We start from the raw sequence: 922,746 nt of genomic DNA on the forward strand, positions 1-922,746 counted from the left end.
TAGGCGGTAGGTGGAAGTGCAGCAATGCATGTAGCCGAGCCGTGCTAACAGACCGAGGGCTTGACCTCTACAACAAAACCATAATTCGCATTCCTGGCAGTCTTCAGGGTTTTGAAGCAGGCAAAAGGTTAAAGCCTAAAGGGTAAAGATAAGTTTTTTCCCTTTTTCCCCTTGCCCTAAAAGTTTTCCTGGTGTCTATTGCGCGGTGGAACCACACTGAACCCTTCCCGAACTCAGAGGTGAAACGCTGCTGCGGCAACGATAGTTTAGGGGTTGCCCTACGCTAAAATAGCTCGATGCCAGGTTTTATATTCACACTCAAACCCTCTTGCGATTGATCGGAGCAAGAGGGTTTTTGTTTTTCCTGTATTTAGAAATATAATTTTAATTGTCAAAATTGGAATAAGGCGATCTCCAACTTATTAGAAATGTTGGAGATCTTGTTTAATTATACCAATTTGAAAAAAGAATGCGACACATGGAACAAAGCCCTCCCCAACCCTCCCCTTGGCAAGGAGGGTGCCGTTGTTAGGCTGGTGGGGTATCTGTCAATACGGTTCGGTTAAGATCCCCCTTTTTAAGGCTACGGTGTACACATAAGTCCTGAAATCCCATCTAAAAATTGGTTTCGTTGCCTAGCCCTAAAATTAGCGGGATAAATGGAGTTTCCAGTTGCCCAAAATTTGGGTATTTATCGGCTTAGAAGGGTTGGAACCTTTGCAGCCTATACTTGTGTGTACACGGTAGCTTTTTAAGAGGGGTTGGGGGGATCTTCGAGGAATAAACCTATTTTTGAATCGGTATTACAAATGATTCAGCACTGTTGAATTATGCGAAGAACCAATTTTAATCAGATATCTAAAGTATGTTTGCAGGTTTCTACTCTGCGTTCAAAAATTCCAAATATCCATTGCTGAGTTCTTTCACCGCCAATTCATAAAATTGTTTACCGTGTTCTGGCGTTGCTAAAGCCGGATTCGATCCCATGCGTCCATCGGGATAATGCGATCGAAAGTCTACTGCACTATAAATCCTGTGTCCGCTTGCAACTTCTGGTGAAAGGTATCCTTGCTTAATCACTTCTGGATAAACGTACTGGGTAACGGCTACTTCACTTGGGGTTGCGTGAGAACCTTCTCGATCGCCATATAATTCTTTAGCTAGTTTATATACTGAACTGCACATAAACCAGTTAGCCACTTGACATTGTACTTGTGGAGCATTGGCAATGTGCAAATCTTCTAAATAAGCGTAGGTTTCGGAAAAAGCAGCTTTAAGGGTGGCGATGTTACCGCCGTGTCCGTTGATAAAGTAGAACTTGGTAAAACCAGCTTTGGCAAGACAAGTTACATAGTCTCGCACTACTTGAATTAAAGTACTGGGGCGCAGACTGATTGTGCCAGGGAAAGCAGTATGGTGCAATGCCATGCCTACATTGATTGTAGGAGCAACGATCGCTCCAGTTGTATCGCCCACACCACGAGCGATCGCTTCTGCACAAATAGCATCAGTACCAATCAATCCTGTTGGCCCGTGTTGTTCTGTGGAACCAATGGGAAAAATAATACCCTTTGATTGCTGTAAATAAGCTTCAACTTCTTGCCAAGTACTTAAATGTAGTAACATTTTTGATGATTTTCCTCTAAGAAGGCATCTTCTCCGATTTAACTTCTACTAACATAATTATGAAGTTTTTTTTTATGAGAATAAACCACAGATCCCCGACTTCTTAAAGAAATCGGGGATCTTACAGCAGATTTCAAGTTCTTGAAGTAGATAAGCTAAGTTAAGTAACCAAGCATTAAGCCTGTTTTGCATCTGAATTCTGCCGTATTTTTCAATAATTAGGATTGAATTATCAAATATTGTTTTTTTGGATTGTCAAGAAAACAAAGGGGATCAATCTCTAATCTATATCAATCAAAGTAATAATGTTTTTTTACGTTACTTTTAATTTCCCAGACGCAAGACATACCAGCAGGAAAAATTACTAAATCGCCTTCACCCATTTGCACTGGCTGTCCACCATCAGGAGTAACAATTACATCTCCTTCCAAAAAGTAGCAAGTTTCTTGAGAATCATAAGTCCAAGGGAATTTTGAAACTTCCTTTTTCCAAATTGCCCATTTGGACACACCCAATTGTTCGAGACGTTGTTGACTGGGTTGATGCTCAACTTTAATTTCCATACTATGTTTTCTCTGGTTTTATTTAGCAGTAGGATTGGATATCCTCTCCACATTGATCTACTAAATAACACAAAGCGCGAAAACGCAAGCTCACAAGTTCGTTATAAAGGGGATTGAGTTTGCACATTGGAGGAATGTGAGCTATTGTGCGGCCAAAAAGCATAATATCACGCTCAAATGGACACTGGGCAGGAATAAGCTTAGCAATAAATTTGGCGAATTTACGATTCTGAACATCAATCGCGTCCAGCCATTGACGTAATGGTTGCAGTAAATCTAATTTACCTTGAAGAATTTGTTTTTTAGTACCTGCTAGATTTTTTTCTTGTATGGGGCTAATAAAAGCAGGTAGAAAAATGCGCTGATTATTTGTTTCAAGCATAGTTTTTAGCAAGGTTTTCCTTGTTATAGATGAACTATTTGCCAATTTGGAATGCTGCTATGTAACTTATTTAGGCAATTTGCATTCTGCTTATAAACTGAAGTAAAATCCGCAGATTGCAAAGAATTTACATGCATCTTTGGGGGGAATTCGGTTGATTAATTGTTATTTAAACCCACCAAATGTTCGAGAACTGTCCCGTTAAATACAAAATAACAAAGAAAATATAAAAATTGCATTTCTTTAACTTATTGATTTCTAATCTGAAAGATTGCAATTCTATATACAAAATATAAAACTCTAGTTACAAAACTGCCTAGTACCGAGAGATGTACTTTAGGGAAGAGAAACAGAGTATTGCTGCGATCGCATATACACTCCGCTAGGATTAGCCCCCTAATATCTCTAGATAGTAGGATGCTGAATATTCGTAATCTGTACTATATAGCACACAAGATAACCTAGATATTATCTAATAAGTAGTCAAAATACTTTGATAAGTTCAAACTAATATTAGAACTGACATATCACAATACAGCACACTTGGCGAAATTAAAACGGAAATTGGCAATTGGAATAATGGTATTTCAAACCAAAATCGAAAAATTATGTGTGGACTTGAACCCCAGAATTCAGTTAGCAATTATCCACTAATTAAGCGTGTCTTTCGCAAGCTCCTTCGTTACGCCACAATTGATATAATTGCGTCGCTGGCATCGTCATATATAAAATATCGCCAGGACTGAGGTTGGTTTCTAGTAAATCCCAGCCGTGCAGGGTTTGGTGGTTCGTTTCTACGTATAAAGGTACGCAGTCAGTAGACATGGCTACATCTTTCACCCACTGCCCGCAAAAGGCGTGTAAAGGCGTAATCACTGTGGCAAAAGCTACCCAAAGACTATCTGCTGTGATGCCATTACCAAGAATTCTTCCCCCTAGCGCAGCTGCGGCAAAAGCTGGGGCTGCCAATTCAGCGGGACTGAGTACTGCCTCGAAGTCAAATAGCTGTTGCGCTATGCCAGCAAAATCGGGATCGGCATAATGGACAATTACCGGAATACTTGGTGCCAAGCTTTTGGCTTTGAGGGCTATTTCTAAATTAGTGGCATCGTTACTGGTTACGGCCAGCACTGCGGCGGCAGCATGAATATTGCTGGACTTGAGTATGGTGCGGAAGCTAGCATCACCTTGAATTACGGGAATGCCTAGCCCTCTGGTGGTGTTGACAAATCTGTTATTAGAATCGGTTTCGATCGCTACGACTTCATGGCCGCTGGTGTGGAGTTGCTCGACGATTTTGACGCCAATACCGCTTAAACCACAGACAATGTAGTGATAGCGCTGGGGTATTCGTGCTGCGTCCCAAAATTGCTTAAAGCGGCTTCCCAGGACAAAATCGGTGAGCATTGCATACCAGATACCAATCACCACTGCGCCAACCAGCATCATGATAACGGTAAACAATTTGATACTGTTGGGAGCATTTTCTACTACTTTGTCATTACCACCTGCTCCGGTAATCATGCCTACAGAAAAATATAGGGCATCGATTAGAGACAATTTTAATTCAGCAGATGTGTAGGTGAGTGTGGCAAGTAGAATTACTGCGAGTAAGACAACAGCACCCACAACTACCGATCGCCCATGTTGCTGAAACTGTCTCAGACTAGTTATTACTTTCAGCAGTTTTATAATTAGCGATCGCTTCGGAGGACGGTTGCGGGGTTGCGTACCAACAATTAAGCGATCGCCTACTTCTAACTTTTGTCCGGAGATGACAGCAGATACTAAATCTATTTCACCTTCTACAGGTAGATAATAAATCAGCATCCGCGATCGGTCTTCCCACAATTCATTCAGCTTTCGACCTTTCCACAAATGATTTTCATCAATGTATTCTTCATGAATAGGCCAAGTTTGTTGAAATAACTTGATTTGCCCGATCGCTCGACTTCCCATTGCTGCAAAGGTGAATACTGGTGCTGCCAAACCGACAACACTCATACTCAAATGATCTGGCAAAGTCCGATCTAAGCGTTCGCCCAAATTTGTATTATAAAAGCGGTTGATGATGCGAATTTGGGGATTCAGCACTCGCGCTTGCATCATAACTGACAAATTTAGTTCATCTTTAGATCCAGCAATTACTAAAGTGTGCGCTTGCTCAATTCCTGCTGCTTTTAAGGTAGCTGCTGCTTGCAGATCGCCAACAATCACATCCGATGCAGTTTCGCCTGGAATAGGTTGGTAATGAATGCCAACAACAAATGCTCCCTGCTGTCTGAGCAAACGAAAGATTTTATATCCAGTACGTCCTAAGCCACAAACAATAATTCGAGGTTTCATGAAACGGCAGCATCTTTTACAGGCGGGGCTGCATTTCTAATTAATTATCCAAATTATTGCCCGCTTTCGTTGGTTTATCTGTAACTGACAACACGATTGTTTGAATTGAAAGAGTTAAGTTGATGTGCTTTTAAATTGCATAACTCAACTTGTTAAAATGACGCAAGAATGCGGGGACGCGGGGATGCGGGGACGCAAAGATGCAATTTGAATAAGGCTACCGCGTACACATAAGTCTTTTAAAGTTGTTGTGTAAGACACAGAAGCTTAATTTTTGCTTTTCGATGCAACAAAGGTGCAAGCCGATGCAACAAAGGTGCAAGTCAAGAGACTTGTGTGTACACCTTAGCTTAAAAAGGGGGAAACTTCTTCAAGTCCCCCTTTTTAAGGGGAGCCACTGCGGTCTTGGGGGTTTCCCTCAGAGCAAGTGGCGTGGATTTAGGGGGATCTTCAAGTATTTGATACATCGCTAAGGACTGTTAGAGCTAATTCGTAAAGAAAATCTTAAGTGTACTCAACTCATTACTAGGTCTGAGTTTCAGCAAACAAGTGCTGTATTGAGTTAAATTACTGAAACCCTTATTGAACAAGTACTTTACTTGAGTTTACAAATTAGCTCTTAAAACATCCTCTTAGCAGTGGAGTTTATATTTGACTTCGATTCTTAGATAAACTGCTGTTAGATGGCACATTTATAAACTGATAAAAGTCAATCTGATTTAGATACCTGAAATTTTAAATTTTCGCCTTATGAAAAAGTTAGTACAATTAACAGATTTTGGTAGTGTTTTATGCCCCTTAATTCTAGCAGGAACGCTAGCCACTACAGCACAAGCACAGCCACAGTCAGAGCCAGGGCCTATTTCTGCACCTAATGTCACACTGAACGTACAACGTAGCAGTGGTAGATGTCCTGAAAAAATTGGGCTGTGGTGGTTTACTTTACCTTATGAAGGTGGTGCTGAACATACGGTAGTGGCAGATACTAGAGAATTTGCAGATTCAAGTAAGTTAGTTTCATCTAATAACCAGTTTGCCGAATTTGTTTCACCTTTACGCAGTGATTATGCATCGTGTGTTGGTAAAACTCGCACCCAAGAATATACTTTCTACAATGTAGAATTTAAGAATAAAAAAGCTTATTTCCGTGTGGATTTGCGAAAAATTAATGCACCAGGACGCTTAATTACCTACAAAACTGTAGCGGCTTCTCGTCCTTATGTCAGATGGGCGATCGCTGATTAATAGACTTCTTGCAGAAGTCGGGAAAAGGGGGAAAGGTTTGGTATTTTCCCTTTACCGTTTAACCTTTTCCCTTTGACCGCAAGAGGTCTAATGTCTCCAATATTTCAGCCCAATTGCTGATTGACAAATACTCTATTATGACAATCCAATTTGATTGGATGAATAACTAACATATATTTGAAAGCAATAGGCAATTAATCTTTCGCGGTTGCCTATTGCCTCCCTCTACGAGTAAGTTAATAATCAAATATTATTTGTCAATAATGCTTCTCTAGATACTCATCGTTTACTCGCAAAATTTATTAAAATTAAAGAAAGAAGAACATATTGATAAATTAATAAGTTTAGTTCATGACTGCAATCCAGTTCCAAACTTTACCCCACACACAGCAACAAAAAGCCACTGTACCCCACTTGGGGCTGGTTTGTATTACCTTTGATAAACAAGTGCGCTTTCGGACAATGACGCGCACGCGCTACTTAAAACTGACTCTTGAAGAACGTGAAACTGCTCTAAGAGAACTCTATCAGCATAATTTACAGCGTTTGCATGACGCTCTATCCTTTTGTCAGAAAAATCGGATTCAGCTGTATCGGATGTCCTGTGCTTTATTTCCTTTGTGCGATATGGAAGACGAAATCGGCGCAAATATATTAGAGGAAATGAGCGATGAATTAGCAAAAATCGGGGAACGTGCAAAAGCATTAAATATCAGAATGGTACTGCATCCAGATCAATATGTAGTGCTGAGTTCTGATTCTCCAGAAGTGGTAAAAACAAGTATCAAAATTCTCGAACGACACGCCCGCAACCTTGACTTATTAGGCTTACCCCAATCGCCTTGGTCATTGATGAATATTCATGGTGGTAAATCTCAACGCACCGAACAACTTGTAAAAGTAATTTCAGAATTACCACCAGCAATTAAAAATCGGTTGACTTTAGAAAATGATGAATACGCTTATAGTGCAAGTGAAATTTTAGTAGTGTGTCAGCAAGCAGGAATACCAATGGTATTCGACGCTCATCACCATATTTGTCACGAAAATTTAGATAGCTATGACGATCCAAGTGTCGCATCTATGTTATACGCAGCACGAGAAACTTGGGCGAATCCAGATTGGCAACTAGTCCATATTTCCAATGGCGAACAAGCTTTCAACGATCGCAAGCACAGCGATTTAATTACAGCTATGCCCAGTGTTTACCACGAAGTACCTTGGATAGAAGTCGAAGCTAAACGAAAAGAAGAAGCGATCGCTCATTTGCGTTCTTGGTGGCTGATGGAGTCAGAAGTCAGAATTTAGAATTCAGAATTCTGAATTCTGAATTTAGATGCGATCGGTTCAGAGTAGGACTCAATAGTGTATGTTAACTACTGAATCAAAAATTCAATGTGCTGTTTCACCTTTTCCTCAACAGCCAGTCAGACTCCTAACTCCTGACTCCTGAATTCTGAGTTCTGAATTCCTTCTTAGAAAATATGGCGATCGCAATCGATTTTGGTACTAGCAACACAGTCATTGCTCGTTGGAACCCTGTAACCCAGCAGCCAGAAACCCTGAATCTACCAGGTTTATCAATTAAACAAAGTCTTAATCCGCCACTGATACCCAGTTTGGTTTATGTTGAAGACGCAGCACAAAGTAAAATCTTAGTAGGTCAACAAGTACGCGATCGCGGTCTTGACCTCAAAGGCGAAACAAGATTTTTCCGCAGCTTCAAGCGCGGTATTGGTGCAAATATTCAAGGTTTCTTACCTGAGTTAGATGGGCAAATTGTCACCTTTGAGCAGGTAGGGCAATGGTTTCTCACCCAGGTAATTGAAGAACTAGCACCCTTGGAAGGTGGTTTAGATTCTTTAGTTTTAACCGTACCCGTAGATAGTTTTGAAGCCTACCGTCATTGGTTAGGAAAAGTTTGCCAATCGCTAAAAGTCGAACAAGTGCGAATGCTGGATGAACCCACAGCTGCGGCCTTGGGTTATGGCTTGGCAGATAAAGAAATGCTCTTGGTAATCGACTTTGGTGGCGGGACTTTGGATTTGTCTCTCGTCCGGTTAGATCGAGGCGTTCAAGCAACTACAAAACCTGTGGGATTTCTGCTCAAATGGGGTAATAAATCGTTAGCTGAAGATTCAAAACAAAAAGTCAAAACAGCCCGTGTCTTGGCGAAAGCAGGGCAAAATTTGGGTGGTACTGATATTGATAATTGGTTAGTAGATTACTTTGCCAAAACTCAAGGGCTGGCGGTAAGTCCTTTGACAACAAGATTGGCAGAACGGGTAAAAATTCAGCTATCAACTCAAAATCAAGCCAGTGAAGTTTATTTTGACGATGAAACATTTGAAAGTTACGAACTGGAATTAAACCGCGATACTTTTGAAAATATCCTCAAAGAACACGCCTTTTTTGAGTTATTAGATGAATCGATGACGACACTGTTGCAACAAGCAAGACGCCAAGGAATAGAAGTTGCAGATATTAATGCAGTTTTATTAGTTGGTGGAACTGTACAATTGCCAGCAGTGCAGACATGGATTAAGCAATATTTTGAGCCAGAAAAAATTCGTTGCGAACGTCCTTTTGAAGCGATCGCTCAAGGTGCGTTACAAATTGCCCAAGGCATTGAAATCAAAGACTTTCTTTACCATAGCTATGGGATTCGCTACTGGGATCGCCGCAATCAACGCCATCATTGGCATCCGATAATTAAAGCTGGACAGCCGTATCCCATGAATCAGCCAGTGGAATTAGTGTTAGGCGCTTCTGTAGAGAATCAGCCGAGCATCGAATTAATTATGGGAGAATTGGGAGCAGACACAGGTAATACCGAAGTTTATTTTGATGGCGATCGCTTGATTACTCGCCGTCTTGAAACTAGCGAAACCACCGTCAAACCCCTCAATGATAAAGAAGGTGCTAGAACAATTGCCCAACTAACACCTAACGGATTTCCTGGCAGCGATCGCATTAAAATTTTCTTTCAAGTTGACGATAAACGCTTTTTGCGAATCACCGTTGAAGATTTGTTAACAAATAACACACTTTTAGAAAATCAACTCGTAGCACAGTTGAGTTAGGGATTTAGCAACAAATAAATTATCAATTTTGTAGGGTGGACATCTTGTCCGCCCTTAGCTTTATCAAGTCTAGCTAATTGCTTATTAAAATTTCTGTGCGTCAGCTTAACTTTTTCGCTTATCTTCCAAATTTTTAACGTATTCTCCGATTTGAATGTTTAGGTACGATTCTGTATACAAATATATTTACTTGATTGCTGATAGAGACAAAAATTTAGAAATTACTATTTTTGAAAATGGGAATTGGGAGTTTAACCAAAATGACGAAGCCTGATTTTACTCAAATGACTCGCAAAGAATTAAAAAAATATATCTTGTCTCATCCCACAGATAATGAAGCGATTCGAGAATTATTGATTAATCGAAGAAACCTTAATGCTCAAACTTTCCCTTATCCTTACGATATGCCCTATGAAGAAGTAGAAACAATTTTTAAATCTAAATTGAATCTAAAGTGATATCTAAGAAAATTCTACTTAAAGCAATGCTATGAATTCGTCTACACTTAAATCAACATCTCGAATAATTGCTCTCAAGGTTCCCTTCGCCAACTCTTGATGATCCGGAACCACAACTTGAGCAAATGGTTCATCTCGTCGCATAATGATGTGACTGCTTTCTCTGCGCTTTTGGTAAAAGCCAATTTTTTCCAGAGCATTAACGCAATCTTTCCCGGAAATACTGGGTAACTTGCTCACACAACTACTAGAAATGTTTCAAAGTTCTCTTCTGGTACAGGTAGGTTATCTTCTTTTAGGGCAGCAACATAACCTGAAATAGCCTCTTTAATATTTAAAAGGGCTTCCTCTTTTGTTTTGCCTTGACTAACACAACCTTTGAGGCTTGGACATTCGACAATCCAGTAGCCATCTTCATCTCGATACATAATTACTTGTCTGATATTTTGGCTCATGCTTACAAGCTATGTGTAACCACCTTTTATTTTAGTCCTAGAGTTATATTTAAAGTGCGATCGCCACAGGTATGTCGCTACAGCTGAGAGAGCAACCTGTCATACTCTGCGTGTAAACCTAGCCAAAACCAAATAATTGTATCCGCTTCTAGCTGTCCGACTGCCAGAAATCGATTTTATACAGCAATTTCGACAACTCTATCTATCTGTTGACTCAATTGCATGACGACTGTTGGCAACATCAAGCCAACCTTCAATAGCATCCTTTAAATTAATCATCACCTCTTCCATTGTCTCCCCTTCAGTAATACAACCGGGAAGCGCAGGAACTTCTGCCCAATTTGGTGAGATGCTAAGAGTCAGATCGCATATTTCCATATCAGCAGGTACTTTTCCCAATACAACAAAATGTGTCGTTAAGTGGTAGGGGAATTTGGGAATGAAGATTTTTCTGCCGAGTATTACACCTTGAAGATTAAGCCGCCCAAAAGATGCTGGTGAAGTAGATTCTACAATGAATATATCTTTAATAATCATAAATAATAAACTAAGGGCAAATCAAGATTAATACTCACTTTAGTTTTCTTGTTTAGTCATACATGACAAATAACACATTCTCCCAAAAGTCGGTAGAGTTCTTATTACTCAGTCTGGTTTAGCTTTTTTCTAAAAATTGCTTTGTCTTGAATTTCTGGTCGTAACGAAAAATTTGAATATGCTTTTTTACAATAAAACTAAAGACGTTGAGTTTGAACTAACCTAATGCCTATACCTGAAACTAACCCAAAGATAACAATGTCTTCACCAAGTCTCTACGAAACTGATTTTTACGCTTGGACACAGGAACAAGCAACTTTACTTCAGAATCAGCAGTGGAGTCAGATCGATCTGCAAAATCTGATTGAGGAGATTCAATCTTTGGGTAAACAGCAACGTCAAGAACTGCGAAACCGTCTAAGTGTGTTGATTGGACATTTACTAAAATGGGAGTACCAGTCAGGACGCCGTAGCCGTAGTTGGTTAGCAACGCTTCGTATTCAACGCTTAGATATTGCTGAACTGCTTGAAGACAATCCTAGCCTCAAGCCCTACCTTGAAGAAGCACTTGGCAAAGCCTACCTTAAAGGTCTGGAATTAGCTGTTGGAGAAACAGATTTGCCCAAACGTACTTTTCCGGTGGAGTGTCCCTACAGTTTGCTAGAGATTTTGGGCTATGACTTCTACCCAGGCGAACCAAGCAATTTAGTAGATGAATCAGAGTAGAGACGTAGCAATGCTACCTCTCTACATTGATTTTTACCAGATGTCTTTTGATTAAGATCTTCAAACAACAGCCGCTTCTGGAATCGCACCTTGCATTTTCGCAAAAGCATCAATCAAACTTTGCAATTGTTGGTCGGCTTTAAAAACTCCTAAACCGCGCACTGTGACTTTCCCAGGAGAATAGACAAAGCGGGTTTTGAGATTGTCTGGTAAATTCGCCGCCAACAAGTTCCAAGCTGGTTCTTCCATTGGTGTTTCTAAAACGACGTGCTGCTTGTTTTCTGGTTTAATGCGGCTAAATCCGAGTTTTTTGGCTAACTGTTTGAGTTCCATAACTCGCAGCAGTTGATTAGCTGGGACTGGCAAAGTACCATAGCGATCGCTCCATTCAGCTGCAATCTGCTTTAACTCTCCTTTCGATTTTGCTGTAGCTACCGCCCGGTAAGCACTCATCTTTTGATCCAAATCGGTAATATAATCTGCGGGAATAAATGCCGTCAGGTTGAGGTCAATCTGCGTATCGTCAACCTGGGGAATTTCTTGGCCGCGAATTTCTCGAATTGCTTCTTCGAGCATTTCCATGTATAAATCAAAACCAATGGCATCCATTTGACCGGATTGTTCTGCTCCTAGCAAGTTACCCACTCCGCGAATTTCCATATCGCGCATTGCTAATTGATACCCAGAACCTAGCTGAGTAAATTCTTGAATTGCTCGTAAGCGTTGCCTTGCGGCATCAGATAGCGTCCGCTGCTTGGGATAAAAAAGCCAAGCATGAGCTTGGATACCTGCACGTCCGACACGACCGCGTAATTGATACAACTGTGCCAAGCCAAAGCGATGAGCGTCTTCAATTAAGATGGTGTTGACTCGCGGAATATCTAAGCCAGATTCGATAATTGTCGTACAAACCAGGATATCTGCTTCACCGTTGCTGAAGGTGAGCATGGTTGATTCTAACTCGCTTTCATCCATTTGCCCGTGAGCGATCGCAAATCTCGCCCCCGGTATCATTTCTCGTAAGTTGGCAGTTGTTTCTTCAATACCTTCTACTCGTGGAACTACATAAAATACTTGTCCACCTCGGTCTAATTCTTGACGTATAGCGCTACGCACGCTTTCGGGATTTAGCGGTGCGAGATGAGTTTTAATCGGGCGTCGAGTTGGAGGCGGTGTAGTAATTAAACTCATTTCCCGAATTCCCGACAAAGACATATACAGGGTACGAGGAATGGGAGTCGCGGAAAGAGTCAGCACGTCAACTTGAGTTTTCAAGCTTTTAATTTTCTCTTTTTGGTTCACCCCAAAACGCTGTTCTTCATCCACCACCAACAGTCCTAAATCTTTGAATGATACGCCTTTGCCTAAAAGTTGGTGTGTGCCCACAACTACATCTAATTCGCCCGTTGCCAATCGCTTTTGAATCTCGCGGCGTTCTTCAGCGGAACGAAAGCGGTTGAGTAAGCCGACATTCACGGGGTACGGAGCAAAACGTTCTTTGAGTGTATGGTAGTGCTGCTGAGTTAAAATAGTTGTAGGCGCAAGGAGTGCCACTTGTTTACCGGCGGTGACTGCTTTAAAAACAGCACGAATCGCCACTTCCGTTTTTCCAAAACCGACATCGCCACAAACTAAGCGATCCATTGGTCGATCGCTTTCCATGTCGCGTTTGACATCTTGTACGGCTTTTAGCTGATCTGTTGTAGGTTGGTAAGGGAAGGAGTCTTCCATTTCCTCTTGCCAAGGCATATCGCTGGGGAAACTATAGCCTTGTTGTTGCGATCGCGCTGCATACAATTTCAGCAAGTCCACCGCCAATTTCTTAATCGCTTTGCGGACTCTATTCTTGGTATTATCCCAAGCCTTACCAGTCATCTTATTGAGTTCTGGTGCTCTATCCCCGGCGGCGCGGAAGCGAGATAAAGCACCTAATTGATCCGCTGCGACTCTCAACAAACCGTCGGCATATTGCACCACCAAGTAATCACGAGTTTCATCATTAATCGTTAAGCTTTCCAGTTTCACAAACTTGCCAACGCCATGATTTCTGTGAACCACATAATCCCCCGGACGCAGCTTATTGGGGTCAACTTGTTTAGAAGTCGCTTTGTGGCGCTTGCGAATAAAACCCGGAGTTGCTAAGGAATGCTGACCGTAAAATTCTCGGTCGGTGACGACTACTAGGCGATACGTAGGCAGAATAAAACCTTCGAGTTCCGCCAAGCCAGAATATTTGAGTGCGACTGGCGTGTGGTTGATTTGTAGCTTTTCAATCGCTTGGTAGTCGCGGGGATTGGGGATAAATTGAGCCGGACAATCGTGTTCTTGCAACAGCGACACAGAACGCGAAGGTTGAGCCGAAATCAGCCAGACAGAGAAATTGCGATCGCGTTCCTGGCGAATAGTATCAGCTAATTTGGCAAACTGGTGCGGTGTAACCGGAACGCTTCTACTGGCAAGATTAATGCCATCATTCTCCTCAGACAGTTCCGATAAATATAAAGTTTGAAACCTAGCAACATCAGCCAAACACTCATCAAACGACCGATGAATCTTCGGTAATTGGTTAGACCCTTCCCCATGCCCAATGCCCAATGCCCTATTCCCCATTCCCCATTGTTCTTCCGCATTTTCCACCCAGCGATCGCTATGAGCGTGACACTGTTCTGGTTCATCAATGGCAATTAAGGTATTTTCTGGTAAATAGTCTAGCAGGGATGCTGGTTGCTCGAACGCTAAACCCAAAAAACGACGGCTACCTTCAATCAGTCCTGAGTTTCCATTGCCCAGTCCTGAGTCAGAATTTAACTCAGAACTCATAACTCCTAACTCATCACTATCCTTCAGTGGCGCCATGATGATGGGAGCAAAGCTAGTTGGCGTGAGAATTAACTGCTCGACTTTATCGAGGGCAGAACGTTGAGTTGCTGGGTCAAATTCCCGTATTTGTTCGATTTCATCGCCAAACCATTCCAGCCTCACTGGTAACTCCGAGGAAACCGGAAACACATCAACAATATCGCCACGCCGACTCCATTGCCCTTCAGTTTCCACCAGAGGTACCCGTTCGTACCCCAAAAGAGTGACTTTTTCACTAAAAGCATTGAGATCTATCTCCATCCCCCGCTTTAGCGTCAAACAAAATTCTTGAAAAGCCTCTGGCGGTGGCAGATGCGGCTGCAACGCCCCTTGAGTCGCCACAATTGCTATATTTGTCGCTTGTCCTTTATCATTTGTCCTTTGGTTTGTTTCTGATGACAAATGACTAATGACTAATGACTCTTGACTTTTGACCAAATCCGCCAACACCTGCATTTGTCCCCAACTCATTTCAGTTTCGGGGTCAAAAGGTTCGTAAGGAGAAGCTTCAGAAGTTGGGTAAAAGTGTACTGTTTGCCATCCCATTGCCTCTAGTTGTGCGTAAACGCGTCCGGCTTCTTCCAGAGTGGCGCATACCACGAACAAATTCCTGCCTTGAGTTTGCGCCAATGCTGAAGCTACCAAACCCTTCGGTAGGCGGGGAATGCCATTTAAGCGCAATTCTTGTTGGCGATTTAACTTAGAAATAAACTCAGTAGTGAGCGGCGATCGCCCTAAGGCACGCACAATAGAAGAAAATGACATAAGTTCTACTAGCAATCGAAATCTTGGCGCTTGTTGAAAATCTTGAGGCAGGTTATGTCCACCATTTTAAAAGTGTTAACAGCCCTCTAATTCATTCTCAGGAAGAATAATGTACAACCACATCATAAAATCAACAACTCATAACTATTACTTTGTGTACAGTCAAACCATTTATCGAAGCACCTTTAATACTAGATACTAAGGATTGAGCTAAGTTCGCTCTGATAAGCGGCAATTTTAAACATGTCCTCCATCACTTTTGAAATTTTAATCATCTTGGTGCTAATTATTGCCAACGGCATATTTTCGATGTCTGAGATGGCAATTGTCTCGGCGCGGAAAGTTAGACTACAGCAGCTTGCCAATCAAGGGGATGCTAAGGCAAGGGTAGCACTCAAACTCGCGGAGTCTCCAAATAATTTCCTGTCAACTATTCAAGTAGGTATTTCTCTCATCGGTATTTTGACTGGTGCTTTTGGAGGAGCAACAATCGCTAATCGGCTGGCAGTCTATGTGCGGCTTGTTCCTGTATTGGCACCTTATAGCGAACCCGTATCTTTCGGAATCGTGGTGTTGATTATTACCTATTTGTCATTGATTATCGGCGAATTGGTGCCGAAGCGTTTGGCATTAAATAACCCAGAAGGCATTGCAGCATTTGTAGCTATTCCCATGCGTGCCTTATCGGCGATCGCTTCTCCTATGGTACATCTTTTAAGTGCTTCGACGGATATGGTACTGCGATTGTTAGGGGTTACCCAATCAACGGAACCGCAAGTCACCGAAGAAGAAATCAAAATCTTAATCGAGCAAGGTACTGAAGCGGGAACCTTTGAAGAAGCCGAACAGGATATGGTAGAGCGAGTTTTTCGTTTAGGCGATCGCCCTGTAAGCTATTTAATGACACCTCGTCCTGATATCGTCTGGCTAGACTTAGATGACACCGCTGAAGAAAATCGCCAAAAAATGGTTGATAGTGCCTACTCTCGGTATCCAGTTTGTCAAGGAGGACTTGACAATGTGCTGGGTGTGATCCCAGTTACCGACTTATTAGCTAGGAGTTTTCGAGGCGAACAGCTAGACTTAACAGTAGGATTGCGGCAACCAGTCTTTGTTCCAGAAAGCACCCGCGGTTTGAAAGTTTTAGAATTATTTAAGCAAACCGTGACTCACATGGCACTGGTAGTTGATGAATATGGCGTCATTCAAGGATTAGTCACTCTCAACGACATCATGAGCGAAATCGTCGGCGATGTTCCTTCAACAGATGGACAAGATCAACCACAAGCCGTGCAACGGGAAGATGGTTCTTGGCTTCTGGATGGAATGTTACCTGTGGAAGAGTTTTTGGAACTTTTCGAGATGGAAGAATGGGAATCTGAGGAACGTGGCAGTTATCAAACCTTAGGCGGTTTTGTCATCACTCATTTAGGTCGTATTCCCACCGCAGCAGATCATTTTGAATGGGAAGGTATGCGAATTGAAGTTATGGATATGGATGGTAACCGCGTTGATAAGGTGCTAGTTGTACCAAGCGCCAATCAAATGAAAAATATCGCATCTGATTAAATATCGACTTCTAGAACTATACAGCTTACCCATCTACAGCAGTTTTCAATTGAATGGAATACACATACTGGAAAATTAAATTATTGTCAGTTAGTTAGCACAGCTTTGCTACCCTAGTGCGGTCTATTTAACTTTGAATTGCTGTAAGTAAAATACTCTGAGAAGTTCGCATCTAAAGATTGCCCAATAAAGGCACAAAAGCTGCTACCGTGAGACAAAACCGAGGAATCCTCATAAATAAATTTAGGGGATTCCTTTTGGTCTTTTTGGTAGTTGTACAAGCATCTGCAAAATTAATAAAATATTTGACTTTGATAGAAAAGTATAGCAGTCCTAAATGAGTTATACCGTTTCACTTTAATGATGATACAAATGCTTTGGTAGGGGCACGGCATTGCCCATTGGTGTCAACTTAACGTGAAACCTTTGTGAAGACGTGATATTGAGTTCTACTCACTTACTATCAAGATCCGCGTTACCCCACCCCGGCTTTGCTGACGCAAAACCTCCCCTCCCCTTGGCAAGGGGAGGGGATTGAGGGGTGGGGTAAACGGCTGTGGAACAAAGCTTTGGGCTTAAGTTGACACGTATGGGCATTGCCGTGCCCCTACGCGAAATCTATCAGGCTTTTAGTGAAATGGTATTACAAACAAAAAGATCCCCGACTTCTTGAAGAAGTCGGGGATCTGAAGCCGACTAATGGAGAGCAAATCAAATAAGATTGCTATAGTGCATAAGACATCTTTTAATTATGGGGATTGCCTTGTTGCCCGTTCCCTTTTCCCTTTTACTGTTGAGACAATCGTTTTACTTCTTCACCAGCTAATAATTGATGTGCTTTTTGGAGAATTCGCGGGATTTTATCTGCGTGGGGGCTGGCGGCGAGACATTGGCGCAAGTCTAATTCGTTTAATCGATCGCTCTTATTTCCAGGAAACCAATGACTAGCATTACCAAGCAGGTTATAACGCATTTTGCCATAGTCTACCAAATCGTAGGCGATCGCTAAATTCCACAACCACAAAATCACCCGAATATTTATCTCTCCAGGGGTTTTGTCAACGGTGGGTAAATTATTTTGCCAGGTTTTTACCCAATCTTCTCCCAAAGTGGCGATCGCTTCTGCTTCTAAACGTGCCAAAATGGGTGGCAGAATTTCTGATGCTCTATCTACTAATTCTAAAGTCTTCAGATGTTCGTCAAAATCTTCTGGTTTTGCTGCTCCCAAACTCAAGGTATGCACTTGGGAATGGCTCAAACAAAACAGATCGTTAAACACTATTGGACTCAAAGGAGCGCAAAGATTGACTAATTTTTGCGGCGGTTGATACAACAAACCTCCTTTATTAGATGGGCTAATAATAAATACCCCCATATCGTGACGTTTAGCTGCTTCAATTGCTGCCCAATTCCACTGATTAATGTAGTACCAGTGCAGGTTTACATAATCAAACTGATTAGTATTAATTGTCTGCACAATTACATCAGTGGGGCCATGTGTGGAAAAGCCAACAAATCTGACTTTCCCCTCTGCTTGCAACTGACGTACCACATCCAAACAGCCACCGGGACGGATGCTGTAGTCCAACAACTCAGGAGTATTAATGCCATGCAACCCTAAAAGGTCAACATAATCTAGCTGGAGATATTTTAATGATTTATCAAAATTTTCCCGGAATTCTTTTGCATCTTCCTTTGGGCCGACTTTAGTTTGAACAATCAATTTTTCGCGGGGAAACTTGGGTAATATTCTCCCTAATTGCATTTCTGAAGTGCCATAACCACGGGCAGTTTCAATGTGATTAATACCAACTTCCACGGCTTTTTTAATCGTCGCTTCCAAGTTTGCTTGGTTCTTAGCAGGAATTTCCGATTCAGGAACATCATCCCATTTGAATTGATATCTCATGCCGCCGCAGGAAAACACCGGCATCTGTAATTCTGTGCGTCCAAATCTTCTGTATAGCATTAGTGGATTGTGGATTATTTAACAACTTACAGCAGAATTCAGAAGTCAGAAGCGATGTCCTGAGCGCAGCCGAAGGATCGGAATTACAGAATGAGTCTTTTCTGACTAGCCGATATAGCTTGCCTTCCTGTAGGAGTTTAAATTGGTTTAAATCCTCCACCAAATTCAAAATTTGCTAGTCTTCAATCAGCACAAAGTCAGAGCTGAGGTTTGCGACCATCTGAACTTTGTAAGAGGGTGGCGGATCTAAATTACCTGCTGATTGCATTCTGAATTCTCGATTCTGACTTCTGATTTCATGTCACAATAATTACCTCTGTTTAACCTGTGACATCAGCAAGATTTATCGCATTATGAGATTGTAAGGTCTTTTGGTTATTAGACTGCGACTTGTTCCAGTTCCACAAACAATTATGACATCCTAGTTCATACTAGCAAGGATTTTTCGATTATTTTTGTCAATTTCGATGGAAGAGGTACTGGCGGCTGAGAAACAGCTGTACGCCCCTACCTGTATAAATTAAATAGGAATGCGATCGCAAATATTAGATTTGTTGCCTAACAATATATATTAAAGCTGTCCTACAAGTATGGGGTTTGAGACCCAGGAGTTTCGATAAACTACTTGCGAATCCACGGTAGCATTAAATGGGAATGAAGTTGCCGCTAAATGCGATCGCCCTGCGTCCTTCACCCGAACAATATTCTCTGGGTTCTCTTGGAGTGCTTGCTTCTTCGTGTAAAGCGCATATTCATTATCAGTAAGTTTAATTCTCACTTGGTAACCAACATCACAACCAATGTCTAATAATTTTTCCGGCTCTGTATAAGAGTTTTATTTTTTACCTATAGGTTTATTTCAGATAACAATACTATATGTAAGCATTATTATTTCAGAGTTTCAGTATGAATTGAGGGAAATTATTCCACAAGTAAATTTATTAGCCTCGTTTTATCTGACTTATCGGCATCTGGTTTGTAATTTACCCAAAAAATATGATAAGCTTTCTTAAGAAAAGATAAAATTCAATTTACTAAACGACTACTGGATGTGGAGGAAATAGTCGAGTAAGTTTGCGGATAAATGTCTGGTAAACAAATAAGTAGCGATCGCACAGTAGTACATTTAGTGGTATGGGACAAAGACAACAGACATACGTGAAGTAGCTTTAAAATGCAAAAGGCAATAGAGAAAAATTAATTGCCTTCTGGCTCATGCCCTGTGTTTGTTGCCTGTTGCCCCTTCCCCATTCCCTTCTACTTAAATTGAGAATTCACACCAAAGACTGCTTCTATTCTGAATTCTTTTGTTCACAAATTGTTAACTATTAACACCTTTTTGGACGTTATCAATTACGAAATTATACTTTCCGCTACAACTTAGTAACAATGTAGCAGTCTGATTATGTAGATAACCCGACCGTGGGAAAATCAAGATACCGAAACCAGAAATTAGAGAGGAAAACCCTGTAATATGCATCTGAGTGAAATAACCCATCCCAATCAGTTGCACGGTTTATCCGTTCGACAGCTGCAACAAATTGCCCGTCAAATTCGAGATAAGCATCTTCAGACCGTAGCAGTTAATGGTGGACATTTGGGGCCAGGGTTGGGTGTCGTAGAATTAACACTAGGGCTTTATCAAACACTGGACTTAGATCGGGATAAAGTCGTTTGGGATGTAGGACACCAAGCCTATCCCCATAAACTACTTACAGGACGTTACGATTCCTTCCACAGCCTCAGACAAAAGGGCGGAGTTGCAGGTTATCTCAAGCGTTGTGAAAACAAATTCGATCATTTTGGTGCGGGACACGCTTCCACCAGCATCTCAGCAGCACTGGGCATGGCTTTAGCACGAGATTTAAAAGGCGAAAAATTTAAAGCTGTGGCTGTCATTGGCGATGGCGCACTTACAGGAGGTATGGCTTTAGAAGCCATTAATCATGCCGGACACTTGCCGAAAACTAATTTACTAGTTGTTCTCAATGACAACGAAATGTCCATATCTCCTAATGTGGGTGCGATTCCTCGCTATCTGAACAAAATGCGCCTCAGCCCACCAGTGCAGTTTATCAAAGATAATTTTGAGGAACAGTTTAAGCAAATTCCCTTCGTAGGTGAATCTTTGTCTCCCGAACTCGGACGCATCAAGGAAGGTATGAAGCGGTTGGCTGTTCCTAAGGTAGGTGCAGTATTTGAAGAACTCGGCTTTACCTACATCGGCCCAGTTGACGGACATAATTTAGAAGAATTAATTGCCACATTCCAACAAGCGCATCAAATACCAGGCCCGGTTTTAGTACATGTGGCAACAGTCAAGGGCAAAGGCTATGAAATCGCAGAACAAGACCAAGTAGGCTACCACGCCCAAAGCCCCTTCAATTTAGTAACTGGCAAAGCTATTCCCTCCAGCAAACCCAAACCACCAGCTTATGCCAAAGTCTTTTCTCACACTCTAGTAAAACTTGCCGAACAAAACCCAAAAATCGTTGGCATCACTGCGGCGATGGCAACGGGAACAGGCTTAGATAAACTACAAGCAAAACTGCCCAATCAATATATAGATGTCGGCATTGCCGAACAACACGCTGTCACCTTAGCAGCCGGTTTGGCAACCGAAGGAATGCGCCCCATTGCCGCTATTTATTCTACCTTCTTGCAACGCGCCTACGACCAGATCGTTCACGATGTCTGCATTCAAAACTTACCAGTGTTCTTCTGCTTAGACAGGGCAGGAATTGTTGGTGCTGACGGCCCCACTCACCAAGGTATGTATGACATCGCTTATCTGCGTTGTATTCCTAACATGGTACTGATGGCACCCAAAGACGAAGCAGAACTGCAACGGATGATGGTAACTGGGGTTAACCATACTAGCGGCCCCATCGCTATGCGTTACCCACGTGGCAATGGCTACGGCGTACCGTTGATGGAAGAAGGCTGGGAACCTTTGGAAATTGGCAAAAGCGAGATTCTGCGTACAGGGGATGACGTGTTAATTGTCGGCTATGGCACAATGGTTTATCCTGGAATGCAAGCTGCGGAAATCTTGAGCGAACATGGCATTGAAGCAACTGTAATTAATGCGCGTTTTGCTAAACCTTTGGATACCGAGTTGATTTTGCCTTTAGCTAAGAAAATCGGACGCGTTATTACCTTAGAAGAAGGCTGCGTTATGGGTGGTTTTGGTAGTGCGATCGCCGAAGCTTTATTAGACGCAGACATCCTCGTTCCTGTGAAGCGTTTTGGCGTACCAGATGTATTAGTAGACCATGCCGAACCCGATGAATCGAAGACAGAATTAGGTTTGACTAGTCATCAAATAGCAGAGAGAGTTTTGCAAGCTTTCTTTAAACAACAAGTATCTGCTGTTGTTTAGCTAATTCTTCATAATCACGAATCGCCCGCACTTGTGACTCAGGTGTGGGCGATCGCTTTATTGTCGGTTGCCAGACTTAATGAAAATTTCCTACAGAATCATCGGGCTTTTGGCTTTTATTATCGCAGACTAAGTGAAAAATTTTCCTCATATTTGCGGACTTGTTGAAAATCTTCGACATTAGGAAAAGATTAAAATCTGAAACAAAATAGGGGCAATACGAACATCGCTACCGCCACGAGTAATGTCACCTAGAAGCTTAAATTTTGGAGATTGTAACTAAACAGTTCATAATTGGACTTACTGAAAATTTCAAAATTCTTGAGATTTTCTAAAGAACCAAGAATATATTGAATTTTTAGTAGAATAATTAACCATTACTAACAGTGTAAATATTCCTATTCCCCCGCCTACCGACTATAAATGGCAGGCTTTGTAGATTTTGCAGAGGAGGTGAATAATTACTAAAAGTAAATCCATGTATTTTTTTTAAACTAACGCATAAAAAATTTATGAATTATTTGAGAACGGATATTACTTCGGTTTTTGATTTAGATTTCTTAGGAGATTCAATTTCCTCATCAACTATGTATAAACTGGAGAAAATGAATCAAAAAATAGACATTGAAACTATTTATAAATCCAGCTACCAATGGATATTTTATCAAGGTTTATTTCGACAATTTAATAGATTTTACTTTCAAGTACCAATATCTACCTCTATAAGCAGAGGTTGTTCTATTCTGGTAAATAAGGAATATGGGATTGGCATTCTTTCCATCTGGTTAACATTTAGAAATGTAGATGATCCAATAGGCTGCAAACATAAAGTTTGGAATATTGACGATAGTACATGTTCAGAAATTAATTCTGTTTTACAATTATCTTCAGATTGGGATATTGAAGAGATGGAGCGTCATTATGCTTTTACTTCTATCCAAATAAACTCAGATAATATTTCCGAATTTTGTTATGAGAATGCAGTAATGCTTGGTAGATTATTTACAGGCGGTTACGAACATGAAGAGGAGGAAATACTCAAAAAATATATAGAGCAGAATAATATTAGTAGCCGCCACTATGAGAGACTTTTTATTCGCTGGACAGATGCACTCGCTGTTTATAGTCGTTATATTGACGATCGTCAATATGAAATAGCTTTATGCCGCGCAGTCCAAATTTTTGAAACATGTATTCTTTTACGCAGACTTTTTAAAAATATTTCTGCAAAAAGTGAGAAAATTTCTTCTTCTTTATCAGTAATAAATCCTAATCCTTGGGCTGTTAATAAACTGCAAAGCTCTTTCTCTAGACTAGAGAGAAACTTTGTAGTATCTCCTCCCATTATTTCGGTAGAAGCTGAAAGACTTCTCAAGGCTGCTTATAAAAATTTTGGTATTTTTGAAATGATAGAATCTACCAGACAAGAATGTGAGTTTATGGAAAGACGCTTTCAATGGGTAAAAACTCAATTTATTATTAGTCTTGCTATACTTACATATTTTTTAGATAAAATTTGGGATATTCTAAAAGAGTTATTGATAAAAAAATAGAAAAATTTATTGAGATTACTTAACAGACAGCCCTTTCCACTTAGCCCACAAAAAGTTTCAACTAGTCTGCGAACCTACATTTATCAAATTTAGGAAAAGTTATGAAACTATTTACAATTGGTGACAGTATTTCTCAAGGCTTTATGTCTTTGGCGGCAGCCCGGACAGACCTTTGCTTTTCAACTTTGATAGCTAAATCAATGGGGCTACAAGTTGGTGCTGAATATCTTTATCCTCAATGGCCGATGGGGGGACTACCAGCCAATATTGAGAATATTTTACGGCGTTTAGAGAAAAAATATGGCTCAGATATCAACGGCTTTGATTGGGTCACCATATTGCCAACTCTTGAGAAAGTACTAGATGAAGCTGAAGATTACTACGAACGCCAAGGAGGTAGCGCTAAGCAGCCTTATCCAGGAAGAACTGAATTCTTCCACAATGTAGCAATTCAAGGCTTTGATGTTGCCGATTCTTGGATGATTACACCCCAGATTTGTAAATATCAAATTGAAATTAGTAACGAAAAAGGAGAAGGCAAACCTGATTTTTTAGGTCTGCCTAATGCTGCGTTCTACCGAACAGCACTTAAAGTTCTCAACCCATCTTTAAACCCTACTTATGATAACTATAGTCAACTGGATTGGTTGGAGCATCATACAACGAAAACTCAAGGAGTTGAGAATTTAATTCTCTGGTTAGGATCGAACAATGCCCTTGGAACTGTCATCAGTTTAGAAATTAATCAAACTCCCAATGACTCAAATAAAACTCTCACAAACCCAAGTCAAAAACCCGAATCATTCCGTGAGGTAAGAGAACAATGGAACCTGTGGCATCCCAAAGATTTTGAAGCCGAATATCAAGAATTGCTCGATCGCGTTGATACCATCATGGAGGATAACAACAATCCTAATTGGAATGTCTTCGTTGGAACAGTACCGCTGGTAACTATCGTACCTTTAGCAAAAGGTGTAGGCCCAACTACTGAAATTAACGTGCCTGGAGATGATAAGCCTTCAATTTACTACAAATACTATACTTATTTCCCTTTTGAAGAGGATACAGTTAGAAAAACTGGAACCTTATACTTAACGCTACAAGATGCCCTCTACATTGATGACTGTATTCGCAGCTACAATCAAATAATTAGAGAACTAGTGAAGAGTAAGAACAGTAAATATCAGCGATCGCGGTATCATATTGTTGAACTTGCTAATGCCTTACAAGAAATTGCCTTCAAACGAAATGCTGGAGAAGTGCAGTATGATTTTCCCAAATACTTCGATTTTGTCTATCCCCAAGTCAACACCAAATACTACCATGCAGACACAGCTGGGCGACTTCGACAAGGTGGACTATTTAGTTTAGATGGCATTCATCCATCTGCCATTGGTCAAGGTCTGATTGCTTATGAATTCCTCAAAGTAATGGCGCAGGTTGGAGTTGTTAAGAGTACCGAACTAGATTGGAAATCAATCTTTTTTAGCGATAAACTTTATTCACAACCCATTACTTTAATGCATGAGTTTTACGATAATAAAGAATTTGTTGAAACCATTATCAAGCTGTTCGGAAGAAATCCCCTTGCTAGAAACATACCTATGGCTAGAAGAGTTGGTTAAACGAATAAGTTGAATACAGGAGACAGCACTTCTCTACGAGACGCTCTTGCTAGCTTGCTCGTATTGTAGGGGTACGACTACGCTCAGTGACTAGGCAGCAGGCAGAAGGGAGAAGACTGTTTCCTGTCAAGCGGTTTGGTGTACAAAATGTATTAGTACATACCATCGCTGATGAAAACATAAAGTTTTATATGAAAAAGATAATGTTTTATTAAAGTTTAGTTAATTACCGAAAATCATCTATATTAAATAATTACTTAAATTAACTTTTATCGCTCCATTATCTGTATACTTAATCTAGTTAATTATTAGGATTAGTATAGTATCAATTTACTACCAGTATCAATTTAGGAGCAAGCGATCGCTCTATATTTTTTATGGATTTGACTAGTTATAGCAGTAGTCAGTGATATTAAAACATCAACTGATTGTTAAACATCGGCATCAAGAGACTTTGCTTTTAAGCCTGTTCCCTATTGCCTACTTCCTGCTATAACTTTAAGCCCGTATTCTGTCGTCGCTTTGTCCAAAAATCCAACTGGGGTTTGATATTCAATCCATAAAAATCATTGTCAAACTTCAAAATCTCTGCACTATCTTAAAACCCAAAAAAAAGGAAAGGATAAAATCATGGCCATTCAAGGAACAAACAATAATGATAATTTAGTCGGCACTTCTGGAAATGATACTATTCAAGGCTTAAACGGTAATGATACCCTCTCTGGACTGGGTGGAAGCGATCAATTATTAGGTGGTGCTGGAAGTGATACCTTATCTGGCGGTGCAGGTAGCGACCAATTTGTTTTCGAGTATTTTGATAATTCTATCATTGCCAAAGAGCAAGATATCGTCACTGATTTTCAAAAAGGACAAGACAAAATAGATCTTAGAACTCTAGGTATCAGTGACTTCAATAATCTGTTATTGCTGACAACTAATGATATCGATGGTAACGCCATCATTAGTGTCAGATATCGAGTGACAGATGGCGATTATTATTATCGACTCAAACTCAATGGCATTAGCAGTAGCCAATTACAAGCGAGTGATTTTATTTTCAACAGTGCAGTTGTAGATAACAACATTACAGGAACTGCTTACAATGATGATTTGTTTGGCGGTTTAGGTAACGACACCTTGCAAGGTGCTGGCGGTAATGACCGTTTATTTGGCGAACAAGGAAATGACAGATTATTAGGTGGTCTTGGAAGTGATACCTTGTATGGCGGTGCAGGAAACGATGAATTTGTTTTCGAGTACTTTGATAGTTCTATCCTTGCCAAAGTGCAAGATATCGTCACTGATTTTCAAAAAGGACAAGACAAAATAGATCTTAGAACTCTAGGCATCAGTGACTTCAATAATCTGTTATTGCTGACAACTAATGATATCGATGGTAACGCCATCATTAGCGTCAGATATCAAGTGGTAGATGGCGATTATTATTATCGACTCAAACTCAATGGCATTAGCAGTAGCCAATTACAAGCGAGTGATTTTATTTTCAACAGTGCAGTTGTAGATAACAACATTACAGGAACTGCTTACAATGATGATTTGTTTGGCGGTTTAGGTAACGACACCTTGCAAGGTGCTGGCGGTAATGACCGTTTATTTGGCGAACAAGGGAATGACAGATTATTAGGTGGTCTTGGAAGTGATACCTTGTATGGCGGTGCAGGAAACGATGAATTTGTTTTCGAGTACTTTGATAGTTCTATCCTTGCCAAAGTGCAAGATATCGTCACTGATTTTCAAAAAGGACAAGACAAAATAGATCTGAGAACTCTAGGCATCAGTGACTTCAATAATCTGTTATTGCTGACAACTAATGATATCGATGGTAACGCCATCATTAGCGTCAGATATCAAGTGGTAGATGGCGATTATTATTATCGACTCAAACTCAATGGCATTAGCAGTAGCCAATTACAAGCGAGTGATTTTATTTTCAACAGTGCAGTTGTAGATAACAACATTACAGGAACTGCTTACAATGATGATTTGTTTGGCGGTTTAGGTAACGACACCTTGCAAGGTGCTGGCGGTAATGACCGTTTATTTGGCGAACAAGGAAATGACAGATTATTAGGTGGTCTTGGAAATGATACCTTGTATGGCGGTGCAGGAAATGATGAATTTGTTTTCGAGTACTTTGATAGTTCTATCCTTGCCAAAGTGCAAGATATCGTCATAGATTTTCAAAAAGGACAAGACAAAATAGATCTTAGAACTCTAGGTATCAATGACTTCAATAATCTGTTATTGCTGACAACTAATGATATCGATGGTAACGCCATCATTAGCGTCAGATATCAAGTGGTAGATGGCGATTATTATTATCGACTCAAACTCAATGGCATTAGCAGTAGCCAATTACAAGCGAGTGATTTTATTTTCAACAGTGCAGTTGTAGATAACAACATTACAGGAACTGCTTACAATGATGATTTGTTTGGCGGTTTAGGTAACGACACCTTGCAAGGTGCTGGCGGTAATGACCGTTTATTTGGCGAACAAGGAAATGACAGATTATTAGGTGGTCTTGGAAATGATACCTTGTATGGCGGTGCAGGAAACGATGAATTTGTTTTCGAGTACTTTGATAATTCCATCGTTGCCAAAGAACAAGATATCGTCATTGATTTTCAGAAGGGACAAGACAAAATAGATCTGAGAACTCTAGGCATCAGTGACTTCAATAATCTCTTACTGCTGACAAGTAATGATACCGATGGTAACGCCATCATTAGTGTCAGATATCGAGTGTTTGATGGCGATTATTATTATCGACTCAAACTCAATGGCATTAGCAGCAGCCAATTACAAGCGAGTGATTTCATCTTCAACAGTGCAGTTGTAGATAACAACATTACAGGAACTGCTTACAATGATGATTTGTTTGCTGGCTTAGGTAACGATAGCCTCTCTGGTGGTGCCGGAAATGACCGTTTATTTGGCGAACAAGGAAATGACAGATTATCAGGGGATGCTGGAAATGATACTTTGTATGGTGGCGTAGGAAATGATACTTATTCTTTCCTAGCGAATACTGCCTTGGGAACCGACACAATTATAGAAACTACAACAGGCGGTACTGACACTATTAACTTTAGCGGTACTACAGTTGCCGTCAATCTAAATCTAGGTGTTACAACTTCGCAAACGGTTAATAGCAATCTCAAACTCATTCTTTCTGCCAACAACGTTATTGAAAATGCAACGGGTGGCACAGGCAATGACACTCTCACTGGCAATACACTTGATAATACTCTAATTGGTGGTGGCGGAAATGACCGACTCCAAGGTTTAACAGGAAATGATACTTATTCTTTTGTAGCTAATACTACCTTGGGAACCGACACAATAATAGAAACCACAACAGGCGGTACTGACACTATTAACTTTAGCGGTACTACAGTTGCCGTAAACGTAAATCTAGGTGTCACAACTTCGCAAACAGTTAATAGTAATCTTAACCTGATTCTTTCTGCCAACAACGTTATCGAAAACGCAACAGGTGGCATAGGAAATGACACTCTCACTGGTAATACACTGAATAACACTTTAATTGGTGGTGGCGGAAATGACCGACTCCAAGGGTTAACAGGAAATGATACTTATTCTTTTGTAGCGAATACTGCCTTGGGAACGGACACAATCATAGAAAGCACAACAGACGGTACTGATACTATTAACTTTAGCGGTACTACAGTTGCCGTCAATTTAAATCTAGGTGTCACAACTTCGCAAACAGTTAATAGTAATCTCAACCTGATTCTTTCTGCCAACAACGTTATCGAAAATGCAACAGGTGGCACAGGCAATGACACTCTTACTGGTAATACACTAAATAACACCCTGGTTGGTGGTGATGGAAATGACCAACTCCAAGGGCTAGCAGGAAATGATACCCTCTTGGGAGGTAATGGTAATGATACTCTTACAGGTGGAATTGGTAGTGATAAATATCTATTCCAAAGTAATAGTGTGTTTAACACAAGCTTAGGTATTGATACTATCACTGACTTTGAAGCTGGACAAGACCAAATTGTGCTGAGTAAAACGACTTTCAATGCTATTACTAATACTGTGGGACAAACATTAACTGACTTTGCAGTTGTTAGCGATAATCAATCCGTCAACGCTAGTAATGCACGTATTGTCTTTAGCCAAAGTAGTGGCAGCTTATTCTATAACCAGGATGGCAATGTTTTGGGTGCAGGAACAGTGTTTGAGTTTGCACGTTTACAAAATCCTAATATTACTTTGAGTAGTAGTAATTTCAGTCTGATTGCCTAGTAGCACTTTACCAAATTCCAAATTTCAGATGATTAGGGGCTTCCAAATATTTATTGTAGGATGGCTTCTATCAGCATTCGTGTCAACTTAAGCTCAAACACTGATCCCACAGACATTTTACCCCACCCCCAACCCCTCCCCTTGCCAAGGGGAGAGGCGGTTTTGGCTTTAGACAAAACCGGGGTGGGGTAACGCGGATCTTGATGGTAAGTGAGATAGCTGAATATTACATCTTTACAAGGGTTTGACGTTAAGTTGACACCAATGTTCTATAAGTCCACCCCACAACATTGGATAATTTATTTTTTGGAAGTCCCTTAACTACCTTCACCGATCGCAATAAAATTAAAACAGAATTCTGAATTCTTTGATTTCAATCTGTAAAAGTTTATTATTCTCTCAGCAAATTTAAAAAATATTGCCTTTTTTATGACAGGTTCTACAAACCAGGTTTATCCAGTCATTTGGCACAACGACTCAGTGTCACTAATTGACCAAACTCTTTTACCGAATGAATATACATTCATAGAAATTCATCGCAGTGAAGATATGGCGCGGGCGATTAAAACGATGATTGTCCGGGGTGCGCCTGCAATTGGTGTGGCTGCGGCATACGGAATGTATCTTGGTGCAAGGGAAATTCAGACAAGCGATCGCCACGAATTTTTGCAACACTTAGATAAAGTTGCCCAGTTATTGCGTTCTACTCGTCCCACAGCAGTAAACTTATTTTGGGCAATTAGCCGGATGCTCAAAACTGCCTACGAAACCTTAGGGACAGTAGAAGAAATCAAACAAATTCTCTTGGAAACAGCCCAAGCAATCAACACTGAAGACTTGCAAACTTGTAAAGCGATCGGTGACAATGGCTTAAATGTCTTGCCTACTACCCCTCAAAAGCTGACATTGCTTACCCACTGTAACGCTGGGGCATTAGCTACCGCAGGTTATGGTACAGCCTTGGGTGTCGTGCGTTCTGCTTGGAGACAAGGACGTTTAGGGCGTGTATTTGCCGACGAAACCCGTCCGCGTTTGCAAGGTGCAAAACTTACCACTTGGGAATGCGTGCAAGAAGGTATTCCGGTAACATTAATTACTGATAACATGGCCGCCCATTGCATGAAACAGGGTTTGATTCATGCTGTAGTTGTAGGTGCCGATCGCATTGCCGCTAACGGTGACACTGCGAATAAAATTGGTACATATAGCGTAGCGATCGCTGCTAAAGCACATAATATACCGTTCTTTGTAGCTGCACCTCTTTCCACCGTTGATTTTGAACTAGCCGATGGCAGTAAAATTCCCATCGAAGAACGCGATCCCACAGAAATCTATCAAGTCGGCGATACAATACTTACACCTCTTGGTGTAGATTTTTACAACCCAGCATTTGATGTCACCCCAGCCGAACTAATTACAGCCATCATTACAGAAAATGGAGCGATCGCACCTAGCGAATTGGCAAAATCACAGGTAGAGCAGGTAGTTTAAGGAGGCAGAGGTGCAGGGGGGCAGAGGGGCAGAGGGGCAGAGGGGCAGGGGGGCAGGGGGGCAGGAGGAATTCTACTCTCTCTGTTTATTAAAAGGATACATACATGACTCAAGAGCAATGGACTGCGGTAGACCGTTACCTCAACGACCTATTTGTGCCCCCTGACCCTGTGCTGGATGCGGCGCTTGAAGCCAGTGCTGCGGCTGGTTTGCCGCCGCACAATGTTTCACCGAATCAGGGTAAGCTACTGCTGCTGTTGGCACAACTTCAAAGGGCACGCACCATCCTAGAGATTGGGACTCTGGGGGGCTATAGCACAATCTGGTTGGCGCGGGGATTACCTAGCGATGGTTACTTAATTACGCTGGAAGCCGATGCCAAACATGCCGAAGTTGCTCAGAGGAACATTGCACGCGCCGGTCTGAGCGATGTAGTGGAAGTGCGGGTTGGGCAGGCGCTCTCTACGTTACCACAACTTGCCGCCGAGGGGCACGGCCCATTTGACCTGATTTTCATAGATGCCGACAAGCCAAACAACCCCGATTACTTAGCCTGGGCGCTCAAACTTTCCCATCGAGGCAGCCTGATTATTGCCGATAATGTTGTCCGTAACGGAGCAGTAATCGATACAGCCAGTAACGATGCCAGCGTCCAAGGAGTGCGTCGCTTCAACGAACTGCTGGCATCTGAACCGCGTGTAAGTACCACCGCACTCCAGACAGTAGGTAGCAAAGGATACGATGGCTTTGCGATCGCCCTGGTCGTGGCTGACTAGTAGTGCAAATACTTAGAGAATCGAAAGTGACAAGATGAGGACATAGCTTCGCTAAGGGAAAAGAGAGATCTTTCCTTTCCCCCTGCCCCTTATCCCCAGAGGGGACCCCACCTGCCCCTTTGCCCCTTTCCCTTTCCCCCTTCCCCCATGCCCCAGTTCTTTTGATTTTGCCAAAATGGCGAGACTAATTAGCACAGCGATCGCTACATTAGAAGATATATAAATAAATATATAAATAGAAATCGTTATTGATTTTTATTAATCCGCAGTTCAACGAAAAACATGAGTGCAAGTACCATTCTTTTTGACAACCCTTTACTCCAAGGCACTGGCTTACCTCCATTTGCAGAGATTAAACCAGAACGAGTAGTACCAGCCTTTAATCAATTGTTGGCAGAACTTGACCAACAGCTTGCGGCTTTAGAGGCTAATGTAGAGCCTACTTGGGAAGGTTTAGTGGAACCTTTAGAAAAGCTGACTGAACGGCTTACCTGGAGTTGGGGAGCAGTAAATCATTTAATGGGTGTTAAAAATAGCCCTGAACTGCGGGAAGCTCATGAAATCATACAGCCACAGGTAATACAATTTATCAACAAGCTCGGTCAAAGCCAACCCATCTACAATGCTTTTAAAGTCCTCCGTGGTAGCGATAATTGGGAAACTCTAGAACTAGCCCAACAGCGCATTATAGAAGCCGCCATTCGAGATGCAGAACTTTCTGGTGTTGGCTTAGAAGGAGAAGCGAGAGAGCGTTTCAATATCATTCAGATGGAATTAGCAGAACTTTCTACGAAGTTCTCTAACCATGTACTGGATGCTACTAAAAGTTTTAGCTTAACCCTGACAACAAAAGCTGAAATTGACGGTTTACCCCCAAGCTTAGTCAGTTTAGCAGCCCAAGCTGCTCGTGAAGCTGGCGAAATCAATGCCACACCAGAAAATGGCCCTTGGCGTATTACTTTGGATTTCCCCAGCTACGGCCCTTTCATGCAGCACAGCACGCGCCGAGATTTACGCGAAAAGCTTTACAAAGCTTATATTACCCGCGCTTCTAGTGGCGATTTAGATAACAACCCTTTAATCGAGCGAATTTTGGAATTACGGCAAGAACTCGCAGATTTACTTGGCTTTGGAAGTTATGCCGAGTTGAGTCTTGCCAGTAAAATGGCTCCTAACGTTCAAGCAGTGGAAGCATTATTAGAAGAGCTACGTCAAGCCAGTTATGATGCTGCTGTCAAAGACTTAAAAGAACTCCAAGCTTTTGCTGCATCACATGGAAAAGAACATCAAGATTTAAAACACTGGGATATTAGCTTTTGGGCAGAACGCCAACGAGAAGCAAAATTTGCCTTTACAGCCGAAGAATTACGTCCTTACTTTCCCCTTCCCCAAGTGCTGGATGGCTTATTTGGACTTGTGAAGCGATTATTTGGCGTCACCGTCACCCCTGCCGATGGTCAAGCCCCAGTATGGCATGAGGATGTCCGTTATTTCCAAATTGCTGATGAAACTGGTTCTCCCATAGCTTACTTCTACTTAGATCCTTACAGCCGTCCCGCAGAAAAACGCGGTGGTGCTTGGATGGATGTGTGCATCAATCGTGCCAAAATCACAGAAAATGGTGTAACCAGCATCCGCTTACCCGTAAGTTACTTGATATGCAACCAAACTCCGCCAGTAGATGGCAAACCTAGTTTGATGACCTTCTATGAAGTAGAGACTTTGTTTCACGAGTTTGGTCATGGATTACACCATATGCTCACCAAGATTGATTATGCGGGAGCCGCAGGCATCAACAATGTGGAATGGGATGCAGTGGAACTACCTAGTCAGTTTATGGAAAACTGGTGCTATGAGCGACTAACTTTATTCGGTATGGCGAAGCATTACAAAACCGGGGAAGCTCTACCAGAACATTATTATCAAAAACTGCTGGCAGCGCGTAATTATATGAGTGGTACCGCCATGTTACGGCAGCTTCACTTTAGCACCGTTGATTTAGAACTACACTACCGCTATCGTTCTCATGGTGATGAAACCCCGGCAGATGTGCGCCATCGCATAGCTAAGACTACTACCGTTTTACCACCACTTCCAGAAGATTCGATGCTGTGTGCTTTCGGGCACATATTCGAGGGTGGTTACGCGGCAGGATATTACAGTTACAAATGGGCTGAAGTACTCAGTGCAGACGCTTTTGCCGCTTTTGAAGAAGCTGGTTTAGAAAATGAAGAAGCGATAAAAGCTACAGGACGCCGTTATCGAGATACCGTACTAGCACTTGGTGGTGGAAAACATCCAATGCAGGTGTTTAAAACTTTCCGCGGTCGCGAACCAAGTACGATCGCCCTCCTCAGGCACAATGGTTTAGTTAGCGCTAAGTAGGGAGATGGGGAGATGGGGAGATGGGGAAGTGTGGGGAGTGTGGGGGGAAAGATTTCTTCCCTATCCTCCCACACCTCCCACACCTCCCACACTTCCTGCTTGCCCCATGCCTTATGCCCTATGCCCAAAAATCTAAGGTTTTTCTAACAAAAGCGGTTCTTTAGCAACATCATCTAAGCGGATACTGACTAGTAAATTTTGCCACTGTGCCTGGAGTGCTTCATCTTGGGGGTTTTTCTGACGCAGTTGAGCTAGTATCGCCAGTGCTTCGTGCCATATGCCTTTTTGGGCATAGATTGTATAGCGCTTTAGAGGATCTACGTTTTCTAGTTCTTTAAGTGTTGATTCACCGAGGTCAACTCGTTTTATTACCCCTTCGACGTAAGTCCAGGGGGCATTTTTTTGTTTATCGCAGTTAACGCTGAAAAACCAACGATATTGTTTGTTTAATGCTAAGGCGGGAGCAGTGCTAGGTAGAGAAACGCTGATAATTCCAGGCTTATCTTTGAGAGCGATCGGTTGTTTGTAAACTGGGTTAGAATCCCCATCTTGCAGCACAAATTCCACTGCATAAGCCACATCTTTGGTATATGGCATATAGAAAAACCAACTTGGACGTTCTAATGTCGTTTGCGACCAGACATTAACCACATCGTCAGCTTCCTCAGTAAAAGGCACTAAAGCCGTGAGGTCAGGTTTAGCAGCTGGGCATGTTGTTCCGTTTCCCCGCGTAGCCCCGCCCCGGACGCGTCCTCCAGGAGGAGGGCCTGGTGGAACTGGGGGTTGTTCAAAGCGTGGAGTTTGAGCAACAATGATTTTAGAATTAGAGCGATCGCCAATTTCACCACCAAGGCTCGAAATCTCGCTAGCTAGGAAACCAGTGCAGCTCAAAGCTAATACTAAAAATAGTTTTATTGGTTGTAAATTACACTTCATAAAAATATTACCTGATAAGATTTTGGAATTGGGCATTGGGCATGGGGTATCGGGCATGGGGCAAGGGGTAAAGGGGAAGGGGGAAGGAAAGATCTCTCTTTTCCCTTTAACCTTTACCCTTTTCCCTTAGCGAAGCCATTCCCTAAGTATTTGCACTAGGAATTATTGTCTTAAAATTATAAATTGACATCAAGCCAATGGTGGCTAGTAAGGACAAAGCTGAGGGTACAAAAGGTGCCCAAACACCCCAAATTAATAGACCAAAACAAGCTGCATACAAAACACTACAGCTAACGCCCACTGCTAGTCCTAACCAAGGTAAGGAAAGGTTTCGCCAAGCTAGGACTCCTCCCACCACAGACCAGCCCCAAATCCAAGCCACTTCCAGCCACAGCGACCAAACCCGCAGCAATGGACGCCCATCTTTGACAGCGCTAAGAATTTGGCTGACCATGTGTGCTTGTACCAAGACTCCTGGCATTTGTTCGTCGAGAGGAACTCCATAAGGTGTTGGCCAGGTATCTGGAGAATCTCCTCTTGATATGACACCAATCAAAACAATCCGGTTTTTGACAGCATTGGGGTTAACTGGACTAGATAAAAATTCCGTTAGTGTCACCTGTTCGGCAACTTCTTTTGGAGAACGGTAGTTGAGTAGGATTTGACCGCCATCGGCATTAATATTTTGATACGCACCACTACGAGATTTGAGATTTGGAAAAACAGTCTTACCCAGCTGCAAATTTCCTTCGGGGGTGAATTTGACCCGAATTCCTGAAGGTCGCAGATAGAGGGAAGCCAGTTGTAAACTGAAGGAGTATGAGGTAGAACACAATGATGTCGGCTCTTGGTTCATGAATAAAAGATGGCGACGGATAACTCCATCGCGGTCATGAATAAAGTCACTAAAACCGATATTTGCTTTCGGGATTTCTGGTGGCGGCTGAATACCTCTGATATTGGCTGTACCATCGCTTCCTTTACATACGCCAATTAAGTTTGGAGTTTTTTGGAGACGAGTAATTAAATCTGGCTGTTTGGCATTAAAATCACGGTAGATATCTAAGCCGATCGCTCTAGGTTGATATTGATTCAGTTTTTCTAAAAGTTTGTTGAGAGATTTCTCAGAAATCGAAGCTCCAATTAAAGACTCACCATTTTTTCTTTGAGTTGCCAAATCATCATCATCGATGGTGATTACCAACAGTCGGGAATCAATTCCTTCTGATGGACGCGATCGCATCATCCCATCGAAGGCTTGAATTTCTGTAGCTTCTAGGGTTCCCACCAATCTCGCCACAACTACGAAGGCTGTAACTACCAAACTGGATAACAAAGTGATGCTAAATCTGCGTTTAATCGACGGAGATAAATTCGGCATCTCTTCAACTTCTCTAGACCTTAATTCATCCCAAGTGGGAGGTGTTTGGGCTGGATTTTGGCAAATCACTGGTAGCCAAGTCGCGCAGGGAAATCGATCTTCAAGTCCTTGCAGGCGTTCCCGCGCTTGGCGCACTGATTGATATAAAGACTCTCCACTAGCAAAACCTTGGAGAAAATACTTTAAAAATTCTTGAGCAACCTGGTCTGGAACCGGTTCGCGCATGACAATTATTTGAGGAATTTGCAAATCGGCCAATTCTCGCGCCAATCCCAACCCATCGCAGGAATTGAATATGGCTAGTTGCAAACCATTTTCAATAGCTTTTCTCAGAGCATACTTTAACTCACCAATGGTGAGACTATCAGTTTTATTCAGATAAATTCGGCCGCTTTCTCCATTTCCTTGACTAGAACTATGTCCAGCAAAAAAGAGAATATCCCAATTTTTTCCCCACAGATGCTCAGTTAACTCTTTGCGTTGTGGTTCCACAATAAAACTGATTTCAGTGTTGCTACACTGTTGCAATAAAACTCGATCTGCCTGGGTGTCAATTCCTTGACTATTACCAACAATTGCCAAAATTTTGACTAAAGGATTGGGAGTGCGTGACTTTTGAACGCGATCGTAAGTTGGTGAAGAAAGGGCGATTTCAGCCTTGGGATAGCGTTCCAATAAGTCCCACAAATGCCAAGGTAATAGCTGTAATTGACTATTTTCTGTTTGTAAAATTACCCGCACTTCTTCTGTAGAGGACAATCTTTCTAACCATTTTTCTCTTACAGAGCGAAACTCCTCTGCTTTGAGCCAGGTATTAAAACGTGCCCGCAAAATATGAGAAGTGTTTTCGCAGTCTTGGATCATCGATACATTCGTCACCTGCACTTGCTCAGCATGGAGGCGATAACGATTGCCTATCTGCCGATAACTAGACTGCCAATGACTATAGTAGAGCGGCATTTCGGGAAATGGAGGTAATTTACCCGTGACTTCTGTTGTAGCACGCTGGTGTTCTTCACCAATTTGGAGGGTAACAGCAAAACCTTGCTCAAAACTACCCTCTCCGAATTTCAGAACTACTAACTTACCCATGACCGTCCGTATCCCTCTTTGTGTGCAAACTCACAAACCCCTGATATCTGGCGAACAGCTTCACCAAGTGCCTACAGAACTTTTTTGAAAGTCCCAAAAAGGTGATTTGAATTTTTAATTAATCAATAGACTACTTAATAAATTATCGATAAAGAGGGAAGATAGCTAGATGTTTTAAATCCGGAAATGTTCGGTAATACTGATACCATCCAATGCTACCCTAACGCTAAATTCTTCTCTGGATTCGCCACGAAACTGTAATTGAATGTAATTATCTGATTTTCTGGATTGAGCATCTAAAAAGATTGCTCCCGAACTATCTAGAACGGTAAGATGAACTCCTGGTGGTAAGTAAATTTGACTGCCGGTTGCGTGCAACTGAAGGTGGATACTCGTTTGCCGATTTTCTGAAGGGGTAATTTCCACAATCAACATCACCGGGTGATTGAGAATTTGGATACCCAAATCAATCAGTTTTGCACGTTTAGTAATTGATTCTGGTGAATTTAAAGTATTTAGTTCTAGAGTTTCAGTACTGCGAAAAGCATAACCCGGTCTAAGTTCTGGCAGATTCCACAAAGATTCGACAGTTTGCCAGCCCGTCTCAAATATACCAGTAAACCATTGACTTAAATTCACTAGTGGAGCAAGTGGAGATTCCCGCAGTTGGGCCATATGATCGATAAATGCTTCCAATGGTTGCAGTTGTCTCAAAGGTAGTATTTCAGTTGCCACACTAGGCACAAAACCCAGTAGCTTGGCTTCTTGGAGCGATTCATCAAATTGAACCACTAAATAACCCACTCGTTCTTCCCAGGTTTCAGGAGGAATGGAACATATCTGCTGGTGTTGATAAACGGGACGACACTCCAGACGACCAACTGATGGCACTTCTAAGTCAGCGACATCCCCGCACAGGCGCATGACGGGGTTCCAGCTGTCACTAGCTGGGAGATTAGTGGGAATATCCATCATTTGCAAATAGTCATTTACCACCCATACAGCTAGAGTATTCAGCCGGACTTGCTCTGCTTTTTGAGAATTTGGCTGCTCATGAGCAAATTGCTGGGCAGTTATGCGAGCTATTTGGGGAATTGGCAATGTTAATGTGAAATCGTCTAGCTGATAGGTGGAGTTATTCATAAGTCAGTTGGTAACGATCAACGCTGTTATGTACATATCGCCCGCATTCACTAAATTTATGCCACAAAATAGAGAATCATTCTTAAAAAAGAGAATTGGGCATGGGGCATTGGGCATTGGGCAGATGGGGAGATGGGAGGCTCTTGAGGCAGGGGAAAAGGTTAAAGGTTAAAGGGAAAAGGAATAAATTTAATCTTTCCCCTTTTCCCCGGTTGGTGAGCTTGTCGAACCATACCCCTTTCCCTTTCCCCATACCCTGTTTGGCCAATGCCCTATGCCCCATGCCCAATTCTCTTTTTGAGTTGCAGCGTCTTACTCTAGAATTTCAGTTTAAAATAACTGAGTCAATATTTAAACTCAGGATAATTTCAGTATCTAAGTTGAAAAACAGTAAAACTTGTGATATTGAAAACATCAGGCATATGGCTGCAAAAATTCCGGTGACAGTAATTACAGGCTTTTTAGGTAGTGGAAAAACTAGCCTAATTCGCCACCTGCTACAAAACAACCAAGGACGCCGCATTGCGGTTTTGGTCAATGAATTTGGCGAACTCGGTATTGATGGCGAATTGTTGAAATCTTGTCAAATTTGCCCTGAGGATGGTGAGGGTGACAGCAATATTTTTGAATTAACCAACGGCTGCTTATGCTGTACCGTCCAGGAAGAGTTTTTCCCGACGATGCAAGAGTTGATTAAGCGGCGAGATAGTATTGATTGTATTTTGATTGAAACTTCTGGTTTGGCGTTACCAAAACCACTGGTGAAAGCTTTTCGCTGGCAGGAAATTCGCAATGCAGCTACGGTGGATGCGGTGATTACTGTGGTTGATTGTGCGGCTGTAGCAGCAGGGACATTTGCCAGCGATCCCCAGGCGATCGCAGCCCAACGACAAGCTGATGATAGTATAGAACACGAAACGCCTTTGCAAGAACTGTTTGAAGACCAACTTGCTTGTGCAGACTTAGTGGTGTTGAATAAAACTGACTTGGTAGACGACGAGACGAAAGCCAGAGTCGAGGAATCGATTAAACAAGAGTTGCCCAGAGTAGTGAAGATTGTGGAAAGTGACCGCTCTCAACTCGATGCATCTATATTATTAGGATTCCAGGCCGCAGTGGAAGACGACCTAGATTCTCGCCCCAGTCATCACGACACCGAAGAAGACCACGACCACGATGAAGAAATTACCTCTGCCAATTTAATTTTAGATCGTGCCTTCGATCCAGAAAAGTTGCAACAACAGTTGCAAGCATTAGCACAAGAACAAGAAATTTATCGAATCAAAGGCTTTGTGGCAGTACCAAACAAACCCATGCGCTTAGTAATGCAAGGTGTGGGAACCAGATTTGATAAATTTTACGATCGCCTCTGGCAACCAGAGGAACCCAGACAAACCCGCTTAGTTTTTATCGGTCGCGATTTAAAATCCTCACAAATCGAATCCCAACTTGTAGCTTTATAAATTTGGGCATTGGGCAAGCTTATTAGCTGTGGGAGGTGTGGGAGGTGTGGGAAGAGAGGGAGGTGTGGGAGGTGTGGGAGGAGAGGAAAGAGGGGAAAAAGCCGGAAGTATAAATTTTCTTTCCCCCCACACTCCCCACACTCCCCACACTCCCCACACTTCCCCATCTCCCCCAGTCCCCAATCCCTAATCCCCAATCCCCATTCCCCACTTTAGAAAACTATGACGATTTCTCAAATATTTAATATTGCGAATCTTTTCGTTTTGCCTTTTTGGGCTTTGATGATTTTATTGCCGAATTGGAAAGTAACACAGCGAATCATGGCGTCATATCTGCCTTTTGTGCTGTTAGCTGGAGTATATTTGTATTTGTTCATCAACAGCGTTACGCCAGAAAACGCCCAAGATTTCTCGAATTTGGAATTAGCTAATGTTGCCCGACTTTTTGCAGACGAAAAAGTTGCAGCAACGGGTTGGGTTCATTATTTAGTGATGGATTTATTTGTTGGTCGCTGGATATACTTAGAAGGTCAAAAAGCTGGTATCTGGACAAGTCATTCCCTTGCTTTGTGTTTCTTTGCTGGGCCTCTGGGATTACTATCTCACTTTTCCACTGGCTGGATATCTAAGAAATTTTTCCCAAAATTTCAGCAAAATGAAGCGGTGACAGTAGCAGAACAATAAACATCATTAACTAACAGTTGTAAGCTCTTATGCATTGAATTGAACAGTCACTTATGCTGTTGACTGTTGATGGTTAACTTTCAACCTTCAACAGCCAACACTAAAATATCTGCAAATTTGTAAATTATCTAAAAATAAAATACTTTATCTATTTTTATTTTATATTATATACCCACAGAAATAAGCTTAGTTACTCCATTAGAAAGAAGCGATAGTCACTTCTTATTTCTAAAGTAAACCCAGAGAGAGTGAAATAAATATTTGCACAATAATAGTTAGATTTTTGCCTGCTTTAAGTTGAGAAATACACCATTTTGGAATAAAAATCCTTTAATTTCCAATCCAGAATGGTTATACATTAGGATTAGGATTTAATCATTACCTGATTGTAGAACTCGATATCTACAATTTTGAGTGGGTTTTGAAGTTCTATTTTGTAAAAATACAAGTGATTAGATAAAGGATTCGCTGCAATACACTTGATTTTGATTTAGGAATACCACTATGGCCATGCAGGAGCAACTACACCAATGGCATGAGTTAGCACAACAGTTGCGTGTAGATAGTATTCGCGCTACAACTGTTGCTGGTTCAGGTCACCCTACCTCGTCTATGTCACCAGCCGATCTGATGGCGGTTTTACTCTCTAAATATCTGCGCTACGATTTTGAGAATCCAGATAACCCCAATAACGATCGCTTCATTCTCTCTAAAGGACACGCTGCACCGTTGCTATATGCGATGTATAAAGCTGCTGGGGTAATTACTGATGAGGAGTTAATGTCACTGCGGCAATTGGGCAGCCGCTTAGAAGGCCATCCGACACCTGTTTTACCTTGGGTTGATGTGGCGACTGGCTCGTTGGGACAAGGATTGCCAATTGGTGTAGGGTTGGCTTTAGCGGGTAAATATTTAGACCAGTTGCCATACTATATCTGGGTGTTGCTGGGTGATAGTGAAACATCTGAGGGGTCTGTTTGGGAGGCTTTCGATCGCGCTTCACACTACAGTTTAGACAATCTCATCGCTATTATTGATGTCAATCGTCTAGGCCAGCGGGGTCAGACTGAATTAGGTTGGAACATACAAGCCTATAGTGCACGTGCTAAAGCTTTTGGTTGGCAAGCGATCGAAATTGATGGTCACAATTTGGAGGAGATTGACCAAGCTTTTAGCGCGGCTTTGGGTGTCAACGATCGCCCCACTGTAATTATTGCTCAGACAAAGAAAGGCAAAGGTGTAGCCTCATTGGAAGATTTAGGTGGTTGGCACGGTAAAGCACTCAAAGCCGATGCCGAAAAAGCAGCGATCGCCGAGTTGGGTGGCGATCGCCAAATCAGAATTTCAGTCAACAAACCCGAAGAACAACCCGAACCAATTGTTATAGGTAACCCTCAACCGCTGCAACTTCCCACTTATAACAAAGGTGCAAAGGTCGCAACACGTCGAGCCTACGGGGACGCTTTAGTAGCGTTGGGAGCTGCTCAACCAAATGTAGTCGTCCTTGATGCAGAGGTCAGTAATTCCACTTATGCTGAAGATTTTGCTGAAGCTTATCCTGAGCGCTACTTTGAGATGTACATTGCCGAACAACAAATGATTGCAGCGGCGGTGGGTTTGCAGGTACGAAAATACAAACCCTTTGCATCGAGTTTTGCAGCTTTCTTGAGCCGAGGTTACGATTTTGTGAGGATGGCGGCTGTTTCCCGCGCCAACATTAAATTAGTGGGTTCCCATGCTGGGGTATCCATTGGTCAAGATGGCCCTTCACAAATGGCACTGGAGGATTTAGCAGCATTCCGGGCAGTATGGAGTAGTACTGTACTGTATCCCAGCGATGCCAACCAGACTGCAAAACTAGTCGCGCAAATGAGCGATCGCAATGGCATTGTCTACCTGCGTACCACCAGAGAAAGCACACCTGTAATTTATGAATCTGATGAAGATTTTCCCATTGGTGGTAGTAAAGTAGTCCGTAGTTCAGACAGCGATGGAGCCGTTATAATTGCTGCTGGGATTACTTTACACGAAGCTCTTAAGGCTTATGACCGTCTGAAAAACGAAGGTATTACTGTGCGTGTCATTGATGCCTACTCCGTCAAACCCATCGATGCCAAGACACTTCATCAAGCTGCACGCGATACCCAGGGTAATTTAGTCGTTGTTGAAGACCATTGGTTAGAAGGCGGATTAGGTGCAGCGGTGCTAGATGTTTTTGCGGGTACTAGTAGTAGTCCTAGCTACGATGAAACCCCGGTGCGGCTAATTAAGTTGGCAGTTAGTGAGATGCCAGGTTCCGGCACCCCAGAAGAACTGCTTCATGCTGCCAAAATTGATGCCGATGCCATTGTTGAAGCGGTGAAATCGGAAGTCAAACAGACAGTAGGAGTAGCTTTGCACTCACAATGACTAACAAAGGCAGAGGTAATATTAAATCCCAAAATAGGGATAAGTTAAAATACTTAAAAAGTGGGTGACCTGAGATTCGAACTCAGAACCAGCGGATTAAGAGTCCGATGCTCTACCGTTGAGCTAGTCACCCACACAGATAACGATCGTAGCAAACTTCTTAGAAATTTGCTAGTGGAACAGCCCAAAAAACTAGTTAAACGGGAAATTTGACGGTAAAGGTGGTTTGACCTGCTGCACTTTCTACAAAAATTGAACCGCCTAAATGTCTGACCATTTTTTGCACTAATGCCAATTCCAATCCGGTGCCGCTATGTTTCCAAGGATCGTGTTTGTCAAGGTGATAAAAAGGCTCAAAAATTCGTGACAGTTCGTTGCTGGTAAGTTCGATTCCAGAATTGGTAATTTGAAGCTTTATTGCGTCGCCTGCCGGTTCAGCCGAAACTGCGATCGATTCACCTGCTGGGGTGTATTTACAGGCATGGTTGAGCAGTTCGGTGACAATCCGTTCTAGATCTGTGATATCTGTTTCTAAAAGTGGGACGGTGGGATCGATATTTAGGTTTAACTGCTGGCGCTGGCAGTTGGTAACATCTCGAAAAGTTTCAATGATGGGGTGAAGCCAGCTTTGTAAGTCAATGGCAATTAAAGTTGGGGGATTTGGTTCGGCTTCTAAAGATGTGAGTGTGAGTAGGTCGTTAATTAACTTGCTCTCTCGCCCACATTCGTTATGCAATATCTGTAAAAGCTGGGGAACGATTTCTATATCTAATATTTGTTCCGGTGCAAGCACACTTTCGAGAGTTTGAGCTGCGAGGCTGATGCTAGTTATTGGTGTTCGCAGTTCTTGGGAGAGTGTTCTGAGAAATTCATTTTTTAATCGTTCGCGTTTTTCTAATTCTTTTACTTGTGCCTGGTTTTTTTGGTAAAGTTGCCCTTGGCGAATAGCGATCGCACATTCATTTGCTATCTGCTGCACTAGCCCAACTTCAAATTCATCAAAGGCCTCTTGTGTTGGTCTTGTCAACCAAATATTTCCTAAAATTCCTTGAGTATCAAAAATTGGACAAGCCATCTGAGCAACAACTAACAATTTTGGTTGCCATCCAGGTACAATTTCTAAAAATTGCAAAGGTTGTTTTTGCAAAAGTGGTTGATAAACTTCTGGACGGTCTGTTATTTCTTTGGTCAATCCCAAACACTTGGGTAAATTAGTAGTGTACTCGTAAGTAATATGTACCTGGGTTTGACAGGCGCTATAAAGTTCGATTTGGCAACGGTCAAGGTTGAGTAAGTGTACTAATTTTTGGGTAACTGTCTGCAAAACCTGAGTTTCATCGACACTATCGCGGATTTGCTCCGTCATCTGTCGCACCAAAGCTTGAAAGTTTCTTACTTGTTGCAACTGATTGATGTGTTTTTGTTTGTGCAACTCGATTTTGACTTTGAAATCGTTGAGTTGCTGATGAAGTTCTGACTGTTGGATAGCAATAGCGATTTGAGTTGCCAGCTGTTTGAGCAAGTTAGTTTCCATTTCTTGCCATTGACGCGGCTGATGGCAATGCTGAGCAATTAATAGTCCCCATACATCTTGCTTCAAAAAAATTGGCACGACTAGATTTGCTCTCACGTGCAAAGATGCCAGGAAATCTATATGGCAAGGGTGTAGTCCTGCTGTATGAATATCTTCAATAACTTGAATGTAACCCTGGCTGTCGTATTGTTGATTTTGACTACCAAAGCAGGGATCGGCGATGTTTTTTCCTAACAGTGGCTCGCTATTAGTCACAGTTGATTCGGCAATGACTACTCCGTTACTATTGCCACCAAAGCGATATATTAGCACGCGATCGCTCTTTAAAAACTGCCGCAGTTCTTGTGTTGTCTGATGGAGAATTGTCTCTAATTCTACAGCTTGGTGAATCCTAGAGGCGATCGCTTCTATGAGTTGCTCCCGTTGTGCCTGGAGTTCAACTGCTTGTTCTGTTTCTTGAATAGAAGTGATATTACTGCTAGTACCAATTAATCGATAAATTTTGGAGTTTGCATCCCGTAATGGAGTCAGAGTCGTACTCCACCAAGTTGGAACGCCCTGGAATTGCAAACATTGTTTGTAGGAAATAGTTTTGCCAAATAATACGCAATCAGTGTAACGCTGACGCACCCTAGCAGCATCAATGGGCGAGAGAATATCCTCTGGTTTTTTGCCCCGCAGATCGTCTGAAGTTATGCCTATCCAGCGCTCATGAGTCGGATTGAGTGCTACATATCGAAAATCTCCGTCTTCTAGCACATCCACTACAAATATTGATGCCTGCACAGAATCGTACATACTCAGTAGAAACTGCTCGCTGCTACTTTTTTTATCTACTTCCGTGCCGAAGAGAACCTGAGGAGGTGGTAATTGTGTCAGTTTTATAGTTGATTCAGTCGGATTTTTATTCATGCGAGAGTCCCTGTCTGGTATTACTGACTCTTCTCGGCGCTCTCTTGTTATTGTGGTTGTAGTAGATGCAGTTAGGCGCCTCAGGCAAAGTGTTGTCAGCCGTTGCTCGTGGAAATTTGGATCTTTCTCTACTTCGCGATCGGAAATTTGGGAAAGCTAATAGGAGTCAGCTTAACAAATCATGCTTTTTCAAGGCGAAAATGCATTGGCAGGTGAGAAAAAATTGCTGATTTTGAACGGTTTTTTCAGAATTGTTGCATATACTTAGGTGCAATCATCAAGTTTTATCAATTTAATTAATAATTCTTCATATTGGAAATGGGGCATTGGGCATTGGGCATTCGGGAAGAAGAGTGGAGTTCAACGGCTCGTAGTTGAATATCAAATATTCGTCGGTGAATATAAAACATTCGTTGGCAAATATCAAAGCCTCGTCGGCGAATATAAAACATTCGTTGGCAAATATTAAAGCCTCGTCGGTGAACATAAAACATTCGTCGGCGAATATCAAAGACTCGTCGGTGAATATCAAAGACTCATCCACTATTTCCCATGCCCCATGCCCAATGCCCAATTCACGATCGCAATTTATGAGCATTGATTCCAGTCAGCATACCAACCAGCAGCCAAGTAATAGCTAATCCGATGACTTCGCCTAAGAATAAGTGAGTTAAGCGGCGTAAAACAATCCCAACAGCAGAACCGCAAGGAATGGCAATTGCCCAACTTGCCGAAGAGACAAATATCCATCGCCACGCCACAGAGGCGGGTTGAGAAATTGCTAACGATTGTGTTAAACCAATTCCTAAGCCGCCGAGTCCTCCATAAATTGCCCCATAGAGAATTCTCAAAGGCAGAAATTGAGTGCTAAATATAAACCAACCCAAGCCACCAATACCAATGGCAGTGATGATACTCCAACCCAAAATACTTGACAAAATCCACCTGATACAAACTATAGGTTGGTTGAGAAGAAAACCTTGAAAAAGTGCGATCGCAAATCCGCCGATAGCAGCTTCTACTACTCCAATATCAGGCTTTTCACCAATTTCAATTAACAACAAACTCAACAAAAAACCGCTAAAAGTAGCTAAAGTCCAGAGAAAATTAAAGTTAAATAATGGCATTGAGGAAACTGGGGACTGGGGAGATGAGGGAGATAGCAACGCTTTGGGAAAAGGGGAAAGGTTAAAGGGAAAAGGAGGGATCTTTCTTTTGCCCTTTGCCCTTTGCCCTTTGCCCTTTGCCCTTTGCCCAATGCCCAGTCCCTTTTGTTTTAATTAAACATGTCAAGAAAAGCTTTGCGTCGCTGTTGGGGTGATTCGGGTACGATGTAACCCCATAGACTCTCCCAGTAAAAAAAGGAGATGCCGTCAAAATTGCGATCGCGTACTGCTTGCACCTGTGCTTTAATTTGGGGTATTTTTACTGGATTATGCATCGTTCCAGATAATATACCAATTCCAACTGGAATTAAAGTTTGAGCCAATTTCACAGATGGTTGTTCGAGTTGAGCGATAAAAGAGTTTTTGTCACTTCGATATACCTGCAAAATTAACTCATCAACTAAGCCTTTTTTTACCCAATTTTCCCAGTCTTGCAAATAGTATTTATAGGCAAAAGCTTGGTAGTTGGGAGACAAAGATATTTTAGCTTTCGGCTTCACTGCCTTGACAGCTTGATAGATTTCTGCCATGAAATCAGTAATTTTGTCTGCTCGCCAACGCATCCATTCTGTGTTGAAAGGATCGTTTGGGGGATTTTTGCCTTGATGTTCTTGTTGATAAAGTTCGATAGTGAAGGGATCGTAACCAAACTGTACGGGCATCCCAAAGTGATCGTCAAGCTGGATACCATCGACATCATAATTTTTGATTACTTCCACAATTAGCCCTTGAATAAATTCTTGCACTTGTGGGTGTAAAGGATTCAGCCAAGCTTGCTTATTTACTAAGCCATTGTCGATTTCTTCTGGTGGACTATCTTGAATAGAATTTATACCTTGTTGCCCAATTGTCAACCAGTCAGGATAACGCCTTGCTAATTCTGAATAATGCGGCGTCATAAATCCATATTCAAACCAGGGAATCACTCTCAAATCTTTATTTTTGGCAAGTTTGGCTATCTTTGTTAAAACATCTTGGCCGCCATGCATAAACTTGAGTAAAGGTTGAGTATCTGAGCCTGTGGTCATTTTAGCTACAGCACTCTGATAAAAAGTATGACCTCGGTTCCAAACTACGGGATAAATTGTATTAAAATTGAGAGCCGATAATTGATTGAGAGCGCGATTAATACCCCAAGGTACAAATAGTACACCACTAGCAACATTAGTCAGCCAAACACCGCGAATTTCTGTACTTAAAGGACTTGTTTTTTGAGAAGAAAGTAGACCTGAAGAGTGTGAAAAAACTGTTATGGTGATTACTAATCCCAAACACAGAAAGTAACAAAAAAAACGGCGTGCAACCTGATTCATTTGTCAGCGTTATGAAGTGCGATCGCAATATTATATAACTACGAAATTAAATTCTAATTCTCCGGAATATGTGAATAAATGATGATTAAATTCCCTAAAAGCTGCGATCGAGTAAAGTTAAATTTACTACAAAAAAAGGAGTCAATGTTGCGATCGCCAGCACTGACTCCTATCCCCTACATATTTTATTTTTTTGTCAGTTGCTTATTTGTCAATCGGCACCCTGAGCATTAGCGCACCCACCCAGTCATTTGTCGGGCCAGGTGCAAAATTGGTGTGGCAGAGCGCACACTCCGCCCTAAAATTGCTGAGAGGAATTGAGCGTCGATAGTACCAATCGCCGTTCACGCGTTCGACGGATGTGTATGCCTGTCCCCCTGCCAACGCTAGCGAATGTGCCTGACGCTCGAAGGCGTCGCGGGGGCGATCGCTTTCTTCGAGCGGTTGCAATGTGCCGACCAGCCGCATATCCTTATTTTTATCGTTAAATATCAGCGAGATGGAGTCCTTGCCCTCTTCTACATTCTGTGGCGTGGTTTCGTCGAACTCCTGCGTCAGCGCAGCGAACAATGTGGCGAGCATGAGATCGCTTGTACGTTGGGCAAACTCAACTTTCTGAGGTGGGGGTGGAATGTCAAAACCACGGGCAATTGTCGTCAGACCGCAGCTGATGACGATCGCCAGCACAAAAATGCCATAGCTGACTAGCTTTCTCAAGCGCATTCTCTTACCTTTTGCTTTGTATTGTTTATGACTTAATAATTTGCCATTACCGTTAGAACTTTTACTTAGCTTTTTTTCCAAAGCGCAGTCTATCCCATCGATCCATTCACAATGGTGTTGTGTAACAAATTAGTTATGTCAAATTACTTACGTGTAATACTATCAGTCTTAACCGGGATAATACAAGTTTTTTGTATGTTTTTTTGATACCTTAATAAAACAAAATGCGTTGGGTAGCGATCGCCACCCAACGCTATACTTTTTTGTGACCTTTTACATGCCGTGAAAACTCTGAACTTTATAAACTCTTTATCTTGCCCATCACTGTTTCTTAAAATCTTTCCACGCCTTCAAATTGCTTGATAGACGATGCATTTGCGGCTTCCCCACAAGTTCGCGGTGTCGGGAATATCTTTTCAGGATTTGCTAAACCTTGAGGATTAAAAACTTGCCTTATCCATTGCATAGTTTCTAAATCAACTTGGGTAAACATTTGGGGCATATAGCATTTTTTCTCTTCACCAATGCCATGTTCGCCAGAAATACTACCACCTACTTGGACGCAAAGTTTGAGAATTTTGCCTCCCATTTCTTCCACTTTTTCTAATGCTCCAGGCACAGAATTATCATAAAGAATTAATGGATGAAGATTGCCATCGCCAGCGTGAAAGACATTCGCAACTCGATAACCATATTGTTGACTTAACATCTCAATTTCATGCAACACATAAGGCAGCTGAGTCCGAGGAATTACACCATCTTGCACATAATAATCTGGGCTTAAATGCCCAGCAGCAGCAAAAGCAGCTTTACGTCCTTTCCATAATTTCAATCGCGTTTCTGGGTCGCTAGCAGAAGTCACATTACGCGCACCATTCTTTTTACAAATTTCTATAACTCGCTGCTTATTGCCTGCAACTTCAACTTCTAACCCGTCAATTTCTATCAGCAAAATAGCAGTCGCATCGCGAGGGTAACAATTAGTTGCTACCACATCTTCAACGGCGTTGATACTAAAGTTATCCATCATCTCCATCCCACCAGGAATAATCCCGGCGCTGATGATGTCAGAAACAGTCGCCCCAGCAGCTTCAATACTAGTAAAATCTGCTAATAATACACAAATTGATTCTGCACTTTTGAGAATTCGCAAAGTAATTTCTGTGGCAATTCCTAAAGTGCCTTCAGAACCAACAAAAACACCCGTTAGATCGTAACCAGGCATTTCTGGAATTTGTCCGCCTAAATCAACAATTTCTCCTAACGGCGTGACAATTTTTAATCCTAAAACGTGGTTAGTAGTCACGCCATATTTCAGACAATGTACCCCACCAGAATTTTCCGCAATATTTCCGCCAATAGAGCAAATAATTTGACTGGAAGGGTCGGGAGCGTAGTAAAAGCCAGCACCGCTAACCGCTTGCGTTACCCAACTATTAATGACGCCTGGTTGCACAACTGTACGTTGATTTTCCAAATCAATACTGAGGATTTGTCGCATTAAAGAAGTGACAATTAAAACCGAATCTTCCAACGGCAAAGCACCGCCAGATAAACCAGTGCCAGAACCGCGTGCTATGAAAGGAATAGAGTATTGGTTGCATATTTTCACAACTTCGGCAACTTGTTCTGTAGTTCTCGGTAGCACCACCACAGCCGGACGTTGACGATAACCGGTTAAACCATCGCATTCATAGGTAATAAGTTCTTCTCGGCGTTGCACTACACCATTTTTGCCAAGTACAGCCTCGAATGCTTTGATGATAGGTTTCCAGTTACGTTGTTTTTTATCTTGGGTAAGCATAGGTTTTTAAAGGTAGATGTTTAAGCTTGGTTGGGCTGTAATTCCCATTGTTGCAAGAATAGCAGTTCGTGAGGAGTAAGAAGCGATCGCACTCATCTTTTGCAATCAGTTAGAGTATTAAAAAGCGAGCAATTTTACTGCCTAATCTCTACTTGTAGAACGTATTCACTAAAGTGATGTAATAAACTAATAGTAGTTGTTAATTGCTACTTACAGTTCAATAAACTAATTAATAAACCTACCTGTTTTATCAATAAACCGCTCTTGCCCACCAATGTTGACTCTTGCTTGGACAAAAGCTAGCACCTCCAAAATTTCTTCTAAAAGTTGAATTACATCAGCTTCACTCCACGGTTCTCCTGAAATAATTTCGTTACTTAAGTCATGCCCTTCAATGAATTCCTGGACAAGATAAAATTCTCTATTTTCTTCAAAAAAATCATACAGTTCAGGGATTTGCGGATGTTCCTTACCCAATTTAAATAGAATTGCTGCTCCCTTCTTAAATCTTTGCTCTGTATCTAGATCTGGCGTTGAGGGTCCGATCGACCGTTTGATAACACATTTATACTTAGATATGACTGGTAGATCTTGTGGGTATTCAGCCAAATAGGTCTCTCCAAACCCACCTGCTCCCAATTTCTCTACAATTTTGTAACGCTGTCGGAGTATATATCCAATCATGACACTGATGCTAGAGACCCTTTGTGTAGATTTTGGCACAATTTATTTGATAACAGCATTCTTGTTGTTAAGTACTCTCTTATCCTGAATCAACTAACCTAGAAATAACGCTCTTAATACTGGATACAGCGATGGTTAATCAACTTTTAATCCATGATGATGATTACTATGTGCCAGATGCCAACCAGTTAGTTACTGAAGATGATACACCTGTGGACAATTTTGCTTCCGAAAAACAACAACGTCTCTTGGTTGGCTCTCTTTACAGTTCTGCACAGGAGCAGACTTTTTTAGCAGCCGCGAATGTCGGCATTTACCATACAGATGGCCAACCAGCAATTGTACCTGATGTTTTTCTTAGCTTGGATGTGCAAGTACCTGAAAATTGGTGGGAAAAACAAAATCGTTGTTATATGGTTTGGCGTTTTGGTAAACCACCGGAAGTTGTCCTCGAAGTTGTCTCTAATAAAGAAGGTGATGAACTGGGCAAAAAGCTAGAAATATATGAACAAATGCGGGCAAGTTATTACATTGTTTATGACCCAAATCAGCAATTAGGAGAAAAAGATCTGCGTGTTTATGAACTCAGGGGAAGACGCTACTTTGAAACTGAAGAAACTTGGTTAGAACAAGTTGGTTTAGGTGTAACTTTATGGGAAGGTGAATTTGAAAGTAGACAGGATACTTGGTTACGCTGGTGCTACCAAGATGGAAATGTTTTACCAACTGGGGATGAACGCGCTTCACAAGCTGAACAACGTGCTTCCCAAGCTGAACAACGCGCTTCCCAAGCTGAACAACGCGCCCAAATTTTAGCAGAAAGGCTGCGAGCTATGGGCATCAATCCTGACACTATCTAAAACAATCATGTAAAGACGCAAATAAAACTTTGCACGGCAGTTGCTTCAAGTCGGGGAACCCGCTGCTAGCGCCTGCCTCGTCTTTGCGACTTTGCACGAGCCAAAAAAACTCATCAATTCGTACAATTAATAAACTCATTTATTCGCTGCCAAACCTTCTCTAATAAATCGGGATCGTCTGCATCAAACCACTCAATTTGTGGATAAGCTCTAAACCATGTACGTTGTCGCTTGGCAAATTGTCTTGTATGCAAAACCGTTAATTCTTTCGCTTCATCTAGGGAAATATCCCCGGCTAAATATTGCTTGATTTCTTGATAGCCCAAAGTATTCAATAATGGCAAATCAGCGCCATATTTTTGACATAGATATTCCACTTCAGCGACCAAACCATTTGCTATCATTTGTTCAGTACGCTGTTGAATACGAGCCTCTAATTTTTCTACATCACAATCTAATCCAATTTGTAAAATTGGATAATTTGGTGGATTCTCCCCTTGCTGTTCGGAAATTGGATAGCCAGTTACATAATATACTTCTAACGCTCGTAAAGTTCGCACGGAATCATTAGCGTGAATTTTTTGTGCAGCAACGGGATCGACTTGTTGTAACATTGCATAGAGTTGATTTTGACCCAGAGATTCTAGTTGCGATCGCAATTCATTTTGCGGTGCCACACGAGGAATTTTCATCCCTTGGACAATAGAACGTATGTATAAACCAGTACCTCCAACTAGTAACAGTGGCACGCCAGATACTAAAGAATTGATTAAGACTTGCGCTTTTTGTTGATAGTCTGCTAGTGTCATCGTGTCTGTTGGGTCGCAGATATCTATTAAATAGTGCGGCACTAATTTTTGTTCGGCCAGACTTGGCTTTGCCGTACCAATATCAAACTCCCGATAAACCTGGCGAGAGTCAGCACTGAGAATTACAGAACCCAACCGCATTGCCAAAGCCAAAGCCAACCCTGACTTACCTGTTGCCGTCGCCCCACAAATTACAATTAATTTTGTCATTAGTCATTTGTCATTGGTTATTGGGCATTGGTCATGGGGCATTGATTGGGAAAGGGGTAAGGGGAAAAGGGGAAAGATTAAATTTATTCCTTTTCCCTTTTCGCTTTAACCTTTTCCCCTGCTTCCCCTGCTCCCCCTGCTCCTCTGCCCCCCTGCTCCCCTGCCCCCTGCCCCTCCGCCCTCTTGACAGACCTGCAACCCCTGTATAAACTTCTCTTGAAAATGCCCTAGAGACGCCAGCAAGGCTTTTGTGTTACAATTTTGGAGTGTTTTTACTTTTATTTGCCTTTCGGCGAGTTAAACCCCACGCATCAGGAGAATTTACATGACGAGCAGTTACAGTGCCGATCAGATTCAAGTTCTGGAAGGTCTGGAAGCCGTCCGCAAACGACCAGGAATGTACATCGGTACTACAGGGCCGCGAGGACTCCACCATTTAGTTTACGAGGTGGTGGACAATTCAATTGATGAGGCTTTGGCGGGTTACTGCACCCATATAGAGGTGGACATCAACGCTGATGGTTCTGTAACTGTAACAGATGATGGTCGCGGTATTCCCGTCGATACTCACTCACGTACCGGGAAATCGGCTTTGGAAACCGTGATGACGGTACTGCACGCCGGTGGTAAGTTTGGCGGCGGTGGCTACAAAGTTTCTGGAGGATTGCATGGAGTTGGTATTTCTGTTGTTAATGCCCTATCTGAGATTGTAGAAGTTACAGTTTGGCGAGACAAAAAGGTTCATACCCAACGCTATGAACGGGGTTTACCAGTTACCGATTTGCAAGTTAAGCCTTACAAAGAAGCTAGAACTGGAACTTCTGTCACCTTCAAGCCAGATATTCAAATTTTTACCACTGGTATTGAGTTTGATTACATTACTTTATCAGGTCGCCTACGAGAGTTAGCGTATCTGAATGCTGGTGTCAAAATTACCTTTAGCGACCACCGCCTGGAATTACTCAAAAGCGATACACCCAAGGTAGAAACCTACGAATATAAGGGTGGCATTAAAGAATATATCGCTTACATGAACCGCGAAAAGCAGCCACTCCATGAAGAAATTATCTATGTCCAAGGTGAACGTAACAACGTTCAAGTAGAAGTTTCTTTACAGTGGTGTACTGATGCTTATACGGATAACGTGTTAGGTTTTGCTAACAATATTCGCACGGTTGATGGAGGTACGCACTTAGAAGGGTTGAAAGCAGTTCTGACTCGCACGTTAAATGCGATCGCCCGCAAGCGAAATAAAATTAAAGAAAATGAACCCAACCTCAGTGGCGAACACGTCCGCGAAGGTTTAACAGCAGTAATTTCCGTAAAAGTCCCAGACCCAGAATTTGAAGGACAAACCAAAACCAAACTCGGTAACACCGAAGTCCGGGGAATTGTCGATTCTTTGGTGGGAGAAGTCCTCACCGAGTACCTAGAATTTCACCCCGGTGTTGCTGATGCGATTTTAGATAAAGCTATCCAAGCTTTCAAAGCCGCAGAAGCCGCGCGTCACGCACGGGAATTAGTCAGACGCAAATCAGTACTCGAATCTTCGCCATTACCTGGTAAATTGGCAGATTGTAGTTCTCGCGATCCCGGCGAATCAGAGATTTTCATCGTAGAAGGCGACTCAGCCGGTGGAAGTGCCAAACAAGGACGCGATCGCCGCACTCAAGCTATTTTGCCTCTTCGTGGTAAGATTCTCAACATTGAAAAAACCGACGACGCCAAAATTTATAAAAATAACGAAGTTCAAGCGTTAATTACAGCACTGGGTTTAGGCGTCAAAGGGGAAGAATTCGACTCCTCGCAACTGCGCTATCACCGCATAGTGATTATGACTGACGCTGACGTAGATGGAGCGCACATCCGGACTTTGTTGTTAACTTTCTTCTATCGCTATCAGCGATCGCTCATCGAACAAGGCTTTATTTATATCGCTTGTCCGCCATTATATAAGGTAGAACGCGGGCGCAATCATGAATATTGTTATAGCGATCGCGACAAAGACCAAGTAATCGCCAAATTCCCAGCCAACGCCAACTACACCATCCAACGCTTCAAAGGTTTGGGTGAAATGATGCCACAACAACTCTGGGATACGACAATGAACCCAGAAACTCGCAAACTCAAACAAGTCGAAATCGAAGACGCAGCTGAAGCCGATCGCATTTTCACTATTTTAATGGGCGATCGTGTTGCACCTCGAAGAGAATTCATTGAAACCTATGGTTCTAAACTCAATTTCACCGATCTAGATATTTAATTCAATTTTTTCTCACGACTCTGATAATTTGTGACGCTAGTAATGGGTAATGGATTAAAAAATCTATTACCCATTATTTTTTGATTACTGCTATAATCTCCATCTTCATCCAAGCGATCGTCTTAGGATTTACCCCAGGCAAAATTTAAGAAACACCAGGGTTTTAAAAGAATACAGTTCATATAAGTAGCTGGACACAATTATTTAGGACTTACGCACACTCTATGAATTCTTCTCTACGAGACGCTGCGCGTTCGCGAAGCGTTCCGCAGGAAAGGCGTTCTTCTCTACGAGACGCTGCGCGTTGGCGGAAGCCTCTCGTAGAGAAGGCGTCTTGGCGGTTCGATAAATTAGGCTTTTCAGCGATTTTTGCGTAAGTCCTATTATTTAGAAGACGCATTTCGACTTCCCTCAATGCTCGAACCCTGAGAAGACGAGGGTTGAGCGGAGTCGAAACCCGGCAACCTCTTTTTTAGTTTAATTTAGTGTTTCTAATTAGGACTGTAAAATACAAAAGTTTAAAATCCTAATAACAACTAACTTTTCCCTCCTACCCAGTCACTGAGTTTAGCCTGAGCGCAACCGTACCCCTACAATACGAGCAAGCTAGCAAGAGCATATCGTAGAGAAGTGCTGCCTCCTGCCTTCTACTTATCTCTTTTGGCTGATGGCAAACTAAAAAATTCCTCAATATCTTGCTTTAATATTTTTTGTAACTCCAAACTATACCGTTAGATAAGTGACTATAGTCCATCAATTCATTAATTATTATCAATAATTATCTATTCAACTGGATTTTAGACAAAATTATGAAAGCGAGTAAAGGCATAGTAAAAAAAATATTTTTTAATATTGTTGGTATAAGTAGCTTGGTTGCTCTGTCTGCTTGCGCTGAGCCTGTCACTCAAACTCCGACAACAACTATCCCTCCGGTTACTCAAACCCCCATAACAACTCCTCCTCCCGTCACGCAAACTCCCGCTCCCAGCCAAAATTTAGCAGAACTGGCAAAGTCAGCAGCAGCGCAGGGACAATTTCAAACTCTCATAAAAGCATTAGGAGCCGCTGGCGTAAACGAACAATTGACTACACCAGGGCCTTATACAGTTTTTGCACCTACCGATGCCGCTTTCTCTGCTTTACCTAAAGCTACTTTAGATAAACTTTTACAGCCTGCTAACAAGCAACAATTAGTCAAGCTTTTGGCTTACCACGTTATACCCGGCCGAATTACCTCTCAAGAGTTGACATCTGGACAAGTAAAAACTGTGGAGGGTACTCCCGTTAAAATCACAGTCGATCCCAGTACTAAAACTATAACCGTCAACAACGCTAAAGTGACTCAACCCGATATCCCAGCTAGCAATGGCATCGTTCACATAATTGACCAAGTAATTTTGCCACCCAATTTTCCGATAACCCTAAATACCACGCCAACACCACGTTAGTTCAACAAAGCTAATACATCTACATTGCTCAAACGCCACTTAACCTTTCATTAGGACAAGGGGAAAAAGAAAAACCTCTTGTCTTAAGGGTTTGGCAGCTAATAAATTCAAACCAGCAAAAAATATAATTCATTAATACGCGTACTACAAAAAATATCAATTTTTCAGCTTGCAACTCATCATATAATTTGAGTTAATGTAAAGATTTAAAAAAATCAATGTTAAAGTATCAGTAGCCATACCAATATTGTTGGAAATTACTCAACTAATGCCTTTTCCCCTGACTCGCTGATTAATTTTGCCCACCAGCGAGAAACACATTTGTTATGCTTGGATAACATAACTAAATATCATCTATCAACAACACTTAATAAGTATCTTGAGGATTTCTCATAATCAAATGACAAAATGACAAGATTTTACTGAATCAAAAGTAATTAAGAGCACAAATACTTTACTGAAAAAGCTTTTCAAGCAAGTCATCAGGCAAATCTTTGAGTTTTTTTGCTCAACGCAATGCCTAGTGGAAACAAACATCATCTTGCTAAAAACTTGTTAATATCTTCATATACCACCCTGAAAATAGCTATTGCATCGTATGTATTCAATGTATTTGTGCCTTAGGTAAACTTATATCAACGATCTTTCAGGGCAAATCATTTTTGAATTGATTAAAATATCGTTGTATACAATAAGAAAAGTTTGTCAAGTTTCATAGGGCTGAAATCGCCACAGTGCGCTAACGTGTGAATAAGACCAAATTAGTTAAACCTAAAGCGATCTGCTATCAGGTCGATTCTGCAACAACCTCAACTCCTTAGTTAAGGTAACGATCCGGCAGAAGGTTAACTCCTTTCAGGCAAGCACCACCACTGTTGTTGTATTTACTCATAGGAAAAACCCACTTCGATCCAAGGACTTAATGATTTATGAAGGAAATGTAAAATAGGTAGGTTAAGACTTTTCGCCTGAGTTAACATAACAATGCACTCTTTCTCAGTAATTAACGTTGTGTAAAATACATGAATTGAGCAAAACAAAGTGTACTTAACTTTTAAACGCAATCAAAGAACCACTGCAATTCTGAAAAGTCTAGAAAATATTTAAGGGTGTAATTCCCGTGTTTAATGTCTTTTTGGTAAAAGTGGCTAACACTTGTTTAATAAATTCACGATCGATACACAAAATAGAGTGCAATTTCTGTGAAACAGGCTACAATCGGAAGAGTCTTTATACGAAAATCTGCCAAAAGTCTGAATTAGTTTGTATCGAGTGGCAAGTTTTTGGTAAAGGTGAGTCTTTTTTTAAGACCAATCACTTAAAAATATGTGCGATCGCAACACATATGACATTTACTTTGATTGAGCAAGTCACCTTTTATTTGTGACTTCAACTAAAGTAAAAAACCCTCCAAAAGAGGTGCAAAAGTGCCGAAGATATCTCTGGTAAATCTGCCAAAAAGCTTATTTTCGGTTGTCAACAAGCTCGTTTTAAAGAGCATTAAACACACACATCTTGAGTAATTGATTCTGCAAGGAGCATGAGGAACGCGGCATGAACCAGGCTAACAACGTACTCGAAAGCATATATCAGCCTGACCTAGAAATAATGAATCAGCCTGAGCTCGAGTTAGAAGAACTCTTAATAGACGATGAAGAGGACTTCCCGATCGTAGATGAAGGTGACGATGAGTTTTTAGAGCCTCAGTCTGATGAGGACGACGCAAAGTCTGGAAAAGCCGCTAAATCGCGTCGTCGGACACAAAGCAAGAAAAAGCACTACACAGAAGATTCGATTCGGCTTTACTTGCAAGAGATTGGTAGAATTCGCCTATTGCGGGCAGATGAAGAAATTGAATTAGCCCGTAAAATTGCTGATTTACTCGAATTAGAAAGGGTACGGGAAAGACTTTCAGAACAGTTAGATCGCGATCCTCGCGATAGTGAATGGGCAGAAGCGGTGCAACTGCCACTACCAGCTTTTCGTTATCGCCTGCACGTTGGGCGCAGGGCGAAAGACAAGATGGTGCAATCTAACTTGCGTCTTGTAGTTTCAATTGCTAAGAAATACATGAATCGCGGTTTGTCATTCCAAGATTTAATCCAAGAAGGTAGTCTTGGTTTGATTCGCGCCGCTGAAAAGTTTGACCATGAGAAAGGTTATAAGTTTTCTACCTACGCTACATGGTGGATTCGTCAAGCAATTACCCGCGCGATCGCCGATCAATCCCGCACAATTCGTCTTCCAGTCCACCTTTACGAAACCATTTCTCGAATTAAGAAAACCACAAAATTATTATCTCAAGAAATGGGTCGCAAACCCACGGAAGAAGAAATCGCCACTCGTATGGAAATGACCATTGAGAAGTTGCGGTTTATTGCTAAATCAGCTCAATTACCTATTTCATTAGAAACGCCCATTGGGAAAGAAGAAGACTCTCGGTTGGGCGATTTTATTGAGTCCGATGGCGAAACACCAGAAGATCAAGTTTCCAAAAATCTATTGCGCGAAGACCTAGAAAAAGTTCTCGACAGTCTCAGCCCTCGCGAACGCGATGTTCTCAGACTGCGGTACGGCTTGGATGATGGTCGCATGAAGACACTTGAAGAAATTGGGCAGATTTTCAACGTCACTCGCGAACGCATTCGTCAAATTGAAGCGAAGGCACTCCGTAAGTTACGTCACCCAAATCGCAACAGCGTTCTCAAGGAATATATTCGGTAATCAAGAGTCATTTATCAATAGTCATTGGTCATTAGTCATTAGTCATTAGTGAAGAAACAAAACCCAAAGGACAAATGACAAAATACAGATGACAAACAAATAAAAAACCTGGTAGTGGGTAATCACTCCAGGTTTTTTTATTTATGGGTCATCTTAGATATTAAAACTTATACCAATTTGAAAAATGAATTCGCAGAACCCTTTCTGGAAAAGAAATTCTCAATTCAAAATCTAAAATTCAAAATGGTATTAGAGGATGCCCCAGAAGTGCAAGAAACCTTGGCCAGAAAAAACTTCAACTAGTACTGCCGCTAAAAAACCAATCATTGCTAAGCGGCCATTCCAAATTTCTGCTTGTGGAGTAAAGCCCCAACGCCAAGCATTACGATCTTCAACTACAGGAGTAGTGACTTTTGTTGTTGTTGTTGCATTTGTCATGGTTAACACTCCAAATTCAATTTTTAATTTTTATTGCCTTACGTAAACTAATATAACAAATTTTTTAATAAAAACAAAGATTATTATATTTTTGTTGCAATCTCTTGACATTAAATGTGATACTAATCAACAAGAACTAAAACATCTATCTTGCGATACAACTCTTCAAAGCTTCTTGGAGTTACTAGAAAATTATTGAGACTATTTTTCAATTATTTTAACATTTAACCAGTTATTGATGCCTAGAACCTTTGAAAAACAAGAATTTAAATTACAAATGGATATGTGTTAACTATGATTTAATTACTATTTATTAGTATTAATTGAGAAATTTAGGATGCCGTTCATAGGTTGAAAGTAGCTTGTTTAACGTGAATTCGACGACTCATATAGTGTCCGTCTAATTAGCTCAATGAAAAGACCTCTAAGAGGTTTACTACGCAAAACCGTCTTTCTCTGACTCGGAGAGAAACTTAAACTTTAGTTCAAGACAGAGAAAGGTTCGTCGAATTTACGTTTGTTTAGCAATCTTGTAGTTGAAGAGTTAAATTATTGACTGCTTGCTATGTACACGCTGACTAAAAGTATTAATTTAGCTTTGCCATCGGGATAGTTAAGTTAGAGTTATTACAAATAAAACTAATTTATAATAGAAAGCAATTTTCATTTAATAAATTAATATCTAGACTGTTTGTTAGTAGCTCGAAAAAATTATGAACAAACAGCAAACTAATGACTTTGACAAAATTGTTCTTACTGGTTTCATGGTTAGTCTAGCTAGACAGTTCACAGATATTCCTTATGCTAAGGAATTGGCACAATTAATAGAAAAGCAAGGGTTGGTAAAGCTACCTCAACCACAAAATCAAGACAAAAGTGTTTTGCTTACCGCACGTGTAGAAGCTCGTTATAAAGCTATCAACCAGGTCATAGTTGAATATCAAATAACACAAGTTTTAGAACTGGCATCTGGTTTGTTACCTCGTGGACTTTTGATGTCTAGCAATCCGAATATTACTTTTATTGAAAGTGACCTGCCTGAGATGATTCGTTGCAAACAACAACTAATTCAGCAACTAGTGGGGGAACGTCCTAACCTGCATTTTATCGAAATTGATGCTACTAGCCGTCCTAGCGGGTTTTCTAAAAGTACTTCTTTACTCAAAGCCGGACAACCAGTGATGATTTTGTGTGAAGGATTGCTGACACATTTAACTTTGGCAGAAAAACAACTTGTGTGTGCCAATATTCACGACATGCTTCACTCTTATGGTGGTGTTTGGATTACTCCTGATTTCATTGATACAGGTAGTTTGGTGCGATCGCAACAAGATGACTCAGATTTACAAAAGCTATTACAAACAGGCACTAATCTCACAGGCAGATCTTTAGTAAATAATAATTTTGGCACACTCGATCTTGCACGGCAGTTTGTTTGCGAACAAGGTTTTCGTGTAACAGAACATAGTATGTTGAACGTCACAGACGAGTTAAGCTGCTTAGAAATTTTGGGTATCGAGAAAGAAGTAGTGAGGAGAATGCTTGCTACTCAATCTGTGTTCGCGCTCACTGTTGATGTTGCTTGATTTTTACTTAGTGCCAAACAATTTCCATTTCTTTTGTAGTTGAGATAAAACCAAGCTTTTCGTAGAGAATTTTGCCATCCTTGGTAGTGTGGAGCCAGATGCGTTTTGCCTCAGTCTCTTTGACAAAGCTAATAGTTTCCTTTAAAAGTGCTGTAGCAATCCCCTGGCTTCGCCATTGTGGAATTGTATAAACGTTCATAATATAAGCTTCTAAGCCCGACAAATTACCGTCATAGGGAGGCCGTGTAAAAAGTACCAAGCCGCTAGTACCCACAATTTGATTTTCCACCTCAGCAACCCAAACCAGAAACTCACCTTGCAGCATTTTATCTGCCAAATAGTTTCTAGTCGCTGCTGCGATCGCTTCTATTTCAGTATTATCTTTAATATCGCCAGCCTCACGCAGGAGTTCAAGGCGTAGTCTAACTAGCGCCTCTAAATCTCCTAAGTTTGCTCGCCGTAGGTTTAACATCATTTTTACTATGAGCGGACTTCAGCCACCGTGATAATTTTTTCATCGCGGTTGAGTTGGATGATGCTTTCGCCTTTGACATCTCTGCTTAAGATAGGTACTTTTTCTACAGGTATCCGCAATACCCGGTCTTTGTTTGTCACTAGGGCTACTTCACTAGAAGCGTTGGCGTTGCCCGCCGAAGGCATCGCCTTGACCATAGCAGCTAAATTATCAGTTTTGCTGGTAAATTTCAGCGCCTGGGTGCCTAAATCCCCGCGATTAGCTGCTCTTAATTGACTCGCAATCATGCGCTTAGCATATCCTTCTTGAGTCACAAGCAACAGCTGGTCATCTTTGCTGACATTGACACAACCAACCATTTGCTGATTTCTCAATAATCGAAATGCCTGTAAACCCATCGCTGTGCGACCCATGATTGGTAGTTGTTCGTCATTAACCGCAAATCGCAATACACGCCCGCCAGAACTAGCTAAAATTAAATGCTCCCCTGGAATTGTGAACTGAGTAAATGACAATTCATCGTCGTCTTTGAGCTTGAGAATTGTAATTCCGCGACGAGTCAAATTAGTGAATTCTTCCAAAGACAAACGCTTAATTCGTCCCTGTTTTGTCAGCAGAACCATTTGGCTAGTTTCAGGATTTTCCGGTAGTAAAAAGCGGCTAACCACACCTTCTTGAGCGCCTTGAGCAGTATTGCTGAGCATGGTAATCAGTGGCGTTCCCCGTGGAGAACGTCCAGTGGTTTGGGGAATTTCTCCCACCTTCACAGGGTAGACTTTTCCGCCACTCGTTAATATCAGCAAATCTTTGTCTGTATCGGTCAATACACTTTGGATAATAAAATCATTCTCGTGCAGACCATTTTCAACTTTTGACTTTTTCCCAGATGTATTAATACGACGTACATAACCGCGTTGAGTAAATTCTAAAACTGCTTCCTGGGCTGGTTCAGAAGGTTTGAGGCTTTCTTCATCCTCCTCTGCCCCCCTACCCCTCTGCCCCTCTGCCCCTCTGCCCTTTTGTTCGGGCGCTACTGTGTTCTTTTGTTCCTCTACTATTTTTGTGCGTCGAGCATCGTTGTACTTGCGTTTGAGCGATCGCAAATCTTTTTTCAGCGCCTTGAGTAATTCGTGGCGATCGTTGAGTAATCTTTGTAATAAATCAATTTGCTCGCTGAGTTCTTCAAATTCGCGCTGTAAGTTTTGCTGCTCTAAACTGGTGAGGCGGCGCAACGGCATAGCTAGAATTGCATCTGCTTGTCCCTCACTCAAATCGAGTCGGCTGCAAAGGTTGATTTTTGCGGTACTACCATCAGCAGCTTGGCGCAAAATTTCAATCACTGCATCTAAATTAGACAAAGCTTTCAGCAAACCTTCCACCAAATGCGATCGACTTTGAGCTTTCTCCAACTCATAACTGTAGCGACGGTTAAGAGTTTGTTCTCTAAAACTCAAAAATTCCTGTAAAAGTTGTCGCAAACTTAACTGGCGGGGTTGTCCATCGACTATTGCTAACAGAATTGCGCCAAAGTTACTTTGTAAAGCAGTTTGGTGATATAAATTTTGCAGAACTTCTTGGGGATTTGTATCGCGTTTGAGTTCGATGACTACGCGCATACCTTCGCGATCGCTTTCATCCCGCAGATCGGAAATTCCCTGCAAGCGGCCTTGATTTACTAAGTCCGCGACCTTTTCAATCCAGCCAGCTTTATTTACTTGATACGGCAATTCTGTGACAATAATTGCCGTTCGTCGCTTACTTCCCCTGGTCGCTGGAATTTCCTCCAACGTTGCCAGTCCCCGCAGCACAATTCCACCCTTACCTGTGGTGTAAGCCTCACGAATTCCCACTTCACCAACTATTTCCCCACCAGTGGGAAAATCCGGCCCTGGAATTAACTCGAATAACTTTTGATCTGACAAATCTGGGGTGTCGATTAAAGCAATCAACCCATCAACTACTTCCCCCAAATTGTGCGGCGGAATATTCGTCGCCATCCCTACCGCAATACCAGAACAGCCATTGAGCAATAGAAATGGTAATTGAGCGGGTAAAACCGTCGGTTCTTGCTGGGAATTATCGAAGTTACCGACAAATTCCACCGTTTCTTCGCCAATTTCTGCCAGCATTCCCTCATGGCTGATGGGTGCAAGGCGGGTTTCAGTGTAGCGCATCGCCGCCGGAGGGTCATTGTCAACGCTGCCAAAGTTACCGTGTCCTGCCAGTAAAGGATAGCGGCTAGAAAATTCCTGCACCAGCCTGACTAAAGCATCGTAAACCGCTTGATCCCCGTGGGGGTGGTATTTACCCAGGACATCACCCACTACACGGGCACATTTGCGGTAAGGCCTATCTGGTATCAAACCGAGTTCGTGCATTGCGTAAAGAATGCGGCGATGCACCGGTTTTAAGCCATCACGCACGTCTGGTAGCGCTCGCCCGACAATTACGCTCATGGCATATTCTAAGTAAGACCGTTGCATCTCGGTGTGCAGGGCTGTTGTAATTACCTGTCCCGTTGAGAGAAGGTTTAACTGTTTTGCCATGAGTTTTTTCCCTGAAATTTAACTACACAAAAACCGATGAAACTCAATACTCCAGCTACCACAGCATAACGGATGAAATGGGATTCCTGACAAAATCTTGATAGTCAAATAAGAAAAAGCAGTAGTATCATCCTTGATGACCAGCCTCTTGATTGACTATTAAAAAGAAGGCAGACGAATATAATCTACATACATTTAGTAGCCAGGATATTTACCATGATTGCATTTCTTAATTTGAAATTTTGGTCAAAGTCTGAACAAGTTTGGGTGATAGCTGTGCCAATCCCAAAGACAAACAGACGCCAGTTAAATCTTTTGGAAACGCCAAAGCCAAACAAGCCAGGATACTCATACAATAAAGTGGCTCAAATTTCCCACAGGAATTTTGAATTTTCTCAAAATTTTGTAACTGGCTGAGTTCAAAACTTCTCCTCTGGTCGCCGCTAGATGTAGCAATATCCCAAAGGGTATGGTTAGCGCTCAAAACTGTCCAACACCGATTTTTTAATCCCCTCACCTCCATAACTAAAATTCTCATGAAAACCGTTTTAATTGTCGAAGACGATCTAATTAATGCTCGTGTTTTTTCCAAGATTTTGTCCAAGCGCGGCGGCTTGGGTGTAAAACACACTGAAAATGTAGAAGAAGTAATAAAAATTGCCCAATCAGGAGAAGCAGACTTGATTTTGATGGACGTTTCTCTATCAAGAAGTGTTTATCAAGGCAAGTCAGTTGATGGCATCAAGATTACACAAATGTTGAAATCAGACCCAAAAACCGCAAACTTACCCGTTATTCTGGTGACAGCGCACGCTATGGAAGGCGATCGCGAGAACTTTCTCAAGCAAAGCGGTGCTGATGGCTACATTTCTAAACCAGTTGTTGACCATCAACAGTTTGTTGAACAAATCATCACCCTTCTACCCACAGATAACGACTAAAAAATCGCGACTCATTTTCAAAATACTCGCCCAATAATCTTTTTCACCGACTAGTTCCTATGTTTAATTAAGTATATATGTACTATAAGCGGGTACTTTTCGGCAAGTAGGTAATAGGATTTGGATATGGGGCATGGGGCAAGCAGAAAGTGTGGGAGGTGTGGGAGGTGTGGGAGGTGTGGGAGGTGTGGGAGGTGTGGGAGGATGGTGAAAAAATCTTTCCCCCCTCTCTCCCCACACTCCCCCATCCCCCCTCCCCACTCCTATTGCGTAGGCCGTTGTTGGGGGACTGATGAGCTTCCCCCTTGTTGTAGAGCTGCTTGAATACGAGGTAATTCTAGGAATTTTTTCGTATCAGATAGTAAGCGATCGCCCCAGAGATTTTCTTTGAGAAAATTCAAACTACCATAGCGCGGATCGATGCGGAGTGCGGCTTCTCCGAGGCTGAGTCCTTGTTGGGTATCGCCTTTGGTATACAGTGCCACTCCCAAAGCTAGTAAAGGTTCTGCGGCTTGTTTATCAATGTTTACAGCCGATTGCCATTGCTTAATCGCTCCTGAGGTATCACCTTGTTCGTAGTTGATTAAGCCTATATTGTTGATCGCCGGCCAGAATTTTTTATCATAAGTCACAGCTTGATTGTACTGAGTAATGGCATCTGGAAACCGACCCAACTGATAGTAAGCATTACCCAAATTAAACAAGCCTTCTGGGTCATTAGGTTTTAACTTCAAACCGTCTTGATAATTAACAACAGCCTCCTGGTACTTTTGCTGTTGAAAATTAGCCGATCCTATAGCGAACACAATATCAGCATTTTTGGGATTGAGAGATTGAGCTTTTTTTAACGCGGCGATCGCTGCGTCAAACTCTTTAGTTTGTAACTGCAATCCACCTAAGAGCAACCATACTTTATCATTGTTGGGAGCCAGTTGAGCAGCCAACCGCGCTCGTGGCAAAGCTAAGTCAACCTGTTGAAACTGAGCTAGTTGAGCCGCCTCTTGCGCCAGAGTCAACCCCTGCTTTTCTAACTTTGCTGCATCTAGTTGCAGTGTATGGGGTATTAATGCCTGCCCGTTAGCGGCTTTTGGAACACTCCACAAACTACAGACAACCACAAGAAATATCAAATAAAAATGTTTAGGCACACTACCGCCTCTAAGCCACTAATCAAAGAATCTTTCAGCTAGCTTAAACGATCTCCGCTAATGACGGCAGTAAAATCTTGTATTGGGCAGGGGGTAGGGGGCAGGGGGCAGGGGGAAAGGGGTAAGGGGAAAAGGGGGAAAGATTAAATTTATTCCTTTTCCCTTTTCCCTTTAACCTTTTCCCCATCTCCCCATCTCCCCATCTCCCCACACTCCCCACACTTCCCCATCTCCCCATCTCCCCACCTCCCCACCTCCCCACCTCCCCGCTCCCACTCCCCATTACAAAAACTGATGACTTTGGTCATACACCAGTCTGGAATTACTTATGACTTTAGTCCTACATCAGTTTGGACGTTTCGATCGATAATTATTATGTATGAATTTATACGAGGAGGTAAAAATTATACATTTTACAGCGGATTTTAATTTAAGGAGTCAATATTATGTTGAAAAACTGTGCGTTTATAGTCTTAGCGGCAGCAGCGATCGCTTTTCCTAGTGTTTTGAGTGCGCCTGCAAATGCTCAAACTGAAGTTTACACGATCGGTGAGAGCGATCGAGATTGGAACCGCGATCGTAGATCCGATGCTGTAGAAGTCAGAACTATCCCAAGCCAGGACAACTGGAACCGCGACGGTAGGCCCGATCCTAGAGAAGTTAGAAATCGCTCAAACTGGGACAATTGGAACCGTGACGGTAGACCGAATCCTAGAGAAGTTAGAAATCGCTCAAACTGGGACAATTGGAACCGCGACGGTAGACCGAATCCTAGAGAAGTTAGAAATCGCTCAAACTGGGACAATTGGAACCGCGACAACCAATCTTATACCAGAGTAGTCAGACTTGGTAATGGTGACATTAGATATCCTAACGGACAAATTATTCCTGCTAGGAGCATAGTTAGACTACGCGATCGAGGTTACTTTAGACTTCCCAACGGCGATATTCTGCTTCCCAGTCAGGAAATTGTTCCTGCTGGAAGATTAGTTAGAGTGCGTGATGGTTATTTCAGACTTCCTGATGGACTGATACTGCAAATTAACCTTTAAAACACTAAAAACTCAAAATAATTGTCAGTATGGAGCTACCAGGCTATAGTTTTAGCCGTGAAGAACAGCTCGGTAGCCGTTCCTTCTAGACTTAAATGAATATGCAATTTAATACACAAGACTCTGTAAATCCACCAGTTTTGGTTCCAGAGGTAAAGAAAAAAAGGGGCAATAAAAATTGGCTCTCTTGGCTACTCGTACTTGCTCTGTTCGGTGGTATTGGCTATGCAGTTTATTACCAAGTAACCGTCGTTCCCCGTCAAGAAGCTAGACGGCGCGTCCTAACAAGGCCTGTACAAAGGCAGAATTTAGTAATCAAAGTATCAGCAAACGGAGAGGTGAAGCCCGAACGGTCAATCAACCTCAGCCCGAAAAATTCAGGCGTACTCAAAACCCTACTGGTGAAGGAAGGAGATATCGTCAGACAAGGGCAAATTTTGGCTTACATGGATGATTCCAACCTGCGCGGGCAGCTCACTTCTGCTCAAGGGCAATTGGCACAAGCCCAAGCGAACCTGCAAAAAGCACAGGCAGGCAATCGCCCCCAAGATATCGCCCAAGCACAGGCACAACTCGACGAAGCCGTAGCGAATCTGCAAAAGGTACAAGCAGGCAATCGCTCTCAAGATATTGCCCAAGCACAGGCACGTTTACAAAGCGCTCAAGCAAGTTTAAGTAAAGCTGAAGATGATTTTCGGCGCAATCAAGAACTCTACAATGCACGGGCTATTTCTCTTCAAAGTCTAAATCAAACCCGTGCTGACAGGGATAGTGCCCAAGCTGCTGTCAATGAAGCACAGCAAGCACTGGGTCTGCAAAAAGCTGGGTCGCGTCCAGAAGACATCGAACAAGCACGCGCTGTGGTCAACCAAAGACAACAAGCTTTGGCGCTCCTCAAAGCCGGAACCCGCCAAGAAGATATAGACGCAGCCCGCGCCCAGGTAACATCTGCTCGTGGTTCGCTGCAAAATATCCAAGCCGAAATCAATGACACGATCATTCGCGCTCCTTTTGATGGCGTGGTGACGAAAAAGTATGCCGACCCAGGCGCTTTCGTAACTCCTACAACTGCCAGTAGTGAGATATCTTCTGCTACTTCTTCTTCAATCTTGGCTCTGGCTTCCACCAATGAAGTTGTTGCCAATTTAGCCGAAACCAATATTTCTAAAATTAGCATTGGTCAAAAAGTTACCATTCAAGCGGATGCCTACCCAGGAAAAATATTTGAAGGGAAAGTCAGGCAAATTGCTGCCCAATCTGTAGTGGAACAAAACGTTACCAGTTTTGAAGTCAGAGTGTCACTTTCAGACCCTGAAAGAGTACTACGGTCTGGGATGAATGTAGAAGCAGATTTTCAAGTTGGTGAAGTGAAAAATGTCTTGGTTGTGCCCACAGCCTCGGTGGTGCGTCAAGAAAGTGCTACAGGTGTGTTTGTACCAGGAAACAATGGCAGACCCGTCTTTACTCCCATTGAGACGGGTGTGACTGCTAATAACTTTACTGAAGTTAAGTCTGGATTGACAGGAAATGAAAGGGTACTGCTGAGTTTCCCACCAGGAGCGCGTCCCCAATCAACACCACGAGGAGGAGTTTTTCCAGGCCTCGGAGGAGGCGGTGGTGGCGGCGGTGGTGGTGGCGGTGGAAGAGGAGGTCGTTCGGGCGGCGGTTCTCCTTAAAGTTAGTTTGAAATACAACCTTATGTTTAAGATATTTAAGGGTTTTTACAAGGCTAAGAATAGCCGTACAGTGCCGCTGTCAGAAATATTGTCAATGGCGGTAGAAACACTGTGGAGTAATAAATTACGCACAGGATTAACTATGTTGGGCGTGGTTATTGGCATTTCCTCAGTGATTGCGATTACTTCTGTTGGTCAAGGAGTGCAAAAGGGAGTCGAACAACAGATCCAAGCATTGGGTACAGATGTGCTGCAAATCTTGGCTGGTGCAGCCAGAAGTGGGAATGTCCGACAAGGAATAGGTTCTAGCAGCACTTTGACGTGGGAAGATGCTAAAGCGATCGCCACAGAAGCACCATCAGTTCAGCTTGTTTCCGCCTACCTCCAGCGAACTGCTCAAGTTGTTTATTCAGGACAAAACACCTCAACAACAATTTATGGTACAGATTTAAACTATCCAGAAGTGAGAAATACTCACCCCCAACAGGGGAGATATTTTACTGAAGAAGAACTAAATAGCGCCGTCCAAGTTGCCGTTCTTGGCCCTACAGTGCAACGCACGCTCTTTGGACAGGGTGGCAATGTTATTGGCCAGAGAATTCGGATTCAGGGAGAAGCTTACGAAGTCATTGGGGTGATGGAACCGAAAGGTTCTCAAGGGCCGATGGATCGAGACGACCAAATTTTCATTCCTCTAACTAGTATGTCAGCAAGACTAGTTGGGAATAATGCTTTGGTCGGCGTTTCTGTAACCGGAATTTTAGTCAAATCCGCCAATCAAGAAGATTTAGAAGCCGCTCAGTTTCAAGTCACCAATTTATTACGTTTGCGACATAATATTTATCCGCCCCAAGCTGATGATTTTCGACTAACCAACCAAGCTGATATTGTTAGTACCTTCACGAATGTTGTGGGTTTATTTACAGTCATGGTAGTGGCGATCGCCGGAATTTCTTTAGTAGTTGGTGGCATTGGGATTGCCAACATCATGTTAGTTTCCGTAGTCGAACGCACGCGGGAAATCGGCATTCGTAAAGCCGTAGGTGCTACCAATTCAGCAATCCTCAATCAATTTTTAGCGGAAGCGATCGTCATTTCCATTGTTGGCGGATGCATTGGTATGGTAGGTGGTATCGCGATCGCTTATGCAGCCGCAAATGTTTTTAAGTTTCCATTCGTAATTTCTTTATTATCAATTATTGCTGGATTTGGGCTTTCGATAACCGTTGGCTTAATTGCTGGAGTTGTTCCCGCACGTAACGCTTCAAAATTAGATCCAATTACTGCTTTACGCAGCGACTAAATAATTCAAGCTGGAAATTTTCAAAATTAAAAGCTTTCTGAAAACAGGTGTATATATGCAACTCGAACTAGACCATATCTTTGTGTGTGTTGAACCAGAAGCGCCACCCGCAGATTTGCTCGCTGCTTTTGGACTCACAGAAGGTACTCATAGAATTCATCAAGGCCAAGGAAGTGCCAACGTTTGCTTCTTCTTTGAAAATGCTTATCTAGAGTTACTTTGGCTTGTTGACATTAACGAGGCTCAATCTGCTCTTGTTCGTCCTACAGGTTTGTGGGAACGTTGCCGTTGGCAAGAAACCGAGGCTTGCCCTTTTGGCATTTCATTCCGGCGAACAGCATCAGATTCACAAGAAATTCCATTTCCTACTTGGGATTACTATGCAAAATATTTGCCACCACATGCTTCTATTCCCATTGCAACCAATAGCGATAATTTATCAGAACCATTGATTTTCATTTCACCGACAACTAAAAAACCTACAGATTACGCTCTAGAACGGCAACTTCCTTTAGTTCATAAAGCTGGATTCAAAGAAATTACAGCATTACAAGTCATATTACCCAGTACTCAAAAGTTTTCTGGTGAAGTTAGAACTTTAATTGACCTTGGATTAGTGCAATTTTCACAAGGCGATTTTTACCAGCTACAAATAGAGTTTGATAATGCCAAGGAAGGTAAGTCGCAAGATTTTAGTTCTCAATTACCAATTTTATTTAGATGGTGATTATGAGAGCATTTGTGAAAAATTAAACAACATTTTTTTATGAAAGCAGTAATTTTATTTTAAAATAGTACCAATTTAGGGTTAAAATTGAAAATTATTTTTAATTTAAACTTATATATTAAAATTAAAAATTAGCAAAAAATTGTCAATTATACAAACAGTGCGATCGCTTGAAAATTAGCAACCAAAAACTAACTATTTATTAAGCTAAAATCAATATGCCAACCATGATATGGATGGAATCCATTACTAAGACCTACCATTTAGGAGAAATCAATGTTCCCATACTTAAAGGTATTCAACTCTCTATTGAAGAAGGTGAATACGTCTCGATTATGGGTGCGTCAGGTTCGGGTAAATCGACGCTGATGAATATTTTGGGATGTCTGGATCGACCCACAACTGGAGACTATATTTTTGAGGGCAGAAACCTCACAACTTTTGATGATGATGAATTAGCTTATATTCGCAATCAAAGGATAGGTTTTGTTTTCCAACAATTTAATTTATTAGCGCGGGCGACAGCATTGGAAAATGTGATGTTGCCAATGGTTTATGCTAACTTACCCAAAACAAAACGCCGCGAAAGGGCATTAGAAGCTTTGGAAAAGGTAGGATTAGGAGGACGTATTTCTAACCGTCCTAGTCAACTCTCTGGCGGACAACAACAACGAGTAGCTATTGCTCGTGCTTTAGTCAACCGGCCTGCATTAGTTTTGGCAGACGAACCAACAGGCGCTTTAGATACTGAGACTTCTTATGAAGTGATGAATTTATTGACAGAACTTAATCAGCAAGGCATCACAATTGTAATTGTCACTCATGAACCAGATATCGCTGCTCAAACTAAAAGAATTATCCGAGTTCAAGATGGTTTGATTGTGGGTTAGGGAATGGGGCATTGAGAAGAGGCAGGGGGGCAGGGGGTGTGGGAGGTGTGGGAGGTGTGGGAGGTGTGGGAACAGAGGGAGGTGTGGGAACAGAGGGGGGCATAAATTCTCTTTCTCCCCACACTCCCCCATCTCCCCACACTCCCCACACTCCCCACACTTCCTCGATCCCTGCTCCCTTACCTTTCCACTTCCCACTCTCCACTCTCACTTTCCATTTCCATTACAAATATGAATTTGATTTTTTGGCGTGTAAATTCTACCTGGGTTATTTTGGCGTTGGCGGTAGCCTTGCCGTCAGGCATTGGTATTTTTTCTTCAACTTTCGCAAGTGCAACGACTCCCCCAAAAACCGAAAATTCCTCAAGTTCTTCACAGGTTCCTGATTACCTCAATCCCAATCCCAATCCTCTGCAATTTCCTACTAAGCCGGAGGAAGTGAGGATTCAGCAAACTGTACCAATCAGTTTGACACAAGCTTTAGAATTAGCTCGACGCAATAATCGAGATTTACAAATAGCCATTTTAGGACTAGAACGCAGTCGTTCAGCACTGCGGGAATCTCAAGCAGCTTTATTTCCTACTCTTGGACTCAACGGAAATTTGACTAACAGTGGTAATGGTTTTAGGAGTACTTCATCTCAAGCCAGTACTTCTTTTAATGGTTCAGCACAACTGAATTATGATTTGTATACCTCTGGTAACCGACAAGCTACTATCCGAGCAGCTGAGGAACAGTTACGGCTAGATGAATTAAATGTTGAAAGTACGTCTTTGGAAATTCAGCTGAATGTTACGACTGAATATTATGATTTGCAACAGGCAGACGAAGAAGTACGAATTAATCAGTCTGCTGTGAATAATGCCGAGGCGAGTTTGCGGGATACTCAAGCTAGGGAAAACGCTGGAGTGGGTACGGGGTTTGATGTCCTGCAAGCTCAGGTAAATTTAGCAAATGCTCAACAAGAACTGACTAATGCTATTTCCCAACAGCAAATTGCCCGTCGCCAACTTGTAACGGTGTTAAGTTTAGCCCAATCAGTTAATATCACTGCCTCAGATCCCGTACAAATAGCAGGGCTTTGGCAGCCAACGCTGGAAGAAACTATTATCCAAGCTTTTCAAAATCGTCCAGAATTGCAACAACAATTAGCACAACGTAATATTTACGAGCAACAGCGACGACAAGCACTTTCGCAACTGGGGCCGCAACTTAGTTTAGCTGGTAGCTACAACCTACTAGATCGGTATAATGATGGTGTCAGCATTACTGATGGCTATTCAGTGGGACTGCAAGCAAGTTTAAATTTGTTCGATGGGGGAGCAGCAAAAGCACGTGCGGATCAATCGAAAGCTAATATAGCGATCGCAGAGAATCAATTTGCTAGCCAACGCGACCAAATCCGCTTTGATGTAGAACAGTACTATTCTCAATTACAATCCAATTTGAATAATGTGCAGACTTCTAGCGTGGCTTTAAATCAAGCTACCCAGGCTTTGGATTTAGCCAGGTTGAGATTCCAAGCTGGTGTAGGAACTCAAACAGAGGTAATTGCTGCGGAAAACGACCTGACAAGAGCACAGGGAAATCGAGTTACAGCTATCTTGGATTACAATCGCGCTCTAGCTAATTTACAAAGATCCGTCACTTCCAGGGTTTCGCGCTAAGGAACTTCCAAAAAATAAATTATCCCAAATTATTTGTACATTTGTAGGGGCTTTACAGCTGTAAAGCCCCTACCATTGGATGTTTTTTTCATTGGAAGTTCCTAAAGTGGAATTATTACAGAAAATCTCCTTAGCTATAGATCTAAGTTTTCTTAGTATATATTTCCAAAGATAGAGGTTGTTAGGCAGATTTCTCTGTTGGCGATCGCTAACATTATCAACAAAAACCTGATAAATTAACGTGAATTTGATGTATAGGATTTTGACCTCACCTCCGGCCCCTCTCTTTCAAGGAGAGGGGAGTAAAAAGGCTAATTTTTCGTTACTCCTCCCTCTATTTAATTGGTGTTAATAGTTTTGATGAAGCTGTATCCCCATGTTTATCTGATAATCCTTATTATTTTTCTTGCGTCTTGTCAATCAACAGAAATTCCGCCAGAATCAAAACCGAATACTGCTCAAACAAGCACATCTCAAAAGATAGTGACTCTCGATAAAAATTTCCAGATTGCAATGGGTCAAACTATCTATGTTCCTGTCTATTCCCATATTTATCATCACAATCGACAGGAAATTTTTGAGTTAGCAGTTACCCTGAGTATTCGGAATACAGATTTGAATAATTCGATGGTCGTGACTTCTGTGCGTTACTATAACTCAGAAGGTAAATTAGTGAAGCAATATTTAGAGCGTCCGATTCAACTTGATGCCCTCGCTTCCACAGACTTTTTTATTAATAGAAATGACACTACTGGAGGTTTAGGAGCAAACTTTATTGTTGAGTGGGTAGCGCAAACACAAATATCCGAACCTATAGTAGAAGCAGTGATGATTGGTACTGATTTTCAGCAAGGAATTTCTTTTACTAGTAGTGGTAGAGTTATTAAAAGCCAAAATAACGATAAGCGATCGCTCTCAAAATAAGGGAAAATATAGTATTTGGCGATCCCTTGAATGCTTTTACCATCTATGCCATACCATTCTGGTTCTTCTAAAATAACGTACTGTTGCACCCACTGGTTAAATATGGCTACCAATTCTCTATAAATTTATTACTAAAACTCCTAGATATCTTTCTACATCAAAGGTTTTTTTGTATAGATTACAGAGAATTGATACGGCTATGTTATAAATTTTCTAAGTACAACTTAGCGGTATATAAGGATAAGGAGGTGAAAAGTAGTCTACACCGACTAAATAGCTTCGATCTTGCTCATTTTTCTTATAAAAAGGAAAGTCTCCATCCTCATCTTGAGCCTGAGACCATTTGGCAATATTCTCAGGAGATAGATTAATTTCGGAAGGTATGGGAGGATAAGGAATAATAGCTTCATAAGCAATAGAAGACTTTCCTGGATCTACTTGTAGCTCTTTGATTTCACCTTGAAACTTATCCCAAGTAACTTCTAAGCCATATTTGATAACTATTTCACCAGTACTGAGAATTGGCTGAGAAATTTGATGATAGTATGTTTTTTCACCTTGCTTGATTTCATAATATGCCTGCCCTGCTATCAAGAGGCTCAAAGTAATTCCCTGCCAAGCTTTACTACTAGGTAAAATCAAAAACCTTGCTTTTTCATCAAATTGTTCGCTATTTAGTGGATAATAAATATCAAGGTTATTTGGTAGTAAGCGATCGGGTGAAGATTGTCGGTCGAAAAAGAAAATTTCTCTGGCTATGAGACCATCCAAAATATCAGAGTCAATCTCATCCCATTTACCACGAGCAAAGTCATACCACACATCAGTTGCTTTCGCTTCTAAGTAGCAATGCCAGGTTTTAGCAATTAGTTGGGATATTTTGCGGGTATGCAGTAGAGTTCGGATTGGATCGTAAAAATTATTGCTTTCAATTGATTGATGTTTGGAAGACTCATCTGAAAACAAAGCATTCAGAAAACCTTTGGGAAAAACTACTCCGGGAGAAGGGAGATAAGAGGCTATAGTTTTATCAATATCCTCCAGATCTGGTATATAATCTTTGAGATTTTGTTGTGTTTTTTCGTCAAGAGGGTATTTTTTAAATTGTCCTCTTTTTTGAGTTAAGATTGTTGTTTCTATGTATTGTCCTTCAGATTTATTTTGGCGAGGAGCGACTAAGAGAATTTGGTAATAAGTATCATCGTCATACCACTGTCCTGGTTTTAATGGATCTGTAACTGTGAAGTTTTTTGGCATAAAGATATGTTCTTTAATTTAGGGTTAACAAACTTGGAAATTTTTCAAGCCAAACTGTAAAACTTGTGAGGATTATCCCAAACAATTTTTTGTACTATTTCTTGAGATAATTGTGCCTCAAGCTCTAGAACTGTTTTCACAATGTTCGGCTGATGATCCATATGAGGGTAATCAGAGCCGAAGATTAAGTTATCAGCACCAATATATTCGATAATTTGAGGTAAGTAAGGCTCATTAGGTGCGATCGCAATAAAGCACTGACGCTGAAAATACTCTGAGGGCTTCATTTTGACATTATCTTTAACCTCCCAATATAAGTTTTCGTACTCTTCATCTAGTCGCCATAGCCAGTAAGGTAACCAACCACAACCAGACTCTAAAAAACCCACTTTCAAGCGGGGATGACGCTCTAAAACACCCCCTTCAATGAGGGCTAAAAGTGCCATCATTTGTTCCATCGGATGAGAGCAAGCATGAAGAGCAAAACGAGTATTAAATCGCTTTGCTCCTGTAGTTGGTAATCGACTATGAGTTCCTTCATGAATTCCCACTGCTATGTTCATTTCTTCGCATTTTGTCCAAAATGCTTCATAAGTGGGGTGACTCAATATTCTTCCTTTAACTGGGTTGGGGCGTAATAATACAGCCTTCCAGCCAAACTCAGCTATGCGATGTAATTCTGTCACCATCTGTTCGGGTGCATGAAAATTAATCGCTCCTACTCCTTTTAACCTATCTGGAGCATAACTACAAAATTCTTGATACAACCAGGTGTTGTAAGCACGAGTAAAAGCTCCCGCTACTTCCGGCGCCATATCGTCAATTCCCCAAAGCCATAACCCGTATGTTGGATAAATGAATGCAATATCAATCCCCATCTGCAACATTGCTTGGATATGAGATTCAGCATCGTAACCCTTGAAATAAGCATTGGGGTGAGCCTCCATCATTTGCTGATTTCCTTGGTAGCGAACTTGCTGTGAAATCTTCTCAACAATTTCTTCTCCTTGAATTTTCATATCTGCGGAAGGAGCAAAGTGCTTAAATTTTGGTTCCAAATATTTAGCCCACAATGATGGAGGCTCAATAACGTGGGAATCAGCATCAATAATTTGATATTCATTAAGCATATAAAAATCTATTAAAACAAGGAATTTTAGATTTTAGATTAAATAATACCAATTCAAATAATATTTGCGACACATCAATTATCCGTAAGGGCACAACATTGTTGTGCCCCTACCCGTCTGTCGCATTCTTTTTTCAAATCGGTATAATTTAAAATTATCAACCTAGCATAATATTAAGCACTTAGCTGCAAGTATAAAATTTTATGTTGAATAAAATCAAAAGTTTCTGTACTCAGAATCAATACTTAAAAAAATATAAATAGTTGCACCAAAAAACATGATTTTAATCTAGGATGGAAAACTCCAAATATTTGAGTATGACACTCACATCCACATGGGAAAAGGATTAAGTTGATTTTCTGTTAATGGCTGTTTCAACCATCCCATTTTTACAGGAATGTCATACAATCTTCCCGAACCTAAACGCTTCCACATGTGGCGCATTCCTGGAATTATCACTTTAGCCACTCTCAGTCCAACATCAGGACGAGTCTGATCTAAAACGAGCATTTCTAGACCATTTTTTTCAACGATTTGTTGACAAAGTTTGATATCTTCTAGCAAATCATCGCTGGCGAGTTGGGGATAATCTGTATAGATTTTGGCAGGTTTTTCTCTATCGGGAATCAGGTAAGGTTGATTGGCTAAAGTTGCGGTTTTCCACCAATCTATTGCTAGGCGATCGCCAGATATAGGATATTGAGTACTACCATCGTCTTTTGCAGATAAAAGATTAGGCAAAATTTGATTAACTTCAGTCAAAGCTCGACCCAGAGCGATTTTTGCATCAAAATGAGTTCCATAACCTAATATAATATCTTCTACTTCTCGATTAATTCTGCGAGTAATCGCAGCAAAAGTAGGAATATTAAAATCGCTGGTTATATCCAACACCCATAGTTCTCGCTCGATACTTTGGTAATACTGTTTAAGGGTGAGAAAATACGGTTCATTGAAACTCTCTAAATCCACATGGGATTTTTGCAGGCGGTTATACCACCATAAAGCCACGCAATCCCGTTCCACTAATTCCATAAACCCTTGAATAATAGCTTCTTCAAGAGTATTACCCGCTGCACATCCATTGGAATCTGCCCAACAATCAGGTTCCTCAGATAAAGGATACCCATAATAACAATAAGCGGTTGGTAAATATTTAAATTCTTCGTGAGTTAATGACCAAACTGGCGTCCAGTCAATTTCTTTTTCTATATCAAAAGGTTTTGGAACTTTTTGAAACCAGCCCTGACATTCAACATTCCATTGTTCTCGATTTTCGTATTGTTGTTGGCTGAAGTTCATACAAACATTGGGATGAATTCCTTTCTCTTGCAGTTGTTGAAAACTGGCTTTTTTTCTGATTTCATCACCTTGAAAAACCCCAGAATATCGTTCAATGGCTTCACAAAAACCACTTGCTTGAGCTTGGATATCAGTTCTACCTTTTCCGGAACTTCTACCTCCAATATTTTGACATAGGCTAGTTATATCGTCAAAAACACTCAAAAAATGATGCTTGGCAACATAAGTATGGGTTAATGGATTTCCTGGTATTTTGTTCAATTCTCGAACAATACCTGTAATCGGATTAATTAGATGTTGATATTTTCTTAGGGTTTCTTCAGGCGGACAATAACGGTGTCCTCCATCTGCAATAAATGTTTTTTTGCGGTGTTCTAAAACAACGGGTAAGGGTTTACTTATCAACCCATTAGTCATTTCTCCACAGCTAGGACATTGAGGGCGCTTAACGAAGACACAATCTTGGGTTTTTAAAGTGAGAGTATCATAGGTAACTATAGTTTCTACTAAACGTTTATTTTCTCCTTGAATAATCCATTTAAATACTTCTGTGGCTGCTATTCCTAAGCCAGTTTGTAGTGTAGATGCTAAAAACCCTGAAGGAGGAAATAAGGGAGTAGAAATGTTTTTATGTCTTTGAATAAATGCTTGAATTGGTCTATTATCTCGCAAGCGACGTGCTAGACATTCCCAACAAGCGGTTTTGTTACCATTAAATATAGGCCCTATCCATAGCATTGTTCCCAAGGGGTTGACTAGCATCCAAGGAGATTGGGATTTTAACGCTTGTTGATTGAATCGATCTAAATTTGGATGGAGATAGTCGTCAGTTAAAACTATTGTGAAATCTCCTTCGTCAGCTATTTGAATTTCCAGGGATTTGAGAATGGCAATAAAATCATCAGCATCAAGCGAACCAAAAGTTTTTACTGCTACTTTAGTCGATCGCAATTTTTGATGAGCTTTGCTAGGACTGATATTCAGATGATTGCAGAAAATAGCGAATTGCGATCGCACTTTATCATCTTGTTCTACAATATAGCCCTGTCTTTCCATTTGAAATAGAGCAGACTGGGCTTTAATACTAATATCAAGAACATTTTGAAAAAAGGAATTATAGTCTGAAAACGATTTTCGATCTGGCAGTAATTCTAATTGAATTAGTTCGATAATTTCGTCAACATGACGATGCCCATCAATTAAACATGCTAATAAATAATAAATGCGATCGCTCAATAAAACCGTATCTCTCTCGGATAATAAAAATACTTTATCTGGCGGAATTTTTTCAATAACGTAACAATCCTTGAAAAGAGGCTTGTTGAGCATTTTTTTAGCTTTTTATTTTAATTAATCTAATAAATCAAACTTGGAGATTTCCTCAAAAACTACAATAACTAAAATTATTTCAACTGCTAGTTAGTAAATATTACCTGTCTTTTTTCATCAACAGAGAGTGATTGAAAATATTGCCGATATAGTTGAGAACTAGGTATTGCTTTATTATTATCTAACTTAATCAGCCCCATACTATTTAACTTGTAAGCAGTAATCGGTTCTAATGGTATAGGTTCGCTAGAATTGATTGTATTATACAGAGCGATCGCTAATTCTGGTTGCTCTTGCAATACTGTCAAATGTCGCTGCAAAAAATGAGCATAAATTCCACTGGACGTAGGAGCAGTTTCTAGTAATTGTGCTAGAGATATTTTTTGAGAACTTAAATAATATAATGCAATATGTATTAGCGCTGGATGCCCCCCAACTATTTTCATTAATTGCTTTGCTTCCTTACCATCAGACCACTTCAAACCATAACGTTGAGCTAAGTCCCCCACCTGGCCTAAATTAAAGTCTGGTAACTGAATTGGCAACCCAATATTGAAAGGCGACTGCTGAAGTTGTAAAGGAACATAAATTTCTGTTGAATGCACCACAACTAAGCGTAGCTTTTGCCAGATTTTACATCTTTTGGCTTCTTCAAACCACGAACGCAACAGAGGAAAAAAATCTTTTGCTACTTCCGGATGCTCAAAAATATAGTTGACTTCATCTAAGACTAAAACCAAAGAAGTATTAATTTGATTTAGTACATAATTCCGCAAATAAAAAGTAGAACTCAGTTTACTACCAAAATCTTTATTCCAATATTCATCTAGTTTTTGCTCCATCTGAAGCTGTTGGGTAATATTGGCACATAGCCACCGCAAAAATAGATTGGCATCGCTGAGAATTGTCCGATCGACTTGTTCGAGGCTTAAGCTAACTGTACGGTAGCCTATGCGTTCTGCGTAATCTAAAATCCTCAGCGTTAATGAAGTTTTACCCATTTCCCTTGGAGCTTTAATCCGTACTAATGCTCCTAGCTTTGTAATCTCTGCATACGCTGATTTCTGAATATTAGGATGTTCTATATAAAATGGTGAGTTAAGAGGAACTGAACCACTCGGATAACAAGGAAGTACATCTTCCCTCAAATCCAATTCTAGAGAATTTAATTTAATTGAGTTTGTTATCGGTGTAGTTTGTTCTGTTATGTAAGATTCCAGTATGACTCGACAATTTTTTTTGTTAACACGCCTGCCGAAAAGTAAAGAAACTTTGCGGTACAATCGTGGAGCAACAACATTGGTAATATAGCCGCAGCTATATCTTTGTTCTTGAGCTATTTCTTCATAGGTTTTGTTCTCACATACACCCTGTAAAACTAAAATTTCTGTGGAATGGAGAGGATCTTCTTGAATTTCTACTAGCTTGCGGTTAAGAATATCAAGGATAAAATCTATTGTCATAAAAGTTCAAACATAACTGCTAGGTGTTGACGCTCATTAGAGATAGAAGAAACTATTTTGTTAATTTAGAAGTAGCTGAGGAAAGGCGATCGCCCAAAATTATATATTGTCAAATCATAAATCAGAGCAAGTGATTTTGGTCATTGACAAGATGCAACTTAATATTGCATGTCAGCTACCCACCACCCGCTATAAATGAAACATTTTCTTTTTCGACTTTCCATTAAAAGTGTTTCTTGACAGCAGATCCACTCATAGTTCGCCATCCGTTAGCAATTACACAAACACCTTCTTTGCTTGCACCTCATTCGCTACTGAGAGGGTTTCTTTAGCGGTTAAGCAAAAGTATATGAAATCTATATGAGATTTATAGGTTCCATTTTTGAATACAAACAACTACATTGAAATATAGTTAATCCCTGGTTGGGAAAGTAACTTTTACTGTACTCAACACTTCTTGCCAGAGACTCACCACAGTTTAAGTGAGCGCGGTCAATATCGAACAGAATTATCTTGAGATTACATAATATCAGGTTAATTAACCTATGAAAAATAGTTTTCAAAGCCTCCAACAGTTACATAAAGTAACCGCTATATGTATAGAAACCTTACCACACTCTTGGTATTCTCCCAATTCTCTGCGGTAAAGATGAATGCTTGCCTACTCTTAGATGAAAAACCAATTAAACAAGATCCCAAACTCAAAACATTAAGTAAGTACATGCAACAGTATCCCCAAGGATGGAAAAAACGCTTGGAATTAGCTAAGTTGTTTTATGCGATGGGACGATGGGAGCAAGCTATTGACGAATATCGCCAAATAATTGAGCTACAGCCCCAATTGCTTGACGCGCGGCTACAACTGGCAAAAATCTTGCACCTCATGGGACGACAGACAGAGGCAATAGAGATTTATGAGAATGCTTTGCCCTTGTCCAGTAATGAAGCAAATCGGCAGCACATACATGGATTAATTGAAGCTTGCAAAGGTGATAATCAAAAGGCAATTAAAGCTCTTGAATCTGCTGCTTGCTTAGAACCTGACAAAGTAGTTCACTGGCTTGCTTTGGGACAGGTGCATATGGCAATAGAGAATACTGTTGCAGCTTTGCAAGCCTTTGATACAGTTTTGTCACTCAACCCAGATGATATTGTTGCTTTGATTCTCAGCTATGACGCCCTGATAGCGATGGGGAACTTTCAGGCAGCTAAGGAAAAATTGAGCAAAGTTGTAAAATTAGCCCCCGACGATTTCCAAGTACTTCAACGACAGTTAGATGAGCGTTGCCGGATGAGATTGGTATTAGGCGAACAAGGCAAACAGACAAAAAATGCGATCGCATCTGCTCTGCAACAAGCGCCAAATGCAGCCCAATTCCACAAATCCCTAGCATACTATCACATTTTCCGAGGAGATTGGGCGCAAGGGGTAGCAATTTTAGCACATTTTACCGAGAAATACCCCAATAATCCTACTGGTTGGTATTATTATGGGCGGTCTTTATCCGAAACAGGAGAAAACGAAAAAGCGGCCGAGGCAATTTTGAAAGCTTATCATTTGTATCCCAATGATTGTGAAATCTATCGAGCATTGTGCGATATTTTGCCTGCTGCGGGAAGATTAAATGAACTGTATCCCTTGGCACAAGAAATGCTTCGCCGTTTTCCCGAACGCTGGAGTGCTTGGGCTACGGCGGGGCGAACGCTGGTAGAAAGCTTCAAAGAAATTGAGTGGGGGTGTAGTGTCTCTGCTCGTTCGACGCAACTTCAACCCCAATTAGCTGATGCTTGGTTTTGTCACGGACGGGTTTTGGCATTGGCCGGAAAACACCGAGAAGCGGTAGAGACGTTAGTGCAAGGATGGCAGTTTTTAGCAGAAAAAGGAGGTTATTTACAATCTTTACCTGGGCTAGTTTGGCTTGGGGAGAGTTATCGAGCCTTAGGAAATAATGCCGCGAGTCGGCGGTATTGGCAAGAAGCTTGCCTGCAAGCCGAAAAATTGATGGAATTTGACCCAGCCGCAGCTCATTACTGGCAAGGGAGAGCCTTAGAACAATTGGGGGATGAGTTAGGAGCTATCGAAGCTTATCGAAACGCCATGAGTCAGCAATTGCTTTACCCTGCTCATGGGGAGGTTAAAGACGCTCTGAAATGGTTGCAAACTATGTTAAGAAATGGTTTTCGTGCTTGAGGCTCGTTTGATAGATTGACTCGAATTTAACAAAAAAAGCTTCTAACTCTAAAATTTCAGAAATTGATTTTGGTAATTATCTCACATACAAAATCAAAAAATAACGCCAAAGGATTTGAAGACTTAAGGTAGTTCAATTAACTTGATAAACACTGAATTTCTGCAATTCGGTAAGATAGGCATAGACTAATCCCAAATACCATCATTATGGTAAAAACACCTCCACAACATCAAACAATTCCCTTGTTGGAAAATGGCGACAAACTCACCCGTTATGAATTTGAGCGGCGGTATAACGCCATGCCTAACTTGAAAAAAGCCGAATTAATTGAGGGAATTGTCTATATCATGCCTGCTGCTTTGCGTTTTAGAAGTCACGGTCAACCGCACGGTTGGATTCTGACATGGCTAGGTACTTATGAAGTCGCTACACCAGGTGTAGCTTTGGGTGTTGAACCCACAGTGCGCCTAGACTTAGATAACGAACCTCAACCAGATGCGGTTCTCCTCATCAACCCAGAAGCGGGCGGTCAAGCAAGGCTCAGTGAAGATGATTATATTGAAGGCGCACCAGAGTTAATTGTCGAAATTGCCGCCAGTAGCGTTGCCATCGACCTCCATGCCAAGAAACAAGCCTATCGTCGCAATGGAGTCAAAGAATATATCGTTTGGCAAGTACTAGATGAAAAATTGAGTTGGTTTTATTTAGAACAAGGTGAATATCTAGAGTTACCTACTGATAGCAGTGGAATCCTGCGAAGTCGGGTTTTTCCAGGGTTGTGGTTAGCGGGTGCAGAGTTATTAGCTGGGAATATGCAGTCCGTGTTAACTGTTTTACAAGCGGGCTTGCAATCTCCCGAACACGCAGCATTTGTAGAGAAATTAACAGATTTGGGCTGAAGCGATCGCCTTTGCTCGATCATTTGGCATACAAGGCTACCAAAGCGTTTAGCTTTAAGGTACCTGAGTGCACAGCACTATACGGCATACTATTTATAGTAACTTTAGCTTAAACTTTTTCAACATAAGCACACAACACTAGTTATAATTTCCTATAAGTTGAAAAAACTCTTAAGATTTAGCGTGATTATTACGCTTCTCTCACACCGACTAGCTGACAACCACATTAGGAGGACTATCTATGGCGCTTGTACCACTGCGGCTGCTGTTGGATCACGCGGCTGAAAACGGTTACGGCATCCCAGCTTTCAACGTTAACAATTTGGAGCAGATTCAAGCAATCCTGAAGGCTGCTGTAGAGACAGATAGCCCCGTAATTTTACAAGCTTCTCGTGGCGCTCGTGCTTATGCTGGAGAAAACTTCCTGCGCCACCTGATTTTAGCAGCGGTAGAAACCTATCCTCAGATTCCCATTGTCATGCACCAAGATCATGGCAATGCTCCTGCTACCTGCTATTCAGCAATTAAGAACAACTTCACCAGCGTGATGATGGATGGTTCTTTGGAAGCTGATGCTAAAACTCCCGCTAGCTTCGAGTACAACGTCAGTGTTACCCGCGAAGTCGTAAATGTAGCTCATGCTTTGGGCGTCAGCGTTGAAGGTGAACTCGGTTGTTTGGGTTCTCTAGAAACTGGTGCTGGTGAAGCTGAAGATGGTCACGGTTTTGAAGGAACACTCGACCACTCCCAACTATTGACTGACCCCGACCAAGCAGTTGATTTCGTAGAGCAAACCCAAGTAGACGCTTTGGCAGTCGCCATTGGCACTAGCCACGGTGCTTACAAGTTTACCCGCAAGCCGACTGGGGAAATTTTAGCCATCAGCCGCATTGAAGAAATTCACCGCCGTCTACCTAACACCCACTTGGTAATGCACGGTTCCTCCTCTGTACCAGAAGATTTACTGGCGCTGATTAACCAATATGGTGGTGCAATTCCTGAAACCTACGGCGTACCTGTAGAAGAAATCCAAAAAGGCATCAAGAGCGGTGTACGTAAGGTAAATATTGACACTGATAACCGTCTAGCAATTACCGCAGCGGTACGTGAAGCTTTAGCTAAAAATCCCAAGGAATTTGACCCCCGTCACTTCCTCAAGCCTTCTATTACATATATGCAGAAGGTTTGTGCTGAACGCTATCAGCAGTTTGGTACAGCTGGCAACGCAAGCAAGATTAAACAAATTTCTTTGGAAGATTTTGCTGCTAAGTATGCTAAAGGCGAACTCAACGTTGTTACCAAATCAGCTGCCAAAGTTTAATCAATAAAAGGGGCTGGGGATTGGGAACTAGAGACTGGGTAAAAAACCGTTTACTAGAATCTTCCTAATTCCTAATTCCTTTCATTTACAAATAAGGGCAAAATTAGTTCTATCTCAAACAAAAGTGAGAATTTTAATATTGAGATAAATAAACTGGGTGGCATTGAGGTCACCCAGTTTTTGTTTTATTCATCAGAATTGGGCATGGGGCATCGGGAATGGGGCATGGGGAAGGGGTAAGGGGAAAGGGGAAAAGGGGAAAGATTAAATTTATTCCTTTTCCCTTTAACCTTTAACCTTTTCCCCTGCCTCCCCTGCTCCCCTGCCCCCCTGCCCCTCATTAAAATACCCGATGCTGTAAAGAGGGCATTTGACGGCGGACTTGTTCGAGTCTGGTGGGTTTGATTTCTGCGATCGCAATTCCCGGTTTTTCTCCAGCATCCGCTAAAATGACTCCCCAAGGGTCGATAATCACAGCGTGTCCGTGGGTTTGACGGCGGCCGTAGTTGTTGCCTGTTTGGGCGGGAGCAATGACGTAAGCGGTATTTTCTATGGCTCTTGCTTGTAATAATACTTGCCAGTGGTCTTTGCCTGTAAAGGCGGTAAAGGCAGCGGGAACAAATAACACATCGGCACCCTTATCTGCTAAATGGCGATACAGTTCTGGAAAGCGCACATCATAACAAATAGAAAGCCCTAAATTACCGAGTTTTTCTGAAAAATGGACGGGGGGTAGTTGCGTACCAGCTACAACAGTATTGGATTCGCGATAGGTGTTACCATCAGGGACATCAACATCAAATAAGTGTACTTTGTAGTAACGGGAAAGTTCTTGACCGCTTGGATCGATGAGTAGAGTCGTGTTATAAACTTTGCCTGTATTATCTACTGGAAGTGGAAAGCTGCCGCCCAAAATGGTAATTTGAAAGCGTTGAGCCATTTTTTTGAGGAATTTTTCACTTTCAATAGCGATGGTATCCCCTTGGGCGAGTCTGTCTTTTTCTTCTCCCATAAAAGAAAAGTTTTCTGGCAAACCTACCAATTCAGCACCTTGACGCACGGCAAGATCTATTAATTCTTCTGCGTGTGCCAAATTTTTTTGCAGATCGGACACACTGGTTAATTGAATAGCGGCGGCTAAATAAGACTTCATAGATTCAACAACGAATAGTTGATTTATGGGAAATAGATTATCAAAATATATCGCTACTTCAGCATCTGTGAAACTTAATTAGAAATCCATGACTTGTTGCTTTTCTTGAACAAACTTATTATTCACATTCTTTATTTTAATCTTCCTCTAGGTTCTAGCAAACCGAGCAAGATTGAGATTAAGTTGTGAGCAAACCCTTCCTAAAGCTAGCAGCTAGTGGATATCTCTATTCTGATTCAGACATTTATCGCTGTGTTTGTCTTGGCAGATGCTGTGGGCAATATACCGATTGTTTTAGTTTTGACTAAGGGCATGATGCCAGAAGAAAGAAACAAGGTCATAGATAAAGCAATTATCGTCGCGATCGCAGTTCTTTTGCTGTTTGCCTTTGCTGGACAAATAATTTTGAATTATCTCGAAATCAGTATTGGATCTTTGCGAGTAGCAGGAGGATTATTGTTACTGCTAATTGCTTTGCAAATGCTCCGGGGAGAATTAGATAGGCCAATTATTGAGGAAGGACGCGATGTGGCAATTACTCCACTAGCTTTACCTCTGCTAGCAGGGCCGGGGACTTTGACGACGGTAATGTTGTTGATGTCGAAATCACACAGTCCCCATCTGAGTATCGTCGTAGGTATCTTAGCTGCGATGTTTGTTACTTGGTTGATTTTGCGTTTGGCAAATTTGATTGACCAATGGATTGGTGCAGAAGGTGGAGTGATTGTAACTCAGCTTTTGGGTTTTCTGTTAGCAGCTCTAGCGGTGGAAATTGGTAGTACAGGCATTAAGGAGTTGTTTTTGGGCTAGAAAACTCCTACAAATATTAAAACATTCTTAAATTACGTACAAATGTAAACAAGTTTGAAAGACGGGGAATTTAAGCCTTTCAAACTTGTTTGCAAAAATTAACTTAAAGTGACAACAGTATATATAACTCAAGAGGATTTTGTTGCCAATTGAGTTTCAAAGATACTTTTCCAGAGTGCTAGATAATGTAGTTTTGGGCACGGCGCCGACTACCATATCCACTTTTTGTCCACCCTTAAAAATCATTAATGTGGGAATACTGCGGATGCCGTACTGACTGGCAACATTAGGATTTTCATCTGTGTTGACCTTTACGACTTTTATTTGACCTTTGTACTGTTCGGAGATTTCATCGACAACAGGAGCTACCATACGGCATGGTCCGCACCAGGGTGCCCAAAAGTCAACTAAAACGGGTACTTCGCTGTCGAGTACTTCTTGCTTAAAAGTAGAATCCGTAACTTGTGCGGCTGCTGACATGCCTAAAACCTTCGCCAAATATATCTGAGCTTCGTGAAAATTCTACCATAGCAAAAACATCTGCTTCGGAGTAAAGGATGTACATTTGCAAAGAAGCTTTAGATTTTATTCATAAACATAAGGAACCGCCCGAACAGTAGTCCGGGCGGAGTGTGGTGTGAGGAGTGAACGGAAACATGCGTCTCCGCTATTTCTATTGTAGGCGACATATAGGATTTTTCCAGGAATTGTTTAGGGGCCTGGAAAATTTTTTTAATAATTTGATGTTGCAAATAGGGCATTGGGCATTGGGCATTGGGCATTGAGCAATGGGAAAGGTTAAATTTATGCCTTTACCCTTTACCCTTTAACCTTTTCCCTATCTCCCTCATCTGCCCCTCTCCCCCTGCCCCATTCCCTAATTTTATTTCCCCATTCCTAATTGCTGAGCTTTTTGGTAAACTTTGCCCTCGGTTAATAGGGAAGGAGCAATCACAACTTCTACCTGTTGCATTTCTTTAATATTTTTCGCTCCTAAGGTGCCCATACTGGTCTTTAAGGCACCTAAAAGATTGTGAGTGCCATCATCTAGTCCTGCTGGGCCAACGAGTATTTGCTCTAGGCTGCCAGTGGTGGCAACGCGAATGCGGGTGCCACGGGGCAAGACTGGGCTGGGAGTTGCCATGCCCCAATGATAACCTCGTCCTGGGGCTTCGGCGGCTCTGGCAAAGGGGGAACCAATCATCACACCATCAGCACCACAAGCAATACATTTACAAATGTCGCCACCAGTGATTAAACCACCATCAGCGATGACGGGTATATAATTACCAGTTTCCTTGAAATAATCATCTCGTGCCGCAGCACAATCAGCGATCGCAGTTGCTTGTGGCACGCCCACACCCAACACCCCACGAGATGTACAAGCAGCACCAGGGCCAATTCCCACCAGTACCCCAGCTGCCCCAGCTTTTAACAAATTCAAAGTGACTTCGTAAGTTACACAATTCCCCAACACCACGGGAATAGGCATTGAACGACAAAATTCTGCTAAATCAAGCGGCACTAAAGACTCTGGTGACAAGTGCGCTGTAGAAACCACCGTAGCCTGCACAAAAAATAAATCTGCCCCGGCTTTTGCTACTGCCTCGCCATATTTGCTGGCTCCTGCTGGAGTCGCACTCACCGCCGCAATGCCACCTTGTTGTTTAATTTCCTGAATACGTTTTTCTATTAATTCCGGTTTTATTGGTTCGGCATAGAGTTCTTGCATCAGGGCAACGAATTCATCTTTCCCCACGGAGGCAATGCGATCTAATATTGGGTCTGGGTCAGCATAGCGAGTTTGAATCCCCTCTAAGTTGAGGACACCTAATGCTCCTAACTGCGACAAACGTACAGCCATGCGAACATCTACTACGCCATCCATTGCACTAGCAATTATCGGGATTTCTCGCTCAATATTGCCAATACGCCATCTAGTATCTGCCAAACTGGGGTCTAGTGTTCTGTTACCGGGGACTAGAGCAATTTCATCTATTCCGTAAGCTCTGCGAGCTGTTTTTCCCCGCCCAAGTTGAATTTCCACGCTTTAACTTTTCTCAAATCTGTTTAAGCTAGGGTATCAAATTGTGGGTGAAGTTGGGGCGTTTTTTTCTCGAACTATATCTCGAACTATATTAGGTTGGTTATTAGTCATTAGTCATTAGTCATTAGTCATTAGTCATTAGTCATTGCCCAATGCCCGATGCTCAATGCCCAATGCCCAATATTTACTGTTTAGTTTTAGCTGCATCGACACCAGTGTAACCAGTTACTAACCAAAGTATGGCTCTAGCACCATCTCGAACAGATTTTTCAATAGATTCAGGAGGAGTTTCTGAAGGAACTGGCACTGGTTTTAAATAAATACCCCGACTACCTAAAATAATTTCGCCGATGACGCAAGCCCGACGCATGTGAAAGTCAGAAGTAACCAAATAAACACTCTTGATCCCACGAGCTTGCAAATCATCTACCAAAGTTGTAAAATTAGTAACTGTATCAACTGCTTCATAGTCCAAGTGTAAGCGTTTAGGATCGACACCAGCTTTACTAAATACCCGTTGTGTATACTTTGCTGGACTGCCCCCTGTAATCCAAATTGGTATATTTGGATGCTTACGCACAAATTCTGCGGTAAACTTCTCTCGCTCTAAACGTCTCGTCGAACCACCCAACACTATAACGGCTTGCGGCTGTACAAATAGGTTTTGTACTTCTTTGTATCCCCACCACATGACTAGCGGTAGGAAAAAAGCCATAAATTTCCAAGATTTACCTGTAAAGAGTAGCTTATTCAAGGCTCGATAACTTAATTTACTGAGTCGAAATTTTCTGTAGCTAAAAACAAAAATAGTAGAGTGGCAACCTCCCCAAATAACCCACCCAAACTTGATATTTGGGCAATTTTTGTCTTGCAACGCGCTTAAGTGCGCTTTGCTTTGAGATATTCCTCTAATTGATGGATTATCCTAACCTGTATCTGCCGATCCATCAAAGGGTTTCAACCACTTTATATATCAGGCAACAGCAATAGGCAAAGAAAGTCTTCGGGTGTAGGGGTTTTAGGAGCAGTTTATGTCCTAAACTATGCTTCGATTGTTGAAGGAGTGGGAGCATCTCATACCGAGTTGCGTTCAAAAATATTAGTTTGGGCAAGCAGGGGGAGCAGGGGGAGCAGGGGAGGCAGGGGGAGCAGGGGAAGCAGGGGGGCAATACTACATTTGATTGCAGCTTGGTATCAATTTTATTAAAGTACGCAAAATAACGTCACCCAGTACAGACTGATGCTAATTAAAATTAGCAATGGCGAAATCGTCCATTAGCTGCACTTGGATGGCGTAGTTGAAGAACTATTTAATGTGGTAGTGCTTGCCTGGGGTGCGAAAATCCCAATAAGACTAAAAACGAAACCTGGGGTAGGTTTGGTTGAGGAAGGATGAAACCCAACATTAACGAAATATTGTTGGGTAACGCTTAGGCAACGACGAATTTAGACATTTACTGGCTGTTTATTAGTCTCTGATGTGTAATAAGTGTTGCGATCGCTAATTTCTAAGTGCGTGACTGATTCTTGACCTGTAATTAATCTAGCTCCACGATTGCGGGTGAAATAGTTCCACGCCCACTGAATCATTACTACTAATTTGTTGTCAAATTCAATTAAGAAATAAATGTGAATTAATAGCCAAAATGCCCACGCAAAGAAGCCTTTGAGCTTGAGAAAACCTAAATCCACCACAGCCGAATTTTGCCCAATCATCGCTAAACTACCGCGATCGACATAAGCAAAGGCTGGCAAAGTTTGACCTACAAGCCGTTTTTGAATTAGTTCTGCGACGTATTCTCCTTCTTGCTTGGCTACAGGCGCAACACCGGGTAGTGGCTTGCCGTTTTGGTGGGAAAAATTCGCCAAGTCGCCAATTACAAAAATATTCGGATATCCCTTAATACTCAAGTCAGGTTCGACGATGACACGTCCCGCGCGATCGCATTCGGCACCTGTGCGTTCTGTTAGCACTTTTCCCATTGCCGAAGCTTTCACACCTGCTGCCCATAATACCGTTTTTGAGGCAATCTTTTTGACTTCATCCCCTTGTTTGAGGGTGACAATATCATTTTCAATATTAGTTACTAATGTTTTTGTTTGGACAACCACTCCCAAGCGCGTCAGAGATGCTTCGGCTTCTTGTGATAATTCTGGTGCAAATGGCGGCAGAATTCGATCCAGTCCTTCTAACAGCAAAATCTGGGCTTCTGAAGTGTCGATGTTGCGGAAATCTTCTTTGAGAGTTTGATTTGCCAACTCGGCGATCGCTCCCGCTAATTCTACACCAGTAGGGCCACCACCAACAATTACAAAAGTTAACCAGGCACGGCGTTTTACTGGGTCGGTTTCTTTTTCTGCGGCTTCAAATGCCATAAAAATCCGGCGACGCATTTCTATAGCATCTTCTACAGTTTTCAAGCCAGGGGCAAATTCTTCCCAGTTGTCTTTGCCAAAATACGAATGCTTCGCACCCGTGGCAACAATCAATGTATCGTAAGGTATTGCTTCGTTACCGACAATTACTTTTTGTGCTTCTGGATCGATATTATTCACCTCTCCCAAAAGCACTTTTGTATTCTTGCTCTTACTCAGTACAGAACGCAAAGGCGAGGAAATATCAGCGGGAGATAAAGCGCCTGTAGCAACTTGGTACAGCAGGGGTTGAAATAGATGAAAGTTACGTTTATCGATTAAAGTAACATTTACTGCTGTCTTAGCGAGTGTTTTTGCTGCATAAAGTCCACCAAAACCACCGCCAACAATGACAACTTGATGGATTGGGTTCTTGTCAAGTGAGTTTACCATAAGAAATATTTCTCTGTGCGACGACTGCTGTAACTATTCTTAACAAATTTATCTCAAACTTGTCATCATAAATTTGTATTTTTTTTTACATTTATAATAATAGGGACTGGGGACTGGGGATTAAGGACTAGGAATTGGGAAAGAAATATTTTGATTAGTAAAGTAACTTTTATCTCCTAAATATACTGAAAATATTTATTGTGTAGATTTATCGGCGATTGATAACGTATTTATGCAAATTTAAAAATCAAGGGACATGAGGACTAGAAAAAACTTCCCCAGTCCCCAGTCCCTAGTCCCCATTCCCCATTCCGTAGTTTTTCACTACACAATTTGAGGTACAATCAAAAGCCTGCCAATTTAATGATGCTTGCTGACAGGAGATGCTTCTATGGCCCGGATGTATTATGACGAAGATGCCAATTTAGACCTTTTGAGCGGAAAAACTATTGCTATTATCGGCTATGGTTCCCAAGGTCATGCCCACGCTCTCAACTTAAAAGATAGTGGTTTGAATGTAATTGTGGGACTATATCCGGGCAGTAAGTCAGTGGCGAAAGCCGAAGCAGCTGGGTTAACTGTGAAAAATGTTGCCGATGCGGCTAATGCTGCTGACTTCATTATGATTTTGTTACCTGATGAAGTCCAAAAAACGATTTATAAAAACGAGATTGAACCGAATTTAGAAGAAGGGAATGTGTTAGCCTTTGCCCACGGTTTCAATATTCATTTTGGGCAAGTTGTACCGCCAGCGAATGTAGATGTGGTGATGGTGGCACCAAAAGGGCCCGGGCATTTGGTACGGCGGACTTATGAAAGTGGGGAAGGTGTACCAGCGCTGTTTGCAGTTTATCAAGATGCTAGCGGTCAGGCACGCGATCGCGCAATGGCATACGCTAAAGGTATCGGTGGTTCTCGTGCGGGTATTCTCGAAACTACTTTCCGTGAAGAAACTGAAACTGATTTATTTGGCGAACAAGCAGTATTGTGCGGTGGTTTAAGTGCTTTAATCAAAGCCGGATTTGAAACTTTGGTAGAAGCTGGTTATCAACCAGAATTGGCTTATTTTGAATGTCTCCATGAAGTCAAGTTGATTGTTGACTTGGTTGTGGAAGGCGGCTTAGCGAAAATGCGCGACAGCATTTCTAACACAGCTGAATATGGTGATTATACCCGCGGCCCGCGAATTGTCACCGAACAAACCAAAGCTGAAATGCAGAAGATTCTCAGCGAAATTCAATCTGGGCAATTTGCGCGAGAATTTGTGTTAGAAAACCAATCTGGTAAACCAGGATTTACTGCCTTGCGTCGCAAAGAAGCCGAACACAAAATTGAGGAAGTTGGTAAAGATTTACGCGCGATGTTTAGCTGGTTGAAAAAAGCTTAAAAATAAGAATTCAGAATCAATCTTTTGTAGAGACGCGATTTATCGCGTCTTTTGATTTATCCCTCAACCATATCAGGAGATAACTGTGTTTTTCAGCCAATATTTCCTAGAAATTATCCTCCGCACTGGAGAACATTTAATATTAGTTGTAATTGCAATGGTGGTGGCGGTTTCTATTGGCATTCCTTTAGGCATATTTATCACTCGCCAACCGCAACTCGCCCAACCTATTATAGGTTTAACTAATGCTATTCAAACCACTCCTAGTTTAGCTATCTTTGGGTTTTTGATTTCTGTACCATTTCTTGGCGGAATTGGCAAAGTTCCTGCGATTGTCGCCTTGATTCTTTATGCTTTGCTCCCAGTAATTCGGAATACTTATATCGGTATTAATAGCGTTGAGCCGGCAATTATAGAGGCGGGACGAGGGATGGGAATGACAGACCGGCAATTGCTATTTCAAGTAGAAATTCCTCTAGCTTTAGGGGTGATTTTGGCAGGAGTTAGGGTAGCAACTGTTATTTCTGTGGGAATTGCTACCATTGCGGCAGCTATTGGCGGCGGGGGTTTGGGGGTGTTTCTTTTTCGGGGGATTTCTACTCTTAATAATCAGCTGATTTTAGCAGGGGCAATACCCGCTGCTTTGATTGCGTTAGGTGCTGATTTTACCTTGGGATGGTTAGAAAAAAACCTGACGCAGCAAAGTGAAAAAAGTATAAAAATTAATCGTCAAACAGGCATTTATTTCGGTATATTAATGTTATTAATTGCCGGATTAATTACCTTTACCTATTGGCTAACACCACCAACAATTATTATTGGTTCCAAAAATTTTACCGAACAATTTATTTTAGGTGAACTACTAGCTCAACAAATTGAATCTCATACTAAATTAAGGGTTGATAGACGCTTAAATTTAGGTGGAACTTTTATTTGCCATGAAGCGTTAAAAGCAGGGCAAATTGCTGGCTATATAGAATATACAGGAACGAGTTTAACATCTGTTTTGAAACAAAAACCTATTAGCGATCGCCAAGTAGTCTATCAAAAAGTCAAACAAGACTACAACCAAAAATTTAAATTAGAAGTTATGGAGCCTTTGGGGTTTAACAACACCTTCGCTATGATTATTCGCAGTGAAGATGCTAAACGGTGGCAGATTAAAACCCTTTCAGAAGCTGCTAAATATACACCTCAAATGCGGGCAGGATTTGGTTATGAATTTCTGGGCCGACAAGATGGTTATCCAGGGTTAGCTAAAACTTATGGCTTCAAATTTACCAAACCTCCCCAACAAATGGAGTTAGGACTGATATATCAAGCTATCAAAGAAAAGAAAGTAGATTTGATAGCAGGTAATTCTACAGATGGCTTGATTGCTGTTTTGAACTTAGTCATTTTAGAAGATGATAAAAAATATTTTCCACCTTATGAAGCTGTGCCTGTTTTTAATCAGGCAATTCTAGAAAAATATCCAGAATTACGAGAAGCTATCAATCAATTAGCTGGGCTAATTTCCACTGAAGAAATGCAAAAAATGAATTACCTGGTTGATAATCAATCTCGTCCTGTTGAAGAAGTTGTGCATGAGTGGTTGAAGTCTAAGAAACTGGTCAGTTAAATGGGAATATAAAACTGATATTTGATTTTTGAGATTAAAATGGAAATGTCGATTATGTTTTAAGGTTAATAGTCAAAAAAGTTGAATGGCTAAGGATCGTTTTCACAATTCAGTTAGAACTGCTCTAGAGAAAGAAGGGTGGACGATTACGGACGACCCTTATCAAGTAAGCATTGGGGATGTTGATTTTGAAATAGACTTAGCAGCAGAAATGTTAGCTGCCGAACGAGCAGGTGAGAAAATTGCTGTCGAAATCAAAAGCTTTATTGGTGGATCGAATGTTTCCGAATTTCATACGGCTTTAGGACAATTTATTAACTACCAATTTGCTCTTGAGGAATTCGATCCCCAAAGAAAACTTTATCTGGCTGTTCCTGACTCAATTTATAAATCATTTTTTCAACGTCGTTTTACGCGCTCAGTAATAGAGAGAACTAAAATTAATTTATTAGTTTATGATGAAAAAGAGGAGATCGTTGTTCAATGGCAGTAGAACAATATCGTCAAATCATTCAAAATTTAATTGTAGAGCGATCGCAGAGCCAATTTCACCCAGAGGAAATTGAGACTCAAGCCGTTTTAGATACTGAGCGCGACCACTACCTTTTATTACATACTGGTTGGCGCAATAATTATCGGACACATGGATGCAGTATCCATATTGATATTAAAGACGGCAAAATCTGGATACAGCATGATGGTACTGAAGTTGGCATTGCTACACTATTGTTGCAACAAGGTGTACCTAAAGAAGATATAGTATTGGCCTTTCACTCTCCTTATATGCGGAAATTTACCGAATTTGCTACCCATTAAGCTTTTAGGAAGCGAAGAAGAGAGTGTTTGTTTTATTTGTAGTGAGTAGTTAAGAAAAAGGAGCGATCGCTCCTGCTAAAATTAAATCAACAAAAGCGATCGCTGCTGCAATTATCCTCAATCTTGGCAGCAAAAATGCTACTCTATTTCGTCTTTCAACTTAAGATTTACTGGAAGTGCTATAAAATATATGCAAAAACCCCTTGATTTTAGTCAGGGGGTAAAGAATAAATAGCCTCTAATTTTGTATTAGAATTACCACCACATTGTTCCCGGACTACCTTTAAATGGCCCGACAATATCAGTAGTAATCCATCCTCCGTAAAAATCGCCAGGTTGAGGTGTTACTAACTCGTCATTGACATAACAAGCATCCATTAAATTGGGCATAAAAGCATAGTATTTTTCAAGGGAAACAAAATTAGGGGTGGGGTCAAAATATGCCCAAGCTGCATGTTGTAGATATTTATCGCCAACTTTGACATCATAATATTGATATCGCCCTTTCCATTCACACAAGCCTTTTTTGGGCGTTTGAATCAGGTGTTCTACTTTAACGTCCTCAGGGGGAAAGTAATAGACTGGAGGATGGCTTGTTTCTAAAACTCTTTTACCTTTATTAGTTTCTGCCAAAACAATACCATTACAAATTACCCGCAGTTGTTTATTAGTATCTTCTAAACGAGCCGGACGCGGATAATCCCAAACTGATTCTTGACCGGGTTGTGGTGGTATTGGATTTGCTCTCATGGTTAATAAGCTCCTGTTTTTAAGTTGTGATGAAAACAGAATTCAGAATTCAGAATTCAGAATCAATAAACATCTCCAAAAATTAAATATGCATTGTCATCAGTAGGGGATACCATCTGTAAACTTCAAGGGTACGGCCATTCGTTGTTATAGCAGTTGAAGCATAGTTTAGGAAATAAACTGATGGTAAAACCGCAGCACCAAAAAACTTTCTTTGCTTATTGCTTGTTGCTTGCTATATTTCGGACAATCCTAAAACCTGCGTGTTGATAAAAACTAGGGCGGAACCAATTGCGATAATATTTTAAAGCTTCTGTACCGTTAGTTATCCAACATCCTCCCAACATCATGTGATGTTTGGTGTCAAAAAAGATAGCAGAATTATCTTCGTAGAGATAATGAGGTTTATATCCGGAAAGAGGATTTAAATTATCGCTCAACCATTCCCAAACATTGCCTCGCAAATCGTATAAACCAGAGTGGCTTTTAGCTGTTTCTAAGGTTCCAACTGGACTTGGCGAACCAAATTTAAAATTGAGATTGTAATTGTCTATATCTTCTGAGAAATTATTGCCGTAAGTTGCTAAATGATATTCTGATTCACTCATTAAGCGAGTATCTTCACCTTGCCAACGGCAATAAGCCATCGCTTCATAGTGATTGACTTCCACTGGCCAATCTAAGGGTAATTCCATTTCATCAAACATAGCTCGATATTTATAACTACCATTTTCAGGTAGCCAAAATTTCGGATGTTTGATGTTATTTTGAGTTTTCCAATTCCAAGATTCCTTATCCCAATATTCTGGATGTTCGTAGCCACCAGCCTTGACAAAATAAATAAATTCGGCGTTGGTAATTAGATATTTACTGGCGAAAAAAGATTGAACTTCAACAGTGCGATCGCCATAATCAATATCCCATCCATAAGTCGGATCGTCAAAGGCTTTACCAAGTTTTACCATCCCACCAGGAACTTCTATCATTTCATTGTGAGGGGTGTAACCATTAAAAGCAGCATATTTCCAATTTGCAGGACGTTTTACTCTTTCAATTGGTAGTTGGCGAATTAACATCGAAGAAGTTTCAATGTGAATGCGTTGGTGTTCAATTGCCATCATTAATGCCCAAAGGGGACAATCGGGATGAATTGGCAAAGTAATTGGAGTTGTTTTAATTACTTCTGAGATGATGGAATATGCTTGTTTTCGATACTCCCAAGTTTGGGCTAAAGAGGGCCAATTGAAATGAGCGATCGCTTCATTCAATTCCTCTGGTTTCTCTGGATCGACTCCAATTTCAAACAAAATTTCATACTCTGGATTTAGGCGTTTTTCTAATAACCCAACGCGAATTAATTTATTGATGTAAAAAACAGCCGAATGTCCCAGATAAAAAATTAGAGGGTTTCTCAAAGGGTCGGGATTGATATAAAATGTATCCTCCCCAACTAGACTTTTCATTAAAACATCTTCTAGTTGCCAAGCATTCTCAAAGTAATCGAAAATAACTTGAGAATTACAGCTATCCAGTTTTGGAGGTTTAGTAGATTGTAGACTACTCATGCTGTCAAACAATTTTGGATTTTAGATTTTGCGTTTGCGTAGCGTGTCAAAGACAAAAGTTTGAGCCAGTACTTCTGGGAATAATTCGGCTCGTGAAAACGCAATTGTTCGCGTCTTTACATGAGGATTTTTGGCTGATGTAAGCTGTATTGAAATTTACCCTATTCCCTTTTTCTTAAGCTTGACAAAGAATTAACCCGAACCATTCTTGCGGATCTGTCCAAGTCTTCAGTGTCTTAAGTCCGTGTATCTTTAGTTGTTCTTGCATAATTGCTAAATCAAACTTGCGCGAAATTTCGGTAAGAATGCTTTCTCCCTCTGTAAATGAAACTTCTAAATTTAATGCTTTTAAAGATACTTGATGATTCTTTTGGCAATGCAGATACATCTCAATTTGAGCATCAGTTTGGTTATAAATAGCTTGATGAGCGAATAAATTGAGATCAAAATTGCCTTGAAAACGCCAATTCAAATGAGACAGCATATTCAAGTTAAAAGCAGCCGTTATTCCCTGGCTATCGTTATAAGCTGGCTCTAAAATTTCCTTGGGCTTTTGTAAATCAATGCCCAAAAGAAAGTAATCCCCTGGTTGTAAAGTCTTAGCAATTTGCCCTAAAAAACGATCGCATTCTTGCGGGTTAAAATTTCCCAGAGAACTGCCTAAGAAAAAAATCATCCGCGATGCTGCAAAAGTTGATTCTAGTTTTGCTAAGGCTTGTTCGTAGGTTCCGATTAAACCCTCAATAAAGAAATTTGGATATTTTTGTTGCAGCTTTAATACGCTAGATTGAACGATACCACGACTCACATCAATGGGTATATATCTACAGTAACTGGCGATTTTTTGGTAAGCATCTAACAAAAATAAAGTTTTGGTAGAACTACCACTACCTAATTCTACAAGTTCGCAAGCACCTGTTATTTGAGCAATTTCATCAGCATATTGCTGTAAAATCAATGCTTCTGTTCGTGTTGGATAATATTCTGGTAATTCACATATTTGTTCAAATAATTCTGAACCGCGATCGTCGTAGAAATATTTTGGGGGTATACTTTTCGGCGTTCGACTTAATCCTTGAATGACATCTTGTCCCTCGTTAGATAGAGCTTGATAATGGTCATTCAAAATTTTTAGAGATTTTGTTAACATTATGTGAATGTGTTGATTTCTTGATTTAATTCTTCAATATTACAGATTTAAAATTTAATAGCAAGCGTGATTTTTAAATAAATTCATAATTTATTTTTATCTACTAAAAACCAATCGGAATACTGTGGTATATTTCTCATTTGAATAATTTAGTTATCAGCTAATAGCCCTCTTTCTTCAGTCTGAATTAGAGAAGAATTTCATCCATCGCAAGTATTAATTTTAAGTGAAAGGCTTATTTCACTATAATGTTATAAAATAAAGTCTAAGAAATTTTTTAATGTTTCAAAATCGACTTCGATTTTCTTTACCGAGACTGATTAAAGAACGGTAAGTTAGTGGGTGAGAATAAACAGCACTATATTATTCAAGGTAAGCCCTTTTCTAGACTTTACTAATGAAATATAGCAAATTACAAATGATAATTCTCAGAAGTTAGCTTTATTTATGCCGTTTTACTTACAGTTAAGTTGATTAAAAAAATTGTACCTTGGGTGGCGATCGCCAAATCAAAACTACTGGCGTGACCGGGCTAGAATAGTGCAATAAATTTTCTTGTGGGGCGGGTATCTTACCCGCCACAGACGGGCGGGCAGGATGCCATTGGTGTCAACTTAAGGTAAAGTTGGCCCTGGTGGCTTCTACAGACTTTTTTTCTCTGCGTTGTGTCAAAGATGGAGTGATAACGAACCGCAAAGGACGCTAAGGACACAAAGTAAGAAAGGAAAGAAATGATAGAAGTTAATTAGAGCAAGAGTTTCACGTTAAGTTGACACCAATGGCAGGATGCCCACCCCACAAGATTTTCCTAATGCACTATTTTAAGCTTGCCACGCTATTACTTTTTGCTTTCGATATATGGCTAAAGTATATTGAATTATGAGTAGTATTAAAATACAAAAATTCTCTTAAGTAGATAGGCATAATTAAACATTATATAAAATCCTAGTCTATAGCGATCGATTCATCGCTGATTCAGGATTATCAAGACTTTAAGGTCTAAATCTCCCACTAAATTGATTGCTGAATTCTGAATTCTGAATTCTGTTTTAAATTTATTTACGCCTAGCTACTTTGTGTCTGCAATAAATTTTGTCTAATTAATTGAGAGAAGCATACGGCGATGCCTTCACAGTAGGCATCGCGGATTTTAGATTGCTCGAATCTAAAATCCCAAATCGATTTAACGATTTAGCGCCGCAGCTTCCCTTGCTGCTGCTGCTTGATCTGGGTGGATACCCAAGCGTGTAAGATTAATCCGGCCTTTGTTATCAATTTCGCGCACTTTGATAATCACTTCATCGCCTACTGCGACTTCATCTTCAACTTTGCCAACGCGGTAGTCAGCAAGTTGAGAAATGTGAATCATGCCTTCTTTTCCAGGCAGAAATTCCACAAATGCACCTATTGGTATAATCCGAGTTACGCGCCCTACGTAGACATCCCCTTCGTGCAGCTTGCGGGTCATGCCTTGAATAATACTACGTGCTCTCTTGGCTTTGCCCTCATCTACAGCGGAAATTGTCACTGTGCCATCGTCTTCAATGTCAATTTTTGCACCAGTTTCTTCAGTAATTCCCTTGATAGTCTTGCCTCCGGGGCCAATGACTAGACCAATCATGTCTGAATCAATCTTGATTGTTAACAGACGTGGGGCATAGGGTGAAGTTTCGGTGCGCGGTTGAGCAATGCAAGCGAGCATTTTTTCTAAGATGTGCAAGCGGGCTGATTTCGCTTGGTGGATGGCTTGGGCAATAACGTCTAAAGACAGACCGGAGATTTTCATATCCATTTGCAGGGCTGTAATCCCGCTATCCGTCCCAGCAACTTTAAAGTCCATGTCGCCCAAAAAGTCTTCAATGCCTTGAATATCAGTCAAGACACGGACTTCATCTCCTTCTTTTATCAAACCCATTGCCGCGCCACTGACGGGTTTGATAATTGGCACGCCAGCATCCATTAAGGCCAGGGTGGAACCGCACACAGAACCCATTGAGGTGGAACCGTTGGAAGAAAGAACTTCCGATACGACGCGAATCACGTAGGGAAATTGTTCTTTTGGTGGTAGCACAGGCAACAGCGATCGCTCTGCTAAGGCACCGTGACCGATTTCACGTCTTCCCGGCGCACGTAAGGGTTTGGTTTCCCCCACAGAGAACGGCGGGAAGTTGTAATGGTGGATGTAGCGTTTGGATTGGTCGATTTGCAAATCGTCGTTAAGGTTTTGGGCATCTCCTGGTGTACCCAAGGTACAAGCAGATAATACCTGAGTTAAACCCCGATTAAATAAACCGCTACCGTGGACTCGCTTTGGCAAAAGGTCTATTTGGCAGGAAACGGGACGTACTTCATCGAGCTTGCGACCATCAACGCGGACGTTATCTTCGATGATTTGACGGCGCATGAAGTATTTAGTAATGTCTTTAAATGTATTACCAAGTGCCTTAGAGTTTGCAGTTGCGGCAACTTTGATTGGGTCTTCGTCTGGCAGTTCGGCGATCGCAGTTTCAATTTTTTCCTTGACGACATCTAAAGCGGCATCACGTTCGGTTTTACCCAACTCAAATTGAGACAGAATTTTTTTAATTTCGTCGTTGGCGCGATCGCGGATATAATTTTCCAGCGTTGCGTCTACTTCTGGTGGTGCTTCTTGCACTAGTTGTAAACCGAGTTCTGCGACTAAATCTTCCTGGGCTTTGATTAAATCCCGTACCGCTTCATAACCAAAGTCAATTGCCTCGATAATATCTCGCTCTGGCAATTGATTGGCTCCCGCCTCGACCATAATCACACCATGCGGCGAACCTGCTACTATCAGATCCAAATCTCCGGCTTCAATTTCTGCATAGGTAGGATTAATGATAAAATCATCTCCCACTAACCCAACCCGCACGGCTGCCATTGGCCCGTTAAAAGGAATCTGAGCAATGAGGGTAGCAATTGAAGCACCTGTAACTGCTAACACATCGGGTGGCACTAACTCGTCCATCGACAGTGTTAAAGCCACAATTTGTAAGTCGTCGCGTAACCATGAAGGAAACAAAGGACGCAGAGGACGATCTATCAGACGGCTGGTAAGAATTGTTTTTTCTGGTGGGCGACCTTCGCGCCGCATAATTCCGCCGGGAATTCTACCAGCGGCATATAGCCTTTCTTCGTAATCTACTGTGAGGGGAAGAAAATCAATGCCTTCTCTGGCTTGCGATCGCGTAGCCGTCACCAAAACAGCTGTATCCCCTGATTCTATCAAAACCGACCCACCAGCTTGGGGAGCTAGTAGGCCTACTTTCAGTCGAATATCCCGTCCATCGAAGGATATTGACTTATCAACTTCAGCCATTCAGTTTTTTTTCCTTCTCTTTCGCTATTCTCTTTCTGTGGCAATCCTAACATTTATGCACTATGGCTGACTTCTGGTACATACAAAGTTAACTGATGACAGTTGACGGTTTAGACTCATTAGTCAACAGTTAAGGACATCGATTGCCATCTTTCAAGGCAAAGTGCGATACAACATTAGTGCGTCTACCACTTGCTCATTTTCTAGTTTGGCAGCACGGGGAATCCGCCCAACGATCTCAAATCCCAAAGACTGCCACAGTCTAATTGAAGCTATATTAGTTTCAAAGACTAAATTGAACATTACTGCCTCGTAGCCCAAGTGTGCTGCGATCTTGAGCATCGACTCTCCCATGAACCGCCCTATACCCTGACCCCGCAAAGAAGCTTGTACAATAAAACCAGCATTGCAAATATGGCTACACCGACCAGGAAAGTTTGGCTTTAAATAAAATGCTCCCAATATTTCTTTTGGTTTTTGTGTATCATTTACAGGTGATGCCCTGACAACAAAGGCGTCCTTGCTTAACCAGTAACTGAAAAATTCTGCTTGGGATAGAGGTTGCTTTTGAGGATAAGTTTTACCTTCAACAATTACACTATTTAATAATGCTCTTACAGCCTCCTCTTCTTGAGGATGCATATAATCTATTTCGTATTTTATACCAAATTTTAAAACTTTAACAATCGGAAAATCCATTATTAATAATGTCTCAATTGAGTGACAAATTACCAGTATATAATTGTATTACAGTGTATAAGTAATTGATAATAAATGTACTGAAGTAGCAAGTAAAATCCTGGTAATTGGAATTATTTAATTTTACGAGAATTTGAGTAGTTAAAAATGGCGATTTTACACGGAAACTGGTTACTAAAAAATCAAAATGGTAGTTTATTTATTTGGGGAGAAACTTGGCGATCGCCGCGAGTAAATTTGGCGTCGAATGAATCTGAAGAAATACCATTACATCCATTGGCAATGACATCGGTTGAGTTAAGCGAGTGGTTGCGTTCCCAAAACATGCCGATTGCCAACTTCATCCAGCAACCCCAAGTAGCTACAACTAATCGGGCACGCAAAGCAACTAGTACCACTGAGATTGCTTTACCAACCCACTCCCAAATCATTGCTTTACCAACTTACATACCAGAAAACACTGATAAAGAAAAAGCAGGGATTTTCCCCGTTCATTCTGCTAGTTTCGAGATAGAAGCAGACTCACCACAATATTTACAACCCTGGCGAGTCGAAGGTTTTTGTCTCACCCCCGCCCAAGCAGTAAAATTTCTGGCTGCTGTTCCCCTAAATGCTACTAAAGGGGAAGATACCTTTTTGGGCACAGATTTACGCTTTTGGTCGCAGGTTGCCCGTTGGAGTCTGGATTTAATTTCTCGGTGTAAGTTTTTACCAACTATCAAACGGCAATCCAATAGTTCTACACTTGCTAAGTGGCAAGTACTCCTAGACAGTGCTGTAGACGGCACCCGCCTAGAAAAATTTTCTGCCAAGATGCCCTTGGTTTGTCGCACCTATCAGGAGGGGATGGGGAGATGGGGGGATGGGGGGATGGGGGGACAAGGGGACAAGGGGACAAGGGGACAAGAGAATATTCTTAACTCCTCACTCCTCACTCCTCACTCCTCACTCCCAATGCCCAATGCCCAATGCCCAATATATGTAGACTTTCCTACAGAACCTCAAGAATTGTTACTGGGATTTCTCAATAGTACGATAGATGCCCAAATACGAGAGATGCTGGGTTTCCAGTCAGCGATGGAAAGCAAGGCGATTGTGTCTTTACCAGCTGCGGTGCGAGAGTGGTTGCCAGCTTTAACTAGTGCATCTGGTACAGTCAATGCAGAAGCCATTGAAGTGGAACGACTAGAAGCGGCACTTAAAGCTTGGACTATGCCGCTACAATATCAGCTAACTCTGAAAACTCTGTTTCGTACTTGTTTTCAACTGCGTTCTCCAGAGTCTGGCGAAACAGATTGGACATTGGCGTATTTCCTGCAAGCGGCCGACAATCCAGATTTTTTGGTGGATGCGGCAACTATTTGGAACAATCCAGTTGAACGATTGGTGTATGAAAATCGCACAATTGACCAACCCCAAGAAACATTTTTGCGGGGTTTGGGATTAGCTTCCCGATTGTATCCAGTCCTTGCACCGAGTTTAGAAACAGAATATCCGCAATCTTTTTCTCTCAACCCCATTCAAGCATACGAGTTTATCAAGTCCGTGGCTTGGAGGTTTGAAGATAGCGGTTTGGGAGTGATTCTCCCTCCTAGTTTGACGAACCGTGAAGGATGGGCGAACCGTTTGGGTTTGAAAATTACTGCCGAAACCCCAAAGACAAAGCAGGGACGTTTGGGGTTGCAAAGTCTATTAAATTTCCAATGGCAATTGGCAATTGGCGGACAGAATATTTCCAAAGCCGAGTTTGATAAACTTGTGACTTTAAATAGCCCCTTGGTAGAAATTAATGGCGAGTGGGTGGAATTGCGACCCCAAGACATCAAGACAGCCCAAACCTTTTTCGCTTCCCGCAAAGACCAAATGGCGCTATCTTTGGAAGATGCTTTGCGTTTGAGTACAGGGGATACCCAGGTAATCGAAAAATTACCAGTGGTTAGCTTTGAGGCGTCTGGCGCATTACAAGAGTTGATTGGGGCCTTAACCAATAATCAAACCATTGAACCTTTGCCCGCGCCAGCGAGCTTTCAAGGACAGTTGCGACCTTATCAAGAACGCGGTGCTGCTTGGCTGTCCTTTTTAGAACGTTGGGGCTTGGGTGCATGTCTGGCGGACGATATGGGACTTGGGAAAACGATTCAGTTCATTGCTTTTCTTCTACATCTCAAAGAACAAGATGCACTAGAAAATCCAACTTTACTAGTTTGTCCAACTTCGGTTTTAGGTAACTGGGAAAGGGAAGTTAAGAAATTTGCGCCAAGTCTGAAAGTTTTGCAATATCACGGTGATAAACGTCCTAAGGGAAAAGCGTTTATAGAAGCAGTTAAAAAGCACGATCTAGTCATCACTAGTTACTCACTGATTCATCGTGATATTAAATCATTAGAGACTGTGAATTGGCAAATAATTGTTTTAGATGAAGCCCAAAATGTGAAAAATTCAGAGGCGAAGCAATCAAAAGCAGTGCGGCAATTAGCAGCGACATTTCGGATTGCATTGACAGGTACGCCAGTAGAAAATAGGCTGCAAGAATTGTGGTCGATTTTGGATTTTTTGAATCCTGGATATTTAGGCAATCGGCAATTTTTTCAGCGGCGATTTGCGATGCCAATTGAAAAGTATGGGGATACGGCTTCTTTGAGTCAATTACGTTCGTTGGTTCAACCATTTATACTGCGGCGATTAAAAAGCGATCGCGAAATTATTCAAGACTTGCCAGAGAAGCAAGAAATGACAGTATTTTGCGGTTTGACTGCCGACCAGGCCGCACTTTATCAACAAGTAGTAGAAGCATCTTTAGCAGAAATTGAATCTGCTGAAGGTTTGCAACGTCGAGGCATGATTTTGGCTTTATTAATCAAACTCAAACAAATCTGCAATCACCCAGCGCAATATTTGAAACAAACCACATTAGGACAACATCATTCAGCCAAACTGCTGCGGCTAGAAGAAATGTTAGAAGAACTTTTAGCAGAAGAGGATCGCGCTTTAATCTTCACCCAATTTGCTGAGTGGGGTAAATTGCTTAAACCCCATTTAGAAAAACAGCTAGGGCGAGAAATATTCTTTTTATATGGCAGCACCAATAAAAAACAACGTGAGGAAATGATCGACCGTTTCCAACACGATCCCCAAGGGCCGCCGATTATGATTCTTTCTCTAAAAGCAGGTGGTGTAGGATTGAATTTAACACGAGCAAATCACGTATTCCATTTTGATAGATGGTGGAATCCAGCCGTAGAAAATCAAGCTACAGACCGAGTATTTCGCATTGGTCAAACGCGCAATGTGCAAGTACATAAATTTGTTTGTACTGGCACTTTAGAAGAGAAAATTCACGACATGATTGAAAGTAAAAAACAACTAGCCGAACAAGTTGTAGGCGCAGGCGAAGAATGGTTGACTGAACTAGATACAGACCAACTTCGCAACTTAGTAATCCTCGATCGCAATGCAGTCATTGACGAGGATGAAAGTTAATGCAGACGAGTTAAATTACTTAATTTGAATATTTTTCAATAATTCAAAAGGTAAAAACATGACGAATTATACTCTTCAAGCAAGCCGAGAATGGTGGTCGCAGCAATGGCTAGATTTACTAGATTCTTATCGCTTTAAAAAGCGTTTGGAACGTGCTAGAAACTATGCACGCCAAGGAAATGTTTTAAATATTGAGTTTCAAGGTGCAAAAGTATTAGCTAAGGTACAAGGTAGTGAAGTGGAACCTTATCAAGTTTCCCTTTCTCTTGAACCTTTTAGCGATGAACAATGGGGTTATGTCATTGAAACTATGTCGCAAAAAGCAATTTTCGCTGCCAAATTGTTGGCGGGGGAAATGCCGCAAAACATAGCAGAAGTTTTCACAGCTAACGGTCTTTCTTTATTTCCTTTTACCCTTTCTGATGTCCATAGTAAATGCTCTTGCCCTGATAAAGCAAATCCCTGTAAACATATTGGTGCGGTATACTATCAATTAGGCGATCGCTTTAGTGAAGACCCTTTTGTACTCTTTCAATTACGCGGACGCACCAAAGAGCAAATTCTCAGCGATTTACGACAGCTACGTAGTGGCAAGATAGAAGCTGTAACCTCAGAAACGCCTGATGTTCAACAATCAATTACTCACAACAAATACTCGGTAAAAATAGACTCTTTCTGGCAATACAATGAACCACTAGAGTCATCTTTAGTAGTAATTGCACCTTCAGCTAGCGAGACAATATTAGATGTATTAGGAGCAATTCCTCTAGCAAAAGAAGAGGAAAATTTAGTAAATTTAACTTCCACTGATGTAGTCATGAAGTATTTGAACATAGTTTACACAGATGTCAGCCAGAAAGCTGTTTTAGCAGCGATGAATGTGGGAGGAAGCTGAATGAATTTTAGATTTTGGATTTGAGATTTTTGATTCAATTAAATCAAAGTTTTCAATTGCTTAAATTGATTGATGGATAAAAAAGAAGATTTTCCAGATCTCAAAACTATCTACATTGATGTATAAAAAAGTTAATCTAAAGCCCAAAATCCAAAATTGAAAAATCTTTTATTGTCCAAACTCAAGCCTAGCCTGTTCTACCAAATCCCCTGTCACGACCTCTTGCTGAGCTTGACGAGCCAATGCCTCAATTCGAGCTTTTGCTTGAGGACGGACAAAAAAGGGAATATTTTGCAACTTTTCTTTTGCTTCGGCTGTCCAGCGCAAAGCGTCGATAAAATTTGATTCGCTCATAATATTAATTACCTCGGTAAACTATGTAATTTTGCATTGATAATTTATTTTTGATAAAGGGTTCGTTAATCTGTTTGCCCTCTTCATTTTTATAATAGATTCCAAGTTAGTGAAGTATACCATCTAGGCCTGTTATGTTAGCTAAAACGAGAGTCTATTCTAATTCTGACTCCTGAATTTTGCTATTTTTTATAAAAAAAACTCTTGCTTTTATGCAAGAGTCTGTAAGCTAATTGATTGTCAGTGATGAAAGAAACTTTCCAACCTAGTCGAGGAAGTCCATCGACATTACTGGTTCATTATCACGGTCGATACCTTTTTCAAAACCACCAGCAGCTGCACGAGCGCGACCAGCGTGCCATAAGTGGCCAACTAGGAAGAAGAATCCTAGTACGAAGTGGGAACATGCCAACCAAGCGCGAGGAGACACGTAGTTGAAGGAGTTGATTTCGGTAGCCACACCACCCACAGAGTTCAGAGAACCCAGAGGAGCATGGGTCATGTATTCAGCAGCACGACGAGCTTGCCAAGGCTGAATATCGTTCTTGATTTTTTCTAGGTCAAGACCGTTGGGGCCGCGCAGAGGCTCCAACCAAGGGCCGCGGAAATCCCAGAAGCGCATGGTTTCACCACCGAAGATAATTTCACCAGTAGGAGAGCGCATCAAGTATTTACCCAGACCTGTGGGGCCTTGGGCAGAGCCAACGTTAGCACCTAAGCGTTGGTCGCGAATCAAGAAAGTCAGAGCTTGAGCTTGAGAAGCTTCAGGGCCAGTAGGGCCAAAGAATTCGCTGGGGTAAACGGTGTTGTTGTACCAAACCATGATGGAAGCAATGAAGCCCATCAAGGAAAGCGCACCCAAGCTGTAGGATAGGTAAGCTTCACCAGACCAGATGAAGGCACGACGCGCCCAACCAAAAGGCTTGGTGAGAATGTGGAAAATACCACCAGAAATACAGATAAAGGCAATCCAAATATGACCGCCGATAACATCTTCCAAGTTATCAACGCTCACAATCCAGCCTTCGCCACCGAAGGGAGATTTAATCAGATAACCAAAGATAACAGCTGGATTGAGTGTGGGGTTTGTAATGATCCGCACATCACCACCACCTGGTGCCCAGGTATCATAGATACCACCGAAGAACATTGCCTTCAGCACCAACAACAGCGCACCGCTTCCCAAAATAATTAGGTGGAAACCGATGATGTTGGTCATCTTGTTCTTGTCTTTCCAGTCGTAACCAAAGAATGAGGAGTATTCTTCTAAGGTTTCTGGGCCGCGAACGGCGTGATAGATACCGCCAAAGCCAAGGACTGCTGAGGAAATTAGGTGCAGTACACCAACAACAAAGTAGGGGAATGTGTCGATGACTTCACCGCCAGCACCAACGCCCCAGCCCAAAGTGGCAAGGTGAGGCAGCAGGATCAACCCCTGCTCGTACATGGGCTTTTCAGGAATGAAGTGAGCGACTTCAAACAAAGTCATTGCTCCAGCCCAGAATACAATCAAACCAGCGTGAGCAACGTGAGCGCCCAGCAGTTTGCCAGAAAGGTTGATTAAACGGGCGTTACCAGACCACCAGGCAAAGCCGGTAGATTCTTGGTCGCGTCCAGCGCCGCCTAAAATATTTGGTCTATTAGAGAGCGTTACCACGTGGTAATACCTCCTCAGGGAATACAAATTGTTCGTGGATCTGATCTTGAGGAGCCATCCAAGCGCGGATACCCTCGTTGAGCAAAATGTTTTTGGTATAGAAAGTTTCAAACTCTGGGTCTTCTGCCGCCCGCAATTCTTGGGAGACGAAATCATAAGCCCGCAGGTTGAGTGCCAAACCGACAATACCAACCGCTGCCATCCACAAGCCTGTGACTGGCACAAACAACATAAAGAAGTGCAGCCAGCGCTTGTTGGAGAAGGCAATACCGAAAATCTGCGACCAGAAACGGTTTGCGGTCACCATTGAATAGGTTTCTTCTGATTGGGTAGGATTGAACGCCCGGAAGGTGTTAGCTCCATCTCCGTCTTCAAACAAGGTGTTTTCTACGGTGGCTCCGTGAATCGCACACAATAGCGCACCACCTAACACACCTGCTACTCCCATCATGTGGAAGGGGTTGAGGGTGAAGTTATGGAAACCTTGGACAAATAGAATGAAACGGAAAATTCCGGCTACACCAAAGCTGGGAGCAAAGAACCAAGATGATTGTCCCAAGGGGTACATCAAAAATACACTGACGAATACCGCGATGGGAGCTGAAAATGCTAACGCGTTGTAAGGACGAATTCCTACTAGCCGCGCAATTTCAAATTGGCGCAACATGAAGCCAATCAAACCGAAGGCTCCGTGTAGGGCTACGAATGTCCACAATCCACCCAATTGGAACCAACGGGTGAGGTCGCCTTGGGCTTCTGGTCCCCACAACAGCAATAGCGAATGTCCTAAACTGTCTGCTGGGGTGGATACTGCCACTGTCAAGAAGTTACAGCCTTCCAAGTACGAGGAGGCTAAACCGTGGGTGTACCAAGAGGTGACGAAGGTTGTGCCTGTCAGCCAACCGCCTAATGCTAGGTATGCACAGGGAAATAGTAGTAATCCCGACCAACCTACGAATACAAAGCGATCGCGCTTGAGCCAGTCGTCTACTACGTCAAACCACCCTCTTGTACTTGGGGCGCGTCCAACTGCGATGGTCATCGGACTAAAATCCTCTTTTTTTACTAAAATTGCAACGTTTTTGAACCAGCGCCACTTTAAAGCTTTGCTTTCTTAGCGGCTACCGTGAGGAATTAACGTTTTTTTGACAATTTCAATAGCCCATAAAGCTACTGAATTTCTGAGAGCTTGCTGTCTAGTGAAGTCAGCATTTCTCAGACCTATGCCATTACACGTACCACTGGCTAGTAACTTAGCTTGTGGTAACTTAATGATTCTTAACTTATCATATTAGTTCGTTTTTGGCCAGACACACGCAAGCGGATCGGGTATTTAACACGAACGTATATTTATATATGAATATCAGAATTTTTACAATTTGACACAAGTTTTCTCAGAAATCTAAACAATTGGATTGGAAAATTGGGCATTGGGCATTAGGCATTGGGCATTGGGAATTGGGGAATGGGAAATGGGAAAGGGGTAAGGGGGAAAGGTTAAATTTATCCCTTTACCCTTTACCCTTTAACCTTTTCCCTTTCCTGACTTATCTCCCTCATCCCCATGCGCCATGCCCTATGCCCCATGCCCCATTCCCTAATCCAGTTGCAATATATCCCGATTCAATGGCAGACTTTTAAAGAGAGTATCTCACAGGCAATGGTAGTTCAATGACGGCATCAACAACGATTAACAAAGGCGATCGCCTGCTGCATCAAAACGTTCTCGGTTCTCGTCGGTTTAGTAACTACTGGTGGGCAACTATCGTTACTTTGGGAGCAACAGGCTTTCTACTGGCTGGCATATCCAGTTACCTAAAAATTAATTTACTCATAGTTACCGATCCAACTCAACTGGTATTCGTCCCTCAAGGATTGGTGATGGGATTATATGGCACCGCTGGCTTGCTACTAGCCACGTACTTATGGTTAGTGATTTTATGGGATGTGGGAGGCGGTTACAACGAATTCGATCGCGAAACCAGCACATTTAAAATATTTCGTTGGGGATTTCCTGGCAAAAACCGTCGCATTGAAATTGATGGTCGCATAGAAGATGTACAATCTGTGCGGATAGCCGTCAAAGAAGGCATTAATCCCCTTCGTGCGCTTTATCTGCGCGTTAAAAATCGGCGAGATATACCCTTAACAAGGGTTGGACAACCATTATCTTTAACAGAGTTAGAAACAGAAGGCGCAAAGCTAGCTCGGTTTTTGGGAGTATCGTTAGAAGGGCTTTGAGGAACTGGGAGATGGGGAGATGGGGAGATGGGGAAGTGTGGGGAGTGTGGGGAGTGTGGGGGAAGAGAATTTGTGCCCCCCTCTCTTCCCACACCTCCCACACCTCCCACACCTCCTGCTTGCCCAATGCCCAATGCCCAATTCGCTTTAAAACGATAAGATACTTAAGTTGAATCAGTAACTAGCAATGCGGTTAAAAATTTCACAATTTTTGCTTTCTGTTGCGATCGCCAGTGCCTTGATCTTGGGAGCATGTTCAACACAGCAAGTCGCTTCTAATACTTCTTCTCCAACATCGACAGCTACCTCAAGCGCAGGTGAGGCAACTACTAAGACCACTACTGAAGCAACGCCTGTATCTCAAAGTACTAATGAGAGTGTTTCTGGATTCGCCAATTTACCAAGGCTCGAAGGCAAGGCTACTGTAGTACTTACAGTTAAAGGCTCACCGATTACTATCGAAGTAGACGGTACTAACGCCCCAATTACAGCTGGTAACTTTGTAGATTTAGTTCAAAGGGGCGTCTACAATGGCTTAGCTTTCCATAGAGTCGAACGCGGAACCCCAGAACAACCCCAGCCGTTTGTAGTTCAAGGCGGCGATCCCCAAAGCAAAGACCCAAATTTTCCCGTAGATCGATTGGGAACGGGTAGTTATATTGACCCAAAAACGGGAAATGCTCGCTATATACCCTTAGAAATTAAGCCAAAAGGCTCAAATACACCGATTTATAATCAAACATTTGATGCTACTGCTCAACCTGTTGTATTGCCTCATAAGCAAGGTGCGGTAGCAATGGCGCGATCGCAACAGCCAGATTCTGCTTCTTCACAGTTTTATTTTGGTCTAGCAGATATAGGATTTCTGGATGGTAAATACGCCGTATTTGGCAATGTTACTCAAGGTTTTGATGTAGTTAACAAAATTCAGCAAGGCGATCGCATCGACTCAGCTAAAGTTACCCAAGGTGCTGAAAATTTGAAAACACCAGCGCAGTAAGAGGGACAAGGGGACAAGGGAGACAAGGAGAATAATAATTTATAACTTTTAAACTCCTAAGTTCAAACTCCCAATTCTCAAATTTGTGAAAGTAGTTGTTACTGGTATTGGTCTAGTTTCTGCTTTGGGTGGAAGTTTAGAAGAAAGTTGGCAAAATTTGCTAGCAGGTAAATCTGGAATTAGATTACTTCAACCATTTCCAGAACTTAGACCATTTCCTATGGGTTTGATTGGTCAAAAGCCAACTGACTTGGCAATGCTAACTCAGTTGGTTGTTACTTCTGCTTTGCAAGATGCTGGCTTAGTTCCACCTTTGGCGGATTGTGCTGTAGTTATTGGCTCAAGTCGCTCTAATCAAGCATCTTGGGAAGTCTTGGCGCGGCAGATGTATGAGGACGCAGCCACTGAAAAAGATACAAAGAATTTCTCCTCATCGCCGCGTCCTTCCTTCCCCGCGTCATGTTTAGAAAATTGGCTCGATACATTGCCTCACATGAGGGCGATCGCCACTGCGCGACAAATTGGCGCGTCCGGCATAGTTTTGGCGCCAATGGTAGCTTGTGCTACTGGAATTTTATCTATTGCCCAAGCAGCTTTACTTATACAAACTGGGCAATGTCAAAGAGCGATCGCAGGCGCAGTGGAAGCACCAATTACACCTTTGACTTTGGCAGGCTTTCAGCAAATGGGTGCTTTGGCAAAAACTGGCGCTTATCCTTTTGATGTGCATCGGGAAGGCTTAGTTTTGGGCGAAGGCGCAGCTGTGTTTGTCTTGGAATCAGCAGAGTTGGCAAAACAGCGTCAAGCAAAAGTGTATGGTGAAATTCTCGGTTTCGGCTTAACCAACGACGCATATCATACTAATTCTCCGGAACCTGAGGGAAAAAGTGCGATCGCTGCTATCAAACAATGTCTAGAACGTAGTTGTTTATCGCCAGATAATATTGATTACATTCATGCTCATGGCACTGCTACCCAGCTAAATGACCAAATGGAGAGCATGGTAATCCAACATTTGTTTCCCCAAGGCGTAGCAGTTAGCTCCACCAAGGGAAGTTCAGGTCATACACTGGGAGCATCCGGAGCCTTAGGCGTGGCTTTTTCGCTGATGGCTTTAAAGCATCAAATTTTACCTCCTTGTGTTGGATTGCAGCAACCAGAGTTCGATTTAAACTTAATTACAGCAGCACATCTCAGTAATATTAGCCATGTATTATGTTTGAGTTTTGGCTTTGGCGGACAGAATGCAGCGATCGTCATTGGTCATTAGTCATTAGTCATTGGTCATTGGTCATTGGTCATGAATTTTTCTCCTTGTCCCCTTGTCCCCTTGTCTACCCATCTCCCCATGAGTTATTCATAATGCACATTCTTTTTGATAAAACTGTAACAAAAACTACAAAATTCCTATTTTTCAAAAAAAGAGGATAAGCTAGGCAATATATAAGATCCGGTTCGCGCAAAGGGCGCGATTGGGAGAAAATTTTATGAGTTTAGCATCTGTGTTGCCGTTGGAAGCTGCTTCTCCAGCGCATATTTGTCCATTCGATCAAGCCTGTAGTTACTTAGAAGCTGCGGCTAAGGAATTAAGGTTAGATCCGGGATTGCTAGAAATTCTCAGCCATCCACGCAAAGTGGTAACAGTTTCGGTTCCTGTGAAACTAGATAATGGAGAAATACGAGTTTTCGCTGGACATCGGGTGCAGCACTCTGATGTTTTAGGCCCCTACAAAGGTGGAATACGTTATCATCCGGCTGTGACATTGCGGGAAGTTTCAGCCCTAGCAATGCTAATGACATGGAAATGTGCCCTATTGGGTATTCCCTACGGTGGTGGTAAGGGCGGTATTGCGATCGATCCAAAACGTTATAGTGTCGGGGAACTAGAAAGGATCAGCCGTCGTTATATCAGCGAGTTGATTAAAGATATCGGGCCTTCCGTGGATATTCCTGCCCCAGATATGGGTACTTCTGCCCGTGAAATGGCTTGGATGATGGATACTTACTCCGTGAATGTCGGTCATGCTGTACCGGGTGTTGTGACTGGGAAGCCAATTTCTGTTGGTGGTTCCAAGGGACGCGAAATGGCAACCGGACGCGGCGCGATGATTGCTGTACGTGAAGCGCTAGCAGATCAAGGTAAATCTTTGGCGGGAGTGCGAGTAGTCATCCAAGGTTTTGGTAATGTTGGCGGCGCCGCAGCTGATTTACTATATGAAGCCGGAGCGAAAATTATCGCTGTTTCCACGAGTGCTGGGGGACTATTTTCCGAAGATGGTCTTGATATTCCCAAGTTGAAAGTCTACGCTGCGGAAAATCACAAGAATATCGTAGGTTTTCCGGAAGCTGTAGCAATTAGCAATGCAGATTTATTAACTTTGCCTTGCGATGTCCTGATACCAGCAGCTTTGGAAAACCAAATCACTGAAGAAAATGCCGATCGGGTGCAAGCGCAGATTGTTGCGGAAGCAGCTAACGGGCCGGTAACTCTTGAGGCTAGTTTGTCCTTAGAGGCGCGGGGTGTGACAGTGCTACCAGATATTTTGGCCAATGCTGGTGGTGTAGTGGTGAGTTATTTGGAGTGGGTGCAAGGTCTTTCTTACGTATTTTGGGATGAGGAACGCGTCAACCGCGAAATGGAACATTTGATGGTGCAGGCTTACCGCCAAGTGATTGAACAGTCGAAGAAACGGCAAGTTTCTTTGAGGTTAGCAGCTTATACACTGGGAGTAGGTAGAGTAGCTCAAGCCCTCACTGATAGGGGTCTTTATCCTTAAGTTTTACGGGTATGCGGCGGTTTTCAATTAAATAGACAAAATGGTAGGGGCACAATATTATATTGTGCCCCTACAATAGCTTTTGATTTGTGTGTGTCAAAGATACTTAAGCTTGATGACTAACCTGAAGGTGTAGCGGCATGAATTAAGTCTGGGCTTTCCTCAGCAGGAGGATGCTTAATACTTTGATCTGATGTGGGGCGTTGATGGCGATCGCGAGTCTCTATCTTTACGGGTTGACCAATCTTAATTGACTCGTAAAGCGCCTGAATGATACTAACATCAATCAATCCTTCAATCCCAGATGGTTCTGGATCTTTATCTTCAAGAATACAATTAGAGAAGTAAGTAAATTCAGCTGCTAATTGATCGCGATCTTCAAAGGTACGCTCTTGAGTTTCACCATTAATTGTTAAGTAATGCTTGATTTCTCCCTGCCACGGATACGCAGGTTGTACTCGCAAATCTCCTTTAGTACCTACAATCTGATAAGTTGAAACGCTAGCTGCCCCAAAGCTACAGGTAAAGGTTGCCAATCGTTCATTGGGAAAACGTAAGATAACACTAGTCATTTCTTCAACTTCGCTGAAGCGTTGTTCTCCCTTATTAGCAGCAACAGCAAATACTTCAATTGGTTCATCTTGAAATAGATAACGCGCAGCATTAATACAGTAAATGCCGATATCGTCGAGCGTTCCACCACCTGTTACATTTCGTAGACGAATATTCCCTTCTTGTACTTGTTGAGTAAAAACAGAATTGAAAATTCTTGGTTCACCAATTTGCTTTGAACGAACAATTTCCACCGCTTGTAAATTTGCTTCTTCCAAATGTAAGCGGTAGGCAATCATCAGTTTCACGCCGTTATCATTGGCAGCTTTAATCATTTCCTCACATTCTTGTTCAGTGATAGCCATTGGCTTTTCACACAACACATGAATTGCCTGATTAGCAGCCCGTACAGCGTATTCACGATGCAAGTGATTGGGCAATGCGATATAAACTGCATCAACTTCACCACTTGTTAGACAGTCCTCATATTCTTCATACGAGTAAGTCAGCTTTATGCCGTACTTTTTGCTCAGTTCTTCTCTTTTAGTGGGGTCATCAGAGACCAGTGCAACTAATTCTGAGTTTTCCGCGTGGGCAAAGGAAGGTAAAGCAGCATCTTGAGCAAACCAACCTAAACCAACAACGGCATATCGAATTTTACGCTTACCATTTGTAGCAGTCATTCTTGTACCTATTGATGAACAAATTTTGTGAATTTTAATGGACTAGCTCTCAAAAAATCTCGAATAAATAGCAGTCGGAGTGGAAGACGAATAAATGTAAAGACACCAGATTGAGATTTACTGGTGCTTCAAAGTTGAGGTTTTAATTGTTTACAAGACTGATTTTGATGTTGAATTTGAATGATTATTCAGTTATATTATCTGGTTAAGGCGGCTTCAATTTCTGGTTCTAATTGAGCTTTAGTTTTCTGAAATTCTTGACCTAATTCAGTTAGCTCTTGCTCATCCATACACTCGCGCACAGCACCAAAAATTTCGCTTTCTTCCTCTTCCACATGGTACTGAACTGCTTCCTTTAATTCACTCATTTTTTCTTTAAACTCAGGAGCAGTAGGTTTAAGAGCCTTAATTTCTTCCAAAATTAAAGAAACTTCTTCATGTTCTTCTTCAGCTTCTTCAACATATTGTTCAGTTTCATCGTATTCTCGCAAAGCTGGGTAGAAGACTAATTCTTCAGTTCTAGCATGTAAATTCAGTGCTTTATATAGTTGATTGAAGTGTTCCTGTAATTTACTTCCCTTAGCTTTTTCAGCTTGTGCAAAAAGTTGTTCTACTTGACGATGCTCTGCTTCAATTAGTGAGAGAATGTCTGTTGCTTTAGTTTTAGCCATTTTACCCCTCAGTAATAATCGATTTATAGGGCTGAAAATGTAGAGGTCGAACTATGGGTTCTCATAACATTCTCAATAATTTAAAAAATTAAAACCTCATTCTTTTAGTAAGCTTTTGTTTAGACTTAAGGAATATTTATGGCATTGCAGTATGACTGAAATTCATAACCTCAGCATGAGGGATAATGAATATGTAGTATTAGCAGCCACAACTACTACTAGGAGCTAAACAAGTGTATGGTGATACAAATACAACCAACAACTCAGACTTTGTACGACCAAGATTATTACCTTTGGCTGAGAACAACAATCAATCAACTTCGCGCAGGACAGTTTTCTGCTGTGGATTTAGATAATTTGTTGGAAGAATTAGAAACTATGGGTAGAAGCGAAAAGCGAGGGATAAAAAGTTTGTTGATTCGACTTTTTGAACATCTGCTTAAGCTTACATACTGGGATAGAGAACGGGAGCGAAATGAAGGGCATTGGAAGGGTGAAATTAGGACATTTCGTAGAGAAATTAAGGAGCGACTTAAAGAGAGTCCTAGTCTTAAACCTTACATTTTAGAAATATTTGATGAATGTTATCAAGATGCAAGGACAGAAGCAAGCGATCGCTCTCAACTTGCTATTGACATATTTCCCGCGATCCCCATTGGCTCTTTAGAACAAATTTTAGATGAAAATTGGTTCCCTGAGTGATGCCATTTGGCAAATATCGCAATAATTAAACACCAGACTCACTCAATCCCCGACTCAACGATGCATGGCTAAATTTAAATGTTCTGCCTATTCTCTAACACTAGATTTAGTTTAAACATAAGTAACCACTTATTGCTTCTCTACCAAACCCGATTAAAATAAATACGCAACTTGGGTTTCCATAGGAGTTATCCAGCCGTGCAGCCGGACTTAATAGGCTTGGAAATTAGTAAAGGGGAACTGAGACGCTTGACTGGGTTCGATCCAGAAGACGTTTTTCGGCCCTCTGTTTTGCGAGATCGCAAGAAGCGATTGGGGTTTTTGATCAATGAAATGCTGGTGACGCTGGCGCTAACGCCAATTATTGTTGGCTTTGTTTATGCGTTTATTATTTTGCCAACAATTGGGTCTTCAATTAAATTTGGAATTCTTTTACTAATTCTAGTGCCAATCCCGATCTTAGTGGGGCGATCGCTCTGGCGACAGTTGACCTTTCCTGAAGGATTGACAATACTTTTAGATGAAGTTGATAAATATCATGACCTGATTAGCGCCATCGATATCAATGACCAATTGGCAGCATCCGGAAACGTAGAAAGCAATATCCATGACCGAGATCGAGTCACCGCCGCCTTGCAACTAATTCGAGAAGATTTAGTCCGCGCTCTGAAAACGGAACGAATTTTGCGAGATAATAAAAATTTGCTTGCTAGTAATCAAGAGTTATTTGTCAATAATTTAGCTAGTCTCCAAGCTTTACAAGTTAGCACTCAAGCAGGTGAATACGCTCAACTTTTAAATCAATCATTGCAGATTGCGATCGATGTGCAAGCAGAAATTAGAAAATTGCAGAAAGGCTAAGAAAATGTTTCTAAAGCTTGGGCGACTAGAAGTCACGGCTACACAGACAAAACCTGCCTCCGCAGGTTAGAAAACCCTTGATTTTATATTAGTGTAGCTTGGGCGACTAGAAGTCACGGCTACACAGACAAAACCTGCCTCCGCAGGTTAGAAAACCCTTGATTTTGTATTAGTCCGCGGAGGTGGACTTTGCTTGTATAGTAGCGACTTATAGTCGCCCAATACTTTCCCACAAAACAATCGCCCTTCATTTAAATGAGCAACAAACCCAAAATAATTGTCCTAGATGACGATCCTACAGGTTCTCAAACAGTCCACAGCTGCTTGCTACTAATGCACTGGGATGTGGACACTTTACGCAGTGGGTTACAGGATGATTCACCGATTTTCTTTGTGTTGACTAACACGAGATCCCTAACTCCAGAGTCAGCTGCATCTGTAACTAAAGAAGTTTGCCAAAATCTGAAAATTGCTTTGCAAGCTGAAGAAATTGACGATTTTTTGATTGTCAGTCGTTCTGATTCTACCTTGCGCGGACATTATCCCATTGAAACAGATGCGATCGCTCAAGAACTCGGCCCTTTTGATGCCCATTTTCTCGTACCTGCATTCTTTGAAGGTGGACGCATCACCCGTGATAGCGTGCATTATTTAATCATTGACGGGATACCCACCCCAGTCCATGAAACAGAATTTGCCCGCGATTCGGTTTTCAGCTACCATCATAGTTACTTACCAAAGTACGTCGAAGAAAAGACCCAAGGACAAATTCAGGCCGAAGCAGTAGAACGGTTTCTGTTAGCTGATATTCGCGCTGGTAGTCTGGAACGCTTGCTAAAACTGAGTAATAATCAGTGTGCTGTGGTCGATGGTGAAACTCAAGCCGACCTCGATCGCTTTGCACTAGATATATTAACAGCAGCAAGTCAAGGTAAACGCTTTTTATTTCGCAGTGCTGCCAGCATTTTAACAGCTTTAGCTGCTTTACCTCCCCAACCCATCGCAGCTGAAAACATGGCACAGTACGTGCGCCAAGGCAAACCAGGTGCGGTGATTGTTGGCTCCCATGTGAAAAAAACTACTCAGCAGTTAGAGGCATTGTTGCAAGTAGAGGGAACTGTGGGAATTGAAGTCGATGTAGCGCGACTGCTTGATAATCAAAAAAATCAATCGGCTGTACTCCTGGGCGAAATTCAGGAAAGTACGCGGTTAATACATGAGGCTGGTAAAACACCAGTGGTTTATACCAGCCGTCAGGAACTGAGTTTTCAGGATGTGAAGACACGATTGGACTTTGGGGCCAAGGTTTCAGCCTTATTGATGGATATTGTCCGCAGTTTACCATCCGATCTCGGATTCTTGATTAGTAAGGGTGGCATTACCTCAAACGATGTCTTGAGTACTGGACTAGCTTTAACTTCAGCCCGCTTACTCGGTCAAATTTTACCTGGTTGTTCAATGGTGCTAACGCCATCTAATCATCCCCAATTTCCCGATTTGCCTGTAGTGCTGTTTCCTGGTAATGTCGGTGATGCTGATGCTTTGGGAACAATTTTTCAACGGTTGACAAAAACAGCTTTAAGTGCTGAGTCAAGATAATAATCGTTTTGAACCACTCAGGTCTTTTTTGTCTAATAAATAATTAGGCAGAATCGATCGCACACATTATTTTTGATCCCCCAACCCTTTTCCCTGTCTCCACGAATGAACTTATTTTTGTCCAACTATTGACTAATTAGAAGAATGATTGCGATATACAAAGCGCCCAAAATCTTATCCAATCGAGTTTTTTTGCCCAGACGCTACGCCTAGCTTGGTTCAACCTAGTACTGCACCATCGTAAATCTCAAATCCAAAGTGTTATAAGAATGTTGTCGGATTTTGCAAACGATCTAATATTGGTAATTATTCGGTGTGTCCCTTGTCTTTTGGCTAGTATTGCATGACTTCTGATTCCACATTACCCAATCTAAAGTCAAATTCTGCACTTCCTAATGCAGAACCAAACACTATTCATTCCCAGGTAGAGAAAAGTGCTACTGTTTCCGACTTAGAATCGGATTCTATCCTCCCGGATGCTGAGTTAAATTCTGTGCTGCTGTATTTAAAATCAAATACTGAGCTTGCACAAGTAGAGTCAACTCCTGCGAAGCCGGATGTAGAGTTAAATTCCACAAATATCTTGACCGATTTAAATAGCAGTGACTCACCATTAATAGGACAGCGGGTAAATCAGAACATTCAAGTCCAGCTGAAAAGTGAAGGGGGACGGCTGTTATTAATTTTACCGTCGGAATCTCAAGTCCCTGCATCCGAAGTCAGTTGGTCTGATATTTGGCAGCAAATCAGACAGCGCCTAAACGCTGGCGATCGCTTCCGCATATCTAACACGCCCGTGCATCTAATGGCACAAGACCGCCTAGTAGATGCCAGACAACTGCAAGAACTCGCCGAAGCTTTAAGCGATGTCCAGCTGCGATTAGTATCGGTTTCTACTAGTCGTCGGCAAACTGCGATCGCTGCTGTCACCTCTGGTTACTCAGTAGAGCAACTACAACCCGTAACTTCTCTGAATACAGAGCCAAAAGCTACAGCCATACCCCAGGCAGATGCCCTTTATTTGGAAATGACTGTACGCTCTGGAGTAGAAATACGTCATCCTGGTACGGTAATTATCTTGGGAGATGTCAATCCCGGTGGTATTGTAGTTGCAGATGGAGATATTATCATCTGGGGTCGTCTACGTGGAATCGCTCATGCTGGTGCTGGAGGTAATCGCGAGTGTCTGATTATGGCTTTGCAAATGGAACCAACCCAATTGCGGATCGCAGATGCTGTGGCTAGGGCACCAGAAAAATCGCCGATGCAGTTTTCTCCAGAAGTGGCACATATTACGCCCCAAGGAATTCGCATCGCGAGGGCTACTGATTTTTCCAGAAACCAATCGATCAAGACCGATAAGTAACCCTGAATATTTACTTAAAAGATTTAAGGATATCAGGATAAAACATAGCGATTTTCATATAGATAGAATACACTACTCTAATCCATAGCCCTTTTCCTGTGGCAAAGTGTATTGTACATAACCGAAAAACGCTATAAAAAAGCACTCATAGCTGATTCTCGCCTTAGAGATTCAGACATTTCTTCATACTTGATACGATACTTCATACTTTATACTGCATTTACAGTTTTATATTTCCTGAACCCTCATTGACCGCATTTCTATCATGACTCGCATTATTGTGATTACCTCCGGTAAAGGAGGAGTGGGTAAAACCACCGTTTCAGCAAATCTGGGCATGGCTTTAGCCAAAATGGGCCGTCAAGTTGCCTTGGTTGATGCGGATTTTGGTCTGAGAAATTTAGATTTGCTGCTAGGGCTGGAAAACCGCATAGTCTATACTGCGGTGGAAGTCCTAGCAAGAGAGTGTCGTTTAGAGCAAGCCTTAGTTAAGGATAAGCGACAACCCAATCTCGTACTTTTGCCAGCAGCCCAAAATCGTTCTAAAGATGCAGTCACACCAGAACAGATGAAGTTATTGGTGAATGCATTAGCGCAAAAGTATCAATATGTAATTATTGATAGCCCCGCCGGCATTGAAAATGGATTTAAAAATGCGATCGGCCCGGCAAAAGAAGCGCTAGTCGTCAGTACGCCAGAAATTTCCTCAGTTCGTGATGCAGACCGAGTAGTTGGATTACTAGAAGCACAAGGGGTTAAGCGTGTTCATTTAATAATTAACCGCATCAGACCCGCAATGGTGCAGGCAAATGATATGATGTCAGTGCAAGATGTTCAGGAACTTCTCGCCATCCCCTTGATCGGGGTAATCCCTGACGACGAGCGTGTTATTGTATCTACCAATCGCGGCGAACCTTTGGTTTTAGGGGAAACTCACTCTCTAGCTGGCACAGCCTTTGAGAACATTGCTCGGAGATTGGAAGGGGAAAACGTCGAATTTCTTGATATCGACTCGTCCCAAGACAACTTCTTCGTGCGTCTTAGAAAGTTGTTCTCGACAAAGATTGTTTAACCTAATTTCCCAGTCTCGGCCCTAGACCTATTCGTAATGATTGAACTTCTAGAAAAACTTTTTTCTCGTGGTCCTGATAGCAGTCGAACTCAAGTGAAACGTCGCCTGCAATTGGTGATTGCTCACGATCGCGCTGACATCGACCCCCAAACGTTGGAAAAAATGCGGCAAGAAATCCTAGATGTCGTCTGTCGCTATGTCGAAGTTGAGACAGACGGCTTAGAGTTCTCTTTAGAAAGCAACCAACGAACCACAGCTTTAATTGCAAATTTACCCATCCGCCGGGTCAAAGGCGGCATACCTGAATGGGAAAGAGATGATAAGTAGCCGTAATTTTAATCTTAGTATTTGTAAAATTAAAATCGCGTTATAGTTTGGTGCAAATAAAGTGCGTTCGCCTTAGTTTTAAGCATCACCAATTGCTTTAACTAGCTCGTATTTGTTAATTTTGCTACGAGCTTTAATATTCACCGCTTTCCCTGGTTAAAGAATAAAAAACCATGCCTTTTGTGGGCATGGTTTTTAAACTAGTAGCCAGATATGAATGCTGTTTTACTCCTGAATTCTGAATTCTCTTGCATCAATAGACCTCTTGCAATCAATTGCTTTTTGCACTTTTGTGGGAAAAGGGACTTATCTTTATTGGGGAAAGTGAAAATACCAAACCTTTCCCCCTTTCCCTTTCCCCTTTTCCCGACTACTGCAATAGGTCTAATAAATGGATGCCAACACTTTATCTGCTGCTGCGCGAAATGCTGTTGCTGCTTTAGCACTCATATCTCGCGGCGCACAGATGCGATTTCTCACATAAGCAAGAGTAATGGCGCCAACAGCAGCTAAAGTTGGATCGACAGTTTCTTTTCCACCAATTCTACCCCAAGGTAATTGGACATTATCTCCATTAATTAGATAGTCTGCCAGCAATTTGAGGTGAAAATCAACTGCTTCGGCGATCGCTGAGATATCCCCATTTGCTGCTAAAGCTTGCACTCCAGAGTTTTTCAAAATATCTTTGATTGCGACTTCGCGGTTATCACTCAGTCGTTCAGCGGCTTCTGCCCGATATTGGATTTCCTGGCTAGCTGCTGCATCCAGCGGTAATGGATTTCCCACCGGTGATGCACCCCATCTACGGCGCAGAAGTAAATTATTTGTGGTGTCATCAGACTTCACCCTGTGATATGCAGGGCGCTGATTCAGTGCCTCAAACCAAGCATTGATATGGGGGAAACGAGGATTTCCTTTGATGTGATAGCCTCGGTATACAGGCAAGTTAGCCGCCAATCTATCTAGATGAGGGCTATACATAATGTCTACCAAGCTAAAACTTGAAACAAAGAAGGGGCCGGCATATTTACCCAAAGCTTCCTCAAGCTCATCTAATTTAGCTTCAAATGCTGCTTGGAAACTTGCTAACTCATCAGCATCTGTAGGCGTTTGTCTTAAGAATTTAAAGGCAATCTCTCTAAATCCATTGGTTTCGGCATCTTCAACCCACTGTCTGGCGATGGCGTTTTCCTGTGGATCTTCAGGAAGTAGGGGGGGAGTGCTAAATCGCTCTTCTAAAGCCAAGAGAATATCTTTAGATTCGTAGACTAACTTGCCCTCAATTTTTGCACCAGGGACAAGGGTTGTGGGAACCAAGTCTACATACCACTGGGGCTTATTACTCAAATCGATAAATTCCGTCGCAAATGGAATTTCCTTTTCTTCCAGTGCAAACCAAACTCGCTCGCAGAAAGGACACCAGGAATTAGTATCTCGATAAAGCAGAACTGGTGGTTCTGTATTTGGGGAAAGTTTATCTAAACCACTGGGGATTGGTGCAGTAGAAGGAGATTGTCCTGGTCTTTTGACCCTACGAGCAGAAGTATTTTTCCTAGCAGTCTCTAAAAGGTCTTCCCAGCTGGATATCGTATTTTGAATAGACATATATTATCTCGCTTTATTAGCAACGCCAGAAAAGACAAATAACTGTTGTTCTTTGGGTACAGCCGAATTTTTGCCAAGGTAACGATGAATACCTACGCCCATGTCTCCTGTAGCTGTGAGTTTGAATTTCACTTCCTCAAATTCAGATGCTCCAAAAGCTTTTCGCACATTATCGGAGTAAGGAATACCATTAGAATGCCCGCGAGTCCAGATAACAAAAGCACCTTCTTTACTTAGAAAACTCAGGTTGTCTAACAAGCGATTCAGTTCAGCTTCTTCAGGGAGATTGCCAAAAACACCACACACAAGCACAATATCCGCTGGAACTGCTCCTACGTAATTGGCAGCGATGGTTGCATCACCGTTGATAAACTCAATTTGCTTGTCTAAACCCAAAAATTCTATAGTTGCTCGTCCACGTTCAACTAAATTTGGATTTATTTCCACAAGTCGTGCGTAAACATCCTGCTTGCGAGGGTGATTTTTTAAAGTTCCTAGTAAATCTCGCCCATCACCAGCACAAGCACTCACTATACGGATAGCACCATCAGGAGATGCATTTAAACTATAAGCAATATATTCCCGGACGATTTCTAGACGCTGTTGCAATTTCGGCTCAGTGTTGTAGAGATCGTGCCATTCAAACCAGTCTCTTGGCATAAGCGGCGATTCCTATTTTATGCAAATTACCGTAAAATAAAAACTACGATAAATCGATAGACAATTAGTAGTTAATGAATGAACGCAGACTACCATAGAAGTCAATATAAAATCAAGTCTGATTCAGGTAGGTAAATTTTGAAGATCCCGCCCCAAATACCTACTGGCTTCAATAGATCGAAGACAAGTTAGCAATAGGTTATGAAGTTAATTTACTGTTTATCGCTCGAATTACCGTATTATCTATAATTATTGTGCAAAAAAGGTTTGAAAACTTTTCTGAATATACCAATTCAGTATTGCAAGCATAAAAATTTTACACCTGCTAATCCATACACGTATCAAAGAGGAAATCCGCTAATATGACAGAGAAACTAGCACTCAACGAATATCCTGTACACGACTTGATTCGCCATCGCTGGAGTCCTAGAGCTTTTGCCGATCGCCCTGTTGAAGGCGATAAAATACTTTCGTTGCTAGAAGCAGCTCGTTGGGCACCTTCTTCTTATAATTATCAACCTTGGAATTTTATAGTTGCCACCAAAGAAGACGAAACTGAATATAATCGATTACTCAGTACTTTGGTTGAGTTCAATCAAGGTTGGGCGAAAAATGCTCCTGTGCTGATACTTGCTGTTGCTAGAGTGCAGTCTGATGAAGGGAAGACATTGCGACACGCATTTCACGATGTGGGATTAGCGATCGAAAACCTGACAATTCAGGCAACAGCTTTTGATTTAGCTGTGCATCAGATGGCAGGATTTGATGCGGATAGCGCCAGAAAACAATACCAGATTCCAAAGGACTATGAGCCTGTGACTGCGCTTGCAATCGGCTATCCCGGCGATCCGCAAAGCCTTGGTGATGGATTGCGCGATCGCGAATTAGCACCCCGTACCCGCAAACCCTTGCAGGAATTTGTATTTAGCGGACAGTGGGGAAACACTTCACCTTTGTTGATAAACAATAAATTGTAGGGCTGTTTGACTAATGTCTGTGTGCGTCATAATCATGTTTATATGAACCTAAAACCGCACACAACGAAGAGGATAACAACATGAAAATCTTACCAGTTGTGAATGATGGATTTTCGCAGATTCCCATCGTTGATGTTAGCGCCTTGGTTTCTGGAACAGATGAACGTCACACAGTCGCTTCTCAAATTAAACAAGCATGTTGCGAGTGTGGATTTTTCTATATTGTTGGACACGGTGTAAACGAGGATTTACAACAACGCTTAGAACTACTTAGCAGACAATTTTTTGCCCAGGATTTAGAAACTAAATTAAAAATCCGCATGGCTTTGGGTGGTAAAGCATGGCGGGGATATTTCCCGGTGGGAAACGAACTCACATCTGGTAAACCCGATCGAAAGGAGGGTATTTACTTTGGTGCAGAACTGGGAGAAGAACATCCACTAGTGCAAAATGGTACTCCCATGCATGGTTCTAACCTCTTCCCAGCTAATATTCCACTGTTCCGTGAGACAGTACTTGAATATATGGAGGTAATGACCCAACTTGGACACACGCTGATGGCTGGTATTGCTCTAAGTTTGGGGCTGGAAGAATCTTATTTTGCCGATCGCTACACAACAGATCCACTAATACTATTTCGTATTTTTAACTACCCCGCCTATTCATCACCGTCAGATTCTGAAGATAAATGGGGAGTTGGCGAACATACTGACTACGGTATCCTAACTATCCTCAAGCAGGATGATTTAGGTGGCTTGCAGGTGAAATCAAAATCAGGCTGGGTTGCTGCGTCTCCTATTCCTAATTCCTTTGTGTGCAATATTGGCGATATGCTAGACCGGATGACGGGAGGTTTATATCGTTCTACACCTCATCGGGTTCAGAATTTGTCAGGACGCGATCGCCTTTCGTTCCCGTTCTTCTTCGATCCAAATTTTAATGCTGAGGTGAAGCGGATTGAATTAGACGGGTTATTGATAAATGACGACAAAAAACAACGCTGGGATGGCGCTAGCGTTCACGATTTTCAAGGAACTTACGGCGATTATCTGTTGAATAAGGTATCTAAGGTTTTTCCAGAGTTGCGACGGACGTTGGTATTGACAGCTGACAGTTATAGCAGGGAACAGGCAATAGACAATAGGCAACAGGGTTGAAAGTCGTATAGCGTCAAGGTTTTACCATCAGTTTATGTCTTAAACTATGCTTCAACTGGTATAAACGAAAAAAATTCCCGTTATCAGTTGTGATGACAACGGGAGTCCATCAAATTTTTTATCGGCTATCTATCGATAAGCAACTTGTGGGCCTGCCCAAATTTCTGTAACCTGTTTCCCGAAGGTAATAGGTTGATCGTCATCTGTTGTAGTGACAGTCTTGCCATCATTAGCAACTTTGACCAAAGGCCAGTTTTCCTCACCTAGTTCGCCTGCACGAAATAGGACATGATCGGGTTGGCTTTTACTCCAACCTAACAATACTGCAATCTTCTCATCATCTTGTTGTTCATTAGCGGGAGCCACAGTGTTAGCGTGATTTTTTTGCCGATCCCAAATCACGGCGCTATCTGTAGAATCACCTGTGTTAAATACGCCTTCAAATTTGCGTGCTAAAAAGCGATCGCCTTTTTCCGACCAACTAACAGGAACTAATACTCCAATCTGACCGCTGGTATCGGTTTCTTCTGCTGACACCGCCTTGAAAGCTTTGGCTTTTAATAGGGGATCGCTAACAGGAGTAGTTGAAGCCATCACCCACAATTTCTTAGTATGCATATCTTGTACAAACAGAACGCTGGTAACACGGCTGTTGTACATTTCGGGTTTTACTTCTAGTTGCACTCGGCTATAAACAGCATATTTACCATCTGGAGAAATCACAGGTACGCTGCGGTAGTGGCGCACTCCAGAACCACCGTTAGAACTAATAGCTTCTTGAGTAGTTGTAATCCATTTCCAAGGAATAGGATGAGGACTGCCGATGGGATCTATTTGTTCTGCTTGGGACTCATCTACTGGTTCGGTATTAGGTATTTCCGTTGTTATATTTGGTTGTGGCTCTCTTATAATTGGTGGTACTTGAGTTGCTACCAACGATCCGGTAAAAGATTTTTCTCTAGGTAAAGAAATTTTTTCTTCTTTCAGAGATTTGATATTAGCAGCTTTGAGTTTTTGCACTAATTTAATTTGACCAACACGAACATCTGTTAAAGGTACAAGTTCAACTTCTGCCAGAGGATCGGGAACATTTAAATCGCTGCTTGAGAGAGAACTATCTGCTTGTGCAAAAGACTCAACTTTATACTCTTTATCCTCTGGTAATACTTGCGGCTCCTGAATAGTAGTGTTTTGTGTTGGCACAGAATCGAGTTCTTCTGCTGATGAGTTAACTCGATTTACTGTTAATGTGTCAGCTATCTCAGGTTCCCCAACTAAAGCTATTTCCTTTGATACAGGCTCAGACTCTTCAGTAATTGAAGTTGGTTTAACTACTTCGGATTTTACTGAAGCCGAGTGACCGGATGCCCCTAACAAAGGTGCGATCAATATCACAACGACAGCGTAATTGAGAAATGGTTGGGCGCGGAACCATCCTGACAGCAAAAGGGGTTTAAGCATTTGTAGACTCTCTAGAGGGGCGGTTGCTTATGTGAGGAGCAATACCTATGCAGCAATGTAGCAGGCGATAATTATATGTATAACAAGAAACTAAAAGCTTTTACTAAATAATTTCTTAATTTCCACAAATTTACAAAAAATCTGTATCATTCGGTACACCTTTTCTTTTTAAGTTACTGAATATTTTTTTCCGAAAATATGCGAGTATAGTAACTATGTTGATAACTCAGTAGTTACTACATATCTATATTTATGGTGTAGGCAGAGTTAACCACACCATAAGAGCCTGTGTTTAAGGGGTATCTAGCTTAAATTTCGAGCTAATTTATAGAGCAAAGTTAGAGTAGCTAAACTGCACTGTTGAAGTTCCTCTTAGCGATCGCTAGCAAACATCAACTAAAGCAGCTTACACACTATATTCAGTGCAAACCCCGGTAATGGTAAACGTGAGGCGTTACGTGAAAAGCTGGGAAAGCAGACACATAATACATAATACTCAGAAAATATTGCTGCCAGCAACCCTAAGTTAGAATTTGCAACCTAAAGTATAGAAACATTTGGAACGCAATGCTTTTTTACAAAAGCAACTGCGCTGAATGCTGAAATTTATGAAAATACCAGCACAACAGCAATATATACCCGATAGATACTCTAGCAACTCGCAAGCACGCAGACCCTTGAGGCTAACTAGAGGAAGATGCAGTTGATATGAACTTTTATTGTTGCTAACTTAATGTAGTTAAGTTAATCAAACAGTCTATAGTTTCAACAAATACGATAATATCTTACCACCAAAGAACCAAACTATAAATATCTAACTTAAAAGTTGTCAGTTATCAGGGGCGCACTTACCATTAACTAGTGACTAGTGACTAATCATTAATGGCTAATGAAAATCGTATTTTTTGGTACTCCCCAGTTTGCTGTCCCAACTTTAGAAAAATTATTAAATAATTCTAAATTTGAGGTGTTGGCAGTTGTTACCCAACCAGATAAACGTCGAGAACGTGGAAACAAACTGACTCCTTCACCTGTAAAAGCGATCGCCACTGCTCACAATTTACCAGTATGGCAACCAGAGCGAGTAAAGAAAGACACCGAAACTTTGAATTTACTCAAACAATCAGATGCAGATGCGTTTGTTGTTGTTGCCTATGGACAGATTTTGTCCTCAAAAATCCTCAATATGCCAAAATTGGGCTGCATTAATGTCCACGGCTCGATTTTACCAAAATATCGAGGTGCAGCACCGATTCAATGGTGTTTGTATAACGGTGAAACGGAAACGGGGATTACCACCATGTTAATGGATGCGGGCATGGATACTGGCGCAATGCTACAAATAGCTACTACAACCATTGAATTACTGGATAATGCTCAAGATTTAGCTCAAAGGCTGGCTGGAATTGGTGGGGATTTGTTGGTGCAAACTTTGTTGAAGTTGGAAAGTAAAGAAATTCAACCAATACCGCAAAATAATTTAGAAGCTACTTATGCACCTTTGATTCAAAAACAAGATTATGGTTTGGATTGGTCAAAAAGCGCTATCCAATTACACAATCAAATTAGAGGCTTTTATCCTAATTGCACAGCTACCTTTCGTGACAACCCGCTAAAAATTACTGCTTCTGTTCCCCTGAGAACAAAGGGCGATCGCCAGCTACCACCAGAGTTCCAAGAACTATTACATAAATTGTCTGATTTGTCAAATATATCAGATAGACCGGGAGTTGTAGTGAGTATTGTTAAAGGAATTGGGGCAATTGTCCAAACTGGGGAAGGTTTGTTGCTGTTGCGAGAGATTCAGCTAGCTGGTAAACGTCCCCAGTCCGGATGGGACTTTGTTAATGGTAGTCGGTTAACAGTGGGGGAAGTGTTTGGTGTTGGGAGTTGAGGGGGATGAGTGAAGTGGGGAGATGGGGAGACGCAAGGACGCGGGGACGCGGGGAAAAACTAATGCCCAATGCCCTGTTTGTCCAATGCCCAACTCCTAACTCATCACGCACTCTTAACTTCTAATTTTTCATAAAAGCGGCAAGATTCGCAAGGGCCATCTGGGTTGACTGCACAGCGAATGATTTCTGAGTGAGCATTGTAGCAACAAGTTGCGTCACCAATGACCCAACGTCCTTCTACCAAACTTTTCTCAGATGGTCGTTTTGCAGACTGGACGTAAATGGCAATATTATGCAAACGGTAGCGTCCTGCCTTAAGTTGGTAGCGATGACGGCGTTCTAGAACCGCGTAGGTTTTACCTTCAAAATCTAGATAGTTTCCAGGTTGGGGTGTCCAATCAAGTTGCACTCTACCAAGGGACTCACGCGGATGCGTGAGAATCACCTCGGTTTGTAAAGAGTCTGGCTCCATAAGCTTATGTGATTTGATTTACATTATAAGGATGTTATCGCAATAACTTTCTTTAGCTTACCGAATTTAGATTACAATTAATGATTCACGATATCGCAGAATTCAGAATTCAGGAGTCAGAAGTCAGGAGTCAGAATTCAGGAGTCAGAATAAGAAAAGGGACTCTACCTAGCTATCAGTTCGAATGGCGTGCTTCACTTTCGTTGAAATCTGGTGTATTTGGAAGAAGTAGGGATGTACATCTGTACATCCCTAAAAGTTACGGCAACCAAAATTCAGGCAGGATAGATTTGGTAAAATCACGTATTGTTTGGTTGAGCGATCGCGCCACTTGGATATGGGCTTCATCGGCTTCCACAGGTAAAATCTCAGATGTCTGACCTTCTCCTAAATAAGATACTGCCAAATTCGCCGCCTCTAAACCAGTAACGTAAGCCTTTTCTTGAGACCAGGAACCATGACGGCTAACAATCCAATCTCCACTCATAAACACATTCTTAAAACTGGTCTTAGCTTGCAACATATAACGGTAGCTGCCAGGTGCAAAGTGAGTCACCGCTTGAGGTAGGCGAATTACACTGCTATCAATTAGCTTTGCCTTGCGAAATTCTGGTATGCAAGTTGCTAAATAACGCTGAACTATTGCTAAAATCTCTTCATCGCTCAAACTCAGAAATTGATTTGCGTGATAGAAATCAGCTTCAATTACTGTTCCTGCTTCGTGGCGATATTCATCATGGAGGGCATTTAAATCGAAAAATGTCCAACCTGTAGTTGCGTCAAATCCAAAGCAAGCATTGGAAGGACGAGGAATATCAATTTTGCGATCGAACCATAAGCGAGTTGCTAAAACATCAATTGCCCCTAAATTGCTCAGATTCCGAAATTCTTCACGACTTTGTAAACTCGGACTAGTTGAAACAATTTTCTTCATACCTGTGATGCCAACTGCGAAAATCACAGCATCAGCATCAAAAACTTCATCACTGCAAACCACAGCTTTTACTCGATGATTGCTATCAACAATTAAGTCTGTTACTCGACGCTTGGGTAATACCCGCGCACCAGCTTTTTCAATACGTTCCACCCAAGGACGAAATATTTTTTCTCCTACAGTTCCCCGACACCAAACCACATCAAAATCTGGTTGATGAGCCAAAATAAAATAGTAAAGCATCCCTAAAGTTGCAGCGGCTGAACATTGTTCGCCAGGGGCAAACAAACCTACCAATAACATTGGTTCAAAAGCGTCGCGGTAAAGTCGTGCAGAAACATTGAAATCTTTGAACAGTTCGCGAGCAGTGACAAAATCATAACGCCGCCAAGCTGCATCAGAATTATCGAAATCAATAACAGCAGAAAGTAAAGGTAAGGCGCTAAGACGGTCAATTAATGGCAACCGTTTAAACTGAGTGTAGAGAAAAGTTCCCAGAGGTGCGGGGAGTCGTGGTAAATCTTGAAAAATTGGTGATTCAACTTCCAACCCCGCAGGCGAATATTGGGAAGAACGAGTCCAAGTAGTAAAAGGATTAATTCCTAATTCATTAATGAGGGAAAAAATATTTCTGTAAGGATACCAGAAGCCATGAATGCCAGCTTCTACAGATTTTCCTGCGGGTGTTTGCCAACCTGCCACCAATCCACCGGGATAAGAACCTGCTTCTAGAAGTGTCACATCATAGCCTTGTTTTGCCAAATGGTAGGTTGCTCCTAAACCTGCCCAACCTGCACCAACAACTACTACCCGTTTTTGCTGTGACCCTTCTACCATCATAACCTCCGATTCTTCCAGTCCAAGAACTTATGATAGCGTAGCTTCTCCGTAGGACTACAGAATTAGAAATGGCGATTGGCGATTGGGGAGGGATATTGTTGTGCGATCGCTGTGTAATTTATCCTATCACCGTCTATTTTGGAAAGTGAGGCTTTCTTTTTTACAAACTTCAGTGCCTAGTGGTTAAGTAAAAACTCCTTGCGGTTAATGCTGAGTTGAGAGTATAACAGAAAACAGATTTATTATTTATGGGGAATAATCCTTATGGCTCAATTAGCAGATGTAAAATACAGTTTAGATAACTATGAATTACGGGATGGAATTTATTTTCCTAGCGACTACAAAGATTTGAACAGTACTCAACACAAAAAAACCTGGGATAAAATTGGTAAAACATACTATGGTTCCCAAAAAATTGAAGCAGTGGCAGAGCGATCGCCCATCAAACAAGATTACACTCTGCTAACTGGTACTCCTGGAGGTACTTGGAATAAATTCCCATTGAATAAATCTGTCGATTCAGTTCTGGAGATTGGTTGCGGTTATGGTCGCGCACCTTTACATCTCTCTAAAGCTAAAAATTTGAGATGTGAAAAATATTATGGCATTGATATTTCTGAAACTTTATTACGGCGATTAATTAAAGTTAAACAAGAGTACGATTTTTTTCCAGAAGCTGAGTTTAATATAATTTGTAATTCTGCTGAAACATTACCTTTGGCAGATAATTCTATAGATTTGGTTATTTCTAATTGTGTATTTATGCATATTCCAGATGCACAATTAAGAAATTTATTGGCGGACATATCTCGCGTACTCAAACCGGGTGGAATTTTTGTTTTTAATCATTCCTTTCATAATAAATCTTGCCCTTCTCATATCATCCATAATTTTGTGAGAAAGTTGAACCCATTTGCGAGAAATCCAGTTTATCTCAAGCAATATTCAGGTGCTGAAATAGAAGAAATGTTGGCAGATGCTGGAATGAAAACGAAGTGTCCAGACTATATTGTCGAACCAACAGAAGAATATGCAATCTTGCCAGAAACTATTAAAGGAATTCCGGTACCATTTGCGAAAGCTATCAATCAAAGTCTCAGACCGCCAGCTAATTTAAAAGCAACTTTGGCTTATGGTTTTAGTGCCTACAGTACTAAACTGGACTAATTCAAAAACTGTTGTGTGGCTGTATCGCAATCGTATCTGATGTGTGAAAATTAGCGATCGCCAAGATCCCCGATTTCTTACTAGAAGTCGGGGATCTAACTTTTGATGAATGATTTAGAACTGCCTAGCCAGATCCCATAGGGTACTAAAACCAACAATAATTAAGCAACAAAGTCTAAAGCAGTAGACACGTTTGTAGTATCTTGCACGACAGCAATTAAATCGCCATTTCTGTAGATGAGGGTATCTAAAGCTGCGCTACCACTAAAATTGGATGTTTTTTGGAGAGTGTAGCTATTGAGAGTACCGCCAATTCTAATTTTGTCACCTTCTGACCGCTTGAAGTCTGTGATAATTGCATATCCGCTGCCTAAATAGTCAATGGTGGTAAAAGAACCGTTGTAACCAAGGCTGAATGTATCCGCCCCAGTACCGCCAGTATACCTGTCGATTTCGCCACTACTGCCACCGTAGCCACTGAGGAAATCATTGTTTGCCCCACCAATCATTGTGTCATTTCCCCGTCCCCCGTAGAGCAAATCGTTACCATTGCCACCACTGAGATAGTCATTACCGGCGGGAGTACCGCTACCATTGGTGATTTCATCACCAAAAAGTACATCACTACCATTTCCACCATAAAGTGAGTCATTACCAGCCCCACCGATGAGGTTGTCAATCCCATCATCACCATAGATAGAATCGTTTCCGCCCTTGCCTTCTATGTAATCATTTCCTGCGAAACCATTGAGGTAGTTTGAGTAATCATTTCCTGTAATGTTATTGTTGAGGCTGTTGCCACCACCATAGAAAGCAGTATTCGCGTACAGTAATGTCAAATTCTCTAGGTTTGCCCCTAGAGTGTAGCTGACATAGGATAGAACTGTGTCAGTGCCTTGGTTGCTATATTCAGTAATGGTATCAGCTGTATCTCCTGTCGATGCAGAAATAAGGTATCTATCATTACCTGTGCCTCCAAGTAAAATATCAGTGCCGGCTCCACCCCATATAAAGTCATCCCCTGCTTCACCGAAAATAACATCATTACCCCCATCTCCGTAGAGAACATCTTTACCTCCACGACCAAGGATGGTATCGCCGCCTTCGCCACCGTTAACTAAGTCATCTCCCTCTCCAGCATCGATGATATCGTCTCCGCCTTTGCCATTAATAACATCGTTGCCTCCATAGCCAAAAATCGAGATATCAGCAGATTCAGTACCGTTGAGGTTGTCCTTACCAGGAGTGCCATAAATAGCCATAAATTAATGTCCTCTTACATTTTTTTCAGGACTGACGTAAGTGTTATATTTTTTAGGTTGTCTAGACTGATACAAAGACTTTACTCTAGACCCCATAACAGAAAATATATTTTTGTCCTGACATATTCTTCAATATGAATATTCTGTTTTTCAGATTTTCTCGATTTCCTTAATTGTTTGTCATGTAATTTACCAACTGCTACCAACTTTTTGAAACTAAAGTTGGTAAATTAGGGATTAGTTGAGCTAATTTTTCCCTACGCAACTATGCCATTGGATTTATCGCCGCTTTGGATATCACTCAAAACTTCATTACTCGCGACATTTATTACTTTCTTTTTGGGCATTGCTGCTGCCTACTGGATGCTGGGATATCGTGGCAAAGGGAAATCTTTGATTGAAGGTATCTTTATTGCTCCTTTAATTTTACCGCCGACAGTTGTTGGTTTTCTGTTGCTGCTGTTTTTTGGCAAAAATGGCCCTGTAGGGAAATTGATGCAGACTTTTGATTTTACTATCGTCTTTACTTGGTATGGTGCTGCGATCGCCGCTACCGTCGTTTCTTTCCCGTTAATGTATAAAACTGCACTAGGAGCCTTTGAACAAATAGACGGCAATCTGCTGCGGGTAGCGAGAACCCTTGGTGCAACAGAAAGGACAATTTTTTGGCGTATTAGTTTACCCTTAGCACTACCTGGTATTTTAGCTGGGACGACTCTGGCTTTTGCCCGTGCGTTGGGAGAATTCGGTGCGACGTTAATGTTAGCTGGTAATATTCCCGGACAAACCCAGACAATCCCAATGGCAATTTATTTTGCTGTGGAAGCGGGAGCGATGAATGAGGCCTGGTTTTGGGCGATCGCAATTATGGTGATTTCTCTATCTGGAATTATTGGAGTTAACTTCTGGCAGGAAGTGAGGGAGAAGAGAGCAGGGGGAGCAGGGGAGGCAGGGGGAGAAATTTTTTATCGGCCGGACTTTGGTTTGGAGTCGCGTGGGTTGTTTGTAGAGATTGAAAAGATACTTCCTAGTTTTCATTTAAAAGTGGCTTTCAGTAGTAACGAGCAGCCTTTGGGATTATTGGGAGGTTCGGGGGCAGGTAAGAGCATGATTTTGCGCTGCATTGCGGGGATAGAAACGCCGACAAGAGGGCGGATAGTTTTAAATGGTAGAGTGTTGTTTGATTCGGAAAAAGGAATTAATGTACCTAGCCGCGATCGCCGCGTTGGTTTTTTAGTGCAGAATTATGCTCTGTTTCCGCACATGAGCGTGGCGCAAAACATTGCTTTTGGTTTGCCCAAAGGATTGTCCGCAGGGAGTATTAGAGTACAGATAGAAGAACTATTATTAAATATGCAGTTGCAGGGATTAGGCGATCGCTACCCACACCAACTTTCAGGAGGTCAACAACAACGGGTAGCTTTAGCAAGAGCATTGGCCAGTCAACCGGAAGCATTGCTTTTAGATGAACCTTTTTCTGCACTCGATACCCATCTGCGTAGTCAATTAGAGCAGCAAATGACACAAACTCTTGCTGACTACCAAGGAGTGGCTTTATTTGTCACCCATAATATGGAAGAAGCTTATCGACTTTGCCCGAATCTATTGGTATTAGAGCATGGTCGAGCCGTGCATCATGGCAGTAAATACGATATTTTCGAGCATCCTATGACTGTGGGTGTTGCCCAAATCACTGGCTGCAAAAACTTTTCCCGGATTATTCTTCAGTCACCGCAACAGGTAGAAGCGACTGATTGGGGTTGTACTCTCCAAGTCGTGGAAGCAACGAACAGTCTACTTTCTCACATCGGCATTCGCGCCCATCAAATTATCTTAACCAGCGACTCATCGTCTGAAAACACCTTCCCTTGTTGGCTAGCAAAGACAAGTGAAACACCTCATCGAATGACATTATTTCTGAAACTACATTCTGCTGCTAATAATTCTCACGATTACCATTTGCAAGCCGAAGTCTTTAAAGAAAAGTGGGTAACTATCAAAGACCAACCTTTTCCTTGGTATGTGCGTTTAGATCCTTTGCGTCTAATTTTAATGGAATAAACGCATAGATGTAGAGCAGGAAACAGGCAATAGCCTTGAGAGTCTGTTGTTGTCGGGATTTGGCGAACAGTTTATGTCCTAAATTACGCTTCAAGTGCCATACAATATCAAGCTCTTTACGTACCATGCTAGATATAAGATAATTATTCATGCAAAAATCCGACAACAAAACATCAAAAAGGCTTCTTTTCCTATTTCCTATAGCTAGCTAAGTCAAGCTCTTATGCTCATTTACTTTGCTGCACCTTTGTTTTCACAAGCTGAACTGCACTTTAACCACTACCTGACTGAAAAACTGGAATCGCTCGGTTATCAAGTCTTTTTACCACAGCGTGACGGTGCGGAGCGGGATAAGCCACCTTACGACAAAATGACGAAAGAGGAACGTAGATTGGCAATGTTCCAACTTGATATAGCAAAGATTATGGAGTCTGATATATTTTTATTTTTATTAGATGGGCGCGTACCTGACGAAGGAGCTAGTGTAGAGCTTGGAGTTGCATATACCCACAAAAAACTTCAGCATCCCAACAAGTTGATAATTGGCTTACACACTGATATTCGCGCAGCATTTATCGGCTCAAAACTCAATCCAATGATACGCGTACCTTTGGAGTTCATCGCAACAACAGAGAAAGAATTGCTCCAAGTGTTGAGACATTATCATGATTTTCAAGTTCTGCCCGATTTTACAAAGCAGATTCAACTGTAATTTGCTGTGATTTTTGAAGCCTATTTAAATTTTGAATTCTGAATAGTGAATTGGTTTTTACTTCAAGCGCCCAGACCCAAAGAGCCTGAGCGCTTGAATATTAGGTTGCAGAGAAACTTCTGCGAAGTCGGGGAATTATGCGGTCATCATGTGCATAGATCTGCAAGATTCTGCACATTTGCGGCAAGCAGCAGCACATTGCATCATTTTGGCATCGTCGCTCATCATTTCACAGGCCATGGCGCAGCGATCGCACATTTCTGCACACAGCATACAAGTGCGTTCCATGAACTCAGAACCGCCCATCATCATGTTCATACACATCATGCACATTTCAGCACAATCGCGCATCATGCTCATCATGCTCATCATACTTTTATCCATGTGCATACCACTCTTACTCATACAGTGAGTCATGGTTTCCATACACATTTTGTGGCAGTTCATACAAGCATCCATACAAGCTTGCATTTCTGAAGTCATGGTTTCAGCCATCATCATCATCATAGGAAATACCTCTTGATTTATTGATGCATTAACAACAACGTCCTTCTGAGGACTACTTATAACAGTAGTCGTAACTTTTTTATGAGTCAATGGGGTTTTTTCTTGAGAATTTATAAGCCTACTATCCCGATATAATTACCGGAAATTGAAATTAATTCCCCAGATATTTAGTGTTGTTTTTTCAAGGATTCATACATATTAAGGCTTACATACTCCCATTTTTAAGTAGAGTTTAATCTAGTCAACTAATTTTTCCTTGGAGATCAAAAGTAGAGTTACATTTGAAGAGCAAATAATGTAATTTTTTTTAACAAATGACTCAAAAAATATTTATTAACTTATATTAAGCTAGTATTTATTAACTTGTATTAACTTGAAGCTAGACATGCTTTCGAGTTAGACAACAACAGTATGAAAATCTCTCGATCCCTACCTACACGCTGTAGGGGTTTAGCAATGCTAAACCCTTACGGTTATTCCCCATTTCCCACTCCCTATTCCCTAATTTCAAGAAAGAGCATTTTCTAAATCAGCTTGTAAATCTTGGTGATGCTCAATTCCAACTGAAAGACGAACTAAATTATCCTTTATTCCACGCTTAAGGCGTTCTGCTTCTGGTATTGAACCGTGGGTCATTTTAGTGGGATAACAAAGCAGTGACTCAACTCCTCCCAAACTTTCAGCGAGCAAAAATAACTTGAGTCGGGAAGCAAATCTTTCAACCTCAGCAAAACCACCTTTTAATTCCAAACTAATCATCCCCCCAAAGCCAGACATTTGCTCTTTTGCTAGTTGATGTTGTTCGTGGGTAGGTAATCCTGGATAATAAATTCGCTCAACTTTAGGATGTTTTTCTAAAAATCTAGCCAAGAATAAAGCATTTTTTTCATGTTCTCGCATCCTCACAGCTAGAGTTTTAATTCCTCGCAGTACTAACCAACTATCAAAAGGACTGGGAATAGCCCCGATCGCATTTTGATAAAACTTCAGTTCAGTGTATAGTTGCTCGTTAGATGTGATAACTGCGCCACCAATAATATCACTGTGTCCCCCTAAATATTTAGTAGTGCTGTGAACCACAATATCAGCACCTAAATCTAACGGTCTTTGAAAATAAGGGCTGGCAAAGGTATTATCAACTACTAAAATGAGGTTGTGTTTGCGGGCAATATTCGCTAAGGCTGCAATATCAAGAATTTTTAACAAAGGATTGGTAGGAGTTTCAATCCAAATTAACTTAGTATTTGGTAAAATTGCAGATTCAAAATCAACGATATTATCAATATCTACATAAGTAGTTGTCACACCCCAATTTTTAACAACCTTTTCTAACAAACGATAAGTACCACCATATAAATCATCGCCAGCAACAATATGGTCGCCACTTTTGAGCAAACTTAATACAGTGGTGGTTGCAGCCAAGCCAGAGGCAAATGCTAAGCCAAATTTACCATTTTCAATAGAAGCTAAAGCTTCTTCTAAAGCAGTGCGCGTAGGGTTTCCTGTACGAGAATATTCATATCCCTTGTGCTTACCTATAGCTTCTTGTTCATAGGTGGAAGTCAAATAAATCGGGACAATCACCGCACCTGTTTGGGGGTCTGATTGCTGACCTTCATGAATTGCTTTAGTTTCAAATTCCATTATTGTTCCTTGATTATTCTTGGGTTTGACTAATCCAATATCTAATTAAATCTGCTCTGGTAATTAATCCAACAGGAACATCACCCCGCTTAATAATAATGCCTGTGGTTCCTGATAAAAGCAGCCGATAAGCTTCCGAAATATCAACTTCTTCATCAAGAATTGGCAGTGGTTTACCCATCACTGCTGAAACTTCCTGATTAGAAAAGTTAATACCATCGTGAAGAAATTTCATTAAAGAAGCTTCATTGACACTTCCGACTACATGATTATTATCAATTACTGGTAGCTGAGAAATATTTAACTTTTGCAGATAGTTTGTGGCTTGGCTCAAGGTATCACGGGGACTAACAGCAACTAGCGAAGGAAAATCTATTTTTTGAGCGAGAATTTCTCCAACTTTAGTACTTCTAACTGTTGTACCTTCCCAAAACCCATTTTCCTGCATCCAGGCATCCGAGTAAATTTTATTAATATAATTTCTTCCCGTATCTGGTAATAGCACTACAATATGCTTTGGCTCTGTTAATCTGGCTGCATACTTCAATGCTGCTGCTACTGCTGTACCACACGAACCTCCTACTAATAAACCTTCTTCCCGTGCTAAACGACGAGTCATGTTAAATGACTCTTTATCGCTAACCCGAACCATTTCATCTACTATTTGACGATTAAAAGTTTTGGGAATAAAGTCTTCCCCAATTCCTTCAACTTTGTAAGATTTGGGTGTGTCACCGGAAAGAATTGAACCTTCGGGATCTGCACCAACAATTACAATATTTGAATTTTGCTCTTTTAAATATTTGGCAACTCCAGAAATTGTACCGCCTGTTCCCATTCCCGCGACAAACACATCAACTTTACCATTACTATCTGACCAAATTTCTGGCCCCGTAGTTAAGTAATGTGCTAAAGGATTATTGGGGTTTTCAAATTGATTTGGTCTATAAGCGTTGGGTATTTCTTTAGCAAGTCTTTCTGCTACACCGTTATAACTTTCTGGTGAGTCAGGGGGTACAGATGTGGGAGTAACAACTACTTCTGCACCATAAGCTTTGAGCAAATTGATTTTATCCTGACTCATTTTATCAGGCATGACGAATATACAGCGATATTTTTTCACTGCTGCAATTAAAGCTAGTCCTACGCCAGTATTGCCTGCGGTGGCTTCAATAATAGTACCGCCAGGTTGGAGTTGACCTGTTTTTTCTGCGGCTTCAATCATGGTTAAGGCAATTCTATCTTTGGTACTGCCACCAGGATTAAGATATTCTACTTTGACATAAATAGTTGAGTGAATATCTTCGGTAATCTTGTTAAGTTTGACTAATGGAGTTCTACCAATTGCTTGCAAAATATTGTCGTAAGTAGTCATATAACAGTTGTAAAAAATTTGTAAGCCATTGTATTTATTCTCTTTGCGTACTTTGCGTTCTTGGTGGTTCGTCAAAAAATTCATTTTTACAAATGAGACATACTTTTGATAATTGCTATTTATTGTTAACAATAAATAAAATTTGACAAACGTTTAAGAAATTTAGATGTTAAAACGAACCGCAAAGGGCACATAGACAAGGCAGTGCGTTGGGCGGGTTCCCCGACTTGTAGCAACTGCCGCGCGGAGCGGCTTCCCGCAGGGTAGAGCGCAAAGATAAGAGCAAAAAAAGCTGTTAGGATATTGGTTGTAGATTGGGTTGTAGTTTGAGTAATCTGTCGCCCGCTGTTTGTAATGTCTCAGGTGTTTTGCTAAAGCAGAATCTGATTAATGAATGTCCTTTTTCAGGTTGGCTGAAAAAGCTAGAACCTGGAACTACAGCAACACCAATATTTTTAATTAAGTGGTAAGTGAATTCAATATCGGTTTTATAACCGAATTTGGAAATATCTGCAAGAACATAATATGCTCCTTTGGGACGGAAGTAGGGAATGCCTACTCGATCTAGAATTTGTAAAATGTTGTCTCGTTTGTGCTGATAGAGTTTGGCTAATTCTTCATAATATGATGGTGGTAGTTGCATGGCAGCAACTCCGGCCCGTTGCAATGGTGCAGGGGCACCTACTGTTAAGAAATCATGGACTTTACGAATGGCGGTTGTCAATTCTGGGTTTGCCAAAATATAACCGACTCGCCATCCGGTAACGCTATAGGTTTTGGATAGTCCGTTGATGGTAACTGTGCGTTCTTCCATTCCGGGAAGGGTCGCTAAAGCAATATGTTGAGCGCCATCGTAAAGAATGTGTTCATAGATTTCGTCAGTGAAGGCGAGTACATCCCACTTTTGACAAAGTTCGGCAATTAAAGTGAGTTCTTCACGGCTAAAGACTTTGCCAGTGGGGTTGTGGGGTGTATTAATAATAATGGCTTTGGTATTAGCATTGAAAGCTTGACGCAACTGTGTTTCATCAAATGTCCAATGTGGAGGATGCAGTGTCACATAGCGGGGTGTAGCACCAGCTAGAATCGCATCGGGGCCGTAGTTTTCATAGTACGGCTCGAATACAATTACTTCGTCACCGGGATCGACTGTAGCCAGCATGACAGCTGCCATTGCTTCTGTGGAACCACAAGTAACAGTGATTTGAGTTTCGGGGTTGATATCCAAGCCGAGATACCAGCGAACTTTTTTGGCGATCGCTTCCCGAAATGGGCGATCGCCCCAAGTGATAGCATATTGGTTAACATCAGCCTCTATTGCTTCATAAGCTGCCTGCTTCAACTCCTGGGGACAGGCAAAATCAGGAAATCCTTGGGCTAAATTCACCGCGCCATATTGCAGTGCCACCCTTGTCATTTCTCGAATCACCGACTCTGTAAACTGTCCTGCCTTCGCTGATATTTTTTGGCGCTGCATCTGACTCACCCCTTTACCTCTTGTACGACAATTTCTCTAAACTCGAATAAAACCATAATATCGATAGATTTATCGTAGTATACTCAAATTTCTAATTGAGAGGAAGAATTGGGCATGGGGCATTGGGCATTGGGCATGGGGAAAAGGGGAAAGATTAAATTTCAGGATTTACGCAAAAATGACCAACTTCGCTTAATTTCTCGTAGACGCTTTGCGGCTTGGCGTTCCCGAAGGTAGGCTACCGCCAAGACGCCAAAGATTTTTAGAGTGTGGGTAAATCCTAAATTTATTCCTTTTCCCTTTTCCCTTTAACCTTTTCCCGTCCCCAATGCCCAATGCCCAATGCCCTATATACTGAATTATTGAGATTAATAGTCAATTATTGAACGTACTAATCCAGAATCATCATGAAATCTTTGCATCGTCCCGATCTCTATAGCTGGTCTAGTTTCAATCCGGCAAGAAATATTGATTTCAATGGGATTGCCTGGATTCGCCCAGATGGCAACATCTTGATTGACCCAGTAGCGCTATCTAACCATGATTGGAATCATTTGCAATCTCTCGGTGGTGTGGGTTGGATTGTGTTGACGAATTCTGAACATGTCAGGGCAACTAAAGAAATTGCCGATCAAACTTATGCTAAGATAGCCGGCCCTGTGGCAGAAAAAGACAGTTTTCCCATACACTGCGATCGCTGGCTATCTGATGGTGAAGAATTTGTACCCGGACTAAAGGTAATTGAACTCCAAGGTTCTAAAACGCCCGGCGAACTGGCTCTATTATTGGAGGAAACGACTTTGATTACAGGAGATTTAGTACGGGCACGCAAGGCAGGTAGTTTGACTATATTACCTGATGACAAGCTGCTGAATCGAGAGCAGGCCGTTGCTTCTGTGCAGAGGTTGGCAGAACTTAGCCGGGTGGAAGCTGTGTTAGTGGGAGATGGTTGGCCTGTGTTCCGCGATGGACGCGATCGCTTAAAGGAACTTGTGGCGACGTTGTAAAAGTAATTTTGTAGATTTGTCTATCAAATTACAAACTGCTGATATGAACAATACGGTTTAATTTGTAAGAATTTAAAGTCATAAATTCCTGGTTTTTATTGAAAAAACCGGGAATTTTATCTTTTATAAATAATTTGATAATTGAGATACTTTGTATTAGCAAAGTGGTAAAAATCAGAAAATAAGTAACTCAATCGAAAGCATTATGACCAAAGTAATGCTGAAATAATGACTTTTTGCCAATGTGGATTCTGAATTGAATGTTTTAAACTCATAGCCATACAGCAATCCTATTTATACGTGAAACAAGTAAGACTTTTATAGCGAAAACAGATATTTTTCTGAAGGCTATTTAAGGGCTAAATGTTCGCAAATTAATGAGGAATGTTGTAGACAAGTAAACCAAACTTAACTAACGAGAGATTCGATTATGAAACGTATTCTAATTGGCACATTACTGGCTCTACCACTGGCTATTGCTTCTTTACCATCACAGGCATCGGCAGCAAAAATCATTGTCAGACCTGAGGTTCATAGACCTAATGTTGTTCGACGCCCAGTTATTCATCAAAAGTTGATTCCTGGGCATTGGGAAAAAACACGAAATGGTAGACGGTGGGTTCCCGCTCACTACGTGAGGATTTAATAAACAGCGATCGGTTTTCTACATTTTTGAGAAGTTATGATTTTCTACTTCTAAAGGTAGAAGTTTCGTTTGGAATATATATCAATTCCAGATGAAATTTGATAATCGATCTTTGTAGGGTGGGCATTATATAAAAAGGTAGTGCCTACCCTACGCTGATTAGGAATAGTTGTTTTCTCTACTTCCCCTGTCAGTTTATCTTAGTGTCATTATCATCAATGTATTGACAGTTAATAACTTGGCCGACTAGCTTAAGAAAATTAAGAGGGGAAGGATGAACAGTTGCCGCGTTGTCGTTGTTGGCGCTGGATTCGGTGGGTTGCAAGTTGCACAATCTTTAGCTGATTCTGGTTTAGATGTAGTATTAATCGATCGCAACAACTATCACACCTTTGTACCATTGTTGTATCAGGTTGCCACAGGGCAATTAGAACCTGAGTATATTGCTTATCCGATTCGGACAATTTTACGGCGATTCTCTTTGTTAGGGAATAAGGCTAAGATTGAGTTTTTAATGGCTGAGGTTAAGCAAATTGATTTTTCAAAACGAACTATTGAAACAGATACTTGTTTAATTAGCTATGACTTTCTTGTGCTAGCAACTGGAAGCCAAACTCAGTTTTTGGGAGTTCCTGGAGCTTCAGAATTTGCTTTTGCCATGAGAACTTTGGAAGAAGCGATCGCCATCCGAAATCAAATCTTATTTTGTTTTGAGCGAGCTATTCAAGAATCTGATTCATCACGACGCCAACAACTGCTGACGTTTACAATTGTCGGGGGTGGAGCAACCGGTGTTGAGGTGGCGGGTGCTTTTGCGGAAATGCTTCGAGGTCATTTGCGTCGAGACTATCTTACACTTTTCCCGGAAGTTAGGTTGATTCTCCTGCAATCTGGCGATCGCTTACTGGCCGAACTGCCAAAAAAGTTGGGAGCTTACACTCATAAACGATTACATCAACTAGGAGTAGAGGTTTATCTGCTTTCCAAAGTCACCAGAGTAACTTTTGAATCTGTGCATCTGCAAAATGATGAGGTAATTCCAACTGCAACCGTCATTTGGACTGCGGGGGTAGAGGCAAATTATCCCACAATCTCAGACGAGCTTTCTTTGGCAAATAAACGAAAGTTAATTGTTCATCCCACCCTGCAATTGCTAGAGCAACCTAATGTTTATGCCATTGGGGATTTGGCATATCTGGAAAAGAACGGCAAACCATTAGCTGGGTTTGCATCAGAGGCACTTCAGCAAGGTACTGCTGTAGCTCGAAATATTCAGCTGCAATTTCGAGGTAGATCGCCACAACCTTTTAGCTATTTCCACAAAGGAATATTAGTGATTATTGGCTGCTATTCAGGTGTGGCAAAAATTGGTACATTTGCCTTTACAGGCTGCCTACCTTGGCTGATGTGGCTAGGAGTTCATTTGGTATATCTCCCTGGCTACCGCAGTCGCTTATTAGTGTTACTTACTTGGCTTCATACTTATTTATCACGCGATCGCTCAGTTCGCTTAATTCTGTCTGTAAAAAAACGTTAGTGAGGAGTGAGGAGTTAGAAGTAGAGACGGAATTAATCGCGTCTCTAAAAGAGTTTGGAGTTTGCAGTTAAGAATTATTCTCCTCATCTCCCCATCTCCCCATCTCCTCATCTCCCCATCTCCCCTACGCCGGAACGAACTTCAGCGAAACACCGTTCATGCAGTAGCGCTGGCCTGTGGGTGCGGGGCCGTCGTCAAAAACATGACCCAGATGGCCGCCACAGCGACTACAATGCACTTCAGTTCTGGTCATTAACAATGACCTATCTACAGTAGTGGCGATCGCACCTTCAATTGGTTTATAAAAGCTAGGCCAGCCAGTACCGCTATTAAATTTGGTTTCAGATGTAAACAATGGTTGTTCGCACGCAGCACAATAATAAGTCCCTTCATCGTATTGCTTATCGAGAGGGCTAGTGTGAGCGCGTTCAGTCCCGTGTTTACGCAATACTCGAAACTGTTCTGGCGTTAAAATTTGACTCCACTCTTCTTCAGGTTTGTTAATCTCAAATCTACTGTTAGAAGTTGTCATTTCTTCTGACCCCCATTTGATATACCTTGATAATAAAGCTGTGCCAACTATTACTGCACTAGCTTGTAAAAAATACCGCTTGTCCATATATCTATTATTTTCTATTTCCTGGGTCACTGGTCAATCAACTCCAGTACGGTATTCCCTGCTTTAATTATCAGAATTAGCGATCGGTCTGAATTAAAGCTGATAATCTGATTAAAATTAGATGAGAAACAACAAATTATAAAATACTGGACGGAAATCCGATCCGCTTGACTTAATTTCGCGCTTTAATAAAAATCCACTAAATTCTGCATTCGTCTTCAATCATCATTTTCATCATCAGAACTTGTTAAATCCTGAGTACTGCCGTTTTTATCCTGACCGGTCAGAAACATAAATGAACTATTGAGCCGCTTCACACCACTCAGAGTGACTAGAGTCAGCAACCCTCCTAATAATCCCATTTGCCACAAACCGCAGCCGATGGCAGCCCCCAATCCGGCCGCTGTCCAGACACACGCAGCTGTGGTTAACCCGCGTACCTTTGGTGTCGCAGATTTTCTGGGAGACTCTTGTAAAATTAATCCAGCTCCTAGAAATCCTACTCCTGTAGCTACACCCTGTATTGTCCGACTCAACGCATTGGTAGCAGCATAGGGACTTTCACCTTCAGCTTGCAAAGGAATCATCACAAATAGTGCCGCACCCATACTCACCAGCATAAAAGTTCTCATCCCCGCGGGTCTACCTCCTTGCTGACGGTTAAATCCAATCATGCAACCAACCAGCAGCGCCAAAGACAGTCTCAAAGCTATATGCGGCCAATCATTGGCAGTAATAAACATCGGCCCCATTATCTTATTTCTCCCAGAGATAGAACAGAATTGGACGCCTATTGCTAGCTGACTGGATAATTACCCACATCTAGAGATAAAAACTTAACTACAATAAATCAATAGGTTTGGCGTACATTAAGAATAATTTAACAAAAGGTTAGCAATAAGCAAAATCATATACGCAAACCTGTAATTTCTCCATCCCTCCGAGAGGTGGAGGCAGGGGAGGCAGGGGAAAAGGTTAAAGGGTAAAGGGAAAAGGAATAAATTTAATCTTTCCCCTTTTCCCCTTGCCCCTTTCCCTTTCCCCTTGCCCAATGCCCAATGCCCAATGCCCAGTGTTTCTGAAAAAACTTCTTGCTTAGCGAAGTTGAATATGTGATACTCTAAAGCTGTAAGTAAAGTACGGTATTTTTATCAGATTACCGTAGTTTAAAAGGATAGAATTCATGCAGCTACTATGGTTCATCCCAACCCACGGAGACGGACGCTATCTTGCAACTGCTACAGGCGGAAGGGCAGTGAGTTTTGCCTATCTGCGGCAGATTGCCCAGGCGGTGGATGACCTTGGCTATACCGGGGCTTTGTTGCCAACTGGTCGCTCTTGCGAGGATGCTTGGATTGTAGCGTCAACGTTGGTATCACTGACGCGGCAGATGCGTTTTTTGGTGGCGATTCGTCCTGGCTTAGTGTCGCCTGGAGTAGCAGCGCGGATGGCGGCCACATTCGATCGCCTTTCTGGCGGACGCTTGCTGATTAATGTAGTTACAGGCGGCGATCCCGTAGAGTTAGCGGGAGATGGCTTGCATTTGGATCACGATCGCCGTTATGAATTAACGGATGAATTTTTGACGGTATGGCGAGCGATCGCTAGTGGCGAACAAGTCAATCTTCAGGGCGATTATCTCAACATTCAAGATGGCAAACTGTTGTTTCCACCAGTGCAAAAGCCATATCCACCCTTGTGGTTTGGTGGTTCTTCTCGCATTGCCCAGCAAATTGCAGCCAAGCACGTAGATGTTTATTTAACTTGGGGCGAACCACCAGCGCAAGTAGCCGATAAGATTGCATCAGTTAAGAGACTTGCCCAAGAACAAGGCCGGACATTGCGGTTTGGTATTCGCCTACATGTAATTGTGCGGGAAACCGAGAGCGAAGCTTGGGATGCAGCGAATCAATTGATTAAATATGTAGATGATGAAGCGATCGCTAAAGCCCAAAAAGCTTATGCCCGGATGGATTCAGTTGGACAACAGCGGATGACTCAACTACACCACGGTAGTCGAGAAGCACTAGAAATTAGTCCGAATCTGTGGGCTGGAGTTGGCTTAGTACGGGGTGGTGCCGGAACGGCCTTAGTCGGCGATCCGCAAACTGTAGCCGCCAGAATATTAGAATATGCAGATTTGGGTATTGAGTCCTTTATCCTCTCTGGGTATCCCCACCTAGAAGAAGCTTATCGAGTTGCAGAACTTTTATTTCCTCATTTGCCTTTAACAAATCTCCCCGCAGTAGAAAAGCAACACGTCTTGAGTCCATTTGGCGAGATCGTGGCAAACGAAGATTTTCCTCAGCAGCATAAACAGAAAGCTACATCCATATCCTAGTAAAGTTTAGGGTATTGGGGAATGGGGACTGGGGAGGTGGGGAGAAAGGGGGAAAGATTTCTTCTCTATCCTCCCACACCTCCCACACCTCCCACACTTCCTACTTGCCCCATGCCCCATGCCCATTAATTTAGGAGTTTAATTAAATGACAAAGATTTTAGCGATCGCAGGTAGTCCAACTCATCCTTCTAGAACTTACGGTGTTGTTGAATACACTGCTAAGCTTTTACAACAAGAAGGTTTGCATGTAGACATTATTTCAGCTAGGGATTTGCCTGCTGAAGATTTAGTTTTTGGAAGATATGACAGCCCTGCTTTAGAAGAACCAAAAGCTTTATTAGCAAACGCAAATGGTGTGATTATTGCCACCCCAATCTACAAAGCTGCTTACACAGGAGTACTCAAAAGTTTTCTCGATTTATTACCGCAGAAATCATTAACAGGTAAACCTGTATTACCAATTGCACTTGGTGGGACGATCGCTCATTTATTAGCAATAGAATATGCTCTAAAACCTGTGTTAGGTGAATTAGGAGCGCGGCATATTTTAGCTACTGTTTATGCAGTAGATAAACAAATTCAACGACAACCCGATAATAGCGTCGTGTTAGATGAAGATATTGACCAAAGGCTCAAAGACGTTCTCAAAGAATTTGTGAAAGCTGTAGAATACGATGCCGCAGCACCTCAAGAATTGGTTCATGCCAATTAAATAAACAAGTTTATACCTCCGTTTGTCGTAGCAGTAGGGTAATTCATACCCATCTGCTACCTTTCTCAAAAAGTTAAAAATAGCAACATCAATTTATTCTTAATAATTACATTTTTGTAGCTAGCTCAAAATCAAGAGGCTACACCTATACTTGTTTATTCTATTCAACTAATATCGCGTATCTTTAAACTTCAATAAATAACTAATCAGGCTCAGATCCAATATTTTTTGGTTAAAGGGGAAAGGTTTAATTCATCCCTTAGGCATTTACCTTTACCCTTTTCCCAAACCACCAAAAAATTTGTTGGCACTTATCCGAAAAGTATTGCGGTCACATTATACGAGGTGTAAAACATGGATATCAAATTTGCATATTGGATTCCTAACGTCAGTGGCGGTTTAGTTGTTAGCAAAATCCCCCAACGCACAGATTGGACTTATGATTACAATGCCCAACTAGCCCAAACTGCCGAACAGGTGGGATTTGATTACGCTTTGGCACAAGCTCGGTTTATTGCTAGCTATGGTGCTGAGTACCAACTGGAAGCTCTCACCACGGTAGCAGCTTTAGCGCCAGTTACCCAGAAGTTAAAATTGATTGCTGCGGTTCATCCAGGATTGTGGCATCCTGGCGTAGTTGCCAAGATGGGTTCGTCCATTGATGCAATCTCCAGTGGCCGCTTCTGTCTGAATGTTGTCAGCGGTTGGTTTAAAGATGAATTCACCATCTACGGCGAACACTGGTTAGATCATGATGAGCGCTATCGTCGTTCTGAAGAATTTATTCGCGTTCTTAAAGGAATGTGGACTGAGGAAGAGTTCCACTTTAAGGGGGACTTTTATCGCATCAATGGTGGTTGGGTGAAACCCAAACCTGTTAGTTCTCCTCACCCAGAAATTTTCCAAGGCGGTAACTCAAAAGCTGCACGACGAATGGCATCCCGCGTCTCTGACTGGTACTTCATGAATGGGAATACCTTAGAAGGAGTGCGCGAGCAAATTGAAGAAGTTTCTGCACTGGCGCGTCAAGAAGGACGAAAAATTAAGTTTGGCTTGAATGCCTTTATTTTGGTGCGGGATACCGAAGCTCAAGCTCATGCTGTTTTAGAAGAAATTATCGCTAAAGCAGATGTAGAAGCAGTTCATGGGTTTGGGGAAGCAGTCAAACAAGCCGGTGCTTCCACTAGGGAACGCCAGGGAATGTGGGCAAACTCTAACTTCTCTGATTTAGTACAGTACAACGATGGATTTAAAACCGGATTAATTGGCACTGCTGAGCAAGTTGCCGATCGCATCCGTCAATATTACGAACTCGGTGTCGATCTAATTCTCGGTGGTTTCCTGCATTATACGGATGACTTGCCAGCATTTGGTCAAACTGTAATTCCTTTAGTCAGAGAAATTGAAGCTCATCGCCGGACATCTGAAGAGTTGGTGGTTGCATAGAAACGCGATTTATCGCATCTGCGGAAAAATAAAAAGGTAGGTATTATATGACAGCAGTAATTTCTTCTGAGCAAAAAGCCCATGTAATAACTAGCGATGCCGAAGCGATCGCCATTGCTAAGGAACTAGCAGCTGAATTTGTCAAAGGAGATTCGGAACGCGATCGAGACCGGCGTCTACCATATGAAGAGGTGAAAAAGTTCTCTGCTAGTGGGTTATGGGGAATCACCGTACCTAAGGAATATGGCGGGGCGTTTGTTTCTAATGCTACCTTGGCAAAAGTCATCAAAATTATCTCCGAGGCCGATCCCAGTCTGGGACAAATTCCCCAAAATCACCTCTACATGGTGGAAGCAATCCGGCTGGACGGTACCGAGGAACAGAAACGGTTTTTCTTTGATTTGGTATTGCAAGGTAAGCGTTTCGGTAATGCCTTTTCGGAAATTGGCACCAAATCTGTAACCGACGTGCGGACACGCTTAGAAAAATCTGGCGATGGATACGTCCTCAACGGACGCAAATTTTATTCTGCTGGGGCGCTGTTAGCACATTGGATTCCAGTAATTGCAAGTAATGACGAAGGCAAAACAGTAATTGCTTTCGTAGAACGTGACGCCGAAGGGCTAACTTTACTCGATGACTGGAGTAGTTTTGGCCAGCGAACTACTGCTAGTGGCACCACGATTCTAGAAAATGTGAAGGTGAAATCAGAGCATGTGATTCCTCACTACTTAGCCTTTGAGCGTGCTACTCCTATGGGTGCGATCGCTCAAATTATCCAGGCAGCGGTAGATGTTGGCATTGCCAAAGCCGCAGTGCGAGACACAATCGACTTCGTTCGCAAGCATACCCGTCCTTGGGTTGACAGTAATTTGGAGCATGGTTACGAAGATCCCTTAACAATTTATAATCTTGGACAGGTGCAGATTCAGGTTCACGCTGCCGAAGCACTGTTAAAGCGTGCGGGTGAATTTATCGATCGCGCAAACGCTTCTGGTTTAGAAGAACCGAAAGTAGTTGCCGCTTCCATCGCCGTAGCTGAAGCCAAAGCCCTAGCCACCGAAGCATCCTTACTCGCAACCAACAAGTTGTTTGAACTAGCAGGTACAAAGTCTACCTTGCAAGAGTTCAATTACGATCGCCACTGGCGCAATGCCAGAGCGCATACTCTACACGATCCCGTGCGTTGGAAATATTACGCCGTTGGTAATTATTTCTTGAACAATGTCAATCCACCACGTCATCCGTGGTTGTAAAGTTTCCCAAAATTACAGCAGATTGCAACTTGGTGAGGTACAGATCATCGTAGGGGCGCACAGCTGTGCCCCCCTACCCATGTAACTATGTACTTCATTTACTTGAAAAACGCTGTATTAGGTTGAATTTAGGACTTACGCACTGAAGCCTGAAACCCCGATCCCCCTCTTGAAAGGCTACCGCGTACACACAAGTCTTTTAGAGTTGTTGTGTAAGACACAGAAAATTAATTTTTGCTCTTCGATGCAACAAAGGTGCAGGGCGATGCAACAAAGGTGCAAGGCAATGCAACAAAGGTGCAAGCCGATGCAACAAAGGTGCAGGGCGATGCAACAAAGGTGCAGGGCGATGCAACAAAGGTGCAGGGCAATGCAACAAAGGTGCAAGGCAATGCAACAAAGGTGCAAGCCGATGCAACAAAGGTGCAGGTCAAGAGACTTGTGTATACACCGTAGCTTTTTCAAGGGGAATTGGCGGGATCGAAAGCCTGCGGCCCAACTCTAGAAGACTTGTGCGTACACCGTAGCCCCGAAGCAGGAGAGGTTTTAACAAATTCGCTGGGTTTAAGTCCCCCGGTTCTATAACCGGTCAGTTTTGTGGTGGGGTCTAAATGCCCATTACAAAACTGTACTTCCGACTTCCAACTTCTTTAACAGGGGTTCTTTGGAATCTATAGCGATCTTTCTTCCCTTTGCGTCCTACCCTGCGGGAAGCCGCTCCGCGTCTACGCGTACTTTGCGGTAGCCTGCGGCAAGCCCTTCGGGTTCGGTAGTTGCTACCCTACGGGAACGCTAAGAGCGAACAAGTCGGGAAACCCGCCCAATGCACTACCTCACCGCTGGCGCGTCTACGTTTCCTTCTCAATATTTTTCACAAATCAAATAGGACTGCTATATCGAACTCACGTTATATTAATGGCAATGCGCTTTTTTGGTCGGGTTAGCCAGTAAATTAGATGTAGGGCGTAAAAAAATAAACTTAATGAAAGCGATGTCTAACGACAAGCCGCAAGGTGCGTGCGCTTCTGCTCTTACATCTATCGTCGGCGAAGAAAATGCTGTTTGCCTTTGGGAAAATGTCGAACTAAATCAGCAAAAACGTATTCAAAAGGCTATAGCTTCCGGAAACCTTCCCAATTGTATTGTCTATCCCCGCACCCAAGAACAGCTAGCCGCAGTCCTCGCCACAGCTGATAAAAACAACTGGCGTGTCTTGCCCTGTGGTAGTGGCAGTAAACTTTCTTGGGGTGGTTTAGCTAAGGGCATTGATATTGTAGTCAGCACAGAACGCATCAACCAACTCATCGAACATGCTGTGGGTGATTTAACTGTGACTGTAGAAGCGGGGATGAAATTCTCGAATCTGCAAGCACTTTTAGCAAACTCGCGGCAATTTCTTGCCCTTGACCCCACTGCACCAAAGTCGGCAACTATTGGCGGTATCGTCGCCACAGGTGATACAGGTTCTCTACGACAACGCTATGGTAGCGTGCGCGACCAATTACTAGGTATTACTTTTGTGCGTGCTGATGGACAAATTGCGAAAGCTGGCGGAAGAGTAGTCAAAAATGTTGCCGGATACGATCTAATGAAATTGTTTACTGGATCTTACGGCACATTAGGAGTTATTAGTCAAGTAACTTTTCGACTGTATCCGCTACAAGAAGCATCGGCAACGGTGGTACTAACTGGTGAAGCTGAGGCTGTATCTCAAGCGGCTGATACTTTGCGGGGTTCGGGGTTAACACCAGTCCAGGCTGATTTGCTATCAACTAAATTGGTATCTGGTTTAGGTTTGGGTAAAGGACTAGGATTAATTGCTCGGTTTCAAAGTATTAGTGAGAGCGTTAAAGAACAGTCAAACCGAGTTTTGGAACTAGGGCAAAAATTGGGTTTAGATGGGGCAATTTATATAGATGGCGATGAAGCTAATCTATGGGAAAGATTACAACAACGAATACATTCTCGTGTTGAAGAATCTGTAATTACCTGCAAAATAGGAGTGTTACCTACTGCTGCGGTGGAAATTTTATCTGAGGTGGAGTTAGGTTTAATTCATATCAGTAGTGGTTTGGGTTTGTTACAATTAGAGGATAAAGATCGGGTTTTGCAAGTTCGCGATGAGCTACGCCTACGCACTCAAACTCATAGTGGTTTTTTAACAATTCTGGAAGCACCAGCGGCGGTTAAAGAACAAGTAGATGTTTGGGGTTATACGGGGAATGGTTTAACATTGATGCGCCGTATTAAAGAGCAGTTTGATAGCAAAAATATTTTAAGTCCTGGTAGGTTTGTAGGTGGGATTTAGTTGGAAGAAATAACCGCCAAGGACGCCAAGGAAGAGGGGAGAAGAATTGATTATGCAAGTTTCAGAAAATTCTGTTAATAAGACGGCTAGTTTGAAAGATTTGCAGGGGTTTGATGAGAGTCATCCACCTGAGCCGAATTTGATTGATAGTTGTGTGCATTGTGGATTTTGTCTCTCGACTTGTCCGAGTTATCGGGTGTTGGGTAAGGAGATGGATTCTCCTAGAGGACGCATCTATTTAATGGATGCAATTAATGAGAGTAAGATTGCTCTTAATACGGCAACAGTAGAACATTTTGATTCTTGTTTGGGATGTCTTGCTTGCGTGAGTACTTGTCCTTCTGGCGTGCAGTATGACAAGTTAATATCTGCAACTCGTCACCAAATTGAACGCAATTATCCCCGCAGTTTGCCAGATAAATTATTTCGGCAGTTGATATTTTCTCTGTTTCCTTATCCCAATCTTTTACGAGTTTTATTAGCTCCCTTGTTTGTTTATCAAAAGTTGGGTTTGAGTAAGTTAGTTCGGACTACCAATTTACTCAATAAAATATCTCCTCGTTTGGCAGCAATGGAATCTATTCTGCCAAAAATTACTCTCAAATCTTTTCAAGATAATTTGCCTAGTGTGATTCCTGCTAAAGGTGAAAAGCGCTACCGTGTTGGGGTAATTTTGGGATGCGTGCAACGATTGTTCTTTTCTCCTGTGAATGAAGCGACGGTGCGGGTTTTGACAGCGAATGGTTGTGAAGTTGTAATTCCCAAATCTCAAAGCTGTTGTGCAGCGCTTCCCGAACACCAAGGACAAACAGAACAGGCCAAGGCTTTAGCAAGACAGATGATTGATAGTTTTGCCAAGACTGATGTAGATTTTGTAATTATCAATGCTGCTGGCTGCGGTCATACTTTAAAAGAATACGGTCATATATTAGAAGACGACCCAGAATATCGCGAAAAAGCGAAGGATTTTGCGGCTAAGGTGAAAGATGCTCAAGAGTTTTTGGCAACTGTTGGATTAACAGCCAAACTATCACCATTGACAGATCAAACTTTGACTTTAGTTTATCAAGATGCTTGCCATTTATTACACGGTCAAAAGATTAGCGTCCAACCGCGTCAGTTATTGCGGCAAATTCCAGGGGTCAAGTTAAAAGAACCTCTAGATGCGGCTTTGTGTTGTGGCAGTGCTGGTGTTTATAATATGTTGCAACCAGAAGTTTCTGAGGAATTGGGTCAGCAAAAAGTACAAAATTTATTGAATACTGGTGCTGAGTTAATTGCTTCTGCTAATCCGGGGTGTACTTTGCAAATTACTAAGCATTTAAAGTTGCAAGGTAAAAAGATTTCAGTAATTCACCCGATGGAGTTGTTAGATTATTCAATTCGGGGTGTGAAGTTGGAAGTTTGAAAAGTAAATATAAGACCTCTTGCATAAATCGAAAATAAGACCCCACCCCGCCAAAGCTACGCTTTGTCTCCCCTCCCCTTCCTTAGCAAGGGGTGGGGTATTAGGGACTTTTGCAAGAGGTCTATAGATTTAGTGCAGCGTAGCACAGCTTTGTTTATTAGTTCAAGTTAAGGTTTTTGCTGAAAATTCTAGATCCCGAAGACGCGATAAATCGCCGTTTCTACAATAATCAATCTTTCGTAGAGACGGCGATTTATTGCGTCTCTTGTCAATTTTATTTATGAATTAGATGATTTATCCTGCTTGACTTTTTTGATTAATTCTATGTAGACATTAACCTCATTTACTTCTAGATCGTGTTCGACTCTGGTTACTTTCCATTTCTCTTTTTTTAAGTAAATTTCCTCTCCTAGTCTAGGAACAAATTGTAAATCATAGAACTTTTTAACAAAATCTTTTTGATTCTCTTCCCATATGATTACTTTGGCTACTTCTTTGCTCATTGTTTGTCCTTTTTTGTTACTAAATAAAACTCAGTACTTTGATGACATTCATGAGGCAAGTTTATCTTATTAATTCAAGTCAATAACGTAGTAAAAACCACATTATTTACTCTTTATTTTCTTTACTATAAATTTCCAGTAAAAATACTCAAGTTTTTATAAAAATAATGTTTTTTCTACAGCGTTATTCTCAATATTTATAGACTAATGAGAATACCTAATGGAAAAATTAGGGCTTGAAGAAAGGCTTAAATAACCTTTTCAACATGCCATGAAAAGTCAGAATATTAGCAGGTTAAAAAACAACAATAATTTAAGCTTTTGTGAAATGTTTTCTTAAATGCCTTAACTGTCCTTGCATTTTTATTAAAAACCTGGAACCTAAACGAAAGATATTAATTTTTGACTTTTGAAATACCCTGGCAACATAGTTATCAGGTGATAAATTAACAAGAAACTACTTAGTGTTGGTACTTAATTTTGGCAACGCTGAAATTTTACAGCAGAATTTAGGAGTCAGAATTCAAAAGCTAAAAAAGAGGTAACTTATGAGCGATACTCAAATGACAATCGCCATAGCATTTTTTTCAAGATTTAGGATTGCGATCGCCTATTTGTCTGCAACTGCGTTATTGTCTCCAAAGACAAACCGCTTGTAGGAATTAGGTAAACGGAAAATATAAATATAATTATTTCCTAAAAAAGTTACGCTACAAACAATTTTTAGCCAGTTTTTTGTATATTATCAGCTATTTCATTTTATTTTTTGCTTGAAAATAAGTTATTATATTGATCTAACATAATTATGTTGCTTCCATTACCAAAAGAAGTGCTTGTTTGGCTATTATTTACATTTATAGTCTCAGTACTTCCATTAGGAATTGATTGTCTGGTTAGGCTATTTTACGGACAAGAATGGTTTGACTATCAACATTACAGAGATGGGCAGTTACTAATAATTGCTGTATCATTTGGAGCGGAATCAATAGGTAATATCCTGATTAGGTCAAGCTTAAATCAATGGTATGAAATTCTAATCATCGGTGGTTGTTTTTTGTCTACATTAGCTGCTGGGCTACTCTATCCTTACATCAAAAATCTTCCAGTAAATAGTCAAAAAACAACTAGTCAAAACATTGACAGAAGCATATTTTATGCGACGGTAGCTATATTTTTATTTTCTTTTGCTACCAGTCTTTTTTGCAAGTATTTAGCTATGTCTTAATTCGGAGGAAATTATGGAAATTCTAGCGATTGTTTCTAGCATAATGGGCGTGTCTGCTTTAGCAACTACATTTAAGCTTGTGAGAAATATGTACGATCCAAAAAAAAAGGGTGGAGTAAACAAGAGAGAAAGTAAATTACCTTCATATCAAAAAGATGTTAGATGTGTTAACTGTGTTAACAATCCTAACCAAGGATCTGTGTTAAAAGTTTTTATTGAAGGGAATTTAGATAATTTAGATTCAGAACATAAAGCAAAATTACAAGATGTTATCGAAAAATTTAGAAAAGAAGTCAGTGAAAGTATTAGACGGTGAAGGTTATCGGCTGAATCATTTTCTAGGTTTCATTTTCACTTACAACAACTTGTCTGGTGTAATTGGCAAGTCGCGAATCCGTTTACCTATAGCATGATAAACTGCATTCGATATGGCTGCGGCTACGCCAACAATGGGAAGTTCTCCCAAACTTTTAGTTCCTAGCGCATTCACATAAGGATCTTCTTCTTCAATAAATTGCACTTCCATATTTGGAATATCTTTATGAACGGGAATCAAGTAGTCTGAAAGATTGGCACCAATTATTCTGCCTTGGTTAGCATCCATTATGGTTTTTTCCATTAATGCCATGCCAATTCCCCAAGTAATACCACCGACAACTTGACTGCGTGCTGTCTTGAAGTTGAGAATTCGCCCTACACTATAAACACCTACGCAACGTCTAATTTTGATTTCTCCTAAAAGTTCATCAACGGCGACTTCTACAAAGATGGCGCCAAAAGAGTGTTTGGAATAACTTTTACTCTCTGGGTTGGGTGTAGTTTGTTCTGTGACTTCTAAACTTTCTAATCCCTGACGGCGCAAAATATCGGTGTAGCTGTCTCGCTGGGATGGGTTTTGTTTTAAAAATATTTGCCCTGATTCAACTGTAATATTTTCTGTTTCAGATCCATAAAGAGGGGAATTTGGATCTACGATCGCCATTTCAATTATTCTATCCCGTGCGGCGATCGCTGCTTTATGCACCGCCGGCGAAACGCTACCAACTGTAATTGAATTGCCTGTAATCGGTGCTTTCGGGTAATTGCTATCACCTAGTTGAAATTGCACTGGTAAGCCTAATGCTTCACTAGCCACCTGACTCATCACTGTATAAGTGCCTGTACCGATGTCTTGAGTACCAGTTTCTAGTTTTACTTCTCCAGTGGCAAAAATTTCGACTTTCACTGATGCTGAACCAGAATTGCTGGGAAATGTCGCACTCGCCATTCCCCAACCAATCAAAAAATCACCTTCTCGCATGGAACGCGGAACTGGGTTGCGCTGTGACCAGCCAAAAATCTCTGCACCTTTTTGATAACATTGTTTCAGGGATTTACTCGACCAAGGTAATCCCGTATGAGGATCGATATCTGCATGATTTCTCAGTCTGAATTCAATGGGGTCAATATTTAAGGCAGAAGCGAGTTCATCCATTGCCGACTCTAAGGCAAACATTCCTGGTGCTTCGCCGGGACCGCGCATAAAGGTTGGCGTACCAGCATTGATGCGTCCCAAGCGATATTTCACTTGCAAATTTTCACAAGCGTACATCATCGTTGTGGCTGCGCCAACGGGTTCCACAAAGTCTTCAAATTGGGATGTTAAGGATGTGCCGGTGTGAGTAATGACTGTTAGTTTGCCTTCTTTGGTTGCACCTAGCGTTAGGTGTTGTTGAGTTTCGGAACGGTAGCCGCAGCTAGTATACATTTGCGATCGCTCTAAGGCAACTTTCACCGGTCGGTTGACTCGTTTGGCGGCGATGGCACAAAGAATAGTATGAGATCTGAGTAGTGCTTTACAACCAAATCCTCCGCCTAAATATTTGGAGATGACGCGGACATTTTCTTGAGGAATATTCAGAACAGATGCGATGGCTCTTTGGGTTGCAGAAATGCCTTGGGTGGTTTCATATAATATCAAATTATCCCCCTCCCACATCGCTATGGTTGCAGAAGTTTCTAGGGGATTATGATTTTCCATCGGTGTGGAATAAACTTCCTGCACGAGAATATCTGCTTGTGCTTTACCAGATTCTATATTCCCTCTAGTGATTTTACCTGGCATGATGCCAAAATTTACTGTTTCTGGTTCAAAAATTTCTGCCTGTGCCAATGTTATTGTTGGCGCTGCTTCTTCGTAGATAACTTTAATTAAAGCAGCAGCGGTTTGGGCTTGTTCTAAAGTTTGAGCGATTACAATCCCCAGGTGTTGACCATTGTAATAGATGTTGTCATCTTTCTCGGTTGGTTGAGTTTTTGCAGGAGAAAAGAACGGTATTTTAATTAACGATGGTGTTTGCTCGTAAGTAACGATATCTATTACACCAGGCGATACTAAGGCTTTTGATGTGTCTATTTCGATAACTTTGCCATTGGCGATCGTACTTTCAAAAATTACGCCATAAGTCAAATTGTCTATGGGCACATCAGCTGTATATGGTGCTTCTCCCGTGACTTTCAGTCTACCATCAACCCGATCTACTGCTTTACCAACAATTTTACTCATACTGTTGCTTTCCCTTTGCTGGAAAATTAAATTTAGTAGAGGTCTGCATAAAATTGTGGCAAATTAAACTCTAAAATTTAAATCCATATATATGCATAAATTTGTTATACCAATTTTCTGCAAACTTGGACTTAACAGTCACTAATTTATCGAGCATTTTCTTTGTTTGTATCGTTGATGCCGACACTTGCTCATTCGCAAACTCACAATATGCCGTTACCTCTACTTTGGGTTCCTTGAATAAACATTAAGTACATGTTTATGATACTTTTGTATTATAGAGCAGTCCTAAATCAATTGTGAAACCTTTTCTACGAGACGCTGCGTCTTAGAAAAAGCGGTTAGTTAATTTTCGCAACTGAGATAGGATCGTTATATATAATAAATTATTTTTAGGAATTAATCATAGTTTGTAGAATTAATGGGTCTCTTATATCATGCTGCATATTGTAATCAATTGTGCCAAACTCCACTTGTAACATCAGGCGATCTTGAGCAATGGGAGTAGTGCCTTTGTGAAAACAAAAAGTATCTTCAGCAAAGCCAAACCCTGCTTTGCCGTAAATAGTCACTAATGATTTTTGTTGATAATAGCTAATAATATCTTCATCAGTTTCACATTTAGGTAACAATAAATGTGAAAGTTTTTTCTGCTTGTGGCTGCCTCTAACACAAACGTGGGGGCCACCTAATGCATCAACATGCGTTAAATAAAAGAAAAATTTTAAAAAGCGATAATCATCCTGATCGTAGTGAAACATTTGAAATGTTTTCATCTTTTCAAATGTTGTTGTCTCACCAGCAAAGCTCCACCATAATTGATTAGATAAATGTACGGGTTTACACTCTAAATACTTACCAGCTATTGCCAATAGTGTAGGATCGTTTTGCAGCTTTTTAATAGCAGGACAAAGCAAAGCTGTATTAAAATAGCCAGCTAGTTTAAATATTCGATCGTAATGCTTTTCTGCTAATTGCTTCTGATTATAAAAAAAACCTAAATTAGGTTTGTAATCACCATAACAAGCATGAGAATGAGCAAAATCAGCAATTTCAGTTACTATTTCTTTGGAAAGGTTAAGACCCAAATAAAATCCATTTTCCTGCAAACTATTAACAACAACATCAATATCAAGACCTGGAAATAGAGTGCAGCTTGTATTTACGAATTCTTGAGAAAAATGTTCGTTTTTATAAGGCAAAAAATCTCTTACAACTTTTCCAAAAGGGAATCTACCAACTTTACGCATCAACAACCAACGAGGGTTTTTAGTTAATCCTATATAGTTTTCATAGCAAATGTTATATTGCAATGGAAATTTTTTTTTAAGTTGTTTTAGCATTATAAATAACTTTAATTAATACTTGATATCTAATAAATATTTATAAATTCTTCTGAAGACTAATGCTAAGCTTTTACTTTCATAAAATTAATAGTTATTTAAATAACAAATCAGAGACTGACGTAACTCTAATTCAAAATTTTTGCTGCTGTGAAAAGAAGCTTATATCTTTTCGCGCAACAATTTGCTAATACTTGACACTACTCAAATAAACTTGTCTGTAATCAAGCCCTCAAATTCACTTACACAGATAATTCAGGGCTTAACAGGTAATAGCCATCACTACTCAAACATAGTCTTAACTTCTCGATCGGCTAATTGAGGAATAACGACTTTTTAAGGCTAGTATCAATTTATGAACTAGCTTTTTACCTTAGAGGCGATGAAACAAATATTATAACCTAAATCATTGCTAATTAGTGATATCGATCGCACTCCTCTTGTGACCAATATCACTATTATAATTGAATTGCCACTTATTCTTGCACTCAAACCTTCGCCTCTCTATTAGTTAAGCTGAGTGCAGTCGAGGAAATAAGCCACACGAATCTTGAGTTTTAGTAGAAGGTATCATACAACTCCTGTGTAGAGTTCAACCCCCACAAGATTTTGAAAGCCCACGAATTAAAACGCGTTTGACTAATTCAATTTTGAATTCATTGTGTGTTTGCGGTTTTGCTTCTTTAATTGCAAGTTCCCCTGCGGCTATAAATGTAGCTGTATTGATTGCTTTCCCTTTGAGGAATTCTTCAACTTTCCATGCACGCCAAGGTTTTGGGGCTACTCCTCCAAAAGCGATACGTGCTGAATTGATAACATTTTGTTCTATTTCTAAGGCAATAGCTACAGAAACAAGAGCAAACTCATAACTAGCCCGATCTCTAACTTTTAAATAATGAGATTTATATGCAAAATCTGGAATTTCAATAGCAACAATTAATTCTCCAGGTTGTAATAAATTTTCTGTTTGTGGCGTCTCTCCTGGTAAAAGATAAAAATCATGAATTGAAATTCGCCGTGTTTTTTCTGCCCCTTGAATGCAAATCACTGCATCTAATACTGTCAAAGCTACAGCTAAATCTGAAGGATGAACGGCGATACAATGTTCGCTAGCTCCAAAAATAGCGTGCATCCGATTGTAGCCTGTAATTGCCGCACAACCTCTACCTGGAGTGCGTTTATTACAAGGAAAAACTGGATCGCGAAAGTAGCTGCAACGAACTCGTTGCAATAAATTACCACCCACAGTTGCCATATTTCGCAGTTGTGGCGAAGCACTTTGTAGCAAAGCCTGGGTAATTACTGGATAACACTCTTGAATTTGGGGGTGAAAAGCTACATCGCTTAATCTACAGATTGCACCAATGCGAGTTCCATGAGTTTGAAATTCAATATCTCTTAGCGGTAAACTGTTAATATCAATTAATGTATTTACTACTTTTACGCCATCTTTGATTAATCCCAATAAATCAGTACCGCCCGCAAGAAATTCCGCAGTTTTCTGTTCTTGAATTGTGGCGATCGCCGCTGCTTGTGACAAAACTTTAGCATAACTAAATGGCTGCATCTTCCTTTTCCTCTAGGACATCTTGAATCGCTGCAATAATATTTGGATATGCACCGCATCTGCAAAGATTTCCACTCATTTTTTCTCGAATTTCTGCTTCAGATTTGGGTTTTTCTTCTAATATCATCCCTAAGGCAGAGACAATTTGACCAGATGTGCAATATCCACATTGAAAAGCATCATGGGTGATAAAAGCTGTTTGTAGAGGATGGAGTTTGCCATCTTCTGCTAATCCTTCAATAGTAGTAATTGCAGCGCCGATGTGCATTATTGCCAATGTCATACAGGAGTTAATTCGCCGATTGTTAACTAATACAGTACATGCGCCACATTCACCGCGATCGCAAGCTTTTTTTGTACCCATCAAACCCAGCTTTTCCCGTAGTGCATCGAGTAAAGTAACGCGGGGTTCTAGCTTTACTGAGTAGGATAAATTATTGACATTTAGCGAGAATTCTACTTCTTGCGAACTCAATATTCTAAATTCTTGGGTAACAGAGTTTGAAGGAATCGCTGCTAAAGAATTTTCTTCCATATTGGGTGCTAATGTGAATAAATATAATTACTTTTAACAAAACAGTACTGAGTTAAAAATGGTAATTATTACTCATTACTCAGCACTGTTCCGTTAACTGTAATGTTGCGTTAAATAGACTAAAATAGGAGATTTAGAGGTGTTTTTGATAATATTCCTCTATGCCACCTACAGCTTTTAATAATGGCGAATCTAACGGTTCAATCCAATCCGCCACTTCACGAGCTAGACCAAGAGTTGAGACTCCTCCTGATGGTTCGAGTTGACCATTGAGTGCCTTAGTTTTAATAGATTGTAAGGCATTTATGAGGTTGTTTAAACGTGGAGAAGACTCAGATTTTTTGTCTTTAAGCATCTGTTCGCTAATTTCAGAAGCTCGATCGATTAGCTCGATAAATTCTTGTGTGTTGGTTTCCATAAATTTTACGGGCAGCTAAACTTTTCTACAACGATATTTCCTGCGTCAGACCATTTGATATTCGGATCTTTTGAATCTTTAATAAATGTTTGTTGACCACCACCTGGATAGCATTCTTTAGGAGTTTGAGGGCCGACAATGCCTTGATAAGTTAAGGTTCCTGCTGGCAAAGTTACTGTTAGTATTTGAGTGGCTTGATTACCCCATTCTTGATTGAGAGCGAGATTCTTGATTACTTCTACATTCGTGTTATATTTGTCAGCCGTTAAATATCTGCCGTATTTGTTGTTACTGCTACTATAGTAGCGATAAAAAGTTTGGGGTTGCTCTAGTTTAACTTCCTTACACTCCGAATTTAGAAAGGTAATGGCGATATCAGCTGGTAGAGGGCATGAAGAACTAACTTCTTGGGCAAGGACTTGTGGTGGATTTACAACACGCGGCAATGAACTTACTGAAAAACTTAAAAAGCTTAAACCAATATATATGGAAGCTGATTTAAATTTCATACAAAATCCTGTTCGCAATCATTTTTGAATACAAAAATAATACAGCAAGCTATGTACCTGATATTAGGTTTTTTGAGCAATGAAGGTCGATTTTACAAAATTTACTGCCAAAATCGAGGTAAGGATATTGCATTTGAGTTTGTCAGATTTACAAAAATCCTATGCGTGCAGTTTTTGTTACCACCAGCAACCACAGGACAGATGACAAGTGATTAAAACGCCAATTCAGAGTTGGTTCTTCAGGAAGATTGACTAAAAAAGTATTTAGGAGTCAAAATAACGGCTGTGAATCTGCTTAAAACGAAAGGTAGGAGAGCAAGCGGATTTATCGGTGGGGATATCCTAAAATTCTGATTTCTATTATGAACAAAAATCTAACTCAGAAATTCTCTAAGCCGATACTAGAAAAAGTTGCGATCGTTGGCGCTGGGCCAGGCGGTTTGGCTACTGCCATAGCACTTCAAAACCAAGGTATTGACGTTCGAGTATACGAAAAAGCACAAGAATTTCGTCCGGCTGGAACTGGACTAGGACTGGCTCCTAATGGCTTAAATTTTCTAGATGCGATCGCACCGGGAATAGTCGAAACCCTGAAAAGCTCAGGATGCGAAGTTAACCACACGGTTTTAAAGAATATTCACAAAGAAACAATCAGGACTAGTCAAACTAAATATTTAGACCAATACGGGCAGCCATTATTGACTATTTGGTGGTATCGTTTACAGCAAGTTCTAGCATCAAGATTGCCATCTGACATCATTCACCTCAATCATCGTTGCATCGGCTTTGACCAAGATGAAAACGGTGTGAAAATTCATTTTGATGGTCAAAAATCAGTAGATGCAGATTTGCTAATTGGTGCTGATGGTGTCAACTCCGTAATTAGAGAAACTTTATTTGGCGAGGGTAAGCCTAATTATATCGGTAGTATGTGTTGGCGTGCTGTCATCAAGTACCACCACGAGTTATTTAATGAGTATGAACTCGTTTTCGTCAAAGGCAATAAACAGTTCATGTACATTCTCAATGTGGGAGGCGGCTATACCAGTTGGATTAGTCGTAAATTTTCGCCTGATTACTCTCTTTCTCAAGACGCCGATGGAGTCAAATCTCGCATTCTCCACGAATTAGCCGATTGGGATGAATCCTTTCGGGCGGTGGTAAAAGCCACACCAGCCGAGCAAATCTGGGAAGGGCCAATTTGCGATCGCCCACCCTTAACCCACTGGAGTCAAGGCAGAGTTACTCTCTTAGGTGATGCCGCTCATCCAATGGCACCAGCTATGGGACAAGGAGCCAATACCACTTTTGAAGATGCATACGAACTGGCACAGTGTTTTTCCCATTCAGCTACCCTCGAAGAAGCCCTAACTACCTACGAACAGTCTCGCATCGAGCGTACAAAAATTATTCAGGCTCGTAGTGCTATGGGCGAGATGCGCTACTACGAAGACTTTACATCTCCTAGTCAGACCCCACAGCGGCAAATGACGCTAAATGAGGATTTTCACAAATGGGTTTATAGTTACAAGCCAACAGTAGCGAGTTAAATTTTAGTTTTAATAGTATAATTGTACTATTAAGCAAATTTTTCAATAAAAAGCAAAAGAGGGAGATAAACTCCCTCAATTAACAAGGCAATGATTTAGTTACAGATAGCCAAGAATTACAGACGTGCTGTTGGTAACATAGCTATTGGGTTAACAGCACCCTTGCCTGATGGATGAATTTCAAAGTGAGTGTGCGGTCCAGTGCTGTGACCAGTGCTACCCATTAAAGCAATTGTCTCTCCCTGACTCACCTGCTGACCAGCTTGTACCAGAATCTTGCTGTTGTGAGCGTAGCGAGTCGTGCTGCCATCAGGATGGCGGATTTCAACGAGGTTACCGTAACCGCCATTGTTCCAGCCAGCTTTTTCCACGACCCCCTCAGCAGAGGAGAAAACAGGCGTGCCTGTGGAATTAGCAATATCAATTCCTTTGTGCATTCTTCCCCAGCGCCAGCCATAGCCAGAGGTGAGAGTACCCTTCGCCGGCCATTGGTAAGCTACGGATGAATTAGATGGAGGGGGTGTTGTTTCGTCAATCACTCTGGGTAAGTATTGATCCACTGCTGCCAAAGGTGGTATTGCCTGTGGAGCAACTGTGGTTCCGCGCAACTTCCCTAAGGAATCCGAAGCATTTACTCGTCTAGGAGGCGTTGCAACTCTGGTGCCAGATGGATTGCGAGGGGGAGTCCACTGACCAGCAGATCCTAGATTGGGTAAGAACTCTGGATTTATTGGCTCGTTGGCCGGTATAGTGGCACGGAATTGGGGCTTAATTGGTTGAGCGTAGTTAGCTCTGGTAGGTGTCGGAACCGCAATTGGTATTGCTACGTTATTCGGTCGAGACACAGAGATAGGTACGGGAATATTACTGGGGGTAGAAACAGGAGTGAATGTCGCAGCAGTGTTACTTTCAGCGGCAGCAGCTGGCATTGCTAAGTTCCCAGACTGTTGAGCGCGATATTTCTGCTGTAATCTCTGGATTTCTGCTTGTAAGCCCCGTAGACGGTCATTATTGTTGTTATTACCCCTTGCTACCCTATTTGTTGGTTCCTCACGCTGCTGGATTTCAACAAAGGCTTTTGGTACTGGGGTTTCACCACCCACGCCATAAGCTCTAGGAGCGATGGGAGCTGTTTGCAAGTCGTTCGCGCTATTTGTCTGAATTTGGTCGTCCGCAGTTACCGGTGTAGAGACGGTAACGCTACTGTTGTCAGCAATAATTCGCGATGGCGAACTGGGTAGATATGAGTTAGCACTACCAATGGTCACAGAGGAAGTAACTTTGGGAGTATTAATCGGCTCTACAAAACTGGGCTTAGTCGCTACAGGTACCTGAACTTGAGCAGTTGGAATAATCAGTTTTTGACTGATTCGCAGTTGATTGGGATTATTGAGGTTATTTGCCTTAACTAGTTCTGATACAGATGTATTGTATCTGCTGGCGATCGCCGCTAGCGTATCTCCAGGCTTAACTTCATAGGCTGTTCTTGTCGAGGACGCAATCAAGGTCGTCGGTGTAGTTAACGCAATTTCCTGTTGTGTCTTCTGTTTTAACCTCGATATCAGCTTGGCTTGACCAGCATTTCCAGAAGTCTCTGACTGCGCTAACACAGTTTTTTCAACTACAGTATTGCCAATAGCAGTTTGTGATAAATTTTCGGTATCCTCAGACCGCAATTGTGCCAGACTCTTTCTTAAACGGTTTGATTTTTCTTGTAAGCGATTCAGCGCAAACTCTTGTTGCGCCTTAAGTTGTGCATTTATTTCACTGCTGGCAGTCCCAGATGTTGCCACTGTTTGTGGTACGGTTTGTAATACATTTGTAGTACCAGCAATATCTTCAGCAATGGGGTTCGATAGCTTGTTGACTGTTGGAAAGCTAGTCTCAGCTAAAGTATTGTTCGACCCCTGGGGCACTTGGGATTTTGAGCCAGCGAGATTTTTATCAACTGGCGTTGTTTGGGAAAAACTTTCTGATGCAGGAACTGGCAAAGACGTTCCACTGGCTGCGACTTGCCATTTAGCTTCAAGCCCAGGCAACTGTGAGACTGCTGTTGGTTCCACGACAACAGGATTCTCCGGCACGCTCGGTAATGAGATTGCTTGGGATTCCAGCTTGGTGGAGGCGAATTTCACCTCAGTATCACGAACCGCAGGAATGGTTGAGGTTGCCTTTTGGCTGCCTACAGGCACCGCTGCTTGGGCTTGATCGCTTTGTCGAGTCACCAAAAGACTGGTTGCTCCCATAGAGATTGCCAAGCCAATCATGGCGGCTTTTGTCCGCACCCGACGGTTAACTTTTGGATTAATTGAATTTAGTTGTTCTACCGGGGCATCATCGCTGCTGGGGTTATTTTTCAACACAGCTTTCACTCTCTTTTTCAATGCTCGTTTCAAAGACGACCTCCTTACGATCACTAGCGCTTAACTGACCTCGATTTTTCAGCTGGATATCTAGTCAAGGATCTAGATCGCAACTAACGATAGATCGAGATCGCATTCACCAGAGATGCTTACGCAAGATTAACCTGCTTCTCTGATTTAGACAAGTTCACATCTGTTAGCAAAACTTAAGAATTGCTATGCTTGCTTGTCCGAACCACTCCTCACACCATTTAGGACGTTTTCTTTTTTCCGGTTTTCCGCGGCTGTCTTGCGTCAATCGCGGGGACTTGGCAAATAGTTTAGTTTTATCAAGTCCATAGTCGCTGCCGAAAATTAAATTGCTGCGACCTCTGGAAAAGCGATGCCCCCTGCTGTAGATCTTTTCAAGATATTTCTACACAATCCGTCTTCCCAACACGAGACTTTACGTTGATTATTCCCTAAAAAACAACCGTATTAACCATTGGCTAATTTTGGGGAGTAATCCTGGGAACATTAGAGCCAAAATAGCTCAAATGCGCTCTATGACTAAGTTATAGGGCATTTGTTCCCCAATATTGAATGCTGCAAATTCATCAAAATCTATCATTCAAATTTGGCATTATCGCGAATTTTATATACAAATTTCTTATAACAAGCTTACTCCTCTTGTAAGTATCTTCCACTACATTTTATTCAAAAACACAATTTTTGGTGTATTTTTTGACATTAAATCTGCCGTAACTAGCAAAGTCTTCGTCGCCACAAATCACTCATCTAATTGGTTTTTGGAAAAGAGTTAAGTAGATATACTTAATAATAAATTAGCTAGACAACTATTGTAAATAGCCTAATTGCCGCCGAGTTTCAAACAAACCGATAGCGACGCTCACCGACAGATTCAAGCTACGAACTCCAGGCTCACTCATCGGAATATACAGAGTAGCATCACAATGTGACAAAACTTCTGGTGGCAAACCAGTGGTTTCACTGCCAAATAACAACCAATCATCGGGTTGAAACTGAAAACTGACATAGTTAATATTTCCGGCGACACTATAACCCAACCATCTGCCTCCACGCTCCTGGTGTACTATTTTGAAGGCTTCTAACGATTCGTGATAGTGCAGCTTGACATAAGGCCAGTAATCTAAGCCGGCTCTTTTGAGGTAGCGATCGCTAATTTCAAACCCCAAAGGCCCAACTAAATGTAACTCAGTACCCGTAGCCGCACAAGTACGGGCAATATTACCTGTATTAGGAGGAATTTGGGGGTTAACTAAAACTACCTGAGGCATTGTCCGTATAATCTACGTATTGTATAAAATAATCTGTTGTCAATGTAAAATCTACCAAAAGGCAGAGGCTATTCATAGGTTTTGTTAATAATAATCAAGCATTCCCCATCGATTAGATTTTTAAAACGAACCGCAAACCCTCTCAGAATACTACCTGAGAGCGTATTTGAGTGAAATCGGTAAATATTAAATTTTATGTAAAGTTAAATGGTTGCTTGTATTTTTTTTACCAAGTACTGACTGCACAAAAATCTACCATTTGTTTGAGGGCAACCGTTGATTGGGCATCCGGGATTGGGATTGTTAGGACTACAAACGCTATTAACCCCTGTCAAGAGTTAGGAGTTATTCGCCTTGTCTTCGGTTCGCGTAGCGTCTTTGACAGGAGAAATTTGGATGCCTGCGGCAGGGCCTTTGAGTGAAGCAGTCCGCGTTGCTTCAGGGCAAACTAGGTTGAAAGCTTACACTCCAACTTCTGTTGTTGTCTGCCGATGTTTCCAATCCCCAGTCCCCAATCCCTAAAGCCTCCGGCTACGTCAGCAGCGAGGAACACAATTTGTCTTCTAGTTCGATTTCTCGTTCCTGGATGGTAGTAATAGCCTGGGTGATGACACACTGGCTGTCAAAGCCGACTCTGTGTAGCTGCAACCACTGTTGAGCTTCATTGCCTTCGCGGAGAATTTTGTGCAAAGGTGAAAGGAAACAGCTAAAACCTTGTTGTTTGGCGATCGCCCAAACATCCTGGTAAATTTCGCCAATCCAATCTCTAGCTGTGATGCTTCTGCCATCTTGCCAATGGGTTAGCTGAGCATCAAGACTAGTGGTTGCAGCAGCAGTTTCGTTTTCGGCAGTCAAAGTGACGAGTTCTTCAGGAGAAAAGGTACTTTGAGTTAATGGGTCGATGCTAGGATTTTCGATTATTTGTAACAGACGCGCTTCTAATAAGGCGGTAATCGCTAGTAAGGCGATGGGGTCTGTGACTAAATCACAAATCCGCAGTTCTAGCCTATTTAAATCGTAGGGACGGCGATCGCCATTTGGTCGCACTGATGCCCATAAATGCCTGACATTTTGCATTGTTCCAGCAGCGAGTTGATTTTCCACCCACTGGATATGATCGGCGTGGCTGGCAAATAATGGCACATGTTTAGGGGTTTGCGGGAACAGACCCCAACGGGTGGAATGATACCCTGTAGCTTTGCCATCCAAAAATGGAGATGAGGCACTCAGGGCTAAAAATAAAGGTGCTTCTAAACGAATCACCCGACACGCCCGCATTAATATTTCGGGGTCGCTAATGCCGACATTGATATGTACGCTAGCGGTAACTACCTTTGTGCCGTAGGTTTGCTCGATGTAGTCATGATAGGGGTTGGCTGGATCGGAACGCATAAAGCGATCGCTCCCACCTAAAGACAAAGTACTTCCCGGTATGAGGGTGTAATTGCCCAAACGATTGAGGTAGTTTCGCAACGTCCGTCTGGGATGCAGTAGCGCACACAATAACTTCTCGTAACTCGCCGATGGCTGGGTTATATATTCCACATTGCGGCTATCTGGCTCCCGAACAAATCCATCCAAAGCTGCAACAATTTTGTCGGAGAGACCAACGATTTCACCTTGAGGCGTGCCAGTATACATCTCAATCTCAAAGCCTTTTAATAAGACCACCTTGTTCTCCTTGGCTCTCTCAGCTTATAAATTGTATCGAATTAGACGAATCTCTGGATCTATCTTCGATCCAATCAAAGGTTAAGAATCATTGAATCTCCAACTCTTCCCAAATCAGGACGACAAACTTGTGAGTTTGTTATCTGATTTTTTTAAGTATTAAATATATCTTAGTTTATTTACGCACTTTATAGTTATAGATTCTCTGTGTTCGTTGAATTACCTTGTTTGAGACAATTAGCTTCTACTCAACACACTTTCATTTGTGGAGTTTTTTATTAGACATCATCTACTAATTAAAAACAAAAAGATATAGCTTTAATATAGATATCAGATTCTATAAAGCTGCGAATGAATTGCTAAAATCCGCTTACTCAATGCATTTTCTCTAACAGCATTGTCAGGTGGATTAAAAATGAGAACTTGTGTTTTTATTAGATATATATCCTCTGATTCAGAAAGCGAGCAATATCCAACTATCCAGATCTGTAACGATCCTCTGGCAAACTATGATAAGGAATACATACTGAATACTGTTGATTTTGACCGAATGTATAGCAATTCTTGTACAGCATGTAACAAAGCCATAAAAGAGGAACAACAAGAACCGCTCTAAAATGACCCAAAGTATAAACTAAATATCACGCAACAATAATATAATATGCAGTTTGCATAAAGTTGCTGATTTTCAAATTTTTAATAAGCCCGTGACGAGGATTGAACTCGTGACCTCACCCTTACCAAGGGTGTGCTCTACCACTGAGCCACACGGGCGAAAGAAAATTTTTGTTTTTCAGTTACAACGCTCGGTATTTTACCTATTACCCAGCTATTATAACTTATGAATTCGTGAGAGGTGGGCCGGGCTGGATTTGAACCAGCGTAGGCGCTAGCCAACGGATTTACAGTCCGTCTCCATTAACCACTCGGACACCGACCCATTTGTCTCACGATTTAACATCATAGCACTAGGTTTTATAAATTTCAAGTGCTGAGAAAAAATAAATTTTTGGTAGAGACGCAATAAAACCACGTCTCTACAACTTGTAAAAACTTATTCTAACTACACGCTCATCTCCAACATTCGTTGCATTGGCCGGAGTGCAGCAAGGCGGATATCTTCGGACATGCTAATTTCGGGAGTGCGATTTTTCATTGCCCAGTAGAGCTTTTCTAAGGTGTTTAACCGCATAAACGGACATTCGTTGCAAGCGCAGTTATTCATCGGTGGTGCGGGAATAAAGCGCTTTTGGGGAGCTAGTTTTTGCATTTGGTGGATGATTCCCGGCTCCGTTGCCACGATAAATTCCTCGGAGGAACTGTTTTGACAATGTTTGAGTAAAGCTGCTGTGGAACCGATAAAGCTGGCGTGGCGCAATACACTAGTTTCACATTCTGGGTGAGCGATAGCCTCTGCTTGGGGGTGGGCAATTTTTAACTCGACAATTTTCTTTTCGGAAAAGGTTTCATGGACAACACAGCTACCTTGCCATAGCACCAAATCTCGTCCAGTTTGTTCCATGACGTAGCGCCCTAAATTGCGATCGGGGGCAAAAATAATCGGCTGGTCTTTCGGTATTTGCTGTACGATTTTGACAGCATTGGAACTAGTACAAATAATATCGCTCATTGCCTTAATATCAGCAGAGCAGTTGATGTAAGACACCACCAGGTGATTTGGATGCGCTGCTTTAAAAGCGGCAAATTCCTTTGGCGGACAACTATCTGCTAAAGAGCAACCTGCATTCAAATCTGGTAAAAGTACTAATTTATCTGGATTGAGTATCTTTGCTGTTTCTGCCATAAAGTGAACGCCAGCAAAGACGATTACATCTGCACTGGTCTTTTGGGCTGCTTTGGCAAGCTGTAAGGAATCGCCAATAAAGTCTGCAATATCTTGAATATCGGGTTCTTGATAGTAGTGCGCCAGAATCACCGCGTTAAGTTCTTTTTTGAGGCTCTCAATGGCGCTAAACAAATCTAATGGTAGTTGACCCGGTTGGGTTTTTTCTCGTTGAGCTAGTGCAGTCGTAAACACAATTAGGGGTTGCCCTTGGTTGCAATTTGTAGTCTTGTTAAATTAATTATAGTAGTTTTTACCAAAAATAGTGGGCGGTTGATTTTCTAGAGATAATGTCCAAATCCGGCTGAGTTTCATATCCTGGAGATAGACGGCAAGGAAAGTGGCATGACCAGTCAGAAAACTCATTCGATAACCCTCAAAATTGCTGTAGTTGGAGATGTTCACGACCAATGGGAAGTAGAAGACAGCATTGCACTCAAGCATTTGGGTGTTGATTTAGTGCTGTTTGTGGGGGATTTTGGTAACGAGTCGGTGGAAGTGGTAAAAGCGATCGCTTCTGTTGACATTCCCAAAGCAGCAGTTATGGGCAACCACGATGCTTGGTTTACAGCTACAGAATGGGGACGCAAAAAGTGTCCCTACGACCGTTCCAAGGAAGACTGGGTACAGGAACAACTCGATTTATTAGGCCCTGCCCATGTCGGTTACGGTAAATTAGATTTTCCAGCTTGGGAATTAACTGTAGTCGGGGGTCGTCCATTTACTTGGGGCGGCCCGGAATGGAAATTTGCGGACATCTGTCGGGAACGTTATGGTGTCACAGATTTGGAAGAATCTGCCGATCGCATTGTCAAAGCAGTTAAAAGCGCTGCTTACCAGACGATTATTTTTCTCGGCCATAACGGGCCTAGTGGATTAGGCGATCGGCCAGAAGACCCCTGCGGCAAAGACTGGCATCCAATTGGTGGCGACTTTGGCGATCCAGATTTTGCTGAGGCGATTTCTCAGGCTGTTACTGCTGGTAAAACCATTCCTCTGGTAACGTTTGGTCACATGCACCGAACTTTACGGCACACGAAGAAAGAACTGCGAAAACCCGTTTTTAGAAGTCCAGAGGGAACAATTTACTTGAATGCGGCTACTGTGCCCAGGATAGTGGAAAATGACGGCGAGAAGCTGCGTAATTTTTCCTTGGTTTCTTTAGAGGCGGGTGTGGTTACCCAAGCTTCTTTAGTGTGGGTGGGGAATGACTTCCAGGTGGTGTCAGAAGAAATTTTGTATGAGCGATCGCATTCAGTAGTGCAACCTGCGTAGTGATAAGATATAGTATGATCTGTCAGCTTTGGTGCTAACTGAAAAATGCGGGTAGCCAGTAGCTCGACAGTTTATTTGGAGAGGTGGCAGAGTGGTCGATTGCGTCCGACTTGAAATCGGATGAACCGAAAGGTTCCGGGAGTTCGAATCTCCCCTTCTCCGTTGAGAGATTTGTGAATAAGGTTTTGAGTCTTATTCTCTAATGTAGAGTTTCAAGTAACAGACGGTAAGCCACATTTATTTTGTCTTTAGCTGTGAAGAAAGAGTCAGCCTTGTTATTATTCAAGGTACAGCAATGAATATATAGGACTCTTATTTGATTTTGAAAAACTCCTCACCCTCCCCCCATTTCCTAATATCTACCCCCCAGAGCCTGTCTACGTCAATAAGTCCAAAAATCAAAGCGAGCCTTATATGTAATTTAGCAACAGGTGAAATTTGCTTAACTTGTAAAGCATGATAGGTTGTTATTACCTGTATCTGTCTACTCTTAAATAATTAAAATTAAATGTGCCATGAAAGTAAAAATTTATAACTTGGGTGTTATTGCAAAAGCTGAAATTGATTTAAAACCTTTAACTGTATTTATTGGTAGAAATGCTACTGGAAAAACTTGGACTGCTTACACATTAGCATCTATCTTAGGTCAACATGGAACCGAAAAGTATTTGAAAGCATATCTAGATAAAATAACTCAGAATAGATATCCAATTATAGATAATGCTATTGAACAGTTTTTACAAGAAGGGACTATTCATTTTGACTTAGTTAAATTTGCTGAAGATTATGCTGAAACATATATTAATGAAATTTCTTGTTTAGCATCTAGTTGGATGAACAATTTTCTGGATACAGAACACAGTAATTTTGAGGAAATGAAAGTACTGTTTGATTTAACTAAAGTTAAACAAAAAATCCTTGATAAGATTAAAAATTCTTTTTTAGACCGACATTTTTCATTTGGTTATGAAAATAAGAACCTTTTACATATTTTTAAGCAAAAAGGTGAGAATAATATTTATTTTTATATAGTTTCAAATTCAGAAAGTAATATTTTTAAAAAACTACCTAGAAGAGTGTTTGAACAAATTTTATTTCAAGAAATATTTGAGATACTTCGTGTAAGTATTTACTCATATATTGATATTTTTCCTACAGAAAGAACTGCTGTTGTACCATTTTTCTCTCTAGGAATTGGATTTGAATATGATGAAGATATAGGAAATCTTTTTTTTGAAAAAAAAAGTATACAAAATGCAGCAGTAAAAAGTTTAATGAATATGTTAACTAATGTTTATTTAAAAACATTTGCCCAAAGGAAGGAAGAAAGTAAAACTAATAATATAATTCTAAATTATATAAAATTAGCGGAATTATTAGAAAATAATATTTTGGAAGGCAAAGTAGATCTTAGTGAGTCTAAAAATGGAAAAGAAATACTGTTTAAACTATCAGACAATGTGAAATTAGAAATAGCAGTTACTTCTTCAATGGTTAAAGAATTAGCTCCGTTAGTTCTATACTTACGCTATCTAGCTGAACCGGATGAATTACTAATTATTGATGAACCAGAAATGAATTTACATCCAGCAGTACAGGTAGAAATAATTGAATTTTTAGCAATGTTAGTTCAAGCAGGCTTAAATGTATTAATTACAACACATAGTCCGTATATTGTGGATCATTTAGCTAATTTAATGCAAGCAGCAAAACGTGAAGATAAAGAGGATATAAAAAAACGATTTTATTTAGAAAAAACAGAAGCTTTTATTCCTCAAGAGAAAGTTTCTGTATATCTGTTTGAAGATGGTACAGCCAAGAATATTTTAAATGAAGAAGGGCGTATAGATTGGGGTACGTTTGGTGATGTATCTGATGATATTTCCCATATATTCCCATAATCACTCTTAAGCTCAGGAGTGATTTAAAAATGCCTTTAAATAGTTTATTGTTATCAAGTTGTTTGCTACCAGGGAAAACAAGTTATACAGAAAATGGAATAGAGATTAATATCAAACCATCTAGTGGTGAAACAATTCTCTTTTTTTGTATAGATAATCAATCAAACCCTAATTGTAATTTGCGTCAACTATTAGGATTAGATCGAGAAGGAATGAAAATCTGTGATTTAATCGTATTCTATGCAAAAGAGAATATAAGAATAATCTGTTTTGTAGAATTAAAAGGTCGTGATATAAAAACAGCTACAGAGCAAGTTATAACTACATATAGATATTTCCTAAAATTATTGAAACAGTCTGGTACATCAATAAATTTTATTCCAAAAGCATATATCAAATCTAATACTTCTGCACCGCAAGAGATTGATAAATATAAACAGCAATTAAAAGAGCAGTTTTGTGACGGTAATTATGATATTACCAAGAATTCGGATTTAGGTGACTTTCTAAGAGGTATTGAGTACCAACCCAAAGGAAAGAGAAAAAAGGGTAAGTAACTTATATTAAGTTTCGTGTTAATCCGAAAAATCTTCAGTTGCGTAGGTTGGGTTGAGGAAAGAAGCCCAACACTATGCCGCATTAAAAAATTAATCTTCTGTAGCTTCTTTTGAACTTTCTAGCTTATTTAGCGCATCGGAAATTGCTTGCCTGATAAATTCAGGGTAGTTATCTAGACCTTTTAATTTTTTCAGCATTGATGGGGGAAGTCTAAGAGTTATTTTTGCAGTCAATGGTTCTTCCCTGTTAGTGGTAAATTGATGCTTTTTTAAATAAGGTTTTTCTTCGTAATTAGGCATAAAAATATTTGCTTGCATATTGATCTATCGCAAGACTTCATGCGATATTATAATTGGCAGCTAGCCAGACCTAGCAAGTAAGAGTAGCTGCCAAACCCAATTACAAAATTAGGCATTTCTATGTTTACACGTTCTGAACTTGAAAGCAAAACCCTTAAAGAATTGAAAGATTTAGCTGCGCGGTATGGAGTGAAGCCAGTAGGGAATCCAGGGTATAAAACAAGCTGGATTACTCCGTTATTGGCTTTTGCTGTGCAAGCTATTAGGCAGTTCCAAGACCATAAAACAGGTTTGAGGAATCCTAGCTGGAGAAGTACTGAAGCACTTGGCACTATGCTTTATGAAATGGGAGAAGCTACTGACGAACAAGTTGCGCTGATTCGGGCAACGCTAGAGGGTAAGTTACTTCCTCTGCCTGAACGCTACGACCAAACTAGACTGCTAAATCTTCACAAGACTAAGCAATTGATTCAAGAAGCAATTGAAATACTTAATAAATAGATGAGTGTTGACTGTTAACTGTTGACGGTTAACAGTCAACACTTCCTCTAAAGCCGCTCGCTGCTTGCATCGTGCTACCATTAGCAATAAATTCTTTTGGGAGGTCAATCAATGGCTACCCTTCATGCGCTAAATATACCTGATGAGTTATACGCACAACTGCAAGAGTTAGCTAAAGCTGAAAATAGCTCAGTTGATGCTCAAGTTATTAGAATTTTGCAGAATGCTTTGCAGGCAAAAATGCAGCCTACGGAAGACGAAAGGCGAAAAAATGTACTCCAGCTTTTAGAGGAAAGTCGCCTGCGTCGTGAGAAACTACCTAAAGATATTGAATGGCCTGATAGCACAGCTTTGCTTCGAGAAGACCGTGACAGATGATGGCTCTCAGATACGTAATAGATGTCAGTGTATGTATCAAGCACTTTATTCCAGATCCACTTTCCCCTAAAGTAGATCGATTGTTAGCTTACGCTGCTAATCCTCAAAATCAATTCTTTGTTCCTGACCTATTTTACATTGAGAGTGCTAATGTCTTATGGAAATACGTCCGTGCAGGTCTTTACCCTGCGGCGAAAGTTACAACAGATTTAGCTACTCTCAAAAATTTACAGTTACAAGTTGTCTCTACGGCTGATTTGATGGCGGATGCAGTTAGTATTGCCTTGACTTATAAAACCTCTGCCTATGATGGTTCTTATGTGGCGCTTTCACAGCAGGTAGGTGCTACTTTGCTAACTCTCGACGGTAAGCTGGTAAAAGCTTTAAGTAGTTCGCCTTACAATATTTGCTCGTTTAATGATTTTCAGGTTCCATAGTTGCGGTTAATATAGAAGCGATCGCCAAATTAACAGGCTCATTGTTTATTAATTTTCCTTTTTGAATATCAAAATTATCAAAAATGGCTTTTACTTATAACCGCACGGTTCGCTTTCAAGATACTGATGCTGCTGGGGTAGTTTATTTTGCCAATGTTCTGGGTATTTGTCATGAAGCTTATGAAGAATCTCTAGAAGCATCAAGTATTAATCTCAAGGATTTTTTTAATAACCCACCGATGGCTTTTCCTATCGTTCACGCTAATGTCGATTTTTTGCGTCCTATGTTTGTAGGGGACAAGTTATCGATTAATTTAATTCCCCAAAAATTAGGTGTTGATAAGTTTGAAATTACTTATGAAATTAATGTGGGCGAGGTGATAGTTGCTAAAGCTATTACTCGGCATGTTTGTATTAATGCGAGTAGTAGAGTTAAGCAGGAATTACCTGATGAAATAATTCAATGGTTGGAAACAAACCGCAGAGGCGCTGAGGGCGCGGAGAGAAGAAGGGCGAGAGAGGTTATTTGAGGGAGTTTTGGAGGTATGCGATCGCTATTTTTTCTAGCTGTTGGCGGTTAATTTTACCCTGTGAGTTACGGGGTAAGTTTTGCTGGGGAATCCAATATTTTGGGACTTTAAACTTGCTGAGTTTGTCTTTGAGTAGGGTTTGGATTTTTAAGGCACAGATATTTGATTTTGTGGGAATATAAATTGCTGTTAAGGCTTGCCCCCAGTCTCGATCTGGAATACCTATTACACAAATATCAGTAACGAGTTGAGTTTCTCGTATGGCTGACTCAATTTCTATTGGGTAAATATTTTCTCCGCCTGTAATAATTTTTTCGCTACTACGTCCGACAATATTTAAATACCCTTCGTCGTCTAAAAAGCCTAAATCATCTACTCGGAAATTATTCTGATTTTCTGGGATTATCGGATAGTAACCAAGGGCTAAAGATTGAGCTTCAATGATGATATTTCCTATTTGATTGGAATTTAAAATTTCGCCCTGCTCATTGCAAATAGTTACCTGGGCGTGAGGGAGAATCTGACCATTGCTAATTTTACCATTTAAAAAATCATCTGGTTTGAGGGTAGCAATTTGAGAAGCGGTTTCTGTCATACCATATGTTGGCGCTAACCGAATGCGATGAAATCTCGCTTTTTCTAATAGTTCGCTCCATGCTGGCGCACCTCCTAAAAGGACGGTGTTAAACTGGGCTAGGCATTCTGTTAATTCGGGATTTTGTAGAAGTCTTTGTAATTGAGTTGGTACTAAAGATATGAAAAATTCTGATTTTTTAATATTTAATATTTTACCAGATTCTAAGTTTTTAAACGGTTGAATGGCTAGTTTTCCACCTGTGGTAAAAGAACGTATAAATTGCATTAAACCGCTGACGTGATATAGCGGCAATACACAAAAAGAATTGATTTTGTTTAGCTGAAAGTATTCTGTAAATCCTTTTACGGATGCTATGAGAGTTTTCCAAGTGTGGATGGCAAATTTAATTTGTCCTGATGAACCACCTGTGGGAATCATGATTAGTGGGCATTGGGCATTGGGCATCCCTTCTCTGCGAGACGCTACGCGAACGGCTTCGCTCAGGGCGGGTGGGCATTGGGCATTATTCTTATTCTCCATGCGCCATGCGCCATGCGCCATTCCCCAAATAATATCTGGTTGTACTAAATCTAGGACTTGTTGCCATTCTTGGGTTCCCCAGTCGGGGTTGCAGAGAAAAACTGGGCAATTAGCTGCACAGGCGGCAAGGAAACTTGCTAAAAATTTTAGTGGTTCGCGTTCGGCTAAGATAATTTTTGGTCGTGTTTCAGATGTTGATAATTGTGTTAGTTCTAAATATAATTCTTGAGCTAGTTGATTAAATTGACGACTGTCGCAACCAATCAACCAATCATTTTCAGCCAGGTTATTAAGATAGTCTAAAGGGTTTTCCATAGACTTTGAAGCCAGGTATCATCTTCTTCAAAAAAATGGTCGATGCCAAAACCAACTGCTCTGTTATTTTGAGATAATTCTGCTGCTAGTTGGAGTGCTGCCTGTCTGCCGATCGCAGTTTCAAATACTGATGAAAATACAACATCAATTTTATTTTCTTGACAAAACTTTCTTAACCGAGATGGCGATCCAATTATCCCAGGCTTAATCGCAAAAATTTCTCGCCAACCTTGTTGATAACAATGTATAAGTTGCGCTAATGTGGCGACAGATTCATCTAAAGCGATCGCTGTTCCATAACACATACTCAATTCCAACATTCCCTGTAATTCTTCAACGGGTAGCGGTTGTTCGAGAAATTCAATTTCTGTGGTTATTTCTGGATTTGCCTGGAGATTGTCGCAAGTCCACAGCCATAAGTTAGCTTCTTCATAGCTGAGTCCACCGTTAGCATCTAATCGCAGTTTGCTGTTAGCTGGTAAAGCTTGTGTCAATGACTCAAAAATTTCAAGTTCATTAGCGATCGCATTTACACCAATTTTCCATTTAAACGTGCGATATCCCTGTTGCCATAAACTTTGCCATTGAGTTAATGCCGCTTCCCCAGCAGGTATTAAAGCGCTAAATTGGGCATTGGGCATTGGGGGTGTGGGAGGAGAGGGAGAAGCATAAATTCTGTTTCCCCCCACACTCCCCACACTCCCCACACTTCCCCATCCCCCCATCTCCTCATCCCCCCATCTCCCCACCCACTCCTGCGCTGACTCAAAGCCGAATTGACAAGCGGGTAACTCATCTGGGATGGAGAAAATGGTTTCGTCTGTGATTTCTGCTGGGAGTTGGCGACAAAAATCTAATGCCTGTTCTATAGTTTCCGAACCAAACCAGCTAATGGGGGCGATTTCTCCGTAGCCAACTCTACCTGATTCGTCAGTAAGACACAGAGTAATCCCATCCCGAATATCCCATTTACCATGACTTGTACTAACTGTTCGCACAAATCTTCGCCGATAAGGACGAAATTTAAATCTGTAAATCACTATCTTGATTTGTCATTAGTCATTAGTTATTTGTCATTAGTCATTAGTCATTTGCCCCATGCCCAATGCCCCATGCCCCATGTCCTATGCCCAATAACTAAAGCACAAATCCCACACCTAAAAGCAAGCAACTCCAAAAATGCACGGCTACGGCGATGAATTTACAGTTACTCACTTTGTCTGGTATGTGGTGATTTTCTTGGACGTGGCGGCATAATTTGACGGCAAAGGGTAAACTCAACCAACTTAGCAATGTCCAAACTGGAAAAATTCCTGACAGCACAAACAGCAAAGTCAGAGGATAAATGCTGCCAGTAAACCAGAATAGCAGTTGGGCACCTTTTTCGGTTCCGAGGCGAACGATGGGCGATCGCTTGCCTGCGGCTATGTCATCCTTAACTTGGTGAAAGTGCGAGCAAAATAAAATCAAGGTTGTGGCAATGCCGACAATAACTGAGGCTGCTAAACTCGTCATTGACCAAGTTTGAGTTTGGCTGTAGTATGCTGCCTGCACTGCTAAGGGGCCAAAGGCAAAAAAGCAAAGAATTTCCCCTAAACCCTGATATCCTAAGCGAAAGGGAGGCCCTTGGTACATATAGCCCAAACCACAGCACAGCAAAATTATACCGATAACAGTTAGGTCTTGTTGCCAAAAAGCGATCGCTACTATCCCCAGCAACCCCAAACATAAGCACAAGTTTCCTAGCCAAAATATTAATGGCTTATTACCTGTTAAATTCACTAGAGAATGGTGTTTATTTCGATCTATACCTGTTTCGGAATCAAAAACATCATTACTGATATTTTCCCAGGCAAGAATTAAAATTGCCGCAGCTACAAAAGTAGAAAATATTGCCCAATTGAAAATTTTTGTTTCGGCAAATGCTACTGCTGTTCCTACCCAAATGGGCATGATGGCAACGCTATACATCGGCGGTTTAATCGCTGCCATCCATAACTTAGTGTTCGGATATAAAATCTGCTTGGTAGTCATCAGTCGCGATCGATTAAATTCCTACAATATCACTTTCACAAAAGATTTTTACTGTCCGAATTTTCTGATTCAGGAGAGTATTTGATGAATGAATATACCAATCATAGTAAACTCCTTATAAATTCTGACTTCTAACTTTTGGGTGTCCAATTCTTACCTTTAGTCGTGGGGTTTGACTCCCGACTCTGACGCCGAAGTTGCAGCCTTGACTACAACTGGCTTCTTAGGCTCTAGGAACACCACCAAAAGGCAAATCTTACGCTGGTGAAATGGCAACTTAATATGTTACCTGTAAAAATACGACCACGATTAATTACACTTTAGGAAGTTAACTTAAAAAAAATTTACTATCAATAGATCCATGACAGTTTCACCATGTCGTAGCAACTTGTTTGTACAGCACAAAGATTTATATCAATTTCTGTTAGCAGTGCAAAAAAAGTGCATCAAAAATAATTACAAGCAAATTGTCAGTATCTCCCAAGAGATCGATTTAGTTGACCCTCTACTTGTATTGGATCGATTTACACAAGCAAATGAAATAAATTTTTACTTTGAGGATAAAGGCAAAGGAGAAGCGATCGCCGCAATTGATTCTGTAGAAAAGTTAGAAGTTGATGGTACAGGCCGTTTTACTAAAGCTGAATATTTTATCAAATCTTGCCTAAAAAATATAATTAATTTTGGTAACTCTAACCTACCTTTTTCTGGGCCTCATTTTTTTTGTTATTTCAGCTTTTTCGATCAAAATTCTCAAGCTGATTATCCATTTCCGTCTGCTACCATTTTTCTGCCCCGTTGGCAAGTAGCTGTGAAAAACCAGCGCTGTATATTAGTAACAAATTTAACGATAAATGCTGATGTTAATATTCAAAAAATATTGCACGCCCTACAAAGCAAAATTGAATTTCTCCAATCTTTAGAAAATTATTCTCCAGATATCAATTCTCCGACAAAATTTTACCAAAAATCCATCGCTAATGCCGAGCTATTTAAATATTCAGTAGCTTCTGTTTTAGAAAAAATCCAGTCTAGCTATTTAAGCAAGATTGTTCTAGCAGATATACTAGATGTAAAATCAAGCAATCATTTTGACTTAGTTAAATCTTTAAATAATCTCAGACAGATACATCCTAATTGTTATATTTTTTCTACAAGTAATGGCAAAGGACAAAACTTTATTGGTGCGAGTCCCGAACGATTAATTAGTATTAATAATCAGCAGCTAATCACTGATGCTTTGGCTGGTTCTGCGCCACGAGGTAAAACTCCTGCTGAAGATGCAGCTAAGGCTAATCGCTTACTCAATAGTGAAAAAGAAAGGCACGAACATTCGCTGGTGCTTAATTTCATAACTCAACGACTATGCCAGCTAGGTTTGTTACCCCAAATATTAGCACCTCGTCTGCGACAATTATCCAACATCCAGCATCTGTGGACCCCAATTAGCGCTGTAGTTCCTGCTAACATCCATCCATTAAAAATTGTCGCGCAATTGCATCCTACACCAGCGGTTGCGGGTGCAGCACGAGATGTTGCTTGTGCCGAAATTCGTCGTTATGAAAGCTTTGAAAGGGGTTTATATGCTGCACCTCTCGGTTGGATAGATGCTAAGGGAAATTGTGAATTTATTGTGGGAATTCGTTCGGCATTGATAGATGGCGATCGCGCCAGGTTGTATGCTGGTGCGGGTATTGTCGCTGGTTCCGATCCCGACAAAGAATTTGCAGAAGTACAACTTAAACTTCAGGCTTTGTTGAAAGCATTGGTTTAAAGGTATAGCAGAATTCAGGAGTCAGAATGGGCTACGCCCCGCTGCGCTAACAGAATTCAGAAGCAAAACAGTAAACTTGATTGTTTTAACAGGTGCAAATCAAAATACACATCAGGCAGTTTATCCTAAATCCCGATGAGTAAAGGGTTTTGCATTGGCGCCAGTGTAGTTAGCGACAATATGGCCGTCACCAGTCATTTGATATTTGTATGTCACTAATCCTTCTAAACCAACAGGGCCGCGGGGAGGCATTTGTTGAGTACTAATTCCGACTTCTGCGCCGAAACCATAACGGAAACCATCAGCAAAACGAGTAGAACAATTGTGGAATATATTGGCTGAATTCACCAGTCCAAAGAAAGTTTCTACAGCAGCAGAATCTTCAGAGATAATCGCATCGGTATGCCGGGAACCATATTCGTTGATATGAGCGATCGCATCTTCAATCGAGTCTACAATCTTAATCGACAAAATATAATCGTTGTATTCTGTTTCCCAGTCAATCTCTGTTGCAGTATTGATATGAGGTAAAATTTCTAAGGTACTTTCATCGCCTCTTAATTCTACATGGCGTTCTGCTAAAGCCTCAGCAACTTTTGGTAAAAATTCTTGAGCTATTGCTGAGTGAACGAGCAAAGTTTCGATAGCATTACAAACAGCAGCATATTGAGCTTTGGCATCCACAGTAATGGGAACGGCAAGAGAAATATCGGCAGCTTTATCTATATATAAATGACAAATTCCATCGGCGTGACCGAGTACGGGAATGCGTGTATTTTCTTGCACAAACCTGACAAAAGAATTAGAACCTCTGGGAATAATTAAATCTACATATTTATCTAACTTTAAAAGTTCCAGAGTTTCCTCTCTTGTTGTGAGCAACTGTACTGCATCAGGATTAACAGCAGTATGAGATAATCCTTGCTTAATTGCCTTAACTATCGCTTCACAAGAGCGTACAGCTTCCTTGCCACCTTTCAAGATGACGCCGTTTCCAGATTTAATTGCCAAAGAGACAATCTGAATCGCCGCTTCTGGACGCGCTTCAAAAATAATTCCTAAAACACCCAAAGGACAAGTAATGCGCTTGAGAATTAAATTAGTGTCGAGTTCGCGGTGAATCTGCACCTTACCGACAGGATCGGCTAGCTTACCAACATCTCGTACCCCAGCGATCGCATCTCTTAATTTATGTTCGTCCAACTGCAAACGCTTATAAAGCGGTTTAGCAATTCCCGCCCCAATAGCGGCTTCACAATCAGCAATATTCGCTGCCAGAATTTGATCTTTAGCTGATTCTAAAGCCTGGGCGATCGCTTCAATCGCTTGATTTTTGGCTTCAGTGGAGAGAATCGCCAGCTTACTTGCAGCTTGGCGAGTTTGTGCTGCGATCGTAATTAGGGAAGAAGCAACTTGAAAAGTAGTCATATTCAAAAAAAACCCTTCAACTTTTTCATCCTATCAGTATTGGGGATTGGGGATTGGACATTGGGCAGGGGAAAAGGTTAAAGGGAAAAGGGAAAAGGAATAAATTTAATCTCCCTTTTCCCCTTACCCCTTTCCCTTTCCCCTTGTCCTCTTCTTATGCCCCATGCCCCATGCCCTATGCCCTAAACGTTAACCGCAGTCTGAGTGATAATTTCCCGCACTTGGCTGCCAGTCAAACTCGGATTGGCACTGAGGATTAAGGCTGCTACTCCTGCTACATGAGGAGCGGCCATAGAAGTGCCATTATAAAAACCGTAGGTTTGATTTGGTAGCGTAGAGTAAACGCTAACCCCTGGCGCAGTCACATAAGCTATGCTGGCATCACTTCCGACTCGGTTAGAAAAATCAGCTAGATTGTTATTGCTGTCAACTGCTCCAACGGCTAAACCCCAGTTTGTAGCATAGTAAGCAGGATATAAAGGAGTTGAAGCTCCTGAATTACCTGCTGCCATAACTACAATTACACCTTGACTATTGGCATATTGAATGGCTGCTTCTAAGCCACTGTCAGGAACGGTTCCAGCTACACTTATGTTTATTACTTTCGCTCCCTTGTTGACGGCGTAATAAATTCCTTGGGAAATAGCAAGATAAGTGCCTTTGCCATCATCACCCAATACTTTCACAGGCATAATTTTGGCGTTATAGGCAATGCCTGTAACTCCAAAATCATTGTTAACTGCTGCGATCGTACCAGCCACATGAGTACCGTGACCGTAAACGTCTAAAGTATTGTTATTGTTAGAAATAAAGTTCCAGCCGTAGAAATCATCAGTGTATCCATTGCTATCATCATCGATACCGTTGTCAGGGATTTCTCCGCTATTTGTCCAGATGTTTGAACTTAAATCTGAATGGTTATAGTCAACGCCAGAATCTAATACCGCAACCACTACTCCCTGACCTGTATAACCTTTCGCCCAGACTTCCGGAGCTTTGATTAAATCTGCCCCCCAGTTGTTACCACCTAAATCGGGAATACCCGAAAAGGTAGGTTGACCAATAGCTTTAGCGACGGCAGCAGAAGCATTCACTAAACCATAACCATTGATAAAGCTATAATTTGGCAAACTGTTGGCGGAATAAACATCAATACTAGCTTGGTTAGCTTCATTGAAGACATTGGCTAAATCATCTTTTCCATCGCCATTAAAGTCGCTTGCTAACCATTTTTGCTCGTTCCAAAATCCACCTTGTGCAGTTGCCCATCGCTGATTTGTGAAGTTGCTCCTGCTAGAGAGATGAACATCAATACTAGCTTGATTAGTATCATTGAAGACATTAGCTAAGTCATCTTGCCCATCGCCATTAAAGTCTCCTGCTAGCCATTTTTGCTCGTTCCAAAATCCACCTTGTGCAGTTGCCCACCGAGCAATTTCCAAACTGTTGCCATTGGATAGATGAACATCAATACTGGCTTGATTGGTGTCATTAAAGACATTGGCTAAATCATCTCGCCCATCGCCATTGAAATCCCCGGCTAACCATTTTTGGTCATTGGAAAATCCACCTTGTTGAGTTGCCCAGCGAGCAATTCCCAAGCTGCTGCCATTGGAGAGATGAACATCAATACTAGCTTGATTGGAGTCATTAAAAACATTGCCAAAATCATCTAGTCCGTCGCCATTAAAATCACCAACTAGCCATTTTTGACTGTTCCAAAATCCACCTTGTCGAGTTGCCCAACGGGCAATTGTAAAGTTACTACCGCTGGAGAGATGAACATCAATATTAGCTTGATTAGCCTCATTAAAAACTTTCGCTAAATCATCTCGCCCATCGCCATTAAAATCACCAACTAGCCATTTTTGACTGTTCCAAAATCCACCTTGTCGAGTTGCCCAGCGCTCATTTGTAAAGCTACCATTGTTGGAGAGGTAAACATCAATATCGGCTCTAGTAGCGTCATTAAAAACTTTTGCTAAATCATCTCGCCCGTCGCCGTTGAAGTCACCTGTTAACCATTTTTGTTCATTCCAAAATTCACCTTGTGCAGTTGCCCATCGTCCATTGATATAACTGCTGGCAACAGTAGCAGAAATTTCTGAAGTAATAGAGGAGGAAACATCTGTACTCAAACTACTAATAGCCGAAGTACTAGCATAGTTTTCTGGAAGTCCAGTTAAATAATCAATTCCAGCTATTGTTTGGTCTGTTTCATCTGAGGTGTCTGGAAAACTCAAGGTAGTTAGTGCTTGGTCAATGGCATCAATATCAAATCCGTAATTTAAAGAAAGTTCAGGTTGTCTTGTTGCCGAAATGGATAACAACGCTAGATCTGATGTGCCAAGAATAAGGCTATGAGAATTGGCAATAGGATCGGTAGGCAACAGGCTCAAGGAGTTCGCATCTAAAACAGTAGGGTCGGGCATCTAGCGTATTCCCCCAATAAATTCTCAATTAAGTTAAGTTCGTCATTGCTGAAAAATAATAAACAACTGAAACTAGCCATTGATAGAACACAATAGATCGATAGAAAAATCTTTATTCAAAGAATTTTTCTCTATTATTTGTCATCTGAAATTTGAATTTTCAGATACGTGTATAACATTTAAATGTAAATAATATTGTAAAGCAAAACTAAAGATTTTATAAAGTAACTTAGAAAATACCTGTATAGCAACAAACATAAGAAGAAATAGATTTAAGCAAATTTTTCTAAAGCTTAAGCAGGCCTGATGGTTACAGCAACAGTACCAGGACAACAGGTCAAAGTTGGGCCAACCCAACTGCTGATTAACAATGAATGGGTAAGTAGTATCAGCGATGCCCGATTTGCAACAATTAATCTCAGTACAGGTAAAATAATCTGCGAAGTCTCACAAGCAAACGCCCCAGATATCGATTAAGCAGTACAAGCTGCCCCTAGCCTTATTTATCCCCCGAAATCGAAAAAAAAATCGATGTTTGGGGGATAGCAATGTGATATTTGCTATGGGGTGGGCATGATAAATACGACATAGCACATAACCCGAAGATAACTCCAATGATAAATGCGATCGCCACTAGATTTTGCCAAGTGATGGCTGGGAGGAAAAGCCGAATTGCCTATTTCCACGGACATAACCGCAAAAACCAAACCAGACGTTCTGTATTACTGTATACCTGCATAGGATTAGTAGGTACAATTCTGGCATTTTTGTTAATCGCATCCCCAGGATTCACCCAACAACCACAACCCCAACAAACTTTAGTAGTAGCTACACGAGTCATACCACCCTTTGTTATACAAGACAAAGATGAGCTATCGGGATTCAGTATTGACCTTTGGCGCAGCATCGCTAAAGAAATGAGTGTAGAGTCTAAATTTATTCAATATTCCACTGTGTCGGAACTGCTTGCTGCCATTCAGGAAAACAAAGCCAAACTTGGAATTGCAGCTATTTCCATTACAGCCGAACGCGAGCAGTATTTTGACTTTTCATTACCAATTTTTGCTGGGGGGCTGCAAATTCTAGTCAGAAATCCAGAAAACAACAGCAGTGGCTTTCCCAATATTTTGCAATTGTTTTTTTCCGCTAGCCTCTTTCAGGTAATAGGTATTGCCCTAGTGCTAATTGCCGTAGCAGCGCACATTATTTGGTTATCTGAGCGCAATCATAAAGAAGGGATGGTTCCCCAAGAATACTTTCCTGGCATTTTTAAAGCCTGTTGGTGGGCAGCTGCCACATTAGCAACCCAAGCTGATGAAATGCCTAAAGGAGTAGTAGGACGCTTAGTAGGTATTGTCTGGATGTTCATCGGAGTGCTTTTCGCTGCCTACTTTACAGCCACCGCAACCACCTCGTTAACAGTCCAGCAACTCCAAGGCGATATCAAGAGTATTGATGATTTGCCGGGTAAGATAGTCGCCACAACTGCGGGTAGCACAGCCGCAGCATACCTGCGAGAACATCATATTTCAGTTCTACAAGTTCCTAAAATTGAGCAAGCTTACACTGCTCTAATGACCAAAAAAGCTGATGCTGTGGTGTTTGATGCACCCGTACTTCTGTATTATGCTGCCAATGAAGGCAAAGGCAAGGTACAAGTTGTTGGCAATACTTTGCGTGAAGAAAGTTACGGTATCGTTTTGCCCAATAACAGTCCTTACCGCAAACCAATTAATAAAGCTTTGCTGAATCTCAAAGAAAATGGCACTTATGAATCTTTATATGATAAGTGGTTTGATGCTAAGGAATCTTGAATAAGGGAATTGGGAGGTGGGGAGGTGGGGAGGTGGGGGGAGATGGGCAGATGCGGTTCGCCTTTGCGGAAATTGAGCGAAGCCCAGATTCACCGACCGAGAAAAAGTAATTCTTCTTTCCCCTCATCTCCCCATCCCCCCATCTCCCCATCTCCCCATCCCCCCATCTCCCCATACCCTATGTCCAATGCCTTACTCCCCACTCCCTTCTTGGGCAAGTTGAATTTTTGCCTTTTGCCACAATTTTTCTAACTCATCCAAACTGTAATCGCTCAAAGGACGGTCAACAACTGCTTCCATTTTTTCTAAGCGTTGGACAAATCGCTGATTTGTGCCTTGCAAAGCGGCGCTGGGATCGAGGTTATGCCAACGTGCAAGTTGAATCACGGCAAATAGTAAATCACCTAATTCAGCTTGTTGTCGTGCTGGTGTTTCCTCAGCTAAAGCCTGTTGAAATTCGACTAATTCTTCATGAAATTTATCCCAGACTCCATCAATGTTTTCCCATTCAAACCCTACAGCTGCGGCTTTTTGAGAAATCTTCATCGCCGCAGTTAACGGGGGAAGGGTACGTCCATAACGACTGAGTTTAGCACTGAGTTTTTGAGTTTCTGGAGAGGATTCGCCTTTTTCCGCAGCTTTGATTTGTTCCCAATTTTGCCGCACCTCATCGACACTTTGCACCGACACATCACCAAATACATGAGGATGGCGGCGAATTAATTTTTGGGAAATGCCTTGAGCGATCTCTTTGAGGGAAAATTGCCCAGATTCGCTGGCAATTTGGGCTTGCAGTACTACTTGTAATAACAAATCGCCCAACTCTTCGGCGATCGCTTCCTTATCCCCATTTTTTATTGCATCCACTACTTCATAAGCTTCTTCGATTACATAAGGTGTCAGCGTTTCGGGAGTTTGGGCCAAATCCCACGGACAACCACCATCAGGCGATCGCAATTTCGCTACTACCTCTATTAATTCTTCTAAAGCTGCCAAAGTATCGCTATGCTTTTGATTTGATTCCATGAGTTAAATTATCAGAATTATTGTTGACATAAATAATTAAATATGCAGTTTAAATTCTCATCCCTGCAATTAGATTGTAGAACCGATTAAGATCGGCTTTTAGTATTTCTAGGTTTAGACTGACGCTTAGTGCGACTTTTAACTTGACGCTTTTTAATTTTGCCACTGGGAAGCAACCCACGAATTCCCTGTTTTTGAAAACGCTTGTATGCCGAACCGCTCCAATCGCTGAGAGAATGGCTCATGGCACCGAGTTCTAAACCCAAGAAAAGGGCGACATATTCAGTATCGTAATCCAAGAGCGATCGCCCGACAGTTCTCCCCAAATCTTGCCAGGTAAAACTAAAATTCCCCAACTTTTGACCAATTGCCAAAACAAAAATTGCCAAAACAGCTAGCAAACATCCCAGATAAAGCACCCGTAGCGTTGTACCAATAATCGGCCCGTGTGATAAAAAAGAGCGATGACGGAGACTTTTTTGATAAGGTAACCATATCCAACGCAAGAAACCCCAGCGTTGGTACTGCACAGAATAAATATCTAAATCCGGGCCAAACATCAATCCGCCGAACAAAAACCCACCCGCAACCAACAAAGTTGCATTGCTACTGCGAGTTTGCCAGAAAGTTACACTTGCCACCAAAGGCAGAGAATATAGAGTAATGCGATCGTGCGTCCGACCAGAGGGCATCCTGATTCCTGTTAGCGATAGCGGGGTGTTGAGCCAGTGCTGAATACTGAGTGATTATAAGCCAATACCATCGGCTTAAGCATTTTTTAGTTCTTTGTTGTATCCTCTCGACCTTAGCCGTTCCTCAGTCACCTTGCCACTGTTGGGCTTTCTGCTTTATTTGTTGTAAAAGAAAGATAGAGTTACTTTTTATTTTTACCTTTTACCTTTTGCCTTTGTTATGGCTGTAATTCGCTTAATTCTATTGGTGGCAATATTGGGAGGGCTAACACTGTTGTTAGTTCAGAATTGGTCACCTCCCCTATCGCTGGTATTTTTAGGTCTGCGGACTCAACCATTACCACTAGCGATGTGGGTTTTGTTCAGCACAGTCACTGGTGCTTTTACATCTATATTTATTGCGACTTTGTTTAAATTATCCAATTACTTTGCCCCAGCACAACGTCAAACTCCTGACACAACAGCAACTTCACCTCGTGCAAAGGCAAATCGTAGAGAAGAACCTACATCTGGTCGTCCTAGTCCTCCACCAGCTGGTAAAAAACAAGAACCTAACAACGATGCGTTTGATGATTGGGAGACAAATAGTAGTGGAGATGATTGGGACTTTGATGAAAAATCGGAAGAAGCGTCTACTCCCAATCCTCAAACTCAACAGCCTAGAGACTCTAAAACTTACGAACGTCAATCACAACCTAAAAGCAGTTCTGGTTCTGGTTCAGTTTACTCATACAGCTATCGCGAGCCGAAAAATACGGCTGCGGGAAAAACTGAATCAATTTACGATGCCGATTATCGAGTAATTATTCCCCCTTATCAGCCGCCAACAACGAATCAAGCAGATGATGATGATGATGATTGGGGATTTTTTGAAGATGATCCTGAAGATGACGATAAACCCCCGCGGCGGTAAGAAGTATTGAGCTACATCTTCTACTTAATACCGCACCGCTCTCTGGACTGTTGCTTGACTTTACCAGTCATGGCAGCTTCCTGCAAAGCCATGAAAGCATTAAAATCTTCCAAGTCATAACGGGTAGTCAACAGTTGTCGGAGTCGATCTTCAGCTTCGACTGTCAAATACCCAGTCGCTAAAGCTTCTTGTACAAGGTCGCGAATTCGAGCCATAGTTGACGCCTCATTCTTCCTACTATTTATTAATTCAGGCTTATTCAAGTGAAATATGCAGTAGTTTTTATGTCGAAACTTCCAATTTGCAAATATTTTTCTGCTAATTACGGGTAAAAAGTCATTATTTACACCTTGATTATTAAAAATTAATTGTTCATCGCTTTTCCTCACTAAATTTTTAAAAAAACCACTTTGTGCTGATTAGAACACGGTATTTTGTATACTTAAATTCGTCCGCCAGGTAGAAAATGCGGGTTATCTGAATAGACAGAAATTGTTTCGATAAAGTTTCAAAGAAGTTATCTTAAATTTACGTTAAACGTAAATATAGCTCAACAAAATTTGTTAAGCCACCTCACGAAACTTACTAAATTTGTGAGAGTATTAATTATTTATCTATACTGAATAATTGTTAGTTTCTCTTATTTGTTATTTCCAATACATGAATAACAGTAATAATGGCAGTTTGTTCCATTCAAATAGAAGGTGAATTTATAGAAATCGAACTTACACTTTGCGATAAAAGACCAGATATAGATGATTTGAGAACCACATCTATCTTAGGGAATATTGTTGTATGGTTACACCGCAGATTTAGTGGAGTCTGATAACTAAAACAAAAGACTTCTTGCAGAAGTCGGGAAAAGGGGAAGGGTAAAGGGGGAAGGTTTGGTATTTTCCCTTTCCCCTTTAACCTTTTTCCTTTGACCACAAGAGTGCAAAAAGCAATTGATTGCAAGAGGTCTAATATATTTTGGTTAAGGTGTGCTTTTATTGGCATTCACCTTTGGTCAAGGCTCGATCGTCTTAACTTTGGAAAAGTCTAACTTCTCAAACCCATACCCCTATCCATTGTGGTGATATTAGCAGCGCAATCGCTTGTGACTCTAATTCTCTAAAATCTCAATTCAGTACTAAAATTAAACTCTTGTCAGGCTTTATCTGAGCGTGACGAAGCAGCTAAAATAACTGACAATTGGAGCAAGGTAACTGGTGGGTAGTTTATTACAAGGAGTCAACCTGTACTTAATCGGTATGATGGGCGTTGGTAAGACGACGGTGGGGCGCTTACTAGCAAAGCAGCTGGGTTATGGGTTTGTAGATACCGATGATGTTATTGCTCAAGCAGCAGGTAAATCCATCAATCAGATCTTTGGCGAACAAGGAGAAGCCGTATTTCGCCAGTTGGAAAGCGATGTTCTATCACAGGTTTGTGCTTTTACAAAGTTAACCATCGCAACTGGTGGCGGCATTGTCTTGCGGCGAGAAAACTGGAGTTATTTACACCACGGTTTGATAGTGTGGTTAGATGCGCCTGCGGAACTAATTTATAGCCGTTTAGCTGAGGATACCACAAGACCGCTGCTGCAAGATGCCGATCCTCAAGAAAAGTTGCGATCGCTCCTCAAACAACGTCAATCATTATACGCCCAAGCCGATATCAGAATTGCGATCGCTGAGGGAGAAACACCAGAACAAATTGCTAAGCGGATACTTGAAGCAATTCCTAGCGTTCTGAAAACAGAAGTTTCTCACAATTAAAATGTGGGGGCTGATGCCTTTAATTTTAAGCAAGGTTTAAAACACTTATTTATTATTAAGAGGAACAAAATCATACCCAGTAGAAGATTTGCTACTCGGTTGCACCTTGACTAATATTGCTGTGCCGTTGCGATCGCCTGATGGTAAAAATTCAATTTTACCTGTGGCACCATAGGCTGAAAAACTGGAACTATGCAACACCTTTTGCAAATCATCGCGGTTTTTGCTTTGCTGTAAACCTTTAGCGATCGCCATAGTTGCATCATAAGCCGTAGCAGTCCGCCAATTAACAGTTCCACCCCAAAGTTTCACAGCATTTTGAGAAAAGTCATTACCTGGAATTGCATTGGGATGCCAAGTTACAGGCAATACCATACCATTTACATCAGTTTTTCCTACTTGTAGAGTTTGAAATGTATAAAGTGTAGGACTGCCAAATAATGTCAATTTTCCTTGATTTGCTGCTGCTAATTCCAAAGCTTTGTTAATTCTATCGACATGGGGCGCTAAAACTAAACTATCTGCGCCACTACTAATAAATTGAGAAATAACTGCATTGGGATTAAAATCAGCAGCAAAAAGATCGCAATTTGTGAGGTTAACTTTGCCACCTGCGGCTAATATACCTTTAACAAGCTCATCTTTAAAAGACTGATTATCAATTGCTTTGGAATCAGCACAAATACCAATATTAGTTTTGCGAACCGTTTTGATGATATGACTAGCAAGACGTTCAGCAAGAGAATTAATACTGGGAATAGTGCGGAATATGTGGCTGCCAATGCCAGAGAGATTTTGCGCGAAACTGGTGGGAGAAATCATAACTAAGCCTCCCTGTTGATAGACTGGGGCAGCGGCAATGGAAGCGTTACTAGCGTTATGTCCTACTACAGCTAGAATGCTGGAATCTTTCACAAACTGCGTTGCGACCTGTTGAGCTAAGCTGGGATCGTTGTCATCACTGGCGATCGCTACCTGCAAAAGCTTACCATTGATGCCCTCAGTCCGATTGATCCGATCTTGAGCTTGAGCCACACCCCGCAAAATCTCTTTTGCAACATCTAGATTGCCGCCAATCGGCACACTAACCGCTATTTTGAGATATTTACTATTGTCTCCTTGGGAGTTATTTAAATAAATTAACGCCTCTGGATCGTTGCGATTTTTGAGCAGGGAGGCTTTAAAATTATTGGCAGCAGTCACAAAATCGCCCTTAGCAAAAGCTTGCACTCCTGCTTCTTTCTCAGGGTTAGTATTAGCAGTAACTAAAATTTTTTCACCTAAACTGATTCGTTCTGATGTTGAGCCTGTAGTTATTTGACCTTTATTATCTGGTTGTAAAGAAATTATACTTTTTCCAAATAATTGATTCCACAACCAGAAGCCAAAGCCTAGTAAAAAGGTGGTGGACAACAAAGACAAAATAAGAACTTTAGTTTCCTTCTGAGAATTCATAGGTTAGGTAAAAACAGGGAGTAGGAAAATGGGGAGTGTGGGAAGCGTGGGAGGAGAACAACTTTCAACTCCTAACTCCTCAGCCAACAGTCATCAGTCATCAGTCATCGCTCCCAATAGCCAATACCTTATTGTTACAGGTTCCAAAGTCTTCTACACTGACTGAAATAGGTTTTAATTTTCAATGGCGGCTCCTCATGACGGTTAATGATACTGAGTACATCAGGCAAGCTGAAGCTACTCGCGTGCAAGTGCTAAGCGAAGCACTACCTTACATTCAACAGTTTACCGGTCGTACTGTTGTTGTTAAATATGGTGGCGCGGCAATGAAAGATAGCACGCTTAAAGATCAAGTCATCCGTGACATTGTATTTTTATCTTGTGTTGGCTTGCGGCCAATTCTAGTCCACGGTGGCGGGCCAGAAATTAATAGTTGGTTAGATAAATTAGGGATCGAACCGCAATTTAAGAATGGTTTACGGGTTACCGATTCCCCGACGATGGATGTCGTGGAAATGGTTTTAGTCGGTCGAGTCAATAAAGAAATTGTGGCGTTGATTAATCAGGCTGGAGGTTTAGCTGTAGGACTTTGCGGTAAAGATGGTAATTTGATCGTAGCTCGTCCCCAAGGCCAAGAAGGCATCGGTTTTGTAGGGGAAGTCAGCAATGTAAATATCAAAATTTTAGAAACTCTGGCTAGTAATGGCTATATTCCGGTTGTATCCAGCGTCGCCGCAGATGAGACAGGACAAGCCTACAATATTAATGCTGATACTGTGGCTGGAGAAATTGCCGCAGCATTAGGAGCAGAAAAGCTAATTTTATTAACTGACACCAGAGGTATTTTAAAGGATTACAAAGATCCGTCTACCTTAATTCCCAAAGTAGATATTCGTGAAGCTCGCGAACTGATTACTGCTGGTATAGTTAGCGGTGGTATGATTCCTAAGGTTAATTGTTGCGTGCGATCGCTCGCTCAAGGAGTACGTGCTGCACACATCATCGATGGTCGCATTCCCCACGCCCTACTATTAGAAATCTTTACTGACGTTGGGATCGGGACAATGATTCTCGGTTCGCAATTTATGTCATAGGAGTGTTGACTGTTAACCGAAGAGTTAGGAGTAGAGACGCGATTAATTCTTGTCTGTATAAGAGTTAAGAATTATTCTCCCTTGTCTCCCCACTCTCCAGTCCCCACTCTACCGAGGATAAGTGATGATAACCCGCGATCGCCCGCCGCTAAATGGTGTACGACGCCATGAGTTATTGATAATCACCGGATTGACTATTGTTGAGTTGCGAATTGTCGGATTAACCAAAGTTGGATTAATGAAGGTGGAATTTCTCACCCTCTGCCTACCCACAGGATAGGAATAATTGTTGTAGTAATCGTTGTAGTAATCAATGCGTTGTGGTGTTAATCCTGTTGCTGGGTTTACAGGCATTGGTGTGGGAATCGGACTACCATAAATGAAGGAACCAACAGCAGGCGCTCGCCTAATTCCAGAGCCACTGTCAATTATAATTATTTCGGCAGATGCTGGAGCGATGGCAGCACTCATCACTGCCAGAGATATGCCTGCTCCTAGCCAATACAGTGAATGCTTGGTTTTTAGCATATGTTTGATAACTTCTATTTGATACCGGACTTGTTAACGACAAAATAGCCGTAGCTACCTAATTAAAATTTTAGAAGTTTATCTAGTTTCAAGTTGTCAGCCTGTGAAAAGATTTCAAAAAGATTGCTGGCATTGGCAAAATAAAAATAGTGGTAATTTGTGAACAGAACGTGAGTGCAGAAAGTATAGAAATTGCTAAAACTCGCTATCAGACCGGGAAAATTGCCTTTGAAAATGGGCAATATCGCGAAGCTGTAGAAAATTTAGAAAAGGCCAGCGCTCTATTAGCTCGTAATTCTCGTCTTGGGGGTGAAGTCGAAATTAGTCTAGTGACTGCTTATGAAGCAGCTGGACGCACAGATGATGCGATCGCTCTTTGCGAAAGACTCAAACGCCACCCACATTTTGAAACTAGCAAACAAGCGCGGCGGATGCTTTACATTTTGAAAGCACCAAAGCTCAAAAGACCGAGCGAGTGGATGACTGAAATCCCCGATTTGGGCGCACTACCCGATAACGAACTCAAAATTTCTGTAGCTGCTAAGCCTACTAAGTCTCCTCAACAGCAAAAGCCTAAACTGACTGAGCGAGAATTCGTTGACCTGAGTCAAGTAAATACCAAAGATAATCGCTTTATCTGGGTAGCCTTAATTGCAATTGCTTTAACTATTTTGTATTTGGTTTGGTTGAGTGTTTCGGGTCTAAATTAATTCAAATTTTGCTAATTTTTATCCCTAGTGTTGAAGGTTCAATTCGAGACTTGAATTATACCAGTAGATAAAATTTCAATTTGAGAATTGGCTAATTTTTCAAATTGTTCGCTCGGCTAGAGAATAGGAAAGCTGAATTTACTTGAATTTAGACCCTAAAAGTGTCAATTTCTGATAATTTTTAAATGTTCGTAGGAGTTCTTTCTACAGTCCGCATACAATTGGGAAAGCTTATGAGCAGCTTCTCCAACAGAGCCTGTCTGTAGGCAACTTTTCCCAAGTTATAAGAACTGGCGTGGAAACCTTTAACACTAGATTGCCTGCCGTTAAGGTAAAAGTCAAGATTGGTTAAAAAATTTGACTTTTGGGGAGATTTGTAGTTATGTATTCTTCAACTTTAGGACGAATTTTCCTGTGGTTAATTAGACCATTTAGTTTTGTATTGGCGATGAAATTTATGCTGCCAAAAATCGATCGAAATCGAATCAAACGTATTTTTCCAAGCCAAAATCCTATTTTGTGGCTAGTGGTGTTAATATCACTACTACTATCTGGTTGTGTTAAGTATGACGTGGGACTTAACTTTAATAATTCAAATAGCGGTCAACTTGTACAACATATTAAATTAGGAGAGCAGCTAACAAGTTTTAGTGGCGATTATGTATATGAATGGTTAAATAGCATAGAGCGCCGCGCCAATAAACTTGAGGGGAAAGCACAGCGAATTTCTCCAGAAGAAATTATTGTGACAATTCCTTTTAGCAGTGGTGTGGAATTGCAAGAAAAATTCAACCAATTTTTTAACTCCCGTGCTAATCAACCTTCTGAGCCTGTACAAAATGGATCTGACTCAGAACTACCAAAAATTGAATCAAACGTAATTTTGGAGCAGAACAATTTTTTACTAGTAGTAAAAAATCGGTTGATTTATGATTTGGATTTGCGATCGCTGTCTCTAATTTCTAACAAAGGAAACGTCCTAGCTAACGCTGGTTCCATTCTCGATTTGGAATTCACTCTCAATACTCCTTGGGGAGCAAAAAATCTTCCACAAACTGAAACTGCAATTGAGCCGGAAAAGAATGGCAATCAACTGCTGTGGAAACTCAAAACCGGCGAACTAAATCATATTGAAGCTGTTTTTTGGCTTCCCAGTCCGCTTGGTATCGGTGCATTTTTAATTATCCTGTTTGTCTGGGGAGGATTTTATTTAAGATACAACTTTATGCCAGATCCCAGGATTCAGTTTTCTGCCAAAGCACCAGCTACTCAACAGCAGTAGAGTATTATATCGAAGATTATTAGTTTAGCCGATGAAAAATGCATCGGCTTTTTTACTTGTAAAAATTCTTTCAAAAAAGAATATACATTATCTAGAACACAGATTTAATCTGCTTTATATTTAAGTAGGCTAAAATCTGCAACAAGGCGAGAAATAAGCATTTTCAAGTTGAAGGCAAGTTTTTTTACGTCATCAGATAGAAGTTTTATAGTTACTTTTTGGTAACTACTTTACTTTAGTAAGTATTTACTTTTAGTATCTGACGCAGTGCTTGGAAATTTAGAAGCAAAAGCAGTTAAATCCTAGCCAACAAGGAGATAATTGATGCCAAACATATTACACATTGATTCCAGTCCCCGTAGCGATCGCTCGCACTCCAGAGAACTATCTAAGGAATTCATCACTGCTTGGAAAGCAGCCCATCCTGAAGATGCGATCGCCTATCGAGATTTAGGGCGTCACCCAGTTCCTCACGTCGATGAACCTTGGATTGCAGCTGCATTTTCACCGCCAGAAACCCACACCCCAGAATTAGCCGAAGCGCTCCGAATTTCCGACGAGTTAATTGATGAATTTTTAGCAGCCGATCGCTATGTCTTTGGAGTGCCGATGTATAACCTCAATATACCTTCCACTTTTAAGGCTTACATCGACCAAATCGTTCGCGTTAACAGAACTTTTACTGTGGATGCTCAAGGTGGCTATAAAGGCTTAGTCGAGGGTAAAAAGGCAGTTATCATTACCGCTCGTGGTGGTGACTTTAGCGCCACATCTCCTTTCGCGGCCTATGACTTCCAAGAACCATATCTACGTGCAATTTTCGGCTTTATTGGGCTTACAGACATTCAATTTATTAACGCTAATAGCCTGAATGAAGGTGATGCCACTCGTACTCAATCTTTAGCAGAAGCACGGACAACAATTCAAGATTTGATTGCTCAGTGGTAAGAGCGACTGGAGACTAGGGAATCGGGACTAGAAAGCTTCCCTAATACCCAGTCCCCAATCCCCAGTCGCCGCGTCTTCTTTACGGTGACAACCGCTGAATTTTCCAACTGCCATTATCTAAATGGCTGTAAAGTAAGCGATCGTGCAGACGACTAGGGCGTCCTTGCCAAAATTCGATTTCTGTGGGGATCACTCGTAAACCTCCCCAATGAGGCGGACGAGGGATCTCTTGATTTTCATATTGACTTTTAAACTCTTCCATGCGTCGCTCAAGAACTTCTCGGCTTTCTAACACTTCGCTTTGATTCGATACCCATGCACCCAAACGACTATTGACAGGACGACTGTGAAAGTATTGGTCAGACTCAGTTTCGGAAACTTTCTCTACATAGCCACAAATCCGTACTTGACGTTCCAGTTCCGCCCACCAGAAAACTAAAGCTGCCTGGGGATTTTCTGCCAGTTCTTGTCCTTTGTGACTGTTATAGTTGGTGAAGAAGGTAAAGCCCCGTTCGTCAAAATCTTTAAGCAGTACCATTCTGGCTGAAGGCTTACCATCTGGTGTAGAGGTAGCAATGGTCATAGCATTGGGTTCGGGAAGTTGGGCTGATACTGCCTGCTCGAACCACTTTTTAAACTGAATAAAAGGATTAAGGTCAACTTCGAGTTCGCTCAAGCCTTCCAAGGTGTAATCTTTGCGAAGGTCTGCTACGGTTTTGTCCATTTTAATTTGCTTCCTTGCTATCAGATAGGCTAATAGATACCTTTGTTAAAAATATCTACGATCGCGATCGGTACTAACCCCAGTTTTACAATTTATCTCAAGAAGTTCTGAAAACAGATTGCCTCAGATGCGCCGTTCTGCCTCCCTTAAACGTCTGTTAATCTATGGTCTGAGCGGTCCGCTGATCGCTCTCAATGTCTGGTTGCTATCGGTGCTTTTTCGTTATTTCCAGCATCCAATTAGCATTTTGAGCATTGCAGCAATTCTGGCTTTTTTACTAAATTATCCGGTTAAGTTCTTTGAACGCGCTCGGATTACTCGCACTCAAGCGGTGAGTATTGTTTTACTTGCCACTTTAACCATTTTGGTAATCCTGGGCGTGACGCTAGTACCAATGGTGATTGACCAAACAACCCAATTATTAAATAAGATTCCTGATTGGTTAACTGCTAGTCAAGCAAATCTAGAGCAGGTAGAGGCGCTGGCCAAGCAACGACGTTTGCGTTTGGATTTGAAGGTTTTCAGCAGTCAAATCAATGCCAACATTGAGAATGTAGTGCAACAACTAGCTTCTGGTGCAGTCGGATTTGCTGGAACGCTATTGTCAGGATTATTTGACGTAGTGCTAATAATTGTGCTGGCTTTTTATATGCTTTTGTATGGCGATCGCGTCTGGTATGGTTTGGTAAATCTTTTGCCCTCTGATATAGCAGATCCCCTCACTACATCTTTGCGGCTAAATTTCCAAAACTTCTTCCTCAGCCAGTTGTTGTTGGGACTATTCATGGTAACAACCTTGACCCCAATTTTTCTAGTCTTGAAGGTACCTTTTGCTCTGTTGTTTGCCATACTAATCGGGCTTTCAGAACTCATTCCTTTTATTGGAGCATCTCTCGGCATCGGTCTAGTGACGATTTTGGTATTGTTACAAAATTGGTGGTTAGCGGTTCAAGTTGCCGCGGTATCAATTATCATGCAGCAGGTTAAAGATAATCTATTAGCTCCCAGATTACTCGGCAATTTTATCGGACTCAATCCCATCTGGATTTTTGTTGCTATTTTGATGGGGTATGAGATTGCTGGATTGTTGGGGACACTTGTTGCTGTTCCCATTGCTGGTACTATTAAAGGCACTTTTGATGCCATCAGAAGCAGTAAATCAGGTAACTTTGTATCAACAGTCACTATTCATCACGATCCGCCCCTTGATTAGATTAGATAATTGGGCAAATATGCAATGCCGTTTAAGAATTGTGGCGTGCTGATTGTAACTCTGTACCCAAAGTATTTAATAGTCAAGCAATACCAATAATTTTTTAGGAGGATGGAAAATGCAAAAGTATATATGTACTGTTTGTGGTTATATCTACGATCCAGAAGCAGGTGATGAAGACGGCGGTATACAACCAGGAACAGCCTTTGAAAGCATCCCAGATGATTGGGTGTGTCCGACTTGCGGGGCCGCAAAACAAGATTTTGAACCTTATGAAGGGTGAAGATATGGCAACTGCCAGCTAGGTTAGGACATAAACTAATGCTAAAACCCGAATACCAATAGACTTTTAAACCTGTTCCCTGATATAACAGCTAGCCTAGATAGTAGATGCCTGAAAAGAGATATTTTTGAAATTGCTACCGTTACAAATTGTAGTTATTGGAGGTGGGGCAGCGGGGTTTTTTGGCGCGATCGCTTGTGCTAAAGTTAACCCTGATGCCCAAGTTACTTTAATCGAAGCCAGTCGCCAACCCCTAGCGAAAGTCCTAATTTCTGGTGGCGGACGCTGTAACGTCACTCACGCTTGCTTCGATCCTGGGGAATTAGTGCAAAATTACCCCAGAGGCGCCAAAGCCTTGCGGGGCGCTTTTACTCGGTTTCAAGCTCAAGATACAGTAGCTTGGTTTGCTAAACACGGAGTCCATTTAAAAACCGAAGCCGATGGTCGGATGTTTCCTGTTACCAATACTTCAGAAACAATTGTAGAGTGTTTAATTAAAGCGGCTGCGACATCTGGAGTCAAACTTCGCATCGGTACACCCGTAACTTCAGTAAAACGCACTTCCGAAGACCGCGGATTTGATATCCTGTTGAAGTCGGGAGAAACAATTAAATGCGATCGCTTACTTCTTGCTACTGGTAGTAGCTTAATAGGTTATAAAATTGCTAAGGAGTTAGGACATAAAATTGAATCGCCCGTTCCCTCTTTATTTACCTTCAACATTCTCGATCCAAAGCTGAGGGAGTTAGCAGGAATTAGTATTGACACCGTACAATTGCGGTTATCTGTAGGTGGAAAATCTCAACTACAACAAACCGGGCCGTTACTGATTACTCATTGGGGTTTGAGCGGCCCTGCTGTTTTAAAGCTTTCTGCCTGGGGTGCAAGAGTTCTAAACGAAAGCCGCTATCAAGCAAAATTATTAATTAATTGGTTGCCTCATTTGCAACAAGAACAAGTGCGACAACAAATTTTAGCAGTCAAGAATGAATGGGCAAAAAAAGCGATCGCATTGCATCGTGGTGTTGACCTGCCGCATCGTCTCTGGCAATATATAATTGCCCGCGCAGGTATTACCACAGAGGATCGTTGGGCGGGAATATCTAATAAAACGTTAAATCTGTTAGTTCAAGAACTCACTCAGGGGCAATATTTAATCAGTGGCAAAGGAGTTTTTAAAGAAGAATTTGTTACTTGTGGCGGTATCAATCTCCAAGAAGTAAACTTTCAAACAATGGAAAGTAAGTTAGTTCCTAAGCTGTATTTTGCTGGAGAAATTTTAGATATTGATGGTGTGACTGGCGGCTTTAACTTTCAAAGTGCTTGGACGACAGCATATTTAGCTGGTAATGCAATGGGAACTGAACTGTCGCGTATTTAATGCAGCAGATGTTTTTGTGTTGGCTGTTGATGTCTACAAATTATAGGGGTTTAGCAATCCTCATTGGTGTCAACTTAACGTGAAACCCTGATGAAAACGTGATGAGCAAGTTCTACTCACTTACCCTCAAGATGCGCGTTACCCCACCCCTCAATCCCCTCCCCTTGGCAAGGGGAGGGGATTGAGGGGTGGCGTAAACGGCTGTGTAACAAAGCTTTGAGCTTAAGTTGACACCAATGAGCAATCCTAAACCCCTACTACCTAGTAGCTATTTTCAAGTTAGATGTTCGTGCCGTCAATCATGCAACGAGGGCATGAAAATATTTCTTTTCCAGTCCCCAGTCCCTATTTTTAAAACAGGTATTGCCACGATGAAGAGATGTTGAATAAATGGCAAAATGACTGGAAATTGTTACTTAAAACGAGAATTTTGTTTACGACGTTGCTTATGCCTAGCAATTGCTTTGCGCTTCTCTTTTTCTATTGGAGTCTCGAAGTGACGTTTTTTTCTCATATCTTGGAAAATTCCTGCTTTAGAAACTTCCCGCTTAAATCTTCGTAAGGCTGATTCAATACCTTCATTCTCTCCTAAAACTACTTGTGTCATTCTCATTCCTCCTAAATATGGATGAATAATTGAAAATTAAATACAAAAAAAATATTCCAGCAGAGCCGAGCCTTTGCCTTTATCTGCTGGAGACTCTAGATGTGAAATTTTTAGGAATTAAGTTAGTAGTTTCTATTACGGCGAGCATTGCCGCCACCCCAGCTACCACGGGGAGAATTGCTTCTCTCTTCACGCGGTTTAGCTTTATTTACTCTCAAATCACGCCCCATCCATTCAGCACCATCAAGTGCTTCAATGGCAGCTTGTTCTTCTGCATCTGTTTGCATTTCTACAAAAGCGAACCCACGAGGCTTGCCTGTTTCTCTATCTGTAGGCAATTGAACGCGGGCTACTGTTCCGTATTCTGCAAATGCTCGCCTGAGATCGTCTTCCGTAACCTGATAGGACAGGTTACCAATGTAAATTGACATAGGAGTCTCCGAATTTAGGGAGTGTGGAGAGTTAAATTCGGAGAGACGCTTTTAAAAATCAAAACGAGTTACTCAACCGAACATAATCCTTATATGGATAAGTGTAGCACAGCCATTGAATATGCATTCACAGGGAATTTCATTTCCAAATAAAACTTTTAGGAAGGTATTCCAACCCTTCCAACGGCACGCTTTGGCTGTTTTTGCTGTGACAGTTTTAATTTCAAAAGCAAATCAGTATTAACTAGCGATCGCCGAGAAAATTAGTGTTTGGAAATTGAGATATGTACTAAGCGTTAAGGATTATTTACTAGTGGGCTTAATTATACCATAAATTACTATGTTAAAAGCGAAATTGAAAATATTTATCTCCAAATATCGCAAATAATTTTAGCTCTGGGCGAACTGGGCTAAAATCCTTTCTGCTTCTTTACACAGCACCTCGTGATATTCACCGTTACTAGCCAGCAAACCTCCCCATTGATTGATATCACCGGTGTTGTATTTTAACGGGGTACCATCGAAGTGAGTAAATTGACCTCCTGCTTCTGTTAATATCAGTTCTGGGGCTGCCATATCCCAATCTTTGGGAGCAGATTTACCAGACAGAGATATGTAAATTTCTGCTTGTTGTTCGACAATTGTGGCGATTTTACATCCGACACTGCCAACAGCTTTTTGATTTTGACAGGGTAAGTTTTGCAGTAGATAATTTAACCGTTGGTTGCGGTGAGAACGACTGACAACTAAGGTTAAATCTTCAATTCGTTTACCTGATGATACTTTTAGAGGAACAGAACCATCGCGGGTTTCTACAAATGTACCGCTTCCCTTTGTAGCATAATACAACTTTTGGGCTTCTGGAACTGCCACCACTGCTAACACTGGGCGTGTTTGTTTGACTAAAGCAATGTGAATTGCATATTCTCCAGTTTTTTCGATAAAGTCCCGCGTACCATCTAAAGGATCTATAATCCATACCCAAGGGGTAGAAGGTTGTGGAGACTTATTAAGGGATTGATAGGTTTCTTCGCTGATGTAAGTAAAATCTTCATTACCGAGACTTGCTTGTAGCTTTTCAAGAATATATTGACTGACAGCTACATCAGCAACGGTAACAGGTTCATTTTGTTTGTATTCTACTGCTAAATCAGGATCTTTAGCAGTGCCGTGGTAATAAGATCGCAGTATATCCGCGGCTTCCCAACCTATCTGACGAGCGATCGCTAACATTTCTTGTAAGTCTTGCATTAATGTAGCCTAATCTAACTTAAAAATATATAACCTCACTCCAAGGACACAGCTTGGCGTCCTTAGATAACATCCATCCAGCGGCGAGTCCCAAAAAATTGACAGGAATTAGCAGCGATATTTGCTGCTAGTGCCAGGGCATCAGTAAAACTTTCTTTTAAAATGTAGTGACAGAAGCCACCGTGAAAAATATCTCCAGATCCTAAGGTATCAGCGGCTTGAATTTGGGGCACATCTACAATACCAGTTTTATTGCAACTCAAGTATTGAATTGGTTGTTCTCCGTGAGTAATGGCGATATGAGGAATATTAAATTTGCTCAGATAAGCAAAAACTTCTTCTGAAGTTTCACAGTTAGGTGGATGAAAATTAGCCGAACAGATGGCGTAATCTACGAATGGTAGGATTTGCTCAAATCCAGGTTTCCAGCTACCACCATCGATGACTACGGGGATATTCTGGGCTTTGGCAATTTGCGCTATGGAGTAGCCAACAGCCATTTGATGTCCGTCAATTAGCACTATGGCAACATTTTCTAAAATATTTGCTGGGATGGATGCGCTACTGGCTTGAGTTTTCACAGCATTGATGGAAACCACAGCTCTTTGCCCCGTGGCTTGAGTAACAATAATTGAAGAGACTGGTGGTGCTAAATCGATGGTAGGCTCAAGATCGGCGATCGCCACTTGATAATTTGCCAAATCACCCCGAATTAACTGTGTGATTGGGTGAGAACCTAGCACACCCAAGACTGTAGCCCGATTGCCTAAATAGCTAAAAGTTACAGCCGCGTTTGTAGCTGGGCCACCTGCTGCAACACTATAGTCAATAGCAACAATTTTTTGATTATTCTCTGGGGGGGAGTCAGCGAGGTAAATCAAATCTAAGGTTACTAAGCCTACAAATAACCCATTAGTCATTAGTCATTAGTCATTTGTGTTGTTACAGACGCGATTAATCGCGTCTCTACTCTTAATTTTGTACAGAAGCGATTAATCGCGTCTCTTAACTCATGCAAACCGATCCCAAACCAAGAACACTGTACGTCGTTGGCACACCAATTGGCAACTTAGAAGATATGACTTTTCGGGCTGTGCGAATTTTGCAAACTGTGGATATTATTGCTGCGGAAGACACGCGCCACACAGGGAAATTGCTACAGCATTTTGAAATTAAAACACCCCAAGTAAGTTACCACGAGCATAATCGTACCAGTCGCATTCCAGAATTATTACAATATTTGGCGAATGATAAAGCGATCGCTCTAGTCAGCGATGCTGGAATGCCAGGAATTTCCGATCCTGGATATGAGTTAATTAAAGCTTGTATTCAAGCAGGTATTACTGTAGTTCCTATTCCTGGTGCAAGTGCAGCAATTACGGCTTTGAGCGCAGCCGGACTACCTACGGATCGGTTTGTTTTTGAAGGTTTTCTGCCAGCAAAAAGTCAACAGCGACGAGAACATCTAGAATCTTTACAAACAGAATTTCGCACATTAATTTTCTACGAATCGCCCCATCGGTTGCAAGATACTTTACAAGACTTATCAGAGATTTTGGGAAGCGATCGCCAAATCGTACTCGGACGGGAGTTAACTAAATTGTATGAGGAATTTTGGCGGGGAACAATTGCCGAAGCGATCGCCCACTACAACCAACGAGAACCCCAAGGGGAATATACTCTAATTGTTGCGGGAATTCCAGCTAGTCAACCCCAATTAACGCAAGAGGAATTAAAAGCCGAATTGAAACAATTAATCAGTCAAGGAATATCGCGATCGCAAGCTAGCCGTCAATTAGCAAAATTAACTTCACTTCCCCGTCGCCAAATCTATCAACTAGCTCTTTCTTTAGCCATTACCACTGATTCTTGAACAATTAATACTGCTTTTTTAAAGTTAAAGACTTTATATCTCTTTCTTCTTTTTTCGAGCGTCTCTGCTTGAAGTTTTCCTACTTATATGCACAATAATACCATCAAAAAAAATACCAAAAACTCGCCTTTACTTTTCTTAAGCACCTTAGCTATAGCTATCAGAATCTATAACATTAATTCGCCAATCATCGGCATTCATTCCTGGCGTCAGTCAGATACAGCAGCAATAGCTAGAAATTTTTATGAGAATGGTTTCAATTTATTTTATCCTCAAATTGACTGGGGAGGTAATTCTCCTGGTTATTGTGAAACCGAGTTTCCAATTTATTCATTTATCGTTGCTCTTCTTTACAGGTTTTTTGGAGTTAGAGAGTTTTGGGGAAGATTTTTCTCAATTATTTGTTTTTTAGTTGCTCTCTATTTTTTCTATCAGTTGATTATCAAAATTTTAGATAGCAAGACTGCATCTTGGTCTTGTTTATTTTTTGTAGTTTTACCTTTGAATGTCTATTATAGTAGAACTTTTCAACCAGAATCCATGCTGTTAATGTGTTCAGTTATCGGCTTATATTATTTTATTAATTGGCTCGACTTTGAAAAACAACAAGATTTGATTTTATCAGGTTATTTTGTCGCCTTAGCTTGTCTAATCAAATTTTTACCAATAATATATTTAGGAATACCGCTTTTTTACCTAGCATGGACTAAATATGGTATAAGAGTTTTTTCTCAAATATCATTGTGGATTTATAGCATCTTGATATTAATATGTGTTGCTATTTGGTATTACCACGCTCACCAAATATTTTTAGACTATGGCAATACTTTTGGTTTTTGGTCGGGTTCAAGCGATAGGTATAACTATAATATTGTACTTACCTTGCGTTTTTGGACAGAAATATTCTTTAGGACTGTTGTCAGGCATTTTGCTATTTTTGGCTTTCCCATATTTATATTAGGTTTATTACTTCCTAGAAAAAATAGACAAGAATATGTATTAGATATTTGGTTAATTTCAGTAATATTAACTTGGGTTTTAGTACCAACTACCAGTTTAGTTCATGAATATTATCAACTTCAATTTATGCTTCCAGCAGTGGTATTCATGGGTAAAGCTTGTAGTTACTATTTGGAACAAGCTACTGGGAAATTTAATTATAAGAAAGCTATAGTAGCGTGCTTATGTCTGACTGTAGCCGCTGGTTCTGTGATTTATACTGTTGATTACATGTTTAAAGAAAGAACAGAAAAATCGGCTGTTTTTCAATTTGCACAGCAAGTAAAACAAAAGACAGAACCGAAATCGCTAATAATTGCTACTAGTGGTAGCGACCCAACATTACTTTATTTATCGCATCGAAAAGGATGGCTAATTAACCACAATGATGTTAATGAAGAATATATTCTATCTAAAGCCAAATTAGGAGCTAAATATTTAGTAGGAAGTTTTAAATTTGTAGAAAGCTATAATTTATTTGTTGATGATAACCAAAAGCAAAAAGTTCAGAATTTTCTCGATAAATATCCCAATATTTTGAAAGATGGGATGAATTTTATTGCTAAATTACGCTGATTCCATAAAAGTAATGGCGCATCAGGCTAAAGCCTAACGCACCTAATTAAGATTTATGTCTTTCTGATTGTATTCTGAATTCTGACTGATGTTTTAATTTTTTGGAGCCTGAGCGTCGATTAAACAATTTCTCAATGTTTCAGCTAACACCTCTACGTCAGGTTCGCGGAGTAGAGAAAGGTGAGAACCGGGAATATAATGTATATCTAATCCACCGATAACTATGTCACCCCAACCAAATTGAGGATCGTATTGTATGCCTATACCTTCACCTCGGTTCTGGTCTTCAGTCCGCAACAGGATAGCTCGACCAGGGTAACTTGGATAAGTATATTGACTAATAGCTTGAGTATTCATGTCTATACTTTTTAAGTGTTTGTCGGTTTCAGGTAAATCAAGTTTGCCTTCCAAATAACGCTTATATGTATTTTGGAGACGGGATTTATTCCAATAGCTCCATCTCACAATCTTTTGCCAGAGGTAACCAACTCCTTGTTGAAGGATATTGTTTAAATGCAAGAAAATGCGTTTGAAAAATGGCGATCGCCAGCTATAACCAGGACGACAACTATCAAGGATAATTAAAATACCAATTTCTTCGCCTTGTTCGTGGAGTTGTCGAGCCATCTCGAAAGCAACTGCACCTCCAAAGGAATAACCTCCAAGAAAATAAGGGCCATGAGGTTGGAAGGTCTTAATCTCTTGAATGTAGTGCGCGGCCATATCTTCAACGCTTGTATGGAAAGGATGTTTTCCATCTAGTCCCTGTGGTTGTAGTCCGTAAAATGGTTGTTCGGAACCTAAATGTTGCGCCAATTCACGGAAACACAAGACTTCTCCACCAAGTCCGTGAACGCAGAAGAAAGGCGGCTTAGAACCATTGGGTTGAATTTCTACTAAGGATGACCAAGTAGCTTTTGATTTGTTTTTTACTGAAGTTTTATTTATTGCCAAATCTTCTTCAATGATGATTTTGGCTAAAGCTTCTACAGTACTTGACTGGAAGAGAATGGCAAGCGGCAGATTTTTATTAAATGTCTTCTCAATTTGCCAAAATAATTTCACTGCCAGTAGAGAATGCCCTCCTAATTCAAAGAAGTTATCTTGAATGCCGATGGGTTGCACGCCTAAAAGTTGTTCCCAAATTTCTGTTAGTTGGCGTTCCACTTCATTGCGGGGAGCAACAAAAGTTCCTTCTGGCTGTTGTCTTGATAAGTCCGGTGCAGGTAAAGCACGGCGGTTTACCTTGCCGTTGGGGGTTAGAGGCATGGCCTCTAGCAAAACGAAAGCTGAAGGTAGCATGTACTGTGGTAGTTTTGCCGAAAGGAAGTGCCGAATTTCACTAACCGTAGTTACCGAATCCGGATTTAGGATAATGTAAGCTACTAAACGCAGATCTCCTGGAACATCTTCACGAGCAATTACTACAGTCTGGAGTACATCTGGGTGTTGGGCTAACACTGTCTCAATTTCCCCTGGCTCAATGCGTATCCCACGGATTTTGACTTGATGATCTTTGCGACCAAGGATTTCTAGTGAACCATCGGGACGATAGCAACCGCGATCGCCCGTATAATACAGCAAATCTTCTTCGTTATTTCCAAAGGGATTTCTGACAAACCGAGAACGGTTTTCTTGCTGGGCATTGATGTAACCTAAACTCCGAAATGGAGTACGGATAACTATTTCGCCCGGTTCGCCAATGCCGCACGGTTGATGATTTGGTGTAAAAATTAGTGCTTGGGTTTCTGGTAATGACGAGCCTACTGGCTGTACTCCTTGCATACACTCAATAGGTACTCGGTAATAACATTTGGCCAGTGTTGTCTCCGTTGGCCCGTAGAGATTGACAATTTCCCCTGATTCTGGGAAAGCATCGCGCCACCGAAGTACAAGTGTTTCCTTGAGAGGTTCTCCAGCAAAAAATAACCAGCGTAAGTTACGTAGAAAAACTCCTGATGGCACATTCGCTAACCAAGATTGTGCCAGAGAAGGAACTGTGTGCAATACAGAAATTTGCTCGGCTTCCAAGTAACGCAAAATTTTAGTCGGTTCTAAGTTATCCCCTTCCTCTGGCAAACACAAAGTTGCACCGCTTGTTAGAGGTAAGAAAATATCTCTGAGGACGACATCAAAAGAAAGACCCGTCAATTGGGCAACGCGGTCTTGCTGACCAATTTTAAATGTCTGCCGCTGCCAGTTGAGAAAATGCGCCATTCCTTTGTGACACCCCAGCACGCCCTTAGGTACGCCAGTGGTACCAGAAGTAAAGAAAATATAAGCTGCATCGTCACCAGTGATTTGGGGCAAGTTTACGGTTTGAGTACTGCCTTGGGGTGAATTTATAATTTCTCCTGTATCTGGATTTACACAGATACTAATTAAAGATTCAGTTATGTCCCTGTCTTCTTGGGTTTGATTATTTATATATAATATGTATTTAGCTTTAGCTTCTCGTAGCATGAGCTGGTGGCGTTGGCTAGGCAGTTTCGCATCGAGTGTCAACAGCACACCCCCGCTTAAAAGCACACCAGTCATACTTGCAATCAGCCCAAAGCTGCGCGTCCCAAACACCGCCACCACATCTCCCCGCTGGAGTCCTTGGGATAATAAAGCCTGAGCTAAACCTTGAGCTATTTTCCCCAATTCCCCATAGTTCCAAGTCCGAGATCCTTGACGAAGTGCTGAATGTTCTGGCACAGAGTTCACCCAAGAGGTAAACATTGTTGTTACCAGTTCGTACTCTGGTTCAGGCAATACTGCTGTTGGTTCTGGCAGCAAAAATCGCGCTTGTGGTGTGACCAGAGAATACAAACTAATCTGGTTTCCTGGAGCAGTAACAATTTGATTCAATAAATGATGGAATTGATGCAGCATTTCCATCATCCGCTCTGGAGTAAACAAATCGGTATTGTAAACTAAATCAAGCTTGATTCCCTGGTTTTGTTCTGTAACATATAAAGTTAAGTCAAACTTGGAACCTGTTTCTAGCATTGGGATTGGTTCTACAGCCACCCCAGGTATTTCCAGTTGGATATCTCTCAAGTTGAGCATATTAAACCACACTTGAAACAGTGGGTTGCGGCTCGTATCCCGTTCTGGTTGCAGTTCTTCCACCAGTTTCTCGAAGGGCATATCTTGATGGGCATAAGCGCCTAAGGCCATTTGGCGGACTCGACTCAACACTGAGCGAAAACTAGGATCGCCAGAAAAATCAGTCCGTAAAACCACAGTGTTAATGAAAAATCCAATCAACCCTTCAACTTCAGAACGGTTACGTCCAGCAATGGGAGAACCAATGAGAATATCTTCTTGCCCAGTGTAGCGATGCAATATTGTGCCAAAGGCTGCCAGCAAGGTCATAAATAAGGTGACACCTTCCTGACGCGACAGTTCTGTGAGTGATACACCCAAGCTTTCGGGTAGCATTAATGACTGAGCCGCTCCTTGGTAAGTTTGCACTGGCGGCCGCGGTCGGTCAGTAGGCAATTCTAGTACAGTATTAGCGCCTGCTAACTGGGTTTTCCAGTAGTTTACTTGGTTGGAGAGGACTTCGCCCGACAACCATTGATGTTGCCAAGCAGCAAAATCGGCATATTGAATGGGTAATTTTGCTAATGGAGAAGGCTTACCATTTAAAAAAGCTTCATAAACGGCTGCTAACTGCTGCCAGAGAATACCCATTGACCAACCATCTGAGGCAATGTGGTGCATGACTAACAGAAGTATCTGCTCGCGTTCGTCTATTTGCAGCAAGCTAGCCCGCAACATCAAGTCAGATTCGAGGTTGAAGGGGGGTTGCGCTTCTTGAGTGAGGAAATATTTTGCTTCCTCCTGTGTGACTTTAATTAGCTTGAGTTCTACTGGTCGAGGGGCACTAATTACTTGTATGGGGCTACCATCGGGTGATTTAATAAAGTTTGTTCGCAGTGCTTCGTGATGAACAACGATCGCATCTAACGCCTGTTGCAATACATCCACATTTAACTCACCCGTTAAGCGCTGTGCATCTGAAATAATATATGCCCGGCTGTTGGGTTCCAACTGCTCTAAAAACCAAACTCGCTGCTGGGCAAAGGATAAGGGCGCTGCTTCTCGGTTGCCTATTTGCAAAATGGCTTGATTTTGGGAATTATTTCCTGGAATTTGGTTTTGAGCAATGGCTTCGGCTAAATTAGCGATCGTGGGATTTTCAAACAAAACTTGCAACGGTATTTCTATCCCGAAGGCTTGACGAACTCTAGACATCACTTGAGTAGCCAGCAGCGAATGGCCTCCCAATTCAAAAAAGTTATTGTGGATGCCTACTTGTTCCAAACGCAGAACTTTTGCCCAGATGTTTGCTAAGACTTCTTCTGTGGGATTCTGGGGTGGGACAAAGTTACTTAAATTAAAGTCGGATATATCAGCCGCAGGCAAAGCGCGGCGGTCTATTTTACCATTGGGGTTTAATGGCAAGCTATCTAAAAATACAAAATAAGCAGGCACCATGTATTCAGGCAGCCGACCTTGCAAAAACTGGCGTATTTCAACCTGAGTAGGAGTTTCCCCTGGTTTAGCAACAATATATGCCACCAGCCGCTTCTCGCCAGGAATATCTTCTCTGGCTATAACTAAAGTCTGCGTCAGCGCCGGATGTTGGTTGAGTACAGCTTCAATTTCTCCCAATTCAATCCGGAAACCGCGTATTTTCACTTGGTGGTCAATGCGGCCAACAAACTCGACATTACCATCGCTGTTGTAACGTGCTAAGTCGCCAGTTCTGTAAAGGCGTGCCCCTTCTTGAGAACTCAAAGGATCGATAATAAACTTTTCTTTTGTCAGTTCTGGACGATTAAGATAGCCCCGTGCCAAACCAATACCGCCAATATACAGTTCACCTGACTCACCAACAGGCACGGGTTGTAAATTTTCATCAAGGATGTAAATCTGGGCATTGGTAATGGGACGACCAATGGGAGCAATGGTGTAACTACTGCCCCGCTGGCAAGTCCAGAATGTGGTATCGATGGAAGCTTCTGTCGGGCCGTAACAATTGTGTAAAACATTGTCCAAATTCAATTGGGCAAAAAATCGGTCTATAAGTTCTACAGGTAAAGCTTCACCACCGCAGGTAACGTGTCTGAGAAGCCTGCAATTCTTAATTCCCTTTTCTTCCAATAAAACACGCAGCATTGAAGGTACCAAGGCTAGGACTGTGATTTGCTGCTCGGCGATCGCTTTTACAAGATAGCCAGCGTCTTGATGTCCGCCGGGGCGAGGTATAATTAATTGCCCCCCAAAGCACAACGGCCAGAATATCTGCCACACTGAAGGGTCAAAACTAAAAGAAATGGTCAATAAAACTTTGTCTGCGTCAGTTAATCTAAAGGTTGTTTGCCGCCAGTGCAATTGATTGCAGATTCCACGGTGAGGAATCATTACACCCTTGGGCTGTCCTGTAGAACCAGATGTGTAGATTACGTAAATTAAATTATCAAGCGTCGTCTGATTTACAGGATTTTCTTGGTTGTTTTGGATATTTTCTTGCAAAAGCAAGTCTAGACAAATTACTTGCGCCTGATGCGCTGGTAGGTTTTTGACCAATTTCTCTTGGGTTAACAACACTGGTGTTTGTGTATCTTCCAAGATGAAAGCTAAACGCTCTTTTGGATATGACGGATCTAAAGGCACATAAGCACCTCCAGCTTTGAGAATTCCCAACAGCCCTACAATCATCTCCAAGGAGCGCTCTAAACATATACCCACAAGTACTTCTGGCCCAACGCCTAATGTACGCAGATAGTGTGCTAGTTGATTTGCTCGTTGGTTTAACTGCTGATATGTAAGTTGCGTGTTTTCAAATACTACAGCAATTGCTTGGGGCGATCGCTCTACCTGGGTCTCAAACATTTGATGAATACACAGATTACCAGCAATTGTTTGGGTATCGCTGCATTCCTGCATAACTTCAGTACCAAAAATGTTAATTAAGGTATCTAACGGAATATTCTCTTTATCTTCTGAAGTATGGCTATCTATCTGCATTTTATATATAGCAACAATTTACTAAGGTCTCTGGTTATATTTGTGCTTTCGCTAAAGCCAAAGTTCGTATTAGTTTAATAATAATCGGGATATATTTATATTACTTAATTATTTGTATATTTGCGCTAAATTATATTTTGTAAGCTAGTAAAAAGCTGTATAAATAGTCAAAAAAATTTTTTAAAGCTTTTAAAATTAGCAAAATTTTCTGAGTTTTAATAGGGTTTTAATTCCAGCTTTGGCCTTGAATTATAATTTATACGTTCTGACAAAATTTGCCGTATTAAAATATATCAAATGTATCTATAATAGCTTACAAATACGTTTTTGTCTAAGTTTAGGTTTTAAAAAATAACAACTACATGACCAAATAAAAATAGATGTTTGAGTTTTATCTGAAAACTGAATTGCTGTTTTTAGTGACGTAATTTAGCAAATATGATAGTGGAATTACTTTATCCCTTTTTATCCCTTTTTATATTGACTGGTTGAGCAAAAAAATAATTATTACCGAATCTTCATTGTGTATCTGAGTATGTAAAATTACTGTAAAACCTTAGTATGAGTAGCTGCAATAATTACGGAAATTCAGTAGAATTTTTACATACGCACTTAATTGCGTAAGCCTGTAGTTTCTGACATAGAAAGCTAAATAAGTTCTAAATCTCATCTGAACCCAAAGAATAGCCAAAATAACTGACTCTACTAAAGGAGCAAAAATGCCTATAATGCAGATATAGCAAACCTTATACGTCTTAGACATACTTAATAGTGCTTCAATTTCTTAAAACTCATTTTTAGCGTTCCATATTTGCGGAACAATTTTATTGGTTTTGTAAAACCTACATCTTCTTTGTTGCACTCAGCCCAACAGGCTGCTCATTTGACAAGAGCAATTTCTTGATTGATGCAAGCCTCGGTTTTTACTGAATTTGCGTTCTCTTGTCTACTCAGAATGTTTAAGATTTGATACAAATCTAGCCAGAGTTTAAAGAAATGTAAATTTTTGTAACAAAGATCAAAATTTTTGATGCATTTCGTTATATGTTATGTCTGTATGTTTTTTTAATCAGTAATTATGCTTAAGCAAGCAATAAAGGCTTGAAGCAAAAGTGAAATAGTCTAGCTAAACATACTACATTAACTTCGTAAGGGGTATAATTTGTTCTGAAAGCCCAAATCTGTGAAAGAGCTTTGACGCCCCACTGAGTTAATGTATTAAGCAAATTACAAATGGTCTCCTGACCTGACATATCCAATTATTAATGTCAGGAACTGCATTGAACTATAGTTTAATTAAGACAAAATCCTTACCTTTAGATTAAAACCCAAAGTTTCGAGATGCTACGTTGTAAAAAATGCTGAAGGTTTGGATAAAGCTCGCACTGAGGCACTCGAATATATTTTTGCTAAATAAATTAACTTTACTCTTGAAAAGTGAGTAAATATTCAACAAAGAAGGTCAGGTTTGTTTCAAAGACATGTGAGATACTCCACTTGCATATATTTCCATCCAACTTTAACGACACCAAGTGTTACTAACTATGAGTAATCAAAGTATTGCAACAAACAATTTGAGTGAAGTGCCATTGGATCTACGTGCATCTTCAATTGTGAGAGTACGCAAAGGTTCGTGGTGGCTGAGACTAACAACACTATTTTTAGTAGATTGCACTCTTTTATCCTTAGCTTGGATTTTAGCTGGATACCAGTCTTCTTACGGTTTTACTTGGGGTAGCTCAATCCCTTATTTGCCGATATTAATGACTATTGGCATTCAAATAGGATCGCTAGCTCTCGAAGGTATTTACCGAGAGGGTCAAAAACGGTATGACTATCTGAATATTATTAAATCACTGACTTTTGCTCATGGATTAATACTGTTAGTTTGTTTGATATATCAGCCAATTATAGATATTACAAGTCCGAGTTTAATACTTTTGTCTTGGTTGCTCAGTACATTTTTTGTTTGTACTGGTAGATATAGTGTAAATCTAGTTCTGGAATATCTTCGTAAGCAAAAGAAAATAGTCCGTTCTTCTGTATTTATTATCTGCGATCCTCAAGACCACGAGCAAATAGCTAGCTTCATAAAAAAAGAGAAACATTACATTGTGTCTGGCACAGCAAATGCTAATGCCTTAGACAGATATCAACGCCAACAAACATTGAATCAACTCAATCAGCTAGGTGTAACAGAAGTCTTTATCTCTTGGGATGCTTTGAAGAATAGAATGTTTTTATGTTGGTTATTTCAAGCATCAGGTATACAAGTACACATTATACCGATGGAATTAAAACCAATTTATAGAAACGTAGAATTTAACAAAATAGGAGGAATGCCTTGTCTGAGCTTAGATTGTCCGATAATTACAGGTAAAGACTTCTGGATAAAGCGTACTTGTGATTTTTGTTTCGCCGCTTTATTCGTAATGTTAACATTTCCTATCTATATAGCTATAGCTATAGCTATAAAGTTGGATTCTTCTGGCACGGTATTTTACAAGCAAACTCGTATCGGTCTACATGGAAAACAATTCAAAGTATGGAAGTTTAGAACCATGAGATCTGATGCAGACAAATTGCAAAAGGAACTGGAAGCTTTAAATGAGACAAAAGACGGAATTATTTTCAAAATAAAAGACGATCCTCGCGTTACTCGTGTTGGAAAATTTCTGCGTCGTTACAGTTTAGACGAATTACCCCAACTCTTTAATGTGATCCTTGGAGAAATGAGTATAGTTGGGCCTCGTCCTTTGCCAACTAGGGATGTAGATAAGTTTTCCGAACACCATTTTATTCGACATGAAGTTTTACCTGGTGTTACAGGACTTTGGCAAGTTTCAGGTCGTTCAAATATTTTAGATTTTGAACAAGTCATAGCCCTGGATATGAGCTACATAGAAAATTGGTCGCTTAGTTTAGACTTTGAAATTCTCCTCAAAACAGTTATGGTGGTTTTGAAAAAAGAAGGCGCATACTAAAAGGAAATGAGTTGCTTTAGTTGAATTTAGATCGATTAATTAAAAAAATCATTATAAAAGCTCAACAAAGCATACTCTTTCTTTAACCTAAAACTATTTAGATAGTTCCTGTCTCAGTTACTTTGTTAAAGAAAGCAAAACTGACATATCAGTTGGTTCCAAGTAAAGATTTTTTTACCAAAAAATCGCAGAAAAAAGTTAATTTAAATACTTGGTATGTCTAATAGCCATAGAGTATCTGAGAAACCAGATTTTCACTTATGCCTTTTAAGATTGACAAATTATTATACAGAGATTTACGGTTTTACAGTTCTGAAATTTGATTGAAACTAACTAACTGTAACATAAGGAAATCAGTCGAGAAAAAATTCTAAAAATTAAGCTGATTACTATATGGTAAAAAACCGTAAACTAATAAGTAATTCCCTTTCAATGGTAGTTAATCGTTTAGCGCAAAGCATTACAGCCTTTGTGTTAACGGCATCTATCGCTCGCATATTAGGAGCCGAGGTCTTAGGACAATATCTACTAGCATTTACCTATTACTTTATATTTGTAAGCATTGCCTCACAGGGGTTAAAAACCTTATTTACTAGAGAAATAGCCCGCGAACCCGAAAGAACATCACTTTATTTAATAAGTGGAACCTGTTTGCAGTTAATTTTCAGTTGCTTGAGTTATGTAGTTTTGGTAATCATAGTATTTTTATTGCCCTACACTTCTGAAACTTCTACCGCTTGCTACATAATGGGTTTAACAATCATTCCGTTTTCGCTTTCCAATATTACTGAGGCAATTTTTCAAGCGAAAGAAAAAATGCATCTAATTGCCCTAGCAACAGTTCCAGTGTATGTAATACGTTTATTCATCATGCTCTGGGGGATGCAAAGGAATTACGGAGTTGATTTTTTAGCGGCAATTTTAGCGATCTCAGAATCAATTATTCTCGGTATTGAATGGATTTTGATCGCTAAACTTGTAAAACCCAAATGGGAAATTGATAGAGGCTTTATCTCGAAAACAATAAAAAATGCGCGTACATTCTTTGCTATTGAAGGACTAGCTGTAATCAACGCTCGAATTCAAATTTTGATACTTTCATTATCAGGAAGCGAGTTTTTAATGGGTGTTTATGGTGGAATTATACAATTATTTCAACCATTTTTAATCGTTGCAAATAGTATATGTATAGCAATGTTTCCAGGATTATCAAAGGCAGTGAACCAAGGGCGGGATAAACAGCGAAACATTATCGAAAAATGTATTGAAATTTTATTAACTATTGCATTACCTTTATGTGTTGGTTTGCTGTTTGTTGGTAAAGACTTACTAACTTTTATCTATAATCCTAGCTTTGTTCGAGGAAGTTTAGCTCTTAGTATTATTGCCATATCGTTAATTTTTCTTCCCTTCAATCAGTCATTATCTTTTTTACTTGTAGCAAATGGTTTTGAAATTGTAAATTTGCGCCAGGTAGCTATTAACACTATATTAGGAAGTTTATTAGGTTTGATATTAGTCTCCCAATATAACTTACTAGGTGCAGCAATAATGGCTTTGTTAATGAGTTTTATTGGTTTTAGCCAGTATTTATATTTCACTTATACTCTTGTATTTCCATTAAATTTATGGCGGATTATCCGCTCTCCTCTAATAATTAGTGTCTTAATAGCAGTTGTATTTATACTTTTAGGAACAATTCATTTGAATTTATTATTAACTATAGCGATCGCTACTTGCTGCTATATTCTATTCGTTAGCTTTTTGAGTATTCATGCTTTCGGTAAAATTCATGTTGCCTGGGAAAAACTCGTAAAAAGATGATCGATATTCTGGTCAATTTTATTGTATAACTAACTAGCAAAAAAATTAAGCATCAAATTTAATAAATATCTAAATTATTCAAACATAAAAAACAACAACTCAAAATATGCCAATGTCAAACGAAAGTAACCAACCAATAGTCAGCGTAGTTATTCCTACACGTAACAGGCCACAAATTGTTGTCAGAGGTGCCAAAAGCGCATTAAGTCAGACACTACAATCTATTGAAGTGATTGTGATAGTAGACGGCCCAGATCGGCAAACAGTCGATGCACTATCTGAGATAGGCGATCCCAGACTGAGAGTTATAGAACTACCAAAAAATATTGGGCCATCCGGTGCTAGAAACACTGGGGTGAAGGAAGCCAAAGGTACTTGGATAGCATTTTTAGATGATGACGATCAATGGCTACCACAAAAATTGGAACGTCAATTAGAACTAGCTAATAGTTCCAATTATGAGTTTCCAGTTATAGCCAGCCGTTTCATTTCTCGGACTCCAAAAGGTGACTTTATTTGCCCAAGACGGCTACCTCAAGCGTCTGAACCTTTGAGCGAATATCTTTTTGTTCGTAACTCATTTTTTAAAGGAGAAGGATGCATACAAACCTCCACTCTTTTTGTAAAAAAAGAGTTAATGGAAAAAATGCCTTTGGAAGAAAAATTTCCAAGACACGAGGATTGGGAGTGGTTACTGCGGGTCAGTGCAATGGAAAATGTACAAATTCTATTTGTACCTGAAGCTATGGCAATCTGGCATTCGGAAATGGGAATCAAACGTTTGAGTAACGTCAATGATTGGAAATATTCTTTAGATTGGATTCGTTCAACTCGTAATTTAGTAACACCAAAAGCTTATTCAGGTTTTATTGCAACAATTGTTAGCCATTTTGCGTCATCAGCAGGTGATTGGCAAGCTTTTTTCCCTCTATTGTGGGAAGCTATACGCTGGGGTAAGCCCAGACTAATAGATATATGCTTGTACTTAACAATGTGGTTAATTCCTCACGGTCTCAGACAGCGAATTCGCTCTGTTTTCAATAAAAATTCAAAAACACAACCAGCTGTTTTTAAGGAAATTTCACCCTGAAATGGGTTAGTTGGCTGATATACTGAGGTATCAAAAGGATGTGTTGCCAGTTAAACCGCTTCATCAGCGTTATTGATTGGCAACTCATATAAACTGTGTCTATAAATGGCTGTCAGCAATAATTAAAATTAGTCAAATACTTTTATGTTTATCAAAAGCCATAGAAGTGAATTTAGTTTTTAAAGTCTACCCTGGATAATGATATGAACAAAAAATTGAATTTACTACAAGTATACCGTGGTATTGCTGCTATCCTCGTAGTCTTATCTCATGGCGATCGCATACTCTCTCGTCAATTCGACCGGAACACTTTATTGCACATATTTCATTTCGGTTGGATAGGTGTTGATTTTTTTTTCGTACTAAGTGGATTTATCATATTTTATATTCATCAATATGATATAGGTAAACCAAATAAATTGAAAGCTTTCATTACCAAACGATTTATTCGCATATATCCATTGTATTGGATTGTTTTAGCTAGTAAAATTTTAGCTTCTATATTTACCAATTATAAAGATACAATTCCTCAAACAGGTGCAGGTGAAGTTTTAAAAGCTTTTTTATTATTATCACAAGATAGAGCTATCCTCAACACTAATTTTATTGGTGTCAGTTGGACGCTAAGCTATGAAATTTTTTTTTACTGCCTGTTTGCCGGATTAATTTTGTTTGACACAAAAATTTGCAGAGCTATAGTTGTTGCTTGGATAGCTGGGGTAGTTCTCAATCTCTTCGATCTTTTACCAATTGGCAATAATTTTCTCCTCAATTTTATATTTGACGAACATAATTTAGAATTTATACTTGGTTGCTTAGCTGCATATGCTATCTCTAAATCAAGATTTAAGTTAAAAAGCTCATTAATTTACACTTCTCTTTTTCTCTTAGTCTTATCAGTTATCAATACAAAATATGGAGAATTCGATGTATCAGGTATTCCCTCTTTAATAAGTTATGGGATTCCTTTTACCCTTCTGATTATTGGCTCAGTATATTTAGAAATGTCGAGTAAGATAAATATACCATTAATTTTAATTTATCTAGGAGATGCCTCTTATTCTATATATTTAACACATGGGTTTTTCTTAAGTAATATCAGTAAAATTTTGGATGCGCTACTAAGGAAAAGTGAAGTATTATACACAATTATAAATTTCAATATCATTGTGTTTCTAACCGTCTTTATAGCAGTAGCTCTAGGATCGTCGATCCATACTTATATAGAAAAACCATTAATTATAAATCTAAGGAACAAAGTATTTGCTAAAATTACCTAAAACTAACAGCCGCACGCTTACCAACTGCTTAATCTCTTGTGTATGCCCACAATGATACATACTACAAACAATGAGAAAACTTTTACTTTCTGCCGAACAAGTAATTACAGCTATTTGTTTAATAATTTATTCAGGAACTCCATTAGATCCATTCCTGTCACAAGGCTATACCTTACAAGATGGTGATAGAACCATATATAGATTTCTTTACACTCTTACATATGGAATAGCTTTTTTATTAATTATTCTACGCTGGAAGAAAGTTATCTATGTTAGTAGCAAAAATAAGCTTATTTGGACTTTTCTGGGAGTTTGTGCAATTTCTAGTTTTTGGTCTTTAGATCCAGATACAACTACGCGTAGGGTTTTTGGCCTTATAGGAACAACATTTTTTGGAGTTTATCTAGCTTCACGCTACACCTTGAAAGAACAACTGAAATTGTGTGCTTATATGCTTGGTATCTCCGCTGTAGCTTGTTTCCTGATTGTTTTTTTGATGCCACAATATGGTATTGGAGTGGATGACCACGCAAGTGCTTGGAGAGGAATATATTCACAGAAGAATACTCTTGGTAGGAGATTTGTACTTAGTGGAGCAATATTTTTCTTCCTTGCTATGACTACTCGCCAAAATCGTTGGGTTTTATGGTTTGGCTATGTAGCTTCTGCAATACTTGTGTTATTCTCAAGCTCAACAACATCTTTAGGGAATTTACTCATACTTACAGGAGCTTTCCCCGTATATCAGAGAATTTTACGCTTGAAGTATACAACCTTAATACCTGCACTGGCATTTATAAGCACCATAAGTATAGCTTTTTACGCCTTGTTCGTAACATACGCCGATCAAATTTTGGGAAGCATAGGTAAGGACACTACGCTAACTGGACGTTCAGAGATATGGCCAGCTGTGTTGGAGATGGTGCAGAAAAAACCGTTGCTTGGATATGGTTATGGAGCATTTTGGTATGGCGCTGACACTTCTGGTGCAGCTTATGTACAAGAGTCAGCAGGATGGCCTACTCCTACTGCTCACAATGGGTTTTTAGATCTCCTATTAGCCTTGGGTGTAGTAGGATTCTTAGTTTTTCTAGCGGGCTTTTTAAGTAGTTTCTTCAAAGGAATATATTTTATTAGATTAAATAGAATGTTGGAAAATAATGTATGGCTCTTGATTTATTTAACTTTTCTTGCTTTTGCAAACTTTACTGAAACTGTATTAATAGAACAAAATTCTATTGAATGGACACTTTATGTATCAGCGATACTATCAAGCCAGCTATCTCATAATTTCAAACAAAGTTATAAAAATACATTCAATTCAAACACTGGACAGTTGAAAATTTAACAATCACTAGGTAATAACCAAATTTTGTTGCCAAATTCAAGCTAAAAATGATGAGTGAAACTAATCCTCTGAAAATTATTATGTTAGGCCCAAGCTTACTTCAACAAGGTGGGATTTCTGGTTATGAAAATCTTTTTTTGAAGTATGCTCCTCCTGAAGTAAAAATATGTCACATCATTACCCATGAGGAAGGAAGTGTAGCAAAAAAAGTCACGGTATTTTTGAAAGCTATATGGAAATTTCTCTGGATATTACTCAAGCAAGAAGCTGATATTGTTCAACTTCAAATTTCACAGCGTGGCAGTATTTTGCGACAAGCGATTATGATTCTTTTAGCTTGGGTATTTCGCAAACCAATAATAATACACGCTCATGGTAGTCAATTCCATCTTTTCTACTCTGGGTTACCAAAATCTCTACAGAAACTGCTAAGTTGGATATTTGTCAAGTGTCAAAGGTTAATTGTATTATCTGAAAGTTGGAAAAGCTTTTATATAGAAAATCTTGGCCTAAAACCAGAACAAGTTGTAGTTTTCTATAATCCAGTAAAAATTCCTGTTGAAGTTCCACAGCGTTCAGTCTCTGACAAAGTTAATTTACTCTTTTTAGGACGAATTGGACAACGCAAAGGAGCATTTGACTTGATAGAAGCGATTTCTCTTTTGCCTAATGAACATCGAACTAAATTGAGTCTGATTATGGCAGGAGATGGAGAGGTAGTAGAAGCACGCAATTTAGTTACAACTTTAAATCTAGAAGATTACATAAAATTACCTGGTTGGATAGGCTCAGATGAGCGCGATATTCTCCTAACTCAAGCAAATATTTTTGTGCTGCCATCTTATAATGAAGGCCTCCCATTAGCAATGCTAGAAGCAATGGCTTGGGAGTTGCCAGTCATAGTGACACCAGTAGGAGGTATCCCTGAAATTGTGACTGATTTAGAAAATGGACTAATTGTTAATCCAGGTAATCGTGAGCAATTATCAAATTCTTTGAAATCTTTGATTGAAAATAAAAATTTGAGGTTTTCTTTAGGACTTAAGGCCAGAAAAAGCGTTTTGTCTCTTGATATTAAAAATCATTGGGTTTCTTTCCTTGATTTATATCATTCAATATTGAATCCAGATGTTAAAGTAAGCCTGAAAAGTTAGGTAAGTCTAAGCATACAAACTAAGAAAATAGAAACACGCAGGTTAATTGATCCTGTTTTTGACTAGAAAAATCAGATCTGTAATTGGCAAGTTTGTTCGTCAAATAATTAAGAATTTAAGTTATTATGGCATCAGCAAAAAGAGTACTAATTATCGTTGAAAATCTGCCAGTTCCCTTTGACCGACGGGTGTGGATGGAAGCCACTACTTTGCAAAAATCGGGATATGAAGTTGCTGTGATTTCACCCACAGGTAATGGCTTTGATAAAGACTATGAGGTTATTGAGCAGATTCACATCTATCGTCATCCTCTACCACCAGAAGAAAGTTCGGTCGTTGGGTATCTTCGAGAGTATAGCTGGGCAATTAACTGGCAATTCCGCCTAGCTCAACGCGTGTGGCGAGAGCGTGGTTTTGATGTCATCCATATTTGTAATCCGCCGGATTTGCTTTTTTTAGTAGCAGGGTGGTTTAAATTATTTCATGGTGTACGCATTATTTTCGATCATCATGACCTCAGTCCTGAAATGTATGAAGCTAAGTATCAACGTCGTGACATCTTTTATCATGGGTTACGGTTGGCTGAACGCTTGACATATGCAACAGCAGATATGGTAATTTCAACCAACGAGTCGCATCGAGAGGTAGCTATTAGCCGTGGTAAAAAGAAACCAGAGAAGGTGTTTGTAGTTCGTAGCGCACCAGACCTTTCTCGTTTTCGCCGAATGCCTCCAAATCCAAATTACCGTGCAGGTAAAGACTACTTAGTAGGTTACATGGGTGTTATGGGCGAACCAGAGGGAATTGATTATCTCCTGAGAATGGTAAATTACATTGTTCGGAAAAAAAATCGCCAAGATATCCACTTTATGCTAATTGGCAGTGGCCCTGCGGCAGAAAAGCTCAAAGCCTTATCTAAAGAACTGGAAGTAACTGATTTCGTAGAATTCACAGGATTTAAACAAGGTGAGGAACTTTTAGAGCGGCTTTCAAGTTGCGATGTGTGTGTGGAACCCTCTCCTACATCTGCTTATAACGAAAACTGCACCATGAATAAAATTCTCGAATACATGGCTATGGGTAAAGCAATTGTCCAGTTTGATTTGCGAGAAGGAAGACGTTCTGCACAAGAAGCATCTCTCTATGCCAAGCCGAATGATGAGGTGGAATTTGCTGAGAAAATTCTAGAGCTTTTAGATTCCGCTGAACGCAGAGAAAAAATAGGAGCCGAGGGACGCCGCAGAATGGAGGAGATCCTTGAGTGGCAATATCAAGTTCCGAAACTTTTAGAGGCATATGATAAGATTTTCCAAAGTCAGTAATTACTACCTTCAAATTCCGCAATCATTACTCATGGACTTGAGTAGTAGGTAAATACTTGTATTGAGGGTGCTTTAAATCTTTAAGAAGCGCTCAAATCGGCTAAAAAATATAATTTACCAAGGTTCTTTCTGACGAATGTGGCGCAATCATGCCAGAATATAAACTCAATTTGTAACTTATATAGTCTATACTGTGTGTTATGCGTAAGGTTTTATGGTACAAGTCCTGTTAATTGTAGTGCTTTTTGCTTGCTCAAAGCCATAATATCTCTAGTTTATCGCTCAAAACCCGTACTTTTGAACATTTATGTCATAAAAATTTATGGAATCTAGAGAAACTATTGATTTAGACCTTAATCGTTATTTATTGATGTTGAAACGGTGGTGGATACCTGCGGCCACCATTTTTCTAGCTACGGTCATGCTCAGTGCAGTAGCTACAAGATTTATAAAGCCATCCTATGAATCAGAAGGAAAACTATTGTTCAGAATTCCTTCTTTTAAAGTAGTAGGATCTAATCTTTTGCCGACAACCACAGAAGGAGGATCTGCAGGAGACCTCAAATCCCTGATAGCATCTCAAAATCCTATAAACACTCAGATAGAAGTTATTTCCTCTCCTGCTTTATTGCAGAAGACAATAGATAAGTTACAACTCAAAGATCCAGAAGGTCAACCCTTAACAGTAAAAGCTTTACAAAAATCGCTGGTATTGAAAATTATCGGCGGAACAGATGTATTGAGAATTACTTATTCTAGCCTTGACCCTGAAGAAGCGGCGGCAGTGGTCAACACAGTGATGAATGTTTATCTAGAAAACGATATTCTCACAAGTCGGTCAGAAGCAGCATCAACTCGTCAATTTATTGCTAGGCAGCTTCCAAAAACTCAAGAGGCTGTTGACAAAGCAGAGCGAGAGCTGCGTATATTCAGGCAGAAGAACCGCATTGCAGATCTCACAGAAGAAACAAAGTCAGCCGTCAGTATTATTGGGAATTTAAATACTGAGATTAATACTGTTCAGGCTCAATTAGATGAAATCAACGCTCAAACAAATGAACTGCGACAGAAAGTAAATTTGAGTTCCCAAAATGCGATCGCTGTGAGTGCCCTCAGTCAGTCACCAGCTGTACAGGGAATATTAACACAACTTCAAGATATTGAGCGACAGTTAGCGAGCGAACGTAGCCGTTTCCAAGATGATAACCCCGCAATCATTAATCTAGAAGCCAAAAAAGCTAATTTAAGAGCTTTACTACAGCAGCAAATTTCTCAAACCGTTGGTAGCAACGCCCAAGTTCCTCAGAATTTATTGCAAATTGGAGAACTCAGACAAAACCTGATCCGAGATTTTCTGCAATCAGAAGTGCAACGTTTTGGCTTAAGCCAAAGGCTCGCTTCTTTGTATAATTCTCGCTCTAACTACCAAAAGCGCGTGCAAGTTATACCCCAATTAATACAAAATCAGCGGGAGTTAGAGCGGAAACTTGAAGTTGCAGAATCAACATATCAAACTCTATTGAAAAAGGTTCAAGAATTACAGTTAGTTGAAAATACCAATACAGCTAGTTCCCGGATTATTGCTCAGGCTTTAGTGCCCACTGACCCAGTAGCAGGCAAAAAATTTATCGTCTTACTCTTAGGAGTAATGTTCGGTTTATTTTTGGCTACAACCACTGTTCTGTTCTTAGGTATGAGAGATAGATCTCTGAAAACACTTAAAGAAGTTAGAGATGTATTTGGATATACCTTACTGGGAATTGTTCCTTTGTCTGTGAAAAAGGTTCGCTCTCGTTTTTCAAGCGCAGAATCAATAACTCAAAAGGTTGCTGTCCGAGATATGCCTCACTCTTTAACAAGTGAAATGTATCGGATGATTCAAGCAAATCTAAAATTCTTGAGTTCAGATAAAGTACTCAAAACAATCGTAGTAACTAGCGCAGTTCCTAAAGAAGGAAAGTCTACAGTTTCAGCGAATCTGGCAGCGGCGATCGCTCAGCTAGGACGTAAAGTTTTACTAATTGATGCAGATATGCGAGTTCCTTCTCAACACCATCTGTGGGAACTAACCAATGCAGTTGGTTTAAGTGAGGTTCTTGTAGGTCAAGCTGAATTTAACACAGCTGTATCCAAAGTAATGGATAACCTTGATGTATTAACTGCTGGAGTTAGACCTCCCAACCCACTTGCTTTACTTGACTCAAAACGCATGGCATCATTAATTGACAATGTTTCATCTCAATCTAATTATGATTTCGTAATTATTGATGCTCCTCCACTTCTTTTAGCTGCTGATGCTCTAAGTTTAAGTCAAATGACTGATGGGATTTTGTTAGTATCTCGGCCTGGAGTGATTGATTCTAACAGCGCTAACGCGGCTCAAGAGATCTTAGAAAGATCTAACTATAATGTATTAGGTTTAGTTGTCAATGGAATCATTGATAAAAATGAATCTAGTACTTATTTGTATCACGGTCACGAATATTTCCAACCAAGAGAGCTAACAAAAGAGTTTAAGGGACTTGCAAAAAAATAAAAGCTCCACAGTAGTTTATGTTGGTTATACCAACCTTTATGACAGCAATGAAACGTTAATTGAAGCCAAACGCTGATAAGCAAAGCGGAGCAAAGAAAGCTCCGCTTTTGGTTAATTCTAATAATACTCCCAGGTAATTTTTGAATTTACTAAATTGTTCTGCAACTATGTAAACCCAAAAAATAAATTTGCCGTTTCTAATTTATTTCTGAGTTTTCAAAAAATCAGCGAATTATGAATTACAAAAATAGATTGTATGGCAAAATTCTGTAAAAATCAGAATTTTGCCATACAACCCCTTACTATGCTATTTAGTACTACTTAATTTAGTACTATTGAATTTCGTATGCTCCTCTATCAGGTTTTGAACCTTTCACACGGGCGCTGCCTAGAAAATCGGTTTTTAGAAAATCAAAGTTAATGCCACTATTGATTGCTGGACTCGTCGATTTCACTCTAAAATCCTTTCCACCAGCATTAACAAACTGTGGATCTGCAACAATATCGTTAGGGCCCTTACCACTTGCACTATAACCGTTATTGTTATAAAGGTTGTAGTTAAAAGTAGTGTTGATATTTTTTCCGCTCGCCGAGTTTATAGGCTTACCACTTTGAGAATAGAGGATGTTATTCAGAACTCTGACATTCCTGGTATCATTCATCGAGATTTGTCCGTATGGAATTTCTGGAGTCTGGCTATTCATATAAGAAGTGTTATGGATAACGTCGATATTGTCAGTTTTGAATGCATGAACGCCGCCACCACCATTCTCATACACAACGTTGTTAGCAATCAAAATACGACCTTGATACGGAGGTAATTTTGCTCCCGCCTGATCGTGTCTTCCACGGTCAAAAATTATTCCGTTCCCGTCTTGTTTCTTACCGTTAAAAATCCAGGGAACGTACAATCTATTTCTGTAGACCTTGTTGTTGGTCACGAGCATTCTGTAGCTGCTCTGGTTACCGTCAGAGTTCCAATTTCCCAAGAACGAAATGCCACTACAGCCAAAGGGTGCATACCAGGCATTATTGTAAACTTCGTTATTACTCACTGTCACATAGTCAATTTCAAGTCCTGAAATGCCTCCTCCTCCACAGTCATGTATCTCGCTATTGAGAATACGTATATGATGAGGACGACCGTTTCGTCGCCCATCTATAGTGATGCAGCTTCCGCTAGTTTTTGGGTTTCCAGTGTTATACTTTTGGCTCAGGGCATAGCTGAGACTTATATTACGATTGTTTCCTTCAATTTCTATGCCGTTCACCTCGATATATGAAGCTCCATCTTTAATCCAAACACCATGCCATCCATCATGCTGAATCTTGGGTGAATGTCCAGGGTAAGCTTTATATGTAATCCATGCATTTGACGACCCGGAGCGTGTAATCACTAATACTGACCCTGATGGGCTTGAATTACTGTATACTCCGTTCATTAATAATACTGTATCACCAGGTTTGGTGAGGTTTGCCGCCCTTTGAGGAGTTCTGAACGCTGATGAGGGAGTGAGTCCGCTATTCTTGTCGCTGCCGCTACCACTAACATAATATGTTGTCGAAGCAGCTGCAATAGCGCTTATTAGCTTGCGGTTGGGTAGTTTATTGACTTGAACAGTGGATGCTTCAGGAACATCTTTAACTAAAGGCTCTGTTATTTTCTGCCCTTGAACCATACCTGCTAATGCCCAGGGAAGTACAACAGATGCACTCAAACTGAGAAAACTCAAACCATGAATCATCATAGGAAAAAAAAGGTTATGTTGCAAAAACTGAACTGTCAAAGGTTACTAACTCTAGCCTTAGTAAGTAACTCAGTATTCGATACGGCCGTATAACTGCCATTTGTAAGTTTATACACGGTTTTTTAGGTTTGCACCTGCGAATTTCCGCGTAAATATTATTTCAATGCTTTTTGAGATTGTGTTCTGAAAATTAGCAAATCTGTAGTAAAAGTACTGAGAATAAATCATCAGTATGCAGAATCACCATTTTAATGAACACTAAGCATCAGTACAAATGGCGTCATTCGTAATTCGACATCATTCTACTGTGTATATGCGGGATCTGTAGTTAAAATAGTGTATCTCTCATCAATCGGTTAATTTACTTAAATAATACTTATGATAATAATAATCAGCATTTCAGTAAAAGCAAGGCAGAGACGAACACTGGTCGCCTCTGCCTCTAAAATATTCTCATTATCATAGCAATTTCAGTTAATTACAACACACCTTCAAAAAGCCTATTAATGCAGATTAAAAATTCTCAGTAATACACGTAGGACTGAATTAGGACTGAATTTAGATGTGATGGTAATAGGATTATGGGGACAGGAAAAGTTAACCAACGCCCCCAATTAAAATCTGAATTTGAAATTATAGTCCGAATACCCTCAAAATACTGAAGATAACACCTAGAGGCCCAGCTATAGTATTTGTAGTATCACCAGTCTTCGCTATCCCGGAACGACCGACTAATACAACATCGTTATTGCGGAGTATGGGATTAGTTTGCTCATTAATTCCAGCAGCGAAATCGACTTTTACTACACGTTTAGTTACAGAACCATTAGGATTGAGACGAATTAAATCAACAGCATCGTCGCTAGCTCTGGCATCGTTAAATCCGCCAGCAGCAAGTATAGCTTGATTTAAAGAGCTATTCGGCTGAACTTCTGTTAATCCCGGTCTTTTGACTTCCCCGACTACACCAACTTGAATGCGTGCAGGAGACAAAGTAGTTGTAGCTAGTTGAGTAGCTTCTGCTGGGTTGATCTCAGTTGCCGTCGGAATAACAATCGTATCTCCGTCTTGGACGATAATGTCTTGATTGGCATCGCCGCTCTGTAACAGTTGCCAAAGATTGATATCTATAGCTTGTTCTGAGCCAGTTCTTGTCAGTCGGCGTAGCTTGAGATTACGAATATCTGCTTGTGCTGTAATTCCACCAGCTAGTTGAATTACTCGCGTTACATTTGGGAGACCGGTGGGAGTAGCACTACCACTGTTAGGAGTTGCACCTCCTTGATCGTTTAGACTACCTGGGGTAACTAGATAGGAACCAGGACGGTTAACTTCACCAATAATTGTTACTGTGCGGGGTGTGGTTTGACTGGCAGCAAAGTTAGCTGCAAATAGATTGCGAGATTCTGCTATGTTGAAGTTATTTGCAGTTGGCACAACTATAGTGTCTCCATCCCGTAAGGTTATATCCTGTGATAATGTGCCTGTTTGGATCAGTTCCTTCAAATTGAGGGTAACAACTTGTTCTGAATTACGTCCGAATTTACGTCGTAATTGAACTTGAGTCACATCGGCAGCCAGCGTAACTCCTTGGGCTGTTGTCAATGCAGCTAATACAGTGGGGTATTGTACGCCTGGATTGTCTCCGGCGCCTCCACTCAAGTTTAAAGTATAAGCTCCTGGACGTGTTACCTCTCCGGCAACAAAAACATTGATCGGACGAGGCGATAATAAATTGACTGAAATTAAAGGACGTTTGAGGAAGCGAGCATATCTTCTGGCAATTTCATCAGCGGCTTGTTCAGTTGTTAGCCCAAGAACTGGAACGCTGCCAATTAAAGGTAAGTTGATTGCTCCTCCTGGAGGAACTTGGTATTCACCTGTATATTCGGGTACTTCAAATACATTTACACGGATGCGATCGCCGCCTCCCAATAAATAATTAGTATCTAATTGTGTTTGTGTATTAGGTATTGGTGTAGCTGGTGATGCTGGTTGTCCCTGAGCTAGGCTAGCAAAGGGTACAGCAACATTGACAGCAGTTAATAAAGCTGCACCCACAACTGGTTGAGTAAGCGATTTAAACAAATTTGTTTTAGGCATATTTCCTTGAGATTCTGAAATTACGATTAATAAAGTACTGTCTAAACATTTTTATTTTGACTATACCTAAGTATTCAAGTTCCCCAACACTCTTATTTTCCTTGAAAAGTGTAATTTTCCGGAGAAAATTTGTTTATTGAATTTGAATTTTCAATGAAGTTAATTTAAAGTTAACCGTGTTTGAATATGACAATTATCCTAAAATATCAGATTTAGGCAAACCAAGGTATTTTATACAATAATTTGTCTGCTTTCCAATGAGGCAATTACCAATTATTTTTTATTAATGAGTCAATTTAATGACACTGAAGTTTTAATTTAAAATATTTAACGAGTAACATTTGCTGTCAAAATAAAAATCGCCACTATATAGTGTCAAACAGAGAATTATTTAGCAATTAGATTAGTTAAGTGAGTTATTTTTTGTTTGGATTTGTTGAATAAAAAACTCTTCTAATGACTGACGAGACAAGTTCATGGTAATAATTTTACCTTCCATGAGACGAAGGCTAGCGAGAAAATCATAGTAATCGTCTTGTAGTGTACCTTGCCAGGAACCATCAGCCTCAAATCTCAAAGTAGGTAGCCATTTTTTGAGAACTTCCCAATCGCCACCTTGACCTTTGACATGATATGTGTCGTTGCCGCCTAAAAGTTCATTGAGGGAACCAGAGCAGATTAATTCGCCTTGAGCAAGTATGGCAATGCGATCGCAAATCTGTTCTACTTCACTGAGAACGTGGCTGTTGAAAAAAATCGTCTTGCCAGCGGCTTTGAGAGCCAGAATAATTTCCCGCATTTGATAGCGTCCCACGGGATCGAGACCAGACATTGGTTCATCTAGAAAAACCAATTCTGGTTCGTTAATTAGTGCCTGTGCCATACCAACACGCTGTAACATTCCTTTGGAATAGCGGCGCAGCAGCTTTTTGCGAGCATCGGCTTGGGATAAACCTACTAATTCCAGCAGTTCGGGAATGCGTCGGCGTTGTACGCTCTCAGGAATTTGGAATAGCCCAGCTGCTAACTGTAAAAACTCCCAGCCGGTCAAATAATCATACAAATAAGGATTTTCAGGTAAATAGCCGATGTATTGCTTAACATGGCGATCGCCAATTGGCTTACCTAACAATAGTCCCCGCCCGCCAGTTGGGCGAATAATGCCCAGCAATAGTTTTAAAAGGGTAGTTTTACCAGCACCGTTTGGCCCTAGCAGCCCAAAGGTTTCACCTTGATAAATTTTTAAAGAACAGCTTTTGAGAGATACGACTTTTTGATTTAGCCAAAAACCACTACGATAAACTTTTCGCAACTCAGAAGTTACGACTACTGGCAAAGTGTTTGTCGTATTCAGTTGAGAATCAGGGTCATCTGCAACAGACTTCATCTCGGTTCAACCAACAATTTAGCAGCTTGGTATTTATTACAAGTTACCCAACAGGGCGATCATAATCACCACTTAGTTGGATAATTCTTGCAAACACAATGAATGCTGTTAGCAGTAGCGCGGTGTTCAGCTAGTATTGAGTCAAGAGTCAAGAGTCATTATTTTTTCTCTACTCCCCTGTGCCATAAAGCTTGTTACAAGACGCCTTTAGAACTAGGAATCAAGCCAGCACGACGAGGGTCGATTTCTACTGCTAGGCGTGTTGCCCTCGCAAAGGCTTTAAATGTCGCCTCAATAATGTGATGAGAATTAATGCCATCCAGTTGCCGAATGTGTAGTGTCATTTGGCTGTGGTTCGCCAATGCCACGAAGAATTCGCGCACCAGCTGAGTGTCATAAGTTCCCACACGCTGGGTAGGAATTTGTAAACCGTAGCTGAGGTGAGGGCGTCCAGAAAAGTCCAGCACTACCTGAACTAAAGCTTCATCCAAGGGTGCGAGAAAATTACCAAAGCGGACAATGCCTTTCCTATCGCCTAATGCTTGGTTTAAAGCTTGTCCTAAGGTAATACCCACATCTTCGTTAGTATGGTGGTCATCAATTTCCCAGTCTCCCTTAGCTTGGATATCTAAATCAATCAACCCGTGGGAGGCGATTTGATGCAACATATGATCCAAAAAAGGAATGCCTGTTGCTGCGGTGCATTTTCCTGTTCCATCAAGGTTGATGGTGACTTGGACATCAGTTTCCCCTGTGGTGCGATGAACAGTAGCAATCCGAGGGGCTTTAGTTAACTGGTCGTAGTTTGAATTGACTTGGCGATTGGTTGTTTGCATAGGGAAGAGTTAGAAGTTAGGAGTTAGGAGTCAGGAGTTAGGAGTTATAAATTTTTAACTCATAACTCATAACTCATAACTCATAACTTTATCGCGTCACATTCCCATAATTTCATATCCTGCATCTACATACAGAACTTGTCCTGTAATGCCGCTGGACAAATCGCTGCATAAAAATGCCGCAGTGTTGCCGACTTCTAGCTGAGTGACAGTGCGCCGTAGCGGAGCTACTTGCTCTACATGATGAATCATATCTAATATTCCGCCTACTGCTGAAGATGCCAAAGTGCGGATAGGGCCTGCGGAGATGGCGTTGACGCGGATATTTTGCGGCCCTAGTTCAGAGGCTAGGTAACGCACGCTCATTTCTAAACCCGCTTTGGCAACTCCCATGACGTTATAGTTAGGAACTGCCCTGACACCGCCTAAATACGTCAGCGTGACGATACTACCTCCCTCTGTCATTAGGGGTTTAGCTGCACCGCTCAATTGCACCAGCGAATAAGTACTAATCTCTAAAGCAGTTTTGAAGCCAGAACGAGAGGTTTGGCTAAAATCTCCAGTCAAGTCCTCTTTATTGGCAAAGGCAAGACAATGAATTAGGATGTCTAACTTTCCCCACTTCTCGCGTACTGTCTCGAAGGTAGATTGAATTTGTTCGTCGTTTTGGACATTACAGGGAAGAAATAAGCTGGGGTTGAGGGGTTGCACTAATTCGGCTACTTTTGCTTCCATTTTGCCGCGTTCATCCGGAAGGTAGGTAATTCCGAGATTAGCTCCTGCTTTGTGTAGTTGTTGGGCGATGCCCCAAGCTATGGAGCGGTTATTGGCAATACCTGTAACTAAAGCATTTTTTCCAGTCAGATTCAGCATAGGAATTGTTAATGCGATCGATCATTAGGAGCATACTAGAATCTGAGGCACGTTTTGTCTTTGTTTTACACAGGATTTGCAAAAATGAATATTGGTAAGGGTGTTTGCTGTCATCAAATTCTTGATTCTTTCTAAAGATATTCTCAAGTTGTCTTTATTTGTTCTTTAAAAAACCTTTTTAATACAGCTACTTGGAACCATTTATCAACAATTTATAGCCCAAGAGATCGACAATTATGTATCATTATAAACAAAGACTTAAGAAGCAATTAGTTGGAGTATAGGAAAGTACAGAAAGATTGACGGTGCTTTATTGAATTTTCGGGTGTATTCTTAGGTAATTAGTTTTTGTTTTTCCGGCATTGGGTAGGGGAAGGGAGATGATCGTGACACAAGATAAAGCCCTAGCAAATGTTTTTCGTCAGATGGCGACCGGGGCGTTTCCGCCAGTTGTGGAAACGTTTGAACGCAATAAAACGATCTTTTTTCCTGGCGATCCTGCCGAACGAGTTTATTTTCTTTTAAAAGGTGCTGTTAAACTTTCCAGGGTGTACGAGGCAGGAGAGGAAATAACGGTAGCACTGCTGCGAGAAAATAGTGTTTTTGGTGTATTGTCATTGCTGACAGGAAATAAATCCGATCGCTTTTACCATGCGGTTGCATTTACGCCTGTGGAATTATTGTCGGCACCAATCGAACAAGTTGAGCAAGCACTCAAGGAAAATCCAGAATTATCAATGTTAATGCTGCGGGGTCTGTCTTCGCGAATTTTACAGACAGAGATGATGATTGAAACTCTTGCTCACCGAGATATGGGTTCTAGGTTGGTGAGTTTTTTATTAATTCTTTGTCGTGATTTTGGAGTTCCCTGTGCGGATGGGATCACAATTGATTTGAAATTGTCTCATCAAGCGATCGCCGAGGCAATTGGTTCGACCCGTGTTACAGTTACAAGGCTACTAGGGGATCTGCGCGAGAAAAAGATGATTTCCATCCACAAGAAGAAGATTACTGTGCATAAACCCGTTACTTTAAGTCGGCAGTTCACATAAAAACAATTGGAGTCAGCGGAGTCGGCACGTGTCGTGTTTTTCAAGATCGCACTAATAGCTAAAGGAACACCTAAAATTGAGTAATGGAAGCTATTGCCAACCTCCACTTCTCCACAGACAATGGCTAAAAGTAGTAGGCTGTATCTGGAAGGATTTCGGTAGCTAAACATGACCACCGGATACATCCTCATCGCAGCAATTTTAATTCTGGGAGGCGTAATTGCAACCGTGGGCGATCGCATCGGCACACGAGTTGGCAAAGCCCGCCTCTCACTTTTTAACCTTCGTCCGAAAAATACCGCCGTACTAGTAACGATTTTTACTGGCGGTTTGATTTCGGCATCAACCTTAGGAATTTTATTCGCTGCTGACGATAAATTGCGCCAGGGAGTCTTTGAATTAGAGGATATTCAAACAGACCTCAGGCAAAAGCGAGAACAACTAAAAACCGCAGAAAGTCAGAAAAGCCAGGTAGAGAACGAGCTAAATCAAGCAAGAATCGCCCAAGCAAAGGCACAACAAGAGTTGCAAGCAATTAATCAGTCTTTGCAGGCGGTCAATGCCAAGCAAAGGGAAACTCAAGCCCAGCTCAACCGCACTATTCAACAGCAAGCCCAAACTCAAACTCAACTCCAGCGCACTCAAGGGCAGCTAGATCGAGTTGTAACTCAGTATCAAAAAGCCATAGCTGAACTGCAAAGCGTTTACAATCAGCGAAAGGAACTACAGGCAGCAGTTGAACTATTAAAGACAGAACGTCAACGACTGTATGCTGAGGCGAAAAAAGCGATTGACGAAGCCAAAACAGCTATTGAAAAACGCGATCGCGAACTTGCCAACCGCCAAGAAGCCATCGAAGCACGCGATCGCAAAATTGCCCAACTCGACCAGTTAATTCAAAAGCGTAATTTAGAAATTACAGCTAGAGAACAAGTGATTGCCAAACGGGAATCTCGCCTCAAAGAATTAGAAGCGCAACAGGAAGAACTAGAACAGGAAGTTGCTAGGCTGGAAAAATATTATCAGTCCTACCAAGATTTGCGTTTGGGTAAACTAGCCTTAGTTCGGGGTCAAGTTCTGTCTGCTGCTGTGGTTCGCGTTACCCAAGCGGCTGCGGCTCGTCAGGCGGTAGTACAACTTTTAGAACAAGCCAATCGCAACGCTAACTTGGAATTAAGCGAACCTGGTGCAACTTCTCCAAACGTAGAGCTTGTGCGCGTGACTCAAGAGAGAGTCGAGCAATTGAGCAAACAAATTGAGGATGGTCGAGAATATGTAATCCGAATTTTCTCAGCGGGTAATTATGTCAGGGGAGAAAAGCAAATAGAAATTTTTACCGATATAGCCCGCAATGAATTGGTTTTTTCCCAAGGGACGCAGTTAGCTACAACTACTGCTGACCCTACAAACATGACATCTTATCAGTTACAGCAGCGATTAGAAATATTGATTTCTGCTTCTCAATTTCGCGCTCGTAACGCCGGAATTGTTGAAAATGTACAAGTAGACGGCACTTTTCTACGTTTTGTCACCCAATTAAGGCAGTACAATCAACCATTAGAAATTAAAGCGATCGCCGCAGAAGACACTTATACAGCCGGGCCATTGAGAGTGAAATTAGTAGCAGTAGTCAACGGACAAATCATTTTTAGTACTTAAACAAGAAGTCAGGAGTCAGAATTCAGAATTCAGAATTCAGGAGTTAGAACTCAGAATACAATTAATGGGAGATGAGCGCGGAAAGTCACGACTCGGCGGGTTACGCCGTAGACGCCAGGAGGTCAGTTCATAACTTTCCTACACAGACTCGCCACTAGCCACTAATTAATTCTGATTCCTGAATTCACCAGTTCTGAATTCTTTTTTTTTATTACTTATGACTTTCCGTGAATTTTTACCGACACAGCCAGTAATTTTGGGTTTCGATCCAGGTCGAGATAAGTGTGGTTTAGCAGTGATGGGACTGGATCGACAATTATATTATCATCAAGTCGTGTCGGCAAAAGAGGCGATCGCTACCATTGAGACACTGCGTCAGAAATACCCCATCTCCTTAATGGTAATGGGCAACCAAACAACAGCCAACCAGTGGAAACAGCAACTGTATCAAGAATTACCAGAACCGCTAAATATCATTTTAGTAGATGAGCGTTACACAACCTTAGAAGCACGCGATCGCTATTGGCAAATGTATCCGCCCACAGGGTTAATAAAACTATTACCACAGGGTATGCGGCAGCCTCCAAGACCCATAGATGACATTGTTGCCATCCTGCTAATCGAAAGATACTTAAATCGCCTCACGGAATCAGGAGTGAGGGGTGAGGAGTGAACAGTTAGGAGTGAGGAATTAATATCTTCATAACTCCTAACTCGTAACTCCTAACTCCTAACTCCTAACTCCCAATTTCCAATTCCTAACTTCTAAATTTCCGCCCGAATAGTAAAAGCATAGTCTCCTCCAGGCTCTAGTTGATAATCTTGTTTCTCCAAAAATCGACCGAGGGGTTCTTTGATTAAGGCGCGACCTTGGGAGGGCTTGACGGCAAGTTCTCCCCTGCGAAAATGCCACTGGAAATGCCACTCAAACTCACCTGCACTCACTTCACCCTCAAGGAAGCCGTGTTGCCAGGATTGGCGGGTAATTTTGACATGGGCAATGGTTTCTGGCAGACGTTTAGCACTCACAATGCTTTATGTCAAGTGTGGAATAACTAGCCAATTTATGTAGGCTACTTATTTTATTTACCAAACATAGCTTAAATAGACAAACTGACAAAATGGGTATTTGTAATTAAGAGAGTTATATTAATCAGCCGAAAGACTGAAGATAGCGAAGTTAGAGCTATAACTCGGCATATCTAAAAAGCCAACTTGGGATTTCTCAGATTTCAGCTTGAGAGTCAAGCGATCGATTGCTGACAAACAAGCAGATATTGGATAACACTAAGTTATAAATTGAGGCTAATAATATTATTATTGCTTATTTATGTATAGAAAAAAGTCATTATTTTATTGTTCTATCAAAGCGTAAGTCCTAATATCTTACGAACGACTGTATCCTAGAAACAATATATCGGACATTATTTTCATCAGTATATTGTGGATTGATGGGAATTTTCTTGTAAGTTTTTAAGACAATAACAGCGCGATACAGCTTGGAGTATTTATATTGCCTTTCTTCGATATCAAAATACAGGATACTTTCTAGTGGATATTCAATAATATGGTTACCGCGCACACCTTTACGTTCTATCACGACTTTATTGAGACTTTTGTAGAAAGTGCAGTTAGTCACAGGCGATGTTCCAAAAAAAGCAGCGATCGCCATTCCAATCAAGATAAATAAACTTAAAACAAATAGATAATCTCTTTGATTTTGCTGCACTAATAGCGAAGACTGATTAGAATTGATAAAATTATTTATTTTCCCAGCAACTTGCTGATTTTCTTGATAGCTAACCTGTGATAAAAGAGTAAAATCTCCAAATGGAGTTGTAATAACAACCTCAGAAGTGTTGTTTTTAGAAGCTCTCTTGATAATAATGCGTGCTTCTTGAGGGTCAAAAATTTTCAGCTTTTGCATACCTCCGAGCAAATTAAATCGCCTCAAATCACAGTCGATTTGGTTAATTGTAAAGCGGCGATCGCAAGTTAGTTGAATTGAAGCAGAATCAAAAAATAAGCAGTAAATCAAAAAGCTTAAACAAACAATAAAAATGCACCACCCGATGAACCAATACCTAAATGGTCTATGGTTTAGCTGCAATCTAGTACGAGTTTCTTCTATAACTTTCATCGCAGTTTGTCTAGAGTACTTAACTCTTAGATAGAGTATTCCCGTTGTAGCCCTCAAGTTTCAGTAATAAAGAGGATTTTCCATGAATTGCTAAAAAATTTTTGACTAAGTGCTTCATAATTAGGTGAGAAAACTATGACTAAAAGCATGGAAACCAAACAGCTAGGGAAAACTGGTATCTTTGTGAGTGCGATCGGTTTGGGTGGTATGCCGATGTCAATCTATAATCGCCCTCCAGAATCGGAATCAATCCAAGTGATTCATCGTGCTTTAGATTTCGGTATTACATTTATTGACACTGCCGACTCTTATTGCAAAGATGAGTCAGATAAACATCACAACGAGCAGTTAATTCACAAAGCACTTGCTAGTTATCAAGGTGATAGTAGCCAAGTGATTGTCGCAACTAAAGGCGGCTTAATGCGTCCGGATGGTAATTGGACGCGCAACGGTAACCCAGAACACTTGCGCCAAACAATTAAAGTCAGCTTTGAGGCTTTGGGCGGCGCTAAACCCATTGATGTTTGGCAATACCATTCCCCGGATAATAATTACACCATTGAAGAATCTCTTGCACCAGTCAAAGAAGCTGTAGAAGCAGGTTTAATTCGGTTTGTCGGAGTTTCTAACTTTTCCGTTGAACAAATTAAGCGGGCGCAGGATGTGGTGGATATTGTCTCAGTCCAGAATCAATACAGCCCTTGGGAACGACAGCCAGAAATTGATGGCGTGTTAGAGTATTGCCAAGACCAAGGATTGACTTTTTTACCCTGGAGTCCTTTTGGTGGTAGGCGTCGTCATCAAAACTTAGAAGATATTCCAGCGATCGCTCAGTTGGCTAAAGAAAAAGGTGTGTCAGTGTACAATATCGTTCTGGCGTGGTTGCGTTCTAAATCGCCTGCTATTTTGCCAATTCCTGGGGCTAGCAAAATTTCTAGTATTGAAGACTCAGCACAAGCTATCAATGTGAAACTATCTGATGAAGAAGTGCGAAAAATCGATCGCGCAACTTAATCATTATTTGAAAATTGAGAATTCAGGACTCAGAAGTCAGAATTTATATTGGTTTGACATGATTATCGACGAAAGGAGATAAATTCAGAGTTTGATTTTTTTGACCTTCTGACTCCTGAATTATCATCATTATTCCAGATCGAGACACTTGCTAAATACTATATCAACCCGGTTTCTTAAAAAAACTGGGTTTTTTATCAAGTAGGCTATCCCTCGAATTAAACTTGGCATGGCACTATTATCCAAGTAATTAAATTAAAACCTATGCAGCCAAGTTTCGTAATCAATAGGTTAAAGCAGATGATGAAAGTGTTTGCTGTTTTGCTAGTATTTTCGCCGTTTTACTTGCAAAATCTAGTAGACGCACAGCCACAGGAAAATACTAAACTTCTACCATTTTTTGATAATGTAAATAACCCGGTTCCTGTTGGTTTCCCCGCAGGACAACAACTAGATATCACACCACCGCCACCGCAGCTAAATTCTTTTGACCAAGCTGTATTAAAAATTTGTGGTCCTATTGGTACGAGAGTGAGTGCTAATAGTTTTAAACAATTGTTATCTTCTTATCCAGATGTTTTGCAGAAAGTTCAGCAAGCTAGCGGCGGCGAACTGCTTCCTGGACGTAGGAAGAAAGCACAATTTTTAGAAGATTTAACTAATATTTGGTTCCAGCGCCGGGGGTTTGAACATATATTTTGTGGTGAAATATATAACGCAAATGATATTGGTGGTTTACATTTTTACGGCAGGTATTTACAGCTACAAAATCAGGGCATAGGAGGACGACTATCATATAATCAACGGCGAGAAGAAGTTGTTCCTGGGGTGATTTATACAATGGGTGTAGTAATTAAGCAGAAAAATCGTACAGTCAGAGATGTTATTAAAGGTTACGGCTATCTCAGCAATGCTGAAGAAATACTTTTAGATACTACTAAAATATTTAAACTTCAAGGAAACAATGAAGGAGCGTGTATTTATAATGTACGCGATCGCGAAACTGGTAAATCCTTTCCTACTGTCTTTGTAAGAGAAGAAAAAGCGATCGTTACCTATTATACTGATGCTACTCCTTTTGGTGCAAAATGTAAAATTTGAACTGGGTATTGGGGACTAGAAACTGAGATAAACTTCGATCAATATAATAATATAGTCAAAGGCATGTTCCCCCATATTGTTAAAATCACGAAATATCCTGTATAAAGCACATATAAATAAAAGATGATAATAGAAACAAACCGCTTGCTAATGCGTGAGTTTGTAGAGACAGATTGGCAAGCGATCTTTGCTTATCAATCCAATCCTTTATACTTGCTTTACTCGGACTGGACGCATCGTATACAAAACGATGTTTATGAGTTTGTCCAGATGTTTATTAATCAGCAAAAAGAGGAACCGCGAACAGAGTTTCAGTTAGCTGTTGTTCTTAAAGAAGAAAATCGGCTGATTGGCAATTGTGGTATTCGTGTCAACGACTCTGAACTGCGAGAAGCAAACATTGGCTATGAACTAAACCCTCAGTATTGGGGACAAGGTTATGCAACAGAAGCAGCACAGACAATTTTAAAGTTTGGTTTTGAAGAATTAAAAATGCATCGTATCTGGTCATGGTGTGTTGCAGAAAATGTCGCCTCTTTTAGAGTTTTAGAAAAAATTGGTATGCGTCGTGAAGGCCATCTACGAGAAAAAGAGTTAATTAAAGGTAGATGGTATGACAATTTTATTTACGCTATTCTTGAAAACGAGTGGAAATCACAGCCTATCGATTTATATGCTAGTTTTTAATTGATTGAAACACATATTTTCACTGTTTATTTTTCGATTTATTCATCGCATATTCAGCGTAAGTTAAAATATTTAAAATGGGTTAGCAGAACGAATTCATACTGCAATTTTGCTTGAGGAACCTTTGGCGAGTAAATTGATTAGTGTTGTGCGCCCTATGAAATAATAAATTTAATGAAATTATTTTCTAAAATTTATACGTTAAAATTAATGCAACAATCAAATAGTATTATCACATTTCGCCAGAAGCGATCGCATCTAATTTTTTGGCATCAACTATTGTAATCTTCCCACCCCGACCGTAAGTAATTACTGACTTGAGGCTTTTAATTAACCGCACACATTCTTCGTAAGTAATGCCACTAGTCCGAGCCATGCGGTAATAAGGTAATCTAACTTTTAAACACTCTCCTTGTGGAGTTAAATCAGTTCCCGATTCACCAGCAAAATATTGAATTAATCTCGCAAGCCTAACAATAGCTCTCTCCGAAACTAATCCGTGGACTGTTTCATGTAATTGCTGAATCCGACTATTAAAAACCATCAGCATTCGTAATGCAATTTCGGGATTTTCCTGAATAGCTTTTAATAAAGCGTCTCGCTCTACAGTCAGAATTTCACAATCAGATTCAGCAGTTACAGTTGCCGGAGAAATGCCATTTCCTAATAAAGCAGGAGCCGCAAAAATTTCTCCAGCAGCTAGGACGCGGAAAATAGTTTCTTTTCCCGTTGTTGCTGTTTTGCTAACTTTAATTAATCCACTGACAACAGCATACAGTTTTGCAGGTAAGCGATCGCCTTCATGCAGAACAATCTCTCCTTTACCATAGCGTTGCACCTGGGTGTAAGGTTGCAAAGCTACTGTGTCTGCTGTTTCTAAACCAGCAAACACAGTAATTTTTGAAAGCTGTTCCAAGGATGCCTGCATAATTAGGCTGAGATTGCAAAGGCTGGACGATGCCCAATCCAAGGTTTAGCCGCTTCTATTTGTGCCGCTAGGCTGATAAGTGTGGCCTCAGCTGCCGGTTTGCCAATTAACTGTACGCTGATGGGTAAACCCTTACTATCAAATCCTACAGGAATGGCGATCGCTGGTTGTCCAGTTGCATTTGCAGGCGGACAAGGTGCAACCCACTGAACAATATTTTGGAATGTCTCTTCTGGACTCAGATTTGCCCATTCTCCCACACGGATGGGTGAATGCAAATAAACTGGCAGTACCAGCACATCCACATTATCGAAAAACGCCACAATTTGCCGTGCCACTACCTGCATTTGGGCAACTCCTTGCAGGTACTGAGCTACGGAACCCGTGCGGGCAAATAGCCAGCGATTTAAGGGCTGCAAAGCTTCAACAGGAAGCCCTGACGCTGCTACCCCAGCTTGCCAGACAATTTGAAATGGTTCGATTAAACCGCTGAAATCTGGAGATTTCTGTTCGACTTGATGGCCGAGTTGTTCTAACAGCTTGACTGTTTCTCGGACACCTTGCTGACAGTTAGCGTCAGCTTCTCCCAAAGGAAAAATGCTCGTGTCAAAGGCTATTCGCAAAGCGCCAGGTTTTGTTTGGCTGGCGGCGAGAAATGATGTTTCGGGATCTGGTAGCCAATAGGGATCGCCTGTGACATAGCCAGATATGGCATCTAAAAGCCCAGCAGCATCAGCCACAGTCCGTGCTATTGGCCCGTTGGTGGCAATTCCGGCGAGACGTTCGCCCACGGGTGCTTTACTCACCCTACCCCGTGATGGTTTGAGTCCTACCAAACCACAACAAGCCGCAGGCCCCCGAATCGAACCACCGCCATCAGAACCTTGGGCGACGGCACATAATCCTGCTGCTACCGCCGCCGCCGCACCACCACTAGAACCGCCAGGAGTGTATTCCAAATTCCACGGATTTCTTGCTGGGGGAAAACCCGTAGGTTCGCTGTAAGGTAATGAACCTAATTCGGAAGTAGCTGTTTTACCGAGAATAATAAAACCAGCTTGCCGAATTTTAGTTACGACTACATCGTCATAGCTAGCAATATTGTTGATTAATGCCGGATTTCCATAGGTACAAGTAACACCAGCTACAGCATTCAGGTCTTTAATGGAAATCGGCACACCAAAAAATGGCGGTAGTTCTGAGGTAGTTGTTAGTAATTCTGTTTTAGCTTTGGCATCTGCGATCGCCGTTTCTGCTGTGACTCTAAAATAACTTCCTAATTGGGGATTCAACTGTCCAATGCGTTCTAAATATATTTCTACCAACTCTAGCGGTGATACTTCCCGGCGACGGATTAATTGGGCTAACTCTAGTGCTGGGGTAAATGCTAAATCAACTTCATTCATACGTTAGTGAATAGGTAGTTTCGTCTTTATTTTGGGATTTTTAAACTGAAATTGATACTTTAGTAGGATTTCTGGGAACTATATATTCTATAAGTTCCTGAAATTTGTCATTCATTTAGGACGTTCAGAGGCAATAGACATGGTTATGTTCTTACTCCAGTCATTTTAATTGTTTCGCATATATTTTCGACAAATCCCTAAGGGGTATTTATGGCTAACCTCGAATTACTTGTTAGTGAATTGCCAAAATTGATTCAAAGTTTGAAGCTAACTATTGGCGATTCTCATGAGATCGTGGAACAAATTATCCTGATTAATAATGCTCAGGAAGAACTCAGAAATATTCAAAAAATAATTATTCAGGAATTAAAATTTGGTAATATCAATAATTCCGCGATCGCCACACTTACTCGAACTAATATAGTAGCCAGTTTGTTTATACCTCATATTGGATTAGTAGATCCAGTCCTAGCAGCAAAATTTGGTAATAGGGAAAGTAAACTTTCATTAATTGATTTAGGTAAAAAAATTGATACCTGGATTGAATGGGGCTATTTCTTGCAGGCTTTAGCCGCCGATATTCTCAGCGACGTTCAATTGGTAAACCAACTCAACTCTGACAGTCAGCATGTCAGCTTACCCTCGAAATTTAAAGCGATTGCTGAAAACTTAAAAAATAATTTAGTCTTTAATAACTCTAAAAAATTAGAGTATCAACTTCAAAAAATCAGTAATTCTCAAAAAGAATTATTACAGTTGCAACAAAAATTAAATTATATTTTTAATACTATAAAAACCAGTCATAGCTTACTAACTATTTTGTTAGGAGTATCTGCTTTTTGTGGAAAATCTGGATTTACCTTAGAGTGGTTAGATGACGATCATGAATTAATTATATCGAGTGATGGTAAAACTCAAGAGCTAACAGGTATATTGAATGATTGTGATGTTTTTCAAGAACAGATTGCTAGTTTAATTATTGAAGGTGACACTTTAAGAGAGGAGGCAGAAAAAGCTATAAAAAAGATAGAACAGCAAAGTACTAAAAAATTAATTGTTAGTAACAAATTAGAAAATACAATAAAAATTCCCACGCCAAAAATAGCAATTTCAGCTTTGTTTCTAGCTTCAGCCTTATTATTATTAGGTTTTTGTGGTCGGCAAACCCAAAACCAAAATCCCCAATTAGAAACTCAAAACTTAACTCCAGAACAAAGAGCGATCGCTAATTTTAAATCTGCTCAAAAACTCGGTATGGAAGCTGCATCTCTAGCTCAAAATCCTCCACATTCTTTGCAAGTGTGGCAACAAGCAGAAACTAAATGGGATCGAGCAATAAAGTTATTAAATAGCATTCCCCCTCAAACATCAGTTTCTGACCGAGCAAAGAATAAATTAACCCATTACCAGACTAACTATAACGCTATCAGTAAAATAGTCTTAACTGAAAAAATAGCAGTTCACAACTTAGAATCAGCGCAAAAGCTAGCAATAGAAGCTACCTTCTTTGTACAAAATTCGCCTCATTCACCGATAACTCGCCAGCAAGCAAAAGAAAAATTGAAGCAAGCTATTAATTTATTAGAAGCTATTCCAGAAAATAGTTCTGTTTCTCCACAAGCTAAAGAAACCCTGCCTATTTATAAAACGAACTATGCTGCTATTAGGTCGAGATAATCCAAAACTAATACAATTTTAGATTTTGCAGAAACTCTCTAAGTTAGAAATGGCTTAACTGTTGGCTTCCTCACCAGCCTAGAACTAAAGTTCTTTTGCTTATACCTAAAGTCTACTGAAGTAGACTAAAAACTTTTAATAAAATTGAGTCATCTTGAGATGACTTTTGCTATCAGCAAGGAACTTCAGTTCCTTGCGGAACATCGGTTTTACGTTAAGTTGACACCGATGAATAACTGTTAACTCCTCACTATACAGTCAACAGTCAGCATAATTTCCCTGTTGCCTGTTCCCTTAGCCCTGTTTCCTCTGAATACAGTGATTCTACTAAATTTAATATTTTATTTATATTCTCTAGGAGTTTCCGTAGCGATCGCCCAAATACTCACAAATCAAGCTTTTTTGATTACTAACTTACCTTTTTCGTCTAATTTTATACATTGAAAATGATCTTTATAATACTTTTCTCATCAAATAAAAACTATATATTTTGCACATCTAGCACAGTAGGAAACGCCGAGGGGGAGACTGGGTTAAAGGTACAAGGTAAAAGCTACAAAGTAATTAAGGTTAAGTACCCTTCTTCATTTTTGCCCGCTTTCTATCCTTGTGGCGCAAGCGTTTTCCCTGTTCCATCTCGGCGTTTTAATTTTTCCTTCATCCGTTGCAGCAAGCTCACAACAGCTGCGACGGATTTTTGCTTTTTTTAGTTTCTGCTATCTAATTCCCAGAAGAATCCAAGAATTTATTTCTTACTTCACAGGAAGCATGAGACCCGCTATCCTTCAGTAAACATATCGCGTTCTAGCCAAACGCGATATTTGTAATTTGTTCAACTTTGGTTTTTGTAAACCTTGTTGGTATTTAAGTAAATAACCTTGATTCAACACTTTGTCAAGACCTTTGTAACACTACTTTATTAAAAATAATAAGGGCATGAGAATTTTAGGCTATAGGGCAAACAGGGCATGGGGAAAGGGGTAAGCGGAAAGATTAAATTTATGCCTTTTCCCTTTTCCCTTTTCCCTTTAACCTTTTCCCCTGCCCCCTGCCCCCTGCCCTTATTCCTGCGCCCCAGCTTTTTGCAAACTCCGGACAATATTCTGATAACCATTAAATTCTGCAATCATCAAAGCTGTGTAACCGCCTCGATTTTTCAAATTCAAATCTGCCCCAGCTTGGATTAATAACTGCACAATCTGTCCATGGCCTGCTGAAGCAGCCCACATCAATGCTGTTGCTTTGGCTGAATCTTGAAAATTTACATCTGCGCCCTTTGCTAAGAGCATTTTTATTACCTCTATGTGCTGGCGTTCAGTTGCTTTAATCAAAGCACTTTTGCCATCATCTGCTGGAATATTGGCATCAGCGCCATACTCAAGCAATACTTTCACCGTTTGGGTGTGCCCTTGTGATGCAGCCAGCGTCAAAGGTAGTTCGCCGAGGTTTTTTCCATTAATATCTCCGCCAGAACGCAGCAGTGCTTCCACAATTTCGCTGTGTCCCTGCAAGGCTGCTACTAGCAATGGCGTATCACCAAGGTGGTTTTTAATTTGGACATCCGCACCTTTGTTAAGTAACACTTCCACCACATCAACGTAACCTTCCACAGCGGCAAGGTGTAAGGCTGTTTCACCATCTTGGTCTTGGAAATTAATTTCGGCACCTCGATCTAGTAAAGCAGATGCGATCGCACCATATCCCGCCGCCGCCGCCGCTGATAACGCAGTTCCACCATCGGCGTTTTTCGCCTTCACATCAGCCCCCGCTGCCAACAGCGCTCGGACAATCTCCAGATGTCCCAAATCTGCCGCTAACATTAACGGTGTCTCACCCTCCTCATCTGGGACATTGACATCTACATTAGTTTGGAGAATTGCTTTTATAACTTCTACCTGCCCGTGCCTAATTGCCAACTTCAAAGCCGTATCATCATCTTTATCGGCGATGTCCACCCCTGCACCAGCAGCTAACAAAACTCGTACTACATCCACATGACCTTTAACTACTGCTGCCATTAAAGCTGTGCTGCCATCTTCATTAGTGGCGTTGACATCCGCGCCTCTAGATACTAAAAGTTGCACAATGTCAAGTTGTTTGGCGCTAGCTGCTAACATTAAAGCCGTCAAACCATAAAGTTTTCTTTTGATATTGATATTTGCCCCAGCATCCAGGAGCGATCGCACAATTTCCGTGTAACCCAAATTAGCAGCAAACATTAAAGCCGTAGTGCCTTGGCGATCGCACGCATCCACCTTCGCACCAGCAGCTAGTAGCGCACGCAGCCCCTTAATATCCCCACTTTTAGCAGCTTTCAGCAGCAAAGTATCGTTGTTTTCAATCATCGATAAAATCCCACACAGGGAAGTTTGATTCATCTACCCTCAAAATTCAGCTTAAGCCAAAACAAGCCCAAGCGATTGCCTGGACTTGATGTTGAATCCTAAATTTTGAATTGTGACTTCTTATTTAATTTGTGCAACTTTAAGCACAGAAAATAGAGTTATGCTAATTTTTATGAAGATTTAATACTTGGGCGAGGGCACGATGAGTCTGGAACTTTCTCCGTCGGTGAAATATTGGCTGAACTTCTTTCATCCGCTGATGATGTGGGCGCTATTAGTAGTCTCGATTTATGCTGCCTATTTGGGGTTACAAGTACAGCGTACCAGAAATGCTCAGGGGGAAGAAAAGAAAGAACTGATTAAAGGTAGATATAACGTCAGACATTATCAAATCGGGTCTATACTCCTAGCTTTCATGGTGGCAGGTGCAATTGGAGGGATGGCTGTCACTTACATCAATAATGGCAAGTTGTTTGTAGGGCCTCACCTGTTAGCAGGTTTGGGTATGACGGGTCTGATTGCATTTTCCGCGGCTTTGTCTCCCTACATGCAAAAAGGAGCAAATTGGGCGCGTGCAACTCACATTCTCTTAAATTTCACGCTTTTAGGGCTTTTTGTTTGGCAAGCTGTTAGTGGGGTACAAATTGTCCAAAAAATTCTGACTCAAGCATAGTTAATTAGTCATTTGTCCTTTGTCATTAGTTTATGGCAAGGGACAAACAACTGTTGACTAGCAATTTTAGACTTTTTGGATTTGTTTCACACACGAGGGTTGAAACAAATCCAAAATTTAACTTGTGCTTCGAGCGCACCAAAGGTGCAACCCAAAATCCAACAATCATTTGATTCACCGCTTTTTCTTGGAATTAACAGGAAAGGGTATTTGCAAAGATTGATGAAAATCTTCTTGGACTTTGCGAGTTAAGCGGCGGGAGACTTGGCGGACGATTTGATTGAGTAAGCGATCGCCTGTAGATTGAATTAAAGACTTGGGTAATCGCTGAATAAACTTGGGAAAGTGTATGTAAACTACTAAATCCAACTCCCATTCAACTTTGGTCACCTCGGCAATATCAGTATAAACACCACTTACCGCGTTTTCTGATAACCTCAGTGATGCGCGGTAATCCACGTCATAACCAGGCGGTTGGTAATCAGGGATGGGAATTGTGCGGATGCGGTAAATACCTTCGTCTGGAGGTAATAATTCCAAACCAATTTTTGGTTCTACTTCATAACCAAAGGAACCAAAACGACCAATTACTAGAGCATAGCCATTTTCCCCCAACGGTTGCACCTTCATTGGTTCAGCGCAGCGCGAAAACCACGAACTGTGAGAATTAAGATACTCACCAACCTTGACTGCTGGAGCAAACATTTCCATACAGTCTTGATAGCGACCATAAAATTTTGTGAGGGTCGCTACATTTGTTTCTGTTAATGTCTCGTTTGCTTCTTCTTGGCTGGATGCTACTGGTAAAACTGTTTCTGTTATTTCCAAGGATTGGTATTCGCCGTCTCTTAAAAGCATAAATACATGACTGTATACTTTGGCGTTTGTCTATATTAATAATTCCCTGCCGACTTGGGTAGTTTCGCACAAATATCCTATTTTGACAAAAACCTCAATAATCTGCCATCAGCTCCATAGAATCACTAAAATAAAGAACTGAACAAGCACACAATAGTTTCCCAGGATAGCATTTCTTATGAAAGCATTTGTAGCAGGGGCAACGGGTGAAACAGGTCGCCGCATCGTGCAAGAGTTGGTAGCGCGGAATATTCCCGTCATAGCTCTAGTGCGGGATATAGAAAAAGCTAGAGGTATTCTGTCTCCAGAAGCTGAATTAGTAGTAGGCGACGTGTTACAACCAGAAACTTTGAGTGCTGCCTTGGGAGATAGCACAGTTGTGTTGGTTGCAACTGGCGCAAAACCTAGCTTTGACCCCACTGGTCCCTATAAAGTGGATTTTGAAGGTACGAAAAATTTAGTCGATGTTGCTAAAACTAAGGGAATTGAGCATTTTGTGTTGGTTTCTTCTCTGTGTACGTCTCAGTTTTTCCATCCATTGAATTTGTTTTGGTTGATTTTGGTGTGGAAAAAGCAAGCTGAAGAATACATCCAGAAAAGTGGTCTTACTTATACAATTGTGCGCCCTGGTGGCTTAAAGAATGAAGATAATACCGACTCCATTGTAATGCAGGGTGCTGATACTCTGTTTGACGGTAGTATTCCCCGGCAAAAAGTCGCCAAAGTTAGCGTCGAAGCACTCTTTGAGCCAGCTGCACGTAATAAAATTGTTGAGATTGTAGCGAAACCTGAAGCAGCGTCGAAAAGCTTCGCAGAGCTATTTCAACAGTGTTAAGTGGAAAATGGTGTTGATTGATGACTGATGACTAATGATAAGCGATCGCTTTTTGGTGTGAAGGCGATCGCTCTTTATCTTATTCTGATTAAAAAAAGAATTGCATTATATTTATTTTCTACTCTTTTTTTTGAAGAATAATTAAATAAGCAGTAGTTTAGGTAGCGATGTCTGTGCAATTACTAAGACGGAAATTCACAGTTGACCAATATCATAAAATGCTTGATTCGGAGATTCTTAAAGAAGGCGATCGGGTTGAATTGATCCGGGGTGACATTATTGAAATGTCGCCTATTAGTACAAAACACGCTGCTTGTGTCAGGCGATTTAATAATATGTTAGGGCAGCGATTGGGAAACCGCGTTATAGTTTCTGTTCAAAATCCCGTAGTTCTGGATAAGAATTCAGAACCCCAGCCAGATGTGGCATTACTCAAACCGCGTGATGATTTCTACGCCTCTGCACACCCCCAACCCCAGGATATTTTTTTATTAATTGAAGTAGCTGATTCGACTCTTTTGTATGACCGGGAAGAGAAAATTCCTTTATATGCAGAAGCAAATATTATTGAAGTTTGGTTAGTAGATATTAACGAGGAAATTGTCGAAGTTTATCGATAGTCGGCGAATGATAACTATCAAAATATTCAGAAGTTAATGCAAAATCAAATGTTATCCATAAAGGCTTTATCTGACGTGATTATCAATATCGATCAAATATTCGTGCGATAAAACTATTATTGAATCTCTTCTTATTCATATTCTCTTAATTTATCTCATGTGTAGGATTTTTGCCCCTTCGATCTCTTCAAGGTGGAGGAAATATATACGTCCTGAATCGTCTCCTACCAGAAAAGTCACTCCATCCGGTGCGGCGGCACAGCACATCAATCTATCATCTCCCGTGAAAGTAGCAACAACTTCCCAATTGTAAAAATTCCAAACTTTGAAAGTACTGTCGTTATAACCCGAAATCAACCACTTACTATCTAAGGTAAAAGCGATAGCATTTACCGTGTCACTATAATTATTAAAGGTGAAAATTTCCTTGCCTGTTTCTAAATTCCACACTTTAAAAGTTTCATCCCACGAACTAGAAATTATCTGCTTGCCATTTGAAGTCACGGCTATCGTAGTTACCGAGTCTTCATGACCAGTGAGGGTAAACACTTCTTTTCCCGATACCAGATTCCAAACCCTGAGAGTGTTGTCCGTTGAACCAGAAATTACCTGTTTGCCATCGGGAGTTACGGCTACAGCATTTACTTGTCCAGTATGTCCAGTAAGGGTAAAGAGTTCTTCTTTAGTTTCCAAATTCCAAACCCTGAGAGTATTGTCCGCTGAACCAGAAATAGCCTGCTTGCTATCTGGAGTCACGGCTACAGTAGTTACTTGTTCGGTATGACCAATAAGAGTAAACAACTCTTTTCTAGTTTCCAGGTTCCAAACTTTAATAGTTTGATCATTTGAACCAGAAATAGCCTGCTTGCCATCTGGAGTCACGGCTACAGCAGTTACTTGTTTGGTATGACCAATAAGGGTAAATAGTTCTTCTCTAGTTTCCAAGTTCCAAACTTTAATAGTTTGATCATTTGAACCAGAAATAGCCTGCTTGCCATCAAGAGTCACAGCTACATCTCTTACTGCTCTACTATGACCTGTGATGGTAAACAGTTCTTCTGTTAATTCTATATTCCATATCTTGATAGCGTTACCCCCTGAATTAGAAATCAAGTGCTTGCTATCCGGTGTCACAGCAATAGCACTCATCAAACTACTATTGTTAGAGATAGTAAATAATTCCTTTCCTGTAAGTAGGCTCCAGACTTTAAAAGTATTATCCCATGAGGCAGAAATTACTTGTTTGCTATCCGGTGTTACAGTAACAGCACTTATCCAACCACTATGGCCAGCAAGAGTAAACAGTTCCTCCCCTGTAACCAGACTCCAAACTCTGAGAGTGTTATCCCGTGAACCAGAAATTAGCTGTTTAGTATCCTGTGTTACAGCAAAAGCTTCTACAACTTCACTATGGCCAGTAAGGGTTAAGTGTTCCTCTCCAGTTTCTAAATTCCAAATTTTGATAGTGTTGTTCACTGAACTAGAAATTAACCACTTGTTATCTGGGGTCAAGCAGATATTTTGAAAATAGGAGTTATGAAAAGTCTGGGTAAACGCTTCTTCTCCTGTCTCCAAATTCCAAACTTTGAGAGTTTTATCCCATGACACAGAAATTGCCTGCTTACCATCCAAGGTTACAACTACAACCTCTATCCAATGAATATGACCAGTGAAGGTCAACACTTCTTCTGCTGTTTCTAAATTCCAAACTCTAAGAGTGTTATCCCTTGAACCAGAAACTAACTGCTTGCTATTAGGGGTGATAGCAACTGTTGATACTGAATCAGTATGACCAGTAAGAGTAAATTGTTCTTCTCCAGTTTCTATATTCCAGACTTTGATATTTTTGTCATAGGAACCAGAAATCACTTGCTTACTATCTGGAGTGACAGCAATAGTAGTTACTGGACTATTATGACCTGCAAGAATGCGTAACAAGCGTCCCCCTGGTGGCGTTAAGCTTGGGGTTAAGGGACACAGCCAAGGAGTAGTTGTCTTTTGTTTTATCTGGGTTAATAATGCCTGAATCTCCTCTGATGTTTTCTGATGTAGTAACCTTCCGTGTAATTGACTAGCTAGCTGTTGCTTATCTGTTACTAAAATATGCGCTGATAGCCTTAATGCTCCTTGAATCAATTTCAGACTTTTGACTTTTTTAGGGTTATTTAATGCTTCCGCATTATCAATCAAATCATAATCTTCAATTAGCGCCTGCACTCCAAACTCAGGATGGTTAATCTTGTCAGTGATGAAATCAAAATCAGTCAGCGTTTGGTAATATTTTTGTAAATTTCCTGAAGTTACCAAATTATAAGGATACCTGCCGAGATAAGCTTTGCGGGAGTAGGATTTTTTTACTCTTGATTTCTTTTCAGTTTTCGTCATCTTCCTCCTTCTCCCGTTTCCAGTAATCAACAATACGTTGATTCACCTCTTTAATTAGCTGGCGCTTTGTATCCAAAATCGGTTTTGATTTGAGAAAGTCTAGAAAACTAGCATGGTAGATGCTGTAACAAGTGTCTCCATCTATCGTTTGTTGCTTTAAATATTCAAACCACTTATTTAAAATTTGTTGCACCTCATATTCATCTTCTTGGGCAATATCAGCAATCATCTCACAAGGAATCGGCGTACCAATTTCTACTAAAATATATAGAATAATGACCATGATTTTATTAGGTGCAGAATCCATCTTCATCCGCACCCAATGAGTTTGATAATATTGCTGAAGACCATCTGGTAATTGCTTTAAATTAAAATCATTATATTCACCTTTAGCAATTCCCGGTAAGACATAGCGCAGGTACATAAAATTACTTTCACTTTTTGCCGCTACCTGCTCAACAAAAGCCTCACGGTTGATATCGCGGTCTTGAATCCACTTGAGCAATCCGGCTTTATAATCTACATCATCATTGAGAAAAAAGCGAATATATTCTTGAATATCATCACGATTGTCTTTGTTATATCGGCTTGCGTTTAAATCTAACTCTACCTGCTCGACACCTTCAGTATATAATCGCTTTTTACCCGGTTCATAGCGTCGCCTCGTCAGCAAAAAATAAACTTTATCTGGCAGAGTTTTAGGCAAATATAAAATATTTTCTGCCCCTGGTGCTTGCTCTACTTCATCCAACGCATCAATTACAATTACCAAGGGTTGATTATTAATAATTTTGCTACTAGCTTTAATTAACAAAGCTGATAAATCATCATTCTCGGCATTTTCTAAGTGATAGCGGTTAATTAGCTGCTGACGAACACTTTTGAGAAATAATTCTGGGCGATTGTTTCTTTCTTGCAAAACATTAAAGTAACAAATAGCTTGATTTTCATCAATATACTTTGCAGCTATAGCACTTTTCCCCATCCCAGCATCTCCGATTACCGTAAAATAACCCTTGGGATATTTATTAAGGAAATCTTTAAAAGCATCAAACACAAATTTACGTCCGCAAAACGAGCGAATCTTTTCTTGAATGAGTACTTCAAACTCTGTGGGAATTTTTGAGAATGTAACAGCGTTAGGAACTGGTATATTTTTATTTAATTGATAATAAGTTTCCTTCATATAAGTTCGCAAAATTTCAAATTTTCCTGCTCCTTGCTGCTTTGTCAGGTCAGGACAGCTAACTTGAAATTTTTTGTAAATACCCGCAAATCTGCTTTTGACGGTAGCTTCAGTTATGTTGAGGTCTGAAGCAATATTCAGTTGATTAATTTGTGCGTCTTCTCTCGGTAGTGCAGCTAATAAAGTTTCTTTCTGCTCAGGCGACAAACCGTGTCTACCTGCCTCTTGACTCAGAAAATCTTCCCAATCCATTAAAATGCTTCCAAAGTCAATTTAGCAAAAATTATAACCGATCTGTTGCTTTTATTTCATGATTTTACTTATCTATACTTTGAATAGACCTTAGTTCTACCTCGCTTGAATCTACTTTAGTTAGACCTATATTTATACCTTATTCAAACTTAAGCATTGAAAAACAATGACACGATAATAGTGTAGATAAAAACTACAAAAAAATCTTCAACAAAAATCAAGGCAGGTAATTATGACAGTTAATTTTAGGAAAACAACACAAACAAATCACAACAATAATGATATAAAACAGGAATTGATACAAGAATTATTACGCCAAGCAAAATTAACCTTTAACCTTGCCTTGAGTGTCACCGCTGCTTCTGCCATGATGACGTTAGGCGGTGTGGGATTGCTTTATTTCAACAAAGTTTCTGAAGCCAGTCTCATAGCCGGAGGCGGCGCACTGGCTACTATCACCAGCATTCAACTCGCCAAGCAAACCAAAGAAGAATTATTAGAGATTATAGAAAAATCAGACGGGTAAATTTAGGGAAGATACGGCGATTATCCCTAAAATAGCTTGAAACATGGAACAATCTCCTACCCGTTTCAACTTCTAAACTCAACAACTGACCTTGTGAAGCTCAACGTTGACCTTCTGAGGCTCGACTTTGACCTTCCGAGGCTCAATGTTGACCTTCTGAGGTTCAATGTTGACCTTCCGAGGCTCAATGTTGACCTTCTGAGGTTCAATGTTGACCTTCTGAGGCTCAACGTTGACCTTTTGAGGTTCAACTTTGACCTTCTGAGGCTCAACTTTGACCTTCTGAGGCTCAATGTTGACCTTCTGAGGCTCAACTGCGGCAATATTAATACCAATTTAATTAACGATCGCAACACATCCTTGGGTCAAGACGCGATTAATTGCATCTCTACAAATGGTCTATTTGTCGGTGTTGCATTATTGTGGGATGATTTTGGAATTTGCATCAACCATAATCCCCGCGTCTCCATGTCTCCGTGTCCCCGTGTCAGCCTCAATCATCCCGTTATTCAGCAACGCCCTTTTTTCTAATGGGTATAACGTTGCAACTATATAGATGCTTGGATATTTCAAGATGGCCGTGTATGGTATAGAAATGTATAGAATCTTGAAAAGATATAAAATATAGTTCTTAAATGCAAACATTTTCAGCATCTTCCTCAATGCAGCTGTCTGTACCACCAAAACACTTTCAGCCAAAGAAGATTGTCGCACTGGGAGACAGCTTAATATATGGATTTGGCGACCCGGAAAAAGGGGGATGGATTGAGCAACTACGGCGATGGTGGATGTTGCCGGATAGTGCGGGTCATGTTCTCTATAATTTAGGTGTCAGGGGCGATCGCACGCAACAAGTAGCTCAAAGGTTAGAAGTTGAATTTCGCCATCGCGGCGAACTGCGAAATCGCGTTCCAGACTTAATTATTTTATCAGTAGGCGTCAATGATTCAGCTCGTTTGGCGCGTCCCGATGGGCGGAGTTACACAGATTTCACTGTATTTGAAAAGGAAATCGCTTCTCTCTTAGATTTGGCACAGCAACTCTGTCCCGTATTATTTGTGGGTATGGTGCCAGTAGATGAAGCGAAGATGCCATTTTTAGATTGCTTTTACTATAATCATGCCGACCAGTACCGTTACAAAGAAGCAACGCGCATTGCTTGTCAGAAACGGCAAATTCCCTATTTAGATATTTTTGATATATGGATGGAACGCGGTGAAACTTGGCGGCTCAAACGCTTGAGTCATGACGGACTTCATCCCAATACACTAGGTTATCAAGCTTTGTTAGAAGATGTAATCAATTGGGATGCTATTGCAAATTACCATTCTCTAGATTTGATTACTACCTGAAACGATGCCAATGTTAGATTTTAGATTGCACGTCTGCTGTGCTGACAACGCAACTTGAATTTTGGATTCAAGCACAAATCTAAAATCTAACACTACTCCTATGACACCAACTTTACTTGGTCGCTGGCAAACTCGCTTATTATTATTTGCAACTGTAGGCGTACTCGTATCTTTACCCTTTGCAATGGGTTTGATTGGTTCTGGTGCTAACTCAGTTTATTTTTGGATACTTGGTTATGTCACCGTCTTTGGCTTGGGTTGGGATGTGCTTTATAACTATCTCCAGAAATTCCGCTGGGACAGAGATTGGCCAGCAGTGTATCAGCTTTTAGCTGGTATTTGGGAATTAATCTTTGTGTTCTGTGGAATCAAATTGTTTGGCTTTTTACCAATACCTCTACCAAAGGAAGAACTATCACCAACAGATTTTTTATTACACTATAGCGTCGTCTGGCTAGCAGTTTTTATTAGTTCCCAAAGCCTAATGCGAATCATCTTTCTCCGTTGGCGTTTCCGGGGTGGGGAGTGGTTGTAATTCGTAATTTGTAATTGAATTAATTGCAAATTTAGACTCTAACTAATTCAAGATCGCTAAATTGGAGATTTTCATCTGGCGTTCTATTAATAATTACGAACTACGAATTAGTAATTTTCGCAAGTTATATCAATTTAAAAAAAGAATGTGGCAAATACAAGCCTAGAAACCCAGATAACATTTAGGTTTCTTAATTTTGAATTGATATGAAATTTCATATGTTTTTGTAAATACTTGTATCTTTAGCTTTGTCTTAAAACAATTTTTACCAGAGTAGAATAAACACAGATGAGTAGGGTAGCGCAGCTGTGCTACCTGACTTTTGTCCAATGAAGACTATTTCTAGTTATAACCTGGAAAGAATATCTTTTTCTAGGCGAAACTGAGTGAGTATTTTATACTTCTTAAACGTCTTCTGAAAGTTTTCGATTTTAATTTTTGTTAAATAAAGTAAAATGTCAAATTTCGATCTGGTTATTCAGCTATTTCTGCAACTCACGGTAATTTTAGCCACTTGTCGCATAGTTACGATTTTAGGACGCCGCTATCTTGGGCAAACTGATGTTGTTTGCGAAATGATTGCAGGTGTCATGCTAGGGCCGTCACTTCTAGGTTTGATTGCACCAAATTTTCAGCAATGGTTATTTCCTAAGCTGCCGATTATCACTGCTTTGGGAGATAAGATACCCAATCCATCGATGTCGATTTTATATGCCATCAGCCAAATTGGATTGGCAATTTACATGTTTTTGGTTGGTCTAGAGTTCAATACAAAACTCTTGAAACACCATATCAAAAGTGCAGGTTTATTATCCGCTGCGGGAATTATTACTCCTTTTGTCTTAGGAGCGATCGCTTCTTTTTTGTTATACCAAAATGGCAATTTCTTTCAACCAAAAGTAGTGCCTTGGTCAGCCGCTTTATATCTAGGCGCATCGATGACAATCACCGCTTTTCCAATGTTAGCTCGCATTATTTACGAACGCGGACTTGCCCAAACTCGCTTTGGTACTTTGGCTTTAGGCGCAGCATCGGTGGATGATGGAGTTGCTTGGTGTTTGCTGGCGATCGTACTTGCTAGTGTGAAAAATTCCATCAACATCGCCATCTTAGCAATTGGTGGTGGCATTTGCTATGTGCTATTTGCAATTTTTATCGGGCAACGTCTACTTAAAGTCTTCGCAAGCATGACAAAACGCGATGCAGGTGTGAATAGGCAAACGTTGACTTTATTGTTGATAGTTTTAATGTTTTGTGCATGGTTTACTGATATTACAGGTATCTATGCAATATTTGGTGCATTTGTGTTGGGAGCAGTAACACCACGCGGAGAATTCGCCCAACAAATTCGCCAATATACAGAATTTTTCACCACTTCTTTTTTGCTACCGATATTTTTTGTTTTTTCTGGATTAAACACACAAATCGGACTAGTAAACACGCCTGCATTATGGGGAATTACGCTTTTAATTTTGGCGATCGCAATTATCGGTAAAGGTATTGCTTGTATGTTAGCAGCAAAATTAGCAGGAGAAAATTGGCGCGAATCAGCAACTATCGGCGCTCTCATGAATGCTCGCGGTTTAATGGAGTTAATCATCCTGAACATTGGGCTTGAACAAGGTATAATTACCCCTACTTTATTCACTATCATGGTTATTATGGCTGTAGTTACTACACTCATGGCATCACCCTTGATTGCCTTTTTATTGCACGGTACAAGCTATGAAAAGTTTACCGTTTAAACACATTTATATAGGAAATTAAGAATCAATTCCTGATAGAGGCTGTAGCAAAGTACTGAGTGTTGAGTGTTAAACCCCAGTTGCTAACCTTTTTTTCTCTACGAGACGCTAAGAGCTAACGGAAACGCCAAAGGGAAGCCCGCTAAGCCCTCTAATGCACTGGCTTCTGTTGACTGTTGGCTCAGAAGTTATACCGATTCAAAAAATGTTTGCCACAGATACCCCACCCGCCTAACGGCACCCTCCCCTTGCCAAGGGGAGGGTTGGGGAGGGGTTTTGTCTATGTGTCGCATTCTTTTTTCAAATTGGTATTAGGAATTTAGAGTTATTCTCTTTGTCCCCTCAGTACTTTATCTCCCTCATCTCCCACTAACAGCTACCGACATCACAAATGACTGCAAATTCATCTTGAGTGTATCTTCCAAAATTGACCTAATAATTCGTAATTCATAATTAAACGTAGAAGCTTATAAATTGATTTATACAGTTGTTAATGGCTGAATTTTGAATTTTGAATTTCTAGTTTTTGTAGCCTCTCGCCAAGAGTAGGGGTTGACATTTTCCAGTATTTTAAACAATTATCTTAGGGAAACCAGATAGTTACTTTTGAGGAAACCATGCACACAGTTATTCTCGTTCTGGTTGAGGTACTGATTGTTATTGGACTTTCACGGCTAGTAGGGCTAGGATTTCGTTCTATTAAGCAACCGCTGGTAATTGGTGAAATTGTCGCTGGGATTATGCTTGGGCCATCTTTATTTGGTTTAATAGCTCCCCATGTAGCAGTTACCTTATTTCCACCAGAAACTATTCCTTTTTTAAATGTTTTGTCTCAGGTGGGACTAATATTTTTCATGTTTCTGATTGGGTTGGAACTAAATCCAAAATACCTCAGCGGTCAGCTAGAAGTGGCAGTTTTAACTTCTCATGTCAGTATTTTGGTGCCTTTTTCCTTGGGAACATTACTAGCGGTGGTGCTTTATCCCCTGGTTTCTAACGCTAGTGTATCGTTTACTGCCTTTGCCTTATTTTTGGGCGCGGCGATGTCGATTACTGCCTTTCCAGTGTTGGCACGAATCATTACTGAGAATAATTTACAAGGAACCCGCTTAGGAACATTAGCGCTAACTTGTGCAGCAGTGGATGATGTCACAGCGTGGTGTTTATTAGCAGTAGCGATCGCTGTAGCTAGGACTGGCGATTTTGCTGGTGCAATACCGACAATTATTGAGAGCATAGTCTACATCGGCTTTATGTTAACTGTGGGACGTTGGTTTCTCCAAGGTCTTGCCAAACATTACCGACGTGCGGGACGCCTCAGCCAATTGCTCTTAGCTGGGATTTATATGGGAGTGGTTGCATCTGCATTAATCACTGAACTGATTGGCATTCACTTAATTTTCGGGGCATTTTTACTGGGAGCCGCAATGCCCAAAAATGAAGATTTAGTCCGGGAATTGGCAGTAAAAACCGAAGATTTTGTCCTGATATTCTTGCTGCCAATATTTTTTGCCTACAGTGGTTTGCGAACGCAGATTGGTTTGCTGAATCGTCCAGAATTATGGCTATTGTGTGCATTGGTTTTAGCAGTAGCGATCGCAGGTAAATATTTTGGTACTTATATCGCCGCTCGTGTTAGTGGTATTAATAAACGCGAAGCCTCGGCACTCGGTTGGTTAATGAATACTCGCGGCTTAACCGAGTTGATAGTGCTTAATATTGGTCTGGAGTTAGGAGTAATTTCACCTTTAGTATTTACCATGCTGGTAATTATGGCGCTGGTAACTACATTTATGACCTCGCCACTGTTGGAATGGACATATCCGAAAAAGCTAATCAGATTAGATGTTGTAGAAAAGGAGTCACAAGAAGAAGGCGAAATACATTTAGATACAGAAGATATAACTGCTCAACAAGGAACTTACACTCGTCCCTACCGGATTTTAGTACCAGTGGCTAATCCGAATTCCCAAAAAGGTTTAGTACAGTTAGCAGTAGCGATCGCTCTTAACTATCGACAATCGGCTGTTGTCCATCCCCTCAGCTTAATTGAATTTGAAGAAGACTATGCCTTTGAGAGTACCCCAGTTGAAGCAGACCGATTAATTGCCCAGCGCCGCCAGCAGTTAGAAGAATTAATCAATACTCTCGAACCTCCAGAAACACGCTCTTACGTGCATCCCATCGTCCGTACATCCAGCAATGTTGCACGGGAAACAGCCCAAATTGCTGCACTAGACCAAGTGGATTTAATTCTCGTGGGATGGCATCGCCCAGCTTTTAGTAGCAACCGCTTGGGGGGAAGAGTCGGTCAAATTCTCAGCACTGCACCAGTGGATGTAGCAGTATTTGTAGATCGGGGAGGCGACCGACTAGAAAGCTTGTTAGTGCCTTATTCTGCAAATATTCACGATGATTTAGCATTAATACTTGCTTTGAGATTGCTAATCAATCGTGAAACTTGTATGTTGCAGGTTTTACACGTTTTACCAGAAAATCGCCTCAAGGATGAATTGAGTTACGAACTGGACACGATGATGGAGCAATTACCAGGTAGTGTACGCGGTCGCATAGAAATCAAAGTCGTCCAAGCTCAAGATCCCATCCAAGCCGTAGTCGAAGCCTCGAAAAATGTAGATCTGACAATCGCTGGCACCAGTCGTACTTGGGGTATTGAACGTCAAACCTTGGGAAGATATACAGACCAATTAGCCATCCAATGCCGTTCTTCTCTGCTGATTACCCGTCGCTACAGTCAAGTTACCGCTCACTTGGCTTCGGTGCTTCCTGAAGTTAGTACTCAAGAGCCAACAACTGAGGAATTGAGATTATGAATCATTTCAACTTCAAATCCTTTGCTTTTTACGGAGTAGCCATCAGTTCAGTGCTACTGCTGTTTAAAACCGTAAGCGCTTATGGAGAAAACAATCTCAAAGCTCCTCCTAAGGTTAGCGATCGCTATCGTCTAACACTAGCTGAAAATTTGCCCAATTGTGAAAAATCAGACACCTTGACATTAAACATTGAGCAGTCAGGTATCTACTTAAATGCCTCTGTATTACCAGCAGATGCCAACGCCGATATTGACGAAAAGCATTCTCTCATGGGCATCTTGAAAAATCAACAGTTAAATTTATCCGGGAAAGTTAACACATCGATCCTTTGCAATATTCCTCAGTCCCAGAAAGATCCTCTCAACTCAGTCACAATTCAAATGCAACTAGTCAACACAGGTAGTATACCAGGGCAATTAACTCTCAGTGGCATTCCCCAAACTCTAAAATTTACTGCTGTGCCAGAAAAAGTTCAGGAAAAATCTCAGAAGTCCAATAGTCATTAAAAGGCATTGGGCAAGCAGGAAGTGTGGGAGAGGTGGGGGTGTGGGAGGTGTGGGAGGGGTGGGAGGTGTGGGAGGTGTGGGAGGTGTGGGAGGTGTGGGAGGTGTAGGAGGTGTGGGAGGTGTGGGAGGTGTAGGAGGTGTAGGAGGATGGTGAAAAAATCTTTCCGCCCTCTCTCCCCACACTTCCCACACTCCCCCATCCCCCCTCTCTCCCCACACTCCCCCATCCCCCCTCTCGTTCCCACTTACTTTTTGATACGTTTTAGCCTACGCAGCCGATCGTACTTACTTAAAACACAAATAAGTATATTTACTTATAGCATGGTTGAGTAATAAAAAGTAAAAAGTATAATTTAATTCTTGGCTTATACTAAAAATTCCTCAGAACTCAATATTGAAGGCATAATTAAGAATGTCTCAGAGATTAAAGGCTTGGCATTGCTACTGGAGCAAAAAGCTACTTAGCTTCAGTGTATTCGGTTTCTATGCAGCGATCGCCCTTGAAGCTTCCAGCATTGCTGTTACAGCAGTGGCAAAACTAGATAATTGGCGCTTTTCCCCAAAAACACAGCAACTCGAAATTACTCTCTCAACAGCGACAACACCTCGTTATTTCTACCTTGCCCAACCACCTCGCTTGGTTGTAGATTTACCGAATACTAAGTTAGGTTCCGTTACCACCCAACAAAGTTACTCTGGAGTCATCAAAAGTATTCGTGTTTCTCAACTCAATGAAAACGCCACACGCATTGTTCTAGATTTAGCACCAGGAACTGTTTTAAATCCCAACCAGGTAAAACTGCAACCAGTTTCTCGAAAAAACCCTACTCGCTGGGTATTACGTCCTGTTATTTCTGGTAAAAGTACTGCCGTAAAACCAGCAAACTCAGCACCTTCACCCAAAAAACCACCTCAAAAGTTACCCACAAATACTACTAACTTCCAACCACCTAATAACTTACCTATACTTACTCCTAACTCACAAGCACCCTTACTGACAATTGAGCCTGTATCGCGTCAACTGCCCTCAACAACCACTACTAACTCAAGTCAGCCCTTTGTAACCGTACCTCCCCTAACCCCCAATGCACCCCCTCAACAATCCAATTTTATTCTTCCCCCTCCTTCTTTCCCAAATCAACCCGGTACATTAAATAGCATTCCCACTTTCGGTGTGTCTGAATCTCCAGTACCAACAGCCCCCAACGTTCCTAATCCCCCAGTCATTGAGTTCGGCCAACCCCTTCCTAAAAGTAGTAGGTAGGGAGTGGTGAGATGTGGAGATAAAGAAGTATGAAAAGTGCGGGGTGAAAGATTTCTTCCCCATCCTCCCACACCTCCCACCCCTCCCACGCTTCCTGCTTGCCCCATACCCAAATCCTAAAATCTATCCGTTTCTTGGGGTGTTCCAACTGCTCCTGGTTGAGCTGTGAAGAAGTTTTGAGCAGCTTCATTCTGATATATGCATCTAATATCAGGGTTATCACTGTCCAAATTGCCTGTAAAGCCAAAGGTGTTTAAGCGATTCTTGCAATCTCTTACCTGATCGGATGTCACGAGGCGACGCTGCTCTAAAATTGCCCAGTTATTTTGTCGAATAACACATCCAGGACGCATACTCGGCTGAGAAACATAGACATTGAAAGGGTTGAGAGTCACGAACAGTCTAGCGTCCATCACCATAGCACTGGCTCCATACTGCACGCAGATCTCAGGGTTCGGTGCTTTAGTATCAATAAATTCACGGGAAGCCACATTTGATGGCGCCAATGTGGTTGTAGAACTGAAAGCAATGCCAATGCCAATTCCCAAAATCAAGACCCCTCCCATAATTGCAATAGTGAAGAGGTTAAACATCGAGGATTGGATATTAGAGGGTTTAGAAGTAGTAGCCGATCTACCAGTCGATTTACGTCTCATTGTTGCTTAATCACCTTCACGTCAATTTAGCAGGAGTAGTCTAAAATTTTCTACCTCTTTCAGTATGCCTAGTTTTAACTGTAATTGTCTGGGAGTTTGTGGCAATTTTCTTGTTAAATCACAAAAATAGCAAATTATTTAAATTTTTGAATCGAATTTCAACGTTAGTTGCTGACAGTTCCTATTTGCATTAACTAGCTAGTAATATTATCTATTTTAGAATTAATAAATTTTTTGTTAGCAATTTTCATCACAAATTTTTAGTTATAGATATTTTTGTTACCCCTAGTATTTGATGTATCAAACAATGTAAATTAACTTTGAATACAATTTCAATACCTAACTAAAAGCAAGTGAAATTTCAAAGAGCGCTATTATCGAGCAAGAGCTTCAAAACTTCGCAATTTCAAATTCTCCTAGCTGATAGTCTAACTATTTTTTGGGGAGATTGGCTGGATTTACGTGCCAGAGTTGTGCAAGTTGCTGCATCAGGCTTAATATCTCCACTGATATATATTTTAGCTTTTGGCTTAGGTTTGGGTAGTTCCATCAAACCCGGCTCAGGAATTAGTGGTAACTATGACAACTATTTAGAATTTATATTACCAGGGATGGTGGCGCTGTCGTCAATGACCATTAGCTTTGGTGGGACGACATTTTCTATTTGTGGAGACAGATTATTTAGCAAAACTTTTGAGGAATTATTGTTAACTCCCATACATCCGTTAGCATTGCACATCGGCAAAATGCTGGCGGGAGTAGTGCGGGGGTTAATGACATCCGGTTCCGTGATTTTAGTAGCGGTACTGTTGACTGGAAACTGGAATTTTCTGAATCCGCTATTTCTAGTTTTAGTTGTACTCAATTGTGCTGTATTTGCCGGGTTGGGGGTGATTGTGGGATTGAGCGTGCGATCGCTCGAATCAGTGGGACTATACAACAACTTTATAATTATCCCCATGTCTTTTTTAGGAGCGACCTTCTTTGACCCCGGTACATTAACAGCAGCGCTGAAAGTTGTAGTTTACTTGTTACCACTAACCTACGCCAGCATCGGGCTGCGTGCAGCCGCTCATTTACCTTTGTCACAGTTTCCTTGGTATAGCATACCGATTTTGTTAGTAGCCGCGATCGCTCTTTCTCTCTGGGGCGCTTATAAATTTGCTCGCCAACAGGATTAGAAACTTTAGAGATAGCAATCCTATTTAAGTTGTGAAAAATATCAGCGATGCCTATTGGCTGTTAACAGCCCAAGAAGCAAAATATCACTTTTATGACTGCTATAGATTGAGAAAATGTAGGATACCAAGCTATTGGCAATCTAAAATCTGTCTTGAAAAGTTCAGATTCCCGGAAGCCGACGCTCCGACGGCAGTTGCTTTCCGACGCAAGGCGACAGGATCGCACTGGCTCGACTTTTCGCAAAATCTAAAATCCAAAATTCCATTATGCTGATTCGCCCTGCTTCCCTAAGTGACGTACCCGCAGTTTTACCAATGGTTGCCAAAATTTGTGCTTTGCATGAGTCTTGGGATTCAGCGAAATACGGTTTTCTAACGCATCTAGAACAGCGCTATGAAAAATGGTTAACGCGGTTAGCAAATAGCGATCGCTCCGACGCTTCCAGCCTACGCAGTGTATTTTTAGTATCCGAAAATCAAGGACAACTTGTAGGGTTTTTAGTAGCGACAATTGAGCGAGAAATCCCGATTTATCGGTTACAAGAATTCGCTTTTATCCACGATCTTTGGGTTGAGCCAGAATATCGCCAAAAGGGAATTGCGCGACAAATGGTAATGCAAGCTGTAAAACGCTTTTCTCAAATAGGCGTCAAGCAAATTCGCCTAGATACAGCAAATGCAAACGAAGCTGCGCGGCGGTTGTTTGCATCCTGTGGTTTTCGGATTAGCACTATTGAAATGTTAATTGAATTAAGCCATTAGTCATTAGTTTTTTGCTAATGACTAATGACTAAGGACAAATGGCCAAAGACTAACTAGCTAACAGAGTCTTTTCTAGAGAAGTCCAACGGAAAGTGCGATCGCCACCCCTCTCGATGACTACTCTCACCCGCGGTTCTAGCTTAGGCAAATTCGCTAAATATTCAATTTCCTGATCGGAAAGAATATTTCCTTCAATAATCCACAACACCAGCCCCTTTGACTTTGGTGGTAGCTGTTCTAAATGAGTACTAATAATTGGTGGCGCATAGTATACATAACCTACTGCTGCACCGCTACCAGTACTTTTTTTGCCCAGATGAGGAGGCCTGACTCCATGAACTCTTGTGAGATACGCAGCTACGTCGCCCAGCCCCTTGGCAGTAATGTGCAGCGTAGTATAGCCAGCCGCACGAAGTCGGCGCTGATATCGGCCTTCATAACCTCCTTCCAGAGGTACATACACTCCAAGAGCGCCAAATTTTTCCAGATCCCGGATTAAAGCGTTGCCAGTGGTAATTAGTGCCATAGATTGATTGTTGTCTTATCCCACTTAGATATCTCTATTATTTACCGCGAACCGATAGATAGAGCATTTTTTTTGGGCATAGGGCAGTGGCTCTCCCATGCCCTATGCCCAATTACAAAAAATTACTGGACAATGATAAATAAATGATTTATATTATTAGATTGTGACCAAATGTGCAAATTAGCTTGCCGAACTTATGTCATTCTGAAATATTGTTAGCATCGAAGCCCGATGTGTCAATTCAAAGATGATAATTTAACGAAAGATTGTTCATAGGCTGGTAAACTAATAAAGCTTTTAGGTTAACATTGGAGCTTGTGTAGGAAGAAGCAAAGCCAATCCTCAGCTTCAAACTAAATTGACTCGTAAGCCTCTAAAAAAGGCAAAATCTTAAACTTTTGTTTAAGGTGTTTAGGAGAGCAAAAACTGATTCAGTAATACTGACTCAGTTAATGGATACTGGGTGGTAAAAGCCGCTTAAGTCCAACTGCAACAAGGCAGTCGCCAACCTCAGGGAAGCCGTCCTTTGGGCAGATACAAATCGAAAACCCAGCGGTAACGCTGCCTGCGAAAAGTGCCACAGCAATTGCTTGGACAAAAGCATTGCTGCACACAGCTTAAAGCTGTAGCGCCTTGCATTCATTCCAGAAGTTACTCCTTCCCAAAGGGAAGAGACTTGTGGCTGTTCTGGCGATCGTGTGAGTGAAACTAAACAGATTTGCCAAGCAGTACGGACACGGTTTGTTGTGTCCCAAAGTATTTGGAGCGGTTGAGACCATTCCAAATTTCCCAGGCTGTAGCCTAAACTGACGCGTACAAAGCGTGTCCTCTAGAGTCGGATTCCAAGGTCAGCAAGTAGAAAGGAGAACCAGTTACTGTGTCTGTAGGTATTCTCGGCACCAAGCTGGGCATGACCCAAATATTTGACGAGGCAGGAGTAGCCATTCCTGTCACCGTTGTCCAAGCTGGGCCATGCACTGTTACACAAGTTAAAACAAAACAAACCGATGGTTACGCCGCCATTCAAGTTGGTTATGGCGAAGTTAAACCAAAGGCGCTAAACAAACCATTGTTGGGTCACTTAGCTAAATCATCTGCCCCAGCATTGCGTCATTTAAATGAGTATCACACCGATAGCTCTAGTGATTATGCTTTAGGTCAACAGATTAAAGCAGATATTTTTAGTGCAGGTGAAATTGTAGATGTAATCGGTACAAGTATAGGTCGCGGCTTTGCGGGTAACCAGAAGCGCAACAACTTTGGTCGGGGGCCGATGTCACACGGTTCTAAAAACCATAGAGCGCCTGGTTCCATTGGTGCTGGTACTACACCCGGTCGTGTCTATCCAGGTAAGCGGATGGCAGGGCGTTTAGGCGGTAGCCGCGTCACAATTCGCAAGCTGACTGTAGTGCGAGTAGACGCAGAACGCAACTTATTGCTAATAAAAGGAGCCATTCCTGGCAAACCAGGCGCTCTAGTAAATGTTGTACCTGCAAAGAAAGTTGGTAAATAGTCGCTAGCCAAGAGTCAACGGTCAACCTTTGGACTAATGACTAATAACTAATGACTAATGACTAATGACTAAGGACTAAAAATGGTTGAAAGCGTAGTTAAAAATTGGCAAGGAGAAGAAGTCGGCCAGACGAGCTTTGAATTGCGAGTTGCCAAAGAACAAACAGCGTCTCATATTGTACACCGCGCTTTAGTACGGCAATTAAACAACGCTCGTCAAGGAACTGCCAGTACAAAGACTCGTTCGGAAGTTAGAGGTGGCGGACGCAAGCCTTGGCGGCAAAAAGGTACTGGTCGCGCTCGTGCTGGATCGATTCGTTCGCCCCTGTGGCGCGGTGGTGGTGTGATCTTTGGGCCCAAACCCAGAGACTTCAACCTGAAGATGAACCGCAAAGAGCGGCGTCTAGCACTGCGGACAGCATTCCTCGGACGCCTTGACGATTTGATTGTGGTAGAAGAATTTAGCGAACAGCTGTCACGTCCAAAAACCAAAGATTTGGTAGCAGCATTAGCTCGTTGGGGAGCAGGACCAGAAAATAAGACACTATTAATATTGTCTGAATTTCCAGAAAACGTTTATTTGTCAGCCCGCAACATCGAAAATTTGAAGATAATTGCAGCCGACCAGTTAAATGTTTACGATTTACTGCACGCTGACAAGATTGTGCTTACAACATCAGCCTTAGAAAAAATTCAGGAGGTCTACAGTGCCTAACTTTGACCCCCGTGACCTAGCTGACTTAGTGCGTCGCCCAATTGTTACCGAGAAAGCGACGATTCTAATGGAGCAGAATAAATACACCTTTGAAGTAACTCCAAAAGCGTCTAAGCCAGAAATCAAGGCCGCGATCGAAGACTTATTTCAAGTCAAGGTTGTAAAAGTCAATACCGCAGTACCACCACGTAAAAAACGTCGCGTTGGGAAATTTATTGGTTTTAAGCCCCTCTATAAACGAGCGATTGTCACAGTCGCACCAGGAGATGTAGAGAAGATTAGACAAGTTCTATTCCCAGATGTTTAGAAATTTTAGATTTGAGATTTGAGATTGACGAGTTTACTAAAAAAGTACCATCAATGGTTGTAATTAGTTAAATACTCATTAAATCCAAAATCCAAAATCCAAAATTCAGTAAATCGGTCTTGGGAAGTTCCGAACGGCAAAAGCCGCCGCTTAGACTTTCCGCAAAATCTCAAAATCCAAAATAGATTATGGGTACTCGTTCTTATCGCCCTTACACCCCAAGCACTCGGCAAGTTACGATTTCTGACTTTTCAGAAATCACCAAAACTGAGCCAGAGAAATCTCTAACCAAATCCGTACACCGGGCCAAAGGTCGGAATAATCAAGGGCGGATAACCAGTCGTCGCCGGGGTGGCGGACACAAACAGCTTTACCGGATTATTGATTTTAAAAGGGATAAGCGTAATATTCCAGCGCAAGTTATAGCGATCGAATACGATCCTAACCGCAATGCCCGGATTGCACTGTTGCAGTACGAAGATGGCGAAAAGCGCTATATTATCCAACCGAATGGCTTGAAAGTTGGGACAACAATTATTGCTGGCCCTGAATCTCCCTTTGAAGATGGTAATGCCTTACCACTATCCAATATTCCCTTGGGTACTAGCGTTCACAACGTAGAACTGACCCCCGGTAAAGGCGGTCAAATTGTACGTGCGGCTGGTGCTAGCGCTCAAGTAGTGGCAAAAGAAGGTAATTACGTAACTCTCAAGTTGCCTTCAGGAGAAGTCCGATTGATACGGCGCGAGTGCTACGCCACCATTGGGCAAGTAGGCAACACCGACGCGAGAAACCTGAGTGCGGGTAAAGCAGGACGAAATCGCTGGAAAGGGCGTCGTCCTAAGGTCAGAGGTAGCGTCATGAACCCAGTGGATCACCCACATGGTGGTGGTGAAGGTAGAGCGCCTATCGGTAGATCCGGCCCGGTAACACCTTGGGGTAAACCGACTTTGGGTGCAAAGACACGCAATCCTAAGAAACTCAGCAGCAAATATATTGTGCGTCGCCGCCGTAAATCTTCTAAACGCGGTCGCGGCGGTCGTGAATCTTAAAGAGTTAGGAGTTAGGAGTTATGAGTTATGAGTTGAATCTAACTTATTAACTCCTAACTCCTAACTCCTCACTCCTAACTTCTAATTCCAAAATCCAAAATTGAATTATGGGTCGTTCTCTAAAAAAAGGTCCTTTCGTTGCGGATCATCTCCTTAAGAAAATTGAAAAGCTCAACGACAATAACAGAAAAGAAGTTATTAAAACTTGGTCGCGAGCTTCAACAATTTTGCCTTTAATGGTTGGTCATACCATAGCTGTTCATAACGGACGCCAACACGTTCCAGTTTTTGTAAACGAACAAATGGTAGGGCATAAATTGGGTGAATTCGCCCCAACACGCACCTACAGGGGTCATGGCAAAAGTGATAAAAAATCAGGTAGGTAGTCATTAGTCATTAGTCATTGGTCATTAGTCATTAGTCATTAGTTCTCGACGAAGGACAAAGGACAAAAGACTTTTGACAAATGACAAAAGACAAATGACAAAAATGGAGAAAATTATGGCTACTGATACTACTGAAATCAAAGCGATCGCCCGTTTTATACGCATTTCTCCCTTGAAAGTGCGTCGCGTACTCGATCAAATTCGGGGGCGATCCTATAGAGAAGCGTTAATTATTCTGGAATTCATGCCCTATCGCGCCACTGAACCCATATTAAAGGTTCTCAGAAGCGCTGCTGCGAACGCCGAACACAACGCTGGCTTAGATCGGACTCAACTAATAATTACTCAGGCTTATGCCGACCAAGGGCCTGTCCTGAAACGATTCCAACCAAGGGCGCAAGGTAGAGCTTACCAAATCCGCAAGCCGACATGTCATATTACTGTCGCCGTTGGAGCCGCTCCAGAAAAATAACGATTTAGTCAGAAATTTTAGAGGAAGCATTCGTGGGACAGAAAATTCATCCAGTCGGTTTTCGCCTGGGTATTACACAAGAACATCAATCCCGTTGGTTTGCAGTTCCGGAACGTTATCCAGAACTTTTACAAGAAGACCACAAACTCCGTACATACATAGAACAAAAGCTTGGTAGACTTGCTCAAAACAACGCCGGAATTTCCGAAGTACGGATTGAGCGCAAAGCCGACCAAATCGACTTAGAAGTACGCACAGCTAGACCAGGAGTAGTAGTGGGTCGCGGTGGACAAGGGATAGAATCCTTGCGTACTGGGCTCCAAGGGTTATTGGGTAGTAATCGCCAAATTCGCATTAACGTAGTTGAAGTGCAACGAGTTGATGCTGATGCTTACCTAATTGCCGAATACATTGCTCAACAATTGGAACGCCGTGTTTCCTTCCGTCGAGTAGTGCGACAAGCGATTCAGCGTGCCCAACGCGCTGGTGTCCAAGGTATAAAAATCCAAGTCAGTGGGCGGCTCAACGGTGCTGAAATTGCCCGGACAGAGTGGACTCGTGAAGGTAGAGTACCTCTACATACCCTACGGGCTGACATTGACTACTCTTATTGCACGGCAAAAACTATTTACGGCATTTTGGGCATCAAAGTTTGGGTGTTTAAGGGAGAAATTATCCCAGGACAGGAAGAAACTGCACCACCACCCGCAGCTCGCGAACGCGATCGCTCGGATCGGGGCGATCGAGAACGCGAACCCCGTCGCCGTCAACAACAACGCCGTCGCCAACAATTTGAAGATCGTTCAAATGAAGGATAAATGGGAATGGCGCATAGGGTATGGGGCATTGATAATGCCCAATGCCCAATGCCCAATGCCCAGTACCCAGTACCCAGTAGCCAATCATGTTAAGTCCTAGAAGAACTAAATTCCGCAAACAACAACGCGGACGGATGGAGGGACTAGCCAGCCGTGGTAGTACCCTGAACTTCGGTGATTTCGCACTCCAAGCTCAAGAACCTGCTTGGATTACCTCCCGGCAAATAGAAGCTTCTCGTCGAGCAATGACTCGTTATATTCGCCGGGGCGGACAAATCTGGATTCGGATTTTCCCTGATAAGCCTGTAACCATGCGTCCTGCGGAAACCCGGATGGGTTCCGGTAAAGGTTCGCCAGAGTTTTGGGTAGCTGTAGTTAAGCCAGGGCGGATTATGTTTGAAATCGCTGGCGTTTCTGAAGAAATCGCCCGCGAAGCCATGCGCTTGGCTGCATATAAGCTGCCAATAAAAACCAAATTTATTGTGCGCTCTCAACCACAGGAGCAGGAGTAGGTCATGCCTCTTCCCAAAATTTCAGAAGCAAGAGAATTAAGCGACGATAAACTTTCTGAGGAAATTCTTGCTGTCAAAAGACAACTATTCCAGTTGCGCTTGCAAAAAGCCACAAGACAGCTAGACAAGCCCCACCAGTTCCGACATGCTAAGCACCGGCTAGCCCAATTGCTAACGGTGGAAGGAGAACGCAAACGGGCAGCAAATCAACCGCCGCAAGCAGAAAAGTAGGAGATTATGGCAGTCAAAGAACGAGTTGGCTTGGTAGTGAGCGACAAAATGCAAAAAACGGTGGTAGTCGCCGTAGAAAACCGCGCTCCTCACCCCAAGTACGGCAAGATTGTAGTCAACACCCAGCGCTATAAAGTTCACGACGAAGAAAATCAGTGTAAAGTTGGCGATCGCGTCCGCATTCAGGAGACTAGACCCCTGAGTAAAACTAAGCGCTGGAAAATTGCAGAAATCCTGAACGTCAAACCTACTTAAACCTCATAGTTGTTAGTTTTCTGACAACATAACAAGGGAGTACAACCGTGATTCAACCCCAGACTTACTTAAATGTCGCTGATAATAGCGGTGCCCGGAAATTAATGTGTATCCGGGTCTTAGGTGGAGGCAACCGCCGTTATGGTTTTATTGGCGATAAGATTATTGCTGTTGTCAAAGATGCTACACCCAATATGGCTGTAAAAAAGTCTGATGTTGTGGAAGCAGTAATTGTCCGTACTCGTAAAGCCGTAAATCGCGATAGCGGTATGAGCATTCGCTTTGACGATAACGCCGCTGTAATTATTAACAAAGACGGCAATCCTAGAGGTACACGGGTTTTCGGCCCAGTTGCACGGGAACTGCGCGATAAAAACTTCACCAAAATTGTTTCTCTGGCTCCGGAGGTGCTGTAATGGCAACCAAACAGGGTACGCCCAAAGTATTTCACAAAATGCACGTCAAAACTGGCGACACCGTACAAGTAATTGCTGGTAAAGACAAAGGAAAAGTTGGTGAAATTATCCAAGCACTTCCCCAACTGAGTAAAGTTGTCGTCAAAGGTGTCAACATTAAAACTAAGCACGTCAAACCCCAGCAAGAAGGAGAATCAGGGCGGATTGTCACCCAAGAATTCCCCATTCATAGCTCCAACGTCATGCTTTATTCCACCAAGCAAAACGTTGCCAGTCGTGTTTGTTACACTTTTACGCCAGAAGGCAAAAAAGTCAGAAAGCTCAAGAAAACTGGCGAAATTCTAGATAAATAGTTAGAAGTTAGGAATTAAGAGTTAGAAATTAAATTTAACTCATAACTCATAACTGATAACTCATAACTTTGTTCCCTGACCAAGCCCAGGGATATCAGGACAAAAAACTATGGCGACAACAAGACTCAAAAGTTTATATCAAGAGACAATCGTCCCCAAACTAACCCAGCAGTTTCAATTTACCAACATTCATCAAGTACCGAAGTTGGTAAAAATTACTGTTAACCGGGGTTTGGGCGAAGCGGCTCAAAACGCGAAGGCGCTAGAAGCATCTATTAACGAAATTGCGACGATTACCGGTCAAAAACCAGTAGTGACGCGGGCGAAAAAAGCGATCGCTGGCTTTAAAATTCGTCAAGGTATGCCTGTGGGTATTATGGTGACCCTCAGAGGCGAGAGAATGTATGCCTTTCTCGACCGACTCGTTAGCCTGTCGCTGCCCAGAATTAGAGATTTTCGCGGCGTCAGCCCTAAAAGCTTTGACGGACGCGGTAACTATACCCTGGGTGTTAGAGAACAGCTAATTTTTCCAGAGGTCGAGTACGATAGCATCGATCAAGTCCGTGGTTTGGATATTTCCATCATCACCACAGCGAAAAACGACGAAGAGGGTCGCGCCTTACTTAAAGAATTAGGAATGCCCTTTCGCGATCAATAAGTTCATCTATAGAGGGAACGATGGCGGCTAACGACACAATTGCAGATATGCTGACGCGCATCCGCAATGCCAACCTGGCACGGCATCAAACTACACAAGTGCCAGCGACAAAAATGACCCGTAGTATTGCCAGAGTGCTGCGGGAGGAAGGTTTTATTGGTGAATACGAAGAAGCAGGTGATGAAGTAAAACGCAATCTGGTGATTTCCTTGAAATACAAGGGTAAGAATCGTCAGCCTCTGATCACCGCCCTGAAGCGAGTTAGTAAACCAGGTTTGCGTGTTTACTCCAACAAAAAAGAATTACCAAGAGTATTAGGCGGCATCGGCATCGCCATTATTTCCACATCCAGTGGCATTATGACTGACCGCGAAGCGCGGCGTCAGAATTTGGGCGGCGAAGTGCTTTGCTACGTATGGTAGTCAACAAAAGTGAAGAGTTAGGAATGAGGAGTGAAAAGTTAGTCATAAAAACTCATAACTCATAACTCATAACTCATAACTCCATAAAGGACAAAAAGTCATGTCTCGTATTGGTAAACGTCCAATTACTATTCCCGCCAAAGTACAAGTGGCGATCGATGGCACTAAGGTTGTGGTGAAAGGGCCCAAGGGAGAACTTTCTCGCAATTTACCTGCTAACGTTATAGTTTCCCAAGAGGGAGAAGTATTACAAGTAACTCGTCGAGATGATACCCGGACTTCCAGGCAATTACACGGCTTGAGCCGTACTTTAGTTGCCAACATGGTTGAGGGAGTTTCCCAAGGTTTTCAACGCCGTTTGGAAATTCAAGGGGTTGGTTACCGGGCGCAAGTTCAAGGACGTAACCTAGTTTTGAACATGGGTTACAGCCATCAAGTACAAATTGAACCACCAGAAGGAGTTCAGTTTGCCGTAGAAGGTACCACTAACGTCATCGTCAGCGGCTACGACAAAGAAATTGTCGGCAACACAGCAGCTAAAATTCGTGCTGTTCGCGCACCAGAACCTTACAAAGGCAAGGGTATTCGCTATGCCGGTGAAGTGGTAAGACGTAAAGCTGGTAAGACTGGTAAGAGTGGTAAGAAGTAAAGATGAAACTTACTCGTAGAGAATCAAAACAGCGTCGCCATAGACGCGTCCGTGGCAGAGTTATTGGCTCACCAGAACGTCCGCGTTTAGCAGTGTTTCGTTCCAATGAGCATATTTATGCCCAGGTAATTGATGATACGCAGCATCACACCATAGTGGCAGCATCAACTATAGAACCAGAGTTGAAATCGAGTTTAGCTTCAGGCGCTAACCGCGATGCATCGGTGCAAGTTGGTAAGTTGATCGCAGTGCGATCGCTAGAAAAAGGCATCACCAAAGTAGTCTTCGATCGCGGTGGTAACCTATATCATGGTCGTGTCAAAGCCCTAGCTGATGCAGCCCGCGAAGCCGGTTTGGATTTCTAAAGTCATTGGTCATTAGTCATTGGTCATTTAGTCATTGGACAAATGACAAAGGACAAATGACAAAGGACAAATGACAACTGACAAATGACATTAAGAGAACATTGATTATGGCAACAGAGCGTAAAAGTAGAACCAAGCGTGCCAAAAAAGAAGAAACCACTTGGCAAGAGCGGGTAATTCAGATTCGACGCGTGAGTAAGGTCGTTAAAGGCGGTAAAAAACTCAGCTTCCGAGCGATCGTTGTTGTTGGTAACGAACGCGGTCAAGTTGGTGTCGGAGTAGGCAAAGCCTCAGATGTAATTGGAGCAGTGAAAAAAGGTGTAGCCGACGGCAAAAAACACCTCATTGATATCCCAATCACCAAATCCAATTCCATTCCTCATCCCATTGATGGTATCGGTGGCGGTGCAAAAGTAATTATGCGTCCAGCCGCACCTGGTACTGGTGTAATCGCTGGTGGTGCCGTGCGTACAGTATTGGAATTGGCAGGAGTTCGCAACGTCCTAGCTAAGCAACTTGGCTCCAACAATCCGCTTAACAATGCTAGAGCCGCAGTCAACGCTTTGTCTACACTGCGTACTCTTTCTGAAGTTGCCGAAGATCGCGGTATTCCTATTGAAAATCTCTACATCTAATTTAGTCATTAGTCATTGGTCATTTGTTATTTGCTTTGGACAAATGACAAAGGACAAATGACAACTGACTTTCGACATAGGACAAATGACAAACTACAAATGACACTTTTAGCTTATGAGACTCAACGATGTTAAGCCCCAAAAAGGCTCAAAGAAACGCCGCCGCCGTGTAGCTAGGGGTATTTCTGCCGGTCAAGGTGCTAGTGCAGGTCTAGGTATGCGGGGTCAAAAATCTCGCTCTGGTAGTGGTACCAGACCAGGTTTTGAAGGTGGTCAACAGCCATTGTACCGCCGCTTACCAAAACTCAAGGGCTTTCCGATTGTGAATCGCAAGATTTACACTACGATTAATGTAGAGAAGCTAGCCTCCCTTCCCGCTAATACAGAAGTAACTTTGACCTCCTTGGAAGCAGCAGGTATTATCACTGGTGCTAAAGGCCCATTGAAAATTTTGGGTAACGGGGAATTGAGCGTTCCGCTCAAGGTACAAGCGGCAGCTTTCACAGGTACAGCTCGGAGCAAAATTGAGGCAGCTGGTGGGAGTTGTGAAGTCTTATGAGTGAGCCGGAATAGGGCACTTAGATGCAAGCCAACTCGCAGCCAGCGCCTGGTTCACACTAAAGGTAGCACTCTATGATCAGTCGAGACAAAGCCCCAACGGCTCAAGAAACTTTTATGCAGATGGCACAAGCAGCCGGGCTGAGAGGTAGGCTGCTTGTCACCGTCGGTATTTTAATTTTGGTTCGCTTAGGCATCTTCTTGCCTGTGCCAGGGATTGATAGAGGTAGGTTTGCCGCAGCCATCTCAGGCAATAATGCCATATTTGGTTTGTTGGATATCTTTTCCGGGCGAGGACTTTCAACTTTGGGAGTCTTTGCTTTAGGAATTTTGCCCTTCATCAATGCGTCCATTATCATCCAATTGCTCACGGCCGCGATTCCATCTTTAGAAAATTTACAGAAAAATGAAGGTGAAGCAGGCCGGCGAAAAATATCGCAAATTACCCGTTATGTATCTTTGGGGTGGGCAATTATTCAAAGTACGGCTTTTTCGGCATTGTTTTTGCAGCAATTTGCCTTAAACCCAGGACCGCTGTTTGTAGCTGAAACTGCGATCGCCCTCACCGCTGGTTCTATGTTCGTCATGTGGGCATCAGAACTGATTACAGAACGTGGGATTGGCAATGGAGCATCATTGTTGATTTTTGTCAACATTGTTGCATCATTACCAAAAGCTTTAGGCGATACCATCGATTTGGTGCAAGTGGGCGGTCGGGAAACAGTCGGTCGCGTGATCGTGCTAATCTTAGTTTTCCTGGCAACAATTGTTGGTATTGTGGTTGTGCAGGAAGGAATGCGTCGCATCCCAATTATTTCGGCCCGTCGTCAAGTAGGTCGTCGAGTTTTGGCAGAGCAACGTAGCTTCCTACCTTTGCGCCTCAATCAAGGCGGCGTAATGCCAATTATTTTTGCTGCTGCAATCCTCAGTTTGCCACTGTTAATCGCCAATTTCACTAAAAATGCCGAATTGGCCAATATAGTTAACACTTATCTGAGTCCCAGCGGTTCTGGCTCTTGGCTTTATGCCCTAGTGTACATGATATCGATTATTTTCTTCAGCTACTTCTATTCTTCGTTGATTCTCAATCCAGTAGATGTAGCACAAAATCTGAAGAAAATGGGTTCGAGTATTCCTGGTATTCGTCCTGGGAAGGCAACTAGCGAGTATATCGAACGAGTATCAAACCGACTCACTTTTTTGGGTGCGATCTTTTTGGGCTTAGTTGCTATTATCCCAACCGGCGTAGAAAGTGCTTTAGGAGTCCCCACATTTAAGGGATTGGGTGCTACCTCTTTGTTAATTTTAGTTGGTGTGGCGATCGATACGGCAAGACAAATCCAAACTTACGTTATCTCTCAGCGCTATGAAGGAATGGTGAAACAATAGTGACGCGACTAATCTTCTTGGGGCCGCCTGGAGCTGGTAAAGGAACGCAAGCTAAGACATTAGCTGACCATCGGCAAGTTCCCCATGTTTCTACGGGTGACATACTACGCGAAGCATTGTCCAAGCAAACCCGTTTGGGCTTGAAAGCTCAAAGTTATATGGATAAAGGGGAACTAGTCCCAGACATTCTAGTACAGGAAATGGTACAGGAACGTTTGAGTCAGTCAGATGCTAAGCATGGTTGGATTCTCGATGGTTTTCCTCGGACTGTTAAGCAAGCAGTTTTTCTTGAAGAATTGCTCGAACAGCTAGACCAGTCTGGTGAAAAAGTAGTCAGCCTGGAAGTCCCAGATGAGGTAGTAGTAGGGCGTTTACTGGCACGAGGACGAAAAGATGATAGCGAAGAAGTTATTCGTCGTCGTTTAGAAGTTTACCGTGCTGAAACTGCACCTTTAATAAATTATTACCGCGATCGCCAAAAACTCCTAACAGTCAATGGCAACCAGTCCCAAGAAGAAGTCACTGACGAGCTCCAAAAGATAATCGCTTAAGTATGAGGGGGATGAGGGAGCAAGGGAGACAAAAAGAGAAGTCCGAGCGGAGGTTTCCTCGGATGCCTACGGCAACGCCAAGGGCGAACGGAACTTCAAACAGACAAGGAGAATAATTCTTAACTCACTCAGCACTCCCTATGCCCCATGCCCAATGCCCTATGCCCAAATTTAGCTAAAATATATTAAGAAAGTGTTGATATATTTATCAAAGTGTGTTCTGTTGCAGATGAAGTGCTGCAAAGGAACAGGAGATTGTTGAGTTGAGGAAAAAACAAATTGTCTAAGCAAGATTTGATTGAAATGGAAGGCACGGTTACCGAGTCTTTGCCCAATGCGATGTTTCGCGTTGACTTAGACAATGGTTTTAACGTGCTGGCACACATTTCTGGGAAGATTCGCCGCAACTATATTAAGATTTTGCCTGGCGATCGCGTCAAGGTAGAGTTAACCCCCTACGACTTGACTAAAGGCAGAATCACCTACCGACTGAGAAAGAAGTAGATATCATGTAGAGGATTTTACCATAAAAGCATCTTTTTGACTATTTACTAGTCAACTTAGCTGAATAATTCCCCAAGAAATGTTATAATTTAATATTTGGAGTCAAAGTAAAAAAGGCATGAAAGTTAGAGCCTCAGTCAAGAAAATCTGTGAAAAGTGTAATGTGATCAAACGCCGTGGTCGCGTTATGGTGATTTGCGTCAACCCCAAACACAAGCAACGTCAAGGATAAAACTCCGATAGACAGAGGAGTGTTGCAAAACGCATAATCTTTATTAAAACGAAAAAACGGCATTAATCGCGTTTTTTTTAACTACTAGAGAACAATAGGGAGAGTTCATTGTGGCACGTATAGCCGGAGTAGACCTTCCACGCGATAAGCGCGTCGAGATTGGTCTGACTTACATTTACGGAATAGGGTTATCGCGATCGCAAGAAATTCTAGCAACTACAGGTGTAAACCCAGACACCCGCGTTAAAGAGTTGACTGACGGCGATGTAGCCAAATTGCGAGCAGAAATAGAAACCAACTACGAAGTTGAAGGGGATTTGCGCCGCTGGGAGTCGATGAACATCAAGCGCTTAGTTGACATTGGCACCTACAGAGGGCGTCGTCATCGTATGGGCTTACCAGTCAGAGGACAGAGAACTCGCACCAATGCTAGAACCCGTCGAGGCAGAAGGCAGACAGTGGCTGGTAAGAAGAAGGCACCAGGCAAATAAATAATTTGACAACGCTTGCCAAACACAGCAAGTTTCACCTTAAATCAACAAAACAAGTATGGCGAGACAACCAACTAAAAAATCCGGGAGCAAAAAGCAGAAGCGGAATGTCCCCAATGGGATGGCCTATATTCAGTCTACTTTCAACAATAGCATTGTCACCATTACCGATCAAAATGGAGATGTTATCTCCTGGGCTAGTGCTGGTTCTAGCGGCTTTAAGGGAGCGAAAAAGGGAACTCCCTTTGCAGCGCAAACCGCCGCTGAAAGTGCAGCCCGTCGAGCCATCGATCAAGGTATGCGCCAAATTGAGGTAATGGTCAGTGGCCCAGGAGCAGGTAGAGAAACCGCTATCCGCGCACTTCAAGGAGCAGGACTGGAAATTACCTTAATTCGGGATATTACCCCCATTCCTCACAATGGTTGCCGTCCACCCAAGCGCCGTCGAGTTTAATCGTTAAAATTTGGGCGGTGAGAATTATAAGTTGCAGCCAAACTACAGTTAAGTCACTTGTAATGACCGCTTAGTTGTCTAGTGTCGAAACTGCATTGAATTCAGGCTGAAACTTTGGACGGCTTGGGCGACTAGAAGCGTGTCAGATTTTCCTATAGGCAAAGCTGTTAAACTTCGGTCAACCCAAAATATTATTAATCAATTTTGGATTTGTGATTTGCGATTTTAGATTAATCCTCAATATTAGGTGGGGACTTCGTTGATTTTAAATTGATGATAGCGTAGCTAAGCCCATCGAGAATCTTTCAGATTTGTTCCGTCTCAAAAAAGGGAAACAAATTGAAAAAGCACAATCCAAAATCAAAAATCCAAAATCGAAAATTGACACTTAATTCGGGAGGCAATAGATTTGTCTGCTAGCAGCACCTTAAAAAAGGGAGGCTAATCCGTGGCGCAGTTTCAAATTGAATGTGTAGAGTCTAATACTGAAGAAAGCCGCAACCATTACAGTAAATTTGTTTTGGAACCTCTAGAGCGCGGTCAAGGAACAACGGTTGGCAACGCGCTGCGGCGGGTTTTACTGTCCAATCTAGAGGGTACGGCAGTTACAGCAGTCCGGATTGCAGGCGTTTCACATGAGTTTGCTACAGTCCCTGGCGTGCGGGAAGATGTGCTGGAAATCCTCATGAGAATGAAGGAAGTTATCCTGAAAAACTATTCCTCGCAACCCCAAATTGGTAGGTTACTCGTTAACGGTCCAGCAACAATTACTGCGGCGCATTTTGATTTACCTAGTGAAGTAGAAGTCATCGATCCGACCCAGTATGTAGCCACCATCGCCGAAGGTGGAAAGCTGGAAATGGAATTTCGGATCGAGAGAGGTAAAGGTTATCGCACTGTAGAGCGAGGACGTGAAGAAGCTACATCGTTGGACTTTCTTCAAATCGACTCGGTGTTTATGCCAGTGCGAAAAGTAAACTATAGTGTCGAAGAAGCTCGTGGGGATGGGTCAATTACCAAAGACCGACTGTTGTTGGAAGTTTGGACAAATGGCAGTATATCACCGCAAGAAGCACTATCCTCTGCTGCTGGAATCTTGGTAGATTTATTCAACCCGTTGAAAGATATTTCCCTAGAACCAACAGATACAGGTTCGGAAATTTCAGAAGACCCAACTGCTCAGATTCCCATCGAAGAGTTGCAACTTTCTGTACGGGCATATAACTGTCTCAAACGCGCACAAGTGAATTCTGTAGCCGACTTGTTGGATTATACCCAAGAAGACCTCCTAGAAATTAAAAACTTTGGTCAAAAGTCAGCAGAAGAAGTCGTAGAAGCTTTGCAGCGTCGCTTGGGCATCACCTTGCCCCAAGAAAGAGGCTCTAAACACCCTTAAGTGATATCGAGTCAGGTTGATTACTTATCATGTAGACAGACGCTCTGACGCGAAGACGCAAAGACGCGGAGAGTTTTTTGATAAGCGATCGAATTGACATGATATGAAAATTGTTTGTAGTTCATAAGTGCTTAATTATGCGTCACCGTTGTCGCGTCAAACAACTCAGTAAACCAGCAGACCAGCGCCGCGCTTTATTGCGATCGCTCACCACCGAACTCATCCGTCATGGTAAAATTACTACCACTTTAGTTCGCGCTAAAGTTGTACGGAGTGAAGTAGATAAAATGATTACCTTAGCCAAAAACGGCTCCTTGGCTGCACGCCGGGAAGCCCTTGGCTACATCTTCGACAAAGCCCTAGTTCACGCTTTATTTGAACAAGCTCCCACTAGGTATGGAAATCGCCAAGGCGGTTATACCCGTATCGTGCATACCGTACCGCGTCGGGGCGATAATGCCGAGATGGCAATACTTGAGTTGGTTTAAGTCATTGGTCATTGGTCATTGGTCATTAGTCATTAGTCATTAGTCATTAACAAAAGACAACGGACAAATGACAAAGGACGAAAGACAAAGCGCAAAGTCTGAGCGCCGGCTTCCGGCGATCGGAACTTTGTAAGAGAGGACAAAATCTGTATGTTAGAAAGCCACCAGCCTACACAAACTCAGCGAGTAGCCTTGGTAATCCAATACCTTGGCACTCATTTTCATGGCTGGCAAAGGCAAAAGAACCAGCGTACAGTCCAAGAAGAGATCGAAAAAGCGATCGCTACTATTCTCGGACATCATGTGACACTACACGGCGCCGGACGAACCGATGCCGGAGTCCACGCTGCTGCTCAAGTAGCCCATTTTGAAGCAACAGGTTTAATTCCAGCTCGCAAGTGGGCAACAATCCTCAACAGCTATCTGCCATCAGATATATTAATCAGGGCTTCAGCTGGTGTAGATGCCCGTTGGCACGCCCGGTTTAGCGCAGCCTATCGGCGGTATCGCTACACAATATACACTGAAGATCGACTGAACTTGTTCGTGAAACCCTTCAGTTGGCATTATTATTATGCACCCCTGGATGAATCATTAATTCAAGCTGCCCTCAAACCTCTCTTGGGAAAGCATCACTTAGCTGCTTTTCATCGTGCAGGGTCAAAGCGATCGCATTCCTGGGTAGAGGTACAAGCAGCAGAATGTCATCGCAGCGGGCCATTTATCCATATTGAAATACAGGCAGATGGATTTTTGTATGGCATGGTAAGGCTGTTGGTAGGAATGTTGGTACAAGTAGGTTCTGGAGAACGTACACTTTCCAACTTCACCGAACTCTGGAAAGAGGAACGCCGCCAAGAAGTCAAACACGCCGCACCAGCTCAAGGTTTGTGCTTGTTGCGAGTCGGCTATCCAGATTTTCCCTTTCCAAAGGAGATTTGGTACGATACCCTGCCAAAGTTGGTCATTAGTCATTAGTCATTAGTCATTGGTCATTAGCAAACAGCAACTGACAAAGCGCAAAGTCAGAGCGGAGGTTTCCTCCGATCTGAACTTTGTAAGAGAGGACAAACGACAAAGGACAAATGACAAATTACAAAGGACAAAGGACAAATAACAAATGACAATAGTTAAAACTTACCTTCCTCCTCAAGCATCCCTTGAGCGTGAGTGGTACGTAGTAGATGCCACCGATAAACGGCTCGGACGCCTCGCCAGTGAAATCGCTCAAGTCCTCAGAGGCAAAAATAAACCCGAATTTACACCCCACATAGATACAGGTGACTTCGTAATCGTTGTTAATGCTGAGAAAGTAGCAGTCACAGGCAAAAAGCGCACTCAAAAAGTCTACCGTCGCCACTCTGGTCGTCCCGGTGGGATGAAAACAGAAACCTTTGCAAAGCTACAACAGCGCCTACCAGAGCGGATTTTAGAACACGCAGTCAAAGGTATGCTACCCAAAAATAGCCTGGGTAAGCAGTTATTTACCAAACTGAAAGTTTACGCCGGGCCGACTCATCCCCACGAAGCTCAAAAACCCAAAGAATTAAAAATTAGTACAATTCCTGGAGAAGAAAGTTAATGGTAGCAGTAGATACCAATAGCGGACGCGCCGTGTACTGGGGTACTGGTCGCCGTAAGTCAGCAGTAGCAAGAGTACGCCTGGTACCAGGTACTGGGAAACTGACTGTGAATGGTAAAGATGGAGACTTGTATTTCCAATTCAATGCCAATTACCTGGGAGTCATCAAAGCACCCTTAGAAACTTTGGGACTAGAAAACGAATATGACATTTTGGTAAAAGCAGAAGGCGGCGGTTTGACCGGACAGGCTGATTCTGTTCGCTTGGGAGTCGCTCGTGCTTTGTGCCAACTAGACCCAGACAACCGCCCACCTTTGAAAACCGAAGGTTACCTAACTCGCGATCCCAGGGCAAAGGAACGGAAAAAATATGGTTTACACAAAGCCCGGAAAGCGCCTCAGTACTCTAAGCGTTAGGATATGGGGCATTGGGCATTGGGTATGGGGCATGGGACAAGGGGGACAAGGGGGGACAAAGTAGCAATCTTTCTCCCTCATCTGCCTTGTCTTCCTTGTCCTCTAGTCTCCCCAGTGCCCAGTCACCAATCCCTAGCTCTAATTTCAACCAAAAAGTTATAATTTTTATAGATTCACCACAAAAGGAACAATGGCTAAATCTGATATTCATCCCAAGTGGTATCCAGATGCTAAAGTCTACTGTAACGGTCAAGTTGTGATGACCGTTGGCTCTACCAAGCCAGAACTGCACGTAGATGTTTGGTCTGGAAATCACCCATTTTACACTGGTACCCAGAAGATTATTGACACCGAGGGTCGAGTTGAGCGGTTCCTCCGGAAATACGGTATGTCCAGCGAACAAAGCTCCGGCACCAAAAAGAAAAAGTAGCTGGTTGGCTCTGCTGTTAACGACGACCCTGCATTTTTCGGGGTCGATTGTCATTTATATGCTCGAGCCAATTTGTTATTTTTTTAAGGAGCGATCGCACTCGTCATGGCTGAATCATACTTACTGGACAAACTAAAATCCGTTGAACAAACCTTTAATGAATTAACCCGTCGTCTTGGCGACCCCGATACCGCTAGCAATCCTGATGAATATCAACAAATTGCTAAGTCTCGTTCTTCTTTGGAAGAAGTAGTTAATACCTATGAAATTTGGAAAATAGCCCAAGAAGACTTGATCGGAGCGCGTCAGGTATTTAAAGAATCTGCAAGTGACCCAGAACTGCAAGAAATGGCAGCACTGGAAGTAGATGAACTTGAGGAAAAAATAGAATATTTAGAGGCTCGTTTGAAAGTTTTATTGCTGCCTCGCGACCCCAATGATGAAAAGAATATCATGTTGGAAATTCGCGCTGGTACGGGTGGCGATGAAGCCAGTATTTGGGCTGGCGATTTGATGCGGATGTACACTCGCTACGCCCAAACTCAAGGTTGGAAAGTTTCTCTGGTGAGTGAATCTTTGGGAGAAATGGGCGGTTGGAAAGAAGTGATTCTGGAAATTAAAGGTGACGACGTTTACAGTCAGCTAAAGTTTGAAGCTGGAGTGCATCGCGTACAGCGGGTGCCGCTTACAGAAGCAGGTGGACGGGTTCACACTTCCACTGCAACGGTGGCAATTATGCCAGAGGTGGATGATGTGGAAATCCACATTGACCCGAAGGATATTGAAATGACCACGGCTCGTTCTGGTGGTGCTGGCGGACAAAACGTCAACAAGGTGGAGACAGCCGTTGACTTGATGCACAAACCTACAGGAATTCGGATTTTCTGTACGGAAGAACGCAGCCAGTTGCAAAACAAAGAACGGGCGATGCAAATTTTGCGGGCGAAGTTGTATGAAATGAAGTTGCGCGAACAACAAGAAGCTGTAACTTCCATGCGGCGATCGCAAGTTGGAACGGGATCGCGATCGGAAAAAATTCGCACCTACAATTATAAAGATAACCGCGTTACCGACCACCGTTTAGGTCAAAACTATTCTCTTAATCCTGTCTTGGAAGGCGATTTAGAAACTATTATCCAATCTTGCATCTCCCAAGACCAACAGGAACGTCTAGCCGAATTGGCAACTGCTAGCGCTAATTAATTTTTATTAGTAAAAAGTTTCGTAAACCGCTTGTTGTGATGTTGCTTTTAACACATGCAAGCGGTTTTCTAATGCAGCGCAGAGTACATCTTCCATTTGACTGGGATATTGATAATAGGCAAGTTCGTGCTTCATAAGGTAATTTACTCTTGCCCATTCTTTCAGAGTTTGGCTGGTATAAATTAAATTTTCTACTTCTTGTTGCCAACGCCCAAAAATGCGGTAACTGAAAAAGCTACTACAGATGTTACCTGCCCCATCCCAGTAAGAAATACACACCTGATGCTTCAGACATTGGATTTTCTTGATTTGCTTGATGTTATAGCCTTTGGTGTTGAGAGCTTCTTTTGCTTCACGGTTTGAAATTTGCCACTGTTCTGGTTTAATTTTATTAGACGTTATGAAATTTCGACCTTTACGGCGATATTTTTTTATTTGGCGTGGCTTGGAAAACATGATGCACCTTTTGTGTATTGGCAACAATGCCAAATAACCTAGCAGCGTCTATACTCTAGGATTTAAATCAACGTTGCTTAATTACAATGTTTATTTAAAGTATCATTAACAATTAAAGTTGTCAACAATAAACTAAAATTTTAAAGTTTCTCACTAAACTAATAAATGCAGTTGACTAGCTACACAAGCAGTGAACATCGAAAGCAGAGAAAAACTGATTGAAATCATCAAACTAGCTCGCGGTTCCATGAGCCAGCGGGCTTTTGGCAAGCTTTTGGGAGTTTCTGCTACAGCTGTTCAGTTGTGGGAAAAGGGTGTAAATGTGCCAGACACAGAATATTTGGCAAAAATCGCAGCGAGAGCGGGTTACACACTCCAAGAGTTACTTAGTTGCTTGGATGGCAAGCCGATACAAGAAACCTCAGATTTAAGTTTGATTCTCAGACAAATACAGCACATGCCTCTTAGCCAAGTTGCTCAAATCGTTCAGGCTGCGGCTGATAGGTTTGCTGCTGTGGCTGAAGCGTCAGGCGACGAAGCAAAGGCCAGTTGAATATTTGTTCATAATTAAAAGAGAATTCAGAATTCAGAATTCAGCAATGCAATCAGTGTAGGATTTAGGCTGCCACTGTCTTATTGACAAACAAATTTTTAATTTCATAGGGACTTAAACCTAGTAATTCACAAGCCATTCTGAATTCTGACTCTTGAATTCTTACGATTGATTTATATGGATATGGACAAACCTGGTTTGTATGACCAAGACTTCTATGGCTGGACACAGCAGCAGGCTAAAGTGTTAGAGCAGAGGCTAGTTACGGAACTAGACTGGGAACACCTGCAAGAGGAAATTCAAGCTTTGGGCAGACAGGAGTATCGGGAACTTGTGAGCCGTCTGAGTGTATTACTCGGTCATCTCTTGAAGTGGGAATATCAACCCGAACAACGCTCTCGCAGTTGGTTTTTAACAATTCCAGAACAGCGTCGTGCCATTGGCAGGCATTTACGGCAGAACCCTAGCTTAAAGTCTCGAATAGAAGAAGCTTTGTTAGATGGCTTTGAAGCTGGAGTAGATTTAGCGCTACGAGAAACTAACTTACCATTACGAACTTTTCCAGAGAATTACCCCTATTTATTTGATGATGCGATCGCAGAAAATTTTCTGTGCGATACTCGTCAAGATTGGGAAGGATAATTACTACCATTTTTTTTAATTAATTTATTACATACAAATTGCCAAAATGCTTAAGGCATCGCCTTGGGAAAGATATAATCCAGGACAGATCCCCGACTTTTTCGAGAAGTCGGGGATTTGTATTTAAGCCTAAATATAACTACTGGCGACTCAGTATAAATAGTTTTAAAATGGGGAGCATCGAATTTGGACAGGTGCAGCTATGTCGTTACGCAATGAACCATTAGATTGGCAGATCGAAGTTAATAGCCCTTACGTACCTATTTACCACAAAGGTGATTTAGTTGGTTTTTTCAAACAAGAGTATGCTAGTGAAGTTATTAAATTCCTCAACGAAGAAGAAGTTTTAAAAAAAGCACTAAAAATGGCTTGTACTGATTTAATTAAAAAAATAGGCGGCGATACAAGTAAAGTTAATTATTTAATGGAAAAATATGTAAAAACTAGCGAACGTCCCAAATATGGAACTAGAGCGATCGCTGTGTTATTGCGCGATCGCCAAAAGGAACTCGATTTAAGTAATCAAGAGTTTGCTAAATTTTGCGATACTTTTAAACTATCACCCACTGAACTGAATAATATTTATGCTGGAGAACCATTTGATGATAGTTTGTTAGCACCACTTTCACGGATATTAGGAATAGCAAAAGAACGGTTGCTAGAAGTGCGAAATGGTTCAGAAAAAGAAAGTAATCTATAAACAGTAAACGAAAATTCCTAAATGGTAAAAAATTATCAAGGCAGACAAAGTTGCTGAAGGGTTAGATTTAACAATAAAACAAGCCCACAACCCAAAACTGTTTTTTCAGGGCTTCCAAGAAAGGGAGCGCACACCAAATTTAAATTCATACCCGTCTTATTAAAATCAGGGGTAGCTGGGGAACAAGTGCCTGCCACCTGTGATTTAAGTGTTAAAGAAGTCAAATAAGTAACAAAAAGCCAGTTTTAACAGGGATGCGATAATTTAAATGACTTAGCTCAAGCTAAATTTAATTTGCAGTTCCACAACTTTCCAGGGACGAATTTATAGTTAATTTTTGTTAATATTGGAAGCGGTGTTACTACTTCGTCCTCAATCACCCACTCCCTACCTGAGAGAAACTTAATGCTGCGACTCGAACATATTAGTAAAATTTATCCTACAGGCGAAGTTCTCAAAGATATCAACTGGGAAGTTAAACCAGGCGATCGCATTGGCTTAGTCGGTGTCAACGGTGCTGGAAAATCTACCCAACTCAAAATTATCACTGGGGAAATGGAACCCACAGCTGGGGAAATCATTCGTCCTGCCAGCTTACACATAGCTTACCTCAACCAAGAGTTTGAAGTAGACCCCACGCGCACCGTTAGAGAAGAATTTTGGACAGTTTTTAAAGAAGCCAACCAAGTACAGTTATCTCTAACGGAAGTACAACGCGAGATGGAAACCGCTACTCCAGAGGAACTCGAACGGCTAATCAACAAATTGGATCGTTTACAGCGACAATTTGAAGCTTTGGATGGCTATGGCTTAGACGCACGCATTGGGAAAATCTTACCAGAAATGGGATTTGGAGTAGAAGATGGCGATCGCCTTGTCAGTGCTTTTAGTGGCGGCTGGCAAATGCGGATGAGTTTGGGTAAAATCCTCCTACAAAAACCTGACTTATTACTGCTGGACGAACCAACTAACCATCTGGATTTGGAAACCATTGAGTGGCTGGAAAATTACCTCAAGGGACTAATTACTCCGATGGTTATAGTCTCCCATGACCGGGAATTTCTTGACCGTCTGTGCACCCAAATAGTGGAAACTGAACGCGGTGTTTCTAGTACTTACCTCGGCAATTATTCTGCATATTTGCAACAGAAAGCCGAAAATCAATCAGCACAACTGAGTGCTTACGAACGCCAGCAGAAAGAGTTAGAAAAACAACAAGTTTTTGTCGATCGATTTCGTGCCAGTGCTACCCGCAGTACCCAGGCAAAAAGCCGGGAAAAGCAACTGGAAAAAATTGAGCGTATCGAAGCACCTGTAGCTGGAGTAAGAACTCTACACTTTCGTTTTCCTCCTGCACCCCGCAGCGGACGCGAAGTGGTAAACATCAAAGATTTTACTCATATCTATGATGATAAGATTTTGTTTTTGGGAGCGAATCTCTTAATTGAAAGAGGCGATCGCATTGCTTTTCTCGGCCCCAATGGTGCTGGAAAATCTACACTTCTGCGCGTAATTATGGGTATGGAACCGCCGACAGAAGGTACTGTTCAATTAGGCGATCATAACGTGATTCCTGGTTACTTTGAACAAAATCAAGCTGAAGCTTTGGACTTGAAGAGAACTGTTATGGAAACAATCCATGATGAAGTTCCCGATTGGAAAAATGAAGAAGTCCGCACGCTATTAGGGCGATTTTTATTTAGTGGTGACACAGTATTTAAGGCAGTTGGGGCATTAAGTGGAGGAGAAAAAGCTCGTTTGGCATTGGCAAAAATGCTTTTACGTCCTGCCAACTTATTAATCTTGGATGAGCCGACAAATCACTTAGATATTCCAGCAAAAGAAATGCTGGAAGAAGCCCTGCAAAATTATGACGGTACGGCAATTGTTGTATCCCATGACCGATACTTTATCTCTCAAGTAGCCAACAAAATTGTCGAGATTAGAGATGGAGAATTCCGCGTTTATTTAGGAGATTATCATTACTATCTCCAAAAAATTGCCGAAGAAAAAGAAGAAGCTAGGTTAGCTGCAATAGAAGCCGAGAAAGCTGCTAAGAAAGCTGCTAAAGCTACCAAATCTGCCACAAAAAGAAAATGATCGACTGGAAAATTGCTTACTAGTTAAGCTCAACGCTTATCATTTGCCAGTTTTCTGTTTTAAGAACTACTTTGTCCTACAGTTATCAGTGACCAATTATCAATGTTACTGATAACTGTTAAATTTCCCTGACTTAAATATTTAAGATACAGCTAATAACTGGTAAGTTGTTTAATAATGTTAATTAAACTAACACCATCAAATATCGCATTTTTTACCAAAACTGTTATTCTTCATCATCATTGAAGTATGGGTTATTACCAACAAATGGCATACAATAGACCTCCTGCAAAAGTTACTTTTGCAAGAGGGGGGAAAGGTAAAAGGTTAAAGGGAAAAGGGTTTTTATGAGCCGCTTTCCCCTTTACCCCTTACCCTTTTCCCCAATAAAAGCAAGAAGTCTAATGAACAACCTCACAAATTGATATGCAACTTAAATCGATCGCAGGCTACTAAACGATCGCTGATTATTCAAGCTCGAAAACATCATAGAAAAATTACTAATATTTAAAAAATGTCTCAAAAAGCTGCAAGTCGTTCATAAAAGAAGTTAATAAGCAGAAATTCACTTGCGGCAGCGATTAGCAATGGTATCATTCGGGTATTACAAAAAGTAAAGGGCAATTTTACTATGACCAAAGCACCTGTTGCTCCTGTGGTGCTAGTCATTTTAGACGGATGGGGCTACTGCGAGCAGACGCGAGGAAACGCTATTGTTGCTGCGAAAACTCCCATTGTGGACAGTCTATGGGCAGCTTACCCGCATACCCTCATCCACACATCAGGAAAAGCCGTAGGGTTGCCAGATGGTCAAATGGGCAACTCAGAAGTTGGCCATTTGAACATTGGTGCTGGGCGAGTAGTACCGCAAGAACTGGTACGCATCTCTGATGCGGTCGAAGATGGTTCTATTCTCTCAAACCCAGCACTTGTCAAAATTTGCCAGGAAGTTCGCTCTCGCAATGGCAAGCTGCATCTAGTAGGGCTTTGTTCTGAGGGAGGGGTACATTCCCATATCACCCATCTGTTTGGACTACTTGACTTAGCTAAAGAGCAGCGAATTTCAGAAGTTTGTATCCATGCGATTACCGATGGCCGCGACACCGCTCCAACGGAGGGTGTAAAAGCGATCGCCATGCTAGAAGATTATATAGACCGCATAGGAATCGGGCGCATAGTCACCCTCAGCGGTCGGTACTACGCGATGGATCGCGATCGCCGCTGGGATCGGGTAAAACGAGCCTACGATGTGATGACACAAGAGGGCGTGGTTGATAACCGTAAGGCTGTAGAAATCTTGCAAGCATCTTACGCCGAAGGGGTAAAAGATGAATTTGTCAACCCCGTTAGAATTGCTCCTGGTGCGATAGAAGCAGGGGATGGAGTGATATTTTTCAACTTCCGCCCCGACCGGGCCAGACAACTAACTCAAGCCTTTGTCAGCCCTGAATTTAACGGTTTTGAAAGACAGCAAATAAAACCGCTGTCTTTTGTCACTTTTACCCAATACGACCCAGACTTAAGCGTGGCTGTGGCTTTTGAGCCGCAGAACCTGAATAATATTCTGGGGCAAGTAATAGCCGATCGCAATCTCAAGCAATTCCGCACCGCCGAAACTGAAAAATACGCCCACGTCACGTATTTTTTTAATGGCGGTTTGGAGGAACCTTTTCTTGGGGAAGACCGGGAATTAGTCAGCAGCCCAATGGTAGCGACTTACGACCACGCCCCAGCGATGTCAGCAACCGCAGTTACAGACGTAGCGATCGCTGCCATTCAAAAAGGTTTATATTCTTTAGTTGTGATTAATTATGCCAATCCAGACATGGTAGGGCATACTGGTCAGATTGAAGCCACCATTACAGCCATTGAAACAGTCGATCGCTGTTTGGGACGCTTATTAGAGAGCGTTAGCAAAGCTGGCGGCACAACACTTATTACTGCCGATCATGGCAACGCTGAGTATATGCTAGATGAAGAGGGTAACCCCTGGACAGCTCACACAACTAATCCAGTCCCCTTTATCCTCGTGGAAGGAGAAAAAGTTAAAATCCCTGGATATGGTACAAATGTCGAACTGCGAAACGATGGCAAGCTAGCCGACATCGCCCCCACCATTCTAGAGATTTTACAGCTGCCTCAACCACCAGAAATGACAGGGCGATCGCTGCTGAAAACAGCAGAATATGACTTACAACGCACTCGCACCCCCGTGCAAGTCGGCTTGTAAAAAAGTTAAGAGTGAAGAGTTAATAGTGAGGAGTTAATAGTGAAGACCGATAAATTCAGACTTTCCTAACTCCTAACTCTTAACTCCTAACTCCTAACTCCTCTTTTTTAAAACTTGTTATAAATGAGATTGCTACCATGACAGTTACTAATATCGTGCAAGGCATTTGGGCCTTTTCTGCCGTTGGTCTAATTATCTTAGTTTTGCTGCATAGCCCCAAAGGTGATGGTATTGGAGCCATTGGTGGACAAGCTCAGCTATTTAGCAGCACTAAAAGTGCAGAAAATACCTTGAACCGAGTTACCTGGGCGTTGACAGTCATTTTTCTTGGTTTAACAGTAGTTTTAAGTGCTGGCTGGCTGCCTAAATAAAGATGGGGTAAGGGCGAGATGAGGAATAAAACGCAATACTCAACACCTAAAACCCCCAAAAATTTAATTAGACAGCGATTATTAGCAGCTCTTAGCTTAACTATTGGCACAGGGCTGCTAGTTGTTTTTACTAGCTTGGGGCATGGCGCAATGAGCATTGCTTATTCGCGTTATCTCCCCGTCTCCCCCACTGTTTCATCTTCTCCTCTCTCCCTCTCCCCTTCGCCAAGACCTCATCCCTTGCCGACCACACTCGCACAGTGGCAAGATAACACCAACAGTGGCGATTACTTTTCACAAGTCACAACAACTGAAGTTGGTTATTTAATTTGGTCGAAATTTCCTATTAAAGTTTACGTAGAAACACCAAAAGCCGTTAGCGAAAAACAAGCTCAAGTATGGGTGAAAAGTATCTTAGAAGCTGTGCAGGAATGGAATACTTATTTGCCTGTGACAGTAGTCCAACAGCCAGAAGTTGCTGATATTACGATTGTGCGAAAAGCACCACCTCTACAAATTTCTCCAGGTAGTAATATACCCCGTGCCCGATCGGCACAAACCACTTACGAGTTATATACCAACAACAAAGTTCTATTTCACCGCTTCACTATCTTGCTAAGTCCCAGTCAAACAGGTGAGTATATCCAAGCAGCAGCCCGCCACGAACTCGGACACGCTTTGGGAATTTGGGGTCATAGCCCCCTACAAACGGATGCTTTATACTTTTCCCAAGTTCGTAAACCGTCGCCTATTTCCGTTAGGGATGTGAATACTTTGAAGCGGGTTTATGAACAGCCAACTAGTTTGGGATGGTCTTTAGTAGATAATTTAAATAATTAGTTAGCAGAAATTTTATGACTACGTTTCCTGCAAATAATCAAAGTTTAAGATGAGTGTAATACCATTTCTTTGTTAGGCTGCGCCAAATTCTCTGGGCTTGCTTGCTTCTTTCTTTGTGTCCTTTGCGCCCTTTGTGGTTCGTTCCTTATATAGTTTGGCGCATCTTCATACAGAATTGGTATAACCTACGAAAAATAGCTTCATCAATGGGCTTCCCTTTTGCTCGACTTCGCAATTCGCAATGGGCTAAGCTAAAGCAACTCGCAATTCGCAATTATTAATTAGCAACCAAATATTAGAACCTATCCCACTATTTTAAAAATACCTAGTTATCTTTGCGAAATATGCTTGAAAACCTTGATTTCCCGTTTTCATTTTTTAACAAACTTAAGCTTTGTCGCGCAAAAATGACTGGTGGGATAGGTTCACGTATTTCGTCACACCCCAATTAGACAGCTAGAGAATTACCCTTAAACAACCACAAAATTGTTGTTAGATAAATACAGTAACAAGCGCTTTTGTAATAGCTGAGAATCTAATACTTCTTAAGACGGATTTAAATGTTCAGTAAAATTTACACGTAAATCTGTTTCTTTGAGGACATATAAAAGACTAGTCTTTCGCCAACGGCGATTGATTTCGGTTTTTAAACGGTATAAATTTATCGGTTCGGTAAACTCGGATATGTCTGTAGGCAAGATTATATAGCAATTTGCAGTTGAATAGACTACAGTAGGGGCAAAACAGCTGTACATTGGTGTCAACTTAACGCCAAAGACTAGTCTGATAAGCATTTCAAAATTTTTCGATGCACTAGCTAGATTTTCGATCCCCCCTAATACCAATTCTGTATGAAGATGCGCCAAACTAGGTCAAACTTATAGATGGGTGCATTGAGTAACTTTGTGATGAGTCGTCCATTCCAAATTGAGATTTCAGAAAGCCAAGAAGAATTGGAGAAAGCTGTCAAACATGCCACCACGGCAAGCAGTAAAGAAAGATTACAAATGCTCTATTGGCTCAAGAGTGGTCAAGTTAGCAGCAGGCGATCGCTTGCAGAACGTTTAGGACGCTCTGGTAGCAACCATAACTCGTTGGGTAAGGAAGTATAAAGATCAAGGAACAAGGGGCTTGCTTGAAGTCAAACATGCACCCGGAAAAGCTCCGAGCATTATTGGTTCAGACTTAGAACGCTTGGAACAGCGGTTACAGGAGCCATCTGGGTTTACTAGCTATGGCCAAATTCAACAATGGCTCAAGAGCGAATTAGGGGTTTCACTTGCCTACAAAACAGTCTATGAAATTGTTCGCCAGCGTTTGGGTGCGAAGTTAAAAGTGCCTCGTCCTCAAAGTACCAAACAACACCCACAAAGTCTATCTCACTTTAAAAAAAACTGCCTTTAGCATTCAAATTCTTGCAGGAGGAATTTGGAGCGGGGAAACGATTGAGGTACTTGTGCGGAGCCGGAGACGCTCCGCCTCCGGTCAGGATGAAACACGTTTAGGATTAAAGACAATTGCAGGACGTTTGATTACAGCTAGAGGAGTTAAACCTGTAGGCTTAAGTCAATGGCAACGTGAAAATTTTTATTTATACGGAGTTGTAGAACCTCTAAGTGGATACAGCTTTTTCTATGAGTTCCCCTACCTGAATGCTGATTGTTTTCAACACTTTTTGAAGTTGCTATCTGCTGATCTTGGTGATGATATTGCGGTTATCCAGTTCGACCAAGGATCTTTCCACAAAGCTAAAGCTCTCGATATCCCAGATAACATTATCCCGATTTTTCAACCTCCTCACTCTCCTGAACTCAACCCAATTGAGCGGTTTTGGGAATTTCTCAAATCTCAACTCCAATGGGAAAATTGTAAAACTCTCACACAACTACAGCACAAGTTAACTGATGTCCTCAAAGAAATTACACCTTCGATGATTGCCTCTCTCACTTCTTACGACTTTATTCTTGAAGCCTTATTTAGCGCAGCTTCATAAAGAATTGGTATAACCCCCCTTTTTAAGGGGTGAACTAGAGTTTTTTGCCCCCAATTTATCGGGTGTTGTGGGATCTAAAACCACGGTAAATTGAGTGTTTGAGCTTAAGTTGACACCTATGACAGCTGTTTTGCCCCTACAATGATTTGATTTTCTTTCTGTGTATTCCATTCAATTGAAAATCGCTATATATTCTGGAGTCAGTCGAACAGTCACAACTTCGTTTTTGGACATGAATAACTTTCCTTTCATCAGTCATCCTAGCGTTCTGTATATTATGAATACAAGAGAATACTGTTGAAGAAAAGCTGTGTCCATACAACAGTAATAAGCCAAAAAATGTGTAGGCGCAGCCCACTTTAGGCATTGCCCTTTTTCCTTTTCTTTATGCTCTATGACTGAGCGGTAAAGGTCGCTGTGTTAAAACTTCTTTATAAAGTTCTTCTAGCAGAGTAATATTTTTACTGAGAGTATAGCGGTCTAATACACGCTGTCTAGCTTTTTGCCCTAGTAGTATTGTTAACTCTGGATGATCTTGTAACACTGGTAAGAGAGTTCTTAATTGCGATCGCACTGTTTTGGTATTAATAACTATACCCGCTCCCTTTTCTAAGACTTCTCCGTCTGCACCGACATCTGTTGCCAAACAAGCCAACCCACATGACATTGCTTCTAACAAAGATAAAGATAGTCCCTCTACCAATGAAGGCAAAATAAATACATCCGCGCCCCGTAAAATTTCAATCCGCCGATTTTCATCAGCGACAAATCCTAACCAAATAATTCCGTATTCCCAACCATAAAACGGTTCTAAAGAGGACTTTAAAGGCCCGTCGCCAACAATTAACAGCTTGCTATTAGCTTGCATTGGCGACTGTTTCCAAGCTCTCAGCAAAGGTTCAACATTTTTCTCTGGTGCTATGCGACCTTGATAAACAAATAAGCGTTCGGCTTGGAATTCTGCTTTGACTCTAGAAGCCCCTGGAGAATACTTTATGGTATCAACACCGTTAGGGATGATCGCAATATTTTTTTCCCTTACACCCATCCCTGCCAATAATTCTCGCTGAATTTGGGAAAATACAATCACGCGATCGTAGTTAACTAAAAAAGGCGCGTAGAGCTGATAAGCCAAAAGCTGCGTTCCTGATATCAGTTTTGCTCCCTTCCCAGCAAACGGTGTATGAAAAGTAGCAATTAAAGGTAGCCTCAGTTCCTCACAGATTTCTGGTAAAAAAAAGTCTAGAGGAGATAAAGTTAAGGAAGCATGGACGATATCTGGCTTAATTTCTCGCAGTGAATCGGTTAAAACTTTGGTTGCCTTGAAAGTAGGGATTGTGTAAACCTGGGACTTATAAATGAAAGGTAGGGGAACCTCTTGAAGATTTGGCCAATTTTCAGGTTCTGATTCTTCTTGTGCGAAGTGGAGAAAACTAACTTGATGTCCCCTGTCTAGCAAGGCATTTGTTATTTCTCGACTGTAGGTAACATTACCGCAAAAGGGCGATTTTTTTCCAATCCAGGCTATACGCATTCTTTATTTGGCTGTAAAAAAAGCGGGTTTGATGTATTAATTAACTTTGCGTCCTTTGTTGCTTTTATCGTGTTATACTTGCTGGTTTATACTTATTAGACAATATATGCCAAAAATTAGTTTAAAAAGCTAATTTTTTAGCTAATTAAACTGGTCAATTTATGGCTTTTTTGATTCTACTGAATAAGTTGTTAATTTGTGATATTTAAACAACTTATTCTGGCTAATGCTCAGATTGATATGCGGCAAGTATCGATAAATTTTGACTGGACTTAGTTTAGCACGAAGACAAAATTTTTAAGTAAATTAGTAATTATTTCGAGGTAATGAATAATAGCTCCTGTTAATAACTACTGATGTGAGTTATACCAGGTTAATATTCCTCCTGAAAAAGCGATCGCAGCTAGTCCGAAAAAAACAGCCTGTAAGCCCACAAAAGTTTCTGCTACACCAGCTAATGCCAAAGGTAAAGACAAAGCAATGTTAATTACATTGTTCTGTAAACCAAAAACTTTACCGCGCATTTCTGGAGGCGTTTCTGTCTGAATTGCAGTTTGCATAGGAATGCCGACTAGTGCGCCAAAAATACCTAATAAGGTAATTAGTAACAAAACTATCCACAAATGTGTTGTAAACACAGAAATTCCAATCAGCGATGCTGCCATACCAAAACAACCGCACAGGCTTAGTTGTGTGTATGAGAAGCGTTGACCAAACTGACCGAGAATTGTTGCTCCGGCTGCAATGCCAACACCGCCCGCTGCAAGTAAAAAGCCAAATTGGGAGGCTTTCATGTTGGGAATTATTTCTGCCATCCTAACAGCTAAAACAGTTAAAGCTGCGAAGATAGAAAACAAAATAATCAGCTGAAGTAAAGCATTACGGACGCGATGATTTGCTTGCAGGTAGGATAGACCATCTCGCAAGTCAGAGAACACGTGAGGAAATTCGGTTTCGGGTGCGTGAGGTTTTTCGTTAGTTTTCAGCAGGAACAAAATGATTCCAGCGATCGCATAACTGCCACCTACCAAAAGCTCTTTCCCCAAACCATTACTACCACTAAACTGCAACCAAAGTCCATCAGCGATCGCTAATAACGGTTCCCCAACGGCAAACCCAACAATTACCGATGCCATCATTGTTGTTGTATAAAGCGAATTAGCCGAGAGTAAATGCTGTTCTTCTACTACTAGAGGAATTGCTGCTTGTTCCGCCGGTGCAAAAAACTGCGTCAGTGTGGAAACTAAAAAAGTCACAGCTAGGATGATTAAAAAACCCACTGGTAATACTCCTATGGGCCTCCAATCATGAGTCAACCACAACAAAAAGGGAATTGACAAAACTAGGATACCGCGCCAAACATTCGTAGCCACCAGCACAGCCTTTTTTGACCATCGGTCTACAAACACACCTGCGACAGAACCAAACAATACTGCTGGAATAGTAAAAGCCATCATTAAAGCTGATACCCATCCACTAATACTCTGATTTCCAGCCTGAAACTGAGTATTAATCAAAGCAATCATTAACACCAAATAAACTTTATCTGCCAGTTGACAAAAAACTTGACCGCCCCAAAGAGCCAGGAAATTCAAGTTTTTTAATACCGGTACAAACCCCCGTTGTTTTGGATTTTCTGGCCCAGCCTCATCTATTTTCGGCGGTTCTGTTTCTGGAATGGTGCTTACTGGTAAATTCTTTCCATTGCGTAGATCTAACCCGTTATTGGTATCATTATTTTTATCAGCCTGACCATTGGTTGATTGGTCTTGGTTTGGTGCTTGTGATGTTTCCTCTGTCCAACTTCGATCGCTTTGAGAAACGTCTTTTGGGGACATTTCTTGGCCATTGATTTGATGAGGTGTAGACTTAGAAACGGCACTCAGATGATTAGTTACTGTATGGTCTGATGCCCTATTCTGTTTTTTAACCAGGCTTGGTGATAAAGGTGGGATTTTTGTATCCAAATCAGACGATTGCATCATGGTTGGCAGCAAAATAAGAGTCGATCAAGGTAGCAGAGCGAATAGGGCGGCTTAATTGATACTGAGCATACTGGCGTAAAATCTGCTCAACAGATAACCAGTTAATATCTCTAGCACCATCAATTTGTACGATCTCTGGTTGCGATAAATGTTGAAGCAAAGCTAGTTCCATTGCACCAGTTCGACTGGAAATCACAGGTATTTCTTGCCGATGGACAACAACTGTTTGGGCGTTGGGTATAGGGGATGGGGCATTGGTTATTTCTTCGTCATCTGTCCATCTCCCCATCTGTCCATCTGTTCGCAAACTTTTCCAAGCTTCTAAACAAACCGTTCCACCCGCAGGGCTGCTAAATCCTACCTGCCAGTTGGGGTCTGTAAAGTCTGGCCTCAGGGGTCGCCCAGACAAGCAACAAACTTGGACTTGGGGCGTCAGTCCTGCTAAGGCTAAAAGGTGAAACACCCCATGAGCCAGATGAGCTAAAACAGCAGATGTATTTCCACTAGGCAACACCTCCAATCGATGGAGATGTTCGTTGAATAACTCATAAAGTTCTTCTTGGGGTTGTTCGCTCAAAGCTTGAGACAGTACTATTTCTGCTAAATACTGACTAGCAGCTAATTTCCCCAAATCTTTAGCTAGACCTGGATAAGTTTTTAACGTCTGTGCTTGGGTAATTTTATCAAGCGATCGCCCTTTGGCAATCAATAGTTCATTCACAACGAACATACCGCTCCTACCGCCCAAGCTTGAGTTGTGCTTGCGTGCCCCTGGAGCCACTGCTCGAACTAGACCGAATTCTGGTGTCAAAATTGTCACTATTTTATCCGATTCTCCGAGCGCCTGGGTTTTAAGATTAATTCCGATTGCTTTGTAGGTTCTACTCATTAGTCATTAGTCATTGGTCATTGGTTATTAGTCATTGGTCATTAGCCACTTAGCGAACAAATAAGGACAAATGACAAAGGACAAAGGACAAATGACTATTTACCCTTTTCCAGGTTATCGCGCTGGCGGATCAAATCGATACCGCGAGATGTCCCTAATCTAGTAGCACCCGCTACGATTAAGTCTAGAGCTTGATTGATATTACGAATACCACCTGAAGCTTTAATTCCTACCCTTTCTTTTGCTAATTCCTTCAAAAGTCGTACATCTGCAACTGTAGCGCCACCATTCCAACCAGTATTGGTTTTTAAGAAACTTGCTCCCGCATCCATAGAGATTTCAGCAGCTATTTTTTTTTCTGCATCTGTCAAAAGGTTAGTTTCCAAAATTACCTTCACAGTTTTTCCAGTCTCCTCGCAAATTTCGGCAATTTCGCGATGCACTTGTTCGGTTTTGCCAGCTTTTAACCAGCCCAAGTTGATTACCACATCCAACTCAGTAGCTCCATTTTCCACCGCTTCTTGAGCCTCATATAACTTGACTGCGGAAGTCGTCGCACCAGCAGGAAAGCCAATCACCGTACAGACTTTCGGGTTCTTAGCGTGGAGGAGTTCGACTGCTTGCTTGACATAAGTAGGGTACAGGCAAACGGCCGCAAAATTGAATCTGTATGCTTCTTCACACCATTGCTCAACTTGCTCTGGAGTAGCAGTTGGCGTTAACAGGGCGTGCTCGATAAATGGCGCAATATCAATGTCTGGATAGTCTGCTGCCATCGTGTCTTCTGCCAGTGATTGATTATTAAAGTTTATAAAAAATTAAAACATTTCTTATATATATATTAAACCACATTTATTACGAGTTTATCCTGAAAATAAGTTGCTAACTTAATCTGGGATGTTAGTTATGCAGATGTCCCATAATTATTGTAAGTATTTAAGTTGACATTAAGTGCCAGTAGGGTTAAGAATATCAACAGTATTTTTCACGTCACTTACTAAGAACTGAATAATAGTTTGAGCTAATGCTTTCGACGCTAAATACGGTACACCGTTACCGATAGTTTTAAACATATTCGTCAGTGACATATTCTCTGGAAGCACAAAATTGGCAGGCAAAGATTGAATAGCTAAAGCTTCTGCTACAGAAATACGTCGGACTTTATAAGGATGTAAATGTACTTCGTTATTCCCATAGCAAGCTGTTGGAGAATAGCGCCATCTGTGAAGACGCTTGAAAGATTTTTTAGAATCATCTCCTTCATTAACAACAGCAAATTTGGCGATCGCTGCCCTTGGTTGAAAGTAATGTTCAGCATTGGGATGTTTAAGGACATTATTTTTTATAAACCAGTATTCAACTGTTAATTCTTGAGGAATATCCCCAGGACAAGGCATAAGAGAGTTTTCTTGGAATACATTGTACTTAGGCCAAGGGTAAGCAAAAACATCTTGTCGGTCGTACAGTATGAAACTTTCCCAAGGGAAAATATCTTTATTTAGTAATTTTTGTCTATTTAATTGCGTTCCCCTATCCTTGAGAAAATTATTTTGAAATCCAATCAAAATAATTCTTTCCCTATCTTGGGGTACACCATATTCAATAGAATTAATTAACCGTTCTGTTAATATATATCCCGCTTTTTGTAATCGTTGCTTCAAAGATTCAAAAAACAAACGATGTTTTTTTGTCTTCCACAAACCTTTAACATTCTCAAATAAAAAGAAATCTGGAAGATTCTCACAAATTAATTCCACATAAGAGGCTGAAAGCTTGCCATTATCTCCCAAATGTCCTCTGTTTTTTCCCCCAATTGAAAAATCAGGACAGGGGGGCCCGCCAATAAAGCCAACAATATCATTAAATTTACGGCAGTCTTTGACTAACTCGTAAATGCATTGTGCTTGTGAAGCTTGGGTAAATTTACTTACGTCTCCTGCTTCGCCGTCATGATAACCGTATTCTGGTAACTCTAGATTGAGAACGTGTCGTGAATAGCGGTATGCTGCCATGAATGGAGAAAAAATTTCATTAACATAAACAATGTTAAATCCACTGGTTTCAAAACCTAAATCGAGGAAACCTGAACCAGCAAAAAAAGAGAAAATACAAGGGCGATCGCTCATCCAGTTACTATTATTGTGAAATATTGATATTAATTTTATAAAATTTAGGGTTTCTACTTACGTACCAGTCAGAAGTAAGCATTTGAATCCTCGATTAAATAGTAAAAATTATTCTCATAACCCCTAAGAATTCAATATAAAAGTTTACTCAATCTTTAAGGAAAATCCCTGACATAAAAACACTCTGAAGCCACAATTAAATATGGGACTTTGCCAGTTCCCAGAGATATTTAAGACAAGTTTTGTCATTAAATAAAAAACCGGGGTACTTCAGACTAATTTCTATGCGAATTTTAATTTACTCATACAACTATCACCCAGAACCAATTGGTATTGCCCCGCTAATGACTGAATTAGCAGAGGGACTAGTCAAGCGGGGACACCAAGTGCGCGTAGTTACTGCCATGCCTAACTACCCTGAGCGTCAAATTTACCAAGAATATCGGGGCAAGTGGTATGTTACAGAATACAAAAATGGTGTAGAAATCCAACGTAGTTATGTTTGGATTCGTCCACAACCCAATTTACTAGATCGAGTCTTGCTAGATGCTAGCTTTGTTGTCACTAGTTTTGTACCCGCCCTCATGGGTTGGCGTCCAGATGTTATTCTTTCTACCTCACCATCCCTACCAAGCTGTGTACCAGTTGCTCTTTTAGGATGGTTACGTGCTTGCCCTGTAATCTTAAATCTACAAGATATATTACCAGAGGCAGCTGTTCACGTAGGTTTACTTAAAAATAAATTGCTCATCCAGTTGTTTGCATTATTGGAAAAATTTGCTTACCAAAGTGCAAGTAAAATTAGCGTCATCGCCGATGGGTTTGTGGAAAATTTGCGATCTAAGGGGGTAGAAGCTGACAAAATTGTACAAATTCCTAACTGGGTTGATGTCAATTTTATCCGTCCCTTACCTCAAGAAAATAACCCTTTCCGCACGACGCACAACCTAAATGGTAAATTTGTAGTGCTTTATTCTGGTAACATTGCCCTGACCCAAGGCTTAGAAAGCGTTGTCAAAGCTGCTTCTGTGTTGCGTCACATCCCAGATATTGCCTTTGTCATTGTCGGGGAGGCAAAAGGTTTACAGCGACTGCAACAGGAATGTTTAGACTGTGGTGCAGATAATGTTTTGCTACTGCCATTTCAACCCCGCAAAAATTTACCAGAAATGTTGGCAGCTGCGGATGTTGGTTTAGTGGTGCAAAAGAAAAATGTTATCTCCTTCAACATGCCGTCAAAAATTCAGGTGCTACTTGCTAGCGGACGGGCTTTAGTTGCCTCTGTCCCTGATAACGGTACGGCAGCAAGGGCTATCAGGCAAAGTGGCGGCGGAATTATCGTTCCTCCAGAAGATCCCCAAGCTTTAGCAATGGCAATTTTAGACTTGTATCAAAACCCCGAAAAAGTTAAAGCTTTGGGTTATAAAAGTCGCCAATATGCGGTTGAGCAGTATGCTTTTGAGCAAGCTTTAAATCAGTATGAGTCGTTATGTTACTCATTAATTGCAAATCGTAGAGAAATTCACTCAACAATAATCACCAAACAAGAAGTGTAATCTACGACGATGGAGTTACGTTGCATACAGCAGAATTCAGAGAGAAGTTCGAGCCGAGACTTCCTCGGCTCGAACTTGGGAGAGTAAACCAGCCTGTATCATACCTTTGGAAGTTAGGATTTGTATTTTACTAAGCTGAAATCTGCTGTATTTACAACTCCTGTAGGGTTGATGTCAAAATCTTAATTACAGAGAAGTTCACCGCATCAAATTTTACTTAGTAATTTCAATATAGAAACATTTTTTTAGCTGCATTCGTATTGAATCAAAAATCCCACGGCTTCACTTCATTCAATTCAAACCGTGGGATATAAATTTTTTATCTAATAATTAATAAAGGTGCTTGGTATCCCCAAACACAAAATAGTACATTCATGCTAATCAAACTTTTGGGAGATCGGGGATGAGTGCGTTCTCTTGTATCGTAAGTTTTAATAGACAGCATAAAGTCTAGTCTTCTGGCGGAAAGATTTTGAGAGTTGAAAGCTAAAACGAAGACACAGAAATTTTAAAGCCTGCAAAATTAATCCGATGAACGAGCTGTGCTGCAAAGCAACATTCGTAATACTCCTATGAAGGCGAGAACTAATCGCATCCTAATTTTTAATTCGGATTATCAGGCTAGACGTTCATGCAATAAATTACACAACGGGGGTAGGAAAATATTTCTTCCCAGTCGCTAGTCCCTACTTCTCATTCCCTACTACTTTTTCAAGCTAGCCTCCATAGACACCTGTTTTTTTGTTAGTATTCAAAAAAACCCATTGACACATTTTCAGATCGATTGTTTGTTACTTGTTAAGTAAATGTAAACAATTGTTTCAAAAGGAAGAAAGCACCTGAGGTTTAATGACTGATTATTTCCAAGGAAATTTCCCATTACAATCTGTCCCACTAACAAATAGTGTGCTGAAAAACCCCACCCAAATAGAAGAAGCAAGCCAAAAATTAGCTGCGATAATTGCTGAAGCTGCATCAGATCGCAAAGCTGGTGATATTTTGTTGCTCAGAGTAGCAGACGTATCTTACCTAGCAGATTATTTTGTGATGATGACTGGTTATTCTAGGGTACAGGTAAGGGCGATCGCTCAAGCAATTGAAGAAAAAGTCGAAACCGAGTTGCAGCGACGCCCCTTGAGGACAGAAGGAAAAGCCGAGGGGAGTTGGGTACTACAAGACTACGGTGAAGTCATCGTTCACATCATGATGCCAAAGGAACGGGAGTTTTATAATTTAGAAGCGTTCTGGATTCATGCAGAACGTATTTCCCTTCCAGAATCTGATGAGGGTGGGGGTAAGCCAACATGATTAGGTCTTCAGTTTCAAATTGCCCAGTTCCCGCAGACCAACAACCGCTCAATGAATACGAAGAGTTAAAAGGTTCCTGGTTGTTTCGTGATAGCACTTTACATTGGCGAGAGTATATCACGAAAATACTTTGGATCTGGAGTTTATCTTGGTTAGTCGCTGGGCCTGTAGCAGCAGCAAGTTTTCCCCCACAAAAGTATCTTGCCCATTTTATTCTCTGTGGTGCAGCAGGGGCAAGCATTGGCGTACTGCTGGCGGTGGTAAGGTTGTATTTAGGCTGGTTTTACGTGTGCGATCGCCTTTGCTCTCCCACTGTATTCTATGAAGAGTCAGGCTGGTACGACGGTCAAACCTGGACAAAACCACAAGAAGTCCTCAATCGCGATCGCTTAATTGTGGCATACGAAATTAAACCTATCTTACGACGGTTGCAATTTACCTTTGCTGGCTTGGCGGGAATGTTCGTTATTGGTACTATAGTTTGGCATTTGTTGTAAACCGTCATTGGTCAAACAGGGCATTGGGCATTGGGCATTGGTCATTGGTTATTAGTAAATAAACAAAGGACGAAGGACTAATGACTAATGACTAATGACTAGTGGCAAATAATAAAAAAGTGATAAAAATAAACCCATGACAATGGGAAAACGAACTCAAGCCACAGCACTGGAAGTCCGGTTGCTGCGTGAAGGTATCATTGAATCCAAGCATATAGTCCAGGCTGTTGTATGCGACGAACGCGGACGGGTTTTAACCGTCGCTGGGAACTCTGAAACTGCTGCCTTTATTCGTTCAGCACTCAAACCATTTCAGGCACTCGCAGTCACCACTACAGGTACACTGGAACGCTATGACCTTAGCGATCGCGATTTAGCAATTATCACCAGTTCCCATAAAGGGACAATAGAGCAAGTTAGACAGGTATTTAACATCCTTTGGCGGGCAGATCTTGACCCCACTGTACTCCAGTGTCCGATTCCTGAAGGCAAGCGCAGTCCTCTGGAATACAATTGCTCTGGTAAACATGCCGGGATGTTAGCTGTTTGTCAGCAACGCCATTGGCCTTTAAATAACTACTTGGAACGCAAACACCCAATACAGCAGTTGATTTTGGGGAAAGTCGCAGAATTGCTACGAATGCCGGCAGAAGAATTTATCAGCGCCCATGATGACTGTGGCGCACCGACTTATTTGATGCAACTCGGTCAAATGGCTTCTTTATACGCCCTGTTAGCCTCTAGTAGCAACTTGGATATGGAGCGTATTGTCCGTGCCATGACTCATCACCCGGCTATGGTAGCAGGAGATGGAGAATTTGATACGGAACTGATGCGTTTAACTCCAGGGGAACTGGTGAGCAAATCTGGGGCTGAAGGAGTGCAGTGTATTGGTAGACTCGGTGAAGGCATGGGATTAGCGATTAAAGTTATGGATGGGGCAAAACGAGCAAAACACGCTGTTGCCATTCATTTACTCCAACAAATGGGTTGGATTAGTCCCAGCGCCGCCGAAAGTCTTAGTGAAAAGTTTGTCACCTTAGGAAAATACAAGCGTTTAGAAGTAATTGGAGAATTATCGTTTTTGTAGTTGCCAAACTCTTGACTTTAAGTTAGACTAGAAAAGTCAAGAGCGACGCGGGATAGAGCAGCCTGGTAGCTCGTCGGGCTCATAACCCGAAGGTCAGTGGTTCAAATCCACTTCCCGCCACCAAATTAAAGATAAAACCCTGTTTTCTGAAAAGATTACAGGGTTTTGTTTTATGCTGATTGTCAGCTACTTCATCTTGATCTCACTAATGGACACAAAGCTTAGAGGGGGAGCATCCCAGTTTTTTGCAAAGAGGACGAAAATCAGTCAGGATAAGTAAGACGAGTGTATTTACTTACCGATGACCCCAGAACAAAAGCAAGCTCTTGAAGAACATGTTCAAGCGATCGCTAAAATACTATACGAAGATACGTCACCAGAAAGACTAACAAGCCTTGCAGGAATTGAAGAGGCAGTGCGAAGTCAAATGCAAAAGCATGTCATGCCAGAAGTCGGGGTTTTTTTATCGAAACGGTTACGGGAACAAGTGCAGGGTATCAACGACGACTAAAAAGTATTCTAGGAGAGTTGCCAATTACAAGTAAGCAGACGCAGCAATTGGGAGTCGCTTCTAGCAATCAACTAAGTCCGTATCTGGAAATTTGCTGTCTACGTGTGAGTGCCAATGTCAGCTATGAACATGCAGCAGCAGATATCGAATATTTTACAGGCATCCAGGTTTCCCGCAGCAGTCAGCAGAGATTGGTGCATCGTCAAAACTTTGGATTGCCAATGCCAGAAGAGACGGTTGAAGAATTAAGCGTCGATGGTGGAAACATTCGTGTCCGCACTACTGAAGGTGAAATATGTGCTTGGCTTGGCTATAAAGCGATTAGCTTACATCACAATGGAATGGTTGGAACGTCCTTTCAAGATAATCAGGTTGTCATTGATTGGGTTAATGACCAAACACTGGCTAGCCCACTCACTTGTATTGGTGATGGACATGACGGCATCTGGAATATAATTGACCAACTAGCACCTGATGTGCAACGTCGAGAAGTACTTGATTGGTTCCATTTGATAGAAAACCTCCACAAAGTTGGGGGTTCACAAAAACGCCTCAAACAAGCACAAGCTCTACTATGGAAAGGGCAAGTTGATGCTACTATTGCCCTATTCACTGATTGTAAGGGTAAACAAGCACAAAACTTTTGCCGTTATCTTGATAAGCATCGCGATCGCATTATTAACTACGAATATCATCAAGCTGAACAAATTTGTTCAATTGGTTCTGGTTCGGTTGAATCTGCCGTTAAACAGGTTGACCGTCGAACAAAGATTTCCGGGGCACAATGGAAACGAGAAAATGTGCCTCAAGTCCTTGCCCATCGCTGTGCCTACCTTAATGGATTATTGTCGGTTTGAGGTACTTCAAAAACTGAGATGCTCCCGCTTAGAGGAGACATAGCAGAACAGATGCTGTTCTTCATGCCTTAAAGCGTGGTTGGGGAGTTTTAAAACCTTTTGGCGATCAACTACCTTACGATCTAGCATTTTATGTAGAAGGAACTCTAATTAAAATTCAAGTCAAATATGCTTGGTTTGATGACCCTTCAGGCAATTATGTTGTAGATAACTGCCTTACTAAAACCAACTGGTGGCTGATGTTTCAAGAAATGTATAAGCCAGTAAACTTTAATTTTGCTTGAGTTTAGGGACTTACAAAGAATAAATTATTCAAAAAAATTAAGAGAACAAACTTAAATAGTAATGATAATAATTATGAGGAGTAAAAGTAACTTACCGTCGGCAAGAACCTCTTACTCCTAGTCAGTGTGGTTTGTTGAGTCAGTTTAATTTATTGGCTTTAACCCATAAGTTCTGTTTAGAAAAACAGTAACACTAGCAAGAATGAGGGCTGATGAGAAGAAGCATACAGATATCCAGGAATTTTTATCAATATGATTATTTTTAAATAGTACGCCCTCAAGAAATCTGTCTAGCTTAGATAATAAATAGCCAGAAAAGAATGTCGCTACTACTTTTGCTAATTCACTAAAAACTTGTTTTTCATCGGGGCTAACAGGTGATGCAACGTTCCCCAATACCCAGCCGATTAGACCACCTAATAAGCTGATTAGCAAATTAAGCCAAATTCTGTTCGGATCATCCTTGTCATTCTTATCAATATTAAACAAACAGACAAAAAGAATAGTCCCAAAGAATATTGCAGTTAAATTTATTGCTACAATATTTAACATATTTATATTTAGAGATAAAAGTTCAAAATATTTCACCTATAGACAGTTTCCATATATGAAATTGCTGAGTATTTGAGTGACTGGAATTTAATTTATATTATATACATAAACTTGCCGCATATTTACTTAAGGTGTTACAAATATTATATAGAAAGTTTCCGCGTAACATCTGGCACAATACTGTGAAGCTTAGAAGTTAATTTTACAAACCTCTGTAGGTGAAGAAAATTGTGTTCGATCGCCTGTTAAATTCAAAGAAGCAGGATTTTAATCTATTCTGGAATAAATAGCCATCTAAAAGGCGCGGAGAATCATGGTTGTGAAGTTGCAGCGACCAATTTTAGTGGGAGGATTGGGACTGTCCTTTTCTCTGTGGATGTTGGACACTTGGCACGATTCTATAGTGCAGGTGGGTGAGTTTGGTTTATTGAGTGCCTTAGCTGTCGGCGGTGGTTTGTGGTTATTCCAACAAAATCGCCCAAAAGCCGGTTTAGAACAGCTAGATAGTATGCTTGTAGATCGGGCGACTGTGGAAAGTGCGATTTCTATTGCTGAAGCTGTAATTAACCAACTGGCACAAGAAGCAGAAAACCATAGGGCATTAGAGACGCTGAGAGAACAAGTTGCCCAATTGTGGTGGGAATTAGACAGGCAAGAAATTAAAGTGGCTGTGACTGGTGGCAAATCTGTCGGTAAAAGCACTTTAATTCAAGTCTTAGCAAAAAATCTACAGACAGAAAATCTTTCTCTACAAGAGACAGCACCTTTGTTTCGAGAAGCAGGTGAGAATTCAGATGCAGCTGTTTTAGCAGAAGTGGCAAAATCTGATTTTGTGCTGTTCTTGACAAACGGTGATTTGACAGATACCGAATTTCAAACTTTACAGCAGCTAAAAGCAGTAAATCAGCCTGCAATGCTGGTTTTTAACAAACAAGACCAGTATTTAGCCGATGAACGTGCTAGCGTTTTTCTGTCATTAAAACAGCGGATGCCAGGAAATGTAGTTGCAACTGCGGCCTCTCCCATCCCCGTCAAAGTCCGAAAGTATGAGGCTGATGGTTCTGTGCAAGAGTGGATGGAACAACCAGCACCCGATATCCAGCAATTAACCCAGCAGTTCGGTGAAATTTTGGCACAGCAAAAACAACGGCTAGTTTGGATAACTACCATTAGGAAAGCCAGATTGTTGAAAGCTGAGGCGAAAAATTGGCTCAATGGAATCAGATGCGATCGCGCTACCCCAATTATTGAACAATATCAATGGATAGCTGCCGCTGCTGCTTTTGCTAACCCAGTACCAGCCCTTGATATTCTTGCGACTGCGGCCATTAATGCTCAGATGGTAATGGATTTGGGTAACATTTATCAGCAGAAATTTTCCCTAGAACAGGCGCAAACCGTAGCTGGAACAATGGGAAGTTTGATGCTAAAACTTGGTTTAGTTGAACTTTCTACTAAGGCTGTTAGTACTGTTCTTAAAAGTAATGCTGTTACCTTTGTTGCTGGTGGTTTGGTGCAGGGAGTAAGTGCAGCTTATCTGACCAGAGTCGCCGGATTAAGTTTAGTAGAATATTTCCAACAGCAAGAAATAGCAACAGATTCTGGAAGTAATTTGAATTTGGAAAAATTGCGAGAAACTTTGCAAAAAGTATTTGGACAAAATCAGCAAATTGCATTTTTGCAGGGGTTTGTGAAGCAAGGCGTGAAGCGTTTATTGCCAGAAGTGCAGCAGGTTGAAGTAGTTGGTATTCAGAAAGCGGTGGGATAATCTTATCCGAAGACTAAGCAAATTTTAGATTTTGGATTTTCCATTAAATGATTCAAAATCTACAAATATACATCTATAGGCAATAGGGAATTGATATTTCTCTATTGCCTATAGTCTATTGGTGAAAAATAAGTAAGTTTAAAATTTAAAGTTTCGAGAACTAGAACTCGTCTTTGGGGTCTATTTAAAATATCAAATAATACTAATTAAAATAATGTTTGCGACACATCAATTATCCGTAAAGGCACAACAATGTTATGCCCCTACCCATCTGTAGCATTCTTTTTTCAAATTGGTATAAGTAAACCTAAAAATTTACCCAAGCCCGAAATGGGCTTGGGTGTATTTTAACAATTATCGCGATCGCGAGTTAGCAAAAAATTGTAAATAAGGGTAGTTAGCTAAACAGCACCACTGTTTTTGTTAAACAGAATCGCTATAGTTTTGAAAATTAGCTTTAAATCGTACACCAAACTCCAATTTTTTTGATACTGCAAATCTAGGCGAATTACATCTTCAAAACTTCGGACTGTAGACCGTCCATTTACCTGCCATTCGCCAGTCATACCGGGTTTGACATCTAAACGTTGCCACTCAGGTACTTCGTAGCGTTCCACTTCGTCGGGTGTGGGTGGTCTGGTACCGACTAAACTCATTTCTCCTTTGAGGACGTTCCAAAACTGAGGTAATTCATCAAGACTAGTTCGCCGTAAAAAACGTCCCACTTTGGTAATTCTGGGGTCATTTTCGTTCTTGAAAAATGCACCTTGCACTTGGTTTTTGACTTCGGATTTTTTTGCTTCCGCATCCACACACATAGAGCGGAATTTCCAAATTTTAAACCGTTTTCCCATCCAACCGCAGCGGGTTTGACTAAAGAAAATGGGGCCAGGATCGTTAATTTGAATAGCGATCGCAATGGGAATACACAAAACTCCTGTAATTAATAAGCCAGCGATTGACCCTATAATATCTAAGAACCGTTTCATCCAAGATGCCACAGAAGGATGAGTCTTAGGCAACTGCTCTACTTGACGAGAAGTTGTCTTGCGATTATCTATTGGCTCTTGTCGTTCTATTAGCGACCCATTGTCTACAGGTTCTAAGGGAAAAACTTGATCCAATCCCGTGAGTTTTAAAACTGCCATCACTTGAGGTGTTACATTCCGCAATCTTAATGCAATACCTTTAGCCTGGGCGTACTTAAAATTACTGACCAAGGCACCTAAACCACTACTATCCATAAAAGTAGTTTGGTGAAAGTCAATAATAATTTGCTTGAGATATGAATTGGGTTGGATTAAGCCTTGGCAGGTTTGCTTAAAGCCTAAAGCTTCCAGCACGCTCAATCGTGTGGGAACCTGCACTATAACCGTGTCGTTTAGGGAATGAACTGGAAAATCGACCTCTGTCGGTTGGCTAGTCATGAAGCTCTGCACTTTCGTTGCCATGTATAATGTAATCTGCCAAACATTATTTTGTCCTTTGAAAATTACTTAGCCGTAATCAGGACTAATTACTATTTGCTCTTTGAGAGATTGGAAATCGCCAGCGACGATTCACAATAGAACAAGAAGCTAAAAAATATTCTTGTTGTTGTGCTGACGCAATGCGATCGCGTTGCTGAGATCAAATGATTGCTAAAACTACGGTTACACCTACCGCACGCCTGGTTGAGGTCTTCTCTGCCATTCAAGGGGAAGGACTGAATGTAGGGACTCGTCAGATTTTTATTCGCTTTGCTTTGTGTGATTTGCGCTGTCACTTTTGTGATAGTTCCCACACTTGGAATGCACCTGTTAGTTGCCGGATAGAGCGATCGCCCGGATTGCGCGACTTTGAAATATACTCTAATCCTGTCCCATTACCCATATTAATCGAATGGGTGGAAAGGCAAAATCTACCTTCCTTACACGATAGCATTAGCTTAACTGGGGGCGAACCACTTCTTCATGCTCCATTTTTAACTCAGTTTCTACCCAAAGTGCGAGACATAACTGGCCTACCTATATATTTGGAAACTGGCGGACACCGCCCAGAACAATTGGCAATGATTCTCCCCTACTTAGACTCTGTAGGAATGGATTTCAAATTGCCCAGTGTTAGCGGCGAAAGTCATTGGCAAGAACATGCAAAATCTCTCCAATTATGTCACGATTCATATTTAAATGTTTTTGTCAAGATAATTGTGTCCCAAAACACAGATCCCGCTGAATTGGAACGTTCAGCTTTATTGGTGGCAGATATTAGTCCAGATATACCGGTATTTTTACAACCTGTTACGCCTTTAACAAAGTCTGAACAATTGTCTCCAATACCTGTACTTGCTCCTACACCAGATCGAGTTTTGATGTGGCAAGCTTTGATGAAACAGTCTCTCAAACAAGTGCGGGTAATACCCCAGACACATAAAATGCTCAATCAGCTGTAAAAGTTGCTGCTAAATCTACGTATTACTAAAGATCTCGTGAAAGTAAAAATAAATTTATATGAAATTTTATTAGCTAAATAAATATATTAATTTTTATTTAATCTTTGTCCAATAATAAAGCTGCTAGCTATCAAAAAGCAGCTTGGCTAAAGCCAAAAGATTTTGGATTTAGATTTTAGATTTAGATTTGAGATTTTAAATTTATTTATTGAAATATTTTTAGGGGTGGGTATCGCCCACCCAACCTACTTTCTGGTTGCTACAGTGCGCTTTCATCCATCGTTCTGGACTTAGCTTTTGCCTTATTTGCACTGCGTTTGAGAGCAGAGAGCCTTGCTTCGTATTTCGAGCGTTGACGCTTGCTAGGAGTGTTATCAATCAGGGTTTTTAAGGCGCTACCAAGACTCTTGTAGGCGTTGGGGAGGGTATAACCAAAACGAGTTGCCAAGGCGATCGCTTTTTCATCAGCATTGAGCAGTTCTTTTAGTTGCTTTTCCCCATTGTTCTTTTGATACAATCGCCAGCCTGACACGCCGCACAGCGCTAAAGCTAACACCAAAAGCAATCCATCTTGTACCCACAATTCACCGACAGCACCACCTAAACCGATGGCTAGTGCTGCCATTTCCCAGCCATCTTTGGGAATTGTGTCGTTTTGAACGCGAGCAACTTCATGCCAGAACAGCAGATTACGCTGATCCATTGCGAGGGTGTCCCATTTCACCAAGTCAATTTGAATTTCTACCTGGTCTTTACCAATTTCTTCGCAGCGGATCAGGGGTGGATTGACCTCAGTGGTGCCTTCTACCGTGACCCAGCTCTGCAATTCTGGCGGTAGTAAGCCTTTCAACCGCCGGAGTTCACTCATTTCCGCTTTAGCAGAGGAGGTTGCATAGGATGTCATAATATCCAGCCCCAGAAAATTTCAGTATATAGTGAGGGTATCACTTTGGAGTATAGCTATTTCAGTAACGATCCGTCTCACTCGTTGGGAAAACTTCCTCGTTTTTTTCGTGCTTCCATTGCCTTTTCGAGTAAATCCAGTAAACCTGGAGCTTCTTCTTGGATACTAAGTAATAATCTTTCTCCAAGTTCTATATTTCCCGGATCGAGGCCTGTTTCCATAACTTCTTTCAGGCGAGGGATTGCTATGCCATCTACAATCTGAATTAATCCACTCAGACAACGGTGAAACTGCTTTTCTGTGAGAATTGAGTCTTCCAGAGGGAACTCAATAATGGCACGGATTTCACCATCGGATGGGTCATACTCCCATTGCAACATTTTGGTTTCCCAGGAAATGGCAAGCATTGTCTGTAGGATAGCTCCCTTGTGAGGATGGTCTTGAATTCCTGCCAGAACTTGAGGTGCAAATACCCGAAAAAATTTTCCTTCTTCATCCAACTGAACAACTATTAGAAAATCTTCTAAGTTATCAGCTTCCACACCTGTTATAATCCGGTCTTCTTCATCATCAAAACGGTAGTCCCAACCAAGGTTATCTAAGTACTTGGCAATTTGTTTGAGGTTAGCTCCCATAAAAGCCTCATAGGAATGCTGGAGCAGCTGTTACCAGACCTAGTTTAACCTGCGAGTGGTAGTAGTTTGAGTTAGTGTGGCTACTTATGGATGAATTAGGTATGGGGGATAGGGCATAGGGCATGGGGCATTGGAGATAGTAAAAATAGGTTTTCATGCTGAGATATATCTATTATTTTTTGAGGCCTTTTGTTGATTATTAAAGATGCAATAATTTATTACTCCAACTTTTACACAATAAAAAATATAAAATTGGTATCGCTAAATTTTTAATATTATCTTCCAGGTTTGATTAATAGATTGCTATTAAGTATGCTGAGAGCATTTTCAACAAAAATGCCAAATTAAAGGTAATTGAGGCAAGTTATACAAACTCTCTGAGGCTTTTAAAAAATCAGTAAAAACTTCAACCAAGGCTTTTAAGGGTGAAAAAAAATAGCCCGGAGGCTGGTAGAGTTTTATATGACAAGCAAGAAATTGTTTTTAAGAAAATGATTGTAGTGAATAATACATTTTTATTGTCTAGTAACTATGAAGTTTATGTATAAATCAGGTTTAATTGTAGCGATCGCCCCTCTAATCTTTGCCATTACTGCTTGTGGTGGAGGGCCAGGGCAAACAACAAATACAACCAGCAGCCCAGATAGTAATCCACCAGTACCAGGAACTCGAAATCGTTTGAATACTATTAAAAGCCGCAGTCAGGTAATTTGCGGTGTTAGTGGTGAAATTCCAGGCTTCAGCTTTGTGGGAAGCAACGGGAAATACAGTGGCATTGATGTAGATATTTGCAGGGCGATGGCAGCTGCTTTGTTTGACAAACCAGATGCAGTAGAATTTCGCAATCTCAATGCCAAAGAGCGTTTTACAGCTTTGCAAACTGGGGAAGTAGACGTTCTTAGCCGTAATACTACCTGGACTCTAAGTCGCGATACTTCAGTAGGTTTAGAATTTGCACCTGTAGTCTTTTACGACGGACAAAGCATCATGGTTCGCAAAAATAGCAATATTAAATCCTTGGCAGATTTAAAAGATAAAGCTATTTGCGTTCAAACCGGCACTACTACCGAACAGAATTTAGCAGACCAAATGCGGAAAAGAGGCATCGCTTACAAACCTGTTGTATTTGAAGACGTTAATGTTACTTTTGCCACCTATGCTCAAGGGCGTTGTGATGGTATCACGGCCGATCGCTCGGCGTTGGTTTCTCGGCGCACAACCCTACCCAACGCCCAAGACAATGTAATTCTTGAAGAAGTGATTTCTTCAGAACCTCTTGCGCCAGCAGTAGCTAAAGGAGACATTAGGCTGGGTGATGTCCTGAAATGGGTGGTTTATTCTTTAGTAAAAGCTGAAGAATTGGGCATTAATTCCCAGAATGTAGGTCAGTTAGCCGCTAGTAACGACCCAGACATTAAGCGCTTTTTAGGAACAGAAGGCAACCTTGGTGAAGGACTCGGCTTAACAAACGACTTTGCCGCACGAATAATTAGGCACGTCGGCAACTATGCTGAAATTTACGATCGCAACCTCGGCCCCAAAACCAAACTTAATTTAGCTCGCGGTCAAAACCAACTCTGGAATAAAGGCGGACTACTTTACTCTCCGCCGTTTCGGTAGGAGTAGGAAATGGGAACTGGGTAATGGATAAAGTTTGAATTATCAATTACCAATCCCCAATGACTAATGACTAATGACTAATAACTCATGATTAATGACTACCGTTTTTGGAGAATTATTGGGCAATTTTTTGCAGTATTTTTAACAGCAGTTGTAATATTAATGTTATGGGAAAATCTTAACCGCAATTTGCAGCAATTGGGCATTCAGTTTGGATTTGGTTTTCTCAATCAGCAAGGTTCTTTTGATATCGGTGAAACGGCGATTAGCTACAAACCAACTGATACTTACAGCCGAGCTTTATGGGTGGGTTTAATTAACTCTTTGCGGGTGGCGATCGCCGGAATATTTCTCACGACAATTGTAGGGATCGCTGCTGGAATTGCGCGATTTTCTGACAATTGGTTGGTACGGAAGATCGCTTTAGTTTATGTAGAAATTTTCCGTAATACGCCCTTATTGCTGCAATTGTTATTTTGGTACTTTGCTGTTTTTCTTAGTTTTCCCAAAACCGAAAATAAAATATCTCTTTGGGGTTTTATTAGCCTGAGCCAAAGTGGTTTAGAACTGCCTTGGTTTACTCTATCACCAGAGTTTTCAGCTTTGCTGTTGGGATTAACTTTTTACACGGGTGCGTTTATAGCAGAAATTGTCCGAGGTGGAATTCGATCGGTACCTCAGGGACAATGGGAAGCAGCGCGATCGCTAGGATTAAAACCAGGCTTAGTGATGCGACTGGTGATTTTTCCCCAAGCTTTGCGGGTAATTATTCCGCCGTTGACGAGTCAATATCTGAACTTGACGAAAAATTCTAGTTTAGCGATCGCCATCGGCTACCCTGATATTTATTTTGTCGGTTCCGCCACTTTTAACCAAACTGGCAGAGCCGTAGAAGTAATATTAATAATTATGCTCACCTATCTCATTCTAAGTTTGAGTATCTCTTTAATAATGAATTTGTTTAATCGCAGCGTGCAAATTAAAGAGAGATGAGGAAGTTAGGAAAAATGAAAAGATGCGGGGACGCAAAGAAAAACAAATGACTAATGACAAATTGACTTGGTTGCGTAAAAACCTATTCAGTACTTGGTACAACACCTTGTTAACTGTTGTCTGTTTGGTATTGTTGTTTTGGATAGCACGAGGAGTGATAACCTGGGCAAAGACTCAAGCACAATGGGCAGTAATTCCAGTTAATTTACGTTTATTTTTAGTTGGGAGGTTTCCCCAAACACTATATTGGCGAGCTTGGACTGTGCTGGCGATCGCTGCAATTTTAACCGCTATTACTGGAGGTGTATTCTTTAACAAGCAACAGTTAACAAAACGGAGAATTGCTTTTTTTACGTTTGGATTCGGTATTTTATTAGTTATTTTACCGCTAGATTTTATCTACCGCTTGCAGTTACTATTAATTGCAGTTTTAATATTGGCATTTTTTTGGTTGGCAAGAAAATTTGCTCAAGTATTAACTCCTTGGCTTTCACTATTATGGTTATTATCTTTTCCTATTATTTTGTGGCTAATTGGTGGTGGATTTGGATTGCAATCTGTACCAACAAATTTGTGGAATGGTTTGCTACTTACCCTACTAATGGCAGCAGTTAGTATCGTGCTTTCGTTTCCCATTGGGATTTTACTGGCTTTAGGGCGAACAAGTGATTTACCAACCGCTCGTTGGTTTTCTATCCTCTACATTGAAATCATTAGAGGAGTTCCATTGATTGGCATTTTGTTCCTTGCTCAGGTAATGCTTCCCTTGTTTTTACCAGCAGATGTGCGTTTAGATCGGGTGCTGCGAGGAATTGCTGGATTGGTTTTATTTAGTGCTGCTTACATGGCAGAAAATGTACGCGGTGGACTTCAATCAATTCCACGGGGACAAGTTGAAGCCGCAAAAGCATTAGGATTAAATACAGCCTTGGTGGTTTTATTAATTGTTTTACCTCAAGCTTTACGTGCGGTTATTCCTGCGATCGTTGGTCAATTTATCGGCTTATTTAAAGACACTTCACTTTTATCTTTACTGGGATTAGTAGAACTCACAGGTATTGCCCGTTCTATTTTGGCACAGCCAGAATTTCTCGATCGCTACGCAGAAGTTTATTTATTTATTGGATTGATTTATTGGATATTTTGTTACTCAATGTCAGTAGCTTCTCGGAGTTTAGAAAAAGAGTTAAATCAGTAGTTATATTATTTAATAATTTAACATCAGGAATTCCTATTTACTCTATTAACATACTAAAAAAATCAGAGGTGTATATCTGTGTCAACAGACCAAAAACCGATAATAATTGCTGAAAATGTTCACAAGTGGTATGGCAAATTCCATGCTCTCCAGGGTGTGAGTTTGACAGTAAATCGCAAAGAAGTTGTAGTTTTAATGGGGCCTTCTGGTTCTGGGAAGTCTACTTTTATTCGCACGTTCAATGCCTTAGAAGAATATCAACAAGGAAGAATTGAAATTGATGGTATTACTCTGAGCCATGACTTACGAAATATTGAAGCAATTCGTAGAGAAGTGGGAATGGTATTTCAACAGTTTAATTTATTCCCCCATTTGACGGTATTGCAAAATATTACTTTGGCACCGATTTGGGTGAGACGATCGCCAAAAATCCAAGCTCAAGAATCGGCGATGAAACTACTAGAAAGAGTAGGCATTTTAGAACAAGCGCATAAATATCCAGGACAGTTATCTGGGGGACAACAGCAACGCGTGGCGATTGCTCGTGCTTTAGCAATGCAACCTAAAATTATGTTGTTTGATGAACCCACCTCAGCCTTAGATCCCGAAATGGTACGGGAAGTATTGGATGTCATGCGAAGTCTCGCCCGTGATGGAATGACAATGGTAGTCGTCACCCACGAAGTAGGATTTGCCCGCGAAGTCGCCGACCGAGTTATCCTCATGGATAGCGGTACTCTCGTCGAATCAGCTACCCCAGACACATTTTTCAGCAACCCCAAACAAGAAAGAACGCGCAAATTTTTATCACAAATTCTCTAAAACCTCTGCGCCCCTTTGCGTTTCACTTCTAACCCTTTTGTCCCTCACACGCCTGATTGCTGTTAGCGATCGCTCAAAGCCCGTAGTCATCATATACAGGTACTTTTCAGATGTCCAATATATATTGATATAAAATTGAGACTTATAAAATATCAAAAAAATGGAATTGCGACATCTGCGCTACTTTATCGCTGTGGCTGAAGAACTCCACTTCAGTAAAGCCGCCGAACGACTGCATATTGCTCAACCGCCGTTAAGCCAGCAAATTCAGCAACTAGAGGCGCAATTAGGAGTAGAACTGTTTCACCGCAAAACCAAGCGACAGGTGCAACTAACCGAAGCCGGACAAGTATTCTTGCAAGAAGCTTATCAGCTTTTAGCCCAACTCCAAAAAGCAATCGAGCTAACTCAAAAAATTGGCAGAGGTGAAAAGGGACAATTACGAATTGGGTTTACCAGTTTGGTAACTTATAATTTGCTTCCTGGAATTTTGCGACAATTTCGAGAAAAGTTTCCCGAAGTAGACTTAATTTTGCAGGAATTAACTACAAATGAGCAAGAAAGAGCGCTTCAAGAGAACCGCATTCACGTAGGCTTTGCTCATCCACCATTAGAAGATAATACGCTCAATCAAAAGTGTATTCAACAAGAAGCTTTAATTGTCGCTTTAGCGGAAACTCATCCTTTAGCTGAACGAGAAAATATTTCAGTGCGATCGCTAATCAACGAAAATTTTATTATGTTTCCTCGCCATTTAGGCTCTGGACTTTACGACCAAATTGTAAGCCTTTGTCAGCAAGAGAATTTTAGCCCGAAAGTGACTCAAGAAGCGATTCAAATGCAGACAATTATCGGGCTGGTTTCAGCAGGAATGGGGATTGCGATCGTGCCATCTTCGTTGCAAAATCTTCAAAGAACTGGTGTAGTTTATCGTAGTTTTGAGGAGAAAACACCATTAGTAGAAACGGCTATAGTATGGCGGGAAGAAGACATGACACCTGTTCTCCAAGAGTTTTTGCAAATGCTTCAAGTACGAAACCGAAATTCATAAAATCTCAATAGAAGCAGTACGACGCGGAACTAAGTAAATTGCAAATATTTGGTTTGAGGCTTCTGCCAATTTTAAAACTTCACGTAAATTTTCACTGTGAGCGATTAAGCCATCGGCATTGTAAGCAATATATTGATTCTTATATAACTCTAATAACATTTGGCGATTCTGGTTCAGCCACTTCAGCATTTGCTTACTTTCGTGTGGAGACGGTGTTGTATTCATAGATTTCTCTCATCATAAATTTATAAGCTTGCTTTAATTGAGAGAAGATATTAAGCCACGTTCAACAGCCACTTTTAATGCTCTGGCTTTACTTATCAAGCCATGTCGGTAGACTTGCATAAGTTCATCTAGTTGACGAGCTTCTAAATCATTTATTTCTCCCTCTCGATTACGCGCTAAAAGTTCGCTTAAAACTTTTTGCTGTTCAACTTCCATTTGCATATCACACATAGCCAAAACCTCAGCATCAGGTAGTGACTCCAGAGTTAGTTTACTTTCATAATCTTTATTGTTCATAATGATATTTACAAGTCAAAATAATTAACAAATCTTCTTCAACTTTGTAAACTAATCTATGTTCATCTGTTATCCGTCTCGACCAGTAACCTTGTAGTTCATATTTTAATGGTTCTGGCTTACCTATTCCTGCGAATGGATCTCTTTGTATATCTCTAATCAGTTCCAAGATTTTTTTAAATATTTTTTTGTCTTCTGTTGCCCACTGACCTAATTGTTCAAAAGCTTCTGGTTCAAAGGCAACTTTTTTCATATTCATCTAAATCTACATAAATTAGATTTCCTGCTTTTACATTTTCCACAGCTTTGAGCAGATGATTTTTGTTAGTTTCTGATTTCAAAAGATAAGTAGTTTCATCTTCTTGAGTCGATGGTTCAACTAGAACAATTACTTCTACAACTGTTCCTTCTGGTAGCTCAGTTTTTGAGAGTTCAATCTTGCCATTTTTGCCAACAATAGCCTTTTGTTTAATTCCACTAAGCATAATTGGTATTTACTCTAATCTTTACTATCTTATTGTAACTGTGTTTGACTGAAATGAGATTTAGGCGATCGCCACATTTTTTCAGGTTTTTTAAAAGTAGCGATTGTTATTAGACAGAATAGAACTCAAATTGGGAATACTGAATAAAGTACGGGTATTAGCTGCATAGAGGCAAATGAGTTTATTGCCGGATACTATGCTACTGAGTATTTAGTAAGTGAGAGAAAACTATGGAAAATTTTACAACAACATTTATAATTCCTAACTGGATTGTTGAGGGATTGAAAAACCAAGCTTACGAACGTGTTGGCGGTGTAATTCGAGAAGTAGGGAGCAAAAAAGTTGTTACTTGGTTACGTGAAATATCACCGAATTTGATACAAAGCTCAACAATACTTTCTCAATTTGGTTCAGCCGCTAGTATTCTTAATCTCGGCGTTTCAGTAATAGGATTTGCTGTGGTAATTAAACGCTTAGGCGAAATTGAGCAACGCCTCAAAATTTTACAGCAAGATGTTAAGCAACTCAATAGTAAGTTTGACTTGACTGTTAATGCCAATTTTTGTGCAGCTCTTGATTTAGCGCGTGATGCTTTTACAATGACTAAACCGGAAAATCGTCTTAACATGATGAATTTAGCTATTAACCGATTTTTAGAAGCTCAACATATTTATACTGGTTATTTTGAAACAGCATTAGAAGAAGATATTCAAGTTGCTGATGAATATTTATCATCATTATTCTTAACTTATGTAGCTAAAACGCGTTGCTATTTAGAATTGGAAGAAATTGAAACTGCGCGTCGTTGTCTGCAAGAAGGTGCAGAATTGCTTGCTAAAAGTGTAAAAAAATTTGTTGAGAAGATATTTGCATATCTTGACCAGCAAGAACAAGATCAGTTTTACAAAAACTATTCTCTGTTAATTCCTCCTACATATATCACTATGAACGATGTCATTACTGGAGTACTTGGAGGTTGGACTACAGTCAAACCAAAAATAGAACCAATATTTTCAGGAATATCAATATCAGCACTTGCAGCACCACTCATAGCACCGGTATTTCCGCTAGCAGACCTACTAGGGGGACTCATGGGAATTAATTCATCAGAAAAACAAGACAAACCAAAATTAGCTCAACCATTGCAAAAAATTGAAGCTATGATCGAAACTTATCGTCGTTTTGAAGCTTATGAGACAGAAGTAGAAGTAATATCCAGACTAGACAGCAGTTTCCAAGACTGGCTTCAATTCAGTTCATCTACTAAAATAAAACTTGATGAAGCAGAATTTATTTATATAATCCCATCTAAACCTTTAGATTTACAGTTATGTAGTTATTCAATTTTTGAATACTAGTCATATTTTGATTCGCTCTTATGTAGTTTATAAAAAAAAGGCGAACTTTTCGGTTCGCCCTTACTCACATAGTCTTATAGTGTTACTCAATAAAAACCCAAATCTTAAATCTTCGCTTCTTCCTTCACCAACTTCTCCCAACCCAAATCTTTCAAATTATTATTCCGACGCAACGGACGAGTCACCAACTCCAACATATCCCGCGCATTTGTAAAGCCGTGAATTTGAGCAAAAGTGAACTCTACAGACCACTTAGTATTAATACCGCGTGCTTCCAACGGGTTAGCATGAGCCATACCAGTAATTACTAAATCTGGTTTCAACTCATAAATTCGCTGGAGTTGATTGTAATTATCCGGCTTCTCCACAATCTTTGGCAGAGGCGAACCCATTTCCTGGCAAGTTTTCTCCAGTAGCGCCAACTCAGCAGCTTGATAGCGCTTATCCATGTAAGGAATCCCAATTTCGTGAACTGTCATCCCACAGCGCACCAAAAACCGTGCTTGGGAGATTTCCAGCAAGTTATCACCCATGAAGAAGACAGACTTACCGCGAATCAGTTTCACGTAATCTTCCAAGCTTTCCCAAATTTGGGTTTCCCGTTCATCCAAACCCTTGGGAGTAATACCGAACACCGAGCAGATTTTCTCAATCCAAGCGCGGGTACCATCGGGGCCAATTGGGAACGGTGCGCCGATGAGTTTACACTTGCGGCGGCGCATTAAAGTTGTAGCTGTGCGGCTGAGGAAAGGGTTGACACCAGCGACATAATACCCTTCTTCCAGTACTGGCAGTTCAGTGAAGCGCTTTGCGGGTAGCCAGCCGGAAACTTTGATGCCTTGTTTCTTCAGTTCCAAGGTTAACTGAGTAACCACGGGATCGGGAAGGGAACCAAAGAGAACTAACGGCGGGTGGTCTACGTACTCAGATTCTTCTTGGACGACATCTTCTTTTTTCTTGCCGAAGTTTAGCAATTTAGCGATCGCATTGCGTTCAGTTTTCTCTGTTTCTGCCACCGGCGCCTTATCGGGACAACGATTAGCCATTGCAGCTAACACGGTGTCTTCTCCTTGGGTGAAGGCATAATCTAGACCGTTTGCACGCGCCACAACGATGGGAATACCAATCTCAGCTTCTAGTTTCGGTGCTAAACCTTCTAAATCTGTTTTGATAATTTCTGTGGTGCAAGTACCAATCCAGACAATTACACTAGGATTGCGATCGCGTTTAATTTGCAAGCACAACCGCTTCAGTTCTTCATAATCATTCAGCTGTGCCGAAATATCCCCCTCTTCCAACTCAGCCATTGCATAGCGGGGTTCAGCAAAAATCATTACCCCCATCGCATTTTGCAGGAAGTAGCCGCAAGTTTTTGTCCCAATCACCAAAAAGAAACTATCTTCAATTTTTTGGTATAACCACGCCACGCAGCTAATTGGGCAAAAGGTATGGTAATTCCCAGTTTCACACTCAAAGTTTAAAGCTTCTGGTTGTTGAGCGACAGTCATTTTGGTTTTTTCTCCCCTTGATTTTTCAAGTTAGAAGTAATTAAGTTAGGAGTTAGGAGTTAGGAGTTAGGAGTTGTGAGTTAGGAGTTAGGAGTTAGGAGTTGTGAATTAGGAGTTGTGAATTAGGAGTTTTTATTACTAACTCTTAATTCTTAACTCATAACTTCAAATTACTCCTAACTTTTCTGAACTCCTAACTCTTAACTCCTAACTCCTAACTTTTCTGAACTCATAACTTTTCTTAACTCCTAACTTAGTAATTAAGCGTTGGGGAAGAGACGGGCAATTTCGGATTCATCAAAAACGCCAGCTGGCAGTTCTTCCCCTAACAAATCGTTATTTTCTTCAGCCTTTTGCAGCGATGTTTCATCACCCCAGACATCTGATAGCACGTCACTAAACGCATTTTCGTCTAATGGACTATCTTCAAGTACCTGGTCATCCAGCTTTACTTCCATTGCAGCTGTTGTTGCATCGAAAGTAATGTCCCCAAATTCATCTGCTTCTACACTAGAGGTTTGGAGTGGCTCATCTTTTGAGCCTTCGTCGTTGGCTAAGGAAATATCACCAAAGCCATTTTCACTTTCCTCAGAATCGCTTAACGCCAGATTTTCATCATCGGAATCCACCATTGTGAACTGTTGAGCTACTGCCACTGACTCAAAGCCATTATGAGAATGTGTCAATGTTTCATCTTCAGGTCTTTCATCAACGGCAGCTACGGCATTATGCACATAATTCTCTTGTTCTGGTGTGACTTGGAAGCGATTACCGAGAGCAAAATCTGGGTCAAAATGCAAATCCAGAACTTCAATCAGGGTATCAGCATCAGGATTAAGTTTGGCAAAAGGCAACATCAATTGCGCTAACTTTGGTTCTAGCGCGTTAACTACTCCCAGGATGAGGTAAGAAGGTGGTCGCTTCCCGCCATCAGGCGTGTAGACTGATTCCACTTCCATGTGCAGCGTAATCCAGTCCCGATTTGTTTGAAAAAATTGCAACCACTTCTGCTTTAATGAATCTGTAAAGCTGTGAAAGAATGCCATGTTATTGTCCCCCATCCTGAAAACTTGGTGATTTATACAATCATCAAGTCTAGTTCCTCTTCGGCATTAGGAACCTGGGGTTTACCCGGATTTAGATAAAAATCGGACAACAAAGAGAACAATTCGCGATCTGGTGAGTCGTTAGGTACAACGCCTTCGGGACGCGCCAAAATTTGATCGGCAATGTTGAGATAGTAATCGCAAACGTAGTCCAGGGAAGGATCTTGCTCTGCCATTTCAAACAAAGTCTTACCTTTAACGCGCGAAACGCGGATATCTTCAATCAAAGGTAAAACCTCTAGAACTGGCATTGGCACAGCTTCTACATATTTTTCAATTAAGTCGCGCTTCGAGGTGCGGTTGCCAATTAACCCAGCTAAACGCAATGGATGAGTTCGTGCTTTCTCCCGGACTGAAGCAGCAATGCGATTAGCAGCAAATAACGCATCAAAGCCGTTGTCTGTAACAATCAGGCAGTAATCTGCGTAGTTGAGTGGTGCTGCAAATCCACCGCAAACTACATCGCCGAGAACGTCAAACAGAATTACATCGTACTCATCAAAAGCGTTAAGTTCTTTAAGTAATTTTACGGTTTCGCCAACGACATAACCGCCACATCCTGCACCCGCAGGTGGCCCGCCAGCCTCTACGCAATCAACACCACCGTAGCCTTTATAAATCACGTCTTCCGGCCACACATCTTCGTAGTGATAATCCTTTTCTTGGAGGGTGTCGATAATTGTGGGAATCAAAAACCCTGTCAGGGTGAAGGTGCTGTCATGTTTTGGGTCGCAGCCAATTTGCAGCACTTTCTTGCCACGTTTAGCTAGGGCGACGGATATATTACAGCTAGTTGTGGATTTGCCAATACCACCTTTTCCGTAGACTGCTAGTTTCACTGTTGTTTGCCTCTTATAGCTTCTTGTCAAACTTGTGGCTCAAACGTTTGCCTTCACCTTGCCTGAGACGGCGATGCGTGAGGTCTTGTGGTTGTCATTATTGTGCAAATTACATAGAAAAGAAAGTGGGTCTGAATCTATAAAACGTTGCTATCTGGCGCTAGATAATTTAAATAGATTTATTTAGCCTTTGATTACTTTAAAAAGCTTATATAAACCTAAAAATACTAAATAAAAGTTTTTTAATAACTATTTTTTTAAAAATAGTTACAAAATACAAAAAGCTGAAATTCCCTTTTTTAAATGGTTTTCATAGAATTAGCCGATCGACATAGGAGGCGTTTTCAGGGGATTAGGACGCAGTATCAAGGTTAGACAGAGGTATATGCAGCCATCTGTTACAAAAACGACTGAAATTAGCGATCGCAATTAAATTCCCACCTTTCCCTCGTTAGCCAACACCACTTGAGAGGAAGTTAATCTGATTTTGTAAAATATTATTAAATTGCCAAATTATTGTCTAAAATTCTTCAAATCTCTAAGCTGCATCAATATAACTAGGTAATATTTAAGAAATATTAAGATATTTATTTTCAGAAAAGTACAGTCTTGTCAAGCCTAAAAAATCAATGTTAATACTCAACATTTCTGTGTTGAGAAAAGTTATGAGTGATGCACAAAAAGACCGTAACTTTGGTTGCCTTAATGTTAATTTAATTCCTGTCTAGGGAATTATATATATAAAGCAACTTATTGCTTAACGATACAAATCGTTAAAGCTTGCTGCTAAACAAATTAATTTAAGAAAACTCGCTCAAAAATATGGAAGTTAAATTAGGATTCGGAGCTATTCCAAAACCTCAATACGTGTTTGTTAGTAGAGAAAACGATCATTGTTGGTATATGCTATCTGAAGATGAAAAACGCATCCCAATTTATGAGAGAGCTTTAACTGGGGCGATAACAGGAATAGAAGTTAATAAAAAGGTTGAAACTAAGTTTAAAGTAGTTGAAAAAAATGATTTATATATTTTGGCAGATAAACCTTATATTATTCGTTCAGGAAGTGAATCTTACTTTTCCCAAAGTTTGTTGTTATCTTTAGATATTCTTACTTGCGAACAACTGCGTAATCCACTAACGATGGCCGTTAGCCCAGGAGAGAGCAATGTAGTTTTTTGTACTATTTACGATCCAGTAACTTATCGCTCTATAGATGTTAGTTGGAATGGACACAAGGAAATTGATTGGCAAGCTTTAGGACAAAAAGTAAGTTTAAAAATTAACTCTCTGCAAAATTTCAATCAAGAACCAATACAAATATCTACTAATACAACACCCTCAGAAGCCCATACAGTTTTGATAGCTCAAAGTGATAGATATTTAGCACAATTAAATTGGACTCCAGAACAAGGGAGAGAGTATTTGCAGCAAAAATATGGAAAGCGATCGCGCTTACAACTCACTGATACAGAAATTCTCGAATTTATTGATTATCTGGAAGGAAAACTAACTCAAAACTGTCAAATTTAGCTGCTGTTGTGTGAGATTTGGATAATGGCGATCGCCTGTCTACTGTACTCAAATGTGAGCTTTGGATAATTGCGATCGCACAATTAAATAAAAGTACCAAATATTAAAACACTTCCATGAACTCAAGGGCTGATTTGTTGACTCGTATTACTCAAACCCCTGGTCAGTGTGGTGGTCATCCTTGTATTCGAGGCATGAGAATTCGTGTGAGTGACATTTTAGAAATGTTGGCTGAGAATGTCAGTATTTCTGAGATTTTAGAAGATTTTCCCGATCTCCAACTTGAAGATATCCAAGCCTGTTTATTGTTTGCAGCGATCGCTAAAATTGAAGCAGCAAAAGACTTTATGCAACAAGTAAGACGGCGGATTAATGAGTTACAGGGCGTATTTGAATGTCTGAATGAATGCGCTATTCTAGGTATTCAAGAACTTGAATCTTTACCATCATTCGACAAAAACAGGGATGCTAAGAAGTTTCAAAAAGTCGCACTTTTTGTGAAAGCACTTGCAGAAATTATGAAAACTCCTGTTTTAGACAGTGAAGGGCAGCTTAATCCCACTACTGCGACTATCCAAGCGAAGTATCGTACTTTGGGAGGCAATTAGAAATGACACTCAAAATAATCAAGGAATTTATTAATCCTGCTGAATCTCTACAGCAAGTAGTTTCAGCTTACACAGATTACCTTAAAGTTGCCGAAGAGGAACAGACAAAGAGACGTAATATTGAGGCTTGGGAAAAAGAAACAATCACCAGGATTAATGCTCAGCGAGATTTGCTGATGGCTTATTTAGATCGCTCTTTTGATGAACGTGCAAAAAACTTTCGCGCTTTATTTGCTGTTGTTGATAATGCGATCGCATCCGGTAATAATGAACAACTAGCTCTTACCTTAAACTCAATTACAGAAATCGCTAAATCCAGCCCATTTAAAGAACTTGCAAATTTAGCTTCTGTTCGCGCTGCCCTTGATGATCCAGACCACGAATGGACATTTTAATTTTATAAAAGTGGAATCACACTTTTGAAACTTTCCAAAATAGCCTGTTAACTCAGGCTTTTTTCATGTAATACCAAATTTACAGATAATAGGCACTCTGAGAAAATAGCGATCGCCATACAGAAATAATCACAATTACAGTTATCAAATATCGCTTGCTTCCGGTAGCCAGTCTTCATCTAACGCTAATTCTAAATCTCCATCGTATACGGTAATTCGCATTCCTCGAATACAAGGTTTACCACCTCGCCTCCCTGGTTCGATTGTAATAATGTTTTGGTACTGCACAGCTATTCAACCCTCAAAAATCATCATCAACAAAAAATTCGGCATCGTCTTCTAATCGAGAATTACCCTGTCCATAACCACCAAGATTCCACAATGGTTGCAGCAGTGCTGTGCCAATTAATCCTATAACTGCACTAAAAGCTAAAACTAAACCCGCTGGTATTTGTATTGATTGAAATGTTAAGAATTTTAACGATACTGGGGTGGCATTTTGAACTGAAATAATTGCGATCGCCAGTACCCAAATAGCTACAACTACGATTGTTAATAAAGGAGCTAAAGTTTTCATATCTTAATAAAAGTTAGGAGTTAGGAGTGAGGAGTGAGGAGTTTGAGCGAAGTTATAAATTAAGAGTTAAGAATTGCTAATTTACAACTCTTAACTCCTAACTCCTAACTCTTATGCTTCTAGCTTAGCAATGGCATTTTCCATCTTTTGAGAGATTTTGAAGAGTTTTTCCGGAGAGTTGGTTTCTAGGTAAACGCGCACCAAGGGTTCTGTACCGGAAGGACGCAGCAAAACCCAGCTACCTTCTTCTAAATAGAGTTTAATGCCGTCTTTACGCCCGACTTCCTTGACTTTAATTCCTGCTACCTCTGCGGGTGGATTTTTGGTAAAGGAGTCAATGACAGCGGTTTTGTGTGACTCGGTGAGGTGTAAGTCAAGGCGGGTGTTGTAAAGTGGCCCATCAGCTTCAGCGATCGCTTCCTTAACTAACTGACTTAGGGGTTTACCTTCATAAGCGATGGCTTCTGCCACTAGCATATCGGCTAAAACACCGTCTTTTTCGGGAATATGCCCAATTACACTTAATCCGCCTGATTCTTCCCCACCAATCAGTACGGCAGTTTCCCGCATTTTTTCACCGATGTATTTAAAGCCTACTGGTGTTTCATAAATTTGCAGCCCATATTTAGCTGCAAAGTTATCCAGCAGGTGGGTTGTAGCCACAGTGCGAACTATGGCGCCGCTTTTACCTTTATTTTTGATTAAATGTCGTGCTAAAACTAACAGCACAGTATTCGGAGTGAGGACAGTACCTTGTTCGTCAACAATACCAAAGCGATCGCTATCTCCATCTGTCGCCAAACCCAAATCTGCGCGATCCTTGACTACTGCTTCCACTAATTCAACTAATTGTTCTCCCTTAGGTTCTGGCATTCCGCCGCCAAATAATACATCTCTCCAAGTGTGGAAACTTTCTAATTGAGTCCCACTTTGTTGCAAAACTTCATCTAAATATCCGCGAGAAGTAGAATAGAGAGCATCGTATTTTACTTTTAAATTAGCGCTCTTAATTTTATCTATATCTAGCAGAGTGTAGATAAATTGTAGGTAATCTGGCTTGGGATCGAAAGTAGAAATTGAACGAGATGGATTGTTGCTAGGCGGTTCATCCGATGCACTTTCTATATTTGCCACAATAGTATCAGTAATCTCTGGAGTGGCAGGTCCAGCATAATCGGGGATATATTTAATTCCACAGTATGGTGCTGGATTATGGCTAGCAGTAAACATTAACGCCCCAGCGGAATTTAAGTGACGGGCGTTGTAGGCAATTACTGGTGTGGGACAATCCCGATCGGTAAGTTTCACACTCCAACCCAAATCTGCCAAGACTTGGGCTGCTGTGCGGGCAAACTGGTCAGCTAAAAACCGAGTATCGTAGGCTATAAGTACTGGTCTGTCTTTTGTATAGGCTGTTTCGAGGTAACTAGCGATCGCTCTTGTTACTTTCCTCACATTGGAAAAAGTAAAATCATCGGCAATAATGCCTCGCCAGCCATCGGTACCGAATTTTATCTTGCTGGAATTCCTGCTAGCGCTCATTTCTGCCACTTGCTCCCGTACATCATCAGTACTATTAAAAGCTTCCCGCAAAGCGTGTGTAGCAGCAAGTATCCTCCGAGGTTTATGTTCGGCGGAAACTAGCGAACATATTTCTTCCCACCGTACTTTCTCTCACCGTTTCCGAGCAATGTCAACCCCCGATCGACCTTTTGCCAGTTATCACCTTTGGTCTTTAGTTGCCCCAGCGTCAGGGCAAGAACGCTGGCATTGCCAGATGAGACGGGGGTTTATCAAAGCGCGGCAAAACGAACCACAAGTCAAAGCACTGTTAGCGAAAGCTACCGCACCCCAGCGGATTGGAATACTTGCCCAAAAAGGCGTTTATGAGTTTCATAATCACAGACACCTCTTAGAGCGATCCGATGGGGTAGAAAAAGTTGCACAGCTACTAAAATTAGCTAGTTCAAGCGAGCAAGTCCGCCAACGGGTGCTGCAAATTTTGAAAAAATATCATGATGCGCCGTTGCTGTTGGATAAAAATATTATCCAATTAACTCCTGGTGATGAAGGTTTTCCGAAACCGATTGTCATCGAACAACAAGATTATTGCTTTCGCTTATATGCGGCTATGGACTGCGTTTTCATTGAAAGCGATCGCACTTTACATATTTTAGATTTCAAAACTGGAAAATCAGCTTTTGACCGAAGACAGGCTTTAGTTTACTTGTTAGCTGCTCGTTATCTTTACCCTGGAAGACAAGCCGTTGCCTCATTTTATAATTTAGAAATTTGTAAAAAATCTGAATTAATTAGCATCAATAATAGCGAGTTAGAATCCTTAAAATTTGAGTTAGCTAATATAGCCCACAAACACCAGCGCGATTTACAAAATTATCAAGAACAAGTCAGCAATTTTAGTAAAATTTTTCCCCCAAATCCTGGCTCTCACTGCCGCTTTTGTCCATTTAACTCTATTTGCGAGTTTGCCGATTTCAAGCAGCATCAATCGTATCCATTGCCCAGTTTAAAGGTGCATAAGTAAGTACGTAGGGCTTGCTGAAAAAGTAATAAAAAAGCAAGATCGGGATTGGTTAGTTATTGAAGGTGGGTTAAGACATGTGTAACTCAGCCAACTAGCTTGTGGCGTTTCGGTACAGTGACTTGTTAGCTTGCGGCTAGAGATACAACACCATTCGCAAGCCCTCGTTTACCTCCTCCTGCAAATAGTCTGGTAGTGAAGCGATACGTTCAGTAAGAAATGCTTTATCGACTGTAAAAATCTGAGATACATTAGCGACACAATCTCTAGATAAACCTGATACTTCACAAGGCAATAACACATTACCTGGTGCTTCTGCTAACTGAGTATTCGAGGTAATGATGACAACGATAACTGTATTGATACGGCTTTGATTAAAAACATCATCTTGAATTACCAAGACAGGACGACGATATCCGGGTTCTGAACCTACTGGGTTAGGTAGATTCGCCCACCAAATTTCTCCCCGATACATTACCAATCCTCATGAGGCAGAGACATAAACTGCATCTTTGCCATTACTGGATCTAGCTCAGAAGATTCTTGAGAATAAACTTGGTTCAACTTGTGCAAAATTTGATTGCGGTTGTACTTTTTCAAATAAGCTTTTAACGCTTTTGTATAAAGCTCGCTACGCGACAACCCTAGCTCCTGGGCTAGTGCTTCTGCTTCTTCAAAAACTGAGTCAGGAAGCGAAATCGCAGTTTTCATAATGACCTTAGCTGCAAGTTTTATTTTTTGAGTTATACCTTGGTTATACCAAGACTGCAAGAGTAACCGCACTCACAGAATAGCAAATAATCTTTCTGCACGTCACAAGCCAGAATTAAAGCAGGTTAACGTCCCCAATCAGCCGCCGCAAACACCCTCAAACACTCAGCAGGTAGCTCATACGGTCGGTGTGCATTGGGCTTGTTAGACATCCCGCAGCATGGAATGGTTCAAAGCTGGCTCCAATACCTGACGACCAGAATAATACAACGCTCCCCTTCAAAGATGTATGGAGCAAACGCGCAATTGGAATCGTCATCATCATCAAGCTTGTAGGCAATAATCTCTTCCCCCAACTCTGATTTTAAGGAGCCTAGCCATGTATTCAGTAACGCTTCTTCTTCAGAATCTTCAGGTTGAAAACGATCTAACATCCAGATAGCGAAATCCATCGGCTGCATAACTTCAGCCTCATTTAGCATATCTTCCTCTGTCCACGAGTCCGGCATTGTGGAGTGAACATAGTAATCTGGATAAATCGCACGCACAAAAGCTAGCAAATCAGTAATTTCAATCTCTGTATCTTCTTCATCAGAACTGAATAGATAATATCCTTTGGGTTTTGCAAAGACTCGAATATCAGGAATGCCATAATCAAGATTTTTTCTAGGGGCTAGAAGCGCATCCAAGGATTGCTGCATCGTCGGTGAAAACTTGAAATTCTGAATAAAGTAAGCATCACCAATCTGAATAGCCTCTTTCTCAAATTCTTTTGCTGCCTTTCCGTGCTGCTTGACGAGTTGCTTCAATTCTTCAGGAGACATTTAGCTTTCTGGTTCACTCCAAGCAGACTTTGACAACTTAACATCATGATTGACTCAAGAGAATCGTAGCAAAGTGCCAAGGCGATCGCTAGAAATCATCCTTGACACGAGCGGCCCTTGAGAAAACCATACCCAAATAAATTTAAAACGGTGGCAATTCTTTAAGAATTGTGAACCGAATATGATTGATCGCCAAATCCCCAATCGGGATATCTTCTTTGGTTAACCTGGCACCTTGACTGGTTACAGTTTCAAAGGTGATACCTTTACCAATTTCAATGTGATACCAGGACAAACCCATAAAAAAGCGCGTGGGATACGGGCCGCCATGACCGACATCATCGGGATTTGATTCCATTGGCAACCAACCAAAATTCGGTACGTAGAACTCCAGCCAAACGTGATTAAAATCAGGTTGTAGGGGTACGCCTTGGTGTTCGCCATTGGGCGGACATTTATACCTGCCAACTGTACGACAGGGGATGCCATTCAAACGACATAGGGCTAGTAAGACGCCGACATATTCGCCACAGGAACCAACACCGCGTTCTAAAACTATATCTGGCGTATCAATGTAAGGCTTAATACCGTAAGATAGCTCATCGTATACATAATTACGGATGTTGTACATTTTCCGCAACAGATTGGTTTCAGAACCAATAGCATCTCTGGCGGCACGGCGGACAATGGTAGTATCCATTGCTAAGTCGTCGTCGTCCACTAGATAGCGACTTTGCAATTCTGGTGAAAGTTCGGGTATATCTTCCACATCTTTGGGTGTGATGCGATACTTAATATTGCGAACTTCTAAAAGAGCTTTCCAACCAAATATATGGCGTTCGCCTGGGGTGAGGGCTTCAAATTTAAATACTGCTACGCGTTGACCATCTATCACTTCTTCGGTAAAGGGTAGACCAATGGGTTCAACGTGTTTCACCTTTTGACGCTCGGTTTCTGATGGTAGGGCGATGCGCCATTCTACGTCGGGTAAATAAACCTCGTCTAAGGGTGCAATTTCTTCAGCATAGGACATTTCTATGAGATAGCCATTAGAGAGGGCGTAGCGTTTATCGGGTTCGTAGTGATAATACAGGGGATGAATAAAAGTGCGATCGCGGTAAGTTAGCTCGTGATTCGGGTCAGCATTTGGATTGTCCCGGATATAAGGCTCCTCAGAGGCGTAGGCGACATACAAACTTTCTTTGCCTGTATCGCCATCTTTATGTATTGCTATGCCTGTAGGCGATTCAAAGGGCGTCAGCACGCTAAATTGAACTTCTCCAGTTGCCCTGTCCATCGCATAAACTGTTTGTTCCGTGCGATCGCAAATCCACAACATTTCCTCACTGACTGCCAAATTTTCTACCCCAACTCCAGGGGCATAAAATCTGGTAATTTCTTTTCGGCTTTCGCGATCGAAAATCAGAATGTAGCCTAATCTTTGACAGCTGACATATACTGTTGTTTCCCAAACAGCAACGCCGTCAGCTGGATAAGGCAAAGTAACGAAATGCTCTAGACCCAAAGCATTCAGCTTGCATAAATAAACGCTATGGTCGCGGCTCACCCACAGTGTATCCTCCCATATCGCTAAACCAGTGACATCGGTAAATTCCTTAACTTGATGCGGATTGAGAATTTTGCTGTTGTCAGAGGCAGGATCGATCTCCAGTAGATGCCCCTTAAGACTGTCAATGGCAATCAGCCTATCCTTAATGAAAGCAATACCGCACAGGATAGCAGCAGTAAGCGGTCGAATTGTTTTTTGCCCTAACATCTGGCTAGCAGTCAAAGTGGGGAGTACAAAACTCATATTAAATATTTATTAAATGGTTTAGCACGTTTCAGCAATTCCAAATTTGTTTGGAAAAGTTTGCTACAAAGCCAAACCCGGCTGGCAACTTGACCCAAATTTAAAATCCAGAAATGCGATCGTCCCATGCATCCTGGCTAAAAACTGGATGCAAGTTCAAGCAACAGCAGCCTAAAATTTATTGTGGCATATCCTTTGTAGCCAAACTTCAGGCTTCTATTACTTACAATTATCAGTACAATGTGTTTCAAAAAACTCTTTCGTAAGAAATAACACATTTATGTCACATATATGTCAACGGAAGAGAAATTTGTAAATCAAAAGCATTGCCTCTACACTCATAAGATTTAGTATTGCTTTAATGTAACTTTAGGAGATGGTTTTCCAGTCATCATTAAATTATGATTATGATCGAATTTTGTAACCATTTCCTGTGACTTACACGATGTCTGCTAATTCTCTGCCTGAAGGTGCCGCCGTTTGGCATAGTTTAGAAGTTGATAAAGCGCTAGACCTGCTTGATAGTAACGCAGACAGTGGCTTAACACCCGACGATGTTCAACAAAGGTTGCAAAAATACGGGGCCAACGAGCTTGAAGAACAAGCCGGCCGCAGTGCTTGGGAAATTTTGCTAGATCAGTTCAAGAACATTATGTTGTTGATGCTGATTGGCGTAGCTCTGATTTCTGGGGTTTTAGACCTTATAGCTTTGCAATCTGGGACAAAATCCGGTGAAGTCCCATTTAAAGATACCATCGCTATTCTGGCAATTGTTATCCTCAATGGCATACTCGGCTACGTTCAAGAAAGCCGTGCGGAAAAAGCCCTAGCAGCCTTGAAAAAACTCACCTCTCCCTTAGTACGAGTCATGCGCGACGGTAGATTGGTGGAGGTAGCAGCGAAGGAACTAGTCCCAGGAGATGTGATGCTGCTGGAAGCTGGGATGCAGATAGCCGCAGATGGACGGTTGATCGAACAGTCGAATTTACAAGTGCGAGAGTCGGCACTGACTGGTGAAGCTGAAGCTGTCAATAAACAAGCAACAATAAATTTACCAGAAGAAACAGATTTAGGCGATCGCATTAATTTGGTATTCCAAGGAACTGAGGTTGTCCAAGGACGGGCAAAGGTTCTGGTAACTAACACTGCAATGACAACGGAACTAGGCAAAATTGCTGCCATGTTGCAGTCGGTGGAAAGCGAACCTACGCCTTTACAACAACGGATGACTCAACTGGGTAATGTCCTGGTTACAGGTTCTTTGATTCTCGTCGCAATTGTTGTGATTGGCGGTGTCATCCAAGCCAGAGGTTTTAGCAATATCCAAGAGCTTTTGGAAGTGTCCTTGAGTATGGCAGTTGCCGTCGTTCCAGAAGGTCTGCCTGCTGTAATTACCGTCACTTTGGCCTTGGGAACTCAGCGAATGGTACGCCAGAATGCTTTGATCCGCAAACTGCCAGCAGTGGAAACATTAGGTTCTGTAACCACTATCTGTTCTGATAAAACTGGCACGCTGACTCAAAACAAAATGGTGGTGCAATCGCTGTTTACTAATAACAAAACTTTTGGCGTCACTGGAGAAGGTTATGCTCCTACAGGAGATTTTCTCTTAGACGCTCGAAAAATTTCTTTAGAGGAATCGCCAGAAATCTCAGCTTTGTCAGTAGCCTGTGCTGTTTGTAATGATTCAGTATTGCAAAAAGAAAAAGGCGAATGGGCGATTTTGGGAGATCCCACAGAAGGGGCATTAGTCACCCTAGCAGGGAAAGCAGGAATCGAAAAAGAACAATGGAATAGTAAGTTACCCCGCGTTGGAGAGTTTCCTTTCTCCTCCGAACGCAAGCGGATGAGCGTAATTTCTCAGGTGCAGGAAGTCGCCACGGGTGAAGGGTCTTTGAATGCCGTTGACCCAGCCATCGCCAACTTCTTACAATCTGAATCTTACTTAATGTTTACCAAAGGTTCGCCAGAGTTAATCTTAGGACGTTCCACTCAGATTTATTTAGGCGATCGCTCAACACCTTTGAATGAAGAACAACGTCAGAAAATTCTGGCAGAAAACGACAATATGGCAAGTAAAGGTTTGCGGGTGCTAGGTTTTGCCTACAAACCCCTCGCCGAGATTCCACCAGAAGGTTCAGACGAAACATCCGAACAAGATTTAGTTTGGCTGGGATTAGTGGGAATGCTGGATGCGCCACGTCCAGAGGTGAGGGCAGCCGTGCAAGAGTGCCGAGAAGCAGGAATTCGCCCTGTCATGATTACTGGCGACCACCAATTAACAGCACGAGCCATCGCCACGGATTTGGGAATTGCCAAAGAAGATGACCGATTGCTCACAGGTCAAGAGTTGCAACGGATGAGCGACCAAGAACTAGAGCAAAACGTTGATTTGGTCAGCATCTATGCCAGGGTTGCCCCAGAACACAAACTGCGAATTGTCCAAGCACTGCAACGCCGAGGCAGATTTGTGGCCATGACTGGTGATGGCGTCAACGATGCCCCAGCCCTCAAACAAGCTGATATCGGTATTGCAATGGGCATTACTGGTACAGATGTAAGTAAAGAAGCCAGCGATATGGTGTTACTTGATGACAACTTCGCCACTATTGTCACCGCTACCAAGGAAGGTAGAGTGGTTTACACCAATATTCGCCGCTTTATTAAATACATCCTGGGCAGTAACATCGGCGAAGTTCTGACAATTGCCGCCGCCCCCTTAATCGGTTTGGGAGGCGTTCCCCTGACCCCCTTGCAAATTCTGTGGATGAACTTGGTAACAGATGGTTTGCCAGCCTTAGCATTAGCTGTGGAACCGCCAGAACCAGATGTGATGAAACGTCCGCCCTTTAGTCCCCGCGAAAGCATTTTTGCCAGAGGATTGGGTTCTTACATGATTCGCATTGGTATAATATTTGCCATTATCACCATTGCCTTGATGTGGTGGGCTTATCAACATTCCAACGCTGTTTACAGTGAGGAGTTAAGTAAAGAACGTTGGAAGACGATGGTATTTACTACCTTGTGTATCGCCCAGATGGGTCATGCGATCGCCATTCGCTCCAACAATCGGCTTACCATCGAAATGAATCCTTTTTCTAATATATTTGTACTAGGGGCTGTAGTCGTAACCACGATTTTACAGTTAATGCTAGTTTACGTCCCACCCCTGCGAGACTTCTTTGGCACTCACTACTTAAATCTGCAAGAATTGGGAGTTTGTATTGGCTTCAGTGCTTTAATGTTTGTCTGGATTGAATTGGAGAAGATATTCTTACGTGTTATGGGCAAGAAGGCTGTGTAATGGGCACTGGGCATTGGGGATTGGGCATTGGGCATTGTTTCTCGTGTCCCGACTCCCGACTCCCGACTCCCTATTTCCCATGCGCCATGCCCTATGCGCCATGCCCCATGCCCTACTATGTACCTGAAAACTCTACACCTGAGACAATTTCGGAATTATCAAGACCAGAAGGTTGAGTTTAGTGCTGCCAAAACAATTTTGGTAGGTAATAATGCTCAGGGAAAGTCGAATTTGTTGGAGGCGGTGGAGTTATTGGCGACATTGCGATCGCACCGCATGGCACGCGATCGCGATTTAGTTAAAGAAGGGGAAACCATAGCCCAAATTAATGCTCATCTTGAGCGGCAAACAGGCAGCAGCGATCTGACTTTAACTCTGCGCCGCAATGGTAGGCGTAGTGTTGCTCTCAATGGCGAATCTGTACGCCGTCAAATGGATTTTCTCGGCGTTATCAATGCAGTCCAATTTTCCAGCCTGGATTTAGAACTAGTGCGCGGCGGTCCGGAAGGTCGCCGCAATTGGTTAGATACACTTTTGATTCAACTCGAACCAGTTTATGCTTACATTTTGCAGCAGTATAACCATGTTTTACGCCAGCGCAATGCTTTTTTGAAAAACAATGAGACGTTGCATACAACGTCTCTACATTCAGAACTGGCTTTATGGGATGCACAGTTAGCTACCGCAGGCACGCGGGTAATTAGACGGCGCGATCGCGCCATACAGCGATTAGCTTGCATCGCTACTGCTTGGCACGCTAGCATTAGCGGCAGTACAGAAATTTTAGAAATCAAGTACGCACCTAATATTCCTTTAGAAGACAACCAACCAGAACAAGTCCAGCAAGCTTTTTTAGCAAAAATTCAACAGCGAACCCTAGCTGAACTGCACCAAGGCACTACCCTTGTAGGCCCCCATCGCGACGAAGTAGAATTAACCATTAACCAGACACCAGCTCGTCAATACGGTTCTCAAGGTCAACAAAGAACGCTCGTTCTAGCCTTAAAATTAGCAGAACTACAATTAATTGAAGAAGTTGTCAAAGAACCACCATTGCTATTACTTGATGATGTTCTAGCCGAACTAGATTTATCCCGTCAAAATCAATTACTTGATGCTATTCAAGACCGCTTTCAAACATTGATTACTACTACTCATTTAGGTTCTTTTGATTCACAATGGTTGAAATCTTCACAAATTCTTTTTGTGAAGGCAGGAGAATTAACAATTTAAAATTAAAAACATTTACACAAAGGATCTGTTATTTTTATATATTATCCGCTGTTTCTTCATCAACGGGTTTAACTATTACATTTGCATATCTTTGAAGAATATAAGCAGCTTGAAATAAATCTAAAATTACACCTTTAAGCTGATTTATATTAATTTGTAAGCCTTCTATATTAGAACCACGAAAATCAGCGTCTTTAAATTTAGCATCAGCAAGAATAACATTATTCATTTGGCAATTTATAAATTTTACACTTGTTAGAGAAGCTTCTACAAATGTAGAATCTTTCAGTATAGAATTTTCAAAAATTACACGTTCAAACTTACTAAAATTAAACTGTGCAAACTGGCCTTGACAGCCTTTAAAAATAACATTTTTCAATCTGGACTTGATTATTTTAAATCCTAGCAATCTACAGTTAATAAACTCGACTTTATTAAGCGAAGCCTCTTCCCATTCAGTATTAGCAAAATCACTTTTAGTAATTCTCACATCTTGTAGAGAAAGCTTTTTAAAGTAGGTATTTATAGTTTTAACGTTATCAAAGTAAGCACACTGAAAATCTACTCCTCTAGTTCCTTCAAGCTGACAATTTGATAAATATACATTTTTATAGCTCTCTAATTCATATAATTGGTTATCTGGTATTCCCCGATTAAGAATTTCAGATGAAGGTAGATTAGGAGGCTCAATGGCTCTATTTTTGCTAGGCATATTTTTAATTCAAAATACTATCTAACTAATCGCAAATCGTGTTAATCGCGTTTCTCCAACCTTTTAAAAAGCTTGAGAATTAAGAAAGTGAGGATAGCACCGATTAATCCTAACTGCCATAAACCACAGCCAGCAGCGATTCCTAAACCAGCCGAAACCCAGATAGCTGCTGCCGATGTCAGTCCTTTGATTTCAAGTTGCTCTGATGGCTGGGAAGATTGCCGCACAATTTCTCCAGCACCGAGAAATCCTACGCCAGTTGCAATTCCCTGAATCACACGGCTGAGTGCATCGGGACTAGCCTGTAGCTGACCTGTTTGCAGAGGTATGATGGCAAATAAGGCTGAACCCAAAGTTACCAGCATGTGAGTTCTTAAACCAGCGGGTTTGCGCCTAATTTGGCGTTCCCAGCCGATAATTCCTCCAATCAGCAATGCGATGCATAGCCGGAAGCTGATATTTAACCAATCATTAGTTGCAAGATAGTAAGTGTTTGGCAAGGTTAGTTCTGGTATGGATAAATATATTTACTACGTTAATTGGTAATATATCTTTTAAGAAACATGGGGAGTAGGGAGTGAGGAAAAGAAATAGTTTCTTTCATTTGTAGCGAGTAGTGCGCCTTCCGTCGGCTGCTTTTGAGAAGAATGCACATTTTCAGAATCCGATCGCGTTGAGATTCAAGCGTTATACGATTTTAGACTGTTGTGAGGATTATTTCTCAATAAAATATTATTTTGACCAATAAATATAGGTTTGCATTCTTAAATAAGGAATGGCTGTGGCTACTTTATAGATAACTGACAACTAACAAATTGAGTGGAAAAACTCTACTGGCTAGACCAAATTAAACTACAAGACCGCGCCAAAGTAGGTGACAAAGCGTTTCACTTAAGCAGAATTATCCAACGTGGCTATCCGGTGGTGCCTGGCTTTGTGGTTTCGGCAGAAGCTTTGCGGCAATTTCTAGAAAATCTCAACAGTTCAGAATCATTAGTTGCTGATTTACCTTATTCTTCATTACACCTAGACGTGAGTAATTGGCGTCAGCTTCAGCAGGTAGCTGGCCGTTTGCGCGAAGAAATTCTCACTGCAACTGTACCACAGGATTGGGTAAGTAAAATTTTTACAGCAGCTAGACAATGGCAAACTAGCTGTTTGATTTTTCGACCTAGTTTGTCAGTAGCCGATAGTACTCAAACTATGGAAAATATATCTGGGTTAGTGGAGTCAGTATTTTGCCATTGCCAAGAAGACGCGATCGCCACAGCATTAAAACGTACTTGGGGCCAAATATTTCGTGCCAGAAGTTTACTATATTGGCAGCACACAGGAATTAACCTCCAACAAATTAATCTCGGAGTTTTGGTGCAACCTGTGGAAAATGCTATGGCCAGCGGCTTGCTCAAAGCCAACTCCTCTGGATGGGAAATTGAAGCCACTTGGGGATTAGGAATTGCCATCGCTCAAGGCGAAGTATTGCCAGATGTCTACTACATTCAAAATGAAACTGGGGCTATCCTAGAGCAACAGCTCGGCAATAAAATGCTGGCTTACGATGTTAATGATGGTTCCCCGAAAATTTCCCAACCTCTGGCAGACTCAGTACTAACACCAGAGAAAACTTGTCTGATTACCTACGTGCTTCAGGAAGCCCAACAAAAACAGTACGCTCTACAACCAGAATACTTACAACAAATAATTGCCCTGGCAACTCAATTAGTAACTCAACTAGGTAAAACCTTTACACTGAAATGGACTATCGCTAGCCAAACTACATCTGGCAAGCTCTATTTAACACAAGTTACTAGCCCCCAATCCATAATCCCCGACGTATACTTCATCAGGGGACTGCCAGCCGCAGGCGGACGGACTGTGGCAAATGCTTTAGTGACCATCGATTCTCAGCAAAAACCCGAACAAATCCCAAAAGGAGTAATTTTAGTAGTTCCAACAATTACGCCTGATTGGTTACCATTATTGCAACATGTTTCTGGTATTATCACTGAACGCGGAGGATTAACTAGCCATGCTGCAATTCTAGCCAGAGAATTAGGGATTGCAGCAGTAGTAAATGCGACATCAGCGACAAGCTTAATTCAAACTGGCGAACGGCTTTTGCTTGATGGCGACAGAGGAGAAGTTTATCGGATCGAAACAGAAGCCAGAGATGGAGAGATGGGGAGACTTGTAGTGAGCGAAGCCGTTGGCGCAGCCTCTCGTAGAGAAGTATCGGGAGATGGGGAGATGAGAGAAACTACTCCTATACCCTTACCCCCCCATCACCCCACCACCTCATCACCCCATCTACCTATGATTGCTACCAAACTGCTGGTTAACTTGAGTCAGCCAAGCTTGATAGAGCAAGTAAAAAGCTTGCCTGCCGACGGAGTAGGATTGCTGCGCTCAGAATTGATGGTACTAAATATATTAGATGGGCAACATCCCAATAGTTGGATTTTAGGCGGGCGTCAAACAGAATTGTTAGAGCGTTGGTCTGTTGCGATTATGGAGTTTGCTCGCGCTTTTGCACCAAGACCAGTTTTTTATCGTTCTTTAGATTGGCGATCGCCAGATTTACCATCATTGAGTGATAGTTTACAATCCTCTCCACAATCGATGTTAGGCGAACGCGGCACCTTTAGCTATCTACGAAATTCTGCTGTGTTTGAGTTGGAACTAAAAGCTTTAGCCAACGTACAGCAATCTGGCTACAGCAATATTCATTTGCTGCTACCTTTCGTTCGGACTGTGGAAGAATTCGTGTTTTGCCGTCACAAAGTCGAGCAAGCTCAGTTAACACAGGTGGCAGAATTTGAATTGTGGATGATGGCAGAAGTGCCAAGCGTGCTGTTTTTGTTGCCAGAATATGTCAAAGCAGGCGTAGCGGGAATTTCCATTGGTACAAATGACCTGACCCAACTATTGCTAGGAGTAGATCGCGAACAAGGACAACTAGCAAAAGTATTTAACGAACGTCATCCAGCAGTTATGGGTGCGATCGCTCAATTGATCCAGATGGCTAAAAGTGCTGGTATCCCTTGTTCAATCTGCGGTCAAGCACCAGCACTCTATCCAGAAATTATCGATCGCTTAGTGGAATGGGGGATAACTTCTATTTCCGTGGAACCCGAAGCCATCGAGCGGACATATCAGGCGATCGCACGTGCTGAACAACGCCTCATTTTAGCAGCAGCACGACGCGAATTAAAATAGGAAACATCTTGATGAAAATACTCAAAAGTATTGAGGTATTTTTTTTGTTTTTATGTATTCCAACTTTTCTATTGGGAATTACATACTTTCATGAAGATGTTTTCATCAGATTATTTGGTGAATCTTTGACATCATCTTTAACCAGACCAGTTAGGGAATTCCCCACAATATATTTAATATTTTTATGTTGGAGTTTGCTATCGATTCCCATTGGTTTAGGATTAATAATTATTAAAATTTTAAAAAAATATTGGCTTTCATCAGTAATTTTGTTAATAGCAACAATTATGAACGGTATGTTAGTAATTGACTTTATAACAGCTTGGTATGGATTCAGTCGTGCCTGGTAATAAGTAGCTCAACTTAGTTTGACAGGACTTACGCAAAAGATAACAAAAGTAGCGGTAATACCCTGCGGTAAGACGCTCCGCGTCTACATGAATTACTGCTACGCTTGAATAAGGTTTTCAGTCACATATTGCGTAATACGTTTCTTTGTGAAGCTGCGCCAAATTCTCTCAAACTCTTACCTTGGCGTTCTTGGCGGTTCGTTAAAAAAATTAAACGCATCTTCATACAGAATTGGTATAAGTCCTGTTTGATAATCTTCAACGAACTATAAATTGAACATCTTCGGGAGATGTCAAAATCAAGCAGGTAACTTGCTCGTTACATCGTGGAGGCTAGATTATGTTAATAGTTTTTGGTTTCAATGGTTAAACTTAGCCATTGGTTCCATAAATCAGATTTTTATAGATTCATCTCATTAATATAAATCAATCATTTTCTATCACTAGTCGGCGGATAATTCCTGTTAACCCAAGTTGATTATGCCAATGGCAAATTAACTTTTTAATTCTCATCAAATCTTCATCAACTTGAACTGTAGTTCATTTTTTATGGGAACTTTGAGGGGAACACTAAAATCAATCAGGTTGAGCAAGGTAGTTACCAATGAGCCAAAGATGTCGTCTCTCCAAAACTTGTGCTTGTCATAATATTGTGCGCTGCGAGACTGGGGAAGCAGGTAAGTTCTTTCTTTGGTTCCCCGTTTCACATACCTTGACAAAAGTCACCTCATACTTAAAAAAGTTAAGCATTGAGTATGAACTGATGCACCAGCGACCAGGGCTGAGTTTGAACTGTAAAGCTGGACAAGCTCAAGAAATTGCTCGTAACTTGTCTCAACTCCTTGCACCAAGAGAATTAAGAGAGACGCAAGTTCTTTTCATTCAAGGTGCTATCCAACCTCAGCTGCAAGATTTTAGTGATATCGCCTCATTGCAGCGTTTTATTAAGTTCAGTCAGTCCGAGTGGTTAGTGGAAATGCTGGCAAGCGAACGATTCACCAGCCACTTTCAACCGATTGTCTCGATTCAAGATACATCCCAGATTTATGGATATGAATCCCTGTTACGAGGGATGGATGAAGAAGGCAATTTAGTACCACCGGAATCAATCTTCGAGTTAGCCAGCGAAGCCGGACTGCTGCCACAACTCGACCGAGTTGCTCGCCTCAACACAATCAAAGAGTTCAGTCGGCATCAATTGAGTGGGTGCATTTTCATCAATTTTGCACCAACGGCGCTTTATGACCCTGTTTATTGTCTACGCAGTACAGTAGAAGCAATAGATAAAGCAGGGATTGACCATCGAAGGGTTGTCTTTGAAGTCGTGGAGTCGGACAACCCTCAAGATTTAGCCCACCTGAAAGCTGTGCTTCAATACTACCGCGATAGTGGGTTTTTAGTTGCCCTTGATGACCTTGGTTCGGGTTATTCCAGCCTCAACTTGCTGCATCAATTACGTCCAGATTTTATCAAATTAGATATGCAGTTAATTCGAGATGTGCATCAAGACCTGTATAAAGCCTCGATTACTGAAAAACTTCTAGAAATTACTCAAAAGTTAAATATCCAAACCGTCGCCGAAGGAATTGAGTGCATTGAAGAACTAAACTGGCTGCGAGAACGAGGCGCAACCTTTGGTCAAGGCTATTTAATTGCCAAACCAACTGCCGTGCCGATCGCTACAACCCCTCACTTTGATGCTTTAGCGTTAACTGTAGCATCGACATCTCGTCAGCAAATTGAGCAGCGCGTCCAACATCAGAGCGAGTTCGAGCGAATTGTCGCGGCTGTTACCCAGCGCATTCGCCAATCCTTGGAGTTAGATGAAATATTGCAAACTACGGCAGATGAGGTAAGACAACTGTTTGAAGTAGACCGAGTAGTAATTTATCAGTTTAAGCCAGATTGGAGTGGGTTAGTTGCTGTAGAATCCTTAGCACAAGGGTGCATGTCCATTCTGGGATTTCATGTGATGGACACATGCTTTCAATCCACTGGTGCAATTTACTACCAACAAGGTAATAGTAGAGCAATTGAAAACATTGAAACTGCGGGACTATCGCCGTGTCATGTTGAGCTATTGCGGAGTTTGCAAATTCGGGCAAATCTTGTGGTGCCGATTTTACAGCAAAAGCGTTTGTGGGGACTATTGATTGCTCACCAATGCTCTAGTACTAGATTATGGCAGCAATCAGAGATTAACTTGTTTAATCAGCTAGCAAGTCAAGCTGCGATCGCTATTCAGCAATCAGAACTTTATCACCAATTACAACAAGCAAATCAAGAATTACAGCGCCTTGCCTCTTCCGATGGTCTGACCCAAGTGGCAAATCGTCGCTGCTTTGATGACACCTTCAACGCCGAGTGGCAAAGATTAGCACGAGAGCAAGGCTCACTATCTTTGATTTTGTGTGATGTTGATTACTTTAAACTTTATAACGATACTAATGGGCATTTGGCGGGAGATGATGCACTCAGACACGTTGCCAAGATAATCTCTCAGACAGTTAAACATCCTGCTGATTTAGTTGCTCGGTATGGTGGAGAAGAGTTTGCAGTCATCTTACCTAATACTGATTCCGAAGAGGCCATTGCAGTTGCCAAAGAAATCCAAACTAATATCAGTGGATTACAATTGCCTCATGCGAATTCTCACGTCAGTGAATTTATCACCCTCAGCCTTGGCGTCGCAACAATCACTCCTCATAGTCAATCATCTCCCGCAACCTTAATTGCTGCTGCTGACCAAGGACTCTATCAGGCAAAAGCACAAGGTAGAAATTGTGTAGTCAAGATAGACTGTTGAGGGACTGAGGACTTGGGAGGTGTGGGAGGTGTGGGAGGTGTGGGAGGTGTGGGAGGATGGTGAAGAAATTTTTCCCCCCTCTCTCCCGACACTTCCTTGTCTCCCCTGCCCCCTCTCTCCCCACACTTCCCCATCTCCCAACTCCCTATTTCCTGCTAACAACATCAAAATCGAAAAATTGCTGCTGCTGGTGCGTCATTTGGCATTTTTTCTGGCTCAACAGCAAACACTTGCCCGCCATTTAAAAGCGTATGAATGGCAGCAAAATCTAATAAATCGTAATCTTCCGGTTCTGGTTCTGGGTGTGAATCTACAGCCATTGTTTCTGGATCGAATTTACCCCAAATCTGTTGTCCCACTGGCACAAACAAATTATCAACTCTTTGGTAATAAGCTGCTGCAATAATTTCTTGAAGATTGTTAGAAGCTTTGCCAGTACCTTCACCAGCTATTTGTTGGTAAAGTTCCATTATTTGTTTTTGATTTTCATCAAACAGAGGTTCGACAATCTGCCAAGCTTGGTCTTTTAATTCTTCGGGCTTGGTAAATTGCGGATTGCCTGTAATCGGTTCCTCCACCAAATGATTATAAGTATTTGCTTCCTGATAAATTGGGAAAAGATATTCAACCCCAGCCAAAACTAAAGGTGCTTTTTGCTCGCGTAATTTTTCATGTAATGCTGTATCAACAGCGTAACAAAATTGGAGAATATCTTCCTGATGCTTATCTCTGTCGGGACTTCCTTGCCCGTGAAATGTACCGGGGTGTGAAGAAGCATTAGCAGCTCCCCTTTTAGATGTGCCGATTCGCTGCTGCACCCCTTTTTGAATTTCATCTTCTAAGAGAGTTTCATCTAAACTCTTGGGCATATTTTCGACTTCTATTTGGTTGAGGCTGTAGCGAGTTCCCTCAAAAAACCTGACATCCTTTTGGCTCAGAGCTAGGACGTAGAAGCTACCATCATTATTGAGCAAATGTAGCAGCGGTTTCAAGTGGAAGCGATCGCTCACAACCACTAATTCTGGAAACTCCATTGGCAATTGGTAGTAGCGAAACACTTGTGGCGAAATGAATATTGCTAATCCGCGGTCTTGGTGTTCCCAAAACTCACTCGTATCTAGTTCCATCGCTAGCTGGAGAAGATTTTGCCCTTGGGTATGGTCAATTTTCATCGCATCCAAGCGTTCTTCAGCTTCCCGGATTAAATTTTTGAAGCGAATAGGGTTTTGGCGAATCTCTGGCCCTGCTTTTTGCATAGGCATATACAGAGAAATACTTGGGGTTTGAGAATTTTCTGCTAATGTTTTGAGTTCATCAATAGATAATAGACTCATATTTTTCAACTCCGAATCTAAGTTAATAAAAACTAAACAACCTAGATTCATTTCAATTCCTGATGTGTAAGGCTGCATCTTTCTTTTGATACGGAATTGACTTGAGTGTATACCCTTCTTTAGGTGGAAAAAAATAGTGCTTCTGAGTTGGACGGAATACGCCAAATTATTAGAGAGTTAGAAAAAGTTACAGATATAGTGCTAGCAAATTAAGAAATTTAGGATAATCAAATACGAATTACTAATTTTTTATTACCCAGAAAATTAAACTTTTTACCCCCTTAGTCCCCACTTATAAAGGATACGGTGTACACACAAGTCTTTTAAAGTTGTGCCGCAGGCTTTTGATCCCCCCAACCCACCTTTTTAAGGGGGCAAAAAATTCTCAAACTCCCCCTTTTTAAGGCGGATTTAAGGGGATCTAAGACGATTTTGGCTTAAAGCGTTTTTTTAATTCCCTAATTTTAATTATGAAATTTGCCTATTGCTTATTACTTTTTTATTTTTTATTGTGGATAACCTACACCTACCAATTCAGCTAAGGTTGCGTTTGCGAAACGTCTCTTAAGAAAGAAAAGGCAGGTGTGAGTACTCGATCGTTAAGCGTTGGGAGTGTTGGGATTTACTGGTTGTGTTTTGATAGCATATCCATTTTTTGGTTGCACAATAAAACCCAAAGTTACTCGTTTCATAATCCAGTAAAGTCCCAGAAGTATCACAAAAGTGGTAGCGATAATTACTAATGGCTGTTTACCAAGAATTTCCTCAACGCCTTTGGTTAATACCGCATCAGGTTGAGTCACAAAATCCCAACTATTGAAACGTAAGAAACGCCCCCAATAAATACCAACAGCACACAGAGCATGAGTAATCAATTCCAGCCGCCAAATCCATTGACTCTTACCAATTCGGTGTAAGTAGTAACCCCAATTTATTAACGATATTACATAAGCTTGAAATCCAGCAAAAATTACTAACAAATACACAGGAATTAGTACTAAAGTAATCATCCACACTGATTGGATGGTGCGAATATCGTATATTAGGTGAATTACATCGGTCAACAAATATGGGGCATTGGGTAAGAATGCATAGAAAACTAAGAATCCTAGCCACCAAAGCCAAGTGCGACCACGCTTAATGCGAAATAGCCATACACTCAAAGCTAAAGGTATAAAAGCCAGAAATAAATTCCAAGTCATCCAACTCATATTAATTCGTAAGACCTGTACAATTCTGGCTATCAATTCTTCTTTCATAGGTGCTAACTCAGAAGATGTTTTAATTGCTCTAAATTTACTTTGTAGTGTTAATACGATCGAGAAAGGGGATTGGGGATTGGAAAATAGTACTTTTAATATTATTACCTAGTCTCTAGTCCCCAGTCTTCAATTTATTTTAGTCAATCGGCTGAAGTCACTAGTATAGCCAGAAAATCATGAGGGTAAAATCTACCACAGAAAGGAAGGCTGGCCTGTAAAAGGCTACAGAATAGCTTATGGTAGACTTTTGGAATTGAAATATTACCCCGTCTTGGCTATTATATTGATTTCATTGTGCTGTGTTGGAGTTCCAGAACTACCCTAAAGTTTTGCTCGAAAGGTTTATATGAGGTGGGGAATAGGAAATGGGAAGTGGTGAGTAGCAAAAGCGTTTTTGGTCATAAATTTATGTTTACAACTCCTCACTGTCCCCAAAGTGAAAGTTACAGTAAGATGTGCGAATTAGTTATCTAACGCACCAGTACTCGGCTACGCGGGCCGATCGCTTGTTTCCGTGAAGCAGGTTTTGTACAGCTATCAACAGCATCTTTTGAACAAGCAGTTTGAGCCAAGGTTCCAGGGTTCATAACTACTTGATTAACTGTTGCAGAATTACCGCTACTGAATTCCATGTTAGGTGTAGTAGACAGCGATGGAGAATTGGACTCAGATGTATAAGTTGTAGTTGTCGGCGAAGCGATCGCACTATTACTACCAACTATCGGTGCAACAGTTATTGTGTCACCACTACCAACTATCGGTGCGGCAGTTATTGTGTTGCCACTATCAACTATTGGTGCGGCAGTTATTGTGTTGCCACTATCAACTATTGGTGCGGTAGTTATTGTGTTACCACTATCAACTATCGTCGGAAGAGTGGGTGTGCTACCACCGCTAACTACTGGTGCAGGAGTGGGTGCAGGGGTGGGTGCAGGAGTGGGTGCAGGAGTGGGTGCAGGAGTAGGTGTGCTACTACCACCGCTGGGTGCGGGTGTAGGAGTGATGAGAGTTGCATTTGCAGGTACTTTGATTGTCAATTTCCCGATAGGAGAGTTAGTCATTACCAAAGATTTCACCGTTGGTAAGCCAGGTAGATCGGATTTGAAATCGAAGACTGTGGGGGTTGCACCACCATTGCGATCGCTATATCTGGGCCCATATCCACTCACTTCAAAAGTTCCCTGATATTGGTTTCCGGTTGCTGGGTCGGTAACAATACCAGTGTATAAAGCTTTTGTGAGATTAAATTCATCCTGAACTACTCCTTGAAACTTAGTCCCAGCCACTTGTCCCTGGTATTTAAAAGGTGTTAACTCGCCGCCAGAGAGAACAGGCGAATCTAGAACGCCGTTGAAGGAAATTATGGGAATCCCTTTAAAGTCAACAAAATAATGTAAAGTACCATCTTTACGTGTTTCTACTTTCACATAGTCTGACTTGTATATAGGCACGTAATTAGGATTGTTTTTAGTACCTAAATTCCGCGAGTAAGTCCCCGTGTCGTCTGTGTCAACACGAGTAATGCTTTTATTGAAATTCGGATTGTTGGTAGGAAGTTGAATCGTACCTGATAATGTTCCACTGCTTTGGATTGTGATTTGAGCTAAAGCACTTGTTCCACCTAAAGCAATGATGAGTGCGGCTAAACTACTGCTGGTAAGAACAGCACAACCCAACTGATAGAATTTTGGATTTTCGTCAAAATTTCTCGAAGTGGTATTTGTTGTTGAATTTAATTTCATGAAAAATTTGCTCCTTTAATCACCTATGAAAAAATACGCATGAGTTTTTCCTTGCTTCTATTCGGGAATAAAAGCATCTAACTACTGATTTTTTCAGTAATAAAAAAGCGTATTTGATTACATTTACATCAGTACAAAATTAAAACCGGAAAGTTGCTCTTAATGCTCCAACTACTAAAGCATCGTTAGCAGCATTATGATCGGGATTGAAAATAACGAATAAGCCTGGAGTTAGGGCAATATTGTCACTCAGTTGGGCGCGGTAAAAAAGTTCTACATGAATCGATGTGTCAGCGCGTCCTCCTGGTGTCCCTCCATCAGAAAAGTTGGGAAGGTTAAATCCCTCTGGTAAAGTACTAGAAGTAATTTTTGGTGGTTGTCCCACAAGAACGCCCCCTAAATTCCCCCGACGTAGCAAATTGGGAAAAGCTGCGAACACCATCCAGTTGGTAGTTTCTACACTTCCAGAAAGATTGGATGGTTTCGAGGAAGTGAAGCCACCCCAACCACCTACCTGTAAGTTAGGGTTAATTCGCCAAGCAACGGTGGCGCCAACTGCGTGGGTATTGAAAGCTGTAGCATCAGCAAAAGGGGAAATCAGTTGAGAATCGCCGATACCAGTTCCCAGTAAGCCATCTGGAGAGTGTGAATAAAGATAATGTATGCCGATATCAATATTATTAGTAGGTGCTAAAGTTAACTGAGCGCCAGTAGTAAATCTACCACCAAATAATCCCCCCTGGTTGATATCGCCAGGAAAACTGGGAATTTCTGCACTATAGACACCTTGCAAACTAATGCGATCGCTAATTTGCCAGTCAAAACCTATACCGCCAGTACCGTTACCAATGCCTAAAATCGGGTTACGCTGACCGAATAAAGAAATTGCACCGTCACTAGAACCTTCTAATGGGCTAATACCGCGAAAGGTGTTGATGGGGTTGACTCCCGCGGTACCGACGACAATTCCCAAGTTATCTGAGGCTAAAAATCTATAAGATAAATCACTAATAACTACATTGTTGTCTGTATTGGACTCGAAACCCAACCGCCCCATATTGGTAGATAGCAACGATGCATTAGAACTCAAATTTCCCGCAGACAGTCCTGTTAACAGCAAATCTCGCCCGTTAAATGAAGTTGCTAAGGTTAGTTGGGCGCTACTTGTGAAAGTCAGATTAGTTTTTCCCTGGCGTTCGGGTATTCCATCTCTGGGAAACAAATCTGCATTGGTGGTATTGCTTCCCTGAACGCTAAAAACGGCTTGACCAAATAATCTGGTAGTTGTGGAAAACTGATTAGCTTGTAATTCACTAGTCCGGTTTTCTAGAACTTCGACACGCTGCTGTAATTGTTGCAACTCTGCTTTGAATTCACCTTGTAACCTTTGCAGCAGGATTAAATCTTCATCATTAACAGTGTTAAGTTTATTGTTAGCTATCGCTTCGTTAATCTTCTCTAAACAAGCATTCAAACCAGCCGCAAATTCATAACGAGTAATACTACGATTTCCCAAATAAGTACCGTCAGCATATCCCGCAATGCAGCCATACCGTTCTACCAAAGACTGCAAAGCACCAAAAGCCCAATCAGAAGGTTGCACATCCTCAAGCTGTGACACCGAGTTAACTTGAGACATTGGGTCGTTTGAGTCTGGGGCTTCGGAATCGTTTTTGTCAAGTTCTTTGGTTAGAGGTTGGGTATTTTTTGATTTAGGCGAGTTAGAAGAACTTATAAATTGAATTTTTTCTCTACTTTTTTTCAGTATATTTTCGTACTTAGCTTTGGCGATTGAAGTACTTATATCTGGTTGTACAAATTCAGGCGGTGTAATTTCAGCAGGCGTGACTACTTGAGAGAAATCTTCTTTTGTTGACTCCTGCACCTGATTATCTGGCTCGATTACAGCCTGTTCTGGTAAATTGAGCGCAGATACTGGCGCTGTTGCTAGCAGACTCGCCATCAGTAGACTCATATCACTCCTGGTATTTCATTTGACTTACACCAACATTTCTTTTGACAGTCAAAGTTAGTGTGTATCAGGAATATTTCTAAAAAAAGAGTGATAAAAGTTACTATAGCTTTTGTGGAAGTGGAGAGTTAGGAGTTAGGAGTTATGAGTTAAGAATTATTCTCCTTGTCCCCCTTGTCCCCCTTGTCCCCTCTGCCTCTTACTCTGCCTGTTTACAATACTTATTCATGTCATTGACTAACTTATCTGACTGCTTACCAATAGTTTCAGCAGCTGTCAGCGATGAATCAATTTCGGTTCTGGCTTTTTGAATTCTATCCCTACCAGCAGCCGAGGCTTCTGCTATTTTAGTCGAACCTAGCGCCCTACCTGCTTTGGCGATCGCTTGACTGAGATTTTGGAAAATCTTCACAAACCCGCTTTGATATTCCTTCAGCTTGGGGTCTGCTAAATTCAATTCCTGAATTGATTTAGTAATAAACTGCAAATCTTTAGACAGCTGGATGCTGGTTATAACTTGCGTTCCTTTATTTTTATCAATCAATGACGTTCCTTCATTGACAAGTTTAATCAATCGCTGGCACTGGGAGACTTTAGTTTCGCCACAACTAGTAATGAACAAAGCAATGCTCAGACTGGCGGGAGCAAGAACAGTATATTTACGTAAAATAGACATTAACACCCCAAGAGTAATAAAACCGAGAATATAGTATCCAAATATTACGAGTAAAGATAATAACTCAAGTAGAGGGTATGGGGCAAAAGCTTAACAAATTAGTTAATCTAGTTATCTTGGAACTTTATGAACTCGAATCTTGTACCAGTTGTAAAAATCGCTATGGGTTAGAGACTTCCAAATAAAAAACATCAAGTTTTTCTAGTGGAGTGGAAATCTTGTTTGCTTCAAGCCTTGGGCGGGCGAGACGCCCACCCCACAAGATTGGATAATATAATATATTTGTTGGTAATTAGGACTTACGCAAAAACTCTCTCTTACTCTTATTTGTTTGTGTTATTCTCTGACGAGACGCTGCGCAAATGCGTGCTTTGCGGTTTGTTTTTTCATGATTTTCCGTAATTCCTGGTAATAACTGAGAATGGTTTTAAATAGCAGATATAAAACCAAATTAACGCATTGTTTTGTCATCACTAATGATGATATCTCAAATAGGTGAACCTCCTACTCTTCGGGCAAATGCAATTATAAATTTGTTAAAGAAAAATTAATTATTGGTATATTTAAAATCAGTATTCATGAACTTAAAGTACCCATGAAAAAAGGCAATTCATAAATTTAGTAGCAATACCGTAACATACAAGCTTACTGTGCTACTTTTTGGATTTTTTAGTTTATCAAACAGAATACATGCGTCAGTCGCCAGAATTCTCCAATTGAATTGGAGTCCGACACTTCGACCGGCTCAGTGCATCGCTGGTGGATAGCGCAGCGTTAGCGAGTCCGCGAGCGTCTGAATAAATGGGTTTAAGACCCCCACCAAATTTCAACAAAGGTGGTCTTCAATCAGCGCAAAGTCAGAGCGGAGGAAACCTCCGCTCTGAACTTTGTAAGAGAGTGGCGGGTCTGAATCCCCCACTGATAGCGAAGCGTTAGCGAGTCCGCGAGCATCTTGCATTCTGATTTCTGAATTCTGACTTCTGAATTCTTCAATTAAAATGTAAGGGACTAACAAAAAAAGGGCTTAAGCCCTTGATGAAACCGACAGAGGTGGGTTTTATTTGTTTAGACGCAGTTTGTAACCGCCTATTTAGCATGAAGTCAACTCCCCTCACCTAAAATCACCAATCTACCGGCAAACCCAACCGATCTAAAGTCCTGCCTTCTTGCAAAAGTGGCTGAATATCGCTGTCTATTTGAATGCGGCCGCCAGATAGCACTAAGGCACGTTGAGTAACTCTACCCAACCAATGCAGGTCGTGAGAGGCAATTAATATCACTTCCACGGGTAACTTGAACAATACTTGTGCCAAATGACGCCGCCATGCTGGATCGAGACCGTTAGTTGGCTCATCCAAAATTAGAATTGTCGGTTCTAGGGCTAAAATTGCCGCGAGGGCGGCGAGGCGTCTTTGTCCGCCGGAGAGTTCGTGTGCAGAGCGATTGGCGTAGGCTTCAAGACCAAAATCTGCTAATAACTGACGCGCTCGATCGGTAGCTTCTGCTGCTGACATACCATAGTTGCGCGGCCCGAAGGTGACATCTTCTAAAATCGTGGGCATAAATAGTTGGTCGTTGGCATCTTGGAAGCTAAAACCGATTTGACGACGTATTTGGGGTAAAGTTTTCGGTTGTACGGGAATGCCATTAATCCTAATTTCCCCAGATTGCGGTTCTTTTAAGCCGATTAAGTTCTCCAGCAAGGTGCTTTTTCCAGAACCGGTGGCACCCATCAACGCCACGCGATCGCCTCTGTTCAAACTAAAAGAAATTCCTTGCAATACTGGTTCTTGGCGAGAATATGCATACACCAGATTCTCAACCTCGACTACAGCAGCGTGGGGTTTATTCGTTGATGGTTGGGGGTTGGAAGTTAAGGATTTCAAAATATACCTATGTAAGAGAATGGGGAGTGGGTAGAGACGCGATCGATCGCGTCTGCGGAGAGGGGGTTAAATTTTGTAGGAAGTTAGAGTAACTGTGGCAGCGATCGCCCAAGCTAATAACAAGGCAAAGCGTTCTTTTGGTCTGAGATTGGAATCGATGGGCAATTGTCCGTTGTAACCGCGAGTTACCATTGCTGCGTAAACTCGTTCTGCTCTTTCTAAACTGCGGAGGTACAAGGCTCCAATCATGGCAGCACTGGCATAGCGCAGCCATGCCGCAGTTCCAGTTAGACCTCGTAATTGAGCGCTGCGTTGCATACGTGTGACTTCTGAGAGCAAAATCTCCATATATTGCCCAGCTAGCAGCAAGTTTTCTTTGATTGGTGCTGGTACGGGTAAGCTTTTGAGGGCAATGCCGAAACTGTGAGGCGGTAAGGTTAACAAAAAACTATTCATGGCAATCAAACAAACCAGGGAACGAACTAGCAAAAAACTAGCTTTTTCCCATCCCAAGGGTAATGCCAGCAATGACAAAAAAATCAATTCTGTACCGAGTAATCCTCCTAATCGGCGAATTGGTACGCGCAACAGCCAAGCCCACAAAAGTGCGATCGCGCCATACACAGCCAGACTATACCAAGCATGATGCTTTAATAAAGCTGCCCCCACCACAATCGCTAGGGACAGTTGCAAACGTAGCGGCAAAGAAAGTTTAAGCATTGTTCGGTTTCACTATCTTGGCAATGCCAAAGGCAACAGCAAAGCAAACCGCAGCCCCCACAAGTCCAGCGATACTAGTGCCAATTGCTCCCAAACCCTCAATTCCATAGTCAGCTAGCGGAGTTGGTACAATTATGCGTACTTTACTGGCTAAGTCGATAAAACCTAAGTTTTCGGCAACTTTTTCTAAACCATCGGGCCATGCTGAAGCAAACAGCGATAATACTCCTGCAATTAAAAAAATGCTGACAATGGGTATCGACCATCCGCGAAATTCGTGCTGTTCTCCTGGTAATAAATCTGGTCTAGCTGTTGCCAAGTAAGTGAGTACGCCACCGGTAATTAGCCCTTCACCAATGCCAATTAAAATATGTACGCCAGTCATGGCTGGTAAAACTATAGCTACAGGTGCAGTTCCAGACAGGGCTAACTCAATGGCTGCTGCTACGGCAGCTACCACTACACTGACGCCAGCCCCAATGCCCGCAGCTAATGGTAAACGCTTTTTAGACCCTCCAAAGAGCCGTTGCAAGGTTTGGGTTAAAATCCAGCCTACCCAAACACCAATTACTGCCATGTTCAAAATATTTGCGCCCAATGCTGTAATTCCACCATCAGCAAACAGCACGGCTTGAATAATTAAAACTGTGGCGATAGACAGCGTTCCTGCCCAAGGACTGCCTAAAACGATCGCTGCTAAAGTTCCCCCCAATAGGTGACCGCTAGTACCTCCTGCTACAGGGAAATTAATCATCTGGGCAGCGAAAATAAAGGCAGTGGTTAGCCCTAGCAAAGGAGCGCGACGCACACCAAAAGCCTCTTGCGATCGCCTTAAGGCTACAAAAAGTGCTGCCACACTCGCTAAACTAGTAGCCCCTGCTACTGGCACAGAAACAAATCCATCGGGAATATGCATAACTTACCCTGTATTTTAGATATTCACTTACTCAAAAGAAGTAATAAAGTAACAGCATATAAATTAATAACAAACAAAATTTTTCTCCTGTTTGCAATGCCCCAATGGGGGATTTTATTGTGTTACTTTCGACAGATTTACAATACTATATATACTCCTTAGTGTAGTTGTTTTTTTGTTTTTATTAATTTTTATAAATTTTGATTTTAGATATATTACTAAACTTTAATTGATTATTGCAAAAGTCAAAAAATCTCGATATTAATAGCTTTTACCAAGGTTGAAAAATAGCTATTACTAGCTCAAAAGCAATACTGCTCCGTTAAGCATTTTTAACTCGTAATTGGGTTTGGGGAAAAGGGTAAAGGTTAAAGGTTTTTTCTTTTCTCTTTTCCCCTTAACCAACAAGTATTGAGAGATTATTTATAAACTAAATCTTAAGTAGGGTGTGTTACGGCTTTAGCCTAACGCACCGTCTTATATAGTGGTGCGTTAGGCGCTAATATCATATTTTTCGTGACAAGTAATCTTAAAATACGCGCCTAACACAACGCCAGTTGCTACCCTACCCTGCGGGAACCCTCTTCGAGGGAACGGGTTCCGCTTTAGCGGTACAAGTCTCTTAACCGCAAGGGCGCACTGGCTCCCCTGCAATAATTTTATTTTTACTTTATAAATAGCCTCTGAGATTGAAAGTGTTTATCAATTAAAAATAAAATTGTTCCAGTTATCAGCTTGACTTGTCTGCTCAAAGCGCTCTTGCTCTATAAAAATTGACTTCGCATTAGTTGCATATTTTGATAGTATGTGTCATTAAAAACAAAAATATTTAGTATTTCAAGTAATAGCAATTAACATGTTTGATGACAGTTAGAACTATCAAATTAACGCGAGAGTAAATACTACTCATGCTGCCTTTGCTAGTTGAGATTTATTTATCTAAATTTTATTTATACTTGCTCAGTACCTATGAAAAAAATTGATTTTTCTCCAGAGATTTTTTTGTGGCTAAAGGATATTAAAAATAGAATATAATCTGGCGATCGACCACTTTTAAATTATTAATAAGCATATTATATGCCAAAATTATTAAATAATTTGCGGGTTTGAACATTGCAAATTTTCAGAAATTAAATATAATTACTATGTTTGGATTACTAAATAATAAAATGCTTAGGATTTCCTTAACTGAACTTTGCCAACTTTTCCAGGGTTAAGGCTTAAAATCTCGACTCTAAACCACTACAGCAGAAAGAAGTGTGTGTCGCTAAGCCAATCCATGAGCGATTAAATTTGCTTATATATGAAAATGTATTTATAAGATAAAAGAATGATATTTTATTGAACAATGATTCTGAGGTTACCCTTAGAAAAGTTAAGTTTGCTAGCACCTTTACCTCCAGAGCAGTTACTTGAAAACATAAGGCGCACAGTAGCACTAACTCAACTGTTGGCGAAATCTAAAATCAAAAATTGTTTGGCTAAGTTAAGTTAATGGTAGACTGTGTTTGTACTGATAGAGAAAGTAAATAAAGATTACTACAGCAATAGGCAGCAAAATATAAAATTTAGATGAATTTAGTAAAAATACTGGAAATTTATGTGCGGTAATTACTAAACTTTCAAAATAGCAACCTGTAACAAAAGTAATTACGACAAGTTAAACAAAGTCCATTGGATCGACAAAGCTAGCAGATGTTCGATTCTATTAATCACAACATCGTTATGTAATTTGAAATATGAAAACAAACTCATCCAATTCACTATTAACAGTTCCAACTGGTCTACTCAAGATTTCAGAATTACCTCCTAAGGAGCTGGATATCAGTAGGGAATCGATCCATCTTTCCCTAGTAATTCCAACTTACAAAGAGCGCGATAACATCAAGCGGATAGTCAGTATACTGAGTGAGATATTAGATGAATCAATTCCAGGCAAGTACGAGCTAATTGTCGTAGACGATGATAGCCCAGACAGGACTTGGGAAATTGCACAATCCTTGACAACAGAATATCCGCAGTTGCGGGTAATGCGGCGTCAAAACGAACGGGGTCTGTCTTCAGCAGTTATTCGCGGTTGGCAAGCCGGCACAGGAAGTGTGTTGGGAGTGATTGACGGAGATTTGCAGCATCCACCAGAGGTGCTGATGGAACTGCTGCGTAATGTTGAGCAGGGAGCAGATTTGGCAGTAGCTAGCCGCCATGTAGAAGGAGGCGGTGTCAGTAGTTGGAGTGTAGCCAGACGTTTCTTGTCCCGTGGCGCTCAGTTGTTAGGCTTGATTATCTTACCGGGTGTATTGGGAAGAGTTTCCGACCCCATGAGTGGTTATTTTATGGTGCGCCGGAGTGCGATCGCCAATGCAACACTCAATCCAGTAGGATACAAAATTCTTCTAGAGGTAATTGGCCGCGGAAAAGTAAATCAAGTTGCCGAAGTTGGGTATGTATTTTCCGAACGCAAAGAAGGTGAAAGTAAAGTTACGTGGAAACAATATGTAGATTACATACACCACCTATTACGGTTGCGCGTTTCTACAGGAAGAATAGGAAGATTCAAAAGAAAAGTTAATTTTCCAGTTGGCCGATTCGTTCGCTTTGGTTTGGTTGGCTTGAGTGGTGTATTTGTTGATATGGCACTACTTTTCCTACTGAGCGATCCCACGACCTTAGCTTTACCATTGACACGCAGCAAAATTATTGCTGGTGAAATTGCAATTTTAAATAATTTCTTGTGGAATGATGCTTGGACATTTGCCGATGTTAGCTCCAGACAACAAGAATGGCATCAACGAGCCAAACGGTTTTTGAAATTTAACGTCATTTGCCTTGCTGGACTTATATTAAATGTACTGGTATTAAATTTAGTCTTCAATTTTCTAATTCCTAATCGTTATATTGCCAATCTAATTGCGATCGCAGTTGCTACTATTTGGAATTTCTGGGTAAACATGAAACTCAGCTGGCGCGTCACTGATGTGAAATAATCACAACGATGGATTTGAGGTTTGGTATTTTCTTTTTAGATTTTAGAACGAATCTAAATCTAAAACGTCAAATTTACAAATCCATTAGTGTGAGGCCCGGCTATGAAAGTTTTTGGGGAGACATCCTATTTTTGCAAAAAGATTATCTTGTTGCTGCCCATTTATGCAGCTAAGATTCTACCAGCGAGAGGTAAAAAATCTGTCGCGCAACAGTTGTCTTTGCACAAATGGTATGCTCCTATTTTTCCTAGCTGGTTTCATCCCTTGATGTGGTTCATTATCGGTTTTGGCTTACGTCTAGGTAACTTGACTGCAAAGCCTCCTTGGACTGATGAATTTTCTACCTTGGTTTTTAGTTTAGGGAATAATTTCTTAGGAATACCCTTAAATAGAGCGATCGCAGCTGATACTTTATTACAACCGCTACAACCAAACCCAGCTACTAGTATTGGCGATGTAATTCATAACTTAGTTACACAAGATACCCATCCACCGCTGTATTTTGTATTAGCTTACCTGTGGATGAAATTATTTCCCAACGAAGGAGGATTAGTATCGCTATTCGCTGCGCGATCGCTACCAGCTTTCATCGGTGCTATATCCATACCTTGCGTTTACGTATTAGGTAGAATAGCATTTCGTTCGTCATTGGTGGGAAACTTTGCTGCTGCGATGATGGCAGTATCGCCCTACGCAGTTTTTTTATCACAAGAAGCACGCCACTACAGTTTAGCAGCCTTATGGGTAATTGGTTCGCTTACTTGCTTAGTAATTGCCACGCGTCATTTACAAAACCGCACGCCATTACCGATGTGGGTAGCATGTGCTTGGGTAGAAATTAATGCTTTGGGTTTTGCTACCCATTACTTCTTCACCCTCACCCTCTGCACTGAAGCTGTAGTTTTGATATTTTTGGCTTGGCATCAAAAACAAACTAGCACAAAATTTTCTTTGTTTTCTTCTTGCTGGCAGCGCATCTATGCAGTTGCCATCGGTACTTTTTTTGCAAGTTTAATTTGGCTACCAATATTTTTAGAAAATAGAAATCGCGATAATTTAACCGAGTGGATTCGAGGTTCGCGTGACGGATTAGATTGGATCGGCCCAATTTTTCAAGCTTTAGGAACATTGATTACAATGATTTCGCTCTTACCAGTCGAATCTGCACAACTATTGATTGTGATTCCTTCAGGACTGGTGATGCTGATTTTCTTTATTTGGGCAGTACCAATTTTACTACGGGGGATAAAAATTCAACTACAACAGCCAGAAAATCGGATTATGATTCAGGTGCTAGCTGTAGTTGCTATGAGTGCGATCGCTTTATTCTTTATCTTTACGTACATTTTAGGTATTGACCTAACCAGGGGCGCTCGCTATCACTTTTTTTATTTTCCCAGTATCATTGTTTTACTAGCAGCAAGTTTGGCAGTTTGTTGGCATATTCCCCAAGAATTGATTGTTAAAAGCATAGGGCAATGGAGAATAAATGGCAAAAAAGCTGCAATCTTAATTTTGTTAATGTCATTTGTCAGCGCAATTACAGTAATAACCAATCTTGGCTATCAAAAATATTATCGCCCTGACCTTTTTGTACAATTAATTCAACAAATATCATCACCACCAATATTAATTGCCACCACTCATAAAACTTATGTCCACACTGGGGAAATGATGGGAATAGCTAGGGAAATTAAACTGGAAAATTCACCTCAAAATACCCAATTTCTCCTTGCCCATCAAGACCAAGACCCCAATATTTCTAGTATTGCTCTAGAAAATACTTTAAAGACACTACCGCGACCTTTTGACCTGTGGTTAGTAAACTTTCATGCCCCCACAGCAGAAGCCGTCAAAACATGTATTATCTCTAATACTGAATCTTTACCAAACATAGACGGTTACGAGTATCAACTTTACCATTGCCAAGGGGGATGAGGAGATGGGGGGGTGTGGGGAGTGTGGGGAGTGTGGGGGGAAAGAAAATTTATACTTCCGGCTTTTTCCCCTCTTCCCTCTCCTCCCACACCTCCCACACCTCCCACACTTCCTGCTTGCCCCATATCCCATACAGATGCATCTTGTGGAAGTTCCTCAAATATGAATATCCATAGGAGACTAGAGAAAGAAGAAAATAATATATCTAACACCTTTTCAAGCAGCAAACGCTTTTTGTAGTTAAGGAGGATTTATGCGTGCAGTACTAATGGCAGGCGGTTCGGGAACGCGGCTTCGTCCGTTAACTTGCGATCTGCCTAAACCGATGGTGCCTATCCTCAATCGACCAATTGCCGAACATATTATCAATCTGCTCAGAAGGCATCAAATTACAGAAATTATTGCGACATTGCATTATTTACCCGATGTCTTGCGAGATTATTTTCAAGATGGGAGCGATTTTGGCGTTCAAATGACCTACGCTGTGGAAGAAGACCAGCCTCTGGGGACAGCCGGTTGTGTGAAAAATATTGCCGAACTGCTTGATGAAACTTTTTTAGTAATTAGCGGCGATAGTATAACAGATTTTGACCTCACAGCAGCGATCGCATTTCATAAACAAAAAAAATCAAAAGCTACTTTGATTTTGACCAGGGTTCCTAACCCCATTGAATTCGGAGTAGTGATTACCGATGAAGAACTACGAATTCGGCGATTTTTAGAAAAACCCTCTACTAGTGAAATTTTTTCCGATACCGTCAATACTGGCACTTACATTCTCGAACCAGAAGTTTTGGAATATCTGCCAGCAAATACTGAATCCGACTTTTCCAAAGACTTGTTCCCCTTACTCCTAGCAAAAGATCAGCCAATGTATGGTTACATTGCTGAAGGTTACTGGTGCGATGTCGGTCACTTGGATGCCTATCGGGAAGCTCAGTATGATGCATTAGACCAGAAAGTGCAACTTGATTATGCCTACAAAGAAGTTTCTCATCAATTGTGGGTAGGTCAAAATACTTATATCGACCAAACGGCTGTAATTGAGACTCCAGCAGTGATTGGTGACAACTGCCGCATCGGCGCAAGAGTCCAAATTGAGGCAGGAACGGTAATTGGCGATAATGTGACTATTGGCGCTGATGCTAACCTCAAACGCCCCATCGTCTGGAATGGAGCAATCATCGGCGAAGAAGCACATCTTTCTGCCTGTGTAATTTCCCGTGGCACTCGTGTAGATCGCCGCTCCCATGTATTAGAAGCTGCTGTGGTGGGTTCGCTTTCTACAGTGGGAGAAGAAGCTCAAATCAGCCCTGGCGTGCGTGTATGGCCCAGTAAAAAGATTGAGTCAGGTGCTGTTTTAAACATTAACTTGATTTGGGGAAATATTGCCCAACGCAATTTATTTGGGCAACGTGGCGTCCAAGGATTAGCGAATATTGATATCACCCCAGAATTCGCAGTGAAATTAGGAGCTGCTTACGGTTCTACGTTGAAACCTGGTTCTAAAGTAACGGTTTCCCGCGACCAGCGTAATATTTCGCGAATGGTGACGCGATCGCTGATTGCTGGTTTGATGTCTGTAGGTATTGATATTCAAAACCTCGATGCCACAGCTATTCCCATTGCCCGCACGGTTATACCCATCATGAAGGTAGCAGGTGGCATCCACGTCCGCGTACACCCCGATCGCCCCGACTACATTTTGATTGAATTCATGGATACTAAGGGCATTAATATCACCAAAGCCCTAGAAAAGAAAATTGAAGGGGCTTACTTTAAGGAAGATATGCGGCGGGCGCTAATTCATGAAATTGGCGATGTATCTTACCCCAGCCAAGTCATTGATAGTTACTGCACTGCTTTTGAAAAACTTTTGCACGTTCATACACTCCGCAATAGTCGGGCAAAAGTAGTGATTGATTATGTTTATGCCGTATCTGGGGCAGTTCTACCGCAAATGTTAGATAAATTTGGCGCTGATGCGGTGGTATTGAATGCCAGTGTCAATAAAACCGCCATGTCGGTAACTGACCGCGAAGGACTGTTGACTCAGTTAGGTCATGTGGTGGAAGCACTGAAAGCTAACTTTGGCGTCCAAGTCTCGGCTAACGGCGAACAGCTGATTTTAGTTGATGAATCCGGCTACCCAATTCGCGGGGAAATGTTAACAGCGCTGATGGTAGACATGATTTTAACTGCTAACCCTAGAGGTACAGTAGTAGTCCCAGTTCATGCTTCCAGCGCCATCGAACAAGTCGCCCGCCGTCATGATGGCAGAGTAATTCGCACCAAAGCCAACCCCACAGCTTTGATGGAAGCTTGCCAGAAAAATCCCAATGTGGTTTTAGGAGGTAGTGGAGAAACTGGTTTTATTTTCCCGCAACTGCATCCGGGATTTGATTCCATGTTCTGCATTGCTAAGATCATCGAGATGTTGACGATACAGGAGCGATCGCTTGCCACAGCGCGGTCAGAATTGCCCCGCGTAATTCACAAAACTTACACAATACGCTGCCCTTGGACAGCCAAAGGTGCTTTAATGCGCTACTTGGTGGAAACTCACCCAGCCCAAAATTTAGAACTCATCGATGGCGTGAAAATTTGCCAACCCTACGATGACAGTTGGCTGTTAGTTTTACCAGATGCCAGCGAACCACTCGTACACTTGTATGCAAATAGCAACGATCGCGATTGGGTAGATGAGACCGTAAGAAACTACCGCACCCGTGTCCAGGCTTTTGTGGAAAGACAACAAGAATATCAACCCGCTGAAGTGTAATTTTTAATGGGCTACGCCCCGCTTCGCTAACGTAATTCGTAAATTGCAACACATCGACGATCCGTAGGGGCTTTACAGCTGTCATTGGTGTTAACTTAACGTGAAACCCTGATAAAAACGTGATGAGCGAGTTCTACTTACTTACCATCAAGATCCGCGTTACCCCACCCCGATTTTGTCTAAAGCCAAAATCGCCCCTCCCCAAGGCATCGGGGAGGGGTTGGGGGTGGGGTAAAACGATTGTGGAGCAAGAGTTTTAGCTTAAGTTGACACCAATGCACAGCTGTAAAGCCCCTAGAAATGCACAAATAATTTATTATCTGTAAGTCCCTAAATACGCCGCAGCTTGTTGCTGGCGATCGCTTGCTTAAAAAACAATACGGTTGAGTTAGTGTTTTAAGATTCCCCCAACCCTTCTTAAAAAAGCTTGCTCGCAAACTCTCTTTCACTCCCTTTTTAAGGGGGTCGCCGCAGGCGGGGGAATCTTAACTGAACTGTATCGGCTTAAAAAATCTTCATAAAAATGTATCGATGACCTTGCTCATACACATATAAGCGTTTTTTAAAGAAAAAAACCCCTGGAGGTTCCAGAGGTTTCGGTTCCTGATTTAGTTTCTAGTTGTTACTACAAATTGTCCTGAGTCATTTCCAGATGGTGAAGAAAATTATTTTGTTTACAGCCTGAGTACTGGTTAGCGCGGGCTGTAACCCTGATTTTTGCGTTGTGGATAATGCCTAGCTAGATGCTATCCTCCTGTAGTGCAGTGTCAGGTTGAATTTTTTACACTCTCTTAGCATACAACGCGCCATACATTTAAGCCATTTAACTTTCTTAACAGTGTTGAGAATATTAGCAAAGACTTACTTTTGTGTAATGTTCTGCGCCAGCCTAAATTATTATCATTCTCAAGGTAGATACAGATATGCTAGATATTAATTTACATAGTTTTCTTACTATGGGCAGATGTAAACTTGCCCTATATTTATGAGAATACTGCATTTTTAGCAACAATTTTTTAACAAAGAAAGAGTTAAATATTCTATAGCATTTCTTGAGAAAAAATTTAAAGTTTTAGCTTATTTTTAAAAGAAAAAATTTAATAAAAATGCTATTAATTTTTAAGACATATTAATTATAAAATTTTTATAAATTTATTGTAAAGTTTTTACAAAAATATCATTTTTTTTGTAAAAACTCTTGACTAAAGGTAGGATTATTTTTAAATAAATAGCAGTGGATAAAAATAAAGCTTGAATAACTCTCACTTTTTTATTAAGCTTTTATTTGAGAGAGGTTCAAATCTATCACTATCTGCTGATGAGAAATTAGCTAGTTGTAGGATACTGTAAGAAATAGATTTGTACTCATACCTGACCTTGAATGTATTTAAGTTTCAATTTCCCAAACAAGATCCCAAATCTTGTAGGTACTCAAAACTATTAAGAGATTAACCTCGAAAACTGTATTGCAGAACTTAGTAAAATTATCAAAATAAGGGCTACCCGAAGGCTCGAAAGTGTTTGCCTATTACCATCAACCAGGGGCGAATGGTTTTAACCAGTACCATTATTGCACCGGGCTTTAGGAAAGTCTGTCAAATTTTAGGCGTTAACCAGTGAAGAGTTTACTGGTTATAAGTGTTATACCATTAACTGTGGCAATTTTAGATTTTTGGTGTAAATTTGGCCTTTTGTAAGGCTAGGTAATCTAAAATTCAAAATCCGGGCACGTAAAAGTTATGTCTAGGAGCATATTCGATCGAGGCTGCTTACTATTTGTAAGCTATCTTGCTTTGGCAGCTTAATAGTGCAGCTTAGAAGCAAAATTTTGCTGAATAGGCATAATAAAAACTCAGGTAATATGTCTCAGATTTTGGAGTTATTTTTTCCAAGTGAAGGCCATTAACGTCAATTTGTAAATATTAAAATCTGAGAAAAAATAGCAAACAACTCTGTAATTTTACGAATTACAGAGTTATAGATAGCGTTAGTTGGACACCAGCAAAAAATTTATCAATCTTTTAGGACTAATAGCTTTTGCAGGTTTTATTCTCTTTTCAGAGTTTAATTACAGGTGCAAAAGAAAAATTCGCCCACATTTGATAGTTGACGGCAACTGGTAGAAATTATGTCAGAATATTCCGGTCAAGAAAATGCTTTTGAAAGCTACGATCTGCACGAAAGCAAGTTTTTAACGCCTTTTCAGCGGAAAGCATTGCTGAAAAATTTGCAAAATAATTTACAAGCAGAATATCGTCGGCGGATTGAAATTATGTTGCTGGCGGATATGGGTAAATCTCAAAGCCAAATTTGTGAAGCTTTAGGTTGTTCGCAGGAAATGGCGCGTTATTGGATTGGAATTGCAGAGGCGGGTATGGCGCACAAATGGAATGAGCGTCCTATCGGCAGGCCGAAGACTGTTAACGATCGCTACATCGAACGTTTGAAAGAATTAGTCAGTAATAGTCCGCGTGAATATGGCTATGCATTTAGTTCTTGGACAGCACAATGGTTGAGCAAACATTTAGCAAATGAATTTGGTATTCAAATTACCGATCGCCATATCAATCGTTTACTAAAACAAATGGGTCTTTCCACCAAACCTAAAAATAATCAGCCACAAGAAACCGAGCAAAATAAAGATACTGGTATTACAATTTCTGATTTGCAATCTAACCCTGAAGCTAATATGCATTGGTCTTTTAATCTAATTCAATCAAATAATTAAACTGTCATTAGTCATTGGTCATTGGTCATTAGTCAGTTATCCAATGCCCAATGGCCAATACTTCGACTTCTCTACGAGACGCTACGCGAACGCTCAGTACAAGTGCCCCATACCCCATGACCAAATACAGTTTTGGAGGTTAGAAAATGTCATCAGCGTTTTCTCGGCAATATTTAGCTGAACAACTCACTCGAAGCTTAGGTGAGTCGCTGTCAGATGAACAACTTCAGAAATGTATCGGAGTGCTGGAAATTATCGAACCGCCAGTAGCAAAACAATTTTGGGAAGCAACTACAGCAGCGCCAGGAATTTATATCATTTTGAGTGGTAAAGTTAGGCTGTTAGATAGCTCTAATAACTTAATTACTACCTTTTTTTCTGGCGGATCGTTTGGCGAATTGACTTTATTTCCAGAACACCAATTCAGCCCTTATGTTGCTAGAGCTTCGGTTAATTTAAAGCTTTGCTATATCAAAGGAGAAATTTTAGAAGAAGTTATTTTGACATCGGCTAGCATTGGCGATCGCCTTTTAAAACGTGCAGAAACTTGGGATTTGCTGCTTTTATGTTGCCGCAATTCTTTAATTAATTTAAATGGAACTGTGGAGGAGATATTTAAAGCATTATCTCTATTTCATCGTCACGTTTTAGAAAGTGGTTCTCTGATGACTAACCTCATCAAAGATAAACACCTGTGGTTACTCCATCGCGGAGAAATACAAGACTCTAGCGGGCGGATATTAACACCTGGAAACATCTACCTAAATCCAAAACATGAAAGTTGGCAGGTAACTCAACCAACCATCGCTTATAGTTTGAGCAATGCTGATTGGCAAATAGCACTACAACATTGGCCGCAATTAGCAGAATTAATACATTTTCAAGAACGTCAAGTTGAAGTGGGGACTGGGGAAAGTTTTTCCCAATCACCAATACCTAGTCCCCAATACCCAATCCCCAAAGTTGAGCCGAAACCAAAGCAAAATAGACAACGACCCTACTTTCCTAGTCCAACGGTGAAGGCTGGGCATTTTTGGGGACGTTTGACTAAACGATATCCGTTCTTTGAACAACAAAGTGCTTCAGACTGTGGTGCATCTTGCTTAGTAATGATTAGCCGCTATTGGGGTAAACGCTTTAATGTCAACCGGATACGGGATTTAACTAACATCAGCCGCAGTGGTGCATCAATGCGAGGTTTGACAACCGCCGCAGAAAGTATCGGCTTTGCTAGCCGTCCGGTAAAAGCTAGCTTAGATAAATTAGCACAACAACCCCTACCAGCGATCGCTCACTGGGAAGGTAGGCATTATGTTGTTGTCTATGAAATTAATAAAAAGCGGGTGATTGTTGGCGATCCCGCCATCGGTCAACGTAACCTAACTCACAGTGAATTTAAAATCGGTTGGACTGGTTATGCTTTGTTATTACAACCCACAGATTTACTCAGAGAAACTGACGAAGCAGTTACACCATTTTGGCAGTTTTTTGATTTAGTAAAACCCCACTCCCAAGTATTGATAGAAGTGTTTATCGCTTCGGTATTAATTCAATTACTAGGACTTGTGACACCCTTATTTACGCAGTTACTTTTAGACCGAGTGATTGTCCAAGGTAGCACCTTAACTTTAAATGCCGTTGGTTTAGGATTACTAATTTTTAGTGTTTTTCGCGTTGCGATCGCTGGACTGCGGCAATATCTATTAGATCACACAGCAAATCGCTTGGGGTTAGCACTATTAGTAGGTTTTATTAAACATACTTTTCGCTTACCCTTAGCTTTTTTTGAGTCGCGTTATGTTGGGGATATTGTCTCTCGCGTCCAAGAAAATCAAAAAATACAGAGGTTTTTAACTGGAGAAGCACTTTCTATTAGCTTGGATTTATTAACAGTATTTATCTATGTGGGATTGATGTTTTGGTACAGTTGGCAATTGGCATTATTATGCTTGGCAATTGTGCCACCATTTGTATTATTGGCGCTCATAGCTACACCTTTCTTGCGCCGCATCAGCCGCGAGGTTTTTAATGCCTCAGCCAACGAAAATAGTTATTTAATTCAATCCCTCACTGGTATTCGGTCAGTTCGCTCTATGGCAATTGAGCAAACAGTACGCTGGCGTTGGGAAGAACTGCTAAATAATGTCATTAAAAAGACTTTTAGCGGACAAATAATTAGTAATCAGCTACAAGTTTTTAGTTCCGGTATCGAAGCCATAGTAACCACTGGGTTACTTTGGTTTGGTGCGTGGCAAGTAATTCAAAACCAACTCACCATCGGACAATTAGTGGCTTTTAATATGTTGTTAGGCAACATTATTAGACCTTTTCAAAGGCTCGTTGTGCTGTGGAACCAATTGCAAGAAGTGATTATTTCTACAGAACGGATTAATGATGTCTTGGAAGCAGAACCAGAGGAAGATTTACAATATCAAACCAGGCAGACATTAAGTAATTTACGCGGTAATATAATCTTTGAAAATGTAACTTTTCGCTATCATACAGAAAGCGATATTAATGTATTAGAAAATCTCAGTTTTGAAATCAAACCCGAACAAACTGTGGCAGTAGTAGGGCGTAGTGGTTCTGGTAAAACAACTCTCTCAAAATTGATTTTGGGACTATATCCACCGACAGATGGTAAAGTGTTGGTTGACGCTCAAGATGTAACTAATATTTCCCTGCGATCGCTGCGTTCTCAAATTGGTGTTGTTGACCAAGATACATTTTTATTTGGCGGTACAATCCGGGAAAACATCAGCATTGCTCACCCAGAAGCCTCACAAGAAGAAATAGTTGAAGCAGCACGTTTAGCAGGAGCAGATGAATTTATTCAGCAAATGCCAATGGGTTACGAAACTCAAATTGGCGAAAGTGGCGGTATGTTATCTGGCGGACAACGCCAACGCCTAGCGATCGCTCGTGCTTTGCTAGGAAATCCTTCTTTCTTAGTATTAGATGAAGCAACCAGTCATCTAGATGCTGAATCTGAGCGGATTATTCAGAATAACCTCAAAAAAATTCTTAAAGGACGCACAAGTTTAATCATTGCTCATCGACTTTCTACCGTGCGTCATGCCGACCAGATTTTAGTTTTAGACAGGGGAATTTTAGTCGAAAGCGGTACTCATGAGGAATTAATCGCCAAAAAAGGTCACTATTTCTATCTCAATCAGCAACAATTGGCGCAAAAAGCTTGATTAGGCATGGGGCATGGGGCATGGGGCATGGGGCATAGAATTAAGTTGCTTTCCCTATTCTCTGTTTCCTATGGATTTGAGATAAGCATTAAGCTTGGGTAACAGTCGATCGAGAATTGGTTTAAATCTGTTTACTTGTTCATTTGTCAATAAATGTCTGGCATAGGCTAATCTCAACCAGCTAATAGTTTCATACAAAGATCCTCTGGCAATCTTGACGAAACGTCGATTGTCTTGGTCGTTGTACCTGCCTCTGCCTTCTGCGATGTTTGCACAAATACTGTCAGCAGACCGAACAATTTGCTTGCCTAGCGTATCTTTAGTGAAATTGTCCCACACTTTAACAATATGCCAAATTTCATTAGCTAGTTTTTCAGCAAGTTGATAAACTTCCAAATTCTCAAAATCAGGTCTTCTCACAAAAATCCATCAATAGTACCGATCGTATAGTTCCCAATTCCCATACCCAATGCCCCATGCCCAATGCCCCATGCCCCATGCCCAATGCCCAATGCCCCCTTTCCAATTTTTATGCCAAACTCATCTAATAATTCATCATCGGCGTTCGCCATAGAAAAGGACGCTAATTTTTACCTAACTGAGGACAAAAGTACTATTGTCGATCCTCAAGCGCAGGAAACATCTCAAATAAATGATTGGTTTTACGGTACTGAGGAACTTTTAGATGCTTTACCAAGAATTTGGACGCGTTCCTTGTTGTATTTACTGATTGGCTTTGCTGCAATTGTCATACCTTGGGCGATGCTTTCTAAGGTTGATGAGACAGGAAGTGCTAGAGGACGGATGGAACCAGAAGGAGCAACGCAACAATTGGATAGTGCTGTTAGTGGTAGCGTGACGGCTGTAAATGTCAAGGAAGGCGCAACGGTAAAAGCAGGACAGGTTTTAGTTCAGCTGGAGTCTGATGTGTTGCGATCGGAACTACAACAGGTGCAGACAAAACTAGAGGGTTTATTAAATCGGCGATCGCAACTCGATCTCCTCAAAAATCAAATTCTACTGACAATTAATGTCCAAGAACAGCAAAATAAGTCTCAAGAATTGGAAAAAATCGCCCAAATTAGCCAAGCACAGCAAAACCTTGATGCTAAACAAAGTACTTATAATTTACAACGACTGGAAAAACTAGCTCTAGTAGAACAGGCTAGTCAAAATATCAGTTCTACCCAAATTGCCCAGAAATTAGCTCAGAGTCGTTTAAGCCGAGATTCCACGGAAGTCGAACGTTATCGCCAACTTTTGCAAGAGGGGGCGATTCCCCAAACCAAACTTGTGGAACTCGAAAAAATAGCAGAAGAAAGCCAACGCCTGCAAGAACAAGCAAAATCAGATATTACCCAAGCCCAGTTGCGGTTAAAAGAAGAACTCAACCGGTATCACTCGCTAATGAGTCAAGCTTATTCAGACATTCAACTTTTCAAACTTCGCCTGCAAGAACAGCAAAGTAGCTATCGCGGTTTAGTGCAAGCAGGTAAACTGGCGGTGCTGAAAAATCAGGAACAGCTAAAAGATTTACAAACCCAAATTACTAGCGTGCAATCAGAAATTGCTCAAACGAGCAGCCAGATTACATCCTTAAAACTACAATTACAACAACGAATAGTGCGATCGCCTGTTGATGGGGTAATTTTTGAATTACCTATCCAAAAACCAGGCTCAGTAGTAGAACCGGGACAATTAATTGCCCAAATTGCACCCAAGGGTACTCCCCTAATTCTCAAAGCGCAGATACCTAATCAAGAAAGTGGTTTTTTGAAGGTGGGAATGCCAGTTAAAGTCAAATTTGACGCTTATCCTTTCCAAGACTATGGAGTTGTGCAAGGGCACGTTAATTGGATTTCACCTGATTCAAAAGTTCAGAGGAGCGAGCAAGGTAACACCGAAACCTATGAGTTAGAAATCTCCCTATCTCAGCCTTATATCCAAACCGCCAACAGACGTATTCCCATAACACCAGGCCAAACGGCAACCGCAGAGGTAGTTATTCGCCAACGTCGGGTAATGGACTTTATCTTAGATCCATTTAAAAAGTTGCAACAAGGTGGTTTGGAGCTTTAGGAATTAATTTACAACAAATATAGACAAGTAAAGGTTATCGTAGGGGCGCACAGCTGTGCGCCCCTACTTGTGTATTTCATTTATCTGAGAATGCTGTCATAAACAGCATAATTTGTAATTCAAATGTAGGGTGTGTTGATGCTAAGCACTGCATTTTGAATTATTGATGGTGTGTTAATCTACAGCATAAAACACCCTACATTTAGGTTTATTAAGTAGGTGGACACAATTATTTAGAAGACGCATTTCGACTCCGCTCAATGCTCAGTAGCCTGACTAAAAGAGGGTTGAGTTTCGACTACGCGGTAATCGAGCGTTCGCGTAGCGTCTCGTAGAGAAGTCGAGATTCAACTTCCGCGCAGTCGAAACCCGGTAATTTCAAATTAGGTTTAATTTAGTCCTTCTACTTAAGATAGTTTGAAATATTAGCAATAAATTTTATTTAAAACTAAAAAGTCTTAAAAATATCAATAATTCCTGATATCTAGAATAAAGAAAATTATAGACTTTATTCCAAATAAAAGTCTAACAATATATCCAAAAAAAATAGTAAAGCTATAATTAATAGAGTTGCAATTACAATCAAAACGCCCTATTAAAGTAGGCAATAATTGGAGGAATTAGATTATGTCAAAGGTATTGACTGTTTCTCCTGAGGATATTCTTGACCATGTTAAGCTGTCTTTTCAAATACCTAGTATATTGGAGGCGATCGCCAGCCGAAAAATTGTTGAAGATGAAGCTAAACACGCAGGTATTGAAGTTGATTTAGAAGAACTACAAAACGCAGCAGATCGACTCCGTTTAGCCAACCAACTTATAAAGGCAGAAGATACCTGGGCGTGGTTAGAAAAACATTATATTTCTCTCGATGACTTTGAAAAAATAGTCGAAACTAGTTTATTATCTACCAAATTAGCAAATCATTTATTTGCCAACAAAGTCGAAGCATTTTTTTACGCCCACCAACTTGATTACATCGGAGCAGTAACTTATGAAGTCGTCCTAGATGACGAAGATTTAGCACTAGAATTGTTTTATGCTCTTCAAGAAGGCGAAATTAGTTTCCAAGAAATCGCCCGCCAATACATCGATAATATTGAAATACGACGTGCTGGAGGCTATCAAGGAATACGTCTTCGCAAGGATTTTAGACCAGAAATAGCAGCAGCGGTCTTTGCTGCTAATCCTCCACAAATTCTTAAACCAATCACCACTCCCAAAGGAGTACATATAATTGCAGTTGAGGAAATTATTAAACCTCAATTGGATGAACAGCGACGGCTACAAATCATAGGAGAGTTATTTGCTAATTGGTTAAAAACACAAATTACCACTATGGAAATAGCGGCAAACATAACCACAGTGGTTAATTCTCAAACCTCTAAAGATTTAGTAATCGAGCAGCCAGAATTCAGGAGTCAGAATTCAGAAGTAATAACTCAGAATTAAAATAACCTTTGTGCTTAACTTTGAGGCTGAGATTGTCTACTTAAGCGGCTTTATCCCTGAAGGGTTAGAGCCGTTTACTACACGAAATTTAAATTTTGTGGACAAAAAGCAAGTGGCGTGTCTAAATTTCCTAGTAATACCAATTCTCCATGAAGATGCACTTAATATGAAAAAACAAACCGCCAAGTACGCCTTTCCTGCGGAACGCTTCGCGAACGCGAAGCGTCTCGAAGAGAAGTACGCCAAGGAAGAGAGAGGTAGTTAGAAGAGTACAAGTTTATAGAGAATTGGTATAAATGACTTAGATTACTGAATTCTTTTTTTAAGCTTTAGTTCGCTCCATGTTTATCGCTACCCTGTTGAAACCAGGTTGATTCTATTTGAAAAAAACCTATATTTTGATTATCGGTTTTGCTAAATAAAAAATTGCTTTTCATTAATCGAATGTAAGTACGGTAAGGTATATATTCAAGAGGATTGAACCCACTAAAACGGAGCATTAAAAGGCAAGCCCAAGAATACTTGCCATCTCTCACAGCTTTGAGAATTTCTTCTAATTGTTGAGACGTGAAATGATTTTTAATGTTAAACGATTCATTAAATTCGGAAAAATCTTCATTCATAGAATTACCTCAAAATCAAAAATTAGCTTTACTCAGTAATTAAACTGTGTATTGAGAACTGGCAATCTTTAAATTGGGATTCAGAATCTAAAAAGTTTAAATTTTAGATTTTACATTTTCGATTAAAATGTAAAATCCAAAATTGTCTAACAAATCGAAGAGTATTTTTAAAGGTTCAAGGAAGTGTATATATCCTCAGAATTTGCATTCAGGTAAGGACGTTGTAATTCAATTTTATATAAAGAAAAATGTTTTAAAACTGCTGTCAGCCGCTCTGCGGGTGTATCGTTTCCTCCAAGCCAACAATCAAGCAAACCATTGGCAATAATTTGGCAGCGGTTTGTACCGAAGCTTTCATGAATGCTAAACTTTTGGTCTGGTTCTTCAGCGATCGCCAATCCTGGCGCGATGAATTTGGTGAACAAAGGTACTTGTTCTTGAAAATAAGATTGATTTTCTAAATACACTCTTTCTAATACTGGCTGAACAACCTCATATTTGTTTTTGTCAAAATAAAATACTGCTGAATCACAACGTCCATAGTCTGAAGGATTGTAGAGAGCTTTAAACGAAAAAGGAATATCTCTAGAGTTGAGTAAGGTAGTCAAACTATCCATAACTGCAACTGCTCCTTCTGCGGTTAAATTGAAATAAACGCGCACAATATTTTCATTACTATGAGAAGCTGCATTACCAATTGCCATGTAGAATCCGTTTTGTACTAAATTCTTGGGCATTCTAATAGCAACTAAGTCATTAACAGTAGCATTTCGCTGCGCTGGTTGCAAATGAAGATGACGCTGTATATGTAGTTTCAAACCATTTTTATATACAATCAAAATGTCATCTTCTTCTTGAATTACAAGCCAATCATTACTAAAGTAGCCTTCACCTCTGTTGCTTTCATGCAAGCGTTCATAAAAAGCTACATCTACACCCAAAAGAGTGTTATTTTCTAGATTTTGGTTGAGCGCCAAATTTGTTGTATTTGCATCAGGAGCAAGAGCAGATTTTAAAGAACCGTTATAGTAGATCCCATAGAGAAAACTACGCAATTGCAGACTTAAAAACTTGTTTTGCAAATTCAAAGGTAATTGCTGAAAGCCTGCAATTGCTGACTCTGGTAATTCCATTGGTTTGTAGTCTGGGTGCTGAATGCAATAATGAGATTGGATTTGAACTTTATGAATGATATCTTGTAACGATGTCTGCAATGGCTCTGGAACTTCTGATAGTTGAGTTTGTAGCGAATTTAATAGTTGCATAATGGCTGTTGTGTAAATTTTGCTGGCTTGTGGGTGTTCAGATCTCCGACTTCTTTAAGAAGTCGGGGATCTATAAGCTCTCAGAATTAATGGGACAGACCACTTGTTTTTATACACGAGATAAATCTGTTGGATAGAGGTCTGATGCTTGCACGCCAAAAATTGTTGGTATAGATGCTTCTGGACGGCACAATAAACTCTTGGCAACTTGCAGCATACAGATACCTGAATTACCAAATCTCTTTTCATATTGAAGTATCGCCTGAATAGATCTAATCAAGGCTAAACCAGAAAATTGGATAACTCGTTGCAAGAAATCAGGACGATGTTCTAGTACTTGAGGAAATTCAGCTAAATAACTAGCCACTAACGCCGCCATTGATGGCTGAAGAAGTTGCAAAGGAGTCGTAGCTAAACGTAATGACTGTTCGATCGCTATATCTTTACCAATGACAATACTATACAGCCATATTTGCAGATAGCTGGCTAACAAATTTCCCAAATCGTTAGCTGGATCTCCCCAATCACAACGTTCCCAGTCAATTAGCCGAATCGCACTCTCACCTGAAAGCGATTCCTGAGAAGTTGCTTGTTCCCAATTGAGAGAAATCAGAATATTATTCAGCTTGAGATCGTTATGAGTCAAACAGTACGGACTAAAAGCGCTAGCCAAATTTGCGATCGCTTGTCCTAAACTATCGTAACGTTGGTAAAGGGTGAAAAATTTCAATCCATCGCCAGGAACTCTACCGTAAATTTCTGGTGTAATTCTATCAAGTCCTTGATGTAGGTTTGGAGGTTCTTGGCTAGATACATTCTCACGATTTTGAAAGAATTCTTGATATTCTGGACGGCTAAGGCTTAGACGATGAATCGATGCCAAAACACTGCCAACTACCTTGGCAATCTCAGTGGGGTAAGAATTCTCTTTGATGTAAAAATCTGCCAAGTCGCGATAATTACTCAAATAATTAAAAACAATGATGGAATTTTCTGCATCAAAATGTAGGACTTCCGAACAATAGGAGCGAATATGGCTAATTTCTGGGAAAGTGCGAAAAAAATTATGAATTCTCCATTCGTCAAGAAACTCGCCAACAGCTTTTCCTTCTCGATTATGGCGCTCTTGTTTAACTAAAAGTTGCTGACCTTCTGGTAAGGCGATCAATAAATTAAAATTTTTTGCAGGCTTTAGCTCGATTTTGCTCAATTTTTGTTCTTCTTGAGTACATAATCCCAGAGAAATTAGGTAATCAAATACGTTTTGAGAACTTAATAAAAATGGCATATTGTCAGATATTTCCTTGGAAAATTCAAAGTTGCTATTACCCAATGAAGAAGCTGCTAAACTAGTATTCTGCTGGATGTCTCGCGGTGAATTGAGCGTTTTTTGAATTAGCGATCGCACTTTAATTAAGCTCAAATCCACACTCAATAACAACTATATAGTTCCTATTTGATTGGATGAATAAACTCGCCGTCAACTGGAACAGGATGATTCTAAACTACGGTACAGGCGGTATTCATCACCTCTGCATTCCCTACTAATGTAAATTAGTTTAAAAATCAAAGCAGATTATTATATAGCAATCCTAAATCATTTGTGAAAAAATCTATTGCCTATTAACTGTTTCCACGACTAATTTCTAAACTCAAATAGGATTGCTATAACTTAATAATCAACTACAACTTAATTATTAGGCAGCACTGCTACTGCTGTAAGACTTAGCTATAAAAGCAATATGACCAATAGCATAGGTATCAACATAAGCTTCAGCAAGTTTTGTCAAAGTTGAAAGGTCGCTAAATCCACTCCACTCGCTACCACCAGAGATAGAATCAACATCGCTGAAATCATTCAGAAAGCTTTCGGTCCCTTCAAACAATTCAGAACCAGAAACATAGAGTTCAGAAAGAGTAATATTTGCCATGACCTATTCCTCAAGCACTTGTTATAATTGGGTTTTTTTTCAATTCATGTGGGTGGCTCTTGGGGATTATTGATAATCAAGAAACCTCATACTCTCAATAGAGATGACTTTCTATTTTTTATCCCCAAAGAGCCATTTATCTTTCTCAGTAACTCCTATTCAACGATTATTAGTATGCACCGCTGCTGCTGTAGGACTTAGCTACAAAAGTGATATGGCCGATAGCATATGTGTCAACATAAGCTTCAGCAAGTTTTGTCAAAGTTGAAATATCGCTGAATCCATCATAGTTACCACCAGAGATGGAATCAGCATCGCTTAAATCATTGAGAAAGCTTTCGGTTCCTTCAAACAATTCAGAACCAGAAACGTAGAGTTCAGAAAGAGTAATATTTGCCATGACTTATTCTTCAAATCCTTGTTGTGATTAATCTCTAGTTGAATTTATTGGTTTGGCTCTTAGGGATTATTGCTAATCAAGAAACCTCAGACATGCAATAGAGGTGACTTTCTATTTTTTATCCCCAAAGAGCCATTTATCTTTCTCAGTAACTACTACTCAACGATTAGTAGTATCCTGCACCGGTGCTGCTGTAGGACTTAGCTACGAAGGCGACATGACCGATGGCATATGTATCAACATATGCTTCAGCTAGTTTTGTCAAAGTTGAAATATCGCTAAATCCATTATAGTAACCACCAGAGATGGAATCAGCATCGTTTAAATCATTGAGAAAACTTTCGGTTCCTTCAAACAATTCAGAACCAGAAACATAGAGTTCAGAAAGAGTAATATTTGCCATGATTTATTCCTCAAATTCTTGTTGTAATTAAGCTGTATTTGAGTTGACCTATTTGGCTCTTGGGGATTATTCTTAATCAAGAAATTTCAGACATACAATAGAGGTGAATTTCTACTTTTCATCCCCAAAGAGCCATTTATTTTTCTGAGTAACTACTACTCAACGATTAGTAGTATGTACCGTGGCTGTAGGACTTAGCTACGAAGGCGACATGACCGATAGCATAGGTATCAACATATGCTTCAGCTAGTTTTGTCAAGCTTGAAATGTCGCTGAAATTGGCATAGTTACCACCAGAGATGGACTCAGCATCGCCTAAATCATTGAGAAAGCTTTCGGTTCCTTCAAACAATTCAGAACCAGAAACATAGAGTTCAGAAAGAGTAATATTTGCCATTTTTTCCTCTTAGAAAACTTGCTTTAAACCAGGTTAGTTGAACGGGTAATTAAGCTCTGCTTTCCTTACCTGTTACTGCAATTTTTATTGATGGAATTAGCAAAGTCAAGCTCCAGAAAGGCTTTAGAAAGACACATGTCAATGAGTTGAGTCTTTATCAAAATAGAATTTATAACTCAGAGACCGGGAGTCCAAATTCTTCAATTGAATTAAAGTCATGCTGGTGAATGTAGCTTATTAATAGCTAGCACTACAAATAGTAAGGCTTTAAGCTTGATACAAATACCTTGGTAGGAGCTTTACAGCTGTGCATACGTGTCAACTTAAGCTCAAAAGCTTATTTATCCCATAAGCGTTTTACCCCTCCCCTTGCTAAGGGGAGGGGCGGTTTTGGTTTTAGACAAAACCGGGGTGGGGTGTTAGGGACTTTTAGTATGACTTCTGGATTCTTCAATAAAACTTTTCATAAAAAAGTGCGTTCTAATATTAGGGATAATTAGAACGCACGAATATAAGAGAAAACTTCAATAACAAAACTCTGCTCATAAATAAATTAGCAAATTGGCTCTTATACCAACTTCCTAAATACTTTATCTAGTTCTAGTCTAAAGTTATCCAAAAGCGCATTTACTTCTTGTAGCGAGTTTGCTCGTGATGACTCAGACTCAGTTGTAGTGGATGGATTATTTCCCTCAAGTGAGTTGGAAAACTGTCTGCCCATCGAATTAGATACTACACCACCTTCTACTCTTTTCATTTCTCCAGCACTAATTTCATCGATCGCTTCTTTGTCTGTACTAGGGTACAGATCGTAAATTTGGATTCTAACCATTGACTCAACTCCAGAAATACTTAATGTTAAATAACATCATTGTGAATAATTTTGAAATTAAATATCAAAACTATTCCTTATATAATTTTGCTTCTCAATTAGAGGAAATCAATATTTTTAGGCTAAATTTATAGACAAAAATCCGGTAATTTTGTCCTAACAACTAATAAATTGAACTAAATTTGTTTGATTTGTCTGTCCCTTTTATATGTGTAAGGACACGATTCATCGTGTCCCTACTATCTTTGGCTAAAATTTGTTATCGCGTTACAGACTTGAGATCGGCTTTTTTTCCAGCTTTCCCTATTTTTGGCGAAGTATTAGTGCCGATCGCACTATTATCGCATCTATGCAACTAATTCTTCGCTTGTGGTTGTAAGTCGGGAATCGTCACATCTATTGGTGTTACCTGTGCAGCTAATTGCGTCAAGGGCGGTTGAATGGCGGTTTGATTCCCCACTACTAAAGTGACGATATTCTCTGGCTTAAGGTATTCTCGTGCTACGCGTTGCACGTCATCAGCTGTGGTGGCGGCGACGGCTTTTTGATAGCGAAACAGAAAATCAGCCGGGTAGCCGTAATATTCGTACTGCATCAGCCGCGATAAGGTTTGGGCGGGGTCTTGGAAGTTGAAAACAAAGGAGTTGAGTGTGGATTCTTTAGCAAAAGTTAATTCCTTTGCTGTCACTTTTTGGGCTTGAATGCGCTTAATTTCAGCTTCTAAGGCTTTGACAAACTGCACTGTAGCATCCGATCGCGTTTGTCCGCCAGCAACGAACATCCCCGGATAATCGTAACGCGGACTCCAGAAGCCGTATACAGAATAAGCTAAACCTTGGCGCGATCGCAGTTCATTAAATAAGCGTCCGCCAAATCCATTTAACACTTCATTCAACACATTCAGTGCTGGATAATCTGGACTGTCAAACCGTCCGCCCAAATGTCCAATCAACACGCTACTTTGTGTTAGTTGCGGCTGATTCACAAAAAACACTCCGCTAGTATTGGCTGGGGAAACCTCCGGTAATTGGGGTTTAGCGATTTTGGGGTTGGGTTTCCAATCGCCCAATTTAGCTTGAATGAGCGATCGCATTTTTTTCGGGTCAAAATCCCCCACAATCCCCAAAATCATATTATTTGGGTGGAAGTATTGCTGATAAAATTTGAGCAAATCCTCACGGGTAACTCGCTCCACCGTTGCATACTCTGTGGTACGACCATAGGGGCTATCTTTGCCATAAAGTAATTTGCGAAATTCTCGATTTGCAATGCCATTTGGATCGTCATTGCGCCGCGCGATCGCACCCTTAGCTTGGGTTTTCGCCAAATCTAGCTTTTCTTGAGCAAATACAGGCGATCGCAACACCTCAGCAAACAACCCAAACACCGTTTCTAAATCTTCACTGAGGGCATCAAAACTAGCACTACCAGCAGTTTCACTAATACTAGTTTCCACCGACGCTGCTCGTTGTTCTAATATCTCATTTAATTCATCGCCCGAATGCTTGGTAGTTCCTCCAGTCCGCATCACCGCGCCTGTAAAACCAGCCAACCCGACTTTTTCCAACGGTTCCAAACGATTCCCAGTCCTTACCAACACGGTACCTTTCACCAAAGGTAATTCGCGATCCTGCATCAAATAGACAACCAAGCCATTTTGCAGTACAAACCGCTCGTACTTGGGTAACTTAACCTCAGGTAGCGGTGGCAGCTGCAACTCAGTGTAATGTTTCGCCTGTGCCGTTGCTGCAACAGAAAAATTAAAAGTAAAAAGTAAAAAGGCAAAAGCCACAACCACCGCAGAAACAATCTTCTTCCCACTAGGGATTTTCAGAGCCATCTTCCTTTTACCCTTACCCTTATACCTTTCCATATCTCTCTTCCTTTGCGTCCTTTGCGGTTCGTTTTTCATCCTTGTTTCGACAACAGCTTACCAATCGTGCGATTTTCCAGCGTAAACGTCGCTTTTGCTACCCGCTGAATATCGCCAGGAGTTACCGCCGCAATTTCATCCAACTCCTTAAACAAATTCCGCCAAGAGCCAGTTTTCACCTCGTATTCCAGCAATTGCTCAGCCATTCCGCTATTAGACTTCAAACTACGCAATAAATCCGCCCTTGCTTGGGTTTTGACTCGTTCTAACTCAGTCGGCGCTACAGGTTCAGTTTTTAATTTCTCAATTTCCTGGCGTAAAGCGATCGCCAATTCATCAACCGTATGACCGGGAGCAGTCAAAGCATAAAACAACATCAAGTTTGAGTATTTATCCCCAGGAAACCCGCTAAAACCCTGGGCGTTGAGCGCCAAACGCTGCTTTTCTACCAAAGATTTATACAGCCGGGAAGTGCGCCCATCGCTTAATAAACTGCCAATCATTTCGTAGACTACATTATCTGGATGATTAACTGAGGGACGATGATAGCCTTCCAAATACAACGGTTGAGAAGGTCGTTCTAAAGTAACTTCCCGTGTTTGTTTTTGTTGCGGTTCCACAGAAATTTTTTGAGTAGCTTTAGCTTTAGCTTGATAGCGTTCAAAATAAGTTTGTGCGAGTTTTTTCACTTGGGTGGGATTGACATCTCCGACAATGGCGATCGCTAAATTATTTGGTACATAATAAGCGTCATAAAATTTTTCTACATCTTCTGGTGTTAAGTTACGGATATCTTGGTCGTAACCAATCACCGGACGCCTGTAGGGATGAACCTTGTAGGCAGTGTCAATGAATTTCTCCAACATCGCCCCAATGGGTGAATTATCCACCCGCATCCGTCGCTCCTCTAAAATGACATCTCTCTCTTTATAAAACTCACGACGAATTACAGGGTCGAGAAATCTCTCCGACTCCAGCGACATCCAAAGTTCCAACTTATTAGCAGGAAAACTGTAAAAGTAACGTGTGGCTTCACTGGAAGTAGTGGCATTTAAACCCACACCTCCCGCTTGTTCCACAATTCGCGCCAGTTCGTTTTGCCTCACTAGCTTCCCGGCTTGGGATTCCACTTGCTTAAACTCAGCTTCCAACCGCGCCACTTCATCCTTTTTGCCATCAGCTTTCGCTGCTTTAATTTGGGCATCTAACTTGTCTAGGCGTTCTAGTAGTGGTTTTTCTGCCTTGTAATCTTCCGTACCGATGCGCGTCGTCCCTTTAAACGCCAAATGTTCTAGAAAGTGCGCTACACCTGTTTTACCATCCGGCTCATCCACACCACCGACATCAGCGTAGGTAAGAAAAGAAACTACAGGTGCTTGATGTCGTTCCAGAACAATGAACTTCAAACCATTATCTAAGCGAAACTCCGTTAACTCCTTGATGACTCGATCGAGATAAGGTTGAATCGAAGTCGCAGCTGGCGTTTGAGTTTTAGCTGGTGGAGATATTGTTTGAGTTTGAGCCAGAGCAATTTCTGGGTTTAATCCCCAGCAAAAGGCGATCGCAGCCAACAAGGCGACAAGAGACTTACAAATCAAAAAATATCCAATTAAGTTTTGTGGAGTGGGTGTCTCGCCCGCCATATCCACTGGGCGGGCAAGATGCCCACCCCACAACATTGAAGAATTTATTTGTTGGAGTTCTCTAAACAGCCGACGCGATGTCACTGATACTTTCTTCAACCAATCCAAAATCCAAGTTACGTTTCTAGCGCCCCAAAGGTGCGACTTCAAATCGAAAATCAACCGACAGAGTTTGTTCATAAGCCAAAATTAAGATAAAGTTACACTACCGAAGAAATACGCTACTTAGCAAATAGAGCGTTAATGTTGTATTAAGGTTTTTCGGCTTTTTGTACTTGATGTTAGACAATAATGCTACAAGTCCGGCACCGGATATTTCACCATAACAATTATGCGAGTTTTTAATTCTCCCCCGCCCTCAGAGGCTCAGACGCGCACCCGCATTTTACAGGCAGCACAACGTTTGTTTGCCGCTCAGGGATTTGATGGCACTACCACCCGTGATTTAGCACAGGCAGCAGGTGTAGCTGAAGGCACTCTATTTCGCCATTTTCCTAATAAAAAGGCAATTTTGGTAGAAGTAGCTACAAATGGATGGGTGGAGATTTTGACGGATCTGCTCACAGAATTAAGTGAAATGGGTAGCTATAAAGCAGTAGCTCAAGTGATGCGCCGTCGGATGTGGAATTTTCAGAAAAATGCCGATTTGATGCGTGTTTGTTTCATGGAAGTGCAATTTCATTCCGATTTGCGCGATCGCATTCAATTAGAAGTCATTACTAAAATGACGGATGTTGCTGAAGCCTTCTTTCAAACAGCAATGGATAAAGGCATTTATCGCCAAATGGACGCCAACCTAGTCGCCAAAGTTTTCTTAGGAATGTTTGCGATCGCAGGTTTTTCCAACAACACCCTCATGGAACCAGACGCCTCCCCCCAAGAAATGCAACAAATGGCAGAAGGACTGGCTGATATCTTTCTCAATGGAGTATTGGCAAAGGATTAGCGACTGGGGACTGGGGACTGGGGAGTGTGGGGAGTGTGGGGAGTGTGGGGAGAGAGGGGGGAAAAATTTCTTCACCATCCTCCCACACCTCCCACACCTCCCACACCTCCCACACCTCCCACACCTCCCACCCCTCTCGTCCCACACCTCCCACACTTTTCAATGCCCCCCTACTCCCCACTCCCCACTATTCTCGCTTCCTGACTCCACCGTTCTACTAACTCAATCGCTGGACACAAATCTCGTCGCTGCATTGTTGCTACTTGCAAGCGCAAAATCTGTTTGTGTAATCTGTGAGTAGGAGTTTGAGCTAACTGTGCCACAGAACCAATACCCGCATGGAGCAATAAACCGCAGTATTGGGTTCCAACGCTGGGAATACGTGCCAAGTCAGCCAAAGCCATCCATTTATTCACATACTGAATATGGATTTGAAGTTTATTTGCTAACATCAGCCTTGCCTGTGGAGTCTTTCCGTGCTTGACTAGCGCTGCTGTAGTATTGATTTCACAATTTCGCAGTCGGGATTGTTCTTCTTGGGTGAGTCCTGGTAATTGCTCAATCGGCCAGTCACTAGATGTGACAGGACTTCTATGGTTTTTCTGTTTAGCGGACATTTTTAAAATTAAAACATAGGCTGATTTACATATTCTGACAATTAATTTCTAGTGTCAGTTTAAGCGGTAATTAATTCGCCTCGTAAAACAGTTACTGCTTGTCCGCCAAGCAAAACGCGATCGCCCCCATCGTAATATACTTTCACCACGCCACCCCGACTCGAAGCCTGATAAGCTAAAAATCGATCTTTGTGCAAGCGATCGCGCCAAAATGCCGCAAGACAACAATGAGCCGCCCCTGTTACTGGGTCTTCATTAATACCTAATCCTGGGGCAAAGAAGCGGGAAACGAAATCATATTGGGAATCCGGCTCAGCAATACTGGTAACAATAACATCAGAAATAGGCAGTGTTTTTAGTAGCTGAAAATTGGGCTGTATTTGCCGCACTAATTCTTCAGATTCTAGTTCTACTAAATAGCCTAGTGAATTCTGCAATACAGATTTATATGGTACGCCCAAAGCTTGACTAAGTTCTGGAGGAGCGATCGTTGATTTTGAATGATTCACAGGAAAATCTAACTCAATCCACTCACCTTGTAACTTCGCAATAAGTACTCCACTTTTAGTATAGAAACGCGCAACTTCGTTTGTTGACAAATGTCCTTCTGACCAAAGTACATGGGCACTAGCTAAAGTTGCGTGACCGCAAAGCGGTACCTCCACCGTCGGCGTAAACCACCGCAAATTAAAACCATCATCTTGTTTAACCAAAAAAGCCGTCTCAGATAAATTCATTTCCTGCGCCACGTTTTGCAGCCAAATATCATCTTTAGGATTAGCCAAAACACATACAGCCGCAGAATTTCCAGCAAACAGTGTATTAGTGAAAGCGTCAACTTGAGTAATGATTTGTCCCATGAAATTACTTCCAAAGTAGAAAATTAAAAATCAAAAATCATAAAAAAGTAAATATTCTTTAAAAGAAGAATTTAGATAGATGAATTGTAATTTTTTTTAATGTGGAATAGTTGATTTATAAAAATAGATATAACCAGGGTAGCTGAAGATAAGTTTTACATAAATTTGACTAATGTATTAATTTACTCTGAACAGACAAATATAAAATATACCGTATTAAATTGTACATGTGACTAAGTTGTATAAACTAACGATCGTTTATTTTGCGGAAACAATTTGCTGTTAGTAAGAGCCTCTAGCCTTACTTTTATACAACTTAGTTAATTAGTTGATTGCAAAATAAAAAGAGGAATCAACAATAATGGCACTTAATCCAGCAGTTTTTAACCTGTCTGACTTAAACGGGAGTAATGGGTTTGTAATCCGTGGTTCTTACTTGAACTTGAGCAGATCTGTTAGCAGTACCGGAGACATCAACGACGACGGCATCGACGACCTAATAATCGGCGGGCCCTTTGCTGGTTATGGTTCAGGGAGCAGAGAGAGCTTTGTCGTATTTGGCAGCAGCAGCGGCTTTAGTTCAGTTCTAAATCTCTCTGACCTTAACGGCAGCAACGGCTTCGTCATCAATGGTATCGATCCAGTAATAGAGTATAGGTCAGCTTCCTCCGTCAGCAGTGGCACAGACATCAACGGTGACGGCATCGACGACTTAATTATCGGAGCGCCCAATGCCTCTGTTAACGATCGGTATAGTGCAGGGCAAAGCTACGTAGTGTTTGGCAGCAGTAGTGGCTTTGGAGTTAGCTTTGACCTTTCGTCCCTCGATGGCAGCAACGGCTTCGTCATTAACGGCATTGACGCTTCTGATTTCTCAGGTTTTTCCGTTAGCAATGCCAAAGACATCAACGGCGACGGCTTCAATGACCTAATTATAGGGGCACGCTATGGCGACCCCAGCGGTCAGTATAATGCAGGGCAAAGCTACGTAGTGTTTGGTAGCAGCAGTGCCTTTGCAGCTAGCCTGAATTTATCGTCCCTAGACGGCAGCAACGGCTTTGCCATCAACGGTATTGGTGCTAATGACCAATCAGGCTTCTCGGTCAATAGTGCCGGAGACTTCAACGGTGACGGCTTTGACGATGTGATTATTGGCGCAAGAGGTGCCGACCCCAACGGTGAGAGCTACATAGTCTTTGGCAGCAGCAGTGGCTTTGCAGCTAGTTTCAATCTCTCATCACTAAATGGTAGCAACGGCTTCGCCATCAACGGCATTAATGCAGATTCGTTGGGCTTCTCGGTCAGCAGTGCCGGAGACTTCAACGGTGACGGTTTCGACGACGTGATTATCGGCGCCCCTACTGCCGATGCCAACGCTCAGACATATGCTGGACAGAGCTACGTGATATTTGGCAGTAGCAGTGGCTTTGGAGCTAGTCTCAACCTCTCATCGCTAGATGGCAGTAACGGCTTTGCGATTAACGGTATTGATGAGCGTGATTTCTCAGGCTCGTCCGTCAGCAGTGCCGGAGACTTCAACGGTGACGGTTTCGATGACGTGATTATTGGCACAAAAGGTGCTAGTTATAACGGTGTGGACTTTACTGGGTCTGGGAAGAGCTACATAGTCTTTGGCAGCAGCAGTGGCTTTGGAGCTAGTCTCAATCTCTCGTCGCTGGATGGCAGCAATGGCTTTGTAATTAACGGAATTGATAATGGAGGCTTTTCTGGCTCTTTCGTCAGTAGCGCAGGAGATATTAACAGTGATGGCTTTGATGACCTGAGTATCGGAGAAACTTTCTCCTCACGCTTTATAGCAGATGGAGAGAGATACGTAATTTTTGGCTTTGCAACAACCACGGCTCCTAATCGACCTCCAGTTGCAGTTACCGACACCGCTACCACTGATGAAGAAACCATCATTAACATTCCGGTCTCAGCCAACGACAGCGACCCCGATAGCAACCCCTTAACGGTGACAAATATCAATGGTAGCCGTGTAAACGTTGCCGATTTTATTACCCTGAGTTCTGGTGCTCAGGTTTTCAATTATGGTGACGGCTTCTTCGGATACGACCCCAACGCTCAATTTGAAACTTTGGCTGTAGGCGAAACTGCCAGCGACACCTTCACCTACACAATCAGCGATGGCAGCTTTACCAGTACAGCTAGCGTCAACCTGACCATTACCGGAGTGAATGATGCACCAGTTGCAGTTCATGATACTGTTACTGCTGCCAAATATACTGCTGTGTCTATCCAAGCGAATACTCTGCTGGGTAACGATACTGACATTGATAACACCAACCTCAACATCACTGGTGTCAGTAGTGCGGCTAATGGGACTGCGGTACTGAAAAATAACGGCACTCCCAATAACACAGCAGATGACTTTATCCTATTTACCCCAACTACCGGGTTTAGTGGTGCGGCTAGCTTCAACTACACTATCGCTGATGGCGAACTTACAAGTACTGCAAAGGTAACTGTGCAAGTGGGCGATCGCCTTTTTGGTGGCAACGGCAACGACCGCCTCAACGGCACCCCTGGCAATGACTACCTCAAGGGAGGCAATGGCAAAGATTCCCTCAATGGTGGCAATGGCAATGATACCCTCACAGGTGGCAATGGTAACGATCTATTGTCCGGCGGTTTTGGTAACGATACCCTCACAGGTGGCAACGGCAAAGATAAATTTGTCTTGGCTGCTACACAAGGTACTGATACTATTACTGATTTCTGCAAAGGCACTGACTCGATCGCACTTTCTGGCGGTTTGACCTTCAATCAACTCAGTTTTTCCGGTCACAAAATTATCGTCACTGCTACTGACGAAATTTTGGCAACGCTGACTGGAATTAACACCACCACCTTGACTGCCGCTAATTTCAGTATTGTCTAAACCTAACTTTTTGCAACTTTGATGCATCAAAGTTGCACAAATTCTCCTTAACTTGAGGAATTACTTATGATTAGCTGTTCGGGGAGAAAAATGCGATTGCTTGCGTCATAATACACTTTCACGTCTCCATCGCGAATTGATAGCAGGATTATCTGCAAAGGATGTATTTATGAAAGCATCAAACGGAAACATCAGGCTAAAAATCTTCAGGGGCATTTTTGCTACTGTGAACTTAGTGTTAATTTGTGGAGGATTAGTTAGCTGTATCGCTCAAGCACCAAAGCCTTTGCCTCCAACTGAACAACAAAAACCAGTCGTGCAACCTAATCAACCAAACTCAAATGACAAGTCTGACGACGATAAACTGGATGATAGCAACGACGATGGAGACGAAGATCGTAAAAACAACGATGATAAAGACTAAATAACCTTTATCTTTTTTGAGTTTCTATATTATGCTTATTCAACAAACTTCTAGTTCCCTGGTGGAAACTCTACGCCAGCGAAGGCAGAGACTAGCCAACCTGATTGATTTTCCCGCAATTCTCTGGTCAGGTAGCAACAGTCCGCGTAACTTCCCCGCAAATTCTTTTCCTTTTCGCGCTAGCAGTCATTTCCTTTACTTTGCCGGGCTGCCGTTATCAAACGCGGCAATTCGCCTAGAAGGGGGCAAACTAGAATTATTCATGGAAGATCCATCACCCAGCAGCGCCCTTTGGCATGGAGAAATGCCAACACGGGAGGAAATCGCCGAGAAGATTGGCGTAGATGTGGCTCGACCTTTAACAGAATTAGGGTCTTGGATAGAAAATGCTGCAACGATCGCCGTACAAGATGCTGCTACTTGGACGCAGCAATCACAGCTGTTGAATAGATGGATTTTACCCCAAAGTCCTCCCCAAGGAATTGACTTGGAGTTAGCTAAGGCGATCGTTTTTCTACGTCTCACCCACGATGAAGCTGCATTAGCCGAGTTGCGAAAAGCTGCGGCTGTCACAGTGAAAGCACACAAAGCTGGGATGGCTGCAACACCTCAAGCCAAACTCGAAGCAGAAGTTCGTGCCGCAATGGAAGGTGTAATGATTGCCAACAATATGACCACCTCCTACAACAGCATTGTCACTGTTTGCGGCGAAGTTTTGCACAACGAACAGTATCACCATAATTTACAACCAGGTGACTTACTCCTTGCTGATGTCGGCGCTGAAACCGAAACTGGTTGGGCTGCGGATGTAACTCGCACTTGGCCAGTTTCTGGCAAGTTTTCATCTACCCAAAGAGATATTTATAATGTTGTGCTGGCAGCCCATGATGCTTGCATTGCGAAAATATATCCTGGCGTAGACTATGGAGATATTCATTTACTAGCTGCTACCGTCATCGCTGAAGGTTTAGTGGATTTAGGAATTCTCCAAGGAAATCCCGAATATTTAGTGGAAATCGATGCCCACGCGTTATTTTTTCCCCACGGTATTGGTCATCTATTGGGTTTAGATGTCCATGACATGGAAGATTTAGGGGATTTAGCAGGGTATGAAGAAGGAAGAACGAGGAGCGATCGCTTTGGCTTGGGATACTTGCGTTTAAATCGTCCATTACGTCCGGGAATGCTAGTTACAATTGAACCTGGTTTTTACCAAGTACCAGCAATTTTAAATGATGCTAACGTGCGTTCAAAATATCAAAATGTCATCAATTGGCAGCGATTATCAGAATTTGCTGATGTCCGCGGCATCCGCATTGAAGATGATGTTTTAGTAACCGCAGAAGGCAGCGAAGTTTTAACAGCTGCATTACCGAATGATGCCAATAGTGTAGAAAATTTAGTCAATATCTGAGTCGATTATTAACTAACGAATCCAGCAACATTACTAACATTGAAACATCATGTTCGTGGTGAGAATTAGAGTATTCTGCTGGATTTCGATTGACCTGGACTTGAGCAATTTTGACGCTTTCTCCAACTACCTCAAAACGCACTTTAAAAATGCATAAACCAGTCCAACTACGATGCAAGTATAACCAAGGAGCCTCATAGAAAATAAACCATCTATCTTCCATTTGCTGTGGAATTACTCCAGCAGTGATTCTGTCAAATTCTTCGTGTGAGTAAACTTTTTCTACCGTTATAATTGTAAACTCAGAAGGCATAGGTTCTGTTTTCCAATCATCTCGTTTGGCTATTTGCATAGTAAGAACTTCCCAAGCCAAGTATCCGCTCTGTTTTAGTTCTGAATTCTGAGTTCTGAATTCTGCTGTAATATGATACCTCGCGATCGTCTAAAATAATTGCAAATTCATGATTAAAAAACCCATACGATTACTACTGAGTGGAGTGATTGTCAGCTTCGGACTACTACCATCATTAGCTCAAGCACAAAAGCCTGTTTCTGATGCCCAAGTTGCGGCGATGGTAGAAGCGCTGCGACAAGCTGCACCGCAAACAAAAAATCCCAACGATGGACTTTATAGCGAATGGCAAGTCAAACCAGAAACCCTCAAAGGCTGGTCGAGAACTTGTCTTAAACGAGAACTAACACCGACGCAATTTGAAAACAGCCCTGTGCTTGCTCGTTCGATTGTATCCTGTATCGCCCGCCGCGAGTTAACCAATCAATTCGCCGCCACCAACAATAATGAAATTGCATCTGTGCGTGGCGCCGCTTGTTGGTGGATGACTGGTAAGTATACAGGCTGCGACAAAGGTTTCACTGCTGACTATGTGCAAAAAGTTGTCCGCGTTTATCAACAGCAACGCTCAAAGCCAGCAACTTAATCATCAAAGAGTGGCTTTAATATCAAGTTCGGATGATTAGTTATGATTGCAGTCCTTATTTGTCTGATTCAATAGTCTGTTTGTTGGAATGGCGATCGCGGGCTTGAAATGCGGCGAGTGCAGTATGCAAAGTAAAATAAATGTGCTCGGAGCCAATAAGATCCAAAAGCTGCGATCGCTTTAATTGTTTGTAAAGATCCTGTTTGACGCGTGTAATCGCAAAGGTAATGCCTTTAGCGGCTAGTTCGCTGTGCAATTGTATTAATGTGTCGATGGCAGTAATATCAACATCAACAATTGCTTCTGTATTTAGCACAAACCACTCCACTGGAGTTTTTTCTGCTTCAATTGTCGATAATGCCCTACGCTTGAAATTTTCTACATTCGCAAAGCAAAGGGGAGCATCATAACGATAAATCACTAAACCAGGGATAGTTTTGGCTCCCTCCCAGTCTTCAATGTCATGTAATCCAGGTAGATCGGGCACTTCTCCCAAAACTGCATCGTGTGGTCGTGCTACCCTGGCAAATAAATCAATCACAGATAAACCTACTGCGATACCAACACCAACCAAAATATCTGTGAGTAAAACTCCGACGATTGTGGACACAGCCAAGAATAACTCGCTGCGTCGAAATCGTGCCAATCTGAGAAATTCTGGAATTTCAATCAGTTTGGTAGCCGCATAGATGACAATCGCCCCCAATGCTGCTTTTGGAAACTGTGCCAGCAACGGCCGTAGGAATAATAACACCAAGATGACTACAACTAAAGCAACTAAAGAGAACGCCTGGCTTTTGCTTCCTAATGAGTTGGCGATCGCAGTACGACTACCGCTACTACTAATTGGAAAACCCTGCATCAATCCGTTTCCCAAATTCGACGTTCCTAGCGCCAAAAGTTCTTGATTCGCGTCAATTTTGTATTGATTGCGGCTAGCAAATGCCCTTGCTGTGAGTACATTATCTGAATAGCCAACAACCGCAATCCCAATAGCAGAAGCTATGAGTGTTGATAAATCTTGAGTCGGTAATTTCGGTAAAGTTAAATGAGGTAAGCCGGCCGGAATCTCTCCCACTACCGCCACCCCTTGTCGGTCGAGATCGAATAACGCCACGCTAGCCGTTGCTAGTAACACCGCTAGCAGAGGCCCAGGCGCAGTAGGAAAGCGCCGCTGAATGATGAATAGAAAAGCTAAAACTATAGTCCCTAAAATCAGGGTTGGTTGATGAATTCGATCTAGCTTGCTGAAGAATTCACCCACTTCCCCAAAAACAGTATTTGCGTCAATGTCAATGCCGCCAATTTTACTTAATTGCCCTGTAATCATAATTACAGCAACCCCGGCCATATAACCAACCAGAATCGGTTTGGACAGCAGATTTGCTAGAAATCCTAAGCGGGCAATGTAGCCAATTATGCATACAACTCCGACCATGAAAGCTAGCATAGAAGCCAGACTGGCATAATTACTCCCATTAGATGCAACCAAAGGACCGATCGCAGCAGCCGTCATTACTGCCGTCGTCGATTCCGGCCCTACGGAAAGTTGGGGCGAAGATCCTAACAAAGTATAAATAATTATTGGCGGTAGAATTGCCCACAATCCTACAACAGGTTGCACCCCTGCCAATTCCCCATAAGCCATGCACTGCGGGATTAAGTAAGCCGCTACTGTTACACCTGCCAGTACATCAGGAAGCAACCATGCTCGTTGGTAAGACAGCAACCGTTTTAACCCCGGTATGCTTGGTAAGGTTACTTGATGCTTTTTTAACATAAAGAACCTAGATTCGGACTTCTATTTAGTTTAAGAAGAGATTAAGTAGTTTAAGAAAAAGTTAAAATAAATACATATGTATGGCTTGCACGAGAACCACAGTGTTGGCAGGCGAGATTACATTTTAAAGTAATTTCCTAAACTGCATAACTAATTTGGCGATCGCTCATCAAAAATATCCTCTATTCAACTTAATTTCAAGAGGGACGGTTTCGCTCTTACCAAGGCATTTGTATAAAGTTTAAAGTGAAATAGTATAAGAGATATTCTCCGAATCAAATCAAATTCCTACAACAATCTAAAGTTACAATAATTGTTTTACTTTTTCAGTCAGCCAATCGACACGATCCTTACCCCAAAACTTTTCGCCTTCTACTACCCAGGTTGGTACGCCAGGACAGCCAAATCGATCGTATTCTGCTAAAGCTTCTGTTGCGGCTTGTTTAGCTGCTTCGCCTTGGGCTAATTCTAGAATGCGATCGCCATTCAACCCAACATCATCAGCAACTTTTCTAATTACAGACTCATCGTTGACATCAAGCAAGTCAACATAACTGGCTCGATAAAAAGCAGCATCCAAAAGATGCTCCTTCCCGCTTCCACGAGCAGCGTAATATGCTCTAGCGGGAAGTTCTTCCCGACTAAATTTCATTTCTTGCCAGCGTTTTACCCACCTCCGGAATTCCTCAAACTCCTTGAATCGAATTTCAATGCCGTACTTTTTCGCCCACCGCAGACAATCTTCTTTGTGATACAACGATACAGCCGCGCTTTCACTTCCTCCTTGCAGATCGGCTACCTTAATACCCCGCTCCTTGGGAATGTAAATTGGTCGTCGTTCAATATCAACAGGTAAACCCTGCAATGATTTTTCAGCAAGAATGATGCCAATGTATGAGTTTGCTGAGTGGTATATTGAGTAGGAGTAAATTTTGATTCGCTGTGACATATATTTTTTAGACTTTTTCCATAAATATTTTTTTGTTTCACGCAGAGGCGCAGAGGCGCAGAGGAGAGAACGCAAAGAAAGAGTTTTGCAAGAAGTCTTTTCTTTTATAGCTATCTAAATTAATTCGCTATTTTAATAATATTAAATTTGGCTTTTAACCCATTGGCGAAATTCTTTAACTAATTCCAAATAATCTTTTTCTCCCACCTGCTCTAAAAAATTAGAAATCTCTGTTAGTGGCAGATTAGGAAATGCTAAACTTTGTTCAACAGATATATATTTTTGATTTTGTAAAATATTAATACTAAAATCTTTACCATCATATCGCCAGATTTCAGGCACACCCATATCAGCATAGACTTGAAACCGATTTATAGAACTGCTAGTGATATCAATTTCCACTACCAAATCTGGCGGCGGATCTTGCGCTAAATCTATTCTTTTTTTGCCTTTTATAGCATTAATATTTTCAATGTAAAAACATTCATCTGGTTCTGCACCACTCAGTTCTGGGCGCTTGAAAGTAGTAGAACCAAGGCACTCAATTCTAACTTTTAGTTCTTCCGCGAGAGTTTCGACAAATCGACCCGCAATTCTTTTGTATCGTTCATGTTCAGGTGAAGGAGCCATAATTTCTAGACTACCTCGATTGTAAGTAAGCCGGAGGCGGCGATTAACACTAAGTTCAGCTAGCAAGTTCTCATAAGTTTGCCAACTGATACCTGATAAGTGGATGATTTCTGTAGGCTCAAGCAGTGTGTTGCTAACCATAGCGATATGCAATGTAGATTCTCGCTGTACAATAGCCATTCTTACTCTTACTGTACTTTAAGCTCAATCTTCTATAAATGTAGGTATCTAGTTGCTACAGTCGGGGTGAAAACTACTAAGCTGGTAGATAGCACGTTGAAACTTTACCGGAAAATCTGAATCGCATTTAGAGATGGTTCAGAATTCCTCACTGGCGAACTACCTGTAATTACATTATGTTTGATGCTTTATCTGACCGTTTAGAAGCCGCCTGGAAAAAACTGCGGGGACAGGACAAAATTTCTCAGTCCAACATTCAAGACGCTTTGCGGGAAGTACGCCGCGCTTTGTTGGAAGCAGATGTCAATCTCCAGGTAGTCAAAGATTTTATTAGCGAAGTTGAAACCAAGGCACAGGGAGCCGAGGTAATCTCCGGCGTGCGACCTGAGCAACAGTTCATCAAAATTGTTCACGATGAACTAGTGCAGGTGATGGGGGATGAAAATGTTCCTTTAGTAGAAGCTCAAGAACAGCCTACTATCGTGCTAATGGCTGGGTTGCAAGGTACTGGTAAAACCACGGCTACTGCGAAGTTGGCTTTACATCTGAGGAAATTAGACCGTAGTTGCTTGTTGGTGGCCACAGACGTGTATCGCCCAGCGGCGATCGATCAGTTGATAACGCTGGGTAAACAAATTGACGTACCAGTTTTTGAACTGGGAAGCGATGCAGATCCTGTAGAAATAGCACGGCAAGGTGTAGAACGCGGCAGGGCAGAAGGTGTAAACACAGTAATTATTGATACTGCTGGGCGTCTGCAAATTGACGAAGATATGATGGCGGAATTAGCCCGCATCAAAGAAACAGTCCAACCCGACGAAACTCTGTTGGTGGTGGACGCGATGACCGGACAAGAAGCAGCCAACTTGACCCGCACCTTCCACGAGCAAATCGGGATTACTGGGGCGATTCTCACCAAACTCGATGGTGATAGCCGAGGTGGTGCAGCCCTTTCGGTGCGACGGATTTCGGGAGCGCCAATTAAGTTTGTTGGGGTGGGTGAAAAAGTCGAGGCATTGCAACCCTTTTATCCCGATCGCATGGCATCGCGGATTTTGGGAATGGGTGATGTTCTTACTTTAGTAGAAAAAGCCCAGGAAGAAATTGATTTAGCAGATGCTGAGAAAATGCAGGAGAAAATCCTGACGGCGAAGTTCGACTTTACCGACTTTCTCAAACAACTGCGCCTATTGAAAAACATGGGTTCGCTGGGAGGAATCATGAAGTTGATTCCAGGAATGAATAAACTCTCAGACGACCAGCTAAAACATGGAGAAACCCAACTCAAGCGCTGTGAAGCGATGATTAACTCCATGACCCGCCAAGAACGCCAAGATCCCGATTTATTAGCCAGTTCTCCCAGTCGGCGACGGCGGATTGCTGCTGGTTCGGGCTACAAAGAAGCCGACGTGAGTAAACTCGTAGCTGACTTTCAAAAAATGCGATCGCTCATGCAACAAATGGGTCAAGGTGGCGGCTTACCTGGAATGCCAGGAATGTTTGGTGGCGGTATGGGCAGCCCATTTGGAGGTGGAGGTAATCGTGCCGCAGCCCCCGGATGGCGAGGTTACAATGCTGGCGCCCCAGCCACGAAAAAGAAAAAGAAAGATAAAAAGAAAAAAGGATTCGGTAATCTTTAAATTATTGGGGAGATGGGGAGATGGGGAGGTGGGGAGATGGGGAGAAATAACCAATCACCAAGACAAATGACCAATGACAAATGACAAATGACCAATGACCAATGACCAATGACTAATGACAAATAGCATCAAACACTAGACGAGTGCTAGAATTAGCATTTCGGCATACCTAATAACAGGAGAATGATTCTTCAACCATGATCAAACTGCGCTTGAAGCGATACGGTAAAAAGCGGGAAGCAAGTTACCGCATTGTCGCCATTAACAGCCTCGCTCGTCGCGATGGTCGTCCCTTAGAAGAGTTGGGATTCTACAACCCCAGAACTGATGAACTGCGACTAGATGTTCCCGGCATCGTCAAGCGACTACAACAAGGCGCTCAACCTACTGACACGGTACGTCGCATCCTAGTAAAAGCCAATGTTTTTGAACAGGTCAGTGCCACAGCCGCATCATAATTTCGGAACACAATCTCCAAAAGCTAGTCCAAATTACGTTGGGCTGGTTAAATTTTTGGTGCAGCCGTTTTTAGAATCTCCAGAAACTTTAAGCGTCGATAGTGAAATTTCCCAGACCTTAAATCGGGTTTGGATTCGCATCGCCTTTGACAGCGCAGATAAAGGAAAAGTGTTTGGTCGAGGAGGACGCAATATTCAGGCAATTCGTACAGTAATTGCCGCAGCCGCAGCCGCAGCTGGGCAATCAGTATACCTGGATATTTACGGCAGCACTACTCCAGGTCGGGAGGGTATGTCTTTTGATGAAGACTCAGAAGAGCGATCGCCGCCACCACCAAAAACAAGAGAACCACGAACAAATGGGCCTAAACCCATTGTTAAACCCCGGACTCGCTAGATTAAAACTACAGCAAAAGTCTGAGCGGAGATGACCATAACCGCTCAGAATTTTTGTGGAAATAGAAAAGTGGCAAAAAATGTATTTTTTTGACTCTTTCCATCGATTACATACTGATGAAAGTGGTTAATACGTTGTATGCAAATCTAATTATCCCTGTAAGGAGGTGAAACCAGGGAGTGGCTGAAATTCGTTTGGGTGAAAATGAGTCGATTGACTCGGCATTAAGGCGCTTTAAAAAGAAAATTCAAAAAGCCGGAATTTTATCCGAAATCAAACGTCGAGAAAGATACGAAAAACCCAGTTTGCGCCGTAAGCGAAAAGCAGAAGTCGCACGTAGAGGTGGCCGTTAATCAGGAACTGACAAATAAAAATATCTAATTAATTTTTTGGGGTAGGGTATCTTGCTCAGTACATAGCGCGTGCGACACGCCTACCCCACAATTAATAGTCATTTATTTGTTAGAGTTCCCTAAATCAAGGTGATGTTAATCAATTTTGGATTTTAGATTTGCGATCGCGTAGCTGTCTTTGATTATTGTCTGGACAAGCTACGCTTAATTTACTCAGTATTGTAAAGGTATAAGTATCTTTGAGATTTGTTCCGTCCACAAGGGTGGGTATGTAGCAAACTTTGAGAATCAAGGTACTAAAAAACAATTCCAAAATCCAAGTTGTGCTGAAAGCGCACCAAAGGTGCGACCAAAATTTAAAAATTACTTATGGTAGGTGCTTCAACAATTCAATTGCCGAATATTTCCAGTGCGATCGCTCTTGCAGGAGATGGAGAAGAAAATCTCAAATTCCTATCTCGCCAAACAGGAGCTAATTTGGTGTTGCGCGGACAGGAATTACTGATTTCTGGTACAGAGAACCAAATTGAACTGGCTACGAAATTAGTGCGATCGCTTGAAGAACTCTGGACTAAAGGCAATACGATTTCCAGTGCCGATATTTTAACAGCTCGTCAAGCCATAGATAGCGATCGGCAAGGCGAACTGCAAGATTTACAACGAGATGTCCTCGCCAGAAGTCGTCGTGGCGAAGAAATCCGCGCCAAAACCTTTCGTCAACGTCAATACATCGACGCAATACGCAAGCGAGACCTCACCTTTGGTATTGGGCCTGCTGGTACGGGTAAGACTTATCTGGCTGTAGTTGTGGCCGTCCAAGCACTCCTAGCCAACCAGTTTGAAAAAATCATTTTAACTCGCCCTGCCGTGGAAGCTGGCGAACGACTCGGCTTTTTACCTGGAGACTTGCAGCAGAAAGTCAACCCCTACCTCCGCCCACTTTACGATGCTATTTATGAATTCATCGACCCTGAAAAAGTACCCAATTTAATGGAACGGGGTGTGATTGAAGTTGCACCACTCGCCTATATGCGAGGACGTACTCTTAATAACGCCTTTGTAATTGTGGACGAAGCCCAAAATACTACACCAGGTCAGATGAAAATGGTTTTGACTCGTTTGGGCTTTCGTTCCAAAATGGTGATTACAGGTGACATTACACAAACTGACTTGCCACTCAACCAGCCATCAGGCTTAACAATAGCGCTGCAAATTTTAAAAAACGTTGAAGGCATTGCCTTTTCTGAATTTTCCCAAAAAGATGTCGTTCGCCATCCTTTAGTTCAGCGCATTGTCGCCGCTTATGAAAAACATGAAAAGTAGGGACTGGGGACTGGGGATGGAAAGATTACGAAGATGAATTAATAACCAATGACTAAGGACTAATGACTAAGGACAAATAACAAATGACCACAACATTAAAAGAATTTTTAGCAGCTTGTGAAAATCTCGGAACTTTGCGTCTAATTGTTACTAGTAGTGCTGCTGTTTTAGAAGCAAGGGGTAAGTTAGAAAAGCTATTTTATGCAGAATTGCCGAAAGGTAAATACGCGAATATGCATACCGAAGGCTTTGAATTTCATTTGAATATGGACAAAATTACACAAGTGAAATTTGAAACTGGTGAAGCGAAAAGAGGGAATTTTACAACTTATGCCATTCGTTTTTTAGATGATAAACAAGAGCCAGCTTTAAGCTTATTTTTGCAATGGGGTAAGCCAGGAGAATATGAACCAGGTCAAGTGGAAAATTGGCAAGCTTTAAAAGAAAAGTATGGGGAAATTTGGCAACCCTTACCCGCAGAAATTTAATTAGGGCTTGCTGAAATTAATTCTGCCTCATCCGAAACCTTTGTAGAGACGTAGCATTGCTACGCCTCTACACAGATAGGGGTGGAGGAAATCGAATATCTGCACTGAATTGTTCGACATTGGTACTGCGATAAATCGGTAAAACATATTCTAAATTTTCGTGGGGGCGGGGAATAATATGATGAGAAAGTACTTCACCACCGTTTACTCGCAGCGCTGCTTTTAGTCCTGCCGTTATCGCCACATGCACATCGCCCACAACCCCACGAATTAATACAGTAATTCGTCCCAAATCAGTATTTTCATAGCCAACAAGCGTAACACGGGCAGCTTTACACATAGCGTCTCCCGCTTCAACTGCTGTGGGAACGCCGTAGACTTCAATCATACCTAGTGCCAATGTCACGTCGCTTCACTCCGAATTCAAAATTCAAAATTAAATGTAAAATATAAAAGCTTAAAACCCCGATCGAAAATGGCTTTTATCTTATGCCTTCTGTATCCTGCCTTTTACTGAATAGGCAATATCTCTAAGTGCATTATTATCCCATATATAGGACTACTATTTGATTGCGTGAAAATAAATATACGTAGGGTGTGTTAGCGCAAAGAGTACAGCACTATTCGTTACGATTTGGTGCCTTACGGATTTCATCCTAACGCACCCTACATTACTAATTTTTTTCAAAAATCAAACATGATTTCTATATTCATTTTTAATCAATAAATAATGAATGTTTAATACAAAACTGCTTATGTTTATAATTAGGGGAATTTGGAGTTTTTGCTTGCTTCTGTTATTCCTACTGGGAAGTGGTGAGGCTGTTGCAGGTGAGTTGTCTGAACGCCTAGCTAATTTCCCTCAGTGGGAAAAATTAACTTCCGTGCAACCAGCATCGGGTGATTTAGTTTACCCTGAATGGATGGCTGGTACTTGGGAGGTAACAAGTACATTGGTAGATTTGGTTGCGCCTTTGGCACCAGATATCGTTACGCCAGGGTTTGAAGGTAATCGGCGACAATTAAATCAACCTGTAAGTTTTCTAGTAAGATTTATAAAAGAACAACCACATATCACTGGGTTTAAAATAGTTCCTTGGATCGATCGCAAGTCACCAATTTTAGTAGCAGATAGAGCATTTAATAGTTTGAATTTGGCACGAGCTTCTTTAGGAAATGAAGCGGTGTTAGCAGTTAAAGTAGATCCAGATTCACCTAATCGTCAAATTACACTCTTGCGTAGCAGCCGGCAATTAGTTTCTACTATTACTGCACGGGCTACAGAAACTACTCCTGATGGCAAGTTCATTACTACAGAGGTATTTCAACAACTATTTAAAGGCAGTTCTCGCCCGTATTTAAATTCTGTAGAATCTACCACGGCTTACCACAAGCTAGAGGGAGATAATCCGGCAATTGAAGCAGACCAAGTTACTGCTGTTTATCTTTCACCGCAAGATCCAAATTATTTTACCGCAGCTTCTCGCCCAGTTGCTCTTTATCGCTATCGCTTGGAATTTGTCCCCGAAGGGTTAGGGCGTTCAGATCCCCGACTTCTTGAAGAAGTCGGGGATCTTAGTCACCAGAATTAATGCAATAGATTAGTTCAAAATAGTGACTTCAATTTTTAAGTGTTGACTCTTTTGTAGTATACTTGTAATTTATAAGTTCCAAGTTAACGATCGCGCTCTTGGAAGGTGTGCATCATGGCGACATTTCGAGATATTGTCAGTTACTTTCGCGCTGACTGGAAGCTGAGTGTTTTCAGTATTGCAGCATCGAGCATTTACGAAATTATTGATTTAGTTGTACCTTATGGGATTGGGCAAATTTTAAATGTTTTGTCCAATCAACCATTGGATAAACCACTTGAAAGTGCGATCGCAACTATTTCTAACATCATCAATTACCCAGTAAATAAATTTCTATCTTTGGGAGTATTACTGGGTTTAATTTTTGTTGTCACTGTAGTGAGAGCGCCAACACAGCCCTGGTTGACTGCTTGGTTTCACTGGGATATAGCTTTTAGATCGCGTCGAAATAAAACTCAAGAAGCTATCGCCAAAATTCTTACTTTGCCACTGGAATTTTATGATGAAAATAACCCCGGACGCATTGCCGGAAGAGTAGCGAGAGGTGTTAGTAACCATACTTGGGTGTATCCAGAAATCGCCGGACAGTTGATTCCTAAAGTAATTCGTGTATTAGGAATTTTTGTGTTTATTTTAGCGATCGAGTGGCGAATTGCGATTTTATATCTAATTTCCTTTGTAATTATTCTCAGCTTAAGCTTGAAGAATTTACAGCAATTGATTCGCGACGAAAGTCGTCTGGATAAATATGCAGAGGACACCGAAAGCCGCACCTCCGAACTAATTACCAATATCAAAACGGTGAAAGCATTTGCTACAGAAGGTAGGGAACTTAAGCGACAAAAGGAACGTTTAGAGCGCGAATTCAAGGTGCTTGATTATCGCATTCACATAGGTTATGTGAAATTGGGTACTTGGCAAAGAACTGTAATTCAGTTTTGCGTATTTACTATCTTGGGATTAACTTTAGCAGCAACAGTAGATGGTAGAATTTCCCTCGGTCACTTTATCATGACCTTAACTCTTTCTAGTATGGCTTATGCCGAATTAGAACCTATTAACAATTTGGCAGAAGTTTTTGCCCGTCGCTACTCTTCTATGTTGCGGTTTCACGAATTTCTTCAAGAACCAACTGGCACTGATTCGGCTGGTCTTTTAGAAGAAACCGATCGGGCAGAATCAGCTTATAAATTTACTGGAAAACTTCAGTTGTCTCATGTGAGTTTCGGATATGATGCCAACCGTCAAGTTTTGGAAGACATTAACTTGTCGATCGAGCCATATCAAACAGTGGCATTAGTAGGGCGTTCTGGTTCTGGAAAGTCTACTTTAGTGAAATTGCTGTTGCGATATTTTGAACCTCAATCAGGTCAAATTTTGATTGATGGTGAAGATATCCGCACTTTAGATGTGGGTAAATATAGACGAAGATTAGCGATCGTTCATCAAGAAGTAGACGTTTTTAACGGTACCGTATTGGAAAATCTCACCTATGGTAGACCGGATACCAGTTTGGAGGAGGTTCAAGAAGCTTGTAGAATTGCCAGAGTCGATGAAGTAGTGCAGCACTTACCCCAAGGTTATTACACCGTTGTCGGGGAACGAGGCGTTCGCTTATCTGGAGGACAAAGACAACGTTTGGGAATTGCTAGGGCGTTGTTAGTGAAACCAGACGTGCTGGTTTTTGACGAAGCCACATCTAGCTTAGATTATGAATCAGAACGTTCAATTCAGCTAGCAATGCGATCGATTCAGGGTACTTGCACCACCATTGTCATTGCCCACCGTCTGAGTACAGTACGGGAAGCAGATAAGATTGTAGTTCTAGATCGAGGAAGGATTGTAGAAGTGGGTAGCCACGACGAACTTTTACGTCACGAGGGTATTTATCGCCGCTTGCACTCCCTCCAAGAAACTGGAGAACTTTTAAATTAGGACAGCATAGCATCTATAAATAAGGGCACAACTATTGTTGTGTCCCTAAAATTTTTTCCAATTATCCTCAAGATTATTCGACTTGCTGAATTTGCATATCAAATACATTACATTTTTTTAATCTTTCTTCTTTGCGTCTTCGCGCGGCAGTCGCTCATAGGGGAAACCCCCAAGACCGCGCTGCCTTGTCTTTGCGTGAGACTAATTAATATTTTTACTTAGCAAAGTCCAGCATTTTTTACAATACTATAAATTATTGACAAAATTTTAGTAAAAATTCCTTCATCCGACCAGAGATATTACGGTACAGATATTCAGCAAGCTGAGTTGACTATTTATCAAGGTCTGGCTCAGATTAATCAAAATCGCCTACAAGCAAATCGAAATATCAAACCGCAATCTGTAGTTTGGATTAGTGATGCACCCCTATTTACGAAATCCGGAATTACTTCTAATATTTGGATAGAAACGCCTGCTGGTAGTCCTTTTCGGCAAGCAGATTCTCCTGAAAGTCAACAGCGACAAGCTTGGATTAAGAGTTTGCCGATTAATAGGCGATCGCTATCAATTAAAACACAGAATAATCAAGAATATAAACTCACAGTAGTAGACATTGCTCCTACAGTCCAGGAATTTTGCACGCCAGCACCAGGCAATCAATAAACTTGTTTAGTTACACCTTATTTAGTGAAAAAATTATGGTTGCCTGGATTAATTTCCATATTAATATTCATCGCACTTATTTTTGCTGGATTAAAAGTATATAGGTTGCAGAAAAAGTGGGAATTAATAGTCGATTTTGAAGTTACAGCCAAGCCAGAAGACCAAAAATGCAGCTTGCCAAACAATAAAAGAATCGCAATTGGTGAATATGACTCTACTTGTATAGATTCTATTGACTGTCCAGGAGAAGAAGTTAGAGCATATTTGGAGCGCAAAGGTGAAAAACTTTATTTAGTACCAACTAATTTGGCAGCCATTTATTACAACGAGCGAGAAATTACCACGCGTACTCTTATAAATAAATCTAAATTTCGCCTCAATTGTCCACACCGCAAACGCGACTACGAAATCATTATTAAACTAAAAAAATAGTAATTACTAGGTGCATACGAATGAATCAAACAACTACAAATGAATTTCAATATCGGGGAATTAACCGCACAATTTGTATCGGCTTAGGTGGTACTGGACGCGATGTTTTAATGATAATTTGGCGGTTAATTGTTGACCGTTATGGAGATTTAAGCAACCTACCAATTGTCAGTTTTATTCACATTGATACAGATAAAGGCGCAACCCAAATAACTGGTATTCGCACAGGAACTTCGTACCTGATATAGAAAAAACCACAAAAACTTACAATATTAATACAGTTGAAATTATTGGACACACTGATGAACAACCCATTGGCATTATCAACAGCAATCTAGACAACAGTTTAGAAGTAGCAGCTAGTCAAGGGGGTTCAGTGAGTGTACTTAAGGCTGGTTCTAATGCTGATTTAGGATTGATGCGTTCTCTTGCAGTGGTCAAAGAACTATTAAAAATCCAAAAACAAAATAAAATGCCGGGCGTTCAATTTCGCGCCTATTCAGCAGCATAATTAATTTTACCAAATGGAGAATTTGCTCCTATTCCACAAGCAAAGCGCCAGTCAGAACCGAACCGCCGACGCATTGAGATTCGTTTTACGCGCTTGGGTGAAGTGAGAGAAGTAAAATGACCGGAAGTCAGGATCGGAAAAAACCGCTACGCTAACAAAATTTAGAGCAGTTTTCAAATACTCAAAAGACGCTGTAGGGGCGCAGCATTGCTGTGCCCCTACGAAAGATGTGCTTCAAATAGATGAGAAAGGCTGTAAAATAAATAACTAATTAAATTTGGCAAGACTTTGCTTCCCTTTGTATTTACTTTGCTAGCTGGAGGATTTAGCAACGTTAAAATTTGACACAAAATTCTACTAAGATTTAGTTTTTTGTGCTTCTTTTTGTGCTGACTCACTATACTTTTTATATAGTTGAGTCCGAATCTTAGCTTCTTGATAACGGTTGTGGTTTTTTGGCACCGTACTCATTAAATCTGAAGCCCGTTGCCATCTAGCAGCTATCTCTAACCACTCAGTTGAAGTTGTGGCTACTTTACCAGATGCAGAAGCTTGGTTAGCAATTCGCACAGCCGTTCCAAATGGATCGTCAGGTGATTCAGCAACAGTATTATTAGGAGTAATGAGTGGTAATCGAATTTGATTTTCTTTAGTGGTTTGTGTTGTTAAAGATTTGGAAGTGTCTGGTTGTATCAGGTTTTTAATTTTATTACCTAACTTGGCATATACAACCCAACCAAGTAATAACAAAGAACAGAGACTAACGGCTGCTAATATCTTTGTTTTGCTTTTATTTTTGTGTTTTTCTTTGTTAACTAGTACTAAAGAGCGGGAGACTGGAGTTTTAGCAAAACTTGGTTTTCCTAGTTCTGCTTGGGCTTGGGTGAAATCATTAATTAATTGCTTTACAATATTTGGCTGAGTTAATGTAATTTCCTGCGACCACAGTAATTGATTCTCGCGATCGCTCGATATTTCCTTTAACCAAAGTAATTGCTGTTCCCGAACTATTCTACTATTGATATTGACTCGGCGAATATTACGCGGTGCAATGGACTCCAGAATTTCCTGGATTTGTTCTACCAGGGGAGATTGCTCAAGTTGCTCTATGTTAGCCGCTTCACATAAAAGTTGTAAGACACCATCGGAAAAAATGGCTCTGGTTCTAACGCCTGATTTAGTCAGCTTTTCGTTCAATAGCTGAATAATCGCTGCAACGCTACCCTGGTGAGCTTGCCAAGCGATATCGTTTATTCGGTCTATCATCTGGGGTTTAGTGATAGCTCTTGCACCCTGAGTTATTGACGGATTCATTAATTTAGGAACTCTTTTCTACTTACCTTTACCTTGTCTTCGATTTTACGAGTAAAAATATTAGTTGCCAAATAAAATCACAAAATAAAGCCTCCTTTTGAGTTTGGCAAGGAGACTGTATCACCATTAGTGAGGGGAATCAAACTCTGTAACAAAATGTATTATATTTTTTCCTGTCTACACCACCGTTGGAAGCAAGGCAAAATAGGAATTTGTGGCAAGATACCCCATTTGGTAGAGGCGGATTTGCTGATAATATTATACGTACACAGAGACGTTGCAATTGCTATTCATTTGTAGAGATGTTGCATTGCAACGTCTCTACAAGGTTTTGATATCATGCACAATTGTTTTCATGCGTGAAATCAGCAACACCCGATCGACGACTGATGAGTATCTGGCTGCGTCAAATTCTCCCCTATTCATGAGGGAAAATTTTATCTCCTGTCTTGGGATCGAATATGAATAATTCATTTAAATCTAATTCCAGAGAAAGGCGATCGCCCGGACGCGGACGCACATCCCCAGTTGTCTGAATATTTAATACTGTCGTCGAACCAGGTAAACCCGCACGAATCAAAGTTTCTCTTCCCAAAGGTTCCACCACTTTCACCTCAACATCCAAGAGTGCTGACTCCTGAATCCTGACTGCTGAATTCTGACTCCTGAATTCTGAATCAGTGTTGATTTTTAGATGTTCCGGTTTAATCCCCAAATTTAAACTTTGTCCTTGACGCAACTTTAATCTTTCCTGCACAACTTTTGGAATCGGAAATAATTGCCCACTCACATCAAAACTATCATTCTGATAGATTGCAGGCAAAATGTTCATAGGCGGACTACCTAAAAAAGTTGCCACCATCTGATTAGCTGGACGCGCATAAATACTTTGGGGGTCGCCAATTTGTTGAATGCGCCCGCGATTTAGCACCACAATTTTATCAGCCAAAGTCATTGCTTCGACTCGATCGTGGGTGACGTAGATTGTGGTGATGCCCAATTCTTGATGTAGTTGTTTTAACTCTGTTCTAGTGTCATCTCGCAACTGAGCATCTAAATTAGACAAAGGTTCATCAAGTAAAAACACTTGGGGTTTGCGGGCGATTGCCCTTCCTAAAGCTACTCGTTGTTGCTGTCCTCCAGAAAGTTGTTTGGGTTTACGATCTAGGAGATTTTCGATCGCAAGCGATCGCGCTACATTCATGACTCTTTCTTGAATAATCTTCGAGTCAACCTGACGCATCTGCAACCCAAAAGCAATGTTTTGGGCTACCGTCATGTGAGGATAAAGAGCGTAGTTTTGGAACACCATCGCCACATCCCGCTGTCTGGCTGGGATATTATTCACCAAGCGATCGCCAATAAAGACTTTGCCAGAAGTCGCAGTTTCTAAACCGGCGATCGTTCGTAAAATTGTAGACTTACCACAACCAGATGGCCCGACTAAAACCCAAAATTCTCCATCGGGAATTTCAAAGGTAATGTCCTCGACAGCAATGACATTATTAAATCTACGCTTAATGTCTTCTAAACGAACGTTTGCCATTAGTTTAATTTTTCCTTTGTCATTTGTCATTGGTCATTTGTCATTTGTCCTTTGTTTTTTTACTCAGGACTAAGGACTAATGACTAATGACTATTTCCAGGCAGGATGAGATAACAAAGAAGCAAAAACTCGCACTCCCCGCAGTTGATTAGAGAGGGGTAAGTGACCTTTAGGGGCGCTCAAATTCCATGTAAATTCATGGGGGTAGCGAGTCCAATTATTACCTTGTTTCCAGCCAATTTTTGGCCAGAAATTCTCCCAGTTTTTACCCAAACTCAACCAAATTTCTCGCTGTACTGAAAAGCCAAATTTCCCCTCGGAGTGGACTAGCCATAGATTGTTAATAGTTTGTAAGTCAACAGCGGGGAAATTTTCTACCTCAGTAAAATACAACCATTTGCGTTGTACAGCCGTTGGCCCTGAGATTTCACACATTTTTTCGATGGTCATGCGATCGGCAGCTTGGAAATCTTGCTGTGCCAGTAGCTGTTGCAAAGGATTGTAATTAATCCCGCACTCTGATTTTAGAGGTACAATTCCCTCAGGAAACCACGAGAGCAGAAATTCTTTGGCTTGGGGTGCATCAGCTTTGTAAAGGACTTGGTATGCTTTGCCATCAATCCAAGTCGGTGGATTGTCACGTCGTTTGAGTAAAAATTCCATTAACACATCTAATCCCCCATCGCCCAACTGTGCTAGCTGTGAGATCGTTTGTTGTTGGACTTGAATAGACCCAGCGATTAATGCTTGTCGGAGGGAGTCGATGTCAGTAGCAGGGCCTGATAAAATCATTGGGTCTGTCATGCCATTACTCGTATTAGCTCTTGCGTAAAAAAGCGGTCAGCTATCGAGCATTTCTTAGGTGAAGCACTGATAGCGAGAAGTAGTTTACTATTTTTGATCGTACAAAATAGCGATCGCTTCACCCAATCCCACCCTCAATTCGCAAATAATGTACAAGGGAATAGGGGGAAAATCTGCGCTTCAGGTGGGGACTGGGGAGATGGGGAGCAGAGGGGCAGGGGAGAACTTAGAGTAAGTCTTTCCCCTTGTCCCCTTGTCCCCTTGTCACCTTGTCCTCTTGTCCCCTTCCCATGCCCTATGCCCAACACCAATTTTCTAGGAGTGTTTAAAGTATGTACGAAAAGATTACCCCCCCTACAACTGGAGCAAAAATCACCTTCAAAAATGGTGAACCAGTGGTACCAGACAATCCAATTATCCCTTTTATTCGGGGCGATGGTACGGGAATAGATATCTGGCCTGCTACCCAAAAAGTACTAGATGCTGCGGTAGCTAAAGCATACAAAGGTCAGCGCCAAATTAGTTGGTTTAAAGTTTACGTTGGGGATGAAGCTTGTGATTTATACGGTACTTATCAGTATTTACCTCAAGACACTCTAACGGCAATTGAAGAATATGGTGTAGCCATTAAAGGGCCTTTAACTACCCCAGTTGGTGGTGGTATTCGTTCTTTGAATGTAGCATTACGGCAAATTTTTGACTTGTATGCCTGCGTGCGTCCTTGCCGCTACTATGCAGGGACGCCCTCACCCCACAAAAATCCAGAAAAACTGGATGTAATTGTTTATCGAGAGAATACGGAAGATATTTATTTAGGTATTGAGTGGCGACAAGGCAGTGAAATTGGCGATCGCTTAATTAAAATTCTCAATGAGGAACTCATCCCCGCCACCCCAGAACACGGCAAAAAACAAATTCCCCTCGATGCTGGTATCGGTATTAAACCCATCAGTAAAACTGGTTCCCAACGCCTAGTCAGACGTGCCATCAAACACGCCTTACAATTGCCCAAACACAAGCAACAAGTGACTTTGGTGCATAAAGGCAACATCATGAAATACACCGAAGGCGCTTTCCGCGATTGGGGTTACGAACTAGCAACCACCGAGTTTCGCCAAGAAACTGTCACCGAACGGGAATCATGGATTTTGAGCAACAAAGAAAAAAATCCCAATATTTCCTTAGAAGAAAATGCCCGCCAAATCGATCCTGGGTTTGATGCTCTTACCGATGAGAAAAAAGCGCAAATTGTCAAGGAAGTTGAAACAGTTCTTAACTCAATTTGGGCTACCCACGGCGATGGCAAATGGAAAGATAAAATTTTGGTGAACGACCGGATTGCTGACAGTATTTTTCAACAAATCCAAACCAGACCGGATGAGTATTCGATTCTAGCAACGATGAACTTAAACGGCGATTACTTGTCCGATGCTGCGGCGGCCATTGTCGGTGGGTTAGGAATGGGCCCAGGGGCAAACATAGGCGATAGCAGTGCCATATTTGAAGCCACCCACGGCACCGCACCCAAACACGCCGGGTTAGATAAGATTAACCCTGGTTCAGTGATATTGTCTGGTGTGATGATGTTGGAATATCTCGGTTGGCAAGAAGCCGCAGACCTAATTAAGAAAGGTTTAGGAGATGCGATCGCCAACTCTCAAGTCACCTATGATTTAGCACGATTGCTAGAACCGCCTGTTGAACCCTTAAAATGTTCTGAATTTGCCGATGCCATAATTCAGCATTTTGATTAATTATTAATCGGGCATGGAGAAGAAGATGGGGGGATAAGGGGATAGGGAGATGGGGGGAAAGAAGAATTACTTTCTCCTCACCTCCCCACCTCCCCATCTCCCCACTCCCCACCTCCCCAATTTTTTGCAACCAGAATCTAAGAAAATAAAAACGACCAAGTAATTGACATGGATTCGCTGCAAAAACTTATATGACTGTTAATCGACGTTATTTCTTGTTTTTACTCACAGCAGGTGCAGGTGCTTTGGCGTTAGATGCTTGTGCATTGGCAGAAAATTCTCCTCAAGAAAACACTACAACTCCCAACACAACACCAAACACAACAGGGGCTATCCAACTACCACCATTACCTTACGCCTACGAAGCCCTGGAACCACACATTGATGCCAAAACAATGCAGTTTCATCACGATAAACATCACGCAACTTATGTGAAAAACCTGAATGCGGCATTAGAAAAACATCCAGAACTCAAAAGCAAAAGTGTCGAACAACTTTTGCAAAGACTTAACACAGTCCCACAAGATATTCGCAAAACAGTACAAAACAATGGTGGTGGGCATGTTAACCATTCGATGTTCTGGCAAATTATGAAGCCTAAGGGTGGTGGAGAACCAACAGGAGATATAGCCTCGGCTATTAATCAAAATTTTGGTAGTTTTGCAGCCTTCAAAAAACAGTTCAACGAAGCTGGTGCTGGTCGTTTTGGTAGTGGTTGGGTTTGGCTAGTACGTAACAAAGATGGCAAGCTAGAAGTAACATCTACAGCTAATCAAGATAGTCCCCTCAGCCAAGGTAAATATCCCATCCTGGGAAATGACGTATGGGAACACGCATATTATCTCAACTACCAAAACCGCCGTGCCGATTACTTAGAGGCGTGGTGGAACGTAGTTAACTGGGATGAGATTAACAAGCGGCTTGCAGACGCTAAAAAATTTAAATTTGCTTAGATAAAAGCGATGGGGAGACAGAATTATTCGGTATCTTCCCATCTTTTACTAATCGGGTTCGCCACTTTGCCATCAACGTAAAGCGGAGCCACTGCGTTGGACGGGTTCCCCGGCTTTAAGCAAGTGGCGTCCAAGACGGCAAGTGGACTCACCTGTTGCCTGCTATAAATGTTGCTAGAAGTAATTTAGTTGTAGCTTTTAACTAAGTTTTTCCTCTTAGAAGCTTTCCTTTGCATTAAACTACCCATTCCTAAAACCGCTGCCAAGCCAAGAATAGTTTGCGGTTCTGGAACCGAATTAACTGGTGTGGGTGTGTTGAAATTTAGGTTATTAAAAGAGTAACCAAATTCACCTGTGAAATCTACTTCGATGCGATTAATTCCCGGCAACGAGAATGAGACTGGGAAAGCTGATTCGTTGACGAAGTTTTGGGTTTGGAGTAGCGTGTTATTTATATCGAAGGCACGAATTTCAAATATGTCTAAGTCGGCACCACCGTCGCCTATGGAAAAAGAGACAAAATCGGTTTGTGCAGGTTGTAACGTATTGGGCAGAACAAAGCTGAAGAAAATGTCACCAGTAACAATATCTGGAATATTCCCAAATTGATCTAGTCCAACCACAGTGTTACCTGCGCTTGGATCTAGACCAAAACCAGGGCCGACAACTGCAACACCAGCACTTACCCCAGTTTTGCCAAATAGCACTCCATCTGATATGAAGTCGTCGGTTAGCACTGATTCTGGAACAGGTGTATTTGTCGGAAGCGTTGTGGTAGGAAGCCCTTCAAAATCAAGTAATGCTGCTTGCGCTGCGTTAATTTGTCCTAAAAATACAGTGCCTACTATTGGAAGTATACTCAAACTCAGTTTAAAAAAATGCATACTTAATCTCTCTCTTCTGATTATTTACTTGAATTAATTCGCTTTATCTTGTCTGTTTTAACAGCATAGATACTATTACTTAAGTAATAATACAGTCAGATAAAAGAAAAGTTTTTAAGCCAAGCTTTATGTTCATTTAATCTTTAAAAATTTTTGGGAATAATAAAGTTTTAAAGATTAGCTTTATCTTATCTTTTTACATCTAGCTAACCTATTTACACCATGAATATAGATTTGAAAAATAATCTCACGCACCAAACGCAGCACTTTAACAAGTTGCTTGGGCAGCTTACCCGACTTGTGCATAGACCCTTGGAGGGTGGCTTTTCATCAAGTATTGGCGTTGCATCAAAACTTTTCTAGACAGAGATGCTAGAAAAGAGTCGCAAAACCTCTTTAGCGTTCACAATCAATTTAAAATCACTGTATTAAAGCTAGGGATAGATCTTTTAATTGATTAGACGCGCACAATATGACCTGTCGAACTCACATTAATCTTGAAATTTATACTCAGATAATTATTAGATTTTATAGCTAAATTGGCATATCTTAATTAGCTTAATAAAGGTTAAAGAGGCTTTTGAGTAGGTACACCCGTAGCACGTGGAAACTGAACTGGTGTAGTTGCTACCTTACGCAAATACACACAGTGGCGAATGCTTTCACTCAATGGTGTTGTAAATTTTTCAATTAATTCAATAACGCCGCCCAATTGTTTAACAGCATTTTGCAAAGCTGTTGTTTCATCTTCTGTCCAATTACCACGATAAATTATGGCTAAACCTCCCTGTTTGAGCAGTGGTAATGTATATTCTGCACAAACAGAAGCTGTCCCCACAGCACGAATTAAGGCAATATCATAAGCTTGTCGGTGTTCGGGTTGCTGACCAATTTCTTCAGCCCTGCCGACAAGAGTTTTAGCATTTATTAGGTCAAGTTCAGTTAAGGTTTGTTCGATAAAAGTAATTTTTTTGCGGGTTGAATCCATGAGAGTAATTGTGCAATTGGGTGCAGCAATTTTCACTGGAATACCCGGAAAACCTGCACCCGTACCAATATCAATTACAGATACACTCTCTTGAAAAGATGAAAGAAATTCTCCCTTTGGCACAATTCCTCGCAGTGAATCCCAAAGATGTTTTTCCCAAAACTCTTGTGGCTCAGTGATGCGAGTTAAATTTAATTGGCGGTTACCTTCCAGAACTAACTGATAAAGCCTCTGAAATTGTTTCTGTTGTTGGGCACTTGGTTGCCAATTTAGAGTTTGCTGCCAAATTTCTGCCATTTCAGGCAATGAGTTGGTCATTTGTCATTTATCATTTGTCATTTGTTATTGGGCATAGGGCAAGCAGGTAGTGTGGGAGGTGTGGGAAGATAGGGAAGAAATCTTTCCCCCCACACTCCCCACACTCCCCCATCTCCCTATCTCCCCATCTCCCCAACCTACACCGTCGGCAGGGGTTCTTTAGCTTTGGCTTCTAGTGTTTTCGGGTCAACTGATTTTAGTTCGCCGTGGTTGAGTGTCCAGCAACGATCTGCGATCGCTAATAGATCTCCAGCATCGTGTGTCACTACTAACAGCGTCCAATCTTGTTTGAGTTTTGCTAATAAATTTACCAGCTGTCGCCGCATTGACCAATCTAAACCAGCAGTTGGTTCATCCAATAACAGTACATTTGGCTGACGAATTAATTGCACTGCCAAAGCTAAACGCCGCTGCTGACCGCCACTCAAAGCATGGGGGGCAGCGGAGAGCGATAAATGTTCTAATCCCACCTCACTCAAGGCGTGTCTGACTCGATCTGACCCTAATTCAGGATGTCCTAAACGCAATTCTTCTAAAATCGTACTTCCGCAAAAATGTCGCTCTGGAAACTGGAATACCAATCCTGCCAATTGTTGCAGCTGTTCGGGAATCAGTTCTTGTTCGCGCCAAAAGAGTCCGCCAGAGGTGGGTTCAGCTAGTCCAGATAAAATTTCTAGTAAAGTACTTTTACCCGAACCACTTGGGCCAATAATCAGACCTAGCTGCTGGGGTGCTAATTCTAAGTCGATGGATTTGAGAATCGCTGTTGGGCACGCTGTGGGGTGATAAATTAGATTTCGGAGATAGAGCATTTGTTAAGATTACCAAAAAGTCAGCGAATTACTGATTAACTACACCAAGAGCAGCTGGAAAATTCAACAAAAAAAAATTCATAAAATATTACTTGCTTTAACACCCTAATCTAGCAGCAAGAATTATCCAGTTTTCTCCATTGTGGCAGAGTTGGCCTTAAACAATGGCTACAACATGCCTGGGAACATCAAAAAATTACCCAAGTCAACCTCGATCAAAAATTTTGCCTGAAGCAGACACAAGTTCAAATTAACTATTTTTTGCATTCAAAGTAACACATACAACTATTTCAACTGCAATTATTCTGAGGGTCAAAATGGCTAAAAGGTTTTCGTGTTCTCAATCGGTGGTGTTTGCTAGACTCAACTTATTTGCTCAATTGGGTTTTAGTGCAGCGATCGCACTTAATCTTTTGATAAATCCCTCGCTAGCTGGCGATCCCTTTCGGAGGGAAAAACCCCATCCAATTGGTGACGAAACTCAAGCAGCTTTTGAAGCAATTTTCCAACAGGGCAATTATCCAGTAGCAGAGCGTCACCTCCAACAAGCACTAGTCAAAGAGCCAAATGAACCTCTAGCTTATGCGATGAAGGCGTCTTTAGCATACGGAAATAAGGATTGGGGTAAACTCAACACCTACAGTCAGAAAACCTTGGAAAGCGCACAAAAGTTGATTGATACCGATCCATTGCGTGGAAATTTATACACTGCTGTTGGTCATTTTTTAGAGGGTTCTGTAATTCTCATCCGTGAAGGTACAGTCAACGGCGTACCAGAAGCTTTTGGTCGGTTGCGGCAAGTTTATCAATATTTGGACAAAGCCGAAGCGATTTCTGCCAACGATCCAGAATTAAATTTAATCAAGGGTTATATGGATTTGTTGTTGGCGGTTAATTTACCTTTCGCTAGTCCAGATCGAGCGATTGGGCGCTTACAAGAAAATGCTGCTCCTCAGTATCTCGTGCATCGGGGTATTGCTCTTGCCTACCGCGATTTAAAACGGTATCCTCAGGCGCTAGCGTCTGTCGATCGCGCCATTGAAAGCGGAGGCGAGAATCCAGAAATTTACTATCTCAAAGCCCAAATTCTCAGACGACTGGGGGAAAAGGAAAAGAATCAGCAAGCGATTAAAGAAGCGATCGCTAATTTTGACAAAGCATTGGCTAAAAAATCTCAACTCCCAAGTAATTTAGTTAAACAAATCGAAAGCGAACGTAAAAATGCTCTTAGCCTAAATAATTTAAGGTAATTGGGCATGGGGCATCGGGAGAGGCGAGAGACAAGGGAGAAAAATTGCTACCTTGTCCCCCTTGTCTCCCTATCTCCCCATCTCCCCCACTCCCCACTCCCTACTCTGATATGCTTGTCTTCAGTCAAAATAACTGGAATATTTAACTAAAATGCAAATTCAATTCCGCGAATTTAATCCTTTTGATGTCTGGATTTGGTTAAAATTCAGCACAATTCCTTCTGAACGTGAAAAACAGTATGTAGAAGAAGCTTTTGATTCCTGGTTTTATCTAGGTAAATTAGGTGCATTTAACGCAGAAAATCTCCAGGTGCAGGAAACCGGACTCGATATCAGTTACATGAATTATGATTCCCAAGGGTATGACAAAAGCTTGCTAGCTTTGATGCATAATATGGGTGAGTTTGAATATCAAGGAGAGTGGGCGCGTTGTTGGTTTGATTTGGGAACTAGTGATGCGATCGCCATTGATATTTTAATCAACGCCCTCACACAATTAAGTGAGGAATATGTCACCATTGAAGATTTGTACATCGGCGGCGAAAACGAAGATTGGCCTGTTGAAGATAGCGAAAGCCGCCCTTATTCTATTTACGATAATTAATTACAACAATGAATAAAGCTGGCCAAATTCGAGTATTAGCTTTAGGACTAATTCGAGATGGCGAACGCATTTTCGTTTCTGAAGGCTACGACCCTGCAAAGCAAGAAACATTTTATCGCGCTTTGGGTGGTGGTGTTGACTTTGGTGAAACTAGCCGTGATGCTCTACAACGGGAGTTTCAAGAAGAAATTCAAGCAGAGTTAACCAATATTCGCTATCTTGGCTGTATAGAAAATTTGTTTATCTTCAACGGTAGACAAGGACATGAAATTATTCAACTTTATCAATGTGATTTTGCCGATTCTAGGTTTTATAGCTTAGAAAGTTTAGTTTTCTCTGAGTCAGGTAAACATAAACATCGGGCATTATGGATAGATATTTCTCGCTTTAAATCTGGGGAGCTAAGATTAGTTCCAGAGGTTTTTTTTGAATACTTATAGATTGCTGAGCCTAAGTTTTCAAATAAATCATAATGCCATATCAATGATAATAAAAAAACAAGAAGATTTTTTAGAAATTATTATTCCTCCAGCAGGAATTAGAGATTTTAAAAGTATTACTATCTTGGGAGTAATGTTTATTATGCCTAGTATAGTTCTGGTATTTCTTGTGTTTGCTATTTATTGGGTTGATTTACAAAATAAAATCTTTCTAGGTTTATTCTCTCTTCCTTGGTTGAGTATAGCTCTAGCAATGTTATGGCTACTCGTACATCTATTTGCCAACACACGACTCAAGATTGATGAGCAACAAATTTCATTAACTCATGAAATTTCCGGGTTTGTAATTAGTCAAGCAACTCCCAGTTCTAGAGAAGATATTAACAAATTAGAACGCATCAAAGGTCATATAAAATTTAGTTCTCCTAATGATGGAGGTATCATAATTGAACCTAAACTAGTTATTTGGGCAGGAAATAATCAATATAGTATTTCGGCTTCTCCTATATTGTCTGAGGTCGATCTAGACTTGTTGGCAAATGAATTAAGTGAATGGTTAAAATTAACAATTAATAAAGATTAATTTAATTATGCATTGTTTAAAAATATAATGCGAACGCTTCACCCTAATCATATTTATTATCTTTCTATTTAATCACTTCAATCGCCCTTCGGAAATCGCCTTCAAGGAACTTGTAGTAATAACTGATTATCTTTAATACCGGGGCTGATTTCTAAATAAAATTTATGCTAGTTAAACTACCGTTACCTATATTCATAGTGCTATTAGGATTAGCTATAACTCAAACCCTTGGATGCACAAGTCCTAATCATAATTCAGCGAACGCTCAAACTTCACCAAAGCCAACTTACCAAGAAATCCTACAAGCTGGGGAAGTTCGGGCTTTACCAGGCAAATTAGATACAATACCCGTCTTTAACAGCAATAGCCCAGAATGGATTAAAACTGAGGGAATTTTACTGTCTACCTTTCCTCCAAACGGGAAAAAAGTTCCAGCCGCCCACCTCAATTTCCCTTTTAAAGGACGTTTTGACTTATTCGCCCACCACTACACCCACACTCCCAAGGATTTACAAACGCTATACCTGGGTGTAATGGTGCATAACCCTGGTAAAAAGCCTGTAACAGTAGATGTATTGCAAGCCGCCAGTTATTTAATGCAGGATGCGCCCTTTGTGACCTTACCTCCTTACATTGAAAATAACGATGGTAAGGCTTATTCAGGCCCAGGTGCCCGCGCTGTTGCTGATGTACTCCGGGGTGTTCGCCAAGCTGATTTCCCCGCCCAACTGGTAATTCCTCCAGGACAAAGCCGGATGTTGCTAAATCATCCCATTCCTGTAAGAAATCTAGAAAAACCAGTCAACGGCCGGTCTAGTTTTATGCGGCTTCGTAGTAGCGATTCAGTTTATGCAGCAAGTTTAGCCATGTTTGCCAAGAAAAATGCTGATGGTAGCGATCGTCAACCCACTCTCAAGGAATGGCAAGCTTTACTAGATACTGGTAACTTTGCCGGGCCGCGAGATAAAACACCGACTCCTCCGGATGCTACCAGTGGCGCACTGATTTATGGGCGTGTAGCTGGTGTTTCCCAAGGTTCGCAATGGCAAGCAAAACTCGTGGATAATCCCCAAGCCACAAATCTGACTATTCCCCAGCGTGGTAAAGCTATTTCTTATCCTATAGTTACACTGCGGGGTGGTCGATTAGGTACCGAACAAATCCAAACAGCCAAGATGCTGGTACGCTATCCCGATACAGCATACGAAGCACATGGTAATTACGGTGTGGAATACAAGCTTACTTTACCGTTAAGTAATAACACTGCCGAAAATCAGACCATCGCTGTTACCTTAGAAACACCTTTAAAGGAAGATAAATTATCCCAAGGTGGTCTGCGTTTCCGCAAACCCTCCTTAGATTTTCCTTTCTTCCGCGGTACAGTGCGGGTACGTTATTTCGATGACCAAGGTCAACAAAAAATCCGCTACGTGCATTTATGGCACAGAACTGGGCAGGTATTAGAACCATTAGTGCAACTTTCACTCCCACCCTCTACTAAACGGATAGTAAATGTAGATGTGATTTATCCGCCTGATTCAACGCCACCCCATGTATTGAGTGTAAAAACTTTGTAAGATCGCTCTCGGTAAAATATTACAAGCGATCGCAAACGATAATTAGACACTAAAAGTGCGATGTCTTGCGACAAAAAGCGTAGCTCTCTAAGGATTTTCTACATTTAATTAATCCGCGCCTGTAACCAAGCTTGTAAATCAGCCACACTTGTAAAATCCAGCAATGCTTCGCCCAATGCTTCCAACATTGGTAATGGCAAACCTGCAACCCAAGAACGCACCTCTTGGGGAATTTCCCCCAATCGCTTTGTCAACAATCGAATAATAATGTTAGCCGTTGCTTCTCGTCCTTCTTCTCGTCCTTCTTCTTTAATTTCTCGATAAACTCTTGTTTCTTTCAGTGTGATGTCTAACATCGACTCCACCTCCCTTCGACTCAGTTGCTCAAACCGATACGTCATGATGGTTGTGATGATTTCGATTATCGCACGACTTACCGGTGAATAGGTTTCTTGACGAGTTCTCGCTAATAAATACCGAGCTTCTGCAGGGGCTTGTTCCTCTTCTATAGTAGTTAATACCATCACTGCCACCCACAAAGGCAAGGAACGGATATTTCCCAACTCATCCAAATATACTCGATGCACTTGATTGCCGTTGAGAAATGTTCTATGAGGATAAGTATCACCCTTCGGGTTCAGCAGTTACTCCACTTGGGGAGACCCCAAGACCGTACTGCTTCACTTTGTTCAATACTACGTGATGGATAGATTATCACTGCTTGCCAATCACTAAATCTGTCACGGTTGCGGTAGAAATACAGTGAAGATTCCGCAAATACCCTTTCATAAAGCTTTTCGTCTTTTTGGAACTGTACCTCACAGAAATACACAATACCCGGACTTTCATTTTCTGGTGGTAAAAATACCCCATCAATTTCAAACTTAGGTTCTTTGACAGCTACCGAGTCAAATTTATATTCAGACGCATTCGCCGGAGGATTTGTCAATAGTTCAAATAATAAAGTAGGAGATTGTTGGAATAATTTATAAAAAATTGAATCTCGACGCATGAACGATTGGCATAGGAATATATCTCAAATAATGCGTAGGCATTGCCTACGCTAAAAATTACTTACCGCCGTAATAAAAGGCAATTTCTTTTTCTTTCAAAGGTGCAAAATCAGCATCTTTAAGCAATTGATCGAGTTCAGCTTGGGGGATGTGTTTGGCACCGATGCGGACAATGCGCGATCGCATGGTATTAGATACCCCACTGCGCTGTCTATTGCCCTCTAGCCCCATGACTTTGCGATAAAGTTCTAATTTGGCAGGCGGAATGGGAGAACCATCAAAATCAATTCCCCGTGCGATCGCTTCATCAACAGCATCGGCACCTGTAGTCGTTTGATTACCTGGGTTAGTTTCAGTAGTCATGGTGATTTGCTCTTCTTCGCTATGGGTAGATTTTACCAGTCTTGCTGACACCAACACTGCTGAGGAGAAATTTATCCATTACTTAATTTTGATTTTCGCGCGTTACTAAACCGCCAACAAACGCACCTAAAACTGTACCTGTCCAGAGTCCTGTTGTGCTACCTTGCCACATTCCTCCTAGCGTCGCCCCAGTGCTGCATATTACTTTTAAACCCCAATATTGGTTTTGGCACTTCTGGTTATGCAACATGGTGGTAATTTGTGCGCTACTATAAGCACCAAAAAAACCTGATGATATTGCTAAAAATGTGCAAATTAAAATTTTGTTTTTAGTCATTTGGATAGGGTATTAAGCATCAGCTTTTGCCAATTATCAATAAAGTTAAAAGTTTTAATTAGCTTATTATTTTTAACTACTATAGCAGTCCTAAATCATTTATTAAAATTATCTATCTCTTTCTTATTTCTTACCTTTGCGTCCTTTGCGTTCTTAGCGGTAGCCTGCGGCAAGCCGCTCCGCGTCTATGTTTCCTTATCCATCTTTTTCACGACTCATTTAGGATTGCTATAACTGCAAATTCTCAACAAAATTAAAGTTTATTTGGGTCAATTCCTTGCTGTTGTAATCTCGCTAATAAATTTTCTAGTTGTTCCTCCGGGGTTTGGTATCTGTTGCCATTTTCGTCATACCAAAACAGCCATTCTCGCGTTCTTCCTTGATAAGTACCCTGTTCCCTTCCAATACCTAAACCAACTTCCGGCATCCAGATTTTATCCTCTGCCTGTAAAATATATTTCCCTTCAACTAAACGATAAACTTCTAAACGTTGACGTTTCCGGCGTAGCCGCGTTGGTGCATAAACTACATAATACAAAATGCCTAACTCGGCATAATCGATTTTTTTCTGTTCGTATTCACCGTTGTAAGTTTGAGAGATTACTTCTAAAGCTAAAATGGGTGAAATTCCATCTTCTTCCCAAAAAACATAGCTAGAACGTCCATTTTCACCAACAAAACGTTCTACACCCAAACTCAGAAATCCATCGGGGACTATGGCAGGTTTTAATGGTGTATAGTAAATACCCATATTGATACCAAAAAACCAGTCATCGCGGTTTTGCCAAATCGAAGCTAAGATGGCTAATAATAAATTGGGAATTAATATTTGCAGCTCGTTATCCACAGGGGTGTCATCAGAATCCTGCAATTCTGCTGATGAAGGTAGGCATTCCAACGGATTATAGTTATACATAATACCTGACTTGTTAATAGTTATTAGAACAAGCTCATTTATCCTGCTTCATTTAAGAGTAACTAAGTTATGATATAAGAGCTTTAGCCTCTTACTAATTAATAATTATGGATACTTGCCGACGAATCTTTAATATTCGCCGACAAGTTTTTAAACTTCACTTTTGTGCTTTTCCATCATCCTAATTTCAACTTTCGATTAACCTGTATTTCTCATACCAGCAGCAATACCATTAATGGTTAATAATGCCCCTCGCAGTAATTCACCTTTGCTATAACGAGAGTGAATTACTCCAGAAGTAGCAGTAGTATTCAAGGACTGGCGTAAACGCTTGAGCAAGGAAACTTGAATAAATCCCAAGGGGACAATTGTGCCATTGCGTAACTGTACAGATCTTTGCAATATCGGATCGCCATCTAAGAGGCGATTGTGATTGGTGATTTTTAATACCAAATCTCTTGTGAGATTAAACTCACTAGCAATTTGCTCAAAAACCTTAATAAAACGCTCTCGATCTTCAGGCTTTGATAATTCTTGAACGTAGTGCTGTGCCATTTGCATATCTACTTTTGCTAGGGTCATTTCTGCTTTGGAAATCACCATTTTGAAGAAAGGCCACTTAATGTAAAAATAGCGCAGCAATTTTAAGTGTTCTTCTGGTTCTTCGTTCAAGAATTCTTGCAAAGCGGTGCCAACACCGTACCAAGAAGGTAGTAAAAAGCGAGTTTGTGTCCAGCTGAATACCCAAGGAATCGCTCGTAAACTGCTTAAGTCTTTTTTGCCAGAGGGACGCCGCGCTGGACGAGAACTAATTTGCAGTTGGCTGATTTCTTCGATTGGAGTTACTTGGTGGAAAAAGTCGATAAAATCAGGTTGCTCGTAAATTAGGGCGCGATAATGTTGACGCGATCGCGCTGCTAGTTCTTCCATAATGTCATTCCAAGGTTCGATATCATCAAACCCTGTCCGCAGCAAACTAGCTTGAATCACTGCGGTGGTAATGGTTTCCATGTGGTACAAAGCTAAGTCCAACAAGGAATATTTGGAAGCCAAAACTTCCCCTTGTTCGGTAATCTTAATCCGCCCGTTGATGCTGTGACCCGGTTGAGCCAAAATCGCTTCGTAAGCCGGGCCCCCTCCCCGTCCCACAGAACCGCCGCGTCCGTGGAAAATCCGCAAATTCACGCCATATCCTTCTGCGATTTTTTGCAGCGATTTTTGCGCTTTATGAATTTCCCAGTTGCTACTTAAAAAACCAGAGTCTTTGTTGCTGTCAGAATACCCCAGCATCACTTCTTGTAGGTTGGAAGTGAGGGGAGGGGAAGAAGACGCAAAGACTGGGAGACGCGGTGACGCGGGGAATTCTTTCCCCGCGTCACCGTGTCCCCGCATCCCCGTGTCCTCTTCTTGCCCTGCTGCATAGCCGCCGGCTAATAAAGCGCGATACAAAGGAAGTTCAAATAATTCTTGCATGACGCTTCTAGAGCGTTGCAAGTCTTCTACTGTTTCAAATAGGGGAACAACTTGAATGGAGCCTACAGCAATAGCGGGGTCAAAAAGTCTGGCTTCTTTGGCTAAAAGCAATACTTCCAACACGTCGCTGACTTGGCGGCACATGCTGATAATGTAAGTTTGACAGATGTTGTCGCCAAATTCTTGTTGCAGCGATCGCACGACGCGAAAGGTTTCAATCACATCGTTGGTTTTTTCGGAAAATGGCAATTCTGCGGGAATTAATGGACGGCGGGTTTGCAGTTCGGAGGTTAGCCAAGCAACTCTTTCTGGCTCTGAGAGTTCGTCGTAAGGTTGGGGTAGTACTTGTAGGTATTCTAAAATTTCATTCAGGGCATCAGAGTGCCGCGATGATTCTTGGCGGATATCTAGCTGTGTCAAGTTAAAGCCAAAAATTTCTACCTGACAGATGAGATCTTCTAACGCTCTACAACTTAAACCTGTTTCTGTCAAGTTGCGCTCAATTAAACGCAGTTCTGCTAAAAACTCGGCTCCAGAACGATATAGGGGGCTGTCTTGATTTTTGGGCGTTTCCCGATTGTATAAAGCGAGATTGCGATCGCGGGTATTTTCTAGTCGTTTGAGGACATAAGCTAGTTTGAGCCGATAAGGTTCTTGGCGATAACGCAGCGCTAGGGCGTCATATACCTCGCTCAACTGGGACTGATCTAATTCTAAAGATTCCAGCAAGTCTGGTAAGACATCGCTCCAGTGCATTGACACACTCAATAATTCAATCAGTTGTTTCACTGACTGGATATATCTTTCCAGCACCATTTTGCGCTGATAGCAAGCTGTCTGCCAGGTAATTTCTGGCGTCACTGATGGGTTCCCATCTCTATCTGAACCTACCCAAGAACCAAAGGAGCAAAAATTTTTACTTGGCGGTTCTAGCCAAGGAAAGGTGTCATATAAAGTGTATTTGAAGCGTTTATAAAGTTGGGGAATGCCATCAAATAACACTTCTTGAAAGTAATGTAGAGCATAATCAACTTCATCCAGCACCGTAGGTTTGAACTGGTGAAGTTCGTCTGTGCGCCACCACAAACGAATTTCTTCGAGTAATTGTTCGCGGATATCCGCCGCTTCCCAAGGATGTCCCACTCCTGTGCTAATCGGGCTATTTTCCAAAGCGTCGAGTTTTTGCAGAAGTTGTACCACTTGTCGCTGCTTATCGCGGATGGTATGACGCACAATTTCAGTTGGGTGCGCTGTGAAGACTAAGCGTACATCCAACTGGGAAATCAGACGTTGAATTTGCTGGGGTGGAACATTCAGTTTAAATAAATGGGGAAATAAAGCCGCAAAAGTACCTTTTAGTTTGGTTTGGGCTTTTTGGACATAACTCTTTGCCAGCAACTCTGCTGCTAATCCCCCAGTAACAGGCGCGTCGTCTTCTCCTTGATTTGACGAATAATTAGCATTTGGTGGCGTTTCTGGCTCGGTTGCTTCTGTTTCGGCCTCATAGCGGCTCAATTGCTGCCGTTGCTCGTATTCCTGCTCTATGATGTTAATCAACTGAAAATACAGAGCAAAAGCACGAGCCGCGCGGATTGCTTCATTGATGTTGAGTTGTTCGATCAACTTGACAGCTGAAGAGGCTTGGTCATTTGTTGTTTGTCCTTCTGGCGAACACAAATCCCGCAATTGCCGCAACAGATCTACCATGTTTTGGCCGCATTCTTGCCTCAGAACTGACTCCCACAATTCTTCCACTACCTGTAGCCGATGACGTAAAAATAATTCCGACACCGGGTATATATCCGCAGTTTGCGATGAAGAGTATAAAAGGGAACTCATATTCTTGATGATTGTAAAGCCAACTACTGTTTACACTTGTAGGTTTTGCACTCGGCGCTCACGATGTTTTCCTGAGCAGATAATTGTTCGATGTATATTTTCTAAGTTCGTTCAGTTTCGTTATCCTCTGGGAAGTCAAGAATGGGTAAGCGATCGCCTCGAAATACTTCTTCACTAGCTTCCCCTATAGCTTCTAGTGCCTTTACTGTAGCTTTTTGTGTAACCAGCAGCAGTACCATAGACGCTGTACCTATTTGCAAGAGAAATGATTGGGGAATGCTGAAAAAATCCAGATTGGATGGCGGGTTATCTGAGGGTTTTTGGTTTGCTGCTGTCATTGCTAATTCTTTGGTTGTGGAAAAATCAGTCAAAACGAGTCAGAATTCAGGAGTCAGAATTCAGAAGGACTTCACATATCAGGAGAAGGAGTTTAAATTGGATAAGATTTGTTATTGGTTTAGCCTACAAGGAGGGTTAGCTCAATCGGAGGCGTTCAGACTCTAAAAGACAATTTATCAGCTAGTCACATAAAATTATTCTGACTTATAACTCCTGACTTCTGAGTTCTGAATTCTGACTTCTGACTTATAACTCCTGACTCCTAACTTCTGACTTCTGACTCCTTGCGAGTAAAATAAACGCAAAACTCAACATTAGCCAGACTTGCAACCGTACAAGACTATCTTTGCCGATTTTGCAAGCTACAAAGGTAACAAAATTGTTAAAAAAAAACGTCAAACTGTGATACACCTATGGTTCTAGTTTACAAGTGCAGGCACTATCCCCAACAATCGCTGACTGTTAAAGTTAATTTCCCATGAAAACAGTATTACCAGACCGCCAGCAATCCTTAGTGCAATGGATCAGTCAAGCAACAGGGATTAACACTTTCGGGGTGAAAATCCGATTACGGGGAAATGACCTTCATATTCTTTGTGAGGGGACAGAATGTCCGCAGCGTTGGCGTACCCTGTCCGATTTGCTGCAAGCACTACAGCAAACTGATTTGGATAGCCTGACAAGCAACGAACAACCCTCAATATACCAAGTATTTGTCTATGGTCGAAGAAAAGGGGAATCGCGCCCTAAATGGTGTCATCGAGTTTATTTGAATCAAATCGACAAGCATGTAGAGCAGGTAGAGCAAGCTTTACTAGCAGACTCGGAAAATTCAAAACAGCCAGGTGGGGCGCTGATTGTCTCTAATGAAACTTTGGCACGCCAAGGTAACCCAGATGCCATTGCTCGCTACCTGAGCGAAACTTTGAGTACGTTGGGCGTGTCAGTGAGCGCAAAAATTAAGCTATATAAGCCCAAGAATTCTCAGGTTGAAGAAAATCGCCTGTGGATATTTTGCCATTCTAGCTATAGTCCCGATGCATCGTTGCTAGCGGAACCAATAGCCCAAAAGTTGCGTTATCTCAGGCTTTGTGGCTATCCAGATGCGGTAATAGTTTCTCAAGTGACTGGTGAAACTGCACCTGATTGGCTGCTGCGGGTGGATTTAACGCCTCCAGAGGTGATGCTCAAGGAGTGGGCGCGTTGGGGGGATGTGCAAGCGATCGCCAGATTACTAACCGAGGTATTGTCAGGATTAAAGGTTGCTGTCCAAGCTTCTCTCAAAGAATCAACGCTACATATTTTTTGTACGCCAGCTTTTGACCCCTTAGGAACCGCCCCAATCCCAGATAAAGCAGCGTGCTTGGAGGTAATTGTACCCCAGCTAGAAGCGATCGCTCCCCAAGGTCTCCTTGGCGCCACAATATACGGCCAAAAAGCAGGCGACAGCCAACCTGCTTGGATTGATTGGCTAGCTTTACCTGCTGCGGAGCATTCCGTCTTTGCGACATCACCACTAGATTTGGCAAATACTGGCGATGAAGAAGCGATCGTTTTTTTACTAGAACGCTTACTCAATCCTGACTTAGATTGGCGTTTGCTCACAGGTGGAATTCGCGTACAGCTGCTCAACAAAGGTGATTTATTGCACATCATGTGCGATGCCCCTGTTTGTCCGGGACGGGCACAGGTAGCCAATAAAGTTACACAGTTTATCCGCCAATTAAAAATTCCTGGTATAAAAGGAGTGCGCGTCTATGGAAGGCGTGCAGGGAATAAGGAACCTTTTTGGCATCATGGCATCGATTTAGAACATCGCCAACGTTTAGTACCAGAAGCAACCCCAGAATTTGCTGCTACTTCTCAATACGTTAACGATTTGGTTACGGCTGAAACTAGCGAACCAATTTTGCGCCCAGACTTAACCACAGAAGAAGTTCAAACTTTTGTTACAGAAGTAGCCCTCGATTGGCTAGCAACGGCGAATGCAGCAGTCAAAAAATTCCTCTTGGGAAGTCAACTATTTACCGAAACTGACCAATCAGAAGACCTCAACCCTGATGCTCAAGGAATTAAGATTGCTTTGGTTTGGGGGACACTGGGATTATTGCTCACCGTTCAAAGTGATTGGGTGTTAGGTCAATTCATCGCCCGCACTACGCCAAGTTCCCCAACAGTCGCTAATGTCTCACCTGCACCATCTGAGCAAAAAGCATCGTTGACATCTGGGAAAAATCCCAACGAGAAAAAGACATTTCTTGCCAGTACAAGCAAAACCAAATCTTCTCTAAACCAAACTTCTGTATTTAATGCTTCTCAATTTACCCAAGGTGATGATACCGAAAGCGGAAATTTAGCAGCAGCACCATTGAAAGAAAAAGCAACCGCCACTGCTATTCTTTTAGCAGCGCGATCGCAAATGCCAAGTTTCAATGTTAGGCAATTAGACGAGCAACTAGCCCTGTATAAACAACGCCTCGCTAGAACTGGTAGCCCACCAGATGTATTAATTATTGGTTCCTCCCGCGCCCTTAGAGGAGTAGACCCAGCAGCACTTTCTAAAGCTTTAGCAACTCAGGGCTATCCAAATGTTGACGTGTTCAACTTTGGCATTAATGGTGCTACTGCACAAGTTGTAAACTTTGTGCTTCGCCAAGTTTTAGAACCATCAGAACTACCGAAATTAATTCTTTGGGCAGATGGCGCCCGTGCTTTCAACAGCGGACGCGAGGATATTACCTTTAAATCCATCGTTGCATCAGCTGGCTATAAACAAGCTTTAGAGAAAGCCTCGACAACTGCAACTAGCAGTGATTCCCCTGAAAATCCAAAAAAAGAAAAGCCAAAAGAAGAAAAGCCAGAAACTAACGGTTATCAAGCTGTCAATGATTGGTTAAATCAGGCTCTAGCATCTGTTTCTACTAGCTATCAAAACCGCGATCTAATTAAAAGTTTAGTCCAAAAACAACTGCTTCAATTTGGTCAAAATCAGACAGTTACATCCCAAAAGCAGCCAACAGACGGGAATTTAGAAGATACATCCCAGCAAGCAGTTGATTTTGATGGGTTTTTACCTTTGTCTATTCGCTTTAATCCTGCTAGATACTATCAAAAACATTCTAGAGTTCCAGGAAATTATGACAACGATTATAAATCTTTCCAACTAGGAGGAGAGCAAGAAACTGCATTCCAAGAAGTTCTGGAATTTACCCAATCTCAGAAAATTTCTTTAGTGTTTATCAACATGCCGCTAACAGCAGATTATTTAGATCCAGTGCGTAAAAAATATGAGCAAGAATTCCAACAACACATGTTGCATTTAGCAACTAACCCCAACTTTATTTATCGCGATTTAAGCCAACAGTGGCCGAAAGTAAATGACTATTTTTCTGACCCTAGCCACCTCAACCGCTTTGGCGCTTATGAAGTCTCGAAAAAGTTAGCAAATGACCCAATGATTCCCTGGCCAGTTAAGTAGGGAGACGCAGGGATGAGGGAGATGGAGAGACAAGGGAGGCAGGGGAGACAGGGGAGACAAGGGAGGCAGGGGAAGCAGGGGAGGCAGGGGAAGCAAAGGGAGAAATAGCCGATGCCCAATGCCCCATGACTAATGACTAATGACTAATGACTAATGACTAATGACTAATGACTAATGACTAAAAAATGAACTTTATATCAATTTTCTATGGTCTTTTCTTGTTGAGTGTACTGGGAATTTACTGGTCTTTAGGACAACAGAAATTGCGATTGTGGACGCTCTTAATTGCCAGTTTGGTTTTCTATGCGTCTTTGCATATCCAGTACATACCATTGCTATTAGCATTGACTTTTATTAATTTTCGCTTGGGAGTAGAAATTGGCAAGAATACATCTCTGGGAAAACATTCTCATGACTGGCGAATTTCTAATGAAGAATGGCTATTTATCGAAAATGACTGGAATTTACGTCGTTTAAAGCTGCTGTGGTTAGGTATAGTTATCAACGTTTTACTTTTATTGGGCTTTAAGTATACTATTCCTTTATATAACTTTGTTTTTAACATCCAAATAAATCCACAAGAAAACTCTTTTAGATTAATTGCACCCTTAGGAATTTCATTTTTTACCTTTGAGTGTATTGCTTATTTAATAGATGTTTATCGTGGTGCCCCAGCTACGGATAAGTTTCTGCAATTTGCGTCGTACAAATTATTTTTTGCCAAGCTAATTTCCGGCCCAATTACGCGCTACCACAACTTAGCAAATCAATTTAATACTCTACACTTACCTAGTACTAATAGAGTGGCAGAAGGATTGTGGTTAATTGCTAGGGGTGCAGTCAAAAAAGGTATTTTGGCAGATCATTTGGGAGTTTTTGTTGATTTATGTTTTGGCAATCTACAGCGGGCGGGTAGTACAGATCTCTGGTTAGCTACATTTGCCTACGGCTTGCAGTTATATCTAGATTTCAATGGCTATGTAGATATTGCCCGTGGTAGTGCTTTACTTTTCGGGTTGGTTCTGCCTGAGAATTTTGATTTCCCTTATTTCACCACCAGCATTGCAGAATTTTGGCGGCGCTGGCACATGACTCTAGGCGATTGGCTGCGTAACTATATTTATTTTCCTTTAGGTGGTTCTCGCCGGGGTTTGGCTCGGACTTGTGGGAATTTATTTATTGTGATGCTAATTGCTGGTATCTGGCACGGAGCTGCTTTAGGTTATGTAGTGTGGGGAATACTTCACGGATTAGCATTAGTAGTTCATCGGCTTACAGATGTAATTAGCGATCGCTTTGAAAAACTAGAACATTTCTGGCAAAATCCTCTGGGTATATTTATAGCTTGGCTGTTGACCCAACTGATGGTTTTTACGTCTTGGATTTGGTTCCGCTTACCTAACCCCCAAGACTCTTTTTTGGTAACTCGACATCTTTTAGGTTATCCAGCCGACGCCCAGTTTGCCCAAAAAGTCTATGTGGAAGCTTTAAATATGAGCCAATACCAACTCGCTTGCGTGTTGGCAACTTTAGCTACTCTCATGGCTATAGTCTACGCCTTTAACCGGATGTTGAAGTTAGAGTTCAACTGGCCTATAAAGCTTGTTTTTGTGCCTTTATGCTTCTACGCAGTTTGGTTATTAGCTCCTGAAGGTAGCTTGCCATATATATACTTTGATTTTTAATTTCTTGGCACACAGCCAACCGTAGTTAATAGCAATTTTCGAGGTAGAACATAGGGTAGCACAGCTGGCTGTGCTGCCCTATTGATTTTTCGTAATCCTATCTAATTGAAAATCCTTATAACTTCTGGATGATTGATTCTTACGAGATATTTTTTATTAAATATTTTTAATTATATTTGTAAACAAATGTAAAGCAGGATAATTACGTTAGGACTGACGCATAGCTAAAATAAAATATAAACACAGAGGGCGCAAATAACCGCAGGGATAGGAGTTAGAGAGATTTTTGCGTCAGAACTATGGGGAATAGAGTCCCGAAATTAGTTTAGTGTTTAAATTCCTTTAAACCATACAGTGAAGGGCTTTTGATGCTTTTTATGACTGCAATAAATCCGAAGAAAAACTTTACTTTTATGTGAGTTTATTCAACAAATGTGTTACAGAATATTAAGCTACATCTCGCATCAAAGTAAATTCATGTAGACTTATTTCTACAGGCGAAAAAAGAAATTAGCCTGTTCAATTTTTACAAAACATAGCACTCATAAAACAATGACCACAACCTTACAACGGCGTTCTAACGCTAACGTATGGGATCGCTTCTGCGAGTGGATTACCAGCACTGACAACCGCATCTATGTTGGTTGGTTCGGCGTGTTGATGATCCCTACCCTGCTAGCCGCTACCGTTTGCTTCACAATCGCTTTCATCGCTGCTCCTCCTGTGGACATCGATGGTATCCGCGAACCTGTTGCTGGTTCTTTGATCTACGGAAACAACATCATCTCTGGTGCAGTTGTTCCTTCTTCTAACGCGATCGGTTTGCACTTCTACCCCATCTGGGAAGCTGCTTCCTTAGATGAGTGGTTGTACAACGGCGGTCCTTACCAGTTGGTAATTTTCCACTTCTTGATCGGTTGTGCTTGCTACATGGGCCGTCAGTGGGAACTTTCTTACCGCTTAGGTATGCGTCCTTGGATCTGCGTAGCTTACAGCGCACCTCTAGCTTCTGCTACCGCAGTATTCTTGATCTACCCAATCGGTCAAGGTTCTTTCTCTGATGGTATGCCTTTGGGAATCTCCGGAACCTTCAACTTCATGATTGTGTTCCAAGCAGAGCACAACATCCTGATGCACCCCTTCCACATGTTAGGTGTGGCTGGTGTATTCGGCGGAAGCTTATTCTCCGCAATGCACGGTTCTTTGGTAACTTCTTCCTTGGTTCGTGAAACCACCGAAACCGAATCTCAAAACTACGGTTACAGATTCGGTCAAGAAGAAGAAACCTACAACATCGTTGCTGCTCACGGTTACTTCGGTCGCTTGATCTTCCAATACGCTTCCTTCAACAACAGCCGTTCCTTGCACTTCTTCCTAGCTGCTTGGCCTGTTGTTGGTATCTGGTTCACCGCTTTGGGTGTAAGCACAATGGCTTTCAACCTGAACGGTTTCAACTTCAACCAGTCCATCATTGACTCTCAAGGTCGCGTTATCAGCACTTGGGCAGACGTAATCAACCGCGCTAACTTGGGTATGGAAGTAATGCACGAGCGTAACGCTCACAACTTCCCCTTAGACTTAGCTGCTGATGAAGTTGCTCCTGTTGCTCTAACCGCTCCTGCTATCAACGGCTAATACTTAAGTAATAGCTGAATAAAAAGCGTCCTCTGAAAAGGGGGCGCTTTTTTTAATTAGAATTGTGATATTAAAAAGAAGAATTCAGATAATGGGGGATTTAGAATAAAAATCGCTGTATGCTAATTCTTCTTACTTTTTCTCAGAATCAGCTAGATTTATTCTCTAGCATGAATGTTGATACGGTACTCCAAAGAATTGATGGTTCTCAGAATATTTGGTTGCGCTGTGTTAATTTCCGCGATCGCGCTGGAACTGGCAGAATTCTCAATCACTTTCAACTCAATCCATCTCGCGTGAACATGGTTTTCAACCATACCCCTACAGGAATGGATGAAGATACACAAGATTGTTTATTTGATAATTATGAAATTTTAACTCATCAACTAAAAAATCGAGAGTTTGAAGTAGCGCGTGGCAGTATTTTGCTAGGAAGGAATTTTATCATCACTTTTGAAATTACTGAAGTCAAAATATTTACTGTACTAACTAATAATCTCCAAAAGCGAAATATAGACCCGCAAAAGTGGGGAATTGACTATCTTTTATATCTTATTTTTAAAGATATTTTAAATAATTACCATACAGTATTTGAATACATTTCTAGACAACTTGATGATTTAGAAGATGAAGTTTTAGGAAATTTTGGTGATGAATCAACGTACCATAAGATCGCTAGCATGAGACAATCTACTCGTGTTGGGCGTCGTAATTTTCAAAGCATTAAATCTCTTTTAATGATGATGGATTACGAGGATTTGCAATGGATTTCAGAGCCAGTAAAGGCTTTGTTCAATCAAGAATTTGTGCATCATATCGATAATCTCTGGCAGGAGTATCAAACTCTGAGAATCTGGATGTCAGAATTAATGGAAATTCAACGCGATAATATTGCCAGCGAAACTAGCGATCGAATTAACCGCTTAACTATCTTATCAGCGGTATTCTTACCAATCACCTTTATTGCTGGCGTTTATGGTATGAACTTCAAGTATATGCCGGAATTAGAACAACCTTGGGGTTATCCTGTGGCGATCGCCGTTATGGCTTTAATAGTCATTGGTAGTATTGTCTACGCTAAAAAACAACGTTGGTTGTAGTTTTGATTGGTCATCGACTAAAACAAAAAGTACCTCTGGGTCATTGGTAAAACTGTTGCAGGTTCGCAAATCAGCAAATTACCATCTGCCCTGACTTCGTAGGTTTCGGGGTCAACTTCAATTTCGGGTAGCGCATCATTCAGCTTCATATCCTGCTTACTCAATTGGCGCGTTCTGGAAACTGCAACTGCTGTTTTTCGTAAACCTAACTGCGTAGGAATTTCCCTTTCTAAAGCTGCTTGGGAAACAAAAGTTAATGATGTGGCGTTCTTCGCACCAGCAAAACTGCCAAACATCGGCCGCATATGCACTGGTTGGGGTGTGGGAATACTGGCGTTAGCATCGCCCATTTGCGACCATGCGATCGTTCCGCCTTTAATCACTATTTCTGGCTTGACGCCAAAAAATGCCGGACGCCATAAACACAAATCTGCTAATTTTCCCTCTTCCACTGAACCCACGTGTTCAGCAATTCCGTGAGCGATCGCTGGATTGATAGTATACTTAGCAACATATCTTTTTGCCCGAAAATTATCTGCTGGTTGCTCAGTTCCTTGTGGGTTAAGAATTCCTCGTTGCAGCTTCATTTTGTGAGATGTCTGCCAGGTGCGAATTATCACTTCGCCCACCCTTCCCATTGCCTGAGAATCAGAAGAAATCATACTAAATGCACCCAAGTCGTGCAAAATATCTTCAGCAGCAATGGTTTCTCGGCGGATGCGGGACTCAGCAAAGGCTACATCTTCCGCGATCGCCGGATCGAGGTGATGGCATACCATCAACATATCCAGGTGTTCGTCTAAAGTGTTGAGGGTGTAAGGACGCGTGGGGTTGGTGGAAGATGGCAAAACGTTGGCTTGACCGCAAACTTTGATGATATCTGGTGCGTGTCCGCCGCCTGCGCCTTCAGTGTGGTAGGTGTGTATGACACGATTCTTAAACGCAGCGATGGTATCTTCCACAAATCCGGCTTCGTTCAGGGTATCGGTATGGATAGCCACTTGAACATCGTATTCATCGGCAACGCTGAGACAAGTATCGATTGCTGCGGGGGTGGTTCCCCAGTCTTCATGCAGCTTTAACCCCATTGCACCGGCGGCTACTTGTTCTACGAGTCCTTGGGGCTGGCTGGCGTTACCTTTACCCAAAAATCCTAAGTTGACGGGAAAAGCATCAGCAGCTTGCAACATCCGATAAATATTCCAAGGGCCTGGAGTGCAGGTAGTGGCGTTTGTTCCTGTAGCGGGGCCAGTACCGCCGCCAATCATGGTGGTGATACCAGAAGCGATCGCCACTTCAATTTGTTGGGGACAAATAAAATGAATATGGGCATCAATACCGCCAGCAGTGAGAATCATACCTTCTCCTGCTAAGGCTTCAGTTCCAGGGCCAATAATAATATCTATATTATTTTGAATATAAGGATTTCCAGCTTTACCAATTTTGAAAATCTTACCATCTTTAATGCCGATATCTGCTTTAATGATACCCCACCAATCGAGGATTAAAGCATTAGTAATTACTAAATCTACAGCGCCATCAGCATTAGAAATAGGGGATTGTCCCATGCCATCTCGAATAACTTTACCGCCGCCGAATTTCACTTCATCGCCGTAAGTGGTGAAATCTTGTTCAACTTCGATGAATAATTCTGTGTCTGCAAGTCGGATGCGATCGCCTACTGTGGGGCCATAGGTTTCGGCGTAAGCGCGGCGGGACATTCTGTAATTCATAACTACTCCCTACAAACTGCGAATTTGGAAATTTTCAAACCTCATCTGAAAACCATTTCCTTCAGGAGAGGCACACATCACACCAACATTTAATGTTTCCACTGGAGTCAAATAAGCAAGTCGCAGCATTGTATACTCGGTTCCATTTAAAGAGTATTCCACCTCTATTGCTGTGCGGCGTCGAGTTACACGTATCCAAATAGCAGAAGGATTTTGCGGCACTGGAATAACAGACCAATCTGAGTAATTACGTGTCACTACTGCACTAATTTGTTGTACGCCATCCACAAATTCAATGCCACATTTTAACCAATTAAATTCATCTGAACGTACCATTAAACCGGCTTGATCGTATAAATCGTGATACTGTCCAGTCACTTGAACTTCTGCAATAAAGTCACCTTCAATTCTTTGATAAAAAAAGTGACCGTTATCTCGAATAAAACCGTAGTGAGTTTCCCGCCAGAAATCTGTTTTTGCTCCGGAAGTGACAGCGATCGCCTCATCTTTTAGTTCCCAAATAGGCGGCTCATTATACCATTCCATTTGCATAATTATAGAGAGCCGTTAATTTTACCGTTGAAACCGTAAACTTGTCGGCTACCAACCAAAGCCACTAACGTCACTTCTTTTTCATCACCTGGTTCAAAGCGAACTGCCGTACCTGCGGGGATATCAAGACGCATTCCTCGCGCTTGTTCTCTATCAAAATTTAAAGCAGCGTTAACTTCATAAAAGTGAAAATGCGAACCGATTTGTATGGGGCGATCGCCTGTATTAGACACTCGCAATTTAATAGTAGGACGACCAACATTGAGTTCAATGTCACCTTCCGGTGTAATAATTTCTCCAGGTATCATAATTAAAAAATTAACGAATTGGATTATGTACTGTAACTAACTTTGTCCCATCAGGAAAAGTTGCTTCCACTTGCACTTCATGTACCATTTCTGGTATTCCTTCTATCACATCATCTCGTGTTAACAACGTTGTGCCATAACTCATCAATTCAGCTACAGTTTGCCCATCTCTTGCACCTTCTAAAATAGCAGCAGAAATATAGGCAACTGCTTCGGGATAATTCAATTTCAAACCTCTTTGTTTACGTCTTTCTGCTAATAAAGCAGCAGTAAAAATTAATAGTTTATCTTTTTCCTGCGGCGTCAGTTGCATTCTTATCTCCCTCTTGGCGGTTAACTTGCCACACTCTTGGTATACAGTTACCACAATTTAAAAAAGAAACTCGTAGCAACTGCCAAACATCAATAAACCAGTTTCTCACCTCAGATGTAGAATCACCGCGATATCGACACAATAATCCATGTTCTAATCTGGTAACACCTGTTTCACCAATACCGTTGGCTAAAACTCGTATTTTTTCCACAATTTCTGGTGAAACTGTATCACCAAGCCAAACTAGACTACCTGTTATTGGTTTTCCCGCCAACCCGTGAAAACTGTAGAAAACTTCTTCGCTAGCTGGTAAATATTGCCGATCTATCCACAAGGGAACGCCTTGTTGCCAAATTTCAGTATGCGATCGCCATTCACCTTGCAAGAATTTCTCTCCTCTAGCACTGCGGCCAAAGCGGGTAATTTCCCAGCCTAAAAAGCTAGCCCCGGTTGCTAATTCTACCCGTAAATCTTGCCGATAAATCGCACTGTTAAATAAAATTGTTTCTTGCGGTAACCATTCTAAACAAGCACCAGCGTCAACTTGTATCTCGATGTTTTGCCTAGCTTGTAAGCCATTACTGCGATATATCTTACTAGCTGCTGCTGTAGTTATTAAAGCGTGTGTATGGGGTTGGAGGTGGATATTAGAGGATAAGCGATCGCCCCCCACAACTCCACCAGCCGTGTGTAAAATTACGCTATGACAAACTTTTTGCCCTTCTGGATAAAATGGGCGTTGCACCTTCAAGGGTGCTTGTTGGTGATTGTAGATTAATTCGGTTGTGTTGTGGCGATCGGCGTAAACTAAATTCAGTTTGCCATGCCAACCTTCTGTAATTTGTGAGTTGCAAGTCATTTAATTAATTGCTTCGCCAAGGTGTACGCTAGTGCGATAGACCAGATACACAAAACCATTTTCATCGCGAAAACGCTGATAAATTTCTTGAAAACTATCAATAAATTTGTTGTCTGCCAAGCTTTCATTAGGTAGATAAGAAACGCTTTTTGCTCGTCCAATAAGTCCAGTTAAATCTAACTGTTGTCTATAAGTAAAAGTATATTCGCGGATGTTGCAAAAATAATGAGTTGCTAAAAGTGGCTCTACTGACTGCATCCTTGATTCTGCTGGGTGATTGTTAGATGCTTCGCGGACTATTCGGCTATATTCTGAGGTGAAAGCATCTTTTTGATCGCGGTTATTCCACACCACAGCTAAACGTCCTAATGGTTTTAAAATGCGATGAAATTCTGATAAGGCTGGTTCTGGATTGAACCAATGGAAAGCTTGAAAACAAGTAACTAAATCAACAGATTTATCCGCAAGTTTGGTAAATTCTGCCGTTCCATCACGAAACTCTAGTAAAGGATGTGGTTCGGCGGCTTCTCTCATAGCTGCATTTGGTTCTATGGCAATGACATTAACTCCACGTTCAGCTAATAATCTTGAACTAATTCCTGTACCCGCACCAATATCTGCTGCTAGAATTTGTGAATTTTTATCTAATCCTTCCAAAATAATATCAATTACATCTGAGGGGTAGCTTGGTCGGTATTTTACATAATCTTCTGCTCTATCAGAAAATCGGTTGAGTGGGTTTAGGGTATGTAGGGGAGTTGTTTCAGAATGACTTTGGCTCATAGATTTTTAGACAAAAGAAAAAATTAACCTGTTACTTGAGCATATTTCCAGGGAAACATAGAACTGTAGCCCATGAAATGTGTAAGTCTACCAGAAATTATGACAGCTAAAGTGATAAGTATTTGCAACCTCAAGGGTGGAGTTGGCAAAACTACCATCGTCATGGCATTAGCGGAATATTTAGCAGGGGATACCATGTATGGTAAGCGTGTACTGGCTATCGATCTCGATCCTCAAAGTAATTTGACTAGTGCTTTAATGTCAGAAGAGGTTTGGGAAAAAGAATTTGAACGTAAAAAATTAACATTGCCTTATTTATTTAAAGATCCTGAGTATTTTTTAGAAAATGTTCAGAACGAAAATTTTATAGTTAAAGAAAAGATTTCAAATGTTAGAAACAGAAATTCTTTTGCCCACTTACATTTAATACCTAGCAGCCCAAGGCTATTTGAAATACAAGAAGAATTACCACCAGGTTATTATTCTTTTAACTTTAAACCTGTTGAGCTTATTCGTAAAATTATTAAACCATTATTGAATAAATATGACTATATTTTAATAGACTATGCCCCAAATATTAACACAGTAGTTAAAAGTGCATTTCTAGCTAGCAACGCTTGTATAATCCCTTGCGTACCAAACCGAATGTCAATTCATGGATTAGATTTATTACTTGAACACATTGAAAAGTTTAATAGAGATTATGTACATAACTTAAAAGCAGTAGGAACATTAATTTCTCGCTATAACCGAACTATAGCCCAAAGTGAAAATTTAAACTCTATTATTGTCAATCCTTTCTATCCGCCAGTTTTTGAAACTAAAATTTTAGAAAGAGCAAAAATTGCAGAAGGATTAGAATTGAATAATTATTTGACATATAAACAAAAGTATGACGATTCTCATGATTCTATGGTGAAGTTAGCTAAAGAATTTATGCAAAGAGTAGGTAGATAATGGAAGCATCACAAATTGCGAACTTATTAAGAGCGATCGCAGAAGTTATAGAATCCGATCCTAAGCTTGCCAAGGCTGTAGAAAAATGTCTAACTAACACTTTAAATGCTCAAAAAAGTAAAGATTCATCTGAGGCAACGCCAAAGGAGTCAGACGCTAGTAAAACTCTAGAAAATGGAGATATTATCCTAACTGAATGTCGGCAAGTTTTACGCGAACAGGGTGAAGAAGAGTTGAGGCTTTACTTAACTAAGCTAGGAGAACAGGTTAGAGAATTATTGAAACATGGTCAACTCGATCCAAAACGCTCTATACGTCGCCGAAAAGATTTGAATAGTATTATTGAGCATATTATTCAAAAATTACAAGCTCAAGATAAAAGTGGAAAACTACTTGCAGCCTCAATCTCGAAAAGATGATGCATCTTTAAAAGTAAATTGTTATTATTAATTCCTCTCTTGTTGCTCTTTCCAAGCTATCAAATCAGCCACTTCCGAAAAATCAAGTAGTTCTTTTCCCAAGTCCTCTAATTGTTCAGCAGATAAATTACAGACTCTTTCATTTTAATTTAGATACCTCATAATCAGTTTCAATTCATTTAAATCTCCTTAATTTCCAAACGTTTTATTGTAGAATTTTTAGAGTTAATAGAGTTTAGGTTTTCATGGAGCCAACAGAACTACAGTATCTCGTTCTCAATGCTTTAGAAACTCTAGGACTGCTTGAGGGAATGTTTTATGATGATGAGAGAGGACTTTACTATATCACCACTCCTAGTCCAGTTTTACCTACAGCACTCCTTTTGCAAAATGGCGAAATAGCTCCTATTTCATGGGCATCAGAACTATGAAAGAACCAACAGTATTGTTAAAACAAAAGTATCAAAGGCTTAGAGAAATTTTTGCACTTGCTCGACAAAGATATCTAGAAGCAGGCGGCGATCCTCGTCGTCCAACTGATAATCGTTATTTAACCAATGAAGAGAAACAAGAAGCTTTTGAAATAGGAGTCCAGGTTTTCGGGGTTCAAGAAAACCAAACTAAATAGAAATCTTAATTTTAAGTTAAGCAATTCGCTCTATGCGATAAAAAACAGCCGCCTCCACTAGGAAAGCAGCTGTTTTTATAAATAACGGACTACAGAGTATTAGTAATCGAAGTCGCCACCAGCACCAGCACCAGCAGCAGGAGCGCCATCTTTAGGCTCAGGCTTGTCAACTACAATACATTCGGTTGTCAACACCATACCAGCGATGGAAGCAGCATTTTGCAGAGCAGAACGAGTTACTTTCGCAGGGTCAACAATACCAGCACTCAACAAATCGACAAATTCGTTAGTTGCAGCATTGTAGCCAACGCTGAATTCCTTCTCTTTGACGCGCTCAGCAATTACAGCACCATTTTGACCAGCGTTTTCCGCAATTCTCTTCAAAGGTGCAGGTAAAGCACGAGCCACAATCAACGCACCAATCAACTCTTCACCTGTGAGGTTGCTGTTAGCCCAAGTTTCTAAATCAGGAGCTAAGTGAGCGAGAGTTGTACCGCCACCAGGAACGATACCTTCTTCCACAGCAGCTTTGGTAGCGTTGATAGCGTCTTCTAGGCGCAGTTTCTTGTCTTTCATTTCGGTTTCGGTGGCTGCTCCCACTTTCACCACAGCGACACCGCCGGAAAGTTTAGCAAGACGCTCTTGCAGTTTTTCTTTGTCGTAGGAAGATTCGGTTTCTTCGATTTGACGACGAATTTGTTCTACACGAGCTTTAACTCCAGCTTCGTTACCTTCGGCAACAATTGTGGTGTTGTCCTTGGTGATGGTGATACGGCGAGCTTTACCCAAGCTATCTAACTTGGTGTTATCAAGCTTCAAACCAGCATCTTCGGTGACTAATTGACCGCCAGTTAATACAGCGATATCTTCTAGCATAGCTTTGCGGCGATCGCCAAAGCCAGGAGCCTTAACAGCAGCAACATTCAGTACACCGCGCAAACGGTTTACAACCAAGGTTGCCAAAGCTTCTTTTTCGATATCTTCAGCAATAATCACCAAAGGACGACCAGCACGAGCTACTTGCTCTAATACTGGTACGAGGTCTTGCACCAAAGCAATTTTCTTATCGGTCAACAGGAGGAAAGGCTCGTCGAAAACCGCTTCCATCCGTTCTGGGTCGGTGGCAAAATAAGGAGAGATATAGCCCTTATCAAAGCGCATCCCTTCTGTAATTTCCAACTCGGTGGTCATAGATTTCCCTTCTTCTAGGGAAATTACGCCTTCCTTGCCCACCTTGTCCATAGCTTGGGCAATCATTTGGCCGACTTCTTCGTCGTTACCAGCCGAGATTGCACCAACTTGGGCAATAGCTTTGGAATCTTCCACCGGACGGGCGTGTTCAGCAATTTTATCTACGAGGTAGCTGGTAGCTTTATCAATACCGCGCTTCAACAAAATCGCATTAGCACCAGCCGCAACGTTCCGCAAGCCTTCTTTGACAATCGCATGAGCTAAAACGGTGGCAGTGGTGGTGCCATCGCCCGCAGCATCGTTGGTCTTAGAAGCAGCTTGACGAATCAGAGCTACACCAGTGTTTTCAATGTGGTCTTCTAATTCGATTTCTTTGGCGATGGTTACACCGTCGTTAACAATTTGCGGTGCGCCAAATTTCTTTTCTAGGACAACGTTCCGACCTTTGGGGCCAAGGGTAACAGCTACAGCCTCAGCCAGGATATCAATGCCTCGCTCAAGGGCGCGACGGGCGTTTTCGTTGTAGATAATGCGCTTTGCCATAAATATCTAAATCCAAGGAGTAAGTCAATTTTTTTTGAATTGGGCATTGGCCAAACAGGGCATTGGGCATCGGGAAAACTCTTTCCTATTTCCCATCCCCTATTCCCCACTCGCCTGTTAGATAACGACTGCTAAAATATCTTTTTCAGAAAGCAGTACATATTCTTCAGTACCGAGTTTGATATCAGTACCGGCGTACTTAGAGTACAGAACCTTATCACCGACTTTAATTTCCAATTCTTGACGGCTACCGTCGTCATTACGCTTGCCAGGGCCAAGGGCGACTACTTCGCCTACTTGGGGCTTTTCTTTGGCGGTATCGGGCAAATACAGACCACCTGCGGTCTTTTCTTCAGAGGCGCTCACTTTTACGAAAACGCGATCGCCCAAAGGTTTTACTGTAGAAACGGTTAGAGATATTGCTGCCATATGATTTTCTCCAGAGTTAGCACTCTCAACTCCTGAGTGCTAATCTACCCAAAAGCAGCGTCCAATGGCAAGAATTTCTTAAGTACGGGTTCCCGAACTAGAATCGCTGGGGTGTACTTAAGTATAAATGCTTAATTATTTTTATCCTTCGGGTTCTGTTCCGGAAGCTACGAATATTTTTATAGGGAATAGGGCATGGGAGATGACGAGATAGGGAGAATAATTATTAACTCCTAACTCCTAACTCCCTGTTTGCCCAATGCCCAATCCCCAATGCCCCATTCCCCATCTCAGTAAACTTTATTTGCAAAGCTTGGAAATTGTTATAGAACTGTAATCAGGGAGCCGCTCGATGAGTAACAATAAAGTGATCCAGAAAAGCCATCAAATCCCGAAAACCACCAAGCCTCTTGAACATAAAGCCCTGAGTAATTGTGTAGAAAGTTCAGGAGTGCCAAAAATTCAGCAACATATTTTTATTTGTGCTGACCAAACAAGCCCTAACTGCTGTTCAAAACCAGCCAGTTTGGAATCTTGGGAGTACTTAAAAGAGCGACTTAAAGAGCTAAAACTCGACAAGCCGCAAGCAAGTCATCCCATTTGCGTTTTTAAAACTAAAACCAATTGCTTGCAGGTTTGTGGTTCTGGACTCATAATGGTGGTCTATCCTGATGGCGTCTGGTATCGCCAAGCAAACTCGGAAGTTATTGAGCGGATCGTTCAAGAACACTTAATAGGCATAATGGTGGTTGAAGAATATGCATTTTTAACCCATCTTTTGCCAGAAACTTCCCTAGTTTCTTGTTAACATCTCATAGAGGCTTAACAGCGCAAGGATATGTTATAGCAGTAAGCTTTTAGAAAGTGCGGGTTGGTTTTGAGGTAGGGTCATCTTTAAGCCAATACTTAACTAGTGAGTCAGAAGGATTATTATTTTATCAGTGTTTTTTACCCCGCCCCTTTCAAAGCGATATATAATAGCGCATTATAGATACTACTGCTATACGTATCCTTGCTGGACTTTTGCTATCGAGCTAGTAGTCTCTTGAAAGTGCTCGGCATTTTTGAGACTTGAGACAGCAAAGGCAAGTTAAGTAGGCAAAAGGACAACATCTCACATAAACCACCATAGAGGATAAATATTCAAGACTTTGATGGACCGAAGCGCGACAAGTGCCACTGCTATGAAAGAGCCCAGCATGAAAGATCACAAACGACTTCTATTGATTGATGATGACCCTAACCTCATCTTGCTGGTGAAGGATTACTTAGAATTCCGAGGATATGAAGTCATCACCGCCGAAAATGGACGCGAAGCTCTGGAAATTTTAGAGCAAGATGTTCCAGACATGATCATCTGCGATGTGATGATGCCGGAAATGGACGGATATACTTTTGTGGAACAAGTCCGGCAAAACGAACGCACCAGTTGGATTCCAGTTCTTTTCCTTTCAGCAAAAGGACAAAGTGCAGACCGAGTTAAAGGTCTAAACAAAGGTGCTGATGTTTATATGGTCAAGCCCTTTGAACCAGAAGAACTCGTAGCCCAAGTTGAGTCCTCGCTGAAGCAAACTATCCGTTGGAAAGAACACCAAGCAAAAGGAGGCGAAAACGGTTCCCGCATCCAAGTTCCCTTTGATGTGCAGTTAACCCCAACTGAACTGAAAGTAGTCCAGTTTGTTGCTAGGGGTTTAGCTAACCGAGAAATTGCTGAAGAACTCAACGTTAGTCAGCGTACAGTTGAAAGCCATGTGTCCAACATGTTGGGCAAAACCAATCTCCACAACCGCACTGAACTAGCGCGGTGGGCGATTGAAAATCAAATGGCATAAATCCAGTTAGGAGTTAAAAGTTAAGAGTTATGAATTTTTTAACTCCTAACTCCTAACTTCTAACTAAATTTACTAGCCATCTTCCTCAGGATTGGGTTGATGCAAATTTTATAAATCCAGTTCATCTAGCAAGGTTAAAGCGCTTTTTATCTGGTAAGTTGTTCATCGTAGTTCAAAGTCGAAACAACTGTATTTTGGTATGTTTGCGCTTACCTCAGCAGAGCAATAATAATTATGAAGCAATAGTGAAAAACCAGTGTGAAATGCCTGGTTACCTCATTCAAATCTTTGGGAATGCGAACCGGAATCAGAGTTTAGGTGCATCTATTATTTAAAATATCTGTAATTGCTATTCTAGGTTCCTATTCGATACTCAATGCAAACCAGGAATCTAGATAAAGATGAAGAATTGCTCATATTATAGTAGCAACTAGTTAAATACTTCTTTTATATTTATCTTAAATCTAATTAAATATCAACAATCTTTAGGGGTACAACGAACGTTGTGCCTCTGCTTTTTTATATGGATTTGGAAACTGATAAATTCTCTTTCCAAACTTTTAGACATTAAATTAAAGCGTGTAGGCTGTTGTTCGTAAACTTAGGTTGGGTTAAGCAAGATGAAAAAGCAGTTGAAGTGATTAGCGATCGCCAGCTACAAAGAAACATAGCTGCCGCCAGTGGTATTCTAGCAGGCTTGGTGTTAAATAAAAATGTAATTAACAAGATTTTAAGGAGTGAGATGATGCGCGAATCAGTCATTTATCAACAAATCCTAGAAGAAGGCAAAGCCAAAGGTAAAACAGAAACAATAAGAAAGTTGGCTTTAAATTTGTTGCGAATTGGAATGAGCTTAGAACAAATTGCTCAAGTTACTGAATTATCTATTGAGCAAATTCAAGTTTTACAACAAGAAATTCAAAAATCTTAGTTTTCATTCATCGCTTGATAAAATACCCCTCTATACAAATAAAACCTGCATTCGCAGGTTTTAAAGTTTTTATTAGTTCATCACATTGACTTAGTTTGTATAGAAGGGATTTCTAATCACCTGGTTTTCAACTTCTGAAACTAAAACTCAGCACTTTGCGGTGTACGCGGGAAGGGAATTACATCACGAATATTTGCCATTCCGGTGATGAATTGTACGAGTCGTTCAAAACCCAAACCAAAACCAGCGTGAGGGACAGTACCATATCGACGCAAATCGAGATACCACCATAAATCTTCTGGCTTCATTCCTTGCGCTATTACCCGACGTTCTAGAACTTCTAAGCGTTCTTCCCGTTGGGAACCACCAATAATTTCGCCAATTTTCGGCGCGAGAATATCCATTGCGCGGACGGTTTTTTCATCGTCGTTCAAGCGCATATAAAAAGCTTTAATTTTCGCTGGATAATCTGTGACGATTACTGGCTTTTTAAATAATTGTTCGGCTAGGTAACGTTCGTGTTCTGATTGCAAATCTAAGCCCCAGCTGACAGGATATTCAAATTTAATATCGGCTTTTTCTAAAAGTGCGATCGCTTCAGTATAAGTTAAGCGCTCAAATTGATTATTGATAATATTATCGGCTGTTGCCAACACAGAATTATCAATGCGCTGGTTGAAAAATTCCATGTCTTCTGGGCAAGTTTCCAAAACATAATTAAAGATATGTTTGAGAAACGCCTCAGCTAAATCCATGTCGCCTTCTAAGTCACAAAAAGCCATTTCTGGCTCAACCATCCAAAATTCTGCTAAGTGACGCGAAGTATTGGAATTTTCTGCACGGAAAGTAGGGCCAAATGTGTAGACGTTACTAAACGCCATCGCCATGATTTCCGCTTCCAACTGGCCGCTAACTGTTAAATATGTAGGTTTAGCAAAAAAGTCTTGGCTATAATCTACCCCTTGATTATCTGTGCGGGGAATATTTTTTAAATCCAAAGTAGTAACGCTAAAAAGTTCGCCTGCGCCTTCACAATCGCTAGCAGTGATGATGGGTGTGTGTACCCACAAAAAACCTCTTTCTTGGAAGAATTGGTGGATTGCCGCGGAACAAGCATTCCTGACGCGGAAAACTGCACCAAAAGAATTAGTACGCGATCGCAAATGTCCAATGGTTCGCAGAAACTCAAAGGAATGACGCTTCTTTTGCAGGGGATATGTATCGGGATCGGCTTCTCCGTGCACTTTTATAGATTCTGCTTTCAACTCAATTCGCTGTCCTTTACCCAAAGAAGCTACCAACACGCCAGCGACCTCAACAGCAGCACCGGTATTCAGCTTTTTCAAAATAGCTTCATAATCTGGCAAATCCTGATTGATGACGACTTGCAAATTAGCTAGCGATGAGCCGTCATTAACTTCGATAAAAGCAAATCCTTTGGACTCGCGTTTTGTCCTCACCCAGCCTTGAACTAGGATAGACTCATCAGGTTGACCACTTCGCAATATTTCTGCAATCCGTCGATTTATCATATTTACCCAGCATAAGACTTTAATATCCAGCCTATGATAACGCCCATTCCACCAAAGCGGACGGCCTGCCAGAAAGGTTTTTTGAGACTACGCCAAGAAAACAACTGGCTTTCTAAGTTTATTTCTAGCATTTCCAACTGCTGTTTGATTTGCCGTAACTCTGCTTTAATTTCTGGTGTCTGGGATTTATGGCGCTTTAATTGCTCCTGACGCTGTTGCAATTGAGCTTTTTGCTGACGATCGCGCTTTAGTTGCTCGTAACGTTCTCTCAAGGATAAAAGCGATCGCTCTACTTCCTCGATTTCTTGTTCTAAATCTGGTTCCGGATTTTCCCCTGGCGGTTGTGATTGTTGAGACGGCTTCATTTACAAGTAGTAAACTAAGATTAAAAGTCAATTGTCATTTGTCATTTGTCATTTGTCATTAGTCATCAGTCTTTTGTTCAATGCCCAATGACGGCAGTTGCTCCACTTAGGGAGACCCCAAGACCGCACTGCCTCGCCAATGACAATTGAAAATTGACAAAGGACTTTATATTATGTCTCAATCTGCACAACTGCCGAAAACCAGTCAACTGAATGAATTTAGTACTTTAGAACTAGCCCAAGCTCTAATGCAAAGACTAAGCATCTCTCCTGAGGATTGGCATCGCCTCAAGTCCAACCGCAATTCCCGCGCCAGCGAACAAGTAGCCGCAGCTGTTGTTTATCTTTTAAACAATCAGCCACAAGAAGCCCAAGCCAGACTAGAACAAGCACTAGGCTGGCTAAATCGCTCTATTTCTGCTCCTCCCTGTCCAACTCACGGAAAAAGTTAGCAATTAGGAGTGATAAGTTATAAAGTTTTAAACTCCTAACTCCTAACTCTTAACTCCTAACTACAACTACCGTCGCAGAGATAGTCCGCGACGATTTTCCATTTGTTTACAAAGCCTTAATTCTGTACCCTTGCGATTCCACTCTACCCGATCGAAAATTTGATGTAGAAGACATAGACCACGACCACTTTCTGCTTCATCTGGTGGTAGATAGTCTGTTGGTTCTTCATCAGTAATAGGTGAGGGAGTAAAGCCGCTACCTTGGTCTGAAATTATCCACCAATATTGATTATCTATTAAGGAAAAACGTACTACAACTCTTTTACTCGGATCGAGATTATTGCCATGTTTAGCTGCGTTTACTAGGGCTTCTTGAAGTCCTAGACGCAGTTCTGATTGTAATTTTGCTGGAATTTCTGCCAACAATAAATCTAATATGGGACAAAGGTAGAGGGTTGAGGCAAAACTAATCGTGCCCCAATAACGTCCAACTGGACGGAGCGAAATAGTAATCACAAGAGAAACCCCATAGCTTTCAGTTAGCTAGACATCAGTTTGGTGTCACAGGCACCCTGATAAAAATTGAGGTGGTCATGCTGCCTTCAAACTTGCGTCTTTAAAACTAAATTTTGAAAATGCTAGGGAGCATTGACTATATGAATGAGTTGGAATTGGTCGGATATATAACGGCTGTAATAAATTTGATAAAGGAATGAGCAACTTAATAAAGTGCGATTAATTTCATTGAGTATTGAGATACTCTAGTTAATTGCCGATTTGCAATTTACACAATCCCATTCATACTTTTAGGAGTCGATGCAACTTTAATTTCTTTAAACAAAATGAATTTCTATTTTTAGCTTAATTCGATTTTAGCATTGTTAGTATGCACTAGACTACAAATTTGAAATTTCAATTTTTTTAAAGAAATCAGCATCCTTATCCAAATGTGATAGCACAAGAAAGGCAGCAGCTTCCACATGAGCAGTTTGGGGAAAAAAATCAGCAGGTTGTACCCGTGCGATCTTATATTGCCCATCTTGACAGAGTAATTTCAGGTCGCGGGCGAGGGTGGCTACTTTACAGCTGACGTAAACAATCCTATATGGTTTCAATTGCCGTAAAGTGTCTATGACACCGCGATCGCAACCTTTACGTGGGGGATCGAGAATTACGACCTCTGGTATTGTGCCCATTTTTGGCAGCAATTTCTCAACTGCGCCGACTTGGAATGTTACGTTATTAATTTCATTGCGCTCGGCATTCAAAATCGCTTGTTCCACAGCTGCTGGTTGGACTTCTAAACCTATGGCTTGACGCGCTTGTTTGGCGAGGGGCAAAGTTAAAGTACCGATACCACAGTAGGCATCAACTAGAAATTCATGCCCTTGAAGATTGAGTTCTGACTGAATTACGTCCAATAATGCCTCTGCTGTTTCTGTATAAACTTGGAAAAATGTATCTGGGCGCACTTTAAATTCCAGTCCAGCAAATTGTTCGCGCAGGTGGGGTACTCCAGCGATGCAACGGGTTTCTACTCCAAAGATAGCATTTGTGCGATCGCCATTGCGATTCAGGCATACTCCCATTAACTGCGGATAACGCTTTAACCATTCCTGGGCTTGGGTTGCAATTTCTGGTAAATTCCAGTCCTTAACCACTAAAGTCAGCAACATTTCGCCAGTATGGCGGCCGATGCGTAAACTCAAATGGCGAATTTGCCCAAGGTGGCGATGTTCGTCGTAAATTTGCCAACCCCGCTGTTGGATATCCTGCTTAACTTCAGCAAGCATTGGATTTAAACGCGAGTCTTGGACTGGACATTGATTTAAGTTGATTAATTGGTGACTACCTTTTTGGTAGTAACCAGCTTGTACTTGTCCTGTTGCCGATTTGCCTAGAGGATAAGTAGATTTATTTCGGTAACCGAAACCAGAACCGACAGCCAGTACTGGATCTACTGGTGGTTGAGTAAAACCGCCAATGCGCTCCATTGCTTGGATGACTTGATTTTGCTTAGCTACAAGCTGGTAATCATAATTAATATGCTGCCACTGGCAACCACCACATTTGTCAGCCACAATACAGCTAGGGCGGATGCGATGGGGAGATGGTTGCAATAGCTCCTGTAGCTTAGCGTGGGCATATTTGGGTTTAACATGTACTAAACGGACAATAGCGCGATCGCCTGGTACAGTATCCGGGACAAATACTACACGTTCATTAGCACGTCCCACACCATCGCCAGTATCGCTGAGATCGGCGATGGTTACTTCAATTAATTCACCTTGTTGCCAAATCATTTTAGTCATTAGTCATTAGTTATTAGTCATTAGTCAAGCAGAGCAAGCAGAACATGGATTATGAATTATTCTCCCCATCTCCCCACCTCCCCATCTCCTCATCTCCTCATCTCCCCATCTCCCCATCTCCCCACTCCCCACTCCCCCTTCACTTGTGTACCTCAGACTCGCTAAACTAGCAGATAATATTTAAGGTGATTTCAATCATCATGACTGTAATTAGCCAAGTTATTCTCAAAGCTGACGACGAACTGCGTTATCCCAGCAGTGGCGAACTTAAAAATATCAAAGACTTTTTGCAAACCGGTGTACAACGGACGCGCATTGCTGCTACGTTAGCTGAAAATGAAAAAAAGATAGTCCAGGAAGCAACCAAACAACTTTGGCAAAAGCGTCCTGACTTTATCTCTCCTGGTGGTAATGCTTACGGGGAACGTCAACGGTCTCTATGTATCCGTGATTTTGGCTGGTACTTACGCCTAATTACTTATGGTGTACTTGCCGGCGACAAAGAGCCAATTGAAAAAATCGGCTTGATTGGTGTGCGCGAAATGTACAACTCATTGGGCGTTCCCGTACCTGGAATGGTAGAAGCTATCAGTTCCCTCAAAACAGCCGCCCTTGGCTTACTGAGTGCGGAAGATGCTGCGGAAGCTGGGCCATACTTTGATTACATCATTCAAGCGATGTCTTGATACAAAGTCTGTGCCGATCTAAGAGATACTTTTGCTCTACTAGAGTGAGTGTAAAATTTTAGCACTCCATAGGCATAAGATTACCAATTCCATCTTAACTTCCCCACATTTGGTAGTGGCTATGGCTAAATCTCTGTCAAGTTACCAACCAGTTGTGGGGAAATTTTATTTGATTATGGGGCATGAGGAGACGGGGAGCAAAGGCGCAGGGGGCAGGGAAGCAGGGGGGCAGGGGAGATGGGGAAGTGTGGGGAGGGTGGGGGGAAAGATTTCTTCCTCATCCTCCCCACACTTCCCACACCTCCCACACCTCCCTCTCTTCCCACACTTCCTGCTTGCCAATGCCCAATGCCCAATGCCCAATGACTAATGACTAAAAACAAAAAACCGACAGTCTTTGATAAAGGCTGTCGGTAATTAGTGTGTTCCCTATTAATGACTCGGCTAGAGTTCAGTTGTCCTTAATTATGCCTAGCTGGCGATCGCGATGAGACGATCCTAATCATCTATAAGTGTGATTGTCGTCACTCGATTGTTACTACTAAGCTGCATATACCCAAGAAATCACTGATTTATAGTCAATCTATGCAAGTTTAGAGCTAAGAGTATATACGCTGGTAGATATTTTTTCAGCTTAAGAGAAAATAACGCCAATTAGACTAGGGGGTAAAACATCAGATAGACGAATTCACAAACTCATGCCCTCTCAAGCCAAACTGTTGTAAGACAAAGAGCTATCTGCAAAGATAAATTTATCGAAGCCAGTCGTAGATAAGCTAATCAGGTTTCCATTGTTGTTAAAACTGATGTTAGCAGGATTAAGGGTAGTGCCAGAAATAACACCAGATACAACCACTTGAGAGCGATTAAAAGCTGTCAAATCGAGGGTGTCAAAACCGTCGCCGCCATCAACAGTTCCAGCACCGAAGCCTTTGAAGTAGTCATCCCCAGCGTTCAGAGCAATCTTGATGCCACCACCGATAGTAACTTTTTGTTGAACTCCATCTAGGATACTGGTAGCGATAACTTTGTCATTGCCATTGCCAGTCTTAATGGTTCCTTTTCCGTAAATACCGTAGGCTGTACCGCCGATGGTTGCTGTAGCCTGTCCGGTAAGAATGTCAGAATCATTGCCAGTATCAATAACTCCATCGTTGACGATTCCATATACGCTGGCATTTATTCCAGAACTGTTGCCATAACCGATAATCGCGTCTTTGCCTAACCCTGTGGAAATGATGCCGTCTTTAGTGTTCTCAATACCAGTCCCAGTACCAGCGTTGCCGCTGGAAATCTCGCCCTCACCGCTGATACCGCCAGTACCTGTACCTGCGATCGTGTCTTCCCCTTCTTTGGTATTTAGTTCGCCACTGTTGGTGATGCCAGTCCCATTACCGCCGTTGCCAGTGAAAAGTCCATCCCCAGAGTTGCCGCCACTACCAGTACCTGTTATCGCGTCATTTCCGTCCTCTGTATTCAAACTGCCGCTGTTAGCGATGCCTGTCCCACTACCACCATTGCCGCTGTCGATGACATTGCCACCAGAGTTGCCGCCAGTACCAGTACCAGCGATCGTATCTTTTTTGCACCCTGTATTCAAACTGCCACTGTTGTTGATGCCAGTCCCAGTACCACCGTTACCACTACCTTCGGTGTCAGCACCGCCGCTTGTACCGCCTGTACCGATGCCTGCGATCGCGTCTTCTCCATCGTTAGTGTGCAGTTTGTAACTGTTGCTGATGCCGATCCCAACTCCACCATCCCTGCCTCGGAAGTCGTTGGTATCGCCACCCTTGCCACCAGCACCAGTACCAGCGATCGTGTCTTTTCCGTTTCCTGCATTTAGAATGCCATTGTTAGCAATGCCTGTTCCTGTTCCACCGCTTTTACCATCCTCTATCTCTGCGACATCACCGCCATTGCCGCCAGTACCAATACCACTAATCGTGTCTTCTCCATCCCCTGCATTCAAAGTACCACTATTAGTGATGCCTGTCCCAGCACCACCGTTTCCGCCCTGGTCTCCGCGGCTGGCGCCCACGCCGCCAGTGCCTTTCCCGATAATCGTGTCGCTTCCCTTGCCTGTATTAAAAGTGCTACTCTTGGCGATGTCGATCCCAGTACCACTACCACCGAAACCGTTGACGAAGCCAGTAGTACCAGCGCCACCAATACCAGTGCCAATAATGGTGTCGTTTCCGTCTCCTGCATTAAAAGTGCCACTGTTAGCGATGCCTGTTCCGGTTCCACCATTGCTGCCGTCGCCATCGAACTTGAGGCGATCGCCACCGTTACCGCCAGTACCAGTACCAGTAATTGTGTCATCTCCGTACCCGGTATCCAGTTTGCCAGTATTGCTGATGCCGATGCCAGCACCACCGACGCCGGGAATGCCCTGAATCTCCGCGGTGGCACCTTTACCGCCAGTACCGATGCCAGTAATCGTATCTTTTCCATTCCCTGCATTCAGACGACCGCGGTTGGCAATGCCAGTTCCAGTACCGCCTTTAGTAGAGCCGCCAATACTGCCAGCACCCGTACCCTTAATGGTGTCATTCCCTGAGTCTGTAGAAATTAAGCCTCCAGTTAAAATATCGATACCTATGGCCACAGATACATTTAACTGTTCGCCGATCAAACTATCGGAACCAGCAGTGCCAATAAAATTGGGTGGAAAGGTAAGTCTAGGCATAAGTAAAATCCTCTCAATTAGGTTATTAAGGCCACTTTGCTCATTTAGATGAGCAGTCTTTTAAAAAATTTCCAAATTGTTTCTCCAAAAGCCATTGATTTAGTCTGCTGCTGTTGAAGTCAATTAAGCACAATGAAATTCCAAAGATTAAACCCGTATTTGGCAGGTGCGTAGGCTTAGCCCGCCGCAGGCATCGCGACTTACAAATTCTCTATGCCTTCAATTAATGGCTCGTCTTGCAGGCTGATAGCATTTCCAGATTATGGAAATCACCTACGCAAGTTACAGGAAAATAAAATTTTATGCCTTTATAACTAACAGTATAATTACTAGTATTTCAGTATTTATTACGATGTATTTGACTTATTACAAATATTTGTTAAATAAATTTCTGTATTCAGTTAATCTTTAGTATTTAGCTATGAACTACTTTAGAACTACACCTAGAGGGCAAGTAAATCGATAGAATAATGCTCTGTACAATTGATGCATTATTTCCATGACTGCCACATCTCCTGCTCCCTTTTCCCCCGAAGAAATCGCCACTGAAGGTATAAAGCCAGAAGAATACGCAGAAATTGTGCGTCGTTTAGGGCGTCATCCCAACAAAGCCGAACTGGGAATGTTTGGGGTAATGTGGTCAGAGCATTGCTGTTATAAAAATTCTCGACCTTTACTCAAACAATTTCCTACCGAAGGTCGCCGCATTCTCGTGGGACCTGGTGAAAATGCTGGTGTTGTAGATTTAGGTGACGGACTGCAACTAGCCTTTAAGATAGAATCTCACAACCACCCCTCAGCAGTCGAACCCTTTCAAGGAGCAGCAACCGGAGTAGGAGGTATTCTCAGGGATATCTTTACAATGGGTGCGCGTCCCATTGCCATCTTAAACTCGCTACGTTTTGGTTCCCTAGAAGATGCTAAAACCCAAAGGTTATTTACTGGTGTAGTATCGGGGATTTCTCATTATGGTAATTGTGTGGGAGTACCTACCGTTGGTGGTGAAGTTTACTTTGATACTGCTTACTCTGGTAATCCCCTAGTGAATGTGATGGCGTTGGGATTAATGGAAACCCCAGAAATTGTCAAATCTGGGGCATCTGGTTTAGGAAACCCTGTGTTGTATGTTGGTTCGACCACCGGGCGCGACGGTATGGGGGGTGCGAGTTTTGCCAGTGCAGAATTGACCGAACAGTCAATGGATGACCGTCCTGCTGTGCAAGTAGGCGACCCATTTTTGGAAAAGTCGTTAATTGAAGCTTGTCTAGAAGCTTTTAAAACAGGCGCAGTTGTCGCCGCCCAGGATATGGGAGCAGCGGGAATCACCTGTTCTACATCAGAGATGGCGGCAAAAGGTGGTGTGGGAATTGAACTCGATTTAGATAAAATTCCCGTCCGGGAGCTAGGGATGGTTCCCTATGAATACTTGCTTTCAGAATCTCAAGAACGGATGCTGTTTGTTGCTCACAAGGGAAGAGAACAGGAGTTAATAGACATTTTTCACCGTTGGGGACTTCATGCTGTTGTTGCTGGTACAGTGATTGCCCAACCTATTGTGCGAATTCTCTATCAAGGTAAAGTAGCAGCAGAGATTCCCGCTGAAGCTTTGGCAGAAAATACCCCGCTTTATCAACGGGATTTATTGGCAGAACCACCAGAATATGCACGTAAGGCTTGGGAATGGACTGCTAATTCTTTGCCTGCTTGTACAATTGCAGGAATCGAACTCCAAGGACACCTGCTAAGTTGGAATGATATTCTCTTAACTTTGCTTGATACACCGACGATCGCTTCTAAAAATTGGGTATATCGTCAGTACGACCATCAAGTACAAAACAATACCGTAATTCTACCAGGTGGTGCAGATGCGGCTGTTATTCGTTTGCGTCCACTGGAAGAGGCAGGGGAGCAGGGGAGCAGGGGAGCAGGGGAGGAAAATGCCCAAAGCGCAGTTGCAGCCACCGTAGACTGCAATTCTCGTTATGTTTATCTCGATCCCTATGAAGGAGCTAAGGCAGTGGTGGCGGAAGCCGCACGCAACTTGAGTTGTGTTGGTGCCGAACCTCTGGCGGTAACAGATAACCTCAATTTTGGCTCTCCAGAAAAACCAATTGGTTATTGGCAATTAGCAGAAGCTTGTCGCGGTTTAGCAGAAGGTTGTCGAGAACTAGCAACACCAGTTACAGGTGGAAATGTCTCTTTGTATAATGAAACCCTTGATTCCCAAGGTACTCCCCAACCAATTTATCCCACTCCTGTTGTGGGTATGGTGGGCTTGATTCCTGATATCACCAAAATTTGTGGTCAAGGTTGGCAAACAGCAGGCGATGTGATTTACCTTCTGGGATTGCCTTTAACATCCCAACTCAGTTTGGGAGCATCTGAGTATTTAGCCACCATCCACGGTATTGTGGCCGGAAAACCGCCACAAATAGATTTTGACTTAGAACGTCGGGTACAGCAAGTTTGTCGTGATGGAATCCGTAATGGTTGGGTACGTTCTGCTCACGATTGTGCTGAGGGAGGAATAGCGATCGCCTTAGCAGAATGTTGCATTTCTGGCAACCTGGGCGCCCAAATCAATTTAGAAATAACACCAACTCAATTAAATCACGGCAGTTCCTCCACTTGGGGAGACCCCAAGACCACACTGCCTCGTCTAGACGAGATACTGTTTGCCGAAGGTGGGAGCCGAATTTTAGTTTCCATAACGCCAGAACACCAAGAACTTTGGGAATCATACTTACAGGAACATCTGGGTCAACAGTGGCAAAAACTCGGCATAGTCGGTAATTTCGAGACAGGTTTGGGGGTTTTAACCACTGACAATCAACCCTTAATCAAAGTTAATATTGAACATATGAGCGATCGTTATTCTCAGGCGATCGTCAGGCGTCTCGCCATCCACACCACGACTCCCAGTTGAAGCAGTTAGGAGTGAAATGAGAAAAGTTAAGAGTTGAGAGTCAGGAGTTAAGAATAAAAAGCCTAACTTTGAACTCCTAACTCCTGTACACAGGCGATTAATTGCGTCTCTACTCCTAATTTATTAATCTTTGTGAACAGAATTACGGTACTGTTTTAATGGATGGTTAAAGATTTATTAAGAACTCTGCGACTATCTATCGACATAATCTCAGTGACTCAACTACCAGATTTTAGATTTTAGATTTTGGATTGAGAGTACTTTTTCTAGTTAATGTATCATCCGTCTTCAGCAGGTTCAATAAATCTCAAATTATCTACCCGTATTCCTTCTAGGGTGCGGTCAATCCAAAAGACGCTCGCAGACTCGCTAACACTTGGCTATCGTAAATCTAAAATTCCAAATTGACTGACCCCCCACCAGGAGCAAAGCTAGCATGACTTCTATTCATTCTGTCACTTCGGATGAATACCCCGACCAGACCAACAACCCAATTAATAGTTATGAAAATCATCCCGACAAGCCAGAAGAAGCTTGCGGTGTTTTCGGTATTTACGCACCAGGAGAAAACGTTGCTAAACTAAGCTACTTTGGATTGTATGCCCTCCAACACCGGGGTCAAGAATCAGCTGGTATTGCCACCTTTGAGGGTACGAAAGTCCATCTGCACAAAGATATGGGCTTGGTGTCTCAAGTATTCAACGAATCGGTCTTAGAACAGTTACCTGGTAGTCATGCTATTGGTCACACTCGTTATTCGACTACAGGTTCTAGCCGCAAAGTTAACGCTCAACCGGCTGTCATTAAAACTCGCTTGGGTTCGTTAGCACTTGCACATAATGGGAATTTAGTCAATACAGTGCAATTGCGTCAAGAGTTGCTGGAGAACAAATGCAACTTAATTACCACAACAGACTCAGAAATGATTGCTTTTGCGATCGCTCAAGCCATCGATGCGGGTGCTGATTGGCTTGAAGGTGCAATTGAGGCGTTTCATCGCTGCCAAGGAGCTTTTAGCTTAGTTATTGGCACTCCGAGTGGCGTTATGGGCGTGCGCGACCCCAATGGCATTCGTCCGCTGGTAATTGGGACTTTAGCTGGTAATCCAGTGCGTTATGTTTTGGCTTCGGAAACCTGTGGTTTAGACATCATTGGAGCCGAATATCTGCGGGATGTAGAACCTGGTGAATTAGTTTGGATTACTGAAGAAGGTTTAGCTTCCTATCACTGGAGTCAACAGCCCCAGCGGAAATTGTGTATTTTTGAAATGATTTACTTTGCCCGCCCCGATAGCGTTATGCATAACGAGAGCTTGTACAGCTACCGGATGCGATTAGGGCGGCAACTAGCGAAAGAATCTGCTGTAGAAGCTGATATTGTCTTTGGCGTTCCTGATTCTGGCATCCCTGCTGCCATTGGATTTTCCCAAGCTTCTGGTGTCATGTACATGGAAGGACTGATTAAAAATCGCTACGTCGGGCGAACCTTTATTCAACCAACCCAAACCATGCGCGAATCGGGTATCCGCATGAAACTCAATCCCCTAAAAGATGTGTTGGTTGGCAAAAGAGTAATTATTGTAGATGATTCGATTGTGCGCGGTACCACCAGTCGGAAACTAGTCAAAACTTTGCGTGAGGCGGGTGCAATAGAAGTACATATGCGAATTTCTTCTCCACCAGTCACTCATCCTTGCTTCTATGGCATCGATACTGATTCTCAAGACCAGCTAATTGCTGCCACCAAATCAGTAGAAGAGATTGCCAAGCAACTGGAAGTAGATAGCCTCGCTTATCTCAGCTGGGAAGGAATGCTAACAGCAACAGGAGAAGACACCAATAGTTTTTGTTCTGCCTGCTTTACTGGAGATTATCCAGTAGCCATTCCTGAGCAAGTCAAGCGTTCTAAGTTGATTTTGGAAAAAGAAAAGGTAGTAGTGTAGGGACTGGGGACACTTCGGCAAGCTTCAGTGCATCGCTGGGGACTGGGGACTGGGGAGATGGCAAGAGAATTTCACCCCGCCCAATGTCCCATACCGACTCTAGGTAAAATAGTTGAATACCTTAACAGATAATGATTTATGAACCAGCCGATATCTGAAAGAGTGCGCTGGACTACCGCCGACTTAGAATTGTTTCCAGATAACGGGAACCGCTATGAGATTATTGACGGAGAATTGTTTGTGACCAGAGCGCCTCACTGGAATCATCAAAAAGCCTGTGTCAGAATTATTGCTCCTTTGGATACGTGGTCACAAGCCACTTCATTGGGACAGGTTGTACCTGCTCCAGGAGTAATTTTTGGGGAAAATGATAATGTAATTCCTGATGTAGTCTGGGTTAGTAATGAAAGATTGCCTTTACTTTTAGACGAGGCAGGACATTTGACTGGTGCGCCAGAACTAGTGGTAGAGGTACTATCTCTTGGTAGTGACAACGAAAAACGGGATAAGGAACTTAAACTGAAGCTCTATTCTTCAAGGGGAGTGAGAGAATATTGGATTGTGGATTGGCACAAGCAACAAGTGGAAGTTTATCGGCGCGAGCAAGGGAGTTTAAAGTTAGTGGCAACATTGTTCAATAGCGATGAACTAAATTCACCGATGTTGCCTAATTTTACTTGTGCGATCGCCTCTTTATTTACTTAACATATTCGTTTTTTCTGAGATTAAGCGTGCAAAGGTATTGAATAAGCTGGTTTTTCTCAAGATGGCAAAATTAGTTTTCAACTATGTTGTAAAAACTCGACTTTGGGCAATAACGGGTCACTTACAATCCCTACACCTGTAAAACCCCAGCGTTTGAGCAAACTTCCCAACTGTGTACCCGGAATCGATTCTATTGCAAAACGATTTGCCACTTCTGCTGCATGGGTGTTCAGATAACTAAGAGCATCAAAGTTTTCCCGAAACAATAATAGATAACCTGATGCATCAGCATTGGGACGAGCTGTCAGGTAACGACCATCACTTTTTGAGCGCACTAGGTAATAAACTTCGGACAACATGGAAGGAATAGGGGACAAGGGGACAAGGGGACAAGGAGAATAACTGCTCAGTCAACAGTCAACAGTTAACAGTCAACATTCCCCATGCCCAATGACTAATGACTAATGACTAATGACTAATGACTAATAACTAATTCAGATTTTCTAAACGAATACGTGGGTCGGCTACTTTAAGCATTAAGTCAGCAATTAAGTTACCGACTATTAGCAAAACTGCACTCATGACTAAACTAGCCATGACCAGATACAAATCTTGAGACATGACAGCTTGTAAAGTTAATCGTCCCAAACCAGGCCAGTTGAAGAATTGTTCGGCAATGAACGCCCCACTTAATAAACTAGCTAACTCGAAGCCTAATAGAGTAATTAAAGGGTTTACAGCGTTGCGGAGAGCGTGAACATATATTACGCGGTTTTCTGGTAATCCTTTAGCACGAGCGGTTTGGATGTAATCTTGACGCAGAACATCTAACAATTCTCCGCGAGTGATGCGTTGTAAACCAGCAAAACTAGTAATTGAGAGGGCGATTGTAGGTAAAATCATGTGCCAGCCAATATCGAGGATTTTGCCAAACCAATTCAGTTCCGAGTGATTGATGCTAGTCATACCACCCACTGGGAACAACGGCGAGGTGATTTGGGCAAAGAAAAGCAGCACTAAAACGGTGATGAAACTGGGAAATCCTTGCCCAGCGTAACTAACGACTTGTAAAACGCGGTCAGCCCAGCGATTTTGCTTGATGGCGGCGATGATGCCCAAGGGAATGGCGATCGCCCAAGTTACAATCAAAGAAGCGATCGCTAACAGTAAGGTTGCCGGGACTCGTTCCCATAACAGCGATACTACTGACCGTTTATAAGAAAAACTCGGCCCAAAATCGCCTTTCGATACAATATTCCACAACCAAAGCCAAAATTGTTCCACCCAAGACTTATTTAAGCCCCAAAATTCCCGTAAAGCCTTAATTTGGTCTCTAGATTTTTTGGGATCTGCTTCTAATTGCGTGACAAAATCTCCCGGAGCAAGTTGCATAACTAGAAAAGACAGCGCCGACGCTAAAAACAAAGTTAATAATGCCTGCAACAGCCGCTTCATGACGTATATAAAAGTTTCACTTGTGACTAGCCTAATCAGCCAATCCCAACCCGTTGCTAAAGAAATTTTTGCTGTAGATGTCATAACAATTTGTTTAGTTGTTGCTTTGGGGAGATGGGGAGACTTGTACTGAGCGAAGCCGAAGTATGAGGAGATGGGGAGACAAGGGAGACAAGAGAGACAAGAAGAATAATTCATAATCGATGCCCTGCTTGTCCTGCTTGACTAATGACAAATGACCAATGACTAATGACAAATTAGATTAATATTCAACCAAAGAAATAATCGGCACATTTGGCAAATGTCTGCGTCCTTCTAAGTCTCGTAGCTCGATAATAAACCCAAACCCTACTAGTTTGCAGCCAATCTTCTGTACCAAGTTAGCTGTTGCACTGGCAGTTCCACCGGTGGCAATCAAATCGTCTACAATCAAAACCCGGCTACCCTCGTGTAAAGCATCTTGATGTACTTCTAGGCAGTCTGTACCATACTCTAGTTGATACTCAATCGAGTGAACTGCTGATGGTAACTTACCTCTTTTGCGGACGGGAATAAAACCAGCTCCTAGTTTATAAGCCAGAGGTGAGCCAAAAATGAATCCCCTCGACTCCATACCAATGACATAATCCACCGTCATCTCAGCTTCTATACATTTTTGTGTTAAAAAGTCAATAGTATAGCGTAGTCCCTCTGGATCGCGCAGCAGGGTAGTAATATCCCGAAATAAAATTCCAGGTTTGGGGAAATCTGGGATGTCACGGATCAGAGACTTCAAATCCATAGAATGGGGAGGGGGGAATGGGGAATAGGTACGGGGGATAGGAAGAGGACAAGGGAAAGGGAAAGGGTTAAGGGGAAAAGGGGAAAGATTAAATTTATTCCTTTTCCCTTTTCCCTTTAACCTTTTCCCCTGCCCAACGCCCAATTCCAGATACGTGAAAAATCGTACACTATAATGTCATACGCTGGGCGTGGAGGCTAAAGCTTCACCCTTGATTGACGATAAGTAGAAACTAAATCAAGCTAGAAAAGGTATAGGGCTAATAAATGAGGTGAATTAAGTGATGTTTTAAAGTTTTGAATTTAATATAGGGAATCCTTTGAGTAGAAAGAGTTAAGTAATGTATATATCGGGTAGTCATGACTCCTGCCACAAGTCTAATGTTCAAGTCTTGGCTACTTATCTTAAATTTGTTTTACCTAGTCTATCAGAAGCGCACAAGGTATTTATAGAATGAATGTTTCTGCAAGTTTAACGCCGTTGAAAAGTCCAACTCAAGATTCACTGCCGATGATTCTGGACACTTTACCAGATCCTGCGATCGCCGGACAAACATGTCCTCGAAGAACTCGGTTGCAAATTGACCTGATTTTACTCGCTATTGAAGCTCTAGAGCTTGGTGGTTCTGAAGCAATCCTGGCTTTTGCTCAAGAATTAGATCTTAAAGGAATTGTCAAAGATCGGGTAAATTTATGGCGGATGCGTAGCTCTAACCCGCTACGCAGAGCGCACATCCGCCGTCCCCTAACTATTATGGAAGCTAAAGCTTTGGTAGTTATTGCTTGTTACATAGCGCGGCGTTTAACTGTTGTGATTCGGCAGTTATTAATGTTATGTCAACAGATGGAAGAAAAGCAGATTCCCCTAGAACAGAATTTGCGGCTATCTAATTACCTGGAGCGGTTTAGAGCGCATTTTAAGAGCCGGATGAATGCTCGACGTTCCGGTGTGCTGGCATTAACTTCCGATGAAAAATTAGATGAATTAGCGATAAATTTGTTAGGGCAATTACTATTTTGTACTGGTACGGCTGGAATGCAGCGGTTTTGGATTAGTCTGTTTGATGGTGAAGTGGAATGAATATTCAACGTAAGTACAGTTTGCCTAATTGTACACTGCTTTTAGAAGGGTTAAGTGATGTCACTAGGGCTGCACAGTTCCAAGAACTGCGCCCAGAATTATCTATATTGGTAAATGCCGAATGTTATTTATCTGGATATAATCAACCTTTAACTGGAGGACGGGAGTTTTTTGAAAGTTTGGTGAGGGCAGTTAGTGGCTATGCCCAAGAATTTTTAAGTAATGTACCTAATCCCCAAGCCCACAATCATGAATCAGAGTTAGTAGAGTTTCAAAAAATAGACAGCAACCGACATCGGTTAATTGTACATTCAGAAGGGGCACCAGAGGGTTTCGAGTCTCAACCAAGCCATGCTAAACGCCCGCCAATTGAAATAGACTTGAGTACGGTGCAGTTGTTTGATTTGGTAGAAGCGGTAGATCAGTTTTTTGCTGACAGCCAAACTTTACCAGAACTTTCCCTAGAACTACAGCCAGTCACCAGACGCTATGGTGGTGCTAGTCAAGCTTTAATCAGACAGGCGGTTCCAGCTGCTGTGGGAGTATCAAGTTTAGCAGTAGCAGCGATCGCTTTTAACTTGATTCCACCTCCGCAAATTCGTCCGCCACAGCCTCAGCCAGATGGGCAAACTAGCTCAACAACCAAAAACCTGACTCCTTCAGCATCAACCGATCCAACTCCTACGTCGGCTGCGACGCCGATAGCTGCTGCGACTCCCACACCAACACCTGCAACTACTACCAAGCCAGCAGTTAAAGATTTAGAAGCACTTTTAAATACAGTTTCGGAAATTACCGATCCATCCCAACTGCGAGCCTTAAATCGCCAAGTGTATAATCAAATTCATCCAGCTTGGACTAATCGATCGGGATTGCAACAGGATTTGATCTATCGCTTAGGTGTAGCTGCGGATGGAGCGATCGTTGGTTATAAAGCGGTAAATCAAGAAGCAAATCAAGGAGTAGAGCAAACTCCTCTACCTAATTTACTTTACAACCCTGCTAACCGCGCTCCCATTTCCAATGAACCCATCGCCCAATTCCGAGTAGTATTTACTACAAACGGTGTCCTACAAGTCAGTCCTTGGCGCGGATATGCTAGAACCCCAGAGGTGGTAGGCACAAGAATTACTGACTCTAATATAGTCAAAGATTTAAATCAAAAACTTTATAATACAGTTCGCCAAGCTTGGAGCGGCACGCCTACATTTACGCGAGATTTAAAATATCGGGTAGCGGTTAACAAAGATGGTGTAATTGCTGACTACGAACCGCTCAACCAAGTCGCCTTTGACTACTTCCGAGAGACACCACTTCCGCAGATGTTTAACGCTATCTACGGTTCCAATGTAGCACCCCCCAATAACAAAGAACCTCTTGCCCACTTTCAAGTGATATTCAAACCTAATGGCAAATTAGAAATCAGTCCTTGGCAGGGATATCAGTAATTGGGGACTGGGGACTGGTGACTGAGGATTGGGTATTGGGGAAAGGGCAAGGGGCAAAGGGAAAAGAAAGATCCCTTTTTTTCCTTTTCCCTTTTGCCTTGACGAAGCCATCTTCCCAGTCCCCAACTTACCTTGTAATCCGCCGCATATAATTTCCCCATAACTGAGCTGCTTGAGCGCTGCTGCCAGATGTGGGGGAATTATTGTCGTTTCCCAGCCAAACACCAGTCACAAGCCGGCGACTGGGAATAAAACCTATAAACCATAAGTCAACGTTTTTATCAGTTGTGCCTGTTTTACCAGCTTCCCCCAATCCAATGGAGGCACTACGACCAGTACCTCTGCTGATTACACCGCGCATTAAACTAGTCATTTCATCGGCGACACCATTTTGCAAAACTCTTTTGTTGGCGTCTGGATCTTGGTCGAAGGAATAGATGACACGGCAAGTTTTTAAATCGTTGCGATCGCGGCAATCACCACTATCTAAAATACGATTAATGGCGTGGGGAGGATTCCACACGCCGCGATTGCCAATAGCCCCAAAAGCACCAGTCATTTCCAAAACATTAACTACACTTTGACCCAGTACCAACCCAGGAACCGGATCGAGAGAGGACTTTACCCCCAAACGCTGGGCCATAGCCACCACTTTATCCAGCCCAACTTCTCTGGCAACTCGCAAAGCGATGGGATTTTCCGAAAGAGCCAGCCCAGTGGCAATATCTAAACTAGCGTCTGCACCAGCACGACAGGGTTTGTAAGTGAAGCCTTGCCAATTTAAAGGAGCGCAAGAATAAGTATTAGATGGTGAAATTCCCTTTTCAATAGCGGCAGTATAAGCAAAGATTTTGAAAGTGGAACCTGGTTGTCTTTTAGCTTGGGTTGCCCGATTGAACTGACTTTTTTTGTAATCAGTTCCCCCTACCATTGCCAGGATACTACCGGTACTGGAGTCAAGGGTAACCATTGCCCCTTGAGAAAAGTTAAAACTTGCACCAGCGTTATTTACTGAATTACGCAATGCCGCTTCTGCTTGGCTTTGGATGGCTGGATCGAGCTTGGTTTCGATGATATAGTTGCCTTCTCTTGCTGCTCCCTCCCCCAAGATTGATTCCAACTCAGAGAAAACGTAATTGTAAAAGTAAGGAGCAATGGTTTTGGCTTGCTGTTCGCAAACTTTTGGACTAACTTGAACAGTCGAGCGTCTCGCTCGATTAGCGTCTTCTGCTTTGATTTTGCCCATCTCCACCAGCCGCTTAATCACACGATTCCGGTATTCGGCAGTTTCTAGCTTATTTGGGCCATCCCCGCAAAAATCGAAAGCGTTGGGAGCTGGTAAAATTCCTACCAATGTTGCAGCTTCGGACAAACTTAAATCTTTAGCTGGCTTTTCAAAGTAATACTTGGCTGCATCTTCAAATCCAGAGGTATCCCCACCCAAAAAAACGCGATTTAAGTACATCAGCAAAATGTCATCTTTGCTGTAAAACGTTTCTAGCTTCAAGGCGACAATTGCCTCCCGCAATTTCCGCCCCAGGGTGTCCTGTCTGCCTACATAATCGCGGAATAAGCTGCGGGCGACTTGCTGGGTAACTGTACTGGCTCCTTGTTGGACATCTCCGCTGCGGCTGTTAATCAATACGGCTCGCAAAATTCCCAACGGATCAACCCCAAAGTGCCAATAATAACGGCTATCTTCGGAAGCAACTACAGCAGCAGGCAAATAAGGGCCAAATTCTTCTAATCGCTTCATGTCCACGTGAGAAGTAGTCCGAGGCTCTCTCAGGGGGGTACTCCCATCACGGGCATAAACAACTACTGGGGCGCGTGTAGTTGTGGGTAGGGGCCTGACTGAAAATTTTAGCCATTCCACGCCAATCACCAACGCGAACAGGGCACTGACACCGCCGATACCATAACCCGTCCAAGTTGCAGCTTTGATATACCAAGGTGGCGGATCGACGTATTGCAATCTTACAGAAGCGGCAAGTTCTGGCGGCCCCAAGGTGAGAATATCGCCATGACGCAATTCCAGGGAATTTACACGACGCTTGCCACGATAGATGCCATTGGTGGAATTTTCGTCTTTGATGACGAAAACTGGTGTGCGCTGAGTGGAATTGCGCGATAGCGATAGGTGAATTTGGCTGACAACAGGGTTACGAATGACGATATCGCAGGATTTGGAGCTACGACCGAGAACATAGCGATCGCCCAACAGTGGATATACCTCTGCTTTATCCGCCCCCGCATCCTGCACCCAGAGTTCCGGCACTTTGGCATTAGGCTTGAGCGCCAATTTGGAAAAATCAACCCTAGCTTGAATTGTATGTACTGCTTGAGTCAGTTGACCTAGTAAAGTTTGTGGCTTGTGAGGGGGTTGGGGAGAACTCATCGGCTATTTACATCACACTTTTTAGTGAAGAATCGGGCGAACTACAACTTAGATGTTAATCTTCCATCATTTTACTCATAAGCCAAAGCATAAATTGGCTAGATGATTTTTTGGATTCATTTTATACCTAAACATTTTTCCGAACTAAGCTTAGATTGTAATTTTTATTGCTTGTTTCATAACTGATAATTTTGTCTATCAAGCCTAAAAGCTTTATCCGATACTGTTTTAAATTTTAACTGACTACAATCATTTTTTATAAACTTGTATTTCTTAACACTAAATACTCATAAGCAACAAATTTTATTTTTACTAGTTTTACATATCAACATATTTTGAAACAAACCTAAATATCCTCTTTTAGGAAGATTTTCTAAATCTTATTGTCTGTTTTAATAGTGCGAGTGTTCCGTTGAGGTTAATTTCAGAATGATGGGAAAATCTCTGACCCTGATTGGTACAGCTCTATCTTTGGCACTTTCCACTAATATTGCTGTAGCTGAATCCAGTAAATCCCCCATAGCCCAATCCAGTAGCGACTCCTCCACTAGTGCACCAACGGAAATCAAAATGTCGCCAGAAGGTATGAAAATTCTGTGCGAATATTTCCCCCTTAACTCCCGCTGTAGTGGTGGTACGGCAGCTACGCCTACTGCTCCCGGTAGCACTACAGTTCCAGCAGAAACCACACCATCGGAAACCACTACTCCCGATAGCACAACCACACCAGGAAACGCCACTCCGTCCGGTTCTGGCACTCCTGATAGCACCACCACAACTCCAGCACCAGGAGCCACCCCTTCTGACTCTGGCGCTCCTAGCAATACCCCTTCTGAGTCTGGCACTCCTAGCAATATAGCTCCAATACCAGGAAGTGGTACTCCTTCTGACTCTGGTACTCCTAGCAATACAACTCCAACACCAGGAAGTACTACTCCTTCTGAGTCTGGCACTCCTAGCAATACCCCTTCTGAGTCCGGCACTCCTAGCAATATAGCTCCAATACCAGGAAGCGGTACTCCTTCTGACTCTGGCACTCCCAGAAATATAACTCCAGCACCAGGAAGTGGCACTCCTTCTGATGGAGCTTCTGAACCAACTCCTAGCTCTCCTAGTTCAGTTCCAGGTTCTAGCTCCCCCAATACTCCTGCCACAGGCAACTAAATTTAGATCTGCATATTGATTTGCCGTTAGCGATCGCTGTAGATCTTGACAACTTACACCAGTTGTAGTAATTGGTGTAAGTTACGAAATTAAATAACTCAAACCCAAAAATCAAGTTGTTCCCATATATGACTGACAAAGGGTTTGCACAATCTATAGCCTGGGATGAACCATCCCAGGCTTAATAGTTTAATCTGACCTGCCCGTTGAAGTTGGTGTTTTTTGCAACGAGGCAATTAGCAGGCAAACAATACCGATACTAATAAATGAATCTGCCACATTAAATACAGCAAAGTTAATTAGACGAAAATCTAGAAAATCAACCACATAGCCTAAAACAAAGCGATCGATGCCATTGCCCATAGCTCCGCCTAAAATCAAGCCATAGCCTAGCTGATCCCACAGATTTAACGTTGGGCCAAACAATGCCAGTCCTATTAATACTAAACTTACTCCTAAAGATAACCAGCGCAACCATTCTACTTTCCCACTTAACAGACTAAAAGCCGCACCAGTATTAGTGACGTAAGTCAAGTGAAATATCCCAGGTAAAAGTGGTACTGTTTGCTCCAAACTGAAGGTTTGCACCACCCAGTATTTTGTTATTTGGTCTAAGAAAAAAGCTATGAAGGCAGAAATCCAAAAAAGGCGATTTTTTAAACGCATGGCAAATTAGGCATGGGGCATGGGGCATGGGGCACTTGTACTGAGCGACTTGTGCCGAGCGTACCTTGAGGGGAAGCAAGGCTGGGCGTAGCATCTCGTAGAGAAGTCGAGGTAAGTCGGAGTATTGGGCATTGAAAAAAAGGACTAATGACTAATGACCAATGACTAATGACTAATAAAACATTAAGTGACGCAATACATATGCTATTACAGTGACGGCACAGACTACAGTTAGTTGGCCTGGCAGTACAAACCAAGAATATCTGAGAATTGCTTGCATTAAAGGTAGATTTTCTGTGCCTTTCCACTGAAAAAGATAGCTAATAATCAAATAACTAATACCGCAAAGGTGGAGAGTTAACAACCCACAGATGCAACTAAAAGCGAGGGTTTCTAGTCGCGGTCTAGCTTTAAATGCAAAGAAACCACAAATCCAAGCTCCAGGAATAAAGCCCAGCAAATAGCCAAACTGAGATAGCTTGACATAGCCAATACCACCACCATCGGCGAATACTGGCAATAAGGTTAACCCCATGACTAAGTAGGCAATTTGCGAGAGCGCACCAGCATTTTTACCCCCCAAACAACCCACGAGGAGTACTGCACCAACTTGAAAAGTTACACCTAATGAAAAAGTCTGAATTCCATGCTGACTCCAACTCCAAGGTGAAGTGATGCCATAAGCTTCTAGGAAGGTGCCACCCATTGTCAGGAGTAAGCCAATCATAGACCATAGTAATTGGTTGGAAGCAGCAAACATTTATCAGACAACCAAGGAAAGGCAAAAGGGAAAACCAATAGCAACCAGTATAAACATTAATATATGAACTTTCCCACTTTAGCTATGGCTATACCTCTTTGCAGAACCAAAAAAGTATGTAAGGGTTCCGATCTCTCAGTAGAATACGTAAACTTAAACCTGTATCTGATTGATATCTGATTGCTAATATATAGCCCTAAATTAATTTCAAAATGTGTAGATTCCAATAAATATTTCTAGCTTACCCAAATAATTTCTATTTAGTTTATTTACTGTAAGATAATAGTATAATTTAAATCACCTTTTAAATTATTACTGATGGATAAATGTGCCTTTGCTGACTTCAATTTTTAGTGTTTTTGAGTATGTATTAGCATTGACTTAACCGGTTGTTAACTTTTCTGTCAATCTTAAATGCTAATGTTCATACTGTTAATCCATAGCATCATCTATAAAGATCCTTATGTTCTCTTCAAAGGTGCGGTTGGTTGCTCCCCTAGTTGCTTTGGCAATTGGTGTTAGCTCTTGCGGCGGCGAAAACAATCAGGCTTCTAACAACTCTAGCCCAGGAACTCAAGGCGGCGCTACCCCAGCCACCAATACAGCAACCGGATCGAATTTATCTGGAAAAGTCAAGGTAGATGGTTCTAGTACCGTCTATCCTATTTCTGAGGCGATGGCAGAAGAGTTTCAAAAGGCGAATCCTGGTGTCCAAGTGACTGTCGCTTCTTCTGGTACAGGCGGCGGTTTCAAAAAGTTTTGCGCGGGTGAAACTGATATTTCTAATGCTTCCCGCCCCATTAAGCCAGAGGAAGTAGAACTCTGTAAAAAAGGTAATATCGAGTACATTGAACTGCCCATCGCTTACGATGGTCTCTCAGTGGTGGTTAGTCCCCAAAATAAGTTTGTTGAGTGCCTCAAAGTTGATGAACTCAAGAAAATGTGGGAGACTGCTGCTCAAGGCAAAGTCACTCAATGGAACCAGATTAATCCGAAATTCCCTGCTGAGAAAATAGGTTTGTACGGCCCTGGAACTGATTCGGGTACTTATGACTATTTCACCCAAGCAATTGTGGGTAAGCAAGGAGAAAGCCGCGGGGACTACACTGCTAGTGAAGATGACAATACCTTGGTACAAGGTGTAAGCGCTGACAAAGGCGGTTTAGCCTTCTTTGGCTTTGCCTATTACGAAAACAACAAAGACAAATTAAAGCTTGTTGGTATTGATGGTGGTAAAGGCTGCGTTCAACCTAGCCCTACAACTATCGCAGATGGTACTTATCAGCCACTTTCTCGCCCAGAATTTATCTATGTCAAGAAAACTGCGGCGACGCGTCCTGAAGTCAAGGCTTTTGTTGATTTCAATTATGCGTCAGCTAACCAAAAGCTAGTTACAGAAGTGGGCTATGTGCCTTTACCTAGCGAACTACTGACTGAAGTTCAAGCACGCTTCAGTAGTGGGAAGGTAGGCTCGATTTTTGCAGGTAAAGGTTCTCAAGTGGGTGTTACCCTTAAAGATCTTCTCAAGCAAGAAAAGTAAGAGTTAGCCAGAAGAATTTCGCTCTAAGCACAATTTTAAGACTCGCCTTGGTAGCTGGAATTAGCGATCGATCGCACTCAGAGTCAGCAAGCTTGATTTAAGCCTGACTTGTGTTGAAAGTTTAGCTAAATTTCCAGCCCAAGGCAATTTTCCCAAAAAGCAACGCACGTAAATAAAGGAAGTTTGAATTTATGAGGTTGTCTCCAAATGACTTCCAACCCGTTATCTAATCAACCAAATAATGCCAACTTATGGCAGCCTAATCGGGCTTTGAGTAAGCGGATTGAATTTGGTGTCAAAAGTTTATTTGCCTTATTTGCCTTTGTCTCGGTAGCAACCACAATTGGTATTGTTTTAACACTAATTTTTGAAACAGTATCATTTTTTTCGGAAGTTCCCATCTGGCGGTTTTTAACAGAGACACAGTGGACGCCATTGTTTGCCAATAAGCAATTTGGAGTGATGGTGCTGATTAGCGCCACATTGCTCATATCTATAATTGCGATCGCAGTAGCATTACCACTGGGGTTATTAGCAGCTATCTGCTTGAGTGAGTATGCTCCAGCTAAGCTTCGCAAATGGCTCAAGCCAGCCCTAGAAATTTTGGCAGGGGTGCCAACCGTTGTTTTTGGTTACTTTGCACTGTTAACAGTGACACCCTTCCTACAAAAATTCATCCCCGGTATGCAAGGATTCAATGCCTTGAGTGCAGGTTTAGTACTGGGAATTTCGATTATTCCTCTGGTAGCTTCTCTGAGTGAAGATGCTCTTTACGCAGTTCCCCGTAGTTTGCGAGAAGGTGCTTATGCACTTGGCTCAACGAAAAGGGAAACAATTGTTTCTGTGGTATTACCGGCAGCTTTATCTGGGATAGTAGCTTCTTTCATTTTGGCTATTTCCCGCGCCATCGGTGAAACAATGATTGTTACCATTGCAGCTGGTCAGAATCCTCAGTTGACCTTAAATCCGTTAGTGCCAATTGAGACAATGACAGCGTACATTGTCCAAGTCAGTAAAGGAGACACACCAGCAGGTTCGTTGGCCTATAAAACTATTTTTTCAGTGGGCATGACATTATTTCTCATGACCTTGGCACTGAATATTTTTAGTTACTGGTTTGTCCGCCGCTTCCGGGAGAAATACGAATGACGAAAAGTAATATTCAATCGAAAAATCGGTTTGACTCTGGTGCCAACTTCGATCTATCAATCGATAAGCGTTACAACCTCGACAAAATTTTTGCGATCGCCACTTGGGCTGCAACTTTATTTGCGTTGGTAGTATTAGCAGTTTTGCTGATTGATATTTTAACTGATGGTGTTGGGCGTTTGAATTGGTCTTTTCTCACCAGTTTTTCTTCTCGCCGTGCTTCTTCTTCTGGGATATTAGCTCCCTTAGTTGGTACTATCTGGTTGTTGGTAATAACGGCTTTAATCTCCTTTCCTTTAGGAGTAGGTGCAGGGATTTTCTTGGAAGAATATGCTAAAGATAACTGGTTTACTCAATTAATTGAAATCAACATTGCAAACTTAGCTGCTGTACCATCTATTATTTATGGCTTGCTGGGGTTGCAAATTTTTGTGCGGGTGATGGAACCAATTACTCAAGGACGCAGTGTATTAGCTGGTGCTTTAACCTTGAGCTTATTGATTTTACCAATCATCATTATTACCACTCGTGAAGCTTTGCGTTCTGTTCCTGATAGCTTGCGGCAAGCGGGTTTTGCCCTTGGTGCGAACAGGTGGGAAATCATCAGAGAACAAATTTTTCCCATTGCTTTGCCAGGTATATTGACTGGTACAATTTTGGCACTTTCCAGAGCGATCGGCGAAACAGCCCCGTTGATTGTAATTGGTGCTGTAGGGTTTATTACCTTCTTGCCTGAGCTTTCTTTAAAAGGCTTGCAAAGTTCTTTTACAGCATTACCAATTCAAATTTTTGACTGGGTTTCTCGTCCTCAAACAGATTTCCACCAGAATGCTGCTGCTGGCATTATCGTTTTGATGGTCGTGCTGCTTTTGATGAATTCAACAGCAATATATTTACGTAATAAATTCCAGCAGTCTCGCTAAACGAGCCAGTCACATTTTCAGTATTTCTCTGAAGTTTTTTATGGTATTAAACTCAACAACTGCTACATCTGAGACTATATTGCAAGCTGAACAATTATCTGTTTTCTATGGTAATTTCAAAGCAGTTCGTGATGTTAATCTAAACATTGGTAAAAACAAAATCACAGCTTTTATTGGCCCTTCTGGATGTGGTAAAAGCACTGTATTAAGATGTTTTAATCGCTTAAATGACTTGATTCCCGGCGCACGCATTGAGGGAAGAATTACCTTTGGTGAAACTGATATTTATGACAAAAGAATTGACACCGTAGAATTGCGTCGGCGCATTGGTATGGTGTTTCAAAAGCCGAACCCTTTTCCAAAATCAATTTATGAAAACATCGCCTTTGGAGCTAGGATTAATGGCTACAGAGGTAATATGGATGAATTGGTAGAGCGGAGTTTGCGCCAAGCTGCTTTGTGGGATGAAGTGAAGCACAAACTCAAACAAAGCGGTCTATCTATATCTGGCGGACAACAGCAGCGCTTGTGTATTGCTCGTGCCTTAGCAATTCAACCAGAGGTGTTGCTAATGGATGAACCATGCTCAGCCCTTGACCCAATTTCAACTTTGCGGGTTGAAGAATTACTTCAAGAACTAAAGTCTCAATATACGATTATTATCGTCACCCACAATATGCAACAGGCTGCACGGGTGTCGGATATGACAGCCTTTTTCAATGCACAGGCAACGGAAAGTGGCTCCAAAATGGGATATCTGGTGGAATATGACTTGACAGAGCAGATTTTTAACAATCCTAAGCAGGAATATACCAGAGATTACGTCAGCGGCAGATTCGGATAAATATTTTGACTCGTTGATTTAAGAAGATAGTTTAGGATACTAATTTCGAGTGCAAAATTCGACCAAGTTGTAGTTTTTGATATTCCCTACGGCTATAAGCTGGGGGATTTTTGCTTTACGGTGTAGAAAACGAATTTATCCTTGCCAAGAATTTTGGCCGCGTACCCCACGGCTAAAAACCCTAGAAGGAAAATTCGGTGCGTTATAGCAACGCCTAACGCACCCGACAATTTAAGGTTTACTTTATAAATCATCTCTTAAATGTTGAACAGCTAGCTTGCTAGTAGAAAATGGGTAATCAGCAAAGCAATTACACTCTACCTGCCAAGTTCATCAATTGTTTGAAGTTTACAAGATAAGTAATGTTGTTAGCGCTGTCAATATTAATCCACCCTTTTTCATGCAGCTTTTCCATGATTTTGGTAGTTTCTTCAATACCGATTTCTGTCACCTCTGCCAAATCTTTAAAGGGAATGTTAAAAATTTCTCTGCCCTGGTTCGCTTCCTGACCATAGCTTTCGCCTAAAGTCACTAAGGTATGAGCGAGTTTGACAGCTGGTGGTGAAGACCGCATTTGCAAGCGGAGGTTAATTTGTCGTAGTCGCCGCACCATCAATTGCAACATTCGGTGGTGTAATTGCGGGTCTTTAAACAATATTTGAATAAAACGTTCTCTGGAGATGCTAAGTAACTTCACAGGTGAGAGGGAAATAACATCAGTTGAACGGGGAGATTCATCTAAAATTGCCATTTCTCCAAAAAAATCCCCACGACCAAAAATTGCCAGAGCTACTGAATCTTCCCCGACGGTACGTCGGACTTTCACCCAACCAGAAACCACGAGATAAACGGCATTACCCCAAGCGTCTTCCATGAGAACAGCTCGCCCACCTGGGTATTCATGTTCAATTGCAACGTTGAGCAGCCATTCCAAAGTTTGTGGGTTGGCTGTACTCATTAAGGGGAAAAGTTCGCTAAAAACCTCTGTTTGCATGAAATATTTGCAATAATATGGATTTAAAAGCCGAAAATTAACTTGGTTACTATAACTTTCTTTCAACAGTAATCTTACGTAGAATACAGACGTAAGATTTATATTTATTTGTTCTAACCTTCTTAGATTGGTGGGTTCAGAGTTCGATTACAACATAACAATTATGTATTGCGATCGAAATCAGCGGTTTCACTGATAGACTTATGATTTGCTGTTTGTCGGTGGATCGCCCTCTAGCGCTAGTTTTTTGAGCTGTTGGTCTAAACTTTTCACTAGTTGATTCAGGGTAACTAAAGCCTCTAATTGCTCAGAGTCAAGGCCGCGATTGAGAAAAAGACGTTCTTGTAGTTCATGCAACTTGAAGCTTAATTGCTGAGAAATTCCTAAGGCATCGCGGCTCAAACGCGTCAACTGTTGTTGCTGATAAAACTTTAATGCTGCCCCTCGCAAAACTTGGAGTGTGGCTTCTTCGCCATAGATTCCTGGCATAACTCGCAAGCGTAAAAGCAAACGAGTTTTTTGATACAAACATTCTTTCTCTACCTGTTTTGGTTCTGCAACCTTGGTTATTGGTAGGGAAGCAAACCGCTTTAACTCATTAAGCACTCCTTGGAAAACAGAGAGCGGCAGTTTGTCTAACACAGACTGCAATACTCCATTGTCACTCCATAGTATTCTGCCTTCGTAAGGTTGCCTTTCTAGATATAACCGACCAATTCCCCCTGCCAAAATTCGCCCTAGCAATTCTTCTAGTAATCTCTTGGGTGGAAGTGTTGCCAACGCTTCCACAGGACTAAACAGTTCGGGAATTTCCACTGGCAGGATAGGTAAATTTTCTAGTAATGAGGCTTCGGATCTATCCCTTTGTTGACCTGTATTTCCCGTGGTCAAGAAGGTAGAAATTTGAGGAGGATTCTCTTGATTTGGGGGTGGCAAATCTATCGGCTGCCGAGGATGTTCGTTAGTCTGTGTCTCAGGTGGTATGAATGTTGGTAGGTGCTGGGATTCAGAGTAAGTATCACCAGTAATAAAGCTGTCAACAATGGTAACTGTTATTTCCCGATCCGCTTGTTGAGGATCTAGCTGGGATATATTTTTGTGGTTGAGGTAGGCTGACAGTATTCTACGGTGAGCGTCAGCTGCGATCGCCTCAATTATCAGCGTGCAATTCATATAAGAGGCAATACGGCTAACATAATCTAATGCCTCAGCGTCTTCTGGATGAACCATACCTAGTAATAGTTTGTTGTCTTTTAATCCAAAAGGCAAAATTTGATGGTAAAGACAAGCTTCAAACGACAAAAAACTATCCATTAGCTGGAATACTTGTTCGCGTTCGCCTTCTTGCTCCCACTTACTTTGTGTAGCGGTTAGCACCTGTCGCCGATTGGCTGTGCTATTTGTGAGTTCGCCTTCTGAAGACAACATAGATTTTATTACTTGGTATTTTCTTATATAGTATTTTCCTTTTAGTTTAGTAGGTAGTTAATAAAGATACTTTGTTTGATTGTTAAAAATTCAATTATATATTACATAAGTAGGTGTAAGTAGAAGATAAATTTTCGATTAACGATCGGGGAAAATACTGATAAATGGGGCATACATAAGGCATAAGAGACGGAGTAGTGTCGCAAGAGAGGGAGAAAGATTTCTTCACCATCCTTCCACACTCTCAATGCCCCATACCCGCTTACTCCTGAGTTCTTAAAGCTTGGGCTGCAAGATAGACTTTTGTCCATTCGCCTAGCACTTGATGGGTTTTGAGTTTTAATTGTTGGGCGATGTCTTCTATTGATTTACCTCCTCTCCGCAGATCTAAGATCTGACGCGCCAAAGGAGTGAGTTTTTCATGAAGTTGCTGCCATTGGCTTTGTGTTAGCCCTAAGTTATGTTCTTCTAAGGAAATTGAGAGCCAACTGTCTACGAGTTCTGGTTTGCCTTTGAGGGCAAAGACGCGCACAGCGTGGTAACTAATTTTTTCTCGCAGTCGGTATACTTCCCTAGTCGGCTTATTTAGTCTTTTGGCAATTTCTTCTTGGGATTTACCTTGAAGATACAACCTTAACCACTCTACTGCCTCGGTTCCGAGATTTTCTTGTAAATAATGTTCAAATTCTCTTTGTACGGACTGACGTAGCGCTTGTTGTTCTTCTAGTTGTTGTGCTTCTTGATATTCTGCGATCGCTTGACTATCGACTAAGTTAACCCGATTGTCGCTGTCGTCTGTGAGAACTTCTTCTGAAACTAATCTCACTAAATCGCGGCTTGGTACTTGGGTTAAGCCACCACGCTGAGTACGACGTAGGTAATTTACAAAACGGTAAGCCAATAGGGGTTGATTGCGTACTGGCCGCAAACAATATTCTTCTGTGCTGGCAAACAGCAAAGCATCGGCTAATCGGCGATCGCTTGTATATTTGGCGATGTCAACCATTTGCTGTTGCATGTAGGTATCGTTTTGCAATAATTCTTGTAGTACTTCTTGCAACACATCGATGACACTGCGCTGGCGATCGCGGCTAAGAGCAACCCAAGTCTGAATTTTATTCCGTAATGTTGCTAAACTCCCCAGTCGCGTTATCAAGTTACGATAAGCACGTTCTCGCCCTAACCCTAAGTAGCGTTGACGTAAAATTCTCCAGCGATATTCCATTGCTTGCTTGGCAATCTCAAGTTCTTTCGGGTTGAACATATCAAACCGTTTTGAGTCAGACCCCAACAGCCACAGAATAATACTTTTTCTAGTAGCTTCACTTTGTTCTGGACATTCTACAGCCAAGCGCTTTTGCCAATCCAAAGCCAGTTTTTCCAAATCCTTTGTCATAGCGAGATTGCGCTCCTCGAAACTCAATTTTGAAGTTTGCATCACAACCCCCATTCATCCCATCTAACCTAAATGTTTAACTGGCAGTTGCCCCGGATTTCATGAGTTTCATGAAAACATCTCAGTGATTCCACTTTTATTACGTCTAAATTCACTAACTTTATGCAGAAATTTCTCTGTTGATGTTTTCCCTCGGTATTCAAAGTGCCACAAACCAATATCTATGAGGCATTTCCGTTAATTTTGTTAATTTTAACTTTTGTTAAGTTGTGTTTTTTAACTGACAACAGAAATGTACTTAGAGTAGTGAGGATAATACATCATTACAAAAAATGGGTTGGGGAAATCTGACTTTGGGAAACCCAGCCGAGGAAAGAATATAATTTAACTCAATATCAGACGTTATTTCACCCGTATAAGTTTCAACTATCGGCAATACTTTACGTAGTTATATACTTGGTTTTACTTGAAACCATAAAATCGTTTCACTAAGTATATACATGGTAATTATCAATTAATAATAATTAGATTTTACAAATACATTTATCAAGCTAATTGATGCTTGATAAGATAGCGATCGCTAAGATTGATGCTCTGATGGAAAGAACAGGATATTTGCTAAATTTTGCCAGTCAGAATTGGGAATGAAAACAGGTTTTAGTCCATATCACAGAGTTACTTTGTGTACTTCACCTACCTGAAATCTGTTATATTTTAATACTTAAATAATTAAATAAACTTCAGATAAAACTTGATAGATTTTCGTGTTACTGAATCAAGATATGAGTGAGCTTTAGGGAATAGCTTAGCGTTAGCAAGCCTTTTGGCGTCTGATGGCAACGCCAAAAGGGAAAAAACAGGGTTTGATGTTATCGTCCGTTTGAGGATCTAACAATCGGGTTTTCTACAGATTCTCGATATTGTTGCACTTCTTGTGTGTAAGCAATTGGTAGAACAGCTTCAACGTTTTCATGGGGACGAGGAATAATCACCCAAGACTCTAGGGTTCCACCATAAACATTTTCTGCGGCTTCAACACCAGCAGCCATAGCTGTTTTAACTTCAGAAACATCACCACGAATATTAACTGTAAAGCGAGCGCTACCAACTCGGATGTAACCAACCAGAGTGACTCGACCAGCTTTTACCATAGCGTCTGCTGCTGCTAGCACAGCAGGGAAACCCTTAGTTTCCAGCGATCCGACTGCCTGTAGGGACATTACTAATCTCCTGTATGAATAAACGATATGTGGCGCGACGAATTAATTGTACGAAGCTTCGCTACAGATTTTGATGGCGAAATTGCTTAGAACATACGGAAAGGTTCTGATTTTTCAGTGAAATGGATTGGTAATATAGTTTCCACATTTTCCGGGGGATTGGGAACAATGTAGTGGGTGATTACTGTTTCAGCCTTTACTTGTTCTCCAGCATCAATACCTTGTGCAACGGCTCTTTTTACTTCAGCAACTTGTCCCCGGACGGCGACTACAAAGCGACCACTTTCAGCTAGACCATAATACACCAGCGTGACTGCGGCAGATTTTACCATTGCGTCTGCTGCGGCTAAGACACTGGGAAAACCTAAAGTTTCAATTACGCCAACCGCCATCGGCATGGCATTAGCTCCTGAGTCAATAATAAGTGATATTTATTGTACGTGGGTTTAGCTCCAATTTTGACATTTTGGAAAACTTTCTTTAATCCTTGGTTGGGGGAGTGGGGAGTAGGGAGTAGGGAGGTATACTATTTAGGATTTTGGATTGATAATTGGCTTCTGGTTTTTGGTTGTATGAATCTACATGTAGCAATCATTTTTCAAGTTGAATTATGTTTTATAGATTAAAAATGTTAATTAATAATATTAGTCTGCGTAATTTTGTGGTTTAACAAAATCAGCGATGTTTGGAAGTGACCTAGTACGATAAACTGATATTTATGTTTCCAAATTTTCTTCCTACAGTAGTTGAGCAACTAACAGAACCAGAATCCATCGCTCTGGCTCGGAGTATTCAAACAACTGCTCTCACGACGCCTTTAAGTAATCAAACAATAACCACAGCTTATGTCAAGCAAGGGAGTGGTGGAACTCCTATTTTATTAATTCACGGTTTTGATAGTTCTGTATTAGAATTTCGTCGGCTTTTGCCATTGCTTGCTGGAAACAATGAAACCTGGGCAGTAGATTTGTTAGGTTTTGGCTTTACAGATAGACTTTCAGGAATTGCCTATAGCCCAACTGCAATTAAAACCCATCTTTATTATTTTTGGAAAAGCCTGATTAACCAACCTATAATTTTGGTAGGGGCTTCAATGGGGGGTGCAACGGCGATTGATTTCACCTTGACTTACCCAGAAGTAGTTAAGAAGCTAGTGTTAATTGATAGTGCTGGTTTGGCGGGCGGTTCGCCATTAAGTAAATTAATGTTTCCGCCATTGGATTATTTAGCAACTCAGTTTTTGAGCAGTATGAAAGTGCGCGATCGCGTTGCCCGCATTGGATATAAAAATCAAAGTCTTGCCTCTTTGGATGCTTTATACTGTGCTGCATTGCACCTACAAATGCCGAATTGGCATCAAGCTTTGATTGCTTTCACTAAAAGCGGTGGTTATAATGCTTTTAGGTTTAAAAAACTCTCACAAATTGTGCAAGAAACGTTAATTTTATGGGGCGATTCCGATAAAATTTTGGGTACTAAAGATGCCATAAGATTTAAAAGAGCAATTCCACAAAGTACCTTGACCTGGATTCAAGATTGCGGACATCTTCCTCACTTAGAACAACCACAAATCACTGCTCAGCATATTTTAAAATTTTGTAGTGAATGATATTACTTAAAAAGTAAAAAGGTAATCTCCATAAATAAATTTAGGAGATTACCTTTTTATTTTTCAGCTGACACCCAAAAAATTTGGACTTTCTGTTCTGAAGTTGACGCCAATGAACTACGCGCTTTGCCCCTACGAAGTTGTGTTCTACTCAATCAAGAACTATAAAAGTGGTCTGGTTCTAGCTCTATAGTCCATCAAAGCCCCTTGGCTAACTACAGTCCGCCCATTTCTTCTAGTAGTGGGAATTTGTCCTCTTTGCAGAGCCATGTATAAAGTACTCTGGTCTACACCCAAAAATCTCGCTGCTTGTACAAGTGAAGTACCCTGTTGCAGGATACTCCCTCTTCTTCTGTTCCTAATTGATGAGGGACGTGTCATGGCGAAATGTAAAGAACAACTTAAGAAATCTCAATTTTCTACGAAAAAAATCTAAGAATTAACATTAATTCACAATTAGCTAAGATAAGGCAATGCTGTATCAGAAGAGGACAGCAGAGCTAATTTGATTTTTTTCTAATTAGATTGAGATCTAATTTGATTATAACAAATTATGGAGAAAGAACAGTTTCAGACCCTGCTGCGATTTTTCAAAGCTTTAGCAGACGAAAGCAGATTGAAGATTGTAGGTATTCTGGCGAACCAGGAGTGCAGCGTTGAAGAATTAGCTGTGTTATTGCAACTCAAGGAACCGACAGTATCTCATCATCTAGCCAAACTTAAGGAACTCAGTTTAGTGACTATGCGCCCTGAGGGGAATAGCCGCCTGTACCAGTTGGATAGCGACGCTTTGCAAAGCATCAGTAAGCAAATTTTTACACCTGAGCAAATTGCTTCTTTGATTGACGAGGTGGATACTGAAGCTTGGGAAAACAAAGTATTGAAAAACTATTTTGATGGCGATGTCTTTGACAATAACTCCGTCCAACGCCTCAAAGAAATCCCTGCTAGTCGCAAAAAGCGCTTAGTAATTCTCAAGTGGTTAGCAAATAGATTTGAAATTGGGGTTCAGTATCCAGAACGCGCGGTGAACGATGTTCTCAAGCGCTACCATCCTGACTACGCCACTCTCAGACGGGAATTGATAGGCTACCAGTTGATGCAGCGAGAGAATGGGGTTTATTGGCGTTCGGACTGATAAGCGCGTACAGACGCGGTTAACCACGTCTGTACAAAAATAGGGAGTGGTGAAAGCAATTAAAATTAGATATAGTTCTAATTAGATAGATATCTAACTAGAGGTAAGTTATGCAAGCAGAACAAATTAACATCTTGCTGCACTTTTTCAAGGCGTTAGCAGACGATAGTAGATTGAAGATAATAGGTATTTTGGCAAATCAGGAATGTAGTGTTGAAGAGTTAGCGGTACAAACCCAACTCAAAGAATCGGCGATATGCCATCATTTGGCAAAACTTAAGGAGCTAAATTTGGTGACAATGCGCTCTGATGGTAATAGCCATTTGTATCTATTAGATAACGAAGCTTTGCAAAGTATCAGCAAACAAGTTTTTATACCTAATACAATGACAAGTTTGATAGAAGACATCGATAGTGAAGCTTGGGAAAGCAAAGTCCTAAAAAACTATATCGAAGACGATGGGTGTAAGCAAAACTCCGTGCAACGGCTCAAAGAAATTCCTGCTAGCCGGAAAAAGCGCTTAGTAATTCTCAAGTGGTTAGCCAACAGATTTGAGATTGAGGTTCAGTATCCAGAACGCGCAGTTAATGATGTTCTTAAGCAGTATCATCCTGATTACGCTACCCTACGACGGGAATTGATAGGCTACCAGTTGATGCAGCGAGAAAATGGGGTTTATTGGCGTATTAATCTTAACTTTCCTGACATGAATCTTCTTGAGGAGGATGCCAACCAGAACGAACCCATAACCGACGAGATTTTTGAATAAATCTATTGCCATTACGTTCATCAACGACGAGGATTCACCCAAGCAAAGAGAAAAGCGATGAGACGACTACTAATTTCACTGGATACGATATCTGATGGGCCCATAATTGAGATTTTCCCATTTTCGAGTTCCAGTTGGTAATATAAACCTGCTTCAGAAAAAGCGGTTTGAACTCGTTCTAAATCTTTGATTGTCATCATTGACATAAAACTTGTTTTCTGATGTGCAAATTCAGTTTAATTTTAACACTACCCTAATTTTCAAAGATTTAACAAAACAATAAAGAGCAAGAATAAAAGCCTCTCTTCCTATGTGGAAGAGAAAGCCAATAGAACTTTATTTTCCTAAATAAGCTTCGAGAACTTTGGGATTGGTTTGAATTTCTGCTGGCGTACCGTCAGCTAAATTTTGTCCTTCGGCAAGTACCCAAACCCGATCGCACAATGACATAATCACATCCATATTGTGTTCAATAATCAAAAACGTCATTCCATCTTGGCGGTTCCAAGCGAGAATGCGATCGCAAATATCATCAATTAATCTCGGATTTACTCCTGCTGCTGGTTCATCCAACAAAATTAACTTGGGATTAGTCATCAGTGCGCGTCCCATTTCCAACAGCTTGCGCTGTCCGCCAGACAAACCGCCAGCGTAATCGTGGGCTTTTTTTGCTAAACCAACCGATTCTAATAAAAACATTGCTCTTTCTTGGAGTTGCTTTTCTTCCTTGGCGACGATGTGCGGTTGTAACTGTACCTGCCAAAAGTTTTCACCGGTTTGTTTTTGCGCCGCTAACAACATATTTTCTAACACCGACAACCGCGAGAGAGTGCGTGCAACTTGAAAAGTGCGTATTACTCCTTGCTGGGCAATTTGATATGGTTGCAAATTGTGAATGGGTTCGCCGTCAAAAATTACTCGCCCTTTATCTGGGCGGATGAAGTTGGAGAGTAAATTAAATAAAGTAGTTTTACCAGCACCATTGGGGCCAATTAAACCCGTAATGCTGCCTTTGGCAACTTCGATTTTTGCTTCATTAACTGCTTTAATACCACCAAAACTTTTAGAAAGTCCAGTGGCTGCTAGCAGAGGAAGTGGTGATGATTGGTTATTTACCAAGGGTGAGTTCCTCCTTTTTCCCTAAGATACCTTGAGGACGCCAAATCATCAGTAGCATTAAAATAAATCCGATTACCATGATGCGAAATGCACCCAAACGTGCTTCATCAAGGGGTACGATTCTCGGCAAAACTTCTCGCGTGATGGCATCGTAAGCAAAGAAAATTACCGCGCCTAAGATTGTGCCGATATTATTCCCAGAACCGCCTAAAATTACCATAATCCAAGTATCAAAGCTCAGCTGGGGTTGGAAATTATCAGGATAAATGGCGCTGAGTTGCCAAGCGAAGAAAGCACCGGCGATACCAGCGATCGCACCCCCAAGCATGAGAGATTGTAATTTATACCAAAACACATTTTTACCTAATGCTTTGGGAATTTCTTCATCTTCACGGATAGCTTTGAGAATTCTACCCCAAGGCGATCGCACTAAAATTTCTAATCGCCAGAATACCAATGCTAAAACCAACAGCAGCACCAGCATCAAACCTGCTTTTGGGTTGTAATTATACAATCCAATTACCCCAGAAATATAAATTGCTGCTGCCAAAACTGCTAACAAAATTCCCACTCCCAAACGCGATGCAAATTCCTGTTTGCTAGTCGTCCTTTGACCTAAATCAGTAGTGCGAGATACTTGAGTAGTGCGAATCCATCGCCACAAAGTTAAGAAAGTGACGACAGCTACCAGCGTTAACAGTCCAATCATTACTAATCTCAAAAACAAACTCGGCTGTGTCGAGAAGGGTATGGGATAACTTTGTACCCCAAACGCCCCAGAAACCCAAGAATTACCTACAGGTAATTCTTGATTATTCACCACTAAACGAATTAATTCTCCTGTACCAATGGTGACAATTGCTAGGTAATCTTCCCGCAAGCGCAGAGTCGCAAAACCAATTATCAAACCCAACAAAGCGGCTACGATTGCTCCCAGGAGCGTCGATATTAGTAAAGGAACGCCCTTTAAGCTTAACAACACAGTTGTATATGCTCCCAAGGTCATGAAAGCGACATGACCAAAGTTAATCAACCCCGTGAAACCCCATTGTAGATTCAGTCCGAGAGCGAATAGGGCAAAACTGGCTGTAGAAATTGCTAAGAAAATGAGATATTCAACCATATTAAATAGTTAAAAGTTGGGAGACGCGATTCATCGCGTCTGTACAAGAGTGAGGAGTGTGTTCAATCTATCATTAAGAAATAGATTTTACAGGTTTTTATTTTAAGTTCGCGTTTTGTAGACTGCGATCGCACCAGCCATTGATTGAGTTTAGTCCTCTTGAGAAGATTTAAGGGGTTTCCAAATAAAAAAATTGAACTTCTCTTGTGGGGTGGGCGTCTCGCCATACGTGTCAACTTAACGTGAAACCCTGGTGAAAACGTGATGAGCGAGTTCTACTCACTTACCATCAAGATCCGCGTTACCCCACCCCGGTTTTGCTGGCGCAAAACCTCCCCTCCCCTTAGCAAGGGGAGGGTTTGGGGGTGGGGTAAAATGCCTGTGGGGCAAGAGTTTGAGCTTAAGTTGACACCGATGGCGTCTCGCCCGCCCGGAAACAAGGGCGGACAAGATGTCCACCCCACAATATTGGGATTGGATAATTTATTTCAAGACTAAAATTGAGCCTCAAAAGGTCAAAGTTGAGCCTCAGAAGGTCAACGTCGAGCCTCAGAAGGTCAAAGTTGAGCCTCAGAAGGTCAAAGTTGAGCCTCAGAAGGTCAAAGTTGAGCCTCAGAAGGTCAAAGTTGAGCCTCAGAAGGTCAACGTCGAGCCTCAGAAGGTCAACGTCGAGCCTCAGAAGGTCAACGTTGAGCCTCAGAAGGTCAACGTCGAGCCTTAGAAGCTGAAATTTTATCTTCCTATACTGTCTTGTACGCTTGGTTAGGCGGATATAGCACAATGCAGTTCAGATAAGCCTGTTTTTTCTTTCCTCTGTTCCCTATTTCCTTGTCTCTACAAAAGCAATTCCCAATTCAAAACCCAAAATATTGTCGTTAAGCCTGACTAATTTTTTGGGAATACTATTTATTGTTGGTGTTTGCGTATGAGGAAAAATTAACGTATGAATTTACTGCGACTGAGAATGCATCATTTAATCGAGCAGTTAGCGGACGACGATTTGCAAAGCATTTGGAACGTTCTTGAAGCTTTACATTGTGACTTTTATATGCTTAAAGCCATACAAAAAGTGAAGCGATCGCAGCAACCGTGGGACATCTTAACCCATGACGAAGCAATACGACTGTTAATGTTTTTCTGATGCAGAAGTGCTTTTGATTTCGTAGCAGTATGCGTAGCTTGCTTGTTTGCAGGAGTACACAATTGAGAATTCCAAATCGCTCGACTGAGCGACTTGTGCCGAACGAAGTCGAGGTAAGCCGAAGTTTAAAATCCAAAATGGTATAACCCCTAGTGAGTGTGGAAGTACGCTATGCAAGGTCTTTTTTGCTAGACCTAAAAAATTTAGAACCTGCTGCTTACGAGCGGGTGTATGATTTTGTTTTTACCGAGTTTGCCCAAAAGTGGCAGCTGACTGGACTAAAAGAACTACGACAGCTTGATAGTGAAGGGATTTTTCATCGCTTCACTCTGGATAATTATTTGATTGGTATAGAAATTAGGGGTGGAATTGTGAAATTTTTGCGTGTCATCCCTATGCCAGATGTTTAAGGGAAAGAGTTAAGCGAACACTTAAAACTGTAAACTGTATAACGCTAGGCAGGGATCGCTATAACCTTCCATTAAACTGGTTTTTGAAAAACACTTTACTTGAGATTTCCCTATGGATGCTAGGGCACTTTGGCAACGATACCAAAACTGGTTATATTTCCACGAGGGATTGGGACTGTACTTAGACGTGAGTCGAATGCGGTTCGATGATGCCTTTGTGGAGTCGTTGCGGCCGAAGTTTGACAAGGCGTTTGCGGATATGGCTCAACTGGAGAAGGGTGCGATCGCAAATCCTGATGAAAACCGCATGGTTGGACACTATTGGCTGCGAAATCCCGATTTGGCGCCAACTCCAGAACTTACACAAGAAATTGTCCAAACCCTAGAACAAATCGAAGCTTTTGCGGAAAAAGTCCAAACAGGTGCTATTCATCCTCCCACAGCGAGCCGTTTCACGGATATTATTTCTATTGGTATTGGTGGTTCCGCCCTCGGCCCCGAATTCGTCGCTGAAGCTTTGGCGTCTGATTTCCCGCCGCTGAAAATTCACTTTATTGATAACACCGATCCGGCAGGTATCGATCGCATTCTCAATCATTTGGGAAACAATCTTGCCAGTACTTTAGTATTGGTAATCTCCAAATCTGGGGGAACGCCAGAACCTCGCAATGGCATGATTGAAGTTAAAAAAGCCTACGCCAGCCATAATTTGGAGTTTGCTCAATATGCGGTAGCTATTACCAGCCCTGATAGCAACCTCGATAAAGTAGCGAAAGAGGAAGGCTGGTTGGCTAGGTTTCCCATGTACGACTGGGTGGGAGGACGCACATCAGAAATGTCTGCTGTGGGACTAGTACCAGCAGCGCTGCAAGGCATTGATGTTCGCGCCATGCTGCAAGGTGCAAAAGAAATGGATGACGCTACCCGCGTCCCAGATGTGAAAAATAACCCAGCAGCCTTGCTTGCATTGTCTTGGTACTTTGCTGGCAATGGCAAGGGTGAAAAAGATATGGTTGTTCTACCTTACAAGGACAGCCTATTGTTATTCAGCCGTTATCTGCAACAGCTAGTAATGGAATCCTTGGGCAAGGAAAAAGACTTAGACGGCAACATTGTCCATCAAGGCATCGCCGTTTATGGTAACAAAGGCTCAACAGATCAACATGCTTACGTCCAGCAGTTGCGCGAAGGCGTGCCGAATTTCTTTGCTACCTTCATTGAAGTTCTGGAAGATCGTCAAGGGCCATCAGCAGAAATAGATCCGGGAGTGACATCAGGCGATTATCTTTCTGGTTTTCTCCAAGGAACCCGACAAGCACTTTATGAAAATCACCGCGATTCGATTACAGTCACTATTCCCCAAGTTAACGCCCGAACTGTAGGCGCGTTAATTGCTTTGTATGAACGTGCTGTTGGTTTGTATGCTAGCTTGGTCAACATCAACGCCTACCATCAACCAGGGGTAGAAGCTGGCAAAAAAGCCGCCGCCGGTATTCTTGACTTACAAACACGAGTAGTAGCAGTGCTACAAAAAGAAAAAGCTCCCCTTTCTTTAGAAGAACTCGCCGAAAAGGCTGGTGCATCAGAGCAAGTTGAAGCGATTTATAAGATTTTGCGTCATCTCCATACCAATCAGCGCGGTGTGGTTTTGCAAGGCGATCTTCATAAACCCAGCAATTTGACGGTTTCTGCTGGCTGATAACTCTAGTGCAGATATTACATTTTGTCGATAATTGTTGTATCTGCAACAATTTTTTATTGTGAAGCATCCTAGATAGAAGACATATCTTCAGTCTAGGATGCTTGATTGTATAATGGAAAACTCATTATTTTAATTATGAATTGCCATTAGGCGTTGGTTAAAGTAGCTCTTGGGTAAGAAACAGCGATCGGGTAAAAAAGGATTGTTGATATTTTGAGATAAGAAAGTACCTGGCTTATCGCGATGACAAAATGGCGCTACAATTCCCCAGTCTTCTGCCAGCCAAATCCAGTATCCTGTTTCAATCCTGCCGTAATTTGAGACCGTTAGAATCTCACCAACACTATTGTTAATTGATACTAATTCTGACGACGATTTGATTTCAGTTAACAGCCAAGCTAATTCATCTACAGAAAAGTAATAGTTGTTCTCCGCAGCTATGTTGACAAAATGGTGTGGACTTTTAGCAGTGAGCAATTGCTCTTTAAGAGACGGCGTTTTTTGTGCCAAATCAAAAAGATCCCAAATCTGTTTTCTGGTAATTAAAAACCATGCAAGTTCATCTGCTGTTAGCTTGTAACCATTCTCTGTTGCTAACTTCAGAAATGGCTCAAGACTATCAGTTTCTGCTAGTCGATATTTGAGTGCAAAAGTCTGCTCAACCAACGACAAAAAATCAATAATCTTTTGCCATGTAACTCTGTTAAAACTTTTGTGAACTTTTATTCTGTCTTTCCAATAATTATATTTATCTTCTTGAAGAAAAAAGTTCCAAATTTGATAATACATGACTCATTTTTCCTAAGTCTTAAACTTGCTACTGGATTGTAATTAATAAACACCAGTGTAGTAAGTATAAGAAGACTCTTCGACAGTATTTAGTTGACTATCTATTGTAAATGAAAATACACAGTAGCTAAGTATAAAATTTTTGTAAAGTTTATCACTTAAAATCAAAAACACTGAGAAAAAATTCAACATAGCGATGCTTAGATTCGCCATCCTTCGTTGTTAGTTCCCATAATATAAAGTTAAAGAAAGTTAAAGCAACGTCAACAGGTAAGGTTAAACCATGACAGAATCAACTGCAAAACAACCTGCACGTCGGGGGAGAATCTTTCCAGAACGCAGTTTATCGCCAGAAGAACTTGCTAGACGCACTGAAGTTGTTATTAGAGTGGGAAAAAGGTTATCAGCAATGGGTTGAAGAAACGCGGGAAAAAGTTGAGGTCGCTATTGAACAACTAGATAAAGGGCAAGGTATTGATGGAGAGGTTGTAGTTGAACAATTGCGAGAAAAACTGCGTCAAGTAAGAGAAGCTCAAGGATGAAGCGACATATTATTTCTATTTATACTTATTTAAAGTTTATTGATAAATCCCGCAGGAAGTAAAAGCGATCGCCCCTCCAATCACTACCTTTAATTCTTCCTAAATAGCCTGTTAATGGTGAAGAAAGTTCTATCAATAAATCGTGAACTACCTCATCATTTAATTTCGGGTTATGAGTAGCATTGAAATGAACGCGAATTTCTGTAACTGTAAAATTCTGGTGTGTAGCTTTTGAATTGTCGTCATCTTGTTCAGAAAGTTCTTTGACTGCTGTAATAATTTGCGATCGCAACTTTATAGATTGTTCAACTTTATCAATATAATTATTAAGTTTCTCTTCAGCTAAACCAAAAGGAGTTTGTTGCAAACACTCTTTTAGTTCTAATAAATTGATAGAATTTTTATAGGATGCTTGCAGTGCAACAAGTTTTTGTAGAGTTTCAGGGCTAATAACATTCATTTGATTTTCAGTTGCTGTTCTTAGAGCGTAAAAATTTAGTTCTCCAGCGGCTACAATCAATTTAATACAATTTTCATATTGAAATTTACCTAGATGGTTCATACCTATTTTTAATAACTGTGCAGGTGTCCCATCAGTAACTTTCTCAGTTTTAGTTGCCTTGCACTCTCCTACTATTGGATAAGGTTGTTCAGCATAAAAATCCATACCTCCTGCGCCACCAGTTGCATCTGCATTTAAACCTGAGCCTGTAAAGCCTAATTTTAGTAATCCTCTACGAACTAATTTTTCAAATGTATGTCCGTCGCTAGAGTTTCCAACTTCAGCAATTTTTTGAATCCAAACTAAATCTGAATCGGCTAAAGTTTCTAATTTTCTAGTATTCCAACCTAGAAAAATTTTGATGTCATCATCTAGTTGCTGTGCAGCTGAGTTTGTATGAGATAATTGTGCGATGGCACTTTGTAATTCTTCCAGTTCAGGATGCAGTGGTGGCTGTAGGTTTTCTAGTTGATGCTTGCGTTGGGCGAAAGTGCGATCGGTTAAAATTGGTAAATCAACAGATACCTTTAACGGATGAGGTAAACCCATAAACTGGCTTTGTGGATTCACAGGTATTTCAATTGGCTGAGACAACAAATAGACACGCAAATAAGCAAGAAAGATATGCTTCCTTTGTAGCAAAATTTGTTGTAATCCTTTTATTGTCCAAATATTTAATTGTGACAAAGCTTCTAATGATTCTGATTTATTTAGAATTTGGCACAGTTCACATTTACCCCAGGATTTAATCCAGACTGTTTCAGAACTTATTTGAGTAATAGCTTTTTGGGTAACCGTTAATAAATTTGATTTGTAGTATTGTCCATCGGGTAACACGTTAATTGAAGTTGCAGACGGATAGAGAGCAAAAGAACGCCCTGGATGAATAAATGTCTGTGGTAGAGCTATAATTATTCGACCCTGTAGCAATGCTTCAACGTCAGGAGCGGGTAGACATAAGGCTGTATTGAGCAAAATTAAATTACTCATAAACCAAGTTTAACCAGTAAATTATCGAGCATAGCATCTACTTCTTTAGTCATATTTTTATCTTGTATAGGCTGAGTTTCAGAAAGACATTCTTCATTTATTAATCCACTGGGAATTTGACCAGATGGATCGCTTAAAATTTCACGTATTAAGTAGTTGTCAGTTGCAATTTTATGTTGAACTATAAATTGACAAATTTCCTCCTCAAGAACTTCATAATCTTTAGAAGCTTGTTTAACAAATAAAATAGCTAAAAGAGGCTTAATATCTTCAATATTAAGTTTGATAAATTCTCCTCCTAAGTTTTTAGAAAGTAGTTGTTCTAAATATTCTTTTCCTCTAGTATTAGATTTCACATCTTTAGCCCGAATTAAGCAACCGCGAGTCATATCAAATGTTTTGTAATCTATTAATCTTTTCAAGGCAGCGCTTACAAATTTATTGCTAGATTCCTGCACAACTGCTACTACTATTTTGACCACTCTTCCCTCTTCCTTACCAATAATTTTAAAATTAAGGTAGCCTTTGTCTACATTTTTAACTATAACTTCCTCAACCTCATCAATTTTTACTCTTTCTAGAGTTTTCCCTTTTAGAGTTAATAAACAAAAACGTATAGCATCAGCTATGGTACTACTGTCTTCAAAGTAATTTTCTATTGTGTTATCAAGTGCTGTAAGTTCTTTATTAAAAGCTTTTTCAATTTTATGTAGTGGATCGACTTGTGTCCGTAAGCCACCAGGCAAATTCCAATTATTTGTACACCACTGTAAAACCTTTCTAACTATTGGTTTTTCTTTACCAAGCTCTCGTAAGTTATTTTCATCAAAAGGATAGACAGCATGAGGTGGAGTTAAATTATTTCTATCATAAAACTCTTTTAGCCAGTGCGAGACAAGAGTTACTACATCATCACTATTAAGATGCCTTAAATCAAATTTCTTTTCACCAATTCTATCAATAACCGAATCTGCTTGTGGCACAACTTTAACTTGTTGTGTCCAAGTTTCATCGAACATAGCTAGAATTAAGACTCCACGTTTAATTTTGCTATATATATCTTTTGCAAACAGAGCAATAACTTGCGATCTTGTAAAACCCTGCTCATTACAATTGACGCTTTCTAACTCATCAAAGCAGATGACTATTGTCCTATAATCACCAATTAAGTCGATAATTTGGCATACAGTTTGGAATGCTTCAGCTTCTTTATCGTCTTGACTAGTATTAGGTAATCCCATAGAATCAGCTTGTGACTGTGCCAAATCTCTGCCACTAAGCCAATTAATTGCAAATGAAGCTTTATCTAAAGAAAGTGTCCATAGAATAGCCTGAATCAAATAAGGATTTTCAATGTTTGGCTTGAGTTTCAGTACTTTAGCAGTCAAGGCATCAACTATTTTAGGATGTTGAGCTAAAACCCCAGGAAATCGCTTCATTAACTCTTGAGGAGTGTAGCTTGACTTATATACTTCATTGACTAAAGTAGTTGCCAACTCTTGCCATTGCATTACACTTTGATTACCAATCTGTTTTAGACTAGATGTCAATGTGTTTAGAAATTTAGAATGTATTTTGTTTAAGTCGCCATAGTCAACTTCGCTCATATAGACAAAAAAACTACCGCCTTCACCCTGAATATGGTGACGAATCCGACTCATTAAGTGACTTTTACCTAGCCCTTTTTCAGCTTTAATAGTTATACCAATAACTGAACGTTTTCCTGTGGATATTTGCTCTATTGCCTGAAAGACAGCATCTGATACATGAGAATTTATTGAAGAGACATCTGGAAAATTTTTGTTCCAGATATCATGATTTCTGACTACTAATGATCTATCAAATGGGTTATTATTTGTAATAGCTTTATTGATGTCCGAATATGAAGAGAAAGAATTACTCATAATTGTAGTTATCCTGAAAATAATGACTAAGAAATAAAAGCGGAAAAAACCGAGGAGCTTAGTTTAAACATTGAGGCGTTTAGCATAACAGCGTAATCCACTGACTTTAGTAGTAATGGAATCTTCAATCTTGTCGGGAGCGCTATCTTCTATGCTTCCACCCTGAAGTTGCAAAATATCTTTCTCCTGAATTTCTAGCAGCCATGTGTTGAAATCTTCACGACTAACCCGATCGCCTATTTCTCTCCTAATGCGATAAATTGGCACTAGATCGTCTAAGTTGTAGTTTTGGTTCAACTTGTCGTACACTTCCAACGCCGCTGACTTAAACTCGTCGTAAGAAGCGATCGCCCTACTCTTCCCATTAACTGCTACATTTGTACTACTTCCCGCAACATTAATCTGGCTAATCCACTTCACCAACGCATTCGCCGCCCAAGTTCCGACAATTGTCCCTTCAAACTTAAAACCATCACTCCTCAAACCCTCACCCAATGCCTCTAAACCCTTGGGAGATATCAGAGAATATCCCTTTTTGGAAATTGCGATCGCTCCTTGATTATGTAATTCCTCGAATATGCCTTGATAATCTGCTACCTTTTTAGTTTTAGATACAATTCGTTTTGTGAGTAGACCTTTACTTACTTGCTGCTGAATTCCTCCCAAATCCCACAAAGCTAAAAGCACACGAGTTCTCGTTTGGGCTGTGTTTTGTGATGTCATATTTAGTGTATTTTTTGACAAATATCATCGTATTACCTGTATCTTTCTAAGTTATTAAGCCACCTAAAAATAACCGAGAAATTGCTGAATATTTTTGCCTTTTATTTATAGGGAAGAAATAAAAAATCAACAAAATATTTCGTTGGGATGAAGTGAGTTTCTCTCAAAGGCAAGATGGAATATTCAACAAATTTGCTCATTATGTTAATGAAATGCTGTAGTTGTGCTGTTGTAAATCAGCGGTAAATGTTTTTGTAATTCCAGGTAAACTAACAGGAACTCTAACTCTGTGGCTACAACAGCAAGGCTTTTAGTAAACGTAGATGATGATGAGATCCGATGATTACAATATATAAAGAACGTAAAGTAGTTTCACGTTTGCTGGCTGTTTTGCTTTCGGCATTGCTAACAGTGCCATTGCTGAGTAGCTGCGGAGGCGGTTCCCGAAGTGCCAATGTACCACCACCAGTTGATGATAGCGTTGGTAGAACAGTGAGCGATCGCAGCAGCCAACCCGAAGTTAAAAAGGGCTTATCTGGCGGTCAAAAAGTGGCGATTTTAGCCGGTGCAGCAGCACTTTACTACCTCTACAACCAGCATAAAAATGCTCCCCAAGAAGGAGCGCAAGGTAAGTACTATCTTTCCAAGAATGGCCGTGTATACTACCGCGATGCCGAACATCGCGCTCACTGGGTAACTCCACCATCAGAAGGAATTCGAGTACCGGAATCTGAGGCGCGACAGTACCAGGATTTCCAAGGTTATAACGGACGCTCTACAGGTCGCGACCTAAGTAACTTAACTTCATCAGCAGCTCCGGCATTTTAGATCGGCAAAGGTGTTCCTAGAGGATAACGCCGATCGCTCACGTCGGAAACACGAACTTAAATCAGGAGACAAATCATGGTAGATGACTTTTTGCGAAAGGCGAAAGATTTCCTCTTGGGGTCAAACCGCGACGAAGCTGAAATAGATCGATACCGCGATCGCAATGTCCGCCCAGCTAGCGAAGATCCCTACGGCGACCCCGCAGACCCAGCATCTTACGGCAACGTCCGCCCAGCTAGCGAAGACCCCTACGGCGACCCCGCAGATATCGCATCTTACGGCAACGTCCGTCCAGCCAGCGAAGACCCCTACGGCGACCCCGCAGATATCGCATCTTACGGCGATGTCCGTCCAGCTAGCGAAGATCCCTACGGCGACCCCGCAGATATCGCATCTTACGGCGATGTCCGTCCAGCCAGCGAAGATCCCTACGGCGACCCCGCAGACCAAGATTACCGCCGTTAACAGAAAACTAATATTTTATGAAACTGCCCGCACGTTTTATGCGTGGGCAGTTTCATAGTACTTTTAGTAAAAACATTTAATCCAAAATCGTTCGGCTGAGCGACTTGCCAAAATTGCCATCATTTAATTATTAGCCAAAATTTCCTGCGATCGCTCAATATTCTTCCGTACAGATTGAGCCGAAGTATGCAAAGCTTCTCTTTCTTCATCAGTCAGATTTAATTCCAACACGCTTTCAATTCCACCGCATCCCAACCGACAGGGAACGCCAATCACAACATCTTCTAAAGCGTATTCACCTTGAAGATAAGCCGCTGCTGGTAACAATCTCGATTGATTTAATAAAATTGATTCCACCATCACACTAGTAGCCGATGCAGGAGCAAAAAAAGCACCACCTGTCTGCATTAATTCCACAATTTCAGCACCACCATTGCGAGTTCTTTCCACCAAACGTGCAATTGTAGCTGCATCCAACAATTCTGTGATGGGAATGCCGTTAACAGTAGCATAACGAGACAAAGGCACCATTAAATCGCCGTGGCTACCCAATACCATCGCTTTGACATCAGCGGGTAAAACTCCTAATTCCAGGGCAATGAAAGTTTCAAAACGCGCAGAATCCAACACACCAGCCATACCCATAATTCGACTGCGTGGTAAACCAGTTGCTTGCCAAGCTAAATAAGTCATCACATCCAAAGGATTAGTAACCACAATAAAAATGGCATTGGGAGAATAGGCGATCGCATTCTTGGCCGCTTCGACTACAATCTTGGCATTAGTTTTCAGCAAATCATCCCGACTCATACCTGTTTTTCGGGGAATACCTGCCGTAATCACCACAATTTGCGAACCAGATGTATCAGCATAATTATTTGTGCCAATAATCTGACGATTGTGTAATTCAATTCCTCTAGCCTCAACTAAATCCAGTGCTAGACCTTGGGGCATTCCTGCAATGATATCTAGCAAAACTACATCTGCTAAGTTTTTCTCCGCAATGCGTTGGGCTAAAGTACTGCCAACCCTACCCGCACCAACAATGGTGACACGGGGTAAATTACACAGAATTGGGGAGTTAGAAGAAAAAGACATAAATCAAAGAAGAATACAGAATTCAGAATACAGAATTCAGAATCAATTAGTTAGGAGTAGCACACACCACTAATTCTAGACCACCAAATTTTAAATTTGGTAAGTAACTTAAACCCCTTTATTCATCCATGAGTCACACATAATTCAGTTGTATAATTCTGGCTGCTGACTCGTGAGTTGTGTTTTATTAAAATGCAATTTTTTTTAATAAAAATTCAAAATCCAAGAGAAAGAATGAATGCTCAATTCTGCCTCTTGGATTCTGTTAGCTTAGCGGGGCGCAGCCCATTGTGAATTCTTTTTTCTTACTTAAACTCTTCGAGTTGATCTACACGTAACCAAATATTTGGTGTTGGCACTTTCCCAAACTTAACAAGTGCATAATCACCTTTCAGGTCTACAATTTCGCCCTTAGAGTCGAATAGATAGGAAGGAAAGCGAGTATCGCTAGCTTTTGCTTCCACACTGTTTTCCAGTTTTTCCCGGACAGCGCGAACTATATCACCTTTTTTGACTGCCATGAGTTCCCCTCTCAAATTTGTAACTTGTTTTATCTGCATTCTAAAAGACTTAGAACTCACAAGTCATTAATCATTAGTCATTGGTCATTGGGCATGGGGCATGGGGCATGAGAAGAGGACAAGGGGGACAAGGTAGCAATCTTCTCCCTTGTCTCCCTATCTCCCCATCTCCCCATCTCCCTAGTCCCCAGTCCCTACCCCCTTTGACACTCAGGACAAAAGTGACTCGATCGCCCAGCCAGCCTAGTCCGCATAATAGGCGTATCACAAACTCGACAGGGTTCTCCAGCGCGGTTATAAACCCAAGCTACGCCTCCGTAGTTGCCATTAACACCCTTAACATTGAGAAAATTACTAAAAGTAGTACCACCAGCCTCAATACTCGTTTCTAAGACCTGAATTATCGCTGTTCGTAAATTCTCGATTTGCTTTAGCTGCAAATCAGTACACAACGTTTCAGGTAAAATTCCGCTCTTAAATAGTGCTTCATCAGCGTAAATATTACCTAACCCAGCCACCACCGACTGATCTAATAGCGCAGTCTTAATGGGACGGCGACGCTTTTGGAGTTTACTTGCTAGATATTCAACGCTGAATTCATCTGAAAATGGGTCGGCTGCCAATTTTGCCAAACCCGTTATGACACTTTCTACAGGAACACCAGGGGGAACCCACCACATTTGCCCAAAAGTGCGTTGATCGACAAACCGTAATTCTTGCCGATCGCCAAAGAATAATCTGACTCGCGTGTGTTTGTGTAACGGTTCATCTCGATCCACCCACAGGAGTTGACCGGTCATTCGCAGATGAACCCCCAGCCAACTGGTTGAGGAGGGAGATGAGGAGGTGAGTTCAGCTAGCAAATATTTGCCGCGACGATGCCAAATAGCGATCGCACTGTTTTTAATTCCATCAATAAACTCACCGACAGAAAACGGGTAGGCGATGGTGCGATCGAGCAACACATCTCCACCCGTAATTTTTTGGTTGAGGGTCAATTGATTTAGACCCCTTCGGACTGTTTCGACTTCAGGCAATTCAGGCATTCAAGCTGATTAAGCGAGCAAATTTTAGTGTATTCGGGGACTAAGCAAACAAAGATGAGACAGTATGTAAACACCCGTAGGTGGCTTTACCATACTACTCTAAACAGAAACCGTAAATACCCGCAGGGCGGCTTCTTATAGATTAGGGTAGGCTAAGAGCAAGGATGAAAGAACTGAAAGTTTCATATTTTCAGATTTCATACTTTAGACTTCCCTTCATCATCCCATTAAGCAATCCCCTTGTGGGTTTGCTGCCTATTTTTTCGCCTTAGCCTTTGGTGCTTCAACTTCTAATAGTTCGTCTTGAGCAAAGTTGTTGGTATTAATACCAGAGTAGTTGACCTTTTCAAAACGGACAATTACTGGGTATTTAATGCCGCTTTGATCGATAGAAGCCACGGTTCCTACATCTTGAAACCAGTAGGATTCAGGGCGGAGAATACGTACTTTAGAGCCACGTTGAACCATGATTACTTTCCCTTTTAGTTATCAATTGCCAATTTAGAGGGCTAATTGATTTCACTCTACAACCTGAAGGTCGCAGCAAGAGCCTTTGTTAAGTTATTTGTCTGAATTAGGTTGTAGGGTATGGGAAATTGGGCAAATAGGGCATGGGGCATTGGGTATGGGGCATTGGGCATTGAGTATTGGGAACTAAAAAAAATTTCTCACTTAAGAATTCCTAGTCCCCAGTCCCCGATCCCCAGTCACCAGTTAAAAATAGTGTTTAAACCTCCTTGACAAAGTTCTTGTTATAACGTACCTTCGTTCGCGAACAGTATTTTTGCATAAGCTTATGTTTTACTCAATACGAACACACTTCCCTCGTTACCTCTACCGATTCGCAAATCGTTATCTATATAAGTAATATCTAACCAGCCTTGCTGTCGATCGTTGTTTATAGGAAAATCAATCGCCGGAAATTTTCTACCTGCTTCAATTTGTTGGATAAAAGTTACCGGAGAATTGTATTCTATTAAACGTTGTAAGCCGATAATAGACCGCTCAAATTTTACTTCGACGCGTCGATGTGAAACTGGCCGAAATTTGGCAGCAACACTGACTAATCCTTCTAAATAAGGTAAGCCGTAAATCTCCGCTATGTTGTAAACGCTGGTAGTTTCTACCCGGATACACTGATAGATTTGACCGAGTTTGCACAAAGGTAGATTATCTAAGTTCAAAATACCCCTGCTAGTGGTGTATAGTAATCGCCAATTGCCATCGAGCAATTCCTTTGCTTCCACCGGACGTGGTGTAGGATTAAAGTCTTCTAAGTTAGCGATCGCTGCTAAGATAGCCTGTTTCTGTGCTTGGGTCGCCAACAGACCGCGATTTGTACCAGCGATCGCATCAATAAGAGCCGTTTTTCCGAGCATAGTCTGTGACCTCAAAAATTACTCTCTTTTCATCAGCATAAACAAGTTATTCATAACCTATGTCTAAAGCCAAAAAAATTACTAATAACGACTTCCCGTAAGTCATAAGCGTATTAAATAAAAATTTCTATCTCAATGCGGATTTATCAACTCAAGGGTTGAAAGGATAACTAAATTAATCCATGTCAAGTGATAGACTCTAAATGTCAAGTTAGGTAAACCTTTCGTTGTCTTCGTCGATATGTTGAACTCTCCATTACGTGAGGAACCTCGTAATCAACGAGCTGATGTCATCCCACTAAAGCAAGAATCTTCCCTCCTAGATTGGTTACAAAGTAACGGTCGTCTCATAGCGCGTGACGTTCACGAACCGGATTTTCAAGATGACGAAGAAGAAATAGACTCCCTAATGGGCGTAGAAGATGGAATTGGCGATTACGACCTTGATGATGACGACGATATCGGAATCGCTGAAGATTAAGAATTTGTCTTTAGGAACTTGGTAAAATGCCTCGTTTCTGGTATTTACTTTTGTAAGTGTGGAGTGAAGGGAAACTTCTGTGGACGCTAAATTATCTCCTGAGCAAGGATTAAACATTTCTGGAATCGCTCTAGCCTCTTTATTAGCCGTAGGGTTAGGCACAACCGCATTTTTCTTGGATTGGATGGCAAATAGGTTACCTTGGCAAGCTATGTCGCTAACCTTGCCACTATTGCTGTCTGCGCTGGCTTCAGCTATCGCCGGTTATTTGGTAATACCTATATTACAAGCACTTAAAACCGGACAAATAATCCGCGAAGATGGGCCCCAAGCTCATCTCAAAAAGGCAGGGACTCCCACAATGGGCGGTATATTTTTTGTCCCTGTAGCTGTAGTGCTTGCCTGTGTATTGTCTAATTTTGCAAAAGAGGTGCTTGCAGTTTCGGCATTGACAATCAGCTACGGGTTGATTGGCTGGCTCGACGATTGGCAAATTCTCCGCCGTAAGTCAAATAAAGGTATATCCCCCCGGATGAAACTGGCTTTACAGGTAAGTTTTGCGGTGGTGTTTTGTTTATGGCTGATGTTTAATCAACCTTCTAATATTACAAATATAGCTTTGCCTTGGGTTAGCTTTACATTACCCTTAGGATTTCTATTCTGGCCTCTGGCAGGTTTTGTGCTAGTTGCAGAAAGTAATGCTACTAATTTAACTGATGGTATTGATGGCTTAGCAGGCGGAACAGTAGCGATCGCTCTTTTAGCCTTAGCCGCCCTAATCGCACCGACAGCACCGGGTTTGATGGTTTTCTGTGCTGCTTTAAGTGGCGGTTGCTTAGGTTTCTTAGCCCATAACCGCAACCCAGCCCGCGTTTTCATGGGAGATACCGGTTCCCTTGCACTGGGAGGAGCTTTAGCGGCTGTAGCGCTGTTAACAAATAGCTTAGTAGCCCTGTTTATTCTCAGTGGTATCTTCTTTGTAGAAACTCTGTCTGTGATGGCACAAGTAACCTACTACAAAGCCACCAAAGGCCCTGATGGCAAAGGCAAGCGTCTTTTCAAAATGGCACCCCTACACCATCATTTAGAGCTAACAGGCTGGTCAGAATTGCAAGTAGTTGGAGTGTTTTATATCATCGCTGCGATATTGGCTGCTGTTTGTTTAGCGATCGCTCCATTCTAAAAATTGTTGAAAAACTGATTTAAGAAAAAGAACCCTCAAAATTTCGAGGGTTCTTCTTTTATATAAATTTTTACAACCCACAAGTTGCCAGTACCAAACTACAAGCAAAATAACATTACTCTCTTCTTTTCACCGAAAAGCTACAGAGTCAGATAACGAAAACTAAGAAACAGCAATACTTTGCGTACAATGGCTTATTTGGTAATTTCTACATTTTCTGTAAGCCTTATATGTTACATTTTCCCAATTTGGACACAAGAGAAAAAAACCGCCGTCCCAGGTCGCGGCTTGTTTCCTCATCACTAGCACTCAAAGCACCACCCAAAGCAGCACCACCAGCACCTACAGCACCAGCAAGCGGCAAAGCAACAAGACCGAAAGTTAAAGCGGCAGTTGCCAAAAGACCACCACCCACCAAAGCACCAATCAAAACAGCATTTAAATCATTATTCATGCTGTACAAGTACTTTGCTGGAAGGTGTCCCTGAGGTGCGATTCCATCATGCTTTATACTCTCATAATTAATCAACGACGATTTGGCGGTTATCTCCCATCCAACAAGAGCATGGAAAGCATTCCACTTTTCTCCTACTTCTAGCCAGATTTTTTTCTGCACACTAAAGCCATATTTTCCATTGCTGTATTTTACCCAGAGTTGATCTATCGTGCGTAAGTCGGTGCAGGGAAATTTTTCAATTAAATCAATATATAACCAGCCATCTTTTTTTATACCAGCAGCTTTTAGCATCACTACTAGAGTTTCTTCATCCGCTTCTTTCCAATTCTGCATTTTGAGTAAGTCTCGTAACAGCGTGTAATCTACACCCTTCTCAGAACTAAGATCATCTGTTTCCTGCGTTGATTCAGTGGTTGTTTGAGTAACTTGCTGTTGTCGCCGCCTATTATATTCTTCTTGTTCGCTTTGCAGTCTTTGTCCTTCTTGTTGTCGTAGTCTCTCAGTTTCTTTTAATGGAGCCAAAATTCTTTCTTCAACTTGCTTAACATCTCCATCTATTAGCCCTAGTGACTGTTGAAACTGTTTGAGTGCATTGCGAACATATTCACTTATAGGGAATTCCCCTTGAACTGCTCTGGAAAACTCTTGCTCATAACGTTTCAGATTTTTGACATATTCTTGCTTTTTCTGGGACTCTTCAGCTTGCTTTCTGGTTAAGAGTGGTGCTTCAATTTTTTCTATATCTTCATCTGTGAGTCTTAATGACTGCTGAAACTGTTTAAGTCCATTGCGGACATATTCACTTATGGGGTATTCTGCTTCAACTGCTCTGAAAAACTCCTGCTCATAACGTTTTAGGTTGTTGACATATTCTCTAGCAGATATAATCTCTTTTTCTATCTCCTCTACATCCTTATCCCTAAGCTCTAAAATATCATGCCGATAATCCTTCAATATTTGAAAAGTACGCTCATCCAAAGGATATTTTTCCTTAACTGCTTTATCAAATTCTTGTTTGTAAAGCTCCAGGTTTGCTAACCGTCTACGAAAAATTTCTAAAACTTCGTTTTCTATTTCCTTAGCTTTTTCATCTGGAATTCCAAGTTCTTTACCTTTCGGTTTTAATATTAAATAGGCATATTCACTAAGTTCACCATTTTGGGCATATCTTTCAATAAGCTTGCGATACTCTGCCTGTGACTTCTTTGGCACATTGGCGATGATAATATTAAAGCCTTCCCTAGCAATAGTAATCATATCTGGAGTCACATTAGGCTTGACTTCTTTAACTTTTGCCTTGGCGTAATCATGCAGTTCATGTATACCAATGTTACCATCACCATTTTTATCTGCTGCGCCTGTTTCAATTCCCTCAATTAAATATTTTGTGTAGAGCGAAAGGGTTGAGCCTTCCTGTTCAAAAGATGTTTGAGTTGCACTTGAAGATGTAAGAACAACTCGCCCTTCTGCACCTAATTGCTTTTTGATATCAACATCAACACTTTTTGTCCGCCAACCTTGAGCGTAAGCACCGCTATAGCAAGCATCTAGAATCAAAACTTGCCGTCTAGAATAGCAATCGTTTGATCTTCCGTGGATATAATTTGCATCTACAGCAGTAGCTAAAAAGTTATCTTTAGCTGTAATCTTAGTTGCTAAATAGAGATGACCCTCATCATTAGTAATACCATGACCAGAGAAAAATAATAATACTAAATCATCTTTACGAGCTTCCTTAAACAGGTTGTAAATTGCTATTCTCATTGCAATCGCATCAGGATTAAGCAGTTTCTCAACCTGCTCAAAACCTCCCAAGTTTGGGTTTTGTAAAACTCGCTGCATCGCTTCTACATCATTGAGAGCAGATGACAGGGGAGGGATACCTTCACCGTACTCACTGACTCCAATCAATAGTGCTATCTTAGCCATTTCCACCACCCATTACTGTTAACAGTTCTTTTGCTAGTCTTTCAGTTTCTAGTAGCTCTTGTCGGCTTTTAGCTTCTATGTTGACTTCTTTATCTCCAAGCTTGACATTGATTTTAATGGGCTTGTCTCCCAGACGATCGCCCAAAAAGCTTAAAAACCCTTTAACATTCTTCATGCTCACCTCAGCCGTAAGCACTCCTGTCAAAGTGGCAAACCCTGGCTTGCTACCCGTTTCTGGATTTAAATCTTCGGCGCGATCGGCTTTTTCCACATCATCCAAATCCCGGATTTCCCGCAGTAACTTGTTAGCTATTTTTTGCCGTCTCTCATCATCTAACTCTGGGTCATCAACACCAAAGGTGAATTGAATCGTGGGTTCGCCTGTCATTTTAACCTCCAGTCGCTTTATCTACACGGCAATAGACTACACCGTAGAATTCTACGATTTCGTATTAAAAAAAGATAGTCTGCAAAAGTGAGCAAACTACCTCTTCTTATTTCTTGTATAATTTCATGTTACTTATGCACTTACCACACGTTAAGATCTCTACGACCCCTTTTAATCTAAAATCCAAAATTGGTATCAACCTCTATTTCCGCATTTGACTTACTAGATGAGCCAGTTCAGGTAAAATCAGCTTTTCCATACCTAACCGCACAGCATTACTGGAACCAGGGAGAGAGAAGATTAATTTATTTTGATAAATACCAGCAACGGCGCGAGAAGCGATCGCACGCGAGCCAATTTCTTGATAACTTAAAAAACGAAATAACTCACCAAATCCCGGCAAGGTTTTCTCTAGTAACTGCTCAATTGCATCATAGGTAGTATCTCTGGGTGCAATACCTGTACCACCATTAAAAATTACAGCATCCAAATTTGCAGTTTTACCCAGATTTTCTATCTGTTCTTGAATCTGTGTTGGCTCATCTTTAATAATCGCATAGGCTCCTACAGTATGGTTGGCAGCAGTGAGTAACTGCTGAATTAGCTGACCACTTTTGTCTGTTTCAGGCGTGCGTGTATCGCTGACGGTAACCACAGCACAAGTCAGCGTAATTCCAGATGAGTCTGGGTGGGGTTGTTGTGTCATAGAGAGGGAGTGGGGAGTGGGGAATAGGGAGATGAGGAGATGAGGAGATGGGGAAGTGTGGGGAGTGTGGGGAGTGTGGGGGGAAAGATTTCTTCCCTATCCTCCCACACTTCCTGCTTGCCTCATGCCCTATGCCCTATCCTGGATTTTTACTGAGTCCAAGACCGTTTTCATCACCATATCGCTGCATGAAGCGCATGAAGCGATCCCATTCTTCAGGGGATTTCATAATGTAAGTTGCTTCTAATCCTTCCGGTCTCCCATTAATAAATTTAGCCTTAACTTCACGGGTGATGATTTCGCCTTCTTCGTCAATTAGGTACATCCCAGTGATGTCGTCGGTGCCGCCTTGGTCTAAAATCTTGGGATTTTCAAAAATAAATGTTGCCGTGCCAGTTTCACCACTGCGTCCTCGCGTCAAACGCACGTCTGGAACTACTTCTTCGTCAACACCTCTAGCAAACTGTATTTTCGCCATGATAAATGAATTTAAACTTTTGCGATCGTTAGTTTAATATTCTCTCATCAATTAGAACTCTACGGTCTAGAGACGACTGTGATTCATGTTCTTAGACTGTTGACTGCTGGCTGATGACGCTTTCATGAAGACCTGATCCGTTAACTGTCATCAGCTAACAGTTAGCGTTAAGTTGCTTCTTTTTCAAGTAACAAAGTTACCGGGCCGTCGTTTTCAATTGAAACTTGCATCATTGCACCGAATTGGCCAGTTTCTACGTGCAAACCACTGGCTGTTAACTTGGTAACAAAACGATTATATAAATCTTCTGCTGATGCAGGAGCCGCTGAACGGTCAAAAGAAGGACGACGACCTTTGCGGCAATCACCGTAAAGGGTAAACTGACTAACTACCAACAACTCACCGCCAATTTCTTGCACAGATTTTTGCCAACGTTCGTCCCCTTGTTCGTCAGGAAACAGCCGCAATTCTAAGCATTTACGCACCATCCAGTCGAGTTCAGCATCAGTATCGGTATTAGCAATGCCAACAAGTAAGTTGAGTCCCCGCCCAATTTTGCCGATGATTTCGCCGTTAACGATAACTTGAGATGATTTAACTCGCTGGATAATAACGCGCATAAGAAATTAGGAGTTGAAATGAGAAAATGCGATCGCTATTCTCTCATTTTCATCATTGCAATCTTGTACGCAGGCCGAACCTGTAAATACACAATTTTAACTCCTAACTCTTGTAGACGCGATGAATCGCGTCTCTACTTTTATTTCCCAAACCCTTTACCGCGGCTGGTAGAAGGCAAGCAAATGCAGTTTTCTATCTGGCTAATTAAAGTTTCACGATCCAGATTTTGACCAATCAGCACTAGTTGGTTTTTGGGTTGACCTTGCCAATCATCATCATCCAAGGTGAAGCGTTTCCCACAAAGGTGGAAAATATGACGCTTCGGACTTTCATCAAACCACATAATCCCCTTCGCGCGGAAGATATTAGAAGGTAGCTGGTTATCTAAGAAATACTGAAACTTCCTAATAGAAAACGGTTTCTCACTCTGGAAAGATATGGAAGTGAAGCCATCATTTTCTAAATGATCGGAGTGATGGTGATGATGTTCGTGGTCATGGTCGTGATGGTCGTGACCGCATGTTGAGTGGTCGTGTTCGTGGTCGTGATGGTCGTGGTCGTGATGGTGATGCTCGTGATGGTCGTGGTCATCCACCACTGTGTCAAAATATTTATCAGACTCAAACAGACCGACGCTGAGAATTAACGGAAGTGGTACTTGCGATCGCGTGGTACGGAGAATTCTTGCTCCTTCTTTAACTTCGTTAATTTTTGTCTCTAACTCATTCAAAGTAGTTTCATCAACTAAATCTGTTTTATTCAGAACAATTACATCGCCATAGGCAATCTGGCTGTATGCTGCCTGAGAATTAAATAAATCTAGACTGTAATTGGCTGCATCTACGACGGTGATAATCGAATCCAAGCGAGTTAAATCTCGCAATTCTGTACCCAAGAATGTTAAAGCTACAGGTAACGGATCTGCCAGTCCAGTTGTTTCTACTACTAAGTAATCTAGATTTTCTTGGCGTTCTAAAACTTTGTAAACTGCATCTACTAAATCATTATTAATAGTGCAGCAGATACAACCATTATTTAGTTCCACCATGTTCTCACCAGTGGAAACAATTAGCTCATTGTCGATGCCAATTTCGCCAAACTCATTGACTAAAACAGCGGTTTTTAAACCCTGTTGGTTGTTGAGGATATGATTAAGTAAAGTCGTTTTGCCACTACCAAGGAAACCCGTAATAATTGTTACTGGCATTCCTTGTTTAGGTGTGTCCATTGCCTGAGATTCGGAAGTAGCTGCTGATTGCATAGCGCTGTTATCAAAAAATCAAAAATAGTTAATGTAGCGCAGATAGTCCAGAAAACACTAGCGCCGCTACGCGGAATTCAAAATTCAAAACTTGTACTGAGCGCAGTCGAAGTATTCAAAATTCAAAAACCTTTGGTTTTTAGGCTTTGGAGATTTTGTCGAATAATATGTTGATTTCCGCCGTTACGTACTAGCATAGGGATGCTGGATCGTCATCCCATCTGCTTTACTTTATTATTGCGTATCTCCCTATTGAGCATTACACCCCTTGAGGTGTTCGACCTTTGATTTGCATACAGTCAGCAGTCAGAATGCTTGCCAATACGAGGTTTTCCATTTTGAATTTTGAATGAGAGAATTTTGAATTGATTATGACCCTAACCCTCTACAATACCCTCACCCGTCGTCAAGAACCGTTTGAAACAGTCGAACCAGGTAAGGTTAAGATGTATTACTGCGGCGTGACGGTATATGATTATTGCCATTTGGGTCATGCCAGAGCTTGCATCGTTTGGGATGTAGTACGTCGATACCTCCAATTTATCGGCTATGAAGTACGCTACATTCAAAATTTTACTGATATTGATGACAAAATTCTCAACCGAGCCTGTGCTGAGCATTCATCAATGGAAGCCGTAGCCGATCGCTTCATCAAAGCATATTTTGAGGACATGGGACGGTTGGGAATCAAAGAAGCCGATGAATATCCCCGTGCTACTCACACGATGAATGGAATTTTGCGGTTAATTCACGATTTAGAAAATAAAGGCTTTGCTTACCCTGCTGACGGCGATGTGTATTATGCAGTACGGCAGTTTTCTGAGTATGGGAAGCTTTCGGGACGTAAGTTAGAAGATATGCAAGCCGGAGCCAGCGATCGGGTCAACATCGAAGATCCAGAATATCAGAAAAAGAAAGACCCCTTTGATTTTGCCTTGTGGAAAGCAGCAAAACCGGGAGAACCTGCTTGGAAGTCACCGTGGGGTGCAGGGCGTCCGGGGTGGCACATTGAATGCTCGGCAATGGTGCGCGATCGCTTGGGCGATACTATAGATATCCATGCCGGTGGTGCCGACTTAATTTTTCCCCACCACGAAAACGAAATTGCCCAATCCGAGGCTGTGACAGGAAAACCCCTAGCGCGTTACTGGTTGCATAACGGCATGGTGAAAGTAGATGGTGAAAAAATGTCCAAATCCTTGGGCAACTTTATCACCATTCGAGAATTGCTAGATCGAGGAGTTGACCCGATGGCGGTGCGCTTATTAGTGCTAACAGCCCAATATCGCACACCCATCGATTTTACCGACGAAGCGATCGCAGATAAAACAAACGCTTGGCACACCCTCAAAGCAGGTTTGCTCTTCGGTTACCAGCACGGGGAAAAACTCGGCTGGAACTTAGGAGCTGGAAATATCCCAATCCCCAGTACCCAATCCCCAGTACCCAATCCCTATATTGAGCGCTTCCAAGAACTTGTCAATGATGACTTTAATTTTCCTGGTGGCTTAACAGTGCTGTTTGAATTAGCGAAAGAATTGCACCGTGAAGCAAATATTCTTGTGCATCAAGGAAAAACCGAAACACCAGCCTTTGAGTTACAACGCCAATGGCAAACACTCGTCACATTAGCTGGAGTATTGGGTTTAGAAGCCAAACCAGAAGTAGAAACTTCTAAAACAGAAGGTTTAAGCGATGCGGAAATTGAGGCGAAAATTCAACAAAGGCAAGCAGCACGCCAAGCCAAGAATTTTGCCGAAAGCGATCGCATTCGTAACGAACTGCAAGCACAAGGTATTACGCTAATTGATAGCCGTGAAGGCACGCGTTGGCACCGTAATTAAGAGGGATTAGGGACTGGGGACTGAGGAGATGGGGGAGTGTGGGGGGAAAGAGAATATATGCTTCCTCCCACACCTCCCACACCTCCCACACCTCCCACACTTCCCACACCTCCCACACTCCTTGCCTGCCCAATGCCCCATTCTCCATTCCCTAAAATTATGTGGTCTGAACTGAAAAAAGCGATCGCCAGTTTCGATATTCCTGCTGATTGGATTGGTATCAGAGCCGTCAAGGAAACTTCCACTAATCGTTTAGTCCGTGACGGCTTACCCCAAGCCAACGGCAAATCCTTCACCGTAGGAGCCATGCTAGAAGTTTTGGTCAATGGCTGTTTGGGTTATGCAGCTACCAACTCCCTAGAACTGCCATCCCTACAAGCCGCCGTCCAAACAGCTTATAAACAAGCACTAGCGGCTAGTGAATGGTGGATACATCCCTTCCGCGAAAGCGAACGTCCTAAAGTTGTTGGTGAATATAAATCTCCATTTATTGAGCCATTGGACGCTTTAAGCCCTGGAGAAATCAACGATTTATTAGTTCGCATTTGCCAAACCCTAAAAGTTGACGACAAAATTGTGCAAACCATCGCCGGCGTCAACACCAGCGAGAGGGAATCTTGGTTTATCAGCAGCAATGGCTCAGAAGTCTATCAAAAATTTCTATCCATCGGCACTCATTACGGAGCCACAGCCCAAGATGGGGCAATTGTCCAGCAGCGCAGCCACAACGGCTCCCTAGCAAACTGTTATCAAGGTGGAATAGAACTTTTCAAACAAGAGAATTTATTGCATCAGGTACGGCAAATTGGCGAACAAGCAATAGAACTTTTAACAGCAGAAGAATGCCCAACCACCCGTACCAATTTAGTTTTAGCCCCAGACCAAATGATGTTGCAAATTCATGAAAGTGTCGGGCATCCGCTAGAGATTGACCGAATTTTGGGAGATGAACGTAATTATGCCGGGGGCAGTTTTGTCAACAAAAGTGATTTTGGCAAACTAGTATATGGTTCGCCATTGATGAATATTACCTTCGATCCCACCGTCCCTGGTGAATTTGCTAGCTATGGCTTTGATGATACAGGTGCTGTAGCAACACGAGAATATTTAATCAAAGAAGGTGTACTCCAACGGGGTTTGGGCAGCCTGGAGAGTCAAGCTAGAGCAGGCGTACCAGGAGTAGCCTGTGCCCGTGCTTCCTCGTGGAATCGACCAGCGATCGATCGCATGGCAAACTTGAATTTAGAGCCGGATAACGCTAGTTTTGAAGACATTATTGGTGGCATAGAACATGGCGTTTATATGGAATCTAATCGCTCTTGGTCAATTGACGATCGCCGCTATAAATTTCAATTTGGTTGCGAATACGCCAAATTAATCGAAAACGGTAAACTTACCAAAACCCTCCGCAATCCCAACTATCGCGCCACAACACCAGAGTTTTGGCATAGCTTAATTAAAGTAGGAAATGCCAATAATTGGCAAATGTACGGTACTCCATATTGTGGCAAAGGAGAACCAAATCAAGCTATTTGGGTAGGACACGGTTCGCCCGTTTGTGTATTCGCTAATGTCGAAGTTTTTGGTGGAGGAAATTGAAAGAGAAAAAATTTAATAGTGAGGAATTAGGAGTTAAAAGTTAGGAATTAGAAATCAACAAACTTTCAACTTAAATTAATAACTCCTCACTCCTCACTCCGAACTCCTAAGTTTTAAACTATCCCCTACTAATAGTTAATATCCATGAAAATTGAGGAATTATCTACTTTAGAAATCAGTTTTAATCAATTGATTGAAACTCTAATTATTAAAAAATCAGAAGATGAACAATTCACTGTGAGGCTAAGCAGCGAACGCAGTCAATTTACTCGTTTCAACCATGCAAAAGTCCGGCAAACTGGTTGCGTTGCCGATGGTTGGATCGAACTAACTTTAATGAAAGATGGGCGCAGTAGTTCTCGGCAATTCCCCTTTACTGGAAATTGGGATAGAGACTGGCAATTAGTCTATAGCGCTTTGCAAGAACTACGAGATGAACTGATTTTACTACCCATCGACCCATATTTAGTTTTACCTTCAGGAAATAATACTAGTCGAGAAATACATTCTGGAAATTTATTGTCAGAAGAAGCAGTAGTAACAACTATTCTAGAACTAGTTTCCGAACTTGATTTTACTGGAATATACGCTGGGGGAGTTGTAATTAAAGCTTATGGTGATTCTAGCGGTCAAAAACACTGGTTTGCTACTGATTCTTTTACTTTAGATTATTCTTTATTCATTAAATCTGGGCAAGCAGTTAAAGGTACATTTGCAGGTAGTGATTGGGATAAAGATGCATATATAGCCAAAATAAACGAAGCTAAAAAGCAACTAGAACTCCTTTATCGTCCAACCAAAGAATTACCAAGAGGGCAGTACAAAACTTATTTTGCCCCTGCTGCTGTTGCAGATTTATTAATGATGCTTTCTTGGGGTTCTGTAAGCGAAGCTGATATTCAACAAGGTAATAGTTCTTTAGCGGCTTTATGGCGTCAAGAAAAACAACTGTCTTTGAAATTCAGTTTAAAAGAAAACTTTCAGCGGGGGTTAGTACCTCGATTTAATGAATTAGGCGAAATAGCAGCATTAGAGTTACCTATTATAGAAAAAGGATACTTGGTAAATACTTTAGTTAATTCTCGTACTGCCAAGGAATATGGAAAAGTTGCCAATGGTGCCAATGGTTCAGAGACATTACGTGCCCCAGAAGTGAGTCCCGGTAATTTAGTATTTGACCAGATTCTTCCAAGTTTAGATACAGGATTATATGTATCGAATTTGCATTACTTGAATTGGAGCGATCGCCAAACTGGTAGAATCACAGGTATGACCCGTTATGCTTGTTTTTGGGTAGAAAATGGAGAAATTATCGCCCCCATTGAAAACTTGCGTTTTGACGAAAGCCTCTATCGCTTTTGGGGGGAAAACCTCATCGATTTAACTACTTTTCAAGAATTTATTCCCGAAGTCGGAACATACGAAAGTCGTCAACTAGGAGGTAGTCTAGTTCCCGGTATGTTGGTCGAAGATTTTACTTACACTCTGTAAGTGGGAGATGGCAACGCCTTGGGGAAAGGGATTGGGATGAGGGAGATGGGGAAGTGTGGGGAGTGTGGGGAGAAAGAGAATTTATGCCCCCCTCTCCTCCCACACCTCCCACACCTCCCACACTCCCTGCTTGACCCATGCCCCATCCTCTATCCCCCATATCTCAACTTGACATAGGCATTTGCTCTATATCTGCTAATAATAGAGGAGTAGGTTTTTTCAGGAATTGCGATGATTAGTCCGCAGCAGGTTGAGGCAATGATCGTGGCGGAACTGCCAGACGCCCAAGTTCAGGTGCAAGACTTGACTGGTGGCAACGACCACTATCAGGTCACAGTAGTTTCATCGCACTTTGCAGGTAAAGGACTAGTGCAACAACACCAATTAATTTATGGTGCGTTGCAACAAGCTATGTCAAGTCAAGCGATTCACGCTTTGTCTCTAAAAACATATACTCCTGAAGCTTGGCAAGCAACATCAGCTTCGTAATATCAAAGTTAGGAGTTATGAGTACAGATAAAGGTTAACCCTTGTCTGTACAAGAGTTAGGAGTGATAAATTTTTTACTCTTTACTCCTAATTCGTGATTGTTCAATGTAACATAGGAAACACGAATACCATGACACCAGAACTCAAAGAGAAAATCGATAAATTGGTAAAAGACAACAAGATTTTGGTTTTCATTAAGGGAACCAAGTTAATGCCCCAATGTGGTTTCTCCAACAATGTTGTGCAAATTCTGAATACTTTGGGAGTTCCTTTCGAGACAGTTGACATTCTCGCAGATAATGAAATCCGCCAAGGAATGAAGGAATACTCCAACTGGCAGACATTTCCCCAAGTGTATATCGATGGTGAATTCGTTGGTGGTTCAGACATTATGATTGAACTCTACCAACAAGGTAAATTGCAAGAAAAGGTAGAAGTAGCACTAGCTTCGTAAGCATAGGGCATAGGGAGGTGTGGAAGGTGTGGGAGGAGAGGGAGGTGTGGGAGGATGGGGAAGAAATCTTTTCCCCCTTTCTCCCCACACTGCCCACACTTCCCCATCTCCCTCATCCCAGTCCCTTTCCCCAAGGCGTTGCCATCTCCCCACTGCCCATTTCTAAAAGCCAAAAATCCCCTCAGTTGCATTGGCAAGACCAATACAGGGCTGAGGGGATAAGTTTTATCAATACAATATCTCCAAAATTCCACACCACAAGAACCCGTTGACCAATACAAATAATATGCTATAATTATCTGCGTTGATTTACGGTTACTATTAATGACCAAGCAAGCGGTATTAGTAGTAATCGGGTTGTGGCTGTGGTTGCGGCACTGCAAAGTTTGATGCATCGTACAAGTAGCGGCTGGCTTCCTCTTCTAGGCGATGAATCAGAAAGGGTTCAATGGTGTTGCCGTGTCGCAGTGCGGCTAGATATCCATCCAAATACATCCGCATATCATCCATACGATAACCGCGATTCCATAACTCGACGAAGGCGTCAGTGAGTCTTTGGTAATAGCGAATGGTTTGTGTGTCTTGGAGCATAACTGCTGTATTAATGTCTTTGGAATGAGAATTGTAAATGATTCACGTTCAAATGTGAAGTGTAATTTCACTTTGACATCGATTAAAAATAAACATATGTCTTTCGGTTAGCACTCTCCTAGTAGCTACAAACTACTTTAATCGTATTCCAGAAAACACCTATTTTACTTATTTGCTAAGGGATTTTTATGATTTTGCCTGCCAACAGAGAGATTTTATTAGTGCTATATTCATGGATATAACCACTAAATCTCTTCCTCAAGAATCACTTTTCCATGAGGCTGGAAAGCTTTTTTCTTAAGGAGTAGCTATTCGGTTTATGGTTTCTGGATCTCATAGCCATCAAGAAACAGAATATTTAAGTTAGAAGAACTTTTGATAAGTTCGACAACTCTTTTTATAAGTTTAACAAAAATTTAAGAATATTTCTAATGCCCTTTTGTCAAGGACAAATTAAAGATATTGGGACTTTTTTTATGAGGAAATGTAAAGCTAATAGCAGTTGAAGTAACAAAGGCTACAAAACCTTAGACATGGGCTTGTTACTTTGAAAGTCATCGACGCTAAGGGGTCTTGCCACCGTGGGTTCGGTTTGTATAGAAATCATTGAAGGGAATCCCCATCTAAGGTCGTTGCTAGGTTGGCACTTGCAACAACTGGAATACCGGGTGCATCAAGCTGCCAGTATTTATCAAGCAAGGGAAGTATTTTTAAGCCATCAACCAACACTCGTGGTTTTGGATGCAGATCTTCCTGACGGTGATGGCATTGAATTTTGTCGTTGGTTGCATCGTCAGCAACAGCCTTTAATCTTAATGCTATCTGCCCGCAATAGTGAAGCCGATATTGTCGCAGGTTTAAAGGCGGGTGCAGATGATTACTTGAGCAAACCTTTTGGAATGCAAGAGTTTTTAGCACGGGTAGAAGCACTGATCCGCCGTAAGCGCACACCTACTGCACCAGCATATTTGGATTATGGTACTTTGCAAATTGATTTAGTTCAGCGCCGCGTCCGCTTCCAGGGAGAGTTTATTGACTTAACACCCCAGGAGTTTAGTTTATTGTACGTTTTAGCACAAGCTGGGGGAGTGCCTCTGAGTAGGTCAGAATTGCTGCGTCGTGCTTGGCCTGATGCCATCGATAACCCTCGTACCATTGATACTCACGTTTTGTCGCTGCGGAAAAAAGTTGAACTCGATCCCCGACAACCTAGCTTGATTCAAACTATCCGCAATGTGGGATACCGTTTTAACATGGAAATTTTGAATAGCAACCTTCCACAGTCACAAACAAAGTTAACTAGAGAGAGATTTAGTAATCAACGTTCAACGCTTAGTAGTAGTCAAGTGTAAAGGGGCATGGGGCATGGGAAAGATAGGTAGAATTATTACTAATTTCTAACTCGTGTCTCCTGTTTCATTAATCCAAAAATTTAAAATTCAAAATCGTCTTGAGATTGTGCTTTTATCAAAGTTTCTCGTAATTCATGCCAGTTGATTTCAGAAACTCTTTGGTTTGTTGATAAATGACCTTGCTGTAAGTGTAATAATCGAGTGCAAAAGATCTGGGCTAAATCAAGTTGCTGATTTACCATCAAAATCGTGGTTTGACGGGTTTGACTCAATTGGATTAAGACTTGTATTAGATGGGAAGCTGCACCAGCATCTAGGGCAGAGGTTGGTTCGTCTAATAATAAAATTTTAGGCTGGATGAGTAAGGCACGAGCGATCGCTACTAATTGTCGCTGTCCCGCAGAAAGCTGCACCTCTGTTCTACCTAGCCATTCATTGGGAATGTGCAGTTGTTCTGTCCAGTAATTGACTCTTTCCTCAATTGCCTGTTTGGACAAACCACGCAAAACCAAAGGATAAGCCAAAGCTTGCCCCACTGTCATCCCCAACAGCTTTGATTCCTGCAACATAAGTGTCACCATCTGGCGTAGTTGTATGACGGGAATTTGGCGATACTCTTGATTTTCTAGATAGATTTTGCCGCTAGTGGGTTCAATGAGGCGGTTTATCAGGCGTAGTAACGAAGTTTTACCAGCGCCCACTGCGCCTACAATGGCTATGCGATCGCCCTGGAATACCTCAAAGGAAATATCCTGCAATATGGGATATCCCAGCTGATTCCCTGAAGCTTGGGTTTTCAGCTTTGTAGACAGATTCACTTGTTCTAGCCTGAGTATGGCGGCATTGGGCATGGGGCATTGTAAACAGATTAACTTGTTCTAGCCTGAGTGTGGCTTTTGCTATGACACTATTCAAGCAAAGTGGGGAGTGAGGAGATGAGGAAGAGGACAAGAAGACAACGAGACAAGAGGACAAGGAGAATAACTCCTAACTCCTAACTCATCACTCCCCATGCCCCATGCCCCATGCCCTATTTTATAGTTAAAGCTGTGGCGATCGCCCAACCATCAACGAACAGTAACAACAGGGTGAATACTAATAAAATCGCATACATCCACGGTTGTGCTAACGGACGAACATCTGTAGTGTCAATATTGGTCTTTGCCTGGACAATCTGCACCAAACGGGCAAATCCAGCTACACGCATTGGTAGTAGATAAGCTTTTCCATCTTGGCTGAGAAAATAATAAACTATACCTCCTTGACCAGTGGTGCGAGGTTTTAACTCTTTGACTTCTGACCAAGGTAAAAACCAGCCTTTACGAAAAAAGCTGGGAACCCAACGGGGGTAACTAACCTGAATTCCTTGTTCGTCTACTATTACTCGTTCAGTCAAAACTGCATACAAGCCAACAAAGCCGATACTAATCCCTACCCATAATAATGCTGGGGGTATTGGTGAGGCTGTTACCTGGGATAAAAAGGGTAAGGGAACTGTGAGTGCGATGTATAGACTCAGCAGCGTTATGCGAATCAAAGGAGAGAGATTAAAAATATAAGCTGAAGTATTGGCTGAATTTGCTGTCACGGCTCAATTACAATGCTTTTCTTCATTGTAGGATAGCTTTTCGTCCTACTTCGCCTAAGGCAAATACTTTTGGACGACACTCCAGCCAGTAACGGATACCCAAGCAAATCCTAGAAACAAAATAATATTTACGGTGATGTGTAAAGGTCTAGCCCAAGGTCGTCTGGCATTAATTTGGGTTGCACTGAAAGCAGACAGTAAAACCAAGGCTACCACAATCAATCCCGCCAGCAAGTGTGACGAGTGTCCTAGAGAACCAAAGTGACCCAAAGTGCCAACAATGCCGATCGCCAGCAATAGTAGCACTAAACTGACCATACTCATACCCATTAAATAGTGCAGCGATCGCACTCCTCTATTTCCGCCCATAAATAACGGAATAAAAGGAAATTGCTGCGAAGTTCTCGCCCGAAACATCCAAACGCCGGTGACTGCTAACATTAGGTATGCCAGCAGGGACAACCCCATCGACCAGGCGGCGATTTTCCACAACCAAAGAAATGAAGGCAGATTCATAAGAATGATTGTAGATGACAATGGCGCATGGGGCATTGGGAAGAGAATTAAGGGACTTCCATCAATCGCTATGTAGGTGGTAGGGGAGACAAGGGAGACAAGGAAGCAGGAGGAGCAGGGGAGCAGAGGAACAAATAACTAATGATTAATGACTAACGACCAATGACTAATGACTAATGACCAATGACTAATGACTGATGACTAATAAAAAAAAGGCTGCTGAATTCAGCAACCCCGAAATTGAGCCAAATTGTTTTTTTTAATCAATAGCTGCTAAACCAGCGATTTGTAAGGGTTTTATACTATCTCCGGTCTTTGTATTAAGTTGCTGCACCATTTTTGTGGTATCTATAGGTTCTTTTCCAAATGATGAGTCTGTATCCAACTCATAATTGCTAGGGTCATCGAGCATCAGGCGATCGCACGGAATCGTATCGGATAAAATTGCACTAGCCATCATACCCGTATGAATCTCAATTTGAGCTGTTCGCGGAGCTTCAAACACTAGGCGTTGCCCTGGAAAGACAACCCTTTCAAAATACCAATTGGGAATATTAGAGATGCGAGCTACCTGTATTTTGCTCGTGGCATTAATGTAGCAGCAGAGAATTTTCCCCGATTGCTCAGGTGGTAGAGGATCTAAAATTTGAGCCATAACTGCTGAGGAGCTTTACGCCACAATTTTACATTAGACTTTCCAAGCCTAGCACTGACTGATCCCCAGTTGCTGTAACTGTGAATACCAACTGAATATTTATAGATTATTTCTATCTAAAGAAATATTTATGGTTATGAAAATTTTGTAATTATTTATGCCTTTTTTGCAATTATACACTATAACTGAAATCTTTAGATATTTTTACTCACTATAAAAAGTTTAATTTTCCCAAGACAGATAAATAGAATATTAATCTGACGACGATCCCTTTGCTTTTCACTTTGCGAACAAGTGAGTTTTGGTGTTCGATCTATCCCAAGGTTAATACAACTAGATGGTCGCTTATTGAATAAACTCAATGTTATCGTAAAGCTATATGAAAAATATCTTCATAAACATCTCTCACTCACATGCATTTAGCGTGCAGGGTAACTTTATTGATTCTTAGAATCGCGAACAAAAAGTTGATAAATATCAATAATCGGCTTCAATGTCAAGCAAGATTGTGATAGATAAAAGCAACCAAAACAAAAACAACCCTTAAAACTGAAGTTTTTCTCGTTTTACCCCAACATTGGCAAGATGGCAGTCAAAACACCCATAATGGAAAATCGAATTCTTTATGTTCGCCTTCCCTGTAACCCCATCTTTCCCATTGGGGTTGTCTACCTCAGCGATAGCGTCCACAAGCAATTTCCCAACATCGAACAGCGCATCTTTGATTTGGGAACAGTACCACCTTTAGACTACAACTCGGCTTTAGATCGGTGTATCGATGAATTTAAACCCGCACTACTAGTATTTTCTTGGCGGGATATTCAAATTTATGCCCCAGTCGGCGGACGTGGTGGTAACCCGCTACAAAACGCTTTTGAATTTTACTACGCCAAGAATCCTCTATTAAAACTACGGGGAGCGCTAGGCGGTTTGCGAATCTTCATCGCTTACTATGTAGAGTTGTGGCGCAACCTGGGCTTAATCAAACGCGGTTTAAAGCGTGCCAAAAAATATAATTCTGATGCCCGTGCAGTTGTGGGTGGTGGTGCAGTCAGCGTATTTTACGAACAATTGGGTAAAACCTTACCCCAAGGGACAATTATTTCTGTGGGTGAAGGGGAAACTCTGCTGGAAAAACTTCTAAGTGGCAGAGAGTTTCGAGATGAACGCTGTTATGTTGTGGGAGAAACTCAACCACGAAAACGGCTAATTCACGAACAACCGACTCCCATAGAAAAAACAGCTTGCAACTACGACTATATCGAAAGTATTTGGCCGGAGTTTAACTATTATCTGCAAGAGCAAGACTTTTATATAGGCGTACAAACTAAGCGTGGTTGTCCTCACAACTGTTGCTATTGCGTTTATACGGTTGTCGAAGGCAAACAAGTACGCATTAATCCAGCAGATGAAGTAGTTGCCGAGATGCGCCAATTATACGATCGCGGCATTCGCAACTTCTGGTTTACCGATGCCCAATTCATCCCCGCACGCAAATTTATCGACGATGCCATAGAACTCTTGCAAACGATCGTCGATTCTGGTATGACAGATATCCATTGGGCAGCTTACATTCGAGCTGACAATTTGACACCACAACTGTGTGAGTTGATGGTGAAAACCGGGATGAACTACTTTGAAATCGGCATTACCAGCGGTTCTCAAGAACTCGTGCGGAAAATGCGGATGGGATATAACCTCCGAACCGTCTTACAAAACTGTCGTGACTTAAAAGCTGCCGGTTTCAATGACTTGGTTTCCGTCAATTACTCCTTTAACGTCATTGACGAACGTCCCGAAACCATCCGCCAAACCATCGCCTACCACCGGGAACTAGAGCGAATTTTTGGTGCTGATAAAGTCGAACCTGCCATCTTCTTTATTGGACTACAACCCCATACCCATTTAGAAGAATATGCCTTCAAAGAGGGCATCCTTAAACCAGGGTATAATCCAATGAGCTTGATGCCGTGGACAGCTAAAAAACTCCTGTGGAACCCCGAACCCCTCGGTTCCTTCTTTGGAGAAGTCTGTTTACAAGCTTGGCGGCAAAATCCCAACGACTTCGGACGCGAAGTCATGAATATTTTAGAAGAAAAACTGGGTTGTGCCGACTTAGAAGCAGCACTTTCTTCACCAATCGAGAGGAAAGAAAAACAGCTAGCGGGTGTATCCTAGAAAACATAAAAAAATATGGGGACATTCAGAATTAAAAATTTTGAATTTCTCCGCCTTCTTTTCCTCAGCATCCTTAGCGCCTGAAGCGGTTCGTTTTTATAAAATCCCAAACTCATGTTAGAAGGTTCAATTCTACAAAAGCTGCAAATAGCTCATCGCCACAGCACCAGGCCAATTCGATTCGGGGTGTACTATAAAAATACCCTAGTATCCCTGTGCCATGCCCTAGAAGACCACATCCTAGCAGACGACGATCGCCCTTTAGTCATCACAGCCTTCCAACAGGGTAAATGGTATCTGCAAGAAGCCGAACGATATGCAGACATCGCCCAACGCAGCGGCGAGATTGTGATTATGGCTGCCCCTGACGGTGGGTTTGCCGAACATCCCACAAGCCTGCTACCGAATGTAGACTTAGTAGCATTAGATTCAGCCGATCCAGTAGCACAAGAGTGGCACTTAATTATTTTGTCGCCAAACTACACAGCAATGGTAATTTGTCAAGAGTTATCAGAGGCTGATTATGGCAGCAGTGGCATACCGACATCAGACTTAGAGCGCAAATTCTATGGTTTGTGGACATTTGAACCAGAGTTAGTGCAAGAGACAGCAGAAATAGCGATCGCTCACATCCAAAAATACAACCCAGAACTGGCGAATAAACTCATTGCCCATAGAGAGGCGATCGTACCATCTAGTGCCAGATTAGAAAACTTGGGTACAGTTGTCTCCCGTGTAGTCGATTATCTCCATACTGGACAAAACAATTTATCCATCCCCACAGCCCTTGGACAACAAACCTTAGATCGGAATTTGGTTTCTAACGAAATCCAAGCATTTTTGCGGATGGCGCAATTGCTAGATATAGCAGATGTCAACAATCCAATGGCAGCTGCCGAAGTAGTAGCACTTGCCGAAGTTGTCGCTCAGCTTTTGGATCTTCCTGCATGGCAGATTAAGAGATTGCGGCTAGCAGCTTTGTTGCATCGCATAGATCCATTACAAAAAGCAGAAAGTGTTCTCACTTCTGGTAAAATACCCACACATTCCCAAGAAGATGCTCCTAGTTGTCCTTTAATACCAGGGGCACAGGTATTGCGAACCATGCCACGGCTGCGAGCAGTTGCCCAAATTATTACTCACCAAACCGAATGGTGGAATGGCACAGGGGAACCAGCAGGTTTAGCTGGAGATGAAATTCCCTTAGAGTCGAGAATTTTGGCATTATTGGCAGACTTTCAGTGGCGAGTAAATCAGCGGAAATCTTCAAATCAGAGTCGTCAAGAAATATTTACTCAAGCTTTAGATGAGTGCAGACAGCAACAATCCACCCGCTTCGATCCTAAACTTGTAGATACCTTAGCTTTATTAGTTATGGGTTTACAACAGGGACTCGACTTACCCATAATGACACCCAAAGTCAGCAGCGGCGTCTGGCTACTCGATTCCCAATGGGATAGCCACAGCAAGACAAGTGAGGAGATTAGTAGTTACCCCAAATGAATATTGAAGCTATCAAATTAGGAAAACTCAAACAACTTCCAGGGGCAAATTTAGAAGACGAGGAACTTTCTCGACTGGATTTAAACCGAATTAATCTTGCTGGTGCCACCCTTGTCGGTGTTAACTTCGCTGCTTCTAAACTCGAAGGTGGGCATTTAGAGGGAGCGAATTTAATGGGGGCGAACCTCCAAGGAACCGACTTGCGGGCGAACCTCATGGGAGCAAACCTGATGCAAGCAGATTTAACCGGCGCTGACTTGCGGGGTAGCAATCTGCGGGGTGCTAACTTGATGGGAGCCAGACTCAGCGATGTATCCTTGGCGGGTGCTTTCATCAGCGGTGCCAATTTGATGAATGTGAACTTGCAAGGTGTGGATTTGCGCGGTGCTGACTTGCGCGGTGCAAACCTAACTGGGGCAAATCTCAAAGGTGCAGACTTGAGTCGTGCTGATTTGCAAGGAGCATTATTGAGTGAAGCAAACCTTGAGGAAGCTGACTTGCGTGGGGCAAATTTGGCAGGGGCAAATTTTACAGGGGCGAATTTGCTGTGTGCAGAGTTAGAAGGTGCGAATTTGAGCGGCGTTAATTTGGATAAAGCGTGTGTGGTGGGTACAGTGGTTGAAACGCGGGGGTAAATAATGACACCCGTGGCAGCAGAACTCCCAATCACCGCCATCGTTCCCATGCTGACCGCGATCGGAAATCGGCAATGGGAACAGTTCAAACAACTGGAGGCAGATTTTGTATCTCAGTATGGGGTAGAGGTCTGGCAAGAGGTTTTTAACTTCCGTCTCAAGCCAGCACTGGATAAAGATTCTGACAGATGGCTACTTATCCAGTGGTGTAGTGAGGGAATTATTTCAGTCAAAAATGTGGGGTAGGTCTAACATTCTTAACTTCCACAACTTTCTAGAATAACTCGACCATTTTTACGATCTAGTTCGGCGATCGTTGCTTTTAAATTGTCATTAATTTTGAAAAATTGGTTTGGATGGTTAACAGATGGATGGAACATTTTTGAGGTCGGTAACAAAGCATATAAATCTCCAATATCAACGAAAACACCATAATCTTTGATGCTCCGTATAGTGCCGCTAACAACTTGACCAACCTGCAATAGTCTGAGTCTGATTGAAACAGAGCGATGGAGCACTACTAAGCGATTATACTCCTCTTTCACTTCTATAATTTTGAGCGGAAGTTCCTCCCCTACTACTAATTCCTCTCTATGCTTATCAACATGAGTAAGAATTACTCCACGCAAACCCTCTATTTTCACTAATGCACCCCTTGAAGTTTTTTTAAGGATTTTTCCATATACTGTTACGTCCTCAGTCTGTAATTGTCGTACCCGTTCCCATGCTGTTCGCATTTCTAGTTTGCGAATTGAAAAAGAAACAGTTGGAGGATGTTCTTGAGAACATAAAAACCAGGAAATCCTTACTGATAAACCATGTCTATGAATATCAAGAAGTTTAGTGTGTACGATTAGGTCTTCTCTATTTATGGAATGACCACATTTTTCAGAAGCCAAATCCAATGCAGTCTCGTACAAGCGATCGCTATCTTTAAGTGTGTCAGGCGAACAATTGGAGAAGAAAATACCGTGTTCGCCATCGTAGTCTCCCACAACTAAAAATTCTCGGATTTCATTTAGTTGCACAGCTTCTTCCGGGGTCTCAATCTCAGCGAATGATAGCTCTATTAATGGCACAAAAGCTAGTTTATCTGTATCAAAATCAACTAGAATACCTGTTGGTTCGAGCTTCGTAATTTTTCCAGCGACGATATTGCCAACTTGAAAGTCAGCTAAAGTGAAGCTCATAATATACTGCGATTAATATGCATCATTATATAAACAATATGGTAACGCTCATCTTATCAAACAAGCGATCGCCTCTGTTGCCCCCATATCAAAAACGCCAGTATACTCATTAAAAATACCCCCATCACTCCTTGTAAAGGATTATTATTGACACCAGTTACCCAATCAGGAACTTGACCAGAATATTTGACTAATTTCCCCACATTAATAATGTAGTAACCCCAGACTAAACCACCATGCAAACCAATGGGAAAACCTAAGCGTCCTCTGCGCCAGCGCTTTCCCCATACCTGCGTTAACCCCAGCAATACTAAAGCTGGAAATTGCGGTAGTGTCTGAATAATTACTGCTAACGGTTTAATAAAGTGCAAAGTTGCAAATGCGATCGCATCTGTCCATAACGCCACACGCGGACTGTAGTCTCGCTGTAATTCATCTAACAACCAACCGCGGAATAATAATTCCTCAGCAAAACCAACGCCTAAAGCGACAATTAAACCTTCTAAAATTACTTTTATCAATAAAACTTTTGGTTGCTGCCAGACTAACCAACCCAAAAAACCTTGTACCCCAAAAAGTATCAGAATATTAATTATCCCCATAGCCAAACCACGGATTAAATCCACACCGTTTTGCCGCGTGAATTCTAAGCCATAATGCCGCAGAATTTGGGGCTGCTGGTAGACATGCTTACCCCAAAGCCTCAAGAGAACAATAAATAACGCATATAACAACACCATTGTCAATATACTTACTAAATTTGAATTATTGACTAGTAGGTATATTGGTGCAGCTAAGGGCAACCATAGCAGCAATAAACTCAAAATAAAATAACCCAACCTAATAGGGGCAGGGCGTTGGGCTAAACGGACAAGCTTTTTTTTCATACAAACTAAGTCAGCGATCGCCAATGACCAATGACTAATGACTAATGACTAATGACTATTCATCAGGTTCAATCGTGCTACTTAAACCGTGACTTTTCAATGTTTCGCAATAGAACTCAGCATGTTCCTGAGCGCAAGTAATGACTAAAGCCATTCCGTTAGTATGAGCTTCCATCATGATACTAACAGCCTGTGGTTGGGTAAGGCTGGGCACAGTAGTTATTAATACCTGTACCACGTACTCCATAGGGTTGTAGTCATCGTTATGGAGCAAAACGCGATAGCGAGGTGCGAGCTTGCGGGAGGTAGAACGCTTTTCAATGGTTTCAACTGACACTGCTCTTTGCTCTTTAATCGTTAATTCACTACAACAAAGCCTCTGTTTAGCGATCGCTTAACAGTTATTTACCTATTCTATAGTATTTCTGTCGAGATACTATGCTAGGAAAACCCTTTGCTGTTAGGGATTAGTCCTATTAGTTTTGGGTAGACACTGATAAACCATATCTCTAAGACATCGTTGCCGTGAGGTGCTACCCTAATGTTACAGAAGCTTCCTTTAAAAGGAGCGCATTCTGGCTTTTAAATTCAAGAACTTACAAAACAATCTTTATCGCCGCCCAAACTGTCTAAATGATGGACATGAACCTAGATTTTCTTCAACCGGGACAAATAGTGTCTTTAAAGCATGGTGAGAGAAATCTATATGCAGAAGTCATTCAATTTGTAGTTTCTCGCCAGTTGTGCTGGGTGCGTCCTTTATTGATGGTCACCTTCATGGAAGAATCCCCCCTGATTACCGATTTACGCGATGCATCTGACCTACTTTGGCCTGCCGATTTATTTCAACCAGCTTTAGACACAGAAGTAATTACTTTATTGAGCCAAGTTTTAGCAAAACAACCAAAAGCTGAGCTTGATCCAGCCGCAAAACAGCAACTCAATCAGTTTATTCACCAACTTTGGCAAGCATCCCAAGAGGGACTGGGGATTGGGGATTAGGGATTGGGGCATGGGGTATGGGGCAAACAGGAGGTGTGGGAAGTGTTGGAGGAGACGGAGGTGTGGGAAGATGGTGAAGAAATCTTTCCCCCCTCTCTTCCCACACTCCCCACACTCCCCCATCTCCCCAGTCCCCAGTCGCCAGTCACCAGTCACCAGAGAGCCATTCACACGTAACGAATGCCAGCATCTCTCATGCGTTGAATTCCTTCTCGCAATCGTTCGTCAGAGATAGTTAAAGCTATTCGGAAAAAGCCTTCTCCACATACACCGTAACCACTGCCAGGAGGGACAACAATGCCACATTTGTCAAGTAGCAAATTCACAAATTCTATTGAGGAATATCCTTGAGGAACAGGCGTCCAGACATAAAGGGTAGCTTTAGGAGGCTGAATTGGCCAACCTAGAGATTGCAGTCCATTGATGATAATGTCACGCCGATTTTGGTAAACCGACATGATGGTTTGGAGTTCTGCCTCTGTGGTATTAGAATAAGCTGCGATCGCTGCTTGTTGAATTGCCTTAAACACCCCAGAATCTACGTTAGTTTTTACCTGGGCCAAACCTTGAATGCCAATAGGATTACCAACAACGAAACCCACTCGCCAACCCGTCATATTGTATGACTTAGACAGACTGTGAAATTCCATAGCCACATCTTTCGCACCCGCAACTTGCAGCACACTAGGCGGTTTGTAGCCATCGTATGCCATTTCTGAGTAAGCGTGATCGTGGCACAGCAATATATCATACTGCTTGCAGAAAGCTACCAATTCTTCAAAAAACTCTAGTGTTGCTAACGCCCCAGTGGGATTATTCGGATAATTAATCCACAATAGCTTTGCTTTGTGAGCTACTTCTTCGGGTATGCTACTCAAATCAGGCAAAAAACTGTTTTCTGCCTTCAAAGGCATAGTAAAAGATTCACCACCAGCAAAAATTGTCGAAGTCCGATACACAGGATAACCAGGATCTGGTATTAATGTATAGTCTCCTGCTTCCACAAATGCTAAGAAAGTATTATGAATTGCTTCTTTAGAACCAATTGAAGAAACAATTTCTGTTTCGGGATTCAACCCTGTCACGCCAAACCGATTTTCCATCCACTTAGCCGCTGTCTCCCGGAATTGCTTCGTACCTTGGTAGGGCGGATAATTGTGCATAGAAGCATCCTCAATCGCCTCATGCATTACCTGGAGAATATGAGCAGGAGTCGGTTTATCTGGATCGCCAATACCCATATTGATGATATCAACTCCCTTAGCAATGAGTTCATTCTGCTTGTGGATAATTTCAGCAAACAGATAGGGAGGGATTTTTTCTAGGCGTTTAGCGAACTGCATGGCTATTTATGAAGAATGCACAATCTAGGTGGTCATTAGCACAGTTTACGCCACCTTAGTATTTAAATAATCAATCTCATAGAAAATAAAACCAAGGTCGCCCTTATTATCAGTGTTGTGTTTCAAGAAGGTACGCTGGTAGGAGCTATCTTCATGTGTGGTGAATTCTTCTTCTTCATTAGCCATGCCGGAGCTAGCATAACTATTTTTTTACAGTTTGATTTCTCTAGTCTTTATTAAATTTACTTAATAATCTGAATCTAAAAACATCTATATCCAAAGACAGAGGATTAATATCCGAGGCTAGAAACCAACTGAATTCGACCAGCATCCATTTCTGACATTAATAATTCTAAAGCTTCATAATCAACGTCAGAAATGTAACCCAGTTGCGTTAGTTCTGAGTTAATTTCATTTTCTATCTCAGGAGTTAATTTTTTAATATCAAGAGCTTTTTCTACCAATTTACGAATAGCGTACCTAGTTCTCATAAGTAATAACCCAACTCTATATGATATTAATTATTCCAGATATATCTAAGTATAAAAAGCGATCGCACACTACTTCATTAGTGATATAGATCACAATTTAAATTAACTAGATAAATAATTTGCTGTGATTTTGCCTAATATCATCGGTAACACTGAAGTGTGACATTTAACTTTCCGTTAAAATTTAGCTAAATTAGCTTAAGTTATAGACTAGGCAAGTTTCCTCAGGAAAGTTACGGATAATTTTTCTGTTTTACTGCTGTCTATGTTGATTGTTTTTGAACTGAGATTAAAAAAAAGTATATACGAGCACATTTTCAACTGGAATTATGACAATCTTTAAACAGACATACTAAAGCAATAAAGATTCAGCAAAGAAACCTAAGACATATGGTCGATGCAACAAAAAAAAGTTTATGTTCAAATAATTCTTACCTTGACGCTTCAATAACTCTCATAGGATGTAACCATGCAAGCAGTGCTTCAGTATCCCAAAATTGCGGTTATTCAACCACAAGGCTCTTTGAATGCTGCAAACGCCTTAGAATTTGAACGAGATCTAACCACGGAGCTCGCAAAAAATGATATTTCCATCTTGGTAGTAGATTTAGGGGCAGTAGAATCTTTAGACAGCGCAGGTTTGATGGCATTGTTATCTGCACATAAACTGGCTTTGGGTTTAGAGAGGAGTTTCCGAATTTGCAATCTTGCTCCCTCAGTTAAAATTATTTTTGAACTGACGCAGCTCGATAGAGTTTTTGAAATTTTAGAAAGCGAAGCCGACTTTTTTGCAACATAAATTCATATAAAAACTACGTAAAACAAGCAAAGTTTAGGCGAGGAGCAGACTTTATGTAAAGGAGTTATAAGTTACAACGATAATTTTTGTTGAAAGGCCTGATTCGATGCTAAGGTTGGGTTTTAGTAACTGTAATTAAGGTAGCTCGAAGATAGCATAGTGGCTGTTGCAGTTGAAAAGCTAATAACACCGGATATTTTAAAACCAGGGCGTTACTTGGGTAACGAGCGCTTAGCAGTACACAAACCTTGGGAAACGACAACAATACGCTGGGTCTTAACCTACCCAGAAGTCTATGAAGTCGGTGCATCGAATTTAGGGCACATCATTTTATATAACATTTTGAATGCCCAAAAGAGCCAATTGTGCGATAGGGCCTACTTACCAGGACAAGATCTATCAGCCAAACTACGGGAAACCAATACACCCTTATTTGCGGTAGAGTCAAAGCGATCGCTAACAGAATTCGACATTTTAGGCTTTAGCCTCAGTTACGAACTGGGTGCAACCAATATCCTAGAAATGTTGGATTTGGCCGGAATACCTTTAACGTGGCGGGAGAGAAGAGACGCAAAGACAAGGGGACGCGAAGACACGGAGAATCAAGAAAATATCGCCGCGTCTCCCCATCCCCCCGTCGCCGCGTCCTCTTCTTACCCGTTGATTTTTGCTGGGGGACAGACAGCGACATCAAATCCTGAGCCTTACGCTGACTTCTTCGATTTTTTCGCTCTTGGAGACGGAGAAGAATTACTACCAGAAATTGGTTTGGTTTTAGAAGAAGGCAAAAAAGCTCTTTTGAGTCGCGAAGAATTGTTACTAGACTTGGCACAGATCCCAGGCGTATACGTCCCTCAGTTTTACGAGATGGCAGACGATGGCTCAGTTCATCCTCTGCGTCCAGATGTCCCCAAACGAATTCTGCGAAGAGTTGCAACCCCTATCCCAGCATATTCCATTGGGTTGGTTCCCTACGTAGAAACAGTACATGACCGCTTGACCATTGAAATTCGCCGTGGTTGCACTCGTGGCTGTCGCTTTTGTCAACCAGGAATGCTGACTCGACCGGCACGGGATGTAGAACCGGATAAAGTGGTAGAAGCAATTGAACAAGGGATGCGGGCAACCGGTTACAATGAGTTCTCGTTACTTTCCTTGAGTTGTTCTGATTATTTATCCCTACCAGCGGTGGGGATGGAAATTAAAAATCGCTTAAGAAATGAAAACATTTCTCTGACTCTACCCAGCCAACGAGTAGACAGATTTGATGAAAATATTGCTAATATCCTTGGAGGTACGCGGCAAAGTGGGCTGACCTTTGCTCCAGAGGCTGGAACTCAGCGGATGCGAGACATCGTGAATAAAGGTTTGACCAATGAAGAATTGTTGCGCGGAGTGAAAACCGCTTGGGAGCAAGGTTGGGATAAAATTAAGCTATATTTTATGATTGGCTTGCCAGGTGAGACAGATGCTGATGTCTTGGGCATTGTCGAAACAGTAAGTTGGCTACAGCGGGAGTGTCGGGGTAAAGGCAGAAAACCCCTAAACTTTAATTTGACAATTTCTAACTTTACCCCCAAGCCGCATACGCCATTTCAGTGGCACTCAGTTTCTACCAGTGAATTTAAGCGCAAACAAAACTTGCTGCGGCAAGAATTCCGCCGGATAAAGGGAGCAAAGGCAAATTTTACCGATGTCCGGATTTCGGCAATGGAAGATTTTATCGGGCGAGGCGATCGCACTTTGGGCAAGGTACTGCGTCGCGCCTGGGAATTGGGTGCAGGTATGGATTCCTGGTATGACAATTTAGATAAAGCTTTTACTGCTTGGGAAGATGCGATCGCCCAAGCTGGTCTAGATTGGAAATACCGCCAAATCGAAAACGGCGAATGGAATGTATTTCAAAAACAGGAGCACTCCCCACTCGGTACAGACGCGATTAATCCCGTCTGTACCCACTCCCTTGACGCTCCCCTACCCTGGGATCATATTGATACTGGCATTGACAAAAAGTGGCTCAAAGAAGACTTGGAACGCGCTCTAGCAGCAGCAATTGTACCTGATTGCTCCTTTGAAGGTTGTTCTCACTGTGGGGTGTGTGGCACTGATTTTGGCCACAATGTCGTCATTGAATCACCTGCTGTGCCGAAATTTGCTGGTGAATTTGTTCCCAACACCACTAGGACACAAAGAATACGAGTTTGGTTTGGTAAAGAAGGTAACATGGCTTTGGTGAGCCATCTTGATTTAATCCGTTTGTTTGACCGAGTTGTGCGGCGAGCAGGCTTGCCAATAGCCTTTACTGGTGGGTTTCACCCAATGCCGCGAATTTCGCTAGCCACCGCTTTGGCTTTAGGAGCTACCAGCAGTGGTGAAATCGCGGATTTTGAGCTAAGGATGCCCGTAGCAATTGATACTTTTAAAGCACAGCTAGCTAGGGAAATGCCTACAGACATACCTATATATAATGTGGCGCAAATCGATTTAAAAGCGAAAGCCGCTAGCCAACTTTTAGAGGCAGCAGAGTATTTGATGACTATAGCAGCATCAAATGAAGTGACACCTGCACAATGGCAAAATTGGATTGATACCATTAAAGCCAAAGACGAACTCTGGTACGAGCAAACAACTAAGTCAGGCAAAAGCCAGTTAATAAATCTGCGCGATCGCTTGTTTGAATTGGAATTGGTAGAAACCGACAATAATACGCCAGAATCCATATCTGTTGTTCGTTATGTAGGCAGCTACCGCCAAGATGGTTGGCTTTTGCGTCCAGAACAAATCGTGTTTATGTTAGAGGCAGTAGCTAATGTAGAATTTCAAATCCTACACATCCACCGCAATCGCCTAGTTTTAGGGGTATAATCCCTCTATGGCAACTTGCTAGTAGTTGTCATAAGATGGCACATCATAGGAATTGATTTTTAGCAAGGTTGCGTTAGAATGAGATGAAGAGAAATTTTCTGGCGCTGCATTGAATTAGCTGGTTCACTACCCTCGCATTCAGGGGGCGAAAGCAAAGATATTAGAGTGCAACTTCTAGGATTTTATCCCAGACAAACTGAGGCAGATTAAAGAACACACACTCTCTCTATAGCTAACTTGTGAATCAGTAACGAACAGCAGGCTCGGTTAGGTTCTCTAACTCCATGCTTTTTAAACAACTGCTGAATGTCTAATCCACAGTAGTGCCCAAGAGCCAGTGCGTTACTCTTGTAGAGTTGTATTCCTTTGGAGAACTCGCGATGAAAGCAACTGCCGTTGGTTATGCCGACTTCTAGAAGCCCACAGACGCGCAAAGCCAAAACGCAGTTTCCCGTAGGCTAGAGCAACTTCAGGTAGAGTAGCAACTGGTGTTGCTGAATATAACCCTAAGGATAAATCTGGGGAATGGAAAATAGAAGTAGTTTTTTTTTGTTAACGACTTCAGTAGGTTACTCTCAAATCAAATATCCTGAATTCAAAGTTGACTCAGGATTTAGTACTTTCAACTCAGAACTCTCTTTCAAAGAGGGTATTACATCAAAAATCAACCACGGACGGTTGATTTAATTGCTTAAACAATATGAATATGCAGCCGTTCTGGAATAATCAAGCGTGTGAAAGCTCTTAAGAGTATTAATAGCTATTTAACTCAGAAGCTCAGGTTGACTTCCAATTTTCAATTTTAGATTTTGCGTACTCCTAGGTCGAAGCAAGCTACGCGTAGCGTGTCGGAGACAAAAGTTGAGTCAGTCGTTTGGGTGAGTTTTTGCATTTGTACACTGGCATTTGAGCGGAGGAAACCTCCGGCCAAAGCTTTTCAAGACAGATTTTAGATTGTTTTTTTCATTCATGCCCCACCTTTGTGGGTCGAACTAATCTTAAATCATCAATCTAAAATCCTTAAGCTTTTTGCCCTGGTAGTGTGTTTCAATCAAAAATCCTAAATCTAAAATCCAAAATTGCTTGACGATTGTTATTACCAGTAGCGTCTTTTTAGGCTTACAGGAATAAAAGGTATAATATCGAACTGGAATTACACAGAAAATGAAAACTGACGCAAAGACGAGACATGTGCTAACAACGGGTTACCCGAATTGTTTGCCTTTAGCGTTTCCGTTCCCAGCAGGGTAGGGTAGCAACTGCCGTGTCAAAAGAAGTTTGAGCTAAGGCTAAAGAGTTCTTCTTGGGAGTACTAGTGATAACTGTAACATTGTCTCAAAAGACACGGGGATGCAAGGACTTTTCATTTACAAGTAATTAACCGGACTCGATCCAACAAACCTCTAGACCTGTTAGTGCTGCCAATTTTTGAGGAAATTGAATGCCAAAACAAATTATTATCGCCGAGCAGCACCAAATTGCTGCGGTTTTTTCTGAAGATCAGATACAGGAACTGGTTGTTGCTACCGGTCATCATCAAATAGGTGATATCTACTTAGGAGTAGTAGAAAACGTATTACCTGGAATAGATGCAGCTTTCGTTAATATTGGTGACCCAGAGCGCAACGGCTTTATTCACGTTACGGACTTGGGGCCATTAAAGCTAAAGCGTACTGCAGCAGCAATCACAGAACTATTAGCACCACAACAGAAGGTGTTGGTTCAAGTGATGAAAGAGCCAACGGGAACAAAAGGGCCGAGGCTTACGGGTAATATCACCTTACCCGGACGTTATGTGGTACTGATGCCCTATGGCAGAGGCGTAAATTTATCCCGACGGATTAAAAGTGAAAGCGAGCGCAACCGCTTGCGGGCGTTAGCGATTTTGATTAAACCGGCGGGAATGGGTTTGCTGGTGCGTACAGAAGCAGAAGGCAAACCAGAAGAAGCGATTATGGAAGATTTAGAGGTGCTGCAAAAGCAATGGGAGGCGATCCAACAGGAAGCCCATTCTACCCGCGCCCCAGCACTGCTCAACCGGGACGATGATTTCATTCAGCGCGTATTGCGAGATATGTACGGCGCAGATGTGAATCGGATCGTTGTGGATTCTAGCACTGGTTTGAAGCGAGTTAAGCAGTATTTACAGAACTGGAGTGGAGGGCAAACACCTCAAGGGCTGCTAATCGATCATCATCGCGATCGCTCGCCAATTTTAGAGTATTTCCGGATTAACGCCGCCATTCGAGAAGCCCTGAAACCAAGGGTAGATCTGCCTTCTGGGGGTTACATCATCATTCAGCCGACTGAGGCATTAACAGTAATTGACGTTAACTCCGGTTCCTTTACGCGATCGGCAACAGCCAGAGAAACAGTTTTGTGGACAAACTGCGAAGCTGCAACAGAAATTGCTCGGCAGTTGCGTCTGCGAAATATTGCCGGGGTGATTGTCGTTGATTTTATTGATATGGAATCGCGACGCGACCAACTGCAAGTTCTGGAACACTTTAATAAAGCACTCAAAGCAGACAAAGCTCGTCCCCAGATTGCTCAACTAACTGAACTAGGTTTAGTAGAACTGACTCGCAAGCGTCAAGGTCAAAATATTTACGAATTGTTTGGTGAAACTTGCCCCACCTGTGGCGGTTTAGGACATACTGTGCGTCTGCCGGGAGAAATCGAAAACCGATTCCCCACACCAGCAGAAATGCCAGAACGCGAGCGTTTTGTTTCTCCTCTGCCTCACAGAGAACCGCGTCAGCCATCTGCCCGCATCCCAGAACCACGAGAAACCTATGATGGATTTGGGGAACCATTCGATGGCGACTCGGAATTGAGTAATCTCAATCTGATCAATCATCCAAGTTATCAAGAACTTAACGATAATAAGCGTCGTACCCGGACTCGTCGCAGTCGTATTGGTGGTATTAACGGATTAAATGGGAAAGATGAAGCCAGGACTAGCACTAATCCACTGGCTTTTGTCAACGAGCCAGACTTAGACCTTGATGGTGAACCAGAACTAGGAGTCACACCAGAAATTCCTTCACCCACCCTTGGTAAGCCAGGTTGGAGCGAAAGAATAGAGCGCACTAAAATTACCAAAGCAGAGCCAGTCAAACCAGTGGTAGAACCACCGGAAATTAGGACTGTAGAAATGACACTCCAAGAACAGGATATGTTTGCCTTAATGGGAATCTCTCCCTTGGTCAAACTGGAGCAAGAAGTTAAAAATCCCAAGTCTGTGATTATTAACGTGATTCAGCCCGGACAACTGCCAATGACACCAACTGAATCAATTCCAGAACCAATTACTGTTCAAAGAGCAACATCTGAACTGACTCCAAGCAGAGTGCCGATACCAAAAGTTATTGAGCCAGAACAAAAATCCTCAATCCCAGAAACAATCCAAGAAATCCAAGAGACAAATGAACCATCAGGGTTTACTGACAGCCCTTCAACACCCCTGGCGAACGCAGATGAAAGTGATGTAAGTAGCACCACCACAGCCAACCGTCGCCGCCGCCGTCGTTCCTCAGCCATCGACGACAACTAATTTGCCTTATGGTAGAAACACAGCAAACTGCTGCTGATTGTTCGCCAGCACTTCTGGAAGAATCCAGTTGGCTGGAGTTTTCTACCCTGTCAGAGATTTCGGGGCTAGTTGCAGGTGTAGATGAAGTAGGCCGAGGCGCTTTATTTGGCCCTGTGGTGGCTGCGGCCGTTATCCTGCCAGATTATGCTTTGCCAAAACTAATGGCAGCTAAAATTAAAGACAGTAAAAAATTGTCTAGTCAAAGAAGAACTCAGCTAGCACAACAAATTTGTGGACTAGCTGTAGATTGCAAAATTGGGTTTGCTTCCACTGCCGAAATTGACAAGATAAATATTTTGCAAGCGACGCTGTTAGCAATGAAGCGGGCTGTACTAAAGTTAAAAATACAGCCAGCACTTTGCCTAGTTGATGGCAATCAGTCAATTAAAGACTTGCTAGTGCCGCAACAAACAATAGTCAAAGGAGACGAGCGATCGCTTGCTATTGCCTCTGCCAGTATTGTTGCCAAGGTTTGGCGTGACGAGTTGATAATGCGTCTAGCATCAAAATACCCAATGTATAACTTGGAGCGTAACAAGGGTTACGGTAGCCAGCTGCATCTGCTGGCTTTGCAACAATACGGCCCATCGCCACTACATCGCAAGTCTTTTCGTCCTTGCCAAATCAAAGTGCTTGATGGGGAGTGATGCAATAATTACTCAGGATTCAACATGGGCAGTTTACCAGTGTCGCCGCCAATTCCTTGATTTTTCGTTTGTAATATCACCCACTGGCGATAATCTGCCAAAAGTTGATGTAATAGCCTTTGCTTGACCGTTAACAGCACGCTTTTGAGCAAACCATTGCCAGTAGCCTCTAAAATTGGCTTGGGAGTCAGGGAAAATGGTGGTGGCAAATCTATCTGTACTTCTAAATCAGCTCTTCCTTGCAAGCGAGTACCTGTGCTTACCTGTTTGGGAGATAAATACCCTTTTAAATTGAGAGCAAAACGCTGATTAATATACTCGAAACCTAGAATTTCACAGCCTAGCGATCGCAAATAAATTATGTCATTTGATTCTACCCAAACTCTCATGTCTACAGTCGGTTGAATACTTAGCGACATAAAAGTCAGCGGACGCATTTTCAAGCGAAATATCTCTTCAGAAAGTTGCTGAATGCGGCTATTGTCAACCAATGCCTTAACCAGACGTTGAGGCTGACGCAAATAGTACTGAATCGGAATAGGCTCCTCTGGAACGGCTATTTCAACCGATTGGGAGGCTGTAAATCGGGTAGCCATGAGCGAATAAAAGTATATGTTTCTTAATCTTAATATTTTTTAACAAATTAGATCTGATTACAGAAAAGTAAAAACTTTATTGACCATCAAAATTATACTTGTTGATGAGCTATATACAAACAATAAAAAGTTGGTATCCTCATTACTATCTTCTCTTAAAGAAACCCAGGATTAAAAATTAAACGTTGACAAATAATTACAAATATGCATCAAAAAATTGCGTAAGCTAATAAAATTTATCTTTAATCTTTACAGAAAATTAGACTAACAAGCTGCCTAGAAATCTGATTGGTTGAGGCTGCTATGGATAATTTCTTTACTTAAATTAATAGATCAATTTTATTGTATTTGGAGAAAAATATTTAGGATACAATTCTTTTCTACAATCCTTCTCAATTCCCAATTTTAGTAAAAGTCTCAACTCAAGGTTAAAGGCATGACTATATCGATCGCACATTTAGGGCCTCCCGGTACTTACTCAGAACAAGCAGCTGTTTTTTATGCCAACTGGCTGGGCAAAAGTGTGGGAGTTGAAGCTATGTTATGCCCTTATCCCAGTATCTCCCAATCGCTGCACGCTGTTGCTAAAGGTCAAACCCAGCTGGCTGTTGTGCCAGTGGAAAACTCTATTGAAGGGAGTGTGACTATGACGCTAGATACAGTATGGCAGTTGGATGCCTTGCAAATTCAGTTGGCCTTGGTATTACCCATTGTGCATAATTTAATTTCTTGTGCTATTGGCTTAGAAAACATTCAAACTGTCTACTCTCATCCCCAAGCTTTGGCTCAATGTCAGGGATGGTTAGAACGATTCCTTCCACAAGTACAAATTATTGCCAATAATTCTACAACCGAAGCACTAGAGCGATTAGAGCAAGAGCCGACAACAGCAACTATCGCCTCTAGTAGAGCAGCACAACTCTACAATCTGCCCATACTTGCCAGCGCGATTAATGACTATCCCGGAAACTGTACTCGTTTTTGGGTAGTAAGTCACAATGAAGCAAACGCTGGGTTTGAAAAGTCGCAATCAGTTGCTAGCCACACTTCTCTAGCTTTTAGCGTACCTGCCAACGTCCCAGGAGCATTATTGAAACCTTTGCAAATCTTTGCTCAGTTGGGAATCAACCTCAGCCGGATTGAATCTCGTCCCACAAAGCGATCGCTAGGCGAATATTTGTTTTTTATTGATGTAGAAGCAGACGCCAGCGAAACACAAATGAAATCTGCTTTAGCAGAATTAAGTAGCCACACAGAGATTCTAAGAATTTTAGGCACTTACAGTGTTTTACCAGTAAGCGCTGTTTAGTCATTCCTCAGTAGTAATTTGTTCTTTGTTTATTAAGAAATAACCAATGAGTAGTGATTAATGACTAATAACTACTTAGAGCTGATTCGTAAAGAAAATTTTAAGGGTACTCAACTGATTACTAGGTCTGAGTTTCAGCGAATAAACGCTGTATTGACTTAAATTACTGAAACCCTTACTAGACAAGTACTTTACTTGAGTTGACAAATTAGCTCTTATGATTTCTCATTAAATGTGTCTTTCAGGACAGCCCTAGCTGCCAAGTGATTACGAGTAGAAATTAAAATTTCTGCTTCCCGCTCTAGACGAGTTGCAGTATCTTGCATTTCTAGCAATAACTGTTGTTCTGCGGCGACACCATAGAGGTTGCTAGCTACCCAATAAGATAGCTCTATTGGGAGGTCGGGTAAGTCTTCTGGCAACTCAATATTTTGTTCGGTTAGTTTAGCTGATAGACGTACAACATCCCGCAGTAGTTGTTCTACTTCTGAAGCCAAAGGGCGCAAATCTTTTGTTGGTGGGTGGTCTTCAATCCACTCTACTAAGCCAACACGATATGGCTTTTCACGAACGTATTCTAAGACGCGAAATCTTTGTTGCCCTAAAGTCAACATTTTCATGCGATCGTCTGGCAACCGCTGATGGTGAACGATTTCAGCACAGCAGCCAGTGTTTGCAATTGTGCCTTTAACTGGATCGAACATTAAAACACCGAACCTGCGATCGCTCTCCAAAATCGTGTTCATCATGATTCGGTAGCGAAATTCAAAGATGTGCAGGGGCAATGGTCTGGTAGGAAACAGAACTACTTCGGGTAACGGGAACAGAGGTAGTTCGCGGACTGCAATTTTAGAAGATGATGTCATTGTTACCTTGGTATAAACTTAATCTTTAAAATTTATTTTTCTCTGCTTTTCCCGTACTTTGTCTACATTCTACCATTTGTTTTGCAGCTAAATAAAAAGCCCTGAGATATATTTCTTCAGGGCAAGGTAAATATTCATACTGATATCATTATTCGTGTCTTACAAAGTCTAAGCAAAGGAAACCTCCTGCCAGACTTTGCGCTTTGTTAGTCGTCTTTTGTCTATCGATTAATGACTAATGACTAATGACTAATTAAAGTTTGACTTCGATATCTACACCGGATGGCAAATCCAATTTCATTAGGGCATCAATAGTTTTAGAAGATGGTTGGTAGATGTCAATAATCCGGCGATGAGTACGGGTTTCAAAGTGTTCCCGCGAATCTTTATCTACGTGAGGCGATCGCAGCACACAGTAGATTCGGCGTTTTGTTGGTAAAGGAATGGGGCCGATCGCTGTAGCATTGGTGCGGTTCGCGGTGTCTACAATCTTCTCGCAAGATGTATCTAATAAGCGTCGGTCAAAAGCTTGTAAGCGAATTCTAATTTTCTGCTGCTGTAGAGTTGCCATCTTTAATTGTCCAGGTTCTGCGTAATAGGGGGAGTAGTAAATGGGGAGTGGTGAGTAAGGAGTATCTTTTTTCTATTCCCTACTCTTTTGAATTCAGGGAAGAGAAAGGAGCAGAGTGGAATCATACCATCTCTGCTCCTTTGTTATGAGCAAAAAGGTGCTATTTCAGAATTTTGGAAACGACACCAGCACCGATGGTGCGACCGCCTTCGCGAATAGCGAAGCGCATTCCTTGTTCGATAGCGATCGGGTTGATCAATTCAACTGTCATTTTGATGCGATCGCCTGGCATTACCATTTCTGCATCGCTACCATCATCTGAGGTAAAAGTTTTGATTGTCCCTGTTACATCAGTTGTCCGCACGTAGAATTGAGGACGGTAACCAGCGAAGAATGGAGTCTTGCGACCACCTTCTTTTTCTGTTAAAACGTATACTTCACCTTCAAATTGAGTGTGAGGTGTAATCGAACCGGGTTTAGCAATTACCATACCCCGTTCAATATCAGCTTTTTGGATACCTCTGAGTAGTACGCCAGCGTTATCCCCAGCCATACCTTGGTCGAGACTCTTCTTGAACATCTCAATACCAGTTACGGTGGTAGCGCGAGTATCTCTGATACCCACTAATTCAACGTTATCGCCGACTTTAACTACACCCCGCTCAATCCGACCGGTGGCAACAGTACCACGACCGGTGATGGAGAACACGTCTTCTACAGCCATTAGGAAGGGCTTGTCAACATCCCGTTCGGGAGTGGGAATGTAAGAATCTACAGCATCCATCAATTCGTAGATTTTGTCTACCCACTTATTTTCTCCCCGTTGGGTCTTGGGATTCTTGGTCATTGCTTCTAAAGCTTGCAGACCAGAGCCTTTGATGATGGGGATATCATCGCCTGGGAAATCGTAGCTAGAAAGCAATTCCCGCAGTTCTAGTTCTACTAGTTCCAAAAGTTCTTCGTCATCCATTAAGTCTTCTTTGTTCAAGAAGACAACCAGACTAGGAACGCCTACCTGTTTTGCCAGCAGGATGTGTTCGCGGGTTTGGGGCATAGGGCCATCGGTAGCAGCAACCACAAGGATGCCACCATCCATTTGTGCTGCGCCAGTGATCATGTTTTTCACATAATCAGCGTGTCCGGGACAGTCTACGTGAGCATAGTGCCGCTTTTCGGTTTCATACTCTACGTGAGCGGTATTGATAGTAATACCGCGTGCTTTTTCTTCTGGCGCGTTATCAATTTGGTCGTAGCCCTTAGCTACAGCTTGGCCGAGAGCTGCCAAGGTCATTGTGATGGCTGCTGTCAAGGTAGTTTTACCGTGGTCAACGTGGCCAACTGTACCGATATTAATGTGGGGTTTAGTCCTTTCAAACTTTGCGCGTGCCATGAATCCTCGTTTCCTTTTTTAATTAAGCGTTCCCTTTGCTTTTTGCGATGATAGTTTCAGCTACGCTCTTGGGCACTTCTTCGTAGTGGCTGAATTCCATCGTGAAGATACCGCGACCTTGGGTCTTAGACCGGATATCGGTAGCGTAACCGAACATGGTCGCTAGTGGAACTTTGGATGCCACCTTAGCGAGTCCCTGTTCAATGCTTTGGCTTTCAATCTGCCCGCGGCGGGAGATGAGGTCGCCAATGACGTTCCCCATAAAGTCTTCAGGAACTTCCACTTCAACTTTCATCATAGGCTCTAATAGTACTGGTGAAGCTTTAAGCACAGCTTCTTTCATTGCCATTGAGCCAGCGATTTTGAAAGCCATTTCTGAAGAGTCTACATCGTGATATGACCCATCAATTAGCGTCGCTTTGACATCAATCAACGGATATCCAGCCAGAACACCTGATTCGCAGCTTTCTTTCATTCCTTGTTCTGCGGGGCCAATGTACTCTTTAGGTACGACACCACCAACAATTTTGGAGACGAATTCAAAGCCTGTGCCTGGTTCTCCTGGTTCTAAATCGATCACAACGTGACCGTATTGACCTTTACCACCGCTTTGGCGGATGAATTTACCTTCGACTCTGGTTACATGCTTACGAATTGTTTCGCGGTAAGCTACTTGTGGCGCACCAACATTCGCTTCCACTTTGAATTCGCGTAACATCCGGTCTACCAGAATTTCTAGGTGTAGTTCTCCCATCCCGGCAATTACGGTTTGGTTGGTTTCTGGATCGACGCTGACGCGGAAGGTTGGGTCTTCTTCTGAGAGAGATTGCAGAGCCTTGGACAGTTTGTCCATATCGTTTTTGGTTTTGGGTTCAACCGCTACCGAGATTACAGGCTCAGGAATGAATAGAGATTCCAGAATTACTGGCGAACTATCATCACAGAGCGTGTCACCTGTCAAGGTGTCTTTTAATCCCAAGGCTGCTCCGAGATCGCCCGCACGCAATTCCTCGACATCTTGCCGTTCGTCTGCCTTCATCAGAACTAAGCGGGAAATCCGTTCTTTTTTATTCTTAGTAGCGTTGAGAACGTAGCTACCTTTTTTCAGCACACCAGAATAAACACGAACAAAGGTGAGGCGACCGTAAGGGTCAGCCATAATCTTGAATGCCAGAGCAGATAGAGGCTCATTGTCATCAGCTCTGCGCTCAACAGCGTCACCATTTGGCAGTATGCCTTGAATTGGTGGAACTTCACTTGGTGCAGGTAGGTAATCTACAACTGCATCAAGCATTAACTGTACGCCTTTATTTTTAAATGCCGAGCCACAAAGTACAGGCACAATCGTACCCGCAATTGTACCAGTACGTAGAGCATTACGAATTTCTTCTTCTGTAAGTTCTTCGCCCTCGAAGTACTTAGTCATCAGATCGTCATTGGTTTCTGCTACCGCTTCGATCAGCTTGGTACGGTATTCTTCTACCTGCTTTTGCAAGTCGGCGGGGATATCCGTTTCTTGGATATCAGTTCCTTGGTCATTGTTATAGATGTAGGCACGCAACCGTACCAGGTCAATAATACCCTTCAAGTCGTTTTCGCTACCAATTGGTAATTGAATAGCGATCGCATTTGCCCGCAAGCGATCGCGCATTTGCTCGTGAACTTTATAAAAGTTCGCTCCCGTGCGATCCATCTTGTTGATAAAGGCGATCCGAGGCACTTTGTAGCGGTCTGCTTGTCGCCAAACTGTTTCTGACTGTGGTTGTACGCCACCGACGGAACAAAATACCGCGATTACACCATCCAACACGCGCATGGAACGCTCAACTTCAATTGTGAAGTCTACGTGACCTGGAGTATCGATAATGTTAATTTGATGATCTTTCCAACTGGTACTAATAGCAGCAGCAGTGATGGTAATTCCCCGCTCCCGCTCCTGCTCCATCCAGTCTGTGACGGCAGTTCCTTCATGAACTTCGCCAATTTTATGAATTATCCCAGAGTAAAACAATATTCTCTCTGTTGTTGTTGTTTTGCCCGCATCTATATGCGCCGCAATACCGATGTTGCGTACTTTCTCTAGCGGGATCGTGCGTGCCACAATTACCTCCTATATTTTTGGCCTCATGATATCTTGTATATTACTCTTTGTTAAGATTCTATACTTTTACGGAAAACCGTCTTTTTTGTAAATCTCACGATATACCGCTTGAGGAATACGATATATCGCTTTTCTACTTAGTAACGATAATGTGCAAATGCTTTGTTAGCTTCCGCCATCCTGTGCGTTTCTTCACGCTTGCGAATTGCATTTCCAGTTTCGTTAGCAGCATCCATTAATTCATTTGCCAGTTTGCTTGCCATTGTGCGTCCTGGTCGAGAGCGAGAAAATTGCACCAGCCAACGCAGTGCTAGGGTAGTACCCCGTTCCGAACGCACTTCCATTGGTACTTGGTAGGTTGCTCCGCCGACGCGCCGAGCCTTTACTTCTACTAGAGGCGTAGCATTCCGCACCGCTCTTTCAAAAGTTTCTAAAGCATTATTGCCAGTGCGTTCTTCAATGGTTTTTAATGCATCATAAACAATTCTGGCGGCAAGCGATTTCTTGCCATGACGCATGATCCGCCTGATAATCATGCTCACAAGGCGACTGTTATATACTGAGTCAGACGGAACTGGGCGCCTTTGAATAACACCACGACGAGACATACTTCACCTTTAATTCGGATTTGGCAACGAAATTATATGCTATCAGACACCGGAAACTAAAAGCGGTGGAACCCAACCCTCAGACTTCCTCAATTTTTTTCGAGCGTTACAGATGCCAATTTTGGATTTTGGATTTTTGATTAAAATTTTTCGTTAATATGTCCTTAACCTTGTGGTTGGAACAAATGAAAAATCAAGAGTCTGTAAGTCTCATTCTCTTGGAAATTCGATAAATCTAAAATCGCAAATCTAAAATCTAAAATTGCTTGACTTGCTAAGAGCAACTGAATACTCAAGGCGACAAGATTCTAAACCTTAATGTACGAATGAGAATTCTGTTATTGTTACAGGATTCTCCTCAGAAATTCTACACTTGCTCGCTGAGTGTAGGGTATAGCTTGCTTGATTGCTTCAAACAAATAAAACAGTTTTTATGACTGCTGCAAGAACACGCCTTGGCGATCGCTTTTTGTTGGTGAGCCTTTCTAGGGCAGACGATTAATCGTGTTTAGTGCGATTAATCGCCTAATCCTATTTTTTGGCTTCTTTTGGACGTTTGGTTCCATACTTGGAACGGCCTTGCTTGCGGTCTTTGACTCCGGCTGTATCTAAGGTGCCACGGATGATGTGGTATCTCACGCCTGGTAAGTCCTTAACCCGACCGCCACGAATCATAACAACTGAGTGTTCTTGTAAGTTGTGACCAATCCCTGGAATGTAAGCTGTAACTTCAAACCCAGAGGTAAGTCTTACCCTTGCTACTTTGCGGAGAGCTGAGTTAGGCTTTTTTGGTGTGGTCGTGTATACTCTGGTACAAACTCCCCGGCGTTGGGGGCATTGTTTCAGAGCTGGGGACTTTGTTTTCTGACGCGCTTGTTCGCGTTCGTTACGTATTAGCTGCTGTATTGTTGGCATGAGTTACAGCGCGTTAAGCTGCTTATGGTCTAAGTTTTAACAAATCCTGATTATATCTTTTTTTCGGACTTGATGTCAATTGTCAATTGTCCTTTGTCTTTTGTCATTTGTGAAAAACTAATGACCAATGACCAATGATTAATTACTGATGGAGAAGGAATTACCACAAGTACAGGTAGCGATCGCTTGGGGATTATGAAAACGAAAAGCACCACCCATCAAGTCTTCTGAATAATCTACTGTCAAACCGTTGAGTTGATTTAAACTTTCGGCGTCTACGATTACTTGAATCTCGTCGAAGTCAAAAATGCGATCGCCAACTTTTATTGCTTCATCGAAGGACATATCATAAACAAAACCCGAACAGCCACCTGGTTTTACCGCTAATCGAAACAAGACATTTGGCTGTTGCTTGGACTTAATTCGCACGATTTCACTCGCGGCTGCTTGACTCAGATGAACCATGAAATTCGTTTTTGCAACTGAATAACCTATGTTTATTCTACAGATTGGTTGACCAATGCTTTGCTATTATATCCTGCACCTAGCTTACTTCTATGTAGAGTTACGTTTGAATTCAAATCTCAACAGACTTAATTTATACAGCCAAATCTCAACTTCCAAGGACGAATGAATATTTTTTGGCTTTTGAGCTTTAGCTAAATACTTGGTGTTTCCAGTTAACAAACAATTTGGTTTGACAGGTAGGAGTATTGGTCTATTTGCTTTATCTTAGATGAAGATTGTGAATTTTAACTTCATATTTCCCCGGTAGAGCGATCGCTCTTACTACATATTACTACATTTATATGACTAACATAAGTCCCCACCTCAACTAGGCAGGGACTTATGTTGTGCAGTACTTACTAGAGACAATTTGCACAAAAGTGTATTCAGTTTTGGGTTTAGAGCTTTTATAGCGCTCTTTTGGTTCTAATCCTTGGTACGAGCATAATCGTCTTGGTAGCGAATAATATCGTCTTCACCCAAGTATTCACCATTTTGTACCTCAATTAACACCAAAGGAATCACACCAGGATTCTCTAAACGATGAGCTGTACATTGAGGTACATAAGTTGACTCATTGTTACTCAATAATACTTCTTGCTCACCACAAATTACCCTAGCTGTACCAGAGACGACAATCCAGTGTTCGCTGCGGTGATGATGCATTTGTAAACTCAGGCGGTGTCCGGGCTTAACTTCGATCCGCTTAATTTTGTATCCGCGTCCTTCTTCCAATACTGTAAAAGCACCCCAAGGACGTAACTCTGTTGCAGCAATACTTTTGGAACTAATAGCTGTAGGTATGTGTAGAGCCTCAGTCTGTGTGATTTCTTGATATCGAGTCATAGTAACCTCATTAGAAGACATAACAAACCGTCGGTACTCTTAAAATCTTGATGAAAAATTCTGGTGCTGTCTTGCAACCGAAAAAAACCAGAATTTTGTTGCACTTTGTTAAAGATAGCAAAATCATTCCCTATGGTGTAAACTGTCACTGACTAAAACTTTCAGACCTACACTAAGTCTTCATTAAGTAAAATGGCAGCTTGTTCTAAACTTTAAAAAACGAGCTGAGAAATAGGGAATAAAGAATATTTTTAATTAAAAAAAATTAAAAATATTATTTTTAATCCCAAATACCCAATCCCTATTTCAAATACACAATCTCCGGCGCTAATTCCTCATTTTTGCAGGAAAATACCGATGCCATTATGGACGCGAGCAGCTGTACTCGGAAAACGGTCAAGTAGTTGCCCTCCTAAGTAAAGGCTGGTGGAACTACCACCATCTAAATTTAGAGCGTTCGCACAGCCCATTTGTTGCAGTAATTGGGCGTGTTCTGCCAATGTAGGGCCATAACCACCGACACGATTATGGACAGCAGTTATCATCAGTGTCCCTGTTGGCGTTGTGCAAATACCGCTACGAATAGCTTTTTCTGCAATAAAAGCATTGCTGAATTTTTCGGCTTTGGCATCAAGGACAATTTGACCATTTTGGATTAATAGCGGCCCTGCTCCGATAATGTGGGGATAACGATCAAAATCAGCGCCAGTAGTGCTGCTGGAAATGGTGACTGTGGTGCCAACAGGTAGCTGTGAGGCATTAGCAGCAGCGTTGGCGCGTAAGGTTAGCAGGTAGCCGTCCTGGGGAATAGGAATCGCCTGTTCGCCAACTTTGCCCCCTGGTAGTTGATTAGTAATTTGGTCTTTTTGTACCACTAGGATGATTTCATTGTCTGTTAGGGGCGTGTAAGTTGCTCCCCAAGCAGGGGTGTAACGAGCAATACCACTCTGGACGTAGCCACTATTGAGAAAGAGAATTGGTAAGCGTTGGTTATTTGCAGCGATCGCAGTTTCTTCTAAGGTGAGGCGGCCGAAGTAAAATTGACCAGAATTATTCCAAGCGATCGCTCCTCGGTTGAGAATAGGGCCTGATAACCACTGACCATCTCGGCGAATTGCACCCAACGGCAATCTGTTATTGCGGTTAAAATAACCACCGTTAATTCCAGCTACTGCTAAGTAACGTTGTGCTGTTTGAATTAAAGGAGCAGTACCAATTAGTGTATTAGAACTAACCCACATCGGTTTTAACGTTACCCCAACTGTGCGGGGGTTAACTTCTAACCAAACCACCGGGAAGCGTTCTGCCCCCAAGTTAATATAATGCTGTCGCCAGCGCAATCCTGGCGCCCAAGTAATATCTCGTTCTTCTAAAGGATCGGGTCGAATGTCGATAATTAGGCGATCGGGGTTTGCTACAGTACTCACTTGAGGTGATAAACCAAAGGGAACGCTCAAGCGAATAATGGTTTGGTTCTTCACCACTTCCACTTTTTGAATTAATGGTTCTGGGGCTGGTAGTGGTGGTGCGCTTGGCGACAATTGTTTGAGTAGATCTGGCAGCGATGTTGGTGGTGCTGCTGGTGGTGGCTGGGGAGTATAGCGTTGTATTAAAACGGGATCGGCTATTGCATCCAGGGTAACCGTCCACTCCCGATTTGGTGGTGTGGTAGATTTTGGTGGTGGTGTGTCTGGATCGGGAGATGTAGTGGGAATTGTTTTAACAGTCGATCCTTGTGCAACTTGCCAGGGAGTTGGACGATCTAAATCGACAAGAATTCGAGTTGGTTGCAAAGGAGTAACAGTGGCTTGGGAAGGTTCCTGGTTTTGAAGAATGTTCGTTACTTGGGCTTTTGGGGTGGCGATCGCTAAAATATTACCATTGGCTTGGATTTGCCATCCGGCTGCTTGGGCAAAATTACTAATATCTAGATAGCGATATCCCTTTAGTAGGGTAGTGTTTAGAACTAATGGGTTGCTCGTCGAAGAGAACCACTGTACTGGTTGCCTAGCCCAATTACTACTGTTTAAAAAATTTACTCCGATTAATTGGCGGAATGCACCGTCACTGATATGGGTTGTGATTTGATTGGCTTTTCCAGGTCGCTGTAACCAAGTTCCTGACAAGGTACGCCCATTGAGGGAAATTTGATTGCCAAGGGAAGGCGATCGCACCGCTGGTAATGGAGATGTCGGCGTCTGTGAAGTTATCGGTATTTGGTTATCATTTTTTGGGGACTCCTGGGCGTTAACATAGGTAGTAGCTAAGCACACCACTGCCAAAAGTATTGGTGACAAAGTAGCTTGCATCAACCTGGTAGTCCCAATTAGCGACATCACACTTGAGTATTGTTGTTGGCAACAATTCGGCATTCTTACCATAATTTACTAGGTATTTTTCAAAACGATCGCTCAAGGTATAAACTAACTAATTATTTGCAAATATAAAAAACATCAGTTTTTTGCGAAAAAATATGATAATCTATATATTGGATTGTTATCTCTTGTAAAGAGAAAGAATAATTAAGCCGTCTAAACGACTGTAAGCAAGTGTTCTAACTGGCACTAATAGCGATCGCACTATACACGGTAGTGCTAGTTATCAAAACTGGATTAAGATATTCAATCCTCATTGTTAGTTGCGATTGCTACTTAAGTGAGGTGCAATTGCTAGTGGGACAGGTGGCAACTGGTGAAGAGAAATTTTTGGGAATTGTCAAATGGGCATATATTGTAATACGCTGATTTTATTGCTGGATCGGGATAATTTTGATTTTAAAACCTAGTGCAGCGTTAAGTGGTTGTATATGAGATGAGCCAAAGGAGGCTCTCAAAGCAAGTAGCTAGTGTGCATCTGGAAAGAGGGAATTGAGAAAATATTTAGCTTCACAATATATAGAGAGAAAATGTCAGGGCAATAAAAGTGTCTTGGCTAAAATAGCTTGTCTAAAAAAAGCATAAATACATAAAAAGTACGTAAAAATTTTAACACGGGGCAACTAAAAAGTAAAACCGAAGTTAAAATTTTTTTTCCCTAAATTTTTAGTCTTGATGTATTTCTGCATCGCTAAATTGAAAAATTTTTCTCATAAGTAGTGGCAAAATTGGTAACTCAATAGTTCAGGTACATGGTATGAATAATAAATCGATGAATCAAGACCATAAAATCACGGCGGATATTGACTCAAGGAATACCAGCCAGGGGCAAAGATGGTTAGTAGAGGAACGAGATGCCTGTGGTGTAGGTTTCATTGCTCATCGACAAAATCATGCCAGCCACGAAATTGTCGAAAAAGCTTTAGCTGCTTTAACTTGCCTAGAACATCGGGGAGGTTGTAGTGCTGACCAAGACTCTGGCGATGGTGCAGGAGTATTAACAGCAATTCCTTGGGAGTTGTTTCAACAAGAGTTTTCCCATCAAAAAGAATTTTCATCTACCAACAATACAGCTGTGGGGATGATATTCTTACCACAAGACAAAGAAGCAGCACAAAAAGCCAGAGCAGCAGTTGAGCGAGTAGCTGGTGAAGAAAAATTGATGGTGCTGGGATGGCGAGTGGTGCCAGTGCAACCTAGTTTACTAGGGGTACAAGCTAGAGAAAATCAACCCCAAATCGAACAAGTTTTATTAGCTTCTGTTGACAAAACAGGCGAAGATTTGGAACGGCAATTGTATCTGACTCGCCGCCGAATAAGTAAACTGGCAAATGATATTTCAGAAGAATTCTATATTTGCTCGTTATCAAGCCGGACAATTGTCTACAAAGGCATGGTGCGTTCTGCTGTATTGGGAGAATTTTATCAAGATTTAAAAAATCCTCTTTACCAAAGCGCCTTTGCTGTCTACCATCGTCGCTTCAGTACCAACACAATGCCCAAGTGGCCGCTAGCTCAACCAATGCGGCTTTTGGGTCACAATGGCGAAATTAATACTTTGTTAGGTAACATCAACTGGATGATGGCGCGTGAAGCCGATCTAAATCATCCAGTATGGACTATGGGTGCAGGTTCTTCCCAAGAGAATCGCATCAACGAACTTAAGCCATTAGTTCACATTGACAACAGCGACTCAGCTACTTTAGATAATGTGCTGGAATTGCTGGTGCGTTCTGGACGCAGCCCCTTGGAAGCTTTAATGATTATGGTTCCAGAGGCTTACAAAAATCAGCCTTCTTTAAATGAATATCCAGAAATTATTGATTTTTACGAATATTACAGCGGTTTGCAAGAAGCATGGGACGGCCCAGCGCTTTTAGTATTCAGTGATGGGCAAAAAGTTGGGGCGACACTAGATCGGAATGGATTAAGACCGGCTCGTTACGTAATTACCGAAGATAACTATATTGTTGTAGCTTCGGAAGCAGGAGTAGTGGAATTCCCAGAAGCCAAAATTATAGAGAAAGGTAGACTAGGGCCGGGGCAAATGATTGCTGTGGACTTAGTAAAACATGAAGTGCTGAAAAATTGGGATATAAAGGCACGCATCGCTAAGGAGCATCCCTATGGAAAATGGTTGCAACAGTACCGTCAAGAATTAGAGTCGTTGGTCATTAGTCATATATCATCAGCAAATGGAAATGGTAATGACCAAGGACAAGTGACCATTGACAAGCAAAGCTTACTTCAGCGTCAAACTGCCTTTGGTTACACCACAGAAGATGTGGAAATGGTGATTCAACCAATGGCGATCGCAGGCTCAGAACCGACTTTCTGTATGGGAGATGATATCCCCCTAGCAGTACTGTCAGAAAAGCCCCACCTGCTTTATGACTACTTCAAACAGCGCTTTGCTCAGGTAACCAACCCGGCCATCGATCCCCTACGGGAAAAGCTGGTGATGTCTTTGAAAGTCGAGTTGGGCGAACGCGGTAACTTATTAGAACCAAAGCCAGAATATGCTCGCAGATTGAGACTTGAGTCGCCAGTATTGAACGAAACAGAATTAGAGGCGATTAAGCTGTCAGGATTTGCCACAGCCGAGTTATCAACTTTATTTGCGATCGCTAACGGCCCGGAAGGATTAAAAGCTGCTGTGGAGGCTTTACAAGCACGAGCAGCCGAATCAGTGCGGGCTGGTGCAAAGATTTTAATATTAAGCGACCAGATCCCTCCAACCTCACTTAATAACGCGGGGATCGATACAGAATACACTTACATTCCTCCCCTATTAGCAGTCGGCGCCGTCCATCACCACCTGATTCGGGAAGGGTTGCGAATGAAAACATCCCTGATTGCTAATACTGCCCAATGCTGGAGTACTCATCACTTTGCTTGTCTGATTGGCTATGGTGCTGGTGCGGTTTGTCCGTATATGGCTTTGGACACAGTGCGTGATTGGTGGTCAGATCCCAAAACTCAAAAGTTGATGGGTTTGGAGAAAATTGCAAGCATCACTCTAAAGCAAGCTTTAGGAAATTATCGCAAAGCAGTGGAGTCGGGTTTATTGAAAATTCTCTCCAAAATGGGAATTTCTTTACTCTCCAGCTATCAAGCAGCGCAAATTTTTGAAGCGATCGGTATCGGTAGGGATTTAATCGACCTGGGATTTCGCGGTACGACTTCCCGCATTGGCGGTTTGAGTGTGAGCGAACTCGCCTTGGAAGTGCTTTCTTTCCACAGCAAAGCTTTCCCGGAACTGACAACCAACAAATTAGAAAACTTGGGCTTTGTGCAGTACCGTCCTAAGGGCGAGTATCACATGAATAGTCCAGAAATGGTGAAGGCACTGCATAAAGCTCTAGATGGCAAAAACTACGACCACTATGAAGTTTACAAACAGCACCTCCAAGGCAGACCGATAACGGCTTTGCGCGACTTGCTCGACTTCCAAGGCGATCGCCCCTCAATTCCGTTAGAAGAAGTAGAATCAGTAGCTGAAATTGTCCAGCGTTTCTGTACTGGAGGCATGTCTTTAGGTGCTTTGTCAAGAGAAGCACACGAAACTTTAGCCATCGCCATGAACCGCATTGGCGGTAAATCTAACTCTGGGGAAGGTGGCGAAGATCCAGTGCGCTATACAGTTTTGGATGATGTAGATGAATCTGGACACTCAGCAACTTTGCCCCATTTAAAAGGATTGCAAAATGGCGATCGCGCCTATAGTGCCATTAAGCAAGTAGCATCGGGACGCTTTGGTGTGACGCCAGAGTATTTAGTCAACGCCAAGCAAATTGAAATTAAAATTGCCCAAGGTGCCAAGCCTGGGGAAGGCGGACAACTACCAGGGCCGAAGGTAAGCCAATACATTGCCATGTTAAGGCGCTCTAAGCCTGGTGTAACGCTGATTTCACCACCACCACACCACGATATTTATTCGATTGAAGACTTAGCGCAGCTGATTTTTGACCTACACCAAATTAACCCGAAAGCAAAAGTCTCAGTCAAGCTAGTTGCTGAAGTCGGTATTGGTACGATCGCCGCGGGTGTAGCCAAAGCAAATGCTGATATTATCCAAATTTCTGGTCATGATGGCGGTACCGGTGCATCGCCGCTCAGTTCAATTAAACATGCGGGTTCGCCTTGGGAACTCGGTTTAAGTGAAGTGCATCGCGTTTTGATGGAAAATAGTTTGCGCGATCGCGTGATTTTACGGGTCGATGGCGGTCTCAAGAGTGGTTGGGACGTGGTAATAGGTGCATTGATGGGCGCTGAAGAATTCGGTTTCGGCTCCATTGCTATGATTGCCGAAGGCTGCATTATGGCGCGTATCTGCCACACAAATAACTGCCCCGTGGGAGTCGCTTCTCAAAAAGAAGAACTCCGCAAGCGGTTTACAGGAATCCCCGAACAAGTTGTCAACTTCTTCTACTTCATCGCCGAAGAAGTGCGGAGTTTGTTAGCACGACTCGGCTACCGTTCATTGTCAGAAATTATCGGACGTGCAGATTTATTGAAAGTGCGCCCAGAAGTAAAACTTACCAAAACGCGATCGCTAAATCTCAACTGTTTACTTCAACTACCAGACACCAGAGAAAATCGTCACTGGTTAGTGCATGAAGAAGTCCACAGCAACGGCGTAGTTTTGGATGACAAATTGCTTGCCGATCCCGACATTCAAGCTGCCATCAAAAACCAATCTACTGTTACCAAAACCTTCCCCATAGTCAATACTGACAGAACAGTAGGTACTAGATTAGCAGGGGCGATCGCTTCCCAGTACGGTGACAGCGGCTTTGAAGGACAAATTAATCTCAAATTCACGGGTAGTGTCGGACAAAGCTTTGGCGCTTTCAACCTCCCAGGCATTATTCTCACCCTGGAAGGAGAGGCAAACGACTACGTAGGCAAAGGAATGCATGGTGGTGAAATCATCATCAAACCGCCGTCTGATGCCACTTATAATTCATCGCAAAACGTCATAGTTGGCAATACCTGTCTTTATGGCGCTACTGGTGGCACATTATTTGCCAACGGTTTAGCAGGAGAGCGGTTTGCTGTGAGAAACTCCAAAGGTGTCGCAGTCATTGAAGGTGCTGGGGATCACTGCTGTGAGTATATGACTGGTGGTACGATTGTCGTTCTTGGTAAAGTAGGACGTAACGTTGGGGCTGGAATGACCGGTGGACTCGCATACTTTTTAGATGAAGACGGTTCATTCCTTGAGTTAGTCAACCCAGAAGTTTTCAAAAAGCAGCGAGTGATTACTCAAGCAGGTGCAAAGCAATTGCAAGAGTTAATCAAAACTCATGCAGAACGAACTGGTTCGCCAAAAGCGAAGAAAATTCTGCAAAACTGGCAAGAATTTTTGCCCAAATTCTGGCAGTTGGTTCCGCTTTCTGAAGCTGATAGTCCAGAAGCCGATCCTCAAAAAGAGACAGCTGAGTTCAGTTTAGTGAGTAGCAGTCATTAACAAACAACAAAGATCCCCGACTTCTTTAAGAGGTCGGGGATTTGCGATTTATAACTTAAATGGAATCAATTAGTATTGCCACCTAGTATTTAACCAAAAAATATAATTTTAGTTGTTACTCAATTAATATTGGCCAATAACTTAGTAATTAATAATTATTACTTTTTATTAGCAACTACCTTTATCTCTTTATCTTCTATTTCTAAAAGTTCTGGAACAGTTACAAACCGATAGCCTTGCTTTCTAAAGTTACTAATAATTTCTGGTAAAGCTTGCACAGTTCTAGAACGATTACCGCCACCATCGTGCATCAGCACAATGCCACCAGGTCTGGAATCTTTAAGTACATTATTAATTAGCTTTGGGACGGGTGGCTGTTTGTAGTCCGTGGAGTCAGCTGACCACATCACCACAGTATATTTTTGTCCTTTGGCATAACCAACTAGCCCATTGTGCATCATACCACCGGGAGGCCGGAACAGAGTTGTTTTAACTCCTGTAACTTGATAAATTAATTCTGTTGTGCGATCGATTTCAAAGGCAGCTGCCTGGTGATTAAAGAAGTGATACCAATGATGCCAAGTATGGTTGGCAATGATATGACCTTGAGCTACAATTTCTTTGCCTAATTCTGGATAATTTTTCAGGTTTTGCCCAACAACAAAAAATGTCCCTTTAATATTATTTGTTTTTAAAATATCTAGTACTTGCTTTGTACTTTCAGGCCAAGGGCCATCATCAAAGGTAAGAGCAATGACTTTCTCTGCTTGAGCCAATTTTGCCTCTTTAATTATCGTCCCTTGAAAACGCGATGGTACGGGGTAGGAGAAGCCTTTGACTTGTGCCTGTTGCTGCCAGCTCATCAGCATCGCTCCCTTGAATTTCTCAATGCGCTGCTGAGTTCCTGCGTTCGCAGATACATTATTTACATTGATATTTGGTTTAATCTGAGCTTCCGAAGTATTTGGTCTCAGAAGCATCATCAAACCAAGACTAAAAACACCACCCAAGCCAAGCAACCCAATTAATATGCCTTCTGGCCACAAAAACGGCTTATTATTTTCCACCATTTAGCTCCTTCACCAAGAAAACCATCCCACGTATATGACAGTACGTTCTAGCACAAAATTTTTTAGATATTTAAAAACCAATGGTTTGTATAATTCTGAAAATTAGAATCAAACACACAGATTTTACAGCTTTTACTGAAACTTAAATGTTTAATCTCAACCAACCCATAAACAGTAGAGTCTGCACTTACTCTGAGCATTAGCTCTTGCAAGGAGCATTATTTAGATAATTAACTACACCTCGAAATCCTCTTAATAGAAGTTTTTAATTTACTATTGTCTCTACCCAACTAATAGCTACAGCAGTACTATACTTTCAGGTAGGATACTTTCAAAAATAAATAAGTTCAGTTTAGCTGCTAAGTCTACAACTCACATCTTTTGCAAGCTCTCCTTTTGACAGGGAAGTTTTATATTGATAGCTTCGTAAATTATTTAATTAATCTACAAAACTACTCAATAAAAGGCGAGTTTTTTGAAAAAACAGTCTAATAAACTATTTAGTTATACAATTTATAAAATATATTTTACTGCCTAATGACATTGCTTCCCTTTTAAGAAAAAGTTAAATTTTTAACTGAGAGAATATTGCTTTGTAATTTCTATCAAACAGAGAGACGGAAATTAATTCAATATAGTTTCTCATTGCCAAGGGGCACTTAGTCGTTAATCTAGATACTTTTTACTTATTTAGCAAAAATAATTGTATTGGCATAACTCTATTTTTGATGTTGAGATTTTAGTCAAAATTGCTACTGACTTTTTATCTGCTATCCTTAATCTTGATAACTAAAGAGGCTCATACATTATTAATATTACAATTTAATATGCGTTGTTACCGTAGAATTACGTAACTTAATCGCACTTTTACGAACAATTTGTTAAAATATTATATAGTCTGTCGTAGAACTATTAAAACATTAAATATTGTATTTAAATTAAATGTTTCTTGACTAATTACACCAAGTTCAGTTAATTTTTTCTCGATCGCAGAAAAAACCGACTGGCTATATAGCTATTACAGTCGGCAACTAGCTTTTTTTAGTAAGAGGAAGCAAAGCTGAAAATTGTCTAGTAACTTAGCTTATAATTGCAGCAACTAGAATTAAAATTTTTAATTGTCTATCTAATAATCTTAATCTTCAGCTGATGTTCCGTGAGACAGGTCATAGTTGATTTTCAGGAGTTTTGCATAGCGTTGATAGATGCAATAACTGTATTATTTAATCTATGTATGAATTGGTGAGAAACTCAGCTTGTTTATCAGTATACCTTTGAAGTCAAAATAATCAAGGTATTTGTTCCACTTCTTTAACTGGCTAAAAATTTCTATGATTCCTCACGAAAGTGATGCAAAGCAAGAGCGTGCGTCGTCAAAAGTATGGCGTAGTTGGCAGGAAAATCTGATTTTAGTGGCGATCGCCTTATGTTTAGCACTCCTAATTCGGACTTTTATCGCCGAACCTCGTTACATACCTTCTGACTCGATGTTACCCACCTTACATACTGGCGATCGCTTGGTGGTAGAAAAAATCTCCTATCATTTTCACCCCCCCATAACTGGCGACATTATCGTTTTTCAACCACCCGCAGAACTACAACGTCGAGGATATCCCCAAGATCAAGCCTTCATCAAGCGAGTGATTGGCCAACCAGGCGAGGTAATTAGTGTTGTTCGCGGCGAAGTTTATATCAACAACCAACGCCTAGCAGAAGACTACATTGCTGAACTAGCAAATCAGCCGTTTCAACCAGTGAAAGTTCCAGAAGACCAATTTTTTGTCATGGGAGATAACCGCAACGACAGTAACGACTCTCGTTATTGGGGCTTTTTACCCAGAAAAAATATCATTGGTCGGGCAACATTTCGCTTTTGGCCTCTAAATCGCATTGGGTTTATTTAATTAGTAAATAGTCAGTTGTTTGTGTTGAACAACTGACTATTTAGAAGAGTAACTAATAAATAACCTGTTAAAAACGCAGAAAATACATTAACTGAGCGATCGCATCACCAGGTAGCTCTAATCGTCGTTGAAAATCAGCTAGGTTATGAAAAGGCCCGGCAGATTGGCGATTTTGCACTACTGCTTGTGCTAGAGACACATCGATAAAGGGAATTTTGGCTAAATTTTCAACTGTTGCCGTGTTCGGATTAACTAAATTTGTTGGAGAATCTAAAGATTCGCGATCGTAATAACTAAAATTTAATAGGGGTTTTAGTGGTTCGAGTCGCGGGGAAGGCATACCCAAAGCCGCAGCTATATCTTCAATACAATAAAATTTCACACCAGAATGTGAAAGTTCCACAAGCGATCGCGCTTGGTGAATTGACAAACCTGGTAAGCGTAACCAATCATCTACAGTTGCTTGATTAGCATCAATGCGAATGCCCAATTGTGCCGCAATCTGAATTTCTTCCCCAGATTGCAAGCGATAGTAAGGATCGTTGAGCAACTTGGCACGGAGTTTTTGCAGCTTCAAATTGAAAGGTAGCCAATTGTTCATGATTGTCGTTAATATCAAGAAATTTGGTCTAGCAGTTGGCGGCGTTTTTGCTCAAATTCATATTCTGAAATTAGTCCATCTTGGCGTAGAGCATCGAGTTCGCGCAAAGCATCAGCAACTGCTCCTACTCGATCGCTCGCGTGCTGTGAATTCCTGAGAGCTGATTTGCCGAGATTAAAATTGCGATCGAAGGCTTCTTCGTCTTGAGCTAAATACCAAACTCCCTCAATAGCACTAGCTACCTTGGGGATAGGTGTCCACGAAAGTAAGACATACAAAATACCCCACAGGTGCTGTCCCAGATAAAATTTATGCAATCCGGAAATTGTCAGCGTGCCAGAAAAAGCTAGAACAGCGGCAACACTTCGACTTTTGCGCTTAGTCAACATATTCCTAACAAATATACCAGTACTATAGTTCCTAGAATAAGACAGCCATCAGTAATTCCAAATTTAAAATCAAGAAATATAATGGTGGCAATTATCTTCAATATATTGCTAAATTTTTACTTAAATAGCGTTCAGATAATTTTATTTTAATCAACTACTCTACTTTGCTTTTGCGATCTTTGGGTGGAAAGTCCTCTCAGGATTTAGGGTTTGAGAATAAACTTGAGTAGGTGTCATATCACCGAGCATTGAGCTTTGATGCTAATTTTAAGTTTTTAAGCGATCGGATTACTTTACTACAATGTCACAAACTTTCCTACCGCCGAAATGGCTCGAACAGCTTTGCGATCCTTATGCTGTGCTAGGAATTTCCGTGACTGCTGACGATCGCCAGATTCTCAAACGCTATCACACTTTAGCAAAACTGTTACATCCCGATCGCCATACCAAAAGCAGCAATCGAGAACAAGAATTAGCAACGGCAATATTTAGCCATTTAATCAACCCAGCCTATGAGCAGTTGAAAAATCAACACAAGCGCTTGAGTGCCATAGCAATGTTGCTTTCACAAGCAAGAGTCTTGAAGGAGCAAGTTTTGTCTGAAAAAAGCGCTCTATTCCAGGAAATTCGGGAAATGACTACACCCCAAGCAGAGTTCTTTTACGAAGAAGCGATCGCCTGCTATGCAGAAGCTCAATACAAATCACTACATCAGTTTTATCAAGTAACCCAACAAATAAGGATACTAAATTTAGTTTACTTACAGTTGCATAAATCTAATCTGTTGCTACCTCAAGAACCTCTTCCCATCATTTCCAAGGTAGAAGTTAAGCCAGTTCAAGTGACATTAACTGAAGAAACTAATGTCAAACCCGTTTTGAAAAACTACGCTCAACGTCACTACGAGCGAGCTATAGAGTATATTAAACTAACCAAATGGACGCTAGCTGTCCAAGAACTACGGGATGCTATCAAGTTAGAACCTAATAACAGCGATTATCACGCCCTATTAGGTTTTGTACATCTTCGGCAAAAATTACTAGGAATGGCTAGGGTTTACATCACTCAAGCATTAAAACTTAACCCGCAAAATTCACTAGCTTTGAAATGCGCTACCAGGTTGAAAATTCAGCCCGATGAAAACCGCAATCCGAAATCAATTGCTAAAGCTTTGAGTATTGCGGCTTTATTAGGTGGGTTTAGAGACGGGAAACGTTCTCAAGTCAAGTGTTGAAATTTCGGTAATAAACCGTACTCAAACCGAAGCTTGTCCGCTAGATTACTCGCCTAGACTAGAATAAAAATATAAGTCAAACTATTAAGCTACTGAGTCTGGGCGCTCAGTTTTATATAGGCAACATGGGATTCTTCGATTCTGAAATAGTTCAGCAAGAAGCAAAGCAGTTGTTTGATGATTATCAAGCACTTATCAAGCTTGGCAACAGCTACGGTAAATTTGACCGCGAGGGCAAAAAGCTGTTTATTGAGCAAATGGAAGCCATGATGGATCGCTATCGCATCTTTATGAAGCGCTTTGAGCTATCAGAAGACTTCATGGCACAAATGACAGTAGAGCAACTAAAAACTCAGTTAGGTCAGTTTGGTGTTACCCCGCAACAAATGTTTGACCAAATGCACCTGACTTTAGAACGGATGAAAGCCGAGCTAGAAAAACAGCCCTAACATCAAGTTACGAGTTAAGAGTTAGGAGTTGGGAGTTGGGAGTTAGAAGTTAAAAATTTTATGCGAATCAGGTATTGAAAGCCTTGTTACTTCCTTAATTTATCCAAAATTATTATAATTTGGCTTAAATTTTGGATAAATTCATCTAACTACAGGTAAACCAATATCAGGTAGGAGTTGCTTAATAACTCCTAACTCTTAACTCCTAACTTCTAACTCTAATTAGACTTGGGACGGGGAAACTGGGAAGGTGACTTGAAGTTTTCTACAGGCACATTTTTGAGTGCTTTTTCCATAAAATCTTTCCAGATGGGAGCAACCATACCGCCGCCTGTAGCACGGCTAGCTAATTGTCTGTTGTCGTCTCTTCCTACCCAAACAGCAGTAGTTAACTGGGGTACAGTCCCAACAAACCAAATATCCTTTTCTGAAGAAGTTGTACCTGTCTTACCAGCGGCGGGGCGACCAATAGCAGCACCTTTACCCGTACCACTGGTAACCACCGTTCGCATCACATCAATAATGGCTGCCGAAGCCCAAGGGTCTAGAACTAGTTGGGGTTTAGGAGTATTATCTAGTAATACATTACCACTACTATCGCTGACACGGGCAATTACAGTTGGTGGAGACTGCCAGCCATAATTAGCAAAGGTAGCATAGGCACTAGCCATTTCCAAAGGTGTGACACCAATTGCTCCCAGAGGTAGCGAGGTCACAGGTTCCATTGGACTCATAATGCCCAAGGTACGGCAGGTTTCTATGACTCGATTCATCCCCACAGCCTTACCAATTTTAATCACAGGAATGTTCCGTGATTGGGCTAAAGCCGTGCGAATTGGCATCGGGCCGCTAAAACTGCCATCGTAATTTCTTGGAGAGTACCAACCACTACCATCTTGATATCTAACTGGTGCATCCACCACCGTTGTATCCGGGCCGTATTTGCCAGTAGCAAAAGCAGTATAGTATACGAAGGGTTTGAAAGAAGATCCGGGCTGTCGCTGAGCTTGAGTTGCCCGATTGAATTCACTGACTTTAGGATCTACACCACCCACCAAGGCTTTGATAAAATGCGTGCGCGGATCGATCGACACCAAAGCAATTTGATTCTTCGATAGTCCCTGCTCCAGCAGTGATTTATGCCACTTGACAACAGTTTCCTCTGCCATAATTTGAAAGTTGGCATCAACTGTAGTTTGCACCCGCATTCCACCCTTGAGTAGTGCCTCGCGGCCAAACTTCTTAGCCAACTCCTGCGCTACAGTGTTGGTTATATAAGGTAGGGCACTACCTTGAAAGGATTTGATTCTGCCAAGTTTGATTTCTTGCTTAAGGGCATCATCGTACTCTTGCTGGCTAATCCAATTTAATTCCAGCATCCGTCCCAGCACTTCTTTTTGTTTCTGTTTTGCCAGCTTCATACTCACAAACGGGCTGAATTCTTCTGGTGCTTGAATCAAACCCGCCATCATTGCTGACTCACCCAAAGTTAAATATTCTGATGACTTGTTAAAGTAACTGCGTGCCGCCGTCTGTACACCATAATTGTTATGACCCCAATAAACTTGATTGAGGTACATTTCTAAAATTTGGTCTTTGGTGAGAATTTGCTCTAAGCGAATTGCTAGCACCCCTTCTGCTAACTTCCGGGTAAAGGCACGCTTGCGAGTCAAAAATAAGTTTTTTACTAACTGCATGGTAACAGTAGAGCCGCCTTCACGCACTCCACCTGCTACAGCGTTAACTACTACAGCACGTCCGACGCCAGTGGGGTTAATGCCGTGATGACTGTAGAAGTGGCTATCTTCACTTGCCAATACTGCCCGTTTGAGATTTGGGGAAATTCTATCTAAGGGAACTACTTCCCGGTTGGCTTCCCCGTGGACGCTAGCTAAAAGTTTACCCTTAATGTCATAAATGTAAGTTGTTTCTGAGGGAAAGAAATTACGTAGCTGTCTTACATCTGGCAAATTACGGAAACTAATGGCTAAACCAACCAGTCCTCCGGCTACAATGGAACTTGCCAGCATGGTGATTGAAAGCAGAGTACCGCCAGTTACCTGACCGACTCCTTTCAAAAACTCGAAACCCGATGAAGCCTGACGTTGTGGCTGTTTCTCTTCAAAAGTCCTAGACGACGACACGGCGATTTCACTTCCTCATGTGTAAATTTAACTGTAATTAATTCGGCGAAGCAAGGCGGTTAATTTTTTGCAATTATAGTAGTTTGGCAGATGAGAAAGTGGATAAATTGCAAGTGTTTATAACCAACTTAACTTCTAGTGTACAAAGCATAGCTAACGATGGATTTTCTGGGATGACGCAAGATATGAATTGGTTGCGTCGTGGTGTAGTAGAAGTTTTCCCACAACCAGCTGATAATAACAGTGAAAGTCTAGAAAAGCGCTTATTAACTACAAACCAACCTTTGAGGATCAAATTGGGAATCGATCCTACAGGTGCTGATATTCATCTAGGTCATAGCATACCAGTACGAAAACTGCGAGGATTTCAAGATGCTGGTCATACAGCAGTTCTAATTATTGGCGATTTTACAGCACGCATTGGCGATCCGACTGGTAAATCTGAGGTGCGTCGTCAGCTTACGCAAGCAGATGTGGCCCAAAATGCCCAGACTTATCTTGACCAAGTACGTCCTATCTTGGATTTTGACACACCAGGAAGATTAGAGGTGCGCTATAACTCCGAATGGCTTTCCCAGCTTAACTTAGAGAAAATTTTGGAGTTACTCTCTACGATGACAGTCGGGCAAATGCTGGCTAAAGAGGGATTTGCTGAACGCTATAAAAAAGAGAATCCGATTTTTATCCATGAGTTCCTGTACCCATTAATGCAGGGTTTTGATTCTGTTGCGGTGAAGGCAGATGTGGAATTAGGAGGAACCGATCAAAAATTTAACATTGCTGTGGGCAGAGATTTACAACGTCATTTTGGTCAAAAGCCGCAGTTTGGAATGCTGCTGCCGATTTTAATTGGCACGGATGGCGTGCAAAAAATGTCCAAGTCTTTGGGTAATTATATTGCTTTATCAGAACACCCAGGGCAAAAGTACCAGAAGTTACAAGGGATTCCCGATCGCCTGTTGGAACAATATTTTGAACTGTTGACGGATTTACCTTTAGACAAATTGCCAGAAAATCCGCGCGATCGCCAAACACTTTTAGCATGGGAAGTTGTCAAACAGTACCACGGCGAAAAAGCAGCCCAACAAGCTCTAGAAGCTGCCCAAAGCGGTGGTAAGGAAGGTGCAGTTCCAGAATTTTCTTTAGCTGGGGTGTCGCAATTTCCTGTGAAGTTAGCTTATCTTCTTAATGTCACTGGCTTGTGTAAAAGTACAGGGGAAGGCAAGCGGAAAATTCAAGAAGGTGGAGTACGCTTAGATGGCGATCGCATTTCTGATGTCGATACCACTTTTGCTGCTGCTGCTGATTTACAGGGTAAAGTTTTACAAGTCGGCAAAAATAAATTTGTGCGTTTAGTGCTTTAGATGGGGAGTAGGCAATGGGGAGTGGCGAATTGGCTCAACAACGAGTGATTGTGGCTTTGGATGTGCCAGACCAAGAAAGTGCGATCGCCCTTGTAGATCGACTTGAGGATGTTACTTTCTTCAAAGTAGGTTTAGAGTTGTTTACCAGCACTGGGCCAAAAATTCTGGAAGTGCTAAAATCCCGGCAAAAGCAGATTTTCCTGGATTTAAAGTTTGATGACATCCCCAACACTGTCGCTGGTGCTTGCCGTAGTGCAGCTCGTTATGGTGTGGATTTATTGACAATTCATGCTACGTGTGGTAGAGAAGCTCTCAAGGCTGCAACAGAAGCGGCACAAGCAGGAGCGGCACAAGCGGGTGTAAAACCACCCAAGTTAATTGCTATTACTTTGTTGACAAGCATTTCCGCTAGACAACTGGCCTTTGACTTGAAGATTCCCTTAGAGTTGCCAGAATACGCTCTAGAAATGGCATTGATGGCGCAAGAATCGGGATTAGATGGGGTAGTTTGTTCGCCTCAAGAAGTGGCACAGCTACGACAAACTTGTGGAGATGACTTTTTGTTAGTTTGTCCTGGTGTGAGACCGACTTGGGCAGACAAAGCCGATCAAAAGCGATCGCTCACTCCAACACAAGCGATCGTTGCTGGGGCAGATTACCTAGTGATTGGGCGTCCCATCACTACTGCTGCTGAGCCTGAGCTAGCTTGGAAGAGAATTTCTGAGGATTTGAGTGCGATCGCATGAAGCCAGAAATCAGAAATCAAATTTATAGCTTGTGGCTCCTAGTTTGTGGTTTCTGGTTTTTAACACCAAATATCTTGCATAACTCAGCATTCGCAAATAATTTTACCCCTAGCGTCTCTTTCCTAGCAGAGAGGGAAAATGCTAACACTGGGGCAAAATCTTTATGTTCTGAGCAAGATTTAGAAACATTGACTACACGGTTATTGCAAGATTTACCGAGTTACACCAACCGCGCTATTCAACGCGCCCGCCGTCGCAGCCGCAGCGCTGACCTATACAGCTATATGCTGGTAGCAGGAAGGCCTGAGTTTACTCCCCTGCCCCTTAACCTTGAAGAATATAGTACAGATGCTCCTGAAAGTTCTGCATCAGGGGTAGAACAAGTTTTTTTTAGCACTTTACAGCGCCAGTATATAAATAAGAAAGCGGTAGAATTACAAGAATTTCACTGGCTATTGTTGACTAAAACTAATAATGGTTGGCGTCTAGTAATGATGTTTTCTCAAATAGGTGCTTATCCAAAACAACAACCACCATCGCCACCACGCGATAGTAGTAATGGTGCGATCGCTCAAGGAGTTCAAGCTTGGTTACGCGATTGTCAAGCGGGGACTGTGCGTCAATAAGCAAATTAGGAGAACATTAAATAATGTCTAAAATACCTACTCAAATTCTTTACGAACAAGATTATCAATTGTGGTTAGAAACTACATTGAAACAATTGCAAGAACGAGATTTAGATAGTCTTGATTGGGAGCATTTGATTGAGGAGATTGCAGCATTGGGTAACGAACAGAAACACAAGCTAGAAAGTTATCTACTGCAACTTCTCAAACATCTGCTTTTGTATCAATATTGGAGTCTGCCTGAGTGTAAAAATCATTGGGAGGTTGAAATTGATAATTTTCGGGTGGAACTTAGGAAACTAACTAAATCTAAAAACCTCTATAATTATTTGCTCGCAGTGCTTGAGGAAGTCTACATTGATGCATTACGACAAGCAAAAAAGAAAAGTAGATTAAATTGTTTCCCGCAAAATTGTCCCTATACTATTGAGCAAGTTTTAGATGTGGATTATTTGCCACCATTTACATATTTTTAACGGTCTATTGACTGGAAAAATTTGGCGTAGGCGTAGCCCGCCGCAGGCATCGCTCATTTTTAGAAAAGTTAGGTTCAAAGTCCACACACTCAGGACGTAGTAAAAATTACTTTGGACGCTTACATAAGCGTGTAAGACCAAAACTGAGTTTAGTTGGTAGAGGCAGTGTTTAGCCCAAGTGTTTCACACAGCAAAGGGCGGTGAGTGTCAATAACTCTCACTTTAGTCCCAGCTACTGCTGCCAGAGTCGCAGCTACTACTGCCAGAGTCATAGCTACTACTGCCGGAATCATAACTACTACTGCCGGAGTCATAGCTACTACTGCCGGAATCATAACTACTACTGCCGGAGTCATAGCTACTACTGCCGGAATCATAACTACTGCTGCCATCACAACTACTACTGCCGGAATCATAACTACTGCCGGAGTCATAGTTGCTATTATTGTGACTACTGTTGCCAGATTCACAGGCATTATCTTTCTCGTAGTCATAGCTACTACTAGAGTCATAGTTACTACTGGGATTATATATCCGAGCATCATCAACAGACCAACTACTGCTACTATCACTAGAAGAATTACTAAAGTTGCCTCTACTATTTTTATGAGAACTGTTTTTAGTAGGTGAAGCAGCACCTTTGATGAGAGCTATAAAACCCAGCACAATTAGTAAAAATACGAGCAAGCTCCACATAATTCCTCTCCTATGCTAATCTTCTCAAGATTAATAAGCTGACGGAAGCTTGAGTATAACTTCACTCGTGTCAACCGTTTTTCCAGATTTCATCAAGCTTGAGAGGTATAAGAAGGAACAGGCAATAGGCAAAGGGCTTGAAAGTCTCTTGGCGTAATGATTTTACCTAATCTAGCTGACGACTGCTGTAGTATCTAAATCTCTTCCCCCATATACGGAAAATTATTTGTATAAAATAGTAATACCAGGGTTTTCTCTTGAAAAGAGTCTGGTAGAAATCCAGTTTCATCACGTGGTTTTTCTAATTTCATCTAACTTGGCACGCACCGCTTGGATGTCCTGCCACATCAGCCATTTTGGGCTACCTCTTTCTTTAGAAGGGTTACGCAGCAAATAGGAAGGATGAAAAATTGGCATACACAAACGTCCTTCCCACTCTAGCCACTGTCCGCGAATTTTCGTAATTGCCCGCTTGTCGCCAGTTAAACCTTTGAGAGCAGTTGCACCTGTTAAGAGAATGATTTTGGGGTCAACTAAGCGAATTTGTTCTAATAAGTAAGGTTTGCAAGCCGTCATTTCTTCGGTAGTGGGAACTCTGTTATCTGGTGGACGGCATTTATTAATATTAGCAATGTATATATCTTCCTCAGTACTCAAATCCACAGATGCCAGAATTTTCTCCAGCAACTGCCCTGATTTGCCCACAAATGGTAAGCCTGTTTCGTCTTCATTTTGACCAGGCGCTTCTCCCACAACCATTATTGGGGCTTTGAGGTTGCCACGTCCGACAACAGCGTGGGTACGAGTGTCTCCCAGAACACAGCGATGGCAGCGATCGCAATGCTGCGCCAGCTCGGCCATTGTGGAATAGGTTCCGGCAGGGATAGAAATCTTCGCGCCTGTGGGAATCAGCTCTCGTTGGTCAAAAGTTGAGTCGTCGAAGAGGCTGAGTTGGGTTTCGCTGCTCATGAAAATTTACGATTTTGGTATAGCACCAGCAGTCTTATCTGATTCAAGCCTGTCTTTGGTTGGGGACTGATTCGGAATATAGACTTCACAAATAGACTTTTACTGAATACTTATTATTTATACAAATCTTATTCTATCAGTTAATTTGAGACAAAATTCAGTCATCATAAAGGCAGTGCCGTCCTAAGACACTAGGGGAAACCATGTCATATACCCCACTTTTTGCCGATCGCATCCATGCGGGTGAAGAATTGGCGCGAGTAATTCACGATCTTTTCACTCAGCAAACTATTGATTCTGGGCTAAAGCCTGTACCAATTGTTTATGCTTTGCCAAGGGGGGGTGTACCGGTGGCAGCACCAATAGCAAGCCTTTTGGGTTGTCCGTTAACGATAGTTGTAGCTAAAAAAATTAGCCATCCAGAAAACCCAGAGTTAGCTATTGGTGCAGTCACTAGTTCTGGAAATGTTCTTTGGACTGAGCAAAAGCTATTTCGCCCCAAACATGATGCACAGTGGCGAGAAGCGGCTTTAAATAAAGCTATTAAGCAAGCTAAGTCTTTGGAGGAGCAATTAATTTCTGCTTGTCCTCAGGTGAATACAAAGAATGCTACGGCAATCTTGGTTGATGATGGCATTGCCACAGGTATGACTATGGCAGTTGCTTCTGCTGCCATCAAAACCCTTTCCCCAGCAGCAATTTGGCTATGTACTCCGGTAGCACCACAAAAATTGCTACCTTGGTTGAATCAATGGGGCGATCGCATAATTGTTTTGAAAACACCGGAACCTTTCTGGAGTGTGAGTAATTTTTACGCACAATTTTCCCAAGTAGACATATTAGAAGTTATCGAATATCTCCAGCAACAAAAAACAATAGCCAGTACAGATTCGTGTGAGTGATTTTCAATTTTTATCTTCTTGCAAGAATTCCTGGGGCATAGGCCTCAATCACTTTGCCAGTGCGAGTGCAGCTAATCATTAAGTAATCACAACTTGGGCATTGTGTCCGAGTTAATTCATTATCAGTAATAAAATAACGCTCCGCGTTGCTACCACAATTTGGGCAGTAAATCTTTTGTACTGTCTGCATTTCAAGACCCCTGGTTCTAAATTATTTTTTATTTGCTAAAACTGCTACCTAAACCAGTAAAAAATTCTGGTTCGACCAAACTTAACAAACTACTGTGAAATTAGCTAATGATTTTAAACAAAATTTCAGGTTTGAAAAATCTTGGATATCTTTATTTTATTATCCTAAAATTTATGTTATTTTATCCTCCTACTTTAGATACATAAATTAAAGTTTTAATAAATTCTGCTTAGAGATTGAGCGATCCCTATGGTTAATGCCTTGAGAGAGACTGGTTTTTAATGATTGTAGACAAACACAAAAAAGCCATTCTAGTATTCAAAAGTTAAAACTCAAGAATTACTGTATCTTTGGTTACAAAATATCTCTCTTAAGATTTAGTTAATGTTTGCCTACAAGATTATAAGATTAAATTCTGTCCAGATAATATTTCATCGAAAGAAACATACGGAGTGGGTACAGACGGTTTAGCCAACCTGCGTAACATCATTTCACTACGTATAAATATTTTATACCTGTATCGAACGAAAAATTCCTAACGTACTTATTCCTGACGCCGTTGGTAATTTCTCCAGAAGTGCGATCGCTTTAATCTTACTCTCACTACTGATGGTGTCCTGAAATTTCTGGCTCGTACTAAAAATCCTTAATTAAACCATATTGCTTTTTAGATACTATTTAACTTAATAATTTCATTGCCAAAATATAATGATAGAACGTACCTTTCTTTTACCTGTTCTCGTTTTCATGGGAATATCATTAAGCGTTTTATTCGCATACTTTGGGTTGAATTATTCAGGATTCTGCTTCGCCAAGATGCGTTATCTAAGCGATGAAGAGAGGTTCCGAATGGTTTTTGATTATCAAAATGCTCGAACAGATTTAGGACGAAGCAGTTACAACTACATCAAATATGAAAGTTTTGATCGATATATCAAAGAAAATCCAGACTGCTGTTCTATCAATCCCGGTGGGTCTTATGAGATTCGACAGGCTTCATTTTTAAATCGGATATTTGGATATGATGCTCCTGATGTCATAGTTATTAAATTCAAAGTGCGTTATTTAGATGAAACCGGTAATAAAAGAGCATTTGCAACGCATTTTGAAAATACTTTACAAAATTGTGGGCATCCCCAATGAGGATTTTCTCTATTAAACAGCAGTAACGTGCAAGCAACAGGTATGAAGCCAATCTAAAATCCTTGCATTATTTGGCTCATATCAAGATGGATGAAAATAATCGTAAATTTCTTGAGCCAAACGCGGGCCGATTCCGGGAACTTCGGCGAGTTGTGCGGTTGTTGCTTGCCGAATATAATCAACGGAGCGAAAATGTCCTAGTAGCTGCTTTTGTCGATGATGTCCTAAACCAGGAATTTCATCTAAACGCGATCGCTTTAATTTATCACTGCGTTGCTGACGATGGAAAGTTACTGCAAACCGATGCGCTTCATCCCGCAGTCGTCGCAATAGCTGTACCCCAGGTTGTTCTGCGTCAGTGGTTAATGGTTGAGATTCTCCCGGTAAAAAAATCTCTTCTCGCTGCTTCGCTAAACTTACAACTCGCAAGTCTTCCAATAAATTCATTTCTTGCAAAACAGCAACAACTGAAGATAATTGACCTTTACCGCCATCAATCATAATTAAATCGGGCCAGTCAGGATTACCCAAACGTGTTAATTGCGGATCTTCGGCATACTTGCGAAACCGGCGTTGGATAACTTCCGCCAGACTGGCAAAATCATCAGAATGTCCGGCTGTAACTGTGGGATTTTTGATCTTGTAGTGGCGATAGTGCTGCTTGGCGGGTAACCCATCGATAAACACGACTTGCGAAGCTACAGCATTTGAGCCTTGGATGTGCGAAATGTCATAACCTTCGATGCGGTGGGGTACATCTGGTAAATCTAGAATAGCCGCTAAATCTTGCATTGCTTGGTGATTGCGATCGCCCAATTTTTGCATTCTTTGTAATTCATACTGGGCATTTCGCTCTACCATCTCTATTAATTCTGCCTTAGTTTGCCGCAAAGGAGCCAAAATCGTCACTTTTCTACCTTTACGTTCAGTTAAGACATCTGCCAATATTTCTGTATCCGGTAATTCATGCTGTACTAAAATTTCTGTAGGTATTTCCACAGAGTCAGCAGTTTGATAATGTTCTTCTAAGGCTCGTTGTAAAATTGCTCCTGGTTCTGCATGAGCATCCGCCACAAACGCCAAGCGTCCCACCAATTGTCCAGCGCGAATTTGGAATAGTTGAATGCAAGCGTGTTGTGCGTCAGCTGCTAAGGCGATGGCATCCCGTGAAACTGTATCATCTGGTAAGGACACCTTTTGGTCGGCTGTCAGTGACTTTAATCCAGAAATTTGATCGCGAATTCGCGCCGCTGACTCAAAATTCAAGTCTTCAGCAGCAGCGTTCATCTGTTGGGTCAAAATATCAATCAACTCTTGAGTTCGACCTTGGAAGACCATCGCGATTTTTTGGACAATTTTGCGATATTCTTCTGGTGAAATCATCTTTTGACACACACCCGGACAACGCCCTAGATCGTAATTCAAACAAGGACGATCTTTAAAAAGCGGTTGAGGTCGTTGTCGCTGAGGAAAGATGCGCTTACACAAACGTAAAATTTCTCGCAACAAACCAGCATCGGTATAAGGCCCATAAAATTTATCCTTTTCTTTACCTAGCTGGCGTTTTCTGGTGATAAAAATCCGTGGATAGTCTTCCGACCAAGTGATGCAGAGATACGGATATTTTTTATCATCTTTGAGCAGCACGTTAAAGTATGGCTGGTGCTGCTTAATCAAGTTGGCTTCCAGCGCCAAGGCTTCGGATTCTGTATCAGTGACGATGAATTCAATTTCCGTCACTAATTTTACCATTGTGGCGATGCGTTCGCTTTTGTTGTATCCATCCCGGAAATAGGAACGCACGCGCGCTCGCAACTTACGCGATTTACCTATATATATAATGCGATCGCTTTTGTCCCGCATGAAATAAACCCCCGGTTCCGGTGGAATTTCCGCGAGACGGTTTTCCAGTCGTTCCGGCTCTTTAACCAGTGGTAGTATTTGAGTGGATATTGTCACAACTAAAATTAAGTAATCTTTCTCTATTTTAAGAAAAATTATCTTTTCTTGCCCATTTTACGAAGCCTTATTAAGTAAATATACTTAGCTAAGCTTCTAGTCAATATTATAGAAGAGTATAAGTTTTCTTGACCAAAACCTCTGCTTGGACTTAGTTATTGTAGCTATGAGTTAACTTTTCAATATTTATTAAAATCAAAACTTTGCTTTTTGAATTTATCTTTTACATCTGATAATTATATTTTAAATAAAAAGTATTTTTAATTTTTTGACAGTGCCAATTTGAGATTTTAGATTAAAAATTATTTCGGTACTCTTCCAAATAAGCAAGCTACATACTCTGCTGCTAATAAACCAAACAAATCTTTTCATTTTAGATTTTAAATCCTCAAACTGCTACCTAGTGTAGTCTGTTTCAACGTACCACAAGCTATTGCTGCTTGCTTTTGTGTAGTAGTATGGCGAGACAGGAGGGGCTAGCTCTCAGCAATCTAAAATTAATTTAGTATGTTAGGTTTATATATTTTTTATCAAACTCACTAATTTGTTGAAGTTTTAATATTAAGCGTATTAACGGATTTAGGAAGTTAAATTTATGCTTATTATTGAAAATATAACTATCTATGATAATTACAGATAAATAAATTATGAATCTGCAAGACTTTGAAGCCCAGTATCGTGAGGCTATAGCCGAAACGCTCAATGAGCTGCAAGCAACAGTTTTATTACTAGCAGAAGTCCAAAATAAAATTTCGATTATTGGCAATTCTGTGCAAAATCTTAGTCAGCGTGTTGAAGAGTTTATCGCTGAGCAAAAAGCAGAGTAAATAATATGGGAAAAAATTTTATCTATGATGACAACTAAACTCTTTTTCAATTGTCACGATTAAATCCTTGAGTTTTAAAGGTTTCACGAAATAGTGGCGTGCGCCCAAACTTAGGGCTAGTTCTTGATCTGCTTTAAAAGCAAATGCTGAAACCACAATAACAGGTATTTTTGCTAAATCGGGTTTTTGCTGGACTTGTTTTAAGAGCGAGTAACCGTCAACATCTGGCAATTTCAAATCGAGTAACATTAAATCTGGCTGAAATTTTTCTATAGTTGAAAAAAAAGTAGAACCTTCTGATAAACTCTGGACATCGTAACCGCAATAACTTAGGTAGTCACTGAGTAACATTCTATTAAGATAGTGGTCTTCGACTAACAAAATTCGTCTAGCTTGATTTGAACGCAATTGGTGATTTATATTCAGTAATTGTGCTGTCATTGCCGTTTATCATCATTTTAAGTTACAAGCCAAATATCGCCAGATGAATTGTGAGATGACTAGAAACCTTGAGTTATCTTATGCAGCTAAAAATTATAATATACCATTTTTAGCTATACTGGTATAATTAAATCATATTGTATAAAAATGAATAATTAATAAAAAATTAAGCTTTTCTTCACAAAGCTTTTATTATTAATTGTATTAAATAATTTGCTATTACGGGAAATGCTTAATAAAGCAGTTTTGATTTATATATTATGGAAAATAATAAAGAGAATACATCATTACGATAAGTAAAAGGCACGATAGCGCAGCGTAAAGCCTTCTCTTTCAAAGACGCTAACGCGTAGCTTGCTTAATAGGGGTACGGCATAGCTTCTCTACGAGACGCTACGCGTAGCTTGCTCGTATTGCAGGGGTACGCTTAGAGCAATTCCACGAGCGTCGGCACAAGGCAAAAGCCAGTTGCTCTCAGGGTTTTAGACTTTTGGATTTTACATTTAATTATGTCTATCTACTTAGTTTGGAGAGAAATATTCATAAAAAAGGGAGCTAATAGCCCCCTAATCATTTATAGATTTACATTCAGTGTCTCAAATAGATGCTTTTTTTAGTTGGCGTCGGGTAGTAAAGACACCAGCAACACCCAGCAAACCAAGTATTACTGATGGTTCTGGGACTGAGCTTGCAGGAGGAGTGGGTGCAGTATATCCTGGCGTATTCCAAGTGTAATATGCACTGTATGAGACACCATCATCGGAGGCTGTAATTCCAGATGCAGTGGGGTTAAAGCTATAAGCGTAGTAAGTTTTACCACCAGTAACTACCTTGGCAATTTCACTAGCTCCGATTTGACCTGAGTAGCCTTTTAATGTCGCTTGCAAGCTGAGTATTTCTTTGAATGATGTTAGTTGAGTTATTAGAGCTGGTAGCGTTGCTTTTACAGAAGCAGGAGTTAGAGAGGAGGTCAGGGCTGCTTGAAGTGATGAAATCTTAGCACTAACATCGGAAACCGTTAGTAAGCTTATATCTTTATTGCCAAACTGTGATTTCACTGATGTAGTATATGCAGCATTAAGCTTCTCAGAAAGTGTTTCTGAGAGTTTAGTCTTAACATCCAAGTGACCAACCAATGTCAGTTGCACACCACCATTTTGACCGAATTGGAAGTTACCAACATTAGGATCTCCCATCCCCAATAAAGGCAGATAACTCGTTACTAATGATTTGGTATTTGCTGAAAACCCATTCCAAACTGACTGGAATGGAGTATAAGTACTTAATAAATCACCCAGCCATTGAGAACTAAAATTATTCCAGTCATCAGCAGTAACACTGGTAACGGTAGCACTGTAATTTCCTTGTGTAGCAGTGAAACCAACGTTAGAAGTAGGATTTTCAGTACTATACCAAAGTTCGACGTTAGAGGAAGCATTACCATCACTCAAGGCTTGGGAAGCAGCTACAGTATTATTTGCGATAAAGCTACCATTCGATCCACCAGTATATGTTTTAATTTCATTCGCGTTGTTGAAACTAAAAGATGTAGCGTGTGCTGGAGCAGTGGCAACGCTCACACCAATAGCCATTGATGCACCAATCACAAGTTTCTGAAAAGTCATCTTCATTTTTTTTAAGTCTCCGTCAGTTTGGAAGTTAAGGTTTAAACTACTGCTGTTTCTAGGCTTGGACTGTCTTGGCTACAGGCTTTTTGGCAATACTGCTGCTTAAAAATACAATTTGTATTGTTAGCCGTTTCTGGTAGCTGAACGTACAAACCCAGTTTAAGAAACCGGGAGACTTTATTGGGTAAAGTTCGTGTTGATTATCAATAAAATGATGACGAATATTTTTCGAGACTTATATGTATCATTACTTAATGATGATGAAAAACCGGGCTAGTTAATATACATAGAAATTGGATTGAAGTTTTAGTATATATACGTAAAAGTGGGATAGCACAGCTGTGCCACCCCATCCAAAAAATGCTTGGCATTCAGTTTGAATTTAGAAACTCAGCCATTCTTTCTACAGCTGTTTCCAACAAAGAAGGCTCATGCACCAAAGCAAAGCGGACATAGCCTTCGCCGGATTTGCCAAAACCCGCACCTGGGGAAGCAGCTACGCCAGTTTGTTTCACCATCTGAGTGCAAAATTCTATGGAGTTTTGGCTCCAAAATGAAGGCAACTTTGCCCAGATATACATTGTGGCTTGGGGAGTGGGAACATTCCAGCCAATGCGGTGTAAAGCAGCAATGAAAGCATCACGGCGCTGCTGGAAGGTAGCGACGGCAGTTTTTACCCCAATTTGAGGGCCACTCAAGGCAGCGATCGCCCCATTTAAAATTCCCCGATACTGGTTAAAATCAACAGCTGCTTTTACCTGGCGTAAAGCATTAATTAACTGGGCATTGCCGATGGCATAACCAATGCGGAAACCGCCCATATTGTAGGACTTGGAAAGGGTAAAAAATTCAATTGAAATGCTTTTCTCTGGATCGGCTTGCAAGATAGAAGGGACTGGGGATTGGGTATTGGGGACTGGGGATTGGGAAAACTCTTTCCCAGTCCCTAGTCCCCAGTCCCCAGTCGCTGTAAATACCAAATCTACGTAGGGGAAGTCGTGAACCAAGGCGAGATTGTGTTGCTGACAGAAGGCGACGGCTTCTTGGAAGAAAGATAAAGGAGCGATCGCAGCTGTGGGATTGTGGGGATAACTTAATACCATCATCCGCGACTGAGCCAGGACTGGGGCGGGAATATCAGCAAACACTGGTAAAAAACCGTTTTCTTCCTTTAATGGCATTGGGTAAATTTGCCCGCTTGCGAGGTAGACTCCTCCAGCATGAGACGGGTAACCAGGATCGAGCAACAGAGCAAAATCTCCGGGGTTGAGCAATGCTAAGGGTAAATGAGCAGTACCTTCTTGAGAACCAATCAGGGGTAGCACCTCAGTTTGCGGATCGACTTTGATACCAAATTTTTTTTCGTACCAGTTGGCTGCGGCTTCGCGAAAGCCTTGGGTACCGTTAAATAATAGATAGCCGTGGGTAGTGCGATCGTGAAGAGATTGGGCGATCGCCTCAATAATATGTGCCTCGGCTGGTAAATCAGAAGACCCCAAAGACAAATCAATTAGCTGTTGTCCAGCAGCCAAGGCAAGTGCTTTGGCTCTATCCATATCAGCAAATACATTAGATTGTAGGGGTTGTAAACGTTTTGCAAACTGTATATTAATCATTGGTCATTAGTCATTAGTCGTTAGTCCTCTGTTACAAAGTTACGATGGTCGGAAACCTCCGCTCATACTTTGCGCTTAGTCACTAGTCACTAGTCATTAGTTATGAAGTTCTATATCCTTCTATGTATGGAGACGCTTTTGCTGGCTTGCTTCTCCGTAGGAATACGGTATAGCAAAGCCAGACGTTCGCGCACACAGCGAATCGCTACTCTATCACAGGAAATCCGATAAGAAACTTTGCGCTTTGTCATTTGTCATTGACAAATGACCAATGACTATTGACTAATGACTAATTAGTATCTAAATGCTTGGCTAAAAGGCTGAGTAATTTATCTTTGCCGATGACTCCCTCAGTAGATTCTAGTAGTTTTTCTCCTTGAATTAGCCTGAGGGCGGGGACTCCTTCCACTTGGTACTGTTTAACCGTAAGTGGGTTGGGGTCAATTTCCATTTTAACGACTTTGAGGCGATCGCTATAAGCACTGGCAGCTGAGTTAATCATGGGCGACATTAATTGACATGGCCCGCACCAGGAAGCCCAAAAATAAACTAATACAGGCTGCTCGGCTTTTAACACTTCGGTTTCAAAATCGGCATCAGTTATGGTGATTACAGCCTTACTCATTGCAGTCTCCATCAGGTGGCGATCGAAGTTGGCACACACAATACTCTATCCCAAACTGAGTCCTGAGTCACCGAACTTGTGACTTGGGCAACCGTGAAGTTCTAAAGTTATTGCCCAGTGCTGAGAAAATAGTACAAATCCTTGTAGGGGCACAATACTTATGTACTTCATTCAAATGAGAATTAGTTATAGATTCAAGCTAGAGTGAAATGTAAATATTACAGGCTGATGCAAGTTAAAACAGCTAAATAATAGCGCCTGGATATCACTCTGTTTAATTATCAGGAGCAAAGCGCGATTCTCTTGCCAAGAGGCTGCGCCCATGTGTGCAGAATACTTACAGTGTTGCCTAAAATTATGGATAATTTCCCAGTGGTCGCTCAAGCGGATGCATCCCTACCCAATTACCCTCAAGAAAATACATTTCTCATGCGGTCTAATACCGATTCGGGTTCACCGCCGAAAGAAAAAGTAGGAACTGACCTTGACTCTCGCATGATGCTGCGGTGTTTGGAACTTGCTCGCCGCGCCTTAGGGCGTACTTCACCAAATCCACTAGTGGGAGCGGTAATTGTCAAGGATGGCGAGATTGTCGGGGAAGGATTTCATCCTCGTGCAGGTGAGCCTCATGCAGAAGTGTTTGCCTTGAAAGCAGCAGGAGTTCGGGCCCGAGGTGCAACAATCTACGTCAGCCTGGAACCTTGCAATCACTACGGACGCACTCCCCCTTGTTCGGAAGCCTTGGTTAAAGCAGGGGTGGCAAAGGTGGTAGTGGGTATGGTCGATCCTAATCCACTGGTGGCTGGAGGAGGTATTGCTCGCTTACGTGCGGCGGGGATTGAGGTGTTGGTAGGAGTAGAAGAAGAGGCTTGTCGTCAGCTAAATGAAGGTTTTGTTCATCGCATTCTCTACAAACGACCTTTGGGTATTTTAAAATATGCCATGACTTTAGATGGCAAAATTGCTACTACGTCTGGTCACAGTGCTTGGGTAACAAGCCAAGATTCCCGCACTGAAGTACATCAGTTGCGCGCGGCTTGTGATGCTGTCATTGTCGGCGGTAATACAGTACGACTGGATAATCCTTATTTAACTAGCCATCAGGTGGGGGCACATAATCCCCTGCGGGTGGTAATGAGTCGCCGTCTTAACTTACCGGAAAATGCCCACCTATGGCAAACTGTGGATGCTCCAACTTTGGTGTTGACAGAGGAGGGTGCTAACCCTGATTTTCAAGAGGTGTTGCGGAAACTTGGGGTGGAGGTAGTGGAACTGACATCACTGACACCAGATCGAGCAATGGCGTACTTGTATGAACGGGGTTTTTGTAGTGTGTTGTGGGAGTGTGGTAGTACTTTAGCTGCTAGTGCGATCGCTCAAGGAGCAGTGCAAAAAGTCTTAGCGTTTATTGCCCCAAAAATCATTGGAGGTAGCATTGCTCCGACGCCTGTCGGCGATTTAGGTTTTACTACTATGACTCAGGCACTGTCTTTAGAACGCGTTCGTTGGCGTGTAATAGGCTCAGACTGTTTAGTGGAAGGTTATTTTCCCCAAACTAGTCGAGCTTAAGAAAGAATTTGAATTCTGAACTGGTGAATTCTGAATTCTACAATTTAGTGATTTTGCTCTTATCCACACTGACGTTCGCGAGCAAGATCGCGTATGAGTGCTAGCCGAGATTGAATGTAGTGGCTGAGAAAATCAGTTTCGTTGGAATTTAACAAAATTTGCGTTTCTGTTTGTTTGACCAACCACTGCACCAAGCTAGCATCATCAAGTTGTAAGAGGATCTTAGCTTGGGCGGTTTCAACCACAGACCAAAGCTGACGCATAATTATAGGAGTCATCAGACCTCAAAAGAATCATTAGCTTAGCTGTTTTCAGATTACACAATTTCGATCGCACTTTACGACATGAATGTGGAAGCTGAGACAAGTATTATTAAAAACTTAATAATGGTATTTATAACTTTATGATGATTCAGAATTGAAAATGGGCATTGGGCATTGAGCACTTGTACTGAGGGCAGCCTTTGGCGCAGCCTCTCGTAGAGAAGTATTGAGCATTGGGCATGGTAAAAAGAGAGTTTTATGAGTTTATTCCCAAAATTTAGAACAGAAATTTACTAATCTTAAAAACCTAGTTTTTGTGTTTAAGAAGACTGAAATTCTGTTAATTTTTGCTCAAAAGACTGGGTTTTTAACTCTAATGTTGAATATTGTATCTGTCTTATAGGATACAAAAATTAAATTGAAAATTAACATTTTTTACCTGTAGATGGATTTACAAAATCATGTAAATCTTCATCCCAAATACTAATGTAAATAAAATTACATTCTTGGCGAATAATCTGGCCTTTAACTGAGCCATTTGTGAAACTAAAATTATCAGACTGGCCCTGCTGTACCTGTTTAAGCCCCTGCTTAATCTCTTCAGTAGCTTGGCCGTTCAAAAGTCGATTTAAAGTAGACTCCATTAGCTGTGGTTCCACCGAATCGGCAAAAGATACCTCGGTTTGGCGCAGTGCTTGAGAATTGCGATCGAATAAGTAGCCAAGGTCTATTTTGTTTGGTACAAGTTTGTAAACAACAGCGCGGGTATTACCCCACGCACCTCTTAAATCTTTCCTTGGTTTGCCGAGGGTAGCTTCTACAACATTTCTGGATGTACCTGTGGGAAATGCCGGAACGTCTTGCTTGCTAACAGTTGCAGCTAATTTACTGCGGGGCTTTTTTTGTGGTGTGGGAACCGGAACCTGATTCTCTGGTTCTGGCTGTGGTGTTGATGTTGCTACTGGTGTTGGAGTCTCTAAAATTACAGGCTCGTTTTCTGGCTGTGGCCTAGATGCAACTGGGGGATTAAAAGTTGGTATGGATTCAGGAGTTACTTGTGGCTGTGGTAGTGAGGTGGGTACAACTGGGGCTGGAGAAGTTTGGGAAGAAACTGGTGGATTGGTAAATGTAGGAGTGGGCACAGATTCTGGTGATGGAGTGGGACTTGTGGCAGTGGTTGTCTGTAGTTGTTGCTGGCGAGTCATGCCAGAAATTGCGACTGCACCAATTAAGCTGCCTATCAGCAAACTACCAAGAATCACAGCAGGTTTTTGCCAATTTCCAGGCTTAGAAGATCCATTAATAATTGGAGCTTTTTGGGGGGAAGATATCGCTTCTGTTTGTCGAGTTGATTTCGCAGGAGGGGATAAGCTGATTGTGTTAGCAGTTGTAGGTGGCTGTGGAGAGATATAACTAGCAGACTGCAATGCATATAGCATTTTACTAGCAGTACTATAGCGATCGCCTGCATGAGGTTTTATTGCCTGATTGAGTACCGCCGCCAATTGGGCAGAGACATGAGGCGTGTGCTGCTGCCAAAGGATTTCGCCAGTTTGCAAATCTGTTAGTAGTTCTTGGGGATGTTTGCCAGTCAACAGATAAATTGCTGTTAAGCCCAAGCTGTAGATATCTGTGGCGTAAACTGGACGCCCAACGGCTTGTTCGCTGGGCATATATCCAGGGGTACCAATGACGAGCGATCGCGTGGGGTGTCCTGGGGAAATCACTACGGAACGAATTGTTTCTTTGACTGCACCAAAATCAATCAAAACTGGCTTGCCATCAACAGAACGGATAATAATGTTCTCAGGCTTGATATCCCGGTGAATAATCCCTTTGCTGTGGACATAATCCAAAACTGACAGCAGACTCAAGAGGATCTCCCGCACAGCAGTCTCACTCTCAAATCCTTTGGCTTCAATGATTTTTGTCAGAGTTTGGCCGTGAATCCATTCTTGGACGAGGTAAAATTGCCCATTCTCAGAAAAATAAGCGTAGAGTTTGGGAATTTGGTTACAACTTTCACCCAAATATTCCAAGGTTGCTGCTTCTCTCTTAAACCGTTCTTGGATTATTTGGTAGGTTTGCGGGTCATTATTAGTTATCGGTTTGAGTTGCTTAATTACGCAGCAACGCCGAGAAGGCATGTGGGTGTCTTCTGCGAGTAAGGTTTCGCCAAACCCACCAGCACCGATTACCTGGATAACTTGATAGCGATTGTTTAGCAGCGTTGTTGTCATGAAAATTTACAAGCGTGCGCCCTTTCTCAATGTACCTTAGATATTTTCCTTATTTTGGGTTCAACCTGCTATATCTCATGACAAGATTCTGCTAAGAATCTATCTAAACTTTAGTCAAACATTTTGAAAGCAACTTAAGTTTATGAGTGCAGGCATAAATAGTACAAATGTAAATTCTTATTTAAAACTAGAAAATAAAGGAATAATCTTATACTTTGAACTCAAGGAGCAACAACATATATTGGGGCGCGATCGCACTTTTGCCGATCTGGTTGTGCCTATAGATTGGCAACTTGTAGGCAGATATCAAGCTCTGTTACGCAAAGATGGTGAAGACTATCGCATTTATGACGGAGATGGTGTCAAACCCAGCACCAATGGGCTTTATATAAATCAGATCCGCATAACTCCAGATGGCTATAGCCTCAAAAACGGCACAGAAATTCGCATTGGTCAGAACTCTCAAGACCAGATTGTACTGACCTACCATAATCGAACCCAACCCTCAACTAACAATACACAGCAATTACAAAGGGTTTCTCTGAAAAATCGGTCAGTTTTACTAGGCCGCGATGTCAACGCTACTTTACCTCTGGAAGCGCCTACTGTTTCTCGCCGTCACGCCACAATTGATACAGACGCTCAAGGGCGTTATATTCTGCGCGATTACAGTACCAATGGTGTTTTTGTTAATGGGCAAAAAGTCAATGGTACTGCTGTATTGTCAGCAGGAGCAACAATTCGCATCGGGCCATTTACACTCGTGCTGCGTGGCGATGAGTTACAAATACTCGATCGCGGAAATAAAATTCGCTTGGATGCTTGCAATCTAGTAATCCAAGATCGAGACAAGCGGCGATTGGATGATATTTCTATACCCATTGAACCCGGACAGTTTGTCGCCTTGGTGGGAGGAAGTGGTGCGGGGAAGTCAACTTTGATGCGGACGCTATTGGGAGTTGAGCAAACAACCCAAGGTGTAGTTTATCTAAATGGGGAAAATTTGCGGAAAAATTTCAACATGTACCGCACGCACATTGGTTACGTACCCCAAGATGACATTATTCACCAAGAACTCACCGTGTCTGAAGTTCTCACCTACGCCGCCAAGTTGCGACTACCGCCAGATATTGATGTGACTCAGGTGGTGGAAAAGACTTTACAAGATGTAGAAATGTCCCATCGTCGGGATGCTAAGGTGTCTGAACTGAGTGGAGGACAGCGGAAGCGGGTAAGTATTGGGGTGGAATTACTAGCCGATCCGAAGTTATTTTTCTTAGATGAACCAACCTCTGGACTCGATCCGGGATTGGATAAAAAGATGATGCAGCTGTTACGTAAATTAGCCGATCAGGGACGGACGGTTATTTTGGTGACTCATGCAACGACGAATATTAAATTGTGCGATCGCGTTGTGTTTCTCGGTCGAGGAGGAAAGCTATGTTATTTTGGCCCTGCTGATGAATGTTTACAGTTTTTTGGCGTTAAAGATGATTTTGCGGATATTTATAATCAGCTAGAAAAACCAGAAAACATCATCGGCCAAGCTAACAAATTTCGGCAATCGGATGATTATCGACGCTATATCGATAATCGTCTCAATTCTGGCACTCAATTACGAGAGTCAAATATAGTAAATAATCACAGTCATGGCATTTCTTTTTGGGAACAGTTTAAGATTTTAGCCAAACGTTACTTTCAAATTCAAAAGCGCGATCGCGTGAACCTTGCTTTAGCACTTTTAACAGCACCCATTAGTATTAGTTTAATGACATTCGCTATCCGAAATCAAGACCCTTTAGTGTTAGGAGAACAACCAGATCCGACTCTTGCACCTTTAGCTTTGCGTGTCTTATTCGTATTTACTTGTGCTGCGTTATGGGTAGGACTTTCTAGCTCATTACAAGAAATTGTCAAAGAGTCAGCGATTTACCTGCGAGAACGGCTGGTGAATTTGGGTTTATTTGCTTATCTTGCTTCTAAAGTCGCAATTCTTTCAGTTTTAGCAGGATTACAAACTCTGTTAATGACAGCGGTAATTTTTCTATTTTTTAAATCCCCACAACCAGAATTAATTTCTTGGCAATGGGGATTAATTATTACTACATTTTTGACACTTGTAACTAGTTTTAGTCTGGGTTTATTTGTTTCAGCATTTGTCAAAAATACTAGTCAAGCCAATAGTGCTTTACCTTTGTTGCTGCTTCCTCAATTTATCTTTTCTGGCGTTTTGTTCAAAATGGAAGGTATTGCAAGTAAAGTTTCTTGGTTAATGCTAAGTCGTTGGTCAGTGGGAGCTTACGGTACTTTGGTTAATCTCAATCAGTTAGTTCCCGAACCGATTAAACTACCTGACGGTAGTACACTTCCCCAACCATTTGAACCAACACCTGTTTATGAAGCAACATGGTCTAATTTGAGTTTGAATTGGAGTATTTTATGTTTGCACGCATTTATTTATTTAGCTATGACGTTTTATTTGCAAAAGCGAAAAGATATTTTTTGAAGAAGAATTCAGAATTCAGAAGTCAGAATTCAGAATAAAAAACTTGCTGGTTGAAATTAGGCAGTTTCCAGCCGCTTTCAATTAATTTTAGATTCTTTATCGAATGTAATTCTACTTTGCGCCAGTTATAACCCATCTACTATTTCCCTCGTCCCATAAAAGAAAGAAACGCACAGAACTAGGCGCTTCTTTGCCATTTTTCAGAAAGTATCTCAATTGAGCATTAACTGTGGCTGTTTCTGAGTTATTTTCTATTAAACTCACTTGCTGAACATCTACACTTTCTACTTGTCCTCCCCACCAATCAATATAAGAAAGATAACCTTTGGGGTGAAGGCGTTGATTATTTTGATAGCTAGGAGATAAAAGATTCCAAGCTTTTTGATATTCACCATCATTAATAGTTTGATAATAACCTTCCACTGCTTCTTCTGGTGAAGGTCGATTAATTTGTTGTGTTGAGGTAGGCTGTTGAACAGATGGTGTAGTTTGTTGCACAACTGGAGTATCAACAGGCTCTTGAACAGGAGGCGTAGTTTGCTGTGCAACTGGAGTATCAACAGGTTCTTGAACAGATGGTGTAGTTTGTTGTGCAACTGGAGTATCAACAGGCTGTGGAGAACTTACCGATGGGGGGACATTTTTGTCATTACTATTTGTTGAAAGTTCAGTTGATGAAGGCGTATCTGCTATTGGTTGATTTGATTTATTAAGAGCAAAACCAATAACAATAGAACTACCAATTAAACCACCGGCAATTAAAAAACCGAGAAGGATTCCCTTTTGTCCACTCTTGTTTCCAGTATTTTGATGGGTAGGTTGACTGCTAGAACCTGGACTGACAGCAACTGTATTTTGTAGTGTTGCAGGAGGTTGTACGTTGGCTACTGGTGGTTGATTGTAAGGTACTGTTGGCGCTACTGGCGGTTGATTGTAAGGTATCGTTGGCGCTACTGGCGGTTGATTATAAGGTACCGTTGGCGCTACTGGCCCAAATTGCAAGGCGTCTAGCATTTCTCTGGCTGTGACGAAGCGATCGCGTGGATGGTAGGCGATCGCTCGATCTATCACCCCTGCTAATGTAGGACTGATACTCAAAGCATGTCTGTGCCAAATAATTTCTCCAGTACGCGAATCTGTCTCTAATTCTTGTGGTTGTTTTCCAGTGAGAAGATAAATTGCTGTCATTCCCAAACTGTATAAATCGCTTGAATAAACTGGTCTACCTGCGGCTTGTTCGCTTGGCATATATCCCGGCGTACCAATGACAATCGAACTCGTAGGTAATCCTTGCGAATTCACCACTGTTCCCATTGATTCGCGGACAGCGCCGAAATCAATCAGCACCGCTTTATGGTCTCGATGGCGCAAAATGATGTTATCTGGCTTGATATCTCGATGGACAATGCGCTGATTGTGTACTTGTTCTAGTACTGGTAATAAATTTATTAATATTTCTCTGACGGCGCTTTCACTTAATAAGCCTTGTTCTTGGACTTTCGCTGTTAAAGTATCACCTTCTATCCACTCTTGAACCAAGTAAAATTGCCCATTTGATTGAAAATAAGCATACAGGGTGGGAATTTGGTTACTTGTACCACCTAAGTCTTCTAAAATTGCCGCTTCCCGCTGAAATCTTTCTTGTACTAACTGATAAATCTGCGGGTTGTTTTGAATTGGTCTTAGCTGTTTAATTACACAACGGCGGTTGGAAGGCATTTGGCTATCTTCCGCTAAGAAAGTCTCACCAAACCCACCGCTTCCTAAAGTCCGAATAACTCGATAGCGGTCGTTTAGCAGTGTTTCCATAAATTAGTACTAGTAACTATAAGTTTGTTTTGTGGTATTGTTTTATCTACTTTAGTTGGTATCTGATTTTTTTTTCTACCAGCAATATAAATATTACTAAATATAATACCCATGAGAGTGAGAATCAGAAAATAGCGCTGCCCACTCAATAAGTGAGAAGCGCTATGCTTTTAGTAATGAAAATATTGCTATTGTGATCTTTTTCAGACGCGATCGCCACGCCATTCTGATACCGAATTCCCTAGCAAAAGATATTTCTACTGTCGATCTTCTCCATCCTGAGGCTTGGATCTTTGCCGATGTTGTTCGACCTGTCGATCGACGGTTTCTTTGATTTTTCGTTCGGTGGCGTCCATTGCAGAATATTTAAAGCGGTTGAGTATGCTACTGAATAAGTTACTAAAGAATCTCTCAATTTCTTGCATGATTTTATACCTCAATCTTTAAAGGTAAATTATTGACTCTATATAGTAATCCGCTTTGATTTTTGAATTTATTTGTGTAGTCAGGAAGTAGGGAATCAATCTTTTTGAATTGAGGGCGAGTTTTTTCAAAAATCAAATAGGAGTCCTAGTATTTGGTTTTGCACTTTCTGGTCGAAGTTGGAAATCAAACGCTAAACTGTTTTTTTGAAGTATCTATTAGCTTCTTAGCCTCTCTAGGTGATAGATTGAAACCCGGTAGATATCCATCTATTGTAAGATGCTTAAAGTAATAAATTTTACTTGATAATAATTCGTAATTTGTAATTCGTAATTAAAAGTACAAAAAATTTACTTAATAGTATCGGGGTCTATGTTGAGCGATGGCTGCGCCAACGCCAAGGGCGAACGCAATTTTGCCTTTAATCGTTCTATTTCTAATTGCGCTTGTTCTGCGCGTTGACGTTCCTGTTCTGCGCGTTGACGTTCTTGTTCTGCGCGTTGACGTTCCTGTTCTGCGCGTTCCTCTGCTTGTTGCTTTGCTACAACTTCTTGGCGTAAAGCTTCTATCAATTCATCGCCAATGAGCAATTTTTCGCCTGTATCCTCTCGATAAAAGGCAATTATCTTTCCTTCTATAGCTAAACGCAGTTGTAGCGGTTCACTGCGTCCATCTTCTATGGGTTCGTAGATTTCTCCCCGCAGCCGATAGCCGCGCAACTGTTGTTCTACCCACTCACTTTTTGGGTCGAATAACCAGTATTCTTTAACGCCTAGCTGCTCATAGAGGGTCTTTTTGAAGATTTCATCCTGTCCTTTAGTACCAAAGGATGTCATTTCAAAAATCACTGTTGGTACTTGACCCTCTTCCCAAATTTTATAATTGTCGCGACCGCCGGGTGCAACATCAAAAATTACCATCACATCTGGGGCTACCCGTAATTTGGGAAAGCCTTGTGCATAGTAAAGAAATTGATTTGCTAATACTGTTGCCTGACGGTCTGCTAAATACTGTTTGAGTACTTCTAAAGTAGTTAATAAAGCATAAAGGTGGTCGTAGGTTTCTGCCACTGGTTGACCATCAGCACTGGGGTAAAAGATTTCTGATTCGACACTAACAGGTAGAGTAGCTGTCATAGTTATAAAATCAGTGCTACAAGATTATTTTAGAGCAAGTTCTAATTGTTCCTAATTTGGGATTTAGAAGTTTTGCAAAATGTAACTAGATAATTCACAAAATCCATCACCTTCGGCAGCAGTGGTAATATAAGCGGGCTGATGTTGTAATTTATCTGCATATTCCAGCACATTTGCCACACCTACAGAAACAGGAAAATAACGGCGATCAAATAAACTTTCATCATTGGGACTATCGCCTACAGTGACAATTTCTTCTGATGAATAATCGGGGAAGTATTCGCGCACTACCTGTAACAATCCCACAGCTTTATCTTGCCCTTGGGGTTTAATGTGACACTGGACGTTACTGTAAGTAAATCCCCAACCCATTTGTTGACACAGACGCTCTAAAATTTGTAGTTCATCTTCACTCAAAGTGGCTACATCAAAAGTCCAATCCGTGACGCGAAAGCGATTATCAACAGATTCCTGGATTTGGGGAAATTGAGTTTGTAACTTTTCAAAAGTTGTAGCCAACTGCTGGCGATGCTGAACTAAATCGGGAATGGGTGTTAAAACTACTGGTTTTTGGTTCCCAGGTGGAAAGTACAAACCGCCATTTTCTGCCATAGCACCTGCCACTGGCATCAAACTACTCAATCCACTCACCCACCCAGCAGAACGTCCTGTGACAATCAGTACCTTAATGTTAGCTGTTGCTAAATCCTCTAAAGCTTGCAGCAATGCGGGAGTAAATTTTCCTCGTTTAGTCAGGGTGCCATCCATATCTGTGGCAATGAGACGAATATTACTCAGGCAAGTAGATGAAACCTCGGACAGGGCAGTGAGGCTCAGATGTTTTGGCATGTGCGGTTTGTAAAAAGCTGTAAAAAATAATAATCATACAGCAAGATGGACTGAAAAATTTGGGAATCCTAAACATTAGAAGTCAAGTTTTTCAGTTTTCCAACCATGCCTACTTCGATGTTTCTTGCCCAATCCTCTGGGACAAAAACTAAAAAGGCATCCCAGGAAGTGCCAGCAAGTAATCCTCAAACACCACCATTCTTGGTGCTAACCTCTGGAGGACTGGCTTTAGTGGTGATTGCTTTGATTGTGTATAGTAAACTCCAGATGAGTAAACTGGAGAAAAAAATTAAGTTTGAACAATTCCGGGCGCGAGAATTAGAGAAAAAATTTAAGCTAGCTCTGGAAACGATTCGCAAAATGGAAACTAATCCCGATTTGGTGAACTCACGGGATTTCAACCTAGATTATCTACGAATGCGGATGTCAGAGGAAGTGTTTCACTTTGCGATTCTTAATCAAGTAAAGATTAAGGTCAAAGATAAAATTTCTCAAGCCCTGCGCCCAAATCAAGCCCAACATGGGTCGGTGGGAATTGCTAACAGTGCCGGTCGGCAGGTGGATGAAATTTTTGATGTCGAGTATGAAACTGGTAATCCACCGAACTCTGCTAAACGCGTACTGTTTCGGATTCAAGTCCGGTTAATGAAGTTACCGACGCAAGCAACTTCCGCAACTATTAGTCAAATTATTGATTGTATAGAAACTTATTTAAGTCCTATGGACGATGAAGATAGTTGGCAACCAACTATTCAAGGTCGGATTGCTACTATGCATTGGGATCAAAAGGCTAAGCCTACACCTTTACTGGTGTTGGAGCAATCAAATGAAGGCGTGAATGTGACCTTTCGCACTAGTCGCCAACCAGTCGCCCCAACTCCACCAAACCAACCTGGAACGAAAAAATAAGGCTTGGCTAAACAATAATTATGTTTGTCATTTGTCATTTGTCATTTGTCACTAGTCATTGGTCATTTGCCTTTTGCCAACGACAAAGAACAAATGACAAAGGACAAATTAAATTATGACTGAATAACTGTATTTGAAGAATTACGAGTTAACAGGCCATCTTCCATTTCTACGATGCGATCGGCGATGTCTAAAATGCGGTTGTCGTGCGTGACTAACAAGATAGTTGTACCTTGGTTTTTAGCTAGACTCTGCATGATTTCTACGACATCGCGTCCTGATTGTTTGTCTAATGCTGCTGTTGGTTCGTCTGCTAGGACTAGGGGAGGACGATTAACTAGGGCGCGGGCGATCGCAATTCTTTGTTTTTGTCCCCCAGAAAGATTATCTGGGTAATAATTTATTCTTTCTTCTAAACCAACAGCCCGCAGCATCATTTCTGATTTAGCGATCGCTTCTGCTTGAGAAACGCGATCGTTTAATTCTACTGCCATTTGTACGTTTTGTTTGGCAGTCAAGAACCCCAGCAAATTGTGAGCTTGAAAAATATAACCAATGTTACGCCGCATTTGCACCAGTTTGTTTTGACTGGCACCAAACACTTCTTCACCTAAAAATTTTAAACTTCCCTCTTGTACAGACCGCAAACCGCCAATCAAGCTCAGTAATGTAGTTTTACCTGAACCTGATGGCCCGGTCATAATGACAATTTCACCAGCATAAATGTCTAGGTTGATGTCAAATAAAATCTGTTTCTTCAGTGCGCCTTTGCCATAGTAATGATTCAGATTTTTAATGGAAATTACAGGTTCTTCTCTCTTCATAAATTTGTTAGTTATAATTTAGCATTTACGACGTGGAACTGTTTCTAAAAAAGTGGCAATTCAATTAATTCTGAATTCTGAGTTCTGTATTCTTCTTTAAAATATATCTGCTGGATCGGCAGAGCGTAATTTTCGGACTGCGATCGCACCGGAAACAAAGCACATGATTATGGTTAAAATCAACACAGTTGTGGCGCGATCGAAACTCATAAATACTGGCAAAAGTGTTGCTTGCCTTGCACTTTGATACATAAATAAAGAAAAAATTATTCCGGGCATATATCCTAAAACAGCTAGTAGAAAAGCCTCTTGCAGAATGACTTTTAATAAATAGTTATGTGTATAGCCTATGGCTTTGAGAGTGGCGTACTCAGCTAAGTGATCTGAAACTTCTGTATAAAGGATTTGATAAACAATTACAGTTCCGACAATAAAACCCATGATAGTTCCTAATGTAAAAATAAATCCGATAGCCGTACTACTTGCCCAGTAATTTCTCTCAAAATCAATAAATTCTTGTTTAGTTAAAACATTTATCTCTTTAGGTATATATTTCTTTAAATCCTCGGCAACAGCGTTAGCATTTGCTCCAGGTTTCAATTTAATTAACCCAATATCTATTAACCCTTTCTGACGAGTGTTGAATATTCGCAGAAAGTTAACATCACTGGTAATTAAGTTACCGTCTGCACCAAATGATGCACCTAATGTAAATATTCCTACTACTCTAATTCGCCGTCTTCGTACTTCTGCTGTGACATTTTTTCCCTGGTCATAATCAGCAGCAATCGGCCCGTATTCAACCCTGGAAGAACGGTCAAATAAAACTACATCTGGTAGTTTAAGTTTTTCTAAATTTTCTTGTACCCCAGGCAAATTTAGCAGGTTAGTTTCTGGGTTCATGCCAAATACTAAGATACTACGAGGGCGACCTGTTATAGGATTTTTCCAGGTTGTATAATCTAAATATATAGGGTGTACTGATTGTACTGTTGGTAACTCTAAAGCTTTATATAATCGCCGTTGAGAAAAGCTTCTCATAGCCAAAACAGCACTAGATTGACTATTAATTAAAACAATATCGCCCTGCAAACTGCTATGGAATCGAACGTTACTATAATATAAAGCATCCCGAAATCCGAGTTGCATAAACATCAAAATGTCAGCAAAAGCAATTCCGGCCAAAGCCACAGCTAGGCGAGTCCTTTCTCTGGTTAGTTGTAGCCACGACAGAGGGATTTTTTTAGTCATTATTTAGGATTGATTGCTGAGGAGTTAGTTATTAATTTCTACAAGAACTTTCGCATAAGTTAAACCAGAAACTTTCAGACTATCTTCTGGAGACAAAGCAATTTTCACTTCTATGACTCTGGCATCCACATCTGCTGCTGGATCTGTATTTAGTACATCTTTTTTGCCAATTTTTCTGCCAATTTCAGTGACAGTTCCTTTTAGTTCTTCGTTAAATGCTCCATTATCGCTAGCGATCGTAGCGTTTTGTCCGAGACGCACTTTGCTAATACTATCTTCAGGGACTTCAGCAACTACAAACATTTGATTAGTTTGCCCAAGTTCAGCAATGCCATTTGCACCTATAGCTTCACCCGACTTGGTGTAAATCTTTAAAATTTCTCCAGCAATTGGCGCTTGAACGTAGCTCAATTTTAGTTCTGCTTCAGCTTTTCTAACATTAGCGATCGCATTACTAACTTGCGCTAGGGCTACTTGCACATCAGTGGGACTAACCTCTAAAAGTCTGCTGAGTTTGGCTTTTTCTTCATCAATTTGTCTTTGCAAAGTTGCTACAGTCTTGTCACGGTTGACTTTGGCTTCAATCAGCTGCTGTTGCAATGTTGCTAAATTTTGTATTTGAGTAGCTCTGGCCTCGGCAAGTTGCTGTCGCAGAGTTGCCAATGTCTGCCTCAAAGTGGCTTGACTTTCAGCAACCTGCTGATTAGCTGTAACCGCACTCAAGCGTCTGCGATCGCGTTCTTGCTGCGAAATCGCACCTTCTTTGTATAAAAACTCATAACGTCCAGCATCGACTTGAGCATTACGCTGTTCGGCTTGGATACGTGCCAAGGTTGCCCTAAGAGCCTCTCTTTGTCCGCTAAGTTCAGCTTCTAGGCGATTCACGGTTGCTTGTTGGACGAGTTTTTCTCCACTTAACTGAGCTGCAATCCGAGTAATTGTCGCTTGTTGAGCATTCTTTTCGCCAACTAACTGCGCTTGTAGGCGACCAATAACCGATCTTTGAGCTTGAATATCTCGCGGAGATCCGGCTCTGACTTGCGCCAAATTCGCACGGGCTTCTTGGACTTTAGCTTTTGCCTCTTCTAGTGCGGCTATTTGAGTATCGCGGTTGTCCAAAATTGCCACAATTTGGCCTTGTCTGACCTTTTCACCCTCTCGCACTAGAAGCTGCTGAATTCGTGACGATGGTGCTAATCCTGAGGATGGCGCAGATAATTTAATAACTTCGCCTCGCGGTTCCAAACGCCCCACAGCGCTAACGGTATTGCTAGATGGCATTACCGGTGCGGACACATTGAGTTTTTTGAGCTGCTCGATTTTAGCTGTACCTAGTACCCCAGCAGCAATTACTATTGGCACCGCTACAGCAATACCCCACCAAATCTTAGGTTGTTCGGGATTAAATGTCTGCTCAGTTGGCTTTGGCTTCTCGGTCACCCTTGACATAGTATGTTGCCTGTTTATCTGAATTGTGCTGATGCGAGTAAAAAAGGGTTTTTAATCAATAGCCAGCCGCTTATACCAATTCAAAATTAAAAATTCTTGCATTAAGAAGACTAGATATCACAAGGGTTTGAGCGTGTATATCTGTCGCGTCCTTTTTTCAAATTGGTATTAGGACAAACAATGGGTATGGCTTAAAATTTATTGCGCGATCGACACTCAACACTCACACTAAAGCTTTGTAAAATGATGCCCTCTTGTAGCTGGCTATTTGAAGAAGAATTCAGAATTCAGAATTCAAATTAATTAGTGGGGCATTCAGATATAGAGACGTGAGATATCGCGTCTCTATTAAAAATCTAAAACTACTATGATGCGGTACTGTACTACTACATTTACTACCGCAAAGATAAATTAGTTCACATTAACTAATCAGTGAAGGTTACTAACTATTTACTGATAAAACAATTTTCCAATTCAGTAATCAGAATTCAGAATACTTGGAAAATCAATCTTGTATACCTGCTTGATTTTGTGCTAATTATCAAACCTGAATATCCAAGCCTTATTTATTCTTAATTCTGGATTCTTAATTCTGAATTCTGAATTCTTATGCTTAATCAGCGGAGGCTACAGTTATTGACAAAATTCAAAAACAAGATCAAAAATCATTTGTTTCAAAGACCAGATACCAATTCTCAAAAATTTTGCTACACATTATTCTCCGCGTCACTGTGTTACTGTGTCCCCGCGTCATTATCTGTAACCTATTTAAAGTTAATTGGTCTTAATTAATTTCCCTGCTCTATTTTGAAACTCCATCAAACTCTCGTTGAATGAATTCTACATTTATCAGTTACCGGAAAACGTAACAGAACCTACAGATGCGGGAATAAAGGCATGGGGCATTAGGAGTTAAGAGTGAGGAGTTAGAAGTTATTCTCGTCCCCGCGTCCCCACGTCCCCGTGTCATAGCATCCTCTCACCTTCTGGGTTGAAGATTTTTTATCTGGAAATCTCCTGAGGAAGGTCGAATAGAACTGTGGTCATGTAATGTTCTGCCCAAGCGGGGCCAAAGGCTTTTTCTAGGACGCGACGGGTTTTGTCGTTTTGCTGCTGTTTAGTGCAGTAGTTGTGTTGTCCGGCGAGATTTTGTGTGACTTGTTCTATTGGAACGGGACTAGAGGCGATCGCTTGAGTACAATGAATCTCTAAAAATTCTCCCACGCGAGACAAAAACATTGTTTCTTCTTCCGGGGAAGTGGGGCGCACAAAGATACAAAAGTCTGAAAAAATATTTCCCCAGTCAGGTAATTCGCGGGGTTGGGAAAAGTTAAGCACTGTTAACTGTGTGAGGGCAGCAGTATAAGATTCTGGTAAGGTACGTTCTACATGTATGGGAGAAAGGTCTGCGATCGCCGCACTAATTTGACCTCTACCCCCCACTAAATCACAACCAAACATCGGCAGGTTGTATTCAGGACGGGGAAACATGACGCAATGCAAAATATCGAGCATATTCCCGACTTTTGCCAGTTCCAAGTGCATTTTCCGGAACTGGGGGGTTTGATAGCAACGGTTTTCAATGGTCAGTTTTTCCCCTTCTAGTCTACCTTCCACATACCCCAACTCAGCTGGCAAATGGTAGGGCGATAGATCGAGATGCTGATGCCAAACTGCCTCAATACAATCAGCTAGCTGACGAATTAGGGGATGTTGTTGTTCGCGCAGCGAGGGCATAGAAGTAAATGACATATTCTAGTCTAGTTGGGAATTGCGGTCTAGTAGTCAGTCTACAACTTGCCGTGCCTCACAGTCATAGCTTGCAATATTAAGCAAACACTTACATCAGCGAACGTAAAGTTATAAGACAGTTGCTTTTCACAAGTATTATTTATTTTGTAGTCTAAGTTACAGAAATAATTTTAGATTAGCCCATTAGTTAAGGCTAAGGCGAAGATATGAAACTAGATTCTAAAAGACCAGATTTTGCTGTCCAAGCAAGAAGGCGGAATCTGGAAGATTTACAACAGCACTTAAGAGTTTCTAGTTGGGTAAAGCTTTTAGAACTTCCCAACCCTTGGAGTTTTGACGAAGCACTTTTATTATGTCCAGTGTCCAAAGATGAATGGCTGGCTTGGATTCCAGATCACGGAGAGGCGATACTGAATATCAGCCAAATACGTGATATCGGAAAAACTGTATGAACCATTTCCTGGATCGGAAACTCTCCAAACGCTTCCGCACTTTCGATGACGACCGCAACGGCTTTATTGAGCAAAGCGACTTCGAGATGTCAGTTGCACGTCTGGCTGAAGAATTCGGTCATCAACCTGAATCTCTTGCCAGACAACGCCTACTTGAGGTCTGCTTAGGGTTGTGGGAGCACTTGTTAGAAGTCGCCGACACAAACACCGATGGGCGCATCAGCGAGGCAGAGTACAAAGCAGCGTTCGCATTGGGACTGCTAGAAACGAGTGAAGCTTTTGACCAGGGCTACATGCCTTTTCTTTCGGCCATTATGGATATCGTTGACCAGGATCGGGATGGCAAGCTCACCGTCACTGATGAGATCCGCTGGACTGGGGCTATGATGCACCTATCCGAGCAAGATGCCCGCGAGGCATTCCGTCGTCTTGACCAGGATGCGGACGGCTTCATCACCACCTGCGACCTGCTCGAAGCCATCCGCGGCTATTACTTCGACGACTCGCCTGATTCTCCGGGGTACTGGCTGCTCGGCCCCCTCGATTCCTAATCCTTTCCTATGCAAGTCAGGTGCAGCTGGGCGAATTCAAACGCGATAATAAATCTAAAATCCCAAATCTAAAATTAGATGACAAGTCCGTGACTTTATAGCTTATGGTCAATCTAAAATCCAAAATCCAAAATAGATTGACTATTGCCAAAAATCCGTAACATCGTATCCCAATTCTGCTAACATCTGCCGCAGCAGGGGTAAACTCAGTCCAATTACATTGCTGTGACAGCCTTCAATTTTTTCGACGAACAAACTACCAAAACCTTCAAGGGCAAAGGCACCAGCACATTTAAGAGGTTCGCCTGTGGCTACATAAGCTTTAATTGCCTTGTCGCTCATGGGAGCAAAATAAACTCTTGTAACTTGAGACTTGACTAAAGTGCGGTTCTGCTTGAGGTCAATCAACGCGTGACCTGTGTATAAGTCACCAAAGCTATCTTGCATTATCCGCCAACGGGCGATCGCTTCACTAGGATCTGCTGGTTTCCCATGAATCTGATTATTTACAGACAAAACCGAATCACAACCCATAATCAAACCTGATTCAAACTGTGGGGCTACGGTTTGCGCTTTGTACTGGGCAAGAGTTTTGACCAATTGTGCAGGTTCGCTTAATTGGATTTGCGACTCATCAAAATCACTAGGTCGAACTATCGGTTCAATACCAACACTTTGCAGCAAGCGCCGTCGCGCTGGGGAAGCTGAAGCCAGTACGAAAGGTGGAATGCTCATAGAGAAGCAGGGGGGCAGGGGAGGCAGGGGAGGCAGGGGAGGCAGGGGAGGCAGGGGAGGCAGGGGAGGCAGGGGAGGCAGGGGAGGCAGGGGAGGCAGGGGAAAAGGTTAAAGGTTAAAGGGAAAAGGAATAAATTTAATCTTTCCCCTTTTCCCCTTACCCCTTTCCCTTTCCCCTTGTCCTTTTCCTATGACTAATGACTAATGACTAATAGACAGAAAAAGAATTTACAACTTCATCAATTGTTTGTTTAACTTTTGGCCAGCGTTTTTCAGAAATTGAGGCGTTGAAGGTAAAAAGCTTACCGCGGCTAACAGCGACGCTGGCAATGTTGTGTCGTTGCTGTTGATTGGCGAGTTTAACTTCATACTCCAAAAGGTAATATGTTTTACCATCGACTTCACGCTGCGCGGCATTGACTAATTCGGCTGAACGGCCGGAATCAGGAGGCGCTAGAGCGGCTTTTCCCAATTTATACCCTACTTCTGTTGGAGTTCCCAATTCTGCTAAGGTTTTATTTTCTGGAACTGGGCTAATCACTACAGAAACATTTTCAGATACCTCAATTAAATCGTGAAAAACCACATCAGGGCCGTTGGCAACTTTAACTTGCAGCCAGCCATTAGGATATAAAAACTGATAGCCATCATTGCTGTCTACAAAGCTTTTCAGTCCAGCTGCGACTGCTACGCCAGAATTACTCAGGCTGAAGCTCAACACCAATAGCAAAATTAATACAATTCGTTTCCACATTTATACAGGTTCCTTTGGGCTGGAGGCAATACCAGGCAAGCATCATTTCTCGTTTTTATTTTCCCACCAAGCGGTACGCTTCGGATGAAGACCCGCCTCGGAATAAATTCCAAGGCTAATAGTTAAACTCGGCTCAAGCCGACTAGAAGATTTTCAATAATCGAGGGAATACTAAAGGCAGGAAATTTATTCAAAAACAACACGTGCATGGCTCTGTGGCGACTTTACTATCATCTTATTTGGGCAACAAAAGAGCGACAGCCACTAATTACCCGCGAACGCGAAATTTTACTTTATGGTTACATAATTGGCAAAGCCAATTCACTTGGTAGCATAATCCATGCTGTAGGCGGGATAGAAAACCACATTCATTTAGTGACTTCTATTCCACCTAAAATTTCTATATCTGATTTTGTCCAAAATATCAAAGGCAGTAGCGCTTATCATCTTAATCATCTGTCATCCTCACAAGATTTGTTTGGCTGGCAACGTGGATATGGCGTTTTTTCACTTGGAAGCAAACAACTCCAGCAAGCTGTTGTGTATGTTCAGAATCAGAAAGCACATCATTCAAATGGGACGGCAATTTCGTTTTTGGAACGGCATAATCATGAAGATGATGGGCCAAAACTCACGCAGCTAAACCAATAAATTTAAATTTGTTCAATTATTAATCTTGGGTATTTGAGCATAGTCAGCTTTAAGCTGACTTGAGCTATGAGCCTGAGAATTCATTCTCAGGCGGACTCAGGCGGACAGGTAATGTTTAAAATCTCACACCTGAAGCCATGACTCGCCAGAGGTTAAAACCTATGGCTGATAGCGAAATTCATCTCAAAGATGACTAGAATCAGTTTAAGAAATAAGCAGCTAATCAAGAAAACAAAAAACCCCGACTTGATAGCCGAGGTAAATGGGAGAAGTCCAAATGTCAATGAGATATACCGATACCGAAGTCTATTTTTAGTTAACATCCAAGGCAACCAAAACTAGAAAGGTCATATACGACGTCCAACCTTAGCTAAGTAGCTTGCTTTGCTGCTTTGTTAACCTATGTAAATAAATTTAACAAATTTATTACAGTTAGTCAACTTAGCTTGACAAAGAAGGGTTAATAGCTTTGATAAGTAGATCTTATCAAAGCAGTGCTAATGAAAAAATTTTCACCGTCATCCATGAAAAAGCAGCTAGGAACTGGGGACTGGTATTTTTACTCGCAAAAGTCTTTACAATTCCCTTGTTGACTTAAAAAGAATTTTTCAACGTATGACGAATCAAGCTCCTATCCCGGTTATTGTCAACGGTGCTGCTGGTAAGATGGGTCGTGAAGTGGTTAAGGCGGTGGCGCAAGCACCCGATTTGAATTTAGTGGGTGCAATTGATAGCAGTCCAGAACATCAAGATAAAGATGCTGGAGAATTGGCGGGTTTAAGCGAACCTTTGGAAGTGCCAATTACCAATCAATTAGAACCGATGTTGGGTTATGTGGCTGGAGAAAGACAAGGACCTCCAGGGGTGATGGTAGATTTTACGCATCCCGACTCAGTTTATGACAATATTCGCAGTGCGATCGCCTATGGCATTCGTCCTGTAGTCGGTACCACTGGATTAAGTCCAGAACAAATTCAAGATCTCGCGGACTTTGCCGAAAAAGCTAGTACTGGTTGTTTGATTATTCCTAACTTTTCCATTGGTATGGTGCTGCTGCAACAAGCCGCAGTCGCCGCCTCTCAATATTTTGACCATGTAGAAATTATCGAACTGCATCACAACCAAAAAGCTGATGCTCCCAGCGGTACTGCCATTCAAACGGCGCAGTTATTAGGAGAATTAGGTAAAAGCTTTAATCCTGCGTTAGTGCAAGAAACTGAAAAATTACCAGGAGCTAGGGGAAGCCAAGCAGAGGAAGGCATTAGAATTCATAGCGTGCGCTTACCGGGATTAGTTGCTCATCAGGAAGTTATTTTTGGCGCACCGGGACAGATTTATACTTTACGACATGATACGAGCGATCGCGCTTGCTATATGCCAGGAGTACTATTAGCCATTCGCAAAGTCCTAGCGTTAAAGTCGTTAATATATGGATTAGAAAAAATACTTTAATCAGAAAGAATTCAGGAGTCAGAACTCAGAACTCAGAATTTACCTAAGTACGACTGGTAAGTGTAGCTTGCTTCTCATAGGAGTATAAACGGTGAAACACACGCGTGATTTTCAATTTACTAGTTTTCAATTAGTAGCAGCTCTGTAACTTCCTTAAAGCAGCGTATCCCCCACTAATTGATTCTGAATTCTGAATTCTGTATTCTTGTTCCAACTCATTACCCATTACTCAGCACTCATGTTAGTACCACTGACTCGCCAGAAATTTGAACAAATTGTCCCCTTAATTGCCACTGGTCTTCAGTACAAGTACTACTGGGGAAAGTTTGCAAATTTTTTGCAACGCCTGTTAATTTCTGTAGTTGCCATAGTTGTAATTCTACTTGTGAGAGCTTTGTTCGGGCTACAGTTTGGCCCCATAATATTTGTGCTGGGGGTAATTAGCTCTTTGTTTTGGCTGTGGTATCCAGTGTTTCAAGCAAGTATGCGAAATTTACAATGCCGCCGTTACAAATACAGCGGCTTTTTTCGCGGTCGCGTCCTAGATTGGTGGATTACAGACCACTTAATTGGGAAACAGGAAACCGTCAATAGCAAAGGTGAATTAGTAATTGTAGAAAACCGAGAAAAACGGATTAACTTAGAGGTAGGTGATGACACCGGATTTACCATTGAATTTGAGGCACCACTACGTCCTAGCCACAAAGCGATCGCTCGCGGTCAAATTGCAGAAATGGTAGTGATGTCAAATCGCCCAGATTTAAGCAGCATCGAAGAATTCACCGATATATACATTCCCAGTCGTGAGTTGTGGGTCAGCGATTATCCTTACCTGCGGCGCGATTTCTTTAGCGAAGTCGGCCGTCGCTTGCGTGAAGATCGACAAGAAAGAAAGCCGCGTCGGCGTCAGCGTAGAGTAGAGGAGTAATTCAAAATTCTTAGGATTTAGTTTCACTTTATTTCTTGTGGGGCGGACATCTTGTCCGCCCTAAACATTGGGCGGTATCGCCCACCTCACAAGTAGTAGTAATTTATTTCTTAGTAATTCCTAACGCGAACATCCCACCTTTATGAGTTTGCCATTGAGAGTATAAGTCACTGGTTCGCAAACAACACTTGCTGAATTAAGCTTGATAGAAGCTGGTGCAGAGCGATTTTGCTTAGATAATTGTGAGTTCCAATCACCAGCTATTTTTCTCAACGTGGGATGTGCCCTGATAAAATCTGCATCTGCAACAATATCGTGAGGGCCTTTAACATTTGCAGAGGAAGTATTCAGGTAGATATTGTAATCAAAAATAACGTTTTTACCTTTACTATTGCTGTTAACATTTTTGCCAGGAAAAGCATAAAGAATATTATTTAAAATTTTCACGTTAGATGACGCTTGAGTAAATATTTGTCCTAGTTTAAGTTCTGGAGTCTGATTATTTAAAAAAGCTGTGTTATTGATAATATCAATATTATCGCTATAAAATGCATGAATGCCTGAACCACCGTTATGAAATGTCAGGTTATTTTTAACTAAAGTACGTCCTTTATATGGAGGGTTTGTTGAGTTTTTCTCCTTACTGAAAGTATCAAGAATAATGCCATTACCGTCGGTGATAGTTCCGGTCTTAATCCAAGGAATATACTGTCGATTGTTGTAGACCTTATTGTTGGTTACGAACATTTTATATCCCTGGTAATTATCAAAGTCCCAATTACCCAGCAGTGAAATGCCGCTGCTAGCATAGATACCGTACCAGGCATTATCGAAGACTACGTTATTATCTATAGTCACATAGTCAGCTTCAAGGGTTCCAATACCTGAACCACCACAGCTATGTGTCTTGTTGTTAACAATACGTATATGGTGAGAATGGCCTTTTTTTCGTCCATCTACGGTAATGCAGTTTCCATTTGTTAGCTGGTTTGACTTATTACTCTTCTCACTCATGGCATAATCAAGAGTTACATTGGCATTATTTCCTATCACCTCAAACCCGTTTACTTCAATATATGAAGCTCCATTTTTAATCAAAACTCCATGCCATCCATTGTGCTGAAGTTTTGGTGAATGTCCGGGATATGCTTTAAACTTAATCCATGCATTTGCAGTTCCAGAACGAGTAATTGCTACTACCTCCCCTTTCGGACTTGCATTTGTGTAGACTCCGTTCATAACGAGTACGGTGTCTCCAGGCTTGGTAAGATTTGCTGCCTTTTGAATAGTCCTAAAACCGGATGAAGTGGAAAGTCCATTATTTTTGTCGTTCCCTTTGCCACTAACGTAGTATGTTTTTCCGGTTGTTTTAGTGCTGATTAACTGGGGGTTAGGAGCGATCGCTTGTTGTTCGACAGACTTCTGACTAACATTTTTAATTACAGATACTTTTATGTTGTCTCCCTCAAGTAAAAGACTTAAAACTACGGGGATTGCAATATAAGCACTTAAACTTAAACCCTCAGTTACCACAGTATTAGGCTCCTTACTCGGTAGTATTCAATAAAAATATCGGGATATTCACTAATTATGAATACTCTTTTGATACAGGATAGCACAGAGCCGACTTTCCTAGCTTCCTCGATTTCTATCTTGCCCGTAGGCTTGCCAAGCCAAATCTACCAATCCGTCAACGATCGCAGCTGCTATAACTGCATTACCTTTGCGGCTTTCTATTGTAATGTGGGGAACCAAAGAGTCTTGTAAACGCGCCTTGGCATCGCCATTTACAAATCCCACCGGAGTCCCAATGATTAAAGCCGGTCTAATTTCCTCAGCTTCGATTAAATCTACCAATGCTGTTAATGCGGTTTGGGCTTGACCTATCACAAAAATACCTTCTGGATAACGCTTTGCGAGGGTTTCTATTCCCCATGCAGCCCGCGTTTTTTCTTTTTGGGGGCGTGTCAAAGCTTCCATACTGCAATAGACTGGATTAGCAAAGGTATTTTGGATATCGTAGGTAATACCTACTTGTACCATCGGTACATCTACCACAATCGTGGTACGCGCAGCTAAGGCTGCTGCTCCAGCTTGCAAGGCACGCTCAGAAAAGCGAATCAAAGACTTATACTCAAAGTCAGCCGTGGCGTAGATTACCCGACGCACAATCTCATACTCTGCTGGTGAAAAGACATGATCGCCAATTTCACTATCAATGATTGCTAAACTTTGAGCATCAGTTACGTGCCATTCCATTGTTGTTGAGCTTTTCAAATGTTTAGCTTTCAGCTTATCAGTTTAAGAGAGTTAGGAGTCAGAATTCAGAATTCTGACTCCTGAATTCTGAATTCAGCACTCTTCACTCGTTAGTGGAAGAAGGCCGACTGAAAACAGGAGATAGATAAGCAACTAAGACGCCAATCAGAAACCCAGAAATATTACGAACTAGAGGTAACCAGTCGTTTGTACGTGTCACTACTGGGCCAATGCCAAAGGCAATAAATAAGATTCCCCATAAAGGAGAAAAAATTAAAGCCCATTGCCAAGCAAAAACTTGCCCTTGTTCGCGAGGTTGAGCTGCAAATCCGCAAATTATCCCACCAATCACTGAGGTAATCAAGGTGAGAATCCACTGTTCTCGCGGCAGTCCGGGGACCACATTGCAACCACCTTTGAGTAAACAGCCTTTAACAGATTCTAAGGCTTGCAAAATAGCTTGGTCTTCGCCTTGTTCGCGTACAAAGTACAAATTGCCGAACCTGGTTTGCAGTTCTATCCAAAAAGTCCGGGGTAAAAGTTCGTAAACAGCATCGCCGACACTAAAGCTCAGGATGTTACCGCCACGAGAATCAGCAACTAGCAAAATACTTTTATCATCTAAGCCCCAATAATTAATCACTGCCCGACCGGGTGTGCGGTCATACTGAGTCAACACTCGCAATTTCCAGCCAGTATCAGCTTCAAACTGCTCTAAATCTTTGACAAGTTTTTCTTCTTGTAGTTCAGGGAGAGATTTAGCTAAGTCTACAACTGGGGTAAAGGTTTTTGGGAGCAAGTCAGGATTGTCATAAGCCAGCGCTGGAGGAGAATGCATCACCCAAATTGACCCAGCTAGGAAAAATACTGCAATGGATACCAGGAGTCGTCGCCAAAAACAAGACTGCATGAACGTTTTTATAGAAATATAAAAGGTAAAAGTGAACAAGTTGTTTTAAAAGAGTACTGGAAAAATCATACTTCTTTACACTTGTTTACTTTACTCTAATCTTGTGGATCAAAGCAAAGCGTTTTTGGGGATTGAGGGATTGGGAGTGGCATTCGCAATAAGCCTATATAAGGTGCGTTTTGTCAATCGGTTAAAATACTCAAAATATTTTATGAAAATGATAATCGTAGATAGGGAAGAGGGTTAGTAGTTCATGATTTATTGTCTATTATTAGTTTTTTTATTATCATTATCATTAGAAAAAATTAACATCTCAAAATTGACTAAGCCATAGCAGAGTTCCCCATATCATAAAAAATGAATGATTAAAGGTGAGAGATGACTAACAAAGAATTATTAATCCAAGAAATAGAAAATTTACCGCCGGAGTTGCTAACACAAGCACTCGATTTGATACGTTCTATTAAGGTTAACTATACAAAAAAGGAGTTGGAAGCAGGTAAGCTCGAACCTATCCCTTTAAGCGATTCTAGAGAAACTTTTAGCGATAAAGATAAAGAGCAACTTACATACCGTCCTGCTTCCGGGCGTTCCATCCTTCGACATGCTGGCACTTGGGAAGGTGACGATTTTGAAGAATGCCTTCAAGCTGTATATGCTACCCGTGGAGAAGCTAAATTTGATGACGAAAACCTATTTGAATAATGTATTTACTCGATACCAATCATTGTAGTGCCATTATTTTAGGCGAACTAAATGTTATCCGTCGCGTGAATGAAGTTGGAGAAAATAACATTGCTACTTGCGTAATTGTCCAGGGTGAACTGACATTTATGATGGAAAAATCCCAACGCAAGGAAAATAATCTGGCTCGCTTGACAGAATTTTTAGAAGATATTCGTATTTACCATATAATAGAAGAAACAGCAACAATTTACGATCAAATTAAGGCAGCTTTATTCAATCAATTTGCACCCAAAGATAAAAATAAGCAGCGAAAAACTAAAATTGTTGAGCTGGGTTTTGATGAAAATGACATTTGGATAGCTGCTATTGCACTGCAAAATAATTTAACTGTCGTTTCTACTGATAGCGACTTTTTGCGAATTCAACAGGTGAGAAGCTTTTCGCTGTCATCTTGGGTTTGATTTGGAGCATAATAGCTATAGCTGCATAATTAACTTTACAGTACCCATCGTTTAGCTATAGTTAAAATACAGCTATCTCCAATTAAAATTTTTTCGCTCAATCTTCCTCATCAAAATTGTTTTCCCAGCTAGTGGCATCGTTATAACCGTCATTAGCGCGGTATACTTCTGCTTTGCTCCAACGATTTTCTTGCTTTAACACTTCTCGTTCTCGCAACGTTAGGGGTGGTTTTTCATTGTTGACGAGGCGATCGCTGATTCGTCTTGTTGGTTTTTGGCGCGTGAAGTTTCTCCAAGCTGCTTTGACGCCAACCACAATGCTGCGCGTACTTACTTGCAAATTTTGAGCCTGAATTCTTGCAGTATCAAGGCTTTGGTCAACTTGTTTAACAACTTGACTCGCACTTTTTACACCTTGACTGACATCATCAGTTAAGTCAGTAATTTCTAAACCAGTGACGCGGATAGCATCTAGAGTCGGTGGTAATTCTCGTGAAAGTGTGTCAAATAGCTTTTCTGCACTCCGGGCTGCGCGTGCTAACTCCTGCAAAGCCGGTATGGCCGCCACTAAAACCGCAGTCAAGCTTGTGGCGACTAAGAGTAACGAAAATCCCAACCAAAACAGGGGTTCAATCACGGTTAGATAATTTATAAGCTATAAGCGTTCTAATTGCTGGGGAAGAGAATCTGAGTCCTCGACAGATGTTCGCCGCTTCAAGACTTGGCTTTCTCGTTGACTAGCATCTACACCTGCGGCGATCGCTTCCTTTAATCTATCTAAAGTTTCATCCCAGTTTCGCAGTGCGCTAGCAGAAAGACGATCTGCCTGGATTTGCACGCTAGTTGATATATCTTCTGCCAATTCTGGGATAGCATTGGCAGATTTTTTCAGTATTTTACGCGTTTCGCGCCCTGTGCGTGGAGCGGCGAGTAAACCGGCTAAAGCGCCAATGGTAGCTCCCACCATCAAACCACCAATAAATATTCCAGAACGATTATTAGACATTTTGTTGCTTCTCTCCTTAAGACCCATTTTAGGTGGGTTTTCCCCCCTTGTAAGACTTAAACAATTTTATCTATATGTAGCACGGTGAAAATCCAGCTAGCATCTCATTCAGCAGACTGGGGGTTTAAGTCCTTTGTGAACATGAATTCGGCAGACCTCACCCACCCAGCCTCCCTTTCCTTCGAGGAGAGGGAGGAGTAATGAAAAATTAGGCTTTTTACTCCCCTTTCCTTAAAGGAGAGGGGCTGGAGGTGAGGTCAAAATCCTATACATCGAATTCACGTTACTTACTATCCTGACAAAATATCAGCCACAAATGTTGCTTTTATTCTCAGAATTCAGAAGTCATAATTTTGCTGTGAATTTTAACTTCTGGCTTAGTATTTGCTCAATTGTCAACTTTTGTTGATTAACTCATTTTATAAATTTTGTTTTGTGAGGCGTTAATTGTGGTCTACGAAAATAACGCTGCCAGATTTGCCGCCCTAGCACAATCAGACTGATAATTTGCTGCACTTGTTGAATTTGTATCTTTAATGTTTGGTTTCTCTGCCGTAAGTTATAAATATTCTGCTGATTGAGATAAATATTTTCGGGTGCTTGATGCAGTGTTGCATGGGTACAAACTTCATAGGCAGTTAAGCTATCTGCTACAGATGCTAATCGCTGCTTAAGTTGCCACACCCGCAAAGCAATATAGAGTAGTATCAACGAAATTAAGGTGTTAATTGTAACAACTAAAATTACCATCGTTTATTTTGAATAATGTCAGCTTTGAGGAGTTATTCTACAATTAATCTGCTTTGATTTTTGAAGGTATTTAGGCGTATGGGGAGTGGGGACTAGGGAATCAGTGTTTTGGACTTGAGAGGGAGTTTTTTACGCAATCAAGTAGAAGCTTTATATAAAGAACAAAAAATTTATAACTCTAATCAACTAAAAGGTAATTTGTATAAAAACCTTTTTATTTTTTTAACTACAATCTTAATATTACAATTCCAATACTGCTATCAAATAAAGGTTCGTCTGATTGCTTCTGGAGTTAGGATTCATTAAGCTGCTCTACAACAGGCTTCAGTTTTTCGCGAATATCCATATTAGTTGGCGATCGCTAGCTTTTCCTAAATATAGCTTTTTTTCAGGAAGCAACAGCAATTGATTAATGGTTAAAAATCGCCAATTTAGCAATTTTGTAACAAATACATATCCACACCCGATAAAAGCACAGCTACAATTGCCTTAGATTCACGACATGCTTTGCTTTCTTGAGCCTATACGAGCGATACGCCCCACCATCACTATGTTCCCTTCCCTAATCTATTTGCGATTTTGACGGCATATCAGCACAATGGTATAGTTGCTTGATGCAGATGGTGAGAGACTGCACTATATTTTCTACCAGAGAGACACCCTAGCATCGCCTCGTATCTTGGTGCTTTTACCTTTAGCAGTTTTGCAGCCCGTCGCGTAAAGCTACATTTTGCTTGCAAAAACCTTGTTTGCTGAATTCAGAATTCTGAATTCCTAAATAATAATGATTATCTTTTTTATGCATCCAGTAGGAGATAAGGATGTCAAAAAAATCACCAAAAAATAATTTATTACGAGCTATTCTTGTTGTATTTACAGTTGGATTTGTTGGATGTGGGAACCAAGCTGTAAGAACGACATTTACTCAGACTACCGCCGAGGTAAATGAAAATCTTCCGCGAGTCGTAGCAACTACAAGCGTACTTTGCGACTTAACCAGACAAATTGCAGAGAATACAGTTAACCTCACTTGTTTGATTTCCCCTACCGCCAATCCAAAAGTTTATAAACTAAACCCAGAAGATCGTAAAGCTATTGAGCAAGCTAATCTGATTCTCTATACTGGTTACAATTTTGAGCCAAATGCGATCGAATTAATTAAAAGGACTAAAAATTCTGCACCAAAAATAGCCGTTGCTCAAGTTGTACTGTCTAAGCCACAAAAATTTATCCAAGGTCGTAAAAGGGTCAGCGATCCTCATATTTGGCATAATACTAAGAATGCGATCGCAATGGTAGAAGTCATCAATAGTAACCTGAAGAAATTACCATCTAGTGATGCAGAGCTTTATACAAGTAATACCAAAAAAATTAGAAATGAACTCGCTCAACTAGATAACTGGATTAAATCAACAATTGCCAGTATTCCCACCAAACAACGCAAGCTAGTTACTACCTCTGATGCATTTGGTTATTATGCTAAGGCATACGGTATTTCATTGGCAGGGGGAATGGAAGGTATTCGCACTCAAGAAAAACTGACAACTCCACGGGTAAACAATTTAGCTAAAAATATTAAACAGGCTAAAGTGCCAACTATTTTTCCTGAGGTTGCAATTAATCCTAATTTAATTCAATCTGTGGCCACAGAAGCTAACGTGCAAATTTCTGAGAGGAGGCTTTATTCTGAGGGACTTGGAGAAGCTGGAAGCGAAGCAGATACTTATCAAAAAATGATGATTGCTAATACGCGTACAATTGTCGAAGGCTTAGGAGGGACGTATTTGATGTTTCAAGCGAAATGAATTGGAATATAGCAGGTAACAAGCAATAGGCTTAAAATTCTGTTCGTGTTTGGATTTTACGTCAGCTTATTGGTGTCAACTGAAGTTACAACTGACTTAACTGTTGGCTTTCTCACCCGCCTAGAACTAAAGTTCCTTGCGGGACAGCAGTTTTACGTTAAGTTAACACCAATAACGTCAGCTTCTGTCCTCTACTATAAATCTCAAGTTTTTTAACCTTTAATAATAACAGCAATAGGGACGTACATCTGTACGCCCCTACTCATCAATTCTGAATTCTGAATTCTGAATTCTGTATTTTACTACAAGTTAACGCACCTCTTTAAGAGTATCGACTTGCTTGGTAAATAACTCAGTGAAGAGACTTAAGACAGTTCGTTCTTCGCGCACTTTGATATTAGCACTGATAGACATCCCTGACTGTAATGTGACGTTTTTGCCCTTAATAACTAAGGATTGTTTATCCAAAGAAATTTTAGCTGGGAATCGATAAAACTGATGTGTTTGATCTGGCGGTAATGCATCTGAACCTATTCCGGATACTTCACCCTTAATGTCGCCAAATTCACTGTAAGGGAAGGAGTCAATTCTGACATCTACTTTCATCCCTTTTCGCACAAAACCGATATCCTTGTTGGTGATGAAAACCTCACCTATATATTTTTCATTGGGTACAATTTGCATCAGCTTTGTAGTTGGATTCGCTACAAATCCGGGGTTTTTGGCTTGCAAATCAAAAACTGTTCCGGACACCGGTGCGCGGAGTTCTTGATATTTGACGTTTAACTCTGATTGGGAGATTTTACTATTTATATCTGCTAAACGTTGCTCGTTATCTAGCACAACTTTCATGAATTGGCTATCGATTTCGGCAATACGTTTTTTGTTGTCAGCTATTTTATCCAAAACGTTTTTGTCAGTGACAGCTACTGTATTGCTTACCTCTTCTTGCCCTTTCTCAATGTCGAACTGGAGACGTTTGATTTCTTCGCCTAATTGAGCTACTTCAGCTGTACGGTTTTGTACTTCTTGTTGTTGGTTGAGATACTGAAGCTGAGAAATGCCACCTTCTTCTGATAGTATTTTTAATTTATCTAAAATTCTTTGTTGAATAGCTAAACTTGATTTACTATCTTCCAATTTAACTTGAGTTTGAGTTACTTGTTTTCTGATTTTTTCTACTTCAAACCTCGCAGCAGCTGAACGAGAATCTAATTCCTGTTTGGCAGCTAGTAGACGCTGCTGTTCATCAATTCCCAGTGCATAATCTTGACCGGAGTTTCTTAATTGAGTCCGCAATAAATCATTTTCTGCTACTAGGGCTGCCCGACTTTTCAACAAAAAAGAGGTTTCTGGTGGCAAGTTACCGCGCAAAAATAATAGTTCTGATGCAGTGGCGGTACTTGCTCCCAACAGTCGCCGATAAATTTGGTTTTCTTTTGTTAATGCTACACGAATTTTATTCAAAGAATTTAATTCAGCAACAGAGGCAATGGAATCGAAAGTTAGTAGCAAATCTCCCTGCTTAACTTCTTGTCCATCTTTGACATAAAGTGATTTGACTACTCCACTGACAGGAGCCTGAACATCTTTGACTGTTCCTTCCGGTTTTAATTGCCCTGTTGCTGGTACTACTTGCTCAATTTTGGCAAAATAAGCCCAAGCAATTCCAAAACAAGCCAAGGCCATTAAGGTCACCATAATTGTACGCGACCATAGTGGAGATTGGCGTAAAATAACGGACTGTTCAAACTCCTGGGGAGTTGACTTAATTAAGGATTCTGGAGCAGCTTTCTGTTGTTTTGTCACAACTGGCGAATCTTGTTTGGCTCCGTTTTTATAATTACCGTTGGTGTGATTTCCATTAAGTTGAGTCATGGTGATTTTGGATTTTGGATTTTGAATTTTGGATTGAAAATTAGACTTTGATTGTTGTAGGGTAGGCACTATTTATGGATGTCAGTGCCCACCCTACGGTTATTGCTGAATTCTGACTCTTGAATTCTGATTCATGCTCATAAGTTTACTTCTTGTTGATGATACAAGTAGTAATAATGACCTTTAGCAGCCATTAATTCTTGATGGCTACCTTTTTCTATAACCCTGCTGTTATCCATGACAACAATCATGTCTGCATTACTAACGGTATTCAGTCGGTGGGTAATAAAAAATACTGTATTACCTTTGAATGCTCTAGCTAAGTTGAGACAGATTTGTCGCTCTGTGGGATAATCCAAGGCGCTAGTTGCTTCATCTAAAACTAGTAATTTTGGCCGTTGTAAAACAGAACGCGCGATCGCAATTCTTTGTCGTTGTCCCCCAGAAAGTGCAGAACCCCTTTCTCCCACCCGCGTGTTGTAACCGTTGGGCAAGTTCATAATAAATTCGTGGGCGCAGGCTACCTGAGCCGCTTGAATAATTTCTTCGGTTGTCGCATCGGGATTTGTGAGGGCAATATTTTCTTGAACGGTGCCATCAAATAACAATGTTTCTTGAGGAACTACACCAATTTGTCGTCGCAGTGAATAAAGTTCTACTTTGGCAATATCGTAACCATCAATTAAAATTCTGCCGGACTCGGTTTCATAAAGTCTCAGCAATAATTTCATCATGGTACTTTTACCAGAACCACTTTGTCCGACAATGCCAACAAATTTTCCGGGAGGAAATTCGAGGTTGACGTTAGAAAGTTGTAGAGGACCAGTGGTACCAAATCGGAAAGAAACGTTCTCGTATTTGACTGCTCCGGTAATTGCCGGTAAGGGTATATTGTAACGGTCTGTTTCTGCTTCTTCTGGCGTATCAACAATATCGCTCAAACGTTCTATGGACAAGGCAGTTTCTTGGAAGCTTTGCCAAAGTTGAGCTAAACGCAATATTGGGCTGGTAACGTAACCAGAGATAATTCTAAAGGCGATTAATTCACCTAAAGTTAATTGTTGTTGCAGTACTAAATAAGCTCCTACCCATAAAACTAGTAAGCTGCTGAGTTTGTTGAGAAAGTTACTTGTGGAGTTGGCGAGGGTAGAAGTGACAACTGTTTTAAAACCAGCGGCGACATAACGAGCATAACGCTCTTGCCAGGAAAAGCGCGATCGCAATTCAATATTCTGCGCTTTTACTGTTTGAATTCCTGACATCACCTCCACTAAATAAGATTGAGTTTCGGAGTTGCGTTCGGCTTTAGAGCGTAATTGTCTGCTAATAGTAGGAGAAGCCACTAAGGTAATAATCACAAACACGGGAATTGTGCTTAAACCTACCAAGGTGAGTTGCCAACTATAAATCAGCATCACACCGATATAAACGAGGGAAAATAGAGCATCTAACCCTACTGTTAAAGCAGTACCGGTGAGAAACTGGCGAATATTTTCTAGCTCGTTAATCCGAGTAGAAAGTTCGCCCACCGGTCGCCGTTCAAAATAGCGCAGCGGTAGACGTAATAAGTGGTCGATAATTTGCGACCCTAAACCCATATCGATACGATTTGTAGTATCGACAAATAAGTAGGTTCGCAAGGTAGTTAACACCGCCTCAAATAGCCCGACTACTAATAGTAAAAGCCCTAAAATATGTAAGGTACCAATACTATTTTGGGTAATTACTTTGTCGATAATTAACTGCACTACCAAGGGATTTGCCAACGCTGCTAACTGCACGAAAAAGGAAGCGATAAATACTTCTATCAATACTCGGCGATAGCGTGACAAATAAGGTAAAAACCACCGCAAACCAAAACGTTCTTGTGGTGTTTCTTTGGTAGCCGAGAGCAGTAATACTCTCACTTGTGGCGGGAAGTTATTCGGATCGGTATCTAATTGTTCGACAAATTGGGCGGGTTTGCAGCGCACAATTCCTTCGGATGGTACGCCCACAACCATCGTATTGGCATCGGCTTCATACAAAACTGCAAAATTATCACCGTAGCGAATTAATGCAGGTGTGGGAATTCGGGTGACTGAGGCTACTGGCAGATCTACAAGTTGCGCTTTGAGTCCGATTAATTCTGATAGGTAAGCAAGAGCTGGAAAGGAAATATTACCCTGGCGTTTGATTTGCTCGTTTAAAATACGGCGAATTACTTCCCGACGAAACGGCATTTCTAAGTGTTTCGCCAGCATTTGGAAGCAGGCGAAGGTTGAATTTAATTCTCCTTTGCCGCCAAAAAACGGGTATTTTATGCGTTTTCCCGAATTCTTCGAGGCCTGACCGGTTGTTTGCGATAGAACTATTTCGTCTGATGCGTAGGGAATATCTAGTTCTTCTTGGCTAGGCGGTTGGGTGTCGCTGACTGCAATTTCTAGCTGACGAGTATCTTGCAATATCAAAGTTGAAGGATTTAGACCGAGTAAGCGTGCGGGAGTTTGGCCGGTAACGTGGATCTTGTCTCGATCGTCTTCTGGTTCTAACCGATCGCCAGCAGCAAAATTGGTGACGGTACCCCCACCACTAAAAAACCAAACGCGTCCGCTATCGAGTTGGGTGAATGAAGTTTTCCCAGGATTTACGTACTGAATTGCCGCATCTTGCAAAGCTGTTTGTGTGAGTTCTTTCAGGTTTAATGTGGCGATCGCTTGCTTTTGCCAATAAGCACCGAGAATATCGAATACTTCTACTAAGTTACTGCGGTTTTTACGAGCTTCGGCAAATGCTGGGTATGACTCTAATAGCTGAAAATATACTGCCGCACTCAAGGTTAAACCCACTACTTCGGTGGAGGCGATGGCTGTTTCACAAGGAATATCGCGCAATAAACCAATTTCGCCGATGATTTCCCCTGGTTGCAGTAATTTCAAGGTGGTTGGGATTTGCGTCTGGGGTTCGTATCCCAACAGCCGCACCTGTCCTTCATAAATGATTGTTATCTGTTGCGGCGGACTTTCTTTACCGATGATTTTTTGACCCAACCGATACCGCCAAGCTTGCAGCTGTTGGGATACGTTGGCGATCGCTTCATCTGGTAGGCGATCGAACCCCTCTATGGTTGTGAGAAATTCCGGAAAAGTGTTCTTAATATAAGTCATGTCAAATAAGTCAAAAGGTAAAAATGAGCGATCGAGTTATGAGTTAGGGATAAAGAATTAACACAATTTTTAACTCCTACGGGGTTCGCCATTCGCCGTTCGAGGAAACATTTAAGACTGCACTGCCTCACTTCTAACTCCTAACTTGACAATGTGGCACTCAGTGTATGTGGATACACGATCCCACAGATAACAAATTTGCTAATTACAAACTTACATTTATATCCACGGTTATTACGGTTTGTTTATTCAAAATAAGCACTGTTTGTAATAATTCTTAAACTTAGGCGATCGCCGTAAAAACCCACAACCAAGCACAAACAAAGTTTCCTCCACTACTCTGTTACAGAAGCGAGCGATCGCGTCTGTACCTACTTCCCACTCCTGATTACCAAGACAGTCAATTACGGCAAAATCCCACAAGCAAAGATAAAAAAGGAATATACCCTACTCCCTACTCCCTAGTTTTAATAATAAATTGAGAAGAGATTATTACTTGGTTAAGCTACATAGATTTATACAAACTGAAATTCAGAATTTACTATTGCAACTATGGAGAATGATTACTCACAACTAAACTGATACATCAAGACCTGTTTGTTAAATTTAGCCTGATGCATTTCAAGTTATGATAGTCAACATGAAAATATCACAAATGCTTTCCTAAGTAAATACCCTAATTAAGAATTAGTAATAAAAAAAACCTTAAATTTTGGAATTATTTTTTACAAATTCTTTCATCTAGGGAACAACAGTATCACTGATAAAGAAAGGCAGCAGTCTTTCCTCATAAAACACCACCCATACCTAACTGTCAAATAATTCCGCATCACTTTTTGTCAGTTAAGTTCAATATGGATTAACTGAAAAAGTACTGTAGAGGAATCAACTATCAAATCTATGAAGGAAAGACAATGACTGGCTTCAGTAGATTTACTAGTTTAATCTCGTTGTAGCGTGAAGTTGTGTGATTTTAATATGTAATTAACGTCTGATGTGAATTATCCAAATCAACGAAATATCAAGGATTGTCCGTCCTGTAAAGACGTTGCACTGCAACGTCTTTACAACGATAAATCAAGGGTTTTAGCGTCTAATCGACATAATGCATAATTACAGAAATTTTATCTCACAAAAAAGTACAAACCGTAATTTCTAAGTATCAATAAAAACCTTAATTCTGAGTATGTGCTGTTATTTGATTGTTAGATATTTAAAAAATTCTGCAAATTATAAGGCAGAAGCCAATAAATCTTTCTTTATCGTAACATCAAGGGTTTAAGACCCCAACCATTACACGTAGTATCAGTTGAGTTAGGGTTTAAATCCCCAACCCCAACTGTCTTTAATTTTTAATTTTTAATTTTGAATTGTTAATGCCTATAGCAGTCCTAAATTATTTGCGAACAACAAGATCCCCGACTTCTCAAAGAAGTCGGGGATCTGAAGCCCCTCGATTTTCACAAATCAAATGGAATTGCTATATATTACACAGCATTAACAGTCAAATCGATCTTTACAATGATATCGTTATAATCTTTGTCACCGCCTTTTGCTAAATCTTCAAAGCCAAAGGTGTTATTTCCCAACAACCTAATGTGATCTGTCTTATCAGTGTTAGCACCTAAGAATGCAAAATAAACCGTGGGATGATTTTTGCTATTTTTATCAACAAACGCATCGGGTTTACCATTGATAATAATAAACGGTGCAAACAGCGAACTAGCTGCAAAAGTGCCATTGTGAGAAGCTGTACCTTGGTTAGTCACTGTTAAATCAATGCCTGTAATACGCCCACGCACAGCGGCTTCGGCGTAACCAGCCTGTCCAACAAGAAGATCTGCAACACCATCATTATTGGTGTCAATACCACCACTCTCATCAGCAACTTGATAGAACCCGACACAGTTGTTGAGTGTAGCTTCTCTGTGAACTTTAAAATCAGCTTTGACTGATTGTTTAATCTCCCGCAAATCAATCAGTTCGCCTTCTTTTTTGCCTTGCAAACCTGTACCCAAAGTTACTTGTTTATCTGTTGCTTCAACGGTGACAACCAAACTCTGGAAGTTGAGAGAAAATCCTCCATTTTCTGAGCTTTCTGAGTTGCTACTCGTGCTTGAAGAAAAAATCACACTTGACAATGAGGCTTTTCCAGACAGTACATCCTGAGTAGTACTGTTGGATACCATATAAAATCGGAGTTTGGTATCAGAGTCGAATTGTAAGATGGTTGCCAAGTCAGCGGTACTAAAACCATTCGGCAAATTACCAAGGGAGCAGAAAATCACTTTTGAACGCAAAAGAGCCGCTTGTGTATAGCCTTCTGTACCAGGGGCTTTGCCGTCAATCTTACCTTCATCATCATCAACATTAAATACACACAGTTCCTCTACTTTGTTAGAGGATTTGGTTTTAATCTTGATTGAGAGTTTTCCTTTATCACCTTTAATGTTGAGCTTAGTCTTGACATTAAAGACATCGCCTTTAATTATTGTCAGTAGGGTAATCGGCACGATAGTGAGATCGGCCTTTTGCTCGACTGCTAGTTTAAATACATCACTGGCTTCATCTCCAGCAATATCGGTAGCAGTAACTTTGATGTTTAGACTACCCACATCTTTATTTGTCGGAGTACCCGTGAAGGTAAGGGTATCAGGATTAAAGTTCAACCAAGTGGGTAGTAGCTCATCATTTTCCAGAGTTGCAGTGTAAGTCAGGATATCTTCAGCATCTGCATCGCTGAAGGTATCATCTGGAATAGTGAAGTTAAAGACACTATCTTGGGTGGCTTCTACATCCTGAATTTCATTCGCCACTTCTGGAGATTGGTTAACCGAGTAACGGGCGATCGCAAAGTCATAATCAGTGCCGTTATTGCTAACTCCCGCTACCAGAATCTTGTCGTCATCTTGGACGATGATGCTGTTGCCACCCTCATCATTGCCGTTAAAGTCGCTAGTAAATTTACCAGTAGTGTTGAATGTTGTGTCGAGAGTACCATCGCTGTTATAACGGGCAATGGCAAAGTCATCATTAGTGCCGTTATTGCTATATCCGGCCACCAGAACCTTGCCGTCATCTTGGACGGTGATGCTGTTGCCAGCCTCATCATTGCCGTTAAAGTCGGTAGTAACTTTACCAGTAGTGTTGAAGGTAGTGTCGAGGGTGCCATCGCTGTTATAACGGGCAATGGCAAAGTCATCATTACTGCCATTATTGCTACTTCCTACTACTAGGATTTTGCCGTCATCTTGGACGGTGATGCTATAGCCACCTTCATTACTGGTGTTAAAGTCGGTAGTAACTTTACCAGTACTGTTGAAGGTGGTATCGAGGCTGCCATCGCTGTTATAACGGGCGATGGCAAAGTCGTTATTAGTGCCGTTATTGCTATATCCGGCCACCAGAATCTTGCCGTCAGATTGGACAGCAATGCTGTTGCCAGCTTCATTACTGGCGTTAAAGTCAGTAGTAACTATACCAGTACTGTTGAAGGTGGTATCGAGGCTGCCATCGCTGTTGTAACGGACGACGGCAAAGTCATCATCAGTGCCGTTATTGCTATATCCGGCTACCAGAATCTTGCCGTCATCTTGGATAGCGATACTGTTGCCACCCTCCTTACTGGCGTTAAAGTCGGTAGTAACTTTACCAGTAGTGTTGAAGGTGGTGTCGAGGGTGCCATCGCTGTTATAGCGGGCGATGGCAAAGTCATCATCGGTGCCGTTATTGCTATATCCGGCCACCAGAATCTTGCCGTCATCTTGGACGGCGATGCTGTAGCTGCCGTCTTTATCGGCGTTAAAGTCGGTAGTAACTTTACCAGTAGTGTTGAAGGTGGTATCGAGGGTGCCATCGCTGTTATAACGGGCGATGGCAAAGTCATCATCGGTGCCGTTATTGCTATATCCGGCCACTAGAATCTTGCCGTCATCTTGGACGGCGACGCTGTAGCTACCGTCATCACTGGCGTTAAAGTTAGTAGTAACTTTACCAGTAGTGTTGAAAGTGGTGTCGAGAACTACTTTTCCTAGTACTGAGGAGTAGGCTGACATTACTTGTTCGTGGAACGCCAAACCAGAAGCGATCGCCCCCGTAGAAATATTCAGTTCCCAGTTCCCGCCTAATGTGCGACTCCCTATTAAGCGATCTGAGGCTGCTACCACTGCACCCGTCAGTTCGCTCAATCGCCGTACAAATGCTATACCTTGCGGTGTTTGAGCAACTTCACAACCATACACTAGTAGTTGTGCATTGGCAGTCAAAGCATTTGCCCAACCTATGAGTTGTGAAGTATAGCGATCGAGGGTTTCGTGGCTAAGTTGACTGTTCCCCAAATAAAGCCGCCCTGGTGCGCCGTGAGAAACAATGTGCAGGCTGTTCACTTGCCGATGCAATGCCAATACTTGGCTAATTTGCTCAATACCATCCCGATCGCGATCTAGGACGACAACAGTTATGTTGGGCAAAACACCTGCTACCAGATTTTGGTAGTCTTCTAGCTGTGAGTCAATAAAAACTAGTTGATTAGCAGGTTGGCTATGCAAGTCTTGATAGTTATCTGCTACCAAGTCGAGTTTGCGATCGCCTTCAATATCTGCCGTAGTAACTGAATTAGCAGTTGTCTTAGCTAAGAAGTTATTCACATTTGTTAATGATGCGGTCATAATTGTTTTGAAGTAATATTTGGTTACCTCACACCTGTTTCTCTTGAGATTGCAAAATAGTTAATCAGAGTAATATTCTTTGCTAGCAAGGTGAGGAATGCACTATACAGCTTATTGTCTAAATTTGAGTAAAACCTCAGCAAATACACTGGGTTAATAGCAGTTTTGGGCTGATGTAAAGATTATACTGGTAATTGCATATACACTCATACAAGCTTTACACTGCCTTCATTCAAGTTCTAATGCAAGTATCTGCCAAGAAAATAACCCCACCTGCAATTCAGATGAGGTTAGAAAGTTGTACTAAATCAGTTAGCTTAACTGATTTTGAATGTTGAATTTAAGCTGTAATTACTTTTGGCTAAACCACACTAGCAGAGAAAACGAAATCATTGGCAGTAAGGCTAGTTGAGGTAATTCCAACTAATAAAGCCAACTCTGTATTTCCGGTTTTTACTAAAGTGTCAGTACCCAGTTGCAACAGCGTTAAGGCACTAAATTGAGTCACGCCGATACCGCTAAGCCCAATTTTATCAATGCCAATTGTAAAATCACTGACGATATTCTTGGCAGTTGGCAGACTGGCATTAGCAATCCAAAATTGATCTGCACCAGCACCACCACTGAGTTTATTACCACCTGCTTGACCGGCGAATAGCACATCATCGCCATCGCCACCAAACAAGGAATCATTGACAGCGGAGAAAAGTTTGTCATCTCCAGAACCACCATATAGACGGTTATTGCTGCCATTACTTTTGAGGGTATCTTTACCCGAACCACCGAACGATAGTTGACCCGAACCTTCAACGACTGTGAGATTATCAGCGCCTGCACCACCAAATAGGTTATTGCTACCACTGGCTTCGACTACGGTAATTTGGTCATCACCATTGCCACCATCGGCGCTAGTATTTTGAGCTGCACCATCTTGGCCGACAAAGATACTATCATCACCGTCTCCTGCCGACACTGAAGAGTTACTGCCAACTAGCACCGTATCTTCACCGCCTCCGGCCAGAATTGTGTTATTTTTAGTACCTTCTACAAAGTCTGCTCCGTCGCCTGTGAATAGGATTTGGTTCGACTTGATAGTGACATCATCACTACTTGTAGAACCAAAATCAACATCTAATGTATTTAGTCCAAGGGTGCGATCGGCGAATCCTGCTGCTGTAAAGTACTGAGTATTGCCTACACTCTGATAATTGAGAATTGTTGTTTGGCCATTAGCAGCTTCTTCTGAAGTCAAAGTTCCTTGGGTGAAGGAGACTGAATCAGGCCCTCCAACTAATGCCTCTGTAATGGCACGACCTTTCAAATCGCCATTACTGGGAATATTCAAACCGAGAATTTTAGCAAGGGTGGGTGCTACGTCAGCATTACTGACAGGTGCATAGTCAACATAACCTGATTTGAAATCGGGGCCAATAGCAATCATGTTATTGAAGGTATCACCCCGACCAAAACTGCCATGCATCCCCTGTCCTTGTTGTAAGCTGGTGTCAGCAATCTCTACCTCAGCTTGAGGGTTGTTTGGGTTATTTGGGTCGGTGCTAAAGGTTTTGAAATTGATGACGATCGCCGGAGTAGGCGTTTGAGCATCACCTTTTAACCCGATCGCACTTAGCGGTAAAGCACCTGGAATGTTTCCATAAACATCGTCTACGAAAATACCGCTAATGTAGTCTTTTTGCGAGAGCAAATCCACTACTTGTTTTGCTAGTTCAACATTGCCATTAGGCAAATAAATCAGATCCGAACCACCGTTAGCAGCGACAACGATCTTTGCACCTGAGTCGAGTTTCCCATTAATTACTTGACCGCTACCGCCAATTACGCCATTGCCGGCTGTGGGACGTTGACCTTGCGTCGCATCAACAGCAGCATACTGAATGTTATTGATGTCTAGAGGAGCGACTGTATTTTTATCGGGATCGTATAGAGGTAGATTTAGATCGTGAGCCAAATCAATTGCAATGAAACCTGGTGGTAGAAATCCCGGATTAACACCAGAGTAGGTTTGAGTCGCAGCATAACTACTAGTTGTTGTGCCTTGGTTATCAATAACTTGTCTGCTGATGGTGGAAAAACCGTGGTCAGAAGTAATAAAAACATCTGTAGTTTTGTCCAAACCCGTACTTTTGAGGTAATCAAGAAGCTGCTTTAAGTTATTATCAGCATCCTTAACCCCAGCTTTGGAAGTCTCACCATTGATGCCCGGTGTCAAGCTGTTTAAGCTATCACCTTGATTGTGTTGACTTCCATCGGGATCTCTCGACCAGTAGACCAATGCAAATGGTTTATCTTCTTCTTGAAACTTTGGGAGGACTACTTTGGTAGTGGCATCGATAAAAAATTGTTGCTGATCGACATTGGCAACTGTAGTTCCTGGAGTTGTGTTATTGCCAGAATTACCGTTTGCTCCTCTAGCTGGAGTTGTGGTAGGTAAACCAACTGCTTCTAAACGAGCTGCTATATCAGGATCGAGTGGTACAGCTTGAGGCGAACCTGTTATGGGATTAGCTGCTGCACCAGTGCGATCGTCGATAATTACAGTATCTGGGGTGGGAATAGTTCCTGCGGTGCCGCCTTCTCGGTTTACTTGGGTGACATCTTGGATGGCAACTGGCCCTAGCTTACCAATTGCAGCGGTGTTGAAGCCTTGCGCCCGTGCGTAGGATAGCAGTGACTCTTCATCTAGAAAGTTGTTACCAGGAAATTTTTCATCAATATCCCCCAAAACTGCATCATTTTCGATGAATGGTGTGACACTACCGTTAGCATTCGGGACAGGAAAACCAGTGTAAATGGTGTTGCTAAAGTCACCTGTATCGCTGAGGTAATGTCCAGTGGCGATCGCCGAAGCATTCGGTGTGGTAAATGTCGGAAATAGCGAATGGCTGTTGGTAAAATTAACTCCCTGCTGGCGGATGCTATATAAAGTCGGGGTGTCAATAGGATTTACAGAACCATTACGCAATCCATCTGCAACAAAAATAATGACATTTCTAGCGTTGCTGTTTGTATCAGCCATGCGGACTACTCCTTAAGGATTGTAAGCTACGAGCGATGCCTACGACGGGCTACGTTTACGCAGCAGTTATATATCTGTAGGCTGGGTGATTAATTGCGCTTAACCAATGCAAAAAAGATTACCTACAGAAACCTGAGTAGTATTCGGCGACAAAATGCTTGATGTCTACACAAATTAGTGCAGAAAATTTTAGTCAACGTTTCACAAGATAGTTGTTCAATGTTTAAGGAAAGTTATGAACAAGTTAAAGTTCTAGATTTTCCAAAATGTTTGGAAATAAATTCTTAAAAATTAAATTACTAACAGATATGAGACTTAGCAAAAAAGATTTAATTCTTGTTTTCGCTGAATTTCTGATGCCTTATCTTCTCTAAAAGATGCTTTCAGGAAACAATAAAACTCAAAGGTACATTGCAAAATTATTCACTTAAGCTTCTCTCTTTGGTTGTATTTTGTCTGATTTATGCTTAACTATTAAGATATAAAAACAGCAAACGAAACTTCAGGTAGGTAACAATTACTAAATACAATCAAGAGTTTGATACCCAGCAATTGGATTACCAGGTAAAAGACAGGATGGATACTACTGCTTGTCGTATTATCGTAAAATTGCGAGGGAGTGATACTCCCTCGCAATCATAAAATCACTACAGCTTACAGCGCTTTTCATTTGAATGGAATACATGCTTGAATACTAAATTATCGTAAGGGCACAACATTGTTGTGCCCCTACTGTGGTCTATTCAACTGCAAATTACTGTAATTAATTTTGATGTTGAATTTCAGCTGTAATTACTTTTGGCTAAACCACACTAGCAACAAAAACGAAATCATTGGCAGTAAGGCTAGTTGAGGTAATTCCAACTAATAAAGCCAACTCTGTATTTCCAGTTTTTACTAAAGTGTCACTACCCTGTTGCAACAGCGTTAAGGCACTAAATTGAGTCACGCCGATACCGCCAAGCCCAATTTTGTCAGTGCCAATTGTAAAATCACTGACGATGTTCTTGGCAGTTGGTAGACTGGCATTAGCAATCCAGAATTGGTCAATTCCATTGCCACCGCTGAGTTTATTACCACCTGCTTGACCGGCAAATAGCACATCATCGCCATCGCCACCAAACAGCGAGTCATTGACACCAGAGAAGAGTTTGTCATCTCCAGAACCGCCATACAGACGGTTATTGCTGCCATTACTCTTGAGGGTATCTTTACCTGAGCCACCGAAGGATAATTGACTTGAACTTTCAATTACTGTCAGGGTGTCAGCACCTGCGCCTCCAAATAGATTATTGCTACCATTAGCTTCGACTACGGTAACTTGGTCATCACCATTGCCACCATCGGCACTGGTGTTGTCAGCAGCACCATTTTGACCAATAAAGATACTATCATCACCGTCTTGTGTGGAAACTGAAGAGTCACTACCAACTAGGACTGTATCTTCACCGCTTCCTGTTTGGATTGTGTTACCTTCAGTAGCTTCTACAAAGTCTGCACCATTACCTGTGAATAAGGTTTGGTTTGGTTCAACTGTAATGGTATCGCTGTTAGGAGAGCCAAAGTTAAGTTGTTCTGCTGGAGGTTGACCTAAGCCTGGAGCTAGATTGAGAGGATTCTCCAATTTCAGCAGAATAATTTCGTTGTTGTCTATGACTGGATTTTGAGGATCGTTGCCAGGACGACCAGTTGAGAAGGGATAGTTGTTGTCATTGGCTGCCAAAATGGTGTTTTTGTCAACAACTAAAACATTTTCAATTGTGACAAATGGAAAATCGAAGGTGGTTTTGCCGTCGCCGTTGAGGTCGTTGGGGTCTTGGATGTTCAACAAGTCTGCAACTTCTTCTTTTGCTACGTAGCCATCAGAATCTGTTTTAGACAAGTCAATTTTGTAGATTTTCTTGAATTGAGCAGCAGCACCTTGACCATTATCTCGCTCAATTACAAGGTATTCATTGTCGTTAATAACTGCTAAATCCCCGATCGCATATCCAGGATTTTCCAGTTTGTAGTAGAGTTTTTTATCGGTATACTCCTTGCTAGCAATATCAAATTCGTTGATCCGCAAAGCACCAACGGGATCGCCTTGGACTGTACCCTCTAGCAGCAGATAGAGTTTGGTTTTGCTGGCGTTGATTGCTCCGCCTTCAAAACCTTTGGAGCCAGCCAAGTTAGGAAAAGCATCCCCTGAGAGGACATCTGGGTTTTGTGGCGATCGCACTAAGTTATTCTCAGGAATACTTAAGAAATCTCGGACTTTATCCCCTGTATCTGGAAAGTCTGTGAATAGTGCGTCTACGCCTAATTGGAAGAACTGCTGAAATTCTAGTTCTGGATCGCCTTTGTAGTCTGCTGCTAAATACAAGTCTTCGTTACGGAAGGTGTAGGGATGCACTTCCAAACCTGCATTGTGAGCGTCTTGAATTAAAGTCGTGGGAGGTAACAGGGTTCTGTCAGATTCATCCACTACGCCATCGTTGTTGATATCATCTGCCAAACCATCGTTATTAGCATCAGTACTTTTGACACTAACAATCATCCGCTTCCAAGGCCCAATACCATCAGCGTAAGTAGCAACTTCAGCTAAGCCTGCTGGAGTTCGTAAATCACCGTATGTGCGGGGGTCATTACTAACTTGGAAATCATAAGGCTTAGTTTCGATGAGGGTACCATCTAGCGCAATACCAGATGCATCTAGAAGTTGGATCAGTGGGATATCTACACCTGCATTCGGCATAATGCGATCGTGTAGATCCTTGAGATTACCAACTTCAAAGGATTGGATGAAAATGCGATCGGGATCGGTGAAATTCTCAGCTTTGAGTGTGTCGATGAGTATTTCACTGATGTTTCTGTTAATTTTCTCTGTGGTGCCTACATAGGTAGCTTCTTGAGCAAAATATGTGGGATGCTTGGTTTCAGGATAGATGCCAATTTTTTTACCTGTCTCGGCTTCTACTTGTTTCACCAAGTCAATAACTTCCGCCAAAGTGGGAATTTCAAATTGACCGTTAAAAGATTGGTCGCGGAAGGGTAGACGCTGGATGGCTTTTAAACTCTTGATTTCCTCAAGAGTAAAATCTTCAGCAAACCAACCTGTGATTTGATTTCCATCGAGGCTGACTGTTTTCTTGCGATCGGCAAACTGTGGATACTTGGTAATATCGTAAACGTCTGTGGTTGTATTGCTGAAATTGACAGTACCATCAGCGTTCAAAATTGCCAAAGCAGGCTCATGGCGAGCAATTAACACGCCATCTTTTGTAACAACTAAGTCAGGCTCGATAAAGTCAGCGCCGTCTTCAATTGCTTGTTTGTAGGCCTCTAAAGTATGTTCTGGAAGCTTTCCACTAGCACCTCTATGACCGATAACTAATGGTGCTTCCCCATCTAGGGTTTTGAATTTGTCAGGTGTAGCAATGGGAGCTTCTAATAAGTTACCAGCAGCATCAAAATGTAGCAGGTAAGGGCCAAATTCGTCTCCTACCCAAATGGTACCGTCTTTATCAAATACGAATGATTCTACGTCAAAGTCGGCACCAGTTAGTAATCTGTCAGAGGTTCCTTCATTGACTATTGGGAAAGGAATTTTGTTGTTAGGATCGGCAAGTTGAATATAATCTAAAACCTTAACAGTGGCATCGCTATTTTCTATTCCTTTAAAATTGGGATCTAGACGATGGATACGTAATAAAAAGTCTTCGCTATTATCTTTGCTACCGTAACCATTATCTGACAGGAAATAGAGAGAGTTATTATTCGCAAACTGTACGCCACTAAACCCTTGTATTGGCTGTCCTGGGAAAGGGCCGGTTCTACCATTACCTGAAATTTCCTCACCAGAAGCCGGCCCTTCACCATAGGTATCAGCGGGTAAAGAGGCAAAACCTACTAATTCAATTGCCATAATTAGAATGTTTTTTAGGTGTTTGGTTTGAGAGCGATCGCAACAATGAGAACGTGAAATCTTGACTGATGAATGTCAACAGCTAACATTGGTGTTTTTCACAACTCAATAGGATTGCTATAGCCTTAAAGATGTTTTCACTGAAAGATTAAGAAAAGAATAAATAAAGCGGAAGAACCGATTAAAATCAAATTATTATTTAATAATAATATTTGTCAAATTTTATCAAAAAAGGCTTCAAAAAATATATTTTAAACTAGCGTCCAATAAATTGAAGATCCCCGACTTCTTTAAGAAGTCGGGGATCTATATTGTTCAGAAATTTCGATTAGGATTATGCTAGGCGAAGCAATTAAACGGTAACACTAGCAACAAAAACGGAATCATTGGCAGTAAGGCTAGTTGAGGTAATTCCAACTAATAAAGCCAATTCTGTATTTGATGTTTTCACTAAAGTGTCACTACCTTGTTGCAATAGCGTTAAATCACTAAATTGAGTCACGCCAATACCGCCAAGCCCAATTTTATCAATGCCTGCTGTAAAATCACTGACGATATTCTTAGCAGTAGGTAAACTACTACTAGCAATCCAGAATTGGTCAATACCAGTGCCGCCACTGAGTTTATTGCCACCTGCTTGACCAGCAAATAGCACATCATCACCATCGCCACCAAACAACGAGTCATTGAGATTTGAGAAGAAAATATCATCACCAGAACCACCATACAAACGGTTCTTGTTACCTTCACTGCTGAGGGTGTCGTTACCATCTCCACCGAATAAAAATTGGCGAGAACCTTCTATGACTGTGAGAGTATCATCACCTGCGGCTCCGAATAAATTATTGCTACCATCGGCTTCCACCACGGTAATCACATCATCGCCATTGCCACCATCAACATTGGTACTTTTAGCCGCGCCATTTTGGCCAATAAATATCTGGTCGTCACCTTTTTGACCGGATACACAAGAGTCACTACCTACCAGTACAATATCGTCACCCTTTCCGGCTCGGATTGTGTTGTTTGTAACACCTTCTACAAAATCTGCGCCATCACCAGCGAAAAATGTTTGTCCTGGCTTCAGTATCACATCATCGCTGTTGCTAGAACCAAAATCAGGTAAAGTAGGCTCTAGAGTTGTCAGATTATTAGGTAATTCCAGAATACCGAGTCTTTCAGCAGGAGTATTTCCCGTAATGTTGAAGTCGTTGTCATTCAGCAAAGCTAGGGTGTTGGGTGCTACCAGCGCCAAACCTTCTAATTTTTCCACTCCGGTGTAACCCAACTGAGCAGCATTAGCAATTAAACTCTTGGTCACAGGGGTAATATTAGCAGTAGCTAGTTCCGCAGAGGTCAGTTGCTCAATGGTTTTTCCAGGCGGCAAAGTAAAATTAACAGGGTTGTTGATGTTGGTCGCCCCGGCTAAATCAATTTGGTAAATTAATTTATTGCCAGCAGATGTGCCATTGTCATCTCGCTCAACTACTGCAAATTTGCCGTTACCCAAGGAAACTGCATCGCCAATTTTATCGGTTCCTGGCAAACCTTCTAGGCGATATAAATACTCTGCTGTAACTTGCTTGGTGACAATATCAAACTCCAGAATTCGCAGGTTGAGAGAAGCTTTAGAAGTCGCATCATTAGCGACATCTGGATTATCAATTGGACTCTGGATAAAGGCATATAATTTATTGCCTTCCAAAGCCACAGCTTCAAATCCCCGGTTATTGCGGCGTTGGGCATAAACCGCTGGCAGTACCTCAATGCCAAAGGTTCCGGCTGGTTGGTCTGGGTCGGGTGCAGTGGCGGTTCCTTGAGGAATAAAGCGCTCGATCAGTTTACCATTGCGATCGAAGTGGTAAATGGCGGGACGATATTCATCTACCAACCAATAGTCGCCATTTTTGGCAACTACAATTCCCTCTAAGTCTGCACCCAAAGGATCGTTAGCTAAAACGTTGTTGTCTAAATCAACGGCAATTTCATCTGTGTAAGCTAAACCGTTTCCTACAGCTTGCAGGTTTGGTAGTCCCGTTAATGGTGTCGTTCCATCTTGGCGAAATAGCTTTGTTCTGTTGGTAATGGTGATTTCACCTGTGGTGCGGTTGAGTTCAAAGCTGACTATTTCTGGCTGGAAGTTGGGTAATAAAAATGGTCTTTTGACGCCATCAGGTTCTCCATTGGGGCCCCGGTCTGTATTGGTGACAAACTTGAGGTTGCCATTTGCGGCAATTCCTTGGAAATACAACCCAGAAAAACCACCCAAGAAAATATCTTGATTTTTAGAGGTTGTACCTAACTTGGGTAAATTTTCAAAGTCATAGATGGTCAACTTGGGTTGGGCAACAGGATTGCGGGGATCGTAGCTAGTGGTGTCGATATTTAAAGGATTGGGGAGGGCGTTAGCAATATTTTCCCAGGGTACGAGTTTGAAGTTAGAACTGATATTTTCTTCTTCACCTTCATCGCTAACTATTTTACCGGGTTCATTTGAGCCATCTTGAGTCACAAATAAACCAAATGGGAAGTTAGGCCCTAGTGGTACGTTAATGACATCTGCACCGTCTGACTCTTGTACGCTGTCAATTGACCCGCTGTTTCCAATGGCGAAGTTACCGATAAAGTCGTTGTTACCTTCACGGGTGTAGGCAACAAAGGTGTTGTCGCCTTGGCTGGATGCTAGTAAGTAGCCTGTGCCATTTTTGCCATAATAAATGGTCAAGCCTTCGACATCGTTGGTGAGGTAATTACCGCCCAAGTCTTTAACTTGATCGATTAACTTGCCAGTGGTGTCACCGTTTGGTTCTGCTTGATACTTCCAAATTCCGACATCTTCCTGGCCGATGTAAAGAAAGCCTGTTTCTTGGTCTATCACCATGCCCTCAGTTTGAGGTTCGCGATCGCCAATTGTTGGTACAGTAAATTCCCGTACTCGCTCAATGCCAATTTTACCATTACCTCGATCTATCAGTTTATACTGAGCCACGTCTCCGGTTTCCCGGCGATTGACAAAGACATAGTAATCGTTGGTGATGGGACTGCGGTACAACGCCAACCCGTAAGCACTGCGAGAAGATGAAGAATAAGGTTCTGCAAAAGGTGGCCCTTGGAAAAGAGTACCAATGCTGCTGTCGGTAATGTCTTCTAAGTATTGTCCGGGGGTGGTGGGGTTGGGGTTAATTTTGAAGATTGCTAGTTTATCATTTTGGCGATCGCTTGCCACAGCAATATCGATAGATTGACCGCCTAATTTAAAACCGTATTGCAAATCAATGTTGTTGTAGCGAATCCCACCAGGATTAACTGTTTGCAATAAATCACCAGACAAATCATAAACCCGCAGTCCGGCATTTTTGACTGAAGTTAATACTAAACTATCGGCAGCATTTGTAGCATTAACATAAATAGCAGGATCGTCAGCATCACCCTGTTGATCTACTGGCAGTGTTTCATCGTCCAACAAATCGGGGCGGGTTTCTACTGTGGGTGCAGCAGTGGGAACTAAATCTGCATCCAAAGTGAGGATTTGAGTAAATTGGCTGGTGCTGAAGTTGTTGTCACTCACCAAGACAATCGACTGGCGACCATCTGCTAATTTGGGGCCAAAAGCAAGACCTTCTATATTATCCAATCCTGTAATTGGGTGATTTGTATCAGTGGGCAGATTCAAATCCGTTAAATCCAACAGTAGGCGTTTTTGAGCAGGTTTAATAGCCGCTAGTTCCTCAGCACTCAAATTATTCAGAGAATCGTAGAAGCTAATGTCTGTTGCACCTTGCAAAGAAATTTCGTAAATTTGGATGGTGTTGCCTACACCTTGTGCAAAGGAACGTTCTAGTGCCAGTAGTGTCCCACGATTATCTATTGCTAGTAAATCTACCAAACCATTGTCAGCAGAACCTGTGCTGGGGTTTGGTGCTTCGGGGATTGCATCGGTGATGTAGAGATATTCTTTTTCTGGTTGTCCGGTAACCAGATTGTATTGCAAAATCCGGGAACGGCTACCACTGGTGAGTGAAGCCTTTAAGCCATCTTGGGATAGGGCGTTTTCAGTAGCGGTGAATAGAGTTTTTTGGTCGGGTGTGATAGTGAGGCTTTCAAATGCCAAATTATTGTAAACGCCTGATGTCTGCGTGTCACCTGCATCTACAACACCGTTGTTGTTGGTATCTGCAACTACTGGTAAGAATTTAGTAGGGATGGGTAGCGATCGCACTTGTTGACCTGTAGTCAGCGAAAACTCTTTAATAAAAGGATTAGTAACGCGCCCAGCCACCAGATTAACTTCGCCCTCCGAAGATATGAAAGCAGTATCATTGTTAGTTAAAGCAATACCTTCTGGGTCGAGGCTAAAAGCTGTAAAAAAGTTGCCAGTGCTATCTTTTAGGGGAGTGACATTAGTGAAAGTCACTTCACTACCAGCACTGAAAGTATAGAAGCGAGCCAAACCATTGGTATCAGACCGAGCATCAGAGATAGCATAGTAGCGGTTGTTAACAGCATCGTAGGTAATACCAGATAGTCCACCCACTGGAGTTGGTGTACCATTGACAGTTCCCGCCGCACCAGGAGGAATAAAGCCAGTCACGAAAGTACTTTGTGCCACAAATTCCGCGCTGGGAATGGTTTTACCTGGTTCATTTGGTCCGGTTTGCACATCCGCGAACACCAAGCGATGGTCGGAACTAGGGAAGGGAAAAGTACCTACTGGGGAGAATGTCGGGTCAGTATTTAGCGGCCAAAAGACTCCGGAATTGGCAATTGTCAAGTCAGCTGAGGGTAGCACATAATCAGACCGCAGGTTTCCAGGGCCAGGAGTATCACTAAAATCTGCGGTGTCAAAAGCCGGATTACTCTTGTGGTTAGCGTTTGCACCACCTTGTAAATCTGCTTGTTGGGAACCACCAAGACTGCTAGGGATGACATTAGTATTAATACCGGGATTTTGCAACAATTGGCGAATAGCAAAGTCAACACTATCACCATCATTCGGGTCAGCATTTTGGTCGCCCATAATCACAAAACTCGATCCAGCAGAAATACCGCCCGTTTTACCCTCATCATCATAGATGTAATCAGCTTTACCAGGAGTAATATAATCTGCCCAAAAGCGGATTTCATCATGATTGCGTTTGCCATTGCGGTCTTCTGGCCCATCAAATACTGGCGGTGTGGGATGGCTGGCGAGGACATGAATTGTCTCGCCGTTTACTTGAATGGGTATATCCCAGTGACTTTTAGAAGAAAGGCGTAGAACTGCTAGTTCCTCTGGAGAATACCAATCATTTGGCTCTGGAGTCGCAGGATCGTCAGGAAGCAAGGCATCGGGCATATCCTTCCAGAGGAACTTTTGGAATGTGCGGATATTCGCGGTATCGATAGGATATTTAGATAACAGCAACATCCCGAATTGCCCAGGAAAACTACCGAACCCCAAGGCATCATCACCGTATCCTGCTTCACCTGGGGTTGTAACTGCTGTACCGTTGTTATTTAAATCAAATCCAGAAGCAATACCCGTGTTGGAAGGAGCAATGTAGAAGTAGGGATAGTCAACAGGAGTTGCACCATTTTGACTAACCGCTAAGTAATTTTTCTTAAATAATTCAACTGCTTCCACAGAGTAATCAAACTCATTAATCAGCAGCACATCAGGATTATTACGTTGGATGATTTCTGCAACTGCTTTGGCCTGAGCATTATCAGGAGTAGAAAGATCGGTTACTAACTGACCTTCAGCATTGCGATTTAAAGAAGCATTGAACTGAGAAAAACGAATTGTGTTTGTCATAAAAATGGGGAATGGGGGGTGGGGAGTTAGGAGTTATTCTCTCCTTTGCGCCTCTGCGTCTCTGCGTGAGGGATGCGTTAAACAAAGACAAAACGAGTATCTGTTGCCAAATTTGTATTTTGGTTTAACCCAGTTTCGACAACAGCAATCAATTCTGTACCGTTGCTAGTGAAAATACTGACGGCAGATTTAATGATAGATACAGCAGACGCTGAACCTAATGAATAATTGTTGGCAGTTCCTTTGAGTTGAATGCGATCGCTCGTCTGTAAATTGAGAATATCTGCGTAGTCACTCTTACCGGAACTAGCATAGAAAACAGAAGTTTTATCGCCTAAAACGTAAGTATCTGCACCTTGGTCGCCGTTGAGAATATCGATTTCGTTTGTACCGCCTCCCCAACCAATGAGGCGATCGTTACCATCGCCTCCAGAAACAATATCTTTGCCAAGTCCACCTAAAATTGTGTCATTACCACCATCGCCAAGGAGTACGTCAGCGCCTCCTTTACCATCGAGGTAATCATTGCCTGCTCCACCGTTGATTAACTCAATGCCGTTGGTGCCGATAACGCGATCGCTACCACCTAGAGCATCAACTATGTATTTATTCAAATCAGTAAGCTGTTCGACGAAGATGATGTCGTTGCCAGATGTGGCCTTGTTATTAGCAACGGTCAATTCAAAAGTATCGCTGGCTGTCAGGCCTTGTTTATCAGTAGCTGTGACTGTGACTGCAAAAATACCAGTTGTGGGGACAGTGCCGGAGATAATACCAGTGTTAGCAGCGATACTAGCTCCACTTGGTAAACCAGTAGCACTGTAACTGAGAGCGTCGCCTGCATCAATGTCAGCAAATTTGTTACTGACATTGAAAGAAAAGGATTTATTAGTGGAAATGATTTGGTCGTCAATGGGTTGCACTACTGTGGGTGCTTCATTGATGTCGTTAACTTGGATAGTTAACACTTTTTCCACAGAAAGCCCACCATTATCGGTACTGCGTAACCGAATGCTGTAGGAGGGTTTGGTTTCAAAGTCTGGAGAAGCTTTGATTTGTAAGCTGTTGCCATCAATTGTGAAGGCAGCGTTATCAGTATCGCCAGTTCCAGTAACCAAGCTGTAGGTGAAAGTGTTACCTGTGTTAGGGTCGGTGGTGGTAAATGTACCTATGACTGTGTTTGCTGCAACATTTTCATTGACACTGGTAGCACTCAATGTTGTGTCTGTGGGCGCATCGTTTCCAGATATGTTAAACCGAGCCACACTGGGATCGTGGTCGCTATTTTGATCGGCAAATTCTGAGTTGATGTGGACTACATCATACCCATCTAGTTTGCTCAGCAAATTGTTACTGACTAAAACGTGGTCAAGAGTTTGGGCGTTGCCTTCAAAGTTATAGGTGTAGCGCTCATTTTGAGGCAGAGTTTCAATCAGAGAAGTCAGTCCAGCACTTTTTAAGGTGTTGACAGGGTTGGAAAACTCAAAGTCGTTCAAGTCACCGGCTACAACTATATTGGCATTGGGATCGATCGCTAAAATATTCTCAACAAAGTTTTTCACCAACGTAGCTTGTTGTTGGCGCTGCACTTCGCTAGTCAGGGTTGGCGGTTGATTCACACCAAATAATGGTTGGTCGCCACCTTTAGAATTAAAGTGGTTGCCAATTACATACACGGTTTCGCCGTTGAAAGTAAATTCACCCACTAACGGTTTGCGGCTGCTATTGAAAGCCGAGTTGGTGGGGTCAATCAAACCAGGACTATTAGAAATTGTGGGAACGCCAGAGTTGTTGGTGACTGTGGTGCTGGAGGTGGAAGTACCACCGGGACGATCTACAAAGGTGACGCGGTTGGGATTAAATAAGAAGCCGACGCGGATATTTCCCCCAGGTTCGCCGCCATTGGTATCATCCACTGGGTTAATTTGGCGATATTCGTAGGTCGGCCCGCCAGCAGCAGCGATCGCATTAATTAATGTTTGGAAGGTAACACTGGCATCGACTACGCTATCATTCGTCGGTCCATTATTATCCTGAATTTCTTCTATGGAAATGATATCTGGCGATTTCAAATTATTGACAATGCTGTTAGCAAGGTCGTTAAACTTCGTTGCACTGTCGCCTGGGTCAAGATTTTCGACGTTGAAGGTAGCAATTGTCAGCTGGTCAGTGGTAGCAGTTAAATTGGTGACTTCTTTTTCAAGAGTACTGTTCTGTACTACTGTGGGAGCAGCCGATACTAAAACTTCATAGTTGCTAAAGTCGTAGCTAACGACACCTACAACAGTGCTAAGTTGCGTACCAACATTAACTTCAGGTAGCACTAAGGCATTGTTGAGATCGTCGATCTGAATCCGTTCGGGATTGAAGTCTGAGGGACTAATTAGGCTACCACCACGAACTGTGCGCCCAGTGGCATTTGCTCCATTGTCTGCTAATACCCAAATTTCCTCTGATGTACCAAAGTTTCCAGTAGGTGAAGTGGCGATGGGGTTATTGACCTGTACAAGCATTCCTTCTAAGCTTTCGTAGAAGTCAATGCCATCTTGGGCAGGGTCAAAGGTGGTCGTTCCAGTTTCGATATTACCAGTAGTATCGTTATCGATTACTGTAGTTGGGATCGTTCTGCCCCCATTACCCAGAATTGTGGCAGCTGGCAAAGCATTGCCATTGGAGAGTGTGACAATTGTAGGGGTAGTAATTTGTGTTATCGTCAGGTTATTAGCATTATTACCCGGACGAAACTCGCTGACTGTTCCACTGACTAATATAGAATCGCCAACGGATACCGTTGGTGCTGATGAAGTGAAGACAAAAATGGCTTCAGAGGTGCGATCGTCGTTGTCTGGGTTGGGGTCTTGCAGGTAAAAACCGTTACTTCTAATTACCGTGACAATTCCCGCTACATTATTAACTGTCTGGCCTGCCAAAGGTGAGATGTGGGCTGCTCCCTGAATCCCACTAATCTTAATCGATGGGGCTACTTCGTTATCTGTCACCGTAATATCTGCACTGCCGTTAGTAAAACCTGTAGCTGAAGCAGTTATGGTCGCTGTCTGGGAGCCATCAAGTATCAAATCGTCTACAGCATTAATCCCAAAGGTTACAGTCGAACCATTGCCACTGAAGGTGACAGTTGTGGTTACTGTTGCCTCAGTTGTATCGTTACTGCTCAAATTGACAACTAAATCAGATGTGGAGGTGTCTGAGCGTGTCAAGGTGGCTGTAGCAGCATTAGCCCCGGCATTTTCAGCAAATGAACTAGGAGTAATACTTAAAGTTAAAGTTGGTAATGGTGGGATAGAGCGTAGATTATTGATATAAGTTGTATTGGCTCCACCATTGGGCAAACCAGGTGTAGTTGCAGCAAAGGCAATTCCTGTCGTCCAGTTGGCAGTGTTTGTTGCGCCTGCAAGGTCAGAGTTTAATGCATAGCCTGTGTTATTTGTGCTAGCACCAAAATTGACATTTGCTGCGCTTGTGAAGGCTCCTGTTGCAGTGCCAATATCTACAGCAAATCCGTCTGTGGAAATAGTAGCGCCAGTATTTGAAGTATCAACCCAAACAACATCATCACCAGCAATATCTCCGTTATTGCCGCTGTTGGCATTAGGTAGGAAGGAACCACCAGCATTGAGAGCTATATTCCAGTCATTAATTGATGGATTATAGGATGTGTTCTGAGTAATAGCTGTAGTTCCACCGACTGTAATAATAGTTCCTGCTTTAAAGGTGGAGGCTATAGAACCAAGATTTGTAAATTTATAAGCAGAAAACTTAGAGGCTTTGGTGCCTGTGGAGTCTCCCACAAAGAAAGACTCAAGCTGTGTAGCAGTCAAATCTTCAGTAAGCAAAAGCTCGATAAATTCGTCACCAGCGGTTAAGGTGCCACCACGATAAAATTCATTGATAACGATCTTGGGCATAAAAACCTCTTGCTTTAATTGTGTTAAAGAGCGATCGCAACATCAGTTTGTGTCAAGGCCAAACCAACAGCATCAGAAGTCTGAGGGCTAGTACCGGCAGCATCAATGCCACCTTCAAAGTCCGAAGTGTGGAGAATTTGGAGTGTAAGTGCCATTTTTTTGCCAGTAAAAGTACGTTAACTGCAAAGATGCACTTCGCAATTAACGCGAGAGCAATACTAAATAGAACTTTCAGACCACCATTCTTGGCAGTTAAGAGAAGTTATTTGTACAAGTTTTGAGCATTTAACTATTCAGCCACCTTAAAGTATCTGAATAAAGTTAAGAAACAGCTAGCAAAAGGTTAAAAAAACAGATAGTTGAGTTGATAAAAGGAAACAGGCAATGGGCAAGAGGCAACAGAGTTGAAACTCTGCTGGCGTCAGGGTTTAGGGGTTATACCATTTCTTTGTGAGGCTGCGCCAAACCCTTTTAACTTCTTTGTTTGTGTTCTTCTCTGACGAGACGTTGCGCGAATGCGTCCTTTGCGGTTCGTTTTTCTTTCTTGTACTTATGCTTTAGCGCATCTTAATACAGAATTGGTATTAGTTTCTGTTCTCAGCTAGGCTGCAACTGCGATAAATTACAGCCAAAAACACAAACATTTAAGAATTTTCCCCGAAAAATTTTTAAATGCATATACACTACAATTTATTGAAAAAAATCAAAAATAAATATAAATTTTTCTAAATATTATGTAAGAAGCGATACACGCTAATATTATCTCGTGTGCGATTAAAGACTTATCATTTAGACCGCAGGGGAACTGGAGAGAGGAATAGTCACCTTGAGTCTAGAAATTGCAATAATTGGCGTTGCTGATTTCATGTATGAAAACGATTGTGCATGATATCAAAATCTTTGTAGAGACGTTGTAATGCAACGTCTCTACCTGTGTATTCATACCCAATTAACGGAAATTACCAGGATTGAGGCGAACAGAGTTAGGCTGAGACTGGCGACGAATTGCTACTCCATTGCGGAGGTTTCTGGCGGTACCACCATCTCTGGCATCCAGGAAAGGCTTGAGATTAATTCCACCTTTATATGAACTAACTCGATTATTGCCGTTGCCTAGAAGTGTGCGTCCTAAATTATATATGCTGCCTGAGCGATCGCCATACGTGTTAACGGCTACGGTTTGTTGTCCGCTATCAGCAGTAGTCAAGTTTTGGAAAATGCTATTGCGGATAACAACGGCATCTTTTCCACGGGGTACTGTCAACACAATTCTACAAGTTGGGTTAGCTTCGGTTGTCACGCAGACAATGTTTTCGTTATTTTGTACGGATGTCTGGAGTTCTTGCAAACCATCTGGACGATACTGTTCCAAGCGGTTGGCAATTGCTACACAACGCTTTTCAGCATCCCAACCACCGCCCAAAGTCGCAGGCGCCGCCCAAGGAAAGTATTGTCCTGGTTGACTTTGTGGCTGATACATGACTGTGTACTGACCATTGTAAGTCTGACAACTAAAGCGAGTTGTACTATCAGATGTTGGTGATGTTGGTATGCCTGTCGATGTGTCTATTGGCACTGGTGCTGATGTGCCGCCTGATGGGACTGTTGGTACTACTACTCCATCTTCAGTAGGATAAGGATCGTATTGCGCCATTGCTGCGGAATTGCCCAGACACAAAGATAAGCCAATACTGCCCAAAGATATCAATCGCAGCAGTTTTGATGACATAGCCATCCTCCAGTATAAATATGTAGGAAATTGATAATTTAAGAACAAAGAATTCAGAGTTGGAGAGTCAGCCGTCAGAATTCAGTTGGGAATTCTGTATGACACTTCGACAGGCTCAGTGCATCGCTGGCGGATGAATAACCGGTGAAATCAAGCATTACTGAATTCTAAATTCTAAATTCTAAATTCTGAATTCTGAATTCTGAATTCTGACTTCTATGTTGAGTGACGAATAATTCTATTTTTTGATTCATTAAAAATCTATTTTTTTTCCTCTCTAGCTTTTTTATCTTGAAGTAACTTTTTCACTCGTGCTTGAATTTCTGTATGATGTCCGACTCCTTCATAAGCGTAACGATTGTAACTACTACGGGTAATAAGATTTTCTAAATTACTAACTCGTTCGCCGCCGCCAGGATGGGAAGACAACCAACTAGGAGGTGCATTTTTTTGCTGTTTATCTAATGTCACCATTAAGTTACGCAAGCCATCAGCAGCGTAACCACTGGCTACAATTAGGCGCGTGCCGAGTGTATCTGCTTGACGTTCCATGTCGCGGCTGTAACCGAGGGCAAAGAGTTGGCCGATGGTTCCACCTAAAGGAAGATATTGGGTAACGTTAGAAATTAAGTTGCCTTGGGTAATTAATTGAAAACCGTGAGATAAAACAACATGGGACAATTCATGACCAATTAATCCAGCTAATTCTGCTTCGGAATTAGTCTTGGCGATCGCACCCGCATTAATAAAGATTTTACCTCCAGGTAATGCAAAGGCGTTGAGGCTTTCTTCTGGAATCACAAAAAATTCGTATTTAAATTCTTCACGTCCAGTTACTTTCGCTAATTTCTGTCCGATTTCGTTGACGTATGTCAAAACAGTTTCGTCTGTAATCACATTCAACTGTTTTTTTGCCTCTTTAGCTACCGAATCGCCTATGGCTCTTTCACCTTGTAGCAGAATGATGGTAGAATCAACAGCCGAAAACGGCCCAAGCAAACTGCCAGTAAGAGCGTAACCTAACGCACCTGTAATAATATTACCGATGACGTTGCCTCGAATTTCTGCTCGGATATGTTTTTTGTAACGTTCGAGATTTTCTTGTGCTAAATTTGTAAACTCAGCCGCCTGGGGATCTTCGGGGTTGAGAATGGCAAACTGACGCGCCGCCAAAGATGCTTCCATCCATTTTTTCTCGCCAGCCAAGGCGTTGACTCTCGCTCTAACCAATTCTGGCTGGTCTGGATAAAGAGAAGATGCTCGTTCTAATATATCTAACGCTTCTTTGGGGCGATCGTATTGTTTTAAAATTTGAGCATATCGGATATGACCGGGAATAAATTCTGGATATTGCTCAACTAATAATTGCAAAGGTACAACCGTTCTTGTTTGTAACTTACTTGCTATGCCCGCCTCTGATTCTCGCCAGTATACCTTACCTCCTGGTGATAGTTGCGTAGGATCGAGTATGGCTGGTTTACGTTCTTGGGGTGTGCTTGTTTTGGTAAAAGGTTCTTTTACTTCGCGGTAAATTTTTTCTGCTTCGGGAATTTATTTGTCCGGCGAGATAAAGTCTATCGGCTTCAATAAATTTTAGCTGACGGCTAATTTCTTCAGGACTAAGTGTAGGTTCCTGTGGAGACTCTGGCTTTTTCGGTTGGGAAACTTCCGGCGAGGGTTCTTTTGTTGATGAAGGTTCTATCGCTTCCGGTAATTTTTGATCTTGAGTCGTTTCAACTGTAGTAGACGCAGCAGGTTCTTGTGCTGGAACTGGTGCTGTTGGCTGCGTCAAGATAATCAAAATTGATGTCCCAATCGACAGTAATACCCAGTTACAGGCTAGCAGTAGAGACTTCCAGGTTCGTTTCATGCCAGGTACGACCTATGCAAAAGGCTGTTTTTTCAATGTTACGAGGAATTGGGAATTACGTATATGGAGCGATGCCTAGGTTGGGCAGGTACGCCATCGCCGCTATTTTACAACACAAAAAACCCCGGCTAAATTAGCCGAGGTCAAGTCGAGAAGTGAGAATGACGATGAGATATAGCGATACCGAAATCTAAAAACTCTTAGCTAACGCTCAAACCAACCAAAATTAAAGTAGTGACGATTAATGTTGCAAAAGCACCTTGAATCAAGTATTTACGTTGTTCCCAAATCGCGGGGTACTCAGCGTAGTACATTTTGGGTTCGGTTGCGTAGTTATTGAGAACTCCGTCTTCATTTACAGTGGTGTACATAATTTTTTCTCTTGCTTGTTTATTAACTTATGTAAATAAATTTAACAAGTTTGTTACAAATCGTCAACTAGGCTTGACAAAAAAAGAGTGATAATTGTAATAAAATCTGCTTATCAGCGATGCCTACAGCGGACGGTTATGTATGCAGAGGAAAAAGGGCGATCGCGCAGAGCTTCAAACAAAAAAACCTCAGCTAAACTAGCTGAGGTAAAAAAATAAGTACGAATGGCAATGAGATACAGCAATACTGAAGTCAAAAAATCTTAGCTAACGCTAAAACCAACCAAAACTAAAGTAGTAACGATTAAAGTTGCAAAAGCCGCTTGTATTAAGTATTTACGTTGTTCCCAAATTGCTGGGTACTCAGCATAGTACATTTTGGGTTCGGTTGCGTAGTTATTAAGAACGCCGTCTTCATTTACAGTGGTGTACATAATTTTTTCTTTTGGTTATTTGTTAACTTATGTAAATAAATTTAACAATTCTGTTACAAATAGTCAAGTAGACTTGACAAGAAAAGAGCGATACCTCTAATAAAAGTTACTTATGAGCGATACCTACGGTGGGCGGGTACGCCATCGCGGATTGTGGCGAAAGGGGTAAAAAAAGATTGCAAGCCCCCCTTTCCAAGGGGAGCCCGCGACGGGTATGTAGGGGGTTTTCACGCCACTTGCTTGGCTGACAGTTGCTCTCCATGAGCGACTGGCGTGGATTGGGGGGATCGTAAGTCTGCGGCGCAACTTTAGAAGACTTGTGTGTGCACTGTAGCTCTTCGTGTCTCCCTCACGCGATCGCCACATCCTCTTGAATGTTAATATTTGCTTCTTTTACTAAAACTTTTAGCAAAGCTGCTATACCAATTTGCTCAGAAACTGCATTAGCATCCCATTTGCCATCAGCTACATACTTGCCTTTGCTGTAGTGGTTAGTCCCCGACCACAAGTAAGGTGTGAGAACTTCTGGGTGGTATTTCCTATAACCAACACCGTTGTATCTTTCTAGTTGCCAAAGCTGTGCTGGCAAACTCCAATCTTTTACTCGGTCAAATTCTTTCATTGTCAGAGCATCGATGGCGCTTTCTTCCCAGGTATATCCCACTTGCCAGCCGTTGATGGGGTCGGTTAGCGGTCTGCCCGATGGTTCGTTGACGGTGCGTTTTTTTAGTGAATCGCCGTTATGCAGATGTTTGTTAAAGTTCAGGGAAGATTCCATATTATGGATGACTGCAACAAAGTACCAAGGTACATTGATTTTTTGTTGTAATCCTTCGTAACGAGGGCGACTTGCACTGATTTTCGTAACTATGCTTTGAGTGCTGCTGAGTTTATCTGGCCTGATTTCGCAGCTATCCCAAAGCCTTTGATATTCTGGTTTTAAATCTAGCAGACTAAGTAGTATTTTATTTGCCATTTTGTTAAATACCTAAGAGTAACTTTGACTTTTTTGTTATGACAAAGTTACTCCACTTATATAGAAATTGGCAACTTTTTATACGAAAAATTATTTTTATACAAAAATTTTTTGATATTATATGCTTCAGAAATTAGTCTGAAGTTAAGTTTTGTATTTTTGTAAATCCAACCACCACCAAGTATAAATATTAAACGGCATTCAATTTTGACTTAAGTAAAATTATATAAATTTTTGTATGTAAATCATAAATTAATAGTAAAAAATTTAACTTTCTATTAATCACAAAAGTATAGTTTCAAACAAGACCAATCCTGAAAATGATGTTTATACTTAGAAATAAGTCAATAAAGCCAGGTGCATTATGAAACTACAAGATTTCTTAGGAAAAGATGAAAAATGGGGATTCGAGGCGATCGCTAAAGATCCAGAATTAACTCGTCAAATTCAAATACTGTTAATTGGCTTGGGTTTACTCGACCCTCCAGCCGATGATAAATTTGGGCCAGTATCAGCCGCAGCCCTGAAAAAATTTCAAGAATTAATGAAAATTGGGGAAACTGACTATTTAGGCCCAGTCACCGCCAAAGAACTAATTCAAACTAAGCCAGAGGAACTTCCTAAACCTCCTTTAAAACTTGGTAATGACATTGCCAGCAAGATTATCAAATATATGCAGGCAAAAAATTATCAGATATCTACTAATCCCAAAGAATACAACATTGTTTATTTAGAAGGAGTCAATGAAGACTGGACTCTCAACAAAGATACACCGAATCAATTCAACGATCGCCGTATTGTGATTGAAGTAGTAGATGGTGTTCCTAAAATTGTAAATCACTGGCAAGCCACCACAGAACCAGGCAGCCACTATACTTATAACCCAATGAATCCCGGAGGTGCAGCCAGAATTAAATTTGGCCAATACAAAGCTTGGTCTGTTGGCATACACGGCAATTCAGAACCTCACGAAGCATTGATCCAAGTTGCACCTATCACCGTTCACCGAGATTTTAATAAAGATTTTCAACGGACTGGTGACAAACTAGATACAGGTCTTTTCTTGGTAAATCAACACTACGGTTATGATGCTCCTGTAAATGATATCAAAAATGCTAGTGCAGGTTGTTTAGTAGGACGTAGGCGCGAGGGACATCGAGAGTTTATGTCAATAATTAAACAAGACCGTCGCTATGTAGCTAATAAAAATTATGTCTTTTACACTACAGTCATTCCTGGAGATGATTTATTGAAGTAGTTTTTATAGCAGTTGCTAGCTAGGTTAGGACATAAACCGATCTTAGAAACTGACATTAAGAGACATTTAAGCCTGTTGCCTGCAACATATTGCTTTTAAACATTTTAAATTTGGGATTTTGAACCATCAACCCAAAATCCCAAATTTAAAATCTAAAATTTGGGTAAATTAGATATCCCAGACCATTTTGTCTAACTTTGTTCTTGTGGAATTTGCCCTATCTGTGCCGTCAACTTCTCTTTATCCTGCCTACGTTTTTTGGCATAAAGTTGAATAGTAACTGCCATCAAAATAATCATGGCAAAAATACCCCAGGCAGCTATATCTGTTGGTAGATTATTTTTAAATATAGCCAGTAATACGATCGCCACCAACATAACTGTCGGTGCTTCATTTAACGCCCGTAATTGCTGACTACTCCAGGCACATTGATCCGCCGCTAACTTCTTTATCAGACGAGCGCAGTAATGATGATAGCCTATTAGAATGGCTACAAACAGCAGTTTTATATGCAACCAGCCCTCTTTTAACACTTCTGGTTCAGTGGTTATTAAACCAATGGCCATTGCGATCGTTACATACATTCCTGGGTTAGTGATGATATGGTAGAGGCGCTTTTCCATAATTTGATACTGATTTTTCAGTATGGTTCGCGCTGGTTCGGGTTCAAGGTTCGCTTCAACGTGATAAATAAAAAGACGTACTAGGTAGAATAAACCGGCGAACCAAACTACAAACCCGACAATATGAAATGCTTTAAACCATGAATAAGCCATAAATTCTAATCTCCATCAGTGTGGTTGTGATGCATTTTTAGCGGTCATAAAAAGCAGGCAAAATTCAGAATACTCCTCCTTGAAAGGGTGGAGTTTTAAAAATAAAGAAGATTTGAATTTTGCCACTCAATGTTCCATTTAGTGGAGTAAAATTAGTGGTCACTTGGAATTCTCCAGTAACTAATTCTGAATTCTTTTATATTATCGATTTTTGCCTGAGGTATATTCTCAATGAGCCTCTTTACGACGCACAAAGGGTAAAAGGTCTTCTAAAATAGTCTCATGGTAATGTTCTTGAGGATAATGTCCGACGTTATTAAGTTTTATTAACTCTGCATTGGATACCGAATTAGCAAAATTTTCTGCAATGTCTACAGGTAACCAAGGATCGATAGTACCCCATTGGATGAGAATTGGCTGTTGCCATTCTTTAAAACCTGATTCGATTTCTGTCATTGCTGAATCAAGTTGTAAATTGCGGATACTTGCTAACAAACTCCGACCGGATGCAGAAGTTGTTAAAAATGGTTTTCGATAGACATCTAAATCGCGATCTTCGATGCGATAACGGCTACCACCTTCTAGGGTTCGGTCAACTAGCAGTGGGTCTTGGGTCATGACTTCACCAGCCAAAGGTAAACCCATTTGTTTAATTTTCCAGGGTAATTTGGCAGTCGTTGAAATTGGTGTATTTAAGATAGCTAGATTAGCAATTTGTTCTGGGTGACGCAAAGCATATTGTAGTCCTACAGAACCTAAAAAACCTTGTACAACTAAAGAAAAATGTTCGAGTTCTAGTGCTTTGATAAATCCTTCTAAAGCTGTGATAAAAGCATCAGGAGTGTAAGCAAAATCTCGTTTTTCTGGTTTTCCAGAAAAGCCATAACCAATCCAATCTGGGGCGATCGCTCTCGTACCTTGATTAGCCAAAGCAGGTATAATATGACGCCAGCTGTAACTTTGTGAAACTAAGCCGTGTAGTAACAATACTGGCGTTAAGTCAGTTCTGCCGATTGGTAAAGATTCACGATAAAACCATTCAAGTGAATTTACAGTTATCTTATGTTCTGTTATTGACACGCTATTTTTCTTATAAATTGGGCATTGGGAATTGGGCATTGGGCATTGGGCACGGGGAAAGGGGTATGGTTCGACCCTTCTCTACGAGAGCCTTCGCCAACGACAAAGCTCAGGACAGGCAATCGCCAACCAGGGAAAAAGGGAAAGATTAAATTTATTCCTTTTCCCTTTAACCTTTAACCTTTTCCCCTGCCCCCTCTGCTCCCTATGCCCCATGCCCCACTCCCTGAGGAATAATCATCTCACGAATTGCATATGCTGTGGCGGGTGCCAATAAAACGCCGTTGCGATAGTGTCCAGTTGCTAACAGGACGTTACTAAATCCTGGTAACTTACCAATGACTGGGGCTGGGCGTCCTTCAGGACGAGGGCGTAATCCAGACCAAGTGCGGAGAATACTTGCTTTAGCTAATTCTGGGCAAAATGCGATCGCTTGTTCTCTCACAGATTCCAGCAGTTGCTGATTCGGCGGTATGTTATCACCGTCCATCGGAAATTCTACTGTTGCACCCAGCCAATAATCTCCACCACCCACAGGAACAATATGGACATCGTTACCTGTAATTGCTGGCTGGAAGTCAGGATTGCCTAATGGATGCCCTACACGTACTTGTAACGCCTGTCCTAAAACTGGGCGGATATCAATCTGCTGGTTTAATTTTGCCGTGAGTGGCGTTGAACCTAATCCTGCTGCGACTACAAACCAATCAGCGGCTATTTTTCCTTCTGTAGTTTCAAGGCGATCGCAACATTTGAGCGAAGATTCAGATGTTGAGGTTTGACTATCTAAAACAGCCACCCCAAATTTGAAAGTCACACCATTATGCCCAGCAGCTTCAACTAAAGCTAATGTCAGTGCAGTTGGATCGAGTTGACGGTCTTGCGGAGAATAGACAGCGCCAGTAATTTTTTCGTCATCTACCTGAGGACAGATATTTTTGAGTTTAGCAGTATCCCAAATCTCTAACCGCCAGCCTTGAGAGTGCCGACTTTCTAATAACTTTTCCCATACTGAAATTTCCTCGGTGGGATTGGACAACAGCATGAGAATTCCTTGGCGGTTAAAAGGAATTTTACGATTTGTTAAAGCTTCTAATTCTGGAATCAAAGTTTCATAGCGTTGGATGCTAGTTTGTCGCATTTGCCAAGCCTTGCCCTTGATTTTTTGACTGATTGCGCCCATCAAAACACCAAGTGCAGCACCCGTAGAAGCTTGTGCTGGTGGTTGTTGGTCGAAAACTGTGATTTTTAGCCCTTTTACTTGACTGAGTTCATAGGCGATCGCAGCCCCAACTACACCACAACCGATAATGACTACATGACTCATTGCTTGTTTGAAATGAAGGGCATAGGCATAGGGCAAGCAGGGAGCGTGGGAGAAAAGGAAAAAATGGGAAACTTTTTTCTAATCTCCCCCTGCCTCCTCTGCCTCCCCTGCTCCCCTGCCCTTCTATTGAGTGCTTTCCTCAGGAAGCAACTGGAGGAATTTGTCAATATCTGCGAAAGCAGCTTCGGAGTTACTCAATGCAAGTTGAGCGTTACTAGAGGAAGCGCCTTGATTGACTTTAACCAAGTGGTTAAATAAATCTCGCGTTATTTGACGTGCTGTATTTTGGTCTTTGGGTAGAAGGTGGGGAGTGACATAAGTCAAGTTCAACCTTGCTTCTGTTATCGGGCCGTGTATAAAGTTGCTCACGTTAATCCAATCTTGTCTTTGGATCAGGGTTTTCAACTCTTGTGAGCGATCGCGTACAGCTTGAATTTCGGGAACGTATTCCTTAATTTCCGCAATTTGGGTTGCAGTGTACGTTGGAGGTGCAACTGCGACACCGGGCCCGCCACAACTAATGAGAAATGTAGCCAACAATACTAAAATCAGTGAAAAAATAGAGCTTTGACGCTTCATACACGGAACTTATTTGCTTCTTGTTTGCCGATTCACAGTGTAATTTTAGATCGCTAGCGCACTTTATCTTCACTCTAGAAATCTAAAATCCAAAATGGCATTGGAGTTTTTGTAAAAGAAACTTTTCAAATGAAAAAAATCGACAAAAACGCCCTCTGTTTCCAGAGAGCGTTTTCGATTTAACTAGACTTGATGATTAACCGTTGATAGCAGGAGCGCTCAGAGCAACAGGAGCAACATCACTTGCAGCCAAGTCTAAGGGGAAGTTGTGAGCGTTACGCTCGTGCATTACTTCCATACCCAGGTTAGCGCGGTTGATGATGTCAGCCCAGGTGTTGATTACGCGACCTTGAGAGTCGATGATGGATTGGTTGAAGTTGAAACCATTGAGGTTGAACGCCATTGTGCTTACACCCAAAGCGGTGAACCAGATGCCGATTACAGGCCATGCAGCTAGGAAGAAGTGCAAGGAACGGCTGTTGTTGAAGGAAGCGTATTGGAAGATCAAGCGACCGAAGTAACCGTGTGCTGCAACGATGTTGTAGGTTTCTTCTTCTTGACCGAACTTGTAACCGTAGTTTTGAGATTCGCTTTCGGTTGTTTCACGAACCAAGGAAGAAGTTACCAGAGAACCGTGCATTGCGGAGAATAAACTTCCGCCGAATACACCAGCCACACCCAACATGTGGAAGGGGTGCATCAGGATGTTGTGCTCTGCTTGGAACACGATCATGAAGTTGAAGGTTCCGGAGATTCCCAAGGGCATACCGTCAGAGAAGGAACCTTGACCGATGGGGTAAATCAAGAATACTGCGGTTGCTGCTGCTACTGGCGCAGAGAACGCTAGGCAGATCCAAGGACGCATTCCCAAGCGGTAAGATAGTTCCCACTCACGACCTAAGTAGCAGAATACGCCGATTAGGAAGTGGAAGATTACCAACTGGTAAGGGCCGCCGTTGTAGAGCCATTCATCTAAAGATGCTGCTTCCCAAATTGGGTAGAAGTGCAAACCAATTGCGTTAGAAGAAGGTACTACTGCACCGGAGATGATGTTGTTTCCGTAGAGTAATGAACCTGCTACTGGTTCGCGGATACCATCGATGTCTACTGGTGGTGCTGCGATGAAGGCGATTACGAAGCAGGCGGTGGCGGCTAGCAGGGTGGGGATCATTAGGACGCCGAACCAGCCGATGTACAGGCGGTTGTTGGTGCTGGTAATCCAGTTTGCAAACCGCTCCCATACGTTGGCGCTTTCGCGACGTTGAATGGTTGCTGTCATTGTTTTATAAGTGCGGTTGTTTATGTGGAAATTAATTAGGTAGGTTTGACTACCTTGTTACATATCTTAAAACATAATATTGAGTTTTGTAAAGTATTTTGAGAAAAAATTTTTTCTTAGATAGGACTTACGCAAACTCTACGAACTCTTGGCGTTCTTCTCTACGAGACGCTACGCGAACGCGTTGGCGGAAGCCTCTCGTAGAGAAGGCGTCTTGGCGGTTCGATAAATTAAGCGAAGTTGGCTATTTTTGCGTAAGCCCTGTTAGAATTTACGCACCCCCAGCGTAGTGAAAAATTGCAGGTTTAACTCAATTCCTATGTGTACCGAAGAGCAGCCAATGAAAAACAGACTTAAAAGTCGCTTGGTATATGAGTTTGACAATTAGCTTCTGTTTTAATCTACTTGTCAACTGTTGCAATAATAGCTGCTTAAAAAGCATTTAAATGATGATTATGCTCTGATGCACGGATACGCCAGACGCATAGAAAGCCTTAAATTTGTTTACGAGTTGTTTAATTCGGGGTTGGTTGCTTAGTGGGTATAGTCTCTGCACCAACTTCTGGTAGAGGCGGACGCACACATAGGTAAATCAATGGCCCGAATAAGGGTATTAACGCTGTTAGCCAAGGTATTTGAGGATTTTCCCAACCACGACGCGCCATATCATCTCCTACTAATGTGGGAAATAATAGGCAAAGTAAACAGAAATCTAGGCTCATTATATGGATGAAGCGGCTAGTTTGCCACTGTTGGATAAAGTCTGTCCAATCTGCTCCAGTTAAACCATAGGCAACTAAAATAAAGGCAGCTACGGTGAGAACAAAACCAGTTACGCGAGAATCTAGCAGCTTGACGAAAGTAGTCTTTTGACCGATAAACTTTTGATTTGGTTCCCTAAGAGCTAGGTAGGGCAGTATGGCAAAAGCACCAACCGCAAAAGAAGGTATCGCAAATAGCCAAGCAGGTATTTTTTGCCCTCTACCATCGATAAAGACTACTGCGCTGTAAATAATAGGCCAAACGCCCATCAGATTGAATAGGGCTATTATTAATGGATTTATACCCTGCCATTGGGCAAGAGAAAGGTTTTTAATCAACTCGAATGTGCCTGGTTGTTGAGGAGGAGAAAGAAAAAATGCATAAACAATCAATCCCAACCACAGTAACCCAAAGGCAATTTTTCTGACCATAATCTGTGTAATTTAACTGAAAGCTTCTGAAAGGTAATCAGCAGCAGCAGCTACAACAGCGATCGCACTTTCATAATCTAGCCGCGTAGGCCCCAAAACTCCTACGCTTCCTACTGGTATTGAGCCTCGGCGATAGGTGGAAGAAATCAAGCTACAAGTACGTATCGGTTCTAAGGGATTTTCTGCACCAATGCGAACCGTTACCTTTGATTTCCCTAAATCTTCTGGCTCTGGTTCCTCAAATATTAATCGCCATAGCTGGTCTTGTTCTTCTTCCAGCAGGTGGATAATTGTTTGCACTTGCTGTGATTGTGAAAATTCCGGCTGACGCAAAACTTCTGCAACGCCTCTAACCATAATTTGTGTGGCAGTGGGCGCAAAAGTGCGGCGAGTTAATTCCGCAACTGAAGTTTTGAGAAATTCACCGTAGCGTTGGAATTCTCGATCTAATTGACTCCAGTCGAGAGAGGCTAATTCCAACAAACTCCGCCCTCGTAAGTGACTATTCAAAAAGTTGGAAACAATTTGCAATTCGCGATCTATTACTTCTGATTCGCGTTGTGTTTCCTCTGGTACTGGCGACAAATCCATCAATTTGGAATGTGTTTCATAACCATCAGTCACTACAATCAGCATGATTTTTCCGGCTTCAATTTGCACTAATTGTAGATGTCGCACTAACGCCGTAGTGGTTTGAGGCATGGTAATCAAGCTAATGCAGCCACTCAAGGTTGCTAAAATTTGTGCAGCTCCTTGGAGTAAAGTTTCTAAACTCCAATTTTCCCAATGTAGGCGCTTTTGCAACGCCACCTCTACTTCTTTTGCTAAAGTTTCTGTTCGCGTGGCGTCTCGAAGAAAAGGTGTAATTAGCTGGTCAACATAAATGCGATATCCGGAGTCTGAAGGTACTCGTCCGGCAGAGGTGTGCGGTTGGTAAAGTAACCCAGACTTTTCTAAAACACCCATAACGTTGCGAATTGTTGCTGAGCTAACACCCAAATCGTACTCCTCGATCAAAGCCTTTGAACCAACAGGCTCTGCCGTGGCAATGTAGTGACGTACCGTAGCCCAAAGTATATGCTGTTGCCGATTTGTCAACTGGACTTCCATAGGGTATGCTTTGCCGAGTGCAAATTTTAATCAAACTTGAAAAAAAATTTGAGGATTCGATCCTAAACAAAGATTATTAATAATTAATTAATTTAATAGATTATACAATTATATTGTGATAGATATTTTTGAGGTCTGCGTAGAACACGGTTGAAATGCTGCAAACATAACTTCATTTTTTGCTATAAAGAGCGACTATCTTAATCTACAAGTTCATAGCTTTATAACCGTATTTTTGCACAAGTATAATATTGCGAACAGTATTATCGAATACGTATTTTTTGGGTCATCGCTGCTATATTAGGGCTTAAAAAACTGACATAATGTCTACCCTATATAAAGTCCCAAATGGATTGACGACTGATTTGACAATAGCAAAAGCTAGATGGAAGAGTAAGTCCCATCTGAAGTAATCTATAAGTTCAAAAGTTAATACTGGGGAATTGAAGAGTCTACTAATTTAGAGTAGGCATCAATACCGCCTGAAATATTTTGTACGTTGGTGAATCCTTGAGCAATTAACCACTGACACATCTGAGCAGAACGGATACCGTGGTGACAAAGCACAAGTGTTTCAGCTTGCGGATTGAAGAGAGTAGGTACTCGATCTCCCCATTCGGGAAATTCACTTAAGGGTAAATTAACAAAGCCCTCAATTCTAGCGATCGCCAATTCTTGTGGTTCGCGTACATCTACTAGCTGTATGCTTGAATCGCCTGAAGCAAGACGTTGTGCTAGTTCCTCTACACTTATGTGGGCAATGGGCTGACTAAAAGAGTTCTCTGTCATGAAATTTTTGTGGACAATTGTAATTTACTTAATGTTGACAGAAAATCTCTGCCTTGGCATGAGCATTGATTCCCAAGAATACTCCTCTAGGATAGGACGCGGGGACACGAGGATAAGCTGTTAAGCACCTAATTTGCACATTTAGATAGCTCTTGAGCAGAGGGGCAGGGGAGAAGGATTGAGGCTTTTTCTCCAAAATCAACAATATGCAAGTTAAATGCGTATTAGCTTAAAAGAAGAATGCAGGAATATTGGAATATAAAAGGTACGGACAGATAGCGAAATTTGGATTCTTAGCTTTTTTGGTGATTTATGTCCCTGGGCGTCCTCTTCATCAATGGGCTAGGGTTTCTGCTTAAATGGCTGTGAACTATCTTTTTTAATAGGTTTAATGTGAATAGACAACGCCCATTCATCGGTTTTATCATAGCTGGTGCGATCGCAGTGTTAGCCATTGCGATCGCAGGCTTCTACTGGTTTTTTCCTAAAAATCCGGCTAGCCTCATTGCCCCTAACTCCCAGCCTGGTGCAACAATATTCGTATCAAAACTTTCCCCTGTAATAGTGTCATTACTGACAAATCCTGATAATTTGCAAGCGTTTGAGCGTGAAGGGGAACTATCTAAACTCAAAACTAGTTTCTTAGCTAAGAGTGGCATCGATTATCAACAAGATATTAAACCCTGGCTAGGTAACGAAATTACACTGGCTATCACGACCCTAGATATCGATCGCGACCCAGAAAATGGACAGCAGCCAGGGTATCTTTTGGCACTTGCAACCAAGGAACCGGAAAAAACTCGCGAGTTTGTCGAGTTGTTATTTTCCAAACGAGCCTTAGCTGGGGCAAACTTAAATGTTGAAGAATACAAAGGCATAAAGCTAATATCTGACAATCAGCAAGCGATCGCAGAAAATAAAATCCCAAATCCACAATCTACAATCCAAAATAATTTAGCTGGTGCGGTAGTTGGGCAAGGTTTTGTGTTGTTTGCTAACGATCCCAAAGTGCTGCGGGAGGCTATCAATAACGTCCAAGCTCCCGATTTGAATTTGACTAGCTCCTTTGAATATCAAAAAGCTACCAAAGAACTAGCCAAAGGTAGTATAGGTGTAGCTTTCTTGAATCTTCCCATCGTGGCAAAATGGCAAGGATTAGAATTAGCAGAACAAACATATGACAGTGAAATCATTTCTCTATTGTTGAAACCCAAAGGATTGGTAGCAGAAACAGCCTTTTTGAGTTCATCAGAAATTGCTTCTCCATCACCTCCACTAACTAAACCTGTAGGAGCATTGCAATATATTCCCTCATCGGCAGGTTTAGCAATTGCTGGGTCAAATTTAAGTAATTTGAGTAACAGTAATGTAGCCAAACTTTGGAAACAAACAACAGCAACTATATATGGTTCTCAAGAAGATGTGGTTTCTCAGTTATTAAAACCTTTAGGTGATGCTCAAAAACGCTGGGGAATAAATTTGCCAAAAGATGTTTTCAGTTGGGTAGAGGGAGAATATGCCATAGGATTGTTACCTCAAGAGCAAACAAACCCCCATTGGATTTTTGTAGCTGAGAAATCCGAGGGTGTAGAACAAGGCGTAGCACGTTTAGATGCGATCGCTTCATCGAATGGACTTACCATCAGTCCTCTGAACATAGACAACCAAAAAATTTATGCTTGGACAGAGTTAAGTACAGCTAGTAAAAAAGCCAATGACAAAAACCGAGCATCATTTACCATTGAAACAAAAGTGCGAGGAGCGCATACAAATTTAGGAAATTATGAAATTTTTACCTCCGATCTTGAGACAATGGATGAAATTTTCACAGCCAAGGAAAATTCCTTAATTAATAATCCTAAGTTTCAAGATAGTATTGCTGCCCTTCCTAAGTCTAGCGAAGGGTATATCTATCTTGATTGGACAAAAAGTCAGGATTTATTAGAGCGTCAAATTCCAATTCTCAAGTTAGCAGAAGTTTTAGGAAAACCGTTTTTTAACAACCTGCGATCGCTTACAGTGAGTAGTTACGGAACTAACACAGAAGCGCTCAAAGGCGGCGTCTTTTTCCAACTAAATAATTCCTGAAATTTTCACACAAATTCAAAGTGCAGAAAGTTAAAAATTATTTAATTCTCTGCACTTTCTTTAACTTTAAAAATTGTGGATGCTGTTTGGTTGAGATAATAACTAGCAACTACCTGCGTGCGTTTAAAGACATCACTTGTGGCACATTTGAATGTGGCACATCTAATAGAAAATTCACTGTAATTTATTAACTAGAATATGTATATATCACTACTATTTTCAAAGCCTGTTGGAGGGCTACTATGAAATACCGTTGCCCCCGACCTCAGTATTGTGGCGGCTGGCTCTTAGCTATAGTTGCTGCTTTAGCAGCTACTCCGGTAATAGCAGAAACAGTAAATTTTGGTACTTTTACACTGTCAAAAAATTTCGAGCCAACACAAGGAAAAGTGCAGGGATTTACAGGTGGTTCTTATTCATTGTCTGCTATTAGTAACCGCGATCGCGAACAGAAAGCCTGTATCGGTTTTGCCGATCCGAATCCAGATCACATTATGAATTTGGAAAATGACTTTTCCCAGTTGACAGTACAGATTGATAGCAACAACAACGATACGACTTTACTTATCCAAGGCCCGGATAAAGCGACTATTCGTTGCGGTGATGATACTGGTAAAAGTAAAGATGCTAGTGTTAGCGACGGCAACTGGAAAAAAGGCACCTACAAAATTTGGGTAGGCACATTTAATCCTGGAATGAAGCGTGATTATACTCTGACAGTGGAGCAGCAGTGATAAAGACCTTAGAGGCAGGGGAAAAGGTTAAAGGTTAAAGGGAATTTAATCTTTCCCCTTTTCCCTTTACCCCTTTCCCTATGCCCAATGCCCTATACCCAATGCCCCATTTTTTCTGCAACACCTGAGACGATAATATGGGATAGTAGCTTGTTGTGCTTTCCGAGGGTACTATCTCGTGCTATCTACTCTGAGTGCTGACTTTCGTATCATATTTGAACGTGACCCGGCTGCCCGTAACTGGTTAGAAGTTTTATTTTGTTACCCTGGCTTACAAGCCCTGTTATTGCATAGGCTGGCTCACTGGCTTGATAATGTTGGTCTTCCTTTTATCCCCCGCCTGATTTCTCACTTGGCCCGGTTTTTGACTGGAATTGAAATCCACCCAGGTGCAACAATTGGGTATGGTGTGTTCATCGACCACGGTATGGGTGTAGTAATTGGTGAAACTGCGATCGTGGGAGACTATGCGCTAATTTATCAAGGCGTTACCCTTGGGGGAACTGGTAAACAATGCGGTAAGCGCCATCCTACATTGGGTGAAAATGTTGTAGTCGGTGCGGGAGCGAAAGTCCTGGGAAATATCCAGATTGGCAATAACGTCCGTATCGGCGCTGGGTCAGTTGTCCTCAGGGATGTCCCTTCTGACTGCACTGTAGTAGGGGTACCCGGTCGTATTGTGTATCGTTCTGGAGTGAGAGTTGCCCCATTAGAACACAATAATTTGCCAGACTCAGAAGCGGAAGTAATTCGCGCTTTAGTAAATCGGATTGAATTGTTAGAAGAACAAATACAAAATCTTCAGAATATTCATTTTTCAAATGGAAAAACCCCTGTATTTGCAGGTTCTGTAGCTTCTAAGGAAACTGAAATATCAGAGAATGCTCCTGTGTGTAGCCTCAGAGATAAAGCAATACAGCAGTTTCTAGATGGCGCGGGTATTTAAAAAATAATCGGCGTTGCATAATTGCGGGATGATTTATCGGGCTACGCCCCGCTACGCTAACACGCAGAGGCGCAGAGAGAAGTCGGAGCGGCGGCTTCCGCCGATCTGAACTTCGGTGGGCGCAGAGAGAATAAGGAGTTTAAGATTTCAATAGTTGGGGTTTCATCCCATAATTCAGCAACGCCAAATAATCAGCACTGCGTATGTCTGTTTAGCTGGAAAAAATCTATTCCGATGAAAAAAGAGCCACCTAGTGAAATTAATTTTCTTCGTTAGAAGATAGCAGTTGTTTTTCTAGTGCGATAAGTGGCTCTTTACTCTATTTGCGGGTATAACGATGTTTCACCCCAATGGGGAAATATTCAGCATCACCCATTGCGGCTAATGTAACTTGCGGTGTTTGATATTCTGGGGGAACATAATTAGCAAACTCACTATTGAGGCGTAGCAGTTGTGAAAGAATGGAAGATGCGATCGCTTCTCTTTGAGCTTCACTACCTTCTACCCCTGGTGCTAATTCCACAACCACAGATAAAAATCGGTTTTTGTCTGCGTCTTCTTTCACTTGCAACACAAACTTACCCGTCACCCATTCTTGAATCGCTGGTTGTTCTAATCCTACCGTCACATTTTCTGGATAGATATTCGCCCCAAAGTAGGAAACTGTAAAGTTAGAACGACCAAAAACATAAACGAAAGGTAATGAGTGAATACCTCTAGCTGAATTCTGAATTCTGAATTGTGAATTCTGATTCTGTAACTCTACAACAGGATCGAATCCCCACTCTGCTAAAAATTCCAGCATGGCTTCATAACTAATTATGCCGCCAGTATCTAAAATGTCATAACGCACCAAAGGAATACCGTTGTCTCCAGAAAATAGCAATGCGCCATCTCGAACTTCAAAAAAGCGACTGCAAGGATCGTACTGCACCAATGTTGGTAAACGCGATTCGCCAAATAAAGTTCTAGATGCATCGGGATTTTCTGCCAAGAAACGGCGAATACAAATACTTAACGGCGTTTCATTGCCCAAAACTCCTGCATCCGCAGTACCGTAAAGCGATGCAAAATCATAGCAGGGATTTTGCGAACCAACTCGTTTACCAACCAAACTCCGCCATTCTTCGCTGAATACTTCTCCCGCCATCACAAATTTAATTTTATATTGCTCCCACTCCACACCACGAGCAATTCCAGTATCAATGACATCTTTTAAAAATGGCGGGTATCCCAAAAGTACTACTTGCTCGAAAGCAGAACCTAATTCTTGCACAACTCGCAATATTTCTTCTTTATTATTCCCAGGAGTAATTACAGTCAGAGGATAACCTTTACTAGCAAGATAACGACAGCAATTGGTGGTGAACATTCCACCTACCCAAGTACCTAAAGTGAAACAAATCACAGCTAGAGTACGTCTAGTGTCTGTATAAAAACTATCGTGAAAAATCTGTTCAAAACGCGTGGCGATTTGGAGTTCATCTGTAAAAAAACGAGGCCAAAATGTTGGTTTCCCACTAGAACCAGAGGAAGCGGCTATCATATCGCAGCTTTCCAATTGTCCGTTGCGGCACAAGTCAGCTAAGGGATAACGCAGTATATAATTTTCTTTAGCGATCGCTGGGAGTTTTTGAAAGTCCTCCAAGGTTTTAATATTCGCCGGATTAATTTCTCTTTCTGCTAAAAAAGCCTTGTATGCGGGTACATTAGCCGCTACATCATGAAATAAAGCTAAAAATGATGAATGGGTGGTGAGATGTCGTTGCAGCTGCGTTTCTAGGGGGGTAGAAAGAAAATTCTCAAATTCTTTAATTACTCGCTGGCTTTGTGATTTGCAATTCATGATGCTTGTTTTTATCCTAAAAATAGAACCAACACCGTTACTTGCAAGTAAAAAGCTCAAAGGCAAAAATAAAAACAAATATTAAATTTATCGTTTTTTTACTTTTAACTCGCTACTTTTTACTTTTTAAGTTATACAACTCCTATTTAATTGTTGAAAAAACTACCTACGCCTTGAAAGTGGTAATTGTTTATTTGCTACTTTTGTACAGACACGATTAATTGCGTTTATACTGACGCTGTAGGAGTTCAAAAATCAAAGCGGATTAACATATTACATAAGTATACAAAACCATATTCCTCAGGATAGCAACACCCTAACGCTAACGTTTGATAAGATATCCGAAAACAACTGTACGCACGTTGTAGTCATTAAATAAAACCTTAAATACTTGGGCATCATGCAGGTACATTGCAGCAAACAACACACGAACGATAATGGTAACCGCTTTTGTACCCATTGCGGCGAACCGTTACCTCTCGCTGTGGGACAGGTTATAGATAATCGCTATCAAATCCTACGTCAACTGGGACAAGGCGGCTTTGGACGCACTTATTTGGCGGAAGATAAGAAATCCCATCAAACCTGTGTGCTGAAAGAATTTGCACCCCAAGTACAAGAAAAACAAGATTTACAAAAAGCCAAAGAGTTATTTGAGAGAGAAGCCAATGTCCTCAAAAAACTCCAGCATTCTCAAATTCCGCGTTTTCACAGTTCGCTACAAGTAAAAATAGGTAGTAAAGATTTTTTCTTTTTAGTCCAAGATTATGTAGATGGTGACAATTTTGACCAATTATTAGAACAACGTCGCAGTCAAGGCAAAGCCTTTAGTGAAGAGGAAGTAATTACTTTACTGCAACAAATCTTACCTGTATTACACTACATCCACTCGCGAGATGTAGTTCACCGCGATATCTCTCCCGATAATTTGATTTGGCGGCGTTCCGATAATCTACCAGTATTGATTGATTTTGGTGGCGTCAAACAATTGCCAGCTTCTCAAGGTTTTTGGCGCACTCAGTTGGTTGGGAATAACACCTTGCTGGGTAAAAAAGGTTACGCTCCAGAGGAACAACTACGCCAAGGCAAAGTATTTTTAAGTAGCGATCTATACTCTCTTGCTGTAACTGCATTAGTTTTACTAACGGGGCAAGAACCGCAAAAATTATACGACAGCTATCAGGGAATTTGGTACTGGGGCAAGCAAATCCAAGTGAGTCCCAAACTGGAGTCGGTGTTAAAAAAGATGCTGGCTTATAAACCGAGCGATCGCTATCAACGAGCCGAGCAAATTCTCAAAGATTTACCATCGCCAAATGCAACTAAACCTCCAGCAAATTATGTTACCAAAATTAAGACGATGGTAGTTGCTCCGGGAAGACAACGCGCCAGCGCTATTATCAGTAGATTCCAAAATAGAACTCAAGCGATCGCTAAACCAGCATCTTTCCCGCTTTGGATTCGTCCTTTTGTGATGAGTTTAGGGGGTACAGCTTTAGTAGTTTTAACTGGTGCGGGTGCTTGGGCGGTAGTAAATGCAGTCATTCGTAGCGTATCATCAATTACTATTCCATCTATTTCCTTACCGCAAATTCCCCAATTACCCAATCCTGCGGGGAAACCAGCGAGCGATCGCGGCACAAATCGCAAACTCCAAGAAATTATCAGTCGCCGCCAACAGCTACAAATTAGCGAAGGATTTTTTACTCGCTTCGTAGATGATATTTTTTATACAAAAAACTCCCAATTAAAGGGACGCAGCCTGACATCTAAAGCTGAAGATGCTCGTTTGCGAGATGAGTGGTACAGTATTGCTGATGACTTATTGAATAAAGTAGAACAAGCTAACCTCAGTACAGCAGCGCGTCGCAAACTAGGAACTTACACTACACAAGATTATGAAAGATGGAGACGGCAAGCGCGAGCTGGAGAATTCCGAGACTATACAATCGATCGCTTGAACAAAGAAACGAATGAAAAATTCGATCGCTTGTTTCCCGACCAAGACCGTGCGAAACTCAATCAGCAAACTTTCGGTCAAATTTGGTATGCCCTCGCAGCCGATCGAATTGATAAAGTAAAATCTGGGAATTAAAGGGACTGGGGATGCGGAGAATAACTAATGACTAATGACTAATTACTAATGACTAAATTATATTGTTCTAAGGGACATGAAAATTCCCCAGGTAGTCGTTTTTGTTTCCAGTGTGGTGAAAAATTGGATACGCCTATGAGTTATGGTATACAAGCAGGATTAACTTTAGGCGATCGCTATGTGATTGTGCGTCAACTCGGTCAAGGTGGCTTTGGACGCACTTATTTAGCTGAAGATGTTAACCGTTTCCGCGAACTTTGTGTTTTAAAGGAATTTTCTCCCCAAGTCCAAACCGCCTACGTTGTCGAAAAAGCTGAAGAACTTTTTCAAAGAGAAGCAAGTGTTCTCTATCAGCTGCAACATCCCCAAATTCCCCGCTTCCGAGAACTGCTTCGCACTAATTTACAGGGCAGAGAATATCTGTTTTTGGTGCAAGATTATGTAGAAGGGGAAACTTACAACTCGTTGTTAAATGCTCGAACCAAGCAAGGTTTACGCTTTACAGAAGCTGAAGTTCGCCAATTATTACTACAAATTCTGCCAGTATTGGAGTATATCCACTCACTAGGCGTAATTCATCGAGATATTTCTCCAGATAACTTAATACTTCGCAGCGTTGACCAATTACCAGTATTAATTGATTTCGGCGGTGTTAAACAAGTAGTAGCAACTGTAGCTTCTCAATATTACCAACCTGGTGTAGCCGCTTCTTCCCCATCACCAACCCTATTAGGTAAAGTAGGATTTGCTCCCCCGGAACAGATGCAAACGGGGTTGGTATCTCCCCACAGCGACTTGTATGCTTTAGCTGCCACCATGTTGGTTTTACTGACAGGTAAACTACCGCAAGAACTAATTGATACTTATAATTTAACCTGGCAATGGCGACGAGAAGTCACCCTGAGTCCCCTTTTAGGACAAGCATTAGATAAAATGCTATCCGTCAGACCAGGCGATCGCTATCAATCAGCCCGTCAAGTACTCCAAGTCCTGAACCCGCCTCCAGTCAACTATCCGCCTACCCAATATCCTACCCCAACTCCACCAGAACCTACATCCGCCACCGTTGCTGTCTCCCCTCCACCCCCTTCATCTCCTAGCCTGCGGGAAGCTCAAGCTACATACTCTTCACCTCCCTCATCCCCTCAACCCACAAGTTTCTGGACGCCAACCAAAACCTTTCTGGCTGCACTAGTAGCAGTTACTACTGCTGGATTAATTTTCTGGGGAGTAAGTAGCAACCGCAATAAAGGGGAAGTTGAACCTAGCCCTACAGCTAGCCCAATTCCAACGAGTAACCAACCAGTCGATCCCTTAGCGCAATACTCGCCAGCCGAACGCCAGCGCAAACAACAATTAAGCGATCGCCGCCAACAGTTGGGTATTGATGAGAAGTTTTACATTAACTTAGTGAATCAAGTTTTTTGGGATAGAAATCCCAGTTTACGGGGACAAACTCTCAGCAATGGTTCCGAAGACGAGAGTTTGCGGGCACAATGGGATAAAACAGCTTCAGAATTGCTGGAAAAGCTCGCACTACTGAGTTCAAACTCGCGTCGCCAATTGGGAACTTATACGAGTGCGGAACGCGATCGCTGGAAAGTAGAAGTCAACCGCATCAACGTTGGTAGTCGTTCTTTGTACGATTTGGGAGATGCAGCTTTTTTAAGCGTATTCCCTGACCAAAGAGGTAAAAACTTTACAGGACAGCCCATTGGACAAGTTTGGTACGCATTTGTGAGTGATAAACTTAGTGCTATCCTTGCCGGTAGCGCTTTCCAAAAACTTGCCTTCGATCCAGGTGCTATTACCAAAACAGTCAGCGGTACTCTGGAAACTGGTGGCGGTAAAGTTTTTATTGCTGAACTTGCCAAAGAACAATCTTTAGAATTAAAGCTACAAGCAAATTCCCAAGTTTTATTCTCAGTATATTCACCCACTGGCAAAATTAAATTTTTAGAAGATTCTACACGGCGTACTTTATCAACTAAATTACCAGAAAACGGTTTTTATGAGTTTGTTGTTGTTTCCACAGCATCGAAACCAATAGACTATCAACTCACCATCACAGCGGAAACTCCCACGCCTACGGAAACTCCGACACCAACGCCTACGGAAACTCCTACGCCTACACCCACCCTGACACCAACCCCCACAGAAACACCGACGCCAACTCCCACAGAAACCCCTACTCCTACACCGACGCCGACACAGGAAGCAACGCCTTAGTAGAGAGTTAACCCTTTTGGGGAATTCAAAATTCAAAATTCATATAAGTAGGTCAACTTAATTAAACATAAAACAATAGTAGGGTGCGTTGCGCTTTGCGACAACGCACCTCAGTCTATCGAGATGCGTTAGCCTACGGCATAACACACCCTACATTTATTTACATCTACGTCTTACTTTTTTAGTTGAGCTACTTAATTCAAAAAATAATTAACAGAAGCCTGAAGCGATCGCTCGATTTCGATATATGCATATCTCAATTAATTTGTATAGTATGTAAATGCTATTTATATAATAATATTTTTTAATCAAAAACAATATTTTTGAATTTCTTAACATTTTAAAGATTTGCTAAGTAAGTTTATGTAACCTCATACTTCATGATAAATAAATTACTACATCTAAGTTCAAAAAAGTTGAAAAAACCGAATTATTTGACCTAATTCCTTACGATCTGGTCATTAATTAGGATTTTCAAAAAATAAATTATCTAATTTTATAGAGTAGGCATTTCCTTTGCTCGCTACTGAAAGCGAGCTATTTTGAGCAGCCAACAATAAGTAATTGGATACTTTTTTTGTTTAGAACTTCCTAAGCAAATAATTAATGTTTTCTGACTTAGCTTTAGGCAATGGTCAGTAATCTTGATTGAACTGATGAATAGTTCTTTGATTAACACTGAACTTACTTAATTCGCAATAAATTCAGGAGAGATATGGCAATTACTTTCGGTACTACAGGTTCTGAGACGAAAAATGGGACTTCGGGAAATGACACGATAGTTGGTTGGGCTAGTGGTGGTAATGCCAATACTACTTCCGGTAACGATACATTGAATGGTTTAGCTGGTAACGATTCCCTCGCAGGCGGAACATCGAACGATAGTTTAAACGGTGGAGATGGAAGTGACACTCTAAACGGCGGTACAGGGAACGACACTCTAAACGGTGGTAACGGAAACGACACTTTAATCGGCGGTGCAGGAAACGACTTCTTCCGAGGCAGCCAAGGTAACGACAGCATTGATGGAGGAGATGGCTTTGATATCGCAGACTACAGTCAACTAAATCAAACCATTACCTTATCAGGTGTCGGAACCATTCAAAAAGGGGCTTTGGGGCAAGACCAAGTTTTTAAAGTAGAAAGGGTTATTGCCAATGCTAATGTTGCCAACAACACCATAGATACATCTGCATCTTTGCCAGGAGTATCTATCACAGTTAACTTGCAAGCCCAAACTATCTCTGCCAATAACGTTCCTGGTTTGGGAACAATATCATTTAGCGTAATCAACTTTGATAATATCGTTGGTACAAATGCAAGTGACAGCATTGTTGGTGATAGCCAAAATAACCGATTATCCGGTAACAATGGCAATGACACAATTGATGGTGGCTTGGGTATTGACACCCTAATTGGTGGACTAGGCGATGACACTTACATAATTAACAGTACTACTGATACCATTACGGAAGCTGCCAATGCAGGCATAGATACTGTCCGGTCTTCTGTGAGCTACACACTCGGAGCCAATCTAGATAATCTAACGCTAACGGGAACTGGCTCCATCAATGGAACAGGTAATAGTCTCAATAACACCATAAGCGGTACCAGTCCGGGCAACAACATTCTCAACGGAAGAGGAGGTGATGACTCACTAATCGGTGGTAGTGGCAATGATACCCTCAACGGAGAGGACGGCGACGATAGACTCCGAAGCGGACTGGACAATGACAGACTCAATGGCGGGGCTGGAAATGACGTTCTGATCGGTGTTTTTGCTGGTGGTTTTCCTGGCGGTAATCCGCTTCCACCTGGATTAGGCGAAATTGATACTTTCACTGGTGGGACTGGGACAGATAGATTTATCCTGGGGGACTTTATAAATGTTTACTACGACGATAACAACAGTGCGAATCCTGGTTTTAACGACTTAGCTATTATTACTGACTTCAACTCTAGCGAAGATCGAATTCAACTCAAAGGAAATGCACTGGACTATCGTCTGGAAGTTGTTGGAAGCGACACACGAATATTCTTAAACAAACCAGGAGCAGAGCCAGATGAGATTATAGGTGTTGTGCAGGGAAGAAACAACCTCACGTTTAATGACTTCCTTTTCAACTTTGAGCGCGAACTTCCTGGAAAAGGTACAAACAATACAATAGTCTCTGCTGAAGAGTTAGGTACTTTGCCATCAGGCTCAAGCATTGATATTTCAGCCCAACTAGTAACAATTCAACCAGGGGGTAATCCCGATTTCGACTTTTATACATTCTCTTTAGCAAACGCAGCAAGTGTGAATATCGTCACTGGAGTGACATCTCCTGGAGATACAATTCTCGGTCTGTTTGACGCTTTTGGGACTTTAATCACAAGTAACGATGATGGTGCTGGTGGCACTGCGTCATTAATCAACACTTTCCTGGGTGCGGGTACGTACAGCATTTCAGTGAGTAAATATGCTCTCTTCCCTCAAGATGGCGGAACTTTCTTTGGTAGCACCACTGTTCCTGATTTTTCTTATACGCTACAAGTCAATGTTGTGTAAGAACGCTGTCAACTTGGGAAAGCATGACATTAGAAGGCAGATTTAAGGATACTTTTGCTCTAGGCTACGGTAAAACTGCAATGTGCATTGGTGCCAACTTAACGTATAAGTTAGGTTTAGCAGGGGTTTTAAGTTAGCAGGCTTTTTCATCGATTTGAGTCCACAATTAAGTTTAGAGACGCACATGTGTGCGTCCCTATCCTCTGGTTTAATTACCTGAAAATTGCTGTAACATATAGACGTTACATGTTACTTCTGTACTTAGGCATCATCTAAAGCAGCGATACCAGGTAATACCTTACCTTCAAGTAACTCCAAACTAGCGCCGCCGCCGGTGGAAATGTGGCTCATTTGTTCGGCTAAACCGACTTTTTCCACAGCCGCCACCGAGTCGCCGCCGCCAATGATGGTAGTTGTGCCAGTTTTGCCGATTTCAGCAAGAGTGCGGGCGATCGCTTCTGTACCTACTGCAAACTTATCAAACTCAAATACACCCATTGGCCCGTTCCAAATTACCGTTTTGGTATCTGCAAGGGCTTCTTGGAAAACTTTTACTGAGTCCGGGCCGATATCCAAACCCATACCATCAGCAGGGATATTCTCAATGCTGACAGTTGTCGCATTGGCATCGGGAGCAAATTTATCTGCCGATACGATATCTGTGGGTAACAGGAAGGTAACGCCACGTTCTTTTGCCTTCGCTTCCAAAGACTTCGCCAATTCTAGTTTGTCTTCTTCCACCAACGACTTACCAACATTCAAACCACGGGCTTTATAGAAGGTAAAAATCATCCCACCGCCGATGATTAGCTTGTCGCACTTCTCCAAGAGGGTTTCAATCACACCAATTTTGCTAGAAACCTTGGAACCGCCGATAATTGCAGCCAAAGGACGCTGGGGATTTTCAATGGCGTTTTGCAAATATTCCAATTCCTTCTCAACCAAATATCCAGCCACAGAAGGACTGAGGAATTTAGTCACACCTTCAGTAGAAGCGTGGGCGCGGTGTGCAGTACCAAAAGCATCATTTACATAAAAATCAGCGTTGGCTGCCAATTTTTGGGCAAATTCTGGGTTATTTTTCTCTTCTTCTGGGTAGAAGCGGACATTTTCCAGTAACAGCACTTGTCCATTTTCCAGCGCCGCCACCTTAGCTGCAACTTCATCGCCAATGGAATCATCAGTTTTGACAACTTCTTGCCCCAATAACTCAGAGAGGCGCTTAGCCACGGGTGTCAGGCGCAGTTTATCATCCACACCTTTGGGACGCCCAAAATGGCTGACGAGAATCACCTTAGCTCCCTTCTGGATCAAATCTTGGATAGTTGGCAGAGCAGCGCGAATGCGAGTATCGTCTGTGATATTGCCTCCATCGTCCACAGGCACGTTAAAATCAACCCGCACCAAAGCGCGTTTTCCAGAAATATCAGCCGCAGATAAACTTGCTAAACTTTTTTTGGACACAGCGAACTCTCCTGATTGCCTTTTTGTTATTGTTTTGAAAGTAGAACCATCCAGATTTTACCGGAGTCAGGGGTGCCCAGGTGATAGAGATGTTTAAGACAGTACTATTTCCAATCGATCAAAGCCGGGAAACGCGGGAAGCTGCCGACGTAGTTACCAACATAGTTCAAAAGTACGGCAGCCGCTTGGTGCTGCTGTCTGTGGTTGAAGAACCACCAGCAGATGCGCCTAGTGGAGATCCAATGGTGTCACCAGAGGTAGTTGCCAAACTACTGCAAAGTGCCCAATCTTTATTTTCTGGGCAAGGAATTCAATCTGAAGTTTTGGAAAGGCAAGGCAAACCAGCTTTTACCATCTGCGATGTTGCTGATGAAATCGGGGCGGATTTAATCATCATGGGTTGTCGGGGGCTAGGCTTGACTGAAGAGGGAGCAACTGATAGTGTTACCACTCGCGTGATTAACCTTTCCCCTTGCCCAGTGTTGATTGTTCCGTAAAAACCTCTAGCGTGCGTTAACACAGCGTAACGCACCGCCTAAAATTTTTTGAACTTTGTTTAGGGGTGGTGTGGAATCGATCGGTAAACCCAGAGAAGCTAATTTTATTGTTTGCCAACTAATTGAAGACACTTATATTCAACAACAATATCGGCTAAAAGAATCAATTCATTCGCCGCTTTTCCCTAGTCTTCATATTTGGCATTCCAACAACAGATGCAACAAATTGGCTTTTCGATTGGCTCCTAACAAATACCTGATATTGCATCGTTATTATCTCCAGGTTCTTTGTACTATCAATTATAGTGAGGTTTTAAACGCGATCGCCTTTAGAAAAATATGAGTATTCGCTCTCCCTTAGGCGAGCTTTTCGTAGACATCGCCTGTTTTAAACTGATTGTCTCATTCGCCGCGGTAAACGTCTTTACGATGCCCCACTCTGACAACAGTAACCAGTAATACATCATCAAAGATATTGTATAAAACTCGGTAATTACCAATTCTAATTCGATAACCATTGTCCGAATCTTCTAGCTTAACAACCCCGTTTGGACGTGGATTATCAGCTAGTTCATCAATTTTTGTTTGTATTCTTGTCCGTACTTTTACAGGTAGTTTTTTAAGTTGTTTCAATGCAGCATTAGAAAATTCAATTTTATATTTATTCACTGGCTAATTCTCGTTTAACTTGTTCCCAGGGAATAGTGCCATTTTTCTTAATATCTTCCTGTGCTTCATGTAAAGCTTGAATATCCTCTTGGTCTTCTGCTTTGCGAATGTCTAAAAGTTCTATGACATCCTCTAAAGTGTCTTCATAAGCTTGTTCTAATCGCTCATAAATAGCTTTGATTAAAGCCTGTTTTCTGGTTGTAGTTTCCATTTTTACCTCTATTAATTAGCAGGAATGGCTTCCTTTATGCCTTTGCTTAGTTGACTGTGTTATGTAGTTATTAATGTTACGTCTCTATTTTTCTTGCTAGGCTATCACTATAATTTTACTGTATCAGCCTATCCGGTAGGGTTTTAACTTAATAAATACCAACTTGGGTAGACACTCTGCTTATTGTGGTCAGACATCGCTTTGAAAAAAGTTTGCCTAAACATTTATGAGTAAAACTCCCCGTATTTATATTCCGCCGGAAGTAAAAAAATATGTCTGGCAACGTGACAAATATCAATGCCGAAGCTGCGGTAAAACTGCAACAGAAACTAACCTGACCATTGACCATATCATTCCCTTGGCTCGTGGCGGTCAAAACGATATCAGCAATCTACAAACTCTCTGCTTTACCTGCAATCAGAAAAAAACCGACAGGATCGATCCCCGGTTTAGACGCCATTTCGATTTGTAGTAATTCTTGTATGGATGCAATACGTGGTAGGGGCACACAACTAGCTGTGCCCCCCTAGATATTATGGCAACTGATTTGCAATCATACTGACATCAACCGCTAACTTTTTGCCCAACTTGAGCAGCTGTCGGCACTGATAAATATCTTCTTCGTTGCTCAGGGTGGTAAGACACAAAGGTATTATCTGACTGTGCAGACAACTGAAATATAATTCTTGGGATCGATGTAAAGAAATATCAATATTTAATCGATCCCCGATATCAATCAACCGCTCCAATTGTTGGATATCTGCATTAAAACTACCATTTGCATCATGTAACAATTGCCAGAGCGCTCGCATAATTAACTGTTCTAATATCTGCTTGCCGTCGGGAATATTCAACCGACAACGCAGATGTTTTGCTTCTGTGGCGATCGCCTCCAATTCTAATATGTGGTTCCAACGCATTTGCGGTTCGGTAATATCTTGCTCAAGCGATCGCAATGTCATCATACAGCGATGCCCCAAAGCTATCTCCGCCGCTACTTGCAATTCTTGTGGTACTGATATTTCATCTCGATGAAAGGCCATCAACACACCATAATTATCGCGATACACTTGGGTATAAAGTTGTCCTAAGCCTGTCAGTGTTTCCTGACTCAGCAACCGCATAATCCGGTGGCGTTCTTCTGCAAATAGATTTTCCAAGCTGAAAGTATCTTCGCCAAAGAATTGCGTCATTGCCAAGATGGTATGAGCCGCACTCGCTTGTTGCAGCGCTCCAAACACCTTTTCTTTTAATTGGGTGTAGTCACGCCGCCCAGTAAATTGTTGGATGCAGCAGTGGAAATCCCAACCTCCCAAATGCAGAACCGCAAACACTAAATGTTCGCTTTCCCAGGTAATTTCTGATACCAGCTTTAAATTGCCTACAGCCAAAGTCAGCGATCCCATACGTTGGAGTTGGTAATCTAGCTCATTGACGGCGTAGCAATAAACTCGCTTTGTGTGAGTACCCATTGAGTGCCCATTACCCAATGCCGATCCCTGATTGGTAAACAAGGAACTAATGGCATAATGGGCTGCTACTTGTTTAAAACCAAGTTGGGCTGTGAGTACTAATTGCCGATAAATTTCGCCGCCATGTTTGAATTGCTCGACATTACTGGGGGCGAGGCCAAGATGTCTGACGAAGCCTTTTTCCAACTGTACGCCTGCTACTTCCCCTGCCAATTCCAAAGCACGGGCGGCGTAGCGGAGAATCTGCGTACCTTCTGGACGGGAAATTTCTTCAAAAAACCAACCACAACTAGTGAACATCAATAAAGCATGACGTTGCATTTCCAACAAACGCAGGGCGTCTACTTGTTCGGCGGCTGTTAGTTTGTGGGTTTGATGGCGGGAAAGGAAACGGTTGACATTGGCGCTTGAGCGATCGCGCATCACCTGAATATATTCATCCCGCGCTTGCCAGGGATCGCGAAATAACTGCCTGCCATATTCTTCGTACACTTCAATTAGTTGATCCCGCAGCCAATTGAGAGCATCCCGCAACGGACGACGCCATTTTTGATGCCAAACACCACCTTCTCCACCGCAACCACAGTTATCTTGCCATCTGTCTACACCGTGGGCGCAACTCCAGGCTGTGATTGGCTTCAATTCCACTTCCCAAGTAGGAGAATTTAAACTCAGGTAGTGGGCAAAGTTCGTCACCGTCCAACCTTGCTGGGGAAATTCTGTTGTAAAGGCGTAGGCTAAAGTTTTTTCAGTTCCTTTCTTGTGATGTCCGAAGGTTTCCCCATCAGTGGCCACAGAAATCAACTGTGCCGGACGATGATCCCCACGCACCGCCGAACCGATACGTCCAGCAAAGTGATTGGAATTATAAACCACATCACTAAAACCCATGTCCCGCGATATCGGGCCGTCGTAGAAGAAGATATCAATATAGGGTAATCCTTCCCTACTTCCATCCTTGGAACTATCGTGGATCGTACTTAGAGGGGAAGATGAAGTGTCCAGCGTAGGCTTCAAATAACAACGATAGGGACGGGTGGGATCGATCTGACTGCCGCCGACTTCGTACCATTGAGGATTGGGATTATCTTTAGTTGGGAAGGGACGGCAGCGCTGTGCTTGAGACGGTGCAAGGATAACGAAGCGAATACCTTCCGCAACTAAAGCTTCTAGAGTGGGGTAGTCCACACCGGTTTCTGCCAACCACATACCTTCGGGATCGCGTCCAAATCGGGAACGGAAGTCTTCTTTGCCCCAGCGAATTTGGGTATATTTGTCGCGTTGATTCGCCAGAGGCATGATGATGTGATTGTATACTTGCGCGATCGCATTCCCGTGACCATGCAACCGTTGACTGCTCTTGGCATCGGCCTCCAAAATCCGCTGATAAACTTCCACATCGTAGCGTTCTAACCACGACATCAGCGTTGGGCCGATATTAAAACTAAAATACTCATAATTGTTGACGATCCCCATCACTTCGCCTCGGTCATTTAAGACTCTGGCAAAAGCATTCGGGCGATAGCATTCCCAATGAATCCGCTCGTTCCAGTCATGGAAAGGTGCAGCGCTCGGTTGGCGTTCAATCGCGTCCAGATAGGGGTTTTCCCTCGGTGGCTGGTAAAAATGACCATGCACCGCCACATAAACACCATGAGCCGTTTTCAGGGGATCGGTCTGGTGAGTGTTCGGAGAATCTGAATGGAATGTTGACGTTGAGCCATTAGCTGGCATTTGTGCAGCAGAAGTCATGTATATATATCCAAAACAAAAAACTCGCAGTTGCACCGTTAAACTTTGTGCATAAACGTTTCTACAATGGTTTGAACACAAAATCCGGTATAAACAACAACTATGAATACAACCAAATTTTTGAGAAAGCCGTTTTAGTATAGTGGGAAATCTGCGTTATCGCACAGCCCTTTCCCCGAAGGCTTCAAGTAATTAGCCATTTAACAACGCCTCATTTAGGGGTTTTCTCGTTGGCAGCGCCAATCAAAAACTTAATTGTCTTTTAATATATTAAACCCCATTTTTGGTGTAATATTCTGAATCCATTTCATACTTTTGCAACAAAAGATTACGAACTCTTCTTAAATGGCAACATTATTTTACATAACATCCACAAGAGTAAACTGAAAACAGTAAAATCTCTGAATTGGCCTACAGAGGGTTGAGAGTATCCTATGGGAGTGATGATTAGTAGATGGGAATTCCCCACTTATTGATTCGGAATTCTGAATTCGGAATTCTGTATTCTTCTTCAATTCAACACTCCAAATATAAAATTTAGGACTACCCGCTGTGCATGATACCCTCAACTCAAACCAACAAATGTCAACTAAAAACATTATTTTTCTGGTTTTGTTACTGTTTATCCCGGTTTCTCTGGCAGCCCACTTTCTAGAGTGGGGAGAATTGATAGTTTTCATTACAGCTGGATTAGCGATTTTGCCTTTAGCGGCTTGGATGGGAACGGCCACAGAAGAAATTGCTGTAGTAGTGGGGCCGTCATTAGGGGGTTTATTAAACGCCACTTTTGGCAATGCTACAGAACTGATCATAGCGCTAGTAGCTCTAAAGGCTGGTTTGATAGATGTAGTCAAAGCCAGTATCACGGGATCGATTATCGGTAACTTACTGCTGGTGATGGGTCTTTCCATGCTTTTGGGAGGACTGCGTTACAAAGAACAAACATTTCAGCCAATTGTGGCGCGGGTGAATGCAGCTTCGATGAATTTGGCTGTGATTGCCATTTTGTTGCCTACAGCGATGAACTACACCGCTACAGGAGTTAACGAAAAAACCCTGCAATATCTATCTGTTGCCGTTGCCGTAGTGTTAATCCTGGTTTACGCCCTAACGCTGCTGTTTTCCATGAGAACTCACTCTTATTTGTATGATGTGGGTGTAGCAGACGCAGAAGAAGAGGAAATTTCCCATAGCAAACCCAATGTTGCGTTGTGGGTTGGTGTGCTGCTAGTATGCACCTTGTTAGTGGCAGTTGAGTCAGAAATGCTGGTGGATTCTTTAGAAGTAGCTACATCCCAGCTAGGTTTGACATCATTGTTTACAGGGGTGATCTTAGTTCCCATCATTGGTAACGCTGCTGAACACGCCACAGCAGTCACCGTAGCTATGAAAGATAAAATGGATCTCTCGCTTTCTGTGGCTGTGGGATCGAGTATGCAGATTGCCCTATTTGTCGCGCCTGTGTTGGTGATAGCAGGATTGCTATTCGGTCAGCCGATGGATTTGGATTTTAAACCCTTTGAATTAGTGGCTGTGGTTGTGTCAGTGTTGATTGCAAACACCATTAGTTCTGATGGTAGGTCTAATTGGCTCGAAGGCACTTTATTATTAGCTGCTTATACAGTATTGGGGTTCGCCTTCTACTTCCATCCAGTCATGGGTGCTATGGGTTAGTTAATTTGCAGCGCCCAAGCCTAGCCTGTGGTATAAATTGCTCCAAGTTTAACCCAAAGCGATCGCTCTCCTTATAGGTAATTAGAGGACTAATTACCTATTTCCAAAGATATAAAATAATTAGTAAAAAATATTTACCCAAATTTTTCCAGAATTTTGTATTCTTAATGACATTTTTTCTATTAAATCGATCCACTGTGGTATTCAAGGCTTAGTATAATCAACCACAGAGAAAATTTGTTCCTAAATTTATAGAAGAGATGATTCAAATTCTGGATTCTACTTTGAGAGAAGGGGAACAAACTCCTGGAGTTTATTTTCCTCCTGATATCAAGTTAGCGATCGCTCAGTTTTTAGATTGCATCGGAGTTGATATTATTGAAGCTGGTAATCCGGCGGTAGATAGAGAAATTGCTTTAGCGATCGCTCGTATTGCCAATGCTGGTCTTAAGGCCAAAATAGGCGCTCATTCACTTTGTCGAAAAGACGATGTTAAAAAAGCCCTAGAGTGTGGTGTCAATTTTTTAGGTATCTTTTTTAGCGTCTCCGAGAAACGATTGCAACAGGATTATGATATTGGCTTAGAAAAAGCAATAGAAAAAATTGTTGAAGTTATAACTTATGCCAGAGAGCAGCAAGAAAACTTAGTAATTCGTTATACTCCAGAAGATACAGTGCGATCGCCTATGGAAAACGTGATTGCAGCGGCGATCGCAGCAGTACGAGCAGGAGCTAATATCATCAGCATAGCTGATACAACTGGATATACAACACCATTTGCTCAAAATCGCAGTATTTCTTATTATGTGAAAACCCTCAAAGGGGAATTGGCAAAACATGAATTATATCCAAAAATCGAAATTCATTGCCACAACGATCGCGGTTTAGCCTTAGCGAATGCGCTAGATGCTTACAAGGCGGGAGCGGATATTATTGATGTAACTGTCATGGGATTAGGGGAACGTTCCGGCATTGTAGATTTAGCAGAACTACTCATAAATTTAACAGATATAGTTGAAGAAAAATCATCTTGGAATTTGAGCCATTTAAAGGAATTATATGATTTTGTCAGCGACCATTCCCACATATCTATTTCTCCTCATCATCCCTTAGTGGGAAAAAATGCCTTTACCCACTATGCCGGCGTTCATGTCAATGCTGTAGCAAAAGATGAAAAGCTCTATCAAAGTTTAAATCCAGAAGTTTTAGGAATTAAAAGTAGCTTGGCATTGGGGGTACAATCAGGATATATCGCTGTTAAACTAGCTCTCAAACAAATTGGTAGAGAAGAACTTATTGAAAACCAAGATTTGGTAATTAAAATTTTTCAAGAAATAAAAGAAATTGCTAAAAGAGGAACTCCAATTGATATTGAAAAGGAATTGCCAGCAATTGTAGAGTGTTGCACTGGTAGCCAAATAATTACTAATGAGATTTGTTCGGTTTCTAGTTGAACCTATATAATTTTAGATTTTAAGCGGCTACGTTCAGCCGAACGATTTTGGATTAAGAATTGACTTCTGCACCTGGATTTTATTAATCCATCTTTTGTAATCATTTTCACATTACTTACTACGCTGATAGAAAGACGCATAGAGCTTTTTCCAATCGTCAATTAAATCGATATTATAGACCTAATACTAATTCAAAATTAAGAAATTCAGCTATTTTTTCACAAAATAGTAATATTGGCGTCATACCATTTAACAAAAATTCTGAATTCTGAGTTCTGAATTCTTCTTTAAGTAACTCTGTGTTTTATAGGAATTTCGATCCAGAACTCACAGCCTTTACCAGGTTGAGAAACACACTTGATATTACCGCCATGTTTTTCTACAACAATTTGATAGCTAATAGATAGCCCCAAACCCGTACCTTGACCGGGTTGCTTAGTAGTAAAGAAAGGTTCAAAAATGCGCGATCGCATCGTTTCTGGAATACCACAACCATTGTCTGCAATGCAAATAATAATAGTATTCCATTCTCGAACTTTTGTCCGAATTCGTATTTTTGGATTATCAACTATTTGACCAATATTTACTGCATATTCCAGAGCATCGATCGCATTATTCAGAATATTCATAAAAACCTGATTCATTTGCGCTGCATAGCAAACCACCGGAGGTAAATCGCCATATTCTTTAATTATTTCAATGGCAAAAGAATTAGTTTGTGGTTGCAATCGATGTTGTAAAATCAACAAAGTACTATCAATACCTTCATGCAAATCAACAGGTTTCATTTCGGCTTCATCGAGTCGAGAAAAACTCCGTAAAGACAATACCAATTGAGAAATTCGTTCTGCGCCCATTGTCATTGAAGTGAGAATTTTTGGTAAGTCATCGGCAATAAAATCTAAATCTATATCTGCTGCTTGCTGTTGAATTTTTGCTGTTATTTTCGGGGCTTCTCGATCGTAGAAGCGGAGTAATTTTAATAAATTTTCAGCATGTTCGCTAACATAAGTGATATTGCCGTAAATGAAACTAATTGGATTGTTAATTTCATGTGCAATTCCAGCAACTAATTGTCCTAAGCCTGCCATTTTTTCGCTTTGAATCAACTGGCTTTGAGTTTGCTGCAATTCTTTAAGAGTCTGGGCGAGTTCTTCTTTTTGACGTTGAGTCTGTTCGAGTAATTCCGCTTGTTGAAGCCCGACTCCTAACTGAGTGCCAATTTGCATCAGCAAATCTACTTCATCTTCTTGCCAATCACGGGGCTTCATATTTTGATATGCTGCTAGTAATCCCCAGAGTTTCTCGCCCTGAAAAATTGGTACAATCATATATGCCCTAGCCTTAATTAGCTCTATGGGGGCAATATCACAGACAGAATAATTAGCCTTGTAAATATCCTTAATGACAAGTATTTGACCATTAGCAAAATCTCCTCCTTGGGTATTTTGTAAGTAATCATCTGCGTAGGCGTAGTCCGTCTTAGACATCGCACTTACAAGTTCCCTGACTGGTATCCAACCTTCACCTAAAGATTCAGCAACAAATTCGCCACTCCAATCAGTGCGGAATCGATAGATTGTCACTCTATCAACTTCTAATAGCCGTCGGACTTCTTCTGTGCTTGTAGCAAAGATGGTGTCAATATCAAGAGACTGGCGAATTTTCTCTACTGTTGCGGCTAATGCTTTCTCTCTTTCAGCAGCTTTAGCCAACTTTTGGGCTTGTACTTGCACCTTTGTTAAAGATTCAGCTTGCTGTAATGCTACCCCCAATTGCACGCCAACTTGCGCCAGCAAATTAATTTCCTCATCTTGCCAATAACGGGGCTGGGAGTTTTGATAAGCTACCAACAATCCCCAAAGCTTCTCTCCTTGAGAAATAGGGACAAAAACTTCATTACGTGCATACTTACCTGCTTGGGTTCCTTGTACAAGAACGCCTTCCGTCACAGGTTGGGGTTTAACCATTGGCGTCCAGCCATCAACAATCGAATCAGCGACAAATTCGCCACTCCAATCAGGATAAAAGCGATAAATTGCTACTCGTTCTACTTCTAATAACCGTCGGACTTCTTGAGTAGTGGTTTTAAAAATGGCTTCAATTTCCAGTGACTGACGAATTTTTTCTACGGTGTTCGCTAAAGCTCTTTGCCTTTCAGCAGCTTTACTTATTTGTGCTGCTTGGAGTTGCATTTGTTGTAAGAATTCGGCTTGCTGCAAAGCTACACCTAGTTGGGTGCTAACTTGGGTGAGCAAGTAAACCTCATCTTCTTGCCAATCGCGGGTTCCGGTGTTTTGGTATACTGCTAGCAAGCCCCAGAGCTTTTGCCCGTGGTAAATAGCAATGATCGCATAAGCTCTTGCTTGATAGATCTCTAAAATTTTAATGTAGCAGTCACTAAAGCCTGCATTATAAATGTCATTACAAAGACGGTACACTTCACTTCTGGTAAAGCGGCCGCCTGCTGTTTCTTGTAGATAGGTATCAGCAACTGGGGGTTTAGCTAAATCTTTAGCACTACATTCGCTGACGTTTTCGCTCAATTCTGGTCGGTGGAATTGCTCATCTATCAGCGATATCCAATCCTCTGCCACTGATTCAAACACAAATTTACCACTCCAATCTGAATTGAAGCGATAAATCGCCACGCGATCGGCATTTAGTAGCTGTCTGAGTTCTGCGGTGCTGGTGCGGAAAATGCTTTCTAAGTCCAGGGACTGACGAATTTTCTCAATAGTTATGGCTATAGTTCTCTGCCATTCTGCTGCTTTTTCTTTTGCTTTAGCTTGCGCTAGTTGTGCCGATTGTAGTTTTACTTGTTCTAGGTAATCGGCTTGTTGCAAAGCTACTCCTAAATGTTCGGCAATCAGTTGGACAAACTCAATTTCTGAGGCTTCCCATTGCCGAGGACTATCGCACTGATGAATACACAACAATCCCCATAAATCTTTACCGTTCAATAAGGGAGCAACAATATTGGCGCGTACCTGAAATTTTTCCAGAATTTGAACGTAGCAATCACTGACGCCAACTTGATAAATATCAGCTGTTGCTTTAATTCGACCTTGCTGATAAAGATGTGCAAAATCTTCGGCAAAGCAATGATCGCGCACTTTAGCTGCTAGTGCTGAACTCAATTCACTTCGCACATCTTCGTAGATAAATTCTCCTTCCCATGCCAAATCAGGATAGAAACGAAACACACCAACTCGATCGCTTTTGAGAAGCTGGCGGACTTCAGTAACTGTGATTTTAAAAATGGCGTCTATATCCAAAGATTCACGAATTCTGGCAATAACTCTAGACAAAGCTTTTTGTTGCTCATTCTGGCGCAAGGAAAATGCCACATCTGAATGAGATTCTTGCTGTTGTGAATTTGGTTCTATGGGTTGAATAATAGAGGAGTTTTCCATTCCCTGCGGAATTTTAAATATTAAAAGTTCTCCATCTCATAATTCCCTTAACCACCGCAAAGGTAACAATCATCTGCATAAAAGGGACTGGTGACACTTCGGCAAGCTCAGTGCATCGCTGGGGATTAGGGACTGGGAATTTACAAAAAACAGAATAAATTATGGAATTTGCTTTAATTCTGGACTTTAGACTAAAGAAGAGCGAACGTCAGGTAGTAGCTGTGCAAAAAAAACACAGGACTTACGCAAAAGATAACGAAAGTAGCGGTAATACCCTACGGGTTCGCTCTTAGCGTTCTCGCAGAGTAGCCGCTGTGCATCTACATGATAGGACTTACGCAAAAACTCTCTGAAACTCTTATTTCTTTGTGTACTTTGTCTTGAAAAGTTCAGTTCGCGCTTCGCGTTGCCGTTCGCGCAGCGTCTCGTAGAGAAGGCATCGCCGGAAGCCGGCGCTCCGACTTTTCGCTGCGTCCTTTGCGGTAGCCTGCGGCAAGCCCTTCGGGTTCGGTAGTTGCTTCAAGTCGGGAAACCCGCCCAATGCACTACCTCACCGCTGTGCGTCTACGTTTTTCGTTATTTTGCGTAAGCCCTGATGAATTACCGCAACGCTTGAATAAGGTTTTCAGTCACATATTGCGTAATTTCTGAAAGAGATGCTAGTACCTGGCTGACTCCTGGACGAGTTGCACAAGCGATGCCTGGGATTTTGGTCAGAGTTTCTACTCCTGCCCAACCGCCAAAACCACCAGGTAAATCTCCGGGTTGGAAAACTGGACATCCTCTCAGAATTTATTAAAATTTTTTTCCCGCCCCCGATCTCAATTTAATTTCATACATTCCTAGCAACCCTGCTGCAAGCAGCAAAGGAAAAAAGTAGTATACTCCGCGATAAGCTAATAGGGAACCCAGAATCGTCACTGGCAAAATTTTGGATGACAAAAATAGCAATATTACAGTTTCAAAGACACCCAAACCGCCAGGAATATTACTCACTACACCTGCAAACATCGCTAGTAAATAAATTCCTAAAAAGTCTAAATAAGATAAAGATGTATTATTAGTAAGTATTACATAAAGAATTGCCGCAGCCAGAATCCAGTCAAGGCTAGAAATTACAATTTGAGCTAGGGATATTGGCAAGGAAGGAAAGCGAAATTCGTGTTGACGAATAATTAATGGTTGTTTAATTAAAATACTTCCCAACAAGTATATAGCAATTAACAACAGAAAAAATATCCCGATAGGACGTACTGTTGTAAAAGGCAAATGTAGTTGTGTAGGAATTGTTAAAGGGTTGGTAAAAAATATCAATCCAGCGGTGGCAAACATTCCCAGCCAAAAAGTGAAATTAACGAAAGCAATAACTTGAGCGATCGCCACTGCTGACACTCCCCAATTAGCATAAAATCGATAACGGATAGCGCTGCCAGTCAGCAAGGCAAAACCAATAGTATTACTAAATGTAGAGCTAATAAAGTTAGTGAAAGCTATTTTGTTCCAGCTTAGGGAACGATTAATGTAGTTAAAACCCAAAATATCGTACCCAATCATCACTAAATAGCCCAAAGCTGTCAACCAAATTGCCAAACTTAAGCGACTTTTGGGAATTGCTGCTAAAGAGTTGAGGATATCGCGATAATTATACTCCTGCAATTCACGAGCGATCGCCCACAAAGAAAGCATCAATAGCAACAAGCCAAACAAAGAACTGAAATTAATTCGCAGCTTTTTAGACATCCTCAAGAAACTTATCCTAACTTTTGATTTTTAACTGAGAACTAGTCGTACAGTTTCCATCATGTTGACACAACATTGACAAATTACTTGCGTAAACTTTTGATTGCTAGTACCAAATGTCTAATGTCCTTTAAAGATGAACTACGAAAAATCAAAAATGTTTTTGCTACTTTCAGTATTAACCTTAGTTAGTTGTAATTTATCCCAAAGTGTCGTCGCCAAACCACCCCAACAGCAAAACTTACAAACAACGCCTTCCCCTTCTCCATCCCAGCCTAATCCTAGTAACTTGGCTACTCCCCTGAGCTATAAGATTGAAACTTACGATAGTCAAGTCATGGGTACAAGTCGTACCTACGCGGTTTCTTTACCCCCTGACTACGAACAAAATCCAAAACGCAACTATCCTGTAATCTTTCTTCTCCACGGCGGACATGGTAATGCTACAGATTGGTTTGTTGAAAATAAGGGACAAGCTCTCAAAACTATCAAACAACTTTATACTACAGGTAAGTTGCCGCCCAGCATAATTATTACACCAGATGGCAACGACAAACGCGGCTCTAGCCCCTACAGAGACCCTGAATATATTGATGGCCCAAACGGTAAAGTCTCCACAGCCTTGGGAGATGAATTAGTAAAAGTTGTACAAAGCCGTTATCGTACAATAAAAAATCCAGATTTTTGGGCCATAGGTGGTTTATCTTCTGGCGGTTGGGGTGCTGTTAATGTAGGATTACACAATCTGAATCATTTCTCAATTTTATTTAGTCACAGTGGTTATTTTCAGGATAAAAGTGGCCCGAACAATAGCCCAATAATTTTTATCAAAACTATTCCACTACAAGCCCAAAAACGGTTGAGAATCTACCTCGACACTGGGAAATCGGATATTGAAGAAATTGAGGAAGGCCAAAAATTTAGTAAACTCCTCGCGCAACTGAAAATTTACCATCTATTTCGCGAGTTTCCTGGCGGCCATACTTGGCAATATTGGCGAGAACATTTAGCTGATTCTTTGACATTTGTGGGGGAACAATTCAAATTATCAGAAATAGCACATCAAGCCGATAATCAAAGTTTTAAGTTTGAAAAATAATTGAATAGTAACAGAATCTTCTCAAAAGCTTGATGTCCAAAGTTGAATAGAAAAATCTGATGAAAAATTTCATCGGGTTAAGTATATTCAATTCTAATAGAAGGAGAGGTGAATTTTTACGATAAAAATATATGAAAATTTCTAAATTGTTAATTAGCTTGATAGGAGCGATCGCACTCCTAACCGCCGTCGGTTATTATTATGTATTTATCTTAGGTGCGCCACAACTAGACCCGCCCCAAGAAGAAACAAATACTGGGCTAAAGTTTCAATTAACAAGCTTCAATTCCCAAGCGATGGGTACAGTCCGCAACTATGGCGTAATTTTACCTCCAGGCTATAACAAAAATCAGCAAAAACGCTACCCCGCGATCTTCTTACTACATGGAGGACATGATAATGCTCGCGCTTTTGCTGATAAATATGCAATTTTAGATGTGTTGCACGAACTTTATCAAACTAAAAAATTACCTCCGTCGATTATAATTACACCTGATGGTAATGATAATCGCGGTTCCAGTCCCTTGTACGATCCTGATTATTTTGATGGGCGAAATGGCAAAATCGGGACTTTAATTGGTTCGGAATTAGTACAAGTTGTCAAGTCACGCTACCGCACTTTAGAACAACCCCAATTTTGGGCGCTGGGAGGTCTATCTTCTGGGGGATGGGGAGCTTTTAATATCGGGTTACGCTATCTCAACAACTTTCATATTCTGTTTAGCCATAGCGGTTACTTTACTGATAGCAGCGGTTCCCAAAATAGTCCTCAACAAATTGTGCAACAGTTATCACCTGAAGAGAAAAAGCAATTGCGTGTTTACCTAGATGCAGGCGTCAACGATATTGATTTACTAGCTTCTACCAAAGCCTTCCATGAAACCTTAAATAAATTAGGCATTGTTCATGTATTTTATGCTTTTCCCGGAGGTCATGGTTTATCTGGTGCTAATGTTGGCTGGAACTACTTCCACAAACATCTCAAAGATTCGCTTTCCTATGTCGGAGAACAGTTTAACAAGTTAGGAGTTAAGAGTTAAAAGTTAAGAGTTAAAAGTAAAAAATTGAAAACTCCTCACTCCTAACTCCTCACTCCTAACTCCTAACTCGCAATAACTAATGACTAATAACTTAAAAACTCAGATTCTACTTTGGAGTGCAGCGTTACTTACAGGTTTAGTTGGGGTAGTCAATTTATTATCAGCAGTGACACCTAACCTGTACGGGCGAAATCACTGGTTAAAGGAATTTTTACCATTTGAAATTCGTGCTAGCGGTCATATTTTTGCCGCCCTAACTGGGTTTGTTCTACTCACGCTTGCTACTAATTTATTACGTCGTAAAAAAATAGCTTGGTTACTTACTATTAGTCTCTTAGTAATTTCTATTTTCAGCCACCTGCTCAAGGGATTAGACTATGAAGAAAGTCTACTATCTGGAGTTTTGCTAGTGCAATTAATTCTGATGCGCCATATTTTTACGGCGCAATCAGATCGTCCTTCCATTGCACAGGGAGTCCGAGTACTTATCGGTGCTTTACTGTTTACCTTGGCATACGGAACTATTGGATTTTATTTATTAGATGGCAAATTTTCAGAAAATTTTAATTGGCGTGAAGCTGTACTTCAGACTTTAGCGATGTTCTTCACTGAGGATAATTTGGGACTGCAACCAAAGAGTCGATTTGGAGAGTTTTTTGCTAATTCTATCTATATTATTGCAGCAGTTACTATTACATACGCGGTGTTTATGCTGTTGCAACCTGTATTTTGGCGTAATTTAGTAACTGCGAATGAAAGACAAAAAGCTAAAGAAATTGTCGAACAATATGGATGTTCGTCTTTAGCAGCTTTGACACTATTAAATGATAAAAGTTATTATTTTAGTCCCTCTGGTAAAAGTGTAATCGCTTATGTTCCCAAAGGACGAGGTGCGATCGCCTTAGGAGATCCCATAGGGCCGATTGAAGACCGCAAAGAGACAATTGTTGCTTTCCAGCTGTTTTGTCAACGCAATGATTGGTATCCTGGTTTTTATCAAACTTTGCCCGATGATGTTGAACTTTACAAATCGTTAGGATTTAAGGTACTTAAGATTGGAGAAGAAGCGATCGTTGATTTGAAAAATTTTACATTACAAGGTAAAGCTGGTAAAAACTTTAGACCATCAATCAATCGTTTAACAAAATTAGGATATCGAATTAACTTTTACCAACCACCAATTGATAATGATTTATTGCACTTGCTCAAACCTGTGAGTGATGAATGGCTAAATATGGTGCAAGGTTCGGAAAAACACTTTTCTTTAGGTTGGTTTGATGAAGCTTATCTGCGAGAGTGTGAGATTGCTGTGGTGTATAGTCCAGAAGGTCAGATCGGCGCTTTTGCTAATATTATCCCAGAGTCTCAACTCAACGAAGCAACTATCGATCTGATGCGACACCGCTCGTCCGTCGAACATGGGACAATGGACTTTTTATTTATTTCTCTGCTTCAGCATTTTAAAGAAAATGGTTTCGATAGCTTTAATTTTGGCCTTTCTGCTTTGGCGGGAGTTGGAGATAATCCAGAATCACGCCGTTTAGAGAAAGTATTGCATTATCTTTACGAGCATTTAAATCGCTTCTACAATTTCCAAGGACTACACGCCTACAAAGAGAAGTTCCGCCCCCGTTGGGAACCGCGCTATTTAGTTTACCCTAGTTTAGCTACCTTACCAGATGTAGTTGTAGCATTGATTCGTGCTGATTCAGGCGATCGCCTTTTTGATTATTTCAAACCTGGAGCATAAATGTTCGACAAGAATGCGTTGATTGAACGAGTTAAGGAACGATTTCATTTATGGAAATCGTCCCTTCTAGATTCTAAAAGTAAAGTATTAGTTATCTGCTTACTCGTGCGGGTTCAACCCACTCATCCCAAGAACTATCGTAGCCATCATAAGTAATTTTATAAAGATTATTACTAACATCTAAAATTCGCCCTTGATACCATTCACCCTTCCACAGAATTCTCACAGCATCCCCAACTTCAAATGATGCTCGAAAGCGCGAACTTCCAACCCACTCATCCCAAGAGCTATCATAACCATCGTAGGTAATATAGCACTGATTATCATCAACATCTAGTACTGTTACTGGATACCATTTCTCTTTCCAAAGAACCTCTGCTTTTTGTCCCACAGAACAAGTTGAAGCAGCAAAAGCACTGGGGATTAATGTTCCTACCCAAGTTGCCATGAAAATGCCAGCAAACAATAGTTTATTTTTCATTCTTTTGTCTCTATTTAATTAGTCAAGCCTAATTTTGATGATTTTTTTCAACATCATCAAACCTGCAACTTTCTATTACTATCTTTGTGCGATTCAATTGGCGATCGCCTCAGCAAAATTTATGAATTTACGCCGCACTTTGTAAAGATATTCCCGAACGATACCGTAAGTTAAATTAACAGCAGTTGCCGATTTTACTTAATTTATATCAATGCTAGACATCACGACTTGACATTTTTACAGTACAAATGTACTATATAATTATGAATATCCGGTGAGTATATAACCTAGAAATGCCCCAAGTTTGAACAGAACGTGTTTGCTGACTAGTTGGTGAATGTAATTGCGATCGCACAATATTTGTATCTTGTCTGCCAATTTTTACATATATTTGGCATCGATTTATTGTGTGTTTCCCTGGCAATTTTCTCCAGTTTCAACAACATATTCAAGCGTAGATTTCATGGAAGGTGGCAATATGAAAACTAATCAAATCTCTTTAGTAGAACTCATCCAAATTTTTACACAATACCGCAACAATATTATTGTCAACATCAAGCACCTACAAGAACACTATCAAAGAACAAGTATCAAGCGTGTTATAGGTGTGAGAGACGAAAATGGAGAATTAATCCAACCTTGGTTGCGAACAGAAAATATAGACAATGCTGAGTATGTTGGTATCGGCGATTTTCACTTTAATCGCAATACTGCTACTATTAATATGCTGATTAAACGTAAAGTGAAACTTGCCAAATCAGCAGACCAAACTCCTACTCTTGAGGTAGCAGGTTTGCTAGTCAATGACCTCAATAGTTTTAATAATTACACCATTGTTAGTGACGGCAAAATTAACGTCAAATCGTTACAAGTCAAAATTAGCAGTAAAAAAGCTTTTGACTTGCTTAAACAAAAAGGTGTGTTGGATGCCAAAGATTTTGACTTTCGTGCTGAATATACCATACAGCTAAATAACTTGCCGCTTGTCGCTCCTGATAGTAATTACAGCAGCATTGATGGACTATTTAATCAACTCGCAGAAATTAAAGTACTTACTAGTATTATTTCTGCTCATTTGAAAAAGGAGTCAGATCTATTCGTAACGGAACAGTTAGATGAGTTTAAAAAGCACTATCTATCAAAAAATATTTACATCAACTTCCCGACAACTAATGAATACACAGATATTCAGGAAGCTTTAGTTAATGGTACTGTCGAATCAAAATTGAGCTATAAAATTGATATCGGTAGTCAAGACATTCTTAACTTTAGCAAGTTGCATTCGGCTAACAAATTCCTGAATAGAATGTATCGCCTTTACGATAAAGATACTAAAGAAATGATCGCCAAGGCGAGTTTTGAAATGGCATTTAATCAAAATCTTGCTGTTAGACAGAGGCTACTTTCATCACGCACCAAAATTACAAAAGTGGACGAGTTGATGAAACCGATTTTTGATGATTTTCTTGGGCTTGAGCAAAATGGCGTAGTTGCAAGTATTCTGAAGAAAGTTGGTGCTAATAGTTTGGCACAGTTGTTGCAAGATAAACAAGCTGGCAAGCAAATCAATAAAGAAGAAATGGTTGCAGCATTAACAGCGGCAAATACCAAGCTAGAGGAATATGCAGAAAAAATCTACCAAGACAAAATTTCTCCTTTGGTATTTTACATTGGGTGTACTGGAGTATTGCCAGAAAAAATGTCAACAAAAGCCATGACTGCCCAACAAGCTGCTGCCAAATACCCAAATTTGCAATTTTCTAAAAATGAACAACAAGGTAGTTTTTTTGCAGTTGGTGATAGTATTATCAGCATTTATACAAAAACTGAATATTATACCAAAAAGCCAGCAACCCTAAATTATTTGTAAACAACAAGATCCCCGAATTTTTTGACAAGTAGGGGATCTGCGGCTAAACGTATTGGACTAAAAATTTACTGACTCTCCCCCAAACATTAACCGCATAAGTAAATCAGCAATGCCACTAAGTCCTATCCCAAATTCTGGAATTATAAATAAAAGCATCATTGCAAATATTCCAAAGTAAGTATTTTCTAATGGCTTTAACTTAGGGAAAATTTCACTGAATACATGAAAGCCATCAAGTGGTGGAATTGGCAACAGATTAAACAGAAATAACGTCAAATTTATCCGAGCCGCTAGGTAAAGAAACTCGGCACTAAAGAATGCTGAAAAACTTAAGTTAGCAATAAGTTTAAGCATTAAAACAAATATAATACCTAACGTGAGATTTGATAATGGCCCAGCTGCGGATACCAAAATATTGCCTAGCTTGGGAGAGCGAAATTTAGAAGGGTTGACGGGCATTTGTCCCCAAGCTATACCCATGAGACAGAGAAAGATAATTGATTCCTTGCCCATGTGAACTACAGGATTGAGGGTGAGATGACCAGTTTTTTGTGGAGTGTTATCTCCCTGACTCATTGCAGCCCAGCCGTGAGCAAGTTCGTGTAAACTGATGGAAAATATGACAATTATAATTATTCTGAAAAAATAAATCGGCTCTGTAAATAGTGTTTCAATAAACATATATTCCGGTTCGTGGTATGGTAGAAGCTAAAATTAGGGCTTTTTCAGGGCTAAGTTAAAAGGTGCATCTCACTTTTGTAGATCGATCTATATCTACAAATTTCGATAGATGCTTTTCGCATTGTTTCAGAGATATTTTTACCAGACGCTATGTTAAAGCCAACTTTTTCTGACTACAGTGATGAAGTTTTCATCTATGCGAACTGCAATGCATAGCAAAACTGATTCGGAGAGTTTTAGTATCATAATTTACTATGTTTTTTAGCGCCCATATGTATATCAGCAAACTCATGATATAAATATTACTCTTTGGTTACGTAATTAACTCCGGTATTTTTTGGTATTTCTTATAAAGAAAACTTCAATAAAGTAAATTATTTTAATTGATTGTATAGCTGAGAAAAAATTTCTGATGACACTCTCAAGGTTAAGAAACTACCAACAAATACGGATTAAGTTTAAATTTTTTGTATATAAAAACTCAATATTTTTTGGCATTGTTTGGCTATTTCAATAAAATAAGTGATTGCTGAGCCAATAAATAGGTAATAAATTATTAATACTTCAGCTTTATTTGTATCTAACAACAACTGTAGTTTTACGTATATGAAAACAGAGTAAATATGATATTTTCATTTTGTATATTACTTAGGAGAGTTAATTTTATTACTTAATATAACAATAGATTTACTAATAATCTTTAAGAAAATTACGCAGAAATCAACTTCAATGAGACAATCTGACCTAATCTTCTCAACCTAAAGGAAGACATGAACGATCGCACAAAGGCTCTCCAGGCTCTCGCGGCTGAACGTTGGCGGGTATCCCTGATTCTGACTGGAGCCATGATGTTTATTTACTTTGGTTTTATCCTGTTAATCGCTTTCAATAAGCCCCTGTTGGGGTCATTAGTAGTTCCAGGTCTGAGTTTGGGAATTTTACTAGGGGCGCTGGTAATTGTCTCAGCATGGGTATTAATTTTTATCTACGTGCGTTGGGCAAATAGCAGTTACGATGACCAAATCGCAAGACTCACACGCAAGTGAATTTAGTTATTAGCAATTTCTAGTCCAAAATCTAAGATATCAAACCCAATTAAGCATGAATATTGTGTTTTGGTGCGATTTGCCTTTAGCAGTAACGGATATTTCTAGGCTTGGCCACTTTAATCCGTTGGCGATCGCTTTCTTTTTTGTGTTTGTTGCAAGTTCTTTAGGCATTACCTATTGGGCGGCAAAGCTGACCAAAAGTACATCACACTTTTACACAGCTGACGGTAAAATCAGCGGTTTCCAAAATGGGCTAGCCCTCGCGGGAGACTTCATGAGTGCAGCCAGCTTTTTAGGTATCGCTGGGCTGGTAGCGCTCAACGGCTTTGACGGCTTAATTTATTCTATCGGCTTCTTGGTGGGCTGGCCGATTGTCATGTTTTTGATTGCAGAACCGCTACGTAACTTAGGCAAATACACCTTTGCTGATGTGGTAGCTTTTCGCTTGCGACAAAAACCTGTACGCATAGCATCTGCAATTGGAACTTTGGCAGTGATTTGCTTCTACCTAATTGCCCAAATGGTAGGTGCTGGTGAGCTAATCAAACTGTTGTTTGGCTTTGATTATGAATTAGCTGTGGTCATTGTCGGTTGCGTGATGATGGCCTATGTGATTTTCGGCGGCATGATTGCCACGACTTGGGTACAAATTATCAAAGCAGTTCTCTTGCTTGGCGGAACTATTTTGCTAGCTATCTTGGTACTGGCACGATTTGGCTTTAACCCCATCGCTCTTTTTGGCGCTGCGGCTGATAAATATACAGGTGTATTAGCTCCAGGGAAACAAGTTTCCGATCCCTTTGATGCTATTTCCTTGGGCATGTCGTTGATGTTCGGTACCGCTGGACTACCCCACATCCTAATGCGTTTCTACACAGTACCCGATGCTAAAGCAGCCCGGATTTCTGTTACTTACGCCACAGCTTTTATTGGCGCTTTTTATCTTTTGACCTTCATCCTGGGCTTTGGGGCAATGGTGCTAGTAGGTCAAGATGCCATCAAGCAAATTGGTACTGGTGGTAATATGGCTGCGCCGATGTTAGCAGAATTTCTTGGTGGCGATGCTTTCTTAGGCTTTATTGCCGCTGTTTCCTTTGCGACGATTTTGGCGGTTGTTGCTGGGTTAACACTCTCAGGTGCAGCTGCACTTTCTCATGATTTGTGGGTGAACGTGGTGCGCTCAGGTCATGCTGATGAGTCAGAACAGCTGAAAGTGGCTCGTGGCGCGACAATGCTTTTGGGGTTAGTAGCCATATTCTTGGGCATCTTGTTTAAAGGACAAAACGTGGCTTATATGGTAGGTTTAGCATTTGCGATCGCTGCCAGTGCTAACTTCCCAGCGTTGCTTTTATCAATGCTTTGGCGACGCTTCACCACTAACGGGGCAGTTGCGAGTACGCTAGTAGGCACCTTCTCCTCCTTACTACTGATTTATTTGTCACCTACTATTCAGGTAACAATTCTCAAGCACGCCTCTGCGCCCTTCCCCTTAAAAAATCCTGGATTAGTTACTATTCCTCTAGCATTTATTGTGGCGATCGTTGTTTCACTATTGAGTACTGAACAGCAGGCACAGGAAAAATTTGCCGAAGTTGAGGATCGCATCCACATTGGTTCTGAAATGTAATTAAGAATAGGGCATAGGGCATTGGGCATTGGACATTGGGAAAGGCAAAGGGTAAAGGTATTGATTTTTTAATTATTCTTCTCTGCTCCCCTGCTCCCCTGCTCCCCTGCTCCTCTGCCCTCCTGCTTCCCAATCCCTACTGTGCAAGTTCTTTAATATTTCTTGTCACTTGTTGGTATAAATCATTGTTACCTTGAGTTTGAAAGATATTTGCTGCTTGTTCTAAGTCCTTTAGTGCCCCTTCCTTATCTCCATTCTTGGCGCGGGCATTTCCTCGGTTATTGTAGGCAGGGGCAAAGTTAGGATTGAGGCGAATTGCTTGATTGTAATCTGCGATCGCCCCCTGTGGATCTCCATTGGCAGCACGGGCATTTCCCCGGTTATTGTAGGCAATAGTATATCTGGGGTTGAGGGCAATGGCTTGGTCAAAATCATCTAGCCCTCTGTTTTGTTCTCCTAATGACGCGCGGGAGTTACCCCGGTTGTTATAGGCTTCGGCATAGTTCGGGTTTAGGCGAATCGCTTCACTGTAATCTTTAACTGCTTCTCGATTATTTCCTTGTGAGGCACGGGCGTTACCTCGGTTATTGTAGGCTTCGGCGTTGTTGGGATTGATACGCAAGGCTTGATTGTAATCTGCGATCGCTTTTTCCTTGTCTCCCAAATCAAAATAGGCTAATCCCCGGCCGTTATAAGCAGCGACATATTCAGAATTTTCATTAATTGCATTGCTGTAAGAAGCGATGGCTGCTTGCAAATCGCCGTTGACATGTTGATTTTTTCCCTGAACATAGAATGCCTCAGCTTTAGTTCTGATAGCTGAACGGCGGGTAGGTGGATTAACTCCAACTTCTGTGATCAATACATTGTCATTCTTAGTGCAAGAAACGCTACTAATTGCTGTCAATGTAGTAAAAATAGCTATGGTAAATACTTTATTTACCCTTGTTTGCTTTTGCCTAAATGAACGCCGTATCATAGGTTAAGATCAACTGCCTTAAAGAAGAATTCAGAATTCAGAACAAGAAAATCTGGTGACTGGCGTCTTCATTATTTCTTGATAACACCTGAAATAAACTAATCCCAAACTCTAGATTTTAATTCTTTAGCAGAATAATTATTCTAACTTTTGATACAGCTTTCTAGAAATTTTGTTAATTGGTCTTGCTAATTTTAAATTTTAGATTAAAAATTATTACGGTATTTTCGCAAATAAAGATTGTCAATTTAGTTACTATAGTGACGCTGCGATCGTCGATAAAATAGCAGCAAAGGCAATGTAAACTTAAAATTGCATCAAAAATATAGCGGTTCCCAATCACATGAAGTACAGAAATTTGTAGGGGCGCATAGCTATGCATTGGTGTCAACTTAAGCTCAAAGCTTTGTTACACAGCCGTTTACCCCACCCCTCAATCCCCTCCCCGATGCCTTGGGGAGGGGAGGTTTTGCGTCAGCAAAGCCGGGGTGGGGTAACGCGCATCTTGAGGGTAAGTGAGTAGAACTTGCTCATCACGTTTTCATCAGGGTTTCACGTTAAGTTGACACCAATGAACAATGTTGTGCCCCTACCTTGTACCTCACGCTTATCGAGAAATACTATAAAAACAATTCTTAGTGTACGTTAACCAACAAAAAGAACAATTTAGCAACCCATATCTCCAAGCCATCACCACTGTTGCAGGTTATTCTCTCTACAAACCAGCCGTAGACGACAATAGCATAGATTGGGGAATCGCAGCCACAGGTCTTATGGGACGTACCTGTAGCATGTACGGGTGATTTAATTAAAAAAAATGATATTTTTATTTTAAAAAATCCACGATATTTTCAAATTGAGAATATTTAAATATCATTTTTGTAGAAACGGCGATTTATCGCGTCTCTTACTCATTATTGGTAATAATTTGGTGCGTTAGCGATAGTGTAACGCACACCACGTGTCTTTTCAAAAATCAAATAGTAGTTTTATATATGAATCATATTTGATTGGGTGAAAAAACTCCATAAATATGGGAAAGCTTCAAGATATACTACTAAATAAAGCAAAATAATTTTAATAATTATTGATTAATGAAATTATGTACATTTGCTTTTGTTAGAGAAGTTATCTGTTAACGTTAATGCTTAAAAGGTTAGGAAAGGTGGGAAAAGTAATAAAGGTAGGTAAATTTTAGTTTGCGAAAAAAAGAATAAAAATTAGTGTTAATATTTTGGTCAAACCTTAGAAGATGTTTTGAAAGTTGTAAAAGATCTTAAAAGACCTCTTAAAACCTCTCTTATCAAAGGAGAGAGGCTTTGAAAGCATCATTACGAGTGAGCTAGAGGGTTAAATCTTTAATGCTTTGATGTTAATAACAATACTTTCCAAACATCCTTTAAGCAGAGTGTAGCGAAGTTGAATAAAGCATCTATCTAAAGTATTATCTTTAAGAGATTATGCGACGCTTCACTTCATGACACTCACAACGAACGCAACTTCAAAACGCAATTAGTGAGTAGAAATAATCAAAATGGACAGAGAAAACAGAAAGTACAATAATCAAGTCGAAATTCATGATTTGCTTGATGAAGCTGTAAATAATGCGCTAGCACGGAGAAATCAACTTCAAGATACAAGTCAAGGTTTATCAAGTTTATCTGATGAAGAAGCGGCAAATATTGTAGGAGGTATTCAGCCTGCGATCGCAGGTTTTAAACCTGTTTCTTCTCCTGAAGCCGTTCCTACTAAACCTGTTTGTCCTCCAATAATCGTGGGATTGGTTGCACCCGATCCTAAAAGTTTAGATTCAATAGCTTAGATATTGAGCCAAAAATTATCTTTACCAAAGCTTTAGATCGTGGAAAATTCTGCCGAACGGACTACACTTTGTCCTAGTGCTAGACCAGAACTGGCAAACAGCGTAGTCTTTGGCTTAGTTAGTGGCAAAGTTACAGAACCCCGTGTAACTTATCTCAAACAGCCACTACCAGTTACAGATGAACTGTTAGCAAAAGCTAGCCCAGTCACACCTACTGAAATTTTTCGTACTGCTGCCCCTTGTGCATTAAAAGGTTGCCAGCATTTTGACGGTCAAGATTGTCGTTTAGCAACGCGAGTTGCAGAAAAATTACCTGCTGTAGTAGAAGAACTTCCTCCGTGTTCTATACGAAAAGATTGCCGTTGGTGGCAGCAAGCAGGCAAAGCAGCTTGTCTGCGTTGTCCGCAAATTATCACCGATAATTACAACCCATCTCAAGTAATGCATGAAGTTGCTCTACCTGAAGTAGTTACTTAAGGAGAAAATTATGTCATTTGAAAATGTTAGAGCTTTTTATGAAAAGCTCGTTAGCGATGAAGCTTTTCGCGCCCAAATGCAACAAGTTAAAAGCAAGGATGAATGTAGCAGACTAGTAAAAGCAGCTGGCTACGATTTCACTCAACAAGAGTTTGAAGAATACACAGCTCAATTATTAGAGTCAAATGCTGAGGACAGCCAAATTATAGATTTAAATGAGCAAGAACTAGAAGCTGTTTTTGGTGGCGCTGCTTCATTAATTGATAATCAGCTGATAATTCGACCATTGTATGGGGTTGTTGAGCCATCGCCTGATAAACCATATCACGAACCATATCCGAAATGGTGGTATATTCGCCCTCAACCTATGTATGGAATTCCGATTGATGAACAGGCAACTTAAAGCTATAACTTAAGATTTTTGGGACGGATAACAACAAAAACCGTCCCTCATTAAATAAGCATAATAAAGGATATTTTAATGAGCGATCGCCGAATTAGTTATGCAGTTTGGGAAATTACCTTAAAATGCAATCTTGCCTGTCAGCACTGCGGTTCTCGTGCAGGGCATACCAGAACAAAAGAACTTTCCACAGCCGAAGCCCTCGATTTAGTCAAACAAATGGCTGATGTTGGCATCACCGAAGTTACTATTATTGGTGGCGAAGCTTTTCTGCGTCCAGATTGGTTGGAAATTGCCCAAGCCATTACTCAAGCCGGAATGCTTTGTGGTATGACCACCGGTGGTTACGGCATCAGTTTAGAAACAGCACAGCGGATGAAACAAGCCGGCATAAAAGTAGTTTCTGTTTCCGTTGATGGACTAGAAGCCACTCACGACCGCCTCCGGGGTAGAAAAGGTTCGTGGCAGTGGGCATTTAAAACCATGAGTCATCTTAAACAAGCAGGCATCGCATTTGGTTGCAATACTCAAATCAATCGCCTCTCTGCACCAGAATTTCCTAGCATCTACGAACATCTCCGCGATGCTGGCATCTTCGCTTGGCAGATTCAATTAACTGTACCAATGGGAAATGCCGCAGATAACAGCGAAATTCTGCTGCAACCTTATGAATTACTAGATGTTTATCCAATGATTGCTAGGGTTGCCGAACGCGCCGAACAAGAAGGGATTAAGGTTCAGCCAGGTAATAATATTGGTTACTTCGGCCCTTACGAGCGATTTTTGCGTGGCGGGAGTGCCTGGTCGTTTTGGCAAGGATGCAATGCCGGACTTTCCACATTAGGAATTGAAGCTGATGGTGCGATTAAAGGTTGTCCTTCGCTGCCGACTTCTGCCTACACGGGTGGTAATATTCGGGATTACTCTTTGCGAACCATCATCGAAGAGACAGAAGAACTGCGCTTTAATTTAGGCGCTGGGACACCCAAAGGCACAGAACATTTGTGGGGTTTCTGCAAAACTTGTGAATTTGCAGAACTATGCCGAGGTGGTTGCAGTTGGACTGCACACGTATTTTTTGACAAACGAGGAAACAATCCTTATTGTCATTATCGCGCCCTCACACAAGCTAAACGCGGCATTCGAGAACGAGTATTTCTGAAAAATCAAGCTGAGGGCAAACCTTTTGATAATGGGGAATTTGGTTTGATTGAAGAACCGATTGATATTCCTTGGCCAGAAAACGATCCGCTACACTTTAGTGCTGACAAGATTCAATGGTCAGAAAGCTGGCAGACAAAACAGGAACCATATCAATTAGTGGTTAATAATTCGTAATTAAAAAAGTCAGATGGATAATAATTCTATTTCTAATCCCACAGATGGCAATTTCAAGTTACTGCCAGAGGAATCTCAAAACCAGATAAGTTCTGCCAAATTGCTCTTGCCCCGTTCGGCGTGGAGTAGTCAAGTAGCTTATTTAAGAGTACTTTTTAGAGCCAAAAAAGCTTTAGATCGTATAGAACAAGAAACAAAATATGAGTATAGCAATCCTAAATGACCAAGACTAAACCAAGGCAAACAAATTCAGAATTCAGGAGTCAGAATGGTTAAAAAATCAACGGTTGTATACCTAGTTAATTTTGTTTAAATTCTCAAGTTTAGGTATCCAAGCTTGATTAATTCTAAATTCTGAATTCTGAATTCTGGCTTATTATTCATTCTCTGTTTCAGTGTCTTGAGTTTTGGCACTTAACCGCCAAGCAGTAGTTTTGTCAATATCTACAGATAATTGTTCTAGATTTTGCCCTAAATCTTTTTGGAGTTTCTGAGTTAGCGTAATGGGAAAATCTAAATCAATATCTTGGGTTTGTGCTAGATTGAACAATTCTGTAAACGTCGTTTTGATTGTGGTACGCTCATAACTAGTTAGTTTGTAATCAGCAGTTTCAGATATATTTTGAGCTTGCATAGCCTTTTTTATCCGTTCTTGCAAATGCTCAAATTCTGAATTTAATAACTTGTATTGCTGCTCAAGTTGCGAGTATTTAGCACTGAGTATTCCTAAATCTTCCGTTGCTGGGTCGGGATTAGCTTGGGCTTGTAACTTTAACAAATTTGAGTGGATTTGAGCCAGATAAATACAATCTAGGTAAGCATACTCTATTTGTTCTTCAGTCAGAGGACGTTTTCCCCAATCGCTTTGTTGTTCTTGTTTGTCGATATTGTTAAAACTACACAGTGCAGTAGCTATAGTTTGGAGTTGGTAATTTGGCAATGGCAACAGATAATAAGGAATTTTCTTTGCCATTTCCAAAGTACAAGTAATATTTTTTGCTTTTTTATTACCGAGAAGTTTTAAATCGTAACTGGCATTATGAAAAACTTTTTCAATATTAGGATTGAACATGATTTTTTCAATAAATTCAGCTATAATATCATCCTGTTCTAGGACATCTAAAAGATAAACGCGATCGCCACTCATATCATCAGCATCGTCCAATACCTGAATCAGGGAGAGCTTGGGATTGCGGCTTTTATAGTCAGCCACTTCTGTATCTATCCACAGCGTTTGAGCTTCGGTATATTCAGCGACAATGGCGCGAATTTCCCGCGCAGAAGTAAGGTAGGGCATTGGCTAATATTTCCTGGTATTTTGGACATTTTAAGCAAGCCATAGTTTTTTAAACTAACATTTTTGTTGGTAATTTTGCTGGCAGCGAATTGAAAAAATGCGGAAATTTTGAGTCGTAGAGGCAAGGTTGTTGTAGATATCGCCAAACTTCTGCAAATCTGATAACATCAAATCACTACTTTAGGGTTGCATAGTCTCATTCCAAAAAAGCTATTTAGCATCTACCTGAAATTGAAATAGCTATAAAATGATGTAGAGCTATGCTACTAAGCAGTCCTAAAGAAATTGAATTGGTGCATTCTCCTAATTTAGTCATTAGTCATTGGTCATTAGTCGTTAGCAAAGTACAAATGACAGATGACAAATGGCAAACAAAAAATAATAAATTTTTAACATTTGCTCCTCACGATCGCACACAGCTTAATTAATTCGCTTCAAGTACTGAATTCGGAGATAAATAATGAAAAAGCTAATTCCATTTGTAGTTAGTGGCATTTTGGTAATTGGTGCTGTTGGCTGCCAAGAAACTGCTAAAACTAATTCCCAAACTCCTACCACTACCAATGAAGCGTCCCAACCACCAGCAACACCAGCCTCGGCAACAAATCCAAGTGTTGATAAAACTGTTAAAGTTCCAGCACTACCAACTTTGGTTCCAATACCTACTACACAGACTAAAGTTAAAATCGATTCTCCAAAAAGTGCAACAACAAAAGCTGAAAGCGATTTAAAAACTGAAGTCAGCAAAAAGTTGAATCAAGATTTACCAGGAAATAAGTTACAAGTTGAAAATAAAGAGGGTGAAATTATCCTCAAAGGTACAGCTAGTTCTGTTGATGAACTTAAAAAAGCTGAAACCTTGGCTAAGGAAGTTCAAGGTGTGAAAATGGTGAAGATAGAAGCAAAAGTTGAAGCTGTGAAAAAGCCATAGAAGAATAGTTGAACTTCTGTGTTGCTGATTTCATGCATGAAAACGATTGTGCACGATCTCAAAATTTTTGTAGGGATGTTGCATTGCAACGTCTCTACATACAGCAGATTACAGGTAGGTGAGGTACAGATAATTGTACGGGCGCACAGCTGTGCGCCCCTACCCGTGTACGTCATTTACCTGAAAAATGCTTTAAATGTACAAAAACGGTGGAGGGCGATCGCCTTTCTTATTCCCATTTAAGGTATAATTTTATATTTATTAACTACTCTCATAAAAAAATCAGGATTTATCAGCAATTTTTTGAAGAATTTTATTTAAACTTCGTGTTTTGGCTAAATTAAATAAGCAAAAGCCGCAATTACTTTCTCAAGAGCTGCAATTGCTTTCTCATTTCAGTGTTTTACGCAAGCAAAAGCTGTAATTGCTTTCTCAAAACAAGCTTTTGCTTTCTCATTTCAGTATTTTACGCAAGCAAAAGCTGTAATTGCTTTCTCAAAACAAGCTTTTGCTTTCTCATTTCAGTGTTTTACGCAAATAAAAGCTGTAATTGCTTTCTCAAAACAAGCTTTTGCTTTCTAAAAATGAATTACTGTATATCAAAAAAGTGGTAAATTAACAATTTGGTTTTGATATTCGTTCTTAAAAGACGCTTCAGCAATTAAAATTAATTGATTAATAGTCTGACCTATAGTTAATTTCTCATTCAAAATAAAAATGCCTGGTACATTACGTCCTTGCGCGATATGTTCAGCTAAATGTACAGGCGCAGATATTTAATAGTCATTATCCCGTGTTTTTGGCAGAGCTTGTTTTTCAGCTAACAGTTTTCTCAATTTGATAACAGTCGGTGAGGGATTGCGCCGCTGTTCTTCCTGCATTCTATGACTCCACTCCAACCAATTAGCTATATAGGCACTGACAGCTTCTTTATTGTGCAAATAATAAAGAATAGTCGCGTAAACTTGTTCTAGTGTTAGTGATGGATAACTTTCGGCAATTTCCTATGGAGTTCGAGCGCGGTGGATAAAATCATAAAGTATAGTTTCAATTCCTACTCTTGTACCTTTGAGCCGAATATCATCGGGACGTTGAAAGTCAAAGTAATCTTCTAGTTGCATAATTTACTGCATGGTTTGTCTATTCCTAATAAAATCTTACATACTGGCAAAATCCTATTACAAAAATTTGTGAATGAAATGCAAGCGATCGCCCCCTTTAGCAATTTTTGATTTTAGATTTTCTTCCCCTGCTCCCCCTGCCTCCCCTGTTCCCCCTGCTCCCTGCCTACCCTGCCTCCTCTGTGGTTTAATAATCCTGAATTACCCCTAGTTACCCTCTTGCGATTCTGGAATTACTTGATACACTTGTCTTTCATTAACCATTAGCCCAGTTAACCAGCGCCCTATGGTGCATATCAAGCGCGTGGAACTCACCAACTTCAAATCCTTCGGCGGTACTACCTCAGTCCCTTTGCTGCCGGGGTTTACTGTCATATCTGGGCCAAATGGTTCGGGTAAATCAAATATTTTGGATGCGTTGCTGTTTTGTTTGGGACTCGCTAGTTCTAAGGGAATGCGGGCGGATCGCTTGCCGGATTTGGTAAATAATACTCAAACGGCTAAGGGAAGGAGTGCGATTGAGGCTAGTGTGACGGTGACGTTTGATTTGTCGGATGAGGTGTCACGCAGAGGCGCAGAGGCGCAGAGGGAGGAAGAGGAGGAAGCAGGGGAAGCAGGGGAAGCAGAGGAAGCAGGAGAAGAAAATTTAAAATCTAAAATCGTTCGACTGAGCGAAGCCGAAGTCCAAAATCCAAAATTGGCGGAGTGGAGTGTCACTAGGAAGTTGCGGGTGACTCACCAGGGCACTTATACGTCGAATTACTACATTAACGGTGTCGCTTGTACGCTGACGGAGTTGCATGAGGAATTAAATAATCTGCGGATTTATCCTGAAGGCTACAACGTGGTGTTACAGGGGGATGTCACTAGTATTATTTCGATGAATGGGCGCGAGAGGCGGGAAATTATTGATGAGTTGGCTGGGGTGGCGGCGTTCGATCGCAAAATTAATCAAGCGAAATCTACTTTAGATGAGGTAAAGGAAAAGGAAGATAGCTGTCGGATTATTGAGACGGAATTAACCGCACAACGCGATCGCCTTTCTCAAGATCGTGCTAAAGCTGAGAAGTATCAAAAACTGCGGGCGGAATTCTTAGCGAAGCAATCTTGGGAAGCTGTATTATCATGGCGATCGCTGCAAGCACACCAAGAAAAGTTGGTTGGTGAAATTCAAAGTGGCGATCGTAATTCTGGCGAACTCAATACGCAACTCACAACTTTAAATTCCGAAATCGTCCAAAAAAATGCCGAACTTGAAGAACTCAATGCCCAGGTGAAAGCTTTGGGAGAAGATGAACTTTTGGCTGTACAATCTACCCTCGCTACCCAAGAAGCAGAACGCAAACAATTGTTGCGTCAGCAAACGGAATTACAAACATCTTCCCAAGAAACTGCCAAGCGTCTGGCTCAAACTCAGCAGGAGATTGAACAACACCGCCATACTTTACAAGAAGTTGCCCAAACGCAACTTGTAGAAGGGCAATCGATTGTTTATTGTCAGCAGCAAAGAAATGAGGCACAACAAACTTTAGAAACTTCTCGCCAAGCCGCCGCAGAAATCGCCTCGGCTTCGGAGGCATGGGTGCAGCAACAAACGGCATTCAACCGTCAAATTGAAACTTTGCTGCAAACTCTGGAACCCCAGCGCACGGAACAAGCACAACTGAGAGAACGCAATAACCAGTTACAGCAACTCATCCAAGAACAAACTCAGCTTATCGAACGCCTTGAACCGGAATTAGCGGCAAAACAAGCTGAATGTAGTGGTATTGAAACGGAATTTAACGCTTCTAGCGAACCCATCCAAAATTTAGCGCAAAATCTCTCAGCTACAGAACAAGAATTGCAAATTCAGCAGGAAACCCAAAAGCGGTTACTTGCTGAACAACGAGAAAAACAACGCCAGTTAGATAAATTAGAAGCGCAGACACAAGCACAGCAAGAAGTTCAAGGAACTCAAGCGAGTAAAGTGATTATACAATCGGGAATGCCTGGTGTTTGCGGTTTGGTTGTGCAGTTGGGACGAGTAGAACCCCGCTATCAGCTAGCTTTGGAAATTGCGGCTGGTGGACGTTTGGGACACATTGTGGTTGAAGATGACGGTATTGCAGCAGCAGGTATAGAATTGCTCAAACAAAAACGTGCGGGGAGGGCGACTTTTTTACCGTTAAATAAAATATCTGCTCCGAAATTTACCCAAGATGCAACGCTGCGTTTGGCTAGCGGTTTCGTCAATTATGCTGTGAATTTAGTTGATTGCGATCGCCGTTACAAAGATGTATTTAACTACGTTTTCGGTAACACCGTCGTCTTTGGCAGTCTGGAACAAGCACGAAAAAATTTAGGACTCTACCGCATCGTCACCTTAGACGGTGAATTGTTGGAAACCAGCGGTGCGATGACTGGAGGAAGCACTACTCAGCGTTCGGCATTGCGCTTTGGCACAGGTGAAGCAGCGGAATCTGATGAAGTTATTGCTTTAAAAAATCGTTTGGTAGATATTGAGCGAATTTTAGACCGTTGTACGGAAGCGATCGCCACTTTGTCAACCAGAACCAAACAATTGACGCAAGAATTAACAGAAGCCAGGCAAGCGCGGCGAGAACAGCAGTTGCAATTGGAACAGTTGCACAAAGATATTAAAAATTTAACAACGCAATTAGAAGGGACGCGATCGCAATTAGTCCAAAACAGCGAAAAATTAACCACTGCTCAATCTCGCCTGGAAGTTTTAGATCGGGAATTACCAGGACAAGAAACTCAACTGCAACAATTGCGACAAGCCTTAGCAGAGTTAGAAGCCTCGCAAACTCCGAGTGAATGGCAACAAATCCAAGCAACCATTAAAATTCAAGAGCAACAATTACAACAACGGGAATCAGCTTTAAGGGAAGCCGAACAAAGATTAAAAAATTTAGAAAATCAGCAACAGCGCCTCCAAGAAAAAATCCAAGAAGCCGAAACCCGAATCGCTGAATACGAAACCCAACAAACCTCTTGTAGAGACGCGATGAATCGCGTCTTGAACCAAATCGCAACGATAAACGACCAAATCGCCCAAACCCGTTTATCATTGAGCGAAATGGAGCAAAAATTAGGCGAACAAAAACATAAACGCGACGCCACAGAACAGGAAGTGCGATCGCAACTTTTGCGCCAACAACAACTAGAATGGGAAATTCAAAAACTCCAAGAAACGCAAGAAAAGCGGCGAGAAGAACTAGTTACACTGCAAAGTCAGTTGCGCGATGTGGCAGCAGAACTACCAGATCTGTTGCCGGAAGTTCCCGATAAAGTAGACTTGGAAGAATTGCAGAAAGAATTGCGATCGCTCTCCAAACGCCTACAAGCAATGGAACCTGTGAACATGCTGGCGTTGGAAGAATACGAACGCACTCAAAACCGCCTCCAAGAATTAACCCAAAAATTAGAAACCTTAGAAGCCGAACGCACCGAATTACTTTTGCGAATTGAAAACTTTACCACATTACGGCAACTCGCCTTTAAAGAAGCTTTCGATGCCGTCAATGAAAACTTCCAATCGATTTTCGCCGTTCTTTCCGACGGTGACGGCTATTTGCAACTGGAAAATCCCGAAGATCTATTTAGCAGCGGTTTGAATTTAGTTGCCCATCCCAAAGGCAAACCAGTACAGCGCCTAGCTTCCATGTCTGGGGGAGAAAAATCACTCACAGCCTTGAGCTTTATCTTTGCGCTGCAACGCTACCGCCCATCGCCATTTTACGCCTTTGACGAAGTAGATATGTTTTTGGATGGAGCAAACGTAGAGCGATTAGCTAGAATGATCGTGCAACAGTCACAACAAGCCCAATTTATAGTTGTTAGTTTGCGTCGTCCGATGATAGAATCAGCCGAACGCACAATTGGCGTTACTCAAGCACGAGGAGCTTATACTCAAGTTTTGGGGATTAAATTGACATCATCCAATACATCTGCTTGAGTTTTTGTTAATAATAGTGTATAGATAAACCGGATTCGAGATCAGGACTCGGTATAGAATGACCTCTGAACAAATAATTAGGCGTTCCGACATATTAAATACTCAGGTAATTACCCGCGACAACGGCAAACGACTAGGCATCGTCAGTCAAGTTTGGGTAGATATCGATCAACGAGAGGTTGTGGCTCTTGGTTTGCGAGACAGCCTGATCTCTATTTCGGGCATACCGCGCTACATGTACCTCAACAACATCAACCAAATTGGTGATGTCATCCTGGTTGATAACGAAGATGTAATAGAAGATATCGAAGTTGAAGCTCTCAGCAACCTGATTAACTGGGAAGTAATCACAGAAACAGGTGAAGTCTTAGGCAAAGTTCGCGGCTTCAAGTTCAACGGTGAAACAGGTAAACTTGATTCCATAGTCATTGCCTCATTAGGATTGCCCCAAATTCCCGATCAATTCGTCAGTACTTACGAGTTCTCAGTCGATGAAATTGTCAGCACAGGCCCCAATCGCTTGATTGTGTTTGAGGGAGCCGAAGAACGGGTGAACCAGTTGACAGTCGGTTTACTAGAGCGTTTGGGCATCGGCAAAGCACCGTGGGAGCGAGACGAAGAAACAGAATACGGTGGTTATACTCCACCACGCCAAGTAACCCCAGATAAACAGCTGCCAAGTGGAGTACCATTGCAGCCACCCAAACCGAAAGTCCGCGCCCCTGAACCCGTAGCCGAAGAGGAATGGACAGAAGACTATGTGGAAGAAGTCAGGCCACAGCGCCAAGTGATGAAGGCGCGGCAGTATGAGTCTATTCAATACGAAGAAGACGACGAAGAAGATAACTGGAGTGAAGCAACAGGTAGCGACAGGTATAAACAACCCCTAAAATCTGAACCCCAGCCTTATAACAAGTCATACGCTGATGATTACGATGATTATGACGACTTAGAAACCGATGCTTGGGAAGATGCGCCAAAGCCAGTCAATATTCCCAAGAAAGTCAAAGAAAGACAGCCAGAATACGAAGAAGAAGGCGGATATTAATTCGTAATTCCATCTCAAGGTGGCTTTAGCCCTTTCCCTACAATAAGTAAGGAAAGGGCTAATTTTTCAAATGCAGTAGTGGTATAGCAAGCTTAATAGCTTATATTCGATTGTGCCAGATGAATTTACAAAATCTAGACGCACAAGGCCATTCCCAATTTAAATTTAGGCTGTGTTACCAAGCGATGCACCTTCAACAATTTAAGGTGCGGTAGCTAGCCTACAGCATAACCACGCGACAAACAATTCATATTTCTTCATATACATTGAATTGCGATCGCTGACTTACTTAACTTATGCCGAAATACTTACCAGCACCTTGATTGAAGGCTGGACTTAGCTTACTTATTTGAAGATTTCCCTTAAAAAGCTTTACCGATGGTAACGCAATCTGAGAAGATCTGAATGTATCTTCTGTCAGCTATTAGTTAGTTATTTTTTGACAATTGTTTAATTGTATGCATCAAAAAGCTACTAGCTTTGGCAAAGTAACTAACAATAAACAACAGTCAAACACTGACAAAAAAACATCATAAATACACATAAAAGGAAACAAAAGATATGGATGAAACCTCGGAACTGACAACAAATGATGTAACCACTCAAGACATAGCAGAAGTGATTGCAGAACTTGAGCAATATCGGGAACGTTTAGTTCAAGAAACTACAGAAACAGCAAAACGCGCTAAGTTGATGAGGGTAAGCGTCATGGCAAAATTGGAACCTGAGCTTGCCAAAATTGATGCTGCCCTCCAAGAACTGCGTAATCAGCAGGCCACTCTCAGCGGTAGTAATTAGTACTACAAGGCAAAAACCAGACAATTTTGGATTTTAGATTTTGGGCTTCGACTACGCTCACTCGAACGATTTTCGATTGGCTATCGAGGATTACACATCGTCATTATAAGAGTGGTGGGAAGCTCTTTTATTATCTCCCCACACTTCCCGCACTCCCTACACTCTCCCCACACTCCCCATTCCCTAATTCACATGGTCAACTTTGAAACTCAGTCCGGGGAAAATTCAATCCAGCTATCCCACGCCGAAACTGATGCTTTACTTGCAGCAGTCAGCGAGCAATTAAATCAAAATACCTTCAACCCCGATGACCAAAAAATCCTCAAACAAATGATTGAGAGTATGGGAGACTCACGGGGGATGGTACGTTTGAGTTTTGCAGAGGCTTTGGGTAAAGTCGGTAAGCCTGTAACTCCTTTATTATTGCAAGCTGTGGCAAATCACCCAAATCCAGTTGTCAGGAGAGCTAGCACTAAAACTTTGACATTGATTGGCGATCCGATCGCAGTTCCCACCTTAGTCAACGCCCTCCTAAATGATGAGGATACCGTAGTTAAAGGTTCGTCAGTGGGAGCGCTGGCTAAGATTGGTGAGGCTGCTGTACCAGCATTGTTGGAAATTTTAGCTTCATCCGAATATCCAGAAAGCGCCAAAGGATATGCAGTATGGGCGTTAGCATTTATTGGAGCAGAGGCAAAGGAATATCTATATCGGGAAATTAACTCTGACTCGCCAGAAGTTCGGGCCGCAGTGGTGGGAGCGATCGCTAAAATCGCTGAAGAACGCACAGAGGCTGAAGCATTTCAAATCTTGATTAACGCCCTCACCGATGCATCCCCAATCGTGCGGTGTGAAGCCGCGGTAGCTTTGGGTAGCTTAGCTCATCAACCAGCAATTCCCAACCTCGTTGAATTATTGCATCATCCCGATTGGGAAACTCGAAAAGCAGCCGCTTTGGCATTGATGAAAATTGGTGATGGTATTGCTTTAGAGCCTCTACAAACCGCATTGACCGAAGAACAGGAAGCAGGAGTTCAAGCGGTGATTAAATTAGCAATTTCTCAACTTGAATAAAGATTAAGAATAAACACAATCATGCGTTACGGGCTTCGTATTCATGCGATCGCCGCTGATTGTCTCGTCAAAATTTTCCTACCGACTCTCGAAAGGTCTAAAGCAATTTAGTCGCTTGTCTGTACAGCCAAGAGGTAAACGTGCTGCGATCGTTGTTGCTCATTGAATTTTAATTATTACCTACAAAAAGGCAATATACCGCCCAGGTGTAGGTTTTTTAGGCTTTCCTTTAAAAATACGAGTTTTAGAGGGTGAGGGTTGATAAAACCATGATGATTACCTTGGTTTTACATTTATTACTCATTGCTTTATTAAAAACCTATACGTGTCAGCCATTGCCTACTCCCTTTTTCAAGCTAGGTCTATTGGAAATTAGTCAAGTTTTGAAAAATTTATCTTCCGTATATATACTGTTTATTTTTAAGTAAAAAACTTTATCATAACATTAAGTACCAAAGTCAGACTTACCAGTAAAACATCATAAAATCAACCAAAATCAAAATGTCTGCAAAGTTATATACAGTGCGGCTTGATGGCAGTATAACCTGTTATCAGCGGGCGATTCCTTTGGGTATTGTTCCTGGTACAGGTTTGTTTATTGGTGACCAATTTACTTGAGACAAAAGTGACCGGTACTACCTCTGGATTTAGTTTTGTGCAATCTTTTTTATGCAACTAAGTCTAAAACATGACATTATCTTGCTCAAAAAATTTGAAATTTGATTTATGCTAGCCACCTCCAGCACTACTGCCCCACAAGAGAACAACTTAATTGAGTGTAACGCTGACCAAGGATTTATTTCTTGGCTGAGTCAAGCAGGAGGTTCGGTTGCCATCACCACCTACCAAGCCGGGAAACTAGCACTAGTGGGTTGGAATGGACAACAGATTACCATGCTATTACGCCAATTTTCCAAACCAATGGGGTTAGCAGTTCATGGTTCGCGTTTGGCACTGGCTACCCATCACGAAGTCTATTTATTAGCCAATGCCCCCACATTAGCTTATGAGTATTTAGAAGACCAGCCCGGACGGTACGACGCCCTTTACCTGCCACGGATGACATACTTCACAGGCGACCTGAACATTCACGACCTGGAATTTGGTAGGGAAGGGCTGTGGATTGTCAACACCCGTTTTTCCTGCCTTTCTGCCTTGAGTCCAGACTTTAGTTTTGTACCGCGCTGGCATCCCAAATTTATTTCTGAAGTAGTACCAGAAGACCGATGCCACCTCAATGGCTTAGCAATGGTGGATGGCAAACCTAAATACGTGACTGCCCTCGGTGCGACAGATACCGTCGGGGGATGGCGGCCGGGTAAAGCCAACGGTGGGGTCGTAGTGGAAGTGGAGAGCAATGAAATTATTTTAGATGGATTATCAATGCCCCATTCCCCAATTTGGCATGACGGGTTTTTGTGGCTGCTCAACTCTGGTGCAGGGGAAGTATGGCGCATTCATCCAGAATCAGGAGATAAACAGGTAGTCTGCGTACTCCCCGGATTTCTGCGGGGTTTATGCTGCGTCGGGTATTACGCCCTAGTGGGACTATGCCAGATTCGGGAACGGCATATTTTTGGGGGGTTGCCCATTACTCAAAGGTTTGAGCAGTTGCTCTGTGGCGTAGCAGTCGTAGATTTGCGAAATGGGCAGCACCTGGGGATGCTGAAGTTCAGCACAGGATGTCAAGAACTTTATGATGTCCAGTTCCTTGCTGGTGTAGGGCGTCCGATGGTTTTGAATCAGGAACGAAAAGAAATCCGCCAAGCATTTACAGCACCAGAGTTGAACTACTGGCTGCGACCCAGTGCGGTGATTCCTAATGACTAAAGAGTCTGTCTAGTCACAGCGTAATTGTTGAAATCAAATTTTTAGTTTTTAAAAGAGGTTTTTCCATGACAGAATTCAAAGTTAATACTTACATCAACAATAATCAATCCAACTCCACAGTGGCGATGGATAACACTGGAGATTTTGTGATTGTCTGGACTAGCGAAGGTCAAGACGGGTCTGGTACTGGCATATATGCCCAACGCTACAACAGTGCTGGAGTGGCACAAGGGGGCGAATTTAAAGTTAATACCACCACTGCCAACAGCCAAACTAACCCCACAGTAGCGATGGATGCAGATGGGGACTTTGTGATTTCCTGGGCTAGCTATGGTCAGGACGGGTCTTATGAGGGAATATATGCTCAACGCTACAACAGTGCCGGAGTAGCACAAGGCGGCGAATTTAGAGTTAATACCACCACTGCCAACAGCGAAAATAACCCCACAGTAGCGATGGATGCAGATGGGGACTTCGTGATTTCTTGGGCTAGCGTAGATCAAAACTCGTCTATCAATGCGATATATGCCCAACGCTACAACAGTGCTGGAGTGGCACAAGGGGGCGAATTTAAGGTCACTACCACCAACAAAAGCCAAAATAACCCCACAGTAGCGATGGATGCAGATGGGGACTTTGTGATTTCTTGGCAAAGCTCTGGTCAAGACGGGTCTGGTAGTGGAATATATTTCCAACGCTACAACAGTGCCGGAGTGGCACAATCAAGCGAATTCCAGGTCAACACCTACTTCACTGACGAGCAAATTAATCCCACAGTGGCGATGGATGCCAATGGAAACTTCGTAATTTCCTGGCAAAGCTTTGGTCAAGACGGGTCTGACAATGGGATATATGCTCAACGCTACAACAGTATTGGGGTGAAACAAGGGAGCGAATTTAGGGTCAATACCTACACCGATGGCGGTCAAAGTAATCCCACGATAGCGATGGATGCAAGTGGAAGCTTTATTATTTCCTGGCAAAGTTTTGGTCAGGACGGCTCTGACAATGGAATATATGCTCGACGCTACAACAGTTCTGGTGTGGCACAAGGGAACGAATTTAAGGTCAATACCTACACCACCAATAACCAACTTAACCCCACGATCGCGCTGGATGACAATGGGAACTTTTTAATTGCTTGGAATAGCTCTGGTCAGGACGGGTCTGGTGATGGAATATATGCAGAACACTACAAAAACAGTGGTGCTCCCCCAACAATTACCTCTGGTTCTAGCTCTGCTTTGGCATACACCGAGAACGCCACTATAGCGATCGATTCAGGTATTGCCGTCGCTGATACAGACTCCCCCAACTTAGTTAGTGCCACCATCAGCATTAGCAGTGGTTTCGTCTCTGGTCAAGATATCCTCGCTTTCACCAACCAAAATGGGATTACCGGCAGCTACAACAGCAGCACGGGTGTCTTAACCTTAACTGGCAGTGCCACCGTTGCTAACTATCAAACTGCACTGCGTTCCATTACTTATACCAACAGCAGCGACAATCCTACTACAACACCTCGTACCATCAGTTTCCTAATTAATGATGGGGCTGCTAATAGTAGCGCCGCTATCCGCAATGTTAATATCACGGCGGTGAATGATGCACCCGTTGTTACTGCTACAAACTCTGCTTTGGCATATACCGAGAACGCTACTACAGGCATCGACTCAGGCATTACCATCAGCGATGTAGACTCAGCCAACTTAGTCAGTGCTACTGTCAGCGTTAGCAGTGGTTTCGTCTCTGGGCAAGACATTCTCGCCTTCACTAACCAAAATGGAATTACGGGGAGCTATAACAGCAGCACAGGTATCTTAACCTTAACTGGCAGTGCCACCGTTGCTGATTATCAAACTGCACTGCGTTCCATTACTTATACCAACAGCAGTGACAACCCCACTACAACACCTCGTACCATCAGTTTTGTCGTTAATGATGGCACTGCTAATAGTACTACTGTTACCCGCAATATTAATATTACGCCGGTGAATGATGCACCGATTGTTGCCAACCCCATTGTTGACCAAGCAACAACAATAGACACCACCTTCAACTTTGCCCTACCAGCAAACACCTTCACGGATGTGGATGGTGGAAATCTCACCTACACAGCCACCCTGGAAAATGGTGGTTCACTTCCTAGCTGGTTGACCTTCAATGGCACCAGTTTCAGTGGGACTCCCACAACTAACAACGTTGGTAGCCTCAACATCAAAGTTATCGCCAGTGATGGAAAAGCATCTATCGACGATGTTTTTATGCTGACAGTGACCGATCCTAGTCAAGTGGTTACTGTAATTAATGGTACTTCTGATATAGATAACCTGAGTGGTACGCCGTATCGGGATCTGATCTCTGGATTAGTGGGCAATGACACACTTCAAGGACTAGGTGGTAATGACACCCTTAATGGTGGTGATGGCAATGATATCTTAGATGGCGGTACAGGAGATGATACCCTCATTGGTGGTAAAGACGATGATATCTATATTGTAGACAGCCTCAGCGATACGATTACTGAAGCCTTAAATGCAGGTACAGATTTAGTCAAGTCTTCAGTGAATTGGGTGTTGGGAGCGAATCTAGAAAACTTGACTTTGATTGGAAACGAGGCAATCAATGGTACTGGTAATACACTCAACAATATTCTCATAGGAAATACTGGTGCTAACATCTTAAGCGGCGAAAATGGTAATGATAACCTCAGCGGTGATGACGGCAATGATAGCTTGTTGGGCGGTGCAGGCAATGACACCTTAGATGGAGGTGCAGGAGCCGACAGTCTTGATGGTGGAGTTGGTAACGACATTTACACCGTAGACAACCTCAGCGATACCATTACTGAAGGCTTAAATGCAGGTACAGATTTAGTCAATTCTTCAGTGAATTGGGTGTTGGGAGCGAATCTAGAAAACTTGACTTTGATTGGAACCGAGGCAATCAATGGTACTGGTAATACCCTCAACAACATCCTCATAGGAAATACTGGTGCTAACATCTTAAGCGGTGAAAGTGGCAATGATAACCTCAGCGGTGATGACGGCAATGATAGCTTGTTGGGCGGTGCAGGCAATGACACCTTAGATGGAGGTGCAGGAGCCGACAGTCTTGATGGTGGAGTTGGTAACGACATTTACACCGTAGACAACCTCAGCGATACCATTACTGAAGGCTTAAATGCAGGTACAGATTTAGTCAATTCTTCAGTGAATTGGGTGTTGGGAGCGAATCTAGAAAACTTGACTTTGATTGGAACCGAGGCAATCAATGGTACTGGTAATACCCTCAACAACATCCTCATAGGAAATACTGGTGCTAACATCTTAAAAGGGGAAGATGGCAATGATAACCTCACCGGTGATGACGGCAATGATAGCTTGTTGGGTGATGCAGGTAATGATGACCTAAGCGGTGATGGCGGCAACGATAGCTTGATGGGTGGTGCAGGTAATGACACCTTAGATGGAGGTGCAGGAGCTGACACTCTTTATGGTGGAATAGGCAACGACGTTTACATCATAGACAACCTCAGCGATACCATTAATGAAGACTTAGATGCAGGTACAGATTTAGTTAAGTCTTCGGTAGATTGGATCTTGGTAAATAACCTGGAAAACTTGACCTTGACTGGAACTGAGGCAATCAATGGTACTGGTAATACCCTCAACAACATCCTCACAGGAAATGCTGGTGCTAACAGTTTGAATGGACAAGATGGCAATGATAGCCTGATTGGTGGTTCCGGCAATGACATCTTGTTGGGCGGTTCAGGTGACGATGACTTGGATGGAGGTATCGGTAATGACACCTTGAATGGAGGTGCAGGTAATGACATCTTAGATGGTGGAGTCGGTAATGACAACCTTGATGGTGGAGCAGGGGATGACATTTACACCGTAGACAGCCTCACCGATTCGATTACTGAAGGCTTAAATGCAGGTATCGATCTAGTCAACTCTTCAGTAGATTGGGTGTTGACAGATAACCTGGAAAACTTGACCTTGACTGGAAGCAAGGTAATTAATGGTACTGGCAACAGCTTTAATAACATCATCACAGGAAATGGTGGTGCTAACATCTTGAGTGGACTTGATGGTAGTGATAGCCTGATTGGTGGTTCCGGGGATGACACCTTGTTAGGCGGTTCAGGTGATGATGATTTGGATGGAGGTACAGGTAATGATAACCTTGATGGTGGAGTTGGCAATGACACTTACACTGTAAACAGTATCAGCGATACCATCGTTGAAGGCTTAAATGCAGGCACAGATTTAGTTGAGTCTTCTATAGCTTGGGTGTTGACAGATAACCTGGAAAACTTGACCCTGGCTGGAAGTTCAGCAATCAATGGTACTGGCAACACCCTCAATAACACCATCACAGGAAATGCTGGTGCTAATAATTTGAATGGACTTGATGGTAACGATATCCTCTTGGGTGGTTCTGGCATTGACACCTTGTTGGGCGGTGCAGGTGACGATGTACTGGCTGGTGGAATTGGTAAAGATGTGCTGACTGGTGGAAGTGGTCGAGATAGCTTTAACCTGGCTGATACCCGCACTAGTGGCTTTGATACTATTACTGATTTTATTGTTGGAGATGATACTATCTTGATTTCTAAGGCGGAGTTTGGACTGAGCCAATCTGTAAATACTACATTGGATTCGAGCATATTCCGACTTGGTACTGTTGCCACAGCGGCAGGCGATCGCTTCATCTACAATCAATCTACGGGTAACTTATTCTTTGATAAAGATGGACTCGGTGGCACAGCACAAGTTCAAATCGCTCAGTTCTCGAATCAGGCAATGCTTACTAATGCAAATATTACTGTGATTGCCTAACGGCAGCTATGCAGTAAGCATTGGTAAATTAGCCTCTCAGGTTGAAGCGCTCTAAGATACAAGGTTGGGTTTTGCAACAGCGAAACCCAACCTTATAAATTCAGATCTGATGATTTATTTTTTGGTAGTCCGTGAATAGAACTGGCTATTAGCCAACTCTATAAATCTGTATTTTCAGCAATTGCAAAGCACCTGATTTAATTAGTGCCAGGCTGAGTTGGAATAAGCTGTTGTTGTGTTGGGACTGGCGTAGTTTCCAAACTAGGGCTTGAATTAGTAGGTAATAAAGTCGGTGGTGTAGATGAAGAAACCCCGATAACACTGCTGTCACTGCCATCGATGCAAGTGTCCAACGCCTGGTTAGGAAGAAGCTCGATTTTACTAAGTAAGCCAACTACACACTGACCAAAGCGCACTGGTAACAAACTGCGACCACAGTAATTTAAGGCTGCGGGATTAATTGCTTCCTTGGTTATCGAGCTGACGCCGACTACGCAGGTAGCTAACTCCTCAGGACGCCTAGCTCTCCCACAGTAAGAAAGGGCATCTGCGGCTGTAATTTCAGTTTGCTTGTCAATTTTAACGACGCAAGCGCCAAAATCCCTGGGACGTAGTGCATTGGCGCACCCTTGTGATGCTGCTTCTGGCGTAATACCGGCCTTCAAAAGACCCTCTGCACAAACACTGTAATCATTCCTGTAGGAGGCAGCGATCGCCATATCAGGTAAAATCGCTGTCAACAATCCAGTTATTGCCAAAACTGGTACTGTTACAATCCCAAAGGTAGAACTGCCTTGTTTGTTCTGACCTTTGCTAACCGCTTTTTTGCTCTTTAACATTGCCATTCTCCAAACACCCAAAGTAATGCTAACTCAAATATCTGAAAAATCCTCAGGAATCAGGCATAATTCAGGATTCAGGAGTCATAACTTTGAATTCATAATTCACAATTGAGCAGTCAGAATGCTTTTGGGTTGAGCATTCAACCGACCAACATCTAGACAAGATTGATTATGCTGGAAATTGTGTTAATATGGGGAATTGTGTTAATATTATGATTCTTTGAAAAAGATAACAGATTTCCAGGAAGCTGAAGTAATCAACCTCAGTCTGGTAGCCAAGCAAAAAGCTTGTTTTACTCCTGACTTCTGGCTTTATGAATTCTGAATTCTGACTCAGGAATTGCTGAATTCTACTCTATGTAGGTAACGTAAAAAGTATTTCACAATAACAATACTACGTAAATCAATCTCACGATTGAGTAACCTACAAAACCAAATAAACACAAAAAACTAATTGCAAGAGTACGACATGGCACGTCGGAATTCACGCTTGGGGAGAGGATGCCTGCACTTGGGAAAAATACGTCAAACCAACGCAAGCAGCTTCGTAGAACCAAGAATCTCCTGATTTTTAATCAGTGGAGTGTCAAAATAGATGTTTGGGTAAAGTTTAAACAGGATTAGATTAAGGAAACTCATGTCCCGATACAGAGGGCCACGCCTCAGAATTATACGTCGCTTGGGCGACCTGCCTGGATTAACTCGTAAAAGCGCCAGACGTGCTTATCCACCAGGTCAGCATGGTCAGAACCGCAAAAAGCGCTCTGAGTATGCCATCCGTCTAGAAGAAAAGCAAAAGCTCCGGTTCAACTACGGTTTAACAGAAAAGCAGTTGCTACGCTATGTGCGGAAAGCCAGACGTGTTACTGGTTCTACCGGACAAGTCCTGCTGCAATTGCTAGAAATGCGTTTGGATAACACCGTTTTCCGCTTAGGTCTAGCTCCAACGATTCCAGCGGCTCGTCAATTGGTGAACCACGGTCACATTACTGTTAACGGCCGTGTAGTTAATATTGCTAGCTATCAATGCCGTCCGGGTGAAACCATCGCTGTCAGAGACCGGGAACAATCGCGCAAGTTGGTGGAAAATAACTTGCAATATCCCGGTTTGGCTAACCTTCCCAGTCACCTGGAGTTCGACAAAAATAAGTTGGTTGGAAAAGTCAACGGTATTATTGAGCGAGAATGGGTGGCACTACAAGTTAACGAACTACTTGTGGTGGAATACTACTCACGACAAGCTTAATAGTCATTTGTCCTTAGTTATTTGTCCTTAGTTATTTGTCTTTAGTCATTTGTAAAGACAAATCCCAAAGTTTGATTTGAGGTTTCCGACGATTGGACTTTGTAATAGAGGACAAATAACCATTGATTATGGGGAATTCCAGAAATTAAATTATCCAATTTTGAGAACAAAAACGCTCTTTAGATTCTTCCTCCCCTGCTTCAAGAGATCGAGAACTGCTCAAGAACTGCTCCCCTAACGATGGGATATTTTTTTATTTGGAAGTCCCATAGTTATTGGCAAAGGACAAATGACAAATGACCAATGACTATCCGCCAATTTGCGACATGGTGCGGCTGTATGCACCTTTGATACCAGAGTCGCGTCCCTTAAAGTTGATTTCTGGCTTGATTGCTAGTAAACGCCTCACCTGCTCTTTTAGTTGAGCAGTACTAGTACCAGAACGGAGGGCAGTTTTCAGGTCGAGTTGACCAGTTTCATTCAATAAACACGGACGCAGCCAACCATCAGCACTCAAGCGCATCCGGTTGCAACGATCGCAAAAACATTCTGACATCTGACTAATAAATCCAAGGGTTCCCTTTGCTCCAGGAATTTTAAACACATCAGCAGGGCCAGCGCCACGAACTTGGGATTCTGTCAAGCCCCAACGTTCCCAGATGCGTTGGCGTAAATCGGCTGAGGATACCCAACCGCGATCGCCAAATAAATTCAAATTGCCAATGGGCATAAATTCAATAAATCTCACATGCCACTGTCTATTTATTGTCAGGGCAGCTAAATCTAAAACTTCGCTATCGTTAACGCCAGGAATGACTACCACATTCAGCTTCAGTGGGTCAAATCCAACTTCATAGGCAACTTGAATACCATCCCAAACTTGTTGCCAACGAGAACGACCGCGATTACCGATAATTTGGTCAAAAGTGTCGGCGTCGAGAGAATCGAGACTAATATTAATGCGTCGCAAACCTGCATCGTAGAGGTCTTGTGCCATCGAGGCAAGCAAAAACCCGTTGGTGGTCATTGACAAATCTTGAGTTTGGGGAAAAGAGGCGATCGCACCTACTAAATCTACTACACGGGGACGTAGTAACGGTTCGCCCCCAGTCAAACGAAAGCGGCTAAAACCAAGAGGAATAAATACCTCTTGCAGCAGAACGAGCAGTTCTTCATCACTCAACAGCTGTTGCTTGAGAATATAGTCCAGCTCTACTCCCTCTGGCATACAGTATTGGCAACGGAAGTTGCAGCGATCGATTAAACTAATCCGGAGGTAGTCTACCTGGTTCATTGTTTTTATTTTTATTGTCTTGGAATAATTAAAAACACCACTGAGGTGGTTTACCCCTCTATCTATGTTTGTTGTAATTGAAAATACCGTCTTGTCCCTTAAGTTAGAATTCACAGAATTGTGGCATAATAAGCCGGTCGCATAAACTACTCGTTAGCCATCAATCGTGCAAGATACCGACTCCATCAACGACCTTGCTGCGGCTTTGCAACAGCCAGCAGATCTCACCTTTGAACTACCCGATCCAGAAGATGAACAGATTCTAGATTCAGATTTTCAACAGCAGCTCGAAATAGCTTGGCAGGTATGCGATCGCTTCGATCTGCAAACTGAAATCTGGCGGGGGCGAATTTTACGCGCCATCCGCGATCGAGAAAAAATTGGTGGCGACGGACGGGGTACGGGTTTTCTCAGATGGCTAAAAGAGCGGGAAATCAGCAAAAGTCAAGCTTATGCCTGGATTCAACTGGCTAATAGTGCTGATACCCTTTTAGAAGAAGGCAAACTAGACCCCAGCGCAGTGAATAACTTTAGCAAACGGGCATTTGTCGAAACCTCCAAAGCCGTGCCTGAAGTACAACACATGGTGAGTGAAGCCGCCCAAAAAGGCGATCGCATCACTAGGCGAGAAGTGCGACAACTCACCGATGAATGGACAGCTATGTCCTCAGAATTACTACCCGAACCAGTCAGAGCAAAAGCCGCAGATAACACCCTGCCGCCGCGCTACATTGCCCCTCTGGTAAAGGAAATGGAAAAACTGCCAGAATCGCACCAAAAGTTTATCCAAAAGGAAATAGCTGCCAATCCTGATGTAGATACCTTAAAACAGGTAACTACAGAAGCGCGTAATTTAGCAAAATACCTCAAAGGGGCAGCTCAAGTCCAGGCCCTAACGCAGGAAAATATTGATATTGAAACAGCTTTAGAAGAAGCGCAAAGAGTAGGCTGTTTGAGTATTGCTGCCGATCTAGTTAATCAAGCATCTCAAATCGAACAAACCATCGCCAAACTATATATGACTTGGAAACGTATCGGCAATTTGGCAGATAGATTGTATGTAGATACTGGCGCAAGTACGCCCAACTTGCGATCGCTCCTCAGTTGCTTAGAACCTCTGGGTGGTGAAATCATGGAATTGCAACTGAGTGGTACGACAGAACACACAGTACGTTTGCAGATTCAGGAGACGAATTAGGAATGGGGCATTAGATTGTAGGGGCGCACAGCTGTGCGCCCCTACTGCCGATATATGTGAAAACGTTATATCTGAATTTCTAGTTAGCAGCGCAAGATGCAGCTGTAAGTGATGAACTTTGAGGCGTTGCAGTTGGTAATTGAGCAACCAGAACCACGTTACCATTAGCATCCGTTACCCATCCTTGGGCTTCGACAATTTCACTAGGTTCGTTGACAGAATTCACTTTCTGTGATTTGGTATTCTGTTGCTTTTCAACAACTACTCTATTGTTCATCCCGTTAGCGCGATTCTCACTTTCTGGATTCAGTGTTATCCAATCTGCTAGGACTGCATCAGCCATCAAAGGCTGTGTGGGATCGGGTGTTGTTCCTCCACGTCCAATGTTATTAAATGAACTCCTGGCCGTTTTTGCACCAGAACCACAACCAGCAGCAATTTGCTGAGAAGGATCGACTAGATTTACAGGTAGTTCCACTAATCCCTTACTGGGGTCAACATCTGGTGAGTTTATTTGTACTGTGCCATCTAATGAAGAGTTTTGCCGAGAAAATGCCGTGATGTCATTTGTTCGCAGATTATTCGGGTCTTTTTCGCCTGTTGGATCGAGCCTCGCTACCTCTTCACCAGTGCGCCTCACAAATCCAAAGATGTTTTTAGTGGTGATTGTGATTTTGCCACCAGAGCCAAGGTTAGCGTTGGCGGTGATATCGCTATTTCCAAAAATAGGCGCGATAATGAAGCCATTTGGTGCTTTGATGGTGATATTACCCCCATCTCCATCACTGCCAGCATTAGTGGAAATTTGGCTGTTGCGGCGCATCAATAATAAATCCCGCACCTGTAGCGCCATATTCCCGCCTTTACCCGACTGACTATTAGATGTGAGTGTTCCTTGGTCGAGTAGGATGGAGCGAGCTGTTATATTTATATCGCCTGCTTTTCCTGAATTACGCACATCTTCTGGATAGATGAAAAAGTCTACAAGTTGACTGCTTACACTTATTGTAGCTCCGCCTCGGACAATCAATTTTCCTGTATCAATACTTATTTTACCAGCATCTCCGGAAGTATCTGTCAAAGCAAACAACCCAGTAGCTAAACCTCTTGAGCTTCCAATTAGTTCTACAGAATCGGAGGCTTTGACTATTAAATTTCCTCCATTCCCTGTACCTGCTATGGGTGGTGAGTTTCCATCAGATGATGCAGTGGAGTTTGTTCTTATTCGTCCCCCATCTTGGATAAGCAATCGTCCAGTGGTGATCTCTATGTCACCTGCTTTTCCAGCACCGCTTGTTGAACTCAATAATGCACTAGGTATCCTCAAATTATTATTTGGATTGACAAACCTACCAGTCACCTCCACCGATTCAGATGCTCTTACACTGAGCTTTCCACCATCACGTGTACTATTTGTAGCAGTAGATACTTGTGCGCCATCTCTAACGATTAATTTCCTGGAGCTAATTGTTAGGTCACCGACATTTTTATTAGCGATGATTTGACTGCCACTAGATTGAGTAGTCAGTAAAACGTTCCCCCCAATTATTTCTACATAGTTGCCTCGTACCTCAATATTACCGCCACTCTCACCACTAGCATCTACTTGAGATGCAATTCCAGAACCGTCAGTTCGCTTGATTACTCGAATATTCTGAAAATTTTGGACATCTGCATATCCCAAACTCAAGACTTCGTTTGTTAACTTCAAGCTGACTAAACTATTGGCAGTAAGGCTTCCTAGTTCAATTCGGCCTGAGTTTGCTGTTAAATTTCCGCCGTCTAGCGTTATATCACCGCCCACAAGTGCTAAGGTTTTACCTGACGGTACTTGTAAGCCAACAGGATTCTTTAAGATATTGGTTGTTTTCCCATCTGAACTGGGTGCTTGGGATTGATTAAGGATGAAATTAGCAGTTGGCCCGAATTGTAAACCAATGGGAACACTTACTCTCAGCAGGGGTACTTGGGGATCTGTGGCGCTAAATTTAGTACCATCAGCAAAGTTCAAACTAGCTGCCGTACTTGCTACAAATGAACCGCCGATGTTTAATGAAGCATTGCGACCAAAAATAATCCCATTCGGATTAATCAGAAACAGGTTGGCTCCATCGTTAGCCTTAAGAATGCCATCAATAGTAGAAGCAGACTTACCTGTTACCCTAGTGATAATGTTTTGAATAGCTGTCGCATTATTAAAGTAGGCTGTGGTTCCTTCTTCTACAGAAAATTGTTCAAAACTGTGGAACAAGTTACTACCACTAATTACTCCACCATCAATTTTGACAGTAGGCTGCCCATTGATTAGCTGAGGTGTAACAACTGAACTTTTAGATCCTAGAGTGTTATCTTCTAGAATCTGGGCAAATGCACAATTTTTCGAGAAGTTGAATGTTCCAATAATTGCTAAAGCACTCACTAGGGTAAACTTCCAATACTGGCTGCTTCGACTTTGATAAATCACAGGATTTGCACCCCAAAAAGTTTTTTTTAGTTTAATTTAGATAGTGAAATACTGTCGTTTACTAACGATAATAGTTGAAAACTATAAAAAGGCAGTAACACAAATCAAAATGAAATTATAGCTATTAAAATTTGTTTATAATCAGTCAACATTTTATGGATTTAGCTCTTAAAATTTGTTCCAAAATTAACTAAAATATAATTAATATGATGGTATGACGTTTCTTAAGAAACTGAGGTACACCAAAATGTTTTTTCCAAGGTTAGTACCTTTTCAAAGGTACCTCAGCAGGACGGAAACTGCGATAAGCTGTTCCACTTGAAACTACGTTATTAAGGTTTACATACTTCCTGGCCATTCTGCATCCAGCAAACTTCTTTTAATTTAAGTTTAAGCTGCACGTTTAAGGCATTTTCTTCTGATATAGCATCATTTTGGCGTACAACACTGGACTCAACGTTGTTCAAGCTCTCACTTGATTCGTTTTGAATATCATCTGTTAACTGCTGTAATGGTTGAGAATCGATAATTTCCGAGTTATTCAGGCTTTCACTTGATTCGTTTTGAATATCATCTGTTAACTGCTGTGTGTTTTGGAAATTCATAATTTTCGCTCTCCTTGCAGATTGGTAGAGGTGTTAACTTATATTGTGATGTACTAAATTAACGTGATTTTGATTAGTACAGTTTCGTAAGGAAGAAATTGAAGATACAGAGTCTAGGGTGGCACGATCGCCTTAACTTTCTAAAGCTCTTGCGAACCTTCATAATTATGACTTCAGCTTGACTAGTAATAATTACGCATTCTTTAACAGAACTTCATATATTTTTATTGGATTTCCTTAAAGCATTCATGAATCTAGTTGGTAACTGTTGTTGATGCAACAAGAGTAATTGATACCTCCTCTAATCTCTCGCTGAGTAAAAGAGTAGACAAAATAAGGTGTACGCCTATGTTTGTTGTGTCGGTGTTGGAGATGAGAGAACAAGCATCCCATCCACACATGAGTTTGAGTACAAAGAGCGATCGCTCCTCTCAACCTCATAACCAACAAGCGATCGCTTGTTTCAAAGCGATTACAAGCAGCTTACATCTAAATTTCTAATCAATTTTTTATTTTTTATCAGAGTTTATAAACTTTCACTTCTGCACACAATTAATCAACGTTAGTCAACAAAGTGAATTTTTAATTAGCAGGACAAGATGCAGCCGCGAGCATCGAAGTATGAGGCATCCCAGCAGGTACTTCAGCAACCAAAACTACGTTACCATTGGCATCGAATATCCATCCTTGAGCTTCGACAATTTCACTAGGTTCGTTGACAGAATCCACTTTTCGTGATTCTTCTATATTGCGCTGCACTTGAATATTTTTATTCTCAATTCCCTCAGCGCGATTTTCAGTTTCTGGATTTAGTGTTATCCAATCTGCTAGCACTGCATCAGCTATCAACGGCTGTGTCGGATCGGCTGATGTTCCCCCGCGTCCAGTGTTAGTAAATGAACTCCTGGCTGCTGTCCCACCAGAACCACAACCAGCAGCAATTTCCTGGGAAGCGTCTACTAAATTTCTCGGTAGTTCCACTAATCCTTTACTGGGGTCTACATCTGGAGAATTGATTTGTACTGTGCCACCTAATGAAGGATTTTGTTGAGAAAATGCCGTGATGTCACTTGTTTGTAGGTTATTTGGGTTTATTTCTTGTGCATCTAACTTTTCTACATCTGCACGGGTACGGGGAAGAAATCCAAAGATGTTTTTAGTGGCGATCGCAATCTTACCACCAGACCCAGAGAAGGCATTGGCGGTGATATCGCTATTTCCAAAAAGCGGAGCGACAACAAAGCCATTAGGTGCATTGATGGTGATGTTACCACCAGTTTTATCACCCCCGGCGTTAGTCGATATTTGACTGTTACCGCGCATCAATAATAAGTCCTGCACCTGTAAGCTAATATTTCCGCCTTTACCTGATTCACTATTAGACGTGAGTTTTCCTTTATTGTCCAACACAATAGAGTTAGCAGTTATATCTAAATCGCCTGCTTTCCCTAAATTTTTTGGATCTCCTGCCACATAAATTACATTCTTTCGAGCTTGGCTGTTGACGGTTATTGCAGCTCCATCTTTGATAATCAATTGCCCTGTTCTTACCGTTAAGTTTCCTCCATTTCCAGGCCCTTCAGTCCTAGAAAACAAGCCGCTAACCCTAGAACCATTTGGTGAAGTTCCTATTAGTTCAATAGACTCAGAGGCGTTCACCGTCAACTTTCCTCCGTTTCCTGTAACTGGTATAAATTGGTTGAGACGAAAGAAATAAATACCCTCAGAACTTGTTGATATTCTTGCTCCTCCCTGAATACGCAACTTTCCAGTGTTGATTGTTATGTTGCCAGCATTTTGTCTACCATAAGTTTCACTAAATAAGCCGGTGGATACTATATCGCTACCATCTCGCAACAGAGGAACAGAGAAGCCGCCGATTAGTTCTACTGAATCTGACGCGTTTATAGTCAATTCCCCCGGTAGTCCTGAGCCAACACTGTAAATTGTTACTTGCGCTCCATCTTTAGCAATGAACTTATTAGTAGTGATTTTTATACTTCCAGAGTTTCCGGCGTTGGAAGTTCCAGTAGCCAAGAACGCGTTTTCTCCAAGTTCCACAGACTCCGAAGCGTTCACTTCCAAATTTCCTCCCGGTTGCATTCCGAAAGTAAAAGTAAAGATGTGCGAACCGTCATTTATCAGCACGCGTTTGCCTTGGAGGTGGATATTACCCCCACTTTGACCACTGGTATCTACTGTAGAGAAAGCTTTATCTAATTTGATGAATTCGATATTTTGAAAATTTTTAACGCCTTCGTATCTGAATGTCCAAGCTTGATTTATCGAACTGACGCTGACCAAACTATTAGGAGTAACGCTTCCTAATTCAATTCTTCCTGCCTTTGCAGTTAAATTTCCACCCTCTAGTGTTATGTCACCGCCGATTAGTGCTAACATTTTGCCTGGCTGCACCTGTAGACCAACACCTTGCCCAATGCTGTTAGTTGCACCTTTTGGACTTGCTTGGGATTGATTGCGAATGGGAGCCGCAGTCGCTCCAAATTCTAAGCCAATGGGAGCGGTTACTGTCAGCAATGGTGCAGATTGAGGAACTGTCGCACTAAATTTTGTACCATCAAAAAAATTTAAACTACTTGCCGTACTCGCTACAAATGAACCACCAATGTTTAAAGAAGCATTTTTACCAAAAATAATGCCGTTGGGATTAATCAAAAATAAGCTGGCGGTACCATTCGTTTTGATAATACCATCGATATTAGAAATGGAATTGCCAGTGACTCGGCTGATAATGGTGTGAGTATCTATTGGATTGTTAAAATACGCTGTAGTTCCTCCAGAGACAGAAAACTTGTCAAAGCTGTGGAACAAGTTTTTCCCACGAATTGCTCCGCCATCAATCTGGTCTATGGACTGACCATCAATTAACTTTGGTGTAACGATTGAATTTTCAACTCCAAGGGTGTCATCCTGTTGAATTTGGGCTAAAGCAAAACTCTCACAGTAAGTGAGTACTCCAGCAATTGCTAGAGTACTCACTATACCTAATTCCCAGTACCAAATGCTTCGATTTTGAGACATTATCAACTTGCGCTCAAAAAATCAGAGTCACTGACTAGGATAAACTTTTTACAGTACAAAAACTAAAGTATTAAAAGAGAATTCAGAATTCAAAATTCAGTAGTATCAAATACCCAACTGACTCCTGACTCCTGAATTCCTTGTTGTTAAATTATTTAACAGTTACAACCTAACTGGCTACCAGTTGAAGGGCAAGGTATACACCATGCTTTTTTAACTAACACGATTTCTTCTTTTGGAGTTGTTGGGGTTGTTGCTAATAAAGCATTAGGTTGCTGTTCATCAACTGCATCATCAGATTTGAGTTGATTGGGGTCAAGATTAAACTGCCAATAAACTCTCAAAACTCTATCTTCAAGTATGCCGTACTTTTCAAGTAGTGAGTTGAAGTCAGCGTTTTTTAGGGTTTCATCAAATTTTTCCTGAATCTCGTTTTGTAACTGTTCTAATCTTTGAGGGTCTAAGATGGGTTGAGAACTCATAAAGGCTTGGGTTCCTGAATGGAATATGTATATTTATTGGTTCAGCTTGGCCTGTAAGAATTACGCACGCTGTAATAAAAGTTGACATTTTTCTCGTGGATTTCCATTAAGTACTGCGATCGCATGTCGATGCAATGGGATTGACTACAGTGGGGAGATGACGGAGACAAAGGAGACAAGGAGAATAATTCTTAACTTCTAACTCCTAACTCCTAACTCCTAACTTTTCACTCAACACTCCCCATTTCCTAATTCTTAATCCCTGTGGTAGCAATACCCTGAATAAACTGACGCTGACCAATCAAAAATAATACTATTACTGGAACTGTGGCTATTGTTACTGCTGCCATCATCAAAGGCCAATTATTTGTAAATTGCTCCTGAAATTCAGCTAACGCTAACTGCACAGTCCTTAATTCCGGTCGTGTGGTAAACACCAATGGCTTAAACAAATCATTCCATTCGCCGATGAAGGCGAACAAAAATAGTGTCACTAACGCCGGACGGGCTAGAGGTAACATTACTCGCCACAAAATTTGCAGTCGGTTCGCCCCGTCTATGGCTGCGGCTTCTTCTAACTCCAAGGGAATTGTCTGGAAATATTGACGTAACAAGAAAATACCGAAGCCGTTAACCGCAGTGGGTAAAATAAGCGCCCCATAGGTATTTATCAGGTGTCCCCACTTCAATACCAAAAAAATTGGAATTACCAACAATTGAAAGGGAATCACCAAAGTGGCCAAAACAACCAACAGCAGTGCTTGGCGTCCGCGAAACTTCAGCCGTGCGAGGGCGTAACCAGCTAAAGCAGAAGTGAGAATCTGAAAGGCTGTCACAGCGATCGCTACCAAGGTAGAATTAGCAAACGCGAGTAAAAATTTCCCTTGCTGCCATGCAGCTTGGTAATTTGCTAAAGACCAGTTATTTTCGGACAAATCTTCCGCAGTAGCAACTGTTGGTGCAAAGGAGGTGAGAAAGACCACAAACAGCGGTAGTAGAACGATAAATGCTCCTAGCAGTAACACTACTAGGCTCAAAAAATCACCAGATTTGAAATTCCAGTTTGGTTTTGACATGAGTTGCAAAGCATTACATTTGTTTCTTTAGTACTAGAGCATCGACCCCAGCAACAGCTAATCTATAAACATAGTTATTTGTTAAGTTAAATTAAACCACAATGATTATTACCCTCTGTTCTTGGGGTAAATTGAATCCTGGTGTCAAATAATTCTTTTACAGGAGAAAACATACCATGCAGCAGCTTACAGACCAATCTCATGAAATTGATTTCCACAGCGAAAAATACAAAGACGCCTATAGCCGGATTAATGCCATCGTCATTGAAGGGGAACAAGAAGCCCATGAGAATTACATCCAACTAGCTCAACTGCTGCCAGAATCTGAAAAAGAATTGATTCGTTTATCTAAGATGGAAAGTCGGCACAAGAAAGGATTTGAAGCTTGTGGACGCAATTTACAAGTGACTCCAGATTTGCAATTTGCCAAGGAATTTTTCTCTGGATTACACCAAAACTTCCAAACAGCCGCCGCCCAAGGCAAAGTCGTCACTTGTTTATTGATTCAGTCTTTGATTATTGAATGTTTTGCGATCGCAGCATACAACATCTACATCCCCGTTGCTGATGACTTTGCCCGTAAAATCACTGAGGGCGTAGTAAAAGATGAATATAGCCATCTCAACTTTGGAGAAGTCTGGCTAAAAGAAAACTTTGCTCAATCAAAGGCGGAATTAGAAGAAGCTAATCGTCAAAACCTCCCACTTGTTTGGAAAATGCTCAACCAAGTAGCTGATGATGCCAAAACTTTAGCAATGGAAAAAGAAGCTTTAATAGAAGACTTTATGATTCAGTACGGTGAAGCATTAGGTAACATCGGTTTTAAAACTTTCGAGATTATGCGTCTGTCAGCCCACGGACTCGCAGCCGCTTAAAAAAGTTAAAAGTGAGGAGTTAGGAGTTAAGAGTGAGGAGTTGGGAGTTAAGCGTTAGAAAGCTTGAACTGACAAAATTATCAATCTTGAACTTTAAACTGCTAACTCACACCCGATTCTGATGTGAATTAAAAAATCACATTGTTCCATAAGGATTTACAAGCTGGAACAAAACCGTCATTTTGGAATCATCAACAAAATTGAAAGCTTTTCAACTCTTAATTCACATTAGACGTAACTCCTAACTTTAAACTCCTCACTCCTAACTCTCAACTTTTAACTCTCAACTCTCAACTTTTAACTCATTTCACGCGCTCAAGACAGCACAAGGCTAATAATCATTACATGTTTGGTCTAATTGGACATCTGACTAGTTTAGAACACGCTCAAGCGGTAGCTCAAGAATTGGGATACCCAGAATATGCCGATCAAGGGCTAGACTTTTGGTGCAGCGCCCCGCCACAAATTGTCGATAATATCACTGTTACCAGTGTCACCGGACAGAAAATTGAAGGACGCTATGTAGAATCTTGCTTTTTGCCAGAGATGCTAGCTACCCGTCGCATCAAAGCCGCAACCCGCAAAGTGCTTAACGCTATGGCACACGCACAAAAGCATGGCATTAATATTACGGCCTTAGGCGGATTTTCCTCGATTATTTTTGAAAATTTTAAATTGGAACAATTTAGCCAAGTCCGCAACATCAAACTAGAGTTTGAACGCTTCACTACAGGAAATACCCACACTGCTTATATTATTAGTCGGCAGGTAGAAGAAGCATCAAAACAGCTAGGAATTGAACTCTCAAAAGCAACAGTCGCCGTATGTGGCGCAACGGGCGATATTGGGAGTGCAGTTACGCGCTGGCTAGATGCAAAAACAGATGTCCAAGAACTTCTGCTAATAGCCCGCGACCAAGAACGCCTCAACGAGTTGCAAGGTCAACTGGGACGAGGAAAAGTCATGAGTTTGACTGAAGCACTACCCCAAGCTGATATTGTAGTTTGGGTTGCTAGTATGCCCAAAGGCGTGGAAATTGAACCTACCGTTTTAAAACGACCATGTTTGTTGATTGATGGTGGTTATCCTAAAAATTTAGCAACAAAAATTCAGCATCCCGGCGTACACGTGTTAAATGGTGGAATTGTAGAGCATTCTCTGGATATTGACTGGAAAATTATGAAAATCGTCAATATGGACGTACCAGCACGCCAGTTGTTTGCTTGTTTTGCCGAATCTATGTTATTGGAATTTGAGAAGTTGTACACGAACTTTTCATGGGGGCGCAATCAGATTACCGTAGACAAAATGGAGCAGATTGGTAGGGTGTCGGTGAAACATGGATTTAGACCGTTGTTGGTTTAGTCATTAGTCATTGGTCATTGGTCATTGGTCATTGGTCATTGGTCATTAGTCATTTGCTTTACACAAAGGACAAAGAACAAAGGACAAATGACAAATGACAAAAGACAAAGGACAAAGGACAAACGACAAATGACAAAAGACAAATTACGAAAAATAGATAGTTCTTAACTCATAACTCCTAACGATGGCAACTACTGAACGTAAACCGCTACTGTTGGATTTTGAAAAACCTCTAGCTGAACTTGCAACTCGAATAGATCAAATTCGGCAACTTGCTGAAGAAAATGGCGTCGATGTTTCTGGTCAAATTCGTCAACTAGAAACACGTGCCATGCAACTGCGTGAGGAAATTTTTAGTAGTTTATCCCCATCCCAGCGATTGCAAGTCGCTCGTCATCCGCGCCGTCCTAGTACTCTCGATTACATCCAGGCAATTAGTGATGAATGGATGGAGTTGCATGGCGATCGCACTGGTGGTGACGATCCAGCTTTAGTTGGTGGTGTCGGGCGTCTCGGCGGACAACCCGTAGTCATGTTGGGTCATCAAAAGGGTCGCGATACCAAAGACAATATTGCCCGTAACTTTGGTATGCCTTACCCTGGCGGCTATCGTAAAGCTTTGCGGTTGATGGAACACGCCAATAAGTTTGGGATGCCGATTTTAACTTTTATCGACACTCCGGGGGCTTGGTCTGGGGTGGAAGCCGAACACCAAGGTCAAGGGGAAGCGATCGCTTATAACTTGCGGGAAATGTTTTGCTTGGATGTGCCAATTATTTGCACAGTCATCGGTGAAGGTGGTTCCGGTGGCGCACTCGGTATTGGTGTCGGCGATCGCCTACTGATGTTTGAACACTCAGTTTATACCGTCGCTACCCCCGAAGCCTGTGCTGCAATTTTGTGGAAAGATGCTGCCAAAGCACCACAAGCCGCCGTAGCTTTGAAAATTATTTCCCACGACTTGAAAAATTTAGGAATTATCGACCAGATATTACCTGAACCCATTGGTGGCGCTCATGCCGACCCCTTGAAAGCTGCTACCACCCTCAAGCAAGTACTGTTGGAAAATTTGGAAGAACTTAACCGTTTAACTGCTGCCGAACGCCGACAACTGCGTTACGAAAAATTCCGCAAAATTGGTGTTTTTACAGAGGTTGCACATTAACAGCAGTGCATAATGATTAATTAGCCTAGTAGCAATGCTATAATTGCCTATGGTGCTTAAAGATTTTTAACAATCTCATGAGCCATAGGCATTCGCATGTTTGGCAAACCTACTCAATTATATTGAGTGGCTCTTGTATTATTAAGTAATTAACTTTGAGTCTACAGGGTGAATTCTCAGGCGATGATTTGTAGTCTTTACTGAGAAAACCCACAATATACTAGCTATTGCACTGCATAATAGCAGTTGCTCTATGACAATCATCGTATTTTTAGATTCCTTTAATCTATCAAAGCTCAAAATTCAGAATAATTGGGTGGTAATAGGCTTGGGGAATTGCCAAAAAATTGGGAGACACCATGAGTGCTGAGCAAAAACGACGCGCCTTGATTACTGGCGCAAGTAGTGGGATTGGGAAAGCAACGGCTTTAGCCTTTGCAAAGGCAGGAATAGATGTAGCCTTAGTCAGCCGCTCTTTAGAAAAATTGGAGGCAGTCAGAGAAGCCTTAGAGCATAGTGGGGTGGAAGCGAAAGCTTACGCTTTAGATTTAGGGCAAATCTCCCAAGTACGAGAAAAAATCCAAGCGATCGCCCAAAACTTTGGTGATATAGATATTTTGGTAAACAATGCTGGCATAGGATACACAGGTAGTTTAAGTGAAACTCCCCTCTCAGATTGGCAGCAAGTAATTGACCTTAATCTCACCAGTGTGTTTGAGTGTATTACGGGAATATTGCCATCAATGCGCGATCGCGGCAGAGGCACAATTATCAACATCGCCTCCATTGCCGCCAAGCAAGCATTCCCCTATTGGGGAGCATACAACGTCAGCAAAGCCGGTTTGTTATCCCTTTCTCAAACCTTGGCACAAGAAGAACGCGATCGCGGCATTCGCGTCACAGCCATTTGTCCTGGTGCTGTCAATACCGAAATTTGGGACACACAAACAGTCAAGGTCGATTTAGACCGTTCCAAAATGTTAAACCCGGAAACTATAGCCGAGTTAATTCTCCACACAGTTTTGTTACCACAACAGGCAGTTATCGATGAATTAACCATAATGCCCAGTGCAGGCGCACTCTAATTTGTCATTTGTCATTTGTTCTTTGTCCTTCGTCCTTTGTCTAAAGCAAACGATCGATGACCAATGACCAATGACCAATGACCAATGACCAATGACTAAACCATAACCCAGACTCAATCATGACTATCGCTAGTTCCAACGGTTCTAATTACTCTCAATCGCCTTTAATTTCCGACTTAGCAGAAGCCATCACTCCAAGACCAGATCGCAACACCCACAACGGGAGACAACCAGATGTGTTCCCACCCAAAGAGGAACAGATGGAGCAAATGATGGATGCCGTGCGAGCGCTAATATTGGGCGTTGGAGAAGACCCAGAACGCGAAGGACTCCTGAAAACTCCCAAACGAGCAGCCGAGGCAATGCGGTTTCTGACTAGCGGCTACAACCAATCCCTCGAAGAACTCGTGAACGATGCCATCTTTGACGAAGGACATAACGAGATGGTACTAGTCCGAGATATTAATTTCTTTAGTCTGTGCGAACATCATATGCTGCCATTTATGGGTAGAGCGCACGTTGCTTATATTCCCAATCAAAAAGTTGTGGGACTGAGCAAACTAGCCCGGATTGTCGAGATGTACTCCCGCCGATTGCAAGTACAGGAGAGACTAACCCGCCAAATTGCCGAAGCAATTCAGACCATTCTCGAACCTCAAGGCGTCGCCGTTGTCATGGAAGCCACCCATATGTGCATGGTGATGCGGGGAGTGCAAAAACCAGGTTCTTGGACTGTTACTAGCGCAATGGTTGGTGTATTTCAAGAAGAACACAAAACCCGCGAAGAACTCTTTAACTTGATTCGTCACGAACCAACTTTCATTTAGGGAATGGGGCATTGGGCATTGGGCATGGGGCATAGAGAGGTGTGGGAGGTCTGGGAGGAAAGGGAGGTGTGGCAAGAAATCTTTCCCCCCACACTCCCCACACTCCCCCATCTCCCCATCTCCCCCTGCCCCCCCTGCTCCCCTGCTCCCCCATCTCCCTACTCCCTGCTCCCTAGCCGCTCAAATAAGAGTGCTACCTTATCTAAATCCTTATCTCCAGGTGCGCGTTCCACGCCACTAGATAGGTCAATGCCGCTAGGATTTACCTGACTCAAAGCTTGGATAATATTATCTGTTGTTAGCCCCCCAGCTAAAAACCAAGGGCGATTGGGACTATATTGCTGTAGCATTGTCCAATCTAAGGTTTTGCCTGTACCGCCCAGTTGTTGAGGATGGTAAGCATCGAGTAGTAAAGTATCTACGTAATTTGTGTAATCAGATGTTGTCTGAAGATGCTCAAGACTGCGAATTCTGAATGCTTTCAGGATTTCGATATTGGGCAAGGCTTGGCGTAATTGGTTGCAAAATTCTGGCGATTCATCACCGTGTAACTGAACGCCAGTTAATCCAGAATCAACAACTATTTGCTTGATTTCGCTAATGGTAGCGTTGGCAAAAACGCCAATCTTGTCAATATTTTCTGGTAATTGGGCGATCGCTGCTTGAATTTGGGATGTAGTCACATAGCGAGGTGAAGTAGGCACGCAAATAAATCCTAGTGCCGTTGCGCCAAGAGAGGCGATCGCTATAGATTGCTCTGGTTGAGTAATACCGCAAATCTTAACGCGCATCAAAATTTCACAAATTTAAAACAATCATCAGAAAAGTCTAAACTATCTCAAAAACTTTTGCGCCTGGTAACTTTATAATCTTGTAGGTCTACATTAACCTTCTATTTAGGAGACAAAAGCTTGATTTCATCTACTTTATTAGCAGTGGCGGCATCTGTTCCTCCAACACCGGGTTGGACTCCCGCAGTAGGAATCATTATCAGCATTAGTAGCCTGGTAGTTCTTTTGCTAAGTACTAGGATTGAAAAACCCTTAGTTGGCCCCAAACTCCCTATTCTGCCCGTCAGTATTCCAACATTCATCGCAGCGATGGCTTTTGGTCATGTTATCGGCGTTGGCATTGTTTTAGGGCTAACTAACATCGGCCGTCTGTAGGTTTGACATTATAGAAGCCTTGCTTCTAACGTTGCATTAACAATTCTGGTTCTTTCTCCGGCAAGAAGAACGAGCGAGCATCAGCTAGTCAGCCTTGCTGTAGTTGCTTTAACTCAAGAGGGAAGTACTAATCCTTCCTTAGAGAGAATTCAACTAGTTTACCAGCGAAGGATTTATGTAGCTTGAGGGACGGGATTATTCCCCGATCTCGGACTCAATGAGTTAATTCATGCAGGAGAAAGAACCACAATCTTATCAATACTATTAGCAGTCCAAGTTACCGTACCCAGAACTTCCACACAATGGAACTGGAATATAGTGCTGATGAAGGTTGGCGCTTTGCTGTGTATTTTGATTATTCTCAGACAATTCGCTATCCCCGTCTGGGGTCTAAGATGCCTTTGCCTTTCCCATCGCTGTTGAATAATTCCAGTGTCTCTACATTCCTGGTAGCGAGCGATGAGCGAAAGCCACTCGATCGGTATTGGCACGATTTTGGCATTGACTAAGTATCGGCATTATTTAAATTTGATTTTTCCATCTGATTGGTGAAGATAAGGGCAGTGGAGAGTGGGAAGATGGGGGAGCAGGGGGGCATAGAGAGATGTGGGAGATGGGGGAGTGTGGGGAGTGTGGGGGGATGGGGGAGTGTGGGGGGTAAAGAGAATTTATGCTTCCCTCTCCTCCCTCTCCTCCCACACCTCCCACACCTCCCACACCTCCCACACCTCTCTATGCCCCATACCCCATGCCCCATTCACCCACTCCCCACTTTTGCTCGCAGGCATTAATTGTCTATTCTAGAAATTGGAGCATTTGATAACTGAGCATCATTGAATTGATGCTTAGAAGATGTATAGCTAAAAAGCCTTTCAAAGCTATTGCCTGTTGCCTGTTATATTTACCAAAATTTACGAAAAATTACGGTGTAGGAGCTATTGGAAATATTTAGTTTTAGGACAATGTAATGCAAACAAATTGGAAAATAGGGTCTTTGTTTGGAATTCCTCTGTTTTTAGACCCGCTGTGGTTTGTGATTTTAGGGTTGGCAACTCTGAATTTTGGGGTAGCTTACCAAGAATGGGGGAATGTTATAGCTTGGAGTGCCGGAATAGTTATGGCACTGCTGCTATTTGGTTCGGTGTTGTTACATGAATTGGGCCACAGCTTAGTAGCCCGATCGCAAGGGATTAAAGTTAACTCTATTACTCTGTTTTTGTTTGGCGGCATCGCTGCTATTGAAGAAGAATCTAAAACTCCAGCACAAGCTTTTCAAGTAGCGATCGCTGGCCCTGTGGTGAGTATCGTACTCTTTTTCCTGCTACGCTTGGTAGCCACTGTTTTACCTGATACTAGTACGATCGGTATGATGGTGGAAGATTTGGCAAGAATTAACTTAGTTTTGGCGCTATTTAACATGATTCCCGGTTTACCTCTAGATGGAGGGCAAGTGTTAAAAGCAGCACTATGGCAAGTAACAGGTAATCGTTTCCAAGCCGTACACTGGGCTGCAAGAGCCGGTCAAATTTTGGGTTACAGCGCGATCGCCTTAGGATTTGCTATAGATTTCTTCACCAGAGAGTTAGTACTTGGTTTGTGGGTTGCCCTGTTGGGTTGGTTTGCTGTCCGCAACGCTAACAGCTATGACAACGTGACCACATTGCAAGAAAGCTTGTTAAAGGTCGTGGCCGCCGATGCCATGACCCGCGATTATCGAGTAGTTGATGCCGACCAGACATTGCGTTCCTTTGCCGATTTATACCTATTGGAAACAGCCCCCTTACAAGTTTATTTTGCTGCTTCTGATGGACGTTACCGGGGTTTGGTTTCCATCGACGATTTGCGTTTAATTGAAAGAAGTCAATGGGAAACTCAAACTGTACGCAACATTGCCCGTCCCTTGACAGAAATACCTCATGTTAGCGAGTCTACCCCTCTAGCTGAGGTAATTAACAAACTAGAAAATCAGCAATTACCTTGGATTACCGTACTTTCTCCTGCTGGTGCTGTAGCTGGTGTGATTGACAGAGGAGATATTGTACGAGCGTTAGCACAAAAATTAAATTTGCGGATCGCGGATGCTGAAATCAACCGTACCAAACAAGAAGGTAGTTATCCGCCTGGGTTACAACTTGGGTCTATTGCTAAATCCATTGAAAATTAAGTGTCACACCTTCGTCATAGTTTTGCAATGGATTTGTCAAAAACCTGTGTGATATTTGATCTGGTATTTGGTTACAAAATGCTTTTTTTGGGTTCGAGGTAGGGTGACCTACCTTTTTTTATTGGCAGGGAAAAGGGTAAGGGAGAAAGGGGAAAGCGGAAGGGGGAAAGGGAAAAGGGGAATGGAAAGAAAAACCTTTACTCTTCAACCTTTATATGAATTCTCTAAAAAATGAGTACAGATAATGAGGCGGGGACACGCAAGACGTAGGCAGTTGGAGATTGATTAGTGGTGAGACTATTAATATTACTGTTTCCCTTTCCCCTTTCCCCTTTTCCCTTTCCCCCTTTCCCTTTCCCCTTCCCCTTTTCCCTTTCCCCCTTCCCCCTCCCTCATATAATGTAAGTATGTGATATACTACGTCTCTTACTTACCCTGGTTTTATGGGACTGCCAATTGTTGCTATTATCGGACGCCCAAATGTGGGCAAATCTACCCTGGTTAATCGTCTCGCCGGGGAACAAACGGCGATTGTCCATGATGAACCGGGGGTGACGCGCGATCGCACTTATATGGATGCTTACTGGCGCGATCGCGAATTTTTAGTGGTAGACACCGGTGGTTTAGTTTTTAATGATGATACGGAATTTTTACCACTGATTCGCCAACAAGCAATGACAGCGCTCTCTGAAGCGAGTGCTGCTATTTTTGTAGTCGATGGTCAAACAGGCCCCACATCCGCAGACCAAGAAATCGCTACTTGGTTGCGCCAGCAACCCGTACCCGTGCTGTTAGCTGTCAATAAATGTGAATCTCCAGAACAAGGCTTAATCCAAGCCGCTGAATTTTGGGAATTGGGATTGGGCGAACCTTATGCCATCTCAGCGATTCATGGCAGCGGCACTGGAGAGTTACTCGATGAGTTAATTAATCACATACCTCTTGTTGGAGAAATCCCAGAAAGTAACGAAATCAAAGTAGCAATTGTGGGACGCCCGAACGTGGGCAAATCGAGTTTACTCAATGCTTTTGTGGGCGAAGAAAGAGCAATTGTCAGCCCGATTTCCGGTACAACCCGCGATGCAATTGATACCGTTGTCGAGCGAGACGGGCAAACCTATCGCTTAATTGACACCGCCGGCATTCGCAAAAAGAAACAAATAGAATACGGCACAGAATTTTTTAGTATTAACCGCGCCTTCAAAGCAATTCGCCGCGCTGACGTGGTTTTATTAGTACTAGATGCCTTGGATGGAGTCACAGAGCAAGACCAAAAATTAGCTGGGCGGATTATTGACGAAGGTCGAGCTTGCATCATCGTAGTTAATAAGTGGGATGCTGTGGAGAAAGACTCTTACACAATCTACGACTACGAAAAAAGTCTGCAAGCGCGGTTACATTTTACCGAATGGGCAGAAACAATTTTTGTGAGTGCCTTGTCAGGACAAAGGGTAGAAAAGATTCTAGATTTAGTAAACACGGCGGCGGAATCTCACAAACGCCGAGTCAGCACCTCAGTTATTAACGAAGTATTAACAGACGCTGTGAGTTGGCATTCACCGCCAGCATCCCGCAGTGGGCGTCAGGGCAAGATTTATTATGGAACACAAGTCAGTAGCCAACCGCCAACCATCGCCTTATTTGTCAACGACGCCAAACGGTTTAACGACAACTACCGCCGCTACATTGAGCGCCAATTCCGGGAACAGCTAGGATTTAAAGGTAGCCCCATTCGTTTGCTTTGGCGGAGTAAAAAAGTTCGTGATGTTGAAAGTGGTAGTGTTAATCGAGCAACACGCGTGTAATCAAGTTAGGAGTTATGAGTTAGGAGTTATGAGTTAAAGCCAAAATTGCTAACTATACAACCCTATCGACTTGAGTTTGATAGCGGCAGAAGGCGAGATCTATGAGTTAAAGTCAAAACTCGTAACTCCTCACTCCTAATTCTTAATTCCTAACTTTAAAATGGATTTACTGCGATCGCTACCACTTGGACTTTATTTAGAACAACCCCAAACTTGGTTGCATAAAATCGATCCGCGAGTCAAGTTTGCCTGGTTGATGAGCTTTTTAACCAGCTATGTATTAGCAAACAACTTATGGCGGGTGCTGTTGGTGGTAATATTGATTATTGCTACCTTATTTGCAAAGATTCCCCGACGAGTATGGCGGCAACAAATGGGTTGGCTGTTAATGCTATCATTTTTCGTCTTAGCGATCGCAGCCGTTAGCCCCGATGCAATGGGTGTAGATTATCAGCCACGCCTACCAGCAAACGAACAAATATTAACCCAGCCAGCAAACTCCAATAATATAGCTCCAGAAGAAACAACCAAAGGGGAAAAATACAGCTACGTGCTATTTCATAAAGGCCCAGTCAGAGTAACTCGCCGCTCTTTGGAATTAGGAGTTAGTCTGAGTTCGATTATATTTACCGTAATTTACAGCACCAATCTGTATCTACTGACAACCGCACCAGAAGAAATTACATCTGGCATAGAAAGCTTAATGCAGCCCCTACGGCGTTTCAAGTTGCCCGTTACAGAAATTGCTTTAACTTTAACTTTATCTTTGCGCTTTATTCCCTTAGTTTTAGAAGAAGTACAAAACTTATTCCGTTCTGTAATGACAAGGGCAATCAATTGGAAAAAGCTGGGATTAAAAGGAGCATTTAAGGTTTGGATGACAGTAGCACAGAGATTGTTAGATAATCTCCTCTTGCGAGCCGAACAAATGGCAAATGCAATGATGGTGCGGGGTTTTACCAGTCCCAACGAACATCGAGTCCAGTGGCACGACTTACGATTAAAAGGCCTTGACTGGCTTGCTATTGCAACTTTAGTCTTATTCTGGGGAATACGGCTAGCTGTAGGAACTAAAGTCTAATTTGCCAGGCTAGGCTACGATGTTGTATGGTAAATTGAACAGTTCCCCTCTACAAAAAATTGATCCCCTGCCATTTACTGTAGCTTTTTGGTAGGAACCAGATTGTTTTGCCGTTTTAGATCGCGCCGAACAAATTCTTTGGTTAGCTGTGGGCACAATTACAGGTTGTCCCAAAATCCGCTGCATGGAAATTATCGAAGAACTAGAACCCGTGCAGTGCAGCTTATTCTACGGTTACTGCGGCTATTTAGATTGGCGCGGGAATTGTTGCAGATACCGATCCTGAGAGAGAATGGTATGAATCTCTGCACAAAGCTCAAGCACAATTGACAGCACTGAAAATGCTGAATAATCAATAAGGGAATGGGGAATGCCCCATGCCCTGTTTGGCCAATGCCCATTCACGTTAAGTTATTTTGCTCCATTAGGCGACAGTTGTGGCAGTATGGAAAGAAGTTAGAAAGTTGGCCTGGTAGCCGTTGGGAAGTTTATCGGGTGTTTTCTCTGCCAGTCCAAGCTTTTAACAACTTTCGCCTCACTACCGTTAGCTTCAGAAGCCGATTAAAAACTAGATCGAGGTCTTCAAAACCATAGTTTCGCATTTTAAGAAAATATTCTGACGAATGTTGGTATTATCGTCTGAATGTTTGGAATGAACTGCGAAAGCACATACATATCTCCCACCTTGACTATTCAATGAATCCAGAAAACGCAGAAACTTACATAAATCATCCAACTTGGGGTTTGCTTTACAAGATCTGTATGGTTGATGAAAACCAGGATCTATTCACTACACTTTATGCCCAGCGTTTATTTTTTTTGGTGGCAAATGACATTAAAGGTGTTAAGTTCCAGCCTATAGGACGGACTGAAGCTAGAATGATGTTGGAAAATCGCTTACGTACCCTGCGTCGCACTGGTCAATCTCAGGAGTACGATCAGCTTCAGAGTGTTTTCCAACGCACCTTCCAATGAGCAGTTCGATTCACGAACGTATTGTTTCCATTCGCTCCTCGCTGCCAACTTCAGTCAGATTGATTGCTGTTAGCAAGCAAGTTCCTGTTGAGGCGATTCGCTGTGCCTATGCCGCAGGAATTCGTGATTTTGGGGAGAGCCGTATCCAAGAAGCCACCATCAAACAAGCCCAGTTGCAAGACTTACCGGATGTTACTTGGCACTTTATTGGACATTTGCAAAGCAATAAAGCTAAAAAAGCCATTGAACAATTCCACTGGATTCACTCCGTAGATAATTTAAAGCTGGCAGTGCGCTTAGAACAATTGGCGCAACAGCTAGGAGTGAGTCCCCAAGTTTGCTTGCAAGTGAAAATTCTTCCCGATCCTAACAAGTCGGGTTGGACTGTACCAGAACTTTTATCAGATCTACCCGCTCTCAATCAATGCAAAACTTTACAAATTCAAGGTTTGATGACAATTCCACCTTCAGGATTGGACGATGCCGAAATTCTGAGCGTGTTTAATCGATGTCGCGAACTGGCAAAAGAAATCCAAGAGCAAAACTGGCCGCAGATAAAAATGCAGCAGTTGTCTATGGGTATGTCAGGCGACTACGAACTGGCAGTGCAAGCAGGCGCAACGATGGTGCGATTGGGAACTATCTTATTTGGCGATCGCCTTTAGCATACTAGTGTCAAGCTGATTCTTGAGTATTAATTAAAAGATCGGGATTTGATGACAACAATTTTGTAACAGACTGGTGCAATTGGAAACAAAGGATATAGTATTGACAAGAGCAATCGCCAAGTAAAATTTGGGTAAAAAGAACTTTCCTTTGGACAAACCTTAGGATATAATCTTGACTCATTATTATGTTTAGGCGATGTACAGGCCTTGCTAAAAGTGTCCGTTCATCGCCAAACCTCGTAGTATAGGCTACAAATAGCAATATATTTGCTGAAGTATCCACCCATGTAGCGATGCCTACGGTGGGCTGCGCCTACGCAGATGGCTAAATTAATCCTTTAAGCCAAGTCAATACCGACTATTCGCACCAGGAGAGTACAAAATGAACAACATATTTTCCAAACTCAGGGACTTTGTAGGTCTAAATGAGCAAGTGGAATACGAGTATTACGAAGAAGAACCAGATACGGACAATAATTACCAAAATCTGTATCAGCAAGAAAATCCCCAACCAGTGCCACAAGAAGCCCCAGCAACTCAAAATCGACGTTGGCGGGAACCAGTGCCTACAATGGGAGAAGAGATAGCAGCAGCAGGTTCAAAGCCAATGGGGAATGTGATTGGTATGCCAGGAGCAATTAACGGAATTTCGGAAGTTTTAGTACTCGAACCACGCACCTTTGAAGAAATGCCTCAGGCAATTCAAGCGCTGCGAGAACGCAAGTCAGTGGTATTAAACCTGACAATCATGGACCCAGATCAAGCTCAGCGAGCAGTAGATTTTGTAGCAGGTGGTACTTACGCCTTAGATGGACATCAAGAGCGCATCGGTGAGAGCATCTTTTTGTTTACGCCAAGCTGCGTACAAGTTAGTACCCAAGGTGGAGTTCTTCATGAAGTACCACAACCGCCAGCCCGTCCTTCTCGCCCCGCAAGTTCTTCATCTACAAATCAAAGTTGGGGCAGCGAACCTAACCGGATGGCACAATAAAGTTAAATTAGTCTTTTGTCCTCTCCTACAAAGTTAAGCCACTGCCCTGGACGGGTTTCCCAACTGAAAGCAAGTGGCCTTTGATAGTCGCAAACCTTCACCCAGACTTTGCGCTTTGTCCTTTGTTAGTTAACAATAAACTAATGACGAATGACAAATGACCGATGACAAATGACTAATGATTAATGACTAATGACTATTAAATTTGGCTTAATTGGTGGTGGGGTAATGGGAGAATCGCTGTTATCCCGCCTTATCGCCCTTGGAATTTATCAATCCTCAGAAGTCATAGTTAGCGAACCGCTACCCTCACGGCAGGAATTTTTAAAACAGCACTACAATGTCGCTGTCACAACTGATAGTAGCCAGGTTTTCACCCAAGCAAAAGAAGTAGTGTTTTTGGCAGTGAAACCCCAGGTATTTAGTACTATCGCTCAAGAATTAGCTGATATTCATATTCTGAATATAGAACACCCACCATTGATTATTTCTATCTTAGCGGGTGTTTCTTTAAGTCAGTTAGAAGGTGCATTTGTCCAATTGCCTGTAATCAGAGCAATGCCCAACACTCCAGCAACGGTGGGAGCAGGAGTTACCGCGATTTGTTCGGGTGCATATACCAACCAGAAGCATTACCAAATAGCACATAAAGTTTTTTCTGCTGTGGGTGAAGTCGTAGAAGTTTCAGAAATTTTGATGGACGCAGTTACAGGGCTATCTGGTAGCGGCCCGGCTTACGTAGCGCTGTTGGTAGAAGCGCTGGCTGATGGCGGAGTAGCCGCAGGTTTACCCAGAGTCATTGCCAATCAGCTAGCCTTGCAAACTGTACTGGGAACAGCAAAACTATTGCAAGAAACCAAAATGCACCCAGCAGAACTCAAAGATCGCGTTACCAGTCCAGGTGGTACAACAATCGCCGGGATTGCCCAACTAGAAAAGGCAGGATTTCGCTCAGCTTTAATTGAAGCAGTAAAAGCAGCTACACAGCGATCGCAAGAACTGGGAAAATAAATAAGAGTCATTTGTCATTAGTCATTGGTCATTAGTTTTAGACAAAGGACAAATGACTAATGACTAATGACTAATACCCAACGTTAGTATAGTAAACAGTCTGGTTGCAAATGTGATTGAGTGAATTATCCCGCGCCATCTCCTGAACTTGACCTGAGGTCAATATTTCCCTTTGAACTGGATCGGTTCCAGAAAGATGCGATCGCATCTCTCAACGCTGGACGTTCCGTAGTTGTATGTGCGCCTACAGGTTCGGGCAAAACATTAGTAGGGGAATACGCTATTTATCGCGCCCTGTCGCGAGGAAAACGTGTGTTTTACACTACTCCCCTGAAGGCGCTGTCGAATCAAAAATTACGTGATTTTCGAGAAAAATTCGGGTTCGATCTGGTGGGACTGTTAACTGGAGATGCTTCCATTAACAGGGATGCGCCCATTTTAGTGATGACCACAGAAATTTTCCGAAATATGCTCTATGGTACGCCCATTGGGCAAGTTGGAATTTCGTTAGTGGACGTTGACGCAGTGGTGCTGGATGAGTGCCACTACATGAACGATCGCCAACGCGGTACAGTTTGGGAAGAATCAATCATCTACTGTCCCCGTGAAGTTCAACTGGCAGCCCTTTCGGCAACGGTAGCCAATAGCGATCAACTCACGGATTGGCTCAATCGCGTCCACGGGCCAACAGACCTGATTTACTCGGATTTTCGCCCAGTACCTTTGGAATTCCACTTTTGTAATGCCAAAGGCTTGTTTCCGCTGCTGAATGACAGCAAAACCAAAATTAACCCCCGTCTGGCTAATCGAGGCAAAAGAAGACAAGGCGATCGCACAAAAGCTGGTAGACCAGAGGCTCCTGGTATAATTTATACCTTGAACCACTTGCAGCAACGGGATATGCTACCAGCCATTTACTTTATCTTCAGCCGTCGGGGATGTGATAAAGCAGTGGCAGAAGTGGGCGATTTATGGCTGGTAAATAATGAAGAGTCCCAAATTTTACGGGAACAAATTGATGAGTTTTTAAACCGCAATCCTGAGGCGGGACGTTCTGGACAAATTGCTCCCCTGTATCGAGGAATTGCCGCCCACCACGCCGGGATTTTGCCTGCATGGAAAGCACTGGTAGAAGAATTATTTCAGCAGGGGCTGATTAAAGTTGTATTCGCCACCGAGACACTGGCAGCGGGAATTAATATGCCCGCCCGAACAACGGTAATTTCCACCCTTTCCAAGCGTACTGATACTGGACACCGCTTGCTGAACGCTTCGGAATTTCTGCAAATGGCGGGACGGGCAGGGCGCCGGGGAATGGATAAACAAGGGCATGTGGTGACTGTACAAACTCCCTTTGAAGGAGCCAAAGAAGCTGCGTATTTGGCCACATCCAAGCCAGATCCGCTAGTCAGCCAGTTTACGCCGAGTTATGGTATGGTACTCAACTTACTGCAAACTCATACCATAGAACAAGCTAGGGAACTGATAGAACGCAGTTTTGGGCAGTACATGGCGACTTTGCATTTAAGGCCAGAATACGATGAAATTGCCGAATTGCAAGCGCAATTAGCCCAATTGCAGGAACAAATCGCCGCCGTCGATGAAAATGAACTGGCTGTTTATGAGAAATTGCGGCAACGGTTAAAAGTAGAACGCCAGATATTGAAAACCCTGCAAGAACAAGCGCTTTCAGATAGACAAGAACAATTGGCGATGATGTTGGGCTTTGCAGTGTCGGGAACTCTGTTGAGTCTCAAAGGTAAAAATATCCCAGTGTCTACACCTGTAACCGCAGTGTTAGTGGGAAAAACGCCCGGTGGTGACGCTCCTTACTTGGTATGCTTGGGACACGATAACCGTTGGTATGTGGCAACTACAGCAGATGTAGTCGATTTGTATGCCGAACTGCCGCGAGTTGAAGTGCCACCAGAAGTTCTACCGCCAGCAGAAATGCCGTTAAAGCCGGGACAGCCAGTTCTTGGCGGTCAAGAAACATTTGCGATCGCCACCCAAATCCCCAATCCGGTAGAGTCTTTGTATATGGCACCAGAGGTAGCCGAACAACTCAGTCGCGTTACCGCCATCCAAGAGCAAATAGAAGCTCATCCCGTACATCAATCAGGAAATGCCGGAACGATTTTCAAACGCCGCGCCCGCTATGTCGAACTAGAAGCCGAACTCGAAGAGTTGCAAGGAGTAGTAGAGCAACAGTCCCAACGTCATTGGGAAGAGTTTCTCAATTTAATTGCAATTCTCCAACACTTTGGCGCATTGGATAACCTAGTACCCACACAACTAGGGCAAATTGCTGCTGCCATTCGTGGGGAAAATGAATTGTGGCTGGGTTTAGTATTCGCTAGCGGCGAACTGGACAATTTAGATCCGCACCATTTAGCGGCGGCGGCGGCGGCTTTGGTGACAGAAACTCCACGTCCAGATAGTAAGGTTAACTTTGACCTCAGTAATGAAGTCACAGAAGCCTTGGCAAAATTGCGGGGAATCCGTCGTCAAATGTTTCAACTGCAACGACGTTATAACGTAGCATTACCTATATGGTTGGAGTTTGAATTAATTGCCCTAGTGGAGCAATGGGCGCTGGGTATGGAGTGGACAGAACTGTGTAACAACACCAGTTTGGATGAAGGTGACGTGGTGAGAATTTTACGGCGAACGTTGGATTTATTATCGCAGATACCCCACGTTCCCAATTTACCAAACTCTTTCCAGCGTAATGCTTATCGGGCAATGCAACTGATTGATAGATTCCCTGTGAATGAAGTGATTGAGTGAAGTAGACGCGGGGACATAGCAACGCCGAAAAATTAATCTCTTCGTCTTTATATATCTCCGTCCCCGCGTATTCTTCCCCTGGTTGTAATTAAAAATGCTTTTTTTGGTTTGTATACTTTTTACCAAATTTAGGATAAGTAGTATTGTTTGGAATTCCTGGAATAGCTTTGTAATTAAGACTTTTAATCCAAAACCGTTCGACTGAGCGACTTGTGCCGAGCGTACCCCTTCGGGGAAGCAAGGCTGGGCGTAGCGCCTCGTAGAGAAGTCGAGGTAAGCCGAAGTCCAAAATCTCAAATCCAAAATTGGTACACTTATGCAAACTATTGGGACGTTGTTAACAGTTTAATAGAAGTTATTGCGATCGCCATCGAAACTTTTCAAGTCTAATACACCAAGTTTCCAGTACCCTGCAACTGACGTAAAGAATTTATGCAATACGGACAGTCGCAACCAAATAATTTAATTGCTGCATCGCTTTCCTCATCGGTAAAGTTCAACATAGCAATATTTTGATCTGACATTGATGTGACAATGGTTGCGGAACGTTGTTGAGAGGTATAAGGGAGCTTTCTCTCAGAATCTCGAATGCATATAAAATCTTTTCCACCATGTGGGTTAGTGATACAGGTACGGCCGTCTTGTGTGTGCATTAATCGCTGAGTAATACTAGCATGGGCGGGATGAAATACTCCCAAGGTGGACATCAGCGAAGCAAAAATTGTGGAACTGGAAAGCAAATTAAGTATTAGTTTTCTGTTCATCGTTTTCCCAAGAAATAATGTTTCTGAACGCTAAGGCTATCCGATTAATAGTTAGAGGTCAAGTGACCTTTTATCTATTTTGATCTCTACAATCAAAAATTTACCAGATTTTTAAGTCCAAACCTGTAAGAACAGTGGACTAAAGACTTGAGACAAGTATTTTTGCTCACCATTGAGCAATTTCAAGTTAGACGATATGAAGATGGCGCGTTGGGCTGTGCCACAACTCACTCTATTATTGTTTAATCTTAAATTAAGTTGGGCTGTTTGACTGAATCTATTTTGTATTTTATTATTCCCAGCTTTTGTACTTTTCTATCTATAAAATGCGTAATTTGATACTAAAAATGGGTATTACAAATAAGTGTTTGAGATTACATAGGTTTGTAATTATGATTTTAGGCTTTAGAAAAATTAGTGCCGTGTGTGCTGTGTTTTTATTAGTTAGCCCTAGCAGCTTTCCTCAGTCAGCAGTAGCCACTGTTAACAATCAAACTCAACTGATAGCGCAAGGACAAGCTAAAATCCAATCACATCCAGTTTTTAAGTCTATTTTGCCTAAATTAAAGCAAAAAACTCAAATCAACATTCTATTACCGAAGTTTATTCCTGAATCGGATGGGGAAAACCCGATTTACGCGATTATAGAAACTGCTAGTCAAAAAAAGTACGATATCTTACTTGGTTTTAGCCCTGACTGTAATGGTGGAACTGCTTGCCGTTTGGGTGTGCTTTCTGCTGAAGCGGTAACCCAGAAAACGCCTCGCCTCGCCGGTAAACGCGTGTCTTTAGCTAAAGGTATCACTGGCTATTTTGTGGATTTTAGTTGTGGTGCTAATTGTTCAGATGCTACCTTGACTTGGCGACAACAGAGCGTGCAATATACTGTGGGATTGAAAGCAGGCGATCGCGCTTCTTTGGTGAAAATGGCTAATTCTGCGATTAATCCCTAAATCGTCAAGGGAACTCCAAAAAATAAACAATAGCTTCAGGTAGTTGACCGCTGGCTGTGAACAGTCAACGGTTAATTGTATGAGTAGTTAGTTAAAATTCTCCCGCTAAAGCTGCAACACAACGATCGCAAATTAGCGGATGTTCTTTTGATTCTCCCACATGGGTCGAGTAGTTCCAACAGCGATCGCTTTTTCTTGTTTGTGGCAAGAATATTTGCTACTTTTAAACTAAAAAGCATGAAAAGCCATGCTTAACGTTGAGAAAATTAGTGTTGCTCTCACAGCAGAAATGGCTGCTTTTGTCCGTGATGTGGTGGAGTCTGGCGAATATACCAGCAGCAGTGAAGTTATCCGCGAAGCACTACAGGACTGGAAGCAAAAACGTCTGTTGCAGTTGCAGAATATTGATGAAGTACGTCATCTTTGGCAAGAAGGAATTGACAGTGGTGCTGGGCAGTATACAGATATTGAAGCTATTAAACAAGAAGCCCGTAGACGTTTAGGTCAATCTCAATGTATATCCCTGAAAAAGATGAACTTGACTCAATTACTAAAACAGAATTTAGGGAACTTCATTCAATACATTGGGGTATTGAATCTTACCACAAAGCTATTAAACAAGTATGTGGTATTGGAAAATTTATGGTAAGAACAACTGAGGCAATTAAAACCCATTTTTTTAGTGCGATTCCAGCTTTTACGCAATTAGAATTAATGCGCTCCGAAGAGTTAATTGAAAGTTGGTATGAAATCCAAAGGAATCTATCTCTTCAAGTGGCTCGTGACTTTATCTTAGAACACTTAACGCAAAAGTGTAACTTGACTGCATAGTATCAATTTTCTGTCAATGCGTAAGTCCTAACCAATACGATTCGGTTAAGGTTTTTTGATTATTAACCTACATTCCGTACTTCAAATTGAAGTGCGGAATGTAGGTTGTAATGCTTGATATATTAGAATTGACAAGAAATTATACGGAAACTTTGCGTATAATAAATAGTTACCTTACTTCTGTGCTGTATATTCAACACTTTGGTTGCGTCCCTGATGCTTTGCCTTGTATAGTGCCTCGTCTGCCTTAGCAATCAAGTCCCTCGAATCGCTGTCTGCACTTGAAACCACAGACGCTACGCCCAGACTCAAGGTAACATGGGCACTTACCTCGGACTGGGCATGGGGAATGGCAAGAGAGGCGATCGCTCGTCTCATCGCCTCAGCAACGTTCAATCCACCCTTCAGGTCGGTATTCGGTAAAATCGCCGCAAATTCTTCACCGCCATACCGCGCGACCAAATCAGTCGCACGTTGGGGAACTTGAGCCAGAGCCAGAGCTACTCGGATCAAACATTCATCTCCAGCCTGATGCCCATAGTAATCGTTGTACCGTTTGAAACAATCAATGTCTATCAAAATTAAGGTCAACGATTCCCGTTTGCGCTTGTGCCGTTGCCATTCCATTACTAGGTAGTCATCAAAGCGGCGACGGTTAGCAATTTGGGTTAGTCCGTCTAACATGGCAAGGCGAGACAATTCCTGATTGGCGCCTTGCAGTTCAGCAGTGCGTTCAGCCACTTGTTGTTCCAAAATGCGATTGTACTCTGTGAGAATCTTCTCGGCTTGTTTGTGTTGGGTAATGTCTTGAAAGGTTGAAAGTGCATATTGAACTTCTCCTGCTTCATTGTAGATTGGCGTTCCGTGTGCTTCTAGAGAAATCACGCGATCGCCACGATGAATTTTCATATCATCTACTCTAGAAGCTTCTCCCTTCAAGGCTCTGACAATAGGTAACTGTTCGTTGGGATAAAGTTCCTGGGTTTCAGCCACATAAAGTTGATAGCTTTGAGGAATTTCCTCAGTCGTTATTGTTGGATCGAGCCCTTTACCCAGCAACTTTTTGGCATGTTGATTCACGTAGTAGGGACATCCGTTCGCATCTAATACGCCAATGCCAACAGAAACGGCTTCGAGAAATTGTTTGAGCTGTTTTTCACTGTCTTTGACCTGGGTGTAGAGTTGAGCGTTAGTCAGGGCGATCGCAATTTGTCCGCTCAGGAGTTGGAGAAATTCGATGCGATTACTAGTAAAGGCTCCTGTAGCCACTTGATTTTCCAGATAAACCAGCCCTACGAGTTTGCTTTGGTCGAGTAAAGGATAGCAAAGAAGAGAAAGCGATTTAGCAGATTGAAAGTAGGAATCGTGGACGAAACTGCTTGCCTGGGCTGCATCGTCGAGAATAACGCTTTGGCGAGTACGCGCTACGTAATGGAGAACGGATTCTGGCAAAATTTGATGGATAGGATGGCCAGGCGAGAGCGTGGTGGTGTCAGCGTTGCTGTAAATGGCGATGGAGAGGTTGCTGACCGCTCCTGAAGTAGGGGATGTTGGCAACAGTAAACAACCCGTTTGTGCCCCTGCATTTTCTAGCAGAATTTTCATTAACGTCTGCAATAGATTTTCCAGCACAATCTCGCTGGCGATCGCCACAGACGCTTTCATCACCGTGTTCAGATCGAAGGTAGCACCACTACTCTGAATACTGTTTGACTCAAAGGCGTTGCAGCGCGTGAGAAACTGGGCAGAGCTTGCCTTTTCCAATGATTGAAACTGGGGATATTGAGTTTCCAATTGCTTGACCTTCGCGATCGCACCCCAGCGTTGATAAGCACAGTGAGCTTCCACTATGTAAGCACGGGCGATGGTTTCTTTGCCTAAACGTAAGTAGAACTTGGCAGCCATCTCGTTGGCAAGGGCTTCTTCATGGACATATTGGTTTTCTTTGGCTTTGGCGATCGCGCGATCGTAATAATCTACTGCTTGTGTATTCCTGCCTTGAACCCGACACCGTTCAGCTTCCACCAGCCAATATTTATGCAAATGATTCATCGGGCCATACTTCGCCCATTTTTTCATTTTCTTCTGGCTACGAAGCACCTTCTGAAGATGAGGTTTTCGTTGGGATGGGGAGATATCTGTGGTTGCTAGAAGCGCCAGGGAAGTATAAAAGTAAAAGTGAGGAACTAAGATTAGACCCGGAACGCTATCGAGATACTGTTCGGCTACTTCAGCATTGGCTACCGCTTGCTCCGTCTCACCGAATAGAACACAAAGCAGTAGTTTGTTGAAATATAGCTGGAAGAGTAGATTCGAGTCCTTTCTGCTTTGTAGCGCCGGTATCATATCCTGCTCGTCGAACGCTTTACCAATCAAACACGAGAAAGTTCCTGCTCCATCCAACAAGTTCAGCACCACCTGATGAAACATAGAATTCATGGCAGCAGTTCTGTCTTGTCCCGTTTGTTGTATGGCAGAGGTGCAGGTTGCCATATCTAATTCCAGTTGTGCCAATTCACAACCGCTTAACAAGGCATAGTGAGAATAGAGATAAATTGAATAGGCAGCAAATTCCAAATCTCCAGTCTCCAATCCAACTGCGTAAGCTTCCCGCAGTGGAGTCAATATCTCTTTTACAGGCTCTATCCAGTGTTTTATGGAGCTATATGCCATACACTCTGTTCTAGCTTTAATTTCTCTAGCATTCAGTTGAGAGACTAACTTGAGAGCCAGTTGACCAAATTGATAGCCAGTTTTAATATTTCCCCTGCCACAGAGGAACATCCCATAGCTACTATAAGCAGCAGCAGATTCATGAGTATTTCCCCACTGAATGGACAAGTTGACCTGTTTCGATACAATCAGCGGTCTGAGTAGAGTTGCAAAAAAGTAGGTAGCAGATGTTATTCTACTCAGAACACGGATCGCTGCTTGAGAACACGGATCGGTCATGATTGGCAGGTCAGTCAGGCTGGCAATCGATCGATGTCCTGTAATCAGTTTTGTCCGTAGCCATTCCCGCGCAACATCAAACTTGCTCGGTTGTTTGGGCAGTTTTACCCCCAGCAAATTCAACACTTCCAATCCGATATTGATGGCCTCACTATACTGGCTCTGAGCAGTGTATGCCTGAATTTTCGTCTCATACACGCTCACTTTGTCTAGCACGGTTTTGGCTTGTGATAACACGGCTTCTACCAAGCGCTCCATTAGCACCAAGTTTGCGCTGAGATAAGCCGCTTCGGCAGCCGTCGTGTAGAGATCCAAGGTCAATTTATACTGACGTTGCCAGCTGCGATCGGTTAGTAGCTCAATTCCCGTTTTCAAATAGACTAATGCAGCAGCGTAGGCAGCCGCCTGTTTGGCTTTCTTTCCCGCGTTTAAGTTCAGTTGGGCTAGGGTTTCTCGCTCATCTAACTGAGTAATTAACTCCTGTCCTTGATTCAAATGTCGAACCATCTCAAACAGGTTTTCTTCTTGCTCAGTTTCGGAAAGATGTTGCAGTAATAATTTTCCGATTTTAAGATGGGTGGTGGCTTGTTTGTCGTTGGGAATTAGGGAATAGGCAGCTTGTTGGATGCGATCGTGCCCAAACTGGTAATCTTGGATCGAGAGATTTTGGTCGGGCAGCGACTCTCTGGGAGACGGCAAAGCCGAACGCGCCACCACAAATCCACGTTCTATAGCGATTCTGAGATCGGCGAAGAGTTCTGCTGAGGTTTGATTCTTGACAAACGAGAGGGTTTTTAGATCAAACTCTGTTCCCAAACAAGCCGCCGTCGATAGAATATCTTGGACCGATGGAGGTAACTTTTGTAACTGTCTGACCATCAGTTCCACCACATTATCGGTGAACCGCATCTGCTCAATCTGACCAAACTCCCATTGCCACCGCCTCAAATTGTGATTAAAGCTCAGCAGATTCTCGTTATAGAGGGTTTTAAGAAACTGAATCGTAAAGAAGGGATTGCCCTCGGTTTTCCGAATCACCAACTCAGCGAGATTTTTGACAGTTTCGCGATCGCTTTGCAAAGTCTCTATCAGCAATTGCTCAATTTGTGGGGGCAGTAACGGCGCTAAAGTAATCTGCTCTACGTGGCTTCCTTGGCGTTGCAGTTGATCGATTGTCAGGGTTAGAGGATGACCAACCGACACTTCATTATCTCGATAGGCAAGGATTGGCAGCAAATACTGGATTGAGTGGACTCCTAGCAGTCGTTCCAGCAAGCTCAACGTTGCCAAATCCGCCCACTGCATATCATCCAAAAACAGCACCAGCGGATGCTCTGGCGTGCAACAGGCTTGCATAAACTGTTGGAACACTAAATTCAACCGATTTTGGCTCTCAGTTGCACCCAACTCAGGCATAGGTGGCTGCTGCCCAATCATCAACTCGACATCAGGAATCACATCGATCGCCGCTTGTCCATTGGTTCCTAATGCAGCTAAAAATCGTTCTCGCCATTGCTGCAAAACCGCCTCAGGTTCCCCCAACAGTTGTTTTACAAAACCTGCAAAGGCATCTATGACAGCAGAGTAAGGAATATTGCGCTGAAACTGGTCAAACTTGCCTGAAATAAAATAGCCCCGCTTGGCTGTGATGGGTTTGTAGAGCGATCGCACCAGAGCCGATTTGCCAATGCCTGCATAACCCGTAATCAGGATCAGTTCGGCATGAGGGGAGGCGGAATCTTCCCGTGCCCTTTCTGCTCCTGCTACTCGTTCAAACGCTGCCAGTAGTGCTGCAATTTCGTGTTCGCGTCCATAAAGCTTTTGAGGAATTTGGAACTGCGCGGAAACATCATACCGACCGAGGGGAAACTCAGAAATCCGTCCTGCTGTCTGCCATTGCCTTGCACATTCTTTCAGGTCTGCCTCCAATCCCCAGGCACTCTGGTAGCGATCTTCGGCATTTTTCGCCATCAGCTTGAGCACAATATCTGAAATGGCTTGCGGAATTTTGAATTCCACGAGAGGGGTTGGCTGTTTGGCAAGGTGACAATGGACTAATTCCATCGGGTCATCATTGGTAAACGGGACTCTACCTGTGAGTAACTCATAGAAAGTTGCCCCTAATGAGTAAAAATCGGTGCGATAATCCACCACGCGATTCATCCGTCCAGTTTGCTCTGGCGATAGATAAGGTAGCGTTCCTTCCAGGCAGTTAGGCGGTTGTAGGGTAGGCAGTTCTCGGCTCAGTTGGGTCGAGATGCCCAAATCAATCAATTTGAGTTCCATCGTCGTTGAATTGAGGACGATGTTGGTCAGATTGATGTCTTTATGAATGACAGACTGACTGTGGAGTTGCCCTACCGCCTTGGCAATCTTAAGAGCTAGAAGTAGAAACAAATCGATTGATGTCCCCACGGAGTAGCGGTTTAACCACTCTTTAAGGGCGATCGCCCCAAAATCTTCAAAACTAATAACCAGGGTTCTTTGCCATTCATCTAACCCGTAAGCGCGAATCACATTAGGTAACTGGAGTTGTTGGGTCAGAAAATACTCCTGACGATAGCGCCTGAGTTGATTGGTGGTCGGATAGTCCGCTTTCAGGAGCTTGAGAATGACTGGATGCTCGTCTTGAACTCGTCGTGCCCGATAAACGTGCGAATTCTTACCAGCGTGAATTTGATTCAAATCCTTGAATCCAGCGATGGTAAGCATGGCAACTGATGAGGGCATAATTGGCTAAAAAGTTTAAATTGACTTCTAGTAAAGCTAAGATTCCTTTGTTTTTATCAATCCTATTCGCTATTTGGTTGAAGCTGATTAAAGAAAGCAAGTATCTTAAAGTCTGTATTAACACAACGCTTTTGGTCTAAATTCCGCCATTAATTTCAAAATTTAGATATTTCAAGATTTTAGTATGACGCTGCGTGTCATTTATTCTTTTTTTGAGTGTTTCGCGGTGTCTTACGGCTTTAGCCTAACTACTGGCTTTAATTAACTGTGGCTGACGAAAACAGCATTGAGCCAACAACAAACGAGTTAAATGCTTAATTTGCGATCGCCTTAACATCTGTTAATAAATCCTTTGATGGCTTTTCCAGAGGATGATTAAGATATAGGTATTTGACTGATGGGTGGCGATACTCATGGTGCAAGACCAGATTTTGCTCAATGATTGGCATGTAATAGGGCGATCGCAAGACCTCCAACCTGGAACAGTTCTGCACAAACGCTTATTAGGCTCAGATTTAGTACTCTGGCATAATGGCGAGAAAGTCTTAGCTTGGCAAGACTTTTGCCCTCATCGTGGCGCTCGTCTTTCTCTGGGATATGTCAATAAAGATACCCTTGTTTGTCCTTACCACGGTTTAGCTTTTAACAGCGAGGGCAAATGCGTACTAGTTCCGGCGAATCCAGAGCAACCGCCTCCCGCACAAGCTTGCGTTAAAACTTACCACGTTCGAGAGCGTTACGATTTGCTGTGGGTTTGCTTAGGGACGCCAAAACAAGACATCCCTCCGTTTTCTGAATGGGATAATCCGGTGTATCGCAGGATTTTCTGCGGCCCCTACCACTATCACTCTAGCCCTCTGCGGGCGCTGGAAAATTTCATCGATCCGGCACACTTCCCAATTCTGCATTCAGGATTATTTGCCCACGCCAGTCGTCCTGAGTTGACGCACTATGAATTAGAGTCTCTTCCCGATGGAATTAGTTTCAAATGTGGTTTGTGGGAACTAGATTTTAATTCGCGCAACCCTAAAGAAGCACCGCTGATTTTCAACACTTACGATTACCGCATCTTCCGTCCACTAGTGGCATACTTTAAACTCGGGCCTGGAGAACATCGTTTAAATATTTTCTATACAATTACGCCAATCGATGAAGATGAGTGCGTGGCGCAATACTGGTTAATGGTAAAGGGCGGCCGCGAACTTCCAGTGGAACTTTACCTAGATATTCAAAATCAAGTTGCAAGTCAAGATATTGCCATTGTCGAGTCCCAGCAACCCCAACGCTTACCTTTGGATTTGCAAGCAGAAGTACATTTAACGAGCGATCGCTATTCTATTGCATACCGAAAGTGGCTCAAACAACAGGGCGTTACTTTTGGTGCTATATAGCAATACGCTTGGTGTTAAGGAGATTATCTGTTAGGGCAGGCAGGGGAGCAGGGGAGGCAGGGGGAGCAGGGGAGGCAGGGGAGGCAGGGGAGGCAGGGGGAGAGAAAAAAGCTTAAGTGAACGGTATTGTGCTATGTAGAACAATACGCTTGGATTAAGGATAAATGTAGTGAACTGACAAGACTAAAATTTTGCAATAAATTTTTTTGTGGGGCGGGTATCTTACCCGCCACCGACGGGCGAGACGCCCATCCCACGTTTTTCTAATGCACTATTTTAAGCTTGCCACGCCACTGCTGGCTTTAACTATAAAATTATGCTTTTCATCAACAAACACATGCTTTTCATCAACAAACACATGTGTTTCATCAACAAACACATGCTTTTCATCAACAAACACATGTGTTTCATCAACAAACACATGCTTTTCATCAACAAACACACGCGTTTCATCAACAAACTCATAATTTTCGCGGTAAATACTTAAAATTTAGTATTAAAAAATACTATTTTATGAGTATTGTACTGAACTAGAATACAGCTTTAGTAAGCCAAACTAGCTCTAAAGCAAAATAAAAAGGATACATTTATGGCTAGTCAAAAACGTACATACCGCGTTTTAGAAAAAGCTGAATTAAGAGTGGCGGGATTTAAAGCGATCGATCCCAATATGGATTTTGGGGATATTCGCAACTTGCAAAACGTGACACAACTAATTGAGCAATACCGTAGCAAGATAGATGCTTATAATACTGCTTTAGCCACGATCAATTCTTCTAGAACTGAAATGGAAGAATTAGACAAAAACTTAAACGATCTGATTGAGAAAATGCTGATTGGTGTTGCTTTCAAATACGGTAAAGACAGCCGTGAATATGAAATGGCGGGTGCTGTTCGCAAAAGCGATCGCATCCGCAAAAGTCAAGCAACGCGTTTGAAAAATTCCGATCAAAAAGCCAACCAGAATAATTCGTAATTTTTAATTCGTAATTCGTAATTGTTATTCTAATTACGAATTACGAATTTGTTAAAACTCTCCGGCTAAAGCTGCAACGCAACGTTCGCAAATTAGCGGATGTTCTTTTGATTCTCCCACATGAATGGAGTAGTTCCAACAGCGATCGCACTTTTCACCGTCAGCATTCACTACACCAATTACCCAGTCTTCGGTCTCGGCTGTATATTTTACTTGTTGCAGTGCTTCAGCAGAATCTAATAATTCCACTTGGGAAGTCAGCAATAAATAGCGCAGTTCGTCAATACCGTTACCGATAGCTGGGTTAAAGGCTTGAATTGCATCGCCTAACTGTTTGTTAGGGATATGAATTAAAGCTTTCGCTTCTAGGGAAGAACCAATGAGTTTTTCGATTCTGGCTTGTTCCAACACCTTGTTGACATCAGTGCGGAGTTTTCGCAATACTTCCCAAGATTTAGCTAATTCTCCATTGCGCCACTTTTCGTCCACTTGCACCCAACCAGCTTCAAACACTGATTTGTAAGGCGTTTCGTAGGGGAGATATTGCCAGATATCCTCGGCAGTGTGACATAGTACAGGAGCGATCGCTCGTGCTAAATTCTCTAAAGCTATCTTCAGCACCGTTTGACAACTGCGACGGCGAAAAGCATTAGTAGCACTGATGTACAGTCTATCTTTGGCAACATCCAAATAAAAGTTGGATAAATCCACCACGCAGAAATTCTGCACTGTTTGGAAGAAGCGGAAGAATTGGAAACTGTCAAAAGCTGCTGTTACTTCTTCAAATACTTCAAGGATGCGGTGCAGCATATAGCGGTCGAGTTCTGGCAATTCCTCGAAAGGTACTGCGTCTGTTTCGGGGTTGAAATCATCGACGCTACCCAACAAAAACCGCGCCGTATTGCGAATCTTACCCCTGACATCATTGAGTTGCTTAATGATGTTTTTACCAATGCGGACATCGCTGGAGTAATCTACCGATGATACCCACAATCTCAAGACATCTGCACCATAAGGCGGTTCTACTTTTTGATTTTTCCCGCCTTGAATAATTGTATTTGGGTCAACGACATTACCTTCAGACTTACTCATTTTCCGTCCTTGTTCGTCCAAAGCAAAGCCGTGAGTCAACACAGTTTTGTAAGGCGCACAGTCATTAACCGCCACACTAGTAAGCAAACTTGATTGGAACCAACCGCGATGTTGGTCGGAACCTTCCAAGTATATATCCGCGGGGTAGCGTAACTCTGGACGCTGTTTGGCTACAGCTGCCCAAGATGAACCGGAATCAAACCAGACATCCATTGTGTCTGTACCTCTGCGGTAAGACTTGCCATTTTGGCGATAGGATTCAGGCAATAACTCTTCAACTGAAAGTTCCCACCAAGCATCGGAACCCTTTTCGGCGATAATTCCTTGGACGTGGTTGATAGTTTCCTCGTTCAGCAGCGGTTCTCCGGTGGCTTCATCGTAGAAAGCGGGAATGGGTACGCCCCAAACACGCTGACGCGAGATACACCAATCAGAACGTTCCGCCACCATCGGCGTGATGCGATTTTCGCCTTGGGCTGGAATCCATTTTACAGTGGCGATCGCCTTCAGTGCTTCCTCCCTAAATCCCTCCACCGAAGCAAACCATTGCTCAGTAGCGCGGAAAATCGTCGGCTTTTTCGTCCGCCAATCATAAGGATACTTATGCTGATAAGGTTCTTCCTTCAACAAAGAACCTTTACGCGCCAACGCATCAATCACCGCTTGATTCCCATCACCCAGCACATTCAACCCAGCAAACTCTCCCGCCTCTTGGGTAAAATTCCCGTTATCATCCACAGGTGCAAGAATCGGCAAACCATAGCGCTGACCAACAATGTAATCTTCTTGACCGTGCCCCGGAGCAGTATGTACCAAGCCTGTACCCGACTCAGTAGTAATATAATCCCCACCCACAACCACCGGACTCTCCCGGTCAAACAAAGGATGACGATAACTACTATGTTCTAAATCGCTCCCTTTAAGTGTGGCTTTCACTGTCAACTCCACACCCAACGTTGCAGCCAACCTCTCCACCAACTCCGCCGCCACAATTAGGTATTTAAAACCTCTCTGCGCCTCTGCGTCTGGGCGTGACACCACCGCATAATCCAACTCCCCATTCACCGCCACCGCCAAATTCCCCGGAATCGTCCAAGGCGTAGTCGTCCACACAGCCACACCCAAATCCGGCAAATATTCCCCCAGCAGCGATTTCACCCCTTCCCCAAGACTGGTAACAGGGAACGCCGCATAAATACTGCGAGAAACGTGGCCTTCTGGATATTCCAACTCAGCCTCCGCCAAAGCAGTTTTTGAGCTAGGACTCCAGTGAACGGGCTTCAAACCGCGATAGATGTAGCCTTTTAAGAACATTTGACCAAACACGCCAATTTGCGCCGCTTCATATTCCGGCTTCAGCGTCAAATAAGGATGTTCCCAATCGCCCCAAACACCGTAACTTTTAAAACTTTGGCGTTGGTCATTTACCGTAGCTAAGGCATATTCTTTGGCTTTTTGTCTCAGTTGCAAAGACGTTAAATTTTGCCGTTCCGCTGACTTCATGTTTTGCAGAACTTTCAACTCAATGGGCAATCCGTGACAATCCCAACCAGGAACGTAGCGAACTTTACGCCCTTGTAGGAGTTGGTAGCGATTAATAATATCTTTAAGAATTTTATTTAAGGCATGACCAGTATGAAGCGAGCCGTTAGCGTAGGGCGGCCCATCGTGCAGTATAAATAATTCGCCTGGGTTATTTTGTGAAAGGCGATCGTAAATCTTGTTATCTTCCCAAAATTTTTGGATTTCCGGCTCGCGCTTAACGGCGTTTGCCCGCATCTCAAAGTTAGTCTTGGGTAGGTTTACAGTATCTTTGTAGTTTCCTGATTCGGTCACAGTCTCATGCCTAAAATTAGGTGTGCAGATTTTATTAATTATAGAAGATGAGATGAAGACCAAAAAATCAACTTGACAATTGTTTGGTAAGTTATGATACGAGCCACCGCTGATAACAGAGGAAAATCCTTCTATTAGGGAAGTTTGCAGAGGACAAAGAATTATGGGTACTGTTTTTAATAAAACTATTTACACTCAACTTTTAGTAGAGTTGCAACCTCAAGTTATCACGACCGAAGAAGAATGCGATCGCGCTTTAGAAACTGTTGAGAAATTGATGGCTTTTAAAGAGCGATCGCCAGAGCAAACTGCTATTCTAAAGCTTCTAGTTAATCTCATTGAAGAATTTGAAAATAAGCATTATCCCATAGAGCCAGCATCCCCTCATGCAATTCTCAAACACTTGATGGAAGCAAGGGGAATTAAACAATCTGATTTAGTTGGAATTATTGGTTCTAAAGGAGTTGTTTCAGAAGTTATCAACGAAAAAAGAGCAATTAGTAAAGAGCAAGCAAAAGCACTAGGAGAATTTTTTCACGTCTCCCCAGCATTGTTTATCTAAATATCACAATTAAAAAAAGGGAATGAAAAGAATTTGACCTTCATATTCGCCAGGCTGACTGCAACAAACGAATAAATACAAATCGTCAATGACCTGTCCAATTGGAGCGGTGCAATAACTTCAACAACTCCAGGCATAGACAAACCTTTGTTGATTCGTTCATAAGCATATAGAGTAATCGTTGCTACATCATGGGTAAGCAAGATGCGTTCTTCATTGGCTGCCCACTCTAAGATAGTAGAATCATCAGGATGAATTAGACCTACATCTTGAACACGAACATGTCTAATTCAGGTAAACGTCTTATCAAGCCGCGCAATATCGAGCCATTGAAGTTCTTATCAGTCAATAGACTTCTTGCGGAAGTCGGGAAAAGGGGAAGGTGGGGCCCCTGAAGGGGATAAGGGGCGGGGGAAAGGGGGAAAGGTTTGGTATTTAGGACTTACGTACTGTACAAATGAATCATGGTGTGCGTTTCTATGCATAGGTCGTTTCAGGCTTTTATTAATCATTCTTTGATGGTAAATAGACCTGGATGTAAGGGCACAGCACTGCTGTGCCCCTACGACAGATGTGGTTTTTCAATCATCCATATTTGGTATTTTCTGTCAATGCATAAGTCCTAGTATTTTCCCTTTCCCCTTTAACATGAGTCCCTTTTCCCACAAGAGTGCAAAAAGCAATTGATTGCAAGAGGTCTAATAGACGCACTGGCTATGATTCTCCTTGGGGCTGATAGCGATCGCTCAAATTAGCCCAATGCTAGGATTGCAGAATATATACCATCTCAGCTAATTATGCAGCTTGAAGACTACTTTAACTTTCTAGCTCCCGATGATATTCGACTTCAGGGTACACGGGTAGGAATTGAAACGATTTTGTTTGACTACCTCTTCCGTGCTAAAACTCCAGAAGAGATTGCTAAGACTTACACTTCATTGACTTTAGAACAAGTCTATGCAACTATTCTCTATTACTTACATAATAAAGAAGCGATAGATGCCTACATGACCGATTGGTTAGAGTGGGGCGATCGCATGAGAGAAGAACAACGCCAAAATCCCAACCCAGTTGTAGACAAACTACGAAAATTAAAAGCTGAGAAAATGGCGACTCAAGCTGATGGCGCTCAAATATCTTATAGATGAGAATGTCGATCCAATTTACACAATTCAACTGCGCCGTCTCAAGTCCGATTTATTTGTAATGGCAGTTGGTGGCTTAACCACTCCAAAGAAAGGAACTCTAGACCCAGAAATTTTGCTTTAGTGTGAAGAAAATAATTGTATTCTAATCACAAACAATCGCAAATCGATGCCAGTTCATTTGGCAGATCATCTAGCAGCAAATCATCATGTGCCAAGAATATTCATCCTGAATCCGAAATTAAGCGTTGGTGAAAATCTTGAGCAGTTATTTTTGATAGCTGAAGGTTCCCTGGATCGCGAATATCAAGACCGAATAGAGTTTCTTCCTCTGTTTTAGGAAGTTGTTGCATTTTTGCATTCATGACTGAACTAAAAAATTGAGTAGCAGAAGTTCCCAAATAATTGCAGAATAAAGGCAGTTCGTCATTATTATTACCTGGAAATGCCGACTACACTTGCTGACGCACAAAATTTGCTTTCTGACCTCATTGCCCGTTACTCAGAGCGTGTTGATTATCTGATGATTCGCCTTGAAGAAGCAGAAGGGACTGATATCTTGTTGCGTGGCGACAAGGTAGAAACTCTGAGTGAAGGCATCTCAATTGGCGGACACATTCGCGCTTGTTATAAAGGTGGGTGGGGGTTGAGTTGCTTTAACCAACTTTCTACAATTAAGGATCGTATCGAAGAAGCGATCGCTGCGGCGCGGATGGTTGGCGATGAAGAAACTATACTCGCACCCATTGACCCGGTGCAAGTAGTATGCAATCTGCCTCTCGTCGGCACCGATCCGCGAAAAATTTCACTTTCACAGAAAAAAGAACTATGCGATCGCTACACGGAATTGCTCAAAAATGTCGATCGGCGAATTACCACAACCTCAGTGCGGTATGGAGATAGCGCCCAAAGAGTAATTATTGCCACCTCTGAGGGTACTTTAATCGAGCAATCCTGGGTGGATATGGAAATGCGCTTTGCCGCTACCGCCAAGAATGGCGAAACTGTACAAACTGGCAGAGAAACCACTGGTTCTCGCAAAGCCTACGAAGATTTAACGAATTTGGACGAACAAGTCCAAAGTGCAGCTCAAAGGGCGATCGCAGCTTTATCTCTGCCATCAGTAAAAGGCAATACCTACACCGTAGTCATTGACCCAATTCTCACGGGTTTGTTTGTCCACGAAGCCTTCGGACACCTTTCCGAAGCAGATATGGCTTATGAAAACCCAGATTTATTGGAAGTCATGACCATTGGACGACGGTTTGGCCCGGAAGAACTGCAAATTTTTGATGGTGCTGCCCCAGAAGGACATCGCGGTAGTTATTTTTACGACGATGAAGGCACCCCCGCCACCACTACTCAACTAATTAAAGATGGGGTTTTGGTCGGACGTTTGCATTCTCGTGAAACCGCAGGCAAATTAGACGAAACACCTACGGGTAATGCCCGCTGTCTCAACTATCACTTTACCCCCATTGTGCGGATGACAAACACGTGGATTGAACGGGGTAAAACACCAGTCAAAGACTTATTTACTGATATTAAAGAAGGAGTTTATGCCCGCAATTGGTTGGGTGGAATGACAAACGGCGAAATGTTCACTTTCAGCGCCGGAGAAGCGTGGATGATTAGAAACGGCAAAATTGCTGAACCTGTGCGCGATGTAACACTTTCGGGAAATGTATTCCAAACTTTAGCTGATATTGAAGCAATTGGTGATGACTTTTATTGGGATGAATCTGGCGGTTGTGGAAAGGGAGGGCAAAACGGCTTATCAGTGGGTTGTGGCGGCCCAAGTCTACGAATTCGAGATGTAGTCGTTGGTGGAGAAATATGAACAATAATTCAAACTACTGACGCGAATATTTTTATTTAATAAGCGATCGCATCTCGTAAGGTGTGTTATCCCGTAGGCTAACGCACCTTCAACTGTTTATTATTGTGAATTTCCTCAAGATAAACGAGAAATCAGCAGGACTATAGAACTCATATTTGATTTTTGAAATATACGTAGGGTGTGTTATGGCGTAGCCTAACGCACCTAAATCATTAAGCGGTGCGTTAGGCTACGCCATAACACAACGCCAGTTGCTACAACGGAGGGAACCTCCGCAACGCACTGGCTCCCCTACAGATACTGAGATTTTTTCAGAAATCAAATCGGACTCCTATATACTCATTAAAGTACTTGCTTGAGTAAAGCTATCCACATATCAGACGGATAGGAGTAGTAATCAATTTCCTCAATTTGATATTGATAAGATTCGCTGCCTTGTTGTAAGATGATGCGATCGCTAGCTTTAACACCGTTGCCTACTCCAGTCATATAGCCTATTGTTCCTTCATTGACTCGCTCAAATATGTAGTCGCTGCCACAGAGTTGTTGGCTATAATCATGTGTTTTATTGTGGTGTTTTAATTTTACTGGAGAGGTTAGGAGGGCTAACTTATTGAAAAAACTAAAACTTAAATTCATATAATTCGTCTTAAAAAAATAAATTAAAGATATTTATTTAAAAATAATTTAATAATTAATGGCTAAACCTTATTCAATGTTTAACTTTTCACAAAATCTATCTTATGTTTAAAAGTCATTCTCTGTCACTACTAATTAGGATATATTTAGCAAAGAAAATTTTTTGAATATCGTATTGATTTATTACTTGATTTTCTTCGTCTTGAGCATCTAGTACAACATCAGGAATAATGGCGGCTAACTGTTGACTAACAATTTAAATCTACATTACTATTAACCACAGCCTCAACTGTAAAATCACCGAATTCTTCATTAAGATTGGCTAAATTTGGAGATTTTTCACTGAATTTGTTAAGATTTATTCACTAAAATTTTATGTCTGCGAAATTTAGTATATATGTCTTGTTTAAGATAAATATATTTTTAGTTTACACTTGGGAGTTTGAGGGCTATATCTACCTGTTTTAGTAATACTTCTAGGCTGGAGGAGTTATCTAAAACTACATTTGCACGAGCGAGTTTTTCTGCGATAGATAGTTGACTATTAATCCGAGCTTGTGCTTGTTGTCGGTTCAATTGGTTTCGTTGCATCAATCTCTGTAGTTGTTGTTCTTCAGGACAATGCACTACCCAAATTTCTGTAACCAAATCGGTCATGCCAGCCTCAAATAACAGAGGCACTACTAACACCAGTATTTGCGAAGAAGATTGGGTAATTGCTTCAACAAAGCGATGGCGCACATAAGGATGAATCAAACTCTCTATCCAGTTGCGTTCGTCTTCTCGATTAAAAATAATTTCGCCTAGCTTTTGGCGGTTGAGGTTGCCATCCCCTAGTAAAATTTGTTGTCCGTAACGTTCGGCGATCGCGCCAAGAATAGGCGAACCCACTGACACTGCTTCCCTAGCATAAATATCTGCATCCAAAATCGGCAGATTATAAGTGCTAGCTAAATAATTGGTGACGGTGGTTTTGCCTGTGGCAATACCTCCAGTTAAGCCGATTATGCGTTTTGTCATTAGTCATTAGTCATTTGTCATTGGTTATGAATTGTTGTCTCCCTTGTCTTCCCATCCCCCTATCTCCTCATCCCCCCATCCCCCCATCTCCCTACTCCCGACTCCCCATTCCCCACCCGATCAACGCTTCGGTTAAACCATCCAAAGTGTATTCTTGGGCTTCGACATCTACACGTCCGAATAAGGAATGGCAGGTTTGGGAAGTTTGAGGGCCGATTGAGGCAATACAAACATCATCTAACAATTGACTAGTATGAGAGTTAGTTGGAAATATGTTGTTAGTAAGTTGGCAGAAAAATTGTACAGTTTTAGAACTAGCAAAGGTAATTACATCTACCTTGCGGTTTTGCAAAGCTAATTGTGCCGCAGGTGGAATACTGCTGGGACAACAAGATTGATATGCTGCAACTTCTATTACCTCTGCTCCTTTAGCTGTTAATTCTTTAACCAAAATTTCTCTGCCGCCGCTTTCAACTCTGGGAAATAAAACTTTTTTACCAGATAATTCTTCGGGAAAATTTTCTACTAAAGAATCAGCGACAAAGTTGGAAGGGATAAAATCTGGTTGCAGAGAATATTGCTTGAGACATTGGGCTGTTTTTTCGCCAACAACGGCAATTTTGACGCCAGCCAAAGCACGGCTATCTTTACCTTGGGCAATTAGTCTGGCAAAAAAGTAGTCTACGCCATTGGTAGAAGTGAGAATTAACCAGTCGAAGTTAGATAAATTAGCGATCGCATTATCTAAACTTTCCCAACTCGAAGGCGGGCCAATTTCTAAGGTAGGCATTTCGATGACGGTTGCACCTAAAGCCATGAGACGATTGCTAAATTGGCTTGATTGTCCCACTGAACGTGTCACCAGAATTGTTTTGCCAGCAAGGGGAGATGAGGAAGATGAGGGGGATGAAACAAAAGGGGGGAAGTTAGTTGACATAGTTTGAGCTGTGGGAGTACTGGCGTGCCTTTCACTATATATATTCTCAGGTTGCAAGTACTTCCGTAGCCCAACAACTTCGCCAATCACAATTACGGCTGGGGAAAGAGATAATCCGGCGATTTGTTCGTAAATATTGCCCAGTTGTGCCGTCCAAATTTGTTGCTCTGGAGTTCCTGCCCAGCGGATGATGGCTATGGGTGTCAAATGCGATCGCCCGTATCGCAACAGTTGATTTACAATTTCCTGTATCTGTTGCCCTCCCATCAAAATTACTAGTGTTTCTAACCGCGATAGCGCCTCCCAGTCTAAAGCCTCTACTTCGTGAGCTGTAAATACTGCAAAAGTGCGGCTTAAAACCGGATCTGTAAGGGGAATTCCTGCCAATAAAGGTGCTGCAAGGGCTGAGGAAATTCCTGGTACTAGTTCAAAGTCACAACCAGAAGCTTTCAAAGCTTCAATTTCGGAAGTGCAACGCCCAAAAATCAAAGGATCGCCTGATTTGAGCCGTATAACTTGTTTCCCTTCTTGGCAGTAATTTACGAGTAACTTATTAATTTCTGCTTGACTGGTACTAGGTTTACCACCCCGTTTGCCCACATCTATTTTTAAGCAATCAGGTGGTACGCACTGCAATAATTGAGCATCTACCAAAGCATCGTAGACTAACACCTGAGCAGTAGCTAAGAGATTGTAAGCTTTTACCGTCAAATAAGCCACATCTCCAGGCCCAGCACCTACCAAGTAGACTTTGCCTTTGTTATTTGTCATTTGTCATTGGTCATTAGTCATTAGTCATTTGTCATTGGTCATTGGGGATTGGGCATTGGTTATGAATTGTTGTCTCCCTTGTCTCCCTTGTCTCCCCATCCCCCCATCTCCCTACTCCCCACTCCCCTGTAATTTTTCAATTAACCGATCAATTTGCTCAACCATCTGGTTGTTTTCTTCAGCTTGGAATAATTCTCTAGCTTTTTTGAAGTTGACGATCGCTTCTTCTCGTTGTTGTTCTCTTCCGAGAGTAATCCCCAGATTATAGTAAGCGTAGGCATAATCGGGTACAAGGCTAATGGCTTTTTTATAATGTGCGATCGCTTCTTGGGGCTTACCTCGATCGTCCATAGCGTTTGCTAAACCGGTGTAAGCTTGTGCGTGTTTGGGATCGAGGCGAATTGCTTGGGTGTAGTTGCCTATTGCTTCGTCTAGTTTGCCTTGAGCGTATAAAGCACTTGCTAAGTTATAGTGAGCATCTGCATTTTGGGCATCGATGCTAATGGCTTTTTGGTACTGGGCGATGGCTTCTTCTAGTTTGCCTTCGGCGTACAATACATTTCCCAAGGCATTATAACTGGCGGCATTTTTGGGTTGGAGGCGAATGGCTATTGTATACTCTGCCACTGCTTCTGCTGGCTTTCCTTGAGCATAAAAAGCATTTCCTAAATAATAGTGAGCGGCTGCATCTTTGGAGTCAAAGTTAATAGCTTGTTTGTATTCAGCGATCGCTTCTGTGAATTTGCCTTGAACGTAGAAAGAATTTCCTAAAAAAAAGTGAGCTTTGGCAAATTTTGGATCGATGCTGATGGCTTTTTGATATTGTGCGATCGCTTCTTGTGGTTTACCTCCATCATCGAGGGTATTTCCTAAAGCCACATAAGCTTCCACAAATTTTGGTTCTAATTGAATTGCTTTGCGAAAAGCCGCCTCTGCTCCTTTTAAATCGCCTTGTTTGTAGAGATTGGCTCCTTGTTCAAAGTTAGTCAGTGCATTTTTATTCTGAGTAACCGCAGCTTGAAGAGAGTTTTTAACTGTTGCTATGCCAATCTGTTTACCAAAAGCAGTATTAGCACTGCTCAAGCACCAACAAACAATAGCTGTAGCCAGAAGATTATTTATTTTCACCATTTTTATTAGTCTACTTAATTTTAATATGATTATTCATTCCCCATTACCTACTATCTATTCCCCATTCTTAATTTTGGCATTCATTTTCTCCAACAATTTAGCGATTTTTGCAGCTTTTTCCGGTTGGCGTTGTTTTTGTAATAACTCTTTAGCTGTTTGCAAATTATTTTTAGCTTCTTCTCGTTTATCTTGTTGCATTAAAACATTTGCTAAACGCAAGTAAGCGTCGGGATTTTTCGGGCTGCGGCTAATCACTTCGCAAAATAATTCTTTGGCTTCTTCGACTCGGTTTTGGCGATTTAAAACATCTCCGAGAAATAAGCGCACGACATCATTAGTAGAATTGAGAGAAATAACTTTGCGAAAAGCTGCTTCTGCACCTTCATAATCTTCTGCTTGAGCAAGATTGATGCCTTTTTGAAATAAATCTGAGGTAATCAAAGTTTTCCAAGCGAAATACCCCAGGACTACCAGACTGAAAGTAACTATGGTTCCGGCGATAATAGAATTAATTGGCAAGGTTTCTAACATTGTCTAAGCCAAAAGACAGGCGATAGGAAAAATCAGATATTCGATAAAAAAGAGTTTCCAGATAAATTGATAAAACTCGGCGATCGCAGTTTTATCTTCTAAGTCTACCTGCAAACTCCGCAACCACATCCACACGAGCAATCCTAAATGCGCGATCGCCACAAATATCGGGTTAACCGAGGCGACGCGTAGCACCGCAACTAAAATTATGCCCAAATAGCAGACAGTTATCGTCCAAAGAGCGAGATTAAATACAGCTTTGGCGCCGAGTTGGATAGTGAAAGTAGAGATATTGTAGAGGCGATCGCCTTCCATATCGGGTATATCTTTAAAGATGGCGATCGCAAATGTAAACACCAAAATAAATAACGTCAACGCCCACACCGCAGGTACAATTGCTTGGCTTTGGTGGAATGCCCAACTGTAATGTAAATACAATCCCAAATTCACAATCGTACCGCGCACCGAAAAAATACACAGCGCCGCCCACAAGGGAAATTGCTTCAAACGAATCGGCGGTAAAGAATAAGCAGTACCAATTGCTAAACTAATTGCCACCATCCCAAACAAAAACGGCCCGGTTAGCCACGCTATAACTAGCGCCAAAATTCCAGTAATTCCTACAATTAATTGCCCAGTTTTCCGAGAAAATTCTCCAGAAGCTAAGGGTAAATGAGGCTTATTAATCTTGTCAATTTCCACATCTTCTAATTGATTCAGCCCCACAATGTAGACATTGCCACACAAACAAGAAATCCATGCGCCAAAAAGAGGTAGCAGATAACTTGTAGAGAAGCGATTCATCGCGTCTCCACCAACGGCAATGGCAATTAAATATAAACCCAACACACTAAGGCTTGTACCAATAATCGTGTGCGGGCGAGAGAATTTCCAGAAAGCATACAACCAATCAAAAGAAAATGGAGCGGCTTTGCTTGACAAAGGACTGTTTTGAGAATGGCTCATGAGTAGCTTGGATACTGTATTCCGGCTTACTTTAAACCATTGTCACAGAATTTGGGCATTAGTCATTGGTCATTAGTCATTAGTCTTTCTCCGCGTCCCCCCATCTCCCCATACTTCGGCTTCTCTACGAGACGCTACGCGAACGCTCAGTACAAGTCTCCCCATCTCCTCACCTCCCCAACCCTGTGCGATCGCCCTTATCAGTGGGAATCATAACAAAAATTACCACGGTAAAGATCCGATGGCATATCAAAACATTACCGGCTCCCTTTCGGCAGCAGATATCCAAGAAATTAAAGCTGCCTTTGCGACTATCCAAGCAAAGTTGCCTTTTCTCGTGACTCTGAGTGTCGAAGAACGACGCAAGTTATTTAAGATGGGCGATAAAAGCCTAGCTTTTGTCAACAATAGCTTGACTGCTGCCCAGACTAACCGAGAAATTCTCCCAGCCAGCTTTGATGTAGAGGAATTTGTGCGGGATTATCAATTAGCTGTCACACTCACCGAACTTTTGATTGGATTGCGACAACTCACAGAACAAGTAGATGATACTCTAATGGCAGTGGGTAGTGAAGCAATGGGTAGTAGTTTGACAGTATATGATTATGTCAAGACTGCTGCAAAGAAAACTCCAGGGTTAAAAAGTGTTGCTCAACAATTGGGCGATCGTTTTAAAGCTATGAAGAGTAAACCTCCTAAAGCTGCTTCTAGTTCTTAGGCAAATATTGTCATTCGGTTTATAGCCGTTCTCGCTTGCGTCAAATACAAACCTTCGTAGGGGCACAGCAATGCTGTGCCCTTAGTGTTTACCTTGGTGTACTACAGTCTTTGAACTCCGTGAAAGAGTAGTTGAACTTCATTAATGAGTCTTTGATACTCGTGAGCGAGTCTTTGATACTCGTCGCCGAGTCTTTGATACTCGCGCGAGAGTCTTTAATACTCGTGGACGAGTCTTTGATACTCGTGAGCGAGTCTTTGATACTCGTGGACGAGTCTTTGATACTCGTGAGCGAGTCTTTGATACTCGCGCGAGAGTCTTTGATACTCGTCGCCGAGTCTGTGATACTCGCGGACGAGTCTTTGATACTTGCGGGAGAGTCTTTAATACTCGGCGACGAGTCTTTAGGTGATTTCTGACAAGGAATTACCCAAATTGACGAGTTTCGACTTCGCTCAACTCTCGATCTTTTAGTTGGTTGAGCGAAGTCGAAACCAACGGCAGCGGTAGATTTATTAACGGAAATTGCCTTAATACTCGCCCACGAAAATTAACGGCTCTCAATCAGGAATGAGCAATTCTAGGCTTGGTATTATACCCATAACCGCGTGTAATCTGCCACCTTGCCCTGATTTATGCTCATCACACCCCGCCACACTAACAAGCTCTCCATCTTTTTCCTTTTCTGTTTCACCCTACTCCTAACTCTCTTCCTCTCTCTACCTTGGGTAAACGCCGAAGAAAAACCTAAGCTGGAAACATGGCAGATCAACGGTATCGTAGCAGCCCTACAAGACCCAATAGCCGAAGTCAGGGCTACAGCAACGCAAAATTTACAGGAATATCAGTTAGATAACCTTAAATCCCAGATAAAAAACTATGATGAACTTGTAAAAGAGTTTGTCAAACAGTTAGAGGATAAAGATTCAAAAGTTTCCCGTAAAGCAGCAGCACAGGCACTAGGGCAGATGCAAGCCAAGGAACAAGTTCCACAAGTTGCCAAACTGCTCACAGATTCTGACTCTGATGTCCGTAATGCAGCAGCACAGGCACTAGGGCAGATGCAAGCCAAGGAACAAGCTCCACAAGTTGCCAAACTGCTCACAGATTCTGAATCTTATGTCCGTAATGCAGCAGCAGAGGCACTAGGGCAGATGCAAGCCAAGGAACAAGCTCCACAAGTTGCCAAACTGCTCACAGATTCTGACTGGAATGTCCGTAAAGCAGCAGCACAGGCACTATGGCAGATGCAAGCCAAGGAACAAGCTCCACAAGTTGCCAAACTGCTCACAGATTCTGACTGGAATGTCCGTAATGCAGCAGCACAGGCACTAGGGCAGATGCAAGCCAAGGAACAAGCTCCACAAGTTGCCAAACTGCTCACAGATTCTAACATTTATGTCCGTAAAGCAGCAGCAGAGGCACTAGGGCAGATGCAAGCCAAGGAACAAGCTCCACAAGTTGCCAAACTGCTCACAGATTCTGACTGGAATGTCCGTAATGCAGCAGCACAGGCACTAGGGCAGATGCAAGCCAAGGAACAAGCTCCACAAGTTGCCAAACTGCTCACAGATTCTAACATTTATGCCCGTTATGCAGCAGCACAGGCACTACGGCAGATGCAAGCCAAGGAACAAGCTCCACAAGTTGCCAAACTGCTCACAGATTCTGACTGGAATGTCCGTTATGCAGCAGCAGAGGTACTAGGGCAGATGGAAGCCAAGGAACAAGCTCCACAAGTTGCCAAACTGCTCACAGATTCTGACCCTAATCTCCGTTATGCAGCAGCACAGGCACTAGGGCAGATGCAAGCCAAGGAACAAGCTCCACAAGTTGCCAAACTGCTCACAGATTCTGACTCTAATGTCCGTAATGCAGCAGCACAGGCACTAGGGCAGATGGAAGCCAAGGAACAAGCTCCACAAGTTGCCAAACTGCTCACAGATTCTGACCCTAATGTCCGTAATGCAGCAGCACAGGCACTAGGGCAGATGGAAGCCAAGGAACAAGCTCCACAAGTTGCCAAACTGCTCACAGATTCTGACTCTAATGTCCGTAATGCAGCAGCACAGGCACTAGGGCAGATGGAAGCTAAGGAACAAGCTCCACAAGTTGCCAAACTGCTCACAGATTCTGACCCTAATCTCCGTAATGCAGCAGCAGAGGCACTCATCAAATTAGGACAACAAGATTTGCCTGTTATTGTCCTAGTTCTAGATGCAGTTCACTCTTATCCCTCTGAAATTGGTCAACTCAGGTTTTTAGCTCATTTTTTGTCAGCTGGTAAACCAGAAGTAGAAACTCTTATGCAATGGGTTGGTAACCCTAAAACGCGACCTGAAACATTGAACCATGCCCAGGGAGTCGAAACAATGCAAGTTTTCAAGAAAGCCTGGGAACCTAGTAAAGACCTGGATAGATTCAGAGAAGATTTAGCAGAACAGATTTCGATAGTTGCCGAGAACAAAAAAGTTCCTTGGAAATGGCAAGATATTGGTTTGCTACAATTCCACTACAACAACCTCAAAACTTTCTACCCTCCTAAAGCTTATGCGGTGCAGTCACAGATAAATAACCTTGAAGGTTGGCAGTGGTTCTTCAAAGCCAGAAACACCATCATCATTCACATTGCCTTTTGGCTTGCCCTGATCTTCGCCTACCCCAAATTTCCCCAAGTCCAAGCCATCTTCTTCTGGAACCCTTGGGTACGCCGAATCTTAGGCGTCGGTTATGTCGGCTTTCTCCTCACCTGGTTTCCCCCCTTCCGCCGCAAATTATTTGAACCTTTCAAACCTTCCCTATTAGCCGATGCCGGCTTAGATAACTTTCACGACCAGTCATACTTCCCAGAATCAAAAGTCAAAGTCCCCATCTCAGGAGACATCCTCCCCATCACCGCAGCCCTCCCCAGCATTCAAGGACAAATTATCTTAGAAGGAGATTCCGGCTTAGGCAAGTCGATGTTTCTCCGCCATTTATTGCAAAACTCCCAGCGCATAGTCGTTTATCTCCCCGCCCAAAAATGTCAAAAAGGCGTAATTGAAGCCATCCAAGACAAGCTACACGGCCAAGCCCAAGATGCCGACTTCCTGAAAAACCTCATTTACAGTGGTGCCATAGATATCTGCATCGATGGACTCAACGAAGTCACCGCCGAAACCCGCGCCAAAATCTGCCAGTTTGTCGAAAGCTATTTCCGGGGCAACATTATCATGACAACCCAGCCCCTAGAGTGGACGCCCCCCTCAACAGCCAAAACATATTACTTGCAGCCCCTCGAACAACAACAAATTCAAGAATTTTTGCTCTCCCGTCAGCCACGACTCCCCAAAGACGCCCAAATTCAAGGTACTGATTACGAAAAAGCTTGCATCAACTACCTAACAGAAGCCCTCAACAACCAGCAACCCAAGGAAGAGTTAGACGCCGCCCGCCGCATTCTTTCCAACCCAATGGATCTTACAGTGGTCGCGCTCATGCTATCACAAGGCAAACAGCCAAACTTGTTTCGCCTGCAAGAACAGCAATACAACTTAATGGCCGCAGAATACCTCAAAGAATGGAATCAAGAATTTCCCTTAAAGAAATTCTCCGCCGCCGTCTACGAAATGCGACTCCAAGACAAACAAGCCTTACCCGCCGATGAATTTCACCAAGTTGCCATGTCCTTGGCAGACGAGAAATACAAAATGGTAGTCACCCGTCAGTGGCAAGATGAAAAAGGCGAAGCCAAAAAAGAATGGTACTTCCGCCACGATAAAATCATGGACTTCTTCCTCGTGCAAAACTTTCTCGGCGAAAGCGATGCCGCCGAAGGACTATTAGTTGATAGAATGGGCGACCCCCGATTTCGTGGCGTTTACTTCCTGCTAGCAACCTTACTCCCCTTAGATGCAGCCAAAGAACTGCGGGAAGAATTGATTCAATACGCCGCCGACACCAAAGACAATACGGTGAGTAATACGTTTGTGCAGTTGTTGAGGACAAGGTAATTAGCCAATAGCCAATATCCCAAAAGGCTTTTCCCCCTGCTCCCCTGCTCCCCTGCCCCCCTGCCCTCTAAATGATAAATCTTTAAACCGACATAATATTAGTGGCGATCGCGGGTGTTGTTATCTTGCCAACTATTATCCTTGGTGTTAATGTGACCACTGTTACTACTTTTAGTCTCAAGAATGTCGTCACTAACTATTACACCCATAATACCAAAACTGATGCACATATCTGCGTGCAATCTGGCACAAGTGCGATCGCCACAAATATCCACGCGTTTATTTAACGCCTCAAATCTCTTTAAAGTTGATTTTATATAACTTTTGTCTGATGTCCGCCCAGCAACTTTACAAGAATTAAGTGCTGATTTTTCAACAACAAATTACTCTAAAAACACTTTGCATACTTTGAAATTCATCTCGAATATAGAGAATATGTCCCCAATTTTATTTTTTAATCAATTGCCTCTGAAACTCAGTCAATGTTTTTAGTTACTTTTCAATTTTGTTGGCAATCTTGAATTAATGGTAAACTGGACAACATCAACTAGAATTCTATCTAAAGGTTAATTATGTATAATTAAATTATTTCATATTTATTAAATAATTTAATCATAAGTTAGAGGCAAAAAAGTTCATTTTGTATTCAGGAAACTTGAGGGTATGCAAAAGGCACATATCGACGAGTGTGACGGCTTGAAAATATATCCTAAATAATACTTTTGATAATTGATTTGTTAGTATTGAAGGTGGTAATATTAGGACGCAGTTGATTTTAGGTTGATTATTTTCAATAATTAACTTTTAATGTATCAAAGACGAAAATTCATTAGTCTTGCCAATGAAGAGATTAGCGGTGTAAAAGGGCTATGGGTCTGGGTATCTATACTTGATGCCAATATATTCATAAGGTTACATAGGAGTGAATAAACATGAGCAACTTAACATCTCCACAAACCGAAGTTCAAAAAACGCAGAAAAAAAGTTTAGTTGCAGATAAAAAACCTCGAACTACAGATGATATTGTGCGTATTTATCTGCAAGAGATCGGGCGTGTAGATTTGTTGACTCGTGAGCAAGAGATTATTTTTGCCGAGCAAGTGCAGCAGATGATGAATTTATTAGCGGCTAAAGAAGAATTAGCTGAGAAACTAAAGCATCAACCCACGCTGCAAGAATGGGCAGAGCAAACGAATTTGAGTGTTGAGGAGTTGCAGCAACAGCTAAATCAAGGGCAGCAAGCCAAGCAGAAAATGATTCAAGCTAACCTGAGGTTAGTGGTAGCTGTGGCGAAAAAATATCAGCATCGCAACTTAGAATTTATGGATTTAATCCAAGAAGGAACTTTGGGTTTAGAACGAGGTGTAGATAAATTCGATCCTGCTCTTGGTTATAAGTTTTCAACCTATGCTTACTGGTGGATTCGTCAAGGAATCACGCGAGCGATCGCTCAACAAGGACGTACAATTAGACTACCAATTCACATATTTGAAAAACTGAATAAAATTAAGCGGGTACAGCGAGAATTATCTCAACAATTAGGTCGCGTTCCCACTACTGCTGAAATTGCTGAAGCCTTGTCTTTGACACCTAGCCAAATTCGTGAGTGTTTATTTTTAGCGCGTCAGCCATTTTCGCTAGAAGCGCGAGTTGGCGAACAACAGGATACAGAATTGCAAGACATACTGCAAGATGACGGACTTTCTCCCGAAGACTACGCTGCTGAAGAGTCCTTGCACCAAGACTTACAAAACTTATTATCAAAGTTATCTCCCCAGCAACGAGAAATATTAACCTTGCGTTTTGGCCTGACAGATGGGCATGAACTTTCTTTAGCACAAATTGGCGATCGCATGGGCATTAGTCGAGAACGAGTGCGCCAAATAGAACAAAAAGCTCTAAGTCTTCTAAGACGCCAAAAAGAACAAGTACGCAGTTATCTAGCTAGCTAATATTGTTTTTAAGTCAGAATTCAGAACTCAGAATTCAGAATTCAGAATTCTGAATGGTTGAAAAATTAACAATGTTTGATGGGCTGCAAGATCCCCGACGGGGATCTTAGCCCTCAAAATTAATGCCATGAACCACCAGCTGATTTTGTTGAAATTATCAAAATTGGATATCCAAACCTTCTGAATTCTGACTCCTGAATTCTGAATTCTTAACATCAAAAAATATGAGCAGTTCGCAAACAGTACAACAATTGCAGGCGCAATGGATAACGCCAGAAAACTTTTCGCCCTATGGCCAAGTTATTTTTGCGAGTCAAGATGGCAAAGCTTATGATGCTGAAGATGCTAAATTAAACTTGCAAAATGGAACTCCGCGATTTTATATTATGCGGTTGAATAAAAGGGGACGAAAGTTTCATAAAATTACTCGCCACGTGCAATGTACTCAATGTTTAGGTTCTTTGGAAGGAAAAGATTGGTTAATTGCAGTTTGTCCGCCGAATAATGATGTTAATGAACCAGCGTTAGAGAAAATTGCAGCTTTCCGCATTCCGGGAAATTGTTTTATTAAATTACATCAAGGAACGTGGCACGCTGGGCCATATTTTGAGCATGAAACTGTAGATTTTTATAATTTAGAACTAGCTGATACAAATGTGGTAGATCATTTCACGCATGATTTTCTCAAGAGTCAGAAGTTAGAGCTTGAAATGGTCTAAGAGGCTGAGGTTTTATGTCACAATCTTAAGGTAAGTTGTAAAAGTGGAAGACTAACCACTAAAAATTGCAGGGTAGATAAAGTGGTAACTTCCATCGCTCTCAAAGCAAGATTGTCGCCATGAGCAACTCAACCCCAATAGATGATAATAAAATACCGAAAAAGAAAGGGCGATCGCTTCCTCCAAAGCTGATTATTTGGCTGGGAATGTTTGTTTGGACGACGCTTTGGCGGATAATGATGTCAAAGTTGGCTCCTAGTAATAAATCGGGAGCATATATTCGTCCGAGTAGCCAGTTTCGCAACTTCATCAGCACCGAAGAAGGAAATCCTTACCAACCAGCAGCCGGACGCTATAGACTCTATGTTGGGTTGGGTTGTCCTTGGGCGCACCGAACTTTAGTAGTGCGATCGCTCAAAAAACTCGAAGCTGTAATATCAGTATGTATCGTCTCTCCTTCTCCCATCGAAGGCGGTTGGATATTCAACGAAGAAGAACAAGGTTGTCGTACACTAGCTGAATTTTATCAACGGGCAGAACCGAGTTACACTGGGCGCGTTACGGTTCCAGTCCTGTGGGATAATCAAACAAAAACCATCGTCAACAATGAGAGTTCAGAAATTATTGTCATGCTCAACTCTCAATTTAATGAGTTCGCCGACAATCCAACATTGGATCTTTATCCAGAAGAACTCAAAGAAAAAATTGACTGGTGGAATGAAAAAACTTACCGCGCAGTAAATAACGGCGTCTATCGCTGCGGCTTTGCCCAAAGCCAAGAGGCCTATAATCAAGCCTGTAATGAAGTGTTCGCAACTCTGGATGAGATTGAAATTGCATTGCAAACCAATCGATATCTGTGCGGCGACAATCTCACACTTGCAGATGTGCGTTTATTTACCACCTTATTTCGCTTTGATAGCGTCTATTACAGCTTGTTTAAGTGTAATAGGCGACGCATTCGAGACTATGAAAACCTCGGAGCTTACTTAAGAGATTTATATCAGCTTCCGGGTGTTGCTGACACCTGCGATGTAGAAACAGTAAAACGTGACTACTACGGTAACTTGTTTCCACTCAACCCCGGCGGAATCATTCCCGATGGCCCTGATATGTCCTATCTAAATCAACCACATAATCGCGATCGCATCAGCAAAGTAAATGTTTTATAAGTTATAGCAGTTAGTAGCTAGGTTAGGACATGAATTGCTCGTAAAACCGTATAGCAAGAGACTTTCTAAGTTATTTTCTGTTGTCTATTGCCTATAACAAAGTTGGTGCGATGGTGAACCAAATTAATCGAGTTGCAATTGTTGGTGGAACTCATGGTAATGAGTTTACAGGGACTTATTTAATCCAAAAATTTGCCGAGTTTCCCGACTTGATTACTAGGCAAAGCTTTGAGACAGTTACCCTGTTAGCAAATCCTCGTGCTTTTGCAGCAACAAGGCGATATGTAGATAAGGATTTAAACCGCTGTTTTCTCAGACAAGATTTACAAAATCCTACACTTAAAAGTTACGAAGAACTACAAGCTAAATCAATTCAAAATAGCCTAGCAACAAATGGAGATAAAGCAGATTTCATTTTAGATTTGCACAGCACAACATCTAATATGGGTCTGACAATTATTTTAGTAAACACTCATCCCTTTAATTTGAAGCTAGCTGCTTATCTGAGCGAAATAAACCCTTTGGTTAAAGTTTATTGCTGCTCTTTTAAATCAGTTGAAGAAAATCCATTTGTCAATTCTTTGTGTGAATTAGGATTTGCGATCGAGGTTGGCCCCATTCCCCAAGGAGTTTTAAAAGCACAATTGTTCCAACAAACTGAGAAACTGATTCACGGGATTCTAGATTATATCGAACGATTTAATCAGGGTGAAATTTTAGCAACTAAGGAAACATTAACTCTCTATCACCACTTATCTGTTGTAGACTACCCAAAAAAACAGGATGGTACAATCTTTGGCATGATTCATCCAGAGCTTCAAGACAAAGATTATCAAGCCTTGAACCCAGGAGATGCAATGTTTCTCACTTTTGATAACCAGACAATTATCTATCAAGGAGAATCTACAGTTTGGCCTATTTTTATTAATGAGGCGGCTTACTACGAAAAAGGAATTGCAATGGCTTTTACTAAGAAAGAGCAATTAAAAATTTACAGCAGTTTTCATGTATTTGAACCACATCTGTCGTAGGGCACAGCATTGATCATACGTGTCAACTTAACGTGAAACGCTGATAGAAAGGTGATGAGCGAGTTCTACTCATTTACCATCAAGATCCGCGTTACCCCACCCCGGTTTTGCTGGCGCAAAACCTCCCCTCCCCTTAGCAAGGGGAGGGGTTGGGGGTGGGGTAAAATGCCTGTGGGATAAGCGTTTGAGCTTAAGTTGACACCAATGACCATTGGTGTGCCCATACCGTGTAGTCTATTTATCTGAAAATAGCTGTAATTGTTCTCCAACTATTTTTTCCAGTTCCATAGCAAATAAGTTTTTGTATACTACTGCAATATCAAATGATAAATAAACCCCCAAAAAGGGGGCTTAATTCTACTGAAAATATTACTACCTAACTCCAACGAAACCAGCTTGTTCAATTGCTTTTTGCCCCTCTTCAGTTAATAAAAGTTTAGCGTAGGCATCCCCTATTTGCTGTTCTCGCCCTTTATTCTGCTTAATAATTACAAACATCTCAGCAGTCATTGGATAGCTACCATTTCTAATAGCCTCAATATTTACTTGATTGCGCTGACGCAGGCAGTTTTCAGGTGACACCAAAGGTTCGCGGTAGGGGGGAATTAACTCACTTGAAGTGCGACCCAATGGCAAAGCCTTCACACTACACTGAGGAATTACTGAACGAGCAGAAGCGTAATACAAACCGCCAGGAGTTTTGCTGAGTTGGCGTACTGCCTCTGTAGTCGAGTAGACATACTTTACATTGGAGCCAAATGCTTGACCCTTCAAGTTGTTATTGCTAGAAAATATTACTGTATCTGCGTTTTCTGGCCGTTGAGAGAAAGGTATGATGGGTAGGTTTGGGCCACCTACTTGTTCCCAGTTAGTAATTTGTCCGGAATAAATCTGCTGTAATTGGTCAACAGTTAAACCCGGTACTTTCAATGATGGGTTAACTACCACTGCTATTCCATCAATACCTACCCGACGTTGTTCAAGAGTGAAGCCTCGCTGTGTCGCAATTGCTTGTTCTTCATCTGTCAAGGGACGGGAGGACTGAGCAAAGTCCAATTGTCCATCAAGCAACATGCGAATACCTGAACTAGAGCCAGGACTATTCTTTGTAGGGTCTACGTAACGTAATCGTAGTTCAGGGCGATCGCTTTGAATCTGAGAATCTACCAATTGCCGGATAGATGCCCAAGCTGTACTACCACCGTAGTTAAATGAGCCGCTAGGAACATCCGCAATTGTTTGAAAATTCGATTTTTCACTAGAAGAAGCGTTTACACTCTGATTAGAAGAGTACAAGTTACTACTGCTACGCGATAATAAGTTTGGCTTGAGCAACCACCAAAGTAATCCGCCAATGACTATCAGTGTCAATACTTTACCAATAATTAAACCTCTAAGAAAAAGGGCAATTTCACCATTAATTAAAGCTTTTCTTTGGTTTGTATTGTCCATATTTTTAAATTTTATTTATTGCTTGTATTTATACTACAGTAATTTCTCAGTATTTACACTCTAAAACTCTATTGATATTTAAGTTTTAAGTAAAGCTGTCATCAACCATTCAGTATCTAGTTTTTTCATTGCTATATACCCCCAACCAAGCCTTTCCAAAGGAGGAGTAATCTAATTAAATTCCTCTTTCTGAAGGTTGAGAAGGCAGAGAGTTTACACTAAATCTCGACTTCTCTACGAGACGCTACGCGTAGCTTGCTTCCTCTCAAGGTACGCTCGATTTCCGCGTAGCCGAAGTGCAGAAGGTTTTATTAATACCAATTTGAAAAAAGAATGCAACAGATGGGTAGGGGCACAACAATGTTGTGCCCCTACGTATAATTGATGTGTCGCAAACATTATTTGATTTGGCTAGTTAAGGTATTTATATTAGTTAAATGTGACCGATGAATAAATTTTTCTATGATATTTTTTAATTGAGTAGGTTGCTGTGGAAGCGATGCGCTTGCATTCAAAAATGTATAGATTAAAATAATTACTATCAAACTAGTGCTAGCGCCGAGTCCGATACCTAGTAACAAAATAAAATTTCTGTAAGCTAGAAAATAGTTATCAACAATATTTTGTTTTAGTCCACCAGATTGTGACGACTGTAATCCTATGGAATCGGAATTAATCGCTTCGAGGGCTTCTGCGGCAGATTGATAGCGTTGGCTATGGCGCTCGCAAACCATTCTGTCTAAAATATCTGCAAAAGCGTCGCTTACTTGTGCGTGATGTCGCCAGATAACTTCGCCAGTATTGGGATCTTCTTGTAGCTGGCTAGGTACTAACCCTGTGAGGGCTTGAATCCCAATCATACCTACTGCATAGATATCGCTGGAAAGTTTTGGCTTTCCTTTCGCTTGTTCGCTTGGCATATAACCAGGAGTGCCAACCACAACGGTTAAAGCAGCTCCTAAAGCACCAATTTTTTTAATACTTCCAAAGTCAATTAACACAATCTTGCCATCGGAGTGCCGCCGCATTAAATTTTGCGGTTTAATATCTCGATGAATAATGTTGTGTTCGTGCACGAAGGCTAGCACTTCCAGTATGTCTTTTAATAGATTCAAGACTGCATTTTCTCTCAGGCGTTGCCCTGGGATAATTTCTTGAGTCAAGGAATGACCATCAATATATTCTTGGACTAGATAGAAATCCCCACCTTCATCAAAATGAGCAAACAGCCTTGGAATTTGCTCGTGGTCGTTACCTAGCTGATATAAAACTTCTGCTTCTCTGGCAAATAATTTTTTAGCGATCGCCCCAACACTAGGATTAGGATCTTTTGGGTGGAAATGCTTGACAACACAATGCGGTCTTCCTGGCAGATCTAGGTCTATAGCTAAGTACGTATCTCCAGATCCCCCACTGCCCAACTGTTTGATAATTTCAAAGCGATTCCTAAGTGTTTTTTTCACAAAACCCTGGTGATATCTATTACGTATTACGCTTCCTAACGAATAGTTTTTACCAGATTCTGGGCTTTCTAACACTTTAACAGTCTCAAAGCTACTCCTGAATGTTTTTCTGATGAGAGGGTTCTGGCTCATGTCGCGTATACTATGTGCTAATTGCTGACCATTCAGAGATTGTCATAGCTTGGGTGAGAGAATGAATACTTGCCCCTTGATTTTTCAATTTTTAGGCAATTATCTTCTCTGACTTCATAATGCTTGATGGCAGTTTTATATTTTGGCTTGAAATTGAAGTTTTAACCTACAAATAATTAAGTATAAATAATACAAGCTTCGATCGATAAAGTAAATGCAATACTGTAAGTAATTAAAACTCTATGTCTTTCTAGTGGTGTACCAGGCAATAGGCTTGAAAGTCTGTTTTGTGGGGCTTTTACGAGGGATTTACGTCCTAAATGCTTTAATTGCGATAGTGCAGAGACAGAAAACTACACCACTCCCTATTGCAGTACAGAGGCTATTAATAGCTTGTGTATTTATTCTCTGTCTTAATTGTAGTCTATAGCAGCTGCCAAGGTAAGCACATCAACTGTCTGTATGAATCTTAGGTAACGGGATCGCGCCTTAGGGAGTATTGGCTTAGCGTTCGCCCAGCGTCTCGTAGAGAACCGAAGTTCATTGCAAATTGCCTATTGGAATAAGGCCTCACTGAATACTAAAAATAAAAAAGCCCCCAAAGGAGGCTGAGCGAGTTGTTCGCGTGGAGTGAACAACTAATAATTAATACTCACAGCAAATACAGTAATCCGAACAAAATAATCCAAATCACATCAACAAAGTGCCAGTAAATTTCCGCAGCTTCAATGCCGAAGTGTTTTTCACTACTGTAATGACCCTTAACGCGCGATCGCCACAATACGGCAAGAATCGCTAAAACGCCGATAGTAACGTGCAGTCCGTGGAAACCAGTCAAAACATAAAATGCACTGGCAAATAAATTGGTAGTTAAACCAAATTCTAGATGAGTATATTCATATACCTGTCCTACTAGAAAAACAGCACCCATCGCAGCGGTAATTGCTAACCAAATCCGCGCACCCCGCGCATCATTCTTTTTGATAGCAGTGTCGGCATTGTGCATAACAAAACTACTAGCAATCAGATTGACAGTGTTAACACCGGGTAGCAATAGTTCTAACTCTGGGGTGCCTTCTGGAGGCCAAGCAGGTAGGGTAGCGCGGAAAGCCAGATAGGCTCCGAACAGCCCCATAAAAATCATCCCTTCAGCAATCAAGAAGACAATTAGCCCAAACAAGCGATGGTCTGGATGTTCTTCATGATGGCCGACAGCTGCTTCTGCTGCATGATGATGATTTAGTTCAGTTTTAGCTGGGTCAATCGTTTGACTTTGCATGAATCTTGATAAATGTAGAGTGGGGAGGTGGGAGTTGGGAGTTAGGAGTTGGGAGTTGGGAGTTTTAAACTAATAACTTTATTAAACTCATAACTCTTAACTCTTCACTCCTAACTCTTTACTTTCGATCTTCGGGATTAGCAGCAACCGCTGGGTCGGGTTTTGCTCTTAATACCGAGTTGGGCCCGCCAGACAAGACCGGATCGGGGTCGGATAAGGGTACACCTTCTTTCGCCTTTTCCAAGCCGTAGTCGTAGGGCCCTGTAACTAGTACTGGGGTTCCTTCAAAATTCTCGATCGCTGGCGGTGAGGTAGTCATCCACTCTAAGGTTAGTGCCCTCCAGGGATTATTACCAGCTTTCTCTCCGTATAACCAACTCCAAATCGCATTGATAATGAAGGGAAATGTAGAGACTGCCAGGATATAAGCACCATAGGTGCAGATTTCATTGAGTAAAGTAAATTTGGGATCGTATTGGGCAACACGGCGGTTCATACCCATCATCCCTAATTTGTGCATCGGTAAGAAGGTCATGTTTAAGCCGACAATTGTCAAGGCAAAATGAACCTTACCCCAAAATTCATTTAGCATCCGTCCCGTCATTTTCGGGAACCAGTGGTAAATCGCTGCATAAATACCGAGAACGCTACCACCAAACAAAACGTAGTGCAAATGTGCCACTACAAAATAGGTGTCGTGGACGTGAATATCAAAGGGTACTGCTGCTAACATCACGCCGCTGATACCGCCGATCACAAAGGTGCCAACAAAGCCCATTGCGAACAGCATGGCGGAGTTGAGTTGAATTTTTCCGCCCCACATGGTTGCCAACCAACTGAATATTTTAATACCAGTGGGTACGGCGATGATCATGGTGGTGATCATGAAGAACATCCGCAGCCAACCGGGGATACCGCTGGTAAACATGTGGTGCGCCCAAACAATTAGCCCTAAAAAGCTGATAGCCAGGGATGAGTAGGCGATCGCTTTATACCCAAAAATCGGCTTGCGGGAATGCACAGGGATAACTTCTGAAATTGCTCCAAAAAAGGGCAAAATCATAATGTAAACTGCTGGGTGCGAGTAAAACCAGAACATATGCTGGTATACAACCGGATCGCCGCCACCTGTGGGATTAAAAAATGTCGTCCCAGCAATTAAGTCAAAAGCTAACAGAATCAGACCTGCTGCTAACACTGGTGTAGACACTAGAGTCAATGCCGAAGTGGCAAACATCGCCCAGCAGAACAAAGGCAATTGATTGAATCCCAAACCTGGGATACGCATCCTCAGCAATGTTACGAGGAAATTGATTGCCCCCAAAATCGATGAAGTACCGAGTAGAAGGACACTCATAATCCAAATGCCCTCACCTACCTGACCTGTTACCAAGCTCAGGGGAGGGTAGGAAGTCCAACCTGCATCGGGCGCATCGCCGACTAATAAACTAGCGATTAGCAACAAACCAGAAGGGGGAATCATCCAAAAGGCAACAGCATTCAAGCGTGGGAATGCCATATCCTTTGCCCCAATCATCAAGGGGATCAGGAAGTTAGCAAAACCCGCACCAGCTGGCACTATCCACAAAAAAATCATGATTGTAGCGTGCAGCGTAAACAAGCTGTTGTAGACTTCTGGGGTAACAAAATCTGATTCTGGCGTTCGCAATTCTGTACGAACTAAGTCAGCTAACACGCCGCCTATACAGTAGAAAATGAATGTTGTGACCAGGTATTGAATCGCAATTACCTTATGGTCGGTGTTAAAGGTAAAGTAATCTTGCCATTTTCTCACTGGTGGTTCTTCACCATGACCAGGGATATTGGCAGTTTCTTGCAACTGAGCTTGTGTCATAGGAATGAGTCATTAGACTTCTTACAGAAGTGGGGTAAAGGGTAAGGGGCAAAGGGGAAAGGGAACCTTCCTTTTCGCTTTAACCTTTCCCCTTTTCCCTTTTTCTGAATTAGTGGTGAACTTGATGGAGCATTTCTGGCTGAATTCCCATGCCCTTGGTGTAGGGGGCGAGAAATTCGTGTGGGGATAAATCCGCAGGGTTAACGGCAATGGCTTGATTTAGAGTTTCTTTACTCGCAGTTAACTGCTCTTGTTGCCATTTCTCAAATCCTTCTTGTGACTCAACAACCACTGTTGTTCTCATCGCACCGTGGTATGGGCCGCAAAGTTCAGCACAGATTAAAGGATAATCGCCTAGTTTGTTGGGTGTGAAGCGAATCTCACTTTGTCTGCCGGGAATTGCATCTTGCTTGAGGCGGAACTCTGGCACCCAGAAGGCATGGATCACATCGTTGGCTGTCATATTAATTTCCACTTCTTTCCCGATGGGAACGTGGAGTTCGCCCGTGGTGATGCCAGTGTCGGGATAGGTGAAAATCCAGGCATATTGTAGACCGGTGACATTGACTTGCAGTGATGCTGGTTGACCTGCTTTATCGGGACTGCCGCCAATTGTGGGAGCAACACTACCGACACCTGGAGCATCCCGCTTTTGAGGAATTTGGTCGGCATTGCGGACTTCTGCTGTGGCTGGGTCTTGCATCGCCTCATCAGATTTTTCTTGATTGAGGTTGGGTTCGGTGCTAGGAGGTGTATCGCTCAGTGTTGCAGCTATAGCACTTCCATGCCCAGGCATTGTCATCGACTGTTCTTGAGTAATCGGCGCTTCATGGATGGCATGGGGATCGAAGCCACCGATTTCGTTATACACATCAAAACTGTAAACAGAAATACCGATAACGATAATTGCTGGGATCGCCGTCCAGAGTATTTCTAAAGGTATATTGCCCTCCACTGGTGGCCCGTCTTCATTGTCACCCGCACGCCGACGGTATCTAAATGCAGAGTAAATTAAAACACCTTCGACTATCAGAAATATACCTGTAGAAACGATCATCATCGCATTGAACAAACCATCGACTAAGACGGCTTCATCAGTAGCTGCTGCTGGCAACAGACCATGATTTTGACCGTACCAAATACTGGCTAGGGTTAGCACGATGCCAATGAGTAATGTCCATATTGAACTTGGAATCTTCACGGCTTACTTGATTGAATTTACTACGTTATCTCAAAGCTGCTCACTTACTAAGGTAGTCTAGGCTATAAGACATAGAGTCTAAATATGTGAAATTTTTATTAATTTTTTTGAATATCTTACTAATTTTGAGTACAAGGTGACTAACAGATATTCCCAAAAATAGATGCAAATCAGTAGAAAAATTTAAGGAAAAATTTAGGATGTTAAATTAACTGCCACCAATAGATTTTTCACATCTTGAAAAATACCTAAAGCTTCAGGCAAAACATAGCGAGAGTGATTCAAAGTATAAGTGAGTGCCAATCTATAAATCCCTAGAGTATACGCTAGGGTGGAGATGGGGAGGACACTTGCTTGCCGGGGTTCCCCCGCTCTTGCAAAGTGTCTGTTCAGTATTGAAAATTAAGAATCTATTAGAGATCCACCAAGAGCGGGCAGAAGGTACTGTTCATGAATGAAATTGTCCTACAACAACAAAATCAAGCGGCTCTTCAGCAACAAAAGCCCAAGGAAATGATTCGTCGCTTGGTGTGGAGAATGTGCATAGCCACTTTGATTTTGATGGCGATAGGTTCTGCCACCCGCGTGATGAATGCTGGGCTTGCTTGCCCAGATTGGCCATTGTGCTATGGCGAATTGGTGCCAGCGAAGCAAATGAATTTCCAGGTATTCTTAGAGTGGTTTCACAGATTAGATGCTGCCTTAATTGGTGTCAGCGCGATCGCACTTTTTGGTTTATCTTGGTGGCACCGTCGCTCGCTACCCAGTTGGCTGCCTTGGGCATCTACATTCGCCCTGTTTCTCATCGTCTTCCAAGGTGTCTTAGGAGGACTCACCGTCACCGAATTGTTGCGGTTTGATATCGTTACCGCCCATTTGGGAACGGCGCTATTGTTTTTTACCACCCTGTTGATTATCGGCACCGCACTCACACCCTATCAGGGGACTGGAACGGTTGGTAAGTTGCCTTGGGTCGGTTTAACTGCTGCTGTTTTCGTTTACCTGCAAAGTCTCTTAGGTGCTTTAGTAGGATCTCGTTGGGCGCTACACCAATGCTTCGGCGATTCTCAACTTTGTACCGTAATGTACAGCCATATTGCTGGTTTGGTACCGCCAACTGTGGCAACCTTGGCAATGGTATTTTTCAGTTGGCGTACACCGGCGCTACATCCAGCCTTGCGGCGACTGGCAAATATGGCTGGCGCATTGTTGAGCTTACAAATTTTGTTAGGAGTCGCCACTTTCAAATTACACCTCCAAGTCGAACCCCTCACCGTGTCTCACCAAGCCGTAGGAGCTGCTTTGCTCGGTACTTTAGTGGCTTTCACAGTTCTGTCATTGCGTGATTCAGTTAGTGCTGAGTAGGGCATGGGGCATGGGGCATAGGGCATTGGGAAGAGGACAAGGGGATAAGGAGACAAGGGGACAAGGGAACAAGGGGCAAGACTCGATCTAAGTTCTCCCCTGCTCTCCCTGCTGCCCCTGCCTCCCCTGCTCCCCATCTCCCCATCTCCCTACTCCCCACTCCCTACTCCCCGTTGTTGAAAAATAAGGAACCAGAGTCAACATGATTGAGACTAATGTCTCTCGCCACCACCAAACTTTTCTCCAAGTAATTCAAAGTTACTACCAGCTAACTAAGCCTCGGATTATTCCGTTGCTTTTGATTACCACAGCTGGCAGTATGTGGATTGCTGCTAAGGGACAGGTAGACCCATTGCTGTTACTAGTAACTCTGACTGGTGGCACTCTGGCTGCTGCAAGCGCCCAGACTATTAACTGTATCTACGACCGGGATATTGATTATGACATGGAGCGGACTCGCCATCGCCCTATGCCTTCCGGTAAGGTGCAGCCGCGCGATGCTCTAATTTTTGCGATCGCTCTAGCAACACTTTCGTTTACACTACTGGCAGTTTTCGCCAATTTGTTAGCCGCAGTTCTAGCCTTCTCTGGCATTGTCTTTTATGTTTTGGTCTACACCCACTGGCTAAAACGCCACAGCACCCAAAATATTGTCATTGGTGGTGCGGCTGGGGCAATTCCAGCTTTGGTGGGTTGGGCTGCTGTCACTGGCACTTTAAGCTGGGCAGCATGGTTAATTTTTGCCATTGTCTTTTTGTGGACGCCGCCGCATTTCTGGGCTTTAGCTCTAATGATTCGGGACGACTACGCCAAAGTCGGAATACCGATGCTACCAGTAGTTAAAGGCGATACGGCAACAGTACGGCAAATTTGGTATTATACCTTGATTACTGTAGTTGCAACAGTGTTATTAGTTTATCCCTTAGGTGCGAGTGGAGTTCTTTATGCTGCGATCGCCCTTAGTTTGGGAGGATTATTTATCCACAAATCTTGGCGCTTGTTGCAAAATCCAGAAGATCGTACTGTCGCTAGAGAGTTGTTTCTCTATTCCATTTCCTACATGATGCTGTTGTGTTTGGGGATGGTAATTGATAGTTTGCCTATTACTCATCATCTAATTAGTGCAGTAATTAATAAACTGCATTTTATTAGTTAGGGCAAAAAAGTTAATGCGATCGCGTTTGGTAAAAGGAGCGCGATCGCGTTTTAATAAATTACAAATTATACATAATTAGAGTTTGGCGGATTTTCAATTAAAAGTAAAATTTTATTATCACAAAATTGATTAAAAAGCTAAATTAACTTATAAAAAATAATATAAATGTTGACAAATTACATTCGTACAGCGATGCACAAAGCAACTTATGAGTTGCTTGAAGATGGAACTTTCTATGGGGAAATTCCAGAATGTCAAGGAGTCTGGGCAAACGCTACAACATTAGAAGCTTGCCGCGAGGATTTGCAAGATAGTCTAGAAGGATGGATTTTACTAGGATTGCGTTTGGGTCATACTTTACCCATACTTGATGGTGTTGACCTGAATATTACCAAAGAGGTCGCCGGGTTTCGACTCCGCTCAACCCTCGTCTTCTCAGGGATCGAGCATTGAGCGTTCGCGTAGCGTCTCCCCTTGGGAGAAGTCGAAATGCGTCTTCTAAATAATTGTGTCCACCTACTTAAATTTTACAATTTACAAGCCTTGATGTGAGGGCAGAGAGTCTTTTCGTTCTTCCATCTAATCTCATACTCCATACTGCTCTGGGTAGTTGTCCAGCCGGAGCAGCTAATGTAAATGATAAAAAATCATAAGGCTTCCAATTATTTTTAATCCGCCAACCTAGACATTCTCCAAAATATTGCCAAGTTTCCAAATCTAAGTCAGGTTTTCCCCCAACGCTATCCCATATTCGTTTCTGGATACTAAAACCAAAACGTGCATTACTGTATCTTACCCATAAATTATCAATGGTTAATATATCTTGACAGGGAAACTTTTCGATATCTTCTACTCTGAGATAACCTTCTTTTTCTCGACGAGATATTCTAAGCATAAGCTTCCAGGTTTCTTGGTCAGCTTCTCTCCATTTCCCAGACGCTAGTAACTTTTGTAAAATTGTGTAATCTATACTTACTCCTGAATTCAGATTTTGAACATTAATAACTTGTGTTACCTCATCCACGAATTGATAGCGATATTGAACGTGTTCTTGAAGTAATTTATCTAAAATCTGAATCATAAAAGGTGTAATAATTGTAGCTTTTGGTAAACGCTCTCTCCATATCCAACCACCCTTTGACGCATCATAAAGTTCATCAGAGCCATCTGCTTTTGGAAAACATTGGGTTAACAGCCGAATACAACTGACACCCAAACTATAAAGGTCGCTTGCAGGGAAAACTTGACCGCGCATTTGTTCGATTGGTGCATATCCAGGTGTTCCAACTGTTGTTCCAACACCTAAAGTACTTGCCGTAATCTGTTTAGAAACACCAAAATCAATTAATATTAACTTACCATCCTGACGGCGACGCATGATATTTTCTGGTTTGATATCTCGGTGAATTACACCACGTTCATGGATGAACTTCAGCACAGGCAATATATCAACTAAAAGCTGTTTGATTTTTTCTTCGCTAAAGGCACCCTGTTGCTGCAATTCTTGTAATAAATTTTGTCCTTCAATCAATTCTTGTACCAAATAAAGCCGCTTATCTTGTTCAAAATAAGCAATGAGGCGGGGAATTTGTGGATGTTCGCCTAAATCATATAATCGCTTTGCTTCTTGCTTAAATAACTCTGTGGCTTTCTCAAGCGCATTCGTTCCTTGAACTTGCGGGACAAATTGCTTAATTACGCAAGGTTCATCTATTCTATCTGCGTCTCTGGCTTCATAAGTTCTGCTAAATCCACCCTCTCCCAAAAGTCGTATTACCCGGAAGCGATTTCTGAATAATTGTGTGAGGGTTTGCCCACACTTAATGCAAAACTTATTGTCATCAGGATTAAAGGGATTTGAGCAGCTGGGATTGGAACAGTAAAGCATATTTAGAAATTTATCAGCAGATGGTGTTATGTTAAGTTTTCCCATTTCCTGCCTACTCGATTTCATGATTTACTGTTGTGACTGGATTTATTTCTAGTGGCGTCTACAGTCTCAAGTCAATTTTGCTAGCGTAGTGATATAGGGTTTATCACTTCCCAGCACGAGGTTTTAATATGGCTCATTTAAATCAGCGTCGCAGCCAAAATGTTAACGGCGATTTTTATGTAGATACTACTTGTATTGATTGCGATACCTGTCGCTGGATGACTCCTGAAGTTTTTTCTCGCGTTGATGAGCAGTCAGCAGTTTATCATCAACCAACAAATGAAGCAGAAAGATTGGCAGCCTTGGAAGCACTTTTGGCTTGTCCTACTAGTTCTATTGGCACAGTTGAAAAACCAAAAGATATCAAAGTTGCTCAGGAAAAGTTTCCGATTTTAGTAGAGGAAAATATTTACCATTGTGGCTATCATTCTGAAAAATCCTATGGTGCTGCTAGCTATTTAATTCAACTTCCTGAAGGTAATATTTTGGTCGATTCTCCTCGATTTACACCACCTTTAGTCAAGCGTTTAGAAGAGATGGGTGGAATTCGTTATATGTATTTAACTCACAGAGATGATGTAGCAGATCATCAAAAGTTTGCGGAGCATTTTCAGTGTCAGCGCATCCTCCATGCTGATGAAATTTCTGCGGGTACTCGCAATGTGGAAATACAGTTAACTGGTTTTGAACCGTTTACCTTGACTGAGGATTTATTAATTATTTCAGTTCCAGGCCACACCAAAGGACACACAGTTTTACTTTATAAAAATAAGTTTCTCTTTACTGGCGACCATCTCGCTTGGTCAGAAAGGTTGCAGCAACTAGTTGCATTCCACGATGTCTGCTGGTATTCTTGGCCAGAACAAACTAAATCAATGCGTAACTTAGCTAATTACTCTTTTGAATGGGTGCTACCTGGTCATGGACGGAGGTTTCATGCTGATAGAGAAACCATGCGCCAACAGATGCAAAAGTGTATTGAATTCATGGAATCTTTGAAGTAGAGGTGCAGATTATTTTAATTGGTGAATTCTGACTCCTGAATTTACCAATTCTGCTGCAACTTATTTCTTAAAATATCTTAAGCCATAACGGTCTTGATATTTGTTGATATACTCTACATTTTGTTGTTCTAATTTTGATAACAATTTAGATGAAAATTCTTTTGGTGAATATATGGGACGATACCAAGGTTGGTTATTAAAGTAATCTTGTAATTCAGGTGTGTCAAAACGGCGACCGTGGCTAGCAAATATGGAATTTCGCATAATATCTAGTTCAAAACCGTTTTTACCATCCAAATCTGCATCAGTTACAAGTCTTTGGGAAAGCCAAAAATAAGTATTAATAGTTGTGTTATCTGGCGTTATTAATGGAGTTGGAGAAGGTGTAGATTGAATAGGAATAGATGGAGTTGGTGTAAATTTAGGAGTTTCAATAGTTAGGCTAGGGGCAATTGATGGTGTTTCTACTGGACTGGGGACAGTTGACGGTGTTGGTGAAGGCGATACTGTTTTATCTGTTATTTGTTGAGGAGATTTTGTCAGCATTTGACCAATAATTATAGATACACCAATTAATCCACCTGCAATTAAAACGCCAATTAGGATATTATTCTGACTATTATTTTGAGGGTTTGGCTGTGGCTGAACGGGGACTTTCTGAGGTGGTGGCGCAGATACTAAAGTTGCTTGAGTTAAGACTGGTTGCGTTGGTGGAATTGGATTTGCTATGCTTTGCAAAGCATCTAGCATTGCTCTAGCTGTAGGATAGCGATCGCGTGGATGATAAGCGATCGCTTTGTCAATTATTCCTGCCATCATTGGGCTAATATGACTAGCATACTGTCGCCAAACAATCTCACCAGTCTGGGAATCTGTCTCTAATTGTTGCGCTACTCTGCCAGTCAGTAAATAAATTACCGTCATTCCCAAACTATATAAATCACTCGAATAAACTGGTCTACCTGCGGCTTGTTCGCTAGGCATATATCCAGGCGTACCAATCACAATGGAACTGGTAGGATTTCCTTGGGAATTCACCACGGTACCCATTGATTCCCGCACAGCACCAAAATCTATTAACACTGGTTTTCCATCACGATAACGCACGATAATATTATCGGGTTTGATATCGCGGTGAACGATATTTTTCGAGTGGACGTAATCCAAAACTGGTAAGATATTCATGAATAATTCAAAAGCAGCGGCTTCACTAAATAGCCCTTGCTTTTGGAATTTTGCAGTTAGGGTATCACCTTCAACCCACTCTTGAACTAAATAAAATTCCCCACCAGAAGAGAAGTAAGCATACAAAGCTGGAATCTGGTCATTTGCACCGCCGAGTTCTTCTAAAATCGCTGCTTCCCGTTGAAACCTCTCTTGAACTATTTGATAAATTTGCGGGTTGTTGTGAATCGGTCTTAGTTGTTTCACCACACAACGGCGCTTTGAAGGCATATAGGTGTCTTCTGCGAGATAGGTTTGACCAAACCCACCAGCACCTAATGTCTGGATAACTTGATAGCGATCGTTCAGCAGCTGTATTGTCATGAGAGATTACCAGCGATATTCATAAGATAGTTTTCCCAAAACTACCCTCATTTCAAATCCAGTAACCCTTGTTCTTTCAATTTAGGATTAAACCGAAGTTCTAATTGCAAACCACGCGCTTCTAGTTCTTTTAAAATTTCAGCTTCTACTCGCCGTGCGACATTTTTAATAACTTTTATCTGCGCCAATTCATCATTAGCTGGATTTTGATAATTTGCTTGTTCTTCAGGTGTCATTACCTTTTTCACATCAATGGCATTAGTCCATTTTTCTTTGTCATCTCCATTTCCTGCTGGCACACTAACATTTTCAGCAATCCAAGCATTCTCAATATTTTCTAACACTGTCCGACTGGGACGTTCAATAGTTTGAACTTTCACCCAATAACATTGCTGTGGTTGACGTACCAAATGCTGCTTCAAGCTGAGATAAACATCACGAGAATATCCCACAAATTGCAGTGTTTTTTCTCGGTCAAAGATAGCATATACACCGATTTTACCTTGAAATTGTTCTGGGAGTTCGCCGCGATCGCCAATATAAGGAATGTATTCCAAGCTTGCCAAAGCAGGAGTATTTGTTTCAGTAGTCATAAATCAAATCTAAAATTTGTTATTTGCTTTTGCGATTAAAAGCTGCTAGATAAATCCTAAACTTTTTATATATCTCTTATCTTTCTATCTTTGCGATCTTTGCGTACTTTGCGGTTCGTTTTCATTATTTTTCCTTCACAAACTATCTAGAAATTGTTGTAATTACGGGAAAGCATTCTTCTAAATTAAGCATTACCCAATTTTTGGTAAATAGCACAAAGGCGACTTGGTTTAAAAATCTTAGCAGTAAACATAAAATTGGGTGGTACATTGATGATGGCATATTCATCAGATTCATGATACTTTTCAAATTCTGCTGGCATTCCCTTAGTAGTAGTTAAACTATAAGGAACTGGCTGGAAAAGTAATTCTGTAAATTCAACTTTTTCACACTGTAATTGCTGGCATATTTGGTTTAAAAAAGCTTCACTCGTTAATAATTTAAATAGACTTTCTTTAGCTTGTGGTTCGAGGGTGAAACTCGCATCAAAGTTCTGAACGATTTTTAGGGACATTTTCTCTATAGGTACTAATTAACAACTCGGTGATGATAGAAATTGGGCAACATTTTGTACATGGTTATCGAAAAGTACTGACCAATGAACCCTACTCTTTTCAAGAGTTGAGCTTTGTGAAAAATCACTACTTTAACATTAGCCTATTAGATTGTGGGACTTCTGTCAGCTTGATTTTGTCGCTGACAGCATTAAGAATCATGAACTGTAGCAAATTTTTTTATATAGTAAGAATTCAAAACCCAGAAAGTAAAATTTGATAATGTGTTTCTTAAACAAAGTAAAAAGGCAAAAGAAGATTTTCTTTTGCCTTTTTATCTTTTAGATTTGAATTTTATTCGTCGTCGAAATCGTCATCGTCTTCGTCATCGTCTTCGTAATCTTCTTCGTCGGCTACTTCATCGGCGATTAAGTCATCATCGTCATCTAAGATTGACCTTTCTGCACGTCTGTTCCCATAGCTAGGCTCTCCCAGAGTTGGAGAATCTAAATTATAGTTGCGAGCTGTGCGGTCATCTAAGACCATATCGAGGGGGTCATCAACTTCATCTAAGACACTACTACTAATATCAGTAGCATAGTCATCGATCGCACTGGTTTCTTCATAAGTATTGTAACCAGTACCAGCCGGAATCAATCGCCCGATAATCACGTTTTCCTTTAATCCCCGCAGCCAGTCAGATTTACCTTCAATAGCTGCTTCGGTAAGTACCCGTGTTGTCTCTTGGAAGGATGCAGCAGAAATAAAGCTGTCGGTGTTCAAAGATGCCTTAGTTATCCCCAATAATACTGGGGTATACTGTGCCTTTGCACCACCTGTAATTGACATTGCTTCGTTCACCTGCTCAACTTGACGCAGTTCCACCAATTCGCCGGGAAGCATTGTGGTGTCACCACCATCATCAATCCGGACTTTGTTAGTCATCTGGCGAACAATCACTTCAATGTGTTTATCGGAAATATCAATCCCTTGAGACTGATACACCATTTGCACTTCGTTCACCAAGAATGTCTGTACTTTCTGCAAAGCGTGGCTAGCACAAGCATAAACTCCGTCTTCGGAACCCAAGCTAAAGAAGATTTCCAAAATTTCATGCGGGTTCGACGGGCCGTCGGTTAATGGTTGTCCGGCTAACACATGAGATCCATCTGGGACAATTAAATTTTGTCCTGGGCCTAGAGGATAATCTGTGACTACGCCATTTGATTCTACGACCTTAATGGCGATCGCTTCATCACCATCACCATAAACTACCTTGACTTCTCCCGCCCGCCGTGTTAAGATACACGCTTCTTTAGGTTTACGAGCTTCGAGCAATTCTTCAATCCGGGGCAAACCTTGAATAATGTCTCCGGTTTTGGCGCGTTCAAATACCAACAGCACCAAGTTATCACCCCGTTGTACCAGATCGCCGTCTTCTATTTGCAAGACAGCGCCAGGGCTGACTCGGTAAGGACGACCCACACGGATAGTAATGGCGTAATTCTGAGTGCTAAGTGCTGAGTCGTGAGAATTTTCTGCACTCAGCGCTTTTTCAGCGCTAGTTAATTTTTTGACATCCATTACTTGCCCAGATTCGTCAGCAAAAACTCCAGCGGCAACTTCTGTACCTGCTACAAGCAAGTCACCCACTTTCACTTTCGGCTGGGTACTGGTATTTACGGTAATCATGTCAGTTTCCCGCAATACCAAGCAGCGACGTACATTTTCGGTTCCCTTTTGCACGCCTCGGACTATCCCGCCTTCTTTAGACAAGATTTGGGTACGTGCGACGACGGAACCAGGGGCGATGGTTAACCCATCTTGAACTTCCAGCGTTGTCTGGGTGCTACCTTGGGTTGCATCAGCAGTAATGTCTCGACGAATTACCAAGGATTCCAAAATCACCAGTTGCAAGCGTTGAACTTCTGGATCTTCGATATCCTGTACCAATTCAATATCTGCTGCTAGGGGGGAGGCGTTATGGTCTTGTTCGCCTTCTTGCTCAATTTCCAGCACTAACTGGGTTCGCAGCAATTCCACACCTTCTACGGATTTCACTCTTTCGGAATCCTTGTAAGGCAGTCGTTGTACTGCGCGTAACTCAATGGAACGCCCAGTTTGTTGACTTACCGATGTGGTTGATGGCACGTCAGGATTGTTCGGTACGGCGAACTCGACTACTGGACGGCTTAACAGGGCTGGGCCTTCTGGTGTCTCCACATACTGGATATAGCGTAATTCCGTGGCGACACTGCCTTGAAATTCCTCGCCTGGTTGGACGAAGGTGTTATCTCGTCCCATAACTGCTTCAGGATCGTCCACCATTAGCAGTTCCCCTGGCTTGACGACCACTTCCCGCAGGATGTCGTTTTTCTGGGTAACTTCAATCACACCGCTGTTTTGGCAGAAGATATCCTTCACTACTTCGGTGCCAGCTTCTACAAACTGACCATCTTCTACCAACAGCAAGGAGATATCTTTATTAACTTCGTGGGTTTCTTCGGGAATCCACAACAGCGTACCGCCTTGGACGACTTCATAACCCAGTTTAGCTTTGCCTTTTTTCTGGACTTCCACGCCCGCGAACTTCAGGAAGCCACCAGTGGTTGTGCGATAGCGGTCATCAATTAACTCAGCTACCACTTGACCATTTTGCACTTTTGTGCCTGGTGTAGCGCGGAGGTTAAATACTTGGTTGTTGCCAGTGGAGACTAGGTAGTTATTGCGACCTTGGGAACTTTGGACTGTTACCGTTGCCTGGTCTAAGACTACAGAAGCGGTAATAATTTCAATTTCCCTGGTACTCTTACCTGGGGTAGCTTCGGGCAAACGCACCACACCACCGTGGAGAGTAGTTAATTTGGTTTCTGCTAATACTCCATTAGAAGCGATCGCATCACCATTTTTCACCACCAATTCAGCACCGGGCGGCAAGTTATAAACTTCCCCAGACAAAATCCAAATCAAACCACCTCTTGCGGCTGTGGTTGTGGTGTTGCCTTGACGGTCAGTTTTTTGTTCTGGAACGACTTCGGCAAATTGCACTTCCCCTGCCAAGTCAGAAGCCACATCTTTAACGGCTTTTTCTGTATTAGTCCGAGTTGTACGTCCACCAAGGGCGACTTCTGCCAATAACTGGCCTTGTTTTACTTGATTGCCGTCAAATACATATAATGTAGAACCTTGAGTTAGCTGCACCTCTTGGTTACCTGGTGTGGCATCGCCTTCTTTTTTAGGTTCCAAAATGATGACGCCATTGGCCTCAACATACAAGGCATCTTCCCCGTGGCGGGTACGATATTGTCTTGTCCGTAATTTGCGGGGAATTTTCACAGTCCCATCAATTTTAGAACGGACTTGTTGTGCCACTTCCCCGGTAAACACACCACCTGTGTGGAATGTCCGCATGGTTAGCTGAGTGCCTGGTTCGCCGATACTTTGGGCAGCAATGATCCCCACAGCTTCGCCCAAGTCCACCATCTTGGCATGGGCTAAACTCCAGCCGTAGCAATGTTGACAGACAGAACGCGCAGCTTCACAAGTTAAGGGACTCCGCACTACAACTTCTCCCACCCCAGACCTGCCTATTTCCTTCGCCAAGTCGTCAGAAATTGGGGTGTTGCGTGGTGCAATCACTTGTTTTGTGACTGGATGCACTACGTCTTCGCCAATTACCCGTCCCATCAAGCGGTTTGCCAGAGGAATCAAAGTTTTGGCACCTTCTGTCATTGGTCGAATGGGAATGCCTCTAGTGGTGCCGCAGTCGAATTCCCGAATAATCACATCCTGGGATACGTCCACCAAACGTCGGGTAAGATAACCAGAGTCAGCCGTCCGTAAGGCGGTATCCACCAATCCTTTTCTGGCACCATAAGACGAAATAATGTATTCCGTCACCGTCAGCCCTTCGCGGAAGTTGGTTTTGATGGGCAAGTCGATAATTTCCCCTTGAGGATCTGCCATCAGCCCCCGCATTCCCACCAACTGCCGGACTTGGGAGATGTTACCCCGCGCCCCGGAGAATGCCATCATGTACACGGAGTTGAGGGGATTAGTCTTTTTGAAGTGGACAACTACCTCATCTTTTAGCGCTTCACTGGTACCGTTCCAGGTATCAATTACCTTTTGGAAGCGTTCTACTTCAGTGATTTCACCCCGTTGGTAACGAGCTTCAGTGGCGCGAATTTCTTCTTCGGCTGCTTCCAGGAGCGATCGCTTAGTTGGAGGCACCATCAAATCATCTACACTAATGGAAACCCCTGCTTTGGTGGCGTAGCGAAAACCCAAATCCTTGAGTTTGTCCGCCATGACTGCAGTTCGCGCCGTACCATAATGCGTAAAGGCCCAAGAAATCAAATTTCTCAGTTGACCTTTATCCACCACCCGATTGCGAAAAATCATTTTTTCAGTCATTAGTCATTAGTCCTTAGTCATTAGTCATTAGTCATTAGTCATTAGTCATTTGTCATTAGCAAAGGACAAAGGACAAAGGACAAACGACTAACTTGCTAGTGCTTCCTGAATCGCTTTATTGTAAATAACCCGACCAGGCGTTGTACGTATATACTGTGAAACGAGATTTCCTTGAGCGTCTTCTCTGACTCTGCGGAACTTATACTTTAATGTCCGGCTACCATCTTCGTTTTCTTGTACCTCAAGAGGTTCTGTATCCGGTTGGTCTGATTCGAGTTCGCCATCAAACCGCACATAGATATAGGCGTGCAAGTCAATTTCCTCTTGCTGGAAAGCCATGATTACGTCATCTAAGGAAGCAAAATACTTGCCTGCGCCTTTGGTAGCACCGGGATTTTCTGCTGTTAAGTAATATGCTCCCAATACCATGTCTTGGCTAGGCGTGATAATTGGTTTACCTGTGGCTGGTGACAAAATATTGTTAGAAGCCAACATCAACAACCGCGCCTCAGCCTGACTTTCTAACGACAGCGGTACGTGTACCGCCATTTGGTCGCCATCAAAGTCGGCGTTAAATGCCGGACACACCAAAGGATGCAGCTGAATTGCTCTTCCTTCCACCAAAATCGGTTCAAAAGACTGAATACCCAAACGGTGCAACGTCGGCGCCCGATTAAGTAGCACTGGGTGTCCTTCAATTACTTCTTCCAGTACATCCCAAACACTGGGATCGTTACGCGATATCAGCTTTTTCGCAGCCTTAATGTTATTCACCATGCCACTGCGAATGAGGCGGTTAATCACAAATGGTTGAAATAGCTCAATTGCCATTTCTCTGGGCAAACCGCACTGGTGAATTTTCAGCTTTGGCCCAACCACAATTACTGAACGTCCAGAGTAGTCAACTCGTTTACCCAACAAGTTTTGTCTAAAACGTCCTTGCTTACCTTCAATAATGTCGGACAAGGATTTCAGGGGTCGGTTATTTGCCCCCACCACAGTCCGTCCGCGGCGACCATTGTCAATCAAAGCATCTACCGCTTCTTGCAGCATCCGCTTTTCGTTCCGCACAATAATCTCTGGCGCCAAAATTTCTTGCAGCCGTGCCAAACGATTATTTCGGTTAATTACCCGCCGATACAAATCATTCAAATCGCTAGTAGCAAAGCGACCGCCATCTAGCTGCACCATTGGGCGCAAGTCCGGGGGAATCACGGGAATAACTGCCATAACCATCCACTCTGGTTTGGAACCAGTAGCGATGAAGTTGTCAATTACCCGCAGCCGCTTAATTAACTTGGCTCGCTTCTGTCCTTTTGCATTGCCAATTTCTTCCCGCAGGCTTTCAGCTTCTTGCTCCAAATTGATATCCGCAAGCAAGCGCAGCAAAGCTTCGGCACCAATGCCTACCTCTACGCCTTGTAGCTGAGAATCTTCACTATAAATTTGGTCTTCAATTTCCAGCCACTGGTCTTCACTTAGTAGCTGTTTGTAAGTTAAAGTTTCGGCATTGCCTGGACTTAAGACAACATAAGAGTTGAAATAGACAATTTGCTCTACATCCCGCAAGGGCATATCCAGCAGGATGGAAATATAGCTAGGAATGCCTTTGAGATACCAAACGTGAGCTACTGGTGCGGCGAGTTTAATATAGCCCATCCGGTGACGACGCACCCGTGACTCAGTGACTTCTACCCCACAGCGCTCGCAAACAATACCTCTGTGACGGACTCTTTTATACTTGCCACAATGGCATTCCCAATCTTTCGCCGGCCCAAAGATGCGCTCGCAGAATAAGCCATCCATCTCTGGCTTGAGAGTCCGATAATTAATCGTTTCTGGCTTGGTAACTTCACCGACTACCTGACCATTGGGCAAAGTTCTCTCGCCCCACTGGCGAATACGTTCTGGTGATGCTAAGCCGATTTTTACGTAGTCAAACTGATTAGTTTGGGCAGGTCTCATACTTTAAGTGCTGAGTTTTGAGTTATGAGTATATTTAGTTTTCGTAACTTGGGCATTGGGCATTGGGCATGGGGCATTGGTTATTGGGCATTAGGCATTGGTAATCTTTCATTTCCCATTTCCTATGCCCTATGCCCCATACCCTATTCCCTAATTTTTATTCGTCGTCTTCCAGCGATTCGCGGGAAAGAGATTCGTATGTTGGTCGGGGAGGTGTACGACGGGCTGATTGGTCTGCCATCAAATCGACTTCCACATCTAAGGAACTACCGTCTGCTTGGGTTTCTACCTTGTGTACGGCAATGTCTAACCCCAATGATTGTAGTTCGCGCATTAACACCTTAAAGGACTCTGGTGTTCCCGGTCGAGGAATTGCCTTACCTTTAACGATCGCATTTAACGCTTCATTCCGTCCTTGCATATCGTCGGATTTCACTGTCAGCAATTCCTGTAAGGTGTAAGCCGCACCGAAGGCTTCCAATGCCCACACTTCCATTTCCCCAAACCGCTGACCGCCTTGTTGGGCTTTACCACCCAAGGGTTGCTGGGTCACCAGTGAGTACGGGCCTGTGGAACGGGCGTGAATCTTATCGTCTACCAAATGCACCAGTTTCAGCATGTAAGCCACACCAATGGTGATTGGTCGGTCAAAGGGTTCGCCTGTGCGCCCATCAAACACCATGATTTTACCTGGGTCATCTGGGTTATATACCCAGTCCTTGCTGGTTTCATCCCGTGCTTCTTGCAATTTGCCATGCACGATTCTTCGGGATGACTCTTCACCATACATTTCGTCAAAGGGAGTAATCTTAAATCGCACTCCCAAGGTATGACCAGCCCAACCCAAGAGGCACTCAAATACCTGTCCGACGTTCATCCGGCTGGGTACGCCCAAGGGGTTGAGTACGATGTCCACTGGGGAACCATCAGGCAAGTAAGGCATATCTTCCGCTGGCAAGATCCGAGAAATAATCCCTTTATTGCCGTGGCGTCCTGCCATTTTGTCGCCGACTTGGATTTTGCGTTTTTGGGCGACATACACCCGGACTACCATATTGGCTCCCGGTGGCAATTCATCGCCTTGTTCGCGGGTAAATAAGCGCACGTCAACTACACGCCCTTTTTCACCGTTGGGTACTCGCAGGGAATTGTCTCGCACATCCCGCGCTTTTTCACCGAAAATCGCCCGCAAGAGTTTTTCTTCTGGCGGTTGGTCGGATTCACCTTTTGGTGTGACTTTACCTACCAAGATATCCCCAGCTTCTACCCATGCCCCAATGCGAATGATCCCTTGTTCGTCTAACTGGCGCAAAGCGTCTTCTCCGACGTTGGGAATTTCTCTGGTGATTTCTTCTGGCCCCAGTTTCGTCTGTCTAGCCTCAATTTCATATTTTTCAATGTGAATTGAGGTGTAGATATCATCCTGCACCAGTCGCTCAGAAATTAAAATTGCGTCTTCGTAGTTGTAGCCTTCCCAAGGCATGTAAGCAACGACGATATTTTGTCCGAGCGCCAATTCACCGCCTTCGGTGGAGGAGCCATCAGCTAGTACCTGACCAGCCACAACTTTTTCGCCAATGCGGACGAGGGGCTTCTGGTTCAAACAAGTATCTTGGTTTGAGCGTTGGTACTTAGAAAGTGGATATTTAATTTCTGGGGTATTTGGTTTGGGACGCACCCGAATTTCTGTGGCATCTACATAGGTGACATCGCCATCAGTCCGCGATACAATTACCATCCCGGAGTCTCTTGCTCCTTGGGCTTCCAAACCTGTGCCTACCAATGGGCGCTCTGGCTTCAGCAGGGGTACTGCTTGCCGTTGCATGTTTGACCCCATCAGCGCTCGGTTGGCGTCATCATGCTCCAAGAAGGGAATCATGCTAGTAGCTACCGATACAATTTGAACGGGAGATACTGCTACGTAGTCCACTTGCTCTGGCGTGGTGGTGGAGAATTCCTGACGATAGCGTACCGGTACTTGAGGCCCGATAATGTGCCCATTCTCATCTACTGGAATATCTCCAGGTGCAACCCGCAGGTCGTCTTCTTCGTCGGCTGTCATGTAAAGTGGGGGCAAATCAAATCTGACTCGCCCATTTTCCACAGGTCTAAATGGCGTTTCCAAAAAGCCGTATTGGTTCACCCGTGCATGGGTCGCCAAGGAGCCAATCAATCCCGCATTCGGGCCTTCTGGTGTTTCAATGGGGCAAATACGTCCGTAGTGACTGGGATGAATATCCCGCACTGCAAACCCCGCACGTTCGCGGGTTAAACCACCAGGGCCGAGGGCACTCAAGCGGCGTTTGTGAGTCAGTTCTGCTAAGGGATTAGTTTGATCCATGAACTGACTTAATTGGCTGGAACCAAAGAATTCTTTAATTGCTGCTACCAGCGGTTTGGGGTTAACCAAGGAAGCAGGAGTTAAAACTTCGGCATCGGATACGGTCATCCGTTCTCGAATAATTCTTTCTAGACGGTTTAAGCCTACCCGCACCTGGTTTTGCAGCAATTCGCCGACGCTTCTCACGCGACGGTTACCTAAGTGGTCGATGTCATCGATATTGCCGATGTCATACTCTAGGTTGATCAGATAATCTACCGCTGCCAAAATATCGCTGGAGGTCAGCACGCGCATGGTGTCGGGCACAGAAAGCCGCAATTTTTTGTTGAGCTTGTACCGACCAACGCGACCCAAGTCATAACGTTTCGGATCGAAGAAACGAGAGTCTAGGAGTTGTTGTCCTCCTAAGACTGTGGGTGGTTCCCCAGGACGCAGTTTGCGATATAACTCCATCAGGGCTTCTTCTTCAGAAAATTGCCCTTCTTTTTCGATGGTTTTTTGGAAATATTCTGGATGGCGTAAGGCGTCAAAGATTTCGTTGTCTGATAAGCCTAAAGCTTTTAATAGTACCTGGGCTGAGAGTTTGCGGGTTTTGTCGATACGTACCCACACCAGATCGTTACGGTCTGTTTCAAATTTCAGCCATGCCCCCCGGTTGGGAATTAAGCTAGCAGAATAAGTACGCCGCCCGTTTTTATCGATTTCGGATTTGTAATAAACTCCTGGCGATCGCACTATTTGATTCACAATCACCCGCTCGGCTCCGTTGATTATAAAGGTGCCGCGGTCGGTCATCAAAGGCAAATCTCCAATGAATACCTCTTGCTCTTTGATTTCCCCGGTTTCTTTATTAATCAAGCGTGTGGGAACATACATTTGGACGGCATAGGTGCTATCCCGCCGTTTGGCTTCTTCAACGCTATATTTTGGCTCTTTGAGTTTGTAGTTCTGACCCAAAAAGTGTAATTCCAGTTTGCCCGTGTAATCTGTGATCGGACTAAAGGAGTTAAGTTCTTCTATCAACCCTTCTTCCAAAAACCAGCGGAAACTCGAACGCTGGATTTCAATCAAGTCGGGTAATAGAAAGGCGGGTTCCATATACGTTTCTTTAGTCATGCCTCTACCTTTGTCAACCTGGTTAAATTTTCCCTTGGACACTGCTGTTTAATGCTTCCCACTGCTAGCCAGTGTCCGAACTGTTTGGGAATTTTTGTTTATACACTTAGCTATTTTCAAATGTGGACAAACGCAGCGATGAAAGCGGTAATGAGCTTTACCAAGGGGTAATCGCCTGTAATGCTGAGTGGGGAGTGGAAGCGGGGATTGGGAAAACTCTTCCCTTGTCCCCAGTCTCTAGTCCCCAATCCCCAATTAAAAATATATTCCTCAATTCGATTTACTTCCCTCACTTCCCCTCCAAAAAGCGCGTTAATTTGCTTACGCGGCTCTACAGGTGTGGTTTAAGGTTTAAATCCACCCCGCTATTTATACCCTCAGTGATATCCTAGATATCCTAAGTTTGAGGAAACTATCCGCATTTTGTCGGCTTGGAATCAGAATCACTTTATTTTGCTGGATTGTAATCACAAGGCAATTTCATTTAACGATTTTGTATAGGTAAATACACAGCAAGCCGATTTTGTGCATAATTATGGCTCAACCTGAGTTGGTACGGTCAGTCATGTGTCGAGAGCATCCGCTTGTAGAGATTTGGAGGATGGCCAAGCCGAATAACAGCACGGTAAATTAGACTTAGAAGTTTTAACTTCCTTCCTTTATCATTATGACGCAAGCAAAATGTTTTGGAGGGAACGATCTTAGCATATTTTTGTCCTCCGAGAGTTTTATTTGTTTGTAAGCAATTGAATAAAATAGACTAAAGAACACTTTATATCGACAAACGAAATAATTTACAGGCATTGTCGGTAGTAGCTTGCGCGATCGCTTCCACAGTTTCCTGACGCAGTTTCGCCACTTGCTCTGCTACATAACGAACGTAAGCAGGTTCGTTGCGCTTCTCGCCACGTTTCGGCACTGGAGCTAAAAAAGGACAATCTGTTTCAATCAATAGCCGATCGCTACTTACCATCGCTGCTGAGGATTGGATATTTTTAGCGTTTTTGAAAGTTACTGTGCCGCTAAAGCTGATGTAAAACCCCAAGTCTAAAAACCATTGGGTTTCTTCTGGGGTTCCTCCCCAACAATGCATGACGCCGCGCACTGTTTCTCCTTTTAGCGATCGCCATTTTTGCAATACTTCTCTGGTTTGGGCAGCAGCATCGCGGCAGTGGATAATCGCTGGTAAATCCAGTTCAGATGCGATCGCTAACTGCGATTCAAACACCATGTACTGTTGCTGATAGTTATCAGCTTTGTAAAAATCCAGTCCTATTTCCCCAATTGCCACCACATTCGAGTCCGAACTCGCCAAAGATTTGATTTCATCGGCTGTGTCGCTATTCCATCTTTCAGCATCTAAAGGATGCAATCCCACAGCAAAGCTGATTTCCGGAAACTCACGCGCTATGGACTGAATGCTGGAAAACTCCTCCGGGTGAACGCAGGAATGAACTAAACGTACTACACCTGCTTCCTGCCACCGCGATCGCACTGCTGCTAAATCTGGCTGGAAATTCTCAAAGTTGAGATGGACGTGGGTGTCTATCAATTGCATCGTTTGTCCTTCGTCATTTGTTGGTTGTCATTTGTCAGTTGTCCCCTCTTACAAAGTTCTGAGCGCCGGCTTCCGCCGATCGGACTTTGCGCTTTGTCCTTTGCTAATGACAAATGACCAATGACAAATGACCAATGACTACTCAGCTGTTTGTGTAAGAGGTTTTAGTCTGCCTGCCAATTTGGACTTTTTCCTTGCCCCGTTATTTGGATGAAGCACGCCCCGTTTTACAGCTTTATCGATTTTGCTGTAAGCCTCAGATAACTTAGACTGTACTTCTTGCTTTAATTCTGGGGTAGGATTAGCTGCATAGACAGTTACAGCATTAAGATATTTCTTCATCAGTGTCTTCACAGATGATTTGTAAGCTTTATTACGCAGTCGGTTGCGTTCTGCGATTTCGGCACGCTTGAGAGCAGACTTTGTATTCGCCACAGTCAATTCCAGAAACTAATATTAATATGTACACACACTACTAGATTTACTAATATAGCATTCAAATTACCAATGTTAGAATTTCCTAAAAAAATTATGCCATTGGCTACTAGAGAAATATAAGTCCAGGTGCACAGGCATTATAGAAGCGAATAACAACTCGTCAGCCAACATCCAACGCTCCCAACAATCAATGACTAAATTAAGTGTGCCGCCAATTAAGTAAATACGTTAAAATAAACTCTATGAGTAAAATAGTCACCCTAACTCACCACCCGATGGAGCAGTGTGATTGCCAATGCCATCTGTCCTTAAAGCAGACAGACCATCGAAGGTGAAGAACTGTAATATAGCTAAATTTCAGGACTTTCCAGTATAGAACCGATGTTTCGTGTCTGTACACATGTTAACTACTAAAAGTTAGGAAAATAAGTAAAAGTTAGTTATAGTCAGACCCTACCCTCTATAAATACAAGGGATTGGATGTGGAACCACACAACCTTTAGGTTTTTTAAGAGATAGGGTAAGGGTATAAGGATAGTGGGAAATGGCACGTCCCCTTCCTACCGATGGCCAACTCAGGCAGATTCGGCTCGGCAATCAAGTTGCCTTTTCAAGTAAACCATGTGCTGGCAACCTTAGGAGTATCAAAAAAATCCAGGTTAAGCTAGAGAAGAGAATTAGAGCGAGCTTCCACACCTAGTGGGTGAAAAGCTTTTACTAAATCTCAGGTGGCAATATTATAATTTTGGCATTGTCCTTACTCCATGCTGCGAATTATTACTCAGCAGGCAGACGTTAGAGCAGAACTACAACGGATCTGCGAACGCACCCATGACGAGCAGGTGCCCAACAAAGAAGCAACGGTGCGGGAAGTTTTGCAAGCAGTCAAGCGCCAAGGCGACAAAGCTGTACTGCATTACACCGCCGAATTTGACAAACAAACCCTCAAGCCAGAAGAACTCCGCGTTACAGGCTCCGAAATGGATGCAGCCTATCAACAGGTGTCAAAGGAGTTGATGGGGGCGATTCGGCTAGCTTGCCGCCAAATTGAAGCATTTCATCGTCAGCGAGTCCCGAAAAGCTGGGTACACTTTGGCGATGATGAAGTAGTACTAGGCAAACGCTATACCCCAGTAGATCGAGCGGGGTTGTATGTACCTGGCGGTCGCGCTGCCTATCCCAGTACAGTGCTGATGAACGCAATTCCGGCTCATGTTGCTGCTGTACCTCGCATAGTGATGGTAACGCCACCAGGCCCAGGAGGTGCAATAAACCCAGCAGTTTTGGTAGCTGCTCAAGAAGCTGGGGTACAAGAAATTTATCGCGTTGGCGGGGCACAAGCGATCGCCGCTTTAGCCTATGGTACAGAAACAATTCCCAAAGTGAATGTGATTACCGGGCCTGGTAACATTTATGTCACCCTAGCGAAAAAACTTGTTTACGGCACGGTTGGTATTGATTCTTTGGCAGGCCCTAGCGAAGTGCTGGTGATTGCCGATGAAACCGCCAATCCAGTGCATGTAGCTGCTGATTTATTGGCCCAAGCCGAACACGATCCGATGGCGGCAGCGATTTTGCTGACGACGGATGCTGCTTTGGCAAAAAACGTGCAGGTAGCTTTGGAAAGACAGCTAGTGGATCATCCACGGCGAATAGACACAGAAAAAGCGATCGCTCACTACGGCTTGATTATCGTTGTGGAATCTTTGACAGCAGCAGCAGAACTCTCTAACGAATTTGCCCCCGAACACTTAGAATTAGAAGTCAAAGATCCTTGGGCACTCCTACCACAGATTCGCCATGCTGGAGCAATCTTTTTAGGTTACTCGACACCAGAAGCAGTAGGGGACTATTTAGCAGGCCCTAACCATACCTTGCCCACTTCTGGTGCTGCTCGATATGCTTCAGCATTAGGGGTTGAAACTTTCCTCAAACACTCTAGTATTATTCAATATTCCCAAACCGCACTGGAAAATATGGCTAGTGCCATTGATGTGCTAGCAACAGCAGAAGGCTTACCTTCCCATGCTGATTCAGTGCGACGCCGAATTAAGTTAGAAGAGTGATTGGGAATGCTTAATTTTTTCTGAGCTTCCAACTAAAACTTTGGGCAGCGATACCTACGGTGAGCTACGCTAAGGCACAACATTAGCTACCCTGCCTCTCATTGCTGATGGCAGTTGCCGCAAAAGTTGGGCTTTAGCGATCGCCAGTTCCTGAGGAAAGGTTGTCACTGAAACTAAATTGTTAGATAAAACTAGACAATGATGAATGTTTTGTCTTGGACAAAACTTGTTAAACTTGTGATAACGCAAAAACCAAGCGAAAAAATTAAGGTTTGAGAAGCTGTACAAAACTTTTCAGAGTAGTCCTGCCTGTTGTATGGTAATCGACAAAACCAGAGATTTTAATAGGACTGAAAATAACGGATTAAAGTAGCAAAGTTTCTCAATCCAAACATACAACCTGAAACGGCATAAGTTCTATGCAATTTTAAGCCTGGGGACTTGTGAGTGACAACACTGCTAACATCAAGCAGGATGCAATCAACAGAAAGTTAAACAGAGTTCAAACACTGCTTAACTCCGCCCAAGTGTTGTAGAACGGTTTACTCTTTAGGAGACGATAGGGGTGCTAAATACTGTTTTGGTAGCTCTGGACGGTTCGGAAATTGCAGAACGAGTAATCCAGACTTTAGATGATTTGGCTTTTTCCGAAGACGCCAGGGTTATTCTTTGCCATGTATTTCCCACGCCAGAGTCAGAGATCGAACTCCCTGCCGATCGCCCTCAGTCAGAGTCCCCAACATTTTCTTATTTTCATATTGAAAAACAACTTCAATCTTATCAGGAAAAATTATCAGTTAAAAGCGATTTAGAACTAGTAACAGGCGATCCTGCTGAAGAGATTATTCGCCTTGCCAACATATACAAAACTGAATTGATCGTAATTGGCAGTCGTGGATTGATGGGAATGAAGCGAATAGTTCAGGGTTCTGTTAGCAGTCAAGTTGTGGAAGAAGCTAATTGTTCAGTGTTAGTCATAAAACCAAGGTAAAAATTCGCAATCGGTGTCTCAGTAGCGAGAGTTACCAAATCTAGAGGCAATTATTGAACTCAACGAACCACCTCCATTATTAGTGGTGGAAGTTGTCAGTGAATCAACAAAGACCGTAGATTATCGAGCCAAGCGAGTTGAGTATAACGTTCTAAATATTCCAGAATATTCGATTGTCGATCCATTAACAAACAAAGTGACTGTCTTGACATTAATTGAAAAATTATACGAACCAGTAGAGTTTGTTGATAGTCAATGTATTGAGTCTAAAATTTTTTCAGAGTTAAAATTAACAGCCCAACAGGTGCTATTTGCTGAAGATTAAGTGCGATCGGTAATCATTGCCTACAAATTAAGATTGTGGACTGGGGACTAGGTAAGAAAGAATTAATACCCAATCACCAATCCCTAATTCAACGTCTTTGAGTTGCTAAAAACTGACGCAAACTCAACAAACTTAAGGTTTGACCCAAATTCAAGGGCAAAACTGAAACTCCTTCCAAGCGGGACTGCACCCAACCTTCTCCCCAGTACCATTCGTGAAAGCCGTCAATGCCTCCAGATAGCAGCAAACGGAGGCAATTGGATTTGACAACATCCACATGATGATGAATGGGAACAGGCCCAGTCCAGGTAGTAAATTCAAATCCAGGAAGCAATTGTTCTGGCATTCCTGGCGCAAAGCGTTGCCCCAGAAGCCATTTTGCAAGTTGCGCTGGATGCACTAGACTGTCATGAATTGCATCTGTTGGTGCTTCGATTTCGATTCGCAGTTGGCTTTGTTGAAAATTACCCAGCATTTTTCCAGGATTACCTAAAGTTGAGACATCGCTATTTCTAATTTAGTCATTAGTCATTGGGCATTGGTCATTAGTCATTAGCCATTAGTTTTTTCTTTCCTTGCTACCTTGCCCAATGCCCAATGCCCCATGCCCCACTAAGTTACTTTTGTACCAACACAGAACTTAGAATAGAAAGGTGGACTTGTTAAGAAATGTAAGGTTATTCATGGCGGATCAGTTAATTCGTGCAACAGCAGCCGAAGGTGGGATTCGTGCGGTAGGCGTAATCACCACACGTTTAACAGAAGAAGCACGGGGGCGGCATAAACTTTCCTATGTAGCAACAGCAGCACTAGGACGGACTATGGCGGCGGGTTTATTGATGGCTTCTAGCATGAAGCGAACTGGGTCGAGGATCAATGTCAGAATCAAGGGCGATGGGCCTTTGGGTGGCGTATTGGTAGATGCAGGTCTAGATGGTACAGTACGCGGATATGTGGCGAATCCATCTGTGGAATTACCTCCCAATGCCAAAGGTAAGCTAGATGTTGGCGGTGCAGTGGGTAACGGCTTCCTTTATGTTGTCCGGGATGTCGGTTATGGTTACCCTTACTCTAGTACTGTAGAACTAGTTTCTGGGGAAATTGGCGATGATGTCGCTCATTATCTAGTGAATTCCGAGCAAACTCCTTCTGCTTTGGTTTTGGGTGTGTTTGTGGGGGCAGCTGGAGTAACGGCTGCTGGAGGATTACTGGTACAAGTGTTACCCAAAGCAGCAAGAGATGAAGCTTTAGTAGAAAAGCTAGAAGCACGGGTGGCTGCTTTAGCAGGTTTTACGCCATTGCTGCAAGCTGGGAAAACTTTACCTGAAATATTTAACGACTTGCTGGGAGATATGGGGCTAGTAATCTTTCCCGAAAGGCAGATGCTCCGCTTCCACTGCGGTTGTTCTTTCGATCGCGTTTTGGGGGCACTGAAAATTTTGGGAGAAGCGGAACTCCAAGATATGATTATTAAAGATGATGGTGCCGAAGCAACTTGCGATTTTTGCGGCAACGTTTATCAAGCAAGTAGCGACCATTTAGCTCAGCTAATTGCCGATTTGCAAGCTGAATCTACTATTTCAGGATAAAGTATAAAACACCACTGAAGTTTAAGAGTTTTAATGGTATCTGTGGAGAGAGATAATCGAAAAAGTAGCTTTTTAATTATGAGAAAGTTACTATGGCAACAATGGAATTATCGATTTAAAACAGAAAGCTATTCAATTATTTTGGTGTGAGAGATGACAGAGCGGGATATTCCAGACAGTTGGTCAGGAGCCAGAGCAAGAGAGCCAGATCAAAAAACCAGATTATCCCGAACAGAGCAATTCGGTGAAAAACCACTTGATGTCCCAGGTACTGGTTCTAGCTCTAAGTCAGTGAAGCGGCGAAAAAAAAACAATTCCGCTGGCAAAGATAGTCATTCACAAGAAACTACCCAAGCCAGTAAAATTCCTCGGAAATTGCCACGCTGGATGAGAAGTTGGATATTCTGGTCGTTACTGCTAACTTTGATTCCTGGTAGCGTGGCATTCTTAGCAACGGCAATGCTGCTGAAGTTACCAGCTGCCCCTAATTGCCCATCGATTTTCTGGCCTCTAGCTAGTGCCTCGGTGCGCTTGCACTGCGCTCAATTGGCGGCTTCTAAAAATACGGTGAATGACCTGCTGCAAGCGATCGCTCTGGTGAATGAATTACCAGAAAATCACCCGTTACATGCAGAAATTAATCGTTTTACAGAAGAATGGTCGCGGGATATTTTACAGTTAGCCGATGCGAGTTTTCAATCAGGGAATTTAGAAGAAGCGATCGCTACTGCTCGTAAGATACCGGAAGATCTCGCGGCTTATAAATTAGTAGACGAGCAAATTGACAAATGGCAAACAACTTGGTCGAAGGCAGAAAGCATTTACAACAATGCGATCGCCGAAGTCCGGGAACGCCGCTGGCAATCGGCGTTCATGCTCAGTGCCAGAATGTTACGCATAGACAATCAATACTGGACGAGTACTAAGTACGACCAATTGAATAAACTCATCGCCACAGCCCGCGAAGATGGCGATAGGTTAGGAAAAGCCGAAATTTTAGCCAGAAGCCAAGTTGTTGATAATTTACTAGAAGCTATCAAGCTAGCCGAGTCCATCGGTCAAGAAAGTTACCTTTACCAAAAAGCTCAGGAGGCGATTCCGGCATTTGGACGTAAAATGTTGGAGTTGGCACAAGCGAAGTTAGATAAGCGAGATGCCGATGAAGCACTCGATATTGCTAGGCAAATTCCCGAAAGTGCCAAGCTACAAGCCGAAACAGATGACTTTATCGCCATAGCTGACGCTAAAAGAAGTGCTTGGTTAGGTAATATTTCTGGTTTAGAAGCTGCGATCGCCCAAGCACAACAAATCGATCCTTCAAGACCAGTATATGAGGAAGCACAGCAGTTAATTGCTCGTTGGCAGTTGGAAATTGAAGATGTTGCCCATCTGGAAAAAGCCAGAGTATTGGCTAGCCAAGGAACAGTTAATAATTTAACAGCAGCGATCGCTCAAGTGCAACTCATCCCTGCTAGTAACCCTAGAGGCACAGAAGCGAGGGAAGAAATGAGTCGTTGGCGTGCCCAAGTAGAGACAATCGAAGACCAACCTTACTTGGAACGTGCCGAACAGATAGCGATATTTGATGATATTAACTCATTACAAGCTGCGATCGACCAAGCTAGCCAAATCCGTAGAGGGCGTGCATTATACCCAGAAGCACGTAGAAAAATTGGCACTTGGGTAGCAAAAATCCAGCGAATCGAAGACCAACCTTACTTAGATCGAGCAAGAGAACTGGCTTTAAGTGGAAATTTACCCGCCGCTATTAGCGCAGCTGGGCAAATTGCATCTTCAGGAAGGGCACTTGCTGGCGAAGCCCAAGCTTCTATTGATGATTGGCAAGGGCAAATTCGCACCAAAGAAACCTGGAGACAAGCCCAGGAAACTGCGGCGGCTGCTACGCCAGAAGCCTTGGTTGAGGCAATACGGTTAGCAGATCGGGTTTCAAATAATAGCATCTTACGTATGGATGCCAATCTCGCTATTGACCAATGGAGTCAGCAATTATTAGACATAGCACGTACTCAAGGTCAGTCCGATATTTCCAGAGGCATTCAGATTGCCAAGTCCATTCCCCGCGGTAGTGCGGCTTACAATGCTGCACAAGACCAAATTAGAACTTGGCAGGAATTTCTCAATCCTCCTCGACCAGAACCTTCGCCGCCACCAGAGTCTCCAGAAACGTCGCCATCAACGACTACTATTGGTCAATGATTGTTCATAGCAGGGAACAGGCAATGGGCAATAGGCAATAGGTTTGGAAGCCTCTTGAGTTCAGAAACACTTTCTCAAGGAATATTAGGGAGTGGGGAGATGGGGAAGTGTGGGGAGTATGGGGAGAAAGGGGGAAAGATTTCTTCCCACACCTCCCACACCTCCCACCCCTCCCACACCTTTTGCTTGCCCCATGCCCAATTTTTAATACTCAATCACCGATCGCCTCTCCCCATTCTTTAATCACAGCAAATAATGATGAATAATCATCATCAGCAAATGACATTTTCGCAGCCGTTTGCAGGATTTGTCGCACTCCTTTAATGCTGCTGAGATCTAAACTCAAAGATTTTGCTTCCGAGATAAACAATTCTGTATCTTTGAGTAAGTGTTTTGTGGGGAAATTGGGATTGGCAAAATTGCCATCCAACATCCGTTGTAGCTTTTTGTCAAAGGTAGGTGCATAAAGTGAACTGTCGCGTAAGATTTGCATAAACACATCCACATCGACGCCTTGACGTTGGACAAAAGCGAGACTCAGAGCAAAGCTAGTTGTTAGGGAAGCTATTAGTTGATTGAGTGCCAATTTCAGCCCTGCCGCAGTTCCCACAGGGCCGACAAGTAAAGGTTCTGTCCCAAAATTTTGCAGTAACTTCAAGTGACGTTGATATTGTTCTGGCTCTGCGCCTACCATAACAATTAACTTGCCAGCTTTTGCTTCGGGGATGCTTCCTAACACGGGGGCTTCTATATACTCACCGCCACCTCCAACTACTGCATCTCTAATTTCTCGGCTTTCAGTGGAAGTAATTGTTCCCATTTGAATAATGGTGCGCCCTTTCAGAGTTTGCCAAGCCGTATCTGAAAGCAACACATTATAAATGGCCGGGGCATTAGTAAGCATGAGGATTACGCACTCAGCAGCACGAATGGCGTGGCGAGGATGTGTGGCAATTTCAGCCCCAGCTGCTTGTAGTGGTGCTAGTTTTTCTGGGGTGCGATTATAGGCAACTAGCTGTATATCTGCGGCTAATAACCTTTGAGCCATTGGTAGTCCCATCAGTCCAGTTCCCAGAAATGCCACCTTCATTTTTACGTTCCTTTTGGTACAGCGTAGGCCTAGTTCTTCGTCAAATTTGCGTGTCTATTGTGACATCTTGCAGTAATTAAGCGATCGCAATTTTATTTGGATGGACATTGCCTTATTTTGTATTGGCAATGCCTACCCAGTTATCGATAATAGTGCAAAATCACAGTATTATCAGTTATTGGTAAACAGCGATCGCTTCACCCACCAGCGGCAAAAGTCACCATAATCAAAACTGAAAGCAAAATACCTGGGGTAAGTAGTGTTACTAGCATTAATAGGTCATGGGCTGACATAATTGTTACTTTCCAATTGTGTTTAACTTTACAGTAATTACTGCTATGCTAGTCCAAATAAAACTAATACTGCATTCTTAAATAGAGTTTTAACTTTTCAAATTTAGGTTTACTCTGGCACGGTCAATCCTTTTAGTGGTTGAGAAATTTCTGTTTTTTGGAGATTTTTGCTCTGAATTAAGACTCCAAAACCACCCAACCCAGTGGGATCTAAAAGCTGATGTAGTGCTTGGCGTCGCTGTAGTAATTGCGAGAGGGGTTGCTTTTGATAGGAAATAGCAGCAATTCGTTCCCCTAATCCCAGCGCCATCAAAAATAATCCTTGCTGGATAAAACCAACGTTTTTTAAACCGCAGCGATCGCCCCAACGTTCCAAAGCTGTAAAGTCAACATGGGCAGTGATATCTTGTTGTCCCACATTAATATAAGGGTTGTCATGGAAACGGTGTTGGTAATAGCACTGTAGCGTTCCTTGCGATCGCCTGGGATTATAGTAACGAGTAGCAGGGTAGCCATAATCAATTGTTAGCACATAGCCGCGCTGCAAGCGGTCTGCTACTATACTCAACCAGGAAAGAGCGGCTAAATTGATTTCGCTGCGGTAACCATCTGGGTATGCACCTGAGGTTAAATCGATTCCCACTAAGTCGAAATACTCGGCTAGTTGAGGCGTGGAGGGTTCTGCTGCGACTTCGATAAATGATGGTAATGGGGCATAGGGCATGGGGGATGGGGCATTAATTTCTTTTTCATCCCTATTTGTTGTCACGTAAATTTCTCGTAGTTCCCCGCTTTCTAGGGTGAATTGATGGACTGGGAAGGCATCGATTAACTCATTAGAAAAAAAACAGCCAGCGATCGCATTTGATGGGATATCCTTTAGATTGCACCAACGCACGGGCAAATCTTGTAAGCGTTGTTGTTGTTCTTGCCTTAAAGTTGGCGACTTTTCAACAATTACATACTCCAAGGCAGTAAAAAAATCTGGGTATTGTAGCTGGTAATACTTAAGGATATGTAATGCCAACAGTCCTTGACCTGCTCCCATTTCTACTAGAGAAAACGGGACAGGCCGCCCTAAAATTTCCCACATTTGCAAAAATTGTTCTGCAAGTAATTCGCCAAAGTCAGGGCTGAGGTTGGGAGAGGTGAAAAAATCACCACCTTGAAAGCCAATTTTCACAGCATCGCTGGAATAGTAGCCGTGTTCGGGGTGGTATAGCGCCATATCCATGAATTCGGCGAAAGTAATTCGCTGTTGCGGACTGGTGGTAATATGATGAGCGATCGCTGCACACAGCAAAGGATTAGAATTCATAGAATTTTACATTGGTAACTAGAGAAAATAAATACTCGCCAGCAACACAATCATCAGCAAAACAATTAATTTAACTGAAGCGTGAAAATTTAAATGTTATTTATTACAGCTATTGGTTAGTGCGTAAGTTTACTTTTATATAAAATCAGCACGTGATTTTTATTCTCAGTAATTTCAAATAAACCTGATGCTTTCAAAACACCTTTTAGTGTCTTAATTCCATACTTCTTCGGCGTACAGTCAGGGTCTTGGCTCTTAATAAATTTACCCGCTGTTGCTAGCGAAGTCATACCACCTATTTTCTCTGTGTTGCTTTCAGCTAAACGCAGTAGTTTTACAATTTTTGTATTCTCCCATGCTGTTTCAGAGGGATTATTTAGATTTATATACTCAACGCCAGAAGAAATAATATCTGTCTTAAATTTGTTGTATAAAAGTTCGATATTTGGGTTAGACTCAGCATAATTTTCTCGAAGAAAGACAACCACACTAAATACAAATAGTGTTATGTCTTTATAGAATAAATTTGCTTTTTGGTACTGCGATTCTAGATCAGTAATGCAAGTTCTACATCCTTCTTGGGTGCTTAATATATTCAAACCTTCCGATCCACCAAAATGATGAACTAATTTGTTCCGTTCGGCAACTATCTCTCTTAATTCATCAGCAAAGTAATCAGGGTCATAATCCACAGACTCAATATAGGTATTTATTAAATTCCCTAAAGTCTTTGACGTGGCTGTTTTTCTGTACTTCCAAAAGCTATCGATGCCCTTTGCACTACCATCTGAGTGTATATATGGGAGAAGCACTTTCAAGCCTTTCTCAATTTGCTGAAAAACCAACATATTTCGTCCTATTTTTTTTAGGACTTTATTCACTAACTCTGGAAGCTCACTTTTCATTGTCGTGTTAGCCTGCTAGCTAAACGTGTCTAGAGGGTACGGCAATTATAACTTTGCTTGTTTGATGCCCTAATCAAAGAAACTCCAAGGTAGCGATCGCTACTACCCACTCACCAAGGAAACCAGCACGCCATTGAGGTCGCGGACGCGGGCTACTGTTTGTCCCCAAGGTTGGGTTTTCGGGGGATCTAGTGGTTTTGCTCCTGCTCCTATGGCTTTCATGTAAGCGCCACCAACATCAGGAGTGATGAATGAGATTTGAATTAATGCTCGCGGTTGTGTGGCGTCGTTGTGATGAAAACCGCCGGGAAATAATTTCTGTGCTTCGCTAGTGGAGGAGAAAGCCAATGTGGTGTTTCCGGTTTCGATTTCAGCCCAGACAAAGTGTCCGCGATCCTGGAGGGTGCGACGAACCAGACCAAATGCTTTTTCGTAAAACTCAACGGTCTTAACTACATCGTCTACCCAGATTACCGTGTAACCAAATCTCACAGTTTTTTCTCCTTATTTAGAGAATCAGTGCTGGTGAATATCTTTGCTACTTAAACTGTATGCCATTTGAATGCACAGTAGCTTAACTTTCGAGAATATTATGGTCTGCTGCTAGAGCTTGCGCTGCTGTTTGCATCATTTCCATATTTGATTGTGACCAATGATGAGGCCCTTGGCAGTGATGTGCTACTAACAATCCCCATAATCCTCTAGGTATCAAAATTGGTACAACTAGGTTGGCGCGAACTTGCATACTGCGAAGAAAATCTCTGTGACAAGACTCCATTGGTTCTAATTCAATATCAGCGATCGCTCTTGTCCGTCCTGCCAAATATAAAGCAGCATACTCGTCGTTAAAACAATTATCTGGCCCTGTGGAACCAAGTATTGAAAATTCTGGAGAACTCAAAGATTCAAAAGTTACCTGCCCTTGCCACTGCCCGTAAAAATAATACAAAACAACGCGATCGACCTGAAGGGATTCTCTGAGTTGATTTGTTGTTTGCCGCACTAACTCATCCCGCTGTATGCTTCTAACAAGGCGAGTGAGCAATTTTTCCAAACCCTGTTCGCGGCGATCGCGGCTCTGGTGAGATTCTGAGTGACGATGAATTTGCACGGCTTTAAAATTACGACTAAGTAAATACTGTCGGATTTATATAGTAATTTATCAGACCTCTACTTAAATATATCCTTGAATTTATCCCAGGAATTTAATTTTAACGGTAGATAATCCTAGTGAAGCGTTAGAGATAATTCAAAAAAAGATTAATAATTTACATTTTGTAATTATACAGCAACAAAAATTTTGAATCATAAATTTAAAATTAAAATTTTTGGCACTTTCCAATAATATATTTAATTTTTCTATAATTTGAGGCAATAAATATACTTCAAGTTGTAATGTAAAAATTCAATTTGTATTCATAGTTACAGACAGTCACTGGTAAATACGATCGAGAATCTTGACAAGCTTTAGATAGATGCGATTTTTATTTGTCAGGTATATTTGCTGATTATTTTATGAAAATGCCTGTTTACTTTCTCAAAATAGTGAAATGATTTCTTAAAATGAGGTTTAACTTATTCAAAATGCCATTTGACTTTCTCATTTTTAGTCAACTTAGAACCAGTTTGTCCCAATACGGTTGAGTTAAGCCTGAAAAATAAATTTGCGTAAATCCTGTTTTTATGTAGTAGCGAATTCTACTTTCCTAAGAATCCTACTAAAAAAATAGAGCAGTTGCACCAAGATGCAACTGCTCTTTTAAAGTTCTTAGATAGATCTTTTCTACCTATCCACAGAACCCATAATCACGTCAATACTGCCGAGAATCACCACGATATCGGCAACTTTCATCCCCCGCAGTAAATGTGGGAGAATCTGGAGGTTGTTGAAATCAGCAGGACGAATCTTCCAGCGTGCAGGGAAGACGTTATCATCGCCTACTAAATAAATTCCGAGTTCGCCTTTGCCGCTTTCTACACGGGCGTAGATTTCACCCTTGGGAATTTTGAAGGTGGGGGAAACTTTTTTACCAATGTACTGATAATCAAAAGCGTCCCACTCGGATTTTTTACCTGCGGCTAAACGCTTGGCTTCGAGATTTTCGTAAGGGCCGCCAGGAAGTCCTTTAATTGCTTGGCGAATAATCTTCACAGATTCGCGCATTTCCCGCATCCGCACTACGTAACGGGCAAAGCAATCACCAGCAGTTTCCCATTGTACGTCCCAATCGAAGTCGTCGTAGCATTCGTAATGGTCAACTTTCCGCAAATCCCATTTCACGCCGGATGCGCGTAACATTGGGCCAGAAAGTCCCCAGTTAATTGCTTCTTCACGGGTGATAGTGCCGATACCTTCAACACGCCGCCGGAAAATGGGGTTATCGGTTACCAAGCGTTCGTATTCATCAATTTTGGGTATTAAATAATCGCAGAATTCGAGACACTTATCTACCCAGCCATAAGGCAAATCAACTGCCACGCCACCAACGCGGAAGTAGTTATTATTCACCATCCGGTAACCTGTGGCGGCTTCCCACAGATCGTAAATCATCTCCCGTTCCCGGAATTGGTAAAAGAAGGGAGTTTGAGCGCCAACGTCAGCGAGGAAGGGGCCAAACCACAGCAAGTGATTGGCGATGCGGTTCAACTCCAGCATGATGACGCGGATATAACTAGCGCGTTTGGGGACAGCTACACCTGCTAGCTTTTCCGGCGCGTTGACGGTGACGGCTTCGTTGAACATTCCCGCAGCGTAGTCCCAGCGACTAACATAGGGGACGTACATAACGTTAGTGCGGTTCTCAGCAATTTTTTCCATTCCCCGGTGGAGGTAGCCAATGACTGGTTCGCAGTCAACGACATCCTCGCCGTCCAAGGTGACAATTAGCCGCAGAACCCCGTGCATTGAGGGGTGGTGTGGCCCCATATTTAGCACCATCGGTTCAGTGCGGGTTTCTATTCTGGTCATAGATTTAGTGTTCTCCCGTTGTGACAATTTTGAATCGAACCGCTAAGATGCCAACTAGACCCAATTTATGTTGTCTGTCAGTGATTGAAGCGGGGTTGGGGAGATGCAAGGACGCGGAGAATCAAAATTTTCCCATGTCCTGACATCAGCCCAAACCTGTCAATTTCTATTTGACAGTCTTTTAGAGGCAATACTTTTAGAGAAACTGCTCTACATGTATTGCCCATACAGGGGTAGGTTTGAGAAGGGGCGACAGAGGAGGGATTTTACTTGATGTTTCATTTTGTTGCACTTCTTCAACTATTATATGGAAGCTCGATATGCACTTAATTAAGCCGCCAGAATTTTTTCATCTGATGGTGCTGGGATAATGGGGATACGGAGAATAATGCGATCGCTAATTACTCCACAAGATGTAGTAAAAGAAGATGCCTCTTTATCAACAATGGCAAGTAACTTCTGAGTTTTCACGTAAGCTATAAAGATATTGTGTCAGCTATATTACAGTTTTATCAGGCTGATACATATCTATGAGCTTCACCCAAGAGCGTTTTGATAGCCTAATTCAGAAGTTAGAAGTGTTTGCCAATAAACAACCGCGTCTTTATAAATTGCAAGTTGCTTTTTTGGCTACTTTGGGCTACGTATATATATTTTTGGTTTTAGCTGTAACTTTGGCTTTGCTGGTAGGTATTGTCTTTTTGATGCTGAACGCTCATTCAGCTCGTGCCTCATCTATAAAAGCTATTTTGTTTTTAGTGGCGTTAGCATTTGTGTTATTGCGATCGCTTTGGATTTCTTTTCCCCCACCTACAGGTTTACCACTGTACCCTAAAGATGTACCCAATCTCTATTCTCTAACTAACGAAATCTCATCGAAGCTACAAGCTCCACGATTTCACCACATCTTACTGACGAATGATTTTAATGCAGGGGTTGTCCAAAGACCGCGCTTAGGTTTGCTGGGATGGCAGCAAAATTATTTAATTTTGGGTCTACCGCTAATGCTAGCACTGTCACCCGAACAATTTCGTGCTGTCTTAGCCCACGAACTGGGACATTTATCAGGAAATCACAGTCGTTTTCATGGTTGGATTTATCCCCAACGTGAAACTTGGTATCACATTATTAAAGGCCTACGATCGAGTGGAAATGAAGTATCGTGGTTAATTTTTGAGCGTTTTTTGACATAGTATGCTCCGTTTTTTAATGCCTATTCTTTTGTTTTGGCACGGATGAACGAATATGAAGCAGATAGATGTGCTGCTGACTTAACTGGAGAAGAAAATACTGCGGAAACTTTAATAAATGTTGAGGTCAAAGCTAGATTTATCGAAAGATATTTTTGGTCTGGAATCTATAAACAAGTAGAGACAGAGATTGAACCGCCAAAAATGACTTATACAGCTATGAAACAGGCTTTAAGCCAGAGGCTTCATCAGGAAATCACAAGTATTTATTTAATGGAAGCTTTAACGCAGAAAACTAACAATGCGGATACTCATCCTTGTCTGGCAGATAGGCTAAAAGCATTGAAATATATCTCCAATGCTCAGGAAGAAGCTATATTTCCAGCGGTTGAAACGAGCGCAGCCCAAAAAATTTTAGATATAAATTTAGAAAACTTTATTGAGTATCTTAGTCAAGCTTGGCGAGAAGAAATAGCAGCACCTTGGCGACAAAAATATATCGAGCGTCAAAATTCATTAGCTACATTAAAAGATTTAAATAATAAATTAAAGAAGCAACAGCTAACTCCAGAAGGAGCTACCGAAAGAGCATTTTTGACATTTAATTTTGAAGGTGAAGAAGCAGCCATACCACTATTAAAAGAGATTATTCATCTCGAGCCTCGCCATACCTCAGCTAATTATTTACTAGGACAAATATTAATAAAACAACAGAATGCAGCCGGAATAGAATATATTGAAAAGGCTATAGCAGAAGACTCATATCTAGTTCTAGAAGGTTACAAGATAATTTACTTTTTTCTTCAAAAACAAGGAAAAGTAAATGAGGCTAAATCTTATCTCCAACGTGCCGAAAATTATTATGATTTAATTTGCAAAGCGCGTCAAGAGCGTTCTGATTTAAGAGAAAAGGATGAATTTGAACCTCATAATATCTCAGATATAGAGGTAAACAAAGTTCGGGAACAGTTATCATGTTACCCACATATCTTAAGTGCTTACTTGTGTAAAAAAAATTTGCAATATTTTCCTGAAAAACCACTTTATGTACTAGCAGTGAAGCGAGAATTTAGTTGGTTGGAGGGTAACCATGAAGCCGATAACTCTAAACTGGCGAACAGCTTGTTACAGGAAATTGAAATACCCGGTAATATATTCATTTTTATTTTAAATAGCCATTTAAATATGGAGAAAAAATTAAAACAGATACCAAATTCGATGATTTACAATAAAAAAGGTAAAAAATAGTACATTTGTATTTGCGTAGACTACAGTAGGGGCGCACAGCTGTCATTGGTGTCAACATTAAGCTACAAGCTATATACAGCAGGCGTTGTACAAATCCGTCGCGCCCTCATCCCCTAACCCCTTCTCCCTCAGGGAGAAGGGGAATTAAATCTCTTGCTCCCCTCTCCCTGCGGGAGAGAGGCTGGGGGTGAGGGCCAAATCTTGCCACAAGCGGGTTTCACGTTAAGTTGACACCAATGCACAGCTGTAAAGCCCCTACAATGATTTGATTTTCAAGCATGTATATGTATTCAATTCAATTGAATACCGCTATCTCTTCCAGGTTCAAAAACTATTTTTTTACTACGAACATACAAAGACACAAGGAAAGAATACATAATTAAAGTTCATCTGTGGTTTTTGCCCTAAGTCTCATGAATGGTCAGCTAGCGATTGAAGAACCGATATTTTCCCATCTACCTGTGTTACCGCAGGAGGTTATCGCAGGTTTAGCGGTATCTCCAGGAGGTTATTATCTTGATACTACGGTAGGCGGTGGCGGTCACAGTCGCTTAATTTTAGAAGCTGCTGCGGATGTGCGGGTAACAGCAATTGACCAAGATGAGGATGCTTTGGCTGCGGCGCAGAAAAACTTAGCTGAATTTAACGATCGCGTACAATTCATTCATAGCAATTTTGCTGGCTACAAGTTTACCGCTAACACTTTCGATGGTATCCTCGCGGATTTAGGGGTGAGTTCTTACCATTTAGACCAGCCAGAAAGGGGTTTTAGTTTTCGCCAAGCTGGGAATTTGGATATGCGAATGGATCGCGGGCGATCGCTAACTGCTGCTGATGTAATTAATAATTGGGATGAAGCCGAATTAGCAAATATTTTCTTTAACTACGGTGAAGAGAGATTATCGCGGCGCATTGCTAGGCGTATCATCGAACGGCGTCCGTTTCACACCACTGTTGAGTTAGCTGAAGCGATCGCCGGTTGTGTTCCCCCCAAATACCGTTATGGTAGAATTCACCCGGCTACCCGTGTTTTTCAAGCTCTGCGAATTGCCGTCAATGATGAGCTAAAATCTTTAGAAACTTTTTTAGATAAAGCACCAAACGCCCTTGTCCCTGGCGGCAAAATTGCGATTATCAGTTTTCACAGCCTAGAAGACCGTTTGGTGAAACATGGTTTGAGGAATTCACCTTTATTAAAAGTGTTGACAAAAAAACCAATTACTGCAGCCGAAGAGGAAATTAGTAAGAATCCGCGATCGCGATCGGCTAAGTTGAGGATAGCCGAAAGGAAAGAGGAGTAAGTATATACTAAGCCCTATACTTTAGCAAAATTAGAGTACTTGAATTTATCTGGAATCGCCGAGTATGGTGATGGAGTTTTGTTTGTAGTTCAACTCAAGTACTCTAATGATTGCGACGGGTTTTGATGAGGGCGATCGCGTGGTTCTGACTGAAAAAGCAGAATTCCCTAATGAGCATGGCAAAGTAATTGCTCGTGTAACTGGTAATTTTGATACTCAAAAACAATACGAAGTACAGTTAGATAATGGTCGTAACGTAAAAATTTCAGGTGGATTTTTAATAGATGAAAGCTCAGTCCTAGATGAAAATGTCGAGATAAAAAATTTTATAGAACTGATAACATCGCGACTACCAAAAAATAAGGTAGAAGAATTAGAGATTAATTTGAAACATTTACGAGAATGTCTCAAGTATAAAAATAAATCAAGATTCGACCAACAATACAATTACATCTTAGAAGAATTGAAAATTGCAATTGAAAATAAATTTATAACAGAAGAATTGAGAAAATCTATAACTATCAGCTTGGACAAATTAAAATATTGGTTAAAAAATCATTAAATATTAATTATGCAAAGCAAGGTAACTAGATAAATATTTAAACTTAGTAAATATTCATCATAAAAAAATAACCTTGCTATAAGATGTCTGTGTACAAATAAACTCAATACCAAGATTTATCTATTATATTTGGAGCAAGTATGGCTACATTTAAGGTCATGACTTGGAATGTAGAGAATTTATTCTCTTTAGGTGATAATTTTAGCCCTAAAACAGAAGCAGAATATACAGAAAAATTGAATAGCTTAGCTAGTATAATTGTGACTCTCGATCCTGATGTGTTAGCTGTTCAAGAAGTTGGAGATCTGAAGGCATTTACAGAATTGTTAGCGCTGTTAGAAGGGCGCTATCCTCATACATGTTTATCTGCATTTCCAGACCCTCGCGGAATTAGAGTTGGGTTTTTTTCAAAAATAGCGATCGCTGAACAGGAAGATATCATAAATTTTCCTGAAGGTGGCTTCTCCAAAGTGATTAGTCAAGACACAGAGGGAAATTTAACTGAAGTTAACCGCATGGGTCGGGGTGCTTTGCGAATTCTTGTCAAACCTCAAGAAAATATTTCTATTCATATCATCAATGCACACTTTAAGTCTAAACTGCTAACTTTTCCTTCAACAAACGATAATCCCCGTTTTGCTCCCAAAGATGAAAATGAGCGAAGTCTAGTTGCTGGATTAGCACTTATAAAACGAACAGCAGAAGCAGTTGCATTGCGTGTCAAAGCAAATGATTTACTAGAAAATAATGCCAACCAAGGTCTGATTGTTCTAGGAGATTTAAATGATGTACCATCTGCTGCGACTACTCAGATTCTTCAAGGGCCGGGTGGTAGCGAGATTGGTACGCGCGGCTTTAATTTGTTAGACAAGGGAGATGATACCAGACTATTTAATCTAGCTCCTTTGATTGATGAAAAAAGACGGTACTCGCGTATTTTTCAGAACAACAAGGAGTTAATAGATCATATTTTTGTTAGTCAAGAATTGTTTCCTGGTCAACCACGCAATTTACCACAAGTAGACAGCTATATCGATGCTATGGATGGTTTACCTTCTGTTAGTGATGACCCAAACTTAAGGCGAGGAAAACCTGGATCTGACCACGCACCAATAATTGCAGTTTTTGATTTATAAATATGCAAATAAAATGCATATTTATGCTTAAACATTTCATTTATAATTGTTCATTTATACAAATGAACATTCTTTGATGGTAAATAGACTTGGGTATAAGGGCACAGCACTGCTGTGCCCCTACGACAGATGTTGTTTTTCAATCATCCATATTTGGTATTTTCTATCAATGTGTAAGTCCTAGATATGTTTTAGCTAAATTCAATTCTGTTGAGAGAAATGAAAGCTTGAAGCTAAGTTTTTACTGTCAAAAAGCAAGAAATTAGGAGTAGTAATAAGATGGCTGCCGATCCAACTATTTACAATAAAATATGGGAAGCGGATACTAACCGCTTTTCGGTAAGTGTACGTGATACCGAGGGAAATTGGGTTGATCCAGATGCCGATATCTTACTCGACCATCAAGTGAAAGCAGCAGGAGATAAATGGACTGATTTGGCAGTTCGCCCTCTGTTCAATAAGGTTAAAGATGAACGTTTTGCAGAAGGCACTTACGCAACATTAATTCAATTATTCGACAATTATTTGGTGAATTACCGCGACCCGGAAGAGTTTACAGAACAGGAAAATGATGAAATTAATACATTTCTTGACCTGTTACTAGATACTCAACCGATGAAAATTGCTTATGATTATATCGTTAATGGTCTTAGAAAACCGATCTCAAAAGATGAGTTTCGCAAAGATATAAATCAAATCTGGTTTGAACCATTCACCAATTATTTTGGGAATGATATTGTCAAGTACTGCTCTGGATTTGAGCATGTATTTGTTGGCGAGGGCCAATTTAATCCACGGGGTGGCCCAAGTTGGGGAGAGATTAGTGGTTATCACAACTGGGTGAAGTTTTATTTAGATGAAGCCAAGGGACGAGTCAATTTTCTCGGCACTCAGTATAAGTTACCTGGGATTTCTGAGGTGCAAAATCCCCACGTAGTAACGCTACAAATGACCTGGATATTGAGTAATATGGCTGGTGACCCTGTTGCCCAGATTTTTAAGGAACGGGGAGGCTTCTTTGTCGGTACTAGTCCGGAATGTGAGTTCGCTTTGGGCACTGTAGCTTACTACGAATCAGTTCAAAATTTGACTACAAATGAACGGCGGACTGTAACTATTCAAGGCGGAAATTATAACTTAGTGATTTACCGCGAGACAACTAAGGAAAAAGAGCGGGGCAAACACATACGCTCATTTTATCCAGAATTCCGGGGTGGCGGAGACTTTGAGCCTTTGCCGCGTCCTGGTAGCGGGCCTATCTCCCGTCCGCTTGAAGATGTACAAATGCAAAGCGGGCCAGTAGTTGTGGCCGCAGCACTCCCAAATCCAGAAAGATCGGAATCGGAGGAATGGGTGGAGTTAAAAAATATATCCTCAACACCAGTTGTGTTAGATGGGTGGTTCCTCACAGATAAAGCCGGTCGGCGGCGGATATTGGAGGGAACATTAGCACCTGATGAGCAAAAACAATTTCTTGTGCGGACAAATAGTCCTCTGTCTATGCAACTCGGTAATTCTGGCGGTCAGATTGCACTTTATCAACCAGATGGCGAAATGATTGCTTCAGTATTTTATAAAAAAGCTGCGGAGGGGAAAGTTATCAAGTTTATATAAGAAAGAATTGAGAATTTAGAATTCAGAATGAATTGGAGTCCTATAGGAATCCGATTTGATTTTTGAAAAAATCTAAGTAGATGTAGGGTGTGTTATGGCGTAGCCTAACGCACCCAACTATTAGGCGGTGCAATAGCTTTGGCGTAACTAAAGAATCCAGAATTCAGTATTAATTGGAGTTTGAGTGTCGATTTTTAGAGATTCTAGCACAGTAAATGTGTGCCCTAAGCTGTATTTTTCACCAGTAAAAACTGCTGCATTTGCGAGAATTTTTTCAAAAAAAATTATAGTAATTCTCTAAAATTCGGCAACAGATTCAAACTTCCAACCGAGATAAAATGTGAATTTCACAAACTGCGTAGCTTGCTTACTGCCTTCCGGGATTGCGAATTGGTATTAACCAATTAAAAAAACCGCCACTATATTAACTAGGACGGTTTGGTTAAGCAATCGGAGGGTAATTACAGATTACTTTGCTAATAAATGAAATTGCTGTAACCAAGTTTGCAATTTTATATTGGGCATGGGGTATGGGGCATGGGGCATTGGGCAAAGGGCAAGGGGCAAAGGGGAAAAGAAAGATCCCTGCTTTTAGCTTTTCCCTTTTACCTTTCCCCAAGGCGTTGCCACCTCCCCCAGTCCCCAGTCTCTAGTTTCTAGCGTAAACACTCATTGGTTCTTTGATAAACCGGGTGTAAAGATGCTTAAACGTAGATTTAATCACGCGGGGCATACCAAAATCGATGGGCATTAATTTATCTGGTAGCCGCCAATCTTCTATTTTTAATAAGTCGGGATTTAAATGTGGAAATTCTATTGCAGCAAGTTCTGGACAAACTCCTAATCTTTGGGAAGCTGCAACTGTCGGTACTTGTTCGGGAGGAACATTGAGGATTTCTACCATTGCTCGATCTAGGGCAAATATATCTGATGCGGCTGCTAAAATGCCGAGTTGGCGAGGTTCACCGTTACTAGGGCCGTTACCTTCATGACCGATGATGCCATCTAATATGGTTATGTTAGGGTTAATTGCCCTAGCAGTTTCTACTAACATTTCAGCAAATCTGTTGGCATCTTTTCCGGCTTCCATGTGCCACCAAGCTTTCATTTTGCCGGGGACGCAACCAAACAAGTTTTTTACACCCAAGGTTAATGTCAACTGGGCGTGGGATTTGACTTTTGGTAGGTTAATCACCACATCTGCTTCCATCGCTTCTTTAGATAGTCGCAGGTGGTTAAAATTATCGCTGACGGTTTGGTAACGCTGTCCGTGAAAATCGATGATGGGAAGGTTGAGTTCTTCTAAAATAGGCAGATAGCCATTTGCCACTGCAACTCCCTTGGCACTGCCAAAAGCCGGACTATCGCCCAAAAATGGCTTACCGCCAACTTCGATCGCCATTTGGGCAACTGCGTAAACTAGTTCTGCACGAGTGATACACTCTTTACCAGGACGCGCACCTGTGAGGAGATTGGGTTTGAGTAAAACGCGATCGCCCTTTTTAACAAATGCTGCCATTCCTCCAAAAGGTTCCAGCAATGTCACCAAAGATTCTCGTAAAGCCTCTTGTTCGTAGGAAGTAGCCCGAATCAGGCTCACAGATGGTTTTTGAGTCTGCATGGTAGATAGGGGATAGGGATTAGGGATTGGGGAGTGGGGAGTGGGGAGATGGGGGAGTGTGGGGAGTGTGGGGAGTGTGGGGGGAAAGATTTCTTCCCTATCCTCCCACACCTCCCACCCCTCCCACACTTCCTGCTTGCTCCATGCCCCATGCCCCATGCCCAATAACTATTATTCTGTCTTAATGGGTAAAATAGCACTCATTTGTTCTAGATTTAACACTGCGGCTAAGTCTGCTTCATTCATTAATCCTCGTTCTAGGACGATTTGCCGTAGGGATTTACCAGTTTCTAAAGATTCTTTGGCCACTGCTGCGGCATTTAAATAACCGATGTGAGTGTTGAGTGCAGTTACTAAAGCTAAACTACCTTCGGCATAAGCTAAACAACGTTCTTTGTTAGCTGTAATTCCTTTGATGCAACGTTGTGTAAGTGCAGCAATAGTATTACCCAGAATTTCGATGCTGTGAATTAAGTTATAGGCAATCAGCGGCATCATCACATTTAGTTCTAATTGTCCTGCTTGGGCGGCAAGAGCGATCGCATTATCATAACCCATCACCTGAAAACATACCATTGATGTCATCTCTGCCATCACTGGGTTGTATTTCCCTGGCATAATTGAGGAACCTGGTTGCACTGGGGGTAGTTGAATTTCTTTTAAACCAGTTTTCGGCCCGGAATCCATCAACCGCAAGTCATGAGATATTTTCGCTAAATCCTGGGCTAGGTTCCGCAAAGCACCAGAAACGTTGACAAATGGTGCCATGCTTTGCATAGCTGCCATGAGGTGCGGTGCAGGTTCTAATGGAGTATCAATTAATTCTGAGAGAACTTCCACAACACGGGCGCGATAGAGAGGATGAGTATTTAAGCCTGTTCCCGCTGCACTACCTCCCAAACCCAGCACCATCAAATCTCCAGAGGCGGTGTAAATTCGGTTTTGATGTTCTGTGAGAATTTGTGCCCAAGCTCGAAAATTCTCACCCAAGCGCACTGGTACTGCGTCTTGTAAGTGAGTTCTGCCAGATTTGACGATATCTTGAAATTCTACAGCTTTGCTTTCTAAGGCGGCGATCGCTTCTTCTAAAGCTGGGTGTAATGTGTGAGAAAGCGCCAATAAACCGCCAATCCTAATTGCTGTCGGAATCACATCATTGGTAGACTGCCCATAGTTAACGTGATCGTTAGGACTAACACGTTTATAATTGCCTTTTTCGTCACCAAGAATTTCTAAGGCGCGATTTGCCAGAACTTCATTGACATTCATGTGGTGAGAAGTTCCAGCACCCGCTTGATAAACATCCACAACAAATTGTTCGCGCAACTTTCCGCCTAAGATTTCATCAGTTGCTTGGACTATCGCCTGACTAATATCTTGGGGAATGCAATTTAGTTCTCCGTTGACAATTGCCGTAGCTTTTTTAATTAACAAACAAGCATCTACGTAAGTAGATAGAGGCTTGATGCTGCTGATAGGGAAGTTTTCTATTGCCCGTAGCGTTTGAATGCCGTAATAAACGTTACTAGCGATTTGGCGATCGCCCATCGAATCCCGTTCGATGCGAAAATCTATATTGTCAGTCATAGTATTGTTTCGATGATCTTGAAATACAGATCATGCCATGCAAATGATACTCACGCCCCTTTTACAAAAAAACATACTCAAAGCCCCTCACCTTGAGTATTGTAGTGGCGTGGCAAGGCTAAAATATTGCAAATAAATACGAGCAGGAAAACATTATGATTAAAACACCAACTCGCCGTATATCTTTAGAAGAATTTTTACAATTACCAGAAACTAAACCAGCCAGTGAATATATCGATGGTGAAATTATTCAAAAACCTATGCCTCAAGGTAAACATAGCAGACTTCAGGGTGAATTAGTTACTGCAATTAATCGTATAGCAGAACCCACAAAAATCGCCCTAGCTTTTCCAGAATTACGGTGTACCTTTGGAGGACGTTCCACTGTTCCAGATGTTGCAGTATTCGCTTGGGAACGAATTCCTGTAGATGAAAAAGGTAATATCGGCAATGCGTTTAATACATATCCAGATTGGACAATTGAAATTCTATCACCCGAACAAAGCACAACCAAAGTTACCAAAAATATTTTACATTCTTTAAATCATGGTACTAGCTTAGGTTGGTTAATTGACCCAGAAGAATATGGTGTTTTAGCGTATCCACCTCAGCAACAACCAATCTATTTAGAGAACGAAGAAGATATATTGCCAGTACCCGAATTAGTCAGCGATTTACATTTGACATTAGGGCAATTATTTGGTTGGTTAAAGTTATAGATAATTCCTCAACCCAAATTATGACTTTACCTAACTGGATTACTTTTTCTCGTTTGCTGGGTGTACCATTCTTGCTATACGGTTTGTACAACCCATCTTCTCAGGCTAGGTGGTTATGTTTGGCGATTTTTTTAGTGGCAGCGTTGACAGATTGGTTGGATGGTTATTTAGCAAGAAAACTCAACCAAATTAGCGATTTAGGTAAATTTCTTGACCCTTTAGTTGATAAATTTTTGGTACTTGCACCGTTAATGGTGTTGATTGAACTGGGAAAAGTGCCAGCTTGGGGAGTGTTTTTGATTTTAGCGCGAGAATTAGCGATCGCTGGTTGGCGGGTAAATCAAACAACGATTACCGGGGCGAACATTTGGGGTAAACTCAAAACTGTAAGTCAAATAGTAGCGATCGCACTTTTGATTGCACCATTACCTGAAGTTTGGCAAATTCCATCTTTGATTGCTTTTTGGATTTCTGTTGCTTTGACTTTAATATCTGGCGGTATTTATCTCTTACCGCAAAAAGCTACCACTAATGAAACGACAATATAGTGTTCTAATTCAGTGGTGTGACGAAGATAAAAAGTACATTGTCAGCCTACCAGAGTTTGGCCCTTATGCACATACTCATGGAAATACCTATGCAGATGCTCTCAATAATGGTGAGGAAGTGCTATAACTTTTGATTGAAGATTACCAAGCAAAAGGAAAATCGCTGCCAGAACATTTGACTGCAAACTTTTCCTTTCAGTTTCTGTCATCTAATTCCTAAAAATTATAGCTAGGTAATCCAGTCACATCAGTTTGCACAGCAAACAAATCACCAGAGTAAAAACTCTTGTCAATCTCGGCTTGGCTGAGTCCAACTGAAGCGGTGGTGATGTAAAGTGTTTGCAAATCTTCGCCGCCAAAGGTGCAACTCGTTACAAGTGGAACGGGTAGTTTTATCCGCAATATCTCTTCACCCTTGGGATTGAAACGAATCACGCACCATCCATTCCACATCGCTGACCAAATATTTCCTTGACTATCTATCGTCAACCCATCTGGGTGGAAAGATTCATGAGTTAAATTAACAAAAACTCGGCGATTAGTAATATTACCTGTTACTGAATTAAAGTCATAAGCATATATTTTTTGTTGAGGAGAATCAGTTAAGTAAAATGTCTTTCGATCGGGACTCCAACCCAAACCATTAGAGATAGTTAATCCTGTTTCCATCAGATGTAATGAACCATCAGCATCATAACGATAAAGTCTCGCTTCGGGCTTTTCGATAGTAGACATTGAGCCGAACCAAAAGCGACCTTGGGGGTCACATTTGCCATCGTTGAGACGATTATTTGGCATGTTTGCTTCAACTTCCAAAATGGGTGTAACTTCACCAGTTTGGGTGTTGAGGAATGCCAGATGACGACGCAGCGTAATAATTAATCTATCTGTACCTGTTGGTGCGATCGCCCCTACCACATCTCCCACATCAAAAAAGCGATCTTTACCCGTTGCGGGGTCAAATTGATGCACTCGATGATTAAAAATATCAATCCAGTAAAGCAGCTTTTTAGTAGAGTCCCAAATAGGCCCTTCACCCAAACGGGCACGTCCTTCCAAAATATTGTGGAGTGCATATTGTAAGACTTGGCTCATTTAATTAACCAACAATAGTATTTACACCAATTAATTTCACCAACTTTCAGGCAATTATCGAACAAGTTTGCCTGACTAACACAAAAAATTTTCATTCCTTTTTTAGGAAAAACTAAAAACGTAATTTATCGCGTCTGTCTTAGGTAGAGTAAAAAATTTTTATCGATCGCTTGTGGTTGCGTTGGTACGATGAAACAGGAAATTGGATTTCTACGCAACTAGAACAAGAAAGACGACGAGCCGAACGAGAAAAACAACGTGCTGATAAATTAGCGGCGAAATTACGAGAATTGGGCATTAACCCTGATGAAGAGTAATGTGTTGACTGTTGACTGTTGACTGTCAGCAGTCAACAAACCTCACAACTAAACAGCTTTTAAAATCTCCTCATCCACCGAGAAATTAACCTCAGCTTTATCTCGGCCAGAAGCTAGATAATCATTTTCCAAAGAATCTTGTAATCCAGAAATCAAATCATATTCCGGATGCCAGTTTAATTCTGTTTGCGCTTTGTTCACCGAAGCAAAGAAATGTTGCACCCGCATGGGAAAAGCTTTGCGCTTGCCAAAATCAAACTTCTTCGGGTCATAATGGACAATTTTGATAGCATCGGGTGATTTACCAGCCGCTACGGCGCTAGCACGAGCTAAACCATCAAAAGTGACAAAGCGATCGCCAGAAACATTATAAATCTCTCCTACTGCTTGTTGATTGCCCAAAACTTGAGTCATTGCCTTTGCTAAATCTTTGACATGACCAAATTGGGTGATATGCAACCCATTTCCGGGAATAGGAATGGGGCGATCGCGCACAACTCTGTCAAAAAACCAACTTTCTAAGTCATTATAATTACGCGGCCCGTAAATATAAGTAGGGCGAATCGAAGTAAAGGGCAATCCCGATTTACTCAGGTAAGCTTCAGTTTCATGCTTGCCAAGGTGGCGGCTTTTTGGGTCTACTGCATCACCTTCGACGTGAGGAAGTTGGTCAGATTTGAGATACACTCCCGCCGAACTCATGTATACAAAATGTTGCACCCGGTCTTGAAAAATCTCCGCAAGTGGTTGAGTATCACTAAGTTCTCGCCCATTATTGTCAAAAATGGCATCAAAATTTTCTTGTGACAATTTTGCTTTTAATTGGGCAGCATCGGTGCGATCGCCTATAATTTGTCCTACTCCCTGTAAAGAAGGTGCTGGCCGATTTCCACGGTTAAACAGCACCACCTCATGTCCTTGTTCCACCAATAGTTGAGTCAAGTAGACACCAATGAACCGAGTACCACCCATAATTAGAATTCGCATACCTTTCCCATTCCTACATCAGTTTTCTTTCAGGGAGTAGCGGCTGGGTACTGGTGACTAGGGACTGGGTACTATGAATTGGTAATTAGGGAAGAGTTTTCCCATTAGCCAATACCTAGTACCCAATACCCAGTACTCAATCCCCTGTTTGCCCCAATCTGAGGTTATCAGGTTGCAGCATCCATCTGGAACCTGTCAGGGAAAGATCGCGTCTTTGGCTTTAATCTGGGGCGCTTCCCATTAGTCGATCGCAAAGGGAAACTTTTCAGTTAACCTCATAAGTTGCCTAACGATTTTCCATCCATTACAAGTTAGCTGTGCCCTTGAAATATGCTCTGGTTCATGAGTGGTTGACACCCAAAGCCACAGGTGGTTCAGAACTCGTTGTACGGGAAATTTTGAATCACATTGATGCTGATTTGTATGCCCTCATCGATTTTGAATCCATCAACCCTGAAAGTTATTTATACAAACGTCAAATTGGCAAGACGTTTCTTCAGCACTTTCCCTATGCTCGTAACGGTATACAAAAGTATTTGCCTTTGTGGCCTTTGGCGATTGAACAACTGGATTTGCGGCACTATGACGTAATTCTGTCTTCATCCCACGCTGTTGCCAAAGGAATCCTTACCACTCCAGATCAGTTGCATATTTGCTACTGTCACAGCCCTATGCGCTACGCTTGGGACTTGACCTTTGATTATCTGCGCCAAAGCAAGGTCGGTAATGGTTTGCCCGGATGGGTGACTCGATATTTGTTACATCGTTTGCGCCAGTGGGATGTATTGAGTGCCAATCGTGTTGATTACTTCATTGCTAACTCGCAGCACACAGCCAAGCGCATTTGGCGTTGCTATCGGCGAGAAGCAACAGTGATTTACCCACCGGTGAATATTGATGAATTTCCATTGTTTCAGGAAAAAGACGATTTTTACCTAACAGTTTCTCGGTTAGTGAGTTACAAGCAAGTATCGTTGATTGTCAAAGCCTTTAATCAACTAAAACGACCATTAGTAGTAATAGGTACAGGAGATGAAATGAAAAAGATTCGCGAGATGGCAAACTCAAATATACAAATACTGGGATGGCAACCCGATAATGTGGTAAAAAAATATATGGCTAGCGCTAAGGCGTTTGTGTACGCAGCTTGTGAAGATTTTGGTATTGCCCTAGTGGAGGCACAAGCCTGTGGTACGCCAGTAATTGCCTACGGTGCTGGGGGTGCTCTAGAAACAGTGCGAGATATTCGCTCTGGTGTGGATACAGGGACAGGTATATTCTTCAAGACACAAACAGAGGCAGCTTTAGTGGAGGCAGTAGAAAAATTTGAAGTATATCAAGATTCGTTCAATTGTGAGTATATGCGATCGCACGCCGCGCAGTTTTCGCCGCAAGTCTTTGCAGATCGTTATCTAGATTTTGTAAACAAGTGCAACGAAAAAAGACCTTTTTGGAATAATGGTCTTGGTTAATTGGACTTATTTTTTTAGGCTTTTGGCAATTTATCCCCAGAAGCATCTCATTTTGGCTTTAAGATTGGGACTATGTGTGGTGTGGATTATTAAGGAGTATGATGACTGCCCAGAGCTCACTCCTCTCCGGCAAGCGAGGTATACGGCAAGACACTAGAGCATCTTGGCGTACTCTCCTAAAACGCGGTCAAAAAACAAAGACGCCTAAAGTTAAACCTAAAGGTTTATCTTTTCAGGGTTTAAACGGAGAGTTTGCCAAGCGATTATTCGATATAGTGTTTTCGCTGTCAGTGTTAATTTTATTCTTTCCTGTCTACTTAATCTTGGCCTTGTTGATTGCTCTAAGTTCAGAAGGCCCGATTTTTTATGTTCAGGAACGGGTGGGTAAAAATTACAAAGCTTTTAACTGTATTAAATTCCGAACAATGGTGAGCAACGCGGACGAAATCCTCGTGCAAATGATGGAAACATCGCCCCAGTTGCGACAAGAATTTGAAAGCAGTTTTAAGCTCAAGCAAGACCCACGGATTACTAAAATTGGTCGATTTTTGCGAATTACTAGCTTAGACGAATTTCCCCAGTTTTGGAATGTTTTAAAAGGGGATATGAGTGTAGTCGGCCCTCGCCCATTAGTAGCAGAAGAACTCCCAAAATACGGTTGTTACATTGATGAGATTTTAACGATCCGTCCAGGAATTACTGGTTTGTGGCAGGTGTCTGGGCGTAATGACATTCCCTACCCCCGGCGAGTCCAAATCGACCTGCATTACGTAAAATTCAGGAATTTCTGGCTTGATTTATGGATCATCTTAAAAACTGTTGATGTGGTCATTTTACCTAAAAATAACGGGGCATACTGAGTAATTGCTTAGGGCTGATTCTGGGGGCAGCCATGCCCCTAAGTACTAATTTTTAGTGTAAAATAAACGACTACACAAAACTGGCTAAATAATCCTGCAAAAATTTTTGCTTTTGCAACAAATGAATTAGCTGTAGGGGCATATACTTGTAAGCCATACCTATACATCTGTCGCATTCTTGTGACAAATCAGTAGTAAAAGTTTTCTTCGCGTTTTATAAATTAAATAATTTTGTATAAAGGTTTACTATTAGGAGATTGCGTTATCGTATTTTCCAAGCATCAGAAAACTAGCAAGCAAAAGCTCATCGAACTCAAATAACTTTATTAACTCTTCACAATAATCGGCTAATTTATAAAATTTTTACAAATCAAAGATGGTAACATACCTACAAACAATAAATAATTATTAAAAAACTTTGAACTTAGGAAGTTAAGTCTTTATTCTTAAGTCACTTGTTCTTAAGTAAATTTATTTACTTAAAAGTTACACTATCCGTTAGAACTAGTAGGTTCACTATTAGGCAATTCAGCAATTACCTGCTAGGTTGTATCAGATCGGCTGTAACATTTTAATCAAACAGAATAAGGGATAGTTGAGCATGACGCAAAACAAACGAGCGTTAATTACTGGTATTACCGGTCAAGATGGTTCATATCTGAGCGAATACTTGCTAGAACAAGGCTATGAAGTTCATGGAATAATTCGCCGGACATCCACCTTCAACACAGATCGCATCGATCACATCTACGAAGACCCACACAAAGAAGGAGTGCAGTTATTTCTTCACTACGGAGATTTAACCGATGGAACAACGCTGCGACGCATCTTAGAAGAAGTACAGCCAGTAGAAATTTACAACCTCGGCGCTCAATCCCATGTTAGAGTAAGCTTTGACTCACCAGAATACACTGTAGATTCAGTGGGAATGGGGACACTGCGTTTATTAGAAGCAATTCGAGATTACCAGCACCGTACCGGAATCCAAGTGCGATTTTACCAAGCGGGTTCCTCAGAAATGTATGGATTAGTACAAGCAATCCCCCAAAGCGAAACCACGCCATTTTATCCCCGCAGCCCTTATGCTTGCGCTAAAGTATACGCTCACTGGCAAACAGTAAACTATCGCGAATCTTACAACTTGTTTGCTTGTAACGGCATACTTTTTAACCACGAATCGCCCCGTCGTGGTGAAACCTTCGTTACACGTAAAATCACGATGGCAGTAGCCAACATCGTAGCCAAAAAGCAGAAAAAGCTTTACATGGAAAATCTCGACGCCAAGCGAGATTGGGGTTATGCCAAAGATTACGTTAAAGCAATGTGGTTGATGTTGCAGAAAGACCAACCAGACGACTATGTGATTTCCACTGGTGAAACTCACTCAGTGCGGGAATTTCTCGAATTAGCATTTAATTACGTCAATCTCAATTGGCAAGATTATGTCGAATTTGACGAACGTTATCTACGTCCTGCGGAGGTAGAATTGTTGATTGGTGATTCGAGCAAAGCACGGCAGAAGTTAGGCTGGACACCATCAGTAACCTTTGAACAACTAGTTGCCTTAATGGTAGAAGCAGACCTGCAAGCCTTGGGTTACACTTCACCCAACGGCAATGGTTCGCAATTTCCCCATGACGTTGCTACTCTTCGTCAAGAACTTGGCGCTTTGCACTTCTGATTGAGACCACAGAGGATAAAAATATGACCGCCTTAGAACTCAAAAATAAACGCATTCTTGTCACTGGTGGGTCAGGGTTTCTCGGTCGTCAGGTGATAGATCAACTCTCTCAAGCAGGTGCTGATAGTGAGAAGATTACAGTAGCGCGATCGCGTGATTGCGATCTGCGAGTTTGGGAAAATTGCCAGCGTGCGGTTGACCAACAAGACATCGTTATCCATTTAGCAGCTCATGTTGGTGGTATCGGTCTCAACCAGCAAAAACCCGCAGAGTTGTTCTACGATAACTTGATTATGGGCAGCCAGCTAATTCACGCTGCATATCAAGCGGGAGTGGAAAAATTCGTTTGTGTTGGTACTATCTGCGCCTATCCAAAATTTACTCCAGTGCCATTCAAAGAAGATGACTTGTGGAATGGCTACCCAGAGGAAACCAACGCACCTTACGGAATTGCTAAAAAAGCACTTTTAGTACAATTACAGGCTTACCGCCAACAATATGGCTTTAATGGTATTTACCTACTACCTGTGAATTTGTATGGCCCGGAAGATAATTTCGATCCGGGAAGTTCTCATGTGATTCCGGCCTTAATTCGCAAGGTTCACGAAGCCCAAATTCAAGGAGACAAGCAACTGTTCGTTTGGGGGGATGGTAGTCCGACTCGCGAGTTTCTCTATTCTGTGGATGCGGCGCGGGGCATTGTTATGGGTACTCAATTCTATAACGAACCAGATCCGGTGAATCTGGGAACGGGTGATGAAATTTCGATTCTTGATTTAGTAACTCTGATTTCTCAATTAATGGAGTTTAAGGGTGAAATTGTTTGGCAAACTGATAAGCCCAATGGTCAGCCGAGACGCCGTTTAGATACTGAACGCGCCAAGCTTGCTTTTAATTTCACTGCTGGTGTTAGCTTTGAGCAAGGGCTAAAAAATACCATTGAGTGGTATCGTCAACACGCTGCATAATCCTTAGGGTGGGCAATGCCCACCTGGGATTTTTTGAGCAAAAATTAGTAGTAATTTTTCCCTTCTCCAATAAAAATCAAACGGATGCATGAACAATATTTTCTTCAAAAGTTCAACTTTAGGAAAATATCAGATTCGTGATTTAAAGCCTATTTAATCTCCCAATCTATAAACCCAAGGCTGCGGTAAAGTTTTGATGGTGTTTCGTTACCTCGCTAATAGCTTGGTGCGATTAACTCAACTTCTGGATACGCTTTGAGACGCCTAACCACTTTCAATATTATTGCTCGTCCGTGACGTTGCTGATACTTGCGGTCGATCGCTAGGCGAAGAAAATCTAACACCTGTCCCTATTTCGTACATTGTGGCACAATGCTATTTAACAGGTACGTTTTTGAATGTGGACGCAGTTAATCATCAACTAAATAAAGCACAATTACGCCGTACTTTACTCAAAAAACGTCAATCAATGTCGGTTCGGGAGTGGAGAGAAAAAAGCGATCGCATTTGCTTTCATTTACAAAACTCTACTTTGTTTAACCAAGCAAAAACAATACTCGCTTATTTTAGCTTTCGTCAAGAACCTGACCTCAGTCCATTATTTACAAACACCAAATACCGTTGGGGATTTCCTCGCTGCGTTAATCAATCCCTTTCTTGGCATATTTGGCAGACTGATGATTCTGTGCAAAGGGGCACTTATGGCATTACCGAACCCCATCCCGATGCACCAACTTTAGACCCGACAGAAGTGGATTTGATTCTCACCCCCAGTGTAGCTTGCGATTATCAAGGATATCGCCTGGGTTATGGCGGAGGATATTACGATCGCCTACTCAGTTCGCCACAGTGGTTAACAAAGCCCACTATCGGAATTGTATTTGATTTTGCATATTTACCCCAGCTACCTATCGAACCTTGGGATAAACCTTTAAAAAATATCTTAACTGAAACTGGGTTGACTGCCCAAGACTAAAGGTTGAGGATGATGAGGAAACATCATCAAATATTTTTCATGAGTAATTCAGTATCATCTACCACTGACCAATCAGCCACCATCGACGAGATTGTAGCTACTAGCCTACAAGCTCAACAACAAACAGGCCCAGATCTGCGCCAAATTCATAGCAAAAGTCACGGACTGCTTTGGGGAGAGTTTATTATTGAACCCAATCTTCCCGAAGAACTGAGAGTAGGTTTGTTTAAAACACCCCAAACCTATCCTGCTTGGATTCGTTTCTCTAATGGTGGTGCGCCCGAAAAACGTGGGAAATTTCGCTCCGACACCCAACCCGATGTTCGCGGTATCGCCATCAAGGTGATGAATGTAGAGGGGCAAAAAATACTGGATGATGAGGAAAAAACTCAAGATTTTATCCTCAACAGTTATCCTACTTTCTTTACCAAAGACGTTCGCGATTACGCTGATATCTTTAAAGCAGCTAGCGGACAACTTACTCCAGAACGGTTAGAGGAACTTGGTTACGCCTTTGCTTTGTTACAAAAAATTACTAGTAAAAACGTAGGCAACCCACTTTTGATTCAGTATTGGAGTATGGCACCGTTTAAGTTTGGGAATCGTATCGTCAAATTATCTGTAAAATCTCAACAAATCGAACAACCTCCAGAAACACTTCCCGAATCTGAAAACTATCTGCGGGAAGCAATAGTCAACCATTTGGCTGTTGGAGAAGCATATTTTGACTTTCTGATTCAGTTTTATGTCGATGATGAAAAAACGCCAATTGAAGACCACGTTAAAGAATGGCAAGAAGCAGATTCACCATTTATTAAAGTTGCGACTGTCCGCATTCCCAGTCAGAAATTTGACTTTGAGGAACGCAAACGTTTAGATGAGGGTATACTGTTTAGCCCTTGGCATACACTCCTAGAACATGAGCCTGTTGGAAGTGTGAATCTTTCTCGCAAAAAGCTTTATAGCGAACTTGCAAAGTATCGGCGAGAACAAATTGCCAAACGCTTACGGGAACCACAACCTTATGCAGAGGTTGGAGATTCACCACTATAATTTGATTTCAAACTTTAGAATGATATAACAGAATTCAGAATTGTAGATTGGCGTGGCAAGGCTACAATCTTGCATTAGCGTAGAACCCCAACATCCTTCGGAGTATTGGGTTTCACTTCGTACTCTGCGGGATCTTGCTACAATTAAACCTACGTTTATTACATCATTTTAGCTTTGCCACATCATTGACTACATTTACTGAATTCTATATTTTTATTCATCCATATTTTTGATGAAAAATTACGATAAAATTAATCAAAATCATCATTAAAGCCATGTCTGACTCAATTCAATATGTTACTAATTCACAGGCAGAAAAAATTGGTGTAGTGTTAGATTTAGAAACTTACCAAAAGCTAGCAAACTTATCTATAGATCCTGAATTATTGATTGGTTTAAGCGTAGATGAGTTGCAAGCTTTAGCGGAAAGTTATTTATTTCCTATAACTCAGATACAGTTACAAGAGTTATTAAATAAAAATTCTGAAAATCATTTATCAAATGAAGAAAGTGAGATTTTAGATAGATTATTGGCACAAGTTGACCAATTAAATATTCTGAAAACTAGAGCTAGATATACGTTAAATATTTTTCAAAATAAATAGTAACTATTGTGAGTGTTTAAATTCCTGTTGAACTAAAAAGGGAAATTCGTAATTATTTTGCTGATTGTTGTGCTTACTGTCGCACTGCTGAGGCTTTAACAGTTACTAATTTTGAATTTGAGCATATCATCCTCTTGTTTGCTGGTGGGGAAAACTGTATTTGAAAATCTCTGCTTAGCTTGCCCATCTTGTAATCGTTATAAAGCAACTCGTCAAACAGCAATTGACCCGAATACTCAGGATGAGGTTAAATTATTTAATCCACAACAGCAATTATGGGCGGATAATTGTGCTTGGAGTGAAGATGCTACAGAAATTATAGGGCTTACAAGCATTGGGAGACCAACAATTTCTGCTTTAAAAATGAATCGTCTGCAATTAACTCGTGTGCGTAAACTGTGGGTGAAAATGGGCGAACATCCACCAAATATTTGAGCAAGTGCAAAATATTTAAAATTCAAAAAGTTACGAATCAAATGCTGAACTCTAATAAATCACGATCGCAAATTCTGCTAACATATGCGCTATTGGGAGCGATCGCACTGGTGATGCTCTTTCCTTTGCTCTGGCTAATCAGTACAGCCTTAAAATCACCTACAGAAAATATTTTACAGTCGCCACCACAGCTGTTGCCGGCATCACCTACACTGAATAACTTTTCTCGTGTTTGGCAATCTTTACCTTTCGGACAATATTTATATAACAGCACCCTAGTGTCAGTGCTGACTGTTGGCTTAAATCTACTGTTTTGCGCTTTAGCTGCCTATCCCTTAGCAAGGTTATCATTTGTGGGGCGAGACTGGATTTTTGTCGCCGTCGTCTCTACGATTATGATTCCCTTCCAGATTGTGATGATTCCTCTTTATATTTTGACAGTCCAGTTGGGTTTGAGAAATACTTATTTAGGAATGATTTTTCCCAGCTTAGCTTCTGCATTTGGGATTTTTTTGTTGCGCCAAGCTTTTATGAGCGTTCCCAAAGAAATAGAAGAAGCTGCTCGTATGGATGGCAGCTCGGAGTTGGGTTTGTGGTGGTATGTGATGTTACCAGCAATTCGCCCAGCATTAGTAACTTTAGCAATTTTTGTATTTATTGGTGCTTGGAGTGACTTTTTGTGGCCTTTAATTGTCATCCAAGATGAAAATTTGTACACCCTGCCTTTGGGAGTCGCCAAGCTAGCAGGTACATTTTCCCTTGATTGGCGCTTGGTAGCGGCTGGTTCTGTAATTGCGATCGCCCCAGTCTTATTACTATTTCTATTTGTACAACGTTACATTGTACCCACGGAAACTGGTAGCGGGGTCAAGGGGTGAAGGAGATGGGGAGATGGGGAGATGGGGACAAAAACCAATCACAAATGACCAATGGCTAATGACTAAATTTAATAAGCACCAGTCTTTTTCAAAACTACCCAGATTGTTTTCATAATTAGACTCAAGTCGTAAGTTACAGACCACTTACGTTGATAATCCATATCCATCTTGACGATGGTTTCAAAATCTGTAATACTCGAACGACCATTAGCTTGCCATTCTCCAGTAATGCCTGGTTTGACTCGCAACCTATCCCAATGGTGTGGGTCGTAATTCTTGACTTCATCAAGGGTGGGTGGACGAGTGCCAACTAAACTCATATCGCCTAGCAAAACATTCCAAAACTGTGGGAATTCGTCTAAGCTAGTACGCCGCAAAAATTTGCCCACAGGAGTAATTCGAGGATCGTCAACAGATTTAAAGATGTGACCTTTGGCTTGGTTATCAACTAAATGCTTGAGTTTATCGGCATCCATAACCATAGAACGGAATTTCCATATCCGGAAGGGTTTTCCATTCAAACCGCAGCGAATTTGAGAATAAAATATTGGATTTGGATCGTAAAGCAAAGTAACAATTGCTACAGGAATCGCGACCAAAAATGTAACGATCAGTCCGATAATGGCTCCAATAATATCAATTAATCTTTTTGCAAAGCTTACAGTTGAGGGATGTGAAGGCTGTTGCGAGCAATCAAGGGAATAAGAATAAATCACAATAGCTAAATTATCTACAACAGGAATTTTTGCATCAGTAGCGTAGGCATAGACATAATTTTTATAGGAGTTTTAATGTTTTTGTCTTTGCTACTGAGTAGTAATATACACAAAAGCACAAGTAGAAAAAAACTGAAGACCTAAAGTTTACAAAATCTTTCTATTAACTACTCAGATTGTAAATTTATAGTATCCTCCTGTAAAGCCCCAAAAAAATTTGTATAATTACCAGGTATATTTTTGTGGTTAAACAATACTTTTACTCGTAAGCTGACTGCTCTTAAAAAATATGGGGAGTGGGGAGATGGGGAGGCTCTTGAGGCAGGGGAAAAGGTTAAAGGGAAAAGGGAAAAGGAATAAATTTAATCTTTCCCCTTACTCCCTTCCCTTCCCCCATGCCCTATGCCCTATGCCTAATGACTACGAAGCTCCAAAGCAAAATTTACTATATATGGTTCCTCTAGTGATTGCTGATTACTAGCCTTGATAGCATTGAGATAGCGGCGCAAAGCCAAAAGTTGTTGGGAATTGGGGCGATAGGTGAGACTGCCTTGTTTTTCAAAAAGTGGTGCAGTGGCGATCGCTTGATAGTCAGGATTTTCTTGAGAACTGTGGGTGAGCCAAGTTGAGTCTGTAACTGAAGGTATCAAACCGGAAGGTAATTCACCCTCCAAAAAAGCTAACAGCCTTTGCTGACAAGTGCGGGTGTTGATACCGCGACCTTCAAATAACTGGATAACTTCACCAAAAGATAAGGGTCGGTCTGGTAGCAGGCGCAGCAATTCTGTAAATAGGAAATAATCAGTATATTGTTGTCTTGGTGTATCTAATACCTGGGGATGCAAAGGTAGCATCGCCAAACCATAGGCGACTCGACTGCAATTAGGAGCGCCGTTTTCGCCGAGATATAAATCTTGGATAATTTTAGCGCTGGGGAGTTTTTGTCGTAGCCAACGATTTACCGTCCCCACACATGCCACGCCACCAGTCAAGATAGCTTGATTAATTGCTTCTGTGGGAATACCACGAGCTACCAATAATTTGTTGAGTTCGCGGTTCAAGCGGCGGACAAAGGGGATAAAAACTTGGCTTTCTAAGTCTCGTCGGCCTAAAATCCACTGCCGATCGGCTAACTCTAAGGTAAAAGAGTCTTGGTGTTGTAAAATCAGCTTCAGAGCGAGTGCTGCATCTAATATCCCTTGTCCGAGCAAGGAACTTTCTAGACGCTGCTGGAGACGAATCCGAGCATTGATATCTGGTTCGCCGACTCTAGGTAGTTGTAATTCTTCTAACCGTAAACTCTGCCAATGCATTTGGTCTAAACCGGGAATCGAGGGTTGCCATTGCCAGGGATTAGTAGTAGGTGTTTTGCTCTCGCTTTGGGTTTCTAAACGCGATCGCCGAGATTTGGGCGGCAAAAGCAATTGACAAATAATGTCTTGTTCAATTCCCTTGCCAGCATAAGCAAAACTGTGGAGCATGAAATCATTGTATGTCAATTGCGCCAGGGTTTCTGGCACATCGACTAGTAACATTTCTGTGGCAGCTGCTCCGATATTAATGACAAGGGTGTTGCCTACAAGGGAATTTTCGCTGGTTTTTGCAGGATGAGAATCTCGATCTTCGTTTAATCTTAATTTTATTTGCTGGCCGTTAGCAGCATCGAGTTCTGGAAGTAAACTAGCGATCGCTTCTTCGACAAAAAAGACCTGCTGGGGATGTTGGACAAGTTTGCTAGTAAGTACAGCTTCTCTGACATTGAAGCGATATTGTTCTGACCAACTAGATGGACAAGTGCAAATTACACCAGCAATATTATTAATAATCTGAGAAAAGTTTTGTTCGCTGATTCCAACAGCGGCAGCAATTAAACTAGGGGTGGTACTACCTCGATCGCATTTGAGAGTTAACAGTAGTTTAGAGAGCGATCGTACAACCCAAATTAATGGCCCTGCCGAAAATTCATTTAATTGCAAAACAGGTTCCCATTTTTGCCGTTCGCTTTTGTAGGGAATAGCTACTTGTAAATAAGGCTTGAGTTGCGCTGAGTAAAGATTGTTTGTTGCCTCCGATCTCGCTGGCGTAGGATTCTTATCTTGGGCGACAGCCGCAGGTGCTGTCTGTTCCTGTCCTTCAATACTGTCATTTTCACTCTGGGGTACAGAAGCTGCGGGCAGATAAACCTCTGTTGGTAACCGAAAAGATTGCTGAAAAGAAGTTGTTCCTGGTGGATTTTCTGCTGACCAGTAGATAGGATGTACAACCAAAGAAGAACTATTTAATAAAGCCGCAGAGATTCCCGTTGTACCCAAATCAATTCCTAAATACCAGACTGATTGGAGAACGTTGGGTGAAACTTCTGTATTGTTTATCGAGTTGGAATTTGGAGGTAAATAGCTTTCTGAAATGGAAGTTGTTTCTTGCTTTTTTTTTTCAGTTTTTGTGTCTAAATCTAAGTTAGTTTCTACTTCGGGAAATGAAAAATCGTTTGTTGCTATTTGGAAATCTTCTGGTTGTTGCTCAGGTACAATTGTAGGAATTATCTCTTGAATTTTAGCAACAGGTTCTTGAGAAATTTCTAGATTTGTAGCTGGTTCAAAATCAGAATTTAGCTGGCGATCGAAATTAGCCAAATCCAAGTCTAATTGTTGCAACTGTTCTTCATCTAAGGAAATATCGGGGATCGCTGGAGCCTGATTTGACTCTAGAGAAAGTAGGTTTTCTTGTGGCGAAGCTGGAATATAGTTATCTAAAGAAAGTTCTTGGCGATCGCTTGCAGTCTCTGTGGCGATAACTTCGCTGGGTGCTAACTCAATTTCTGGTATTTCTGGAGTGGTTGGCGCTGTAGTTGTAGCTTGAATTACAGGCGATGGCAGTTCTAGAAGTTCCTCCTCAGTACTTACCTCAGGTAATAAATCAGTTAAAGTGCTAATTGTATCGGTAACTTCTGGTCGATCGCTGAGTTCTAGAAACAAACTGTCTTCTGGCGAAATTTCTGGTGGCGAGGCGAGGTTAGTATCCTCTGCAAAAAATAGTTCTTCCCCTGAATCTGTGGTTTCTACAGCAGCCTGAGCATTACTCACCTCAAAAAAATCTGTGTCTGGTGCAAATGATGTATCGGTTGCCACAATCTCAGAATCCACAGTTGGAGGAACAACAGGTGTTTCCTCAGGGATATTTAAAGTTGATGGAGAAGTTGTAACAGAAGTTGGTGAATCATTAACGGTATCAAACAAACTTGCATAAAGTTGGTCTACTTCATCAGCAATTAACGTAGAAATCTCTTCTGGTAATTCATTTGGACTTTCAGAAGATTGAGACGAGTCTAAGCCAAGCTGCAAAAGTACTGCATCTAAATCTTCTGTGAGGGTAGTAGGCTGTGGCTCAAAATTAATTGGCGAAGTTTCTGGCTGTGTTAGCTCTAAAAGCGGAAGTGCAAATTCAGTATTGATGTCGTTTTGCTGAGTTGGTGATGCAGGTGGTGTCTCAGTTTCTATCTCCAGAAAAGATGACTCAGTACTAGGGGATTGTTGCTGCAAATACTCCGTCAAATTGTTGAGAAAGCTGGCTATTAACTGTTCGCCTTGGATTCCCTTGCTATGCATTCTTGCTAATGCTTGGGATAAAGACTCGTAATAGGTATTAATGTTACGTTGTAGTGCCTCAAAGACAACATTTACAGTCCCATCTAGTGATAGTAGGCGTTGGTCTAGCTCCTGAGCCAATCGTGTTAACTGCTCTACACGCTCTGGGGATTCTAACAAAGGTTGAGTTGTCAAGGACACTGGTTCTGAATTTGGGCGATCGATTCCTGCTGAAGAAATGGAGGAATTGACCAAACTTTGTGCTAACAATGGCGTTAAATTTGGCACAAGCCGACTAACGAGTACCTGTAAAAACTCGGTAATCATCTGTTCTTGGTTTGTCAACTGCTGCGCCAGGGAATAGTTTTGCAATCGCTTTTGTTCTAGCTGCCGAATTTCTTGGACGAGAGTGGCTCTTTCTTGCAATAGCCCTTCTAATTCTGCCCGTAACGGCTGGATCAATCTCGAAAATTCAGTTTTTAATTCTCCTGCTTCACCAGCACTGTATTCTTGAGTGGGTTGGGACGGTGGCAGTAAAAGCTGACGATCGCCGCGATCGCTAAATTTTGTTAACAAAGGCGAACCCGGTTCTCTCAGAGATTGATTTTGAACGCTACTTTCTGATGCTTCTTTTTCTCGTAGCCTCACCAAAAATTCCCGAATTGTTTCTAAAACCTCTTTAGGTTCTTGCCCCTGACTAGGTAAAAATCGAGACAGGCGCTTGCCACCGCTGGCAAGTAAGTTGTCAATGTCTGCAATCAGCTTTTGAATTTCATCTGCACTGGAAGTCACTTTCACTTACCTTAGCTACAACAATATGTCAATTAATGTGACAATTACTTTACAGTCATTGAAGTTTTGAGTGACAACAGCTGTCACTTTGACTTGTGACTGTCATTATGTTATGGATTACTGGGAGGAGTGGCAATCTTCAGTCAGCGTTTGTTTAACAAGCTTAGCTTGATTGTTCAAAACCGCTAAAATATCTGAGCAATAATTAACCTTTAACAGCAACAAGGCTCACAGTATACCAGTGACGAGACGAACAAATCTCTAGAAGGATTTATATGGTTTGATATAATACACATGGTCGTTGACCTACCCGACTGTATGGAACACAAAGGCTAACTTCAAACTAGTCAGACTTGCCGCAGACACATGACTAGCTCCGGTTTAGTCAGGTAATAGCGAATGAGACCGGAAGCTTAGACTGTACCGTAAGGTCAGTGCAGGTACTTCACTAGCTTGAGTATGATGAATATTGTTTGCCTATATTTTTAAGTAATCAAGAGAAATCAAGTTTCACTAGATTTAACCTTAAGCAATACTTCAGCAAGCTATAAACTAGTTTTTGGAAAATTTTTGCCATATTTAAACCTATAGGTAAAAATTACTTAGAAAACCCCTCTTCTCACTTTCTTGCGTAGTATAGGTTATTTTTATTGTTAAAAGGTGGCTGTGCTTTAATAGCTAGGCTTAAAAAATGCTCTTGTATGTCGTGTGTATATAGCAGCTTAAATAAAAATGTCCTAATGGAAGACCGATATGTGCCCTTATTTTTTCAGGGTTTGCCAGATGCTGTTGTGGAAACAGCCCTTACCCATCTTGTAACCCGCACTCATCCAGCTAATCAAACGATCGTACTAGAAAATGACTGGGGTGGTGCTGTGTATTTTATCAGAGAAGGATGGGTAAAAATTCGTACTTATAATTTAGAAGGGAAAGAGGTAACACTCAACATTCTTGGCAAAGAAGAATTGTTTGGTGAAATGGCGGTTCTAAGTGAAAAACGCCGAACTACTGATGTGATTACCCTGACCCCAACGGTAATTGGCAGTATGCCAGCTTCAGATTTTAGCAATTTACTGAAAATAGAACCTTTGGCAGGGCTGAGATTAGCAAAACTGATGGCAGAGCGTTTACAGCAAGTGAATCGGCGATTGCGCTTGCGGGAATCTCATAGTCAGTCACGGGTGGCAGATACATTGCTGTTTTTGGCAGAAGGACAGGGAAAAAAAGGGCAAACAGGAACCGAAATCCCAAATTTACCTCATCGCGAATTGAGTAGTTTGAGCGGATTGGCACGGGAAACGGTGACACGAGTCTTGACAAGGCTGGAAAGAAGAGGCTTGATTAAACGGGATCAAGACATTATCTGTATTCCTGATATGTCAGCCTTGGAAAGAATGATAGTTTAACAACTTGTCAGAATATGAGCATTTTAAATTCTCTGCCAGATGAGCCAGAGGAAAATCCATCGCCGGAATCTCACACTCCTGTCGATCGTTGGGTAAACAAACAAGAGTTAACCCGTCCTCAACTTAAAGCCGATACGCCTTTGAGGATGGTGGAAACAGCCTTTTTAGCCAGTACTGCTAGCCTAATTTGGTTTATTAATTTTTATTTTCCTTTAGGGCCAGTTTTGCGGATATTTTTTCCAGTGCCGATCGCTCTAGTTTATCTCCGTTGGGACAAACGAGCAGCATGGATGGCAGCACTCACTTCTGGGTTATTGCTGACGGTACTGATGGGGCCAGCCCGCAGTTTGCTATTTGTGATGCCCTACGGCTTTATGGGCGTGCTTTTGGGTGCGGCGTGGTATCGTCGTCGGGTTCCCTGGATGGTTTCCATCAGCTTGGGTACCCTGTTGGGTACTTTAGGAGTCTTTTTTCGGTTATGGTTATTGTCTCTATTGTCAGGTGAAGACCTTTGGATTTATGTCATTACCCAGGTGACTGAGTTTATCGAGTGGGTATTCCTAAAGCTGAGTTTATTGGCGACTCCCAGCGTGTTTTTGATTCAAATAGGCGCGATCGCCTTAATCATACTCAACAACTTTATCTACCTTTTTGTCGTACACCTAGCAGCATGGCTGCTTTTCGATCGCCTGGGCAACCCCATCCCCCGCCCACCACATTGGGTGCAAGTCCTTATGGATTATGAAGGGTAGTTATTGGGCAATGGGCAAACAAAGGATGGGGAAAGGGAAACGGGTAAGGGGAAAGATTAAATTTATTCCTTTTTCCTTTTCCCTTTAACCTTTTCCCCTGCTCCCCTTCCTCCCCTGCCCCTCCACTTCCTCATCTCCCCATGCCCAATTCCCAAATTCGCATTTACACCAAAAAAGAACAGGGTGAAGAATGGCTGCGACGGTATCGTGGTTGCCTACCTGTATTTGCCTGTGTTTTAGGATTTACTGAAACTGGTTTGATTCCAGGAATTTCAGCAGCCGGTCGGACTCCAGAGGATCGCAAATATACTGCTTGTGCAGATGCCGAATTTTTGTACTACGGCGCGGAACATAAACCCCAATATCCCTTACCACCATTGGCGGCTGGGGCTTCGCCTGTGTTGATTTCTCGTGCTGTCTGTGAGTCGCTAAAAATACCAGTGTATTTGTTTAATGCTGGCTTACCCCAGGTTCCTCCTGTGCCAGTAATTGATTTGGGTGGCACTCCTGCCAGATGTTTAAGTGGGGGGAATGCTATGGAAATCACAACGGTACGCCACTTGCTCGAACAAGGACTACTTTGGGGAGAACGCCTTGCTGCCAATATCCAACAAGGATATTTGATTATCGGTGAGTGCGTTGTTGGAGGCACCACAACTGCTCAGGCAATTTTAACTGGTTTAGGCATAGAAGCTGCCGGAAAAGTCAACAGTAGTCATCCTGTTTGTAACCACGCCCAAAAGTCGGCACTAGTGCAAGCTGGACTGGAGAGGATGAGAGCAGAGGAGCAGGGGAGCAGAGAAGCAGGGGAGCAGGGGGAGATAAACTTCCAATTTCCAATCCAAAATCCAAAATCTAAAATTCATTCTCTAGATCCGCTAAAACTTGTTGCTGCGGTGGGCGATCCGATGCAAGTGGTGGTGGCTGGAATGGCGATCGCTACTAGTCGTAGTTGTGGTGTTCTGCTGGCTGGAGGGACACAAATGCTAGCGGTTTATGCGCTAATGAGTGCGATCGCTCAAGCTTACGCTCTGTCATGGCAACCAGCAGAAGTAGTTGTGGGTACAACGCGTTGGGTGGCAGAAGATTCTACTGGCGCTACTGTTGACTTAGCCCTGAGTTTAAGTAAAGGCAGTTCAACTGAGATTGCAGCAACTCCTCCCCTATTAGCAACTGCTCTCAACTTTAATGATTCTCGTTATCCACAATTGAGAGCTTACGAGCAAGGCTTTGTCAAAGAAGGTATGGGTGCTGGAGCAACTTGTATAGCTGCTCATCTTAGCCAAAATTGGCAGCAACACCAACTTTTAACAGCCATTGAAGCCCAACTTGAACGGCTGAGCTTGGCCAATTACTAATAACAAAACCGGAAATTTATAAAGTCCCGGTTTATATTTGAACTCATCAATATTAGCTAAATTAGCAATAAAGAATTCAGAAATCACCAGTCATCAAAAGAAATTAAATTGGAGTACGACTGGTGAATCTAGCCTACTTCGTTCTCAGAGTACAAACGGTGAAGCACCACACCAAATTTTTAATTTCGTGGCGCTTCAAGCTGGTGGGGATAAACCCGCAACTTCAAGCATTACTGAATTCTCAATTCTAAATTCTGACTTCTTTTTTAATGAATTCTTTCTCTAAGTAATTGCTCTTCCAAGGCAGCAATGCGATTGTATGCTGCTGTTAATTGCGCTGTTAGTCGTTGTATTTGAATTTCTGGTGTTAAGTTATTATCTCCACCCTGACGATGCATATCTATATAAATGCCATCTGTTAATACATCCTTGTGTTCCATTTCTGAATTTGAACTTATACGCCCTTTAAACTGGTTCCCTCCAGTACCGCTATTTTCCTGATAATTGTCCCTTGCTTGTGTATTCGCTAAGGAACACTCTGAAAAAGTTTGAGCTACTTTAATGTCAAGCTGCTCAATTACTTGGCAGAGGGCATCCAGTTTTTGGCTCAGAATCAGGATTTGCTTTTGTAATGGCTCCATTCAATACCCTCATCGGCACATTAATTTCTATGTTATTCAATTTACTGATAATCTTAACTATACTTATGAATTATTTAAGTATTCATATTTTTTGTGGCAATGTGACATTTAAATCATTACTTCTAAACATTAAGTAAAGATTTAGCATAAGTACAACTCAGGAAAATTATTGAGCAAGATTAATCTTGACGTAGTGATTTGCATAAAAGCTAGGCAATTTGAGTCAAATGTTCAAATTTATCGATATTACCAACAAAAAATGCTGAAAATTTTATAACTCTACTTTTGAGACAGCCAGTCTCTGTAAATCTCTGCTAAATATAGGTATAATCAGAAATCTCAAATCCAAAATCAATGGATCGACGGTCTTTTTTACTAGGTACAAGTACGCTGACGGTTTCACAACTGCTTTTTGGCTGTAGTGGAAATAAGCAGGCTCAATTAAAAGTACAGTTATTAAAAGGTTCCATACCAGGCCAGGTAGTTAATGAATTTCACAAAGGTTTGCAGCAGCAGGTAGAACTCAAGTTCGCTCCTGTGGAGCAGATACAGGATTTATTTAAGCAATTACAAAATTGGCAGCAGAAACCAATAGCCAATGATGAGCAGGGATGGAGACGCTTTATACCTTTTAGGCAAGCTGAAAGAACTCCTCCATCTGATTTAGTAACATTGGGAGATTATTGGCTAAAAGCAGCTATTGAGCAGAAATTGATTCAACCACTGCAACAGTTACAAGGAAATCAATTAAAACAATGGTCTGCTTTAGATGAAAAGTGGAAAAAACTCGTAACGCGCAACGATGTAGGTAACCTGGATGTTCAAGGAAAGGTGTGGGGTGCGCCTTATCGCTGGGGTAGTACAGCCATAGTTTATAACCGTGACAAGGTACAAGAATTAGGATGGACGCCCACAGATTGGAGTGATTTGTGGCGCGATGAGTTGAAGGGACGTATTTCCCTACTCAATCAACCACGAGAAGTTATTGGTTTGACTTTAAAGAAACTAGGAAAATCTTACAACACAGAAAATCTTGACCAAGTGCCAGACTTGGAAAAAGAATTACAGATATTAAACCAACAGGTGAAGTTCTACAGTTCTGTTAATTACTTAGAACCTCTAATTATGGGTGATACTTGGCTGGCAATTGGTTGGTCAACTGATATACTACCAATTCTGGGACGTTACCCGGAACTTGTGGCGGTTATTCCTCAGTCAGGAACCGCAATTTGGGCAGATTTGTGGGTACGCCCGGTAGGTATTACTACAACTACATTATCGGATCGATGGATTGATTTTTGTTGGCAACCAAGCACTGCTAAGCAAATTTCTCTACTAACCAAAACCAATTCGCCAATTTCTACAAATATTATGGCTTCTGATATTCAGAAACCTTTAAGGAGTTTATTACAAAGCGATCGCTCAGTTTTAGATAAAAGCGAATTTCTACTTCCTTTATCTCCCTCAGCAACCAAACAATACGAATCTTTGTTTAGCAAAATTAAGGTTTAATTAGGCATTGGGCATGGGGCATTGGGAATAGGGCATAGGGCATGGGTAAGTGAATTTTAAAGATGATTATTTTATTCTGACAAATCCAGCCTTTTCAATCAGTTCTTGACCTTGGGATGTCAGCAGCCAGTTTGCATAACTTTCTCCAGGTTGTCGATCTGTTTGATTAAAGATCATTTATAAAGTAAATCTTAAGTAGGGTGTGTTACGGCTTTAGCCTAACGCACCGTCTTATATAGCGGTGCGTTAGGCGCTCATCTCATATTTTTCGTGACAAATAATCTCAAAATACGCGCCTAATACCAATTCACTAAAAATTGGAAACAGATCCAAATCCAGAAACCCTTGTTAAGTAAGGATTTCTTCATTTTTAATTTTTAATTTTTAATTGGTATAACACACCTACAATAATTTTATTTTTACTTTATAAATAGCCTCTTATTCTGTTTTCTAAGACATAAGTTAGGCGTTAGCACCAAGAGTTTTTTAAAGTATGAGAGATAGTAATTTATAAATAAGTCGAAATACAGCTGTTAGGGAAATGGCGACTAAACTAGCTGCCACTGCTAAAAGAATTACTGACTGAATATCAAGACCACCTTGTAAAAAGGGTAGAAAAAAAATAATACCAAAAGTAATTGCTGGAATAATTAATAAATCAAACTTTTCAATCCAGCGTCTGGTTTGGGCAAATATCAGCATCCCCAAAATAACGGATGCAACAATTAAAGTAATGATTGGTGATTTTACTAAACTGAAGAGGGCGATCGCTATTAATGCGCCTTCAAATCCGCTAAAAGCTGCCCCACCTAATAATTCCAATGTCGAAAACATCGGTTGAGTTACTGGAGTACGGGGAACGGGAGGGCTAGGGCTTTGAGGTGATTGGGGCGTTACAGAGGACGAATTAATCTGTGTTGAGGCTAAAGATGGCGATTTAAGCGCGTCTAGGACTTCTTGAGCTGATTGGAAGCGTTGATTGGCAGCGGGTAGAAGCATCTTGTCTAAAACATTAGTAAGGCGAGGGTTGACATTCACTTGCCCCCGCCATTTCCATTGGTTGCTATAGGCATCAAAAAGTTGAGTTGCTTCTTTATCTGTCAACAACGTAATCGCAGTGACAGCCAAGGCATATAAATCCGTAGATGGGAATACTTGGCCCCCAGTCATTTGTTCTGGTGGTGCAAATCCCAAGGAATAAATTCCTGTGGAAGACGCTGCGCCTGATGCTACATTTGCTACTTGCTTGACTGCACCAAAATCTAGTAAGAAGAGTTTTCCATCACGACGACGCATGATGTTAGAAGGTTTGATGTCTCTATGGATAATGCCTCTCTCATGAACGAACTTAAGTATTTTCAGAATTTCTTGCAATACTTCTAAGACTTGTTGTTCGGTAAATTGACCGTTTTGAGTTAATTCTTCTTCTAAGTTTTGCCCATCAATATATTCTTGTACTAAGTAAAAAAATTGGTCTTGCTGTCCTGGTTGCAAGCTATTAACTATCACTGGAAAAAAGGCAAATAGATCGGGAATTTGCTCGTGTTCGTTGCCTATTTGCGCTAAAACTTCTGCTTCTCTCTCAAACATCAGCTGTGCTTGTTGCAGTTGAGTCGAGGTTAAATTTCCCGCTGGTTGAAACTGCTTAACAACGCATTGGCGCATTCCGGGAATTCGGCGATCGCGTGCCAAAAATGCTGCTCCAAATCCACCTCTTCCCAATAACTTCACGGTCACATATCGACCATCAAGCAACAGCGGCATACCACAACTAATACAGTACTTCTGCTGCGTTGTTTTTAGCGTTGTAATATCGTCTAAATCAGCAAAATAGTTTTGTGGGCGCGGGCAACGTGGGCGAGTACAGTAAACTTCCATTTTCGTGATTAGTCATTAGTCAAAATAATTCGTAATTGATAATGGGCTACGCTAACGTAATTCCTAACTAGTTCGGGTTACAGAGAAACTAAATTTCTTTATCAAGAACAGGAAAATTTTTCTTTATGTCAAATCCCTAGCTTGTCTACAGCACTTGGGGTAACGATCGCGAATTACGTAGCTTGCTTCTCGCCAAAGGCGAGTATTACGAATTACTTGGTCATTGACAAAAAACAAATGACGTGGACGCTGGAAGGGCGGCTTTTCGTACTCCTGGGTCGAAGCAAGCTACGCCTTCGCACAGCGTTTCGCAAATAAGCGTCCTATAGGTCAAGGTAAGGACTAATGACCAGATTTTAGTCTTCGCCAAGGGAGGTGGGCGTTGCTATATCCAATGTAGTTAAAACTATGTTTTTTTGTGCCAATGTTAACACATCTTGGTTCCATCCAGGGTTAGCGAACTGGGGCAGAATTTCTTGGCTAAAGGCTTCTGCCGCTTTGGATCTATAGCGGTTGGGATTAAAAATCAGCCATAAGGTTCGTTTGACAACGACGTTTTCAATGTTGCCGCAGTGAAGAACGCCCATTTGCAGTTCCTTAGCGATGGCGCTAGTGGAGACAAATGCAGCTCCTAAACCAGATTGCACAGCATTTTTAATGGCTTCAATGGAATTGAGTTCCATTTCAACTTTAAAACGCCTTGTATCAATTTCACAACGTGCTAACACTTGGTCAATTACTTTGCGGATTGTTGATTGGGAATCTAAAGCAATGAATTGTAATTTATATAGGTCTTCTTTTTGGATTTTTTCAAGTTTGGCTAGGGGATGAAAGACGGGTAAAATCAGCGCTAGTTCATCTTCAGCGTAAGGAATAACTTCCAAAGATTCTGCTAGTTCGCCGGGAATTTCACCACCAATAATGGCGAGATCGACTTGTCCGTTAGCGACACTCCAAGCAGTCCGTCGAGTAGAGTGGACGTGCAATTGCACTGCTACATCTGGATATCTTTGGCGGAACATACCGATCATTCTGGGCAAAAGATAAGTGCCGGTGGTTTGAGAAGCACCGACAATTAAAGTGCCGCCTTGGAGATTTTGCAAATCCTCAATGGCGCGGCAGGTTTCCTGACACAGACTGAGGATTTTTTCGCCGTAGCTTAAAAGTAAATGCCCAGCTTCGGTTAACTGTGCGCGTCGTCCTCCACGGTCGAATAAAGGGACATCGAGCTGCCGTTCGAGGTTTTGCACTTGCAAACTGACGGCAGGTTGCGAGACATAGAGACTATCAGCAGCGCGCTTGAAGCTCCCTTCTACAGCGATCGCTTTGAGAATACGTAACTGATCTAAAGTGAAAGGAAGGTCAGACATAAGGCTCAACCCACAAACTTTGAAAGGAGCGGATATACACAACTTTTCACCTTTGCCAGTAATTGGCTGGGCGTGATTTGTTGCATCTTAAACTTGACGGCTTGACTCGAAAAAGACAGTAGCACAACATGTTGACTAAAGTCCCCTTTTGAATACTTTGTGGTATTGGTTGTACTGAATTCAGTTTTCTTTAAATTACTTCACCCGTGTATTATGATGCCGATTTCTTGGTTGACACCCAGTCATTTTGTCATACTGGGGTTAGAAATAGTTTTTGCGATCGCTCACAGTGGAGGCGCTGCTTTACGCCCTTGGGCAGAAAAATACATTGGGCCGAGGCTTTATCGTATTCTTTTTGCATTAGTCAGCCTACCATTGGCTGCGATCTTAATTATTTACTTTTTTCGGCATCGCTATGATGGTTTGCAACTTTGGCAGGTACAGGGTGTGCCGGGAGTGCGAGAAGTTGTTTGGCTGCTGTCAGCAATCTCATTTTTGTTTTTGTATCCCGCTACCTTCAATCTACTAGAAATTGCAGCGATTCAAAAGCCTGAAGTTCATCTCTACGAAACAGGAATTATTCGGGTTACTCGTCACCCCCAGATGGTAGGGCAAATAATTTGGTGTATTGCCCACACTCTCTGGCTCGGTACTACCTTTACCCTTGTGACCTCCATTGGTTTGGTATTGCATCACTTGTTTGGGGTTTGGCATGGCGATCGCCGTTTGAGCTTGCGCTATGGGTCAGCTTTTGAAATGGCCAAACAGCGGACTTCAATTATTCCCTTTAAAGCAATTATTGACGGTCGTCAATCTATCAAATGGCAGGAATTTCTCCGCCCTGCTTATTTAGGAGTTGCGATTTTTGTGGCTTTGCTTTGGTGGTCGCACCCTCTATTGCTGGAAGCAACTGGTACGATAAAATGGGAATTTTAATCGATCCCCAGTGTCAACAGAAAATTCCAAGTCGATGAAAATTTCAGCTTATCAATTGCCCCCGAATCAATGTACGATAAATTCAAACATTTATTCAGTGGGGGTACATTCAGTCAACTCGAAATTTGATATCGGTAGGTGTCCGTCGGTTGCCAATCTGGGGAGTAAATGACCGATTAGTCTCAATTCCCAAACAGCAAAGGCAATGGATAATTGAACATCCAAAAAAGCCACCTTAAAAGTTGTGCCAACTTTTCAATCGCAGACACATAAACCTACTAAGTTATATCTAGATTGCTCTTTAGTCTTGGAATTTGTGTCCTTACAGCAGCGATGCTTACGGCGGTCTTTGCCAACGCAATCTATCGGTTTGATAATCCTTCACTGAACCTGCGCCAAGCAATGAATATTAAATACTGTGTCAAAAAAATCACAATATTATTCATTGTTTGGCAAGTAGTCCCCAGCCCCCACTTGAGTCGTAAACAAAAACAATTTAGTATGGAATTCCACTCAGCAACGCCACTGGCTCCACATTTGGAGGCCAAATGACCGCAGTGGCTCCTCAGGACTCGAAATCCAGCACTACTGAATTCATTGCAAATAGCTAGTTTGATATAAAAACCCTATAATCCAAGAGGCGTCATGGTGTTGTCGGTTAGTGAGCGGACATTTACTCAAGAAGTTTTAGAATCTCCAATTCCTGTTTTAGTTAATTTTGAAGCCCCTTGGTGTGGGTTGTGTCGGATTATCCACCCACTTTTATTGCAATTTCAAGCCCAATGCGGTGAGGAAATTAAATTGGTGGTGGTTAACGCCGATCAAAATTTTAAATTGTCTACAACTTATAGGCTAAAGTCACTGCCGACTTTACTTTTGATTGAAAATGGCAGTATTCGACACCGTTTAGAAGGTTTTCGCAGCCGAGAAGATTTACGTCTGGCGTTAGAAGACATCAAAGTCAGCTACACTAGTTGCCCTAAAATCTACAAGGGTTCTAAAACCGCCGACTTAGAGTACTGGTCAGCTTGATGAGTATAGGGCATGGGGGAGATGAGGGAGATGGGGAGCAGAGGAGCAGAGGGGAAAATTCCTAACTCTTAACTCCTAACTCCTAACTCCCAATGGGCTATGCCCAATGCTCTATGCCCGCACCTTATGTCCAAATCTAAAACCATGCTTAATACCCCACCCAATAAGCCTTGGGTGGGTTATTTTATCCTAAAGGGTGTGTGTCACAATTGTTAACAGTTCCGACACGCTAGTCAAGAATTCTAAAAGTAGGCGTCAGTGATGGAAGTAATCTATCAGTATGCCTGGCTGATTCCGGTATTACCTCTTTTCGGGGCAATGCTGGTCGGTCTAGGGTTAATATCGTTGAATCAGGTGACAAACGGCCTGCGGCAGTTGAACGCTGTAGTTATTATCTCCCTAATGGGAGCGGCTATGGCGCTGTCATTTGCCTTGTTGTGGAGTCAAGTTCAAGGACATCCGACTTATACCCATACCTTGGAGTGGGCTGCGGCAGGCAATTTTCACCTGAGCATGGGCTACACTGTTGACCACCTGACAGCCCTAATGCTGACGATCGTGACAACAGTAGCCTTATTAGTCATGGTTTATACCGATGGCTACATGGCTCACGATCCAGGTTACGTGCGGTTTTATGCTTATCTCAGTTTGTTTGGCTCTTCAATGTTAGGTTTGGTGCTTAGCCCCAACCTAGTACAGATTTATATATTCTGGGAACTTGTCGGGATGTGTTCCTACTTGCTGGTCGGCTTTTGGTACGATCGCAAGTCAGCCGCAGATGCCGCACAAAAAGCATTTGTAACCAACCGCGTGGGCGACTTTGGTCTTTTGTTGGGGATTTTAGGGCTGTTCTGGGCAACAGGAAGCTTTGATTTTAATATTATGGGCGATCGCCTCGCCCAACTCGTAGAAACAGGTTCCATCAGCAATTTTCTCGCTGTCCTGTTTGCGATTTTAGTTTTCCTGGGCCCGGTAGCGAAATCTGCTCAATTCCCTCTGCACGTCTGGCTACCAGATGCAATGGAAGGCCCCACCCCCATTTCTGCCTTGATTCACGCGGCAACAATGGTGGCAGCGGGTGTTTTCCTCGTAGCCCGGATGTATCCAGTATTTGAACATGTCCCAGCAGCAATGACGGTTATTGCCTTTACTGGGGCATTTACGGCGTTTTTGGGGGCAACTATCGCCATTACCCAAAACGACATCAAAAAAGGCTTGGCTTATTCCACCATTTCCCAACTCGGTTACATGGTGATGGCAATGGGAATAGGTTCCTACAGTGCTGGACTATTCCACCTCATGACCCACGCTTATTTCAAAGCGATGCTGTTCTTGGGTTCGGGTTCAGTAATTCACGGTATGGAAGGTGTCGTCGGCCACGACCCAGCTTTAGCCCAGGATATGCGGATGATGGGGGGACTGCGGAAGTATATGCCAGTCACAGCAACCACCTTTTTGATTGGTTGCTTGGCAATTTCTGGTATCCCCCCCTTCGCTGGTTTCTGGTCAAAAGATGAAATTTTGGGGCAAGCTTTTCAAGCTAACCCATTTCTCTGGTTGATTGGCTGGCTAACCGCCGGCATTACTGCTTTCTACATGTTCAGAATGTATTTCATGACATTTGAAGGCAAATTCCGGGGAACTGACGACAAAATCAAGGAAAAGCTCAAGAAGGCGGCGACAATCGTCCTAGAGTTAGAGTCAGAAGAACCAGTGCCAAATTATGGCCCTGGGGCAATGAAAAAAGGAGAATTGGCGGCAACTGGCGACCACCATCACTCCCATGATTCCCACGGACATCACAGCGATTCTCCCCACGAGTCGCCGTGGACAATGACTCTGCCATTAGCAGTTTTGGCAGTGCCTTCGATTTTGATTGGTTTGTTAGGGACTCCCTTTGCCAATTACTTTGAGGAGTTTATCTTTCCACCAAGCGAAACCCTCTCGGAAGTTCTAGAAAAAACTGCCGAGTTCGACCCGACAGAGTTTTATATTATGGCGGGTGCTTCAGTGGCGATTTCCGTAGTTGGTATTACCTTGGCTGTGTTAATGTACTTGCGAGGTAAAATTGACCCGGCCGCGATCGCTGCTAAAATCAAACCACTTTACGAGCTATCCCTCAATAAGTGGTACTTTGATGACATTTACCATCGCGTTTTTGTCGTTGGCTTGCGTCGCGTAGCCAGACAAGTTATGGAAGTTGACTTCCGCGTTGTCGATGGTGCAGTTAACCTTACAGGCTTCTTCACCCTTGTCAGCGGCGAAGGTTTGAAATATCTAGAAAATGGTCGCGCTCAATTCTATGCCTTAATTGTGTTTGGGGCTGTTTTGGGTTTAGCGATCGTTTTTGGCGTGACTTGATTTTCATTTGGGTAGACAGCTATCTACCCCTAAGTTTTTTAGGAGTCTAATTTAGTAGACTCCTTTTTTTTAATTGATAGTTTAGTAATTTAATGTATGAATTGTTCAGAATTAACAAGAAGTTTTATAGTCTTTCAAAGAGTTCGCCCATCTTTACAATGATAAGCATCTTCAAATTCCCTGCCTTGATAGTAGCAAATTCTTGTCTGTCTCAGAGGTTATGTTAGACCGGAGACTTTGATTATCATCGATATCAATGCTAAGAGTAAAACATTACGATTTCGATTATAAAACGCACAAGCTTGCCCAATTCACTTGAACTGGTTGCCACTGTCGTTTCCATGTCACCAGTACTCAATATTTGTGCAACAGGCTTTCCCGTATTGCGCTCCCAAACTTCTCCCCACTGACCATCATTACAATCAGCATCACGTTCATTGACAACCATTCGTAATTTCATTGTCAATTTATCTGAAGTAATAATATCAAAATCTACCCAGTAATACTGTCCAATATTATCGAAATACTTTGATGGATGCTCTCTATAAAGCCTAGTAGAATCTCTAGCATTTTCTCTATGATGCTCGGGTATGTTTGGACATTCTAAGTATTTTGCCGTACTACATTTTCCTAGAATTGAAACTGACCGAATTGAAAGGATTGTTTCATCGAACGTATCTGTCGAAGTGCGTGCTTCTCTTAGTTTGGCGAGCGATTCCCCCTCTAGTGGATTTTTATTTTTAACAGGCGACAACTTATTAATGCAAGTAGGCCATTTAACTTGCCTGTCTTCTTTACTATACAAAATCCACTTCTTCGCCATAGCAATTGCTTAAGCTCACTCAAAATCCATGATACTTGAAAGTATCGAAGAAGAGCTAAAGATTCATTTACAAAGTGTAAAAGTTTTAGAAAAAGCAGAATTAGCTGTTAATAATCGAGCAGAATTGGAGATTATTAGATATGCAGCTTAGTGTTCTTATTCTAGGGTTCGATATTGTCCCAAAGCTCTGAAACTGGGAAAGTTTGTCCTGCTGTTGCTTGTCGCACAGACTCTTGTAGGTCAGCTAATATTTGTGCTTTTGGCACTTTTTCATCAATCCAAGCTAAACCACTGGCGTTATCAGAATTTATGGAACTTATAAGCTGTTGCCAAAGTTCTACAGGAACGAGTACATCAGTTGTTTCTCCATCTGCGTTTTTACATAACGAATCTGACTTTCAATTTGTGCCATTATCATTATCGTTATTTCTCCTGTCATACTTTTTTGCAGCAAATTGCTTTTTTCAACAACCACCAAACAGCATCGTGTATTTTTAGCGATCGCCAAGTTGGACTACGCGATCGCTGCCACGTAAAAATTCCACGAGTGGCTGATATTTACTCCCCTCCTTCATCTCACCTCTTCTTGCGACCAGATGAATACAGGTACTAATTGTGGGTTGACGAACATGGAAAAATTAACCTCGTTCTTGGTAATAACGCTCTAGAAAACTTTGGATGAGGTTAGAAGATGCACGAAAAGTAGTTAATTGCAATCTAGAAATGGCGTTAGGAAAATCAATTATATCTTGGGTTCCTGCACGATAAAGAACACCGAGTAAGCCTGTTACATTGAGACCATGAGCGATCGCCACCTGTCGAGCATCCATATCATCTAAGATAATCAGGGCTGCGTTGAGTTGGACAGCCAGAGAAATGGCTTCTTGCTCGCCTATACCAAGTTTACTGGATAGGTTGGGTAACACAGGCGTAGTAGTTTGAATCTCTAACTAGCTTGGGGGGCAGGCAATCCAGTTTTCAACTTCGGTGTAGGAGCCTTCAGCAAGGAGTTCTGTGCAGACAGCATTGGGGATGGTGACGCGACTGAAAAGTTGAGGCAGAACTTCAACACAATCAATCAAGATTAGATAGCACAGGGGTAAAGTATCGCAAACAACGTTCATTGCTGAGTAATGGCTTGGTCAATAGCTGCCAAGTCTTGCTCTAAGTCAGCTGCGGTGTAGGGTAGGTAAGCTTCATAGGCTTTGAGAAAAGCATCGGTAGCTAGTCGAGAAGAGAGATTTAACAGACGCTGAACTTGGGCAGTAGAAAGTTGCCGATGGCGATAAGCTTCGACCACTAAAGATTCTAGGGCGCGGCGGGAAAGTTGGTCAGGGGTATTAGCGAGTTGATGGGCAATCTCGTCAGGGATTTCGATGGTAATTTGCATTTTCAGTGTCGGCTAATATTTGTGCTTTTGGTTCATGTTCGTCAATCAAAGCTAAACTACTGACGTTATCAGAATTTATTGAACTTATAAGCTGTTGCTAAAGTTCTATAGGAACAAGTACATCTGTTGTTTGTCCATTTGCGTTGGTGACATAACGAATCTGATTTTCAATTTGTGCCATTATCATAGGGTTGTTTCTCATGTCATGCTCTATTGCACCAAATTGCTTTTTTGACAACCACCAAACAGCATAGTGTATTTTTAGCGATCGCCACCTTGAACTACGCGATCGCATCTCTAGAACCCTAGTTTAGCGGCTTTTTTCGGGTAAATTTTTGACTTGACTCGGAGTATCCTACCTACATTCCGCACTTCCAAGTGTCAAAAAAGACTCCCAAGATAAAAATCGGGGATAGGCAATTTAATTAAATCAACCTAACGAGGAAGACCAAATCCCCAAAAAGCTGTTAGTTAATAACTAGTGACTTTTTGCCAAACATGATTTTGATAGCAGACGAATTGCGATGAATACAGCTAATTTCCCGTGGCTGACGACGATTATTCTGTTTCCGATAGCGGCGTCACTACTGATTCCCATCATCCCAGATAAAGACGGCAAAACAGTGCGCTGGTACTCCCTAATTGTGGGGCTGATAGATTTTGCACTGATTGTTTACGCTTTTTATACTGGCTACGATTTCTCTAACCCAGATTTGCAATTGGCGGAAAGTTACGCCTGGGTACCACAACTCGATTTGAAATGGTCGGTAGGGGCTGATGGCTTGTCCATGCCTCTGATTATTTTGACTGGATTCATTACCACCCTAGCGACTCTAGCAGCTTGGCCTGTGACCTTCAAGCCCAAGCTATTTTACTTTTTGCTGTTGGCGATGTATGGCGGTCAAATTGCCGTCTTCGCCGTCCAGGATATGCTGCTGTTCTTCCTAGTGTGGGAATTGGAGTTGATTCCGGTTTACCTGCTGCTGGCAATTTGGGGAGGCAAAAAGCGACAATATGCAGCCACCAAGTTTATTTTGTACACCGCTGGTGGTTCGCTGTTTATTTTGGTCGGTGCTTTGACAATGGCCTTTTATGGCGATACAGTCACTTTTGACATGCGATCGCTTGGTCTCAAAGACTACGCCCTCAATTTCCAACTTCTAATTTACGGTGGCTTCCTAATCGCCTACGCCGTCAAATTGCCGATTATTCCCTTCCACACCTGGCTGCCTGATGCTCATGGTGAAGCTACAGCCCCCGTACACATGCTATTGGCAGGTATTCTCCTGAAAATGGGCGGTTATGCTCTGATTCGGATGAATGCCCAAATGCTACCCGATGCCCACGCTTATTTTGCGCCAGTGTTGGTGGTTTTGGGGGTAGTAAATATCATCTACGCCGCCCTGACATCCTTTGCCCAGCGCAACCTGAAGCGAAAAATTGCTTACTCCTCAATTTCTCACATGGGCTTTGTGACCATTGGGATTGCTTCCTTTACCGATTTGGGATTAAGTGGAGCAGTATTGCAAATGGTTTCCCACGGCTTAATTGGGGCGAGTTTGTTCTTCCTCGTAGGCGCAACTTATGACCGGACACACACCCTGATGTTAGATGAAATGGGCGGTGTCGGTAAGAGAATGCAGAAAATTTTCGCTATGTTCACCGCATGTTCGATGGCATCTTTAGCATTGCCAGGAATGAGTGGTTTTGTAGCAGAATTAATGGTATTTGTGGGCTTTGCTACTAGCGATGCTTATAGCTCTACCTTCAAAGTTATTGTAGTTTTCTTGATGGCAGTTGGGGTGATTTTAACTCCAATTTATCTGCTGTCGATGTTGCGAGAAATTTTCTACGGTCAAGAAAACGAAGAATTAGTTTCTCACCAAGCTTTGATAGATGCTGAACCCCGTGAAGTATTTATCATTGCTTGTTTGTTAGTGCCAATTATTGGTATTGGTTTCTATCCGAAATTGCTGACTCAAATGTACGACTCTACAACTGTACAATTGACAGCAAGATTGCGTAATTCAGTGCCGACATTAGCACAACAAAAACTAGAAGCGCCAAAAGTTTCTTTGAGTGCGCCAGAAATTGCTAATTAGATAGCGATCGCTAATTTCAATTAATATTACCTTGAGGGCGGGTTTTGTACCTGCCCTTTTTTACTGATTTACATAAGGTATAGCAGTTGAAGCAAATTTTAAGACATCAGCTAGCCGGACTTATGACACCATTTCTTATACCAATTCAAATAATGTTTGCGACACATCAATTATCCGTAGGGGCACAACATTGTTGTGCCCCTACCCATCTGTTGCATTCTTTTTTCAAATTGGTATTAGTTTCATCTACTATGTAGCCGATTCATCATTTAACTTTTTAAACCTTTCCTTTAAATTTAATAATTCTTTGTCTAAATCTGGGCCATCACGAGCGATGAGATCTAACTCAGCTATTAAGCCTTCAACTTGCTTCTGAATAATTCTATATTTCTCTTCTCTTGTTTTAAATTTAAAGGTTTCTCCAATTCCTTGAACAGCAAGAATCAAAGAGCCAGTAATACCTGCCCATACTTTTTTATTTGGAATATCAACCTCTGTTAAGCCTACTATTGAAGAAACAAACCCGAATAAAATTATTGCTACGCTTACACCATAAGCCCCTATTCGATTAAGGTCTTTATTTTTTTTCCATTCTTGAGATTTTTTACTAAATACTCCTTTGTATTTTTCAATTTCTTCTAATGACATGAATTTATCTCCTTTGTTACACTGACTTATAAAAATCTATTATTTTACGATTTTGATTTGGATACTGTAATTTCTTTACCAGTCACAGTAAATTTCAAAGCTAAAAATATATGCCTTGTAGATCTAGTTAAAATGTCAGGTGACCTAAAGGCATATATAAAATTAGTATTTGATTTTTGAAAAAAGTCAGTACATGTTGACCCGTATTTTTTACTATTGCCTATTGCTTGCATACAGGAGTGATTTCTCCGAATCAAATCAGATTCCTATATTATTTGAATCTCTTTCAGGCAATTAAGACACATCATCTTTTACTTCGTCGATTTGCTGTAATGTTTGCCAGCCAGCTTGCCACTGCGAGTTATCTTGTAATAATTTGGCATTTATCCAGAAACGAACTTTGGGATCGCAAGCAGCAACCATTTCAGCGTATACCCACTTACCCTGATTTTTACGGTTGACAACTTGGAAGTGTCTCCATCCATCAACTTTTTGCTGTGCTGTCCACTTAGAACCGAGTAAATAAGGAAATTTTTGTTTTTTAGTCATTGTTTATTCAAACTTTATGGCTTGCGTGGAGTAACTAAGTTCTCTGATTAAATTACAGGAATAGCATAACTAATAAAAATACTCCTTTTGATTCAAGCACAAAGTGGAGTTTCGGCGGATGGGGCGTAGGGAAAAAGAGTTTCTTTGATTTATTTATAGGGTGTGTCCCTTGCTTTGGTGTCGAGAAAAATGTTTCCACTCCAAGCAACGGAAGGTAAAAAAGCATCAAAGGCGGTAATACTACTACTCTAGGAAGACGTGAAGACCGATCCAAGTAGGTGCTTACCTATTTTTACAATGTTTTTATCAGAGAGTATTGCTCTGTATGCCCTGTGCCCCTAAACTAGTCTATTGAATAGCTTATGCAACCTACCGATCCTAAGCAATTTACCGAAAAAGCGTGGGAAGCGATCGCCCACACGCCGGATATTGTTAAACAATATCAACAACAGCAGATTGAAAGCGAACATTTGATGAAAGCACTGCTAGAACAAGATGGACTAACCAGCAGTGTCTTGACGAAAGCCAGTGTTAACTTGCAAAAACTCCGCGATCGTACCGAACAATTTATCCAACGTCAGCCGAAAGTCTCTGGTAGCAGTACTTCTGTTTATTTAGGACGCAGTTTAGATACACTTTTAGACCGCGCAGACGGCTATCGCCAAGAATTTCAAGACGAATATATTTCAATTGAACATTTATTGCTGGCTTATGCTAAAGATGACCGCTTTGGCAAAGCTTTATTTCAAGAATTCGCTTTAAACGAAAAGAAACTAAAAGATATTATTAAACAAATTCGTGGGAGCCAAAAAGTGACCGACCAAAATCCAGAAGGCAAATACGAAGCACTGGAAAAATATGGGCGTGACCTTACAGAAGCAGCCCGAAAAGGTCAGCTCGATCCAGTGATTGGGCGCGATGATGAAATTCGCCGCACTATACAAATTCTTTCTCGCCGGACTAAAAATAACCCAGTATTAATCGGCGAACCAGGTGTTGGTAAAACTGCGATCGCTGAAGGATTAGCACAGCGCATTGTTGCTGGTGATGTTCCCCAATCTCTCAAAGACCGCAAGTTAATTGCCTTAGATATGGGTGCTTTAATTGCTGGGGCAAAATTCAGGGGTGAGTTTGAAGAACGTCTAAAAGCAGTATTAAAAGAAGTTACCGAATCTGGCGGCAATATTGTTCTATTTATTGATGAAATTCACACCGTTGTCGGTGCTGGTGCTACCCAAGGGGCGATGGATGCTGGTAACTTGTTAAAACCAATGTTGGCGCGGGGCGAATTGCGCTGTATTGGGGCGACAACTTTGGATGAATATCGCAAATATATCGAAAAAGATGCGGCTCTAGAAAGACGTTTCCAACAAGTTTATGTCGATCAGCCTAGTGTCGAAGATGCGATTTCGATTTTGCGCGGCTTGAGGGAACGCTATGAAAACCATCACGGGGTGAAGATTTCTGACAGTGCTTTAGTTGCAGCAGCGATATTATCGAGTCGTTATATTAGCGATCGCTTCTTACCAGATAAAGCCATTGATTTAGTAGATGAAGCCGCCGCTAGGTTAAAAATGGAGATTACCTCCAAACCAGAAGAACTCGACGAAATTGACCGCAAGATTTTGCAATTGGAAATGGAAAAGCTATCGCTACAAAAAGAAAGCGATCTAGCTTCACGCGAACGTTTGGAAAGACTAGAAAAAGAAATTGCTGACTTCAAAGAAGAACAAAGTACTCTCAATGCTCAATGGCAATCTGAAAAAGATATCATTGACAAAATTCAGTCCGTTAAAAAAGAAATTGAACGGGTGAATTTGGAAATTCAGCAAGCAGAACGCGATTACGACCTCAACCGGGCTGCTGAATTGAAGTATGGTAAATTAACAGATTTACATCGCAAATTAGAAGCAGCAGAAAGCGAATTAGCAAACGCCCAAAAAACCGGAAAATCTCTGTTGCGCGAGGAAGTAACCGAAGGTGATATTGCCGAAGTGATTTCTAAATGGACGGGAATTCCCATCAGCAAGTTGGTGGAATCAGAGAAAGAAAAACTGCTGCATTTAGAAGATGAATTACATCGCCGCGTAGTTGGACAAGAAGAAGCAGTCACAGCCGTAGCTGATGCAATTCAGCGATCGCGTGCTGGATTGGCAGATCCCAATCGTCCCATCGCTAGCTTTATTTTCCTGGGGCCCACGGGTGTTGGTAAAACCGAATTAGCAAAAGCGTTGGCGGCATATATGTTCGACACCGAAGAAGCCTTAGTGCGAATCGATATGTCGGAATATATGGAAAAACACGCAGTCTCTCGTCTAATTGGTGCGCCTCCAGGATATGTAGGTTATGAAGAAGGCGGACAATTAACCGAAGCAATCCGTCGTCGTCCTTATGCGGTGATTCTTTTCGATGAAATCGAGAAAGCACACCCCGATGTATTCAATATCTTCTTGCAAATTCTCGATGACGGTCGCGTAACTGATGCCCAAGGTCATACTGTGGACTTCAAGAACGCTATTATCATCATGACTAGTAATATCGGTTCGCAGTACATTCTCGATATCGCTGGGGATAACGCACACTATGACGAAATGCGTCGTCGCGTGATGGAGGCAATGCGAAATAGCTTCCGTCCAGAATTCCTCAATCGGATTGACGAAATCATCATCTTCCACGGTTTGAACAAGCAGGAATTACGCCGAATCGTGCAATTGCAAGTGGAAAGACTGCGGCAAAGACTTGGCGATCGCAAGATTTCTCTCAAACTCTCCGATGCTGCTCTTGACTTTTTAGCAGAGGTAGGATACGATCCCGTATTTGGAGCGCGTCCGCTAAAACGGGCGATTCAGCGGGAGTTAGAAACACAAATTGCCAAAGCCATCTTGCGCGGCGAATTTAACGACGGTGACACCATCTTTGTAGATGTACAAAATGAGCGTCTAGCCTTTGGTCGTTTACCTGTTGAGATTTTTACCAGTTGATCCGATTTTGGATTTTAGGAGTAAAGATGTAGAGACGTTGCAATGCAACGTCTCTTTGCCTGTTGCGTATTGCTTACTGACCTTTACAAAGTACTTGCCGCATTTTACGCATATTCGCGGGCAATTCAAAGTTCATTGCTTGTTGAATGAAAATTGATGGAATTGGGATATTAGGGGTAGCTTGGACAGTATAAGCAAGTAAAGTGCCATTACCGCAATCTTTAAGTTCTAAATGAGCGTCAAAGTCTTCAAAAGTTCCTTTTTCCATGCGGAATTGGATTTGTTGCCCTAGCACTTCTACAACATTGAGGTAAATTTCTACTTGAGCCGTGAAAAACAAGAAAGCTTTTTGTGCTGCTTGATACAGGCGTTTGGCTTCACCTCGATGTATTACTTCGCTCTTAGTGATATCAGGAAAATACTGCACCCAGCGGGGATAATCAGTTAATTGCTGCCAGACTTGCGATCGCACCATCGGCAAATACATCCAAGCTGTGACAGCGCCACCCCAGGCCTTATGCGATCGGGTTTCGACTAAAATCTCGCCCTGTACCAGTAACCTTTGCTTGTCTTGACTCCAAGCCATATCTGAACCTGCAATAATTGAGCTTAAAATATGAGACGCAGACATAATGATTTCCGTAACTCCTCAGATCGTCCACCTAAAAATATTGAAACTAAAAGCCATCAAAACTTGATTCAACTCTAACCCACTCAATTTTAGTTCCAGTTTAATACTTGTTCTTTCCGGAAACTGTCATTTTTTGGTAATTATTTCAGTTAGTTTACTGGGAAAACTGTATTTCTGAACACAATTAACACAATCAACACTTAAGTAAAAATTTATCAACGTAATACTCATAAATAAAAAATCAACTTTTTAACAGCTAAAATGGCACAAACAGCAACTAATATCAAAGGTCAAGACTAATTCTAGAAGTTTTCACGGTAGAAACTTCCGTCCATCTTTACCAACTTTTAGTAATTAGCGTCTGCGAAATTTTACGTGTTATTTCTGATTAAACTGAAACTTCACCGTATCTTTATAGTTGAATGTCAATACTAAATTTATTGTCTGTCGATCTGAGAGGAAAACTTAAGTGAGTCAATCATCTTTAAATCGTAGATTAATTCAGATTTTCGGAATCCTGCTTGGTATCAGTTTCGCGGTTTGGATACTCCGAGGCTTTGGTATTCTGACTTTTATTCCGGGCGGAATTATTTGGCTGCTGTTACTGGGGGCGATCGCGATCGGAATTATTAGTTATGCTCAAAGAACTTGGTGGCGGTTTTGATCTTGGGCATTGGGCATCGGGCATCGGGCATTGAAAGTTAGGAGTTAGGAGTTAAGAATATTCTCTTGTCCCCTTGTCCCCTTGTCCCCTTGTCCCCTTGTCCTCTTGTCTCCCCCTGCCTCCTCATCTGGGATATTCCCGATGCCCCATGCCCCATGCCCCATGCCCCTTTAATTAATTTAGTACCTGCTGATGGAAGCTTCCGAGCTGTTAGAAACAATTACACTCCTGATTCATCAAGCCCAGCAGGGGGAAATTGACCCTTGGGATGTCCAAGTGATTGAGGTGATTGACCGATACTTGGAACTGATGGCACCAGAGGCAATAAGGAAAGGCTATGAAACAGACTTGTCTCAATCTGGGCAAGCCTTTTTATCAGCATCAATGCTGGTATTGTTCAAAGCTAATACCTTAATGCAGTTGTCAACAGTAGAAGATGTACAGGATGGTGTATTAGATGATGCTCTATTAACAGATGAAGACGGTGCATTCCATCACGGGCCTCGGCTACCATTAGAACGGCAATTGCGTCGTCGTCCAGCAGCAATGCCACCGCCAAAACGTCGGGTAACTCTGCAAGAGTTAATTGAGCAATTACAGATTATGGCGAATCAGCTCAAACTCGTAGAGAAAACCAGCAAACCTGTACGTCCCAAGCGTCAGCCTAGCATCCAAAGTATGCGGCAGGCTCTAGAGTTAGCTCACCAAGAAAATCTGACAGAAGTGGCAAAAGAACTAGAGCAGGTGTTGAAATTATCAGCAAAAGAACTATGTTTAGAGCAAAATTGGTTGAATTTAGAAGAACTTGTCGAGTTATGGACTCAGAGTAAGCAATCATCTCAAAATGGGTCTGGGCACGAGTCCGAACACGCTCATCTAGTTAGCGTTTTCTGGGCGCTATTACTACTCTCGGCTCAATCGAAAGTAGAGCTATCTCAAGAGGAATTTTACGATGAGATTAAAGTTCGCTTACTCACAGATTCAGCTAACAATTCCCCAGCCTGCGAACAGGCAATTAACTCAGCAAGCCAAAACTAGCTTTACAGATAGTTGAGAGATTTTTGCGTCAGCTTCCAAATCCGAGTAAATTGAAAAGATAAGCGATCGCTTGTCATCTAAGTGTACCTATGGTTGCAATAACCACTAATTTATTGTTATCCCTGTTTGGAGGGATAACTTAGAGCAGAAATAAAAACTGATGATTAAGTATCACTCTAATGAAAGTAAACTGGCTTGTGGTTGAGGAATAAACTTTTATGAAAGCGATGATTCTCGCGGCTGGCAAGGGTACTCGCGTGCGTCCAATTACGTACACTATGCCCAAACCGATGATGCCCATCCTGCAAAAGCCAGTGATGGAGTTTTTGCTGGAACTGTTACGCCAACATGGATTTGACCAGATTCTGGTCAATGTGAGTCATTTGGCTGAGGAAATAGAAAACTATTTCCGTGACGGTCAGCGGTTTGGCGTACAAATTGCCTATTCTTTTGAAGGGAAAATAGACGACGACGGTAAACTAGTAGGCGAAGCCATTGGTTCGGCTGGAGGAATGCGGCGCATTCAAGACTTTTCACCGTTTTTTGATGACACTTTCATCGTGTTGTGCGGTGATGCTTTGATTGACCTGGATTTAACTGCCGCAGTTAAATGGCATAGAGCTAAAGGATCGATCGCTACTATTATTACGAAATCTGTCCCCAAAGAAGAAGTTTCTAGCTACGGTGTAGTTGTTACCGACGAAGATGGTCGGGTTAAAGCTTTCCAAGAAAAACCTTCAACTGAAGAAGCCCTCAGCACCAATATCAATACTGGTATTTATATCTTTGAACCAGAGGTATTTAACTATATCCCCTCTGGCGTCGAATACGACATTGGTAGCCAATTGTTCCCCAAACTCGTGGAAATCAAAGCTCCTTTTTATGCCATTCCTATGGACTTTGAATGGGTAGATATTGGTAAAGTACCAGACTATTGGCGGGCGATTCGCGGTGTGTTGTTGGGTGAAATCAAAAATGTGCAAATTCCCGGTCATGAAGTCGCCCCTGGAATATACACTGGCTTAAATGTTGCCGTCAATTGGGACAAAGTAGATATTACAGGCCCAGTTTACATTGGTGGGATGACAAGAATAGAAGACGGAGCGAAAATCGTCGGTCCCGCAATGATTGGCCCTAATTGTTGGATATGTAGTGGCGCAACTGTAGAAAACAGCGTGATTTTTGAATGGTCGCGCCTCGGCCCCGGCGTCCGCTTGGTAGATAAGCTGGTGTTTGGACGTTATTGCGTTGATAAAACCGGCGCTTCAATAGATGTTCAAGCCGCAGCTTTAGACTGGCTGATTACCGATGCTCGTCAGACAATACCATCCCATACTCCTCTTGAACGCCAAGCAATAGAAGAATTATTGGGGACAAGCGCGAATTAGAGAATGGGGCATAGGGCATTGGGCATTGGTTATTCTTCCCCTGTCTCCTCTGCCCCTCTGCTCCCCTGCTCCCCATCTCTCCCATGCCCTATCCCCCATGCACCATGCCCCAATCCCTAACTATTTAAGTACGTATACCTTCTTAGGCTCTGTTCGTAGGTTTGTAGGAGTCGCTGAGATTCTGCTAGAGTAATGCGCTTTTCCTCTAGAGCTTTCTCGCAACGCTGGCGGATGTTTTCTACCATATCTTCCGAGTCGTATTGAACGTAGCTCACCACTTCACTCATGGTATCGCCTTTGACTACGTGTTCGATTTGGTAGCCTTTGGGCGTTAATTGGATGTGAACGGCGTTGGTATCGCCAAATAAGTTGTGCAAGTTACCCATGATTTCTTGGTAAGCTCCATTGAGGAACATACCCAAGTAATAGGGTTCTCCTGTTTTGTAGGGGTGGAGTTCTAAAACCGATTTGACATCGCGCAAGTCAATAAAACGGTCTATTTTACCATCACTGTCGCAGGTGAGGTCTGCTAAAATCCCCCGCCGCGTTGGTTCTTCATCCAAGCGGTGGATTGGCATGATGGGAAATAACTGGTCGATCGCCCAACAATCTGGTGCTGATTGAAACACTGACATGTTGACGTAATAGATGGAAGCCATGATTTTTTCTAAGTCTTCCAATTCGTCGGGTACGTATTCTTGCTGCCTTGTAATGTTCAAAATCTTTTGACAACAAGCCCAGTAGAGCCGTTCGGCTTTGGCTCGTTCTCTAAGGCGTAAAATTCCCAAGTTAAAGCGGCTGATGGCTTCTTCTTTGAATTGTGCCGCGTCGTGGTAAAGCTCTTGGTAATTTTCTTTGTTGATGGATTGGTAACTTTCCCAGAGGTAATTAATAATTGGGGATTCTCCCTCTTGGGGTGGTTCTGGCGGATTGAGGGGGACATCGCTGGTACTGAGAACGTCGAAAATTAATACCGACTGATGGGAAGCGATCGCTCTTCCACTTTCACTAATCAGTGTAGGTACGGTAATTTGTCGTTCAGCACAGGTATCTTTTAACTCTGCAACAATATCGTTGGCATAGTTCTGCATATTGTAATTTTTCGATGCGTAGAAGTTGGTTTGGGAACCGTCGTAATCTACACCCAAGCCACCACCGACATCAAGGTATTTCATATCTGCCCCCAGCATTGCCAATTCTACGTAAATGCGGCTGGCTTCTTGGATGGCATCTTTTATCACATTAATGGCAGAAATTTGCGAACCGATATGGAAATGCATCAACTGTAAAGAATCCAGCAGATTAGCATCCCGTAATTTGTCAACTGCCTCGATAATCTCAGGCATAGTCAAACCAAATTTAGCGCGATCGCCGCTGGAGGTTCCCCAACGCCCCATACCTTGAGTGCTGAGTTTCGCCCGGACGCCCAAAATCGGCTTAATACCTAACTGGCGATTGGCAGCAATCACCAGATCTACCTCTTCAATTTGTTCTAAGACGATAATTGGTGTTTGTCCTAGTCTTTGGGCTAACATTGCCGTTTCAATGTATTCCTGGTCTTTGTAGCCATTGCAAACTAACAATGCTCCTGGCGTATCCAGAATAGCCAGAGCAATCATTAATTCTGGCTTAGAACCGGCTTCTAAACCAAATTGATGGGGCTTGCCGAATTTGACTAAATCCTCAATTAAATGGCGTTCTTGGTTGCACTTGACAGGAAACACGCCACGGTAGACACCAGGGTAGTTGTAACGGGCGATCGCTTTAGCAAAACAAGCGTTCAACCGCTCAATCCGATCTTCTAAAATATCGGAAAAGCGAATCAGCATCGGGAGTCCCAAATTGCGCTGCTTCAAGGCGTTGACTAGTTCAAACAAATCTAAAGAACCCCCGCGATCGCCTTTTGGCGCAACGGTAACGTGACCAGCAGCATTAATGGAAAAATAAGGTTGTCCCCAACCTTCAATGCGATATAGTGTTTCGCTATCCTCAATTTTCCAGGAGCGAGGTAAATCTCCTGTGGTAGTACTTGGTGGTAACAGCTTTTTTTGTTGATTCTTTTTCACTTCAGATTTGTGTCCATTGGACGGTAGTAGTACCACCTCGTCAGATGTAGCAGTTGACTCAACACCCATTTCTTCCTAACCTCTGTGTTTCACCCACGAATTAACAATTTAGCGCATTCGTTTCATAACCGATATGCACCCAAGGTTAATTTCTGAGATAAACTCTGATTGGTCAAGAGTCATCAGTCATTTGTCATTAGTCATCGATCATTTGTCAGAAGTGCAAAAGGCTTGAACAAAGGACAAAAGACAATAGACAATTGACTAGATAAAAACTTTATTAAGTTTTGGGAGATAGCTTTGGAGCGCACATTCTTAGCAATTAAGCCAGACGGCGTACAGCGCAAACTAGTAGGTGAAATTATCCGTCGCTTTGAAACTAAAGGTTTTACCCTAGTTGGTTTGAAGTTCTTGAAAGTCAGTCGGGAATTAGCCGAACAACATTATGATGTTCACAAGGAACGTCCCTTTTTTGGCAGCTTAGTCGAATTTATCACTTCTGCACCCGTTGTAGCGATGGTGTGGGAAGGAGATGGCGTCGTTGCAGCTGCCAGAAAAATCATTGGTGCAACGAACCCCTTATCAGCCGAACCGGGAACAATTCGCGGCGATTTTGGCATTAATATTGGTCGCAACTTAATCCACGGTTCCGATGCTCAAGAAACCGCCCAAAGAGAAATAGCCCTCTGGTTTAAGGACGAAGAATTAGTCAACTGGCAACCGCATTTAACATCCTGGTTGCGCGAGTAGGAAAGTAGGTAGATGGGGAGGTGGGGAGGTGGGGAGATGGAGAGGTGGCGAAGTTTCTTTATAATTACTCTCCTTCATCCCCCTCATCTCCTTATCCCCCCATCCCCTCTTCTCACTTCGGTATTTCTGTCTTTTCCGGTTCTACTTGGGGTAATTCGGTGTCAACGCGTTTGGAAAATCCCCAGCCTAAAATTAGGAAGATGGCTGTAATCATTGCCCATTCTGGTGGGACTAAACTATCGTTCACTACTTTTAATAAAAGTCGCAAGCCTACTAAAGCTACAGTTACATAGCCTGCATCTTCTAGATTTTCATATTCGTCTAGCCAACGGATAAACAATCCCGCCATAAATCGCAGCGTGATAATACCGATTGTGGCACCCGTCAGCACTAGCCACCTTTCTTGAGAAACTGCGATCGCAGTTGTCACGCTATCCAAGGAAAACGCCAAATCTGTAAATGCAATCACGGGGATGGCTTGCAATAGCGAACTAAAACGCGGCCCGTGATGATGCTCGTCGCTGCCTTCTTCTGAGGTAAAGTGTTGGAATACCAGCCACAACAAGTAGGCAGCGCCCAATAATTCAAATTGCCAGAATTGTTGCACCCAAGTAGCGGTAAGAATCAGGCTAATTCGCAGCACGTAGGCTACAACTAAACCAAAGTTCAAAGCTTTACGCTCAAGTTCTTTGTCTTCTAGCCCTTGAGCGATGGCAGCAAGGGCGATGGCATTGTCAGCAGACAGCACCGCCTCTAAAAATATTAGTATCAGCAGGACTATCGGGGCCTCAACGCTGAAATGAAAGTGGAGGTAATCAAAAATTCGGTCTAGCATTCCGGGTTTCTCAAGCAGGAAAAATTCAAATTTTACAGAAACAGAGATTTTTTATTCCAGAGCGCAGCAAATTGCCACTTTGATCCAGCTTAACGTGGTTGTGGTGCATTCTAAAGAGGGTTGGATTGGCGCGATCGCCCTACTACTGGGGTATTTGGCGTGTAAGTCAATACACCAAAAGTTTTAATATTTTTCTTCATCTGATGTCAATGTACTGCTGTGATTTGGCATCTAAGAAAAGGCTCAGACATAATATCGTAATAATTCATGAATATTCTTTTATGGAAAATAAACTTCTACAACGTATTACTCATAATCCAGATATTTGCCACGGCAAACCATGTATTAGAGGACTTCGTTATCCAGTTGAATTGATTTTAGAACTGCTTAGTTCTGGTATGACTAATGAGGAAATATTGGCAGATTATGACGATTTAGAATATGAAGATATTCAAGCTGTCTTGCTGTTTGCTGCTCGACTGAACCCAAGTCAAAAGCATTCATCGAATTGCCTCATGAAATTTCTTGTAGATGCTCAATTACCAGTTCGTCTTGCTCGTTTTCTTAAAGCTTCAGTTTACGATACAATTCACACTAGAGATTTACCAGACCAAAATGCCACGCCAGATAATGAGATTAATGCCATATCAATTGCAGAAAATCGAATTTTAATTACAAAAGATGTGGATTTTGTCAACTATTTTTTAACAGTTCAGCAACCCTATAAACTACTTTAAACTACTTTAAACTACCACAGGCAATATTAAAAACTCAGAACTGGAATCCCTATTCAATTTATGTCAATTGAATATCTCGAACACTATACCTTTAATGTACAGTCTCTTAGAAACTACACCTTTACTGTAAGCATGTCCTGTGGGTATGACAAGCAAGGAAATAACTGGAAAGAGCCGGAACTTACAGAAATGCGTAGCAAAGGTTTAATAATTAAGGAGTATCCTTACAAAACCGTTTTCTTTGAAAATATACTTCTTGGTTGCATACATGAATGTTTAGACGGTACGTGGTCTGCACATAGCCCATATAATGCTTTAAGTGTTGGTGATATGGAAATTTCTGGCTTCATTGATGAGTTTTATGCTGTGCGATACTTGCATCAAGTTATAAAAGCAAATTATCCTGACGATATTGGAGACTTTCCTTGTAAGCATCTTTAAAAATGCACCTTACCAGATTGGGAACCGCTATATTATGGCTTTGCGTCCCTTAAAATCTACTGTGATTCAAAATTTTACAAAATATCTGCCAACTTTACCAAGAGACTATTTGCCAAATCTATTAAGCTGATGTCGTCTTTATCAATATTATTTTCACCACCAGCTAATAAATTTTTCACAGCTTCTAACCTGTCGTCTACTTCAGAAGTTCTCCAATATTCTTCTAAACTTACTGCAAAATCGAATAGCGATCGCTCTCCCAAATATTCCCTAACTTTCACAGCTACATTATCATCACTTACCAAAAATTCTTTAATAGCATCCAACCGAGAATTACCTAAGATTTCGTCATTTCCCCAGGTTTCTAACCAGTCGCCATCTATGTCTTCAACATAAAAATTCACAAAATCAACGCCGTAAGTTAACCAGTTCTGCTGCATTTGTCTAGCTGTTGCTAAAGCTTCGGCAAAATTAACATTGTTGCAGGTGTGAGTTTCTCTTTTGTGAGCCATAAAAGCTGTAATGAGCAGGTAAGTATGTAAGCTAGAATACAAATCTTGTACATCTAAATCCAGAAACAATCAGGAAAATTTTAAATATTTCCCACCAGAGAGGTAATCACTGTTATACAGCGCCACGTTAACTAACTGGTTAACAAAATTAGCATCCTTGGGATTGTAACTTAGGAACAATCCTCTCTCTATTTCCCACGATCGCAGTGTATTTTGCCAAGCTTGGTACTTTTGTTGATTGAGTTCTTCACTGACACTTGTAACTTGAATGCAGAGTGGTTGATTGTGACGATTACTGACAATTAAATCTGTTGCCATTGATAGGTCGGCAATATAACGCTGCCAAAAACTACCTTCTCGCTGAACAACATCTTGGGCTATATTTCTAATAATATCATCATCCCCGCGATCGAACTCACCTGCCATTAATTTTTGCTTCCAAACATAAAACTTGGAATCATTTGCATTAATCCATTTAGGAAAAAGGTAACCATACCAATATCTTTCAATTGGTGTCATTTGTTCAAATTTTGCTTTTTGTTCTTCTGGTGAAGGTGAGGATTTTATTATTAACCAAATTGTCGAATCCGTAATTACTTCCAAAAGAAAAGCAAGTACAAAAGGTTTAGCCGTCAGGGAACCCGGTTTGATATTTTTTACCCAACGGTTGATTTCATCTAATCTTCTCGCTAAATTAGGATCTATCGAGGAAGCTTGCTCGATGAGGGATTTCAATTTATCCTTAATCTCTTTTGCTTGCAAACGAGGCCCTACTTTTAGATACTAACGCTTTTTTAACAATAAAGAATAAAGGCGTCAGTCGTCAGAATTTCATTCTGTATGCCTGGGGTATGAATAAATTGATTCTGAATTCTGAAGTCTCTATTCTTCTCCAATTTTACCTGTAAAGTGTCTATGTAAATTTGCTCATCTCATCAAATATTCTCAGGGTTAATGCCCTGTGTACGCAAAAGTTCGCGCAGTCTAGCAATTTCTTGTTCTGCTCGTTGGGCACGTTCTTCTGCTTGTTGGGCGCGTAAACTTTCCTGTTGGGCTAGTTCTTCAGATGATGGTATCAATTGATTTTCAGTAGTAAAGAATCTTAATTTACCTTCATAAACTCCCAAATAAAGTTCTAACTGTTGACTCCATAAACGTCCATCAGTGGTAGGTTGAATTTCTTGATACTTCCCGTCTACTAAGTGAAATCCCTGTAATTCCATTGTTATGGGATTAAAAAGGAAATAATCAGGTGTGCGAAAAGTATCTTGGTAAATTTGTTTTTTAAAGCCTTTGTCAACTGCTGTTGAATTCGACAAAATCTCTACAATGACATTTGGATATTTGCCGTCTTCATGCCAAACTACCCAACTTTTACGGTCTTTTTTCTCGGTTCCCAAAACTACAAAAAAGTCTGGCCCCCGGAAGTATTCTGATTTTTTCTGGTTGGGACTGTAATAAATTGTCAAATTTCCAGAAGCATAAAAATCCTGCCTTTCTCGCCACCACGATTTCAGTAGGCGAATCAGCAGATCGATTTGGTCTCGGTGTAGGTCACTTTCCAAGGGTGGTTCGTCACTCAGTATATCGCCAGGAGGAAAAATAATTTCATCTTCTGAGGCATCATCAGAGATAAATTCTAAAGTAGCAGGTTCAGACATAAGCGATCGCCCCGCAATTCTACGTTTATTATTCCTGAAAACTTACTAACTTGCAGACGCTTTTAAGAACTTGTAATAACTCAATTGCCCCGGCGGATTCATTGAGATTTAATAATGGCATTAATTGATAAGTTGGTTGTTGTTCGTGTCTCAAATATAAAAACTGATAACGCAGTCCGTTAGTTACCAAACCCCAAACAGATGATTGTTGTTCTAAGCTTTTAAAAGCATCAGTGAGTAATTGAGGTAAACCTTCACTCACTTCAATTGCACTATTCTTTGTTTCAATTACTAAAATCCAAAAAGTTGATGCCACATTACTTTGAGGATTATTAATTGCTAAAATATCCATCCGCCCGGTAATTCTTTTGTCTTCATCTTCCACAGCGATCGCCACGCTATCTTCCATTGTCAACCGAATCGGCACATCATAAAACCCAGCTAACCGCATTAATGGCGCAATCGTTAAAAATTTGACTAGGCCTTCAGAAATTTTGCCCAACCTGAGATAACGACGGAAGTCGTTTTGAATTCCCAATAAATCCTGTTGTTCAAACTCTGTCAACGGTTCAAAATTTAGGAAATCAGTGAATGAACCTGTTGAAAGTTCTTCTAGTTTGAGAAAGCGATGAACATCGTTCAGGGATAGGCTACTGGCTTCGAGAATAAGTGGCATAGTTTTTGGGGAGGTGGGGGGACTTGTACTGAGCGGAGCCGTTGGCGCAGCCTCTCGTAGAGAAGTATGGGGAGATGGGGGGACAAGGAGAACAAGAGGGGAATAATTAATGACTAATGACTAATGACTAATGACGCTTAATGAAAATCTAAACACAGTACAGCATAACTGGGCTAAGAATAGTTTTTAGTAACAATAGCGATCGCGCTTATAACCATGTCTCAACCAACCATAGAATCGATCCTACAAGAGAATCGCCTTTTCCACCCTAGCTCGGAATTCTCGCAAAACGCCCATATCAAAAGCTTGGAAGACTATCAGCGTCTTTACGACAAAGCCAAAGCCGATCCGCAGCAATTTTGGGCAGATTTGGCGGCTACAGAATTATCATGGTTCCAAAAATGGGATACCGTACTAGATTGGCAACCGCCTTTTGCTAAGTGGTTTGTTGGCGGTAAGATGAATATTTCTTACAACTGCCTTGACAGACACCTCACAACTTGGCGCAAAAATAAAGCTGCATTGATTTGGGAAGGGGAACCGGGAGACTCGCGTACCCTCACCTACGCCCAACTGCATCGAGAAGTTTGTCAGTTTGCCAATGTGTTGAAGCAACTAGGCGTACAAAAAGGCGATCGCGTTGGTATTTATATGCCGATGATTCCCGAAGCTGCCATCGCCATGTTAGCTTGTGCGAGAATTGGCGCACCCCACAGCGTTGTATTTGGTGGTTTTAGTGCCGAAGCTTTACGCGATCGCTTAATTGATGCTAAAGCCAAGTTGGTAATTACTGCTGATGGTGGTTGGCGCAAAGATGCGATCGTTCCCCTCAAGCAACAGGTAGATAAAGCCTTGGGTGATGGCGCTGTTCCCAGTGTAGAAAATGTCCTGGTTGTCAAGCGCACCGGACAAGAAACTTATATGCAGTCGGGCGGACGCGACCATTGGTGGCACGATTTACAAAAAAATGCGTCTGCTGATTGTCCCGCCGAACCGATGGACAGCGAAGATATGCTGTTTGTCCTCTACACTTCCGGCAGCACGGGCAAACCAAAGGGTGTAGTGCATACAACTGCTGGCTATAATTTGTATACCCACATGACCACCAAGTGGATATTTGACCTGCAAGACACAGATGTATACTGGTGTACCGCAGATGTGGGTTGGATTACTGGACACAGCTACATTGTCTACGGGCCGCTTTCCAACGGTGCAACAACGATTATGTATGAAGGTGCGCCCCGTGCTTCTAATCCAGGGTGTTTCTGGGATGTAATTGAAAAATACGGTGTCAACATTTTTTATACTGCACCTACAGCAATCCGGGCATTTATTAAGATGGGCGAACAACATCCCAATGCCCGAAACTTATCTTCATTGCGATTGCTGGGAACCGTTGGCGAACCGATTAACCCCGAAGCTTGGATGTGGTATCACAAAGTAATTGGTGGCGGCCGCTGTCCAATTGTCGATACCTGGTGGCAAACCGAAACTGGCGGTATTATGATTACCCCGCTACCAGGGGCAATTCCCACGAAACCAGGTTCTGCAACTCTTCCCTTCCCTGGAATTATTGCAGACATTGTGGATTTAGAAGGAAATTCCGTACCCAACAACCAAGGCGGTTATCTAGCAGTACGCCATCCTTGGCCGGGAATGATGCGGACAGTGTACGGCGATCCGGAACGCTTCCGCCGCACCTATTGGGAACACATCCCTCCCAAAGATGGGAACTATACTTATTTTGCTGGTGATGGCGCTAGACGCGATGAAGATGGTTACTTCTGGGTAATGGGTCGCGTAGATGACGTATTGAATGTATCAGGTCACCGACTCGGTACGATGGAAGTCGAATCAGCCTTAGTTTCCCATCCAGCAGTTGCAGAAGCAGCGGTAGTGGGTAAGCCGGATGAACTCAAAGGAGAAGAGGTAGTTGCTTTTGTGACATTAGAAGGCACTTATCAGGGTAGTGAGGAATTGAGTAAAGAACTCAAGCAACACGTTGTCAAAGAAATCGGTGCGATCGCCCGTCCTGGAGAAATTCGCTTTACCGACGCTTTGCCGAAAACGCGATCGGGTAAGATTATGCGGCGATTATTGCGAAATCTGGCTGCGGGGCAAGAAGTATCTGGAGATACTTCAACCTTAGAAGATAGAAGCGTGTTGGATAAGTTACGAGAAGGCGCGTAGCAATTTTAGATAAATCGTGGGGCGTTACACGGTAACGCGCCCGCAATTTATCATAAGTATTAGAACACTATTGAGGCATTCAGGGCGATGAAACTGAACAGCAAACTGAAATCAGCATTTGTTCAACCTTTTAGCTGCATAGCACTGACTACGATCGCTGCCATTGGTCTATCACCATCCGTGTTAGCAGTTTCTTTAGATTCGCCTCAACAGTATCCCCAAAGACAAGTACACAAACTAGCGCAATTTTCAGACCAAGGGCCATCAGAGCGATCGCAGATTCTCCAACAAGCCAATGCTTTGTACAATCAAGGAGACATGAAAGGTGCAGAGGAAAATTTACGCAAATTAATTAAACAATTTCCGAAAGATGCCTTTGGACACTTTCAACTGGGCAATGTGCTTTTCCGCCAAAAGAAATCAGATGAAGCAATTACCGCTTACCGTGAAGCCATTCGCCTCCAGTCAAAATATGCTCTAGCTTACAATGCGATCGGTATGGTCTACGCTAGCGAAAATCGCTGGCAAGAAGCTATTACTGAATATCAGAAAGCTTTAGAAATTAATCCCAATTATGCTGAAGCAATGACTAATTTTGCTCTAGCAATGTGGCAAACTAATAAACAAGACGAGGCAATATCATATTTAGAAAAAGCTTTAAATATCTTCAAAGAACAGAATAGAAAAGAAAAAGTTAATCAAGTTCAAAAAATCTTGGAAGAAATCAAAAAAGCAGACGATCCTAGTATTTCTTGAAAAATAAATTTAGCAGGAGATAAAACCTAATAAGATTTACTTGCAGGATGCTTTGCCAAAAATGCGATCGAGTAAGATGATTATGTGGGGGTTGCTGCAAAACCTGGCATCTGTAAAATAGGTTTCTGGTGTGTAATTATTGTTGGGTGCGGATTTTACCCACCCTTGAAAATACTAAAACAGAATTATTGTTGGTAATGAATGAAAAATTTCTGTTAGCCAGAGAAACAGTCAGAGTAATTTTTCACTTAGATGGGGGATACACAAAGGTTATTTGGGAACGTTCGGAAAGTGCTGCATGGGCAGGTACAGGATGGATTTTCGACATACCAACTCATATAATCCCAAATGATTTACGAGTCATAGGTTCTCGTTTTATATTGTCTATAATTAAGTCTAATGCGAATGATTGGGAAAATATAGAGAATATCCGGAGTCATAGAGATAGCTTTTTTAATATAGAAAGATTGATATTATAAATATTTCAATTTTTATGACAAAAGTACCACGAAATATCTAGTAGCGTGTCTATTCAAAAATAGTAAAACACCAATTTACAATAATTTATAATAATAAGCAGATAAGCTCTTGGTTAAAGCCTATGACTTCCGTATCGGCATTAACTTTACCTGACCACACCCAGTTACCAGATTCAGATGGTACATTTGTGTTCGCGAAGCGTGCCGGAGGCAAAAATCTTCAGGAGCATCCACAAAGTATTTTAATTACAGATTCAATTAAACCTATTTTAGAACAACGCCATCCTGATGGACAATATTGTATTGGACAAGATTCTGGTATTTACTGGAGATTGACAGATCCTCCTGAAAAAGGTGCCGAAGCTCCGGATTGATTTTATGTACCCAATGTACCACCTACTCTAGATGGTAAAATGCGGCGTTCTTACGTACTGTGGAAGGAGTATGTTGCACCTTTAATTGTGATTGAATTTGTCTCTGGAGATGGTTCAGAAGAACGAGATAAAACAGCGCCATCACAAGGTGAAGGTGGAAATGTTGGTAAATTTTGGGTTTATGAACAGGCAATTCGAGTGCCTTATTATGGGATTTATGAAGTAGCGAAAGCCCAGGTTGAGGTGTATCATCTCATCGATTTTACGTATCAACTAATGAAACCCAACGAAAGAGGACATTACGCGATCGCTCCTTTAGGGGTAGAGTTGGGAATATGGCAAGGTTTGTATCAGAATGCAGAGTTACCTTGGTTGCGGTGGTGGGATGCACAAGGAAATTTACTTTTAACAGGTGAAGAACGCGCTGAAGTTGAGCGAGAAAAGCGGCTATTAATTACAGAAAAATTGCGTAATCTTTCTGTTGAACAACTCAATGCTTTAGGAATCGATCCAGAAATGTTGGATTAAAAATTATTATCCTCTAGTAATGTTACATCTTCATATATTGCTGCGATCGCACAACGAAAATCAACGCTAGCTAAATATACTTCTTCTCCTTTTTCATAAGGATAAAGTACCCAATGCCCCTCTTCATTACGACGGAAGCATTCGACACTCATTCGGTCTGGTGAAATTAGCACGTATTCCTGTAGCGATTCTAAGTGTCTGTAACTAGCAAATTTTTTACCTCTATCATAGCCTTCTGTTGATTCAGAAAGCACTTCCACCACTAAGGAAGGATAGCACTTAAAATATTCAAATTCTTTATCTCGTGTATCGCAAGTCACCATAAGTTCAGGATAGAAATAGCGATTTATGACATCAATTTGGGCTTTCATATCTAACATGTAGACACGGCAACCACTACCCCGGAGATGGTTTCGTAGCAAAATAAACAAGTTTCCTACTACAGTAACATGACTATCACTCGCCCCTGCCATTGCGTAGACTTGTCCATCAATATACTCGTGTTTTATTTCGCTTACTTTCTCGCCTTCTAAATATTCTTCTGGGGAAATATAGTACTCATTTTGGCTAATGACCATGTTAGTACCTGAGTAATTTTATCAAATATTTTAACTCATCCAATAACTTTAATGTGCAACAGCACTACCGCTTGCTTTCACTTTTTTAAAGAACAAAATGGCAATTCCACTTAGCAATAAAGCAATGCCAATAAAGTAGAAACAATCGTTAAAAGCCATCACAAATGCTTCCCGACGAACAATATTTGATATAGATGCGATCGCCTGATTTTGTGCAGTACTTAAATCGGCTCCTCTACTGATAAAATATTGTGTCATTTGGTCAATTCGCTGTTGAGTTGTTGGGTCATATAAAGATATTGCATCGCCCAATCTATTCGAGTGAAATTGTTCTCTATTTGTTAATAAAGTTGCTAAACAAGCAATTCCAATAGAACCGCCCATATTCCGCATCATATTAAATAAACCACTGGCTGAACCTGCTTCTTTTGGACTTAAGCCACCAGTGGCAATAGAACTAAGCGGTACCATAATTAAAGGTTGTCCCATTGCACGCACAAATTGTGACCAGCGTAATTGATCTAATCCTGTTTCATTAGTTATTCCAGAATTCATAAATGCACTCACGGCAAATAAAGTCACGCCAAAAGCCACCATAAAGCGCACATCAAAACGTTGCATCAATTTGGGTATAAAAGGAATAATAAATAGCTGGGGAATCCCAGCCCACATCAACACTTCTCCAATTTGCAGCGCATTATATTTTTGAATTTGGGCAAGATATAACGGTAAAATATAAATCGATCCATACAATCCCACTCCCAAAGATACATTCACAATACTGGCTAAACCAAAGTTACGCCTAAACAACAGGCGCAAATTAATGAATGGTTGTTTACGAGTTAATTCTATAAAGAAAAATACTGCTAGAAAAATTACTGCAATTACAGTTAAGCGGACAATTAACGCCGAACCAAACCAATCTTTGCGGCTACCTTCTTCTAAAACAACTTGCAATGAACCTAATCCGATGGCCATTGCAATAATTCCCCACCAGTCACCTTGTTTTAATAAATTAATTTGCGATGCTTCTTGCTTAATTCCGTACCAAACGCCAGCCAGCATTAATGCACCAGGAACTATATTGATATAAAAGTTGTATTCCCAACCAAAATTTTCGGTTAACCAACCTCCCAATGTCGGGCCAATCGAGGGAGCGAAAACTGCACTAAAACCAAATGCTGCTAACCCTACTGATTGTTTAGATGGTGGTAAGGTCGTTAAAACAATTGTCATCGCGGTGGGAATTAAAACTCCGCCGCTAAAACCTTGTAAGGCACGGAATACAATCATAGAATTCAAATTCCACGCCCAAGCACAGCATATAGAAAAGAAAATAAATAGTGCAGTATTTACTAACAGATACCGTCTCAGAGAAAAGACTCTTGATAACCATCCTGTTAGAGGAATTACTACAATTTCTGCAACGAGATAGGCTGTAGAAATCCAAGAACCTTCTTCTAAAGTTGCCCCTAAACTTGCTTGAATATCTTGTAGCGAAGCATTAGTTATTTGAATATCTAATACCGCCATGAATGCACCAAGCATACTTGCCAATACGCCAATCCAAGTTCTTAGCGGTACGCGATCTGGTGGAAGAGCCGGATTGTGCCCTGGCTGACGAATTACACCTGTATTAGCCATAGTGTTGTTTCAACTCAAGGTTAAAGAGCAAAAAATTTTAAGTAGAAGGACTAAATTAAACCTAACTTGAGATTACCGGGTTTCGACTTCGCTCAACCCTCGTCTTCTCAAAGGCCGAGCATTGAGCGCAGTCGAAATGCGTCTTCTAAATAATTGTGTCCACTTACTTACAATCGGATTCTATACATTTATCCGCGTTTTTTATCCTAAGTTTTATTAATTATTAAAAATACCCTTTTGCTCATAAATTGGACGCATTATTTGTCTTAAAGCGGGCAACTGCCTGCTAAAAATAATAGAGCAGATAATACAAGCTATACCATCAAAAATTAAAGTGTTGGTAGCACCAATACGATTTGCTAATACACCTCCTAATAAATTACCCACGGGAATCATTCCCAAAAAGGACATTGTGTATAAGCTCATCAATCTTCCGCGTTTATCTTCTTCAACAATTGTTTGTAAAAATGTATTGCTCGCAGCAATTTGGAGAATTGTTCCTAAGCCAACAAATAACATGCTGAATAGAGAAAGTGGTAAAAATCGGGACAAAGAAAAGCTAACTAAACCAATTCCTAAAATTGCTGGAGCTAAAGCAATCAATTTACCAATTCCTAAAATTGTTTGCCGTGTAGCAAGATAAATACCACCTGATAAAGCTCCAACTCCAGACGCCGCCATCAAAAAACCTAGAATTTCTGCGCCGCCTTTAAGAACTTCTTCTGCAATAACTGGAACAAGAATAGTGTTTTGTAATCCGAGAAGGCTAACTAAAGCTGATAGCAATAGAACCGCTCGAATCGGTGGAAAGCTAAAGGCATATACAAATCCCTCTTTAACTTTTTGTAAGGGATTACCATCAGTTATAGAATTTTTCCAAGGTTTAACTTTCATCGCCAATAAAGCAGCGATGACAGCAATATAGCTCAAACCATCTATTAAAAAACAATAGCCAGCCCCAACGCCAGCAATTAGTAAACCCCCGATCGCAGGGCCAATTAATCGCGCACCATTAACCATTGTCGAGTTAATGGCGATCGCATTGGCTAAATCTTCCCGGCGTTCGACCAATTCAGGCACAAATGCTTGCCGTGCTGGCGCATCTAAGGCATTAATAAATCCTTGAAATAAACTCAAAGCAATGATTTGCCATACCTGAATCACACCAGTCAGCGCCAGCGCCGCTAATGCTAACGACTGAATCATCGCCAAGATTTGCGTGCCGATTAAGGTACGATATCGAGAAAAGCGATCTACAAATACTCCGCCAAAGGGAGATAAAAAAAAGTTCGGGATTTGGCTAGAAAATCCGACGACTCCTAACATTAAAGGCGAGTTAGTTAAGTCATAAACTAGCCAAATCGTAGCAAGTTGCGTCATCCATGTTCCAATCAGGGAAATGCCTTGTCCGGCAAAAAACAGTTGGTAGTTTCTTGACCTTAATGCAGGTAGTAGCGGTTTTTTCATGTAAGGTTTGTTTTATAAACAAGAATTCAGAATTCAGTAGTTACAATTCAGTATAAATTAGAGCCAGACTAGTTAGTAAATATTGGTTTATTGAACTGACAAACAAAAAATATTCAATACAATATTGAATATTTTATTGGTGTTCCCTAAACCTCCCTCTGGTGGGCGATTCTCCTCTTAAAACTCTATCCCTTTATAGGTAAAATATTCTGAATTCTGAATTCTCAATTCTGACTCCTTTCTTATACCAATCTGCTTTCATAGATATCATCTCACCTCATCTTTATACGCCTCTCCATAGATGTATGAGAAGTGATAGTTAGAAAGAGGTTTTTCATCTATTTACAGGCACTTTGGTATTACTTGACTTCCACCGCAACTTCCGCAGACATCCCTGGTGTAATCCGCGATTCGTATCCTTGAATACTCTTTTGGTCAAAAACTATTTTGACTGGAATGCGTTGTACAATTTTGGTAAAGTTGCCTGTAGCGTTATCTGGTGGCAATAAAGCAAATTGAGCGCCGGAAGCTGGTGAAATACTATCAACACGACCCACAAAGCTGTGATGAGGAAAAGCATCCAGTTTGACTTCCACTGGTTCTCCTGGTCGCATGTTTTCTAATTGGGTTTCTTTAAAGTTGGCAACTACCCAATTTTGATTGTCCACGATCGCCATTAACGGCGTTCCCGCTGCAACTCGGTTACCAACTTCGACGTTTTTCCTGCCTATTCTTCCGGCACTAGGAGCAGTAATATTAACGTAGGATAGTTGCAATTGAGCGTCTTTGAGCGATGCTTCTGATTGAGCGATCGCTGCTTTTGCTGCTTCGTATTGACTGCGTTTTGCTGTGGTATCTTGTCCCCCAGCCGTCGCTTGTTGCAATCCTCCCTTGGATGCAGCCAATTTTGCTTGGGCGCTGACTACACTTTCTTGGGCTTGTGCTAGCTGAGATTGGGCTTTGGCGACGCCAACTTTAGCCGAGGCTAATCTAGCCTGGGCTTGTTCTACTCCCTGAACGGCAGCATTTTTCTGCGCTACAGCCACATCATTCGCCGCTTTGGCTGTGTCTAACTGCTGACGAGCGATCGCACCCGACCGATATAATTCGTTGTAACGATTGTAATCTGCTTGGGCTTTTTCCAAGTTGGCATTTGCTTGGGCTACTTGCGCTTGGGCTGCGGGAATCCCAGCTTGGGCTAATTTCACTTCCGCTTGCGCCGCCGGTATCCCAGCCTGGGCTTCTTGGACTGCTGCTTGGGCGGTGGAAATTGCTGCCACAGCGTTGCTGACATCGCCTTGTGCCTGAGTTGTCTTACCAGTGGTGGTTTGTGAAGCTAAGGCGATATTTGCTTGGGCCGCTTGCGCCTGACCGCGTGCATTTTCTAAGGCTGCTTGTGCTTGTTGGACTTTACTTTCATAGTCCTTGGGATCTAACTTCACTAACAGCTGTCCCGGTTGCACCAGTTGATTATCATCCACCAGCACTTGAGTGACAGTTCCGGGAATGCGGCTACTAATTTGGTGAATGTTTCCTACAACGGTGGCGTTATCTGTTTCCTGGTGGGTAGAGGAATATTGCCAGTAGTTATAACCAAAAGCACCTGCGGCGATCGCACCTACACCTAATCCTGCCAAAATCAAACCAATGGGTTTTTTACGCTTCGCTGGAACTTCTTTCTCCGTCTCTGGAGTGACAACAGGTGCTTCTGCTGTCTCTGCGGTCATAGCTTCTAAAGTCTCTGAATCTTTAATCAATTCTGGTTCTAAAACTGGGGTTTTGTTATCCTTGCGTCCGTTTAAAGTATTAGCGCCCATAATTTCATCTCCTTGCAGAATGATTTAGTTAACTCTCGTTTATTTAGAATACGTAATATTGGTTTGCGAGCCTTTATTCAGCTTTTATTTAGTATGCGTAATATTATCTCAAAATAAATCTTAATGTTGCCTCCCCCGCTTGGGTGATTGTGGGAGGATGTTTAAGAGAGGTTAGCGATCGCCCGATTCAAAATCTGAGAAAAGAATTCTCTGTCAGCAAAGGAAATACCATCCATTACTTCATCACGCATTGCTGCGGCGATTGGAGGTAGGACATTTTGTAGTTCCTTACCTGCATCCGTTAGCCAGATTCGCCAGATGCGGCGATCTTGAGTATCACGTTCTCGACGTACCAACCCGCGTTCTTCCATACGATCTAATACCCCAGTTAAAGTACCGCCTACTTGTTTGAGTTTGTCACCAATACTAGAAGTAGGTAAACCATCTTCTTGCCAAAGACAGCACAACACTAACCAGTGAAATGGCGTCAATCCAAAGGGTTCTAGTTTTTCAGTAAACTTGCGGCTAAGTAGTTGCGAGAGTAATTTGATTCTGTAGCCTAAATTGTACGGTGCCAGATTTTGCTGCCACGATTCTAAAGTTGGGGATTGATTGGATGTAGAAATCATTTGATAAAATACTTAGCATACGTAATATTCATATGCTAGCTAATTTCCTGTATTTTTGCAATACCTCTTTTTGGGCATGGGGCATAGGGCACTTGTACTGAGCGTAGTCGAAGTATAGGGCATTGTTTATTTCTCTGTGACTCCCTCACTCCCTCATCTCCCTCATCCCCATGCCCCATGCCCATTAATTAAGTACTTGAATAAACTGGTACTCTTTGACAGTACCGAGAATGCGGTGAGGTCTGGATAATTGAGGCGATCGATCTTTATAAATCCAAGCATAGCTAAAAGCTGGTACTTCAGAGATAGAGACTACTGGTTTTTCGTCAATAGAAATATAGAAATCGAGAAGTACTTGGACTTTATCATCTATTTGCACAAAGTATATCGGATTAGTTTTCAGAATTGAAGCGATCGCACTTTGTTGCAGAAAAACTCTTAAAGCTGGATTATAGTCACTTAACAGGCCTGTGGTACCCATTGCAGCTAAAGCTAACCAACAGGGAATTAACCAACCTGCAATCCAGTAACGAGTTGTGAGAAACTTTTTGCCAAAGCGATAACGACTAATCCACACTACAGGTAAAATTAACCAACCCAATCCCATAGCCAAGCCAATAATTGCATAGTCGCGGATATTAGGAATACCCCAAGCAAAAATCACAATACTTGCAACGATAAGTAGAACGCCAAATCCCCCAAAGCCATAACTGAGGTTTCGGGGAAGATACTGCTTGGCAAAAAAATTTAATATATTTTTTTTACCTTTTTGAAGATTAGATTGAGAGGGAATCCCTAACTGGTAAATTTTGCCTACCCAGCTTAAACCCACAGCAGCAAACAAAGCAACGAAGGGATAAAGGAAAAGACTATAGTGAGAGAAACGAGTCGTAAAAATACTAATTTCAATAAATAAAACAACTGGAAATCCAACTAATAACAATTGGTAGCGCAAGGGGCGGCGGATAGCCAAAAACAGTCCTAAAATTCCGAAAAAAGCCCAAGGGAATGCTTTGAGAGCAATATTCCATACATAAAATAGAAAATTAGTATGATAATTGTCATTACCATTACTGCTTTGATATATAAGAAATTTGTACAACTCTTCAAAAGTTTGATTTCCATAATGTAACCAACTAAGCCATAGCCAAACAAAAGTAGGAATTAAACCGACAAAAACCCCTAAATATAAAATGGGATTACTCAAATGATGATGACGTTTGCGATCCCAAATTAAATAAGGCAATAAAGCTATGATTGGTATAAAAATCATAAAGCTTCTCATCAAGAAGCCTAAACCTAAACTTAATCCAGCAATAAAACTCCACAAGTAGCGTCTTGCAGGATTTAATTCCGCTTTGAGAAAAGAGCAAATAGCTAAAAGCACTAATAAAACCAGAGGTACATCAGGTGTACTTAAACGACAATATTGCAGCCAGAGGAATTCCACACTTAAAATTGCAGCGGCTAGCCAAGCTAATTTTTTACCCAGGATAATTTTGCCGATTTCATATACAAGCCATAAGCACAAAATTCCTGTAATCATACTAGGAAGACGCGCACTAATATCATTGATGCCAAACAGCTTATAGGAACTGGCAATTAACCAATAAGGGCCAGGAGTTTTGTGATGTGCCTTTTGCCAAGGAGCTATCCAATTGCCAGAATCGAACATCAAGCGTGAGCGTGAAGCATAAAGTGCTTCATCATGTGCTATCAGGCTGTTATAACCAGAAGTGAATATTAATAAAGGTAGTATCCAAGCTAATAAACTAAAATAAGGTGATGCTGCCAAAAGCAGGATTTTTCGCCAAATATACTGTAAAAAATGTAGTTTGTACATTGAAATTTATAAAAGATAGAAGCTGCAATCTGGATTAATTGATGATAAATTTAGGACTTACGTACTGTACAAATTAATCATGATGTGCGTTTATGTGCATAGGTCGTTTCAGGCTTTTATTAATCATTATTTGATGGTAAATAGACCCTGGTGTAGGGGCACAGCAGTGCTGTGCCCCTAGGACAGATGTAGTTTTTCAAACATCCATATTTGGTATTTTCTGTCAATGCGTAAGTCCTAAGATTTTCAAATTTGCTGTAACAATTCAGAATTAATAAAGTTTAGATACTCAAACTCGATAATTTGATAAAAATCAAATAGGTATATAATTATTGATTTTTCAACTATTCTAAACAGCAGTTTTTCAGAATATAAACCCTCAAAACAACACTACCTCCTACTAACTCCTAACTTTTGAATTATTACCACAAACTAGCCCTAAAAGCTAGACATAAAACTTGTTTTACTTCTGAGTTCTGTTAGCGCAGCGGGGCGTAGTCAATTCTGAATCCTGAATTCTGAATTCTAACTTCTGCCGTATGCTTCTTACTATTATTAAAATATGTTACAGAGTGCTTGTTTAAAAATACCTGAAATTGCCGCAATTTTGGAAAAAAGTTATCCACACGAGAGACTTATGCAGTTAAGACCGAATCAACGCCTCAAATTAGACGACACAGACGATCGCTTATTCTATGCTTCTCCTCGCTTCGTCACCCATGTAGATGAAGGATTTATTCAGCAGTTAACGGACTTATATCGCGATCGCCTCAAACCCAACACCCGCATCTTTGACATGATGAGCAGCTGGGTCTCTCATCTGCCAGAAGAGATTCAATTTTCCCATATAGAAGGACACGGGCTCAACGCCGAAGAACTAGCACGCAATCCCCGCTTCACTCATTACTTTGTGCAAAATATCAACGAAAATCCCCAGCTTCCTTTGCCAAATGAAGATTTTGATGCGGTTCTCAATTGCGTATCTGTGCAATATATCCAATATCCAGAAGCGATATTTTCCGAAATTCACCGCATCCTCAAACCCGGTGGTGTCGCCATTATCAGCTTTTCTAACCGGATGTTCTTTCAAAAGGCGATTCAAGCTTGGCGGGATGCTTCAGAACCACAACGGGTAGAATTAGTCAAGAGCTACTTCGCCGCAATACCGGGATTTACCACCCCAGAAGTTATCGTTCAGAAATCAACAGTACCCAATTTTTTACAGTGGTTAGGCGCACCCGGAGGAGATCCGTTTTATGCTGTTATTGCTTACCGCAGTTCTAGTAGTTGAAGCAAATTTTATAACATAAAGCGATTGTAAAACCCTGACATGAAAAGACTTTCATTGCCTATTGCCTATTGCCCATTGCCTATTGCCTCTTGAGCAATCATTATCAAAAAGTAAATTTTCTGGGTAAAAATCGCTAGCACCGCAGATAATTGCTCAAAGCTCAAGTATCAGGAGAATGCAAAAATGGTTTTACACGGTGGGCGTAGAGTTTTGGCTGCGTTATTGCTCTCAGTAATATTACTAACAACGTCCTGTACTGCAAAAACACCGAGGCGTTTTGACCAGGCACAACAAGATAGCAGTAAGCAAAAAAGCGGTCAAGCAGTGGTTAAAACTGCAACTCAAGGTAGCGAATTTAACAAATTTTTCCCAGATGCTAGTGATGGCTACCAGCGCGTCTATACCCAAGAGAAAAAAGGTTTTGCTGAGGCGAAGTTGAAAAAAGGTGGTAAAGATATCGCCTTGCTATCTGTTTCCGATACCAGCAGCGTACCAGCAACAGCAGCTAAGTTCTCGAAAAGTACCAAAAAAATTGGGGGTTATCCCGCAGTAGAAGTAGGTAACACGCAAACTGCAATTTTAGTGGGTAAATACCAAGTAAAAGTACTTTCCCGCGATCCGTCGTTTACAGCTAGCGATCGCGCAGATTGGATAGAAAAGTTTAATCTTAAAGGTCTAGCAAAACTCAATTGAGATGCATTGCCAGCGTCAAAATAATTCGTAATTCATAATACTGGGCAAGGCGTGAAAAGCAAGCTAAGTAATTACGAATTATGAAGTATTCGGTTAACATAATAAACCTGAAATAAGGAGATTTTTGTGAGCAAATCGATTGTTCAGTTGGTTGATGAATTGCCAACTAGAGGCTTAACTGTTTCTCTGTTAAATTCCCTCGATTTTGTTGCTCCTGGCCAGTGGCAAAATACCGTCGGTTTTGTCAACACTATTAAAACAGTTACTCTCGAAACTGACGAAGATTTAATTCAACAAATTGGCGAACGAGCCATTTATCTATTCAACGATAAATCCCAAGGATATCAAACAGCTTTGTGGTTATATCAAACCGTTGATAATACAGATAAAGCCCTTGGTGCAGCAGCTTTAGCTAATAAAGTCGGTGAGAAAATTCCGCTATTGGGTTTTTTAAACTCAGTCACCCCCAAAGCTGATAAAGCCCAAACCATCGATTTGACATTAAAATTAGTCGCTGAATTGGTAGCTTTTTGCCAAATTAATGGCATTCCTGGAGATAGTATTGGCGACTTTGTTGGCTCTTTGGGAGAATATAGCGGTGAATCACTCATCCGCATGGTCGCCTTAGTTTGTGTTGATGGTTTGATACCTCTAGGGCCAGACTTCATCAGCAAAGCAATATCTGGATTGAATCAAACAAGTCCGCAAGAGTTAGAGCAAAACTCAACTTTCCAAAACATCAAAGATGTGATTCCAGGTAACAACGATGGTAGTAAACTCAACTTTATTGGCGAAAGCTTTGATTCAGTTAAAGGCTGGATGAGTGGGTTAGTTAACGCCAATAATTTAACGCCACAAAAAGTTGTCCACAACTTGCAAAATTTTGTTGATGTTGCCGATGACAAATTAGACTACCTAGCCGCGTTCCTGGATGTATCGACCAATTATTACGAACACACAGGTACGCAAACTTTGGCTCGTCGCTTAATTGAACGCGCGGTGGCTGAGATTTAATTTGATAGGGATTAGGGAGACAAAGGAGATGGAAAGGTAGGGGAAAAGGGGAAAGGTTAAAGGGGAAAGGAGGAATCTTTCGTTTACCCCTTGCCCTTTGCCCCTTTCCCAATGCCCATTATGGTAAACGCAAATCTGCGGCGATCGCGTATAAATAAGGTTGAAAAATAGCTAAATTTTCCAGCTTCTCAAACTTACCTGTTTGCGTAGCTGAATCAAAGGCAGTCGTAATTACGTAAAGTCTAGCTCCGTCAAAGGCAACATGACCGATATGTTGCTCTTGTACTGTACCTTGTTGATTAAGTCCAGCGAAGCCATAGCGGATTCCCTGAAGTTTACCAACTGGTACTGGTTGCGGTGGGTAGGTTGATAAAATAATCTCCCTTCCATATTGAGCTTGACGGTCTTTGGCAAAAGTCGCATATTTGTCTGCAACCCAAGCTTTGAGTGCTGACAATACCTGAGTTTGGTATTTAGAACTTTGGTAGTCAACTTGAGAATTAGTTGGAACACCAGCAGCTACAAGTTTCTTTTGGAAATCCGGAATCTTTTCTAGTGGGTAAACGTTAATCTCAACTGTACCCAAAACTTTTCCTTTGGAGGAGACACACAACAAAGGCGCATTTCCATTACAAACAGCAACTTGCCAGTTAGTTGGAGCAGAAGTATTTCCGATAATTTTCTGCCAGACATTTCCCTCACTAGAGTTGGCAAGTTTTGACACAGCAGGCGCATTTGGCGGTTTTTTTGGAGAAAATTGCGGTAGAACAAATTTTGCTCCCACCGGGATTAATAGCACTAAAATCAAACCTAGTAATAAATGATAAAGTCTTAACATTTTCCTGAAAATCCATAGTCAAGGATTGCAAAGTAACGAAATAATCTGCAATTCGTCATTAATTTAGATTCATTTAGGTTCTATGATTCACAATCCATTGATGGACAAAAACAACTTCTATTATTGATTTAAAGCCCTAGTTTTACCAATAGCTTAAGAATTATGAGTTATGGCGATCGTATATACAATACTTTACAGGTATGTAAAAAATATATATAGCATTTACCGTTCTAGTGAGGTAATTGGTAGGGGCGCAAAGCTTTGTGCCCCTACCAATTTCTGTATCTCATGTGATTGTGAACCGTTATAGTTCAAATCTTGGCTTCACTCAAGACATTGTTAATAGAGCGCAATAATTCGTGGAAAGTGTAGGGCTTCCGCAAGAATACATTGATGCCAGCCTCAGTAACTTCTGCAAGCTGGCTGTTTGATGTCATACCACTAATACCAATAACCTTCACTTGTCTATTCATTTGTTGCAAGATGCGGATAGTAGTTAATCCATCCATTGATGGCATCATCATATCCATCAAAACTATACTAATTGTATTTTTGTGTTCTGCGTACAATGAAATCGCTTCAATGCCATTACTGGCTGTTAAACTTTTGTAATTATGGTCTTCTAAGGAAGTTTTAGTAATTTCTAGGATAGCAGCTTCATCATCCACAATCAGAATTAACTCTCCTTTGCCGTTGAGCAATTCCAATTTCTCTGCTTGCTCGGTTGTTTTTTCTTTGATAGCTGGTAAATAAACTTTAAATTGAGTACCCTTGCCCACCTCACTCTGGACATTTACAAAACCACCATGTTTTTCGACAATACCAATCACAGTCGGCAAGCCTAATCCCGTGCCTTTGCCTAATTCTTTAGTTGTAAAAAAAGGTTCAAAAATTCGATCTAAAATCAGCGGCGGAATCCCAAATCCTGTATCCTTGATAGTTATAACTACATATGGGCCCACTTGAGCATCCAAATTCATTTTGACAAAGTTTTCATCAACGAAAAGATTTTCTGCACAAATATATAGCGTGCCACCTTTGGGCATTGCATCACGAGCGTTGACGCATAGGTTCATTAATACCTGATGTATTTGAGTAGGATCTGCCAAGATTGTCCAAAGGTTTTCCTTGGGTAAATCCTTGCTAATTTTGATGGATTTGGGAAAGGTACTATTAATTATTTGTTCAATTTCTAACAGCAGATATTCAATTTGCAAACAAACGCCTCTGCCTTCAAATCCTCCGCGTGCAAAGGTCAGAATTTGCTTGACCAAATCAGCCGCACGTTTAGAGTTATCTTCCAAAAGCTTCAGCAATTGCTGATTACGTGCATCAAGATTAGGAAGTTTGAGCGCCAACATTTGAGACGAGGACATAATTGGCGTCAATATATTGTTCAGGTCGTGGGCAATACCACTAGCCAGGGTGCCGAGGCTCTCTAAACGCTGGGCGCGGAGAAATTGAGCTTGAAGTTGTTTTTTCTCAGTAATATCAGTATCAACAGTGAGGATGGATTTTGGTTGCGCTGTTTCATCACGCATCAGTGTCCAGCGGCTTTCTGTGATAATTTCCCTACCAGATTTCGTAACTTTACATAGTTCACCCTGCCATGAACCAGATTCAATTACATTTTTCAGAGCTACTTTTAGCTGTGGCGACGTTTCTTTATATAAAAGTTTTTCAGTATTTTTACCTTTAACTTCATCGGCTTGCCAACCATACAGACGTTCTGCGCCTTTATTCCAGAATAAAATTTGGAATTGGAAATCTTGAACTAAGATCGCGTCAGTAGCAATATCTAGTAAAGCTGCTTGTTCAGAGATTTTCTGTTCTGCTTGCTTGCGCTCAGTGACATCTCTTGCTACTCCTTGAGTTTCAATTACCTGTCCGCGATCGTCTGTAATTGCGGTAACATTCCATTGAAACCAGCGAATACCTTTAACTGTCAATGCGCGTTGCTCATAAACCTTTAAGCAATAAGGTGGAGATGCTAAACTTGCCATGTTTTCCAGCGATTGAGTTAAATCATCTGGATGGAAAAAATTAAATAACGACTGACTAGCCAACTTATCCAAATCGAAGCCGAATGTTTGGCAGGCAACTGCGTTAGCAAAAGTCAGTCTTCCTTGCAAATCTGTCCGCACAATCACATCAGTTTGACTCTCAACCAACTGACGATAAAGTTTCTCGCTTTGCTGCAATGCTTCTTCAGCACGTTGACGTTCGCGTAACGCGGCTTGCCGTTCACGGATTTCCTGTTGTAAAAGGGCATTCGCACGGGAAAGCTCAGCGGTGCGTTCTTCAACTCTTACTTCTAAATCTTCCTGAGCTTGACGTAGCAACTTATCTATCTGCTGACGTTGCATAACATCATGTTGTAATCGTTGGTTTTGCTTTATTGGGTCATCTACTTTTCTACCCATTGCTGTAATTACACTAGACAACTGCAAATGGTTAGACAAGAGCAGAAAAGTTATCTAAGTCAAGATTAAAGCAGTTCTTTTTCCTCCCTCGCTACCACTAATCCTTGCTGTTGCAATTTTAATACCTGAGAACGTTATTTTACTTAGATTATCGTACAGCAAAATCTTGATAGGTATGCTCATTGAACATGTGTTTCACTCATTGCAGCATAAACCATGTTTAGTTACAAGTTGAGAAAATTGCAAATATATCAAGTTAGTATTAGTAAAACCTCGTAAACATCCCTTATCTAAAGTTTTTTAGTCTTTTTTGCTTATTTAGCATCAAATTATTAGTATTTAGGTGAATTAAATTACTATGTTTGTGAGATCTTACCCACAACTTAAACTCCAAGGTTAATTATTTAGACCAGTTATAAAAACGCCATAAAAAAACAGAAAATTAACTATATCTCAGTAAGGATAAATCTTATATTCTACACTCTACATCCTTTGACTGTAAGCTTTATGCTCCGGTCAGTCCTTCTTGAATATACTGAATTTTATGGCAAATTTTAGAGTATTTGGAGACTGAGTAAAATGTCATAACACAGAAGTTAATTGATAATTTTATACAAAATTAATAAATAGTTTTAAAAAATAAAGATTTGGTCAACAGATATTTTTATTCTTGCGTATAAAAAGATTAGATATTAATATCTGATTCAGGAAGAAAACCGAGCTTATACTGAAATTGCTATACTTAGAGGCGTAGCAAATTGCTCAGCAATATTAACAATACAGCTTAGCTAACCAAAATTTAGATTTTTGGGGAGTATAAATTTTGAGATTTACGCCAAAATTACGGTGGAATAATGTCAATTTTCATACTTGCTTGCCAAAAATCTAGAGACTCTAAGTTTTTTGATCATTTGCAAATAAAGTCTAAAGCATAGTTAGAAAATATATGCATTTTTTGCTATGCAAACTGCGCGATTAATTATTCATGATTCGCGTCAAACTAGACAATTCAGCATCAAACAACAACCCACTGTTAAGTAAAAGAAATGACCACACTTCTTTCTTTAGATACTCAGATATCCAAGCAACTCCACCAAGTTTTATCAGACATAACAACTGCACAGGATTTATCTCTACATCCCTTTGTGCAACGTTTTGCTAAAGGAGAATTTTCACAAGACGCAATACGCAAGTTTGCGATGAAAATGCTACCTGGCTCAAATAGATTCAATATGGCTTTCTTGAAAGTTGCATCAAAAATGGATAGCTACTACGCTAGAACGATTATGCTAGAAAATGCTTTTACAGAGCATGGACAACTCAAGCCAGACCTTGCTCATGTAGCACTTTTTATGCGGTTTATGGAAGGTATTGGTTGTCCTAAAATTGATGTGAATGCAGACGATGGAGCATTTCTGATTCCAGCGTTACGCTTTAAGAAATTCGAGTTTTGCGATGATGAACCTATAGTGCGTTCCTTAGGTAGATTTGCTGCAATTGAACAAGTTCTACCTGCAATCTTCACCAACTATATTCAAGGGCTTCGCAAAATATTTCAGGGGATTGATGACCATACAATTGAATATTTTCATATCCATTGCCACTTAGATCCAGAACATACAGATGAATTGATTCAAGTAACCCAACTCTACACCAAGTCAGAAAAAGATATTGAACTCTTTCGTGATGGAGTCCAAGATATGGTTAAATCAATTGCTGATATGTTTTCTTGGATGAATGAAAATCTTGAAAAAGAAGCGCTAGCTTTACAAAGCTAAAAAGGTATGCGGCATTGGGCATGGAAAGAGGATGGGGGGATAAGGGGATGGGGAGATGGGGGGAAAGAAGAATTACCTTCTCCCTCATCTGGCCATCTCCCCATCTCCCTAATTCTCGTTACCGGATCTGGTTTTTTGAGATTTCGACAGTATAATTGCTGATTGACAAACGCAATGGTATCTTAGCGTGTTACTGATGTAATAACCCTAGAACTTTATTTGCGTTTTTTACTAATGAAATTCAGTGAAATTCTACAGCGATTGGGCGACGTAACTACAGATCGTAGCCTGAGTGTAAATCCAAACCATGACCCAGAAATTACTGGGGTAGCGGCTATTGATGAAGCTACTAACGGTAATCTCAGCTACGTAGAGGGAGCAAAATTTGGATCTTTTATCGCTAAGACCAATGCTAGTGCTTTAATTTTGCCCCAGGATGAAAAGTTACAGGCCATCGCCCAAGAACGTGGTATTGTCTGGGTAAGCACTCCAGAACCGCGACTGTTATTTGCTAAAGCGATCGCAATTTTTTACCAACCATATCGCCCAGCCCCAGAAATTCATCCTAGTGCTGTAATTCACCCTACAGCCAAAATTGGTAGTGATGTTTATATTGGCCCTCACGTTGTGATTGAACAAGGGGTGGAAGTTGGTAATAGTGTCATTATCCATCCCAATGTCGTAGTTTATCCAGATGCCAAAATAGGCGATCGCACCATCTTACACGCCAATTGCACCATCCACGAACGGACACACATCGGCGCAGATTGCGTAATTTTCAGTGGTGCTGTCATCGGTGCAGAAGGTTTTGGTTTTGTTCCTACGCGCACAGGTTGGTTAAAAATGGAACAATCCGGCTATACAGTGTTAGAAGATGGCGTGGTAGTTGGCTGCAACAGCGCCATTGACCGTCCAGCGGTGGGAGAAACACGAGTAGGACGCAACACAGTAATTGACAACTTAGTGCAAATCGGTCATGGTTCTCAAATAGGTGCTGGTTGTGCGATCGCAGGTCAAGCCGGCATGGCTGGGGGTGTCAAAGTCGGAAATCGCGTTATTTTAGCTGGACAAGTAGGAATCGCCAATCAAGTGAAGATCGGAGATGGGGCGATCGCGTCTGCTAAAACTGGAATTCACAGCGACGTTCCACCAGGCGAAATTGTCTCTGGAACTCCCGCAGTTTCCCACAAAATATATCTCAAAGCATCTGCTATTTATAATCGTTTGCCAGATATCTATCAATCGTTAAAACAATTGCAACGTAAACTCAACAATAGTTAGGCCAGAATTCAAGACTCAGAATTACGCATTATGTGAATTAGACCCTAAAATCCTTAATTTATCGTTGTAGAGACGTTGCAATGTAACGTCTCTACAGGACGGATAATTGTTGATATTTCGTTGATTTGGATAATTCACATCAGACGTGAATTCAGAATATTTTGATATGCAAACTTAATTTTTTAGAAAATTAGAAAATTATAGCAAGCTTGATTTTCCCAATATTCTGGATTCTGACTCAATACTTGTCGGTTAGGGGCTTGCAATAAAAAAAACATTCAACTCTTCTTGTGGGGGGGTCGAGACACCCACCCCACAATATTGGATAATTTTTTTGCTAATCCCTTAAGGGCAAAAGGGGAAAGCGAATAGAAAGAAAAATATTTACCCTTTACCCAAAACCAAATTTATAAAATATCTTTCTCAAAAGAAAAATAAAGTACCCTAGAGGGTACTTCCGCAATATGTAAAAACTGCCAAAATATAAGTCATCTAAGATTAAGTATCTTAATCTTTTGAAGTTAATTTTCTGATTTTCCTATTTGTCATGCGGTAGATAAATAATAAATTAAGCTTCTTCGATGACTTCTAATATTACAGCCCAAATTCAAGGAGAAATTAGTGGTCAAATAGCCGTTGGGAGTCGCATTATTCAGATTGGTTCAGTCCACGGCGGTGTAGTGAATATTGCCTCAGCACAAGAGCAACCACGGCAAAAAGCTATTGCGACACCAGTCTTTTTATTACCGCGTCCCTTTCCAGAGTTGATTGGGCGCAAGGATGAGATAAAAAGTGCGATCGCTACTCTAGAATCTAAGCAATCGGTAGAGTTTTACAGCGCAGCTGGTTTAGGCAAGTCAGTTCTACTGCGTTATTTAGCTTATCATCCCCAAATTCGTGGGGCTTTTGCTGATGGGGCAATCAGTTTTACTGTACGTCATCAAACTGTAGCTGACCTACTGCAATGTTTTTTTGAAGCATTCTATGAAACCGATATTGCCTATAAACCAACTAATACCCAAATCCGTCAAGCTCTACAAAATAAACAAGCTTTAATCATCCTCGACGATCAAAAATTAACACGGGAGGATCTTGCAGAACTGCTCGATGCTACTCCTGGTTGCACCTTTCTCTTAGCTTCTCCAGAACGTCACCTCTGGGGAGAGGGACAAGGAATGAAATTGGTAGGACTGCCAATTCAAGATGCGATCGCCTTGGTTGAAAGGGAACTGCAACGCCAGCTAACCACTCAAGAACAAAAGCTAGCAGAAACTCTTTGCACGGTTTTAGAAGGGCATCCTCTACAATTGATTCTAACGATCGCAACTGTGCAAGAACAAAAGCGATCGCTTAGCGAGGTAGTCCAGCAACTCCAGTCCTCTCAACAAAGTAACTCGCTAATCAAGCGGATTTTAGAGTTACAGACAAAGCCGCAACTGGTGATATTAGGAGTTTTAGCTGCCTTGGGTGGTGTAGCGCTGTTAATGACACAGGCCGCAGCTATGAGTAAGCTACCGGATACTGAGGTAATTTTGAATACCTTAGTCAAGTCTAATTTTGTTGAAATAAAAGGCGATCGCTACAGTCTCAATCAAAGCCTAGTTGAAGCTATACAACAAGAGTGGGATTTAACGCTGTGGCGAGAGAACGCTCTGGAATATTTCAGACACTGGACACAGCAGTATCAAACATCACATAGTCTTTTATTAGCTGAAACCGATGCAATTTTCCAAACCTTGATATGGGCGGTTGGGGTTGGGCGGTGGGCAGAGATTTTACAGTTAGTGAAAGCTGTAGAGGGCGCTTTTGCTTTGAGTAAGCAATGGGGTTTATGGGAAAAATTATTGCAATGGGGACTGCAAGCAGCCCAAGCAATGGGGGACAAAGCGGCCGAAGCTTGGGCTTTGCATCAATTGGGTAGTCGCGCCCTCTGTTTAGAGGATACGACCACAGCCGAAAATTACCTGACTCAAGCCTTACAAATCCGCGAATCCTTGGGTGATGAAATTGGCGCAGCGGTAACCCGTCACAATCTCAATCTCCTTGCAATACCAACTACATCACCCAAGATTGAACCAACTTCATTTTGGCTGAAAACTTTCCTCGCCCTTTTGCTCGTAGGCTTAACAGGATGGTTCGTTTGGTCTTTGTTGTTTCGACCGACACCCCGCCTCAGCCTTAGCCCCGATAACCTCAACTTTGGCCGTCAACAGCTAAAACTTCCTAGCCAACCGCAAACTCTCACCCTTCAAAACAGCGGCTCAGGATTGTTAAAAATCACAAGAAAAATTGAAATTATTGGCAGTGAGTCTAATGATTTTACAATTAGCAATAACACCTGTCCTCAAGATTCTATCCAACCGCAAGCAAACTGTACTGTCAGCATCAACTTTCAGCCTACAGATATCGGCAAGCGTAATGCTAACCTCAGTATTACTGACAATACCGCTGATAAACCACATCTTGTGCAGCTAACGGGTGAGGGTTTTAGTTCAAATAACCAAGCACCAATAGCAAATCCCGATAGATCCCAGACGGGCTACTTTCAAGCAGTAACTATTCCTGTATTAAACAGCGATCGCGACCCAGATGGCGATGTCATTAACATTATTAGTTTTACTCAAGGAAGGAATGGCAGAGTTTCACGCGCCAATGACCCAAAAAGTCTGATTTATCAGCCCAACCGTGGTTTTTCTGGTGAAGATACATTCACTTACACAATTGAAGATGCTAAAGGTGCTAAGGCAACGGCTACTGTGCAGGTGACGGTAGGACAACAGCCAAATCAAGCACCAGTAGCAAATCCCGATACATCACAGACGGGCTACTTTCAAGCAGTTACTATTCCTGTATTAAATAACGATCGCGACCCAGATGGCGATGCCATTAACGTTATTAGTTTTACTCAGGGAACGAATGGCAGAGTCTCACGCGCTGATGACCCGAAAAGTCTGATTTATCAGCCCAACCGTGATTTCTCTGGTGAAGATAAATTCACTTACACTATTGAAGATACTAAAGGTGCAACAGCAACGGCTACTGTACAAGTGACGGTAGGACAACAACCAAACCAAGCACCAATAGCAAATCCCGATACATCACAGACTGGCTACTTTCAAGCAGTAACTATTCCTGTATTAAACAGCGATCGCGACCCAGATGGCGATGCCATCAACATCAGTAATTTTACACAAGGAAAGAATGGCAGAGTCTCACGTGCCAATGACCAAAAAAGCCTGATTTATCAGCCCAACCGTGATTTTTCTGGTGAAGATACATTCACTTACACCATTCGGGATGCTAAAGGTGCTACAGCAAGGGCTACAGTGAAGGTGACGGTAGCACAACGTCCAAACCAAGCACCAGAAGCAAATCTTGATACATCAAAAACCGCTTACTTTAAGGCAGTTACCATTCCTGTATTGAACAACGATCGCGACCCAGATGGCGATGTCATCAACATTATTAGTTTTACTCAGGGAACGAATGGCAAAGTCTCACGCGCTGATGACCCGAAAAGCCTGATTTATCAACCCAACCGTGGTTTTTCTGGTGAAGATACTTTCACTTACACCATTCAGAATGCTAGAGGTGCCACGGCAACGGCTACTGTACGGGTAACAGTAGCACCATCTAGACCACAACTCCAAGCAGTTGACGACCAACGAGACACAAAACCTAATGGTACAGTTAGTATCAATGTGCTAGGTAATGACATTGAACCTAGTGGTAATCCACAGCAACTCAGAATTATTGAATTTACTCAAGGTCAGTATGGCAGAGTTGTCCGTGGAAATAAAAATGGAACTTTGGGTTATATAGTAAATCCTAACGTTTCCAACGTTACAGATACATTTACTTACAAAATTCAGGATGCTAATGGCGCAACTGATGAGGCTACGGTTACCGTGACAATCAGTTCAACCGAGGTTATAGAAATTCCTAATTGACTGCTCTCTTTTAAAAAAACACAGAAGGCAGGGGGAGAAGAAACAGGGGTTACAGAACGGGATTTGGTATTAGAGAATCACAAAACACTTTGAGTTTGCAGGTAAAACACCATGAATGAAGAACAAAAAGCTGGAGACAATATCAGTGCTAACATCTCCGGTGGTGTTAGCGGACAAGTAGCCGTAGGCAAACAAATCAGTCAAGACCAAACCATCACCTCTGTACCACAGCCAGAAGTCACAGAAGATGATTTAGGTGTATTGCGGCGGTTACTGGCTAACGTCAAAGGACAAGTAGAGTCAGAAGCACCCCCAGAAAAAAAAGAAGCTGCTTTACAACGGGTAGTAGAACTAGAAGAAGCGGTCACTGCCAAACAACCTGATTTAGATACAATGGCATACGTCAAAAAATGGTTTATTAAGAACTTGCCCAGCCTTTCGGGGGCAGTAACTGGCGTTGTAATTCATCCCATTGTTGGTAAACTGGTGGGGGCTGCTGGTGATGCCTTGGCTGATGAGTTCCGCGATCGCTTCGGTGTGGATTAATTGCAGTTTAGTACGGTAGCACAGCTGTGCTACCATAGCCCATCTTCAATTCAAATCAAACAAAAACAGCAACATTCAAGTTCTGAATTCGACAATTAAAGTTTAGAACTCGAAACTTAAACAATTTTCAACTAAAAGCCCAATTTTTCTAACACTGGCTTTGTAGAAACAATGTGACGTTCTAAACCCAGTTCTTTTGGACTGACTCCAACAGCCAAAGCAATCAACTGGGGTAAATGTAACACTGGTAAACCTAGCCTTTGTTCGATTACCTTTTCTACCTCTGGCTGGCGGGAATCTAAATTTAAATGGCACAGAGGACAAGGTGTAACCATACAGTCAGCACCTAAAGCTAAGGCTTCCTGAATATGCATCCCCGCCATCTTAAAAGATTGGGTACTGGCATAACTTGACAGCGGCCAACCACAACATTGCGTGCGACCTCGGTAATAAATTGGTGTTGCACCAACCGCCCGAAAAACATTTTCCATCGCTTCTGGTTGGAAAGGATCGTCATAAGGCATCGACTTTTGAGCGCGGAGGAGATAACAACCATAAAAAGCCGCGCATTTTAATCCAGTTAATTTCCGAGTCACACGTTTGGTAATTTCCTCTAAACCGTAATCTCTTACTAAGGCGTAAAGGAGATGTTTAACATCAGTGCTGCCGCGATAAGGCGAACAGCCTTCTTTGTGCAGCAAGCTATTAACCTGTTCAACATAGTTAGGGTTAGTAGTTTGGCATTCCTTTAGATGTTCGTTGACGTGACCGATAACACCTTGACAAGTGCTGCAATGGGTAAGCAACGGCAGATTTAATTCTTCTGCTAAAGCAATATTTCTGGCGTTGACTGTATCTTCCAGTAGTTGGGAATCTTCTTTAAAAGTACCCGAACCACAGCAAGCGGCTTTTTTAAGTTCAACTAGTTGAATGCCCAGTGCTTGAGTGAGGGCTTGAGTTGATTGATAAAGTTCCCGACATGCTCCTTGGGCAACACAACCAGGAAAGTAAGCGTATTTCAGTGTCTGAGATAGCATATAAGTATAGTTTGGGTTAGAGCGATCGCTCTAGACAATAATCAATCGGAAAACAAAAGCATTTACATAGTGTCGGCGATGGCGTACCGCGCCCTACTGTTCAACTGGTCAAAGAAAACTCAGCGATTCTTTTGACTCTGGGCAAGAGTTTTCTAACAGAAAAATCGTTGGCAGTGTGCGGGCGATCGCGCTTGACGATAAGATGTATATGCTCAAAAAAATGTCTCCTATAATGAGCAGATTCTAGCAATTAGTTGAGGACTTGATATCTATGAGCCAAACGGAACTTTTTGACAAAGTTAAAAAAATCGTCGCCGAACAACTTAGCGTTGACGACGCTGCCACAATCAAACCAGAATCCACATTTATGGAAGATTTAGGCGCTGATTCCTTAGATACCGTTGAATTAGTAATGGCTTTGGAAGAAGAATTTGATATTGAAATTCCTGACGAAGCTGCCGAAGGAATTTTAACAGTTCAAGACGCTGTAAATTACATTAGCAACAAAGTTACCACATCAGCTTAATCGATCGGGGATTGGGGATTGGGGATTGGGAAGATTTTTCTCTCGCACCTAGTCACCAGTACCTAGTCGCTAATCTCAAATTTTTTGCCTGCTTCGTCTTAAAAAGTGACGTTACGCACAGTCGCTAACGCTGCACTAACAATTCGCCCTTGGCGTTGCCGCAGGCAGACGCTCGCAAGCACGGCGAATCGCCACTCTATCGCCAAAAGCCGGCGCACCGACGCCAGGTGCTTCAAGTCGGGAAACCCGCCCAACGCACTGGCTCGACTTTTCGCTTTTTCGCCACCTTTAACTGAATCATGACAGATCTTACACGTAAACGCGTTGTTGTAACTGGTGTTGGCGCGATTACACCTATTGGTAACACAGCAACAGAATATTGGGATGGATTATTAAGTGGACGCAATGGCATTGACTACATCACATTTTTTGATGCGTCTCGCCATGATTGCCGCATTGCTGGTGAAGTGAAAAACTTCGATCCACATGATTACTTGGAGCGCAAAGAGGCCAAGCGGATGGATCGATTTGCCCAATTTGGGGTTGCAGGAGCAAAACAAGCTATATCTGACGCGCAGTTAGTTATCAATGACTTAAACGCGGAACAGGTGGGTGTCACGATCGGTTCTGGCGTCGGTGGCATCAAAGTATTAGAAGATCAGCAAACTGTCTACCTCAACCGCGGGCCCGATCGCTGTAGTCCATTCATGATACCGATGATGATTGCTAACATGGCAGCAGGACTAACAGCAATTCACACAGGTGCTAAAGGGCCAAACTCCTGCGCTGTCACAGCCTGCGCCGCTGGCTCCAATGCCATTGGAGATGCTTTTCGCTTAATTCAAGGGGGATACGCCCAAGCAATGATTTGTGGTGGCACAGAAGCGGCTGTCACACCATTGTCTGTGGCTGGATTTGCTGCCTGCAAGGCGCTTTCTTTTCGGAATGACGACCCAGCACATGCTTGCCGCCCCTTTGACCGCGATCGCGACGGCTTTGTTTTGGGTGAAGGTGCAGGAATTTTAATTCTAGAAGAACTGCAACACGCCATCGCCCGCGGCGCTCGTATTTATGCCGAAATGATCGGTTATGGTATGACTTGCGACGCTTACCACATGACTTCCCCGGTACCTGGTGGGTTAGGCGCAGCCAGAGCCATAGAACTGGCTCTCAAGGATGCAGGCCTAACTCCCGACCAAATCAGCTACATCAATGCTCACGGCACTAGCACCCCAGCTAACGATTCAACTGAAACCTCAGCCATCAAAAAAGCCTTGGGAGAACATGCCTATAAAGTAGCAATTAGTTCCACCAAATCGATGACAGGTCATCTATTGGGCGGTTCTGGAGGCATTGAAGCAGTAGCAACAGTACTGGCGATCGCGAACGACCAAATTCCCCCAACAATCAACCTTGAAAATCCCGATCCAGAATGTGACTTAGATTACGTGCCAAACTCTAGCCGCGCTCAAAAAGTTGAAGTGGCACTATCCAATTCTTTTGGGTTTGGCGGTCATAATGTCACATTAGCCTTTAAGAAATACCTTTAAAACAAGTCAAGGGTCAGGAGTCAGAAGTCAGAATTCAGAAGTCAGAATTCAGAATTCAGAAGTCAGAATTCAGAAGTTATTTCTCTCCCTCCTCTTTCCCTGTCCCCTGCCCCCTGCCCAGTGCAAAGTACCATAAATATCATTCTGATATAAGCTAAGGGTTCAACATGACCCAATTATCAGCTTGATTTATCACCAGAAACTCAGGACATCCCGCTTGTCCATCGACAATCGGGAATGGGATGATGAGTATACTGTGGGAATTTTGATCGGTGCCAGTTATCAATGAACAGTTACCACGCTTATATGGGAAACTCAAACCATAATCAATAAAACTGTTAACTGTTAACTGTTAACTGTTAACTCTTGAAAAATAACCCAGTAAGAGTGAGAAGCTCAAAGAGTGCTAACCCGTCGTTAAAAACAATCATATTATGGCTGTTGCAACCCAATCCCTCGAAGAACTTTGTATTAACTCGATCCGCTTCTTGGCTATTGACGCCGTAGAAAAGGCAAAATCGGGACACCCAGGGCTGCCGATGGGCGCGGCTCCCATGGCCTTTGTACTATGGGATCGCTTTTTGCGGTTTAACCCCAAAAATCCCAAATGGTTTAACCGCGATCGCTTTGTCTTGTCCGCCGGACATGGCTCGATGTTGCAGTATGCCCTGCTCTACCTAGCAGGCTTCGACAGCGTATCGATTGAAGATATCAAGCAATTCCGTCAATGGGAATCGAAAACTCCCGGACACCCAGAAAACTTCATGACCGCAGGCGTGGAAGTCACCACTGGCCCACTAGGTCAAGGAATTGCCAACGGAGTCGGTTTGGCGATCGCAGAAGCACACCTCGCCGCTAAATACAACAAAGCCGATGCCAAGATTGTTGACCATTACACCTACGTAATTTTGGGTGACGGTTGCAACATGGAAGGCATTTCCGGTGAAGCTTGTTCTTTCGCAGGACACTTGGGATTAGGCAAACTCATCGCTCTGTACGACGATAACCACATTTCCATCGACGGTTCCACAGATGTAGCATTCACTGAAGATGTTTCCAAGCGGTTTGAAGCTTACGGTTGGCACGTCCAACACGTCAAAGAAGGTAACACTGACCTAGATGGAATTGCCGATGCGATTGAAGCAGCCAAAGCTGTCACCGATAAACCTTCTTTTATTAAGGTAACAACCACCATCGGTTACGGTTCCCCCAACAAAGCAAACACCGCTGGCGTTCACGGTGCTGCTTTGGGTGGAGACGAAGTAGCACTGACTCGGAAAAATTTGGGTTGGGAATACGAGCCATTTGTAATTCCCCAAGACGTTCTCGACCATACACGCAAAGCTGTAGAACGCGGTGCAGGCTACGAAGACCAGTGGAACAAAGCATTTGCCGAGTACAAAGCTAAGTATCCCCAAGAAGCAGCTGAATTTGAACGCTACTTAAACCACACACTGCCTGATGGTTGGGATAAAGTACTACCCACCTACACAGCTGAAGACAAAGCAGCGCCTACGCGCAAACACTCGGAAACCTGCCTCAACAAGCTAGCAGCAGTTTTACCTGAGCTAATCGGTGGTTCTGCTGACTTGACTCACTCCAACCTTACCGAAATCAAGGGTAAAGGCGACTTTCAAAAAGGGGAATACCAAAATCCCAACATCCACTTTGGCGTTCGGGAACACGGTATGGGTGCCATCTGTAATGGTATCGCGTTGCACGGTTCGGGATTAATTCCCTACGGCGCGACATTCTTGATCTTCACAGATTACATGCGTGCTGCCATCCGCTTATCTGCCCTATCTCAAGCTGGGGTAATTTGGGTGATGACTCACGATTCTATTGGACAAGGTGAAGATGGTCCGACCCACCAACCCATTGAAACCCTAGCTTCCCTGCGGGCTATTCCTAACCTAACGGTGATTCGTCCCGCAGACGGAACAGAAACCTCTGGTGCTTATAAGGTGGCGATCGAAAGAGCAAAGCAAAATGCTCCTACTTTGTTAGCATTCACCCGTCAAAACGTCCCCAACTTGGCAGGTACTTCCATTGAAGGCGTCACCAAGGGCGGTTACACATTGGTAGATTCCGACGGTACACCAGAGTTGATTATAATTGCCACTGGTTCAGAAGTGAACCTCGCCGTCACCGCAGCTGAGAAACTCACAGCCGAAGGTAAAAAAGTCCGCGTTGTTTCCCTACCTGCGTGGGATTTGTTTGAAGCACAGGACGCAGCTTATAAAGAGTCTGTATTGCCGAAAGCTGTTACCAAGCGCTTGGCTGTAGAAGCTGGCTCTAGTTTCGGTTGGCACAAGTACGTAGGTACTGAAGGCGACATCGTTAGTATCGATCGCTTTGGCGCTTCCGCTCCTGGTGGTGTTTGTCTAGAGAAGTTTGGTTTTAGCGTTGATAATGTGTTAGCTAAAGCTAAGCAATTATTGGGTTAATAGCAACAGAATATTCTTTTAATCTTTTGTAGGGTGGGCCGAAAAGCCCGCCTTTTTTGTTTTTTCAAAGCAGAGGAGCGCCAAGGCATAGGCGGAGGTTCGCTGAGGGCAATTGTTTATAATTGAAGTAATTTACTAAATCATTGGATGAAGTTATGCAGGAAATTTCAAGCCAAAGAGATGTTTTAGCCAACCGAATATTACCAATTGTAGAAAAATTGTTTCGAGATAATAATCTATATCAATTGAAATTAGACAAACAAGAAATGGTAGAAATGTTAGTAAATATGTTTGGTCAGTTTACACAAGAAGAAATGAAAGCTATTACCGAAGACGCTCTGACACGTAGAATTAGAAAAATATTGACTTTGGAAGCAGTTTCAGGTACTTTAAACGATTTAACACCTGAGCAAATAGCAATTTTTGATGCAGCAGTGGAAGGTAGATAGAGAGTGACTTATCTGCTAGATTCAAATATTGTTACTTATATTTTAAAGAAAAATGCAATCGTAGATAAAAAATCCGTGAAGTACGCCGTTTAAAAGAAGATGTGTTTATAAGTTGTATTACTTACTATGAGGTGAAAAGAGGGCTTTTAGCTGTCAATGCAACAAGACAACTCACTGAATTTAATCAGTTTTGCCGAATATATAAAATTTTATTAATAGACGATTTAGAAATTATTGAAAGAGCATGTGAAATTCATTTGGATTTACAACGCAGAGGTTTTACTATCCAAGAGCAAGATATATTGATTGCTGCTACTGCGATCGCACGCGGTTTAATTCTAGTATCTAATGATTATGATTTGCAGAGAGTACAGGGGATTAATTTAGAAAACTGGTCGCAAACTGATTCTTAAAAGATTTGTATTATGGATAATGGTTCTTTGCCTCAAAAAGATTTACGATTAAACATTACCTTTTTTGGAGGAATTGTAATTGGGGTAATCAATGCAACTCTAGCGATTAATTTAATGAAGGAAATTAGTAATCTGAATTTAGCTATCACAGGAATAAAAGTAGGAGCCGTACTTGTAATTTTAACTGTACTTATTATTTGGAATATACAGTGGATTTTTAAAAATAATTTTTATATTAATATATTTTCTTGGTTGGTATTAGCCTTGACTAAAGGAACAATAGTAACGCTAATTCTTGAAGACAGAATTGGAACTATACTTGCAGCAGGCTTAACATTTGGTATTGTGCTAATGACTGTTGCTTTAACTTTATTTGGTTATCTTTCTCTTGGTATTTTATCTATTGGTTTTTTTCCTAGATGTGTGATTTGGGTCAATTCGTTTGACGCTATTAAAGTATTTTTGATTACGCTGGCAGTAAAGCTGGTAGTAATTATTTGTTTTCACGGGATTGATATACAGAGAATAAACTCTTATTTGTTTTGGTAAGCGCCGCAACCAACCATAAAAATGCCATATTAGCCATATTAAGCTAATCGTCATTCATTTTTCCAGACTGATTTGCTTGTAGTAAGTGCTTCAGCCCTGGCTTTATGCAACTTAAATGCTGATTAGCTTACCTTAATAACCCCCCAAACCTCGGAGGTTCCCATGACCTCAGCACAGATACCATTAGACATTGAATCAACCCTACCAGACCATACGGAGCTACCAGAATCTGACGGCAAATTTGTAAAAAACCTGCAAGAACATCCTCAAAGCATATTGCTGACAGATTCTATTGAACCAATCTTGCAAAAATTACATCCTGACGGACAATATTGTATTGGTCAAGATAGCGGTATTTATTGGCGAATTACTGAACCAACAGAAAAAGGCGCCGAAGCACCAGACTGGTTTTATGTGCCAAATGTCCCGCCGACTTTAAATGGTCAAGTACGCCGTTCTTATGTATTGTGGCAAGAATACGTTGCACCGTTGATTGTCTTGGAATTTGTCTCTGGGAATGGCGAGCAAGAACGAGACAAAACACGAATTACAGGTAAGTTTTGGGTTTATGAGCAAGCAATTAGAGTTCCCTTTTATGGCATTTATGAGGTGAAAAAGGCCAGTGTAGAGGTTTATCAATTGCTCAGAGGTGAATATGAGCTAGTACCTACAAGCGATCGCGGACATTATCCCATTGAATCAATGGGTGTAGAATTGGAAATCTGGCAAGGCCGCTATCAAAATCTAGAATTACCTTGGTTGCGCTGGTGGGACGATCGAGGTAATTTGTTACAGACAGGGTGGGAGCGATCGCAACGCTTGGCTGCTAAGCTCAGAGAATTGAATATTAACCCCGACGAGTTAGTTTAATTGGCATACCTTTAGATAGATACGGTAAACACTACGCGGTTTAGCATCAAAAATCAAAGTTTTATATCGCAAAACCCCTGCTCTACGTTTAATTTATTTTGTCAATGTGTAATCCCCAGAATTACCTACAAAATAGCCAAGGCCTTCTCTAGACTGATTCTAACTTCATGCTTTGAGTAGAAGTAATTATGAGTTTCTAAATGTCATTATGTATATGTTCTCAAACAATAAATAGTTGCTGTCGTCCAAACCAAAAAATCAGATTTTGTCTGACTCAGTAACTTTGAACTTTATTCAATTGTTTGATGTTTTGAGAAGGTTAAGATAATGAATACAATCCTAAAACGCACACTTTTACCCAGCCTCATGGCTGCAAGTTTAGCTGGTGTTACTTTAGTACCCGCTCAACAAGCTTCTGCCGACGATCGAGTTCTACGTGACATCGGTATTGGGGCTGCTACCAATGTGGTAACCGGAGCTATTAGGGGAAATGGTGATTTCTTAGGTAATGCTGTTAAGGGCGGTGCTACAGGTGCAGCCGTAAATGGTGCAAACGGACTCAGAAGCAATCCCCGTCACCGTAACGCTGCTCAAGATATCGGTGTTGGTGCGGGTGCTAGCGCATTGACTGGTGTAATCACTGGCGATCGCAAAGATACCCTCGGCAATGCGATCGATGGTGCAGCCGTAGGTGGAGCAATCCATCTCCTTACCAAATAAACATTAGGAACTTATCCCTTCCCTAATTCTTCTCCTTTTAGGATGAGTAGAACCAACCCCCCTTTCCTAGTAAGAAAGGGGGGTTGGCGGTTAGATTTATATTAAGATGTACAGCAGATTTCAAAGAAAGTGAAGCAGACAAACTCACTCTCAAACCCAGTTAAAAGACCTGTTTTAATTCTGGATTCTGAATTCTACTGTATGTCACCTTATACTTCAGATAACTTAATAATAAAATCTAACCCTTTAATGCTTTTCTAAAGTTTCGGCGATAGGATTGATTAGTAATAAACAAAGCTGGCCATAGCAAAGATAAACCAACGCGATTGGTCAAAGTTGGATTAAAATTAGTCCGTGCAAATCCAGTCCAAAATTTCCAGACGCCTCCTGCATAAACTACTGCTAAGACAAAAAGTATAAAGTTCATTCTCATCAACTCCGTTAGTCACTGACAGAATTTAAATTAAGTTTTACCACACAAGGTAAGTACTTCATAACCAATACCGAGAAGGTATCACTAAACTCTTTAGTCTCTGAAATCTAAGTCAATTAACGACACATTCTCTTATTCCAGTGTAAAGTAGGCTCACCGATCGCAGCTAGCGATCGCAGCGATAAGCTAGTCAAAGGATGCAAAAGTTTGAATTTCGGGTGTTTGGCGATACATTCTGCTTGTAGAACAATCAAGCCTTTTGTTTATAAAACAGAGCAACGCTGTAAAACGCCCCTAAACAGAAGGATTAGTTACTTGCTGTAGCTTTAATGAAATATCTTTTGCTCTAGACTACCATAATCTGGCTCAGAACTCCGAAATTATGTGGTTCATCATCCTTTCATCCTTATAGTTTATCTACCCAATAAAGATAATATCGTTCGCTATCGATCCAGTTTTTCTCAAAACCTTTAATCGGAACAATCTTTAAATCATTGCGGTTGACATTCAGTTTTTTATTTAAAATTAACAAAATTTTATTGCGATCGTCTCGATCTTTGAGTAGAGAATTAATTTGGTTTAATATATCAGCTTGTTGAACATCTTGACGAGCTTTGTTAAATAAGGTAAAACTTCCCATTTCTTTAAGCTCTGGATAGTAAAGCTTTCGATTAAGATAACCGGATAAAGGAGCCATATTGGCATCTCGGCTAGCAACAATAAATTCACGATCTAACCCGGATTTTTGAAGGTATTGCGCTGTTTGACGACTTGCAGAAAATGGTAAAACTAAATCTCTTGAAAAACTATAAATACCTCCCAAAAATTGGACGTAAAGAATTAACATCAAAGCAATATGATGCCATTTATGAACAAATGTAATTGAATTTGGGCGAACAGAAAATTTATTGAGTAAAACTAGAGATTCTTGATAATAATTTCCCAGCCATAAAGCCGCTATCAGAATTAAATAAAAATGTCCAAAATGCCTCGGCATACCTACAAATCTCAAGTATGTAAAGGCAAGTAGTACCAAATTTCCTGTAATGTATAAGAATAAAGGAACTGGCTTTTTAGATAATTTAATCGAGGTTAAAGTTGCAACGAATAAAGCAATTAGCGTACAAATTATTAAATCCAGCCACTTTTTATGCTGAGGAATAATTAAGAAATAACTGCCAAATATTCTACCTATGCTTCTTAAGAAATGTCGTAAATCTAGTTGTATTACCCAACCATTATTTAACCCACCATAAAGATAACTATCTGCTGGTGGAGTAATAATATAAATAGATGCAATAAAAGAAAATATTATAATTAAAATACTTAATGATAGATCGTATTTTTGACTTTGGCTAAAATACTGCTGGCGATGTTCGCTATCAAAACAAAATTCAGCTAGCAAAGTCAATGCTAAAGAAAATGATACTAATAAACCATAAGCACTACTATTTGCTAGTAAGCCCAATAAAATTGCCAAATAAGCATAAGTTATTTTTCTAGATGAAAAAATTGTGCAAAAGGCAAAAACAAATAACATACTAAAGGCATAGTTTCGAGAAATTAAAAGATATTCGTAAAAAGTAAAGTAACCAAACGAAAACAGAAATTTTTGTTGATAATTAAAAGGGCTATATAACCAAAAAATAGTAACTGAGGCGACAGTAATTCCCCAATGAAAAATTTGCATAATTAAAGGATTATCAACTATTCTTCTCAGAAGTGCCAGAGAAAAATACCATAGAACGGGATGGCCTTCATAATGAATATTTCCAATTAAATCTCCAAAAGATTCACTATCTCTGACAATAAGCCAAGGATTTAGTTCATCTCGCCACATCGAATGGTTGAGAATACCTATTAAACCAAGGGCAGAAAAAATAATTATAATAAACCAAGGAGAAGAAAAAGGTAATCTCGAAGTATATTTGATGATTTTATTGTTTAACATTGTTATTACAAAATGAAATTTATTTGTTCTAGATTTTTGTATACAATTAATTTGCCTTAAGGCATGAAGTTTTTTATTCTTCTTTTTAAGAAGATAGGCATAATTAAATGTATGGTAACGAACAAAAGTAGGCTTCAAAAATTTTTATTGTCCCGATTTGACGTTTAGCTTACGTCCTCAACTATGCTTGAAATTCTATAAAGCCTTAACTAGTGAAACTATGTGACTGAGCAGCTTTTACTTTCAGCCTTCTGACTTTTAAACTCTTCATTATCTACTGATAATTTTCTGGCATACTTACTGGTGACAACCCAGCGATCGCTCGTAAATTTTGGCAACGAATCAATTCGCTAAAATTTAAACTGGAACGCCCTTCAATTTTGGCTACCGCTTCAATTGCAGATAACAGGTGTTGTGCTGCTTCAACCTCTGAATAACCGCGCCGTTGTGCTACCCGAATTGCTGCTGCATCAGCGTTTAACTCTGACTCTTGAGACTTGTTAGTCCGCCAGATACGAACAGAAGCGATCGCACTTAATCCTCCAGCCACGGCTATACCTACCACATCTGATTGTGCTGCTTCCAATAATCCACCCAACAGCCCCACCAGCACTACACCTTGATAAATATCGGGTTTAAACCACTTCACCCCTGTCAACCAGCTAACCACCTGCAACAGCAGCAAGTCTCTTTGTGGCTTTGTTAGGCGACGCCACAAATCAAAATTAATGTATATCGGTCGCGCCTGATTCCAGGGTTGAGGAAAGGAGGCGTCAATCACTTTTGCTTGCTCTGGCTTGCTAACAATTTTTGTCGTCATCCGGCCAGAAGCAGGCATCACATCTAATAAACGGCGAATCTCAGCATTTGGCTCCATAAATTTTATTATTAGCCATAATGTCCGCGCTGACTAGTTCCGAAAATATCAAGTTTCGCTAATTTGAGAGTAATGGGACGAACGAGATGTCTATCTTACAAGAAATATCTAGATTTTTTCTGTAGTGAGCGTCTCGCCCGTCGCCTTTGAAGCTCCTTGTCTGGTAAGATGTACCAATGGAAAATCTGAAAAAGAGAAACTTTTTGTGTTAGCCTTTGATTTGTAATATCTTTGAAAAAGTAAATATTTTATTGGTATAAATTTCTCTAAATTAAGATTTATCAATAGAATAGGTAAATTCTTAAGAATATTGATTTGCTAATTATGACAGTGTTTTTCAATTACTTGAACTACACTACTCGCCAATCTGTACCCCCTACTTCCTGTCCTAATCATGGACGCTTTTGCTCCCCTTCCACCTGAATGGACAAATAAGGCGATACATGCTTACGAGTTTTGTTGCCCTAGCTGTTCCTCAAGTAGCCTCGAAGCTGAAAAAGTTTGGTTAAATCGCCGATCGCCTGTACTCACAGAAGACCGTCGTCGTAAATGGCAAGAATTTTATTCTTGTCACTGTGGTTGTGTGTGGTGGGCTTGGAGTAGCGATCGCCGCCCAAAAGATCTATCAAATCAGCCAGATTACAATCCTACATAACCATTTTTCTTCCTAAACAAAACCCCACCTTCAGGTGGGGTTTTGTTTATCTAATTCTGGATCTTAGAAGGTGAAAGTAGTACGTAGGGTACCTACATAAATGGTGTTGTTAGCATCGTTGTGTTCTGGATTGAAGATTACCAACAACCCAGGGGTGATTTGCAGATTATCAGAGACTTTGAACTTGTAAAGACCTTCTAAGTGATAAGAGGTATCGTCGTCTAAGTTAACGTTAGCAGCAACGTCTTTGATGCTACCACCAGTAATTCTGGGTGGTTGACCAAAGATAACACCTAAGACGTTACCTTCTCCACCAAAGTCTTTTAAAGCAAGCGCTCCAGCCCACCACCAAGAATCTGCATCTGTGCCCGCATTCACACCAGTTTTCGCATCAGCTGTTGCATAACCACCCCAACCGCTAAGAGCTATGTTAGGACTAAATTGGAAAGTAGCTTGTACGCCGTAGTTGTTAGATTCAACACGACTACCAGCTCCAAAGGGGTTGTTAGCAAAAGCACTACCTGTACCTTGGAAAAGGTTGTTAGCAACAGTATCTGTTTGATAAGTACGGGCGTAGCTTAGACCAATATTAAAGGCTTTGCTAGGTTGGAAAGATAACTGACCAAAGATAACGCTATCACCATTAAACAGACCATTATTAACCGTAGGGTCGTTAGCAGTTCTAGCTAGATAAGCACCACTCAAACTAATCGCACCTTTAGGATTGAAAGTAACAGTCACACCAGCACCGCCTTGACCTTGGCGATAGATGGGGCTGAAACGTCCATAACGAGATAGCGCACCTCTACCGGAGCTAGCAAAGTCAGGGTTAAAGGTGTTGACGTTTTCATATAATTCACCACCAGTGGCGTCAACTTTCACGCGTACTGCATCACCAAAGTTGAATGCATAGTTGACTTTATCGATGAAAACAGCGTTAGTGGTATTACTTACGTCATAGCCCAAGCGTGTCATGTTAGTACCAGTAACACCAGCGTTGGAGATGATGTTGCCAGCATTCAAACGGATTTGCAACTGGTCTGTACCGTAGAAACTGCTGTACAAGTTCAAACGAACGCGCTCATCAAAAACCGTATTGGCATCTAAGTCTTGAGTTGGATCGCCACTTGCAACTGCTCTTGTGTCACCAAAAGGTTGAGATATGTTGAGAATTGCTTCTCCAACCAACTTGGTAGTAGTGGAGAATTGATTAGCTTCTAATTCAGCAGTACGGGCTTCAAGGGCATCCACACGACCGCGCAGGGTAGCTAATTCCGCAGAAAATTCTTCTTGTAAGCGCTGTAGGGTAGCCAAGTCTTGTTTAGTTACCAAATCAGCGGTAGCTGTAGCAATTAGTTCGTTAACTCGGTCTAAACAAGCATTCAAACCTGCGGCAAATTCGTAACGGGTCAAAGCACGATTACCGCGATAGGTGCTGTTTGGATAACCTGCAATACAACCGTAGCGCTCAACTAGAGATTGTAAAGCTTGGAATGCCCAATCTGTAGGCTGGACATCGGAAAACTGAGAAACTGATGTTACCTGATCGATACTGTTAGATTCTTGAGCTTCAGATAACTGAGCAACATTTGTTATTTCGTCGTTAACTTCATCAGCAAAAGCGGCATTTGCTGTGCAAAATGTAGCGGCGACAACAATTGGACTAAGCTTAATAAGATTCCAGAATTGTTTTGTCATATTTTTAGTTTCACTCACACCTAACTATTCCAAGAATGGTAAAATGCTTAAAACATTTTACTTTTGGGTTCTTTCACACAAAATCACAGCACCGATTATACCTTATGTCCTTTAATTAATACAAGCAAATTAATACACTGCTGAATTGAAACTACTAATTCATATTTTTTCGTAACTGCAAAATAATGCGGCGTTTGTGACGTAAAATTGTTCCTTCTTCCTCGAATTGCTGTAGCAGACGTGTGATTGTTACTCGCGTAGTATTTAAAACTTCTGCAATATCCTGATGGGTAATATTCAGATCTATGAGCTTGCCTTTGTCTGTGTCACGTCCAAATTTTTCACTTAACCATAGTAAAAATTGCCATAAGCGTAAGGAAATTGGTTTGCGATGCACTATGCTCAGTAAATCTTCTGTTTGTTGGATGTGAGACAATAAAGCGTCAATATCTTGATGCCACAGATGAGGTGGGACAATACTAACTTCTACACCTGTCAGACATTCAATTTGATATGGCTTAATTCTAGACAAAGGATAGCCAATAAGATCTCCTAGTCCCCAATAACCGAGAGTAATGAATGTTCCATCTTCACCCCAGGTTAGAGTACGAACTGCGCCATGTTCGATGCGCCAAAGTACATCTTGTCGAGGGGGAATTACTTCTCGACGGGTAAATATGTATTGTGATACCTGCCCTTCTATAGCAGAGTTTTTTGACAACCCATAAGAGTTTGGAGTGGAAATTGTGGAATACATCATGAACCCTAGCCACAGAAATTATTAGGGGATATTGCTGCTTTTATTAAAAAAATCTAATATTTTTTTATATAGAGTATTTATTTATGCTTAAACTTCAACCACTAGCAGCTAAATCAAAACTTTCTCATCAGAATAGCTTTTGGTTCAAACCGTCTATATAGTGAGAAAAAAGGAGTTGTTTAGCTGTTCACCCGTTACTTTAATTGTGCAAGTTTAAGAAAAGGTAAGCTTTTTGTAAAATATTTAGTTAACTTAATTTTCTGAGATCTGATTCCAACTTGTACCATTGAGAAAAATCTATGCAGGGAGGCTTCGTTTGAGTTAACCTGCGCCTTTGTTGTTAACTAGAGTTCACTCTTTTCTATCATTCTGCGGAGAGAAAAATAAATCTAGCTTGGGTTGAACAGAGTGAAACCAAACAATAACAAGCTATTTATGTATTGGGTTATAAGTAGAAGGACTAAATTAAACCTAATACCAATTCAAATAATGTTTGCGACACATCAATTATCCGTAAGGGCACAACATTGTTGTGCCCCTACCCGTCTGTCGCATTCTTTTTTCAAATCGGTATAACTTGAGGTTGCCGGGTTTCGACTTCGCTCAACCCTCGTCTTCTCAAGGATCGAGCATTGAGCGCAGTCGAAATGCGTCTTCTAAATAATTGTGTCCACTTACTTACTATTTCCCAAATAGCTTGTTATAAATGATTAGTTTCTAATTCTCTCCCCCCTGCTCCCTGCCGTTTATTTGTATCAATTTTCAAGGGAAACGGTATTACTCTTGGGGTTGCTATATTCCTCACATACCAACGGCGAGCTACCGTATTGGGCTTTTCCCACATGAACAGCTGTCATGGGAATCACCGCTACACACTAGCTCCTCAACCTCAGCTGAAATTGCTAAAAGCCTCGATCGATAAGGTTTTAGATTTTTATTTAGTGAGACTTATTCAAGAGGGTAATTAGGAGCGTTGACCAGTAACGATATATGCTACCCTTTGACCGATATTAGTGGCGTGATCTGCCATACGTTCCAGACAACGAATCGCCAGCGCCAACAGTACAATTGGCTCAACGACGCCTGGTACATCGCGTTGTTGGGCTAAAGTCTGATAAACGCGATCGTAGGCATCGTCTACGGTATCATCTAAGTGTTTTAAACCCCGACCGCCGGCTTCATCAAACTCTGCCAAAGCTACTAAGCTAGTTGCTAGCATTGCCTGAGCGTGACGGGACATGACTTCAATATCTGGTAAAGACGTATGAGGCGCATAGGGAAAGATTTTAATAGCAATCTCAGCTAAATCTTTAGCATAATCGCCAATGCGCTCTAGGTCTCGGACAAGCTGCATAAAAGCACTCAAGCAACGCAAATCTTGTGCTGTAGGTGATTGCAGCGTCATAATCGCTGTACAATCTGATTCGATTTGTCTATAAAAGCGATCGATTTTTTTATCTAATCGGGGAAGTTCCTCAGCTGCTGCTAGGTTACGAGCAAATAACGCTTGGTGGCTGAGGCGAAATGATTGTTCCACCAAAGCTCCCATGCGTAATACATCCCGTTCTAAACGCCTAATACCGCGTGCCAGTTGGGGTCTCTGAGAATTGGGACTGTAACGGACAGCTTTCACACTTGTAATCTCAAACGTGAAGATATTTTTAACTATAGTCTTGGCTTAGGGAGTTTGCCATCACTTCTGGGAGTAGAATTTGCATCCACGCCCCACCTGTTTCTGGATGGTTCATCGCTTTAATGGAGCCACCGTGAGCCAGAAGGATTTGTTGAACGATCGCTAAGCCTAAGCCATTGCCAACAATCGCCCCTATGGAATTATTATCCTGTGGGGAATGGGATCTAGCTTTATCTCCTCGATAAAATCGCTCAAAAATGTGGGGTAAATCTGCTTGGGAAAAGCCTACACCGGAATCAATAAGATTTATTTCGAGGTACGGTGAACCAGCATTGCCTCCATTATTATTCCCTGATAGGATTTTCGCTTGGATGCGAATGGAAGTAGAAGGAAGACTATATTTAATGCTGTTGTCCAGCAAGTTGAGAAAAACCTGGTAAATACGGGCTGGATCTGCCTTAATCCACAGATTTTCTGGCCCCGAATAACTTAGAGAAAGATGTTGTCGCTGTGCTAAAGGTTCTAGATTTTCCCAAACAGATGCAATAAGCGATCGCAATTCTACACCTTCGGTTTGCAATTGCATGTTGGGGTTTGTTTCCATTTGGGTGAGTTCTAACCAGCTTTGCACCAAGCTAATCAAGCGGTCAACTTCTTGCATGAGGCGATTAACCCAGCGATTTAAAGGCGGTTCCAAACGGTTTTGTAAAGTTTCCACAACCAAGCGAATGGAAGTCAAAGGCGTTCTGAGTTCGTGCGCTAGATCGGAAAAAGAGCGATCGCGTGCTTGATTTATATCTAATAGGGGTTGACGATTTTCTAAAAATACTCCTACTTGCCCGTTGGGTAAAGGCAAGCTAGATGCACGCAAAGTCAGAGATTTTATTTTCGGTATTTCTGCGGCATTGTCACAAGACGGGTGAAATACCCACTCCTTCGTCTGTGGTTTTTGCCAATCGCGAGTTTGCTCGATAAAGCGATCGAGTTCGTAAGACCTTACCAATTCCAACAACAACCTTACTTCCCCTGGTTGCCACCTTTGCAGATATAAAATATCTTGCGCCTGCTGGTTGCACCACAACAGTTGATTTTCTTCATCCACCTGCAAATATCCCACTGGTGCAAATTCCAGCACATCTTGGTAACTTTGCAACGACTGTTGGAAATCTTGTCGCTGCTGCCTCAAGAGCATAATTTCTTGCCGTAACCCAGGAATCAGCGGCAGTCCCACTTTGTAAGAATGTGGGGTTAACGGTTGGAGTACGCGTCTTAGGTAGCGGTTAAGTTGAACCTGTTGCCAAACCCAAAACCCAATGCCTACCGCTAAACCCAGAAAAAATCCCAATAAGAGCATTTGAGTCGTTAGTTTTTTGGTGATTACTCAAAACTAACAACTATCGAAACTAATTATCCAAACCTATAGCCAAAACCTCGTACAGTCACAATATATTCCGGATGGCTGGGGTCTTGCTCTAATTTTTCACGCAACCAACGGATGTGAACGTCTACAGTTTTGCTATCACCCACAAAATCCGGGCCCCAAACCTGGTCTAGCAATTGTTCCCGCGACCACACCCGACGGGCATAACTCATAAATAGTTCCAGCAGGCGAAACTCTTTAGGAGAAAGGCTCACCTCCTGACCGCGAACTAGCACGCGACATTCTTGAGGATTTAAGGTCACATCCTTGAATTTTAATACTGGTAGTTGTGGCAAAGTACTTAAGCGTTGACGCCGCAGTAAAGCCCGACAACGAGCCACTAATTCCCGCATACTGAAGGGTTTAGTGAGGTAGTCATCTGCTCCGACTTCCAAACCCAAAACGCGGTCAGTTTCGCTACCCTTGGCACTGAGCATTAAAATCGGTACTGGGTTTCCTTGATGACGTAGCAAACGGCAAATATCTAAACCGTTGATCTGAGGTAGCATCAAATCAAGAACGATCAAGTCAAAGGGAAGTTCCCCTGAGTTGGTTTCAAAACTTTTGAGATACTCTACAGCAGACCGCCCATCAGGGGCCGTTATCACCCCAAAACCCTCCTCTTCCAGGGCTACAGCTAGCATTTCCTGGATTAGTTCTTCATCTTCTACTACTAGAATTCGGCTGGTTTGTCCAATATCCGTTCTTGCAGAATACTTGGTCGATTCACTGGTATACATTGATATCACAAAAGTCTATGACTGTGCTTGTATCAATTAGGATGATTAAATCTATTATCTAGCCTGAGTGCAACCGCGCTTCTACTAGGGTTAATTCTTTTAGATTTCCTTTACAAAAAGTTACATATGCCACAGCGCCTTAATTACGATTATAAAACGCTGCGGTTGTAAGCTGCCATAGTCTTTTTAGTCAAATAGCTTCAATTTTTCTATTGACAAGGGCAAATTGCGTTGGGTATATTTATTAGTACAAAAGTACTAATCAGCCCAAATATAAATATACTGAGAAAACACAAAGACAATACTGTGGATAACTCTTAGTATATCTCAGTGTCCGTTGTTAATTATTTCAGTGTTTACACTGCGTTAAAAATACTATGTAAAGGCTACTCTGATGTCTGCATAGGGTAGTCATTGGTATGGCTTGCTACCCGATAAATTATTGCTTATTGAACGGAGTTGGAATATGACTACAGTTGGAGTCAAGGACAGCAAACAACAACTAATGCAAGCATTTCAACAAATTCTGATCCAAAGGAAAAAGCTGGAATTTAAAATAGCAACTAAACAAGAGGAAGCAGAAAAGGCAAAAAGTCAAGAAATTCTGCAAGCAGCTTCGGTATATACAGTTGATAGTATTGTCAAAGGATTAGCTGATTTACAACTAGAGTTTGGCAGCATTCTTAATGGATTATCTGAAAAATTAGCTCAGGAAAATTCTAAATTAGATGAATTAAATCAAGCAATAGAAATTGAAACTCAACGCTTGCAAGAGCTTCAGCAAATTAGAGTTGTTGCTGATACTCTAGATATTTTAAGCCAAGAACACCAAGAAAAACTCAAAATCTTAGAACAAGATAGTATTAGTAAAAAGGAAACTCTAGAGAAAGAAATTGCTCTGAGGCGGAAAGAATGGCATAAAGAGCAAGCAGAGTATGAAGAAAAACTGCAAGCCTATAATGATTTATTAACCAAAGATCGCCAGCAAGAAGAAGAAGAATATCAATATAAATTAGAAACAACTCGTAAACTTAATACAGATAGCTACGAGGCAATCAAGCGTCAACAAGAAAGAGAAATACAAGAAAATTCTCAAAAGAAAGAGAAAGACTGGAACGAACGAGAAAAAATACTCACCCAACATCAGCCGCTATTTGCAGATTATCAACAAAAAGTAGCTACATTCCCTAACGAACTCGAAGAAGCCGTTAAGAAAGCTAGAGAAGAGGCAATTAAAGAAACAAATCAAAAAGCGAAAATCGAGGCGGATTTATTTGAAAAAGAATGGGAATCTAACAAACAGAGTTACGAATTAAAAATTCAATCTTTGGAAGAAACAATCAAGAAACAAACTGAGCAGATAGAAGGTATTTCTGCCCAATTGCAAACTGCATTAAAACAAGCACAAGACTTAGCTATGAGAGCTTTTGGTAGTTCTAGTAGTAAATAGTTTGAGTTTGTAGCGCCTTAGTCATTTTGAATTTTGAATTCCTGAAGAGGAGGTTTGTTGTAGTGGTGAAAAAACCGACTGAGAAGAATACTAAAGTAGAAATTCTTCAGGCGTATGAGGAGTTAGCTAAAGAACAAGCAGCGTTAAAATCGCAACTTGAACAAGTTGCTAAAGAAAGCAAGTCAGTAACTAAAGAACAGCCTAAAACTGAGCAAAAAACACCTATGAATCAGCTTTCTAGCGTCCAACAGAAGATGAATAATACAATTGAAAGCTTAGCAAAGATTCAATTAGGTTTTGGTAGCGCTGCTAATGAATTATCGGAACAATTGACAAATAAGGCTTCTAAATTAGAAGAAATCAGACGAACTTTAGAAGATGAAATTCAACAATTAAAGCAGTTACATAATTTAGACATTTCTGACGAAATATTGGATACTCTTATCCAAGCCTATGAAGATAATTCTAAAGCTTATCAGGAAGAATATAGCCAACGTGCTGATGTGTTATTACAAGAAATAGCAGATGAAAGAAATACTTGGGGAAAAGAGCAAGAAGAACATCAACGGGCGATAAAAGAAAGGAATGAAAACCTCAATAAAACTCGCCAACGCGATGTAGCAGAGTATAAGTATAATTTAGAACTGCAACGACAGCTAGACAATGACGAATACGAACAGCGTCAAAAAGCATTATATAAACAACTAGAGGAATTACTTCAAGAAACAGAAAAACAGTGGGCTGAAAGGGAAAAAGCCATTTTTGAACGAGAAAAACAATTTGAAGAATTGAAAGCTAAAGTAGAGGCTTTTCCGAAAGAAAAAGAAGCAGCCATCAAAAAAGCTACAGAAGAAGGCAAAGGTATTGCCCATTACCAAGCTAAGGTTAAATCAGATTTATATTCTAAGGAAGTAGAAGGGCAAAAGCGCTTTTACGAACAAAGACTGCAATCTCTAGAACAGACTATTACTAATCAAGAAGCACGCATTCAAAACCTTTCTAAACAACTTGAATCTGCTCTCAAACAAGTTCAGGATTTGGCAGTTAAAGCCATTGAAGGTACTTCCAATGTGAATTCGTATCAAGCGATGAAAGAAATAGCTTTAGAACAGGCAAAGAGTCAAGTGAAAAATAAATAAGTCAGAATTCAGGAGTCAGAATTCAGAAGAATTTGAGTAAATTTCAGAAGCTTCGTGAAAAGTTAGATCCCCGATTTCTAAAAGAAATCGGGGATCTGAACATCTGTTGATTTTATAATAGCGCTTTTATCGTCACATTCTATATGTAGAGGCTTAATTAGATTTAAGTCTCTACAACAAAGTCTAACAGCTTTTATTCTGTTTTCTTTGGTTTTTTGATGTCTGGAGGAGGTTGTAGTTTCTTCTTGCTCTTTGTTCCATTAGCTTGTGTTTGATTAAATGCTTGATGGGAATTTTTATCTTGACTAGGCATAATATTAAGTTTTAAAGTCTACTACAATTTTATCTACATTACGGGTATTGTCGATTACAGAAATATCTCACGGAAAAATTAAACAAATAAACTTATTAATTTTTAACTAAACGTAATATTACTGTGCTAATGCTTTACGTACCCACTGTCTGAATGCCCGTTGCGCTGTACTAGATCCTTGTGTCAGGCTGAGTTGTAAAAATTGCAATATTCCCTCAATCACAGGGAAATTTCCAAAGGTGGGACTAATTTCCATCTGCATATATTCTCCTTGATTTAAGACAAATACTCGCAACTTGCCATTTCCATAACACCAAACTTCAGGTACGCCCAACGCCACATAAGCACTAAGCTGGGTCTTTGAGGTAACATCAATCTCAATTGCTAGATCTGGTCGTGGATCGACTGACAAATCTAACCGTCGCTTGCCAATCATTTGGCGAGCATTTTGGATATAAAAACAGCTATCTGGTTCTACACCTGCTGCCATTTGCGTAGGCGCAGCCAGCCGTAGGCATCGCTTCAGTGTTGTCGAGCCGTAAGGTTCCCAGTCAAGTTGTAACTCATCAAGTACGATTTTCACCATATCACCGATTAATTCTTTGTCAACTTCATGTTCTGGTGAAGGCATCCGAATTTCTAACACCCCTGATAGTAAGCAACTCGCGTAGCCCGATGTTCTCCAAGTTCCTCTAGAATTGCTTCAAACTCTGCCCAACTAATCTCGCGCAATATCAAGCACTGGCCTGGTTGAACGTCTATTTGGCGCAGCCGCAATGTAACAACCATTTCATCCTCCGTACTGTTCACTGTTTAGCTAGAACAAATAGCCGGACTAGTTAAGAGAGACACCATTGTACTCGGCAAGGACGAGTCAGTGTGTGTAGTTTGTCAAGCAAAACTAGAAAAACCGAAATCGGGTGGAATATCCTGAATCCGTCCAGGGCCGATCGCTTGTAATGCTTCTTTGAGTAAAATATCCCCAGTATATAAGGCACGTCCGACAATTACACCAGTTACGCCTTGTGGTTCTAACGCCAGCAAACTCAACAAATCGGTAACGGAACTAACTCCACCAGAAGCGATTACTGGTATGGAAATTGCACTAGCAAGTTCTCGCAAAGCTTCTAAATTAGGCCCCGTAAGAGTACCATCACGATGTATATCAGTATAAATAATTGCTGCTGCGCCCAATTCTTGCATTGTGACAGCTAGCTGGGTTGCTAAAACTTGTGAAGTTTCTAACCAACCGCGAGTAGCTACGCGGCCATTACGGGCGTCAATACCGATAATAATTTGTTCGGGAAATTCTTGGCAGATTTCTTGGACTAACTGGGGTTCTTCGACAGCGATGGTACCGAGAATTGCCCACTGTACCCCCAGATTAAACACTTGTTCTACGCTGGTGCGATCGCGCAATCCTCCGCCAATTTCAATGGGGACAGATACCACTTTAGCGATCGCTTCAATTGCCTGAAGATTTACCACTTTACCTGTTTTTGCACCATCTAAATCGACTACGTGCAATCTTGTAGCGCCCTGTTCCACCCACTGTTTAGCAACATCAGCTGGGTTTTCGCTAAAAACTTGCGAGCGATCGTAGTCTCCCTGATACAATCGCACGCAACGACCTTCTAGTAAATCTATTGCTGGAATTACATCCATTTGCTTTTCCTCGAACTTAATTTGGTAGATATATGGAAATGGGAGTGGAGAGTGGGGAGATGGGGAGGTGGGGAGGTGGGGAGATGGGGAGAGGTTTTAATTACAAGTGATTAGTCTGACATCGTGTTAGAAGTTGAGTTATTAGACTTAGATAGTTGTTCATCGACCTTTGAACTAGATTCATCCACCTTTGAACTGGAATCATCCACCTCTGAACTGGATTCATCCACCTCTGAACTGGATTCATCCACCTTTACTACTCCCTACGTCACTGCGTCAGTGTGTCACCCGACTCCCTACTCTCTATTTTTCAATTCGTTAACTGCTTGGCGAAAACCCAACACAATCAAGATGTTCGTAAGTGTCAAAAATACTTCTGCACCGCCGTGTAACCAATCTACATTGGCTAGAGACTTGCCATAATGCAGTACGGCATAAATTCCTGCGGGAATGGTGACGAAAACAAATACAAGAGTACCGTAAAATCCATATAGTGCTAAACGCGGCATTTGCGGACTGCGGCTGATAAACCACAAGAAACCCAAATAGGGAAACAATGAAAGCGCGAACAGGGTTTCTTTAGAGATCATTGCTTTGATTTAATAGGTTGGGGTGCAACAGTGTTAGTAGACTTTGTGGAACGCCAAATCAAAAACGCCGCCGCCCAAAGTGTAATGTTACCAACTAAGGTCATGGTAGCCTGAAGCGTTACCAGCCATTCCAGAGATTCGGCGTTGTCGAAATAATGCCAGGTACAAGCACACATGGCACTAACCAAAGCTGGTAACATGGCAAGGGACAATGCCCACCAATTACGGTTACGAGTGAGTTCGCCGTAAGTCCAAACTAACCAAATGGCAATAATCCACTCAATAACGCTAGAAATATGGATAATCCAGGTGGGAATCGAAAGAACGTGCATAGAAGTGGGGAGTAGGGAGTGGGGAGTAGGGAGTGGGGAATTAGGAGTTAGGAGTTAGGAGTTCTGAATTCTGAATTCTCAATAAAGTTGATATAAAATCCAAAATCCAAAATCTAAAATGGCAAAGATGCGGGCGTTATTGTCTGGATATTACGGTAAAGGTAATGGTGGTGACGAAGCTTTGTTGGCAACGCTTTTGCAAATGTTACCACCTGATGTGACGCCTGTGGTGCTTTCGGGTAATCCAGAGGAAACGCGCGATCGCTACAATGTAGAAACTCACAATCGCATGGCTGTTTTACCTGTTCTCCAAGCTTTGCGCTCTTGTGATGCTTTGATTTGGGGCGGTGGGAGTCTAATTCAAGACGTTACCAGTATTATTAGCCCATTTTATTATGGCGGACTGATGTCATTGGCACAGAATTTCGGTTTGAAAACTGTTGCTTGGGCGCAAGGTATCGGCCCTTTGGTGCGTCCCCAAACTCGCTTCTTAGCAAGGCAAACTTTTATAAATTGTACCAAAGTCAGCGTCCGCGATCGCGCCAGTGCTGCTTTATTAGCTGATTGGCAAATTCCTTGTATCATAGCTCCCGATCCGGTTTGGGCATTAGAATCTAAACCAGTACCAGGACTTTGGGATTTACCTGCGCCGAGAGTTGCGGTAACGTTGCGATCGCATCCCCAACTTACAGAAACACGTTTGGCTAACTTGACTCGTGCTTTAGTCGATTTTCAAAAAGCCACCCAAGCGTTTATCTTACTGCTACCATTCCAAAAAAGTGAAGATTTAAGTATTGCCGAAGCTATTCAACCCAAACTTCCAG

786 protein-coding genes, 5 tRNA genes, 2 rRNA genes and 21 pseudogenes (2 of these 814 running past the window's edge) are annotated in these 922,746 nt (G+C 41.8%); 429 read left to right on the forward strand and 385 right to left on the reverse strand.

From position 1 onward, the window contains the following. A 23S ribosomal RNA gene (locus tag NSTC745_RS00020) occupies positions 1–68 on the forward strand; it begins 2,758 nt to the left of the window's first position. Positions 69–187: 119 nt separating this feature from the next. After that, positions 188–305, forward strand: a 5S ribosomal RNA gene (gene rrf / locus NSTC745_RS00025). Between the two features lie 574 nt (positions 306–879). Here the strand turns inward: rrf and NSTC745_RS00030 are convergent. From NSTC745_RS00030 to NSTC745_RS00045, 4 genes are all read right to left on the reverse strand, one after another. Further along, complete coding sequence (locus tag NSTC745_RS00030; RefSeq protein ID WP_445635342.1) at positions 880–1,626, reverse strand: creatininase family protein; 747 nt, start codon at positions 1,624–1,626, stop codon at positions 880–882. A gap of 290 nt (positions 1,627–1,916) precedes the next feature. After that, positions 1,917–2,189 carry a cupin domain-containing protein gene (locus NSTC745_RS00035; RefSeq protein WP_096537182.1) on the reverse strand — a complete coding sequence of 91 codons (273 nt, stop codon included), beginning with the start codon at positions 2,187–2,189 and terminating at the stop codon, positions 1,917–1,919. A 22-nt stretch (positions 2,190–2,211) separates the two neighbouring features. Further along, on the reverse strand, positions 2,212–2,571 hold the full coding sequence (locus NSTC745_RS00040) for a Mo-dependent nitrogenase C-terminal domain-containing protein (protein WP_445638494.1): 360 nt from the start codon (positions 2,569–2,571) through the stop codon (positions 2,212–2,214). Positions 2,572–3,225: 654 nt separating this feature from the next. After that, entirely contained in the window at positions 3,226–4,917 is a 1,692-nt protein-coding gene (locus NSTC745_RS00045; protein WP_445635343.1) for a potassium channel family protein, read from the reverse strand. A gap of 750 nt (positions 4,918–5,667) precedes the next feature. Between NSTC745_RS00045 and NSTC745_RS00050 the strand changes: the two genes are divergently transcribed. The 5 genes from NSTC745_RS00050 to NSTC745_RS00070 all read left to right on the forward strand — a co-directional run bounded on the left by NSTC745_RS00050 (position 5,668) and on the right by NSTC745_RS00070 (position 9,703). Next, a complete protein-coding gene (locus NSTC745_RS00050) occupies positions 5,668–6,162 on the forward strand; it encodes a hypothetical protein (RefSeq protein WP_445635344.1) in 495 nt (164 codons plus the stop codon). A 351-nt stretch (positions 6,163–6,513) separates the two neighbouring features. Continuing rightward, entirely contained in the window at positions 6,514–7,470 is a 957-nt protein-coding gene (uvsE, locus tag NSTC745_RS00055) for a UV DNA damage repair endonuclease UvsE (protein WP_445635345.1), read from the forward strand. A gap of 176 nt (positions 7,471–7,646) precedes the next feature. Then, positions 7,647–9,245, forward strand: coding sequence for an Hsp70 family protein (locus tag NSTC745_RS00060; protein WP_445635346.1), 1,599 nt, complete (start codon positions 7,647–7,649; stop codon positions 9,243–9,245). A 154-nt stretch (positions 9,246–9,399) separates the two neighbouring features. After that, the gene (locus NSTC745_RS00065; protein ID WP_445635347.1) at positions 9,400–9,519 is read left to right on the forward strand and encodes a DUF6888 family protein; all 120 of its coding nucleotides are present in this window, start codon (positions 9,400–9,402) and stop codon (positions 9,517–9,519) included. Next, positions 9,506–9,703: a DUF6887 family protein gene (locus NSTC745_RS00070; RefSeq protein WP_445635348.1), complete on the forward strand. Its 198-nt coding sequence runs from the start codon at positions 9,506–9,508 to the stop codon at positions 9,701–9,703. The genes NSTC745_RS00065 and NSTC745_RS00070 overlap by 14 nt, the downstream gene beginning before the upstream one ends. 18 nt (positions 9,704–9,721) lie before the next feature. On the opposite strand, the gene NSTC745_RS00075 is transcribed toward NSTC745_RS00070, so the two are convergent. The 3 genes from NSTC745_RS00075 to NSTC745_RS00085 form a co-directional block, all read right to left on the reverse strand. Continuing rightward, entirely contained in the window at positions 9,722–9,943 is a 222-nt protein-coding gene (locus NSTC745_RS00075) for a type II toxin-antitoxin system HicA family toxin (RefSeq protein WP_445635349.1), read from the reverse strand. After that, entirely contained in the window at positions 9,940–10,158 is a 219-nt protein-coding gene (locus NSTC745_RS00080) for a type II toxin-antitoxin system HicB family antitoxin (RefSeq protein ID WP_445635350.1), read from the reverse strand. Before NSTC745_RS00080 ends, NSTC745_RS00075 begins: the two co-directional genes overlap by 4 nt. Before the next feature lie 198 nt (positions 10,159–10,356). Further along, a complete protein-coding gene (locus NSTC745_RS00085; protein ID WP_445635351.1) occupies positions 10,357–10,695 on the reverse strand; it encodes a type II toxin-antitoxin system HicB family antitoxin in 339 nt (112 codons plus the stop codon). A 258-nt stretch (positions 10,696–10,953) separates the two neighbouring features. Between NSTC745_RS00085 and NSTC745_RS00090 the strand changes: the two genes are divergently transcribed. Then, positions 10,954–11,421: a DUF29 domain-containing protein gene (locus tag NSTC745_RS00090; protein ID WP_445635352.1), complete on the forward strand. Its 468-nt coding sequence runs from the start codon at positions 10,954–10,956 to the stop codon at positions 11,419–11,421. Between the two features lie 60 nt (positions 11,422–11,481). Here the strand turns inward: NSTC745_RS00090 and mfd are convergent, their stop codons facing one another. Then, positions 11,482–15,045, reverse strand: coding sequence for a transcription-repair coupling factor (gene mfd / locus NSTC745_RS00095; RefSeq protein WP_445635353.1), 3,564 nt, complete (start codon positions 15,043–15,045; stop codon positions 11,482–11,484). A gap of 243 nt (positions 15,046–15,288) precedes the next feature. On the opposite strand from mfd, the gene NSTC745_RS00100 reads away from it, so the two are divergent. Further along, positions 15,289–16,614 (forward strand): hemolysin family protein, encoded by a 1,326-nt coding sequence (locus NSTC745_RS00100; protein ID WP_445635354.1) that lies wholly within the window; start codon positions 15,289–15,291, stop codon positions 16,612–16,614. 787 nt (positions 16,615–17,401) lie between these two features. On the opposite strand, the gene NSTC745_RS00105 is transcribed toward NSTC745_RS00100, so the two are convergent. Next, complete coding sequence (locus NSTC745_RS00105) at positions 17,402–18,583, reverse strand: aldo/keto reductase (protein WP_445635355.1); 1,182 nt, start codon at positions 18,581–18,583, stop codon at positions 17,402–17,404. 1,474 nt (positions 18,584–20,057) lie between these two features. Between NSTC745_RS00105 and dxs the strand changes: the two genes are divergently transcribed. From dxs to NSTC745_RS00140, 7 genes are all read left to right on the forward strand, one after another. After that, a complete protein-coding gene (dxs, locus tag NSTC745_RS00110) occupies positions 20,058–21,965 on the forward strand; it encodes a 1-deoxy-D-xylulose-5-phosphate synthase (protein ID WP_445635356.1) in 1,908 nt (635 codons plus the stop codon). A 512-nt stretch (positions 21,966–22,477) separates the two neighbouring features. Further along, positions 22,478–23,518: a hypothetical protein gene (locus NSTC745_RS00115; protein ID WP_445635357.1), complete on the forward strand. Its 1,041-nt coding sequence runs from the start codon at positions 22,478–22,480 to the stop codon at positions 23,516–23,518. A 101-nt stretch (positions 23,519–23,619) separates the two neighbouring features. Further along, on the forward strand, positions 23,620–25,143 hold the full coding sequence (locus NSTC745_RS00120; RefSeq protein ID WP_445635358.1) for a hypothetical protein: 1,524 nt from the start codon (positions 23,620–23,622) through the stop codon (positions 25,141–25,143). Positions 25,144–25,773: 630 nt separating this feature from the next. Continuing rightward, complete coding sequence (locus NSTC745_RS00125) at positions 25,774–29,445, forward strand: beta strand repeat-containing protein (protein ID WP_445635359.1); 3,672 nt, start codon at positions 25,774–25,776, stop codon at positions 29,443–29,445. Positions 29,446–29,874: 429 nt separating this feature from the next. Then, entirely contained in the window at positions 29,875–30,936 is a 1,062-nt protein-coding gene (mtnA, locus tag NSTC745_RS00130) for an S-methyl-5-thioribose-1-phosphate isomerase (RefSeq protein ID WP_445635360.1), read from the forward strand. A gap of 104 nt (positions 30,937–31,040) precedes the next feature. After that, positions 31,041–31,712 carry an O-methyltransferase gene (locus NSTC745_RS00135; protein WP_445635361.1) on the forward strand — a complete coding sequence of 224 codons (672 nt, stop codon included), beginning with the start codon at positions 31,041–31,043 and terminating at the stop codon, positions 31,710–31,712. A 282-nt stretch (positions 31,713–31,994) separates the two neighbouring features. Further along, positions 31,995–34,097, forward strand: a complete 2,103-nt coding sequence (locus tag NSTC745_RS00140; protein WP_445635362.1) for a M3 family metallopeptidase — start codon at positions 31,995–31,997, stop codon at positions 34,095–34,097. A 132-nt stretch (positions 34,098–34,229) separates the two neighbouring features. Here the strand turns inward: NSTC745_RS00140 and NSTC745_RS00145 are convergent, their stop codons facing one another. The 3 genes from NSTC745_RS00145 to NSTC745_RS00155 form a co-directional block, all read right to left on the reverse strand. Continuing rightward, entirely contained in the window at positions 34,230–35,033 is an 804-nt protein-coding gene (locus tag NSTC745_RS00145) for a DUF928 domain-containing protein (RefSeq protein WP_445635363.1), read from the reverse strand. Between the two features lie 142 nt (positions 35,034–35,175). Then, positions 35,176–37,506: a CHASE2 domain-containing protein gene (locus NSTC745_RS00150; protein ID WP_445635364.1), complete on the reverse strand. Its 2,331-nt coding sequence runs from the start codon at positions 37,504–37,506 to the stop codon at positions 35,176–35,178. Between the two features lie 174 nt (positions 37,507–37,680). Beyond that, entirely contained in the window at positions 37,681–38,649 is a 969-nt protein-coding gene (locus NSTC745_RS00155) for a DUF1822 family protein (protein ID WP_445635365.1), read from the reverse strand. A gap of 422 nt (positions 38,650–39,071) precedes the next feature. Between NSTC745_RS00155 and cobW the strand changes: the two genes are divergently transcribed. From cobW to NSTC745_RS00175, 4 genes are all read left to right on the forward strand, one after another. Beyond that, complete coding sequence (gene cobW, locus NSTC745_RS00160) at positions 39,072–40,112, forward strand: cobalamin biosynthesis protein CobW (protein WP_445635366.1); 1,041 nt, start codon at positions 39,072–39,074, stop codon at positions 40,110–40,112. Positions 40,113–40,140: 28 nt separating this feature from the next. After that, on the forward strand, positions 40,141–40,302 hold the full coding sequence (locus NSTC745_RS00165; protein WP_445635367.1) for a hypothetical protein: 162 nt from the start codon (positions 40,141–40,143) through the stop codon (positions 40,300–40,302). Between the two features lie 32 nt (positions 40,303–40,334). Continuing rightward, positions 40,335–40,796, forward strand: a complete 462-nt coding sequence (locus NSTC745_RS00170) for an ABA4-like family protein (protein WP_445635368.1) — start codon at positions 40,335–40,337, stop codon at positions 40,794–40,796. A 504-nt stretch (positions 40,797–41,300) separates the two neighbouring features. Beyond that, positions 41,301–43,205 (forward strand): transketolase, encoded by a 1,905-nt coding sequence (locus NSTC745_RS00175; protein WP_445635369.1) that lies wholly within the window; start codon positions 41,301–41,303, stop codon positions 43,203–43,205. Between the two features lie 61 nt (positions 43,206–43,266). Here NSTC745_RS00175 and NSTC745_RS00180 read toward each other — a convergent pair. From NSTC745_RS00180 to NSTC745_RS00215, 8 genes are all read right to left on the reverse strand, one after another. After that, positions 43,267–43,338: transfer RNA gene (locus NSTC745_RS00180), tRNA-Lys, on the reverse strand. Positions 43,339–43,401: 63 nt separating this feature from the next. Further along, positions 43,402–45,651, reverse strand: coding sequence for a GAF domain-containing protein (locus NSTC745_RS00185; RefSeq protein ID WP_445635370.1), 2,250 nt, complete (start codon positions 45,649–45,651; stop codon positions 43,402–43,404). 307 nt (positions 45,652–45,958) lie between these two features. After that, positions 45,959–46,249 (reverse strand): hypothetical protein, encoded by a 291-nt coding sequence (locus tag NSTC745_RS00190; RefSeq protein WP_445635371.1) that lies wholly within the window; start codon positions 46,247–46,249, stop codon positions 45,959–45,961. After that, positions 46,227–46,778, reverse strand: coding sequence for a hypothetical protein (locus tag NSTC745_RS00195; protein WP_445635372.1), 552 nt, complete (start codon positions 46,776–46,778; stop codon positions 46,227–46,229). Before NSTC745_RS00195 ends, NSTC745_RS00190 begins: the two co-directional genes overlap by 23 nt. 149 nt (positions 46,779–46,927) lie before the next feature. Then, positions 46,928–48,130 (reverse strand): glycoside hydrolase family 10 protein, encoded by a 1,203-nt coding sequence (locus NSTC745_RS00200; RefSeq protein WP_445635373.1) that lies wholly within the window; start codon positions 48,128–48,130, stop codon positions 46,928–46,930. 204 nt (positions 48,131–48,334) lie between these two features. Beyond that, positions 48,335–48,934 (reverse strand): hypothetical protein, encoded by a 600-nt coding sequence (locus NSTC745_RS00205; RefSeq protein WP_445635374.1) that lies wholly within the window; start codon positions 48,932–48,934, stop codon positions 48,335–48,337. A 250-nt stretch (positions 48,935–49,184) separates the two neighbouring features. Beyond that, positions 49,185–50,657, reverse strand: a complete 1,473-nt coding sequence (gene glcD / locus NSTC745_RS00210) for a glycolate oxidase subunit GlcD (RefSeq protein WP_445635375.1) — start codon at positions 50,655–50,657, stop codon at positions 49,185–49,187. A 225-nt stretch (positions 50,658–50,882) separates the two neighbouring features. Beyond that, positions 50,883–51,341 carry a serine/threonine protein kinase gene (locus NSTC745_RS00215; RefSeq protein ID WP_445635376.1) on the reverse strand — a complete coding sequence of 153 codons (459 nt, stop codon included), beginning with the start codon at positions 51,339–51,341 and terminating at the stop codon, positions 50,883–50,885. A gap of 131 nt (positions 51,342–51,472) precedes the next feature. On the opposite strand from NSTC745_RS00215, the gene NSTC745_RS00220 reads away from it, so the two are divergent. Next, positions 51,473–52,201 carry a Uma2 family endonuclease gene (locus NSTC745_RS00220; protein WP_445635377.1) on the forward strand — a complete coding sequence of 243 codons (729 nt, stop codon included), beginning with the start codon at positions 51,473–51,475 and terminating at the stop codon, positions 52,199–52,201. Between the two features lie 113 nt (positions 52,202–52,314). Here the strand turns inward: NSTC745_RS00220 and miaA are convergent, their stop codons facing one another. Then, complete coding sequence (miaA, locus tag NSTC745_RS00225; protein ID WP_445635378.1) at positions 52,315–53,220, reverse strand: tRNA (adenosine(37)-N6)-dimethylallyltransferase MiaA; 906 nt, start codon at positions 53,218–53,220, stop codon at positions 52,315–52,317. Positions 53,221–53,545: 325 nt separating this feature from the next. Here miaA and gyrB point away from each other — a divergent pair, with 325 nt between their 5' ends. Further along, complete coding sequence (gene gyrB / locus NSTC745_RS00230) at positions 53,546–55,483, forward strand: DNA topoisomerase (ATP-hydrolyzing) subunit B (protein ID WP_445635379.1); 1,938 nt, start codon at positions 53,546–53,548, stop codon at positions 55,481–55,483. A gap of 211 nt (positions 55,484–55,694) precedes the next feature. Here the strand turns inward: gyrB and NSTC745_RS00235 are convergent, their stop codons facing one another. Further along, on the reverse strand, positions 55,695–55,883 hold the full coding sequence (locus tag NSTC745_RS00235; RefSeq protein ID WP_445635380.1) for a hypothetical protein: 189 nt from the start codon (positions 55,881–55,883) through the stop codon (positions 55,695–55,697). A gap of 409 nt (positions 55,884–56,292) precedes the next feature. Between NSTC745_RS00235 and NSTC745_RS00240 the strand changes: the two genes are divergently transcribed. Continuing rightward, a complete protein-coding gene (locus NSTC745_RS00240) occupies positions 56,293–56,931 on the forward strand; it encodes a fasciclin domain-containing protein (RefSeq protein WP_445635381.1) in 639 nt (212 codons plus the stop codon). Between the two features lie 1,554 nt (positions 56,932–58,485). Continuing rightward, positions 58,486–59,655, forward strand: a complete 1,170-nt coding sequence (gene rpoD, locus NSTC745_RS00245; protein WP_096537149.1) for an RNA polymerase sigma factor RpoD — start codon at positions 58,486–58,488, stop codon at positions 59,653–59,655. Positions 59,656–59,904: 249 nt separating this feature from the next. Here rpoD and NSTC745_RS00250 read toward each other — a convergent pair whose 3' ends face one another. Further along, a complete protein-coding gene (locus tag NSTC745_RS00250) occupies positions 59,905–60,093 on the reverse strand; it encodes a chlorophyll a/b-binding protein (protein ID WP_096537148.1) in 189 nt (62 codons plus the stop codon). A 713-nt stretch (positions 60,094–60,806) separates the two neighbouring features. On the opposite strand from NSTC745_RS00250, the gene NSTC745_RS00255 reads away from it, so the two are divergent. Next, positions 60,807–61,679, forward strand: a complete 873-nt coding sequence (locus NSTC745_RS00255) for a class I SAM-dependent methyltransferase (protein WP_445635382.1) — start codon at positions 60,807–60,809, stop codon at positions 61,677–61,679. A gap of 7 nt (positions 61,680–61,686) precedes the next feature. Here the strand turns inward: NSTC745_RS00255 and NSTC745_RS00260 are convergent, their stop codons facing one another. From NSTC745_RS00260 to NSTC745_RS00270, 3 genes are all read right to left on the reverse strand, one after another. Continuing rightward, the gene (locus tag NSTC745_RS00260) at positions 61,687–62,154 is read right to left on the reverse strand and encodes a GNAT family N-acetyltransferase (RefSeq protein ID WP_445635383.1); all 468 of its coding nucleotides are present in this window, start codon (positions 62,152–62,154) and stop codon (positions 61,687–61,689) included. A 5-nt stretch (positions 62,155–62,159) separates the two neighbouring features. After that, a complete protein-coding gene (gyrA, locus tag NSTC745_RS00265) occupies positions 62,160–64,700 on the reverse strand; it encodes a DNA topoisomerase (ATP-hydrolyzing) subunit A (RefSeq protein WP_445635384.1) in 2,541 nt (846 codons plus the stop codon). Positions 64,701–64,929: 229 nt separating this feature from the next. Beyond that, entirely contained in the window at positions 64,930–65,238 is a 309-nt protein-coding gene (locus NSTC745_RS00270) for a hypothetical protein (protein ID WP_445635385.1), read from the reverse strand. Between NSTC745_RS00270 and NSTC745_RS00275 the strand changes: the two genes are divergently transcribed. Continuing rightward, positions 65,237–65,641 carry a response regulator gene (locus NSTC745_RS00275; protein WP_414569988.1) on the forward strand — a complete coding sequence of 135 codons (405 nt, stop codon included), beginning with the start codon at positions 65,237–65,239 and terminating at the stop codon, positions 65,639–65,641. The genes NSTC745_RS00270 and NSTC745_RS00275 overlap by 2 nt on opposite strands. Before the next feature lie 63 nt (positions 65,642–65,704). On the opposite strand, the gene NSTC745_RS00280 is transcribed toward NSTC745_RS00275, so the two are convergent. After that, positions 65,705–65,881 (reverse strand): hypothetical protein, encoded by a 177-nt coding sequence (locus NSTC745_RS00280; protein ID WP_445635386.1) that lies wholly within the window; start codon positions 65,879–65,881, stop codon positions 65,705–65,707. Positions 65,882–65,904: 23 nt separating this feature from the next. Further along, positions 65,905–66,789, reverse strand: coding sequence for a tetratricopeptide repeat protein (locus NSTC745_RS00285; RefSeq protein WP_445635387.1), 885 nt, complete (start codon positions 66,787–66,789; stop codon positions 65,905–65,907). 446 nt (positions 66,790–67,235) lie between these two features. Between NSTC745_RS00285 and NSTC745_RS00290 the strand changes: the two genes are divergently transcribed. From NSTC745_RS00290 to NSTC745_RS00320, 7 genes are all read left to right on the forward strand, one after another. Next, positions 67,236–67,841 (forward strand): hypothetical protein, encoded by a 606-nt coding sequence (locus NSTC745_RS00290; protein WP_445635388.1) that lies wholly within the window; start codon positions 67,236–67,238, stop codon positions 67,839–67,841. 101 nt (positions 67,842–67,942) lie between these two features. Then, positions 67,943–69,517, forward strand: a complete 1,575-nt coding sequence (locus NSTC745_RS00295) for an efflux RND transporter periplasmic adaptor subunit (protein ID WP_445635389.1) — start codon at positions 67,943–67,945, stop codon at positions 69,515–69,517. A 22-nt stretch (positions 69,518–69,539) separates the two neighbouring features. After that, on the forward strand, positions 69,540–70,820 hold the full coding sequence (locus NSTC745_RS00300; protein WP_445635390.1) for an ABC transporter permease: 1,281 nt from the start codon (positions 69,540–69,542) through the stop codon (positions 70,818–70,820). Between the two features lie 55 nt (positions 70,821–70,875). Next, entirely contained in the window at positions 70,876–71,547 is a 672-nt protein-coding gene (locus NSTC745_RS00305) for a VOC family protein (protein ID WP_445635391.1), read from the forward strand. Positions 71,548–71,765: 218 nt separating this feature from the next. Continuing rightward, complete coding sequence (locus tag NSTC745_RS00310; RefSeq protein WP_096537139.1) at positions 71,766–72,437, forward strand: ABC transporter ATP-binding protein; 672 nt, start codon at positions 71,766–71,768, stop codon at positions 72,435–72,437. Positions 72,438–72,668: 231 nt separating this feature from the next. Further along, positions 72,669–74,105 carry a TolC family protein gene (locus NSTC745_RS00315; protein ID WP_445635392.1) on the forward strand — a complete coding sequence of 479 codons (1,437 nt, stop codon included), beginning with the start codon at positions 72,669–72,671 and terminating at the stop codon, positions 74,103–74,105. A gap of 360 nt (positions 74,106–74,465) precedes the next feature. Further along, complete coding sequence (locus tag NSTC745_RS00320) at positions 74,466–75,029, forward strand: DUF3124 domain-containing protein (protein ID WP_445635393.1); 564 nt, start codon at positions 74,466–74,468, stop codon at positions 75,027–75,029. A 213-nt stretch (positions 75,030–75,242) separates the two neighbouring features. On the opposite strand, the gene NSTC745_RS00325 is transcribed toward NSTC745_RS00320, so the two are convergent. From NSTC745_RS00325 to NSTC745_RS00340, 4 genes are all read right to left on the reverse strand, one after another. Next, positions 75,243–76,286: a hypothetical protein gene (locus NSTC745_RS00325; RefSeq protein ID WP_445635394.1), complete on the reverse strand. Its 1,044-nt coding sequence runs from the start codon at positions 76,284–76,286 to the stop codon at positions 75,243–75,245. A gap of 44 nt (positions 76,287–76,330) precedes the next feature. After that, positions 76,331–77,416 carry an amidohydrolase family protein gene (locus NSTC745_RS00330; protein ID WP_445635395.1) on the reverse strand — a complete coding sequence of 362 codons (1,086 nt, stop codon included), beginning with the start codon at positions 77,414–77,416 and terminating at the stop codon, positions 76,331–76,333. A 324-nt stretch (positions 77,417–77,740) separates the two neighbouring features. After that, the gene (locus NSTC745_RS00335; RefSeq protein ID WP_445635396.1) at positions 77,741–80,047 is read right to left on the reverse strand and encodes a TOMM precursor leader peptide-binding protein; all 2,307 of its coding nucleotides are present in this window, start codon (positions 80,045–80,047) and stop codon (positions 77,741–77,743) included. An 86-nt stretch (positions 80,048–80,133) separates the two neighbouring features. After that, positions 80,134–81,510, reverse strand: coding sequence for an AAA-like domain-containing protein (locus NSTC745_RS00340; protein ID WP_445635397.1), 1,377 nt, complete (start codon positions 81,508–81,510; stop codon positions 80,134–80,136). A 649-nt stretch (positions 81,511–82,159) separates the two neighbouring features. On the opposite strand from NSTC745_RS00340, the gene NSTC745_RS00345 reads away from it, so the two are divergent. The 3 genes from NSTC745_RS00345 (at position 82,160) to fba (ending at position 85,922) form a co-directional block, all read left to right on the forward strand. Next, positions 82,160–83,701 (forward strand): tetratricopeptide repeat protein, encoded by a 1,542-nt coding sequence (locus tag NSTC745_RS00345; RefSeq protein ID WP_445635398.1) that lies wholly within the window; start codon positions 82,160–82,162, stop codon positions 83,699–83,701. 207 nt (positions 83,702–83,908) lie between these two features. Continuing rightward, positions 83,909–84,601, forward strand: coding sequence for a Uma2 family endonuclease (locus tag NSTC745_RS00350; protein WP_445635399.1), 693 nt, complete (start codon positions 83,909–83,911; stop codon positions 84,599–84,601). Between the two features lie 241 nt (positions 84,602–84,842). After that, positions 84,843–85,922, forward strand: a complete 1,080-nt coding sequence (gene fba, locus NSTC745_RS00355; RefSeq protein WP_445635400.1) for a class II fructose-bisphosphate aldolase — start codon at positions 84,843–84,845, stop codon at positions 85,920–85,922. Between the two features lie 340 nt (positions 85,923–86,262). On the opposite strand, the gene NSTC745_RS00360 is transcribed toward fba, so the two are convergent. Further along, positions 86,263–87,075 carry a carbon-nitrogen hydrolase family protein gene (locus NSTC745_RS00360; protein ID WP_445635401.1) on the reverse strand — a complete coding sequence of 271 codons (813 nt, stop codon included), beginning with the start codon at positions 87,073–87,075 and terminating at the stop codon, positions 86,263–86,265. 216 nt (positions 87,076–87,291) lie between these two features. On the opposite strand from NSTC745_RS00360, the gene NSTC745_RS00365 reads away from it, so the two are divergent. Continuing rightward, complete coding sequence (locus NSTC745_RS00365) at positions 87,292–87,885, forward strand: MarC family protein (protein WP_445635402.1); 594 nt, start codon at positions 87,292–87,294, stop codon at positions 87,883–87,885. A gap of 156 nt (positions 87,886–88,041) precedes the next feature. On the opposite strand, the gene trxA is transcribed toward NSTC745_RS00365, so the two are convergent. The 4 genes from trxA to NSTC745_RS00385 all read right to left on the reverse strand — a co-directional run bounded on the left by trxA (position 88,042) and on the right by NSTC745_RS00385 (position 92,740). Then, positions 88,042–88,365, reverse strand: coding sequence for a thioredoxin (gene trxA / locus NSTC745_RS00370; protein ID WP_096537128.1), 324 nt, complete (start codon positions 88,363–88,365; stop codon positions 88,042–88,044). A 403-nt stretch (positions 88,366–88,768) separates the two neighbouring features. Further along, positions 88,769–89,932 carry a GuaB3 family IMP dehydrogenase-related protein gene (locus NSTC745_RS00375; RefSeq protein WP_096537126.1) on the reverse strand — a complete coding sequence of 388 codons (1,164 nt, stop codon included), beginning with the start codon at positions 89,930–89,932 and terminating at the stop codon, positions 88,769–88,771. 184 nt (positions 89,933–90,116) lie between these two features. Further along, a complete protein-coding gene (locus NSTC745_RS00380; RefSeq protein ID WP_445635403.1) occupies positions 90,117–90,647 on the reverse strand; it encodes a YdcF family protein in 531 nt (176 codons plus the stop codon). A gap of 731 nt (positions 90,648–91,378) precedes the next feature. Further along, positions 91,379–92,740, reverse strand: coding sequence for an NAD(P)/FAD-dependent oxidoreductase (locus NSTC745_RS00385; RefSeq protein WP_445635404.1), 1,362 nt, complete (start codon positions 92,738–92,740; stop codon positions 91,379–91,381). Positions 92,741–93,131: 391 nt separating this feature from the next. On the opposite strand from NSTC745_RS00385, the gene ilvC reads away from it, so the two are divergent. The 4 genes from ilvC to NSTC745_RS00405 all read left to right on the forward strand — a co-directional run bounded on the left by ilvC (position 93,132) and on the right by NSTC745_RS00405 (position 96,564). Beyond that, positions 93,132–94,127 carry a ketol-acid reductoisomerase gene (ilvC, locus tag NSTC745_RS00390; protein WP_096537123.1) on the forward strand — a complete coding sequence of 332 codons (996 nt, stop codon included), beginning with the start codon at positions 93,132–93,134 and terminating at the stop codon, positions 94,125–94,127. Between the two features lie 85 nt (positions 94,128–94,212). Then, positions 94,213–95,748: a glycine betaine ABC transporter substrate-binding protein gene (locus NSTC745_RS00395; RefSeq protein ID WP_445635405.1), complete on the forward strand. Its 1,536-nt coding sequence runs from the start codon at positions 94,213–94,215 to the stop codon at positions 95,746–95,748. Positions 95,749–95,833: 85 nt separating this feature from the next. Continuing rightward, positions 95,834–96,241 (forward strand): XisH family protein, encoded by a 408-nt coding sequence (locus NSTC745_RS00400; RefSeq protein ID WP_445635406.1) that lies wholly within the window; start codon positions 95,834–95,836, stop codon positions 96,239–96,241. Further along, on the forward strand, positions 96,232–96,564 hold the full coding sequence (locus tag NSTC745_RS00405; protein WP_445635407.1) for a XisI protein: 333 nt from the start codon (positions 96,232–96,234) through the stop codon (positions 96,562–96,564). The genes NSTC745_RS00400 and NSTC745_RS00405 overlap by 10 nt, the downstream gene beginning before the upstream one ends. A 255-nt stretch (positions 96,565–96,819) precedes the next feature. Here the strand turns inward: NSTC745_RS00405 and NSTC745_RS00410 are convergent, their stop codons facing one another. From NSTC745_RS00410 to NSTC745_RS00430, 5 genes are all read right to left on the reverse strand, one after another. Beyond that, complete coding sequence (locus NSTC745_RS00410) at positions 96,820–97,314, reverse strand: DUF427 domain-containing protein (protein WP_445635408.1); 495 nt, start codon at positions 97,312–97,314, stop codon at positions 96,820–96,822. Between the two features lie 218 nt (positions 97,315–97,532). Beyond that, positions 97,533–98,879 carry a 5-histidylcysteine sulfoxide synthase gene (gene ovoA, locus NSTC745_RS00415; RefSeq protein ID WP_445635409.1) on the reverse strand — a complete coding sequence of 449 codons (1,347 nt, stop codon included), beginning with the start codon at positions 98,877–98,879 and terminating at the stop codon, positions 97,533–97,535. Positions 98,880–99,054: 175 nt separating this feature from the next. Then, complete coding sequence (egtD, locus tag NSTC745_RS00420) at positions 99,055–100,029, reverse strand: L-histidine N(alpha)-methyltransferase (RefSeq protein ID WP_445635410.1); 975 nt, start codon at positions 100,027–100,029, stop codon at positions 99,055–99,057. Positions 100,030–101,212: 1,183 nt separating this feature from the next. Beyond that, on the reverse strand, positions 101,213–103,369 hold the full coding sequence (locus NSTC745_RS00425; protein WP_445635411.1) for a polyribonucleotide nucleotidyltransferase: 2,157 nt from the start codon (positions 103,367–103,369) through the stop codon (positions 101,213–101,215). A gap of 153 nt (positions 103,370–103,522) precedes the next feature. Then, positions 103,523–104,068 carry a GNAT family N-acetyltransferase gene (locus NSTC745_RS00430; RefSeq protein ID WP_445635412.1) on the reverse strand — a complete coding sequence of 182 codons (546 nt, stop codon included), beginning with the start codon at positions 104,066–104,068 and terminating at the stop codon, positions 103,523–103,525. A 147-nt stretch (positions 104,069–104,215) separates the two neighbouring features. Here NSTC745_RS00430 and NSTC745_RS00435 point away from each other — a divergent pair, with 147 nt between their 5' ends. Together NSTC745_RS00435 and NSTC745_RS00440 are read left to right on the forward strand one after the other, a co-directional pair. Then, positions 104,216–107,548, forward strand: a complete 3,333-nt coding sequence (locus tag NSTC745_RS00435; protein WP_445635413.1) for a DEAD/DEAH box helicase — start codon at positions 104,216–104,218, stop codon at positions 107,546–107,548. 58 nt (positions 107,549–107,606) lie between these two features. Further along, positions 107,607–108,443: an SWIM zinc finger family protein gene (locus NSTC745_RS00440; protein ID WP_445635414.1), complete on the forward strand. Its 837-nt coding sequence runs from the start codon at positions 107,607–107,609 to the stop codon at positions 108,441–108,443. Positions 108,444–108,611: 168 nt separating this feature from the next. Here NSTC745_RS00440 and NSTC745_RS00445 read toward each other — a convergent pair whose 3' ends face one another. From NSTC745_RS00445 to psbD, 3 genes are all read right to left on the reverse strand, one after another. Beyond that, positions 108,612–108,797: a PCP reductase family protein gene (locus tag NSTC745_RS00445; RefSeq protein ID WP_445635415.1), complete on the reverse strand. Its 186-nt coding sequence runs from the start codon at positions 108,795–108,797 to the stop codon at positions 108,612–108,614. Positions 108,798–109,062: 265 nt separating this feature from the next. After that, on the reverse strand, positions 109,063–110,454 hold the full coding sequence (gene psbC, locus NSTC745_RS00450) for a photosystem II reaction center protein CP43 (protein ID WP_445635416.1): 1,392 nt from the start codon (positions 110,452–110,454) through the stop codon (positions 109,063–109,065). After that, positions 110,438–111,496 (reverse strand): photosystem II D2 protein (photosystem q(a) protein), encoded by a 1,059-nt coding sequence (psbD, locus tag NSTC745_RS00455; protein ID WP_445634192.1) that lies wholly within the window; start codon positions 111,494–111,496, stop codon positions 110,438–110,440. The genes psbC and psbD overlap by 17 nt, the downstream gene beginning before the upstream one ends. A 629-nt stretch (positions 111,497–112,125) precedes the next feature. On the opposite strand from psbD, the gene NSTC745_RS00460 reads away from it, so the two are divergent. The 4 genes from NSTC745_RS00460 to NSTC745_RS00475 all read left to right on the forward strand — a co-directional run bounded on the left by NSTC745_RS00460 (position 112,126) and on the right by NSTC745_RS00475 (position 116,472). Beyond that, positions 112,126–112,695, forward strand: a complete 570-nt coding sequence (locus NSTC745_RS00460; RefSeq protein WP_445635417.1) for a photosystem I assembly protein Ycf4 — start codon at positions 112,126–112,128, stop codon at positions 112,693–112,695. Positions 112,696–112,882: 187 nt separating this feature from the next. Next, entirely contained in the window at positions 112,883–113,695 is an 813-nt protein-coding gene (locus NSTC745_RS00465) for a peptidylprolyl isomerase (protein ID WP_445635418.1), read from the forward strand. An 85-nt stretch (positions 113,696–113,780) separates the two neighbouring features. Next, positions 113,781–114,965, forward strand: a complete 1,185-nt coding sequence (locus NSTC745_RS00470) for a beta-ketoacyl-ACP synthase (RefSeq protein ID WP_445635419.1) — start codon at positions 113,781–113,783, stop codon at positions 114,963–114,965. Positions 114,966–115,182: 217 nt separating this feature from the next. Continuing rightward, entirely contained in the window at positions 115,183–116,472 is a 1,290-nt protein-coding gene (locus NSTC745_RS00475) for a Glu/Leu/Phe/Val family dehydrogenase (RefSeq protein ID WP_445635420.1), read from the forward strand. Positions 116,473–116,591: 119 nt separating this feature from the next. Here NSTC745_RS00475 and NSTC745_RS00480 read toward each other — a convergent pair whose 3' ends face one another. Both NSTC745_RS00480 and NSTC745_RS00485 read right to left on the reverse strand, forming a co-directional pair. Continuing rightward, positions 116,592–117,707 carry a Gfo/Idh/MocA family protein gene (locus tag NSTC745_RS00480; RefSeq protein ID WP_445635421.1) on the reverse strand — a complete coding sequence of 372 codons (1,116 nt, stop codon included), beginning with the start codon at positions 117,705–117,707 and terminating at the stop codon, positions 116,592–116,594. A gap of 197 nt (positions 117,708–117,904) precedes the next feature. Next, positions 117,905–118,378 carry a hemerythrin domain-containing protein gene (locus NSTC745_RS00485; protein WP_445635422.1) on the reverse strand — a complete coding sequence of 158 codons (474 nt, stop codon included), beginning with the start codon at positions 118,376–118,378 and terminating at the stop codon, positions 117,905–117,907. Between the two features lie 237 nt (positions 118,379–118,615). Between NSTC745_RS00485 and NSTC745_RS00490 the strand changes: the two genes are divergently transcribed. The 6 genes from NSTC745_RS00490 to minE all read left to right on the forward strand — a co-directional run bounded on the left by NSTC745_RS00490 (position 118,616) and on the right by minE (position 124,305). After that, positions 118,616–119,080 (forward strand): DUF29 domain-containing protein, encoded by a 465-nt coding sequence (locus tag NSTC745_RS00490; RefSeq protein ID WP_445635423.1) that lies wholly within the window; start codon positions 118,616–118,618, stop codon positions 119,078–119,080. A gap of 198 nt (positions 119,081–119,278) precedes the next feature. Then, a complete protein-coding gene (locus tag NSTC745_RS00495) occupies positions 119,279–119,941 on the forward strand; it encodes a hypothetical protein (RefSeq protein WP_445635424.1) in 663 nt (220 codons plus the stop codon). Positions 119,942–120,196: 255 nt separating this feature from the next. Next, entirely contained in the window at positions 120,197–121,540 is a 1,344-nt protein-coding gene (locus NSTC745_RS00500) for a four-carbon acid sugar kinase family protein (RefSeq protein WP_445635425.1), read from the forward strand. A 343-nt stretch (positions 121,541–121,883) separates the two neighbouring features. Beyond that, positions 121,884–122,906, forward strand: a complete 1,023-nt coding sequence (gene minC, locus NSTC745_RS00505) for a septum site-determining protein MinC (RefSeq protein ID WP_445635426.1) — start codon at positions 121,884–121,886, stop codon at positions 122,904–122,906. 265 nt (positions 122,907–123,171) lie between these two features. Continuing rightward, complete coding sequence (gene minD / locus NSTC745_RS00510) at positions 123,172–123,978, forward strand: septum site-determining protein MinD (protein ID WP_096537093.1); 807 nt, start codon at positions 123,172–123,174, stop codon at positions 123,976–123,978. 36 nt (positions 123,979–124,014) lie between these two features. After that, positions 124,015–124,305 (forward strand): cell division topological specificity factor MinE, encoded by a 291-nt coding sequence (gene minE, locus NSTC745_RS00515; RefSeq protein WP_096537092.1) that lies wholly within the window; start codon positions 124,015–124,017, stop codon positions 124,303–124,305. A 384-nt stretch (positions 124,306–124,689) separates the two neighbouring features. Here minE and NSTC745_RS00520 read toward each other — a convergent pair whose 3' ends face one another. Next, positions 124,690–125,910, reverse strand: coding sequence for a glutathione S-transferase family protein (locus tag NSTC745_RS00520; protein ID WP_445635427.1), 1,221 nt, complete (start codon positions 125,908–125,910; stop codon positions 124,690–124,692). Between the two features lie 3 nt (positions 125,911–125,913). Beyond that, complete coding sequence (locus NSTC745_RS00525) at positions 125,914–126,570, reverse strand: class I SAM-dependent methyltransferase family protein (protein ID WP_445635428.1); 657 nt, start codon at positions 126,568–126,570, stop codon at positions 125,914–125,916. A 362-nt stretch (positions 126,571–126,932) separates the two neighbouring features. On the opposite strand from NSTC745_RS00525, the gene NSTC745_RS00530 reads away from it, so the two are divergent. Continuing rightward, positions 126,933–127,547, forward strand: coding sequence for a nitroreductase family protein (locus tag NSTC745_RS00530; protein ID WP_096537089.1), 615 nt, complete (start codon positions 126,933–126,935; stop codon positions 127,545–127,547). An 80-nt stretch (positions 127,548–127,627) separates the two neighbouring features. Next, a complete protein-coding gene (locus NSTC745_RS00535; RefSeq protein ID WP_445635429.1) occupies positions 127,628–128,704 on the forward strand; it encodes an isopenicillin N synthase family dioxygenase in 1,077 nt (358 codons plus the stop codon). Between the two features lie 129 nt (positions 128,705–128,833). Here the strand turns inward: NSTC745_RS00535 and NSTC745_RS00540 are convergent, their stop codons facing one another. Further along, complete coding sequence (locus NSTC745_RS00540; RefSeq protein ID WP_445635430.1) at positions 128,834–130,165, reverse strand: hypothetical protein; 1,332 nt, start codon at positions 130,163–130,165, stop codon at positions 128,834–128,836. 889 nt (positions 130,166–131,054) lie between these two features. Here NSTC745_RS00540 and fmt point away from each other — a divergent pair. Then, positions 131,055–132,059, forward strand: a complete 1,005-nt coding sequence (gene fmt / locus NSTC745_RS00545) for a methionyl-tRNA formyltransferase (protein WP_445635431.1) — start codon at positions 131,055–131,057, stop codon at positions 132,057–132,059. Between the two features lie 104 nt (positions 132,060–132,163). On the opposite strand, the gene NSTC745_RS00550 is transcribed toward fmt, so the two are convergent. Beyond that, entirely contained in the window at positions 132,164–132,532 is a 369-nt protein-coding gene (locus tag NSTC745_RS00550; RefSeq protein WP_445635432.1) for a DUF6464 family protein, read from the reverse strand. A gap of 259 nt (positions 132,533–132,791) precedes the next feature. Continuing rightward, complete coding sequence (locus NSTC745_RS00555; RefSeq protein WP_445638495.1) at positions 132,792–134,303, reverse strand: hydroxysqualene dehydroxylase; 1,512 nt, start codon at positions 134,301–134,303, stop codon at positions 132,792–132,794. Between the two features lie 267 nt (positions 134,304–134,570). Here NSTC745_RS00555 and NSTC745_RS00560 point away from each other — a divergent pair, with 267 nt between their 5' ends. Then, positions 134,571–135,473, forward strand: coding sequence for a methyltransferase domain-containing protein (locus NSTC745_RS00560; RefSeq protein ID WP_445635433.1), 903 nt, complete (start codon positions 134,571–134,573; stop codon positions 135,471–135,473). Between the two features lie 161 nt (positions 135,474–135,634). On the opposite strand, the gene NSTC745_RS00565 is transcribed toward NSTC745_RS00560, so the two are convergent. After that, on the reverse strand, positions 135,635–136,735 hold the full coding sequence (locus NSTC745_RS00565; RefSeq protein WP_445635434.1) for a calcium-binding protein: 1,101 nt from the start codon (positions 136,733–136,735) through the stop codon (positions 135,635–135,637). Positions 136,736–137,002: 267 nt separating this feature from the next. Between NSTC745_RS00565 and modB the strand changes: the two genes are divergently transcribed. After that, positions 137,003–138,796 (forward strand): molybdate ABC transporter permease subunit, encoded by a 1,794-nt coding sequence (gene modB / locus NSTC745_RS00570; protein WP_445635435.1) that lies wholly within the window; start codon positions 137,003–137,005, stop codon positions 138,794–138,796. A gap of 223 nt (positions 138,797–139,019) precedes the next feature. Next, positions 139,020–139,508: a nucleoside 2-deoxyribosyltransferase gene (locus tag NSTC745_RS00575; RefSeq protein WP_445635436.1), complete on the forward strand. Its 489-nt coding sequence runs from the start codon at positions 139,020–139,022 to the stop codon at positions 139,506–139,508. Between the two features lie 135 nt (positions 139,509–139,643). Here the strand turns inward: NSTC745_RS00575 and NSTC745_RS00580 are convergent, their stop codons facing one another. From NSTC745_RS00580 to NSTC745_RS00595, 4 genes are all read right to left on the reverse strand, one after another. Continuing rightward, positions 139,644–140,015, reverse strand: coding sequence for a four-helix bundle copper-binding protein (locus NSTC745_RS00580; protein ID WP_445638496.1), 372 nt, complete (start codon positions 140,013–140,015; stop codon positions 139,644–139,646). A 507-nt stretch (positions 140,016–140,522) separates the two neighbouring features. Beyond that, entirely contained in the window at positions 140,523–141,659 is a 1,137-nt protein-coding gene (locus tag NSTC745_RS00585) for a cystathionine gamma-synthase (protein WP_445635437.1), read from the reverse strand. A 13-nt stretch (positions 141,660–141,672) separates the two neighbouring features. Beyond that, positions 141,673–143,109: a cystathionine beta-synthase gene (locus NSTC745_RS00590; RefSeq protein ID WP_445635438.1), complete on the reverse strand. Its 1,437-nt coding sequence runs from the start codon at positions 143,107–143,109 to the stop codon at positions 141,673–141,675. Positions 143,110–143,329: 220 nt separating this feature from the next. Then, positions 143,330–144,511 carry a pyridoxal phosphate-dependent aminotransferase gene (locus NSTC745_RS00595; RefSeq protein ID WP_445635439.1) on the reverse strand — a complete coding sequence of 394 codons (1,182 nt, stop codon included), beginning with the start codon at positions 144,509–144,511 and terminating at the stop codon, positions 143,330–143,332. Between the two features lie 407 nt (positions 144,512–144,918). On the opposite strand from NSTC745_RS00595, the gene NSTC745_RS00600 reads away from it, so the two are divergent. The 3 genes from NSTC745_RS00600 (at position 144,919) to NSTC745_RS00610 (ending at position 147,701) form a co-directional block, all read left to right on the forward strand. Next, entirely contained in the window at positions 144,919–145,518 is a 600-nt protein-coding gene (locus tag NSTC745_RS00600) for an MBL fold metallo-hydrolase (RefSeq protein WP_445635440.1), read from the forward strand. Between the two features lie 430 nt (positions 145,519–145,948). Further along, complete coding sequence (locus NSTC745_RS00605; RefSeq protein WP_445635441.1) at positions 145,949–146,164, forward strand: hypothetical protein; 216 nt, start codon at positions 145,949–145,951, stop codon at positions 146,162–146,164. A gap of 274 nt (positions 146,165–146,438) precedes the next feature. After that, positions 146,439–147,701: an NAD(P)/FAD-dependent oxidoreductase gene (locus NSTC745_RS00610; protein WP_445635442.1), complete on the forward strand. Its 1,263-nt coding sequence runs from the start codon at positions 146,439–146,441 to the stop codon at positions 147,699–147,701. A 124-nt stretch (positions 147,702–147,825) separates the two neighbouring features. Here the strand turns inward: NSTC745_RS00610 and msrB are convergent, their stop codons facing one another. Both msrB and NSTC745_RS00620 read right to left on the reverse strand, forming a co-directional pair. Further along, the gene (gene msrB / locus NSTC745_RS00615; RefSeq protein WP_445635443.1) at positions 147,826–148,320 is read right to left on the reverse strand and encodes a peptide-methionine (R)-S-oxide reductase MsrB; all 495 of its coding nucleotides are present in this window, start codon (positions 148,318–148,320) and stop codon (positions 147,826–147,828) included. Positions 148,321–148,538: 218 nt separating this feature from the next. Then, positions 148,539–149,072: an MgtC/SapB family protein gene (locus NSTC745_RS00620; protein ID WP_445635444.1), complete on the reverse strand. Its 534-nt coding sequence runs from the start codon at positions 149,070–149,072 to the stop codon at positions 148,539–148,541. A gap of 431 nt (positions 149,073–149,503) precedes the next feature. Between NSTC745_RS00620 and ssuD the strand changes: the two genes are divergently transcribed. The 7 genes from ssuD (at position 149,504) to NSTC745_RS00655 (ending at position 157,792) form a co-directional block, all read left to right on the forward strand. Further along, complete coding sequence (gene ssuD, locus NSTC745_RS00625; RefSeq protein WP_445635445.1) at positions 149,504–150,661, forward strand: FMNH2-dependent alkanesulfonate monooxygenase; 1,158 nt, start codon at positions 149,504–149,506, stop codon at positions 150,659–150,661. A 146-nt stretch (positions 150,662–150,807) separates the two neighbouring features. After that, positions 150,808–151,374: an NADPH-dependent FMN reductase gene (ssuE, locus tag NSTC745_RS00630; RefSeq protein WP_445635446.1), complete on the forward strand. Its 567-nt coding sequence runs from the start codon at positions 150,808–150,810 to the stop codon at positions 151,372–151,374. A 354-nt stretch (positions 151,375–151,728) separates the two neighbouring features. Then, on the forward strand, positions 151,729–152,820 hold the full coding sequence (gene sfnG, locus NSTC745_RS00635) for a dimethylsulfone monooxygenase SfnG (protein WP_445635447.1): 1,092 nt from the start codon (positions 151,729–151,731) through the stop codon (positions 152,818–152,820). Between the two features lie 47 nt (positions 152,821–152,867). After that, positions 152,868–154,076 carry an SfnB family sulfur acquisition oxidoreductase gene (locus NSTC745_RS00640; protein ID WP_445635448.1) on the forward strand — a complete coding sequence of 403 codons (1,209 nt, stop codon included), beginning with the start codon at positions 152,868–152,870 and terminating at the stop codon, positions 154,074–154,076. A gap of 234 nt (positions 154,077–154,310) precedes the next feature. Then, positions 154,311–154,532, forward strand: a complete 222-nt coding sequence (locus NSTC745_RS00645; RefSeq protein ID WP_445635449.1) for a hypothetical protein — start codon at positions 154,311–154,313, stop codon at positions 154,530–154,532. Positions 154,533–155,058: 526 nt separating this feature from the next. Then, a complete protein-coding gene (locus NSTC745_RS00650; protein WP_445635450.1) occupies positions 155,059–156,384 on the forward strand; it encodes an FAD-binding oxidoreductase in 1,326 nt (441 codons plus the stop codon). A 52-nt stretch (positions 156,385–156,436) separates the two neighbouring features. Continuing rightward, positions 156,437–157,792 (forward strand): (Fe-S)-binding protein, encoded by a 1,356-nt coding sequence (locus NSTC745_RS00655; protein WP_445635451.1) that lies wholly within the window; start codon positions 156,437–156,439, stop codon positions 157,790–157,792. A gap of 278 nt (positions 157,793–158,070) precedes the next feature. Here the strand turns inward: NSTC745_RS00655 and NSTC745_RS00660 are convergent, their stop codons facing one another. After that, positions 158,071–158,295, reverse strand: coding sequence for a hypothetical protein (locus NSTC745_RS00660; protein ID WP_445635452.1), 225 nt, complete (start codon positions 158,293–158,295; stop codon positions 158,071–158,073). 805 nt (positions 158,296–159,100) lie between these two features. Here NSTC745_RS00660 and NSTC745_RS00665 point away from each other — a divergent pair. Then, positions 159,101–159,520, forward strand: coding sequence for a hypothetical protein (locus NSTC745_RS00665; RefSeq protein ID WP_445635453.1), 420 nt, complete (start codon positions 159,101–159,103; stop codon positions 159,518–159,520). A gap of 13 nt (positions 159,521–159,533) precedes the next feature. Further along, positions 159,534–159,836 (forward strand): hypothetical protein, encoded by a 303-nt coding sequence (locus NSTC745_RS00670; RefSeq protein WP_445635454.1) that lies wholly within the window; start codon positions 159,534–159,536, stop codon positions 159,834–159,836. A 39-nt stretch (positions 159,837–159,875) separates the two neighbouring features. Here NSTC745_RS00670 and NSTC745_RS00675 read toward each other — a convergent pair whose 3' ends face one another. From NSTC745_RS00675 to NSTC745_RS00700, 6 genes are all read right to left on the reverse strand, one after another. After that, positions 159,876–162,065, reverse strand: a complete 2,190-nt coding sequence (locus NSTC745_RS00675) for a xanthine dehydrogenase family protein molybdopterin-binding subunit (protein WP_445635455.1) — start codon at positions 162,063–162,065, stop codon at positions 159,876–159,878. 392 nt (positions 162,066–162,457) lie between these two features. Next, entirely contained in the window at positions 162,458–163,408 is a 951-nt protein-coding gene (locus NSTC745_RS00680) for a hypothetical protein (protein ID WP_445635456.1), read from the reverse strand. Between the two features lie 592 nt (positions 163,409–164,000). Continuing rightward, the gene (locus NSTC745_RS00685) at positions 164,001–164,975 is read right to left on the reverse strand and encodes an FAD binding domain-containing protein (protein WP_445635457.1); all 975 of its coding nucleotides are present in this window, start codon (positions 164,973–164,975) and stop codon (positions 164,001–164,003) included. Next, positions 164,962–165,510, reverse strand: a complete 549-nt coding sequence (locus tag NSTC745_RS00690) for a (2Fe-2S)-binding protein (RefSeq protein WP_445635458.1) — start codon at positions 165,508–165,510, stop codon at positions 164,962–164,964. Before NSTC745_RS00690 ends, NSTC745_RS00685 begins: the two co-directional genes overlap by 14 nt. Positions 165,511–165,643: 133 nt before the next feature. After that, positions 165,644–165,928, reverse strand: a complete 285-nt coding sequence (locus tag NSTC745_RS00695; RefSeq protein ID WP_445635459.1) for a hypothetical protein — start codon at positions 165,926–165,928, stop codon at positions 165,644–165,646. A 5-nt stretch (positions 165,929–165,933) separates the two neighbouring features. Continuing rightward, a complete protein-coding gene (locus NSTC745_RS00700; RefSeq protein WP_096537060.1) occupies positions 165,934–166,437 on the reverse strand; it encodes a hypothetical protein in 504 nt (167 codons plus the stop codon). Positions 166,438–166,799: 362 nt separating this feature from the next. On the opposite strand from NSTC745_RS00700, the gene NSTC745_RS00705 reads away from it, so the two are divergent. Beyond that, positions 166,800–167,987 (forward strand): FAD-dependent oxidoreductase, encoded by a 1,188-nt coding sequence (locus tag NSTC745_RS00705; protein ID WP_445635460.1) that lies wholly within the window; start codon positions 166,800–166,802, stop codon positions 167,985–167,987. Between the two features lie 116 nt (positions 167,988–168,103). Here NSTC745_RS00705 and NSTC745_RS00710 read toward each other — a convergent pair whose 3' ends face one another. Next, the gene (locus NSTC745_RS00710) at positions 168,104–170,350 is read right to left on the reverse strand and encodes a peptidoglycan DD-metalloendopeptidase family protein (protein ID WP_445638497.1); all 2,247 of its coding nucleotides are present in this window, start codon (positions 170,348–170,350) and stop codon (positions 168,104–168,106) included. 836 nt (positions 170,351–171,186) lie between these two features. Then, positions 171,187–171,648 (reverse strand): tRNA (cytidine(34)-2'-O)-methyltransferase, encoded by a 462-nt coding sequence (locus NSTC745_RS00715; RefSeq protein ID WP_445635461.1) that lies wholly within the window; start codon positions 171,646–171,648, stop codon positions 171,187–171,189. A gap of 354 nt (positions 171,649–172,002) precedes the next feature. On the opposite strand from NSTC745_RS00715, the gene NSTC745_RS00720 reads away from it, so the two are divergent. After that, positions 172,003–172,170 (forward strand): hypothetical protein, encoded by a 168-nt coding sequence (locus NSTC745_RS00720; RefSeq protein ID WP_445635462.1) that lies wholly within the window; start codon positions 172,003–172,005, stop codon positions 172,168–172,170. 9 nt (positions 172,171–172,179) lie between these two features. Here NSTC745_RS00720 and gshA read toward each other — a convergent pair whose 3' ends face one another. From gshA to nadA, 4 genes are all read right to left on the reverse strand, one after another. Continuing rightward, a complete protein-coding gene (gene gshA / locus NSTC745_RS00725) occupies positions 172,180–173,319 on the reverse strand; it encodes a glutamate--cysteine ligase (RefSeq protein WP_445635463.1) in 1,140 nt (379 codons plus the stop codon). Between the two features lie 702 nt (positions 173,320–174,021). Further along, positions 174,022–174,093, reverse strand: a tRNA-Thr gene (locus NSTC745_RS00730). 83 nt (positions 174,094–174,176) lie between these two features. Continuing rightward, a tRNA-Tyr gene (locus tag NSTC745_RS00735) sits at positions 174,177–174,259 on the reverse strand. A gap of 123 nt (positions 174,260–174,382) precedes the next feature. Then, entirely contained in the window at positions 174,383–175,357 is a 975-nt protein-coding gene (gene nadA, locus NSTC745_RS00740; RefSeq protein WP_445635464.1) for a quinolinate synthase NadA, read from the reverse strand. A gap of 150 nt (positions 175,358–175,507) precedes the next feature. On the opposite strand from nadA, the gene NSTC745_RS00745 reads away from it, so the two are divergent. The 4 genes from NSTC745_RS00745 (at position 175,508) to NSTC745_RS00760 (ending at position 178,895) form a co-directional block, all read left to right on the forward strand. Next, entirely contained in the window at positions 175,508–176,437 is a 930-nt protein-coding gene (locus NSTC745_RS00745) for a TIGR04168 family protein (protein ID WP_445635465.1), read from the forward strand. Between the two features lie 77 nt (positions 176,438–176,514). Further along, positions 176,515–176,599: transfer RNA gene (locus NSTC745_RS00750), tRNA-Ser, on the forward strand. Positions 176,600–176,952: 353 nt separating this feature from the next. After that, positions 176,953–178,338 (forward strand): AAA family ATPase, encoded by a 1,386-nt coding sequence (locus tag NSTC745_RS00755; protein ID WP_445635466.1) that lies wholly within the window; start codon positions 176,953–176,955, stop codon positions 178,336–178,338. A gap of 29 nt (positions 178,339–178,367) precedes the next feature. Further along, complete coding sequence (locus NSTC745_RS00760) at positions 178,368–178,895, forward strand: hypothetical protein (RefSeq protein ID WP_445635467.1); 528 nt, start codon at positions 178,368–178,370, stop codon at positions 178,893–178,895. Between the two features lie 90 nt (positions 178,896–178,985). On the opposite strand, the gene NSTC745_RS00765 is transcribed toward NSTC745_RS00760, so the two are convergent. Next, positions 178,986–179,213: a hypothetical protein gene (locus NSTC745_RS00765; RefSeq protein WP_445635468.1), complete on the reverse strand. Its 228-nt coding sequence runs from the start codon at positions 179,211–179,213 to the stop codon at positions 178,986–178,988. Positions 179,214–179,315: 102 nt separating this feature from the next. Between NSTC745_RS00765 and NSTC745_RS00770 the strand changes: the two genes are divergently transcribed. The 4 genes from NSTC745_RS00770 to NSTC745_RS00785 all read left to right on the forward strand — a co-directional run bounded on the left by NSTC745_RS00770 (position 179,316) and on the right by NSTC745_RS00785 (position 181,041). Next, positions 179,316–179,696 (forward strand): hypothetical protein, encoded by a 381-nt coding sequence (locus NSTC745_RS00770; protein WP_445635469.1) that lies wholly within the window; start codon positions 179,316–179,318, stop codon positions 179,694–179,696. Between the two features lie 111 nt (positions 179,697–179,807). After that, the gene (locus NSTC745_RS00775; RefSeq protein WP_445635470.1) at positions 179,808–180,074 is read left to right on the forward strand and encodes a hypothetical protein; all 267 of its coding nucleotides are present in this window, start codon (positions 179,808–179,810) and stop codon (positions 180,072–180,074) included. Beyond that, complete coding sequence (locus NSTC745_RS00780) at positions 180,071–180,511, forward strand: type II toxin-antitoxin system VapC family toxin (protein WP_445635471.1); 441 nt, start codon at positions 180,071–180,073, stop codon at positions 180,509–180,511. Before NSTC745_RS00775 ends, NSTC745_RS00780 begins: the two co-directional genes overlap by 4 nt. An 83-nt stretch (positions 180,512–180,594) precedes the next feature. After that, entirely contained in the window at positions 180,595–181,041 is a 447-nt protein-coding gene (locus NSTC745_RS00785) for an acyl-CoA thioesterase (protein ID WP_445635472.1), read from the forward strand. On the opposite strand, the gene NSTC745_RS00790 is transcribed toward NSTC745_RS00785, so the two are convergent. From NSTC745_RS00790 to menA, 3 genes are all read right to left on the reverse strand, one after another. Next, complete coding sequence (locus NSTC745_RS00790) at positions 181,034–182,473, reverse strand: 2-succinylbenzoate--CoA ligase (RefSeq protein WP_445635473.1); 1,440 nt, start codon at positions 182,471–182,473, stop codon at positions 181,034–181,036. The two genes, NSTC745_RS00785 and NSTC745_RS00790, sit on opposite strands and share 8 nt — an antisense overlap. Continuing rightward, positions 182,458–183,513, reverse strand: a complete 1,056-nt coding sequence (locus NSTC745_RS00795) for an o-succinylbenzoate synthase (protein WP_445635474.1) — start codon at positions 183,511–183,513, stop codon at positions 182,458–182,460. Before NSTC745_RS00795 ends, NSTC745_RS00790 begins: the two co-directional genes overlap by 16 nt. A 97-nt stretch (positions 183,514–183,610) precedes the next feature. Then, positions 183,611–184,507: a 2-carboxy-1,4-naphthoquinone phytyltransferase gene (menA, locus tag NSTC745_RS00800; RefSeq protein ID WP_445635475.1), complete on the reverse strand. Its 897-nt coding sequence runs from the start codon at positions 184,505–184,507 to the stop codon at positions 183,611–183,613. Positions 184,508–184,868: 361 nt separating this feature from the next. Between menA and NSTC745_RS00805 the strand changes: the two genes are divergently transcribed. After that, positions 184,869–186,281 carry an isochorismate synthase gene (locus tag NSTC745_RS00805; RefSeq protein ID WP_445635476.1) on the forward strand — a complete coding sequence of 471 codons (1,413 nt, stop codon included), beginning with the start codon at positions 184,869–184,871 and terminating at the stop codon, positions 186,279–186,281. Between the two features lie 120 nt (positions 186,282–186,401). On the opposite strand, the gene NSTC745_RS00810 is transcribed toward NSTC745_RS00805, so the two are convergent. Continuing rightward, a complete protein-coding gene (locus NSTC745_RS00810) occupies positions 186,402–187,709 on the reverse strand; it encodes a glutamate-5-semialdehyde dehydrogenase (RefSeq protein ID WP_445635477.1) in 1,308 nt (435 codons plus the stop codon). Between the two features lie 182 nt (positions 187,710–187,891). Beyond that, positions 187,892–190,141 (reverse strand): S8 family serine peptidase, encoded by a 2,250-nt coding sequence (locus NSTC745_RS00815; protein ID WP_445635478.1) that lies wholly within the window; start codon positions 190,139–190,141, stop codon positions 187,892–187,894. A 306-nt stretch (positions 190,142–190,447) separates the two neighbouring features. Here NSTC745_RS00815 and NSTC745_RS00820 point away from each other — a divergent pair, with 306 nt between their 5' ends. Both NSTC745_RS00820 and NSTC745_RS00825 read left to right on the forward strand, forming a co-directional pair. Continuing rightward, a complete protein-coding gene (locus NSTC745_RS00820) occupies positions 190,448–190,618 on the forward strand; it encodes a hypothetical protein (RefSeq protein WP_445635479.1) in 171 nt (56 codons plus the stop codon). A gap of 137 nt (positions 190,619–190,755) precedes the next feature. Further along, positions 190,756–191,955, forward strand: a complete 1,200-nt coding sequence (locus NSTC745_RS00825; RefSeq protein WP_445635480.1) for a transporter substrate-binding domain-containing protein — start codon at positions 190,756–190,758, stop codon at positions 191,953–191,955. A gap of 192 nt (positions 191,956–192,147) precedes the next feature. Here NSTC745_RS00825 and mazG read toward each other — a convergent pair whose 3' ends face one another. Both mazG and NSTC745_RS00835 read right to left on the reverse strand, forming a co-directional pair. After that, positions 192,148–192,981: a nucleoside triphosphate pyrophosphohydrolase gene (gene mazG / locus NSTC745_RS00830; protein WP_445635481.1), complete on the reverse strand. Its 834-nt coding sequence runs from the start codon at positions 192,979–192,981 to the stop codon at positions 192,148–192,150. An 86-nt stretch (positions 192,982–193,067) separates the two neighbouring features. Continuing rightward, positions 193,068–193,673, reverse strand: a complete 606-nt coding sequence (locus NSTC745_RS00835; protein ID WP_445635482.1) for a metal-binding protein — start codon at positions 193,671–193,673, stop codon at positions 193,068–193,070. Between the two features lie 220 nt (positions 193,674–193,893). On the opposite strand from NSTC745_RS00835, the gene NSTC745_RS00840 reads away from it, so the two are divergent. Beyond that, complete coding sequence (locus NSTC745_RS00840; protein ID WP_445635483.1) at positions 193,894–194,586, forward strand: LapA family protein; 693 nt, start codon at positions 193,894–193,896, stop codon at positions 194,584–194,586. A gap of 20 nt (positions 194,587–194,606) precedes the next feature. Here NSTC745_RS00840 and NSTC745_RS00845 read toward each other — a convergent pair whose 3' ends face one another. Continuing rightward, positions 194,607–194,801, reverse strand: coding sequence for a hypothetical protein (locus NSTC745_RS00845; protein WP_445635484.1), 195 nt, complete (start codon positions 194,799–194,801; stop codon positions 194,607–194,609). 461 nt (positions 194,802–195,262) lie between these two features. On the opposite strand from NSTC745_RS00845, the gene NSTC745_RS00850 reads away from it, so the two are divergent. After that, positions 195,263–195,412 (forward strand): hypothetical protein, encoded by a 150-nt coding sequence (locus tag NSTC745_RS00850; RefSeq protein WP_445635485.1) that lies wholly within the window; start codon positions 195,263–195,265, stop codon positions 195,410–195,412. Positions 195,413–195,797: 385 nt separating this feature from the next. Beyond that, positions 195,798–196,346, forward strand: coding sequence for a shikimate kinase (locus NSTC745_RS00855; RefSeq protein WP_445635486.1), 549 nt, complete (start codon positions 195,798–195,800; stop codon positions 196,344–196,346). Positions 196,347–196,391: 45 nt separating this feature from the next. On the opposite strand, the gene NSTC745_RS00860 is transcribed toward NSTC745_RS00855, so the two are convergent. Further along, positions 196,392–197,801 carry an ABC transporter substrate-binding protein gene (locus tag NSTC745_RS00860; protein WP_445635487.1) on the reverse strand — a complete coding sequence of 470 codons (1,410 nt, stop codon included), beginning with the start codon at positions 197,799–197,801 and terminating at the stop codon, positions 196,392–196,394. A gap of 197 nt (positions 197,802–197,998) precedes the next feature. Here NSTC745_RS00860 and argB point away from each other — a divergent pair, with 197 nt between their 5' ends. Further along, positions 197,999–198,895 carry an acetylglutamate kinase gene (gene argB, locus NSTC745_RS00865; RefSeq protein ID WP_445638498.1) on the forward strand — a complete coding sequence of 299 codons (897 nt, stop codon included), beginning with the start codon at positions 197,999–198,001 and terminating at the stop codon, positions 198,893–198,895. 108 nt (positions 198,896–199,003) lie between these two features. Here argB and NSTC745_RS00870 read toward each other — a convergent pair whose 3' ends face one another. Continuing rightward, a complete protein-coding gene (locus tag NSTC745_RS00870; protein WP_445635488.1) occupies positions 199,004–199,423 on the reverse strand; it encodes a hypothetical protein in 420 nt (139 codons plus the stop codon). A gap of 170 nt (positions 199,424–199,593) precedes the next feature. On the opposite strand from NSTC745_RS00870, the gene NSTC745_RS00875 reads away from it, so the two are divergent. The 3 genes from NSTC745_RS00875 to NSTC745_RS00885 all read left to right on the forward strand — a co-directional run bounded on the left by NSTC745_RS00875 (position 199,594) and on the right by NSTC745_RS00885 (position 202,363). After that, the gene (locus NSTC745_RS00875; RefSeq protein WP_096537029.1) at positions 199,594–200,133 is read left to right on the forward strand and encodes a tetratricopeptide repeat protein; all 540 of its coding nucleotides are present in this window, start codon (positions 199,594–199,596) and stop codon (positions 200,131–200,133) included. 382 nt (positions 200,134–200,515) lie between these two features. Next, complete coding sequence (locus NSTC745_RS00880; protein ID WP_445635489.1) at positions 200,516–201,415, forward strand: DUF3153 domain-containing protein; 900 nt, start codon at positions 200,516–200,518, stop codon at positions 201,413–201,415. Between the two features lie 324 nt (positions 201,416–201,739). Beyond that, positions 201,740–202,363, forward strand: coding sequence for an FMN-dependent NADH-azoreductase (locus NSTC745_RS00885; RefSeq protein ID WP_445635490.1), 624 nt, complete (start codon positions 201,740–201,742; stop codon positions 202,361–202,363). 79 nt (positions 202,364–202,442) lie between these two features. Here NSTC745_RS00885 and pdxH read toward each other — a convergent pair whose 3' ends face one another. After that, positions 202,443–203,087, reverse strand: a complete 645-nt coding sequence (gene pdxH / locus NSTC745_RS00890) for a pyridoxamine 5'-phosphate oxidase (protein WP_445635491.1) — start codon at positions 203,085–203,087, stop codon at positions 202,443–202,445. Positions 203,088–203,214: 127 nt separating this feature from the next. Here pdxH and NSTC745_RS00895 point away from each other — a divergent pair, with 127 nt between their 5' ends. The 3 genes from NSTC745_RS00895 (at position 203,215) to NSTC745_RS00905 (ending at position 205,964) form a co-directional block, all read left to right on the forward strand. Continuing rightward, positions 203,215–204,300, forward strand: a complete 1,086-nt coding sequence (locus NSTC745_RS00895) for an AI-2E family transporter (RefSeq protein WP_445635492.1) — start codon at positions 203,215–203,217, stop codon at positions 204,298–204,300. A 118-nt stretch (positions 204,301–204,418) separates the two neighbouring features. Beyond that, positions 204,419–204,583, forward strand: coding sequence for a rubredoxin (rd, locus tag NSTC745_RS00900; protein WP_445635493.1), 165 nt, complete (start codon positions 204,419–204,421; stop codon positions 204,581–204,583). 133 nt (positions 204,584–204,716) lie between these two features. Further along, on the forward strand, positions 204,717–205,964 hold the full coding sequence (locus NSTC745_RS00905; protein WP_445638499.1) for an NAD(P)/FAD-dependent oxidoreductase: 1,248 nt from the start codon (positions 204,717–204,719) through the stop codon (positions 205,962–205,964). A gap of 412 nt (positions 205,965–206,376) precedes the next feature. Here NSTC745_RS00905 and rpsU (NSTC745_RS00910) read toward each other — a convergent pair whose 3' ends face one another. From rpsU (NSTC745_RS00910) to NSTC745_RS00925, 4 genes are all read right to left on the reverse strand, one after another. Further along, positions 206,377–206,571: a 30S ribosomal protein S21 gene (rpsU, locus tag NSTC745_RS00910; RefSeq protein WP_096537023.1), complete on the reverse strand. Its 195-nt coding sequence runs from the start codon at positions 206,569–206,571 to the stop codon at positions 206,377–206,379. Between the two features lie 122 nt (positions 206,572–206,693). After that, entirely contained in the window at positions 206,694–207,002 is a 309-nt protein-coding gene (locus NSTC745_RS00915) for an RNA recognition motif domain-containing protein (RefSeq protein ID WP_096537022.1), read from the reverse strand. 390 nt (positions 207,003–207,392) lie between these two features. Further along, complete coding sequence (locus tag NSTC745_RS00920) at positions 207,393–208,253, reverse strand: 3'(2'),5'-bisphosphate nucleotidase CysQ family protein (protein ID WP_445635494.1); 861 nt, start codon at positions 208,251–208,253, stop codon at positions 207,393–207,395. A 62-nt stretch (positions 208,254–208,315) separates the two neighbouring features. Then, the gene (locus NSTC745_RS00925; protein ID WP_445635495.1) at positions 208,316–209,173 is read right to left on the reverse strand and encodes a sugar kinase; all 858 of its coding nucleotides are present in this window, start codon (positions 209,171–209,173) and stop codon (positions 208,316–208,318) included. Between the two features lie 92 nt (positions 209,174–209,265). On the opposite strand from NSTC745_RS00925, the gene rsmI reads away from it, so the two are divergent. Further along, complete coding sequence (rsmI, locus tag NSTC745_RS00930) at positions 209,266–210,126, forward strand: 16S rRNA (cytidine(1402)-2'-O)-methyltransferase (RefSeq protein WP_445635496.1); 861 nt, start codon at positions 209,266–209,268, stop codon at positions 210,124–210,126. 87 nt (positions 210,127–210,213) lie between these two features. Continuing rightward, on the forward strand, positions 210,214–211,701 hold the full coding sequence (locus NSTC745_RS00935; RefSeq protein WP_445635497.1) for an ArnT family glycosyltransferase: 1,488 nt from the start codon (positions 210,214–210,216) through the stop codon (positions 211,699–211,701). A gap of 93 nt (positions 211,702–211,794) precedes the next feature. Here NSTC745_RS00935 and NSTC745_RS00940 read toward each other — a convergent pair whose 3' ends face one another. Continuing rightward, a complete protein-coding gene (locus tag NSTC745_RS00940) occupies positions 211,795–217,728 on the reverse strand; it encodes an amino acid adenylation domain-containing protein (RefSeq protein ID WP_445635498.1) in 5,934 nt (1,977 codons plus the stop codon). A gap of 1,544 nt (positions 217,729–219,272) precedes the next feature. On the opposite strand from NSTC745_RS00940, the gene NSTC745_RS00945 reads away from it, so the two are divergent. The 8 genes from NSTC745_RS00945 to NSTC745_RS00980 all read left to right on the forward strand — a co-directional run bounded on the left by NSTC745_RS00945 (position 219,273) and on the right by NSTC745_RS00980 (position 231,266). Then, complete coding sequence (locus NSTC745_RS00945) at positions 219,273–220,712, forward strand: sugar transferase (RefSeq protein WP_445635499.1); 1,440 nt, start codon at positions 219,273–219,275, stop codon at positions 220,710–220,712. A 432-nt stretch (positions 220,713–221,144) separates the two neighbouring features. Further along, positions 221,145–222,536 carry an oligosaccharide flippase family protein gene (locus NSTC745_RS00950; RefSeq protein ID WP_445635500.1) on the forward strand — a complete coding sequence of 464 codons (1,392 nt, stop codon included), beginning with the start codon at positions 221,145–221,147 and terminating at the stop codon, positions 222,534–222,536. Positions 222,537–222,648: 112 nt separating this feature from the next. After that, a complete protein-coding gene (locus tag NSTC745_RS00955) occupies positions 222,649–223,626 on the forward strand; it encodes a glycosyltransferase family 2 protein (protein ID WP_445635501.1) in 978 nt (325 codons plus the stop codon). 203 nt (positions 223,627–223,829) lie between these two features. Continuing rightward, entirely contained in the window at positions 223,830–224,906 is a 1,077-nt protein-coding gene (locus NSTC745_RS00960) for an acyltransferase family protein (protein ID WP_445635502.1), read from the forward strand. 70 nt (positions 224,907–224,976) lie between these two features. Beyond that, positions 224,977–226,254 carry an O-antigen ligase family protein gene (locus tag NSTC745_RS00965; protein ID WP_445635503.1) on the forward strand — a complete coding sequence of 426 codons (1,278 nt, stop codon included), beginning with the start codon at positions 224,977–224,979 and terminating at the stop codon, positions 226,252–226,254. A 47-nt stretch (positions 226,255–226,301) separates the two neighbouring features. Beyond that, complete coding sequence (locus NSTC745_RS00970) at positions 226,302–227,408, forward strand: glycosyltransferase family 4 protein (RefSeq protein ID WP_445635504.1); 1,107 nt, start codon at positions 226,302–226,304, stop codon at positions 227,406–227,408. Between the two features lie 125 nt (positions 227,409–227,533). Beyond that, positions 227,534–228,730: a glycosyltransferase family 4 protein gene (locus tag NSTC745_RS00975; protein WP_445635505.1), complete on the forward strand. Its 1,197-nt coding sequence runs from the start codon at positions 227,534–227,536 to the stop codon at positions 228,728–228,730. A gap of 322 nt (positions 228,731–229,052) precedes the next feature. After that, positions 229,053–231,266: a GumC family protein gene (locus NSTC745_RS00980; RefSeq protein ID WP_445635506.1), complete on the forward strand. Its 2,214-nt coding sequence runs from the start codon at positions 229,053–229,055 to the stop codon at positions 231,264–231,266. A gap of 332 nt (positions 231,267–231,598) precedes the next feature. Here the strand turns inward: NSTC745_RS00980 and NSTC745_RS00985 are convergent, their stop codons facing one another. From NSTC745_RS00985 to fabI, 5 genes are all read right to left on the reverse strand, one after another. Further along, the gene (locus tag NSTC745_RS00985; protein ID WP_445635507.1) at positions 231,599–233,053 is read right to left on the reverse strand and encodes a choice-of-anchor Q domain-containing protein; all 1,455 of its coding nucleotides are present in this window, start codon (positions 233,051–233,053) and stop codon (positions 231,599–231,601) included. 594 nt (positions 233,054–233,647) lie between these two features. Then, positions 233,648–235,117 carry an SLBB domain-containing protein gene (locus NSTC745_RS00990; protein ID WP_445635508.1) on the reverse strand — a complete coding sequence of 490 codons (1,470 nt, stop codon included), beginning with the start codon at positions 235,115–235,117 and terminating at the stop codon, positions 233,648–233,650. 403 nt (positions 235,118–235,520) lie between these two features. Next, on the reverse strand, positions 235,521–236,504 hold the full coding sequence (locus tag NSTC745_RS00995) for an ABC transporter ATP-binding protein (protein WP_445635509.1): 984 nt from the start codon (positions 236,502–236,504) through the stop codon (positions 235,521–235,523). A 194-nt stretch (positions 236,505–236,698) separates the two neighbouring features. Further along, positions 236,699–237,340 carry an imidazoleglycerol-phosphate dehydratase HisB gene (gene hisB / locus NSTC745_RS01000; RefSeq protein ID WP_445635510.1) on the reverse strand — a complete coding sequence of 214 codons (642 nt, stop codon included), beginning with the start codon at positions 237,338–237,340 and terminating at the stop codon, positions 236,699–236,701. Between the two features lie 96 nt (positions 237,341–237,436). Then, positions 237,437–238,213 carry an enoyl-ACP reductase FabI gene (gene fabI / locus NSTC745_RS01005; RefSeq protein ID WP_445635511.1) on the reverse strand — a complete coding sequence of 259 codons (777 nt, stop codon included), beginning with the start codon at positions 238,211–238,213 and terminating at the stop codon, positions 237,437–237,439. Positions 238,214–238,593: 380 nt separating this feature from the next. Here fabI and ntcA point away from each other — a divergent pair, with 380 nt between their 5' ends. The 3 genes from ntcA (at position 238,594) to NSTC745_RS01020 (ending at position 241,597) form a co-directional block, all read left to right on the forward strand. Continuing rightward, positions 238,594–239,265 (forward strand): global nitrogen regulator NtcA, encoded by a 672-nt coding sequence (gene ntcA, locus NSTC745_RS01010; RefSeq protein WP_010998529.1) that lies wholly within the window; start codon positions 238,594–238,596, stop codon positions 239,263–239,265. A 168-nt stretch (positions 239,266–239,433) separates the two neighbouring features. Beyond that, entirely contained in the window at positions 239,434–240,924 is a 1,491-nt protein-coding gene (locus tag NSTC745_RS01015) for a DUF3084 domain-containing protein (RefSeq protein WP_445635512.1), read from the forward strand. 217 nt (positions 240,925–241,141) lie between these two features. Then, positions 241,142–241,597, forward strand: a complete 456-nt coding sequence (locus NSTC745_RS01020) for a pre-16S rRNA-processing nuclease YqgF (protein WP_096537002.1) — start codon at positions 241,142–241,144, stop codon at positions 241,595–241,597. A gap of 92 nt (positions 241,598–241,689) precedes the next feature. Here NSTC745_RS01020 and NSTC745_RS01025 read toward each other — a convergent pair whose 3' ends face one another. Together NSTC745_RS01025 and NSTC745_RS01030 are read right to left on the reverse strand one after the other, a co-directional pair. Beyond that, complete coding sequence (locus tag NSTC745_RS01025; protein ID WP_096537001.1) at positions 241,690–241,953, reverse strand: DUF3146 family protein; 264 nt, start codon at positions 241,951–241,953, stop codon at positions 241,690–241,692. A gap of 349 nt (positions 241,954–242,302) precedes the next feature. Next, positions 242,303–243,064: a hypothetical protein gene (locus NSTC745_RS01030; protein ID WP_445635513.1), complete on the reverse strand. Its 762-nt coding sequence runs from the start codon at positions 243,062–243,064 to the stop codon at positions 242,303–242,305. 147 nt (positions 243,065–243,211) lie between these two features. Here NSTC745_RS01030 and NSTC745_RS01035 point away from each other — a divergent pair, with 147 nt between their 5' ends. The 3 genes from NSTC745_RS01035 to NSTC745_RS01045 all read left to right on the forward strand — a co-directional run bounded on the left by NSTC745_RS01035 (position 243,212) and on the right by NSTC745_RS01045 (position 245,866). Further along, complete coding sequence (locus NSTC745_RS01035) at positions 243,212–244,078, forward strand: aldo/keto reductase (protein ID WP_445638500.1); 867 nt, start codon at positions 243,212–243,214, stop codon at positions 244,076–244,078. 300 nt (positions 244,079–244,378) lie between these two features. Beyond that, positions 244,379–245,179, forward strand: coding sequence for an EndoU domain-containing protein (locus tag NSTC745_RS01040; protein ID WP_445638501.1), 801 nt, complete (start codon positions 244,379–244,381; stop codon positions 245,177–245,179). 123 nt (positions 245,180–245,302) lie between these two features. Then, the gene (locus NSTC745_RS01045; protein WP_445635514.1) at positions 245,303–245,866 is read left to right on the forward strand and encodes a GNAT family N-acetyltransferase; all 564 of its coding nucleotides are present in this window, start codon (positions 245,303–245,305) and stop codon (positions 245,864–245,866) included. 232 nt (positions 245,867–246,098) lie between these two features. Here the strand turns inward: NSTC745_RS01045 and NSTC745_RS01050 are convergent, their stop codons facing one another. After that, positions 246,099–246,794: a Crp/Fnr family transcriptional regulator gene (locus tag NSTC745_RS01050; RefSeq protein ID WP_445635515.1), complete on the reverse strand. Its 696-nt coding sequence runs from the start codon at positions 246,792–246,794 to the stop codon at positions 246,099–246,101. Between the two features lie 2 nt (positions 246,795–246,796). Then, the gene (locus tag NSTC745_RS01055) at positions 246,797–248,200 is read right to left on the reverse strand and encodes an amidase (RefSeq protein ID WP_445635516.1); all 1,404 of its coding nucleotides are present in this window, start codon (positions 248,198–248,200) and stop codon (positions 246,797–246,799) included. A gap of 210 nt (positions 248,201–248,410) precedes the next feature. On the opposite strand from NSTC745_RS01055, the gene NSTC745_RS01060 reads away from it, so the two are divergent. Further along, on the forward strand, positions 248,411–249,877 hold the full coding sequence (locus NSTC745_RS01060) for a hypothetical protein (RefSeq protein ID WP_445635517.1): 1,467 nt from the start codon (positions 248,411–248,413) through the stop codon (positions 249,875–249,877). 1,061 nt (positions 249,878–250,938) lie between these two features. Here NSTC745_RS01060 and NSTC745_RS01065 read toward each other — a convergent pair. Continuing rightward, complete coding sequence (locus tag NSTC745_RS01065) at positions 250,939–252,222, reverse strand: ankyrin repeat domain-containing protein (protein ID WP_445635518.1); 1,284 nt, start codon at positions 252,220–252,222, stop codon at positions 250,939–250,941. A gap of 202 nt (positions 252,223–252,424) precedes the next feature. On the opposite strand from NSTC745_RS01065, the gene NSTC745_RS01070 reads away from it, so the two are divergent. Then, a complete protein-coding gene (locus tag NSTC745_RS01070) occupies positions 252,425–252,895 on the forward strand; it encodes a DUF4079 domain-containing protein (protein WP_445635519.1) in 471 nt (156 codons plus the stop codon). Between the two features lie 174 nt (positions 252,896–253,069). Here the strand turns inward: NSTC745_RS01070 and NSTC745_RS01075 are convergent, their stop codons facing one another. Beyond that, positions 253,070–253,753 (reverse strand): DUF1997 domain-containing protein, encoded by a 684-nt coding sequence (locus tag NSTC745_RS01075; RefSeq protein ID WP_445635520.1) that lies wholly within the window; start codon positions 253,751–253,753, stop codon positions 253,070–253,072. Positions 253,754–253,931: 178 nt separating this feature from the next. Here NSTC745_RS01075 and NSTC745_RS01080 point away from each other — a divergent pair, with 178 nt between their 5' ends. Beyond that, positions 253,932–254,588 carry an NAD(P)H-binding protein gene (locus NSTC745_RS01080; RefSeq protein WP_445635521.1) on the forward strand — a complete coding sequence of 219 codons (657 nt, stop codon included), beginning with the start codon at positions 253,932–253,934 and terminating at the stop codon, positions 254,586–254,588. Positions 254,589–254,755: 167 nt separating this feature from the next. Continuing rightward, positions 254,756–255,319: pseudogene (locus NSTC745_RS01085) on the forward strand (Uma2 family endonuclease). 39 nt (positions 255,320–255,358) lie between these two features. On the opposite strand, the gene NSTC745_RS01090 reads toward NSTC745_RS01085, so the two are convergent. Beyond that, the gene (locus tag NSTC745_RS01090; RefSeq protein ID WP_445635522.1) at positions 255,359–257,593 is read right to left on the reverse strand and encodes a hypothetical protein; all 2,235 of its coding nucleotides are present in this window, start codon (positions 257,591–257,593) and stop codon (positions 255,359–255,361) included. Next, entirely contained in the window at positions 257,580–259,031 is a 1,452-nt protein-coding gene (locus NSTC745_RS01095) for a transcriptional regulator (protein ID WP_445635523.1), read from the reverse strand. The genes NSTC745_RS01090 and NSTC745_RS01095 overlap by 14 nt, the downstream gene beginning before the upstream one ends. A gap of 232 nt (positions 259,032–259,263) precedes the next feature. Between NSTC745_RS01095 and NSTC745_RS01100 the strand changes: the two genes are divergently transcribed. The 8 genes from NSTC745_RS01100 (at position 259,264) to NSTC745_RS01135 (ending at position 267,793) form a co-directional block, all read left to right on the forward strand. After that, entirely contained in the window at positions 259,264–259,557 is a 294-nt protein-coding gene (locus NSTC745_RS01100) for a TRADD-N-associated membrane domain-containing protein (RefSeq protein ID WP_445635524.1), read from the forward strand. 240 nt (positions 259,558–259,797) lie between these two features. Beyond that, entirely contained in the window at positions 259,798–260,088 is a 291-nt protein-coding gene (locus NSTC745_RS01105; RefSeq protein ID WP_445635525.1) for a hypothetical protein, read from the forward strand. Between the two features lie 104 nt (positions 260,089–260,192). Next, the gene (locus NSTC745_RS01110) at positions 260,193–260,909 is read left to right on the forward strand and encodes a GDSL-type esterase/lipase family protein (protein ID WP_445635526.1); all 717 of its coding nucleotides are present in this window, start codon (positions 260,193–260,195) and stop codon (positions 260,907–260,909) included. Between the two features lie 100 nt (positions 260,910–261,009). Next, on the forward strand, positions 261,010–261,444 hold the full coding sequence (locus NSTC745_RS01115) for a hypothetical protein (protein ID WP_445635527.1): 435 nt from the start codon (positions 261,010–261,012) through the stop codon (positions 261,442–261,444). Positions 261,445–261,899: 455 nt separating this feature from the next. Next, on the forward strand, positions 261,900–263,189 hold the full coding sequence (locus tag NSTC745_RS01120; RefSeq protein ID WP_445635528.1) for a cation:proton antiporter: 1,290 nt from the start codon (positions 261,900–261,902) through the stop codon (positions 263,187–263,189). Between the two features lie 617 nt (positions 263,190–263,806). Further along, complete coding sequence (locus tag NSTC745_RS01125; RefSeq protein ID WP_445635529.1) at positions 263,807–266,023, forward strand: cation:proton antiporter; 2,217 nt, start codon at positions 263,807–263,809, stop codon at positions 266,021–266,023. After that, positions 266,020–266,529, forward strand: a complete 510-nt coding sequence (locus NSTC745_RS01130) for a hypothetical protein (protein ID WP_445635530.1) — start codon at positions 266,020–266,022, stop codon at positions 266,527–266,529. Before NSTC745_RS01125 ends, NSTC745_RS01130 begins: the two co-directional genes overlap by 4 nt. Before the next feature lie 412 nt (positions 266,530–266,941). Further along, entirely contained in the window at positions 266,942–267,793 is an 852-nt protein-coding gene (locus NSTC745_RS01135) for an AMIN domain-containing protein (RefSeq protein ID WP_445635531.1), read from the forward strand. A gap of 116 nt (positions 267,794–267,909) precedes the next feature. On the opposite strand, the gene NSTC745_RS01140 is transcribed toward NSTC745_RS01135, so the two are convergent. Beyond that, on the reverse strand, positions 267,910–268,449 hold the full coding sequence (locus NSTC745_RS01140) for a DUF3172 domain-containing protein (RefSeq protein ID WP_096536983.1): 540 nt from the start codon (positions 268,447–268,449) through the stop codon (positions 267,910–267,912). Between the two features lie 353 nt (positions 268,450–268,802). Here NSTC745_RS01140 and NSTC745_RS01145 point away from each other — a divergent pair, with 353 nt between their 5' ends. Both NSTC745_RS01145 and NSTC745_RS01150 read left to right on the forward strand, forming a co-directional pair. Further along, positions 268,803–269,630: an ABC transporter permease gene (locus tag NSTC745_RS01145; RefSeq protein WP_445635532.1), complete on the forward strand. Its 828-nt coding sequence runs from the start codon at positions 268,803–268,805 to the stop codon at positions 269,628–269,630. A 267-nt stretch (positions 269,631–269,897) separates the two neighbouring features. Further along, positions 269,898–270,392, forward strand: a complete 495-nt coding sequence (locus NSTC745_RS01150; protein ID WP_445635533.1) for a GNAT family N-acetyltransferase — start codon at positions 269,898–269,900, stop codon at positions 270,390–270,392. A 49-nt stretch (positions 270,393–270,441) separates the two neighbouring features. On the opposite strand, the gene NSTC745_RS01155 is transcribed toward NSTC745_RS01150, so the two are convergent. Next, positions 270,442–270,918, reverse strand: coding sequence for an NAD(P)H-quinone oxidoreductase subunit N (locus NSTC745_RS01155; RefSeq protein ID WP_445635534.1), 477 nt, complete (start codon positions 270,916–270,918; stop codon positions 270,442–270,444). A 445-nt stretch (positions 270,919–271,363) separates the two neighbouring features. Then, a complete protein-coding gene (locus NSTC745_RS01160) occupies positions 271,364–271,702 on the reverse strand; it encodes a hypothetical protein (RefSeq protein WP_445635535.1) in 339 nt (112 codons plus the stop codon). A 93-nt stretch (positions 271,703–271,795) separates the two neighbouring features. Between NSTC745_RS01160 and rplC the strand changes: the two genes are divergently transcribed. From rplC to prfA, 31 genes are all read left to right on the forward strand, one after another. Beyond that, positions 271,796–272,431 (forward strand): 50S ribosomal protein L3, encoded by a 636-nt coding sequence (gene rplC / locus NSTC745_RS01165; protein WP_445635536.1) that lies wholly within the window; start codon positions 271,796–271,798, stop codon positions 272,429–272,431. Positions 272,432–272,512: 81 nt separating this feature from the next. Beyond that, entirely contained in the window at positions 272,513–273,145 is a 633-nt protein-coding gene (gene rplD / locus NSTC745_RS01170) for a 50S ribosomal protein L4 (RefSeq protein WP_445635537.1), read from the forward strand. Next, on the forward strand, positions 273,138–273,452 hold the full coding sequence (locus tag NSTC745_RS01175) for a 50S ribosomal protein L23 (protein ID WP_445635538.1): 315 nt from the start codon (positions 273,138–273,140) through the stop codon (positions 273,450–273,452). The genes rplD and NSTC745_RS01175 overlap by 8 nt, the downstream gene beginning before the upstream one ends. Before the next feature lie 188 nt (positions 273,453–273,640). Beyond that, positions 273,641–274,504, forward strand: a complete 864-nt coding sequence (gene rplB, locus NSTC745_RS01180) for a 50S ribosomal protein L2 (protein WP_445635539.1) — start codon at positions 273,641–273,643, stop codon at positions 274,502–274,504. A 107-nt stretch (positions 274,505–274,611) separates the two neighbouring features. Beyond that, positions 274,612–274,890: a 30S ribosomal protein S19 gene (rpsS, locus tag NSTC745_RS01185; protein ID WP_073641947.1), complete on the forward strand. Its 279-nt coding sequence runs from the start codon at positions 274,612–274,614 to the stop codon at positions 274,888–274,890. Positions 274,891–275,005: 115 nt separating this feature from the next. Further along, positions 275,006–275,362, forward strand: a complete 357-nt coding sequence (gene rplV / locus NSTC745_RS01190; RefSeq protein WP_445635540.1) for a 50S ribosomal protein L22 — start codon at positions 275,006–275,008, stop codon at positions 275,360–275,362. A gap of 32 nt (positions 275,363–275,394) precedes the next feature. Continuing rightward, on the forward strand, positions 275,395–276,180 hold the full coding sequence (gene rpsC, locus NSTC745_RS01195) for a 30S ribosomal protein S3 (protein ID WP_096536974.1): 786 nt from the start codon (positions 275,395–275,397) through the stop codon (positions 276,178–276,180). Between the two features lie 86 nt (positions 276,181–276,266). Next, positions 276,267–276,692: a 50S ribosomal protein L16 gene (gene rplP / locus NSTC745_RS01200; protein ID WP_096536973.1), complete on the forward strand. Its 426-nt coding sequence runs from the start codon at positions 276,267–276,269 to the stop codon at positions 276,690–276,692. A 3-nt stretch (positions 276,693–276,695) separates the two neighbouring features. Then, on the forward strand, positions 276,696–276,923 hold the full coding sequence (gene rpmC, locus NSTC745_RS01205) for a 50S ribosomal protein L29 (RefSeq protein ID WP_445635541.1): 228 nt from the start codon (positions 276,696–276,698) through the stop codon (positions 276,921–276,923). A 6-nt stretch (positions 276,924–276,929) separates the two neighbouring features. Further along, a complete protein-coding gene (gene rpsQ / locus NSTC745_RS01210) occupies positions 276,930–277,178 on the forward strand; it encodes a 30S ribosomal protein S17 (protein ID WP_445635542.1) in 249 nt (82 codons plus the stop codon). 47 nt (positions 277,179–277,225) lie between these two features. Continuing rightward, on the forward strand, positions 277,226–277,594 hold the full coding sequence (rplN, locus tag NSTC745_RS01215) for a 50S ribosomal protein L14 (RefSeq protein ID WP_073641953.1): 369 nt from the start codon (positions 277,226–277,228) through the stop codon (positions 277,592–277,594). Further along, the gene (rplX, locus tag NSTC745_RS01220; protein ID WP_190954643.1) at positions 277,594–277,947 is read left to right on the forward strand and encodes a 50S ribosomal protein L24; all 354 of its coding nucleotides are present in this window, start codon (positions 277,594–277,596) and stop codon (positions 277,945–277,947) included. The genes rplN and rplX overlap by 1 nt, the downstream gene beginning before the upstream one ends. 109 nt (positions 277,948–278,056) lie before the next feature. Further along, positions 278,057–278,605, forward strand: coding sequence for a 50S ribosomal protein L5 (gene rplE / locus NSTC745_RS01225; RefSeq protein WP_445635543.1), 549 nt, complete (start codon positions 278,057–278,059; stop codon positions 278,603–278,605). A gap of 20 nt (positions 278,606–278,625) precedes the next feature. Beyond that, positions 278,626–279,027, forward strand: a complete 402-nt coding sequence (rpsH, locus tag NSTC745_RS01230) for a 30S ribosomal protein S8 (RefSeq protein WP_445635544.1) — start codon at positions 278,626–278,628, stop codon at positions 279,025–279,027. 100 nt (positions 279,028–279,127) lie between these two features. Then, the gene (gene rplF / locus NSTC745_RS01235; RefSeq protein ID WP_096536967.1) at positions 279,128–279,676 is read left to right on the forward strand and encodes a 50S ribosomal protein L6; all 549 of its coding nucleotides are present in this window, start codon (positions 279,128–279,130) and stop codon (positions 279,674–279,676) included. 2 nt (positions 279,677–279,678) lie between these two features. Beyond that, positions 279,679–280,041, forward strand: a complete 363-nt coding sequence (rplR, locus tag NSTC745_RS01240) for a 50S ribosomal protein L18 (RefSeq protein ID WP_445635545.1) — start codon at positions 279,679–279,681, stop codon at positions 280,039–280,041. 107 nt (positions 280,042–280,148) lie between these two features. Beyond that, entirely contained in the window at positions 280,149–280,676 is a 528-nt protein-coding gene (gene rpsE, locus NSTC745_RS01245) for a 30S ribosomal protein S5 (protein ID WP_096536965.1), read from the forward strand. A 115-nt stretch (positions 280,677–280,791) separates the two neighbouring features. Then, positions 280,792–281,235, forward strand: a complete 444-nt coding sequence (rplO, locus tag NSTC745_RS01250) for a 50S ribosomal protein L15 (RefSeq protein WP_096536964.1) — start codon at positions 280,792–280,794, stop codon at positions 281,233–281,235. A gap of 74 nt (positions 281,236–281,309) precedes the next feature. After that, on the forward strand, positions 281,310–282,623 hold the full coding sequence (secY, locus tag NSTC745_RS01255) for a preprotein translocase subunit SecY (RefSeq protein WP_096536963.1): 1,314 nt from the start codon (positions 281,310–281,312) through the stop codon (positions 282,621–282,623). Beyond that, complete coding sequence (locus NSTC745_RS01260) at positions 282,623–283,174, forward strand: adenylate kinase (protein ID WP_445635546.1); 552 nt, start codon at positions 282,623–282,625, stop codon at positions 283,172–283,174. The genes secY and NSTC745_RS01260 overlap by 1 nt, the downstream gene beginning before the upstream one ends. Before the next feature lie 279 nt (positions 283,175–283,453). Further along, a complete protein-coding gene (infA, locus tag NSTC745_RS01265; protein ID WP_006276978.1) occupies positions 283,454–283,678 on the forward strand; it encodes a translation initiation factor IF-1 in 225 nt (74 codons plus the stop codon). A 118-nt stretch (positions 283,679–283,796) separates the two neighbouring features. Further along, positions 283,797–283,910: a 50S ribosomal protein L36 gene (gene rpmJ / locus NSTC745_RS01270; protein ID WP_015129703.1), complete on the forward strand. Its 114-nt coding sequence runs from the start codon at positions 283,797–283,799 to the stop codon at positions 283,908–283,910. 110 nt (positions 283,911–284,020) lie between these two features. Beyond that, positions 284,021–284,401 carry a 30S ribosomal protein S13 gene (gene rpsM, locus NSTC745_RS01275; protein WP_445635547.1) on the forward strand — a complete coding sequence of 127 codons (381 nt, stop codon included), beginning with the start codon at positions 284,021–284,023 and terminating at the stop codon, positions 284,399–284,401. Positions 284,402–284,459: 58 nt separating this feature from the next. Further along, positions 284,460–284,855: a 30S ribosomal protein S11 gene (gene rpsK, locus NSTC745_RS01280; protein ID WP_010998331.1), complete on the forward strand. Its 396-nt coding sequence runs from the start codon at positions 284,460–284,462 to the stop codon at positions 284,853–284,855. Between the two features lie 448 nt (positions 284,856–285,303). Beyond that, positions 285,304–286,251, forward strand: a complete 948-nt coding sequence (locus NSTC745_RS01285; RefSeq protein ID WP_096536960.1) for a DNA-directed RNA polymerase subunit alpha — start codon at positions 285,304–285,306, stop codon at positions 286,249–286,251. A gap of 137 nt (positions 286,252–286,388) precedes the next feature. Then, positions 286,389–286,739, forward strand: coding sequence for a 50S ribosomal protein L17 (rplQ, locus tag NSTC745_RS01290; RefSeq protein ID WP_445635548.1), 351 nt, complete (start codon positions 286,389–286,391; stop codon positions 286,737–286,739). Between the two features lie 150 nt (positions 286,740–286,889). Continuing rightward, a complete protein-coding gene (truA, locus tag NSTC745_RS01295; protein WP_445635549.1) occupies positions 286,890–287,717 on the forward strand; it encodes a tRNA pseudouridine(38-40) synthase TruA in 828 nt (275 codons plus the stop codon). Positions 287,718–287,865: 148 nt separating this feature from the next. Beyond that, positions 287,866–288,321 (forward strand): 50S ribosomal protein L13, encoded by a 456-nt coding sequence (rplM, locus tag NSTC745_RS01300; protein WP_445638502.1) that lies wholly within the window; start codon positions 287,866–287,868, stop codon positions 288,319–288,321. Next, positions 288,321–288,737 (forward strand): 30S ribosomal protein S9, encoded by a 417-nt coding sequence (gene rpsI / locus NSTC745_RS01305; RefSeq protein ID WP_096536956.1) that lies wholly within the window; start codon positions 288,321–288,323, stop codon positions 288,735–288,737. The genes rplM and rpsI overlap by 1 nt, the downstream gene beginning before the upstream one ends. 190 nt (positions 288,738–288,927) lie before the next feature. Beyond that, a complete protein-coding gene (rpmE, locus tag NSTC745_RS01310) occupies positions 288,928–289,167 on the forward strand; it encodes a 50S ribosomal protein L31 (RefSeq protein WP_096536955.1) in 240 nt (79 codons plus the stop codon). A gap of 105 nt (positions 289,168–289,272) precedes the next feature. Then, the gene (gene prfA / locus NSTC745_RS01315) at positions 289,273–290,370 is read left to right on the forward strand and encodes a peptide chain release factor 1 (protein WP_445635550.1); all 1,098 of its coding nucleotides are present in this window, start codon (positions 289,273–289,275) and stop codon (positions 290,368–290,370) included. A 6-nt stretch (positions 290,371–290,376) separates the two neighbouring features. Here prfA and NSTC745_RS01320 read toward each other — a convergent pair whose 3' ends face one another. After that, a complete protein-coding gene (locus NSTC745_RS01320) occupies positions 290,377–290,826 on the reverse strand; it encodes a hypothetical protein (RefSeq protein ID WP_445635551.1) in 450 nt (149 codons plus the stop codon). A gap of 190 nt (positions 290,827–291,016) precedes the next feature. On the opposite strand from NSTC745_RS01320, the gene NSTC745_RS01325 reads away from it, so the two are divergent. The 10 genes from NSTC745_RS01325 (at position 291,017) to NSTC745_RS01370 (ending at position 300,255) form a co-directional block, all read left to right on the forward strand. Further along, positions 291,017–291,379 carry a helix-turn-helix domain-containing protein gene (locus NSTC745_RS01325; RefSeq protein ID WP_190954657.1) on the forward strand — a complete coding sequence of 121 codons (363 nt, stop codon included), beginning with the start codon at positions 291,017–291,019 and terminating at the stop codon, positions 291,377–291,379. Between the two features lie 183 nt (positions 291,380–291,562). Next, positions 291,563–292,021, forward strand: a complete 459-nt coding sequence (locus NSTC745_RS01330; protein ID WP_445638503.1) for a DUF29 domain-containing protein — start codon at positions 291,563–291,565, stop codon at positions 292,019–292,021. 202 nt (positions 292,022–292,223) lie between these two features. Next, the gene (locus NSTC745_RS01335) at positions 292,224–292,721 is read left to right on the forward strand and encodes a hypothetical protein (RefSeq protein WP_445635552.1); all 498 of its coding nucleotides are present in this window, start codon (positions 292,224–292,226) and stop codon (positions 292,719–292,721) included. A 405-nt stretch (positions 292,722–293,126) separates the two neighbouring features. Continuing rightward, positions 293,127–294,821, forward strand: coding sequence for an ABC-F family ATP-binding cassette domain-containing protein (locus NSTC745_RS01340; protein ID WP_445635553.1), 1,695 nt, complete (start codon positions 293,127–293,129; stop codon positions 294,819–294,821). Between the two features lie 631 nt (positions 294,822–295,452). Continuing rightward, a complete protein-coding gene (gene gpmI / locus NSTC745_RS01345) occupies positions 295,453–297,051 on the forward strand; it encodes a 2,3-bisphosphoglycerate-independent phosphoglycerate mutase (protein WP_445635554.1) in 1,599 nt (532 codons plus the stop codon). A 137-nt stretch (positions 297,052–297,188) separates the two neighbouring features. Beyond that, entirely contained in the window at positions 297,189–297,422 is a 234-nt protein-coding gene (secG, locus tag NSTC745_RS01350; protein ID WP_096536948.1) for a preprotein translocase subunit SecG, read from the forward strand. A gap of 18 nt (positions 297,423–297,440) precedes the next feature. Continuing rightward, a complete protein-coding gene (locus tag NSTC745_RS01355) occupies positions 297,441–298,262 on the forward strand; it encodes a peptidase (protein ID WP_445635555.1) in 822 nt (273 codons plus the stop codon). Positions 298,263–299,170: 908 nt separating this feature from the next. Beyond that, entirely contained in the window at positions 299,171–299,374 is a 204-nt protein-coding gene (locus NSTC745_RS01360) for a hypothetical protein (protein ID WP_445632650.1), read from the forward strand. A 19-nt stretch (positions 299,375–299,393) separates the two neighbouring features. Beyond that, complete coding sequence (locus NSTC745_RS01365; protein WP_445632651.1) at positions 299,394–299,666, forward strand: winged helix-turn-helix domain-containing protein; 273 nt, start codon at positions 299,394–299,396, stop codon at positions 299,664–299,666. A 52-nt stretch (positions 299,667–299,718) separates the two neighbouring features. Beyond that, positions 299,719–300,255 (forward strand): IS630 family transposase, encoded by a 537-nt coding sequence (locus NSTC745_RS01370; protein WP_445632652.1) that lies wholly within the window; start codon positions 299,719–299,721, stop codon positions 300,253–300,255. A gap of 385 nt (positions 300,256–300,640) precedes the next feature. Here NSTC745_RS01370 and NSTC745_RS01375 read toward each other — a convergent pair whose 3' ends face one another. The 5 genes from NSTC745_RS01375 to NSTC745_RS01395 all read right to left on the reverse strand — a co-directional run bounded on the left by NSTC745_RS01375 (position 300,641) and on the right by NSTC745_RS01395 (position 306,789). After that, the gene (locus NSTC745_RS01375; RefSeq protein ID WP_445635556.1) at positions 300,641–301,789 is read right to left on the reverse strand and encodes a glycosyltransferase family 4 protein; all 1,149 of its coding nucleotides are present in this window, start codon (positions 301,787–301,789) and stop codon (positions 300,641–300,643) included. A gap of 350 nt (positions 301,790–302,139) precedes the next feature. Next, on the reverse strand, positions 302,140–303,771 hold the full coding sequence (locus NSTC745_RS01380; protein WP_445638504.1) for an MFS transporter: 1,632 nt from the start codon (positions 303,769–303,771) through the stop codon (positions 302,140–302,142). Next, positions 303,758–304,663: a DNA repair protein RecO gene (recO, locus tag NSTC745_RS01385; RefSeq protein WP_445635557.1), complete on the reverse strand. Its 906-nt coding sequence runs from the start codon at positions 304,661–304,663 to the stop codon at positions 303,758–303,760. The genes NSTC745_RS01380 and recO overlap by 14 nt, the downstream gene beginning before the upstream one ends. A gap of 95 nt (positions 304,664–304,758) precedes the next feature. Then, complete coding sequence (gene deoC, locus NSTC745_RS01390) at positions 304,759–305,439, reverse strand: deoxyribose-phosphate aldolase (RefSeq protein ID WP_445635558.1); 681 nt, start codon at positions 305,437–305,439, stop codon at positions 304,759–304,761. Positions 305,440–305,610: 171 nt separating this feature from the next. Further along, complete coding sequence (locus NSTC745_RS01395; protein ID WP_445635559.1) at positions 305,611–306,789, reverse strand: DNA cytosine methyltransferase; 1,179 nt, start codon at positions 306,787–306,789, stop codon at positions 305,611–305,613. Between the two features lie 284 nt (positions 306,790–307,073). On the opposite strand from NSTC745_RS01395, the gene NSTC745_RS01400 reads away from it, so the two are divergent. The 7 genes and pseudogenes from NSTC745_RS01400 to NSTC745_RS01430 all read left to right on the forward strand — a co-directional run. Beyond that, a complete protein-coding gene (locus tag NSTC745_RS01400; protein ID WP_445635560.1) occupies positions 307,074–308,345 on the forward strand; it encodes a glycosyltransferase family 4 protein in 1,272 nt (423 codons plus the stop codon). A gap of 849 nt (positions 308,346–309,194) precedes the next feature. Next, positions 309,195–309,653, forward strand: coding sequence for a ribosome silencing factor (rsfS, locus tag NSTC745_RS01405; protein ID WP_445635561.1), 459 nt, complete (start codon positions 309,195–309,197; stop codon positions 309,651–309,653). Next, positions 309,650–310,150: a CGLD27 family protein gene (locus NSTC745_RS01410; protein ID WP_445635562.1), complete on the forward strand. Its 501-nt coding sequence runs from the start codon at positions 309,650–309,652 to the stop codon at positions 310,148–310,150. The genes rsfS and NSTC745_RS01410 overlap by 4 nt, the downstream gene beginning before the upstream one ends. A 136-nt stretch (positions 310,151–310,286) precedes the next feature. Then, on the forward strand, positions 310,287–311,240 hold the full coding sequence (locus NSTC745_RS01415) for an asparaginase (RefSeq protein ID WP_185564983.1): 954 nt from the start codon (positions 310,287–310,289) through the stop codon (positions 311,238–311,240). A 46-nt stretch (positions 311,241–311,286) separates the two neighbouring features. Further along, positions 311,287–311,363, forward strand: a tRNA-Met gene (locus NSTC745_RS01420). Positions 311,364–311,541: 178 nt separating this feature from the next. After that, a protein-coding gene (locus tag NSTC745_RS01425) for an ISKra4 family transposase (RefSeq protein ID WP_445634095.1) occupies positions 311,542–312,608 on the forward strand; the annotation gives its coding sequence in 2 pieces (ribosomal slippage) (positions 311,542–311,698 and positions 311,698–312,608; 1,068 coding nt in all). 110 nt (positions 312,609–312,718) lie between these two features. Next, a pseudogene (locus tag NSTC745_RS01430) lies at positions 312,719–312,892 on the forward strand (group I intron-associated PD-(D/E)XK endonuclease); the annotation flags it as partial. Between the two features lie 144 nt (positions 312,893–313,036). On the opposite strand, the gene NSTC745_RS01435 reads toward NSTC745_RS01430, so the two are convergent. Beyond that, positions 313,037–313,480 carry a hypothetical protein gene (locus NSTC745_RS01435; protein WP_445635563.1) on the reverse strand — a complete coding sequence of 148 codons (444 nt, stop codon included), beginning with the start codon at positions 313,478–313,480 and terminating at the stop codon, positions 313,037–313,039. Positions 313,481–313,757: 277 nt separating this feature from the next. Between NSTC745_RS01435 and NSTC745_RS01440 the strand changes: the two genes are divergently transcribed. After that, complete coding sequence (locus tag NSTC745_RS01440) at positions 313,758–315,212, forward strand: YcjF family protein (RefSeq protein WP_445635564.1); 1,455 nt, start codon at positions 313,758–313,760, stop codon at positions 315,210–315,212. Positions 315,213–315,613: 401 nt separating this feature from the next. Here the strand turns inward: NSTC745_RS01440 and NSTC745_RS01445 are convergent, their stop codons facing one another. After that, entirely contained in the window at positions 315,614–316,663 is a 1,050-nt protein-coding gene (locus NSTC745_RS01445) for an anti-sigma factor antagonist (RefSeq protein WP_445635565.1), read from the reverse strand. A gap of 182 nt (positions 316,664–316,845) precedes the next feature. Between NSTC745_RS01445 and NSTC745_RS01450 the strand changes: the two genes are divergently transcribed. Beyond that, positions 316,846–317,643 carry a 7-carboxy-7-deazaguanine synthase QueE gene (locus NSTC745_RS01450; protein ID WP_445635566.1) on the forward strand — a complete coding sequence of 266 codons (798 nt, stop codon included), beginning with the start codon at positions 316,846–316,848 and terminating at the stop codon, positions 317,641–317,643. 259 nt (positions 317,644–317,902) lie between these two features. Here NSTC745_RS01450 and NSTC745_RS01455 read toward each other — a convergent pair whose 3' ends face one another. Beyond that, positions 317,903–318,547, reverse strand: a complete 645-nt coding sequence (locus tag NSTC745_RS01455) for a DUF3318 domain-containing protein (RefSeq protein WP_096536933.1) — start codon at positions 318,545–318,547, stop codon at positions 317,903–317,905. 77 nt (positions 318,548–318,624) lie between these two features. After that, a complete protein-coding gene (locus NSTC745_RS01460) occupies positions 318,625–319,182 on the reverse strand; it encodes a hypothetical protein (protein ID WP_445635567.1) in 558 nt (185 codons plus the stop codon). A gap of 540 nt (positions 319,183–319,722) precedes the next feature. Between NSTC745_RS01460 and NSTC745_RS01465 the strand changes: the two genes are divergently transcribed. The 5 genes from NSTC745_RS01465 to NSTC745_RS01485 all read left to right on the forward strand — a co-directional run bounded on the left by NSTC745_RS01465 (position 319,723) and on the right by NSTC745_RS01485 (position 324,866). Beyond that, positions 319,723–320,802, forward strand: coding sequence for an amino acid ABC transporter substrate-binding protein (locus NSTC745_RS01465; protein WP_445635568.1), 1,080 nt, complete (start codon positions 319,723–319,725; stop codon positions 320,800–320,802). Positions 320,803–320,889: 87 nt separating this feature from the next. Then, on the forward strand, positions 320,890–321,795 hold the full coding sequence (locus NSTC745_RS01470) for an amino acid ABC transporter permease (RefSeq protein WP_445635569.1): 906 nt from the start codon (positions 320,890–320,892) through the stop codon (positions 321,793–321,795). A gap of 46 nt (positions 321,796–321,841) precedes the next feature. Beyond that, on the forward strand, positions 321,842–322,993 hold the full coding sequence (locus NSTC745_RS01475) for an amino acid ABC transporter permease (protein ID WP_445635570.1): 1,152 nt from the start codon (positions 321,842–321,844) through the stop codon (positions 322,991–322,993). A gap of 78 nt (positions 322,994–323,071) precedes the next feature. Then, complete coding sequence (locus NSTC745_RS01480; protein WP_445635571.1) at positions 323,072–323,815, forward strand: amino acid ABC transporter ATP-binding protein; 744 nt, start codon at positions 323,072–323,074, stop codon at positions 323,813–323,815. Between the two features lie 160 nt (positions 323,816–323,975). After that, positions 323,976–324,866, forward strand: coding sequence for a LysR family transcriptional regulator (locus NSTC745_RS01485; RefSeq protein WP_445635572.1), 891 nt, complete (start codon positions 323,976–323,978; stop codon positions 324,864–324,866). Here NSTC745_RS01485 and NSTC745_RS01490 read toward each other — a convergent pair. Genes NSTC745_RS01490 through NSTC745_RS01505 form a run of 4 tightly spaced genes read right to left on the reverse strand, consistent with a single transcriptional unit; the run spans position 324,861 to position 325,873 of the window. After that, positions 324,861–325,091, reverse strand: a complete 231-nt coding sequence (locus NSTC745_RS01490) for a DUF5678 domain-containing protein (RefSeq protein WP_445635573.1) — start codon at positions 325,089–325,091, stop codon at positions 324,861–324,863. The two genes, NSTC745_RS01485 and NSTC745_RS01490, sit on opposite strands and share 6 nt — an antisense overlap. Before the next feature lie 33 nt (positions 325,092–325,124). Continuing rightward, on the reverse strand, positions 325,125–325,388 hold the full coding sequence (locus NSTC745_RS01495; RefSeq protein ID WP_445635574.1) for a hypothetical protein: 264 nt from the start codon (positions 325,386–325,388) through the stop codon (positions 325,125–325,127). Next, positions 325,378–325,641: a Txe/YoeB family addiction module toxin gene (locus NSTC745_RS01500; RefSeq protein ID WP_335023138.1), complete on the reverse strand. Its 264-nt coding sequence runs from the start codon at positions 325,639–325,641 to the stop codon at positions 325,378–325,380. Before NSTC745_RS01500 ends, NSTC745_RS01495 begins: the two co-directional genes overlap by 11 nt. Continuing rightward, positions 325,622–325,873: a hypothetical protein gene (locus tag NSTC745_RS01505; protein ID WP_445635575.1), complete on the reverse strand. Its 252-nt coding sequence runs from the start codon at positions 325,871–325,873 to the stop codon at positions 325,622–325,624. The genes NSTC745_RS01500 and NSTC745_RS01505 overlap by 20 nt, the downstream gene beginning before the upstream one ends. 230 nt (positions 325,874–326,103) lie before the next feature. On the opposite strand from NSTC745_RS01505, the gene NSTC745_RS01510 reads away from it, so the two are divergent. After that, positions 326,104–327,231, forward strand: coding sequence for a hypothetical protein (locus NSTC745_RS01510; protein WP_445635576.1), 1,128 nt, complete (start codon positions 326,104–326,106; stop codon positions 327,229–327,231). A 104-nt stretch (positions 327,232–327,335) separates the two neighbouring features. On the opposite strand, the gene NSTC745_RS01515 is transcribed toward NSTC745_RS01510, so the two are convergent. From NSTC745_RS01515 to bchL, 3 genes are all read right to left on the reverse strand, one after another. After that, entirely contained in the window at positions 327,336–328,739 is a 1,404-nt protein-coding gene (locus NSTC745_RS01515) for a ferredoxin:protochlorophyllide reductase (ATP-dependent) subunit N (protein WP_445635577.1), read from the reverse strand. Positions 328,740–328,999: 260 nt separating this feature from the next. After that, the gene (locus NSTC745_RS01520; RefSeq protein ID WP_445635578.1) at positions 329,000–329,785 is read right to left on the reverse strand and encodes a DUF5331 domain-containing protein; all 786 of its coding nucleotides are present in this window, start codon (positions 329,783–329,785) and stop codon (positions 329,000–329,002) included. 32 nt (positions 329,786–329,817) lie between these two features. Further along, complete coding sequence (bchL, locus tag NSTC745_RS01525) at positions 329,818–330,684, reverse strand: ferredoxin:protochlorophyllide reductase (ATP-dependent) iron-sulfur ATP-binding protein (RefSeq protein ID WP_445635579.1); 867 nt, start codon at positions 330,682–330,684, stop codon at positions 329,818–329,820. Positions 330,685–331,506: 822 nt separating this feature from the next. Between bchL and NSTC745_RS01530 the strand changes: the two genes are divergently transcribed. From NSTC745_RS01530 to NSTC745_RS01540, 3 genes and pseudogenes are all read left to right on the forward strand, one after another. Beyond that, positions 331,507–332,217, forward strand: coding sequence for a hypothetical protein (locus NSTC745_RS01530; protein ID WP_445635580.1), 711 nt, complete (start codon positions 331,507–331,509; stop codon positions 332,215–332,217). 116 nt (positions 332,218–332,333) lie between these two features. Continuing rightward, positions 332,334–332,534: pseudogene (locus NSTC745_RS01535) on the forward strand (DUF433 domain-containing protein); the annotation flags it as partial. A gap of 293 nt (positions 332,535–332,827) precedes the next feature. Then, on the forward strand, positions 332,828–333,220 hold the full coding sequence (locus tag NSTC745_RS01540) for a hypothetical protein (RefSeq protein WP_445635581.1): 393 nt from the start codon (positions 332,828–332,830) through the stop codon (positions 333,218–333,220). A 144-nt stretch (positions 333,221–333,364) separates the two neighbouring features. Here NSTC745_RS01540 and NSTC745_RS01545 read toward each other — a convergent pair whose 3' ends face one another. From NSTC745_RS01545 to NSTC745_RS01555, 3 genes are all read right to left on the reverse strand, one after another. Then, positions 333,365–333,508, reverse strand: a complete 144-nt coding sequence (locus NSTC745_RS01545) for a DUF433 domain-containing protein (protein WP_445635582.1) — start codon at positions 333,506–333,508, stop codon at positions 333,365–333,367. A gap of 13 nt (positions 333,509–333,521) precedes the next feature. After that, positions 333,522–333,797 (reverse strand): LapA family protein, encoded by a 276-nt coding sequence (locus NSTC745_RS01550; RefSeq protein ID WP_445635583.1) that lies wholly within the window; start codon positions 333,795–333,797, stop codon positions 333,522–333,524. A gap of 111 nt (positions 333,798–333,908) precedes the next feature. Beyond that, positions 333,909–335,339 carry a phosphoglucomutase/phosphomannomutase family protein gene (locus tag NSTC745_RS01555; protein WP_445635584.1) on the reverse strand — a complete coding sequence of 477 codons (1,431 nt, stop codon included), beginning with the start codon at positions 335,337–335,339 and terminating at the stop codon, positions 333,909–333,911. A gap of 148 nt (positions 335,340–335,487) precedes the next feature. Here NSTC745_RS01555 and NSTC745_RS01560 point away from each other — a divergent pair, with 148 nt between their 5' ends. Further along, the gene (locus tag NSTC745_RS01560; RefSeq protein ID WP_445638505.1) at positions 335,488–336,342 is read left to right on the forward strand and encodes a PD-(D/E)XK nuclease family protein; all 855 of its coding nucleotides are present in this window, start codon (positions 335,488–335,490) and stop codon (positions 336,340–336,342) included. 133 nt (positions 336,343–336,475) lie between these two features. Here the strand turns inward: NSTC745_RS01560 and NSTC745_RS01565 are convergent, their stop codons facing one another. The 4 genes from NSTC745_RS01565 to NSTC745_RS01580 all read right to left on the reverse strand — a co-directional run bounded on the left by NSTC745_RS01565 (position 336,476) and on the right by NSTC745_RS01580 (position 339,687). Then, complete coding sequence (locus NSTC745_RS01565; protein WP_445635585.1) at positions 336,476–336,814, reverse strand: type II toxin-antitoxin system PemK/MazF family toxin; 339 nt, start codon at positions 336,812–336,814, stop codon at positions 336,476–336,478. Then, positions 336,814–337,050: a ribbon-helix-helix domain-containing protein gene (locus NSTC745_RS01570; RefSeq protein WP_414569869.1), complete on the reverse strand. Its 237-nt coding sequence runs from the start codon at positions 337,048–337,050 to the stop codon at positions 336,814–336,816. The genes NSTC745_RS01565 and NSTC745_RS01570 overlap by 1 nt, the downstream gene beginning before the upstream one ends. Positions 337,051–337,280: 230 nt before the next feature. Continuing rightward, positions 337,281–337,874, reverse strand: a complete 594-nt coding sequence (locus NSTC745_RS01575) for a hypothetical protein (RefSeq protein WP_445635586.1) — start codon at positions 337,872–337,874, stop codon at positions 337,281–337,283. A 142-nt stretch (positions 337,875–338,016) separates the two neighbouring features. Beyond that, positions 338,017–339,687 (reverse strand): transglutaminase domain-containing protein, encoded by a 1,671-nt coding sequence (locus tag NSTC745_RS01580; RefSeq protein WP_445635587.1) that lies wholly within the window; start codon positions 339,685–339,687, stop codon positions 338,017–338,019. Between the two features lie 46 nt (positions 339,688–339,733). Here NSTC745_RS01580 and NSTC745_RS01585 point away from each other — a divergent pair, with 46 nt between their 5' ends. The 3 genes from NSTC745_RS01585 to recF all read left to right on the forward strand — a co-directional run bounded on the left by NSTC745_RS01585 (position 339,734) and on the right by recF (position 344,224). Then, entirely contained in the window at positions 339,734–339,862 is a 129-nt protein-coding gene (locus NSTC745_RS01585) for a hypothetical protein (protein ID WP_445635588.1), read from the forward strand. Between the two features lie 270 nt (positions 339,863–340,132). Then, the gene (locus NSTC745_RS01590; protein ID WP_445635589.1) at positions 340,133–342,991 is read left to right on the forward strand and encodes a cation-translocating P-type ATPase; all 2,859 of its coding nucleotides are present in this window, start codon (positions 340,133–340,135) and stop codon (positions 342,989–342,991) included. A gap of 117 nt (positions 342,992–343,108) precedes the next feature. Beyond that, positions 343,109–344,224, forward strand: a complete 1,116-nt coding sequence (gene recF / locus NSTC745_RS01595; RefSeq protein WP_445638506.1) for a DNA replication/repair protein RecF — start codon at positions 343,109–343,111, stop codon at positions 344,222–344,224. A 34-nt stretch (positions 344,225–344,258) separates the two neighbouring features. Here the strand turns inward: recF and NSTC745_RS01600 are convergent, their stop codons facing one another. Together NSTC745_RS01600 and NSTC745_RS01605 are read right to left on the reverse strand one after the other, a co-directional pair. Beyond that, entirely contained in the window at positions 344,259–344,936 is a 678-nt protein-coding gene (locus NSTC745_RS01600) for a pentapeptide repeat-containing protein (RefSeq protein WP_445635590.1), read from the reverse strand. Positions 344,937–344,977: 41 nt separating this feature from the next. After that, complete coding sequence (locus NSTC745_RS01605) at positions 344,978–345,436, reverse strand: MgtC/SapB family protein (RefSeq protein WP_445635591.1); 459 nt, start codon at positions 345,434–345,436, stop codon at positions 344,978–344,980. A gap of 319 nt (positions 345,437–345,755) precedes the next feature. Between NSTC745_RS01605 and NSTC745_RS01610 the strand changes: the two genes are divergently transcribed. After that, positions 345,756–348,152 (forward strand): putative PEP-binding protein, encoded by a 2,397-nt coding sequence (locus NSTC745_RS01610; protein ID WP_445635592.1) that lies wholly within the window; start codon positions 345,756–345,758, stop codon positions 348,150–348,152. A gap of 954 nt (positions 348,153–349,106) precedes the next feature. Then, positions 349,107–351,308 (forward strand): EAL domain-containing protein, encoded by a 2,202-nt coding sequence (locus NSTC745_RS01615; protein WP_445635593.1) that lies wholly within the window; start codon positions 349,107–349,109, stop codon positions 351,306–351,308. A 164-nt stretch (positions 351,309–351,472) separates the two neighbouring features. Here NSTC745_RS01615 and NSTC745_RS01620 read toward each other — a convergent pair whose 3' ends face one another. From NSTC745_RS01620 to NSTC745_RS01655, 8 genes are all read right to left on the reverse strand, one after another. After that, positions 351,473–352,642 (reverse strand): baeRF7 domain-containing protein, encoded by a 1,170-nt coding sequence (locus NSTC745_RS01620; RefSeq protein WP_445635594.1) that lies wholly within the window; start codon positions 352,640–352,642, stop codon positions 351,473–351,475. A 599-nt stretch (positions 352,643–353,241) separates the two neighbouring features. After that, entirely contained in the window at positions 353,242–353,901 is a 660-nt protein-coding gene (locus NSTC745_RS01625) for a DUF1361 domain-containing protein (protein WP_445635595.1), read from the reverse strand. Between the two features lie 473 nt (positions 353,902–354,374). After that, positions 354,375–355,646 (reverse strand): hypothetical protein, encoded by a 1,272-nt coding sequence (locus NSTC745_RS01630; protein WP_445635596.1) that lies wholly within the window; start codon positions 355,644–355,646, stop codon positions 354,375–354,377. A gap of 139 nt (positions 355,647–355,785) precedes the next feature. Next, on the reverse strand, positions 355,786–357,621 hold the full coding sequence (locus tag NSTC745_RS01635; RefSeq protein WP_445635597.1) for an iron uptake porin: 1,836 nt from the start codon (positions 357,619–357,621) through the stop codon (positions 355,786–355,788). 196 nt (positions 357,622–357,817) lie between these two features. Further along, positions 357,818–358,294 carry a hypothetical protein gene (locus NSTC745_RS01640; RefSeq protein ID WP_445635598.1) on the reverse strand — a complete coding sequence of 159 codons (477 nt, stop codon included), beginning with the start codon at positions 358,292–358,294 and terminating at the stop codon, positions 357,818–357,820. 1,121 nt (positions 358,295–359,415) lie between these two features. Continuing rightward, positions 359,416–360,180, reverse strand: coding sequence for an energy-coupling factor ABC transporter ATP-binding protein (locus NSTC745_RS01645; RefSeq protein WP_445635599.1), 765 nt, complete (start codon positions 360,178–360,180; stop codon positions 359,416–359,418). Between the two features lie 66 nt (positions 360,181–360,246). Beyond that, positions 360,247–360,900 (reverse strand): energy-coupling factor transporter transmembrane component T family protein, encoded by a 654-nt coding sequence (locus NSTC745_RS01650; RefSeq protein ID WP_096536899.1) that lies wholly within the window; start codon positions 360,898–360,900, stop codon positions 360,247–360,249. After that, positions 360,893–361,816, reverse strand: a complete 924-nt coding sequence (locus tag NSTC745_RS01655) for an energy-coupling factor ABC transporter permease (RefSeq protein WP_445635600.1) — start codon at positions 361,814–361,816, stop codon at positions 360,893–360,895. Before NSTC745_RS01655 ends, NSTC745_RS01650 begins: the two co-directional genes overlap by 8 nt. A 1,739-nt stretch (positions 361,817–363,555) precedes the next feature. On the opposite strand from NSTC745_RS01655, the gene NSTC745_RS01660 reads away from it, so the two are divergent. Both NSTC745_RS01660 and NSTC745_RS01665 read left to right on the forward strand, forming a co-directional pair. Beyond that, positions 363,556–364,800: a glycosyltransferase gene (locus NSTC745_RS01660; protein WP_445635601.1), complete on the forward strand. Its 1,245-nt coding sequence runs from the start codon at positions 363,556–363,558 to the stop codon at positions 364,798–364,800. Positions 364,801–365,067: 267 nt separating this feature from the next. Then, a complete protein-coding gene (locus tag NSTC745_RS01665) occupies positions 365,068–366,738 on the forward strand; it encodes a glycosyltransferase family 39 protein (RefSeq protein ID WP_445638507.1) in 1,671 nt (556 codons plus the stop codon). On the opposite strand, the gene NSTC745_RS01670 is transcribed toward NSTC745_RS01665, so the two are convergent. Then, a complete protein-coding gene (locus NSTC745_RS01670) occupies positions 366,717–366,950 on the reverse strand; it encodes a hypothetical protein (protein ID WP_445635602.1) in 234 nt (77 codons plus the stop codon). The two genes, NSTC745_RS01665 and NSTC745_RS01670, sit on opposite strands and share 22 nt — an antisense overlap. Positions 366,951–366,991: 41 nt before the next feature. Here NSTC745_RS01670 and NSTC745_RS01675 point away from each other — a divergent pair, with 41 nt between their 5' ends. The 3 genes from NSTC745_RS01675 to NSTC745_RS01685 all read left to right on the forward strand — a co-directional run bounded on the left by NSTC745_RS01675 (position 366,992) and on the right by NSTC745_RS01685 (position 375,448). Beyond that, on the forward strand, positions 366,992–369,520 hold the full coding sequence (locus tag NSTC745_RS01675) for a sugar phosphate nucleotidyltransferase (RefSeq protein WP_445635603.1): 2,529 nt from the start codon (positions 366,992–366,994) through the stop codon (positions 369,518–369,520). A 2,128-nt stretch (positions 369,521–371,648) separates the two neighbouring features. Continuing rightward, positions 371,649–372,248: a helix-turn-helix domain-containing protein gene (locus NSTC745_RS01680; RefSeq protein WP_445635604.1), complete on the forward strand. Its 600-nt coding sequence runs from the start codon at positions 371,649–371,651 to the stop codon at positions 372,246–372,248. Positions 372,249–372,394: 146 nt separating this feature from the next. Further along, a complete protein-coding gene (locus NSTC745_RS01685) occupies positions 372,395–375,448 on the forward strand; it encodes a peptidase domain-containing ABC transporter (protein WP_445635605.1) in 3,054 nt (1,017 codons plus the stop codon). A 54-nt stretch (positions 375,449–375,502) separates the two neighbouring features. Here the strand turns inward: NSTC745_RS01685 and NSTC745_RS01690 are convergent, their stop codons facing one another. Then, entirely contained in the window at positions 375,503–375,868 is a 366-nt protein-coding gene (locus tag NSTC745_RS01690; protein WP_445635606.1) for a four helix bundle protein, read from the reverse strand. Between the two features lie 111 nt (positions 375,869–375,979). Here NSTC745_RS01690 and NSTC745_RS01695 point away from each other — a divergent pair, with 111 nt between their 5' ends. Next, entirely contained in the window at positions 375,980–377,527 is a 1,548-nt protein-coding gene (locus NSTC745_RS01695; protein ID WP_445635607.1) for an HlyD family efflux transporter periplasmic adaptor subunit, read from the forward strand. A 627-nt stretch (positions 377,528–378,154) separates the two neighbouring features. Next, on the forward strand, positions 378,155–378,979 hold the full coding sequence (locus NSTC745_RS01700; protein ID WP_445635608.1) for a peptidylprolyl isomerase: 825 nt from the start codon (positions 378,155–378,157) through the stop codon (positions 378,977–378,979). Positions 378,980–379,308: 329 nt separating this feature from the next. Here the strand turns inward: NSTC745_RS01700 and NSTC745_RS01705 are convergent, their stop codons facing one another. The 10 genes from NSTC745_RS01705 to NSTC745_RS01750 all read right to left on the reverse strand — a co-directional run bounded on the left by NSTC745_RS01705 (position 379,309) and on the right by NSTC745_RS01750 (position 388,346). Further along, positions 379,309–379,602 (reverse strand): HetP family heterocyst commitment protein, encoded by a 294-nt coding sequence (locus NSTC745_RS01705; protein ID WP_445635609.1) that lies wholly within the window; start codon positions 379,600–379,602, stop codon positions 379,309–379,311. Between the two features lie 167 nt (positions 379,603–379,769). Continuing rightward, positions 379,770–380,867 (reverse strand): T3SS effector HopA1 family protein, encoded by a 1,098-nt coding sequence (locus NSTC745_RS01710; RefSeq protein ID WP_445635610.1) that lies wholly within the window; start codon positions 380,865–380,867, stop codon positions 379,770–379,772. 109 nt (positions 380,868–380,976) lie between these two features. Then, complete coding sequence (locus tag NSTC745_RS01715; protein WP_445638508.1) at positions 380,977–382,155, reverse strand: phosphotransferase; 1,179 nt, start codon at positions 382,153–382,155, stop codon at positions 380,977–380,979. A 409-nt stretch (positions 382,156–382,564) separates the two neighbouring features. Continuing rightward, on the reverse strand, positions 382,565–382,798 hold the full coding sequence (locus NSTC745_RS01720; protein WP_445635611.1) for a hypothetical protein: 234 nt from the start codon (positions 382,796–382,798) through the stop codon (positions 382,565–382,567). Positions 382,799–382,967: 169 nt separating this feature from the next. Next, positions 382,968–383,198, reverse strand: a complete 231-nt coding sequence (locus NSTC745_RS01725; protein WP_445635612.1) for a hypothetical protein — start codon at positions 383,196–383,198, stop codon at positions 382,968–382,970. 166 nt (positions 383,199–383,364) lie between these two features. After that, entirely contained in the window at positions 383,365–383,601 is a 237-nt protein-coding gene (locus NSTC745_RS01730) for a hypothetical protein (protein WP_445635613.1), read from the reverse strand. A 166-nt stretch (positions 383,602–383,767) separates the two neighbouring features. Continuing rightward, positions 383,768–383,998, reverse strand: coding sequence for a hypothetical protein (locus NSTC745_RS01735; RefSeq protein WP_445635614.1), 231 nt, complete (start codon positions 383,996–383,998; stop codon positions 383,768–383,770). Positions 383,999–384,566: 568 nt separating this feature from the next. Beyond that, positions 384,567–384,830: a hypothetical protein gene (locus NSTC745_RS01740; protein ID WP_445635615.1), complete on the reverse strand. Its 264-nt coding sequence runs from the start codon at positions 384,828–384,830 to the stop codon at positions 384,567–384,569. Positions 384,831–385,185: 355 nt separating this feature from the next. Continuing rightward, positions 385,186–386,670: a M16 family metallopeptidase gene (locus NSTC745_RS01745; RefSeq protein ID WP_445635616.1), complete on the reverse strand. Its 1,485-nt coding sequence runs from the start codon at positions 386,668–386,670 to the stop codon at positions 385,186–385,188. Between the two features lie 68 nt (positions 386,671–386,738). Next, positions 386,739–388,346 (reverse strand): M16 family metallopeptidase, encoded by a 1,608-nt coding sequence (locus tag NSTC745_RS01750; RefSeq protein WP_445638509.1) that lies wholly within the window; start codon positions 388,344–388,346, stop codon positions 386,739–386,741. A gap of 331 nt (positions 388,347–388,677) precedes the next feature. Between NSTC745_RS01750 and NSTC745_RS01755 the strand changes: the two genes are divergently transcribed. Then, positions 388,678–389,292: a TetR/AcrR family transcriptional regulator gene (locus NSTC745_RS01755; RefSeq protein WP_445635617.1), complete on the forward strand. Its 615-nt coding sequence runs from the start codon at positions 388,678–388,680 to the stop codon at positions 389,290–389,292. Positions 389,293–389,462: 170 nt separating this feature from the next. Here NSTC745_RS01755 and NSTC745_RS01760 read toward each other — a convergent pair whose 3' ends face one another. After that, positions 389,463–389,909, reverse strand: a complete 447-nt coding sequence (locus NSTC745_RS01760; RefSeq protein WP_445635618.1) for a DUF4332 domain-containing protein — start codon at positions 389,907–389,909, stop codon at positions 389,463–389,465. 59 nt (positions 389,910–389,968) lie between these two features. Beyond that, positions 389,969–390,769, reverse strand: a complete 801-nt coding sequence (locus tag NSTC745_RS01765; RefSeq protein WP_445635619.1) for a PhzF family phenazine biosynthesis protein — start codon at positions 390,767–390,769, stop codon at positions 389,969–389,971. A gap of 361 nt (positions 390,770–391,130) precedes the next feature. On the opposite strand from NSTC745_RS01765, the gene NSTC745_RS01770 reads away from it, so the two are divergent. The 3 genes from NSTC745_RS01770 (at position 391,131) to NSTC745_RS01780 (ending at position 395,509) form a co-directional block, all read left to right on the forward strand. Further along, positions 391,131–393,671 carry a beta strand repeat-containing protein gene (locus tag NSTC745_RS01770; RefSeq protein WP_445635620.1) on the forward strand — a complete coding sequence of 847 codons (2,541 nt, stop codon included), beginning with the start codon at positions 391,131–391,133 and terminating at the stop codon, positions 393,669–393,671. 169 nt (positions 393,672–393,840) lie between these two features. Beyond that, a complete protein-coding gene (locus tag NSTC745_RS01775; RefSeq protein ID WP_445635621.1) occupies positions 393,841–394,095 on the forward strand; it encodes a hypothetical protein in 255 nt (84 codons plus the stop codon). 31 nt (positions 394,096–394,126) lie between these two features. After that, positions 394,127–395,509, forward strand: a complete 1,383-nt coding sequence (locus NSTC745_RS01780) for an aminopeptidase P family protein (RefSeq protein WP_445635622.1) — start codon at positions 394,127–394,129, stop codon at positions 395,507–395,509. Here NSTC745_RS01780 and NSTC745_RS01785 read toward each other — a convergent pair. After that, positions 395,499–395,861, reverse strand: coding sequence for a hypothetical protein (locus tag NSTC745_RS01785; RefSeq protein WP_445635623.1), 363 nt, complete (start codon positions 395,859–395,861; stop codon positions 395,499–395,501). The two genes, NSTC745_RS01780 and NSTC745_RS01785, sit on opposite strands and share 11 nt — an antisense overlap. 109 nt (positions 395,862–395,970) lie before the next feature. On the opposite strand from NSTC745_RS01785, the gene NSTC745_RS01790 reads away from it, so the two are divergent. Next, on the forward strand, positions 395,971–396,447 hold the full coding sequence (locus NSTC745_RS01790; RefSeq protein ID WP_445635624.1) for a hypothetical protein: 477 nt from the start codon (positions 395,971–395,973) through the stop codon (positions 396,445–396,447). Between the two features lie 55 nt (positions 396,448–396,502). Here NSTC745_RS01790 and NSTC745_RS01795 read toward each other — a convergent pair whose 3' ends face one another. The 3 genes from NSTC745_RS01795 to NSTC745_RS01805 form a co-directional block, all read right to left on the reverse strand. Then, positions 396,503–398,227, reverse strand: a complete 1,725-nt coding sequence (locus tag NSTC745_RS01795) for a solute carrier family 26 protein (RefSeq protein WP_445635625.1) — start codon at positions 398,225–398,227, stop codon at positions 396,503–396,505. A 304-nt stretch (positions 398,228–398,531) separates the two neighbouring features. Further along, positions 398,532–399,176 (reverse strand): 2-hydroxychromene-2-carboxylate isomerase, encoded by a 645-nt coding sequence (locus tag NSTC745_RS01800; protein ID WP_445635626.1) that lies wholly within the window; start codon positions 399,174–399,176, stop codon positions 398,532–398,534. Positions 399,177–399,317: 141 nt separating this feature from the next. Continuing rightward, the gene (locus NSTC745_RS01805; RefSeq protein WP_445635627.1) at positions 399,318–399,986 is read right to left on the reverse strand and encodes a Uma2 family endonuclease; all 669 of its coding nucleotides are present in this window, start codon (positions 399,984–399,986) and stop codon (positions 399,318–399,320) included. A gap of 176 nt (positions 399,987–400,162) precedes the next feature. On the opposite strand from NSTC745_RS01805, the gene ffh reads away from it, so the two are divergent. The 6 genes from ffh (at position 400,163) to NSTC745_RS01835 (ending at position 404,645) form a co-directional block, all read left to right on the forward strand. Beyond that, complete coding sequence (gene ffh / locus NSTC745_RS01810; RefSeq protein ID WP_445635628.1) at positions 400,163–401,626, forward strand: signal recognition particle protein; 1,464 nt, start codon at positions 400,163–400,165, stop codon at positions 401,624–401,626. Positions 401,627–401,823: 197 nt separating this feature from the next. Then, a complete protein-coding gene (gene rpsP / locus NSTC745_RS01815; RefSeq protein WP_096536868.1) occupies positions 401,824–402,084 on the forward strand; it encodes a 30S ribosomal protein S16 in 261 nt (86 codons plus the stop codon). After that, positions 402,047–402,481 carry a KH domain-containing protein gene (locus NSTC745_RS01820; RefSeq protein ID WP_445635629.1) on the forward strand — a complete coding sequence of 145 codons (435 nt, stop codon included), beginning with the start codon at positions 402,047–402,049 and terminating at the stop codon, positions 402,479–402,481. Before rpsP ends, NSTC745_RS01820 begins: the two co-directional genes overlap by 38 nt. Positions 402,482–402,660: 179 nt before the next feature. Beyond that, positions 402,661–402,834 carry a 30S ribosomal protein S21 gene (rpsU, locus tag NSTC745_RS01825; protein WP_096536866.1) on the forward strand — a complete coding sequence of 58 codons (174 nt, stop codon included), beginning with the start codon at positions 402,661–402,663 and terminating at the stop codon, positions 402,832–402,834. 369 nt (positions 402,835–403,203) lie between these two features. Further along, a complete protein-coding gene (locus NSTC745_RS01830; protein ID WP_445635630.1) occupies positions 403,204–404,157 on the forward strand; it encodes a PhoH family protein in 954 nt (317 codons plus the stop codon). A gap of 83 nt (positions 404,158–404,240) precedes the next feature. After that, the gene (locus NSTC745_RS01835; protein ID WP_445635631.1) at positions 404,241–404,645 is read left to right on the forward strand and encodes a ChuX/HutX family heme-like substrate-binding protein; all 405 of its coding nucleotides are present in this window, start codon (positions 404,241–404,243) and stop codon (positions 404,643–404,645) included. A gap of 67 nt (positions 404,646–404,712) precedes the next feature. Here NSTC745_RS01835 and NSTC745_RS01840 read toward each other — a convergent pair whose 3' ends face one another. After that, positions 404,713–405,051: a carbon dioxide-concentrating mechanism protein CcmK gene (locus NSTC745_RS01840; RefSeq protein WP_445635632.1), complete on the reverse strand. Its 339-nt coding sequence runs from the start codon at positions 405,049–405,051 to the stop codon at positions 404,713–404,715. 349 nt (positions 405,052–405,400) lie between these two features. Here NSTC745_RS01840 and NSTC745_RS01845 point away from each other — a divergent pair, with 349 nt between their 5' ends. The 6 genes and pseudogenes from NSTC745_RS01845 to NSTC745_RS01870 all read left to right on the forward strand — a co-directional run bounded on the left by NSTC745_RS01845 (position 405,401) and on the right by NSTC745_RS01870 (position 409,778). Then, positions 405,401–406,237, forward strand: a complete 837-nt coding sequence (locus tag NSTC745_RS01845; RefSeq protein WP_445635633.1) for a DUF6816 family protein — start codon at positions 405,401–405,403, stop codon at positions 406,235–406,237. 114 nt (positions 406,238–406,351) lie between these two features. After that, entirely contained in the window at positions 406,352–408,172 is a 1,821-nt protein-coding gene (locus NSTC745_RS01850; protein ID WP_445635634.1) for an ABC transporter ATP-binding protein, read from the forward strand. Between the two features lie 327 nt (positions 408,173–408,499). Beyond that, positions 408,500–408,835, forward strand: coding sequence for a hypothetical protein (locus NSTC745_RS01855; protein WP_445635635.1), 336 nt, complete (start codon positions 408,500–408,502; stop codon positions 408,833–408,835). Positions 408,836–408,940: 105 nt separating this feature from the next. Further along, complete coding sequence (locus NSTC745_RS01860; protein ID WP_445635636.1) at positions 408,941–409,267, forward strand: hypothetical protein; 327 nt, start codon at positions 408,941–408,943, stop codon at positions 409,265–409,267. A gap of 20 nt (positions 409,268–409,287) precedes the next feature. Continuing rightward, a pseudogene (locus NSTC745_RS01865) lies at positions 409,288–409,506 on the forward strand (tubulin-like doman-containing protein); the annotation flags it as partial. Between the two features lie 137 nt (positions 409,507–409,643). Beyond that, on the forward strand, positions 409,644–409,778 hold the full coding sequence (locus NSTC745_RS01870; RefSeq protein WP_445635637.1) for a hypothetical protein: 135 nt from the start codon (positions 409,644–409,646) through the stop codon (positions 409,776–409,778). Between the two features lie 357 nt (positions 409,779–410,135). On the opposite strand, the gene NSTC745_RS01875 is transcribed toward NSTC745_RS01870, so the two are convergent. From NSTC745_RS01875 to NSTC745_RS01885, 3 genes are all read right to left on the reverse strand, one after another. After that, on the reverse strand, positions 410,136–411,092 hold the full coding sequence (locus tag NSTC745_RS01875) for a hypothetical protein (RefSeq protein ID WP_445635638.1): 957 nt from the start codon (positions 411,090–411,092) through the stop codon (positions 410,136–410,138). 418 nt (positions 411,093–411,510) lie between these two features. Further along, complete coding sequence (locus NSTC745_RS01880) at positions 411,511–412,638, reverse strand: ABC transporter ATP-binding protein (protein ID WP_445638510.1); 1,128 nt, start codon at positions 412,636–412,638, stop codon at positions 411,511–411,513. 90 nt (positions 412,639–412,728) lie between these two features. After that, positions 412,729–413,442 carry a GUN4 N-terminal ARM-like repeat domain-containing protein gene (locus NSTC745_RS01885; protein ID WP_445635639.1) on the reverse strand — a complete coding sequence of 238 codons (714 nt, stop codon included), beginning with the start codon at positions 413,440–413,442 and terminating at the stop codon, positions 412,729–412,731. 332 nt (positions 413,443–413,774) lie between these two features. Here NSTC745_RS01885 and NSTC745_RS01890 point away from each other — a divergent pair, with 332 nt between their 5' ends. Continuing rightward, a complete protein-coding gene (locus tag NSTC745_RS01890; protein ID WP_445635640.1) occupies positions 413,775–415,196 on the forward strand; it encodes an NADP-dependent isocitrate dehydrogenase in 1,422 nt (473 codons plus the stop codon). A gap of 191 nt (positions 415,197–415,387) precedes the next feature. Then, positions 415,388–416,149 carry a superoxide dismutase gene (locus tag NSTC745_RS01895; RefSeq protein ID WP_445635641.1) on the forward strand — a complete coding sequence of 254 codons (762 nt, stop codon included), beginning with the start codon at positions 415,388–415,390 and terminating at the stop codon, positions 416,147–416,149. Positions 416,150–416,334: 185 nt separating this feature from the next. Here NSTC745_RS01895 and NSTC745_RS01900 read toward each other — a convergent pair whose 3' ends face one another. The 3 genes from NSTC745_RS01900 to NSTC745_RS01910 form a co-directional block, all read right to left on the reverse strand. Next, positions 416,335–417,033 carry a PEP-CTERM sorting domain-containing protein gene (locus tag NSTC745_RS01900; protein ID WP_445635642.1) on the reverse strand — a complete coding sequence of 233 codons (699 nt, stop codon included), beginning with the start codon at positions 417,031–417,033 and terminating at the stop codon, positions 416,335–416,337. Positions 417,034–417,601: 568 nt separating this feature from the next. Further along, positions 417,602–418,339, reverse strand: coding sequence for a 16S rRNA (guanine(527)-N(7))-methyltransferase RsmG (gene rsmG / locus NSTC745_RS01905; RefSeq protein ID WP_445635643.1), 738 nt, complete (start codon positions 418,337–418,339; stop codon positions 417,602–417,604). 137 nt (positions 418,340–418,476) lie between these two features. Next, a complete protein-coding gene (locus tag NSTC745_RS01910; protein WP_445635644.1) occupies positions 418,477–419,151 on the reverse strand; it encodes an ABC transporter ATP-binding protein in 675 nt (224 codons plus the stop codon). Positions 419,152–419,468: 317 nt separating this feature from the next. On the opposite strand from NSTC745_RS01910, the gene NSTC745_RS01915 reads away from it, so the two are divergent. The 5 genes from NSTC745_RS01915 (at position 419,469) to NSTC745_RS01935 (ending at position 423,605) form a co-directional block, all read left to right on the forward strand. After that, the gene (locus tag NSTC745_RS01915) at positions 419,469–420,401 is read left to right on the forward strand and encodes a Sll0314/Alr1548 family TPR repeat-containing protein (protein ID WP_445635645.1); all 933 of its coding nucleotides are present in this window, start codon (positions 419,469–419,471) and stop codon (positions 420,399–420,401) included. Between the two features lie 151 nt (positions 420,402–420,552). Then, the gene (locus NSTC745_RS01920; protein ID WP_445635646.1) at positions 420,553–421,005 is read left to right on the forward strand and encodes a DUF3531 family protein; all 453 of its coding nucleotides are present in this window, start codon (positions 420,553–420,555) and stop codon (positions 421,003–421,005) included. Positions 421,006–421,013: 8 nt separating this feature from the next. Beyond that, positions 421,014–421,445 (forward strand): NUDIX hydrolase, encoded by a 432-nt coding sequence (locus NSTC745_RS01925; protein WP_445635647.1) that lies wholly within the window; start codon positions 421,014–421,016, stop codon positions 421,443–421,445. Continuing rightward, positions 421,432–422,028: a hypothetical protein gene (locus tag NSTC745_RS01930; protein WP_445635648.1), complete on the forward strand. Its 597-nt coding sequence runs from the start codon at positions 421,432–421,434 to the stop codon at positions 422,026–422,028. Before NSTC745_RS01925 ends, NSTC745_RS01930 begins: the two co-directional genes overlap by 14 nt. Positions 422,029–422,192: 164 nt before the next feature. Next, a complete protein-coding gene (locus NSTC745_RS01935; protein WP_445635649.1) occupies positions 422,193–423,605 on the forward strand; it encodes a DUF3370 domain-containing protein in 1,413 nt (470 codons plus the stop codon). Positions 423,606–423,709: 104 nt separating this feature from the next. On the opposite strand, the pseudogene NSTC745_RS01940 reads toward NSTC745_RS01935, so the two are convergent. The 6 genes and pseudogenes from NSTC745_RS01940 to NSTC745_RS01965 all read right to left on the reverse strand — a co-directional run bounded on the left by NSTC745_RS01940 (position 423,710) and on the right by NSTC745_RS01965 (position 429,884). Next, positions 423,710–424,617: pseudogene (locus NSTC745_RS01940) on the reverse strand (Rpn family recombination-promoting nuclease/putative transposase). 58 nt (positions 424,618–424,675) lie between these two features. Beyond that, complete coding sequence (locus NSTC745_RS01945; protein ID WP_445635650.1) at positions 424,676–424,981, reverse strand: small RNA NsiR4-regulated ssr1528 family protein; 306 nt, start codon at positions 424,979–424,981, stop codon at positions 424,676–424,678. 82 nt (positions 424,982–425,063) lie between these two features. Then, positions 425,064–425,318 (reverse strand): hypothetical protein, encoded by a 255-nt coding sequence (locus NSTC745_RS01950; RefSeq protein ID WP_445635651.1) that lies wholly within the window; start codon positions 425,316–425,318, stop codon positions 425,064–425,066. Between the two features lie 253 nt (positions 425,319–425,571). Next, entirely contained in the window at positions 425,572–426,234 is a 663-nt protein-coding gene (locus NSTC745_RS01955) for a Uma2 family endonuclease (protein WP_445635652.1), read from the reverse strand. A 198-nt stretch (positions 426,235–426,432) separates the two neighbouring features. Beyond that, positions 426,433–429,546: a phosphoenolpyruvate carboxylase gene (locus tag NSTC745_RS01960; protein WP_445635653.1), complete on the reverse strand. Its 3,114-nt coding sequence runs from the start codon at positions 429,544–429,546 to the stop codon at positions 426,433–426,435. Positions 429,547–429,647: 101 nt separating this feature from the next. After that, entirely contained in the window at positions 429,648–429,884 is a 237-nt protein-coding gene (locus NSTC745_RS01965) for a hypothetical protein (protein ID WP_445635654.1), read from the reverse strand. A 479-nt stretch (positions 429,885–430,363) separates the two neighbouring features. On the opposite strand from NSTC745_RS01965, the gene NSTC745_RS01970 reads away from it, so the two are divergent. The 4 genes from NSTC745_RS01970 (at position 430,364) to NSTC745_RS01985 (ending at position 437,783) form a co-directional block, all read left to right on the forward strand. Beyond that, positions 430,364–433,363, forward strand: a complete 3,000-nt coding sequence (locus tag NSTC745_RS01970) for a DUF1574 family protein (protein ID WP_445635655.1) — start codon at positions 430,364–430,366, stop codon at positions 433,361–433,363. 185 nt (positions 433,364–433,548) lie between these two features. After that, positions 433,549–435,048, forward strand: coding sequence for an MBOAT family O-acyltransferase (locus tag NSTC745_RS01975; RefSeq protein WP_445635656.1), 1,500 nt, complete (start codon positions 433,549–433,551; stop codon positions 435,046–435,048). Between the two features lie 552 nt (positions 435,049–435,600). Next, a complete protein-coding gene (psbA, locus tag NSTC745_RS01980; protein WP_096536844.1) occupies positions 435,601–436,683 on the forward strand; it encodes a photosystem II q(b) protein in 1,083 nt (360 codons plus the stop codon). A gap of 119 nt (positions 436,684–436,802) precedes the next feature. Further along, a complete protein-coding gene (locus tag NSTC745_RS01985) occupies positions 436,803–437,783 on the forward strand; it encodes a magnesium transporter CorA family protein (protein WP_445635657.1) in 981 nt (326 codons plus the stop codon). Between the two features lie 17 nt (positions 437,784–437,800). Here NSTC745_RS01985 and ureC read toward each other — a convergent pair whose 3' ends face one another. Genes ureC through NSTC745_RS02015 form a run of 6 tightly spaced genes read right to left on the reverse strand, consistent with a single transcriptional unit; the run spans position 437,801 to position 442,331 of the window. Next, positions 437,801–439,516 (reverse strand): urease subunit alpha, encoded by a 1,716-nt coding sequence (gene ureC, locus NSTC745_RS01990; protein WP_445635658.1) that lies wholly within the window; start codon positions 439,514–439,516, stop codon positions 437,801–437,803. A 9-nt stretch (positions 439,517–439,525) separates the two neighbouring features. Beyond that, positions 439,526–440,062: a DUF1349 domain-containing protein gene (locus NSTC745_RS01995; RefSeq protein ID WP_445635659.1), complete on the reverse strand. Its 537-nt coding sequence runs from the start codon at positions 440,060–440,062 to the stop codon at positions 439,526–439,528. Positions 440,063–440,070: 8 nt separating this feature from the next. Then, entirely contained in the window at positions 440,071–440,376 is a 306-nt protein-coding gene (locus NSTC745_RS02000) for an urease subunit beta (protein ID WP_445635660.1), read from the reverse strand. Positions 440,377–440,386: 10 nt separating this feature from the next. Beyond that, positions 440,387–440,689, reverse strand: a complete 303-nt coding sequence (gene ureA / locus NSTC745_RS02005; RefSeq protein WP_445635661.1) for an urease subunit gamma — start codon at positions 440,687–440,689, stop codon at positions 440,387–440,389. After that, on the reverse strand, positions 440,661–441,548 hold the full coding sequence (locus NSTC745_RS02010; RefSeq protein WP_445635662.1) for an urease accessory protein UreD: 888 nt from the start codon (positions 441,546–441,548) through the stop codon (positions 440,661–440,663). Before NSTC745_RS02010 ends, ureA begins: the two co-directional genes overlap by 29 nt. Then, positions 441,549–442,331 carry a class I SAM-dependent methyltransferase gene (locus tag NSTC745_RS02015; RefSeq protein ID WP_445635663.1) on the reverse strand — a complete coding sequence of 261 codons (783 nt, stop codon included), beginning with the start codon at positions 442,329–442,331 and terminating at the stop codon, positions 441,549–441,551. Between the two features lie 99 nt (positions 442,332–442,430). Here NSTC745_RS02015 and NSTC745_RS02020 point away from each other — a divergent pair, with 99 nt between their 5' ends. Both NSTC745_RS02020 and NSTC745_RS02025 read left to right on the forward strand, forming a co-directional pair. Further along, positions 442,431–443,288: a ParA family protein gene (locus NSTC745_RS02020; protein WP_445635664.1), complete on the forward strand. Its 858-nt coding sequence runs from the start codon at positions 442,431–442,433 to the stop codon at positions 443,286–443,288. After that, on the forward strand, positions 443,288–443,707 hold the full coding sequence (locus NSTC745_RS02025) for a hypothetical protein (RefSeq protein WP_445635665.1): 420 nt from the start codon (positions 443,288–443,290) through the stop codon (positions 443,705–443,707). Before NSTC745_RS02020 ends, NSTC745_RS02025 begins: the two co-directional genes overlap by 1 nt. Positions 443,708–443,734: 27 nt before the next feature. On the opposite strand, the pseudogene NSTC745_RS02030 reads toward NSTC745_RS02025, so the two are convergent. Further along, positions 443,735–443,836 (reverse strand): annotated as a pseudogene (locus NSTC745_RS02030) (DUF4351 domain-containing protein); the annotation flags it as partial. Between the two features lie 116 nt (positions 443,837–443,952). Here NSTC745_RS02030 and NSTC745_RS02035 point away from each other — a divergent pair. Beyond that, the gene (locus NSTC745_RS02035) at positions 443,953–444,138 is read left to right on the forward strand and encodes a hypothetical protein (protein WP_445635666.1); all 186 of its coding nucleotides are present in this window, start codon (positions 443,953–443,955) and stop codon (positions 444,136–444,138) included. Further along, positions 444,135–444,335 carry a hypothetical protein gene (locus NSTC745_RS02040; RefSeq protein ID WP_445635667.1) on the forward strand — a complete coding sequence of 67 codons (201 nt, stop codon included), beginning with the start codon at positions 444,135–444,137 and terminating at the stop codon, positions 444,333–444,335. Before NSTC745_RS02035 ends, NSTC745_RS02040 begins: the two co-directional genes overlap by 4 nt. Positions 444,336–444,434: 99 nt before the next feature. Here NSTC745_RS02040 and groL read toward each other — a convergent pair whose 3' ends face one another. Beyond that, complete coding sequence (gene groL, locus NSTC745_RS02045) at positions 444,435–446,069, reverse strand: chaperonin GroEL (RefSeq protein ID WP_445635668.1); 1,635 nt, start codon at positions 446,067–446,069, stop codon at positions 444,435–444,437. Between the two features lie 117 nt (positions 446,070–446,186). Then, positions 446,187–446,498 carry a co-chaperone GroES gene (groES, locus tag NSTC745_RS02050; protein WP_073640427.1) on the reverse strand — a complete coding sequence of 104 codons (312 nt, stop codon included), beginning with the start codon at positions 446,496–446,498 and terminating at the stop codon, positions 446,187–446,189. Positions 446,499–446,850: 352 nt separating this feature from the next. Here groES and NSTC745_RS02055 point away from each other — a divergent pair, with 352 nt between their 5' ends. The 3 genes from NSTC745_RS02055 (at position 446,851) to NSTC745_RS02065 (ending at position 449,261) form a co-directional block, all read left to right on the forward strand. Continuing rightward, positions 446,851–447,306 (forward strand): (2Fe-2S) ferredoxin domain-containing protein, encoded by a 456-nt coding sequence (locus NSTC745_RS02055; RefSeq protein WP_445635669.1) that lies wholly within the window; start codon positions 446,851–446,853, stop codon positions 447,304–447,306. A 346-nt stretch (positions 447,307–447,652) separates the two neighbouring features. Further along, positions 447,653–448,330, forward strand: coding sequence for a response regulator transcription factor (locus tag NSTC745_RS02060; RefSeq protein ID WP_012407592.1), 678 nt, complete (start codon positions 447,653–447,655; stop codon positions 448,328–448,330). A gap of 589 nt (positions 448,331–448,919) precedes the next feature. Further along, positions 448,920–449,261 (forward strand): hypothetical protein, encoded by a 342-nt coding sequence (locus NSTC745_RS02065; RefSeq protein ID WP_445635670.1) that lies wholly within the window; start codon positions 448,920–448,922, stop codon positions 449,259–449,261. A gap of 140 nt (positions 449,262–449,401) precedes the next feature. Here NSTC745_RS02065 and asnS read toward each other — a convergent pair whose 3' ends face one another. Together asnS and NSTC745_RS02075 are read right to left on the reverse strand one after the other, a co-directional pair. Further along, complete coding sequence (asnS, locus tag NSTC745_RS02070) at positions 449,402–450,793, reverse strand: asparagine--tRNA ligase (RefSeq protein WP_445635671.1); 1,392 nt, start codon at positions 450,791–450,793, stop codon at positions 449,402–449,404. 2 nt (positions 450,794–450,795) lie between these two features. Further along, positions 450,796–451,158 carry a hypothetical protein gene (locus NSTC745_RS02075; protein WP_445635672.1) on the reverse strand — a complete coding sequence of 121 codons (363 nt, stop codon included), beginning with the start codon at positions 451,156–451,158 and terminating at the stop codon, positions 450,796–450,798. Positions 451,159–451,331: 173 nt separating this feature from the next. Here NSTC745_RS02075 and NSTC745_RS02080 point away from each other — a divergent pair, with 173 nt between their 5' ends. Continuing rightward, complete coding sequence (locus NSTC745_RS02080; protein WP_445635673.1) at positions 451,332–451,610, forward strand: DUF6439 family protein; 279 nt, start codon at positions 451,332–451,334, stop codon at positions 451,608–451,610. Positions 451,611–451,676: 66 nt separating this feature from the next. On the opposite strand, the gene NSTC745_RS02085 is transcribed toward NSTC745_RS02080, so the two are convergent. Together NSTC745_RS02085 and rlmD are read right to left on the reverse strand one after the other, a co-directional pair. Beyond that, positions 451,677–452,126, reverse strand: coding sequence for an ATP-binding protein (locus NSTC745_RS02085; RefSeq protein WP_445635674.1), 450 nt, complete (start codon positions 452,124–452,126; stop codon positions 451,677–451,679). Positions 452,127–452,506: 380 nt separating this feature from the next. Beyond that, positions 452,507–453,922: a 23S rRNA (uracil(1939)-C(5))-methyltransferase RlmD gene (gene rlmD, locus NSTC745_RS02090; RefSeq protein ID WP_445635675.1), complete on the reverse strand. Its 1,416-nt coding sequence runs from the start codon at positions 453,920–453,922 to the stop codon at positions 452,507–452,509. Between the two features lie 200 nt (positions 453,923–454,122). Between rlmD and NSTC745_RS02095 the strand changes: the two genes are divergently transcribed. Next, positions 454,123–454,608, forward strand: coding sequence for an allophycocyanin subunit alpha-B (locus NSTC745_RS02095; RefSeq protein ID WP_190956056.1), 486 nt, complete (start codon positions 454,123–454,125; stop codon positions 454,606–454,608). A 706-nt stretch (positions 454,609–455,314) separates the two neighbouring features. Here NSTC745_RS02095 and NSTC745_RS02100 read toward each other — a convergent pair. Beyond that, a complete protein-coding gene (locus tag NSTC745_RS02100) occupies positions 455,315–457,300 on the reverse strand; it encodes a beta strand repeat-containing protein (RefSeq protein ID WP_445635676.1) in 1,986 nt (661 codons plus the stop codon). 499 nt (positions 457,301–457,799) lie between these two features. On the opposite strand from NSTC745_RS02100, the gene purL reads away from it, so the two are divergent. The 3 genes from purL (at position 457,800) to NSTC745_RS02115 (ending at position 462,873) form a co-directional block, all read left to right on the forward strand. Continuing rightward, entirely contained in the window at positions 457,800–460,226 is a 2,427-nt protein-coding gene (purL, locus tag NSTC745_RS02105) for a phosphoribosylformylglycinamidine synthase subunit PurL (protein ID WP_445635677.1), read from the forward strand. A 436-nt stretch (positions 460,227–460,662) separates the two neighbouring features. Further along, on the forward strand, positions 460,663–462,168 hold the full coding sequence (gene purF, locus NSTC745_RS02110; protein ID WP_445635678.1) for an amidophosphoribosyltransferase: 1,506 nt from the start codon (positions 460,663–460,665) through the stop codon (positions 462,166–462,168). A gap of 138 nt (positions 462,169–462,306) precedes the next feature. After that, positions 462,307–462,873 carry a Uma2 family endonuclease gene (locus tag NSTC745_RS02115; protein WP_445635679.1) on the forward strand — a complete coding sequence of 189 codons (567 nt, stop codon included), beginning with the start codon at positions 462,307–462,309 and terminating at the stop codon, positions 462,871–462,873. Between the two features lie 77 nt (positions 462,874–462,950). Here the strand turns inward: NSTC745_RS02115 and NSTC745_RS02120 are convergent, their stop codons facing one another. From NSTC745_RS02120 to NSTC745_RS02130, 3 genes are all read right to left on the reverse strand, one after another. Next, positions 462,951–463,232, reverse strand: a complete 282-nt coding sequence (locus NSTC745_RS02120; RefSeq protein WP_445635680.1) for a hypothetical protein — start codon at positions 463,230–463,232, stop codon at positions 462,951–462,953. Positions 463,233–463,362: 130 nt separating this feature from the next. Continuing rightward, positions 463,363–464,412 carry an ABC transporter permease gene (locus tag NSTC745_RS02125; RefSeq protein ID WP_096536819.1) on the reverse strand — a complete coding sequence of 350 codons (1,050 nt, stop codon included), beginning with the start codon at positions 464,410–464,412 and terminating at the stop codon, positions 463,363–463,365. 178 nt (positions 464,413–464,590) lie between these two features. After that, positions 464,591–465,109 carry an adenine phosphoribosyltransferase gene (locus NSTC745_RS02130; RefSeq protein ID WP_445635681.1) on the reverse strand — a complete coding sequence of 173 codons (519 nt, stop codon included), beginning with the start codon at positions 465,107–465,109 and terminating at the stop codon, positions 464,591–464,593. 453 nt (positions 465,110–465,562) lie between these two features. Here NSTC745_RS02130 and NSTC745_RS02135 point away from each other — a divergent pair, with 453 nt between their 5' ends. Beyond that, positions 465,563–466,189: a DUF3038 domain-containing protein gene (locus NSTC745_RS02135; protein WP_096536817.1), complete on the forward strand. Its 627-nt coding sequence runs from the start codon at positions 465,563–465,565 to the stop codon at positions 466,187–466,189. Beyond that, positions 466,186–467,637, forward strand: a complete 1,452-nt coding sequence (locus NSTC745_RS02140; RefSeq protein ID WP_445635682.1) for a DUF4335 domain-containing protein — start codon at positions 466,186–466,188, stop codon at positions 467,635–467,637. Before NSTC745_RS02135 ends, NSTC745_RS02140 begins: the two co-directional genes overlap by 4 nt. Positions 467,638–467,764: 127 nt before the next feature. On the opposite strand, the gene NSTC745_RS02145 is transcribed toward NSTC745_RS02140, so the two are convergent. The 4 genes from NSTC745_RS02145 to NSTC745_RS02160 form a co-directional block, all read right to left on the reverse strand. Further along, positions 467,765–470,035 (reverse strand): transglycosylase domain-containing protein, encoded by a 2,271-nt coding sequence (locus tag NSTC745_RS02145; protein WP_445635683.1) that lies wholly within the window; start codon positions 470,033–470,035, stop codon positions 467,765–467,767. A gap of 392 nt (positions 470,036–470,427) precedes the next feature. Further along, the gene (locus NSTC745_RS02150; RefSeq protein WP_445635684.1) at positions 470,428–471,189 is read right to left on the reverse strand and encodes a hypothetical protein; all 762 of its coding nucleotides are present in this window, start codon (positions 471,187–471,189) and stop codon (positions 470,428–470,430) included. A 199-nt stretch (positions 471,190–471,388) separates the two neighbouring features. Next, complete coding sequence (lspA, locus tag NSTC745_RS02155) at positions 471,389–471,865, reverse strand: signal peptidase II (RefSeq protein ID WP_096536813.1); 477 nt, start codon at positions 471,863–471,865, stop codon at positions 471,389–471,391. A gap of 172 nt (positions 471,866–472,037) precedes the next feature. Continuing rightward, positions 472,038–472,625 (reverse strand): biotin transporter BioY, encoded by a 588-nt coding sequence (locus tag NSTC745_RS02160; protein WP_096536812.1) that lies wholly within the window; start codon positions 472,623–472,625, stop codon positions 472,038–472,040. Between the two features lie 463 nt (positions 472,626–473,088). On the opposite strand from NSTC745_RS02160, the gene NSTC745_RS02165 reads away from it, so the two are divergent. The 4 genes from NSTC745_RS02165 to pstB all read left to right on the forward strand — a co-directional run bounded on the left by NSTC745_RS02165 (position 473,089) and on the right by pstB (position 477,081). Continuing rightward, complete coding sequence (locus NSTC745_RS02165; RefSeq protein ID WP_445635685.1) at positions 473,089–474,165, forward strand: PstS family phosphate ABC transporter substrate-binding protein; 1,077 nt, start codon at positions 473,089–473,091, stop codon at positions 474,163–474,165. Between the two features lie 207 nt (positions 474,166–474,372). After that, a complete protein-coding gene (gene pstC / locus NSTC745_RS02170; protein ID WP_445635686.1) occupies positions 474,373–475,314 on the forward strand; it encodes a phosphate ABC transporter permease subunit PstC in 942 nt (313 codons plus the stop codon). Continuing rightward, complete coding sequence (gene pstA / locus NSTC745_RS02175) at positions 475,311–476,237, forward strand: phosphate ABC transporter permease PstA (RefSeq protein ID WP_445635687.1); 927 nt, start codon at positions 475,311–475,313, stop codon at positions 476,235–476,237. Before pstC ends, pstA begins: the two co-directional genes overlap by 4 nt. A 40-nt stretch (positions 476,238–476,277) precedes the next feature. Continuing rightward, positions 476,278–477,081 carry a phosphate ABC transporter ATP-binding protein PstB gene (gene pstB / locus NSTC745_RS02180; protein WP_096536808.1) on the forward strand — a complete coding sequence of 268 codons (804 nt, stop codon included), beginning with the start codon at positions 476,278–476,280 and terminating at the stop codon, positions 477,079–477,081. A 310-nt stretch (positions 477,082–477,391) separates the two neighbouring features. On the opposite strand, the gene NSTC745_RS02185 is transcribed toward pstB, so the two are convergent. The 5 genes and pseudogenes from NSTC745_RS02185 to NSTC745_RS02205 all read right to left on the reverse strand — a co-directional run bounded on the left by NSTC745_RS02185 (position 477,392) and on the right by NSTC745_RS02205 (position 482,517). Next, positions 477,392–478,075 carry a Crp/Fnr family transcriptional regulator gene (locus NSTC745_RS02185; protein WP_445635688.1) on the reverse strand — a complete coding sequence of 228 codons (684 nt, stop codon included), beginning with the start codon at positions 478,073–478,075 and terminating at the stop codon, positions 477,392–477,394. A gap of 1,218 nt (positions 478,076–479,293) precedes the next feature. Further along, positions 479,294–479,503: pseudogene (locus tag NSTC745_RS02190) on the reverse strand (pilus assembly protein PilB); the annotation flags it as partial. Positions 479,504–479,765: 262 nt separating this feature from the next. Continuing rightward, complete coding sequence (locus NSTC745_RS02195; protein ID WP_445635689.1) at positions 479,766–480,953, reverse strand: HetZ-related protein 2; 1,188 nt, start codon at positions 480,951–480,953, stop codon at positions 479,766–479,768. Between the two features lie 815 nt (positions 480,954–481,768). Beyond that, positions 481,769–482,119 carry a carbon dioxide-concentrating mechanism protein CcmK gene (locus NSTC745_RS02200; protein WP_445635690.1) on the reverse strand — a complete coding sequence of 117 codons (351 nt, stop codon included), beginning with the start codon at positions 482,117–482,119 and terminating at the stop codon, positions 481,769–481,771. 86 nt (positions 482,120–482,205) lie between these two features. Beyond that, positions 482,206–482,517, reverse strand: coding sequence for a carbon dioxide-concentrating mechanism protein CcmK (locus NSTC745_RS02205; RefSeq protein ID WP_096536803.1), 312 nt, complete (start codon positions 482,515–482,517; stop codon positions 482,206–482,208). Positions 482,518–482,837: 320 nt separating this feature from the next. Between NSTC745_RS02205 and NSTC745_RS02210 the strand changes: the two genes are divergently transcribed. After that, positions 482,838–483,728 (forward strand): alpha/beta fold hydrolase, encoded by an 891-nt coding sequence (locus tag NSTC745_RS02210; RefSeq protein WP_445635691.1) that lies wholly within the window; start codon positions 482,838–482,840, stop codon positions 483,726–483,728. Between the two features lie 162 nt (positions 483,729–483,890). On the opposite strand, the gene NSTC745_RS02215 is transcribed toward NSTC745_RS02210, so the two are convergent. Beyond that, a complete protein-coding gene (locus NSTC745_RS02215; protein WP_096536801.1) occupies positions 483,891–484,109 on the reverse strand; it encodes a helix-turn-helix domain-containing protein in 219 nt (72 codons plus the stop codon). A gap of 172 nt (positions 484,110–484,281) precedes the next feature. Between NSTC745_RS02215 and NSTC745_RS02220 the strand changes: the two genes are divergently transcribed. Together NSTC745_RS02220 and NSTC745_RS02225 are read left to right on the forward strand one after the other, a co-directional pair. Continuing rightward, positions 484,282–484,866 carry a DUF2087 domain-containing protein gene (locus tag NSTC745_RS02220; RefSeq protein WP_445635692.1) on the forward strand — a complete coding sequence of 195 codons (585 nt, stop codon included), beginning with the start codon at positions 484,282–484,284 and terminating at the stop codon, positions 484,864–484,866. Positions 484,867–484,976: 110 nt separating this feature from the next. Continuing rightward, positions 484,977–485,636, forward strand: coding sequence for a DUF2087 domain-containing protein (locus NSTC745_RS02225; RefSeq protein ID WP_445635693.1), 660 nt, complete (start codon positions 484,977–484,979; stop codon positions 485,634–485,636). Between the two features lie 20 nt (positions 485,637–485,656). On the opposite strand, the gene NSTC745_RS02230 is transcribed toward NSTC745_RS02225, so the two are convergent. From NSTC745_RS02230 to NSTC745_RS02240, 3 genes are all read right to left on the reverse strand, one after another. Further along, entirely contained in the window at positions 485,657–485,836 is a 180-nt protein-coding gene (locus NSTC745_RS02230; RefSeq protein ID WP_445635694.1) for a hypothetical protein, read from the reverse strand. Positions 485,837–485,972: 136 nt separating this feature from the next. Beyond that, complete coding sequence (locus tag NSTC745_RS02235) at positions 485,973–486,755, reverse strand: ABC transporter ATP-binding protein (protein ID WP_096536797.1); 783 nt, start codon at positions 486,753–486,755, stop codon at positions 485,973–485,975. Then, positions 486,745–487,878, reverse strand: coding sequence for a branched-chain amino acid ABC transporter permease (locus NSTC745_RS02240; RefSeq protein WP_445635695.1), 1,134 nt, complete (start codon positions 487,876–487,878; stop codon positions 486,745–486,747). Before NSTC745_RS02240 ends, NSTC745_RS02235 begins: the two co-directional genes overlap by 11 nt. Before the next feature lie 451 nt (positions 487,879–488,329). On the opposite strand from NSTC745_RS02240, the gene NSTC745_RS02245 reads away from it, so the two are divergent. The 4 genes from NSTC745_RS02245 to NSTC745_RS02260 all read left to right on the forward strand — a co-directional run bounded on the left by NSTC745_RS02245 (position 488,330) and on the right by NSTC745_RS02260 (position 491,128). After that, positions 488,330–488,599 (forward strand): hypothetical protein, encoded by a 270-nt coding sequence (locus NSTC745_RS02245; protein WP_445635696.1) that lies wholly within the window; start codon positions 488,330–488,332, stop codon positions 488,597–488,599. A 222-nt stretch (positions 488,600–488,821) separates the two neighbouring features. Next, on the forward strand, positions 488,822–489,019 hold the full coding sequence (locus NSTC745_RS02250; RefSeq protein ID WP_190955988.1) for a hypothetical protein: 198 nt from the start codon (positions 488,822–488,824) through the stop codon (positions 489,017–489,019). A 152-nt stretch (positions 489,020–489,171) separates the two neighbouring features. Next, a complete protein-coding gene (locus NSTC745_RS02255) occupies positions 489,172–489,429 on the forward strand; it encodes a cytotoxic translational repressor of toxin-antitoxin stability system (protein ID WP_096536793.1) in 258 nt (85 codons plus the stop codon). Between the two features lie 112 nt (positions 489,430–489,541). Further along, positions 489,542–491,128: a glucose-6-phosphate isomerase gene (locus NSTC745_RS02260; protein ID WP_445635697.1), complete on the forward strand. Its 1,587-nt coding sequence runs from the start codon at positions 489,542–489,544 to the stop codon at positions 491,126–491,128. Positions 491,129–491,260: 132 nt separating this feature from the next. Here NSTC745_RS02260 and NSTC745_RS02265 read toward each other — a convergent pair whose 3' ends face one another. Then, entirely contained in the window at positions 491,261–491,920 is a 660-nt protein-coding gene (locus NSTC745_RS02265; protein WP_445635698.1) for a Nif11-like leader peptide family natural product precursor, read from the reverse strand. Between the two features lie 368 nt (positions 491,921–492,288). Here NSTC745_RS02265 and NSTC745_RS02270 point away from each other — a divergent pair. Beyond that, positions 492,289–492,462: pseudogene (locus NSTC745_RS02270) on the forward strand (type II toxin-antitoxin system ParD family antitoxin); the annotation flags it as partial. A gap of 25 nt (positions 492,463–492,487) precedes the next feature. On the opposite strand, the gene NSTC745_RS02275 reads toward NSTC745_RS02270, so the two are convergent. From NSTC745_RS02275 to NSTC745_RS02285, 3 genes are all read right to left on the reverse strand, one after another. Further along, positions 492,488–493,954, reverse strand: a complete 1,467-nt coding sequence (locus NSTC745_RS02275; RefSeq protein WP_445635699.1) for a DUF1802 family protein — start codon at positions 493,952–493,954, stop codon at positions 492,488–492,490. Next, positions 493,951–495,858, reverse strand: a complete 1,908-nt coding sequence (locus tag NSTC745_RS02280; RefSeq protein ID WP_445635700.1) for a P-loop NTPase fold protein — start codon at positions 495,856–495,858, stop codon at positions 493,951–493,953. Before NSTC745_RS02280 ends, NSTC745_RS02275 begins: the two co-directional genes overlap by 4 nt. 63 nt (positions 495,859–495,921) lie before the next feature. Then, a complete protein-coding gene (locus tag NSTC745_RS02285) occupies positions 495,922–496,581 on the reverse strand; it encodes a hypothetical protein (RefSeq protein WP_445635701.1) in 660 nt (219 codons plus the stop codon). Between the two features lie 339 nt (positions 496,582–496,920). Here NSTC745_RS02285 and NSTC745_RS02290 point away from each other — a divergent pair, with 339 nt between their 5' ends. Together NSTC745_RS02290 and NSTC745_RS02295 are read left to right on the forward strand one after the other, a co-directional pair. After that, a complete protein-coding gene (locus NSTC745_RS02290; RefSeq protein WP_445635702.1) occupies positions 496,921–497,409 on the forward strand; it encodes a hypothetical protein in 489 nt (162 codons plus the stop codon). A 75-nt stretch (positions 497,410–497,484) separates the two neighbouring features. Continuing rightward, positions 497,485–497,874, forward strand: a complete 390-nt coding sequence (locus NSTC745_RS02295) for a translation initiation factor (protein WP_445635703.1) — start codon at positions 497,485–497,487, stop codon at positions 497,872–497,874. A 123-nt stretch (positions 497,875–497,997) separates the two neighbouring features. On the opposite strand, the gene mdh is transcribed toward NSTC745_RS02295, so the two are convergent. The 5 genes from mdh to NSTC745_RS02320 all read right to left on the reverse strand — a co-directional run bounded on the left by mdh (position 497,998) and on the right by NSTC745_RS02320 (position 501,918). Then, positions 497,998–498,972 (reverse strand): malate dehydrogenase, encoded by a 975-nt coding sequence (gene mdh, locus NSTC745_RS02300; protein WP_445635704.1) that lies wholly within the window; start codon positions 498,970–498,972, stop codon positions 497,998–498,000. A gap of 305 nt (positions 498,973–499,277) precedes the next feature. Beyond that, positions 499,278–499,493, reverse strand: coding sequence for an NAD(P)H-quinone oxidoreductase subunit O (locus NSTC745_RS02305; protein WP_445635705.1), 216 nt, complete (start codon positions 499,491–499,493; stop codon positions 499,278–499,280). A gap of 194 nt (positions 499,494–499,687) precedes the next feature. Next, positions 499,688–500,539 (reverse strand): DNA-formamidopyrimidine glycosylase, encoded by an 852-nt coding sequence (locus NSTC745_RS02310; RefSeq protein WP_445635706.1) that lies wholly within the window; start codon positions 500,537–500,539, stop codon positions 499,688–499,690. 255 nt (positions 500,540–500,794) lie between these two features. Continuing rightward, complete coding sequence (locus NSTC745_RS02315) at positions 500,795–501,007, reverse strand: photosystem I reaction center subunit IV (protein ID WP_096536781.1); 213 nt, start codon at positions 501,005–501,007, stop codon at positions 500,795–500,797. A gap of 326 nt (positions 501,008–501,333) precedes the next feature. Beyond that, complete coding sequence (locus tag NSTC745_RS02320; protein ID WP_445635707.1) at positions 501,334–501,918, reverse strand: PAP/fibrillin family protein; 585 nt, start codon at positions 501,916–501,918, stop codon at positions 501,334–501,336. Positions 501,919–502,159: 241 nt separating this feature from the next. Here NSTC745_RS02320 and NSTC745_RS02325 point away from each other — a divergent pair, with 241 nt between their 5' ends. Next, on the forward strand, positions 502,160–502,399 hold the full coding sequence (locus NSTC745_RS02325) for a DUF3134 domain-containing protein (protein ID WP_445635708.1): 240 nt from the start codon (positions 502,160–502,162) through the stop codon (positions 502,397–502,399). Positions 502,400–502,478: 79 nt separating this feature from the next. After that, on the forward strand, positions 502,479–503,582 hold the full coding sequence (mraY, locus tag NSTC745_RS02330) for a phospho-N-acetylmuramoyl-pentapeptide-transferase (protein WP_445635709.1): 1,104 nt from the start codon (positions 502,479–502,481) through the stop codon (positions 503,580–503,582). A 226-nt stretch (positions 503,583–503,808) separates the two neighbouring features. Here mraY and NSTC745_RS02335 read toward each other — a convergent pair whose 3' ends face one another. The 6 genes from NSTC745_RS02335 to NSTC745_RS02360 form a co-directional block, all read right to left on the reverse strand. Next, complete coding sequence (locus tag NSTC745_RS02335; protein ID WP_445635710.1) at positions 503,809–505,968, reverse strand: caspase, EACC1-associated type; 2,160 nt, start codon at positions 505,966–505,968, stop codon at positions 503,809–503,811. After that, a complete protein-coding gene (locus NSTC745_RS02340; protein WP_445635711.1) occupies positions 505,961–506,356 on the reverse strand; it encodes a hypothetical protein in 396 nt (131 codons plus the stop codon). Before NSTC745_RS02340 ends, NSTC745_RS02335 begins: the two co-directional genes overlap by 8 nt. Positions 506,357–506,558: 202 nt before the next feature. Next, the gene (locus NSTC745_RS02345; protein WP_445635712.1) at positions 506,559–507,062 is read right to left on the reverse strand and encodes a MogA/MoaB family molybdenum cofactor biosynthesis protein; all 504 of its coding nucleotides are present in this window, start codon (positions 507,060–507,062) and stop codon (positions 506,559–506,561) included. Between the two features lie 136 nt (positions 507,063–507,198). After that, positions 507,199–507,540 carry a photosystem II reaction center protein Psb28 gene (psb28, locus tag NSTC745_RS02350; protein WP_445635713.1) on the reverse strand — a complete coding sequence of 114 codons (342 nt, stop codon included), beginning with the start codon at positions 507,538–507,540 and terminating at the stop codon, positions 507,199–507,201. A 167-nt stretch (positions 507,541–507,707) separates the two neighbouring features. Continuing rightward, positions 507,708–508,160, reverse strand: coding sequence for a D-aminoacyl-tRNA deacylase (dtd, locus tag NSTC745_RS02355; RefSeq protein WP_445635714.1), 453 nt, complete (start codon positions 508,158–508,160; stop codon positions 507,708–507,710). Positions 508,161–508,300: 140 nt separating this feature from the next. After that, positions 508,301–509,422, reverse strand: coding sequence for a CobW family GTP-binding protein (locus NSTC745_RS02360; RefSeq protein ID WP_445635715.1), 1,122 nt, complete (start codon positions 509,420–509,422; stop codon positions 508,301–508,303). 371 nt (positions 509,423–509,793) lie between these two features. Here NSTC745_RS02360 and cysS point away from each other — a divergent pair, with 371 nt between their 5' ends. The 5 genes from cysS to grxD all read left to right on the forward strand — a co-directional run bounded on the left by cysS (position 509,794) and on the right by grxD (position 515,299). Next, complete coding sequence (gene cysS / locus NSTC745_RS02365; protein WP_445635716.1) at positions 509,794–511,266, forward strand: cysteine--tRNA ligase; 1,473 nt, start codon at positions 509,794–509,796, stop codon at positions 511,264–511,266. A 159-nt stretch (positions 511,267–511,425) separates the two neighbouring features. After that, the gene (locus NSTC745_RS02370) at positions 511,426–512,865 is read left to right on the forward strand and encodes a TldD/PmbA family protein (RefSeq protein ID WP_445638511.1); all 1,440 of its coding nucleotides are present in this window, start codon (positions 511,426–511,428) and stop codon (positions 512,863–512,865) included. Between the two features lie 144 nt (positions 512,866–513,009). After that, positions 513,010–514,356, forward strand: a complete 1,347-nt coding sequence (locus tag NSTC745_RS02375; protein WP_445635717.1) for a TldD/PmbA family protein — start codon at positions 513,010–513,012, stop codon at positions 514,354–514,356. A gap of 231 nt (positions 514,357–514,587) precedes the next feature. Continuing rightward, entirely contained in the window at positions 514,588–514,845 is a 258-nt protein-coding gene (locus NSTC745_RS02380; RefSeq protein WP_096536768.1) for a BolA family protein, read from the forward strand. 130 nt (positions 514,846–514,975) lie between these two features. Then, a complete protein-coding gene (gene grxD, locus NSTC745_RS02385) occupies positions 514,976–515,299 on the forward strand; it encodes a Grx4 family monothiol glutaredoxin (RefSeq protein WP_096536767.1) in 324 nt (107 codons plus the stop codon). Between the two features lie 342 nt (positions 515,300–515,641). Here grxD and NSTC745_RS02390 read toward each other — a convergent pair whose 3' ends face one another. Then, positions 515,642–515,890, reverse strand: coding sequence for a DUF6761 family protein (locus tag NSTC745_RS02390; protein ID WP_073641169.1), 249 nt, complete (start codon positions 515,888–515,890; stop codon positions 515,642–515,644). Positions 515,891–516,471: 581 nt separating this feature from the next. Here NSTC745_RS02390 and NSTC745_RS02395 point away from each other — a divergent pair. Continuing rightward, positions 516,472–517,242, forward strand: a complete 771-nt coding sequence (locus NSTC745_RS02395; RefSeq protein ID WP_445635718.1) for a response regulator transcription factor — start codon at positions 516,472–516,474, stop codon at positions 517,240–517,242. Positions 517,243–517,322: 80 nt separating this feature from the next. On the opposite strand, the gene NSTC745_RS02400 is transcribed toward NSTC745_RS02395, so the two are convergent. The 4 genes from NSTC745_RS02400 to NSTC745_RS02415 all read right to left on the reverse strand — a co-directional run bounded on the left by NSTC745_RS02400 (position 517,323) and on the right by NSTC745_RS02415 (position 520,001). Then, positions 517,323–518,093: an ABC transporter ATP-binding protein gene (locus NSTC745_RS02400; RefSeq protein WP_445635719.1), complete on the reverse strand. Its 771-nt coding sequence runs from the start codon at positions 518,091–518,093 to the stop codon at positions 517,323–517,325. Between the two features lie 179 nt (positions 518,094–518,272). Continuing rightward, positions 518,273–518,830: a hypothetical protein gene (locus tag NSTC745_RS02405; protein WP_445635720.1), complete on the reverse strand. Its 558-nt coding sequence runs from the start codon at positions 518,828–518,830 to the stop codon at positions 518,273–518,275. A 54-nt stretch (positions 518,831–518,884) separates the two neighbouring features. After that, positions 518,885–519,346: a DUF4079 domain-containing protein gene (locus NSTC745_RS02410; protein WP_445635721.1), complete on the reverse strand. Its 462-nt coding sequence runs from the start codon at positions 519,344–519,346 to the stop codon at positions 518,885–518,887. 259 nt (positions 519,347–519,605) lie between these two features. Continuing rightward, the gene (locus NSTC745_RS02415; RefSeq protein ID WP_096536762.1) at positions 519,606–520,001 is read right to left on the reverse strand and encodes a DUF1830 domain-containing protein; all 396 of its coding nucleotides are present in this window, start codon (positions 519,999–520,001) and stop codon (positions 519,606–519,608) included. Positions 520,002–520,586: 585 nt separating this feature from the next. On the opposite strand from NSTC745_RS02415, the gene NSTC745_RS02420 reads away from it, so the two are divergent. The 4 genes from NSTC745_RS02420 to NSTC745_RS02435 all read left to right on the forward strand — a co-directional run bounded on the left by NSTC745_RS02420 (position 520,587) and on the right by NSTC745_RS02435 (position 524,563). Beyond that, positions 520,587–522,179, forward strand: coding sequence for a photosystem II high light acclimation radical SAM protein (locus NSTC745_RS02420; RefSeq protein ID WP_445635722.1), 1,593 nt, complete (start codon positions 520,587–520,589; stop codon positions 522,177–522,179). A 114-nt stretch (positions 522,180–522,293) separates the two neighbouring features. Further along, on the forward strand, positions 522,294–523,682 hold the full coding sequence (locus NSTC745_RS02425; protein ID WP_445635723.1) for a DICT sensory domain-containing protein: 1,389 nt from the start codon (positions 522,294–522,296) through the stop codon (positions 523,680–523,682). Next, positions 523,679–524,317, forward strand: coding sequence for a pentapeptide repeat-containing protein (locus NSTC745_RS02430; protein WP_445635724.1), 639 nt, complete (start codon positions 523,679–523,681; stop codon positions 524,315–524,317). Before NSTC745_RS02425 ends, NSTC745_RS02430 begins: the two co-directional genes overlap by 4 nt. Before the next feature lie 3 nt (positions 524,318–524,320). Beyond that, positions 524,321–524,563, forward strand: coding sequence for a hypothetical protein (locus NSTC745_RS02435; protein ID WP_445635725.1), 243 nt, complete (start codon positions 524,321–524,323; stop codon positions 524,561–524,563). Positions 524,564–524,574: 11 nt separating this feature from the next. Here NSTC745_RS02435 and NSTC745_RS02440 read toward each other — a convergent pair whose 3' ends face one another. Genes NSTC745_RS02440 through clpS form a run of 3 tightly spaced genes read right to left on the reverse strand, consistent with a single transcriptional unit; the run spans position 524,575 to position 526,731 of the window. Next, on the reverse strand, positions 524,575–525,507 hold the full coding sequence (locus tag NSTC745_RS02440) for a S1 RNA-binding domain-containing protein (protein WP_445635726.1): 933 nt from the start codon (positions 525,505–525,507) through the stop codon (positions 524,575–524,577). Between the two features lie 56 nt (positions 525,508–525,563). Further along, complete coding sequence (locus tag NSTC745_RS02445; RefSeq protein WP_445635727.1) at positions 525,564–526,394, reverse strand: lysostaphin resistance A-like protein; 831 nt, start codon at positions 526,392–526,394, stop codon at positions 525,564–525,566. Positions 526,395–526,449: 55 nt separating this feature from the next. Continuing rightward, positions 526,450–526,731, reverse strand: coding sequence for an ATP-dependent Clp protease adapter ClpS (clpS, locus tag NSTC745_RS02450; RefSeq protein ID WP_073641179.1), 282 nt, complete (start codon positions 526,729–526,731; stop codon positions 526,450–526,452). A 299-nt stretch (positions 526,732–527,030) separates the two neighbouring features. On the opposite strand from clpS, the gene NSTC745_RS02455 reads away from it, so the two are divergent. Then, positions 527,031–527,396 (forward strand): hypothetical protein, encoded by a 366-nt coding sequence (locus tag NSTC745_RS02455; protein WP_445638512.1) that lies wholly within the window; start codon positions 527,031–527,033, stop codon positions 527,394–527,396. 167 nt (positions 527,397–527,563) lie between these two features. Here NSTC745_RS02455 and NSTC745_RS02460 read toward each other — a convergent pair whose 3' ends face one another. From NSTC745_RS02460 to NSTC745_RS02470, 3 genes are all read right to left on the reverse strand, one after another. Further along, complete coding sequence (locus NSTC745_RS02460) at positions 527,564–528,739, reverse strand: LL-diaminopimelate aminotransferase (protein ID WP_445635728.1); 1,176 nt, start codon at positions 528,737–528,739, stop codon at positions 527,564–527,566. 45 nt (positions 528,740–528,784) lie between these two features. Then, a complete protein-coding gene (locus tag NSTC745_RS02465; protein WP_445635729.1) occupies positions 528,785–528,925 on the reverse strand; it encodes a hypothetical protein in 141 nt (46 codons plus the stop codon). A 104-nt stretch (positions 528,926–529,029) separates the two neighbouring features. Next, positions 529,030–529,230: a hypothetical protein gene (locus NSTC745_RS02470; protein WP_096536754.1), complete on the reverse strand. Its 201-nt coding sequence runs from the start codon at positions 529,228–529,230 to the stop codon at positions 529,030–529,032. A 469-nt stretch (positions 529,231–529,699) separates the two neighbouring features. Here NSTC745_RS02470 and NSTC745_RS02475 point away from each other — a divergent pair, with 469 nt between their 5' ends. The 4 genes from NSTC745_RS02475 to NSTC745_RS02490 all read left to right on the forward strand — a co-directional run bounded on the left by NSTC745_RS02475 (position 529,700) and on the right by NSTC745_RS02490 (position 537,136). Next, the gene (locus NSTC745_RS02475; protein ID WP_445635730.1) at positions 529,700–530,029 is read left to right on the forward strand and encodes an STAS domain-containing protein; all 330 of its coding nucleotides are present in this window, start codon (positions 529,700–529,702) and stop codon (positions 530,027–530,029) included. 159 nt (positions 530,030–530,188) lie between these two features. After that, positions 530,189–532,894: a TIGR03936 family radical SAM-associated protein gene (locus NSTC745_RS02480; RefSeq protein ID WP_445635731.1), complete on the forward strand. Its 2,706-nt coding sequence runs from the start codon at positions 530,189–530,191 to the stop codon at positions 532,892–532,894. A 1,441-nt stretch (positions 532,895–534,335) separates the two neighbouring features. After that, positions 534,336–536,450 (forward strand): Rne/Rng family ribonuclease, encoded by a 2,115-nt coding sequence (locus NSTC745_RS02485; RefSeq protein ID WP_445635732.1) that lies wholly within the window; start codon positions 534,336–534,338, stop codon positions 536,448–536,450. 8 nt (positions 536,451–536,458) lie between these two features. Beyond that, positions 536,459–537,136, forward strand: coding sequence for a ribonuclease HII (locus tag NSTC745_RS02490; RefSeq protein ID WP_445635733.1), 678 nt, complete (start codon positions 536,459–536,461; stop codon positions 537,134–537,136). A gap of 8 nt (positions 537,137–537,144) precedes the next feature. On the opposite strand, the gene NSTC745_RS02495 is transcribed toward NSTC745_RS02490, so the two are convergent. Then, positions 537,145–537,732, reverse strand: a complete 588-nt coding sequence (locus tag NSTC745_RS02495; protein WP_445635734.1) for a DUF1997 domain-containing protein — start codon at positions 537,730–537,732, stop codon at positions 537,145–537,147. Between the two features lie 436 nt (positions 537,733–538,168). Here NSTC745_RS02495 and pheA point away from each other — a divergent pair, with 436 nt between their 5' ends. Then, positions 538,169–539,041: a prephenate dehydratase gene (gene pheA / locus NSTC745_RS02500; protein ID WP_445635735.1), complete on the forward strand. Its 873-nt coding sequence runs from the start codon at positions 538,169–538,171 to the stop codon at positions 539,039–539,041. A 215-nt stretch (positions 539,042–539,256) separates the two neighbouring features. Here the strand turns inward: pheA and NSTC745_RS02505 are convergent, their stop codons facing one another. From NSTC745_RS02505 to NSTC745_RS02545, 9 genes are all read right to left on the reverse strand, one after another. Next, positions 539,257–539,907, reverse strand: a complete 651-nt coding sequence (locus tag NSTC745_RS02505; protein ID WP_445635736.1) for an LON peptidase substrate-binding domain-containing protein — start codon at positions 539,905–539,907, stop codon at positions 539,257–539,259. Positions 539,908–540,160: 253 nt separating this feature from the next. Next, on the reverse strand, positions 540,161–540,478 hold the full coding sequence (gene rpsJ, locus NSTC745_RS02510; protein WP_008232935.1) for a 30S ribosomal protein S10: 318 nt from the start codon (positions 540,476–540,478) through the stop codon (positions 540,161–540,163). Positions 540,479–540,638: 160 nt separating this feature from the next. Beyond that, positions 540,639–541,868 (reverse strand): elongation factor Tu, encoded by a 1,230-nt coding sequence (gene tuf, locus NSTC745_RS02515; RefSeq protein WP_445635737.1) that lies wholly within the window; start codon positions 541,866–541,868, stop codon positions 540,639–540,641. 22 nt (positions 541,869–541,890) lie between these two features. Next, positions 541,891–543,969 carry an elongation factor G gene (gene fusA, locus NSTC745_RS02520; RefSeq protein ID WP_445635738.1) on the reverse strand — a complete coding sequence of 693 codons (2,079 nt, stop codon included), beginning with the start codon at positions 543,967–543,969 and terminating at the stop codon, positions 541,891–541,893. A gap of 137 nt (positions 543,970–544,106) precedes the next feature. Next, positions 544,107–544,577 carry a 30S ribosomal protein S7 gene (gene rpsG, locus NSTC745_RS02525; protein WP_073641192.1) on the reverse strand — a complete coding sequence of 157 codons (471 nt, stop codon included), beginning with the start codon at positions 544,575–544,577 and terminating at the stop codon, positions 544,107–544,109. A 531-nt stretch (positions 544,578–545,108) separates the two neighbouring features. Further along, positions 545,109–545,492, reverse strand: coding sequence for a 30S ribosomal protein S12 (rpsL, locus tag NSTC745_RS02530; RefSeq protein WP_012410236.1), 384 nt, complete (start codon positions 545,490–545,492; stop codon positions 545,109–545,111). 138 nt (positions 545,493–545,630) lie between these two features. Continuing rightward, on the reverse strand, positions 545,631–545,957 hold the full coding sequence (locus NSTC745_RS02535; protein WP_445635739.1) for a HesB/IscA family protein: 327 nt from the start codon (positions 545,955–545,957) through the stop codon (positions 545,631–545,633). A 468-nt stretch (positions 545,958–546,425) separates the two neighbouring features. Next, the gene (locus NSTC745_RS02540) at positions 546,426–546,845 is read right to left on the reverse strand and encodes a cupin domain-containing protein (protein ID WP_096536743.1); all 420 of its coding nucleotides are present in this window, start codon (positions 546,843–546,845) and stop codon (positions 546,426–546,428) included. A 335-nt stretch (positions 546,846–547,180) separates the two neighbouring features. Further along, positions 547,181–549,217, reverse strand: coding sequence for a phosphodiester glycosidase family protein (locus NSTC745_RS02545; protein ID WP_445635740.1), 2,037 nt, complete (start codon positions 549,215–549,217; stop codon positions 547,181–547,183). A gap of 760 nt (positions 549,218–549,977) precedes the next feature. Between NSTC745_RS02545 and gltB the strand changes: the two genes are divergently transcribed. Further along, positions 549,978–554,693 (forward strand): glutamate synthase large subunit, encoded by a 4,716-nt coding sequence (gene gltB, locus NSTC745_RS02550; RefSeq protein ID WP_445635741.1) that lies wholly within the window; start codon positions 549,978–549,980, stop codon positions 554,691–554,693. A 158-nt stretch (positions 554,694–554,851) separates the two neighbouring features. Here gltB and NSTC745_RS02555 read toward each other — a convergent pair whose 3' ends face one another. After that, the gene (locus NSTC745_RS02555; RefSeq protein WP_445638513.1) at positions 554,852–555,760 is read right to left on the reverse strand and encodes a polysaccharide deacetylase family protein; all 909 of its coding nucleotides are present in this window, start codon (positions 555,758–555,760) and stop codon (positions 554,852–554,854) included. Between the two features lie 1,334 nt (positions 555,761–557,094). Here NSTC745_RS02555 and lepB point away from each other — a divergent pair. Further along, positions 557,095–557,667 carry a signal peptidase I gene (gene lepB / locus NSTC745_RS02560; RefSeq protein WP_445635742.1) on the forward strand — a complete coding sequence of 191 codons (573 nt, stop codon included), beginning with the start codon at positions 557,095–557,097 and terminating at the stop codon, positions 557,665–557,667. 67 nt (positions 557,668–557,734) lie between these two features. On the opposite strand, the gene NSTC745_RS02565 is transcribed toward lepB, so the two are convergent. Next, entirely contained in the window at positions 557,735–558,268 is a 534-nt protein-coding gene (locus NSTC745_RS02565; protein WP_445635743.1) for a helix-hairpin-helix domain-containing protein, read from the reverse strand. Between the two features lie 14 nt (positions 558,269–558,282). Further along, positions 558,283–558,657, reverse strand: coding sequence for an NINE protein (locus NSTC745_RS02570; RefSeq protein ID WP_445635744.1), 375 nt, complete (start codon positions 558,655–558,657; stop codon positions 558,283–558,285). Between the two features lie 301 nt (positions 558,658–558,958). On the opposite strand from NSTC745_RS02570, the gene NSTC745_RS02575 reads away from it, so the two are divergent. Both NSTC745_RS02575 and NSTC745_RS02580 read left to right on the forward strand, forming a co-directional pair. Then, positions 558,959–559,891: a J domain-containing protein gene (locus tag NSTC745_RS02575; RefSeq protein WP_445635745.1), complete on the forward strand. Its 933-nt coding sequence runs from the start codon at positions 558,959–558,961 to the stop codon at positions 559,889–559,891. A 125-nt stretch (positions 559,892–560,016) separates the two neighbouring features. Continuing rightward, complete coding sequence (locus tag NSTC745_RS02580; RefSeq protein ID WP_096536737.1) at positions 560,017–560,340, forward strand: DUF1825 family protein; 324 nt, start codon at positions 560,017–560,019, stop codon at positions 560,338–560,340. A 218-nt stretch (positions 560,341–560,558) separates the two neighbouring features. Here the strand turns inward: NSTC745_RS02580 and NSTC745_RS02585 are convergent, their stop codons facing one another. Beyond that, entirely contained in the window at positions 560,559–562,484 is a 1,926-nt protein-coding gene (locus NSTC745_RS02585) for a transglycosylase domain-containing protein (RefSeq protein ID WP_445635746.1), read from the reverse strand. A gap of 173 nt (positions 562,485–562,657) precedes the next feature. Between NSTC745_RS02585 and tyrS the strand changes: the two genes are divergently transcribed. The 4 genes from tyrS to NSTC745_RS02605 are packed head-to-tail and all read left to right on the forward strand — an operon-like array spanning position 562,658 to position 565,696. After that, positions 562,658–563,848, forward strand: coding sequence for a tyrosine--tRNA ligase (gene tyrS, locus NSTC745_RS02590; protein WP_445638514.1), 1,191 nt, complete (start codon positions 562,658–562,660; stop codon positions 563,846–563,848). A gap of 14 nt (positions 563,849–563,862) precedes the next feature. Further along, a complete protein-coding gene (gene pyrF / locus NSTC745_RS02595; RefSeq protein ID WP_445635747.1) occupies positions 563,863–564,594 on the forward strand; it encodes an orotidine-5'-phosphate decarboxylase in 732 nt (243 codons plus the stop codon). Then, positions 564,591–565,220: a hypothetical protein gene (locus NSTC745_RS02600; RefSeq protein ID WP_445635748.1), complete on the forward strand. Its 630-nt coding sequence runs from the start codon at positions 564,591–564,593 to the stop codon at positions 565,218–565,220. Before pyrF ends, NSTC745_RS02600 begins: the two co-directional genes overlap by 4 nt. Before the next feature lie 23 nt (positions 565,221–565,243). Beyond that, the gene (locus NSTC745_RS02605) at positions 565,244–565,696 is read left to right on the forward strand and encodes a DUF29 domain-containing protein (RefSeq protein ID WP_445635749.1); all 453 of its coding nucleotides are present in this window, start codon (positions 565,244–565,246) and stop codon (positions 565,694–565,696) included. Positions 565,697–565,918: 222 nt separating this feature from the next. Here NSTC745_RS02605 and NSTC745_RS02610 read toward each other — a convergent pair whose 3' ends face one another. Together NSTC745_RS02610 and NSTC745_RS02615 are read right to left on the reverse strand one after the other, a co-directional pair. Beyond that, positions 565,919–566,392 carry a hypothetical protein gene (locus tag NSTC745_RS02610; protein ID WP_445635750.1) on the reverse strand — a complete coding sequence of 158 codons (474 nt, stop codon included), beginning with the start codon at positions 566,390–566,392 and terminating at the stop codon, positions 565,919–565,921. Between the two features lie 288 nt (positions 566,393–566,680). Further along, complete coding sequence (locus NSTC745_RS02615; RefSeq protein ID WP_445635751.1) at positions 566,681–567,361, reverse strand: uracil-DNA glycosylase; 681 nt, start codon at positions 567,359–567,361, stop codon at positions 566,681–566,683. 203 nt (positions 567,362–567,564) lie between these two features. Between NSTC745_RS02615 and NSTC745_RS02620 the strand changes: the two genes are divergently transcribed. Next, on the forward strand, positions 567,565–568,263 hold the full coding sequence (locus tag NSTC745_RS02620) for a phosphoribosyltransferase (protein WP_445635752.1): 699 nt from the start codon (positions 567,565–567,567) through the stop codon (positions 568,261–568,263). Between the two features lie 10 nt (positions 568,264–568,273). Here the strand turns inward: NSTC745_RS02620 and NSTC745_RS02625 are convergent, their stop codons facing one another. Continuing rightward, complete coding sequence (locus NSTC745_RS02625) at positions 568,274–568,453, reverse strand: zinc ribbon domain-containing protein (RefSeq protein ID WP_445635753.1); 180 nt, start codon at positions 568,451–568,453, stop codon at positions 568,274–568,276. A gap of 849 nt (positions 568,454–569,302) precedes the next feature. Here NSTC745_RS02625 and NSTC745_RS02630 point away from each other — a divergent pair. Further along, complete coding sequence (locus NSTC745_RS02630) at positions 569,303–569,596, forward strand: hypothetical protein (RefSeq protein ID WP_445635754.1); 294 nt, start codon at positions 569,303–569,305, stop codon at positions 569,594–569,596. Between the two features lie 81 nt (positions 569,597–569,677). Here NSTC745_RS02630 and uvrC read toward each other — a convergent pair whose 3' ends face one another. Continuing rightward, positions 569,678–571,555 carry an excinuclease ABC subunit UvrC gene (gene uvrC, locus NSTC745_RS02635; RefSeq protein ID WP_445635755.1) on the reverse strand — a complete coding sequence of 626 codons (1,878 nt, stop codon included), beginning with the start codon at positions 571,553–571,555 and terminating at the stop codon, positions 569,678–569,680. 647 nt (positions 571,556–572,202) lie between these two features. Here uvrC and NSTC745_RS02640 point away from each other — a divergent pair. Beyond that, a complete protein-coding gene (locus NSTC745_RS02640; protein ID WP_445635756.1) occupies positions 572,203–572,382 on the forward strand; it encodes a hypothetical protein in 180 nt (59 codons plus the stop codon). A gap of 18 nt (positions 572,383–572,400) precedes the next feature. Here the strand turns inward: NSTC745_RS02640 and NSTC745_RS02645 are convergent, their stop codons facing one another. The 5 genes from NSTC745_RS02645 to NSTC745_RS02665 all read right to left on the reverse strand — a co-directional run bounded on the left by NSTC745_RS02645 (position 572,401) and on the right by NSTC745_RS02665 (position 576,692). Beyond that, complete coding sequence (locus NSTC745_RS02645) at positions 572,401–572,823, reverse strand: response regulator (protein WP_445635757.1); 423 nt, start codon at positions 572,821–572,823, stop codon at positions 572,401–572,403. A 596-nt stretch (positions 572,824–573,419) separates the two neighbouring features. Next, a complete protein-coding gene (locus tag NSTC745_RS02650; RefSeq protein ID WP_445635758.1) occupies positions 573,420–574,454 on the reverse strand; it encodes an NF038130 family PEP-CTERM protein in 1,035 nt (344 codons plus the stop codon). A 368-nt stretch (positions 574,455–574,822) separates the two neighbouring features. Next, positions 574,823–576,067 (reverse strand): LL-diaminopimelate aminotransferase, encoded by a 1,245-nt coding sequence (locus NSTC745_RS02655; RefSeq protein WP_445635759.1) that lies wholly within the window; start codon positions 576,065–576,067, stop codon positions 574,823–574,825. 110 nt (positions 576,068–576,177) lie between these two features. Continuing rightward, positions 576,178–576,318 (reverse strand): hypothetical protein, encoded by a 141-nt coding sequence (locus tag NSTC745_RS02660; protein WP_445635760.1) that lies wholly within the window; start codon positions 576,316–576,318, stop codon positions 576,178–576,180. Positions 576,319–576,356: 38 nt separating this feature from the next. Beyond that, on the reverse strand, positions 576,357–576,692 hold the full coding sequence (locus NSTC745_RS02665; protein WP_096536725.1) for a thioredoxin family protein: 336 nt from the start codon (positions 576,690–576,692) through the stop codon (positions 576,357–576,359). A 357-nt stretch (positions 576,693–577,049) separates the two neighbouring features. Here NSTC745_RS02665 and ribD point away from each other — a divergent pair, with 357 nt between their 5' ends. Next, positions 577,050–578,261, forward strand: coding sequence for a bifunctional diaminohydroxyphosphoribosylaminopyrimidine deaminase/5-amino-6-(5-phosphoribosylamino)uracil reductase RibD (ribD, locus tag NSTC745_RS02670; RefSeq protein WP_445638515.1), 1,212 nt, complete (start codon positions 577,050–577,052; stop codon positions 578,259–578,261). 59 nt (positions 578,262–578,320) lie between these two features. Here the strand turns inward: ribD and NSTC745_RS02675 are convergent, their stop codons facing one another. Both NSTC745_RS02675 and NSTC745_RS02680 read right to left on the reverse strand, forming a co-directional pair. Further along, positions 578,321–578,539, reverse strand: coding sequence for a hypothetical protein (locus NSTC745_RS02675; protein WP_445635761.1), 219 nt, complete (start codon positions 578,537–578,539; stop codon positions 578,321–578,323). A 410-nt stretch (positions 578,540–578,949) separates the two neighbouring features. Further along, complete coding sequence (locus NSTC745_RS02680) at positions 578,950–580,764, reverse strand: protein kinase domain-containing protein (protein ID WP_445635762.1); 1,815 nt, start codon at positions 580,762–580,764, stop codon at positions 578,950–578,952. A 142-nt stretch (positions 580,765–580,906) separates the two neighbouring features. On the opposite strand from NSTC745_RS02680, the gene NSTC745_RS02685 reads away from it, so the two are divergent. Next, positions 580,907–583,270, forward strand: coding sequence for an ATP-binding cassette domain-containing protein (locus NSTC745_RS02685; RefSeq protein ID WP_445635763.1), 2,364 nt, complete (start codon positions 580,907–580,909; stop codon positions 583,268–583,270). A 111-nt stretch (positions 583,271–583,381) separates the two neighbouring features. On the opposite strand, the gene NSTC745_RS02690 is transcribed toward NSTC745_RS02685, so the two are convergent. The 4 genes from NSTC745_RS02690 to NSTC745_RS02705 form a co-directional block, all read right to left on the reverse strand. Continuing rightward, the gene (locus NSTC745_RS02690) at positions 583,382–585,079 is read right to left on the reverse strand and encodes a protein kinase domain-containing protein (protein ID WP_445635764.1); all 1,698 of its coding nucleotides are present in this window, start codon (positions 585,077–585,079) and stop codon (positions 583,382–583,384) included. A 257-nt stretch (positions 585,080–585,336) separates the two neighbouring features. Continuing rightward, positions 585,337–585,504, reverse strand: coding sequence for a hypothetical protein (locus NSTC745_RS02695; RefSeq protein WP_445635765.1), 168 nt, complete (start codon positions 585,502–585,504; stop codon positions 585,337–585,339). A 348-nt stretch (positions 585,505–585,852) separates the two neighbouring features. Then, complete coding sequence (locus NSTC745_RS02700; RefSeq protein ID WP_445635766.1) at positions 585,853–586,638, reverse strand: Uma2 family endonuclease; 786 nt, start codon at positions 586,636–586,638, stop codon at positions 585,853–585,855. Positions 586,639–586,701: 63 nt separating this feature from the next. Further along, positions 586,702–587,487: an HAD family hydrolase gene (locus NSTC745_RS02705; protein WP_445635767.1), complete on the reverse strand. Its 786-nt coding sequence runs from the start codon at positions 587,485–587,487 to the stop codon at positions 586,702–586,704. Positions 587,488–587,592: 105 nt separating this feature from the next. Here NSTC745_RS02705 and NSTC745_RS02710 point away from each other — a divergent pair, with 105 nt between their 5' ends. After that, positions 587,593–588,396, forward strand: a complete 804-nt coding sequence (locus tag NSTC745_RS02710; RefSeq protein WP_445635768.1) for a hypothetical protein — start codon at positions 587,593–587,595, stop codon at positions 588,394–588,396. 113 nt (positions 588,397–588,509) lie between these two features. Here NSTC745_RS02710 and NSTC745_RS02715 read toward each other — a convergent pair whose 3' ends face one another. From NSTC745_RS02715 to NSTC745_RS02730, 4 genes are all read right to left on the reverse strand, one after another. Next, positions 588,510–589,220 (reverse strand): DevA family ABC transporter ATP-binding protein, encoded by a 711-nt coding sequence (locus NSTC745_RS02715; RefSeq protein WP_445635769.1) that lies wholly within the window; start codon positions 589,218–589,220, stop codon positions 588,510–588,512. Positions 589,221–589,316: 96 nt separating this feature from the next. Further along, positions 589,317–590,471: an ABC transporter permease DevC gene (gene devC, locus NSTC745_RS02720; protein WP_445635770.1), complete on the reverse strand. Its 1,155-nt coding sequence runs from the start codon at positions 590,469–590,471 to the stop codon at positions 589,317–589,319. Positions 590,472–590,495: 24 nt separating this feature from the next. Further along, positions 590,496–591,920, reverse strand: a complete 1,425-nt coding sequence (locus NSTC745_RS02725) for an HlyD family efflux transporter periplasmic adaptor subunit (protein ID WP_445635771.1) — start codon at positions 591,918–591,920, stop codon at positions 590,496–590,498. Positions 591,921–592,922: 1,002 nt separating this feature from the next. Further along, a complete protein-coding gene (locus NSTC745_RS02730) occupies positions 592,923–593,672 on the reverse strand; it encodes a phycocyanobilin:ferredoxin oxidoreductase (protein ID WP_445635772.1) in 750 nt (249 codons plus the stop codon). Positions 593,673–593,878: 206 nt separating this feature from the next. Between NSTC745_RS02730 and NSTC745_RS02735 the strand changes: the two genes are divergently transcribed. Beyond that, positions 593,879–594,124: a hypothetical protein gene (locus NSTC745_RS02735; protein WP_445635773.1), complete on the forward strand. Its 246-nt coding sequence runs from the start codon at positions 593,879–593,881 to the stop codon at positions 594,122–594,124. Further along, positions 594,121–594,675: an EF-hand domain-containing protein gene (locus tag NSTC745_RS02740; protein WP_445635774.1), complete on the forward strand. Its 555-nt coding sequence runs from the start codon at positions 594,121–594,123 to the stop codon at positions 594,673–594,675. The genes NSTC745_RS02735 and NSTC745_RS02740 overlap by 4 nt, the downstream gene beginning before the upstream one ends. A 141-nt stretch (positions 594,676–594,816) precedes the next feature. Here the strand turns inward: NSTC745_RS02740 and NSTC745_RS02745 are convergent, their stop codons facing one another. Next, positions 594,817–595,410 carry a Maf family protein gene (locus NSTC745_RS02745; protein WP_445635775.1) on the reverse strand — a complete coding sequence of 198 codons (594 nt, stop codon included), beginning with the start codon at positions 595,408–595,410 and terminating at the stop codon, positions 594,817–594,819. 208 nt (positions 595,411–595,618) lie between these two features. Next, entirely contained in the window at positions 595,619–596,164 is a 546-nt protein-coding gene (psbP, locus tag NSTC745_RS02750; RefSeq protein ID WP_445635776.1) for a photosystem II reaction center PsbP, read from the reverse strand. Positions 596,165–596,371: 207 nt separating this feature from the next. On the opposite strand from psbP, the gene tnpA reads away from it, so the two are divergent. The 3 genes from tnpA (at position 596,372) to NSTC745_RS02765 (ending at position 599,195) form a co-directional block, all read left to right on the forward strand. Continuing rightward, complete coding sequence (gene tnpA / locus NSTC745_RS02755) at positions 596,372–596,815, forward strand: IS200/IS605 family transposase (protein ID WP_445635777.1); 444 nt, start codon at positions 596,372–596,374, stop codon at positions 596,813–596,815. A 615-nt stretch (positions 596,816–597,430) separates the two neighbouring features. Next, positions 597,431–598,267: a 4-hydroxy-tetrahydrodipicolinate reductase gene (gene dapB / locus NSTC745_RS02760; protein WP_096536708.1), complete on the forward strand. Its 837-nt coding sequence runs from the start codon at positions 597,431–597,433 to the stop codon at positions 598,265–598,267. Positions 598,268–598,505: 238 nt separating this feature from the next. Continuing rightward, the gene (locus tag NSTC745_RS02765; RefSeq protein WP_445635778.1) at positions 598,506–599,195 is read left to right on the forward strand and encodes a phosphate ABC transporter permease; all 690 of its coding nucleotides are present in this window, start codon (positions 598,506–598,508) and stop codon (positions 599,193–599,195) included. 120 nt (positions 599,196–599,315) lie between these two features. Here the strand turns inward: NSTC745_RS02765 and NSTC745_RS02770 are convergent, their stop codons facing one another. The 3 genes from NSTC745_RS02770 to NSTC745_RS02780 form a co-directional block, all read right to left on the reverse strand. Continuing rightward, complete coding sequence (locus NSTC745_RS02770) at positions 599,316–600,728, reverse strand: right-handed parallel beta-helix repeat-containing protein (protein WP_445635779.1); 1,413 nt, start codon at positions 600,726–600,728, stop codon at positions 599,316–599,318. A 99-nt stretch (positions 600,729–600,827) separates the two neighbouring features. Beyond that, the gene (locus NSTC745_RS02775; protein ID WP_445635780.1) at positions 600,828–601,454 is read right to left on the reverse strand and encodes a precorrin-8X methylmutase; all 627 of its coding nucleotides are present in this window, start codon (positions 601,452–601,454) and stop codon (positions 600,828–600,830) included. Positions 601,455–601,557: 103 nt separating this feature from the next. Then, positions 601,558–602,364, reverse strand: coding sequence for a TPM domain-containing protein (locus tag NSTC745_RS02780; RefSeq protein WP_096536704.1), 807 nt, complete (start codon positions 602,362–602,364; stop codon positions 601,558–601,560). A gap of 378 nt (positions 602,365–602,742) precedes the next feature. On the opposite strand from NSTC745_RS02780, the gene NSTC745_RS02785 reads away from it, so the two are divergent. After that, on the forward strand, positions 602,743–603,069 hold the full coding sequence (locus NSTC745_RS02785) for a DUF2281 domain-containing protein (RefSeq protein WP_445635781.1): 327 nt from the start codon (positions 602,743–602,745) through the stop codon (positions 603,067–603,069). Continuing rightward, entirely contained in the window at positions 603,069–603,512 is a 444-nt protein-coding gene (locus NSTC745_RS02790; protein WP_445635782.1) for a PIN domain-containing protein, read from the forward strand. Before NSTC745_RS02785 ends, NSTC745_RS02790 begins: the two co-directional genes overlap by 1 nt. Before the next feature lie 97 nt (positions 603,513–603,609). Here the strand turns inward: NSTC745_RS02790 and NSTC745_RS02795 are convergent, their stop codons facing one another. From NSTC745_RS02795 to NSTC745_RS02805, 3 genes are all read right to left on the reverse strand, one after another. After that, positions 603,610–604,149 (reverse strand): DUF948 domain-containing protein, encoded by a 540-nt coding sequence (locus NSTC745_RS02795; RefSeq protein ID WP_445635783.1) that lies wholly within the window; start codon positions 604,147–604,149, stop codon positions 603,610–603,612. A gap of 18 nt (positions 604,150–604,167) precedes the next feature. Further along, positions 604,168–604,518 (reverse strand): YtxH domain-containing protein, encoded by a 351-nt coding sequence (locus tag NSTC745_RS02800; RefSeq protein ID WP_445635784.1) that lies wholly within the window; start codon positions 604,516–604,518, stop codon positions 604,168–604,170. A 414-nt stretch (positions 604,519–604,932) separates the two neighbouring features. Continuing rightward, a complete protein-coding gene (locus NSTC745_RS02805) occupies positions 604,933–605,268 on the reverse strand; it encodes a hypothetical protein (protein ID WP_445635785.1) in 336 nt (111 codons plus the stop codon). Between the two features lie 821 nt (positions 605,269–606,089). Between NSTC745_RS02805 and NSTC745_RS02810 the strand changes: the two genes are divergently transcribed. Further along, a complete protein-coding gene (locus tag NSTC745_RS02810) occupies positions 606,090–607,073 on the forward strand; it encodes a metal ABC transporter solute-binding protein, Zn/Mn family (protein WP_445635786.1) in 984 nt (327 codons plus the stop codon). Between the two features lie 309 nt (positions 607,074–607,382). Here NSTC745_RS02810 and NSTC745_RS02815 read toward each other — a convergent pair whose 3' ends face one another. The 13 genes and pseudogenes from NSTC745_RS02815 to NSTC745_RS02875 form a co-directional block, all read right to left on the reverse strand. Next, positions 607,383–608,951 (reverse strand): HlyD family efflux transporter periplasmic adaptor subunit, encoded by a 1,569-nt coding sequence (locus NSTC745_RS02815; RefSeq protein WP_445635787.1) that lies wholly within the window; start codon positions 608,949–608,951, stop codon positions 607,383–607,385. A 137-nt stretch (positions 608,952–609,088) separates the two neighbouring features. Beyond that, on the reverse strand, positions 609,089–612,097 hold the full coding sequence (locus NSTC745_RS02820) for a peptidase domain-containing ABC transporter (RefSeq protein WP_445635788.1): 3,009 nt from the start codon (positions 612,095–612,097) through the stop codon (positions 609,089–609,091). Between the two features lie 1,487 nt (positions 612,098–613,584). Further along, positions 613,585–616,764: a DUF4347 domain-containing protein gene (locus NSTC745_RS02825; RefSeq protein ID WP_445635789.1), complete on the reverse strand. Its 3,180-nt coding sequence runs from the start codon at positions 616,762–616,764 to the stop codon at positions 613,585–613,587. Between the two features lie 361 nt (positions 616,765–617,125). Then, the gene (locus NSTC745_RS02830) at positions 617,126–619,801 is read right to left on the reverse strand and encodes an alkaline phosphatase family protein (protein ID WP_445635790.1); all 2,676 of its coding nucleotides are present in this window, start codon (positions 619,799–619,801) and stop codon (positions 617,126–617,128) included. Positions 619,802–620,603: 802 nt separating this feature from the next. After that, complete coding sequence (locus NSTC745_RS02835) at positions 620,604–623,711, reverse strand: esterase-like activity of phytase family protein (protein WP_445638516.1); 3,108 nt, start codon at positions 623,709–623,711, stop codon at positions 620,604–620,606. Between the two features lie 349 nt (positions 623,712–624,060). After that, positions 624,061–629,502: a phytase gene (locus tag NSTC745_RS02840; RefSeq protein WP_445635791.1), complete on the reverse strand. Its 5,442-nt coding sequence runs from the start codon at positions 629,500–629,502 to the stop codon at positions 624,061–624,063. A gap of 77 nt (positions 629,503–629,579) precedes the next feature. Next, positions 629,580–633,428: a putative Ig domain-containing protein gene (locus NSTC745_RS02845; protein ID WP_445635792.1), complete on the reverse strand. Its 3,849-nt coding sequence runs from the start codon at positions 633,426–633,428 to the stop codon at positions 629,580–629,582. A gap of 23 nt (positions 633,429–633,451) precedes the next feature. After that, positions 633,452–633,583 carry a hypothetical protein gene (locus NSTC745_RS02850; protein WP_445635793.1) on the reverse strand — a complete coding sequence of 44 codons (132 nt, stop codon included), beginning with the start codon at positions 633,581–633,583 and terminating at the stop codon, positions 633,452–633,454. Positions 633,584–634,377: 794 nt separating this feature from the next. Next, positions 634,378–635,157 (reverse strand): COP23 domain-containing protein, encoded by a 780-nt coding sequence (locus tag NSTC745_RS02855; RefSeq protein WP_445635794.1) that lies wholly within the window; start codon positions 635,155–635,157, stop codon positions 634,378–634,380. 261 nt (positions 635,158–635,418) lie between these two features. Further along, a pseudogene (locus tag NSTC745_RS02860) lies at positions 635,419–637,027 on the reverse strand (M48 family metalloprotease). Between the two features lie 200 nt (positions 637,028–637,227). Next, positions 637,228–637,398 (reverse strand): photosystem II assembly protein Psb34, encoded by a 171-nt coding sequence (gene psb34 / locus NSTC745_RS02865; RefSeq protein WP_445635795.1) that lies wholly within the window; start codon positions 637,396–637,398, stop codon positions 637,228–637,230. A gap of 263 nt (positions 637,399–637,661) precedes the next feature. Next, on the reverse strand, positions 637,662–637,832 hold the full coding sequence (gene psb34, locus NSTC745_RS02870; RefSeq protein WP_445635796.1) for a photosystem II assembly protein Psb34: 171 nt from the start codon (positions 637,830–637,832) through the stop codon (positions 637,662–637,664). A gap of 349 nt (positions 637,833–638,181) precedes the next feature. After that, positions 638,182–638,808 carry a hypothetical protein gene (locus tag NSTC745_RS02875; RefSeq protein WP_445635797.1) on the reverse strand — a complete coding sequence of 209 codons (627 nt, stop codon included), beginning with the start codon at positions 638,806–638,808 and terminating at the stop codon, positions 638,182–638,184. 364 nt (positions 638,809–639,172) lie between these two features. Here NSTC745_RS02875 and NSTC745_RS02880 point away from each other — a divergent pair, with 364 nt between their 5' ends. After that, on the forward strand, positions 639,173–640,066 hold the full coding sequence (locus NSTC745_RS02880; protein ID WP_445635798.1) for a peptidoglycan-binding domain-containing protein: 894 nt from the start codon (positions 639,173–639,175) through the stop codon (positions 640,064–640,066). A 191-nt stretch (positions 640,067–640,257) separates the two neighbouring features. On the opposite strand, the gene hemJ is transcribed toward NSTC745_RS02880, so the two are convergent. The 8 genes from hemJ to NSTC745_RS02920 form a co-directional block, all read right to left on the reverse strand. Further along, positions 640,258–640,842, reverse strand: a complete 585-nt coding sequence (hemJ, locus tag NSTC745_RS02885) for a protoporphyrinogen oxidase HemJ (RefSeq protein ID WP_445635799.1) — start codon at positions 640,840–640,842, stop codon at positions 640,258–640,260. Between the two features lie 228 nt (positions 640,843–641,070). Then, entirely contained in the window at positions 641,071–641,922 is an 852-nt protein-coding gene (locus NSTC745_RS02890) for an alpha/beta fold hydrolase (RefSeq protein ID WP_445635800.1), read from the reverse strand. Positions 641,923–642,127: 205 nt separating this feature from the next. Next, complete coding sequence (locus NSTC745_RS02895; RefSeq protein WP_445635801.1) at positions 642,128–643,249, reverse strand: NAD(P)/FAD-dependent oxidoreductase; 1,122 nt, start codon at positions 643,247–643,249, stop codon at positions 642,128–642,130. Between the two features lie 123 nt (positions 643,250–643,372). After that, entirely contained in the window at positions 643,373–643,828 is a 456-nt protein-coding gene (psbQ, locus tag NSTC745_RS02900; RefSeq protein ID WP_445635802.1) for a photosystem II protein PsbQ, read from the reverse strand. 196 nt (positions 643,829–644,024) lie between these two features. Then, complete coding sequence (gene psbA, locus NSTC745_RS02905) at positions 644,025–645,107, reverse strand: photosystem II q(b) protein (RefSeq protein WP_445635803.1); 1,083 nt, start codon at positions 645,105–645,107, stop codon at positions 644,025–644,027. Between the two features lie 515 nt (positions 645,108–645,622). Then, positions 645,623–646,300, reverse strand: coding sequence for a DUF2834 domain-containing protein (locus NSTC745_RS02910; RefSeq protein WP_445635804.1), 678 nt, complete (start codon positions 646,298–646,300; stop codon positions 645,623–645,625). A gap of 12 nt (positions 646,301–646,312) precedes the next feature. Further along, positions 646,313–647,410 (reverse strand): heat-inducible transcriptional repressor HrcA, encoded by a 1,098-nt coding sequence (hrcA, locus tag NSTC745_RS02915; protein WP_445635805.1) that lies wholly within the window; start codon positions 647,408–647,410, stop codon positions 646,313–646,315. Between the two features lie 429 nt (positions 647,411–647,839). Continuing rightward, positions 647,840–648,199 carry a rhodanese-like domain-containing protein gene (locus NSTC745_RS02920; RefSeq protein WP_445635806.1) on the reverse strand — a complete coding sequence of 120 codons (360 nt, stop codon included), beginning with the start codon at positions 648,197–648,199 and terminating at the stop codon, positions 647,840–647,842. A 393-nt stretch (positions 648,200–648,592) separates the two neighbouring features. Between NSTC745_RS02920 and NSTC745_RS02925 the strand changes: the two genes are divergently transcribed. From NSTC745_RS02925 to cysE, 3 genes are all read left to right on the forward strand, one after another. Next, positions 648,593–650,287 (forward strand): DUF3352 domain-containing protein, encoded by a 1,695-nt coding sequence (locus tag NSTC745_RS02925; RefSeq protein ID WP_445635807.1) that lies wholly within the window; start codon positions 648,593–648,595, stop codon positions 650,285–650,287. Between the two features lie 242 nt (positions 650,288–650,529). Beyond that, on the forward strand, positions 650,530–651,021 hold the full coding sequence (locus NSTC745_RS02930) for a hypothetical protein (protein WP_445635808.1): 492 nt from the start codon (positions 650,530–650,532) through the stop codon (positions 651,019–651,021). Between the two features lie 178 nt (positions 651,022–651,199). Continuing rightward, a complete protein-coding gene (gene cysE, locus NSTC745_RS02935) occupies positions 651,200–651,967 on the forward strand; it encodes a serine O-acetyltransferase (RefSeq protein ID WP_445635809.1) in 768 nt (255 codons plus the stop codon). A gap of 319 nt (positions 651,968–652,286) precedes the next feature. Here cysE and NSTC745_RS02940 read toward each other — a convergent pair whose 3' ends face one another. Next, positions 652,287–653,813 carry a phenylacetate--CoA ligase family protein gene (locus tag NSTC745_RS02940; RefSeq protein WP_445635810.1) on the reverse strand — a complete coding sequence of 509 codons (1,527 nt, stop codon included), beginning with the start codon at positions 653,811–653,813 and terminating at the stop codon, positions 652,287–652,289. A 400-nt stretch (positions 653,814–654,213) separates the two neighbouring features. Between NSTC745_RS02940 and NSTC745_RS02945 the strand changes: the two genes are divergently transcribed. From NSTC745_RS02945 to NSTC745_RS02955, 3 genes are all read left to right on the forward strand, one after another. Beyond that, entirely contained in the window at positions 654,214–655,908 is a 1,695-nt protein-coding gene (locus NSTC745_RS02945; protein ID WP_445635811.1) for a protein kinase domain-containing protein, read from the forward strand. 48 nt (positions 655,909–655,956) lie between these two features. Beyond that, entirely contained in the window at positions 655,957–658,137 is a 2,181-nt protein-coding gene (locus NSTC745_RS02950; protein ID WP_445635812.1) for a protein kinase domain-containing protein, read from the forward strand. A 715-nt stretch (positions 658,138–658,852) separates the two neighbouring features. Then, positions 658,853–660,688 carry a hypothetical protein gene (locus tag NSTC745_RS02955; RefSeq protein ID WP_445635813.1) on the forward strand — a complete coding sequence of 612 codons (1,836 nt, stop codon included), beginning with the start codon at positions 658,853–658,855 and terminating at the stop codon, positions 660,686–660,688. 261 nt (positions 660,689–660,949) lie between these two features. Here NSTC745_RS02955 and NSTC745_RS02960 read toward each other — a convergent pair whose 3' ends face one another. Further along, entirely contained in the window at positions 660,950–662,152 is a 1,203-nt protein-coding gene (locus tag NSTC745_RS02960; protein ID WP_445635814.1) for a phosphoglycerate kinase, read from the reverse strand. An 89-nt stretch (positions 662,153–662,241) separates the two neighbouring features. On the opposite strand from NSTC745_RS02960, the gene NSTC745_RS02965 reads away from it, so the two are divergent. Then, positions 662,242–662,649, forward strand: a complete 408-nt coding sequence (locus tag NSTC745_RS02965) for a universal stress protein (protein ID WP_096536662.1) — start codon at positions 662,242–662,244, stop codon at positions 662,647–662,649. A 402-nt stretch (positions 662,650–663,051) separates the two neighbouring features. Here NSTC745_RS02965 and NSTC745_RS02970 read toward each other — a convergent pair whose 3' ends face one another. Together NSTC745_RS02970 and NSTC745_RS02975 are read right to left on the reverse strand one after the other, a co-directional pair. Further along, positions 663,052–663,318 carry a type II toxin-antitoxin system RelE family toxin gene (locus NSTC745_RS02970; protein ID WP_445635815.1) on the reverse strand — a complete coding sequence of 89 codons (267 nt, stop codon included), beginning with the start codon at positions 663,316–663,318 and terminating at the stop codon, positions 663,052–663,054. Further along, the gene (locus tag NSTC745_RS02975; protein WP_445635816.1) at positions 663,311–663,529 is read right to left on the reverse strand and encodes a hypothetical protein; all 219 of its coding nucleotides are present in this window, start codon (positions 663,527–663,529) and stop codon (positions 663,311–663,313) included. The genes NSTC745_RS02970 and NSTC745_RS02975 overlap by 8 nt, the downstream gene beginning before the upstream one ends. Positions 663,530–663,755: 226 nt before the next feature. Between NSTC745_RS02975 and NSTC745_RS02980 the strand changes: the two genes are divergently transcribed. Then, positions 663,756–664,001, forward strand: a complete 246-nt coding sequence (locus tag NSTC745_RS02980) for an HNH endonuclease (RefSeq protein WP_445635817.1) — start codon at positions 663,756–663,758, stop codon at positions 663,999–664,001. A gap of 61 nt (positions 664,002–664,062) precedes the next feature. Here NSTC745_RS02980 and NSTC745_RS02985 read toward each other — a convergent pair whose 3' ends face one another. Continuing rightward, positions 664,063–666,753, reverse strand: coding sequence for a DUF3536 domain-containing protein (locus tag NSTC745_RS02985; RefSeq protein ID WP_445635818.1), 2,691 nt, complete (start codon positions 666,751–666,753; stop codon positions 664,063–664,065). A gap of 552 nt (positions 666,754–667,305) precedes the next feature. On the opposite strand from NSTC745_RS02985, the gene cax reads away from it, so the two are divergent. After that, entirely contained in the window at positions 667,306–668,427 is a 1,122-nt protein-coding gene (gene cax / locus NSTC745_RS02990) for a calcium/proton exchanger (RefSeq protein ID WP_445635819.1), read from the forward strand. Positions 668,428–668,687: 260 nt separating this feature from the next. Continuing rightward, on the forward strand, positions 668,688–669,881 hold the full coding sequence (locus NSTC745_RS02995) for a LeuA family protein (RefSeq protein ID WP_445635820.1): 1,194 nt from the start codon (positions 668,688–668,690) through the stop codon (positions 669,879–669,881). Positions 669,882–670,168: 287 nt separating this feature from the next. Here NSTC745_RS02995 and NSTC745_RS03000 read toward each other — a convergent pair whose 3' ends face one another. Then, positions 670,169–673,297, reverse strand: coding sequence for a GAF domain-containing sensor histidine kinase (locus tag NSTC745_RS03000; protein WP_445635821.1), 3,129 nt, complete (start codon positions 673,295–673,297; stop codon positions 670,169–670,171). A 795-nt stretch (positions 673,298–674,092) separates the two neighbouring features. Beyond that, the gene (locus tag NSTC745_RS03005) at positions 674,093–675,037 is read right to left on the reverse strand and encodes a lysylphosphatidylglycerol synthase domain-containing protein (RefSeq protein WP_445635822.1); all 945 of its coding nucleotides are present in this window, start codon (positions 675,035–675,037) and stop codon (positions 674,093–674,095) included. A 157-nt stretch (positions 675,038–675,194) separates the two neighbouring features. Between NSTC745_RS03005 and NSTC745_RS03010 the strand changes: the two genes are divergently transcribed. From NSTC745_RS03010 to NSTC745_RS03020, 3 genes are all read left to right on the forward strand, one after another. Next, the gene (locus NSTC745_RS03010) at positions 675,195–676,136 is read left to right on the forward strand and encodes an alpha/beta hydrolase (protein WP_445635823.1); all 942 of its coding nucleotides are present in this window, start codon (positions 675,195–675,197) and stop codon (positions 676,134–676,136) included. Positions 676,137–676,267: 131 nt separating this feature from the next. Continuing rightward, positions 676,268–677,176: an alpha/beta hydrolase gene (locus NSTC745_RS03015; RefSeq protein ID WP_445635824.1), complete on the forward strand. Its 909-nt coding sequence runs from the start codon at positions 676,268–676,270 to the stop codon at positions 677,174–677,176. 79 nt (positions 677,177–677,255) lie between these two features. Continuing rightward, positions 677,256–678,926 carry a phosphatidylglycerol lysyltransferase domain-containing protein gene (locus NSTC745_RS03020; protein WP_445635825.1) on the forward strand — a complete coding sequence of 557 codons (1,671 nt, stop codon included), beginning with the start codon at positions 677,256–677,258 and terminating at the stop codon, positions 678,924–678,926. A gap of 91 nt (positions 678,927–679,017) precedes the next feature. Here the strand turns inward: NSTC745_RS03020 and NSTC745_RS03025 are convergent, their stop codons facing one another. Then, positions 679,018–679,407, reverse strand: a complete 390-nt coding sequence (locus NSTC745_RS03025; RefSeq protein WP_445635826.1) for an agenet domain-containing protein — start codon at positions 679,405–679,407, stop codon at positions 679,018–679,020. Between the two features lie 478 nt (positions 679,408–679,885). Between NSTC745_RS03025 and NSTC745_RS03030 the strand changes: the two genes are divergently transcribed. Beyond that, positions 679,886–681,277: a hypothetical protein gene (locus tag NSTC745_RS03030; RefSeq protein WP_445635827.1), complete on the forward strand. Its 1,392-nt coding sequence runs from the start codon at positions 679,886–679,888 to the stop codon at positions 681,275–681,277. Positions 681,278–681,334: 57 nt separating this feature from the next. Here the strand turns inward: NSTC745_RS03030 and NSTC745_RS03035 are convergent, their stop codons facing one another. Continuing rightward, entirely contained in the window at positions 681,335–681,958 is a 624-nt protein-coding gene (locus NSTC745_RS03035; RefSeq protein WP_445635828.1) for a site-2 protease family protein, read from the reverse strand. A 770-nt stretch (positions 681,959–682,728) separates the two neighbouring features. Here NSTC745_RS03035 and NSTC745_RS03040 point away from each other — a divergent pair. Together NSTC745_RS03040 and NSTC745_RS03045 are read left to right on the forward strand one after the other, a co-directional pair. Next, complete coding sequence (locus NSTC745_RS03040; protein WP_094349845.1) at positions 682,729–683,004, forward strand: DUF485 domain-containing protein; 276 nt, start codon at positions 682,729–682,731, stop codon at positions 683,002–683,004. Between the two features lie 55 nt (positions 683,005–683,059). Further along, positions 683,060–684,634 carry a sodium:solute symporter family transporter gene (locus NSTC745_RS03045; RefSeq protein WP_445635829.1) on the forward strand — a complete coding sequence of 525 codons (1,575 nt, stop codon included), beginning with the start codon at positions 683,060–683,062 and terminating at the stop codon, positions 684,632–684,634. 136 nt (positions 684,635–684,770) lie between these two features. Here NSTC745_RS03045 and NSTC745_RS03050 read toward each other — a convergent pair whose 3' ends face one another. Then, entirely contained in the window at positions 684,771–685,613 is an 843-nt protein-coding gene (locus tag NSTC745_RS03050; RefSeq protein WP_445635830.1) for a tetratricopeptide repeat protein, read from the reverse strand. 638 nt (positions 685,614–686,251) lie between these two features. Here NSTC745_RS03050 and NSTC745_RS03055 point away from each other — a divergent pair. The 6 genes from NSTC745_RS03055 (at position 686,252) to NSTC745_RS03080 (ending at position 689,876) form a co-directional block, all read left to right on the forward strand. Then, entirely contained in the window at positions 686,252–686,416 is a 165-nt protein-coding gene (locus tag NSTC745_RS03055; protein WP_445635831.1) for a hypothetical protein, read from the forward strand. 731 nt (positions 686,417–687,147) lie between these two features. After that, positions 687,148–687,435: a hypothetical protein gene (locus NSTC745_RS03060; RefSeq protein ID WP_445635832.1), complete on the forward strand. Its 288-nt coding sequence runs from the start codon at positions 687,148–687,150 to the stop codon at positions 687,433–687,435. Positions 687,436–687,474: 39 nt separating this feature from the next. Beyond that, positions 687,475–687,912, forward strand: a complete 438-nt coding sequence (locus tag NSTC745_RS03065; RefSeq protein ID WP_445635833.1) for a nitrogen fixation protein — start codon at positions 687,475–687,477, stop codon at positions 687,910–687,912. Between the two features lie 10 nt (positions 687,913–687,922). After that, positions 687,923–688,315, forward strand: a complete 393-nt coding sequence (locus NSTC745_RS03070; protein WP_445635834.1) for a Nif11-like leader peptide family natural product precursor — start codon at positions 687,923–687,925, stop codon at positions 688,313–688,315. Positions 688,316–688,393: 78 nt separating this feature from the next. After that, on the forward strand, positions 688,394–689,653 hold the full coding sequence (locus NSTC745_RS03075) for a nif11-class peptide radical SAM maturase 3 (protein ID WP_445635835.1): 1,260 nt from the start codon (positions 688,394–688,396) through the stop codon (positions 689,651–689,653). Positions 689,654–689,666: 13 nt separating this feature from the next. Continuing rightward, complete coding sequence (locus NSTC745_RS03080) at positions 689,667–689,876, forward strand: hypothetical protein (RefSeq protein WP_445635836.1); 210 nt, start codon at positions 689,667–689,669, stop codon at positions 689,874–689,876. A gap of 153 nt (positions 689,877–690,029) precedes the next feature. Here NSTC745_RS03080 and NSTC745_RS03085 read toward each other — a convergent pair whose 3' ends face one another. Further along, positions 690,030–690,950: a ribonuclease D gene (locus NSTC745_RS03085; protein WP_445635837.1), complete on the reverse strand. Its 921-nt coding sequence runs from the start codon at positions 690,948–690,950 to the stop codon at positions 690,030–690,032. 260 nt (positions 690,951–691,210) lie between these two features. On the opposite strand from NSTC745_RS03085, the gene NSTC745_RS03090 reads away from it, so the two are divergent. Both NSTC745_RS03090 and NSTC745_RS03095 read left to right on the forward strand, forming a co-directional pair. Beyond that, the gene (locus NSTC745_RS03090) at positions 691,211–691,378 is read left to right on the forward strand and encodes a hypothetical protein (protein WP_445635838.1); all 168 of its coding nucleotides are present in this window, start codon (positions 691,211–691,213) and stop codon (positions 691,376–691,378) included. Between the two features lie 32 nt (positions 691,379–691,410). Continuing rightward, on the forward strand, positions 691,411–691,881 hold the full coding sequence (locus NSTC745_RS03095; protein ID WP_445635839.1) for a BON domain-containing protein: 471 nt from the start codon (positions 691,411–691,413) through the stop codon (positions 691,879–691,881). Positions 691,882–692,657: 776 nt separating this feature from the next. On the opposite strand, the pseudogene NSTC745_RS03100 reads toward NSTC745_RS03095, so the two are convergent. Next, positions 692,658–693,002, reverse strand: a pseudogene (locus tag NSTC745_RS03100) (DUF433 domain-containing protein). Positions 693,003–693,288: 286 nt separating this feature from the next. On the opposite strand from NSTC745_RS03100, the gene smc reads away from it, so the two are divergent. The 6 genes from smc (at position 693,289) to NSTC745_RS03130 (ending at position 706,563) form a co-directional block, all read left to right on the forward strand. Further along, complete coding sequence (gene smc / locus NSTC745_RS03105; RefSeq protein WP_445635840.1) at positions 693,289–696,963, forward strand: chromosome segregation protein SMC; 3,675 nt, start codon at positions 693,289–693,291, stop codon at positions 696,961–696,963. Between the two features lie 58 nt (positions 696,964–697,021). Beyond that, positions 697,022–698,011 carry a PRC-barrel domain-containing protein gene (locus NSTC745_RS03110; protein ID WP_445635841.1) on the forward strand — a complete coding sequence of 330 codons (990 nt, stop codon included), beginning with the start codon at positions 697,022–697,024 and terminating at the stop codon, positions 698,009–698,011. 561 nt (positions 698,012–698,572) lie between these two features. Beyond that, complete coding sequence (locus tag NSTC745_RS03115) at positions 698,573–698,809, forward strand: hypothetical protein (RefSeq protein WP_445635842.1); 237 nt, start codon at positions 698,573–698,575, stop codon at positions 698,807–698,809. A gap of 192 nt (positions 698,810–699,001) precedes the next feature. Further along, positions 699,002–699,883 carry a HEAT repeat domain-containing protein gene (locus NSTC745_RS03120; protein ID WP_445635843.1) on the forward strand — a complete coding sequence of 294 codons (882 nt, stop codon included), beginning with the start codon at positions 699,002–699,004 and terminating at the stop codon, positions 699,881–699,883. Between the two features lie 726 nt (positions 699,884–700,609). After that, a complete protein-coding gene (locus NSTC745_RS03125; protein WP_445635844.1) occupies positions 700,610–701,713 on the forward strand; it encodes a TIGR03032 family protein in 1,104 nt (367 codons plus the stop codon). A gap of 65 nt (positions 701,714–701,778) precedes the next feature. Next, positions 701,779–706,563 carry a beta strand repeat-containing protein gene (locus NSTC745_RS03130; RefSeq protein ID WP_445635845.1) on the forward strand — a complete coding sequence of 1,595 codons (4,785 nt, stop codon included), beginning with the start codon at positions 701,779–701,781 and terminating at the stop codon, positions 706,561–706,563. Between the two features lie 197 nt (positions 706,564–706,760). Here the strand turns inward: NSTC745_RS03130 and NSTC745_RS03135 are convergent, their stop codons facing one another. Further along, complete coding sequence (locus NSTC745_RS03135; protein WP_445635846.1) at positions 706,761–707,402, reverse strand: hypothetical protein; 642 nt, start codon at positions 707,400–707,402, stop codon at positions 706,761–706,763. A 640-nt stretch (positions 707,403–708,042) separates the two neighbouring features. Between NSTC745_RS03135 and rpsD the strand changes: the two genes are divergently transcribed. Next, positions 708,043–708,651, forward strand: coding sequence for a 30S ribosomal protein S4 (gene rpsD / locus NSTC745_RS03140; RefSeq protein WP_445635847.1), 609 nt, complete (start codon positions 708,043–708,045; stop codon positions 708,649–708,651). Between the two features lie 307 nt (positions 708,652–708,958). Here the strand turns inward: rpsD and moaA are convergent, their stop codons facing one another. After that, entirely contained in the window at positions 708,959–709,945 is a 987-nt protein-coding gene (moaA, locus tag NSTC745_RS03145; RefSeq protein ID WP_445635848.1) for a GTP 3',8-cyclase MoaA, read from the reverse strand. A 166-nt stretch (positions 709,946–710,111) separates the two neighbouring features. Between moaA and NSTC745_RS03150 the strand changes: the two genes are divergently transcribed. Beyond that, positions 710,112–711,143, forward strand: a complete 1,032-nt coding sequence (locus NSTC745_RS03150) for a hypothetical protein (protein ID WP_445635849.1) — start codon at positions 710,112–710,114, stop codon at positions 711,141–711,143. Between the two features lie 79 nt (positions 711,144–711,222). On the opposite strand, the gene NSTC745_RS03155 is transcribed toward NSTC745_RS03150, so the two are convergent. Next, positions 711,223–713,607, reverse strand: a complete 2,385-nt coding sequence (locus tag NSTC745_RS03155; protein WP_445635850.1) for a filamentous hemagglutinin N-terminal domain-containing protein — start codon at positions 713,605–713,607, stop codon at positions 711,223–711,225. A 332-nt stretch (positions 713,608–713,939) separates the two neighbouring features. Beyond that, positions 713,940–714,212 (reverse strand): hypothetical protein, encoded by a 273-nt coding sequence (locus NSTC745_RS03160; protein ID WP_445635851.1) that lies wholly within the window; start codon positions 714,210–714,212, stop codon positions 713,940–713,942. 348 nt (positions 714,213–714,560) lie between these two features. Here NSTC745_RS03160 and NSTC745_RS03165 point away from each other — a divergent pair, with 348 nt between their 5' ends. Continuing rightward, complete coding sequence (locus NSTC745_RS03165; RefSeq protein ID WP_445635852.1) at positions 714,561–714,713, forward strand: hypothetical protein; 153 nt, start codon at positions 714,561–714,563, stop codon at positions 714,711–714,713. Positions 714,714–714,794: 81 nt separating this feature from the next. On the opposite strand, the gene NSTC745_RS03170 is transcribed toward NSTC745_RS03165, so the two are convergent. The 3 genes from NSTC745_RS03170 to NSTC745_RS03180 all read right to left on the reverse strand — a co-directional run bounded on the left by NSTC745_RS03170 (position 714,795) and on the right by NSTC745_RS03180 (position 718,812). After that, on the reverse strand, positions 714,795–717,254 hold the full coding sequence (locus tag NSTC745_RS03170) for a two-partner secretion domain-containing protein (protein ID WP_445635853.1): 2,460 nt from the start codon (positions 717,252–717,254) through the stop codon (positions 714,795–714,797). 155 nt (positions 717,255–717,409) lie between these two features. Next, positions 717,410–717,736: a hypothetical protein gene (locus NSTC745_RS03175; RefSeq protein WP_445635854.1), complete on the reverse strand. Its 327-nt coding sequence runs from the start codon at positions 717,734–717,736 to the stop codon at positions 717,410–717,412. Positions 717,737–717,984: 248 nt separating this feature from the next. Beyond that, positions 717,985–718,812, reverse strand: a complete 828-nt coding sequence (locus NSTC745_RS03180; protein ID WP_445635855.1) for a carbohydrate ABC transporter permease — start codon at positions 718,810–718,812, stop codon at positions 717,985–717,987. Between the two features lie 176 nt (positions 718,813–718,988). On the opposite strand from NSTC745_RS03180, the gene NSTC745_RS03185 reads away from it, so the two are divergent. The 5 genes from NSTC745_RS03185 to folE all read left to right on the forward strand — a co-directional run bounded on the left by NSTC745_RS03185 (position 718,989) and on the right by folE (position 724,129). Then, the gene (locus tag NSTC745_RS03185) at positions 718,989–719,687 is read left to right on the forward strand and encodes an aldehyde oxygenase (deformylating) (RefSeq protein ID WP_445635856.1); all 699 of its coding nucleotides are present in this window, start codon (positions 718,989–718,991) and stop codon (positions 719,685–719,687) included. Between the two features lie 345 nt (positions 719,688–720,032). Then, positions 720,033–721,052 carry a long-chain acyl-[acyl-carrier-protein] reductase gene (locus NSTC745_RS03190; protein WP_445635857.1) on the forward strand — a complete coding sequence of 340 codons (1,020 nt, stop codon included), beginning with the start codon at positions 720,033–720,035 and terminating at the stop codon, positions 721,050–721,052. A gap of 184 nt (positions 721,053–721,236) precedes the next feature. After that, positions 721,237–722,217, forward strand: a complete 981-nt coding sequence (locus NSTC745_RS03195) for an acetyl-CoA carboxylase carboxyltransferase subunit alpha (RefSeq protein ID WP_445635858.1) — start codon at positions 721,237–721,239, stop codon at positions 722,215–722,217. A gap of 359 nt (positions 722,218–722,576) precedes the next feature. Next, the gene (locus NSTC745_RS03200; protein ID WP_445635859.1) at positions 722,577–723,302 is read left to right on the forward strand and encodes an SDR family oxidoreductase; all 726 of its coding nucleotides are present in this window, start codon (positions 722,577–722,579) and stop codon (positions 723,300–723,302) included. 119 nt (positions 723,303–723,421) lie between these two features. After that, positions 723,422–724,129 carry a GTP cyclohydrolase I FolE gene (folE, locus tag NSTC745_RS03205; RefSeq protein ID WP_445635860.1) on the forward strand — a complete coding sequence of 236 codons (708 nt, stop codon included), beginning with the start codon at positions 723,422–723,424 and terminating at the stop codon, positions 724,127–724,129. A gap of 158 nt (positions 724,130–724,287) precedes the next feature. On the opposite strand, the gene NSTC745_RS03210 is transcribed toward folE, so the two are convergent. Then, on the reverse strand, positions 724,288–724,920 hold the full coding sequence (locus NSTC745_RS03210) for a phosphoribosylanthranilate isomerase (RefSeq protein WP_445635861.1): 633 nt from the start codon (positions 724,918–724,920) through the stop codon (positions 724,288–724,290). Positions 724,921–725,040: 120 nt separating this feature from the next. Between NSTC745_RS03210 and psaK the strand changes: the two genes are divergently transcribed. The 12 genes and pseudogenes from psaK (at position 725,041) to NSTC745_RS03270 (ending at position 736,780) form a co-directional block, all read left to right on the forward strand. After that, positions 725,041–725,295: a photosystem I reaction center subunit PsaK gene (gene psaK / locus NSTC745_RS03215; RefSeq protein WP_445635862.1), complete on the forward strand. Its 255-nt coding sequence runs from the start codon at positions 725,041–725,043 to the stop codon at positions 725,293–725,295. Positions 725,296–725,597: 302 nt separating this feature from the next. Further along, positions 725,598–725,804 (forward strand): hypothetical protein, encoded by a 207-nt coding sequence (locus NSTC745_RS03220; protein ID WP_445635863.1) that lies wholly within the window; start codon positions 725,598–725,600, stop codon positions 725,802–725,804. A gap of 458 nt (positions 725,805–726,262) precedes the next feature. After that, on the forward strand, positions 726,263–727,459 hold the full coding sequence (locus NSTC745_RS03225; protein ID WP_445635864.1) for a site-2 protease family protein: 1,197 nt from the start codon (positions 726,263–726,265) through the stop codon (positions 727,457–727,459). A 443-nt stretch (positions 727,460–727,902) separates the two neighbouring features. Continuing rightward, a complete protein-coding gene (gene der / locus NSTC745_RS03230) occupies positions 727,903–729,264 on the forward strand; it encodes a ribosome biogenesis GTPase Der (protein WP_445635865.1) in 1,362 nt (453 codons plus the stop codon). A gap of 160 nt (positions 729,265–729,424) precedes the next feature. Then, on the forward strand, positions 729,425–730,345 hold the full coding sequence (locus tag NSTC745_RS03235) for an energy-coupling factor transporter transmembrane component T family protein (protein ID WP_445635866.1): 921 nt from the start codon (positions 729,425–729,427) through the stop codon (positions 730,343–730,345). A gap of 151 nt (positions 730,346–730,496) precedes the next feature. Next, a pseudogene (locus NSTC745_RS03240) lies at positions 730,497–730,704 on the forward strand (chorismate-binding protein); the annotation flags it as partial. A 34-nt stretch (positions 730,705–730,738) separates the two neighbouring features. Next, on the forward strand, positions 730,739–730,939 hold the full coding sequence (locus NSTC745_RS03245; RefSeq protein WP_445635867.1) for a hypothetical protein: 201 nt from the start codon (positions 730,739–730,741) through the stop codon (positions 730,937–730,939). A gap of 102 nt (positions 730,940–731,041) precedes the next feature. Next, on the forward strand, positions 731,042–731,320 hold the full coding sequence (pipX, locus tag NSTC745_RS03250; protein WP_096536564.1) for a transcriptional coactivator PipX: 279 nt from the start codon (positions 731,042–731,044) through the stop codon (positions 731,318–731,320). Further along, complete coding sequence (locus NSTC745_RS03255; protein ID WP_445635868.1) at positions 731,317–731,985, forward strand: YggS family pyridoxal phosphate-dependent enzyme; 669 nt, start codon at positions 731,317–731,319, stop codon at positions 731,983–731,985. Before pipX ends, NSTC745_RS03255 begins: the two co-directional genes overlap by 4 nt. A gap of 385 nt (positions 731,986–732,370) precedes the next feature. Next, positions 732,371–732,979: a cell division protein SepF gene (locus NSTC745_RS03260; RefSeq protein WP_445635869.1), complete on the forward strand. Its 609-nt coding sequence runs from the start codon at positions 732,371–732,373 to the stop codon at positions 732,977–732,979. A 192-nt stretch (positions 732,980–733,171) separates the two neighbouring features. Next, complete coding sequence (gene proC / locus NSTC745_RS03265) at positions 733,172–733,990, forward strand: pyrroline-5-carboxylate reductase (protein ID WP_445635870.1); 819 nt, start codon at positions 733,172–733,174, stop codon at positions 733,988–733,990. 120 nt (positions 733,991–734,110) lie between these two features. Further along, complete coding sequence (locus NSTC745_RS03270) at positions 734,111–736,780, forward strand: DEAD/DEAH box helicase (protein WP_445635871.1); 2,670 nt, start codon at positions 734,111–734,113, stop codon at positions 736,778–736,780. 386 nt (positions 736,781–737,166) lie between these two features. Here NSTC745_RS03270 and NSTC745_RS03275 read toward each other — a convergent pair whose 3' ends face one another. Beyond that, positions 737,167–737,544: a hypothetical protein gene (locus NSTC745_RS03275; protein ID WP_445635872.1), complete on the reverse strand. Its 378-nt coding sequence runs from the start codon at positions 737,542–737,544 to the stop codon at positions 737,167–737,169. Between the two features lie 392 nt (positions 737,545–737,936). On the opposite strand from NSTC745_RS03275, the gene NSTC745_RS03280 reads away from it, so the two are divergent. Continuing rightward, positions 737,937–738,497: a hypothetical protein gene (locus NSTC745_RS03280; RefSeq protein ID WP_445635873.1), complete on the forward strand. Its 561-nt coding sequence runs from the start codon at positions 737,937–737,939 to the stop codon at positions 738,495–738,497. A gap of 91 nt (positions 738,498–738,588) precedes the next feature. On the opposite strand, the pseudogene NSTC745_RS03285 reads toward NSTC745_RS03280, so the two are convergent. After that, a pseudogene (locus tag NSTC745_RS03285) lies at positions 738,589–738,693 on the reverse strand (zinc finger domain-containing protein); the annotation flags it as partial. A 51-nt stretch (positions 738,694–738,744) separates the two neighbouring features. Between NSTC745_RS03285 and NSTC745_RS03290 the strand changes: the two are divergent. Both NSTC745_RS03290 and NSTC745_RS03295 read left to right on the forward strand, forming a co-directional pair. After that, a pseudogene (locus tag NSTC745_RS03290) lies at positions 738,745–738,978 on the forward strand (type II toxin-antitoxin system ParD family antitoxin); the annotation flags it as partial. Positions 738,979–739,010: 32 nt separating this feature from the next. Next, positions 739,011–739,328: pseudogene (locus NSTC745_RS03295) on the forward strand (transposase); the annotation flags it as partial. 174 nt (positions 739,329–739,502) lie between these two features. Here NSTC745_RS03295 and NSTC745_RS03300 read toward each other — a convergent pair. Further along, positions 739,503–745,010, reverse strand: a complete 5,508-nt coding sequence (locus tag NSTC745_RS03300; RefSeq protein WP_445635874.1) for a diguanylate cyclase domain-containing protein — start codon at positions 745,008–745,010, stop codon at positions 739,503–739,505. Positions 745,011–745,423: 413 nt separating this feature from the next. On the opposite strand from NSTC745_RS03300, the gene NSTC745_RS03305 reads away from it, so the two are divergent. Continuing rightward, positions 745,424–746,401: an aromatic ring-hydroxylating dioxygenase subunit alpha gene (locus NSTC745_RS03305; RefSeq protein ID WP_445635875.1), complete on the forward strand. Its 978-nt coding sequence runs from the start codon at positions 745,424–745,426 to the stop codon at positions 746,399–746,401. 271 nt (positions 746,402–746,672) lie between these two features. Here the strand turns inward: NSTC745_RS03305 and NSTC745_RS03310 are convergent, their stop codons facing one another. Then, the gene (locus NSTC745_RS03310) at positions 746,673–746,843 is read right to left on the reverse strand and encodes a hypothetical protein (protein WP_445635876.1); all 171 of its coding nucleotides are present in this window, start codon (positions 746,841–746,843) and stop codon (positions 746,673–746,675) included. Positions 746,844–746,990: 147 nt separating this feature from the next. On the opposite strand from NSTC745_RS03310, the gene NSTC745_RS03315 reads away from it, so the two are divergent. Beyond that, positions 746,991–747,377 (forward strand): hypothetical protein, encoded by a 387-nt coding sequence (locus NSTC745_RS03315; protein ID WP_445635877.1) that lies wholly within the window; start codon positions 746,991–746,993, stop codon positions 747,375–747,377. 51 nt (positions 747,378–747,428) lie between these two features. Here the strand turns inward: NSTC745_RS03315 and ileS are convergent, their stop codons facing one another. Continuing rightward, positions 747,429–750,305, reverse strand: a complete 2,877-nt coding sequence (gene ileS, locus NSTC745_RS03320) for an isoleucine--tRNA ligase (protein WP_445635878.1) — start codon at positions 750,303–750,305, stop codon at positions 747,429–747,431. A 163-nt stretch (positions 750,306–750,468) separates the two neighbouring features. Between ileS and NSTC745_RS03325 the strand changes: the two genes are divergently transcribed. The 5 genes from NSTC745_RS03325 (at position 750,469) to NSTC745_RS03345 (ending at position 753,852) form a co-directional block, all read left to right on the forward strand. Next, a complete protein-coding gene (locus NSTC745_RS03325) occupies positions 750,469–750,867 on the forward strand; it encodes a helix-turn-helix domain-containing protein (protein ID WP_445635879.1) in 399 nt (132 codons plus the stop codon). A 797-nt stretch (positions 750,868–751,664) separates the two neighbouring features. Next, positions 751,665–752,015 carry a DUF433 domain-containing protein gene (locus NSTC745_RS03330; protein WP_445635880.1) on the forward strand — a complete coding sequence of 117 codons (351 nt, stop codon included), beginning with the start codon at positions 751,665–751,667 and terminating at the stop codon, positions 752,013–752,015. After that, the gene (locus NSTC745_RS03335; protein ID WP_445635881.1) at positions 751,990–752,136 is read left to right on the forward strand and encodes a hypothetical protein; all 147 of its coding nucleotides are present in this window, start codon (positions 751,990–751,992) and stop codon (positions 752,134–752,136) included. The genes NSTC745_RS03330 and NSTC745_RS03335 overlap by 26 nt, the downstream gene beginning before the upstream one ends. A gap of 45 nt (positions 752,137–752,181) precedes the next feature. Beyond that, positions 752,182–752,352, forward strand: coding sequence for a hypothetical protein (locus NSTC745_RS03340; RefSeq protein ID WP_445635882.1), 171 nt, complete (start codon positions 752,182–752,184; stop codon positions 752,350–752,352). A 105-nt stretch (positions 752,353–752,457) separates the two neighbouring features. Further along, positions 752,458–753,852, forward strand: a complete 1,395-nt coding sequence (locus tag NSTC745_RS03345; RefSeq protein ID WP_445635883.1) for a TldD/PmbA family protein — start codon at positions 752,458–752,460, stop codon at positions 753,850–753,852. 342 nt (positions 753,853–754,194) lie between these two features. Here NSTC745_RS03345 and NSTC745_RS03350 read toward each other — a convergent pair whose 3' ends face one another. The 6 genes from NSTC745_RS03350 to NSTC745_RS03375 all read right to left on the reverse strand — a co-directional run bounded on the left by NSTC745_RS03350 (position 754,195) and on the right by NSTC745_RS03375 (position 759,847). Then, positions 754,195–754,491 (reverse strand): hypothetical protein, encoded by a 297-nt coding sequence (locus NSTC745_RS03350; protein ID WP_445635884.1) that lies wholly within the window; start codon positions 754,489–754,491, stop codon positions 754,195–754,197. Between the two features lie 423 nt (positions 754,492–754,914). Continuing rightward, positions 754,915–755,511 carry a dephospho-CoA kinase gene (gene coaE, locus NSTC745_RS03355; protein WP_445635885.1) on the reverse strand — a complete coding sequence of 199 codons (597 nt, stop codon included), beginning with the start codon at positions 755,509–755,511 and terminating at the stop codon, positions 754,915–754,917. 91 nt (positions 755,512–755,602) lie between these two features. Continuing rightward, a complete protein-coding gene (gene cobA, locus NSTC745_RS03360; protein ID WP_445635886.1) occupies positions 755,603–757,219 on the reverse strand; it encodes a uroporphyrinogen-III C-methyltransferase in 1,617 nt (538 codons plus the stop codon). Positions 757,220–757,330: 111 nt separating this feature from the next. Beyond that, a complete protein-coding gene (locus tag NSTC745_RS03365; protein WP_445635887.1) occupies positions 757,331–758,350 on the reverse strand; it encodes a tetratricopeptide repeat protein in 1,020 nt (339 codons plus the stop codon). Between the two features lie 54 nt (positions 758,351–758,404). Then, positions 758,405–758,881, reverse strand: a complete 477-nt coding sequence (locus NSTC745_RS03370; protein ID WP_445635888.1) for a tetratricopeptide repeat protein — start codon at positions 758,879–758,881, stop codon at positions 758,405–758,407. A 3-nt stretch (positions 758,882–758,884) separates the two neighbouring features. After that, a complete protein-coding gene (locus tag NSTC745_RS03375; protein WP_445635889.1) occupies positions 758,885–759,847 on the reverse strand; it encodes a homogentisate phytyltransferase in 963 nt (320 codons plus the stop codon). A gap of 241 nt (positions 759,848–760,088) precedes the next feature. Here NSTC745_RS03375 and NSTC745_RS03380 point away from each other — a divergent pair, with 241 nt between their 5' ends. From NSTC745_RS03380 to NSTC745_RS03415, 8 genes are all read left to right on the forward strand, one after another. Then, entirely contained in the window at positions 760,089–760,565 is a 477-nt protein-coding gene (locus NSTC745_RS03380; RefSeq protein ID WP_445635890.1) for a hypothetical protein, read from the forward strand. Between the two features lie 131 nt (positions 760,566–760,696). Next, positions 760,697–760,984, forward strand: a complete 288-nt coding sequence (locus NSTC745_RS03385; protein WP_445635891.1) for a hypothetical protein — start codon at positions 760,697–760,699, stop codon at positions 760,982–760,984. A gap of 216 nt (positions 760,985–761,200) precedes the next feature. Next, positions 761,201–764,557 (forward strand): HEAT repeat domain-containing protein, encoded by a 3,357-nt coding sequence (locus NSTC745_RS03390; RefSeq protein ID WP_445635892.1) that lies wholly within the window; start codon positions 761,201–761,203, stop codon positions 764,555–764,557. Positions 764,558–764,709: 152 nt separating this feature from the next. Then, entirely contained in the window at positions 764,710–764,844 is a 135-nt protein-coding gene (locus NSTC745_RS03395; RefSeq protein ID WP_445638517.1) for a hypothetical protein, read from the forward strand. A gap of 645 nt (positions 764,845–765,489) precedes the next feature. After that, positions 765,490–766,509, forward strand: a complete 1,020-nt coding sequence (locus NSTC745_RS03400) for an RNA polymerase sigma factor, RpoD/SigA family (protein WP_445635893.1) — start codon at positions 765,490–765,492, stop codon at positions 766,507–766,509. Positions 766,510–766,733: 224 nt separating this feature from the next. Continuing rightward, a complete protein-coding gene (locus NSTC745_RS03405) occupies positions 766,734–767,228 on the forward strand; it encodes an ureidoglycolate lyase (protein ID WP_445635894.1) in 495 nt (164 codons plus the stop codon). Positions 767,229–767,347: 119 nt separating this feature from the next. Next, entirely contained in the window at positions 767,348–768,400 is a 1,053-nt protein-coding gene (locus NSTC745_RS03410; RefSeq protein WP_445635895.1) for a glutathione S-transferase family protein, read from the forward strand. A 113-nt stretch (positions 768,401–768,513) separates the two neighbouring features. Continuing rightward, positions 768,514–769,431, forward strand: a complete 918-nt coding sequence (locus NSTC745_RS03415; protein WP_445638518.1) for an aspartoacylase — start codon at positions 768,514–768,516, stop codon at positions 769,429–769,431. Between the two features lie 372 nt (positions 769,432–769,803). Here the strand turns inward: NSTC745_RS03415 and NSTC745_RS03420 are convergent, their stop codons facing one another. From NSTC745_RS03420 to NSTC745_RS03440, 5 genes are all read right to left on the reverse strand, one after another. Further along, positions 769,804–770,883: a PstS family phosphate ABC transporter substrate-binding protein gene (locus NSTC745_RS03420; protein ID WP_445635896.1), complete on the reverse strand. Its 1,080-nt coding sequence runs from the start codon at positions 770,881–770,883 to the stop codon at positions 769,804–769,806. A gap of 398 nt (positions 770,884–771,281) precedes the next feature. Beyond that, positions 771,282–772,346 (reverse strand): protein kinase domain-containing protein, encoded by a 1,065-nt coding sequence (locus NSTC745_RS03425; RefSeq protein ID WP_445635897.1) that lies wholly within the window; start codon positions 772,344–772,346, stop codon positions 771,282–771,284. A 784-nt stretch (positions 772,347–773,130) separates the two neighbouring features. Further along, a complete protein-coding gene (locus NSTC745_RS03430; RefSeq protein ID WP_096536506.1) occupies positions 773,131–773,757 on the reverse strand; it encodes a cytochrome c oxidase subunit 3 in 627 nt (208 codons plus the stop codon). A gap of 118 nt (positions 773,758–773,875) precedes the next feature. After that, positions 773,876–775,612, reverse strand: coding sequence for a cytochrome c oxidase subunit I (gene ctaD, locus NSTC745_RS03435; RefSeq protein ID WP_445635898.1), 1,737 nt, complete (start codon positions 775,610–775,612; stop codon positions 773,876–773,878). Positions 775,613–775,721: 109 nt separating this feature from the next. Then, on the reverse strand, positions 775,722–776,813 hold the full coding sequence (locus NSTC745_RS03440; protein ID WP_445635899.1) for a cytochrome c oxidase subunit II: 1,092 nt from the start codon (positions 776,811–776,813) through the stop codon (positions 775,722–775,724). 450 nt (positions 776,814–777,263) lie between these two features. Between NSTC745_RS03440 and NSTC745_RS03445 the strand changes: the two genes are divergently transcribed. From NSTC745_RS03445 to NSTC745_RS03455, 3 genes are all read left to right on the forward strand, one after another. After that, positions 777,264–778,178, forward strand: coding sequence for a COX15/CtaA family protein (locus NSTC745_RS03445; protein WP_445635900.1), 915 nt, complete (start codon positions 777,264–777,266; stop codon positions 778,176–778,178). A gap of 202 nt (positions 778,179–778,380) precedes the next feature. Beyond that, the gene (locus NSTC745_RS03450) at positions 778,381–779,334 is read left to right on the forward strand and encodes a heme o synthase (RefSeq protein WP_445635901.1); all 954 of its coding nucleotides are present in this window, start codon (positions 778,381–778,383) and stop codon (positions 779,332–779,334) included. A gap of 165 nt (positions 779,335–779,499) precedes the next feature. After that, positions 779,500–779,787 (forward strand): type II toxin-antitoxin system HicB family antitoxin, encoded by a 288-nt coding sequence (locus tag NSTC745_RS03455; RefSeq protein ID WP_445635902.1) that lies wholly within the window; start codon positions 779,500–779,502, stop codon positions 779,785–779,787. Positions 779,788–779,854: 67 nt separating this feature from the next. Here the strand turns inward: NSTC745_RS03455 and NSTC745_RS03460 are convergent, their stop codons facing one another. Then, entirely contained in the window at positions 779,855–781,288 is a 1,434-nt protein-coding gene (locus NSTC745_RS03460) for a protein kinase domain-containing protein (protein WP_445635903.1), read from the reverse strand. Between the two features lie 107 nt (positions 781,289–781,395). Between NSTC745_RS03460 and NSTC745_RS03465 the strand changes: the two genes are divergently transcribed. Further along, complete coding sequence (locus NSTC745_RS03465) at positions 781,396–782,271, forward strand: MBL fold metallo-hydrolase (protein WP_445635904.1); 876 nt, start codon at positions 781,396–781,398, stop codon at positions 782,269–782,271. A gap of 60 nt (positions 782,272–782,331) precedes the next feature. Here NSTC745_RS03465 and NSTC745_RS03470 read toward each other — a convergent pair whose 3' ends face one another. The 7 genes and pseudogenes from NSTC745_RS03470 to rpsT form a co-directional block, all read right to left on the reverse strand. Then, complete coding sequence (locus NSTC745_RS03470; RefSeq protein ID WP_445635905.1) at positions 782,332–783,819, reverse strand: protein kinase domain-containing protein; 1,488 nt, start codon at positions 783,817–783,819, stop codon at positions 782,332–782,334. Positions 783,820–783,866: 47 nt separating this feature from the next. Next, on the reverse strand, positions 783,867–784,412 hold the full coding sequence (locus NSTC745_RS03475) for a GIY-YIG nuclease family protein (protein ID WP_445635906.1): 546 nt from the start codon (positions 784,410–784,412) through the stop codon (positions 783,867–783,869). Between the two features lie 185 nt (positions 784,413–784,597). After that, a complete protein-coding gene (locus tag NSTC745_RS03480) occupies positions 784,598–784,927 on the reverse strand; it encodes a hypothetical protein (protein ID WP_445635907.1) in 330 nt (109 codons plus the stop codon). A 334-nt stretch (positions 784,928–785,261) separates the two neighbouring features. Next, positions 785,262–791,288: pseudogene (locus NSTC745_RS03485) on the reverse strand (DNA-directed RNA polymerase subunit beta''). A 157-nt stretch (positions 791,289–791,445) separates the two neighbouring features. After that, complete coding sequence (gene rpoB, locus NSTC745_RS03490; protein WP_445635908.1) at positions 791,446–794,745, reverse strand: DNA-directed RNA polymerase subunit beta; 3,300 nt, start codon at positions 794,743–794,745, stop codon at positions 791,446–791,448. Positions 794,746–795,517: 772 nt separating this feature from the next. Continuing rightward, complete coding sequence (locus tag NSTC745_RS03495) at positions 795,518–796,303, reverse strand: TatD family hydrolase (RefSeq protein WP_445635909.1); 786 nt, start codon at positions 796,301–796,303, stop codon at positions 795,518–795,520. Between the two features lie 138 nt (positions 796,304–796,441). After that, positions 796,442–796,738, reverse strand: coding sequence for a 30S ribosomal protein S20 (gene rpsT, locus NSTC745_RS03500; RefSeq protein WP_445635910.1), 297 nt, complete (start codon positions 796,736–796,738; stop codon positions 796,442–796,444). A gap of 767 nt (positions 796,739–797,505) precedes the next feature. On the opposite strand from rpsT, the gene hisD reads away from it, so the two are divergent. The 3 genes from hisD to NSTC745_RS03515 all read left to right on the forward strand — a co-directional run bounded on the left by hisD (position 797,506) and on the right by NSTC745_RS03515 (position 800,123). Further along, positions 797,506–798,807, forward strand: a complete 1,302-nt coding sequence (hisD, locus tag NSTC745_RS03505) for a histidinol dehydrogenase (RefSeq protein ID WP_096536469.1) — start codon at positions 797,506–797,508, stop codon at positions 798,805–798,807. Positions 798,808–799,372: 565 nt separating this feature from the next. After that, entirely contained in the window at positions 799,373–799,798 is a 426-nt protein-coding gene (locus tag NSTC745_RS03510; protein WP_445635911.1) for a universal stress protein, read from the forward strand. A gap of 52 nt (positions 799,799–799,850) precedes the next feature. Further along, on the forward strand, positions 799,851–800,123 hold the full coding sequence (locus NSTC745_RS03515; RefSeq protein ID WP_445638519.1) for a Uma2 family endonuclease: 273 nt from the start codon (positions 799,851–799,853) through the stop codon (positions 800,121–800,123). An 88-nt stretch (positions 800,124–800,211) separates the two neighbouring features. Here NSTC745_RS03515 and NSTC745_RS03520 read toward each other — a convergent pair whose 3' ends face one another. Next, on the reverse strand, positions 800,212–800,598 hold the full coding sequence (locus NSTC745_RS03520) for a hypothetical protein (protein ID WP_445635912.1): 387 nt from the start codon (positions 800,596–800,598) through the stop codon (positions 800,212–800,214). Positions 800,599–800,806: 208 nt separating this feature from the next. Between NSTC745_RS03520 and hslO the strand changes: the two genes are divergently transcribed. Both hslO and NSTC745_RS03530 read left to right on the forward strand, forming a co-directional pair. Continuing rightward, positions 800,807–801,712, forward strand: a complete 906-nt coding sequence (hslO, locus tag NSTC745_RS03525) for an Hsp33 family molecular chaperone HslO (RefSeq protein ID WP_445635913.1) — start codon at positions 800,807–800,809, stop codon at positions 801,710–801,712. Between the two features lie 153 nt (positions 801,713–801,865). After that, positions 801,866–803,929: a chromosome segregation ATPase gene (locus NSTC745_RS03530; protein WP_445635914.1), complete on the forward strand. Its 2,064-nt coding sequence runs from the start codon at positions 801,866–801,868 to the stop codon at positions 803,927–803,929. Between the two features lie 211 nt (positions 803,930–804,140). Here NSTC745_RS03530 and NSTC745_RS03535 read toward each other — a convergent pair whose 3' ends face one another. Beyond that, a complete protein-coding gene (locus NSTC745_RS03535; RefSeq protein WP_445635915.1) occupies positions 804,141–805,019 on the reverse strand; it encodes an NAD(P)-dependent oxidoreductase in 879 nt (292 codons plus the stop codon). Positions 805,020–805,119: 100 nt separating this feature from the next. On the opposite strand from NSTC745_RS03535, the gene NSTC745_RS03540 reads away from it, so the two are divergent. Then, positions 805,120–805,245, forward strand: a complete 126-nt coding sequence (locus NSTC745_RS03540; RefSeq protein ID WP_445638783.1) for a hypothetical protein — start codon at positions 805,120–805,122, stop codon at positions 805,243–805,245. A 176-nt stretch (positions 805,246–805,421) separates the two neighbouring features. Here the strand turns inward: NSTC745_RS03540 and NSTC745_RS03545 are convergent, their stop codons facing one another. The 6 genes from NSTC745_RS03545 to NSTC745_RS03570 form a co-directional block, all read right to left on the reverse strand. Beyond that, the gene (locus tag NSTC745_RS03545) at positions 805,422–806,630 is read right to left on the reverse strand and encodes a class I SAM-dependent methyltransferase (RefSeq protein WP_445635916.1); all 1,209 of its coding nucleotides are present in this window, start codon (positions 806,628–806,630) and stop codon (positions 805,422–805,424) included. A gap of 116 nt (positions 806,631–806,746) precedes the next feature. Next, complete coding sequence (locus NSTC745_RS03550; RefSeq protein ID WP_445635917.1) at positions 806,747–807,535, reverse strand: OST-HTH/LOTUS domain-containing protein; 789 nt, start codon at positions 807,533–807,535, stop codon at positions 806,747–806,749. A 102-nt stretch (positions 807,536–807,637) separates the two neighbouring features. Continuing rightward, positions 807,638–808,027 (reverse strand): VOC family protein, encoded by a 390-nt coding sequence (locus NSTC745_RS03555; RefSeq protein WP_445635918.1) that lies wholly within the window; start codon positions 808,025–808,027, stop codon positions 807,638–807,640. A gap of 82 nt (positions 808,028–808,109) precedes the next feature. Further along, positions 808,110–808,646: a GAF domain-containing protein gene (locus NSTC745_RS03560; protein WP_445635919.1), complete on the reverse strand. Its 537-nt coding sequence runs from the start codon at positions 808,644–808,646 to the stop codon at positions 808,110–808,112. Between the two features lie 672 nt (positions 808,647–809,318). Continuing rightward, complete coding sequence (locus NSTC745_RS03565) at positions 809,319–810,503, reverse strand: photosynthetic/respiratory NAD(P)H-quinone oxidoreductase subunit H (RefSeq protein WP_445635920.1); 1,185 nt, start codon at positions 810,501–810,503, stop codon at positions 809,319–809,321. A 330-nt stretch (positions 810,504–810,833) separates the two neighbouring features. Further along, on the reverse strand, positions 810,834–810,974 hold the full coding sequence (locus tag NSTC745_RS03570; RefSeq protein ID WP_445635921.1) for a hypothetical protein: 141 nt from the start codon (positions 810,972–810,974) through the stop codon (positions 810,834–810,836). A 233-nt stretch (positions 810,975–811,207) separates the two neighbouring features. On the opposite strand from NSTC745_RS03570, the pseudogene NSTC745_RS03575 reads away from it, so the two are divergent. The 5 genes and pseudogenes from NSTC745_RS03575 to NSTC745_RS03595 all read left to right on the forward strand — a co-directional run bounded on the left by NSTC745_RS03575 (position 811,208) and on the right by NSTC745_RS03595 (position 817,554). Beyond that, a pseudogene (locus NSTC745_RS03575) lies at positions 811,208–812,941 on the forward strand (M48 family metalloprotease). Between the two features lie 413 nt (positions 812,942–813,354). Beyond that, positions 813,355–814,242, forward strand: a complete 888-nt coding sequence (gene rsmH, locus NSTC745_RS03580; protein WP_445638520.1) for a 16S rRNA (cytosine(1402)-N(4))-methyltransferase RsmH — start codon at positions 813,355–813,357, stop codon at positions 814,240–814,242. 106 nt (positions 814,243–814,348) lie between these two features. Further along, positions 814,349–814,804 (forward strand): hypothetical protein, encoded by a 456-nt coding sequence (locus NSTC745_RS03585; RefSeq protein WP_445635922.1) that lies wholly within the window; start codon positions 814,349–814,351, stop codon positions 814,802–814,804. 140 nt (positions 814,805–814,944) lie between these two features. Next, a complete protein-coding gene (locus NSTC745_RS03590) occupies positions 814,945–815,940 on the forward strand; it encodes an endonuclease/exonuclease/phosphatase family protein (RefSeq protein WP_445635923.1) in 996 nt (331 codons plus the stop codon). A gap of 279 nt (positions 815,941–816,219) precedes the next feature. Continuing rightward, positions 816,220–817,554 carry a lamin tail domain-containing protein gene (locus tag NSTC745_RS03595; protein ID WP_445635924.1) on the forward strand — a complete coding sequence of 445 codons (1,335 nt, stop codon included), beginning with the start codon at positions 816,220–816,222 and terminating at the stop codon, positions 817,552–817,554. A gap of 649 nt (positions 817,555–818,203) precedes the next feature. On the opposite strand, the gene NSTC745_RS03600 is transcribed toward NSTC745_RS03595, so the two are convergent. Then, positions 818,204–819,175, reverse strand: a complete 972-nt coding sequence (locus NSTC745_RS03600) for a DUF362 domain-containing protein (RefSeq protein ID WP_445635925.1) — start codon at positions 819,173–819,175, stop codon at positions 818,204–818,206. A 171-nt stretch (positions 819,176–819,346) separates the two neighbouring features. Beyond that, on the reverse strand, positions 819,347–820,762 hold the full coding sequence (locus NSTC745_RS03605; protein ID WP_445635926.1) for an aspartate ammonia-lyase: 1,416 nt from the start codon (positions 820,760–820,762) through the stop codon (positions 819,347–819,349). 155 nt (positions 820,763–820,917) lie between these two features. Here NSTC745_RS03605 and NSTC745_RS03610 point away from each other — a divergent pair, with 155 nt between their 5' ends. From NSTC745_RS03610 to NSTC745_RS03620, 3 genes are read left to right on the forward strand one after another with little or no spacing between them, the layout of a single operon-like run. Continuing rightward, positions 820,918–821,481: a Uma2 family endonuclease gene (locus NSTC745_RS03610; protein WP_445635927.1), complete on the forward strand. Its 564-nt coding sequence runs from the start codon at positions 820,918–820,920 to the stop codon at positions 821,479–821,481. A gap of 20 nt (positions 821,482–821,501) precedes the next feature. Continuing rightward, entirely contained in the window at positions 821,502–822,029 is a 528-nt protein-coding gene (pgsA, locus tag NSTC745_RS03615; protein ID WP_445635928.1) for a CDP-diacylglycerol--glycerol-3-phosphate 3-phosphatidyltransferase, read from the forward strand. Then, a complete protein-coding gene (locus tag NSTC745_RS03620; RefSeq protein WP_445635929.1) occupies positions 822,013–822,156 on the forward strand; it encodes a type II toxin-antitoxin system HicB family antitoxin in 144 nt (47 codons plus the stop codon). The genes pgsA and NSTC745_RS03620 overlap by 17 nt, the downstream gene beginning before the upstream one ends. A gap of 89 nt (positions 822,157–822,245) precedes the next feature. Here the strand turns inward: NSTC745_RS03620 and NSTC745_RS03625 are convergent, their stop codons facing one another. Continuing rightward, the gene (locus NSTC745_RS03625; protein ID WP_445635930.1) at positions 822,246–823,124 is read right to left on the reverse strand and encodes an SMP-30/gluconolactonase/LRE family protein; all 879 of its coding nucleotides are present in this window, start codon (positions 823,122–823,124) and stop codon (positions 822,246–822,248) included. 170 nt (positions 823,125–823,294) lie between these two features. Here NSTC745_RS03625 and NSTC745_RS03630 point away from each other — a divergent pair, with 170 nt between their 5' ends. Further along, positions 823,295–823,441, forward strand: a complete 147-nt coding sequence (locus NSTC745_RS03630) for a hypothetical protein (protein WP_445635931.1) — start codon at positions 823,295–823,297, stop codon at positions 823,439–823,441. Positions 823,442–823,489: 48 nt separating this feature from the next. On the opposite strand, the gene NSTC745_RS03635 is transcribed toward NSTC745_RS03630, so the two are convergent. After that, on the reverse strand, positions 823,490–824,428 hold the full coding sequence (locus NSTC745_RS03635) for an NAD-dependent epimerase/dehydratase family protein (protein WP_445635932.1): 939 nt from the start codon (positions 824,426–824,428) through the stop codon (positions 823,490–823,492). Between the two features lie 317 nt (positions 824,429–824,745). Here NSTC745_RS03635 and NSTC745_RS03640 point away from each other — a divergent pair, with 317 nt between their 5' ends. The 4 genes from NSTC745_RS03640 (at position 824,746) to NSTC745_RS03655 (ending at position 829,409) form a co-directional block, all read left to right on the forward strand. Next, on the forward strand, positions 824,746–825,900 hold the full coding sequence (locus NSTC745_RS03640; RefSeq protein ID WP_445635933.1) for a glycosyltransferase: 1,155 nt from the start codon (positions 824,746–824,748) through the stop codon (positions 825,898–825,900). A gap of 101 nt (positions 825,901–826,001) precedes the next feature. Beyond that, a complete protein-coding gene (locus NSTC745_RS03645; protein ID WP_096536417.1) occupies positions 826,002–826,760 on the forward strand; it encodes a sugar transferase in 759 nt (252 codons plus the stop codon). A gap of 601 nt (positions 826,761–827,361) precedes the next feature. Further along, complete coding sequence (gmd, locus tag NSTC745_RS03650) at positions 827,362–828,441, forward strand: GDP-mannose 4,6-dehydratase (RefSeq protein WP_445635934.1); 1,080 nt, start codon at positions 827,362–827,364, stop codon at positions 828,439–828,441. Between the two features lie 23 nt (positions 828,442–828,464). Next, a complete protein-coding gene (locus NSTC745_RS03655; protein WP_445635935.1) occupies positions 828,465–829,409 on the forward strand; it encodes a GDP-L-fucose synthase family protein in 945 nt (314 codons plus the stop codon). 215 nt (positions 829,410–829,624) lie between these two features. On the opposite strand, the gene NSTC745_RS03660 is transcribed toward NSTC745_RS03655, so the two are convergent. Beyond that, on the reverse strand, positions 829,625–829,753 hold the full coding sequence (locus tag NSTC745_RS03660) for a hypothetical protein (RefSeq protein ID WP_445635936.1): 129 nt from the start codon (positions 829,751–829,753) through the stop codon (positions 829,625–829,627). A 56-nt stretch (positions 829,754–829,809) separates the two neighbouring features. On the opposite strand from NSTC745_RS03660, the gene NSTC745_RS03665 reads away from it, so the two are divergent. The 5 genes from NSTC745_RS03665 to NSTC745_RS03685 all read left to right on the forward strand — a co-directional run bounded on the left by NSTC745_RS03665 (position 829,810) and on the right by NSTC745_RS03685 (position 833,356). Beyond that, positions 829,810–830,385 carry a 5-formyltetrahydrofolate cyclo-ligase gene (locus NSTC745_RS03665; protein ID WP_445635937.1) on the forward strand — a complete coding sequence of 192 codons (576 nt, stop codon included), beginning with the start codon at positions 829,810–829,812 and terminating at the stop codon, positions 830,383–830,385. A 39-nt stretch (positions 830,386–830,424) separates the two neighbouring features. Next, positions 830,425–831,438 (forward strand): catalase family protein, encoded by a 1,014-nt coding sequence (locus NSTC745_RS03670; RefSeq protein ID WP_445635938.1) that lies wholly within the window; start codon positions 830,425–830,427, stop codon positions 831,436–831,438. A gap of 275 nt (positions 831,439–831,713) precedes the next feature. After that, positions 831,714–832,043, forward strand: coding sequence for a hypothetical protein (locus NSTC745_RS03675; protein WP_445635939.1), 330 nt, complete (start codon positions 831,714–831,716; stop codon positions 832,041–832,043). Positions 832,044–832,160: 117 nt separating this feature from the next. Continuing rightward, on the forward strand, positions 832,161–832,478 hold the full coding sequence (locus NSTC745_RS03680; RefSeq protein ID WP_445635940.1) for an HNH endonuclease: 318 nt from the start codon (positions 832,161–832,163) through the stop codon (positions 832,476–832,478). A 41-nt stretch (positions 832,479–832,519) separates the two neighbouring features. Beyond that, positions 832,520–833,356 (forward strand): carbohydrate ABC transporter permease, encoded by an 837-nt coding sequence (locus tag NSTC745_RS03685; protein ID WP_445635941.1) that lies wholly within the window; start codon positions 832,520–832,522, stop codon positions 833,354–833,356. A 68-nt stretch (positions 833,357–833,424) separates the two neighbouring features. On the opposite strand, the gene NSTC745_RS03690 is transcribed toward NSTC745_RS03685, so the two are convergent. Continuing rightward, positions 833,425–834,072, reverse strand: coding sequence for a sugar transferase (locus NSTC745_RS03690; protein ID WP_445635942.1), 648 nt, complete (start codon positions 834,070–834,072; stop codon positions 833,425–833,427). Between the two features lie 413 nt (positions 834,073–834,485). Continuing rightward, a complete protein-coding gene (locus tag NSTC745_RS03695) occupies positions 834,486–838,448 on the reverse strand; it encodes a hypothetical protein (RefSeq protein WP_445635943.1) in 3,963 nt (1,320 codons plus the stop codon). A gap of 740 nt (positions 838,449–839,188) precedes the next feature. Between NSTC745_RS03695 and NSTC745_RS03700 the strand changes: the two genes are divergently transcribed. The 3 genes from NSTC745_RS03700 (at position 839,189) to NSTC745_RS03710 (ending at position 841,964) form a co-directional block, all read left to right on the forward strand. Next, on the forward strand, positions 839,189–839,854 hold the full coding sequence (locus NSTC745_RS03700; protein WP_445635944.1) for a Crp/Fnr family transcriptional regulator: 666 nt from the start codon (positions 839,189–839,191) through the stop codon (positions 839,852–839,854). Positions 839,855–839,868: 14 nt separating this feature from the next. Further along, complete coding sequence (locus NSTC745_RS03705) at positions 839,869–840,606, forward strand: DUF2232 domain-containing protein (RefSeq protein ID WP_445635945.1); 738 nt, start codon at positions 839,869–839,871, stop codon at positions 840,604–840,606. A gap of 140 nt (positions 840,607–840,746) precedes the next feature. Further along, positions 840,747–841,964 carry a nicotinate-nucleotide--dimethylbenzimidazole phosphoribosyltransferase gene (locus NSTC745_RS03710; protein ID WP_445635946.1) on the forward strand — a complete coding sequence of 406 codons (1,218 nt, stop codon included), beginning with the start codon at positions 840,747–840,749 and terminating at the stop codon, positions 841,962–841,964. A gap of 266 nt (positions 841,965–842,230) precedes the next feature. Here the strand turns inward: NSTC745_RS03710 and NSTC745_RS03715 are convergent, their stop codons facing one another. Continuing rightward, a complete protein-coding gene (locus NSTC745_RS03715; RefSeq protein WP_096536397.1) occupies positions 842,231–842,605 on the reverse strand; it encodes a hypothetical protein in 375 nt (124 codons plus the stop codon). A gap of 354 nt (positions 842,606–842,959) precedes the next feature. Here NSTC745_RS03715 and NSTC745_RS03720 point away from each other — a divergent pair, with 354 nt between their 5' ends. Beyond that, on the forward strand, positions 842,960–844,117 hold the full coding sequence (locus tag NSTC745_RS03720) for an extracellular solute-binding protein (RefSeq protein WP_445635947.1): 1,158 nt from the start codon (positions 842,960–842,962) through the stop codon (positions 844,115–844,117). 486 nt (positions 844,118–844,603) lie between these two features. On the opposite strand, the gene NSTC745_RS03725 is transcribed toward NSTC745_RS03720, so the two are convergent. Both NSTC745_RS03725 and NSTC745_RS03730 read right to left on the reverse strand, forming a co-directional pair. Beyond that, positions 844,604–845,995 carry a protein kinase domain-containing protein gene (locus tag NSTC745_RS03725; RefSeq protein WP_445635948.1) on the reverse strand — a complete coding sequence of 464 codons (1,392 nt, stop codon included), beginning with the start codon at positions 845,993–845,995 and terminating at the stop codon, positions 844,604–844,606. A gap of 356 nt (positions 845,996–846,351) precedes the next feature. Continuing rightward, complete coding sequence (locus NSTC745_RS03730; protein WP_096536391.1) at positions 846,352–847,365, reverse strand: LysR family transcriptional regulator; 1,014 nt, start codon at positions 847,363–847,365, stop codon at positions 846,352–846,354. Between the two features lie 213 nt (positions 847,366–847,578). Between NSTC745_RS03730 and NSTC745_RS03735 the strand changes: the two genes are divergently transcribed. From NSTC745_RS03735 to NSTC745_RS03745, 3 genes are all read left to right on the forward strand, one after another. Continuing rightward, the gene (locus NSTC745_RS03735) at positions 847,579–848,301 is read left to right on the forward strand and encodes an NnrU family protein (protein WP_445635949.1); all 723 of its coding nucleotides are present in this window, start codon (positions 847,579–847,581) and stop codon (positions 848,299–848,301) included. A 645-nt stretch (positions 848,302–848,946) separates the two neighbouring features. Beyond that, entirely contained in the window at positions 848,947–849,333 is a 387-nt protein-coding gene (locus NSTC745_RS03740) for a thioredoxin family protein (protein WP_445635950.1), read from the forward strand. Positions 849,334–849,594: 261 nt separating this feature from the next. Further along, positions 849,595–851,694 carry an NAD(P)H-quinone oxidoreductase subunit 5 gene (locus tag NSTC745_RS03745; protein ID WP_445635951.1) on the forward strand — a complete coding sequence of 700 codons (2,100 nt, stop codon included), beginning with the start codon at positions 849,595–849,597 and terminating at the stop codon, positions 851,692–851,694. Positions 851,695–851,953: 259 nt separating this feature from the next. Here the strand turns inward: NSTC745_RS03745 and NSTC745_RS03750 are convergent, their stop codons facing one another. Continuing rightward, positions 851,954–852,517, reverse strand: a complete 564-nt coding sequence (locus NSTC745_RS03750; protein ID WP_445635952.1) for a hypothetical protein — start codon at positions 852,515–852,517, stop codon at positions 851,954–851,956. A gap of 445 nt (positions 852,518–852,962) precedes the next feature. Here NSTC745_RS03750 and NSTC745_RS03755 point away from each other — a divergent pair, with 445 nt between their 5' ends. Continuing rightward, entirely contained in the window at positions 852,963–853,130 is a 168-nt protein-coding gene (locus NSTC745_RS03755) for a hypothetical protein (RefSeq protein WP_445635953.1), read from the forward strand. 25 nt (positions 853,131–853,155) lie between these two features. Here the strand turns inward: NSTC745_RS03755 and NSTC745_RS03760 are convergent, their stop codons facing one another. From NSTC745_RS03760 to NSTC745_RS03770, 3 genes are all read right to left on the reverse strand, one after another. Continuing rightward, positions 853,156–853,443 (reverse strand): hypothetical protein, encoded by a 288-nt coding sequence (locus NSTC745_RS03760; RefSeq protein ID WP_445635954.1) that lies wholly within the window; start codon positions 853,441–853,443, stop codon positions 853,156–853,158. Between the two features lie 194 nt (positions 853,444–853,637). Next, a complete protein-coding gene (locus NSTC745_RS03765; RefSeq protein WP_445635955.1) occupies positions 853,638–853,907 on the reverse strand; it encodes a UPF0175 family protein in 270 nt (89 codons plus the stop codon). A 97-nt stretch (positions 853,908–854,004) separates the two neighbouring features. Continuing rightward, complete coding sequence (locus tag NSTC745_RS03770) at positions 854,005–854,202, reverse strand: hypothetical protein (protein ID WP_445635956.1); 198 nt, start codon at positions 854,200–854,202, stop codon at positions 854,005–854,007. A gap of 229 nt (positions 854,203–854,431) precedes the next feature. On the opposite strand from NSTC745_RS03770, the gene ndhD1 reads away from it, so the two are divergent. Continuing rightward, complete coding sequence (ndhD1, locus tag NSTC745_RS03775) at positions 854,432–856,009, forward strand: photosynthetic/respiratory NAD(P)H-quinone oxidoreductase subunit D1 (RefSeq protein WP_445635957.1); 1,578 nt, start codon at positions 854,432–854,434, stop codon at positions 856,007–856,009. 249 nt (positions 856,010–856,258) lie between these two features. Here the strand turns inward: ndhD1 and NSTC745_RS03780 are convergent, their stop codons facing one another. After that, positions 856,259–856,657, reverse strand: a complete 399-nt coding sequence (locus NSTC745_RS03780; RefSeq protein ID WP_445635958.1) for a hypothetical protein — start codon at positions 856,655–856,657, stop codon at positions 856,259–856,261. A 294-nt stretch (positions 856,658–856,951) separates the two neighbouring features. Further along, on the reverse strand, positions 856,952–857,206 hold the full coding sequence (locus tag NSTC745_RS03785) for a TIGR02450 family Trp-rich protein (RefSeq protein WP_445635959.1): 255 nt from the start codon (positions 857,204–857,206) through the stop codon (positions 856,952–856,954). Between the two features lie 362 nt (positions 857,207–857,568). Here NSTC745_RS03785 and clpB point away from each other — a divergent pair, with 362 nt between their 5' ends. Continuing rightward, complete coding sequence (clpB, locus tag NSTC745_RS03790; protein WP_445635960.1) at positions 857,569–860,187, forward strand: ATP-dependent chaperone ClpB; 2,619 nt, start codon at positions 857,569–857,571, stop codon at positions 860,185–860,187. Positions 860,188–860,260: 73 nt separating this feature from the next. On the opposite strand, the gene NSTC745_RS03795 is transcribed toward clpB, so the two are convergent. Then, complete coding sequence (locus NSTC745_RS03795; RefSeq protein WP_445635961.1) at positions 860,261–860,818, reverse strand: SRPBCC family protein; 558 nt, start codon at positions 860,816–860,818, stop codon at positions 860,261–860,263. Between the two features lie 469 nt (positions 860,819–861,287). Here NSTC745_RS03795 and NSTC745_RS03800 point away from each other — a divergent pair, with 469 nt between their 5' ends. From NSTC745_RS03800 to NSTC745_RS03810, 3 genes are all read left to right on the forward strand, one after another. Beyond that, positions 861,288–861,482, forward strand: coding sequence for a hypothetical protein (locus NSTC745_RS03800; protein ID WP_096536363.1), 195 nt, complete (start codon positions 861,288–861,290; stop codon positions 861,480–861,482). A gap of 192 nt (positions 861,483–861,674) precedes the next feature. Continuing rightward, positions 861,675–862,520, forward strand: coding sequence for a segregation/condensation protein A (locus NSTC745_RS03805; RefSeq protein ID WP_445635962.1), 846 nt, complete (start codon positions 861,675–861,677; stop codon positions 862,518–862,520). 218 nt (positions 862,521–862,738) lie between these two features. After that, the gene (locus tag NSTC745_RS03810) at positions 862,739–863,908 is read left to right on the forward strand and encodes a sugar phosphate nucleotidyltransferase (protein WP_445635963.1); all 1,170 of its coding nucleotides are present in this window, start codon (positions 862,739–862,741) and stop codon (positions 863,906–863,908) included. A 116-nt stretch (positions 863,909–864,024) separates the two neighbouring features. Here NSTC745_RS03810 and speA read toward each other — a convergent pair whose 3' ends face one another. Further along, complete coding sequence (speA, locus tag NSTC745_RS03815; RefSeq protein ID WP_445635964.1) at positions 864,025–866,043, reverse strand: biosynthetic arginine decarboxylase; 2,019 nt, start codon at positions 866,041–866,043, stop codon at positions 864,025–864,027. Positions 866,044–866,274: 231 nt separating this feature from the next. Between speA and ndk the strand changes: the two genes are divergently transcribed. After that, positions 866,275–866,724: a nucleoside-diphosphate kinase gene (ndk, locus tag NSTC745_RS03820; protein WP_445635965.1), complete on the forward strand. Its 450-nt coding sequence runs from the start codon at positions 866,275–866,277 to the stop codon at positions 866,722–866,724. Between the two features lie 112 nt (positions 866,725–866,836). On the opposite strand, the gene NSTC745_RS03825 is transcribed toward ndk, so the two are convergent. Next, entirely contained in the window at positions 866,837–867,559 is a 723-nt protein-coding gene (locus tag NSTC745_RS03825) for a TerC family protein (protein WP_445635966.1), read from the reverse strand. A gap of 281 nt (positions 867,560–867,840) precedes the next feature. On the opposite strand from NSTC745_RS03825, the pseudogene NSTC745_RS03830 reads away from it, so the two are divergent. The 3 genes and pseudogenes from NSTC745_RS03830 to NSTC745_RS03840 all read left to right on the forward strand — a co-directional run bounded on the left by NSTC745_RS03830 (position 867,841) and on the right by NSTC745_RS03840 (position 868,737). Beyond that, a pseudogene (locus tag NSTC745_RS03830) lies at positions 867,841–868,078 on the forward strand (DUF433 domain-containing protein). Between the two features lie 56 nt (positions 868,079–868,134). Further along, a pseudogene (locus tag NSTC745_RS03835) lies at positions 868,135–868,296 on the forward strand (DUF5615 family PIN-like protein); the annotation flags it as partial. Between the two features lie 60 nt (positions 868,297–868,356). Further along, complete coding sequence (locus NSTC745_RS03840) at positions 868,357–868,737, forward strand: hypothetical protein (RefSeq protein WP_445635967.1); 381 nt, start codon at positions 868,357–868,359, stop codon at positions 868,735–868,737. Positions 868,738–868,811: 74 nt separating this feature from the next. On the opposite strand, the gene NSTC745_RS03845 is transcribed toward NSTC745_RS03840, so the two are convergent. From NSTC745_RS03845 to NSTC745_RS03860, 4 genes are all read right to left on the reverse strand, one after another. After that, positions 868,812–869,249, reverse strand: a complete 438-nt coding sequence (locus NSTC745_RS03845) for a hypothetical protein (RefSeq protein WP_445635968.1) — start codon at positions 869,247–869,249, stop codon at positions 868,812–868,814. 69 nt (positions 869,250–869,318) lie between these two features. Beyond that, a complete protein-coding gene (locus NSTC745_RS03850) occupies positions 869,319–870,011 on the reverse strand; it encodes a hypothetical protein (protein WP_445635969.1) in 693 nt (230 codons plus the stop codon). Between the two features lie 173 nt (positions 870,012–870,184). Next, positions 870,185–870,910, reverse strand: coding sequence for a Uma2 family endonuclease (locus NSTC745_RS03855; protein WP_445635970.1), 726 nt, complete (start codon positions 870,908–870,910; stop codon positions 870,185–870,187). A gap of 28 nt (positions 870,911–870,938) precedes the next feature. Next, the gene (locus NSTC745_RS03860) at positions 870,939–871,586 is read right to left on the reverse strand and encodes a restriction endonuclease subunit R (protein WP_445635971.1); all 648 of its coding nucleotides are present in this window, start codon (positions 871,584–871,586) and stop codon (positions 870,939–870,941) included. 216 nt (positions 871,587–871,802) lie between these two features. Between NSTC745_RS03860 and acs the strand changes: the two genes are divergently transcribed. The 4 genes and pseudogenes from acs (at position 871,803) to NSTC745_RS03880 (ending at position 875,913) form a co-directional block, all read left to right on the forward strand. Then, positions 871,803–873,776, forward strand: coding sequence for an acetate--CoA ligase (gene acs, locus NSTC745_RS03865; protein ID WP_445635972.1), 1,974 nt, complete (start codon positions 871,803–871,805; stop codon positions 873,774–873,776). Positions 873,777–873,863: 87 nt separating this feature from the next. Further along, positions 873,864–874,532 carry a tetratricopeptide repeat protein gene (locus tag NSTC745_RS03870; protein WP_445635973.1) on the forward strand — a complete coding sequence of 223 codons (669 nt, stop codon included), beginning with the start codon at positions 873,864–873,866 and terminating at the stop codon, positions 874,530–874,532. A 128-nt stretch (positions 874,533–874,660) separates the two neighbouring features. Continuing rightward, entirely contained in the window at positions 874,661–875,011 is a 351-nt protein-coding gene (locus NSTC745_RS03875) for a hypothetical protein (protein ID WP_445635974.1), read from the forward strand. A gap of 122 nt (positions 875,012–875,133) precedes the next feature. Beyond that, positions 875,134–875,913, forward strand: a pseudogene (locus tag NSTC745_RS03880) (Uma2 family endonuclease). Here the strand turns inward: NSTC745_RS03880 and NSTC745_RS03885 are convergent. The 6 genes from NSTC745_RS03885 to NSTC745_RS03910 all read right to left on the reverse strand — a co-directional run bounded on the left by NSTC745_RS03885 (position 875,910) and on the right by NSTC745_RS03910 (position 883,891). Continuing rightward, positions 875,910–876,491, reverse strand: a complete 582-nt coding sequence (locus NSTC745_RS03885) for a Uma2 family endonuclease (RefSeq protein WP_445635975.1) — start codon at positions 876,489–876,491, stop codon at positions 875,910–875,912. The pseudogene NSTC745_RS03880 and the gene NSTC745_RS03885 sit on opposite strands and share 4 nt — an antisense overlap. A gap of 48 nt (positions 876,492–876,539) precedes the next feature. Further along, positions 876,540–878,135: a DHA2 family efflux MFS transporter permease subunit gene (locus NSTC745_RS03890; protein WP_445635976.1), complete on the reverse strand. Its 1,596-nt coding sequence runs from the start codon at positions 878,133–878,135 to the stop codon at positions 876,540–876,542. A gap of 216 nt (positions 878,136–878,351) precedes the next feature. Then, a complete protein-coding gene (locus tag NSTC745_RS03895; protein WP_445635977.1) occupies positions 878,352–879,602 on the reverse strand; it encodes an MFS transporter in 1,251 nt (416 codons plus the stop codon). Between the two features lie 359 nt (positions 879,603–879,961). Further along, positions 879,962–881,419 (reverse strand): HlyD family secretion protein, encoded by a 1,458-nt coding sequence (locus NSTC745_RS03900; RefSeq protein WP_445635978.1) that lies wholly within the window; start codon positions 881,417–881,419, stop codon positions 879,962–879,964. A 161-nt stretch (positions 881,420–881,580) separates the two neighbouring features. Continuing rightward, complete coding sequence (locus tag NSTC745_RS03905; RefSeq protein WP_445635979.1) at positions 881,581–882,048, reverse strand: MarR family winged helix-turn-helix transcriptional regulator; 468 nt, start codon at positions 882,046–882,048, stop codon at positions 881,581–881,583. Positions 882,049–882,232: 184 nt separating this feature from the next. After that, positions 882,233–883,891, reverse strand: a complete 1,659-nt coding sequence (locus NSTC745_RS03910; protein ID WP_445635980.1) for an ArnT family glycosyltransferase — start codon at positions 883,889–883,891, stop codon at positions 882,233–882,235. 637 nt (positions 883,892–884,528) lie between these two features. Between NSTC745_RS03910 and NSTC745_RS03915 the strand changes: the two genes are divergently transcribed. From NSTC745_RS03915 to NSTC745_RS03925, 3 genes are all read left to right on the forward strand, one after another. Further along, on the forward strand, positions 884,529–885,182 hold the full coding sequence (locus NSTC745_RS03915) for a class I SAM-dependent methyltransferase (protein WP_445635981.1): 654 nt from the start codon (positions 884,529–884,531) through the stop codon (positions 885,180–885,182). A 183-nt stretch (positions 885,183–885,365) separates the two neighbouring features. After that, a complete protein-coding gene (locus NSTC745_RS03920) occupies positions 885,366–885,875 on the forward strand; it encodes a hypothetical protein (RefSeq protein ID WP_445635982.1) in 510 nt (169 codons plus the stop codon). 126 nt (positions 885,876–886,001) lie between these two features. Further along, positions 886,002–886,889, forward strand: a complete 888-nt coding sequence (locus tag NSTC745_RS03925) for a hypothetical protein (RefSeq protein WP_445635983.1) — start codon at positions 886,002–886,004, stop codon at positions 886,887–886,889. 118 nt (positions 886,890–887,007) lie between these two features. On the opposite strand, the gene NSTC745_RS03930 is transcribed toward NSTC745_RS03925, so the two are convergent. Further along, complete coding sequence (locus tag NSTC745_RS03930) at positions 887,008–887,727, reverse strand: hypothetical protein (RefSeq protein ID WP_445635984.1); 720 nt, start codon at positions 887,725–887,727, stop codon at positions 887,008–887,010. A gap of 311 nt (positions 887,728–888,038) precedes the next feature. Then, positions 888,039–890,150, reverse strand: coding sequence for a PAS domain S-box protein (locus NSTC745_RS03935; RefSeq protein ID WP_445635985.1), 2,112 nt, complete (start codon positions 890,148–890,150; stop codon positions 888,039–888,041). Between the two features lie 1,046 nt (positions 890,151–891,196). Between NSTC745_RS03935 and NSTC745_RS03940 the strand changes: the two genes are divergently transcribed. The 4 genes from NSTC745_RS03940 (at position 891,197) to NSTC745_RS03955 (ending at position 897,705) form a co-directional block, all read left to right on the forward strand. Then, entirely contained in the window at positions 891,197–891,928 is a 732-nt protein-coding gene (locus tag NSTC745_RS03940; RefSeq protein ID WP_445635986.1) for an iron-containing redox enzyme family protein, read from the forward strand. Between the two features lie 234 nt (positions 891,929–892,162). Beyond that, entirely contained in the window at positions 892,163–893,209 is a 1,047-nt protein-coding gene (gene lpxD / locus NSTC745_RS03945) for a UDP-3-O-(3-hydroxymyristoyl)glucosamine N-acyltransferase (protein ID WP_445635987.1), read from the forward strand. Between the two features lie 581 nt (positions 893,210–893,790). Beyond that, positions 893,791–897,159, forward strand: a complete 3,369-nt coding sequence (locus NSTC745_RS03950; RefSeq protein WP_445635988.1) for an Ig-like domain-containing protein — start codon at positions 893,791–893,793, stop codon at positions 897,157–897,159. A gap of 111 nt (positions 897,160–897,270) precedes the next feature. Beyond that, positions 897,271–897,705 carry a hypothetical protein gene (locus NSTC745_RS03955; protein ID WP_445635989.1) on the forward strand — a complete coding sequence of 145 codons (435 nt, stop codon included), beginning with the start codon at positions 897,271–897,273 and terminating at the stop codon, positions 897,703–897,705. 131 nt (positions 897,706–897,836) lie between these two features. Here NSTC745_RS03955 and NSTC745_RS03960 read toward each other — a convergent pair whose 3' ends face one another. Continuing rightward, a complete protein-coding gene (locus NSTC745_RS03960) occupies positions 897,837–898,742 on the reverse strand; it encodes a CoB--CoM heterodisulfide reductase iron-sulfur subunit B family protein (RefSeq protein ID WP_445635990.1) in 906 nt (301 codons plus the stop codon). Between the two features lie 271 nt (positions 898,743–899,013). On the opposite strand from NSTC745_RS03960, the gene acpP reads away from it, so the two are divergent. The 8 genes and pseudogenes from acpP to NSTC745_RS04000 all read left to right on the forward strand — a co-directional run bounded on the left by acpP (position 899,014) and on the right by NSTC745_RS04000 (position 906,266). Further along, positions 899,014–899,268 carry an acyl carrier protein gene (gene acpP / locus NSTC745_RS03965; protein ID WP_096536303.1) on the forward strand — a complete coding sequence of 85 codons (255 nt, stop codon included), beginning with the start codon at positions 899,014–899,016 and terminating at the stop codon, positions 899,266–899,268. Positions 899,269–899,567: 299 nt separating this feature from the next. Beyond that, positions 899,568–900,818 (forward strand): beta-ketoacyl-ACP synthase II, encoded by a 1,251-nt coding sequence (gene fabF / locus NSTC745_RS03970; protein ID WP_445635991.1) that lies wholly within the window; start codon positions 899,568–899,570, stop codon positions 900,816–900,818. A gap of 434 nt (positions 900,819–901,252) precedes the next feature. After that, positions 901,253–903,265: a transketolase gene (tkt, locus tag NSTC745_RS03975; RefSeq protein ID WP_445635992.1), complete on the forward strand. Its 2,013-nt coding sequence runs from the start codon at positions 901,253–901,255 to the stop codon at positions 903,263–903,265. A gap of 155 nt (positions 903,266–903,420) precedes the next feature. After that, entirely contained in the window at positions 903,421–903,714 is a 294-nt protein-coding gene (locus NSTC745_RS03980) for a hypothetical protein (protein WP_445635993.1), read from the forward strand. A 3-nt stretch (positions 903,715–903,717) separates the two neighbouring features. Then, positions 903,718–904,127: pseudogene (locus NSTC745_RS03985) on the forward strand (type II toxin-antitoxin system VapC family toxin). 12 nt (positions 904,128–904,139) lie between these two features. Beyond that, the gene (locus NSTC745_RS03990; protein WP_445635994.1) at positions 904,140–904,676 is read left to right on the forward strand and encodes a hypothetical protein; all 537 of its coding nucleotides are present in this window, start codon (positions 904,140–904,142) and stop codon (positions 904,674–904,676) included. Positions 904,677–904,838: 162 nt separating this feature from the next. Beyond that, positions 904,839–905,546 carry a Uma2 family endonuclease gene (locus NSTC745_RS03995; protein ID WP_445635995.1) on the forward strand — a complete coding sequence of 236 codons (708 nt, stop codon included), beginning with the start codon at positions 904,839–904,841 and terminating at the stop codon, positions 905,544–905,546. A 327-nt stretch (positions 905,547–905,873) separates the two neighbouring features. Then, complete coding sequence (locus tag NSTC745_RS04000) at positions 905,874–906,266, forward strand: hypothetical protein (protein ID WP_445635996.1); 393 nt, start codon at positions 905,874–905,876, stop codon at positions 906,264–906,266. A 238-nt stretch (positions 906,267–906,504) separates the two neighbouring features. Here the strand turns inward: NSTC745_RS04000 and NSTC745_RS04005 are convergent, their stop codons facing one another. The 4 genes from NSTC745_RS04005 to NSTC745_RS04020 all read right to left on the reverse strand — a co-directional run bounded on the left by NSTC745_RS04005 (position 906,505) and on the right by NSTC745_RS04020 (position 909,527). Next, a complete protein-coding gene (locus tag NSTC745_RS04005) occupies positions 906,505–906,693 on the reverse strand; it encodes a hypothetical protein (RefSeq protein WP_445635997.1) in 189 nt (62 codons plus the stop codon). A 122-nt stretch (positions 906,694–906,815) separates the two neighbouring features. Further along, complete coding sequence (locus NSTC745_RS04010) at positions 906,816–906,953, reverse strand: hypothetical protein (protein ID WP_445635998.1); 138 nt, start codon at positions 906,951–906,953, stop codon at positions 906,816–906,818. Positions 906,954–907,105: 152 nt separating this feature from the next. Continuing rightward, on the reverse strand, positions 907,106–908,788 hold the full coding sequence (locus NSTC745_RS04015; protein ID WP_445635999.1) for a hypothetical protein: 1,683 nt from the start codon (positions 908,786–908,788) through the stop codon (positions 907,106–907,108). Between the two features lie 136 nt (positions 908,789–908,924). Then, the gene (locus NSTC745_RS04020; RefSeq protein ID WP_445636000.1) at positions 908,925–909,527 is read right to left on the reverse strand and encodes a DUF3318 domain-containing protein; all 603 of its coding nucleotides are present in this window, start codon (positions 909,525–909,527) and stop codon (positions 908,925–908,927) included. 394 nt (positions 909,528–909,921) lie between these two features. On the opposite strand from NSTC745_RS04020, the gene NSTC745_RS04025 reads away from it, so the two are divergent. Then, positions 909,922–910,182: a hypothetical protein gene (locus NSTC745_RS04025; protein WP_445636001.1), complete on the forward strand. Its 261-nt coding sequence runs from the start codon at positions 909,922–909,924 to the stop codon at positions 910,180–910,182. A gap of 63 nt (positions 910,183–910,245) precedes the next feature. On the opposite strand, the gene NSTC745_RS04030 is transcribed toward NSTC745_RS04025, so the two are convergent. The 5 genes from NSTC745_RS04030 to NSTC745_RS04050 form a co-directional block, all read right to left on the reverse strand. Continuing rightward, positions 910,246–911,880 carry an iron uptake porin gene (locus NSTC745_RS04030; RefSeq protein WP_445636002.1) on the reverse strand — a complete coding sequence of 545 codons (1,635 nt, stop codon included), beginning with the start codon at positions 911,878–911,880 and terminating at the stop codon, positions 910,246–910,248. A gap of 154 nt (positions 911,881–912,034) precedes the next feature. Next, positions 912,035–912,640, reverse strand: coding sequence for a Crp/Fnr family transcriptional regulator (locus tag NSTC745_RS04035; protein ID WP_445636003.1), 606 nt, complete (start codon positions 912,638–912,640; stop codon positions 912,035–912,037). A gap of 964 nt (positions 912,641–913,604) precedes the next feature. Beyond that, on the reverse strand, positions 913,605–914,273 hold the full coding sequence (gene phoU, locus NSTC745_RS04040; RefSeq protein WP_096536279.1) for a phosphate signaling complex protein PhoU: 669 nt from the start codon (positions 914,271–914,273) through the stop codon (positions 913,605–913,607). A 28-nt stretch (positions 914,274–914,301) separates the two neighbouring features. Continuing rightward, entirely contained in the window at positions 914,302–915,627 is a 1,326-nt protein-coding gene (locus tag NSTC745_RS04045) for a sensor histidine kinase (RefSeq protein WP_445636004.1), read from the reverse strand. A gap of 53 nt (positions 915,628–915,680) precedes the next feature. Then, the gene (locus NSTC745_RS04050) at positions 915,681–916,433 is read right to left on the reverse strand and encodes a winged helix-turn-helix domain-containing protein (RefSeq protein WP_096536275.1); all 753 of its coding nucleotides are present in this window, start codon (positions 916,431–916,433) and stop codon (positions 915,681–915,683) included. 466 nt (positions 916,434–916,899) lie between these two features. Between NSTC745_RS04050 and NSTC745_RS04055 the strand changes: the two genes are divergently transcribed. Both NSTC745_RS04055 and NSTC745_RS04060 read left to right on the forward strand, forming a co-directional pair. Continuing rightward, positions 916,900–917,883: a hypothetical protein gene (locus tag NSTC745_RS04055; protein WP_445636005.1), complete on the forward strand. Its 984-nt coding sequence runs from the start codon at positions 916,900–916,902 to the stop codon at positions 917,881–917,883. A 62-nt stretch (positions 917,884–917,945) separates the two neighbouring features. Continuing rightward, positions 917,946–919,022: a hypothetical protein gene (locus tag NSTC745_RS04060; protein WP_445636006.1), complete on the forward strand. Its 1,077-nt coding sequence runs from the start codon at positions 917,946–917,948 to the stop codon at positions 919,020–919,022. Between the two features lie 431 nt (positions 919,023–919,453). Here the strand turns inward: NSTC745_RS04060 and NSTC745_RS04065 are convergent. The 4 genes and pseudogenes from NSTC745_RS04065 to NSTC745_RS04080 form a co-directional block, all read right to left on the reverse strand. Beyond that, positions 919,454–920,124 (reverse strand): annotated as a pseudogene (locus NSTC745_RS04065) (Uma2 family endonuclease). Positions 920,125–920,226: 102 nt separating this feature from the next. Further along, the gene (gene hisA, locus NSTC745_RS04070; RefSeq protein ID WP_445636007.1) at positions 920,227–921,000 is read right to left on the reverse strand and encodes a 1-(5-phosphoribosyl)-5-[(5-phosphoribosylamino)methylideneamino]imidazole-4-carboxamide isomerase; all 774 of its coding nucleotides are present in this window, start codon (positions 920,998–921,000) and stop codon (positions 920,227–920,229) included. A gap of 296 nt (positions 921,001–921,296) precedes the next feature. Further along, a complete protein-coding gene (locus NSTC745_RS04075) occupies positions 921,297–921,590 on the reverse strand; it encodes a DUF3593 domain-containing protein (RefSeq protein ID WP_445636008.1) in 294 nt (97 codons plus the stop codon). After that, complete coding sequence (locus NSTC745_RS04080; RefSeq protein WP_445636009.1) at positions 921,587–921,922, reverse strand: DUF2499 domain-containing protein; 336 nt, start codon at positions 921,920–921,922, stop codon at positions 921,587–921,589. The genes NSTC745_RS04075 and NSTC745_RS04080 overlap by 4 nt, the downstream gene beginning before the upstream one ends. Before the next feature lie 127 nt (positions 921,923–922,049). On the opposite strand from NSTC745_RS04080, the gene csaB reads away from it, so the two are divergent. Beyond that, a protein-coding gene (gene csaB / locus NSTC745_RS04085) for a polysaccharide pyruvyl transferase CsaB (RefSeq protein WP_445638521.1) crosses the window boundary here: on the forward strand, positions 922,050–922,746 show its 5' portion. 341 nt of this gene lie beyond the right edge of the window; the window shows 697 of its 1,038 coding nt (coding positions 1–697); it begins with the start codon at positions 922,050–922,052; the stop codon falls past the right edge of the window.

This window comes from Nostoc sp. DSM 114161 (assembly GCF_052692665.1).

Coding starts and splice junctions, on each gene's coding strand:
- NSTC745_RS01790 (WP_445635624.1), top strand. CDS start 395,971: ATGATTAAAAAACCCATACGATTACTACTGAGTGGAGTGATTGTCAGC.
- NSTC745_RS02725 (WP_445635771.1), bottom strand. CDS start 591,920: ATGTCAAGGGTGACCGAGAAGCCAAAGCCAACTGAGCAGACATTTAAT.
- NSTC745_RS02965 (WP_096536662.1), top strand. CDS start 662,242: ATGTTTAAGACAGTACTATTTCCAATCGATCAAAGCCGGGAAACGCGG.
- NSTC745_RS00325 (WP_445635394.1), bottom strand. CDS start 76,286: ATGCCAAAAAACTTCACAGTTACAGATCCATTAAAACCAGGACAGTGG.
- NSTC745_RS03420 (WP_445635896.1), bottom strand. CDS start 770,883: ATGGACAATACAAACCAAAGAAAAGCTTTAATTAATGGTGAAATTGCC.
- NSTC745_RS03275 (WP_445635872.1), bottom strand. CDS start 737,544: ATGAACAGAAAACTAATACTTAATTTGCTTTCCAGTTCCACAATTTTT.
- hisB (WP_445635510.1), bottom strand. CDS start 237,340: ATGCAAACAACCAATCGCCAAGTCAATTCAAACTACGACCAGTTAACT.
- NSTC745_RS00030 (WP_445635342.1), bottom strand. CDS start 1,626: ATGTTACTACATTTAAGTACTTGGCAAGAAGTTGAAGCTTATTTACAG.
- ntcA (WP_010998529.1), top strand. CDS start 238,594: ATGATCGTGACACAAGATAAAGCCCTAGCAAATGTTTTTCGTCAGATG.
- NSTC745_RS01620 (WP_445635594.1), bottom strand. CDS start 352,642: ATGAGTCTATTATCTATTGATGAACTCAAAACATTAGCAGAAAATTCT.
- NSTC745_RS01730 (WP_445635613.1), bottom strand. CDS start 383,601: ATGGCAAATATTACTCTTTCTGAACTCTATGTTTCTGGTTCTGAATTG.
- NSTC745_RS03255 (WP_445635868.1), top strand. CDS start 731,317: ATGAGCAGTTCGATTCACGAACGTATTGTTTCCATTCGCTCCTCGCTG.
- NSTC745_RS00820 (WP_445635479.1), top strand. CDS start 190,448: ATGGTTACAGCAACAGTACCAGGACAACAGGTCAAAGTTGGGCCAACC.
- NSTC745_RS03375 (WP_445635889.1), bottom strand. CDS start 759,847: ATGAGCCATTCTCAAAACAGTCCTTTGTCAAGCAAAGCCGCTCCATTT.
- NSTC745_RS02285 (WP_445635701.1), bottom strand. CDS start 496,581: ATGACATCACAAAACACAGCCCAAACGAGAACTCGTGTGCTTTTAGCT.
- NSTC745_RS02245 (WP_445635696.1), top strand. CDS start 488,330: ATGTCCACCCCACAATATTGGGATTGGATAATTTATTTCAAGACTAAA.
- NSTC745_RS00835 (WP_445635482.1), bottom strand. CDS start 193,673: ATGCCCTCTGGTCGGACGCACGATCGCATTACTCTATATTCTCTGCCT.
- NSTC745_RS02565 (WP_445635743.1), bottom strand. CDS start 558,268: ATGAACAATTGGCTACCTTTCAATTTGAAGCTGCAAAAACTCCGTGCC.
- prfA (WP_445635550.1), top strand. CDS start 289,273: ATGGCTGAATCATACTTACTGGACAAACTAAAATCCGTTGAACAAACC.
- hslO (WP_445635913.1), top strand. CDS start 800,807: ATGGCGGATCAGTTAATTCGTGCAACAGCAGCCGAAGGTGGGATTCGT.
- NSTC745_RS03745 (WP_445635951.1), top strand. CDS start 849,595: ATGGAAGTAATCTATCAGTATGCCTGGCTGATTCCGGTATTACCTCTT.
- NSTC745_RS02025 (WP_445635665.1), top strand. CDS start 443,288: ATGGAAGCATCACAAATTGCGAACTTATTAAGAGCGATCGCAGAAGTT.
- NSTC745_RS03390 (WP_445635892.1), top strand. CDS start 761,201: ATGCTCATCACACCCCGCCACACTAACAAGCTCTCCATCTTTTTCCTT.
- rplX (WP_190954643.1), top strand. CDS start 277,594: ATGGCAACCAAACAGGGTACGCCCAAAGTATTTCACAAAATGCACGTC.
- NSTC745_RS01080 (WP_445635521.1), top strand. CDS start 253,932: ATGAAAGCATTTGTAGCAGGGGCAACGGGTGAAACAGGTCGCCGCATC.
- NSTC745_RS00425 (WP_445635411.1), bottom strand. CDS start 103,369: ATGGCTGAAGTTGATAAGTCAATATCCTTCGATGGACGGGATATTCGA.
- NSTC745_RS00135 (WP_445635361.1), top strand. CDS start 31,041: ATGACTCAAGAGCAATGGACTGCGGTAGACCGTTACCTCAACGACCTA.
- NSTC745_RS02260 (WP_445635697.1), top strand. CDS start 489,542: ATGGATGCTAGGGCACTTTGGCAACGATACCAAAACTGGTTATATTTC.
- rpsH (WP_445635544.1), top strand. CDS start 278,626: ATGGCGGCTAACGACACAATTGCAGATATGCTGACGCGCATCCGCAAT.
- rpoB (WP_445635908.1), bottom strand. CDS start 794,745: ATGACTAAAGAAACGTATATGGAACCCGCCTTTCTATTACCCGACTTG.
- NSTC745_RS03410 (WP_445635895.1), top strand. CDS start 767,348: ATGAGCAACTCAACCCCAATAGATGATAATAAAATACCGAAAAAGAAA.
- NSTC745_RS01895 (WP_445635641.1), top strand. CDS start 415,388: ATGACTGTTAATCGACGTTATTTCTTGTTTTTACTCACAGCAGGTGCA.
- NSTC745_RS02160 (WP_096536812.1), bottom strand. CDS start 472,625: ATGTTTGCTGCTTCCAACCAATTACTATGGTCTATGATTGGCTTACTC.
- ureC (WP_445635658.1), bottom strand. CDS start 439,516: ATGAATTACAGAATGTCCCGCCGCGCTTACGCCGAAACCTATGGCCCC.
- NSTC745_RS01495 (WP_445635574.1), bottom strand. CDS start 325,388: ATGAACAATAAAGATTATGAAAGTAAACTAACTCTGGAGTCACTACCT.
- NSTC745_RS02130 (WP_445635681.1), bottom strand. CDS start 465,109: ATGGATTTGAAGTCTCTGATCCGTGACATCCCAGATTTCCCCAAACCT.
- NSTC745_RS02280 (WP_445635700.1), bottom strand. CDS start 495,858: ATGAGTAATTCTTTCTCTTCATATTCGGACATCAATAAAGCTATTACA.
- NSTC745_RS03305 (WP_445635875.1), top strand. CDS start 745,424: ATGGTGCAAGACCAGATTTTGCTCAATGATTGGCATGTAATAGGGCGA.
- NSTC745_RS01485 (WP_445635572.1), top strand. CDS start 323,976: ATGGAATTGCGACATCTGCGCTACTTTATCGCTGTGGCTGAAGAACTC.
- NSTC745_RS03080 (WP_445635836.1), top strand. CDS start 689,667: ATGGATAATAATTCTATTTCTAATCCCACAGATGGCAATTTCAAGTTA.
- NSTC745_RS00885 (WP_445635490.1), top strand. CDS start 201,740: ATGCCAAACATATTACACATTGATTCCAGTCCCCGTAGCGATCGCTCG.
- NSTC745_RS03015 (WP_445635824.1), top strand. CDS start 676,268: ATGAAAATTTCTAAATTGTTAATTAGCTTGATAGGAGCGATCGCACTC.
- psbP (WP_445635776.1), bottom strand. CDS start 596,164: ATGTGGAAACGAATTGTATTAATTTTGCTATTGGTGTTGAGCTTCAGC.
- NSTC745_RS02100 (WP_445635676.1), bottom strand. CDS start 457,300: ATGCCTAGACTTACCTTTCCACCCAATTTTATTGGCACTGCTGGTTCC.
- NSTC745_RS01150 (WP_445635533.1), top strand. CDS start 269,898: ATGCTGATTCGCCCTGCTTCCCTAAGTGACGTACCCGCAGTTTTACCA.
- NSTC745_RS00975 (WP_445635505.1), top strand. CDS start 227,534: ATGGCATCAGCAAAAAGAGTACTAATTATCGTTGAAAATCTGCCAGTT.
- proC (WP_445635870.1), top strand. CDS start 733,172: ATGACTATTAAATTTGGCTTAATTGGTGGTGGGGTAATGGGAGAATCG.
- NSTC745_RS02730 (WP_445635772.1), bottom strand. CDS start 593,672: ATGTCATTTACTTCTATGCCCTCGCTGCGCGAACAACAACATCCCCTA.
- ovoA (WP_445635409.1), bottom strand. CDS start 98,879: ATGAGTAGTCTACAATCTACTAAACCTCCAAAACTGGATAGCTGTAAT.
- egtD (WP_445635410.1), bottom strand. CDS start 100,029: ATGTTAACAAAATCTCTAAAAATTTTGAATGACCATTATCAAGCTCTA.
- NSTC745_RS00155 (WP_445635365.1), bottom strand. CDS start 38,649: ATGAATAACTCCACCTATCAGCTAGACGATTTCACATTAACATTGCCA.
- NSTC745_RS00895 (WP_445635492.1), top strand. CDS start 203,215: ATGCGCCGTTCTGCCTCCCTTAAACGTCTGTTAATCTATGGTCTGAGC.
- acs (WP_445635972.1), top strand. CDS start 871,803: ATGTCTCAACCAACCATAGAATCGATCCTACAAGAGAATCGCCTTTTC.
- NSTC745_RS03010 (WP_445635823.1), top strand. CDS start 675,195: ATGTTTTTGCTACTTTCAGTATTAACCTTAGTTAGTTGTAATTTATCC.
- NSTC745_RS01965 (WP_445635654.1), bottom strand. CDS start 429,884: ATGACAGCAGCAAACCAAAAACCCTCAGATAACCCGCCATCCAATCTG.
- NSTC745_RS00240 (WP_445635381.1), top strand. CDS start 56,293: ATGAAAGCGAGTAAAGGCATAGTAAAAAAAATATTTTTTAATATTGTT.
- NSTC745_RS03095 (WP_445635839.1), top strand. CDS start 691,411: ATGAAAAAGCTAATTCCATTTGTAGTTAGTGGCATTTTGGTAATTGGT.
- NSTC745_RS01520 (WP_445635578.1), bottom strand. CDS start 329,785: ATGGCATTCTTTCACAGCTTTACAGATTCATTAAAGCAGAAGTGGTTG.
- NSTC745_RS02295 (WP_445635703.1), top strand. CDS start 497,485: ATGGTAGATGACTTTTTGCGAAAGGCGAAAGATTTCCTCTTGGGGTCA.
- NSTC745_RS00100 (WP_445635354.1), top strand. CDS start 15,289: ATGTCCTCCATCACTTTTGAAATTTTAATCATCTTGGTGCTAATTATT.
- NSTC745_RS02325 (WP_445635708.1), top strand. CDS start 502,160: ATGTTGAACTCTCCATTACGTGAGGAACCTCGTAATCAACGAGCTGAT.
- NSTC745_RS03335 (WP_445635881.1), top strand. CDS start 751,990: ATGGCGCTCAAATATCTTATAGATGAGAATGTCGATCCAATTTACACA.
- NSTC745_RS01715 (WP_445638508.1), bottom strand. CDS start 382,155: ATGCCATTTTTATTAAGTTCTCAAAACGTATTTGATTACCTAATTTCT.
- NSTC745_RS02475 (WP_445635730.1), top strand. CDS start 529,700: ATGCAAGCAGTGCTTCAGTATCCCAAAATTGCGGTTATTCAACCACAA.
- NSTC745_RS01455 (WP_096536933.1), bottom strand. CDS start 318,547: ATGACATCCTATGCAACCTCCTCTGCTAAAGCGGAAATGAGTGAACTC.
- NSTC745_RS00185 (WP_445635370.1), bottom strand. CDS start 45,651: ATGAATAAAAATCCGACTGAATCAACTATAAAACTGACACAATTACCA.
- ctaD (WP_445635898.1), bottom strand. CDS start 775,612: ATGACACAAGCTCAGTTGCAAGAAACTGCCAATATCCCTGGTCATGGT.
- NSTC745_RS01885 (WP_445635639.1), bottom strand. CDS start 413,442: ATGACAGACCCAATGATTTTATCAGGCCCTGCTACTGACATCGACTCC.
- NSTC745_RS00680 (WP_445635456.1), bottom strand. CDS start 163,408: ATGCTAAAACAACTTAAAAAAAAATTTCCATTGCAATATAACATTTGC.
- rpsP (WP_096536868.1), top strand. CDS start 401,824: ATGATCAAACTGCGCTTGAAGCGATACGGTAAAAAGCGGGAAGCAAGT.
- NSTC745_RS01765 (WP_445635619.1), bottom strand. CDS start 390,769: ATGGGACAAATCATTACTCAAGTTGACGCTTTCACTAATACACTGTTT.
- NSTC745_RS03610 (WP_445635927.1), top strand. CDS start 820,918: ATGATTAAAACACCAACTCGCCGTATATCTTTAGAAGAATTTTTACAA.
- NSTC745_RS03520 (WP_445635912.1), bottom strand. CDS start 800,598: ATGCTGGGTAATTTTCAACAAAGCCAACTGCGAATCGAAATCGAAGCA.
- dtd (WP_445635714.1), bottom strand. CDS start 508,160: ATGCGCGTTATTATCCAGCGAGTTAAATCATCTCAAGTTATCGTTAAC.
- hemJ (WP_445635799.1), bottom strand. CDS start 640,842: ATGGCTTATTCATGGTTTAAAGCATTTCATATTGTCGGGTTTGTAGTT.
- NSTC745_RS03920 (WP_445635982.1), top strand. CDS start 885,366: ATGGTTTTACACGGTGGGCGTAGAGTTTTGGCTGCGTTATTGCTCTCA.
- minD (WP_096537093.1), top strand. CDS start 123,172: ATGACTCGCATTATTGTGATTACCTCCGGTAAAGGAGGAGTGGGTAAA.
- pipX (WP_096536564.1), top strand. CDS start 731,042: ATGAATCCAGAAAACGCAGAAACTTACATAAATCATCCAACTTGGGGT.
- NSTC745_RS03380 (WP_445635890.1), top strand. CDS start 760,089: ATGGCATATCAAAACATTACCGGCTCCCTTTCGGCAGCAGATATCCAA.
- NSTC745_RS00090 (WP_445635352.1), top strand. CDS start 10,954: ATGTCTTCACCAAGTCTCTACGAAACTGATTTTTACGCTTGGACACAG.
- NSTC745_RS00330 (WP_445635395.1), bottom strand. CDS start 77,416: ATGCTTAATGAATATCAAATTATTGATGCTGATTCCCACGTTATTGAG.
- NSTC745_RS01500 (WP_335023138.1), bottom strand. CDS start 325,641: ATGAAAAAAGTTGCCTTTGAACCAGAAGCTTTTGAACAATTAGGTCAG.
- NSTC745_RS03225 (WP_445635864.1), top strand. CDS start 726,263: ATGCAAACAAATTGGAAAATAGGGTCTTTGTTTGGAATTCCTCTGTTT.
- ffh (WP_445635628.1), top strand. CDS start 400,163: ATGTTTGATGCTTTATCTGACCGTTTAGAAGCCGCCTGGAAAAAACTG.
- NSTC745_RS02035 (WP_445635666.1), top strand. CDS start 443,953: ATGGAGCCAACAGAACTACAGTATCTCGTTCTCAATGCTTTAGAAACT.
- NSTC745_RS02570 (WP_445635744.1), bottom strand. CDS start 558,657: ATGTTGACTAAGCGCAAAAGTCGAAGTGTTGCCGCTGTTCTAGCTTTT.
- ndhD1 (WP_445635957.1), top strand. CDS start 854,432: ATGAATACAGCTAATTTCCCGTGGCTGACGACGATTATTCTGTTTCCG.
- NSTC745_RS03040 (WP_094349845.1), top strand. CDS start 682,729: ATGAACGATCGCACAAAGGCTCTCCAGGCTCTCGCGGCTGAACGTTGG.
- NSTC745_RS03635 (WP_445635932.1), bottom strand. CDS start 824,428: ATGCGAATTCTAATTATGGGTGGTACTCGGTTCATTGGTGTCTACTTG.
- pheA (WP_445635735.1), top strand. CDS start 538,169: ATGACTATATCGATCGCACATTTAGGGCCTCCCGGTACTTACTCAGAA.
- NSTC745_RS02985 (WP_445635818.1), bottom strand. CDS start 666,753: ATGACTTCTGCTGCACAAATGCCAGCTAATGGCTCAACGTCAACATTC.
- NSTC745_RS01475 (WP_445635570.1), top strand. CDS start 321,842: ATGACTAATGACAAATTGACTTGGTTGCGTAAAAACCTATTCAGTACT.
- NSTC745_RS03730 (WP_096536391.1), bottom strand. CDS start 847,365: ATGTCTGACCTTCCTTTCACTTTAGATCAGTTACGTATTCTCAAAGCG.
- NSTC745_RS00060 (WP_445635346.1), top strand. CDS start 7,647: ATGGCGATCGCAATCGATTTTGGTACTAGCAACACAGTCATTGCTCGT.
- NSTC745_RS01945 (WP_445635650.1), bottom strand. CDS start 424,981: ATGACTACTGAAACTAACCCAGGTAATCAAACGACTACAGGTGCCGAT.
- NSTC745_RS01720 (WP_445635611.1), bottom strand. CDS start 382,798: ATGGCAAATATTACTCTTTCTGAACTCTATGTTTCTGGTTCTGAATTG.
- NSTC745_RS02540 (WP_096536743.1), bottom strand. CDS start 546,845: ATGACTCGATATCAAGAAATCACACAGACTGAGGCTCTACACATACCT.
- NSTC745_RS01600 (WP_445635590.1), bottom strand. CDS start 344,936: ATGCCTAGCAAAAATAGAGCCATTGAGCCTCCTAATCTACCTTCATCT.
- NSTC745_RS00665 (WP_445635453.1), top strand. CDS start 159,101: ATGTTGCTTCCATTACCAAAAGAAGTGCTTGTTTGGCTATTATTTACA.
- NSTC745_RS04020 (WP_445636000.1), bottom strand. CDS start 909,527: ATGGAGCCAAATGCTGAGATTCGCCGTTTATTAGATGTGATGCCTGCT.
- rplV (WP_445635540.1), top strand. CDS start 275,006: ATGGCTACTGATACTACTGAAATCAAAGCGATCGCCCGTTTTATACGC.
- NSTC745_RS00310 (WP_096537139.1), top strand. CDS start 71,766: ATGCCAACCATGATATGGATGGAATCCATTACTAAGACCTACCATTTA.
- NSTC745_RS02980 (WP_445635817.1), top strand. CDS start 663,756: ATGAGTAAAACTCCCCGTATTTATATTCCGCCGGAAGTAAAAAAATAT.
- NSTC745_RS02810 (WP_445635786.1), top strand. CDS start 606,090: ATGTCAAAAAAATCACCAAAAAATAATTTATTACGAGCTATTCTTGTT.
- NSTC745_RS02210 (WP_445635691.1), top strand. CDS start 482,838: ATGTTTCCAAATTTTCTTCCTACAGTAGTTGAGCAACTAACAGAACCA.
- NSTC745_RS01095 (WP_445635523.1), bottom strand. CDS start 259,031: ATGGATTGGGAAGATTTTCTGAGTCAAGAGGCAGGTAGACACGGTTTG.
- NSTC745_RS00530 (WP_096537089.1), top strand. CDS start 126,933: ATGACAGAGAAACTAGCACTCAACGAATATCCTGTACACGACTTGATT.
- NSTC745_RS02710 (WP_445635768.1), top strand. CDS start 587,593: ATGCCTACTTCGATGTTTCTTGCCCAATCCTCTGGGACAAAAACTAAA.
- NSTC745_RS00500 (WP_445635425.1), top strand. CDS start 120,197: ATGAGCAACAAACCCAAAATAATTGTCCTAGATGACGATCCTACAGGT.
- NSTC745_RS04030 (WP_445636002.1), bottom strand. CDS start 911,880: ATGACAAAACAATTCTGGAATCTTATTAAGCTTAGTCCAATTGTTGTC.
- NSTC745_RS02805 (WP_445635785.1), bottom strand. CDS start 605,268: ATGGTAATTTTAGTTGTTACAATTAACACCTTAATTTCGTTGATACTA.
- NSTC745_RS03905 (WP_445635979.1), bottom strand. CDS start 882,048: ATGATTTCTACATCCAATCAATCCCCAACTTTAGAATCGTGGCAGCAA.
- NSTC745_RS02790 (WP_445635782.1), top strand. CDS start 603,069: ATGTATTTACTCGATACCAATCATTGTAGTGCCATTATTTTAGGCGAA.
- rplR (WP_445635545.1), top strand. CDS start 279,679: ATGAAACTTACTCGTAGAGAATCAAAACAGCGTCGCCATAGACGCGTC.
- NSTC745_RS01760 (WP_445635618.1), bottom strand. CDS start 389,909: ATGTCCGCTAAACAGAAAAACCATAGAAGTCCTGTCACATCTAGTGAC.
- NSTC745_RS02195 (WP_445635689.1), bottom strand. CDS start 480,953: ATGGGGGTTGTGATGCAAACTTCAAAATTGAGTTTCGAGGAGCGCAAT.
- acpP (WP_096536303.1), top strand. CDS start 899,014: ATGAGCCAAACGGAACTTTTTGACAAAGTTAAAAAAATCGTCGCCGAA.
- NSTC745_RS01155 (WP_445635534.1), bottom strand. CDS start 270,918: ATGGCACTAATTACCACTGGCAACGCTTTAATCCGGGATCTGGAAAAA.
- ssuD (WP_445635445.1), top strand. CDS start 149,504: ATGCAGCTACTATGGTTCATCCCAACCCACGGAGACGGACGCTATCTT.
- NSTC745_RS00195 (WP_445635372.1), bottom strand. CDS start 46,778: ATGCCATTATTTAACTTTAATTTTCTCTGGACTTTAGCTACTTTTAGC.
- NSTC745_RS00700 (WP_096537060.1), bottom strand. CDS start 166,437: ATGAAATTTAAATCAGCTTCCATATATATTGGTTTAAGCTTTTTAAGT.
- devC (WP_445635770.1), bottom strand. CDS start 590,471: ATGACTAAAAAAATCCCTCTGTCGTGGCTACAACTAACCAGAGAAAGG.
- NSTC745_RS03160 (WP_445635851.1), bottom strand. CDS start 714,212: ATGAATTTCCAAAACACACAGCAGTTAACAGATGATATTCAAAACGAA.
- NSTC745_RS00785 (WP_445635472.1), top strand. CDS start 180,595: ATGGCTTTTACTTATAACCGCACGGTTCGCTTTCAAGATACTGATGCT.
- NSTC745_RS03060 (WP_445635832.1), top strand. CDS start 687,148: ATGGACAGAGAAAACAGAAAGTACAATAATCAAGTCGAAATTCATGAT.
- NSTC745_RS03340 (WP_445635882.1), top strand. CDS start 752,182: ATGCCAGTTCATTTGGCAGATCATCTAGCAGCAAATCATCATGTGCCA.
- NSTC745_RS01740 (WP_445635615.1), bottom strand. CDS start 384,830: ATGGTTAGAATCCAAATTTACGATCTGTACCCTAGTACAGACAAAGAA.
- NSTC745_RS02705 (WP_445635767.1), bottom strand. CDS start 587,487: ATGCCAAAACATCTGAGCCTCACTGCCCTGTCCGAGGTTTCATCTACT.
- NSTC745_RS02975 (WP_445635816.1), bottom strand. CDS start 663,529: ATGGAAACTACAACCAGAAAACAGGCTTTAATCAAAGCTATTTATGAG.
- NSTC745_RS03805 (WP_445635962.1), top strand. CDS start 861,675: ATGGAAGCTTCCGAGCTGTTAGAAACAATTACACTCCTGATTCATCAA.
- NSTC745_RS00115 (WP_445635357.1), top strand. CDS start 22,478: ATGAATTATTTGAGAACGGATATTACTTCGGTTTTTGATTTAGATTTC.
- NSTC745_RS03430 (WP_096536506.1), bottom strand. CDS start 773,757: ATGCAAAGTCAAACGATTGACCCAGCTAAAACTGAACTAAATCATCAT.
- NSTC745_RS03190 (WP_445635857.1), top strand. CDS start 720,033: ATGTTTGGTCTAATTGGACATCTGACTAGTTTAGAACACGCTCAAGCG.
- NSTC745_RS01330 (WP_445638503.1), top strand. CDS start 291,563: ATGGACAAACCTGGTTTGTATGACCAAGACTTCTATGGCTGGACACAG.
- NSTC745_RS03710 (WP_445635946.1), top strand. CDS start 840,747: ATGCCCAATTCCCAAATTCGCATTTACACCAAAAAAGAACAGGGTGAA.
- NSTC745_RS00765 (WP_445635468.1), bottom strand. CDS start 179,213: ATGCAAGCAAATATTTTTATGCCTAATTACGAAGAAAAACCTTATTTA.
- NSTC745_RS02370 (WP_445638511.1), top strand. CDS start 511,426: ATGTGGTCTGAACTGAAAAAAGCGATCGCCAGTTTCGATATTCCTGCT.
- NSTC745_RS00810 (WP_445635477.1), bottom strand. CDS start 187,709: ATGACTACTTTTCAAGTTGCTTCTTCCCTAATTACGATCGCAGCACAA.
- gltB (WP_445635741.1), top strand. CDS start 549,978: ATGAATAATAAATCGATGAATCAAGACCATAAAATCACGGCGGATATT.
- NSTC745_RS02185 (WP_445635688.1), bottom strand. CDS start 478,075: ATGCAAACAGAGGTTTTTAGCGAACTTTTCCCCTTAATGAGTACAGCC.
- ssuE (WP_445635446.1), top strand. CDS start 150,808: ATGACAAAGATTTTAGCGATCGCAGGTAGTCCAACTCATCCTTCTAGA.
- NSTC745_RS04050 (WP_096536275.1), bottom strand. CDS start 916,433: ATGTATACCAGTGAATCGACCAAGTATTCTGCAAGAACGGATATTGGA.
- NSTC745_RS00440 (WP_445635414.1), top strand. CDS start 107,607: ATGACGAATTATACTCTTCAAGCAAGCCGAGAATGGTGGTCGCAGCAA.
- speA (WP_445635964.1), bottom strand. CDS start 866,043: ATGGGTGTTGAGTCAACTGCTACATCTGACGAGGTGGTACTACTACCG.
- NSTC745_RS03715 (WP_096536397.1), bottom strand. CDS start 842,605: ATGGAGCCATTACAAAAGCAAATCCTGATTCTGAGCCAAAAACTGGAT.
- NSTC745_RS00190 (WP_445635371.1), bottom strand. CDS start 46,249: ATGCTCATAAATTGCGATCGTGAATTGGGCATTGGGCATGGGGCATGG.
- NSTC745_RS02120 (WP_445635680.1), bottom strand. CDS start 463,232: ATGTTGTCCGAAGTTTATTACCTAGTGCGCTCAAAAAGTGATGGTCGT.
- gmd (WP_445635934.1), top strand. CDS start 827,362: ATGACGCAAAACAAACGAGCGTTAATTACTGGTATTACCGGTCAAGAT.
- NSTC745_RS02360 (WP_445635715.1), bottom strand. CDS start 509,422: ATGCAATCAGCAGCTACTTCCGAATCTCAGGCAATGGACACACCTAAA.
- cobW (WP_445635366.1), top strand. CDS start 39,072: ATGGCTGCAAAAATTCCGGTGACAGTAATTACAGGCTTTTTAGGTAGT.
- NSTC745_RS01125 (WP_445635529.1), top strand. CDS start 263,807: ATGCACACAGTTATTCTCGTTCTGGTTGAGGTACTGATTGTTATTGGA.
- NSTC745_RS00295 (WP_445635389.1), top strand. CDS start 67,943: ATGCAATTTAATACACAAGACTCTGTAAATCCACCAGTTTTGGTTCCA.
- NSTC745_RS03845 (WP_445635968.1), bottom strand. CDS start 869,249: ATGGCTCACAAAAGAGAAACTCACACCTGCAACAATGTTAATTTTGCC.
- NSTC745_RS00400 (WP_445635406.1), top strand. CDS start 95,834: ATGGCTAAGGATCGTTTTCACAATTCAGTTAGAACTGCTCTAGAGAAA.
- NSTC745_RS02060 (WP_012407592.1), top strand. CDS start 447,653: ATGGACCGAAGCGCGACAAGTGCCACTGCTATGAAAGAGCCCAGCATG.
- NSTC745_RS00815 (WP_445635478.1), bottom strand. CDS start 190,141: ATGCCCGACCCTACTGTTTTAGATGCGAACTCCTTGAGCCTGTTGCCT.
- NSTC745_RS04005 (WP_445635997.1), bottom strand. CDS start 906,693: ATGAACTTTATACTTTTTGTCTTAGCAGTAGTTTATGCAGGAGGCGTC.
- NSTC745_RS03235 (WP_445635866.1), top strand. CDS start 729,425: ATGGATTTACTGCGATCGCTACCACTTGGACTTTATTTAGAACAACCC.
- NSTC745_RS01575 (WP_445635586.1), bottom strand. CDS start 337,874: ATGTCTCCTGAAGAATTGAAGCAACTCGTCAAGCAGCACGGAAAGGCA.
- NSTC745_RS02740 (WP_445635774.1), top strand. CDS start 594,121: ATGAACCATTTCCTGGATCGGAAACTCTCCAAACGCTTCCGCACTTTC.
- NSTC745_RS00260 (WP_445635383.1), bottom strand. CDS start 62,154: ATGATGTTAAACCTACGGCGAGCAAACTTAGGAGATTTAGAGGCGCTA.
- NSTC745_RS03540 (WP_445638783.1), top strand. CDS start 805,120: ATGGACATTGCCTTATTTTGTATTGGCAATGCCTACCCAGTTATCGAT.
- NSTC745_RS02125 (WP_096536819.1), bottom strand. CDS start 464,412: ATGACATCTACAGCAAAAATTTCTTTAGCAACGGGTTGGGATTGGCTG.
- NSTC745_RS02215 (WP_096536801.1), bottom strand. CDS start 484,109: ATGACACGTCCCTCATCAATTAGGAACAGAAGAAGAGGGAGTATCCTG.
- NSTC745_RS00490 (WP_445635423.1), top strand. CDS start 118,616: ATGGTGATACAAATACAACCAACAACTCAGACTTTGTACGACCAAGAT.
- NSTC745_RS02850 (WP_445635793.1), bottom strand. CDS start 633,583: ATGGCACTTACACTCCAAATTCTCCACACTTCGGACTTTGAAGGTGGC.
- minE (WP_096537092.1), top strand. CDS start 124,015: ATGATTGAACTTCTAGAAAAACTTTTTTCTCGTGGTCCTGATAGCAGT.
- NSTC745_RS00525 (WP_445635428.1), bottom strand. CDS start 126,570: ATGCCAAGAGACTGGTTTGAATGGCACGATCTCTACAACACTGAGCCG.
- NSTC745_RS00070 (WP_445635348.1), top strand. CDS start 9,506: ATGACGAAGCCTGATTTTACTCAAATGACTCGCAAAGAATTAAAAAAA.
- NSTC745_RS00350 (WP_445635399.1), top strand. CDS start 83,909: ATGGTAAAAACACCTCCACAACATCAAACAATTCCCTTGTTGGAAAAT.
- argB (WP_445638498.1), top strand. CDS start 197,999: ATGACGGTTAATGATACTGAGTACATCAGGCAAGCTGAAGCTACTCGC.
- NSTC745_RS03175 (WP_445635854.1), bottom strand. CDS start 717,736: ATGAGTTCTCAACCCATCTTAGACCCTCAAAGATTAGAACAGTTACAA.
- recO (WP_445635557.1), bottom strand. CDS start 304,663: ATGAGTAGAACCTACAAAGCAATCGGAATTAATCTTAAAACCCAGGCG.
- rplD (WP_445635537.1), top strand. CDS start 272,513: ATGGTTGAAAGCGTAGTTAAAAATTGGCAAGGAGAAGAAGTCGGCCAG.
- NSTC745_RS03165 (WP_445635852.1), top strand. CDS start 714,561: ATGTTTGTTGTGTCGGTGTTGGAGATGAGAGAACAAGCATCCCATCCA.
- NSTC745_RS00620 (WP_445635444.1), bottom strand. CDS start 149,072: ATGGGGCCGATGTTTATTACTGCCAATGATTGGCCGCATATAGCTTTG.
- NSTC745_RS01925 (WP_445635647.1), top strand. CDS start 421,014: ATGAATAAAGCTGGCCAAATTCGAGTATTAGCTTTAGGACTAATTCGA.
- NSTC745_RS02840 (WP_445635791.1), bottom strand. CDS start 629,502: ATGACAAACACAATTCGTTTTTCTCAGTTCAATGCTTCTTTAAATCGC.
- NSTC745_RS03960 (WP_445635990.1), bottom strand. CDS start 898,742: ATGCTATCTCAGACACTGAAATACGCTTACTTTCCTGGTTGTGTTGCC.
- rsfS (WP_445635561.1), top strand. CDS start 309,195: ATGACTGATTATTTCCAAGGAAATTTCCCATTACAATCTGTCCCACTA.
- NSTC745_RS02745 (WP_445635775.1), bottom strand. CDS start 595,410: ATGAGCATTCCACCTTTCGTACTGGCTTCAGCTTCCCCAGCGCGACGG.
- pgsA (WP_445635928.1), top strand. CDS start 821,502: ATGACTTTACCTAACTGGATTACTTTTTCTCGTTTGCTGGGTGTACCA.
- NSTC745_RS03860 (WP_445635971.1), bottom strand. CDS start 871,586: ATGCCACTTATTCTCGAAGCCAGTAGCCTATCCCTGAACGATGTTCAT.
- rpsI (WP_096536956.1), top strand. CDS start 288,321: ATGGTAGCAGTAGATACCAATAGCGGACGCGCCGTGTACTGGGGTACT.
- NSTC745_RS01615 (WP_445635593.1), top strand. CDS start 349,107: ATGAGCCAAAGATGTCGTCTCTCCAAAACTTGTGCTTGTCATAATATT.
- NSTC745_RS01590 (WP_445635589.1), top strand. CDS start 340,133: ATGTCTGCTAATTCTCTGCCTGAAGGTGCCGCCGTTTGGCATAGTTTA.
- NSTC745_RS02495 (WP_445635734.1), bottom strand. CDS start 537,732: ATGGCTACCCGATTTACAGCCTCCCAATCGGTTGAAATAGCCGTTCCA.
- NSTC745_RS03955 (WP_445635989.1), top strand. CDS start 897,271: ATGAATGAAGAACAAAAAGCTGGAGACAATATCAGTGCTAACATCTCC.
- secY (WP_096536963.1), top strand. CDS start 281,310: ATGATCAGTCGAGACAAAGCCCCAACGGCTCAAGAAACTTTTATGCAG.
- NSTC745_RS00915 (WP_096537022.1), bottom strand. CDS start 207,002: ATGTCAATTTACATTGGTAACCTGTCCTATCAGGTTACGGAAGACGAT.
- NSTC745_RS03590 (WP_445635923.1), top strand. CDS start 814,945: ATGGCTACATTTAAGGTCATGACTTGGAATGTAGAGAATTTATTCTCT.
- NSTC745_RS01550 (WP_445635583.1), bottom strand. CDS start 333,797: ATGAAAACTTTAGCTCCTTTATTAACAATCGTAGTTGTAGCTATTTGG.
- psbA (WP_445635803.1), bottom strand. CDS start 645,107: ATGACAGCAACCATTCAACGTCGCGAAAGCGCCAACGTATGGGAGCGG.
- NSTC745_RS03465 (WP_445635904.1), top strand. CDS start 781,396: ATGGCTCATTTAAATCAGCGTCGCAGCCAAAATGTTAACGGCGATTTT.
- NSTC745_RS02200 (WP_445635690.1), bottom strand. CDS start 482,119: ATGTCCCTACAGGCAGTCGGATCGCTGGAAACTAAGGGTTTCCCTGCT.
- NSTC745_RS01795 (WP_445635625.1), bottom strand. CDS start 398,227: ATGTTAAAAAAGCATCAAGTAACCTTACCAAGCATACCGGGGTTAAAA.
- NSTC745_RS00040 (WP_445638494.1), bottom strand. CDS start 2,571: ATGCTTGAAACAAATAATCAGCGCATTTTTCTACCTGCTTTTATTAGC.
- NSTC745_RS02650 (WP_445635758.1), bottom strand. CDS start 574,454: ATGAAGATGACTTTTCAGAAACTTGTGATTGGTGCATCAATGGCTATT.
- NSTC745_RS02815 (WP_445635787.1), bottom strand. CDS start 608,951: ATGACTCAACTTAATGGAAATCACACCAACGGTAATTATAAAAACGGA.
- NSTC745_RS02445 (WP_445635727.1), bottom strand. CDS start 526,394: ATGAAAAAAAAGCTTGTCCGTTTAGCCCAACGCCCTGCCCCTATTAGG.
- NSTC745_RS03855 (WP_445635970.1), bottom strand. CDS start 870,910: ATGTCTGAACCTGCTACTTTAGAATTTATCTCTGATGATGCCTCAGAA.
- NSTC745_RS01400 (WP_445635560.1), top strand. CDS start 307,074: ATGCGAATTTTAATTTACTCATACAACTATCACCCAGAACCAATTGGT.
- NSTC745_RS01450 (WP_445635566.1), top strand. CDS start 316,846: ATGATTGCTAAAACTACGGTTACACCTACCGCACGCCTGGTTGAGGTC.
- NSTC745_RS00345 (WP_445635398.1), top strand. CDS start 82,160: ATGAATGCTTGCCTACTCTTAGATGAAAAACCAATTAAACAAGATCCC.
- rd (WP_445635493.1), top strand. CDS start 204,419: ATGCAAAAGTATATATGTACTGTTTGTGGTTATATCTACGATCCAGAA.
- NSTC745_RS03780 (WP_445635958.1), bottom strand. CDS start 856,657: ATGTCATTAGAAGAAATTGAAAAATACAAAGGAGTATTTAGTAAAAAA.
- dapB (WP_096536708.1), top strand. CDS start 597,431: ATGACGAATCAAGCTCCTATCCCGGTTATTGTCAACGGTGCTGCTGGT.
- NSTC745_RS01875 (WP_445635638.1), bottom strand. CDS start 411,092: ATGAATCCGTCAATAACTCAGGGTGCAAGAGCTATCACTAAACCCCAG.
- NSTC745_RS02780 (WP_096536704.1), bottom strand. CDS start 602,364: ATGCAGTCTTGTTTTTGGCGACGACTCCTGGTATCCATTGCAGTATTT.
- NSTC745_RS03210 (WP_445635861.1), bottom strand. CDS start 724,920: ATGCGCGTTAAGATTTGCGGTATTACTCAACCAGAGCAATCTATAGCG.
- NSTC745_RS01955 (WP_445635652.1), bottom strand. CDS start 426,234: ATGTATAACTATAATCCGTTGGAATGCCTACCTTCATCAGCAGAATTG.
- NSTC745_RS02825 (WP_445635789.1), bottom strand. CDS start 616,764: ATGACCGCATCATTAACAAATGTGAATAACTTCTTAGCTAAGACAACT.
- NSTC745_RS03915 (WP_445635981.1), top strand. CDS start 884,529: ATGCAGTTAAGACCGAATCAACGCCTCAAATTAGACGACACAGACGAT.
- NSTC745_RS01440 (WP_445635564.1), top strand. CDS start 313,758: ATGGTTGTGAAGTTGCAGCGACCAATTTTAGTGGGAGGATTGGGACTG.
- NSTC745_RS03700 (WP_445635944.1), top strand. CDS start 839,189: ATGGAAGACCGATATGTGCCCTTATTTTTTCAGGGTTTGCCAGATGCT.
- NSTC745_RS00980 (WP_445635506.1), top strand. CDS start 229,053: ATGGAATCTAGAGAAACTATTGATTTAGACCTTAATCGTTATTTATTG.
- psb28 (WP_445635713.1), bottom strand. CDS start 507,540: ATGGCGAAAATACAGTTTGCTAGAGGTGTTGACGAAGAAGTAGTTCCA.
- NSTC745_RS01020 (WP_096537002.1), top strand. CDS start 241,142: ATGACTTTCCGTGAATTTTTACCGACACAGCCAGTAATTTTGGGTTTC.
- NSTC745_RS03130 (WP_445635845.1), top strand. CDS start 701,779: ATGACAGAATTCAAAGTTAATACTTACATCAACAATAATCAATCCAAC.
- NSTC745_RS00650 (WP_445635450.1), top strand. CDS start 155,059: ATGAAAGCGATGTCTAACGACAAGCCGCAAGGTGCGTGCGCTTCTGCT.
- NSTC745_RS01820 (WP_445635629.1), top strand. CDS start 402,047: ATGTTTTTGAACAGGTCAGTGCCACAGCCGCATCATAATTTCGGAACA.
- NSTC745_RS01850 (WP_445635634.1), top strand. CDS start 406,352: ATGGCGACATTTCGAGATATTGTCAGTTACTTTCGCGCTGACTGGAAG.
- NSTC745_RS00995 (WP_445635509.1), bottom strand. CDS start 236,504: ATGAAGTCTGTTGCAGATGACCCTGATTCTCAACTGAATACGACAAAC.
- NSTC745_RS01725 (WP_445635612.1), bottom strand. CDS start 383,198: ATGGCAAATATTACTCTTTCTGAACTCTACGTTTCTGGTTCTGAATTG.
- NSTC745_RS01470 (WP_445635569.1), top strand. CDS start 320,890: ATGATTAATGACTACCGTTTTTGGAGAATTATTGGGCAATTTTTTGCA.
- NSTC745_RS00960 (WP_445635502.1), top strand. CDS start 223,830: ATGAACAAAAAATTGAATTTACTACAAGTATACCGTGGTATTGCTGCT.
- NSTC745_RS02440 (WP_445635726.1), bottom strand. CDS start 525,507: ATGAGCTTCACTTTAGCTGACTTTCAAGTTGGCAATATCGTCGCTGGA.
- NSTC745_RS02675 (WP_445635761.1), bottom strand. CDS start 578,539: ATGACTCCTATAATTATGCGTCAGCTTTGGTCTGTGGTTGAAACCGCC.
- fmt (WP_445635431.1), top strand. CDS start 131,055: ATGAAAATCGTATTTTTTGGTACTCCCCAGTTTGCTGTCCCAACTTTA.
- NSTC745_RS00935 (WP_445635497.1), top strand. CDS start 210,214: ATGCACAATAATACCATCAAAAAAAATACCAAAAACTCGCCTTTACTT.
- NSTC745_RS02225 (WP_445635693.1), top strand. CDS start 484,977: ATGCAAGCAGAACAAATTAACATCTTGCTGCACTTTTTCAAGGCGTTA.
- NSTC745_RS00125 (WP_445635359.1), top strand. CDS start 25,774: ATGGCCATTCAAGGAACAAACAATAATGATAATTTAGTCGGCACTTCT.
- NSTC745_RS02580 (WP_096536737.1), top strand. CDS start 560,017: ATGGGATTCTTCGATTCTGAAATAGTTCAGCAAGAAGCAAAGCAGTTG.
- moaA (WP_445635848.1), bottom strand. CDS start 709,945: ATGAACCAGGTAGACTACCTCCGGATTAGTTTAATCGATCGCTGCAAC.
- NSTC745_RS01065 (WP_445635518.1), bottom strand. CDS start 252,222: ATGATTGAAAACAACGATACTTTGCTGCTGAAAGCTGCTAAAAGTGGG.
- NSTC745_RS00660 (WP_445635452.1), bottom strand. CDS start 158,295: ATGAGCAAAGAAGTAGCCAAAGTAATCATATGGGAAGAGAATCAAAAA.
- NSTC745_RS02415 (WP_096536762.1), bottom strand. CDS start 520,001: ATGGCTCAAATTTTAGATCCTCTACCACCTGAGCAATCGGGGAAAATT.
- NSTC745_RS01680 (WP_445635604.1), top strand. CDS start 371,649: ATGTCAGAATATTCCGGTCAAGAAAATGCTTTTGAAAGCTACGATCTG.
- NSTC745_RS02080 (WP_445635673.1), top strand. CDS start 451,332: ATGTCTCAATCTGCACAACTGCCGAAAACCAGTCAACTGAATGAATTT.
- NSTC745_RS03370 (WP_445635888.1), bottom strand. CDS start 758,881: ATGTTAGAAACCTTGCCAATTAATTCTATTATCGCCGGAACCATAGTT.
- hisA (WP_445636007.1), bottom strand. CDS start 921,000: ATGGATGTAATTCCAGCAATAGATTTACTAGAAGGTCGTTGCGTGCGA.
- NSTC745_RS03330 (WP_445635880.1), top strand. CDS start 751,665: ATGCAGCTTGAAGACTACTTTAACTTTCTAGCTCCCGATGATATTCGA.
- NSTC745_RS03545 (WP_445635916.1), bottom strand. CDS start 806,630: ATGAATTCTAATCCTTTGCTGTGTGCAGCGATCGCTCATCATATTACC.
- NSTC745_RS00860 (WP_445635487.1), bottom strand. CDS start 197,801: ATGAATTCTCAGAAGGAAACTAAAGTTCTTATTTTGTCTTTGTTGTCC.
- NSTC745_RS00235 (WP_445635380.1), bottom strand. CDS start 55,883: ATGCGTCTTCTAAATAATAGGACTTACGCAAAAATCGCTGAAAAGCCT.
- NSTC745_RS02165 (WP_445635685.1), top strand. CDS start 473,089: ATGTTCTCTTCAAAGGTGCGGTTGGTTGCTCCCCTAGTTGCTTTGGCA.
- NSTC745_RS00300 (WP_445635390.1), top strand. CDS start 69,540: ATGTTTAAGATATTTAAGGGTTTTTACAAGGCTAAGAATAGCCGTACA.
- NSTC745_RS02465 (WP_445635729.1), bottom strand. CDS start 528,925: ATGGCTAATGAAGAAGAAGAATTCACCACACATGAAGATAGCTCCTAC.
- NSTC745_RS02665 (WP_096536725.1), bottom strand. CDS start 576,692: ATGAGTAAGGCTGTAATCACCATAACTGATGCCGATTTTGAAACCGAA.
- NSTC745_RS02625 (WP_445635753.1), bottom strand. CDS start 568,453: ATGCAGACAGTACAAAAGATTTACTGCCCAAATTGTGGTAGCAACGCG.
- NSTC745_RS03600 (WP_445635925.1), bottom strand. CDS start 819,175: ATGCAGACTCAAAAACCATCTGTGAGCCTGATTCGGGCTACTTCCTAC.
- NSTC745_RS03070 (WP_445635834.1), top strand. CDS start 687,923: ATGTCATTTGAAAATGTTAGAGCTTTTTATGAAAAGCTCGTTAGCGAT.
- NSTC745_RS01770 (WP_445635620.1), top strand. CDS start 391,131: ATGGCACTTAATCCAGCAGTTTTTAACCTGTCTGACTTAAACGGGAGT.
- NSTC745_RS00250 (WP_096537148.1), bottom strand. CDS start 60,093: ATGACAAATGCAACAACAACAACAAAAGTCACTACTCCTGTAGTTGAA.
- NSTC745_RS00780 (WP_445635471.1), top strand. CDS start 180,071: ATGATGGCTCTCAGATACGTAATAGATGTCAGTGTATGTATCAAGCAC.
- rplQ (WP_445635548.1), top strand. CDS start 286,389: ATGCGTCACCGTTGTCGCGTCAAACAACTCAGTAAACCAGCAGACCAG.
- NSTC745_RS00305 (WP_445635391.1), top strand. CDS start 70,876: ATGCAACTCGAACTAGACCATATCTTTGTGTGTGTTGAACCAGAAGCG.
- NSTC745_RS00565 (WP_445635434.1), bottom strand. CDS start 136,735: ATGGCTATTTATGGCACTCCTGGTAAGGACAACCTCAACGGTACTGAA.
- NSTC745_RS01915 (WP_445635645.1), top strand. CDS start 419,469: ATGGCTAAAAGGTTTTCGTGTTCTCAATCGGTGGTGTTTGCTAGACTC.
- NSTC745_RS02055 (WP_445635669.1), top strand. CDS start 446,851: ATGAGTAACAATAAAGTGATCCAGAAAAGCCATCAAATCCCGAAAACC.
- NSTC745_RS01515 (WP_445635577.1), bottom strand. CDS start 328,739: ATGACTGTCGCTCAACAACCAGAAGCTTTAAACTTTGAGTGTGAAACT.
- NSTC745_RS00445 (WP_445635415.1), bottom strand. CDS start 108,797: ATGAGCGAATCAAATTTTATCGACGCTTTGCGCTGGACAGCCGAAGCA.
- NSTC745_RS03910 (WP_445635980.1), bottom strand. CDS start 883,891: ATGTACAAACTACATTTTTTACAGTATATTTGGCGAAAAATCCTGCTT.
- NSTC745_RS01355 (WP_445635555.1), top strand. CDS start 297,441: ATGAGGAATAAAACGCAATACTCAACACCTAAAACCCCCAAAAATTTA.
- NSTC745_RS00925 (WP_445635495.1), bottom strand. CDS start 209,173: ATGACTAATGGGTTATTTGTAGGCTTAGTAACCTTAGATTTGATTTAC.
- NSTC745_RS03895 (WP_445635977.1), bottom strand. CDS start 879,602: ATGAAAAAACCGCTACTACCTGCATTAAGGTCAAGAAACTACCAACTG.
- NSTC745_RS02375 (WP_445635717.1), top strand. CDS start 513,010: ATGAAAATTGAGGAATTATCTACTTTAGAAATCAGTTTTAATCAATTG.
- rpsE (WP_096536965.1), top strand. CDS start 280,149: ATGGCAACAGAGCGTAAAAGTAGAACCAAGCGTGCCAAAAAAGAAGAA.
- NSTC745_RS03735 (WP_445635949.1), top strand. CDS start 847,579: ATGATGCCGATTTCTTGGTTGACACCCAGTCATTTTGTCATACTGGGG.
- NSTC745_RS03795 (WP_445635961.1), bottom strand. CDS start 860,818: ATGTCTGCGTCTCATATTTTAAGCTCAATTATTGCAGGTTCAGATATG.
- NSTC745_RS01040 (WP_445638501.1), top strand. CDS start 244,379: ATGATGAAAGTGTTTGCTGTTTTGCTAGTATTTTCGCCGTTTTACTTG.
- NSTC745_RS01360 (WP_445632650.1), top strand. CDS start 299,171: ATGAGTCGTCCATTCCAAATTGAGATTTCAGAAAGCCAAGAAGAATTG.
- NSTC745_RS00600 (WP_445635440.1), top strand. CDS start 144,919: ATGAAATCTTTGCATCGTCCCGATCTCTATAGCTGGTCTAGTTTCAAT.
- dxs (WP_445635356.1), top strand. CDS start 20,058: ATGCATCTGAGTGAAATAACCCATCCCAATCAGTTGCACGGTTTATCC.
- NSTC745_RS00760 (WP_445635467.1), top strand. CDS start 178,368: ATGCCTTTAAATAGTTTATTGTTATCAAGTTGTTTGCTACCAGGGAAA.
- NSTC745_RS02455 (WP_445638512.1), top strand. CDS start 527,031: ATGGACATGAACCTAGATTTTCTTCAACCGGGACAAATAGTGTCTTTA.
- rplE (WP_445635543.1), top strand. CDS start 278,057: ATGGCGACAACAAGACTCAAAAGTTTATATCAAGAGACAATCGTCCCC.
- NSTC745_RS04045 (WP_445636004.1), bottom strand. CDS start 915,627: ATGCTCTTATTGGGATTTTTTCTGGGTTTAGCGGTAGGCATTGGGTTT.
- rplP (WP_096536973.1), top strand. CDS start 276,267: ATGTTAAGTCCTAGAAGAACTAAATTCCGCAAACAACAACGCGGACGG.
- rpsJ (WP_008232935.1), bottom strand. CDS start 540,478: ATGGCAACTCTACAGCAGCAGAAAATTAGAATTCGCTTACAAGCTTTT.
- hrcA (WP_445635805.1), bottom strand. CDS start 647,410: ATGGAAGTCCAGTTGACAAATCGGCAACAGCATATACTTTGGGCTACG.
- NSTC745_RS03365 (WP_445635887.1), bottom strand. CDS start 758,350: ATGGTGAAAATAAATAATCTTCTGGCTACAGCTATTGTTTGTTGGTGC.
- NSTC745_RS02910 (WP_445635804.1), bottom strand. CDS start 646,300: ATGGTCAGAAAAATTGCCTTTGGGTTACTGTGGTTGGGATTGATTGTT.
- hisD (WP_096536469.1), top strand. CDS start 797,506: ATGCTGCGAATTATTACTCAGCAGGCAGACGTTAGAGCAGAACTACAA.
- NSTC745_RS02345 (WP_445635712.1), bottom strand. CDS start 507,062: ATGACACAACAACCCCACCCAGACTCATCTGGAATTACGCTGACTTGT.
- NSTC745_RS03400 (WP_445635893.1), top strand. CDS start 765,490: ATGAGCAACTTAACATCTCCACAAACCGAAGTTCAAAAAACGCAGAAA.
- NSTC745_RS03110 (WP_445635841.1), top strand. CDS start 697,022: ATGACCTCTGAACAAATAATTAGGCGTTCCGACATATTAAATACTCAG.
- NSTC745_RS02615 (WP_445635751.1), bottom strand. CDS start 567,361: ATGAGCAGCGAAACCCAACTCAGCCTCTTCGACGACTCAACTTTTGAC.
- NSTC745_RS00610 (WP_445635442.1), top strand. CDS start 146,439: ATGAACAGTTGCCGCGTTGTCGTTGTTGGCGCTGGATTCGGTGGGTTG.
- NSTC745_RS03785 (WP_445635959.1), bottom strand. CDS start 857,206: ATGACTAAAAAACAAAAATTTCCTTATTTACTCGGTTCTAAGTGGACA.
- NSTC745_RS02820 (WP_445635788.1), bottom strand. CDS start 612,097: ATGACTTATATTAAGAACACTTTTCCGGAATTTCTCACAACCATAGAG.
- NSTC745_RS02775 (WP_445635780.1), bottom strand. CDS start 601,454: ATGGAATGGCACGTAACTGATGCTCAAAGTTTAGCAATCATTGATAGT.
- NSTC745_RS00585 (WP_445635437.1), bottom strand. CDS start 141,659: ATGGAATTTGAAACTAAAGCAATTCATGAAGGTCAGCAATCAGACCCC.
- NSTC745_RS03260 (WP_445635869.1), top strand. CDS start 732,371: ATGAACAACATATTTTCCAAACTCAGGGACTTTGTAGGTCTAAATGAG.
- rpsU (WP_096537023.1), bottom strand. CDS start 206,571: ATGACACAAGTAGTTTTAGGAGAGAATGAAGGTATTGAATCAGCCTTA.
- NSTC745_RS01960 (WP_445635653.1), bottom strand. CDS start 429,546: ATGAGTTCCCTTTTATACTCTTCATCGCAAACTGCGGATATATACCCG.
- cobA (WP_445635886.1), bottom strand. CDS start 757,219: ATGACAAATAACAAAGGCAAAGTCTACTTGGTAGGTGCTGGGCCTGGA.
- NSTC745_RS00840 (WP_445635483.1), top strand. CDS start 193,894: ATGGCTGTAATTCGCTTAATTCTATTGGTGGCAATATTGGGAGGGCTA.
- NSTC745_RS02535 (WP_445635739.1), bottom strand. CDS start 545,957: ATGGTTCATCTGAGTCAAGCAGCCGCGAGTGAAATCGTGCGAATTAAG.
- NSTC745_RS01060 (WP_445635517.1), top strand. CDS start 248,411: ATGGCTAACCTCGAATTACTTGTTAGTGAATTGCCAAAATTGATTCAA.
- NSTC745_RS02680 (WP_445635762.1), bottom strand. CDS start 580,764: ATGACAACAACGCTGCTAAACAATCGCTATCAAGTTATCCAGGTAATC.
- NSTC745_RS01890 (WP_445635640.1), top strand. CDS start 413,775: ATGTACGAAAAGATTACCCCCCCTACAACTGGAGCAAAAATCACCTTC.
- NSTC745_RS01985 (WP_445635657.1), top strand. CDS start 436,803: ATGCTAATTCTTCTTACTTTTTCTCAGAATCAGCTAGATTTATTCTCT.
- NSTC745_RS01835 (WP_445635631.1), top strand. CDS start 404,241: ATGACCACAACATTAAAAGAATTTTTAGCAGCTTGTGAAAATCTCGGA.
- NSTC745_RS00695 (WP_445635459.1), bottom strand. CDS start 165,928: ATGGAAACCAACACACAAGAATTTATCGAGCTAATCGATCGAGCTTCT.
- NSTC745_RS00290 (WP_445635388.1), top strand. CDS start 67,236: ATGTTGAAAAACTGTGCGTTTATAGTCTTAGCGGCAGCAGCGATCGCT.
- NSTC745_RS01800 (WP_445635626.1), bottom strand. CDS start 399,176: ATGTCACAGCGAATCAAAATTTACTCCTACTCAATATACCACTCAGCA.
- NSTC745_RS01785 (WP_445635623.1), bottom strand. CDS start 395,861: ATGCAAATAGCCAAACGAGATGATTGGAAAACAGAACCTATGCCTTCT.
- NSTC745_RS01830 (WP_445635630.1), top strand. CDS start 403,204: ATGGTAGGTGCTTCAACAATTCAATTGCCGAATATTTCCAGTGCGATC.
- NSTC745_RS03935 (WP_445635985.1), bottom strand. CDS start 890,150: ATGGGTAGAAAAGTAGATGACCCAATAAAGCAAAACCAACGATTACAA.
- NSTC745_RS00430 (WP_445635412.1), bottom strand. CDS start 104,068: ATGGATTTTCCGATTGTTAAAGTTTTAAAATTTGGTATAAAATACGAA.
- NSTC745_RS01560 (WP_445638505.1), top strand. CDS start 335,488: ATGTCAACCCCCGATCGACCTTTTGCCAGTTATCACCTTTGGTCTTTA.
- NSTC745_RS01635 (WP_445635597.1), bottom strand. CDS start 357,621: ATGAGTCTACTGATGGCGAGTCTGCTAGCAACAGCGCCAGTATCTGCG.
- NSTC745_RS03670 (WP_445635938.1), top strand. CDS start 830,425: ATGAGTAATTCAGTATCATCTACCACTGACCAATCAGCCACCATCGAC.
- NSTC745_RS02895 (WP_445635801.1), bottom strand. CDS start 643,249: ATGAGTCATGTAGTCATTATCGGTTGTGGTGTAGTTGGGGCTGCGATC.
- NSTC745_RS01950 (WP_445635651.1), bottom strand. CDS start 425,318: ATGACTAAAAACAAAATTTTAATTTGCACATTTTTAGCAATATCATCA.
- folE (WP_445635860.1), top strand. CDS start 723,422: ATGACTATCGCTAGTTCCAACGGTTCTAATTACTCTCAATCGCCTTTA.
- NSTC745_RS01995 (WP_445635659.1), bottom strand. CDS start 440,062: ATGGAATGGTATAATGAGCCGCCTATTTGGGAACTAAAAGATGAGGCG.
- NSTC745_RS01135 (WP_445635531.1), top strand. CDS start 266,942: ATGTCTCAGAGATTAAAGGCTTGGCATTGCTACTGGAGCAAAAAGCTA.
- NSTC745_RS00145 (WP_445635363.1), bottom strand. CDS start 35,033: ATGAAGTGTAATTTACAACCAATAAAACTATTTTTAGTATTAGCTTTG.
- NSTC745_RS01410 (WP_445635562.1), top strand. CDS start 309,650: ATGATTAGGTCTTCAGTTTCAAATTGCCCAGTTCCCGCAGACCAACAA.
- NSTC745_RS03990 (WP_445635994.1), top strand. CDS start 904,140: ATGGATAATGGTTCTTTGCCTCAAAAAGATTTACGATTAAACATTACC.
- NSTC745_RS03280 (WP_445635873.1), top strand. CDS start 737,937: ATGATTTTAGGCTTTAGAAAAATTAGTGCCGTGTGTGCTGTGTTTTTA.
- NSTC745_RS01490 (WP_445635573.1), bottom strand. CDS start 325,091: ATGAATACAACACCGTCTCCACACGAAAGTAAGCAAATGCTGAAGTGG.
- NSTC745_RS02430 (WP_445635724.1), top strand. CDS start 523,679: ATGAATATTGAAGCTATCAAATTAGGAAAACTCAAACAACTTCCAGGG.
- NSTC745_RS00990 (WP_445635508.1), bottom strand. CDS start 235,117: ATGCCTAAAACAAATTTGTTTAAATCGCTTACTCAACCAGTTGTGGGT.
- NSTC745_RS03980 (WP_445635993.1), top strand. CDS start 903,421: ATGCAGGAAATTTCAAGCCAAAGAGATGTTTTAGCCAACCGAATATTA.
- NSTC745_RS02075 (WP_445635672.1), bottom strand. CDS start 451,158: ATGAAGCCGTCTCAACAATCACAACCGCCAGGGGAAAATCCGGAACCA.
- NSTC745_RS02950 (WP_445635812.1), top strand. CDS start 655,957: ATGACTAAATTATATTGTTCTAAGGGACATGAAAATTCCCCAGGTAGT.
- NSTC745_RS02545 (WP_445635740.1), bottom strand. CDS start 549,217: ATGCCGAATTGTTGCCAACAACAATACTCAAGTGTGATGTCGCTAATT.
- NSTC745_RS01035 (WP_445638500.1), top strand. CDS start 243,212: ATGGAAACCAAACAGCTAGGGAAAACTGGTATCTTTGTGAGTGCGATC.
- NSTC745_RS00320 (WP_445635393.1), top strand. CDS start 74,466: ATGAAGCTGTATCCCCATGTTTATCTGATAATCCTTATTATTTTTCTT.
- NSTC745_RS02240 (WP_445635695.1), bottom strand. CDS start 487,878: ATGGTTGAATATCTCATTTTCTTAGCAATTTCTACAGCCAGTTTTGCC.
- ureA (WP_445635661.1), bottom strand. CDS start 440,689: ATGCAACTGACGCCGCAGGAAAAAGATAAACTATTAATTTTTACTGCT.
- NSTC745_RS03765 (WP_445635955.1), bottom strand. CDS start 853,907: ATGCAAATTACCATCGAAATCCCTGACGAGATTGCCCATCAACTCGCT.
- NSTC745_RS01880 (WP_445638510.1), bottom strand. CDS start 412,638: ATGGCAAACGTTCGTTTAGAAGACATTAAGCGTAGATTTAATAATGTC.
- NSTC745_RS02875 (WP_445635797.1), bottom strand. CDS start 638,808: ATGGCAAATAAAATACTACTTAGTCTGCTAGATTTAAAACCAGAATAT.
- NSTC745_RS03605 (WP_445635926.1), bottom strand. CDS start 820,762: ATGACTGACAATATAGATTTTCGCATCGAACGGGATTCGATGGGCGAT.
- NSTC745_RS01445 (WP_445635565.1), bottom strand. CDS start 316,663: ATGGCAACGAAAGTGCAGAGCTTCATGACTAGCCAACCGACAGAGGTC.
- NSTC745_RS00175 (WP_445635369.1), top strand. CDS start 41,301: ATGGCCATGCAGGAGCAACTACACCAATGGCATGAGTTAGCACAACAG.
- clpB (WP_445635960.1), top strand. CDS start 857,569: ATGCAACCTACCGATCCTAAGCAATTTACCGAAAAAGCGTGGGAAGCG.
- NSTC745_RS01465 (WP_445635568.1), top strand. CDS start 319,723: ATGTATAAATCAGGTTTAATTGTAGCGATCGCCCCTCTAATCTTTGCC.
- psb34 (WP_445635796.1), bottom strand. CDS start 637,832: ATGTACACCACTGTAAATGAAGACGGCGTTCTTAATAACTACGCAACC.
- NSTC745_RS03950 (WP_445635988.1), top strand. CDS start 893,791: ATGACTTCTAATATTACAGCCCAAATTCAAGGAGAAATTAGTGGTCAA.
- smc (WP_445635840.1), top strand. CDS start 693,289: ATGGTGCATATCAAGCGCGTGGAACTCACCAACTTCAAATCCTTCGGC.
- NSTC745_RS00580 (WP_445638496.1), bottom strand. CDS start 140,015: ATGATGATGATGATGGCTGAAACCATGACTTCAGAAATGCAAGCTTGT.
- NSTC745_RS02460 (WP_445635728.1), bottom strand. CDS start 528,739: ATGCAGTTCGCTAAACGCCTAGAAAAAATCCCTCCCTATCTGTTTGCT.
- rpsS (WP_073641947.1), top strand. CDS start 274,612: ATGGGTCGTTCTCTAAAAAAAGGTCCTTTCGTTGCGGATCATCTCCTT.
- NSTC745_RS03565 (WP_445635920.1), bottom strand. CDS start 810,503: ATGACCAGAATAGAAACCCGCACTGAACCGATGGTGCTAAATATGGGG.
- rplF (WP_096536967.1), top strand. CDS start 279,128: ATGTCTCGTATTGGTAAACGTCCAATTACTATTCCCGCCAAAGTACAA.
- trxA (WP_096537128.1), bottom strand. CDS start 88,365: ATGTCAGCAGCCGCACAAGTTACGGATTCTACTTTTAAGCAAGAAGTA.
- NSTC745_RS02485 (WP_445635732.1), top strand. CDS start 534,336: ATGCCAAAACAAATTATTATCGCCGAGCAGCACCAAATTGCTGCGGTT.
- NSTC745_RS01510 (WP_445635576.1), top strand. CDS start 326,104: ATGGAAAATTTTACAACAACATTTATAATTCCTAACTGGATTGTTGAG.
- NSTC745_RS02800 (WP_445635784.1), bottom strand. CDS start 604,518: ATGTCTAATAATCGTTCTGGAATATTTATTGGTGGTTTGATGGTGGGA.
- NSTC745_RS01655 (WP_445635600.1), bottom strand. CDS start 361,816: ATGCATATTCCCGATGGATTTGTTTCTGTGCCAGTAGCAGGGGCTACT.
- NSTC745_RS03035 (WP_445635828.1), bottom strand. CDS start 681,958: ATGTTTATTGAAACACTATTTACAGAGCCGATTTATTTTTTCAGAATA.
- modB (WP_445635435.1), top strand. CDS start 137,003: ATGCCATTGGATTTATCGCCGCTTTGGATATCACTCAAAACTTCATTA.
- NSTC745_RS01755 (WP_445635617.1), top strand. CDS start 388,678: ATGCGAGTTTTTAATTCTCCCCCGCCCTCAGAGGCTCAGACGCGCACC.
- NSTC745_RS03870 (WP_445635973.1), top strand. CDS start 873,864: ATGAAACTGAACAGCAAACTGAAATCAGCATTTGTTCAACCTTTTAGC.
- NSTC745_RS02230 (WP_445635694.1), bottom strand. CDS start 485,836: ATGATGACAATCAAAGATTTAGAACGAGTTCAAACCGCTTTTTCTGAA.
- NSTC745_RS00825 (WP_445635480.1), top strand. CDS start 190,756: ATGATAAATGCGATCGCCACTAGATTTTGCCAAGTGATGGCTGGGAGG.
- NSTC745_RS04035 (WP_445636003.1), bottom strand. CDS start 912,640: ATGATGTATTCCACAATTTCCACTCCAAACTCTTATGGGTTGTCAAAA.
- tnpA (WP_445635777.1), top strand. CDS start 596,372: ATGGCTCTGTGGCGACTTTACTATCATCTTATTTGGGCAACAAAAGAG.
- NSTC745_RS03045 (WP_445635829.1), top strand. CDS start 683,060: ATGAATATTGTGTTTTGGTGCGATTTGCCTTTAGCAGTAACGGATATT.
- NSTC745_RS00575 (WP_445635436.1), top strand. CDS start 139,020: ATGCTCATTTACTTTGCTGCACCTTTGTTTTCACAAGCTGAACTGCAC.
- NSTC745_RS00685 (WP_445635457.1), bottom strand. CDS start 164,975: ATGCAGCCATTTAGTTATGCTAAAGTTTTGTCACAAGCAGCGGCGATC.
- NSTC745_RS00715 (WP_445635461.1), bottom strand. CDS start 171,648: ATGCCTCAGGTAGTTTTAGTTAACCCCCAAATTCCTCCTAATACAGGT.
- NSTC745_RS02995 (WP_445635820.1), top strand. CDS start 668,688: ATGATTCAAATTCTGGATTCTACTTTGAGAGAAGGGGAACAAACTCCT.
- NSTC745_RS03535 (WP_445635915.1), bottom strand. CDS start 805,019: ATGAAGGTGGCATTTCTGGGAACTGGACTGATGGGACTACCAATGGCT.
- NSTC745_RS01705 (WP_445635609.1), bottom strand. CDS start 379,602: ATGAATGAAGATTTTTCCGAATTTAATGAATCGTTTAACATTAAAAAT.
- NSTC745_RS00560 (WP_445635433.1), top strand. CDS start 134,571: ATGGCTCAATTAGCAGATGTAAAATACAGTTTAGATAACTATGAATTA.
- rsmG (WP_445635643.1), bottom strand. CDS start 418,339: ATGACCAACTCATTGCCTGAAATGGCAGAAATTTGGCAGCAAACTCTA.
- NSTC745_RS00965 (WP_445635503.1), top strand. CDS start 224,977: ATGAGAAAACTTTTACTTTCTGCCGAACAAGTAATTACAGCTATTTGT.
- NSTC745_RS01710 (WP_445635610.1), bottom strand. CDS start 380,867: ATGCAACTATTAAATTCGCTACAAACTCAACTATCAGAAGTTCCAGAG.
- NSTC745_RS02490 (WP_445635733.1), top strand. CDS start 536,459: ATGGTAGAAACACAGCAAACTGCTGCTGATTGTTCGCCAGCACTTCTG.
- NSTC745_RS01335 (WP_445635552.1), top strand. CDS start 292,224: ATGTCGTTACGCAATGAACCATTAGATTGGCAGATCGAAGTTAATAGC.
- fabF (WP_445635991.1), top strand. CDS start 899,568: ATGACAGATCTTACACGTAAACGCGTTGTTGTAACTGGTGTTGGCGCG.
- NSTC745_RS02420 (WP_445635722.1), top strand. CDS start 520,587: ATGGCAGTCAAAACACCCATAATGGAAAATCGAATTCTTTATGTTCGC.
- fba (WP_445635400.1), top strand. CDS start 84,843: ATGGCGCTTGTACCACTGCGGCTGCTGTTGGATCACGCGGCTGAAAAC.
- NSTC745_RS01910 (WP_445635644.1), bottom strand. CDS start 419,151: ATGCTCTATCTCCGAAATCTAATTTATCACCCCACAGCGTGCCCAACA.
- NSTC745_RS01110 (WP_445635526.1), top strand. CDS start 260,193: ATGCAAACATTTTCAGCATCTTCCTCAATGCAGCTGTCTGTACCACCA.
- NSTC745_RS01735 (WP_445635614.1), bottom strand. CDS start 383,998: ATGGCAAATATTACTCTTTCTGAACTCTATGTTTCTGGTTCTGAATTG.
- NSTC745_RS00080 (WP_445635350.1), bottom strand. CDS start 10,158: ATGAGCCAAAATATCAGACAAGTAATTATGTATCGAGATGAAGATGGC.
- NSTC745_RS03200 (WP_445635859.1), top strand. CDS start 722,577: ATGAGTGCTGAGCAAAAACGACGCGCCTTGATTACTGGCGCAAGTAGT.
- NSTC745_RS00520 (WP_445635427.1), bottom strand. CDS start 125,910: ATGTCTATTCAAAATACGATATCCAGCTGGGAAGACCTTTTAGAGACT.
- NSTC745_RS03890 (WP_445635976.1), bottom strand. CDS start 878,135: ATGGCTAATACAGGTGTAATTCGTCAGCCAGGGCACAATCCGGCTCTT.
- NSTC745_RS00215 (WP_445635376.1), bottom strand. CDS start 51,341: ATGATTGGATATATACTCCGACAGCGTTACAAAATTGTAGAGAAATTG.
- NSTC745_RS02855 (WP_445635794.1), bottom strand. CDS start 635,157: ATGTCATCAAAACTGCTGCGATTGATATCTTTGGGCAGTATTGGCTTA.
- NSTC745_RS01320 (WP_445635551.1), bottom strand. CDS start 290,826: ATGTTTTCCAAGCCACGCCAAATAAAAAAATATCGCCGTAAAGGTCGA.
- NSTC745_RS00140 (WP_445635362.1), top strand. CDS start 31,995: ATGAGTGCAAGTACCATTCTTTTTGACAACCCTTTACTCCAAGGCACT.
- groL (WP_445635668.1), bottom strand. CDS start 446,069: ATGGCAAAGCGCATTATCTACAACGAAAACGCCCGTCGCGCCCTTGAG.
- NSTC745_RS03450 (WP_445635901.1), top strand. CDS start 778,381: ATGATTGAGACTAATGTCTCTCGCCACCACCAAACTTTTCTCCAAGTA.
- NSTC745_RS01415 (WP_185564983.1), top strand. CDS start 310,287: ATGACAATGGGAAAACGAACTCAAGCCACAGCACTGGAAGTCCGGTTG.
- NSTC745_RS03085 (WP_445635837.1), bottom strand. CDS start 690,950: ATGCCCTACCTTACTTCTGCGCGGGAAATTCGCGCCATTGTCGCTGAA.
- NSTC745_RS03585 (WP_445635922.1), top strand. CDS start 814,349: ATGATTGCGACGGGTTTTGATGAGGGCGATCGCGTGGTTCTGACTGAA.
- NSTC745_RS01750 (WP_445638509.1), bottom strand. CDS start 388,346: ATGGCGGGCGAGACACCCACTCCACAAAACTTAATTGGATATTTTTTG.
- NSTC745_RS03325 (WP_445635879.1), top strand. CDS start 750,469: ATGGGTACTGTTTTTAATAAAACTATTTACACTCAACTTTTAGTAGAG.
- rpsD (WP_445635847.1), top strand. CDS start 708,043: ATGTCCCGATACAGAGGGCCACGCCTCAGAATTATACGTCGCTTGGGC.
- NSTC745_RS02205 (WP_096536803.1), bottom strand. CDS start 482,517: ATGCCGATGGCGGTTGGCGTAATTGAAACTTTAGGTTTTCCCAGTGTC.
- rpsQ (WP_445635542.1), top strand. CDS start 276,930: ATGGCAGTCAAAGAACGAGTTGGCTTGGTAGTGAGCGACAAAATGCAA.
- NSTC745_RS00380 (WP_445635403.1), bottom strand. CDS start 90,647: ATGGCTTTTTTCCTACCGCTAGTCATGTGGTGGGGATACAAAGAAGTA.
- NSTC745_RS00405 (WP_445635407.1), top strand. CDS start 96,232: ATGGCAGTAGAACAATATCGTCAAATCATTCAAAATTTAATTGTAGAG.
- psbQ (WP_445635802.1), bottom strand. CDS start 643,828: ATGAAGCGTCAAAGCTCTATTTTTTCACTGATTTTAGTATTGTTGGCT.
- NSTC745_RS01130 (WP_445635530.1), top strand. CDS start 266,020: ATGAATCATTTCAACTTCAAATCCTTTGCTTTTTACGGAGTAGCCATC.
- NSTC745_RS03195 (WP_445635858.1), top strand. CDS start 721,237: ATGGCAACTACTGAACGTAAACCGCTACTGTTGGATTTTGAAAAACCT.
- secG (WP_096536948.1), top strand. CDS start 297,189: ATGACAGTTACTAATATCGTGCAAGGCATTTGGGCCTTTTCTGCCGTT.
- NSTC745_RS01375 (WP_445635556.1), bottom strand. CDS start 301,789: ATGCGTATAGCCTGGATTGGAAAAAAATCGCCCTTTTGCGGTAATGTT.
- NSTC745_RS00945 (WP_445635499.1), top strand. CDS start 219,273: ATGAGTAATCAAAGTATTGCAACAAACAATTTGAGTGAAGTGCCATTG.
- NSTC745_RS02140 (WP_445635682.1), top strand. CDS start 466,186: ATGAATATTCAACGTAAGTACAGTTTGCCTAATTGTACACTGCTTTTA.
- NSTC745_RS02945 (WP_445635811.1), top strand. CDS start 654,214: ATGCAGGTACATTGCAGCAAACAACACACGAACGATAATGGTAACCGC.
- NSTC745_RS01780 (WP_445635622.1), top strand. CDS start 394,127: ATGCTTATTCAACAAACTTCTAGTTCCCTGGTGGAAACTCTACGCCAG.
- NSTC745_RS00410 (WP_445635408.1), bottom strand. CDS start 97,314: ATGAGAGCAAATCCAATACCACCACAACCCGGTCAAGAATCAGTTTGG.
- NSTC745_RS03455 (WP_445635902.1), top strand. CDS start 779,500: ATGTTGACAAATTACATTCGTACAGCGATGCACAAAGCAACTTATGAG.
- NSTC745_RS01505 (WP_445635575.1), bottom strand. CDS start 325,873: ATGCTTAGTGGAATTAAACAAAAGGCTATTGTTGGCAAAAATGGCAAG.
- NSTC745_RS00880 (WP_445635489.1), top strand. CDS start 200,516: ATGTATTCTTCAACTTTAGGACGAATTTTCCTGTGGTTAATTAGACCA.
- lepB (WP_445635742.1), top strand. CDS start 557,095: ATGATTCCTCACGAAAGTGATGCAAAGCAAGAGCGTGCGTCGTCAAAA.
- NSTC745_RS00220 (WP_445635377.1), top strand. CDS start 51,473: ATGGTTAATCAACTTTTAATCCATGATGATGATTACTATGTGCCAGAT.
- NSTC745_RS01045 (WP_445635514.1), top strand. CDS start 245,303: ATGATAATAGAAACAAACCGCTTGCTAATGCGTGAGTTTGTAGAGACA.
- NSTC745_RS03405 (WP_445635894.1), top strand. CDS start 766,734: ATGAGCAGTTCGCAAACAGTACAACAATTGCAGGCGCAATGGATAACG.
- NSTC745_RS01900 (WP_445635642.1), bottom strand. CDS start 417,033: ATGCATTTTTTTAAACTGAGTTTGAGTATACTTCCAATAGTAGGCACT.
- NSTC745_RS03445 (WP_445635900.1), top strand. CDS start 777,264: ATGAATGAAATTGTCCTACAACAACAAAATCAAGCGGCTCTTCAGCAA.
- NSTC745_RS02940 (WP_445635810.1), bottom strand. CDS start 653,813: ATGAATTGCAAATCACAAAGCCAGCGAGTAATTAAAGAATTTGAGAAT.
- NSTC745_RS03000 (WP_445635821.1), bottom strand. CDS start 673,297: ATGGAAAACTCCTCTATTATTCAACCCATAGAACCAAATTCACAACAG.
- NSTC745_RS01115 (WP_445635527.1), top strand. CDS start 261,010: ATGACACCAACTTTACTTGGTCGCTGGCAAACTCGCTTATTATTATTT.
- NSTC745_RS02695 (WP_445635765.1), bottom strand. CDS start 585,504: ATGCAAGAAATTGAGAGATTCTTTAGTAACTTATTCAGTAGCATACTC.
- NSTC745_RS01555 (WP_445635584.1), bottom strand. CDS start 335,339: ATGAGCGCTAGCAGGAATTCCAGCAAGATAAAATTCGGTACCGATGGC.
- NSTC745_RS00120 (WP_445635358.1), top strand. CDS start 23,620: ATGAAACTATTTACAATTGGTGACAGTATTTCTCAAGGCTTTATGTCT.
- NSTC745_RS02645 (WP_445635757.1), bottom strand. CDS start 572,823: ATGACAGCACAATTACTGAATATAAATCACCAATTGCGTTCAAATCAA.
- NSTC745_RS00640 (WP_445635448.1), top strand. CDS start 152,868: ATGACAGCAGTAATTTCTTCTGAGCAAAAAGCCCATGTAATAACTAGC.
- NSTC745_RS00655 (WP_445635451.1), top strand. CDS start 156,437: ATGCAAGTTTCAGAAAATTCTGTTAATAAGACGGCTAGTTTGAAAGAT.
- purL (WP_445635677.1), top strand. CDS start 457,800: ATGACTGCCACATCTCCTGCTCCCTTTTCCCCCGAAGAAATCGCCACT.
- NSTC745_RS00675 (WP_445635455.1), bottom strand. CDS start 162,065: ATGAGTAAAATTGTTGGTAAAGCAGTAGATCGGGTTGATGGTAGACTG.
- ilvC (WP_096537123.1), top strand. CDS start 93,132: ATGGCCCGGATGTATTATGACGAAGATGCCAATTTAGACCTTTTGAGC.
- pstB (WP_096536808.1), top strand. CDS start 476,278: ATGGTATTAAACTCAACAACTGCTACATCTGAGACTATATTGCAAGCT.
- NSTC745_RS00065 (WP_445635347.1), top strand. CDS start 9,400: ATGTTTAGGTACGATTCTGTATACAAATATATTTACTTGATTGCTGAT.
- NSTC745_RS02575 (WP_445635745.1), top strand. CDS start 558,959: ATGTCACAAACTTTCCTACCGCCGAAATGGCTCGAACAGCTTTGCGAT.
- NSTC745_RS00475 (WP_445635420.1), top strand. CDS start 115,183: ATGAGTTTAGCATCTGTGTTGCCGTTGGAAGCTGCTTCTCCAGCGCAT.
- deoC (WP_445635558.1), bottom strand. CDS start 305,439: ATGGCAGCAGACTATCCAGACATTGATATTGCGCCATTTATCGAGCAC.
- rpmC (WP_445635541.1), top strand. CDS start 276,696: ATGCCTCTTCCCAAAATTTCAGAAGCAAGAGAATTAAGCGACGATAAA.
- NSTC745_RS00200 (WP_445635373.1), bottom strand. CDS start 48,130: ATGAATCAGGTTGCACGCCGTTTTTTTTGTTACTTTCTGTGTTTGGGA.
- NSTC745_RS00435 (WP_445635413.1), top strand. CDS start 104,216: ATGGCGATTTTACACGGAAACTGGTTACTAAAAAATCAAAATGGTAGT.
- NSTC745_RS03125 (WP_445635844.1), top strand. CDS start 700,610: ATGCTAGCCACCTCCAGCACTACTGCCCCACAAGAGAACAACTTAATT.
- NSTC745_RS02715 (WP_445635769.1), bottom strand. CDS start 589,220: ATGAAGAGAGAAGAACCTGTAATTTCCATTAAAAATCTGAATCATTAC.
- tyrS (WP_445638514.1), top strand. CDS start 562,658: ATGACGCAAGATATGAATTGGTTGCGTCGTGGTGTAGTAGAAGTTTTC.
- NSTC745_RS01460 (WP_445635567.1), bottom strand. CDS start 319,182: ATGGGAGCTAACCTCAAACAAATTGCCAAGTACTTAGATAACCTTGGT.
- NSTC745_RS03725 (WP_445635948.1), bottom strand. CDS start 845,995: ATGGAAGTTTACTGTACTCGCCCACGTTGCCCGCGCCCACAAAACTAT.
- NSTC745_RS00550 (WP_445635432.1), bottom strand. CDS start 132,532: ATGGAGCCAGACTCTTTACAAACCGAGGTGATTCTCACGCATCCGCGT.
- NSTC745_RS03930 (WP_445635984.1), bottom strand. CDS start 887,727: ATGTTAAGACTTTATCATTTATTACTAGGTTTGATTTTAGTGCTATTA.
- NSTC745_RS03475 (WP_445635906.1), bottom strand. CDS start 784,412: ATGACTACTGAAACAAATACTCCTGCTTTGGCAAGCTTGGAATACATT.
- NSTC745_RS02040 (WP_445635667.1), top strand. CDS start 444,135: ATGAAAGAACCAACAGTATTGTTAAAACAAAAGTATCAAAGGCTTAGA.
- NSTC745_RS00105 (WP_445635355.1), bottom strand. CDS start 18,583: ATGCTATACAGAAGATTTGGACGCACAGAATTACAGATGCCGGTGTTT.
- rplB (WP_445635539.1), top strand. CDS start 273,641: ATGGGTACTCGTTCTTATCGCCCTTACACCCCAAGCACTCGGCAAGTT.
- NSTC745_RS04055 (WP_445636005.1), top strand. CDS start 916,900: ATGACTACAGTTGGAGTCAAGGACAGCAAACAACAACTAATGCAAGCA.
- NSTC745_RS02700 (WP_445635766.1), bottom strand. CDS start 586,638: ATGACAGCTACTCTACCTGTTAGTGTCGAATCAGAAATCTTTTACCCC.
- NSTC745_RS00270 (WP_445635385.1), bottom strand. CDS start 65,238: ATGAGAATTTTAGTTATGGAGGTGAGGGGATTAAAAAATCGGTGTTGG.
- NSTC745_RS01055 (WP_445635516.1), bottom strand. CDS start 248,200: ATGAATGAAGTTGATTTAGCATTTACCCCAGCACTAGAGTTAGCCCAA.
- NSTC745_RS00150 (WP_445635364.1), bottom strand. CDS start 37,506: ATGGGTAAGTTAGTAGTTCTGAAATTCGGAGAGGGTAGTTTTGAGCAA.
- NSTC745_RS04080 (WP_445636009.1), bottom strand. CDS start 921,922: ATGCACGTTCTTTCGATTCCCACCTGGATTATCCATATTTCTAGCGTT.
- NSTC745_RS00950 (WP_445635500.1), top strand. CDS start 221,145: ATGGTAGTTAATCGTTTAGCGCAAAGCATTACAGCCTTTGTGTTAACG.
- rpsK (WP_010998331.1), top strand. CDS start 284,460: ATGGCGAGACAACCAACTAAAAAATCCGGGAGCAAAAAGCAGAAGCGG.
- NSTC745_RS03645 (WP_096536417.1), top strand. CDS start 826,002: ATGACTGCCCAGAGCTCACTCCTCTCCGGCAAGCGAGGTATACGGCAA.
- NSTC745_RS02380 (WP_096536768.1), top strand. CDS start 514,588: ATGATTAGTCCGCAGCAGGTTGAGGCAATGATCGTGGCGGAACTGCCA.
- grxD (WP_096536767.1), top strand. CDS start 514,976: ATGACACCAGAACTCAAAGAGAAAATCGATAAATTGGTAAAAGACAAC.
- NSTC745_RS02095 (WP_190956056.1), top strand. CDS start 454,123: ATGACTGTAATTAGCCAAGTTATTCTCAAAGCTGACGACGAACTGCGT.
- lpxD (WP_445635987.1), top strand. CDS start 892,163: ATGAAATTCAGTGAAATTCTACAGCGATTGGGCGACGTAACTACAGAT.
- NSTC745_RS02930 (WP_445635808.1), top strand. CDS start 650,530: ATGAAATACCGTTGCCCCCGACCTCAGTATTGTGGCGGCTGGCTCTTA.
- NSTC745_RS01070 (WP_445635519.1), top strand. CDS start 252,425: ATGAGTCTGGAACTTTCTCCGTCGGTGAAATATTGGCTGAACTTCTTT.
- NSTC745_RS03825 (WP_445635966.1), bottom strand. CDS start 867,559: ATGCTAGACCGAATTTTTGATTACCTCCACTTTCATTTCAGCGTTGAG.
- NSTC745_RS01845 (WP_445635633.1), top strand. CDS start 405,401: ATGTTTATAATTAGGGGAATTTGGAGTTTTTGCTTGCTTCTGTTATTC.
- NSTC745_RS04025 (WP_445636001.1), top strand. CDS start 909,922: ATGGACGCTTTTGCTCCCCTTCCACCTGAATGGACAAATAAGGCGATA.
- purF (WP_445635678.1), top strand. CDS start 460,663: ATGACTTCTATTCATTCTGTCACTTCGGATGAATACCCCGACCAGACC.
- NSTC745_RS01700 (WP_445635608.1), top strand. CDS start 378,155: ATGTCAAAGGTATTGACTGTTTCTCCTGAGGATATTCTTGACCATGTT.
- NSTC745_RS01975 (WP_445635656.1), top strand. CDS start 433,549: ATGAACTTTATATCAATTTTCTATGGTCTTTTCTTGTTGAGTGTACTG.
- NSTC745_RS02390 (WP_073641169.1), bottom strand. CDS start 515,890: ATGCTCCAAGACACACAAACCATTCGCTATTACCAAAGACTCACTGAC.
- NSTC745_RS00705 (WP_445635460.1), top strand. CDS start 166,800: ATGAACAAAAATCTAACTCAGAAATTCTCTAAGCCGATACTAGAAAAA.
- NSTC745_RS03020 (WP_445635825.1), top strand. CDS start 677,256: ATGACTAATAACTTAAAAACTCAGATTCTACTTTGGAGTGCAGCGTTA.
- NSTC745_RS00480 (WP_445635421.1), bottom strand. CDS start 117,707: ATGACTGCTACAAATGGTAAGCGTAAAATTCGATATGCCGTTGTTGGT.
- glcD (WP_445635375.1), bottom strand. CDS start 50,657: ATGCTTACCCAAGATAAAAAACAACGTAACTGGAAACCTATCATCAAA.
- NSTC745_RS02785 (WP_445635781.1), top strand. CDS start 602,743: ATGACTAACAAAGAATTATTAATCCAAGAAATAGAAAATTTACCGCCG.
- NSTC745_RS00035 (WP_096537182.1), bottom strand. CDS start 2,189: ATGGAAATTAAAGTTGAGCATCAACCCAGTCAACAACGTCTCGAACAA.
- NSTC745_RS03655 (WP_445635935.1), top strand. CDS start 828,465: ATGACCGCCTTAGAACTCAAAAATAAACGCATTCTTGTCACTGGTGGG.
- rlmD (WP_445635675.1), bottom strand. CDS start 453,922: ATGACTAAAATGATTTGGCAACAAGGTGAATTAATTGAAGTAACCATC.
- NSTC745_RS00670 (WP_445635454.1), top strand. CDS start 159,534: ATGGAAATTCTAGCGATTGTTTCTAGCATAATGGGCGTGTCTGCTTTA.
- NSTC745_RS02400 (WP_445635719.1), bottom strand. CDS start 518,093: ATGCCCAATGCCGCCATACTCAGGCTAGAACAAGTGAATCTGTCTACA.
- NSTC745_RS00315 (WP_445635392.1), top strand. CDS start 72,669: ATGAATTTGATTTTTTGGCGTGTAAATTCTACCTGGGTTATTTTGGCG.
- NSTC745_RS03185 (WP_445635856.1), top strand. CDS start 718,989: ATGCAGCAGCTTACAGACCAATCTCATGAAATTGATTTCCACAGCGAA.
- NSTC745_RS03090 (WP_445635838.1), top strand. CDS start 691,211: ATGCTACTAAGCAGTCCTAAAGAAATTGAATTGGTGCATTCTCCTAAT.
- NSTC745_RS01395 (WP_445635559.1), bottom strand. CDS start 306,789: ATGAGCGATCGCCCTTGTATTTTCTCTTTTTTTGCTGGTTCAGGTTTC.
- NSTC745_RS03220 (WP_445635863.1), top strand. CDS start 725,598: ATGGAACTGGAATATAGTGCTGATGAAGGTTGGCGCTTTGCTGTGTAT.
- NSTC745_RS03740 (WP_445635950.1), top strand. CDS start 848,947: ATGGTGTTGTCGGTTAGTGAGCGGACATTTACTCAAGAAGTTTTAGAA.
- NSTC745_RS02605 (WP_445635749.1), top strand. CDS start 565,244: ATGTCTAAAATACCTACTCAAATTCTTTACGAACAAGATTATCAATTG.
- NSTC745_RS02600 (WP_445635748.1), top strand. CDS start 564,591: ATGAAGCCAGAAATCAGAAATCAAATTTATAGCTTGTGGCTCCTAGTT.
- NSTC745_RS01660 (WP_445635601.1), top strand. CDS start 363,556: ATGAAAACAAACTCATCCAATTCACTATTAACAGTTCCAACTGGTCTA.
- NSTC745_RS00955 (WP_445635501.1), top strand. CDS start 222,649: ATGTCAAACGAAAGTAACCAACCAATAGTCAGCGTAGTTATTCCTACA.
- NSTC745_RS01140 (WP_096536983.1), bottom strand. CDS start 268,449: ATGAGACGTAAATCGACTGGTAGATCGGCTACTACTTCTAAACCCTCT.
- NSTC745_RS01805 (WP_445635627.1), bottom strand. CDS start 399,986: ATGGCTATTGTACAGCGAGAATCTACATTGCATATCGCTATGGTTAGC.
- sfnG (WP_445635447.1), top strand. CDS start 151,729: ATGGATATCAAATTTGCATATTGGATTCCTAACGTCAGTGGCGGTTTA.
- NSTC745_RS03350 (WP_445635884.1), bottom strand. CDS start 754,491: ATGAATTTAAGTTTTAGTTTTTTCAATAAGTTAGCCCTCCTAACCTCT.
- NSTC745_RS01580 (WP_445635587.1), bottom strand. CDS start 339,687: ATGAGTTTTGTACTCCCCACTTTGACTGCTAGCCAGATGTTAGGGCAA.
- NSTC745_RS02830 (WP_445635790.1), bottom strand. CDS start 619,801: ATGGCTGATACAAACAGCAACGCTAGAAATGTCATTATTTTTGTTGCA.
- NSTC745_RS01120 (WP_445635528.1), top strand. CDS start 261,900: ATGTCAAATTTCGATCTGGTTATTCAGCTATTTCTGCAACTCACGGTA.
- NSTC745_RS02955 (WP_445635813.1), top strand. CDS start 658,853: ATGGCAATTACTTTCGGTACTACAGGTTCTGAGACGAAAAATGGGACT.
- mdh (WP_445635704.1), bottom strand. CDS start 498,972: ATGTCTTTTTCTTCTAACTCCCCAATTCTGTGTAATTTACCCCGTGTC.
- NSTC745_RS03120 (WP_445635843.1), top strand. CDS start 699,002: ATGGTCAACTTTGAAACTCAGTCCGGGGAAAATTCAATCCAGCTATCC.
- gyrA (WP_445635384.1), bottom strand. CDS start 64,700: ATGGCAAAACAGTTAAACCTTCTCTCAACGGGACAGGTAATTACAACA.
- recF (WP_445638506.1), top strand. CDS start 343,109: ATGTACCTGAAAACTCTACACCTGAGACAATTTCGGAATTATCAAGAC.
- NSTC745_RS03770 (WP_445635956.1), bottom strand. CDS start 854,202: ATGCGATCGCGTAGTTCAAGGTGGCGATCGCTAAAAATACACTATGCT.
- NSTC745_RS03940 (WP_445635986.1), top strand. CDS start 891,197: ATGACCACACTTCTTTCTTTAGATACTCAGATATCCAAGCAACTCCAC.
- NSTC745_RS02305 (WP_445635705.1), bottom strand. CDS start 499,493: ATGGCAGTCAAAAAAGGTGATATAGTTCGCGCTGTCCGGGAAAAACTG.
- NSTC745_RS01540 (WP_445635581.1), top strand. CDS start 332,828: ATGACACTCAAAATAATCAAGGAATTTATTAATCCTGCTGAATCTCTA.
- NSTC745_RS01640 (WP_445635598.1), bottom strand. CDS start 358,294: ATGTCTATTTTACGTAAATATACTGTTCTTGCTCCCGCCAGTCTGAGC.
- NSTC745_RS01675 (WP_445635603.1), top strand. CDS start 366,992: ATGCGTGCAGTACTAATGGCAGGCGGTTCGGGAACGCGGCTTCGTCCG.
- gyrB (WP_445635379.1), top strand. CDS start 53,546: ATGACGAGCAGTTACAGTGCCGATCAGATTCAAGTTCTGGAAGGTCTG.
- NSTC745_RS00535 (WP_445635429.1), top strand. CDS start 127,628: ATGAAAATCTTACCAGTTGTGAATGATGGATTTTCGCAGATTCCCATC.
- NSTC745_RS01630 (WP_445635596.1), bottom strand. CDS start 355,646: ATGAAATTAAATTCAACAACAAATACCACTTCGAGAAATTTTGACGAA.
- menA (WP_445635475.1), bottom strand. CDS start 184,507: ATGACTACCAAGCAGATTTTATATCCGAACACTAAGTTATGGATGGCA.
- NSTC745_RS02135 (WP_096536817.1), top strand. CDS start 465,563: ATGAATGTTTCTGCAAGTTTAACGCCGTTGAAAAGTCCAACTCAAGAT.
- NSTC745_RS02145 (WP_445635683.1), bottom strand. CDS start 470,035: ATGAGTTCTCCCCAACCCCCTCACAAGCCACAAACTTTACTAGGTCAA.
- NSTC745_RS01625 (WP_445635595.1), bottom strand. CDS start 353,901: ATGAAAGAAGAATTGATAGCCAGAATTGTACAGGTCTTACGAATTAAT.
- NSTC745_RS02010 (WP_445635662.1), bottom strand. CDS start 441,548: ATGACTTGCAACTCACAAATTACAGAAGGTTGGCATGGCAAACTGAAT.
- asnS (WP_445635671.1), bottom strand. CDS start 450,793: ATGATAAATCGACGGATTGCAGAAATATTGCGAAGTGGTCAACCTGAT.
- tkt (WP_445635992.1), top strand. CDS start 901,253: ATGGCTGTTGCAACCCAATCCCTCGAAGAACTTTGTATTAACTCGATC.
- NSTC745_RS02920 (WP_445635806.1), bottom strand. CDS start 648,199: ATGACAGAGAACTCTTTTAGTCAGCCCATTGCCCACATAAGTGTAGAG.
- NSTC745_RS02765 (WP_445635778.1), top strand. CDS start 598,506: ATGTTAGTACCACTGACTCGCCAGAAATTTGAACAAATTGTCCCCTTA.
- NSTC745_RS03840 (WP_445635967.1), top strand. CDS start 868,357: ATGTCAATTGAATATCTCGAACACTATACCTTTAATGTACAGTCTCTT.
- cysS (WP_445635716.1), top strand. CDS start 509,794: ATGACCCTAACCCTCTACAATACCCTCACCCGTCGTCAAGAACCGTTT.
- NSTC745_RS02655 (WP_445635759.1), bottom strand. CDS start 576,067: ATGATTAATATACAGTTTGCAAAACGTTTACAACCCCTACAATCTAAT.
- pstC (WP_445635686.1), top strand. CDS start 474,373: ATGACTTCCAACCCGTTATCTAATCAACCAAATAATGCCAACTTATGG.
- NSTC745_RS01685 (WP_445635605.1), top strand. CDS start 372,395: ATGTCATCAGCGTTTTCTCGGCAATATTTAGCTGAACAACTCACTCGA.
- NSTC745_RS00790 (WP_445635473.1), bottom strand. CDS start 182,473: ATGGAAAACCCTTTAGACTATCTTAATAACCTGGCTGAAAATGATTGG.
- NSTC745_RS00745 (WP_445635465.1), top strand. CDS start 175,508: ATGACCAGTCAGAAAACTCATTCGATAACCCTCAAAATTGCTGTAGTT.
- NSTC745_RS02435 (WP_445635725.1), top strand. CDS start 524,321: ATGACACCCGTGGCAGCAGAACTCCCAATCACCGCCATCGTTCCCATG.
- NSTC745_RS03300 (WP_445635874.1), bottom strand. CDS start 745,010: ATGCCCTCATCAGTTGCCATGCTTACCATCGCTGGATTCAAGGATTTG.
- NSTC745_RS04000 (WP_445635996.1), top strand. CDS start 905,874: ATGAATACAATCCTAAAACGCACACTTTTACCCAGCCTCATGGCTGCA.
- rpoD (WP_096537149.1), top strand. CDS start 58,486: ATGAACCAGGCTAACAACGTACTCGAAAGCATATATCAGCCTGACCTA.
- NSTC745_RS03750 (WP_445635952.1), bottom strand. CDS start 852,517: ATGGCGAAGAAGTGGATTTTGTATAGTAAAGAAGACAGGCAAGTTAAA.
- psbA (WP_096536844.1), top strand. CDS start 435,601: ATGACCACAACCTTACAACGGCGTTCTAACGCTAACGTATGGGATCGC.
- NSTC745_RS00870 (WP_445635488.1), bottom strand. CDS start 199,423: ATGCTAAAAACCAAGCATTCACTGTATTGGCTAGGAGCAGGCATATCT.
- NSTC745_RS00555 (WP_445638495.1), bottom strand. CDS start 134,303: ATGGTAGAAGGGTCACAGCAAAAACGGGTAGTAGTTGTTGGTGCAGGT.
- NSTC745_RS03995 (WP_445635995.1), top strand. CDS start 904,839: ATGACCTCAGCACAGATACCATTAGACATTGAATCAACCCTACCAGAC.
- pdxH (WP_445635491.1), bottom strand. CDS start 203,087: ATGGACAAAACCGTAGCAGACCTTCGCAAAGATTACACCTTGGAAGGC.
- gpmI (WP_445635554.1), top strand. CDS start 295,453: ATGACCAAAGCACCTGTTGCTCCTGTGGTGCTAGTCATTTTAGACGGA.
- NSTC745_RS03025 (WP_445635826.1), bottom strand. CDS start 679,407: ATGAAAAATAAACTATTGTTTGCTGGCATTTTCATGGCAACTTGGGTA.
- NSTC745_RS03705 (WP_445635945.1), top strand. CDS start 839,869: ATGAGCATTTTAAATTCTCTGCCAGATGAGCCAGAGGAAAATCCATCG.
- psb34 (WP_445635795.1), bottom strand. CDS start 637,398: ATGTACACCACTGTAAATGAAGACGGAGTTCTCAATAACTACGCAACC.
- NSTC745_RS01530 (WP_445635580.1), top strand. CDS start 331,507: ATGGAAGTTAAATTAGGATTCGGAGCTATTCCAAAACCTCAATACGTG.
- pstA (WP_445635687.1), top strand. CDS start 475,311: ATGACGAAAAGTAATATTCAATCGAAAAATCGGTTTGACTCTGGTGCC.
- mfd (WP_445635353.1), bottom strand. CDS start 15,045: ATGTCATTTTCTTCTATTGTGCGTGCCTTAGGGCGATCGCCGCTCACT.
- NSTC745_RS02685 (WP_445635763.1), top strand. CDS start 580,907: ATGAGTGCAGGCATAAATAGTACAAATGTAAATTCTTATTTAAAACTA.
- NSTC745_RS03495 (WP_445635909.1), bottom strand. CDS start 796,303: ATGCAATTGATAGACACCCACGTCCATCTCAACTTTGAGAATTTCCAG.
- psbD (WP_445634192.1), bottom strand. CDS start 111,496: ATGACCATCGCAGTTGGACGCGCCCCAAGTACAAGAGGGTGGTTTGAC.
- NSTC745_RS02015 (WP_445635663.1), bottom strand. CDS start 442,331: ATGAGCCAAAGTCATTCTGAAACAACTCCCCTACATACCCTAAACCCA.
- rpsL (WP_012410236.1), bottom strand. CDS start 545,492: ATGCCAACAATACAGCAGCTAATACGTAACGAACGCGAACAAGCGCGT.
- truA (WP_445635549.1), top strand. CDS start 286,890: ATGTTAGAAAGCCACCAGCCTACACAAACTCAGCGAGTAGCCTTGGTA.
- NSTC745_RS01090 (WP_445635522.1), bottom strand. CDS start 257,593: ATGACGAAAACTGAAAAGAAATCAAGAGTAAAAAAATCCTACTCCCGC.
- NSTC745_RS02290 (WP_445635702.1), top strand. CDS start 496,921: ATGATTACAATATATAAAGAACGTAAAGTAGTTTCACGTTTGCTGGCT.
- mazG (WP_445635481.1), bottom strand. CDS start 192,981: ATGGAATCAAATCAAAAGCATAGCGATACTTTGGCAGCTTTAGAAGAA.
- NSTC745_RS01015 (WP_445635512.1), top strand. CDS start 239,434: ATGACCACCGGATACATCCTCATCGCAGCAATTTTAATTCTGGGAGGC.
- NSTC745_RS01665 (WP_445638507.1), top strand. CDS start 365,068: ATGTGGTTCATTATCGGTTTTGGCTTACGTCTAGGTAACTTGACTGCA.
- NSTC745_RS01695 (WP_445635607.1), top strand. CDS start 375,980: ATGCCAAACTCATCTAATAATTCATCATCGGCGTTCGCCATAGAAAAG.
- rpsG (WP_073641192.1), bottom strand. CDS start 544,577: ATGTCTCGTCGTGGTGTTATTCAAAGGCGCCCAGTTCCGTCTGACTCA.
- NSTC745_RS02610 (WP_445635750.1), bottom strand. CDS start 566,392: ATGTGGAGCTTGCTCGTATTTTTACTAATTGTGCTGGGTTTTATAGCT.
- NSTC745_RS03135 (WP_445635846.1), bottom strand. CDS start 707,402: ATGTTAAAGAGCAAAAAAGCGGTTAGCAAAGGTCAGAACAAACAAGGC.
- uvsE (WP_445635345.1), top strand. CDS start 6,514: ATGACTGCAATCCAGTTCCAAACTTTACCCCACACACAGCAACAAAAA.
- NSTC745_RS00770 (WP_445635469.1), top strand. CDS start 179,316: ATGTTTACACGTTCTGAACTTGAAAGCAAAACCCTTAAAGAATTGAAA.
- NSTC745_RS00340 (WP_445635397.1), bottom strand. CDS start 81,510: ATGACAATAGATTTTATCCTTGATATTCTTAACCGCAAGCTAGTAGAA.
- NSTC745_RS02845 (WP_445635792.1), bottom strand. CDS start 633,428: ATGCCCAAGATCGTTATCAATGAATTTTATCGTGGTGGCACCTTAACC.
- NSTC745_RS03460 (WP_445635903.1), bottom strand. CDS start 781,288: ATGAAATCGAGTAGGCAGGAAATGGGAAAACTTAACATAACACCATCT.
- NSTC745_RS01565 (WP_445635585.1), bottom strand. CDS start 336,814: ATGTATCGGGGAGAAATTTGGTGGGCGAATCTACCTAACCCAGTAGGT.
- NSTC745_RS00170 (WP_445635368.1), top strand. CDS start 40,335: ATGACGATTTCTCAAATATTTAATATTGCGAATCTTTTCGTTTTGCCT.
- NSTC745_RS01340 (WP_445635553.1), top strand. CDS start 293,127: ATGCTGCGACTCGAACATATTAGTAAAATTTATCCTACAGGCGAAGTT.
- tuf (WP_445635737.1), bottom strand. CDS start 541,868: ATGGCACGCGCAAAGTTTGAAAGGACTAAACCCCACATTAATATCGGT.
- NSTC745_RS02690 (WP_445635764.1), bottom strand. CDS start 585,079: ATGGAAACACTGCTAAACGACCGCTATCGAGTTATTCGGACTTTAGGA.
- NSTC745_RS01970 (WP_445635655.1), top strand. CDS start 430,364: ATGAAAACAGTATTACCAGACCGCCAGCAATCCTTAGTGCAATGGATC.
- NSTC745_RS02630 (WP_445635754.1), top strand. CDS start 569,303: ATGGTTTTTGATTATCAAAATGCTCGAACAGATTTAGGACGAAGCAGT.
- NSTC745_RS03620 (WP_445635929.1), top strand. CDS start 822,013: ATGAAACGACAATATAGTGTTCTAATTCAGTGGTGTGACGAAGATAAA.
- NSTC745_RS03550 (WP_445635917.1), bottom strand. CDS start 807,535: ATGAAAAGTGAGCTTCCAGAGTTAGTGAATAAAGTCCTAAAAAAAATA.
- NSTC745_RS03595 (WP_445635924.1), top strand. CDS start 816,220: ATGGCTGCCGATCCAACTATTTACAATAAAATATGGGAAGCGGATACT.
- lspA (WP_096536813.1), bottom strand. CDS start 471,865: ATGCGTTTAAAAAATCGCCTTTTTTGGATTTCTGCCTTCATAGCTTTT.
- NSTC745_RS00755 (WP_445635466.1), top strand. CDS start 176,953: ATGAAAGTAAAAATTTATAACTTGGGTGTTATTGCAAAAGCTGAAATT.
- NSTC745_RS02640 (WP_445635756.1), top strand. CDS start 572,203: ATGAATCTGCAAGACTTTGAAGCCCAGTATCGTGAGGCTATAGCCGAA.
- NSTC745_RS00335 (WP_445635396.1), bottom strand. CDS start 80,047: ATGCTCAACAAGCCTCTTTTCAAGGATTGTTACGTTATTGAAAAAATT.
- NSTC745_RS00690 (WP_445635458.1), bottom strand. CDS start 165,510: ATGGAAGAAAATTCTTTAGCAGCGATTCCTTCAAACTCTGTTACCCAA.
- NSTC745_RS03315 (WP_445635877.1), top strand. CDS start 746,991: ATGGCTAGTCAAAAACGTACATACCGCGTTTTAGAAAAAGCTGAATTA.
- groES (WP_073640427.1), bottom strand. CDS start 446,498: ATGGCAGCAATATCTCTAACCGTTTCTACAGTAAAACCTTTGGGCGAT.
- NSTC745_RS02320 (WP_445635707.1), bottom strand. CDS start 501,918: ATGCTCGGAAAAACGGCTCTTATTGATGCGATCGCTGGTACAAATCGC.
- NSTC745_RS01100 (WP_445635524.1), top strand. CDS start 259,264: ATGACAGTTAATTTTAGGAAAACAACACAAACAAATCACAACAATAAT.
- NSTC745_RS00460 (WP_445635417.1), top strand. CDS start 112,126: ATGACGGCATCAACAACGATTAACAAAGGCGATCGCCTGCTGCATCAA.
- NSTC745_RS02735 (WP_445635773.1), top strand. CDS start 593,879: ATGAAACTAGATTCTAAAAGACCAGATTTTGCTGTCCAAGCAAGAAGG.
- NSTC745_RS02335 (WP_445635710.1), bottom strand. CDS start 505,968: ATGGCTAAGATAGCACTATTGATTGGAGTCAGTGAGTACGGTGAAGGT.
- NSTC745_RS02000 (WP_445635660.1), bottom strand. CDS start 440,376: ATGATACCTGGAGAAATTATTACACCGGAAGGTGACATTGAACTCAAT.
- pyrF (WP_445635747.1), top strand. CDS start 563,863: ATGGGGAGTGGCGAATTGGCTCAACAACGAGTGATTGTGGCTTTGGAT.
- NSTC745_RS03180 (WP_445635855.1), bottom strand. CDS start 718,812: ATGTCAAAACCAAACTGGAATTTCAAATCTGGTGATTTTTTGAGCCTA.
- NSTC745_RS02410 (WP_445635721.1), bottom strand. CDS start 519,346: ATGAATCTGCCTTCATTTCTTTGGTTGTGGAAAATCGCCGCCTGGTCG.
- NSTC745_RS03005 (WP_445635822.1), bottom strand. CDS start 675,037: ATGTCTAAAAAGCTGCGAATTAATTTCAGTTCTTTGTTTGGCTTGTTG.
- miaA (WP_445635378.1), bottom strand. CDS start 53,220: ATGACAAAATTAATTGTAATTTGTGGGGCGACGGCAACAGGTAAGTCA.
- fabI (WP_445635511.1), bottom strand. CDS start 238,213: ATGCTGAATCTGACTGGAAAAAATGCTTTAGTTACAGGTATTGCCAAT.
- NSTC745_RS00485 (WP_445635422.1), bottom strand. CDS start 118,378: ATGGCTAAAACTAAAGCAACAGACATTCTCTCACTAATTGAAGCAGAG.
- NSTC745_RS03625 (WP_445635930.1), bottom strand. CDS start 823,124: ATGAGCCAAGTCTTACAATATGCACTCCACAATATTTTGGAAGGACGT.
- NSTC745_RS03245 (WP_445635867.1), top strand. CDS start 730,739: ATGCCCATTCACGTTAAGTTATTTTGCTCCATTAGGCGACAGTTGTGG.
- NSTC745_RS03470 (WP_445635905.1), bottom strand. CDS start 783,819: ATGACAATACAGCTGCTGAACGATCGCTATCAAGTTATCCAGACATTA.
- NSTC745_RS03480 (WP_445635907.1), bottom strand. CDS start 784,927: ATGTCCCTAAAAATCGTTCAGAACTTTGATGCGAGTTTCACCCTCGAA.
- NSTC745_RS01650 (WP_096536899.1), bottom strand. CDS start 360,900: ATGCTTAAACTTTCTTTGCCGCTACGTTTGCAACTGTCCCTAGCGATT.
- NSTC745_RS01570 (WP_414569869.1), bottom strand. CDS start 337,050: ATGAAAACTGCGATTTCGCTTCCTGACTCAGTTTTTGAAGAAGCAGAA.
- NSTC745_RS03075 (WP_445635835.1), top strand. CDS start 688,394: ATGAGCGATCGCCGAATTAGTTATGCAGTTTGGGAAATTACCTTAAAA.
- NSTC745_RS01030 (WP_445635513.1), bottom strand. CDS start 243,064: ATGAAAGTTATAGAAGAAACTCGTACTAGATTGCAGCTAAACCATAGA.
- NSTC745_RS00845 (WP_445635484.1), bottom strand. CDS start 194,801: ATGGCTCGAATTCGCGACCTTGTACAAGAAGCTTTAGCGACTGGGTAT.
- NSTC745_RS00255 (WP_445635382.1), top strand. CDS start 60,807: ATGAACAAACAGCAAACTAATGACTTTGACAAAATTGTTCTTACTGGT.
- NSTC745_RS03345 (WP_445635883.1), top strand. CDS start 752,458: ATGCCGACTACACTTGCTGACGCACAAAATTTGCTTTCTGACCTCATT.
- der (WP_445635865.1), top strand. CDS start 727,903: ATGGGACTGCCAATTGTTGCTATTATCGGACGCCCAAATGTGGGCAAA.
- NSTC745_RS00385 (WP_445635404.1), bottom strand. CDS start 92,740: ATGGTAAACTCACTTGACAAGAACCCAATCCATCAAGTTGTCATTGTT.
- NSTC745_RS02620 (WP_445635752.1), top strand. CDS start 567,565: ATGTCATATACCCCACTTTTTGCCGATCGCATCCATGCGGGTGAAGAA.
- NSTC745_RS01050 (WP_445635515.1), bottom strand. CDS start 246,794: ATGCAGGCATCCTTGGAACAGCTTTCAAAAATTACTGTGTTTGCTGGT.
- msrB (WP_445635443.1), bottom strand. CDS start 148,320: ATGGACAAGCGGTATTTTTTACAAGCTAGTGCAGTAATAGTTGGCACA.
- NSTC745_RS01920 (WP_445635646.1), top strand. CDS start 420,553: ATGCAAATTCAATTCCGCGAATTTAATCCTTTTGATGTCTGGATTTGG.
- rpmE (WP_096536955.1), top strand. CDS start 288,928: ATGGCTAAATCTGATATTCATCCCAAGTGGTATCCAGATGCTAAAGTC.
- NSTC745_RS02880 (WP_445635798.1), top strand. CDS start 639,173: ATGAAACTACAAGATTTCTTAGGAAAAGATGAAAAATGGGGATTCGAG.
- NSTC745_RS03115 (WP_445635842.1), top strand. CDS start 698,573: ATGGATGAAACCTCGGAACTGACAACAAATGATGTAACCACTCAAGAC.
- mtnA (WP_445635360.1), top strand. CDS start 29,875: ATGACAGGTTCTACAAACCAGGTTTATCCAGTCATTTGGCACAACGAC.
- NSTC745_RS02310 (WP_445635706.1), bottom strand. CDS start 500,539: ATGCCTGAATTGCCTGAAGTCGAAACAGTCCGAAGGGGTCTAAATCAA.
- NSTC745_RS04075 (WP_445636008.1), bottom strand. CDS start 921,590: ATGATCTCTAAAGAAACCCTGTTCGCGCTTTCATTGTTTCCCTATTTG.
- NSTC745_RS00970 (WP_445635504.1), top strand. CDS start 226,302: ATGATGAGTGAAACTAATCCTCTGAAAATTATTATGTTAGGCCCAAGC.
- NSTC745_RS00805 (WP_445635476.1), top strand. CDS start 184,869: ATGACAGTTTCACCATGTCGTAGCAACTTGTTTGTACAGCACAAAGAT.
- NSTC745_RS00775 (WP_445635470.1), top strand. CDS start 179,808: ATGGCTACCCTTCATGCGCTAAATATACCTGATGAGTTATACGCACAA.
- NSTC745_RS03720 (WP_445635947.1), top strand. CDS start 842,960: ATGGATCGACGGTCTTTTTTACTAGGTACAAGTACGCTGACGGTTTCA.
- NSTC745_RS02265 (WP_445635698.1), bottom strand. CDS start 491,920: ATGTATTATCAAATTTGGAACTTTTTTCTTCAAGAAGATAAATATAAT.
- NSTC745_RS03885 (WP_445635975.1), bottom strand. CDS start 876,491: ATGGTCATTAGCCAAAATGAGTACTATATTTCCCCAGAAGAATATTTA.
- NSTC745_RS03685 (WP_445635941.1), top strand. CDS start 832,520: ATGCTGAACTCTAATAAATCACGATCGCAAATTCTGCTAACATATGCG.
- coaE (WP_445635885.1), bottom strand. CDS start 755,511: ATGACAAAACGCATAATCGGCTTAACTGGAGGTATTGCCACAGGCAAA.
- NSTC745_RS03900 (WP_445635978.1), bottom strand. CDS start 881,419: ATGGGCGCTAATACTTTAAACGGACGCAAGGATAACAAAACCCCAGTT.
- NSTC745_RS01380 (WP_445638504.1), bottom strand. CDS start 303,771: ATGCAATCGTCTGATTTGGATACAAAAATCCCACCTTTATCACCAAGC.
- NSTC745_RS03530 (WP_445635914.1), top strand. CDS start 801,866: ATGACAGAGCGGGATATTCCAGACAGTTGGTCAGGAGCCAGAGCAAGA.
- NSTC745_RS02505 (WP_445635736.1), bottom strand. CDS start 539,907: ATGACATCATCTTCTAAAATTGCAGTCCGCGAACTACCTCTGTTCCCG.
- NSTC745_RS02020 (WP_445635664.1), top strand. CDS start 442,431: ATGACAGCTAAAGTGATAAGTATTTGCAACCTCAAGGGTGGAGTTGGC.
- NSTC745_RS01745 (WP_445635616.1), bottom strand. CDS start 386,670: ATGGCTCTGAAAATCCCTAGTGGGAAGAAGATTGTTTCTGCGGTGGTT.
- rsmI (WP_445635496.1), top strand. CDS start 209,266: ATGCAAACCGATCCCAAACCAAGAACACTGTACGTCGTTGGCACACCA.
- NSTC745_RS00850 (WP_445635485.1), top strand. CDS start 195,263: ATGGCAGTTTGTTCCATTCAAATAGAAGGTGAATTTATAGAAATCGAA.
- NSTC745_RS00045 (WP_445635343.1), bottom strand. CDS start 4,917: ATGAAACCTCGAATTATTGTTTGTGGCTTAGGACGTACTGGATATAAA.
- NSTC745_RS02250 (WP_190955988.1), top strand. CDS start 488,822: ATGAATTTACTGCGACTGAGAATGCATCATTTAATCGAGCAGTTAGCG.
- minC (WP_445635426.1), top strand. CDS start 121,884: ATGACTTCTGATTCCACATTACCCAATCTAAAGTCAAATTCTGCACTT.
- NSTC745_RS02115 (WP_445635679.1), top strand. CDS start 462,307: ATGAACCAGCCGATATCTGAAAGAGTGCGCTGGACTACCGCCGACTTA.
- NSTC745_RS02315 (WP_096536781.1), bottom strand. CDS start 501,007: ATGGTTCAACGTGGCTCTAAAGTACGTATTCTCCGCCCTGAATCCTAC.
- NSTC745_RS00050 (WP_445635344.1), top strand. CDS start 5,668: ATGAAAAAGTTAGTACAATTAACAGATTTTGGTAGTGTTTTATGCCCC.
- rplO (WP_096536964.1), top strand. CDS start 280,792: ATGAGACTCAACGATGTTAAGCCCCAAAAAGGCTCAAAGAAACGCCGC.
- NSTC745_RS00465 (WP_445635418.1), top strand. CDS start 112,883: ATGCGGTTAAAAATTTCACAATTTTTGCTTTCTGTTGCGATCGCCAGT.
- NSTC745_RS00595 (WP_445635439.1), bottom strand. CDS start 144,511: ATGCAGCGCCAAAAAATATCAGCGAAGGCAGGACAGTTTACAGAGTCG.
- NSTC745_RS02470 (WP_096536754.1), bottom strand. CDS start 529,230: ATGAGAACTAGGTACGCTATTCGTAAATTGGTAGAAAAAGCTCTTGAT.
- NSTC745_RS03810 (WP_445635963.1), top strand. CDS start 862,739: ATGAAAGCGATGATTCTCGCGGCTGGCAAGGGTACTCGCGTGCGTCCA.
- NSTC745_RS02425 (WP_445635723.1), top strand. CDS start 522,294: ATGTTAGAAGGTTCAATTCTACAAAAGCTGCAAATAGCTCATCGCCAC.
- rpmJ (WP_015129703.1), top strand. CDS start 283,797: ATGAAAGTTAGAGCCTCAGTCAAGAAAATCTGTGAAAAGTGTAATGTG.
- NSTC745_RS00920 (WP_445635494.1), bottom strand. CDS start 208,253: ATGCAAGACTTACAAGAAATGTTAGCGATCGCTCGTCAGATAGGTTGG.
- NSTC745_RS01775 (WP_445635621.1), top strand. CDS start 393,841: ATGAAAGCATCAAACGGAAACATCAGGCTAAAAATCTTCAGGGGCATT.
- ribD (WP_445638515.1), top strand. CDS start 577,050: ATGGATAATTTCCCAGTGGTCGCTCAAGCGGATGCATCCCTACCCAAT.
- NSTC745_RS00360 (WP_445635401.1), bottom strand. CDS start 87,075: ATGAAGTCTTATTTAGCCGCCGCTATTCAATTAACCAGTGTGTCCGAT.
- NSTC745_RS03170 (WP_445635853.1), bottom strand. CDS start 717,254: ATGTCTCAAAATCGAAGCATTTGGTACTGGGAATTAGGTATAGTGAGT.
- NSTC745_RS00605 (WP_445635441.1), top strand. CDS start 145,949: ATGAAACGTATTCTAATTGGCACATTACTGGCTCTACCACTGGCTATT.
- NSTC745_RS00275 (WP_414569988.1), top strand. CDS start 65,237: ATGAAAACCGTTTTAATTGTCGAAGACGATCTAATTAATGCTCGTGTT.
- NSTC745_RS00940 (WP_445635498.1), bottom strand. CDS start 217,728: ATGCAGATAGATAGCCATACTTCAGAAGATAAAGAGAATATTCCGTTA.
- NSTC745_RS03675 (WP_445635939.1), top strand. CDS start 831,714: ATGTCTGACTCAATTCAATATGTTACTAATTCACAGGCAGAAAAAATT.
- NSTC745_RS03050 (WP_445635830.1), bottom strand. CDS start 685,613: ATGATACGGCGTTCATTTAGGCAAAAGCAAACAAGGGTAAATAAAGTA.
- NSTC745_RS03030 (WP_445635827.1), top strand. CDS start 679,886: ATGAAAACTAATCAAATCTCTTTAGTAGAACTCATCCAAATTTTTACA.
- rsmH (WP_445638520.1), top strand. CDS start 813,355: ATGAATGGTCAGCTAGCGATTGAAGAACCGATATTTTCCCATCTACCT.
- NSTC745_RS00085 (WP_445635351.1), bottom strand. CDS start 10,695: ATGATTATTAAAGATATATTCATTGTAGAATCTACTTCACCAGCATCT.
- NSTC745_RS01075 (WP_445635520.1), bottom strand. CDS start 253,753: ATGCTTTTAAGAGACGGCGAATACCAATCCTTGGAAATAACAGAAACA.
- NSTC745_RS01935 (WP_445635649.1), top strand. CDS start 422,193: ATGCTAGTTAAACTACCGTTACCTATATTCATAGTGCTATTAGGATTA.
- NSTC745_RS02275 (WP_445635699.1), bottom strand. CDS start 493,954: ATGAGTAATTTAATTTTGCTCAATACAGCCTTATGTCTACCCGCTCCT.
- NSTC745_RS02340 (WP_445635711.1), bottom strand. CDS start 506,356: ATGACAGGCGAACCCACGATTCAATTCACCTTTGGTGTTGATGACCCA.
- NSTC745_RS02660 (WP_445635760.1), bottom strand. CDS start 576,318: ATGACAAAGCGCAAAGTTTCTTATCGGATTTCCTGTGATAGAGTAGCG.
- NSTC745_RS00540 (WP_445635430.1), bottom strand. CDS start 130,165: ATGCTTAAACCCCTTTTGCTGTCAGGATGGTTCCGCGCCCAACCATTT.
- NSTC745_RS02220 (WP_445635692.1), top strand. CDS start 484,282: ATGGAGAAAGAACAGTTTCAGACCCTGCTGCGATTTTTCAAAGCTTTA.